This is a genomic window from Roseateles sp. Mitsp63 (genome assembly GCF_059491535.1).
The window spans coordinates 284,077-1,189,014 of the sequence record NZ_CP168509.1; the positions used below are offsets into that span (position 1 = coordinate 284,077).

Annotated in this window: 765 protein-coding genes, 2 tRNA genes, 3 pseudogenes and 1 riboswitch (2 of these 771 cut by a window edge); of the genes and pseudogenes, 411 read left to right on the forward strand and 359 right to left on the reverse strand. The window is 69.7% G+C overall.

Annotated elements, in window-relative coordinates:
* The 3 genes from ACEN96_RS01210 to ACEN96_RS01220 all read right to left on the reverse strand — a co-directional run.
* Nucleotides 1-744: the 5' portion of an Hsp70 family protein gene (locus ACEN96_RS01210; RefSeq protein ID WP_495586235.1), read on the reverse strand. The gene continues 579 nt to the left of window position 1, outside the view; only the first 744 of its 1,323 coding nucleotides appear in the window; the start codon lies at nucleotides 742-744; its stop codon lies beyond the left edge, outside the window.
* Nucleotides 745-893: 149 nt separating this feature from the next.
* On the reverse strand, nucleotides 894-2,207 hold the full coding sequence (locus tag ACEN96_RS01215) for a D-amino acid dehydrogenase (protein ID WP_495586236.1): 1,314 nt from the start codon (nucleotides 2,205-2,207) through the stop codon (nucleotides 894-896).
* 53 nt (nucleotides 2,208-2,260) lie between these two features.
* Nucleotides 2,261-2,881, reverse strand: a complete 621-nt coding sequence (locus ACEN96_RS01220; protein WP_495586237.1) for a LysE/ArgO family amino acid transporter — start codon at nucleotides 2,879-2,881, stop codon at nucleotides 2,261-2,263.
* A gap of 140 nt (nucleotides 2,882-3,021) precedes the next feature.
* Here ACEN96_RS01220 and ACEN96_RS01225 point away from each other — a divergent pair, with 140 nt between their 5' ends.
* Nucleotides 3,022-3,963, forward strand: a complete 942-nt coding sequence (locus tag ACEN96_RS01225; RefSeq protein ID WP_495586238.1) for a LysR family transcriptional regulator ArgP — start codon at nucleotides 3,022-3,024, stop codon at nucleotides 3,961-3,963.
* A 28-nt stretch (nucleotides 3,964-3,991) separates the two neighbouring features.
* On the opposite strand, the gene ACEN96_RS01230 is transcribed toward ACEN96_RS01225, so the two are convergent.
* Nucleotides 3,992-4,204 carry a hypothetical protein gene (locus ACEN96_RS01230; RefSeq protein ID WP_495586239.1) on the reverse strand — a complete coding sequence of 71 codons (213 nt, stop codon included), beginning with the start codon at nucleotides 4,202-4,204 and terminating at the stop codon, nucleotides 3,992-3,994.
* 271 nt (nucleotides 4,205-4,475) lie between these two features.
* On the opposite strand from ACEN96_RS01230, the gene ACEN96_RS01235 reads away from it, so the two are divergent.
* Nucleotides 4,476-4,697: a hypothetical protein gene (locus ACEN96_RS01235; RefSeq protein ID WP_495586240.1), complete on the forward strand. Its 222-nt coding sequence runs from the start codon at nucleotides 4,476-4,478 to the stop codon at nucleotides 4,695-4,697.
* A 193-nt stretch (nucleotides 4,698-4,890) separates the two neighbouring features.
* Entirely contained in the window at nucleotides 4,891-5,733 is an 843-nt protein-coding gene (locus ACEN96_RS01240) for a metallophosphoesterase (RefSeq protein ID WP_495586241.1), read from the forward strand.
* Nucleotides 5,734-5,747: 14 nt separating this feature from the next.
* Here ACEN96_RS01240 and ACEN96_RS01245 read toward each other — a convergent pair whose 3' ends face one another.
* The 3 genes from ACEN96_RS01245 to ACEN96_RS01255 are packed head-to-tail and all read right to left on the reverse strand — an operon-like array spanning nucleotide 5,748 to nucleotide 8,787.
* Entirely contained in the window at nucleotides 5,748-6,584 is an 837-nt protein-coding gene (locus ACEN96_RS01245; protein ID WP_495586242.1) for a citryl-CoA lyase, read from the reverse strand.
* Nucleotides 6,581-7,783, reverse strand: a complete 1,203-nt coding sequence (locus tag ACEN96_RS01250; protein WP_495586243.1) for a CaiB/BaiF CoA transferase family protein — start codon at nucleotides 7,781-7,783, stop codon at nucleotides 6,581-6,583. The genes ACEN96_RS01245 and ACEN96_RS01250 overlap by 4 nt, the downstream gene beginning before the upstream one ends.
* A 17-nt stretch (nucleotides 7,784-7,800) precedes the next feature.
* Nucleotides 7,801-8,787, reverse strand: coding sequence for a Bug family tripartite tricarboxylate transporter substrate binding protein (locus ACEN96_RS01255; RefSeq protein WP_495586244.1), 987 nt, complete (start codon nucleotides 8,785-8,787; stop codon nucleotides 7,801-7,803).
* A 93-nt stretch (nucleotides 8,788-8,880) separates the two neighbouring features.
* On the opposite strand from ACEN96_RS01255, the gene ACEN96_RS01260 reads away from it, so the two are divergent.
* Entirely contained in the window at nucleotides 8,881-9,660 is a 780-nt protein-coding gene (locus ACEN96_RS01260) for an IclR family transcriptional regulator (RefSeq protein WP_495586245.1), read from the forward strand.
* A gap of 57 nt (nucleotides 9,661-9,717) precedes the next feature.
* Here ACEN96_RS01260 and ACEN96_RS01265 read toward each other — a convergent pair whose 3' ends face one another.
* Both ACEN96_RS01265 and ACEN96_RS01270 read right to left on the reverse strand, forming a co-directional pair.
* Nucleotides 9,718-10,521: a UPF0149 family protein gene (locus tag ACEN96_RS01265; protein WP_495586246.1), complete on the reverse strand. Its 804-nt coding sequence runs from the start codon at nucleotides 10,519-10,521 to the stop codon at nucleotides 9,718-9,720.
* A complete protein-coding gene (locus ACEN96_RS01270; protein ID WP_495586247.1) occupies nucleotides 10,518-11,492 on the reverse strand; it encodes a LysR family transcriptional regulator in 975 nt (324 codons plus the stop codon). Before ACEN96_RS01270 ends, ACEN96_RS01265 begins: the two co-directional genes overlap by 4 nt.
* Before the next feature lie 252 nt (nucleotides 11,493-11,744).
* Here ACEN96_RS01270 and ACEN96_RS01275 point away from each other — a divergent pair, with 252 nt between their 5' ends.
* Entirely contained in the window at nucleotides 11,745-11,987 is a 243-nt protein-coding gene (locus ACEN96_RS01275) for a hypothetical protein (protein WP_343635389.1), read from the forward strand.
* Nucleotides 11,988-12,159: 172 nt separating this feature from the next.
* Here the strand turns inward: ACEN96_RS01275 and ACEN96_RS01280 are convergent, their stop codons facing one another.
* Nucleotides 12,160-14,028, reverse strand: a complete 1,869-nt coding sequence (locus ACEN96_RS01280; protein ID WP_495586248.1) for a phosphoenolpyruvate carboxykinase (GTP) — start codon at nucleotides 14,026-14,028, stop codon at nucleotides 12,160-12,162.
* A 395-nt stretch (nucleotides 14,029-14,423) separates the two neighbouring features.
* Between ACEN96_RS01280 and ACEN96_RS01285 the strand changes: the two genes are divergently transcribed.
* The 3 genes from ACEN96_RS01285 to ACEN96_RS01295 all read left to right on the forward strand — a co-directional run bounded on the left by ACEN96_RS01285 (nucleotide 14,424) and on the right by ACEN96_RS01295 (nucleotide 17,184).
* Complete coding sequence (locus ACEN96_RS01285; RefSeq protein ID WP_495586249.1) at nucleotides 14,424-15,107, forward strand: PEP-CTERM sorting domain-containing protein; 684 nt, start codon at nucleotides 14,424-14,426, stop codon at nucleotides 15,105-15,107.
* Nucleotides 15,108-15,296: 189 nt separating this feature from the next.
* On the forward strand, nucleotides 15,297-16,646 hold the full coding sequence (locus tag ACEN96_RS01290; protein WP_495586250.1) for a GAF domain-containing protein: 1,350 nt from the start codon (nucleotides 15,297-15,299) through the stop codon (nucleotides 16,644-16,646).
* Nucleotides 16,612-17,184 carry an MOSC domain-containing protein gene (locus ACEN96_RS01295; RefSeq protein WP_495586251.1) on the forward strand — a complete coding sequence of 191 codons (573 nt, stop codon included), beginning with the start codon at nucleotides 16,612-16,614 and terminating at the stop codon, nucleotides 17,182-17,184. The genes ACEN96_RS01290 and ACEN96_RS01295 overlap by 35 nt, the downstream gene beginning before the upstream one ends.
* Before the next feature lie 219 nt (nucleotides 17,185-17,403).
* Here the strand turns inward: ACEN96_RS01295 and ACEN96_RS01300 are convergent, their stop codons facing one another.
* Nucleotides 17,404-18,480, reverse strand: a complete 1,077-nt coding sequence (locus ACEN96_RS01300) for an alkene reductase (RefSeq protein ID WP_495586252.1) — start codon at nucleotides 18,478-18,480, stop codon at nucleotides 17,404-17,406.
* A 247-nt stretch (nucleotides 18,481-18,727) separates the two neighbouring features.
* Between ACEN96_RS01300 and ACEN96_RS01305 the strand changes: the two genes are divergently transcribed.
* On the forward strand, nucleotides 18,728-19,948 hold the full coding sequence (locus ACEN96_RS01305) for a right-handed parallel beta-helix repeat-containing protein (protein ID WP_495586253.1): 1,221 nt from the start codon (nucleotides 18,728-18,730) through the stop codon (nucleotides 19,946-19,948).
* Here the strand turns inward: ACEN96_RS01305 and ACEN96_RS01310 are convergent.
* Nucleotides 19,939-20,883, reverse strand: coding sequence for a nucleoside/nucleotide kinase family protein (locus tag ACEN96_RS01310; RefSeq protein ID WP_495586254.1), 945 nt, complete (start codon nucleotides 20,881-20,883; stop codon nucleotides 19,939-19,941). The genes ACEN96_RS01305 and ACEN96_RS01310 overlap by 10 nt on opposite strands.
* Nucleotides 20,884-20,990: 107 nt before the next feature.
* Here ACEN96_RS01310 and ACEN96_RS01315 point away from each other — a divergent pair, with 107 nt between their 5' ends.
* Complete coding sequence (locus ACEN96_RS01315) at nucleotides 20,991-21,845, forward strand: 23S rRNA (adenine(2030)-N(6))-methyltransferase RlmJ (protein WP_495586255.1); 855 nt, start codon at nucleotides 20,991-20,993, stop codon at nucleotides 21,843-21,845.
* Between the two features lie 7 nt (nucleotides 21,846-21,852).
* On the opposite strand, the gene ACEN96_RS01320 is transcribed toward ACEN96_RS01315, so the two are convergent.
* On the reverse strand, nucleotides 21,853-22,494 hold the full coding sequence (locus ACEN96_RS01320; protein WP_495586256.1) for an NAD(P)-dependent oxidoreductase: 642 nt from the start codon (nucleotides 22,492-22,494) through the stop codon (nucleotides 21,853-21,855).
* 120 nt (nucleotides 22,495-22,614) lie between these two features.
* Between ACEN96_RS01320 and ACEN96_RS01325 the strand changes: the two genes are divergently transcribed.
* Both ACEN96_RS01325 and ACEN96_RS01330 read left to right on the forward strand, forming a co-directional pair.
* Nucleotides 22,615-23,535 (forward strand): LysR family transcriptional regulator, encoded by a 921-nt coding sequence (locus ACEN96_RS01325; protein ID WP_495586257.1) that lies wholly within the window; start codon nucleotides 22,615-22,617, stop codon nucleotides 23,533-23,535.
* Between the two features lie 31 nt (nucleotides 23,536-23,566).
* Nucleotides 23,567-24,241 carry a CAAX prenyl protease-related protein gene (locus ACEN96_RS01330; RefSeq protein ID WP_495586258.1) on the forward strand — a complete coding sequence of 225 codons (675 nt, stop codon included), beginning with the start codon at nucleotides 23,567-23,569 and terminating at the stop codon, nucleotides 24,239-24,241.
* Between the two features lie 24 nt (nucleotides 24,242-24,265).
* Here ACEN96_RS01330 and ACEN96_RS01335 read toward each other — a convergent pair whose 3' ends face one another.
* On the reverse strand, nucleotides 24,266-25,030 hold the full coding sequence (locus ACEN96_RS01335) for a helix-turn-helix domain-containing protein (protein ID WP_495586259.1): 765 nt from the start codon (nucleotides 25,028-25,030) through the stop codon (nucleotides 24,266-24,268).
* Between the two features lie 139 nt (nucleotides 25,031-25,169).
* Here ACEN96_RS01335 and ACEN96_RS01340 point away from each other — a divergent pair, with 139 nt between their 5' ends.
* The 5 genes from ACEN96_RS01340 to ACEN96_RS01360 all read left to right on the forward strand — a co-directional run bounded on the left by ACEN96_RS01340 (nucleotide 25,170) and on the right by ACEN96_RS01360 (nucleotide 30,380).
* Nucleotides 25,170-26,420 carry an amidohydrolase family protein gene (locus ACEN96_RS01340; protein WP_495586260.1) on the forward strand — a complete coding sequence of 417 codons (1,251 nt, stop codon included), beginning with the start codon at nucleotides 25,170-25,172 and terminating at the stop codon, nucleotides 26,418-26,420.
* A gap of 170 nt (nucleotides 26,421-26,590) precedes the next feature.
* Nucleotides 26,591-27,061 carry a YiaA/YiaB family inner membrane protein gene (locus ACEN96_RS01345; protein ID WP_495586261.1) on the forward strand — a complete coding sequence of 157 codons (471 nt, stop codon included), beginning with the start codon at nucleotides 26,591-26,593 and terminating at the stop codon, nucleotides 27,059-27,061.
* A gap of 44 nt (nucleotides 27,062-27,105) precedes the next feature.
* Nucleotides 27,106-27,549, forward strand: coding sequence for a hypothetical protein (locus ACEN96_RS01350; protein ID WP_495586262.1), 444 nt, complete (start codon nucleotides 27,106-27,108; stop codon nucleotides 27,547-27,549).
* Between the two features lie 5 nt (nucleotides 27,550-27,554).
* Entirely contained in the window at nucleotides 27,555-28,406 is an 852-nt protein-coding gene (locus tag ACEN96_RS01355) for a DUF2145 domain-containing protein (protein WP_495588530.1), read from the forward strand.
* A gap of 48 nt (nucleotides 28,407-28,454) precedes the next feature.
* A complete protein-coding gene (locus tag ACEN96_RS01360; RefSeq protein ID WP_495586263.1) occupies nucleotides 28,455-30,380 on the forward strand; it encodes an MFS transporter in 1,926 nt (641 codons plus the stop codon).
* Nucleotide 30,381: 1 nt separating this feature from the next.
* On the opposite strand, the gene ACEN96_RS01365 is transcribed toward ACEN96_RS01360, so the two are convergent.
* Entirely contained in the window at nucleotides 30,382-30,882 is a 501-nt protein-coding gene (locus tag ACEN96_RS01365; protein WP_495586264.1) for a hypothetical protein, read from the reverse strand.
* A gap of 82 nt (nucleotides 30,883-30,964) precedes the next feature.
* Here ACEN96_RS01365 and ACEN96_RS01370 point away from each other — a divergent pair, with 82 nt between their 5' ends.
* Entirely contained in the window at nucleotides 30,965-32,434 is a 1,470-nt protein-coding gene (locus ACEN96_RS01370) for a sulfotransferase family protein (RefSeq protein ID WP_495586265.1), read from the forward strand.
* A 12-nt stretch (nucleotides 32,435-32,446) separates the two neighbouring features.
* On the opposite strand, the pseudogene cysC reads toward ACEN96_RS01370, so the two are convergent.
* Together cysC and tgt are read right to left on the reverse strand one after the other, a co-directional pair.
* A pseudogene (gene cysC / locus ACEN96_RS01375) lies at nucleotides 32,447-33,013 on the reverse strand (adenylyl-sulfate kinase); the annotation flags it as partial.
* Nucleotides 33,014-33,060: 47 nt separating this feature from the next.
* Nucleotides 33,061-34,188 carry a tRNA guanosine(34) transglycosylase Tgt gene (tgt, locus tag ACEN96_RS01380; RefSeq protein ID WP_495586266.1) on the reverse strand — a complete coding sequence of 376 codons (1,128 nt, stop codon included), beginning with the start codon at nucleotides 34,186-34,188 and terminating at the stop codon, nucleotides 33,061-33,063.
* A gap of 122 nt (nucleotides 34,189-34,310) precedes the next feature.
* Here tgt and ACEN96_RS01385 point away from each other — a divergent pair, with 122 nt between their 5' ends.
* Nucleotides 34,311-35,105 (forward strand): substrate-binding periplasmic protein, encoded by a 795-nt coding sequence (locus tag ACEN96_RS01385; protein ID WP_495586267.1) that lies wholly within the window; start codon nucleotides 34,311-34,313, stop codon nucleotides 35,103-35,105.
* Nucleotides 35,106-35,130: 25 nt separating this feature from the next.
* Nucleotides 35,131-35,739, forward strand: coding sequence for an IMPACT family protein (locus tag ACEN96_RS01390; protein WP_495586268.1), 609 nt, complete (start codon nucleotides 35,131-35,133; stop codon nucleotides 35,737-35,739).
* Here ACEN96_RS01390 and ACEN96_RS01395 read toward each other — a convergent pair.
* Both ACEN96_RS01395 and ACEN96_RS01400 read right to left on the reverse strand, forming a co-directional pair.
* On the reverse strand, nucleotides 35,736-36,968 hold the full coding sequence (locus ACEN96_RS01395) for a type II toxin-antitoxin system HipA family toxin (protein WP_495586269.1): 1,233 nt from the start codon (nucleotides 36,966-36,968) through the stop codon (nucleotides 35,736-35,738). The two genes, ACEN96_RS01390 and ACEN96_RS01395, sit on opposite strands and share 4 nt — an antisense overlap.
* Nucleotides 36,965-37,273: a helix-turn-helix domain-containing protein gene (locus ACEN96_RS01400; RefSeq protein WP_495586270.1), complete on the reverse strand. Its 309-nt coding sequence runs from the start codon at nucleotides 37,271-37,273 to the stop codon at nucleotides 36,965-36,967. Before ACEN96_RS01400 ends, ACEN96_RS01395 begins: the two co-directional genes overlap by 4 nt.
* Before the next feature lie 217 nt (nucleotides 37,274-37,490).
* Here ACEN96_RS01400 and argG point away from each other — a divergent pair, with 217 nt between their 5' ends.
* Nucleotides 37,491-38,831: an argininosuccinate synthase gene (gene argG, locus ACEN96_RS01405; RefSeq protein ID WP_495586271.1), complete on the forward strand. Its 1,341-nt coding sequence runs from the start codon at nucleotides 37,491-37,493 to the stop codon at nucleotides 38,829-38,831.
* 68 nt (nucleotides 38,832-38,899) lie between these two features.
* Here argG and ACEN96_RS01410 read toward each other — a convergent pair whose 3' ends face one another.
* The 5 genes from ACEN96_RS01410 to ACEN96_RS01430 form a co-directional block, all read right to left on the reverse strand.
* A complete protein-coding gene (locus ACEN96_RS01410; protein ID WP_495586272.1) occupies nucleotides 38,900-39,580 on the reverse strand; it encodes a PEP-CTERM sorting domain-containing protein in 681 nt (226 codons plus the stop codon).
* A 145-nt stretch (nucleotides 39,581-39,725) separates the two neighbouring features.
* A complete protein-coding gene (sigJ, locus tag ACEN96_RS01415; protein ID WP_495586273.1) occupies nucleotides 39,726-40,745 on the reverse strand; it encodes an RNA polymerase sigma factor SigJ in 1,020 nt (339 codons plus the stop codon).
* 71 nt (nucleotides 40,746-40,816) lie between these two features.
* Nucleotides 40,817-41,860, reverse strand: coding sequence for a tRNA preQ1(34) S-adenosylmethionine ribosyltransferase-isomerase QueA (queA, locus tag ACEN96_RS01420; RefSeq protein WP_495586274.1), 1,044 nt, complete (start codon nucleotides 41,858-41,860; stop codon nucleotides 40,817-40,819).
* Between the two features lie 16 nt (nucleotides 41,861-41,876).
* Entirely contained in the window at nucleotides 41,877-42,641 is a 765-nt protein-coding gene (locus tag ACEN96_RS01425) for a substrate-binding periplasmic protein (RefSeq protein WP_495586275.1), read from the reverse strand.
* A gap of 209 nt (nucleotides 42,642-42,850) precedes the next feature.
* Nucleotides 42,851-45,202, reverse strand: coding sequence for a YCF48-related protein (locus tag ACEN96_RS01430; protein ID WP_495586276.1), 2,352 nt, complete (start codon nucleotides 45,200-45,202; stop codon nucleotides 42,851-42,853).
* Between the two features lie 127 nt (nucleotides 45,203-45,329).
* Between ACEN96_RS01430 and recG the strand changes: the two genes are divergently transcribed.
* Nucleotides 45,330-47,468: an ATP-dependent DNA helicase RecG gene (gene recG, locus ACEN96_RS01435; protein WP_495586277.1), complete on the forward strand. Its 2,139-nt coding sequence runs from the start codon at nucleotides 45,330-45,332 to the stop codon at nucleotides 47,466-47,468.
* A gap of 27 nt (nucleotides 47,469-47,495) precedes the next feature.
* On the opposite strand, the gene ACEN96_RS01440 is transcribed toward recG, so the two are convergent.
* The 3 genes from ACEN96_RS01440 to panB all read right to left on the reverse strand — a co-directional run bounded on the left by ACEN96_RS01440 (nucleotide 47,496) and on the right by panB (nucleotide 50,106).
* Entirely contained in the window at nucleotides 47,496-48,200 is a 705-nt protein-coding gene (locus ACEN96_RS01440; protein WP_495586278.1) for a peptidylprolyl isomerase, read from the reverse strand.
* A 218-nt stretch (nucleotides 48,201-48,418) separates the two neighbouring features.
* Nucleotides 48,419-49,252 (reverse strand): pantoate--beta-alanine ligase, encoded by an 834-nt coding sequence (gene panC, locus ACEN96_RS01445; protein WP_495586279.1) that lies wholly within the window; start codon nucleotides 49,250-49,252, stop codon nucleotides 48,419-48,421.
* Nucleotides 49,253-49,254: 2 nt separating this feature from the next.
* Entirely contained in the window at nucleotides 49,255-50,106 is an 852-nt protein-coding gene (panB, locus tag ACEN96_RS01450; protein ID WP_495586280.1) for a 3-methyl-2-oxobutanoate hydroxymethyltransferase, read from the reverse strand.
* 100 nt (nucleotides 50,107-50,206) lie between these two features.
* Between panB and ACEN96_RS01455 the strand changes: the two genes are divergently transcribed.
* The gene (locus ACEN96_RS01455; RefSeq protein WP_495586281.1) at nucleotides 50,207-51,127 is read left to right on the forward strand and encodes a hydrogen peroxide-inducible genes activator; all 921 of its coding nucleotides are present in this window, start codon (nucleotides 50,207-50,209) and stop codon (nucleotides 51,125-51,127) included.
* Between the two features lie 9 nt (nucleotides 51,128-51,136).
* Here the strand turns inward: ACEN96_RS01455 and ACEN96_RS01460 are convergent, their stop codons facing one another.
* Entirely contained in the window at nucleotides 51,137-51,832 is a 696-nt protein-coding gene (locus tag ACEN96_RS01460) for an NYN domain-containing protein (RefSeq protein WP_495586282.1), read from the reverse strand.
* Nucleotides 51,833-52,377: 545 nt separating this feature from the next.
* Here ACEN96_RS01460 and ACEN96_RS01465 point away from each other — a divergent pair.
* The gene (locus tag ACEN96_RS01465) at nucleotides 52,378-52,902 is read left to right on the forward strand and encodes a Dps family protein (RefSeq protein WP_495586283.1); all 525 of its coding nucleotides are present in this window, start codon (nucleotides 52,378-52,380) and stop codon (nucleotides 52,900-52,902) included.
* 90 nt (nucleotides 52,903-52,992) lie between these two features.
* On the opposite strand, the gene ACEN96_RS01470 is transcribed toward ACEN96_RS01465, so the two are convergent.
* Nucleotides 52,993-53,934, reverse strand: coding sequence for a phosphate acetyltransferase (locus ACEN96_RS01470; RefSeq protein WP_495588531.1), 942 nt, complete (start codon nucleotides 53,932-53,934; stop codon nucleotides 52,993-52,995).
* Between the two features lie 106 nt (nucleotides 53,935-54,040).
* Here ACEN96_RS01470 and ACEN96_RS01475 point away from each other — a divergent pair, with 106 nt between their 5' ends.
* The 5 genes from ACEN96_RS01475 (at nucleotide 54,041) to ACEN96_RS01495 (ending at nucleotide 60,921) form a co-directional block, all read left to right on the forward strand.
* Nucleotides 54,041-56,302 (forward strand): DUF3141 domain-containing protein, encoded by a 2,262-nt coding sequence (locus ACEN96_RS01475; RefSeq protein ID WP_495586284.1) that lies wholly within the window; start codon nucleotides 54,041-54,043, stop codon nucleotides 56,300-56,302.
* Nucleotides 56,303-56,363: 61 nt separating this feature from the next.
* Entirely contained in the window at nucleotides 56,364-57,584 is a 1,221-nt protein-coding gene (locus ACEN96_RS01480; protein ID WP_495586285.1) for an acetate/propionate family kinase, read from the forward strand.
* An 80-nt stretch (nucleotides 57,585-57,664) separates the two neighbouring features.
* Nucleotides 57,665-58,276, forward strand: coding sequence for a DJ-1/PfpI family protein (locus ACEN96_RS01485; protein WP_495586286.1), 612 nt, complete (start codon nucleotides 57,665-57,667; stop codon nucleotides 58,274-58,276).
* Between the two features lie 87 nt (nucleotides 58,277-58,363).
* A complete protein-coding gene (locus tag ACEN96_RS01490) occupies nucleotides 58,364-60,004 on the forward strand; it encodes a peptide chain release factor 3 (protein WP_495586287.1) in 1,641 nt (546 codons plus the stop codon).
* Nucleotides 60,005-60,123: 119 nt separating this feature from the next.
* On the forward strand, nucleotides 60,124-60,921 hold the full coding sequence (locus tag ACEN96_RS01495; RefSeq protein ID WP_495586288.1) for a substrate-binding periplasmic protein: 798 nt from the start codon (nucleotides 60,124-60,126) through the stop codon (nucleotides 60,919-60,921).
* On the opposite strand, the gene ACEN96_RS01500 is transcribed toward ACEN96_RS01495, so the two are convergent.
* On the reverse strand, nucleotides 60,872-61,930 hold the full coding sequence (locus ACEN96_RS01500; RefSeq protein WP_495588532.1) for an NAD-dependent epimerase/dehydratase family protein: 1,059 nt from the start codon (nucleotides 61,928-61,930) through the stop codon (nucleotides 60,872-60,874). The genes ACEN96_RS01495 and ACEN96_RS01500 overlap by 50 nt on opposite strands.
* Nucleotides 61,931-62,064: 134 nt before the next feature.
* Between ACEN96_RS01500 and ACEN96_RS01505 the strand changes: the two genes are divergently transcribed.
* On the forward strand, nucleotides 62,065-62,982 hold the full coding sequence (locus ACEN96_RS01505; RefSeq protein WP_495586289.1) for a LysR family transcriptional regulator: 918 nt from the start codon (nucleotides 62,065-62,067) through the stop codon (nucleotides 62,980-62,982).
* Here the strand turns inward: ACEN96_RS01505 and ACEN96_RS01510 are convergent.
* Nucleotides 62,972-63,922, reverse strand: a complete 951-nt coding sequence (locus ACEN96_RS01510) for an MBL fold metallo-hydrolase (RefSeq protein WP_495586290.1) — start codon at nucleotides 63,920-63,922, stop codon at nucleotides 62,972-62,974. The two genes, ACEN96_RS01505 and ACEN96_RS01510, sit on opposite strands and share 11 nt — an antisense overlap.
* Before the next feature lie 346 nt (nucleotides 63,923-64,268).
* On the opposite strand from ACEN96_RS01510, the gene ACEN96_RS01515 reads away from it, so the two are divergent.
* From ACEN96_RS01515 to ubiA, 7 genes are all read left to right on the forward strand, one after another.
* Nucleotides 64,269-65,039, forward strand: a complete 771-nt coding sequence (locus ACEN96_RS01515; RefSeq protein ID WP_495586291.1) for an ABC transporter ATP-binding protein — start codon at nucleotides 64,269-64,271, stop codon at nucleotides 65,037-65,039.
* A complete protein-coding gene (locus ACEN96_RS01520) occupies nucleotides 65,039-65,749 on the forward strand; it encodes an ABC transporter ATP-binding protein (RefSeq protein ID WP_495586292.1) in 711 nt (236 codons plus the stop codon). The genes ACEN96_RS01515 and ACEN96_RS01520 overlap by 1 nt, the downstream gene beginning before the upstream one ends.
* A gap of 84 nt (nucleotides 65,750-65,833) precedes the next feature.
* Nucleotides 65,834-67,042, forward strand: a complete 1,209-nt coding sequence (locus tag ACEN96_RS01525) for an ABC transporter substrate-binding protein (protein WP_495586293.1) — start codon at nucleotides 65,834-65,836, stop codon at nucleotides 67,040-67,042.
* Nucleotides 67,043-67,110: 68 nt separating this feature from the next.
* Nucleotides 67,111-67,998, forward strand: a complete 888-nt coding sequence (locus ACEN96_RS01530; RefSeq protein WP_495586294.1) for a branched-chain amino acid ABC transporter permease — start codon at nucleotides 67,111-67,113, stop codon at nucleotides 67,996-67,998.
* Entirely contained in the window at nucleotides 67,995-68,981 is a 987-nt protein-coding gene (locus ACEN96_RS01535) for a branched-chain amino acid ABC transporter permease (RefSeq protein WP_495586295.1), read from the forward strand. The genes ACEN96_RS01530 and ACEN96_RS01535 overlap by 4 nt, the downstream gene beginning before the upstream one ends.
* A 37-nt stretch (nucleotides 68,982-69,018) precedes the next feature.
* A complete protein-coding gene (locus ACEN96_RS01540; RefSeq protein WP_495586296.1) occupies nucleotides 69,019-69,360 on the forward strand; it encodes a helix-turn-helix domain-containing protein in 342 nt (113 codons plus the stop codon).
* 102 nt (nucleotides 69,361-69,462) lie between these two features.
* Nucleotides 69,463-70,380, forward strand: a complete 918-nt coding sequence (ubiA, locus tag ACEN96_RS01545) for a 4-hydroxybenzoate octaprenyltransferase (RefSeq protein ID WP_495586297.1) — start codon at nucleotides 69,463-69,465, stop codon at nucleotides 70,378-70,380.
* Nucleotides 70,381-70,416: 36 nt separating this feature from the next.
* Here the strand turns inward: ubiA and ACEN96_RS01550 are convergent, their stop codons facing one another.
* The 5 genes from ACEN96_RS01550 to ACEN96_RS01570 form a co-directional block, all read right to left on the reverse strand.
* Complete coding sequence (locus ACEN96_RS01550; protein WP_495586298.1) at nucleotides 70,417-71,031, reverse strand: DUF4337 domain-containing protein; 615 nt, start codon at nucleotides 71,029-71,031, stop codon at nucleotides 70,417-70,419.
* Between the two features lie 61 nt (nucleotides 71,032-71,092).
* Nucleotides 71,093-72,292: an HPP family protein gene (locus ACEN96_RS01555; protein ID WP_495586299.1), complete on the reverse strand. Its 1,200-nt coding sequence runs from the start codon at nucleotides 72,290-72,292 to the stop codon at nucleotides 71,093-71,095.
* A gap of 40 nt (nucleotides 72,293-72,332) precedes the next feature.
* Nucleotides 72,333-72,893: a chorismate--pyruvate lyase family protein gene (locus ACEN96_RS01560; protein ID WP_495586300.1), complete on the reverse strand. Its 561-nt coding sequence runs from the start codon at nucleotides 72,891-72,893 to the stop codon at nucleotides 72,333-72,335.
* Between the two features lie 48 nt (nucleotides 72,894-72,941).
* Entirely contained in the window at nucleotides 72,942-73,757 is an 816-nt protein-coding gene (gene proC / locus ACEN96_RS01565) for a pyrroline-5-carboxylate reductase (RefSeq protein ID WP_495586301.1), read from the reverse strand.
* Nucleotides 73,758-73,789: 32 nt separating this feature from the next.
* Complete coding sequence (locus tag ACEN96_RS01570; protein ID WP_495586302.1) at nucleotides 73,790-75,286, reverse strand: aminotransferase-like domain-containing protein; 1,497 nt, start codon at nucleotides 75,284-75,286, stop codon at nucleotides 73,790-73,792.
* 184 nt (nucleotides 75,287-75,470) lie between these two features.
* On the opposite strand from ACEN96_RS01570, the gene ACEN96_RS01575 reads away from it, so the two are divergent.
* Nucleotides 75,471-75,839, forward strand: coding sequence for a hypothetical protein (locus ACEN96_RS01575; protein WP_495586303.1), 369 nt, complete (start codon nucleotides 75,471-75,473; stop codon nucleotides 75,837-75,839).
* Here ACEN96_RS01575 and ACEN96_RS01580 read toward each other — a convergent pair.
* Nucleotides 75,787-79,374: an L-glutamate gamma-semialdehyde dehydrogenase gene (locus tag ACEN96_RS01580; protein WP_495586304.1), complete on the reverse strand. Its 3,588-nt coding sequence runs from the start codon at nucleotides 79,372-79,374 to the stop codon at nucleotides 75,787-75,789. The two genes, ACEN96_RS01575 and ACEN96_RS01580, sit on opposite strands and share 53 nt — an antisense overlap.
* A gap of 114 nt (nucleotides 79,375-79,488) precedes the next feature.
* On the opposite strand from ACEN96_RS01580, the gene ACEN96_RS01585 reads away from it, so the two are divergent.
* Together ACEN96_RS01585 and ACEN96_RS01590 are read left to right on the forward strand one after the other, a co-directional pair.
* Nucleotides 79,489-79,959 carry an Lrp/AsnC ligand binding domain-containing protein gene (locus ACEN96_RS01585; protein WP_495586305.1) on the forward strand — a complete coding sequence of 157 codons (471 nt, stop codon included), beginning with the start codon at nucleotides 79,489-79,491 and terminating at the stop codon, nucleotides 79,957-79,959.
* 188 nt (nucleotides 79,960-80,147) lie between these two features.
* Nucleotides 80,148-80,501 carry a hypothetical protein gene (locus ACEN96_RS01590; protein WP_495586306.1) on the forward strand — a complete coding sequence of 118 codons (354 nt, stop codon included), beginning with the start codon at nucleotides 80,148-80,150 and terminating at the stop codon, nucleotides 80,499-80,501.
* Between the two features lie 36 nt (nucleotides 80,502-80,537).
* Here the strand turns inward: ACEN96_RS01590 and ACEN96_RS01595 are convergent, their stop codons facing one another.
* Nucleotides 80,538-82,835: a putative bifunctional diguanylate cyclase/phosphodiesterase gene (locus ACEN96_RS01595; protein ID WP_495586307.1), complete on the reverse strand. Its 2,298-nt coding sequence runs from the start codon at nucleotides 82,833-82,835 to the stop codon at nucleotides 80,538-80,540.
* Nucleotides 82,836-83,005: 170 nt separating this feature from the next.
* A complete protein-coding gene (locus ACEN96_RS01600) occupies nucleotides 83,006-85,066 on the reverse strand; it encodes an oxidoreductase (protein WP_495586308.1) in 2,061 nt (686 codons plus the stop codon).
* 187 nt (nucleotides 85,067-85,253) lie between these two features.
* On the opposite strand from ACEN96_RS01600, the gene ACEN96_RS01605 reads away from it, so the two are divergent.
* From ACEN96_RS01605 to ACEN96_RS01615, 3 genes are all read left to right on the forward strand, one after another.
* Nucleotides 85,254-86,534, forward strand: a complete 1,281-nt coding sequence (locus tag ACEN96_RS01605; protein ID WP_495586309.1) for a DUF4397 domain-containing protein — start codon at nucleotides 85,254-85,256, stop codon at nucleotides 86,532-86,534.
* Between the two features lie 53 nt (nucleotides 86,535-86,587).
* Nucleotides 86,588-87,322, forward strand: a complete 735-nt coding sequence (locus ACEN96_RS01610) for a hypothetical protein (protein ID WP_495586310.1) — start codon at nucleotides 86,588-86,590, stop codon at nucleotides 87,320-87,322.
* 132 nt (nucleotides 87,323-87,454) lie between these two features.
* Nucleotides 87,455-89,047, forward strand: coding sequence for a thioredoxin family protein (locus ACEN96_RS01615; protein ID WP_495586311.1), 1,593 nt, complete (start codon nucleotides 87,455-87,457; stop codon nucleotides 89,045-89,047).
* A 172-nt stretch (nucleotides 89,048-89,219) separates the two neighbouring features.
* Here ACEN96_RS01615 and gstA read toward each other — a convergent pair whose 3' ends face one another.
* Nucleotides 89,220-89,828: a glutathione transferase GstA gene (gene gstA / locus ACEN96_RS01620; protein ID WP_495586312.1), complete on the reverse strand. Its 609-nt coding sequence runs from the start codon at nucleotides 89,826-89,828 to the stop codon at nucleotides 89,220-89,222.
* Between the two features lie 186 nt (nucleotides 89,829-90,014).
* Here gstA and ACEN96_RS01625 point away from each other — a divergent pair, with 186 nt between their 5' ends.
* The 4 genes from ACEN96_RS01625 (at nucleotide 90,015) to ACEN96_RS01640 (ending at nucleotide 94,099) form a co-directional block, all read left to right on the forward strand.
* Nucleotides 90,015-90,494, forward strand: a complete 480-nt coding sequence (locus ACEN96_RS01625) for a MaoC family dehydratase (RefSeq protein ID WP_495586313.1) — start codon at nucleotides 90,015-90,017, stop codon at nucleotides 90,492-90,494.
* Nucleotides 90,495-90,558: 64 nt separating this feature from the next.
* Nucleotides 90,559-92,109 carry an alpha/beta hydrolase gene (locus ACEN96_RS01630; protein ID WP_495586314.1) on the forward strand — a complete coding sequence of 517 codons (1,551 nt, stop codon included), beginning with the start codon at nucleotides 90,559-90,561 and terminating at the stop codon, nucleotides 92,107-92,109.
* On the forward strand, nucleotides 92,106-92,924 hold the full coding sequence (locus ACEN96_RS01635) for an ABC transporter ATP-binding protein (RefSeq protein WP_495586315.1): 819 nt from the start codon (nucleotides 92,106-92,108) through the stop codon (nucleotides 92,922-92,924). The genes ACEN96_RS01630 and ACEN96_RS01635 overlap by 4 nt, the downstream gene beginning before the upstream one ends.
* Entirely contained in the window at nucleotides 92,921-94,099 is a 1,179-nt protein-coding gene (locus tag ACEN96_RS01640; RefSeq protein WP_495586316.1) for an ABC transporter permease, read from the forward strand. Before ACEN96_RS01635 ends, ACEN96_RS01640 begins: the two co-directional genes overlap by 4 nt.
* A 30-nt stretch (nucleotides 94,100-94,129) precedes the next feature.
* Here the strand turns inward: ACEN96_RS01640 and ACEN96_RS01645 are convergent, their stop codons facing one another.
* The gene (locus tag ACEN96_RS01645) at nucleotides 94,130-94,501 is read right to left on the reverse strand and encodes a DUF4902 domain-containing protein (protein ID WP_495586317.1); all 372 of its coding nucleotides are present in this window, start codon (nucleotides 94,499-94,501) and stop codon (nucleotides 94,130-94,132) included.
* Nucleotides 94,502-94,739: 238 nt separating this feature from the next.
* On the opposite strand from ACEN96_RS01645, the gene ACEN96_RS01650 reads away from it, so the two are divergent.
* From ACEN96_RS01650 to ACEN96_RS01665, 4 genes are all read left to right on the forward strand, one after another.
* Nucleotides 94,740-95,453, forward strand: a complete 714-nt coding sequence (locus ACEN96_RS01650; RefSeq protein ID WP_099860351.1) for a helix-turn-helix transcriptional regulator — start codon at nucleotides 94,740-94,742, stop codon at nucleotides 95,451-95,453.
* A 124-nt stretch (nucleotides 95,454-95,577) separates the two neighbouring features.
* Entirely contained in the window at nucleotides 95,578-95,760 is a 183-nt protein-coding gene (locus ACEN96_RS01655) for a hypothetical protein (RefSeq protein ID WP_495586318.1), read from the forward strand.
* A gap of 50 nt (nucleotides 95,761-95,810) precedes the next feature.
* Nucleotides 95,811-97,058, forward strand: a complete 1,248-nt coding sequence (locus tag ACEN96_RS01660; RefSeq protein ID WP_495586319.1) for an HlyD family secretion protein — start codon at nucleotides 95,811-95,813, stop codon at nucleotides 97,056-97,058.
* Complete coding sequence (locus ACEN96_RS01665; protein WP_495586320.1) at nucleotides 97,051-99,189, forward strand: peptidase domain-containing ABC transporter; 2,139 nt, start codon at nucleotides 97,051-97,053, stop codon at nucleotides 99,187-99,189. Before ACEN96_RS01660 ends, ACEN96_RS01665 begins: the two co-directional genes overlap by 8 nt.
* Before the next feature lie 135 nt (nucleotides 99,190-99,324).
* Here the strand turns inward: ACEN96_RS01665 and ACEN96_RS01670 are convergent, their stop codons facing one another.
* Both ACEN96_RS01670 and ACEN96_RS01675 read right to left on the reverse strand, forming a co-directional pair.
* The gene (locus ACEN96_RS01670; protein WP_495586321.1) at nucleotides 99,325-100,326 is read right to left on the reverse strand and encodes a Bug family tripartite tricarboxylate transporter substrate binding protein; all 1,002 of its coding nucleotides are present in this window, start codon (nucleotides 100,324-100,326) and stop codon (nucleotides 99,325-99,327) included.
* 73 nt (nucleotides 100,327-100,399) lie between these two features.
* Nucleotides 100,400-100,681 (reverse strand): YkgJ family cysteine cluster protein, encoded by a 282-nt coding sequence (locus ACEN96_RS01675; protein WP_495586322.1) that lies wholly within the window; start codon nucleotides 100,679-100,681, stop codon nucleotides 100,400-100,402.
* 130 nt (nucleotides 100,682-100,811) lie between these two features.
* Between ACEN96_RS01675 and mnmG the strand changes: the two genes are divergently transcribed.
* The 4 genes from mnmG to ACEN96_RS01695 all read left to right on the forward strand — a co-directional run bounded on the left by mnmG (nucleotide 100,812) and on the right by ACEN96_RS01695 (nucleotide 105,125).
* A complete protein-coding gene (gene mnmG / locus ACEN96_RS01680) occupies nucleotides 100,812-102,779 on the forward strand; it encodes a tRNA uridine-5-carboxymethylaminomethyl(34) synthesis enzyme MnmG (protein WP_495586323.1) in 1,968 nt (655 codons plus the stop codon).
* 66 nt (nucleotides 102,780-102,845) lie between these two features.
* Nucleotides 102,846-103,514 carry a 16S rRNA (guanine(527)-N(7))-methyltransferase RsmG gene (gene rsmG / locus ACEN96_RS01685; protein WP_495586324.1) on the forward strand — a complete coding sequence of 223 codons (669 nt, stop codon included), beginning with the start codon at nucleotides 102,846-102,848 and terminating at the stop codon, nucleotides 103,512-103,514.
* 38 nt (nucleotides 103,515-103,552) lie between these two features.
* Nucleotides 103,553-104,326 (forward strand): ParA family protein, encoded by a 774-nt coding sequence (locus tag ACEN96_RS01690; RefSeq protein WP_495586325.1) that lies wholly within the window; start codon nucleotides 103,553-103,555, stop codon nucleotides 104,324-104,326.
* A 13-nt stretch (nucleotides 104,327-104,339) separates the two neighbouring features.
* Nucleotides 104,340-105,125: a GNAT family N-acetyltransferase gene (locus tag ACEN96_RS01695; RefSeq protein WP_495586326.1), complete on the forward strand. Its 786-nt coding sequence runs from the start codon at nucleotides 104,340-104,342 to the stop codon at nucleotides 105,123-105,125.
* A gap of 20 nt (nucleotides 105,126-105,145) precedes the next feature.
* On the opposite strand, the gene ACEN96_RS01700 is transcribed toward ACEN96_RS01695, so the two are convergent.
* Nucleotides 105,146-105,544, reverse strand: coding sequence for a GNAT family N-acetyltransferase (locus ACEN96_RS01700; protein ID WP_495586327.1), 399 nt, complete (start codon nucleotides 105,542-105,544; stop codon nucleotides 105,146-105,148).
* A 50-nt stretch (nucleotides 105,545-105,594) separates the two neighbouring features.
* Nucleotides 105,595-106,560: an N-acetyl-gamma-glutamyl-phosphate reductase gene (argC, locus tag ACEN96_RS01705; RefSeq protein WP_495586328.1), complete on the reverse strand. Its 966-nt coding sequence runs from the start codon at nucleotides 106,558-106,560 to the stop codon at nucleotides 105,595-105,597.
* A 68-nt stretch (nucleotides 106,561-106,628) separates the two neighbouring features.
* Between argC and ACEN96_RS01710 the strand changes: the two genes are divergently transcribed.
* The 5 genes from ACEN96_RS01710 (at nucleotide 106,629) to ACEN96_RS01730 (ending at nucleotide 113,554) form a co-directional block, all read left to right on the forward strand.
* Nucleotides 106,629-107,219: an RBBP9/YdeN family alpha/beta hydrolase gene (locus ACEN96_RS01710; protein ID WP_495586329.1), complete on the forward strand. Its 591-nt coding sequence runs from the start codon at nucleotides 106,629-106,631 to the stop codon at nucleotides 107,217-107,219.
* 52 nt (nucleotides 107,220-107,271) lie between these two features.
* On the forward strand, nucleotides 107,272-108,180 hold the full coding sequence (locus ACEN96_RS01715; RefSeq protein ID WP_495586330.1) for a ParB/RepB/Spo0J family partition protein: 909 nt from the start codon (nucleotides 107,272-107,274) through the stop codon (nucleotides 108,178-108,180).
* Between the two features lie 463 nt (nucleotides 108,181-108,643).
* Entirely contained in the window at nucleotides 108,644-110,566 is a 1,923-nt protein-coding gene (locus tag ACEN96_RS01720; RefSeq protein ID WP_495586331.1) for a PrkA family serine protein kinase, read from the forward strand.
* Between the two features lie 76 nt (nucleotides 110,567-110,642).
* Complete coding sequence (locus ACEN96_RS01725) at nucleotides 110,643-111,932, forward strand: YeaH/YhbH family protein (protein ID WP_495586332.1); 1,290 nt, start codon at nucleotides 110,643-110,645, stop codon at nucleotides 111,930-111,932.
* 23 nt (nucleotides 111,933-111,955) lie between these two features.
* Nucleotides 111,956-113,554 carry a SpoVR family protein gene (locus ACEN96_RS01730; protein ID WP_495588533.1) on the forward strand — a complete coding sequence of 533 codons (1,599 nt, stop codon included), beginning with the start codon at nucleotides 111,956-111,958 and terminating at the stop codon, nucleotides 113,552-113,554.
* 119 nt (nucleotides 113,555-113,673) lie between these two features.
* Here the strand turns inward: ACEN96_RS01730 and ACEN96_RS01735 are convergent, their stop codons facing one another.
* A complete protein-coding gene (locus tag ACEN96_RS01735) occupies nucleotides 113,674-115,107 on the reverse strand; it encodes an FAD-binding oxidoreductase (protein WP_495586333.1) in 1,434 nt (477 codons plus the stop codon).
* A gap of 173 nt (nucleotides 115,108-115,280) precedes the next feature.
* On the opposite strand from ACEN96_RS01735, the gene ACEN96_RS01740 reads away from it, so the two are divergent.
* A complete protein-coding gene (locus ACEN96_RS01740; protein ID WP_495586334.1) occupies nucleotides 115,281-115,589 on the forward strand; it encodes a hypothetical protein in 309 nt (102 codons plus the stop codon).
* 66 nt (nucleotides 115,590-115,655) lie between these two features.
* Nucleotides 115,656-116,261 (forward strand): cob(I)yrinic acid a,c-diamide adenosyltransferase, encoded by a 606-nt coding sequence (locus ACEN96_RS01745; RefSeq protein ID WP_495586335.1) that lies wholly within the window; start codon nucleotides 115,656-115,658, stop codon nucleotides 116,259-116,261.
* 168 nt (nucleotides 116,262-116,429) lie between these two features.
* Here the strand turns inward: ACEN96_RS01745 and ACEN96_RS01750 are convergent, their stop codons facing one another.
* Entirely contained in the window at nucleotides 116,430-117,410 is a 981-nt protein-coding gene (locus ACEN96_RS01750; protein ID WP_495586336.1) for a helix-turn-helix transcriptional regulator, read from the reverse strand.
* 154 nt (nucleotides 117,411-117,564) lie between these two features.
* Here ACEN96_RS01750 and ACEN96_RS01755 point away from each other — a divergent pair, with 154 nt between their 5' ends.
* The gene (locus ACEN96_RS01755; RefSeq protein ID WP_495586337.1) at nucleotides 117,565-118,653 is read left to right on the forward strand and encodes a hypothetical protein; all 1,089 of its coding nucleotides are present in this window, start codon (nucleotides 117,565-117,567) and stop codon (nucleotides 118,651-118,653) included.
* 12 nt (nucleotides 118,654-118,665) lie between these two features.
* On the opposite strand, the gene ACEN96_RS01760 is transcribed toward ACEN96_RS01755, so the two are convergent.
* The 9 genes from ACEN96_RS01760 to ACEN96_RS01800 all read right to left on the reverse strand — a co-directional run bounded on the left by ACEN96_RS01760 (nucleotide 118,666) and on the right by ACEN96_RS01800 (nucleotide 124,836).
* A complete protein-coding gene (locus ACEN96_RS01760) occupies nucleotides 118,666-118,884 on the reverse strand; it encodes a hypothetical protein (RefSeq protein WP_343635208.1) in 219 nt (72 codons plus the stop codon).
* A gap of 18 nt (nucleotides 118,885-118,902) precedes the next feature.
* Complete coding sequence (locus ACEN96_RS01765; protein ID WP_495586338.1) at nucleotides 118,903-119,379, reverse strand: PIN domain-containing protein; 477 nt, start codon at nucleotides 119,377-119,379, stop codon at nucleotides 118,903-118,905.
* Complete coding sequence (locus ACEN96_RS01770) at nucleotides 119,376-119,657, reverse strand: AbrB/MazE/SpoVT family DNA-binding domain-containing protein (protein ID WP_495586339.1); 282 nt, start codon at nucleotides 119,655-119,657, stop codon at nucleotides 119,376-119,378. Before ACEN96_RS01770 ends, ACEN96_RS01765 begins: the two co-directional genes overlap by 4 nt.
* Nucleotides 119,658-119,660: 3 nt before the next feature.
* Nucleotides 119,661-120,179: a GNAT family N-acetyltransferase gene (locus ACEN96_RS01775; RefSeq protein ID WP_495586340.1), complete on the reverse strand. Its 519-nt coding sequence runs from the start codon at nucleotides 120,177-120,179 to the stop codon at nucleotides 119,661-119,663.
* Nucleotides 120,180-120,344: 165 nt separating this feature from the next.
* On the reverse strand, nucleotides 120,345-121,007 hold the full coding sequence (locus ACEN96_RS01780) for a 3'-5' exonuclease (RefSeq protein ID WP_495586341.1): 663 nt from the start codon (nucleotides 121,005-121,007) through the stop codon (nucleotides 120,345-120,347).
* Complete coding sequence (locus ACEN96_RS01785; RefSeq protein ID WP_495586342.1) at nucleotides 121,004-121,324, reverse strand: nucleotide pyrophosphohydrolase; 321 nt, start codon at nucleotides 121,322-121,324, stop codon at nucleotides 121,004-121,006. Before ACEN96_RS01785 ends, ACEN96_RS01780 begins: the two co-directional genes overlap by 4 nt.
* Before the next feature lie 374 nt (nucleotides 121,325-121,698).
* Nucleotides 121,699-122,346 (reverse strand): 7-carboxy-7-deazaguanine synthase, encoded by a 648-nt coding sequence (queE, locus tag ACEN96_RS01790; RefSeq protein WP_495586343.1) that lies wholly within the window; start codon nucleotides 122,344-122,346, stop codon nucleotides 121,699-121,701.
* Nucleotides 122,343-123,455: a 6-pyruvoyl trahydropterin synthase family protein gene (locus ACEN96_RS01795; protein ID WP_495586344.1), complete on the reverse strand. Its 1,113-nt coding sequence runs from the start codon at nucleotides 123,453-123,455 to the stop codon at nucleotides 122,343-122,345. The genes queE and ACEN96_RS01795 overlap by 4 nt, the downstream gene beginning before the upstream one ends.
* Nucleotides 123,456-123,786: 331 nt before the next feature.
* On the reverse strand, nucleotides 123,787-124,836 hold the full coding sequence (locus ACEN96_RS01800; RefSeq protein ID WP_495586345.1) for a S1/P1 nuclease: 1,050 nt from the start codon (nucleotides 124,834-124,836) through the stop codon (nucleotides 123,787-123,789).
* A 189-nt stretch (nucleotides 124,837-125,025) separates the two neighbouring features.
* Here ACEN96_RS01800 and ACEN96_RS01805 point away from each other — a divergent pair, with 189 nt between their 5' ends.
* From ACEN96_RS01805 to ACEN96_RS01830, 6 genes are all read left to right on the forward strand, one after another.
* Complete coding sequence (locus tag ACEN96_RS01805; protein ID WP_343635189.1) at nucleotides 125,026-125,244, forward strand: TOBE domain-containing protein; 219 nt, start codon at nucleotides 125,026-125,028, stop codon at nucleotides 125,242-125,244.
* 20 nt (nucleotides 125,245-125,264) lie between these two features.
* Entirely contained in the window at nucleotides 125,265-125,885 is a 621-nt protein-coding gene (locus tag ACEN96_RS01810; protein ID WP_495586346.1) for an RBBP9/YdeN family alpha/beta hydrolase, read from the forward strand.
* 107 nt (nucleotides 125,886-125,992) lie between these two features.
* On the forward strand, nucleotides 125,993-126,439 hold the full coding sequence (locus ACEN96_RS01815; protein ID WP_495586347.1) for an SRPBCC family protein: 447 nt from the start codon (nucleotides 125,993-125,995) through the stop codon (nucleotides 126,437-126,439).
* Between the two features lie 372 nt (nucleotides 126,440-126,811).
* A complete protein-coding gene (locus ACEN96_RS01820; protein WP_495586348.1) occupies nucleotides 126,812-128,896 on the forward strand; it encodes a protein-disulfide reductase DsbD family protein in 2,085 nt (694 codons plus the stop codon).
* 40 nt (nucleotides 128,897-128,936) lie between these two features.
* The gene (locus tag ACEN96_RS01825; RefSeq protein ID WP_495586349.1) at nucleotides 128,937-129,593 is read left to right on the forward strand and encodes a redoxin domain-containing protein; all 657 of its coding nucleotides are present in this window, start codon (nucleotides 128,937-128,939) and stop codon (nucleotides 129,591-129,593) included.
* Between the two features lie 344 nt (nucleotides 129,594-129,937).
* On the forward strand, nucleotides 129,938-135,364 hold the full coding sequence (locus tag ACEN96_RS01830) for a diguanylate cyclase (RefSeq protein ID WP_495586350.1): 5,427 nt from the start codon (nucleotides 129,938-129,940) through the stop codon (nucleotides 135,362-135,364).
* Nucleotides 135,365-135,403: 39 nt separating this feature from the next.
* On the opposite strand, the gene ACEN96_RS01835 is transcribed toward ACEN96_RS01830, so the two are convergent.
* Nucleotides 135,404-136,315, reverse strand: coding sequence for a TIGR02285 family protein (locus ACEN96_RS01835; protein WP_495586351.1), 912 nt, complete (start codon nucleotides 136,313-136,315; stop codon nucleotides 135,404-135,406).
* A 308-nt stretch (nucleotides 136,316-136,623) separates the two neighbouring features.
* Between ACEN96_RS01835 and ACEN96_RS01840 the strand changes: the two genes are divergently transcribed.
* Nucleotides 136,624-137,832, forward strand: coding sequence for a Fic family protein (locus tag ACEN96_RS01840; RefSeq protein ID WP_495586352.1), 1,209 nt, complete (start codon nucleotides 136,624-136,626; stop codon nucleotides 137,830-137,832).
* 144 nt (nucleotides 137,833-137,976) lie between these two features.
* On the opposite strand, the gene ACEN96_RS01845 is transcribed toward ACEN96_RS01840, so the two are convergent.
* The 9 genes from ACEN96_RS01845 to ACEN96_RS01885 form a co-directional block, all read right to left on the reverse strand.
* Entirely contained in the window at nucleotides 137,977-138,936 is a 960-nt protein-coding gene (locus tag ACEN96_RS01845) for a sulfate ABC transporter substrate-binding protein (protein ID WP_495588534.1), read from the reverse strand.
* Nucleotides 138,937-139,167: 231 nt separating this feature from the next.
* A complete protein-coding gene (locus ACEN96_RS01850) occupies nucleotides 139,168-141,903 on the reverse strand; it encodes a TonB-dependent receptor plug domain-containing protein (RefSeq protein ID WP_495586353.1) in 2,736 nt (911 codons plus the stop codon).
* A 160-nt stretch (nucleotides 141,904-142,063) separates the two neighbouring features.
* Nucleotides 142,064-143,011 (reverse strand): CysB family HTH-type transcriptional regulator, encoded by a 948-nt coding sequence (locus ACEN96_RS01855; protein WP_495586354.1) that lies wholly within the window; start codon nucleotides 143,009-143,011, stop codon nucleotides 142,064-142,066.
* Nucleotides 143,012-143,167: 156 nt separating this feature from the next.
* Entirely contained in the window at nucleotides 143,168-144,091 is a 924-nt protein-coding gene (locus tag ACEN96_RS01860; RefSeq protein WP_495586355.1) for a CysB family HTH-type transcriptional regulator, read from the reverse strand.
* Nucleotides 144,088-145,161 carry a sulfate/molybdate ABC transporter ATP-binding protein gene (locus ACEN96_RS01865; protein WP_495586356.1) on the reverse strand — a complete coding sequence of 358 codons (1,074 nt, stop codon included), beginning with the start codon at nucleotides 145,159-145,161 and terminating at the stop codon, nucleotides 144,088-144,090. The genes ACEN96_RS01860 and ACEN96_RS01865 overlap by 4 nt, the downstream gene beginning before the upstream one ends.
* 84 nt (nucleotides 145,162-145,245) lie before the next feature.
* On the reverse strand, nucleotides 145,246-146,130 hold the full coding sequence (gene cysW / locus ACEN96_RS01870) for a sulfate ABC transporter permease subunit CysW (protein WP_495586357.1): 885 nt from the start codon (nucleotides 146,128-146,130) through the stop codon (nucleotides 145,246-145,248).
* Between the two features lies 1 nt (nucleotide 146,131).
* Nucleotides 146,132-147,013 carry a sulfate ABC transporter permease subunit CysT gene (gene cysT / locus ACEN96_RS01875; protein ID WP_495586358.1) on the reverse strand — a complete coding sequence of 294 codons (882 nt, stop codon included), beginning with the start codon at nucleotides 147,011-147,013 and terminating at the stop codon, nucleotides 146,132-146,134.
* Nucleotides 147,014-147,021: 8 nt separating this feature from the next.
* Nucleotides 147,022-148,071, reverse strand: a complete 1,050-nt coding sequence (locus ACEN96_RS01880; protein WP_495586359.1) for a sulfate ABC transporter substrate-binding protein — start codon at nucleotides 148,069-148,071, stop codon at nucleotides 147,022-147,024.
* A 142-nt stretch (nucleotides 148,072-148,213) separates the two neighbouring features.
* The gene (locus tag ACEN96_RS01885) at nucleotides 148,214-149,026 is read right to left on the reverse strand and encodes a glycosyl transferase (RefSeq protein WP_495586360.1); all 813 of its coding nucleotides are present in this window, start codon (nucleotides 149,024-149,026) and stop codon (nucleotides 148,214-148,216) included.
* Between the two features lie 175 nt (nucleotides 149,027-149,201).
* Between ACEN96_RS01885 and ACEN96_RS01890 the strand changes: the two genes are divergently transcribed.
* The 4 genes from ACEN96_RS01890 to ACEN96_RS01905 are packed head-to-tail and all read left to right on the forward strand — an operon-like array spanning nucleotide 149,202 to nucleotide 152,957.
* Nucleotides 149,202-150,152 carry a TauD/TfdA dioxygenase family protein gene (locus tag ACEN96_RS01890; protein WP_495586361.1) on the forward strand — a complete coding sequence of 317 codons (951 nt, stop codon included), beginning with the start codon at nucleotides 149,202-149,204 and terminating at the stop codon, nucleotides 150,150-150,152.
* Nucleotides 150,149-151,195 (forward strand): ABC transporter substrate-binding protein, encoded by a 1,047-nt coding sequence (locus ACEN96_RS01895; RefSeq protein ID WP_495586362.1) that lies wholly within the window; start codon nucleotides 150,149-150,151, stop codon nucleotides 151,193-151,195. Before ACEN96_RS01890 ends, ACEN96_RS01895 begins: the two co-directional genes overlap by 4 nt.
* Nucleotides 151,196-151,197: 2 nt before the next feature.
* Nucleotides 151,198-152,049 (forward strand): ABC transporter ATP-binding protein, encoded by an 852-nt coding sequence (locus tag ACEN96_RS01900; RefSeq protein ID WP_495586363.1) that lies wholly within the window; start codon nucleotides 151,198-151,200, stop codon nucleotides 152,047-152,049.
* Nucleotides 152,046-152,957, forward strand: coding sequence for an ABC transporter permease (locus ACEN96_RS01905; protein ID WP_495586364.1), 912 nt, complete (start codon nucleotides 152,046-152,048; stop codon nucleotides 152,955-152,957). The genes ACEN96_RS01900 and ACEN96_RS01905 overlap by 4 nt, the downstream gene beginning before the upstream one ends.
* Here the strand turns inward: ACEN96_RS01905 and ACEN96_RS01910 are convergent.
* On the reverse strand, nucleotides 152,932-153,369 hold the full coding sequence (locus ACEN96_RS01910; protein ID WP_495586365.1) for a type II toxin-antitoxin system VapC family toxin: 438 nt from the start codon (nucleotides 153,367-153,369) through the stop codon (nucleotides 152,932-152,934). The genes ACEN96_RS01905 and ACEN96_RS01910 overlap by 26 nt on opposite strands.
* Nucleotides 153,366-153,578 carry a type II toxin-antitoxin system VapB family antitoxin gene (locus tag ACEN96_RS01915; protein WP_495586366.1) on the reverse strand — a complete coding sequence of 71 codons (213 nt, stop codon included), beginning with the start codon at nucleotides 153,576-153,578 and terminating at the stop codon, nucleotides 153,366-153,368. The genes ACEN96_RS01910 and ACEN96_RS01915 overlap by 4 nt, the downstream gene beginning before the upstream one ends.
* Nucleotides 153,579-154,017: 439 nt before the next feature.
* On the opposite strand from ACEN96_RS01915, the gene ACEN96_RS01920 reads away from it, so the two are divergent.
* The 5 genes from ACEN96_RS01920 to ACEN96_RS01940 all read left to right on the forward strand — a co-directional run bounded on the left by ACEN96_RS01920 (nucleotide 154,018) and on the right by ACEN96_RS01940 (nucleotide 159,109).
* Nucleotides 154,018-155,433 carry a pyridoxal-phosphate dependent enzyme gene (locus ACEN96_RS01920; RefSeq protein ID WP_495586367.1) on the forward strand — a complete coding sequence of 472 codons (1,416 nt, stop codon included), beginning with the start codon at nucleotides 154,018-154,020 and terminating at the stop codon, nucleotides 155,431-155,433.
* Complete coding sequence (locus tag ACEN96_RS01925; protein ID WP_495586368.1) at nucleotides 155,430-156,632, forward strand: trans-sulfuration enzyme family protein; 1,203 nt, start codon at nucleotides 155,430-155,432, stop codon at nucleotides 156,630-156,632. Before ACEN96_RS01920 ends, ACEN96_RS01925 begins: the two co-directional genes overlap by 4 nt.
* Before the next feature lie 297 nt (nucleotides 156,633-156,929).
* Nucleotides 156,930-157,868, forward strand: coding sequence for a LysR family transcriptional regulator (locus tag ACEN96_RS01930; protein WP_495586369.1), 939 nt, complete (start codon nucleotides 156,930-156,932; stop codon nucleotides 157,866-157,868).
* A gap of 107 nt (nucleotides 157,869-157,975) precedes the next feature.
* Nucleotides 157,976-158,689, forward strand: a complete 714-nt coding sequence (locus ACEN96_RS01935) for a Bax inhibitor-1/YccA family protein (RefSeq protein WP_495586370.1) — start codon at nucleotides 157,976-157,978, stop codon at nucleotides 158,687-158,689.
* 18 nt (nucleotides 158,690-158,707) lie between these two features.
* Nucleotides 158,708-159,109, forward strand: coding sequence for a hypothetical protein (locus tag ACEN96_RS01940; protein ID WP_495586371.1), 402 nt, complete (start codon nucleotides 158,708-158,710; stop codon nucleotides 159,107-159,109).
* A gap of 6 nt (nucleotides 159,110-159,115) precedes the next feature.
* Here ACEN96_RS01940 and ACEN96_RS01945 read toward each other — a convergent pair whose 3' ends face one another.
* The 3 genes from ACEN96_RS01945 to ACEN96_RS01955 are packed head-to-tail and all read right to left on the reverse strand — an operon-like array spanning nucleotide 159,116 to nucleotide 161,457.
* The gene (locus ACEN96_RS01945) at nucleotides 159,116-159,757 is read right to left on the reverse strand and encodes a glutathione S-transferase (protein ID WP_495586372.1); all 642 of its coding nucleotides are present in this window, start codon (nucleotides 159,755-159,757) and stop codon (nucleotides 159,116-159,118) included.
* A gap of 48 nt (nucleotides 159,758-159,805) precedes the next feature.
* Entirely contained in the window at nucleotides 159,806-160,366 is a 561-nt protein-coding gene (locus tag ACEN96_RS01950) for a GNAT family N-acetyltransferase (protein ID WP_495586373.1), read from the reverse strand.
* A 50-nt stretch (nucleotides 160,367-160,416) separates the two neighbouring features.
* Nucleotides 160,417-161,457 (reverse strand): Gfo/Idh/MocA family protein, encoded by a 1,041-nt coding sequence (locus ACEN96_RS01955; RefSeq protein WP_495586374.1) that lies wholly within the window; start codon nucleotides 161,455-161,457, stop codon nucleotides 160,417-160,419.
* A 227-nt stretch (nucleotides 161,458-161,684) separates the two neighbouring features.
* Between ACEN96_RS01955 and ACEN96_RS01960 the strand changes: the two genes are divergently transcribed.
* The gene (locus ACEN96_RS01960) at nucleotides 161,685-163,901 is read left to right on the forward strand and encodes a M3 family metallopeptidase (protein WP_495586375.1); all 2,217 of its coding nucleotides are present in this window, start codon (nucleotides 161,685-161,687) and stop codon (nucleotides 163,899-163,901) included.
* A gap of 375 nt (nucleotides 163,902-164,276) precedes the next feature.
* Here ACEN96_RS01960 and ACEN96_RS01965 read toward each other — a convergent pair whose 3' ends face one another.
* Both ACEN96_RS01965 and ACEN96_RS01970 read right to left on the reverse strand, forming a co-directional pair.
* Nucleotides 164,277-164,852, reverse strand: coding sequence for a DUF2242 domain-containing protein (locus ACEN96_RS01965; RefSeq protein WP_495586376.1), 576 nt, complete (start codon nucleotides 164,850-164,852; stop codon nucleotides 164,277-164,279).
* Between the two features lie 126 nt (nucleotides 164,853-164,978).
* The gene (locus tag ACEN96_RS01970; RefSeq protein WP_495586377.1) at nucleotides 164,979-165,269 is read right to left on the reverse strand and encodes a hypothetical protein; all 291 of its coding nucleotides are present in this window, start codon (nucleotides 165,267-165,269) and stop codon (nucleotides 164,979-164,981) included.
* Nucleotides 165,270-165,470: 201 nt separating this feature from the next.
* On the opposite strand from ACEN96_RS01970, the gene ACEN96_RS01975 reads away from it, so the two are divergent.
* The 3 genes from ACEN96_RS01975 (at nucleotide 165,471) to ACEN96_RS01985 (ending at nucleotide 166,588) form a co-directional block, all read left to right on the forward strand.
* On the forward strand, nucleotides 165,471-165,665 hold the full coding sequence (locus tag ACEN96_RS01975; RefSeq protein ID WP_343635123.1) for a hypothetical protein: 195 nt from the start codon (nucleotides 165,471-165,473) through the stop codon (nucleotides 165,663-165,665).
* A gap of 37 nt (nucleotides 165,666-165,702) precedes the next feature.
* Nucleotides 165,703-166,017: a BON domain-containing protein gene (locus ACEN96_RS01980; RefSeq protein WP_343635960.1), complete on the forward strand. Its 315-nt coding sequence runs from the start codon at nucleotides 165,703-165,705 to the stop codon at nucleotides 166,015-166,017.
* 148 nt (nucleotides 166,018-166,165) lie between these two features.
* A complete protein-coding gene (locus ACEN96_RS01985; RefSeq protein WP_495586378.1) occupies nucleotides 166,166-166,588 on the forward strand; it encodes a response regulator transcription factor in 423 nt (140 codons plus the stop codon).
* Here ACEN96_RS01985 and ACEN96_RS01990 read toward each other — a convergent pair.
* Nucleotides 166,566-167,198 (reverse strand): response regulator, encoded by a 633-nt coding sequence (locus tag ACEN96_RS01990; protein ID WP_343635119.1) that lies wholly within the window; start codon nucleotides 167,196-167,198, stop codon nucleotides 166,566-166,568. The two genes, ACEN96_RS01985 and ACEN96_RS01990, sit on opposite strands and share 23 nt — an antisense overlap.
* Nucleotides 167,199-167,243: 45 nt before the next feature.
* Between ACEN96_RS01990 and ACEN96_RS01995 the strand changes: the two genes are divergently transcribed.
* The 6 genes from ACEN96_RS01995 to ACEN96_RS02020 all read left to right on the forward strand — a co-directional run bounded on the left by ACEN96_RS01995 (nucleotide 167,244) and on the right by ACEN96_RS02020 (nucleotide 175,488).
* Entirely contained in the window at nucleotides 167,244-168,713 is a 1,470-nt protein-coding gene (locus tag ACEN96_RS01995; RefSeq protein ID WP_495586379.1) for a CHASE3 domain-containing protein, read from the forward strand.
* Nucleotides 168,714-168,901: 188 nt separating this feature from the next.
* Nucleotides 168,902-169,348, forward strand: coding sequence for a BON domain-containing protein (locus ACEN96_RS02000; RefSeq protein ID WP_495586380.1), 447 nt, complete (start codon nucleotides 168,902-168,904; stop codon nucleotides 169,346-169,348).
* Between the two features lie 332 nt (nucleotides 169,349-169,680).
* On the forward strand, nucleotides 169,681-171,804 hold the full coding sequence (locus ACEN96_RS02005) for an esterase-like activity of phytase family protein (RefSeq protein ID WP_495586381.1): 2,124 nt from the start codon (nucleotides 169,681-169,683) through the stop codon (nucleotides 171,802-171,804).
* Nucleotides 171,805-171,998: 194 nt separating this feature from the next.
* A complete protein-coding gene (locus ACEN96_RS02010; protein ID WP_495586382.1) occupies nucleotides 171,999-172,271 on the forward strand; it encodes a hypothetical protein in 273 nt (90 codons plus the stop codon).
* 65 nt (nucleotides 172,272-172,336) lie between these two features.
* Nucleotides 172,337-174,517 (forward strand): M13 family metallopeptidase, encoded by a 2,181-nt coding sequence (locus ACEN96_RS02015; protein ID WP_495586383.1) that lies wholly within the window; start codon nucleotides 172,337-172,339, stop codon nucleotides 174,515-174,517.
* 113 nt (nucleotides 174,518-174,630) lie between these two features.
* On the forward strand, nucleotides 174,631-175,488 hold the full coding sequence (locus ACEN96_RS02020; RefSeq protein ID WP_495586384.1) for a hypothetical protein: 858 nt from the start codon (nucleotides 174,631-174,633) through the stop codon (nucleotides 175,486-175,488).
* On the opposite strand, the gene ACEN96_RS02025 is transcribed toward ACEN96_RS02020, so the two are convergent.
* Nucleotides 175,481-175,840 carry an H-NS histone family protein gene (locus ACEN96_RS02025; protein WP_495586385.1) on the reverse strand — a complete coding sequence of 120 codons (360 nt, stop codon included), beginning with the start codon at nucleotides 175,838-175,840 and terminating at the stop codon, nucleotides 175,481-175,483. The two genes, ACEN96_RS02020 and ACEN96_RS02025, sit on opposite strands and share 8 nt — an antisense overlap.
* Before the next feature lie 334 nt (nucleotides 175,841-176,174).
* Here ACEN96_RS02025 and ACEN96_RS02030 point away from each other — a divergent pair, with 334 nt between their 5' ends.
* Nucleotides 176,175-176,906: a GntR family transcriptional regulator gene (locus ACEN96_RS02030; RefSeq protein WP_495586386.1), complete on the forward strand. Its 732-nt coding sequence runs from the start codon at nucleotides 176,175-176,177 to the stop codon at nucleotides 176,904-176,906.
* 7 nt (nucleotides 176,907-176,913) lie between these two features.
* Here the strand turns inward: ACEN96_RS02030 and ACEN96_RS02035 are convergent, their stop codons facing one another.
* A complete protein-coding gene (locus tag ACEN96_RS02035; protein ID WP_495586387.1) occupies nucleotides 176,914-177,381 on the reverse strand; it encodes an Lrp/AsnC family transcriptional regulator in 468 nt (155 codons plus the stop codon).
* A gap of 90 nt (nucleotides 177,382-177,471) precedes the next feature.
* Between ACEN96_RS02035 and ilvB the strand changes: the two genes are divergently transcribed.
* The 7 genes from ilvB (at nucleotide 177,472) to ACEN96_RS02070 (ending at nucleotide 188,540) form a co-directional block, all read left to right on the forward strand.
* On the forward strand, nucleotides 177,472-179,232 hold the full coding sequence (ilvB, locus tag ACEN96_RS02040; protein WP_495586388.1) for a biosynthetic-type acetolactate synthase large subunit: 1,761 nt from the start codon (nucleotides 177,472-177,474) through the stop codon (nucleotides 179,230-179,232).
* Between the two features lie 167 nt (nucleotides 179,233-179,399).
* Nucleotides 179,400-182,534, forward strand: a complete 3,135-nt coding sequence (locus tag ACEN96_RS02045) for an FG-GAP-like repeat-containing protein (RefSeq protein ID WP_495586389.1) — start codon at nucleotides 179,400-179,402, stop codon at nucleotides 182,532-182,534.
* A gap of 112 nt (nucleotides 182,535-182,646) precedes the next feature.
* Nucleotides 182,647-186,258, forward strand: a complete 3,612-nt coding sequence (locus ACEN96_RS02050) for an RHS repeat domain-containing protein (protein ID WP_495586390.1) — start codon at nucleotides 182,647-182,649, stop codon at nucleotides 186,256-186,258.
* 15 nt (nucleotides 186,259-186,273) lie between these two features.
* On the forward strand, nucleotides 186,274-186,621 hold the full coding sequence (locus tag ACEN96_RS02055; protein ID WP_495586391.1) for a hypothetical protein: 348 nt from the start codon (nucleotides 186,274-186,276) through the stop codon (nucleotides 186,619-186,621).
* A gap of 329 nt (nucleotides 186,622-186,950) precedes the next feature.
* Nucleotides 186,951-187,313 (forward strand): MafI2 family immunity protein, encoded by a 363-nt coding sequence (locus ACEN96_RS02060; RefSeq protein ID WP_495586392.1) that lies wholly within the window; start codon nucleotides 186,951-186,953, stop codon nucleotides 187,311-187,313.
* Nucleotides 187,314-187,860: 547 nt separating this feature from the next.
* Nucleotides 187,861-188,205: a hypothetical protein gene (locus ACEN96_RS02065; protein ID WP_495586393.1), complete on the forward strand. Its 345-nt coding sequence runs from the start codon at nucleotides 187,861-187,863 to the stop codon at nucleotides 188,203-188,205.
* A gap of 8 nt (nucleotides 188,206-188,213) precedes the next feature.
* On the forward strand, nucleotides 188,214-188,540 hold the full coding sequence (locus ACEN96_RS02070; protein ID WP_495586394.1) for a hypothetical protein: 327 nt from the start codon (nucleotides 188,214-188,216) through the stop codon (nucleotides 188,538-188,540).
* 106 nt (nucleotides 188,541-188,646) lie between these two features.
* Here ACEN96_RS02070 and ACEN96_RS02075 read toward each other — a convergent pair whose 3' ends face one another.
* Nucleotides 188,647-189,189, reverse strand: coding sequence for a hypothetical protein (locus ACEN96_RS02075; RefSeq protein ID WP_495586395.1), 543 nt, complete (start codon nucleotides 189,187-189,189; stop codon nucleotides 188,647-188,649).
* Nucleotides 189,190-190,245, reverse strand: a complete 1,056-nt coding sequence (locus ACEN96_RS02080; RefSeq protein ID WP_495586396.1) for a helix-turn-helix domain-containing protein — start codon at nucleotides 190,243-190,245, stop codon at nucleotides 189,190-189,192.
* A gap of 104 nt (nucleotides 190,246-190,349) precedes the next feature.
* Between ACEN96_RS02080 and pcaC the strand changes: the two genes are divergently transcribed.
* A complete protein-coding gene (gene pcaC, locus ACEN96_RS02085; RefSeq protein WP_495586397.1) occupies nucleotides 190,350-190,748 on the forward strand; it encodes a 4-carboxymuconolactone decarboxylase in 399 nt (132 codons plus the stop codon).
* A 40-nt stretch (nucleotides 190,749-190,788) separates the two neighbouring features.
* Here the strand turns inward: pcaC and ACEN96_RS02090 are convergent, their stop codons facing one another.
* The gene (locus ACEN96_RS02090) at nucleotides 190,789-191,364 is read right to left on the reverse strand and encodes a DUF3617 domain-containing protein (RefSeq protein ID WP_495586398.1); all 576 of its coding nucleotides are present in this window, start codon (nucleotides 191,362-191,364) and stop codon (nucleotides 190,789-190,791) included.
* A gap of 159 nt (nucleotides 191,365-191,523) precedes the next feature.
* Here ACEN96_RS02090 and ACEN96_RS02095 point away from each other — a divergent pair, with 159 nt between their 5' ends.
* Nucleotides 191,524-191,922: a DUF3224 domain-containing protein gene (locus ACEN96_RS02095; protein ID WP_495586399.1), complete on the forward strand. Its 399-nt coding sequence runs from the start codon at nucleotides 191,524-191,526 to the stop codon at nucleotides 191,920-191,922.
* 51 nt (nucleotides 191,923-191,973) lie between these two features.
* On the opposite strand, the gene gyrB is transcribed toward ACEN96_RS02095, so the two are convergent.
* From gyrB to dnaA, 3 genes are all read right to left on the reverse strand, one after another.
* Nucleotides 191,974-194,502, reverse strand: coding sequence for a DNA topoisomerase (ATP-hydrolyzing) subunit B (gene gyrB, locus ACEN96_RS02100; protein WP_495586400.1), 2,529 nt, complete (start codon nucleotides 194,500-194,502; stop codon nucleotides 191,974-191,976).
* A gap of 118 nt (nucleotides 194,503-194,620) precedes the next feature.
* On the reverse strand, nucleotides 194,621-195,745 hold the full coding sequence (gene dnaN / locus ACEN96_RS02105; RefSeq protein WP_343635091.1) for a DNA polymerase III subunit beta: 1,125 nt from the start codon (nucleotides 195,743-195,745) through the stop codon (nucleotides 194,621-194,623).
* A gap of 70 nt (nucleotides 195,746-195,815) precedes the next feature.
* Complete coding sequence (gene dnaA / locus ACEN96_RS02110) at nucleotides 195,816-197,345, reverse strand: chromosomal replication initiator protein DnaA (RefSeq protein ID WP_495586401.1); 1,530 nt, start codon at nucleotides 197,343-197,345, stop codon at nucleotides 195,816-195,818.
* A gap of 296 nt (nucleotides 197,346-197,641) precedes the next feature.
* Between dnaA and rpmH the strand changes: the two genes are divergently transcribed.
* The 5 genes from rpmH to mnmE all read left to right on the forward strand — a co-directional run bounded on the left by rpmH (nucleotide 197,642) and on the right by mnmE (nucleotide 201,988).
* Nucleotides 197,642-197,776, forward strand: a complete 135-nt coding sequence (rpmH, locus tag ACEN96_RS02115) for a 50S ribosomal protein L34 (protein ID WP_067065970.1) — start codon at nucleotides 197,642-197,644, stop codon at nucleotides 197,774-197,776.
* 29 nt (nucleotides 197,777-197,805) lie between these two features.
* Entirely contained in the window at nucleotides 197,806-198,309 is a 504-nt protein-coding gene (locus ACEN96_RS02120) for a ribonuclease P protein component (RefSeq protein ID WP_495586402.1), read from the forward strand.
* 26 nt (nucleotides 198,310-198,335) lie between these two features.
* A complete protein-coding gene (yidD, locus tag ACEN96_RS02125; protein ID WP_495586403.1) occupies nucleotides 198,336-198,665 on the forward strand; it encodes a membrane protein insertion efficiency factor YidD in 330 nt (109 codons plus the stop codon).
* On the forward strand, nucleotides 198,658-200,340 hold the full coding sequence (gene yidC / locus ACEN96_RS02130; protein WP_495586404.1) for a membrane protein insertase YidC: 1,683 nt from the start codon (nucleotides 198,658-198,660) through the stop codon (nucleotides 200,338-200,340). Before yidD ends, yidC begins: the two co-directional genes overlap by 8 nt.
* A 271-nt stretch (nucleotides 200,341-200,611) precedes the next feature.
* Complete coding sequence (gene mnmE / locus ACEN96_RS02135; protein ID WP_495586405.1) at nucleotides 200,612-201,988, forward strand: tRNA uridine-5-carboxymethylaminomethyl(34) synthesis GTPase MnmE; 1,377 nt, start codon at nucleotides 200,612-200,614, stop codon at nucleotides 201,986-201,988.
* 18 nt (nucleotides 201,989-202,006) lie between these two features.
* On the opposite strand, the gene ACEN96_RS02140 is transcribed toward mnmE, so the two are convergent.
* From ACEN96_RS02140 to ACEN96_RS02155, 4 genes are all read right to left on the reverse strand, one after another.
* The gene (locus ACEN96_RS02140) at nucleotides 202,007-202,567 is read right to left on the reverse strand and encodes an adenine phosphoribosyltransferase (protein WP_495586406.1); all 561 of its coding nucleotides are present in this window, start codon (nucleotides 202,565-202,567) and stop codon (nucleotides 202,007-202,009) included.
* 44 nt (nucleotides 202,568-202,611) lie between these two features.
* Nucleotides 202,612-204,135: a sensor domain-containing diguanylate cyclase gene (locus tag ACEN96_RS02145; protein WP_495586407.1), complete on the reverse strand. Its 1,524-nt coding sequence runs from the start codon at nucleotides 204,133-204,135 to the stop codon at nucleotides 202,612-202,614.
* Nucleotides 204,136-204,294: 159 nt separating this feature from the next.
* On the reverse strand, nucleotides 204,295-205,554 hold the full coding sequence (locus ACEN96_RS02150) for an acyl-CoA dehydrogenase family protein (RefSeq protein WP_495586408.1): 1,260 nt from the start codon (nucleotides 205,552-205,554) through the stop codon (nucleotides 204,295-204,297).
* A gap of 67 nt (nucleotides 205,555-205,621) precedes the next feature.
* Nucleotides 205,622-206,368 (reverse strand): histidine phosphatase family protein, encoded by a 747-nt coding sequence (locus ACEN96_RS02155; protein ID WP_495586409.1) that lies wholly within the window; start codon nucleotides 206,366-206,368, stop codon nucleotides 205,622-205,624.
* A gap of 121 nt (nucleotides 206,369-206,489) precedes the next feature.
* Between ACEN96_RS02155 and ACEN96_RS02160 the strand changes: the two genes are divergently transcribed.
* Entirely contained in the window at nucleotides 206,490-208,553 is a 2,064-nt protein-coding gene (locus ACEN96_RS02160) for an acyltransferase family protein (RefSeq protein WP_495586410.1), read from the forward strand.
* A gap of 213 nt (nucleotides 208,554-208,766) precedes the next feature.
* Here the strand turns inward: ACEN96_RS02160 and ACEN96_RS02165 are convergent, their stop codons facing one another.
* Nucleotides 208,767-210,764 carry a monovalent cation:proton antiporter family protein gene (locus ACEN96_RS02165; RefSeq protein WP_495586411.1) on the reverse strand — a complete coding sequence of 666 codons (1,998 nt, stop codon included), beginning with the start codon at nucleotides 210,762-210,764 and terminating at the stop codon, nucleotides 208,767-208,769.
* Between the two features lie 269 nt (nucleotides 210,765-211,033).
* Between ACEN96_RS02165 and ACEN96_RS02170 the strand changes: the two genes are divergently transcribed.
* Nucleotides 211,034-212,305 (forward strand): Glu/Leu/Phe/Val family dehydrogenase, encoded by a 1,272-nt coding sequence (locus ACEN96_RS02170; RefSeq protein WP_495586412.1) that lies wholly within the window; start codon nucleotides 211,034-211,036, stop codon nucleotides 212,303-212,305.
* Between the two features lie 121 nt (nucleotides 212,306-212,426).
* Here the strand turns inward: ACEN96_RS02170 and ACEN96_RS02175 are convergent, their stop codons facing one another.
* Entirely contained in the window at nucleotides 212,427-213,005 is a 579-nt protein-coding gene (locus tag ACEN96_RS02175) for a DJ-1/PfpI family protein (protein WP_495586413.1), read from the reverse strand.
* 69 nt (nucleotides 213,006-213,074) lie between these two features.
* The gene (locus ACEN96_RS02180; protein ID WP_495586414.1) at nucleotides 213,075-213,836 is read right to left on the reverse strand and encodes a phosphatase PAP2 family protein; all 762 of its coding nucleotides are present in this window, start codon (nucleotides 213,834-213,836) and stop codon (nucleotides 213,075-213,077) included.
* 199 nt (nucleotides 213,837-214,035) lie between these two features.
* Here ACEN96_RS02180 and ACEN96_RS02185 point away from each other — a divergent pair, with 199 nt between their 5' ends.
* The 6 genes from ACEN96_RS02185 (at nucleotide 214,036) to ACEN96_RS02210 (ending at nucleotide 219,170) form a co-directional block, all read left to right on the forward strand.
* Nucleotides 214,036-214,698 (forward strand): response regulator transcription factor, encoded by a 663-nt coding sequence (locus tag ACEN96_RS02185; protein WP_495586415.1) that lies wholly within the window; start codon nucleotides 214,036-214,038, stop codon nucleotides 214,696-214,698.
* Nucleotides 214,695-216,008 (forward strand): sensor histidine kinase, encoded by a 1,314-nt coding sequence (locus tag ACEN96_RS02190; protein ID WP_495586416.1) that lies wholly within the window; start codon nucleotides 214,695-214,697, stop codon nucleotides 216,006-216,008. Before ACEN96_RS02185 ends, ACEN96_RS02190 begins: the two co-directional genes overlap by 4 nt.
* Before the next feature lie 66 nt (nucleotides 216,009-216,074).
* The gene (locus ACEN96_RS02195; RefSeq protein WP_495586417.1) at nucleotides 216,075-217,064 is read left to right on the forward strand and encodes a KpsF/GutQ family sugar-phosphate isomerase; all 990 of its coding nucleotides are present in this window, start codon (nucleotides 216,075-216,077) and stop codon (nucleotides 217,062-217,064) included.
* On the forward strand, nucleotides 217,064-217,684 hold the full coding sequence (locus ACEN96_RS02200) for a KdsC family phosphatase (RefSeq protein ID WP_495586418.1): 621 nt from the start codon (nucleotides 217,064-217,066) through the stop codon (nucleotides 217,682-217,684). The genes ACEN96_RS02195 and ACEN96_RS02200 overlap by 1 nt, the downstream gene beginning before the upstream one ends.
* The gene (lptC, locus tag ACEN96_RS02205; protein WP_495586419.1) at nucleotides 217,684-218,397 is read left to right on the forward strand and encodes an LPS export ABC transporter periplasmic protein LptC; all 714 of its coding nucleotides are present in this window, start codon (nucleotides 217,684-217,686) and stop codon (nucleotides 218,395-218,397) included. Before ACEN96_RS02200 ends, lptC begins: the two co-directional genes overlap by 1 nt.
* Nucleotides 218,394-219,170, forward strand: a complete 777-nt coding sequence (locus tag ACEN96_RS02210) for an SDR family oxidoreductase (RefSeq protein WP_495586420.1) — start codon at nucleotides 218,394-218,396, stop codon at nucleotides 219,168-219,170. Before lptC ends, ACEN96_RS02210 begins: the two co-directional genes overlap by 4 nt.
* Before the next feature lie 97 nt (nucleotides 219,171-219,267).
* Here the strand turns inward: ACEN96_RS02210 and rbp are convergent, their stop codons facing one another.
* Nucleotides 219,268-219,774, reverse strand: coding sequence for an RNA-binding regulator (gene rbp, locus ACEN96_RS02215; RefSeq protein WP_495586421.1), 507 nt, complete (start codon nucleotides 219,772-219,774; stop codon nucleotides 219,268-219,270).
* Between the two features lie 297 nt (nucleotides 219,775-220,071).
* Here rbp and ACEN96_RS02220 point away from each other — a divergent pair, with 297 nt between their 5' ends.
* The 5 genes from ACEN96_RS02220 (at nucleotide 220,072) to ACEN96_RS02240 (ending at nucleotide 226,496) form a co-directional block, all read left to right on the forward strand.
* Nucleotides 220,072-221,001: a helical backbone metal receptor gene (locus tag ACEN96_RS02220; protein WP_495588535.1), complete on the forward strand. Its 930-nt coding sequence runs from the start codon at nucleotides 220,072-220,074 to the stop codon at nucleotides 220,999-221,001.
* Between the two features lie 8 nt (nucleotides 221,002-221,009).
* Nucleotides 221,010-221,732, forward strand: a complete 723-nt coding sequence (gene creB, locus ACEN96_RS02225; protein ID WP_495586422.1) for a two-component system response regulator CreB — start codon at nucleotides 221,010-221,012, stop codon at nucleotides 221,730-221,732.
* A 6-nt stretch (nucleotides 221,733-221,738) separates the two neighbouring features.
* Nucleotides 221,739-223,259, forward strand: a complete 1,521-nt coding sequence (creC, locus tag ACEN96_RS02230; RefSeq protein WP_495586423.1) for a two-component system sensor histidine kinase CreC — start codon at nucleotides 221,739-221,741, stop codon at nucleotides 223,257-223,259.
* A 62-nt stretch (nucleotides 223,260-223,321) separates the two neighbouring features.
* Complete coding sequence (gene creD / locus ACEN96_RS02235) at nucleotides 223,322-224,746, forward strand: cell envelope integrity protein CreD (RefSeq protein WP_495586424.1); 1,425 nt, start codon at nucleotides 223,322-223,324, stop codon at nucleotides 224,744-224,746.
* A 70-nt stretch (nucleotides 224,747-224,816) separates the two neighbouring features.
* A complete protein-coding gene (locus ACEN96_RS02240) occupies nucleotides 224,817-226,496 on the forward strand; it encodes a GMC family oxidoreductase (protein ID WP_495586425.1) in 1,680 nt (559 codons plus the stop codon).
* On the opposite strand, the gene ACEN96_RS02245 is transcribed toward ACEN96_RS02240, so the two are convergent.
* Together ACEN96_RS02245 and ACEN96_RS02250 are read right to left on the reverse strand one after the other, a co-directional pair.
* Nucleotides 226,497-227,873 (reverse strand): leucyl aminopeptidase family protein, encoded by a 1,377-nt coding sequence (locus ACEN96_RS02245; RefSeq protein ID WP_495586426.1) that lies wholly within the window; start codon nucleotides 227,871-227,873, stop codon nucleotides 226,497-226,499.
* Nucleotides 227,874-228,046: 173 nt separating this feature from the next.
* On the reverse strand, nucleotides 228,047-228,469 hold the full coding sequence (locus ACEN96_RS02250) for a thioredoxin family protein (protein ID WP_495586427.1): 423 nt from the start codon (nucleotides 228,467-228,469) through the stop codon (nucleotides 228,047-228,049).
* Between the two features lie 208 nt (nucleotides 228,470-228,677).
* Here ACEN96_RS02250 and ACEN96_RS02255 point away from each other — a divergent pair, with 208 nt between their 5' ends.
* Nucleotides 228,678-228,842 (forward strand): hypothetical protein, encoded by a 165-nt coding sequence (locus tag ACEN96_RS02255; protein ID WP_343635034.1) that lies wholly within the window; start codon nucleotides 228,678-228,680, stop codon nucleotides 228,840-228,842.
* A 54-nt stretch (nucleotides 228,843-228,896) separates the two neighbouring features.
* On the opposite strand, the gene ACEN96_RS02260 is transcribed toward ACEN96_RS02255, so the two are convergent.
* The 4 genes from ACEN96_RS02260 to ACEN96_RS02275 all read right to left on the reverse strand — a co-directional run bounded on the left by ACEN96_RS02260 (nucleotide 228,897) and on the right by ACEN96_RS02275 (nucleotide 233,808).
* The gene (locus tag ACEN96_RS02260; RefSeq protein ID WP_495586428.1) at nucleotides 228,897-231,230 is read right to left on the reverse strand and encodes a DEAD/DEAH box helicase; all 2,334 of its coding nucleotides are present in this window, start codon (nucleotides 231,228-231,230) and stop codon (nucleotides 228,897-228,899) included.
* A 45-nt stretch (nucleotides 231,231-231,275) separates the two neighbouring features.
* The gene (locus tag ACEN96_RS02265) at nucleotides 231,276-232,451 is read right to left on the reverse strand and encodes a hypothetical protein (protein WP_495586429.1); all 1,176 of its coding nucleotides are present in this window, start codon (nucleotides 232,449-232,451) and stop codon (nucleotides 231,276-231,278) included.
* 71 nt (nucleotides 232,452-232,522) lie between these two features.
* Nucleotides 232,523-233,026 (reverse strand): hypothetical protein, encoded by a 504-nt coding sequence (locus ACEN96_RS02270; protein WP_495586430.1) that lies wholly within the window; start codon nucleotides 233,024-233,026, stop codon nucleotides 232,523-232,525.
* Nucleotides 233,023-233,808, reverse strand: a complete 786-nt coding sequence (locus tag ACEN96_RS02275; RefSeq protein WP_495586431.1) for an RNA polymerase sigma factor — start codon at nucleotides 233,806-233,808, stop codon at nucleotides 233,023-233,025. The genes ACEN96_RS02270 and ACEN96_RS02275 overlap by 4 nt, the downstream gene beginning before the upstream one ends.
* Nucleotides 233,809-234,278: 470 nt before the next feature.
* On the opposite strand from ACEN96_RS02275, the gene ACEN96_RS02280 reads away from it, so the two are divergent.
* Together ACEN96_RS02280 and ACEN96_RS02285 are read left to right on the forward strand one after the other, a co-directional pair.
* Nucleotides 234,279-235,040 (forward strand): sulfite exporter TauE/SafE family protein, encoded by a 762-nt coding sequence (locus ACEN96_RS02280; protein WP_495586432.1) that lies wholly within the window; start codon nucleotides 234,279-234,281, stop codon nucleotides 235,038-235,040.
* A 168-nt stretch (nucleotides 235,041-235,208) separates the two neighbouring features.
* Nucleotides 235,209-236,027: an HDOD domain-containing protein gene (locus ACEN96_RS02285; RefSeq protein ID WP_495586433.1), complete on the forward strand. Its 819-nt coding sequence runs from the start codon at nucleotides 235,209-235,211 to the stop codon at nucleotides 236,025-236,027.
* 9 nt (nucleotides 236,028-236,036) lie between these two features.
* Here ACEN96_RS02285 and ACEN96_RS02290 read toward each other — a convergent pair whose 3' ends face one another.
* Nucleotides 236,037-237,335 carry a GGDEF domain-containing protein gene (locus ACEN96_RS02290; protein ID WP_495586434.1) on the reverse strand — a complete coding sequence of 433 codons (1,299 nt, stop codon included), beginning with the start codon at nucleotides 237,333-237,335 and terminating at the stop codon, nucleotides 236,037-236,039.
* Between the two features lie 241 nt (nucleotides 237,336-237,576).
* Nucleotides 237,577-237,749, forward strand: a riboswitch (FMN riboswitch).
* A gap of 105 nt (nucleotides 237,750-237,854) precedes the next feature.
* Between ACEN96_RS02290 and ACEN96_RS02295 the strand changes: the two genes are divergently transcribed.
* Nucleotides 237,855-238,355: a 6,7-dimethyl-8-ribityllumazine synthase gene (locus tag ACEN96_RS02295; RefSeq protein WP_495586435.1), complete on the forward strand. Its 501-nt coding sequence runs from the start codon at nucleotides 237,855-237,857 to the stop codon at nucleotides 238,353-238,355.
* A 114-nt stretch (nucleotides 238,356-238,469) separates the two neighbouring features.
* Here ACEN96_RS02295 and ACEN96_RS02300 read toward each other — a convergent pair whose 3' ends face one another.
* The 3 genes from ACEN96_RS02300 to ACEN96_RS02310 are packed head-to-tail and all read right to left on the reverse strand — an operon-like array spanning nucleotide 238,470 to nucleotide 241,605.
* Complete coding sequence (locus ACEN96_RS02300) at nucleotides 238,470-239,402, reverse strand: pseudouridine synthase (protein ID WP_495586436.1); 933 nt, start codon at nucleotides 239,400-239,402, stop codon at nucleotides 238,470-238,472.
* A gap of 8 nt (nucleotides 239,403-239,410) precedes the next feature.
* A complete protein-coding gene (locus tag ACEN96_RS02305) occupies nucleotides 239,411-240,322 on the reverse strand; it encodes a TIGR02285 family protein (protein ID WP_495586437.1) in 912 nt (303 codons plus the stop codon).
* Nucleotides 240,304-241,605, reverse strand: coding sequence for a UDP-N-acetylglucosamine 1-carboxyvinyltransferase (locus ACEN96_RS02310; RefSeq protein ID WP_495586438.1), 1,302 nt, complete (start codon nucleotides 241,603-241,605; stop codon nucleotides 240,304-240,306). Before ACEN96_RS02310 ends, ACEN96_RS02305 begins: the two co-directional genes overlap by 19 nt.
* 220 nt (nucleotides 241,606-241,825) lie before the next feature.
* Here ACEN96_RS02310 and ACEN96_RS02315 point away from each other — a divergent pair, with 220 nt between their 5' ends.
* Nucleotides 241,826-242,896 (forward strand): RDD family protein, encoded by a 1,071-nt coding sequence (locus tag ACEN96_RS02315; RefSeq protein WP_495586439.1) that lies wholly within the window; start codon nucleotides 241,826-241,828, stop codon nucleotides 242,894-242,896.
* A 15-nt stretch (nucleotides 242,897-242,911) separates the two neighbouring features.
* Here ACEN96_RS02315 and trhO read toward each other — a convergent pair whose 3' ends face one another.
* The gene (trhO, locus tag ACEN96_RS02320; RefSeq protein ID WP_495586440.1) at nucleotides 242,912-243,733 is read right to left on the reverse strand and encodes an oxygen-dependent tRNA uridine(34) hydroxylase TrhO; all 822 of its coding nucleotides are present in this window, start codon (nucleotides 243,731-243,733) and stop codon (nucleotides 242,912-242,914) included.
* A 156-nt stretch (nucleotides 243,734-243,889) separates the two neighbouring features.
* Here trhO and asd point away from each other — a divergent pair, with 156 nt between their 5' ends.
* The 4 genes from asd (at nucleotide 243,890) to ACEN96_RS02340 (ending at nucleotide 248,459) form a co-directional block, all read left to right on the forward strand.
* The gene (asd, locus tag ACEN96_RS02325) at nucleotides 243,890-244,738 is read left to right on the forward strand and encodes an archaetidylserine decarboxylase (protein ID WP_495586441.1); all 849 of its coding nucleotides are present in this window, start codon (nucleotides 243,890-243,892) and stop codon (nucleotides 244,736-244,738) included.
* A 109-nt stretch (nucleotides 244,739-244,847) separates the two neighbouring features.
* Nucleotides 244,848-246,161, forward strand: a complete 1,314-nt coding sequence (locus ACEN96_RS02330) for a tryptophan--tRNA ligase (RefSeq protein WP_495586442.1) — start codon at nucleotides 244,848-244,850, stop codon at nucleotides 246,159-246,161.
* 153 nt (nucleotides 246,162-246,314) lie between these two features.
* Nucleotides 246,315-248,018: an AMP-binding protein gene (locus ACEN96_RS02335; RefSeq protein ID WP_495586443.1), complete on the forward strand. Its 1,704-nt coding sequence runs from the start codon at nucleotides 246,315-246,317 to the stop codon at nucleotides 248,016-248,018.
* Between the two features lie 33 nt (nucleotides 248,019-248,051).
* Nucleotides 248,052-248,459, forward strand: a complete 408-nt coding sequence (locus tag ACEN96_RS02340) for a YkvA family protein (RefSeq protein ID WP_495586444.1) — start codon at nucleotides 248,052-248,054, stop codon at nucleotides 248,457-248,459.
* 24 nt (nucleotides 248,460-248,483) lie between these two features.
* Here ACEN96_RS02340 and ACEN96_RS02345 read toward each other — a convergent pair whose 3' ends face one another.
* Nucleotides 248,484-249,380 carry a LysR family transcriptional regulator gene (locus ACEN96_RS02345; protein WP_495586445.1) on the reverse strand — a complete coding sequence of 299 codons (897 nt, stop codon included), beginning with the start codon at nucleotides 249,378-249,380 and terminating at the stop codon, nucleotides 248,484-248,486.
* A 441-nt stretch (nucleotides 249,381-249,821) separates the two neighbouring features.
* Complete coding sequence (locus ACEN96_RS02350) at nucleotides 249,822-250,142, reverse strand: DUF4148 domain-containing protein (protein ID WP_495586446.1); 321 nt, start codon at nucleotides 250,140-250,142, stop codon at nucleotides 249,822-249,824.
* Nucleotides 250,143-250,476: 334 nt separating this feature from the next.
* Between ACEN96_RS02350 and ACEN96_RS02355 the strand changes: the two genes are divergently transcribed.
* Entirely contained in the window at nucleotides 250,477-251,826 is a 1,350-nt protein-coding gene (locus tag ACEN96_RS02355) for an MFS family transporter (protein ID WP_495586447.1), read from the forward strand.
* 288 nt (nucleotides 251,827-252,114) lie between these two features.
* Here ACEN96_RS02355 and ACEN96_RS02360 read toward each other — a convergent pair whose 3' ends face one another.
* From ACEN96_RS02360 to ACEN96_RS02380, 5 genes are all read right to left on the reverse strand, one after another.
* Nucleotides 252,115-253,758 (reverse strand): SulP family inorganic anion transporter, encoded by a 1,644-nt coding sequence (locus ACEN96_RS02360; protein ID WP_495586448.1) that lies wholly within the window; start codon nucleotides 253,756-253,758, stop codon nucleotides 252,115-252,117.
* Between the two features lie 131 nt (nucleotides 253,759-253,889).
* Complete coding sequence (locus ACEN96_RS02365; RefSeq protein ID WP_495586449.1) at nucleotides 253,890-254,684, reverse strand: hypothetical protein; 795 nt, start codon at nucleotides 254,682-254,684, stop codon at nucleotides 253,890-253,892.
* 137 nt (nucleotides 254,685-254,821) lie between these two features.
* The gene (locus ACEN96_RS02370; RefSeq protein ID WP_495586450.1) at nucleotides 254,822-255,955 is read right to left on the reverse strand and encodes an HD-GYP domain-containing protein; all 1,134 of its coding nucleotides are present in this window, start codon (nucleotides 255,953-255,955) and stop codon (nucleotides 254,822-254,824) included.
* A 174-nt stretch (nucleotides 255,956-256,129) separates the two neighbouring features.
* Entirely contained in the window at nucleotides 256,130-257,224 is a 1,095-nt protein-coding gene (locus ACEN96_RS02375) for an alkene reductase (RefSeq protein ID WP_495586451.1), read from the reverse strand.
* Nucleotides 257,225-257,295: 71 nt separating this feature from the next.
* Entirely contained in the window at nucleotides 257,296-257,994 is a 699-nt protein-coding gene (locus tag ACEN96_RS02380; protein ID WP_495586452.1) for an SDR family oxidoreductase, read from the reverse strand.
* A gap of 98 nt (nucleotides 257,995-258,092) precedes the next feature.
* Here ACEN96_RS02380 and ACEN96_RS02385 point away from each other — a divergent pair, with 98 nt between their 5' ends.
* The gene (locus ACEN96_RS02385) at nucleotides 258,093-259,004 is read left to right on the forward strand and encodes a LysR family transcriptional regulator (protein ID WP_495586453.1); all 912 of its coding nucleotides are present in this window, start codon (nucleotides 258,093-258,095) and stop codon (nucleotides 259,002-259,004) included.
* A gap of 3 nt (nucleotides 259,005-259,007) precedes the next feature.
* Here the strand turns inward: ACEN96_RS02385 and ACEN96_RS02390 are convergent, their stop codons facing one another.
* A complete protein-coding gene (locus ACEN96_RS02390) occupies nucleotides 259,008-259,895 on the reverse strand; it encodes an alpha/beta fold hydrolase (RefSeq protein ID WP_495586454.1) in 888 nt (295 codons plus the stop codon).
* Between the two features lie 132 nt (nucleotides 259,896-260,027).
* On the opposite strand from ACEN96_RS02390, the gene ACEN96_RS02395 reads away from it, so the two are divergent.
* The gene (locus tag ACEN96_RS02395) at nucleotides 260,028-260,957 is read left to right on the forward strand and encodes a LysR family transcriptional regulator (RefSeq protein WP_495586455.1); all 930 of its coding nucleotides are present in this window, start codon (nucleotides 260,028-260,030) and stop codon (nucleotides 260,955-260,957) included.
* On the opposite strand, the gene ACEN96_RS02400 is transcribed toward ACEN96_RS02395, so the two are convergent.
* On the reverse strand, nucleotides 260,918-261,415 hold the full coding sequence (locus ACEN96_RS02400) for a Cd(II)/Pb(II)-responsive transcriptional regulator (RefSeq protein WP_495586456.1): 498 nt from the start codon (nucleotides 261,413-261,415) through the stop codon (nucleotides 260,918-260,920). The two genes, ACEN96_RS02395 and ACEN96_RS02400, sit on opposite strands and share 40 nt — an antisense overlap.
* 14 nt (nucleotides 261,416-261,429) lie before the next feature.
* On the opposite strand from ACEN96_RS02400, the gene ACEN96_RS02405 reads away from it, so the two are divergent.
* From ACEN96_RS02405 to ACEN96_RS02425, 5 genes are all read left to right on the forward strand, one after another.
* Nucleotides 261,430-263,745, forward strand: coding sequence for a heavy metal translocating P-type ATPase (locus tag ACEN96_RS02405; protein WP_495586457.1), 2,316 nt, complete (start codon nucleotides 261,430-261,432; stop codon nucleotides 263,743-263,745).
* A gap of 223 nt (nucleotides 263,746-263,968) precedes the next feature.
* On the forward strand, nucleotides 263,969-265,510 hold the full coding sequence (locus ACEN96_RS02410; RefSeq protein ID WP_495586458.1) for a peptide MFS transporter: 1,542 nt from the start codon (nucleotides 263,969-263,971) through the stop codon (nucleotides 265,508-265,510).
* A 350-nt stretch (nucleotides 265,511-265,860) separates the two neighbouring features.
* Complete coding sequence (locus ACEN96_RS02415) at nucleotides 265,861-267,051, forward strand: efflux RND transporter periplasmic adaptor subunit (RefSeq protein WP_495586459.1); 1,191 nt, start codon at nucleotides 265,861-265,863, stop codon at nucleotides 267,049-267,051.
* 18 nt (nucleotides 267,052-267,069) lie between these two features.
* On the forward strand, nucleotides 267,070-270,366 hold the full coding sequence (locus ACEN96_RS02420) for an efflux RND transporter permease subunit (RefSeq protein WP_495586460.1): 3,297 nt from the start codon (nucleotides 267,070-267,072) through the stop codon (nucleotides 270,364-270,366).
* Nucleotides 270,363-271,802, forward strand: a complete 1,440-nt coding sequence (locus tag ACEN96_RS02425) for an efflux transporter outer membrane subunit (protein ID WP_495586461.1) — start codon at nucleotides 270,363-270,365, stop codon at nucleotides 271,800-271,802. The genes ACEN96_RS02420 and ACEN96_RS02425 overlap by 4 nt, the downstream gene beginning before the upstream one ends.
* Before the next feature lie 123 nt (nucleotides 271,803-271,925).
* On the opposite strand, the gene ACEN96_RS02430 is transcribed toward ACEN96_RS02425, so the two are convergent.
* The 9 genes from ACEN96_RS02430 to ACEN96_RS02470 form a co-directional block, all read right to left on the reverse strand.
* Nucleotides 271,926-273,392, reverse strand: coding sequence for a hypothetical protein (locus tag ACEN96_RS02430; protein ID WP_495586462.1), 1,467 nt, complete (start codon nucleotides 273,390-273,392; stop codon nucleotides 271,926-271,928).
* The gene (locus ACEN96_RS02435; protein ID WP_495586463.1) at nucleotides 273,385-273,936 is read right to left on the reverse strand and encodes a hypothetical protein; all 552 of its coding nucleotides are present in this window, start codon (nucleotides 273,934-273,936) and stop codon (nucleotides 273,385-273,387) included. The genes ACEN96_RS02430 and ACEN96_RS02435 overlap by 8 nt, the downstream gene beginning before the upstream one ends.
* Nucleotides 273,937-273,986: 50 nt before the next feature.
* Nucleotides 273,987-274,790, reverse strand: a complete 804-nt coding sequence (locus ACEN96_RS02440) for a hypothetical protein (RefSeq protein ID WP_495586464.1) — start codon at nucleotides 274,788-274,790, stop codon at nucleotides 273,987-273,989.
* 8 nt (nucleotides 274,791-274,798) lie between these two features.
* The gene (locus tag ACEN96_RS02445) at nucleotides 274,799-275,107 is read right to left on the reverse strand and encodes a hypothetical protein (RefSeq protein ID WP_495586465.1); all 309 of its coding nucleotides are present in this window, start codon (nucleotides 275,105-275,107) and stop codon (nucleotides 274,799-274,801) included.
* A 156-nt stretch (nucleotides 275,108-275,263) separates the two neighbouring features.
* Entirely contained in the window at nucleotides 275,264-276,055 is a 792-nt protein-coding gene (locus ACEN96_RS02450) for a LytR/AlgR family response regulator transcription factor (protein ID WP_495586466.1), read from the reverse strand.
* A 70-nt stretch (nucleotides 276,056-276,125) separates the two neighbouring features.
* Nucleotides 276,126-277,298 (reverse strand): sensor histidine kinase, encoded by a 1,173-nt coding sequence (locus ACEN96_RS02455; RefSeq protein WP_495586467.1) that lies wholly within the window; start codon nucleotides 277,296-277,298, stop codon nucleotides 276,126-276,128.
* A gap of 109 nt (nucleotides 277,299-277,407) precedes the next feature.
* Entirely contained in the window at nucleotides 277,408-278,163 is a 756-nt protein-coding gene (locus ACEN96_RS02460) for a class II glutamine amidotransferase (protein WP_495586468.1), read from the reverse strand.
* Nucleotides 278,164-278,183: 20 nt separating this feature from the next.
* Nucleotides 278,184-279,413 carry an NAD(P)/FAD-dependent oxidoreductase gene (locus tag ACEN96_RS02465; protein ID WP_495586469.1) on the reverse strand — a complete coding sequence of 410 codons (1,230 nt, stop codon included), beginning with the start codon at nucleotides 279,411-279,413 and terminating at the stop codon, nucleotides 278,184-278,186.
* Nucleotides 279,414-279,554: 141 nt separating this feature from the next.
* On the reverse strand, nucleotides 279,555-282,167 hold the full coding sequence (locus ACEN96_RS02470) for a TonB-dependent receptor (protein ID WP_495586470.1): 2,613 nt from the start codon (nucleotides 282,165-282,167) through the stop codon (nucleotides 279,555-279,557).
* A gap of 620 nt (nucleotides 282,168-282,787) precedes the next feature.
* Between ACEN96_RS02470 and ACEN96_RS02475 the strand changes: the two genes are divergently transcribed.
* Both ACEN96_RS02475 and ACEN96_RS02480 read left to right on the forward strand, forming a co-directional pair.
* Complete coding sequence (locus ACEN96_RS02475; protein WP_495586471.1) at nucleotides 282,788-285,397, forward strand: TonB-dependent receptor plug domain-containing protein; 2,610 nt, start codon at nucleotides 282,788-282,790, stop codon at nucleotides 285,395-285,397.
* A 146-nt stretch (nucleotides 285,398-285,543) separates the two neighbouring features.
* The gene (locus ACEN96_RS02480; protein ID WP_495586472.1) at nucleotides 285,544-287,472 is read left to right on the forward strand and encodes an alpha/beta hydrolase family protein; all 1,929 of its coding nucleotides are present in this window, start codon (nucleotides 285,544-285,546) and stop codon (nucleotides 287,470-287,472) included.
* Between the two features lie 742 nt (nucleotides 287,473-288,214).
* On the opposite strand, the gene ACEN96_RS02485 is transcribed toward ACEN96_RS02480, so the two are convergent.
* Entirely contained in the window at nucleotides 288,215-290,863 is a 2,649-nt protein-coding gene (locus ACEN96_RS02485; protein ID WP_495586473.1) for a TonB-dependent receptor, read from the reverse strand.
* Nucleotides 290,864-291,238: 375 nt separating this feature from the next.
* Nucleotides 291,239-293,437 carry a malate synthase G gene (locus tag ACEN96_RS02490; RefSeq protein ID WP_495586474.1) on the reverse strand — a complete coding sequence of 733 codons (2,199 nt, stop codon included), beginning with the start codon at nucleotides 293,435-293,437 and terminating at the stop codon, nucleotides 291,239-291,241.
* A 207-nt stretch (nucleotides 293,438-293,644) separates the two neighbouring features.
* Here ACEN96_RS02490 and ACEN96_RS02495 point away from each other — a divergent pair, with 207 nt between their 5' ends.
* Nucleotides 293,645-294,571, forward strand: a complete 927-nt coding sequence (locus tag ACEN96_RS02495) for a LysR family transcriptional regulator (RefSeq protein WP_495586475.1) — start codon at nucleotides 293,645-293,647, stop codon at nucleotides 294,569-294,571.
* Nucleotides 294,568-295,023 (forward strand): DUF2214 family protein, encoded by a 456-nt coding sequence (locus ACEN96_RS02500; protein ID WP_495586476.1) that lies wholly within the window; start codon nucleotides 294,568-294,570, stop codon nucleotides 295,021-295,023. Before ACEN96_RS02495 ends, ACEN96_RS02500 begins: the two co-directional genes overlap by 4 nt.
* A 124-nt stretch (nucleotides 295,024-295,147) precedes the next feature.
* Here the strand turns inward: ACEN96_RS02500 and ACEN96_RS02505 are convergent, their stop codons facing one another.
* Both ACEN96_RS02505 and ACEN96_RS02510 read right to left on the reverse strand, forming a co-directional pair.
* Nucleotides 295,148-295,492, reverse strand: a complete 345-nt coding sequence (locus ACEN96_RS02505; RefSeq protein ID WP_495586477.1) for a PsiF family protein — start codon at nucleotides 295,490-295,492, stop codon at nucleotides 295,148-295,150.
* A 165-nt stretch (nucleotides 295,493-295,657) separates the two neighbouring features.
* The gene (locus ACEN96_RS02510; protein ID WP_495586478.1) at nucleotides 295,658-297,040 is read right to left on the reverse strand and encodes a serine/threonine-protein kinase; all 1,383 of its coding nucleotides are present in this window, start codon (nucleotides 297,038-297,040) and stop codon (nucleotides 295,658-295,660) included.
* 86 nt (nucleotides 297,041-297,126) lie between these two features.
* Between ACEN96_RS02510 and argS the strand changes: the two genes are divergently transcribed.
* The 10 genes from argS to ACEN96_RS02560 all read left to right on the forward strand — a co-directional run bounded on the left by argS (nucleotide 297,127) and on the right by ACEN96_RS02560 (nucleotide 309,344).
* Entirely contained in the window at nucleotides 297,127-298,857 is a 1,731-nt protein-coding gene (gene argS / locus ACEN96_RS02515; RefSeq protein ID WP_495586479.1) for an arginine--tRNA ligase, read from the forward strand.
* A complete protein-coding gene (locus ACEN96_RS02520) occupies nucleotides 298,854-299,522 on the forward strand; it encodes an SPOR domain-containing protein (protein WP_495586480.1) in 669 nt (222 codons plus the stop codon). The genes argS and ACEN96_RS02520 overlap by 4 nt, the downstream gene beginning before the upstream one ends.
* Nucleotides 299,523-299,617: 95 nt before the next feature.
* Nucleotides 299,618-300,298: a thiol:disulfide interchange protein DsbA/DsbL gene (locus ACEN96_RS02525; protein WP_495586481.1), complete on the forward strand. Its 681-nt coding sequence runs from the start codon at nucleotides 299,618-299,620 to the stop codon at nucleotides 300,296-300,298.
* A gap of 139 nt (nucleotides 300,299-300,437) precedes the next feature.
* Complete coding sequence (locus ACEN96_RS02530) at nucleotides 300,438-301,358, forward strand: SPFH domain-containing protein (RefSeq protein ID WP_495586482.1); 921 nt, start codon at nucleotides 300,438-300,440, stop codon at nucleotides 301,356-301,358.
* A 13-nt stretch (nucleotides 301,359-301,371) separates the two neighbouring features.
* Entirely contained in the window at nucleotides 301,372-301,635 is a 264-nt protein-coding gene (locus tag ACEN96_RS02535) for a type II toxin-antitoxin system antitoxin (protein ID WP_495586483.1), read from the forward strand.
* 67 nt (nucleotides 301,636-301,702) lie between these two features.
* Nucleotides 301,703-302,329, forward strand: a complete 627-nt coding sequence (locus ACEN96_RS02540) for a TetR/AcrR family transcriptional regulator (protein WP_495586484.1) — start codon at nucleotides 301,703-301,705, stop codon at nucleotides 302,327-302,329.
* Between the two features lie 367 nt (nucleotides 302,330-302,696).
* Nucleotides 302,697-303,983, forward strand: a complete 1,287-nt coding sequence (locus tag ACEN96_RS02545) for a solute carrier family 23 protein (protein ID WP_495586485.1) — start codon at nucleotides 302,697-302,699, stop codon at nucleotides 303,981-303,983.
* 155 nt (nucleotides 303,984-304,138) lie between these two features.
* Nucleotides 304,139-306,190 carry a GGDEF domain-containing protein gene (locus ACEN96_RS02550; protein WP_495586486.1) on the forward strand — a complete coding sequence of 684 codons (2,052 nt, stop codon included), beginning with the start codon at nucleotides 304,139-304,141 and terminating at the stop codon, nucleotides 306,188-306,190.
* Nucleotides 306,187-308,289: a diguanylate cyclase domain-containing protein gene (locus tag ACEN96_RS02555; RefSeq protein ID WP_495586487.1), complete on the forward strand. Its 2,103-nt coding sequence runs from the start codon at nucleotides 306,187-306,189 to the stop codon at nucleotides 308,287-308,289. The genes ACEN96_RS02550 and ACEN96_RS02555 overlap by 4 nt, the downstream gene beginning before the upstream one ends.
* A 44-nt stretch (nucleotides 308,290-308,333) precedes the next feature.
* Nucleotides 308,334-309,344, forward strand: coding sequence for a tripartite tricarboxylate transporter substrate binding protein (locus ACEN96_RS02560; RefSeq protein WP_495586488.1), 1,011 nt, complete (start codon nucleotides 308,334-308,336; stop codon nucleotides 309,342-309,344).
* Between the two features lie 3 nt (nucleotides 309,345-309,347).
* Here ACEN96_RS02560 and ACEN96_RS02565 read toward each other — a convergent pair whose 3' ends face one another.
* Complete coding sequence (locus ACEN96_RS02565) at nucleotides 309,348-310,133, reverse strand: exodeoxyribonuclease III (RefSeq protein WP_495586489.1); 786 nt, start codon at nucleotides 310,131-310,133, stop codon at nucleotides 309,348-309,350.
* Between the two features lie 339 nt (nucleotides 310,134-310,472).
* On the opposite strand from ACEN96_RS02565, the gene ACEN96_RS02570 reads away from it, so the two are divergent.
* The 3 genes from ACEN96_RS02570 to ACEN96_RS02580 all read left to right on the forward strand — a co-directional run bounded on the left by ACEN96_RS02570 (nucleotide 310,473) and on the right by ACEN96_RS02580 (nucleotide 314,342).
* Nucleotides 310,473-312,728 (forward strand): TonB-dependent receptor, encoded by a 2,256-nt coding sequence (locus tag ACEN96_RS02570; protein WP_495586490.1) that lies wholly within the window; start codon nucleotides 310,473-310,475, stop codon nucleotides 312,726-312,728.
* A 211-nt stretch (nucleotides 312,729-312,939) separates the two neighbouring features.
* Nucleotides 312,940-313,617 (forward strand): orotate phosphoribosyltransferase, encoded by a 678-nt coding sequence (gene pyrE, locus ACEN96_RS02575; protein ID WP_495586491.1) that lies wholly within the window; start codon nucleotides 312,940-312,942, stop codon nucleotides 313,615-313,617.
* A 56-nt stretch (nucleotides 313,618-313,673) separates the two neighbouring features.
* Nucleotides 313,674-314,342 (forward strand): hypothetical protein, encoded by a 669-nt coding sequence (locus ACEN96_RS02580; RefSeq protein ID WP_495586492.1) that lies wholly within the window; start codon nucleotides 313,674-313,676, stop codon nucleotides 314,340-314,342.
* 66 nt (nucleotides 314,343-314,408) lie between these two features.
* Here ACEN96_RS02580 and gatB read toward each other — a convergent pair whose 3' ends face one another.
* The 3 genes from gatB to gatC are packed head-to-tail and all read right to left on the reverse strand — an operon-like array spanning nucleotide 314,409 to nucleotide 317,666.
* Complete coding sequence (gene gatB / locus ACEN96_RS02585; RefSeq protein ID WP_495586493.1) at nucleotides 314,409-315,863, reverse strand: Asp-tRNA(Asn)/Glu-tRNA(Gln) amidotransferase subunit GatB; 1,455 nt, start codon at nucleotides 315,861-315,863, stop codon at nucleotides 314,409-314,411.
* A 16-nt stretch (nucleotides 315,864-315,879) separates the two neighbouring features.
* Nucleotides 315,880-317,370, reverse strand: a complete 1,491-nt coding sequence (gene gatA / locus ACEN96_RS02590) for an Asp-tRNA(Asn)/Glu-tRNA(Gln) amidotransferase subunit GatA (protein ID WP_495586494.1) — start codon at nucleotides 317,368-317,370, stop codon at nucleotides 315,880-315,882.
* Entirely contained in the window at nucleotides 317,367-317,666 is a 300-nt protein-coding gene (gene gatC / locus ACEN96_RS02595) for an Asp-tRNA(Asn)/Glu-tRNA(Gln) amidotransferase subunit GatC (RefSeq protein WP_091730250.1), read from the reverse strand. The genes gatA and gatC overlap by 4 nt, the downstream gene beginning before the upstream one ends.
* A 359-nt stretch (nucleotides 317,667-318,025) precedes the next feature.
* On the opposite strand from gatC, the gene ACEN96_RS02600 reads away from it, so the two are divergent.
* From ACEN96_RS02600 to rodA, 5 genes are read left to right on the forward strand one after another with little or no spacing between them, the layout of a single operon-like run.
* Nucleotides 318,026-319,069 carry a rod shape-determining protein gene (locus tag ACEN96_RS02600; RefSeq protein WP_067065883.1) on the forward strand — a complete coding sequence of 348 codons (1,044 nt, stop codon included), beginning with the start codon at nucleotides 318,026-318,028 and terminating at the stop codon, nucleotides 319,067-319,069.
* A gap of 52 nt (nucleotides 319,070-319,121) precedes the next feature.
* Nucleotides 319,122-320,096, forward strand: coding sequence for a rod shape-determining protein MreC (mreC, locus tag ACEN96_RS02605; RefSeq protein WP_495586495.1), 975 nt, complete (start codon nucleotides 319,122-319,124; stop codon nucleotides 320,094-320,096).
* On the forward strand, nucleotides 320,093-320,614 hold the full coding sequence (mreD, locus tag ACEN96_RS02610; protein WP_495586496.1) for a rod shape-determining protein MreD: 522 nt from the start codon (nucleotides 320,093-320,095) through the stop codon (nucleotides 320,612-320,614). Before mreC ends, mreD begins: the two co-directional genes overlap by 4 nt.
* A 22-nt stretch (nucleotides 320,615-320,636) precedes the next feature.
* Complete coding sequence (gene mrdA / locus ACEN96_RS02615; RefSeq protein WP_495586497.1) at nucleotides 320,637-322,649, forward strand: penicillin-binding protein 2; 2,013 nt, start codon at nucleotides 320,637-320,639, stop codon at nucleotides 322,647-322,649.
* Nucleotides 322,646-323,800: a rod shape-determining protein RodA gene (gene rodA / locus ACEN96_RS02620; RefSeq protein WP_495586498.1), complete on the forward strand. Its 1,155-nt coding sequence runs from the start codon at nucleotides 322,646-322,648 to the stop codon at nucleotides 323,798-323,800. The genes mrdA and rodA overlap by 4 nt, the downstream gene beginning before the upstream one ends.
* On the opposite strand, the gene ACEN96_RS02625 is transcribed toward rodA, so the two are convergent.
* The 3 genes from ACEN96_RS02625 to ACEN96_RS02635 all read right to left on the reverse strand — a co-directional run bounded on the left by ACEN96_RS02625 (nucleotide 323,801) and on the right by ACEN96_RS02635 (nucleotide 326,748).
* Nucleotides 323,801-324,364 (reverse strand): Uma2 family endonuclease, encoded by a 564-nt coding sequence (locus ACEN96_RS02625; RefSeq protein WP_495586499.1) that lies wholly within the window; start codon nucleotides 324,362-324,364, stop codon nucleotides 323,801-323,803.
* 150 nt (nucleotides 324,365-324,514) lie between these two features.
* A complete protein-coding gene (locus tag ACEN96_RS02630) occupies nucleotides 324,515-326,017 on the reverse strand; it encodes a sensor histidine kinase (RefSeq protein ID WP_495586500.1) in 1,503 nt (500 codons plus the stop codon).
* 59 nt (nucleotides 326,018-326,076) lie between these two features.
* Entirely contained in the window at nucleotides 326,077-326,748 is a 672-nt protein-coding gene (locus ACEN96_RS02635) for a response regulator (protein ID WP_343642968.1), read from the reverse strand.
* Between the two features lie 316 nt (nucleotides 326,749-327,064).
* Between ACEN96_RS02635 and recA the strand changes: the two genes are divergently transcribed.
* From recA to ACEN96_RS02700, 13 genes are all read left to right on the forward strand, one after another.
* Nucleotides 327,065-328,108 (forward strand): recombinase RecA, encoded by a 1,044-nt coding sequence (recA, locus tag ACEN96_RS02640; protein ID WP_495586501.1) that lies wholly within the window; start codon nucleotides 327,065-327,067, stop codon nucleotides 328,106-328,108.
* A gap of 55 nt (nucleotides 328,109-328,163) precedes the next feature.
* Nucleotides 328,164-328,679 carry a regulatory protein RecX gene (locus tag ACEN96_RS02645; RefSeq protein ID WP_495586502.1) on the forward strand — a complete coding sequence of 172 codons (516 nt, stop codon included), beginning with the start codon at nucleotides 328,164-328,166 and terminating at the stop codon, nucleotides 328,677-328,679.
* A gap of 411 nt (nucleotides 328,680-329,090) precedes the next feature.
* Complete coding sequence (gene sucC / locus ACEN96_RS02650; RefSeq protein ID WP_495586503.1) at nucleotides 329,091-330,251, forward strand: ADP-forming succinate--CoA ligase subunit beta; 1,161 nt, start codon at nucleotides 329,091-329,093, stop codon at nucleotides 330,249-330,251.
* A 27-nt stretch (nucleotides 330,252-330,278) separates the two neighbouring features.
* Complete coding sequence (gene sucD / locus ACEN96_RS02655) at nucleotides 330,279-331,172, forward strand: succinate--CoA ligase subunit alpha (protein ID WP_495586504.1); 894 nt, start codon at nucleotides 330,279-330,281, stop codon at nucleotides 331,170-331,172.
* Nucleotides 331,173-331,368: 196 nt separating this feature from the next.
* Complete coding sequence (locus tag ACEN96_RS02660) at nucleotides 331,369-332,100, forward strand: TerC family protein (protein ID WP_495586505.1); 732 nt, start codon at nucleotides 331,369-331,371, stop codon at nucleotides 332,098-332,100.
* A gap of 18 nt (nucleotides 332,101-332,118) precedes the next feature.
* Nucleotides 332,119-333,189, forward strand: a complete 1,071-nt coding sequence (locus ACEN96_RS02665; RefSeq protein WP_495586506.1) for a serine/threonine-protein kinase — start codon at nucleotides 332,119-332,121, stop codon at nucleotides 333,187-333,189.
* A complete protein-coding gene (locus ACEN96_RS02670; RefSeq protein WP_495586507.1) occupies nucleotides 333,186-333,980 on the forward strand; it encodes a Stp1/IreP family PP2C-type Ser/Thr phosphatase in 795 nt (264 codons plus the stop codon). Before ACEN96_RS02665 ends, ACEN96_RS02670 begins: the two co-directional genes overlap by 4 nt.
* Before the next feature lie 39 nt (nucleotides 333,981-334,019).
* Nucleotides 334,020-334,676 (forward strand): FHA domain-containing protein, encoded by a 657-nt coding sequence (locus ACEN96_RS02675; RefSeq protein ID WP_343642729.1) that lies wholly within the window; start codon nucleotides 334,020-334,022, stop codon nucleotides 334,674-334,676.
* Nucleotides 334,677-334,840: 164 nt separating this feature from the next.
* A complete protein-coding gene (locus tag ACEN96_RS02680; protein ID WP_495586508.1) occupies nucleotides 334,841-335,623 on the forward strand; it encodes an MBL fold metallo-hydrolase in 783 nt (260 codons plus the stop codon).
* 277 nt (nucleotides 335,624-335,900) lie between these two features.
* Nucleotides 335,901-336,344 carry a pilin gene (locus ACEN96_RS02685; protein ID WP_495586509.1) on the forward strand — a complete coding sequence of 148 codons (444 nt, stop codon included), beginning with the start codon at nucleotides 335,901-335,903 and terminating at the stop codon, nucleotides 336,342-336,344.
* 221 nt (nucleotides 336,345-336,565) lie between these two features.
* Nucleotides 336,566-337,900 (forward strand): O-antigen ligase family protein, encoded by a 1,335-nt coding sequence (locus ACEN96_RS02690; protein WP_495586510.1) that lies wholly within the window; start codon nucleotides 336,566-336,568, stop codon nucleotides 337,898-337,900.
* A gap of 11 nt (nucleotides 337,901-337,911) precedes the next feature.
* Entirely contained in the window at nucleotides 337,912-338,676 is a 765-nt protein-coding gene (gene tfpZ / locus ACEN96_RS02695) for a TfpX/TfpZ family type IV pilin accessory protein (protein ID WP_495586511.1), read from the forward strand.
* 79 nt (nucleotides 338,677-338,755) lie between these two features.
* Nucleotides 338,756-340,564, forward strand: coding sequence for a PglL family O-oligosaccharyltransferase (locus tag ACEN96_RS02700; RefSeq protein ID WP_495586512.1), 1,809 nt, complete (start codon nucleotides 338,756-338,758; stop codon nucleotides 340,562-340,564).
* Nucleotides 340,565-340,576: 12 nt separating this feature from the next.
* Here the strand turns inward: ACEN96_RS02700 and moaC are convergent, their stop codons facing one another.
* Nucleotides 340,577-341,059 carry a cyclic pyranopterin monophosphate synthase MoaC gene (moaC, locus tag ACEN96_RS02705; protein WP_495586513.1) on the reverse strand — a complete coding sequence of 161 codons (483 nt, stop codon included), beginning with the start codon at nucleotides 341,057-341,059 and terminating at the stop codon, nucleotides 340,577-340,579.
* A 62-nt stretch (nucleotides 341,060-341,121) separates the two neighbouring features.
* Between moaC and ACEN96_RS02710 the strand changes: the two genes are divergently transcribed.
* On the forward strand, nucleotides 341,122-342,690 hold the full coding sequence (locus tag ACEN96_RS02710) for a M48 family metalloprotease (protein WP_495586514.1): 1,569 nt from the start codon (nucleotides 341,122-341,124) through the stop codon (nucleotides 342,688-342,690).
* Between the two features lie 76 nt (nucleotides 342,691-342,766).
* Here ACEN96_RS02710 and ACEN96_RS02715 read toward each other — a convergent pair whose 3' ends face one another.
* The gene (locus ACEN96_RS02715) at nucleotides 342,767-343,123 is read right to left on the reverse strand and encodes a phage holin family protein (protein WP_495586515.1); all 357 of its coding nucleotides are present in this window, start codon (nucleotides 343,121-343,123) and stop codon (nucleotides 342,767-342,769) included.
* A 290-nt stretch (nucleotides 343,124-343,413) separates the two neighbouring features.
* Between ACEN96_RS02715 and ACEN96_RS02720 the strand changes: the two genes are divergently transcribed.
* The 9 genes from ACEN96_RS02720 to ACEN96_RS02760 all read left to right on the forward strand — a co-directional run bounded on the left by ACEN96_RS02720 (nucleotide 343,414) and on the right by ACEN96_RS02760 (nucleotide 353,272).
* Nucleotides 343,414-344,403, forward strand: coding sequence for a TerC family protein (locus tag ACEN96_RS02720; protein ID WP_495586516.1), 990 nt, complete (start codon nucleotides 343,414-343,416; stop codon nucleotides 344,401-344,403).
* 377 nt (nucleotides 344,404-344,780) lie between these two features.
* Nucleotides 344,781-347,117, forward strand: coding sequence for a catecholate siderophore receptor Fiu (locus ACEN96_RS02725; RefSeq protein ID WP_495586517.1), 2,337 nt, complete (start codon nucleotides 344,781-344,783; stop codon nucleotides 347,115-347,117).
* Between the two features lie 92 nt (nucleotides 347,118-347,209).
* Nucleotides 347,210-347,890, forward strand: a complete 681-nt coding sequence (locus ACEN96_RS02730) for a Fe2+-dependent dioxygenase (protein WP_495586518.1) — start codon at nucleotides 347,210-347,212, stop codon at nucleotides 347,888-347,890.
* Entirely contained in the window at nucleotides 347,887-348,525 is a 639-nt protein-coding gene (locus tag ACEN96_RS02735) for a PepSY-associated TM helix domain-containing protein (protein ID WP_495586519.1), read from the forward strand. Before ACEN96_RS02730 ends, ACEN96_RS02735 begins: the two co-directional genes overlap by 4 nt.
* A 112-nt stretch (nucleotides 348,526-348,637) precedes the next feature.
* Nucleotides 348,638-349,174 carry a DUF2271 domain-containing protein gene (locus ACEN96_RS02740; protein ID WP_495586520.1) on the forward strand — a complete coding sequence of 179 codons (537 nt, stop codon included), beginning with the start codon at nucleotides 348,638-348,640 and terminating at the stop codon, nucleotides 349,172-349,174.
* Between the two features lie 44 nt (nucleotides 349,175-349,218).
* A complete protein-coding gene (locus ACEN96_RS02745; RefSeq protein WP_495586521.1) occupies nucleotides 349,219-350,067 on the forward strand; it encodes a DUF4198 domain-containing protein in 849 nt (282 codons plus the stop codon).
* A complete protein-coding gene (locus ACEN96_RS02750; RefSeq protein WP_495586522.1) occupies nucleotides 350,064-351,149 on the forward strand; it encodes an FAD:protein FMN transferase in 1,086 nt (361 codons plus the stop codon). Before ACEN96_RS02745 ends, ACEN96_RS02750 begins: the two co-directional genes overlap by 4 nt.
* On the forward strand, nucleotides 351,149-352,588 hold the full coding sequence (locus tag ACEN96_RS02755) for a sulfite reductase subunit alpha (RefSeq protein ID WP_495586523.1): 1,440 nt from the start codon (nucleotides 351,149-351,151) through the stop codon (nucleotides 352,586-352,588). The genes ACEN96_RS02750 and ACEN96_RS02755 overlap by 1 nt, the downstream gene beginning before the upstream one ends.
* A gap of 261 nt (nucleotides 352,589-352,849) precedes the next feature.
* Nucleotides 352,850-353,272 (forward strand): SWIB/MDM2 domain-containing protein, encoded by a 423-nt coding sequence (locus tag ACEN96_RS02760; RefSeq protein WP_343642842.1) that lies wholly within the window; start codon nucleotides 352,850-352,852, stop codon nucleotides 353,270-353,272.
* A gap of 98 nt (nucleotides 353,273-353,370) precedes the next feature.
* Here the strand turns inward: ACEN96_RS02760 and ACEN96_RS02765 are convergent, their stop codons facing one another.
* Nucleotides 353,371-353,775 carry a response regulator gene (locus tag ACEN96_RS02765; RefSeq protein WP_495586524.1) on the reverse strand — a complete coding sequence of 135 codons (405 nt, stop codon included), beginning with the start codon at nucleotides 353,773-353,775 and terminating at the stop codon, nucleotides 353,371-353,373.
* Between the two features lie 304 nt (nucleotides 353,776-354,079).
* Here ACEN96_RS02765 and ACEN96_RS02770 point away from each other — a divergent pair, with 304 nt between their 5' ends.
* A complete protein-coding gene (locus ACEN96_RS02770) occupies nucleotides 354,080-354,868 on the forward strand; it encodes an MHFG family PEP-CTERM protein (protein ID WP_495586525.1) in 789 nt (262 codons plus the stop codon).
* A 73-nt stretch (nucleotides 354,869-354,941) separates the two neighbouring features.
* On the opposite strand, the gene uvrA is transcribed toward ACEN96_RS02770, so the two are convergent.
* Nucleotides 354,942-357,929, reverse strand: coding sequence for an excinuclease ABC subunit UvrA (gene uvrA, locus ACEN96_RS02775; RefSeq protein ID WP_495586526.1), 2,988 nt, complete (start codon nucleotides 357,927-357,929; stop codon nucleotides 354,942-354,944).
* A 191-nt stretch (nucleotides 357,930-358,120) separates the two neighbouring features.
* Here uvrA and ACEN96_RS02780 point away from each other — a divergent pair, with 191 nt between their 5' ends.
* The 3 genes from ACEN96_RS02780 to ACEN96_RS02790 all read left to right on the forward strand — a co-directional run bounded on the left by ACEN96_RS02780 (nucleotide 358,121) and on the right by ACEN96_RS02790 (nucleotide 361,106).
* Nucleotides 358,121-360,130 carry a putative bifunctional diguanylate cyclase/phosphodiesterase gene (locus tag ACEN96_RS02780; protein WP_495586527.1) on the forward strand — a complete coding sequence of 670 codons (2,010 nt, stop codon included), beginning with the start codon at nucleotides 358,121-358,123 and terminating at the stop codon, nucleotides 360,128-360,130.
* A 165-nt stretch (nucleotides 360,131-360,295) separates the two neighbouring features.
* Nucleotides 360,296-360,478, forward strand: a complete 183-nt coding sequence (locus tag ACEN96_RS02785) for a hypothetical protein (protein WP_495586528.1) — start codon at nucleotides 360,296-360,298, stop codon at nucleotides 360,476-360,478.
* A 322-nt stretch (nucleotides 360,479-360,800) separates the two neighbouring features.
* Nucleotides 360,801-361,106 carry a hypothetical protein gene (locus ACEN96_RS02790; RefSeq protein WP_495586529.1) on the forward strand — a complete coding sequence of 102 codons (306 nt, stop codon included), beginning with the start codon at nucleotides 360,801-360,803 and terminating at the stop codon, nucleotides 361,104-361,106.
* A gap of 113 nt (nucleotides 361,107-361,219) precedes the next feature.
* On the opposite strand, the gene ACEN96_RS02795 is transcribed toward ACEN96_RS02790, so the two are convergent.
* The 3 genes from ACEN96_RS02795 to recQ all read right to left on the reverse strand — a co-directional run bounded on the left by ACEN96_RS02795 (nucleotide 361,220) and on the right by recQ (nucleotide 370,510).
* Entirely contained in the window at nucleotides 361,220-362,767 is a 1,548-nt protein-coding gene (locus ACEN96_RS02795) for a ShlB/FhaC/HecB family hemolysin secretion/activation protein (protein ID WP_495586530.1), read from the reverse strand.
* A 95-nt stretch (nucleotides 362,768-362,862) separates the two neighbouring features.
* Complete coding sequence (locus ACEN96_RS02800) at nucleotides 362,863-368,523, reverse strand: two-partner secretion domain-containing protein (RefSeq protein ID WP_495586531.1); 5,661 nt, start codon at nucleotides 368,521-368,523, stop codon at nucleotides 362,863-362,865.
* A 118-nt stretch (nucleotides 368,524-368,641) separates the two neighbouring features.
* A complete protein-coding gene (recQ, locus tag ACEN96_RS02805; protein ID WP_495586532.1) occupies nucleotides 368,642-370,510 on the reverse strand; it encodes a DNA helicase RecQ in 1,869 nt (622 codons plus the stop codon).
* A gap of 303 nt (nucleotides 370,511-370,813) precedes the next feature.
* On the opposite strand from recQ, the gene ssb reads away from it, so the two are divergent.
* A complete protein-coding gene (ssb, locus tag ACEN96_RS02810) occupies nucleotides 370,814-371,353 on the forward strand; it encodes a single-stranded DNA-binding protein (protein ID WP_495586533.1) in 540 nt (179 codons plus the stop codon).
* Nucleotides 371,354-371,433: 80 nt separating this feature from the next.
* Here the strand turns inward: ssb and ACEN96_RS02815 are convergent, their stop codons facing one another.
* From ACEN96_RS02815 to ACEN96_RS02860, 10 genes are all read right to left on the reverse strand, one after another.
* Entirely contained in the window at nucleotides 371,434-371,607 is a 174-nt protein-coding gene (locus ACEN96_RS02815) for a hypothetical protein (protein ID WP_495586534.1), read from the reverse strand.
* Nucleotides 371,604-373,229 (reverse strand): anti-phage dCTP deaminase, encoded by a 1,626-nt coding sequence (locus ACEN96_RS02820; RefSeq protein ID WP_495586535.1) that lies wholly within the window; start codon nucleotides 373,227-373,229, stop codon nucleotides 371,604-371,606. The genes ACEN96_RS02815 and ACEN96_RS02820 overlap by 4 nt, the downstream gene beginning before the upstream one ends.
* Nucleotides 373,230-373,648: 419 nt before the next feature.
* Nucleotides 373,649-374,125, reverse strand: coding sequence for a RidA family protein (locus ACEN96_RS02825; protein ID WP_495586536.1), 477 nt, complete (start codon nucleotides 374,123-374,125; stop codon nucleotides 373,649-373,651).
* Between the two features lie 285 nt (nucleotides 374,126-374,410).
* On the reverse strand, nucleotides 374,411-375,097 hold the full coding sequence (locus ACEN96_RS02830) for a YoaK family protein (protein ID WP_495586537.1): 687 nt from the start codon (nucleotides 375,095-375,097) through the stop codon (nucleotides 374,411-374,413).
* Entirely contained in the window at nucleotides 375,094-375,546 is a 453-nt protein-coding gene (locus tag ACEN96_RS02835) for a DoxX family protein (protein ID WP_495586538.1), read from the reverse strand. The genes ACEN96_RS02830 and ACEN96_RS02835 overlap by 4 nt, the downstream gene beginning before the upstream one ends.
* 1 nt (nucleotide 375,547) lies before the next feature.
* On the reverse strand, nucleotides 375,548-377,446 hold the full coding sequence (locus ACEN96_RS02840) for an amidohydrolase (RefSeq protein ID WP_495586539.1): 1,899 nt from the start codon (nucleotides 377,444-377,446) through the stop codon (nucleotides 375,548-375,550).
* Nucleotides 377,439-377,744 (reverse strand): XapX domain-containing protein, encoded by a 306-nt coding sequence (locus ACEN96_RS02845; RefSeq protein WP_495586540.1) that lies wholly within the window; start codon nucleotides 377,742-377,744, stop codon nucleotides 377,439-377,441. The genes ACEN96_RS02840 and ACEN96_RS02845 overlap by 8 nt, the downstream gene beginning before the upstream one ends.
* Nucleotides 377,745-377,763: 19 nt before the next feature.
* Nucleotides 377,764-378,417, reverse strand: a complete 654-nt coding sequence (locus ACEN96_RS02850; protein ID WP_495586541.1) for a hydrolase — start codon at nucleotides 378,415-378,417, stop codon at nucleotides 377,764-377,766.
* 77 nt (nucleotides 378,418-378,494) lie between these two features.
* Nucleotides 378,495-379,469: an alpha/beta fold hydrolase gene (locus tag ACEN96_RS02855; RefSeq protein ID WP_495586542.1), complete on the reverse strand. Its 975-nt coding sequence runs from the start codon at nucleotides 379,467-379,469 to the stop codon at nucleotides 378,495-378,497.
* Nucleotides 379,470-379,784: 315 nt separating this feature from the next.
* Nucleotides 379,785-380,417 carry a response regulator gene (locus ACEN96_RS02860; protein WP_495586543.1) on the reverse strand — a complete coding sequence of 211 codons (633 nt, stop codon included), beginning with the start codon at nucleotides 380,415-380,417 and terminating at the stop codon, nucleotides 379,785-379,787.
* Between the two features lie 176 nt (nucleotides 380,418-380,593).
* Between ACEN96_RS02860 and ACEN96_RS02865 the strand changes: the two genes are divergently transcribed.
* The 3 genes from ACEN96_RS02865 to ACEN96_RS02875 all read left to right on the forward strand — a co-directional run bounded on the left by ACEN96_RS02865 (nucleotide 380,594) and on the right by ACEN96_RS02875 (nucleotide 385,327).
* Nucleotides 380,594-381,367, forward strand: coding sequence for a helix-turn-helix transcriptional regulator (locus tag ACEN96_RS02865; protein WP_495586544.1), 774 nt, complete (start codon nucleotides 380,594-380,596; stop codon nucleotides 381,365-381,367).
* Nucleotides 381,357-384,785, forward strand: a complete 3,429-nt coding sequence (locus tag ACEN96_RS02870; RefSeq protein WP_495586545.1) for a sensor histidine kinase — start codon at nucleotides 381,357-381,359, stop codon at nucleotides 384,783-384,785. Before ACEN96_RS02865 ends, ACEN96_RS02870 begins: the two co-directional genes overlap by 11 nt.
* Nucleotides 384,786-384,865: 80 nt before the next feature.
* A complete protein-coding gene (locus ACEN96_RS02875; RefSeq protein ID WP_495586546.1) occupies nucleotides 384,866-385,327 on the forward strand; it encodes a hypothetical protein in 462 nt (153 codons plus the stop codon).
* 282 nt (nucleotides 385,328-385,609) lie between these two features.
* Here the strand turns inward: ACEN96_RS02875 and ACEN96_RS02880 are convergent, their stop codons facing one another.
* From ACEN96_RS02880 to mnmA, 3 genes are all read right to left on the reverse strand, one after another.
* Complete coding sequence (locus tag ACEN96_RS02880; protein WP_343641342.1) at nucleotides 385,610-386,257, reverse strand: response regulator; 648 nt, start codon at nucleotides 386,255-386,257, stop codon at nucleotides 385,610-385,612.
* Between the two features lie 32 nt (nucleotides 386,258-386,289).
* On the reverse strand, nucleotides 386,290-387,576 hold the full coding sequence (locus tag ACEN96_RS02885; protein ID WP_495586547.1) for a sensor histidine kinase: 1,287 nt from the start codon (nucleotides 387,574-387,576) through the stop codon (nucleotides 386,290-386,292).
* Between the two features lie 190 nt (nucleotides 387,577-387,766).
* A complete protein-coding gene (gene mnmA, locus ACEN96_RS02890; protein ID WP_495586548.1) occupies nucleotides 387,767-388,876 on the reverse strand; it encodes a tRNA 2-thiouridine(34) synthase MnmA in 1,110 nt (369 codons plus the stop codon).
* 130 nt (nucleotides 388,877-389,006) lie between these two features.
* On the opposite strand from mnmA, the gene ACEN96_RS02895 reads away from it, so the two are divergent.
* Nucleotides 389,007-389,906: a response regulator gene (locus ACEN96_RS02895; protein ID WP_495586549.1), complete on the forward strand. Its 900-nt coding sequence runs from the start codon at nucleotides 389,007-389,009 to the stop codon at nucleotides 389,904-389,906.
* Nucleotides 389,907-389,939: 33 nt separating this feature from the next.
* Here the strand turns inward: ACEN96_RS02895 and ACEN96_RS02900 are convergent, their stop codons facing one another.
* Complete coding sequence (locus tag ACEN96_RS02900) at nucleotides 389,940-390,434, reverse strand: NUDIX hydrolase (protein ID WP_495586550.1); 495 nt, start codon at nucleotides 390,432-390,434, stop codon at nucleotides 389,940-389,942.
* Between the two features lie 245 nt (nucleotides 390,435-390,679).
* On the opposite strand from ACEN96_RS02900, the gene ACEN96_RS02905 reads away from it, so the two are divergent.
* The gene (locus tag ACEN96_RS02905; RefSeq protein WP_495586551.1) at nucleotides 390,680-392,452 is read left to right on the forward strand and encodes a hypothetical protein; all 1,773 of its coding nucleotides are present in this window, start codon (nucleotides 390,680-390,682) and stop codon (nucleotides 392,450-392,452) included.
* A 51-nt stretch (nucleotides 392,453-392,503) separates the two neighbouring features.
* On the opposite strand, the gene ACEN96_RS02910 is transcribed toward ACEN96_RS02905, so the two are convergent.
* Entirely contained in the window at nucleotides 392,504-392,992 is a 489-nt protein-coding gene (locus ACEN96_RS02910) for a hypothetical protein (protein ID WP_495586552.1), read from the reverse strand.
* A gap of 232 nt (nucleotides 392,993-393,224) precedes the next feature.
* On the opposite strand from ACEN96_RS02910, the gene ACEN96_RS02915 reads away from it, so the two are divergent.
* The 9 genes from ACEN96_RS02915 (at nucleotide 393,225) to ACEN96_RS02955 (ending at nucleotide 404,233) form a co-directional block, all read left to right on the forward strand.
* Nucleotides 393,225-394,343: a Re/Si-specific NAD(P)(+) transhydrogenase subunit alpha gene (locus tag ACEN96_RS02915; protein WP_495586553.1), complete on the forward strand. Its 1,119-nt coding sequence runs from the start codon at nucleotides 393,225-393,227 to the stop codon at nucleotides 394,341-394,343.
* Between the two features lie 20 nt (nucleotides 394,344-394,363).
* On the forward strand, nucleotides 394,364-394,675 hold the full coding sequence (locus ACEN96_RS02920) for an NAD(P) transhydrogenase subunit alpha part 2 (protein ID WP_495586554.1): 312 nt from the start codon (nucleotides 394,364-394,366) through the stop codon (nucleotides 394,673-394,675).
* 112 nt (nucleotides 394,676-394,787) lie between these two features.
* Nucleotides 394,788-396,209 (forward strand): NAD(P)(+) transhydrogenase (Re/Si-specific) subunit beta, encoded by a 1,422-nt coding sequence (locus tag ACEN96_RS02925; RefSeq protein WP_495588536.1) that lies wholly within the window; start codon nucleotides 394,788-394,790, stop codon nucleotides 396,207-396,209.
* Nucleotides 396,210-396,389: 180 nt separating this feature from the next.
* Nucleotides 396,390-398,201, forward strand: a complete 1,812-nt coding sequence (locus tag ACEN96_RS02930) for a hypothetical protein (protein WP_495586555.1) — start codon at nucleotides 396,390-396,392, stop codon at nucleotides 398,199-398,201.
* Nucleotides 398,202-398,357: 156 nt separating this feature from the next.
* A complete protein-coding gene (locus tag ACEN96_RS02935) occupies nucleotides 398,358-400,436 on the forward strand; it encodes a sensor histidine kinase (protein ID WP_495588537.1) in 2,079 nt (692 codons plus the stop codon).
* 128 nt (nucleotides 400,437-400,564) lie between these two features.
* Nucleotides 400,565-402,238, forward strand: a complete 1,674-nt coding sequence (locus tag ACEN96_RS02940; RefSeq protein ID WP_495586556.1) for a long-chain-fatty-acid--CoA ligase — start codon at nucleotides 400,565-400,567, stop codon at nucleotides 402,236-402,238.
* An 89-nt stretch (nucleotides 402,239-402,327) separates the two neighbouring features.
* Complete coding sequence (locus ACEN96_RS02945) at nucleotides 402,328-402,879, forward strand: hypothetical protein (RefSeq protein WP_495586557.1); 552 nt, start codon at nucleotides 402,328-402,330, stop codon at nucleotides 402,877-402,879.
* A 46-nt stretch (nucleotides 402,880-402,925) separates the two neighbouring features.
* The gene (locus ACEN96_RS02950) at nucleotides 402,926-403,483 is read left to right on the forward strand and encodes an NADPH-dependent FMN reductase (protein WP_495586558.1); all 558 of its coding nucleotides are present in this window, start codon (nucleotides 402,926-402,928) and stop codon (nucleotides 403,481-403,483) included.
* Nucleotides 403,484-403,498: 15 nt separating this feature from the next.
* Nucleotides 403,499-404,233: a 16S rRNA (uracil(1498)-N(3))-methyltransferase gene (locus tag ACEN96_RS02955; protein ID WP_495586559.1), complete on the forward strand. Its 735-nt coding sequence runs from the start codon at nucleotides 403,499-403,501 to the stop codon at nucleotides 404,231-404,233.
* A 169-nt stretch (nucleotides 404,234-404,402) separates the two neighbouring features.
* Here ACEN96_RS02955 and ACEN96_RS02960 read toward each other — a convergent pair whose 3' ends face one another.
* From ACEN96_RS02960 to ACEN96_RS03010, 11 genes are all read right to left on the reverse strand, one after another.
* On the reverse strand, nucleotides 404,403-404,708 hold the full coding sequence (locus ACEN96_RS02960; RefSeq protein ID WP_495586560.1) for a type II toxin-antitoxin system RelE/ParE family toxin: 306 nt from the start codon (nucleotides 404,706-404,708) through the stop codon (nucleotides 404,403-404,405).
* A 9-nt stretch (nucleotides 404,709-404,717) separates the two neighbouring features.
* Nucleotides 404,718-404,972, reverse strand: a complete 255-nt coding sequence (locus ACEN96_RS02965) for a ribbon-helix-helix domain-containing protein (RefSeq protein ID WP_495586561.1) — start codon at nucleotides 404,970-404,972, stop codon at nucleotides 404,718-404,720.
* Nucleotides 404,973-405,041: 69 nt separating this feature from the next.
* Nucleotides 405,042-406,328 carry a THUMP domain-containing class I SAM-dependent RNA methyltransferase gene (locus tag ACEN96_RS02970; RefSeq protein WP_495586562.1) on the reverse strand — a complete coding sequence of 429 codons (1,287 nt, stop codon included), beginning with the start codon at nucleotides 406,326-406,328 and terminating at the stop codon, nucleotides 405,042-405,044.
* A 94-nt stretch (nucleotides 406,329-406,422) separates the two neighbouring features.
* Nucleotides 406,423-407,946 carry an RNA polymerase factor sigma-54 gene (locus ACEN96_RS02975; RefSeq protein ID WP_495586563.1) on the reverse strand — a complete coding sequence of 508 codons (1,524 nt, stop codon included), beginning with the start codon at nucleotides 407,944-407,946 and terminating at the stop codon, nucleotides 406,423-406,425.
* A gap of 14 nt (nucleotides 407,947-407,960) precedes the next feature.
* Nucleotides 407,961-408,713: an LPS export ABC transporter ATP-binding protein gene (lptB, locus tag ACEN96_RS02980; RefSeq protein WP_495586564.1), complete on the reverse strand. Its 753-nt coding sequence runs from the start codon at nucleotides 408,711-408,713 to the stop codon at nucleotides 407,961-407,963.
* An 11-nt stretch (nucleotides 408,714-408,724) separates the two neighbouring features.
* A complete protein-coding gene (lptA, locus tag ACEN96_RS02985) occupies nucleotides 408,725-409,348 on the reverse strand; it encodes a lipopolysaccharide transport periplasmic protein LptA (protein ID WP_495586565.1) in 624 nt (207 codons plus the stop codon).
* 57 nt (nucleotides 409,349-409,405) lie between these two features.
* Entirely contained in the window at nucleotides 409,406-410,278 is an 873-nt protein-coding gene (locus ACEN96_RS02990) for a nucleotidyl transferase AbiEii/AbiGii toxin family protein (RefSeq protein ID WP_495586566.1), read from the reverse strand.
* Entirely contained in the window at nucleotides 410,266-411,273 is a 1,008-nt protein-coding gene (locus ACEN96_RS02995; RefSeq protein ID WP_495588538.1) for a type IV toxin-antitoxin system AbiEi family antitoxin, read from the reverse strand. The genes ACEN96_RS02990 and ACEN96_RS02995 overlap by 13 nt, the downstream gene beginning before the upstream one ends.
* Before the next feature lie 186 nt (nucleotides 411,274-411,459).
* Nucleotides 411,460-413,151 carry an ABC transporter ATP-binding protein gene (locus tag ACEN96_RS03000; protein WP_495586567.1) on the reverse strand — a complete coding sequence of 564 codons (1,692 nt, stop codon included), beginning with the start codon at nucleotides 413,149-413,151 and terminating at the stop codon, nucleotides 411,460-411,462.
* Nucleotides 413,152-413,154: 3 nt separating this feature from the next.
* Nucleotides 413,155-414,207, reverse strand: coding sequence for an ABC transporter permease (locus ACEN96_RS03005; RefSeq protein ID WP_495586568.1), 1,053 nt, complete (start codon nucleotides 414,205-414,207; stop codon nucleotides 413,155-413,157).
* Nucleotides 414,204-415,142 (reverse strand): ABC transporter permease, encoded by a 939-nt coding sequence (locus tag ACEN96_RS03010; RefSeq protein ID WP_343641302.1) that lies wholly within the window; start codon nucleotides 415,140-415,142, stop codon nucleotides 414,204-414,206. The genes ACEN96_RS03005 and ACEN96_RS03010 overlap by 4 nt, the downstream gene beginning before the upstream one ends.
* A gap of 391 nt (nucleotides 415,143-415,533) precedes the next feature.
* Between ACEN96_RS03010 and ACEN96_RS03015 the strand changes: the two genes are divergently transcribed.
* The 4 genes from ACEN96_RS03015 to ACEN96_RS03030 all read left to right on the forward strand — a co-directional run bounded on the left by ACEN96_RS03015 (nucleotide 415,534) and on the right by ACEN96_RS03030 (nucleotide 423,243).
* Entirely contained in the window at nucleotides 415,534-417,330 is a 1,797-nt protein-coding gene (locus ACEN96_RS03015; protein ID WP_495586569.1) for an ABC transporter substrate-binding protein, read from the forward strand.
* A 14-nt stretch (nucleotides 417,331-417,344) separates the two neighbouring features.
* Complete coding sequence (locus ACEN96_RS03020) at nucleotides 417,345-419,189, forward strand: ABC transporter substrate-binding protein (protein ID WP_495586570.1); 1,845 nt, start codon at nucleotides 417,345-417,347, stop codon at nucleotides 419,187-419,189.
* 30 nt (nucleotides 419,190-419,219) lie between these two features.
* Entirely contained in the window at nucleotides 419,220-421,085 is a 1,866-nt protein-coding gene (locus ACEN96_RS03025) for an ABC transporter substrate-binding protein (protein ID WP_495586571.1), read from the forward strand.
* 88 nt (nucleotides 421,086-421,173) lie between these two features.
* Complete coding sequence (locus ACEN96_RS03030; protein WP_495586572.1) at nucleotides 421,174-423,243, forward strand: acetoacetate--CoA ligase; 2,070 nt, start codon at nucleotides 421,174-421,176, stop codon at nucleotides 423,241-423,243.
* 451 nt (nucleotides 423,244-423,694) lie between these two features.
* Here ACEN96_RS03030 and ACEN96_RS03035 read toward each other — a convergent pair whose 3' ends face one another.
* Nucleotides 423,695-424,171 (reverse strand): hypothetical protein, encoded by a 477-nt coding sequence (locus ACEN96_RS03035; RefSeq protein ID WP_495586573.1) that lies wholly within the window; start codon nucleotides 424,169-424,171, stop codon nucleotides 423,695-423,697.
* A gap of 231 nt (nucleotides 424,172-424,402) precedes the next feature.
* On the opposite strand from ACEN96_RS03035, the gene ACEN96_RS03040 reads away from it, so the two are divergent.
* The 4 genes from ACEN96_RS03040 (at nucleotide 424,403) to ACEN96_RS03055 (ending at nucleotide 429,484) form a co-directional block, all read left to right on the forward strand.
* Nucleotides 424,403-424,768: a hypothetical protein gene (locus ACEN96_RS03040; protein WP_495586574.1), complete on the forward strand. Its 366-nt coding sequence runs from the start codon at nucleotides 424,403-424,405 to the stop codon at nucleotides 424,766-424,768.
* A gap of 585 nt (nucleotides 424,769-425,353) precedes the next feature.
* Nucleotides 425,354-425,944, forward strand: coding sequence for a PEP-CTERM sorting domain-containing protein (locus ACEN96_RS03045; protein WP_495586575.1), 591 nt, complete (start codon nucleotides 425,354-425,356; stop codon nucleotides 425,942-425,944).
* A gap of 10 nt (nucleotides 425,945-425,954) precedes the next feature.
* Nucleotides 425,955-428,147 (forward strand): phosphocholine-specific phospholipase C, encoded by a 2,193-nt coding sequence (locus tag ACEN96_RS03050; RefSeq protein ID WP_495586576.1) that lies wholly within the window; start codon nucleotides 425,955-425,957, stop codon nucleotides 428,145-428,147.
* 434 nt (nucleotides 428,148-428,581) lie between these two features.
* Nucleotides 428,582-429,484, forward strand: a complete 903-nt coding sequence (locus ACEN96_RS03055; RefSeq protein ID WP_495586577.1) for a DUF1444 domain-containing protein — start codon at nucleotides 428,582-428,584, stop codon at nucleotides 429,482-429,484.
* 31 nt (nucleotides 429,485-429,515) lie between these two features.
* On the opposite strand, the gene ACEN96_RS03060 is transcribed toward ACEN96_RS03055, so the two are convergent.
* The 3 genes from ACEN96_RS03060 to ACEN96_RS03070 all read right to left on the reverse strand — a co-directional run bounded on the left by ACEN96_RS03060 (nucleotide 429,516) and on the right by ACEN96_RS03070 (nucleotide 433,050).
* Nucleotides 429,516-430,967 (reverse strand): hypothetical protein, encoded by a 1,452-nt coding sequence (locus ACEN96_RS03060; protein ID WP_495586578.1) that lies wholly within the window; start codon nucleotides 430,965-430,967, stop codon nucleotides 429,516-429,518.
* Nucleotides 430,968-431,039: 72 nt separating this feature from the next.
* Nucleotides 431,040-431,312 (reverse strand): hypothetical protein, encoded by a 273-nt coding sequence (locus ACEN96_RS03065; protein WP_495586579.1) that lies wholly within the window; start codon nucleotides 431,310-431,312, stop codon nucleotides 431,040-431,042.
* Between the two features lie 34 nt (nucleotides 431,313-431,346).
* Nucleotides 431,347-433,050 (reverse strand): Hsp70 family protein, encoded by a 1,704-nt coding sequence (locus ACEN96_RS03070; RefSeq protein ID WP_495586580.1) that lies wholly within the window; start codon nucleotides 433,048-433,050, stop codon nucleotides 431,347-431,349.
* Nucleotides 433,051-433,198: 148 nt separating this feature from the next.
* Here ACEN96_RS03070 and trhA point away from each other — a divergent pair, with 148 nt between their 5' ends.
* Nucleotides 433,199-433,813 carry a PAQR family membrane homeostasis protein TrhA gene (trhA, locus tag ACEN96_RS03075; RefSeq protein ID WP_495586581.1) on the forward strand — a complete coding sequence of 205 codons (615 nt, stop codon included), beginning with the start codon at nucleotides 433,199-433,201 and terminating at the stop codon, nucleotides 433,811-433,813.
* A 1-nt stretch (nucleotide 433,814) separates the two neighbouring features.
* Here trhA and ACEN96_RS03080 read toward each other — a convergent pair whose 3' ends face one another.
* A complete protein-coding gene (locus tag ACEN96_RS03080) occupies nucleotides 433,815-434,027 on the reverse strand; it encodes a cold-shock protein (RefSeq protein ID WP_495586582.1) in 213 nt (70 codons plus the stop codon).
* 373 nt (nucleotides 434,028-434,400) lie between these two features.
* Here ACEN96_RS03080 and ACEN96_RS03085 point away from each other — a divergent pair, with 373 nt between their 5' ends.
* The 5 genes from ACEN96_RS03085 to ACEN96_RS03105 all read left to right on the forward strand — a co-directional run bounded on the left by ACEN96_RS03085 (nucleotide 434,401) and on the right by ACEN96_RS03105 (nucleotide 440,459).
* Nucleotides 434,401-435,918 (forward strand): ATPase domain-containing protein, encoded by a 1,518-nt coding sequence (locus tag ACEN96_RS03085; RefSeq protein WP_495586583.1) that lies wholly within the window; start codon nucleotides 434,401-434,403, stop codon nucleotides 435,916-435,918.
* Nucleotides 435,915-437,600 (forward strand): response regulator, encoded by a 1,686-nt coding sequence (locus ACEN96_RS03090; protein ID WP_495586584.1) that lies wholly within the window; start codon nucleotides 435,915-435,917, stop codon nucleotides 437,598-437,600. The genes ACEN96_RS03085 and ACEN96_RS03090 overlap by 4 nt, the downstream gene beginning before the upstream one ends.
* 74 nt (nucleotides 437,601-437,674) lie before the next feature.
* Nucleotides 437,675-438,076 (forward strand): GntR family transcriptional regulator, encoded by a 402-nt coding sequence (locus tag ACEN96_RS03095; protein ID WP_495586585.1) that lies wholly within the window; start codon nucleotides 437,675-437,677, stop codon nucleotides 438,074-438,076.
* Entirely contained in the window at nucleotides 438,073-438,993 is a 921-nt protein-coding gene (locus tag ACEN96_RS03100; protein WP_495586586.1) for an ABC transporter ATP-binding protein, read from the forward strand. The genes ACEN96_RS03095 and ACEN96_RS03100 overlap by 4 nt, the downstream gene beginning before the upstream one ends.
* Nucleotides 438,990-440,459: a hypothetical protein gene (locus tag ACEN96_RS03105; protein ID WP_495586587.1), complete on the forward strand. Its 1,470-nt coding sequence runs from the start codon at nucleotides 438,990-438,992 to the stop codon at nucleotides 440,457-440,459. The genes ACEN96_RS03100 and ACEN96_RS03105 overlap by 4 nt, the downstream gene beginning before the upstream one ends.
* A gap of 16 nt (nucleotides 440,460-440,475) precedes the next feature.
* Here ACEN96_RS03105 and ACEN96_RS03110 read toward each other — a convergent pair whose 3' ends face one another.
* A complete protein-coding gene (locus tag ACEN96_RS03110) occupies nucleotides 440,476-441,003 on the reverse strand; it encodes a flavin reductase family protein (RefSeq protein ID WP_495586588.1) in 528 nt (175 codons plus the stop codon).
* A 42-nt stretch (nucleotides 441,004-441,045) separates the two neighbouring features.
* Here ACEN96_RS03110 and ACEN96_RS03115 point away from each other — a divergent pair, with 42 nt between their 5' ends.
* Nucleotides 441,046-441,999 (forward strand): M48 family metallopeptidase, encoded by a 954-nt coding sequence (locus ACEN96_RS03115; RefSeq protein ID WP_495586589.1) that lies wholly within the window; start codon nucleotides 441,046-441,048, stop codon nucleotides 441,997-441,999.
* Nucleotides 442,000-442,171: 172 nt separating this feature from the next.
* On the forward strand, nucleotides 442,172-443,773 hold the full coding sequence (locus tag ACEN96_RS03120; protein ID WP_495586590.1) for a hybrid sensor histidine kinase/response regulator: 1,602 nt from the start codon (nucleotides 442,172-442,174) through the stop codon (nucleotides 443,771-443,773).
* Between the two features lie 24 nt (nucleotides 443,774-443,797).
* Here ACEN96_RS03120 and ACEN96_RS03125 read toward each other — a convergent pair whose 3' ends face one another.
* Both ACEN96_RS03125 and ACEN96_RS03130 read right to left on the reverse strand, forming a co-directional pair.
* Nucleotides 443,798-444,445, reverse strand: a complete 648-nt coding sequence (locus ACEN96_RS03125; RefSeq protein ID WP_495586591.1) for an MBL fold metallo-hydrolase — start codon at nucleotides 444,443-444,445, stop codon at nucleotides 443,798-443,800.
* Between the two features lie 127 nt (nucleotides 444,446-444,572).
* Nucleotides 444,573-446,662 (reverse strand): annotated as a pseudogene (locus ACEN96_RS03130) (M3 family metallopeptidase).
* Between the two features lie 263 nt (nucleotides 446,663-446,925).
* Here ACEN96_RS03130 and trxA point away from each other — a divergent pair.
* The 4 genes from trxA (at nucleotide 446,926) to ACEN96_RS03150 (ending at nucleotide 451,192) form a co-directional block, all read left to right on the forward strand.
* The gene (gene trxA, locus ACEN96_RS03135) at nucleotides 446,926-447,258 is read left to right on the forward strand and encodes a thioredoxin (protein WP_495586592.1); all 333 of its coding nucleotides are present in this window, start codon (nucleotides 446,926-446,928) and stop codon (nucleotides 447,256-447,258) included.
* A gap of 24 nt (nucleotides 447,259-447,282) precedes the next feature.
* A complete protein-coding gene (locus ACEN96_RS03140; RefSeq protein ID WP_495586593.1) occupies nucleotides 447,283-448,194 on the forward strand; it encodes a hypothetical protein in 912 nt (303 codons plus the stop codon).
* A complete protein-coding gene (locus ACEN96_RS03145; protein ID WP_495586594.1) occupies nucleotides 448,191-450,104 on the forward strand; it encodes a S9 family peptidase in 1,914 nt (637 codons plus the stop codon). The genes ACEN96_RS03140 and ACEN96_RS03145 overlap by 4 nt, the downstream gene beginning before the upstream one ends.
* A 62-nt stretch (nucleotides 450,105-450,166) precedes the next feature.
* The gene (locus tag ACEN96_RS03150; protein ID WP_495586595.1) at nucleotides 450,167-451,192 is read left to right on the forward strand and encodes a hypothetical protein; all 1,026 of its coding nucleotides are present in this window, start codon (nucleotides 450,167-450,169) and stop codon (nucleotides 451,190-451,192) included.
* Between the two features lie 23 nt (nucleotides 451,193-451,215).
* Here ACEN96_RS03150 and ACEN96_RS03155 read toward each other — a convergent pair whose 3' ends face one another.
* Nucleotides 451,216-452,940, reverse strand: coding sequence for an ABC transporter ATP-binding protein/permease (locus ACEN96_RS03155; RefSeq protein ID WP_495586596.1), 1,725 nt, complete (start codon nucleotides 452,938-452,940; stop codon nucleotides 451,216-451,218).
* Entirely contained in the window at nucleotides 452,937-455,318 is a 2,382-nt protein-coding gene (locus ACEN96_RS03160; RefSeq protein ID WP_495586597.1) for a TonB-dependent siderophore receptor, read from the reverse strand. Before ACEN96_RS03160 ends, ACEN96_RS03155 begins: the two co-directional genes overlap by 4 nt.
* Before the next feature lie 260 nt (nucleotides 455,319-455,578).
* Here ACEN96_RS03160 and ACEN96_RS03165 point away from each other — a divergent pair, with 260 nt between their 5' ends.
* The 7 genes from ACEN96_RS03165 (at nucleotide 455,579) to ACEN96_RS03195 (ending at nucleotide 462,507) form a co-directional block, all read left to right on the forward strand.
* Nucleotides 455,579-456,967, forward strand: a complete 1,389-nt coding sequence (locus ACEN96_RS03165; RefSeq protein WP_495586598.1) for an aminotransferase-like domain-containing protein — start codon at nucleotides 455,579-455,581, stop codon at nucleotides 456,965-456,967.
* 103 nt (nucleotides 456,968-457,070) lie between these two features.
* Entirely contained in the window at nucleotides 457,071-458,102 is a 1,032-nt protein-coding gene (locus tag ACEN96_RS03170) for an ABC transporter ATP-binding protein (protein WP_495586599.1), read from the forward strand.
* A 77-nt stretch (nucleotides 458,103-458,179) separates the two neighbouring features.
* Nucleotides 458,180-459,445, forward strand: coding sequence for an ABC transporter substrate-binding protein (locus tag ACEN96_RS03175; RefSeq protein WP_495586600.1), 1,266 nt, complete (start codon nucleotides 458,180-458,182; stop codon nucleotides 459,443-459,445).
* A gap of 22 nt (nucleotides 459,446-459,467) precedes the next feature.
* The gene (locus ACEN96_RS03180) at nucleotides 459,468-460,394 is read left to right on the forward strand and encodes an ABC transporter permease (RefSeq protein ID WP_495586601.1); all 927 of its coding nucleotides are present in this window, start codon (nucleotides 459,468-459,470) and stop codon (nucleotides 460,392-460,394) included.
* A gap of 1 nt (nucleotide 460,395) precedes the next feature.
* Nucleotides 460,396-461,298: an ABC transporter permease gene (locus ACEN96_RS03185; RefSeq protein WP_495586602.1), complete on the forward strand. Its 903-nt coding sequence runs from the start codon at nucleotides 460,396-460,398 to the stop codon at nucleotides 461,296-461,298.
* 8 nt (nucleotides 461,299-461,306) lie between these two features.
* A complete protein-coding gene (locus tag ACEN96_RS03190; RefSeq protein WP_495586603.1) occupies nucleotides 461,307-462,035 on the forward strand; it encodes an aspartate/glutamate racemase family protein in 729 nt (242 codons plus the stop codon).
* A gap of 166 nt (nucleotides 462,036-462,201) precedes the next feature.
* A complete protein-coding gene (locus ACEN96_RS03195) occupies nucleotides 462,202-462,507 on the forward strand; it encodes a hypothetical protein (protein ID WP_495586604.1) in 306 nt (101 codons plus the stop codon).
* Between the two features lie 25 nt (nucleotides 462,508-462,532).
* Here ACEN96_RS03195 and ACEN96_RS03200 read toward each other — a convergent pair whose 3' ends face one another.
* From ACEN96_RS03200 to ACEN96_RS03230, 7 genes are all read right to left on the reverse strand, one after another.
* On the reverse strand, nucleotides 462,533-463,180 hold the full coding sequence (locus ACEN96_RS03200) for a hypothetical protein (protein WP_495586605.1): 648 nt from the start codon (nucleotides 463,178-463,180) through the stop codon (nucleotides 462,533-462,535).
* Between the two features lie 11 nt (nucleotides 463,181-463,191).
* Entirely contained in the window at nucleotides 463,192-464,679 is a 1,488-nt protein-coding gene (locus ACEN96_RS03205) for an aspartate aminotransferase family protein (protein ID WP_495586606.1), read from the reverse strand.
* A 24-nt stretch (nucleotides 464,680-464,703) separates the two neighbouring features.
* Entirely contained in the window at nucleotides 464,704-465,354 is a 651-nt protein-coding gene (locus tag ACEN96_RS03210) for a class II aldolase/adducin family protein (protein ID WP_495586607.1), read from the reverse strand.
* Complete coding sequence (locus tag ACEN96_RS03215) at nucleotides 465,351-466,964, reverse strand: xylulokinase (protein WP_495586608.1); 1,614 nt, start codon at nucleotides 466,962-466,964, stop codon at nucleotides 465,351-465,353. The genes ACEN96_RS03210 and ACEN96_RS03215 overlap by 4 nt, the downstream gene beginning before the upstream one ends.
* Entirely contained in the window at nucleotides 466,964-467,863 is a 900-nt protein-coding gene (locus tag ACEN96_RS03220) for a TorF family putative porin (protein ID WP_495586609.1), read from the reverse strand. The genes ACEN96_RS03215 and ACEN96_RS03220 overlap by 1 nt, the downstream gene beginning before the upstream one ends.
* A gap of 22 nt (nucleotides 467,864-467,885) precedes the next feature.
* Nucleotides 467,886-468,317 carry a DUF2147 domain-containing protein gene (locus ACEN96_RS03225; RefSeq protein ID WP_495586610.1) on the reverse strand — a complete coding sequence of 144 codons (432 nt, stop codon included), beginning with the start codon at nucleotides 468,315-468,317 and terminating at the stop codon, nucleotides 467,886-467,888.
* A gap of 140 nt (nucleotides 468,318-468,457) precedes the next feature.
* Nucleotides 468,458-469,615, reverse strand: coding sequence for an MFS transporter (locus ACEN96_RS03230; protein WP_495586611.1), 1,158 nt, complete (start codon nucleotides 469,613-469,615; stop codon nucleotides 468,458-468,460).
* A 120-nt stretch (nucleotides 469,616-469,735) separates the two neighbouring features.
* Between ACEN96_RS03230 and ACEN96_RS03235 the strand changes: the two genes are divergently transcribed.
* Nucleotides 469,736-470,419, forward strand: coding sequence for a TetR/AcrR family transcriptional regulator (locus ACEN96_RS03235; protein WP_495586612.1), 684 nt, complete (start codon nucleotides 469,736-469,738; stop codon nucleotides 470,417-470,419).
* Between the two features lie 257 nt (nucleotides 470,420-470,676).
* On the opposite strand, the gene ACEN96_RS03240 is transcribed toward ACEN96_RS03235, so the two are convergent.
* From ACEN96_RS03240 to ACEN96_RS03250, 3 genes are read right to left on the reverse strand one after another with little or no spacing between them, the layout of a single operon-like run.
* A complete protein-coding gene (locus ACEN96_RS03240; protein ID WP_495586613.1) occupies nucleotides 470,677-472,149 on the reverse strand; it encodes a S8 family peptidase in 1,473 nt (490 codons plus the stop codon).
* 3 nt (nucleotides 472,150-472,152) lie between these two features.
* The gene (locus tag ACEN96_RS03245; RefSeq protein WP_495586614.1) at nucleotides 472,153-472,917 is read right to left on the reverse strand and encodes a zf-HC2 domain-containing protein; all 765 of its coding nucleotides are present in this window, start codon (nucleotides 472,915-472,917) and stop codon (nucleotides 472,153-472,155) included.
* A complete protein-coding gene (locus tag ACEN96_RS03250; RefSeq protein ID WP_495586615.1) occupies nucleotides 472,914-473,534 on the reverse strand; it encodes an RNA polymerase sigma factor in 621 nt (206 codons plus the stop codon). The genes ACEN96_RS03245 and ACEN96_RS03250 overlap by 4 nt, the downstream gene beginning before the upstream one ends.
* Before the next feature lie 52 nt (nucleotides 473,535-473,586).
* Between ACEN96_RS03250 and ACEN96_RS03255 the strand changes: the two genes are divergently transcribed.
* Complete coding sequence (locus ACEN96_RS03255) at nucleotides 473,587-474,357, forward strand: TorF family putative porin (protein WP_495586616.1); 771 nt, start codon at nucleotides 473,587-473,589, stop codon at nucleotides 474,355-474,357.
* Between the two features lie 268 nt (nucleotides 474,358-474,625).
* Here the strand turns inward: ACEN96_RS03255 and trxB are convergent, their stop codons facing one another.
* From trxB to ribA, 10 genes are all read right to left on the reverse strand, one after another.
* Nucleotides 474,626-475,576 carry a thioredoxin-disulfide reductase gene (trxB, locus tag ACEN96_RS03260; RefSeq protein WP_495586617.1) on the reverse strand — a complete coding sequence of 317 codons (951 nt, stop codon included), beginning with the start codon at nucleotides 475,574-475,576 and terminating at the stop codon, nucleotides 474,626-474,628.
* 15 nt (nucleotides 475,577-475,591) lie between these two features.
* On the reverse strand, nucleotides 475,592-477,457 hold the full coding sequence (gene dsbD, locus ACEN96_RS03265; RefSeq protein WP_495586618.1) for a protein-disulfide reductase DsbD: 1,866 nt from the start codon (nucleotides 477,455-477,457) through the stop codon (nucleotides 475,592-475,594).
* Nucleotides 477,454-478,464, reverse strand: coding sequence for an FAD:protein FMN transferase (locus tag ACEN96_RS03270; RefSeq protein ID WP_495586619.1), 1,011 nt, complete (start codon nucleotides 478,462-478,464; stop codon nucleotides 477,454-477,456). The genes dsbD and ACEN96_RS03270 overlap by 4 nt, the downstream gene beginning before the upstream one ends.
* Nucleotides 478,465-478,473: 9 nt before the next feature.
* Nucleotides 478,474-479,637 carry a DUF3570 domain-containing protein gene (locus ACEN96_RS03275; protein WP_495586620.1) on the reverse strand — a complete coding sequence of 388 codons (1,164 nt, stop codon included), beginning with the start codon at nucleotides 479,635-479,637 and terminating at the stop codon, nucleotides 478,474-478,476.
* Nucleotides 479,624-479,875 carry a DUF4266 domain-containing protein gene (locus tag ACEN96_RS03280; protein ID WP_495586621.1) on the reverse strand — a complete coding sequence of 84 codons (252 nt, stop codon included), beginning with the start codon at nucleotides 479,873-479,875 and terminating at the stop codon, nucleotides 479,624-479,626. The genes ACEN96_RS03275 and ACEN96_RS03280 overlap by 14 nt, the downstream gene beginning before the upstream one ends.
* A gap of 36 nt (nucleotides 479,876-479,911) precedes the next feature.
* A complete protein-coding gene (locus ACEN96_RS03285) occupies nucleotides 479,912-480,478 on the reverse strand; it encodes a TlpA family protein disulfide reductase (RefSeq protein ID WP_495586622.1) in 567 nt (188 codons plus the stop codon).
* A gap of 22 nt (nucleotides 480,479-480,500) precedes the next feature.
* Nucleotides 480,501-482,573 (reverse strand): choice-of-anchor D domain-containing protein, encoded by a 2,073-nt coding sequence (locus tag ACEN96_RS03290; RefSeq protein ID WP_495586623.1) that lies wholly within the window; start codon nucleotides 482,571-482,573, stop codon nucleotides 480,501-480,503.
* An 11-nt stretch (nucleotides 482,574-482,584) separates the two neighbouring features.
* Nucleotides 482,585-482,986, reverse strand: a complete 402-nt coding sequence (locus tag ACEN96_RS03295) for a CPBP family glutamic-type intramembrane protease (RefSeq protein WP_495586624.1) — start codon at nucleotides 482,984-482,986, stop codon at nucleotides 482,585-482,587.
* A 100-nt stretch (nucleotides 482,987-483,086) separates the two neighbouring features.
* Nucleotides 483,087-484,298 (reverse strand): type II toxin-antitoxin system HipA family toxin YjjJ, encoded by a 1,212-nt coding sequence (yjjJ, locus tag ACEN96_RS03300; protein ID WP_495586625.1) that lies wholly within the window; start codon nucleotides 484,296-484,298, stop codon nucleotides 483,087-483,089.
* A gap of 173 nt (nucleotides 484,299-484,471) precedes the next feature.
* On the reverse strand, nucleotides 484,472-485,095 hold the full coding sequence (ribA, locus tag ACEN96_RS03305) for a GTP cyclohydrolase II (protein WP_495586626.1): 624 nt from the start codon (nucleotides 485,093-485,095) through the stop codon (nucleotides 484,472-484,474).
* A 207-nt stretch (nucleotides 485,096-485,302) separates the two neighbouring features.
* Between ribA and ACEN96_RS03310 the strand changes: the two genes are divergently transcribed.
* The gene (locus ACEN96_RS03310; protein ID WP_495586627.1) at nucleotides 485,303-487,039 is read left to right on the forward strand and encodes a M14 family metallopeptidase; all 1,737 of its coding nucleotides are present in this window, start codon (nucleotides 485,303-485,305) and stop codon (nucleotides 487,037-487,039) included.
* Between the two features lie 45 nt (nucleotides 487,040-487,084).
* Here the strand turns inward: ACEN96_RS03310 and ypfH are convergent, their stop codons facing one another.
* The 4 genes from ypfH to ACEN96_RS03330 all read right to left on the reverse strand — a co-directional run bounded on the left by ypfH (nucleotide 487,085) and on the right by ACEN96_RS03330 (nucleotide 491,339).
* Entirely contained in the window at nucleotides 487,085-487,786 is a 702-nt protein-coding gene (gene ypfH / locus ACEN96_RS03315) for an esterase (protein WP_495586628.1), read from the reverse strand.
* 16 nt (nucleotides 487,787-487,802) lie between these two features.
* Nucleotides 487,803-488,141, reverse strand: coding sequence for a thioredoxin family protein (locus ACEN96_RS03320; protein ID WP_495586629.1), 339 nt, complete (start codon nucleotides 488,139-488,141; stop codon nucleotides 487,803-487,805).
* Nucleotides 488,142-488,173: 32 nt separating this feature from the next.
* Nucleotides 488,174-490,339 carry an ATP-binding protein gene (locus tag ACEN96_RS03325; protein WP_495586630.1) on the reverse strand — a complete coding sequence of 722 codons (2,166 nt, stop codon included), beginning with the start codon at nucleotides 490,337-490,339 and terminating at the stop codon, nucleotides 488,174-488,176.
* Nucleotides 490,340-490,628: 289 nt separating this feature from the next.
* Nucleotides 490,629-491,339, reverse strand: a complete 711-nt coding sequence (locus tag ACEN96_RS03330; protein WP_495586631.1) for a response regulator — start codon at nucleotides 491,337-491,339, stop codon at nucleotides 490,629-490,631.
* Nucleotides 491,340-491,505: 166 nt separating this feature from the next.
* Here ACEN96_RS03330 and ACEN96_RS03335 point away from each other — a divergent pair, with 166 nt between their 5' ends.
* Nucleotides 491,506-492,819: an SPFH domain-containing protein gene (locus ACEN96_RS03335; protein WP_495586632.1), complete on the forward strand. Its 1,314-nt coding sequence runs from the start codon at nucleotides 491,506-491,508 to the stop codon at nucleotides 492,817-492,819.
* Between the two features lie 8 nt (nucleotides 492,820-492,827).
* A complete protein-coding gene (locus ACEN96_RS03340) occupies nucleotides 492,828-494,513 on the forward strand; it encodes an SH3 domain-containing protein (protein WP_495586633.1) in 1,686 nt (561 codons plus the stop codon).
* A 36-nt stretch (nucleotides 494,514-494,549) separates the two neighbouring features.
* Here the strand turns inward: ACEN96_RS03340 and ACEN96_RS03345 are convergent, their stop codons facing one another.
* Both ACEN96_RS03345 and pyrF read right to left on the reverse strand, forming a co-directional pair.
* On the reverse strand, nucleotides 494,550-497,801 hold the full coding sequence (locus ACEN96_RS03345) for a PAS domain-containing hybrid sensor histidine kinase/response regulator (RefSeq protein ID WP_495586634.1): 3,252 nt from the start codon (nucleotides 497,799-497,801) through the stop codon (nucleotides 494,550-494,552).
* A gap of 211 nt (nucleotides 497,802-498,012) precedes the next feature.
* A complete protein-coding gene (pyrF, locus tag ACEN96_RS03350; RefSeq protein ID WP_495586635.1) occupies nucleotides 498,013-498,861 on the reverse strand; it encodes an orotidine-5'-phosphate decarboxylase in 849 nt (282 codons plus the stop codon).
* A 144-nt stretch (nucleotides 498,862-499,005) separates the two neighbouring features.
* On the opposite strand from pyrF, the gene ACEN96_RS03355 reads away from it, so the two are divergent.
* From ACEN96_RS03355 to ACEN96_RS03375, 5 genes are all read left to right on the forward strand, one after another.
* Complete coding sequence (locus ACEN96_RS03355; RefSeq protein ID WP_495586636.1) at nucleotides 499,006-499,773, forward strand: GNAT family N-acetyltransferase; 768 nt, start codon at nucleotides 499,006-499,008, stop codon at nucleotides 499,771-499,773.
* A gap of 90 nt (nucleotides 499,774-499,863) precedes the next feature.
* Complete coding sequence (locus ACEN96_RS03360; protein WP_495586637.1) at nucleotides 499,864-500,571, forward strand: winged helix-turn-helix domain-containing protein; 708 nt, start codon at nucleotides 499,864-499,866, stop codon at nucleotides 500,569-500,571.
* Nucleotides 500,571-501,887, forward strand: a complete 1,317-nt coding sequence (locus tag ACEN96_RS03365; RefSeq protein WP_495586638.1) for an ATP-binding protein — start codon at nucleotides 500,571-500,573, stop codon at nucleotides 501,885-501,887. Before ACEN96_RS03360 ends, ACEN96_RS03365 begins: the two co-directional genes overlap by 1 nt.
* 211 nt (nucleotides 501,888-502,098) lie before the next feature.
* Nucleotides 502,099-502,674 (forward strand): porin, encoded by a 576-nt coding sequence (locus ACEN96_RS03370; RefSeq protein WP_495586639.1) that lies wholly within the window; start codon nucleotides 502,099-502,101, stop codon nucleotides 502,672-502,674.
* Nucleotides 502,675-502,931: 257 nt separating this feature from the next.
* Nucleotides 502,932-503,174: a hypothetical protein gene (locus ACEN96_RS03375; protein WP_495586640.1), complete on the forward strand. Its 243-nt coding sequence runs from the start codon at nucleotides 502,932-502,934 to the stop codon at nucleotides 503,172-503,174.
* A gap of 27 nt (nucleotides 503,175-503,201) precedes the next feature.
* Here ACEN96_RS03375 and purB read toward each other — a convergent pair whose 3' ends face one another.
* Complete coding sequence (gene purB / locus ACEN96_RS03380) at nucleotides 503,202-504,569, reverse strand: adenylosuccinate lyase (RefSeq protein WP_495586641.1); 1,368 nt, start codon at nucleotides 504,567-504,569, stop codon at nucleotides 503,202-503,204.
* Nucleotides 504,570-504,715: 146 nt separating this feature from the next.
* Between purB and ACEN96_RS03385 the strand changes: the two genes are divergently transcribed.
* Together ACEN96_RS03385 and ACEN96_RS03390 are read left to right on the forward strand one after the other, a co-directional pair.
* Nucleotides 504,716-507,601: a polysaccharide deacetylase family protein gene (locus ACEN96_RS03385; protein WP_495586642.1), complete on the forward strand. Its 2,886-nt coding sequence runs from the start codon at nucleotides 504,716-504,718 to the stop codon at nucleotides 507,599-507,601.
* Between the two features lie 116 nt (nucleotides 507,602-507,717).
* The gene (locus ACEN96_RS03390; RefSeq protein ID WP_495586643.1) at nucleotides 507,718-508,227 is read left to right on the forward strand and encodes a GNAT family N-acetyltransferase; all 510 of its coding nucleotides are present in this window, start codon (nucleotides 507,718-507,720) and stop codon (nucleotides 508,225-508,227) included.
* Nucleotides 508,228-508,273: 46 nt separating this feature from the next.
* On the opposite strand, the gene ACEN96_RS03395 is transcribed toward ACEN96_RS03390, so the two are convergent.
* From ACEN96_RS03395 to ACEN96_RS03405, 3 genes are read right to left on the reverse strand one after another with little or no spacing between them, the layout of a single operon-like run.
* On the reverse strand, nucleotides 508,274-508,924 hold the full coding sequence (locus ACEN96_RS03395) for a glutathione S-transferase family protein (RefSeq protein WP_495586644.1): 651 nt from the start codon (nucleotides 508,922-508,924) through the stop codon (nucleotides 508,274-508,276).
* A 43-nt stretch (nucleotides 508,925-508,967) separates the two neighbouring features.
* Nucleotides 508,968-510,095 carry a M48 family metallopeptidase gene (locus ACEN96_RS03400; RefSeq protein ID WP_495586645.1) on the reverse strand — a complete coding sequence of 376 codons (1,128 nt, stop codon included), beginning with the start codon at nucleotides 510,093-510,095 and terminating at the stop codon, nucleotides 508,968-508,970.
* Entirely contained in the window at nucleotides 510,095-511,291 is a 1,197-nt protein-coding gene (locus tag ACEN96_RS03405; RefSeq protein ID WP_495586646.1) for a YjgN family protein, read from the reverse strand. The genes ACEN96_RS03400 and ACEN96_RS03405 overlap by 1 nt, the downstream gene beginning before the upstream one ends.
* A gap of 246 nt (nucleotides 511,292-511,537) precedes the next feature.
* Here ACEN96_RS03405 and ACEN96_RS03410 point away from each other — a divergent pair, with 246 nt between their 5' ends.
* From ACEN96_RS03410 to metW, 4 genes are all read left to right on the forward strand, one after another.
* Entirely contained in the window at nucleotides 511,538-512,170 is a 633-nt protein-coding gene (locus ACEN96_RS03410; RefSeq protein WP_495586647.1) for a glutathione S-transferase family protein, read from the forward strand.
* 204 nt (nucleotides 512,171-512,374) lie between these two features.
* On the forward strand, nucleotides 512,375-514,246 hold the full coding sequence (gene sppA / locus ACEN96_RS03415) for a signal peptide peptidase SppA (protein ID WP_495586648.1): 1,872 nt from the start codon (nucleotides 512,375-512,377) through the stop codon (nucleotides 514,244-514,246).
* A 189-nt stretch (nucleotides 514,247-514,435) separates the two neighbouring features.
* Nucleotides 514,436-515,623: a homoserine O-succinyltransferase MetX gene (gene metX, locus ACEN96_RS03420; RefSeq protein WP_495586649.1), complete on the forward strand. Its 1,188-nt coding sequence runs from the start codon at nucleotides 514,436-514,438 to the stop codon at nucleotides 515,621-515,623.
* A complete protein-coding gene (gene metW, locus ACEN96_RS03425) occupies nucleotides 515,620-516,204 on the forward strand; it encodes a methionine biosynthesis protein MetW (RefSeq protein ID WP_495586650.1) in 585 nt (194 codons plus the stop codon). Before metX ends, metW begins: the two co-directional genes overlap by 4 nt.
* A 19-nt stretch (nucleotides 516,205-516,223) precedes the next feature.
* Here metW and ACEN96_RS03430 read toward each other — a convergent pair whose 3' ends face one another.
* The 3 genes from ACEN96_RS03430 to ACEN96_RS03440 all read right to left on the reverse strand — a co-directional run bounded on the left by ACEN96_RS03430 (nucleotide 516,224) and on the right by ACEN96_RS03440 (nucleotide 519,222).
* Complete coding sequence (locus tag ACEN96_RS03430; RefSeq protein WP_495586651.1) at nucleotides 516,224-516,676, reverse strand: hypothetical protein; 453 nt, start codon at nucleotides 516,674-516,676, stop codon at nucleotides 516,224-516,226.
* A 32-nt stretch (nucleotides 516,677-516,708) separates the two neighbouring features.
* On the reverse strand, nucleotides 516,709-518,109 hold the full coding sequence (locus ACEN96_RS03435; RefSeq protein ID WP_495586652.1) for a hypothetical protein: 1,401 nt from the start codon (nucleotides 518,107-518,109) through the stop codon (nucleotides 516,709-516,711).
* Nucleotides 518,110-518,196: 87 nt separating this feature from the next.
* Nucleotides 518,197-519,222, reverse strand: a complete 1,026-nt coding sequence (locus ACEN96_RS03440) for a M14 family metallopeptidase (protein ID WP_495586653.1) — start codon at nucleotides 519,220-519,222, stop codon at nucleotides 518,197-518,199.
* A gap of 26 nt (nucleotides 519,223-519,248) precedes the next feature.
* On the opposite strand from ACEN96_RS03440, the gene ACEN96_RS03445 reads away from it, so the two are divergent.
* The 3 genes from ACEN96_RS03445 (at nucleotide 519,249) to ACEN96_RS03455 (ending at nucleotide 522,783) form a co-directional block, all read left to right on the forward strand.
* Entirely contained in the window at nucleotides 519,249-520,097 is an 849-nt protein-coding gene (locus tag ACEN96_RS03445; RefSeq protein ID WP_495586654.1) for an alpha/beta hydrolase, read from the forward strand.
* Nucleotides 520,098-520,196: 99 nt separating this feature from the next.
* A complete protein-coding gene (locus ACEN96_RS03450; protein ID WP_495586655.1) occupies nucleotides 520,197-521,672 on the forward strand; it encodes a M20 family metallopeptidase in 1,476 nt (491 codons plus the stop codon).
* Between the two features lie 88 nt (nucleotides 521,673-521,760).
* Complete coding sequence (locus ACEN96_RS03455) at nucleotides 521,761-522,783, forward strand: LysR family transcriptional regulator (protein ID WP_495586656.1); 1,023 nt, start codon at nucleotides 521,761-521,763, stop codon at nucleotides 522,781-522,783.
* Here the strand turns inward: ACEN96_RS03455 and ACEN96_RS03460 are convergent, their stop codons facing one another.
* Nucleotides 522,784-523,920: an aminoglycoside phosphotransferase family protein gene (locus ACEN96_RS03460; protein WP_495586657.1), complete on the reverse strand. Its 1,137-nt coding sequence runs from the start codon at nucleotides 523,918-523,920 to the stop codon at nucleotides 522,784-522,786.
* Nucleotides 523,921-524,098: 178 nt separating this feature from the next.
* Between ACEN96_RS03460 and ACEN96_RS03465 the strand changes: the two genes are divergently transcribed.
* From ACEN96_RS03465 to rsmA, 3 genes are read left to right on the forward strand one after another with little or no spacing between them, the layout of a single operon-like run.
* Nucleotides 524,099-526,471 carry an LPS-assembly protein LptD gene (locus ACEN96_RS03465; RefSeq protein WP_495586658.1) on the forward strand — a complete coding sequence of 791 codons (2,373 nt, stop codon included), beginning with the start codon at nucleotides 524,099-524,101 and terminating at the stop codon, nucleotides 526,469-526,471.
* 10 nt (nucleotides 526,472-526,481) lie between these two features.
* Nucleotides 526,482-527,876, forward strand: a complete 1,395-nt coding sequence (locus ACEN96_RS03470; protein WP_495586659.1) for a peptidylprolyl isomerase — start codon at nucleotides 526,482-526,484, stop codon at nucleotides 527,874-527,876.
* An 18-nt stretch (nucleotides 527,877-527,894) separates the two neighbouring features.
* The gene (gene rsmA / locus ACEN96_RS03475) at nucleotides 527,895-528,662 is read left to right on the forward strand and encodes a 16S rRNA (adenine(1518)-N(6)/adenine(1519)-N(6))-dimethyltransferase RsmA (RefSeq protein ID WP_495586660.1); all 768 of its coding nucleotides are present in this window, start codon (nucleotides 527,895-527,897) and stop codon (nucleotides 528,660-528,662) included.
* A 272-nt stretch (nucleotides 528,663-528,934) separates the two neighbouring features.
* Here the strand turns inward: rsmA and ACEN96_RS03480 are convergent, their stop codons facing one another.
* Nucleotides 528,935-529,366 (reverse strand): barstar family protein, encoded by a 432-nt coding sequence (locus ACEN96_RS03480; protein WP_343638221.1) that lies wholly within the window; start codon nucleotides 529,364-529,366, stop codon nucleotides 528,935-528,937.
* Nucleotides 529,367-529,713: 347 nt separating this feature from the next.
* Nucleotides 529,714-532,011 carry an NADP-dependent malic enzyme gene (locus ACEN96_RS03485; RefSeq protein WP_495586661.1) on the reverse strand — a complete coding sequence of 766 codons (2,298 nt, stop codon included), beginning with the start codon at nucleotides 532,009-532,011 and terminating at the stop codon, nucleotides 529,714-529,716.
* Nucleotides 532,012-532,187: 176 nt separating this feature from the next.
* Here ACEN96_RS03485 and ACEN96_RS03490 point away from each other — a divergent pair, with 176 nt between their 5' ends.
* The 5 genes from ACEN96_RS03490 to ACEN96_RS03510 are packed head-to-tail and all read left to right on the forward strand — an operon-like array spanning nucleotide 532,188 to nucleotide 537,023.
* Nucleotides 532,188-534,287, forward strand: a complete 2,100-nt coding sequence (locus tag ACEN96_RS03490; RefSeq protein WP_495586662.1) for a two-component system sensor histidine kinase NtrB — start codon at nucleotides 532,188-532,190, stop codon at nucleotides 534,285-534,287.
* A complete protein-coding gene (locus ACEN96_RS03495; RefSeq protein WP_343638163.1) occupies nucleotides 534,284-534,940 on the forward strand; it encodes a response regulator transcription factor in 657 nt (218 codons plus the stop codon). Before ACEN96_RS03490 ends, ACEN96_RS03495 begins: the two co-directional genes overlap by 4 nt.
* A 37-nt stretch (nucleotides 534,941-534,977) precedes the next feature.
* Nucleotides 534,978-535,952, forward strand: coding sequence for a thiamine-phosphate kinase (thiL, locus tag ACEN96_RS03500; protein WP_495588539.1), 975 nt, complete (start codon nucleotides 534,978-534,980; stop codon nucleotides 535,950-535,952).
* Complete coding sequence (locus ACEN96_RS03505) at nucleotides 535,949-536,470, forward strand: phosphatidylglycerophosphatase A family protein (protein WP_495586663.1); 522 nt, start codon at nucleotides 535,949-535,951, stop codon at nucleotides 536,468-536,470. Before thiL ends, ACEN96_RS03505 begins: the two co-directional genes overlap by 4 nt.
* A 52-nt stretch (nucleotides 536,471-536,522) precedes the next feature.
* On the forward strand, nucleotides 536,523-537,023 hold the full coding sequence (locus ACEN96_RS03510) for a CinA family protein (protein WP_495586664.1): 501 nt from the start codon (nucleotides 536,523-536,525) through the stop codon (nucleotides 537,021-537,023).
* 3 nt (nucleotides 537,024-537,026) lie between these two features.
* Here the strand turns inward: ACEN96_RS03510 and ACEN96_RS03515 are convergent, their stop codons facing one another.
* Nucleotides 537,027-539,135 (reverse strand): O-linked N-acetylglucosamine transferase, SPINDLY family protein, encoded by a 2,109-nt coding sequence (locus ACEN96_RS03515; RefSeq protein ID WP_495586665.1) that lies wholly within the window; start codon nucleotides 539,133-539,135, stop codon nucleotides 537,027-537,029.
* 414 nt (nucleotides 539,136-539,549) lie between these two features.
* Here ACEN96_RS03515 and ACEN96_RS03520 point away from each other — a divergent pair, with 414 nt between their 5' ends.
* The 4 genes from ACEN96_RS03520 (at nucleotide 539,550) to ACEN96_RS03535 (ending at nucleotide 542,711) form a co-directional block, all read left to right on the forward strand.
* A complete protein-coding gene (locus ACEN96_RS03520; RefSeq protein ID WP_495586666.1) occupies nucleotides 539,550-540,278 on the forward strand; it encodes a Rhs element Vgr protein in 729 nt (242 codons plus the stop codon).
* A 79-nt stretch (nucleotides 540,279-540,357) separates the two neighbouring features.
* A complete protein-coding gene (locus tag ACEN96_RS03525; RefSeq protein WP_495586667.1) occupies nucleotides 540,358-540,756 on the forward strand; it encodes a hypothetical protein in 399 nt (132 codons plus the stop codon).
* A complete protein-coding gene (locus ACEN96_RS03530; protein WP_495586668.1) occupies nucleotides 540,756-541,280 on the forward strand; it encodes a hypothetical protein in 525 nt (174 codons plus the stop codon). The genes ACEN96_RS03525 and ACEN96_RS03530 overlap by 1 nt, the downstream gene beginning before the upstream one ends.
* Before the next feature lie 270 nt (nucleotides 541,281-541,550).
* The gene (locus tag ACEN96_RS03535) at nucleotides 541,551-542,711 is read left to right on the forward strand and encodes a GGDEF domain-containing protein (RefSeq protein WP_495586669.1); all 1,161 of its coding nucleotides are present in this window, start codon (nucleotides 541,551-541,553) and stop codon (nucleotides 542,709-542,711) included.
* A gap of 16 nt (nucleotides 542,712-542,727) precedes the next feature.
* On the opposite strand, the gene ACEN96_RS03540 is transcribed toward ACEN96_RS03535, so the two are convergent.
* From ACEN96_RS03540 to ACEN96_RS03550, 3 genes are all read right to left on the reverse strand, one after another.
* Complete coding sequence (locus ACEN96_RS03540) at nucleotides 542,728-543,657, reverse strand: AraC family transcriptional regulator (protein ID WP_495586670.1); 930 nt, start codon at nucleotides 543,655-543,657, stop codon at nucleotides 542,728-542,730.
* 102 nt (nucleotides 543,658-543,759) lie between these two features.
* Entirely contained in the window at nucleotides 543,760-544,509 is a 750-nt protein-coding gene (locus ACEN96_RS03545; protein WP_495586671.1) for an SDR family oxidoreductase, read from the reverse strand.
* A gap of 237 nt (nucleotides 544,510-544,746) precedes the next feature.
* Entirely contained in the window at nucleotides 544,747-545,097 is a 351-nt protein-coding gene (locus ACEN96_RS03550) for a YciI family protein (RefSeq protein WP_495586672.1), read from the reverse strand.
* Between the two features lie 81 nt (nucleotides 545,098-545,178).
* Here ACEN96_RS03550 and ACEN96_RS03555 point away from each other — a divergent pair, with 81 nt between their 5' ends.
* On the forward strand, nucleotides 545,179-545,955 hold the full coding sequence (locus ACEN96_RS03555; RefSeq protein WP_495586673.1) for an AraC family transcriptional regulator: 777 nt from the start codon (nucleotides 545,179-545,181) through the stop codon (nucleotides 545,953-545,955).
* A gap of 97 nt (nucleotides 545,956-546,052) precedes the next feature.
* Here the strand turns inward: ACEN96_RS03555 and ACEN96_RS03560 are convergent, their stop codons facing one another.
* The 4 genes from ACEN96_RS03560 to ACEN96_RS03575 form a co-directional block, all read right to left on the reverse strand.
* On the reverse strand, nucleotides 546,053-547,882 hold the full coding sequence (locus ACEN96_RS03560) for an ATP-binding protein (protein ID WP_495586674.1): 1,830 nt from the start codon (nucleotides 547,880-547,882) through the stop codon (nucleotides 546,053-546,055).
* A 102-nt stretch (nucleotides 547,883-547,984) separates the two neighbouring features.
* The gene (locus ACEN96_RS03565; protein ID WP_495586675.1) at nucleotides 547,985-548,494 is read right to left on the reverse strand and encodes a hypothetical protein; all 510 of its coding nucleotides are present in this window, start codon (nucleotides 548,492-548,494) and stop codon (nucleotides 547,985-547,987) included.
* 115 nt (nucleotides 548,495-548,609) lie between these two features.
* On the reverse strand, nucleotides 548,610-549,539 hold the full coding sequence (locus tag ACEN96_RS03570) for a pyridoxamine 5'-phosphate oxidase family protein (protein WP_495586676.1): 930 nt from the start codon (nucleotides 549,537-549,539) through the stop codon (nucleotides 548,610-548,612).
* 21 nt (nucleotides 549,540-549,560) lie between these two features.
* A complete protein-coding gene (locus tag ACEN96_RS03575; protein ID WP_495586677.1) occupies nucleotides 549,561-550,190 on the reverse strand; it encodes a glutathione S-transferase family protein in 630 nt (209 codons plus the stop codon).
* A gap of 151 nt (nucleotides 550,191-550,341) precedes the next feature.
* Here ACEN96_RS03575 and ACEN96_RS03580 point away from each other — a divergent pair, with 151 nt between their 5' ends.
* Nucleotides 550,342-551,250, forward strand: coding sequence for a LysR family transcriptional regulator (locus ACEN96_RS03580; RefSeq protein WP_495586678.1), 909 nt, complete (start codon nucleotides 550,342-550,344; stop codon nucleotides 551,248-551,250).
* 73 nt (nucleotides 551,251-551,323) lie between these two features.
* Here the strand turns inward: ACEN96_RS03580 and ACEN96_RS03585 are convergent, their stop codons facing one another.
* A complete protein-coding gene (locus ACEN96_RS03585; protein WP_495586679.1) occupies nucleotides 551,324-553,954 on the reverse strand; it encodes a DNA topoisomerase III in 2,631 nt (876 codons plus the stop codon).
* A gap of 142 nt (nucleotides 553,955-554,096) precedes the next feature.
* On the opposite strand from ACEN96_RS03585, the gene ACEN96_RS03590 reads away from it, so the two are divergent.
* The 3 genes from ACEN96_RS03590 to ACEN96_RS03600 all read left to right on the forward strand — a co-directional run bounded on the left by ACEN96_RS03590 (nucleotide 554,097) and on the right by ACEN96_RS03600 (nucleotide 556,354).
* On the forward strand, nucleotides 554,097-554,633 hold the full coding sequence (locus tag ACEN96_RS03590) for an SET domain-containing protein (RefSeq protein WP_495586680.1): 537 nt from the start codon (nucleotides 554,097-554,099) through the stop codon (nucleotides 554,631-554,633).
* Between the two features lie 155 nt (nucleotides 554,634-554,788).
* Entirely contained in the window at nucleotides 554,789-555,673 is an 885-nt protein-coding gene (locus ACEN96_RS03595) for a biotin--[acetyl-CoA-carboxylase] ligase (protein ID WP_495586681.1), read from the forward strand.
* 6 nt (nucleotides 555,674-555,679) lie between these two features.
* The gene (locus ACEN96_RS03600; RefSeq protein ID WP_495586682.1) at nucleotides 555,680-556,354 is read left to right on the forward strand and encodes a hypothetical protein; all 675 of its coding nucleotides are present in this window, start codon (nucleotides 555,680-555,682) and stop codon (nucleotides 556,352-556,354) included.
* A 157-nt stretch (nucleotides 556,355-556,511) separates the two neighbouring features.
* Here the strand turns inward: ACEN96_RS03600 and ACEN96_RS03605 are convergent, their stop codons facing one another.
* The 4 genes from ACEN96_RS03605 to tkt form a co-directional block, all read right to left on the reverse strand.
* Complete coding sequence (locus ACEN96_RS03605; RefSeq protein ID WP_495586683.1) at nucleotides 556,512-558,347, reverse strand: S8 family peptidase; 1,836 nt, start codon at nucleotides 558,345-558,347, stop codon at nucleotides 556,512-556,514.
* A 242-nt stretch (nucleotides 558,348-558,589) separates the two neighbouring features.
* The gene (gene gap / locus ACEN96_RS03610; RefSeq protein WP_495586684.1) at nucleotides 558,590-559,588 is read right to left on the reverse strand and encodes a type I glyceraldehyde-3-phosphate dehydrogenase; all 999 of its coding nucleotides are present in this window, start codon (nucleotides 559,586-559,588) and stop codon (nucleotides 558,590-558,592) included.
* A gap of 202 nt (nucleotides 559,589-559,790) precedes the next feature.
* Nucleotides 559,791-560,831, reverse strand: coding sequence for a hypothetical protein (locus ACEN96_RS03615; RefSeq protein WP_495586685.1), 1,041 nt, complete (start codon nucleotides 560,829-560,831; stop codon nucleotides 559,791-559,793).
* Between the two features lie 74 nt (nucleotides 560,832-560,905).
* Entirely contained in the window at nucleotides 560,906-562,969 is a 2,064-nt protein-coding gene (gene tkt, locus ACEN96_RS03620; protein WP_495586686.1) for a transketolase, read from the reverse strand.
* 231 nt (nucleotides 562,970-563,200) lie between these two features.
* On the opposite strand from tkt, the gene ACEN96_RS03625 reads away from it, so the two are divergent.
* A complete protein-coding gene (locus ACEN96_RS03625) occupies nucleotides 563,201-563,884 on the forward strand; it encodes a nucleotidyltransferase family protein (protein WP_495586687.1) in 684 nt (227 codons plus the stop codon).
* A 100-nt stretch (nucleotides 563,885-563,984) separates the two neighbouring features.
* Entirely contained in the window at nucleotides 563,985-567,569 is a 3,585-nt protein-coding gene (locus ACEN96_RS03630; protein ID WP_495586688.1) for a hypothetical protein, read from the forward strand.
* Nucleotides 567,570-567,693: 124 nt separating this feature from the next.
* Here the strand turns inward: ACEN96_RS03630 and ACEN96_RS03635 are convergent, their stop codons facing one another.
* Nucleotides 567,694-568,599, reverse strand: coding sequence for an Abi family protein (locus ACEN96_RS03635; protein WP_495586689.1), 906 nt, complete (start codon nucleotides 568,597-568,599; stop codon nucleotides 567,694-567,696).
* A gap of 427 nt (nucleotides 568,600-569,026) precedes the next feature.
* Between ACEN96_RS03635 and ACEN96_RS03640 the strand changes: the two genes are divergently transcribed.
* The 5 genes from ACEN96_RS03640 to ACEN96_RS03660 are packed head-to-tail and all read left to right on the forward strand — an operon-like array spanning nucleotide 569,027 to nucleotide 576,804.
* Nucleotides 569,027-570,160, forward strand: coding sequence for an efflux RND transporter periplasmic adaptor subunit (locus ACEN96_RS03640; RefSeq protein ID WP_495586690.1), 1,134 nt, complete (start codon nucleotides 569,027-569,029; stop codon nucleotides 570,158-570,160).
* The gene (locus tag ACEN96_RS03645; RefSeq protein ID WP_495586691.1) at nucleotides 570,153-573,278 is read left to right on the forward strand and encodes an efflux RND transporter permease subunit; all 3,126 of its coding nucleotides are present in this window, start codon (nucleotides 570,153-570,155) and stop codon (nucleotides 573,276-573,278) included. The genes ACEN96_RS03640 and ACEN96_RS03645 overlap by 8 nt, the downstream gene beginning before the upstream one ends.
* The gene (locus ACEN96_RS03650) at nucleotides 573,275-574,684 is read left to right on the forward strand and encodes a TolC family protein (protein ID WP_495586692.1); all 1,410 of its coding nucleotides are present in this window, start codon (nucleotides 573,275-573,277) and stop codon (nucleotides 574,682-574,684) included. Before ACEN96_RS03645 ends, ACEN96_RS03650 begins: the two co-directional genes overlap by 4 nt.
* A gap of 46 nt (nucleotides 574,685-574,730) precedes the next feature.
* A complete protein-coding gene (locus ACEN96_RS03655) occupies nucleotides 574,731-575,411 on the forward strand; it encodes a response regulator transcription factor (RefSeq protein WP_495586693.1) in 681 nt (226 codons plus the stop codon).
* Nucleotides 575,404-576,804: a sensor histidine kinase gene (locus tag ACEN96_RS03660; RefSeq protein ID WP_495586694.1), complete on the forward strand. Its 1,401-nt coding sequence runs from the start codon at nucleotides 575,404-575,406 to the stop codon at nucleotides 576,802-576,804. Before ACEN96_RS03655 ends, ACEN96_RS03660 begins: the two co-directional genes overlap by 8 nt.
* A 701-nt stretch (nucleotides 576,805-577,505) precedes the next feature.
* Here the strand turns inward: ACEN96_RS03660 and ACEN96_RS03665 are convergent.
* The 3 genes from ACEN96_RS03665 to ACEN96_RS03675 form a co-directional block, all read right to left on the reverse strand.
* Nucleotides 577,506-579,059: a diguanylate cyclase domain-containing protein gene (locus ACEN96_RS03665; protein WP_495586695.1), complete on the reverse strand. Its 1,554-nt coding sequence runs from the start codon at nucleotides 579,057-579,059 to the stop codon at nucleotides 577,506-577,508.
* Nucleotides 579,060-579,186: 127 nt separating this feature from the next.
* On the reverse strand, nucleotides 579,187-581,019 hold the full coding sequence (locus ACEN96_RS03670; RefSeq protein ID WP_495586696.1) for a glycoside hydrolase family 9 protein: 1,833 nt from the start codon (nucleotides 581,017-581,019) through the stop codon (nucleotides 579,187-579,189).
* 117 nt (nucleotides 581,020-581,136) lie between these two features.
* On the reverse strand, nucleotides 581,137-582,264 hold the full coding sequence (locus ACEN96_RS03675; protein ID WP_495586697.1) for a hypothetical protein: 1,128 nt from the start codon (nucleotides 582,262-582,264) through the stop codon (nucleotides 581,137-581,139).
* Nucleotides 582,265-582,624: 360 nt separating this feature from the next.
* Between ACEN96_RS03675 and ACEN96_RS03680 the strand changes: the two genes are divergently transcribed.
* The 4 genes from ACEN96_RS03680 to ACEN96_RS03695 all read left to right on the forward strand — a co-directional run bounded on the left by ACEN96_RS03680 (nucleotide 582,625) and on the right by ACEN96_RS03695 (nucleotide 588,926).
* Nucleotides 582,625-583,815, forward strand: a complete 1,191-nt coding sequence (locus ACEN96_RS03680) for an ROK family transcriptional regulator (protein WP_495586698.1) — start codon at nucleotides 582,625-582,627, stop codon at nucleotides 583,813-583,815.
* A gap of 131 nt (nucleotides 583,816-583,946) precedes the next feature.
* Nucleotides 583,947-584,891 (forward strand): carbohydrate kinase family protein, encoded by a 945-nt coding sequence (locus tag ACEN96_RS03685; protein ID WP_495586699.1) that lies wholly within the window; start codon nucleotides 583,947-583,949, stop codon nucleotides 584,889-584,891.
* Nucleotides 584,892-584,916: 25 nt separating this feature from the next.
* Entirely contained in the window at nucleotides 584,917-586,146 is a 1,230-nt protein-coding gene (locus ACEN96_RS03690) for an MFS transporter (protein ID WP_495586700.1), read from the forward strand.
* A gap of 83 nt (nucleotides 586,147-586,229) precedes the next feature.
* Entirely contained in the window at nucleotides 586,230-588,926 is a 2,697-nt protein-coding gene (locus ACEN96_RS03695) for a TonB-dependent receptor (protein ID WP_495586701.1), read from the forward strand.
* A gap of 50 nt (nucleotides 588,927-588,976) precedes the next feature.
* Here ACEN96_RS03695 and ACEN96_RS03700 read toward each other — a convergent pair whose 3' ends face one another.
* From ACEN96_RS03700 to ACEN96_RS03740, 9 genes are all read right to left on the reverse strand, one after another.
* Nucleotides 588,977-591,394: a putative bifunctional diguanylate cyclase/phosphodiesterase gene (locus ACEN96_RS03700; protein ID WP_495586702.1), complete on the reverse strand. Its 2,418-nt coding sequence runs from the start codon at nucleotides 591,392-591,394 to the stop codon at nucleotides 588,977-588,979.
* Nucleotides 591,395-591,401: 7 nt separating this feature from the next.
* On the reverse strand, nucleotides 591,402-592,079 hold the full coding sequence (locus ACEN96_RS03705) for a methylamine utilization protein (RefSeq protein ID WP_495586703.1): 678 nt from the start codon (nucleotides 592,077-592,079) through the stop codon (nucleotides 591,402-591,404).
* Between the two features lie 27 nt (nucleotides 592,080-592,106).
* The gene (gene holA, locus ACEN96_RS03710; RefSeq protein WP_495586704.1) at nucleotides 592,107-593,174 is read right to left on the reverse strand and encodes a DNA polymerase III subunit delta; all 1,068 of its coding nucleotides are present in this window, start codon (nucleotides 593,172-593,174) and stop codon (nucleotides 592,107-592,109) included.
* A 49-nt stretch (nucleotides 593,175-593,223) separates the two neighbouring features.
* Entirely contained in the window at nucleotides 593,224-593,733 is a 510-nt protein-coding gene (locus ACEN96_RS03715; protein ID WP_495586705.1) for an LPS-assembly lipoprotein LptE, read from the reverse strand.
* 4 nt (nucleotides 593,734-593,737) lie between these two features.
* Nucleotides 593,738-596,374 carry a leucine--tRNA ligase gene (gene leuS, locus ACEN96_RS03720; RefSeq protein ID WP_495586706.1) on the reverse strand — a complete coding sequence of 879 codons (2,637 nt, stop codon included), beginning with the start codon at nucleotides 596,372-596,374 and terminating at the stop codon, nucleotides 593,738-593,740.
* Between the two features lie 89 nt (nucleotides 596,375-596,463).
* Nucleotides 596,464-596,910 carry an ExbD/TolR family protein gene (locus ACEN96_RS03725; protein ID WP_495586707.1) on the reverse strand — a complete coding sequence of 149 codons (447 nt, stop codon included), beginning with the start codon at nucleotides 596,908-596,910 and terminating at the stop codon, nucleotides 596,464-596,466.
* 33 nt (nucleotides 596,911-596,943) lie between these two features.
* Nucleotides 596,944-597,588: a MotA/TolQ/ExbB proton channel family protein gene (locus ACEN96_RS03730; RefSeq protein WP_495586708.1), complete on the reverse strand. Its 645-nt coding sequence runs from the start codon at nucleotides 597,586-597,588 to the stop codon at nucleotides 596,944-596,946.
* A gap of 40 nt (nucleotides 597,589-597,628) precedes the next feature.
* On the reverse strand, nucleotides 597,629-598,435 hold the full coding sequence (gene dapB / locus ACEN96_RS03735) for a 4-hydroxy-tetrahydrodipicolinate reductase (RefSeq protein WP_495586709.1): 807 nt from the start codon (nucleotides 598,433-598,435) through the stop codon (nucleotides 597,629-597,631).
* Complete coding sequence (locus tag ACEN96_RS03740; protein ID WP_495586710.1) at nucleotides 598,432-599,025, reverse strand: outer membrane protein assembly factor BamE; 594 nt, start codon at nucleotides 599,023-599,025, stop codon at nucleotides 598,432-598,434. Before ACEN96_RS03740 ends, dapB begins: the two co-directional genes overlap by 4 nt.
* A gap of 83 nt (nucleotides 599,026-599,108) precedes the next feature.
* On the opposite strand from ACEN96_RS03740, the gene fur reads away from it, so the two are divergent.
* Entirely contained in the window at nucleotides 599,109-599,540 is a 432-nt protein-coding gene (gene fur / locus ACEN96_RS03745; protein ID WP_495586711.1) for a ferric iron uptake transcriptional regulator, read from the forward strand.
* A gap of 66 nt (nucleotides 599,541-599,606) precedes the next feature.
* Here the strand turns inward: fur and hprK are convergent, their stop codons facing one another.
* The 3 genes from hprK to hpf all read right to left on the reverse strand — a co-directional run bounded on the left by hprK (nucleotide 599,607) and on the right by hpf (nucleotide 601,718).
* Entirely contained in the window at nucleotides 599,607-600,569 is a 963-nt protein-coding gene (gene hprK / locus ACEN96_RS03750; protein ID WP_495586712.1) for an HPr(Ser) kinase/phosphatase, read from the reverse strand.
* A 49-nt stretch (nucleotides 600,570-600,618) separates the two neighbouring features.
* Nucleotides 600,619-601,089: a PTS IIA-like nitrogen regulatory protein PtsN gene (gene ptsN / locus ACEN96_RS03755; RefSeq protein ID WP_343638115.1), complete on the reverse strand. Its 471-nt coding sequence runs from the start codon at nucleotides 601,087-601,089 to the stop codon at nucleotides 600,619-600,621.
* A gap of 287 nt (nucleotides 601,090-601,376) precedes the next feature.
* Complete coding sequence (gene hpf, locus ACEN96_RS03760) at nucleotides 601,377-601,718, reverse strand: ribosome hibernation-promoting factor, HPF/YfiA family (RefSeq protein ID WP_495586713.1); 342 nt, start codon at nucleotides 601,716-601,718, stop codon at nucleotides 601,377-601,379.
* A gap of 718 nt (nucleotides 601,719-602,436) precedes the next feature.
* Here hpf and corA point away from each other — a divergent pair.
* Nucleotides 602,437-603,426 carry a magnesium/cobalt transporter CorA gene (gene corA / locus ACEN96_RS03765; RefSeq protein WP_495586714.1) on the forward strand — a complete coding sequence of 330 codons (990 nt, stop codon included), beginning with the start codon at nucleotides 602,437-602,439 and terminating at the stop codon, nucleotides 603,424-603,426.
* Between the two features lie 570 nt (nucleotides 603,427-603,996).
* Here corA and ACEN96_RS03770 read toward each other — a convergent pair.
* Nucleotides 603,997-604,620, reverse strand: a complete 624-nt coding sequence (locus ACEN96_RS03770) for a glutathione peroxidase (RefSeq protein WP_495586715.1) — start codon at nucleotides 604,618-604,620, stop codon at nucleotides 603,997-603,999.
* A 120-nt stretch (nucleotides 604,621-604,740) separates the two neighbouring features.
* Here ACEN96_RS03770 and ACEN96_RS03775 point away from each other — a divergent pair, with 120 nt between their 5' ends.
* Nucleotides 604,741-605,622, forward strand: coding sequence for a ferritin family protein (locus tag ACEN96_RS03775; RefSeq protein ID WP_495586716.1), 882 nt, complete (start codon nucleotides 604,741-604,743; stop codon nucleotides 605,620-605,622).
* A gap of 149 nt (nucleotides 605,623-605,771) precedes the next feature.
* Entirely contained in the window at nucleotides 605,772-606,836 is a 1,065-nt protein-coding gene (locus ACEN96_RS03780) for a LacI family DNA-binding transcriptional regulator (RefSeq protein WP_495586717.1), read from the forward strand.
* A 36-nt stretch (nucleotides 606,837-606,872) separates the two neighbouring features.
* Here the strand turns inward: ACEN96_RS03780 and ACEN96_RS03785 are convergent, their stop codons facing one another.
* Nucleotides 606,873-608,432 (reverse strand): tryptophan halogenase family protein, encoded by a 1,560-nt coding sequence (locus ACEN96_RS03785; protein WP_495586718.1) that lies wholly within the window; start codon nucleotides 608,430-608,432, stop codon nucleotides 606,873-606,875.
* Between the two features lie 226 nt (nucleotides 608,433-608,658).
* Between ACEN96_RS03785 and ACEN96_RS03790 the strand changes: the two genes are divergently transcribed.
* From ACEN96_RS03790 to glk, 3 genes are all read left to right on the forward strand, one after another.
* Nucleotides 608,659-611,115, forward strand: coding sequence for a TonB-dependent receptor (locus ACEN96_RS03790; protein WP_495586719.1), 2,457 nt, complete (start codon nucleotides 608,659-608,661; stop codon nucleotides 611,113-611,115).
* Entirely contained in the window at nucleotides 611,115-612,533 is a 1,419-nt protein-coding gene (locus ACEN96_RS03795; protein ID WP_495586720.1) for a GH1 family beta-glucosidase, read from the forward strand. The genes ACEN96_RS03790 and ACEN96_RS03795 overlap by 1 nt, the downstream gene beginning before the upstream one ends.
* Nucleotides 612,534-612,673: 140 nt before the next feature.
* On the forward strand, nucleotides 612,674-613,657 hold the full coding sequence (glk, locus tag ACEN96_RS03800; protein ID WP_495586721.1) for a glucokinase: 984 nt from the start codon (nucleotides 612,674-612,676) through the stop codon (nucleotides 613,655-613,657).
* Between the two features lie 129 nt (nucleotides 613,658-613,786).
* Here glk and ACEN96_RS03805 read toward each other — a convergent pair whose 3' ends face one another.
* On the reverse strand, nucleotides 613,787-615,808 hold the full coding sequence (locus ACEN96_RS03805) for a M13 family metallopeptidase (protein WP_495586722.1): 2,022 nt from the start codon (nucleotides 615,806-615,808) through the stop codon (nucleotides 613,787-613,789).
* A 401-nt stretch (nucleotides 615,809-616,209) separates the two neighbouring features.
* Here ACEN96_RS03805 and ACEN96_RS03810 point away from each other — a divergent pair, with 401 nt between their 5' ends.
* From ACEN96_RS03810 to ACEN96_RS03820, 3 genes are all read left to right on the forward strand, one after another.
* A complete protein-coding gene (locus tag ACEN96_RS03810; RefSeq protein ID WP_495586723.1) occupies nucleotides 616,210-618,528 on the forward strand; it encodes an NADP-dependent malic enzyme in 2,319 nt (772 codons plus the stop codon).
* Between the two features lie 105 nt (nucleotides 618,529-618,633).
* Nucleotides 618,634-620,064: a pyruvate kinase gene (gene pyk, locus ACEN96_RS03815; protein ID WP_495586724.1), complete on the forward strand. Its 1,431-nt coding sequence runs from the start codon at nucleotides 618,634-618,636 to the stop codon at nucleotides 620,062-620,064.
* A gap of 16 nt (nucleotides 620,065-620,080) precedes the next feature.
* Nucleotides 620,081-620,821, forward strand: coding sequence for a substrate-binding periplasmic protein (locus ACEN96_RS03820; RefSeq protein WP_495586725.1), 741 nt, complete (start codon nucleotides 620,081-620,083; stop codon nucleotides 620,819-620,821).
* Nucleotides 620,822-620,841: 20 nt separating this feature from the next.
* On the opposite strand, the gene ACEN96_RS03825 is transcribed toward ACEN96_RS03820, so the two are convergent.
* Complete coding sequence (locus ACEN96_RS03825; protein ID WP_495586726.1) at nucleotides 620,842-621,861, reverse strand: ATP-binding protein; 1,020 nt, start codon at nucleotides 621,859-621,861, stop codon at nucleotides 620,842-620,844.
* Nucleotides 621,862-622,146: 285 nt separating this feature from the next.
* On the opposite strand from ACEN96_RS03825, the gene fba reads away from it, so the two are divergent.
* The 4 genes from fba (at nucleotide 622,147) to ACEN96_RS03845 (ending at nucleotide 625,825) form a co-directional block, all read left to right on the forward strand.
* Nucleotides 622,147-623,211: a class II fructose-bisphosphate aldolase gene (gene fba / locus ACEN96_RS03830; protein ID WP_495586727.1), complete on the forward strand. Its 1,065-nt coding sequence runs from the start codon at nucleotides 622,147-622,149 to the stop codon at nucleotides 623,209-623,211.
* A gap of 64 nt (nucleotides 623,212-623,275) precedes the next feature.
* On the forward strand, nucleotides 623,276-623,695 hold the full coding sequence (locus tag ACEN96_RS03835; RefSeq protein ID WP_495586728.1) for a gamma-glutamylcyclotransferase family protein: 420 nt from the start codon (nucleotides 623,276-623,278) through the stop codon (nucleotides 623,693-623,695).
* Between the two features lie 89 nt (nucleotides 623,696-623,784).
* Complete coding sequence (locus tag ACEN96_RS03840) at nucleotides 623,785-624,681, forward strand: phosphoribosylaminoimidazolesuccinocarboxamide synthase (RefSeq protein WP_495586729.1); 897 nt, start codon at nucleotides 623,785-623,787, stop codon at nucleotides 624,679-624,681.
* A gap of 7 nt (nucleotides 624,682-624,688) precedes the next feature.
* Nucleotides 624,689-625,825, forward strand: coding sequence for a hypothetical protein (locus ACEN96_RS03845; protein WP_495586730.1), 1,137 nt, complete (start codon nucleotides 624,689-624,691; stop codon nucleotides 625,823-625,825).
* On the opposite strand, the gene ACEN96_RS03850 is transcribed toward ACEN96_RS03845, so the two are convergent.
* Nucleotides 625,815-626,831: an extracellular catalytic domain type 1 short-chain-length polyhydroxyalkanoate depolymerase gene (locus ACEN96_RS03850; protein ID WP_495586731.1), complete on the reverse strand. Its 1,017-nt coding sequence runs from the start codon at nucleotides 626,829-626,831 to the stop codon at nucleotides 625,815-625,817. The two genes, ACEN96_RS03845 and ACEN96_RS03850, sit on opposite strands and share 11 nt — an antisense overlap.
* 104 nt (nucleotides 626,832-626,935) lie before the next feature.
* On the opposite strand from ACEN96_RS03850, the gene ACEN96_RS03855 reads away from it, so the two are divergent.
* Entirely contained in the window at nucleotides 626,936-627,763 is an 828-nt protein-coding gene (locus ACEN96_RS03855) for a ferritin-like domain-containing protein (protein ID WP_495586732.1), read from the forward strand.
* Between the two features lie 27 nt (nucleotides 627,764-627,790).
* Here ACEN96_RS03855 and ACEN96_RS03860 read toward each other — a convergent pair whose 3' ends face one another.
* Nucleotides 627,791-629,584 (reverse strand): glycoside hydrolase family 15 protein, encoded by a 1,794-nt coding sequence (locus ACEN96_RS03860; protein WP_495586733.1) that lies wholly within the window; start codon nucleotides 629,582-629,584, stop codon nucleotides 627,791-627,793.
* 167 nt (nucleotides 629,585-629,751) lie between these two features.
* On the opposite strand from ACEN96_RS03860, the gene ACEN96_RS03865 reads away from it, so the two are divergent.
* The 4 genes from ACEN96_RS03865 (at nucleotide 629,752) to ACEN96_RS03880 (ending at nucleotide 632,049) form a co-directional block, all read left to right on the forward strand.
* The gene (locus ACEN96_RS03865) at nucleotides 629,752-630,366 is read left to right on the forward strand and encodes an NUDIX hydrolase (RefSeq protein ID WP_495586734.1); all 615 of its coding nucleotides are present in this window, start codon (nucleotides 629,752-629,754) and stop codon (nucleotides 630,364-630,366) included.
* A gap of 61 nt (nucleotides 630,367-630,427) precedes the next feature.
* Nucleotides 630,428-631,114, forward strand: coding sequence for a glutathione S-transferase family protein (locus ACEN96_RS03870; protein ID WP_495586735.1), 687 nt, complete (start codon nucleotides 630,428-630,430; stop codon nucleotides 631,112-631,114).
* Nucleotide 631,115: 1 nt separating this feature from the next.
* A complete protein-coding gene (locus ACEN96_RS03875; protein WP_495586736.1) occupies nucleotides 631,116-631,574 on the forward strand; it encodes an ArsR/SmtB family transcription factor in 459 nt (152 codons plus the stop codon).
* A gap of 1 nt (nucleotide 631,575) precedes the next feature.
* Entirely contained in the window at nucleotides 631,576-632,049 is a 474-nt protein-coding gene (locus ACEN96_RS03880; RefSeq protein ID WP_495586737.1) for an SRPBCC family protein, read from the forward strand.
* A gap of 10 nt (nucleotides 632,050-632,059) precedes the next feature.
* Here the strand turns inward: ACEN96_RS03880 and ACEN96_RS03885 are convergent, their stop codons facing one another.
* From ACEN96_RS03885 to ACEN96_RS03915, 7 genes are read right to left on the reverse strand one after another with little or no spacing between them, the layout of a single operon-like run.
* On the reverse strand, nucleotides 632,060-633,127 hold the full coding sequence (locus tag ACEN96_RS03885; RefSeq protein ID WP_495586738.1) for an ABC transporter ATP-binding protein: 1,068 nt from the start codon (nucleotides 633,125-633,127) through the stop codon (nucleotides 632,060-632,062).
* 7 nt (nucleotides 633,128-633,134) lie between these two features.
* Complete coding sequence (locus ACEN96_RS03890; RefSeq protein ID WP_495586739.1) at nucleotides 633,135-633,968, reverse strand: ABC transporter permease subunit; 834 nt, start codon at nucleotides 633,966-633,968, stop codon at nucleotides 633,135-633,137.
* A complete protein-coding gene (locus ACEN96_RS03895) occupies nucleotides 633,965-634,798 on the reverse strand; it encodes a hypothetical protein (protein ID WP_495586740.1) in 834 nt (277 codons plus the stop codon). Before ACEN96_RS03895 ends, ACEN96_RS03890 begins: the two co-directional genes overlap by 4 nt.
* The gene (locus tag ACEN96_RS03900) at nucleotides 634,795-635,691 is read right to left on the reverse strand and encodes an alkaline phosphatase family protein (protein WP_495586741.1); all 897 of its coding nucleotides are present in this window, start codon (nucleotides 635,689-635,691) and stop codon (nucleotides 634,795-634,797) included. Before ACEN96_RS03900 ends, ACEN96_RS03895 begins: the two co-directional genes overlap by 4 nt.
* On the reverse strand, nucleotides 635,688-636,770 hold the full coding sequence (locus ACEN96_RS03905) for an ABC transporter substrate-binding protein (protein WP_495586742.1): 1,083 nt from the start codon (nucleotides 636,768-636,770) through the stop codon (nucleotides 635,688-635,690). Before ACEN96_RS03905 ends, ACEN96_RS03900 begins: the two co-directional genes overlap by 4 nt.
* Entirely contained in the window at nucleotides 636,767-637,954 is a 1,188-nt protein-coding gene (locus ACEN96_RS03910) for an alkaline phosphatase D family protein (protein WP_495586743.1), read from the reverse strand. The genes ACEN96_RS03905 and ACEN96_RS03910 overlap by 4 nt, the downstream gene beginning before the upstream one ends.
* A 4-nt stretch (nucleotides 637,955-637,958) precedes the next feature.
* Nucleotides 637,959-640,235 (reverse strand): TonB-dependent receptor, encoded by a 2,277-nt coding sequence (locus ACEN96_RS03915; protein WP_495586744.1) that lies wholly within the window; start codon nucleotides 640,233-640,235, stop codon nucleotides 637,959-637,961.
* A 249-nt stretch (nucleotides 640,236-640,484) separates the two neighbouring features.
* Between ACEN96_RS03915 and ACEN96_RS03920 the strand changes: the two genes are divergently transcribed.
* Entirely contained in the window at nucleotides 640,485-641,249 is a 765-nt protein-coding gene (locus ACEN96_RS03920) for a DeoR/GlpR family DNA-binding transcription regulator (protein ID WP_495586745.1), read from the forward strand.
* Between the two features lie 6 nt (nucleotides 641,250-641,255).
* Here the strand turns inward: ACEN96_RS03920 and ACEN96_RS03925 are convergent, their stop codons facing one another.
* The gene (locus tag ACEN96_RS03925; RefSeq protein WP_495586746.1) at nucleotides 641,256-642,218 is read right to left on the reverse strand and encodes a tetratricopeptide repeat protein; all 963 of its coding nucleotides are present in this window, start codon (nucleotides 642,216-642,218) and stop codon (nucleotides 641,256-641,258) included.
* A 159-nt stretch (nucleotides 642,219-642,377) separates the two neighbouring features.
* On the opposite strand from ACEN96_RS03925, the gene purE reads away from it, so the two are divergent.
* The 11 genes and pseudogenes from purE to ACEN96_RS03980 all read left to right on the forward strand — a co-directional run bounded on the left by purE (nucleotide 642,378) and on the right by ACEN96_RS03980 (nucleotide 653,913).
* On the forward strand, nucleotides 642,378-642,842 hold the full coding sequence (gene purE / locus ACEN96_RS03930) for a 5-(carboxyamino)imidazole ribonucleotide mutase (RefSeq protein WP_495588540.1): 465 nt from the start codon (nucleotides 642,378-642,380) through the stop codon (nucleotides 642,840-642,842).
* Entirely contained in the window at nucleotides 642,842-644,002 is a 1,161-nt protein-coding gene (locus ACEN96_RS03935) for a 5-(carboxyamino)imidazole ribonucleotide synthase (protein WP_495586747.1), read from the forward strand. The genes purE and ACEN96_RS03935 overlap by 1 nt, the downstream gene beginning before the upstream one ends.
* A gap of 14 nt (nucleotides 644,003-644,016) precedes the next feature.
* On the forward strand, nucleotides 644,017-645,000 hold the full coding sequence (locus ACEN96_RS03940) for an L-threonylcarbamoyladenylate synthase (protein WP_495586748.1): 984 nt from the start codon (nucleotides 644,017-644,019) through the stop codon (nucleotides 644,998-645,000).
* 22 nt (nucleotides 645,001-645,022) lie between these two features.
* Nucleotides 645,023-645,961, forward strand: a complete 939-nt coding sequence (locus tag ACEN96_RS03945) for an SGNH/GDSL hydrolase family protein (RefSeq protein ID WP_495586749.1) — start codon at nucleotides 645,023-645,025, stop codon at nucleotides 645,959-645,961.
* A gap of 273 nt (nucleotides 645,962-646,234) precedes the next feature.
* Nucleotides 646,235-647,629 carry an alpha/beta hydrolase gene (locus tag ACEN96_RS03950; protein ID WP_495586750.1) on the forward strand — a complete coding sequence of 465 codons (1,395 nt, stop codon included), beginning with the start codon at nucleotides 646,235-646,237 and terminating at the stop codon, nucleotides 647,627-647,629.
* 30 nt (nucleotides 647,630-647,659) lie between these two features.
* On the forward strand, nucleotides 647,660-648,358 hold the full coding sequence (locus tag ACEN96_RS03955) for an OmpW/AlkL family protein (RefSeq protein WP_495586751.1): 699 nt from the start codon (nucleotides 647,660-647,662) through the stop codon (nucleotides 648,356-648,358).
* A 68-nt stretch (nucleotides 648,359-648,426) separates the two neighbouring features.
* Nucleotides 648,427-649,203, forward strand: coding sequence for a tRNA (adenosine(37)-N6)-threonylcarbamoyltransferase complex dimerization subunit type 1 TsaB (tsaB, locus tag ACEN96_RS03960; protein ID WP_495586752.1), 777 nt, complete (start codon nucleotides 648,427-648,429; stop codon nucleotides 649,201-649,203).
* Between the two features lie 80 nt (nucleotides 649,204-649,283).
* A pseudogene (rimI, locus tag ACEN96_RS03965) lies at nucleotides 649,284-649,607 on the forward strand (ribosomal protein S18-alanine N-acetyltransferase); the annotation flags it as partial.
* Nucleotides 649,541-650,626 carry a uracil-DNA glycosylase gene (locus tag ACEN96_RS03970; RefSeq protein ID WP_495588541.1) on the forward strand — a complete coding sequence of 362 codons (1,086 nt, stop codon included), beginning with the start codon at nucleotides 649,541-649,543 and terminating at the stop codon, nucleotides 650,624-650,626. The pseudogene rimI and the gene ACEN96_RS03970, both read left to right, overlap by 67 nt.
* Nucleotides 650,627-652,732, forward strand: a complete 2,106-nt coding sequence (locus ACEN96_RS03975; protein ID WP_495586753.1) for a putative bifunctional diguanylate cyclase/phosphodiesterase — start codon at nucleotides 650,627-650,629, stop codon at nucleotides 652,730-652,732.
* Complete coding sequence (locus tag ACEN96_RS03980; protein ID WP_495586754.1) at nucleotides 652,729-653,913, forward strand: class I SAM-dependent methyltransferase; 1,185 nt, start codon at nucleotides 652,729-652,731, stop codon at nucleotides 653,911-653,913. The genes ACEN96_RS03975 and ACEN96_RS03980 overlap by 4 nt, the downstream gene beginning before the upstream one ends.
* Here ACEN96_RS03980 and ACEN96_RS03985 read toward each other — a convergent pair.
* The gene (locus ACEN96_RS03985; RefSeq protein ID WP_495588542.1) at nucleotides 653,882-655,123 is read right to left on the reverse strand and encodes a multifunctional CCA addition/repair protein; all 1,242 of its coding nucleotides are present in this window, start codon (nucleotides 655,121-655,123) and stop codon (nucleotides 653,882-653,884) included. The genes ACEN96_RS03980 and ACEN96_RS03985 overlap by 32 nt on opposite strands.
* Before the next feature lie 157 nt (nucleotides 655,124-655,280).
* Between ACEN96_RS03985 and ACEN96_RS03990 the strand changes: the two genes are divergently transcribed.
* The gene (locus ACEN96_RS03990; protein WP_495586755.1) at nucleotides 655,281-655,556 is read left to right on the forward strand and encodes a hypothetical protein; all 276 of its coding nucleotides are present in this window, start codon (nucleotides 655,281-655,283) and stop codon (nucleotides 655,554-655,556) included.
* Nucleotides 655,557-655,677: 121 nt separating this feature from the next.
* Here ACEN96_RS03990 and ACEN96_RS03995 read toward each other — a convergent pair whose 3' ends face one another.
* Nucleotides 655,678-656,385, reverse strand: a complete 708-nt coding sequence (locus ACEN96_RS03995; protein WP_495586756.1) for a glutathione S-transferase N-terminal domain-containing protein — start codon at nucleotides 656,383-656,385, stop codon at nucleotides 655,678-655,680.
* 56 nt (nucleotides 656,386-656,441) lie between these two features.
* The gene (locus ACEN96_RS04000; RefSeq protein ID WP_495586757.1) at nucleotides 656,442-658,472 is read right to left on the reverse strand and encodes a lytic transglycosylase domain-containing protein; all 2,031 of its coding nucleotides are present in this window, start codon (nucleotides 658,470-658,472) and stop codon (nucleotides 656,442-656,444) included.
* An 80-nt stretch (nucleotides 658,473-658,552) separates the two neighbouring features.
* On the opposite strand from ACEN96_RS04000, the gene ACEN96_RS04005 reads away from it, so the two are divergent.
* Nucleotides 658,553-659,170 carry a 5-formyltetrahydrofolate cyclo-ligase gene (locus tag ACEN96_RS04005; RefSeq protein WP_495586758.1) on the forward strand — a complete coding sequence of 206 codons (618 nt, stop codon included), beginning with the start codon at nucleotides 658,553-658,555 and terminating at the stop codon, nucleotides 659,168-659,170.
* A 262-nt stretch (nucleotides 659,171-659,432) separates the two neighbouring features.
* On the opposite strand, the gene ACEN96_RS04010 is transcribed toward ACEN96_RS04005, so the two are convergent.
* Nucleotides 659,433-660,416, reverse strand: a complete 984-nt coding sequence (locus ACEN96_RS04010; RefSeq protein WP_495586759.1) for a LysR family transcriptional regulator — start codon at nucleotides 660,414-660,416, stop codon at nucleotides 659,433-659,435.
* A 70-nt stretch (nucleotides 660,417-660,486) separates the two neighbouring features.
* On the opposite strand from ACEN96_RS04010, the gene ACEN96_RS04015 reads away from it, so the two are divergent.
* The gene (locus tag ACEN96_RS04015) at nucleotides 660,487-660,897 is read left to right on the forward strand and encodes a DUF2917 domain-containing protein (RefSeq protein WP_495586760.1); all 411 of its coding nucleotides are present in this window, start codon (nucleotides 660,487-660,489) and stop codon (nucleotides 660,895-660,897) included.
* Here the strand turns inward: ACEN96_RS04015 and ACEN96_RS04020 are convergent.
* Nucleotides 660,845-661,381 carry a TfoX/Sxy family protein gene (locus ACEN96_RS04020; RefSeq protein WP_495586761.1) on the reverse strand — a complete coding sequence of 179 codons (537 nt, stop codon included), beginning with the start codon at nucleotides 661,379-661,381 and terminating at the stop codon, nucleotides 660,845-660,847. The two genes, ACEN96_RS04015 and ACEN96_RS04020, sit on opposite strands and share 53 nt — an antisense overlap.
* An 89-nt stretch (nucleotides 661,382-661,470) precedes the next feature.
* Between ACEN96_RS04020 and ACEN96_RS04025 the strand changes: the two genes are divergently transcribed.
* The 15 genes from ACEN96_RS04025 (at nucleotide 661,471) to ACEN96_RS04095 (ending at nucleotide 677,532) form a co-directional block, all read left to right on the forward strand.
* Nucleotides 661,471-662,064, forward strand: a complete 594-nt coding sequence (locus tag ACEN96_RS04025; RefSeq protein WP_495586762.1) for a 5-formyltetrahydrofolate cyclo-ligase — start codon at nucleotides 661,471-661,473, stop codon at nucleotides 662,062-662,064.
* Complete coding sequence (gene pepQ / locus ACEN96_RS04030; protein ID WP_495586763.1) at nucleotides 662,061-663,395, forward strand: Xaa-Pro dipeptidase; 1,335 nt, start codon at nucleotides 662,061-662,063, stop codon at nucleotides 663,393-663,395. The genes ACEN96_RS04025 and pepQ overlap by 4 nt, the downstream gene beginning before the upstream one ends.
* Nucleotides 663,396-663,411: 16 nt before the next feature.
* Complete coding sequence (locus ACEN96_RS04035) at nucleotides 663,412-663,864, forward strand: hypothetical protein (RefSeq protein WP_495586764.1); 453 nt, start codon at nucleotides 663,412-663,414, stop codon at nucleotides 663,862-663,864.
* 102 nt (nucleotides 663,865-663,966) lie between these two features.
* Complete coding sequence (locus tag ACEN96_RS04040; RefSeq protein WP_495586765.1) at nucleotides 663,967-664,251, forward strand: hypothetical protein; 285 nt, start codon at nucleotides 663,967-663,969, stop codon at nucleotides 664,249-664,251.
* A gap of 9 nt (nucleotides 664,252-664,260) precedes the next feature.
* Nucleotides 664,261-665,700: a TolC family protein gene (locus ACEN96_RS04045; protein ID WP_495586766.1), complete on the forward strand. Its 1,440-nt coding sequence runs from the start codon at nucleotides 664,261-664,263 to the stop codon at nucleotides 665,698-665,700.
* A 23-nt stretch (nucleotides 665,701-665,723) separates the two neighbouring features.
* The gene (locus ACEN96_RS04050; RefSeq protein WP_495586767.1) at nucleotides 665,724-667,160 is read left to right on the forward strand and encodes a multicopper oxidase family protein; all 1,437 of its coding nucleotides are present in this window, start codon (nucleotides 665,724-665,726) and stop codon (nucleotides 667,158-667,160) included.
* Nucleotides 667,161-667,174: 14 nt separating this feature from the next.
* The gene (locus ACEN96_RS04055; protein WP_495586768.1) at nucleotides 667,175-667,558 is read left to right on the forward strand and encodes a copper-binding protein; all 384 of its coding nucleotides are present in this window, start codon (nucleotides 667,175-667,177) and stop codon (nucleotides 667,556-667,558) included.
* Nucleotides 667,559-667,694: 136 nt separating this feature from the next.
* Nucleotides 667,695-668,699, forward strand: a complete 1,005-nt coding sequence (ylqF, locus tag ACEN96_RS04060) for a ribosome biogenesis GTPase YlqF (RefSeq protein ID WP_495586769.1) — start codon at nucleotides 667,695-667,697, stop codon at nucleotides 668,697-668,699.
* A gap of 163 nt (nucleotides 668,700-668,862) precedes the next feature.
* Nucleotides 668,863-670,041 (forward strand): isovaleryl-CoA dehydrogenase, encoded by a 1,179-nt coding sequence (locus tag ACEN96_RS04065; RefSeq protein ID WP_495586770.1) that lies wholly within the window; start codon nucleotides 668,863-668,865, stop codon nucleotides 670,039-670,041.
* A gap of 55 nt (nucleotides 670,042-670,096) precedes the next feature.
* Nucleotides 670,097-670,774: a carbonate dehydratase gene (gene can / locus ACEN96_RS04070; protein WP_495586771.1), complete on the forward strand. Its 678-nt coding sequence runs from the start codon at nucleotides 670,097-670,099 to the stop codon at nucleotides 670,772-670,774.
* A gap of 25 nt (nucleotides 670,775-670,799) precedes the next feature.
* Nucleotides 670,800-672,638, forward strand: a complete 1,839-nt coding sequence (gene aceK, locus ACEN96_RS04075; RefSeq protein WP_495586772.1) for a bifunctional isocitrate dehydrogenase kinase/phosphatase — start codon at nucleotides 670,800-670,802, stop codon at nucleotides 672,636-672,638.
* A gap of 49 nt (nucleotides 672,639-672,687) precedes the next feature.
* A complete protein-coding gene (locus ACEN96_RS04080) occupies nucleotides 672,688-673,866 on the forward strand; it encodes an acetyl-CoA C-acyltransferase (protein ID WP_495586773.1) in 1,179 nt (392 codons plus the stop codon).
* 13 nt (nucleotides 673,867-673,879) lie between these two features.
* A complete protein-coding gene (locus ACEN96_RS04085) occupies nucleotides 673,880-674,548 on the forward strand; it encodes an SDR family oxidoreductase (RefSeq protein ID WP_495586774.1) in 669 nt (222 codons plus the stop codon).
* Between the two features lie 4 nt (nucleotides 674,549-674,552).
* Nucleotides 674,553-675,683, forward strand: coding sequence for an acyl-CoA dehydrogenase family protein (locus ACEN96_RS04090; protein ID WP_495586775.1), 1,131 nt, complete (start codon nucleotides 674,553-674,555; stop codon nucleotides 675,681-675,683).
* Between the two features lie 154 nt (nucleotides 675,684-675,837).
* The gene (locus ACEN96_RS04095; protein WP_495586776.1) at nucleotides 675,838-677,532 is read left to right on the forward strand and encodes a PQQ-binding-like beta-propeller repeat protein; all 1,695 of its coding nucleotides are present in this window, start codon (nucleotides 675,838-675,840) and stop codon (nucleotides 677,530-677,532) included.
* Between the two features lie 142 nt (nucleotides 677,533-677,674).
* Here the strand turns inward: ACEN96_RS04095 and ACEN96_RS04100 are convergent, their stop codons facing one another.
* From ACEN96_RS04100 to ACEN96_RS04165, 14 genes are all read right to left on the reverse strand, one after another.
* A complete protein-coding gene (locus tag ACEN96_RS04100) occupies nucleotides 677,675-679,744 on the reverse strand; it encodes a S41 family peptidase (RefSeq protein WP_495586778.1) in 2,070 nt (689 codons plus the stop codon).
* 244 nt (nucleotides 679,745-679,988) lie between these two features.
* The gene (locus ACEN96_RS04105; RefSeq protein ID WP_495586779.1) at nucleotides 679,989-682,097 is read right to left on the reverse strand and encodes a peptidase domain-containing ABC transporter; all 2,109 of its coding nucleotides are present in this window, start codon (nucleotides 682,095-682,097) and stop codon (nucleotides 679,989-679,991) included.
* Nucleotides 682,094-682,657 (reverse strand): hypothetical protein, encoded by a 564-nt coding sequence (locus ACEN96_RS04110; RefSeq protein WP_495586781.1) that lies wholly within the window; start codon nucleotides 682,655-682,657, stop codon nucleotides 682,094-682,096. Before ACEN96_RS04110 ends, ACEN96_RS04105 begins: the two co-directional genes overlap by 4 nt.
* Before the next feature lie 140 nt (nucleotides 682,658-682,797).
* The gene (locus ACEN96_RS04115; protein WP_495586782.1) at nucleotides 682,798-683,649 is read right to left on the reverse strand and encodes a hypothetical protein; all 852 of its coding nucleotides are present in this window, start codon (nucleotides 683,647-683,649) and stop codon (nucleotides 682,798-682,800) included.
* Nucleotides 683,650-683,680: 31 nt separating this feature from the next.
* Nucleotides 683,681-684,049 (reverse strand): hypothetical protein, encoded by a 369-nt coding sequence (locus ACEN96_RS04120; RefSeq protein WP_495586783.1) that lies wholly within the window; start codon nucleotides 684,047-684,049, stop codon nucleotides 683,681-683,683.
* A 171-nt stretch (nucleotides 684,050-684,220) separates the two neighbouring features.
* The gene (locus ACEN96_RS04125) at nucleotides 684,221-685,366 is read right to left on the reverse strand and encodes an HlyD family secretion protein (protein WP_495586784.1); all 1,146 of its coding nucleotides are present in this window, start codon (nucleotides 685,364-685,366) and stop codon (nucleotides 684,221-684,223) included.
* 235 nt (nucleotides 685,367-685,601) lie between these two features.
* Nucleotides 685,602-686,297: a hypothetical protein gene (locus ACEN96_RS04130; protein WP_495586785.1), complete on the reverse strand. Its 696-nt coding sequence runs from the start codon at nucleotides 686,295-686,297 to the stop codon at nucleotides 685,602-685,604.
* A 158-nt stretch (nucleotides 686,298-686,455) separates the two neighbouring features.
* Nucleotides 686,456-687,163, reverse strand: a complete 708-nt coding sequence (locus ACEN96_RS04135; RefSeq protein WP_495586786.1) for a hypothetical protein — start codon at nucleotides 687,161-687,163, stop codon at nucleotides 686,456-686,458.
* Between the two features lie 150 nt (nucleotides 687,164-687,313).
* Nucleotides 687,314-688,714 carry a class II fumarate hydratase gene (locus tag ACEN96_RS04140; RefSeq protein WP_495586788.1) on the reverse strand — a complete coding sequence of 467 codons (1,401 nt, stop codon included), beginning with the start codon at nucleotides 688,712-688,714 and terminating at the stop codon, nucleotides 687,314-687,316.
* A 160-nt stretch (nucleotides 688,715-688,874) separates the two neighbouring features.
* Complete coding sequence (locus ACEN96_RS04145) at nucleotides 688,875-690,065, reverse strand: DUF1501 domain-containing protein (protein WP_495586790.1); 1,191 nt, start codon at nucleotides 690,063-690,065, stop codon at nucleotides 688,875-688,877.
* 20 nt (nucleotides 690,066-690,085) lie between these two features.
* Nucleotides 690,086-691,645 carry a DUF1800 domain-containing protein gene (locus ACEN96_RS04150; RefSeq protein WP_495586791.1) on the reverse strand — a complete coding sequence of 520 codons (1,560 nt, stop codon included), beginning with the start codon at nucleotides 691,643-691,645 and terminating at the stop codon, nucleotides 690,086-690,088.
* Between the two features lie 58 nt (nucleotides 691,646-691,703).
* A complete protein-coding gene (locus ACEN96_RS04155) occupies nucleotides 691,704-692,096 on the reverse strand; it encodes a DUF2442 domain-containing protein (RefSeq protein WP_495586792.1) in 393 nt (130 codons plus the stop codon).
* Nucleotides 692,083-692,331 carry a DUF4160 domain-containing protein gene (locus tag ACEN96_RS04160; protein ID WP_495586793.1) on the reverse strand — a complete coding sequence of 83 codons (249 nt, stop codon included), beginning with the start codon at nucleotides 692,329-692,331 and terminating at the stop codon, nucleotides 692,083-692,085. The genes ACEN96_RS04155 and ACEN96_RS04160 overlap by 14 nt, the downstream gene beginning before the upstream one ends.
* 167 nt (nucleotides 692,332-692,498) lie before the next feature.
* Nucleotides 692,499-696,074: an indolepyruvate ferredoxin oxidoreductase family protein gene (locus ACEN96_RS04165; protein WP_495586794.1), complete on the reverse strand. Its 3,576-nt coding sequence runs from the start codon at nucleotides 696,072-696,074 to the stop codon at nucleotides 692,499-692,501.
* Nucleotides 696,075-696,214: 140 nt separating this feature from the next.
* On the opposite strand from ACEN96_RS04165, the gene ACEN96_RS04170 reads away from it, so the two are divergent.
* A complete protein-coding gene (locus tag ACEN96_RS04170; RefSeq protein ID WP_495586795.1) occupies nucleotides 696,215-696,685 on the forward strand; it encodes an Lrp/AsnC family transcriptional regulator in 471 nt (156 codons plus the stop codon).
* 179 nt (nucleotides 696,686-696,864) lie between these two features.
* Nucleotides 696,865-697,551, forward strand: a complete 687-nt coding sequence (locus ACEN96_RS04175; protein WP_495586796.1) for a CBS domain-containing protein — start codon at nucleotides 696,865-696,867, stop codon at nucleotides 697,549-697,551.
* A 15-nt stretch (nucleotides 697,552-697,566) separates the two neighbouring features.
* Here ACEN96_RS04175 and ACEN96_RS04180 read toward each other — a convergent pair whose 3' ends face one another.
* Complete coding sequence (locus ACEN96_RS04180; protein ID WP_495586797.1) at nucleotides 697,567-697,992, reverse strand: hypothetical protein; 426 nt, start codon at nucleotides 697,990-697,992, stop codon at nucleotides 697,567-697,569.
* A 198-nt stretch (nucleotides 697,993-698,190) separates the two neighbouring features.
* On the opposite strand from ACEN96_RS04180, the gene ACEN96_RS04185 reads away from it, so the two are divergent.
* Nucleotides 698,191-698,736, forward strand: a complete 546-nt coding sequence (locus ACEN96_RS04185; protein ID WP_495586798.1) for a protein phosphatase CheZ — start codon at nucleotides 698,191-698,193, stop codon at nucleotides 698,734-698,736.
* A gap of 46 nt (nucleotides 698,737-698,782) precedes the next feature.
* Here ACEN96_RS04185 and ACEN96_RS04190 read toward each other — a convergent pair whose 3' ends face one another.
* The gene (locus tag ACEN96_RS04190) at nucleotides 698,783-699,601 is read right to left on the reverse strand and encodes a M90 family metallopeptidase (protein WP_495586799.1); all 819 of its coding nucleotides are present in this window, start codon (nucleotides 699,599-699,601) and stop codon (nucleotides 698,783-698,785) included.
* A 369-nt stretch (nucleotides 699,602-699,970) separates the two neighbouring features.
* On the opposite strand from ACEN96_RS04190, the gene ACEN96_RS04195 reads away from it, so the two are divergent.
* The 4 genes from ACEN96_RS04195 to ACEN96_RS04210 all read left to right on the forward strand — a co-directional run bounded on the left by ACEN96_RS04195 (nucleotide 699,971) and on the right by ACEN96_RS04210 (nucleotide 705,356).
* On the forward strand, nucleotides 699,971-700,333 hold the full coding sequence (locus ACEN96_RS04195; RefSeq protein WP_495586800.1) for a hypothetical protein: 363 nt from the start codon (nucleotides 699,971-699,973) through the stop codon (nucleotides 700,331-700,333).
* 209 nt (nucleotides 700,334-700,542) lie between these two features.
* The gene (locus tag ACEN96_RS04200) at nucleotides 700,543-700,776 is read left to right on the forward strand and encodes a hypothetical protein (RefSeq protein ID WP_495586801.1); all 234 of its coding nucleotides are present in this window, start codon (nucleotides 700,543-700,545) and stop codon (nucleotides 700,774-700,776) included.
* A gap of 293 nt (nucleotides 700,777-701,069) precedes the next feature.
* Nucleotides 701,070-702,614: a methyl-accepting chemotaxis protein gene (locus ACEN96_RS04205; protein ID WP_495586802.1), complete on the forward strand. Its 1,545-nt coding sequence runs from the start codon at nucleotides 701,070-701,072 to the stop codon at nucleotides 702,612-702,614.
* A 48-nt stretch (nucleotides 702,615-702,662) separates the two neighbouring features.
* Nucleotides 702,663-705,356 (forward strand): 2-oxoglutarate dehydrogenase E1 component, encoded by a 2,694-nt coding sequence (locus ACEN96_RS04210; RefSeq protein ID WP_495586803.1) that lies wholly within the window; start codon nucleotides 702,663-702,665, stop codon nucleotides 705,354-705,356.
* 9 nt (nucleotides 705,357-705,365) lie between these two features.
* Here ACEN96_RS04210 and ACEN96_RS04215 read toward each other — a convergent pair whose 3' ends face one another.
* Nucleotides 705,366-705,758, reverse strand: coding sequence for a hypothetical protein (locus ACEN96_RS04215; RefSeq protein ID WP_495586804.1), 393 nt, complete (start codon nucleotides 705,756-705,758; stop codon nucleotides 705,366-705,368).
* Between the two features lie 188 nt (nucleotides 705,759-705,946).
* On the opposite strand from ACEN96_RS04215, the gene ACEN96_RS04220 reads away from it, so the two are divergent.
* The gene (locus ACEN96_RS04220; RefSeq protein ID WP_495586805.1) at nucleotides 705,947-707,026 is read left to right on the forward strand and encodes a GGDEF domain-containing protein; all 1,080 of its coding nucleotides are present in this window, start codon (nucleotides 705,947-705,949) and stop codon (nucleotides 707,024-707,026) included.
* A 30-nt stretch (nucleotides 707,027-707,056) separates the two neighbouring features.
* Here the strand turns inward: ACEN96_RS04220 and ACEN96_RS04225 are convergent, their stop codons facing one another.
* Entirely contained in the window at nucleotides 707,057-710,761 is a 3,705-nt protein-coding gene (locus ACEN96_RS04225) for a CheR family methyltransferase (protein ID WP_495586806.1), read from the reverse strand.
* Nucleotides 710,762-710,894: 133 nt separating this feature from the next.
* Here ACEN96_RS04225 and dmeF point away from each other — a divergent pair, with 133 nt between their 5' ends.
* The 8 genes from dmeF (at nucleotide 710,895) to ACEN96_RS04265 (ending at nucleotide 715,464) form a co-directional block, all read left to right on the forward strand.
* Nucleotides 710,895-711,887, forward strand: a complete 993-nt coding sequence (gene dmeF, locus ACEN96_RS04230; RefSeq protein WP_495586808.1) for a CDF family Co(II)/Ni(II) efflux transporter DmeF — start codon at nucleotides 710,895-710,897, stop codon at nucleotides 711,885-711,887.
* 55 nt (nucleotides 711,888-711,942) lie between these two features.
* Nucleotides 711,943-712,083 (forward strand): hypothetical protein, encoded by a 141-nt coding sequence (locus ACEN96_RS04235; protein ID WP_343638024.1) that lies wholly within the window; start codon nucleotides 711,943-711,945, stop codon nucleotides 712,081-712,083.
* 139 nt (nucleotides 712,084-712,222) lie between these two features.
* Nucleotides 712,223-712,453, forward strand: coding sequence for a hypothetical protein (locus tag ACEN96_RS04240; RefSeq protein WP_495586810.1), 231 nt, complete (start codon nucleotides 712,223-712,225; stop codon nucleotides 712,451-712,453).
* A gap of 202 nt (nucleotides 712,454-712,655) precedes the next feature.
* Entirely contained in the window at nucleotides 712,656-712,892 is a 237-nt protein-coding gene (locus ACEN96_RS04245; protein WP_495586812.1) for a hypothetical protein, read from the forward strand.
* A gap of 13 nt (nucleotides 712,893-712,905) precedes the next feature.
* The gene (locus ACEN96_RS04250; protein WP_495586813.1) at nucleotides 712,906-713,256 is read left to right on the forward strand and encodes a hypothetical protein; all 351 of its coding nucleotides are present in this window, start codon (nucleotides 712,906-712,908) and stop codon (nucleotides 713,254-713,256) included.
* 10 nt (nucleotides 713,257-713,266) lie between these two features.
* Nucleotides 713,267-713,800 carry a cell division protein FtsI gene (locus tag ACEN96_RS04255; protein WP_495586814.1) on the forward strand — a complete coding sequence of 178 codons (534 nt, stop codon included), beginning with the start codon at nucleotides 713,267-713,269 and terminating at the stop codon, nucleotides 713,798-713,800.
* Between the two features lie 14 nt (nucleotides 713,801-713,814).
* Nucleotides 713,815-714,528, forward strand: coding sequence for a flagellar basal body L-ring protein FlgH (locus ACEN96_RS04260; protein ID WP_495586815.1), 714 nt, complete (start codon nucleotides 713,815-713,817; stop codon nucleotides 714,526-714,528).
* Nucleotides 714,529-714,696: 168 nt separating this feature from the next.
* Nucleotides 714,697-715,464 carry a Crp/Fnr family transcriptional regulator gene (locus ACEN96_RS04265; RefSeq protein WP_495586817.1) on the forward strand — a complete coding sequence of 256 codons (768 nt, stop codon included), beginning with the start codon at nucleotides 714,697-714,699 and terminating at the stop codon, nucleotides 715,462-715,464.
* A 25-nt stretch (nucleotides 715,465-715,489) separates the two neighbouring features.
* Here ACEN96_RS04265 and ACEN96_RS04270 read toward each other — a convergent pair whose 3' ends face one another.
* From ACEN96_RS04270 to ACEN96_RS04285, 4 genes are all read right to left on the reverse strand, one after another.
* Nucleotides 715,490-716,029, reverse strand: coding sequence for a cysteine hydrolase family protein (locus ACEN96_RS04270; protein ID WP_495586818.1), 540 nt, complete (start codon nucleotides 716,027-716,029; stop codon nucleotides 715,490-715,492).
* A gap of 97 nt (nucleotides 716,030-716,126) precedes the next feature.
* The gene (locus ACEN96_RS04275; RefSeq protein WP_495586820.1) at nucleotides 716,127-719,093 is read right to left on the reverse strand and encodes a TonB-dependent receptor; all 2,967 of its coding nucleotides are present in this window, start codon (nucleotides 719,091-719,093) and stop codon (nucleotides 716,127-716,129) included.
* A gap of 10 nt (nucleotides 719,094-719,103) precedes the next feature.
* Nucleotides 719,104-719,952 (reverse strand): hypothetical protein, encoded by an 849-nt coding sequence (locus tag ACEN96_RS04280; protein WP_495586821.1) that lies wholly within the window; start codon nucleotides 719,950-719,952, stop codon nucleotides 719,104-719,106.
* Between the two features lie 66 nt (nucleotides 719,953-720,018).
* Nucleotides 720,019-720,402: a hypothetical protein gene (locus tag ACEN96_RS04285; protein WP_495586823.1), complete on the reverse strand. Its 384-nt coding sequence runs from the start codon at nucleotides 720,400-720,402 to the stop codon at nucleotides 720,019-720,021.
* A 576-nt stretch (nucleotides 720,403-720,978) separates the two neighbouring features.
* Here ACEN96_RS04285 and ACEN96_RS04290 point away from each other — a divergent pair.
* The 4 genes from ACEN96_RS04290 to fdhD all read left to right on the forward strand — a co-directional run bounded on the left by ACEN96_RS04290 (nucleotide 720,979) and on the right by fdhD (nucleotide 726,352).
* Nucleotides 720,979-722,649, forward strand: coding sequence for an OFA family MFS transporter (locus ACEN96_RS04290; protein ID WP_495586824.1), 1,671 nt, complete (start codon nucleotides 720,979-720,981; stop codon nucleotides 722,647-722,649).
* A gap of 136 nt (nucleotides 722,650-722,785) precedes the next feature.
* Nucleotides 722,786-725,143 carry an FdhF/YdeP family oxidoreductase gene (locus tag ACEN96_RS04295; protein WP_495586825.1) on the forward strand — a complete coding sequence of 786 codons (2,358 nt, stop codon included), beginning with the start codon at nucleotides 722,786-722,788 and terminating at the stop codon, nucleotides 725,141-725,143.
* A 22-nt stretch (nucleotides 725,144-725,165) separates the two neighbouring features.
* Entirely contained in the window at nucleotides 725,166-725,510 is a 345-nt protein-coding gene (locus ACEN96_RS04300; protein WP_495586827.1) for a hypothetical protein, read from the forward strand.
* Nucleotides 725,507-726,352, forward strand: coding sequence for a formate dehydrogenase accessory sulfurtransferase FdhD (fdhD, locus tag ACEN96_RS04305; protein ID WP_495586828.1), 846 nt, complete (start codon nucleotides 725,507-725,509; stop codon nucleotides 726,350-726,352). Before ACEN96_RS04300 ends, fdhD begins: the two co-directional genes overlap by 4 nt.
* A gap of 25 nt (nucleotides 726,353-726,377) precedes the next feature.
* Here the strand turns inward: fdhD and ACEN96_RS04310 are convergent, their stop codons facing one another.
* The 4 genes from ACEN96_RS04310 to ACEN96_RS04325 form a co-directional block, all read right to left on the reverse strand.
* Entirely contained in the window at nucleotides 726,378-727,019 is a 642-nt protein-coding gene (locus ACEN96_RS04310; protein ID WP_495586829.1) for a hypothetical protein, read from the reverse strand.
* Between the two features lie 425 nt (nucleotides 727,020-727,444).
* A complete protein-coding gene (locus tag ACEN96_RS04315; RefSeq protein ID WP_495586830.1) occupies nucleotides 727,445-728,581 on the reverse strand; it encodes an ABC transporter permease in 1,137 nt (378 codons plus the stop codon).
* A complete protein-coding gene (locus tag ACEN96_RS04320) occupies nucleotides 728,578-729,549 on the reverse strand; it encodes an ABC transporter ATP-binding protein (protein WP_495586831.1) in 972 nt (323 codons plus the stop codon). The genes ACEN96_RS04315 and ACEN96_RS04320 overlap by 4 nt, the downstream gene beginning before the upstream one ends.
* A complete protein-coding gene (locus tag ACEN96_RS04325; RefSeq protein WP_495588543.1) occupies nucleotides 729,546-730,541 on the reverse strand; it encodes an HlyD family secretion protein in 996 nt (331 codons plus the stop codon). Before ACEN96_RS04325 ends, ACEN96_RS04320 begins: the two co-directional genes overlap by 4 nt.
* A 190-nt stretch (nucleotides 730,542-730,731) precedes the next feature.
* Between ACEN96_RS04325 and ACEN96_RS04330 the strand changes: the two genes are divergently transcribed.
* Together ACEN96_RS04330 and ACEN96_RS04335 are read left to right on the forward strand one after the other, a co-directional pair.
* The gene (locus tag ACEN96_RS04330; RefSeq protein ID WP_495586832.1) at nucleotides 730,732-731,865 is read left to right on the forward strand and encodes a thiolase family protein; all 1,134 of its coding nucleotides are present in this window, start codon (nucleotides 730,732-730,734) and stop codon (nucleotides 731,863-731,865) included.
* 73 nt (nucleotides 731,866-731,938) lie between these two features.
* Nucleotides 731,939-732,640, forward strand: coding sequence for an SDR family oxidoreductase (locus tag ACEN96_RS04335; RefSeq protein ID WP_495586833.1), 702 nt, complete (start codon nucleotides 731,939-731,941; stop codon nucleotides 732,638-732,640).
* 88 nt (nucleotides 732,641-732,728) lie between these two features.
* On the opposite strand, the gene ACEN96_RS04340 is transcribed toward ACEN96_RS04335, so the two are convergent.
* The 3 genes from ACEN96_RS04340 to ACEN96_RS04350 all read right to left on the reverse strand — a co-directional run bounded on the left by ACEN96_RS04340 (nucleotide 732,729) and on the right by ACEN96_RS04350 (nucleotide 735,842).
* Entirely contained in the window at nucleotides 732,729-734,057 is a 1,329-nt protein-coding gene (locus ACEN96_RS04340) for a TRAP transporter large permease (protein ID WP_495586834.1), read from the reverse strand.
* The gene (locus tag ACEN96_RS04345) at nucleotides 734,054-734,713 is read right to left on the reverse strand and encodes a TRAP transporter small permease (protein ID WP_495588544.1); all 660 of its coding nucleotides are present in this window, start codon (nucleotides 734,711-734,713) and stop codon (nucleotides 734,054-734,056) included. Before ACEN96_RS04345 ends, ACEN96_RS04340 begins: the two co-directional genes overlap by 4 nt.
* A 106-nt stretch (nucleotides 734,714-734,819) precedes the next feature.
* Entirely contained in the window at nucleotides 734,820-735,842 is a 1,023-nt protein-coding gene (locus tag ACEN96_RS04350) for a TRAP transporter substrate-binding protein (protein WP_495586835.1), read from the reverse strand.
* Between the two features lie 173 nt (nucleotides 735,843-736,015).
* Here ACEN96_RS04350 and ACEN96_RS04355 point away from each other — a divergent pair, with 173 nt between their 5' ends.
* Together ACEN96_RS04355 and ACEN96_RS04360 are read left to right on the forward strand one after the other, a co-directional pair.
* Nucleotides 736,016-737,962 carry a sensor histidine kinase gene (locus ACEN96_RS04355; protein ID WP_495586836.1) on the forward strand — a complete coding sequence of 649 codons (1,947 nt, stop codon included), beginning with the start codon at nucleotides 736,016-736,018 and terminating at the stop codon, nucleotides 737,960-737,962.
* Nucleotides 737,959-738,597, forward strand: a complete 639-nt coding sequence (locus tag ACEN96_RS04360; RefSeq protein ID WP_495586837.1) for a response regulator transcription factor — start codon at nucleotides 737,959-737,961, stop codon at nucleotides 738,595-738,597. Before ACEN96_RS04355 ends, ACEN96_RS04360 begins: the two co-directional genes overlap by 4 nt.
* Here ACEN96_RS04360 and ACEN96_RS04365 read toward each other — a convergent pair.
* The 5 genes from ACEN96_RS04365 to ACEN96_RS04385 form a co-directional block, all read right to left on the reverse strand.
* Entirely contained in the window at nucleotides 738,591-738,884 is a 294-nt protein-coding gene (locus tag ACEN96_RS04365) for an addiction module antidote protein (protein ID WP_495586838.1), read from the reverse strand. The genes ACEN96_RS04360 and ACEN96_RS04365 overlap by 7 nt on opposite strands.
* Nucleotides 738,877-739,182, reverse strand: a complete 306-nt coding sequence (locus tag ACEN96_RS04370) for a type II toxin-antitoxin system RelE/ParE family toxin (protein ID WP_495586839.1) — start codon at nucleotides 739,180-739,182, stop codon at nucleotides 738,877-738,879. Before ACEN96_RS04370 ends, ACEN96_RS04365 begins: the two co-directional genes overlap by 8 nt.
* 68 nt (nucleotides 739,183-739,250) lie before the next feature.
* Complete coding sequence (locus ACEN96_RS04375; protein WP_495586840.1) at nucleotides 739,251-740,483, reverse strand: beta-ketoacyl-[acyl-carrier-protein] synthase family protein; 1,233 nt, start codon at nucleotides 740,481-740,483, stop codon at nucleotides 739,251-739,253.
* Between the two features lie 12 nt (nucleotides 740,484-740,495).
* On the reverse strand, nucleotides 740,496-740,771 hold the full coding sequence (locus ACEN96_RS04380; RefSeq protein WP_495586841.1) for an acyl carrier protein: 276 nt from the start codon (nucleotides 740,769-740,771) through the stop codon (nucleotides 740,496-740,498).
* A complete protein-coding gene (locus ACEN96_RS04385; RefSeq protein WP_495586842.1) occupies nucleotides 740,755-741,678 on the reverse strand; it encodes an alpha/beta hydrolase in 924 nt (307 codons plus the stop codon). The genes ACEN96_RS04380 and ACEN96_RS04385 overlap by 17 nt, the downstream gene beginning before the upstream one ends.
* A 135-nt stretch (nucleotides 741,679-741,813) precedes the next feature.
* On the opposite strand from ACEN96_RS04385, the gene ACEN96_RS04390 reads away from it, so the two are divergent.
* The 3 genes from ACEN96_RS04390 to ACEN96_RS04400 all read left to right on the forward strand — a co-directional run bounded on the left by ACEN96_RS04390 (nucleotide 741,814) and on the right by ACEN96_RS04400 (nucleotide 744,376).
* Entirely contained in the window at nucleotides 741,814-742,500 is a 687-nt protein-coding gene (locus ACEN96_RS04390; protein WP_495586843.1) for a response regulator, read from the forward strand.
* An 11-nt stretch (nucleotides 742,501-742,511) separates the two neighbouring features.
* Entirely contained in the window at nucleotides 742,512-743,909 is a 1,398-nt protein-coding gene (locus ACEN96_RS04395; RefSeq protein ID WP_495586844.1) for a sensor histidine kinase, read from the forward strand.
* Between the two features lie 62 nt (nucleotides 743,910-743,971).
* Nucleotides 743,972-744,376 (forward strand): DUF488 domain-containing protein, encoded by a 405-nt coding sequence (locus tag ACEN96_RS04400; RefSeq protein ID WP_495586845.1) that lies wholly within the window; start codon nucleotides 743,972-743,974, stop codon nucleotides 744,374-744,376.
* 7 nt (nucleotides 744,377-744,383) lie between these two features.
* On the opposite strand, the gene ACEN96_RS04405 is transcribed toward ACEN96_RS04400, so the two are convergent.
* Nucleotides 744,384-745,769, reverse strand: a complete 1,386-nt coding sequence (locus tag ACEN96_RS04405) for a reverse transcriptase family protein (protein ID WP_495586846.1) — start codon at nucleotides 745,767-745,769, stop codon at nucleotides 744,384-744,386.
* A gap of 292 nt (nucleotides 745,770-746,061) precedes the next feature.
* Nucleotides 746,062-747,075 carry a LysR family transcriptional regulator gene (locus tag ACEN96_RS04410; protein WP_495586847.1) on the reverse strand — a complete coding sequence of 338 codons (1,014 nt, stop codon included), beginning with the start codon at nucleotides 747,073-747,075 and terminating at the stop codon, nucleotides 746,062-746,064.
* A 244-nt stretch (nucleotides 747,076-747,319) separates the two neighbouring features.
* Here ACEN96_RS04410 and ACEN96_RS04415 point away from each other — a divergent pair, with 244 nt between their 5' ends.
* The 6 genes from ACEN96_RS04415 (at nucleotide 747,320) to ACEN96_RS04440 (ending at nucleotide 755,133) form a co-directional block, all read left to right on the forward strand.
* On the forward strand, nucleotides 747,320-748,168 hold the full coding sequence (locus ACEN96_RS04415) for an alpha/beta hydrolase fold domain-containing protein (protein WP_495586848.1): 849 nt from the start codon (nucleotides 747,320-747,322) through the stop codon (nucleotides 748,166-748,168).
* A 49-nt stretch (nucleotides 748,169-748,217) separates the two neighbouring features.
* A complete protein-coding gene (locus ACEN96_RS04420) occupies nucleotides 748,218-749,468 on the forward strand; it encodes an efflux RND transporter periplasmic adaptor subunit (protein WP_495586849.1) in 1,251 nt (416 codons plus the stop codon).
* Nucleotides 749,469-749,516: 48 nt separating this feature from the next.
* Entirely contained in the window at nucleotides 749,517-752,780 is a 3,264-nt protein-coding gene (locus tag ACEN96_RS04425) for an efflux RND transporter permease subunit (protein WP_495586850.1), read from the forward strand.
* A gap of 12 nt (nucleotides 752,781-752,792) precedes the next feature.
* The gene (locus ACEN96_RS04430; RefSeq protein ID WP_495586851.1) at nucleotides 752,793-754,211 is read left to right on the forward strand and encodes an efflux transporter outer membrane subunit; all 1,419 of its coding nucleotides are present in this window, start codon (nucleotides 752,793-752,795) and stop codon (nucleotides 754,209-754,211) included.
* 276 nt (nucleotides 754,212-754,487) lie between these two features.
* Nucleotides 754,488-754,757 carry a type II toxin-antitoxin system RelE/ParE family toxin gene (locus ACEN96_RS04435; RefSeq protein WP_343637985.1) on the forward strand — a complete coding sequence of 90 codons (270 nt, stop codon included), beginning with the start codon at nucleotides 754,488-754,490 and terminating at the stop codon, nucleotides 754,755-754,757.
* Between the two features lie 70 nt (nucleotides 754,758-754,827).
* On the forward strand, nucleotides 754,828-755,133 hold the full coding sequence (locus ACEN96_RS04440; protein WP_343637984.1) for a HigA family addiction module antitoxin: 306 nt from the start codon (nucleotides 754,828-754,830) through the stop codon (nucleotides 755,131-755,133).
* A 10-nt stretch (nucleotides 755,134-755,143) separates the two neighbouring features.
* Here ACEN96_RS04440 and ACEN96_RS04445 read toward each other — a convergent pair whose 3' ends face one another.
* Genes ACEN96_RS04445 through ACEN96_RS04455 form a run of 3 tightly spaced genes read right to left on the reverse strand, consistent with a single transcriptional unit; the run spans nucleotide 755,144 to nucleotide 757,628 of the window.
* Complete coding sequence (locus ACEN96_RS04445; RefSeq protein ID WP_495586852.1) at nucleotides 755,144-755,377, reverse strand: hypothetical protein; 234 nt, start codon at nucleotides 755,375-755,377, stop codon at nucleotides 755,144-755,146.
* A 59-nt stretch (nucleotides 755,378-755,436) separates the two neighbouring features.
* Nucleotides 755,437-756,396 (reverse strand): alpha/beta fold hydrolase, encoded by a 960-nt coding sequence (locus ACEN96_RS04450; RefSeq protein WP_495586853.1) that lies wholly within the window; start codon nucleotides 756,394-756,396, stop codon nucleotides 755,437-755,439.
* Nucleotides 756,393-757,628 (reverse strand): low temperature requirement protein A, encoded by a 1,236-nt coding sequence (locus tag ACEN96_RS04455; protein ID WP_495586854.1) that lies wholly within the window; start codon nucleotides 757,626-757,628, stop codon nucleotides 756,393-756,395. Before ACEN96_RS04455 ends, ACEN96_RS04450 begins: the two co-directional genes overlap by 4 nt.
* 136 nt (nucleotides 757,629-757,764) lie before the next feature.
* Here ACEN96_RS04455 and ACEN96_RS04460 point away from each other — a divergent pair, with 136 nt between their 5' ends.
* The 9 genes from ACEN96_RS04460 (at nucleotide 757,765) to ACEN96_RS04500 (ending at nucleotide 765,685) form a co-directional block, all read left to right on the forward strand.
* Nucleotides 757,765-759,681: a diguanylate cyclase domain-containing protein gene (locus tag ACEN96_RS04460; RefSeq protein WP_495586855.1), complete on the forward strand. Its 1,917-nt coding sequence runs from the start codon at nucleotides 757,765-757,767 to the stop codon at nucleotides 759,679-759,681.
* Nucleotides 759,682-759,711: 30 nt separating this feature from the next.
* Nucleotides 759,712-760,482 (forward strand): c-type cytochrome, encoded by a 771-nt coding sequence (locus ACEN96_RS04465; protein ID WP_495588545.1) that lies wholly within the window; start codon nucleotides 759,712-759,714, stop codon nucleotides 760,480-760,482.
* A complete protein-coding gene (locus ACEN96_RS04470) occupies nucleotides 760,479-761,834 on the forward strand; it encodes a c-type cytochrome (RefSeq protein ID WP_495586856.1) in 1,356 nt (451 codons plus the stop codon). The genes ACEN96_RS04465 and ACEN96_RS04470 overlap by 4 nt, the downstream gene beginning before the upstream one ends.
* Before the next feature lie 149 nt (nucleotides 761,835-761,983).
* Nucleotides 761,984-762,487, forward strand: a complete 504-nt coding sequence (locus ACEN96_RS04475; protein WP_495586857.1) for an Hsp20/alpha crystallin family protein — start codon at nucleotides 761,984-761,986, stop codon at nucleotides 762,485-762,487.
* 26 nt (nucleotides 762,488-762,513) lie between these two features.
* On the forward strand, nucleotides 762,514-762,948 hold the full coding sequence (locus tag ACEN96_RS04480; RefSeq protein ID WP_495586858.1) for an Hsp20/alpha crystallin family protein: 435 nt from the start codon (nucleotides 762,514-762,516) through the stop codon (nucleotides 762,946-762,948).
* 245 nt (nucleotides 762,949-763,193) lie between these two features.
* Nucleotides 763,194-763,613, forward strand: a complete 420-nt coding sequence (locus tag ACEN96_RS04485) for a VOC family protein (RefSeq protein WP_495586859.1) — start codon at nucleotides 763,194-763,196, stop codon at nucleotides 763,611-763,613.
* Between the two features lie 71 nt (nucleotides 763,614-763,684).
* A complete protein-coding gene (locus tag ACEN96_RS04490; protein ID WP_495586860.1) occupies nucleotides 763,685-764,581 on the forward strand; it encodes a DUF3034 family protein in 897 nt (298 codons plus the stop codon).
* Nucleotides 764,582-764,613: 32 nt separating this feature from the next.
* Entirely contained in the window at nucleotides 764,614-765,072 is a 459-nt protein-coding gene (locus ACEN96_RS04495; RefSeq protein ID WP_495586861.1) for a group I truncated hemoglobin, read from the forward strand.
* Between the two features lie 109 nt (nucleotides 765,073-765,181).
* Nucleotides 765,182-765,685: a hypothetical protein gene (locus ACEN96_RS04500; RefSeq protein ID WP_495586862.1), complete on the forward strand. Its 504-nt coding sequence runs from the start codon at nucleotides 765,182-765,184 to the stop codon at nucleotides 765,683-765,685.
* A 59-nt stretch (nucleotides 765,686-765,744) separates the two neighbouring features.
* Here the strand turns inward: ACEN96_RS04500 and ACEN96_RS04505 are convergent.
* The 5 genes from ACEN96_RS04505 to rsmB form a co-directional block, all read right to left on the reverse strand.
* Nucleotides 765,745-765,820, reverse strand: a tRNA-Phe gene (locus ACEN96_RS04505).
* A gap of 75 nt (nucleotides 765,821-765,895) precedes the next feature.
* Nucleotides 765,896-766,627, reverse strand: coding sequence for a response regulator (locus ACEN96_RS04510; RefSeq protein WP_495586863.1), 732 nt, complete (start codon nucleotides 766,625-766,627; stop codon nucleotides 765,896-765,898).
* Nucleotides 766,628-766,640: 13 nt separating this feature from the next.
* On the reverse strand, nucleotides 766,641-768,884 hold the full coding sequence (locus tag ACEN96_RS04515; protein WP_495586864.1) for a sensor histidine kinase: 2,244 nt from the start codon (nucleotides 768,882-768,884) through the stop codon (nucleotides 766,641-766,643).
* 85 nt (nucleotides 768,885-768,969) lie between these two features.
* Nucleotides 768,970-769,584, reverse strand: coding sequence for a DUF4390 domain-containing protein (locus ACEN96_RS04520; RefSeq protein ID WP_495586865.1), 615 nt, complete (start codon nucleotides 769,582-769,584; stop codon nucleotides 768,970-768,972).
* Between the two features lie 45 nt (nucleotides 769,585-769,629).
* Complete coding sequence (rsmB, locus tag ACEN96_RS04525) at nucleotides 769,630-771,012, reverse strand: 16S rRNA (cytosine(967)-C(5))-methyltransferase RsmB (protein WP_495586866.1); 1,383 nt, start codon at nucleotides 771,010-771,012, stop codon at nucleotides 769,630-769,632.
* Nucleotides 771,013-771,122: 110 nt separating this feature from the next.
* Between rsmB and folE the strand changes: the two genes are divergently transcribed.
* A complete protein-coding gene (gene folE / locus ACEN96_RS04530; protein WP_495586867.1) occupies nucleotides 771,123-771,839 on the forward strand; it encodes a GTP cyclohydrolase I in 717 nt (238 codons plus the stop codon).
* Nucleotides 771,840-771,875: 36 nt separating this feature from the next.
* Here the strand turns inward: folE and ACEN96_RS04535 are convergent, their stop codons facing one another.
* Together ACEN96_RS04535 and queC are read right to left on the reverse strand one after the other, a co-directional pair.
* Complete coding sequence (locus tag ACEN96_RS04535) at nucleotides 771,876-772,436, reverse strand: LemA family protein (protein WP_495586868.1); 561 nt, start codon at nucleotides 772,434-772,436, stop codon at nucleotides 771,876-771,878.
* A gap of 5 nt (nucleotides 772,437-772,441) precedes the next feature.
* Nucleotides 772,442-773,212 (reverse strand): 7-cyano-7-deazaguanine synthase QueC, encoded by a 771-nt coding sequence (queC, locus tag ACEN96_RS04540; protein ID WP_495586869.1) that lies wholly within the window; start codon nucleotides 773,210-773,212, stop codon nucleotides 772,442-772,444.
* A 77-nt stretch (nucleotides 773,213-773,289) separates the two neighbouring features.
* Here queC and ACEN96_RS04545 point away from each other — a divergent pair, with 77 nt between their 5' ends.
* Entirely contained in the window at nucleotides 773,290-774,906 is a 1,617-nt protein-coding gene (locus tag ACEN96_RS04545; RefSeq protein ID WP_495586870.1) for a DUF4139 domain-containing protein, read from the forward strand.
* A 46-nt stretch (nucleotides 774,907-774,952) separates the two neighbouring features.
* Here ACEN96_RS04545 and ACEN96_RS04550 read toward each other — a convergent pair whose 3' ends face one another.
* On the reverse strand, nucleotides 774,953-776,227 hold the full coding sequence (locus ACEN96_RS04550) for a glutamate-5-semialdehyde dehydrogenase (RefSeq protein WP_495586871.1): 1,275 nt from the start codon (nucleotides 776,225-776,227) through the stop codon (nucleotides 774,953-774,955).
* A 434-nt stretch (nucleotides 776,228-776,661) separates the two neighbouring features.
* Between ACEN96_RS04550 and ACEN96_RS04555 the strand changes: the two genes are divergently transcribed.
* On the forward strand, nucleotides 776,662-777,072 hold the full coding sequence (locus tag ACEN96_RS04555; protein ID WP_495586872.1) for a BlaI/MecI/CopY family transcriptional regulator: 411 nt from the start codon (nucleotides 776,662-776,664) through the stop codon (nucleotides 777,070-777,072).
* Nucleotides 777,065-779,116, forward strand: a complete 2,052-nt coding sequence (locus ACEN96_RS04560; RefSeq protein WP_495586873.1) for a M56 family metallopeptidase — start codon at nucleotides 777,065-777,067, stop codon at nucleotides 779,114-779,116. The genes ACEN96_RS04555 and ACEN96_RS04560 overlap by 8 nt, the downstream gene beginning before the upstream one ends.
* 103 nt (nucleotides 779,117-779,219) lie before the next feature.
* On the opposite strand, the gene ACEN96_RS04565 is transcribed toward ACEN96_RS04560, so the two are convergent.
* The 4 genes from ACEN96_RS04565 to ACEN96_RS04580 form a co-directional block, all read right to left on the reverse strand.
* Nucleotides 779,220-782,099: a M16 family metallopeptidase gene (locus ACEN96_RS04565; RefSeq protein WP_495586874.1), complete on the reverse strand. Its 2,880-nt coding sequence runs from the start codon at nucleotides 782,097-782,099 to the stop codon at nucleotides 779,220-779,222.
* A 151-nt stretch (nucleotides 782,100-782,250) separates the two neighbouring features.
* A complete protein-coding gene (locus tag ACEN96_RS04570) occupies nucleotides 782,251-783,150 on the reverse strand; it encodes a GNAT family N-acetyltransferase (RefSeq protein ID WP_495586875.1) in 900 nt (299 codons plus the stop codon).
* 28 nt (nucleotides 783,151-783,178) lie between these two features.
* A complete protein-coding gene (locus ACEN96_RS04575) occupies nucleotides 783,179-784,150 on the reverse strand; it encodes an AEC family transporter (RefSeq protein WP_495586876.1) in 972 nt (323 codons plus the stop codon).
* A 16-nt stretch (nucleotides 784,151-784,166) separates the two neighbouring features.
* Entirely contained in the window at nucleotides 784,167-785,147 is a 981-nt protein-coding gene (locus ACEN96_RS04580) for a potassium channel beta subunit family protein (protein ID WP_495586877.1), read from the reverse strand.
* A 193-nt stretch (nucleotides 785,148-785,340) separates the two neighbouring features.
* Here ACEN96_RS04580 and ACEN96_RS04585 point away from each other — a divergent pair, with 193 nt between their 5' ends.
* The 8 genes from ACEN96_RS04585 to ACEN96_RS04620 all read left to right on the forward strand — a co-directional run bounded on the left by ACEN96_RS04585 (nucleotide 785,341) and on the right by ACEN96_RS04620 (nucleotide 796,353).
* Nucleotides 785,341-787,128, forward strand: coding sequence for an alkaline phosphatase D family protein (locus tag ACEN96_RS04585; protein WP_495586878.1), 1,788 nt, complete (start codon nucleotides 785,341-785,343; stop codon nucleotides 787,126-787,128).
* 99 nt (nucleotides 787,129-787,227) lie between these two features.
* Entirely contained in the window at nucleotides 787,228-788,505 is a 1,278-nt protein-coding gene (locus tag ACEN96_RS04590; protein WP_495586879.1) for an FAD-dependent monooxygenase, read from the forward strand.
* 24 nt (nucleotides 788,506-788,529) lie between these two features.
* Nucleotides 788,530-789,774 carry an MFS transporter gene (locus ACEN96_RS04595; protein WP_495586880.1) on the forward strand — a complete coding sequence of 415 codons (1,245 nt, stop codon included), beginning with the start codon at nucleotides 788,530-788,532 and terminating at the stop codon, nucleotides 789,772-789,774.
* 514 nt (nucleotides 789,775-790,288) lie between these two features.
* A complete protein-coding gene (locus ACEN96_RS04600; protein ID WP_495586881.1) occupies nucleotides 790,289-791,521 on the forward strand; it encodes an ABC transporter substrate-binding protein in 1,233 nt (410 codons plus the stop codon).
* Nucleotides 791,522-791,582: 61 nt separating this feature from the next.
* Complete coding sequence (locus ACEN96_RS04605; RefSeq protein WP_343604333.1) at nucleotides 791,583-792,458, forward strand: branched-chain amino acid ABC transporter permease; 876 nt, start codon at nucleotides 791,583-791,585, stop codon at nucleotides 792,456-792,458.
* Between the two features lie 22 nt (nucleotides 792,459-792,480).
* Nucleotides 792,481-794,400, forward strand: coding sequence for a branched-chain amino acid ABC transporter ATP-binding protein/permease (locus ACEN96_RS04610; RefSeq protein ID WP_495588546.1), 1,920 nt, complete (start codon nucleotides 792,481-792,483; stop codon nucleotides 794,398-794,400).
* A 19-nt stretch (nucleotides 794,401-794,419) separates the two neighbouring features.
* Complete coding sequence (locus ACEN96_RS04615) at nucleotides 794,420-795,142, forward strand: ABC transporter ATP-binding protein (RefSeq protein WP_495586882.1); 723 nt, start codon at nucleotides 794,420-794,422, stop codon at nucleotides 795,140-795,142.
* Between the two features lie 149 nt (nucleotides 795,143-795,291).
* Nucleotides 795,292-796,353, forward strand: coding sequence for a histidine kinase (locus ACEN96_RS04620; RefSeq protein ID WP_495586883.1), 1,062 nt, complete (start codon nucleotides 795,292-795,294; stop codon nucleotides 796,351-796,353).
* A 6-nt stretch (nucleotides 796,354-796,359) separates the two neighbouring features.
* On the opposite strand, the gene ACEN96_RS04625 is transcribed toward ACEN96_RS04620, so the two are convergent.
* The gene (locus ACEN96_RS04625; protein WP_495586884.1) at nucleotides 796,360-797,151 is read right to left on the reverse strand and encodes an SDR family NAD(P)-dependent oxidoreductase; all 792 of its coding nucleotides are present in this window, start codon (nucleotides 797,149-797,151) and stop codon (nucleotides 796,360-796,362) included.
* A 106-nt stretch (nucleotides 797,152-797,257) separates the two neighbouring features.
* Here ACEN96_RS04625 and ACEN96_RS04630 point away from each other — a divergent pair, with 106 nt between their 5' ends.
* The 4 genes from ACEN96_RS04630 (at nucleotide 797,258) to ACEN96_RS04645 (ending at nucleotide 800,794) form a co-directional block, all read left to right on the forward strand.
* The gene (locus ACEN96_RS04630) at nucleotides 797,258-798,229 is read left to right on the forward strand and encodes a LysR family transcriptional regulator (RefSeq protein ID WP_495586885.1); all 972 of its coding nucleotides are present in this window, start codon (nucleotides 797,258-797,260) and stop codon (nucleotides 798,227-798,229) included.
* A 24-nt stretch (nucleotides 798,230-798,253) separates the two neighbouring features.
* The gene (locus tag ACEN96_RS04635; RefSeq protein ID WP_495586886.1) at nucleotides 798,254-799,864 is read left to right on the forward strand and encodes a diguanylate cyclase; all 1,611 of its coding nucleotides are present in this window, start codon (nucleotides 798,254-798,256) and stop codon (nucleotides 799,862-799,864) included.
* 173 nt (nucleotides 799,865-800,037) lie between these two features.
* Nucleotides 800,038-800,391 (forward strand): hypothetical protein, encoded by a 354-nt coding sequence (locus ACEN96_RS04640; RefSeq protein ID WP_495586887.1) that lies wholly within the window; start codon nucleotides 800,038-800,040, stop codon nucleotides 800,389-800,391.
* Nucleotides 800,384-800,794 (forward strand): type II toxin-antitoxin system VapC family toxin, encoded by a 411-nt coding sequence (locus ACEN96_RS04645; RefSeq protein WP_495586888.1) that lies wholly within the window; start codon nucleotides 800,384-800,386, stop codon nucleotides 800,792-800,794. Before ACEN96_RS04640 ends, ACEN96_RS04645 begins: the two co-directional genes overlap by 8 nt.
* A gap of 13 nt (nucleotides 800,795-800,807) precedes the next feature.
* Here the strand turns inward: ACEN96_RS04645 and ACEN96_RS04650 are convergent, their stop codons facing one another.
* The 3 genes from ACEN96_RS04650 to ACEN96_RS04660 form a co-directional block, all read right to left on the reverse strand.
* The gene (locus tag ACEN96_RS04650) at nucleotides 800,808-802,100 is read right to left on the reverse strand and encodes an RNA polymerase sigma factor (protein ID WP_495586889.1); all 1,293 of its coding nucleotides are present in this window, start codon (nucleotides 802,098-802,100) and stop codon (nucleotides 800,808-800,810) included.
* A gap of 45 nt (nucleotides 802,101-802,145) precedes the next feature.
* Nucleotides 802,146-802,556 (reverse strand): VOC family protein, encoded by a 411-nt coding sequence (locus ACEN96_RS04655; protein ID WP_495586890.1) that lies wholly within the window; start codon nucleotides 802,554-802,556, stop codon nucleotides 802,146-802,148.
* Nucleotides 802,557-802,730: 174 nt separating this feature from the next.
* Nucleotides 802,731-803,096, reverse strand: a complete 366-nt coding sequence (locus ACEN96_RS04660; RefSeq protein ID WP_495586891.1) for a YciI family protein — start codon at nucleotides 803,094-803,096, stop codon at nucleotides 802,731-802,733.
* A 388-nt stretch (nucleotides 803,097-803,484) separates the two neighbouring features.
* Here ACEN96_RS04660 and ACEN96_RS04665 point away from each other — a divergent pair, with 388 nt between their 5' ends.
* The 3 genes from ACEN96_RS04665 to ACEN96_RS04675 all read left to right on the forward strand — a co-directional run bounded on the left by ACEN96_RS04665 (nucleotide 803,485) and on the right by ACEN96_RS04675 (nucleotide 806,665).
* Entirely contained in the window at nucleotides 803,485-804,624 is a 1,140-nt protein-coding gene (locus ACEN96_RS04665) for a sensor histidine kinase (RefSeq protein WP_495586892.1), read from the forward strand.
* 80 nt (nucleotides 804,625-804,704) lie between these two features.
* Nucleotides 804,705-805,490, forward strand: a complete 786-nt coding sequence (locus ACEN96_RS04670; RefSeq protein WP_495586893.1) for a LytR/AlgR family response regulator transcription factor — start codon at nucleotides 804,705-804,707, stop codon at nucleotides 805,488-805,490.
* Nucleotides 805,491-805,531: 41 nt separating this feature from the next.
* Nucleotides 805,532-806,665 (forward strand): GGDEF domain-containing protein, encoded by a 1,134-nt coding sequence (locus ACEN96_RS04675; protein ID WP_495586894.1) that lies wholly within the window; start codon nucleotides 805,532-805,534, stop codon nucleotides 806,663-806,665.
* Nucleotides 806,666-806,677: 12 nt separating this feature from the next.
* Here the strand turns inward: ACEN96_RS04675 and ACEN96_RS04680 are convergent, their stop codons facing one another.
* From ACEN96_RS04680 to ACEN96_RS04720, 9 genes are all read right to left on the reverse strand, one after another.
* On the reverse strand, nucleotides 806,678-807,925 hold the full coding sequence (locus tag ACEN96_RS04680; RefSeq protein WP_495586895.1) for a nucleoside recognition domain-containing protein: 1,248 nt from the start codon (nucleotides 807,923-807,925) through the stop codon (nucleotides 806,678-806,680).
* Nucleotides 807,926-808,033: 108 nt separating this feature from the next.
* On the reverse strand, nucleotides 808,034-809,026 hold the full coding sequence (locus tag ACEN96_RS04685; protein WP_495586896.1) for an HD-GYP domain-containing protein: 993 nt from the start codon (nucleotides 809,024-809,026) through the stop codon (nucleotides 808,034-808,036).
* Nucleotides 809,026-812,118: an MHYT domain-containing protein gene (locus tag ACEN96_RS04690; RefSeq protein WP_495586897.1), complete on the reverse strand. Its 3,093-nt coding sequence runs from the start codon at nucleotides 812,116-812,118 to the stop codon at nucleotides 809,026-809,028. The genes ACEN96_RS04685 and ACEN96_RS04690 overlap by 1 nt, the downstream gene beginning before the upstream one ends.
* Before the next feature lie 141 nt (nucleotides 812,119-812,259).
* Complete coding sequence (locus tag ACEN96_RS04695; protein ID WP_495586898.1) at nucleotides 812,260-813,042, reverse strand: MetQ/NlpA family ABC transporter substrate-binding protein; 783 nt, start codon at nucleotides 813,040-813,042, stop codon at nucleotides 812,260-812,262.
* A gap of 58 nt (nucleotides 813,043-813,100) precedes the next feature.
* Nucleotides 813,101-813,790, reverse strand: a complete 690-nt coding sequence (locus tag ACEN96_RS04700; protein WP_495586899.1) for a methionine ABC transporter permease — start codon at nucleotides 813,788-813,790, stop codon at nucleotides 813,101-813,103.
* Nucleotides 813,787-814,794 (reverse strand): methionine ABC transporter ATP-binding protein, encoded by a 1,008-nt coding sequence (locus tag ACEN96_RS04705; protein WP_495586900.1) that lies wholly within the window; start codon nucleotides 814,792-814,794, stop codon nucleotides 813,787-813,789. Before ACEN96_RS04705 ends, ACEN96_RS04700 begins: the two co-directional genes overlap by 4 nt.
* Nucleotides 814,795-815,180: 386 nt before the next feature.
* Nucleotides 815,181-815,771: a hypothetical protein gene (locus tag ACEN96_RS04710; RefSeq protein ID WP_495586901.1), complete on the reverse strand. Its 591-nt coding sequence runs from the start codon at nucleotides 815,769-815,771 to the stop codon at nucleotides 815,181-815,183.
* Nucleotides 815,772-815,868: 97 nt separating this feature from the next.
* Nucleotides 815,869-816,771, reverse strand: a complete 903-nt coding sequence (locus tag ACEN96_RS04715) for a carbon-nitrogen hydrolase family protein (RefSeq protein WP_495586902.1) — start codon at nucleotides 816,769-816,771, stop codon at nucleotides 815,869-815,871.
* Nucleotides 816,768-820,931: a YhdP family protein gene (locus tag ACEN96_RS04720; protein ID WP_495586903.1), complete on the reverse strand. Its 4,164-nt coding sequence runs from the start codon at nucleotides 820,929-820,931 to the stop codon at nucleotides 816,768-816,770. The genes ACEN96_RS04715 and ACEN96_RS04720 overlap by 4 nt, the downstream gene beginning before the upstream one ends.
* Nucleotides 820,932-821,005: 74 nt before the next feature.
* Here ACEN96_RS04720 and glnE point away from each other — a divergent pair, with 74 nt between their 5' ends.
* The 11 genes from glnE (at nucleotide 821,006) to ACEN96_RS04775 (ending at nucleotide 832,848) form a co-directional block, all read left to right on the forward strand.
* Nucleotides 821,006-823,768 (forward strand): bifunctional [glutamate--ammonia ligase]-adenylyl-L-tyrosine phosphorylase/[glutamate--ammonia-ligase] adenylyltransferase, encoded by a 2,763-nt coding sequence (gene glnE / locus ACEN96_RS04725; protein ID WP_495586904.1) that lies wholly within the window; start codon nucleotides 821,006-821,008, stop codon nucleotides 823,766-823,768.
* Between the two features lie 20 nt (nucleotides 823,769-823,788).
* On the forward strand, nucleotides 823,789-824,391 hold the full coding sequence (locus ACEN96_RS04730; RefSeq protein ID WP_495586905.1) for a rhomboid family intramembrane serine protease: 603 nt from the start codon (nucleotides 823,789-823,791) through the stop codon (nucleotides 824,389-824,391).
* 350 nt (nucleotides 824,392-824,741) lie between these two features.
* Nucleotides 824,742-826,193, forward strand: a complete 1,452-nt coding sequence (locus ACEN96_RS04735; RefSeq protein WP_495586906.1) for a TolC family protein — start codon at nucleotides 824,742-824,744, stop codon at nucleotides 826,191-826,193.
* A complete protein-coding gene (locus ACEN96_RS04740; protein ID WP_495586907.1) occupies nucleotides 826,190-827,323 on the forward strand; it encodes an FtsX-like permease family protein in 1,134 nt (377 codons plus the stop codon). The genes ACEN96_RS04735 and ACEN96_RS04740 overlap by 4 nt, the downstream gene beginning before the upstream one ends.
* Nucleotides 827,324-827,349: 26 nt before the next feature.
* Nucleotides 827,350-828,180 carry an ABC transporter ATP-binding protein gene (locus ACEN96_RS04745; RefSeq protein ID WP_495586908.1) on the forward strand — a complete coding sequence of 277 codons (831 nt, stop codon included), beginning with the start codon at nucleotides 827,350-827,352 and terminating at the stop codon, nucleotides 828,178-828,180.
* Between the two features lie 28 nt (nucleotides 828,181-828,208).
* On the forward strand, nucleotides 828,209-829,198 hold the full coding sequence (locus tag ACEN96_RS04750; RefSeq protein ID WP_495586909.1) for an HlyD family secretion protein: 990 nt from the start codon (nucleotides 828,209-828,211) through the stop codon (nucleotides 829,196-829,198).
* Between the two features lie 4 nt (nucleotides 829,199-829,202).
* On the forward strand, nucleotides 829,203-829,919 hold the full coding sequence (locus ACEN96_RS04755) for an MtnX-like HAD-IB family phosphatase (RefSeq protein ID WP_495588547.1): 717 nt from the start codon (nucleotides 829,203-829,205) through the stop codon (nucleotides 829,917-829,919).
* The gene (locus ACEN96_RS04760) at nucleotides 829,916-830,806 is read left to right on the forward strand and encodes an alpha/beta hydrolase (protein ID WP_495586910.1); all 891 of its coding nucleotides are present in this window, start codon (nucleotides 829,916-829,918) and stop codon (nucleotides 830,804-830,806) included. The genes ACEN96_RS04755 and ACEN96_RS04760 overlap by 4 nt, the downstream gene beginning before the upstream one ends.
* On the forward strand, nucleotides 830,803-831,171 hold the full coding sequence (locus tag ACEN96_RS04765; RefSeq protein ID WP_495586911.1) for an EamA family transporter: 369 nt from the start codon (nucleotides 830,803-830,805) through the stop codon (nucleotides 831,169-831,171). Before ACEN96_RS04760 ends, ACEN96_RS04765 begins: the two co-directional genes overlap by 4 nt.
* 1 nt (nucleotide 831,172) lies before the next feature.
* The gene (locus tag ACEN96_RS04770; RefSeq protein ID WP_495586912.1) at nucleotides 831,173-831,580 is read left to right on the forward strand and encodes a DMT family transporter; all 408 of its coding nucleotides are present in this window, start codon (nucleotides 831,173-831,175) and stop codon (nucleotides 831,578-831,580) included.
* Between the two features lie 38 nt (nucleotides 831,581-831,618).
* Nucleotides 831,619-832,848 (forward strand): aminotransferase class I/II-fold pyridoxal phosphate-dependent enzyme, encoded by a 1,230-nt coding sequence (locus ACEN96_RS04775; RefSeq protein WP_495588548.1) that lies wholly within the window; start codon nucleotides 831,619-831,621, stop codon nucleotides 832,846-832,848.
* 12 nt (nucleotides 832,849-832,860) lie between these two features.
* Here ACEN96_RS04775 and ACEN96_RS04780 read toward each other — a convergent pair whose 3' ends face one another.
* The 7 genes from ACEN96_RS04780 to ACEN96_RS04810 all read right to left on the reverse strand — a co-directional run bounded on the left by ACEN96_RS04780 (nucleotide 832,861) and on the right by ACEN96_RS04810 (nucleotide 839,782).
* Complete coding sequence (locus ACEN96_RS04780; protein WP_495586913.1) at nucleotides 832,861-833,763, reverse strand: arginase family protein; 903 nt, start codon at nucleotides 833,761-833,763, stop codon at nucleotides 832,861-832,863.
* A complete protein-coding gene (locus ACEN96_RS04785; RefSeq protein WP_495586914.1) occupies nucleotides 833,760-834,818 on the reverse strand; it encodes a GNAT family N-acetyltransferase in 1,059 nt (352 codons plus the stop codon). The genes ACEN96_RS04780 and ACEN96_RS04785 overlap by 4 nt, the downstream gene beginning before the upstream one ends.
* Entirely contained in the window at nucleotides 834,818-836,194 is a 1,377-nt protein-coding gene (locus ACEN96_RS04790; protein ID WP_495586915.1) for an aspartate aminotransferase family protein, read from the reverse strand. Before ACEN96_RS04790 ends, ACEN96_RS04785 begins: the two co-directional genes overlap by 1 nt.
* Nucleotides 836,195-836,400: 206 nt before the next feature.
* Nucleotides 836,401-836,979 (reverse strand): YceI family protein, encoded by a 579-nt coding sequence (locus ACEN96_RS04795; RefSeq protein ID WP_495586916.1) that lies wholly within the window; start codon nucleotides 836,977-836,979, stop codon nucleotides 836,401-836,403.
* 105 nt (nucleotides 836,980-837,084) lie between these two features.
* The gene (locus ACEN96_RS04800) at nucleotides 837,085-838,002 is read right to left on the reverse strand and encodes a hydroxyacid dehydrogenase (RefSeq protein ID WP_495586917.1); all 918 of its coding nucleotides are present in this window, start codon (nucleotides 838,000-838,002) and stop codon (nucleotides 837,085-837,087) included.
* Nucleotides 837,999-838,697 (reverse strand): RraA family protein, encoded by a 699-nt coding sequence (locus ACEN96_RS04805; RefSeq protein ID WP_495586918.1) that lies wholly within the window; start codon nucleotides 838,695-838,697, stop codon nucleotides 837,999-838,001. The genes ACEN96_RS04800 and ACEN96_RS04805 overlap by 4 nt, the downstream gene beginning before the upstream one ends.
* 83 nt (nucleotides 838,698-838,780) lie before the next feature.
* Nucleotides 838,781-839,782 carry a Bug family tripartite tricarboxylate transporter substrate binding protein gene (locus tag ACEN96_RS04810; RefSeq protein WP_495588549.1) on the reverse strand — a complete coding sequence of 334 codons (1,002 nt, stop codon included), beginning with the start codon at nucleotides 839,780-839,782 and terminating at the stop codon, nucleotides 838,781-838,783.
* Nucleotides 839,783-839,907: 125 nt separating this feature from the next.
* Between ACEN96_RS04810 and ACEN96_RS04815 the strand changes: the two genes are divergently transcribed.
* Both ACEN96_RS04815 and ACEN96_RS04820 read left to right on the forward strand, forming a co-directional pair.
* Nucleotides 839,908-840,786: a LysR family transcriptional regulator gene (locus ACEN96_RS04815; RefSeq protein WP_495586919.1), complete on the forward strand. Its 879-nt coding sequence runs from the start codon at nucleotides 839,908-839,910 to the stop codon at nucleotides 840,784-840,786.
* A gap of 256 nt (nucleotides 840,787-841,042) precedes the next feature.
* The gene (locus ACEN96_RS04820) at nucleotides 841,043-843,145 is read left to right on the forward strand and encodes a LamG-like jellyroll fold domain-containing protein (RefSeq protein ID WP_495586920.1); all 2,103 of its coding nucleotides are present in this window, start codon (nucleotides 841,043-841,045) and stop codon (nucleotides 843,143-843,145) included.
* Nucleotides 843,146-843,217: 72 nt separating this feature from the next.
* On the opposite strand, the gene ACEN96_RS04825 is transcribed toward ACEN96_RS04820, so the two are convergent.
* Nucleotides 843,218-844,282 carry a glycoside hydrolase family 62 protein gene (locus tag ACEN96_RS04825; RefSeq protein ID WP_495586921.1) on the reverse strand — a complete coding sequence of 355 codons (1,065 nt, stop codon included), beginning with the start codon at nucleotides 844,280-844,282 and terminating at the stop codon, nucleotides 843,218-843,220.
* 98 nt (nucleotides 844,283-844,380) lie between these two features.
* The gene (locus ACEN96_RS04830) at nucleotides 844,381-846,516 is read right to left on the reverse strand and encodes a VPS10 domain-containing protein (RefSeq protein WP_495586922.1); all 2,136 of its coding nucleotides are present in this window, start codon (nucleotides 846,514-846,516) and stop codon (nucleotides 844,381-844,383) included.
* A gap of 101 nt (nucleotides 846,517-846,617) precedes the next feature.
* On the opposite strand from ACEN96_RS04830, the gene ACEN96_RS04835 reads away from it, so the two are divergent.
* A complete protein-coding gene (locus ACEN96_RS04835; RefSeq protein WP_495586923.1) occupies nucleotides 846,618-846,950 on the forward strand; it encodes a hypothetical protein in 333 nt (110 codons plus the stop codon).
* A 286-nt stretch (nucleotides 846,951-847,236) separates the two neighbouring features.
* Here ACEN96_RS04835 and ACEN96_RS04840 read toward each other — a convergent pair whose 3' ends face one another.
* From ACEN96_RS04840 to ACEN96_RS04850, 3 genes are all read right to left on the reverse strand, one after another.
* Nucleotides 847,237-847,686: a hypothetical protein gene (locus ACEN96_RS04840; protein ID WP_495586924.1), complete on the reverse strand. Its 450-nt coding sequence runs from the start codon at nucleotides 847,684-847,686 to the stop codon at nucleotides 847,237-847,239.
* 564 nt (nucleotides 847,687-848,250) lie between these two features.
* Nucleotides 848,251-850,578: a UvrD-helicase domain-containing protein gene (locus tag ACEN96_RS04845; RefSeq protein WP_495586925.1), complete on the reverse strand. Its 2,328-nt coding sequence runs from the start codon at nucleotides 850,576-850,578 to the stop codon at nucleotides 848,251-848,253.
* Entirely contained in the window at nucleotides 850,575-851,450 is an 876-nt protein-coding gene (locus ACEN96_RS04850) for a hypothetical protein (protein ID WP_495586926.1), read from the reverse strand. Before ACEN96_RS04850 ends, ACEN96_RS04845 begins: the two co-directional genes overlap by 4 nt.
* A 278-nt stretch (nucleotides 851,451-851,728) precedes the next feature.
* On the opposite strand from ACEN96_RS04850, the gene ACEN96_RS04855 reads away from it, so the two are divergent.
* Genes ACEN96_RS04855 through ACEN96_RS04865 form a run of 3 tightly spaced genes read left to right on the forward strand, consistent with a single transcriptional unit; the run spans nucleotide 851,729 to nucleotide 853,883 of the window.
* Complete coding sequence (locus tag ACEN96_RS04855; RefSeq protein WP_495586927.1) at nucleotides 851,729-852,079, forward strand: GntR family transcriptional regulator; 351 nt, start codon at nucleotides 851,729-851,731, stop codon at nucleotides 852,077-852,079.
* Nucleotides 852,076-852,957 (forward strand): ABC transporter ATP-binding protein, encoded by an 882-nt coding sequence (locus tag ACEN96_RS04860; protein WP_495586928.1) that lies wholly within the window; start codon nucleotides 852,076-852,078, stop codon nucleotides 852,955-852,957. Before ACEN96_RS04855 ends, ACEN96_RS04860 begins: the two co-directional genes overlap by 4 nt.
* A gap of 26 nt (nucleotides 852,958-852,983) precedes the next feature.
* Complete coding sequence (locus ACEN96_RS04865) at nucleotides 852,984-853,883, forward strand: hypothetical protein (RefSeq protein WP_495586929.1); 900 nt, start codon at nucleotides 852,984-852,986, stop codon at nucleotides 853,881-853,883.
* 105 nt (nucleotides 853,884-853,988) lie between these two features.
* Here the strand turns inward: ACEN96_RS04865 and ACEN96_RS04870 are convergent, their stop codons facing one another.
* The 4 genes from ACEN96_RS04870 to ACEN96_RS04885 all read right to left on the reverse strand — a co-directional run bounded on the left by ACEN96_RS04870 (nucleotide 853,989) and on the right by ACEN96_RS04885 (nucleotide 855,645).
* Nucleotides 853,989-854,567 (reverse strand): NnrU family protein, encoded by a 579-nt coding sequence (locus ACEN96_RS04870; protein ID WP_495586930.1) that lies wholly within the window; start codon nucleotides 854,565-854,567, stop codon nucleotides 853,989-853,991.
* A gap of 67 nt (nucleotides 854,568-854,634) precedes the next feature.
* Nucleotides 854,635-854,853, reverse strand: coding sequence for a hypothetical protein (locus ACEN96_RS04875; protein WP_495586931.1), 219 nt, complete (start codon nucleotides 854,851-854,853; stop codon nucleotides 854,635-854,637).
* Nucleotides 854,854-854,891: 38 nt separating this feature from the next.
* The gene (locus ACEN96_RS04880; RefSeq protein WP_495586932.1) at nucleotides 854,892-855,026 is read right to left on the reverse strand and encodes a hypothetical protein; all 135 of its coding nucleotides are present in this window, start codon (nucleotides 855,024-855,026) and stop codon (nucleotides 854,892-854,894) included.
* Nucleotides 855,027-855,165: 139 nt separating this feature from the next.
* Nucleotides 855,166-855,645, reverse strand: a complete 480-nt coding sequence (locus ACEN96_RS04885; RefSeq protein WP_495586933.1) for an Lrp/AsnC family transcriptional regulator — start codon at nucleotides 855,643-855,645, stop codon at nucleotides 855,166-855,168.
* Nucleotides 855,646-855,858: 213 nt separating this feature from the next.
* Here ACEN96_RS04885 and ACEN96_RS04890 point away from each other — a divergent pair, with 213 nt between their 5' ends.
* From ACEN96_RS04890 to ACEN96_RS04910, 5 genes are all read left to right on the forward strand, one after another.
* Nucleotides 855,859-856,953, forward strand: coding sequence for a saccharopine dehydrogenase family protein (locus ACEN96_RS04890; protein WP_495586934.1), 1,095 nt, complete (start codon nucleotides 855,859-855,861; stop codon nucleotides 856,951-856,953).
* Nucleotides 856,954-856,967: 14 nt separating this feature from the next.
* The gene (gene amaB, locus ACEN96_RS04895; protein WP_495586935.1) at nucleotides 856,968-858,470 is read left to right on the forward strand and encodes an L-piperidine-6-carboxylate dehydrogenase; all 1,503 of its coding nucleotides are present in this window, start codon (nucleotides 856,968-856,970) and stop codon (nucleotides 858,468-858,470) included.
* A 127-nt stretch (nucleotides 858,471-858,597) separates the two neighbouring features.
* Nucleotides 858,598-859,566: a 2-oxoadipate dioxygenase/decarboxylase family protein gene (locus tag ACEN96_RS04900; protein ID WP_495588550.1), complete on the forward strand. Its 969-nt coding sequence runs from the start codon at nucleotides 858,598-858,600 to the stop codon at nucleotides 859,564-859,566.
* Entirely contained in the window at nucleotides 859,560-861,014 is a 1,455-nt protein-coding gene (locus ACEN96_RS04905; protein ID WP_495586936.1) for an FAD-binding oxidoreductase, read from the forward strand. Before ACEN96_RS04900 ends, ACEN96_RS04905 begins: the two co-directional genes overlap by 7 nt.
* Nucleotides 861,015-861,104: 90 nt before the next feature.
* Nucleotides 861,105-861,189, forward strand: a tRNA-Leu gene (locus tag ACEN96_RS04910).
* A 152-nt stretch (nucleotides 861,190-861,341) separates the two neighbouring features.
* On the opposite strand, the gene ACEN96_RS04915 is transcribed toward ACEN96_RS04910, so the two are convergent.
* The 3 genes from ACEN96_RS04915 to ACEN96_RS04925 all read right to left on the reverse strand — a co-directional run bounded on the left by ACEN96_RS04915 (nucleotide 861,342) and on the right by ACEN96_RS04925 (nucleotide 868,316).
* A complete protein-coding gene (locus ACEN96_RS04915; RefSeq protein WP_495586937.1) occupies nucleotides 861,342-863,465 on the reverse strand; it encodes an FUSC family protein in 2,124 nt (707 codons plus the stop codon).
* Nucleotides 863,465-866,053 carry a cyanophycin synthetase gene (gene cphA / locus ACEN96_RS04920; RefSeq protein ID WP_495586938.1) on the reverse strand — a complete coding sequence of 863 codons (2,589 nt, stop codon included), beginning with the start codon at nucleotides 866,051-866,053 and terminating at the stop codon, nucleotides 863,465-863,467. The genes ACEN96_RS04915 and cphA overlap by 1 nt, the downstream gene beginning before the upstream one ends.
* 85 nt (nucleotides 866,054-866,138) lie before the next feature.
* A complete protein-coding gene (locus ACEN96_RS04925) occupies nucleotides 866,139-868,316 on the reverse strand; it encodes a cyanophycin synthetase (RefSeq protein WP_495586939.1) in 2,178 nt (725 codons plus the stop codon).
* Between the two features lie 114 nt (nucleotides 868,317-868,430).
* On the opposite strand from ACEN96_RS04925, the gene ACEN96_RS04930 reads away from it, so the two are divergent.
* Together ACEN96_RS04930 and ACEN96_RS04935 are read left to right on the forward strand one after the other, a co-directional pair.
* Nucleotides 868,431-870,770 carry a cyanophycin metabolism-associated ABC transporter gene (locus ACEN96_RS04930; RefSeq protein ID WP_495586940.1) on the forward strand — a complete coding sequence of 780 codons (2,340 nt, stop codon included), beginning with the start codon at nucleotides 868,431-868,433 and terminating at the stop codon, nucleotides 870,768-870,770.
* A gap of 18 nt (nucleotides 870,771-870,788) precedes the next feature.
* Entirely contained in the window at nucleotides 870,789-871,256 is a 468-nt protein-coding gene (locus tag ACEN96_RS04935) for a cyanophycin metabolism-associated DUF1854 family protein (RefSeq protein ID WP_495586941.1), read from the forward strand.
* Between the two features lie 31 nt (nucleotides 871,257-871,287).
* Here ACEN96_RS04935 and ACEN96_RS04940 read toward each other — a convergent pair whose 3' ends face one another.
* Entirely contained in the window at nucleotides 871,288-871,905 is a 618-nt protein-coding gene (locus ACEN96_RS04940) for a trimeric intracellular cation channel family protein (protein WP_495586942.1), read from the reverse strand.
* Nucleotides 871,906-872,030: 125 nt separating this feature from the next.
* Between ACEN96_RS04940 and htpG the strand changes: the two genes are divergently transcribed.
* Nucleotides 872,031-873,923, forward strand: coding sequence for a molecular chaperone HtpG (gene htpG, locus ACEN96_RS04945; RefSeq protein WP_495586943.1), 1,893 nt, complete (start codon nucleotides 872,031-872,033; stop codon nucleotides 873,921-873,923).
* 45 nt (nucleotides 873,924-873,968) lie between these two features.
* Here htpG and ACEN96_RS04950 read toward each other — a convergent pair whose 3' ends face one another.
* The 4 genes from ACEN96_RS04950 to ACEN96_RS04965 form a co-directional block, all read right to left on the reverse strand.
* Nucleotides 873,969-881,120, reverse strand: coding sequence for a C80 family cysteine peptidase (locus ACEN96_RS04950; protein WP_495586944.1), 7,152 nt, complete (start codon nucleotides 881,118-881,120; stop codon nucleotides 873,969-873,971).
* 108 nt (nucleotides 881,121-881,228) lie between these two features.
* On the reverse strand, nucleotides 881,229-882,242 hold the full coding sequence (locus ACEN96_RS04955; protein ID WP_495586945.1) for a serine/threonine protein kinase: 1,014 nt from the start codon (nucleotides 882,240-882,242) through the stop codon (nucleotides 881,229-881,231).
* A 75-nt stretch (nucleotides 882,243-882,317) separates the two neighbouring features.
* Nucleotides 882,318-883,247, reverse strand: coding sequence for a DUF2726 domain-containing protein (locus tag ACEN96_RS04960; protein WP_495586946.1), 930 nt, complete (start codon nucleotides 883,245-883,247; stop codon nucleotides 882,318-882,320).
* A gap of 187 nt (nucleotides 883,248-883,434) precedes the next feature.
* Nucleotides 883,435-884,187, reverse strand: coding sequence for a GNAT family N-acetyltransferase (locus tag ACEN96_RS04965; protein WP_495586947.1), 753 nt, complete (start codon nucleotides 884,185-884,187; stop codon nucleotides 883,435-883,437).
* A gap of 247 nt (nucleotides 884,188-884,434) precedes the next feature.
* Here ACEN96_RS04965 and rplM point away from each other — a divergent pair, with 247 nt between their 5' ends.
* From rplM to erpA, 3 genes are all read left to right on the forward strand, one after another.
* The gene (rplM, locus tag ACEN96_RS04970) at nucleotides 884,435-884,863 is read left to right on the forward strand and encodes a 50S ribosomal protein L13 (RefSeq protein ID WP_067065533.1); all 429 of its coding nucleotides are present in this window, start codon (nucleotides 884,435-884,437) and stop codon (nucleotides 884,861-884,863) included.
* Nucleotides 884,864-884,872: 9 nt separating this feature from the next.
* The gene (rpsI, locus tag ACEN96_RS04975) at nucleotides 884,873-885,265 is read left to right on the forward strand and encodes a 30S ribosomal protein S9 (RefSeq protein ID WP_495586948.1); all 393 of its coding nucleotides are present in this window, start codon (nucleotides 884,873-884,875) and stop codon (nucleotides 885,263-885,265) included.
* Nucleotides 885,266-885,476: 211 nt separating this feature from the next.
* Nucleotides 885,477-885,851, forward strand: coding sequence for an iron-sulfur cluster insertion protein ErpA (gene erpA / locus ACEN96_RS04980; RefSeq protein ID WP_343636636.1), 375 nt, complete (start codon nucleotides 885,477-885,479; stop codon nucleotides 885,849-885,851).
* Between the two features lie 96 nt (nucleotides 885,852-885,947).
* On the opposite strand, the gene ACEN96_RS04985 is transcribed toward erpA, so the two are convergent.
* Entirely contained in the window at nucleotides 885,948-887,078 is a 1,131-nt protein-coding gene (locus ACEN96_RS04985; RefSeq protein ID WP_495586949.1) for an anhydro-N-acetylmuramic acid kinase, read from the reverse strand.
* Between the two features lie 37 nt (nucleotides 887,079-887,115).
* A complete protein-coding gene (locus tag ACEN96_RS04990) occupies nucleotides 887,116-888,501 on the reverse strand; it encodes a M23 family metallopeptidase (protein WP_495586950.1) in 1,386 nt (461 codons plus the stop codon).
* A gap of 291 nt (nucleotides 888,502-888,792) precedes the next feature.
* Here ACEN96_RS04990 and tyrS point away from each other — a divergent pair, with 291 nt between their 5' ends.
* Nucleotides 888,793-890,040, forward strand: coding sequence for a tyrosine--tRNA ligase (gene tyrS, locus ACEN96_RS04995; protein ID WP_495586951.1), 1,248 nt, complete (start codon nucleotides 888,793-888,795; stop codon nucleotides 890,038-890,040).
* Nucleotides 890,041-890,104: 64 nt separating this feature from the next.
* Here tyrS and ACEN96_RS05000 read toward each other — a convergent pair whose 3' ends face one another.
* The 12 genes from ACEN96_RS05000 to ACEN96_RS05055 all read right to left on the reverse strand — a co-directional run.
* Entirely contained in the window at nucleotides 890,105-893,572 is a 3,468-nt protein-coding gene (locus tag ACEN96_RS05000; protein ID WP_495586952.1) for a S41 family peptidase, read from the reverse strand.
* 81 nt (nucleotides 893,573-893,653) lie between these two features.
* Nucleotides 893,654-894,550, reverse strand: coding sequence for a 5'-nucleotidase (locus ACEN96_RS05005; protein WP_495586953.1), 897 nt, complete (start codon nucleotides 894,548-894,550; stop codon nucleotides 893,654-893,656).
* An 85-nt stretch (nucleotides 894,551-894,635) separates the two neighbouring features.
* Complete coding sequence (locus tag ACEN96_RS05010; protein WP_495586954.1) at nucleotides 894,636-894,992, reverse strand: hypothetical protein; 357 nt, start codon at nucleotides 894,990-894,992, stop codon at nucleotides 894,636-894,638.
* Between the two features lie 18 nt (nucleotides 894,993-895,010).
* Nucleotides 895,011-895,529 (reverse strand): hypothetical protein, encoded by a 519-nt coding sequence (locus tag ACEN96_RS05015; protein WP_495586955.1) that lies wholly within the window; start codon nucleotides 895,527-895,529, stop codon nucleotides 895,011-895,013.
* A gap of 107 nt (nucleotides 895,530-895,636) precedes the next feature.
* Nucleotides 895,637-896,848, reverse strand: coding sequence for a type II secretion system inner membrane protein GspF (gspF, locus tag ACEN96_RS05020; RefSeq protein WP_495586956.1), 1,212 nt, complete (start codon nucleotides 896,846-896,848; stop codon nucleotides 895,637-895,639).
* A 47-nt stretch (nucleotides 896,849-896,895) separates the two neighbouring features.
* Nucleotides 896,896-898,329: a type II secretion system ATPase GspE gene (gene gspE, locus ACEN96_RS05025; RefSeq protein ID WP_495586957.1), complete on the reverse strand. Its 1,434-nt coding sequence runs from the start codon at nucleotides 898,327-898,329 to the stop codon at nucleotides 896,896-896,898.
* A gap of 13 nt (nucleotides 898,330-898,342) precedes the next feature.
* A complete protein-coding gene (gspD, locus tag ACEN96_RS05030) occupies nucleotides 898,343-900,652 on the reverse strand; it encodes a type II secretion system secretin GspD (RefSeq protein ID WP_495586958.1) in 2,310 nt (769 codons plus the stop codon).
* A complete protein-coding gene (gspN, locus tag ACEN96_RS05035; protein ID WP_495586959.1) occupies nucleotides 900,649-901,512 on the reverse strand; it encodes a type II secretion system protein N in 864 nt (287 codons plus the stop codon). Before gspN ends, gspD begins: the two co-directional genes overlap by 4 nt.
* 2 nt (nucleotides 901,513-901,514) lie before the next feature.
* The gene (gene gspM, locus ACEN96_RS05040; RefSeq protein WP_495586960.1) at nucleotides 901,515-902,012 is read right to left on the reverse strand and encodes a type II secretion system protein GspM; all 498 of its coding nucleotides are present in this window, start codon (nucleotides 902,010-902,012) and stop codon (nucleotides 901,515-901,517) included.
* Entirely contained in the window at nucleotides 902,009-903,223 is a 1,215-nt protein-coding gene (gene gspL / locus ACEN96_RS05045) for a type II secretion system protein GspL (protein WP_495586961.1), read from the reverse strand. Before gspL ends, gspM begins: the two co-directional genes overlap by 4 nt.
* 159 nt (nucleotides 903,224-903,382) lie before the next feature.
* Complete coding sequence (gene gspK / locus ACEN96_RS05050; RefSeq protein ID WP_495586962.1) at nucleotides 903,383-904,429, reverse strand: type II secretion system minor pseudopilin GspK; 1,047 nt, start codon at nucleotides 904,427-904,429, stop codon at nucleotides 903,383-903,385.
* Nucleotides 904,429-904,938, reverse strand: the 3' portion of a protein-coding gene (locus ACEN96_RS05055; RefSeq protein ID WP_495586963.1) for a PulJ/GspJ family protein. It continues 165 nt past the right edge of the window; only the last 510 of its 675 coding nucleotides appear in the window; the start codon falls outside the window, past its right edge; the stop codon is at nucleotides 904,429-904,431. The genes gspK and ACEN96_RS05055 overlap by 1 nt, the downstream gene beginning before the upstream one ends.

Here is a 904,938-nt window from a genome sequence, read left to right on the forward strand (position 1 = left end):
GATGCCGGTCAGCTCGACGTGGCGGTCGAAGTCGGTGCCCGCGATGTGCACGCCGTGGCTGGCGAGGATGTCCTCGCGCCGGTCCAGGCGCTGGAGCCGGTCCGGGCCCACCCGCACCACCGAGAAGTCGGACGTGCCGCCGCCGATGTCGGCCACCAGCACGAGCTGCTCGCGCTCGGCCTGCTGCTCGAAGTCGAAGGCCGCGGCGATCGGCTCGAACTGGAAATGGACGTCCTCGAAACCCACGGCTCTCGCGGCGGCGGCCAGCGAGGCCTGCGCGGCGGCGTCGCGTTCGGGCTCGCCGTCGACGAAGTAGACCGGCCGGCCCAGCACGACGCGGCGCGGCTCGTGGCCGTCGGCCGAGGCCGCCTGCCGGCGCAGCCGCTTCAGGTAGCCGGCCAGCATGTCGGCGTACTTCACGCCCTTGCCGCCGCCGACATCGGTGACCTGGTCGATCAGGCTGGAGCCGAGGATGCTCTTCATCGAGCGCATCAGCCGCCCGTCGGTGCCTTCGACATAGGCCGCCAGCGCCGCGCGGCCGAACGCGCGCGGCGGGCCGTCGGCGTCGTGGCGGCCCTCGGCGAAGTAGAAGACGGCCGTCGGCATCGTCACGTGGCCGCCTTCGAGCGGGACCAGGCGCATGGCGCCGGGACGCTCGGCGTCGGGCACGGCGACCGCCGAGTTGGAGGTGCCGAAGTCGATGGCGCAGAAGTCGCGCGGCAGGCCGGAGGACGAGGAAGACATGGCGCGGCGTGAATGCGAAAAGGGCGCGGATTCTAGCCGCGCCCTTCGAAGGGATCCCGCCGTGCCGATGACGCCGTCAGGGACTCCGTGGATTCAGTCCGCGGATCTCCCGCAGAACTCCCGCAGAACTCCCGCAGAACTCCCGCGGATCACGCCGCCTGCAGCCGGCGCGCCGGCGTGGCCGGCAACGCGTCGCCGTAGAAGGCGAAGTCCAGGTCGGGACGCTTGCCGCTCATCAGCTCGGCCAGCGCGCGGCCGGAGCCCGCGCCATGCGTCCAGCCCAGCGTGCCGTGCCCGGCGTTGATCCACAGGTTGGCCGCCTTCTGGCTGCGTCCGATGTAGGGCACGTTGGTCGGCGTGCTGGGGCGCAGGCCGGTCCAGTAGTTCGGCTCGCTCAGGTCGGCGACGCCGGGGAACAGCTCCTCGTAGCGGCGGATCAGCGACTCGCAGCGGACCTTGGAGGTCGGGGTGTCCAGGCTGGTGTCCAGGCCCACCAGCTCGGCCGTGCCGGCGATTCGGACGAAGTCGCCCAGGCGCGAGATCGCGATCTTGCGCGCGTCGTCCAGCAGGCTGACGGTGCTGGCCTGCTCCGGCTTCTTCAGGCGCAGCGTCGCCGAGTAGCCCTTGGCCGGATAGATGTTGAGGTGCTCGCCCAGCGGCTTGGTCAGGCCCGGCGCGTAGGACGCCAGCGCCACGACGTAGGCGTCGCCCTTGAGCCATTGCGTCTGGCCGGTCTCGCGCGAGCGGATCTGCACGCCCGCCACCTCGTGGCCCTGCGGCTGCAGCGTCACGATGTCGTGGTTCCACAGGAACTGCGCGCCGCGCTTCTCGGCCAGCTTCGCCAGCGCCTGCGTGAAGACGCGGGCATCGCCGGACTCGTCGCTGGGCGTGTAGGTGCCGCCGAAGACCGCCTGCTGCGCCGAACGCAGCGCCGGCTCGATCGCGAACACCTCGTCGCGGCTCAGCACGCGGCGGTCGACGCCGTGGCGGCGCATGATCTCGGCGCCCTGCGCGCCGGCCTCGAAGTCGGCCTCGCTGCCGAAGAAATGCAGGATGCCCTTCTGCAGGCGGTTGTAGTCGATGCCGGTTTCCGCGACGAGCGCCTGCAGCGACTCGTGGCTGTAGCGGCCCAGGCGCACCAGCTGCTCGACGTTGCGCTCGAAGGCGGCCGTCGTGCACTGGCCCAGGAAGGACAGGCCCCAGCGCCACTGCGCCGGATCCAGGCGCGGGCGGAACAGCAGCGGCGCGTCGTCCTTCAGCAGCCACTTCGCGACCTTGAACGGCGCGCCGGCGTTGGCCCAGGGCTCGCAGAAGCAGACCGAGATCTGTGCGCCGTTGGCGAAGCTGGTTTCCAGCGCCGCGTCGGGCTGGCGGTCGACGACGACGACATCGTGACCCTGGTCCAGCAGGTACCAGGCGGTATGGATGCCGATGATGCCGGCGCCGAGGACGATGACCTTCATGGGAGAGCTCCAGGTGAACTTGTGGTTCCGCGTCGGATGCCGCGTGGGGGGCGTCAGGCCAGCGGGCGCAGGATCAGCTGCAGTCCCAGGATGGCCATCACGAGGGCGATCAAGGCATCGATGCTGCGCCAGACCGCCGGACGGCGCAACGGCGCCGCCACCGCCGCCGCGCCGAAGCCGAGCAGCGAGAACCACATCCAGGACGCCACCGAGGCGCCCGCCGCGAACGGCAGTTGCAGGCCCGCGGGCTGCTGGGCGCCGACGGTGCCGAGCAGCACCACCGTGTCCAGGTAGACATGCGGATTCAGATAGGTCATGGCCAGCGTGCTGCCGAGCACCGCCGTCAGCGACGCGCTGCCCGCCTGCGCCTGCAGGCCGGCCTTGGGAGCGATCGCGCGCAGCGCCGCCTTGGCGCCGTAGGCCAGCAGGAAAGCGGCGCCGCCCCAGCGGAAGACTTCCATCAGCAGCGGGCTGGCGGCGATCAGCCGGCCCAGTCCGAACACGCCCAGCCAGATCAGCAGCATGTCCGACAGCGCGCACACGGCCACCACCGGCGCCACGTGCTGGCGCATCAGGCCCTGGCGCAGCACCAGCGCGTTCTGCGCGCCGATGGCCACGATCAGGCCGGCTCCGGTGAGCCAGCCTTGCAACAGGGCCGCGCTGGGGGACGACATGGGTGGGATGGGACCGGGGAACGGGGTTTTTGGGGCGAGTGTTTCCGCCCGCTCCGGAGAGCGGCTGGGGCGGATTGTGGTGAGGCCGCGTCGATCCATGAAGCGGGATTAATATCTCAGCGACTCCATTAGGAATGCTAATGAAAGACCTGGATGCCGCCGGACTGGATTGCCTGGCCGCGCTGGCGGACGAACGCAGCTTCGAACGCGCGGCCGAGACGCTGGCCATCACGCAGAGCGCCGTCTCGCAGCGCCTGCGCAACCTGGAGGCGCAGGTCGGCCAGCTGTTGGTCGTGCGCTCCCGGCCGCTCAGGCTGACCGAACCCGGCAAGCGCCTGCTGCGCTACGCCCGCCAGTTGGCGGCGTTGCGCTCGGACGTGGTCCGGGAGCTCGGCGTGCAGTCGGCCCAGGCCGAGCGGTTGCCCATCGCGGTGAATGCGGACAGCCTCGCCACCTGGGTGCTGCCGGCGCTCGATCCGCTGGTACAGCGCGGATTGCGCGAGGGATTCGGACTGGAACTGGTGGTCGACGACCAGGACTTCACCCACGACTGGCTGCGTCAGGGGGAGGTCCTGGGTTGCGTCACGACGGTGCCGCAGGCCTTGCGGGGGTGCATCGCCCAGCCCTTGGGGGTGATGCGCTACATCGCGGTCGCCAGCCCGTCCTTCGCCGCGCGGGCCTTGCCGCACGGTCTGGGCGCCGCCAATTTCGCGCAGGTGCCCTTCCTGGTGTTCAACCGCAAGGACGACGCCCAGCAGCAATGGGTCCGGCAGGCGATGGGGCTGCGCTCGGCGCGGCTGAACGCGCGCTACGTCCCCTCGAGCGAGGGCTACGTCAACGCGGTGCGGATGGGATGGGGCGTGGGCGTGGCGCCGGAGCTGCAGGTGCGGCCGCTGCTGGCGAGCGGCGAGCTGGTGGCGCTGCGGCCGGAGGTGCAGGTCGAGGTCGCCCTGTACTGGCACCAATGGAAACTGGGCGGAGAAACGTCCGCCATGCCGGACGGCGGGGCGCCGCCGGCGCTCCTGGATCAGATCGGGGAAGCGCTGGCGCGCGGTGCCCGGGAGGCCCTGATCGCGCGCTGAGCCCTGGCGCCTTGACGCCGGGAGCCGGTCAGCGTTTCAGCGAGGCGACCTGGACACGGGCCTGCGGCAGATGGGCCGGCGCGGCGGACGAGGGTACCGACGAGGCGCCTTGTTGCGCCAGCGGGAGGCGGAAGCCGCCGCGTTCGTGCTTGTCCTGCACGGAGTTCGCCAGCCAGCCCGAGGTCAGCACCACGGCGCTGACGATGGCCCAGGTCATCGACTTGTGGATCAGTGGGGACATGAGGAAGGCAATGGCCCAGGGAAACTACGGAAGGGTCGAAGCATAGTCACCCCTGTTTAAGGGGGGCATCACACCTAAGTGGGGAGCGTGGTTATTTCACATCTCCTGTGGCGGGTTAACCCCAAGGTGTGTGTATTTGTGAACGCGACTCCGGCGCACCCGCGATTTGGGGATTTGTCCGAAGGTAAAGACGCGCAAACTGTGGTTGACATCGCGGCGCGGCATCGGCGCCGCGGGTTCCGAGTCCCCGTGCTTTTCGACGAGGTCCATCATGCGAATCACGTCCGCCCTGCGCCTTTTCCGCCGCAACACGCCTGGCGTCCACGAACCGGAGCCGGCCGACATGGGCACCGCTTTCGGCATGGAGGCGAGCTTCGGGGACGACAGCGAGTACGAGGACTTCCGCCGCAGCGACTACGGGCTGGAGTCGGAGGCCTCACCTCCCGCGGCGGTGTCGTCGCCACTCTCCTGGATGGCCAGCCGCCGCGGCTGAACGATCAAGGCGCCCTTCCGGGCGCCTTTCGCTTTCCGGGGCGCCCTGTCGCGTGACCGGTCCGCGGATCGGCGCCTCTGCCCGGCATTGGACAATGCGCACTGGCGCGGCGCTCCATGGCGCGCTGCCATGGCCCGGTCATCCCGCCCGCCCCGCCCGTCCCGCCGTTTCCGGCCCTTCCCCGTCATCCGCCGTGCGCCTGCAACTCATCTCCGACCTCCACCTCGAGCGCCAGACCGATTTCCAGACCATCGCCGCGCCCGGTGTCGATCTGCTGGTGCTGGCGGGCGACGTGGGCTCGTACCAGGCCGGCTCGAGGCTCGTGACCGACGACTTCGGCCTGGGCCGCTTTTCGCCGAAGCGCGCGGACGCGGCATGGCCGCGCGTGCTGTACGTCCCCGGCAACCATGAATACGACAGCCTGGACTTCACCACCGCCCAGGCGCGGCTGCGGCAGACCTGTGCCGAGCTGGGCATCGACTGGCTGGACCGCGAGACGCTGGTCATCGACGGCGTGCGCTTCATCGGCACGACGCTGTGGGCCGACTTCGACGCGCTGGCCGCGCGTGAGCCGACGCCCACCAAGCAGCTCGCCGCGCGCGAGAAGGCCTTCCGCGCCGCGAATCACTATCTGCGCAAGTACTCGACACTGATCGACGGCCGGCACATGCTCGCCGAGGGCATGCGCGATCTCTCGCTCGACTGCCAGGCCTGGCTGCGCGAGGCGCTCGCGCTGCCCTTCGACGGCCCGACGGTCGCGGTCACCCATTTCGCGCCGAGCCTGCGCAGCGCCGATCCGCGCTACGGCCTGACGCCGGGGACGGCGGGCTTCTGCAACTCGCTCGACGAATTGCTGCCCTTCGCCGATCTCTGGCTGCACGGGCACCTGCACTGCGCGCATGACTACGTCGTCGAGTCGCCGAGCGGCCCGCGCGGCGACGTGCCGCATCGCTGCCGCGTGGTCGCCAATCCGCTGGGCTACGCCAACAAGGGCGAGCAGGAAGACTACCGGCCGGAGCTGGTCATCGAGGTCTGAGCCCTGACCGGGCCTCAGCGCTTCGCCGCCGGACCGTCATAGGTCCACAGGTACTCGCGCGGCATGGGCCCCTTGTTCCGCCCGCCCTGCTGCGTCTGCTCCCAGGCGTGCGCCAGGATGCCCACCGATCTGGAAATGCAGAACAGCCCGCGTGCCAGCGGCGCCGGAAATCCCAACTCGGCATAGATGACCGCCGTCGCGCCATCGATGTTCATCGGAATGCGGCGGCCGTTCTTGCGGCGCTGCAACTCGGCCTCGACCGCGCGCCCGATCGCCGCGAAGCGCCCGGAGACCACGCCCAGCCCCGCCGCCTCGTCGACGAGGTCGAGCAGCCGCGGCGCGCGCGGATCCACCGGATGGAAGCGATGCCCGAAGCCCGAGACGAACTTGCCGCGCAGCTCGATGGCCTCGTCCAGGCCCGCGGCGGACGCCTCCTCGAGCGAGGCGCCCGTGTCCATGCGGGCCGCGATCGACTGCAGCATCTCGACGCACTGCTCGCCAGCGCCGCCGTGCACGTCGCCCAGCACGTTGACCGCCGACGCCATCGCGTTGTTCAGGCCCACGCCACAGGTCGCCGCCATGCGCGCGATCGCGATGCTCGGCGCCTGCGGCCCGTGATCGACGGCCGCCATCAGCGCGACGTCCAGCAGCTTGGCCTGCTCCGCGCCGGGCAGCTCGCCGCGCGTCATCAGCCAGATCATCTGGGCGAAGCTGACCTGCCCGATCAGGTCCTGGATCGCATGGCCCCGGTACCGGATCACCCCGGGCGACATCTCGATGATCGAGGTGCGCCACCAGTCCGGCACGCGCTGATCGTGGACCGGCTCGTCGATGTGATCGTGACCGCTCATACCGCCTGCTCCTGTTTCAATGCGGCGCGCTCGCCGGCGCCATAACCGAGCTCTTCCAGGATCTCATCGGTGTGCTGGCCGAGCCGCGGCGGCGGCGCCGCCACCGAGGGCGCCTGGCCGTCCAGCTTGAAGCCGGTGCGCACCACCCGGATCGGCCGGCCGACGCCGGGGACCTCCTCGAAGCCGCCCACCATGCCGCGCCCGGCGATCTGCGGATGCGCCAGCGCCTCCTTCACCGACAGCACCGGCCCCGCCGGCACACCGGCCGCGTTGAAGCGCTGCCACCAGTCGGTGGCCGAGCCCTCGCTCATCGCCGCTTCGAGGAGATGCTTCAGTTCGGCCCGATGCTTCAGCCGCGCGTGGCGATCGGCGAAGCGCGGATCGGCCCGCCACTCCGGATGGCCGACGACCTCGCACAGCGCCTCGAACTGCTCCTGCTTGTTCGCGGCGATGTTGAGCAACCCCTGCCCGGTGCGGAAGGTGCCCGACGGACTCGCCGTGACGTTGTCGTTGCCCATCGGCTGCGGCTCGCATCCAGCCACCAGCAGGTTGGACACCGCCCAGCCCATCGTCGCCATCGCGGCCTCGAGCATCGAGACATCGATGAAGGTCGCCTCGGTGCGCTGGCGGTCCGCGAGCGCCGCCGAGATCGCCATCGCCGCCGTGAGCCCGCCGATCGTGTCCGCCACCGGATAGCCGACGCGGCAGGGCGCGCTTTGCGCGTCCCCGGTGATGCTCATCATCCCCGACATGCCCTGGATGATCTGGTCGTAGGCCGGCAGGTCGCGCAAGGGCCCGTCCTGGCCGAAGCCCGAGATCGCGCAATACACCAGCCGCGGGTTGTCCTCGCGCAGCGCGTCGAAGCCGACACCCAGCCGCTGCATCACGCCGGGCCGGAAGTTCTCGACGACCACATCGGCCGTGGCGACCAGCCGGCGGAACACCGCCTTGCCCGATGGCTGCTTGAGGTCGATGGTGATCGAACGCTTGCCCGGGTTCTGCGCGAGGAAGGACACGCCCATGTGGGCCTGGTTCAGCGCGGTGTCGGCGCCGAGCTGGCGCGCCAGGTCGCCGCCCGCGCGCGCCTCGACCTTGATGACGTCGGCGCCCAGGTGCGCCAGCTGGTGGCAGGCGAACGGGCCGGCGAGGACATTGGTCAGGTCCAGGACGCGCACGCCGTGCAGGGGGGATGGGCTCATGGCGGACTCCGGCGCGCTCAGTCGACCTTGACGTTGCCGGCCCGGACCACGCCGCCCCAGCGCTTCTGCTCCTGCGCCAGGAACTGCGCCGCCTGCTGCGGCGTGCCGGCCATGGGCACGCTGCCCTCGGACTGCAGCAGGCCGATGGTGGACGCCTTCGACAGCGCCTTCTGCACCTGGGCGTTCATCCGGTTCACCACCGCCGCCGGCGTGCCGGCGGGCGCGACGATCATCTTCCAGTCCGACGTGTCGAAGCCCTTGTAGCCGCTCTCGGCCACGGTCGGGACGTCCGGCAGCACCGGGAGCCGGGCCGCCGAGCTGACCGCCAGCGCGCGCAGCTTGCCGGCCTTGATGAAGGCCACTACCGTCTGCGGCGTCGCGAAGTAGTAATCGACCTGGCCACCGAGCAGGTCGGTGGCCGCTGGACCGGCCCCCTTGTAGGGGATGTGCGTCACCTTGATGGCGGCCTGCCTGGAGAACAGCTCCCCCGTCAGGTGGCCCACCGTCCCGTTGCCGGCAGAGGCCATCGTCAGGCTGCCGGGCTTGGCCTTGGCGGCGGCGACCAGTTCGGCGAGCGTCTTGAAGGGCGAGGCGCTGACCACCACCAGCACGACCGGCTGCCCGGCGACGAGCGCCACCGGCGTGAAGGCCTTGGCGGCGTCGTAAGGCATCCGGGGATACAGGGTCGGATTGATCGCCAGGTTGGCGGTCTGGCCCATGCCCAGGGTGTAGCCATCGGCCTTGCTCTTGGCCACCGCGTCCAGGCCGATGTTGCCGCCGGCTCCGGCCTTGTTGTCCGCGACGAAGGTCCAGCCGGTGTCCTCGCGCATCTTGTCGAGGATCAGCCGCGAGACGATGTCCGTGCCACCGCCCGGCGGGAAGGGGACGATCACCTTGATCGGCTGGGACGGGTAGGCCGGCTCGGCGGCGGAGGCCGCCATCGGCAGTGCGGCGAGGGCCGCCAGCAGGACGCCTGCGGCGCGTCGGACCAGGGGAGCGTTCATCGCTTGTCTCCGTGTTTGTTCTATCTGGCAGAACTATGATTTGTCTGATAGAACTCTAGACCAGTCGATGAACCGCGAGACAAGGGATAACCCGTGCCTGGAACAGACAAGCCAAGCGATGACGCCTCCGACGGCAGCGGCGTCGCCGTGCTCGACCGCGCCTTCGCCCTGTTGGGGGCCTTCGGTCAGGACGACGACAGCCTGACCTTGACCGAGCTGTCGCGGCGAACCGGCCTTTACAAGAGCACCGTACTGCGTCTGCTGGGTGCGCTCGAGCACGGCGGCTTCGTGCGCAAGCTGGCCGACGGCGCGTACGCGATCGGCCCGGCGCCGCTGAGGCTGGCGACGATCTATCAGCGCTCGTTCCAGGTGGGGCCCATCGTCGAGCCGCTGCTCAAGCAGCTCAGCGCCGATACCGGCGAGACCGCCTCCTTCTACGTCCGCCATGGCGATGCCCGGATCGCGCTCTATCGCTGGGAGCCCGCGCGCTCGGTGCGCGCGGCGGTGGCCGTGGGCCAGCAGTACGCGCTGCACCAGGGGGCCTCGGGCAAGGTGCTGTGCGCGTTCTCGGAGGACCGCCGCGAGGGCTTCGACGCCGTTCGCGCGCGCCGCTGGGCCGCCTCTTATGGCGAGCGCGAGCCGGACACCGCTTCGGTCGCGGCGCCCGTGTTCTCGGTGGACGGCCGCGTCCACGGCGCGATCGCGGTCTCGGGGCCGCGGGTGCGGCTCTCACCGCCGGAAGCGATGCTCGCTGCCTGCCGCGCGGTGCTCGCCGCCGCTCGCGAGGCCAGCCGCCTGCTTGGGGGCGACGTGGCGCGCTTGGAGGCGGCCATGGCCGCGCTGACCGCCGCCGATTTCACGCCGGCCGGCTGAGGACGCGCCCATGAAAAACGCCGGCGCGAAGGCCGGCGTTCCGCGGGGAGGCGACGATCAGGCGGCGCCGTGGCAGTTCTTGAACTTCTTGCCCGAGCCGCAGTGGCAGGGATCGTTGCGGCCCAGCTTGGGCGCGTCGCGACGCACCTGCTCGACGTGATAACGCTCCGCCTCGGTCGCTTCCTGCAGGTCGACCACCGTCAGGATCAGGTCCTCGATCGCCTCGTCGATGTTCTTGAGCGGATGCTCGCGATTCAGCGTCTCGACGATCTCCTTCTCCTCCGGCGTCTCGGCCGGCAGATGGCGATACAGACGCGCCAGCAGCGCGTTGATGTTGTCGTCGGCTTGTTCGTGCAGGTCGGGGAAGGTCACCGCCGCGTATTCGAAGCCGCCCACCCAGGGCAGCAGCGCGCGGGTGATCGGATCCTCGGGCAGCGGCACGGCGTCCGGATCGGTGCCTTCGGCGGCCTGGGCCGCTGCCGCGGCTTCGACGGCATCTTCCGCCTTCTCGGCGGCTTCCTCGGTGTTCTCGCCTTCTTCAGCGTCCAGGTCCAGCACCACCGGATAGAACCAGCCCTGCTCCAGCATGCTCTGGTTCAGCGAGGCGAAACGGCGCTCCGCCAGCGCTCGGATCCGGGCCAGCCACGCAGGATCGACATCGTCCGGCAGCGGGCGGCCTTCGTAGTCGAACACGGGCGGCAGCCACTCGTCGATCGGGATCAGGCGCGGCTGCACCAGCACGCCGGCCAGGTAGCCGTCCAGCATCGAGGCATCCAGCGGCTCGAGCGGTTCGGGCGTGGCGGCGAGGAGGTCGTCGAGTTCGTCGAACTCGGCGTCGGAAAGGTCGTGGGCAATGCTCATGGGGCGCGATTGTCACCGCTGACGCCCGCCAGCGCCGACCCCGCCGGCGGCGCCACCGAATCGATGAGCCGCTGCCGCATCCAGCGCTGGGCGCTGCGGTCCTCGTTGCGCAGGTGCCAGAGCAGGTCCACGTGCACCGGCGACAGCGACATCGGCAGCGGGCGGTAGATCAGTGACTCCTGGTAGCCGGTGGCCGTGATGAAGGACTGCGGCAGCACCGTGAGCAGGTCGGAATGGGCCACGACCCGGCCCGCGGTGAAGAACTGGTTGACGGTCAGCGCGATGCGGCGGCTGCGCTTGAGCGCCGCCAGCGCCTCGTCGACGAAGCCGTACGGACGGCCCGAGAAGCTCACCAGCAGGTGATGCGCCTGGCAGAAGGCGTCCAGCGTCAGCTCCTGGTCCGCGAGCGGGTGGCCGCGCCGCATCACGCAGACGTAGTACGAGTCGTACAGCCGCTGCTGCCGGATCGCCGCCATGTCGCCCTGCCCCTTCAGCGCCGCGACGGCGGTGGGGAAGTAGCCGAGCGCGAAGTCGGCCTCGCCCTGCTCCAGCAGCGAGCGCGGGTCGCGGGTCGTGAGCGGCAGCACGTGGACATTGGCCAGGGCCGCCAGCCGCTCCAGCTGCTGCATCAGCGGCGGCAGGATCAGCGCCGCCGTCGCGTCGGCCATCGCCAGGCGGAAGGTGTATTCCTCGGCGGCCGGCTGGTAGTCGCCCGGATCGAGCGCCACCCGCAGCCGCGTCAATGCGGAGCGGACCTCCGGCCACAGCCCCTCGGCCCGCGAGGTCGGCTTCATGCCGAAGGCCTGCCGCACGAACAGGTCCTCGCCCAGCGCCTCGCGCAGCCGCTTCAGCGCGTGACTGACGGCAGGCTGCGTCATCGACAGACGCGCGGCCGCGCGGGTCATCGAGCGCTCCGCCATGACGGCGTCGAACACCTTCAGCAGGTTCAGATCCAGGTTCCGAAAGCTCATGGCGGGCACTTCTTCACGAAAGGCGGGCCGCCTCGAACGCTCATCGGCGGCGGTTCTTGCGCATTCCTTGGCATCCGGCCGGCGGCGCCGTGACGGGAGTCACGGGCGGAACGCGGTCCGCCCAATGATATGCACGGCATTTATACATTCGATGCCCATCTTTCATTGGCGGCATGCCTAGGGGAAACCCTATAGTTCGTTCCGTCGGCTCCAGAAGGGCCGCCAAAGAACAAGCCAACAAAGGAAATCGCCATGAGCGTCGCTACCCAAACCTTCGGTCTGCCGCTGAGCCGCACGGTGCGTCGCGGCGGTACGTTCGCCACCATCGGTGCCCGCGTCTGGGCCCGCACGATCACCAACGTGAAGGCCCGCCTGGAAGCCGCCAAGATGGCCCGCGCCGAGCGCGAGCTGCTGGCCCTGGCCGCCCAGTACGAGGAGAGCATGCCCTCCTTCGCCGCTGAGCTGCGCGCCGCGAACGCCCGTCGCAACGGCTGAACGCCGTCCTGGCCGGGGGCTGTACAGACCCGGCCGTGAAGCTCGGAGGTGAGCGCAGGCTCTCATAGCTGCCCGCTTCCCGCCTCACAAAACAAAAGCCCGCCTCGAATCGCTTCGAGCGGGCTTTGTCTTTTCCAGCCCCGCCCGGCCCTCTCGGGCCGGTGGGCGTCGATCAGGCCTGGGACAGGCGCTGCTCGATCCGGGCCTTGGTGGCCGGCAGTTCGGCGGGCAGGCCCTGGGCCAGCTGGACGAACAGCTCGTCGTGCAGCTTCAGCTCGGTCGCCCAGTCCTCGTTCGAGATGTGGGTGACGGTCTTGAACTGCTCCGGCGTGAAGGCCAGGCCCTGCCAGTTCAGGTCCTCATAGCGCGGGCTGGTGCCGAAGGCGTGCTCGACGCCGTCGCCCTGGCCGTCGACGCGCTCGAGCATCCACTTCAGCACGCGCATGTTCTCGCCGTAGCCGGGCCACACGAACTTGCCGTCGGCACCCTTGCGGAACCAGTTGACGCAGAAGATCTTCGGCAGCTTGGCGCCCGAGGCCGACAGCTTGGCGCCCAGCGACAACCAGTGCTGGAAGTAGTCCGCCATGTTGTAGCCCATGAACGGCAGCATCGCGAACGGGTCGCGGCGCACGACGCCCTGCTGGCCGGCGGCCGCGGCGGTCGTTTCCGAGCCCATCGTGGCGGCCATGTACACGCCTTCGGTCCAGTCGCGCGCCTCGGTCACCAGCGGCACGGTGGTCGAGCGGCGGCCGCCGAAGATGAAGGCGTCGATCGCCACGCCGGCCGGGTTGTCCCATTCCTCATCCAGCGCCGGGTTGTTGGTCGCGGCGACGGTGAAGCGGGCGTTCGGATGGGCGGCCTTGGCGCCGGTCTCCTTGGCGATGGCGGGCGTCCAGTCCTTGCCCTGCCAGTCGATCAGGTGATCCGGGGCCGTGTCGGTCATGCCTTCCCACCAGACGTCGCCATCGTCGGTCAGCGCGACGTTGGTGAAGATGACGTCCTTGTCCAGGCTGGCCATGCAGTTGGGGTTGGTCTTCTGGTTCGTGCCGGGAGCGACGCCGAAGTAGCCCGCTTCCGGGTTGATCGCGTACAGGCGGCCGTCCTTGCCGGGCTTGATCCAGGCGATGTCGTCGCCGATGGTCGTGACCTTCCAGCCCGCGAAGCCGGCCGGCGGGATCAGCATCGCGAAGTTGGTCTTGCCGCAGGCGCTGGGGAAGGCGGCGGCGACGTGATGCTTCTTCCCTTCGGGCGAGGTCACGCCCAGCACCAGCATGTGCTCGGCCAGCCAGCCCTGATCACGGCCCATGGTCGAGGCGATGCGCAGCGCGAAGCACTTCTTGCCCAGCAGCGCGTTGCCGCCGTAGCCCGAGCCGTAGGACCAGATCTCGCGGGTCTCGGGGTAATGGACGATGTACTTGGTCTTGTTGCAGGGCCACTTCACGTCCGCCTGGCCGGCTTCCAGCGGAGCGCCAACGGTGTGGACGCAGGGGACGAACTCGCCGTTGTCGCCCAGCGTGTCCAGGACCGCGCGGCCCATGCGGGTCATGATGCGCATGTTGACGGCGACATAGGGGCTGTCGGACAGCTCGACGCCGATGTGGGCGATCGGGGAGCCGATCGGGCCCATCGAGAACGGCACGACATACAGCGTGCGGCCGCGCATCGCGCCCCGGAACAGCGCCTTGTCGCCGGTCTGCAGCAGCGCGCGCATCTCGGCCGGTTCCATCCAGTTGTTGGTCGGACCGGCGTCGAGCTTGTTCTTCGTGCAGATGAAGGTGCGGTCCTCGACGCGGGCGACGTCGCTGGGATCGCTCCAGGCGAGGTAGCTGCCCGGGCGCTTGGCCGGGTTGAGCTTCTGGAAGGTGCCGGCGTCGACGAGCTGCTGGCACAGGCGGTCGTACTCGGCCTGGCTGCCGTCGCACCAGTAGACGTCCTTGGCCTCGGTGAGCGCGGCGATCTCGGCGACCCAGGCGATCAGACGCTGATGCTTGACGTAAGCCGGCACGTTCAGGCGCAAGCCTTCCATTACGGGTTGGTTCATGGCGGTTTCCAATTTGAGGATATGAAAAGCGGAATTGGGTCAGCGCCGATCCGGTGGCTCCCGCCGCTGTTTCACAGAGGAGGAGACCGCGGGGCTGACCCAATGCCGCGCCTCATGGCTGGTACTTCGCCGAACGATGGTTCCAATGTAATCACGCCGTAACTCGGCGGGTGAGCGAGGTTATGCGTTTCTGGAATGGTTTGATGCCGCGGCGATGAAACGGCGGGGCGGCGCCCCAGGCAAACGGCGTGCGCGGGAGGTGTCGGAGGGCTTTACAGAACGTCCCGCCCACATGGGACATGAATTCGTAAGTCATTGTTTTCATTTGAGATTCCGAGAGTGGCCCATGTCCTGCTTTTAGGGGACCCGCAATCTCAATCCCTCGATAGAACTCGATGACCTTCCTCTCCCGAATTGCCGCCGCCGCGGCCCTGTCCTTCGCCGCGCTGGGCGCGCAAGCCGCCACCGTCACGCTGAACACCTACAACAACGGCTGGTACAACGGCGCCTCCCACACCGTGGGGAACTCCAACACGATCACCGGCTTCTACAACGGCAGCGAGTACCGCAGCTTCTACGCCTTCAACCTGCCGGCCGTGACGGCCGGTGAAACGATCCTGTCGGCCTCGATCACCTTCCTCGCAGGCAATGGCTCCAACCGTGGCGCGTACGCCGACAAGCATCTGGGCCTGTTCGATTACACCGGCTCGATCGATGCCCTGATCTCCGGCAACGGTGGCCTGGCCGCCTTCGCGGACCTGGGTTCGGGCGCGTCGTACGGCTCCTCCGTCGTCAACGGCCTGAATGGCGCCATGCCCGCGGTGACGGTCCAGCTGACCAGCGCGGCGCTGAAGGATCTGCTCGACGCCGGCGCCAACCGTTTCGTGATTGGCGCGGTGCTGCAGGACCCGTTCGTCTCCAGCCGTGAAGAAACGCTGTGGTCCTCCTCCAACGGCAGCCCCGCGGCGCGCCTGACGCTGGTCACCGGCCAGGCCATCCCGGAGCCGGGTTCGGTGGCCCTGCTGGGCGCCGCCGCGCTGGCCTTCGGCCTGGTCGGCCGCCGCCGCAAGGCCAAGTAAACCCACCCGGCCCGGACGCCCATCAGGCGTCCACGGGACCGAAAGCCGCGTTGCGCAAGCGACGCGGCTTTTTCATTGGTGGGCAAGACCTGTCCCGCTCCGGGCAACTCCCGACGCGCGAGGACATGGCCCCGATCGGGAATGCCTCTATGCTCGACGCCAGTTCCGCGACGTCGAGGACACCCGCCCATGTCCGCCCTCACCGGCCTCAGCCTCCGCGCCCGCCTGTACCTGGTCCTCGGCCTGGCCCTCGCGCTGGTGGCCTCGTCGGCGCTGCTGGGATGGTGGCAGTCCCGGCAGCTCGCCGCGATCGCGCAGTCGCTCTACGAGGACCGCCTCGTCCCGGTGGACCTGCTGCGCGAGCTGGATCGCACGCTCGGCGCCCAGCACCTGGGCACGCTGCTGATCGCACAGGCCCAGCAGCCCGATGCCGGCAAGATGGACAGCACCGGCCGCCGCCTCGCCGACACGACACGGCGGCTCTGGAGCCGCTACCTCGCGACCCGCATGGCACCGGCGGAGTCGGCCCTGATCGTCCGCACGCAGCCGCTGCTGGAGCAGCTGTGGGCCGCGCTCACGGCCAACCAGCCGCCCACGCCCGACACGCTGCGAGAGCTCAACCAGCGCCGCCTGGCGGCGCTGCGCATGCTCGACGAGCTGATCGCGTTCCAGCTCAGCCAGGCCCGCGTCGATACCGAGCGGGCCCAGCAGGCCGCCCATGACGCCGCCCGTCTGGGCCTGCTGCTCGTGCTGCTGACCGCCGGCCTGTGCGGCGTCGTCGTCAGCACCGTGTGGACCCGATACGACGAGGAGCGCCGCGCCGGCCAGGACTCGCGGGCGCGGCTGCAGCAGCTCTACCTGGCGCTGTCGCAGACCAACCAGCTGATCGTGCGGCGCGAGGCCGAGGCCTTCGACGACCCGCAGGCCGAGCAGCGCCTGCTCGACGGCATCTGCCGCATCTGCGTGGAGACCGGTCATGCGCGCTTCGCCGCGATCGTGCGCGTCGACGGCGATCAGTTCGAGCGCGTCGCCGAGCATGGCCCCGCGGATCGCCTGATGCCCGGCGCGCCGCGTCAATGGACGCGCGATTCGCCGTTCGGGCGCAGTTCGATGGCCACGCGCGCGATCCTGGGCGGCACGCACCAGGTCAGCAACCGCGCGCTGCAGGATCCCAGCCTGGTCGTGGCCGGCGCGCCGGTGATCCCGCCGGGCGTTGAATCGATGGCCGCCTTCCCGCTGCGCTGCCGCGGCCAGGTCGCCGGCGCGCTCAGCCTGCTGGCCGGGGAGCCCGATTTCTTCGACCCGCAGGTCCTCGGCCTGATCGACGAGATGGCCGGCGACCTGTCGTTCGCGCTCGAGCATCTGAAGCGCGAGCGCGAGCAGGCGCGCGAGCTCGAGCACCTGCGCGATGCGCTGCACCGCTGCGAGACCGGAATGGCGGACACCGCCCCGGCGGCATTCCGGGCCGAGCCGGCCGCGTCGAGGCCTGCGGCAGAATCGCCCGATGCAACTGATCAGTCTGAACACGGCCCGCGCTGAGGCGCTGCGCATCGACGGGCGCGAGGTGATGTCGGGGATCCGCAAGCGCCCGGTGGAGGGACCGTGCGAGGTGCGGCCGCTCGGCCTGGAGGGCGACGAGCAGGCCGATCCCAGCGTTCACGGCGGGTTGTCCAAGGCGGTGTATGCCTATCCGTCGGAGCATTACGCGTTCTGGCGCACGGTGCGCGCGCAGGCGCAGGCGGCGGGCTGGGATGACGCGCTGCCATGGGGCGCGATGGGGGAGAACCTGTCGATCGCCGGCCTGCTGGAATCCGACGCCTGGATCGGCGACGTGCTGGTCTTTCCGGACTGCGAGCTGGCCATCAGCGAGCCGCGCTACCCCTGCTTCAAGTTCAACGCGGTCATGGGGTTCAACAAGGCCGCGAAGATGATGACCCAGAGCGGCTGGTGCGGTTTCTACCTCGCGGTGCGGCAACCGGGCACCCTCGCGGCCGGCCAGACCTTCACCGTGCGGCCCGGGCCGCGCGAGGTGTCGATCGCGGAGATCTTCCGGTCCAGGGGCAAGGGCAAGGACTGACCCCGCTACTGCGACGGCAGCTGGCCCTCTCCCCTCCCCTCTCCCGCAAGCGGGCGAGGGAGTTCATGCCGGCGACGGTTCGCACGGCTGCATTTCCCATTCGCACCCACTCACGCTCACACCAGTTCCCCGCCCACTCGCGCCAGCTCGTGCCAGTGCGAGGCATTTACCCCCTCGCCCGCTTGCGGGAGAGGGAAGGGTGAGGGCCAGCGGCGCCGCTCAGTCCGCCAGTGCCGGATAGTCGATATAGCCCTCGGCGCCGCCGCCGTACATGGTGGCCGAATGCGCCTTCTGCAGCGGCGCATTAAGCTTCAACCGGCGCACCAGATCCGGATTCGAGATGAAGCTGCGTCCGAACGCCACCGCGTCGGCGTGTCCCTTGCTGACGGCGTCGATCGCCATTTCGCGGGTATAGCCGTTGTTGGCGATGTACACGCCCTTGAAGCGCTGACGCAGCGCGTCGTAGTCGAACGGCGCCACATCGCGCGGACCGCCGGTGTGGCCTTCAATGACATGCAGGAAGGCCAGCTTCATCGGCGCCAGCTGCTCGACGACGTGGTTGAACAGCGCCTGGGCGTTGCTGTCCTGACCGGCATCGTTGACCGGCGTGACCGGCGACAGACGCAGGCCGGTGCGGTCGGCGCCGATCGCCTCGACGATTGCCTGCATCACCTCGACCAGCAGGCGCGCGCGGTTCTCGATCGAGCCGCCATAGGCATCGGTGCGGTCGTTGATGCTGTCGCGCAGGAACTGGTCCAGCAGGTAGCCGTTGGCGCCGTGCACCTCGACCGCGTCGAAGCCCGCGGCCATCGCCGCCTTCGCGGCATGCACATAGGCCTGGACGACGCCGGGCAGCTCCTCCGCCGTCAGCGCGCGCGGAGCCGCGACGTCCACGAAGCCTTCCTTGGTGAAGGTCTTGCTGTTGGCCTGCCGATCGGTGGACGACAGCGGCTGGGCGCCCCCGGGCTGGAACTCTGGGCGCGAGATGCGGCCGACGTGCCACAGCTGCACGGCGATCTTCCCGCCGGCCTCGTGGACGGCGTCGGTCACCCGCTTCCAGGCGGCGATCTGTTCGGCCGAGTGAATCCCCGGCGTGTCCAGATAGCCCTGACCCTGCGGCGCGATCTGGGCGCCCTCGCTGATGATCAGGCCGGCGGAGGCGCGCTGGCGGTAGTACTCGACGGCGAGCGGTCCGGGCACCAGGCCGACGGAGCGGTTGCGCGTCAGCGGCGCCATGACGACGCGGTTGGCCAGCGACACGGCGCCGACTTGCAAGGGGTCGAAGAGACTGGGCATATCGATTCAGGATCCAGGGAATGCGTGATCGGAGCGACGGCGCGGCGGGGGGATGCCGGTTGTCATGGCGCGCAGCTTAGCGAGCGAGGGCCGAGGCCGCTGCGCCTTGGTGACAGCCCCGACGGCGGCTGGGGCCTTGCGGCGCCGGCGCCGGCGCGCCGGAGCGCTTGGCTACACTCGCCCGGCCGCGTGGGGACGCCGATCCCGGATCGCGACGCCCCGTCCGCCACGATCCGGGAGCCCGCCGATGTCCTCTGGTTCCGCGTTCGATCCCCTGCTCGACGCCCTCCGCCACGATCCTGGCCGGCGCCGGTGGCTGCAAGGCGCGAGCGCGCTTGCGCTGCCGGCCTGGCTCGCCAGCGCGAAGGCGCAGGGCACGGCGGCTTCCGCCGCGAAGGCGGTGCTGCGGGTCGGCCCGGACCATCCGGTGAAGACCTTGGCCGCCGCCGCGGCGCAGGCCAAACCCGGCATGACCATCGAAGTGCAGGCCGGGGACTATCCCGGCGACGTCGCCATCTGGCTCCAGGACGACCTGACGCTGCGTGCCGTGGGCGGCCGCGCGCGAATGCTGGCGAATGGCGCGCATGCGCAGGGCAAGGGGATCTTCGTCACCAGCGGCAAGCGGATGACGATCGAAGGCTTCGATTTCGTCGGCGCGCGCGTGCCGGATCGCAACGGCGCCGGCATCCGGCTGGAGCGCGGCTCGCTGACACTGCGCGACTGCCGCTTCCAGGACAACGAGAACGGACTGCTGGCCGCCAACGATCCGGCGATCGAGCTGCGGATCGAGTCCTGCGACTTCGGCGCGATCGCGCCTGGCGACGGCCACACGCACAACTGCTATGTCGGCGCGATCGGCAAGCTGACGGTGATCGCGAGCTACTTCCATCACGGCGCGACGGGTCACCTGTTGAAGACCCGGGCCGCGGTCAACCACGTGTTCTACAACCGGCTGACGGACGAGACCGGCCGCGCGAGCTTCGAGCTCGAGTTCCCGAACGGCGGTCTCGCGCTGGTGATGGGCAACGTGATCCAGCAGAGCGCGGCCACCGAGAACTTCCACCTGATCGCGTACGGCAGCGAGGGGTTCTCGAACCGGCGCAACGAGCTGCACCTGATCAACAACACGCTGGTCGACCGGCGGCCGCAGGGCGGCGTGTACCTGCGCATGGCCCAGCCGGCACAGAAGCTGCGGCTGATCAACAACCTGCTGCACGGCAAGCATGAACTGCCCGGCGGACCGGACCGCGAGCAGCATCACAACTACTTCGTCGAGCTGGACAGCTTCGTCGACGCGGATCGCTACGACTTCCACCTGCGAGCCGGCTCGCCGTTGTTCGGGCGGGCGGTGGATGCGGGCGCGGTGGAGGGACAGTCACTGCGGCCGGCGATGCAGTACCAGCATCCGTGCGCGCTGAAGGAGGTCCCCGCAGGGACCGCCTATACGCCGGGGGCGTTTCAGGTCTGAAGCGCGCGCTGCCTTGCTTCGCGCTCTTCCTTGAGCTCGAAGAGTCGCACGATGTCGATGTGTTGGACGCTTTGGATGATTGCCTGTTCGAGTGCGGCCTGCATCTCCGCGCGCTTCAAGGCGCGATAGCTCGAAAGATCGAACATCGTTGCAACACGAACGGGTAACGACGGTTGTGCGCGCAAGCCGCAAGGAAGCGCTTCCAGGCTCTTCTTCAAGCGAGGCGAGGCGGATACAGGCGAGATTCGGACGGCTTTGCCCGCGCGCCTGCGTGAGTTCGCGGCCATCCTGAAAAAACTCAGATAGCGCGTCGGTGCAACGCCGTCGTACGGGATCAGTCGAACCTTCTCGATGTCAGCGTCGGACTCCGTCCCTTCATTGCGAAGTGAGATCTGGCGCTGTTCCAGCGGCGCATAGACGCCGACCACATACAGCACTTCACGATAGACGGTACGTAGAAGCTCCAGTTCCTGGAGGTTCTTGATGGACTGAAAGACGTGGCAGACCCTTCGCGACACGAAGTTGCGCGAATCAGGATCCCGGCCCTCCGCCTCCCTGCTCATCCGGATCTGCCGCACCGCCAGTTCGGCGAGGACCGCCGGTCCGTAGCGACGGCGCATTTCATGCGCTGCGCTGTTCATGTTCTGCCGGCTCAGCGTCGATGCCGATTCGATCAGGGCTCCGTCCTGACGCAGGAACTGCCGGATCAGATCGCCCGCGCGGATGTGCTCGACGTCGTATCCGAAGGTGGACTTGAGCATGTCGCCGATCTCCGTCGCCACTTCCTGGAGTGGCGTTCCGATCGGCCCGCACAGGGCGATGACCAGCTCGTCGGTCTGTGTCTCCTGAAGGACCCTCGTGGACGAATGGTCCGACAGGAGGCGGTGGCGATGGGCCTCGCCAGGCGAAGGAACTGCTTTCAACTTCTGGTTCATGCGGATCTCCGGCAACGGATGGAAATCCTGCGCCCATTCCGGAGCCCCGCTTTTCACCCCCGTCGCGATTTCGCGACGCTGGCGCCGCGCGCGCTACAGTCCTGCCCATGCTCGCTTACCGACACGCATTCCACGCTGGCAACCATGCCGACGTGCTCAAACACCTGGTGCTGGCCGAGGTGCTCCGCTACATGGGGGAGAAGGACAAGGCCTACACCGTGGTGGACACCCATGCCGGCGCCGGCGGCTACGCCCTGGACGGCCGCTATGCCCAGAAGAACGCCGAGCACCTGGGCGGCATCGCCGCCCTCTACCCCCGCACCGACCTGCCCGAGCCGCTCCAGCACTACGTCCAGCTCGTGCACGACTTCAACCCGGGCCGCAAGCTCGAGCAGTACCCGGGCTCGCCCGCGATCGCGCGCTTCCTCATGCGCGAGCAGGACCGCCTGCGCGCCTACGAGCTCCATCCCACCGATCACCGCATCCTCGCGAGCTACCTCGAGGACCGGCCCAACACCCAGGTGCTGCTGCAGGACGGCTTCGCCTCGCTGAAGGCCGAGCTGCCGCCGCCGTCGCGCCGCGGTGTCGTGCTGATCGATCCCCCCTACGAGATCAAGGCCGACTACGGCAAGGTCGTCGCCGCCCTGCGCGAGGCGCTGCAGCGCTTCGCCGACGGCACCATCGCGATCTGGTATCCGCAGCTCCAGACCATCGAATCGGTGCAGCTCGTGCAGCGCATGAAGTCCATCGCCGAGTCGTCCGCCAAGAAGGGCTGGTTGCATGTGCGGCTCACCGTCACGCAGGCCGACGAGCGCGGCTTCGGGATGATGGGCAGCGGCATGTTCGTCGTGAACCCGCCCTTCGTGCTGCACGACAAGCTGGCCGAATGCCTGCCCACGCTGGTGGACACGCTCGGCCAGTACGACGACGCCAACTACCTGCTGGAACAGCAGACCGCCTGACCCGCGTTCAGTAGCCGACGGTGAACCGGCGGCGGATGTGCTGCGGCCGCTCCAGTTCATCGACGATCGCCACCGCCAGGTCCGCCGTCGACACGTGGGCGGGGCCGTTGGCGTCCATCACCGGCGTGTCCAGGCTCACGCGGTAGCTGCCGCGGCGCTCGCCCGGCTCCAGATGCACGGCCGGCGACAGAAAGGTCCAGTCCAGCGAGCTTTCCTGGCGAATGAGGTTCAGCGCCTCGCGAGCCGCCAGCGCGCCCTGCTTCCACTCGGCGGGGAATTCCGGCGTGTCGACCAGTTGCAGACCCGGCGCCGCGTACAGGCTGCCGGCGCCGCCGACGACGATCAGACGCTTCACGCCGCCGCGCTTCACGCCGTCATGGATCGCGCGGGTGCCTTCCAGGAACTCGGTGTGGATGTCCGGCACCGACCAGCCCGGGTTGTAGGCGCTGACCACGGCGTCCGCCCCCTCGACGGCGGCGGCGACCTGGTCGGCCTGCTTCGCATCGGCCTTCACCACGGTGAGGCCCGCGCGCGGCGTGAGCTTGGCCGGGTCGCGGGCCAGCGCGACGACCTCATGGCCGCGGGCCAGCAGTTCCTTGAGCACTTCGCTGCCGACAAAGCCGGTCGGTCCGATCAGGGCGACTTTCATGGGGGAGTCCTTTCGAGGGAGGCGACGGGTGTCGCGATGGGATGGACTGTAGAAACTTCACAATCGCCGCAGAAGTCCTCAGAATCCGCCTTCATTCTTTAGATCGTCTACACAATCCCGATGCTGGACCAACTGCGCCGGATGGCGGTGCTGGCGACCGTCGTCGAGCAGGGCAGCCTGGTCGCGGCGGCGAGGCAGCTGCAGACCACGACCTCCGCCGTGAGCCAGCAGCTGCGCGCGCTGGAGCGCGACATGGGCGTGACGCTGCTGCACCGCTCGACGCGCCGCATCGGCCTGACGCCGGCGGGCGAGCGCTTCGTGCAGGGCTGCCAGGCGATGCTGGCCGCGGCGCGCGAAGCCCAGACCCAGCTCCACCACCTGCGCGACGCGCCCGAAGGCGAGCTGCGCGTCAGCGCGCCGGTGGGCGCGGCGCGGCAGATCGGGCCGGCGCTGGCGCCGCTGCTCGCGGCCCATCCCGGCATGACGCTGCACCTGGAGGTCGATGACGGATTCACCGACCTCGTCGCCCGGCGCATCGACCTGGCGGTGCGCTTCGGCCGGCTGCCCGACAGCAGCTGGGCCGCCCAGCGCATCGGGCAGAAGACGCTCGGGCTCTACGCCGCGCCGGCCTATCTGACGCGCCGCGGCGTGCCGTCCACGATGTCCGACCTGACACGCCATGACTGGCTGCTGCTGCGCTCCGACACCGGCGCGGTCAGGAGCTTCTCGCTCGCCGGCCCCGAGGGCCGCGAGGAGATCCTGCGCGTCAGCCCGCGCGCGAGCAGCAACAACCAGCTCAGCCTGCAGCAGTTCTGCGAAGCGGGCATGGGGCTGGCGATGCTCGGCGCGGAGGACGTCGACGAGTCCCTGGCGCAGGGCCGGCTGCTGCCCTTGCTGCCGGGCTGGTCGCTGCCGGCGCTGCCGGTGTACGCGATGACGCCGCAGCGCGACGCGCAGCCGGCCAAGGTGCGCCACGCCATCGAGTCGCTGCGCCACGCATTCACGGGGTCGAGGAGCGAGGCCCAGGTCCCGCCCGCATGATCCGGCCGCGCCGCGCCGCTACATTCGCCGGATGCCATTGAGTCAAGCCGCCTGGGCCCGCATCGTCCCGTTCGCCCTGTTCATGCTGCTGCTCGCGCTGCGCGGCGCGCTGCCGGAGCACAACGCCTGGGGTCTCGATCCACGCTGGGTCTACGCGCTGAACCTCGTGATCGTCGGCGGCGCGCTGGCGTGGTTCTGGCGCGGCTATGGCGAGCTCGCGCGGCAGAACCGGCCGGCGGCCGCCGAGGCCGGATTGAGCGTCGCGGTCGGGCTGATCGTCTTCGCCCTGTGGATCACGCTGGATGCGCCGTGGATGCAGCTCGGCGAGCCCACGGCGGGCTTCGTGCCGAGAACGCCGCAGGGCGGGCTCGACTGGCCGCTGATCGCGGTGCGCTGGCTCGGCGCCACGCTGCTGGTGCCGGTGATGGAGGAGCTGTTCTGGCGCAGCTTCCTGATGCGCTGGATCGCGAGCCCGCAGTTCGAGACGGTCGACCCGCGCGTGGCGGGGCTGCGGGCGCTGATGATCTCGACCTTCGTGTTCATGCTGGCGCACACGCTGTGGCTGGCCGCGATCGTCGCCGGCGCGGCCTACGCGTGGCTCTACCAGCGCACCGGCAAGCTGTGGACGGCCGTCATCGCGCACGCGGTGACGAACGGCGTGCTGGGCCTGTGGGTCGTGTACAGCGGGCGCTGGGAGTTCTGGTGAACCGCGCGCGCCGCGCCGCCGCGCTCAACGCTTGAGCGCGCGGGCCACGCCCGCCGGGCGTTGCAGGTGCTTGAAGCGCTCGAACAGCCAGCAGCGCATGCCCATCACGAGCGTGAACTGGCGCTTCTCCTCGTCGGGCAGCTTCTGGTCGAGCAGGTGCTGACGCGCGAAATCCTCGGCCACGCGCTGCAGCCGGTCGCGCAGTTCGCGAGCCATGCCGGGGCTGAGCTGGCCGTGGACCAGCATCAGCAGTTCCGCGTCGCCATCGAAGCCGCCCGCGAAGAAGTCCTGCATGACCTTGTCGCGGAAGAAGCCCATCACCGGTCCCTGCGGCCGCCAGCGGAAGGTCTTGGCCACCTGCAGCCGGTAGCGGTTGAGCGGGCGCAGCTCGATGATCCCGAGCCGGTCCAGCTGCGCGAGCGCGCGCGTCACGTCGGCCTCGTTCATGCGGTAGGTCGCGACGATCTGCTCGAAGCTCCATTGGCTCAGGCAGCAGATCGCGGTCAGCAGCAGCTTCTCGTCGGCCACGACCTCGCGCTCCTGCTGCAGCGTGAGTTCGCGGCGCAGCGGCTGGGACTGCGCCAGGCGCTGCGAAAGCTCGGCGAAATCGGTCTTGAGCACGCGGCAGATCTCGTCGATGCGCGACAGCGGCATCTCGCCGCCCGACGCGAACATGCGCTTCACGCTGGACTCCGACAGGTCGAGCTCCCTGGCGAGCTGCGCGTAGCTGACGCCGGACTGCTTCAGCTCGGCCTTGATGAGATCGATGAGGGATTGCGTGCTCGCCATGGGGGCGGACGTTAGCGCAGATCGGTAGCGGCATCCGGGACCGCCAGGGCCGCGCGGCGCTACCGGCGTCACTGGACGGCGGCATCCGGCGCGCTTCTCCCGACGATCGCGCCCATCCCCACTTCCTCCGGCGCCGACCATGCTCCGACGACGTCATCTCCTGTGCTGCGGCGCCGCCGCGGCGGCGGGCCTGTTCAGCGCGCTCGCGGCCGAGGCGGGCCCCTTCCGCAATCCCTGCGGCCATCCGGCGGCGCCGATCGACGGGGTCGATCCGGACTGGCTGGAGCGGATCTGGGAAGGCCTCGATCCCGCGCAGCTGTGGGACGTCCATGCCCATCTGATCGGTACCGGCGACTCCGGTTCGGGCTGCTGGATCGCGCCGTCGCTGTCGCAGTGGTGGCATCCGGTGGAGGTCGCGCGCAAGCACGCGATCCTCAATGGCGCCTGCGTCGATGCCAGCGCGATCGCGACACGCGATGTCGACCGCGCCTACGTCCGGCGGCTCGCCGCGCTGGCCGACGCCTTCCCGGCCGGCGCGCGCTGGCTGCTCTTCGCCTTCGACGAGGCCGTCGACGACACCGGCGCCCGCCGTCCCGACTGGACCACCTTCCACGTCCCCGACGCCTACGCGCGTGCCGTCGCCGCCGAGCGCCCCGACCGCTTCGCCTGGGTCGCGAGCATCCATCCGCACCGCGAGGACGCGCTGGCGCGCCTGGATCGCGCGATCGCCGGCGGCGCGCTGGCGATCAAGTGGCTGCCCAGCAGCATGGCCATCGACCTGCGCGACGCGCGCTTGCGCCCGTTCTACGACCGCCTCGCGGCATCACGGCTGCCGCTCATCGTCCATTGCGGCGAGGAGCACGCCGTCCCCGGCGCCGGCCGGCAGGACCTCGGCAACCCGCTGCTGCTGCGCGAGCCCTTGCGCCACGGCGTGCGCGTGATCGCGGCGCACTGCGCCTCGCTCGGCCTGGCGATGGACCTCGACCAGCCGCGCCCACGCCCCGTGCAGGCCTTCGACCTCTTCGCCCGCCTGATGGACGAGCCCGCTTGGCAGGGCCTGCTGCTGGGCGACGTCTCGGCGATGTTCCAGTTCAACCGGCGCCCCGAGGTCTGGCGCACCGTGCTGCGCCGCCAGGACTGGCACGGGCGGCTGCTGCACGGCTCGGACTACCCGCTGCCCGGGGTACTGCCGCTGGTGCGCCTGCCGCAACTCGCCCGCGCCGGGGTGCTCGACGAGGACCACGTCGCTCCTTTGGGGGCATTGCGGGATCACCACCCGCTGATGTTTGATCTCGCGCTCAAGCGGCTGGCCCGATGGCGCGGGGACCGGCTGGGCACCGCGGTCTTCGCCACCGCCCGGCATTTCCCCGCGCCCTCCCCCCGGCAGTAGCACCGATCGATACCGGGGCAGGCGGGCGGCGATACTCGCCGCGATTCCAGGGGAAGGACGGTTCGATCGCGGCGACAGTCGCGCCATCGCCACCGGCCACCCCCTTCAAACCGGGGCGGCGACCCCGGCAACTCATTCAGGCCCATGGGCCCTTCAGGAGGAACACAGTCATGACCACCCCGCACATCCGCATCCAGCGCGACACCCAGGCCTGGCGCTATCAGGTGTGGATCTCCTTCGGCATCAGCGTGGCGCTGTGCGCCATCGGCCTGGCCTGGCTCCCGGGCGCCGACCTGGACCGCGCCTTCATGGTCATGGGCTATGTCTTCTGCCTCTCCACCGCCTTCGCGCTGTCCAAGTACATCCGCGACAACCAGTCGGCCCGCTCCGACACGCCGATGTGGGGCCTGGTCGTGTGGAGCGGCTTCGGCCTGGCCATGGCGCTGACCGCCTGGGGCCTGTGGCGCATGGAGATCCAGCCCGTCTGGAAGGCCTACCTGCTGGTGTGCTGGCTCTACCTGATCTCCAACGTCTTCACGCTGGCCAAGATGCTGCGCGACAGCCACGAGGCCAACCTCGCGGAAGCCCGCCTCCAAGGGCGCCGCGAGGCCCTGCGCGAAGCCGCCACGGCCGCCGAATGAGCGCCAGCCGTCACGCCCCGCCCGCGACTTCCAGGAGTTCCACCATGCGTCCCCGACTCGTCCTGATCAGCATCCTGTCCGCCGGCGCGCTGGCCCTGGGCGCGGCCAGCCCTGCCGCCGCCCACGGCGGCCCGAGCGATGCCAGCCTCGCGCTGTCCGCCGTGCCGGTCGCGATCTCGGTCGTGGCGCCGTCCGCCGTGCTGGTCGCCGGCGCGTCGCTGGTCGTCGTCGCGGTCGAGTCCACCGCCCGCGGCACGGTCTGGGTGCTGGAGCGGGCCTCCGATGGCGTGCGCATCAGCGTCGAGTTCTCCGGCAAGGTCGTCGCCGGCGCCGCCACCTCGATCGGCACCGCCGTCGTCGTGACCGCGATCAGCACGGGCTACGTGCTGTCCGCCGCCGGCGAGGCCATCGCCTTCATTCCCAACGAGATCGGTGCCTCGCTGCTCTACAACGAGCGCGTCACCGACAAGGACCGCGTCTCGCGTTGAGCGCCATGCCGGCGATGCCCTCCCGGATATTCCGCCCTGCCCTGTCGCGGGCCATGGCGGTCGCGGCGGCGCTGGGCGCGCTGCTCGCGGCCGCGCCGGCCTTCGCCGGCCGGCCCTGCGACAACAAGGCGCCCACGCCCGACCAGATCAAGCGCGGCATGGACCTCGCGCAGGCCACCGCCGCCGCGCTGGACCGCAGCGGCGCCGACGTCGTGCTGCTGGCGCGCGCCGGCCAGGATCTGAGCGAGTACGGCCTGCGCTGGTCGCATGTCGGCTTCGTCTATCGCGACACGACGGGCAGCGGCGCCGGCGCCAGGCCCGTCTGGCGCGTGATGCACAAGCTCAACCAGTGCGGCACGGCGCTGGCCGATGTCTACCGGCAGGGCCTGGGGGAGTTCTTCATGGACAACCCCTACCGCCATGAAGCGGCGTTCTCGGTGCTCAAGCCGGAGCTGCAGCAGTCGCTGCTGCCGCTGCTGCGCGACAACGCGCGCGCGGCCGCGCTGCACACGCCGGCGTACAGCATGGTCGCCTACTCGTGGGCGCGCGAGTACCAGCAGAGCAACCAGTGGGCGCTCGAGACGCTGGCCGCCGGCGCCGCGCCGCGCGAGGTCTTCAACCGCGCGCAGGCGCAGGACTGGCTCAAGCGCCAGGGCTACCAGCCGTCGGACCTGCGCCTGAACACCGCCAAGCGGCTGGGCGCGCGCATCGGCATGGCCAACGTCGCCTTCGACGACCACCCGCCGGCGCGCCGCTTCTCCGGCCACATCGAGACGACCACCGCCGACACCCTCTTCAGCTGGCTGAGCCGCACCGGCCTGGGCCAGGCGCCGCAGTCCGTGAAGGCCGCGCCCTGAGCGGCCACTGATCCCCTCCTCCCCCGACACCCACAGCGAGCCCTCCCCATGAGCGACTCCCATCACCCCAGCCAGTTCGCCCTTCTGGGCCAGCGCCGCTTCGCGCCCTTCTTCTGGACGCAGTTCCTCGGCGCGGGCAACGACAACCTGTTCAAGTTCGCCTTCACGGTGCTGGTCACCTACCAGCTCAACGTCAGCTGGCTGCCGCCGGCGCAGGCGGGGCTGGCGATCGGCGCGCTGTTCATCCTGCCGTTCGTGCTGTTCTCGGCCACCAGCGGCCAGCTCGCCGACAAGTACGACAAGGCGCGGCTGATGCGCCTGGTCAAGAGCCTGGAGATCGTCATCATGGCGCTCGCCGCCTATGGCTTCTACACGACCCAGGTGCCGGTGCTGCTGGGCTGCGTGTTCCTGATGGGGCTGCACTCGACGCTGTTCGGGCCGGTCAAGTACGCCTACCTGCCGCAGCATCTGAACGAGCATGAGATCACCGGCGGCAACGGCATGGTGGAGATGGGGACCTTCGTCTCGATCCTGCTCGGCAACCTGGCTGGCGGCCTGCTGGTGGCGACGCCGATCGTCGGGCCGCAGCACGTCGCGATCGCCTGCGTCGTCGTGGCGCTGCTGGGCCGCGCGACCGCGCAGGCCATTCCCGCCAGCCCGTCCACCGACCGCGACCTGGTCATCAACTGGAACCCGGTCAGCGAGACCTGGCGCAACCTGAAGCTCGCGCACGGCCAGCTGGCGGTGTTCCGCTCGCTGCTGGGCATCTCGTGGATGTGGTTCTTCGGCGCGGTGTTCCTGGCCAACTTCCCGGCCTTCGCGAAGGAGGTGCTGCACGGCAACGAGCAGGTCGCCTCGCTGCTGCTGATGGTGTTCTCGGTGGGCATCGGCGTGGGCTCGCTGCTGTGCGAGGTGCTCTCGCGCCGCCAGGTGGAGATCGGCCTGGTGCCGCTGGGCGCGATCGGCATGAGCATCTTCGCCATCGACCTGTATTTCGCCTCGCGCGGCCTGCCGCCGTCGGCGGCGATGGGCGTGGGCGCCTTCCTGTCGCAGCATGCGCACTGGCGGGTGCTGGCCGACCTGGGCCTGCTGGCGCTGTTCGCCGGCCTCTACAGCGTGCCGATGTACGCGCTGATCCAGATGCGCGCGCAGCCCTCGCACCGCGCGCGGATCATCGCGGCCAACAACATCCTCAATGCGATCTTCATGATCGCCAGCTCGCTCATGGCCGGTGCGCTGCTGGGCGCCGGGCTGTCGATTCCGCAGCTGTTCCTGGTGGTGGGCGTCCTCAATGCGGTGGTGGCGCTCTACATCTTCCTGGTGGTGCCGGAGTACCTGCTGCGCTTCTTCGCCTTCGTGCTGTCGCGGGTGATCTACCGCTTCAAGGTGAGCGGCGACCGCCACATCCCGTCGCAGGGCGCGGCGGTGCTGGTGTGCAACCACGTGAGCTTCGTCGACGCGGTGCTGCTGATGGCGGCGAGCCCCCGGCCGATCCGCTTCCTGATGGATCACCGCATCTTCCGGATCCCGGTGCTGGGCTGGATGTTCAGGCTCGCCAAGGCGATCCCGATCGCGCCGCAGAAGGAGGACGCCGCGACCTACGAGGCCGCCTTCGCCGCCGCGCAGGCGGTACTCGACGATGGCGAGCTGGTGGGCATCTTCCCCGAGGGCGGACTGACCCGCGACGGCGCGCTGCAGCCGTTCAAGGGCGGCGTGATGAAGCTGCTGGAGGGGCGTCCGGAGTTGCCGGTCGTGCCGATGGCGCTGCAGAACCTGTGGGGCTCGTACTTCTCGCGGGTCGAGCAGGGGCAGGCGATGGTGCGTCCGTTCCGGCGCGGGCTCTTCAGCCGCGTCGGGCTGGTGGCCGGCGCGCCGGTCGCGGCGAAGGACGTGACGCCGGAGCTGCTGCGCGAGCGGGTGGCGGGGTTGCTCGGCGAGGCGCAGAGCGTCGCGGCGCAGCCGGTGAAGGCCTGACTCAGGCGCTGCGCGCGCCCCGCCGCATCCAGCGGCGCAGGCGCAGCTTGATCGCGCGTGCCATGCGCCATGCGGCGCTGGCGTGGACCCAGGCGATCAAGCCTTCCTTCCAGACGAGCCAGCGCGCGTAGAGCCGCGCGAACCAGCCCAGGCGCATCAGCGCCGGCTGGGTCAGCGCGAAGATCCGCGCCACCACCGCCGTGCCGACGACCTTCGCCAGCACGATCACGACGAGCCCCAGTCCCGGCCGCCCGATGCCGATCAGCCACAGCGCCAGCAGCTTGATCGGCAGCAGCATCAGTCCCGGCAGGAAGAACACCACCAGCGCCACGTACGGCGGCAGCCGCCGCACGACGGCCTCGAGCTGGCGCAGCACCGGCAGGCGGCCGATGGCGGCCATCACCCGCTGCAGCGGCTCCCAGCCCCATTCCTCGAAGAGGATGACGAGGGCCAGGATGACGCGGATCAGCCAGCGAAACGGCGCGAGCATCGACTTGAGCATGACCGGGATCATGCCAGGGCCGCCTCGCACACCTGCATGCCAGAATCGCCGCCCGTTCCCCCCGACGGCCCCTAGATCCACCATGCAAGACCCCGCCGCCCCCTTGCGCGAAGCCGCCCTCGAGCACCTGTCCGCCGGCCGATCGACACAGGCGATCGCCGCCTACGAAGCGCTGCTGCGCGTCACGCCGGGGACGCCGGACGACTGGTTCAACCTCGCCTGGCTGCAGCGGTCCGGGCGCGACTTCGACGCGGCGCTCGCGTCCTACGACCGCGCTCGCGCGCTCGGCGCCGAGGGACCCGAGGAGATCCACCTCAATCGCGCCGTGATCCTGGCCGAGGACCTACGCCGCGAGAACGAGGCGATGGAGGAACTCGAGCGCGCGCTGGCGATCGCGCCGCGCTTCCTGCCGGCGCTGGTGAACCTGGGCAACCTGCATGAGCAGCGCGGCGAGCGCGCTCCGGCGCAGCGCCGTTACGAGGAAGCGCTCGACGTCGAGCCCGGCCATGCGCTGGCGCTATCGCGGCTAGCGAACCTGCGCCGTTTCGACTCGGCCGCCGATCCGCTCATCCAGCGCCTGCGCCAAGCGCTCAGCGTGCGCGGCCGCCATCCCGCCGAACACGCCGATCTCGCCTTCGCGCTGGGAAAGGCACTCGACGAGGCCAGCGCCTACGACGAGGCCTTCGCCACCTACACGCATGCCAACCTTGCCGCCCGTCACGCCCACGGCCCCCGGCCGCTGCGCTACGACCGGACGGCCCACGAGCATCTGGTCGACGCGCTGATCCGCCAGTCCCAGCAGCCGGTGCCGCCGCCACTGGACGACGCGCCGGCGCCGTCGGCGTTCATCTGCGGCATGTTCCGGTCGGGCTCGACGCTGCTCGAGCAAATCCTGGGCAGCCATCCCGGTGCGACCGCCGGCGGCGAAATCGACCTGCTGCCTACCCTCGCCCACCGGCACGTGCTGCCGCCGCTGTCGCACCCGGACCAACCGCTGCCCGCGGAACTCGCCGAGCGAATGCGCCGCGAGTACCGCGACGGCGTCGCGCTGCGCTTCCCCGGCGCGTCGCTGCTGACTGACAAGCGGCCGGACAATTTCCTGTTCATCGGGCTGATCAAGCAGCTGTTCCCCGACGCGAAGATCCTGCACACGCGCCGCGCCGTACTGGACAACTGCCTGTCCGTGTTCTTCCTGCACCTCGGGCCGTCGATGTCGTACGCACTGGACCTGGAGGACATTGGCCACTGGTACCGGCAGTACCGTCGGCTGATGGCGCATTGGGAGTCCCTCTACGGCGACGACATCCACGATGTCGACTACGACGCGCTGGTCACCGACCCGCGCCCGCAGATCGAGCGCGCGCTGGTACATGTCGGGCTCAGTTGGGACGACGCCTGCCTGAACTTCCATGCGAGTAGGTCGACCGTCGCCACGCCCAGCAACTGGCAGGTGCGCCAGCCGCTGTACCAGCGCGCGTCGGGCAGGTGGCGGCACTACGAGCGCCACCTCGGCGCCTTGCGCGCGGCGCTAGGCGAGTTCGCGGGCGAATGAAGGGAGCGGCGCTCAGCCGTCGAAGATCCCGGCCGCGCGCAGGTGCTCGAACACGGTGTCCGCCGCCTCGTCCGGCGACACCGTGGCGGTGCGTAGATGCAGTTCCGGCGCCTGCGGCGCCTCGTACGGCGAGTCGATGCCGGTGAAGTCCTTGAGCAGCCCAGCGCGCGCCTTGCGGTAGAGGCCCTTGGGGTCGCGCTGCTCGGCCACCGCCAGCGGCACGTCGACGTGGACCTCGAAGAATTCGCCCGGCGCGAAGCGCTCGCGCACCGCCTGACGGTCCTGTCGGAATGGCGAAATCAGCGCCACGATCACGATCAGCCCCGCGTCGGCCATCAGCCGCGCCACCTCGCCGACGCGGCGGATGTTCTCGACCCGATCCGCCGCCGCGAAGCCCAGGTCCCGATTCAGCCCACCGCGCAGCAGGTCGCCATCGAGCAAGTAGGTGTGCAGGCCACGCGCATGCAGCCGTTGCTCGAGCCGGTCCGCCAGTGTCGACTTGCCGGCGCCGGACAGCCCGGTGAGCCACACCACCGCCGGCCGATGGCCCTTGAGCGCGCTGCGGGCGGCGCGGTCGAGCCGCGGCTGCGGGGCGAGGGGCGCGGCGCCGCTCATCAGGCCGGCCCTCAGATCCCGCGCGCCCGATCCGCGAGGAAGCGGCCGCGGAAGCCCTCGAAGTCGCCGGCGTCCAGCGACTCCCGCACTTCCTTCATCAGGTTGAGGTAGTAGTGCAGGTTGTGCACGCTGGTCAGCATCGGGCCCAGCATCTCGCCGCAGCGGTCCAGGTGATGCAGGTAGGCGCGGCTGAAGTTGGCACAGCAGTAGCAGCCGCAGGTCTCGTCGACCGGCCGCTCGTCGGCCTTGTAGCGCGCATTGCGCAGCCGCAGGTCGCCGAAGCGCGTGAACAGGTGGCCGTTGCGCGCGTTGCGCGTGGGCATGACGCAGTCGAACATGTCCACGCCCTGGCGCACGCCCTCCACCAGGTCCTCCGGCGTGCCCACGCCCATCAGGTAGCGCGGCTTGTTGTCGGGCAGCTGGTGCGCGATGTGGTCGAGGATGCGCAGCATGTCCGCCTTCGGCTCGCCGACCGACAGCCCGCCGATCGCGTAGCCCGGCAGGTCCAGGTCCTTGAGCCCGGCCAGCGACACGTCGCGCAGGTTCTCGAACATGCCGCCCTGCACGATGCCGAACAGCGCGTTGGGGTTCTGCAGCCGCGCGAACTCGTCCTGGCAGCGCCTGGCCCAGCGCAGACTCATCTCCATCGACAGCCGCGCTTCCTTCTCGGTCGTCAGCTGCCCCTTGGTCTCATACGGCGTGCACTCGTCGAATTGCATGACGATGTCGCTGTTGAGGATGGTCTGGATCTGCATCGAGATCTCGGGCGTCAGGAACAGCTTGTCGCCATTGACCGGGGACGCGAACTTCACGCCCTCCTCGCTGATCTTGCGCATCTCGCCGAGCGACCAGACCTGGAAGCCGCCCGAGTCCGTGAGGATGGGCTTGTTCCAGCTCTCGAACCGATGCAGGCCGCCGAACTGCTTCATGATGTCCAGGCCCGGCCGCATCCACAGGTGGAAGGTGTTGCCCAGGATGATCTGCGCGCCCATCTCCTCGAGCGAGCGCGGCATCACCCCCTTGACGGTGCCGTAGGTGCCCACCGGCATGAAGATGGGGGTCTGCACGACGCCATGGTTGAGCGTCATGACGCCGCGGCGGGCGCGGCCCTCGGTCTTGAGCAGTTCGAACTTCAACATGGGCGCGATTATCGGCCCCCCGCTTGATGGGGCCCGTCCGGGGGGAAGACGCGAGGCGGGAGTGGCAGGCCGGGCGTAGACTCGTCCGGCCCCCCGATGCACCGCCCCTCAGGAGATCGTCGTTGAGGACCTGGATCGCCGCTTTCGCCATGATGGCCGTGATGGCCGCCTCGGCCCCGGTCATGGCCGCGCCCGCGCACGTCTGCGGGCCCTACACGGTCGGACTCTACGAGTACAGCTCCCTCTACTACCGCGACGCGCAGGGGCGCTGGGCCGGCATCGACAAGGACGTCGTGGAGGAACTCGCCCGGCGCACCGGCTGCAAACTCGAACTCCGCACCGAATCGCGCATCCGCATCTGGGCGCAGATCGCGTCCGGGCAGATGGACATGACGGTCTCCGCGCTGCAGACCAAGGAGCGCGAGCTGCTCGTCGAGTTCATCCCCTACATCGAATCGCGGCAGTTCGTCGTGCTGCGTCCCGCGCTGGCGGCGGCGCTGACCTCGCCGGCCGCCTTCCTCGCCGATCGCCAGCGGCGCGTGATCGTCGTGCGCGGCTACGCGTTCACGCCGACGCTGGAGTCCTGGCTGACCACGATGCGGGTGCAGGGCCGCGTCGACGAGGTCCCCGACCAGACCACCGCGATGCGTATCTTCAAGGCCGGCCGCGGCGACGCGGTGGTGCTGGGCGCGCACAGCCTGGCCACGGCGCGGCACGTGGATCCGGTGTTCGGCACCTACACCGCGCTGTCCTACGCGCCGCAGGAGCGCAGCATCGGCGCGCTGGCGCTGTCGCGGGCCCGCGTCCCGCAGGAGGACCGCGACCTGATGCGGCGCGCGGTGGAGGAGATGCTGCGCGACGGCACCATCGACGCCTACAAGAAGCGCCACCTGGGCGACCTGTCGGAGACCCCGTGAGGACCGCGGCGCGACAATCGCGCCCATGCCCTCGAGTCTCGCCGCCCCGGTCCACGCCGAACTGATCATCAAGAAGAGCCGCTTCATCGGCTGCGTGGAGAGCGTGCCGGACCGCGCGGCGGCGCTGGCGCGCGTCGAGCAGCTGCGGGCCGCGCATCCGGGCGCCGCGCATGTCTGCTGGGCGCTGATGGCGGGCGGGCAGTCCGCGGCCAACGACGACGGCGAGCCCGGCGGCACCGCCGGCCGGCCGATGCTGGAGGTGCTGCGGCACCAGGACCTGGACGGCGTGCTGGCGACGGTGGTGCGCTACTTCGGCGGCGTGAAGCTGGGCGCGGGCGGACTGGTGCGGGCCTACACCGACGCGGTGGCGCAGGCGCTGCTGAAGGCGGAGAAGGTGCCGATGGTGCGGCTGCGGACGCTGCGCTGCACGCTGCCCTATGCGCAGGAAGGCCTGCTGCGGCGGGAAGCCGAGAAGGCGGGCGCCGAGCTGGTCGAGGTGGCGCATGGCGCGCTCGTCGAGGTCACGCTGCGGCTGCCGGAGACGGCGGCCGAGGGCTTCATGGCGTCGCTCGGCGAGTCCGGGCAGGGCCGGATCGGGTGGCTCAGGTCCGAGCAGCCGTCCGGGCAGGGCTAGCCGATCGCGGAGCAGCGCCGCGAGTTCGCATCCACCGCGGTCAGGATCGCCTTTCGCGTGGTCCGGCGAACGCCCTCCCGGTCCAGTGCCGGCTCCAGGTCGCGTGCGACCTCGCGCATCGCATCGATGGTGTCCGCGGCCATGCCCTCGGGAATGTCGCAAGCCCGCGCCAGCTTGAGCAGGTGGTCCCGCCCGGGTGCCCTCGCCTCTCCCATGACCGACATCTGGTGGTACCCCCCCGGCCCGGTGTTGAAGGTCAGGTCGAACGCCGGCGCCAGCTCCCAGGCCATGCGCCGGTTCATCCTCAGAGCGAAATTCTTGGTGTGATCGTCCCGGTTGTTGAAGATCACGTTGAACACGCAGCGCTGGAATGCCTTGAGCACTTCAGGATGGCTGGCGGTGGCGAACCGCGTGGCCTGCAGCAATTGCTGATAGTCGACGGAGGGCAGGCGGAAATCGGCATGCAGGAGCGCCGCCAGGGACTGGACCGGCACGCGCATGCCCTCACAACGGTCGAAGCGCTCGACACCAAAGGCCGCGAGCTTGGAGGAGATCTTGAACAGCTGCGTGTCCGGCATGTCGATGCCGGCGACCTGGGCCACGCCCGCGTAGGCCATCTCGATGCCGCACACCTCGACATGCTCGTTCTGGGCCGGGAACTTGACGAGCCAGGGGTCTCCCGCCGCCGCGGGATCCGTGCTGACCCGGCGAGTCCCCCGGTTGTACTGGACCAGCGCTTTGGGTCGCGCGCCTTGCGGCGAGCCACCGACCAGCGCGAGTGTCTTCAGGGCGTCCGTGTCCCGATCCTCGATCACGTCGTGAGCGGCCTGGGCCAGCTGGAGCAAGGTCAGGTCCTCCTGCGTGATCTCCAGGTCGCTGGCCGGCTTGAACGCGAGCGCCCCCATGGCCCGGTCGGCAATGAAGCTCAATCGATCCAAGGTGCCAATCAGCGCCGGATCGCGGCCGGCCTTGCGGAAGACGCGGTCCATGAGCAGCAGGCCCCAGCCGTCCGGCAGCGCGTCCGCGATGAAACCCGGTACACCGCCCAGATGGTCCGGGAAGCCCGAGTACGTCTGTGCCCGGAGCGGCACACGCAGCGGAGAGAAGGCGACACCTCGCGCGAGCGCCTCGCTCGAGTACTCGAACAGCGTCACCCGGCCCCGCTCGGCGAGTGTGCCAAGCGTCCAGGACTCCCCCCACGCTCGCCATTCGACGTCGACCTTGTTCATGTCTTCCGATTCCTGGCCCGCTGACGCTGTGGCTGTTCGAGGCGCTCAAGCTCCGCGATGCTGAGCGCCGCTGTCGCCTTGAACGCGTCTGCCAGTTCATCGATGAGCGAGAGCACCTGCAACACCTTCACCAAGGAGGAAATCGTGGCATTGCCACCGGACTCGAGGTTCTTGACGGCATTCAGGGCGATGCCAGCGCGCGTGGCGAGTTCCTGTTGGGTCCACCGCCGCTGCAGGCGATGGTGGCGCAGCCGGGCGCCGATCTCGTCCTGGATCTGTCTCGCGGAGGCCAGTCTGAAGTCCATGCCTTCATAGCCCTTATAAAGGCTGTTATCTCGATTTCCTTGAGTTAGCGTACCTTAAACAGGCTTTTATGTCGCGCGAAGTTTTGGCCCTCCGCAGCGCCGCATGGCTGTCTGCGGGTGGCGCCGCGCCACCCCTGTATCGCCCATCCGCGAAGCCTGCCCGGCGGGCGCGGCCTAGAATCGCCGGCTGTTTTCCCACTTCCGCGCGAGACTGCCCGTGGCCGCAACCATCCTCCAAAAGATTCCCGCCGGCGAGCGCGTCGGCATCGCCTTCTCGGGCGGCCTGGACACCAGCGCCGCGGTGCACTGGATGCGCGGCAAGGGCGCCATCCCCTGCGCCTACACCGCCAACCTCGGCCAGCCCGACGAGAGCGACTACGACGAGATCCCCCGCAAGGCCAAGGCCTACGGCGCCGACATCGCCCGCCTGATCGACTGCCGCGCGCAGCTCGTCGCCGAGGGCATCGCCGCCATCCAGTGCGGCGCGTTCCACATCAAGAGCGGCGGCGCCACCTACTTCAACACCACCCCGCTGGGCCGCGCCGTCACCGGCACCGCGCTGGTGGTGGCGATGCGCGAGGACGGCGTCAACATCTGGGGCGACGGCTCGACCTTCAAGGGCAACGACATCGAGCGCTTCTACCGCTACGGCCTGCTGGCCAACCCGGCGCTCAAGATCTACAAGCCCTGGCTGGACCAGACCTTCATCGACGAGCTCGGCGGCCGCAAGGAGATGAGCGAGTACCTCATCGCGAGCGGCTTCGACTACAAGATGAGCGTGGAGAAGGCCTACTCGACCGACTCCAACATGCTGGGCGCCACCCATGAGGCCAAGGACCTGGAGTTCCTGAACAAGGGCATGAACATCGTCAACCCGATCATGGGCGTGGCCTTCTGGAAGGACGACGTCGCGATCAAGGCCGAAACGGTGACCGTGCGCTTCGAGGAAGGCGTGCCGGTCGCGCTCAACGGCCAGCAGTTCCCCAGCGCGGTCGAGCTGTTCATGGAAGCCAACCGCATCGGCGGCCGCCACGGCCTGGGCATGTGCGACCAGATCGAGAACCGCATCATCGAGGCCAAGTCGCGCGGCATCTACGAGGCCCCCGGCATGGCGCTGCTGCACATCGCCTACGAGCGCCTGGTCACCGGCATCCACAACGAGGACACGATCGAGCAGTACCGCATGAACGGCATGAAGCTCGGCCGCCTGCTGTACCAGGGCCGCTGGTTCGACCCGCAGTGCCTGATGCTGCGCGAGACCGCCCAGCGCTGGGTCGCCCGCGCCATCACCGGCGAGGTGACGCTGGAGCTGCGCCGCGGCAACGACTACTCGATCATGGACACCATCAGCGCCAACCTGACCTACGCGCCGGAGCGCCTGTCGATGGAGAAGGTGGAGGACGCCGCGTTCTCGCCGGCCGACCGCATCGGCCAGCTGACGATGCGCAACCTGGACATCGCCGACACGCGCGAGAAGCTGGGCGTGTACAGCCGCGCCGGCCTGCTGGGCAAGAACTCCGAAGGCTCGATCCCGCTGCTGACCGGCGGCGACGAGTAAGCCGCGCGCTTCCCAACGAAAAAAGCCGCTGATCGCTCAGCGGCTTTTTCTCATCGGGAGCGTGGCGTTCAGCCGCGGCGGCGGCGCGCCATGAAGCCCAGCGCGCCCAGGCCGGCGAGCATCAGCGCGTAGGTCTTGGGTTCCGGCACCGCCGGCAGGACCGAGGTGTTGACGTTGGTGTTCAGGAACTCCGCGCGCACGCCGGTGAAGTTGCCGCCCGACGTCGCGATGTTGTTGACCACGAATTCCAGCGTGTTCACGCCAGCCACGAAGCCGGTCGTCGCGCTGAACGAGGTCCAGTCCAGGAAGCCCTTCTGCAGCGACAAGGTCGAGATCACGTTGCCGTTGAGCAGCACCGTGCCGTTGTTGTCCGCCGCCCAGCGGCCGGTGAAGGAGGCGCTCGAGGCGTCGAAGCCGGTCAGGTCGAAGCTCAGCTTCCACTTGAACACGCCCGAGGTCGAGCCGGTGTCGAAGACGTCGCTCTGGGTCGACGTCGGGATCAGCCACGACGAGGACGCGCTGTTGCTCATCCAGTTCGGGAACGGCGATTGGTTGCCGTCGGTCACGTGGCCGCTGCCGGACAGGCCGGTCGAGTCGCCCGCGATCACGCTGAACGAATAGTGGCTGTCGACAGCGCCCGCCGACAGGCCGGCGCCGGTGTTGACCAGCCCGTCGATGGTGGCGGCGGCGGCCAGGCCGCTGAAGAGCGCGGCGGCGGCGGCGATCGAGGTACGTGCGAACAGCGTCATGGTTCTTCCCGGGCAGTGTGTGGTCTTGTGCCGCCGATTGTCCCTAAAGCTAGGGGGATTCGAGTCCCCCGCCACCCCCGTGTGCGCGGGGGGCAAGCGAGGTGCCGGGACTTGCCCGAGGGCGCCAATCGCCCGGATGAACGGTTCAGGGCGCCGCCGCACCAGCATCAGGCGCTTCGCCCGAAGGTGGGAGCGGCGCGATGCGCGGCAGATGGCCCAGCTTGTCGGGATTGCGCTGGACGTAGATCGCGCTGATCCGGCCCGGCTCGGCCGCCGGCCGCAGCGCGACGGTCTGCAGCGGTTCGCCCAGCGCGTCGTAGACGATGTAGCCCGGCAGCCCGTTGATCCGCGCCGGCCGCACCCGCCAGGCGCGGCTCGCCGGCAGCTTCACGAAGCCGACGAAGACCTTGGCCACCAGCGCGCCGCCCTCCAGCATGCGCGGCACCGCGGACACCTTGCCGCCGCCGTCGGCCAGCAGCACCGCGTCGTCGGTCAGCACCTTCGCCAGGCCCTCGACGTCGAACGACTGCAAGGCCCCCATGAAGGCCTGGAACAGCCGCTGGCGCTCTTCGTCCTCGACCTCGTGGCGCGCGTAGTCCGCCTTGACGTGCTGCCGAGCGCGGCTCGCCAGCTGCCGGCAGGCCGCGGCGCTGCGGCCCAGGCGGCGCGCGATCTCCTCGAAGTCCAGCTCGAACACCTCGTGCAGCAGGAAGGCCGCGCGCTCCAGCGGGGAGAGGCGCTCCAGCGTCAGCATGAAGGCCACCGACACGTCCTGCGCGAACTCGGCCTGCGCTTCCGGGCTGGGGGACCACTCGGACGCCTCGTCGACCAGCGGCTCGGGCAGCCAGACGCCGACGTACTGCTCGCGCCGCATCGCCGCGGACTGCAGCCGGTCCAGGCAGAGGTTGGTCACCAGCCGCGACAGGAAGGCGCCGGCGTGCCGCACCGCCGTTTCGTCGACATCGGCCCAGCGCAGCCAGGCTTCCTGCACGAGGTCCTCGGCCTCGGCGCGCGAGCCCAGCATCCGGTACGCCAGCGCCCGCAGCGAGCGGGCGTGGTCGCGGTCGAAGCGCAGCGCGCGCGCCGCCGGGGACTGGTCGGCCGCCGCCGGCGCGGCGGGGCCGGCATCGGGAGCGGCGTCGGGGGAGGAATCGATGTCGGGCATGGCGCGTCGTCCGGAGTCGTCTTGTTCACAAGACGGCGCAGCCTACCCGGTTGTGACACCGGCGGGCCGGATCAGCCGCGGGCGCGCTCCAGCAACATGGCGTCGCCGTAGCTGAAGAAGCGGTAGCGCTGGGCGATCGCGTGGCGGTAGAGCGCCATGACCGGCTCGTAGCCGGCGAAGGCCGACACCAGCATCATCAGCGTGCTCTTGGGCAGGTGGAAGTTGGTCACCAGCCGGTCCACGACCTGGAAGTCGAAGCCCGGGGTGATGAAGATGTCGGTCTCGCGGGCACCGGCCTTCAGTCCGCCGCCCAGCGCGGCCGACTCCAGCGCGCGCAGCGTGGTCGTGCCGACCGCGGTGACCCGGCCGCCCGCGGCGCGGCAGCGCGCGATCGCATCGACCGTGCCGGCGGTCACCTGGAACCACTCGCTGTGCATCTTGTGCTCGGCCAGCGATTCGACGCGCACCGGCTGGAAGGTGCCCGCGCCCACGTGCAGCGTCACGTGCGCGGTGCCGATGCCGCGCTCGGCCAGCCGGGCCAGCAGCGCCTCGTCGAAATGCAGCGCGGCGGTCGGCGCCGCGACCGCGCCGGGCTCGCGCGCGAACACGGTCTGGTAGCGGCGCACGTCGTCGGCGGAGTCGCCGTGCTCGATGTACGGCGGCAGCGGCACGTGGCCATGCTGCTCGAGCAGCTCGAACGGATCGCCCGACAGGCGCAGGTGGAACAGCCCGTCGTCCGGGCCGCAGCGGCCCAGGACCTCGGCGTCGAAGGCGTCGGCGAAGCGGACCACCGCGCCCGGCTTCGGGCTCTTGCTCGCGCGCATGTGGGCCCAGACCTCGCGGGTGCCGGGCAGCACGCGCTCGACCAGCGCCTCAACCGCGCCGCCGCTGGCCTTGGCGCCGTACAGGCGCGCCTTGATCACCTTGGTGTCGTTGAACACCAGCAGGTCGCCGGGGTTGAGCAGGTCGGGGAGTTCACGGAACACGCGGTCCACGGGTGGATCGGTCCGGCCGTCGAGCAGCCGCGAGGCGCTGCGTTCGGCGGCGGGGTGCTGGGCGATGAGGTCGGGGGGCAGAGCGAAATCGAAATCGCTCACCGAGAAGGTGCGGGACATGGGCGCGATTTTCCCACTACTGCCAGCGCGCCCCTTGCTGCAGCAGCAGCGCCAGCCGGCCGCTGCCCTGCAGTTCGCCGATGCCGCGCGTGAACGCGGCGGCGAAGCGCTCGCCCTCGGGCCGGCCCTTGGAGAACACCGTGTAGAGCGGCAGCTCCATCACCGCCGGCTCGAGCCAGACCAGCTTGCCCGCCGCCTCGCGCAGCTGCGTCTCCAGCAGATGGGCGCCGACGCCCTTGTCGATCAGCGCGAGATCCACGCGCCCGGCGAGCAGCTTGCGCAGGTTGGCGAGGTCGTCCACCGCGCCCTCGGTGGACAGGCTGGCGGCGTCGAAACGCGGCGGATTCGCGTAGCCGTGGACCACGCCGATGCGCAGGCCGCGCAGCGCGGCCAGGTCGTCGACGCGGCGGCGGTGGTCCGCGCGCGCCATGAAGCCGACCTGGTTCACGATGCCCAGCGGCTGCGGGAAGCGCATCGTGCGCTCGCGCTCCTCGGAGCGCCACGTGCCGATCACGCCGTCGTGCTCGCCGCGCTGGAACTCGAGCAGCGCCCGCGCCCAGGGGCGGAAGGACAACACCATCGAGTGCCCCGCCTGCGCGAGCGCGAAGCGCGTGACCTCGCAGGCGATGCCGCCGCCGGGCAGCTGGCTGCCGGTATAGGGCGGGAACTCGGTGGCGACCATCCGCAGCGGCGCGTCGGCGGCGCGCGCCGGCGCCGACGCCAGCGCCGGAACGGCAGCGGCGGCGGCGAGCCAGACGAGACTGTCGCGGCGGGTGGTCATGGGCGGAAGGCGGGTCGGCGAAGGCGTTGGACCGGAGTGTGCGGAAGGACTTCGGCGCAGCCTAGCAGCCGGCGGTGTCGTCCGGCTCCCATCCGACCCGGGGGCCATGAGGGAAACACCGCGGCGGAGCGGCATTCGGTCACGCCCGCCCATGAAAAAACCGGCCGGGGTCTCGCGACCCGGGCCGGCTTCGCGCCGAAGCGGCGGACTTACTGGCCGCCGGTGCCCGTGGCGAGCAGCGTGCCGTTGCCGCCGGCGACCCAGCCGGTGCGGGCGTCGACGAACAGCACCTGCGTCAGCGCGTTCTGGGTGCCGGCGAACTGCTTCTTCCAACTCGCGCCGCCGTCGATGGTCGTCAGCACCGTGCCGTTGTCACCGACCGCCCAGCCCTGCTGCGCCGTCAGGAAGCGGATGGCCCGCAGGCCGACCGTGGGCAGCGAGACGGAGGCCTGCTGGGTCCAGGTCGCGCCGCCGTCCTTGGAGGACATCAGCGTGCCGGCATCGCCCACCACCCAGAGCGTGTCCGGGTCGCTGAAGGCCAGCTGCTGCAGCGCGGCGCTGGTGCCCGAGAAGCGGCCGCTGACCGTCTTGCCGCCGTCGGCCGTCACGGCCACCGCCCCGCCCTGGCCGACCAGCACGCCCTTGAGCGCGCTGCTGAACTTCAGGTCGATGTAGGTGCCGCTCAGCACGGACTGCTGGGTCCAGCTCTTCCCGCCGTCGGCCGTCGACAGCAGCAGCTGGCGCGACTGCTGGCTGTCGTAGGCCAGCGCGAAGCCGGTGCTGGCATCGACGAAGTGGAACGCGAAGATCGTCTGCGAGGTCGATTGCAGCGGCGTCACCCAGCTCGCGCCGGCGTCGTCGGTCAGGTAGATGCGACCGTCGCCGGCCTGCAGCCAACCCTTCTTCGCGTCGAGGAACTGCAGCCGCGCCCGGCTCGTGTAGTAGCCGAAGCCGCTGCCCGTCAATCCGCCGACCTTGACCTTCCAGTCCAGGCCGCCGTTGAGCGTCTCCATCAGGTCGCCGCCCGTCGACAGCGCCAGGCCGCGCTTGGCATCGAAGAACCAGAAGGTCTGCAGCGTCTTCGCGGCCGCGTCGGTGTCCGGACCGGCCACGCGCTTCCACGTCCGCATCCCGTCGGTGCTCATGCGGGTCACGTTGTCCCAGCCCGTCGCCAGCCAGGTCTGCGCGTCGATGCGCTGCGGCCGCTGGGCGGAGTTGTCGACGCTGCCGGTCCGCCAGGTCGCGCCGGCGTCAAGGCTGATCTCCGTCACGTAGTTCCACGACGGGACGTAGTACTGGCGCGTCCACACACCGGGCGCCAGCGTCGAGTAGCCGAGATAGGACCCCGATTGCAGGTTGGCGGGCGCCGGGACGGCGGCCCAGGTCCGGCCGCCGTCGGTCGAGCGATACATGGCGTTGCCGGCGGTCAGGGTGCCGGTCGTCGCGTCCACGAACTGCGGCGCGCCGAGGCCGGCGTTTGGCAGTCCCTGCGGCGCGATGGACTGCCAGGTGGCGCCGCCATCGTCGGTGCGGCGCATCCAGAGCCCGTACACCCAGGATCCGGACACGTAGGTCGACGTCGATCCGGAAACGATCACCGTGCCGCCGAAGACCTGGAAGGCGCTGCCGTAGCCGCTGCTGTCCAGCACGATCGACGCGGCCGAGGTCTTGCCCAGGTCCGTCGACTTGCGCAGCGCCGTGCCCTCGATCCACCACAGGCTGCCGTCCGTGCCGAGCACGGGATCCTGCGGCAACGCGGCCTGGGTCCAGGTCGCGCCGCCGTCGCCGGTGGCCAGGACACGGCCGCCGCTGCTCGCCACCAGCGTGCTGGCGCCTCGCACCTGCAGCGTCGCGCCGCTCATCGGCGGTTGCGAGGCCGGTTGCAGCGTCCAGTGGGCGCCGCCGTCCGTGGTGCGCAGCAGGGCGCCCGCATCGCCGGCCGCCCAGCCGTTGTTGGCGTCCGCGAAGCGGATCGCCGTCAGGCGCGTCGTCAGGCCGCTCGGCTGCTTGGTCCAGGTGGCGCCGCCATCACTGGTGCGCAGGATCTCGCCGTTGTCGCCGACGGACCAGCCGTTGCCCGCATCGAGGAAGAAGAAGCCGCTGGGCGTCGTGCCGGTCGGCCTCGGCGCCTGCCAGCACCAGCCACTGCCGTCGGCGCCGCTGCAGTTCAGGCCCTGCACGTGTGCGCGGTTGAACACCGACACGGTCCACTTCACGTCCTTGGAGACGCCGGCGGCATTCGACACCTTCAGCGTCACCGCGTAGTCGCCGACCTTGGCGAAGTCATGCTTGGGGCTGGCCTCGGCACTGGTGGCGCCGTCGCCGAAGGTCCAGGCGAAGCTCAGTCCGGCGGTGCCGGCCGCGTTGCTGGTGAACGCGGTGCCGGCGGCCACGTCGGTGGCCGCGGCGGCGGTGATCGCCAGGTTGTCCGGAATCGCCACGCCCTGCACGGGCGGCGGCGTGGACGGCGAGTCGCTCCCGCCACCGCCGCACGCGCTCAACAACGCGGCACTGATCAGCACGCCGGCCCATCCGGCGCGCGCATGTCCCTGTCTGCCCATGGCAGCCTCCCGATTTGTTTCAATATGTCTTCTTGTGAAGCGCGCGGATTCTGCCCCAGCTTCACGCGATCTGAACGTCGTCACCGCTCGCCCGAACGGGGGGAGCGCGCGAGGCAGAATCCCGCCCATGTCCGAGGCCAGCACCGCTCCATCGCCCCCGCCATCCCCCGCGAGGCGGGCCGGCGCCGGCCCGGGCGGCGAGGCGCCCGCCGCCAAGTCCGCGCCGCAGAAGGCGATGGAGAAGATGGGGCTCACGCGCGACATCGACCTCGCGCTGCACCTGCCGCTGCGCTACGAGGACGAGACCACGCTGACCCCGCTCGACCGCGCCCGCGACGGCGACACGCTGCAATGCGAGGGCGAGGTCATCGAGAGCCGCATCGAGATGCGCGGCCGCCGCCAGCTGCAGGTGAAACTGCGCGATGACGAGGGCGCGCTGCTGACGCTGCGCTTCCTGCACTTCTATCCCGCGCACCAGAAGACGCTGGCCGTCGGCGCCCGCGTGCGCGTGCGCGGCGAGATCCGCGTCGGCTTCTTCGGCCGCGAGATGGTCCATCCGAACTTCCGCAAGGTCGACGCGGACACGCCGCTGGCGACCTCGCTGACGCCGGTCTACCCGACCAGCGCGCAACTGCCGCAGGCCTACCTGCGCAAGGCGGTGGCCTCGGCGCTGCGCCGCGCGCCGTTGGACGAGGTGCTGCCGCTCGCCGTGGTTCCCAAGGGCCTGCCGTCGCTGCGCGACGCGCTGAACTTCCTGCATCACCCGCCGCCGTCGGCCGGGCTGTCGACGCTGGAGGACCACACCCATCCCGCCTGGCAGCGCCTCAAGTTCGAGGAGCTGCTCGCCCAGCAGCTCAGCCAGCAGCGCGCGCAACGCGAGCGCGCCCATCTGCGCGCGCCGCCGCTGCGCGGCTCACCTGGCGGGCTCGGCGAGCGGCTGCTCGGCGCCCTGCCCTTCGCGCTGACCGGCGCCCAGCGGCGCGTCGGCGAGGAGATCGCCGCCGACCTCGCCCGCCCGCAGCCGATGCACCGGCTGCTGCAGGGCGACGTCGGTTCCGGCAAGACCGTGGTCGCGGCGCTGGCCGCGGCGATCGCGATCGACGCCGGCTGGCAGTGCGCGCTGATGGCGCCGACCGAGATCCTGGCCGAGCAGCATTTCCGCAAGCTGATCGGCTGGCTGGAGCCGCTCGGCATCCGGGTCGCGTGGATCACCGGCAGCGTCAAGGGCAAGGCCAGACAGAAGATGCTCGATGCCGCCGCGTCGGGCGAGGCGACGCTGATCGTCGGCACGCATGCGGTGATCGAGGACAAGGTGCGCTTCCACCGGCTTGGGCTGGCGATCATCGACGAGCAGCACCGCTTCGGCGTCGCGCAGCGCCTGGCGCTGCGCAAGAAGCTGGCCGACGAAGCCGCCGGCACCGCCGGCCCGGGATCGCCGCCGCTCGAGCCGCATCTGCTGATGATGAGCGCCACGCCGATCCCGCGCACGCTGGCGATGACCTACTTCGCCGACCTGGACGTGTCGACGATCGACGAGCTGCCCCCCGGCCGCAGCCCCATCGTGACGCGCGTGTTCGCGGACGGCCGGCGCGACGACGTGATCGAGAAGATCGCCGCCGCCGTCGAGGACGGCCGGCAGGTCTACTGGGTCTGCCCGCTGATCGAGGAGTCCGAGGCGCTCGACCTCAAGAACGCCACCGAGACCCACGCCGAGCTGAGCGCGGCGCTGCCCGGCCGGATGGTCGGCCTGCTGCATGGACGGATGCCGGCGGCGGAGAAGGCAGCGGTGATGTCGCTGTTCAGCGGCGGACAGATGCATGTGCTGGTCGCGACGACCGTCATCGAGGTCGGCGTCGACGTGCCCAACGCCAGCGTGATGGTGATCGAGCATGCCGAGCGCTTCGGCCTGTCCCAGCTGCACCAGCTGCGCGGGCGGGTCGGCCGCGGGTCGGTGGCCAGCGTCTGCGTGCTGATCTACACCGGGCCGCTGTCCGACACCGGCAAGTCGCGGCTGCGCGCGATGGCCGAGACCACCGATGGCTTCGAGATCGCGCGCCGCGACCTGGACATCCGCGGCCCCGGCGAGTTCATGGGCGCGCGCCAGAGCGGCGCGCAGCTGCTGCGCTTCGCCGACCTGCAGGAAGACGCGCCGCTGCTGAGCGCGGCGCGCGCGCTCGCGCCGGTGCTGCTCGACGAGCAGCCGCGCGCGGCGCAGCGGCAGGTCGAGCGCTGGCTCGGTCACAAGACCGAGTACCTCAAGGCCTAGGCCTGGCGGCCTGGAGCCCCGTCCCGCTCACTTCAGCACGATCGCCCAGTACAGCAGCACTTCGGTGCGCGGCGTTTCGATGCCCATCCACTGCTGGGTCGGCTCGGCATTGATCTTGTCGATCGTGGCCTGACCCGAGATCACGCGGCCGAAGACGGCATAGCCCGCGCTGGTCGTGCTCTTGTCCAGCGTGGCGCTGTTGTCGGCCGAGTTGAAATAGAACTCGCTGGTCGCCGAATCCGGCACCGAGGTGCGCGCCATCGCGATCGTGTACTTGGTGTTGGACAGGCCGGCGATGCCCGCCTCCAGCTTGATCGGCGCCATCTGGCCGGCCGTCTTCTGCTGCAGGCCGGTGGTCCAGCCGCCGCCCTGGGCGACGAAGCCCGGAACGACGCGGTGGAAGATGGTGTTGTCGTAGTACTTCGCGTTGACGTACTTCAGGAAGTTGTCGACCGTGATCGGCGCGCGGGCATCGAGCTCCACGACGAGCTCGCCGTCGCTGGTCAGCATGCAGACCGTGCGCAGCGCGCTGGCGTTCGACGCGGCGACGCCGGCGGCGCTGCAGGTCGTCACCGGCGCGGTGGTCACCGGATTGGGCCTGGGCGGCTGCGCCGCCTCGTCATCGCTGCCACCGCCGCAGGCGGCCAGCGCGAGCGCGCCGCCCATCGCGGCGGTCAGCGCCATCATGCGGCGCTTGGACAGGGACGGAGACAGGAAAGTGGTCGACTTCATGGGCTCAATGGGAGCTTGTGGCTCCGTCAGCTGGCAAAGAAGCGCGAAGTATCGTGGTCGACCCGGCACAAACGATGGAGGCGGTGCGCGCGGCGCACGAAAGGAGGCGGGGCTTTCCCTAACGCCGTCTTCACAGGGTGTCGTACGTCACCCAGCCCCGATGAACACGGGCCAAACGGGCGCCGGGCGAGCGCGAAACGGCCCGCGTGCCGGCCCGTTCAGAACTCGAGGTTGTCGATCAGGCGGGTCTGGCCGATGCGGGCGGCGGCCAGCGCGACCAGCGGCTCGCCCTCGCGCGCCGCGCCGAGGTCATGGCGGCGGCGCAGCGTGAGGTAATCCGGCGCCCAGCCGGCATCGCGCAAGGCCTGCATCGCATCGGCCTCGATGCGGTCCAGGTCGCGCTCGCCCGCCTGCCAGCGCGCGATCGCGGCCCTCAGCGTGCGCGACAGCAGCAGCGCGTCCTGCTTCTGCTGCTCGCTCAGGTAGCCATTGCGCGAGGACAGCGCCAGGCCATCGGCATTGCGCTCGGTCTCGCCGGCCAGGATGCGGATCGGCATCGCGAGCTGATCGACCATGCGGCGGATCACCATCAGCTGCTGGTAGTCCTTCTTGCCGAAGACGGCGACGTCGGGCTGGACGATCTGGAACAGCTTCGCCACCACCGTGCACACGCCGATGAAGAAGCCGGGCCGGAAATGGCCTTCGAGGATGTCGGCCAGCTCCGCCGGCGGATGCACCTTGTAGCCCTGCGGCTCGGGGTACATCTCGCGCTCGTCGGGGGCGAAGACGAGGTCGCAGCTGGCGCCCTCGAGCAGTTCGGCGTCGCGGGCGAGCGTGCGCGGGTAGCGGTCGAAGTCCTCATGCGGCGCGAACTGCAGCCGGTTGACGAAGACGCTGGCGACGACGAGGCCGTCCGCGCCGACCGCCGCGCGGGCCTGGCGCGCCAGCGCAAGGTGGCCGTCGTGGAGGTTGCCCATCGTGGGCACGAAGGCGACCTGGCGGCCGCCCGCGAGCGCGGCGCGCAGGCCGGCGATGTCGTGGTGGACCTGCATGATCAGTAGCTGTGCTCGGGGGCCGGGAAGGCGCCGGACTTGACGTCGGCGACGTAGCGCGAGAAGGCCTCGCCGATCGAGGCCGATCCCCGCATGAAGTCGCGCACGAAGCGCGGCTTGCGGCCCCCGCCGACGCCCAGCATGTCGTGCATCACCAGGACCTGGCCCGAGCATTCGGCGCCGGCGCCGATGCCGATCACCGGCACGCCCAGCGTGCGGGTCAGCTCGCCGGCCAGCGCGGCGGGCACCATCTCCAGCAGCAGCATCTGCGCGCCCGCGTCGATGAGCTCGCGCGCATGGGCCTTGATCTGGGCGGCGCTCTCGGCATCGCGGCCCTGGACCTTGTAGCCGCTCAGCGCGGTGACGGTCTGCGGCGTCAGGCCCAGATGGGCGCAGACGGGGATGCCGCGCTCGGTGAGGAAGCGGACCGTCCCGGCGGTCCAGCCGCCGCCCTCGAGCTTGATCATGTGCGCGCCGGCCTGCGCCAGCTGCATCGCGTTGCGCCAGGCGGCCTGCGGCGACTCGTGGTACGTGCCGAAGGGCAGGTCCGCGATGATCCAGGCCAGCCGGCGCGCGCGCGCCACGCAGGCCGTGTGATAGACCATCGCCTCCAGCGTCACCGGCACCGTGGTCTGCAGGCCCTGCACGACGTTGCCCAGCGAATCGCCGATCAGGATGGAATCCACGCCGGCGTCCTCCATCGCATGGGCGAAGGTGGCGTCGTAGGCGGTCAGCATGGCGATCTTCTCGCCGCCGGCATGCATGTCGAGCAGGCGCTGCAGGGTGACGGGCTTGCGCTCGGGGGTCGCGCCCTGCGGGCGAGGGGCGGCGTAGGGGGAGGTCGGTTCGGTCATGCGTATCCCCTGGAAGAAGGTCCGGGGAGGTCCCTGGGGTGGGGCGGCAGTGTACCGGGACGGTGCGCTGGAGGCGCTTTCTGAGGACAATGCCGCTCCCATGACCCTGACTGAATTGCGCTACATCGTCGCCGTCGCCCGCGAGCGCCACTTTGGCCGTGCCGCGGAGGCCTGCTTCGTGTCGCAGCCGACGCTGTCGGTGGCGATCAAGAAGCTGGAGGAGGAGCTCGACGTCAAGATCTTCGAGCGCGGCGCCAGCGAAGTGACGATGACGCCGCTGGGCGAGGACATCGTGCGTCAGGCGCAGTCGGTCATCGAGCAGGCCAGCGCGATCAAGGACATCGCCAAGCGCGGCAAGGACCCGCTGGACGGGCCGCTGCGGCTGGGGATCATCTACACGATCGGGCCCTACCTGCTGCCGGAGCTGGTCAAGCACTGCATCGACCTCTATCCGCGCATGCCGCTGATGCTGCAGGAGAACTTCACGCAGAAGCTGCTGGACATGCTGCGCACCGGCGAGCTGGACTGCGCGATCATGGCCGAGCCCTTCCCGGACGCCGGCCTGGCGCAGGCGGCGCTGTACGACGAGGCCTTCGTGGTGGCGGTGCCGGCCTCGCATCCGCTGGCCAGGAAGACGCGCATCAGCGCCGAGGAGCTCAAGGCCGAGACCATGCTGCTGCTGGGCAATGGCCACTGCTTCCGGGACCACGTGCTGGAGGTGTGCCCGGAGTTCGCGCGCTTCTCGACTGACGCGGAGGGCATCCGCAAGAGCTTCGAGGGCAGCTCGCTGGAGACGATCAAGCACATGGTGGCGTCCGGGATGGGCGTCACGGTGGTGCCGGCGCTCAGCGTGCCGGACCAGGTGCCATCGCACCTGCGCTACATCCCGTTCGAGGAGCCGGTGCCCACGCGCCGGGTGGTGCTCGCATGGCGCCGCACCTTCACCCGCTACGAGGCGGTCGCGGCGCTGCGCAACGCGGTCTACGCCTGCGAGCTCCGCGGGGCGACGCTGCTGTCTTGAACAGCGTTCCTACCAGTGCGCCGGTTTGCGGATCGGTTTCTTGCGCGTCGGGACGATTGGGGGAAGCTGCACGGAGGCCAGCAACTCGTCGCTGAGGGAGGTCAGCGACCAGTCCGCCTGCGCCGCCAACGAGTTGCAGGGACGACGATGGCTGGAAGTTCCCGCGATTGCAGGACGGATCGGCATCACGACCCCGATGAGGATTTCAGGAAAGTCCTGGCGTATCGCCTCGAGCGCCGGTTCGAAATCGCTGTCGTTCGTCACGACCACGATGCGGTCGTAAAGACCTCGGCAGACGTCTCGGTACATCCGGACCGCCAGGTTGACGTCCGTCTTCTTTTCCTCGACACGCCAGACTCGCACCCGGCGATGGCGATCGAAAGGCTGCCCCTGGATGTACTCCGGCACGAGCGAGCCTGAGGGATCACAGGTATGGGTGCCGAAGACCGCTTCGAATCGCAGGCCGTGGCGCACGCCGAGCGCTCGCAAGTAGCTGGTCTGCGCCTCGACGGAAGCGGCACCGTGCCCAGAGAAACGCGCGAGCGCGTAGGCCGTGAACAGGTTCAGCTTGATCAACTCCTCGTTCTGATCACGCTCCCCCAGCAGCGATTCGATCAGGCCGACCAGATCCAACCACTTGTACGGACTCCCTCGCAACCGGCCGTAATAGAGGTTGTAACCGTCGACATAGGCGGCGACGCGCACTGGCGTCTTGATACACGTCAAGAGAAGTCGAGCCCCAGAAAGTGAAAAAGCCACCCCGGGTGGAGCGGCTTTCTCGTCCCGAGCAGGTTGGCGAACCAAATCGCGTCCGCAAGGGAGTAGTCGTGGAGCGAGTGTCGCCCCGCCGCAGCGGCGAAGTCAATCTCCCCATGCAAAGCCAGTTGGATTTCCCAATCGCATTGCTTAGGCTATTTAAATAGTCACATTGATAGCAAATAGCTAAATTCGCTCCTCATACCCCGCCGGTCTCCTCCTTCAGGGAGATCCCACCAGCGGCCCGAGCCCCTACAAAGCGAAGCGAGCAAGACATGACCCTCCGATCCGGACAACGCACCCTGGGCTGGCTGCTGGTCGCCGCCGGCGCGGCGCTGAATGCGCAGACGCTGGTCGACTGGATGACGCACAGCGTCGTCTGACACGTGTCAAGACGCGCTCGCCGTGCGCCCCGCCGTCACGATGCCGGTCCCCTCGATCGGTTAGTCTCCGGGGCGTCTTTCGACTTTCATTCCCCCGTAAGGAGTCCCTCGATGGCCAAGAAGAGCCCCTCTCCCGCCAAGGCTGCCTCCGCCAAGGGCGTGCCCTCCCTGCAGATCGGCATCAGCGACAAGGATCGCGCCGCCATCGCGCAAGGCCTGTCCAAGCTGCTCGCCGACACCTACACGCTGTACCTCACCACCCACAACTTCCACTGGAACGTGACGGGCCCGATGTTCAACTCGCTGCATGCGATGTTCATGGGCCAGTACACCGAGCTGTGGAACGCCGTCGACCCGATCGCCGAGCGCATCCGCTCGCTGGGCCACAAGGCGCCGGGCTCCTACGCGCAGTTCGCGCAGCTGAGCTCGCTGCCCGACGCGCCCGTCACGCCGCCGAAGGCGCTGGACATGGTCCGCATCCTGGTCGACGGCCACGAAGGCGTGGCCCGCACCGCCCGCGCGCTGTTCGACCTGGTCGACAAGGCCAGCGACGAACCCACCGCCGACCTGCTCACCCAGCGCCTGACGGTGCATGAGCAGACCGCGTGGATGCTGCGCTCGCTGCTGGAAGAGTGATCGCCACGGCGCGCGGCATCGCGCGCCCGCCACGATGACGAAGGGGACCTCGCGGTCCCCTTTTCCGTTGCCAACCCGGCGATGCCGGCCTCAGCCGACCGCCTTGATGCGTCCGGCCCGCCGCGCCTGCGCGAGCATCGACGCCAGCGCGCACGACGCCAGCCGCGCGGCGCGCGAATCGGCCCGGCTGGTCAGCACGATCGGCACCTTCGCGCCGAGCACCACGCCCGCCGCATAGGCCTGCGCCAGGAAGCTCAGGCTCTTGGCCAGCATGTTGCCGGCGTCCAGGTCCGGCACGATCAGCACGTTCGCCTTGCCCGCCACCGGCGACACGATGCCCTTGATGCGCGCCGCCTCCGGATCGATCGCGTTGTCCATCGCCAGCGGCCCGTCCAGCACCGCGCCGGTGATCTGGCCGCGGTCCGCCATCTTGCACAGCGCCGCCGCGTCCATCGTCGACGGCACCTTCGGGTTCACCGTCTCCATCGACGACAGCAGCGCCACCCGCACTTCCGGCAGCCGCAGCGCGTGCGCCAGGTCGATCGCGTTCTGCACGATGTCGACCTTCTCCTCCAGCGTGGGCTCGATGTTGATCGCCGCGTCCGAGATGATCAGCGGCTGCGCATGCCCCGGCACGTCCATCACGAAGCAGTGGCTGATGCGGCGGCCGGTGCGCAGCCCGCCCTCGCGGCGCACCACGGCGCCCATCAACTCGTCGGTATGCAGGCTGCCCTTCATCAGCGCGTCGACGCTGCCCTTGAGCGCCATCGTCACCGCCAGATCGGCCGCCGCATGGCTGTGGGGCACGTCGAAGAGCGTGTACCGCGCCAGGTCCACGCCCGCCGACGCGGCGGCCTCGGACACCTTGCCCGCCGGACCGATCAGCACGGGCTCGATCAGGCCCAGCGACGCGGCCTCCGTCGCGGCGAGCAGCGCCACGTCGCTGCAGGGATGGACGACCGCCATGCGCAGCGGCGGCAGATGCCGCACGGCCTCGAGGAGCCGGTCGTAATGCGGATGGGCGCTCGGCATCGGATGCATCACCCTGCTTCTCCCTCGGGCTTTAACAATGGATCGCGGACGATGATGCATGCTGCGGTGCAACAAAGCAACCCGCGACCGGGTTGGGAGCATGTGAATGGCCGAGTGGATCCACGACTGGCAGACCTACGCGACCGATGCCTGGCAACGTGCGCTGCTGACGCTGGACACGATGCGGGAACGCGGCAACGTGTTCCTCGACCACCTGCACGCCGGCAAGCCCGCGCTGCTGAAGTTCGAGCACGAACTGCTGATCGACGGCCGCGACCTGCCCCAGCCCTGCAACTACGCGCTGCTGCGCATCCTCCCGGCCGATGGCGCGGTGATCGATCCGGCGCGGCGGCCGATCGTCGTCATCGACCCGCGCGCCGGCCACGGGCCCGGCATCGGCGGCTTCAAGCCGGACTCCGAGATCGGCGTCGCGCTGCGCGCCGGCCATCCGGTCTACTTCATCACCTTCGAACCCGAGCCGGTCGAGGGTCAGACCTTGCTCGACGTGGCGCGCGCCGAGGCGCAGTTCCTCGAGGAGGTCGCGCGCCGTCACCCGAAGTCGCCCGGGCTGCCGGCGGTGATCGGCAACTGCCAGGCCGGCTGGGCCGTCGCGGCACTGGCCGCGGTGCGCAGCGACCTGATGGGCCCGATCGTGCTCAACGGCGCGCCGCTGTCCTATTGGGCCGGCTCGCCGGAGCAGAATCCGATGCGCTACGCGGGCGGGGCGCTCGGCGGCGCGTGGCTGTCGGCGCTGTCGGCCGACCTGTGCGGCGACCGCTTCGACGGTGCCCACCTGGTCTCGAACTTCGAGAACCTGAACCTCGCCAATACCTGGTGGGACAAGTACTACCACCTCTACGCCAACGTCGACACCGAGCGCGAGCGATTCCTCGACTTCGAGCGCTGGTGGGGCGGCTACTTCCGCATGACCGGCGAGGAGATCGAGGCCATCGTCGAGAACCTCTTCATCGGCAACCGCCTGGCGCGCGGCGAGGTGGAGATGGAGGGCTACCGCCTGGACCTGCGCAACATCGCCGCGCCGATGGTGATCTTCGCGTCCTGGGGCGACAACATCACGCCGCCGCAGCAGGCGCTGGACTGGATCATCGACGTGTGGGGCAGCGAGAAGGCGCTGATCAAGGCCGGCCGCACCATCGTCTACATGCTGCATCCGCGCATCGGGCACCTGGGCATCTTCGTCGGCGCCTCGATCGCGCGGCGCGAGCATGAGCAGATCGTCGACACGCTGGAGCAGATCGCCGCGCTGCCGCCCGGCCTTTACGAGATGAAGATCGAGGCCCGCGATCCCGACGCGCCGCTGGCGGCGCTGGAGTCGGGCGACTACTCGGTCAGCTTCGAGACGCGCCGCGTCGACGACCTGCGCGCGCTCAATCCGGAATGCCGCCGCGACGAGGCCCTGTTCAGCACGATCGCGCAGGTGTCGGAGGCGAACATGCGCCGCTATCGCCAGTGGCTGCAACCCGCGGTGCGGGCGGCCGGCAGCAAGGCGCTGGGCGAATGGCTGCGCTGGATGCATCCGCTGCGGCTGCAGCACCTGGCGATCTCCGACCTGCATCCGCTCGCGCCGTGGATCCGGCAGGCGGCCGACAGCGCGCGTGAGCGCCGCCAGACCGTCACGCCGGACAACCCATGGCTCAAGTGGGAACAGCTGGGATCGCGCTGGATCAGCGAATCGCTGGACCGCCTCGGCCACCAGCGCGACACGGCGCTGGTGCATTGGGTCGAGGCGGTCTACGGGCCGCATGGCCTGGGCGCGCTGCTGCCGCCGCGCGACGCCGACCAGGCCTCCAGCACCGCGCATGCGGCCGCCGATGAACTCGAAGGCCGCCGCGTCGCGCTCGAGCAGGTGGAACAGGGCGGCTTCGCCGATGCCGTGTGCCGCATCCTGCTGGCCGGCCTGGCGCATCGCGGCGTCGTCCAGCGGCGTGGACTGATCCTCGGCCAGCTCCTGGCGGACTCCCACCGCCGCATGGCCGCCGAAGCCCAAGACGCCGTGGCCGCCGCGCCGGGCGAGGACTGGGCCACGCTGCTGCACCGGCAGGCGCTGATCGTCACCTTTGCGCCGGACGAGGCGATGGCGGCGCTGCCCCGGCTGCTGCCGACGCTCGAGGACCGCGAGCAGGCGCTGGCGCTGGCCAGCGCGGTGCTGATGGCGGAGTCGGAACTGGCCGATCCGGATTCGCCGGCGGCCCGCTACGTGCACGAGCTGCTGCACGTGGACCCGGTGCGCGTGGCCGACATGGCGCTCGCGCTGTCGGCGCCGGCCGCGGCGACGGTCTCGATCGCGGCCTCGCCCGCGCCCGCTCCGGCATCCAGACCGGCGCGCCGCCGCAGGGCCACCGCATGAGCTCGGCCGGCGCGCCCACCACGCTGTTCGTCGACGGCGGCTATCACATCATGGGGTGAGCATGGATCCACGGCTCGAAGGCGAATTCATCGCGGTCGTCAACGCAGGCTCGTCCAGCATCAAGCTGTCGATGTTCTCGCTGCACGAGGACCGCCGGCTCGGTCCGCTGCGGCCGGCGCTGCGCGCGCAGGTCGAGGGCCTGGGCACCTCCACGCCGCGTTTCGAGGCCGCGCACGCCGACGGCTCGCGCGCCGGATCGCGCGACTGGCCGGTGGGCGAGCGCCTGAGCCACGATGGCGCGCTCGATCATCTGGTCGAGTTCGTCACCCACGAGTTCCCCGGCATCGAGATGCTGGGCATCGGCCATCGCGTCGTGCACGGCGGCACCGCGTTCGAGGCGCCGGTGATCGTGACGCCGCCGGTGCTCGCCCAGCTCGAGACACTGATCCCGCTCGCCCCGCTGCATCAGCCGCACAACCTGGCGCCGATCCGGCGCGCGTTCGCCGCGCTGCCCGGCCTGCCGCAGGTCGCCTGCTTCGACACCGCCTTCCATCGCGGCCAGTCCGACGTCGCCGACGCCTTCGCCCTGCCCTATGCGCTGTTCGAGGCCGGCGTCCGCCGCTATGGCTTCCACGGGCTGAGCTACGAGTACATCGCCTCGCGGCTGCCGGTGCTGTCACCGCGGTTGGCGGACGGGCGCGCCGTCGTGCTGCACCTGGGCAATGGCGCGAGCGCCTGCGCGCTGCATCGCGGCCGCAGCGTTGCCAGCAGCATGGGCTTCACCGCGCTCGACGGCCTGCCGATGGGCACGCGCAGCGGCGCGATCGATCCCGGCGTGCTGATCTACCTGATGGACGAGCAGCGCATGGACGCGCGCGAGCTTGAGACGCTGCTCTACAAGCAGTCGGGGCTGCTCGGCCTGTCGGGCGTGTCCAGCGACATGCGCCAGCTGTTGGCCAGCGATGCGCTGCGGGCGCGCTTCGCGATCGATGTCTTCGTGCACCGCATCGCGCGCGAGATCGGCGCGCTGGCCGCCGAGATGGGCGGCCTGGACGGCCTGGTCTTCACCGCCGGCATCGGCGAGCATGCGGCCGAGATCCGGCGCCGCGTGCTGTCGCGCTGCCTGTGGCTGGGCGTGTCGGTGCAGGACGCCGCCAACCGCGAAGGCCCGCCCGAGCGCCGCATCAGCACCGTCGACAGCCGCTGCGAGGCCTGGGTCATCCCCACCGACGAGGAACTCATGATGGCCCGGCACACCTTCCAGCTGCTCGCCGGCGAGTGAGCCCGCGGCAATAACCCCACCGGCGTGGGCCGCGAGGCCCTCGGCGCTACAGTGGGCCGCATCGCCCCGCGGGACGCCCCATGCGCATCGCCCTCCTTTCCTTCGACGGCTTCAACGAGATCGACAGCTTCGTGCCCCTGGGCCTGCTGAACCGGCTCAAGCCCCTGGGCTGGTCCGCCGAGCTCTGCGGGCCCGGCGCGACCGTCACCTCGATGAATGGCGTGACCGTGCAGCTCAAGCGGCCGCTCGAATGGGCCAACGAGGCCGACGCGGTCTGGTTCGGCTCCGGCATCTACACGCGGGCGATCGCGGAGAACTCCGCGCTGCTGGACCGGCTGCAGCTCGATCCGACGCGGCAGCTGATCGCCTCGCAGTGCTCCGGCGCGCTGCTGGTGGCGCGCCTGGGGCTGCTTGGCGACGCGCCCGCCTGCACCGACACGAACACGCGGCCCTGGCTGGTCGAGGCCGGCGTGCGGGTGCTCGACGAGCCCTTCCATGCCCGCGGGCCGGTGGCCACCTCGGGCGGCTGCCTGGCCTCGCAATACCTGTCGGCCTGGCTGATGTGGCGCAAGGCCGGCGAGGACGCCACCCGCGACGCGCTGACCTACGCCGCGCCGGTCGGCGAGAAGGCCGAGTACGTCGAGCGCCTGCTCGCGCGGGTGCGGCCGTTCATGGACGAGGCCGGGACTTAGGACCCCGCGCGGGCCGGGGCCTCGGCGGGGTTGGGGCCTCGCGGGGGCGATGGCCGATAATCGCGGGTTCGCCGCCTCTTTCGCGCCATGTCCACCGACCAGCCCAGCCGCATCCAGTCCGAAGTGCGCCGCCGCCGCACCTTCGCCATCATTTCGCACCCTGACGCGGGCAAGACCACGCTGACGGAAAAGCTGCTGCTGTTCTCCGGCGCGATCCAGATCGCGGGCTCGGTGAAGGCGCGCAAGGCCTCGCGCCATGCGACCTCCGACTGGATGGAGATCGAGAAGCAGCGCGGCATCTCGGTGGCCTCGTCGGTGATGCAGATGGAGTACCGTGACTGCGTCATCAACCTGCTGGACACCCCGGGCCACCAGGACTTCTCCGAGGACACCTACCGCGTGCTGACCGCCGTCGACGCGGCGCTGATGGTCATCGACGCGGCCAACGGCGTGGAGCCGCAGACCCGCCGCCTGCTGCAGGTCTGCCGCGCGCGCAACACGCCGATCCTGACCTTCGTCAACAAGCTCGACCGCGAGGTCCAGGAGCCGCTGGCGCTGATGGACGAGATCGAGCGCGAGCTGGGCATGACGGTGGTGCCCTTCACCTGGCCGGTCGGCATGGGCAAGCACTTCCACGGCGTGATGGACCTGCGCCAGCAGCGCATGCGCGTGTTCTCGCCCGGCGAGGACCGCGCCGCCGGCACCGAGGAAGTGCTGGACGGTCTGGACAACCCGGCCTACCTCGAGCGCTTCGGCATGCAGTACGAGAACGCGCAGGGCGAGATCGAGCTGGTCAAGGAGGCCGCGCCTTCTTTCGATGAAGAGGCCTTCCTGACCGGCAGGCAGACGCCGATGTTCTTCGGCTCCGCGGTGAACAACTTCGGCGTGCAGGAGGTGCTGGATGCGCTGGTCGAGCTGGCGCCCGCCCCCGCCGAGCGCGCCGCGATGCAGCGCGTGGTGCAGCCCGAGGAGCCCAAGTTCACCGGCGTGGTCTTCAAGATCCAGGCCAACATGGACCCGTCGCACCGCGACCGGATCGCGTTCCTGCGCGTGGCCTCGGGCCACTTCGAGCGCGGCATGCGGCTCAAGGTCGTGCGCTCGGGCAAGGAGCTGCGGCCCAACACGGTGGTGAGCTTCCTGTCGCAGCGCCGCGAGCTGCTGGACGAGGCCTTCGCCGGCGACATCATCGGCATCCCCAACCACGGCGTGCTGCAGCTGGGCGACACCATCACCGAGGGCGAGGCGCTGCAGTACACCGGCCTGCCCTTCTTCGCGCCGGAAATGTTCCGCTCCGTCGAAGTGGCGGACCCGCTCAAGACCAAGCAGCTGCGCGAGGGCCTGCGCCAGCTCGGCGAGGAAGGCGCGATCCAGGTCTTCCGCCCCGAGGCCGGCAGCGTGCTGCTGCTGGGCGCGGTCGGCCAGCTGCAGTTCGAGGTCGTCGCGCACCGGCTGGAGCATGAATACGGCGTCAAGGCCCGCATCATGCCGGCGCGCTACAACGTCGCGCGCTGGGTGACCTGCGACGAGGCCGACGGCGGCGAGAAGGAGTTGCGCCGCTTCATCGACCACAACGCGCACCGCGTGGCCTGGGACGCGGTCAACGCGCCGACGGTGCTGCTCGAATACGCCGGCGAACTGCGCGCGATGCAGGAGAACTGGCCCAAGATCAAGTTCCACGCGCTGCGGGAGCACGCCGGCCTGGTCTTCCAGAAGCAGATGGACGCCTGATCCGGCGGCCGCGCAGGCCGGGCGCCAGCCGCCCCGCCCGTGCGGACGGCGTGACTTCATTGGCATTCGCGGCCCGGCATCGCTGCCGGCCTGTCACGCGCGTTTCCTACACTGCGCCGATGCCGAATGCGATCGAGCCGTCGAAGGAGCGCCGCCTGAGCTGCCTCCTGCTGGCGGCCGGACTCATGGCGGGCGCGTTGCCGCCGGCGCTGGCCTCGCAGGCGCCGGCCGAGGCCTCCCAGGAGCTGGTCGGCTTCACCGAGAACCTGCCGCCGCTGAACTACGCGGACGGCGGCGTGCCGCGCGGCTTCAGCACCGAGCTGCTGAAGGCGATGACCGCCGACGCCGGCCTGCGGCTGCGCATCGAGGTGCTGCCCTGGCAGCGCTCGGTGCAGGAAGCGTCGCGGCATCCGGACAGCGTGCTGTTCTCGCTGACCCGCACGCCCGAGCGCGAGTCCCAGTTCCGCTGGGTCGGCCCGATCAGTCCGCGGCGCATCCTGGTGTACCGGCTCAGCCGCCGGACCGATGTGCGGCCAGCGAGCCTGAAGCAGCTCAACGGCTGGCGGCTGGGCGTGTCGCGCGACTCGGCGGCGGCGAAGACGCTGCTCGCCGAAGGCCTGCGGCCGGAGGTGGAGCTGGAACTGGGTCTGGACGACGCGACCAACCTGCGCAAGCTGCTGGCCGGACGCATGGAGCTGATCGCGCTGCTGGACTGGGCCGCCGCCTGGCACCTGCGCGAGCTCAAGCTGCCCTATGCGACGCTGACGCCGGTCCTGCCCTTGGACGTGGACAAGTCCTACTGGTACGGCCTGCCGGCGGACAGCGATCCCGCGATCGCGCGCCGGCTGCAGGCCGCGCTGGACCGCATCAGGCGGGACGGGCGCTACGAGCGCCTGCGCCAGCAGTATTTCGAGTGAGCGCCCCGGCCGGGGCCGGCAGGCAACCCAGCGATTCGAGCGTGCGCTCGACCGCGATCTCGAGCGGCGTGTGCGGCACGCCGCCGGCGTGGGCGAGCCGCGCCGCCAGGCGGGCCTCGTCCATCCGCAGCGGCTCGCGCCAGAGGTAGCGCATCTCGGCGAGCTCGCGGAACAGCGGCACCACCGCCTGCGCCAGCCGGACCGCCCACCACGGAAAGCGCGCGACGCGCGGCGTTGCCCCGCTGCGGCGCTGGACCACCCGCTGGATCGCTTCGACCATCTGGCGGCCGTCGGCGTCCCAATGGCCCTCGAAATGAAAGCGGGCAAAGGCCGGCAGCGCATCGCGCTGCGCGATCAGCGCGACCATCGCCGCGGCGACATCCGGCAGATAGGCCCATTGGTGGCCGACACCGTCCGCCCCCACCTGCTGAACGCGCGTCACCGGCTTGCCCGGCGTGATCAGCCCTTGCGAGAACCAGTTGTTCGCCGCGCCGGGCCCGAAGAAGTCCCCCGCCCGCAGCACGATGGCGCGGAACTGGCCGCGCTCGGCGCCTTCGCGCAGGCGGCGCTCCATCTCGACGCGGATCGCGCCCTTGCGCGTCAGCGGCCGCTGCGGCGCGTCCTCGCCGGGGTGGGGCAAGGCGTCGGGGCCGAAGTTGTAGACCGTGCCCGGCAGCACCACCGTCGCGCCGCGCGCCGCCGCGGCGGCGAGCGTGTTGTCGAGCATCGGCAGCACCTGCTCGCGCCAGTGGCGGTAGCCGGGCGGATTGACCGCATGGACGATCACGTCGCAGCCCTGCGCGGCGCGCTGCACGTCCATCGCGTCGAGCGCGTCGCCGCGCAGCCAGTGCAGGCCGTCGCGGTGCTCGGACTCACCGGCCAGCCCGCGCTTGAGCGCCCGCACCGTCCAGCCGGCGTCGCGCAGGGCCCGGGCCACCGCGCCGCCGATGCCGCCGCTGGCGCCCAGCACCAGGGCCGTGCGCCGCGCCACCGCGGTCATCGCGCCCAGCGCGCCGATCGCATCCATCGAAGTCATCGCATCCATCGCCTGCTCCTGTCGTGTTGAAGGCATGGGACGGATTCTGGAAAACAGCGGCTTTCCTGAAAATTACCGAGCATCGCTAAGCAGCTATACATTTATGAATGACTTCGACGATCGCATGGGAGTGGTACCGCTCCTTCCTGGGGGTGTTGCGCGAGGGCTCGCTGTCCGGCGCGGCGCGGGTGCTGGATCTGACGCAGCCGACGGTGGGCCGGCACGTGGCGGCGCTGGAGGCGCAGGTGGGCCAGTCGCTGTTCGTGCGCACGCCGGCGGGGCTGCTGCCGACGGAGGCGGCACTGGCGCTGCGGCCCTACGCGGAGGCGATGGACAGCACGGCCGCCGCGCTGGAGCGCACCGCGCGCAGCCATGGCGACGGCGTGCGCGGCGTGGTGCGGGTGACCGCGAGCGAGGTGGTCGGCGTGGAGATCCTGCCGCCGCTGATCGCGACGATGCGGGAGCGCCATCCGCAGCTGGTCGTCGAGCTGGTGCTGAGCAACAAGGTGCAGGACCTGCTGCGGCGCGAGGCGGACATCGCGATCCGGATGACGCCGCCGAAGCAGGAGCAGCTGATCGCGCGCCGCGTCGGCACCATCGACGTCGGCCTGCATGCGCATGAGCGCTATCTGGCGGCGCGGGGCGTGCCGTCCACGATGCAGGCGCTGATGGAGGGCCACGCGCTGATCGGCTACGACCAGCCGCCGCCCTACGTGCGGGCGCTGGCGCAGCGCTTTCCGGTGCTCGAGCGCGAGCGCCTCGCGCTGCGCGCGGACAGCGATCTCGCGCAGCTGTCGCTGATCCGCGCGGGCGCGGGCATCGGGGCCTGCCAGGTGGGCCTCGCCAAGCGGGACCCGGCGCTCAGGCGCGTGCTCGCGGACGCGTTCAGCATCCCGCTCGACACCTGGGTCACGATGCACGAGGACCTGCGCGACAGCCCGCGCTGCCGGGCGGTGTTCGAGGCGCTGGTGACCGGCCTCCAACGTCACATCGAGGCCGGCGCCCGAACCCCGCTTACGGCTTGATGCTGTAGTTCACCGGCACCCAGCGGTAGCCCTTGCCGTCCTGCGCCACGTGGCCGATGCCCGGGAAGGACACATGCGCGACCGCCACCCAGTAGCCCTGCTTGGCGGCATCCGCGTAGGCCAGCTTGCGCTGCGGCATGGCCTGCTTCGAATCGGTGTCGAAGTTGATCGTCACCGCCGGATCCGGGAACTGCACCGCCGCGACGTGCATCAGGTCGCCCCACACCGCCAGCTTCTGGCCCTGGCTCTCCACCATGTAGACCGTGTGCCCCGGCGTGTGGCCGTAGGCCGCGTGCGTGCGCACGCCCGGCACCAGCTCGGTCTCGCCGCTGAACGGCTTCAGGCGGCCCGCGTCCTGGTACGGCTTGAGCGCCGCCGCGGCCGCGCCGAAGAAGTCCTTGTGCGCCGGATCCTTGGCCGCGTTCTCCGCGTTGAGCCAGAAGTCGGCGTCATGCTGGTCCATGCGCACCACGGCATTCGGGAACACCGCCTGGCCGTCCTTCGTCAGACCCATCGCATGGTCCGGATGCAGGTGGGTGATGTAGATCTCGTCGACCTGCTCCGGCTGGTAGCCCGCCGCCTTCAGGTTGGCCAGCAGCCGGCCCGTCGTCGGACCGAAGGCGCCGTTCGCGCCGGTATCGATCAGCACCAGCCTGGTGCCGGTGTTGATCAGGTAGGCATTGATCGAGGTCTCGACCGGCGGCTTCAGGAAGCTCTTGGCCAGCGCCTTCACCACCGTGCCGGGCTTGGCCTTGTCCATCAGCTGGTCGACCGGCAGATCGATCGTGCCGTCGTTCAGCGCGGTGATCTCGAAGTCGCCCAGCATCATGCGGTAGTACCCGGGCGCCTGCGTCTTCACCTGCGGCGCGGCGGCCTGCGCGCCGGCGGCGGACAGGGCGAGCGCGAGCCCGAGAACAGCGAACTTGCCGGAACGGATCATGGGGAACCTCCAAGGTATCAATGGGTTGTCGGCGCGCAGCATAGCCATCCGGGCCATGTCCCGCCCTCCCCGTTCGGAAGAAGCACCGTTCTCCCGCAGGAGATTCCGGTGACACGCGCTCGCGCAGCGCCCCCTGTGGCATGTCCTGGCCCCCATCCGTCAGCCTCGTGAAAGATGGCTGCGGCGTGATGCCGCGTGAGGCGTCAGCTCCTCGGCGCAACTCCGAGGGTTAGCCCTTGCGCAATGCTGCGTAAAGGGTTTTACGCTGTGCGCGGCCCTTGCCAGGGCCCTAAATTCCTGGCTCCACTACAGAGGCACCGGTTCCCCGGCGCCCACCTTTGCGCCGATGAGCACCCTCATCCTGGAGACACGCAAACTGACCAAGGAGTTCAAGGGCTTCACCGCCGTGGACTCCGTCGACCTGCAAGTGCAGCGCGGGCACATCCACGCGCTGATCGGCCCCAATGGCGCCGGCAAGACGACCTGCTTCAACCTGCTGACGAAGTTCCTGACCCCGACGCGGGGCCAGATCCTCTTCAACGGCAGCGACATCACCGGCGAGAAGCCCGCGCAGATCGCGCGCCGCGGCGTGATCCGCTCGTTCCAGATCTCGGCCGTGTTCCCCCACCTCACGGTGCTGGAGAACGTGCGCATCGGCCTGCAGCGCTTCACCGGCACCAGCTACCACTTCTGGACCGGCCTGGGCGGGCTGCGCAAGCTCGACAACCGCGCGCTCGAGCTGCTGGAACTCGTGGACCTGCGCGACATGGCCGCGCTGCGCGCCGCGGACCTGCCCTACGGCCGCAAGCGGGCGCTGGAGATCGCCACCACCATGGCGATGGAACCCGAACTGATGCTGCTCGACGAGCCGACCCAGGGCATGGGCCACGAAGACGTCGACCGCGTCACCGCGCTGATCAAGCGCGTCGCCGAGGGCCGCACCGTGCTGATGGTGGAACACAACATGAAGGTGATCAGCAGCATCGCCGACCGCATCACCGTGCTGGCGCGCGGCGCCGTGCTGGCCGAGGGCGACTACGCCACCGTCTCCCGCCACCCGAAGGTGCTCGAGGCCTACATGGGCTCCGAGGCCGCCGAACTGCAGGGAGCGCATTGATGGCCCATGCGCTGGAGATCAAGGGCCTGCAGGCCTGGTACGGCGAGAGCCACATCCTGCACGGCATCGACCTGGCCGTGCCGCAGGGTCAGGTGTTGACGCTGCTGGGCCGCAACGGCGCCGGCCGCACGACCACGCTGCGCGCCATCATGGGCCTGACCGACCGCCGCAGCGGCTCGATCAAGGTTCATGGCCAGGAGACGGTCCACCTGCCCACGCATCGCATCGCCCGCCTGGGCCTGGGCTACTGCCCGGAGGAGCGCGGCATCTTCGCCTCGCTCAGCACCGAGGAGAACCTGCGGCTGCCGCCGCCGCTCAAGGGCGGGCGCGGAAAGATCATGTCCGAGGACGAGATCTACGCGATGTTCCCCAACCTCGCCGAGCGCCGCCACAGCCAGGGCACGCGCCTGTCCGGCGGCGAGCAGCAGATGCTGGCCGTGGCCCGCATCCTGCGCACCGGCGCCGACATCCTGCTGCTGGACGAGATCTCCGAGGGCCTGGCCCCGGTCATCGTCCAGGCGCTGGCCCGCATGATCACCGCGCTCAAGGCGCAGGGCTTCACCATCGTGATGGTGGAGCAGAACTTCCGGTTCGCCGCGCCGCTGGCGGACCACTTCGTCGTGATGGAACACGGCCAGGTCGTCGAGTCCTTCGCCGCCGCGCAGCTGGACAGCAAGCGCGCGCTGCTCGACGAACTGCTGAGCGTGTAGCCCCGGCGCGGATCCGCATGCCTTTGGTGCTTCCAGTCTGATACCCGCGTGGCCCGACGAGGCCGTTAGAAAAGGAGACAAGCGATGAAGACGACCCTCAAGACCGTTGCCCTGGCCTCGGTGCTGGCCTGCGGCAGCCTCGCCGCGCAGGCGCAGATTTCCGGCGACGTGGTGAAGATCGGCATCATCACCGACATGTCCAGCGTCTACGCCGACATCGACGGCGCCGGCGGCGTGGAGGCGATCCGCATGGCCATCGCCGATGCCAAGGGCATGGCCGCGGGCAAGAAGATCGAGCTGGTCTTCGCCGACCACCAGAACAAGGCCGACGTGGCCGCGTCCAAGGCGCGCGAGTGGTTCGACACGCAAGGGCTGGACCTGCTGATAGGCGGCACCAACTCCGGCACCAGCCTGGCGATGGCCAAGGTGGCGGCGGAGAAGAAGAAGCCCTTCATCTCGATCGGCGCCGGCACCTCGCGCCTGACCAACGAGGAATGCTCGCCCTACACCATCCACTACGCCTACGACACCGTGGCCCTGGCCAACGGCACCGGCGCGGCGGTGGTGAAGAACGGCGGCAAGAGCTGGTTCTTCCTGACCGCGGACTACGCCTTCGGCACCTCGCTGCAGGCCGACACGTCGGCGGTGGTGGCCAAGGCCGGCGGCCAGGTGCTGGGCTCGGTGAAGCACCCGCTCAACGCCAGCGACTTCTCCTCCTTCCTGCTGCAGGCGCAGAGCTCCAAGGCGCAGATCCTGGGCCTGGCCAACGCCGGCGGCGACACCATCAACGCGGTCAAGGCGGCCAACGAGTTCGGCATCACCAAGACGATGAAGCTGGCCGGCCTGCTGATGTTCATCAACGACGTGCACTCGCTGGGGCTGAAGACCACCGAGGGCATGTACCTGACCGACAGCTGGTACTGGAACCAGAGCGCCGAATCGCGCGTCTGGGCGCGCCGCTTCTTCGAGAAGATGAAGCGCATGCCCTCGTCGCTGCAGGCGGCGGACTACTCGGCGGTGTCGCACTACCTGAAGGCGGTCGAGGCGATCAAGACCGACGACGGCGACAAGGTGATGGCGCAGATGAAGGCCACGCCGGTCAACGACTTCTACACGAAGGGCACGATCCGCAAGGAGGATGGCCGCGCGGTGCACGACATGTTCCTGCTGCAGGTGAAGTCGCAGAAGGAATCGACCGAGCCGTGGGACTACTTCAAGGTCGTGACCCGCATTCCCGGCGACGACGCGTTCACGAAGCTGGCCGACTCGAAGTGCCCGCTCGTGAAGAAGTGATGTGACCCTGGGCGCGCCGCGCGGCCGGGCCGCGGGCGCGTCCTCCCGTTCAGGATGAGCGACGACTCATGACCGACTTCTTTGGCGTTCCGCTGCCCGCGCTGCTGGGCCAGCTGCTGCTGGGCCTGGTGAACGGCTCGTTCTACGCAATGCTCTCGCTGGGCCTGGCGGTGATCTTCGGCATGCTGAACATCATCAACTTCGCCCATGGCGCGCTCTACATGATGGGCGCGTTCCTGGCGTGGATGGGGCTGGAGTACCTGGGCATCAACTACTGGGCGATGCTGCTGATCGCGCCGCTGGTGGTGGGCGTGTTCGGGCTGGTCATCGAGCGGCTGCTGCTGCAGTGGCTCTACAAGCTGGACCACCTGTACGGGCTGCTGCTGACCTTCGGGCTGACGCTGGTGGTCGAGGGGGTGTTCCGCTCCTTCTTCGGCGTGGGCGGGCAGCCGTACGCGGCGCCCGAGGCGCTGTCGGGCGCGACCAACCTGGGATTCATGATCCTGCCGAACTACCGCGCCTGGGTGGTGGTGGCCTCGCTGGTGGTGTGCCTGGGGGTGTGGGTGCTGATCGAGAAGACCTCGCTGGGCGCGCGGCTGCGCGCGGGCACGGAGAACCCGAAGCTGGTGCAGGCCTTCGGGGTGAACGTGCCGCGGCTGGTGACGCTGACCTACGCGGGCGGCGTGGCGCTGGCGGGGTTCGCCGGCGTGCTGGCGGCGCCGATCCTGCAGGTGAATTCGCTGATGGGCTCCAACCTGATCATCGTCGTCTTCGCGGTGGTGGTGATCGGGGGCATGGGCTCGATCCTGGGCTCGATCCTGACCGGCCTGGGGCTGGGCGTGATCGAGGGTCTGACCAAGGTCTTCTATCCGGAGGGCTCCAACACCGTGGTGTTCGTCATCATGGCGGCGGTGCTGCTGGTGCGTCCGGCCGGCCTGTTCGGCAAAGAGAAATGAACAAGAAACCGCTGGGCTACGTGGCCCTGTTCATCGGCATCGCGCTGCTGCCCTTGCTGGGCGTCTATCCGATCTTCGCGATGAAGGTGATGTGCTATGCGCTGTTCGCGTGCGCCTTCAACCTGCTGATCGGCTTCACCGGGCTGCTGAGCTTCGGGCACGCGGCCTTCCTGGGCGCGGCGGCCTATGGCGCGGGGCACGCGCTGAAGGTCTGGGGTTTCCCGCCGCTGCTGGGCATCGCCTTCGGCATGCTGATGGGGGCGGTGGCGGGGCTGGTGTTCGGGCTGCTGGCGATCCGGCGCTCGGGGATCTATTTCTCGATGATCACGCTGGCGCTGGCGCAGATGCTGTTCTTCTACTTCCTGCAGGCGCCGTTCACCGGCGGCGAGGACGGGCTGCAGTCGGTGCCGCGCGGGCGTCTGCTGGGCATCGACCTGGAGAACGACAACGCGCTGTACTACCTGGTGCTGGCGATCTTCGTGTTCGGGTTCTGGCTGATCTACCGGACGGTGCATTCGCCGTTCGGGCAGGTGCTGACGTCGATCCGCGAGAACGAGGCGCGGGCGACGTCGCTGGGCTACGACGCGGCGCGTTTCAAGCTGATGGCGTTCGTGATCTCGGCGGCGCTGGCGGGGCTGGCGGGCGCGACCAAGACACTGGTGCTGGGCTTCGCGACGCTGACGGACGCGGTGTGGACGACCTCGGGGCTGGTGATCCTGATGACGCTGGTGGGCGGCATGGGGACGATGGTGGGGCCGATCGTCGGGGCGCTGGTGATCATCGCGCTGGAGAACAAGATCGGCGACCTGGGCCAGTGGCTGGCCGGGGTCACGGGCGTGCAGTGGTTCACCGGCCTGGGTGAGTCGGTCAGCCTGGTCACGGGGCTGATCTTCATCCTGTGCGTGCTGGCCTTCCGCCGCGGCCTGGTGGGCGAGGCGGGGGCGTTGTGGGAGCGGCTGCGCAAGCCCGCTCATGCTCGTTAAATCGAGCCTTATCGCGATAGCGCTCGATTTAACGAGCATGAAAGTTCATCAGTTCTCCGCCCTGCCGACCCATCTGCAATCCGAGTGCGCTCAACTGGGCGAACTCCTGGCACGGCTGCGCGTGGCGCGCCAGATCAAGCAGGCGGATGCCGCCATTCGCGCCGGTCTGTCGCGCAACACGGCTTACCGCATCGAACGGGGCGATCCAGGGCTGGCAATCGGCCAGTTGCTGCGCTACCTGGATGCGATCGCTCCAGGGATGACGGTGGTCGAGCTTCTGACCGAGAGCGATCCCGCCCTTTTGCAGCAACAACGCGAGGACCAGCGCCGCCGCGTACGTAGCCTCACTCAGGCGGAACTCGAGGAACTGAACTTCTGAGGACCACAATAGCCTCGCACGCTACAGCGCCGAGCTGCGCCGCAAGCTGCCCTGAGCGCTCCGTGCAGCGCGCACGGCCCGGGCGGCGCGACAATCCCCGCCATGACTCCCGCCGCCCCCTCTCCCGCCGCGCCGTCGCGTCTGTCGCTGTATCTGAACCTGATCCGCTGGGACCGGCCGGCCGGCACCTACCTGCTGCTGTGGCCGACGCTGGCCGCGCTGTGGATGGCCGCCGACGGCTGGCCCGGCTGGCACCTGCTGCTGGTCTTCACGCTCGGCACCTTCCTGATGCGCAGCGCCGGCTGCGCCGTCAACGACGTCGCCGACCGCGAGTTCGACAAGCACGTCAAGCGCACCGCCCAGCGCCCGGTCACCGCCGGCCTGATCTCGGTGAAGCAGGCCCTGACGCTGGGCGCCGTGCTGTCGCTGATCGCCTTCGCGCTGGTGCTCACGACCAATCCGCCCACCATCCTGCTGTCCTTCGCCGCGCTCGGCGTGACCATCCTCTACCCCTTCACCAAGCGCTGGATCTCGATGCCGCAGGCGGTGCTGGGCGTGGCCTTCTCCTTCGGCATCCCGATGGCGTTCTCGGCCGCGCTCGGCGGGCGGGAGTGGAGCCTGCAGGCGATCGGCGCGTCCGTGCCGCTGTCGGCCTGGGGACTGCTCCTGGCCAACCTGTTCTGGGTGCTGGCCTATGACACCGAGTACGCCATGGTCGACCGCGACGACGACATCCGCATCGGCATCAAGACCTCCGCGCTGACGCTGGGCCGCTTCGACGTCATCGGCGTGATGGCCTTCTATGTCGTGTTCCTGGCCCTGTGGGCCGCGCTCGGCCTGCGCCTGGGCATGGGCCACTGGTTCCTGGCCGGCCTCGCGGCGGCGGCGGCGCAGGTCGCCTGGCACTACACGCTCATCAAGGACCGCGGCCGCGAAGGCTGCTTCAAGGCCTTCCGCGAGAACCACTGGGTCGGCTTCGCGATCTTCGCGGGCACGGCGCTGGACCTCGCGCTGCGCTGAGCGCGCGCCCGTTCCCGCTTCTGGCCCGACGAGGGCTCAGGACAGCAGCTGGACGATCACGTCCGGATGCAGCGGCCAGCCGCCGAGGCCGGCCAGTCCCATCAGCACGCCGAACACCGTCGGCACCATTGCCACCGCGAAGAGCGCCCACATCTGCGTCAGCGCGGTGATCGCGAGCATCGCGATCGCGATGGCGAGCAGCGCGTCGGAGAGGTCGAACTGGTCGTCGCGGAAGTTCAGCGCGTCGTAGCGCTGCTGGTCCGCTTCGGCCTGCTTGCGCAGCTCGTCCTTCTTGGCCGACTGCTCGGCGGCCAGCGTCTCGTAGCGCACGATCGCCTGCTGGTAGCCCTCGGCCGCCGAGGCCGGCGCGCCGATCGCCTGCAGCTTCAGCTGCGTCAGGGTCGCCTTGGCGATCTCCTCGCGCGCGTTGCGCGCCTGATAGAAGCCCCAGTGATCGATCTTGTCGGCCTGCGCCAGCTGCATGTTCTGGTTGATGTTGTCGTCCTTGACCTTGCAGATGCCCATGAAGGTCGCGAGCAGCGCGACCGTCACCGCCACCGCGATGTTCAGGCGCGACTGGCGCACGGGAGCCTCGGGCGGCTCGATGGCCTGGCGGGCGTTCTCGATGAGTTCTTCGGGATCGATGTCCATCGGCGATCTGGTGGGGCGGGATGAGGCTGGCGGAGTCTATCCGCCGTGCCTGAACGCCGGCTTAGAGCCCATCCATCCTCGCCAGCGCCGCCACCAGGTCCGACTGCGTGAGGATCCCCACCAGCCGGGCCTCGTTGCCGACGATCGGGATGTGGTGGTGGCCGGTCGCCGCGAACATCGGCACCAGGTCCGCCAGCGGCCGCTCCGCGCTGGCCACCCGCACCTGCCGGCTCATGATCTGCCCCACCACCTCCGGCTTGTCGCTGTGCGTCGTCGTCGTCGGCAGGATCAGCCGCCGCAGCCGCGACGGCCAGTCGTCGTGCAGGTCCAGCGCCGCGCCGCGCATGAAGTCCGCCAGCGTCACGATCCCGATCACCCGCCGCGCCCGGTCCACCACCGGCAGCGCCTTGATGTGCCGCTCCCGCAGCATCGACCAGGCCTCCTGCAGCGGCGTGCCCCACTCGGCCACCTTCACGTCGCGCGACATCACGTCCTCGCAGCGCAGCGTCGTCATGCGCCGCCGCGCGGCCAGCAGGCCGGCCTCGTCGACGATCGCCTGCAGGTCGTCCCGCGGCATGTCCAGCACCTGGTTGTAATGCGCCAGCACCGTCTCCAGGTCGGCGCCGCTGAAGGCGGTCGCCTCGCGCGCCGCCACGCCGCTGGCCGCAGCCGGCGTCGCCACCTGCGGGTGCGGATAGCGGCGGCCGGTGACGCCGTTGTAGACCATGCCCGCCGCCACCAGCAGCGTCGAGTTCAGCATCACCGGATCCAGCGCGAAGCGCCAGTCGTGCACGCCGGTCAGCACCATCAGCAGCGCCGCCGCGCCGCCGGGCGGATGCAGGCAGCGCAACACGAACATCGCGCCGATCGCGCCGCCGACGGCGATCGCCGCGGCCAGCTGCGGCTCGCTGCCGAACAGATGCACGCTGGCGATGCCCACCAGCGCCGAGGCCGTGTTGCCCATCACCACCGCCCAGGGCTGCGCCAGCGGGCTCGCCGGCACGCCGAACACCAGCACCGCGCTCGCGCCCACCGGCGCGACCAGCCACGGCAGGCTGGACCCGTGGTGCGCGAGCAGCGCCGTCAGCGCCGCCGTCAACAGCACGCCCGCGATCGCGCCGGCGACCACGCGCAGGCGCTCGCGCGCGTCCACGCGCATCGGCGCCGGGCGCAGCGCCCGCAGCCAGCGCCGCGAGCCCGCCGTCAACCGCGCCGCGAGGGACGGCTGCTCAACGGCGGGGGAAGGATTCGGATCGGACATGAGGAACTCCGGAAGGCGCGCCGCGATCGCGCCGCCGCGCTCAGCGGCGCGGCCTCGACTTGCGCCGCAACGGCCCGGGGTCGCGCTGCGCGACGTCGGGCACGAACATCTCCATCACCCGCAGCTGCTGACCGTGCCGGGTGAAGACCGAATTGCGCGACCACTGCATGCCGAGCGGCGCCTCGGTGCCGGTCGCGGCCAGCCATTGCCGCTGCATCTGGCGGTGCGTCGCGCCATGGCGGGTGACGCGGCGCGGCTGCAGTTCGCTGCGATGGATGCGGGGATCGTCGTACAGCAGGTGGCCCAGCGGGCGGCTGCCCAGGCCCTTCAAGGCCTTCCACGGCCCGGCGAGCGAATCCCCGTGCACCGCCGAGCGCGCCCACACCAGCGGCCGGCCGTCGACGTACAGCAGCACCTCGCGCACGACGGTCAATCCGCGCCGCGGCAGGCCGAGCGCGGCGCGCTCCTGCGGCCGCAGCGGCGCCGTGGTCTGGCGCAGCACCTGCACCTGGAAGCGCAGGCCGGTCGCGGCCAGGCGCTTGCTCAACGAGCCCGGCGCGCGCAGCCATGCGCGCAGGCCCCAGCGGTCGGCGATTCCCATCGATCTGGCGTCGGTTCGAATGCGGTGGTCAGGGGGACGACGCGCGGTTCAGGCCCGGCCGAACTCGTCGCCCAGCTCGCCGGCGCGGCGGTGCGCGGCCTTGACGGCGCGCTCGATCGCCTCGCCGACGCCATCGCCCTGCAGGCTGGTGATCGCGGCGTGCGTCGTGCCGCCCTTGGACGTGACCTTCTCGCGCAGCGCAGCCGGCGAGTCGCCCGATTGCAGCGCCAGCGCGGCCGCGCCGCCGCAGGTGGCCAGCGCCAGCTCGCGCGCCTTGGCCTCGTCCAGGCCCAGCACGCGCGCGGCGGCGACCATGTGCTCGACGAGGAAGAAGAAATACGCCGGGCCCGAGCCCGACAGCGCGGTGACGGTGTCGAGATCGCCTTCGGCATCGACCCACACGGTGCGGCCGGTCGGCCGCAGCAGCTGCTCGACCAGCGCGCGGTCGTCCGCGGTGACGGCGGCGCTGGCATGCAGGCCGGTGATGCCCTGCCCGATCAGCGCCGGCGTGTTGGGCATGCCGCGCACCACTCGAGCCGCGCCGGTCGCACGCGCGATCGCGTCGCTGCGCAGGCCCGCCATCACCGAGAGCTGCAGGGCGCCGCGCACGTGCGCCGCCACCGGGGCGGCCGCTTCCTGGAACAGCTGCGGCTTGACCGCCCAGACCACCGCGTGAGCGCGCGTCAGCGACGCGTCGGCCGCGGCCAGCGGCTGGAGTCCGAATTCGGCGGCGAGGCGCTCGCGCTGGGCCTCGAAGGGCTCGACCACCAGCAGGTCCCCGGCCGGATGACCCGCCCGGCGCAGGCCGCCGATGATGGCGCTGGCCATGTTGCCGCCGCCGATGAATGCGATGCAGGAACTCATGGGCCGGCAGTGTAGCCCTGGCCCGGCGGCGCTCAGCGCGCGCGCAGCATCGACGCGCACAGCTCGCCCAGCGTCGCGATGGCGCGCCGCTGCGCGTCGTCCATCGGATTGCCGGCGTTGATGCGGATGAAGTTGTCGAAGCGGTCCGAGTTCGAGTACATCAGCCCCGGTCCCAGCCGCACGCCCTTCTCCAGCGCCGCGTCGAACAGCGCCAGCGACGACAGCCCCTGCGGCAGTTCCACCCACAGGCTGGGCCCGCCGGGCGGCAGGCTGAGCCGCGTGCCGGCGGGCAGCTCGTCCGACAGCGCCGCGGCCATCTGCTCGCGTTGCGCCGCGAGCTTGCCCCGCAGCGTGCGCAGATGCCGCTCGATCTGCCCGCCAGCCAGGAACTCGGCCAGGATCGCCTGCCCCAGCATCTCGTTGGGCCGGCTCTGCGCGTACTTGAGGATCTCCACCCGAGGCTGCCAGCGTCCCGCCGCGATCCATCCCACCCGCATGCCGGGCGCCAGCGTCTTGTGCAGCGAGGAGCAGAAGATCACCCGCCCCGTCGTGTCCCAGGACTTGATGGCCCGCTGCGGCGTGTCGCACAGCAGCGCGTAGGTGTCGTCCTCGATCAGCGCGAGGTCGCGGTCCTCGCAGACCGCCAGCAGCGCCTGCTTGGCCGCATCCGGCATCACCGCGCCCAGCGGGTTCTGCAGGTTGGGCACGACCACCACCGCCTTGAGCCGCGGCTCCCGCACCGCCGCCGCCTCGAGCGCCTCCACCGACAAACCGGTGTGCGGGCTGGTCGGAATCTCCAGCGCGCGCAGGTTGAGGCTCTCCAGCAGCTGAAGCAGGCCGTAGTAGGTCGGTGACTCGACCGCCACCGCGTCGCCGGGCTGGGTCACCGCACGCAGCGCGATGCTCAGCGCCTCGGTGCAGCCATGCGTGATGACGAGCTGCGACGGATCGAGCTGGATCTGCGCGTTCAGCGCCAGCCGCGACAGGCCCTGCCGCAGCGCCAGCAGTCCTTGCGGATCAGGCTGGGTGCCGAGGATCTCCGGACGGCGGCGCAGCAGCCGCTGGCCATGCAGCGCCAGCGCGCGGGTCGGATACAGCGACGGATGCGCGCAGGCGCCGGAGAGGTTCACCTCCGTCTTCGCCGCGATGCCGCGGGTCAGGATCTCCGAGATGCGCTCATGCACGCCGACGAAGCGTGCCGGATCGGCCTGCGTCTGGCGCGGCTCCGCGGCCCGGGCCAGCCGCGACGGCCGCGGGGCGCGGACGAAGTAGCCGGCGCGCTGACGGGCTTGCAGCAGGCCCTGGCTCTCCAGCAGCCGGCAGGCCTGCAGCGCGGTGCTGAGGCTGACGCGATGCAGGCCCATCAAGGTCCGCACCGACGGCATCCGGCTGCCCGGCGGCATCGTGCCGGCCGCGATGGCCTGGCGGTAATGGGCCGCGACCTGCATGTACAGCGGATCGGCACCGATGGGAGCTGGCGCCGCCACCGGGGCAGCGGAAGCGGGAACGGAAGACGCGGGCGTGTCCATGCGGGCGATTCTGCGCCCCCACCCGCAAGCCGCACCGGAACAGCCGGATGGCTGTCGATACGGAACAGCGGGCCGCCGCGCGCTGTTCCGCAGAACAAATCGGTCCGCTGTGCCTGTCCGGGCCGCGCCCGGCTCGCAACACTGGATGGCATCCCATCGAGGCGCCCTCCCGGGCGACACCGCCATGTTCCTTGCCACCGTCCTGAGCGCGCTGCCGATTCCCTGGCCTTGGCAGACCTCCCGCGCTCGCGTGCGCCAGCCGCTGCCGGCACAGGCCGAGCACACGCTGGGCGCGGGCCAGTCGCTGATGCTCAAGCTCGCCCGCGGCACCGTGATGCATGTCCACGCCGGCGTGGTCGACGTCGAGGACGCCCCGCGGCTGTGGGCCGACCGCTGCTGGGCGCAGCCGCGGCGCTTTCGCGCCGGCCAGGTCTGGGTCGTGCCGCGCACCGGCTGGTGGCGGCTCGACGGCCGGGTCTCGCGCGACCCGGCCTGCCGGATCAGTGCACGCCCGCCAGCAGCGCGGCGTTCCCGCCCGCGGCCGCCGTGTTGATCGTCAGCGTCTGCTCGGCGACCAGGCGGTAGAGCTGGCGCGCGTCGGCGAGCTCCACCATCGGCACGACCGGCAGGATCGCGCCGTCGCGGCCGGCCAGCTCGCGCTGCACCGGCAGCTGCAGCGCCGCCGGCGCGATCACGCCAGCCAGCTTCGCCGCGCGCAGCACGGCGCCGAGCTGATCCGCCGGCAGCAGCTGCATCGCCGCCGCCGCCACGCCGCCGCGCATCAGCGCCGTGCGCAGCTCCTGCGCCGCGTCGCCGCCGCCGACGGCCACGACCGCGTTCCCGGCCACCAGCGCGGCGCCCAGCGCGCGCGCCAGCTCATCAAGCGATGCGCCCTGCGCCAGCACCGCGATGACGCCGCGTCCATGCAGGCGCAGCTCGTTGCTCTCGCCGGTCGGACCCGGCAGCATCACGTCGAGCAGCACGCGGCGCGCCGCCGCGGCCAGCGTCCGCCACGCACCGGCGACACCGGGCGCCTGGCCGGCGGCCGAGCGTTCCAGCGCCGTCGCGCGCTCGTCGACCGGGCGCTCCGCCCAGCCCTCGTGCGCGGCGAACAGCGGCGTCAGGTCCGCGCCGGCGCCGGTCGTCGCCAGCGCCGGCGCCTCGCCGGCCGCCTCGACCTTGGGCTGCGCGACGAAGCGCAGCAGGTAGTGCGGACCGCCCGCCTTGGGTCCGGTGCCGGACATGCCCTCGCCGCCGAACGGCTGCACGCCCACCACCGCGCCGATGATGTTGCGGTTCACGTAGACATTGCCGATGCGGGCCTCCGAGGCCAGCCGCAGCGCGCGGCTGTCGATGCGGGTCTGGATCCCCAGCGTCAGGCCGTAGCCCAGCGCGTTGATCTCGCGCACGACGCCGTCGACATCCCCGCGCCAGCGCACCACGTGCAGCACCGGGCCGAAGATCTCCTTCTTCAGCGACGCGATCGCCGGCAGCTCCACCGCCACCGGCGGCAGCAGGCGCGGGCAGCCGTCGGCCGGCACGGCCTCGGCGATCAGCGTCGCCTCGCGTTTCAGGCGCTGGACCTCGCGCGACACGCCGTCGAAGGCCTCGTCGTCGATCAGCGGGCCGACGTCGGTCGACAGATCGGCGTTGTCGCCGACGCGCAGTTCCTTGACCGCGCCGCGCAGCATCTCGATGACGCCATCGGCCACCGCCTCGTGCACCGCCAGCAGGCGCAGCGCCGAGCAGCGCTGCCCCGCGCTGCGGAAGGCCGACTGCACCACGGCGTCGATGACCTGCTCCGGCAGCGCCGTCGAGTCCACGATCATCGCGTTCAGGCCGCCGGTCTCGGCGATCAGCGGCAGCGCCGCGGCGCCCGGCTTCGAGGCCAGCTGGCGGTTGATGATCTGCGCCACCTGCGTCGAGCCGGTGAAGCACACGCCCGCCGTCTGCGGCGCGGCGACCAGGCGCGCGCCGACGGTCTCGCCGCGGCCGTGCAGCAGTTGCACCGCGTCCTCGGGGACGCCGGCCGCGTGCAGCAGCCTCACGCATTCGGCCGCGACCGCGGGGGTCTGCTCGGCCGGCTTCGCGGCGACCGCGTTGCCCGCGGCCAGCGCCGCCACCACCTGGCCCGCGAAGATCGCCAGCGGGAAGTTCCACGGCGAGATGCAGACGAACACGCCGCGTCCGTTCAGCGCGACGCCCTCGGCGGCCAGGCGCTCGGCCTCGTCGGCGTAGTAGCGCATGAAGTCGATGGCTTCGCGGACCTCGCTGATCGCGTCGCCGAAGCTCTTGTAGGCCTCCTTGACCAGCAGCGCGCAGTACTGCGGCAGCTGCGCCTGCAGCGCGTCGGCGGCGCGGCGCAGCACCGCGGCCCGCTGGGCCACCGGCGTGGCGTTCCAGCCGGCGAAGCCGCCTTGCAGCCGGGCCATCGCGGCGTCGACCTCCGCGGCCGTGGCCTCGGCCATCGCCGGGACCGTGCATTGCGCCAGCGCGTCCAGCAGCGGCTGGCGCTGCTGCGGCACGGCCAGGTCCAGGCCCGACGAGTTGTCGCGGCCGCGGCCGGCCGCGTCACGGTAGAGGTCGATCGGCAGCGGCAGCGCGGCTTGCGTCTGGATCTGCGTCAGCGGCGAGCCCAGCAGCTCCTCCGGCGCGACCGACGGGTCGGCCAGCTGGTGGACGAAGGACGAGTTGGCGCCGTTCTCCAGCAGGCGGCGGACCAGGTAGGCCAGCAGGTCGCGGTGCTCGCCGACCGGCGCATAGACGCGGCACGGGATGGAGCCGTCCTTGAGCACCTCGCGGTAGACGCCCTCGCCCATGCCGTGCAGGCGCTGCATCTCGAATTTCGCGCCCAGCGCCCGCGCCATCGCCAGGATGGCGGCGATGGTGCCGGCGTTGTGGCTCGCGAACTGCGGATAGATGACGTCGTGGTGTTTCAGCAGCGCCTGGGCGCAGGCCAGGTAGGAGACGTCGGTGTGCGGCTTGTGCGTGTAGACCGGGTAGCACGGCAGGCCCTGCTCCTGCGCGCGCTTGATCTCGCCGTCCCAGTAGGCGCCCTTGACCAGGCGCACCATGAAGCGCAGGCCGTGCTGGCGGGCGATCGCGGCGACCGCTTCCACGACGTCGCGGGCGCGCGTCTGGTAGGCCTGCACCGCCAGGCCGAAGCCGCGCCATTGCGGGAAGTGCGTGGCGATGCGCGCGGCCAGCGCATCCAGCAGCTCCAGCGAGATCTCGAGGCGATCGACCTCCTCGGCGTCGATGGTCAGGTTGATGTTGGCCTGCGCGGCCTTCTCGACCAGCTGCCACACGCGCGGCAGCAGCTCGGCGTAGACGCGCTCGCGCTGCAGCACCTCGTAGCGCGAGAACAGCGCCGAGAGCTTGATCGAGATGCCGTCGCTGCCTTCCGGCGACTCGGCCTTGCGGCCCGCGGCGATGGCGGCGATCGCGTTCAGGTAGGACGCCTGGTAGCGCTCGGCGTCCTTCTCGGTGCGGGCGCCCTCGCCCAGCATGTCGTAGGAGAAGCGCAGCTGCGCCTGCGCCTTGCGGGCGGCATCGGCTTCCTTCATCGCTTCCTGGATGTTGCGGCCCAGCACGAACTGGCGGCCCAGCAGCTGGATCGCGCGCACCGTCGCGGCCACCACCGTCTGCGCGCCCAGGCGCTTCATCACGCCGGACTCGGACTCCGCATCCGGCAGGAACTTCTTGGACAGCGAGATCGCGCTCGCCGCCAGGCCCGCCAGCATCTTGTGCGGGCCGTCCGACGCGCCGTCGAAATCGGCGCGGCCGAGCTGGTCGGCGGTCAGCGCGATCGCGGTCTCGGCGTCGGGCACGCGCAGCAGCGCCTCGGCCAGGCGCATCAGGGCCAGGCCCTCGGCGCTGGTGATCGGGTATTCGCGCAGCAGCGACTCCATCGCCCAGAACGGCGCCGGGTTCGCGCGCACCTGCTGCACCCAGGGGCGCGCCTGGTCGAGCACCGCCGCCCAGTTCAGCGATTTCAGTTCCTCGGCGAGCGCGCGCACCAGCGGCAGCTCCTCGCGATACGGGTCCGGCAGGCGGGCGCGTTCCGGGGGAAGGATGAAGGCGGTCATGGAATCCTCGGATGTTCGTGCGAGGGGCGCTCCCCTAGCGAATATCGGGAGTGTAGAAAGGAACGTCCCGAATTAATCTCCAATCTTCTGAGCATCAACCGGACGGAATCCAGCATGAACAGCCTCGAGGACCTGGACAAGATCGATCGGCGCATCCTGGCGCTGCTGCAGCAGGACGGGCGCATCAGCAACCTGAAGCTGGCCGAGGAGGTGCAGATGTCCGCCACGGCCGTGCTGGAGCGCGTGCGGCGGCTGACGCGCGACGGTTTCATCCTGGGCTACGAGGCGCGCCTGAATCCCGCCAAGCTGGGCGCGCAGATGCTGGTGTTCATCGAGATCCTGCTGGACCGCACCGTCCACGACGTCATGGACAACTTCCGCGCCGCGGTGCAGGCGCGGCCGGAGATCCTGGAGTGCCACCTGGTGGCCGGCGGCTTCGACTACCTGCTCAAGACGCGGGTGTCGGACATGACGGCGTACCGCGAGTTCATCGGCGCCGTGATCTGGACGCTGCCCGGCGTGCGCGAGACCCGGACCTACGCCGTCATGGAGGAAGTGAAGAACACGACCGCGCTGCCGCTGTGAGCCGCGGGCGCCGATGAGGGCCGATGCGTGCCCGTGAGGGCCGTGACTTCCACACACCGCCGCGCGGCGCAAGCGGATTCAAGGGGGAGATGTCCTCCCCCCTCGGCCCCTCCATCTGCGGGCTGACGTACGGGCTGCGACAGGATCACCATGGAGTGCCTCCTCCCCGTGACCCCGGAGACCCCGAGATGAAGTACCGGTCCTCCTCGTCCCCCGCCCCGCGCGCCGCGTCCAGGCCGCTCGCGGACGGCAGCGGCTTCGACAGCCTGTATCCCAGCCACTACGGCGACAGCCGGTTCAGCCACGGCCAGAGCCATTACGCGGACAGCGGCAGCACCTTCGGAGATTCCAGCTTCGGCGCCGAGCCGGCGCCCAGGCGCTCGGCCGCCGGCCCGGTGGAAAGCTGGCATGACTCCAGCTACATCCTGCGGCGCGGACTGGAAGTCCGCGAAATCAGCGCGAAGGAATGGCGGCTGTGGTCCGGCGACACCGCGCCGCCGAACGCGCCGCGGCGGCGCACGAATGGCGATGGCGATGCGTGAACCGCGGCCTCGGCCGGAGCGGGCGCCCGCCCGCGCTCAAGCCAGCTGCAGACGCTTGGCCGGCGCGCGGCGCAACGGCTCGGGCGGCGGCGTGACGACGAAGTCCTCCGCCGGCATCGGGCGGCCGTAGTACCAGCCCTGGGCCCAGTCGCAGCCCTCGCGGCGCAGCCACTCGGCCTGCTCCAGGGTCTCGACGCCCTCGGCCAGCACGTCCAGGTTGAGGCTGCGCGCCAGCACGATCACCGTGCGGGCGATCGCCGCGACGTTGGCATCGCTGCTGAGCTCGTTGACGAAGCTGCGGTCGATCTTCAGCGTGCTCACCGGCATCCGCTTGAGGTAGGCCAGCGACGAATAGCCCGTCCCGAAATCGTCGATCGCGACGCGCACGCCGCGCTCGCAGATGCGGGTCAGCAGGCTGATCGCCTGCTCGGCATCCTCGAGCAGCAGGCTCTCGGTGACCTCCAGCTCCAGCGCGCTGGGCGGGCAGCCGGTCTCGGCCAGGATGGCCTCCAGCGTCTCGACGAAGTCCGGCTGGCGCAGCTGCCGCGCCGAGACGTTGACGGCGATCTGCTGCGGCTTGCCCTCCTGGCCCTGCCAGCGCGCCACCTGCGCGCAGGCCTGCTCCAGCACCCAGCGGCCGATGGGGATGATCAGGCCGGTCTCTTCCGCCAGCGGGATGAAGTCGGCCGGCGAGATCGGCCCGCGCGTCGGATGGCGCCAGCGCAGCAGCGCCTCGGCGCCGATCAGCTGGCCGTCGCTCAGGCGCACCTGCGGCTGGTACTCGAGGCGGAACTGCGCCGCCTCGTTGGCCTGGCGCAGCGCGTGCGTCAGCTCGAAGCGCTGCTGCACCGCCTGCGTCAGCTCCGGCCGGTACGCCTGGACCGAGCCGCGCGCATGCAGCTTGGCGCGCACCATCGCGACCTCGGCATTGCGCAGCAGCTCGTCGACCTGGGTGCCGTCGGCCGGGAACAGCGCCAGGCCGATGCTCGCGCCGACGTTGAAGCGGTGATGGTCGATCACGACCGGCTCGTCCATCGCCTGGATCAGCCGGTCGCCCAGGCGCATCGCGGTCTCCTCGTCGACCAGGCCCGACAGCACGACGACGAACTCGTCCGCGCCGACGCGCGCCACCGAGTCGCTCAGCCGCGTCACGTTGGCGAAGCGCGCCGCGGCCGTCAGCAGCACCTGATTGCCCGCGCTGTGGCCGGCGATGTCGTTGACGTCACGGAAGCCGTCCAGGTCGATGTACAGCACCGCCACGCAGGTCTGCTCGCGCTGCGCGTTGCCGATCTGGCGCGAGATGCGGTCACGCAGCAGCGCCGCGTTCGGCAGGCCGGTCAGGCTGTCGTGCAGCGACTGGTGCAGCAGCTCGGCCTCGGTCTGCTTGATGCGGGAGATGTCGGTCAGCACGCTCAGGTACTGCACCTGCGTGGGATCGCCCGACGGCGACGGCACCTTCACGAAGGTGGCCCACATCGGGATCGATTCGCCGTTCTTGTGACGCTCGGTGACCTCGCCGCACCACTTGCCGCGGGCCTCGATGTCGGCCCACAGCTGGCGCAGCTTCTCGGGGTCCTGCTCGGCCTCGCGCAACAGCAGCGGGCGCTTGCCCAGCAGCGTCTGGCGGTCATGGCCGACCATCGCCACCAGCGCCGGATTGACGTCGACGATGCGCAGCTGGTGGTCGATGACCAGGATGCCTTCGCCGCAGTGCTCGTACACGGTGGCGGCGCGGCGCGCGGCGTCGGTGGCCTGCTGCAGCTGGGTGATGTCGCGCGCGATGGCGACCTGGCCCAGGTACTGGCCCTCGTCGATGACGCGGGCGCTGAGCACGTCCAGGCAGCGCGCCGCGCCGTCGGTGCCGTCGCGCCACGTCAGGCAGTGGCCGTCGGACTGGGTGTCCACCCAGCCGGGGGGATTCGGCAGGTCGGCGTCGCGGCGGCCGATCAGCTCCTGCTCGCTCAGCCCGACGGCTCGCTCGAAGGCGGGATTGCAGCCTTCATAGGCGCCGTGGGCGTCCTTGAAATACATCGGATCGGGAATCGCGTTCAGCAGCGCGCTGAGGCGGGCGCGCTCGCGGCGCACGCGCTTGAGTTCCTCGCGGCGGCGCTGCAGGCGGCCACGCTGCTGCATGAAGAGGCTGACCATCACGCCCAGCGTGAGCCCGCCCACGACGCAGCCCGCGCCGAGCCAGAACACGGTGGAGCTCGAGTCGATCCAGGCCGGCAGATGCACCCGCGCATGCGACGCCGGGGAAACCGCCGACGCCGCGATGGCGGCGGACGCGTCCGCCCACGCCGGCGTGCTCAGGCACGCAGGCAGCAGCGCGGACACGGCAAGGCATCCCCAACGGCGGTTCAGGCGAAGACGCATGGCTGACCCAAGCTTCTCTTTTGTTTTGGGGGAGCCACGGCGGGCCCCACGTCGGCCGCCCACGGATGACGGGCGTTCCCTCTTGCTCGACCTTCGGAGTATCGATGCCGGTCTGAAGGGGCCGCTAGGGTTTACAGCGAGGCCGCCAGCTGCGTTCCCTGCAGGATTGCACGCTTTGCGTCCAATTCTTTCGCCTCGAGGGAACCGCCGATCAGATGCACCGGCCGGCCCGCCGCGCGCAGCGGCGCCTCGAGCTCGCGCAGCGGCTCCTGCCCCGCGCACAGCACGATGGTGTCGCACGCGATGAGCTCGGGATCGGCGCGATCCTCGCCATGGCTGATCCACAGCCCCTGCTCGTCGATGCGCTCGTACTGGACGCCGCCGACCATCCGTACACCGTGCGTCTTGAGCGCGGCGCGATGGATCCAGCCGGTCGTCTTGCCCAGGCCCGCGCCCAGCTTGCCGGCGCGGCGCTGCAGCAGCGTGATCTCGCGCCGGGCCGGTTCCGGCTGCGGCCGGGCGAGGCCGCCGCGCGTGTCGGCCGGATCGCCGACGCCCCAGTGCCTGCGCCAGGCGGGCGCGTCCAGCGCGAGCGAGTGGTCCTGCTCCAGCAGGAACTCCGAGACGTCGAAGCCGATGCCGCCGGCGCCGACGACCGCGACGCGGCGGCCCACCGGCTTCTCGCCGCGCAGCACCTCGAGGTAGGTCAAGACCTGGCCCCGCGCGATGCCTTCGGCCTGGCCCGGGATGCGTGGGTCGCGCGGCGCGACGCCGGTCGCGAGCAGCACCTCGTCGAAGTCCATCAGGTCCGCGGCGCCGACGCGCCGGCCCAGCTGCGGCACCACGCCGAGCAGCTCCAGCCGGCGCTTGAAGTAGCGCAGCGTCTCGTGGAACTCCTCCTTGCCGGGAATGCGCTTGGCCAGGTTGAACTGGCCGCCGATCTCCGTGGCCGCGTCGAACAGCGTGACGGCGTGGCCACGCTCGGCGAGCGTCGTCGCCGCGGCAAGGCCCGCCGGGCCGGCGCCGACGACGGCGACCCGCTTGCGCTTGAGCTCCGCCGCGACCGGGACGATGCGCAGCAGCGTCTCATGGCCGGCCCGCGGATTCACCAGGCAGGACGCGACCTCCTGCTTGAACACGTGATCGAGGCAGGCCTGGTTGCAGGCGATGCAGGTGTTGATCTCGTCGGCGCGGCCCTCGGCGGCCTTGCGCACGAAGGCCGGATCGGCCAGCAGCGGGCGCGCCATCGAGACCATGTCGGCCGAGCCGTCGGCCAGCACCGACTCGGCGACCTCCGGCGTGTTGATGCGGTTGCTGGTGATCAGCGGCGTGAGGATGCCCTCGGCGCGCAGCTGGTCGCGCAGCTTCCGGGTCACCCAGGCGAAGCCGGCGCGCGGCACGCTGGTGGCGATCGTGGGGATGCGCGCCTCGTGCCAGCCGATGCCGGTGTTGATGATCGTCGCGCCGGCCTGGGCGACGGCGCGCGCCAGCTGCAGCACCTCGTCCCAGCTGCCGCCCTCGGGGACCAGGTCCAGCATCGACAGGCGGTAGATGATGATGAAGTCGGGCCCGACGGCCTCGCGCATGCGGGCCAGGATCTCGACCGGCAGCCGCATGCGGCGCGCGAAATCGCCGCCCCAGGCGTCGTCGCGCCGGTTGGTCGCGGCGATCAGGAACTGGTTGATGAAGTAGCCCTCGGAGCCCATCACCTCGACGCCGTCATAGCCCGCCTCGCGCGCCAGCACGGCGCAGCGGACGAAGGCGCGGATCTGGCGCTCGATGCCGCGCGCGCTCAGCGCATGCGGCGTGAACGGCGAGATCGGCGACTTCAGCGCCGACGGCGCGACGGTGAACGGGTGATAGCCGTAGCGGCCGGTATGCAGGATCTGCAGCGCGATCTTGCCGCCCTCGGCATGCACGGCGCGGGTGATCGGCTGATGGCGCCGCGCGGCGCCGCCGGTCATCAGCGTGCCGGCGAAGGGCTTGGCCCAGCCGGCGATGTTGGGCGCGTAGCCGCCGGTGACGATCAGCCCGACCTGGCCGCGGGCGCGCTCGGCGAAGTACTCGGCCAGACGGCCGATGTGCTTGCGCGAGTCCTCCAGCCCCGTGTGCATGCTGCCCATCAGCACGCGGTTCTTGAGCGTGGTGAAACCCAGGTCCAGGGGCGAGAGCAGCTGCGGGTAGGCGTTCATCGCGCGGATGCTAGCGCCGGCGCGCGTGCGCGATTAGAGCGCGCAGCCCAGGCCGGCGGGGCGTGCAGGCGTGCCGGCAACTCTGTGTCGGCCTTGATATGGAAGTTCACAAAGCCGCCAAGGGGCCACAAGCCGCAGCAACACGACGCACGTTCAATCGCCGGATTCTCAACCGGAGTGTCGGACGATGCGATTCAAGACCTGGGCCTGGGGCCTGAGCCTGGCCACCATGGCCCTGCTGACCGCCTGCGGCGGCGGCAGCAGCAGCAAGACGGCGCAGATGCGCCTGCTCAACGCCAGCATCGGATATTCCGCGCTGGACATGGCGGTGGACAGCACCACCGTGAACTCCGCCGTCGCCTATGCGACCGTGGGCAGTTATGCCGACGTGAAGACCGACGCGACCGGCACCGAGGTGCAGAGCAACAACGTCGGCAGCACGCTGTCGTCGTCGACGCCGACGCTGGCCGAGGGCTCGCACTACACGCTGATCGCCTACGGCTCGGCGGGCTCGGTGCAGACGACGCTGCTGCAGGAAGACCAGGCCGCGCCGGCCGCCGGCAAGACCAAGCTGCTGGTGTTGAACCTGGCGCCGGATGCGGGCGCGATGGATGTCTACGTCACCGGCGCGAACGACACGCTGGACGGCGCCACCGCGATCGCCAGCAGCATCGCGGCCGGCTCGGGCAGCGGCTACGTGACGCTGAACAGCGGCTCGTTCCGCGTGCGCATGACCGCCGCCGGCGCCAAGGGCGACCTGCGCCTGGACATCCCCGCGATCACGCTGCCGGACGCCGGCGTCTCGACGCTGGTGCTGACCGGCAGCAGCGGCGGCGTGCTGGTCAACGGCATCCAGCTGATCCAGCAGGGCGCGACGACCAACTTCCCGAACTCGACCTCCCGCGTCCGCGTGGTGGCGGCGGTCGGCGGCGGCGCGCTGGTGTCGGGCGCGATCGGCCAGACCGCGCTGCTGCCCACCTCGGTGGCGCCGACCATCGGCGACTACACGACGGTCGCCTCCGGCACGGCCAGCCTGTCGGTCTACGTCAACGGCCAGCTGATGCCGTTCGCGAATCCGGCCCTGGCCGCGGGCAGCGACTACACGCTGATGGTCTGGGGCACGCCGGCCAATCCGCAGCTGGCGGTGCTGACCGACGACAACCGCCTGCCCACCAGCCCGACCACGAGCGCCAGGATCCGCCTGGTCAACGGCGTGGCGAGCGCCTCCACCGGGCTGACGCTGAACGTGGACTACAGCGCGCTGGCCTCGAACGTGGTGGCGGGCACCTCGTCGACGCCGCAGACGACGCCGGCCTCGACCTCCTCGCTGCTGACGGTGACCTCGCCGTCGTCGGCGACGCCGGTCTACAGCCTGAGCGCGCTGCAGATCCAGGCGGGCTATGTCTACACCGTCTTCGTGATGGGCGACAACAGCGCGATGGTCGGCTCGCTGCGCCGCGAACGCTGACCCTGCTGACCCTGCTGACGCGGCGGGGCCCCGCGCTGCGGCAACATCGCCGCATGTCGACGCCGCCGCTCCGCCCCACCGTGATCCAGATCCGCCGCCTGCGCCAGCTCTGGCGCTCGGCCGGCTGGCCCTGCCAGGACATGCTGGAGGTGGAGCTGCTGGCGCTGGGCTGGCTCGAGCGGCACCGCGATCCGCACGGGCGCGAGACGCTGCGCCTGACCGCGGGCGGCATCGAGGTGCTGCACCTCGGGTTGCGGAAGAACCGCGCCGCACGCGACCGTCACGAGGACCTGGTGGCCCGCATGGCGGTCGAGCTGCAGCGCGCCGGCCGCGTCGTCTGGCGGGGGCTGTCGCTGCGCGCCGGACTGCCGCGCGAGGACGAGCCCGGCCGCATGCGCTGGGTGAATGCGATGCCCGATGTCTATTCGGTGCGCAACACCACCGTCGAGGATTACCTCGAGCCGGCGGTGCACGAGATCAAGGTGAGCCGCGCCGATCTGCTGTCCGAGCTGCGCCGGCCGGCGAAGGCGCAGGCCTACCTGGCGCTCGGCGGCCAGTGCTGGTACGTGCTGCGCGCCGGCATCGCGGCGGTCGAGGAGATCCCGCCCGCCTTCGGCGTGCTGTTCGCGCATGACGTGAACGGCGGCGCGAGCCTGCGATTCGAGCTCGGCCGGCCGGCGCCGCGCCGGGCGATGAAGCCCGACTTCGGCACCTGGATGGCGCTGGCCAAGGCGACGCCCGAACCGGCGCCGCTGGACGAGGGTCAGGACCTGCTCGGCGAGGCGTGAGCGCCCGCCGCGGGGCGCCGCCCTGCGGGGCAAGCTAGCTTAGAAGCGTCCCGCATATCGGGGGATTGGCGCCGGCGCCACAATGGCCCCTTCCCTCGATATCGACCGGCTCACGAGGCCGCGACCTTCGCCATGACCTTCGACACCTCGATGCCGCGCCGCGCGCGCGCGGCCGCCCGCCTGACCCTGCTCGCCGCCGCGCTGACCACGATGGGCGCGCTGCCGATGCTGATGCCCGCGGCGATGGCCGCCAGCGCCGCGGCTTCGGTGTCCTGGCAGGAGGCCTCCGGCGACGCGGACATCGAGCGCGCGTTCACGCAGGCACGCGGCGAGAAGAAGCCGGTGCTGCTGTACTGGGGCGCGAAGTGGTGCCCGCCTTGCAACCAGCTCAAGGCCACGCTGTTCAACCGCGCCGACTTCATCGAGCAGTCGCGCGCGGTGGTCGCCGTCCACATCGACGGCGACAACCCCGGCGCCCAGCGCCTGGGCGCGCGCTTCAAGGTGCGCGGCTACCCGACCATGATCCTGTTCAACAACGACGGCCAGGAGCTGACGCGCCTGCCCGGCGAGGTCGATGCGCCGCAGGTGCTGCGCGTGCTGCAGCTGGGGCTGGCGGGCGGGCGTCCGGTCAAGACGGTGCTCGCGGACGCGCAGGCGGGCAAGGCGCTCTCGGCGAGCGAGTGGAAGCTGCTGGGGTTCTACTCGTGGGAGACCGATGAGCAGCAGCTCGTGCCCGCGGCGCAGCGGCCGGCGCTGCTGGCCAGGCTCGCCGCGGCGAGCCAGGGCACCGATGAGGAAACCGCCACGCGGCTGTGGTTGAAGGCGCTGGCCTCGACCGAAGGCGGCGGCGCGCTGAAGACCGATGCCGCGCTGCGCGGCCGCGTGGAGAAGACACTGGCCGACGCCAGCGCCGCCCGAGCGCAGATGGACGTGCTGAGCAACAGCGCCGACGACATCGTCCGCGCGCTCGCGCCGGCGGCTGGGGCGGAGCGTCAGGCGCTCGTCGGGAAATTCGACGTGGCGTTGAAGCGCTTCGAGGCCGACGAGTCGCTGTCGAGGGCGGATCGGCTGCAGTCGCTGCTGGCGCGCGTCGAGCTCGCGCGGTTGGACGAGGACAAGGCCGCGCTCGCGCCGAAGCTGCCCGCGCCGCTGCTGGCGGAGGTCAAGGCCCATGCCGCCAAGGCGGACAAGGAGATCACCGATGGCTATGAGCGCCAGGCGGTGATCACGTCGGCGGCGTTCCTGCTGGGGCGCGCGGGGTTGTGGAGCGACTCCGACGCGCTGTTGAAATCCAGCGTCGCCAAGAGCCACAGCCCGTATTACCTGATGAGCCAGCTCGGCGGCAACGCGCGCAAGCAGGGCCGCAAGGAAGAGGCGCTGCGCTGGTACGAGGAGGCCTTCAACAAGAGCGAAGGACCGGCCACGCGCTTGCAGTGGGGATCGAACTACCTGAGCGCGCTGGTGGAACTGGCGCCGCAGGATTCGGCCCGGATCGAGAAGGCCGCGGCTCAGCTGCTGGCCGAGGCGGGCAAGGACAAGGGCGCGTTCTATGAGCGCAGCGCGAGATCGCTGCAGAAGGTGGGCGGACAGCTCGTCGCGTGGAACGCGAACGGGCAGCACGAGGCCACGCTGAACCGGCTGCGCACGCAGCTCGACGGCGTCTGCGCCAAGCAGGACGCGGGCGACAAGAGCGCCTGCGAGTCGCTGTTGAAGAAGAAGGGCTGAGGCTGCAGTACTGCGGCGGCACTCGCTCCTTCTTACCCCCTCGCCCCAGCGGGGAGAGGGAGGGGAGAGGGGGCTCGTGCCACACCGCTGCTGCCCTTCGAAACACCCCCTCTCCCCTGCCCTCTCCCCCCTCGCGGGGGGCGAGGGAGTTCTCTCACGGAGCGCGAGCCAACTACTTCAGCAGGCCTTCGGCCTTCATCGCCGCCTGCACCGCCGGCCGCTCCGCGACGCGTCCGCGGTAGGCCACCAGGTTCGCATAGCCCGCCAGGTCCACCCCGACGTGCTGCGCCCAGTTCGACACGGTGAACAGATACGCATCGGCCACCGTGAACGGGTCTCCCATCAGGAACCGCTTGCCTTCAAGCTGCGCGTCGATCCACTTGAAGCGCTCATGCAGCTTGTTGCGGAACACGCCTTTCGCGTCCTCCGAAATGGCCGGGTTGAACAGCGGGCTGAAGGTCTTGTGCAGCTCGCTGGTGAGGAAGTTGAGCCACTCCTGCAGCCGGTACCTGGCCATCGTCCCGTTGGCCGGCGCGAGCTGCTTGCCGGGCACCTGGTCGGCGATGTACTGGACGATCGCCGGTCCCTCGCTCAGCCGCTGGCCGTCGTCGAGCTCCAGCAGCGGCACATAGCCCTTCGGATTGATGCCGTAGTAGTCGGTGCCATCCTGCAGCTTGTGCGTCTTGGTGCTGGCGAGCACCGGCTCGAAGTCCAGGCCTGCCTCGAGCAGGACGATGTGGGGCGACAGCGAGCAGGCGCCGGGGCTGTAGTAGAGCTTCATCGGGGGGTCTCCTTGGATGCTTGAACGGCTCGTGAAGAGCAATCCCGGTTACGGGACGCGGGGACCATACGCGCGCGCCGCGCTCCGCGCAACGACAGGGGCATTCGACGCACTGTCGCCGCCGCGCCAGCCGCCCTCGCACAGGGCGCCTACAGTCGGCCGATCTCCATCCGACCGAGGTTCCCGATGAGCACGCCCGCCCCCGCCGCGTCCGGCGCCAAGACCCTTGCCTTCGAGGACTTCTCCGCCGGCCAGGTGCGCGAGTTCGGCTCGCGCCTGGTCGACCGCGAGGAAGGCCTGGCCTTTGCCGCCGCCTACGACCCGCAGCCGCTCCACCTCGACGAAGCGGCCGCCAACGCCTCGGTGCTGGGCGGCCTGTCGATCAGCGGCTGGCAGACCTGCGCGCTGGTCATGCGCATGATGTGCGACGCCTACCTGCTGGACTCCACCAGCCAGGGCTCGCCCGGCATCGACAACCTGCGCTGGCTCAAGCCGGTGCGCCCCGGCGACACGCTGCGCGTGCGCATGACCGTGCTGGAGACCAAGGCCAGCCGCAGCCGCCCGCAGATCGGGCTGGTGCGCTCGTCCTGGGAGGTCTTCAACCAGCACGGCGAACAGGTCATGAGCATGGAAGGCTGGGGCATGTTCGGACGGCGGGACCGCTGACGGAAGGCACGCCCGCCGCGCGCCGCCCGGTCGCCATAATCGCCGGCACGAGGAGGAGCGCGACATGTTCACGAGTTCCGGGGCAACACCTGTCCCCCGATCCCGGCCGCTGGCGGCCCTGGCCCTGTTGGCGGCGATCGCCGCCCTCGCCGCGGGCGGCGCGCGGGCGGCGCCCTCCGCGGACCCGGCGCCCGCGCTGCAGCCCTGCCGCGTCGACGGCGTGCCGACCGAGGTGCTGTGCGGCGGCCTGAGCCGGCCGCTCGATCCCGCCCGCCCCGGTGGCGTGAAGATCGACATCCGCTACGTCGTCGTGCCCGCGCTGGCTCGCAACAAGCTGCCCGATCCGGTGCTGCTGCTCGCCGGCGGCCCGGGCCAGAGCGCCACCGCGCTGACCGCCTCGGTGCTCCCGCGGCTGTCGCGGCTGAACTACCGCCGCGACCTCGTGTTCATCGACCAGCGCGGCACCGGCCGCTCCGCGCCGCTGTCCTGCCCCGACAACAGCGATCGCGGCCTCGAGGAGCTGCTCAAGCCCGGCGCGAAGGTCCGGCTGCTGGCACAGTGCCGCGACGCGCTGAAGCAGCTGCCCTACGGCGACCTGCGCTTCTTCACGACCCCCATCGCGATGCAGGACATGGACGCCGTGCGCGTGGCGCTGGGCGTCGACCAATGGAACCTGGTCGGCGCGTCCTATGGCACGCGCGCCGCGCTCGAGTACCTGCGCCAGTTCCCCGGCCACGTGCGCCGCACCGTCATCGACGGCGTCGCGCCGCCCGACATGGTGCTGCCGGTGAGCTTCTCGCAGGACGCGCAGCGCGCGTTCGACCAGGTGTTCGAGTCCTGCGCGAAGTCCCCGGACTGCAACGCCCGCTACCCGGCGCTGAGGACCGACTGGCAGGCGCTGGTCAAGGGCCTGCCGCGCAAGGTGTCCTTCACGCATCCGATGACCGGCCGCGCCGAGGAGGTCATGCTGACGCGCGACACGCTGCTCGGGCTGGTGCGCCCGCCGCTGTACTCGCCGCCGCTCGCGGCCGCGCTGCCGGCGGCGCTGCATGAAGCGGCGCAGGGCCGCTTCGACGCGCTCGGCGGGCTGGCGGGACAGATGGGGGGCGGCTCGCGCGCGATGCGGATCTTCGAAGGCATGCATTTCTCGGTCGTCTGCGCCGAGGACGCGCCGCGCATCGCCGCCTCCACCGAGGCGCCGGGCGCGGACTTCGGCACGCTCGACCGCGAGCTCTACACCAGCGTCTGCAGCGGCTGGCCGCGCGGCGAGGTGCCGGCGGCCTTCTACTCGATCCCCGCGGCGAAATCGCCGGTGCTGCTCACCAGTGGCGGCAGCGACCCGGCCACGCCGCAGCGCCATGCCCAGCGCGTGCAGCAGGCGCTGGGCGCCAACGCGCGTCACGTCGTCGTCGCGGCCGCCGGCCATGGCGTGGCGCTGACGCTGCCCTGCATGCGCGACGTGCTCTTCCGCTTCATCGACGCGCCCACCGATGCCGACGCGCTCCAGGTCGACGCCAGCTGCGCCAAGGATCTGCCGCGCCCGCCCGCCTACCTGCCCCCCACCCCGGCGACCATCGCGGCCGCCGCCTCCGCCGCCCGGGAGTCCGACCGATGATCCGCCTGCATGCGCTGCACAAGACCTTCCAGACACGCGGCGGAAAGGGCAGCCCGCTGCGCGCGCTGCTGGCGAAGAAGGCGCCCGCGCGCGCCGTGGTCGCGGTCGAGCATCTGGACCTGGTCGCGCCCAACGGCCGCATCACCGGCCTGCTCGGGCCCAACGGCGCGGGCAAGACCACCTCGCTGCGGATGCTGGCGGGACTCTTCCCGCCGGACCGCGGCACGATCGATGTCGACGGCGTCGACGTGCTGAAGCAGCCGCGCGCGGCGCTCTCGCGCATGGGCATCCTCGGCGATGCCCACGGCCTCTATCCGCGGCTGACGGCGCGCGAGAACATCGTCTACTTCGCCCGCCTGCAGGACCTCCCGATGGAGCAGGCGCAGGCCCGCGCCGAGGCGCTCGCGGAGCTGCTGGACATGCGCGCCATCCTCGACCGCCGCGCCGACGGCTTCAGCCAGGGCGAGCGGATGAAGACCGCCCTGGCCCGCGCGCTGGTCCACGACCCGGCCAACATCGTCCTGGACGAGCCGACCAACGGGCTGGACGTCGTGGCCACGCGCGCGCTGCGCGAGGTGCTGCGGCACCTGCGCTCGCCGGCCGGCGGCGGCAAGTGCATCGTCTTCTCGAGCCACATCATGCAAGAGGTGGAACAGCTCTGCGACCAGGTGGTGGTGATGTCGCATGGGCGCTCGGTCGCGACCGGCACCGTCGACGGGCTGCTCGCGCAGACCGGCCGCCAGCGCTTCGAGGACGCCTTCGTCGACCTCGCCTTCCCCGAAGCCGCCCACGCGCGGCACCTGGAGTCCGCATGAACGGTCCCTTCCTCAAGGCCTTCCGCACCGTCTTCGCCAAGGAGATCGTCGACGCGCTGCGCGACCGGCGCACGCTGCTGCGGCTGCTGATCCCGTCGGTGCTGATGGGCCCGCTGATGCTGATGATGATGTCGGGCCTGGCCGCCTCGCTGCAGGAACGCGCCGAACAGCGCGAGGTGCTGGTCGCCGGCATCGAGCACGCGCCCACGCTGCGCAACTACATCGAGCGCCAGACCTACACGATCAAGCCGGCGCCCGCCGACTACGAGGCGCGGCTGCGCGCCGCCACGCTGACCGATCCGGTGCTGGTCGTGCCGGCCAACTTCGAGACGCTGCTCGCCGGCGGCGAGCCGGCCTCGGTCGAGATCGTCAGCGACAGCGTCAACCAGCGCGCCGAGGCAGGCGTGGGCGCGCTCAGCCGGCTGCTGCAGGGCTTCAGCAGCGAGCGCGCGACGCTGATGCTGGCCATGCGCGGCCTGGGCCCGCAGCAGCTGCGGCCGCTGGACGTGCGCGAGCGCGACCTCGCCAGCACGCAGGCGCGCTCCACGCGGCTCACGCAGATGCTGCCGATGTTCATCATGATGGCGGTGCTCTACGGCGCGCTGACCGCGGCGCTGGACACCACCGCCGGCGAGCGCGAGCGCGGCTCGCTCGAGCCGCTGCTGGTGAATCCCGCGCCGCATGCGGCCATCGTCGCCGGCAAGTGGGCCGCGGTGCTGATGGCGGGACTGCTGGTGGCGGTGCTCTCCAACCTCAGCTTCCTGCCCGGCCAGTGGCTGATGCGCAGCGACGCGCTCGCGGCCGCCTTCCAGTTCGGCTGGGCCGAGGCGCTGCGCTTCCTGCTGCTGCAGATCCCGCTCGGCGCGGGGCTCTCCGCGGTGCTGATGGCGCTGGCCATCCGCACCAAGACCTTCAAGGAGGCCCAGGCCAGCACCACGCTGGTCATCACGGCCGTGGCCCTGACGCCGATGGTCGCGATCGTGAATCCGGGAGGCGAGGCCGCGTGGCACCTGTGGGTGCCGGGGCTGGGTCAGAACCTGCTCATGATGCAGGTGCTCAAGGGCGAGCCGCTGACCCTGGCGAAGGTGATGCCGACGGTGATCGTGGGCGCCGCGCTCACCGTCGCCGGGCTGGCGCTGGTGGCGCGCTCGATGCGCGCGGCCGTGGCGCGATGAAGGCGGAGGGAACGCGCCCTCGGGGCGCGTTCAGTGCCGCGTGGCCAGCGCCAGCTGCACCTGTTCCTGCCACGGCAGCGTGTGCACGATGCCGTTGAGCTGGATCGCCGATTCGATCGGCGCCAGCACCTCGCCCTCGCCGTTCAGGAACTGCAGGTTGGTCACCAGCGCCATCGGATCCACCATCGACACGATGCCGTAGGGCATGCGCACCCAGTCCCAGGCCACGCCGGCGGCGCCGAACTCGGATTCCCCGCTCCACAGGGTTTGTCCCATGGCTGGGTGATCCTCGTCTCCCACCACCAACACGCGCGTGCTCAAATGCGCGAACTGCAAGCGAGGCAGTCGCTGAACATCACACAATATTCGTGGCCACGCGTACACAATCCAAGCTGGTGTCATTGTCAGAATTGTTTGGTTTGGCTACTGCGGATCGGCGGTTGCTGCTTCTCCCCTTGACCAGCAGTGTGGTCACGATGAGGACGGCTCGCCAGCTGTAAACCCTGTCAGGGGCGTGAATGCGTCACGTGGCCTATGCGGCCGATGCGGGCGCGTGGCGCGTCACGGACAGCCGGACAGGTCCCCCACCCAGACCTCTCGGAAGAGGCTCACTAGACCGGCCGACGGGCCGGAGCGATCCATGCTGCAAGGCGGTTATCAATCAGTCCTGGAAGCGCGCTCACGGGAAGAGTTCCGCAGTGAGGTGATCCGCTTCGCGCAAAAGCTCGATTTCCAGACGGTGTCGGCCATCACGGTGGTCGATCACACGCTGGCCGAGACCGAGTTCATCACCATCGACAACTGCCCCGCGGGCTATGCCGAGGTGATGCACGCGCCCGAGTTCGGCCGCCGCGATCCGGTGATGCAGCACTGCAAGCGCAACAGCATGCCCATCGTGTGGGATCGCCAGACCTACGCGCGCCATGGCGCGAGCGACATCTGGGAATCGCAGGCGCAATTCGGGTACAGCACCGGCATCTGCCTGGCGCTGCACCTGCCCGAGGGGCGGCACTTCGTGCTGGGCGTCGATCGCGACCAGCCGCTGCCAAGCGATTCGGGCCAGCTCACGCGCATGGTCGCGGACCTGCAGCTGTTCGCGGTGCACGCGGTCGACACCGCGCTGCGCGTGCTGCTGCCGGAGGAGAAGGTGACCGAGTCGCCGCGGCTCACGCCGCGCGAGCTCGAGTGCCTGCACTGGACGATGGAAGGCAAGACCGCCTGGGAAGTCGGCGCCATCCTCAGCATCACCGAGCGCACGGCGGTGCTGCACATCAACAATGCGATGCACAAGCTGGGCTGCTCGAACAAGCACCAGGCCGTGCTCAAGGCGCTGCGGCTGGGCCTGATCCGCTGATGCTGCCCGCCGCGGCAGCTTGTAAACACTGTAAGAGCTGACAGTTATGCGGGTGTCGGCTCGCTGCTTCAATCCGTCCCGTGCTCAACACATTCCGGGCACGTCACCGAATCTGGAGCCTCTCATGCAAGCCCAACCGCAAAACGTCACCGTCAACACGCAAGTCGAAGAAGGTCTGGTCGAGTTGGACCTGCAAACCCTGGTTCACGTGGGTGGCGGCGCACCGAAGGGCACCTGGGTCGTCGGTTCCGAGTCGCTCGCGACCACGGCCGTCGACACCGAACCCGCCCCCAAGGGCACCTGGTAAGCCCTCGCGGCTGATCGCGACCCGTCAGGTTCGCAACAAAAGGAATCATCGTGGTGGCGCTGTTCCGCGCCGAAGCGCAGGCCTCGCAACAGCAGGCCTGGCTGGGGTCGGTGCAACTGCATCGTCCCGCCACCTTGCGATGGCTGAGCATCCTGGCACTGGGCGGCGTGGTTGCCGTCGGGGCCTTCCTGTTCAGCACGGAGTACACCCGCAAGGCCCGCGTCAACGGCCTGCTGGTGCCCGAGCGCGGCGTGATGCGGCTGAGCGTGCCGCAGAGCGCCACCGTCGTGGCCCGTCCCGTCCAGGACGGGCAGCAGGTGCATGAAGGCGACGTGCTGTTCGTGCTGTCGCTGGACAGCGGGAACCCGACCGGCGACGGCCTGTCGCGGACCTTGAAGGAGCGCGAGCAATCGCTGGGCGCCGCGCAGGCGCAGCAGCGCGAACTCGCGCAGAGCCAGGCGACGGCGCTGAAGGCGCGCATCGCCACGCTGGAATCCACGCTGCGGCAGGCCGATGCCGAGCTGCAGCTGCATGCGGAGCGCGAGGCGCTCGCGCGGCAGAGTCTGGGACGGCTTGAGTCGCTGGCGAAGGACCAGTTCGTCTCGAGCGCCCAAGTCCAGACGAAACGGGAGGAGTTGCTTGGCTTGCAGGCCCAACGGCAGGCACTTTCGCGTGAGCGCGAAAACCTGCAGCGGGAGGCGTTGGGCTTGCAAGCTGAGCTTCATGCGATCCCCTTGAAGGCCCAGGTCCAGCAAGGGGAGCTGGCCCGCGACATCGCCGCGCTGCAGGCGCAGGGTGTCGAGAACGAAGCGCGCCGCCGGCTCGTGCTGCGCGCGCCCAGCGATGGCCTGATGAGCACCGTGCTGGCCGAGCCGGGCCAGGTCGTGCAAGCCGGCACCCAGCTCGCCGCCCTGCTCCCCGCCCGCACGCCGCTGCAGGCGCATCTCTACGCCCCCTCGAGCGCCGTCGGCTTCCTGCGCCCGCACCAGGCGGTGCTGCTGCGCTACCAGGCCTTCCCGTACCAGAAATTCGGCCAGCAGGAGGGCGAGGTGCTGCAGGTCTCGCGCACGCCGCTGCAGGCCGCGGAGCTCGCGCAGCTGGGCCTGCCCGCCGCGATGGCGCAAGGCGAGCCGATGTACCGCATCACGGTGCAGCTGCAGCACCAGTCGGTCCAGGCCTACGGGCAGGACCAGTCGCTCAGCCCCGGTATGCTGCTCGAAGCGGACGTGCTGCTCGAACGGCGCCGTCTGATCGAATGGATCTTCGAACCGCTGCTGAGCCTCGCCCGCCGTGTCTGATGCCCCCGCCGCCGGCGCCCTGGCCCGGCTGAACCTTGGCTGGCGCCGCCGCCGTCCCGTCATCCTGCAGACCGAGGCCGCCGAATGCGGCCTCGCCTGCCTGGCGATGGTGGCCGCGGCGCATGGCCAGCGCTGGGCCCTGGGCGAGCTGCGCGATCGCTTCGCCGTCTCGCTCAAGGGCCTGACCATGGCCGACCTGGTGCGCATGGGCGCGCAGCTGGGCCTCACCGCGCGCGCGCTGCGCGCCGAGCCGCAGACGCTGCACAAGCTGCAGACGCCCTGCATCCTGCACTGGGACTTCAACCACTTCGTCGTGCTGGATGGCATCCAGGGCGATCGCGCGGTGATCCTCGACCCCGCCCTGGGCGAGCGCCGCCTGCCGCTGGCCGAGGTCTCCAAGCACTTCACCGGCGTGGCGCTCGAGCTGCGCCCGGGCATGGACTTCGCGCGCAAGGCGCCGGCGCCCGCGCCGAAGTGGCGTCAGCTGCTGGGCCATGTGAGCGGGCTCAAGCGCTCGCTGGCGCAGGTCCTGGCGCTGGCGCTCGGCCTGGAGCTGCTGGGGCTGCTCGCGCCCTTCCTGCTGCAATGGACCGTCGACGGCGTCATCGTCAGCGCCGACCGCGACCTGCTGGTCACGCTGGGCATCGGCTTCGCGCTGCTGGTGCTGCTGCAGGTCGGCGTCGGGATCCTGCGCTCCTGGGCGGTGATGATCCTGTCGGCCTCGCTCAACCTGCAGTGGCTGTCCAACGTGTTCTCGCACCTGCTGCGGCTGCCGCTGGCCTGGTTCGAGAAACGCCATCTGGGCGACATCTGGTCGCGCTTCTCCAGCGTGCAGGAGATCCAGAAGACGCTGACCGGCAGCTTCATTGAGGCCGTCCTCGACGGACTGATGGTGCTGCTGACGCTGGCGATGATGGTGCTCTACAGCGGCCGGCTGACGGCCGTGGCGCTGACCGCGGTGGCCGGCTACGCGCTGCTGCGCTGGGCCTTCTTCCGGCCGCTGCGCAACGCGCAGGAAGAGGCGCTGACGCACGAGGCGCGCCAGAACACCCACTTCCTCGAATCGCTGCGCGGCGCGCAGGCGATCAAGCTGTTCAACGCGCAGGCCGATCGCAGCGCGCGCTTCTCCAACCTGGTCGTCGAGCAGATGAACGCCTCGCTGACCGGGCGCAAGCTCGAGCTCGGCATGACGCAGGGCAACCGGCTGCTGTTCGGGCTGGAGCGCGTGGCCATCGTCGCCATGGGCGCGATGCTGGTGCTGGACAAGGAGCTCTCGGTGGGAATGCTGTTCGCGTTCCTCGCCTACAAGGACCAGTTCAGCCAGCGCATCGCGGGGCTGATCGACAAGGTCGTCGCGCTCAAGATGCTGCGCCTGCAGGGCGAGCGCCTCGCCGACATCGTGCTGACCGCGCCCGAGGCCGAACTCGACGCGCCCGGCCGCGCGGTGCCGCGCGAATCGGCGCTGGAGCTCGACACGCTGCGCTTCCGCTACGCCGATGGCGAGCCCGAGGTCATCGCCGGCTGCTCGCTGCGCATCGAGCCCGGCGAGTCGGTCGCGATCGTCGGCCCCTCGGGCTGCGGCAAGACGACACTGATGAAGCTGATGCTGGGCATCCATGCGCCGCAGCACGGCGAGATCCGCATCGGCGGCGTGGCACTGGCCCAGCTCGGCGCGAACGCCTGGCGCGAACGCATCGGCACGGTGATGCAGGACGACCAGCTCTTCGCCGGCAGCATCGCCGACAACATCAGCTTCTTCGACCTCGGCGTCGATCCCGACTGGGTCCGCGAATGCGCCCGGCTGGCCTGCGTGCTCGAGGACATCGAGGCCATGCCGATGGGCTTCCAGACACTGATCGGGGACATGGGCTCCAGCCTGTCCGGCGGACAGCGCCAGCGCATCCTGCTCGCGCGCGCACTCTACAAGCGGCCCCAGTTCCTGTTCCTGGACGAGGCCACCAGCGCGCTCGATGTGGAGCGCGAACGGCTCGTGAACGCGAGCCTGCGGCAGTTGCCGCTGACGCGCATCGTGATCGCGCATCGGCCCGAGACCATCGCCGCGGCACAGCGCGTCGTCAGCCTGCAGGGCGGGCGGGTGGTGCAGGATTTGCGGACGGTGCATCAGGCTTGATGGCCTGCCGGCACCGAGCGCAGCGGAGGAAGCCCAGGGGCAGGGCTCCTCATACGCTCGGCAGGCTCCGCTAAATCGTCGCCCTGCCCCTGGGCTTCCTCCGCTTGGGGGGACCTTGGCGTCGGGGCCTTGGCGTCAGTCGGGCTTGATCTTGGCGCGGGCCACGACCTGCTTCCAGCGCTGCTGCTCCTGGGCAATGAACGCCGTGAACTGCGCCGGCGTGTTGCCAATGGCCTCGGCCGCGTCGTGGCTCAGGCGCTCGCGCGCGGCGGCCGACTTGATCGCCTTGGCCGATTCCACCGCGAGCTTGTCCACATGCGCGGGCTGCAGATTCGCCGGCGCGCACAGCCCATACCACTGCGTCATCTCGAAGCCGGGATAGCCCTGCTCCGCCACCGTCGGCACGTCCGGCAGTTGCGGCAGCCGTTCCTTCGAACCCGTGGCGATGCAGCGCAGCTTGCCCGCCTTGATGAACTGCAGGATCGCCGGCGCCCCCACCGAGGCCGCCTCCAGGCGACCGGCGAGCAGGTCCGTCAGCTGCGGCCCGGTGCCGCGGTACGGGACATGCAGGATGAAGAGGTCGGCGACCATCTTCAGGTACTCCATCGCCAGATGACCCGCGCTGCCGTTGCCGGCCGAGCCATAGCTGTACTTGCCCGGGCTCTTGCGCACCAGCGCCACGAATTCCTTCAGGTTGCGCGCCGGCACGTCAGGATGCACGACGTAGAGGCTGGGCACCTTGGCCAGCAGCGTGATCGGCTTGAAGTCCCGGTTGGGGTCGTAGGGCAGCTTGTCGTAGATGTACGGGTTCACGGCCAGCGTGCCGATGTGGCCAAGGATCAGCGTGTGCTGGTCTTCGGCGCGGGCGACCTCGCCCATGGCGATGTTGCCGCCGCCACCCGGCTTGTTGTCCACATAGACCGCCTGGCCCAGCGTCTTGCTGAGCTCGGCGGCGGTGGCGCGCGCGACGATCTCGCTGCTGCCGCCCGGCGCAAAGGGCACGACCAACCGCACGTTGCGCGAAGGCCAGGCGACCTGCGCGAAAGCGGGCGAGGCCGCCGAGCCGAAGGCGGCGCTCGCGCCAAGCGCGGCAGATTGCAGGAGGAAGCGGCGGCGGTCGTCGTCGGTGGGGGTCATGCGGAGTCTCCGATCTGATCTTCTGGAAACACCGACTCTACGGGCGGCGCGCTTTCAGCGTGCTGTCGCCGCGTCAGCGCGCGGGCGAAATGGGCGGCGCCGCGGGCGCCGTCTGCTCTTCCATCCAACCCAGCCAGCGCATGGCCTGCTCGCGGCTGTCGCCGCACATGTCCTCGTGCGGCGGCAGCGAGCCGCAGACCGCGGGCCGCTCGGGCTGGCCGAAGATCTTGCAGCGCAGGTCGCCGTCGAGCTGGATGCAGCGCACGCCGGCCGGCTTGCCGCCGGGCATGCCGGGAATGGGGCTGCTGATCGACGGCGCGATGCAGCAGGCGGCGCAATGGGGACGGCAGTTCATGACCGGCGGATTGTCGTCCGACCGCATGCCCCTGGGACGGTGACTTATCCACAGCCCCGCGTAAAATCGCGCCCTTCCCTCATCTGAACGCCAGCCGGCTGTCCCTGCCGATCCTGCTGGACGCCTTGCCATGCTGTATCCGAAAGAGTTCGACGTGATCGTGGTCGGCGGTGGCCATGCCGGCACCGAAGCCGCGCTGGCCGCCGCCCGCATGGGCGTCCGCACGCTGCTGCTGACCCACAACATCGAGACGCTGGGCCAGATGAGCTGCAACCCGTCGATCGGCGGCATCGGCAAGGGCCATCTGGTGAAGGAGGTCGACGCGCTCGGCGGCGCGATGGCTGCCGCGACCGACGAAGGCGGCATCCAGTTCCGCATCCTCAACGGCTCGAAGGGCCCGGCCGTGCGGGCCACCCGCGCGCAGGCGGACCGGATCCTCTACAAGGCCGCCATCCGTCATCGGCTGGAGAACCAGCCCAACCTGATGCTGTTCCAGCAGGCCGTCGATGACCTGATGGTCGAGGGCGATCGCGTGGTCGGCGCCGTCACCCAGTCGGGCCTGCGCTTCCGCGCCCGCGCGGTCGTGCTGACCGCCGGCACCTTCCTCGATGGCCGCATCCACATCGGCCTGGACAACTACGCCGCCGGCCGCGCCGGCGATCCGCCGGCCGTGTCGCTGTCGGGCCGCCTCAAGGAACTGAAGCTGCCGCAAGGCCGGCTGAAGACCGGAACGCCGCCGCGCCTGGACGGCCGCACGATCGACTTTTCCAAGTGCGCGGAACAGCCCGGCGACCTGGACCCGGTGCCGGTGTTCAGCTTCATGGGGAACGCGGCCCAGCATCCGAAGCAGCTGCCCTGCTGGATCACCCACACCAACGAGCGCACCCACGAGATCATCCGCTCCGGCTTCGACCGCAGCCCGATGTTCACCGGCGTCATCGAGGGCGTCGGCCCGCGCTACTGCCCGTCCATCGAGGACAAGATCAACCGCTTCGCCGACAAGGACTCGCATCAGATCTTCCTGGAGCCGGAGGGCCTGACGACGCACGAGTTCTACCCGAACGGCATCTCGACCTCCCTGCCCTTCGACATCCAGCTGGCGGCGGTCCAGTCCATTCCTGGGTTGGAGAACGCGCACATCCTGCGTCCGGGCTACGCCATCGAGTACGACTACTTCGACCCGCGCGAGCTGAAGTCGAGCTTCGAGACCCGCGCCATTGGTGGCCTGTTCTTCGCGGGCCAGATCAATGGGACGACCGGCTACGAAGAGGCGGCCGCGCAAGGGCTGTTCGCCGGCCTGAACGCCGCGCTGCAGGTGCAGGGCAAGGACGCCTGGCTGCCGAGCCGGGACCAGGCCTATCTGGGCGTGCTGGTGGACGACCTGATCACCAAGGGCGTCACCGAGCCCTACCGGATGTTCACGAGCCGCGCCGAGTTCCGGCTGCAGCTCCGCGAGGACAACGCCGACATGCGCCTGACCGAGATGGGCCGCCAATTGGGCCTGGTGGACGATGCGCGTTGGGACGCCTTCAACCGGAAGCGCGACGCTGTTTCACGTGAAACAGAGAAGCTGAAAACGACTTGGGTGCATCCCAACATCCTCCCCGCCTCGGATGCGGAGCGGCTCGTTGGGAAGGCCCTTGAGCGTGAATACAACCTCGTCGATCTGCTGCGCCGGCCCGGAGTCACCTTTGACACGATTGCCGAGGTCGCGGCCATTGCCCGGCCGGAGGCAGGTGTCTCCCGCACCGCGCTCGTTGAATCGCTGGGTGGCGATATCGCGGATGCCGTCGTCGAGCAAGTCGAGATCAGCGTGAAGTACGCCGGCTACATCAGCAAGCAGCAGGAGGACGTCGCCCGCGCGTCGAACTACGAGCACCTGAAGCTGCCCGAGGACCTCGACTACGGCCTGGTCACGGCGCTCTCCTTCGAGGCCAGACAGAAGCTGAACAAGCACCGGCCCGAGACGCTGGGACAGGCCTCTCGCATTTCCGGCATCACGCCGGCGGCGATCTCGCTGCTGCTGATCCATCTGCGCAAGGGTCGCTTCAAGGGCTTCACCGACCAGGATGCGGTGGCCGAGTCGAGCGCCGTCTGATCCGTCATCGGCCGGTCCCACTCCCCTTCTCTCACTGCTAGCCGCAACGACCACCTTCCGCCGTAGATGACCGAACTCGACCTGCGCTCCCGACTCGCCGCCGCCGCGGACACCCTCGACCTCGGCCTGAACGACCGGCAACTGGACCAGCTGATCGCTTACCTGGGGCTGCTTTCCAAGTGGAACAAGGTCTACAACCTGACGGCGGTCCGTGATCCGGAAGCGATGCTGACGCAGCATCTGGTCGACAGTCTCAGCCTCATTCCCCCGCTGCGCCGGCATGCTGCGGGACGCCCATTGCGCCTGATGGATGTCGGGAGCGGCGGTGGCCTGCCTGGCGTGGTCATCGCGATCTGCGATCCGACGATCTCCGTCACCTGCGTCGACACGGTGGGCAAGAAGGCGTTCTTCATCGCCCAGGTCGCCGCGGAGATCGGCCTGCCGAATCTGCGCGCGGAGCACTCGCGGGTCGAGAAGCTCAAGACCGAGCCCTTCGACGTGATCACGTCCCGCGCCTTCGCGTCGCTGGCCGACTTCACCGAATGGACCCGGATGCACCTCAAGCCCGGCGCCGTGTGGGCGGCGATGAAGGGCCAGCATCCGGCGGAAGAACTGACGGAGCTCGCTCAACGGGCGCCGGATCTGTCCGTGTTCCACGTGGAACAACTCGAAGTTCCTGGTCTCGACGCCCAGCGCTGCCTGCTCTGGATCCGTCCCGCCACTTCCATCGGTTAAGCTCCGCCCCTCTCCAGCGACTCGTTCCCCGACCATTCATGGCCAAGATCTTCTGCGTTGCGAATCAAAAAGGCGGTGTCGGCAAGACCACCACCACGGTGAATCTGGCTGCCGGTCTGGCCAAGGTCGGTCAACGGGTGCTGGTCGTCGATCTCGATCCGCAGGGCAACGCGACCATGGGCTCCGGCATCGACAAGCGCGCCCTGTCCCTGACGGTCTATGACGTGCTGCTGGAATCGGCCACCATCGCCGAAGCCAAACAGCGCAGTGAGAAGGCGGGCTATGACGTGCTGGGCGCCAACCGCGAGCTGGCCGGCGCCGAAGTGGAACTGGTCGAGCTCGAGCGCCGGGAGAACCGGCTCAAGGGCGCCCTCACCGCCGCGGCCAACGATTACGACTTCGTCCTGATCGACTGCCCGCCGTCGCTGTCGATGCTGACGCTGAACGGCTTGTGCTCGGCGCACGGCGTCGTCGTGCCGATGCAGTGCGAGTACTTCGCGCTGGAAGGCCTGACCGACCTGGTCAACACGATCAAGCAGATCCACGCCAACCTGAATCCGGACCTCCAGATCATCGGCCTGCTGCGCGTCATGTTTGATCCCCGGATCACCCTGCAGCAGCAGGTCAGCGAGCAGCTGAAGGCGCACTTCGGCGACAAGGTCTTCGACACGGTCATCCCCCGCAACGTCCGATTGGCCGAGGCGCCCAGCTATGGCCTGCCGGGCGTCGTCTTCGATGGCGGATCGAAGGGCGCGCATGCGTTCATCGACTTCGCCAAGGAAATGGTCAAGCGCGTCGGCGCGATGCGCTGAGCGCGGGGCTGACGTGCGGCCCGAACTGGACGCCCTCGCCCGCCGGGCCGAGCTCGCCGGGCTCAATGCGGCGTCGGCGCCACGTGAAGCGCAGGTCGACGGTTGGCTGCTGCGGCTTTCCCCAGGGCATGCGCGGCGCTCGCGTTGCGTGAATGCCGTCGCCTCCGGTTCGCTGCCACTGGACGAGATCCTGCGGCGCTGCCGCACCGCCTTCGATCAGGCAGGCCTGCCGCTGATCCTGCGGCTCACCCCTTTCAGCCAACCGGCCGATCTCGCTGAACAGCTCGAGGCACGCGGCTGGCGTGCCTTCGGTCCGTCCGAGGTGTGGGTGCTGCCGGCGCTGGACGGCTTCGATGACGACCATGGCCTGCAGGCGCTGTCGTCCGCCGAGTACGCCGCGCTCATCGGTGGCTTGCGCGGTTCTGATGCCGCCGAGATCGAAGGACATGCCCGCCGCCTGGAACAGGCCAGCGTCCGGCATCAGGCCTTCCGCCTGGTGAGCGGCGGCGAATTGCTCGCCTGTGGGCAGGTCGCGATCGATCCCGCTACCGATGGATCTTCCGTGGGCGGCATGGCGGGGCTGTTCGACATCTTCACCCCGCCCTCGCAACGCGGTCGCGGCCATGGCCGCCGGCTCTGCGCCGCGCTGCTGGCCATGGCCCGCCGTCAGGGCGCTTCATCGGGGTATCTGCAGGTCGCCGCCGAGAACGAGGCGGCCAAGCGCCTGTACGCCGCCCTGGGCTTCCTGCGCGCCTACGACTACCACTACCGCAGCGACGATCCGCGCACCTGGGACTGAGCGCGCGGCGTTGAAGGCGTTCAGTCGCGGGGCTGCCAGACCTTCAGCAGCGTGTGGCGGGTGAAGCCCGGCACGAAGTCGTGCACGTGGCTGATGCAGGCGTAGCCGAGGTGCTCGTAGAGCTCGGCAACCTCGTCCAGCAGCGTTTCGATCAGCGCGTCGACGCAACCGCGCTTCAGCGCCATCGCCTCGATCTGTCGAAGGCAATCGCTGCCCACGCCCTGCCCCCGATGGTCCGCATGGACCCACAGGAAGCTCACGTACAGCCGCTGGAACTCGGTGCGGCCGAAGGCGCCAGCGACCAGCGTCTCGCCGTCGTAGAGCGCGATCGCGATGTCCTCCGCGTCGCTGCCCTGCGCCTGCTGGCGTCCATGGGCGATGACGCCGTCGCGGATCGCGTCGAGGTCGGTCCGCGGCACGGCGCCATCCCGGCGCCACGTCCTGCCCACGGATTGCTCAGGATCAGCCATCAGATGCTGTTCACGTCCGGACCGGTCAGGCCCAGCGACTCGTCGACGCCCAGGTGCACATTCATGCTCTGCACCGCGGCGCCGCTCGCGCCCTTGCCCAGGTTGTCCAGGCGCGCCATCACGAGGATCTGCTGCTCGCTGCCGAACACGAACAGGTCGACGTTGTTCGTGTCGTTGCAGGCCTGCACGTCGAAGAAGCCGCCCGCCAGCGTGTCCGGATCGCGCAGCGGCTTCACGTGGATGAAGCGCTCGCCCTCGTAATGCGCGGCCAGCGCGTCGCGGACCTGCTGCGGCGTCGTGCCGGCGCGCAGCTGGCTCAGGTGCAGCGGCACCGTCACGCCCAGCCCTTTGTAGAAGTTGGCGACGATGGGCATGAACACCGGTGCCGTCTTCAGGCCGGTGTGGGCCATCATCTCCGGCAGATGCTTGTGGGCCAGACCCAGCGCGTACGGACGCGGCGCGGTCAGCTTCGGATTTCCGCCTGCCTCGTACTCCGCGATCATCGACTTGCCGCCGCCGGAGTAGCCGGTGATCGAGGTCGCCGACACCAGCGCGTCGGCTGGCAGCAGCCCGGCGTCCACCAGCGGGCGCACCGCCAGGATGAAGGCGCTGGCATGGCAACCCGGGTTGGCGATGCGCTTGGATTCGCGGATCGCGGCGCGCTGGCCCCGGGCCAGTTCCGGCAGGCCGAAGGCCCAGCCCGGCGCCGTGCGGTGCGCGGTGCTGGCGTCGATCAGGCAGGTGCCGGGATTGGTCACCATGGCGGCCGCCTCGCGCGAGGCCGCGTCCGGCAGGCACAGGAAGGCGACATCGGCCGCGTTCAGCAGCCGCGCGCGCTCGGCGGGATCCTTGCGCTTGTCGGCGTCGATGCGCAGCACCTCGATGTCGGCGCGCTGCGCCAGATATTCATTGATGCGCAGGCCGGTCGTGCCTTCCTGCCCGTCGACATACACCGCGTACTTCATCGCCGCTCCTGCAAAATCCGCTGCCTCCGGGACCCTCCCGAAGAAAGCGCGAAGCATAAGGCCAACAGATGTCACAGCACCCCATTCCGACGAATGACCTCGATGCCCAGGCCCTCGCGCACCCCGTCTACCTGTTGCCGGGCTGGCTGAACTCCGACCCCGATCATTGGCAGAGCGCCTGGCAGCGCCTGCATGGCGACACCCGCGTCGAGCAGGACGACTGGGAATGGCCGCGGCGCGGCGACTGGATGGCCCGGCTCGACGAGGTGCTGCAGCAGGACGCGCGCCTGGTCGAGCGGCCCGCGCTGCTGGTCGCGCACAGCCTCGGCTGCCAGCTGGTGGCCGCCTGGGCCGGGCATTCGGCCCATACCGGCCGTGTCAAGGGCGCGCTGCTCGTCGCGCCGCCCGACACCGAGCGCGAGGACACCCCGCCCCAGCTCCACAACTGGCGCCCGATCCGGCGCCCTCGCCTGCCCTTCGCCTCGATCGTCGTGGCGTCCAGCGACGATCCCTTCTGCCGCCCCGAGCGCGCCGCCGGCATGGCGGCGGACTGGGGCGCGGAATTCGTGCTGGCGGGCCCGCTGGGGCACGTCAACGCGGCCTCCGGGCTGGGCGACTGGGCCGAGGGCCGCGCGCTGCTCAGGCGCCTGGCCGCGTGACCCCGACACGAGGCTGACGGCCCGCCCCCCGAATCGCGGAGAATCGCGCCCCATGGCGACAAAGAAACCCAAGGGGCTCGGCATGGGCCTGGAGGCCCTGCTGGGCCCCAAAGTGAGCGACGCACCGGCGGTGCGCGACGGCGAACCCGGCGTGCTGCCGCTGGCGCAGCTGCAGGCCGGCAAGTACCAGCCGCGCACCCGCATGGACGAGGGCTCGCTCTACGAGCTGGCCGAGAGCATCAAGGCGCAGGGGATCATGCAGCCGATCCTGGTGCGCCCGATCGCGCCCAACGGCGCGGTCCGCTACGAGATCATCGCCGGCGAGCGCCGCTTCCGCGCCGCCCGGCTGGCTGGCCTGGCCGAGGTGCCGGTGCTGGTCAAGCCGGTGCCGGACGAGGCCGCCGCCGCGATGGCGCTGATCGAGAACATCCAGCGCGAGGACCTCAACGCGCTCGAGGAGGCGCAGGGCCTGAAGCGGCTGGTCGACGAGTTCGGCCTGACCCACGACCAGGCGGCGCAGGCGGTGGGCCGTTCGCGCAGCGCGGCGTCCAACCTGCTGCGCCTGCTAAACCTGGCCGAGCCGGTCCAGAACATGCTGATGGCCGGCGACATCGACATGGGCCACGCGCGCGCGCTGCTGGCCCTGGACGGCGCCCATCAGATCACCAGCGCCACCGAGATCGCGGCCAAGAAGCTCAGCGTGCGCGAGGCCGAGAAGCTCGTGCAGCGCCAGCAGGGCGCGGGCCGCCAGGCGCCGCTGCTGCGCGTCAAGTCGGACAAGAGCCGCGACGTGCTGCGGCTCGAGGAAGAGTTGTCGGACCTGCTGACCGCGCAGGTCGAGATCCGCGTCAAGAAGAAGACCAAGCGCGGCGAACAGGGCGAGGTCGCCATCAGTTTCGGCTCGCTGGACGAATTGAACGGCTTGCTGCAAAAGCTGCGACCGCCGGGCGCCGAGGAGTGAGCCCGGGCCAGCGGGCAAGCCTGGCCACTTGGCTGACCAGGCTGACCAGGCCGACCACCTGACTGGCCACCCGGCCTGAAACCATGAGCATGGCACGCGCGGCGCGTGCCGTCTTCCTCGTACTTCCCACAGGTCCCCGCTCGAGGGGGACGGTCAACGGCAATGCTTCACAGACGTTGCCTGAGGGAGTACAAGGGGTCACGTCTTGCTCTCGCGCATCGCTTCCGATGGGCGTAGCATGGATCCACCAAAGCCTCGCCGCCTTCGAGGTTGTCCACGGGACCGGACATGGGGCGGTGGTCTTTGAGCCAGCATGGGCTGGCCGTTTGCTGAAAGCTTGCTGAGCTCGGAAAGCTCTGATGACGCCTTGAGTCATGGACGTCGCCAGAACTTCCTGGACGATGCGAGGTCCGTTGTCGCACGGGTCCGCGTCGCCTCCCCACGAACTACTCTGGAGGTCAGCATGGATGTGATCAGCCATTTCGCCGCTCGCTACGAGCGCAGCAAGGTCGAGGAACTCACGCTGGAGGAGTACCTGGACGAGTGCAAGCGAAATCCCCTCGCCTATGCCACCGCGGCCGAGCGCATGCTCAAGGCCATCGGCGAGCCGCAGATGCTGGACACGCGCAACGACCCGCGCCTGTCGCGCATCTTCCAGAACAAGGTCATCAAGATCTATCCGGCCTTCGCCGAGTTCTTCGGCATGGAGGACGCGATCGAGCAGGTCGTCAGCTACTTCCGCCATGCCGCGCAAGGGCTGGAGGAGAAGAAGCAGATCCTGTATCTGCTGGGCCCGGTGGGCGGCGGCAAGAGCTCGATCGCCGAGCGGCTCAAGCAGCTGATGGAGCATGTGCCGTTCTACGCGCTGAAGGACAGCCCGGTGAACGAAAGCCCGCTCGGGCTCTTCGATCCGATCGAGGACGGCCCGCTGCTCGAAGGCGAGTACGGCATCCCGCGCCGCTACCTGAACCGCATCCTGAGCCCGTGGGCGGTGAAGCGGCTCGATGAATACGGCGGCGACATCCGCAAGTTCAAGGTCATCAAGCGGCTGCCCAGCGTGCTCAAGCAGGTCGGTGTCGCCAAGACCGAGCCGGGCGACGAGAACAACCAGGACATCAGCTCGCTGGTGGGCAAGGTCGACATCCGCAAGCTCGAGACCTATGCGCAGGATGACCCCGATGCCTACAGCTTCTCCGGCGGCCTGTGCCTGGCCAACCAGGGGCTGCTGGAGTTCGTCGAGATGTTCAAGGCGCCGATCAAGGTGCTGCATCCGTTGCTGACCGCGACGCAGGAAGGCAACTTCAAGGGCACCGAGGGCTTCGGCGCGATCCCGTTCGACGGCATCGTGCTGGCGCACAGCAACGAGAGCGAGTGGAAGACCTTCCGCAACAACAAGAACAACGAGGCCTTCCTCGACCGCATCTACATCGTCAAGGTCCCCTACTGCCTGCGCGTCAGCGAGGAAGTGAAGATCTACGAGAAGCTGATCCGCAACTCCTCGCTGGCCGAGGCCAAGTGCGCGCCCGGCACGCTGAAGATGATGGCGCAGTTCGCGGTGCTGACGCGGCTGAAGGATCCGGAGAACTCGAGCGCCTTCAGCAAGATGCAGATCTATGACGGCGACAACCTGAAGGACACCGATCCCAAGGCCAAGTCCATCCAGGAGTACCGCGACTACGCCGGCGTCGATGAAGGCATGTCGGGGATCTCGACGCGCTTCGCGTACAAGATCCTGTCCAAGGTCTTCAACTTCGATTCCACCGAGGTCGCCGCCAATCCGGTGCACCTGATGTACGTGCTGGAACAGCAGATCGAGCGCGAGCAGTTCCCGCAGGAGGCCGAGCAGAAGTACGTCGGCTTCATCAAGGAGGTGCTGTCGCCGCGCTATGCGGAGTTCATCGGCAAGGAGATCCAGACCGCCTACCTGGAGAGCTACAGCGAATACGGCCAGAACATCTTCGACCGCTACGTGACCTACGCGGACTACTGGATCCAGGATCAGGAATACCGCGACACCGACACCGGCGAGGTGTTCGACCGCTCGGCGCTGAACGCGGAACTCGAGAAGATCGAGAAGCCCGCGGGCATCAGCAATCCCAAGGACTTCCGCAACGAGATCGTGAACTTCGTGCTGCGGGCGCGGGCCAACAACGCCGGCAAGAACCCGACGTGGACCAGCTACGAGAAGCTGCGCACGGTGATCGAGAAGAAGATGTTCTCCAACACCGAGGAGTTGCTCCCGGTGATCAGCTTCAATGCGAAGGCGAGCGCCGACGAGGCCAAGAAGCACGAGAACTTCGTGCAACGCATGGTCGACAAGGGCTACACGCCCAAGCAGGTGCGGCTGCTCTGCGAGTGGTACCTGCGGGTGAGGAAGTCGAGCTGAGGACAAGGGCCCCGCGCGCCGGCGCCAGGCAACGGCGCGGCGCGGGGCTCCCACGACGAGAACCAGCGAGGTCCCCATGACCGGCCTTCAACAAATCATCGATAGACGGCTGTCGGGCAAGAACAAGTCGATCGGGAATCGCGAGCGCTTCCTGCGCCGCTATCGAGACCAGATCCGCGAGGCGGTGCGCCGCGCGGTGGACAAGCGCGGCATCCGCGACATGGAGCGCGGCGAGGACGTGCACATCCCCAAGCGCGACCTGAGCGAGCCGGTGTTCAACCACGGCGACGGCGGCATCCGCGAGGTCGTCCGCCCCGGCAACACGGAGCACATCAAGGGCGACCGCATCGGCAAGCCGCAGGGCGGCCAGGGCGGTGGCGGCGGCTCGCAGGCCAGCGACTCCGGCGAGGGCGAGGACGACTTCGTCTTCCACCTCAGCAAGGAGGAGTTCATGCAGGTCTTCTTCGAGGACCTGGCGCTGCCCAACCTCGCGCGCACGACGCTGGCCGAGACGCCCGAGTACAAGACCGTGCGGGCCGGCTACGTCACCGACGGCACGCCGACCAACCTGCACGTGGTGCGCTCGATGCGCGGCGCGCTGGGGCGGCGCATCGCGCTGGGCATGGACAAGCGGCGCGAGCTCGGCGAGCTCGAGACCCGGCTGCAGACGCTGCGGCAGGAAGAGGACCTGCGCCGTCCCGAGATCCAGGCGCTGATCGCCGAGACCGAGGCCCGCATCGTGCTGCTGCGCCAGCGCATCGGCGCCATCCCCTTCCTCGATCCGATCGACCTGCGCTTCCGCAACCGCATCAAGGTGCCGCAGCCGACCACGCGGGCGGTGATGTTCTGCCTGATGGACGTGTCGGGCTCGATGGACGAGAGCCGCAAGGACCTGGCCAAGCGCTTCTTCATCCTGCTGTACCTGTTCCTCACGCGGCATTACGAGAAGATCGACGTGGTCTTCATCCGCCACCACACGCAGGCGCAGGAGGTCGACGAGCAGAACTTCTTCCACGCCACCGAGACCGGCGGCACGGTGGTGTCCTCGGCGCTGGTGCTGATGGAGGAGATCATCCGCGCCCGCTACCCGGCCGGTGACTGGAACATCTACGGCGCGCAGGCCAGCGATGGCGACAACTGGCACCACGACAGCGGCCGCTGCCGCGAGCTGCTGGCCGACAAGATCCTGCCGCTGTGCCGCTACTACGCCTACGTGCAGGTCGCCGAGGCCGAGCAGAACCTGTGGGAGGAATACGCCAAGCTCGAGGACGAGGTGCATCACTTCGCGATGCGCAAGGCCGTCGAGGTGGCGCAGATCTACCCGGTGTTCCGCGACCTGTTCAAGAAGGAAGGGGCCACCGCATGAGCGCGGGCCCGGAGGACACGACCATGAGCAGCCTGGAGAACCGCCGCAACGTCGGCGTGGGCGTCGGCGCCAACGAATATGGCGGCCGCCGCGTGCGCGCGCCGCTGACGAAGATGCGGCCGCTCGAGAAGCGGCCCGACCGGCCGCTGCCCTCGCCCAGCGACTGGACCTTCGAGCTGATCGAGGCATACCACGAGGTCATCCGCGCCACCGCCGAGCGCTACGGCCTGGACACCTATCCCAACCAGCTGGAGGTCATCACCGCCGAGCAGATGATGGACGCCTACGCGTCGGTGGGCATGCCGGTGAACTACCGGCACTGGAGCTACGGCAAGGAGTTCATCGCCACCGAGCGCCATTACAAGCGCGGCCAAATGGGCCTGGCCTACGAGATCGTCATCAACTCGGATCCGTGCATCGCCTACCTGATGGAGGAGAACACGATGGCGATGCAGGCGCTGGTGATCGCGCATGCCTGCTACGGCCACAACAGCTTCTTCAAGAACAACTACCTGTTCCGGATGTGGACCGATGCGTCGTCGATCATCGACTACCTGGTCTACGCCAAGCACTACGTCGCCGACTGCGAGCAGCGCCATGGCCTGGATGCGGTGGAGGCGACGCTGGATTCCTGCCATGCGCTGATGAATCACGGCGTGGACCGCTACCGCCGGCCGGCGAAGCTCTCGCTGGCGCAGGAACAGGCGATGCGCAAGGACCGTGAGGCCTATGCGCAGCAGCAGGTGAACGACATGTGGCGCACGCTGCCGCGGCGTCCGGAGGACGAGGCCAAGGCGGAGGAGAAGCGCCGCTTCCCGGACGAGCCGCAGGAGAACCTGCTGTACTTCATCGAGAAGAACGCGCCGCTGCTGGAGCCCTGGCAGCGGGAGATCGTGCGCATCGTCCGCAAGGTCGCGCAGTACTTCTATCCGCAGCGCCAGACGCAGGTGATGAACGAGGGTTGGGCCACCTTCTGGCACCACAAGCTGTTGAACACGATGTACGACGACGGCTACCTGTCGGACGGGATGATGATCGAGTGGCTGAAGTCGCACACCAACGTGGTGGCGCAGCCGCCGATGGCGCAGATCAATCCGTATGCGCTGGGCTTCGCGATGTACACGGACATCAAGCGCATCTGTGAGCAGCCCACCGCGGAGGATCGCGAGTGGTTCCCGGCGATCGCGGGCAGCGAGTGGCTGCCGACGCTGGATCATGCGATGCGCAACTTCAAGGACGAGAGCTTCATCGCGCAGTACCTGAGTCCGAAGCTGATGCGGGATTTCCGGCTGTTCTCGATCCTGGACGACGAGCACCAGGCCGAGTACGAGATCTCCGCGATCCATGACGAGCAGGGTTATCAACATGTCCGCCAGACGCTGTCGCGGCAGTACGACCTGTCGACGCGCGAGCCCAACATCCAGGTGTGGAATGTCAACCTGCGCGGCGACCGTTCACTGACCCTGCGGCATCAACAGCACCAGGACCGTCCGCTGCATGACGATGCCCAGGAAGTGCTGAAGCACGTCGCGCGCCTATGGGGTTTCGGCGTACAGCTGGAGAGCGTGAACGCCCGAGGCGACGTCACCAAGCGCTGGAGCGTCCCCGCCCCCCAACATTGACCGCACGCCCCCGCGACGTCCTCGCTCCCTGCCGGCGGAAGCCGGGGCGGGGTCGACGATTTGCGGAGCCTGCGGAGCGTATGAGGAGACCCCGCCCCGGCTTTCGCCGGCGGGTGGAGTCAAAGAAAGATCTTCCCCGGATTCATGATGTTGTTCGGGTCGAGTGCCCGTTTGATCGCGCGCATCTGATCGACGGCGCCCTCCCCGGCTTCCTGGAGCAGGAAGCCCTGCTTGTGCAGCCCGATGCCGTGCTCGCCGGTGCAAGTGCCTTCCAGCGCGATGGCCCGGGCGACCATCTGCGCGCTCAGGCGTTCGGCGGTCTCGCGTTCCTCGGGAATGTGAGGGTCGATCAGATAGCCCAAGTGGAAGTTGCCATCGCCGACGTGGCCGACGATGAAGTACGGCAGCCCGCTCGCCTCGACCTCCTCCACCGACGCGTTGATCGATGCCGCGAGCTGGGAGATCGGCACGCAGGTGTCTGTCGTCACGGCGCGGCATCCCGGCTTCATCTGCAGCGCGGACAGGTAGGCGTGATGGCGAGCGGTCCACAGCCGGGTGCGCTCCTCCGGCGTGGTGGCCCATTCGAAGCCGGTCCCACCGTGTTCCGCGGCGATCTCCTGCACCGTTGCGGCCTGTTCCGTGACGCCGGCCTGCGAGCCATGGAATTCCATCAGCAGCATCGGGGCCTCGCGCAGCGTCAGCTTGTCGTGCCGGTTGACCGCGCGCACCGCGTGCGCGTCGAGCAGCTCGCAGCGCGCGATCGGCACGCCCATCTGGATGATCGCGATCGTGGTCCGCACCGCGGCGTCGATGGATTCAAAGGAGCAGACCGCCGCCGACACCGCCTCGGGCAATGGATAGAGCCGCAGCGTGATCTCGCAGATCGCGCCTAGCGTGCCCTCGCTGCCCACGTACAGCCGCGTCAGGTCGTAGCCGGCGCTGCTCTTGCGCGCGCGCGAGCCGGTGTGGATCAGCCGGCCATCCGGCGCCGCCACCGTCAGCCCGAGCACGTTCTCCTTCATCGTCCCGTAGCGCACCGCGTTCGTGCCGCTGGCGCGGGTCGCCGACATGCCCCCGATCGACGCATCGGCGCCCGGATCGATCGGGAAGAAGAGTCCCTGATGACGGACTTCCGCGTTCAGCTGGTTGCGCGTCACGCCGGCCTGGACGGTCACCGTCAGGTCCTCGGCATCGACGCTGAGGATGCGGTTCATCCGCGACAGGTCCAGGCTCACGCCGCCCTGCACCGCCAGCAGATGGCCTTCGAGCGAGGTACCCGCGCCGTACGGGATCACCGGCACGCGATGCGCGTCCGCCAGCGCCAGCACCGCGGCGACGTCCTCGTTGCTCTGGGCATGGACGACCGCCTCGGGCGGCGGCACGTCGAACGGCGACTCGTCGCGGCCATGCTGCTCGCGCACGGCCATCGCCGTGCTGCAACGATCGCCGAAGCGCGCCTTCAGCGCCTCGAGCATCGCCGGCGGCATCGGCCGCGGCGCATGAACGGGCTGATGGGCGGCGGGGAAAGCTCCGGACTCTCGGGGCGCATGCATCGCGGTCTCCTGGTTCCACGCGGTCCTGGCCATCTCGGCCGGCCGGTGTGTCCGATCGATTCTAGGAACACGGCGTGCTGCATTCGCTTGCATCGCCACGCTTGCACCGCGACCCGCACAGTGACAGCATGAACGGATCGCGCGCTCGGTTCGCGCGACACGAGGAGGCCGCCATGTCCCATCTGTGGTTATGGACGATCTGGGCGCTGCTGCTGGCGATGCTGATGCTCGTGAGCACGCGCATGGACTGGCTCCGGGTCTGGTGGATGGATCAGCTCCGCCACCTGCCGGGCGACGCCGACGCGCCCGACGACATCGATCCCGGCTCGCCCGCCGGTTCGTCCGGCACGGGCAAGCCGACGCACCATGTGCCCCGGCCGGTCGGCATCCCGAGACAGGCGGTGCATGACATCCACGGCCATGCCGCCGCGCTGACGCACCACCACCGTCCCGCCTTCCATCGCAGCGGTCGCCGGAGCTGAGGGCACGTCCGGCGAGTTGCGGCAAGATGCCGGGTTTGCACTTCCGCAGCCCGCGCGGCTCCCGCCATGGCCAATCGACTTTCCCAGATCGCGACCCGCACCGGCGACGACGGCACCACCGGCCTCGGCGACGGCACCCGTGTCCCCAAGGATCATCTGCGCGTCCAGGCGATGGGCGATGTGGATGAACTGAATTCCCAGATCGGCGTGCTGCTGGCCGAGCCGCTGCCCGAGGCGGTGCGCGAGCTGCTGGTCACGATCCAGCATGAGCTGTTCAACCTTGGCGGCGAGCTCTGCATGCCGGGCTACAGCCTGCTGAAGGAGGCGGCGGTGCTGCACCTGGACCAGGCGCTGGCGGACCACAACGCCACCCTGCCCCGCCTGGCCGAGTTCATCCTGCCGGCCGGCACCCGCAGTGCCGCGATCGCGCATGTCTGCCGCACGATCGCGCGCCGCGCCGAGCGCGCCGTGGTCACGCTGGCCGCGCAGGAGACGATCAACGCCGCGCCTCGCCACTATCTGAATCGCCTGTCGGACCTGCTGTTCGTGCTGGCGCGCGTGCTGAACCGGGCCAACCTCGATGGCAAGGGCGGCGACGACGTCTACTGGAAGAGCGAGCGGTTGGCCCGTTATGAAGCAGAGGAAGCCCAGGAGAACCACCGGGAGGGGTGAGGCTGCGGCATTTCACCCTCGCCCCTTTGGGGAGAGGGAGGGGAGAGGGGTCTTTCGCCAAGCGCTGCTGCCCTTCGAAGCACCCCCTCTCCCCTGCCCTCTCCCCCCTCGCGGGGGGCGAGGGAGTTTCGTGCGGCAGGCAGCGCTACGGCTTCGGGCCAAGTCCAATCAGGCAAGAGCTGCGGCGGCGGCTTTGAGGCGCTTCGTGTAAGCCTCGCGCAACGAGGCCGGCGCCAGCACGTCGACCTGTCCCGCATGGCGCAGCAGGTCCATCAGCAATTCCGTCGCGTCGACGAAGGGCAGCTCCAGCTGCCAGCGTCCGTCGGGCAGCCATTCGCTGCGCTGGGACGGATGCCATTCCTCGCTCGAGACCCACGCGGCGATCTGCGCGCTGAACACCACCGTCGCCCATTGCGGATCGCCGCCAGCAAAGATCCCGTAGCCCTGATCCAGCTCCCCTTCGAGCTCCTTCAGCGGCAGGCTGCGCGCGGCCTGCCCCTCGAGGACCTCCGCGTCCTCCATCGCATCGAGCGCGAACCGTCTCAGCCCATCGCTGGCATGGCACCACGCATCGAGGTACCAGGTGTTCCGGTAATGCACCAGGCGCTGCGGTGACACCACGCGCTCGCTGACCGAGCCGCCACCCGCGCCCCGCTTGCGATAGCGCATCCGCAGGCGCTGCCGCTTCACGACGGCACTGCCCACGGTCTCGAAATGCTGCGACGGCACCCGCCGCCGCGCCGTCGAGATCAGCTTGATCCGCCGCGTCATCTCCTGCGCCTGCGCGTCATCGCCGCCCAGCATGCCGGTGAGCTTGTCCAGCATCGGCTGCAGATGCCGGCTCAGCAGGCCGTTCTCATCGAGGCCGGCCATCATCTGATGCATCGTCAGCAACGCGTGCAGCTCCTTCTCGCTGAACCAGACGCCCGGCAGCTCATGACGCTGGCCGCGCCACTGCTGGCCGAAGCGGTAGCCGTTCTCCGCGGCGTCGTACTCGATCGGCGCGTCCATCCGCTCGCGCAGGTATTGCAGATCTCGCTTGAGCGTGGCGGGCGACACCTCCAGCAGTTCGCGCATCTCCGCGAAGCTCACGCAGCCGCGGCTGCGGATCAGCATCTCGATCTTGTAGAAGCGCTCGGTGCGATCCATGCGGTGGCTCTCCTGACAGATTTCGGTCGGCCGACCACAACTTTCAGCCGGCCTGTTTTGGGGTGGCTCATTCTATGAGCCACCTGACTCGAATACTTGATCCCAAGCCTGAATCACTTGTCCTCCAGGTCTTCAAGTTTTCAAGGAGAGCCCCATGGCCGCCACGATCCACCGCAACGACGACGCCATCACCGTTCAGCAACTCGCCCTGCCGATGATCCCGGCCGAGGCACGCGACCGCGCGGCGGACGAGGCGGGCGCGTCCAGCCACGAACGCGTGGGCTTCGAACTCGGCTGGGACTACGCCCACCACGGCATGACGCCGCCGGTGGAGCAGCTCTTCCGTCAGTCGCCGCTGCAGCAGGGCTGGCAGCTGGGGCGCTCGACCTTCGGCGCGCGCACGCTCAAGGCGCCGGCGCACACGCAGTTGTGGCTCTCGCTGCGCCTGCATGCCTGGCAGCGCGGCCGCAGCTTCGAGACGCTGCTGCTCACGCCCAACTATCTGCAGCAGCTGGACACCACGCACTGCCCGGTCAGCCGCCTGGCCTTCAGCGAGGAACCGGATCATCCGCAGCGCCGCTCGATCGACCGTGTCCGCGACGACGCCGGCTACGCCGCCGGCAACCTGGCCGTGATGAGCCACGCGGCCAACGTCGCCAAGCTGGATCGCGGCTGGCAGCAATGCTGGGCGATGGCGCAAAGCCTGCGTGAAGGTCCGATGACCATGGCCGGCGGCCTCAACGCGGACGCATGGGAACGGATGGCGATCCTGGCGAGCTTCGTGACGCCGATGGCGCACGACCTGGCGGCGCAGTTGCCGATGCTGGTGCTCCCGCCGAACCGGCTGCGCCTGTTCAACCCGGTGCAGGCGCTCCAGGCCTTGGTGACGCGCCAGCTGGCGACGCCCGGCTGGAGCCAGCGCCTCACGCGCCTGGAAGCGCTGATGGCCGAGACGCTGCGCGCCGACTTCCGCAAGTTCGTGCTGGCCCTGGTGCCGCGCGTGCTGCGCTGCCAATCGCTGACGGACCCGATGGACATCCGCTGGGCGCTCGAGGACGCATGGCGTGATCCGCTGTTGCAGAAGCGCTGGACGCGTTTCGCGCAACAACTGACCCCGGAGCTGGCCGAGGCCCTGGTGCAACGCGCCGCGAACAAGCGCCTGAGCCCCGTGCGCGTGCAGAGCCACGCGGCGCCGACGGACGGCTGGGCGCTCGAGCGCCAGGGCTTCCGCACGGCCTCGTGATCCGTGTCCGGATCAGCCGGGAATGCCGACGTGCAGCTTCTCCAGGCCGCCGTTCTGGTCCTGCAGCGCGACGTGATAGCCGCGCTCCTTGAACCAGTGGGCCCAGTTGCGGGCGAGTGATTTCTCCGGCAGCCAGGGGCCGGTGCGGTCCATATGGACGCGATTGCCGCGGCGTTCGTAGAACACCACGCGCCACATGTTGGTGGGGATGCGGTCGTGAAAGCTGCCCATAAGCGACCGCGGAATTTATCAAAGCAGTGTGTCGCGCTGGGAGGGGGGCAACACCTGGAACCATGCCGACATCGCACGGACCGTGCAGAGTTGCCGGGCCGCCTGGCTGCGACTGTGCGATGACCATGCCGAAAGGGCCTCGTCATCGCACAGCAGCAGCGACGCATGGCCCTGGATCGCGAGCTGGACCAGCGCCTGCGCATGGTCCGGCACCCCGGTGATTCGCGCGGCATGCGCCGGCTTCACGACCTCGGCATAAGGCAGGAAATCAGCGAGCAGCTCCTGCTGCTGCGCTGTGGACAAGTGGAGCTTCGGGAACGCGAGCGCCCGCATCAGCGTCGCCGCGAGATCGGGACTGACCAGCGGCCGCAGCAGCCCCTGCTGCCATGCGCGGCGCAGCGCGAGCGCTTCGCCGTTCGAACTCACGAGCGCACGCAGGATCAACGCCGGATCGATGACGGCGAGCGCCTCCGCCCGCTTCGATCGACGGCTCATGCGGAACGGGTCGGCTTGCGGGATCCGCGCTTCGCGGCCGGCTTGATCGCGGCCTTCGCCGCCTTCGATGCGAAGGCGATCGCCTGCGCCACCACCTCGTCGCCGAGCTCGAGCTCAGCCAGCTTTGCCCGCACCGCGTCGCCGCGCTGGATGCGCACCGGCGTCAGCAGCACCTGTCCGGCCTGCAGCTGCACTTCGAAGTACTGCACGGGGCCGAGCTGGTCGGTGACGCTTTTCGGCAGGGTCAGCTGGTTCTTGGACGTCAGCTTCGCCAGCACGGATCAGACCAGCGAGCGCTGCAGGCGCAGTTGCTCCAGCGGCTTGCCCTCGACGTCCACCGCCTTGACGCTGTCGGACTCGGCGCGGAAGCCGGCGATCTCGAAGAAGCGCATCGCGCGCTCGTTGTTCTTGTAGGTCCACAGCGTGACGCGGGTGCAGCCTTCCTCCTGGAGACCTTCCTGCGCCGCCTCGACCAGCGCCTGGCCGACGCCCTTGTCCCAATGCGAGGGCGAGGCATACATGGCCCAGATCTCGCCGGTGGTGGACGGCGTGCCCTTGTCGCGCGAGCGGTCGAAGCCGACGAAGCCCATGACTTCGTTGTCCAGGTGCGCGACCAGCACCTGCGGTTCACACATGTTGATGGCCTCGCGCCAGTAGGCCTGTCGCTGGGCGACGGACAGGCCGTTCAGGGCGGCGTCTGGCCAGAACGTCTTGTACGCATCCTGGGCGGAACTCACCTGGATCTGGGCGATGGCCTTGGCATCACGCAGCGTGGCCGGGCGAATTTGAATACTCGACATACCTTGAGAACAAACGCAATTCGGGAAAGGGCGGGATTGTCCCAGCCAATGCGGCCAAACGGGCATCTTGACAGCAAATGTTTTGCTGACCTCCGATCGCCGCGGCTCGCGCCCATCGCGCGCCGCACCAGAGGTTCACAGATGCGAACTTCCGCGAACGATCGATCAGACCAGCGCGGCCTGCAGATGGCGCCGCAGATCGCGGGCATAACCGGTCGCCGCCTTGTGCCACTGCGGCCGGGCCACGGCCTGCAGGCGCAGCAGCAGCTCGTGCTCGACGCTCAGTTCACCGAGGAATTCCGCGAGTTCAACCCCGATGTCGCGCTGCATCCGCTGCACCAGTTGCGCGGTCGTCATCGCGTCGGCGAGCGCGCGGTGCGCGCGGCCGTTGTCCGGCAGCTGGTGATGGCGCGCGAGCGTGCCGAGCTTGCAGTTGGGCGACTCGGGATAAAGCCGCCGAGCCAGTTTCACGGTACAGGCGAACTCCGGCGCGATGCGCGGCGCGGCGTCCGCACGGCCGAGCTCATGCAGCCAGAAGCCGCGATCGAAGCCCGCGTTGTGCGCGACGAAGCCACAGCCCTCGGTGAATGCCGCGACCTCGCGCATGACCTGCGCCGCGTCGGGCGCGTCCTCGACCATCTCGTTGCTGATGCCGGTGAGGCGTTCGATCATCGGCGGGATCCAGGCGCCGGTGTTCATCAGGCTCTGGTACTGGCCGACGATCTCGCCATCGCGCAGCAGCACGGCGGCGATCTCGGTCGCGCGGCCGCCGCCTTGAGGCGAATGGCCGGTGGTCTCGAAGTCGATGACGGCGATGGTGCGCTTCATGCGGCGGAAGTCGGTGCGGGGTATTTGACGGCGTTCATCGCGATCTTGCGATCGACCGCAGCGGGCAGGTCGATGCCGGCGCGGTCCGCGATCTGCAGCAGGTACATCAGCACGTCGGCGACCTCCTCGCCCAGGTGCTGATGCTCCTCGGGCGACAGCCGCTGCGACTCCTCGGCGGTCTTCCACTGGAAGATTTCGACGAGCTCGGCCGACTCCACGACCAGCGCCATGGCGAGGTTCTTCGGTGTGAGGTACGGGTCCCAGTCGCGGGCTGCGGCGAAGTCGCGCAGCCGCCGTTGCAGGTCGGCAATGTCCATGGGTCGGCAGTGTGCAAGTCCGTCGCCGCGGGCTCAAGCGCCGTGTGCGCTGCGGGAGCGCCACAGCAACGTCGCAGCGAAATTTCCTGCCTCTCTTTTCAACATCAAGGTCTTAGATATCTCCCTGGTCGTCTTAGTAGAGGCGGCCAGTTTCTGTGGACAAGTCGAAATTCTCGTGAAGCGCCAAGGACTTGCCTCGATCACAACCTTGTGCGCGAAGGGCCTGGTTGGCGTTGCATGGAAAGACAACAAGATCGCGGACGAGGCGCCGGCTGTGGAGAAGCTCCCAGTTGCCAGAAAGTTTTCCACAGCCTTGTTGGCTTTACAGCGCCGTCCGTATTGCGCTAGCGCGCCGCGGAGTGGGGATAACTGCCTCAATCGATGCCGACGACCTTGTGCATCTGGATCGACAACTTCCATTGCGGATGGGCCATGCAATACGCGATGGCGGCCTTGGTGTTCTGCTTCTGCAGGACCGAGTCCATCGGCTGCAGGAAGAAGTGGTCGAAGTGCAGCGCCGCGAAGCGCTCGGGCAAGGCCAGCGGCTGTGGATAAACCAGCTTCAACTCATTGCCCTTGGTCAGCACGATCTCCGCGTCGGCCTTGGGGCTGACACAGATCCAGTCCAGCCCTTCGGGCGCGGGCTGGGTGCCATTGGTCTCGACGGCGATCTCGAAGCCCTGGGCCTTGAGCGCGGTGATCAGCGGACCGTCCAGCTGCAACAGCGGCTCGCCGCCGGTGCAGACGACGTACGGCGCGCCGATCTTGCGTCCGTGTTCGTCGACCGGCCATTTGGCGGCGATGGCCTCCGCGAGCGCGTCGGCCGAGGCGAACTTGCCGCCGCCCTGCCCGTCCGTGCCGACGAAGTCGGTGTCGCAGAAGCTGCAGACGGCGGTGGCGCGATCCTGCTCCCGCCCGCTCCACAGGTTGCAGCCGGCGAAGCGGCAGAACACGGCCGCGCGGCCGGCCTGGGCGCCCTCGCCTTGCAGCGTGTAGAACATTTCCTTGACGGCGTAGGTCATACGGGAATCAGCTCCTCGAACGGGCCGTGGCTGACGATGACGCCGCTGCCGCGGGTTTCGTAGAGGTCGACGCGTTCCAGCGGTTCGAGTTGGGACTTCGCCTGGCGCAGCACCCAGGCCGCGACGCTGGCGGTGTCCGAGTCCGGCAATCCGGCCAGTTCGTGCAAGGGATGGTGGTCCATGGCCTTGTAGATCGGATCGAACAGCAGCTTCACGTCGCTGAAGTCCATCGCCCAGCCGTACACCTGGTCCAGCGGCGCGTTCAGATGCAGCCGCAGCGTGAAGGTGTGGCCATGGATGCCGGCCAGCGGATGCGCCGGCGGTGCCCGGTTGAGCTTGACCGCGCTGTCCAGGGTGAATTCCTTCCAGATCCGGTAGCGCTCACCGTCGAAGTTGGCGCCGCTGGAGCCGGTCTCGTAGACGGTGACCCAGCTCAGCTCCGGCAGCTGCGGCTTCAGGCGCTCCCACAGCCAGGACGAGATCAATTCGCTGGTGGGGTTCGACAGGCCCTCGATCTCGTTGAGGCACTGGTAGTTGAGCTGCGCATGGAACGGCGCCCAGAGGGCGTCGAGGTGGTCGTAGTCGATGCTCAGGTCGCGTTCGCCCAGGTCCTGGTTGGCGTGCAGGATCAATTCGAAGCCATGACCGTGCATGCGGCCGCACTTGTGGCCCATCGGCACGTTGGGCAGCTGATGCGCGGCCTGGAAGCGATAGCGGCGCCAGACATGCGCGTGGCCGTTGGCGTCCAGGTCGACGCCGGAATGCGAGGTGCTCTGGATGCCGACCTGGGTGATGCCGGGGACCTGGAATTCGGTCTCGAGGCGGCGCCGGATCCAGCGGGCGATGTTCTCGTCGGTGGGCTGGTCGATGTGCTGGTTCAGCAGCGCATGGTCCAGCGGGGCGACGCAGCGTTCGAGGCAGTCGCGCAGCGCGTGGACTTCGCCGCCCGGGAAAGGGGCCCAGCCGCTGGGCAGTTCGGCGCGGACGGTGGCCAGATAACTGTGGCCGTGCAGACCGCGGGCGCGGTGTCCGGGAGGCAGCGCATCGATCTGGCACGCCGACTCGAACCCCGCCGAAGCGGTGAAAAGTGAAGCGGGAGAAGAAGACATTCCGGAAGTGTGACATGCCCGGTTTTCTTATCTCCTTGTATTGAATATCTCCTTGGTCGTATTGGTAGGTGTTGGCGGGTTTGTGTGGATAACGCCCGATTTGCCTGCCAGGTCAATGAGTTGCGCTCGGAGCAACGATGTGGGCCGGACCCGGGGCAACGCCGGGATGAGCAGACAACAAGTTCCGGCGCGCCGGATCCGGTGTGGACAACCTGGGAGTTGTTCAACGCGCATCCCCAGGGTTATGCACAGCCCCGCCATCAAGACCGATGTCGTCCGTCAGGACGAAAAAAAGCCCCGCATCGCGGGGCTTCGCTCATGGGCTGGAAGGTCACTTCTTGCCAGGCTGGTCCGGCCAGATGCTTTCCAGCAGCTGCGCCAGGCGCGCGCCGCCCTTGATCACGTTCTGACGCGTCTGCTCCAGGCTGCGGGCCTCGTAGCCCGCGGGCGGCGTGGCGAGCCAGCGCGGCCCGCGCAGGCTCTGCTGGCGCGCTCCGAAGCTCATGCCGTCGAAGGCCTCCTTCGCGCCCAGCAGCGATTCGCTGGCCCATTGCACCGGCCAGTCGTCCGGATTGCCGGTCGACGGCGCCACCTCCTTGGCCAGGGCCGGCATGGCCGCCAGCTGCTGCGCGCTCAAGCGCCCGGGGAGCCCATCCCAATAGCTGTGCAGATTGCCGCCCGGCGTGCCATCGGGCCGCGGCAGCGTGATCGCGTTGCCGCCCACGGTGTGCGTCTGCGCGTCGGCGCCCTGCTTGTCCGGGTCGTAGGGCTGGCCATCGGCATCCAGGTAGAGCGAGCCCATGTGCAGCGGCTGATGCATGTCGCCGATCGCATGCGCGACCAGTGCCAGCGCGTCGCGCTCGGTGAAATCCATCGGCGGCGTCTGCCTGCCGGTTCTCAGCACGAGGATCGCGGCCTTGAGCGCCGGCACGATGTCGTGATCGCTGGTGCCGATCGCGCCTGGCACATAGCGGCCGCGCTGGATCGCGACGTTGGCGTAGTGGTACTGCTTGTTGCAGGACTCCTCGCCCGGCTTGGGCTGGCACTGCTCGAAATTGCGCTTCACGTAGTCGCGCATCCGGGCCTCTTCCTCGGCGTTGTTCTCGAACACCGCGCACTCCGGAAAGCGGCCGGTCACGGCGTACTTGAAGTCGTTGCCGGTGTCGATACCCTTGACGCAGTCATCCCAGACCGCGATGTCCCGCAGCGAGACCGGACCGAGGATGCGCTTGACCTCCGCCTCGGCGCGATGGCCCTTGATGAGCTGGGCGGCGATCTCGCCGACGGTGTTGTGACCGGCGGCACCGAAGCCGAAGGCCGGGCCGCAGCAGGCGGCCAGCAGCGACAGCGCGGCGACGCCGCGCGCAAGGGAGGAACTCATGTCATCGAACCTGTCTCGGGGGATCGGCGATTGTGCATGTCGCCCCATGACAGGCCGCAACGGAGATTCCCGCGGCCTGGGCGCCCTGCGCATCCATATGCGCGCGCCGCATGTCCATCGGCAAAGCGCTTCGTTCGGCAAATGAGCGCCGCTGCCTAAGCTGGTCCCCACCTTTTCAGGAGTCCACGCATGAGCATCACCGCCATCAACGTCCGCAACCAGTTCCGCGGCACCATCAAGGAGATCGTCGAAGGCCCGGTCGTCTCCGAGGTCGACGTGCAGACCGCCGGCGGCCTGATCGTCACATCGGTCATCACCACGCGCTCGGTGAAGGAACTCCAGCTGACGGTCGGCAAGGAAGTCGTCGCGCTGGTGAAGTCCACCGAGGTGTCGATCGCCACGCTCTGAGCGCGGCCCAGGAGACCGTCATGGCGCTCTACCCTCTTCGCGCGGCGCAGCGCGCCGCCAGCGCCGAGCCGCGGCTGCTGATCATTCCCGGCCTGCACGACAGCGGGCCGGCACACTGGCAGAGCTGGCTCGAGCAGCAGTACCGCGACGCGCATCGCGTGCGTCAACGGGATTTCAGCCATCCCGATCTGGAGCGCTGGTCCGAGCGCATCCAGGCGCGGCTGGACAACGCCGGGCCCGGCGAATGGATCGCCGTCGCGCACAGCTTCGGCTGCCTGGCGCTGGCGCACCACCTGCAGCGGCATCCGGACTCCCCGGTGCGCGAGGCCCTGCTGGTCGCGCCAGCCGAGCCGGACAGGTTCGGCCTGGCCGAAAGCCTGCCGCACCAGCGGCTGGGCCGCCCGACCGCCGTGATCGCAAGCCAGAACGACCCGTGGATGAGCGCCTCCAGCGCCCTGCGCTGGGCCACGCGATGGGGCAGCAGCTACAGCAACATCGGCCTGGTCGGCCACATCAACACCGAGTCCGGCTTCGGCCCGTTCCCGCTGGCCAAGCGCTGGGTCGAGGCCGCCCGGGCCCGCGCCGCCCGCGAGCGCCGGCCCGAGCGCGCCAGCATCCTGGAGTGGTCCTTCTCGGTCTGAACCGCGCAAGCTGCGGGGAATCCCTGTCAGGGGCGCGGAGTCTCGCGCCGGACACGTTCGAGGACTATGGTCGATCCCTCGTTCCATCACGAACCAGGGAGACACCGATGCCCTTCACCATCCGCCTGCACCGCGTGCTCAAGGCACCGCCGGAACGCGTGTACCGCGCATTCACCGACGCCGCGGCCATGTGCAAATGGCTGCCGCCCCACGGCTTCACCGGGACCATGCACCACATGGAAGCCAAGGTCGGCGGCACCTGGCGCATGTCCTTCACCAATCTCGCGGCAGGCGCGAACCACACCTTCGGCGGCGAATACCTGGAGCTCGAACCCGGCCGCAAACTCCGCTACACCAGCCGCTTCGATGACCCCAACCTGCCCGGCGAAATGACGACGACCGTCGAGCTGACCCAGGTTTTCTGCGGGACCGAAATGCAAGTCACCCAGGAAGGCATCCCCGATGTCATCCCGTCCCAGGCCTGCCACCTCGGCTGGCAGGAGTCGCTGATCCTGCTCACGCAGCTCGTTGAGCCCGATATTCCGAACGGGTGAAGAGAGCGCTTTTTCCTGGCAGGGGGTGTCAGGGTCTGGGCATTTTTTCGTGGTGGTTTTTGGCGTTCGAGAGGGGGATGGACCCCGGGCGGCCAAGCGCGGGCTCTCCACGACGCGAGGGGGCTCCCTCCTGGACCCCCTCGCATCATTCCGGCCCATGCCCGCTCGCTGACTCCCCTTCCATTCGCGAATCATGGAGGGCGGCGATCAAGGATCAGCGCCTCCCCCGGTTTCTTCGAAGCCAGGAAGTAAGGAAACAAGGAAGCCGACGCCTTGTGAGGGTCTCGACCATTCCCTAGCATCGCCGCCATGCCGCGATTCCATCCCTGCCGCCTGCCATCCATCGCCGCCATCGCATGCCTTGGCCTCGGGATGACCATGCCCGCCGCGGCGATGCCATCGGACCATGCATCGACCGATGAAGTCCAAGTCCGCCTGATCAGCGCGTCCTCGCAGGTCTCGCCCGGACAAACCGTCCTGGTCGCCCTCGAACAACGCATCGCCCCGCACTGGCACACCTACTGGAAGAACCCCGGCGACTCAGGCCAGCCGACCAGCATCGAGTGGCAACTTCCCAAGGACGCCACCGCCAGTGACATCCACTGGCCCGCACCCAAACGCTTCGATGTCGGCCCCATCACCAACTACGGCTACGAAGACCAGGTCCTCCTCCTCACCGAGATCCGCCTTCCCCCAGGCCTGACCCCCGGCGCTTCCATCGCCCTCACCGCCGAAGCCACCTGGCTCGTCTGCCGCGAGGAATGCATCCCGCAACAAGCGACGCTCGCCCTGTCACTGCCCGTCGCGGCCTCGGCAACGCCTTCCTCGGATGCGACGAGGTTGTCCACGGCGTTGTCCTCACTGCCGGCGAAGGCGACCTTCGATGCATCCGCTCGCGTCGATGGCAAGGAGCTCATCGTCAGCTGGCCCGCTTCCGCGACCGCGCAGGCGCGACAAGCGCTGTTCATGCCCAACGACTGGGGCCGCATCCAGCACGCGGCGAAACCCCGGCTCGATCGCGACGGCGATGCGTGGCGGCTGCGCATGCCCGTCGGCGAGCAGCCAGCGTCGGCCGGACAAGCGCTCGAAGGGCTGTTGCTCGTCGACGACCGGGCCTGGGAAGTCCGCATGCCGGTGCTCAATGGACCTGCATCATCGCCAGCGCCAGCGCCAGCGCCAGCGCCTGAGCCGGCGACCGCGAGCGCATCCGGACTCGGTCTGTGGACCGCGATGGGCCTTGCGCTGATCGGCGGCCTGATCCTGAACCTGATGCCTTGCGTGTTCCCAGTGCTCGCGATCAAGGCGCTCGGATTCCTGCAAGGCAGTGCGCGCGAGCACCGCCGCCAAGGCCTGGCCTACACCGCCGGCGTGCTGATCGCCTTTGCCGCCCTGGGCGCGGTGCTGCTCGCCTTGCGCGGCGCCGGCGGCAGCATCGGCTGGGGTTTCCAGTTCCATTCACCAGCGTTCGTGCTGCTGCTCGCCTGGCTGATGTTCGTGCTCGGCCTGTCGCTGGCCGGCGCCCTGCAGATCGGCGCCGGCTTCGCCGGCATCGGGCAGGACCTGGCGAGCAAGCCCGGTCTGGCCGGCAGCTTCTTCACCGGCGTGCTCGCGACCGTCGTGGCCACGCCTTGCACCGCCCCCTTCATGGGCGCGGCGATGGCCTTCGCGCTCGCGCAGCCGGCCCCGCAATTGATGGCCGTGTTCCTGTCGCTGGGGCTGGGTTTGGCGCTGCCGTATCTGGCGCTGGCCTGCTGGCCCGCGCTGCAGCGCCGCATGCCGCGCCCCGGCCCGTGGATGGAGGTGCTCAAGCAGGCGCTCGCGTTTCCGATGTTCGCCGCGGCGATCTGGCTCGTATGGGTGCTCGCGCAGCAGGCCGGGCCGCTGGGCGTGCTGGTGGCGCTCTCCGGCATGGCGCTGGTGGCGCTCGCCGCCTGGGTGCGCAGGGTGAGCCGCCATGCGTCGACGCGCTGGCGCTGGATGGGCGCGGGCACCGCGCTGGCAGCGATCCTCGGCGCCGTCGCGCTGGTGCCGTCGCTGTCGGCGATGAGCGATGGCGAGCCGTCCGCGTCGAAGGGCCCGGCGACCGCCGCCGCGAGTGATGCGCACGAGCCCTATTCGCCGGAGCGCCTCGAGGCGTTGCGTGCGCTGGGCAAGCCGGTGTTCGTGAACCTGACCGCGTCCTGGTGCATCACCTGTCTGGTGAACGAGCGCGTGGCGCTGTCCACCGACGAGGTGCGCGAGGCCTTCGCGCGCCAGGGCGTGACCTATCTGAAGGGCGACTGGACGCGTCAGGATCCGCGCATCACCGCCTTGCTCAAGCAGCACGACCGCAGCGGCGTGCCGCTGTACCTGTTCTATCCCGCCGGCATCGGCGGCAGCGCGCAGGTGCTGCCCCAGGTGCTGACGCCCGGCATCGTCACTTCGGCCCTGCGGGCCGGAGGGGCCGCCGTTCCCTGAACCGCTCCCCGCAGCGAGCCCCAACCTGGAGATTCCCGCGATGAACGCCTTGACCACCGCTTCTTCCGTGCCGGCCACCTGGTCGCGCCGCGCCGTGCTGGCCAGCGCCGCGCTCGCCGCGTCGCTGGCGATGACCGGCATCGCGCGCGCGCAGGCGCAGCTCGACCAGCCCGCGCCCGCCTTCAGCGCGGCGACGGCCGACGGCAAGACCGTGACGCTGGACAGCTACAAGGGCAAGACCGTCGTGCTGGAGTGGACCAACCACGAGTGCCCCTACGTGAAGAAGCATTACGGCAGCGGCAACATCCCGGCGCTGCAGAAGGAAGCGACCGCGCAGGGCGTGGTGTGGCTGCAGGTGATCTCGTCGGCGCCTGGCCAGCAGGGCAATGTCGATGGGCCGACGGCGATCAAGCTGAACAAGGATCGCGGCGCGGCGCCCACGCAGGTGCTGCTCGATCCGAGCGGCCAGATCGGCAAGAGCTATGGCGCGCAGACCTCGCCCCATCTGTTCATCGTGAATCCGCAGGGCGTGCTGGTCTACAAGGGCGGCATCGACAGCATCGCGACCGCGAAGGTCGACGACATCCCCAAGGCCGATCCCTACGTGAAGACCGCGCTGAGCGAGCTCGCGGCCGGCAAGAAGGTGACGCACGCCAGCACCAAGCCCTACGGCTGCTCGATCAAGTACGGCAGCTGAGCCGCCGAAGACCTCCTGGATCGCGCGACTCGCGCGCGCGTATTCCCCTCGCCCCCTTCGGGGCGAGCAACCGTGTCAAGCGCTGCTGCTGCCCAACTCCCTCGCCCCCCGCGAGGGGGGAGAGGGCAGGGGAGAGGGGGTGCTTCGAAGGGCAGCAGCGCTGTGGCACGAGCCCCTCTCCCCTACCCTCTCCCCCTGTGGGGGCGAGGGAGTTGGTTCGTGGTGGCGCCTGAACTGTCGCTTTCTTCCGCTTCCTCCCCGATTCAGGGGCTGCTTGACGGCGCCCTGACGCAAGCGCGGGGTGTCCAGCCGTTACAGTCCGCCGACAACAGAGAGCGGACGGGATGACGGACAGAGCAGCGTGGGAGGCGGCCGATCCAGGGGCTTGGCAGATGGAGCGGACGCTCCACCAGGGCCGCCGGAGCGAGGTCGTCCAGGTCGGCGACCGCCGCGGCGGCAAAGCCGTGCTCAAGCGCCTGCGTGAGGTCCACGCGGAGCCCGCCGCCATCGCGCGCCTGCGCCGCGAGTACGAGCTGGCGCAGCGCCTCGATCCCGCCTTCGTCCTTCGCCCCGCGTCCCTCATCGAGCACGAAGGCCGCCCGGCGCTGCTGCTGCCGGAGCTCGGCGCGCAAACGCTGCGGCACCGCCTGCGGCGCGGCACCTTGGACAACGACGAGCTAATCCAGGTCGCGCTCGATCTGGTCGAGGCGCTGCGGCACCTCCACGGCCAGGGGCTGATCCATCGCAACCTCGGACCCGGGCAGATCCTGCTGCTGCCCGGCGCGGGCCGCGACGCGGGCCGGACGCTGATCGCGGACCTGGGGCTGGCCGCCGAGATCGAACGCGAGCGCCCGCTGGTCCAGCGGGCCGAGCTGATCGAGGCGTCGCTCGCGACGCTCGCGCCGGAGCTGACCGGCCGCATGAGCCGCGACGTCGACTACCGCGCCGATTTCTACAGCCTGGGCGCCACGCTGCTGGAGGCGCTCACCGGGGCGCCGCCATTCAGCATCGAGGACCCGGCGCGCGCCGTGCATGCGCACCTCGCCGTGGCTGCGCCGATGGCGACGACGCGCAACCATCAGGTCTTCGCGCCACTGGCGCAGGTGGTCGCGCACTGCCTGCACAAGGAGCCCGAAGGCCGTTATCAGAGCCACCAGGCGCTGCGCCACGATCTGCAGCTGTGCCAGGCGGCGCTGCGGCAGGGCCGGGCGTTGCCGGGCTTCGAGGCGGGGCATGGCGACGCCGCGGTGCGCTTCCAGCCGAGTGGCCGGCTGTACGGGCGCGAGTCCGCGCAGGCGCAGCTCGGCCAGGCCTTCGACGATGCCGCGCAGGGCCACGGCGCCGGGCCGGGACTGGTGGCCGTGGCCGGCTTCTCCGGCATCGGCAAGACCGCGCTCGTGCTCGCGGCGCAGCGCAGCCTGCTCGCGCAGCGCGGGCATTTCGCGGCGGCGAAGTTCAACCAGTACGGACAGGACCGTCCCTACGGACCGCTGCTGCAGCTGCTGCAGCAGCGCGCGGCGCTGGTGCTGTCGCTGTCGATGGACCTGCAGACGCCGTGGCGCGAGCGGCTGCGCGAGCGCCTTGGCGCGAACGCCGCGCTGCTGGCGCAGGCGCTGCCGGAGATGGCGCCGCTGCTGACGCTCGACGCGCCGCTGGTGCCGGTCGGGCCGGCCGAGGCCGAGAACCGCTTCCTGCGCAGCGTGAGCCAGGGCTTCGCGGCCCTCGCGCGCGAGGGTGAGCCGCAGACCCTGTTCCTCGATGACTGGCAATGGGCCGACCGCGCGTCGCGCCGGCTGCTGCGCGAATGCCTGAACGACGCGACGCTGCGTCACACGCTGTTCGTGCTCGCCTATCGCGACAACGAGATTCCGCCCGGGCATCCGATCGCGCAGGAGTTGACCGAACTGCGACAGCAGCTCGGGGAACGCTTCACGCCGCTGCGCGTCGGGCCGCTGGGGCTCGACGACACGCGCCATCTGATCGCCGACAGCCTGCATCGCGACGCCGAGGCCGAGGACACCGGCCTGGACGAGCTGGCGCGGCTGTGCCAGACGCGCACCGCCGGCAATCCGTTCTTCCTGCGCCGGCTGCTGGAGGACCTGGTCCGCCGCGGCCTGATCCATTACGACGCCGCCACGCAGCGCTGGGACCATGCGCTCGAGCGCATCGCGGCGACGCGCACGGCGGACAACGTCGTGGCGCTGATGCTGCAGCAGCTCGAGCGCCTGCCCGATGCGACGCGCCAGGCGCTGAGCGTGGCCGCGCTGCTCGGCGCGGGCTTCAGCCTGGACAACCTGGCCGTCGCGCTGGACGTGGCACCCGACACGCTCGCGATGGACCTGCTGCCCGCGTTGCAGGCGCAGCTGCTGGTGCCGGCGAGCGCGCTCTACCGCTACGCGCCGCAGCTGCAAGGCCAGGCGAGCGAGTCGGTCCGCTACGCCTTCGCGCATGACCGCGTGCAGGAAGCGGCGCTGCAGCGCATCGCCGCCGATCAGCGGCCGGCGCTGCAGCTGCGCATCGGCCGCCTGCTTCGCGACAGCCATCTGGCCACGCAGGCCGATGCGCCGCTGCCCTACACGGCCCTGCATCATCTGAACGCGTCGCGCATGCTGCTGCGCGACGCGCACGACGAACGCGAACGCCAGGCGCTCGCCGGCTTCAACGCGCAGGCCTCGCGGCAGGCGATGGATGCCGCCGCGTTCGAGCCGGCGGCCGATTACGCCGAACTCGCGCTCGAGCTGTCGCCGACCTCGCCGCATCGCGCGGCCTGGCTGCATCACGCGGCGCGGATGGCCTACCTCGCGGGCCGACCGTCGCGGATGGATGCGCTGCTCGAGTCCGCGCTCGCCGATGCGCGCGACAACGCGGAGCGGGCTCGCCTGCTCGAGGTGCGCATGGAGGCCTTCTACGCGCAGGGCCGGCTCGCCGAGACCGTCGACCTCGGGCTCGAGCTGTTCCTGCTGCTCGGCGCCGCGCTGCCGCGGACCGCCGGCCCGGATCCGATGGCCTCGGTCATGGCGCTGCTCGCCGCGCTGCAGCAGGAAATCGCGGCGATCGGCCTGGACACGCTGGCGCAGCGCGGACCGATGCGCGACGAGGAGCGCCTGCTGCTGATCTCGATCGCCGCCAAGATGACCGCCGCCGCCTACATCGTGCGGCCGGCGCTGCTGCCGCTGCTGACGCTGTTCCAGGTGCGGCTGATGGTCGACCACGGCCATGTGCCGCAGGCGCTGTCGGCGTACTCGGTGCTGGGGCTGATGTGCGCGGAATTCCTCGGCGACTACCGTTTCGCGCATGACCTGGGCCGCATGTCGACGGCGCTGGTCGAGCGCCATGGCTGGATGCAGGTCTTCGCGCATGCGGGCTTCTCGTTCCATGCCTTCCTCAGCCATTGGGTGCAAGGCCTGCGGGTGAGCATGGATGGCCTGATGCAGACGCATCGCAATGGGCTGGAGTTCGGCAACCTGCGGCATGCGGGGCTGGGCCTCTATGTGCACGACGCGCATGCGTTCCTCGCCGGCACGCCGTTGCCCGCGCTCGAAGAGCAGCTCGTCACGCACGGCCGGCGGCTGCGCGCGATGCGCCAGCCGGTCGCGGCGGATTACGAGGACGCGTTGCTCGCGCTCGTCCGCGCCCTGCAGTTGCCGGGGCTGCCCGACCATGGCTTCGACGGCCTGGAAGCGTTCGCGCGCACCTACGGAGAGCGCCAGGACCAGACCGGCCTGATGTTCCTGCAGGGCTGGCAGGCGGTGCTGCATTTCGTCGCGGACCGGCCGGAGCCCGCATTGCAACTGGCGAAGGAGGCGCGGGCGCTCTTCGCCGCCGGTCGCGGCATGCATGCGCAGTCGCTGCTGCTGTTCATCGCGGCGTGGGCCGCGCAGCGCGTCGCGCTGGCCGGCGGGGAGCGCGATCAGGCGCTCGAGGACGATGCATTGACGCGCCTGCGCCGCTGGCAGGACGCGGGACCGGGCCATCTGCGTGAGCGCGTCGCGCTGCTGCTGGCGCAGCAGGCGATGCTGGCCGGAGCGCCGGACGAAGGGATCGAGCGCCTGCTCGATGGCGCGCTCGAAGCGGCGCAAGGGCCGCACGGCACGCCCTTGGATGCCGCGGCGGTGTTGCGCGCGCAGGCCGCGTGGTGGCGGGATCGCGATCCGCCGCGCGCCGACCAGGCGCGACAGCGCCTGCAGCAGGCGTGGAAGGATTGGGGCGTGATCGCGCTCGCGGGCGAAGCGCTGGCCATGCCGGTGCCGCTCGAGGGCCACGAGGCGCCCATCGGCGAGACGGCGCCCTCGGGCGAGATCCGCGCCGATGCCGCCGACCTCAGCACGCTGACGAAGGCGGTGCAGGCGATCAGCAGCCAGCCGGACCTGCCGCGGCTGCTGCGCCGGCTGTTGGAAGTCGTCGCCGAGAACGCCGGCGCGCAGCGTGCCGCGATCGTGCTGGCGAGCGGCGCGGCTGGCGTCACGCGCTGGGTGCTGCAGGCGCAGGCGCTCCTGGGCGATCAGCCCAAGCTGCATCTGCTGGAGCAACTGCCGCTGGAGCGCGCCGGTCAACAGCTGCCGCTGGCGCTGATGGGCCGCGTGCTGCGCGACGGCCGCCGCGAGCTGATCGCCGACGCGCGCGGCCTCGCGACGATGGAGGACTACTTCCAGCGCCATGCGGCGCCGCCGCGCTCGGTGCTGGCGCTGCCGCTGCTCAAGCAGGGTCAGACCGTCGGCGCGCTGTACCTGGAGAACGCGGCGGCGGCGGGCGTATTCACCGAAGCACGGGTGAGCTTCCTGGAACTGCTGTGCGCCAACGTGGTCAACGCGGTGGACAACGCGCGGCTCGTGACCGAGCTGCAGGAGCTCAACGCCAGCCTGGAGCGCCGCGTGGCGCAGCGCACGCGCGAGCTGGCCGACAGCGAGGAGCGCTTGCGCGCCGTGCTGGACCACGCGCCCATCCCGATGGTGGTGACGCGCGAACACGACGCGCTGATCGTCTACGCCAACCAGCCGTCGGCGGACATCGCCGGACGCTCGCTGGACGACCTCGTCGGCAAGCCGGCGATCAGCTTCTACCGCGACCCGCAGGACCGCGACCGGATGCAGCAGAAGTTCCGCCAGGAAGGCCGGCTGCAGGGCGAGGAGCTGTGCCTGCTCGCGGCCGATGGCAGCGAGCTGTGGATCCTGCTGTCGCAGGTGCCGGTGAACTACGACGGCGCGCCGTCGGTGCTGAGCACGCTGGTGGACTTCACCGATCGCAAGCGCCTGGAGCTGGAGCTTCAGCGGCTGGCGACGACCGACGCGCTGACCGGCGCGGCCAACCGCCGCAGCTTCCTGGAGCAGGCCGAGGCGGAGCTGGCGCGCAGCCGCCGCTACGGGCTGGACATGGCGCTGGTGATGATGGACGTCGACCACTTCAAGCGCATCAACGACACGCTGGGCCATGCGCACGGCGACGCGGCGCTGTGCCACCTGGTGCAGCTGTGCGCGCAGATCGTGCGCAAGCAGGACCTGCTGGGACGGCTGGGCGGCGAGGAGTTCGCGCTGCTGCTGCCGCAGACCTCGATGGAGGACGCCACCCATCTGGTGGAGCGGCTGCGTCATCACATCGAGACCAGCGGACTGGAGCTTCAGCCGGGATCGCCGCCGGCGTCGCTGACCGCGAGCTTCGGCGTGACCGCGCTGCGGCTGGAGGACCTGCGGGTCGAGGAGCTGCTCGGGCGCGCGGACCAGGCGCTCTATCGCGCCAAGGACGGCGGCCGCAACCGCGTCGAGCAGCAGGCCTGAGCGTTGGCGGCGCGCGGCGAAGCGATCGCCGGCCGCCGCTCAGGGCTCGATGTGGGAGGGCTTGGCGCGTTCGCGATAGAACGCGTCGAAGCGGGCGGCGTAGTGGGCCTGGGTCTCGGGCGTGAGCCAGTGCATGAGGCCCTCGCGCAGGTCGGCGGCGCCTTCGGGGCGGCCATAGGCCTTGTCGATGCCGCGGATCGCGGCCAGGCCCCACGGCGTGCGCGGACAGGCGATGCCGGCCATCACGAACTCGCCGGCGCCGTTGACCGGCACGCTGACCAGGTCGGGCGGATTGCCGACCATCACGAGCGCCATGTCCTGGTCGATCGAGTAGTCGGCGCGATCGAGGCTGAGCATCTGCAGCACGCGCGCGCCGAAGTCCTTCGGCGAATAGAACGTGACCGCGCTGTTGGCCGGGCGGGCGGCGAGCAGCTCGTCGAGCGCCTGCCCATAGCGACGGCCGTCGACGATCGCGCCGCGCATCGTGCGGTCAGCCAGCAGCTTGGGCAGCAGCACTTCGCCGGCGGCATTGCGCGGGACGCGCGCGAGGCGGTCGCGCCGCACGATGAGCTGCGGCGGCGGCGTGAGCTGGGTGTTGATGAAGTAGGCGACCTTCTCGCGCTCGGGCGTGCGGACGACGTTGGCGCGGCAGACCTCCTCGCCGTTCTCGATCATCTGCCAGCTGCGCTTGGCGTTGGCGAGCAGGATCTCGTGCTCGACGCCGGGCCACTGCTTGCCGAGGTAGGCGACCACGCGGCCGGCGACGCCGCTCGCATGGGCCCGGCCCGTGCGCGGCGAGTGATCGGAGGCGAGCCAGGTGATCTTCGTCACCGTGACCGCGGGTGCGGCCGGAGCCGCCGCTCCGCCCTGCGCGAGCGCGTCCTGGCCGGCCAGCGAGGCGGCCAGAAGCGCGACGGAGAGCGCTGCGCGGATGGAGGGGGGCTGAATCACGGCGGCGAGCATACGGGCATCGCCGAGCGAGTCAGGGGGCCAGCCCCGGGACCGTTACACCCGGAGCGGCACTTGATCACTCCGCGGGGCGATATGAGGGGGGAGACCAGGTGTCATGAGCGGATGGGCCGTTCGCGTGGCCGGAAGGGATCTGCCAGTTAATCTGCCAAAGAGTCTGCCAAAGAGTCTGCCAAAGAGTCTGCCAAAATGCGGTGTTGATCGGAGAAATATCCAGAAATTATTCAATAAATACAACTAGTTAAAACGGAGTACAGTCCGCCAATCGATCTGCCAAAAAGCTCGCCAAGATGTCCGAGAAGCCGACAGCCGTAGCGGTGTTCGATTCGCCGCACCAATTCGAGCCTCTGCTGCCGAGCAGCCGCCTTCTCAGCGAGCTGAAGGAGCGGGGCGACCAGATCGCGCGTGCTTCGTTGCTGCTCCAGGGCGGGGCGCATCCGACGGCGCTGACTGTCCTGCGGCGCCTCGTGAGGTCGATGAATTCGTACTACTCGAACCGCATCGAAGGTCAGAGCACGCATCCGCTTTACATCGCGCAAGCCTTGACGCGCAGCTTTGCCGACCAACCGGACATCGCGGCGAAACAGCGGCTGGCGCTCGCGCACGTCGAGGCGGAGGAAGCGTTGGAACGTCTCGTTCAGGCGGGCGCCAATCCCCTCACGAGTGAGTTCACGATCCAGGCGCATCGCGAGTTGTATGAACGGCTGGATCCCGCGGATCGCCGTTCGGAGGAAGGGACGCCGATCGAGCCAGGCGTGATCAGGACGACGGACGTCGCCGTGCATCGTCATCAGCCACCGACGCACGCCTCGTTGCCGCGCTTTCTCGCGCGCTTCGATCAGGTGTACGGCAAGCGATGGGTCATGAGCGATCTTCCCCATGTGGTCGCCTGCGCTCACCATCGCATGGCCTGGGTGCATCCCTTTGCCGACGGCAATGGGCGGGCGACCCGTCTGCAGACTCATGCCGCGCTGTGGTCGCTCTCGGGAGGACTCTGGTCGGTGAACCGCGGCTTCGCGCGGCGCCGCGACGAGTACTACGTGCGCCTCTCCGAAGCGGACATGGCCCGGCAGGGCGATCTCGATGGCCGCGGCAATCTCAGCGAACGCATGCTGGCCCAGTGGTGCCGCTTCTTCCTGGAGATCTGCGAGGACCAGGTGAGCTTCATGAGCAAGCTGCTCGACCTGCCCAACATGCGTACACGCCTGGCCCAGCTGGTGGCCGTGCGTCGACAGGAGAAGGGGAAGGACCTGATCTATCGCCCGGGGGTGGAACTGCTCCTGTATCACCTGTTCGCGGCCGGGCCGCTCAGCCGGGGCGAGTTCCAGCAGTTGACGGGGCTGCCCCAGCGCACGGCGGCAAGAGTCCTGAAGGGCTTGCTCGACGATGGGATCGTCAGCTCGGAGAGCCGGCTTTCGGACGTGCATGTGGCGCTGCCGCTGGACGCGCTTCCCATCCTCCTGCCCGGGCTCTACCCCGAAGCCGCGGTTCCGCTCTGACGAAAAAAAGCCCCACTGGCCATCGCCAGCGGGGCTGCTCGCACGGAGCGAACGGTCAGGATGCCTTTGACGCTGCGTGAGCCGCGCCCGAGACCGACCGAGGAGACAAACTTGAATGCCGTAGGCGCGGCCCCCTTCGGGGATTCAGCGCGCCGCGTTGATCTGGTCGAAGACGCCGCCGTCGTCGAAGTGCGTCTTCTGCGCGTTGCGCCAGCCGCCGAAGACCTCGTCGATCGTCACCAGCTTCACCGGCGCGAACTGCTTCGCGTACTTCGCCGCGACCTTCGCGTCACGCGGCCGGTAGTAGTTCTTCGCCGCGATCTCCTGCCCTTCGGCCGAGTACAGGTACTCCAGGTAGGCCTGCGCCACCTTGCGCGTGCCCTTCTTGTCCACCGTCTTGTCCACCACCGACACCGGCGGCTCCGCCAGGATCGACAGGCTCGGCGTGACGATCTGGAACTTGTCCGGCCCCAGCTCCTTCACCGCCAGGTAGGCCTCGTTCTCCCACGCGATCAGCACGTCGCCGATGCCGCGCTCGACGAAGGTGGTCGTCGCGCCGCGCGCGCCCGAGTCCAGCACCTTGGTGTTGCCGTAGATGCGCTTGACGAAGGCCTTGGCCGACTCCGCGTTGCCGCCCGGCTGCTTGAGCGCATACGCCCACGCGGCCAGGTAGTTCCAGCGCGCGCCGCCCGAGGTCTTGGGATTGGGCGTGATGACGTCGACACCGCCGCGCGCCAGGTCCGGCCAGTCGTTGATGTGCTTGGGATTGCCCTTGCGCACCAGGAACACGATGGTCGAGGTGTAGGGCGAGGCATTGCTCGGCAGGCGCTTCTGCCAGTCCGCCGGCACCAGCTTGCCGTGGTCGTGCAGCGCGTCGATGTCGTAGGCCAGCGCCAGCGTCACGACATCCGCGTCCAGCCCGTCGATCACCGAGCGCGCCTGCTTGCCCGAGCCGCCATGCGAGTTCTTCACCGTCACGGTCTCGCCCGTCTTGGCCTTCCAGTACTTCGCGAAGGCCGCGTTGAAGTCCTGGTACAGCTCGCGCGTCGGGTCGTAGGAGACATTGAGCAGCGTGACCGAGCCCTGCGCCTGGGCCAGGGGCATCAGCGCGCCGCCCAGCAGGGCGGCGGTGGCAAGCAGCGAGACGGAGCGGCGGATGACGTTCACGGGATTCTTCTCATGACGGGGTTGGGGGAGCGCCCAATGTAGGCAGGCGCACAGAGCCTGTGAACGAAGAAGTTCTGCTTTGCTTTGCAGCCGCTCGCGAAGATGAAAAAAGGGCCGCCCCCTCGTGAGGAGCGGCCCCGCGCCGGCGCGGTCGAGCCGGCGTTCGGATCAGGCGCCGAAGCGGTGTTCCAGCTCGATCCAGCCCTGGCGGCCATGCGGCAGGTAGTAGCCCACCGGGTAGTACGGCCAGGTGGCGCTCGGGTCGCGGCGGATCTTGTCGAACACGTTGTTGACGATCAGGCTGAGCCGCGTGTTGCGGCCCACCTGCCATGCGGTGCTGGCGTTGACGTTCCAGTACGGACCGACCCACGCGCCGCTCTCCTCGCCGGGAATCCGGCCGTTGCGCTGCGCCGAGATCGTGTGCGACCAGTCGCCGATCTTCCAGTTCAGGCTCGCGTTGAGCCGGCTCGGCCAGTCGGTGAAGTCCCGCGTGCCCACGATGTTGGCGTTGTCGTCCCCGGCGAACTGCTGGTACTTGAAGCTCTTGACCTTGGTGTACTTCGCGTCCACGGTCCAGCGGCCCCAGGACTCGAGCGACCAGCTGTAGCGCGTGCCGATGTCGATGCCCCAGGTCGATTCATTGGACGCGTTGATCGGATTGACGCGGATCTCGGCCACCTCGCCCGGCCGCACCAGCGCGTCCACGGGATTGCGGCGGATGCGGTCGATCGCGTCCTTGCAGGTCGGCGACTGGATGTCCTTGGCGCCCGCGCGGCAGTCGGCCTCGGTGCGCAGCAGCCCGTCGGCGCTCAGGTCCGTGACCAGGTCGCGGATCGCGATCTTCCACAGGTCCACCGACAGGTCGAAGGACGCCGCCGGCTGCCACACCGCGCCCAGGCCCCAGGAGCGGCCGCGCTCCGACTTCAGGTCCGACGAGCCGGTGCGCACGTAGTTGAAGCCCGGCGAGACATTGGCGAAGTCGCAGCTCGCGACCGGCTGGCCCGCCTGCGCGCAGCGGTAGTAGTCCGTCGACGACGAGTAGTAGCCCTTGGTCTGCTGCGCGAAGATGTAATTCATGTCCGGCGCGCGGAAGCTGGTCGCGTGCTGCGCGCGCAGCAGCAGCGAGGACAGCGGCCGGAACTCGAGGCCCGCGTTGTAGGTCGTGCTCGCGTCATTGCGGCCGGCGAAGTGGTAGCGGTCGTGCCGCGCGGCCACCGTGGCGGTGAGCTGCTTCGTGATGGGCGCGTTCAGCTCGCCGCCCAGCGCGACGCGATCGCGGGTGCCGCGCACCGCCGGCGTGGTGCTCGTGTTGTAGAACACGTCGGTGCCCAGCCGCGGATCGGCTTCATTGCGGAAGCCCTGCAGGCCGGCCTCGGCCACCACGGCCGCCTTCACCGGGCCACCGGGCAGCGTGAACCACTCGCCGCTGGCGCTGGCGCTGAGCTGCTGGCTCCAGCTGGCGTTGCGCGTCCAGCTGCGGCCGGTGACGCTGTCGATCTCCTGCGGCGTCAGCGGCCGGAAGAGCCGCGCCGGATCCGCCGCGTAGACCAGCGTGCCGTCCGCCTCGGTGCCGAGCCGCGGGCCGAGCAGCAGCTGGTCGATGCCCGAGAGCAGCCGCGGCGTCGTCGTGCGGTTCAGGTAGTAGGAGCTGTTGGCCGCGACCTCGAAGGTCCAGCTGCCACTCAGCTCGCCGCGCGCGCCGATGACGACGTTGTGCGTCGAATCCCGCCACTTGCGGTTGAAGCGCTCCACGCCGCCGAGCTCCTCGGGCGCGAAGCGCCGCGTCCAGGTCTCCAGCAGGCCGGTGGTCGTGTTGCGGAAGTAGCTGTTGCCGACCACGTCCGAGGTCCAGCTCGGGCCGCGGGTGTTGTTCTCGGTGCGCGCCCAGCCGAACTGGCCCTCGGCGAACAGCTCCAGCCCGTGATCGAGCGACCAGGTCAGCCCGCCCGCCGCCTGCGCGCTGCGGTTGCCGGTCTGCGTGGTCCAGAAGCTTGGCGACGCGCGGCCGCTGCCGCAGTACGTGCCGCTCCTGCCGGTGTATGCGCTGGCCGAGCCTTCGAAGAGGCTGCCCGCCGCCGCGCAGCCGTCGCTCGGCGTCAGGTACTTGCCGGTCGACGCGTCGCGGCGGCCGATGACCACCGTCGGCGCGGCGCCCCGGAGCGTGGTGTCGGCCATGAAGTCGCGCTGGCGGCTCCAGATCGGCTCGCGGCCGCTGAGCTCCACGCCCCACACGCCCTGCAGCCGGCCGCCATCGAAACCGCCGGTGATCTGGGCGCGCGCGTTCTCGCCGCCGCCGCGCTCGGTGGCGCCGGCGCGCAGGTTGACGGTGATGTCGTCCACGCGCTTCTTCAGCACGATGTTGACGACGCCCGCGATCGCATCCGAGCCGTACACCGCCGAGGCGCCGCCGCTGAGCACCTCGATGCGGTCGATCAGCGCCGAGGGGATGTTGGCGATGTTGACGAAGTTGACCGAGCCCTCATAGGCGGTCGGGTAGTCGGCGACGCGGCGGCCGTTGACCAGCACCAGCGTGTGGTTGGGGCCGAGCCCGCGCAGGCTGATCGCGTTGGCCGCCGGCGTGAAGGTGTTGCCGAAGTCCTCGCCCTGCGTGAAGCCGGTGTTCTCGGTCAGGTTGCTCAGCACGTCGGAGACGTTCTTGTAGCCGAGCCGGTCGATGTCTTCCGCCTTGATCACGGTGACCGGGCTGGGCCCTTCGCTGTTGACGCGCAGGATGCGCGAGCCGGTGACGACGACCGACGGCAGCGGCGCGTCCTTGGCCGGAGCGGTCTCCTGGGCGAAGGCGTTGGTGACGGGAAGGATGGCGGGGAAGGCGGCGGCCAGTGCGGCCACCAGCGTGGCGGCCGGCCGGGCGAGGCGGACCGCGTGCTGGGCGATGGGCTTCAAGAGGATCTTCCTTGTGGGAGTGGACAGGGGAGCCCGTCACTCTAGGAAGCGGTCCCCTCTCCATGAACCAATCGTTTCTGCTTTGCATCTTCGTGCGTCGCAAAGATGCATATGCGGAAATTCTTTCGACATCCCCGGCGCCGGAACCGCTCTCGCCGGGTCAGTCGGACCCGCCCGGCACGGCGCGTGCCTGCTCCACCAGATCGCGGGTCAGCGGCGGCGCGAAGGTCTCGATGAAGGCGTAGACGTAGTCGCGCAGGTAGGCGTCGCGCCGCACCGCGAGCCGCGTCAGGTTGTCCGCGAAGAGATGGCGCGCGTCGATCGCGCGCAGGTGGCGGTCGCGCTCCTCGTCGTAGGCGATCGCGGCCACGATGCCCACGCCCAGTCCCAGCTCGACGTAGGTCTTGATCACGTCCGCGTCCATCGCCACCAGCACGACGTCCAGGTCCAGCCCCGCCTTCGCGAAGGCGTCGTCGATGTGCGAGCGGCCGGTGTAGCCGGTCTCGTAGGTGATGACCGGGAACTGCGCCAGCCGCTCCAGCGTCAGTGGCGTGCCGGCGGCGGCCTCGGCCTCCAGCGCATGCCCCGGCGGCACCAGCACCGTGTGGGTCCAGCGGTAGCACGGCAGCGTCAGCAGCTGCGGATGCAGCGCCAGCGCCTCGGTGGCGATGCCGATGTCGGCCTCGCCGTCGATCAGCAGCCGCGCCACCTGTTGCGGCGAGCCCTGCGTGAACTGCAGGCTGACCTCCGGATGCGATTCGCGGAAGTCGCGCACCGCCGGCGGCAGCGCGTAGCGCGCCTGGCTGTGCGTGGCGGCGATGCGCAGGTGGCCGCTGTCGGCGCGGGCGAAGTCCTCGCCGGCGCGGCGCAGGTTCTCGGCTTCGCGCAGCAGCCGCTCGACGATGGGCATCACGTTGCGGCCCGGCTCGGTCAGGCCGGTCAGGCGTTTGCCGGCGCGCACGAAGATGTCGATGCCGAGCTCGTCCTCGAGCTCGCGGATCTGCCGGCTCACGCCGGGCTGCGAGGTGTGCAGCGCCTGCGCCACCTCGGTCAGGTTGAAGTTGCGGCGCTGGGCCTCGCGGACGGATCGCAGTTGCTGGAAGTTCATGGGGGGCTTGATGTGCAAGCCTCGGAAAGGCGGCTTGCTTATGCGGATTGATTATTCGAATCCGCGCCTCCGATGTCCTCCAACAAAAATCGATAAGCAATCCCGCGTGCCGCGCCTATGCAAACCAGCGCGCGACGCCAGGCCGCGCGCGAGCGCTCAGGCCTCGGGATCCATCGCCTCGCGCACCGCGTCCTCGGTCAGCTCGGCGACGCACTCCTGCAGGAAGCGGTAGGCGAAGCCCCGCAGGTAGTGGCCGCGCTTGAGCGCGATGCGCGTCGTGTTGGCGGGGAACAGATGGCTGGCGTCGATCAGGCGCAGGCCCGAGTCGCGGGTCGGCTCGAAGGCCATGGCCGCGATCACGCCCACGCCCAGCCCGACCTGCACGTAGGTCTTGATGACGTCCGCGTCGAGCGCCGACATCACCACGTCCGGCGCGAGTCCCGCCGACGCGAAGCTCGCGTCGATGCGCGCGCGGCCGGTGTAGCCCTCGTGATACGTGATGAGCGGCTGCTCCGCCAGCGCCTCCAGCGTCAGCGGCTGGCCGATCAGCGGATGCCCTTCCGGGACGACCACCGCATGCCGCCATTCGTAGAACGGGAAGGTGACGAAGGCGTCGTCCTTGCCGAGCGCCTCGGTGGCGATGCCGATGTCGGCCTCGCCGGACTGCAGCAGCGACACGATCTCCGACGGACTGCCCTGGTGCAGCACCAGGTGCACGCGCGGATAGGCCGCCTTGAAGCGCGCCACCACCTGCGGCAGCGCGTAGCGCGCCTGCGTGTGCGTCGTCGCGATCGTCAGCTGGCCCTGGTCCGCGCTGCTGAACTGCTGCGCCAGCCGCTTGATGTTGCGCACGTCCTGCAGCATGCGGTCGACGACGACCGCCAGCTCCTTGCCCGGCTCGGTGAGCCCGAGCAGCCGCTTGCCGCGGCGCTGGAAGAGCTCGACGCCGAGCTCGTCCTCCAGGTCCTTGATGTGCTTGCTGACGCCGGACTGCGAGGTGAACAGCGCGGCCGCCACCTCGGTCAGGTTGAAGTTCTGCTGCACCGCCTCCCGGACGATGCGGAGCTGCTGCAGGTTCATGCCGCCTGGTCGATCCCGAACAGGCTCAGGCGCGAGGCCTGCAGGCGCACCTGCTGGCCGGAGGACAGCTGCAGCGCCTCGGCCTGCTCGCGGCTGAGCTCGGCTTCCAGATGCTCGCCCGAGGCGCCGCGCAGCTCCACGCGCGCGGCGGCGCCGAAGCTCAGCACGCGCTCGACGGTGGCGGGCAGGCCCGGCGCGTCCTGCGCGGGGATGATGACCAGCTCGTGCGGACGCGCGTAGGCCTGCACCAGGCCGTGTTGCGCGCCCTCGATCGCGGCCGCCGCGCCTTGCGCCAGCGTCTGGTCGCCCACGCGCACGATGCCGCTGTCGACACGGCCCTCGAAGCGGTTGACCGCGCCGAGGAAGCCGTAGACGAAGGGCGTCGCCGGACGCTGGTAGACCTCGGTCGGCGAGCCGACCTGCTCCACCCGGCCGTGGTCCATCAGCACGACGCGGTCGGCGACTTCCAGCGCCTCTTCCTGGTCGTGCGTGACGAAGATGCTGGTGATGTGCAGCTCGTCGTGCAGGCGGCGCAGCCAGCGGCGCAACTCCTTGCGGACCTTGGCGTCGAGCGCGCCGAAGGGCTCGTCCAGCAGCAGCACGCGCGGCTCGACCGCCAGCGCGCGGGCCAGCGCGATGCGCTGGCGCTGGCCGCCGGAGAGCTGCGGCGGATAGCGGTCCGCCAGCCAGTCCAGCTGCACCAGCTGCAGCAGCTCATGCACCTTGCGCTTGATCTCCGCTTCCGGCGGACGCTGCTTGCGCGGCTTCACGCGCAGGCCGAAGGCGACGTTGTCGAACACCGTCATGTGGCGGAACAGCGCGTAGTGCTGGAACACGAAGCCGACCTCGCGCTCGCGCACGTGGGTGTCGGAGGCATCGGCGCCGTCGAGCAGCACCTGACCCCGGTCGGCCGTCTCCAGGCCCGCGATGATGCGCAGCAGCGTGGTCTTGCCGCAGCCCGACGGGCCCAGCAGCGCGGTCAGCTCGCCGGTGGGGAAGTCCAGGCTGACGTCGCCCAGCGCGGTGAAGCTGCCGAATGCCTTGTGGATGTTGCGGACCTGGATGCTCATGCTTCTTCCTTCACGACGTTGCGGACAAGACGTCCGCCGGGCCGTCCCAAGGACGGCTTGCGCCCCTCGGGGGCCGCGCTGTACTCAGCGCTGGGGGTCAACACGTTCTGCTTGCCACTCGATGAACTGCTTGAGTCCGAGGGTGACCAGCGCCAGCAGCGCGAGCAGCGACGCGACGGCGAAGGCCGCTGCGAACTGATATTCGTTGTAGAGGATCTCGACCTGCAGCGGCAGCGTGTTGGTCTGGCCGCGGATGTGGCCCGAGACCACCGACACCGCGCCGAACTCGCCGAAGGCGCGCGCGTTGCACAGGATCACGCCGTAGAGCAGGCCCCACTTGATGTTGGGCAGCGTGACGTACCAGAAGGTCTTGAAGCCGCTGGCGCCCAGCACCGTGGCGGCCTCCTCCTCGTCGCGGCCCTGCGCCTGCATCAGCGGGATCAGCTCGCGCGCGACGAAGGGGAAGGTCACGAACACCGTCGCCAGCACGATGCCGGGGACGGCGAAGATGATCTTGATGTCGTGCTCGGACAGCCAGGGGCCGAACCAGCCCTGCGCGCCGAAGATCAGCACGTAGATCAGCCCCGCCACCACCGGCGAGACGGAGAACGGCAGGTCGATCAGCGTGATCAGCAGCTGCTTGCCGCGGAAGTCGTGCTTGGTGATGGCCCAGGCGGCGCTGACGCCGAAGACGACGTTCAGCGGCACCGCGATGACCGCGGCGAGCAGCGTCAGCTTGATCGCGGAGACGGCGTCGGGCTCGATCAGCGAGGCCAGGTAGGTGTCCCAGCCCTTGCGCAGCGCCTCGGTGAACACCGCGGCGAGCGGCAGCAGCAGGAACAGCGCGAAGAAGGCCAGGCCCAGCGTCAGCAGCGTCCAGCGCACCCAGCGCCTTTCCGCGGTGGCGGGGTTGCCTTGGTAGTGGCCGGCCGGGCGGGCGCGGCCGAGCGATGCGGCGGATCCGGCCATGTCAGCGCTTCCCGTCCAGTCCGTTGCGGCGCAGGCTCCAGGCCTGCAGGCCATTGATGCCCAGCAGCAGCAGGAACGAGAACACCAGCATCACCACCGCGATCGCGGTGGCGCCGACGTAGTCGTACTGCTCGAGCTTGGTGATGATCATCAGCGGGGTGATCTCGCTGACCATGGGCATGTTGCCGGCGATGAAGATCACCGAGCCGTACTCGCCGACCGCGCGCGCGAAGGCCAGCGCGAAGCCGGTCAGCAGCGCCGGCGTCAGCATCGGCAGCACCACCAGGCGGAAGGCCTGCCAGCGGTGCGCGCCCAGCGAGGCGGCGGCCTCCTCGAGCTCGGTGTCCAGGTCCTCGAGCACCGGCTGCACCGTGCGCACGACGAAGGGCAGCCCGATGAAGATCAGCGCCACCAGCACGCCCAGCGGCGTGAAGGCGACCTTGATGCCCAGCGGCTCCAGCCACTTGCCCATCCAGCCGTTGGGCGCGTACAGCGCCGTCAGCGCGATGCCGGCGACGGCTGTCGGCAGCGCGAAGGGCAGGTCGATCAGCGCGTCGACCAGCTTCTTGCCGACGAAGTCGTAGCGCACCAGCGACCAGGCCAGGATGAAGCCGAACACGACGTTGATCGCCGCGCCCAGCAGCGCCGCGCCGAAGCTCAGCCGGTACGACGCGAGCACGCGCGGCGAGGTGGCCGCGGCCCAGAAGGCCTCGGCGCCATGGCCGGCGGACCGCAGGAAGACCGCGCACAGCGGGATCAGCACCAGCAGCGAGAGGTAGAAGAGCGTGAAGCCCAGCGTCGGCGCGAAGCCGGGCAGCACGCGGCGTCGTTTGCGGGCCGGCGCCTGGGCGGCTGGCGGCGCGGTGAGCACGGCGGTGTTCATCGGATCAATCAGCGGCGCGCGGCCATGATCTGGTCATAGGTGCCGCCGTCGGCGAAGTGGGTCTTGCCCACCTTGGCCCAGCCGCCCAGCGTCTGGTCGACGCTGAACAGCTTGATCGGCGCGAAGCGCTTCTCATGCTTCCTGAAGATCGCCGCGTCGCGCGGGCGGAAGTTGTTCTGGGCAATGATTTCCTGGCCCTCGGGCGTCCACAGGAAGTCCAGGTAGGCCTTGGCCAGCGCGGCCGTGCCCTTTTTCGCGACGACCTTGTCGACCACCGCGACCGGCGCGTCGGCCTCGATCGAGAGGCTGGGCGCCACGACCTCGAAGTTGCCCTTGCCGAACTCGTTCTCGATCAGCTCGGCCTCGGACTCAAAGGTCAGCAGCACGTCGCCGATGCCGCGCTGGGTGAAGGTGGTCGTCGCGCCGCGGCCGCCGCCGTCCAGCACCGGCACGTTGGCCAGCACCTTGGAGACGAAGTCCTTGGCCTGCGCGTCGGTGCCGCCCTTGGCGATCACGCTGCCCCACGCGGCCAGGTAGCCGTAGCGGCCGTTGCCGGTGACCTTGGGGTTGGGAATGATGACCGACACGCCGGGACGGGCCAGGTCGGCCCAGTCCTTGATGCCCTTGGGATTGCCCTTGCGCACCAGGAACAGCATCGTCGAGCTGTACGGCGCCGCGCCATTGGGGAACTTCGCGCGCCAGTCGGCGCCGGTCAGCCCCTTCTCGGCCAGCGTGTCGACGTCGGTGGCCTGGTTCATCGTGACGACGTCGGCCTCCAGGCCGCCGATCACCGAGCCGATCTGCTTGGACGAGCCACCGTGCGACTGGTTCACCGTGACCGTCTGGCCGGTCTTGGCCTTGTACGCGGCGACGAAGGCCGGATTGATCTGCTTGTAGAGCTCGCGCGCCACGTCGTACGAGACGTTCAGCAGCGTGGTCTGCTGCGCCGAGGCCAGCAGCGGCGCGCCCATCAGCGGTACCGCGGCGGCCAGCATCAGCGCGCGGCGGCGGCTGGCGGAGAACAGGGGACGGCTCAGGGGGGCGGAGTTCTGGGACATGGCGAGCAGGCAGGGCCGGCGACGTTGAGGGTCGGGCTGCGAAGCTTGCCAACAAGTCCTTATTCCAGGAACGATTGTTTGAGCATTTGCTTATTTCGCATAACGCATATGCGATGGGCAGGCGGCGAGCCGCCGGGGCGGCTTACTCGACCCAGTGCTCGGCCAGCCAGGGCGTGGGCAGCACGAAGCTGCGCAGGTGGCGCCAGCGGTGCTTGACGCCGCTGCCGAACGCGGCGCGGAAGTGCTGCCACGGATCGGTATGGGGCGGATCCTGGGTGTTCCAGCGGCCCAGCATCACGTCGGCCGGGTTCGGGCCGCCCGGGAAGGTCACGATGCGGGCGCCGGCGGGCAGCTTGGCCGGCCGGAAGTAGCGCAGCGGGAACGGTGGCAGGCAGTGCAGCCGGAAATGGCGCGTCCAGCTCTCCGGCCACAGCTTGATGCCGCCCGGGACCGAGGCGGTCACCCAGTGCTGCTCGAAGCCGTGCTTGTCCGAGACCGCCTGCGGATTGGCGCGGAAGTTCTCGATGATGTGCGGGTACTTGCCGATCGGGAAGCGGAACACCGAGGTCTGGCCCAGGCGTTGCATCGGCTTGGCCCAATTGCGCGCCAGGATGACGTCGTCCGGATGGCCGTAGCTGAAGTAGCCGTCCATGTTGCCGACGATCACCGAGTCCAGGTCGATGAACAGGACCGGGCCCGACAGGCCGGTCTTCTCGCCCATGTCGGCGCTCCACATCACCAGCTTGCGCCACTTGCCCAGCGACTTCTTCGGCCATTCGCAGCCGAGTTCGGGCAGGTCGTAGGCGTCGACCTCGGGGCGCAGTCCCCGGGCGTCGTCGGTCAGGCAGACCAGGCGGAAGTCGCCGGTGATGTGCCGGCGGAGCATGCCGTAGAGACGGTTCACGTACTCCGGACCATAGGCGGTGCCCCACTTCACGCAGATCACTTGTTTCATGGGGGGCGCTGCTCCTGGCGACGGCTTTTCAGAGAAGCGCCTCACTATATTCACAATTTGTAAACGAAATGCAAACAGGGGCTATTGCGGGCCGGCGGCTATATGCGTCCAGCGCGCTTGAACATGCCGTGAGCTTCGTTCCCGCGAGGAAGGCCGATCCCTAGAGTCGGCGGCCATGAGCACCCTCGCCACCCCCCTCCCCGCCGCGCGGGCCACGCCAGGCGCACCTCGGCTGGCCGCCGGCTTCGCCGCCGATCTCGATGCGCCCTCGCAGGACTTCGAGATCCACGCCTTCGACGGACCGCTCGGCGCCGAGGTGCTGGGCCTGGACCTCGGCAGGCCGCTCAACGACGCGGATTTCTCGCGGCTGCATCGCGCGCACCTGGACCACCACGTGCTGGTCTTCCGCGACCAGCGCATCACGCCGGCGCAGCACATCGCGTTCAGCCGCCGCTGGGGGCCGCTGCAGATCCACGTGCTGCGCAACTTCCAGCTGCCGGGCTTCCCGGAGATCCTGCAGGTCTCCAACGTCCGTGACGCGCAGGGCCAACCCATCGGATTGGGCGATGCCGGGCAGTACTGGCATTCCGATCTCTCGTACAAGGAGCGGCCCAGCCTCGGGTCGCTGCTGCATGCGCAGGAGCTTCCCGCGGAGGGCGGCGACACGCTGTTCGCGAATCAGCACCTGGCCTACGACGGCCTGCCGCTCGCGCTGAAGACGGCGATCGCCGGCAAGCGCGCCGAGCATAGCTACCTGGCCCGCTACGAGGAACTGCGCGCCCGCAATCCGTGGCGCCCGAAACTCACGCCGGCGCAGATCGCCGAGGTGAAGCCGGTGCCGCAGCCGGTCGTGCGCACGCATCCTGAGACGGGCCGGCGCGCGCTGTTCGTCAGCGAGCATTTCACGACGCGCATCCTCGACCTGCCCGAGGACGAGAGCCGCGACCTGCTCGCCCAGCTGTTCGAGCACAGCAGCCGCGACAGCCTCGTGTACCGCCATCGCTGGCAGCCGCACGACCTGGTGTTCTGGGACAACCGCTCGCTGCTGCACCTGGCCGCCGGCTGCCCGGACCATCTGCGCCGGCACCTGCACCGCACCACCATCGAAGGCGACGTTCCCGCATGAAGCACGACATCTCCCCCTCCTTCGGGCGCGCGTCGCCGCGCACGCTGCTGACCCGCGCGCTGGCCGCGGGTATCGCACTGTCGGCACTGTTGGCGCTGCCCGCCCGCGCCGAAGGCCGGATCCGCATCGCCGAGCAGTTCGGCATCGTCTACCTGCTGCTGAACGTCGCGCAGGACCAGCGGCTGATCGAGAAGCACGGCAAGGTGGCCGGCGTCGACATACAGGTCGAGCGGGTGCAGCTCTCGGGCGGCCCGGCGATCAACGAGGCGCTGCTGTCGGGCAGCATCGACATCGCCGGCGCGGGCGTCGGTCCGCTGCTGACGCTGTGGGACAAGACGCAGGGACGGCAGAACGTGCGCGGCATCGCGTCGCTCGGCAACTTCCCGTACTACCTGACCAGCAGCAACCCGAACGTCAAGACCCTCGACGACTTCAGCGACAAGGACCGCATCGCGCTGCCGGCGGTGGGCGTGTCGGTGCAGTCGCGGATCCTGCAGCTGGCCTCGGCCAGGCGCTGGGGCGACGCGCAGTTCAACAAGCTCGACCGCCTGCAGGTGGCGCTGCCGCATCCCGAGGCGACCGCGGCGCTGATCAAGGGCGGCACCGAGATCAATGCCCACTTCGGCAATCCGCCGTTCCAGGAACAGGGCCTGGCCGGCAACCCGAACGTGCATGTGGTGCTCAGCAGCTACGAGGTGCTGGGCGGGCCGGCGTCGGCGACGGTGCTGTACACGACGGAGAAGTTCCGGCGCGACAACCCCAAGACCTACAAGGCCTTCATCGGCGCGCTGGCCGAGGCGGCGGACTTCATCGCCAAGAACCCCGAGCGCTCGGCCGACATCTACATCCGCAACGAGAACTCCAAGGTGCCCAGGGAGCTGCTGCTGAAGGTGATCCGCAACCCGGAAGTGCAGTTCAAGATCACGCCGCAGAACACCTTCGCGCTGGCGAGCTTCATGCACCGCATCGGCGCCATCAAGAACAAGCCGGCGTCCGCGCAGGATTACTTCTTCGACGACCCGCACAACGCGGCGGGGAGCTGAGCATGAGCGCGGTGCTGAAGCGGCTCGGGGCACTGGACGCGCAGAACGCGCAGGACACGCAGCCGGCCTGCGGGGCCTGCGAGGGCCAGGCGCCCGAGACCTGGCAGACCCGCCTGCGGGTCGAGGACGTCAGCCTCGAGTACCGCGGCGAGCGCGGCATCGTCCGGGCGACGCACCGCGTCGGATTCGACGTGCTGGCGTCGGAGCGCTTCGTGCTGCTGGGGGCCTCGGGCTGCGGGAAATCCTCGCTGCTGAAGGCGGTCGGCGGCTTTCTCGCTCCGGCGCAAGGGCGGATCCTCGTCGACGGCGTGCCGGTCACCGGGCCTGGGCCGGACCGCATCGCGGTGTTCCAGGAGTTCGACCAGCTGCCGCCTTGGAAGACGGTGCTGGAGAACGTCGCGTTCCCGCTGATCGCGTCGGGGACGGTGCGGCGCAGGGAGGCGCTGGAGCGGGCGCGCGATTGGCTGGCGCGTGTCGGACTGGCGGACTTCGCATCGGCGTATCCGCATCAGCTGTCCGGCGGCATGAAGCAGCGCGTGGCGATCGCGCGGGCGCTGGCGATGAAGCCGCGCGTCCTGCTGATGGACGAGCCCTTCGCGGCGCTCGATGCACTGACGCGCCGCCGGATGCAGGAGGAGCTGCTGGCGCTGTGGGAGCAGGAGCGCTTCACGCTGCTGTTCGTGACCCACTCGATCGAGGAGGCGCTGATCGTCGGCCATCGCGTGCTGGTGCTGTCGCCGCATCCGGGACGCGTGCGCGCGGAGCTGAACGCGCAAGGGCTCACCCCGTCGCAGCGCGCCGCGCAGGCCTTGCGCATTGAACGGCTGCTGTTCGGCGAGGAGCGCGCCGCATGACCGTCACCGCCTTGCCGACGCCTCGGCCTTCGGACCCGCCCGTGAGGACGGAGCGCGAGATCGCGCCGGACTCCACCCACTCCCTTGTTCTCACGGAGACCCCTCACCCCTCCCTCTTCCCCTGGCGGGGGCGAGGGGCAAATGCGGAGAGCGTCTGGCGACAGGCCGCGTTGCTCGCGCTGTTGGCCGCGCTGTGGGAAGTCGCGGCGCGGATGGCTGACAACGACCTGTTGCTGCCGACCTTCACCGCCGCGGCGCGGGCGCTGTGGGAGGGGCTGACGGGCGGCGAGCTGCTGCTGCGGGCGGCGATCTCGCTGAAATTGCTGCTGCAGGGCTATGCGCTGGGCGTGGTGCTCGCGCTGGCGCTGACGGCGCTCGCGACGTCGTCCCGTTGGGGCCGTGACCTGCTCTCAAGCCTGACGGCGATGTTCAATCCGCTGCCCGCGATCGCGCTGCTGCCGCTGGCATTGCTGTGGTTCGGGCTGGGGGCGGGAAGCCTGGTCTTCGTGCTCGTGCACGCGGTGTTGTGGCCGCTCGCGCTGGCGGCCTCGGCGGGTTTCGCCTCGGTGCCGGAGACGCTGCGGATGGCCGGCCGCAACTACGGTCTGACAGGGCCGCGCTACGTGGCGCAGATCCTGCTGCCGGCGGCGCTGCCGTCGATCCTGTCGGGTCTGCGCGTCGGCTGGGCCTTCGCGTGGCGGACCCTCATCGCCGCCGAGCTCTTCTTCGGCGCTTCGTCCGGCCAGGGCGGACTCGGCTGGTACATCTTCCAGAACCGCAACGAGCTGATGACGGATCGCGTCTTCGCGGGCCTGGCGCTGGTGATCTTGATCGGGTGGCTCGTCGAGCGGCTGATCTTCAGCACCGTCGAGCGCGTCACGATCAGACGGTGGGGCATGCAGCGCTGAACTCAGAGGACCGGACAGGTCTCAAAGCGGGCTCCCCTTCCATCAGCGGAATGCCGAGCAGCGTCGCGAGACGCTGCATCTTCTTGTCCTTCGACCACAGCTTTGCTTCCGGCGTCCGCAGCGTGGCCACCAGCACCGCCATGTCGACCAGGCCACAACCGGAGCCGTACATTTTTCGTTCTTCGACCACTGCCAGGACCTCGTCGATATCAACGGAGTCGATCTGCAGCAGGCTCGCAAGAAGTTTCAATGTGGCCGATCGCGGCATGGGCGGCGTGCCGCAACGTAGCTCACCGATGAGAAGCTCGTGGGTGACCACGCGATGGTCCTTGAGAAGCTCAAGCAATCGTGGATTGCTGCGGCGGAAGTGCTCGATCCAGATCGAGGAATCGACAACGATCTTGGCGCTCATTCAGTCGCTCCCTCCGGATCCCAGCGACGGCGCGGGATGTCCTCCATGTCCGGTGCGCAGCCGCCAAGATCGGCCAATCGATGCGCCGCCTGAATGGCGATGTAGGTCTTCATCGCCAAGGTCACCATTTCCTGTGGGCTCATGGGAGCGTCGGAGAGCTCAAGTGCGCGTTGATAAAGGGCTTGGTCAAGCATGATCTTCCTTGTCATGGGTCGCTCCGAGGTGGCATCACTGAGACTGGATCAGTGACTCGACACGCGCATCGGATCGCGAGGGCAGCAGCTTGCGCTGCCTCGACCGCCTCGTCAGTGGCCTGTTCATATGCCGCTGCCGGCCATGCCCACCGACTCCAGTGGTGCCGCTCCCAAAAACAAACGCCCCGGCCGAAGCCGGGGCGCTGCTCGCATCGGATGACAAGGTTCAGTTCATGGCTGGGTCTTGGGCTTCCTCATGCTGGACGACATGGACGAAGGGTAGGGGCCCGTCCACGCGCCGGGAACGAAGCGAAGCGGATAAGCTGCTGCGGCAACCGCGCTTGAGGTTCCCCCCTCGAGCGGCAGCGCGGCGATAAGCTGCCCGGTTCACCCGGCTTCGGCGCCATCCCTGCCGTCGTCCGGGGCCATCCCACCAGGATCACAAGGAGCCCGCATGAGTGCCTCGGAGACGACTTCCACCGCCATCAACCAGGGACCGCAGCGGCCCGACCGCCCCGCCGTGCTGGACCTCATCGGCAACACGCCGCTGGTCCCCGTCAACCGGCTCGACACTGGCCCCTGCCAGCTCTTCCTCAAGCTCGAGTCGCAGAACCCCGGCGGCTCGATCAAGGACCGCATCGGCCTGTCGATGATCGAGGCCGCCGAGCGCGACGGCCTGCTGCCGCCCGGCGGCACCGTCGTCGAGGCCACCGCCGGCAACACCGGCCTGGGACTGGCGCTCGTGGCCCGCGCCAAGGGCTACCGCGTGGCGCTCGTCGTGCCCGACAAGATGTCCGCCGAGAAGGTGCTGCAGCTCAAGGCGCTCGGCGCCGAGGTCCACATCACCCGCTCCGATGTCGGCAAGGGCCACCCCGACTACTACCAGGACCGCGCCGCGCGCCTGGTCCAGGACATCCCCGGCGCCTGGTACGCCGACCAGTTCAACAACCCCAACAACCCGCTCGCGCACGAGACCACCACCGGCCCCGAGATCTGGCAGCAGGTCGGCCACCGCATCGACGCGCTGGTCTGCGGCGTCGGCTCGGGCGGCACGCTGACCGGCCTGTCGCGCTTCTTCGCCAAGGTGCGTCCGGGCCTGGACCTGGTGCTCGCCGATCCGGCCGGCTCCATCCTCAAGGACTTCGTCGAGAAGGGCAGCTACGGCGAGGCCGGCTCCTGGGCGGTCGAGGGCATCGGCGAGGACTTCGTCCCGCCGATCGCCGACCTGAGCGGCGTGCGCCAGGCCTACGCGATCACCGACGAGGAGAGCTTCGCCACCGCGCGCGACCTCTATCGCGCCGAGGGCATCCTGGCCGGCTCCTCCACCGGCACGCTGCTGGCCGCGGCGCTGACGTACTGCCGCGCGCAGACCACGCCCAAGCGCGTCGTCACCTTCGTCTGCGACACCGGCACCCGCTACCTGTCCAAGGTCTACAACGACCCGTGGATGTTCGACCAGGGCCTGCTCAAGCGCGCCACCAAGGGCGACCTGCGCGACCTGATCGCGCGCCGCGCCGAGGACGGCGCGGTCGTCAGCGTCAGCCCCGAGGACACGCTGGCCACCGCCTTCTCGCGCATGCGCCAGGCCGAGGTGTCGCAGCTGCCGGTGCTGCGCGGCGGCAAGCTGGTGGGCCTGCTGGACGAGTCCGACCTGCTGGCCCAGATGCACATGGACGCGCGCCACTTCAAGGACAGCGTCGACAGCGCGATGAGTCATGATGTGCAGACCCTGCCGCCGGGCGCGCCGCTGTCCGACCTGATCGCCCAGCTGCGCAAGGGCCTGGTCGCCGTGATCGCCGACGATCGCGGCTTCTACGGCCTCGTCACCCGCTTCGACCTGTTGAACCACCTGCGAAAGGGCTTGTCATGAGCCAGTCCCCCAACAACAACGACCACCCCGCCGACGCCGACCTGCGCTTCGACACGCGCGCCATCCACGGCGGCCAGCATCCCGATCCGCTGACCGGCGCGGTCATGCCGCCGATCTACGCCACCTCGACCTACCGCCAGCAGAGCCCGGGCGTGCACCAGGGCTACGAATACGGCCGCACCCACAACCCCACGCGCCAGGCCTATGAGCGCGCGATCGCCAGCCTGGAGGGCGGCGTGCAGGGCTACGCGTTCTCGTCCGGCCTGGCCGCGATGGCCACGGTGCTGGACACGCTGGACGCCGGCTCGCACATCGTCGCGGGCGACGATCTCTACGGCGGCAGCTACCGGCTGTTCGAGCGGGTGCGCAAGCGCAGCGCCGGCCTGCAGGTGACCTACGTCGACAGCAGCGATCCGGAGAACGTCCGCGCCGCGCTGCGGCCCGAGACCCGGATGATCTGGATCGAGACGCCCAGCAACCCGCTGCTGAAGCTGACCGACCTGGCGGCCGTCGCGAAGATCGCGCGCGAGCATGGCGCGCTCGCCATCGCCGACAACACCTTCGCCAGCCCCTGGTCTCAGCGGCCGCTGGAACTGGGCTTCGACGCGGTGATGCATTCGGCCACCAAGTACCTGAACGGGCACAGCGACGTGATCTCGGGCGTGGTCGTGGTCGGCGGCGAGCAGCGCCAGGCGGCATTGCGCGAGCAGCTCGAGTTCCTGCACAACGCGGTGGGCTCGATCGCCGGTCCGTTCGACAGCTTCCTCGCGCTGCGCGGGCTCAAGACGCTGGCGCTGCGCATGGCGCGCCACAACGAGAGCGCGCTCGAGCTCGCCCGCTGGCTGGAGGCGCAGCCCAAGGTGCGCCGCGTCCATTACCCGGGGCTGGAAAGCCATCCGCAGCTGGCCCTGGCCCGGCGCCAGATGCGCGGCGGCGGCGGGATGATCAGCGTGCAGCTCGACACCGACCTGGCCGGCGCGCGCCGCTTCCTGGAACGCGTGCGGATCTTCTCGCTGGCGGAAAGCCTGGGCGGCGTCGAGAGCCTGATCTCGCTGCCCGCGCTGATGACCCATGCGTCGATCCCGGTCGAGACGCGGGCGCGGCTGGGCATCACCGACTCGCTGGTGCGGATCTCCGCCGGCATCGAGGACGTCGAGGACCTGCGCGATGACCTGAAGGCGGGCTTGGCCGCGATCTGATCGGTGCAGGCTCCTCGCGGCGGCCTGGGGCCGTCGCCAACGAACGCGCCAGGGCTGGCAGGCCGCTGGCGCGTTCTGTTTTTCCGAGCCGCCAGCCGCACAAGAAGCGAAGTGAATCGTCAAGAAGCTGTGAAGATGTGCGCGTCCAGCGCGCATAGAACCGAGCCGACAGGGGCTGCGACTCCACCTGACCCCGGGTCGGCGATCGTGTCGAAAAAACCTTCGTGAAAACGTTCTTAACCTCCGTTTAAGCGAAGCAGTTCATCATCCCGGTTCGTCTTTTTCGGAGGCCCTGCCATGTCCACCCTCAACTACCGTCATCTGCACTACTTCTGGGTCGTCGCCAAGGAAGGCGGCTTCGCCCGGGCCGCGGACCGGCTGGGCATGGCCGTGCAGACGATCAGCGCGCAGGTGCGCGAGCTGGAACGGGCGCTCGGCCACCAACTGCTCAAGCCCGAAGGCCGCGGCTTGGTGCTGACCGAAGCCGGCCAAGCCGCCTTCGCGCGCGCCGAGGAGATCTTCCAGATCGGCCAGATGGTCCCCCACGAGGTCCACGAGGCCGCGACCCAGCGGGTGCAGCGCCTGTCGGTGGGCCTGTCGGACGGACTGTCGAAGCTGGCCGCCCACGCGCTGCTGGCGCCAGTGCTGGACACGCCCCAGCTGCGCCTGGTCTGCCATGAGGGCGAGGTCGACCAACTGGTTGGCGAGCTCGCGCTCCATCACCTGGACCTGGTGCTCACCGACCAGCCGGCTCCCGTCAATCCGACGCTGCGGATCACCAGCCAGCTGCTGGCCAGCACGCCGGTGGACTGGTATGGGCCGGCGGAACTGATCGAGCGCGCGCGCCGCACGCCGAACAAGCCTTTCCCCCATGTGCTGGAGTCGTTGCCGGTGCTGCTGCCGACCCGCCACGCCTCGCTGCGGTCGAGCCTGGAGCGCTGGTTCGAGCAGCACCACATCCGGCCGCAGATCGTCGGCGAGTTCGAGGACAGCGCGCTGATGAGCGTGTTCGCCGCCCGCGGCCTGGGCGTGTTCCCGGTGAGCCGGCTGGGCGCCGACGACCTGTCGATCATGGCGGGCCTGCACCTGCTGGGACAGAGCGAGGTGATGGAGGACGTCCATGCGATCTACTCCCGCCGCGGCCAGAACCATCCGCTGGTGGCCAAGCTGCTGCAACGCCGCGGCATGTCCGTCCAGGCCGTCGAGAACGAATCGGAAATGACTGCTGAAGAATGAGAGATAAGCAGGTTTATTCGAACTCTCCGCGCCGCTAAGGTCCGCACCTCATGCGCGTGTGAGCGCGCCTGCCGTCCAACGGCTCACCTCGCATCAAGGAGACCCTCATGAGCGACTTCCAACGACCTCCGGCGTCCCCCTCGGCCTGGACGCCCGCCACCGCTCGCGGTGGCGATTCGGTCTTCACGCAGCGCGCCGACGTGGCGCGCGTGCTGCGCAACACCTATGCGCTGCTGTCGATGACGCTGCTGTTCAGCGGCGCCGTGGCGGCGGCGGCGGTGGCGTTCCAGCTGCCGGCGCCCGGGATGATCCTGACGCTGATCGGCTACTTCGGCCTGCTGTTCGCGATCCACAAGACGCAGCACTCCGCCGCCTCGGTGCCGCTGGTCTTCGCGCTGACCGGCTTCATGGGCTACACGCTGGGCCCGCTGCTGAGCGCCATCCTGACGCTGCCCGGCGGCGCCAACACCATCGCGATGGCGCTGGGCACCACCGGCGCGACCTTCCTGGTGCTGTCGGCCTACGTGCTGGCCACGAAGAAGGACTTCAGCTTCATGGGCGGCTTCCTGTTCGCCGGCATGATCATCGCGCTGCTGGCCTCGCTGGCGAACCTGTTCTTCCAGCTGCCGATGCTGGCGATGGTGGTCTCGGGCGTCGTGGCGCTGCTGTCGGTGGGCATGATCCTGTTCCACACCAGCATGATCGTGAACGGCGGCGAGCGGAACTACGTGATGGCCACGGTCAGCCTGTTCGTGTCGCTGTTCAACCTGTTCACCAGCCTGCTGAGCATCTTCGGCTTCGCCGGCTCGAGCGACGACTGACGGCACGCGGCCTCGGCGATGAAGACCTTCCTGTGGTCCGTGACCGGCCTGTTCGCGCTCTTGTGGAGCGGCCTGGCCTGGATGTCGGCCAGCCTGGTGCGCTGGACGGTGGAGGCCCTCTCCACCGGCCGCGCGGCCGAACTCGGCAAGACCGCGGTCGAGTTCAAGTTCCCCGGCTGGGTGGAGCCCTTCCTCGACACCGGCCTGCTCGAGTTCGCGCAGGACGTGGTGCGCTGGCTGATGGAGATGGCTGGCGCCGGCGCGCCGATGGCGGGCACCGCGATCGGCTGGCTGGTGCCGGTGGTCTGGATCGCCTGGGCGGCCGGCCTGACGGTGCTGATCGTGATCGCGTTGGTGCTGAACCAGCTGATCAAGCGCCTGCCCGCCGCGGGCACCGCGGCGGCGCCCCTCGCGCGCTGAGCGCCTTCAGCCGCCCACCGGCTGGACGATGCCGTCGCCGTGAGGCGCGGCGCGGAACTCGGGCAGCTGCCCGGCCTCGGTCGCGTAGGCGATCAGCGTCTGCAGCTGCTCCGACGGCGGCAGCAGCTCCGGCGTCATCTCGCGCACGAACTCCCACATCACGCCGATCGTGATGCCGGCCAGGCCGATCGCATCGCGCTCGGCCGACAGCGGCGCCTTCTTCATCTCCGCTTCCAGTTCCAGCAGCGCGGCGCGCAGCTGGCCGCTGACGCGATCGAGCCAGGGCGCATGCTGCTTGTCGCCGGGCCGCAGCTGCTGCTCGTAGACGGCCTGGACGCTCTTGTCGGTGGCGGCGAGCGCCAGCCCCGTCAGCCGCAGCGCGCGCTTGAGCGCCGGATCGCTCGGCGGCAGCAGCGCGCGGCCGGGCGACAGCGACTGGGCGTACTGCAGGATCAGCGTCGAGTCCATCAGCACCGTGCCGTCGTCGCAGACGAAGGTCGGCGCCTTGACGACCGGGTTGATGCGGCTGAACGCGTCGAAGGTGCGGAACACCGACAGCGAGCGGTGCTCGAAGCGCAGGCCGAGCAGCAGCATCGCGATCGCCGAGCGGCGGACGTAGGGGGAGTCGAGCATGCCGATGAGCTGCATGGCGGTGTCCTTGGCGGGGTCGATGAAGGGAAGGGCGGCGCGCGCGGCTCAGGCGCCGGGCGGCAGCGCCACGGTGAAGCGGTAGAGGCAGCACTCGTCGCCGTGGAGGGTGCGCAGCTCGCGGACGATCTCGCCCGCGGCGCGGCCGCGGATCACGCCGGGCCAGAACTGCGCGGCCGGCGTGTTGGCCATCAGGTGGTAGACCTCCCAGCGGCCCGGGAAGCGCGCCAGCACCTCGCCGGCCGCGCGCGCCGCCAGGCCGTGGCCGCGATAGCCGCGCGCCAGGAAGAAGTAGCCCATGTTGTGGTCGGAGCCGGGGGTCTCGCACTCGCCGTCGACCACCGCGAAGCCGGCCAGGTCCTCGCCGTGCCAGATCACGAACGGATGCACGTCCGGCTGCGCCCAGTACGGCGCCTTGGGCCGCAGCTGATAGCGGCCGTCCGGCGCGAACGCGACCGGCGTCCATTCGCTGAGGTCGTAGTTGTAGAACTGCATGAGGTTCTCGATGCGCGGCAGGTCGTCGGGCGAGGCGCGTTCGATGCGCAGTCCGGGATCGTCGGGCAGCGGCACCGGGATCGATTCGGAGAAGGCGGCGGGGCGTGTGTCCATCGGGGCTCTCGTCCGGGTGGGGCGGCGCGTCAAGGCGCCGGTGCCGCGCCTCAGCGCGGCGGGAACGCGTCGTCGAAGGGGGAGCGCACGCCGGCCAGCGCGCGGATGCGGTCCATCCAGCCCAGCACCGCCAGCGTCTCCGCGTGCGGCACGACCGGGCTCTCGATCTCGCCGGCGCGCGCGCAGCGCATCGCCTCGCGGATCTCGTTCTCGAAGCCGTTGATCTCGAAGGGGCGCTCGATGGTCTCGGCCACGCCGCGCGCGGGCAGCAGCTGGGCGCGCGTCGCCTCCCAGAAGGTCTCGGGCAGCACGATGGCGCCGGACTCGCCCAGCACCTGCAGCGTGTTCGGCGCGAAGGTGTCGATCGCGCAGTGGAACTGCGACACGAGTCCACCGCCGAAGTCCAGCGCCACCGCCAGCCGCGCGTCGACGCCGGTCGGCGCGAGCGCCGCCTTCACCTGCAGGTCCACCAGCGGCGGCACCTCGCCGAGCGCGTGCTGCAGCACCCAGCGCGTGGCGGTCAGGTTGTAGATGCCGACGTCGAGCAGCGCGCCGCCGGCCAGTGCCGGGCTGAAGAGGCGGCTGTCGGGGTCGTAGGGCGCGGGGAAGCAGAAGCTTGACTGCAGGCCGCGCAGTGCGCCGATGCGCCCCGCGCGCAGCCAGGCGGCGAGCTCCTGGTAGACCGGCAGGAAGCGCGTCCAGACCGCCTCCATCAGGAAGGCGCGATGCGCGCGCGAGGCCTCGACCAGCCGGCGGCCCATCTCCTGGTTGGGCACCAGCGACTTCTCGCACAGCACCGCCTTGCCGGCCTGCAGCGCGGCCAGCACGTACTCGAAATGCTGGCCGTGCGGCGTCGCGACGTAGACACCGTCGATGGCCGGATCGTTCATGACGGCCGCTGGATCGGTATGGGCCAGCACGGCGGGTTCGCCGCCCTGCGACCAGCGTTCGGCGAACTGCCGGGCGCGATGGGCGTCGCGGCCGCAGACCGCGCGCAGGCGGCAGCCGTCGAGGCGGGCGACGGCCTCGGCGAAGCGATGCGCGATCGCGCCGGGGCCGATCAGGGCCCATTGGAAGGTGGGTTCGGACATGGCGGGGATGGGTCGGCTGCGGGCCCGCGCCCAGGGGCGGAGCGAGCGCCCATGCTAATCGTCAACGGGTGCGGCGGCGCTTGGGCGCGCTGGGCTCAGGGTTGTCCCGCATCGGGTTCCCCACAGGGGCGGACGGCGCCCGTGGCCTTCGGTTTCGCGGGAGTCATCGGCTAAGGTGACGGCTTTCCGCACAACACAGGACGCCCGCGACACGCGGGCGCGTTCCCATGAGGATTCCTTTCGTCCTGGCCGCCACCGTGGCCATCGCCGCGCCGGCGCTGGCGCAGACTGCCGCTCCCGCCGCCGCGCCGGCCAGCGTCGCCCAGGCGGCCGAGCCCTCGGCCGTCAACCTGCTGCTCGCGCCGAGCACGCTGCCGCTGCAGTACCCGCCCTTCGACCGGATCCGCGATGCCGACATCGGCCCGGCGCTCGACCAGGGCATGGCCGAGCATCTGGCCGAGGTCGGCGCGATCGCGGGCAACGCCAAGGCGCCGACCTTCGACAACACCATCGTCGCGCTCGAGCGCAGCGGCGCCACGCTGGGCCGCGCGGTGACGCTGCTGATGAGCCTGACCGGCGCCGACGCCAATCCGGCGCGGCTGAAGCTGCAGGCCGACTACGCGACGAAGCTGGCCGCGCACCGCGACGCGATCCAGCTCGATCCGGCGCTGTTCGCGCGCGTCGAGTCGCTGTACCAGCGGCGCGCGTCGCTGGGCCTGGGCGCGGCCGAGCAGCGCCTGATCGAGCGCCACTACAACCAGCTGCTGCGCGCCGGCGCGAAGCTGGACGACGAAGGCAAGGCGCGCATGAAGGCGATCAACGCCGAGATGGCGCAACTGGGCGCGCGCTTCAACCAGAACGTGCTGGCCGAGGTGAACGACTCGGCGGTGATCGTGGACGGCGCCGATGAGCTCAAGGGCCTGGGCGACGAGCAGATCGCCGCCGCGGCGGCCGCGGCGAAGGCGCGCGGGCAGGATGGCAAGTACCTGATCGCGCTGCTCAACACGACCGGGCAGCCGGTGCTGTCGCAGCTCGAGAACCGGGCGCTGCGCCAGCGCATCTACGAGGCGTCGGTCGAGCGCGGCTCGCGCGGCAACGCCTACGACAACACGGCGCTGGTGTCGCGCGTGGTCACGCTGCGCAGCGAACGCGCGCGGCTGCTGGGCTTCGCCACGCATGCGGACTTCGTGCTGAAGGACGAGACGGCGAAGAATCAGCAGGCGGTCAACACGATGCTGCGCCAGCTGGCGCCGGCGGCGGTGGGCGCCGCGCGCCGCGAGGGCGGCGAGCTGCAGGCCATCATCGATCGCGAGCAGGCGGCGCGGCACCAGCCGTCGTTCAAGCTGGCGGCGTGGGACTGGAGCTTCTACAGCGAGAAGCTGCGGGCCGAGAAGTACGGCTTCGACGAGACGCAGCTCAAGCCCTACCTCGAGATGAAGAACGTGCTGGAGAACGGCGTGTTCTACGCGGCCGGGCAGTTGTACGGGCTCAGGTTCAAGGAGCGCCACGACCTGCCGGTGTACCAGCCGGACGTGCTGGTCTACGACGTGTTCAACGCGGACGGCTCGCAGCTGGCGATCTTCATCGCCGACATGTACGCGCGGCCGTCCAAGCGCGGTGGCGCGTGGATGAACGCCTACGTGGACCAGAACGGCCTGCTGAACCAGAAGCCGGTGGTGGCGAATCACCTGAACATTCCCAAGCCGGCGGACGGCAAGCCGACGCTGCTGACCTGGGACGAGGTGAACACGATGTTCCATGAGTTCGGGCATGCGCTGCACGGCATGTTCTCGAACGTGAAGTACCCGAGCATGGCCGGCACCAAGGTGCCGCGCGACTTCGTCGAGTACCCGTCGCAGGTCAACGAGATGTGGGCGGACTGGCCGAGCGTTCTGGCGAACTACGCGAAGCATTACAAGACCGGCGAGCCGATGCCGCGCGCGCTGCTGGACAAGGTGCTGGCGGCGAAGCAGTTCAACCAGGGTTTCGCCACGACCGAGTACCTGAGCGCGGCGAGCCTGGACCAGCGCTGGCATCAGCTGGCGCCGGACCAGATCCCGGGCGCGGACGGCGTGATGGCCTTCGAGGCGAAGGCGCTGCGCGAGGAAGGCTACGACTACGACGCCGTGCCGCCGCGGTACCGCACGCCCTACTTCAGCCACATCATGGGCGGCTATGCGGCGGGCTACTACGCGTACGTGTGGTCCGAGGTGCTGGACTCGAACACGGTGCAGTGGTTCAAGGCCAACGGCGGGCTGAAGCGCGAGCTGGGCGATGCGTTCCGCGCGAAGCTGCTGTCGCAGGGCGGAAGCCAGGACGCGCTGGTGCTGTTCCGCGGGGTGGTCGGCCACGACCCGCAGATCCAGCCGCTGCTGGAGCGCCGCGGTCTGGTGCTGGACAAGACGCGGACCGCGTCGACGCCGCAGGGCTCGACGCCGCAGTGATGGGGGGTGATGCTGGCAAGACCTGCCCCCGAAGGTGGGTTGTCAGCTGTGATTGATCAAAGGGCGCTCATCGAAGCGCCCTCTTTCGTTTCTGGGAGGAACTGGCGGCACCAGACTTTCCGCCTCGTCATCGAGGTGGAGCAGTGCGGATGGATGAGATCACGAGGAAGTGGTTTGTGAACCCTTACGAAATTGCCCTTCGGTGCACGAAACCTCTTTCGCTGGAGGAAGCGAGGCGCGATCTGCATGACGATCGCGGGAGCGTCGAGTTGCCTGACCCATGCCCCATCGATCGGGCAGAGATGAATGAAAGTGTTCGGCGAATCGAGGGACGAGAGGCGAACCAACGCCTCGAGGAGGAGTAACTCCCCCCGATCAGCCGCCCGTCTTTTCCTCGGCCGGCGATTCCGCCGTTCCCTGGTCCTTCAGCAGGCGCTGCATCAGCGCGAAGAACCGGTCGTAGAACTGCCCCGCCGGGATGGTCTCAGAGGCGATCTTGACCAGCGATTCCGACGTCGACGACAGCGGCACCGAAATCGAGCCGATCGCGCTCACCCCCAGGCTGGTCGAATTCGCGCTGCGCTTGATGTTGTAGCGGTCCTGCAGCGCCGACACGTACGCCGTCGCCAGCTTGCCGCTGCCGCCTTCCGGCACGCACACAATCGTGAAGCTGATCTCCACGTGCTCCTCGCCGCCCGGCTGGAAGCGCTTCGCGCCGGTGATCGAGTCCGCCGCCGCCGTGTTGATCACATAGCCCTGGCTCAGCAGCGCGCGCCGCGCCGCCTCGCAGGTGTCCTGCACGCTGGCGTCGAACAGCCGCGAGTAGGTCTCGTCCGCCGCGAAGCGCTCGTTCTGGTACACGGAGCCCTTACGCGCCCCGCCGGTCCCGAGCGTGCCGCAGCCGGTCAGCATCAGCGCGGCGGCGGCGGTCATCCAGAGGCGGGGAGCCATGAGGCGGGTGGGGCGGAGGCGGGTGGAGCGTCGGATCATCGTCGTCAGGCCGTGATCGGCCAGCGGCGGATTATCCGCGTCCGCGCCAGGACGTCCCTGAGGCCAGCGTTAAGCCGGCGCGGTCATTCAAGCCTGCGCGGTCAGCAGCGTCTGCCACTCGCCGTCGATGCAGACCTCCAGGCGCCGCGCGCAGCCCGGGCAGCGATGCCAGTGCTCGGCGGCCGCCGACATCAGCGCCGGCCACAGCGGACGGTCGCCATCGCAGCGGCTGCGCGGGATCACCAGCGCCAGCTCCCGTTCCCGGCTCAGGCCGTCGGCCTCCACGAATTCCAGCCGCCCCCGCGCGACCACCGTCAGCGGCGTCGAAAGCAGGAGATCGGCGTTGACGCGTTCCAGCACATGTTCGAGCGTTTCCATGCCCGGCATCCTAGGCATGGACCGTTCCCGGCGATGTCGGGCCCCCGCGCGACGCCCTGTAGGACAAAACCCCATCCGCGCCGTCGGCAAGTCCATCTCCGCTTGTCCTACAAAACATCGCGGATGCGGACGACAGGGCCGGCTGTTCGGGATACGTAGAGTCAGTTCCAGCGCGCCGCGGGGCGCCCAAGGAGCCGACAGATGGGTATCGCCGACCACCATTCCCTTGCCCTCCACGTGCATGAGATCGCCTGCCAGGTCCAGTGGACCGCGGTCAGCGATCACGAGCCGGTCCTGGGACTCGAAGCGGCGCTGCCCTACCTGCTGGACCACCGCCCCGCGACGTTCGCCGAGCCGGCCCCTGCCGTCGTGTCGTCAGACCGCCACGCCGCGTGAGTCCGAGCCCTGTCATCAATCGAAGGAGATCAACATGATGATTCGAGCCACCGTTCTCGCCCTGGCCACCGCTTTGGGCGCCCTCACGCTGCTGCCGGGCTGCGCCGTCTCGCGCGGTCAATCCACGGTCGGCGAGTACGTCGACGATGCCGCCATCACCACCTCGGTGAAGAGCAAGTTCGTCGAGGCCAAGAGCGTCGACGCCAGTTCCATCCACGTCGAGACGCTGCAGGGCGAGGTGATGCTCTCGGGCTTCGCCAAGAACGCCACCGAGAAGGCCGATGCCGAGCGCCTGGCCCGCGAGGTCAAGGGCGTGAAGCGCGTGAAGAACGAGATCGCGATCCGCAACTGACGCGCGTCAGCGAGACGATTCCGATCCGCGCCCGGCGGCGGCCTGACCCACCGCCCCGGGCGTCCCGCGCGAACGGACGGCGTGCCTGCGCATCCCGTCCGTTCGCGCGCACCCGCCTGTGGTTCCGAGCAGTTCCGCGAGCCCTCCCATGGACGCCCACGCCCCTTCCGCCAGCGCCGCCCTCACCTGCTTCCTCGTCGAGGACAACGCCGTCATCCGGGAGAACCTGGTGGCCACGCTCGAGGAGATGGTGGACCTGCGCGTGCTCGGCCATGCGGTCGACGAGCGCGGCGCGCTGCGCTGGCTATCCGAGGACCATCCCGGCTGCGACCTGCTCATCATCGACATCTTCCTGGCGCAGGGCACCGGACTGAACGTCCTGCGCGCCGCGCTGGAACGCATGCCCGAGGCCCATCGCGTCGTGCTCAGCAACTACGCGACGCCCGACATGCGCCAGCGCTGCCTCGCGCTGGGCGCCCACAAGGTGTTCGACAAATCGGCCGAGCTCGAGGACCTGCTCGCCTACTGCGGCGGATTGGCCGATGCGGCTACTCGATCAGCCCGTTCTTGAGGGCGTAATACGTCAGCTCGCTGTTGGTGTTCAGCGCGAGCTTCTCCAGCACGCGCGACCGGTACGTGGACACGGTCTTGACGCTGAGCGACATGCCGTCGGCGATGTGGCCGACCGTCTCGCCGCGCGCCAGTCTCAGGAAGACCTGCAGCTCGCGCTCGGACAGGGTCTCGTGCGGGGCCTGGTCGACCGGGGCGCCCAGGCCCTCGGCCAGCAGCTCGGCCACGGCGGGCGTGATGTACTTGCGGCCGCGGAACACGGTGCGGATCGCGGTGGCGATCTCCTCGGGGTCGCATTCCTTGTTCAGGTAGCCGCTGGCGCCCTGGCGCAGCAGCGTGGTCGCGTAGTGCGTCTCGGGAAATCCGCTGAGGATCAGGACCGGCAGTTCCGGCTTGCGCGCCTTGATGGCGGCCAGGGTCTCGACGCCGCTCTGGTCGGGCAGCGAGAGGTCCATCAGCATCACGTCGACCTCGCCGGCGCGGACCAGGTCCAGCGCCTCGCGGCCGGAGCTGGCTTCGCCGCTGACGCGCAGGTCGACTTGTTCGGAGAGGAATTGCCGCAGCCCGGCGCGGACAATCGCGTGGTCGTCGACGATGGCGATTCGGATCATGGTGGCGATGGTCTAGTGAGCGTATCGCTCGAGGGAGTGTAGAGGATGAGCCTGAAGGACACCGTCACGAACCTGGGCCGCAAGACCTGGGCCTTGCCGCTGGGCGTGTTCGTGGCCCTGCTGATGATCCTGATCAGCGAGCTGGCGTACTTCGGTGCCGTCTCGCAGATGGATCGCCTGGACACGCTGGGCCGGGCCCGGATGGAACTGCTCCGGCTGCTGGCCCGCGTGACCGACGCCGAGTCAGGGCAACGGGGATACCTGATCACCCGGCGCCCGGAATACCTGGACCCGTACCGCTTCGCCGCCGAGGATGCCTCGCAGGGCCTGAGCTCGCTGCAGCGCATGTACGCGCAGGTCGGCGCCCAGGACGCCGAGCGCCGCAGCAAGGAGATCGCCACGGCGGTGGGCGCCAAGCTCAGTGAGCTGCAGGAGGTGCTCAAACTCTACGAGAACGGGCGCGAGAACGCCGGCCGGGAGCTGATGATGACGGACATCGGCCGCGACCAGATGGAGCAGATCCGGCGCCGCTCGGCGGAGCTGCTGGCCGACGAGAACCGCCGCATCGCGCTGGGCACGGGCCAGGTCTACGACACGCTGATGCTGAGCCGCATCGGCGTGGCCGGCATGACGCTGCTGAGCCTGATCGTGTTCGTGCTGTTCGTGCGCAAGAGCCGCGCGCTGGACGAGCAGCGCGCCGACCAGGCACAGGAGGTGCGCGCCGAGCGCGACCGGCTGGAGATCGAGGTCGCGCGCCGGACCGCCGAGCTCACGCAGCTCGCGCGCCACCTGCAGACCGCGCGCGAGGACGAGCGCGCGCGCCTGGCCCGCGACCTGCATGACGAGCTCGGCGCGCTGCTGACGGCGGCCAAGCTGGACGTGGCGCGGCTACGGCCCAAGCTGCAGGCGGGGCCGCCTGAGCTGATGCAGCGGCTCAACCATCTGACCGAGACGCTCAACAGCGGCATCGCGCTCAAGCGCCGCATCATCGAGGACCTGCGGCCGTCGACGCTGGACCAGCTCGGTCTGGTGCCGGCGCTGGAGATCCTGTGCCGGGAGACGGCGGAGCGGCTGGGCGTGCCGATCCGGATGGAGCTGGATCCGTCGGTCGAACTGCCGCCGAGCGCGCAGCTGACGGCCTTCCGGCTGGTGCAGGAGGCGCTGACCAACCTGGCCAAATACGCTCACGCGACCGAGGTCACGGTGGCGCTCAAGCGCGAGTACGCGCAGGCGCTGGTGACGGTGACGGACAACGGGCGGGGGTTCGATCCGGACCGGCTCTCGCTGGGGTCGCACGGGCTGCTGGGGATGCGATTCCGCGTCGAGGCCGAGCGCGGCCAGCTGCGGCTGCGCAGCGCGCCGGGCCAGGGCTGCGAGGTGCGGGCCTGGCTGCCGCTCAAGCGCGATGAGCCGGAGATCCCGCGCATCGACTTTCCGATTCCTGGCATGCCGGGCGCGGCCGCGGCGCCGTCCGGCGAGGGGGGCGGGCCCGCGGCGGGCGGGGTGCCGCTGTAGGTCCCCTCCTACGAGCCTGCGGGGTACAGGGCGACCGCCGCTTCCGGCGCCAGCCGACCCGGCGCGCGAGGGGAAGTTCCTAGAGTGAGGTCATGGATCCGCGGCCACCCGCGGAATGTCCGCGAAGCGTCGCCAGGCGTCAGCGCCTGTGGCGGCGGCCGCGAAAACCCCGCGAAAGGAGCCTTGTCATGAAGCACGCTTCCCGCCCTCGTCACCTCCTCCTGGTCCTGCCCGCCGTGGTGGCAGCCGTCGCGCTGACCGCCTGCGGCCGCGAGGACGATGACCGCACCGCCGGCCAGCGCCTGGACGACGGCATCTCCAAGATGGAACAGAAGTCCGAACAGGCCAAGACGGATACCCGCCAGGCCATGGACAAGATGGGCAACCAGATGGAACGTACCGCCAACAAGGTGGGCGAGGCCGTCGATGATGCCCAGATCACGACCTCGATCAAGACCGCGCTGGCGGGCGATCCGAAGCTGAGCGCGCTCGACGTGAAGGTCGAGACCGACCACGGCCACGTGACGCTGGACGGCACCGCGCCGGACCTGGCGGCGCGCGATCGCGCCGGGTCGATGGCGCTGGCCGCCAAGGGCGTCCAGTCGGTCAACAACCGCATCAAGGTCAACGGCTGATTCCCTCCTCTGCAGCCGTCTGACCAGGGCCCCGGCTCGCGTCCCAGGACGCGGTGCCGGGGCTTTCTCCGTCTGCGGCGGCCGCTGGCCCTCACCCCTTCCTCTCCCGCTGGGGCGAGGGGTAAGAGCCGGACGTCGTAGTAAACCCCCTCGCCCCAGCGGGGAGAGGGAGGGGAGAGGGCCAGCAGCCTCCGCAGTCCTGAGATGTCTTTCTTTCCGGGACGTGACGGATTCTTCACGCGCTTGTAACGGCGCGTGCTTAGCGTGCCGCCCTGTCGCGTCGCGGCCCGTCGAGGGGACCGCGCGTTTCCTCCGAGCCACGAAAGATCGACATGAAGAAGACGACCGTCCGCCGGGCCGCCGGCCTGTGCCTGATGACGCTGACCGCCGCTGCCGCGCTCACCGCCTGCAACACCAAGGACGGCGACCCGTACGTCGTGCCCGACTTCGTCGCCCCGACCCAGGCCCGCCTGATCGACGCGCCGGTGGAAGGCGTGAGCTACATCGCGCTGCCCTCGGCCCTCGGCGGCAAGACCGGCGCGAATGGCGTCTTCACCTGCAAGCCCGGCGACACGGTGAGCTTCAGCGTCGGCAGCGTCCCCGTCGGCTCGGCCGCCTGCGCCGCGACGGTGAGCGCCGCCGACCTGGCCGGCACCGCCGCGCTGACCGACGTCAAGCTGCAGAACCGCCTGGTATTCCTGCAGGCGCTGGACGAGGACGACGATCCCACCAACGGCATCAGGATCACGGCCGCCGTGCACGACGCCTTCACCAAGACGCTGGACTTCGCCGCCGCTTCCGACGACTTCGACAAGGCCTTCGCCGCGTTGCTGCCGGCCAGCCAGAACGACACCTATGGCCAGCCCTACGCCGCCCGCGCGATGAACGCCGGCCGCCGCGCCGCGGCCGTCGAGCACTACGAATCCACGATGGCCACGCTGCTGGGCAAGTCGGAGACGAGCAGCGCCACGCAGGACAGCGCCGGCGGCGCGGTCGCGATCACCAAGTTCCAGATCCGCGCGGCCGACAGCCAGTACGTGCCCTACGAGGGCGCCAACGCCGATGCCAGGAAGGACTTCCCCAAGGGCTTCTATCCGGCGGTGGGCTCGGGCCTGGTCTACAAGGGCCGCAACGCCGACGGCGCGATGGAGTTCTGGGGCATCACCGACCGCGGCCCCAATGGCGACAGCCCGAGCGCGCCGCGCCCCGACAACGGCGCCGTCGTGACGACCAAGATGTTCCCCGCGCCCAGCTTCGCCCCATCCATCGGCGTGATCACGCTGGGCAAGGACGGCGCGGTGATCTCCAGCCTGACGCCGTTGAAGAATGCGGATGGCTCCAAGGTCAGCGGCCGTCCGCTGCCGTTCGGCGCCGTCGGCAGCAGCGCCGAGGTGCCGCTGAACGACGCGATGAAGTACGACCAGGCCAGATCCGGCTTCGACGCCAATGGCCTGGACACCGAGACCCTGGTCTACGACGCCGCGAGCAAGGCGTTCTGGACCTCGGACGAATACGGCCCCTTCATCGTCAAGGTCGACGCGGCGACCTTCCAGGTGGTCAAGCGCTACGCGCCGGGCACCGCGGCCGGCAGCCTGCCCGACGTCCTCAAGAACCGCCGCCCCAACCGCGGCATGGAAGGCCTGTCGCTCGACACCGCGACCGGCCGGCTGCACGGTTTCCTGCAGAGCCCGATCGACCCGGTCGACGCCGGCGGCAAGAGCGTCGAGGTCGTCGACACCAGCGACCTGGACCAGGACGGCAAGACCAACGACAAGGTCAAGGTGCGCGACTTCGCGCAGTTCGCGCGCTGGATCGAGTTCGATCCGAAGACCGAGACCTCCCGGCTCTACGCCTACCCGCTCAGCTACCCGCTGGCCGCCAAGGGCGGCAAGTGGGATCGCAACCGCACCGGCAGCGCCAAGCTGGGCGACCTGGTGTCGCTGGGCAACGGCAAGTTCATCGTGGTCGAGCAGGGCGCCGATTCGACGGGCGCGGTGCGCAACTTCCTGATGCTGGTGGAGCTGCCGTCCAACGCCACCGAGATCACGAGCCTCGGCATCGAGCTCGAGAAGAACAGCATCGACGGCGTGACCGCCTCGGCGGTGACCTGGGCCAACGTGGTGAAGCTGAAGAAGACGGTGCTGCTGGACCTGAACGCCGCCGGCTGGAAGGCCGAGAAGGCGGAGGGCCTGGCCATCGTCGACGGCAACACGCTGGCGCTGATCAACGACAACGACTTCGGCCTGAAGACCGTGCTGGTCGATGCCAAGGGCAAGGTCATCGCCGGCGATCCGACCGAGTGCACCGTCGATGCCAACGGCGCGATCGCGCAGGACGGCAGCTGCGCCGCCGGCGCGGTGCTGTCGCGCGTGACCCGCGGCAACGAGGTGGACCGCCTCACGCACCTGTGGCTGTTCAAGTTCCCGAAGGCGCTCACCGCGTTCAGCGCGCAGTGATCGCCGGCGCGGGAGCACCGCTCCCGCCAGGTCTCCACTCACAGGGCGCGGGCGGCGATGCCGCTCGCGCCCTTTCACTTCCACGGAGACCTCCCATGTCGATATCAGGTTTCTTCACGGCGCTTTGCGGCTGCGTCCGGTCCAGCCCACCCGAGGAATCTGGGCAGGAGCATCCAGCCGGGCAGGAGGAGGAGATGAGAGTTGTCGTTCAGAACGATCTGTATTGGACGCACGGCGACGTGGAAGAAGCCAAAGCGACCCCTCAGAGCACGGTCACCGACGCCTCCGCGCCATCGCACCCCCCGCAGCCGACTCGCCCACCGCCGAAACTCGAGTCGTTGCGATCGACACCCGGCGTGACGACAAGCGTCGGTGACGCGCAGGTATCGATTTCTCCGGGAAGCAAGCATCAGTACCGCGCGGTGATCGAAGAACTGCCCCGGCACTTCAAGAAGATGCCGCAGTGACCCGCCAGCCGGGCGAATCGCGGGGTGTCGTTTGGCACCCGGCGGGGCCGGACGGCTGACGGAGAATGCCCGCCAGCAACCACCACCCGCTGTCGGCCATGAACCGTCCCTTTGCCCGCACCTCCGCGGCCGCGCTCGTCGCGGCCGCCGTCCTTGGCGCCTGCGCCAGCGCCAGCGCGCCCACGCAAGACCCCGCCGCCTCGGCCGCGGCGGGCGCCGCTTCCGCCCCGTTCGGCAGTGGGCCGGTCGCCACCGAAGGGCCGCTGGACCGCCTGCCCTACACGCCCAGCCTGGACACGGCCGCGATGGACCGCACGGCCGATCCCTGCGAGGACCTCTACCAGTACGCCTGCGGCGGCTGGATGGCCGCCAACCCGATTCCGCCGGACCAGGCGCGCTGGTCGGTCTACGCCAAGATGGCCAACGAGAACCAGCGCTACCTGTGGGGCGTGCTGGACAAGCTCTCCGCCGCCGATCCGGCGCGCAGCGCCAACCAGGCGCGCATGGGCGACTACTTCGCCGCCTGCATGGACGAGTCGGCCGCCGACCAGCAGGCGCTGGCGCCGCTGCGCCCGCTGCTGTCGCGCATCGAGGCGCTGAAGGACCGCCGCGAGCTGCCCGCGCTGCTGGCCGCGCTGCATCTGGCGACCAACAACGAGCGGGTGCTGTTCCGCTTCACCTCGGGCCAGGACATGAAGGACTCGACGAAGGTGATCGCCTTCGCCTACGCCGGCGGCCTGAGCCTGCCGGACCGCGAGTACTACTTCAAGGACGACGAGAAATCGCGCCAGCTGCGCGACCAGTTCGTGGCCCACGTGGCGCGCAGCTTCGAGCTGCTGGGCGACGCGCCCGCCGCCGCGCAGGCGCAGGCCCGCCGCGTCATGGCGCTGGAGACGGCGCTGGCGCAGGCCTCGCTGGGCCGCGTCGACAAGCGCGATCCCTACAAGAGCTTCCACCCGATGAAGGCCGCGGGCCTGCAGGCGCTGACGCCGGGCTTCGACTGGGCGGCCTACCAGCGCGCGCTGGGCCTGGACCCGGCCAAGAGCCTCAACGTGACCGAGCCGGCCTTCTTCAAGGCCATGGCCAAGGAGCTCGCGCGGCGCGATCCCGCGGAGCTGCGCGACTACCTGCGCTGGCAGCTGCTGAGCAGCCAGGCGCCGACGCTGGCCGCGCCGGTGGTGCAGGCCAACTTCGACTTCTTCGGCCAGACGCTGCAGGGCGTGCCGCAGATCAAGGCGCGCTGGAAGCGCTGCGTCGAGCTGGTCGACGCGCAGCTCGGCGAGGCGCTGGGCCAGGAGTTCGTCGCCCGCAACTTCAGCCCCGACCTGAAGGACAAGACGCTGACGATGACGCGCCAGATCGAGGAGGCGATGGCCGCGCGCATCAACTCGCTGAGCTGGATGAGCGAGACCACGAAGAAGCGCGCGCAGGAGAAGCTGCATGCGATCGTCAACAAGGTGGGCTATCCGGAGCGCTGGCGCGACTACGCGCCGCTGACGGTGGCGCGCGACGACTTCGCCGGCAACGTGATGCGCGGCAACGCGTTCGAGCTCAAGCGCCAGCTCGCGAAGATCGGCAAGCCGCTGGACCGCGGCGAATGGGGCATGACGCCGCAGACGGTCAACGCGTACTACGACGCGCAGATGAACGACATCAACTTCCCGGCCGGCGTGCTGCAGCCGCCGCTGTTCGATCCCAGGATGGACGACGCGCCGAACTACGGCAACACGGGCGGGACCATCGGCCATGAGCTGATCCATGGCTTCGACGACGAAGGCCGCCAGTTCGATGCCAAGGGCAACCTGCGCGACTGGTGGACGAAGAAGGACGGCAAGGCCTTCGAGCAGCGCGCCGCGTGCGTGTCCAAGCAGTACGCGCAGTACGTGGTGGTCGACGACATCCGCATCAACAGCAAGCTGACGCTGGGCGAGGACCTGGCCGACCTGGGCGGGCTGGTGCTGGCGCACGCGGCCTGGAAGGCGCAGATCGCGGACATGAAGCCACAGCCCGCGGACGCGGAGGGTCTGACGCCGGAGCAGCGTTTCTTCGTCGGCTTCGCGCAATGGGACTGCAGCCATGCCCGGCCGGAGTACGCGCGCGTGCATGCGCTGACGGATCCGCACTCGCCGGGGCGCTACCGCATCAATGGTGTCGCGGTGAACATGCCGGAGTTCGAACAGGCCTTCCGCTGCAAGCCCGGCCAAAAGATGGTCAAGCCGGACGCGGAGCGCTGCAGGATCTGGTGAATGTCAGAGAGTTCGGGTTCCGTGCCCGAACCACCCGGGGCGGAGTGATGGACTGAATCGGCGGCCGCGACAGAGCGTTGTCGGGCCGCCGTGTTCAACTCTGTCGCATCGCCATGTCGCTCAAATCGACTACTTCGAGGTTCACAGAACCAAGTTCGGACTATGCCAATCTTTCTGAGTATTCAGGAACTCAGAATGAGCCCGAAACAGACACCCCCGCGGCTCATGAAGAGCCCGTTTATGCGGCAGTTCAAAAGAAGCCTCTGATCTACGTCACGCTGCTGCACTCGCAGAACCCGCCGTCCAATCACCAGTTCGTTCACAGCGGCGCCTCGCCATCAAGTGCCGAGTCTGACGGGACGATCTACTCGACGATTGATCACAATGCGGGACCGGACCTGCCTCCTAAAAGGTATCGCCTCAGCGAGGCGGCCGATCTTCTGACAGATCGCCAATCCAGAGTTGCCGCCAAGAATTCCAAAGTCGCCGCCAAGGAGTTGTCCAAGGCTCTAGGGCAGCTGAATGTGACCATTCGGCAGCTGGTCCGGAATTTCTCGGCATCCCATCCACCGGGCATGAAGGGGCTCTTCGGTCGTTCTTCCTACGGCGCCGGCGCGGCACGCGACGAGTTGCTGAAGAGACTGTTCTCCACCAACTTTTGCGTCTGCGCCTCACGGGTCAGAAAGGCCAGGGACGCGGTGAACCCGATGGTGGAACCAGACGGAAATCGCCGGCCTGCTGAAGAGTTTCTCGGGACGATGGCGGCCGAGTTCACGCGCAACGCCATCAACGCCCTGGACGATAAACAACTGGAAGTTCTGGCTCGTCACGTGGGCGAACCCGAGAGCCTGCAATCGCGGGCTGAAGAGATGAGTCGCAAGGCGAAGTCGCTCTCCGCGATGACCGCAGGCGATATGGTGATCGAGCAGCTCATCAACCACGTGGCGCGAACGCGCCGGCCAATCACTTGATCAACAGATCCTCGGCCGTCTTCCCGGCGGCCAGGGCGTCCTTGAACCAGTTGGGACGCTTGCCGACGCCGGTCCACGTGCGGCCGGCGCCGTCGTGGTACTTCGGCGTGCCGCCGCCGCGTGCGGCCTTGCGCGCGGGCGCGCTGGCCTTGGCCGTTCTGGCCGCCGCCCGGCGCGTGCCGCGCGGCTTGGCGGCCGCGCCGCCAAACAGCTCCTCGGGCGTCAGCCCGTAATGCTCGATGGCCTCGCGGATCCGGGCCACGACGCCCGAGATCTCCTTGGCGCGCAGCGCCTGGGCTTCCTTCTGAAGCTTTTCGATCTGGGACAGGACTTGCTTCAACGACTTGGCCATTCAACGGCTCCATTCGAGTGATTCGACAACGGGCATTCGCCTCTGTGTCGCTGGCCTCCCGGCCGCGACTGTAGCGCTTGGTACGAGGCGATGCGGAAACGACACAGCGATTGCCTTGCATGCGGGAGCGGTTCGACTGATTCCGGTAGGCCATCCCGCAATGGACACATGAATCGAGGAGCGAATCCGGCCGCCAATTGCGCATTCATTGCGCTTCAGCAAGAACCTCGCCGAGGGCCCGAATCACCCGGCGCGGGAGCCGGGCCGCCTTCGTAGAGTGGCAGGCCGCCCGTGCAATGCCGCGCGGGCGAATTCCACTGGACGGAGTGCCGCGATGGCTCGTTCCCCCTACCCGATCAACACGCCGACCTATCTGCGATTGCGCGACCAGATCCGTACCGACATCGAGGAGGGTTGCTGGCGGCTCGGCCAGCACCTGACGCTGCACGAGCTGAGCGCGCATTACCAGGTCAGCAACGTGCCGGTGCGCGAGGCGCTGCTGCAGCTGCAGGGCGATGGCATGGTGGACATGCGGATGAACAAGGGCGCGGTGGTGCGCGAGGTCGACGCGCGATTCATCGAGGAGTACTTCGACGTGCGCGCGGCCTTGCAGACCATGCTGGTGATGCAGGCCTGCCGCATGGAGAAGCGGCTGTCCGCGGCCGCGATCGCGCGCGCGCGGACGCTGGTGGGGCCGGTCGAGGAGGCGGCGCGCGCGGGCCTCGTGGGCGAGCTGCTCGCGGCGGACGAGGCGCTGCAGCACCAGCTGGGCCGGCTGGCCGGCAACGGCCAGGCGTTCGACATGCAGGCCTCGCGCGGCCGGCTGCTGGAGGCGTTCCGGCGGGCACGGCTGTCCCTGTGGGCGCCGGAGCTGGAGGTGCTGCCGGTGGAGGGCCGAGCGATGCTGCAGGCGATCACGCATGCCGATCCGGAGACGGGCGCCGAGGCGGTCCGCCGTCACATCGCCGCGCTGCGGACCTATGCGCTGCGGCTGTTGAAGCTGCCGGAGATCCCGGGCCGGGGCGGCGGGGCCGCGGCGTCCGCGGCCGAGGATCCCGGGGCCTGAGCCCGCGTCACAGCGGCAGCGAGCTGGCCTTCAGGCAGCGCAGCACGAAGCTGGACTTGCTGTGCCGCACGCCGGGGATCTTGTAGAGCTTCTCGCGCAGCAGGCGCTCGTAGTCGCGGGTGTCGCGCACGGACAGGCGCAGCACGTAGTCGTAGTCGCCGGAGACCAGGTAGGCGTCGATGACCTCCGGAATCGCCTCGAGGTGGCGCGCGAACTCGGCCATCGCCGCATCGGTGTGCTTGTTCAGCGTGAGCTGGACGATCAGCTGCTCGGGCCGGCCGATCTTCTCGGCGTTGACCTGGACGGTGTAACCCTCGATGACGCCGGACTCCTCCAGGCGCTTGATGCGCGTCCAGCAGGGCGAGGTGGTCAGGCCGACCTCTTCGCTGATCTCCTGAAGGCTCGCGCGCGCGTTGCGCTGCAGGGCGCGCAGGATGGCGCGGTCGAACCTGTCGAGCTTGATTTGCTGATCCATGGCGTTATGGAAGGAAGATTTGCTGCGGAGGCGATTCTAGGAGGCAGGAACGGCAACCCTTTCCGGGAGGCTGCCGGGATACTGCTGCGCATGAATGCACTGACCGAGGGCGCCGCGCTGGGCGCCATGCACACGGCGGCCGACGCGCCGCGCAATGGCGCGCAGACGCTGCTCGACACGCTGGTGGCCTGCGGCGTGGACACCGTGTTCGGCTATCCCGGCGGCGCGGTGCTGCCGCTGTACGACGCGCTGCATGGCGAACCGCGGCTGCGCCACATCCTGGTCCGTCATGAGCAGGCGGCGGTCCATGCGGCCGAAGGCTATGCGCGCAGCACGGGCCGGCTGGGCGTGGTGCTGGTGACCTCGGGGCCGGGCATGAGCAACACGACGACGGGCTTGCTCGATGCGCTGTGCGACTCGGTGCCGGTGCTGTGCATCAGCGGGCAGGTGAACAGCGCGTCGATCGGCACGGACGCGTTCCAGGAATGCGATGCGCTGGGCATCTCGCGGCCGGTGACGAAGTGGAATGCGCAGCTGCGGCCTGGCGGGGATGTCGCGGCGATGGTTCGCAAGGCGGTGGAGGTCGCGCGAGGCGGCCGGCCCGGGCCGGTGCTGCTGGACGTGCCGAAGGATGTGCAGTTGGCGCCGTCGTCCCGGCGCTGGCCGGAGGAGCGGCGCGAGCGCGCGGCGCTGCCGGTGGCGATCGGCGTGGACGTGGACGCGATCGAGCGGGCCGCGGACTGGATCGCGGCGGCGCGGCGGCCGGTGTTCTACGGCGGTGGCGGACTGATCAACGCAGGCGATGCGGCTTGCGCGGAGTTCGCCGCGGCGGTGGCCGCGAGCGGCGCGCCCTGCACCTTGACGCTGATGGGGCTGGGCGCATTGCCGGCGTCATCGCCGCAGTGGCTCGGGATGCTGGGCATGCACGGCACGCTGGAGGCCAATCTCGCGATGCATCACGCGGACCTGATCGTCTGCGCGGGGGCGCGCTTCGATGACCGCGTCACGGGCCGGCTGGACAGCTTCGCGCCGGGCGCGCGGGTGATTCATCTGGACATCGATCCGGCATCGATCGACAAGGTGCGCCGCGCCGATCTCTCGCTGTGCGGCGACGCGCGCTCTCTGCTGCCGCGGCTGCGACGCGCGTTGGAACGGCGGTCGATGACGGCGGAGCGGCTTGCCGGGTGGTGGGCGCGGATCGAGGGCTGGCGGGCGCGGCGCTCGCTGGCTTTCGAGGACACGCCGGAGGTCATCGCGCCGCAGGCGCTGATGGCGCGGCTGCGCGAGCAGCTCGCGGGTCGCGACGCGATCGTGTCGACGGATGTCGGCCAGCATCAGATGTGGGCGGCGCAGCACCTGGCCTTCGAGCGGCCGCGGCGCTGGCTGACCTCGGGTGGCGCGGGCACGATGGGCTATGGGTTGCCGGCGGCGATCGGAGCGCAGGTGGCGCATCCGGGCCGGCTCGTGGTGTGCGTGAGCGGGGACGCGTCGATCCTGATGAATCTGCAGGAGATGGCGACGGCGCGCCAGCACCGCGCGGGCGTGAAGGTCGTGCTGTGCAACAACGGCCACATGGGGATGGTGCGGCAGTGGCAGGAGCTGCATCACGGGGAGCGCTACAGCCACAGCTACAACGCGTGCATGCCGGACTTCGTCGCGGTGGCGAAGGGCTTCGGCTGGGAGGCCGCGCGGGTCACGCGGCGCGAGGAGCTGGATGCCGCGCTGGCCGCGTGCCTGGCGAGCGAAGGGCCGTACTTCCTCGACGTGGCTGTCGCGCCGGTGGAGAACTGCTTTCCGATGATCCCGGCGGGGAAGGGGCATCAGGAGGTGATGCTCGCGGTGCGGACGTGAGGATGCGGTCATTCATCTGTCAAGCCGGCGTTCAGTCGCGGACATAGAATCCGCGCCGATTGACGGTGCCCGACAACGACTCCTCGCTGAAGGAAGGGCCCGGCTCGGCGTCCTCGAGACGACCGCCAGATGCAACGGCGCCGGCTCCCGGCGCCCGGGAGGGAAAGATGACGAAATGGATGAAGCCCCGGGGCGTACTCGCCTTGGCGGGGATGGTTGCCTGCGTGCCTGTTTGCGGAGACGCGGCGACCCTCGCGGGCTCGACGCCAGCCAGCCTGACGGTGACAGACGCCGGGGCTGCGGTCTACCAGATTCCCATCCAGGTGCCGCCGGGAGTGGCCGGCATGCAGCCCAAGCTGGTCCTGCAGCATGACAGCCAAGCCGCGCGCGGCATCGCAGGTGCCTTCTGGTCGCTGGAGGGCGTCCCGGCGGTGCGGCGCTGCCCTCGCACCAAAGCCCAGGACGGAGAGCGCGGGGGTATCAGCCTGACCGGCGGTGACAGGTTCTGCTTCGAGGGACAACGGCTGACCCTGGAGCAGAGCGGCACCTACGGCGCCGAGGGCGCGGTGTACCGGCCCGAGATCGACAACTTCTCGCGCATCACGTCCTACGGCACTGCCGGCTCGGGACCGAAGTACTTCACGGTCGAAGAGAAGAGCGGGTTGAGGCTGGAATTCGGCAACACGGTCGATTCCCGCCTGCTGCCCGTCGCGCCGACCGGCATCCAGCAGCCGACAACGGTGCTCACTTGGTATGTCAACAGGATCTCCGATCGCAGCGGCAACGCGATCGACTTCAAGTACGACATGGCCGACGGCGAGATCACGCTGAAGGAGGTGAGCTATGCCGGCGGCAACGTCAAAGTGGCGCTGGAGTACATGGCCGATTGGAATCCGCGCACGCTCTATGTCGCTGGAACTCAGATCAAGTACACGAAGCTCCTGAGCAAGATCACCTCGTCGTTGCCGGGTGCTGGAGCACAGGGGGCGAATCGCACCGTCAAACAGTACCAGCTTGCTTACGAATACGGAGATGCCCGGGGCGATACACAGGGCAAGCAGCCCATTCCGAGGCTGAAGTCGGTCACCGAGTGCGTCTCGGGTGCCGCCGAGGCGGATTGCCTGCCTCCGTTGCTGTTCCACTGGCCGTCATGGACGTCGGCTGCCACCAAAGTCAATGCGCCGTTCGTCGTCGGCCAACCCACCGATCCCAAACTGAAGTTCGTCGACAAGGAAGGCTTCGGCAAGGAGGGCGGGTCCTACCTGCGCCGCCTGGTTGACATGAACGGCGATGGCTATCTCGACCTCGTGGCCTTCGCCCCCGGTGGCGTATATGCCTACTTGAGCGATGCGAACGGGAAGTTCCCAAGCACTCCGAAGCTGGTCACCACGCAGTTCACGGCGAGGGACGAGTTCTACCGGTGGGCCGACAACGACGCGGACGCGGGAGGTGGCTTCCACTACCGCACGCTGGTGGACATGAACGGCGACGGGTATCCGGACATCCTGGGCTTCTCGAACATCAACTCGGGCAGCGATGGTCCGGCGATCGGCGGCTACGTGTCGTACTGGAATCCGGCCACGCAATCATTCGACGGGAACGAGACCCAGGTGATGTGGCCCAACGCGATCGCGGGAGGGAAGCACTGCAATGGCGCAACCGATGACATCGGCGCGCCGCGCTACATCCTCGACATGAATGGCGACGGGTTTCCCGACGTCCTGCGATTCACCAATGGGGGCGGGTATGTCGCCTACTGGAATCGGGGGACCGGCACCTTTGGCGATCCCGTGCTGGTGAGCTCCGACATGAAGATGTCGTCACCCGGCTGGTATGGCCCCTCCTGCGTCGGCTACCTGTCGCGTCAGCCGATCTTCCTCGAGGACATGAACGGCGACGGCTATGCGGACATCGTCGGCGTGTCTTATGACGGCATCTTCGTGATGCCTTGGGATCCGGTGACTGGAAAATTTGCCGGCAGGGGCGCGGCGAACAGTACGACCATCAAGGCCGACCCCCAACGGGACGCCTCCATTCGAATGGCCGACATGAATGGCGATGGATATCCGGACCTGGTGCAGTTCACCTCCTCCGGAGTTCGCGTTTCGCTCTGGAGCGGGACGACGTTCCTCGATGCCACGACCTGGACCACTGAGCTGTCCGGCGGTTACTGGGATTCGGATGGATTGAACAATCCCAGGATGCTGGCGGACGTCGATGGTGACGGGCTGCCCGATCTGGTGGCGTTTGACGGCTCGGGCATGCATGTGGCGATCTCCAATGGCAATGCGCTCCTGGCGGAATCGGTATGGACCACCAACTTCAAAACCACCGGGAGTGATGGGCGTGATCCGTCCAACAACGCCTGGTACAAGAGCACGCGCACCCCGCGCTTCTTCCAGGACGTGGACGGCGACGGATATCCGGACATCGTTGGCTACGGCGGTTTCGCCATCGCGATCGCGTCGTCCGCGCAGCATGCGATGCAGCCAGTCACCTCGTTCGAGGACGGCCTGGGGGCGGTTACGAAGGTGATCTATTCCTTCGCTCAGCCTACCGCTCCCGCGAAGGCCTATGCGAAGCCTGGCGTCTTGCCTGTGTTCCCGTGGAAGCAGGCGAATGGGCCCGTCAAGATCGTGTCGTACGTGGATCGCGACGACGGGCTCGGTGACGTGCGCACCACCAAGTACCTGTACACGGAGGCTCTGGCCCATTTCGATCGCGGTAATTTCGGCTTCAAGACTCGGAGCGTTGAGGACTTGAACAGCCGCACGGTGACGAGGCGGGTGTTCGATCAGAACTATCCGGTCACGCTCTATCAGGAAGAGCAGACCACCGACGGCGTCCTGGTGGGGCGGACGACCATGGGTCCGCTGCGTCAGTCGCTGGGCGCCGCCGGCGAATACAGCGGAAACGCCCGGCAGATGCTCGCGACGCAGTCGGTCACGGTGCAGCGCTGGGATCTTGCACAGAAGCAGGTGAGCAATACGGTGACCGTGAACGAGTACGAGGGCACTCGCGAGGGTGGGGCCTCCTCGCCGCTCGTGCAGTGGGGGGATCTGACCAAGCAGGTGACGTGGGACGCCACCGGGTCGACGACTTCCGTCATGGCGTACCAGGCCGACAAGAAGAACTGGCTGATTGGTCAACTGACGTCCCGGAAAGTGACGTCGATCCGCAATGCGGCGACCGCCCGCTCGACAGCGGTCGACGCCGCTCCCGCCAAGGATGTGCAGGCCCTCGTGAAGCCGGTTTCCCCCGAGGTGCTGTCAGCCATCCTGACCATCCTGCTCGACGATTGAGCAGCCTCGCGCCAGAAACAGCGTTGAACAACACGACCGCGCGCTCCGCGCGGCGCTCAGTCGGAGAGAGGCCTCCGGATCGCCGATCCGCGGGGTATGGAGGGAGAGCAAGATGAAGAAGCAAGACGTGCCGCGTCCCGCAGCGACGCGAGGCTGTCGATCGCAGCGGCTGGCAATCGGGCTGTTGCTGGCGAGCGGTGGCGTCTACTTGGCCAGCGCAAGCGCGGCTGAGTTGACCGTGCCGGTGACGCAGAGTCCTGTCCACGAGACCACCTTTGAGTACGACGCCATCACGGGCCTGCTCAAGAAGAAGACCGAGCAGCCGGACGGATCGGACGGTCAGAAACTCGTGACCGAGTACGACTACGACAAGGGCAATCCGTCGAAGGAGAGCCGGACGGGTTGGGCGGGACAGGTGCCGGGTCAACAGACGCGCCGGAGTGGAACGACCTGGACGATCGACGGTCGCTTCCCATCGGACAGGATGAATGCCCTGGACCAGAAGGAGCAGGTCGAGTTCGATCCGGCCTTCGGCGGCATGACGGTGCGGGTTGATCCGAACGGCTGGGTGACGCGATGGGAATACGACGGGCTGGGTCGCAAGCGCTTCGAGCGGCGCGGATACGCCAATCGTGACAGCTCCGCTTATACCGACTACACGGAATGGAGTTATGAAGCCTGTTCCAGCGGATGCTCCTTCCAGTCCGGTCCGCGGGTCGCGACGATCGTCACGGCGACGGTGCGATCAAGCGCGGGCGTGCAGATCGAGCCGGCGACCAAGATCTATTTCGACCGTCTGAACCGGGAGGTCCGGCGCGAGACGCAAGCGCTCGACGGGAACGGCACCGTTGCGACCGTCTACAAGGACACGGTGTATGACCGGCGCGGCAACGTGTGGCTTGTCTCACAGCCTTACTTCTCGACCTCGTCCTACATCTGGACTTACAGCGAGACGGATGACCTGGGGCGCAGGACGCTGGAGCAGACGCCCAACAACGCGGTGACGAGGATCAGCTACGACGGGCTGGACACGATCACCCGAGTAAATGTGCGCGGCGTCGATCGCATGCGAACGAGCACCGCCGACCTCCGCGGTCGGCCCACGTCGACGACGGACGCGCGTGGCAACGTGACGGGGTTCCTCTATGACCCGCAAGGTGGGCTGTCTCGGGTGCTTGGGCCTTATGGCGACGTGGTGGCGGTCGAGTACGACGCGCTCGGTCGCAAGGTAAGCCAGAAGGATCCGGACCTCGGCGACTGGAGCTACGAGTACAACGCATTCGGCGAGGTGGTTTCACAGACAAACGCATTGAGCAAGACGTCCAAGATGACGTATGACAAGCTCGGGCGCGTGACGCTTCGCGAGGATGGCGATCTGACGACGAGCTTCGTCTACGACACCGCGACTGGAGGCATCGGCAAGCTGTCCAAGGTCTATACGGACAACGGCTATTGCCGCGAGCATGGCTATGACGCTCAGAGTCGGCCCACGACTACCGTCATGAAGGTCGGCGGGAATGCCTGCGCCAACGCGACCGAGTCCCTGACCGCAAGGACGGATTACGACGCCTACGGCCGGATCGAGACTCAGACCTATCCGACCGGCTTCTCGGTGACCTACGCACGGCATCCCACCTTGGGGCTGCCGATCAAGGCCACGAGCGCGCAGATGGGGGGCGCGACGCTATGGACGCGCGACGGCGGCGATGAAGGAGGGCGGCCGACCGCGTTCACGTACGGCAATGGCGTGAAGACCAGCGTCACATACAACGGCGTGGGCATGGGCTGGGTGGATCGCATCGCTGCTGGCGCGAACAATGCGGTCCAGTTCTCGAAGTACACCCGGGATCAGATCGGGCAGATCATCGAGCGCGAGGACAGCTTCGACCTGCCGAGCGGGCTCTTGGAAACCACCGACGTTGATGAATTGGGGCGGTTGAAGGCCTACTACCGGAAGTCGCTGCTCGACCAGACGCAGGTGGCCGGAAGCCGGGTGGATGTGACGTACGACGCGGTGGGCCGGATCGTCAGCAAGACGGACGTCGGGACCTACTTCTACGCGCAGCCCGACGGCAAGCGTCCGCACGCGGTGACTGCGGTGCGCGGCGCAGTGAATGTCGACTACGACTACGACGTGGCCGGCCAGATGACGGTCCGCAATTTTTCGGACAACCTCTACACGAATGCCGGATTGCTGCGAATGGCGGGCGCGGCACGCAAGTGCCATGAGTTCTTGTACCAGGGCGAAGGGCTCCGGGTGCAGCAGACGATCTTCGATTCGCGCTGCCGACAGAGCAACGGTCAGCCGCAGAACGGCAGCTACCCGTTGGCACGCACGCTGTACATGCATCCTGACGCGAGCAATGGTCTGAGCTTTGAGCGCGAGACAAAGGGCGGAGCGACGCAGTACAAGCATTACGTCGAGGCAGACGGTCGTCCCATTGCGGAGATCGTGAGCACGACTGGCACGGTGAGCAACGGCACGCCGGTGGCCGTCAACTATCTGCATTACGACCACCTTGGATCCGTGGTCGCGGTGACGAATTCAAGCGGAGTGGTCGTGGAGCGGCGCAGCTTCGATCCGTGGGGGAGGGTGCGTCAAACCAATGGCACGGCGACGGCGGAGGGTGATCTGCCTGGCGGCATCAATGCCGCGACAGATCGCGGCTACACCCTGCATGAACATCTGGAAGGACTGGACCTGATCCACATGAACGGCCGGGCGTATGACCCGCTGTTGGCGCGGTTCACCAGTGGAGATCCGAATATCGCCTCGGCACATGAAGGGCAGAGTTACGACCGTTATGCGTATGTGTTGAACCGACCGTTGGATGCAGCGGATCCGACCGGGTTTGATCCGGTGGGATACACGTTCGCGTTCCAAGTACAGGCGACAGGCGGGTCCGCGACCGGAATCAATGTTGGAGCGGCTATCTCCTCACCCTGGGGCAGCGTACCCGCAGCCACTTCGGCCGGAAATGGACAGACTGTTGGGGCCGCACAGTACTCGAACTCGACTTGGTCGACGCCGAGTTATCCCATGGCGATGGAAGCGACAGGGATCAAGTTCCTGACGTCGACCATTTCCGGGTGGGTTCAAGATTTCCGCAATATCACCGATCCGGATATGTTCCGTCGATTCGTGGGAGAGATTGATGCCAGGGGTTATGGAAAGGAGCTATTGCGCGGGGCGCTAGATCGTTTTGTCAAGAACAACCAACCGGATAGCCCCGACAGCAATTTCTATACTCGCTTTCTTGCTCGACAGGTCGAGGGAACCTACACGCCGCCGGATTCCGCATCTGCGAACGGCGTGGCTGCCGAGGTGTCCGCGGCCGCTTTCTCCATGTTCCTACAACGTGGAAGGCCGAGCGGAGAAGTAGTCGCAAAAGATTTAGGTCGGTTTAGCGTTGGCCGTTATGACGAGTTGGTTGGGGCCGTGAAGGGCTTGGACGCGCATCATGTTGGACAAAAGGCCCTAATGAAGGACCTGATTCCCGGCTACGATCCGCTGAGTGCTCCCTCGATCCTTGTGCCAAAGGTTGGGCATACGATCAAGGGGCCGAATGGGATTGTGTCTCGAAGCATGGATGGTCTAACAACGCCGCGTGACGTGCTAGCGCGGGACATCAAGGAACTTCGACGCGTCTATCCAGAGGTTCCGAACTCTCAGCTTCAGCAGTTGATTCAGATGAACAAGGATGCCTATCCGGGCTCCTTCTAAAGTGGAGTTAATAGAATGACACCAGAGCAGCTCGTAAATTTCCTTCATGATTCTGTGATAGACGAGAACGTGGCGCTCTACCGTCAACTGTTTGCTCGCACTGATCCGGAGAAGGCCAGTGACCCATATTGGATACATGCTCTAGCACTGTTTGGTGGCTTATCTGAGGAGCAGAGAGAGTGGTTCTTCGAGGTAGTACGTCAGATCGCCGTCGATACGACATCGAATGTCCTCGGCGTCATTGACGGCGCCTCGTATCTTGAGGGCGCAGACGGACGCTTCGAACTTACGCACGGAGTGTTAAAACTCAACGGAGATTTACAGAGTCTGTTTCTTGCTGAGGAAGAGCGCAGGGCGAAGTAGCACGCAGCTGAATGCACGTCGACTCCATGGCGGCGGGGGGAGGCAGCGGGTGTTCCTGGCCGCCGGTGGTGCTTGGACTAGCGAAAGTGCGGAGTTCGGGCACGTTTATCAATCGAGCCGCCAGCTTTTTGATAGTAATTGACGGCGTGCATGCTGATATCACCGAGGCGGCCTGCAGCTAATGGATATTGGGCAGATGGCCGCTGCGACAATTTCTCAGGAGTCCCGACAAGTTGGTCCCAATGATTGCCCGGTATGTCCTTGTACGTGTGGGGGCTCGCGACGATATTGAGATCCTGATAACTCTGAATACCTCGTGAATAGAGCATATGAGCGACGAAGAAATGAAATTCGACCTAGGCGCTCAGGCAAGGAATACGGTCACGGTCATGCTCATGCAAGCGATGTGGGGAGTCATATCGCCAAACTTCCGGAGGGTCGCTTGGAGGCTACTCGATCATGCTTGGACGGTGCAGTTCGTCCTTGAACGGGACGACGCAGAGGATCGGGATGAGATCGAAGATGCGATGGGCGACTTCGACGCATTGTTATTGGAGGTCGAGGGTGGACCAGGGGCACTTCTTTCAGAAGTTATTATTTCGGCACAGCCGTTATCCGTGCTGGACTTAGATATCTGGCAGCCGGTCTATATCAGGCGCGAAAACCTGGTTGAGCCGAAGACGTTGACATAGCCAGTATTTGATTTCAACGGAAAATATTTGATGACTGGCACTATCCCGCTTGAGAGACGACCGCTTGACATCGGGCACGACCTCAAGATCGGCGTAAATGGGTCAGGCACATGGCAGGTGTGGGCAAAGAATGGCTGTTATGAACTCAATGCCCCATCAGACTTTTACCGTGTCGTGGTACTCCTAGAGAAATCGTTCGGAGATGCCAAGGCGCTATTGGACGACTACGCTGCTTGTCAGCGCGCCCAGCAGCTCTTTCCACTTTGGCGTGTCGTAGCTGCAGGGCTTGCCTGTCAGTCCGACTGGTGGGCGAGTCGAGCTCTCCATTGGTTTCCCGATCTGCCGATCGCGGAAACAGCTGCGCTTCTCAACTTGCTGATTGAGGTAGGTCAGGCTACTTGGGCGAGTCAGAAAAGCAGGCAGTTGGCGGATCGCTTCGCTCGGAAACTTGGTGCATCGACGGGCTAATCTGCCCCCTGCCCCTCGTGGATGGAGTCCGCCAGAAAGTCCGCCCGAAGCTCGGTATACATTGAACCGAAGGAAAACTATGAAACCGTTTAAGCTTGGACCGGTCCTTGTGGGGGCAACGATGACTGCCGCGTTAGCGGTACCAGCATTCGCAGGTACCGCTAGCGGCCGCCTATCTGCGCCGAACTTCATGTCCAATGGCGCCGTGATCTTTTACATCGAAGGAAGCAGGAATTCTCCGCCGGCGTGCGCGACAGAGTATCGGCGCTTTGCGCTCAATGCCTCGACTCCACAAGGCAAAGTACAGCTTTCAGGCTTGCTGCTCGCCTATTCTCAGGGCAAGGCTGTAAGTGTTTTCGGTTCCAACGCGTGTTCGGTGTGGGGCGATACGGAGACGATTGATTTCTTTGCCATCACAGATTGAGGAAGCCCATGATAAGAATCTTCGCGGCGACCATACTCTTTGCGGCTCTCTTCCCCTTCACGGCCAGCGCTTACACGGAATGCCCGCCCGTTCGCCTCACCAAGGTCTGGAGCGATGTCGACGGCAACTTCTTTATTGCCGTCAATGGTGGTTATCTCAATGGCGCGATCCTCGCGACGGCGAATCCAACGACGTCCAGGCCAGCGATTGCCGTCGCAATCGCGGCCTATGCGGCCAATCGCAAGGTCATCGTCCGCTATTCGCGAGATGGCGTGAACTGCGATGCAGCCGCCTGGGACGAGAAGATTGGCGCTATCGGTATGGCTGGTGACTGACAATCGCCTGAGCGTCCGTAGGTATCCCTCACGGGATGTTATTCACAGACGCCTTCTAGCGCGTCCGCAGGCGGTGGTCCGCTCGGAGCGGGCACGGTTTGATGAGTTAAAGAATCATGTAGCCTGGTGACGCATAGGTCCCATTTTTCTCTCCGCACGTAGCCAGAGTCTCCCAAAAGAAGGTGACTTGCCGATCAGCGAGCTTGGCCGACAGGAGCATCGCAAGCCCGTTCTTGTTCTTCTCCGGCGTGCCCCAATTGATTTGGCACCAGGCACCGTTGCAGGTGTTGTCCGTCTGGAAATAGACGTCGCCGTTCTTATGAAGGATCGCTTGGGTGATCTTCTCCGTGCAATGCACGCCGGCCTGTGCCGGCGAAACATGAAGCGACATCGTCAGTGCCGCAGCAGCAGTGGCGGCCATTGTCAGACTGCGTTTCATCAAGGGTGTCCTCCCGATTGATTGTTTGAAGTTCGAGGACGGCATTTTGGCAGGGTCGGACCGTGCGAGAAACTCGATTTGGCGTGGATAGAGAGTTAGCAGGCGAGGATTCTCGAGCGCGACGAACGGGAGGCGGAAGAGGTCATCCAGAAGATCAGCGTTCCGGAAATCGATCCAGATGTTGGTATCGCTGACATAGACCCGCTGCATTCATGCTCCCGCCGGCGATGAGAGCGCGGGCTCGAGCGTGTCCAGCGGACGTTGCAGGAACTCGGCGGCGCGGGAAGGGGTGAAAAGGCCTTCGGCCAGTCCCCAGAAGACGAGCGATTCGAAGCGCCGCGGTTGCTCGGGCAGCAGCGCCTCCGGCTCGGCGGTGCGCCAGCCTGCCTGGGAAAACTGGATGACCGCCGCCTTGTAGCCGGCCTCGTTCAGCAGGCCGAGATCCTTCAGGCGCCGCAGCGCCACCTGCATCGAGATCCCATAGCGCCGCTTCGCATTCAGGAGCTCCGCGGGATGGACACGCGACCGGCGGTGACTGCCGAAGTCGAGCAGCACCTGCGCCCCTGGATAGAGAAACGCGCCAGCGAAGCGATGACAGCATCGCTCCTTGTCGGCCTCGGACATGTCGTCAGGCAAGGCCATTACCCAATGGCCGAGCTCATGCGCCGCCGTGAAGCGCATGCGCTCGCCAGGCCGCGCGGTATTGAGCGCGATCAGCACGTGTTCATGGTCTTCCGTGGCAGCGCATGCACCGTCGAAGTCATCTTGCGCATCGAGCAGCGCCACCTTGATGCCGCGCTCTTCCAGCAACTGGGTCAGGTTCGCGATGGCGTCGCCGCCGATGCCCCAGTCACGACGCAGGCGGTCCGCAGCGCTCTCCGCCGCTTCGAAGGACTCGACCGGAAGGATCTGGGAGGCCGTCGGGGCGATGCGGACATCGACGGCGTCGAAGCAGCGCTCCAGGCCGATATAGCGTTCGAGGTGATCCCGCATCTGCTCCTCCACCTGCCGCTGCCGGTATTTCGGCATGCGGGCCAGCTTGCGGAACTCCAGCGGAGACAAGCTCACCGCTTCGGCGCGGAAGAAGTACTCGGGCCGGACTCCCAGGGCTTTGGAGAACTGGAGGAGGCGCGTCGAGTTCGGGATTGCATCGCCCCGTTCGAACTTGCTCAGTGCCTGCTTGGTGATGTCACCGACGGCTTGGGCCAGTTCATCGAGGCTGAGCCCCTTCAAGACGCGGGCCCGCCGGAGTCGGTCGTGGATCATCGCGTGCTCCTTGGTTGACGGAAATTCTATTCCTGATCGTTTCGTCAACCAACGACTGATCCAAGTAGCGTGTCGGATCGCGCTTCCCGCTACAGGAGATCTCCATGACCCGCCCCTTCGCGCCGAAGAACCCCGAGCTCTTCGAACAAGGCCTGCAGACCCGACGCGAGGTGCTCGGCGATGCGTACGTCGACGCCGCGCTGCAGAACGCCACCGACTTCAACATCGACCTGCAGGAGCTGGTGACCCAGTACTGCTGGGGCGACGTCTGGAACCGGCCGGGCCTGGACCGGCGCACGCGCTCGTTCCTGAACCTGGCGATGCTGACGGCGCTGAACCGTCCGCACGAGCTGAAGATCCATCTCCGCGGCGCCATCAACAACGGCCTGACGCGCGACGAGATCAAGGAAGCCTTCCTGCAGGCGGCGATCTACTGCGGCGTGCCGGCCGCGGTCGACGCGTTCCGCGTCGCGGCCGAGGTGTTCAAGGAAATGGACGCCTGAAGCACGCCGCCCGGCCCGGCCCGGCGCGGCGCATGGAGACTCACTGCAGCAGCTCGGCCACCGACGGGTCGACGCCGGGCGGCGGTGCGCTGCAGTCGCTGCCGATCCACTTGTGGACCGAGGTCGATTCATAGGTGATCGGCATGCCTTGCGCGGTCGTGCCCTTGAAGCTCACCTTGACGGTGGCGCTGGACTTGTCGGTAACCTGGTAGGAGCCGTTGCCCGTGCCGCTGGCCGTCGCGCTCTTGCAACTCATCGTGAAGGTGCCGCTGGTGGCGTCGCCGGGCTTCACCTGGGTGGTGCAGTCGTCGACGCTTTGCGGCTTGGGCAGCGTGAACTCGGCGCTCTGCTGGCACTCCAAGTGCGGGCTGCCGCCGGTGGGCAGGCCCACCTTGGCCATCGCGGCGGCCAGGCTGCTCTTCTGCTGCGGCGTCAGGGCGCCGTGGATGTCGAAGATGGTCGGCAGCTTCTTGCCGTTGAGCGTGTTGACGCTCGCGCTCGCCCAGAGCCCGGGCTTGACGCTGATCGACTGCGCCTGGGCCGGCACGGCCGGCAGGCCGAGCGCCAGGGCCAGCGCCGAGAGGACAGAGATGGAACGGAAGGCGGATGCTCGCATGCGGGTCTCGCGAAAGTGGGGGAGGACGAGGCGCAGTCTAAGGAGGCGCTTTTTCCGCTGTCGAGCGGCGATGCCCCCTCCAAAGGGGGCGCGCATGACCGAGGTCATGTCGGCCGCCGTCGGCGAACATGCGAGGCCCTTTTCCATGGAGCCGACGCCATGACCCAGTCCGCCAAAGGCACGTTCGACGTGCAGCTCACCCCCGCGCCAGCCGCGAATGAGGCTTGCCCGATCGGCCGGATGGCCATCGTCAAGCAGTTCCATGGCGATCTCGAAGGGAGCAGCCTCGGCGAGATGCTGGCGTTCGGGACAGCGGTGCCGGGCTCGGCCGGCTATGTGGCGATGGAGCAGGTGCAGGCGCGGCTCGCGGGCCGCGAGGGCAGCTTCGTGCTGATGCAGACCGGGGAGATGAACCGTGGACAGCCGCGATTGGTGGTGCAGGTGGTGCCGGATTCAGGCACCGGTGAGCTCACAGGAATCAGCGGCACGCTGACGATCGAGATCCGGGAGCGGCAGCACTTCTATGAACTGAGCTATGAGCTCCCTGCTTCGCCTTGAGCGAACCATTGAGTTTTCCTAAATGGTTGCCCGTGCCGGGCAGCTCCAAACTCACACGTCGATATTCGCCGCCCTCAGCGCATTCGTCTCGATGAACTCGCGGCGCGGTTCGACCTCGTCGCCCATCAGCATCGTGAACACGCGGTCCGCCTCGATCGCGTCCTCGATCTGCACGCGCAGCAGGCGGCGCACCGTCGGATCCATCGTCGTTTCCCACAGCTGCTCGGGGTTCATCTCGCCCAGGCCCTTGTAGCGCTGGCGGCCCACGCTCGACTCGGCCTGCGTCATCAGCCACGCCATCGCCGCGCGGAAGTCGCCGACCTTGCTCTCCTTGGCCTTGTCGCCCTCACCCTTGCGGATCACGGCGTCCTCGCCCACCAGGCCCTTGAACGCCACGCCGGCCGCGGCCAGGACTTCATAGTCCGCCCCGTGCACGAAGTCCGCCGTGATGATGCTCGAGCGCACGTTCCCGTGATGCCGCCGGCTGATGCGCAGCAGCTGCTTGTCCGTGCGCGGATCCGTCTCCGCCGACACCACCGCGTCGTGCAGCGCCGACTGCAGCGCCGTCGCGGCAATCTCCGCCGACTCCTTCGTGTCCAGGCTGATCGACAGCCCCGACGCCAGCAGATGCAGCGCCTCGCCATCCATCCAGGCCGACAGGCGCTCGATCACGTTCTGCGCCGCCACGTACAGGCGCGCCTTCGTCTCGAGCTCCTCGCCCTTGAGCACCGGGCCCGTGCCCACGCCCGCCGTGTGCAGCTCGGCATCGTTCAGCGCAACCTTCAGCAGGAAGCCGTCCAGCTCGTGGCCGTCCTTCAGGTACTGCTCCTGCTTGCCCACCTTCACCTTGTACAGCGGCGGCTGCGCGATGTAGATGTGGCCGCGCTCCACCAGCTCCGGCATCTGCCGGTAGAAGAAGGTCAGCAGCAGCGTCCGGATGTGCGCACCGTCCACGTCCGCGTCGGTCATGATGATGATGCGGTGGTAGCGCAGCTTCTCCGGATTGAAGTCGTCGCTGCCCGCCCCGCGGCCAATGCCCGTGCCCAGCGCCGTGATCAGCGTGATGATTTCATTGCTGGTCAGCAGCTTCTCGTAGCGCGCCTTCTCCACGTTCAGGATCTTGCCGCGCAGCGGCAGGATCGCCTGGAACTTGCGGTCCCGGCCCTGCTTCGCGGAGCCGCCGGCGGAGTCGCCCTCCACGATGTAGATCTCGCACAGCGCCGGATCCTTCTCCTGGCAGTCCGCCAGCTTGCCCGGCAGGCCCATGCCGTCCAGCACGCCCTTGCGCCGCGTCATCTCCCGCGCCTTGCGCGCCGCTTCCCGCGCGCGTGCCGCCTCGACGATCTTGCCGCAGACGATCTTCGCGTCGACCGGGTTCTCCAGCAGCCAGTCCGTCAGCTTGCTCGCGACGATCTCCTCCACCGGGCCGCGCACTTCGCTCGACACCAGCTTGTCCTTCGTCTGCGAGCTGAACTTGGGCTCCGGCACCTTCACGCTGATCACGCAGGCCAGGCCCTCGCGCATGTCATCGCCGGTGACGTCGACCTTGGCCTTCTTGGCCAGTTCGTTGTCCTCGATGTACTTGTTGATCACCCGCGTCATCGCCGCGCGCAGACCCGTCAGGTGGGTGCCGCCGTCGCGCTGCGGGATGTTGTTGGTGAAGCACAGGACGCTCTCATTGAAACCGTCGTTCCACTGCATCGAGACTTCGACACCGACATTGGTGTTCTGCTCCGACATCTTGTCGCCTTGCGCGTGGAAGATGTTCGGGTGCAGCGCCGTCTTGCCCTTGTTGATGAACTCGACGAAGCCGCGCACGCCGCCCGCGAAGGCGAAGTTGTCTTCCTTGTTGTTGCGCTCGTCGACCAGGCGGATCTTCACGCCGTTGTTCAGGAACGAGAGCTCGCGCAGGCGCTTGGCCAGGATGTCGTAGTGGAACTCGGAGTTCGACGTGAAGATCTCCGTGTCCGGCAGGAAGTGCACCTCCGTGCCGCGCTTGTCGGTCTCGCCGACGATCTTCATCGGGCTGGTCTCGGCGCCGTCGCGGATCTCGATCACGCGATCCTGCGGGATGCCCTTCTTGAACTCCAGCTGGTGGACCTTGCCCTCGCGGCGCACCGTCAGGCGCAGCGTCTTGGACAGCGCGTTCACGCAGGACACGCCCACCCCGTGCAGGCCGCCCGAGACCTTGTAGCTGTTCTGGTTGAACTTGCCGCCCGCGTGCAGCTCCGTCAGCGCGATCTCGGCCGCCGAGCGCTTGGGCTCGTGCTTGTCGTCCATCTTCACGCCGGTCGGGATGCCCCGGCCGTTGTCGATCACCGAGATCGAGTTGTCCGTGTGGATCGTGATGACGATGTCGTCGCAGTAACCCGCCAGCGCCTCGTCGATCGAGTTGTCGACCACCTCGAACACCAGGTGGTGCAGGCCCGTGCCGTCCGACGTGTCGCCGATGTACATGCCAGGACGCTTGCGCACCGCCTCCAGGCCTTCCAGGATCTGGATGCTGGCCTCGCCGTACCCCGCGCCGTCGTTCTGCGGCGCCGGCGTCGGGGTGTTCTCAGGAGTGCTGTTATCGGTCATCGGAGGGGTACTCAAGGCCGCCGCGGCGGCCGCTGAAAAAACTGGCTGGAACCCCCGCTTGGCGGGGGCAGGGGTGCGCAACGTTCCCGCTCCGGGGAGCGAAGGTCGCGCAGCGACCTCAGATCCTCATCGGCATCACGACGTACTTGAAGCCGTTGTGTTCGGGGATGCTGAGCAGCGCGCTCGACGAGCTGTCGTTCAGATCGACGCGCACCATGTCCTGCGACATGTTGGACAGCACGTCCATCAGGTAGGTCACGTTGAAGCCGGTCTCGATCTGGTCGCCGCCGTAGTCGATCTCGAGCTCTTCCTTCGCCTCTTCCTGCTCGGCGTTGCTCGATGCGATCGACAGCAGGCCCGGGTCGAAGGACAGCCGCACCGCCTTGAACTTCTCGCTCGTCAGGATCGCGGCGCGCTGCAGCGCGGCCAGCAGCGGCTGGCGGCCCAGGATCACGTGGAAGCGGTGGTTCTTCGGGATGACGCGGTTGTAGTCCGGGAACTTGCCCTCGACCAGCTTGGTCACGAACTCCATGCCGCTGAAGCTGAACTTGGCCTGGTTGCCGGCGAAGCGCATCTCGATCGGCGCGCTCTCGTCGTCGCCCTTGCCGCCGTCCTTGAGCAGGCGCATCAGCTCCAGCACCGTCTTGCGCGGCAGGATCACCTCCTGCTTGGGCATCTCGGTGTCGGTCTCGGCCTGGGCCAGCGCCAGGCGGTGGCCGTCGGTCGCCACCAGCGTCAGCATCTTCCCTTCGGCGACGAACAGGATGCCGTTCAGGTAGTAGCGGATGTCATGCACCGCCATCGCGAAGTGGACCTGGTTGATCAGCCCCTTCAGCGTCTTCTGCGGCACGCTGAACGCGGGCCCGAAGTCGGCGGCCTCCTGCACCAGCGGGAAGTCGTCCGCCGGCAGCGTCTGCAGCGTGAAGCGGCTCTTGCCGCCCTGCAGCGTCATCTTGTTCTGGTTGGACGTCAGGCTCACCGTCTGGTCCGACGGCATCGAGCGCAGGATGTCGATCAGCTTGCGCGCCCCGATCGTGGTGGAGAAGTCGCCGTCGTCGCCGTCGAACTCGACCGTGGTGCGGACCTGGATCTCCAGGTCGCTGGTGGTCAGCTCCACCTGCCGGCCCTGCTTGCGCACCAGCACGTTGGCCAGGATGGGCAGGGTGTGGCGCCGTTCCACGATGCCGGACACCGCCTGCAGCGCGGCAAGCACTTTGTCCTGGCTGTCTTTCAACACGATCATGTCAACCTCTCTCCACTGTTGGCTGTTCGGGCGAACGCGGCATTTTCGCTCAGCGCGAAGGCGTTTTTCCTCATCCCTTCAGCGTTTGCTCCAGCACATGCAACTGCTGGTTCAACTCGGTGTTCTTCTGGCGCTCGCCGCCGATCTTGCGCACCGCGTGCAGCACCGTCGTATGGTCCCGGCCGCCGAACAGCTCGCCGATCTCCGGCAGGCTCTTCTGGGTCAGTTCCTTGGCCAGGTACATCGCGATCTGGCGCGGCCGGGCGATGCTCGCCGGCCGCTTCTTCGAGTACATGTCCGCGACCTTGATCTTGTAGAAGTCGGCCACGGTCTTCTGGATGTTCTCGACCGAGATCTGCCGGTTCTGGATCGACAGCAGGTCCTTGAGCGCCTCGCGCGCCAGCTGGATGTTGATTTCCTTGTGCGAGAAGCGGCTGTACGCCAGCACCTTGCGCAGCGCGCCTTCGAGCTCGCGCACGTTGGCCCGCACGTTCTTGGCGATGAAGAAGGCCACGTCCTCGGGCATCGGCGCATTCTCGGCCTCCGCCTTCTTGATCAGGATGGCGACCCGCATCTCCAGCTCGGGCGGCTCGATCGCCACGGTCAGGCCGGCGTCGAAGCGGCTGGTCAGGCGCTCGTCGATGTCCACCAGGCCCTTCGGATACGTGTCCGAGGTCATGATGATGTGCGCCCGCTTGGCCAGCAGCGCCTCGAACGCGTTGAAGAACTCCTCCTGCGTGCGGTCCTTGCCGGCGAAGAACTGCACGTCGTCGATCAGCAGCAGGTCCAGCGAGTGGTACTTGGCCTTGAGCTCGTCGAAGGTCTTGCGCTGGTAGTTCTTGACCACGTCCGAGATGAACTGCTCGGCGTGCAGGTAGAGCACGCGGGCGTCGGGGCGGTCCTTCAGCAGCGCGTTGCCGACCGCGTGGATCAGGTGGGTCTTGCCCAGGCCGACGCCGCCGTAGATGAACAGCGGGTTGTACATCTGGCCCGGCGCGCCGGCGACGTGCAGCGCCGCGGTGCGCGCCATCTGGTTGGCGCGGCCGGGGACCAGCGTGTCGAAGGTCAGCGAGGTGTTGATGCGATGGCGCGTGGCGCTCGGCGGCACGCTGGGCGTGGCGCCGGGCTGGATCAGGCTCGCGGCGGTGGCCGGCGCGGCGGGCGGCGCCGGCTGCGCGGCCACGGCGGAGGGACGGGCCGCCGAAGCCGGCCCCGCGGACGGGCGGGCGGCCACGGACGCGCCCAGGCCGTGCTGGTTCAGCACCTGGCCCATCGTCATGCTCGAGGGCTGCGTGCGCGGCAGCGGCGCGATCGCCTCGCGCGGCGCGAGCGACAGCTCCAGCCGCGCGGGCTTGCCGGCGAGTTCGCTCAGGATGGCCTCGATGCGGCCGGCGTACTGGCTGCGGATCCAGTCCAGCTTGAATCGGTTGGGGACGCGGAGGGACACCAGGACGGCCTCGTGGCCGTTCTCTTGCTGCTGGGCGACCTCCGCGGGGGGCAGGGGCCGGATCCAGGTGTTGAATTGCTGTTCAGGCAGTTCGGCGGCCAGGCGTTCGCAGCCGCGCTGCCACAGTGCCGCCCCTGACAAGTCGTCGCTCATTGTGGAAAACTTATTCTTCGAGCGGCCGGATTGTACTGATCCCGGGCCGCGAAGCCAGGGTTATCCACAGATTTTTTGCCCCGGTCAAGTGCTGGTAACCCCCGTGGCCACCTGCATCCGGATTGACCCTGACGCAAATCTTTGCTGTAATCGCGGGTTTTCCGGACGCCCGGACGTAGCTGCGTGGGCCTCCAGTTTTTGAGCGGCTTCCGACATCACCCCGATGTCCTCCGTCCGCCGCGCCACAAATGGCGCGAGGCGACGGGAAGCACCGAGATATCCGAAAGAGGTTCATCATGAAACGCACTTATCAAGGCTCCAAGACCCGTCGCGCCCGTACCCACGGCTTCCTGGTCCGCATGAAGACGCGTGGCGGCAAGGCCGTCATCGCCGCTCGCCGCGCCAAGGGCCGCAAGCGCCTGGCCGTCTGAGCGACGCTCCCGACGACTCTGCAAGCACCGTGATCGGCCGCATCGTGCGATCGGCCGATTTCGAGCGTGTGCTGGGCTCCCCCAGCCGCGCGCGCAGCGCGCACTTCGCCGTGCACCACCTGGCCGTCAGCCCCTCGCTGCCCAAGCGCCGTCCATCCACAGGAACTGGCGACTTGTCCACAGGTGATGCACTGTTTCATCCCCAAGCTGTGGATGAAACGCCCTCCGCGAACGTGGCGCCCACCCCCGCTGAAATGGCTCCAGCCGCGCCCGACCGGGCCTGGCTGGGCTATGTCGTGCCCAAGCGGCATGCCAAGCGCGCCGTCACCCGGGCGCTGCTCAAGCGCCAGATCCGCGCGGTGTTCGACGGCTTGCCGGACCTGCCGCCCGGCCTCTGGGTGGTGAGGCTGCGCATGCCCTTCGATCGCAAGCAGTTCCCCAGCGCCTCCTCCGATGCGCTGCGCGCCGCCGCGCGCGCCGAACTGCAACAGCTCACCCGCAAGCTCGCGCGGCCTCAGGCCGCCGCCGGCTGACCGGCAGGCGATCCGGATCCTCGACGATGAATGCCCGCCCCGGCCTGCCGACGCGACTGCTGATGGGGCTGGTGCGCGGCTACCAGCTGCTCTTCAGCGCCTGGCTGCGCGCGGGCTGCCGCTACAGCCCCAGCTGTTCGAACTACGCCATGCAGGCGTTGCGCCAGCATGGCGCCGCCGCGGGGACCTACCTCGCGGTCGGACGGGTGCTGCGCTGCAATCCTTTCTGTCTGGGCGGACACGATCCGGTACCGGACAATCCGCCCCGCCTGTTCACCCGACTGTTCGAGCGTCCCTCCGGATGCCGCGCGGGGTCAGCCTCCTCAACCGCCAATCCAAAAGCTTCCCATGACTGATATTCGCCGCACCATCTTGTGGGTGGTGTTCACGATGTCGCTGCTCCTTCTGTGGGACGGATGGCAGCGGTACAACGGCCAGCCGTCGCTGTTCCATCCGGCGCCGGCGAAGGTCGCCAGCGCGCCCGCCGGACCGGCCTCGGCCGCCTCCGCCGCCGCGCTGCCGGCCACCGCCGCCTCCGGTGCCGCGACCGCCGGCGCGCCGGCCGCGCCCGTCGTCAAGAACGAACTGGTGACCTTCACGACCGACCTGGTCAAGGCCACCATCGACACCCGCGGCGGCAGCCTGGTGCGCGTCGAGCTGCTCAAGCAGGCCGACGACACCAACCCGAGCGGCCATGTCGTGGTGCTGGATCCGATGCGCAACTACAGCGCCCGTTCCGGCCTGCTGAACGTGCCGAACGCGCCGTCGGACCAGACGGTGCTGGCGCTGGCCGACGGTCCGCGCGAGATGAAGGACGGCCAGGACACGCTGGTCGTGCGCCTGGAAGGCGAGCAGGGCGGCGTGAAGCTGGCCAAGACCTACACCTTCAAGCGGGGCGACTACGCCATCGGCGTGAGCCACGAAGTCACCAACAACGGGGCCGCGCCGGTCACGCCGCAGCTGTACCTGCAGCTGGTGCGCGACGGCCACGTCGACCACACCGGCCCGTCGTTCGCGCCGACCTCGTTCTCGGGCCCCGCGCTCTACACGGACAAGGCCAAGTACCACAAGCTGTCCTTCGACGACCTGAAGAAGGGCAAGGCCGAGTACGAGAAGAACGCCGACGACGGCTGGGTCGCGATGGTCCAGCATTACTTCGTCAGCGCCTGGATCCGCACGGAAGCCGGTCCGCGCGAGTTCAACGTGCGTCCGCTCAACGAGAACCTGTACACCGCCGGCATGGTGATGAACTTCGCCGCCGTGGCGCCGGGCGCGACTGCCAAGCTGGACAACGTGCTGTACGTCGGTCCGCAGGAAGAGAAGAAGCTGGAAGTCCTGGCCCCCGGTCTGGAGCTGGTGAAGGACTACGGCATCTTCAAGGTGCTGTCCAAGCCGCTGTTCTGGCTGCTGGACGTGCTGCACTCGCTGCTGGGCAACTGGGGCTGGGCGATCATCCTGCTGGTGGTGCTGCTGAAGGTCGCGTTCTACGGCCTGAACGCCAGCGCATACCGCAGCATGGCCAAGATGAAGGCGGTGAACCCGCGCATCCAGGAGCTGCGCGAGCGCTACAAGGACAAGCCGCAGCAGATGCAGCAGGAGATGATGCGGATCTACAAGGAAGAGAAGATCAATCCGCTGGGCAGCTGCCTGCCGATCTTCCTGCAGATGCCGTTCTTCATCGCGCTGTACTGGGTGCTGCTGTCCAGCGTCGAGATGCGCGGCGCGCCGTGGGTGATGTGGATCCACGACCTGTCCAAGCCCGACAGCCTGTTCGGTCACCTGTTCGGCGCGCCGATCGGCCCGCTGCCGCTGCTGATGACGGCCTCCAGCCTGCTGCAGGTCTGGTTGAACCCGCAGCCCGCCGACCCGGTGCAGGCCAAGATGATGTGGATCATGCCGCTGGCCTTCAGCGTGATGTTCTTCTTCTTCCCGTCGGGCCTGGTGCTGTACTGGTTGGTGAACAACATCCTGTCGATCGCCCAGCAATGGATGATCAACAAGCAGATCGGCACGACGCCCGCGAAGAAGTGATCCACGGCGCCGCGGGAATCGCCAATTCCGCACGCGACTGACAGGAGCCCCCGTACCCCGGGGGCTTTTTTTCGTCCGCGCGCGGGCGCTTAATCGAGTCCATGCGGGGATCGCTCTGCCACCTGACTCGGGACGGCGGCGGACCGGAGGCTCCGGGGGATCGGTTCACGAGAACCGGTCTCCCGGCCTACCCCGCGCCATCCACGACAACGGCGGTGCGTCCAAGGGCGCATCGCCGTTTTTCCTTGGGGCCTGCGAGACAATCGCGCCCATGCTGTCGCGACACCAGGATCCCATCGCCGCCATCGCCACCGCGCCCGGACGCGGCGCGGTGGGCATCGTGCGGGTGTCCGCGCCGCAAGACCTGACGCCGCTGGTCACGGCGATCTGCGGCCGCGCGCTGAAGCCGCGCGAGGCGACCTACCTGCCTTTCCGCACCGCGCAGGGCGAGGCGATCGACCATGGCCTGGCGCTGCTGTTCCCGGCGCCGCATTCCTACACCGGCGAGCATGTGCTGGAGCTGCAGGCCCACGGCGGGCCGGTGATCCTGCAGCTGCTGCTGGCGCGCTGCCTGGAGGCGGATCCCGCGCTGCGGATGCGCCTGGCGGAGCCGGGCGAGTTCACGCGCCGCGCCTTCCTGAACGGCAAGCTGGACCTGGCGCAGGCCGAGGCGGTGGCCGACCTGATCGACGCCAGCACCGAGGCTGCGGCCCGCAGTGCCGGCCGCGCGCTGGCGGGCGCGTTGAGCGGCGAGGTCGGCGGACTGCGCGACGGCCTGATCCAGCTGCGGATGCTGGTCGAGGCGACGCTCGACTTCCCCGAGGAAGAGATCGATTTCCTGGAGCAGGCGGATGCGCTGGGCAAGCTGCGGCGGTTGCTGGAGCGGGTCGAGGCCTTGCTGGACCGCAGCCGTCAGGGCGCCATCCTGCGCGAAGGCATCAAGGTGGTGCTGGCGGGGCAGCCGAACGTCGGCAAGAGTTCGCTGCTGAACGCGCTGGCCGGCGCGGAGCTGGCGATCGTGACGCCGATCCCGGGCACGACGCGCGACAAGCTGAGCCAGACCATCCAGATCGAAGGCGTGCCGCTGCATATCAGCGACACGGCGGGCCTGCGCGACACCGAGGACGAGGTCGAGCGCATCGGCGTGGCGCGCAGCTGGGATGCGATCGCCGACGCGGACGTGGTGCTGTTCCTGCACGACCTGACGCGGGTGGGCCACGCCGACTACGAGGCCGAGGACGCCGAGATTCGCGGCCGCCTGGCGAGCGTCGATCCAGCGCGGATCCTGCAGATCTACAACAAGGCCGACGCGCAGGCGCCTGCCTGCTTGCCGGTGGACGCGCTGACCTTGTCGGCGAAGACGGGCGAGGGCCTGGATGCGCTGCGGCGGCGCCTGCTGGAGCAGGTCGGTTGGCATGCGGTGCCCGAAGGCCTGTTCATCGCGCGCGAGCGGCACGTGCAGGCGCTGCGCCGCACGCGCGAGCACATCGAGCTGGCGCTGCTGCAGGCCGAGGCGCAGCCGCCGGCGTTGGACCTGATGGCCGAGGAGCTGCGTCTGGCGCACGACGCGCTCGGCGAGATCACCGGCGCGTTCACCGCGGACGACCTGCTGGGGGAGATCTTCAGCAGGTTCTGCATCGGCAAGTGACCGGCGGTGGCGGGCGGCTCAATGCCCGTCGAATGCCACCAGCGAGAACACCTTCAGCCCGCCGTCGCGCAGCCGCTTCGACCCGCCCAGCTCGGGCAGATCCACGATGGCCGCGCCTTCGATGACCTCGGCGCCGAGCCGCTCCAGCAGCCGCTTGCCCGCCATCATCGTGCCGCCGGTGGCGATCAGGTCGTCGATCAGCAGCACGCGATCGCCGGCCTTCACCGCGTCGGTGTGCATCTCCACGGTCGCGCTGCCGTACTCGAGCTCATAGGTCTCCTGCACCGTCGTGAAGGGCAGCTTGCCCTTCTTGCGGATCGGCACGAAGCCGACGTTGAGCTCATACGCCAGCACCGAGCCGATGATGAAACCCCGCGCGTCCAAGCCCGCGATCGCATCCGGGCGCACATCGAAGTAGCGATGCACGAACTGGTCGATCAGCACGCGGAAGGCACGCGGATTCGACAGCAGCGGCGTGATGTCGCGGAACTGCACGCCCGGCTCCGGCCAGTCCGGCACGGTGCGGATCTGCTGTTTCAGGAAGGCGACCGGGTCTTCGGCGGGAACGGGGTTGGGCATGGGCGGGATTGTCGCGCTGATGAGCCGCCCCGGTGCGCCCGGCCTCAGGCCGTCTGCTGCTGGCAGATCAGCCGCGCGCGCCCTGCCTGCTTGGCCTCGTAGAGCGCCGTGTCCGCGGTCTGGATCAGCCGCTCGGCGGGCTCGCTGCTGCGGGGCACGAAGGAGGCCACGCCGATCGACAGGCTCACCGAGCGCCGCACCGGCGAGCCCACGTGCTCGATCGCCGCCAGCCGCACGCTGTCCAGGCAACGCTGCGCCACGACCTGCGCGCCCGCCAGATCCGTGTCGATCAGCAGCATCGCGAATTCCTCTCCACCGTAGCGGCACACCGACTCGCCGCTGCGTCCCGCGCAGCTGCGCAGCAGCGTGGCGATGCGTCTCAGGCAGTCGTCGCCCGCGACATGGCCATAGCTGTCGTTGTATTGCTTGAAGTGATCGATGTCGACCATCAACAGCGCCAGCGGCCGGCCCGAGCGCGCGGCGCGTTGCCACTCCGTCTGCAGCAACTGGTCGAACAGGCGCCGGTTGCCGACCCCGGTCAGCCCATCCGTCGTCGACTGCCGGGCCAGCAGTTCGTTGGCTCGGCGCAGGCGCTCTTCCTGGCGCTTGCGCTCGCTCAGGTCGGTGACGATGCACACATACAAGTGGATGGTGTCGGTGCGCACCTCGGCGATCGCCAGCTGCAGGTGCAGGGCCTCGCCGCTGCGGTGGCGCGCGGTGAACTCGCGCGGTTGTCCCAGCAGCGAGCGCGGATCCAGCGGCGCGTCCGGCGCCCCGGACGGCTCCGGCCCTTGCGCGCCGCCGCTGCCGGCCACGCCCAGCAGCATGCCGATGTGGATGCCCTGAAGCTCCGCCGCCGTGAAGCCGAACAGCAGCTCGCAGCTCGGATTCGCCTCGAGCACGTGGCCGCCCGAATCCAGCGTCAGGATGCCGTTCGCGGCCGACTCGATGGTCGCCCGCAGCTGCGCGCGGCTCGCGGCCAGCCGCTGCTGCTCATGGATCAGGTCGGTGACATCCATCCGCACGCCGACGATGCCGCCCGACGGCGTGCGCGATTCGTAGATCCGCAGCCACATGTCGTCGTGCACCCGCTGCAGCAGCGGCGCGGGCTGCCTGCCGCGCGCCTGCTTGCGTTCCTCGAGCCACTCCGGCTCGCGCCCCCGCGCCTCCGGCACGCCGCCGCGCGCGAGCGACTCCCGCACCAGGTCCTCGAAGGTGCACTTGCGCTGGAAGTGCCGCAGCATGTGGGGATAGATCTCGACCAGCCGCCGGTTGTAGGCGATCAGGCGGTCCTCGGCGTCGAAGATCTCGACGCTGGCGGGCAGCGCGTCGATCGCCTCCTCCATCGTCCGCTGCGCCAGCCTGGCGCGCGCCTGCGCCCGCGACAGCGTCGACACCACCGTCACCGCCAGCAGCACGGTCAGCGCCAGCGAGGCGACGCCCACCCACGCCAGCCAGCCCTCCACCGGCGATCCGCCCAGGCTGACCGTCAGCACAATCGCCTGCAGGCCGACCAGCAGCGCGAACGCGAGCAGCGGCCAGGTGCGGACTTCGGCGAAACGGTTCATCACGGGAGCCGCGCCGCGGTGGCGCGCAGGAGAAATGGGTGGCTGATCCTAGCCACCCGGGTCGCGGATGAACACCGCTCCACGGGGGGAGAAGCGGGTTCCGGCGACGTCCCCCCGTTGGTGGGCGGCCACGCATTCGCGGCGACGCCCGACAGGCGGTCAGCCGCCGCGCGTGACCGGCATCTGGCCCGCGTCGGGCAGGCTCATGTGGCGTGCGAGCTCCAGCTTCGCCAGCGAGTTGCGATGCACCTCGTCCGGGCCGTCCGCGAAGCGCAGCGTGCGCTGCCCCGCCCACATGTAGGCCAGCGGCGTGTCATCGCTGACGCCCATGGCGCCATGGACCTGCATCGCCCAGTCGATGACCTTCAGCGCCATGCTCGGCGCGACGATCTTGATCATCGCGATCTCCGCCTTGGCGACCTTGTTGCCGACGGTGTCCATCATGTAGGCCGCCTTCAGCGTCAGCAGGCGGGCCTGCTCGATGCTGCAGCGCGCCTCGGCGATGCGCTCCTGCGTCACGGTCTGCTGCGCGATCGTCTTGCCGAAGGCCACGCGCGAGATCGCGCGCTTGCACATCAGCTCGAGCGCCCGCTCCGCCGCGCCGATCGAGCGCATGCAGTGATGGATGCGGCCCGGGCCCAGGCGCCCCTGCGCGATCTCGAAGCCGCGGCCCTCGCCCAGCAGGATGCTGTCCACCGGAACGCGCACGTTCTTGAGTTCGATCTCCATGTGGCCGTGCGGCGCGTCGTCGTAGCCGAACACGCTGAGGTGGCGCTTGACGGTGATGCCTGGCGTGCCGGCCGGCACCAGCACCATGGACTGCTGCTCATGGCGGCCCGCGTCGGGGTTGGTCTTGCCCATCACGATGTACAGCGCGCAGCGCGGATCGCCAGCGCCCGACGACCACCACTTGGTGCCGTTGATGACGTACTCGTCGCCCTGGCGCTCGATGCGGCACTGGATGTTGGTCGCGTCCGACGAGGCCACGTCGGGCTCCGTCATCAGGAAGGCGGAGCGGATCTCGCCGCGCAGCAGCGGCTCGAGCCAGCGATCCTTGTGGGCCTCGGTGCCGTAGCGCTCGAGGGTCTCCATGTTGCCGGTGTCCGGCGCCGAGCAGTTGAAGACCTCCGGCGCCCAGTAGACGCGGCCCATGATCTCGCACAGCGGCGCGTACTCGAGGTTGGACAGCCCTTCCGGCGCGCGCGCCGAGCGCGGCAGGAACAGGTTCCACAGCCCGGCAGCGCGCGCCTTGGGCTTGAGCTCCTCGATCACCTTCGTCGGGATCCAGGCGTTGCCGGCGCGGCGGTTGGCCTCGACCTCGGCGTGGTAGCGATGCTCGCTCGGGTAGATGTGCTCGTCGAAGAAGGCCAGCAGGCGCTCGCGCAGCTGATCAACCTTGGGGCTGTAGTCGAAGTTCATCTGGAAGTCTCCCGGTGGCGTCGTGAGGCCGATTGGCGCGGCGGATCGACCGCGGGTCAGTCGCGGTTCAATCGCGTTGGCTGCGATGGCGGAGGTACTGCGCGTACAGCGCCTCCATCGTGGTGGACCGCTCATCCGCGTGCAGCGGATGCGTCGGGGCGTAATTGCAGACGCGCAGCAGCCAGTCGCCCGGCTGATCGCCGCGAGGCGGCGCGACGTCGAGGACATTGATGCAGGCGGGCGACTGCACCCAGCTGCCGAGCATCAGGCGCTGGCCGCCGCTGACCGCGTGCGACAGGATGGCCGCGTTGACGACGCCATGCAGCACCAGCAGCGCGCAGTCCCAGCCGGGATCGGCCTGCAGCCGCGCGACGCCGCCCAGCACGCGATCGAGCAGCTCGCCGATGCGCTCGCCGTTGAGGAAGCGTTGCGACTCCGCGACCGGACTGCGTTGCAGGCCGGTGAAGGCGCTCGCGAGTTCATCCTTGGGAATGTCGCCGAGGCGGCCGCCGCGGATCTCCTGCCATTCGGGCCAGACCTGCGGTTCGAGCGCCTGCTGGCCCGCGTGGCGCAGCACCAGGTCCGCGGTCTCGACGGTGCGCGGCAGGCCCGAGACGATCACGCGGTCGAAGCGCACGCCCGCGGCGCGGAAGGCCTCGCCGGCGGCGCGCGCCTGCGCGATGCCGTCGTCGTTGAGCCGCACCTGCTCGGGCAGCACCGGCCGGCCGGTGGCGCCATCGAAGTAGGTCACCGCGCCATGCCGCATCAGGTAGACGCGGCGGCGGTGCGGGATGCGGGGCTGGGTGTCCAACATGAGCGGCAGTGTGGCGCAACGCCGTGGGCCGCACTGTCACGCAGGCGGCAGGCCCGCGGACCGGGCCACAATTCGCGCGCCGCAAGTCGGTCCCCTTTTCCGCTCCCGTGCTGACGCCTTCGTGACAAGCCCCTCCCCGCTGCCCTTTCATCGCCCGCATGGCCCGCACGCGGCCGGCGAAGTCCTCTTGCGCGACGACATCCAGGCGCTGCGCGCGATCGCCGTGCTGTGGGTGCTGCTGTATCACGCGCAGATCCCCGGCGCGCCGGGCGGCTATCTGGGCGTGGACATCTTCTTCGTCATCTCCGGCTACCTGATCACCGGCCTGATCCAGCGCGCGCTGCAGCGTGGTGACTTCTCGTTCCGCGCCTTCTATGGCCGGCGCGCGCGGCGGCTGCTGCCGGCGGCGTACGTGGTGCTCGGCGTGACGCTGCTGGCGGTGCCCTGGGCGCTCAACCGCAAGGAGCAGATCGACTTCGCCGGCCAGTTGCTCGGCGCGCTGGGGTTCGCCAGCAATGTCGTGCTGTGGAGGCAGACCGGCTACTTCCAGGGCGCGTCCGAACTCAAGCCGCTGCTGCACTTCTGGTCGCTGGCGCTGGAGGAGCAGTACTACCTCGTGCTGCCGGCGCTGCTCGTGTTCAGCGCGGCGCGGCTGCGCGCCGGCGTCGCGATCGCGGTGACGGGCGCGAGTCTCGCGCTGCTCGCGTGGTGGCAACCGATCGATGCCAGCGGCGCGTTCTTCCTGCTGCCGACGCGCGCGTGGGAGCTGGGGCTCGGATCGATCGGCGCGCTGATGGGCGCGCGGTGGGCGGGGGCTGGCGCGCAGCGCGTACTGCGCGCCCTGGCCTGGCCGGCGTGGGCGTTGCTGCTGCTCGTGCCGATGGTGCCGCGCTGGTTCGGCGCCTCGCATCCGGGACCGGCGGCGCTGGTTGTCGGGCTGGCGACGCTCGTGCTGCTGCTGCGCGAGCCGGCCCGCCTGCCGCGCGCGGCCGCGCCGCTGATCCGCGTCGGCGACTGGTCCTACGCGCTGTATCTCGTGCACTGGCCGCTGCTGGCGATTCTGCACAACGCCTGGGTGGGCCTGAAGGCCGATCCGCTCGCGCTGATGGCATGGCGCGTGGGCGCCGTGCTGCTGGCGTTCCCGCTGGCGTGGGGGCTGCATCGCGCGGTCGAGCGGCCGGCGAAGGCGCTGCTGACCGGACCGCGCGGCGCCTGGGTGCTGGGCAGCGGCACGGTGCTGCTGGCGGCGGGCGGCGTGGCGCTCGCGCTGCACAAGCCGCCGCCGGGCGCGATCGATTTCGTCGAGCTGCGCAAGCCCAACTACGGCCTGTCGGCGAACTGCGATGCCGAGGAGCCCTTCGACGGCCGCGAGGATTGCCGCACGCGGGCGGGCGCGCGGTGGCTGGTGTGGGGAGACTCGTACGCGATGCACCTGGTGCCCGGGCTGGTGCGCGTGGCCAGTGACCAGGGGCTGGTGCAGGCGACGAAGTCGTCCTGCGGGCCCTTTCCCGGCCTGACGCCGGTGCGGCCGGAGCTGGGTCCGGGCAACAGTTTCGCGCCGCCGTGGATCGAGCAGTGCCAGGCGTTCAACGCGTCGGTGCTGCGCTGGCTGGCGCGGCATCCGGAGATCGAGACCGTGGTGCTGTCCAGCCTGCTGACGCAGTACCTCGACGACGCGACGTACGAACTCCAGCGCACGGCGGGCGGCGGGCGCCTGCGGGGCGAGGCGGCGATGCGCGCGGCGCTGCTGGAGGACCTCTCGACGACCGTGAAGCGGCTGCGCGCGATGGGCAAGCGGGTGATGGTGGTGGCGCCGCCGCCGTCGGCGCCATTCGACATCGCCGGCTGCCTGGAGCGGCGGCAGGCGCATCGATGGACGATCGGCGCCACGCCGGGCTGCGTCATCGATCAGCAGGACGACGAACGCAGGCGCACCGCGGAGCATCGCTTCATCGAGGCGCTGGCCGCGTCCGACGCGCGGCTGCCGGTGCTGCGCTTCGAGCCGCTGCTGTGTGACGGCACGGCCTGCCAGGTGGAGAGAGAGGGCGTGCCGCTCTATCGCGATCAAGGGCACCTGAGCCACGAGGGCTCGAGGCTGCTGATGCCGGCGGTGATGTCGGAGGCCGTGGGTGAAACGCGGACCGCAGCCCTCACCCCTCCCTCCCGCAAGCGGGGGAGGGTGTAAGAAGAGCCGGGCGGCGCAGTAAACCCCCTCGCCCCAGCGGGGAGAGGGAGGGGAGAGGGGGCTCGTGCCACAACGCTGCTGCCCTTCGAAGCACCCCCTCTCCCCTGCCCTCTCCCCCCTCGCGGGGGGCGAGGGAGTTCTTGCGCAAGGCAGGTGCGAGCAGCCCTGTCTTACCCCCTGGCCCGCTTGCGGAGGGGTGAGGGCCAGCGGCCTCTAACCCACCAGCAGCCCGTGTTCCGCGCGCGCCAGCGCCTCGGGGGTTCCTGACACCACCAGCGTGTCGCCGCCCTGCAGCACGAGGTCGTCGCTCGCGTCCTTCACCGCGCCGCTCGGGCGGCGCACCGAGACCACGCTGACGCCCCAGGACGGCAGGCCGATCTCCCCGAGCGTGCGGCCTTCCAGGGCGCTCGCCATCGGCAGGCTGATCGACTGCAGCCGCGCCTGGTCGCGTTCCTCCGAGGTGTCGTCATCGGCGCCGTGGAAATACCCGCGCAGCAGTCCGTAGCGCCGGTCGCGCGCGTCCCGCGCGATGCGCAGCACGCGCCGCATCGGCACGCCCACCAGCGCCAGCGCATGGCTCGCGAGCATCAGCGAGCCCTCGATCGCCTCGGGCACCACCTCGGTGGCGCCGGCGGCGCGCAGCTTCTCGAGGTCGGTGTCGTCGATGGTCCGCACGACCACCGGCACGTGGGGCGCATGGCCGCGCACCTCGTGCAGCACCTTCAGCGCCGACGGCGTGTCGTGGTACGAGATCACCACCGCGCTGGCCCGCGTCAGGCCGGCGGCGATCAGGCTGGGCAGCCGCGCCGCGTCGCCGAACACCACGCTCTTGCCCGCCGCCGCCGCCTGCCGCACGCGGTCCGGATCCAGGTCCAGCGCCATGTAGGGGATGTGCTCCGCCTCCAGCAGCGTCGCCAGGTTCTGCCCGCTGCGACCGTAGCCGCAGATGATCACGTGGGCATCGGTCTTGATCGCCTTCTTCGCGATCGTCGTCAGCTGCACCGACTGCAGCAGCCAGTCGCTGGCCGACAGCTTCATGACGATGCGGTTGCTGTGCTCGATGATCAGCGGCGTCATCAGCATGGACAGCACCATCGCCGCCAGCACCGGGCTGACCCATTGCGCCGCGATCAGGTTCTGCTGCGCGCCCAGCGTCAGCAGCACGAAGCCGAACTCGCCCGCCTGCGCCAGATAGAGACCGGTGCGCAGCGCCACGCCGGTCGGCGCGCGGAACACCTTGGCCAGGCCCGCGACCAGCACGAACTTGGCCATCGTCGGCACCAGCGTCAGCACGATCACCAGCGGCCACTGGAACACCAGCGTCTGCCAGTCCAGCCGCATGCCGATCGTGATGAAGAACAGCCCCAGCAGCACGTCATGGAAGGGCCGGATGTCGAGTTCCACCTGATGCTTGTATTCGGTCTCCGCGATCAGCATGCCGGCCACGAACGCGCCCAGCGCCAGCGACAGGCCCGCGTGCTCGGTCAGCCAGGCCAGGCCCAGCGTCACGAGCAGCAGGTTCAGCATGAACAGCTCCTGGCTCTTGCGCCGCGCCACCAGCGTCAGCCATCGCCGCATCAGGTGCTGGCCGCCGGTCAGCAGCAGCGCCAGCAGCAGCGCGGCCTTCAGCCCGGCCCAGCCGAGCGACTGCAGCATCGCGCTGCCGCTGCCGCCCAGCGCCGGGATCAGCACCAGCAGCGGCACCACCGCCAGGTCCTGGAACAGCAGCACGCCGACCACGCGCCGGCCGTGCTCGCTCTCGAGCTCCAGCCGCTCGGCCATCAGCTTGATGACGATCGCGGTGGAACTCATCGCCATCGCCGCGCCGAGCACCAGCGCGCCCTGCCAGCCCAGGTCCCAGGGCCAGCCCATGACGCCGCAGAGCCAGCGCAGGAAGACGTTGCCCGCCATGGTCCCGCCGATGGTGATCACCACCTGCAGCAGCCCCAGGCCGAACACCATCGAGCGCATGCTGTGCAGCTTGGGGAGGTTGAACTCCAGGCCGATGGCGAACATCAGGAACACCACGCCGAACTCGGCCAGGTGCTGCACGCCCGGCACGTCGCTGGCCAGCGCCAGCGCGTTGGGACCGATCAGCACGCCCACGACCAGATAGCCCAGGATCGGCGGCAGCTTCAGCGAACGGCACACCACCACGCCCAGGACGGCGGCGATCAGGTAGACGAGGGTCAGGTCCAGCGCGGTGAGCATGGCGGCGATGGTACTGGCGGGCCGTTGGCCCCCTGATGGACCGCAGTGGGATTTGCGCAACCAGGGGACAGCTTGCGGGGGGCCGGGCCGCCATCGGGAGGGCAAGGGGGCCACCGCGGAGGGACTTGGCTAAGGTCACGCCACGGGCGCAAACTAGCCGCCTTATGCATCGGGCGCATGCCCGCATGTGCACTCGGCTTTGCCGGACGTGGCGGACGCGCAGGGCTTCGGGGTACCGTTCGCGCCACCGAAAAGTTACGGAGCATTTCATGCCCAACCTGTCTTTCGTCTCCCCCACGCGCAACAGTCCCTGGGGCACCTACCTGTCCCAGATCGACGCCGTCGAGCCCTACCTGGGCAAGCTGGCCCGCTGGGTGGAAACGCTGCGCCGCCCCAAGCGCGCGCTGATCGTGGACATCCCCATCGAACTGGACAACGGCACCATCGCCCACTATGAGGGCTATCGCGTGCAGCACTCGCTGACCCGCGGCCCCGGCAAGGGCGGCGTGCGCTACCACCCGGACGTCACGCTGGAAGAAGTGATGGCCCTGTCGGCCTGGATGACGGTCAAGAACGCCGCCGTGAACCTGCCCTACGGCGGCGCCAAGGGCGGCATCCGCCTGGACCCCAAGACGCTGTCGCTGAAGGAGCTGGAGAAGGTCACCCGCCGCTACACCAGCGAGATCGGCATCATCATCGGCCCGACCCAGGACATCCCCGCGCCTGACGTCAACACCAACGGCCAGATCATGGCCTGGATGATGGACACCTACTCGATGAACGTCGGCGCGACCGCCACCGGCGTCGTCACCGGCAAGCCGATCCCGCTGGGCGGCTCGCTGGGCCGCGTGGCCGCCACCGGCCGCGGCGTGTTCGTCGTCGGCCGCGAGGCGATGCGCCGCCTGGGCGTCAACATGGAAGGCGCCCGCGTCGCGGTGCAGGGCTTCGGCAACGTGGGCTCGGTGGCCGCGAAGATGTTCGCCGCCAATGGCGCCATCGTCGTGGCCGTGCAGGACCACACCGGCACGATCCTGAACGACAAGGGCATGGACATGTCCTCGCTGCTGGACCACGTCGCCCGCACCGGCGGTGTCGGCGGCTTCTCCGGCGCCGACCGCATCGACAACGAGAACTTCTGGGACGTGAAGTCCGACGTGCTGATCCCGGCCGCGCTGGAAGGCCAGATCACCGGCGAGCGCGCCAAGCGCGTGCAGACCCGCGTGGTGCTGGAAGGCGCCAACGGCCCGACGACGCCGGACGGCGACGCCGTGCTGGCGGACCGCGGCATCATCGTCGTCCCCGACGTGATCGCCAACGCGGGCGGCGTGACGGTCTCCTACTTCGAGTGGGTGCAGGACTTCTCGTCGTTCTTCTGGACCGAGGACGAGATCAACGTCCGCCTGGACAAGATCCTGGTCGGCGCGTTCAAGGGCATCTGGGACACGGCCGAGCAGCACAAGATCCCGCTGCGCACGGCGGCGTTCACGGTGGCCTGCACGCGCGTGCTGCAGGCGCGCGAAGAGCGCGGCCTGTACCCCTGATCGCTCGCCGGGACCGCGCGGTTACGCGCGGTTTCGTCCGATGACGGCGATCGAACGGACCCCTCGGGGTCCGTTTTCCATTTCTGCGGTCGATTCCGGCGGCCGATTCCGGCGGCGGGCTTCAGTGGCTGATCGTCGTGCCCAGCACCGCCAGGAACTGCGCGATCCAGGCCGGGTGCGCGGGCCAGGCCGGCGCGGTGACCAGCTTGCCGTCGGTCACCGCCTGGTCGACCGGGATGTCGGCGTAGCTGGCGCCGGCGAGTTCCACTTCCGCCGCGCAGGCCGGATAGGCCGAGACCTTCCTGCCGCGGATGATCCCCGCGGCCGCCAGCAGCTGCGCGCCATGGCAGATCGCGGCGATCGGCTTGTCGGCCTGCGAGAAGTGCTGCACCAGCGGCAGCACGCCCGGCATCGTGCGCAGGTATTCCGGCGCGCGTCCGCCCGGGATCACCAGCGCGTCGTAGTCCTGCGGCTTCACCGCGTCGAAGCTCGCGTTCAGCGTGAAGCGGTGGCCCGGCTTCTCCGAATAGGTCTGAGCGCCCTCGAAATCATGGATGGCCGTGAGGACGAAGTCGCCGGCCTTCTTGCCGGGACACACGGCGTCGACGCGGTGTCCCACCGCCTGCAGCGCCTGGAAGGGCACCATCAACTCGTAGTCCTCGACATAGTCGCCGGCCAGCAGCAGCAGCTTCTTGCCCATCGCTTCTCTCCAGAGTCGGTTGCGGTGCGCCGATTCTGGGAGGCCGGGGACCTCAGGTCGATGAATCCGTCATGTACCCGCGTCGGCGTCGCGGGCTCGCAGCGCGGGCGCGGCGATGACGGCGAGCGTCCAGCAGATCCAGGCGGTCCACATCGTGTGGCTGGGGTAATGCGCGCCGCGCGCCAGTTGCGCGATGCCGTAGAGCGTGCCCAGCATCAGCACGGCGGTCAGCGCGGCCCGCGCCTGCGCGGGATAGGCGCGGCGCAGCATGAAGAAGAGGCTGAAGAACGCGAAGCCGGAACTCGCGTGCCCCGACGGGAAGCAGTGCCCGGGGCCGCCGTCCAGCACGCCGAAGCGCCAGTGCGACACGTAGCGGGCGACACCGCCGAACTCGGCCAGGTCCCAAGGGCAGCTGGTCGTGCTGCCCTGCTTGAGCAGCGGGATCAGGATCAGGCTGATGGCGGTGAGCGCCACCGCGCCCCAGCGCTCGCGGCGCGTCAGGCCGGGCCAGAGCGGCCGCACGGCGTTGACCAGCATCATCACCGCCAGGCCCACCGTGAGCCAGCGCCCGCCCTGATGCAGCAGGCCGGCGGTCATCCAGTGGTCGCGCAACGGGAAGCCGCGGGCATCCGCGAACAGGCGCACGACGGTGAGGTCCCAGCCCGCCAGGTCCCACAGCAGCAGCGCGGCCAGGCTCACCAGGGCGATCAGCAGACCGCGCCGCAGCCCGGGCAGCGCCAGTGCGCCCGCAGGGCTCAGGCCGGGGAGCGCGGACGATCCGGCCGCGTCCAGCGACACGGCGGCAAGGGGTGGCAGAGGATGGGACTTCACGGCCTGGGAGTGGGCCCGGATGCCCTGAAGTTCGGCTGAAGTTAAGCTGAAGCCCGGCTGAAGCCGCCTCGCTGGCGCTTCGCCGTTTCCTTCCGCGTGACGGACGCCGCAATGCGGCGCCCTCGCCGGTCCGGCTACGATCCCATCCGGCCCGGCGGGGTCCCTCACAGAACCCTGACGACTTGCTACCGCGACGCCCATGCGACTGCTGCTGCTCGAAGATGACGAACTGCTAGGCGAGGCCCTGCGCGACTTCCTGCGCGACGAGGGCCACACCGTCACCTGGGCCCGGCGCCTGTCGGAGGTGCTGCCGCGTCAGCATGAGGAGTTCGACGCCCTGCTGGTGGACTGGCAGCTGCCGGACGGCTCCGGCCTGGACTGGCTGCGCCACCTGCGCCAGCGCGGCGTGTCGACCCCGGCGCTGATGCTGACCGCGCGTGACCTGCTCGCCGACCGCCTGCAGGGCCTGGACAGCGGTGCCGACGACTATCTGGTCAAGCCTTTCGCGCCCGAGGAACTGGCGGCGCGCCTGCGGGCGGTCAGCCGCCGCCATGTCGGCGCGAGCAGCTCGCAGCGCCGCCATGGCGACGTGGTGCTGGACCTGGCCGCCAAGCGCGCGATGCGCGAGGGCCATCCGGTCGAACTCACCGCCCGGGAATGGGCCGTGCTGGAGGCGCTGGCGCAGCGCGCCGGCCGGCTGTATCCGAAGCGGGAACTCGAACTGCAGGTCCTGGGCGACGACGCCGAGGTGCAGAGCAACGCGCTCGAGGTCCACGTGTCCAGCCTGCGCCGCAAGCTCGGCCGCGAGCTGATCGAGACGGTCCGCGGCCTGGGCTACCGGCTCGGCCCCGAGGCGCCGTGAGCGCCGCCACCGGCCCGCGCCGGCCGACGATCGCCGGCCGCCTGGCGCGGCAGCTGCTGATGATCTCGGCGTTCTGGGCGCTGCTGGCCGGCGTCAGCGTGTGGCTGGTGGTGCAGGAGGAGGTCGACGAGCTGCTCGACGAGACGCTGCAGGCGTCCTCGCAGGTGCTGGGCCAGTTGCTGCGCCAGAGCCAGGCCATGCCGGCGGAGATCGCCGACAGCGACGATCTCAGCACCCATTTCGCCTGGCAGCTGGTGGGACCGGACGGCAGGCTGCTGCACCGCTCGCCGCTGGCGCCCTTGAAGGCCTGGAAGCTGCCTGCCGGCTTCAGCGACTGGAAGGACGACGGCAGCGACGGCGACGACTGGCGCGTCCACGTGCGCCCCTTGCCCACCGTGGCCGGCCCGGGCTGGCTGATGGTCGCGCAGACCAGCTCGGAGCGGATCGAAGTCCGCAGCCGCGTGGGACTCGCCAGCGCGTTCTCGGCGCTGCTGGTGGGCGGCCTGTGCATGGTCTGGATGAACCGCCGCGCCCGCGCCGAACTGGCGCCGCTGGCCCAGCTGACCGGCGCACTCGCCGAGTACGACCCGCTCGACACCCGTCAGCTGCTGCCCGAGCAGCATCGGCGCGAGCTGGCCGAGATCCGCGCCGCGGTGCTCGACCTCGGCCAGCGCCTGGCGCAGCGCGTGGCCAATGAGCGCGCCTTCTCCGCCCACGCGGCCCATGCGCTGAGAACGCCGCTCGCCGGCATGGACGCGCAGCTGGCGATGGCGCTGCGCGAGGCGCCGCCGGAATCCCGCGCGCGCCTGCAGCGCACGCGCGAGGCGGCCGACCGGCTGCGGCGCGTCGTGACCGCGCTGCTGACGCTGTTCCGCACCGGCATGAGCCTGCGCTGGCAGCGCATCGACCTGATCGAGCTGATGGCGCTGCTGCCGCTGCCCGACGGCCTGGCGCTGGACCTGCCCGACGGCGAGGGCGGCATCGACGCCGATCCCGACCTGCTGTCGGCGGGCTTGATCAACCTGGTGGACAACGCGTGGCGGCATGGCGCCTCGCGCGCGCTGCTGCGGCTGCACCGGCTGGCGGACGGCGGCCTGGTGCTGCACCTCACCGACAACGGCGAAGGCGTGGCCGACTGGCAGCGCGTGGACCTGAACGACGCGCTCGAGCGCCAGCAGTACGAGGGCCGCATGGGGCTGGGCCTGATGATGGCGGACCTGGTCGCGCGCGCGCACGGCGGCGACCTGCGCCTGCCGGTCGTGAGCGAGGGGTTCGCCGTCGCGCTGCGCCTCGGGCCGCGGCCCGATTGACGGGGGCCCGGCGGCCGCCCGGCGCGCCGGTGCCGCAGGGAGCCCGCGGCTACACTTTCGCCCTGTATGACGACCCACGCTGCCCTCACCCATTCCCGCGCGCTCGATGTCGCGCGCCAGGCCCTGCAGGTCGAGGCCGACGCGCTGCTCGCGCTCGCGCCCCGGCTCGGTGACGCCTTCGAGCAGGTGGTCCGCAAGATCCTGGACAGCTCCGGCCGCGTCGTCGTGATGGGCATGGGCAAGAGCGGCCATGTCGGCCGCAAGATCGCCGCCACGCTCGCGTCGACCGGCACGCCGGCGTTCTTCGTCCATCCGGGCGAGGCCAGCCATGGCGACCTCGGCATGGTCACCCCCATCGACATGGTGCTGGCGCTCTCCAACTCGGGCGAGAGCGACGAACTCAACGCCATCATCCCGGTGCTCAAGCGCCAGGGCGTGCCGCTGATCGCGATGACGGGCGGCCTGTCCTCCTCGCTGGCGCGGCATGCGGACTTCGTGCTGGACTCGCGGGTCGAGCAGGAAGCCTGTCCGCTGAACCTCGCGCCCACCGCCAGCACGACCGCGCAGATCGCGCTCGGCGATGCGCTGGCCGTCGCGCTGCTCGATGCCCGCGGCTTCCGCGCCGAGGACTTCGCCCGTTCGCATCCGGGCGGCTCGCTGGGCCGCAAGCTGCTGACCCATGTGCGCGACCTGATGCGCAGCGGCGAGGCGCTGCCGCGCGTGGATGCCGCGATGCCGCTGCTCGACATGATGCGGGTGATGTCCGACAAGGGCCTGGGCTGCGCGATCCTCACCGGCGACGACGGCAAGGTCGGCGGCATCTTCACCGACGGCGACCTGCGCCGCCTGATCGAGCGCGGCAGCGACCTGCGCGGCCTGACCGCCGCCCAGGTGATGCACCCGAATCCGCGCACCGTGTCCGCCGACGCGCTCGCCGTCGACGCGGCCGACCTGATGGAGGCGGCGCGCATCACGCTGGTCCTGGCCGTCGACGACGATCAGCGCCTGGTCGGCGCGATCAGCATCAACGACCTGATGCGCGCGAAGGTGATCTGATGAGCGGCCCCTTGAATTCGACGCAGCCGGTGGTCCGCGAACTCCAGCCCGCGCTGTCCTTCCCGCCCGAACTGCTGCTGAAGGCGCAGGGCCCGGGGCTCGGGCTCAAGGCGGCGATCTTCGATGTCGACGGCGTGCTGACCGACGGCCGCATCTACATCGGCGAACACGGCGAGGACTTCAAGGCCTTCGCGACGCTGGACGGCCACGGCATGAAGCTGCTGGCGCAAGGCGGGATCGTGCCGATCGTGATCACCGGCCGTGACTCGCCGGCGGTGCGCCGGCGCGTCGCCGACCTGGGTCTGCCGCATGCGGTCTATGGCGCGAAGAACAAGCTCGCGGCGGCCCAGCCGCTGCTCGACCAGCTGGGCCTGGGCTGGGAGCAGGTCGCGGCGATCGGCGACGACTGGCCCGACCTGCCGCTGATGGTGCGCGCCGGCTTCGCCTGCGCCCCGGCCCAGGCGCATGCCGAGGTCAAGGCGGTCGCGCATCACGTCACCGCGGCCGCGGGCGGTCATGGCGCCGCGCGCGAGTTCTGCGACCTGCTGCTGATGGCGGCCGGCCAGTACGCCCGGCTGCTGCACGGTCATCTCGAAACGCTGGACGGGAGCGGCCACTGATGGCGGCGCTCGCTCCGCCGCCGGCCGCGCCGCGCCGCCGCGCCCAGCCACTGCTGTGGCGCCTGCAATCGATGCTGGCGAACTACGTGCCGCTGCTGCTGATGGCGATGCTCGCGGGCTTCACCTGGTGGCTGATCAAGAACACCCCGCAGCTCGAAGCGCCGCGCGAGCGCACCGTGCCCAAGCATGAGCCCGACTACCGGATGAACGGCTTCGAGGTCGAGCGCTTCAGCAGCGATGGCCGCCTCACCGGCCGCGTGATCGGCACGGAGATGCGCCACTACCCGGACAACGACACGCTGGAGATCGACTCGCCGCAGCTGCGCGCCTATGGCAAGCAGGGCGAACTGCTGGTCGCCGACGCGCAGCGCGGGCTGTCCAACGGCGATGGCAGCGAGGTCCAGCTGCTCGGCGACGTGAAGGTCAAGCGCTACCCCGGCGGCGATCCGGCCGAGGCGCCCGACCTGGAGCTCTACGGCGAGTTCCTGCATGCCTTCGTGCTGCAGCAGCAGATCCGGTCCCATCTGCCGGCGCGCGTCGTCGGCATGGGCGGCGAGATCCAGGTCAAGAGCTTCGTCTACGACCAGGTCTCGGGCCGTCTGACCTTCAGCGGCGGTGGCCGTGCGACGTTCTCCGCGCGGCCGGGCGTCCGGCCCTCGGCGGCGCCCAGACCCGCTGCCGCGACCGCCTCCGCCCCGTCCCGCAAGCCATGAATCGACTCGTCTACATCACCGGTGCCTCGAGCGGCATCGGTCAGGCGCTCGCGCTGCAGTACTACCGCCAGGGCTGGAACCTGGCGCTGGTGGCGCGACGCGTCGAGGACCTCAGCGCCTGGGCCCAGGCGCAGCGGCTGGAGCCTGAGCGCTGGCGCGTGTACCGGGCCGATGTCAGCGACATCGAGGCCATCGCGGCCACCGGCCGGCGTTGCATCGCCGAGCAGGGGCTGCCCGACGCCGTCATCGCCAACGCCGGCATCAGCATCGGCATGGACACGGCGATCTTCGAGGACCTCGCGGTGATGCAGCGCCTCTACGCCACCAACAACATCGGCCTGGCGGCGACCTTCCACCCCTTCGTCGCGCCGATGCGAGAGCGCCGCCATGGCACGCTGGTGGGCATCGCCAGCGTCGCGGGGATCCGCGGGCTGCCGGGGCATGGCGCGTACTGTTCGAGCAAGGCGGCGGTGTTCAGCTACTGCGAGAGCCTGCGCGGCGAATGCCGGCCCGACGGGGTCAAGGTCGTGACCATCGCGCCGGGCTATGTCGACACCCCGCTGACCCGCGAGAACCGCTACAGCATGCCCTTCCTGATGCAGCCGGAAGACTTCGCCCGCAAGGCCTATGAAGCGATCGAGGCGGGCGCGCGGGTGCGCTTCATTCCGTGGCAGATGGGCGTCGTGGCGCGTGTCATGCGGCTGCTGCCGGGCGCCGTTTTCGACCGGCTGCTGGCAGGCCGGCCCCGCAAGCATCGCCAGGGCGGGCAGTGAGCGCGGGCCTCGATCGGGCTTGCGATTGGCCAAAAGCAAAGGGCGCTCCAAGGAGCGCCCTTCTTCATCGCGAAGCGGGGTTCAACCCCGCTGTGGCTCAGTAGCCGCCGCGACCGCCGCCGTAGCTGCCGCCGCCGCCACCACCGTAGCCGCCGCCACTGCCGCCGCCGCCGTAGCCGCCACGGCTGCCGCCGCCACCGCCGTAGCCGCCGCGGCCACCGCCGCCGCCACCACCACCGTAGCCGCCGCCACCACCGCCGCCGTAGCCGCCACGGCTGCCGCCGCCGCCGCCACCGTAGCCGCCGCGGCCACCGCCGCCGCCACCACCGAAGCCGCCACCGCCGCCCGGACGGTCTTCACGCGGACGAGCCACGTTGACCACGATCGCGCGGCCTTCGAGGGCCTGACCGTTCATGCCGTTGATGGCGGATTGCGCTTCGTCGTCAGTCGACATTTCCACGAAGCCGAAGCCCTTGGAGCGGCCGGTCTCGCGGTCCATCATGACCTTGGCGGAGATGACGGTGCCGAATTGCGAGAATGCCTCCTGGAGCGACTCGTCTCGCACGCTGTAAGCGAGGTTGCCCACGTATAGCTTGTTTCCCATGGGGGAAGCCCTTTCAAAACCAAATAACCCAATGTGCTGCTTCAACCCATCGTGAACCACTCATACGAAGGCGCTGCATTCAGGCGATCCGATTATGTGTGACAGGATTGGCGGTTCGCAACGCGTCAAGCTGGTTGTTGTTTTTCAGCTTCTGCGCACAAACCCCGAGCAGTGCCAGAAGCGCTCAACAACCGTCGCCTCCGGCGCCATTTGCATGGCAAAACAGGCTCCCGACCCCACCCGCCGCCCCTCGGTGTTTTCCACTATCCGGAGGAACCCGCGCTGAAATCGCACAACCTGGCGGAGAACGCCCCCCACAGTGCTTCCGTGGCGCCAGGTGCGCTGCGCATCGTGTCGCTGGTGCCGTCGGTGACCGAGTTGCTTTTCGCACTCGGCTTGGGGCCCTGGGTGGTCGGACGCACCGGTTTTTGCATTCATCCCCACCCCAAGGTGTCAGCGATATCAAAGATCGGTGGCACCAAGGATGTGAATCTCGGCAAGCTGAAGTCACTCGCGCCCAGCCACGTGGTGGTGAACGTCGACGAGAACCGCCTCGACACCGTCGAAAGCTTGCGCGAATTCGTGCCGCGCGTGGTGGTGACCCACCCGTGCTGCCCGGCGGACAACCTGACATTGGTCACCCAGATGGTGGAGATGGTGGAGGTTTTTGCCGCCGAACTGGGGGTCAGGTCTGAACCCCCTGGCAGAAATGTCCCCGATCCGGACAAACCCGAAGGGCCGTTGCCGGCGCTGCCCGATGTCCCTGATCTCCGTGACCGAGCCGCCCGTCTGGCCGGCGGACTGCGATTGGAGCTCGACGCCTGCCGCGCTTTCCGGGAGGGGGGGGAGGGCGGCGGTCCGCCCGCCGGTAGCCGCGTCCTCTATCTGATCTGGCGCGATCCCTGGATGACGGTCGCGCGCGACACCTACATCGCCCGCATGCTCGCCGAAGTCGGATGGCGCACCTGGCCGCCGATCGAGGGCGGCCCGGCAGGGGCGGCGCGCTACCCGGCGCTGACCGGGACCGAGTCCTGGCTGCCGGACATCGACGAGCTGCTGCTCAGCTCCGAGCCTTACCGCTTCGGCCCGGAGCACGTCGCGCAGGCGCAGGCGCTCTGCCCGAACGCCCGGGTGCGGCTGGTCGACGGCGAATTGATCAGCTGGTACGGACCCCGCGCCGCGCAAGGCCTGCGCTACCTGCGCGGACTGGCTCAAGCTCCGCGATGATCGCGCCCATGACGACGACCGCCCCCGCGAACGCCACTTCCACGCTCCCAGCCGCCGGACAGGTGCTTCTCCTGGAGGACGACCCCGCGATCGCCCAGACCGTCTGCTTCGTGCTCGAGCGCGAGGGCTACCGCGTGCGCGCCTGCGGCTGGCTGAACGAGGCCCGGGCCGCGCTGGCCGCCGCGCCGCCGGACCTGGCGATCCTCGACGTGGGCCTGCCGGACGGCAACGGCCTGGACCTGTGCCGCGAACTACGCCAGGGGCCGCTGGCGCGGCTGCCGGTGCTGGTGCTGAGCGCCCGCAGCGAGGAAGGCGACAAGGTGCTGGGCCTGGAGCTCGGCGCCGATGACTACCTGGCCAAGCCATTCAGCAACCGGGAACTGGTCGCGCGCGTGCGGGCGCTGCTCCGGCGCGCGCAGGCGCCCGCGGCGCCGGCCGCCGCGCCGGTGGCGGGTTTCCTGGTCGAGGCCGAGGGCTCCCGCGTGCGCTTCCACGGCGAGCTGCTGCCGCTGACGCGCCGCGAACTCGGCCTGCTGCTGCGCCTGCTGAAGGCGCCCGGCCGCATCCACAGCCGCGAGAGCCTGCTCGACGCCGTCTGGGGCCTGGACGCCGACAGCGGCGACCGCACCGTGGACACCCACATCAAGACGCTGCGCGCCAAGCTGCGCCAGGTGCGGCCCGAACTCGACCCCATCCGCACGCATCGCGGCATGGGCTACTCGCTGGAGTGACGGCGGATGCGCCTGGGCCTGCGGCTGTTCCTCGGCTTCTTCCTGGTGGCCGGGCTGAGCGCCTTCATCCTGCTGCGCGTCGTGCTGGGCGAGTTCAAGCCCAGCGTGCGCGAGGTGATGGAGGACATGATGGTCGACACCGCCAACCTGGTGGCGGAGCTGGCGCGCGACGAACTCGCCGCGATGCCGCCCGGCGGCGACCTGACCGGCACGCGCTTCGCGCAGCGGGTCCAGGACTACAGCGAGCGGCCGATCGACGCGCGCATCCTCAGCGCCCGCAAGCGCACGCTGGACTTCCGCATCTACGTGACCGACGCGGCCGGGCGGGTGGTGCTCGACACCGGCCCGGCGCCGGCGGTCGGGCAGGACTATTCGGGCTGGAACGACGTCGCCCGCACGCTGCGCGGCCAGTACGGCGCGCGCTCGACGCTGGAGCCGCTGAATCCCTATGGCAATGCCGGCGACCTGGGGAACGGCAAGGACGCCAAGGGCAGTCCCGTCATGTATGTCGCGGCGCCGGTGCGGTCCGGCGGCCGCACCATCGGCGTGGTCACCGTGGCGAAGCCGGCGGCGGCCGTGCAGCAGATCATCTCGCGCGCCGAGCGCCGCATCTGGATCGCGGGGCTCTCGCTGCTGGCGGTGTCGCTGGCGGTCGGCGTGGCGGTGACGGTCTGGATGATCGTCACGGTGCGGCGGCTGAGGCGCTACGCGCAGGAGGTGCAGCTGGGCCAGCGCCAGGCGCCGCCCAAGGTGCCCGGGGAGCTGGGCGACCTCGCGTCGGCGATGGACGCGATGCGCGAGCGCCTCGATGGCCGGGAACGCCTCGAGCACATGGCCCGCGCGCTCACCCATGAGCTCAAGAGCCCGCTGGCCGCGCTGCGCGGCGCCGGCGAGCTGTTGCAGGACGAGCTCCCGGAGGCCGACCGGCAGCGCTTCGCCGCGCAGGTGGTGGCGCAGAGCGAGCGCATGACCGAGCTGGTCGAGCGGCTGCTGGCGCTGTCGACGCTGGAACTGCGGCGCGGGCCCGAGCACCCGCGCCCGGTGGCGCTCGTGGAGACGGTGGACGAGGTGCTCGCCCAGCTCGACGACCGGCTGCAGCAGCAGGCGCTGACGGTGCGCTGGGGACGGCGCGATCCGGTGCGGCTCCAGGCGGACGCCGAGATGCTGATGCTGGCCATCAGCAACCTGCTGACCAACGCGGCGGACTTCGCGCCGGCCGGCTCGGCGCTCGAGCTGCAGGTCGGCGTCGACACCCCGCCCGGGCCGGAGGGGCGGCCGCGCGTCTTCTTCGAGCTGCGCGATCACGGCCCCGGCGTGCCGCCCTCGGCGTTCGCGCAGCTGGGCGAGCGCTTCTTCTCGACGGCGCGGCCGGGCAGCCTGCGCAAGGGCTCGGGCCTGGGGCTGGCGATCGTGCGCCAGATCGCGGAGCTGCATCGCGGCGACTTGCGCTTCGAACCTGCGGCGCCGGGCCTGCGCGTGCGGCTGGAGTTCCCCGACTTCACCGGCGCCTCACAAACTTCGTCCTGATCTCACCGCCGCTCCCGAGACTGCCGCCTTCGCTGAACTGCCGATGGGCAAGGAGAGGAAGGATGCAAGTCAAGGCGCTGTGGTGGAAGCTCGTGATCCTGGGCGGCGTGACGCTGCTGCTGATGATGGTGTTGATGCGGATCGGCTGGCTGGTCGACGAGCGCCAGCAGCGCCAGCGCGCGGCCGAGGCCGGCGTCGCGGCCGCGCAGGCGGGACCGCAGGTGCTGCTCGGACCCCTGCTGCAGCGCAGCTGCTCGGAGGAGTGGGAGAACGTGAGCGGCACTGGCAAGGACATCACGCGCACCGCGGAGCGGCGCGACTTCGTGCTGTCGGCGGTGCCCACCGAGCTCAAGGTCGACGGCACGCTGAATCAGGAGCAGCGCGAGCGCGGCCTGTTCAAGGTGAACGGCTACGCGGGCGAAGTCGCGCTGCAGGCCAGGTGGGCGTCGCTCGGCGCGCTGGCGCCGGTCGCGGAGCACAAGGGCAAGCTGAGCTGCGAAGACCCGCGCGTGATGCTCGCCGTCAGCGATGCCCGGGGCCTGCGCGCGGTCACGCTCAAGCGCGGCCCCCAGACGCTGGCGGTCGAGCCCGGAACGCGCCATCCCAGTCATGCGCACGGCTTCCACGCGGCGCTGCCGGAGCAGGCACTGGATCAGCCCTTGTCCCTGAGCATCGCGATCAACCTGATCGGCATGACGGACTTCGGCATCGTCCCCGCGGCGTCCGCGACACAGGTCCAGCTGCGCTCGAACTGGCCGCATCCGAGCTTCGGCGGGCGCTTCCTGCCGATGTCCAAGCGCATCGGCGACAGCGGCTTCGAGGCGCAATGGCAGGTCACCGAGCTCGCCACGACGGCGCCTCGTGACGTGCTCGCCGGGTTCTCGCTGCCGGGCGTGGAGCGCGAGCCCCTCGATGGCCCCGTCTACGCGCCGAATCCGGCACCTGGCAGCGAGGGCAAGTCCGCCGCGGTGGCCGACACGCTGGCGTTCTCGATGATCGATCCCGTGAATCCCTACGTGATGAGCGACCGCGCGATCAAGTACGGCCTGATGTTCATCGTGCTGACCTTCGTCAGCGTCGGCCTGCTCGAATTGCTGTCCGGCCGCCGCGTCCATCCGGTGCAGTACCTGCTGGTGGGCCTGGCGATGACGCTGTTCTTCCTGCTGCTGCTGAGCCTGTCCGAGCATCTGAGCTTCGCGCTGTCCTATGGACTGGCGGCCGGCGCGGCGATCGGCCTGCTGAGCTTCTACGGCAGCGCGATGCTGGGTTCCGCGCGCCGGGGGCTGGGCTTCGGCACGCTGGTCGCAGTGCTCTACGCGGCACTGTTCGTGCTGCTCAACCTCGAGAAGGCCGCCTTGCTGGTCGGCGCGGTGCTGCTCTTCGCGGTGCTCGCGGCGGTGATGGCGCTGACGCGGCGGATCGACTGGTACGCGCCGATGGGGCGCACTGCGGATCTGCCGGAGCCGGAGCTCGCCGGCACTCGGTGAGAACGCGGTTGCCGCGCGTGCGGGGCTCGGTCAGCATGGGTCTCCAATGACCCATCACGGACCGAGCACCATGGGCGGAGACCACCCCGAAACGGCCGCTGGCCGTTTCGACTACATCATCGTGGGCGCCGGCACCGCCGGCTGCCTGCTGGCCAACCGGCTCAGCGCCGATCCCTCGCGGCGCGTGCTGTTGCTCGAGGCCGGCGGCCGCGACGACTACCACTGGATCCACATCCCCGTCGGCTACCTGTATTGCATCGGGAACCCGCGCACCGACTGGCTGTTCAAGACCGAGCCCGACGCGGGCCTGAACGGGCGCAGCCTGCGCTACCCGCGCGGCAAGGTGCTGGGCGGCTGCTCCAGCATCAACGGGATGATCTACATGCGCGGCCAGTCCCGCGACTACGACGGCTGGGCTGCGGCCACCGCCGACGACGCCTGGCGCTGGGACGCGGTGCTGCCGTTCTTCCGCGAGCACGAGGACCACTGGCGCCTGGACGACAGGACCGAGCAGCCGCCCGGCTTCGATCCCGCGCTGCATGGGCATGGCGGGGAATGGCGCGTCGAGAAGCAGCGCCTGCGCTGGGCCGTGCTGGACGCGTTCGCGTCGGCGGCGCAGGAGGCCGGCATCCCGGCGACGCCGGACTTCAATCGCGGCAACAACGAAGGCGTCGGCTACTTCGAGGTCAACCAGCGCGCCGGCTGGCGCTGGAACACGGCCAAGGCCTTCCTGCGGCCGGTCTGCTATCGCCGCCCCAACTTCGAGATGTGGACCGGCGCGCACGCGCAGCGCCTGCTGCTGGACGAGGTCGACGGGGAGACCCGTTGCGGCGGGGTGCTCGTGCGCACGCCGCAGGGGCTGGAGGAGGTCCGCGTGAACGACGGGGGCCAGGTCTTGCTGGCGGCCGGGGCGATCGGGTCGCCGCAGCTGCTGCAGCTGTCGGGCCTCGGCCCGGCGCCGCTGCTCCAGCATCACGGCATTCCGGTCGTGAAGGACCTGCCGGGCGTCGGCGCCAACCTGCAGGACCACCTGCAGATCCGGGCGGTGTTCCAGGTCGAGGGCGTCAGCACGCTCAACACGCTGGCGTCGAGCTGGTTCGGCAAGGCGCGTATCGGGCTCGAGTACGCGCTGCGCCGTAGCGGGCCCATGAGCATGGCGCCGTCGCAGCTGGGCGCGTTCGCGCGCAGCGGTCCGGACAAGGACTGGCCCGATCTGCAGTACCACGTGCAGCCACTGTCGCTCGAGGCTTTCGGCGAGCCGCTGCACGGCTTCAACGCGTTCACCGCGAGCGTCTGCAACCTGAACCCGACCAGCCGGGGCACCGTTGCCATCCGCAGCGCCGATGCAGCCGACGCGCCGCGGATCGCGCCCAACTATCTCAGCACCGCCGAGGACCGCGAGATCGCCGCGCGCAGCCTGCGGCTGACGCGCCGCATCGTCGAGCAGCCGGCGCTGGCCCGCTACCAGCCGCGCGAGTACAAGCCCGGCGTGCAGTTCCAGACCGATGAGGAACTCGCCCGGCTGGCGGGCGACATCGCCACGACCATCTTCCATCCCGTGGGCACCTGCCGCATGGGACGCGCCGGCGACGACAGCGCCGTCGTCGACAGCCGCCTGCGCGTGCGCGGGGTTCGCGGCCTGCGCGTCATCGACGCGAGCGTGATGCCCGCCATCACGAGCGGCAATACCAACTCGCCGACGCTGATGATCGCCGAGCGCGCCGCCGCCTGGCTGCGCGCCGGCGACTGATCAGGCGCCGAAGCGCTCCTCGAGGTAGGCCAGCAGCGTGCGGATCGTCTGGGCCTCGCCGCCGACCGGACGGCCCGGACGCGCGATGTCGTTCCAGGCGAACAGGTCGATGTGCAGCCAGTCCTGCTCGGCCGGGATGAAGGCCTCCAGGAACAGCGCGGCATTGATCGCGCCGGCCAGCGCGCTGCGGCCGGTGTTCACGATGTCCGCCAGGCTCGAGGTGATGCCTTCCTTGTAGGGCGCCCACAGCGGCATGTGCCACATCGGGTCGTCCATCTTCAGGCCCAGGTCGACCAGGTCGCGCGCCGTGTCCATGTGCTTGGCGAACAGCGCCGGCAGCTGCGCGCCCAGCGCGATGCGCGCGGCGCCGGTCAGCGTGGCCAGGTCGATGATCAGCTCGGGCTTGGACTCGGTGGCATAGGCCAGCGCGTCGCACAGGATCACGCGGCCCTCGGCGTCGGTGTTGCCGATCTCGATGTGCAGGCCCGCGCGCGTCTTCACGACGTCGCCCGGCCGGTAGGCGTTGCCGCTGATCGAGTTCTCCACGGCCGGGATCAGCACCTGCAGGCGCACCGGCAGCTCGAGCGCCATGATCAGTGTCGCCAGGCCCAGCGCGTTGGCGGCACCGCCCATGTCCTTCTTCATCTGGCGCATGCCGTCCGCCGGCTTGATGTCCAGACCGCCGGTGTCGAAGCACACGCCCTTGCCCACCAGCGTCAGGCGCGGATGCTTGTCGCTGCCCCAGTTCAGCTCGACCAGGCGCGGGGCACGGTCGCTGGCGCGTCCGACGGCATGGATCGCCGGGAAATTCTTCTTCAGCAGGTCGTCGCCGACGATCTCCTTGAACTTCGCGCCATGCTGCTTGGCGACGACGGCGGCCGCCTTCGACAGCTCCGCCGGGCCCATGTGCTCGGCCGGCGTGTTGACCAGGTCGCGGACGGCGGTCATCGCCGTGGCGATCGCCAGGCCGCGCTGGCCGTCGGCGCTGTTCTTGATCAGCAGCTGGGCGGGCTGGCGCTTGCGCGGCTTGTAGAGATCGAACTGGTAGCAGCCCAGTTCCCAGGACAGCGCGGCCGCTTCATCCTGCAGGGGCAGACCTTCGGGGGAGAGGGTGTAGTCGCCCTCGGGCAGGGCCTGCGGCAGCGCCGACAGCGCGAACGGGTGGGCGGCGTTGGCCACGCCGGCGAAGACCTGGGCCAGCTTGCCGTCCTCGCCCGGGACCAGCGCGAAGGTGTCGGGCGCGGCCGAGAAGCCCAGCGTCGCGAGCCACTGCTGGGTGCGCTTGGGCAGCTTGGGGGCGAGGGCCTGGTAGGCGGCGCGGTCGAGCGCCAGGATGGGCGTGGCGCGAGCCACCGAGTTCTTGAATTGGACGTTCATCGATGCACCGGCCTGCCGCGGGTCGCGCGGGCATCCGGCCAGGGTTGGCGGTGGCGCATTCTCGCTCGCCCTCCCCCGTCGGGTGGAGCGCGCGCGCCGTCCGGGTGCGCACCGCCGACGAGCGTCGCTCCTCAGGGGGACGCGCCGTCAAGGGCAGCGGTGACCGGGGCGGCTCAGCAGGACTGTCGCAGACGCGACAACAACGCCTGAGCCGCTGCGGTGGTGCCGGCCGGCGCGGTCGGGCTCGCCGCGGACATCGCGGGGTTTTCCTCGGCGGCCTGGATCAGGCGCTGCGCGGCGGCCGGGCCCGGCAGCACCGGGCCGACGAAGCACAGCCGCTCGCCGCGGCCGATGAGGAGCGTCGGGAAGGTCTCGACCTCGAGGTCGTCCACCAGTTCCGAGTCGTCCTCGATGTCCACCCACAGGAAACGCCCCTCGGGATGGGATTGGCGCAGCACCGCGAAGTCATCGCGGTAGGTGTCGCAAGTCCGGCACCAGGCGGCGCACAGGCAGGCGACCAGGAGGTCCGAGGAGCCCGCCGCCGCGGGGGCCGGCTCGCTCGGCGAGGGGAAGGTGGCGGGCGGGGGGGCGGACATGGAGGCGGAGCTTAGCTGACCTGGATCGGCCGCGACGCTGTTCGCAACACGTCCAACGCACCATGTTGGTGCTGCATGCGTGACGATGGCGCGACCTTTGTTCAGATTTGTGAGGAGGCTGTCAACGCGGCGCCAACGGCCTGCGTTAGCTGGCACAAAGCGGTCATCCCCCGCTTCACGCCCCTGACAGGCCAGAAGGTCCCCGACCATGATGAAGTTCCAAACCCGTACCGAATCCCAGCCGCGCCGCCTCCCGATGCCGGAGATGGCGAATCACGACAAGGGCCGCAAGCACGAGGCTTTCGAAGTCGCCAGCCTGGGCTGCGACCGCCGCAGCGTCGCCCGCGCGCTGCGCTTCGACCGCAAGCGCTGATTGGCGACACGGGGCCGCCCCCTCCCGGGGCCGGTCCCGCCGCCACGGCAGCCGTCAGTCCTCGTCGTCCTCCGAGGACTGCAGCGGCGCCAGCAGCCGCTCGATCTCCGCGGCGCTGAATTTCTCCAGACGCTCCCCGCCGTCCCGGCCCAGCAGGCCATCGGCCAGCGCCCGTTTGCGGGCCTGCAGTTCGAGCATCCGTTCCTCGATCGAGCCTTCGATGGCCAACTGGTGCACGAACACCGGCCGGGTCTGGCCGATCCGATGCGCCCGCGCGTGGGCCTGGGCGTCGACCGCCGGGTTCCACCACGGATCGACCTGGATCACGGTGTCGGCGGCCGTCAACGTCAGGCCGACGCCCCCCGCCTTCAGGCTGACCAGCATCAACGGGGCCTCCCCCGCCTGGAAGCGCCGGACCACCTCCCCCCGCCGTCCTTCGGGTGTCTCGCCGGTGAGCTTCATCAGCGGAACCTTGGCCTGCGTCATCGCCTCCTCGATCAGGTCCAGCATGCCGGTGAACTGGGAGAACACCAGGATCGTCCGCCCCTGGGCGATCAGCTCCGGCACCTTTTCCCGGATCCACTCGAGCTTGGCGGCCTCCATGCCGGCCGGGACGTCGACCCCCGGCACCAGCCGCGGGTCGCAACAGACCTGGCGCAGCTTGAGCATCGCGTCCAGCACCGACATCAGGCCGGAACCGAAGATCTCCGACTCCTTCAGCAGGCGGCGCACCAGGTGGTCGGCGCCGATGCGGACGCTTTCATACAGCTGACGCTGCCGGCCCTGAAGGGGGATGCGTTGCGTCAGGACCGTCATCGGGGGCAGGTCCTTGGCGACCTCCTCCTTCAACCGGCGCAGGATGAAGGGCCGGACCCGCATCGCCAGTTCGCGGGCGCGGCGGGCATCGCCGGCCTGCTCGATCGGCTTGCGCCAATGCCGTGCGAATGAACGTGATTCGCCCAGGTAGCCCGGCATCAGGAAATCGAACTGCGTCCAGAGTTCCCCCAGGTGGTTCTCCAGCGGCGTGCCGGTGAGCACGAACCGCTGGTCCGCCTGGAACCGCCGCAAGGCCCGCGCGGCGCGCGAGCGGGGGTTCTTCACGGCCTGGGCCTCGTCGAGCACGAGCACCGAGAACCTGGTCTTGGCCAGCGTGCGCGTCTCTCGCCACGCGAGACCGTAGCTGCACAGCAAGAGGTCGATCTCGCCGAGGCGCTTGAGCACGTCGGCCCGCTCGGAGGGATCGGACAGGGCCGCCACCCGCAGTCCGGGCGCGACGCGCGCCGCTTCGTTCGTCCAGTTGAAGATCAGCGAGGTCGGCGCCACCACGAGCGCGGGCGCGGTGAGCCGCCCCGCCTGCTTCTCCACCCATAGATGCGCCAGCGCCTGCGCGGTCTTGCCCAGGCCCATGTCGTCGGCCAGGATGCCGCCCAGCTGTTGGCGAGCGAGGTACTGCAGCCAGGCGACGCCCTGCAACTGATAGGGCCGCAGAACGATACCCAGGCCCTGTGGCGGCTCGAATGCCGGGGGCGGACCGGCATCGCGCAGGCGCTCCCACATCGTCCGCAACTCGTCGGCGCCATAGACCTGCCAACGGCTGTCTGGCATGTCGAGCGCCGCCAGCCGCGCGGCTTCCCAGGAGGTCAGCTTCACCGGGCCGCGGCGCGAGCGCTGGGCGACCAGCACGTCCAGCAGATTGAGCATCAAGCGCTTCAACGGGGCTGCCGTCGAGTGCAGGCGGCGGCCGCCGGGGGCCTTGAGGCTGACGATGGCGTCGTCGTCAATGTTGGAGATCGCGTCGGCATAGAGCCAGCGGCGATCCTTGCGCAACAGGTCCCAGATCATCGGCGCGAGGTCCACGCGCTGCCCCTGCACCGTGACGCCCAGGCTCAGCATCCACGAGCCCTTGCGGCGCGACAGCCCCAGCGTCGGCAGGCGGTCGCCCTGACCGGGCGCGATCGCCGCCTGCACGTCGTAGGGCGTGTCGTCCTCGGGCTGGATCTCCAGCGACCAGGCGTCGATGGCCACGCTGTGGTGCGCGAATCCGGGCAGGACCTCGATCTCCCAGCCGAGCTTGCGCAGCCGCGGCACCTCGTCGGCGGCAAAGTCGGCGAACAGATCCTCCTGCTCCAGGGTCCAGCATGGCGTCAGGCCGCGGCCGAAGGCGGCGTCCCGCCATTGCATCATCTCGGCGTCCACCGGGTGCACCGGCAAGGCCTGCCACTGCTCGAGCGCCGCCGGCGAGGCCGGCCAGCGTTCGAGGCGCAGCAGCGAGACGCGGTCGCCCCGCGGCCCCAGCTTCCCGTGCGGCCGCATGCCCAGCAGGCCGTCACCGCGCGTCAGTGTCTGCAGGATCAGCTTGGGTGGCGGAGAAGAGGGCGGCGCGCTCATGGGCGGTCATTGTCGTCGCCCGCCACGGGCGGCGATCCGGTCCGCTCAACCTTCCTTGCTCTCCTTGACGTCCTTGTCCTCCTTCGGCCCGCGCGGCTTGGGCAGGCCGGTCTTGGCGAAATCCGCCGGCACGCGCATCAGCGCGGCGTCCGGCTCGGCCCGCCGGATGTTGCGCAACTGATAGTTCTGCTCGCCACTGCGGGGATCCTTGTTCTGGACGCTCACGGTGACCTTCAGGTCCGGCGAGGTCCAGACCTCGCGCGACACGATGATCGGTCTCTCGTTGCCGATCTTGCCGGCGGGAATCGTCGCGGTCGTGCGCGATCCGGTGACCTTCAGTCCGTCGATCTCACGGGCCGGCAGGGCTTCGTTCTGGGCGCGTTCGCCGGGAACCGAGAGCGGATCCATGCGCATCGCCACCGCCGCGGGGATCGGCGGCATCGGGGCCATGTCGCCGACCGGCGCTTCGACGCGGATCACACGCACGCTCTGACCGGCGTCGCCCGGCGCGATCACCACGGCGGTCGGCGCCTGGGGTGCGGCGGGTGGCGCTGGAGGCTTGGGAGTTTCCACCTTGGGCGCCAGCTCACCGCCATTGAAGGCCTCCTTCACGCGCTCGCCATGCTCGCGCGCCCATTCGCGCATCTTGCTGGCGTACTCGCGGACGCGGCCGTTGTACTCGCGCATCTTCTCGTTGTAGTCCCGCATGCGCTCGCCGTACTCGCGCTGGGCCTCGGCGCCAGCGCGGCCGCCGCCGAGAAAGCGCGCGGACTTGCGCTCGGGATCGAGCAGCCAGTTCTCGCCGCTCACCGGGTCGCGGAGATAGACGAGCCGCCGGCCTTGGCGCTCCACTTCCTGCCGGGTGCGCCCTTCGCCGTCACGGCACATCTGCCCGCTCTGCTGGTGAACGATACGGTTGCCGTCGGCCAGCGGCTGGACGGTTTCGTGCACCGCCTGTGCGCAGTAGGGGGCGCCCTTGACCACCCGCTCCGACATCAGCAGCTGGGTGGCGACGCCGGAGTCCGCGATCAACGCCGAGATGTCGGGAACCGGCGGCGTGGGTGGTACCGGCGGAACGAACGAGGGCGGCGCGGGCGGCACCGGCTGCGGCGCGGGCCTGGGTTGCGGCGCCGGCCGCACGTCCGGATCCGGCGAGGCGGGTTGGGCCTGGACCGCGGCGGCGGCCAGCGCCAAGGCGAGGGCAGTGAGAGTGGTCTTCATGGCGGTCTCCAGGGAAGAAGCGGAACGCGAGGCCAAGGGTCGGGTGGGGCGAGACAGAGGGACGGCGTCGATCACGGCATCACCCGCATCGCGAGCACGTCGCCGGACGCATGCACGAGCAGTTCCGCTCGCACCGGCGCGGCCGCGTCGGCGGGGTCATAGGGCAGGCCGAGCAGCGCCAGCCGTTCGCGTGAGACCTCGGCCGGCACCAGCCACGCGGTGCCCGCGCCCGCCTTCTCATAGGCGGCCCAGCGATCGGCCGACACCAGCACGATGAATCCGCTGCCGGCGTTGCCGAGCACGGTCGCGCCGGATTCGCCCGGAGGCGCCGACCCCAGCAACCACACGCAGGCGACCAGCACCGAGGCGCAAAGCGCCGGACCCGCGAGCGCCCAGCGCCAGCGGGTCGAGGAGCGGCCGCGCCGCGCCGCGGCGAATTGCTGTCTCATCGCGGTCAGCACCGCGTCGTCGCGCTCCGGCGACGGCGCGCGCTGCCGCAGGTCCTGGGCCACGGCCCACAGCCAATCGGCCAGGCTCGCGGGGCGGGGAGGGGAAGCGTCGGAGGTCTTCATCATGCGGACTTCGATGAACGTTCAAGGGCGGCGCTGGCGGGTACGGGCGTTTGCTCACCGTCCCGCAGCGAGGCCAGCAGGCGGGCGCGGCCGCGATGCAGCCGCGTGCGCAAGGTGTTGAGTTCGATGCCGGCGATGCGGGCCGCTTCGGCGTAGGCCCGTTCCTGCAGGTCGACCAGCACCACCGCTTCTCGGAAAGTCCAGGGCAGCGCCTGCAGCGCCGCCCACACACGGGCTTGATCCTGCGCGCGGATGAGTTGCTGCTCGGGGGCGTCGGCGTGCTCGCCGTGGAGGCCGTCGCCGGAGTCGTCGTCCTCATGCGCGACCGGCAGATCGCGCCAACGCGCCAGCAGATGATGGCGCGCCATGCCGGCCAGATAGGCCCCGAGCGCGCCCCGGCCGGCATCCCAGCCCTCCGGCCGTCCGGCGAACTGGACGAAGGCCTCCTGCATCGCATCCGCCGCCCAGTCGGGCTGACCGCACAGGGCCAGCGCGTACCGGTAGACACCGGGCGATTCGCGGCGGTACAGCGGTTCCAGCGCGGCCGCGTCGCCATCGCGCAGGCGCCGGACCAGCGCCTCGCTGGCAGCGGCTGCCTCGGCGGGCGATCCGGCTTCGCTTCCGGGCGCGGCGGAGGGCACGGAGCGCGAGCGGTCGCGGCCGGCCAGTCGGTTCCAGAAGCTCATGGCGCGATCGATGGAGTCGTGGGGCGCAGCATGACCGTATTGCCCGGGCAGCTCCGAAAGTTCCCGCGCCGCATCGAAGAATTTCTCCAGCCGCTTCAAGCGGCGATCCCCCGGCCACTGATCCTCCCCCTTGTTTCAGGGGTATGACACCTCCACGCCACACCGGGCGATCCGCGCCCCGGGCCCGGAACAGTGCGGCGTGCGATGTGCGCAAATCGTTTTCGACGGGGCCAAATCGCGCAAGTGAGGGCCGGCTAACCGATCCATGTTGGTGCATGCGCCGGGTGAAAACCCCAAGTGCGTGCATGGGGACCGGGTCCTAGCATCCCCCCACTCGACGCGACGCTCATCCCGCTCCGGTCCCAAGCCGGCGAAATGGGGGTTGCCTACGGGGGCTGAGGAGACAAACAGATCAAACCAACACCAACGAATCGCAGTGACACTGTCACAATTCGCGGGCACCTGAATCAGGTGCCCGTTTTGTTTTGGTGGCCCCGATCGATGAGCTCCCCGCGAGCATGCGCGGCCCGTGTCCGCGGCCTGGATGCCGCTCCTGCGAGTCGTTGCTGATGATCGAGTTGTTGACCGCGGCCGTGGCGTCGCTGCTGGCCGGGTTCGTGGATGCCGTCGTCGGCGGCGGCGGGTTGATCCTGGTGCCGGCGCTGTTCAGCGTCTATCCGAACGCGGCGCCGGCCACCCTTTTCGGCACCAACAAGGGGGCCGCCATCTGGGGGACAGCCTGGGCCACCCATCAGTACGCCAAGCGCGTGACCCTGCCCTGGCTCGCCCTGATGCCGGCCGCCGCTGCGGCGCTGGCCGGCAGTTTCGCCGGCGCCTGGGCCGTCACGCAGGTGGACCCGGGCGGCCTGCGCAAGGCCCTGCCGGCGATCCTGCTGGGCGTGCTGCTCTACACGCTGGCGAAAAAGGACCTGGGCCGCCATCACGCGCCGCGCCACGAAACCACGACCCAGACGCTGATCGCCAGCGGGATCGGCCTGACCATCGGCTTCTACGACGGCTTCTTCGGTCCCGGCACCGGCAGCTTCTTCGTCTTCCTCTTCGTGCGGCTGCTGGGTTTCGATTTCCTGCACGCCTCGGCCACCGCCAAGCTGCTGAACACCGCGACCAACTTCGCCGCGCTGATGCTGTTCGCGGCCAAGGGCCATGTGTGGTGGCACGTGGCGGCGGTGATGGCGGTGGCGAACGTGGCCGGCAGCCTGGTCGGAACCCGCATGGCGCTGGCCAAGGGCGCCGGCTTCGTGCGCGGCATGTTCGTCGCCGTGGTGTCGCTGCTCATCCTGAAGACGGGGTACGACGCCTTCCTTCGCTGACACGGCGCTGATCGGCCGCACCCCTGCGAGGGGGCCGCCGCGGCGTCCAGCGCCCCCCGGGCACGCCAAACGCCCCCGGAACATCTCGTCACCCGCTGTCCGCCAAAGGCGGGATGCCGGGGCATCACCGCCCGGGCTACCATCCGGCAAACTCAACCGCTGCTCACCATGCCTGTCGATCCTCAACTGCGTGCGCTGGATATCGAGATCCCCACCCAGCCCGAAGTGCTGGTCAAGCTTTCGCTGCTGATGGCGGACGAGGACATCGACCTGCAAGCCGTCTCCGCGCTGGTGGAGACCGACATGGCACTCGCCGCCGCCGTGCTGAAGGCGGTCAACTCGTCGCTGTACGGCCTGCGCGGCCGGGTGCAGACGGTGCACCAGGCGCTGACCTACCTGGGCATGCGCGAGGTCGCCGCGATCACCTTCGAGATGGGCCTGCGCGCCGCCTTCCCCCCCGCCGTGGAACTGGAGCCGGTCTGGTCACGCGCCGCCAAGCGCGGCCTGCTCATGGGCCGCATGGGACAGATGCTGGGCGTGGACCCGTGGGCCTCCCATTCGGCGGGCCTGTTCGAGGAATGCGGCAAGGCCGTGCTTTACCGCCATGCGCCCGGCCACTATCCGGCGATGCTGCGTGCCGCGGGCAGCGACAAGGAACTGGTCCAGCTCGAGCACACCGCCTTCGGCGTCAGCCACGACGCGCTCGGCGCCGCGCTGTGCGAGAGCTGGGGCCTGGCGCCCGCGGCCGTCGCGAGCGTCAGATTCCATGTGCAGGTTCAGCACGACCTCCAGATGCCGGAGGCGATGCAGCGCCGCGGGGTTGGCGCGATTTCGCTGGTGGCCTGGACGCTGATGAACAAGCCGGAAGCGGTGGACGAGACCGTGATGGCCATCGCACCGCAGGCGCAGCTCGACGAAACGCTGATGCTGCGTGCCGCCCGCCGCGTCGAGGAGCAGCTGCAGCAGGCCGAATCGCGCGGCCGCTGAGCGCCGCGCTCAGGACGCGAGGCAGAGCCGGTCGCGTCCCATGTGCTTGGCCAGATAGAGCGCTTCGTCCGAGGCCTGCATCAAGGCCTGGGCGCTCAGGTAGGGATGACCGGGCTGCGTGGCCGCCAGACCGGCGCTGATCGTGACGATCCCCTCGCCTGAAGCGCGATCCGGCAGCGCGCCGTGCGGCACCGCGAAGGCGCGCCAGGCGTCGTTCAGCGCCTCCATCAAGCCTTGCGCCGACTCGGCATCGAAGCCGGGCAGCAGCACCGCGAATTCCTCGCCGCCCAGCCGCGCGACCATGTCCGTATCCCGCTGGAAATGCTCGGCCAGCAGCCGGGCGAGCCGGCGCAGCACCTCGTCACCCGCGGCGCGCCCGTGGCGCTGGTTGAACGGCTTCAGATGGTCCAGGTCGAGGATCGCCAGCGCCAGCCGCCCCTGATCCCGCTGGGCCCGCTTGAACTCGCGGCGCAGCGCGGCGTCGAACTCCCTCCGGTTGGCGATGCCCGTCAAGGCGTCGTGGCGCTCCATCGAGGCGAGCTCACGCCGCTTCGCGTCCAGCGAGCGCTCCGCCTGCTGCAACGCCCGATGCTGGCGGGCGACCTCCTCACGCAATTCACGGCCGCGCGACTGCTCGCGATGCAGCTCGTCGCCGAGCGACGTGCGGACATGATCAAGCGCCTGTTCCAGCTGCAGCAGTTCCCGCGGCCGCGGTTCGTCGTCGTCGAGCCAGGTCGGGATGCGCGGCGGCAGGGTCGGGTCGAAACGGCTCGCCTGCTCCGACAGGCGCCGCATCTGCCGCAGCAGCCAGCGGTCGAGCACCAGCGCGGCGAGCAGCCCCAGCGCCGTCGCCAGGACCAGATGGATCAGCGTCGAGCGGAGCAGCGGATCGCGGCGCAGCAGGTCGCCCATCGAGGCGGCGGTCGCCTGCACGCTCAGGTCGCCGGTGTCGGCGAGCGAGAACTCGGCGCTCTGGCCGGGTTCGCTGTCGTCGTCGGAGAGCGCGCGGAACTGCTCGCCCTCCGGCGTCCGCAGCTCGACGCGCCGCAGATGATGGTGCGTCAGGATGTGGTGCAGCAGGCCATGCAGCGCCTCGGGCTGCTGAGGCCGTTGCCGCAGGCTGTAGGCCAGCGGGCCGGCGTACAGCAGGGGGATGGCGCTCAGTTCCGCGTCAGCCTCGGCGGCACGGCGCTGCGAGGTCTCGCGCAAGTCCCAGCCGGTCGACACGGCGACCAGCAGCAGTCCCGACGCGAACAGCGCCAGCAGCGAGCGGGCGCCGACCGAGATGCGGAGGGCCTTTGAGGTCATGGGTGGATGTCGGAGGTTGCGAACGCGGTCGCGGGGAACACCATCGAATCACCTGCGGACCATTGTGCCGAGCCACGCCCGCCAGGTTCCCCGGGGAAACTCCAAGGGGACGGCGATCGCCCCCCTGATGGGGAAACACCTCCCGCCGTCGAGGGGACATGCCTTCCCCCGCCCTGCAGCGTGCACCTCGATTGCCTAGAATCGGCCCGCCCTCGCTGCATTCATCCGAATGCACCGAGGGCAGCGTTCTCAGGGCGGGGTGAAAGTCCCCACCGGCGGTATCCGGAGCACGGTCGACAGACCCGCGACCCCGGGAGCCCGCGAGCGCCCGGCACCACCCTTGTGGCGCCGGGGTCAGCAGACCTGGTGAGAGGCCAGGGCCGACGGTCACAGTCCGGATGAAAGAGATCGCGTTCATCGTCGGCCTCGCGCCGGCGCATGCGCTCGCGCACGCGCCGCCGGGCGGCCGCGCTGTGCGTGCGCGCCCTGATTCATCGTTCCACCTTGCAAAGGGTTCACATGAATCAGACCAACCCCCACTCCCCCTCCGCCACCCCCTCGGCGAAACGAACCACCCCCCGCGTGGCCATCGTCTCCGCCAGTTGGCATGCCGACCTCGTCGGCCGCTGCCGCGACGCCGCCATCCGCGGCCTCGAAACAACCGGGCCCATCCAGATCGATACCTTCGACGTGCCCGGGGCGTTTGAAATTCCACTCCACGCGATGAAGCTCGCGCAAAGCGGACAGTTCGACGCCATCCTCGCCTGCGCGCTGGTCGTCGACGGCGGCATCTACCGCCATGACTTCGTGGCCCATGCCGTCATCGACGGGCTCATGCGGGTCCAGCTCGATACCGGCGTGCCCGTGTTCTCCGCCGTGTTGACGCCGCTCGCGTTCCATGAACACACGACGCATCACGGGTTCTTCCATGAACACCTGGTGGTGAAAGGGAGCGAATTGGCGTCGGCTTGCAGGGCGACGCTCGCGGCATTGCGCAGGGTCGAGGCGTTGAGCGGCTGAAGGTAGGCCGGTCTCCGACTTCGGGAGGCCAGGCGCGGCCCATCACAGGGCATGGGGCCTCCCGTCCGGGAACCCCAAGCCCTGTTCCGGGCCCACATCCACTCGCTGCCCGCCCTACAAGGGGGGCGCGGCGTCGGCCAGCCGCAGCGAGGTCACGAACCTCCTCGGCCGGCCGGTCAACGGATCAGTGAAGGCAATCTCGCGCGCCAGCAGCTGCAGCGGGCAAGTGAAGTCCACCTCGGACTCGACCGGGTGCAGCGTCGGATAAATGCGGTCGTTCGCGATGGGCAGATTCAAGGCGCATAGCTGCGCACGCAATTGATGCTTCACGCCACTGCGCGGGCGAAGCTCATAACGCGCGCGGCCGTCCGGCATCCGCTCGATCAGCGCGATGCGCGTGAAGGCGTTCGGCTCACCCTCGACCGTGCGCATCTGCATGAAATCGATCGGATGCTCCTCGAGACGGCTCGCGTATTCGAATGGCAGGCGCTCGCCGAGATCCTCCCGCCAGGGCGCGATCGCCTCGTACACCTTCTCGACCTCCCGATCACGGAAGAGACGCTGGTAGGCGTCGCGCGTCGCCGGTTGAACCGAGAACAAGGTCAGCCCCGCCGTCTCGCGGTCCAGCCGATGGATCGGGCTCAGATCGGCCAGCCCCGTCTCGCGGCGTAGCCGCGTGAGCAGCGTCTGCTGCACGTAGCGGCCCTTCGGCGTCACCGGAAGGAAGTGCGGCTTGTCGGCCACCAGCAGATGCTCGTCCAGATGCAGGACGCGCGACGCGAACGGCACGTCCGGCTCGTCGGCCAGCCAGCGCCAGTAATAGATCCGGCGCTGCGCGCGATAGCGCGCGCCGGGGGCGAGCGCGGCGCCGGTGTCGTCGAGCACGTCGCCCCGCGCCATGCGCACGGCCCAGTCGTCACGCGGGACCAGCGGCAATCGTTCGGCGAGGAAGTCCAGCACGAGTGGCCACGGACCCGGCGGACAGGCCAGCGCGCTGGCGGCGACGCCGTCGCGCAGCGGCAGCGCGAGCTTCGGTGGGCGAGCCATGCGCGCCCCTACTCGATCTGCGCCGGACCGCGGGCGCGCTCATCAAGAAACCGGTTCAGGCGCTGCAGGTCCTCGGCATCGATCGGCGTGCCCTTGCGCCAGGCCTTGATCCAGGCGTCGCGCTGAGGATCGGCGGCGAGCTGGCGCACCGCCTGGTCCATCGCCTCGATGGCGTGGCGCCCCTCGGGCGAGCGGGTGCAGCCGGCCGTGGCGACCAGCGTGCTGCGGCCTTCGGCCAGCGGCAGCTTGGCGAGCTCCGGCGGGCCCGGATGGGTGGCGCTGAAGTCGTCGACCGCCATCGGGTACTCGAGCGTGTAGTCCATGCGCCGCGCGCGCAGCATCGGCAGCAGGTGTCCGCCGCGTCCCGCGACGATGGCACGGGGCGCGTGGGCCGGGTCCGCCGCGAGCAGTCTGTCGATGCGCGGCCCGAAGCTGCGGTCGCGCGGCAGCAGGCCGACCAGGTCGGCGCGTCGCAGCAGGTCCGCGAGCTGCAGCGGCTGGCCATTGGATTCGAAGCGCGCCAGGTCCTCGCGCCGCACGATGACGTGGATCTGGCGCGAGAGCATCGGCGGGTACAGCGTCGTGAAGTACAGCCACTGCAGGCGCTCGGGCGTGCGCACATGCAGCACGGAGCACAGGGTCTCGCCCTGCCGCGCCTGCTGCTCGAAGCGCGGCAGGCTGAGTTCGACGAACTCATGGCGGAACTGCGGCATGCGCTCGATGAGCAGGCGCAGGAAGCCGTCGACCTCGCCCTGGCCGAGATCCGCGGCGAGCTGCGGCGGCTTCCCGTCGCGATAGCTGAAATGCGGCGGCATGTCCTGCACGAGCCAGCGCAGGACGGGGCGGGCGGGCTGTGCGGCGGCCGCGCCGGCCGCCAGCAGCAACGCCGCGAGGGCTGCGGTCAGTCGCCCTCGACCCATTCCACCTTGGCGCCGAGGCGGGTGATGTTCTCGGCGAATTGCGGATGGGCGCGGCGGACCGGGGTGGCGTTGCGGATGATCGACTTGCCGGGGATGCTGGCGGCGACCATCAGCAGCGCGATCGCGACGCGGATGATGTACGGGCTCTCGACCTCGGCCGGACTGAGCGTCTTGCCGCCGAAGGTGACCATGCGGTGCGGGTCCGAGAGGAAGGCGTGCGCGCCGAACTTCGAGAGCTCGGTGGTCCAGCCCATGGCGCCGTCGTAGACCTTGTTCCAGAACATGACGCTGCCCTCGGCCTTGACGCCGAGCGCGACGAAGATGGGCAGCAGGTCCACCGGCAGGTAGGGCCAGGGCGCCGCCTCGACCTTCTGCAGGATGTTGCGGGTGAAGGGTTCCTTGACCTTGAGCCCGCCGTCGACGACCGAGCGCGACCAGCCGTCCTCGTGGACGATCTGGACGCCGAACTTGGCGAAGGTGCGGTCGATCAGCGGGAACTGCTCGGGGTGGGAATTCTTGACCCGCACGTCGCCGCCGGTGATGGCGCCCAGGGCGAGGAAGGTGACGATCTCGTGGAAGTCCTCGGCGAAGGTGAACTCGCCGCCGCCGAGTTCCTTGACGCCATGGATGGTCAGGCGCGAGGTGCCCAGGCCCTCCAGGCGCGCGCCGAGCATCTGCATGAACTGGCAGAACTCCTGGACGTGGGGTTCGCTGGCGGCGTTCATCAGCGTCGACGTGCCGTGGGCGAGCGCGGCGCAGAGGACGAAGTTCTCGGTGGTGGTGACGGAGGCGTAGTCGGTCCAGTGGTCGTTGGCCTGGAGCTGGCCGTCGACCTGGACGAGCAGGCCGTCGGCGGCGCGGTCGACCGAGGCGCCGAAGCGCTCGAAGACCTCGACGTGGGGGTCGATCTCGCGGGCGCCGAGGGTGCAGCCCTTGACGTCGTCCTCGATGCGGGCGGCGCCGAAGCGGGCCATCAGGCCGGGGACCAGCATGATGGAGGAGCGCATCTCCTCCGGAAGGTGGTCCTTGGCGGGGTCGAAGCGGGTGTCCTGGTGGTGGAGGTCGAGGACGCCGGTCTTGAAGTCCACGGCGACGCGGCTGCCGAGGTTGCGGAAGACCTCGAGGATCTTCTTGACGTCGGTGATCTCGGGCACGCCGTTGAGGCGGACGGGCTCGCGGGTGAGCAGCGTCGCGCAGAGGATGGGCAGGACGGCGTTCTTGTTGGCCGAGGGGACGATGCGGCCCTTCAGGGGCGAGCCGCCGTGGACGATGAGATTGGACATGGCCTTGCGCGAGGCGCCGGTGGATTCGGTGGACGAGCGCGAATTATCGGGGGTCGTGCGATGGCCCGGCGCTCGAACGGGACATGAGGCGAATCTTGCAATGCCGCGCGCGCGCCGGCCAGCGCGGGTGTGCTCCGGGGACGGAAGGAATCTTCCGGAGGGCGCAGCTAGGGAAGTCATGGGCGTTCAGCTCATGCCGCCCTCGCCACAATCGCGGCCCATGACCACGCCCGTCGATCCGTCCACGCCCACGCCGCCGTCATCGGTCGTGCCGCCGGAACCCGCGCCCTTCTCCACGGTGCGCAAGCTTCTCGCCAGGCATGCCCCGGCCTCGCGCCCCGCCACCGGCGAGGCCGCCGAGGACCCGCGCGACTGGATCACGCCCGAGGACCTCAACGTCGCCCCCTCCCTGCTCGGCCTGCCGCTGGCCTCGCCCTGGCAGCGCGCCAAGGCCATGGGCGTCGACGTGGCGCTGGTGACCCTGCTCTCCAACTTCGGCAACACGCCGCTGCTCGCCGGCTGCTGCTGGGTCGCCTGGCGCCGCTACAAGATGCTGCGCGCCTCGCGCGGCGAGGTCCGCAAGGAATCCGGCTGGCTCGGCTGGGCACCCGCGCTGTGCCTCGTCGCCTTCGGCCTGTACTCCAGCACCATGGAGAGCGTCGACGCGCCGACGAAGAAGGCGCGCCGCGAGGCCGTCGCCGCCGCCGCCCCCCACAAGGCGGAGCGCGAGGCGCAGGACGACGACGACGCCGACATGACCGAGGACGCCAAGGACCTGGTGAAGACCGCGGTCGCGTCCGCGGCCTCCGCCGCGAGCGCGGGCGGCTTCGATCTCGGGAAACTCGAGCAGCTCCAGCACGACCGCGACGTCGAGCGCAAGGCGCAGGTCATGCAGATCAAGGCGCTCAAGACCGAGGTCCGCAAGCTCAAGGAGGAAGCCAGGCGCACGCCGCTTGAAAAGCTCCGCCATTGGTGGGAGCTGGTGGGCCTGAACCTCGCCTGGGCCTTCGCCTATTTCGTGGCCTTCCCGCTGATCTGGCCCGGCCAGACGCCTGGCAAGCGGCTGATGGGCCTGCGCATCGTCGAGCTCACCGGCAAGCCGCTCAAGCCGATGCTGTGCGTGCGCCGCTACGGCGGCTACGCGGCGGGCGCGACCACCGGCGGCATGGGCTTCCTGCAGATCCTGTGGGACGCCAACCGCCAGGGCCTGCACGACAAGGCCGCGCACACCGCCGTCATCGACACGCGCAACCCGCGCCGGCTGCGCCTGACCGAAGACCTCACCGGCTGATCGAACCGCCGGCGGCTAGCCCGCCGGGTCCAGCCGCTTCGCCCGCGCCAGCCGCCAGGCCTCGGCCGGGTCGTCGCCGTAGACCTGCTCGGCCGTGGTCGCCGTCTCGCGCCGCCGCGTGTCGATCGCGATCCGCTTGTCGAAGACGAAGCACTCGCCGCGCCAGTCGGCGTCGGCATCCGGCATCTGCTCGAAGTAGTTGAGGATGCCGCCGTCGAGCTGGCGCACCGTCAGGCCGCGCTCGGCCATCCAGCCGGACATCTTTTCGCAGCGGATGCCGCCGGTGCAGTACATCGCCACGGTCTTGCCCTCGCGGCGCCAGGCCTCGGCATGCGCCTGCACGTAGGCGGGGAAGTCGCGGAAGTGCCGCACGCCAGGATCGACCGCGCCTTCGAAGTGGCCGAGCTCGAACTCGAAATGGTTGCGGTTGTCCAGCACCACGACGTCATCCCGCTGGATCAGCGCGCGCCATTCGCGCGGCGAGACATGCGTGTCGCGCGCGTCCGCCAGGCCCGTCACGCCGTCCAGCCCGAAGGCCACCAGCTCCGGCTTCTCATGCACCTTCAGCAAGGTGAACGGCCGCGTGGCGCAGAAGCTGCGCTTGAAATGCAGGTCGGCGAAGGGCGGCTCCGCGCGCAGCGCGGCTTCATAGGCGTCGAGCGCCTCGACGGGGCCGCCCAGCGCGCCGGTGATGCCTTCCGGCGCCAGCAGCAGGTTGCCGCCGACCCCGTTCCCCAGCGCCGCGTTGACGTCCCGCAGCCGCTGCGCCAGCGCCGAGGTCTCGTCCAGCCGGACGAACTTGTAGAACGAGCTGTGCTGATGCTCGGAGGACGACATGAGGGGGACCACTGAAGAGGGGGCCGCGCGGGCGGCGGGATGCCAGCCGCGATGGTACCGGGGGCCTTTCCCCGTCCGGGGGCAACCCGGGTACGGGACCCGTACTTGCCCGCCTAGAATCCGCCACCCTTTTTTGCGCCGCCCTGGCCCATCGCCGTGTCCGATCGACTTGCCGTCCTGCCCCAATACCTGATGCCCAAGCTGGCGCTGACGCGGCTGGCCGGCCGGCTGGCGGGGGCGGAACTCGGCGGGTTCACGACCTGGACGATCAAGCGCTTCATCGACCGCTACGGCGTGAACATGGCCGAGGCCGCCGAGTCCGATCCCGCCGCCTACGCCACCTTCAACGAGTTCTTCACCCGCGCGCTCAAGCCCGGCGCCCGTCCGCTGGCCGACGCGCCGCTGATCTGTCCGGTCGATGGCGCCATCAGCCAGTTCGGCCCGATCCGCGCGGACCAGATCTTCCAGGCCAAGGGCCACCAGTACTCGACCGCCGCGCTGCTGGGCGGCGACCAGCACCTGGCCGCGCAGTTCCGCGACGGCCACTTCGCGACGATCTACCTCAGCCCGCGCGACTACCACCGCATCCACATGCCCTGCGGCGGCCGCCTCGTGCGCATGGTCCATGTGCCGGGTGACCTGTTCTCGGTGAATCCGGTCACCGCGCGCGGCGTGCCGGGCCTGTTCGCGCGCAACGAGCGCGTGGTCTGCCTGTTCGAGGGCGAGCACGGTCCCTGGGTGCTGGTGCTGGTCGGCGCAACCATCGTCGGCTCGATGGCGACCGTCTGGCATGGCGTCGTCAATCCGCCGCGTCCGGACCGCCCGCGCACCTGGCATTACGAGAACGAGCATTTCAGCTACGAACGCGGCGCCGAGATGGGCCGCTTCCTGCTGGGCTCGACCGTCGTGCTGCTGTTCCCGAAGGACCTGCCGATGCGGTTCAACGCGCATTGGCAGCCCGGCGGCGCGGTGCGCCTGGGCGAGCCGATGGCGGCGCTGGACTGACACGCCTCCCCGCGCCTCTCCCCCCACGCCCCGCCATCGGGGGGACGCCAGCGCGGGTCCGCCTTTGCGGGACAATCGCCGTCTTGCGAAACGACGGCGACGAGCTCCCATGACCCTGCGTGTCCTGACCGGCATCACGACCACCGGCACCCTGCACCTCGGCAACTATGTCGGCGCGGTGCGCCGCGCCATCGCGGCCAGCCGCGAGCCCGGCGCCGAGAGCTTCTTCTTCATGGCCGACTACCACGCGCTGATCAAGTGCGACGAGCCGGCCCGCATCGAGGCCTCACGCCTGCAGATCGCCGCGACCTGGCTGGCCGCCGGCCTGGACACGAGCCGGGTCGTCTTCTACCGCCAGAGCGACATCCCCGAGATCCCCGAGCTCACCTGGCTGCTGACCTGCGTCACCTCCAAGGGCCAGATGAACCGCGCCCATGCGTACAAGGCCTCGGTGGACGCCAATGTCGCCGCGGGCGAGGACCCGGACGCCGGCATCACGATGGGCCTGTACAGCTATCCGATCCTGATGGCCGCGGACATCCTGATGTTCAACGCCCATCGCGTGCCGGTCGGCAAGGACCAGGCGCAGCACATCGAGATGGCGCGCGACGTCGCGCAGCGCTTCAACCACACCTTCAAGACCGAGCTGTTCGTGCTGCCCGAGGCCAGCATCGACGAGGAGATGGAGCTGCTGCCGGGCCTGGACGGCCGCAAGATGTCCAAGAGCTACGACAACGTGATCCCGCTGTTCGAAGGCGGCGCGAAGGCGCTGCGCGAGGCCATCTCCAGGATCGTCACCGACTCGCGGCTGCCCGGCGAGCCCAAGGAGGCCGAGGGCTCGCACCTGGTCCAGATCTACGACGCGTTCGCCACCCCGGCGCAGCGCCAGGCCTTCCGCGCCGCGCTGCGCGGCGGCCTGTCGTGGGGCGAGGCCAAGGACCAGCTGTTCGCGCTGATCGACGCCGAGATCGGCCCGATGCGCGAGCGCTACGACGCGCTGATGGCCAATCCCGAGAAGATCGAGGCCATCCTGATGGAAGGCGCCGCCAAGGCCCGCGCGATCGCCGCGCCGCTGCTGGCCCGCGCCCGCGAGGCCGTCGGCCTGCGCCGCTTCCAGCCGCTGGCCGCGCCGGCCGCGCAGACGGTCAAGGCGAAGTCGACGGTGCCCGCGTTCAAGCAGTACCGCGAGGCCGACGGACTCTTCTACTTCAAGCTGCTCGCCGCCGACGGCACGCTGCTGCTGCAGAGCACCGGCCTGCCGCAGGGCAAGGAAGCCGGACAGTGGGTCGCGAAGCTCAAGCGCGAAGGCGCCGCGGCGCTCGACGGCGCGCCGGTGTCCAGAGAGGTCGCCGACGATGCGCTGCTGCCGGCGCTCCAGGCGCTGGTCGCGGCGGAACTCGAAGCGGCGGCGGCCAAGGGCTGAGCCTTCGCGGCGGCCGTGTCGAAAGGAAACCCTGGTTCAGGGTGCCAAGTCGATCACGATCATCGAAGAAACCCGCTCGTTCCCGAAGGGGAGCGGGCGTAGTCTCGGGCGCTGATTCCGTCCCGTTTCAGCACCACAACAAGGAGACTTCCGATGTCCATGACCCGTCTGCCGGCCGATTCCCTGGCGTTGCAGCGCCTGTATGCCTGGGAGGTCGATGCACCGAACCGGGTCACGCTGCGCCAGCCGATGGACGGGGGCGTCGTCAAGGACTTCAGCTGGAAGCAGGTCGCCGATCAGGCGCGGCGCATGGCCGCCCACCTCAAGACGCTGGGCCTGGAGCAGGGCTGGGAACCGGGCGCCCGCGTCGCCATCCTCTCGAAAAACTGCGCCTGGTGGCTGATGAGCGACCTCGCGATCTGGATGGCCGGTTACGTCAGCGTGCCGCTGTATCCGACACTCGCTCCCGAGACCATCCACCAGATCCTCAGCCACAGCGAATCCAGGCTGCTGTTCGTCGGCAAGCTCGACGGCTGGGAAGGCATGCGGCCCGGCGTGCCGCTGGGCCTGCCCTGCATCTCCTACCCGGTCTCGCCCGAGGACGCGCAGGATGCCTACGATCACTGGGACGCGATCTGCGCCGAGACCGAGCCGCTGAAGGGCCGCCCCACCCGCGCCGCCGATGAGCTCGCCACCATCATCTACACCTCCGGCACGACGGGCGCCCCCAAGGGGGTGATGCACTCGTTCGGCAACTTCGCCTGGGCGATCGGCTCCGGCCTGAAGCGCATCCCGCTCACCGAGGAGGACCGCATGCTGTCCTACCTGCCGCTGGCGCACGTGGTGGAGCGCGCGCTCGTCGAGCACGGCTGGCTGCACACCGGCATGACGGTCTACTTCGCCGAGAGCCTGGACACCTTCGCCGCCGACCTGCAGCGCGCGCGGCCGACGGTGTTCTTCTCGGTGCCGCGGCTGTGGACCAAGTTCCAGCAGGGCGTGCAGGCCAAGCTGCCGCAGCCGCGCCTGGACCTGCTGCTGGGGCTGCCGGTCATCGGCAAGCTGGTGCGCAAGAAGATCCTCAGGGCCCTGGGCCTGAACGAGTGCAAGTTCGCCGCCGGCGGCGCCGCGCCGATGCCGGTGGCGCTGCTGAAGTGGTACCGCACGCTGGGCCTGCCGATCAACGAGGGCTACGGCATGACCGAGAACCTCGCGCTGTCGCACATCACCGTGCCGGGCCACGACCAGACCGGCAGCGTCGGTCCCGCCTACGACGGCGTGCAGGTGCGGCTGGACCCCATCACCGGCGAGCTGCAGATGAAGAGCCAGGCGCTGATGCTGGGCTACTTCAAGCAGCCCGAACTGACCGCCGAGACGATCACCGCCGACGGCTGGCTCAAGACCGGCGACAAGGCGGAGATCTCCGACAAGGGCGCGCTGGCGGGCTGCGTGCGCATCACCGGCCGGGTGAAGGACCTGTTCAAGACCAGCAAGGGCAAGTACGTGTCGCCGGCGCCGATCGAGGACCGGCTCGGCGCCCATCCCGCGATCGAGGCCTGCGTGGTGACGGGCGCGAACCTGCCGCAGCCGGTCGGCATCGCGATGCTGTCGCCCGAGGTCGCCGGGCGTGATCGCGCCGGCCTGGAGCAGGAGCTCGCCGCGCACCTGGCGAAGGTCAATGGACGGCTCGATCCGCACGAGCAGCTCGAGTGCCTGATCGTCACGGCCACGCCGTGGACCGTCGACAACGGGCTGATCACGCCGACCTTCAAGGTGCGGCGCAACCGCGTCGACGAGGTCTACGGCCCGAAGCTGGAAAACTGGATCGCGCAGCGCCGGAAAATCGTCTGGGCCGACTGAACCCCGTCATGGCGGCTGGCGCATGATGCGCGGATGAAACGCGGATCCCTCAAGCGCTGGGCCGCCCTGCTCAAGGGCGAGTTGCTGACCGTCTACTTCGCGGCGCGCGACCCCGAGGCGCCCTGGCTGGCGCGCTGCGTCGCGATCGCGGTCGCCGCCTACGCGCTCAGCCCCATCGACCTGATCCCGGACTTCATCCCGGTGCTGGGGCTGCTGGACGACATCATCCTGGTGCCGCTCGGCTTCTGGCTGGTGCTGAAGCTGATGCCGCCGCCGGTGCTGGCGCGGGCGCGGCTGCGCGCCGCCGAGCAGCGCGGCCGGCTGCCGCGCAACCTCAAGGTGGGCGCGGCGATCGTCGTAGCCTGGGTGCTCGCGCTGGTGCTGATCGTCGTGTGGCTGGTGGGCCGCACGGGCGGCGGAGCGCCGGCGGGCCCGGTCTGATCGCCGCGGCCCGGTGGACCGCGCTCAGTCCGGCCCCAGCCCCTTCTTCGCCAGCGTCTCCACGACCCACTCGATGAAGACGCGCATGCGCGCCGACACGAAGCGGTTGGGCGAATAGACCAGGTAGACCGGCACGGCGTTGTGATGCCAGTCGGGAAACAGCGGCACCAGCTCGCCGCGGTCGAGCTGCTCCTTCACCGCGTACTTCGCGAGCTGCACGACCCCCAGTCCGGCCAGGCCCGCCGCGACATAGGCGTTGCTGTCGTTGACGTCGAGGCGGCGGCGCCCTTCGATCTCCAGCCGCTCGTCGCCGCGATGGAACACGAACGGGAACACGCGGCCGGTCCGCGACGAGAAGTAGCCCACCGCCTGATGCGGCTCGCGATCGAGGTCGCCGGGCTCGCGCGGCGTGCCATGCGCCGCCAGATAGGCGGGTGAGGCGCAGGTGCAGAACTGGATCTGGCCGACGCGCCGCGCGACCAGGCCGGCGTCCTGCACCGGGCCGACCCGCAGCACGAAGTCGACGTTGTCCACCAGCAGGTCGATGGCGCGGTCGCTGACGCCGAGCGCGATCTGGATGTCGGGATAGCGCGCGTGGAAGTCGCCCAGCGCGGGGATCAGCACCCGCGAGCCGGTCAGCGTCGTGACGTCGACGCGCAGCCGGCCGCGCGGCTTGCTCTGGTCGTGGAGCATCCCCTGGTCGATGGCCTCGAGCTCGTTGAGCAGCGCCATGGTGCGCTCGTAATAGGCGGCGCCGTCCTGCGTGACGGTCACCTTGCGGGTGGTGCGCGTCAGCAGCTGGACCCGCAGGCGGGCCTCCAGCGCCTGCACCAGCCGCGTCAGGCTGGCCTTGGGCAGGTCCATCGAGTCGGCCGCCTTGGTGAAGCTGCCGGTTTCCACCACCCGGGCGAACGCCCGCATTTGCACGATCCGGTCCATCCGATGTCCTCGATCCGGCGGCCCGAAAGGGGGGAGCTCACCGCGGGTCACTGCTGCGGGCCGACGGGCGATTCTCATGGATTCCGCACGGCCGTGCGCGCCGCGGGCGGCATTCACCGCGCATGCACTGCCAAGGGGCGCGCGGGGCGAATATCGGATGAATATGGAATGGGTTCTGAACGAATATTCAAAGGCCATCCGCTTCGATATCCGTGAGGAAAAAGAAAACCCCTCGGCGAGCAGGAGCTCATCCGAGGGGATATAGGCGGCCGGTGACGGACAGGAGGAGGGGGAGTGCGGAGAACCGCCACCGGCCGGGGCCTAAGCCCCTGACCTTGCAAATGCTCTCTCAGGACATCTGGCGCTGTTGTTCGAGTTCTTTCAGGGTTTCAGGAGGGAATCAGCGGAAGCAGGCGGTCCGGATCAGCGGCCGGCGACGGCGGTGGCCGGGGCGCTGCCGCCGAAGCGCTTCACCAGGGTCGCGTAGTAGGGCGAGCTGCGCAGCTCGGCGTAACGGGCCTTGGCGGCGTCGCGGCGGGCGCTGTCGTAGCCGTAGGTTTCCGACTGCTCGACGGCGGCCAGGCCCGATTCGCGATAGATCTGCAGGTCGGCCAGCACTTCGGCGCGGCTCACGGCGCTGGGGGTATTGACCGGCTGCTCGTGCGGGTTGTCGTTGGCCATCGCGCTGCCGGCCACCAGGGCCACGGAAGCAAACAGGACGGAAGCGATGATGTTCTTGCTCATGATCATTCCTTTCAGTTTCGGTCCCAAGGCGATCTGCGAAGGGGCACGGGTTGAGTATTCGACCCGTCGATCCGTATTTCTGGAGGAGGTTTCCGGAAGCGGTATCGGTGTGTCGATGGGATGAACTATGGCGCATAAGGGTTGACCCTTAAATCCATCCCGTTGCAACAGACCGTTGAAAAGATCGGAACAATCGCCGGCGCGCTGGCTGAAACCCCACCCAACGGGCGATAGGCGGCGCGGCGCGGCGGCCGGCATTCACCCCAGGGCGGGTGGCGTTCGGTCCGTCCGAAGGGCGGATGCGGGTTTTCCATCACGGGAGTAGGCTTCCGCCATGATTGCCAATCCCTCCTCCCACCCCGGCGGCGCGTCCTCGACGCCGCCCTCCGGCACGCCCGGGCACTACACCGCGCACGAGAAGCGCGACCGCATCCTGGCCATCGTCGGCGCCTCGAGCGGCAACCTCGTCGAGTGGTTCGACTTCTATGTCTACGCGTTCACCGCGATCTACTTCGCCCATGCGTTCTTCCCGAAGGGCGATCCGACGGTCCAGCTGCTGAACACGGCCGGGGTGTTCGCCGCCGGTTTCCTGATGCGGCCCATCGGCGGCTGGCTGTTCGGGCGCATCGCCGACCGCAAGGGCCGCAAGACGGCCATGATGATCTCGGTGCTGATGATGTGCGGCGGCTCGCTGGCCATCGCCTTCATGCCGACCTACGAGACCATCGGCGTGATGGCGCCGACGCTGCTGTTGCTGGCGCGGCTGTTCCAGGGGCTGTCGGTCGGCGGCGAGTACGGCACCAGTGCCACCTACATGAGCGAGGTGGCGCTGCGCGGACAGCGGGGCTTCTATGCCTCGTTCCAGTACGTGACGCTGATCGGCGGGCAGCTGCTGGCGGTGCTGGTGGTCGCGATCCTGGAGCAGACGCTGAGCGATGCCCAGATGCATGACTGGGGCTGGCGGATCCCGTTCGTGGCCGGGGCGGCGACGGCGGTGATCGCGTTCTACCTGCGCCGCTCGCTGGCCGAGACGGCGAAGGCGGACCAGCTCGAGCGCAAGGAGTCGGGCTCGATGCGGGAGCTCTTCGCCAAGCACACCAAGGCCTTCCTGATCGTGCTGGGTTTCACCGCGGGCGGGTCGCTGGCGTTCTACACCTACACGACCTACATGCAGAAGTACCTGGTGCTGAGCGTGGGCATGGACAAGAAGGTGGCGAGCACGGTGATGACGGCGGCGCTGTTCGTCTACATGTGCATGCAACCGCTGTTCGGCGCGCTGTCGGACCGCATCGGGCGGCGCACGTCGATGCTGTGGTTCGGGCTGCTGGGGGCGCTGGGCACCTGGCCCATCCTGTCGGCGCTCAAGGGCACGCACAACGCGTATGCGGCGTTCGGGCTGATCATCGTGGCGATGGCGATCGTGTCGCTGTACACGTCGATCGGCGGCCTGATCAAGGCGGAGATGTTCCCGCCGGAGATCCGCGCGCTGGGCGTGGGGCTGTCCTATGCGATCGGGAACGCGATCTTCGGCGGCTCGGCGGAGTTCGTCGCGCTCAGCCTCAAGGGAGCCGGCGTGGAAAGCGTGTTCTACGTCTACGTGTCGGTGATGTGCTTCTTCGCGTTCCTGGTCTGCTTCCTGATGCCGGACCTCAGAAAGCATGGGCACCTGAACGACGTGCATTGACGTCGGCGGCTGCTGGCCCTCGCCCCTACCCTCTCCCGCAAGCGGGCGAGGGGGTTAGAAGAGCCGGGCGGCGCAGTAAACCCCCTCGCCCCAGCGGGGAGAGGGAGGGGAGAGGGGGCTCGTGCCACAGCGCTGCTGCCCTTCGAAGCACCCCCTCTCCCCTGCCCTCTCCCCCCTCGCGGGGGGCGAGGGAGTTCTTGCGCAAGGCAAGTGCGGGCGGTCCTGTCTTGCCCCCTCGCCCGCTCGCGGGAGGGAGGGGGAGAGCCAGCGGCCTGTGCAGGAACGCGGTCAGCCGTGGTCCTGCATCCCCAGGTGGTGGGACAGATACACCCGCCCATGGAACCAGGACTCCCACCCGCTGGCCTTGAGCCTGTCGAGTACCGGCCCCTTGACCTCGCTGAGGTCGAGTCGCCTGCCCTGCCGCTCCAGCGTCTCGTGGAGTTCCTTCAACGCGCTCAGCCCGCTGAAGTCGATGCTGTTCACCGGCGACATCAGCAGCAGCACGCGGCGCGTCGTCGGATGGGTGTCCAGGTGGGCCTGCACCACGTCCGCGAGGCTGCGCCCATTGAGGAACAGCAGGCTTTCGTCGATGCGCAGGCCCAGCACCAGCGGATCCAGCTCCACCTGGTATCGCTCGACGTTGCGGTAATGCTCCGTACCCGGAATGCGCCCGATCAACGCGACGTGCGGCCGCGCGCTGCGTTGCAGCAGCAGCGCGATCGCGCCCGCGACGCCCAGTCCCAGCGCCGCGGTGATGCCGGCGAAGACCACCAGCAAGGTCACCGCCACCATCAACAGCGCCTCGCCCCGCGCATAGCGCCACGCGTCGGCATAGGGCCCGAACTTGAGCCCCGACAGCACCGCGACCATGATGCTGGCCGCCAGCACCGGCTTGGGCACCCAGGCCAGCAGCGGCGCCATCGTCAGCAGCGTGATCCCCATCATTCCGGCGACGAACACGCCGGTCATGCGGGTGCGGCTGCCCGCGTCGCTCATCAGCACGCTGCGCGAGAAGCTGGCCGCGGACGGCATGCCGCCAGAAACCGCGGCGGCGAGATTGGCGGCCGCCAGGCCCATCAGTTCGCGCCGCGCATCCACGCGCTGGCCCACGCGCCGCGCCAGCGACTCCGCGACCGCCAGGCTCGACACATAGCCGAGCAGCCCGATCAGCGCGGCGCCCGGGAGCATCGCCATCCACAGTTCGGGATCGAGCCGCGGCGGCGTGAAGACCAGCGCCAGCGGCGGCAGCTCGCCCACGCGCGGCAGCCCTTGCGGATCCCATCCCCACGCGACGGCGATGCCCGCCAGCAGCACCGCCAGCGGCGCGATGCGCGACACCAAGCCCTTGGGCAGCCGCCGCACCGCGACAAGCGCCAGCAGCGCCGCCACGCCGAACAGCGCCGCGACACCGCGCCCGTCGAAGCCATGCGCCGCCAGCGAGCGCCACAACTCCGGCAAGGTGCCGCCGGTCGCCGTCGAGCCGATCAGCACCGGCAGCTGGCTCGCGGCGATCGCGATGGTCGCGCCCGACTCGAAGCCATGCAGCACCGGCACCGACAGCAGCGCCGCCAGCGCGTGCAGGCGCAGCAGCGCGGCGGCGCCGAGGAACAATCCCACCTCCGCCGCCAGCACCAGCGCCGCTTCGCTCGGACTCACGCCGGCCGGCGCGAGCTGCAGCGTCTGCATGATCATCAGCGCGAGCACCGCGACCGGCCCGATGTTCAGGAAGGGGCTGGACCCCAGCGCCGCGTACAGCAGCGGCGGCAGCAGGCTGGCGTAGAGCCCCACCTGCGGCGGCAGCCCCGCCAGCATCGCGTAGGCCAGGCTCTGGGGAATCAGTAGGACGCTGACCACCACGGCGGCGACGAGGTCGTCACGCAGGGCATCGCGCAGGTAGGGCCGCAAGGCGGCGAGGGACGGCAGGGTCGGCATGGGGCGGAAGGCCGCGCCAGTTGCGCGGCGGGCGGCAGTATAGGAGCCGCCCCTGCCTGGGCCCTCCCGCGCCCGTCCGCGCGCCGCCCTCTTGCCGCCCCTTTCGCCGGCCCCCCTCGCCTGGGGCGCCCTCAGAGGATCAGCGGCCCCGACGGCTTGTCCGGACGCACCACCGGCAGCGGGGGATCGCGGGGCTCGAGCAGATCGATGCTCAGCCGCAGCGTCACCTCTTCGCCGCGCGGCAGCGGCGTCGCGCGCGGCGAATCGGCGGTCATCAGCCGCAGCTGCACCACGGCGCGGGTGGGATGGCGCGCGTGGCTGAGCGTGTCCAGCGGCGGCGCGCCGCGCAGCAGCACCAGGCGGCCGCCCGCGCCGCTGATCGTCGCCAGCCCGCACCAGGGATCGCGCCGCTCCTCATGCCCGCGGTCCGGGTCCCGCAGCGCATCCAGCGTGTCGTCCAGCCAGGCGGCCTCGGCGAAATCGTCCGGGAACTGCAGCAGCCAGCCCAGCCGCGCCGGCATCGGCATGCGGCTCAGATTGCAGACCGACAGCTCCCACTCGAGGCGATGTTCCTCCAGCCGCAGGCTCTGGCTCGCCTGGTAGCCCCACGAGCCCGGCGAGGGGCCGCGCGGGTGCAGCATCATCGTGATCCGGTCCGGCGTCTGCAGCGTCACCTGCCAGGGTTCCTCGAAGGAATCCGGATCGGGGACGAAGCGCGCCATCGCCTCCTCCACCGCGGACGGCGGCACGAGCCGCACGCCGCCGCCGCCCACCGGCACGCCCCGCTCGTTGATCAGCGGCCGCAGCCACGAGGCCTTGCCCGTGGGCGTCATCTCGCCCAGCCACTTCAGCCGGCCGCCCCGGTCCGGCGAAACCACCGCGCGCCAGCGCCCCGATTTCAGTTCAACCTCACGTCCCACTTGCATCCCCGTGATCGAAAGTGGCGGAGTCTGCGCGTGAGGGGGTGGCCGGTGGCCCACTCGAAAAGAGGTGGTGCTTCGCCGCTGTGATGGATTGGAGTGGACGATCAGCAAGGGTTTGCGGAGCGCCCTGGACGGTGGCGCTAGGCCCCGGCGATCAGCATCGCGATGCGCTCGTCCGAAAGGCGGATCGGGCAGGCATGGGGAGGCAGGAGCGCGACGATGGCGTGGTCGTCCCGGCTGCTGTCGCGCAGCACCGGCAGCTGGCGCGGCTCGCCATTGGCATTGGTCAAGGCCGACACCATCGGGCGGTGCGCCTTGTCGCCGTTCTTCACCACCAGCCCGACCTCGCCGCTGGCCAGTCGCACCACGCTGCCCGGCGGGAAGATGCCGAAGGCCTTGATCAGCGCCGCCGCCAGCGGGCTCTGCGCCGCCATCTGGTGCAGCTCGCGGCCGGCCTGCGCGGCGCTCATCGCCGGCCGGTTGGCGCGGCTGCTCAGGCGCGCGGTGTAGACGTCGGCATAGCGCAGCATCTCGGCCAGCTCGCCGACGTCGCTCAGGCCGTGCGGATAGCCGCGGCCATCCGGCGTCTCGTGGTGCTGCAGCACGGCCTGGAGCCAGTCATGGTCGTCGATGCCGGCGGCGCTGAGCATCTCGACGCTGCGGATCGGGTGCTCATGGATGGCCTCGCGCTGCATCGAGGTCAGCGGCGAGACCTGGCTCGAGAGCCGCGCCTGCAGGTCCAGCATGCCCAGGTTCATCGTCAGCGCCGCCTGGAAGGCCCGGCGCTGATCGTCCGGCCCCCAGCCCAGATAGCGGGCCGCGGCCTGGCACGCGGTGGCCGCATGCAAGGAATGGGTAACGCCGTAGTGCCCGCTGCCCGATTCAGGCTGTCTGACCACCTGTGCGAGTGCCATCTCCGGCGAGCAGTCGATCAGCGACATCAGCAGCGTCGTCGCGCCATCGAGCGCGTCCGCGAGCCGCTCGGGACTGGCGGACAGCGCGTTGCGCACGTCCGCCAGGCCGCGGTCCCATTCCTGGGGCAGACGGTCGCGCAGATAGGCCGCGGAACTCGGGCGGCCCGGCCGCATCGCCTCGGTCAGCTCGTGCACCTCGACGAGCGCCCCGCGGCGCATCAGCGCGTCGAGCTGGTCGTGGTCGGCGATGACCTGTCCGCGCGCGAGCAGCAGCGTCCGGTCGGCGTCGCGCACGCTGAAGGCGAGCGGCTGGCCCAGGACGATCCGGTTCTTGACCGATGACAGTGAACAGACACGCATGACAGGCGCGAGGAGCGGAGGGAGAGCCGGCCGCGCCAGGACATGTCTGAAATTTGTAACGCGGGCGGTCCGGACTCTACATCGTCCGCCGGACGACCGTTCTGAACCGTGGCGGCGCTCCCTCACCCCGGGGAGCGAGGGAAAGCGCCAACTCCGTCACGCCCTGCGGGGGGCTCAGGCCGTCGCGGCCGCCGGGTAGTCGCTGTAGCCCTTGGCGCTGCCCCCGAAAAGGGTGCTGCCGTCGAAGGCCGCGAGCGGCAGGCCCCGTTCCAGCCGGACCGGCAGGTCGGGGTTGGCGATGAAGGGACGGCCGAAGGCGATCACGTCGACCAGGCCGGAGGCCAGCAGCGCCTCGGCCCGCGCGCCGTCATAGCGGCCGGCGACGACGATCCGGCCCTGGAAGGCCGAGCGCAGCGCGCGGCGGAAGTCCTCCGGAATCCGGGGGGCGTCGTCCCAGTCCGCCTCCGCCAGATGGAGGTAGGCGATCCCCCGCAGCGAGAGCGCGCGGGCCCCTTCCAGGATGGTCGGGATGATGTCCGGGCAGTCCATGTTGCGCGCCGTGATGTAGGGCGCCAGCCGCACCCCGATGCGATCCGGGCCGATCTCGGCGGTGATGGCGTCCACCACGTCGAGCAGGAAGCGCAGCCGGTTCTCGCGCGAGCCGCCGTAGGCGTCGTCCCGCTGGTTGGAGGTGGTGCGCAGGAACTGGTCGATCAGGTAGCCGTTGGCCGCGTGGACCTCGACGCCGTCGAAGCCGGCGCGCATCGCGTTCGCGGCGGCGCGGCGGAAGTCGGCCACGACGCCGGGAATCTCCTCCAGCGTCAGGGCGCGCGGGACCGGGCAGTCGACCATGCGGCCGGCGCCGTGCTCGTCGGCGATCCAGACCTGCGCCTCGGGCGCGAGCGCCGACGGCGCGACCGGCGCATCGCCGCCGTGGAAGACGGGATGCGACATGCGGCCGACGTGCCAGAGCTGCAGCACGATGCGGCCGCCGGCGCGATGCACGGCGCGCGTGACCATCCGCCAGCCGGCGACCTGTTCCTCGCTGTGGATGCCGGGCGTGAAGCTGTAGCCCTGGCCCTGCGGGGAGATCTGCGTGGCCTCGCTGACGATCAGCGCGGCGCCGGCGCGCTGCGCGTAGTAATCGGCCATCAGTGCGTTGGGGACGTTGCCGGGCTGGGCGCTGCGGGCGCGGGTCATCGGGGCCATCGCGACGCGGTGGGGCAGGGTCAGCGCGCCAAGGGTGATCGGAGAGAAGAGAGCGGTCATGGAAACCTCGCGGAGGAAGGGGGGAGCCGGGAACGCCGGGGACGGCCAGGGCCTCGGCGGATGCGCGGGCGTCACTGGATGAGCGAGCCGCCATCGATGTCGATGACGGCGCCCGTGACGAAGGGGTTGTCGATGAGGAACAGGTAGCCCGCGGCCAGTTCCCGCGGATGGCCGACGCGGCCGGCCGGGAGCGTCGCGGCGGCCTTGGCGAGCATCGCGCCGCGGGCATCGGCGGCCATGCCGGCATAGGCCTCGGTGTCGGTCAGGCCGGGGCTCACGACGTTGACCCGCAGCGGTGCGAGCTCGCGCGCCAGCAGCTTGGCGGAGGCCTCCAGGGCCGCGTTCATCGCCGTCTTCACGAAGGCGCCCGGGACGGCGCGGCGCGACAGGAAGCCGGAGGTCAGCGTCAGCGTGCCGCCCGGACGCAGATGGCGGGCCGCGGCCTGCGCCACGGCGATCGCGCCCCAGAACTTGACGTCGAACGCGGCCTTGGCGGCGTCCAGGTCGAGCGCCGCGACCGGACCGCCTGGCGCCTGCGAGCCGGCGGTGAAGACGACGTGATCCACCGGTCCGATCGATTCGAAGAACGCGGCGACGGCGGCGGGATCGGCGACATCGAGCCCGGTGGCCAGGCTGGCGGCGATCACGCGGCCCGGGCGGGCCTGCAGCGCCTCGGTGACGGCGCGTCCGATGCCGGAGGTGCCGCCGATGACGACGCTGACGGTGTCGGCGGTGAAGGCGGCCGGGGAGGGGGACGGGGTGAGATCCATGGCTGTGTTCCACGCTGTTTGATGGAATGAAGTCTGATCGCCGCCCTCACGTCGTTGAACTGGCCGTCCGCGGAAGCTTTTTCAAAGAAAATCGAACAATGACCCGGATCGCTGACCTTGAACTGCTGGTGCGCATCGCCGACCTCGGCAACCTGACGGCGGCCGCCAAGGCGCTGGACTGGTCGCCCGCCGCGGCGAGCGCGGCGCTCAAGCGGATGGAAGAGCAGCTCGGATTCGCGCTGTTCGTGCGCAGCACGCGGAGCCTGCGGTTGTCCGCGGAGGGGCAGCGTTACCTGCCGCATGCCCGCGCGGCGCTGCGCGCGCTCACCGACGGCCGTGACGAGGCGCTCGCCGGCCGCGAGGCGCTCAGCGGCGAGCTGCACCTGACGGTGCCGTCCGACCTCGGGCGGCATGTGCTGCTGCCGTGGCTGGAGCAGTTCCAGGAACGCCATCCAGCGCTGTCGCTGCGGCTGCAGCTCGGCGATCCGCTGACCGACCTGCTGCGCCGCCCCGTCGACGCCGCGATCCGCTACGGCCAGCCCACGGGCGGCTCGCAGGTCGCGCTGCCCTTGCTCGCGGACTGCCGGCGCGTGCTGGTCGCCGCGCCGCATTACCTGGCGCTGCACGGCATGCCGGCCTCGCCGGACGACATGGCGCGCCACGAGGCGCTGCGCTACCTGCTGGACGGGGAGGTGCCCGCCCACTGGCCGGTCGAGATCGCCGGCCAGCCCGTGCAGCTGCGGCTGCAGGGGCGCCGCGTCGCGGATGACGGGGAGGTCGTCAAGCGCTGGGCGCTGGCGGGACTGGGCATCGCCTACAAGTCCTGGCCGGACGTGGCCCAGGAGCTGGCGAGCGGCCAATTGGTCCACGTGAATCCGCATTGGCGCGGCGATCCATCGCCGCTGCACCTGGTGGTCCCGGGCCGCGCGCAGCTGTCGCCGGCGCTGCGGCAGGTGCGCGACGAATTGCGCCGCCGCCTCGAGGAGTTCGCGCGGACGATGCCGCGCTGAGGCTCAGCCGAACATCGCGCGGATCTCCGCGGCGACCTGGGGCGCGAACTCGTCCAGCACGAAGTGGCCACCGTCCAGCCAGACCAGTTTCGCGTCGGGCAGGTCGTCCAGATAGGCGCGGGCGCCCGGCGGGATGAAGATCGGATCGTTGCGGCCCCAGACGATCAGCGTCTTCGGACGATGCCGGCGGAAGGCCTCGTGCCACGACGGATACAGCGCGACATTGGTCTTGTAGTTCTCCAGCAGGTCGAGGTTGGCATCCAGGATGCCGGGCCGGTCGAGCAGCGCCTGGTCGACGATCCAGTGGTCCGGATCGATCCGCTCGGGGTCCTTCGCGCCGACCAGCCAGTGCCACTTCGTGCCTTCCAGGCTCAGCAGATGGCGCGCGGGCGCCTCGGTCTGCGGCGTGCGGGACGCCCACAGCGGCTGCAACACCGACCTGGCCTCCTCGCCGACGCCGTCCAGGTAGGCGTTGGCGTTCTGGATGATGAAGCCGGTGACCCGCTCCGGATGCCGCGTGAAGAGCCGCAAGCCGATCGGGCCGCCGTAGTCCTGCATGTAGAGCGTGTAGGCGCCCAGGCCGAGCGCCTCGACCAGCGCCTCGACATGGTCGGCCAGATGGTCGAAGGTGTAGTCGAAGTCCTTTGGCGACGGTGCGTCCGAGTGGCCGAAGCCGATGTAGTCCGGCGCGATCACGTGGAAGCGGTCCGCGAGCAGCGGGATCAGCGGCAGGAACATGCGGCTGCTGGTGGGCAGGCCGTGGAGCACCAGCAGCACCGGCGCCGAGGGATCGCCGGCCTCGCGGTAGAAGACCTGGCGGCCGAGCACGGTCGCGGTGCGGTGGCGGATGGCGGCGGGCGTCGAGACAGGCATTGCAGTGGCGGCGGTCATGGCGGTGTCCTTGGCGTCTTCCCCGGGCCGGTGGCCCGCGCTGGAAGGCATGGGACGCAGTCTCCGGGTTCCCGGAATCCGCGGGAAGCCGCTAGAATCGAGAGCATCCCTCTCGAAATCTGGAAGGCCTCGATGGACCGACTCGACGCGATGGCGATGCTGATCGCCGCGGTGGACGCCGGCAGCCTGTCCAAGGCGAGCAAGCGGCTCGGGCTGCCGCTCGCGACCATCAGCCGCAAGGTGGCCGACCTGGAGCGGCACCTGCGCGCGACGCTGCTGATCCGCTCGGCCAAGGGGCTGGAGCTGACCGACGCCGGGCGCTCGTACGTCGAGGCGGCCAAGGCGATCCTCGACCAGCTCGACGAGGCCGAGCGCGCCGCCGCCGGCGAGTACTCCGAGCCGCGCGGCGACCTGATCGTCACCGCGCCGACGATGTTCGGGCGGCTGCATGCGCTGCCGACGGTGACGGGTTTCCTGGCAGCCTATCCGGACGTGGCGGTGGACCTGAAGCTGACCGACCGGGTCACGCATTTCCTCGACGACCAGATCGACGTGGCGCTGCGCATCGGCCAACTGCCCGACAGCAACCTGGTGGCGACGCGGCTGGGCGAGGTCCGCCATGTGATCTGCGCGGCGCCGGGCTACCTGGCGATCCGGGGCGCGCCGGCCTCGCCGGACGACCTGATGCGGCACCAGGTGATCTCGTTCGAGAGCGTCTCCGCCACCAGCTCGTGGCCGTTCCGCCAGGACGGCGCCGCGCGCACCGGCAGCTTCCGTTCACGGCTGGGCGTCAACACGGTCGATGCGGCCCTTGACGCCGCCCGCGCCGGCGCCGGGCTGGTGCGGGCGCTGTCGTACCAGGTGAACGAGGACGTCCGCGCCGGGCGGCTGCAGGTGGTGCTGGAGGACTTCGAGGCGGCGCCGCGGCCGGTGCACCTCGTCTATGCGCCGCAGGGGCGGCTGCCGCTGAAGCTGCGCGCGTTCATCGACTTCGCCGTCCCGCGCCTGCGCGAACGGCTGCTTCAGGCGGCGCTGCCGGTGGACTTCTCCCGCTCGGGGTGACAGGCGCAGGCCTCGCCATGCGCCGCCGACACGAGCTCCTCCAGGATCCCGCAGGCATGGTGGTCGTGGTCCGCGTCGCAGCGCTTCTGCAGCGCGACCAGCTGCGCTTCCAGCGCCTGCATGCTCTTGAGCCGGGCGCGGACCTTGCCGAGCTGCGACGCCACCAGCCCATCGACCTTGGCCAGCGCCGCCGGATCGCGGCTCTCGACGCTGTCCAGCAGCAGCGCCACGTCCGCCAGCGACATGTCCAGCGCACGGCAATGCCGGATGAACGCCAGCCGCTCCAGGTGCTCATGGGCGTAGTCGCGGTAGCCGTTCCCGCTGCGCGCGGGCGGGGGCAGCAGGCCGCTCTTCTCGTAGAAGCGGATGGTTTCGATGTCCACCCCGGTGGACTTGCTCAATTCGCCGATACGCATGAAGCCAGGATAGCCGCTTGACCTTGGAGTGGCTACAGACATTCCAATCCACCCCCATGGCACATCAGGAACACGCCCACGACCACGGCCACGGCCACGCTCACCGCGACGGTGAGGCCCGCGCCGACGCCCATGCCCACGGCCACGCCCCGGCGGAAAGCGCCTGCTGCGGCAGCCACGGCGCCGCTCCGTCCGCGCCGGCGCCGAAGGTGGCCGCCGAGGACCTCGCCGGCACGACCCGCCAGCGCTACTTCATCGCGGGCATGGATTGCCCGACCGAGGAAGGCCTGCTGCGCCGCCAGCTGGGCAGCCAGCGCGGCGTGGTGGCGCTGGAGTTCGACCTGATCAACCGTCTGCTCGACGTCCATCACCGCCTCGCCGACGACGCCCCGCTGCGCGCGGCGATCCAGTCGGTGGGCATGACCGCCGAGCCCGTCGAGGCCCAGGCGCCGCCGCCCGCGCCGCCGCCGGCGATCCCGGCCGGCCTGCGCTGGCGCATGGCCGTGGCCGGCGTCGCCGCGATCGCGGCCGAGGCGCTGGCCTTCTCCGGCTTTGACGAATCCGGTCCGCTGGTGATCGCGCTGGCGCTGGCGACGATGCTGCTGGGCGGCCTGCCGACGCTGCGCAAGGGCTGGATCGCGCTCAAGCGCGTGACGCTCAACATCCACCTGCTGATGAGCCTGGCGGTGATCGGCGCGATCGTGCTCGGCCAGTGGCCCGAGGCGGCGATGGTGGTGTGGCTCTTCGGCCTGTCCGAAATGATGGAGAGCCTGAGCCTGGCCCGCGCCCGCGATGCGATCCGCGCGCTGACGCAGCTGGCGCCGGAGACGGCGTCGGTCCTGGGCGCCGATGGCCGCTGGTCCACCGTCCCCGCGGCGCAGGTCGCGATCGGCGCGCGCGTGCGCGTCCCGCCGGGCGAGCGGGTGCCGCTCGATGGCCGCGTGCTGACCGGGCGCTCCAGCCTGAACGAGGCCGCGCTGACCGGCGAGGCGATGCCCGTGGACAAGGCGCCGGGCGATGCGCTGCTCGCGGGCAGCATCAACGGCGACGGCCTGCTGGAGATGGAGATCACCGCGGCGAAGGGCCACACGCTGCTCGACCGCATGGCGGCGGCGGTGCAGCAGGCGCAATCGCAGCGCGCGCCGACGCAGGCCTTCATCGACCGCTTCGCCCGCGTCTACACGCCGGCCGTGGTGCTGGTGGCGGTGGCGCTGGCGGTGCTGCCACCGCTGCTGGGCCTGGGCGCATGGGGCGGCTGGATCTACAAGGGGCTGGTGCTGCTGGTGATCGCCTGCCCCTGCGCGCTGGTGATCTCGACGCCGGTGACCGTGGTCAGCGGGCTGGCCGCGGCCGCGCGCCGCGGCATCCTGATCAAGGGCGGCCTTCATCTCGAGCGCGCCCGCCAGCTCAAGACGCTGGCCTTCGACAAGACCGGCACGCTGACCGAAGGCCGGCCGCAACTGGCGTCGGTGCGGCCGCTGGATCCGTCGGTCGATGCCGACCAGGCCCTGCACCTGGCCGCGCGCCTGGACGCCGGCAGCGCGCATCCGCTGGCGCAGGCCATCGTGGCGGCGCACGCGCAGCGGCTGGGCACGGCGCTGGAGCCGGTCGAGCACCTGCGGAACCTGCCCGGCCTGGGCCTGACCGCCGAGCTCGACGGGCAGGGGTTCGCCTTGGGCAACGAGCGCCTGGCCGAGCAGCGCGGCGCCGCCGACGACGCGGCCCGTGGCGCCGCCCGCGCGCTGCAGGCGCAGGGCCACACGCTGGTGTGGCTGATGCGCGGCGGCCGGACGCTGGCGCTGCTGGCGCTGTCCGACACGCCGCGCCCCGAGGCGGCCGAGGTCCTCGCCGCGCTGCGCGCGCGCGGGCTGAGGCTGGCGATGCTCAGCGGCGACCAGCGCGCCAGCGCCGTGGCGATGGCGGGCCGGCTCGGCCTGGCGCAGGACGCCGTGCGCGCGCCGCTGCTGCCGCAGGACAAGCTCGACGTGATCGCGCGGATGGCCGATGAACAGGGACCGGTGGCGATGATCGGCGACGGCGTCAACGACGCGCCGGCGCTGGCGCGCGCCGACATCGCGATCGCGATGGGCGCCGCCGGCAGCGCCACCGCGCTGGAGACCGCCGACATCGCGCTGATGCAGGACGACCTGCGCAAGCTGCCGGAGCTGATCGGGCTGTCGGAGCGCGTGGCCCGCGTGCTGACGCAGAACATCGTCGTGGCGCTGGGTCTGAAGGCGATCGTCGCGGCGCTGACGCTGGCGGGCATCGGCTCGTTGTGGCTGGCGGTGCTGGCCGACGCGGGCGCGAGCCTGCTGGTGGTGCTCAACGGCCTGCGGCTGCTGCGCGAGGAGCGCCCCCGGGCCGGCGCCTGACCTGTTGCGAGGCTCACGAGGCGGGACACCCTAGGGTGTCCCCTAATGCCCGCGGGGCGGCCGAAGCTGACCTTTCGCTGACAATGGCGCGCCTGCCGCTGGCGGGCCCACGGGATCGACCGATCCGGGGCCTGGACCAGCGGCAAGCGCGTTCTGACCACTCGGAACGCGCGATTTCCAGCGACCCGGGGGCCCGGGTCGTCGATCCATCACGGAGCGTCGTTTGAACACAATTCAAACTCCCGGAGCGCGGCAGACCATCCTCGGCCAGCCCAACAGCCTGTTCGTCCTGTTCTTCACCGAGATGTGGGAACGGTTCTCCTACTACGGCATGCGGGCGCTGCTCGTGCTGTTCCTGGTCTCGACGGCCACCAAGGGCGGCTGGGGCTGGACGCGCGAGGAGGCGGGGCGCCTCTACGGCATGTACACGATGATCGTGTACTTCACGCCCATCCTGGGCGGCTTCATCGCCGACCGCTGGCTGGGCACGCGCCGCGCGGTGGTGCTGGGCGGCTTCATCATCGCGGCGGGGCACATCTCGCTGTTCTTCGACTCCAGGCCGACCTTCTTCCTGGGCCTGGGCCTGGTGATCCTGGGCACCGGCCTGTTCAAGCCGAACATCTCGGCGATCGTCGGCCAGCTCTACGGCAAGGACAACGAAGGCCAGCGCGACGGCGGCTACACGCTGTTCTACATGGGCGTGAACGCGGGCGCCTTCTTCGGCATCTCGCTGTGCGGCTACATCGGCGAGAAGATCGGCTGGCACTACGGCTTCGGCCTGGCGGCGGTGTTCATGATCCTGGGCGCCGTGCAGTTCTGGATGGCGCAGGGCATCTTCGGCGCCATCGGCGGCACGCCGAACAAGAACGCGCCGGTGGTGGATCCGGCCGAGAAGCTCGACGACACGCCGGGGCACATCGTGCGCGACCGGCTGATCGCGATCGTCGTGTTCTCGTTCTTCACGATCTTCTTCTGGTTCGCCTTCGAGCAGGCGGGCGGATCGATGACCATCTTCGCGGCGGACTACACCGACCGGACGCTGGCGGGCACGAGCGGGCTGATCTTCAAGATCGTCAATTCGCTGATGACCTTGATCCCGGTGGCGATCCTGAGCTGGCTGCTGATCAAGCTGGCGCGCAGCACGGAGGGTCTGTACAAGCTGTCCAACCTGCTGCTGGCGCTGGCGCTGGCGGTGATCTGGGGCTTGTCGCTGTGGATGCTCGGCCGTGAGTTCGCGATGGAGCAATCGGAGATTCCGGCCACCTGGTTCGGCGTGCTGAACTCCTTCTTCCTGGTGATCCTGGCGCCGATGTTCAGCAAGCTGTGGGAGCGTCACTGGAACCCGAGCGGTCCGGTGAAGTTCGGGGTGGGCCTGGTGCTGCTGGGTCTGGGCTTCGCGGCGCTGTCGTACGGCTCGTCGGGCATCCCGGCGGGGGCGAAGACGGCGCAGGTCAGCATGATCTTCCTGACGCTGGCCTACCTGCTGCACACGATGGGCGAGCTGTGCCTGTCGCCGGTGGGCCTGTCCTACATCTCGAAGCTGGCGCCGGCGCGCTTCCTGGGCCTGATGTTCGGCATCTGGTTCGTGAACGCGGGCCTGGCCAACGGCCTGGCGGGCTTCACTGGCGCGTACATCGACGCGATCTCGTCGGCGTACTCGATGTCGACCTTCTTCCTGATCTTCACGGTCGTCCCGGCCGGCGCCGGCGTGCTGCTGATGTTGCTGAGCCCGTGGATGAAGAAGCTGATGCACGGCGTGCATTGAGCCGATCGCTTCCGCGGACCGCCGCGGACGCCTCCAGAACCCGGGCGCTGCCCGGGTTTTTTGTTGCCCGGCCGCCCGCCGTACCCGCTTCGAACATCCCGCTCCGCCATCCCTAGGACGTTTCCCGGCAGTTACATCGCTGCGTCATCCCGCCTGACCGCGGTTCGCTGCTGACGCGCGGCGTCAGCAGCTCCCCCGAGACTTGCCCCCACTCGCGACCAGGTCGTCAATGAAGCCCTTGGTCAAAGTGACAGGTATTGCCCATGGCACTGTGCGGGCATTCGTGTACCGCGTACATTCCGCCGCACCTCACGGTGCAGCAGATGCCGTGAGGGTTTTGGGAGTGATGCATGGCTGGATCGAATCTCGCTCGCACGGCCGTCGCCGGCGCCATCGTGGCGCTGCTGACCGCTTGCGGACAACCGCAGGACCAACAACAACAGCACGGCGGTCCACCGCCCGTGACGGTCGCCTCCGCGATCACGCGCGAGGTGCAGGACTTCGATGAGTTCACCGCGCGCCTGGAGGCGCCCGACACCGTCGAGATCCGCGCCCGCGTCGCCGGCACGCTCGACAAGGTCCACTTCCGCGAAGGCCAGGTCGTCAAGAAGGGCGAGCCGCTCTTCACCATCGACCCCCGGCCCTTCCAGGCCGAACTCAACCGCGCCGAGGCCCAGCTGGCCGCCGCCCGCACCGCTGGCGAGCTGAGCAAGTCGGACCTGGCCCGCGCCGAGAAACTGGTCGCGATCCAGGGCGTCAGCCAGCAGGAGATCGACCAGCTCAAGGCCGCCGTCCGCAACAACGAGGCCAACATCCGCGCCGCGGACGCCGCCGTCACCCAGGCCAGGCTGAACCTGGAGTTCACCCAGGTCCGCGCCCCGGTCACCGGCCGCAGCTCGCGCGCCAACGTCACGCCCGGCAACCTGGTGGGCGTCGGCGACCCGGTGCTGACCACCGTCGTCTCCAGCGACAAGGTCTACGCCTACTTCGACGCCAGCGAGGCGACCTTCCTGAAGTACGCCGCCGCCGCGCGCGCCGGCGGCGCCAAGCGCGAGCAGGCCAGCAAGGTGCACCTGGGCCTGGCCAACGAGCAGGGCTATCCGCACGAGGGCCGCATGGACTTCGTCGACAACCGCCTGAATCCGGCCACCGCCACCATCCGCGGCCGCGCGGTCTTCGACAACAAGGACGGCGCCTTCACGCCCGGCCTGTTCGCCCGCGTCAAGCTCGAAGGCACCGGCAGCTACACCGCCACGCTGATCCCCGAGCGCGCCATCGGCACCGACCAGGCCAACAAGGTCGTCATGGTCGTCGGCCCCAACAACATCGTGGCGCCCCGCCCGGTCGTCGCCGGCGCCCAGTTCGACGGCTTCCGCGCGGTGCAGGGCATCAAGCCCGGCGAACTCGTGATCATCGACGGCCTCCAGCACGCCATGCCCGGCGCGCCGGTCACGCCGCAGCAGGCCAAGCTCGACGACAAGGGCCGCGCGGTCGCACCGCCGCAAGGCGCCGCGCCCGCCGCCCCGGCCGCCTCCAAGTAACCGGGCGCGAGGTCGTTCATGGATATCTCCCGCTTCTTCATCGAGCGGCCGCGCTTCGCGTCGGTCCTCTCGATCTTCATCTTCCTGGTGGGCCTGCTGGCGATCTTCCGCCTGCCCATCTCCGAGTACCCCGAGGTCGCGCCGCCGCAGGTCGTCGTGCGCGCCCAGTTCCCCGGCGCCAACCCGCGCGTGATCTCCGAGACGGTCGCCACGCCGCTCGAGGAGCAGATCAACGGGCTGGAAAACGTCCTGTATTTCGACAGCCAGGCCACCGCCGACGGCGGCATGACGCTGACGGTGACCTTCAAGATCGGCACCAATCCGGAAGCCGCGGAGACGGCGGTGCAGAACCGCATCAACCGCGCGCTGCCGCGCCTGCCCGACATCGTCCGGCAGATCGGCGTGACGACCGAGAAGTCCAGCCCCAACCTGACCATGGTGGTGCACATGGTCAGCCCGGACAACTCGCGCGACGCCCTGTACCTGCGCAACTACGCGCAGCTGCAGGTGCGCGACGAGCTGCTGCGCGTGCAGGGCATGGGCTCGGTGCAGGTGTTCGGCTCCGGCGACTACGCGATGCGCATCTGGCTGGATCCGGCCAAGCTCGCCGGCCGCGGCCTGACCGCCACCGACGTCACCAATGCGATCCGCGAGCAGAACACGCAGGTCGCGGCGGGCGTGGTCGGTGCGCCGCCGGCGCCCAAGGGCACCGACTTCCAGCTGCAGATCAACACGCAGGGCCGCCTCGTCACCGAGGAAGAGTTCGCCGACGTCATCATCCGCACCGACACCGCCACCGGCGGCCTGGTGCGGGTGCGCGACGTCGGCCGCGTCGAGATGGGCCCGGGCACCTACGCGCTGCGCAGCCTGCTCAACAACAAGGAAGCGGTCGGCATCGGCATCTTCCAGGCCCCGCAGTCCAATGCGCTGAACATCTCCAAGGACGTGCGCGCGACGATGGAGCGGCTCAAGGCCAACTTCCCGGCCGGCGTCAGCTACGACATCGTCTATGACCCGACGCGCTTCGTCGCCACGTCCATCGAGAAGGTCATCGAGACCCTGATCGAGGCCGTGCTGCTGGTCGTGCTGGTGGTGATCATCTTCCTGCAGACCTGGCGCGCGTCGATCATCCCGCTGCTGGCCGTGCCGGTGTCCATCGTGGGCACGTTCGCGGTCCTGCTGCTGCTGGGCTACTCGATCAACACGCTGACGCTGTTCGGCCTGGTGCTCGCGATCGGCATCGTCGTCGACGACGCGATCGTGGTCGTGGAGAACGTCGAGCGCAACCTGGAGGACGGGCTCACGCCGCATGCCGCGACGATCAAGGCGATGCAGGAGGTCTCCGGGCCCATCATCGCGATCGCGATGGTGCTGTGCGCGGTGTTCATCCCGCTGACCTTCGTCCCGGGCCTGTCGGGCCAGTTCTATCGCCAGTTCGCGGTCACGATCGCGATCTCGACGGTGATCTCGGCGTTCAACTCGCTGACCCTGTCGCCCGCCATGGCGGCCTTGCTGCTGCGTCCGCACGACGCGCCCAAGGACCCCATCATGAAGGTGATGGACAAGCTGTTCGGCCGGTTCTTCCACTGGTTCAACTGCTTCTTCCAGCGCCGCAGCGAGGGCTACAGCCGCGGCGTGACCGGCATCCTGCGCCGCAAGTCGGCCGCGCTGATCGTCTACGCGGTGCTGCTGGGCCTGACGGCGCTGCTGTTCACGCGCATCCCGTCGGGCTTCGTGCCGGCGCCGGACAAGCAGTACCTGATCGGCATCGCTCAGCTGCCGGCCGGCGCCACGCTGGACCGCACCGACGAGGTCATCCGGCGCATGAGCGACATCGCGCTGAAGGTGCCGGGCATCCGTGACTCGATCGCCTTCCCGGGCCTGTCGATCGCGGGCTTCTCGGCCGCGCCCAACGAAGGCATCGTGTTCTTCGGCCTGGACGACTTCGAGAAGCGCACCTCGTCCGACCTGTCCAAGGACGCGATCCTGGGCAAGGTCAACGGCGCGATCCAGCAGATCCAGGGCGCGCGCATGTTCGTCGTGCCGCCGCCCGCGGTGGACGGGCTGGGCAATGCCGGCGGCTTCAAGGTGCAGGTGCAGGACCGCTCGGGTCTGGGCGAGCAGGCGCTCTACGGCGCCATCTGGGGCACGCTGGGGCCGATCTACGGCGACCAGAAGAGCGGCATCGGCACGCCCTTCTCGACCTACGACATCAACGTCCCGCAGCTGTTCGCCAACGTCGACCGGACCAAGGCCAAGCAGATGGGCGTGAGGCTGCAGGACATCTACGACACGCTGCAGATCAATCTCGGCTCGCTGTACGTCAACGACTTCAGCCGCTTCGGCAAGACCTACCAGGTGATCGTGCAGGCGGACGCGCCGTTCCGCGCCAATGCCGGCAGCATCACCGACCTGAAGACGCGCAACGAGCGCAACGAGATGGTGCCGCTGGGCGCGCTGATGAACGTCGATCCGACCTTCGGCCCGACGCGCGTGACGCGCTACAACGGCTTTCCGAGCGCGGACATCAACGGCGCCGCCAAGCCGGGCTTCTCGACCGGGCAGGCCGAGGCTGAAATGGAGCAGCGGCTGAAGAACCTGCCGCGCGGCATGACCTACGAGTGGACCGAGCTGACCTATCAGGACCGGCTGACGCGCGACATCAAGGCGGGCAGCGTCTCGATCCCGACGATGGCGGCGGTGCTGGCGATCTCGGTGCTGCTGGTGGTGCTGGTGCTGGCCGCGCAGTATGAAAGCTGGACGCTGCCGCTGGCGATCATCCTGATCGTGCCGATGTGCATCCTGTCCGCGCTGTTCGGGGTGTGGCTGTCGCACCTGCCGCCGTTCATGCAGTCGGGGGATCTCAACATCTTCACGCAGGTGGCGCTGGTGGTGCTGGTGGGCCTGGCGTGCAAGAACGCGATCCTGATCGTGGAGTTCGCCAAGGAGCTCGAGGAGCGTGGCGAGTCCATGATGGACGCCATCATCCACGCCTGCCGCATGCGGCTGCGTCCGATCCTGATGACCTCGATCGCGTTCTGCGCGGGCGTGATCCCGCTGATCCTGGGCTCGGGCGCGGGCAGCGAGATGCGCCGCGCGATGGGCATCGCGGTGTTCTCGGGCATGGTGGGCGTGACGCTGTTCGGCATCTTCCTGACGCCGGTCTTCTACTCGCTGCTGCGCAAGGGCACGGAGAAGCAGCGCGCCCACGCGGCGGAGCTGCGGCACCAGATCGATGCGGCGGCGCATCCGTTCCATCCGGGCGTGGACGACGCCGATCCGCCCAAGGGCACGTCGCCGAAGGGGCACGCATGATGTTCTTCCGAGTCTCTCTGATGGCCGCCGCGGCGGCCGCCACGGTGGCGCTGACCGGCTGCTCGACGGCGCCGGCGCCCCGGCAGTCCGAGGTGCCGCTGGCGCCGGGCTTCGCCAATGCGCCGCAAGGTGACGCGGCGACGCTGGCGCAGGCGCCGGTGGGCCGCTTCTGGCAGGGCTTCAACGACAGCGGGCTGGATGGGCTGATGACGCGCGCGCTGCAGGCCAACACGGACCTGCGCATCGCGGCGGCCAACCTGCGCGAGGCGCGGGCGCTGTCGCGCTTCGCCGACGCGCAGCTGTTCCCGACGGTGGACCTGAATGCCGGCGCGGCGCGGGTGCGGGCGCCGGACTACCAGGGCAACCCGCAGACCAACAATGCGTTCTCGGTCGGCTTCGACGTGCGGTGGGAGGCGGACCTGTTCGGCCGCCTGTCCGACGAGCGCCGGGCCGCCGCGGCCGATCTGCTGGCGGGCGAGGCCGGCTTGCGCGCGGCGCAGGTGAGCGTCGCGGCGGAGGTCGCGCGCAACTACTTCGAGCTGCGCGGACTGCAGGAGCAGCTGCGCGTGGCGCAGCAGTCGCTGGACACGCAGCAGGGCGCGCTGAAGCTGGTCGCGGGGCGCCAGGAGGCGGGCCGGGGCACGGGCTTCGACACCGAGCGCGCCCGCGCGCTGGTGCAGAGCACGGCGGCGACGCTGCCGGCGCTGGAGATGGCGCTGGCGCGCACGCGCTACCGGCTGGCGGTGCTGACGGGGCAGCCGCCGACGGCGCTGGACGTGGAGCTGTCGGACGTCAAGCCGTTGCCGGGCCTGAAGACGATCGCGCTGGACCGCATCGGCACGCCGGAGGATCTGCTGCGCCGCCGTCCCGACGTGCGCGCGGCCGAGGCGCAGGCGGCCGCCGCGGCGGCGCGGGTGGGCGTGGCGAGGTCGGCGATGTTCCCGCGCATCACGCTGGGCGGCACGATCGGCCAGAACGCGACGCGGATCGGCGACCTGAATGATGGTCCGGCCTATGCGTACAACCTGGGCGCGCAGCTGGTGTGGAACCTGCTGGACTTCGGACGCATCCGCGCGCAGATCGCGGCGGCGGGCGCGCGCAACGATGCGGCCTTCGCCAGCTACGAGCGCACGGTGCTCGCGGCGCTGGAGGAGACCGAGGGCGCGCTGGTGACCTACAACCGCAGCCAGCAGCAGGCGCAGGCGCTGTTCGACGCGGCGGTCTCGGCGGAACGCGCCGCGCAGATCGCGCGCGAGCGCTTCAAGGTCGGCATCAGCGATTTCCTCGCGGTGCTGGACGCGGAGCGCGAGCTGCTCACCGCGCGCAATCAGCTGGCGCAATCGCAGACGGCGGCGGCGACCTCGCTGGTGGGCGTGTACAAGGCGCTGGCGGGTGGCATCGACACCGAGGCGCCGGCGCAGACGGCGGCTCGCTGACGCGCTTGCGCTTCGAGCGTGCCGCGCTGAGTTCCTCTCCGGCCCTCACCCCTCCCGCAGGCGGGCGAGGGGGTAAGAGGGGTGGTGGCATGCCGCGGACGCTGGGCCTGCGGCCGGCTGCCCTCAGCGAGCACTGCTGCCGAACGGGGCGATGACGCGCGCAGGGTCCACTCCGGCGGGCGCCCGTTCAAGAAGGTTTCGCTCGATGTGGGCGCCGATGAACGCTTGGACAAACGATGCCTCCGCGCCGAGGCGCCCGTCGTTCTGAAGATCGATCGTCCGAAAGATGGATTGCCGGAGATGTGGCTTGAACAGCTCCGACCGAGTCCGCGACAAGCGCGCATGTGTCTGCCGGCATTCCTCTCGTAGCGAGCGGCCGATCAGGGAGTGAAGGAAGCGGCGGAGCAATCGAAGGCTGTGAGGCGGCTCGCGTTCCCAGAGCCTGGCCATCGGCCAATCGACGTGACCCATTGGTGTCGGCTCAAGAAGATCCAGTTGAACCTGCTGAGCGCCGTCGATGGCCGCCCTGACCCCGGCCACGGCGTCTTCACGACGCGCGCCGGTGACGACCTCGAAGGCCATCGGGTCGGGCACGCCCGAAAGGCGCAGGACTTCGAAGACCATGGCTCGTCGGAATGTTTCCGCGCAGCGTTCGATCTTCCTTTCCACATCGGCGGGACGCACCAGCTGCCAGCCCAGATGGCGACCGATGTAGTACGAGATCGAGCGAATGGCCTGAGCGATGCAGTTGAAGCGCGTGGCTACTGGATCGTGGAAGTAGGACGAAGCCGTGTTGGCCCAGGACGGCAAGGTGCTCGCCGCTCCGAAATCCAGCAGCCGACCATCGACGGCGATGTTCGAGCTCGTGTTGTTGCCGTGCGAGAGTCGATGGACGAAGCCGTACGCGAGCTGGTGAGCCCATTTGGGCCAGAAACTGTCGAGCAAGGCGACGAAGGCATCAGGTCCCAGGGCGGAAGCGCTTCTTTCGAGCACTGCAGCGACGCGTTCATGATCCTTGCACGCCTGCAGGCGGCGCGGGAGATCAAAGCTCAGCGCGCGCTCGAAATGTGCTGGCCGCACGAAGAGCGGCCGTACCAGCAGAACGCGACGTTCGCGGGTGGGCTGAACGGGGTCGGGCCACGACTGACATTCGCCGGTGTCCACGATTTCTTCGACGGGAACGGCGCTATAGGGGAAATCGTGCGCGACGACGCCCGAGAAGATGGCCTCTCGGATGCATTCCTCGAGATAAGCGCCTCCGGAAGCATGGGATGCGGGCGTGTCAGGACTCACCAGCGGTGTCCGCCCCACCCCCTTGACCTGGACCTTTCCGATGACGACGTTTCGTCCGCTTCCGCCATTGCGGCCAATGCCCGAGCCGCCATAGCGATCGGCCAGGCCTGAAGACTCCTTCGAAGAGCTTGCGTTCCGGGCAGGTTGTGCCAATCGCCACGCGTGCGGCGTGGAGGCAGCCGGGTTGGTCGCGCCTTCAGGTCGATAGAGCGCGCGGGCATCGGGAATCTTCTCGAGCTGGACCGCGACGTGCCCAGCTTCCTCACTGAGAACGGCTTGGATCAGACGATCAATCATCACTGCCGCGGTCCAAGACCTGCGAGTTCACCCACGCCACCATTCCTGAAGCCAGGAAGCTGGCATCGCGGATCCGAAGATGGGTCCCTTCATTCCACTCGGAGGGATGCAGGGGGCCGAAGGGATCGAGGCGCAATCGCTCCACCGTCCGTTCCGACAGATGGAGCCAGATGAAGAATCCCGTCGTCACGCCGTGACGACCCTGCAGCACACGAAAGCGTCCCAAGCCCGTGGCGGTTCGGACCAGGCTTAGCATGCGACCCATCGGAGACCGGGCATGGCGGAGGCTGAACTCGAGCGCCCGCAGCGCACGACCGATTTCCGCGAAGTGGTGAAGACCTTCGTGGTAACGCTGTCGCCAAGCAGGCGACACGATCTCCTCGGCGAGGTCGACGGGGGTCGCGCTGACGGATGGGCTCAGGGACAAGCGGCCGTATTTGTCCACGCACAAGGTGTCGGCTGAATGAGCGAGTGAATGGTCAAGCCATATCGCCAAGGGCTCGTCGCGTTTGCGCGTGAGGTCGCGCTCAGCGGCCAATGCCAAGCGAGCGTCCTGCATTTGCGAAGCCGGCGCTCGCGCCTGTTCTCGGGTGATCACGGAGCGTCGGTGCATACGCATCGAGCCGCAGGGTCGGCGTCATCGTCGGCAGCGGTCATCGGATGAATGTCATGGCCAAATGCAATCCTTGGCTCGAAGGCGTGATCCCGTGGAATGACGCGGCTCACGATCCCCAAGGCTTGCAGTAGCGCCAGCGTAGGGGCCCACACCGCTGGCAGCGCGAGTCCCGGGCACCGCTGCCAATGACCATGCAGATGAACCCGGAGGGGCTCCTTGCTCCTGCGGATCGCCTGCAGTGCATGGAGATCGTCAACCTTCGGAACGGCCTTGCCCAGGTCTGCTTCCTGTTCCAGTACCAAGGCCATGCCGTACTGCGCTTCAGCGCCCAAGGACGGGGGCAGCGGGTCATGGCCAAAGGTCGTTCTCGCGTCGCCATGGAAGCCGATGGCACTGCCTTCTTCCACGTCGACGGAAGCCGCGGCGGGTAGCCAGTAGTTCGCGCAGGACGACAGGCATTGGCCCCGGATGATCAGGCGCGTTCGCAGGAGTGCCATCACGGTCGCAGCCTCGACCGCCGCGTTGACGTCACCGCCGCCGGATTTGACGAGCAGCGCTGACGTCGGATGCCGATCCAGCGCTCGAATGAGCAGTCTTGCGCTTTGCTGATCAATGCAGCCCTCGAAGGCCACCAGCGCCGGAGTCTCGATGACGGTGGCTTCGCAGTCTGCGCATGCGGACGTTGTGGACGCGATCAGTGCTGCTGGAACTCCGCACCGGATGAACAGGTGAGTCAGGGCGGCCGCCCGGATCGGGCGACACGCCGCGAAGCGACGTGCCATGGCCTTCCTCAGTAGCTGCAGTTGGTGGTGCGGGTGACGCTGGCCGTGTGCGTCGTTACCTCCCTAGGCGTCAGAGTGCAATTGAAGAAGGGGAAACTGCCGGAAGTCGAGCAACTCAGGCCACCGTTGCTGGTCGTGGTCACCGTGCGGTTCTGGACCTCGATGTTGTTGGTGCAGGACGGGTAGGACGGCCCCCAGAAACCGCTGCTCCCATACGAATAGCTACGCGCCATCGCGGCCCAGTCTTCTGCCGCTTCATACCCCCAGTGGTCACCGCCGTAGACCATGTCGATCTCATGAGGTTCGAGTTCAGTCATGTCTGCTCCTGAATTGCTTGGAAAGGCAGGCGGGATTTGCCTGCCTGACCAGTGTTCTTTCAGGAGCGAGGGGGTGGTACGGCCTATATCTGTGCCGTTGATGTCACCTCACCAAGATTGCAGTGGGTGGACTGACTCGAAGTGCTGGAAGCCGTCTCATTGACCCTTGAACAGCCCCTGGAACTGCCGCGACACCGGCAGCTTCTCCTCGCTGCCCTTCAGCGACAGCTGCATCGTGTTCTCGTCGACGCGCGTGGCGCTGGCGATGAAGCGGCTGTTGACCAGCACCGAGCGGTGCACCTGCCAGAAGACGCCGGGGTCGAGGTCGCTCAGCAGCTCCTTGAGCGCGGTGCGGATCCAGGCCTCGCCGTCGCGATGGACGACCCGCGTGTAGCGGCTGTCGCTCTGGAAGAACAGGATGTCGTCAGGCGCGATCAACTGGATCTCGCGGCCCTGGCTGGCCTGGATCGGCCGCATCGAGGGCCGCTGCGCGGGCAGCAGCTGGCGCAGCAGGTCGAGCGTCTCGGGCGGCATCGCCGGCATCGCCGGCGCGTCCGGCTCGGCGCCGAGCGCGGCCTGCCGCTGTCGCAGCCGCTGCAGGCACTGCTGCAGCCGCGCGTCCTCGACCGGCTTGAGCACGTAGTCGACCGCGCCGGCGTCGAAGGCCGACAGCGCGTGATCGCCATACGCGGTCACGAACACGACCTGCGGCGGCTCCGCGAGCTGCGACAGCCGCTGTCCCACCTCCAGGCCCGAGAGGCCCGGCATGCGGATGTCCAGGAAGCACAGCTGCGGCTCATGCGCGAGACAGTCGTCCCATGCGTCGCAGCCGTTGACGCTGGCGGCCACGATCTCCAGCTCCGGCGCCAGCCGTTCCAGCGCGGCGCGCAGCTGCTCGCGCGGACCTTCCTCGTCGTCCGCGATCAGCGTGCGGATCTTCGTCGTCATGCGTGTCTCCCCTCGTGGTTCTCGTCGACGTCCTCGTCGTTCTTCCCGCGTCCGCGGCCCGCTCGTCGGATCAGGCGGCCGGCACCTCGACCCAGGCCAGGCATCCCGGCGCATCGGCCGGCGCCGGCTCCAGGCCGAGCGACGCGCGGGCGCCGAACTGCGCCTGCAGCCGCTCCCGCGTGTTGGCCAGCCCCAGCCCGTCGCAGGCGCCCGGCGCCAGACCCTGGCCGCCATCCTGCACCTCGAGCCGCAGCCGCCCCTCGAGCGCCTTCGCTCTCACCGCGATGTGCCCGCCGCGCAGGCTGGGCTCGATGCCATGCGTGATCGCGTTCTCGGCCAGCGTCAGCAGCGTGCCGGGCGGCAGGCTCGCATGACTCATCGCCGCCGCGGCCGACTCGTCCAGGTCCAGCGACCAGGTCAGCCGCTGCCCCAGTCTCGCCTGCATGATGTCCAGGTAGCTGCGCACGATCTGCAGCTCCTGCTCGAGCGGCAGCCGGTCCTGCTCGAACATCGGCAGCGTCGCCCGCAGATAGCGCGTCAGCGAACGCAGCATCGGCCCGGCGCGATCGTCGCGCGTGTCCACCCAGTGCTGCAGCGACGCCAGCGTGTTGAACAGGAAGTGCGGCTGGATCTGCGCCGTCGCCAGCCGCTGCGCCAGCGCGACACGCTCCTCCTGCGCCTCCAGCTCCGCCAGACGGGCGCCGAGCTGCTGCGTCCGGTACAGCGTCAGGAACCACCACGAGGACACCGTCAGCGTCATCCCGCCCGCGCCGAAGGGCAGCAGCGCACGCGCCTCCTCGCGGTAACCCAGCTTCACCATGATCAGCGTGACCAGCAGCATCACCACGCCGGCGCCCATCGTGGCCACGTTGAACCGCGTGCGCGTCGGCTGCCGCCAGAGCCAGCGCGCGACGCTCAGCCCCGCCGCGGCCACCGCCAGCCCCCCAATCAGGATCACATGCGCCAGGTGGCGCGGCAGCATCGTGTAGAACACCAGACCGAGCACCAGCACGTTGCTCAAGACGTAGCAGTCGATGCCGGTCGACCACGTCTTCAGACCGGAGCGCGCGATCTCGGCATCGCTGAAACTGCGGCGCGGGCCGGGGAACAGCAGATGACCCCAGTCGAAACGCACCTGGCCCCGTTCGGCGTCGGCATCGGCATGGCCATCGGCGCGGGCACCGGCTCGAATATTCGCGCCGGCTTTGCCGCCGGCTTCAGCGGGAGCGATGGGCGTGGTCATGCGGCGAGTCTAGGACAGGGGGCCAGGGACCGGCCCTGGATGCGGCGAGTGGCGGCTCCAGGGGATGACTGGAGGGCTGTGCGGGCCGGGCAGCCCGCCCGGGCGCGCCTCAGCACTGGGGCTCGCCGCCGACGAAGACCTTCAGGGTGCCGGGCTCGATGGGGATCCAGGGCTCGCCGCGCGTGAGGGGCTCGGTCGCGACGATCGCGATGCGGTCGTCCTCCGTCGTCTTGGCGGCCAGGTCCACCGTCAGGTCCTCGTCCTGCAGGGTCACCGCGCCGAAGGGCGGCTGGCGCAGCAGGTAATGCAGCTTGGTCGACCCATGCGCCCACAGCGCCTGGCCATTGGACAGCAACATGTTGAAGGTGCCGTGCCGGTTGAGCTGCGGCAGCAGCTCGCGCAGCGTGTGGTTCAGCTCGTCGATGGCCGGCATCGTCGCGTGCGCCTTGGCCAGCTCCTGCATCAGCCAGCAGAACGCCTGCTCGCTGTCGGTCTGGCCCACCGGCCGGAAGGCCGCATGCAGCCGCGGCGCGAAGCCCTTCAGGTCGCCGTTGTGCGCGAACACCCAGTAGCGGCCCCACAGCTCGCGCACGAAGGGATGGGTGTTCTCCAGCGACACGACGCCCTGCGTCGCCTTGCGGATGTGGGCGATGACGACGTCGCTGCGGATGGGATAGGTCTTGACCAGCTCCGCCAGCGGCGAGACGCGCGCGCTGTGATGGTCGACGAAGTGCCGCAGGCCGCGGCCCTCGAAGAAGGCGATGCCGAAGCCGTCCTTGTGCTCATGCGCCCGCGTCGCGAGGCCCGCGAAGCTGAACATCACGTCGGTCGGTCGGCGGGCATTCATGCCCATCAGCTGGCACATGGCGGACCTCGCTCAAGACATCATTCGAGGAACAGCCGGGTCAGCCCCTTCAGGCTCACCAGGTTGCCGGGGTTGCTGGTCTCGTTGAGCACGCCGCTCATGCGCCGCAGCAGCCGCGGGCTCTTCTTGGCGCGCCAGATCAGCAGGTCCGCCAGCCACGGGAAGCGGTTGACGCGATTGCCGCGCTCGTAGAGGTCGTACTTGGGCTGCAGCGCGCGCAGGCCCTGCTCGTACTGCTCGCGCACGCGCGCGTCGTCGGCGCGGTGCGCCAGGATGGCCTCGGCGGCCAGCAGGCCGGTCTCCATGGCCTTGCCGATGCCCTCGCCGGTGAAGGAGTAGGTCGAGCCCGCCGCCTCGCCGGTGACCAGCAGGCCGGGCCGCGTCCAGCGCGCGCCCTTGAGCGTGCAGCGCAGCGGCGCGCCCTTGAGCTCGCCGATCAGTTCGCCCTCGGCCATCAGGCGCTTGGCGGGCGGGTAGTGCTCGACGAAGGCGTCGAAGATGGCGCGCAGGTTGACGTCCTTCTTGCGGCCCTTGCCGCCCAGGTCCTTGTGGCTGTCGGTGACGCCCACGCCGATGTTGAAGCTGCCGTCCGGCGCCGGGAAGATCCAGCCATAGCCCGGCTGCACCGGCTTGCACCAGACCACCTCGAGCGCCTTGATCTCGCCGACCAGCGACGGCGCGCGCACGTAGCCGCGCAGCGCGACGCCGCTGGGGGTGTGGCGCTCACACATGCCGGCGGCCGTGAGCGCCTTGGGCACCGCGCCGGTGGCCAGGAGGACCCAGTCGGCGGTGATCTCGCGGGACTGGCCGTCGATGGTGAGGCGGGCGCCGCGCACGCGGCCCTGGGCGTCCTCGAGCGCCGCTTCGAAGCGCGCCGGCGCCAGGAAGCGCGCGCCGGCCTCCTGTGCGCCGAGGTTGAGGATCTCGTCGAGCTGCTTGCGCGGCAGCACGGCGAGGTGGCCGGGCACGTCGATGCGCCCGCCGCGCGGGCCGATGCAGCCGACGTGGGCGGAGCGCTGCGCCTTGGCCATGACGCGCTCGAGCAGGCCCAGGCGCTCCAGCGCCTGATGGGCGTCGGGGATCAGGCCGTCGCCGCAGATCTTGTCGCGGCCCAGCGGCTGCTGGTCGGCCAGCACCACGTCCAGGCCGGCCTTGGCGAGCCAGCGCGCGGCGGCGCTGCCGGCGGGGCCGGCGCCGATGATCAGGACCTGGCAGGCGGCGGGCAGACCCGGGGACGACTCGTCGGACATGGATGCGTTTGGAACGGATGACGGAAGTCGGACATTCTAGGGAGCCCGCCGAACGAAAAAAAAGCGGGAGGGTTCCCCCTCCCGCTTCTGCCTCGTGTCCGCGTCGCCGCGGCGGCCGCGAAGGGCCGCCGCGGCCGGCGATCAGAACGAGTAGGTCGCGCGGACGTAGTAGGCGCGGCCCGTCGGGTCGACGTAGCGCGAATCCCAGCCACCGCCCTGGAACAGGTCTTCCTGGTTGGTGAACGGAGGCGCGCGGTCGAACAGGTTGCGCACGCCCAGGACCAGCGAGATGTCCTTGCGCGGCGCCCAGCTGCCGAACAGGTCGAAGGTCGTGTACGACGGCACGCGGGCATGCGTGGTCGGATCGAAGTCGACGTAGCCCGACTTGTAGCGCATCGTCACGCCGGCGCCGAAGTCCTGGTACTTCCAGTTCGTCGTCAGGTTGTGCTGCCAGCGGAAGATCGGGCCCGACTCGCCGTAGGTGCCCACGTTCTGCACCCAGTAGCCATCCTTGAAGTCCTGGAACTCGTACTTGGCGATGTAGGTGCTGTTCAGCGCGAAGTCGAACTGGCCGACCGCGCTGTTCAGGCGGTACTGGGCGCTCAGGTCCACGCCGTTGGTGCGCACCTTGCCCAGGTTCAGCAGCGTCTGGTCGACATAGCCGCAATCCGCGCCCGGGCAGTTGCTGGCGATCGACAGCGTGTTGCCGGGACCGAAGTGGAAGTACTGCTGCAGCGCCGGGTAGTTGCTGTAGTTGTTGAACAGCGCGAACTGCGGGATCGAGCCGATCTTGTCCTTCAGGTGCACCCACCAGAAGTCCACGCCGAAGCTGGCGTTGGCGATCGGCTCGTACACGAAGCCCAGCGTGGCGGACTTGGACTTCTCCGGACGCAGGTTCTTGTTGCCGGCGTTCAGCACCTGGAACTGCGCGTCGCACTGGTTGCCGGTGGAGCCATCCGGGCACAGCAGCGGGTTCGGGTAGTTGCCGGCCGTGTTCGTGTAGGCGGGGCTGCCATACAGCTCATACAGCGTCGGCGCCCGGAAGCCCGTGGACGCCGAGCCGCGCACCAGCAGTTCCTTCATCGGCTGGAAGCGGAAGCTGACCTTGGGATTGGTCGAGCTGCCGAAGTCGCTGTACTTGTCGTAGCGCAGCGAACCGGTCACGTCCAGCGACTTCAGCACCGGCACGTTCAGCTCGCCGTACAGCGCGTAGACATTGCGCGAGCCTTCGGCCAGCGAGTTGGGGTCCACGCCGGTCGAGGCCGAGACCTTGGTCGCGAAGTCGGTGTTGGCGGCCGACTTGAAGTTCTCGCGGCGGAACTCGGCGCCCAGCGCGAGCTGCGCGGCGCGGCCGGCACTGAACCAGTCCGCCAGGTCGCGGCTGGCGTGGCCGCTGACCGTGGTGACGGTGCCCTTGGCCGATTCCAGCAGGCCGTTCAGCGCGGCCTGCTGCAGCAGCGCGGTGCCGACATCGGTCTGGTCGCCGAACGGGTTGATGCGGCCATCCGCCAGGCCGGCGCCGATCAGGTCGCCGTCCGCGTAGCCGCTCACCAGGTACTGGTCGACCTTGCTGCGGTTGTAGGACACGTTGGCGGAGTAGTCCCAGCCCAGCGCGTTGCCGTCGGCCGTGAACATCAGGCGCTGCTGGTTGTTCCGGTTGGTCTGGCCGCGCGAGCCGTTGGGGAAGTCACGCCAGTAGACGAGCACCGGCTTGGTCGGGTCGATGTTCGAGCCGGCCGGGGGCGTCGGGTAGAACGCGGTGCCCGGATTGACCTCGTAGCCGCCGTAGGGGACCGGCGCGACGAAGGTCGTGACGGTGTTGCGGGTCGCGAACAGCTCGGCGCCCAGCGTCAGGCTGTCATTGACCAGCAGGCTGCCCTTGAGCAGGCCCGAGGTGGTCTCGACCTTGGGCGAGAAGTCCACGAACGAGGACGTGACCAGCTTGCACACGCCGTTCGAGTTGACCATCGACGTGCCGTTGCAGGCGCTGCCGACCGGGTTGTAGAACTGCGCGTTGTCCTGCGTGTAGTTGGCCGGCGCGGTGCTGTACGACAGGCCGCCGGGCATGCGCTGGTTGAAGTCGCGCTGCGTGCCGCCGATCGGGTCCTGCTTGCGGTAGGAGACCGAGCCGAACAGGTTGAAGCCCTGCTTCTGCAGGTCGCCGAAGCCGTAGGCCACGTTGAAGTTGCGCGACTTGCCGCCGGTCTTCTCGGGCTGGTCCAGGCCCAGGGTGATCGAGCCGCCCTGCAGGTTGGACTTGGTGATGAAGTTGATGACGCCACCGATGGCGTCCGTGCCGTACAGCGCCGAGGCGCCGTCGCGCAGCACTTCGATGCGGTCGATCGCCGCGAACGGGATCATGTTCAGGTCGGGCGCCGAGCCGTCCACCGCGTTGTTGGCGATGCGCTGGCCGTTCAGCAGCACCAGCGTCTTGTCGGCGCCGATGCCGCGCATGTCGGCGAAGGACGCGCCGCCGCTGCTCGAGCCCACCGACTGGGTGGTGTTGGTCGAGGACTGCACCGACGACAGGCTGGCCATGACCTGCTCGACGGAGGTGATGCCCGACTTCTTCAGATCGTCCATCTTGACGATCGTCACCGGGACGGCGGTCTCGGCGTCGATGCGCTTGATGGCCGAGCCCGTGACCACGACGCGCTCAAGCTGCGTCTGGTCCTGTTGTTGAGCCAGCGTCGGGAAGGACGCGGCCGCAATGGTGGCGGCAACTGCCAGGCTCACCGCGTTCAGCTTGTACATCTCTGCAACTCCTATTGGGTTACCCGGTCTTGTCAGAGCGGCGTAACAAAAAAAGCCAAGGGGTATCCCTGACTCAGCGCAGTGTGCAGATCCCTCGATGTACTTTTGTTGCTCGGGTGCGCTTAGTAATAGATGGGGGCGACTGGCATTTACCGATGGCGATAAATCCAGGAAAACCCTGACACCAGTTTCGGGGAATGTTGTTGCATCACGACAGGCGGTCGCCAGGAAGCAACGGAGTTCCAACCCGCCAGCGCGGTTTCGCGGCCGAGCCTCAGGGTGAACCCGATGCATTTCTCCACATTTCGTTGCCGGATACCAACGTGCGGGCACGGAAGCGTCCGCAATTTAACTTTACGAATCTCACCGGACAGGATGGCCCGAAAGCAAAGAAGCCTTGCCAGTCAATGACTTAAGGCATGGCTCTGTCACCAAAGTGATACACGGAACGGGGGTCCGCTCACTTGTGACCTAGAGAGTTCCCGGACGGGCGAAAAGGCGGACTGCCAAAAAATTGCTGGTTCGGAACAGTCATCGGCGAGTCCTCCCAACCCGGGATCGGCCGCTTCGCTGTCTGCAGTGGTTCGCAAAGGTTCCACAGCTCATTTCGGGAAGCACACATGCATCAACGTACTACTCTCTCCGCAGCCGCCCTGCTGGTACTTGGCGGCCTGGCGGGTTTCGCGCAGGCACAGCAGGCCGACACCCCACCGGCGCAGCAACTGGAACGGGTCGAGGTCGTTGGCTCCGCGATCAAACGCACCAATGCCGAAGGTGTTTCCCCGGTGGAAGTGCTCTCGCGCAAGCAGATCGAGCGTACCGGGGCCACCACCGTCAACGAACTGCTGCGCTCGATCCCGTCGATCGACATCTTCGACCAAGGCGAACTGGCCTCCAATTCGCCAGCCGGTTCCGGCACCGCCAACATTGGCATGCGCGGCCTGAGCACCAGCCAGGTCCTGATCCTGCTGAACGGCCGCCGCCTGCCAGTCAACGCGCTGTACGACTCGTCGGGCGCGGGCGCCGCATTCGACATCAATTCGTTGCCCATCGGCGCGATCGATCAGATCCAGATCCTGAAAGACGGCGGCTCCGCGCTTTACGGCGCCGATGCGGTTGCGGGCGTCATCAACTTCGTCACCAAGACCGACTACCAGGGCATCGAGCTCAGCGGCAGCTACGGCCGCTCGAGCCGCGGAGACGGCGCCGAGAAGCGCGCCGGCCTGTCAGCCGGCTTCGGCGACCTGAGCAGCGATCGCTACAACGTGCTGTTCGGCTTGGACATCCTCAAACGCGATCCGATCCTGCGTTCCGACCGATCGCTGTCGAGCTCGGTGGACTTCCGCCGCTTCGGCTCGTCAGACGCGCGCAGTTCGTTCTCGCCCTACGGCAACGTGATCAACCCGGATACGGGGGCGTTGGTCGGTGTGCCCTACACGACCTGCCCGGCCGATTCGCTCGGCGCGAACAACATCTGCCGTTACGACTTCAACAAGTCGCTGCTGACCGCTTACAACGGAGCCGACCGCGTCAGTGCCATGGCCATCGGCAACCTGCAGATCAACAACGACACCCGCGCGTTCCTGGAGGCCACCTACTCGACCTCGAAGGACCACTTCGAGGCGCACCCGGTGCCGGACTACTTCATCGTTCCGATCACCAATGCGAACCAGCAGCCCTATGAGATCAAGGACGCCAACGGCAACGGCACCGGCAAGGTGTACATCGCTGGGCGCTTCATGCAGGGTGGCCCGCGCATCACCGATCGCAAGTCCGACTTCCTGAACCTGGCCACCGGCCTGCAAGGCACCTGGCGCAACTACGACTGGAAGGTCGCGGTGTCGCGCGGCGAGAGCAAGGTCACCAACCAGGACCACAACTACTACAACGCCGATCTGTGGGCCGACGCCACCGGCGGTGGCCTGCTGAATCCGACCGTCAGCACCAATGACCCGGCGTTCGTCGAAAGCCTGAAGGTCAACCCAAAGCGTGTCGGCAAGTCGATCCTGGAGACGTTCAATGCCCAGATCGCGGGCGACCTGTATTCGCTGCCGGCCGGCCCATTGCAGTTCGCGGTCGGTGTGAACCTGAACCACGAGAAGCTGTCCGACGAGCCGGATGCCCTGCAACAGGCAGGCAAGGTCGTCGGCGGAATCGCCCAGGCCGCCGTCGAAGCGAGCCGTACCTACAAAGCTGTCTACACCGAACTGATCATCCCGGTCTTCAAGTCGCTTGAGGCGCAGGCCGCAGTCCGCTACGACAAGTACCCCAACGCCGATGCCACCAGCCCGCGCGTGGGCCTGAAGTGGACTGTTTCCCCGCAACTGGCATTCCGTGGTTCGTTCACCCGGAGCTTCCGCGCGCCGGTGCTGAAGCAGCTGTTCGGTGCGCAGGAGCAGGGCGCGACGACGATCACCGATCCGGACTCCTGCCGCAAGCTGGGTGTGACGGTCAACGTCGACCCGGCCACCGGCGAGGAAAGCTGCCTGGTGAACGCCTTCCAGGTGAACGGCGCCAACCCCAATCTTCAGCCTGAGAAGGGCAAGACTTTCAACGTAGGCGCGGTGTTCGAGCTGTCCAAGGACTTCAACGCCAGTGTCGACTGGTGGAAGATCGAGAAGACCAACGACATCAGCGCACCAACGATCTCCTCCGCGATTGACCAGGGCCTGTTCAACAAGGAAGGTCCGCGCTTCAACATCTTCACCAACCTGCAGAACATCGCCGAGCGCCAGACTTCGGGTGTCGACGTCGATGCGCGCTGGCGCCTGGGCGCCACGCCGGTCGGCAACGTGACGCTGCGCAACCTGCTGTCGTATTACTTCACCAACAAGACCCGCCAGGCCGCTGGCGATGACTGGGCGGAGTACTCGGGCACCTACGCAACGCCGCGCTTCCGCAACAACTTCATCATTCAGAGCGAGATGGGCCCGTGGGCAGCCAACCTGCAGTGGCGTACCGTGGGCGGCTTCTGGGATACGGACAAGCCGTTCCCGATCGCCCAGAACACGCGCAAGGTCGGCAACCATGAGGAAGGTGACGTGCAGGTGGTGTACTCCGGCGTGAAGAGCCTGGAGTTGAGCCTTACGGTCAAAAACGTCTTCGACCGCATGCCTCCGCTGAGCTTGACCAACGCGCTGAGCAACACCTACACGCAGATGGGCTTCGCGGAGCTGTACACCAACCGCGGCCGCTACTTCCAGTTGGGTGCAAAGTACACCTTCCGTTGATACGGGAAGTGCGCTGATCACCACTTGAAGGGCGCCGGCGACGGCGCCCTTTTCTATTTCCAATCCATCGATCCATGAAAAGCTCGCAACCCGATACCCGACGCCGCGCCCTGGTGACGGCGGTCACGCTGTCGCCGCTGGCCGGCTTGCCCGACCTGGCCGCCGCGCAGACGCCGGCATCCTCGATGAAGGTCGAGGACTTCTTCCGTAATCCAGTGCTCAGCGGCGCCCGCCTCTCGCCGGATGGCAAGCTGGTCGCCGGGACCCGCATCACGGCCAAGGGGCGCGCGAACATCGTCGTCGTCGACGTGGCCACACGCAAGGTCAAGATCATCACGGACTTCACCGACGGCGACGTCGGCGACCTGAGCTGGGTGAACAACACCCGGCTGTCCTTCGGCATCTCCGACCGCCAGCGCGGCGCAGACCAGCTCGGCGCGGCCGGCCTGTTCGCCATCGACGCCGACGCCAGCAACTTCGTGACCCTGGCGGAACGTGCCTTTATGACCGAAGGCGGCAAGCTGCTGCCCGCGGGCTCGACGGTGCACTCGCGGATCGTGGAGAAGGGCGAGCTGACCGACGAGATCCGGGTGGTGGCCTACTCCTATCAGGCCAAGGGCAAGTCGTCGTCGACGATGTACCGGGTCAACACGCGCACCGGGCGCTTCTCGCCGATGACGGTGGGCGGCCCGGGCAATGCCCAGCAGTGGCTCATCGACGGCAAGGGCGTGCCCCGCTGCTGCGTGAGCTACGTCGACGAGACCCTGACCATCCATTTCCGCGAGACCGAGGAGGCACCATGGACGCCGGTCTACAGCTACAAGGACGATGACACCGCCCAGGCCATCAAGCCCCAGTCGATCGCACCGGACGGCCGGATCTACGTCGTGGCCAACAACGGCGGCGACACCAGCGGCCTCTACGCGTTCGATCCCAAGACCCGGAAGCTGGACCCGACGCCTGTGTTCGCGATCAAGGGTTTCGACGCGGACGACATCGGCCTGCTCTGGGATCGCAGCGAGGGCAAGCTCCTAGGCATCTCCTACGAGGCGATCGAGCGAGGCACCTACTGGATCGACGAGGAGCGTGCTGCGCTGCAGGCGTCAGTGGACAAGGCCCTGCCCGACACCGTCAACGCCCTCCAGGTGGGCGGGACCGACGATGATCGCGTGGCACTGGTCAGTTCGTCCTCGGATCGGGATCCGGGCCGCTATTACCTCTACCAGGTCAAGCAGGACAAATTCCAGGGACTGGGCGCCACGCGGCCCTGGGTGAAGGTTCCGGAGATGAGGCCGACCGCCTTCTTCCGCTATAGCGCCCGTGACGGCATGCAGATCCCGGCGCAGTTGACGCTGCCAGCCGGCGACAGCAAGCCGCCGCTGATCGTGCTCCATTACGGCGGCCCATGGGTGCGTCCGATCCACATGCGCTGGGACCCTGTCGTTCAGTTCCTCGCCTCTCGCGGCTATGCGGTGTTCATGCCGGCGCCGCGGGCGTCCACCGGTTTCGGCGACAAACTCTTCCGGGCGGGCTGGAAGCAGTGGGGTCTGGCGATGCAGGATGACGTCACCGACGGCGTCAAGCTGTTGATCCAGCAGGGCAAGGTCGATCCCAAGCGCATCTGCATCGCCGGTGCTAGCTACGGCGGCTACCTGACGATGATGGGCCTGGCCAAGGAGCCGGAATTGTTCCGCTGCGGCGTCAACTGGGTGGGGGTGACCGATCCGAACTTCATGTTCACCGTGACCTGGACCGACTTCAATCGCTACGGCGGACCCGACACCGGACGGCGGCGGCTCATCGGTGATCCGGAGAAGGATGCGGAACAGTTTAAGCAGACGTCGCCGCTGCAGCGTGCCGCCGAGATCAAGCAGCCGGTGTTGATGGCCTATGGGGCGCTCGATCAGCGCGTGCCGATGATCAACGGCGAGAAGATGCGCGACGCCCTCAAGGGCCACAACAAGAACGTGGAGTGGATCGTCTATCCCGACGAAGGCCACGGCTGGCGCCGCGAGCCCAACAACGTGGACTTCTGGACCCGCGTCGAAGCGTTCTTGGCGAAGAACTTGGCCTGACGCGGTCCGCCGCCGGCCTTGCGAAGGCGCCCTGCGGTGATCTACACCCCAAAAGTTGGACGCAAGTCCAACCAATGGGGTGTTTTTCGTGGCGAAGCACAGTGAGAGCTTCGAGTTCGAAGTTGTTCAGAGGTATTTGGCCGGGCCGCTAGGCAAGAAGGCTTGCAAAGGCGGCTGGCACCGTACCGCAGCGCGGAGTTCAAGTCGAACGTGCTGCGCCAGGCTGAGCGCCAGCAGTTATCGAACACCCGAGCGGCCGATGCTCTCTTGTTTGCGTGGTGGAGTGGAGGGGCACCGCGGCCCCGTGGCAGCGCCAGCACGATGAGGGCGGCGCGCAAGCGCTTCACGCCAAACCTCGAGGCCACCCTTCCATGAGGCCCTCCAAGCCAAAGGCTGCACCGGCAGCACCCGCAGGGCGTAAGCCATCCTCGAGCTGAGGCGCGACACCATCCGTTGCGCATGCTGCTGCAGATGGAGGACCTATCGCGCAGCACGTTCTGCTACCGGGCCAAGGCGCTTGCAGTTGGCGGCGATGGAAAGCAGCTACGACAGGGGCTGCGTCGCTACATCCACCACAACCAACCCCGTCTCAAGCTCAAGCTAAAAGGCCTGAGTTCGGTGAGGTACCGAGCTCAGGCCTTGGGCGCCTAGCCTTCAACTACCCCACTTCTTGGGGTCAGTTCAAAGCGGGCCTTTGTGGTGGCGGCACGGGGCCGCCCGCAGGCTGTCAGGTCCGGGGACCTCAGAAGCCGTAGCTGGCGCGCAGGAAGAAGGCGCGGCCGATCGGGTCGGAGTACCGGGGGTCGTAGCCGCGCTGCGAGCGGGTCGACTGGTTCGAGAACGACGGGTCGGTGTCGAACAGGTTCTTCACGCCCAGCGTCAGCGCCGTGGACTTGTTGAACTTGTAGGTGCCCGACAGGTCGACCAGCGTGTAGGTGTCCACGTTGCCGTAGAACGACGGGCCGCCGACCACCGTCGTCGGATCGTTCTGGTCGCGGTAGCCGCTCTGGTGACGGATCGCCAGGCGCGAGCTCCAGTTGTTCAGCGCCCAGGCCGCCGAGAAGGTGTGCTTCCAGCGCAGGACCGGGCTGCCGTCCTTGTAGACGCCGACGTTCTGGATGAAGTCGCCCGACGGGTTGGTCTGGTACTTGTAGCTGTGGACGTAGGTGCTCTCGTACTGCAGACCCAGGTTGCCCCAGGCGCCCAGGCCGGTGGAGTACGCGACCGCGAAGTCGATACCGTCGGTCTTGACGCGGCCGATGTTGGCGTTGGTCTGGACCACGTAGCCGATGGCGTTGCTGTTCAGGTCCAGCCCGCCGCAGCGCTGCAGGTTGGCCTGCACCGCCGCCGGCAGCGTGTTGCAGCGGACGATGTTCGCGGCGTAACGGGTCGGGTCGGCGAAGATGACGTCGATCGGCAGGACGCTGATCTGGTCGCGCAGCTTGATGTTCCAGTAGTCGGCCGAGATGGTCAGCGCCTTGATCGGCTCGACCACCACGCCCAGCGTGAAGGTCTTGGACTTCTCCGGCTTCAGGTCGGGGTTGCCGCCGTTCTGGACCTGCGGCTGCGACTGGCAGTCACGGCTCTTCACGCCACCGTTGATCGGGTTGCCTTGAGCGTCGCAGAGCAGCGGGTCGTTCTTCGCGCCGGACGAGAAGGTCACGGTCTGCGGGGCGTACAGGTCGTCCAGGCCAGGGGCGCGGAAGCCGGTGTTGTACGAGCCGCGCAGCGCCAGTTCCTTGATCGGCTGGAAGCGGATGCCGACCTTCGGGTTGGTCGTCGCGCCGGCGTCGGAGTAGTCGTCGCGGCGCAGGGCCAGCTGGACTTCCACCATCTTGTGCAGCGGCAGCAGCAGCTCGACGCCGATGGCCTTCACGTTGCGGTCGCCGCCCACGTGGTTGGGCGAACGGCCGGCCGACGGGATCGCCAGCACGACGTCGTCGTTGGTGTCGTTCTTGTACTTTTCCTTGCGGTACTCGGCGGCGACGGCCAGCGCGGCGCGGCCGCCGGGCAGGTCGAAGATCTCACGGGAGGCGCGGAAGTCGGCGCTCTGGGTCTGGCCCATCGCGTTGGCGAACACGCCGCGGCGCTTGGCCTGCTCGATGATGGCCAGCTGGGCCGGCGTCGCGTCGGCGAACGGGTTCAGGTTGCCGGCGGCGACCTGGGCGCGCACGAACGGCGCATTGACGTAGCCGTCGACGGCGGCGTCATTGGCCGTGCTCTTCGAATACAGCACGCCCGCGCGGTAGTCCCAGTCGGCGATCACGCCCGACAGGTCGGCCACGGCGCGCTCGGCGGTCGAGTGCGAACCGTTGGTCCGCGAGCCCGCCGGCACCATGCGCCAGCCCACGCTGATCGGCTTGGTCGTGTCGATGCCGGGATAGGTCCGGGGGAAGAACGGGTTGCTCGGCTGGATGGTGATGGCCGAGACCGGGTCCGGCGCGACGCGCGCGGTGTTGTCGTTCTTCGTGGAGATCGCGTCCAGCGACAGCACGTGGTTGTCGCCGATCTTGACCGACGCGCGGCCGGCCAGCGTGGTCTGGTCCACGTCGGGGGCGATGTCGATCGTCGAGCTGAAGTCGAAGATGCAGACCTTGTTGTTGGTCGGGTTCACGACCGACAGCGGACCCTTGCAGTCCGGGGCCGACGGGTTGCCCGACAGGTTGCCCTGGGTGAAGTTGCCCGGGAAGGTGGTGGGCGAGCTGCCCGCCACGCCGTGCGCCGGGAGGATGCCGGTCTTGGCGAAATCGCGGTCCAGCGCGCGGATGCGGTCGGTGCGGCGCTTGTCCAGCGAGGCCCAGAAGTTGACGCGGTCCTTCTCCAGGTCGCCGAAGCCGAAGGTCAGCGAGGCGCCTTCCTTCTTGCCGCCCTTTTCCTGCGGGTTGCTCAGTTCGAGCACGGCCTGGCCGCCGCGGAAGTTGGACTTGGTGATGAAGTTGATCACGCCGCCGATCGCGTCGGTGCCGTACACGGCGGACGCGCCGTCACGCAGCACTTCCACGCGGTCGATGACGGCGAAGGGGATGGAGTTCAGGTCGACCGCGTTGGCGCCGAAGGCGAACGCCGTCATGCGGCGGCCGTTCAGCAGGACCAGGGTCTTGTTGGTGCCCAGGCCGCGCAGGTTGGCGTAGGTCGCGCCGCCGGTGCTCGAACCGATCGAGTTGGAGCCGGTGTTGCTCGACTGGCTGGACGACAGCAGTTCGACGATCGCCTCGACGCTGGCAACGCCCGAGGCGCGCAGTTCTTCGGCCTTCAGCACGGTGATGGGCAGGGCGCCTTCGTCGCTGATCGAGCGCTTGATGGCGGAACCGGTGATTTCGATGCGTTCGAGCTGCTGCGCTTCCTGCGCGTGCGCGGCGCCGACGGAAGCCGCGAGGATCGCTGCGGCCACGCTGATTTGGCGGAGGGAGGGAGAAGTGGGCATGCCTGTTCCGTGAATGGCAAAGAAAAGAGTTGCGCCCAACAACTTTTAGTTACCGAGCGCAGTGGAAGGTGAAGAAACTTTAAGGAACAGGAATTGCCTATGGCCCTCGGGTCCACCCCTACGCACTTTCCATGATTGATGGGGGATGCCATTCCTCATCGGTGCTATTTCGGTGAGCAATCATTTGCGCCCCGCGTGGACGTGGCCGGTAGGCGGGGAAGAAAATGATGCGCCCAAGAAAAAGGCGATCCCTGAGGGATCGCCTGGCTCCGCCGGACGTACGGCGCACGATGGCCGCGATTGGCGACGAATCGCCGGTGTTGCGGCCGGATTGGCGTGGCTTCAGTTTGCGGTTGCCGCCTTGCGCTTCTGCCGCCAGGCATGAAGCAGCGGCTCGGTGTAACCGCTGGGCTGTGCACGGCCTTTGAACACCAGTTCCATGGCCGCTTGATAAGCCATGCTTTCCGGATGTCCCGCCATGGGTTCGTAGCTCGGATCCCCCGCGTTCTGGGTGTCCACGATCGCTGCCATCCGTTCGAATGTCGCGCGAACCTGTTGTTCGGTCACGACGCCGTGCGCCAGCCAGTTCGCGACGTGTTGGCTGGAGATGCGCAACGTTGCACGGTCCTCCATCAAACCGACTTGATTGATGTCCGGCACCTTGGAGCACCCGACGCCCTGGTCGATCCAGCGCACCACGTAGCCCAGGATGCCCTGGATGTTGTTGTCGAGCTCCTGCTGCTTCTGCGTGTCCGTCCACGACGGATCGGCGGCGACCGGAATGGTCAGCAGGCGCTGCAGCAGTTCGGCGCGGTCGACGGAGGGCGCCTCGGCCTCGATCTGCTGCTGCACCTGCGCGACGTTGACCTGGTGGTAATGCAGCGCGTGCAGCGTGGCGGCGGTCGGGCTGGGCACCCAGGCGGTGTTGGCGCCGGCTTTCGGATGCGCGATCTTCTGCTCCAGCATCGCGGCCATCAGGTCCGGCATCGCCCACATCCCCTTGCCGATCTGCGCGCGGCCGCGCAGGCCGGCGCTCAGGCCGACCAGCACGTTGTTGCGCTCATAGGCCTGGATCCAGGCGCTGGTCTTCATGTCGCCCTTGCGCAGCATCGGACCGGCCAGCATCGCGGTGTGCATCTCGTCGCCGGTGCGGTCCAGGAAGCCGGTGTTGATGAAGGCGACCCGGCTCGGCGCCGCGGCGATGCAGGCGGCCAGGTTCACGCTGGTGCGGCGTTCCTCGTCCATGATCCCCAGCTTCACCGTCGACGCCGGCAGGCCCAGCAGCTGTTCGACGCGGCCGAACAGCTCGTTGGCGAAGCCGACTTCGGCCGGGCCATGCATCTTGGGTTTGACGATGTAGATCGAGCCCTGGCGCGAGTTGCGCAGGCCCGAGCCCGACAGCTGCTTCAGGTCGTGCAGCGCGATCAGGGTGGTGATGACCGCGTCCATGATCCCTTCGGGGATCTCGTGGCCGCCGTCCAGCAGGATGGCCGGGTTGGTCATCAGGTGGCCGACGTTGCGCACGAACAGCAGCGAGCGGCCCGGCAGCACGACGTCGTCGCCGCCGTTCGCCGCCTTGTAGACGCGATCAGGGTTGAGGCGGCGCACGAAGCTGCGGCCGCCCTTGCTGACCTCTTCCGTCAGCGAGCCGCGCAGGATGCCCAGCCAGTTGCGGTAGGCGAGCAGCTTGTCCTGGGCGTCGACGGCGGCGATCGAGTCCTCCAGGTCGAGGATGGTCGACAGCGCCGATTCCAACAGCACATCGGCCACGCCGGCGGCGTCGGTCTGGCCGATGGCGGAGGCGCGGTCGATCTGGATCTCGAGGTGCAGGCCGTGGTGGCGCAGCAGGATCGCGGTCGGCGCGGCGGCTTCGCCCAGGTAGCCGACGAACTGCGCGGGATCGGCCAGCGCCGCGCTGCGGCCGTCCTTCAGCGTGACGGCCAGGGCTGTGCCGTCGACGCGATAGCCGGCGGCCTCCGCGTGCGACGCGCCCGCCAGCGGCGCGGCCTGGTCCAGCACCTGGCGCGCGAAGGCGATCACCTTGGCGCCGCGCGCCGGGTTGTAGCCGCCGGCGCGTTCGGCGCCGTCGGTCTCGGGGATCACGTCGGTGCCGTAGAGCGCGTCATACAGCGAGCCCCAGCGCGCGTTGGCCGCGTTCAGCGCGTAGCGGGCATTCAGGATCGGCACGACCAGCTGGGGGCCGGCCTGGGTCGCCAGTTCGGCGTCGACGTTGGCGGTGGTGGCCCGCGCGTCCGCCGGCACCGGCACGAGGTAGCCGATGCGCTTCAGGAAGTCCTGATAGGCGGCCATGTCGCGGATCGGACCGGGGTTCGCGCGATGCCAGCCATCGAGCTCGGTCTGCAGGCGGTCGCGCTCGGCCAGCAGCGCGGCGTTCTTCGGGGCCAGGTCATGCGCGAGCGCGTCGAAGCCTTGCCAGAACGCGCCCGGCTCGATGCCGGTGCCGGGCAGGGCCTCGGTCTCGATGAAGCGGGCCAGGGCGGCGTCGACCTGGAGGCGATGGTGGGGGCTGCGTGCGCTCATGAGGACTCCCTGATGGCGGAGAAAGGACGATGAAAGGGGGGCGCGGACAAGGATCGCGGGGGATCCTGATGCGTTGACTGTAGGGCGCGGCGGCCGCTCGATTCATGTCAGCCCTGGTCGAAGATCCCTGACTTTTCTGCACGAATTAGGCGGCTTAGGGTCTCCATTCATTGCTTCCGGTGGCGCAACGCACCAACAATCGGCGCCATGGACCGCCTCAAACAGATCGAGTCCTTCGTGCTGGTCGCGACCAAGGGTAGCCTCACGGCCGCGGCGCAGACGGAGGGCGTGGCCCCGGCGGTGATGGGCCGCCGCCTGGATGCGCTGGAGGCGCGGCTCGGCGTGAAGCTGCTGCTGCGCACCACCCGCAAGCTGACGCTGACGCATGAGGGCACCGCCTTCCTGGAGGACTGCCAGCGCCTGCTGGCCGACTTCGCCAGCGCCGAGGCGAGTGTCAGCGCTGGTGGCATCCAGGCCAGCGGCCATCTGCGGATCACCGCGCCGGCGGGCTTTGGCAGGCGCCACGTCGCGCCGCTGGTGCCGGCCTTCCTCGCGCGGCATCCGGAGGTGAGCCTGTCGCTGAATCTGAGCGACCGTGTCGTCGACATCGTCAACGAGGGCTTCGACTGCGCGGTGCGTGTCGGCGATCTCAGCGATTCCAGCCTGATCAGCATGCGGCTGGCCGACAACCGCCGGCTGTGCGTGGCCGCGCCGTCGTACCTCAAGCGTGCCGGCACGCCCCGGCATCCGTCCGAGCTGATGCGGCACGAATGCCTGACCCTGAGCTCCGACGCGAGCCAGACGCGCGGCTGGGCCTTCCGCATCGACGGTCAGCTGCAGCACCTGCGCCCGACCGGCCGCCTCGACTGCAGCGATGGCCAGGTGCTGCACGACTGGTGCCGCCAGGGCCTGGGCCTGGCCTGGCGCAGCACCTGGGAAGTGGCTGGCGCGATCCGCGCCGGCGAGCTGGTCAGCGTGCTCGACGAGTTCGCCGCGCCGCCCAACGGCATCTTCGCCGTGCTGCCGCAGCGCAAGCACCTGCCGCTGCGGGTGAGGCTGTGGATAGACTTCCTGAAGGAACATCACGGCAGCCCTGACTACTGGGCGCGCGCCACCACCTGGGAGACTCCATGACGCTCGAAGCCTTGCTCGCCGGTCTGCACATCCTGGCGATCCTCAGTCTGGTCGTGTTCCTGTCGAGTCAGGCGGCGCTGTGCCGCACTGAATGGATGAACGCGGCGGTGGTGCGCCGGCTGTCGCGGCTGGACGTGATCTACGGCATGACCGCGGTCGCCGTGTTGTTGACGGGTCTGGCGCGGACCTGGTGGGGCATGAAGGGTCTGGGCTGGTACTGGGGACAGCCGCTGCTGCACGTCAAGTTCGGGTTGTTCGTCGTCATCGGGCTGATCTCGATCAAGCCGACGCTGACCTATCGCCGCTGGGTCAAGGCTCTCGACGGCGGCGCTGGTCTGCCGAGCGATGCCGAGGTGCGCGCCACGCGACGCCTGGTCATGATCCAGGCCCATCTGTTGATGCTCATTCCGATCGCAGCGGTGATGCTCGCGCGCGGTGTGCTGACCAAATGAACATGCGGATATCGGCCGAGTGACGCGGCGGCGCATCGGGATGCCACGCTAGGCGCAAACCGCAGCCATAGCACTGCTATGGCGAGGATTTGCAACAACGCGTGGCGCCCGATGCGGCGTTGCGTCACTTGGCCGAGAGGCAGGCCTTCATGAATTTGTCGTGCTCGGCCTTGCCGCTCTTGCCGGACGCCTTGTAGTCCGCGTTGCAGGTCTTCATCTTGGCCTGCTGATCGGTCATCGCCGGGGCCGAGGCGGCGGCGGTTTCGCCCTTGAGGCAGCTGCTCATGAAGGCCTTGCGTTCGTCGCCTTTCTTGCCGGTGGCCTTGGCGTCGGCGTTGCAGGTCTTCATGCGCTGCTGCTGCGCGGTGGGTTCCTTCTTCGGCTTGGCGTCGTCCGCGGCATGCGCGCCCAGCGAGGCCAGGGCCAGCATCGCGGCAGCGATCAGCGAGATCGGGGTCAGTCGTGTCATCACTCTCTCCTTCAGGGGGCTACGGGGTTGGGAAAGACCTCTCGGGCAGTGGAGCACACCAACGAGCGGCTCTCAATAGCGGTTGACGCGCGTCAAGAGAATGACTGACTGGCTTCGGTTGACCGCGACAGGGCGGCGCCCTCCTTGAACGAGTCGGACACCGACTCACAGGATGCGGCGCGGCGAGGCCAGCGCCTCATGCGCCAGGTGCAGGCGCCGCACCAGCACCTGGATGAAGGCGCGGTCGAAGCGGTGCTGGCACTCCGGGCTGAGCTGCCCCAGCGACTCCGGCGTGAAGGACACCGTTGTACAAAGTTGGGTCACCCGGATGTCGGTGCTGTGACGCCGCAGATCGGGATTCGGCGCGAGGTAGGCCATCTCGCCGACCGAGGTGCCGGTGCCCAGCGTCGCGACCAGCGCGCCGTCCCGCCAGACCTCGACCTCGCCCTGCGTGATGATGTGGAAGGTGTTGCCTTCCTGGCCCTTCTTGAACAGCAGGTAGTCCAGCGGGTAGCGGCGCCAGCGCGCGCGCCGCACCACTTCCCAGAGCTCCACGTCGCCGAAGCCGGCGAAGAACTCCAGCCCGCGCAGCAGGTTGAAGCGCTCCGAGTCCTTGACCTCGTTGAGCCGCGCCAGCGGCACCAGCTGCTTGGCCACCAGCTCCGACAGCGCGCCGCCGAAGGCCTCCCAGTCGGGATAGCGCTCGTGCGGGTGCTTGGCCAGCGCCCGCTGGATGACCGCGTCCAGCTCCGCCGTGACGCCGCCGCGCTGGCCCGCCAGCGGCTGCGGCGCCTGGTGGTAGATCTGATGCATCAGCGCCATCTGGTTGGGCGCGTCGAACGGCGCGCGGCCGCTGACCAGGTGATAGAGCACCGCGCCCAGCGCGTAGATGTCGGCCTGCGCGCCGACGTCGCCGCCCTCGATCTGCTCGGGCGGCATGTAGGCCAGCGAGCCGACGCGATGCACCTGCGTCATGTCGGCGTTCAGGTTGAGCGCGCTGCCGAAGTCGCTGACCTTGACGTCGGTGACCTGGCCCTGGCTGTCGAGCACGGCCAGCAGGTTGGCGGGCTTGATGTCGCGATGGACCACGCCCTGGCGGAACACATAGGACAGCGCCATCGCGCACTTGAAGCCGAGCTCGACGATCTGGTCCAGCGGCAGCAGCCGGTCGTTGCGGCAGAAGTGCTTCAGCGTGACGCCATGGACGAACTCCATGACGAGATACGGCAGGTCGCCGTCCTGCACCGCGTCCAGGATCTGCACCACGTTCGGGTGCTGCAGCCGCCCCGCCAGCGCGGCCTCGGCGGCGAAGAAGCGGATGCTGAGCGTGTCCTCCTCGGAGCGGCCGCCGCCCGACCAGGCGCGCATGCGCTTGATGGCGACCTCCTGGCCCTTGAAGTCGTCCATCGCCAGGAAGACATCGCTGGTCGCGCCCTCGCCCAGCCGCCGCAGCACGCGGTACTTGCCGATCTGCGCCGGCAGGTCGGCCAGACCGCCGAGCGTCGAGTCGGAGAAGGCGGAAGGGCGGGAATCGCTGGAGGCGCTCATCGGAGGGGCATCCTGCCCCAGGGGGAGGGCCTCGGCAAGGGGGGCTCACGGGCTCTTACAGGGGACGGCCCCTAAAATGCGGCCCCATGATCCAAGCCAAGCAGGAATTGCTCGCCGCCCTCGGCACCGTGCTCCAGGGCCTGAGCCAGGAGGCCGTCGACGCCGGCCTCATCGCCGCGGCGCCAGCCGCCGCCTTCGAGACCCCCAAGCAAGCCTCCCACGGCGACTTCGCCTGCACGGCCGCGATGCAGCTGTCGAAGGCGCTGAAGAAGAATCCGCGCGAGCTGGCGACGACGCTGATCGCCCAGCTGCAGGCGCAGCCGGCGTTCGAGCGCTGGGTCGACGCGCTCGAGATCGCCGGCCCGGGCTTCATCAACATCCGTCTCAAGCCGGCCGCGCGCCAGGCCGTCGTCGGCGAGGTCTTCGCCGCCGCCGCGCGCTTCGGCGACCAGCCCGCGCGCGACACCTCGGTGCTGGTGGAGTTCGTGTCCGCCAATCCGACCGGCCCGCTGCACGTCGGCCACGCGCGCCAGGCGGCGCTGGGCGATTCGCTGTGCCAGCTGTTCGCGACCCAGGGCTGGAAGGTCAGCCGCGAGTTCTACTACAACGATGCCGGCGTGCAGATCGCCACGCTCGCGCAGTCGACGCAGGCGCGGCTCAAGGGCCTCAAGCCCGGCGACGCCGGCTGGCCCGAGTCCGCCTACAACGGCGACTACATCCAGGACATCGCCGAGGCCTTCCTGCGCAAGGAGACGGTGAAGGCGGACGACCGCGTGTTCACCGCCTCGGGCGACATCGAGGACCTGGACAGCATCCGCCAGTTCGCCGTGGCCTACCTGCGCCATGAGCAGGACCTGGACCTGCAGGCATTCGGGCTGCGCTTCGACCACTATTTCCTCGAGTCCTCGCTGTACACCGGCGGCCAGGTCGAGGACGCCGTCGCGCGCATGATCGCCAACGGCAAGACCTACGAGGACGGCGGCGCGCTGTGGCTGCGCTCGACCGAGTACGGCGACGACAAGGACCGCGTGATGCGCAAGTCCGACGGCACGTACACCTACTTCGTCCCGGACGTCGCGTACCACGTCAACAAGTTCAAGCGCGGCTTCTCGAAGTGCATCAACATCCAGGGCACCGACCACCACGGCACGATCGCCCGGGTGCGCGGCGGCCTGCAGGCCACCGGCGTCGGCATTCCGCAGGGCTTCCCGGACTACGTGCTGCACAAGATGGTCACGGTCATGAAGGGCGGCGAGGAGGTCAAGATCTCCAAGCGCGCCGGCAGCTACGTGACGCTGCGCGACCTGATCGAATGGACCAGCCGCGACGCGGTGCGCTTCTTCCTGATCAGCCGCAAGGCCGATACCGAGTTCGTCTTCGACGTCGACCTCGCGCTCAAGGCCAATGACGAGAACCCCGTGTTCTACGTGCAGTACGCGCACGCGCGGATCTGCTCGGTGCTGCGCAAGGGCGCCGAGCAGGGCCATGGCGAGGCCGAGGTGGCCGCGGCCGACGCCGCGCTGCTGACCGCCCCGACCGAATACGCGCTGATGGCGAAGCTGGCGGACTATCCGCGCATGCTGGCCTCGGCCGCGCAAGACCTGGCCCCGCACGACGTGGCGTTCTACCTGCGCGACCTGGCCGGCGCGCTGCACAGCTACTATGGCGCCGAACGCGTGCTGGGCGACGACCCGGCCCTGACGCGCGCGCGCCTGGCGCTGCTGGCCGCGACGCGGCAGGTGATGCGCAACGCGCTGGCGGTGCTGGGGGTGTCGGCCCCGGACGCGATGGAACGTGACTCGCAGGAGCAGCAATGAGCAAAGAGAAGCAGCGCGGCGGATTCGCCATGGGCCTGATCGTGGGCCTGCTGCTGGGACTGGGGATCGCGCTGGGCGTGGCCCTGTACGTGACCAAGGCGCCGGTGCCCTTCGTCAACAAGCTGCCGCAGCGCACCGCGGAGCAGGACGCCCAGGAAGCCGAGCGCAACAAGAACTGGGATCCGAACGCGCCGCTGGCCGGCCGCACCACCAAGGCGGCGTCCGGCGTCGTGACGCCGGCGCCCGCGCCCCAGACGCAGCCAGCCGCGCCGGCGCCGCAGGTCACCGCCGGCACGACGCCCGCGCCGGCCGTGGAGGGCCGTTCCGCCGAACGCGCGCCCGCCGCGGCGCCGGCGGCGCCCGCCGCCAAGCCCGAGGCGCGCCCGGCCGAGACCCGCAGCGCCGATGGCGCGCGTCCGGACGGCTCGCGCGGCAGCTTCTTCGTCCAGGCCGGCGCGTTCACGCGCATGGAGGACGCCGAGCAGCAGCGCGCCAAGCTGGCGATCCAGGGCTTTTCGGCCAAGGTGATGGAGCGCGAGCAGTCCGGCCGCACGGTGTTCCGTGTGCGCCTGGGACCGTTCGAGTCCCGCGACGAGGCCGAGTCGCAGCAGAAGAAGCTCGAAGGGGCCGGCATCGAGGCCAACCTGGTCGCGATCCAGCGCTGAGCGTGGCCGGCGCGTTAATGCCGTCCTAAGCCAGTCTTTCTACGATGGCCGGCCATTGCGGCGCCGGCCGCAGCGGAACACACAAGGAATCGAAGATGAAGCGTCGCGAATTCACCGCCCTCACGGCCCTGTCGACCGCCGCCGGCGGCGGTCTGCTCCTGAACGGCGCTCCGGCGCTGGCGCAGGGCGGACCGATCGAAGGCCGCCAGTACCAGCGCCTGACCACGGCCGTGCCGGGCGCCGCGCCGGGCAAGATCGAGGTGATCGAATTCTTCTGGTACGGCTGCCCGCACTGCTACGTCTTCGAGCCGACGATCGAAGCCTGGGCCAAGCAGCTGCCGGCCGACGTCGTCTTCCGCAAGGTCCACGTGGCGTTCCGCGCGAACGTGAAGATCCACCAGCAGCTGTTCTACACGCTGGAGGAGATGGGCAAGGAGGCGCAGGTGCGTCCGGCCATCTTCAACGCGATCCATCGCGGCGGCCAGAGCCTGACCGATGCCGACTCGATGGCCAAGTTCCTGGCGCCGCTGGGCGTGGACCCGGCCAAGTTCAAGGAGACCTTCAACTCCTTCGGTGTCAGCACCAAGTGCCAGCAGGCCGCGAAGCTGCAGGACCGCTACAACATCGATGGCGTGCCCACCGTGGCGATTGGCGGCCGGTATCTGACCTCGCCGTCGATGGCCGGCTTCGGCCTGCGCGTCAGCGAGGAGGAACTGGGTCAGCGCTGCATCGCCGTCGCCAACTTCCTGCTGCCGAAGGCGCGCAAGGGCGAGTGAGTCCGCGGCGCCTGCCGGCGCCCACCGCAGCCACGACGAAAGCGCCCCTCGCGGGCGCTTTCCGCTTTCTGGAAATGGGCCTTGCCTTCCCCGGCCCATTGCGCATAAAGTGATATCACCTTTTTGGAGGAGCCAGGTGATGAGCACGACCCCAGTCCCGAGGAATGTCCTGCCGCGCAGCGCGACGACGCCGATCGAGCGCCGCGCGGGCGCGGCCAACGGCTATGCCGCGCTGCTGATCGGCCTGGCCCTGCTGGCCGTCGCCGGCTGGCGCTTCTTCACGCTGGGCCCGGACGCGATCGGCGCGGCGCAGGTCGCGCTGGTGGCGGCCGGGGCGGTCCTGCTGACCGGCCTCTACATCCAGCAGCCCAACGAGGCCCGCGTGCTGACGCTGTTCGGCCGCTATGTCGGCACGGACCGCGTGTCGGGCCTGCGCTGGACGGTGCCGCTGCTGATGATCAAGCGCCGCCTGTCGCTGCGCGCGCGCAACCTGGATGCCCCGACGCTGAAGGTCAACGACAAGCGCGGCAATCCGGTCGAGATCAGCGCCGCCGTCGTGTGGCGCGTCGAGGACACGGCCCGCGCCGTCTTCGAGGTCGACGATTTCGAGCAGTACGTCAGCATCCAGGCCGAGGCCGCGATCCGGCATCTCGCCTCGCAGTTCGCCTACGACGAGGGCGACGACCTCGACGCCCGCGAGACCACGCTGCGTGCCGGCTCCGACGAGGTGATGGCGGCGCTGATCGCGGAATTGCAGGCGCGGCTGCAGCCGGCCGGCGTCGGCGTCGAGACCGCGATGCTCACGCATCTGGCCTACGCGCCCGAGATCGCGCAGGTGATGCTGCGCCGGCAGCAGGCCGAGGCCATCATCAGCGCCCGCAAGAAGATCGTGCACGGCGCGGTCAGCATGGTCGAGGAGGCCCTCAAGGGCCTGAGCGAGCGCGAGATCGTGCAGCTCGACGACGAGCGCAAGGCGGCGATGGTGTCCAACCTGCTGGTGGTGCTGTGTTCCGACAAGGACACGCAGCCGATCGTCAACACGGGGACGCTCTACAACTGAGCGGCGGGCGCAGATGGCCAGTCCCGCGAAGAAGCAATTCCCGCTGCGCCTGGATCCCGCGCTGTGGGAGGAGATCGAGCGCCTGGCCGCGATCGAGCTGCGCTCGTCCAATGCGCAGATCGAGCTGCTGCTGCGCGAGGCGCTCAAGCGCCGAGGCATCAAGCCCGCGCCTTCGCCGGCGCCGCGCCGCGGCCGGCCGCCGATGGCCGGCGACGCCGCGCCGGAGGGCGAGGGTCCGGATCAGGCCGAGGACGGCACGCCGCCTTCCGGCGAATAACCCGATCGGCGTCTGCGCCATTCGCGCCGCCCCGCGCCGTTCGCACGACCGTGCTAAATTGCGGCGCATGGAAGCCAAGACCGCCCGCAGCGAACTGACGCAGAGCGCGATCGTCGATGTCGCGCTGGAGATGGCGCGCCTGGACGGCCTGGACAGCCTGTCGATCGGCGAGGTGGCCAAGCGGCTCAACCTGTCCAAGAGCGGCGTGTTCTCGCGCATCGGCTCGCGCGAGGCGCTGCAGTGCGCGGTGCTGGACGCCTTCGAGAAGACCTTTCAGCAGGAGGTCATCCTGCCCGCGCTGCGCGAGCCGCGCGGCCTGCCGCGCATGGACGCGATGGTGCGTGCCTGGCTGGGCCGCGTCAGCGGACCGCATGGCAACTGCCTCTACGTCGCCGGCGCCTTCGAGTACGACGACCGCGACGACGCGATGCGCGATCGCCTGCTGGACGGCGTACGCCGCTGGCGCTCGACACTGCGGCGCACGCTGGTCCAAGCGCAGGACGCCGGCCAACTGCGCCGCGATGCCGACCTGGATCAACTGATCTTCGAGCTCGACGGCCTGTTCACCGCGCTGGTCCGCGAGGTGCGTTTCCTGCGCACGCCGGACGCTCCCGCCCGGGCCTGGACCAGCTATCGCCGGCTGATGACGCCCCTGCTGCTCGATGCCAGCGGCGCGGCGGCGTCCGCTGCCTGAATCCCCGCCTGAATCCTCCCTGAAGGCCGCCACGATGTCCTCGTCCGCCATTCGGTTTCCGCTGACTTCGCACGCCCGTGCGAAGTCCTCCCAGTCCGCGTCCCTTGAAAGTCCATCATGACCCTCTTGCTGATCCTGAGCCTCGTCTTCGGCGGCGCGCTGTGGCGCGCCTGGGTGTCCTGGCGCCGCCTGCTGCGCATGCTGCCCAGGCACAACCGCGACCTGGTGCTGTTCTGACCCGTCCGCGCTGACGCCTCCACGCCGCCGCGTCAAGCGCCCCCGCCCCGCGCGGTCACGGGATATGCCCGGAGTGGCGCGGGCATGGGCCCTTCGTACACTCGATGGTTGCATCCATTGAGGAAAGTCCATGGCGTGGTTGATGCGCTGGCGGCCGGTGACCGTCGGCCCCGAAAAGGCGATTGCCCCTGATGAGCGCCTGTCGTGGCCGCAGACCGCGGCGCTCGGCCTGCAACATGTGATCGCCATGTTCGGCGCCACCGTGCTGGCGCCGCTGCTGATGGGCTTCGATCCCAACCTCGCCGTGCTGATGAGCGGCGTCGGCACGCTGCTGTTCTTCTTCCTGACCGGCGGCCGGGTGCCGAGCTACCTGGGCTCGAGCTTCGCGTTCATCGGCGTGGTCATCGCCGCCACCGGCTACGGCGGCAGCGGTCCCAATCCCAACCTGCCGCTCGCGCTGGGCGGCATCATCGCCTGCGGCGCGCTGTACACGCTCATCGGACTGCTGGTGTCGGCGTCCGGCAGCGGCTGGGTCGAGCGGCTGATGCCGCCGGTGGTGACCGGCGCCGTGGTCGCGGTGATCGGCCTGAACCTGGCCGCGGTGCCGATCAAGAACATGGCGCCGACGGCCTTCGACGCCTGGATGCAGGGCGCGACCTTCATCAGCGTCGCGCTGGTCGCGGTGCATGCGCGCGGCATGCTGCAGCGGCTGCTGATCCTGGCCGGCCTGATCCAGGCCAGCCTCATCTACGCGCTGCTGACCAACGGCTTCGGACTGGGCCGGCCGATCGACCTGTCGGCGATCATCGCCGCGCCGTGGTTCGGGCTGCCGGGCCTGCATGCGCCGGTCTTCGAGGCGAAGGCGATGCTGATGATCGCGCCGGTGGCGCTGATCCTGGTGGCCGAGAACCTCGGCCACCTCAAGGCGGTCGGCGCGATGACCGGACGCGACATGTCGCCCTTCCTCGGCCGCGCCTTCATCGGCGACGGGCTCGCCACCATCGCCAGCGGCGCGGTCGGCGGCACCGGCGTCACCACCTACGCCGAGAACATCGGCGTGATGGCCGCCACCCGCATCTACTCGACGGCGGTGTTCGTCGCCGCCGCGCTGATGGCGCTGGTGCTGGGCTTCTCGCCCAAGTTCGGCGCGCTGATCCAGGCGATTCCGCTGGCCGTGATGGGGGGCGTGAGCATCGTCGTGTTCGGCCTGATCGCGATCGCCGGCGCCCGCATCTGGGTCGACCATCACGTCGACTTCCGCGACCCGCGCAACCTGATGGTGGCCGCGATCACGCTGGTGATCGGCACCGGCGATTTCACGCTCAAGCTGGGCGGGTTTACGCTCGGCGGCATCGGTACGGCCACCTTCGGTGCGATCCTGCTGCATGCGCTGCTGCGGCGCGGGCGCACGGACTGACCCCACGGCGCACGCACGGGCGCGAACTCGTGCACGCTGGACGCGACCTGCACGTCCGGACCACCAGTAACAAGACGTACAAACCGGCTTCGACACGCACGATGAGCAAGGTTGGGGAGTTGAGAGCAGCGGAACCCGCGCGGAGGACGGCCGTCATGGCCGCGCTCGCCCTCGCCCTCGCGTTGGCGCTGCCCTTGCTCGCCGGCTGCGGGCCGCGCGAGGCCTCGATGCCCGGCGCCGCCACGGCCGGCAGCGGCGTTCCGGACCGCGCGCTGCAGGGCGAGCTCGAACAGCAGGAGCGAGTCGGCCAGGCGCATCCCCGCGAGCACCTGCGCGAGCTGCAGGCCATCGAGTCGCGCGCCGCGGCCGGCAGCGCCGAGCGGCTCGAGGCGCTGAGCCAGCGGGCGGCGCTGCTCGCGCAGCTGCGGGACCGCAGCGGGCATGAGGCCGCGCTCGAGGCGATGAAGGCCTGGCCCGAGGACTCGCCGGTGCGGGCGCAGGTGCCGCTGGCGTTGATGCTGGCCAAGGGCCAGTGGCTGAAGGCCAATGGCGAACTCGGCGCCGGCGTGCGGCTGCTGGGCGGACTGTCGGAGATCGACGCGGCCAAGGCCGACCGGCGCCTGCTGTGGCGCTCGACCGAGCTGCTCGCGTACATGCAGGGCGATTACGGCGAGGTCGATGCCGCGGTCGAGAGCGGCCTGAAGGCGCTCGAGCAGGCGCGCGCGATGGACTCGCGCTGGCGGGCCGCGATCACGCAGGCGACGCTGGCGTTCAACTACTTCCGCAGCCAGCAGGTCGACCATGCCAAGCGCACCGCGCGCGAGGCGCTGCAGACCGCGCAGCAGGACCCGGATCCGGTGCTGATGTACTCGATCCACACCATCCTGGGCATCGTGTACACGCAGGACGAGGATCCGAAGGTCAGCCAGCAGGCGCGCGAGCAGGCGCTGCAGTACGCGGGCGAGGCGCAGGCGCCGTCGCTGCAGGCGCTCGCGCTGGGTAACCTGGCGGACTACGAGCTGCGCAGCGGCAACTACGCGCGGGCGCTGGAGCTCTCGACGCAAAGCCTGGCGCTGGCGCATGAGGTCGGCGAGATCTCCACCGAGATCCTGGCGCGCCACAACATGGGCATCGCCAAGATCGGCCTGCGCAAGCTCGACGAAGGCAAGCGCGACGTGCTGCAGGCCATCACCATGGACGCGCAGCGCGAGGCCGGCAGCTACACCGCCGATGCCTGGCTGGAACTGGGCGGCTACCTCGAGAAGTTCGACGACCTCGCGGGCGCCGTCGATGCGTACCACCGCTCGCGCAAGGAATTCGACGAGGTGCTGCGCGACGAGACCCGCCGCACCGTGCTGGAGGCGCAGGCCCGCTACGAGGACCAGCAGCGCCAGCGCGAGATCCGGCTGCTCAACCAGGACAACAGCCTCAAGAGCGAGCAGATCCGCACCCGCGACCTGCAGCTCAAGCTGTGGGCGGAGGTCGGGGGCTGCGTGCTGCTGTCGGGGGCGCTGCTCGCGGTGGCCTACCGGCGCATCCGCCGCACGAATGCGGCGCTGGCGCAGACCAACGAGTCGCTGCGCGTGCAGAGCGAGCGCGACCCGCTGACGGGCCTGGCCAACCGGCGCCACTTCCAGCAGGCGATCGCCGAGCTCACGCGCGAGTCCGGCGGGCTGCGCGGCAGCCTGTTCCTGATCGACATCGACCACTTCAAGCGCATCAACGACCAGTGGGGCCACGCGGCCGGCGACACGGTGCTGGTGGAGGTCGCGCGCCGGCTGCGCGGCGTGCTGCGCGAGCAGGACCTGGTCGTGCGATGGGGCGGCGAGGAATTCCTGATCCTGGTGAAGTCCGAATCGACCGAGGACGCGCGCCAGCTCGGCCAGCGGCTGCTGGACCAGATGGGCGCGCTGCCGGTCGACCACGGTCCGCTGCGCATTCCGATCAGCGCGTCGATCGGCTTCGCCAGTTTCCCGATGGCGCCGCACGACCTGACGCTGGAATGGGAGCGCGCGATCGATCTTGTCGACACGGTGATGTACATGGCCAAGGCGCATGGCCGCAACAAGGCCTATGGCGTCGCGGCGATGCAGGCGCGCGACCGGGATCAGCTGCTCGCGCTGGCGGGCCGGGTCGAATCGGCCTGGCATCAAGGGCAGCTGCAGCTCGTCAGCCTGCTCGGGCCGGTGCAGGAGGGGCGCGCATGAAGGCGCGGCGCTTCTCTTGCCGTTTCTCTCGCGGCTTCCCTCGCGGCGTGCTGGCGCTGATCGGCGCGGTCGCGCTGGCCGTGGCGATGGACGCGGCCGCGGCGCCGGCGGCCTCGCCCGCGGCCAGCGCCGGCGCGGAGATCCCCGATCGCGCGCTCGACGCGCAGCTCTCGGAGCTGGACCGCTTCGGCTACAACGAGCCGGTGAAAGCGGCGCAGCAACTGCGCGCGCTGCTCGCGGATCCCGCGCATGCGGCGCAGCGGATGCACATCGAGTACGCGCTCGGCCGCATCGACGCTTCCGCCGGCCGCACCGACGAGGTCCGCCGCCTGGCGGCCGAGCTCGAGACGCGGCCCAGCGGCAAGCCGCTGGCGCGCATGCTGCTGGCCGAGCTGCAGGACCGGCTCGGCCAGACGGGGCGTTCGGGCGAGATGGCGCAGCAGGCGCTCGATGAGCTCACGCCCAGCTGCCCGGCGCCGCAGAACCAGACGGTGCCGCCGGGCTGCGACGCGCGGGTCGCGTTCCAGGCGTTGCGCCTGATCGCGCGGGCCCAGGGCGCGCGCGGCGAGTACGCCTTCGCCGAGGCCTCGCTGCGGCGCGGCCTGGCCTGGGCGCAGGCGCTGCAGGACCACAACGCGATCGGCCTGATGATGGGCGCGCTCGCGGTCAACAGCCAGGTGCGCGACGAGCCCGCCGCCGCGCAGCAGTGGATGGCGCAGGCCTGGCAGCTCGCGCAGGGCGACGTCTCGGCGATGAGCCGCGCCAAGATGTACGAGTCCATGATCGCCTCGCGCCGCGGCGACCGCGGGACGCAGCTGGCCACGCTCGAGGAGGCGCTGCGGCTGGCCGGGCAGGCCGGCGCGCGGCGCGATGTCGCGCTGCTGCAGAACAACCTGCTCGATGCCTACATCCACACCGACCAGCCGGCCAAGGCGGTGCAGCTCGCGCGCCTGGCGCTGCCGGTGGTGCAGTCCTACGGCGACCAGACGGTGGAACGCACGCTGCGGCACAACCTGTCGGTGGCGCTGGTGCAGCAGCGCCAGTTCGACGCCGCCAAGCGCGAGATCGCCCGCGTCATCGAGTTCGCGCAAGGCGACTTCGATCCGGTGCGCCGCGCGCTGCAGCTGCGCGAACTGGGCGAGGCCTATGCCAAGGTCGGCCAGTGGAAGGAGGCGCTGCGGCTCTATCACGAGGAGCGCGCGCTGAGCGCCGAGACGGCGCGGCGCAATCGCGAGTCCTCGCTGCAGCAGCTGCGCCTGAAGTACGACAGCGAGGCCAAGCAGCGCGACCTCGAGCTGCTGCGCCGCGAGCAGACGCTGAAGGACCGCGAGCTCGGCAACCGGCGCCTGGCGCAGTACGTCGGCGTCGGGCTGGTGGCGCTGGCGGGGCTGTCGCTGCTGCTGCTGGGCGTGATGCTGGCGCGCGTGCGCGAGGCCAACCGCAAGCTCAAGGCCAACCAGAGCCTGCTGCGCGCGCAGAGCGAGCGCGATCCGCTGACGGACCTGGCCAACCGGCGCCACTTCCTGGCCGTGATGGACCGCCACGCGAAGGACATGTTCACCGGCGCGCTGCTGATGATCGACATCGATCACTTCAAGCACGTCAACGACCGCCATGGCCATGCGGCCGGCGACGCGGTGATCGTGGAGGTCTCGCGGCGCATCGCGCAGGCGGTGCGCGCCGAGGACCTGGTCGTGCGCTGGGGCGGCGAGGAGTTCCTCGTCTTCGCGCGCAACGTCGCGCCGGACCAGCTGCAGCTGCTGGCCGAGCGCATCCTGTTCATCGTCGGCGGGCAGCCGGTGCAGACCGCCGCGGGGGCGCTGCGGGTGACCTGCTCGATCGGCTTCGCGCATTTCCCGCTGCCGCCGGCGCAGCTCGCGCTGCACTGGGAGCAGGCGGTCAACTGGGCCGACATGGCGCTGTACACCGCCAAGTCGCAGGGCCGCAACCGCGCGCGCGGCATCGTCACCGTCGAGGCCGGCGACGCGCAGGCGCTGATCCAGATCGAGGCCGACTTCGATGCGGCCTGCAGCTCCGAGCGCGTGCACCTGCAGACCATCCTCGGCCCCGAACCGCCCGAGGGCCCCGAGGCGGCGTAGCGGCGCGGCGGGCCTTCATCGAGATCATCACGAGGAGACGCCCCATGAGCCTGAACCGACGCGCGTTGCTCGCGCTTTCTTCCGCCGCCTGGTCCGCCGCCTGCCTGCCCGGCCTCGCCCGGGCGCAGGCCTCGTCCGGCTGGCCGTCGCGGCCGCTGCGCCTGGTCGTGCCCTTCCCGCCGGCCGGCACCACGGACCTGCTGGCGCGCGCGATGGCGCCCGAGCTGCAGAAGGCGCTGGGTCAGGCGGTGATCGTGGAGAACAAGCCGGGCGCGGGCGGCAACACCGGCTCGGCCGACGTGGCGCACGCGACCGACGGCCACACGCTGCTGATGGGCACGGTGGGCACGCATGCGATCAACCAGTCGCTGTATCCGAAGATGCCCTTCGATCCGGTGAAGGACTTCGCGCCGGTCACGCTGGTCGCGGCGGTGCCCAACGTGCTGGTGGTGAATCCGGCCAACGCGCAGAAGTACGGCATCGCCAGCGTCGCGGACCTGGTGCGCGTGGCCAAGGCCAACCCGGGCAAGCTGAACATGTGCTCGAGCGGCAATGGCACCTCCATCCATCTGGCGGGCGAGCTGTTCAAGAGCCTCACCGGCGTCTACATGGTCCATTTCCCGTATCGCGGCTCGGGGCCGGCGCTGCTGGACCTGATGGCCGGCAACATGGACCTGATGTTCGACAACCTGCCGTCGGCGCTGCCGCACATCCGGTCGGGGAAGTTGAAGGCGATCGCCGTCACGAGCGCGCGCCGCAGCGAGGCCCTGCCGGATCTGCCGACCGTCGCGGAGAGCGGCCTGCCGGCGTTGAAGGGGTTCGAGGCCTCGTCCTGGTTCGGACTGCTGGCGCCGGCGTCACAGCCGGCGGATCAGGTCGCGCGCGTGCAGCGCGAGGCGGCCAAGGCGCTGGCGACGCCGCTCATCAAGGAGCGCCTGGCGAGCCAGGGCGCCGTCGCCGGCGGAGGCTCGAGCGCCGAGTTCGCCGCGCTCATCGCGAGCGAGACGGCGAAGTGGGCGAAGGTCGTGAAGGCCTCGGGCGCGCAGGTGGACTGAGGCTCAGATCTTGAAGTCGTAGTCGATGGTCAGCGGCGCGTGGTCGCTGAAGCGCTGGTCGAGGTAGATCGCTTCGCGCTGGGCCAGGTGGGCCATGCCTGGCGTGGCCAGGTGGTAATCCAGCCGCCAGCCCACGTTCTTCGCCCAGGCCTGGCCGCGGTTGCTCCACCACGTGTACTGCTCGGGCTTGTCGTTGAGCGTGCGGAACACGTCGACCAGGCCGATGTCCTGCTCGAGCAGCTTCGTCATCCACTCGCGTTCCTCGGGCAGGAAGCCGCTGTTCTTCCGGTTGCCCTTCCAGTTCTTGAGGTCGATCTCCTTGTGGGCGATGTTGACGTCGGCCACCAGGATGAACTCGCGCTCGGCGCGCAGCGCCATCAGGTAGGGATACATCTCCGCGAGGAAGCGGAACTTGGCCGCCTGGCGCTCTTCGCCGCTGGAGCCGCTGGGGAAGTAGCAGCTGATGAGCGAGAGCTTGCGGCCGGGCTTGTCGAAGCGTTTCTCGATCCAGCGGCCTTCGTGGTCGAACTCGGCGCTGCCGAAGCCGACGATCACGTCGCTGGGGGTTTCCTTCGTGTACAGGCCGACGCCCGAGTAGCCCTTCTTCTGCGCATAGTGGAAGTGGCCGCTGAGGGTGTCGTAGCCGGCGAACTGCGATTCGACGACATCGGCCTGCGCCTTCAGTTCCTGGACGCCGACGACGTCGGCCTGCTGCGGCGGCAGCCAGTCGAAGACGCCCTTGGTGGCGGCCGAACGGATGCCGTTGAGGTTGAGGGTGATGAAACGCATGGAAAGGGTCCCCGGAAGAGGGCGGCAGTATCGCAAAGCCTCCTCCGGAAGATGGCAGCAACGGGGGAAGGGCCTCACCCGCAAGGCGGACTGCGCACCACGCCGGGCCGCCTTGACGCGCCGCCAACGCCCATCCGGGCGAGCGGCGGCCGGGTGCAGTATTTGGACAACACTAACGGCACCAGATTGGTGCCTGGGGTGACGTGTCGATGACGAACTTGCTAGATTCGCGTCCACCGCGCCACCACGCGCCCACATTTTTGCCATCTGTGAACCGGGCGACCCCTTGGTCTTGCAGTTGACGTCCCCCGGTTTTCCTTCCTTCCCCGGAGCTTCCTCATGAATCGATTCGCCACCCAGCGCGCTGCCCGTCCGGCGCTGCGCGAGGCCGCCGCGGCCGTGTCGCTGGCCGTGCTCGCCTGGCCCGCGCTGGCCCAGGAGGCCGACGCCCCCGCCAAGGAAAAGGGCCAGCTGGAGACGGTGACCATCACCGCCGAACGCCGCGTCGAGAACATCAAGGAAGTGCCCAACGCGGTCACCAAGATCTCGGGCGAGAAGCTGGACGTGCTGAACTCCGCCGGCCAGGACGTGCGCTTCCTGTCGGGCCGCGTGCCCAGCCTGAACATCGAATCGTCGTTCGGCCGCGCCTTCCCGCGCTTCTACATCCGCGGCTACGGCAACACCGACTTCCGCCTGAACGCCTCGCAGCCGGTCTCGCTGGTCTATGACGACGTGGTCCAGGAGAACCCGATCCTGAAGGGCTTCCCGGCCTTCGACCTGGCCGCCGTCGAAGTGGTGGCCGGCCCGCAGGGCACGCTCTATGGCCGCAACACGCCGGCCGGCGTGGTGAAGTTCGACTCGGTCAAGCCGTCGCAGCGCCAGGAGGGCTACCTCAACGTCTCCTACGGCACCTACGGCACGATGAACCTGGAAGGCGCCGCCAACGTGCCGCTGACCGGCGACTGGGCCGCGCGCATCTCGGCGCAGATCCAGCACCGCGACGACTGGGTCAAGAACCAGGTCCCGACCGGCAAGACCGGCGAGATGGAGGGCTACGACGACCGCGCCCTGCGCGTGCAGGCCCTGTACCAGCCGCACAAGGACTTCAGCGCGCTGTTCAACTTCCATGGCCGCGACCTGAAGGGCAGCGCGCGCCTGTTCCGCGCCTCGATCATCAAGCCCGGCACCAACGACCTGGTCGACGGCTTCGATCCCGAGAAGGCCTACACCGACGGCGTCAACGAGCAGACCCTGCACGCCACCGGCGGCAGCGCGCGCCTGCGCTGGGGCCTGGGCCAGATCAACCTGTACTCGATCACCGGCTACGAGTCGGTGCGCCCGTTCAGCCGCGGCGACGTGGACGGCGGCTATCTGTATGGCGGCACCAAGCCGTTCACGCAGGAAGGCCAGGCCGGTTTCCCGGCCGAGTCCTCCAGCTCGATGAGCGGTCATCGCCAGGTCACGCAGGAATTCCGCGTCGAATCCGCGACGCCCGGCCCGCTGCGCTGGCAGGGCGGCCTGTACTTCTTCGACGAGCGCTACACCGCCCGCAGCACCGACTACACGACCTCGACCGGCGCGGCCGCCGGCTATGTCGACACGTATCAGAAGAACACCGCCTGGGCGGCCTTCGGCTCGGTGAACTACGCGGTGACGCAGGACTTCTCGCTGCGCGGCGGCCTGCGCTACACGCACGACAAGAAGGACGTGAACGTCACCAGCAGCTACAGCGACCTGAACACCAGCACCGGCGTGTCGGCCCACACCGCCGACAAGAAGTGGAACTGGGACGTCTCCGGCACCTATGCGGTGACCAAGGACACCAACCTGTACGCGCGCGTCGCGACCGGCTTCCGCGCCTCGTCGGTGCAAGGCGCGTCACGTTTCGCCGGCCAGTCGCAGGCGACGCCGGAAAACGTCACTTCCTATGAGGTGGGCGTGAAGTCGGACTTCTGGGACCGTCGCGCGCGCCTGTCGGCCAGTGCCTTCACCTACACCGTCAAGGATCTGCAGCTGACCGCCGTCGGTGGCCAGAACAACGCGAACCGTCTGCTGAACGCCAAGAAGGCGAGCGGCAACGGCGTCGAGCTGAACCTGGAACTGCTTCCGGTCGACCAGTTGCTGATCACCGTCGGCGGCAGCCTGAACAACACCAAGATCAAGGATCCGAGCCTGTCGCTGCCCGCCTGCGGCGGCGGCTGCACGATGACCGATCCGCTGGTGGCGGGCTCGACGACCAACTACAGCATCGACGGCAATCCGCTGCCGAACGCGCCGAAGTGGGTGGCCAACCTGACCGCGCGCTATGCGTTCCCGACCGCGGCCGGCAACGAGTTCTACATCTACACCGACTGGGCCTACCGCTCGAAGGTCAACTTCTTCCTGTACGAGGCCAAGGAGTTCACCGGCAAGGCGCTGACGGAAGGCGGCCTGCGCGGCGGCTACATCTGGAACAACGGCAAGTACGAGGCGGCGGTCTTCGTCCGCAACATCACGAACCAGATCCGCATCACCGGCGCGATCGACTTCAACAACAACACGGGCTTCATCAACGACCCGCGGACCTACGGCGTGCAGTTCAAGGCGATCTTCTGATCGGCTGAACGGCGCGGGCGCCGCGGCTGCGGCCGCCGCCCTGCAAGAAGCAGGCCCGCTCCGGCGACGGAGCGGGCCTTCTTTTTGCTTTGTCATGCCTGCATGCCTGGATTCCAGCGACAGCCCGCGCTGTAACGCCTCCGGGCCGCGCCAGACCCGCGTCCTACAATTCCGCCCCAATTTCACTGTCACGTTTCCACGTCGCGCCGCCATGACCACCGCCGCTCCCCAGGACACCCTGGCCCAGGAATTCGTCGCCTTCGCCGTGGACACCGGCGTCCTGCGCTTCGGCGAGTTCAAGACCAAGGCCGGCCGCCTCAGCCCCTACTTCTTCAACGCAGGGCTGTTCGATGACGGCCTCAAGATCGGCCGGCTCGCGCAGTTCTACGCGCAGCGCCTGCTGGAGTCGGGACTGGCGTTCGACATGATCTTCGGCCCCGCCTACAAGGGCATCACGCTGGCGGCGGCCGTGTCGATCGAGCTGGCGCGCCTGGGCCACAACAAGCCGTTCGCCTACAACCGCAAGGAAGCCAAGGACCATGGGGAGGGCGGCACGCTGGTCGGGGCCAAGGTGCAGGGCCGCGTGCTGATCATCGACGACGTCATTTCCGCCGGCACCTCGGTGCGCGAGTCCATCGCGATGATCCAGGCCGCCGGCGCCACGCCCTGCGGCGTGACCATCGCGCTGGACCGCCAGGAGAAGGCGGCCGAGAACGGCCAGGACCTTCCGTGGTCGGCAGTACAGTACGTGCGCGACCAGCTGAAGCTGCCGGTTGTCGCCATTGCAGGGCTCTCGGACTTGCTCCAGTATCTGCAGACCACCAGCAGTGCCGCCGTCTCCGCCCATGCGGCGGCGGTCCATGCCTACCGCGACCGCTACGGAGTCTGATGCGTCCCTCGATCTCCCGCCGCCCGCCGTGCCCGCGACCAGCCGCGCCCTTGGCGTTGGCCGGCCTCCTGATGCTGGCCTGCGGTCTTGCGGATACCGCCGTCGCGCAGCAGGCCAAGCCGCCCTCGACCATCTACACCTGCAACACCTCCGACGGCCGCCGGCTCACCTCCGATCGCCCGATCCCGGAATGCCAGGCGCGCGAGCAGCGGTTGCTGAATTCCGACGGCTCGGTGCGCAAGATGGTGCCGCCGTCGATGTCGCCCGAGGAGCAGGCCGTCGCCGATCAGCGCAAGCGCGCCGAGGAAGTGCAGCGCGCCGCCCAGCAGGACGCGATCCGGCGCGACCGCAACCTGCTGCAGCGCTATGCCGACCAGGCCGCGCACCAGCGCGCGCGGGAAGCGGCGCTGGACGACGTCCGCGAAGCGATGCAGCAGTCCGAGAAGCGCCTGCAGGCGCTCGCGGCTGAACGCAAGCCGCTGCTCGACGAGGTCGAGTTCTACAAGGGCAAGCGCGTGCCGTTCAAGCTGCAGCACCAGCTCGAGACCAATGAAGCCGCCGCGGCCGCGCAGCGTGAATCGATCGAGAACCAGAAGGCCGAGATCGGGCGCGTGAACAAGTTCTATGACGAGGAGCTGTCGCGCCTGAAGCGGCTGTGGGCCGGGGCCGCGCCAGGCTCGCTGGAAAAGCCGGCGCCGCTGGCGGCGTCCGCCAGCGGCCGCTGAAAGCGCCGACCCAAAGAGAAACGCCGGTGGATCGCTCCACCGGCGTTCTGCTTTTCAGGGGCCGGATCAGGCGCCGAGCTTCTTCTTCAGCAGCTCGTTCACGGCGGCCGGATTGGCCTTGCCCTTGGTCGCCTTCATCGCCTGGCCGACCAGCGCGTTGAAGGCCTTCTCCTTGCCGGCGCGGAACTCCTCGACCGACTTGGCGTTGGCCGCCAGCACCTCGTCGAGGATGCGCTCGAGTTCGCCGGTGTCATTGGATTGCTTCAGGTCCTTGGCCTCGATGACGGCGTCGACGTCTGTGCCCTGCCCGGTCCACAGCGCCTCGAACACCTGCCTGGCCGAGTTGTTGGAGATCGTGCCGTCCTGGATGCGCTGGATCAGCGCCGCCAGCAGCGCCGGCGTCACCGGCGCGCTCTCGATGCCGCGCTCCTCGGCGTTCAGCCGGCGCGAGACCTCGCCCATCAGCCAGTTCGCCACCAGCTTGGGCGCGCCGCAGGCGTCGCGCGCGGCCTCGTAGAAGCGCGCCATCGCCAGGCTCTGCGTCATCATCGTCGCGTCGTAGGCGGGCAGGCCATCGGCCTGCTGGAAGCGCGCCGCCATCACGGTTGGCAGCTCCGGCATCTCGCCGCGCACGCGCTCCACCCAGTCGGCGCCGATCATCAGCGGGGGCAGGTCCGGGTCCGGGAAGTAGCGGTAGTCGGCTGCATCCTCCTTGGTCCGCATCGCGCGCGTCTCGCCGGTGTCCGGGTTGTAGAGCACCGTCGCCTGCTGGATCTCCAGGCCGTCCTCGATCTGGTCGATCTGCCAGTTGACCTCGTAGTTCACCGCGTCGACCAGGTAGCGGAAGCTGTTCAGGTTCTTGATCTCGCGCCGCGTGCCGAAAGGCTCGCCGGGCTTGCGCACCGAGACGTTGACGTCGCAGCGGAACGAGCCCTCCTGCATGTTGCCGTCGCAGATGCCCAGCCACATCACCAGCGCGTGCAAGGTCTTGGCGTACTCGACGGCCTCGGCGCTGGAGCGCATCTCGGGCTCCGAGACGATTTCCAGCAGCGGCGTGCCGGCGCGGTTCAGGTCGATGCCCGACTGGCCGTGGTAATCCTCGTGCAGGCTCTTGCCGGCATCCTCCTCGAGGTGGGCGCGCGTCAGCTTCACGACCTTCTTCTCGTCGCCGACGAAGAACTCGATCTGGCCGCCCTGCACGACCGGGATCTCGTACTGGCTGATCTGATAGCCCTTGGGCAGGTCCGGATAGAAGTAGTTCTTGCGCGCGAAGATCGACAGCGGCGCCACCTTCGCGCCGACCGCCAGGCCGAAGCGGATGGCGCGCTCGACGGCGCCGCGGTTCAGCACCGGCAGCGTGCCGGGCAGCGCCAGGTCCACCGCGCTGGCCTGCGTGTTGGGGGCCGCGCCGAACGCGGTCGACGAACCGCTGAAGATCTTCGAGACGGTCGAGAGTTGGACGTGGTTCTCCAGGCCGATGACGACCTCGTAGCCCCGCACCAGTTGGCTGTTCTTGCTCATCGCTTGCTCGTTGTCCTTACACGCCCGCCGGGGTCTGGCGGTGCCAGCCGGTGGCCTGCTGCAGCGCATGCGCGGCGTGCAGCAGCGTGCCTTCCTGGAAGTAGTTGCCCAGCAGCTGCAGGCCCACGGGCATGCCGCCCTCGCCCAGTCCCACCGGCACGCTCATGCCGGGCAGGCCGGCCAGCGAGCCGGGCAGCGTGAAGATGTCGGCCAGGTAGGCCTTGACCGGATCGTCCGCGCCCTCGCCCTGCTTCCAGGCCACCGTCGGCGCGACCGGCCCGGCGATCAGGTCGCACTGCTGGAAGGCCTGCTGGAAGTCGTCCGCGATCATGCGGCGCAGCTTCTGCGCCTGCAGGTAGTACGCGTCGTAGTAGCCATGCGAGAGCACGTAGCTGCCGATCATGATCCGGCGCTTGACCTCGGCGCCGAAGCCCTCGGCGCGGGTCTTCTCGTACATGTCGATCAGGTTGCCGTAGTCCTTGGCGCGGTGCCCGAACTTCACGCCGTCGAAGCGCGAGAGGTTGGAGCTCGCCTCGGCCGGCGCGATGATGTAGTAGACCGGGATGGCCAGCTCGGTGCGGGGCAGCGAGACGTCGACCAGCGTCGCGCCCAGCTTCTCCAGCTCCGCCAGGCCGGCGCGCACCGCGCCGTTCACATCGGACGAGAGGGCGGCCGGGAAGAACTCCGCGGGCAGGCCGATGCGCAGGCCCTTGAGCGGCTGCGCGGCGGTGGCGCCTTCGCGCGCGGCCAGCATCCGGGCATGGAAGTCCTGTGGCGGCTGCTGGACGCTGGTGGCGTCGCGCTCGTCGAAGCCGCTCATCGCCGACAGCAGCAGCGCGCAGTCCTCGGCCGAGCGCGCCAGCACGCCAGCCTGATCCAGGCTCGACGCGAAGGCGATCATCCCGTAGCGCGAGCACACGCCGTAGGTCGGCTTGATGCCGGTGATGCCGGAGAAGCTGGCCGGCTGACGGATCGAGCCGCCGGTGTCGGTGCCGGTCGTCGCCGGCACCAGGCCCGCGGCCACCGCCACCGCCGAGCCGCCCGAGGAGCCGCCCGGCACGCGCGTGCGGTCCCACGGGTTCAGCGCCTTGAAGTAGGCGCTGTTCTCGTTGGCCGAGCCCATCGCGAACTCGTCGCAGTTCAGCTTGCCCAGCGACACCGTGCCGGCGGCGTTCAAGCGCTCGACGACCGTGGCGTCGAACGGGCTCAGGTAGCCCTGGAGCATCTTCGAGCCGGCCGTGGTCGGCATGTCGCGGGTGACGAAGATGTCCTTGTGCGCCAGCGGCACGCCGATCAGCGCGCCGGCCTCGCCGCGGGCCAGACGCGCGTCGGCCTCCTTGGCGCGCGCCAGCGCGTAGGCCTCGTCGACATGCAGGAAGGCGCCCAGATCCTTCGCCGCGGCAACACGCGCAAGCAGATGTTGCGTCAGTTCGGTGCTGGAGACGCTCTTGGCGCGCAAGGCGCGGCCCAGCTCGGCCACGCCGAGGGTGTGCAGGGGCGAGGTCATTCGATGACTTTCGGGACCAGGAACAGGCCGTCCTCGACGGCGGGAGCGCTGCGCTGGTTGAGCGCGCGCTGGTCGGTTTCGGTGACGCGGTCCTCGCGCAGCCGCAGGGCCACTTCCTGGACCGCCGACAGCGGCGTGTAGAGGGGATCGACGCCGCTGGTGTCGACCGCGCTCATCTGCTCGACGATCGAGAAGAAGCCGTTGAGCTGCGGCAGCAGGGCGGCCTGCTCGTCGCCGGAAAGTTCCAGCCGCGCCAGTTTGGCGATCCGGCTGACATCGTCGTGGGTGAGTGCCATGGGAATGTGCTGAGGGGACCGTCGCCGCTGATGCCGCCTTGCGCGGCGCGCAAACGCCGAACGCTGACGGAAGGCTTGCCGACGGGCCAAACCAGGGGGTGATCAGTTATTATCCCCGCTTATCTCCATAGGCCGGGGCTGCTGCTGCAGCCTCGTTGCTTATGGCAAGGAATCTCGCTCGCGCGGACGCCGCCGGTCCGCGCGGTTACCCGACAAGAACCGCCCCGAATCGCAGCCGCCCGGACAGAACGCAGACGAACGCCGCCTGATGTCGTCGAATGCCGCCGATTGCGTGTAGTTCGACGTTGACCGGCGGCTCCAGGTGCCGAAGCGTCCTGACCCGGGCCTAGCCCACACACATGCTCGCCTCACTGCGCCGCTATTTCTCCACCGATCTCGCCATCGACCTGGGCACCGCCAACACGCTGATCTACGTCCGCGGCAAGGGCGTGGTGCTCGACGAACCCTCCGTCGTCGCCATCCGCCATGAAGGCGGCCCCAACGGCAAGAAGACGATCCAGGCCGTCGGCCACGAGGCCAAGGCCATGCTGGGCAAGGTGCCCGGCAACATCGAGGCGATCCGCCCGATGAAGGACGGCGTGATCGCCGACTTCGTGGTGACGGAGCAGATGATCAAGCAGTTCATCAAGATGGTGCACGACACCAAGCTGCTGCGTCCCTCGCCCCGCATCATCATCTGCGTCCCCTGCGGCTCCACGCAGGTCGAGAAGCGCGCGATCCGCGACGCCGCGCTGGGCGCCGGCGCCTCGGAGGTCTACCTGATCGAGGAGCCGATGGCGGCGGCGATCGGCGCCGGCCTGCCGGTCTCGGAGGCGTCGGGCTCGATGGTGATCGACATCGGCGGCGGCACGACCGAGGTCGGCGTGATCTCGCTGGGCGGCATGGTCTACAAGGGCTCGGTCCGCGTCGGCGGCGACAAGTTCGACGAGGCCATCATCAACTACATCCGCCGCAACTACGGCATGCTGATCGGCGAGCCGACGGCGGAGTCCATCAAGAAGAACATCGGCTCGGCCTTCCCCGGCTCCGAGGTCAAGGAGATGGAGGTCAAGGGCCGCAACCTGAGCGAAGGCGTGCCGCGCAGCTTCACCATCTCGTCCAACGAGATCCTGGAAGCGCTGACCGACCCGCTGAACCAGATCGTCTCGGCCGTGAAGAACGCGCTGGAGCAGACCCCGCCGGAGCTGGGCGCCGACATCGCCGAGCGCGGCATGATGCTGACCGGCGGCGGCGCGCTGCTGCGCGACCTGGACCGGCTGCTGGCCGAGGAGACCGGCCTGCCGGTGCTCGTCGCCGAAGACCCGCTGACCTGCGTGGTCCGCGGTTGCGGCATGGCCCTGGAGCGCATGGAGCGCCTGGGCTCGATCTTCACCAACGAGTGATGGGTGCGGCCTTCGGGCCGCTTTGCGTTGAATCTCCTCTGCTGAGATCTACATGCCTCTCGGCACACTGGATCGCAATCCGCCACCGCTGTTCCGTGAAGGCCCGTCCGCGCTGACGAAGCTGGCCTTCTGCGCCGCGCTGGCGGTGTTCCTCATGGTCGCGGATTCCCGCTTCCAGATCACTGCCCCGGCCCGCGCGGGGCTGGCGCTCGCGCTGCATCCGCTGCAGCGCGCGCTGCTCGCGCCCGTCGACGCCTGGGAGCAGGCCGGCGACTACGCCCGCGGCATGGAAAAGGCCACCGAGGCCGAGAACCAGGCCCGCCAGCAGCTCGCCTCGCAGGCTGTGATCCTCAGCCGCGCCGCGCAGCTGCAGGCCGAGAACACCCGGCTGCGCGCGCTGCTCGACCTGCGCGAGGCGCTGCCGGTGAAGGGCCTCGCCGCCGAGGTGCTCTACGAGGCCCCGGATCCGTTCTCGCGCCGCATCGTCATCGATCGCGGCAGCCATCGCGGCGTGCGGCTCGGCGCGCCGGTGGTGAACGACGCCGGCGTGCTCGGCCAGGTCACGCGCGTCTATCCGCTGTCCGCCGAGGTCACGCTGCTCACCGACCGCGACGCCACCATTCCCGTGCTCAACACCCGCACCCAGCAGCGCGGCGTCGCCTATGGCGGCGAGCGCGGCGTGATGGAGCTGCGCTTCATCGCCGCCAACGCCGACATCAAGCCCGGCGACGCGCTCGCGACCTCGGGCCTGGACGGCCTCTATCCGCCGGGCCTGCCGGTGGCGAAGGTCACCGAGGTCGAGCGGCGCGGCGACACCAGCTTCGCCCGCGTGGGCCTGGCGCCGGTGGCGCAGCCCGACAGCGCCCGCCACGTGCTGGTGCTGGAGCCGCTGCAGGGCCAGGAGGCCGCCCGCATGGAAGCCGCGCAGGAAGCGGCCAGCGCCGCGGCCGCCACGGCCGCCGAAGCCGCCAGCCGGCCGCGCGGCCGCGCGTCCGCGGCATCCGGCCCGAAGGGAGGCAACCGATGATCATGCCGCGCGGCGCGAGCCAGCTGCTGCTGCCCGCCAACCCCCTGTTCATCGCGTTCAGCCTGGTCGTCGGCCTCTTGATCGACATGGTGCCGGTGGGCCGCCAGCCCTGGATGCCGGACGTGCTCGCGCTGGTCCTGGTGTTCTGGAACGTGCATCAGCCGCGCCGCGTCGGCGTCGGCTGGGCCTTCGTCTTCGGCCTGATGATCGACGTCCATCACGGCGCGCTGCTGGGTCAGCACGCGCTGGCCTACAGCCTGCTGGCGTTCGGCGCGGTCGCGCTGCATCGCCGGCTGCTGTGGTTCTCGCTGGGCGCGCAGGCGCTGCACGTGCTGCCGCTGTTCGTCGCGGCGACCGCGATCGCCGTGATCGTGCGGCTGCTCGTGGGCGGCATGTGGCCGGGCTGGGGCCTGGTGCTCGCGCCGCTGCTGCAGGCCGCGCTGTGGCCGGTGACCGCGGCGCTGCTGCTGGCGCCGCAGCGCCGCGCGCCGGATCCCGACGCGCACCGTCCGCTCTGAGCGCGCCGAGGACGGGCCCGCGATGACGGTCATCAAGAACCTCCAGGCGGAGCTCAGCCGTTTCCGGCTGCGGCTGGTCGCGGCCGCGCTCTTCGTGCTGTTCTGCTTCTGCCTGCTGATCGCGCGGCTCTCGTATCTGCAGATCACACAGCATGACACGCTGCTCGAGCGCGCCGAGACCAACCGCGTGTCCGTCGTCCCCATCGTCCCGAACCGCGGCCTGATCGTCGATCGCAACGGCGTGGTGCTGGCGAGCAACTACTCGGCCTACACGCTGGAGATCACGCCGTCGAAGGTGCCGGACCTGGAGCGCACGATCGACGGGCTCTCGGCGGTCATCGACATCCAGCCGCGCGACCGCCGCCGCTTCAAGCGGCTGATGGAGGAGAGCAAGAACTTCGAGTCGCTGCCCATCCGCACCAAGCTGACCGACACCGAGGTCGCGCGTTTCGCCGCGCGGCGTTTCCGCTTCCCCGGCGTGGACATCAAGGCGCGGCTGTTCCGCAGCTATCCGCTGGGCGATGTCGGCTCGCACCTGCTAGGCTACATCGGCCGCATCAACCAGGCCGAGAAGAAGGCGATGGACGACTGGTCCGAAGAGGACGTGGCCAACTATCGCGGCACCGAGTACATCGGCAAGTTGGGCCTGGAGCAGGCCTACGAGCGGGAGCTGCACGGACAGACCGGCTTCGAGGAGATGGAGACCAGCGCCGGCGGGCGCGCCGTGCGCCGGCTGCGGAACCGGCCGCCGACGCCGGGCAACACGCTGCATCTCTCGGTCGACATCAAGCTGCAGGCGCTGGTCGAGCGGCTCTTCGGCGAGCGCCGCGGCGCGCTGGTCGCGATCGACCCGCGCAACGGCGAGGTGCTGGCCTTCGTGTCCAAGCCGACCTTCGACCCCAACCTGTTCGTCGACGGCATCGACGCCGACAGCTGGAAGGACCTCAACGAGGACATCGACAAGCCGCTGCTCAACCGCGCGCTGCGCGGCACCTATCCGCCGGGCTCGACCTTCAAGCCCTACATGGCGATGGCCGCGCTGAACACCGGCAAGCGCGCCGCCAGCGTGGTGATCCAGGACAACCTGACCTACAGCTTCGGCGGCCGCGTCTTCGGCAGCGCGACTGGCGACCGCGCGGGGCCCAAGGACATGCGGCTGGCGATCGTGACCTCGTCCAACGTCTACTTCTACTCGCTGGCCAACGAGATGGGCGTGGACCTGATCCACGACCAGCTCGAGCCCTTCGGCTTCGGCCGCAAGACCGAGATCGACCTGCTCGGCGAAGTCACCGGCATCCTGCCCAGCACCGAGTGGAAGCGCCGCGCCTACAAGCGGCCGGAGCAGCAGAAGTGGTTCGCGGGCGAGACGATCTCGCTGGGCATCGGCCAGGGCTACAACAACTTCACGATGCTGCAGCTGGCGACCGCGATGTCGACGCTGGCCAGCGGCGGCGAGCGCTACCGGCCGCGGCTGGTGCGCGAGATCGAGGACGTCGTGAAGCATGCGCAGCGGCGCACCGCGAGCGACGCGCTGGAGCCGCTGGCGCTGCGCCGCGCCGACGTCGACGTGATCCGCAACGCGATGCACGACGTGACGCTGGAAGGCACATCGCGCGCGGTGTTCGCGGGCGCGCAGTACCAGAGCGCCGGCAAGACCGGCACGGCGCAGGCGGTGGGCCTGCGCGCCGGCCAGACCTACAGCAGCATCAAGGCGGATGAGCGCAAGCGCGACCACTCGCTGTACATCTCGTTCGCGCCCTACCAGGCGCCGACGATCGCGCTGGCGGTGATCGTCGAGAACGCCGGCTTCGGCTCCGAATCGGCCGCGCCGATCGCGCGCCGCGTGTTCGACTACGTGCTGACCGGCCAGTACCCGAGCGAAGAGGACATCGCCAAGGTGCGGCTCGGGCAGGTCGGCGCGCCGATCGGCACGCCGCGCCGCGTCGAGGACGTGCCCTTGCCCGGCGCGCCGGCGAGCGCGCCCGAGGCGGCCGCCTCCGCCGCGCCGCGCCCCAACCCGGGAGCCTCACGATGAGCGCCGTCTTCAACAAGCCCAGCCTGCTGCAGCGCGTGAAGCCGCTGTTCCAGGGCTTTGATGTGCCGCTGCTGCTGGCGATGTTCTGGCTCATGGGCCTGGGCCTGATGTGCATGTACTCGGCCGGCTACGACCACGGCACGCGCTTCGTCGATCACGCCCGCAACATGGTGCTGGCGATGGGGGTGCTGTTCGTGACGGCGCAGGTGCCGCCGCAGCGGCTGATGCAGCTGGCGTTGCCGCTGTACACGGTCGGGGTGACGCTGTTGGTGGCGGTGGCGCTGTTCGGCGTCACGAAGAAGGGCGCGACGCGCTGGCTCTATGTCGGCACGCAGATCCAGCCGTCGGAGCTGCTGAAGATCGCGGTGCCGCTGATGCTGGCCTGGTGGTTCCAGAAGCGCGAGGGCCAGTTGAGACTGCCCGATTTCGTCGCCGCGTTCGTCCTGCTGGTGGTGCCGGTCGGCCTGATCGCGAAGCAGCCGGACCTCGGCACCTCCTTGCTGGTGCTGGGCGCGGGCCTGTACGTGATCTTCTTCGCCGGTCTGTCCTGGAAGCTGATCATCCCGGCGCTGGTGCTCGCGGGCGCCGGCATCACCGCGCTGGTCTTCAGCGAGGACCAGATCTGTCAGCCCGACGTGAAGTGGATCGTCCTCAAGGACTACCAGAAGGACCGCGTCTGCACGCTGCTGGACCCGACCAAGGATCCGCTGGGCAAGGGCTTCCACATCATCCAGGGCGAGATCGCGATCGGCTCCGGCGGCGTGACCGGCAAGGGCTTCATGAAGGGCACGCAGACGCACCTGGAGTTCATCCCGGAGCGGACCACCGACTTCATCTTCGCCGCCTACGGCGAGGAGTTCGGCCTGATCGGCGCGCTGGGGTTGCTGGTCGGATTCACCGCGCTGATCCTGCGCGGGCTGGCCATCGCGCACGAGGCGCCGACCTTGTTCTCGAGACTGCTCGCGGGCGCGATCACGCTGAGCTTCTTCACCTACGTGTTCGTGAACATGGGCATGGTGACCGGCATCCTGCCCGTGGTGGGCGTGCCGCTGCCGTTCATCTCGTACGGGGGAACGGCGATGGTGACGCTGGGGCTGTCATTGGGGATGCTGATGTCGATCGCCAAGAGCCGCGGGGGCACGCAGCGCTGATCAGGCGGCGTCACCGACGTCCTCGAAGATGACAGCGCCTGGGAGCGCCAGGTCGATCGATGCGAGGTGAACGACATCCAACCCGGAGTACCGGGCGACCTCCCAGGCGCCGCTCCCGGTGCGGCGGTGGACATGGGTGGTGCGATGCGACCAATCCACCAGCATGTACTCGCGCAGGGCCGTCAGATGGCGGTACAGGGCGAATTTGCCATTGCGGTCGAAGGAGGCCGTCGAGGGCGAAAGTACCTCGACCAGCAGGGGGCACTGCTCCATCGCGCGGGAGCGGCGATCCTTCTCGCAGTGGACGAGCACGTCGGGGATCAGGCAGTTGTGGTCGTTGCATTTCACGTCAACGGACGGGAGCGCCTTGCAAGGCGTCCCGCGCAGATGGCTCCGGAACGCAGTGGCGATGTTCAATACCACCGTCTGATGTTCCGCGCTGGCGCTTTCCATCACGACCACTTGGCCGTTGATCAGCTCGTATCGCCGGTCATCGCCGGATTCCCAGTTCAGGAATTCATCGGTGGTCATTCGCATTGCTGCCATCGGGAGTTGGTAGGCCATGAAGTCACCTGCTTCTGTAGGGGGAGGAAGCAGCGATTCTTCGAGGGGGTTCGGCGGTTGTCGTTGACCTTGATTGAGGCGTGATTGCCCGTCGGCTGCCGGTTCAAGGCATCGGATGACCGATGTGTGGAGGATGACCCGGAAAGCGGTTCAGTGCGCGCCGTTGGACAACGGGTGCGCGGCGAAGCGCACCGTGAATCGCGCGCCCGGCCCCGCGCCTTCCGCCTCCGCCTGGCGGCGCGCACGCGTGTCGTCGACGGTGATCTCGGCATCGTGCTGCTGGACGATCTCCCGCACGATCGCCAGGCCCAGGCCCGATCCATCGACGTTGGTGCCCAGCGCGCGATAGAACGGCTGGAACACCTGCTCGCGCTCCGCCTCGGCGATGCCCGGCCCCGAGTCCTCGACCTGCAGCACGCAGACCTGCCCGAACGGGTCCTCGACCACGCGCACGGTGATCGTCCCGCCACTTGGCGTGTACAGCAGCGCGTTGTCGACGAGGTTGCGGATCAACTCCCGGATCAGCAGCGGATGGCCGTGGATGCGCAGGCCCGCCTGGCTCGCTTCCGGCCCCTCGTAGCCGAGGTCCAGCCGCTTCTCCATCGCGCGGGGCACGAAGTCGCGCACCGTCTCGATCGCCAGCACCGCCAGGTTCACCTCGCTGCGCCGCGCGGCGTGCTCCTGGTCCTCGGCCCGCGCCATCGCCAGCAGCTGATTGACCATGTGGGCCGCGCGCTGGCTCGACACCGCGATCTGCTTCAGCGAACGCCGCAGCTCCGCCGGCGAGCTCCGGCCCTCGTCGATCTCGCGCTGCGCCAGCTCGGCCTGCGTGCGCAGTCCCGCCAGCGGCGTCTTCAACTGGTGCGCGGCGTCGGCCAGGAAGTGCTTCTGCGCGCGGATCGATTGATCGAGCCGCTCGAGCAGGTCGTTGATCGCCTGCACCAGCGGCGCGACCTCGTCCGGGATGCGCTGCTCGTCGATCGGGCTCAGGTCGGAGCTGTCGCGCGAGCGGATGCGCCGCTGCAGGTCGTTCAGCGGCGCGATGCCGCGCGCCAGCGCCAGCCACACCAGCAGCACCGCCAGCGGCAGGATCACGAACTGCGGGAGGATCACGCCCTTGATGATCTCGTTGGTCAGCCGCGAGCGCTTGCCCAGCGTCTCCGCGACCTGCACCAGCATCATCTTGTCGCCACCCCCCATCCCCTCGGGCACCACCCACAGGTAGGACACGCGCACGGCTTCGTTGTTGACCTCGTCGAAGCGGCGGTTCACCTCCCACGGCACGATCGGCGGCTCGACCTCCGGCACGGGCAGCTGGGCGTCGCCGCTGAGCAGCTCCCCGCGCAGTCCCAGCACCTGGTAGTAGATGGTGTCCGACTCGTCGGCGCGCAACAGCGCGGCGGCCTCGGGCGCGAGCGCGTAGCGGGAGCGTCCCTTCTTCGCCGCGTCGCCGGGACCGGGCTCGGTCACGACCTGGAGGCCGAGCCGCCTCGCCATCTCGTCGAGCTCGCGGTCATACGGCTTGTTGGCGATGCCTTGCGCCACCAGCCAGGTCAGCGCGACGCTGATCGGCCAGATGACCAGCAGCGGGGCGAGCATCCAATCGAGGATCTCGCCGAACAGCGAGCGATGGCCGGACGATTCAGCCGCCATGCCGCATGCCGTCGTTCGGGGGTGCCGCCGCCCTCATGGCCAGGCTGGCGACGGCGCCGTCAGCCGGGGATCTTCTCAAGGCAGTAGCCCAGCCCGCGCACCGTCGCGATGCGGATCGGGCCCTGCTCGATCTTCTTGCGCAGGCGGTGGATGTAGACCTCGATCGCGTTGTTGCTGACTTCCTCGCCCCATTCGCACAGGCGTTCCACCAGCTGGTCCTTGCTGACGAGCCGCCCGGCGCGCTGCAGCAGCACCTCGAGCAGCGACAGCTCGCGCGCCGACAGTTCCACCATCTGGTCATTGATGTACGCGACGCGGCCGGTGGCGTCGAAGGTCAGCGGGCCGTGGCGGATCACGCTCGACGCGGTGCCCAGCCCGCGGCGCGTGAGCGCGCGCACGCGCGCCTCCAGCTCCTGAAGCGAGAACGGCTTGGCCATGTAGTCATCGGCGCCGAGGTCCAGCCCCTTGACGCGCTCCTCGATGCTGTCGGCCGCGGTCAGGATCAGCACCGGCAGGGCCGAGCCGCGCGCGCGCAGCCGGCGCAGCACCTCGAGTCCGTGCAGCTTGGGCAGCCCCAGGTCGAGGATGAGCAGATCGAACTCATGGGAAGCGAGGGCCGCGTCGGCCTCGCTGCCGCTGCCGACCTGATCGACGGCGCAGCCCGATGCCCGCAGCGAGCGCAGCAGGCCGTCGGCCAGGACCTGGTCGTCTTCGGCGATCAAGATGCGCATATGTCGTCCCCTCTGGTCATGAAGACATTCTAGGGAGCGGTCCACCGTGCCTCCCTAGGCGTTTCCGAGCCGTCCGCCAGAGGGTGGCAGCGGGTCTGGGGTCAGGCCCGCGACAGGTTTGCGGGGGGGAGGGATCCCCCCGATGGCGGAAATGGGTGGGGATCGTGGCGCTGGCTCATCCCATGAGCCACTGGCTGCCTAAGATGCCTCCATCGACCGACGCACGAGCCGCGCCGCGACTCGGCGGGCTCGACAAAGTACTGTACAGATATACAGATTGCGCCATAATCCGCCGCAGCCAACAGGAGAAGATTGCATGGACGCCCCCGTGAAGAACGCCAACACCGAAAAAGCCAAGGCCCTGCAGGCCGCCCTCGCCCAGATCGAAAAGCAGTTCGGCAAGGGCTCGATCATGCGGCTGGCGGAAGGCGAGAAGATCGAGGACATCCAGGTGGTCTCCACCGGCTCGCTGGGCCTGGACATCGCGCTGGGCGTCGGCGGCCTGCCGCGCGGCCGCGTGATCGAGATCTACGGTCCGGAATCCTCGGGCAAGACCACGCTGACGCTGCAGGTCATCGCCCAGATGCAGAAGCTGGATGGCGTGTGCGCCTTCATCGATGCCGAACACGCGCTGGACGTGCAGTACGCGCAGAAGCTGGGCGTGAACCTGCAGGAGCTGCTGATCAGCCAGCCCGACACCGGCGAACAGGCGCTGGAGATCGTCGACTCGCTGGTGCGCTCCGGCTCGGTCGACCTGATCATCATCGACTCGGTCGCCGCGCTGACGCCGAAGGCGGAACTCGAGGGCGAAATGGGCGACGCGCTGCCCGGCCTGCAGGCCCGCCTGATGAGCCAGGCGCTGCGCAAGCTGACCGCCACCATCAAGAAGACCAACTGCACCGTCATCTTCATCAACCAGATCCGGATGAAGATCGGCGTCATGTTCGGCTCGCCCGAAACGACGACCGGCGGCAATGCGCTGAAGTTCTACGCGTCCGTGCGTCTGGACATCCGCCGCATCGGCTCGATCAAGAAGGGCGAGGAGGTCATCGGCTCCGAGACCAAGGTCAAGGTGGTCAAGAACAAGGTCGCGCCCCCGTTCAAGACGGCGGAGTTCGACATCCTCTACGGCGAAGGCATCAGCCGCGAGGGCGAGATCATCGACATGGGCGTGACCGCCAAGATCGTCGACAAGTCCGGCGCCTGGTATGCCTACAGCGGCGAGAAGATCGGCCAGGGCAAGGACAACGCCCGCGAGTTCCTGCGCGAGAACCCGGATCTGGCCGTCGAGATCGAGAACAAGATCCGCGAATCGCTGGGCATCCCGCTGCTGGGCGCCGCGCCCGGCGATGCCGAGTAATCGACCCGCCAGCAAGGGGGCGGGCGGTCCGCCTTTGTCCTTGAAGGCGCGGGCGGTGGCCCTGCTCGCTCAGCGCGAGCACAGTGCGATGGAACTGCGGCGCAAGCTGCAGCGCATCGCGCGAGACCGGCGGTCAGCCGAGGCGGCCGCGGCGACCGGTGAAGCCGGACGAATCGATGGGCCGCTCGACGAGGAAGACGTTGGCGGCCTCGACGAAGAGGTCGACGCGGTACTGGAATGGCTCAAGGCCAACGGTTATCTCGACGAATCCCGCTTTGTCGAATCACGCATTCACCTGCGCTCGCAGCGCTTCGGGCAACGACGCATCGAGCAGGAGCTGGCGCAGCACGGGTTGTCGATGGATGCGGAGCAGCGCTCGACGCTTGCCGCCGGCGAACTCGATCGCGCGTGTGATCTGGTGCGTCGCAAATTCGGCGATGGCGCGCCGGCCGACGCGGCCGCCGAAGCCAAGCGCCTGCGCTTCCTGATGGGCCGGGGATTCGGCCACGAGTTGGCCCGCAAGGCCGTGCGGCGGGTCGCCGCCGGGCTGGACCGCGATCCTGACGCCTGAACCGGCGACATCGCCGCCGCGGGCGCGAAACCGCCCGAAACTTCGTGCGTCATGAGCACCTTGCGGCCGGCTGACAAGCCCACGCCGGTGCGCGTCTCAACCCCGCCAAGGGCTTGATGCAACGCAGCATGCTACATTTTCGGCTTCGCAAATCAGCCCGCCGGCGTTCGTCCGCGGGCGTGTTTTTGCGTGTTTGCATCGGTTTATGTCTTCCATCGCCTCCCCCGAGCGCCATCCGCCGCATCGTCGTCGACCCGTCGACGCGCGGTTCTATGGCCGCGACGACGGGGTCCTCGTCACGGAGGCCCGGCTGAGTCCGGCGCTGCAAACCTCATCTCAACGCCAGCATCGCGGATCGGCCGCGGCGCCGGCGGCCTCTTCCTGATTTCATCCATCAAGCGAGACCTCCCTATGAAGATTCACGAGTACCAGGGCAAGGAAATCCTGCGCCAGTTCGGCGTGCCGGTGCCGCGCGGCATTCCCGCGTTCACGGTGCAAGAAGCGGTCGAAGCCGCGCAGAAACTGGGCGGCCCGGTCTGGGTGGTCAAGGCGCAGATCCATGCCGGCGGCCGTGGCAAGGGCGGTGGCGTCAAGCTGGGCAAGAGCCTGGATGACGTGAAGGCGCTGTCCGAGCAGATCCTGGGCATGCAGCTGGTCACGCACCAGACCGGCCCGGAAGGCCAGAAGGTCCGCCGCCTGTACATCGAGGAAGGCGCGGACATCAAGAATGAGCTGTACGTCTCGCTGGTGACCGACCGCGGCACGCAGAAGGTGGCCTTCATCGCGTCGAGCGAGGGTGGCATGGACATCGAGGAAGTCGCGCACTCGACCCCCGAGAAGATCATCACCGAGTACATCGACCCGCTGACCGGCATCACGACCGAGCAGTCGAAGAAGATCGCCGCGGCCATCGGCCTGACCGGCGCTTCGGTGGACCAGGCCGTCGACCTGTTCGCCAAGCTCTACAAGTGCTACATGGACACCGACGCGTCGCTGGTGGAAATCAACCCGCTGAACTGCGACTCCAAGGGCAACCTGATCGCGCTGGACGCCAAGTTCAACTTCGACGCGAACGCCCTGTTCCGCCACCCGGAAATCGTCGCCTACCGCGACCTGGACGAAGAGGATCCGGCTGAAGTCGAGGCCTCCAAGTTCGACCTGGCCTACATCTCGCTGGACGGCAACATCGGCTGCCTGGTGAACGGTGCCGGCCTGGCCATGGCCACGATGGACACCATCAAGCTGTTCGGCGGCGAGCCGGCCAACTTCCTGGACGTCGGCGGCGGCGCCACTGCCGAGAAGGTCACCGAGGCCTTCAAGATCATGCTGAAGAACCCCGAGGTGAAGGGCATCCTCGTGAACATCTTCGGCGGCATCATGAAGTGCGACACCATCGCCGAAGGCGTCATCACCGCCTGCAAGGCCGTCAACCTGAGCGTGCCGCTGGTCGTCCGCATGAAGGGGACCAACGAAGAGCTGGGCAAGAAGATGCTGGCCGAGTCCGGCCTGCCCATCATCGCCGCCGACACCATGGCCGAAGCCGCGACCAAGATCGTCGCCGCAGTCAAGTAAGCCGCAGACCCAGCCAAGGAATACGACATGAGCATCTACATCAACAAGGACACCAAGGTCATCACCCAGGGCATCACGGGCAAGACCGGTCAGTTCCACACCCTGGGCTGCCAGGCCTACGCCAACGGCAAGAACGCGTTCGTCGCCGGCGTGAACCCCAAGAAGGCGGGCGAGAAGTTCTCGGACATCCCCATCTACGGCACCGTGAAGGAAGCCGCTGCCCAGACCGGCGCCACCGTGTCGGTGATCTACGTGCCGCCCGCGGGCGCCGCCGCCGCGATCTGGGAGGCTGTCGAGGCCGACCTGGACCTGGCGATCTGCATCACGGAAGGCATCCCCGTCCGTGACATGCTGGAAGTGCGCAACAAGATGAAGGCCAAGGAGCTGGCGGGCGGCAAGAAGACGCTGCTGCTGGGCCCGAACTGCCCCGGCCTGATCACGCCCGACGAGATCAAGATCGGCATCATGCCCGGCCACATCCATCGCAAGGGCCGCATCGGCGTGGTCTCGCGCTCCGGCACGCTGACCTATGAAGCGGTCGCCCAACTGACCGAGATCGGCCTGGGCCAATCCTCGGCGGTCGGCATCGGCGGTGACCCGATCAACGGCCTGAAGCACATCGACGTGATGAAGGCCTTCAACGACGATCCGGACACCGACGCCGTCATCATGATCGGCGAGATCGGCGGCCCGGACGAAGCGGAAGCCGCGCGCTGGTGCAAGGCCAACATGAAGAAGCCGATCGTCGGCTTCATCGCGGGTGTCACCGCTCCTCCCGGAAAGCGCATGGGCCACGCCGGCGCGCTGATCTCCGGCGGCGCCGATACCGCCGATGCCAAGCTCGCCATCATGGAAGAGTGCGGCTTCACGGTCACGCGCAACCCGTCGGAAATGGGCAAGCTGCTGAAAGGCCTGCTGTAATCGACAGGAAAAACCTGATGCTGGAAGGCGTTGGTGCGTAATTTCACGCAAGCGTCCTCCAGGGGGTGGCGCGGACAATCGTCCGCACCCCTCGAATGAATGAAGGGGCCCTCGGGCCCCTTTTCTCGTTCGTCCCTCCAACGCTTTAGACTGGGCCTTCGCCGCGCGCGAGGTGCCTGGCGCGGGTTCCTCCTCCATGGACATGCTCACCAGCCCCGAGTTCTGGCTTGCCGTCGGCCAGATCATCATGATCGACATCCTGCTGGGTGGCGACAACGCCGTCGTCATCGCGCTCGCGTGCCGCAAGCTGCCGCCCAACCTGCGCACGCGCGGCATCCTGTGGGGCACCGCCGGCGCGATCGTGCTGCGGGTGGTGCTGATCTTCTTCGCGCTGACGCTGCTGAAGCTGCCCTTCCTGAAGCTGGTCGGCGGCGCGTTGCTGCTGTGGATCGGCATCAAGCTGCTGCTGCCCGAAGGCGAGGACGACCACTCGAAGATGGAAGCGAGTGACAAGCTCTGGGGCGCGGTGAAGACGGTCATCATCGCGGACTTCGTGATGAGCCTGGACAACGTCATCGCGATCGCCGGCGCCGCCGAAGGCGCGGGCGGCAGCCATCAGATGCCGCTGGTGATCTTCGGCCTGCTGGTGTCGATCCCCATCATCGTCTGGGGCAGTCAGCTGGTGATCAAGCTGATGGACAAGTTCCCGATCGTGATCACGCTGGGCGCGATGCTGCTCGGCTGGATCGCTGGCACGATGGTCGTCACCGATCCGGCGCTGAACGCCTGGCTGCCGATGCAACCGGGCGACAAGCCGGGCACGACCGAGGTGCTGCCGCAGCTCTATTACGCCCTGGGCGTGGGGGGCGCGCTGTTCGTGCTGCTCGTCGGCAAGGTGCTGGCCGCGCGCCGCCCGGTCGAAGCCTGACGAAAGGCTCGCCATGTCATGAGCGCCTCCGGCTTCCTGAAGCGACTGCTGGGCCGAGGCGCGTCCGAGGGCGAGGGACCGGGCTCGCCCGACAGCCTGCCGACGACGCAGCCGATGCCGCGCCCGGCGGGGGTGGCGCTCGACGACTACGAGATCGGCGAGGAGCTCGGCCGCGGCGCGATGGCGGTTGTCAACCGGGCCGTCGACCGCCGTAACGGCCAGGCGGTCGCGATCAAGCGGCTGGCGCTCCAGCGCGAGTTCGCGCCGGAGGACCTGATCGACGTCCGTGACCGTTTCATGCGCGAGGCCAGCGCGGCGCGGCATCTGGATCACCCGGACATCCTGCGGGTGCTCGACGCGGGCGAAAGCGCCGGCGACACCTGGATCGCGATGGAGTACGTCGTCGGCCAGGACCTGAGCCACCACACCCGCCCCGGTCAGCTGCTGCCGCTGCGCGAGGTGTTGCTGCTTGGCGCCCGGCTGGCGCGGGCGCTCCAGTACGCGCACAGCCATGGCGTTGTCCATCGCGACATCAAGCCGGCCAACGTGATGCTCGAGCGCGAATCCGGCAGCGTGAAGATCATGGACTTCGGCATCGCCCGCGTGGCCGACGGGAGCCGCACGCGGACCGGGTTGGTCCTGGGAACGCCGTCCTACATGTCGCCGGAACAGCTCGCCGGCTTGCCGGTCGACGGGCGCAGCGACCTCTATTCACTGGGGGCGATGCTGTTTCAATTGCTCACCGGCCACCTTCCGCATCAGTCCGAATCGATGGCCGCGCTGATGCATCACATCATGAACCAGGCTGCGCCAGACGTGCGCCGATTGCGGCCCGAACTGCCGGAATCGCTGGCCATGGTGATCGCGCTGTCCCTGGAGAAGCGGCCCGAGCTTCGTTATCAGCGCGGCGACACGCTTGCCCAGGATCTGGAGTCGGTGCTCAGCCAGATTTCGGTGGAACTGGCCAATAGCACCGGCGCCACAACCCCCCCACCGGCGGGACAGGCGTTCGAGCGAACTTTGCGGCTACAGTCCCAGGGCGCAGTGCACAATCCCCTTCCCCCAGACGATCCCGCCAGCAAGACATGACCCTGGAGTTCTTCAGCGCCACCGACACCGGACGTGTGCGCGACAACAATGAAGACTCGGTCGCCCTGGAGCCGGGCGTCGGGCTGGCGGTCCTCGCGGATGGCATGGGCGGATACAACGCCGGGGAAGTCGCCAGCCAGATGCTGACGACCTTCATCAAGTCGGAGTTGGGCCGCTGGCTGGCCGAAACCGGCCAGCACGCCACCGACATCGATGTCAGGCGCGCGATGGACATCTGCGTGGACAACGCCAATCGCGCCATCTTCAATGCCGCCAACACCAATCCGCGCTATGCCGGCATGGGGACGACGCTGGTGCTGGCGGTGTTCCGGGAGCAGAGCTTGCTCCTCGGCCATGTCGGGGATTCGCGGGCGTACCGCTATCGCGATGGTCAGCTTGTGCAGCTCACGCGTGACCATTCGTTGCTGCAGGAACAGCTCGACGCGGGTCTACTGACGCCGGAAGAGGCGGCATTCAGCAGCAACAAGAACCTGGTGACGCGGGCCGTGGGCGTGGAGGACACCGTGATGCTGGAGGTTCACCAGCACGACCTGCTGCCGGGTGATCAGATCCTGCTGTGCAGCGACGGCCTCTCGGACATGGTCGATGACAGCAGCGTGGCACAGGTGCTGCAAAGCCACAGCGATCTGCCTGAAGCGGCGCAGGCGCTGGTGGACGCGGCCAACGACATGGGCGGCAAGGATAATATTGCGATCGTTCTGGTTCGCGCGGAAAGTCGCACCAAGCCATGGGCGTGGTGGCCATTCAGTCGAAACAATGGGCGCCGCTGAGGCGGCCCGCTACAAATAAGACAGGACTCGAGGTCAAGCATGGGCAAGCTGGTGGTGTCGCTCGACGGCGTGGTGATCAAGGAAGTGCAGATCACCAAGGACAAGACCACGCTCGGTCGTAGACCTTACAACGACATCGTCATCGACAACCTTGCGGTCAGCGGCGAGCACGCCGTGCTGCAGATGGTTGGATCGGACGTCTTCATCGAGGATCTGAACTCGACCAACGGCACCTACATCAACGGCAAGGCGATCAAGAAGCAGCTGTTGTCGCACAGTGACGTGATCGAGGTCGGCAAGTACAAGATCAAGTTCCTGATCGAGGACAACGGCGACTACGAGAAGACGATGATCCTGCGTCCCGGCACGGCGCCAAGCAGTGGCTTCGGACTGCCGTCCTCGTTCGGCGGCCTGGGCCCGGCGCCGGTGTCGACCGCGCCGGCCGCGATCAAGGTGCTCAACGGCCCCGCGGCGGGCCGCGAGGTGACGCTGACCAAGGTCGTGACGACCGTGGGCAAGCCGGGCGTGCAGGTCGCCTCGATCACGAAGCGGCCCAGCGGCTACGTCTTCGCGCACGTCGAGGGTGGCGCGCGCCCCGTGGTGAACGGCGCGCCGCTGACGGCCGAATCCGTCCCGTTGAAGAACGGCGACGTGATCGAGTTGGCCGGCACCCAGATGCAGTTCGTGCAGGCCTGAAGCCGGTTTCCTGTATCGAAATGCTTCCGCCGTGTCGGGCGATCGCCTACGCGCGTGCAGGTTTTCACGACAGCCCGTGGGGGCCTCGTAAGCGACGGCAATAAGTCCCCGATTCGAGGATTCGGCGCTTAGCGGCGCGCGAGGCTGGCTCTAAAGTCGTCGGCATGAAGATTCGCGTGCTCGGTTGTGCCGGCGCCCTGGCGGCCGGCTACAGGACCACTTCCTTCCTGCTGGACGACGATGTGCTCATCGACGCCGGCAGCGGCGTGGCCGAGCTCACCGTCGAAGCGATGACCCGGGTGGACCACATCCTGGTGACGCACTCCCACCTTGATCATGTGCTGGCGATCGGCCTGCTGGCCGACACCGTGCAGCGCCGGCGCGCGCAGACCGGGCGTCCCCCGGTGAAGGTGCATGCGCTGCCGCAGACGCTGCAAGCGCTTCGCGCGCACGTTTTCAACGGTGTGATCTGGCCTGACTTCACGCGCCTCCCCACGGCGGAGCGGCCCGCGCTGACCTTCCACGAATTTGCTGTCGGTGATCGCCTTGATCTCGGACGGGATCGACGCATCGAAGTCCTGAGCGCGGCGCACACCGTGCCTGCCGTGGGTTTCGCCGTGGACGGCGGCGCGCCGGGGCATTGGGTGTTCACCGGCGATACCGGCCCCAATCCGGCGCTGTGGGATCGCCTGGCGGAGATGAAGGTCGCGCACCTGATCATCGAATGCGCCTTCGGCGACGACGAGTGCGGCTTGGCCGGCATCAGCAAGCATCTGTGCCCGACGACGCTGCGTGAGGAGCTCTCGAAGCTTGGCGGCGCGATCGATGTGCACATCACCCACATCAAGCCAGGAGAGCGGGCCGCCGTGATGGACGCGGTGATGGGGCTGCGGACGACGCACCGGATCTCCGCGCTGGAGAACTTCCAGGAGTTCACGCTGGCCTGAGGCTGCATGCCCCCTGCCGACCGCCCGCGCCGGATCTCCGCCGCGGGCGGTTTCGTTTTGGAGGGAGGACGGTTGCCTGTCCGTGATTTGCCGACAAAGCTTGTCCGAAGCGCTGCGAGTGACAAAACTCGGCAGACGCGCTGACAAAAATGGTCACTTGAAGTCAGGCGGTGATCGACAGGCTGTGACGTCATTCACGGAATGAGGAAGCAAAGCGGCTGGCACGCGCCCTGCGTTCAATGGGTCGTCTCTACCCCACTCTCTCTTTGGAGTTTCTATGAAGCGCGTTCAACAAGGTTTCACCCTGATCGAACTGATGATCGTCGTGGCGATCATCGGTATCCTGGCCGCCGTGGCTCTGCCGGCGTATTCGGACTACATCAAGAAGTCCAAGGTTTCGGAAGTCATGGCTGTCGCCGGCCAGCCGAAGGCTGCCATTCAAGAATGGCTGTCGGTCAAGGGCTCGTTCCCGGCTGACCAAAACACGCTGGGTCTGGAATTCAACCCGACCAAGTATGTGTCTGGCTTGACCTACACCGGCGGCACGACCGCTGTTCTGACTGCCACCGCGCAAGCCATCGGCACCGGTGTTGACGGCAACAATCTGGTCCTGACTGGCACCCGCGTTCAGAACGCCGGCACGGCGACTGACCAAGTGACCTGGGTTTGCACCGGCTCCATCCAGGCGAAGTACCTGCCGGCTTCGTGCAAGGGCTCCTGAGCCCCAGCCATGAGCTGAAGACGACTGGATCGTCGACATGAAGGAGCCCTCAAGGGCTCCTTTTTCATTGGCATAACGAATGTCGTGCGTGACGGCACGTACCATTCCCCATCTTGCATACGCATCTTCCTCCGTTGCCCATGGCGGTCACTGCGGTGACACTGTCCTTTGCAGGATTGCTATGGGCCATTCCCTTCCTGCACCCCGTCGCGACGAGTGCCATGACGGCACACGACTTCGCGCGGCTAGCGGAATTGGCGATGTTGGCGCTTGTCGGGCTCTCCTGGGCAAAGCGGCCGGCATTGTGGCGAATACCGACACTGGATCGCGCGGTGCTCGCTACGTTGGCCGTTCTAGCGCTCCTCTCGTGTCTGAGCGCCTCCCATCCTTTGGCTGCCGTCCGCGAGGTGGCGCTGACGGCCGGCCTGTCCGTGCTGGCGCTGCAGCTCGCAGGCCCCTTGTCCGACACACGGCTTCGCGAGCGCTTCCTGGAGGTGCTTGCCTCGGGTGGCGCTGCCTATGGCGGCGTTTGGCTGATGACGCTGCTGTTGGCCGCCGTCGCGGGCCAGGAGTTTTCGGCTTGGGACATGGTCTTCGGGTTCGACAATGGCAGATTCCTGAATCATGCCCAGACTGTGGCTCTGCCGTTGGGGGGAGCGGTGCTCGCACGGGCGGGGAGCCCTCGATGGGCGAAACTCGCGGCTGCGGTCATGCTGGTGATTGCTGGTGCGATCCTCACGCTCTATCTCGCGCGCGCATCCATCCTGGCGCTGCTCATTGGTGCGGTGCTAACGCTGCTGGTCCTCGGTCGTCAGTGCGCAAAGTACGTGGTTGTCATGGTGACAACGCTGGGCGCGGGTTCGCTTGCGCTGGCACTCCTCTGGCACTTCCGATTGCAGTATCTGTCGGGACCGATGAGTGACGGCCTCGCCTCGATTCATTTCCGCGATTACCTCGCGCTTCGAGCCCTGGACCTCTTTGCGACCGCACCGTGGCTTGGTGTCGGCCCCATGCATTTCGCGAACTCGATCAATCCGATCGCGGCCCACCCTCACAACGTGTACGTTCAGTTGCTCGCGGAATATGGCGGTCCAGCCGCGGTTCTGGTCCTGGTGTTCGTGGTCCGCGTACTGACCCGCGCCTTCCGGCTCGCCCGCAGTCTGGCTAGGCGGCAGCCCGAACTGGCGGCGGCATCCATGTCGGCGACGGTAGCCGTATTGGTGGACGGCGCGTTTTCCGGCAACTTTGTAATGCCGATTTCCCAAATGTGGATCGCGACACTGGCTGCCTTGGTGATCGGTTTCTCGCGCGCCGATACTCCGCGGCCCGAGACGACCGCAGGCGTCTCGATGTCGCCAGGTGCGCGTGAATCGCTTCGCGCCCCGGCGGCGCTTGTGCGCTGGCTCTTGGCGATATCGCTGCTTGTCGCCATGGGCTTCGGATACCGGGAAGGCCTGGGAGACATCAAGCCGCACATTCACACTGGCGAGCCGATCAAGGAGCCCATCGGCGAGCAGTATTTCAATCCCCGCTTCTGGGCGCACGGCTGGTTCTGAGAAGGTTTCCAATGGCAGGTTCGATTGAATGGCGTCGGCGCAGCCGCGCGGCGCTGGTGCACCTAGGCAGTTGCGTGGTGATCGCCGCGATGGTTGCCGCCGTGGTGCTGCTGGTCTGGTATCCGTGGCCCTACCGCGTGATCTCGGGAGGGCAGAACCTGCTGCTGATTCTGATGGCGGTCGATGTCATCATGGGACCGCTGATCACGTTCGCAATCTTCGACATTCGCAAGCGAGGAGCGGAACTGCGGCGCGATCTCGCGGTGATTGTGGTGTTGCAGGTCCTTGCGCTCGGATATGGCCTGCATACCGTCTACGTCGCCCGACCGGTCGCCGTTGCACTGGAAGGTGACCGGTTCCGTGTCAGCCCGGCCAACGGCGTGCTGGAAAGCGAGTTGTCGCTGGCGCCGGAATCACTGCGCAGCCTCTCTCTCACCGGACCGCGGCTGCTCAACACCGAAGTACCGGAGAAGGAGCGCTCCGATGCGCTCTTCATGGCGATGGGAGGCACCGACGTTGGCGCCCGGCCGAAATTCTGGCGTCACTGGGACCAGGCCGCCCGCGAACGAGCATTGAGAGCAGGTCGCCCCCTCGCTGCAAAGCTCGCCGGTTACCGTGGCGATCGCGCGCCCATCGAAACGGCCATCCGTGCCACCGGCCGTGCCGCCGATCAGTTGCTGTTCATTCCCGTGCTGGCAAGGCGCGAGGACTGGTCCGCCCTCATCGACGCCCGCACTGGCGAGGTGGTTGGCTTCGCGCCGCTCAACGGCTTTTAACGCGGCCGCCGGTCGACTGGGCGCGTCAGCCATGTGTCGGCGTTAGAGTTCCGCCCTGTCCCCACGACCCGGACCGTTCATGACGCTCGCCGCGACGGCGCCTGCCGCCGATCTCTCCGCCTCCGCCTCCGCCTCCACGCCACATCGCCAGATCCTCACGCTGATCGGACTTCTGCTGGGCGTCACGCTGGCGCCGCTCGTCGCGTACAACCAGACTCCGTCGGCCACGCTCTACAACCAGCTGCTGGCCTTCGGCGGGCTGGGCCTGGCCGTCGCCGGCCTGGCGTGGAGCGGCTCGCTGCGGCCGGGGTGGCGTGTCGATGGCGTGTCGCTCGGTCTGCTGCTCATGACAGCCGTCGCCTTGGCGGCGCCGTCGATGAACGGCCTTCCGTGGTCGATGGCGCTGACCAGTGCGGCGATGCTGCTGGGCGCGCTGCTCGCCGTGCAGACAGGCCGTTCGATCACGCCCGAACACCGCGACGACCTGCTCACCGCGTTCTGCGTCGCCCTCGTCGGCGCCGGCCTGCTGAGCGTGATCGTCAGCGTCGTGCAGATGTTCTTCCCTGCGCTGGCCGACGGCACCTTCATCGCGCGCTCCGGCCTGATCGGCCGCGCGGTCGGCAACATGCGTCAACCCAACCATCTCGCCAGCCTCCTCATGTGGGCTTGCGTCGCCTCGGTGTGGCTGGCGCAGGGCGGGTGGCTGGCGCGCCGCCTCGGCAGCGCGTTGCTGGGCACCATCGCGCTGTACCTGCTGCTGTTCCTGTTCGTCTTCTGCGTGCTGCTCAGCGCCTCGCGCACCGGAATGATCGGCGTCGGGCTGCTGGCCCTCTGGGGCGCCATCGACGCACGCCTGGCGCCGCGGATTCGCATCGCCCTCGGATCGACGCTCGTGATGTTCGCCCTCGGCTGGGGGCTGCTCGAGTGGTACACGGCCCTCAGCCATCATGCCTTCGGCGCGCAATCGCGCGTGTCCGATGAAGGCGCCGGGTCGCCCACCCGCCTGGCGATCCTGAAGAACGCCATCGGTCTGCTCCAGCGCTATCCGCTGACGGGCGCGGGATGGGGCGATTTCAACTTCGCCTGGACGCTGACGCCGTTTCCGGATCGTCCCGTCGCGTTCTTCGACCACACGCACAACCTCGAGATGCAGCTGCTCGTCGAGATGGGCTTGCCACTCGGGCTGTTGACGCTGGGGCTGCTGGGCTGGGGGCTGTGGAGCGGCTTCACGCGCGCCGTGCGCGGCACCGCGGCGACGCGCTGCGCCGCGATGCTGGTCGCGATGATCGGCTTGCACAGCCAGTTCGAGTACCCGCTCTGGTATGCCTACTTCCTGCTGCCGGCGGCGTTGGCGTTTGGCCTGAGCCTTGCGGAATCAACGCCCGATGAGGCCGCCAGAAGCGCCATCGTGGCGCCCACCGGCCAGCGCCGGCCGCTGCTGACGCTGCTCGGCCTCGTGATCGCGGCGGTGATCCCCCTGGTCATCGTCGACTACCTGCGCATCGTCCATATCTATGCGCCGCCGGCAGGGGCGTCGCCGCTGGAGGACCGCATCGCCGCGGGCCAGCGCTCGCCGCTGTTCTCCCTGCAGGCCGACTACGCCGAAGCCACCGTGCTGCCTCCCGGCGAGCTGGCGCTCGACGCCGCCCAGCGCACCGGCCACCACCTGATCGACATCCGCCTTCTGATGGCGTGGGCGAAGTCGCTCAATGCCGTGGGCGAGACGGACAAGGCCCGCTATCTCGTGGAGCGCCTGCGCGAGTTCCACAACACCGCCAGCGACGAATGGCTTGCCGAATGCGAGGAAGTGGCCTCGCTTGGCGCCGCGGCCAAGCCCTTCCAGTGCGAGGCGCCGCAGCGCGAGTACGGCTTCCGCGAACTGCGTTGAACCGCGGACCGGTCAGATCGCGGCGACCCAGTCGCCCGACTTTCCGCCGTGCTTCTCCAGCACGCGGATCTGCTCCATGACCATGCCGCGATCCGCGGCCTTGCACATGTCGTACACGGTGAGCAGTCCCACTTGCACCGCGGTCAGCGCTTCCATTTCGACGCCGGTGCGCCCGTGCGTCTCGACCTGCGCGGTGCAGATCACCGCGCTGGCGGCCTCGTCCAGCGCGAACTCCACCGCCACACGCGTGATCGGCAGCGGATGACACAGCGGGATCAGGTCGGAAGTTCGCTTCGCGGCCTGAATCGCCGCGATGCGCGCCACCCCGATCACATCGCCCTTCTTCGCATTCCCCTCGCGGATCAGGGCCAGCGTCTCGGGCTTCATCCGGATGCGGCCCGCCGCGCGCGCCACGCGGTGCGTGACATCCTTGCCGGAGACGTCCACCATGTGGGCTTGGCCATCGGCGTCAAAATGGGTGAGAGGCGAGCTCATGGGCGCGGCAACAATCGCGAAACCGTAGACACGTCATCATAGTTCTGGTCCCTGGAGATCCCTTGAAGCGACTGAACCCCATTCCCTTCACGCGCCGCGCGCTCGCGGTGCTGCTGAGCGCGGCGCTGCTCGGCCAGAGCGCGATCGCGCAGGTGAACCTGCCGGCGCTCGGCGACTCCGTGTCCGCCGAGGTCAGCATCGGCGCCGAGAAGAAGCTCGGCGACCAGGTCATGCGGCAGATCCGCGTCGATCCGGACTACATCGACGATCCGCTGCTGCTGGAATACGTGCAGAACACCTGGCAGCCGCTCGTCGACACGGCGCGCCGGCTCGGCAACATCAGCGAGGACACCAGCGACCGCTTCGCCTGGGAGGCCTTCCTGGTGCGCGACAAGTCGGTCAACGCCTTCGCGCTGCCCGGCGGCTATGTCGGCGTGCACCTCGGACTGGTCGCGATGACCGGCGCCCGCGATGAGCTCGCGTCGGTGCTGGGGCACGAACTCTCACACATCACGCAACGCCACATCGCGCGCAGCATCATCGGCGACGCCCGCACCAGCACGCTCGCGACAGTGGGGCTGATCCTGGGCATCCTGGCCGCGGCCAAGAGCCGCAGCATGGACGGCGCGCAGGCCGCGATCGTCGGCAGCCAGGCCGCGGCGGCGCAGGCGCAACTGAATTTCTCGCGCGACATGGAGCGTGAGGCCGACCGGGTCGGCTTCCAGGTCATGACCCAGGCCGGCTACCAGGGCGCGGGCATGGCCAGCATGTTCGAGCGCATGGAGCAGGCCTATCACCTGATGGACTCCGGCGCCTATCCGTACCTGCGCAGCCACCCGTTGACCAGCGAGCGGATTGGCGAAGCCCGCGCCCGCCTGGGCACCAAGGGGCAGACCAAGCTGGTGGGCACCTCCGAACATGTGTTGATGGCGGCGCGCGCGCGCGTGCTGATGGACCAGCGCACCGACCCGTGGCGCGTGCTGCAGGGCCTGGATGCGGGTTCGCGGCAGACGCAGAACATCGACCAGCTGGCGGCGCGCTACACGAGCGCGCTGGCCTCGATCAAGCTGCGCGATTTCTCGCGCGCCGAGGCTTCGCTGAAGACGGCCGACGCGCTGGCCGGGCTGCTCGGCGCGGATCCGGGCGCGAAGCGGCTGCTGGTCTACGCGCATGCGGAACTGGAGCTGGCGCGCGGCAAGGCCGAGGCCGGCTTCGCGGCGCTCGAGCCGCTCAAGGGCGAGCGCTCGCGGCCGATGCTCATGATGCGCGCCGACTTGGCGCAGGCGGACCCGCGCCCCGAAGTGAAACGGGAGGCCGCCGAAGCGCTCCAGACGCATCTCGCGCTGCACGCACGCGACGCCTTGGCCTGGCAGGAAAGCGGCACGCTCTGGCAGGAGCTCGGTCAGCCGCTGCGCGCGCTGCGAGCGCAAGGCGAGTCCCGCGCGGCGCTCGGCGACATCACCGGCGCGATCGACCGGCTGGCATCGGCGGAACGCCAGGGGCGGGCGAAGACGGCCGATCAGTTCGAGGCCTCCGTGATCGACGCGCGGCTGCGGGAGCTGCGCTACGAGCGCCGCCAACTGCTGGCCGAGATGTACCCGCGCGGCGTGCCGCCGGGCGCCGAGCCCTGATCCGAGCCCTGATCGCCTCGCCGCGCATTCGCGCTCGCAGGAAGGCCGCTCGATCGAGCGGCCTTCTTTCATCCGTTCATTCGCTGTCGGGGAAGAGCCGCTCGATCAGCACGTCGATGGCCATGCCGCACAGCGAATAGATCAGCGAGCCGATCAGCGCCGCGCTGAAGCCCGCGACCGCGAATCCATCCAGCACCGAGGCGGTCGCCCAGAACAGCAGTGCGTTGATGACGAACAGGAACAGCCCCAGCGTCAGCAGCGTCACGGGCAGCGTCAGCAGCACCAGCACGGGGCGCAGGACGGTGTTGAACAAGCCCAGCACGAAGGCCGCGATGAGGGCCGTGACGAAGCTCTTCACCTGCACGCCTGGGTACAGGTGCGCCACCAGCAGCAGCGCGGCGGCGAGCAGCAGCCAACGGGTCAGCGTTTTCATCCGCTCAGCATAGCGGCACTCATCATCAGAAAAATACGAAGTTGAAATCGCAAACAACACAAGATAATCCGAAGCTTCCGAAAGGGGAGTAGCCACGCGGCGCCAGCCGCGGCAGACGCCCGTCAATACGCTGCCGTGAAGGCAGCCGGGCCCTGCGCCTGATCCCGGATCGAGGTCTGCGACCTCGCGCCGTGTCAGCCTTGCAAGACCTTTCGGCCGGACGGCGCCATTGGTGCCGCGAGTGTTCCGGGGATCGGTACAGTCCGCTCCCGTTCTTGCAAGGAGTCTTCATGAGCACGATCGTGCCCGCCTGGCTGTGGGTGGTTTTCGTCGGCATCGTCGTGGTGTCGTTGGTCCTCGACTTCGTCGTGCTGCGCAAGCAGGGCGCGCACGACGTGGGCGTCAAGGAAGCGATCAACTGGTCGCTGGTCTGGGTGGCGCTGAGCGTGGCCTTCATGGGCCTGCTGTGGTGGGCCGTCAAGGACGGCACCGGCAGCACGGAACTCGCGAACACCAAGGCGCTGGAGTTCATCACCGGCTACCTCATCGAGAAGTCGCTGGCGGTCGACAACATCTTTGTCTTCCTGATGATCTTCACCTACTTCGCGGTGCCCTCGGCCTACCAGAAGCGGGTGCTCATGATGGGCATCATCGGCGCCATCGTGCTGCGCACGGTGATGATCCTGGTGGGCGGCTGGCTGATCGCCCAGTTCCACTGGATCCTCTATCTCTTCGGCGCCTTCCTGCTGATCACCGGCATCAAGATGTGGTGGGCGGCCGGCCAGGAACCGGACCTTGAGGACAATCCCGCGCTGAAGCTGCTGCGCAAGGTGCTGCCGGTCAGCAAGAACTTCGACGGCGAACGCTTCTTCACCCTCGAGAACGGCAAGCGCATCGCGACCCCGATGCTGCTGGTCATCGCGCTGGTGGGCATGACGGACGTGATCTTCGCGGTGGATTCGATCCCGGCGATCTTCGCGATCACCTCCGATCCGTTCATCGTGCTGAGCTCCAACATCTTCGCGATCCTGGGTCTGCGCGCGATGTACTTCCTGCTCGCGGCGATGGCCTCCAAGTTCCATCTGCTGAGCTATGGCCTGGCGGTGGTGCTGGTCTTCATCGGCGCCAAGATGATGCTGATCGACGTGATCACGATCCCGGTGCTGCTGTCGCTGGGCGTGGTGGTGGCGATCCTCGCGGTGACGATGGTCTGGAGCCTGAAGACCGCGCCCAAGCTGCCCGCGCCGCGCGACGAAGAAGCGCCCACGCCGATGAACTGACGCGGCGCTGGACGGGAATCGCCCCCGGTGCCCCCCTCCGAAACCCGCGCGACGCTTCTGGCGTCCCGCGGGTTTTTTCATCTTCCTTGTCGGAATCGGTCCGCCGCGGCCTGCCTTGCGCCCATGTCGCGCCGACCGTCGCGCGTTCGCCACGCGGAAGTCCCGAGTCGCAGCATTTCTTTGACACACTCAAATGAGAATGCTTAGCATTTGCGACCTTTGAGTCCGAGCCGGCCTCAATCACCCGCCACCGCCAGCCAGTCGCGACCAGGGAGGGGCCCGCCACCGTGCGCCGTGAAGCGCCGGGACGACGCCGCCAACGCGCAGCCAGCCCGAGCGAGAACCCAACTAGAACTTCCCCCTCGGAGCCCGTTTCCATGTCCCGCTACATCAAGAGCCGCAAGCACACGGTGGCTCCGCTGGCCGCCCTGGCCGCCTCGCTGACCCTGCCGCTGGCGCATGCCGCCGATGCCCCGGCCCCCGCCGACGCCGGCACCGCCACGGCCTCCGCGTCCGGCGCGCCCTACCTGCCGCAGGTGAAGATCCAGGGCGCCGCGCAGTCCGACTACAAGGTGGACAAGAGCGCCTCGTCGAAGCTGACGCAGCCGCTGCTGGAGACGCCCAAGACGATCTCGGTGATCAAGAAGGAAGTGCTGCGCGAGCAAGGCGCCGTGTCGCTGACCGACGCGCTGCAGAACACCCCGGGCATCACGATGCAATTGGGAGAGAACGGCAACACCTCCGCCGGCGACGCCTTCCAGATGCGCGGTTTCAGCGCCAGCACCTCGACCTTCGTCGACGGCATCCGCGACCTGGGCGCGGTCACGCGCGACGTGTTCAACCTCGAGCAGATCGAAGTGGTGAAGGGCCCGGCGGGTGCCGACACCGGCCGCGGCGCATCCGCCGGCTACATCAACCTGATCACCAAGCTGCCGCAGATCGACGATTTCGTCGAGGGCACCGTGACGGTCGGCGACGCCAACCGCAAGCGCGCCTCGGTCGACGTCAACCAGAAGGTGATGGAGAACACCGCCGTGCGCCTGAACGCGGTGTGGCAGGACAACGGCGTCCCCGGCCGCGACGTCGTCAAGCGCAAGACCTACGGCATCGCGCCGTCGGTGGCCTTCGGCCTGAACACGAACGCCCGCTTCTTCCTGTACTCGCAGCACGTGCGCCAGGACAACGTGCCGGACGGCGGCATCCCCGCGCTCGGCTGGCCCGGCTACACGGTCGCCGCGCCGGCCGCGACCGCGACGCCGGCCCAGGTTGCCGCCGCCGCCGCGATCGCCACGGCGTCCAAGGTCGACAGCTCGAACTTCTACGGCAGCCGCGACGACCGTGAGAAGGTCAAGGCCGACATGGTCACCGCCAAGCTCGAGATGGACCTGGGCAACGGCACGACGGTGCGCAACATCTCGCGCTACGGCCGCACCCACATGGACCGCGTGCTGACCGGCATCATCACGATCTTCGGCGCTCCGGTGACCGGCGACACGCAGACCACGTCGATCAACCCGGCCGACCCGTCGACCTGGAAGATCTCGCGGTCCCGCCAGCGCGTCGACCAGACCAACGAGATCCTGGCCAACCAGACCAGCCTCACGACCAGCTTCGCCACCGGCGGCGTCAAGCATGACCTGACCACCGGCATCGAGCTGATGTACGAGAGCCAGAAGACGCTGGGCTTCGCGACCACCGGCCTGACCGTCCCGTACGCCAACCTGTACCGCCCGAGCGCCGCCGATGTCCTGCCGATGCCCTTCGCCACCGGCGCGGACAGCGACGGCAGCACCTCGACGCAGGCCGTCTACGCGCTGGACACGCTGGCGCTGACGGACGCGCTCAAGCTGACGCTGGGCCTGCGCACCGAGCACTACACGATCCGCACCACCACCGGCACGCTGGCCAACAACGTGGTGACCAACGCCAAGTACAGCGCCGGCAAGTGGATCACCAGCTGGAACGGCGCGCTGCTGTACAAGCTGGCTGACAACGGCACCGTCTACGCCGCCGCCGGCAACTCGCTGACGCCGCCCGGCAGCGCCAATTTCGTGCTGAGCAGCTCCGGCCAGGCCGCCGGCACCGCCGACGCGCAGGAGACGACCAACTACGAGGTCGGCACCAAGTGGGACCTGCTGGGCAAGCGCCTGAACCTGACCGCCGCGCTGTACCGCAGCGAGAACGATGGCGTGGTCAGCGTGGACCCGGTGACCAACCTGTCGACGCAAGGCGGCAAGGTGCGCGTGCAGGGCATCGAGCTGGCGGCCGTCGGCCAGTTGACCAACTTCTGGCAGATCACCGCCGGCGTGCAGACCATGGACGCCAAGGCGATCAACCAGCGCGCCGCGTCGACGGCGACGAGCCCGAACCAGGTCGTCACCGACGGCGTGCGCTGGACGCCGAAGTGGGCCGCCACGCTGTGGACCTCGTACCAGTGGAACGACTTCACCATCGGCACCGGCGTGCGCCACATCGCCGAGCAGAAGCGCGTCGTCACCGTGGGCCAGCCGAACTCGACCGGTCTGCCCAGCCTGCCCGCCTTCACCGTCGTCGACCTGATGGGCGCCTACCGCGTCAACAAGAACGTCACGATGCAGCTCAACGTCACCAACCTGTTCGACCGGACCTACATGTCCTCGCTGAACAACGGCGGCGGCCGTCTGGTCCTGGGCGCACCGCGCGCGGTCTCGCTGATGGCCAACATCGGCTTCTGACGAGTTTGAGGTAGCGTACGCGCGGCCCGTTCCCGTCCTGGCGGGGGCGGGCCGTCGTCCGTCCCGGCCTCCTGTTTCGAATCGATCCGGACATGCTTCTTCATATCCCTGACGTGCTCTCCAAGCAGGACGTGCACGAGATGCGCAAGCTCCTCGATGCCGCCGACTGGGCCGACGGCCGAGCGACCGTCGGCGAGCAGGGCGCGAAGGTCAAGCAGAACCGGCAGCTGCCAGTCGATCATCCGGCCGCGCGCCAGATCGGCGAGCACATCCGCCAGGTGCTGGCGCGGCATCCGCTCTTCATCAGCGCGGCGCTGCCGCTGCGCACGCTGGCGCCGCTGTTCAACCGCTACGAGGGCGGCGAGCAGTACGGCTTCCACGTCGACGGCGCGATCATGCGCCAGCACGGCACCGACCAGCCGCTGCGCAGCGATGTCTCGTCGACGCTGTTCCTGTGCGAGCCCGACGAGTACGACGGCGGCGAACTCGAGGTCATCGACACCTACGGCACGCACGAGGTCAAGCTGCCGGCCGGCGACCTGATCGTCTATGCGAGCACCAGCCTGCACCGCGTGCTGCCGGTGACGCGCGGCGCGCGGGTGTGCTCGTTCTTCTGGACGCAGAGCCTGATCCGCCAGGACTGGCAGCGCTCGATGCTGTTCGAGCTCGACCAGACCCTCCAGAAACTGCGCGGCCGGCTCGGCGACGACGCCGAGACCACCGCGCTCACGGGCCACTATCACAACCTGCTGCGGCTCTGGGCCGAGACATGAGCGGCACCGCCCCGACGCATCCGGCCCGGCGCGCCGCCTGGCTCAAGCAGCTGCACCAGTGGCACTGGATCAGCTCGGCGATCTGCCTGATCGGCATGATCCTGTTCGCCGCCACCGGCATCACGCTGAACCATGCCGCCAGCATCGAGGCCAAGCCCGCGATCGTCAGCAGGACGGCGCAACTGCCCGCTGAACTGGCCGCCTCCTTGAAGCCCGCGGCGGGCGAGTCCGACCACAAGGGCGCCGTGCCCGCGCCGGTGCGCGCCTGGCTGGCGAAGGCGCTCGATCGCGCCGTCGATGGCCGCGACGCCGAATGGAACCGCGACGAGATCTATCTCGCGCTGCCTCGCCCGGGAGGCGACGCCTGGATCCGCATCGCGCGCGGCAGCGGCGAGGTCGAGTACGAGGACACCGATCGCGGCTGGATCTCCTACCTCAACGACCTGCACAAGGGCCGCAACGCCGGCGTGGCCTGGAGCTGGTTCATCGACATCTTCGCCGCCGCCTGCCTGGTGTTCTCGATCACCGGCCTGCTGATCCTCAAGTTCCACGCCGTCAGCCGGCCCAGCACCTGGCCCCTGGTGGGCCTGGGCCTGGTGATCCCGGCCCTGCTGGCCCTGCTGTTGATCCACTGATCCATCGACACGCGGCCGGCGCGCCGCGCGCCGGCTTCCTTGTTTCCTTACCGCCGTTCTCCGCTCCGAGCCGCCGCCAGGATCCCTCCGACCTTCAACCGAGATCTCGTCCATGAACCGCTCCGCAAGCCGTACCCTCCTCCAGCTCGGTGCCCTGGGCACCCTGGCGGCGGGCTCGTCCGCCTGGGCCGCCACCGTGCAGCTCAAGCTGGACCTGCCGCGCCTGAACGTCGCCGAATACCACCGCCCCTACGTCGCCGTGTGGGTTGAGAAGGCCGGCGAGTCCGGTCCCGCCGTCGCGCAGCTGGCGGTCTGGTACGACATCAAGAAGCAGAACAACGCCGGCACCAAGTGGCTCAAGGACATGCGCCAGTGGTGGCGCCAGGGCGGCCGCAGCCTGACGGTGCCGGCCGACGGCGTCACCGCCGCGACCCGCGCGCCGGGCGAGCACGTGATCTCGCTGGACACGCATCCGGCCCTGGCTGCGCTGCCGCCGGGCAAGTACGAGATCGTCGTCGAGTCCAGCCGCGAGGCCGGCGGCCGCGAAGTCCAGCGCCTGCCGCTGACCTGGCCGGTGAAGGCGCCCGCCACCGCCACGGCCAAGGGCGAGCATGAGCTCGGCGCGCTGGAACTGACGGTCAAGCCCTGAGCGGCGCGTCCTCGCCTCAACGACAAGACACGGAGCAGATCACCATGATGAAGACTTCGATCGCCGCCCGCCTCGCGACGCGCGCCGCCCCGCTCGCGCTGGCCATCGCCGCGCTGCTGCCCCTGAGCGCGCAGGCGCACATGACTTGGCTGCTGCCCAACAAGGCCGCCTTCGACGGCAAGGAGCCGGTGGCCTCGTTCGACGCCGCCGTCTCCGAGGACCTTTTCAACTTCGAGCGCGCGCTCAAGATCGAGACGCTGCGGATCACCGCGCCGGACGGCCGGAGCGTCGAGGCCGAGAACCGCAGCGCGGCCCGCCATCGCGAGAGCTTCGACGTGAAGCTGACGCAGGACGGCACCTGGCGCGTGAGCAACCTCAGCCAATCGCTGATGGGGACCTACAAGCAGGGCGGCGAGACCAAGCGCTTCCGCAGCACGCCGGCGACCTTCGCCAAGGACGTGCCGGCCGATGCCGAGATCACCGCGATGACGGTCATGACCAACCGCCAGCAGACCTTCGTCAGCAAGGAGGAGGCGGGCAAGCTCGACTTCAAGCCCGAGGGAGACGGCCTGGAGCTGCTGCCGCTGGGGCCGGTCACCGACCTGAGCCATGGCGACAAGACCCGTTTCCGCCTCGTGCTGGACGGCAAGCCGGCCGCCGACGTGCAGCTGAAGCTGATCCGCGAGGGCAACCGCTACCGCTACAAGTTCGGCGAGGTCGAGCTCAAGACCGATGCCAAGGGCGAGTTCACCGTCGAATGGACCGAGCCGGGCCGCTACTTCCTCGGCGCGAGCACCGGTCCGGCGCGCGGCCCGAACGCGCCCGCCGGCACGCGCGAGGCGCCGGTGCAGCGCGCCAGCGTCAGCGCCACCTTCGAGGTGCTGCCCAAGTGAGCGTGGCCTGCGGGACGGCGGCGGCGCGCGGCGCGGGCGAAGCGCCCGAGCCGCGCGTGCTCGTCCCGCTGCGCATCACCGGCGAGCCGCCGCCGCTCGGCCAGGCCGTGCACGCGCTCGGCGGCGAGACGATGGGCACGGTCTGGTCGGTGCGCTTCATCGGTCCCAAGGGATTGCGCACCGGTGCGATCGAGGACGCGGTGCGCCACGTCTGCGACGAGGTGATCGCGCAGATGAGCCAGTGGGAGCCGGACTCCGATCTGAGCCGCTTCAATCGCGCGCCGGCCGGCAGCGTGCAGTTGCTGCCGAACGGCTTCGCGACGGTCGTCGCCGCGGCATTGCGTATCGCCGCGGCCAGTGGCGGCGCCTACGACCCGACCGCCGGCGCGCTGGTCGCGCTGTGGGGCTTCGGTCCGTCGGGCGAGGCGGCGCTCGCCCCGCGCCATGACGAGCCAGGCTTCCAGCCGCCGTCCGCCGACGACTGCGCCCGCGCGCGCCTGGGCTGGTCCGCGCTTCACTGGGACGCGGGACGCCATGCTTTGACGCAGCCGGGCGGCCTGCCGCTGGACCTGTCCGCGATCGCCAAGGGCTACGCGGTCGATCGGGTCTCGGCGCTGATGACCCGGCTCGGCCTGCCCGACCACCTCGTCGAGATCGGCGGCGAATTGCGCGGCGCCGGACTCAAGCCGGAAGGCCAGCCGTGGTGGGTCGATCTCGAGCCGCCTGCCGCCGATTGCGGCCTCGCGCCGCTGCGCATCGCGTTGCATGGCCTCTCGGTGGCGACCTCGGGCGACTACCGCAAGGCCTTCATCGACGCCGGCGGAACGCGGCGCTCCCACACCATCGATCCGCGCTCGCGGCGGCCGGTCGAGCACGGGCTCGCCGCCGTCACCGTCGTGCACGACAGCGCGATGTGGGCCGATGGCTGGTCGACCGCGCTGATGGTGCTCGGCCCGGATGAGGGTCTGGCGCTGGCCGATCGCCTCGGGCTCGCCGCGCTGCTGGTACGGCGCCGGACCGCCGCCGAAGGCGGCGGTTTCGAGGAGCGCTTCTCCGCCGCGATGCGCGAACTGATGCTCTGATGACCGCGTTCCTGTCCCGTCCCGCGGCGGCTTTGCTGCTGATCGCGCTCTATCTGGCGATGTGCGCGGCGGTCTGGTGGCGCCATCGCCGCCGCCAGCGGCGGGCCGCCCAGGAGTCCGCCGCGCTGCTGCCCGCCGCCGATGCCGGCCCGCCGGTGCTCGTGCTGCACGCCAGCCAGACGGGTCAGGCCGAAGAGATCGCGTGGCAGACCGCCAGGGCCCTGCACCTGGCCGGCATGCCGGTGCGCGTCGCCGCGCTCGGCGAGATCGATCGCGACGCGCTGCTCGGCTCGCGGCATGCGCTCTTCATCGCCAGCACCCATGGCGAGGGCGATGCGCCCGACAGCGCCGCGCCGTTCGCCCGCGACCTGATGACGGCGGCTGATGACGCGATCGACCTCTCATCGCTCCAGGCGGGCGTGCTGGCGCTGGGCGACTCGAGCTACACGCACTTCTGCGGCTTCGGCCGCGCGCTCGACGCCTGGCTGTGCGAGCGCGGCGCCCAGCCGATGTTCGATCGCATCGAGGCGGACCGCGCCGATCCGCACGCGCTGGCGCAGTGGCGGCAGCGGCTCAGCCATCTGGCCGGCACCGCCGATCTGGCTGAGTGGGAAGCGCCGGTCTTCACGCCATGGCGGCTGCGCGCGCGCCGCCACTTGAATCCAGGCAGCGAGGGTGGACCGGTGTTCCACCTCGCGCTGACGCCGGCGGACGGATCCCCGCTGCCGGACTGGGAAGCGGGCGATCTCGTGCAGGTGAGTCTCGCGGGCGAGGAAGCCGGCGACGACGCGCACCGGCCGCGCGAGTACACGATCGCCTCGCTGCCGCGGGATGGCGGCGTCGAGCTGATGGTGCGCCGCACCGCGCGCGACGACGGCACGCCGGGTCTGGCGTCGGGGCTGTTGACGGAGCGCCTGCCGCTCGGTGGCGAGGTTGCGCTGCGGCTGCGCCCGCATGCGAGCTTCCGCATTGGCGCGAACGCGGGCCGTCCACTGATCCTCATCGGCAATGGCACCGGGCTGGCGGGACTGCGCGCCCATCTGAAGGCCCGCGCGGCATCCCGCATGGACACGGCGAACGGCGTGATCGAGGGCGGCGCGCCACCCGGCGTGCAGGTTTGGTTGCTGTTTGGTGAGCGCCGCTCGGCCCATGACGCGCACTACCGCGAGGAGATCGAAGCCTGGCAGCGCGACGGCCTGATCGCCCATGCGGACTGGGCGTTCTCCCGCGATCAGGCGGAGCGCGTCCATGTGCAGCACCTGCTCGCCCGCCATGCGAGCCGGCTGCGGGAGTGGGTGGATCGCGGCGCGGCGCTCTACGTCTGCGGCAGCCTGCAGGGGATGGCGGGCGCCGTCGATGCGGTGCTGCGCGAGACGCTCGGCGATGCCGGCGTCGACGCGCTCATCCGCGAGGGCCGCTACCGGCGCGACGTCTACTGAGCGCTCGCGCGATGCGCGATGACCACGGGGAACCCCGTAGGTGATGACGAGGGAAGCGCGTAGGACACGCGGCGTTTGATGCGCGCCCGCGACAGACACGGCATGTGGCGTTGACTTCGGGGCCGTTTCTCCCCTGTCTAAGCCTTCTCAATGACAGAGGTGCGCAGTACCATTGCCCGCGCAGGGTGCCAACGAGTACCGAAGGCGTCAGACCTTCACCAGGGCCCGGCACATCAACAACCCTTGATGGAGAGAATCGAAATGGCAACTGCGAAGAAGGCCGCGCCCGCCAAGAAGGCGGCACCGGCCAAGAAGGCGGCCCCTGCGAAGAAGGCCGCCGCCCCTGCGAAGAAGGCGGCACCTGCGAAGAAGGCCGCGCCCGCGAAGAAGGCAGCCCCCGCCGCGAAGAAGGCTGCCGCTCCCGCCAAGAAGCGCACCCCCAACGCCGCCTTCATGAAGGCCCTGACCCCCAGCCCCGCGCTGGCCGCGATCGTCGGCGACAAGCCGCTGCCGCGTACCGACGTGGTGAAGAAGGTCTGGGAATACATCAAGAAGCACAACCTGCAGGATGCTGCGCAGAAGCGCGTCATCAACGCCGACGCCAAGCTGAAGGAAATCTTCGGCAAGGCCAAGGCCGACATGTTCGAGATGACCCGCCTGATCAACAGCCACCTGAAGGATTGAACGCGGCGGCCGCGAGGCCGCTTCTCCGTTCAGGACAAGGCCCGCCTCGCGCGGGCTTTTTTATTGCGACTCGCGCGGCGGGGCGTGTGCCGGCGCGATCAGAGCCGCTCGAGCGCGGCGCGCAGCTGGCGCACGTCGATGGGCTTGAGCCAGTAGTCCTGGAAGCCGGCGGCGCGTGCGCGCTGGCGCTGGTCGTCCATCACGTCGGCCGACAGCGCGATGCAGCGCAGCCCCGCGAGCCGAGCATCGGCGCGCACCAGCGCCATCAGCTCCAGCCCGTTCATGTCCGGCAGGTTCATGTCCATCAGCACCAGCGAGGGCATCACCCGCGGCAGCATCTCCATCGCCTGCGCGCCGGTCTCGGCGACGTCGAGCGTCCAGCCCGGCATGAGGCGGAAGACCTCCTCCATCAGCACGATGTTGATGCGGTCGTCCTCGACATAGACGACGTGGCGGGCGGCGGGGGAAGACGACATGGCGGCGGGCGGCAGGGGAAATTGCACGATACCAGCGATTGCCGGACGAGGCAGCGTTGTCCATGCCGCCGTCGTCAATCGCCTGTGGGTGTGTGCGATTCACCAATCTGTGCGAACTGTGATGGTCGTGTGACAAAAAACACGCCGGACGACACCCCCGGCTGAGGGGGCAGGCCAGGAGCCACGCGGCTTCGCTCCCTACACTCGCCAGCCATTCCCGTCACATCTGGTCATTGATGCCACGGATGGATACAGGGAATGGCACAAGCGGCAAGGCCTGACCCCGGGGGCGTTTCCCCGGAGGCAGCCGCCGCGGAACAAGAGATCAGTCATGTCGTTGGTGGCCGCAATCGCGATGGCCGCGTCCACGGTGACGCTGCCGAACTGTTCCTGGGACAAGCCCGGCGTGAACCCATTCATGGGCGATCTCGTCGCGGCCGTGGACCGCTACAAGGACATCCCGGCGTCGACACGCGCCAAGCTCCAGGCGCGCATGCAGGCGCGCCAGTACGACGAGATCGTCGACATCCATCGCGACAGCATCGTGGGCCGCTACGACTACGACAGCGCCATCCGCGAGATGCATTTCGGCGCGGGCTCGGTCTGCCGGACGGTCACGCGCGCCAAGTGGACCGAGCAGACGCTGGAGCGCGGCCTCGTGTACTGCGAGGACGGCCAGTGCATCCTGGTGCCGACGGTGTGCCGCAACGTCAGCCGCATCACGCGCGGCAAGCTCAAGCCCGCGGCGGCCGGCCCGACGGCGAAGAACGAGGACGAGCCGCTGATGTTCGAGCCGCCGGCCGCCGGCGCATCCGGCGATGGCGGCGGTGACCCGGGCAGCTTCGCGCGCGCGGCGGGCGTGCCGCCGACGGCGACCTCCAACACCAGCCTCGTCGCGCCGACGCCCGGCAACAGCGGTGGTGGCGCGGGCGGTGGCGGCGGCGGCATTTCGACGCCGGGTGGTCCCGGCATCATCACGCTGCCTCAGGTGCCGCAGGGCAATACCGGCGGTGGCGGCCGGCCGCCGATCCCCGGCGTGCCGGAGCCCCAGACCTGGCTGCTGTTCGCGCTGGGACTGGGCGCGCTGGCCGTCGCCGCGAAGCGCCGCCAGGCGGCCTGAAAACGCCGCCCGGGAATGTGGCCCGGGAACGCGGCCCGGGAATGCGGCCTGGAACGCCGCTTGAGGCGCGCGTTCAGCCGCGCGCCAGCAGCGGCTTCAGATAGCGGCCGGTGTGGCTCGCCTCGCAGGCGGCGACGTCCTCGGGCGTGCCCGCGACAAGCAGCCGTCCGCCTCCGGAGCCTCCTTCCGGCCCCATGTCGATCAGCCAGTCGGCGGTTTTGATGACGTCGAGGTTGTGCTCGATGATCACGATCGTGTTGCCCGCGTCGCGCAACTGGTGCACCACCTTGAGCAGCAGCGCGATGTCGGCGAAGTGCAGGCCGGTGGTCGGCTCGTCGAGGATGTACAGCGTCCGCCCGGTGTCGCGCTTGGAGAGCTCCAGCGCCAGCTTCACGCGTTGCGCCTCGCCGCCCGACAGCGTCGTCGCGCTCTGGCCGAGCTTCACGTAGCCCAGTCCCACGTCCATCAGCGTCTGCAGCTTGCGCGCCAGCGTCGGCACCGCATTGAAGAACGCGAGCGCGTCCTCCACCGTCATGCCCAGCACTTCGGAGATGTTGCGGCCCTTGTAGAGCACCTCCAGCGTCTCGCGGTTGTAGCGCTTGCCGCCGCAGGTGTCGCAGGGCACGTAGACGTCGGGCAGGAAGTGCATCTCCACCTTCAGCACCCCGTCGCCCTGGCAGGACTCGCAGCGGCCGCCGGCCACGTTGAAGCTGAAGCGGCCCGCGCCGTAGCCGCGCTCGCGCGCGGTCGGCATCTCGGCGAACAGCTCGCGGATCGGCGTGAACAGGCCGGTGTAGGTCGCCGGGTTCGAGCGCGGCGTGCGGCCGATCGGCGACTGATCGACGTTGATGACCTTGTCAAAGGCGTCCATGCCGTCGATCTCGTCGTGCTCGGCCGGTTCGGCGTGGCTCTGGTAGAGCTTGCGCGCGACCGCGGCGTACAGCGTGTCGTTGACCAGCGTGCTCTTGCCGGAGCCCGACACGCCCGTCACGCAGGTCAGCAGCCCGACCGGGAACTCGACCGTCACGCCCTTGAGGTTGTTGCCGCGCGCGTTGACGATCTTCAGCGTGCGCGGATCCGCGCTGTCGCTGAGCGCGTGACGCTGCCTGGGCACCTCGATGCGCTCGACGCCGCTCAGGTAGCGGCCGGTCGATGACTCCAGGTTGGCCGCCACTTCCTCCGGCGTGCCCTGCGCCATGATGCGGCCGCCGTGCACGCCCGCGCCCGGCCCGAGGTCCAGCACGTGGTCGGCGGCGCGGATCGCGTCCTCGTCGTGCTCGACCACCAGCACCGAGTTGCCGAGGTCGCGCAGGCGCCGCAGCGTCGCGATCAGGCGGTCGTTGTCGCGCTGGTGCAGGCCGATGCTGGGCTCGTCCAGCACGTACATCACACCGGTCAGGCCCGAGCCGATCTGCGACGCCAGCCGGATGCGCTGCGCCTCGCCGCCCGACAGCGTGTCGGCGCTGCGGTCCAGGCTCAGGTAGTTCAGGCCGACGTCGTTGAGGAAGTGCAGCCGCGACGCGATCTCGCGGATCACCTTGTCGGCGATCTCGGCCTTCGCGCCCTTGAGCCTGAGCGTCTCGAAATAGGCCAGCGCCTCGCGCAGCGTCGCGTGCTCGACCTCGTAGATCGGCTTGCCGCGCTCGCCCTCGGCGGCATCGGCCGGCTGCAGCAGCACGTTGCGGGCCTCGCGGCGCAGGCGCGAGCCCTCGCACTGCGTGCAGGGCTTGGCGCTCTGGTAGCGCGCGAGTTCCTCGCGCACCGCGGCGGAGTCGGTCTCGCGGAAGCGCCGCGTCAGATTCGGCAGGATGCCCTCGAACGGGTGGGAGCGCCTGACGCTGCGCTTGCGCCCGTTCGCGCCTTCGGCCTGGTAGGTGAAGCTGATCTCGTCCTCGCCGGAGCCCTGCAGCAACACGTGGCGCGCCTGCTCGGGCAGTTCCTCGAAGGGCAGCTCGAGGTCGAAGCCGTAATGCTTGGCCACCGACTCCAGCATCGAGAAGGTGTAGGCGTTGCGGCGGTCCCAGCCCTTGACCGCGCCGCTGGCCATGCTCAGCGTCGGGAAGGCGACGACGCGCTCCGGATCGAACACCGTGACCTGGCCCAGGCCCTCGCACGCGGGGCAGGCGCCGACCGGCGAGTTGAACGAGAACAGCCGCGGCTCCAGCTCCGGCAGCGAGTAGCTGCAGATCGGGCACGCGAACTTGCTCGAGTAGATGGCCTCGGCGCCGCTGTCCATGTTCAGCACCAGCGCGCGGCCGTCGGCCAGGCGCAGCGCGGCTTCGAAGCTCTCGGCCAGGCGCTGGCGCAGCTGGTCGGCGCCGTCGTGGCGCAGCTTGACGCGGTCGACGACGACGTCGATGTCGTGCTTCTCGGCCTTCTTCAGCGCCGGCAGGTCGGGCGCCTCGACGGTCTGGCCGTCGACGCGGAAGCGCACGTAGCCCTGCGCCTGCAGGTCCTGGAACAGCTCGATGAACTCGCCCTTGCGGTCGCGCACGACCGGCGCGAGCACCATCAGCCGCGACTCGTCCGGCATGGCCAGCACCGCGTCGACCATCTGGCCGACGCTGGACGCCTCCAGCGGCAGATGGTGGTCGGGGCAGAACGGCGTGCCGGCGCGCGCGTAGAGCAGGCGCAGGTAGTCGTGGATCTCGGTGACGGTGCCCACCGTCGAGCGCGGGTTGTGGCTGGTGGCCTTCTGCTCGATCGAGATCGCCGGCGACAGCCCCTCGATGACGTCGACCTCGGGCTTGTCCATCAGCTGCAGGAACTGCCGCGCGTAGGCCGACAGGCTCTCCACGTAGCGGCGCTGGCCCTCGGCGTACAGCGTGTCGAAGGCCAGCGAGGACTTGCCCGAGCCCGACAGCCCGGTGATGACCACCAGCTGGTTGCGCGGCAGGTCGACGTCGATGTTCTTGAGGTTGTGGGTGCGGGCGCCGCGCACGCGGATCATCGGCGTCTCGCCCCCCGCGCGGCCGAGCGCCTGGCCCAGGTACCGGCCCGGCTGCGGCGCGGCGGCGGGCTCGGACGGGGCGGGAACGGCGGGCGGGACTTTCGTGGACATGAGGGGGCCGGGGCACTGGAAGGCGAACTCGCCATGATAGGGCCAGCCCCGTTCCCGCGCCCATGCCTGCTGACATCGCATGGCAGCGGGAGGAATGCCGAAATCCTTCTCGGCGTCCCTGCCTTTGCGGGGGTGGTCCGCCGGGAGGGGGATGCAGAATCGCCGGATCCCCCCGCCACCCCTCCGCCTAGATGAAGCTCAAAGCCCCGTCGCTGTCGCTACGCAGTGTCATCCTGCTCGCGGTGGTGATCGGCATCGCGGCGCCGGCGCTGGCGCTGGTGGCCTTCAGCGACGCGTTCATCCGCCGCAGCCTGGAGCCGCTGCTCGAAGGCCAGCGCGCGGCGGTGATCACGCTGGCGGCGAACGGCCTGGCCGAGCCGCTGTGGACGGTGGACACCCCGGCGGTGCAACGGGCGATCGATCAGCTGCTGTCGGACGTCAGCGTCTGCGCGGTGGAGCTCAACGAGGAACGCGCCGACACCGCCGACATCGTGCGCGGCAAGTGCAGCAAGGATTGGCCGACGGTGACGCTGGCGGCGTCCATCCGGCGCGAGAACCAGGTGCTGGGCAGCCTGCGGGTGCAGTTCGACGACGCGGCGCAGGCGCGCATGCTCGCGCAAGGGCGGCGGCAGACGGCGATCATCGTGGCCTTCCAGGTCGCGGCGGGCGTGGTCATCGTGCTGATGGTGTTCTACCTGCGCCTGGTGCGGCCGATCGACCGCCTCAAGCGCCTGGCCAACGCCATCGCCGAGCGCCAGCCGGTGCCGCGGCTGCGCTGGAACCGCAAGGACGAGCTGGGTCAGCTGGGCGCGCACCTGGACCAGATGGGCCAGCAGATCGCCGGCCTGCTGGCCGACATGGAAAGCAAGAACGCGCAGCTGCATCAGCTGGCGATGTACGACCACCTCACCGGCCTGCCGAACCGGACGCTGTTCCGCGAGGTCTTCCTGCATGAGGCCGCGGTGGCGCGGCGCGAGCAGACCAACCTGGCGCTGCTGTTCGTGGACCTGGACCGCTTCAAGGCGATCAACGATTCGCTGGGCCATGCCGCGGGCGACCGCATGCTGCTGCAGGCGAGCGAGCGGCTGCGCCAGGCGGTGCGCGAGTCCGACCTCGCGTGCCGGGTCAGCGGCGACGAGTTCCTGCTGCTGATGCGCGATTCCAGCGAGCAGGTCGCCTACGCGGCGCAGCGCCTGATCGAGGCGCTGAACGCGCCGCTGCAGCTCGAGGGCGGCGTGGCGAGCGTGTCGGCGAGCATCGGCATCGCGCTGTTCCCGCGCGACGGCGATGACTTCGACACGCTGGTGCGGCACGCCGACCTGGCGATGTACCGCGCCAAGCAGCTGGGCCGGTCGCGCTACAGCTTCTTCCAGCAGGACATGGACGCGGCGGCGGTGCAGCGGATGGAGCTCGAGCGCGAGCTCACGCTGGCGCTGGAGCGGGACGAGCTGCTGCTGCACTACCAGGCCGTGGTCGATGCCCGCTCCGGCGCGTGGTCGGGGCTGGAGGCGCTGATGCGCTGGCAGCATCCGCAGCGCGGGCTGGTGATGCCGGGCCAGTTCATCGAGCTGGCCGAGGAGACCGGCCAGATCCTGGCGCTGGGCTGGAGCACCATCGAGCAGGCCTGCGCGCAGCTGGCGCGCTGGAAGGCGGAAGGGCGGCATCCGGGGCCGATCTCGATCAACCTGTCGGCCTTGCAGTTCCGTGAACCTGGCCTGGCCGCGCGGATCGCCGAGGCGATGCGGCGCCACTCGGTCGGGCCCGGCGAGCTGGCGATCGAGCTCACCGAGAGCGCGCTGCTGAGCGACACCGACACCGTGCTGCAGACGCTGGCGCGACTGACGGAGCTCGGGCTGAGCCTGTCGGTGGACGACTTCGGGACGGGGTATTCCTCGCTGGCCTATCTGAAGCTGCTGCGACCGGCGCGGCTGAAGATCGACCGGGCGTTCGTCCGCGACCTGCCCAGCAGCGCGGATGACCGCGCGCTCGTGCGGGCCATGATGGGCATGGCCGAGGCGCTGGGCATCGAGGTGGTGGCCGAGGGCGTCGAAACGCAGGCCCAGCGCGACGCGCTGCTGGCGCTGGGCTGCTGGCGCCAGCAAGGCTATCTGTATTGCCGCCCGCAGCCCGCGCAGGCGCTGGCGCCGCGGCTGGCGGCCTGGCCGCCCCAGGATGGGGCGCCGCTCGCGGCGCGCGGCTGAGCGCGGGCCCGCGTCCGCCGCCTCCCTCCATTCAGCCCCCTGATCGGCATTTCGGCGCGCGATAGCGGCAATTCGTCGCGCCGCCGTGGCCTTGCCGCGGGCGGCGGCGCACAGTCCAGGCTCAACGCATTGCCAGGACTGGACACACCACCGCAGGGGACCGCCATGAACGACGCCGCCAAGACCTTCCTCACCGCCCTGGCCGCCGTGGCCAGCGCCGCCGTCATCGCCTTGTGGCTGGCGGACGTGAACGAAGCGATGCGTCCGGCGACCACGGTGCCCCAGCACTGGGCCGAGCAGACCATGCCGGGACCTCAGGCCGACCAGGCCAGCAAGCCGCGCGGATGACCACCGCACGGCCTGCGCTCCGATAGACGCCACGCTTCCCCCCGGCATTTCGAAGCCCGCCTGACCAGCGGGCTTCCTTTTTTCCTGCCCGCGGGATGTCCGCTCGATGTCCGGCCGTGTCCGCGGACACCGCGGCCGGATCGCCCAGAACCCCGATGGAATGGGGCATCCCGGCGATCCATCCGATTCCGGCATCCATTCGTCGCGATGGCACGCAGTTCACTCCGCCGCCGTGCGCATTCGTCGCTTGCGGCTCGCGGCGAAGGGCCGCGGCGACGACACTGACTTCACTGACACACGCAACCCCTTCAAGGAGATCGACATGAGCACCACCACTTTCAAGACTTCCCGCGCCACCCGCGGCCCGCGCATCGGCATGAGCCGCGGCGCGAGCTTCAAGGCCCTGGCCTTCGGCATCGGCGCCACGCTGGCCATCACCTTGAGCCTGCTGCACGCGCAGGCCCAGCGCGAACTGCGCGCCTCGGTCATCACGCTGGATCCGGTGGTCATCACCGCCAAACGCGAGAAGCTGCCCACCGTCTACATCACCGGCCGCCGCGACACCCGCGCCGACGGCCAGCAACTGGCCTCGAACGCGCTGGCCGGTTGCACGACCCAGCTCTGCTGAGCTCCGCGGTTGCGCTGTCAAGGCGGCGGCCGCGGCGGATCCACGCGCAGCGACCGCCAATGAGAACGCCCGGCAATGCCGGGCGTTTTTCTTTTTCCGCGTGGACTGCCTGTTCAGAACGCCCAGCCCATCCGCGCCCAGACGCGGACGCCGCGGTCCGGCTCTGACTGCGCGCGCTCCGAGCCGCGCGCGGCGATCGACACCGACCAGTCCAGGTCCCGCCAGCTGCCTCGCACGGCGGCGCCGTAGCCACGCAGCGTGCGGACGTTGCGCCCGGTCAGGAAGGGCGTCTCGTTGAGGCGCACGCCGCCCGCGTTGTAGAAGAGGCTGGGAATGAACGCCGCATTCACGGCGTGGTACAGCTCGCCCGAGGCCAGCCAGCCCTCGTCGCCAACGGCCTCGCCGGCCGGATAGCCGCGCACACCGTTGACGCCGCCGAGTGCGAACTTCTGGTACGAGTCCAGATTGCGCGACGCGAGCTGACCGCTCAGCGCCATCAGCAGGCCCCAGCCGCCACCGAACCGCTGGTTGCGCTGCAGGTCGAGGTTCAAGGTGCCGTAATGGCCCGCGGTCCGCGCGCTCAGCTGATCGATGAGGCCGGCCGAGGGCGAGGTGAAATCCAGGCGGCCGTATCCGACCCGCAGGCCGATCCGCGTGTCGGCACCCGCGCCGGTGTCGTCCTGGCCGTTGAACGTCAACTGGAGCGAGTAATGCGTCGCCCGTTTGCCGGTCGTGGTCGCGGTCACGCCGACCTCGTCGGCCAGGCGGCGGCGCTCGACGCCGAACTGCGCGCCGATGTTGGCGCGGGAACCGCGGACGAGGGGATACGCGAGCAGCCATTCGGCCACGTTGGCCTGCCCGTGCGCGTCCAGGTCGGCGAAGGCGCTGCCCAGCACGTACTGCGTGTGCGTGAGGTTCAGCGCGGTGCTGAGTCCGCTCGAGCCGATGGGGATCTGCGCGGAGAGCCGGCCGTAGTAGAGGTCCTGGTCGCTCGCCATCAGCCGCAGGCCGATCGATTCACCGTGGCCGGTGGGACTGTTGAGGTCGAGGGATCCGCCAAGCCGGCGCTCGCCGGTGTAGCGCGATCCATGGTTGTCCGCGTCCAGCCGGCCGGAGATCAGCGGGGCCGTCGAGTTGTCGATCGACAGGATCGTGTCGCCGGTTTGCGCGCCCGCCTGCAGGCGCGCCGTGGCACGCGCGCCGGGCAGGTCGGACAGCAGCAGCAGGACCCGGTCGATCTGTTCCTGGTTCAGCGGGGCGCCGCGCGGAATCGCCGCGAGACGGGACTCGATGACCGAGGGCAGAAGGCGGCTTCCGGGCTCCGTCCGGATCTGCACCTCGGCCAGCCGGCCTTCGATCACATGGATCTCCACCTCGCCATCCTGGATGGACTGCGGCGGCAGCACGGCGCGCGCCAATGGCCAGCCGTGATCGCGATAGAAGCGCGTGATGCGGGCGGCGCCATCCGTGAGCTCGGACAGCGTGCGGGTCCCGTCGCCCAGATCGGCCACCAGCGCCTCCAGCTCGGCGGACGGGAACAGCGTCGCGCCGGTGACGCGAAGGTGGCGCACCGGGATCGGCGTGCCGTCCTGGGTGACAGCGGAGGAAGCAGAGGAGGCGGGATCGGGGCGGCTCTCCGCATGGAGCGCAGAAGCGGCCACCAGGAGCCAGGCGGCCAGACAGACGGTTCGACGAGCAGTCGTGGTTCCGCGTGGGCAGCGATTCATGAGGTGGGTGATCGCGAGGTCCCTGGACTTTAGCGTCCCTCGTCGGCCGTCCAGACCGCGGAACCGAAGGCCGCCGCTTCCGTCCACCAGCGGCGGGTATCGGTCCTGCTGAGCGGGGCGTCATTGGAGGACGCCGAGCGGAAGACCGCGGCGAGCGAGGCCAGGTATCTGACGGCAAGTTCCTCGGAGCCGGTCGCGAGTCCACCCGGACTGGCCCCGAGCACCGTCAGCACGCCAGACGCGTATTGGATGGCGTAGTTGCGGCTGCTCAGGCCGGTGGCGAGCACGTCATAGCGCCCGGGCGGGGAAGCGGCCGTTGCCTCGGTGAGGAAGCGCAGCGTGCCCAGCAGGTCGCTGCCCGAGGTCGCCGATTGACCGGGAGCGAAGCCCGAATAGCTCGCCTGGAAGGCGGGATTGAGCTGCCCGATCAGACGTGCCGCGTCGCTCACGGTGACGAGCAGGGGCGCCGGCGTGATGGTGTAGCTGTGTCCCGGCGCGAGCGTCACCGCATAGCCGAGCCGGTCGGCGAGCGTGCCCGGCTGGATCGCGAGGCGGCCGGCGTCCTCGCCGGCGGCGCGCGTCAATGCGCCGGTGAAGATCATCGCGGCGGTGTCGCCGTTGCGTTGGCCCGCGACCGTCCAGGCGATGCCGGGGTGAGTGAATCCGCCGTCGTAGACCTTGGTGTTGGCGGCGTCGGTGGGCGTGACCGTCAGCGTCGGCCGCTCGCGGTAGAGGACATAGGTCGTGCCGTCGCCGACGCCAGCGGCGTCTGGAGCGTCTCCCGCCTGGCGGCCATAGCGGAAGTTGCCGCTGCCGGCGGCGGCCCGCTCGGTGAGGGTGCCCCCCAGGACGGTTGCGTCGATGCTGCCGGAATGGACGGTGAGCAGGCGTCCTGGGTCGAGCGACAAGGCGGCGGTGCTGATCACGTCGCCGCCGGTGGCATCGCCGCGAGCGCGCGACGCGCCGGCGGACAGCGTCAGGTCTCCTCCCGTGATGCGCCACGCACCGCTGGCGGTCAGATCGCCGGAGGTGGTGGTCAAGGAGGCGGGGCCCGCGCTGGACAGGCGGGTGATGGACATGGCCTGGCCGTTGAGCAGGGCCACGCCGGTGGCATCGTCGATCCGCAGCGTGGAGAAAGCATTCCGGGGATCCTGAAGCTGGATCGACCCGCCGCCCAGCGTGGCCGTGCCCGCGACGGAGATCACACCGGACTGGGTGAGCGCAGGTGCCGTGACGGTCAGATCGCCACTGAGCAGGGAGGCGCCAAGGACCAAGGGCTGGCCGGAGACGATCGTCGCGTCGCGACCGGTCGAGCTGACCGCGCCGCTGAAAGCATTGCCGCTATTGGTCAGCGTGATGGCCGACGAGCCGCTGCTGAGCGCGGTTGCCCCGGCGATCGAGAGCGCACTGCTCTGGGAAATGCCCGCCCCCGTGGCGGTCAACGCGCCGCTCAGCGTCGACGGACCAATGATCAGTGGACCGCTGGTGCCGATCGACGCGTCACCGCTTGTGAGGCTCACTGCGCCGCCGAAGGCGTTGCTGCTGTTGGTCAGCGTGACTGGTGACGAGCCGCTGTTGAGCGTGGTCGTGCCTGCAACCGAGAGGGCGCCGCTCTGGGAAATGCCCGCCCCCGTGGCGGTCAACGCGCCGCTCAGCGTCGACGGACCAATGATCAGTGGACCGCTGGTGCCGATCGTTGCGTCGCTGCTGACGAGACTCACCGCGCCGCCGAAGGCGTTGCTGCCGTTGGCCAGCGTGACGGCCGACGATCCGCTGTTCAGCGTGGTCGTTCCAGCAACGGAGAGGACACCGCTTTGCGCGATGCCAGCCGCCGTGGCGCTCAACGCGCCGCTCAGGGTCGAGGCGCCAAAGGTCAGCGGGCCGCCAGCGCTGATCGTCGCGTTGCCGCCCGTGATGCTCACGGCACCGCCGAAGACGTTGCTACTGTTGGCCAGCGTGACGGCCGACGATCCGCTGTTCAGCGTGGTCGTTCCAGCAACGGAGAGGACACCGCTTTGCGCGATGCCAGCCGCCGTGGCGCTCAACGCGCCGCTCAGGGTCGATGCGCCAAAGGTCAGCGGACCGCTGGCGTTGATCGTCGCGTTGCCGCTCGTGAGACCGACGGCGCCGCCGAAGGTGTTGCTGCCGTTGGCCAGCGTGATCGCGGAGGTTCCGCTGTTGAGCGTGGTCGCGCCAGCGACAGAAAGGGCACCGCTTTGGGAAATGCCAGCCGCCGTGGCGCTCAGCGTGCCGCTCAGTGTCGAGGCGCCAAAGGTCAGCGGGCCGCCAGTGCTGATCGTCGCGTTGCTGCCCGTGATGCTCACGGCACCGCCGAAGACGTCGCTACTGTTGGCCAGCGTGACGCCCGACGATCCGCTGTTCAGCATGGTCGTTCCAGCAACGGAGAGGACACCGCTTTGCGCGATGCCAGCCGCCGTGGCACTCAACGCGCCGCTCAGGGTCGATGCGCCAAAGGTCAGCGGGCCGCTGGCGTTGATCGTCGCGTTGCCACCGATGACGCTGACCGCGCCGCCGAAGGCGTTGCCGCTGTCGGCCAGCGTGACGGCGGATGTCCCGCTGTTGAGCGACGTCGCCCCCCCGATCGAGAGCGCACCGCTCTGGGCGATACCCGGCGCATTCGCCGTCAGGCTGCCCGTCAGTGTCGACGCCCCCAGCGTCAACGCCGCCCCGGCCCCCAGCGAAGCCGAACCGCCGGTCAGACTCACCGCGCCGCCGAAGCTGTTGCCGGCGTTGGCCAGCGTGATCGCCGAACTGCCCGCGTTGAACACCGAGGCTCCGGAAACCGTCACCGCGCCGCTTTGCGCCAGCCCCGGCGCGGTGACGGTCAGCGTGCCCGCCACCGTCGATGATCCCAGCGTCAGCGCCGTCGTGTTGAACAGCGTGGTGCTCGCGGCCGTCACGGAGACCGGGCCCGAGAACGCATTGCCGCCGTTGGTCAGACTCACCGTGTTGCCGGCGCCGCTGGCCTGGATGGAGGTGCTCCCGCCAATCTGGAAATAGCCGCCGAAGCTCGTGTCGTCCGCCACCATGCCGGCCGCCGACACGAGGCTCAGACCGGCGGGCACGATCAGCCCGCCCTTGTTCCAGAACGACCGCCGCCCGGCCGCGAGACTCTCCGCATTGATCTGCAGCGGCGCCAGGGTCGTCACCGTGAGGGTCGCGCCGCCGCCGCCGATATAGAAGCCGGTGTATCCGCTGACCGCGTCGAGCGCGTTGGCGGTGATGCCGATCGTCGTCGATGCCGGCGCGCTCAGGCGCACGGCGGCACTGCCGGTGCCCCACACGCCGTCGCCGCCGGCATTGCTCCCCGAGATGCCGAGCGCGCCGCTGGTGGCCGTCAGGTTGACCTTGCCGTCGAGCTTCACCGCCGCGTTGCCGTTGCTGGTGCTGCTCGCGCCGCCGACCGTGCCGTTCGTCCCGTTGATCGTCACCGAGCCGCCGGTCACGCCAACCGCGTTGCTGCTGCTGCCGATCAGCGCGACGGTCGACTGCTGATTGCGATAGGTGCTCGCCGCTGGATTGGTCGCGGTCCCCGTGATCGTCACCGCGCCGGTGGTCGACAGCGTGTCCAGCGCGCCGAGCGTGACGCCGCTCCCGGACCAGGTGGCCGTGTTCCCGGTCGCCGTCCCGGTCAGCGTGATGGCGCCGCCGGCCGAGCTCGTCAGCGAGTTGCCGCCGTTGAGATAGACACCGATGTTGTTGGTGGAGAACAGCAGCGCGCCATTGGCATTCGTGCCGGTGACCGTCGCGATGCCGCCGCTCGTGCCGGACACCGAGATCGATCCCGACGCGGTGCTCAAGGTGTTCGATCGCAGCCAGACGCCCTGGCTGTTCCCGTTCGCGCGCGTGGTGCCCGTGAGGGAGATGGCGCCCGTGCCGGTGGTGGTCCAGACACTGTTGCTCAAGTCGATCGCGGGCAGCGTGGCCGAGGATGCGCCGTTGGCCGTGACCGTGATGCTGCCGCCGTTCGCGTTGATATCGAGGAAGCGCAGGCTGATGGCGCTGGTGTTCGAGGCGGACGTCGCCGCCGCCGCGCTCATCGACACGTTGAGCGCGCCGCTGCTGCTGGAGATCGTGCGGTGCGCGCCGGCGCTCGCGTTGGTGGTGATGCGGCCATCCGCGACCAGGCTCAGCGTGGCGGCCGCTCCCGCGGTTTTCGAGATGCTGCCGTTGATGGCGATATTGCCTTCCTGCGCGCCCGCGCCGACGGTGCGGATCGTGACGTTGCCGCCGCCATTGAGGATGCCCTGGATGTTGCTGATGTTGACCAGCGACCCACTCGCGGTGGGCGTCCACACGCCGCCCGAGAAACCGCCGCCGGTCTGCGAGCCCGTGGAGATGGTGACGTTGTACGGATCGAGCAGCCACAGGCCGCCGCCGCCCGCGACGTCGACGTCGATGCCGCGCGTGTCCAGCGCATGGCCGGAGGTCTCGATGCGGCCGCCGCCCCCGCCCGCGGGGCCGCCGGACGTCTTCAAGCGGCCGTGCACGTTCGCCGCGTCGGTGCCCCAGACGATGATCTCGCCACCCGGACCGCGGGCAGTGGCGCTCGCGTCCACGGCCGCGGTGGGCGCCACGAAGGCCGCGGAGGCGTTCGGCGCCGGGCCCGCGCCCTGGAAGTTGCCGCCGACGAGCACCTGGCCGCCGCCCGCCGTGCCGCTCGCGTCGACCCGCGCGCCGTCGAAGAGCCCCACCTTGTCCCCCAGCACCCGCACGGTGCCGCCGATGCCGCCCGCCTCCGGCGCGCTGGCATCGAGCCGGCCGTCCACCCGCACGACCCCGGCCGCCGGATCGCCGATCAGTTCGATGGTCCCGCGATCGTTGCGGACCGACCGGGCCTGCACGACCCCGGACGAATTGACGACCGCATCGGCCAGTTGATCCCGTCCGCGCGCCGTCAGCGTCACGCGGCCGCCGTCCGCCACGATCAATCCACCGTTGCCGGCCAGCGCCTGCGCCGCCCCGCGGGTGATCGTGTATCCCAGCGGACTGCCGTCCGCCATCGTCAGCGACACGCTCGAGGCCCCCGCGAGCAGGACGCTGCCGCCGGGCGCGCTCAGGGTGCCGGTGTTCTCGACGCCCGCGGCGATCAGCGCCAGCCTGCCGCCGGGCGCCGTCTGGATCGTCCCTTGATTGACGACGCGGGCGGCGCTGTCCCCCGAGAGATCGAAGCGGCCTGCCGCGAAGTCGGCGTTGCCCAGGCTCAAGGTGCTGGCGACGAGGCTGCCCGCGTCCACCCGCGCGCCTCGCCCGAACAGCACGCCATTGGGATTGAGGAGGAACACGCTGCCATTGGCGCTCAGCTCGCCCAGGATGACGCTGGACTCACGGCCGGTGACGCGGTTCAGCGCGATGGCGCCGGACCCGGGTTGCACGAAGCGGACGGACTCGCCGGCGCCGACGCTGAAGGCGGTCCAGTCGATCGCCATCCGGTTCGATCCCTGCGTGATCGTGGTGGCGCCGCCGTTCTGGACGATACGCCCGGCGCCGGATGTCACGATGCCGCCGGTTGGCTCGGCGCAGGTCAGTCCGGCGCAGAGCGAGGCCGCCGCCCAGGCCATCGGGCGGATCGCCGCCGCGGGCCGGAATGCCGCGTGCCACGGCGGCCGGCGCAGTTGCTGGCGGGCTCCAGGTGCCTGGGTGCAATGGGCGGAGATGCGCGAGGCCATGGCTGCTCCCTGTGAAGGTGAGTCGCGACAACTTCAACTTAGCACGCGAGGCGCCTGGCCGTCTCAACCTTCCTCGCACCCCGGCGAGGAACCCCTTGCTTCGGGGACAGGCCGGGGGTCAGTCCTCGCCCAGGACGCGCAGCAGGGCTTCCCCGTAGGCCTCGAGCTTCTTCGCGCCGATGCCGCTGATGCCGGACATCTCGTCGAGCGAGCGCGGCTGCGCGCGCGCCAGCTCCGCGAGCGTGACGTTCTGGAAGATCACATAGGCGGGCAGGCCGTGCTCCCGCGCCACGTCCGCGCGCCAGGCCTTGAGCGCGTCGAAGCGCGCCTGCGCCGCCGCGTCCAGATCCGCCTCGGCCTCCGAGCGCCGCGATCCCGAGGCCGAGCCGCGGCTGGACTTGCCGCGCCTGGCCGGCGTCGCCGGCTGGCGCAGCAGCATCCGCACCTCGCCGCGCAGCACCGCCTTGGCGCCGGCGCCCAGCGACAGCGTGTTGTACTCGCCCTCGGTCACCGCGTACCCGAGCGCGATCAGCTGGCGGATCACCGCGCGCCACTGCTGCTCGCTCAGCGCGGCGCCGACGCCCCAGGTGCTCAGCGACTGATGGCGGTACTGGTTGACCTTGTCGGTCTCCTTGCCGCGCAGCACGTCGATCAGATGGCCCGAGCCGAAGCCGAAGCCGGCGGCCTGATGGAAGCGGTAGATGCACGACAGCGCCATCCGCGCCGCCTCGGTCGCATCCCAGGTCGCGGGCGGCTGCAGGCAGTTGTCGCAGTTGCCGCAAGGCTCGCTGTGCTCGCCGAAGTAGGCGAGCAGCCGCACGCGCCGGCAGTCGATGGCCTCGGCCAGCGCCAGCAGCGCATCGAGCTTGCCGCGCTGCACCTGCTTGAACTCCTCGGTCGACGGGCTCTCGTCGATCATGCGGCGCTGCTGCACGACGTCGGCCAGGCCGTAGGCCATCCAGGCCTGCGCGGGCTCGCCGTCGCGGCCGGCGCGGCCGGTCTCCTGGTAGTAGCCCTCGATGTTCTTGGGCAGGTCCAGGTGGGCGACGAAGCGCACGTCGGGCTTGTCGATGCCCATGCCGAAGGCGATGGTCGCGACCATCACGATGCCGTCCTCGCGCAGGAAGCGGTCCTGATGGCGCCTGCGCTGCTCCTGCTCCATGCCGGCGTGGTACGGCAGCGCGTTGATGCCCTTGGACTTCAGCCAGTCGGCGGTCTCGTCGACCTTCTTGCGGCTCTGGCAGTAGACGACGCCGGCCTCGTCCTCGTGCTCGTCCTGGATGAAGCGCAGCAGCTGTTCGCGCGGGCTGTCCTTCTCGACGATCAGGTAGCGGATGTTGGGCCGGTCGAACGAGGCGACGAAGACCTCGGCCGAGCCGAGCTGCAGCCGCTCGATGATGTCGGCGCGGGTGATGTCGTCGGCGGTGGCGGTCAGCGCGATGCGCGGGATGTCGGGGAAGCGCTCGTGCAGCAGGCTCAGCGACAGGTACTCGCTGCGGAAGTCGTGGCCCCACTGGCTGACGCAGTGCGCCTCGTCGATCGCGAACAGCGCGAGCAGGCCGCGCTCGTACAGCGACTGCATCTGCGCGATGAAGCGCGCGGTGTTGACGCGCTCCGGCGCGGCGTAGAGCAGCGTCAGGCGGCCGGCGAGCATCTCGCGCTCGATGCGCTGGGTTTCCTCCAGGGTCTGCGTGGAGTTGAGGAAGGCGGCTTCGACGCCGGCCTCCTCCAGCGCGCCGACCTGGTCGTGCATCAGGGCGATGAGGGGACTGACGACCACGGTGACGCCATGGCCGGCGCGCTGGCGGGCGATGGCGGGGATCTGGTAGCAGAGCGACTTGCCGCCGCCGGTGGGCATGAGGACCAGCGCGTCGCCGCCGGCGGTCACGTGGTCGACGATCGCGGCCTGCTGGCCGCGAAAGGCGCTGTAACCGAACACCTCTTGCAGGATGTCGAGCGGCACGGGGTGATGGTTGGGCGAACTCATGGAGCCCGCGATTGTCCCGCACATCGGCGGGACCGCCGCTCACCCCCGCGGTTCATCCCGAGGGCGCCGGCGCCGGGCGGCGACGAATCCGGCTGAGGATGCCCACCGGGTTCGGTGAGGCGCCGGCTCATTTCCGCCATCCGATCAGCGTTTGCCGGGGATCGCCGCAGAAAAGGGCTGGCGGCATAATCCGCCCGCTGCGCCGCGGGTTTGCGGGTTCGCCTCAGGCGGAATTCCGGGCGATTGGCGGCGCGAAGTTTCCCATTCCGAACATTCAACGATACGCAAGCGAAGGCACCCCTCATGGCCTCGGTCAACAAAGTCATCATCCTCGGCAATCTGGGCCGTGATCCGGAACTGCGCTACACGCCGAGCGGCAGCGCGGTGTGCAACGTGAGCATCGCGACGACGCGCAACTGGAAGAGCCGCGAAGGCGGGGAGCGCCAGGAAGAGACCGAATGGCACCGCGTGGTGTTCTATGACCGCCTGGCCGAGATCGCTGGCGAGTACCTGAAGAAGGGCCGTCCGGTGTACGTCGAGGGCCGCCTGAAGACCCGCAAGTGGCAGGACAAGGAAGGCAAGGACAACTACACCACCGAGATCATTGCGGAGCAGATGCAGCTGCTGGGCGGCCGCGAAGGCGGCGGCGATGACATGGGTGGCGGCGGTGGCGGCTACAGCCGCGAGCGCTCGGCGGAGCGCAGCGGCGGCAGCGGCCGCGACAGCGGTGATTTCGACGCGCCGCGCGCGCCGGCTCCGCGTGCTCCGGCGCCTCGCGCCCCGGCCCCCGCGCCGAAGCCGGCGACCGGCTTCGATGACATGGATGACGACATCCCGTTCTAAGTCCTCACTTCGCAGAAGAAACCGAAAAGGCCCGCAGGAGACGATCCTGCGGGCCTTTGCTTTTCCCCCCGAGGGCGCAATCAAGAGTCCTTCGTGGGCTTCTTCTCAGAAGCAGATACGGCATTCGACGCGCGCGAGGAAGGGAACGTGAGCGTGGCAACCCGCGCCGCCTCCTTCATCGATTGGCGCAATTCCTGCGCCTCCTTCTTGGCTGCAGCGATTTGTCCCATGAATGAGGTCTGCTGATGACTCATGGCTGGCTCCTGTCTGTCGCTGTGAGAAACGGAGCAATCGCATCGATGGCGAATGCTTCTGCGTAGGTGTAGGTGAAGACGAAGCGTTTGATCCGGGGCGTGGCGGACTGCTCATCCAACGGGCGAATCTTACCGGCGTCGGTTTTGCGCCCGCCTTGCACCTCGAAGAAGTCCAGGTATCGGCGAGGCGCAACACCCACGAACGCGCGGAAGTTCGTCCGGGTAGGAGAAGGTTCCGAGGGCTCAACGCTGATGGAATCGCTAAAGAGTTCCTGAGCCCGGCTCTTTTCATACGGTTCGATGAATACGACCTCACGGATGCCCGAAGCCACGATATGCCTGGCGCAGATGTGGCAAGGGAAGGTGGTGCAGAAAAGACGGCTGTCCTGCAGGCGAGCACCCGCCCGGGCAGCCTGAGAGATGGCCGCCATTTCCGCGTGCACGGCGCGGCCGAACTCGATGACGTCGAACACCTGGGAATCTTTGAGATAGGCGTCGTTGTCAAACAACGCCTCATCTGAGAGTTCCGCACTGGACTTGAGCATCGCCTCCTCCGTCAGGAGGTGTTGGCCCTTCAGGCGATCAAAGAAATCTTTGACGATCTCTCGCTTCACCGCGACGTTCGAATCGAGTCCGCGTTCGTGGTCGCGTTCCACGAACTCGTCTTCGGCCCAATAGAGGCCGCCGCCGAATTTCGGAACCTCATTGCAGCCGGTCGTGAGCAGATCGCCGTCATCGGAAACGATCGCGGCCCCCACCTGCCTCGAGAGATCCAGGGAACGGAGCGCGGCAGCCTTGGCGAAGAACATGGCCTGTTCATCGCGGGTGGGAGAGATGTATGGATTTCCAAAGGTCAGATGGGCCAAACGCTTCAGATTGCGCTCAAGTTCTGGTCGGGACTCGCTGGTGACGAAGAAGTCCGCAAGAGGAAAGGTCTTCCCGACCCTTTGCCCCAGCTTCCTTCCTTCTTCGTTGTGATCAATCGAGATCAACTCCGCGGCGTACTCGTCCGCGCGTGACTTGTCGCTGGAAAGCGTGGAAGCAATGGCCTTCCTTAGAAAGTGGGTCCGCCATGTGCGAGACGCATAAACGGAAATCAGGGTGAAGGCCTTGCCATAGACCTGCCGGAACAGCTCGACCTCTTCCGGACGTTTGAATGAGCGTACGAGATAAGCCGTCAGCCGCGCGGGCTTGCGAACTCGCCCGGAGCGTTCAACGCGCGCGCGGCGAATGTCGGCGATCGCAAGCCGGGAAACGATGTCCGCCTGCCCTGTGTCTTCTCGGAGCGCCGTCCCTCGCTCCATGAGCGTCTTGATCCGCTCGTAGGCATTCTCAAAAGTTTCGGATGCGCCGGTGAACGTTGTGATCAGACTGCTGAGTCGAATTTCTTCGCAGTCGTACTGCAGCGACTTCAGCTGAAGTCGAAGTACGTCGCAGACCTTATCCAGGTCGATGCCCGTGGGGCCTACAAATCCGAAGACAAGCTCGATGTGTGCTGGATCGGATGCATCGGTGTGTTCGACGTCATCGTCTTCCGGTTGGCTCTCGTCGGCCATGGCCTCCCCCTTCCGCAGCTCAATCCCCTTCCTGGGATCGGCGGCATGTTGTGCGGTGTCCTGCATCCAGTGTCCTTGCTACGGGTTGCCACAGGACTCGTGGTAACCCTTGGACATGATGTCCAGAGCTGAGGCCTGACAGGCTCTCGATTCTTCAGAGACATTGCGCGGGACACGATAGCGTTGAATGAGTGTCTCTGTCCCGATTCCGGTAGGCGAAGGCTGCCAAACGACATGGATGACTGGAAGCTGCTGCTGAGGCGGCCGGCTGGGAATCGCGCTTGCCCGATAAGCGCTGCCTCCCGCCCCTGCAACGAAGACGACGGATGTCAGGTCGTCGAGGCGGCTGTAATCGGACGTGCACTTTCCATCCGTTCGTGCACGGGACAAACCGACGTCGGCGCGGAGCCTCCGCAAATGCCGATCAGCAACACGACGACGCGGCGCGGCGGGAGGCGCCCCCTTCGAGAGCGCGCCTCGAACGCTCAGGATTGGACAGCGACGGTCAGATCCAATTCCACGCTGGCGTTCTTCGGCAGCGCATAGACCCCGACCGAGGTCCGCGCATGCGTGCCCGCCGGGCCGAGGATCTGCACGAGCAACTCCGACGCGCCGTCGGCCACTTCGCTGATCTGGGTGAAGTGCTCGCCGCATTGCGTGTAGACGTTCAGCCGCAGCACCTGCTTCACCGCGTCGAGCGATCCGAGCGAGCGCTGCAACAGCACCAGCGCCCGCATCACGCAGATCTTCGCGGCCTCCTGCGCGCGAGGCAGGTCCACGTCGATGCCCACGCGGCCGGTGACCACCACCGTGTCCTTCACGCGCGGCACCTGGCCGCTGACGTGGATCGTGTGGCCGTCGCGGATCAGCGGCTGATAGTTGCCGCCGGACTTGATCTCGCCGTCGAAGGAATGGCCCAGCTGTCGGGTAGCTCGGTCCAGCAGTTCATCTCTACTCGTCATGCTTTCGTTCTCGCGGTTGGTCGGAGGTCCTGAATCCTCGCTGATGACGAGAAGACTTCGCTCCAGAGACCTTGAAAGTCGAGCAGTGCCGCCGTTGCGCTTCAACCAAGGGATGCTTCGCCGGCGGCGCGCTGGGCATCGTCGGAGGCTCCATCGCGGCAGCCTCCTGGGCGTTGCTCCAATCGACGCTCGAAGCGCGCATGGAGGCGAGAAAGCTCCGGCAGGTTGCGCGGCCGGCGGTCGCCTACCTCTCCCGAGTGGGCGACCTGCATTGATGCCAGAAGGTCAGCCCTTCTGATCCGGCCTCACATCCATCGCGACCAAACCGGCCAGCATCACCAGCGGCAACCCCAGCGCCCAGAACTTCCACCCGGCATACGCGAACGCGCCCCCGAGCGCGCCCGCGGCGAAGGCCACCACCGGCCAGATGAAGCGCTTCAACCGGTCCCGCACCTCCGGTGCGGCCGCGCCGCGCAGCAGGTCCACGCCGTCGATCACCACCTGCGTGACATTGCCGGTCATCACCGTCGTCGGCGTCAGCGCCGGCCAGGCCAGCCGGCCCGCCGCGTTCTGCACGCCCATCGCCGCCGTCATGAACAGCCCCGTGGCCATCGCCCACGGCGCGTCCGGCGCCAGCGCCGCGCCCGCCGGCACGCTGCACGCCAGCGCCACCACCAGGAACGCCGCCTGCATCACCAGCAAGGGCCGGCTCGCCACCGTCTTCGTGCGCTCGCAGCGCAAGGCCACCATCCGCGCCAGCGCCACCGCCGCCACGAAGGTCGGGAACACCAGCAGCTTCAGCAGCACGCTGTTCGCGCTCGAGCGGCTCAGCTCCGCGCCGATCAGCACGAAGTTGCCCGTCACGTGCGCCGTGAACAGCCCGAACAGCGCCACGAAACCCACCGTGTCCACATAGCCGCCGATGAAGCCCAAGGCCAGGCTCGCCAGCAGCAATCGCTTCGCCCCCGTCATGCCGCCCCCTTGCGCTCGATCACCGCGATCCGCGCCGCCATCGCCAGCGCGCAGATCAGGCCCAGATGCTCGAAGAACGCGTTCTTGGCCATGAAGCGCGCCTGCCCGCTCAGGTCCCAGAAGTTGTTGGCGACCAGCATCGCCACCAGCGTCAGCACGCCCAGCGCGCCCGCCGCCAGCCACACCCAGCGGTTGGCGATCAGCAGCAGCGACGCGATCAGCTCCACCGCGATCACCACCACCGCCCACATCGCCGCCGGCTGCAGGCCGAAGTGCGCCTGCTCGGCGACCGCGCCGGGGAAGTCCATCAGCTTGTCGATGCCGCCGATCAGGTAGGCCGAGGCCAGTCCCACGCGCAGCAGCACCGCGAGCGAGGGCCATTGCAGGATCGCCTCCACCCTGCGCGGCGCGGCGGGCGGGGTGAGCCGGGTCGGTCGGAGTGCGCTCATGTCACACCGCCCAGCAGGCGCAACCCAGCGCGCCCCAGAAACTGCGCAGGTCCGAGGCCGGCACCTCCGACGCCCATGCGTTCGCGTGCGCATGGCCGTGCACGCCGCAGGCCGTGTCGCAGCACGCGGCGCGCTGCATCGCCGCCTGCAGCGGCTTGCCCTCCGCGCCCCAGGCGCCGTAGCCGCCGTAGCGCCGCACCGGCGACCAGTCCGGCATCGCCGGCGGCGGCGCCGATTCGTCCAGATCGGCGAACTCGCCCGCGCCCCACACGACCTTGCCGCCCACCATCGTCAGCAGCGCGCCGGTGTCGGCGATGTCCGACTCGGCGCAGCCGAAGAAATCGCGGTCCGGCACGATCAGGTCGGCCAGCTGTCCCGCCGCGATCTGGCCCTTGTTGCCCTGCTCGTTCGAGAACCAGGTGACGTTCTCGGTCCACATGCGCAGCGCCGCCTCGCGGTCCAGGCAGTGGCGCTGCGGCGTGATCTGCAGCCCGCCGACGGTGCGGCCGGTGATCATCCACGACAGCGACACCCACGGGTTGTACGAGGCGACCCGCGTCGCGTCCGTGCCCGCCGACACCTTCATGCCCCGGCGCAGCATCTCCGCCACCGGCGGCGTCGCCTCGGCGGCGCGCGCGCCGTAGCGCTCGACGAAGTACTCGCCCTGGTAGGCCATGCGGTGCTGCACCGCCACGCCGCCGCCCAGCGCCGCGATGCGGTCCATCGAGCGCTGCGAGATGGTCTCCGCGTGATCGAAGAACCAGTTCAAGCCGTCGATCGGCGTGTCGCGATGGACCTTCTCGAACACGTCCAGCGCGCGCGAGATCGTCTCGTCGTAGGTCGCATGCATGCGCCACGGCCAGCGGTTCTGCACCAGGATGCGCACCACCTCCTCGAGCTCGCCCTCCATCTGCGCGGGCATGTCGGGCCGCGGCTGGCGGAAGTCCTCGAAGTCCGCGGCCGAGAACACCAGCATCTCGCCCGCGCCGTTGTGGCGGAAGTAGTCGTCGCCCTGCTTGTAGGTGACCGACTTCGCCCAGTTGAGGAAGTCCTCCTTCTCCTGCCCCGCCTTCTGGGTGAACAGGTTGTAGGCCAGGCGGATCGTCAGCTGCCCGGCGTCGGACAGCTGCTGGATGACCTGGTAATCCTCGGGATAGTTCTGGAAGCCGCCGCCCGCGTCGATCGCGCCGGTCACGCCCAGCCGGTTGAGCTCGCGCATGAAGTGGCGCGTGCTGTTGAGCTGGTACTCCGGCGGCAGCTTCGGCCCCTTGGCCAGCGTCGCGTACAGGATGGACGCGTTGGGCTTGGCCAGCAGCAGGCCGGTCGGATTGCCCGCGCCGTCGCGCAGGATCTGGCCGCCGGGCGGCTCGGGCGTCTCGCGCGTGTAGCCCACGGCGCGCAGCGCCGCGCCGTTCAGCAGCGCGCGATCGTACAGGTGCAGGATGAAGACCGGCGTGTCCGGCGCAACGGCATTGAGCTCGTCGATGGTCGGCAGCCGCTTCTCGGCGAACTGGTGCTCGGTGAAGCCGCCCACCACGCGCACCCATTGCGGCGCCGGCGTGATCGCGACCTGCGCCTTGAGCATCGCCATCGCGTCGGCCAGGCTGCGCACGCCGTCCCAGCGCAGCTCCATGTTGAAGTTCAGTCCGCCACGGATGATGTGGAGGTGGTTGTCGATCAGGCCCGGCAGCACGCCGCGGCCCTTCAGGTCGATGCGGCGCGTGCCGGGGCCGGCCAGCGCCAGGATCTCCTGGTTGCCGCCGACGCCCTGGAAGCGCCCGCCGCGGATGGCGACCGCCTGCGCCGTCGGCCGCGCGCGGTCCAGCGTCGTGAATCGGCCGTTGAACAGCACCAGATCGGGCGTGGCCGCCGCGGCGGCCGTCGAATGGGAATCAGACATCTTGCGTCTCCGCGTTGCCGGCCTTGCTGGCCTTGCTGGACATGGCGCCGGTCACCGGCTTGTCGCAGCCCGGCATGCGTCCGAACATGTGCGGACGCACCTTCTGGTCGATCCAGCTCACCTGGGCAGTGTCGCGGTGCATCCACTGGCGCACCAGCCCCGGGATCTGCTCCCCGGCGAGGATCCCCAGCAGGCCCACCAGCGCGATCACCGGCGGCGCCGGCGACCTCACGTTGAGCACGCCGTAGATCACGCCGACGAGCAGGCCGACGGCGGCCGACAGGACATAGGCATTCATGATGGCCGCCTTTGCGCGATCAGCCCTCGTGGGCGTTGAACATCGACTTGGCGTAGTTGATGCCGATGCCGTACGAGCCGCCCACCTTCTTCGCGATGCCGGTGGTCATGTCGTAGGTGCCGGTGCGGGCCCAGTCGCGCTGCAGCTCCAGCAGGTACTGCAGCGAGGTCATCGGCTGCGCGCCCGCCTGCACCATGCGCTCGACCGCGCGGTTGTGCGCCTCCAGCGAGACGTCGCCGCAGGCGTCGGTGATCACGTAGACCTCGAAGCCCTGGTCCAGCGCCGACAGCGCCGGGCCGACGATGCAGACGCTGGTCCACAGCCCGGCCAGCACGATGCGGTCCTTGCCGATGCGGTTGACCTCCTCGATCACCGCCGCGTCCTCCCAGGTGTTCATCGAGGTGCGGTCCAGCATCTTCTGGCCGGGGAAGGGCGCGGTGACCTCGTCGAACATCGGGCCGGAGAAGCTCTTCTCGGCGACCGTGGTCAGGATGGTCGGCACGCCGAAGCCGGCGGCCGCCTGCGCCACCAGCGAGGCGTTGGTGCGCAGGTTGTTGGCGTCGATCGAGTGCGTGGCGAAGGCCATCTGCGACTGGAAATCGATCATGACCAGCGTGTGGTCGGCGGGGTTCAGCAACTTGGCGCCGGGAACGGCCTTGGCGAGCTTGCTCATGGGAATCTCCTGAAAGACATGGGGGGCCGGCGGGTGGCCGGCCCCGAACGAAACGGGGTGAAGGCGGGCGCGGCCGGTCAGGCCTTGGCGAAGGCCAGCAGGTCGGCGTTGAGCTGGTCCTTGGCGGTGGCGGCCAGGCCGTGGCTGCCGCCCTTGTAGACCTTCAGCGTGGCCTTGGGCGCCAGCTTCACCGAGAGCTCGGCGGAGTTGCCGATCGGAACGATCTGGTCGTCGTCGCCGTGGATGATCAGCGCCGGGACGGTGATCTTCTTCAGGTCCTCGGTGAAGTCGGTCTCGGAGAACTGCTTGATGCAGTCGAACTGCGCCTTCAGCGAGCCCTGCATGCCCTGCAGCCAGAAGCTGTCGCGCATGCCCTGCGAGACCTGCGCGCCCGCACGGTTGGCGCCGAAGAACGGCGTGGTCAGGTCCTTGTAGAACTGCGAGCGGTCCTTCTGCACGCCGGCGCGGATGCCGTCGAAGACGTCCTTGGGCAGGCCGTTCGGATAGGCGGCGGACTTCATCATCGTCGGCGGCACGGCGCCGACCAGCACGACCTTGGCGACGCGCTTGGTGCCGTGGCGGCCGACGTAGCGGGCGACCTCGCCGCCGCCGGTGGAGTGGCCCACCAGCATCGCGTTCTTCACGTCGAGCTTGTCGAGCACGGCCGCCAGGTCGTCGGCGTAGGTGTCCATGTCGTTGCCGTTCCAGGGCTGGCTGGAGCGGCCATGGCCGCGGCGGTCATGGGCGATGACGCGGAAGCCGTTCTGGCCGAGGAAGAGCATCTGGTCTTCCCAGGCATCGCTGCTCAGCGGCCAGCCATGCGAGAAGACGACGGGTTGGCCGGTGCCCCAGTCCTTGTAGAAGATCTGGGTACCGTCCTTGGTGGTGATGTAGCTCATGGGGGCTCCTGGCAGGGGGTGTTGAGGATGGGAGGAAGCGGCCGCGGCCGTGTCGGCCAGCGCGAGCGGCAGCGCCGCGGCGAGCGCGAGCTGGCCGCCCAGCGCGAGCACGTCGCGGCGGGTCGGATCCGGGGGGATCGAAGGGGTCGTCATCGAGGGTCTCCGAGGGATGAGTCATCCTAGGAAGCCGCCGTCCGGAAAGACAGCCGCCGATGGCGCAGCGGGACCTCTCCCGTCGGAGGCAGCAGCGCTGTGGCAAGAGCCCTTGCGCAAGAACTCCCTCGCCCCCCGCGAGGGGGGAGAGGGCAGGGGAGAGGGGGGGCTTCGAAGGGCAGCAGCGCTGTGGCACGAGCCCCCTCTCCCCTCCCTCTCCCCGCTGGGGCGAGGGGGTAAGAAGGAGCGGGCGCTGCTGGCAAGAACTCCCTCGCCCCAGCGGGAGAGGGGATGACTGCCGGCGCCTGGGGAAGCTCAGAGCCGCAGCAGCCCGCGCTTGAGCGCGAGCACGACCGCATGCGTGCGGTCGCGCGCGTCGAGCTTGGCCAGGATCATCTTGACCCGCGCCTTGATCGTGTCCTCGGACAGCGACAGCGCGCCGCCGATCTCGCGGTTGCTCAGGCCCTGCGCGATGTGCTCGAGCACGTCGATCTCGCGGCCGGAGAGCTGCTCCTGGCCGGCATGGGCGGCGATCTCCTGGGCGACCTCGTTGGGGATCCAGCGCTGGCCGCGGTGCACGGCGCGGATGGCGTCGAGCAGCTCGGCGCGCAGCTGCGTCTTGAGCAGGTAGCCGACCGCGCCGAGCTTGAGCGCCTGCCGGGCCTGCGCATCGGCCTTGAAGGTGGTCAGCACGATCACGCGCGCGCCAGGGCTGAGCGTCCGCACCCGCGCCAGCGCCTCCAGTCCGTCCATGCCCGGCATCTGGATGTCCATCAGCGTCACGTCGGGCCGCAGCCGCTCGAAGGCCTGCAGGCCCTGCCAGCCGTTCTCGGCCTGGCCCACCGGCGCCATGTCGGGTTCCTCGTCCAGCACCGCGGCGATGCCCTCCCGCATCAGCGGGTGGTCGTCGACCGTCAGGACGCGGATGGGATCGGGCATGGGCACCATGGCGAGGATCATAGGCGCGCCCCCCGCGGGAGCGCCCCGTTCCGAGGGGCCGATACCCTTTCGGGTAGCCGGTATCGACTCGACCGGGGCTATCGTGGCACCCGCCCGCTTCCGATGATCGGCCTCCATGCCGGCTGAGGCCGGCCCCGTCCGTCATCGTTCCCTGGGAGCTGTCCATGTCCCTGATCCAGTCCATCGCCGCCGCGCGCCCCTCCGTCCGGGATTCCGTCCGGGATCCCGCCCGGGATGCCGTGCTGGACGCGGTCGTGGTCCACCGGCATCCGCTGCTGCGCGCGGGCATCGCCGCGGCGCTCTCGCCCTTCTTCCGCGCGCACGAGGCGGCGCCGGCCGGCGACGGGCTCACGCTCGACGACGGGGCGCCGGCGGTGCGCGACGCGCCCTTGCGGCTCGTCATCGCCGACCACGAGGGCGCGTTGCAGGCGCTCGGAGGGCAGCCGCGACGGCAAGGATTGGCCGGACTGCCGGGACCGAACTGGCTGGTCGTCAGCCCGGTGACCCATGGCGGCCGCGTGCGGCATGCGATGGCGGCGGGCGTGCTCGGCTACGTGCATGCGACCTGCGCGCTCGAGGAGCTGCGCGATGCCGCCCGTGCCGTCGCCGCCGGCCGGCGCTATCTCTGCCGCGCGGCGGCTGGCGCGATCGCGGAAGGCTGGCTCGGCGACGACCTCACGCCGCGCGAGCGCGACGTGCTGCGCATGCTGTGCCTGGGCCTGGACAACAAGTCGATCGGCCTGCGGCTGGGCGTCGCGGCCGGCACGGTCAAGACGCATGTGAAGACGCTGCTGCAGAAGCTGGGCGCGCGCAGCCGCACGCAGGCGGCCACCGAGGCGCTGCGGCGCGGGCTGCTCGACGAGCCGCCGATCGACGACCCGGCGCCGATGCCGGCGCGCGAGCCGCGCTCCGGCCTCGATGCGCGGTGTGCGGCGTGATCGCGCCGGCGGCCGCCGCGCGCGCCTGATCGCGCGGGCGCTGGCCGTCGCCTGGTGCTGCGCCGCGTGGCTCCTTGGCCCGGGGCTGCAGGCCGCGCGCGCCGCCAGTGACGGCCTGGCCGATTTCTCGCAGCGCGCCTGGAACGTGCGTGACGGCGCGCCCGCCGATGTTTGGACGCTGGCCGGCGGCCGCGAGGGCGTGCTGTGGCTGGGCACCGGCATGGGGCTGTACCGCTTCGACGGGCTGCGCTTCGAGCGCTACCGGCCCGGCGGGCAGCCGCTGCCGGCGCTCAACATCAACGCGCTGATGGTCGATGACGACGGCTCGCTGTGGATCGGGCTGTTCGAAGGCGGCGTGCTGCAGCTGCGCGGCGGCCAGGTGCTGAGTCATGGCGCGGCGCAAGGGCTGCCCGGCGGGCGCGTGCTGCGTTTCGCGCGCGCCTCGGGTGCGCTGTGGGCCGCGGCGGGCAAGGGCCTGGCGCGCTTCGACGGCCAGCGCTGGCAGCGCGTCGGCGCGGCCCAGGGCTATCCGGCCGCGGGCGCGGAGTACCTGTTCCGCGACCGCCAGGGCACGCTCTGGGTGAGCTCCGGCGAACGTCTCTACCGCCTCGCCGCCGGGGCCTCGCGCTTCGACGACACCGGCGTGAGCACCGGCCATCAGGCCGTGATGACGCAGGACGGGCAGGACCGGCTCTGGATGGCCGACGGCCACGGCGGCGTGCGGCCGCTCGGCCTGCCGGGCTCGTGGCGGGATTGGGCGACGCTCCCCGGCACCGCGCCGGCGCCCGGTCCGGTGCTGATCGACGACCTCGCCGCCGCGCCTTTCTCGCCGAGCGTCGTGTCGGCGCGCGACGGGCGGCCGTCGACCCGGGTGAAGCAGATGCTGTTCGCCAACGACGGCGGCCTGTGGGTGACGGTGAACGGCCGCGGTGTCTTCCGCACCGATGCCGCCGAGACCGCGCGGCTGATGGCGGGCGAGCAGCTCGACTGGTCGCGCGGGCAGTGGTTCACCGTCGCGGACGGGCTGGGCTCGTCGATCACGGTGCCGCTGCTGGAGAGCGACGACGGCGAGATCTGGGTCGGCACCAATGTCGGCGTGAACAGCCTGCGCGCGCACCGGGTGCGGCGCGTCACGCCGCTGGAGGACGCGGCGGCCACCGGCTTCGACGTGCAGCCGCAGGGCAGCGGGGTGAGGCTGTCGAGCTCATCGGCGAGCTGGCGCCTGGACCCGCCCGCGGCGCCGGCGCGCGAGCCCGCGCTCGATCCCCGGCCCGCGTCGCGGCGGCCGCCGGCCTCGGCGGTGCGTGCCGCCGATGGCGCGCTCTGGCTGCTGGATGCCCAGGCGCTGTGGCGTCTGCCGGCCGGCGGACGGTGGGAGCGCCATGAGCTGCCCTTGCCCGCCGGTGATCCGGCCCGCGCGATGGGGATGGCCGCCGATCCGTCGGGCGGGCTCTGGCTGTCGCTGCTCGATGCGGGCGTGTTTCATGCGACGCGCACTGGCGTCACGCGCGTGAAGGCGGCGGAGCTGGCGGGCGTCGCGCCTGGCGCCTTGGCCGTCGATGCCGATGGGGCCGCGTGGTTCGGCCATGACGGCGTGCTCCTCGGACTGGACGACCGCGGGCAGCCGCTGCGCGCCGGGCCGGAGCAGGGCCTGCGCACGGGACGCATCCTGGCGATGCTCAACACGCGCCACGGGCTGGTGGTGGCCGGGGAGAACGGCGTCGCGCTGGGCCGCGATGGGCGGTTCGCCACCATCACCATCGATCGCGATCCCGCCTTCGGGCGGGTGTCGGGCATCGTCGAGTCCTTCGACGGCGACCTCTGGCTGAACGGCGGACGGGGGCTGGTGCGGCTCGCGGCGGAGGAGGTGCCGTCGCTGTTCGTCGAGTCGGCGCATCCGCTCAGCTATCAGCTGCTCGACGCGGCGGACGGGCTGCCGGGCATCGCGCGGCAGGCGTCGCCGACCTCCACCGCGGTGCGCGACGCCCGGGGGCGCCTGTGGTTCGTGACCAACCTGGGCGTGGTCTGGCTCGATCCGGCGCGCACGCCGCGCAACTCGCGCGAGGTCGGCGTCGACGTGCAGGCGCTGATGGCGGGCGGGCAGAGCTATCCGGCGTCGCAGGGCTTGCAGCTGCCGCAGGGGACCCACGCGCTGACGCTGCGATACGCGGCGCGGGTGCTCAGCCGCGCGGAACAGGTGCGATATCGGTTCCGCCTGGTGGGCGTCGATGCGGATTGGCGCGACGCGGGGACGCAGCGCGAGGCGACCTACGCCAATCTCGGGCCCGGCGACTATCGCTTCGAGGTGCTCGCCTCCAATCCCGATGGGCTCTGGAGCCGGCAGCCGTCGGTGCTGGCGTTCCATATCGCGCCGTCATTGCTGGAGAGCTCCGCGTTCCGGTGGGCGGCGGCGCTCGCGCTGGTGGCGGCGGCTTGGGGCGGCTATCGGCTCCGCGTGCGAGCGCTCCAGGCACGGCTGCGGATGCGGCTGGAGGTCCGCCATCGGGAGCGCGAGCACATCGCAAGGGATCTGCATGACACGCTGCTGCAAGGGTTCCAGGGGCTGCTGCTCGGGCTGGATGCGAGCGTGCGGCGCGTGGCCGACGCGGAACTGCGCCGGCGCATGGAACGCGATCTGACCCGCGCCGAGGCGCTGCTGGCCGAAGGACGCGATCGCGTCGGGCAGCTGCGGCAGCGCATCGATGACGAGGATGCCGAGGATCGGGCGGCCGCTGGCCCTCTCCCCCGCCCTCTCCCGCAAGCGGGCGAGGGAGTTGATGGTGATGGCGGCGACGACCACCACGATGGTCGCAACGGTCGCGGAGGAGGATGCGGAGGCAATGGCGGCAATGGTTGCAGCGGCCGCAGCGGTGGCGGCAATGGTGGCAGCAGCGGTGGCGGTGGCGGTGGCGGCGGTGGCAGTGGCAGTGGCAGCGGCCGCGGCGGGCGGTGCGGCGGCGGTGACGCGGGCGGGTTGGTGGAGCGGCTGACGCAGGCCGGGCGGGATCTGATCCGGCCGCCGGGGCGGTTCCGCATCCGGGTGAGCGGCACCCCGCGCGCGCTGGAGCCCTCCGTCGAGGACGAGGTGTTGCTGATCGCGCGCGAAGGCCTGACCAATGCCGAGCGCCATGCGCGGGCGGGCGCGGTCGACCTGCTGCTGGAGTTCCACCCCGGCGCGGTGACGCTGACGCTGCGCGACGACGGCATCGGGCTGGCGCCGGACTGGGCCGCGCGGCAGACGCGCGGCGTGCGCTACGGGCTGCGCGGCATGCACGAGCGCGCGCGGCTCCTGAACGCCGCCTTCACGGTGCGAGGCGCGCCGGGCGCGGGGACCGAGCTGGTGCTGCGCGTGGCGGATCCGCCACGGGCGGGCTGGCGGGAGCGCTGGTGGCCGGGGCGCGCGGCTGTCTCCCCGTGAAGTCCCCGAGGGTCAGGGCAAACCCGTCTCCCTAGAATCCGCCGCGCAGTCGAAGTTCGACGATTCACGAGGGAAGAGTGATGAAGAAGTTTGCCGCGCTGTCCGCGCTGTGCCTGTCCTTGACCGCCGCGCTGCCGGCCTTCGCCGATCCGGCGCCGGTGCCCGACGCCACCCAGGCGCAGACCCTGCGCGATGCCGTGCGCGCCGACCGCAAGGGCGTCGTGCTCAAGGCGCTGGCGCTGGACGAGGCCCAGACCAAGAAATTCGTGCCGATCTACGAGGCCTATGAGCGCGAGCTCGCCGCGCTGAACCGCCAGTTCACCCGCATGTCGGTGGAGTTCGTGCAGATCAGCGACACGCCCACCAACGCGCAGTCGAAGTACTTCTCCAAGGGCTACCTGGGGTACGTCGACGCCGAGCAGAAGCTCTACAAGAAGTACCACCCGCGCGTGGTGAAGGCGATCGGCGAAGTGGGCGCCGCCCGCTTCCTGTCGGTCGAGCGCCGCATCCGCGCCCTCCAGGACTACGACCTCTGGATCTGAGTTCCTGACGGTTGGGGGGCGGCTTCAGGACTGCCTGCGCCGCTGGCCCTCACCCCCTCTCCCGCAAGCGGGCGAGGGGGTAAGAGCCGGACGTCGCAGTAAACCCCCTCGCCCCAGCGGGGAGAGGGAGGGGAGAGGGGCTCGTGCCACAGCGCTGCTGCCCTTCGAAGCACCCCCCTCTCCCCTGCCCTCTCCCCCCTCGCGGGGGGCGAGGGAGTTGGTCAGCAGCAGCGCTTGACACGGTTGCTCTCCCGCAAGCGGGCGAGGGAATGGATGGATCAGTCAGATCCAGCCCAGATCGATCGCCCGCAGCACCGCCTGCGTGCGGTCCCTGACGCCCATCTTCGCGAACACCGCGGAGCAGTGGTTCTTGATCACGCCCTCGCTGTTGCCCAGCAGCGCCGCGATCTCGGTGTTGCTGCGGCCGCTGGCCACCAGGCGCAGCACCTGCAGCTCCTTCGGGCTGAGCGGCTCCGGTTCCGGCGTCGCCGCGAAGGCCCGCTCGACCGGCGCGCGCTCCATCCGCTCGGTCAGCAGCGGCCGCAGTGCCGTGGATCCGCCGACCACGTCGCGCAGCGCCTGCACCAGCGTGTCCGGGCTGATCGCCTTCAGCAGGAAGCCCCGCGCCCCGGCGCGCACCGCCTCGTCGAAGGCCGAGGTGTCGTCGAAGGTCGTCAGCAGCACCACCGGAATCTTCAGCGCCCGCGCCGCCAGCGCGCGGATCAGCCCGATGCCGTCCAGCCGCGGCATCCGCATGTCCGACAGGATCACGTCCGGCTGCTCGCGCGCGAGCAGCTCCAGCGCCTCCGCCCCATCGGACGCCTCGCCGATCAGGCGGATGTCGTCGTGCAGCGCCAGCAGGCCCTTCAGCCCCTCGCGCACCAGTTGCTGGTCTTCCACCAGCAGCAGCTTGATCGTGTTCTCGCTCATGTCGTCTCCTTCCCTGGATGGCGCCGGCCCGTTCAGGCTCGCCGCGGGCAGTTCAATTCGATCAGGAATCCGGGGTGATGCCGTAGCACCTGCATCGTCCCGCCCAGTTCGGCCATGCGCTCCTGCATGCCCTTGAGGCCGTTGCCCTCGCGCAGCTTGCGCGTGCCGCGGCCATTGTCGTCAACCCGGACCCGCACCTGCGGCCCCGCCCCGCCGCCGCCGCCCGCGCCCGGCGCGGCCCCTTCGGCCGGCGGCGGCGCATCGACCGCCTCCAGGCTCACCCGCACATGGGTCGCGCCGGCGTGGCGCACCGCGTTGGTCACCGCCTCCTGCACGCAGCGCAGCAGCGCATGCGCGCAGCGCGGCGTCAGGTCCTGCGCAACCGGATCCAGCGCCAGCTCGATCTGCGTGCTCGCGATGCCGTCGGCCAGCGCGCGCAGCGCCGTTTCCAGATTGATGCGCTGGCTCTCGCGCTCGCGCGACACCGCCGCGCGGACCTCCGCCAGCAACCCCGCCGCGCCCAGCTTGGCCTTCTCCACCGCCTGCGCCGCGCCGGCCTCGTCGTGGCGCCGCAGCAGCGCCTCGCTGAGCTGCAGGTGCAGGTTGAGCGCGGTCAGGTGGTGCCCCATCACGTCATGCAGCTCCCGCGCCATGTGCATGCGCTCGGCGTAGCGCAACTGCTCCAGCTGCAGGCGCTCGCCGGATTGCTTCTCGGCCAGCATGGCCTGGAACCAGCGCCGCCGCTCGCCCTCGGCGGCGGCCAGCCGGCCCAGCCCGAAGGCCATGCCATGCAGCGCCACCATCGACATCGCCAGCCCCACGCTGTTCACCCACCAGGGCATGTCGGGCTGGAGCTGCTCCAGGCGCTGCGCCTCGCTGGGCAGCAGCCAGTACAGCGCGACGTTGACGACCACCTGCGCCAGCGCGAAGTTGAAGGCGCGCCGCGCGTTCAGCAGCAGGGCCGCCAGGACCGTGACCAGGAAGGGCAGCCCGGGCGTGACCAGCAGCGCCAGCAGGTCCAGCATCAGCACGCGGGACAGCGCGTCCCGGGGCGGCAGGTCCAGGTACTGCTGGCGTGCCAGCTGCCAGAACTGCCACGCGAACACCATCACCAGCGCCAGGCAGGTGAGCACGAAAGGGGCGTCGTGCGTGCTGCCGCCGACGCGGCGGTACAGGCTGGCGAGGACGCCGTCGTAGGGCTCGGTCGCGTTGCCCATCAGGCCCCAGATCGCCGAGCCCAGTTCCAGCAGGCAGATCGCCAGGGCGGCAATGCGCAGCACGAAGGCGGGCTGGGCGATGCGGGCGAGCAGACGATCCAAGGGGCGGTCCAGGCAGGCGGGTCAGGGACCTGCCGGCGCGCGCGGGACCGGCTCGGCCCGATCGGCGGGATCGGCTGAATCGGTCACCCGGGGCGACTTCCGGCAGGGACGGTGCGCATTGTCATGGGACAGCCGGGCGGGCGCTTCCCGCCATGCGACGAGTGCCCCGAATCGCTGGATGAGCTGCCGCTCAGGCGATCGCTTCTGAGATCACCCCGCCGCCCAGGCAGATCTCGCCGTCGTAGAGCACCGCGCTCTGGCCGGGCGTGACGGCCCATTGGGGCTGCGGGAAGTCCAGCCGGATGCTGTCCGCCCCGGGCGTCAGCGCGCAGGCGGCGTCGGCCTGGCGGTAGCGCGTCTTGGCGCCGAAGCCGCCGAAGCCCGGCGCCGCGCCGGTCCAGCTCAGGTCCTGCGCGACCAGGCTGCGGCTGTGCAGCAGCGGATGGCCGTGACCCTGGACGGCGACCAGCGTGTTGGTCTCCAGATCCTTGCGGGCGACGAACCAGGGTTCGTGCTCGCCGCCGCCGCGCGGCGCGCCCTTGTCCTTCACGCCGCCGATGCCCAGGCCCTGGCGCTGGCCCAGCGTGTAGAAGGACAGGCCGACGTGCTCGCCCAGCTTGCGGCCGCGCTCGTCCTTGATCGGGCCCGGCTTGTGGGACAGGTAGCGGTTGAGGAATTCGCGGAACGGGCGCTCGCCGATGAAGCAGATGCCGGTCGAGTCCTTCTTCTTCGCGTTGGGCAGGCCGATCTCCTCGGCCAGGCGCCGCACCTCGGTCTTGGGCAGATGGCCGACCGGGAACACCGTCTTGCGCAGCTGCGCCTGGTTGAGCCGGTGCAGGAAGTAGCTCTGGTCCTTGAGCGGATCCAGGCCCTTGAGCAGCTGCGCCGTGCCGTCATCCAGTTCGCGCACGCGGGCGTAGTGGCCGGTGGCGATCTTCTCGGCCCCCAGGCGCATCGCGTGGTCGAGGAAGGCCTTGAACTTGATCTCGGCGTTGCACAGCACGTCCGGATTGGGCGTGCGGCCGGCCTGGTATTCGCGCAGGAACTCGGCGAAGACGCGGTCCTTGTACTCGGCGGCGAAGTTGACGTGCTCGATTTCGATGCCGATGACGTCGGCCACCGCGGCCGCGTCGACGAAGTCGATGTTGGAGGAGCAGTACTCGCTGTCGTCGTCGTCTTCCCAGTTCTTCATGAAGATGCCGACGACCTCATGGCCCGCCTGCTTCAGCAGCCAGGCGGACACGGCGGAATCAACGCCGCCGGACAGCCCGACGACGATGCGTTGCTTCTTGGGATTCATGGGGGGCGATTGTCCCAAAGGTCAAGAAGGCCTGCCGTGTAGGGGTTGGCTGACAGGCGGTCTGCGCCGCGGCGCACAGTGCCTCCCGGCAACGCCGACTGATTTCCGGACGCCCCGCGGACGAAACTGAATGCAACAGGGAGTCCAGATCATGAACGTCGTCATCGTCGAGGGATCGATCACCGTCCGGGCGCAGCTGCAGGCGCTGCTGGCGCGGGAGCGCCGGATCCGCGTGGTGGGCGAGGCCGCCTGCGAGCAATCCGCCATCGAGGTGATCGCGCGGACGCAGCCGGACGCGGTGCTGATGGACCTGGCGCTGCAGCCGGGCAGCGGGCTGCGGGTGCTGCGGGCGATGCGGCAGCTGGGCCTGGGCGCCCGGGTGATCGTGCTGAGCAACAGCTATTACGAGGAGATGCGGCGCGCCTGCGCGGAGCACGGCATCTCGGGTTTCTTCGACAAGAGCCATCAGATCGAGGACTCGCTGCAGCTGCTGCGGAGCTGGCTGGCCCCGCTGCAGTCCGACGAGCACGAGCGCCAGGCGGCGGTCGACGGCCTGGACGTGCCGCAGCGCGGGCCGTCGTCCTTCGACGAACTGGCCGACCTGGCCTGCGACATCAGCGGCTGCGGCATGGCGGCGGTGGGGCTGGTGGACGGCGAGCAGCTGCGGCTGATCGGCCGGTCGGGCCTGAACCTGCGGGTGATGCCCCGCACGCGGGGGCTGTGCTCGCATCTGATGCATCACCGCGGTCTGCACGAGGTGCCCGACACCTGGCATGACGCGCGCTTCCTCGACCATCCGCTGGTGCAGGGCGCGCCATACGTGCGGTTCTACGCGACGGTGCCGCTGTCGCTGGCCACGGGCGAGGCGGTTGGCAGCCTGTGCGTGATGGACCGGCTGCCGCGCCGGCTGCGCGAGCGTCAGCGCGATTCGCTGCTGACGCTGGCGCGCTGCGCGATCAACGAGCTGGAGGCCTGCCGGCGCGAGCCGCTGCACAGCGAGCAGGCGACGAGCGCGGCGATGACGCTCTGAGCGCCGGGCGCCGCCCGGATGCGGTCAGTGCGGTCAGTGCGGCCAGGCCCTCGGGGCGTAGATCGATGAATGCGCGCTGATGGCCTCGAGCGGCAGGCGGCGGCCGGCGGCGTGGTCCTCGACGCATTGCAGGATCAGCGGGCTGCGATGGCGCTCGCGGCTGGCGCGGATCTCGTCCAGCGTCAGCCAGAGCGTGCGCTGGATGGGCTCGTCGAAGGGGCGGCCGGGGATCTGGTCGCCGACGCGGCCGGTGAAGGCCATGCGGACATAGGTGACGTCGTCGCCGCGGTCCGGACGCAGGAAACGCGACAGGTAGACGCCGAGGAAGGCGTCCGGCGTGAACGGCCGGGCGGTTTCCTCGAGGACTTCGCGCTTGACGGCGTCGATGACGGACTCGGCCTGTTCGAGGTGGCCGGCGGGGTTGTTGAGCAGCAGCCCGTCGCGGGTGAGCTCCTCGACCAGCAGGTAACGGCCGTCCTGTTCGATCACGGCGGCGACGGTCACGCTGGGCTTGAATCGTTCGGTCATGGTCCTTCCTGATGGGCGGCTGGTCCGGCGGCGGGGGATGCCGGGGGAACGCCACCTCGATGTGGGAACGGGGCGCATTGTGAGGGGGCCGGGTGACAACCGGCGGCGAACAGCGCGCAGAAGTGCTGGCAGGTATCCCATAAACAGGTGAGAGCTGCCGGAAAGCCATGTGGATGGAGGCTAATGCCGCGAGCAGTTGATGTCGGAAGACTGCCGGGTTTTCAACTCGGCAAAGGCTAGGCGCCATGTCACGAATCAAGCAACTGCGGCAGGTCGCTGCGCAACCCGTCCACGGTCGAGGGCAGCCAGTGGAGCGGCGCCAGGAAGAACTCGACGATGAGCAAGCGCCTCAACCGGGCGGACAGGTGGCTTCGGCGGAAGGCCCCGCAGCGGATGCCCTGAGGCCGATGGAGATTGCGACGAATCCCGCCGCTGACCTCCCTGCCGCTGGCGCGGCTAGCGGCCCATCAGCCCTGGTGATTGGCAGTGTGGCGCTCGGTGCGGTCGGCTTCGCCGCCGCCGCGAGCGGTGGCGGCGGTGGCAAGTCGGGAGACCCGAAACCGCCCGTCGTGGAAGTACCCAAGCCGGAGATTCCCCGGCCTCAACCCGAACCGCCGAAGCCCGATGACGGGCATCCGCCTGCGCCTGAAACTCCAAAACCTGACAACGGGCAAAAGCCTCTGCCGCCCACGCCTGACCATGGTCCCCCACCCGCGCCTGAAACGCCCAAGCCCGGCGACGGCCAATCGCCGCGCCCCAATGTGCCCAAACCGGATGTGGAGCAGCCCGGATCCGGGCAGCCGGGAAAACCTGAAACTCCCGAAACGCCGGCCAATCCGGATATCGTCCCACCGCCCGAACCTGAGAAACCCACGACGCCTGCACCTCAGCCCCCGCCCCCTCCGACCATCGCGTTGCTGGACGATTCCGGATTTGGCGGTGAAGACAAGGTCACCAACAATCCGACGCTGCAAGTCGGCAATATTGCAGCCGCCACTATCTGGAAATACAGCATTGACGGCGGCGAGTGGGAAATCGGAACCGGAGGGAGGATTCCTGCCGCGGAGTTTTTTGGCGTTGAGACGCTTCACCATGCCCGGGTCAAGCAGATCGATTCCGCAGGAATCGAAAGTGCGATAACGGAGTTCAGCTTCCGGCTGGACACCAAGGCGCCTGACCAGGTAACGGCCGAGGCGGCCGGCGGGCTCGTCGCCAGCGGTGAACATATTGAAATTGGCGCCGAGGCAGGGGCTGCTTGGGAATACAGCTTCGACGACGGGGCGCATTGGCACCAAGGCAAGAGTTCCGGGCAGTTGGACGCCAGCGACATCGCCGTTCCTAATGGCAGCGCGACGGTGACGTTCCGTCAGATCGACCTGGCCGGAAATGTGAGCGAAACCTCGACCCTCGATTTCACGGTCAACAAGGCAGGCGCACCGAATCTGAGTCTGAGAAATGACAACGGAGCGTCCAGCGCGGATCGGGTGACGAGCGACGCAACCGTGGTGGTCGAAGGCCTCGCTCAAGGAAGCGGCTGGAAATACAGCTTGGACTCGGGGCAGACTTGGGTGGCAGGACGCGCCGACGGAGTTATTGCTCCAAAGACGTTTGGCTATCTTGATGGAACAAAATCGGTGTGGGTGAAAGCCGTGGATGGGTCCGGGGCTGATGGCGCAATGTCGAGCCTGGAGTTCTCTCTTGTTGCAAACGTAGTGCAGCCGGAATTCAGCGGGGGAGATACCGGCACGCTCGCAGGCAGCGTCGGGGCAGATCGTTTCACATTTGGCAAGAAGAAGTATGACGTTGAGGGTTTCAATGTCGATGAGGCCGATGTGATCGATTTAAATGGGTTGATCGTGGTGGAGCCGGGGCGAACCATTACTGATTATATTCGTGTAGTCGTTCGTGCCTCTGATAGCAAGGGAATTGAGGTTGGTGAAACATCAATAAGCGTAACGCTCCCTTCACATCACTGGATGGTGCCCGTCCTTTACGAGGGCAATGTATTTTTCGTATAGGGAAATGAATAAACCCCGGCATGCCGGGGTTTATTCATTCGTCAGCGCGGATCAGTTTCCCCGGCCGTGTCCGTGGCCGCGGTCGTCATCCCGATCCTTGTCGTGACCGCGTCCGCGGCCGTGACCCTTGCCGTGGCCGCGATCGTCGTCGTCGTCGCGCCAATCGCGGCGGCCGTCGTCACGCCAGCGGTATTCCGTGTGCTCTCGGCGATATTGCGGGGCATATACGTCGCGATACCAGCCGTCCCGCACGAAATACACCGGCCGGCCGCACGCGTTGTATCGCGCGCAATGCTTGGCCCAGTTCTTTTCATGCCCCGGCGGCACCCGCAGATACACCGCCGGCATCGGCGCCGGCACCCGCTCCACCAGCACCGGCCGCTCGTAAACGACCTGCGGCCGCACGTTGCCGATGTCGATCTGCCCGTAGAAGCCCGGCTCCCCGATGGACACCGAAACCCCCACGTCCGCCGCCCGCGACGCCATAGGCACCAGGGCAGCAGTCACCAACGCACTGCTGAGAAGCATCTTCTTGATCATGGTCTGACTCCTTTCGAGCCGTCTTCGAGTCGTCATTTAACGCCACGTTGACTCCCTGCGATGACTCTAGTTCACCACTCGAAACAGGTTTGCCAGGGGATTGCCGGGTGGCCCGCGAACCGTTGCCCAGGCAGGGGTTCTCGGTGAAAACCCCTGTCCCGTGCGCGCCTCGCCCGCCCTGAATCCCCGGGTAAGCTCGCCCGGACCCTGATTCAGGATGGAGGGATTCCAGATGCTGATCGGTGTGCCGCAGGAAATTGCGGCGGGGGAAGCGCGCGTCGCCGCGACGCCGGAGACCGTCAAGAAGCTGGTCGCGCAGGGCCACGCCCTGCGGGTGCAGCAGGGCGCCGGGCTGAACGCCAGCGTCACGGACGAGGCCTATGCCGCCGCCGGCGCCGAGCTGGTCGGCCGCGAGGCCGCCTTCGGCTGCGAGCTCGTGCTCAAGGTCCGGCCGCCGGAGCCGTCCGAGCTGCCGCTGTTCAAGCCCGGCGCCGTGCTGGCGGGCATGCTGAACCCGTTCGACCGCGACGGCCTGCAGCGCCTGGCCGACGCGAAGCTGACCGCCTTCGCCCTGGAGGCGGCCCCCCGCACCACCCGCGCGCAGAGCATGGACGTGCTCTCCAGCCAAGCCAACCTGGCCGGCTACAAGGCGGTGATGCTGGCGGCCTTCCACTACCAGCGCCTGTTCCCGATGCTGATGACCGCCGCCGGCACCATCAAGGCGGCCCGCGTCGTGGTGCTGGGCGTCGGCGTCGCCGGGCTGCAGGCGATCGCCACCGCCAAGCGGCTCGGCGCCGTCATCGAGGCCTCCGATGTCCGCCCCTCCGTCAAGGAGCAGGTCGAATCGCTCGGCGCCAAGTTCATCGAGGTGCCCTACGAGACCGACGAGGAGCGCCAGGCCGCCGAGGGCGTCGGCGGCTACGCGCGCCCGATGCCGCCCGGCTGGCTGCAGCGCCAGCAGGTGGAGGTCGCCAGGCGCGTCGCCCAGGCCGACATCGTCGTCACCACCGCGCTGATCCCCGGCCGTCCCGCGCCGGTGCTGGTCACCGAGGAGATGGTCCGCGCGATGAAGCCCGGCTCCGTCATCGTCGACATCGCCGCGCCCGCCGGCGGCAACTGCCCGCTCACCGAGCCCGGCCGGACCGTGCGCAAGCACGGCGTCACGCTGGTGGGCGAGACCAACCTGCCCTCGCTGGTGGCGGCCGACGCGTCCGCGCTCTACGCGCGCAACGTGCTCGACTTCCTCAAGCTGGTCCTGACGAAGGAGGGCGGCTTCGCCCTCCCGCCCGACGACGACATCGTCACCGCCTGCCTCGTCGCCCATCAGGGCGAGGTGCTGCGCAAGGCTTGAAGGCCGAAGGAGCTCTCCGCATGGACGCCGTCTCCCCCACCCTGATCAACCTGACCATCTTCGTGCTGGCCATCTACGTCGGCTACCACGTCGTCTGGACCGTCACCCCCGCGCTGCACACGCCGCTGATGGCCGTAACCAACGCGATCTCCGCCATCGTCATCGTCGGCGCGATGCTCGCCGCCGCGCTCACCGAAACCCCGCTGGGCAAGGCGATGGGCACCTTCGCCGTGGCGCTGGCCGCGGTCAACGTCTTCGGCGGCTTCCTCGTCACGCGGCGGATGCTGGAGATGTTCAAGAAGAAGGAACCGAAGCGGGAGGCGAAGCAGTGATGCGCCGCTGCTCCACGGCGTGCCGGGCCGAGCGCCGGGCCGCTCCCAAGCCGGCCCGGATCCCCACGGGGGATCGGGCGATGTACCCATCGACCGAGGGGTCCCAATGCATATGTCGATGAACCTCGTCACGCTGCTGTACCTCGTCGCGAGCGTCTGCTTCATCCAGGCGCTCAAGGGTCTCTCGCACCCGACCACCTCGATCCGCGGCAATGCCTTCGGCATGGCCGGCATGACGATCGCCGTGCTGACCACCGGCGCGCTGATCCTCAAGCTCGCCGGCGGCCAGGCGCTGGGCCTGGGCTACGTGCTCGGCGGCCTGGTCATCGGCGGCGGCATCGGCACCGTCATGGCCAGGCGCGTCGAGATGACCAAGATGCCGGAGCTGGTCGCCTTCATGCACAGCATGATCGGCCTGGCGGCCGTGTGCATCGCGGGCGCCGCGGTGGTCGAGCCGCATGCCTTCGGCATCGCGCCGCGCTACGCGCCCATCCCCGGCGGCAATCGCGTCGAGCTGGCGCTGGGCTGCTTCATCGGCGCGGTGACCTTCTCCGGCTCGGTGATCGCCTTCGGCAAGCTCAGCGGCAAGTACAAGTTCCGCCTGTTCCAGGGCGCGCCGGTGACCTTCGCCGGCCAGCACTGGCTCAACGCGCTGCTCGGCCTGGCCTCGGCCTTCTTCATCTTCGGCTTCTGGCATTCGCAAAGCGCCACGGACTTCATCCTCGTGGCGCTGCTGGGCTTCGCGCTGGGCGTGCTGCTGATCATCCCGATCGGCGGCGCCGACATGCCGGTCGTGGTCTCGATGCTCAACAGCTACTCCGGCTGGGCCGCCGCGGGCATCGGCTTCTCGCTCAACAACAGCATGCTGATCATCGCCGGCTCGCTGGTGGGCAGCTCGGGCGCGATCCTGAGCTACATCATGTGCAAGGCGATGAACCGCTCGTTCTTCAACGTGATCCTCGGCGGCTTCGGCGCCGAGGCGGGCGCCGCCACCGGCGCCACGCAGCAGCGCAACGTCAAGAGCGGCAGCGCGGACGACGCCGCCTTCGTGCTGGGCAACGCCGAGAGCGTGATCATCGTCCCCGGCTACGGCCTGGCCGTGGCGCGCGCCCAGCACGCGGTCAAGGAGCTGGCGCAGAAGCTGATCGAGAAGGGCGTCAGCGTCCGCTACGCGATCCATCCGGTCGCGGGCCGCATGCCCGGCCACATGAACGTGCTGCTGGCCGAGGCCGAGGTCCCCTACGACCAGGTCCATGAGATGGAGGACATCAACGCCGAGTTCGGCCAGACCGACGTGGCCATCATCCTGGGCGCGAACGACGTGGTGAACCCGGCCGCGCTGCACAAGGGCAGCCCGATCTTCGGCATGCCCATCCTCGAGGCCTACAAGGCGCGCACCGTGATCGTCAACAAGCGCTCGATGGCGGCGGGCTACGCGGGCCTGGACAACGAACTCTTCTACATGGACAAGACCATGATGGTCTTCGGTGACGCGAAGAAGGTGGTCGAGGACATGGTCAAGGCGGTGGAGTAGTCGATCGACGCCGGCCGAGGCCGGGCGATGTGCGGCGGATTCCGTGCAGCTTCCACCACTTCCGGTAGGTCGCTGATTGAATGTGGTGGAAGGTGAACGGCATCCCCACTGTTGAAGGTCGATGCATGACGGGGACGGCTTGAACAGACTGCGCAGTCCCTCCATCGCAGTCTGAATGCCATGCCCGCCCCCTTCGATTTGTCATCCCGTGTTCGTGCCGCCCTGACCTCGACGCGGGAGCCCGGCGCACCATCGCGCCGGACCCGTGACGAGGACCTGCCCGGCGAGGCCCCGTCCGCCGCTCCCGGCACCAGCGGTGACACGCCGCAGCCCGCGGACGCGCAAGCCGCCCCGCAGGACACCGTGCTCGACGCGGCGTCGGGCGCCGCCGCGCCGGCAGACGCCGAAGCGTCCGACCGGCCTCGCGAGGATCGCTCGAGCGCGCTGCTGGCGTCCGCGCTTGGGCTGCTGGGGGTGGGCGGCGCGGCAAGCGTCGCGGTGTCGGCCGCGAGTTCGGACGCGAAGCCGCCGGCAAGCGGGAACGAGCCGCCCGGGCCCGGACCGGTGAAGCCGGAAGACAAGCCACGCCCGCCGCCGGACACCTCCGGCCCGGGGCCGGATCCAAAACCCGAGCAGCCCGGGCCAGGCCCGGACACCAAGCCGGATCCTTCAAGGCCGGACCCATCCAAGCCGGATCCAGCCAAGCCGGATCCCGCCAAGCCGGATGACGACTCGAAGCCGAAGCCGCCCGAGCCGCAAGAGCCCAAGCCGGAAGAGCCCAAGCCGGAGCACCCCAAGCCCGGAGAGGACCCCGATCCGAAGCCGGAGCAGCCGGTGACCCCCGATCCCGATGCGGAGCCGGATCCCGACGTGCCGGTGCCGCTACCGCGCCTGCTGGCCGACACCGGCGTGGCGGCCGACGATCGGATCACTTCGCGCGCCGATGTCCAGATCGACGGCCTGGTGGCCAACGGCCAGTGGCGCTACAGCCTGGATGGCGGCGACACCTGGATCGCGGGACACGGCGACCGCATCGCGGCGCCGGCCTTCGGCCCGGATGGACGCAAGGACCTGATCGTCGAGCAGTTCGATGCGCGCGGCCACCGCAGCGTCTCGAGCCGGCTGTCGTTCGAGCTCGACACGCTGGCGCCCGGGGCGCCGTCCCCCTCGGCCCCGTCGAACGGCTGGCTGGGACGGCTCGGCGAGATCCATGTCGGTGGCCTGGAAGGCAGCGCGCACTGGCAATACAGCCTCGACGGCACGAACTGGCTCTCCGGCACGGGCGCCGGCGTGCGGGGCCTGGACGTCGGCAAGGAGGGCGAGCAACAGGTCTGGCTGCGCCAGATCGACCTGGCCGGCAACACGAGCGAGGTGAGTCGCGTCACCGTCAACGTGGACCTGACCGCGCCGACCGACGCGGCGATCCGGCTCCACGTCGATCCCGCGATCGATGGCCCGTTCACCACCCAGCCGCACATGACGCACGGGCCCATCACCGTGGCCGCCGATGCCGGCTGGGCCTACAGCTGGGACGGCCAGTCCTGGCGCACCGACGCGGAATACGGCGCTGTCGTCCGCACGCAGGGGCTGATCGACGGCTTTCACACGCTGTACGTCCGGCAGCAGGACCAGGCCGGCAATGTGACGATCAACGAGCGCTCGTTCACGCTGGACAACGTCAGGCCGGCCGCGCCGACGCTGCGATTGGTCAACGACACCGGGTGGTCGAATGTCGACAGGATCACTTCCGACGGGACCCTGCGCGTGACCAACCTGGAGCCGAACGCGAAGTGGTGGCTGAAGACCGTCGTCAACGGCAAGGACTACTACCAGGGAGGGAGCGGCGACACGATCACGACGGCGGACATGGGGTTGCCGGCGGGCGAGGTGGGCAAGGTCTCCGTGTTCCTCTGGCAGGTTGACCAGGCGACGAACCAGAGTGCCATGACCCGCTTCGACTTCGAGCTCTACGCCCAGACCGCCGTGATCTGACGCCGAAGGCCGGTTCGAGCCCCTGCGTCCAAGGTGTTGTTGCCCCTTTCGCCTTGGCCTAGCATCGGCCGCGGCCGGCCCCCTCGCGGGCCGGTCCTTCCTTTTGGGCGGTGTTTTGGCGATGTTCGGGCGATGCCGGGGAGGGGCGACTTGGCGGTGTTCTCTCGCACGATGGCGCCGCCACCGGCCGGTCCGGTGGCGGCGATCCGCCGGCTCGCGCTGCTGATCGCGTTGCCGCTGCTGCTGCTGGGCGCCATCCACCTGTTCTCCCAGCAGTACGGCACCGCGATGCCGCCGCAGGTGCTGCGGCTGGCCGAAGCGCGCGTGCTTCCGGGCGATGCGTTCGATCCCGCGCAGGTGCGCGGCGCCCTGCTGGACCCGGCCGCGCCGGCCACCTCGGCCGCCTCGGCCATCGTGTCCCGCCCGCTGGAGCCGACGGCGACACCGACACCGATGCCCTCGACGGCGCCGACGACACCCAGCGTGCCCCTCGCGCCTGGACACGTCGTGGCGCTGCCGGTCCAGATCCACGACACGGACGCGCCGGGACCGCTCTGGTTCGCGCTCGACTTCCGCCTCGACCAGGCGGCGCGGGTGCCGTACTGGCTCGTGATCCAGCACCGGCCCGCGGCATCCGTCTACCTCGATGGCCAGTTGATCGCCACCTCCGGCCCGGGCGTCGGCTACGTGTCCGAGGACGAGGACGATCTCGCGCAGCGCGGTCTGCTGCTGGCGGGCCGGCGGCTGCAGGTCAGCATCCCGCCGGCGCTGCTGCCCGCCGGCGAGCATCGGATGAGCCTGCGCCTGGCGCGCCCGGGCTTCGAGGGCGCGGGGCTGTCCGCGCCGCTGCTAGGCCCGGCGGCGCAGATCCGCGCGCTGCAGGAAGGACGGCGCTTCTGGCAGGTGGCGCGCGTGACGACGGCGCTGGCCGGCCTGGTCATCGGCACCTTCATGCTGATGGTCTGGCTGGCGCTGCGCCAGGAGTGGCTTTACGGCGTCACCGGCGTCTTCTGCCTGTGCACCGCGCTGCTGCTGTCGCCCTACCTGCTCAATGGCGCGCTGTTTCCCGCGCCGTGGTGGCGCGCCGCGCTCGACGTGGCGGACGTGCTGTCGAAGGCGCTGCTGCTGTTCCTGGTGGCGCGGCTGTCCGGCCTGGCGGCGGGGTGGGCGGAAAGAATGGCCGCGGCCTATCTGGGCCTGGGCCTCGTCATCGACGGCGCGGCCGCGTTGCTGGGCTGGAGCTGGACCGATTTCCACCATCCCTGGCCCTGGTGGGCGCTGGGAAGCCGGTTCGCCGTGCTGGCCGCCGCGACGGGGCTCGCGGCGCGCGCCGCGCTCGCCTCCGGGCGCCGCGCCCATCTGGCCGGCGCCTGCGCGGTCGCGCTGTCGGCCTGGGTCTGGCTCTACGTGAGCGCCTTCGCGCTGGTGATGTCGCGCCAGATGAGCGTCGTCGACATCAATGTCGTCGGTCATGCCGTGCTCATCGCGATCGCCGGCGTTGCGTTGCAGCGGCGTTTCGTCGGCTCGCTGCGCGACGAGGCCCGGGCCCGCGTGCGCCTGCAGCAGGCGCTGGACGAACGCACCCGCGAACTGCAGGACCGCTGGGAGGACCTGCAGGACAGCGAACGCCAGCGCAGCGCCGCGCAGGAGCGCGAGCGCCTGCTGCAGGAGATGCACGACGGCCTGGGCTCGCAGCTGGTCACGGCGCGGCTGTGCGCGGAGCGGGGCGTGCCCTCGTCCTCGATGGTGTCGCTGCTGGACGAATGCATCCGCGAGATGCGCCTGACCGTCGACGCGCTCGCCGTCACCGATGGCGACCTGACGCTGCTGCTGGCCAACCTGCGCCATCGCATGGCGCCGCGATTGCACGATGCCGGGCTCGATCTCGACTGGCAGCTGTCCGACGTGCCCTTGCTGCCGACGCTGCGCGGCACTGGCGGCCGCGAGCTGATCCGCATCGTGCAGGAGGCGCTCAGCAACGTGATCCACCACGCCGGCGCGACGCGGGTGCGCTTCGCCACGCGCGTGGACGAGGCACGGGGCCAGGTGTTGCTGTCCATCGTCGACAACGGCCGCGGCCTGGCGGCCGACCTGCGTCAGGGCAATGGCCTGCGCGGGATGCGGCGCCGAGCCGAGCGCATCCAGGCCGGGATCGAATGGCGCGTGCCCGAGGAAGCCCCCCTGGAGGGCGGGACCGAGCTGCTGCTGCGATTGCCGCTGCGCGTGACCCCATAACGCGCGACTTTTCCCCCTTCAGGGGGCGTTCTGGAGTCATCTCTCCACTTTGTGCGCTCTATCGAATCCCCTGATGGGACGCCCAAGTCGATCGGCGAGAATCCGCGCCGTACCTTGGAGACAAAACAATGGAGAAGAACTGGCTGAAGCACTATCCGGCGGGCGTTCCCGCCGCGATCGATGCGGATGTCTATCCCTCGCTGGTCGAGCTGATGGAAGCGGCGTTCAAGCAGTTTCCGGAGCGTCCCGCCTACAAGATGCTGGGCCGCACGATCAGCTTCGCGCAGATCGACGAGGCCTCGCGCGCGCTGGCCGCGTACCTGCAGGGCCTGGGGCTGGAGAAGGGCGATCGCGTCGCGATCATGATGCCCAACGTGCCGCAATATCCGGTGGCCGTGGCCGCGGTGCTGCGCGCCGGCTTCGTCGCCGTCAACGTCAACCCGCTGTATACGCCGCGCGAGCTGGAGCACCAGCTCAAGGACGCGGGCGCCAAGGCCATCGTCATCGTCGAGAACTTCGCGGCCACGCTGCAGCAGGTGATGGCGCACGTGCCGACCAGGCACGTGGTGCTCGCCTCGATGGGCGACATGCTGGGCTTCGTCAAGGGCATGGTCGTCAACTACGTCGTGCGCAAGGTCAAGAAGCTGGTGCCGCCCTTCGAGCTGCCCTCGGCGGTGCGCTTCAACGACGCGCTGGCCAAGGGCCGCGGCCAGACCTACACGCGGCCGTCCGTCGGCCCCAACGACCTGGCGGTGCTGCAGTACACCGGCGGCACGACCGGCGTGTCCAAGGGCGCGGTGCTGCTGCATCGCAACCTGGTGGCCAACACGCTGCAGTGCGAGGCCTGGTACCAGCCGGCGCTCAAGAAGATCCCCGCCGGCGAGCAACTGATGAGCGTGTGCGCGCTGCCGCTGTATCACATCTTCGGATTCACCACCAACCTGATGCTGTCGATGCGGGTGGGCGGCTGCAACGTGCTGATCCCCAATCCGCGCGACTTGCCGGCGGTGTTCAAGGAGCTCAGCCACCACAAGATCCACAGCTTCCCGGCGGTCAACACGCTCTTCATGGCGATGGCCAACCATGCGCAGTTCAACACCGTGGACTGGAGCGGGCTGGTGATCTCGGTGGGCGGCGGCATGGCGGTGCAGCAGGCCACGGCGCGTCTGTGGCTGGAGAAGACCGGCTGCCCGATCGTCGAGGGCTACGGCCTGTCCGAGACCTCGCCGGTGGCGTGCTGCAACCCGACCGACAGCACGGCCTACACCGGCTCGATCGGCCTGCCGCTGCCCGGCACCGAGGTCCAGCTGCTGGACGACGACGGCAACGAGGTCCCGGCCGGCGGCGCCGGCGAGATCGCGATCCGCGGTCCGCAGGTGATGGCGGGCTACTGGCAGCGTCCGGACGAGACCGCCAAGGTCATGACCGCCGACGGCTTCTTCCGCACCGGCGACATCGGCACGGTGGACGAGCGGGGCTTCTTCCGCATCGTCGACCGCAAGAAGGACATGATCCTGGTCAGCGGCTTCAACGTCTATCCGAACGAGATCGAGGACGTGCTGACGCAGATGCCGGGCGTGCTGGAGTGCGCCGCCGTCGGCGTGCCGGACGAGAAGGCGGGCGAGACGGTGAAGGTCGTGATCGTGCGGCGCAACCCCGCGCTCACCGAGGCCGACGTGAAGGCCTTCTGCGAGGCCAACCTGACCGGTTACAAGCGCCCGCGGATCATCGAGTTCCGCACCGAGCTGCCCAAGACGCCGGTGGGCAAGGTGCTGCGCCGTGAACTGCGTGACAAAAAGTAGCAGTCGGTAGCAGTTTTGGGGGAATGCTCGCGGGCGTAACGCGCCCGTCACAGCCTACAGTTCGCCCTCCTGGGAGAGGAGACAAGGCCGTGCTCGAAGAACGCTACGAAAAGACCGAGGCCGGGAGGTCGGAGATCAAGTCGCGCGCGCTGGTGCAGGCGCGGGTGGCTCGCAATCTTCTGCTGGTGATCGACGCCAGCAAGACCGGCGGGGAATGGCTGGCGATGGTGCAGGGCGCCGCGCCGGCGGATCTGGAACTGCTGGTGCAGCACCGGCTGGTGAAGGTCACCGCGGGCGCGCCGCTGTCGCGGCCGATGGCCGGCGCGCCGGCGTCGATGCCGATGAGCGGCTCGGTGCCGGGCCCGGCGACGCGCACCGGCGGCACGGCCTCGCGGTCCGCGCCGTCGCGGCTGGCGGGCGCGCCGGCCTCGTCGCTGGACTACACGCAGCTGTACAGCGCGCTGAACGCCTTCGCCAAGCAGCAGGGGCTGCTCAAGGGCTACAAGCTGGCGCTGGAAGTCGAGCAATGCGCCGACATGGCCCAGCTGCAGACGCTGGCGCTGGACATCGTCGACCGCGTGCGCGCCACCAAGGGCGACGCCGCGGCCCACGAACTGCGTGCGACACTGGGCTTCAACTGAACCGGACCGCCATTGAGGCGGTCGTTTTTTTGTTGGGAGCTTTCACATGTCCACGTCCTATCGCGTCGCGGTGCTGGTCGGCAGCCTGCGCAAGGCATCGTTCAACCGCAAGCTGGCCCTCGCGCTGGCCAAGCTCGCGCCGCCCGAACTGAGCCTGGAGATCGTCGAGATCGGCCAGCTGCCCTTCTACAACGAGGACGACGCGGCCGAGCCGCCGGCGGCCTGGGTCGAGTTCCGCAACGCCATCAAGGCGGCGGACGCGGTGCTGTTCGTGAGCCCGGAATACAACCGCTCGATCCCGGGCGCGCTGAAGAACGCACTGGACGTGGGCTCGCGGCCGTACGGACACAACGCCTTCGACGGCAAGCCCGCGGCGGTGATCACGCTGTCGCCGGGCGCGCTGGGCGGCTTCGGCGCCCATCACCACCTGCGCCAGGTGCTGGCCTGCCTGAACGCGCCGCTGCTGCCCTCGCCGGAGGTCTACCTGGGCGGCGCCTCCGACATGTTCAAGGAGGACGGCAGCCTCGCGAAGCCCGAGACCGAGGCCTTCCTGGGCAAGGTGCTGACGGCGTTCGCCGGCTGGGTGCAGAAGCTCAAGGGGTGAGGCTTGGCGGCGAGGTTGTTTGTCGAGCAGCCGCTCACGGCGGCGGGGCTCGAGGATGAACTGGCGCTGCCGCCCGGCGCGGCGCGCCATGTCCAGGTGCTGCGGCTGCAGCCCGGCGACGAGGTCACGCTGTTCGATGGCAGCGGCGACGAGTGGACCGCCGCGGTCACCGCGATGGGGCGCAGCGAGGTGCGGGTCGCGCTGAAGTCGCGGCAGACGGTGGATCGCGAGCTGCGGCGCGCGGTGACGCTGGCGGTCGTGATGCCGGCGAACGACCGGATGGACGGCATCGTCGAGAAGGCCTGCGAGCTGGGCGCGGTGGCGATCCAGCCGCTGATGAGCGAGCGCTCGGTGCTGAGGCTCACCGGCGACCGCGCGGAGAAGAAGCGGGCGCACTGGCAGGGCGTCGCGATCGCGGCGGCCGAGCAATGCGGGCGTGCCAAGCCGCTGCAGGTGGCGGCGGTGAAGACGCTGGCGCAGTGGCTGGCCGAGCTGCCTGCCGGCGGCGAGGAGCAGCGCTGGCTGCTGAGCCCGGTGGCCGCGCAGCCGCTGTCGGCGCTGGCGCCCAAGGCCGGCGATGCGGGACGCGTCGTGGTCCTCAGCGGCCCGGAAGGCGGCCTCAGCGAGGCCGAGGAGCAATCGGCCCGCGCGCGAGGCTTCAACGCCGCGAAGCTGGGTCCCCGGATCCTGCGGGCGGATACGGCGCCCCTTGCCGTGCTCGGCTGGCTGGCGCTGAGCGAGCCGTGCTGATTCCCTTTCTCCTCAGTTGAGGAAATTCCGCTCGCAACTTGGCGAAGGCTTCGTCGAGCGGGATGCCCCGACCAGCGCGCAGGTCCGCGACGGCTCGGTCAACTGATTCATCGAAGGCGCGCAACACGGCCGCGCGATGGCTTGAATTCATGTCGGTCACGATGGCACCTCATTCGAAGTGAAGAAGTAGAGGATCGGTATCGCGGGACGTGTGCAGGACGCGCACGACATGAACGACACCCTGTGCGACATCGGCGATGTAGAAGATCTGGTACGGCTTGTGGATGCGCCTGCGCAGCCCGCTTGCCGTGTAGCGCGGAATCACGCGAAAGCACTCCGCCATGGAAGACAGCCCAAGGATCTTCTCCAGCAACTCGTGAACGAAGCTGCGGGCACGCGCTGGGCTGCTCCTGCGGATGAAAGTCGCAATGTCGTCGAGATCTGCCGATGCCTCAGTCAAGAGGCGGACTTGCATGCGTGCCGGTCAACGGAGATCGGGATATTTCTTGAACAGGCGTTCGAAGGCATCTTCAGCGGGCACGCCCCCCCCACCCTTGATCTCCGCGAGGCCTCGCTCGATGGACGCATCGAAAGCGCGCAACTGCGCCTCCCGCCAGTCCTTCAATTCCTCGCTGTCGCGCAGCACCTGCGTGCGCGACGAATACTTTCCGCTCTCGATCAGATTCAGCACGATGGCCTCCAGTTCGGGTCCAAGTTCGGCGTGAATCATCTCGGTCATTCCCTCGGAAAGAAATCGCATCGTAGGGGGTGACCGCATCCCCAACAAGGAGGCCCCCGCCCGGCGAAGTTATTCGTCGGAGTCAGCGTCCCCGGCGTTCTGCTTGCGCGCCGAGCCGGCGACCAGATCGAACTTGAACAGCCGGCATTCGATCGGGCCGTTCCACATCGGAATGCGGCGCGACTCCTTGAGCCGCATCTTGCTCGGCAGCTTCATCTCGGGACACAGCAGCCAGGCGGTCCATCCGGCCTCGTGCTGCGTATAGGCGCGCTTCCAGTGCGCGGACAGGCGCGGGAAGAAGTCGTCGCCGGCATCGCGCTCCTCGGACAGCGCGCCGCCATCGGCGCGGTGCGCGCCCGCCTTGCCGCGCACCTCGATGCGCTCCCCATACGGCGGATTCAGCATCAGCATGCCGGGCATGTCGTCCGGGAGCTTGGGCGCCGGACGCTCCAGCGCGTCGCCGCCGTTGAACTGGATGTACTGCGCCACGCCCGCGCGCTCGGCGTTGCGGCGCGCGAAGTCGACCATCCGGAACGACACGTCGCTCGCGAAGATCGGCACCTCCGGCGCGCGCTCGGCGGCGCGGGCCTCTTCCTTCATCGCGCGCCACGCGGGCAGCAGCGGCTGGAAGGGCTTGAGCTTCTCGAATGCGAAACGCCGCTGGATCCCCGGCGCGATGTTGCAGGCGATGGTCGCCGCCTCGACGGGGATGGTGCCGGAGCCGCAGCAGGGATCGTGCAGCGCGCCGCCCTGCTCGCGCGTGCCCTTCCAGCCCGCCGCCGCCAGCATCGCCGCGGCCAGCGTCTCCTTCAGCGGCGCATCGCCCTTGTCCTCGCGCCAGCCGCGCTTGAACAGCGGCTCGCCGGAGCTGTCGACGTAGACGGTCGCCAGGTCTTCCGTGAGGTGCAGTTGGAGTGGCAGGTCGGGCCAGCGCGTGTCGACGCTCGGCCGCTCGCCGGTGTCCTCGCGCAGCAGGTCGCAGACGGCGTCCTTCACGCGCAGCGTCGCGAAATTCAGGCTGCGCAGCGGCGAGCGCTGCGAAGTCGTGTCCACACGCAGCGTCTGGCGCGGGGTGATCCAGCGCGTCCAGTCCACCGTGCGCGCGATCGCGTAGATGTCGTCCTCGTGGCGGTACTCCTCGCGCGCGACCTCGATCAGCACGCGTTGAGCCAGACGGCTGTGGAGGTTCAGGCGCATCACCGCGTCCATCGTGCCGTACAGGCCCACACCACCGCGGAAGGCCTTCGGGCCCTGCAGGCATTCGGAGGGGGACAGCAGACCGCGCACCTCGTCCTCCAGCCAGTCTTCAACGCCAGCGGCGCAGGGCAGGAACAGGTGATAGGCAGACTCGGACATCGTGGGGCAGCGGGATGAAGCAGGCGCAGCGGCGCCCGGGGGGATCAAGCGGCGGATTGTCCCACCGACGTGCGGCGGGGAAGTACCGAAGCCCTCAGCGCGCCTTGCGCAGGTTCGCCGGCGCGAGCTTGAGCGCCTCGCGGTATTTCGCGACGGTGCGCCGCGCCACCGTGATGCCCTGCTCGCCCAGCATCGTCGACAGCTGGCTGTCCGACAACGGACTGGCCGTGTCCTCCGCCGCGATGAACTGCTTGATCAGCGCCCGCACCGCCGTGCTCGACGCATTGCCGCCCGCCTCGGTCGACAGGCTCGAGCCGAAGAAATACTTCAACTCGAAGGTGCCCCACGGCGTCGCCATGTACTTCGCCGTCGTGACGCGCGAGATCGTCGACTCGTGCAGCCCCAGCTCATCGGCGATCTCGCGCAGCACCAGCGGCTTCATCGCCAGCTCGCCATGCGTGAAGAAGCCGCGCTGGCGCTCCACGATCGCCTCGCTGACGCGCAGGATGGTGTCGAAGCGCTGCTGGATGTTCTTGATGAACCAGCGCGCCTCCTGCAGCTGCCCGCCCAGCGGCGAATTGCTGACGCCGCCCCGCGTGGCGCGCAGCGCCTGCGCGTAGAGCTCGTTGATGCGCAGCTTGGGCAGCACGTCCGGATTGATCGAGACGCGGAAGTTGCGCCCCGCCTTCTGCACGATCACGTCGGGCACGACCGGCCGGTTCTCGCTCGGCGCGTAGCGGCGGCCCGGCTTGGGCTCCAGCCGCGCGATCAGCGCCTGCGCCTCGCGCAGCAGCTCCTCGTCGGCGCCGGTCAGCGACATCAGCCGGCGCCAGTCGCGCTTGGCCAGCAGGTCCAGGTGGCGCCGGCACACCACGATCGCCAGCGCCTGTTCCGGCGAGCGCCGCAGCGCGCGCAGCTGCAGCTCCAGGCATTCGCCCAGGTCGCGCGCGCCGACGCCGGCGGGCTCCATCGACTGCAGCCATTTCAACGCGACCTTGAAGCGGTCGAGCAGCTCCTCGCGCTGCTCCAGATCGGCGTCCTCGCCGAGGATCGCGGCGACCAGCTCCTCGAGCGGGTCCTCGAGGTAGCCATCGTCATTCAGCGATTCGATCAGCGCCAGCAGCGCCGCGCGGTCCACCGCGCTCAGGTTCATGCCCGGGATCTGCGCGCGCAGCACGTCCTGCAGCGACTCCGACGGCGCCTCGCTCTCCGGCCGCTCGTCGTCGTCGCCCGAGGATGACGAGCCGCTGCCCGGCGTCTCGCGGATGCCGTCGAAGTCGTCGCCCTCGGTGCCGTTCTCCCAGTCGTCGCGCTCGGTGGTGCCGAATTCCTCGGCCCGCATCTCCTCGGCCGCGGGGGCATCGGCGGCGCCAGGCTCCGACTCGGTCTGCGCGACGCGCTCCTCGCGTTCCTCGCGCTCGGTCAGGCGCTCCTGCGTCGCGGTCGGCAGCGGCGCGTCGAATTCCTCGTCGGTCTCCAGCAGCGGGTTGCTGGCCAGCATCTGCTCCACCTCCTGGTGGAGTTCCAGCGTCGACAGCTGCAGCAGACGGATCGACTGCTGCAGCTGAGGCGTCAGCGCAAGATGCTGGGACAGGCGAACCTGTAGCGTCGGCCTCATGTCGGCTCCCGCCCTTACATCTTGAAGTGCTCGCCGAGATAGACCCGGCGCACGTCCTGATGCTCGACGATGTGCTGGGGCGTGCCTTCGGCCAGCACCGCCCCCTCGCTGATGATGTAGGCGCGGTCGCAGATGCCCAGCGTCTCGCGCACGTTGTGGTCGGTGATCAGCACGCCGATGCCGCGCTGCTTCAGGAAGCGGATGATGCGCTGGATCTCCAGCACCGCGATCGGGTCCACGCCGGCGAAAGGCTCGTCCAGCAGGATGAAGCGCGGCTGCGTGGCCAGCGCGCGGGCGATCTCGACGCGGCGGCGCTCGCCGCCGGACAGCGCCGGCGCCGGCGTGTCGCGCAGCTTCTCGATCGACAGCTCGTTGAGCAGCTTGTCCAGCTCCGCGTCGATGCGCGCCGAGGACCAGGCCTTGCCCTTCTCGTCGAGCTGCAGCTCCAGCACGGCGCGGATGTTCTCCTCGACGTTGAGCTTGCGGAAGATCGAGGCCTCCTGCGGCAGGTAGCTCAAGCCCAGCCGCGAGCGCTGGTGGATGGGCAGGTTCTGCACCGGCTGGCCGTCGATCTGGATCTCGCCGGCGTCGGCGCGCACCAGGCCGACGATCATGTAGAAGCTGGTCGTCTTGCCGGCGCCGTTCGGGCCGAGCAGGCCGATCACCTCGCCGCTGTGCAGGTCGAGGTGGACGTCCTTGACCACCTTGCGCACGCCATAGGACTTCTGCAGCCCCCAGGCCTGCAGGCGGCTCCTGGAGGTGTTCATGCGGGCTTGGCTCATTGCTGCGGGGACTGGCGCGGCGCCAGGTTGAGGCTGGGGCGCAGCGGCAGCGGCGCGCTGCTGGCGGGCGGCGGCTCGCTGGCGGCGTTGCGCGGCATCAGCACGACGCGGCCGCGGCCGCTCGGGTGCGGCGAACTGGCGCCGGTCTCGACCACCAGGCGCTCGGTGCGGTTGTCGTAGTTCAGCGTGGCGCCGGACAGCGACTGCTTGAGCTGGTCGCCCTGCATCACGCGCGCCTCGGCGTTGCCGACCAGGCGGATCATCTCGGTGCGGGTGTCGTATTCGATCTGGTCGGCTCGGCCCTCGATGCGCTCGCCCGGGGTGTCGCGGTCCTGGCGGAAGTGGACCTGCTTGCCGGAGGCGCCGTTGGCGTAGGCCTGGTAGTAGCCGTCGCTGGTCTCCTGGACGTCCATGCGCTCGGCGCGCAGCTCCATGGAGCCCTTGGTCAGGATGACGTTGCCGTTGAACTCGGAGCGCTGCTTGACCTTGTCGATGGCGCCTTCCCGGTCGAAGACCAGGTTCAGCGGCTTCGCACGGTCATCCTTGGCTGCCTGCGCCAGGGGGGCGAGCATGCCCAGCGCGAGGACGCTGCACAGCAGAAGAGGACGACGAAGCGGCATGGAGGGATCCTGACGGCACAAAACTTGCGAGCCATTCTAGCCACGCAACGAAGCCGCTCAGGTTCGCAAGCCCAGCGCCCGCAAGAATGCATCGACCTGCCCGAAGGCGTCCTGCTGCCATTGATCTGGCGTGCGACCGTCGAGAACCCGGCTTTCGTTCACGAAGTTGCGCACGCAGGTCGGTCCGAAGCCGTCGAGGCAATCGAACTTGTCCGCAATGAAGATGAAGCCCGCCAACGCTTCCTTGTGCTCAAGCAGAGGCTGGCAGGCTTCGGCCAACGCGACGGCCTCGCCGGGGTAGTTGCGCACGCAGTAATAGATGTCGTAGGCATCCTTCTGCTTGTAGCGATTCTGGATCGCATGACCCTTCATCGCGAGGAAGGCGGGGATGGAGCACACCGCGATGTCCACGCGATTGCGGCCGCCACCCGGCATCGTGCCCTCGACGGCCACGGGCTCGTGGAATCGAAGCGCGAGCCCGGCTCCACTCGCGCGCTGCACGGCGAAGTTGTCGATCAGAGGCGGCACATTCCTGATGAACACGGCCTCTCGCGGCATCAGGAAATCGACGATGACCGGGATTGGCGGATTCCCGTCATGTGAAGAGACGTACCGGACAAGTTGGAATCGACGCAGCGTCTGACGCTGTTCATAGCCGTGCGCCAGCAGCGACTCGACGAGGCTTGCGTACTCGCCGTCGCCGAGCGCTTCCGCATCAAGGCTCAAGTCGAGATCGGTGGTTCCGACGTGGGGCATGTCTCCGGTCTGATCCAGAAGAAGCCACGGCACCGAGCCGCCAACGACGGCGTACTTTCCCCTGAAATCTCCCAGAATTTGTCCGATCTCGATCAGGACCGATTTCACTGCCGCAGTGGTGCGGTGGTCATAGTCCTCCGCGTACTGCGCTTCGCCGATCGTCATTTGCGCCATTGCAACTTCTCCTGCCGAAGATGCTCGGCGGCCTCACGTCCGCGCTCACCGGCGGCATGAAGGTCCAGGTAGGTTTGAACCACACTTGTGCAACGGATGCCAGGGGCTGGTTCGATGGCGTCTCGCAAGAGGTCCACGTCCTCGACCACCCGGATCTCGACGTTGGCACCGCGGCCCGCGGCCACCAGTCCCATCGCTCGCGCCAGCCAATCTGCGCCTTGCCGGTCGGCGTAGAACGAGTGGACACCGACGCGCGCATAGGGTGCCATCCACCTTGCGGCCGAGAACGCCGACAGGATCGCGAATCCGCCGGCGGGCAACTCATTGGCACGACGCTTCAATGCTTCGTCCAATCCGGCGCCGTGAAGCGTGGTGTAGCGGCGCAGAAGCTCTCCGGCCGGCGGCGCGTATTCATCTCGCCACGCATCGAGCAGTCCGTCCGGTTGCGTCAGAAAGATTCCGTCGTCCGCCAGCTCGGCCCATCCGCGATCCAGAAGACTACCTCTCACATTGCTGACGTGCCCCACGCTGACGCCTGTCTCGCTGGCGAGCTCGACGACCCGCCATGGGCGGGACGGCTCTCGCAACATGCGGCGCAGTACTGCTGCGGACTTGGGCTTGAACAGTGAGCGCAGTTCCCGTCGCTCGGCGACCGGTTTGCCGGCCGTCGTCCGCGAAAGGAAAAAACCCGGGAAGGCGATCCGCGCGTTCCCCTGCAGATCGAAGTAGCCGACCTCGCCTTCGACGCACAGCGCGCGAGCGTCCTCCGACAGATACGGGGCGAAGATCAACGGAACGACGTCTTTTGTCTGAGCCTGCGCTTGCCGTTTCAGCTGGAAGAGTGCGGTCTGCACGTGGCGCGGTTGTCCGTTGGACTTCACCTCGCCCATCAGCACGTGCTCTCGTCCGTGAAACCTCAGGCGACAGAGCAGATCCGCCGACACGCCTTCGAACTCAGCGGGCGCGGTGATGTCCACCCGCTCGACGCCTGGCACGTCCGCCAAGGCCTCGCGGAGAAGGCGAGGAGCCTCAAGTTCGATTTTCATCGAATTCCCCATTTTCAGCATCCGCTGAAAATAGCTCATTCGGTGAAAACGTCAAGGGAAATTTCACTCAAAGGCCACCTTTCAACATCGGTTGAAAAGCGGCGAAAGAGTGAAATTGCGACAGCCTATTCGTGTTCAGGCGACCGCCGCCGATTCCTGCCCCTGGTACCCGCGCGGCACGGCGCCCAGCAGGCGTTTCGTGTACTCCTCCTTCGGCGCGGCCAGCAGCGCGCGGGCGTCGTTCTGCTCGACCACGTCGCCGTGCTGCATCACCAGCACCTCGTCGGAGATGAACTTCACCACCGCCAGGTCGTGGCTGATGAAGATGTAGCTCAGGCCGAACTCGTCCTGCAGGTCCTTGAGCAGGTTCAGCACCTGGGCCTGAACCGACACGTCCAGCGCCGACACCGCCTCGTCCAGCACCAGCACCTCGGGCTTGAGCGTCAGGCAGCGCGCGATCGCGATGCGCTGGCGCTGGCCGCCGGAGAACTCGTGCGGGTACTTGTGCAGCGCCGTCTCGTCCAGCCCGACCTTCTTCAGCAGCGCGCTGGCCGTGGCCAGCCGCTCGCCGTGGTCCTGGCCGATGCCGTGGATCTCCATCGGCTCGAGCAGCGTCTGCGCGATCGTGAAGCGCGGGTTCAGCGAGGCATAGGGGTTCTGGAACACCACCTGGATGCGGCGGCGCATCTTCTGCCACTCGGGGCCCGACATCTTCAGCAGGTCGCGGCCCTCGAAGAGCACCTCGCCGCCGGTGGGCTCGTGCAGCCGCAGCAGCGTCAGGCCCATGGTCGTCTTGCCCGAGCCCGATTCGCCCACCACGCCCAGCGTGTGGCCCTTGCGCAGCGTGAAGTCCACGCCCTTGACGGCCTTGAACTCGGTCTTGCTGAACAGGCCCGACTTGAAGAAGAAGCTCTTCCTCAGCCCCTTGGCCTGCAGGATCACCGGCGCGGCCGGGTCCTTGGCCTTGCCCGTGCCGGCGGTGGACGAACGCCCGGCGATGTGGTCATCGATGACCATCAGCCGCGCCGGGTTCTCCGTCAGCGAGGGCCGGCAGGCCAGCAGCGCCTTCGTGTACGCGTCCCTCGGCTGGTGGAAGATGTCGGCCACCGGCGCCTGCTCGCGGATCTCGCCATGGCGCATGACCACGACCTGGTCGGCGATCTCGCCCACCACGCCCAGGTCGTGCGAGATGAACAGCATGCTCATCTTGTGCGATTCCTTCAGGCGCGCGAGCAGCTCCATCACCTGGCGCTGGATGGTCACGTCGAGCGCCGTCGTCGGCTCGTCGGCGATCAGCAGCTTGGGGCTGCAGGCCAGCGCCACCGCGATCATCACGCGCTGCTGCTGGCCGCCGGACATCTCATGCGGATAGCTGCGCAGGCGCCGCTTCGGGTCCGGGATGCCGACCTCGTTCAGCAGCTCCTCGGCGCGCGTCAGCGCCTGGCGCTTCGTCATCCCGAGGTGCTTGACCAGCGGCTCCATGATCTGGTCCGCGACCGGGAACACCGGGTTCAGCGAGCTCATCGGATCCTGGAACACGCAGGCGATCTCGCGCCCGCGCACCGACTGCAGCTCGCGCAGCGAGGTCTTCAGCAGGTCGCGGCCCTGGAACAGGATCGCGCCGCTGCGCTCGGCGTTGTCGGGCAGCAGGTTGAGGATGGACATCGCCGTCACGCTCTTGCCCGAGCCCGACTCGCCCACCAGCGCGACGGTGCCGTTCTCCGGGATGTCGAAGCTGACGCCCTTGACGGCCAGTTGGCGCTGCATGACGCCGTTCGTCCTGCCCATGCGGAAGGCGACCTTCAGGTCTTGAATGCTCAACAGCATGGCTTACTCCAGACCGCGCAGTTTGGGATCGAGCGCGTCGCGCAGCGCATCCGTGAAGAGGGCGAACGCGGTGACGAACACCGCCATGAAGCCGGTCACCGCGGCCAGCTGCCACCAGTAGCCCAGGATCAGCTCGCTCTGGGCCTCGGCCAGCATCGTGCCCCAGGACACCTGGTCCACGCTCACGCCCAGGCCCAGGTAGGACAGGATGACCTCGCTCTTGATGAAGCCCACGACGTGCAGCGAGAGTTGCACGAGGGCCACGTGCGACACGTTGGGCAGGATGTGCTTGAACATGCGCGAGGCCTTGCTCGCGCCGATGGCCTCGGCGCTGCGCACGTACTCGCGCACCGAATGCTTCATGAACTCGGCCCGCACCAGGCGGTAGATGCCGGTCCAGCCGGCCAGGCCCAGGATCATCACCACCGGCAGCACGCCGCGGCCGAAGACCACCGCGAACGCGAAGATCAGCAGGATGTTGGGCATCGCCGTGAAGACGTTGTAGACCCACTCCAGCAAGTCGCCGACCTTGCCGCCGTAGAAGCCCGACAGCGCGCCCAGCACCGTGCCGATGACCGTGGCCACCAGCGCGGCCAGCACGCCGACCATGATCGAGATCTCCGCGCCCTTGATCGCCTTGGCCAGCACGTCGCGGCCCAGCCGGTCGCCGCCGAAGGGCAGCGTCTGCGCGCGCGGCGCCTCGTCGGTCTTGTACTGCTTGGCCTTCTCGGCCCACTCGGCGTATTTCGGCGCGAGCGGGTCGATGTCGCTCAGGTCGACGTTCGGGCCCTTGGGCCGCGCGATGGCGCCGGCGCTCTCGGCCGGCGCGGGACCGACGAAGGTCGGCGGCGCGTTGGGCACGCCGGTCTCCTTCTGCCAGTCGCGGGCCACCAGGCCCAGGCCGGCGGCCAGCACCAGCAGCAGCGACAACGCGACGACGACCATCGCGAACATGCCGAGCTTGTCGGACTTCAGACGCCGCCACGAGGCGTACCAGACGCCGCGTGAGCGCTGGGGCGTCACGGCCACGGGTGGGTTGGACAGCACTGCGCTCATTTGAGGACCACCCGCGGATCAACCAGCTTGTAGAGGAGGTCGGTGACCAGGTTCACCACCATGGTCAGCGCCGCGATGTAGATCGCGAAGGCCTGGATCACCGGATAGTCGTTGCGGTTCACCGCCAGCAGGATCTCGCGGCCCAGGCCCGGGATCGAGAAGAACACCTCCAGCAGGAACGAGCCCACGAACACGCTGGGCAGCGCCACCGAGATGTTGGTCATGATCGGGATCATCGCGTTGCGCAGCACATGCTTGAGCAGGATGGTGCGCTCGGTCAGGCCCTTGGCGCGCGCGGTGCGGACGTACTCGTGGCCGATCTCGTCCAGGAAGAAGGTGCGGTACAGCCGCGTGTACGGCGACAGCGCCACCGCCACCGCGACGAACACCGGCAGTGGCGCGTAGGTCGTCAGGTTGGTCCACAGCGAGTCGCTCCAGCCCTGCACCGGGAACCAGCCCAGCCGGAACGCGAAGACGTACTGCGCCACGATCACGTAGACCAGCAGCGAGATCGACACCGCCACCGTCGTCAGGATCATCACCGCGCGGTCCGTCAGGCTGCCCCGCATGTAGGCCACGGCCAGCGCGAACGGGATCGCCAGGATCACCTCCAGCACCAGGATCGGCAGCATCACCGTCAGCGTGGCCGGCATGCGCGTGGCGAAGAGGTTGGCCACCGACTCATTGGTCGCCCAGCTCTTGCCCCAGTCGAAGGTCACGATCTGCTGCAGGAAGATCAGCAGCTGCTCCCACACCGGCTTGTTCAGCCCGAGCTGCTCGCGGATGGCTTCGATCTGGTCCTGGCTGGCGTTGAGGCCGCCCAGCACTTCGGCGGGGTCGCCGCCAAACCATTTGAAGAGGAAGAACACCAGCAGCACGACGCCCAACAAGGTTGGGACCATCTGCCACAGGCGCCTGATGAGATAGGCCGCCATGTCCGCGGGACTCCATGCAAGCGCCGCCTGGATCGCGATCGACCCCGGCGACCGAAAAAGCAAACCCCGGGCGCTTGTGACGGCCGGGGCCTGCGGGTCGAAAAATCACGCGCGAGTCTACGTGAGCACCCCAGAGGCCCGCACCGGCATTTGCCCTGAATCCATCGGAGAAAACTGATGAGGCGTGCGTGGGAATCAGGGGCAATCATCCGCAATGCGCCCCGCTCGGCGCGCGGCGCCGGACGCTCGGGGTTGCCGGCATGGCGGGCGCGGACAGCGCCCACTAGACTGGCGCGCTTTCGAATTCAAGGACGGCTTCCAGATGCGACGCGGCATGGCCGGGACACAATCCCAGGCGCTCTTACTTTCGGCATCCCTCGCGGCCTTGGCGATGTTCACGGTGATCCCGTCGACCGCCCGTGCCGCCGACGAGGCGGCCGCTCCCGCGCCCAAGGTGCTGCGCTACGCGATCCGCGTGGCCGAGACCGGCTTCGATCCGGCGCAGGTCACCGATCTGTACTCGCGCAACGTGACCGCGGCGATCTTCGACGCGCCGCTGCGCTACAGCTTCCTGGGGCGTCCGTACCGGCTCGAGCCCAACGTCACCGACGGCATGCCCGAGGTCTCCGATGACTTCAAGCGCTTCGTCTTCCGCATCAAGCCGGGCATCTACTTCGCCGACGATCCGGCGTTCAAGGGCCGCAAGCGCGAGCTCGTGGCCGAGGACCTGGTCTACACGGTCAAGCGCCACTACGACCCGCGCAACAAGAGCGGCCACCTGTACCGCCTGGAGGGCGCGAAGATCCTGGGCCTGTCCGAGGTGCGCGCCCAGGCGCTGAAGAACAAGACGCCGTTCGACTACGCGCGCCCGGTCGACGGCCTGCGCGCGCTGGACCGCTACACGGTCGAGATCCGCGTCGCCAACAGCGATCCGCGCTTCCTGCTGCACTTCGCCGATCCGATGGTGGGGATCGTCGCGCGCGAGGTCGTCCAGGCCTATGGCGACCACATCATGGAACACCCGGTGGGCACCGGCGCGTGGCGCCTGGCCGAGTGGCGCCGCTCGTCGCGCATGGTGCTGGAGAAGAACCCCAACTTCCGCGACGTGCGCTATCACGAGGAAGTCGGCCCGGATCGCCCGCCCGAGCTGGTGGAGGCGGTGAAGAAGCTGCAGGGCCGCAAGCTGCCGATGGTGGACCGGGTCGAGATCTCGGTGATCGAGGAAAGCCAGCCGCGCTGGCTCGCGTTCCTGCGCAAGGAATTCGACTTCATGGACGAGCTGCCGGAGGACTTCGCGCCGGTGGCGATCCCGCAGAACAGGATCGCGCCCAACCTCGCCAAGGAAGGCATGCGCGCGGTCCGCTACGAGCGCGCGGACATCTCGGCCTCCTACTTCAACATGGAGGACCCGGTCGTGGGCGGCTACACGCCCGAGAAGATCGCGCTGCGCCGCGCGATCGCGCTGGGCATCGACGTCGAGCGTCAGGTGCGGCTGCCCCGCAAGGGTCAGGCGATCCCGGCGCAGGGGATCATCTCGCCGGGCGTGACCGGCTACGACAAGACCTTCAAGACCGAGATGAGCCAGTACGACCCGGCCCGCGCCAAGGCGCTGCTGGATCTCTACGGCTATGTCGACAAGGACGGCGACGGCTGGCGCGACCTGCCCGACGGCAGCCCGCTGGTGCTCGAATACGCGACCCAGCCCGATGGCCGCAACCGCCAGCTGGTGGAGCTGTGGCAGAAGGACATGGATGCGCTGAAGATCCGCATCAAGTTCAGGATCGCCAAGTGGCCCGAGAACCTGAAGGCCGCCAACGCCGGCAAGCTGCAGATGTGGGGCATGGGCTGGAGCGCCGACATCCCCGATGGCGAGAACTTCCTGGGCCTGGCCTATGGCGGCAGCCGGGGCCAGTCCAACAAGGCCCGCTTCGACCTGCCCGAGTTCAACGCGCTGTACCGCAAGCAGCACTCGATGGTCGACGGTCCCGCGCGCGTGGCGGTGATGCAGGACGCGCAGCGGCTGCTGACGGCCTACATGCCCTACAAGGTCGAGGTGCACCGCATCTACACCGACATGACCCAGCCCTGGGTGCTGGGCTACGACAAGAACCTGTACCAGCGCGACTTCTACTCCTACGTCGACATCGACACCGACGCGCTGGCCAAGGCCCACGCCAAGAAACACTGACCCGCCGCCCCGCCATGACGATGCCCCGCGCCCGACTCCTTCCCTCGATCCTGCGCGGGGCCGTCCTGGCGGCCTTTGCCGCGCTGGCGCTGTCCGGCGCCCAGGCCGCCTCGGAGGCGCCGCCCAAGGTGCTGCGCTACGCGTTCCGCGTCGCGGAGACCGGCTTCGATCCGGCGAAAGTCAGCGACCTCTACTCGCGCATGATCACGCCCCACATGTTCGAGGGGCTCTACACCTACGACCAGCTGGCGCGTCCCGCGAAGATGAAGCCGCTGACGGCGGCGGCGCTGCCCGAGACCGCCGACGACTACAAGCTGTGGACCGTGCGGCTGCGCCCCGGCATCTTCTTCGCCGACGACCCGGCGTTCAAGGGCAAGCCGCGCGAGCTGACGGCCCAGGACTACGTCTACACCTTCAAGCGCTTCGCCGATCCGGCGACGGCCTCGCCCTCGTGGAGCGAGGTCGAGGAGCTCGAGCTGATCGGCCTGAACGAGTACCACGCGCAGGTCCGCAAGTCCGGCAAGCCCTTCGACTACGACAAGCCCATCGAGGGCCTGCGCGCGCTGGACCGCTACACGCTGCAGTTCAAGACCCGGGAGACGCGCCCGCGCCTGATGGAGGTCTTCGCGCAGGGCGACCTGTACGGCGCCGTCGCGCGCGAGGTCATCGAGGCCTATCCGGGCGAGTCGATGGCGCATCCGGTGGGCACGGGGCCCTTCGTGCTCAAGCAGTGGCGGCGCTCCTCGCTGATGGTGCTGGAGCGCAACCCGCATTACCGCGAGCGCTTCTACGACCAGGAGGTCGATCCCGCGCCGGGCGACGCCGAGGGCCAGGCGCTGAAGGAACGCTTCAAGGGCCGCCGCCTGCCGATGATCGATCGCGTCGAGGTCGGCGTCATCGAGGAGAACCAGCCGCGCTGGCTGTCCTTCCTCAACGGCGAGTACGACTTCATCGAGCGCACGCCGGAGGATTTCATCAACCTGGCGATGCCCAATGGCCAGCTCGCGCCCAACCTCGCCAAGCAGGGCAAGCAGGCGTACCGGACGGTGGCCTCGGACGTGCTGTTCACCGTGTTCAACATGGAGGACCCGCTGGTGGGCGGCTACACGCCGGAGAAGATCGCGCTGCGGCGCGCGATCTCGCTGGCGATCGATGTCGAACGCGAGCTGCGCCTGGTGCGCCGCGGCCAGGCGATTCCGGCCCAGTCGCTCTACATGCCGGGCACGACCGGCTACGACGCCACGTTCAAGAGCGACATGAGCAGCTTCGATCCGGCGCGCGCGAAGGCCTTGCTCGATCTCTACGGCTATGTCGACAAGGACGGCGACGGCTGGCGCGACCAGCCCGACGGCACGCCGCTGGTGCTGGAAAGCCTGACCACGCCGGAGCAGTTCCAGCGCCAGATCGACGAGATCGTCCAGAAGAACCTCAACGCGGTCGGGCTGCGCATCGCGTTCAAGCCGGCCAAGTGGCCCGAGAACCTCAAGGCGCTGCGGGCCGGCCGGTACCAGATCTGGTCGCTCGCGACTTCGGCGGCCAAGCCCGATGGACAGGACTCGCTGGCACGCATGTACAGCGGCCAGATCGGCGCGCAGAACTACGCGCGCTTCCGGCTGCCGGCCGTCGACAAGCTCTACGACGAGGCCTCGCACCTGCCCGACGGGCCGGAGCGGCTCAAGCTCTTCGACGAGACCAAGCGCTACGCCACCGCGTACATGCCCTACAAGTACCGCGGCCACCGCTTCATCACCGACATCGCCCAGCCGCAGCTGATCGGCTATCGCCGGCCGCAGTTCTGGCAGAACTGGTGGGAGTACGTGGACATCGATCCCGACGCCGCCGCGAAGTTCAAGCACTAGCCCCCACGTCCGATGCAGGTCCCGATCCCGATGCGTGCACGCCTCTCCGCTCCGATCGCCGCGTTGATGCTGGGCGCCGCGGCCCTCCTGGCGGGCACCGCGCTGGCGGCCCCGCCCGCGGCCGCCGCGGCCACCGCCAAGGCGGTCCCGGCCACGGCACCCGCCTCGCAGGAGAAGGTGCTGCGCTACGCCTTCCTCGTCGCCGAGACCGGCTTCGATCCGGCGCAGCTCAGCGACCTGTACTCGCGCATCGTCACGGCCCACATCTTCGAGTCGCTCTACAACTACGACTACCTGGCGCGTCCGTTCAAGCTCAAGCCCAACACGGCCGCGGCAATGCCGGAGCCTTCGGACGACTTCCGCACCTGGACCATCCGGCTGCGCCCCGGCATCCATTTCGCCGACGATCCCGTCTTCAAGGGCCGCAAGCGCGAGCTGACCGCCGAGGACTATGTCTACAGCCTCAAGCGCTTCTACGATCCGGCGACCAAGAGCCCGCTGTATTCGAGCTTCAAGCAGGAAGGGCTGCTCGGCCTGGAGGAGCTGCGCGCGGCGGCGCTGAGGTCCAAGCGGCCCTTCGACTACGACAAACCCGTCGAGGGCGTGCGCGCGCTGGATCGCTACACGCTGCAGTTCAAGCTGGCGGAGCCGCGGCCGCGCTTCATCTACAACCTCGCGGGCGGCGACACCTATGGCGCGGTCGCGCGCGAGGTGATCGAGGGCTATCCGGGCAAGTCGATGGAGCACCCGGTGGGCACGGGCCCCTTCCAGCTGGAGCGCTGGCGGCGCGGCTCGCTGATCCGGCTGGTGCGCAATCCGGGCTACCGCGACGTCTACTACGACGCCCAGCCCAATCCGGGTGACATCGAGGGCCAGGCGCTGCTGGCGCGCTTCAAGGGCCGCAAGCTGCCGATGGTGGATGCGGTCGAGATCAGCATCATCGAAGCGAGCCAGCCGCGCTGGCTGTCTTTCCTGAACCGCGAGTTCGACCTGCTGTACCTGCTCCCCGAGGAGTACGCCGACGTGGCGATGCCGCACGGGCAGCTCGCGCCCAACCTGGCCAAGGAGGGGATGACGCTGTATCGCGCGCTCGCCAGCGACCGCACGATGTACTACTTCAACATGGAGGATCCGGTCGTCGGCGGCTACACGCCCGAGAAGGTCGCGCTGCGGCGCGCGATCGGCCTGGCCACCGACGTGCCCACCGAGATCGCCACCACGCGCCGCCACCAGGCGGTGCCGGCGCAGTCGGTGGTCGCGCCGATGACCTGGGGTTACGACCCGGACTACAAGAGCGAGAACAGCGACTATGACCTGGGGCGCGCCAAGGCGCTGCTCGACACCTACGGCTACGTCGACCGGGACGGCGACGGCTGGCGCGAACGGCCCGACGGCAACCCGCTGGTGCTGGAGGTGGCGTCGACGCCCGACTCGCGCTCCAAGCCCTACGACGAGCTGTGGAAGCGCGACATGGACAAGCTGGGCGTGCAGGTGCGCATCCGGCTGGCGCAGTGGCCGGAGAACCTGAAGTCCGCGCGCGCGGGGCAGCTGATGATCTGGCAACTGGGCTTCAACAGCTCGACGCCGGACGCGCAGCTCGGTCTGGAGCTGCTATACGGGCCGGCCTCGGGCGGGCAGAACCTGGGCCGTTTCAAGCTGGACCGCTACGACGAGATCTATCGCCGCATGATGGTGCTGCCCGACGGCCCCGAGCGCGCCGCGCTGCTGCGCGAGGCGCAGAAGCTGCTCACCGCCTACATGCCGCAGAAGTACCGCGTGCACCGGATCGTGTCGGACCTGGCGCAGCCGTGGCTGATCGGTTTCCGCCGGCCCTACTTCAACCAGATCTTCTGGCCCTATGTCGACATCGACACGGAGAAGCTGCCCAGGCGCTGAACGCGCCAAGGGCGCGCCGCGGTCGCCTGCGTGACGGACACGCGGCGCCGATCCGCGCTACCGTCGCGGAATCCGGAAAGGAGACCGCATGCTCCCGTCGACGTCCTTGGCGCCCGCGCCGCAGATCGAGCACTACCGCCGCTTCCTGAGCGAGCGATGCGGGCTGGTCTTCGAGGACTACGCCTCGCTGTGGCACTGGTCGGTGACCGAGCTCGACGCCTTCTGGCGCAGCATCTGGGATCACTTCGACCTGCGCTCGGAGACGCCGTTCGAGCACGCCCTTGATGAGGAACGCATGCCGGGCGCGGTCTGGTTCCGCGGCGCGACGCTGAACATCGCGGCGCAGGCGCTGCGGCATGCCGACGCGGCCGAGGCCGCGGGCCATCCGGCGATCGTGCATGCCAACGAGGCGATGCTGGCGCGCGGCGAGCTCGGCGAACTGCGCTGGCCGGCACTGCGCCGGCAGGTGGGCGCGCTCGCGGCCTCTCTGCATGAGCTGGGCGTGCGGCGCGGCGATCGCGTCGTCGCGTATCTGCCCAACGTGCCGGAGACGGCGGTCGCCTTCCTGGCGGTGGCGAGCCTGGGTGCCGTGTGGTCGGTGTGCTCGCCCGACATGGGGCCGGTGGCGGTGCTGGACCGCTTCCGCCAGATCGAGCCCAAGCTGCTGATCGCCGCCGACGGCGTGCGCTACGCCGGCCAGGACATCGACCGGATGGGGATGCTGGGCCAGTTGCTCGACGACCTGCCGACGGTGACCGACGTGGTGCTGCTGGGCAATCTCGATGCGCAGGCCGATCCGGCGCTGCTGGCCAGCGCCGATGGAGCCGATGGCGCCGCGAGCACGCCGCGGCGCGCGCATCGCTGGGCCGCGCTGATCGCCAACGAGCGGCTTCGCGAGCCGGAGGCCGTGCCCTTCGACCATCCGCTGTGGATCGTCTATTCGAGCGGCACGACCGGCCTGCCCAAGCCGATCGTGCATGGACACGGCGGCGTGCTGCTGGAGATGCTCAAGGGGTCGATCCACAACAACGTCGGCGCGACGGTCGAGACCGGCGACCGCTTTCACTGGTACAGCTCCACCGGTTGGATCATGTGGAACTGCCAGGTCGGCGCGCTGATGGGCGGGACGACGATCTGCCTGTTCGACGGCAGTCCCGCGGGGCCCAAGGACGCGCCGGACTGGAGCACGCTGTGGCGCTTCGCCGCGCTGTCGGGGGCGAGCTTCTTCGGCGCGGGCGCGGCCTTCTACGCGAGCTGCCTGAAGGCGGGCGTCGAGCCGATGCGCCACGGCGACCTCAGCCGCTTGCGCGCGATCGGCAGCACGGGGAGCCCGCTCGCCGATGAGAGCTACGACTGGATCTGGGCGAACTGCCCGAAGGTGGACGGTGAGCCGATCTGGATCTGCATCATCAGCGGTGGTACGGACTTCGCCGGCGCCTTCCTGACCGGGCTGATCACCGAGCCGCTGGTGCGCGGCCAGATGCAGGTGAGAAGCCTGGGCGCGGCGGTGCACGCGTTCTCGGAAGCCGATGAGCAGGGGCAGGGCCGGCCGTTGATCGACGAGGTCGGCGAGCTCGTCTGCACGCGGCCGATGCCGTCGATGCCCTTGTTCTTCTGGGGCGACAAGGACAACGAGCGCTACCTGTCGAGCTACTTCGACATGTACCGGGGTCCGAATGGCGAGGGAATCTGGCGGCATGGCGACTGGCTGCGGATCACGCCGTCGGGCGGCGGGATCATCTATGGGCGCTCGGACGCGACGATCAACCGGCATGGCATCCGCATGGGCACGGCCGAGCTGTACCGTGCGGTGGAAATGCATCCGGAGGTGCTGGACAGCCTGGTGGTGGACCTGGAGTACCTCGGACGGCCGAGTTGCCTGCTGCTGTTCGTGCATCTGCGCGAGGGCCTGTCGCTGGACGCGGCCTTGCAGCAGCGGCTGCGGGATTCGATCAAGAAGGCGCTGTCGGCCCGGCATGTGCCGGACGAGATCCACCAGGTCGAGGCGATCCCGCGGACGCTGTCGGGCAAGAAGATGGAGCTGCCGATCAAGAAGCTCCTGCTCGGCGCCGCGGCGGAACAGGTCATGAAGCGCGATGCCATGGCGAATGCGGACGCGGTGGCCTGGTATCAGCGTTTCGCCGAGGGCCGCGTTTGATCGGATGCCCAGGCGGCTGGGGTGCTGCTCGAAGGAAGGGTTTGTCGCATTCGCTCAGGACCTCGGCGGCGGCTTGCAGCTGTTCGTCGACGAGCGCCGCTGAGACAGCGGCCTCCAACCGGTAGTCCGCGAGCCTGCGCCGCTCGCGTTGCCGCCAGAGCAATTTGCCGAGCATCTTCGAGCGCGAGGATTGAATGCTCGTGCAGCGTCGATCGGGGTGCCGGAGCCTGGCGATGAGGGCGGCATGCACGCCCGTGCACCCTGCGTCGGCACCGCGCGCCGGTAACTGTTTCTCCCAGTCGAGGCAACGGTGGTAGGCCGCATAGTAGGCACGGCTGATGGACGTTCGCTGAGCCACTTCGTCCGCGCGGCGTCCCAGCTCCCGAGCCAGCGCCAACCATTCAAGGGTCTTGTGGTGCATGAATGTGTTGGATGTGGGAAGGCCACGCGATCAGCGCGGACCGCTGCTCAGCAGGCGCAGGTAGAACCGGTCTCGGTCGAGGCGCCGCTTCATCAGGACGTCGTCGAACCTATCGTCCCACGTCGACACGTGCGCCGGATCCAGCGACGTGTGAATGTCATATCGGATCCAGGCGCCCTCGTCGGTTTCAAAGGTGCACAGCCAGGGCGAGCCTTGCAATCGAATGCGGTGTTGCTGCAGGAACTCTCCCGCGAGGCGGAGCATGGCCAGCGCGTCGGCGGGCGGAACGCCATGCTGACGAAGCACCTGCCGAAGCGATTCAGCGGAGGCCTCCCAGTCGGCCATCTCGCAGCGGGCGATCAGCTCGGGGTCTACCGAGTCGCCGAAGACGACCTGCGGATACCGCAAGGCGTGGACGAGGTCGTCAAACTCACTTCGTGTGGCCTCAGAGGTGCTTGAAGGGGCGATGCGCGATTCGGCCTGTGGCGCATCAGTCGACATGTTCATTTGCTGCTCCTTGTTAACAGTGCTTCCAGACCCGAAGGCCTGCAGTGTCGACACGCGACGACGCGATGTCTCTCCTCCGAATTGCGGGAGCGATTGGGGGAACTGATCCAGGGAGGTTGATCCCCCTGCGCATACTGATCAGAGCCATTGCATCGGGTCAATGCGCATCGCGAGGGGGCGTGGCAGTCGTTACAGTGCGAGCCCATTCCAACGCCCGCTCGAGGCTTCCCGGTGAAACTGAAATTCGCACTGCTTGTCCTATTCATCCTGTCGGTGCTGCAAGGGGGGCTCGCTGGTGCCGCCAGCGTTCGTGGTAAAGCCGACGGGTTGGTGGGCTGGGCGATCACGCTGGCCTCCGTGGTGGTCGTGTACCTCTGGTATCGCCACGATTCGCGGGAACGTCGCTACCTTGGCAGCGTGGTGTTGGGCGGCGGGGTGGTCATCGCATCCGTCATCGCGGTGCCGGTCTATCTGTACCGTTCCCGTGCAGCCGGCCAACGCGCCAAGTCCATCCTGGCGTTCTTCGGGTTGCTGATCCTGTCGATCGTCGTCAGTGGCGTCGCCGCAGCGGTGGCCGCCGGTGTCGTCGCGTCGTAGGCTGTCGTGGAAGCGGCGAAGGCAGGTCATCGCGTCCCAGTCGGCCATCTCGCATCGCGTGAGCAGTTGAGGATCAGCCAAGTCGCCAAACAAGGTCGACGGGTGGCGAAGCGCGTGGATCAGGGTCTCGAACGAGTCCGAGTCGGTTGCGAATGACGTGCGGCAAACGCTCGACGCCGCGGCTTCAGGCAATCGGGTCATGGCGCTCATGAACGCCTCCTTCAAAGCGGGTCCCATGACCCGAAGGCCTGCAGTGTCGACACGCGATGACGCGATGTCTTTCCTCCGAATTGCGGGAGCGATGGGGGAACTGATCCAGGGAGGTCGGTCCCCCTGCGCATACTGATCAGAGTCATTGACCGGTCGGCCGCCATTGCGATGCATCCCGACACCGCCGACACCCTTGCGCACACCCTCGCAACACCCAGGGTTACATGACGGCCGCGCGTCGGTTCCGCGACGCGCCCCCGCTTCCAGCGACAGCCGCGCGGAGGGCAAGTTCCAGGCCCGCCAATGACACCGGCTCTTCACCGGGCTGTCACCGCGCCGCTCGAACATCCGCCGCCTCTTCCCCCTGGAGTCCCCATGCGCAAGTCCCTTGCCCATTCCCTCGCCCGCGCGTGCCTGCCGCTGCTGCTGGCCGCCGCCGCGCCGTTCGCCTCGGCCACCGTCGTCACCTTCGACGACCTCGCCACCGATGGCCTCGTTCCCGCCCACTACGCCGGCCTGGACTGGTCCGCCAGCTCCTGGTTCCAGTTCTCCGGCGAGCAGTCGCCCTACACCGCCCACTCCGGCGACCGCCGCGCCACGCTCGGCTTCGACGGCGGCAGCGCCACCAGCGCCATCGGCTTCCTGACCCCGAGCACCTTCCAGGGCGCCTGGTTCGCCGGATTCGACGGCGTCAACGTCGCGATCGATCTGTACCGCGGCGGGTCGCTCGTGGCCTCGACCTCGACGCTGAACCTCGGCGAGACCCCCGCCTTCCTGTCCAGCGGCTACACCGGCCTGGTCGACCGCCTGGTCTTGCGCAGCAACGATCCCGCCTTCTTCGTCATGGACGACCTGATCTTCACCGCCGCCGTCCCCGAGCCCGCCTCCGGCGCGCTGGCGCTGGGCGGCCTGGCCGCCGCCGCGCTGGTGATCCGCCGCCGCAAGATCTCGCAATCCGCCGCCTGAGGAGCCCGCCATGACGCAGCAGCAAGCGCCCCGCCGCCAGTTCCTCCGCGCCGTCGCCACCGCGGCCGGCGCCACCGCCGCGATGACCAGCTTCCCGCCGGCCATCGCCCGCGCCCTGTCCATCAAGGCCGCCGTGCGCACCGGCACGATCCGGGACGTCGAGCACATCGTCATCCTGACCCAGGAGAACCGCTCCTTCGACCACTACTTCGGCACGATGAACGGCGTGCGCGGCTTCGCCGACCCGTTCCCGGCGCCGGTGGCCGACTCGGCCAGCGTCAAGGGCCGCAACGTCTGGGTCCAGCCCACCGTCAACAACGCCGCGCCCGGCGCGATCGCGCCCTTCCACCTGAACACCGCGCAGAACTTCGCCTTCATGCGCGTCAGCGGCACGCCGCACTCGTGGACCGACGCCCAGGCCGCCTGGGACCACGGCCGCATGAACAACTGGCCCAAGGCCAAGCAGAACCACTCGATGGGCTACTTCAAGGAGCAGGAGCTGCCCTTCCAGTTCGCCCTGGCCAACGCGTTCACGCTCTGCGACGCCTATCACTGCGCGACGCAGACCGGCACCAACACCAACCGCCTGTTCATCTGGACCGGCACCAACGATCCGCTGCGCAAGGGCAACGGCCCGTCGACCGACAACAGCCACGACTGGTTCAATCCGAACCCGCTCGACGACTACACCTGGACCACCTATCCCGAGCGCCTGCAGGCGGCCGGCATCAGCTGGCAGGTCTACCAGAACATGGCGGACAACTTCACCGACAACTCGCTGGCCGGGTTCAAGGTGTTCCGCGACGGCTGGTACAACCGCCCGGGCTATTCGCAGGCGCTGAAGGACCGCGGCATCTCGACGCGCGACCTCGACCTGCTGCGCGACGACGTCCTCAACAACCGCCTGCCGGCCGTGTCCTGGGTCGTCGCGACGGCCGAGGGGTCCGAGCATCCCGGCCCGTCCAGCCCCGCGCAGGGCGCCGACTACACCGCCAAGGTACTGGACGCGCTGACCGCCAATCCGGAGGTCTGGGCCAAGACCGTGCTGTTCATCAACTTCGACGAGAACGACGGCTTCTTCGACCACGTGCCGCCGCCGGCCGCGCCGTCCTACGTGAGCTGGAACGCCGACCCGGCGCAGGCCGTGCTGGCGGGCGGCTCGACGGTCGACACCACCGGCGAGTACTGCGAGATCCTCAACGGCGCCTCGCCGACCTACCTGCATCGCCCCTATGGCATGGGTCCGCGCGTGCCGCTGTACATCGTGTCGCCGTGGAGCAAGGGCGGCTGGGTCAATTCGCAGGTGTCGGACCACACCTCGGTGCTGCGCTTCATCGAGGCGCGCTTCGGCGTCATGGAGCCCAACATCGGCGCCTGGCGCCGCGCGGTCGCGGGCGACCTGACCTCGTGCTTCAACTTCGCCGATCCGGAGGACAGCGAGTTCTTCTCGAAGCTGCCCGCCACCGTGGCGCTGGCCAACAAGGCGCGCGCGTTGCCGGGCACCACCACGCCGCCGATTCCCGGCGCGCTGGCGCTGCCGGCGCAGGCCGCGGGCGTGCGTCCGGCCCGCGCGCTGCCCTACGACCTGCAGGTCGCCTGCGCGCTGACGCCGGGCGCCGGCCCGAACGCGACGGCCATCGCCGTGAGCTTCCAGAACACCGGGCGGGCCGCGGCGGTGTTCCACGTCTATGACCGCACGCGCCTGGGCGAGATCCCGCGCCGCTACACGGTCGAGGCGGGCAAGCAGCTCACCGGCAGCTTCACGCCGCAGGCCACCGGCGCCTACGACCTGTGGATCCTGGGCCCGAACGGCTTCCATCGGCACCTGGCCGGCAATGCGCGGCGCGCGGCGGCGGCGGGGCAGCCCAATCCGGATGTCGTCGCCCAGTCGGCGCCGGCCACTGGGGAACTGGTGCTGACGCTGGTCAACACGGGGCCGGTCGCGGCGACCTTCACCGTCGCGCACAACAAATACCAGCTGGGCGCGCCGGTCAGCGTGACCGTGCCGCCGCGCAGCCGCAGCGATGTGCGCGTCGGCGTGGCGGCGGCCGCGCATTGGTACGACTTGTCGGTGCGGGTGAACGGCCAGGCCGACTTCCTGCGGCGCTTCGCCGGCCACATCGAGACCGGCGCCCCGTCGGTCAGCGATCCGGCGATGGAAGGCGTGGCCAAGGCGGATCAGTACCGCGTGTCGGGTGGGTGAGGGCTGCCGCACTGCCTGCGCCGCTGGCCCTCACCCCTTCCGCAAGCAGGCGAGGGGCAGGCGATCGAGCGCCACCCCGTATTACCCCCTCGCCCCAACGGGGAGAGGGAGGGGAGAGGGGGCTCGTGCCACAGCGCTGCTGCCCTTCGAAGCACCCCCTCTCCCCTGCCCTCTCCCCCCTCGCGGGGGGCGAGGGAGTTCTTGCGCAAGGCAAGTGCAGGCAGGCCGGTATTACCCCCTCGCCCGCTTGCGGGAGAGAGGTATTGCATCGGTGATGCTCGGTCGAACACCCTCGCCCACGAAGTGGGAAAGGGAGGGGTGAGGGCCAGCGACCGTCGAAGCGAGGGATCTCGCGGCCCTTCAACCCTGGCTGGGGCGACGCAGGAGCGTTCCTTGCCCGGCTCGGGCCTCCCCATGAAAACACGGAGGTCCTCATGCCCGTCATGCGTCTTCGTTCCCCACGACAACCGGGTCCCATCCTGCGGTCCACTCTCGCCGCGCTCGCCGCCACCGTCGCGTTCTGCGGCGCAGCAACCACCGCCTCCGCGCAGTCCAGCGTCGTGCCGCAGGACGCGGCCGGCTTCACCGAGTACGTCGCCACCCAGCTGCGCCAGCAGCTCGGCGACGGCACCGTCGTCGTCCGCGAGCCGCTGACGCTGGGCGTCGCGGACCAGCGCACCCGGCTCGACAAGCTCTATGCCGGCTGCCAGACCAACCGCGGCAACTGCGCCGACGACGTGAACGCGTTCGTGAAGACGACGACGCAGAACTTCCGCGCCGCGACCATCCCCGCGACGCGCGAGTCGCTGCGGCTGGCGGTGCGCACCGCCGCCTCGGTGCAGCAGGCGCAGCGCGAGGTCGGCGGCGATGCCACGACCTTCCGTCCGCGCCCCTTCGTCGGGCCGCTGGTGACGGTGCCGGTCTTCGACACGCTGCGCGCGTCGCGGCTGATCAGCGAGAAGGACTACAAGACGCTGGACCTGTCCGTCGACCAGGTGCGCGAGCTCGCGCGCAAGAACACCTACAACGCGATGCCGCAGGTGCTGCAGACGGCCAAGCCAGTCGCCTCGGGCGAGGTCGGCCGGCTCGACGGGCCGGTGCTGCAGCCGAGCCGGCTGATCTTCATCGACGACTGGAAGCCGCTCGCCGACGCGCAGCACGGCACGCTGATCGTCGCGGCGCCGGCCAACGACACGGTGCTCTACATCGGCGACGACTCGGCGGCCTCGCTCGACGCGCTGCGCGCGCAGGCGCGCGAGATCATGGGCAAGTCCGCCAATCCGCTGACGGACGTGTTGCTGCGATGGTCGCCGTCGGGCTGGGTGACGATGCCCTGAGCGGCTGACGCGCTCGGCGCATTCCGCGCATTCAGCGCGCCGGCGCCCGGCCGCGGAAGCAGCGCCGCCCCAGCCACCAGCCGGCGCGCTGCACCGCGAGCCCCAGGCCCAGCGTCAGATAGAACGCGCCCAGAAGGATCAGCGCGCGCGGCTCCGGATCGGTGTGGGCGAGGAAGCGGCTCAGGCCGGCATACGCGACCGTCAGCGCGCCCAGCGTCAGCCGCATGCCGCCGAGGACGGACAGCCAGCTCATCAGCGTGGGCAGCCCGACCGTGAGCAGCGCCAGCATCGCCTTGGCGCCGCCGTGCGGCCATCGCGGCTGGATGCGGAAGTCCGGATTGGGGATGTACAGGCGCAGCCGGTACACGCTGGTGCCGGCCGACACCCAGGCGGCGATCAGCCCCGCGCCCAGCGGCGTCATCGACGGCAGCGCCTGCACGAGGAAACCCCACAGCGCCGTGGCGGTGACGACCAGATGCAGCGGCCCCTTCAAGCCCAGCAGGACGCCGGCGATGAACGCGCCGATCCCGGCGGTGACCAGGGCCACGCCGCCGTCCTCGGCCAGGAGCGGCGCCGCCTGGAAGGCCGCGCCCGCCAGCGCGAAGCAGCCCGCGCCCACCCAGGGCGACAGCCGTTCCCACCGGCCGCCGGCAAGCATCCGCGTCACCTTGGCGGGCACGGCCTCGCGCAGGAAGTCGAGCAGCCGGGCGCCGTAGCCCATCGCCGTGCAGAAGATCACCAGCGACATCAAGGCCGAGAAGCCGCGCTCGATGGCGGTGCTCAGGTCGTGACGCAGCGCCAGGTCGACCGCCGAGACCAGCAGCGCGATGTGCACCACCGCGAGGTTGCGCACCCGCGCGATGAGCCGGTTGACGGCCCCCAGCTCCGCCTCGTCGAGACCGAGCCGGCGCAGCAGCTGCCAACCCGCCCATTGCAGATGCAGCGGCAACGCATGGCCCATCAGCCACACGCCGAGGGCGGCCTTGATCTGGTCGAACCCGTGCATCGATCCGGCCAGCTGCGCGACGCGCACCGTCGGCGCGAATTCCGCGAGCGTCTCGGGATCGGAGACCGGCACGGGGCGGCGATCGAGCACCTGCGCGAGCGCGGCCATCCGTTCGGCGCCGAGCAGGCGCTCGGTGCGGAAGTCCCGCGACCAGTCGAAGTGGTCGCGCAGCAGGTCGATCAGCAGGCCGGGCACCTGGTCCTGCAGCGCGATCACCAGGTCGGCGAAACGGGCCGAGGCCTCGAGCTGCAAGGACAGCGGCAGTCCACCCAGCGCGAGGCGCAGGGCCGGCAGCGCCGATTCAACCTTCGCCGGACCGCGCTTCAACAGCTCGACGAGGTCCTTGCACAGTGACTCGGGCGTGGGTCCGGTTTCGACCGGCTCAGCCGCCACCGGCTCGGCTTCCACCGGCCGGGCGGGCCGCGGCTCCGGCCGTGTGTCCGCGTCTTCGTTCTCGTTGAGCCGGTGCAGCGGCATCGGCGGAATGTGGGCCGAGGCCTCGGCCGGATCGCGCGTCTGCGCGGCGGCCAGCCCCGCATCCGCGTTCGCCTAGACCGCCGTCTCGACGACCTCGGCGGCCTCGATTCCGGTCTCGGCCCCGGCCCCGGCCTCGGCGGGCGCCTCCTTCCGCCCGTGCTCCTGATGCCATCGCGCATGCGCGACCACGCGGTCGTAGGCCTCGCGCAGCGCTTGGTAGGCCTGCGCGTCGTCATCGGGCCGCGTCTTGCGCAGCGTCTTCGCGTAGGCGCGCTTGATCTCGCCCAGATCGGTGCTGGGCTCGGCCAGGCCGACGCGCGCGCAGTCGGCCTGCCAGGGGTTCATCCATGCATCCATCGGCGGGCTCCGCGTACGCGCGTCAGAAGCGGAAGCCGCCGTCGATGCCGTCGAGCGCCTCGCGCATGCGCTGGCGCGCCTGGCGGATGACGCGCGGCTCCTGCGTGTCCAGCGCCTGCTCGAACTCGCTCAGCCATGCCTGGATCGCGATGCGCTGCTCGCCGAGGCGGTCCTCGTAGAGCCGCTTCGCGCGCTCCACCAGGTAGCGGTTCTCCTCGTCGTCGCGCGGATGGCGCTTGAGCGTGCGCAGCTGCTTCAGCGCCTCGGCGATCTGCGCCTCGCTCATCTCGGTGGCGGTGTTGCGGATCAGCGTGGTGGCGGTGCGTCCGCCCTGCACGTCGCGCGCGTCGACCTCCAGCAGGCCGTTGGCGTCGTAGGTGAAGCGCACCTCGATCGCGGCCTCGCCGGCGGGCAGCGGCGGCACCTCGATGTCGAGCTTGCCCAGGTGCAGGTTGTCGCTGCCGATCGGCGATTCGCCCTGGCGGATGTCCAGCTCCACCTGGCGCTGGTTGTCGGCGACGGTGCAGTAGCGCTCCATCCGCGATACCGGCACCGGCGTGTTGCGCTCGATGATGGGACTGAAGCGGTCGCCGACGCGCTGCTGGCCCACCTGTTGCGAGGTGATCACGCCGAGCGAGAAGGGCATCACGTCGGTCAGCACGACCTCGTCCAGCGCCGCGTCGCGCGCCTTCAGGCCGGCCTGCACGGCCGCGCCCTGCGCGATCGCCTGGTCCGGGTCGATGGTGCGCAGCGGCAGCCGCTGGAACAGCCGCGTGATCAGCTGCCGGATCATCGGCATCCGCGTCGCGCCGCCGACCAGCACCACCTCGTCCAGCGACGACGGCGACAGCTGCGCGTCCTGCAGCGCGCGCTCGATCGGGCGGCGCAGGCGCTGCAGCAGCTCGGCGGTGGCGGCTTCGAAGTCCGCGCGGGTCAGCTCGAGCTCCGCGCGGCGGCCGTCGAGCATCAGGCCCATCACCGTGGCGTCGCGCTCGCTGAGGTCGCGCTTGGCCTGCTCGGCGGCGCGCCACCACAGCGCGGGATCCTTCTGCAGGCGCTCGCGGTCGGCCAGCGACAGCGCGCCGCAGCGCTCGATGAACAGCTTGCCCAGCGCATGGGCGAAGTCCTCGCCGCCCAGGCGCGTGTCGCCGGCGCTGGCGCGCACCTCGACGACGCCGTCGAAATACTCCAGCACCGACACGTCGAAGGTGCCGCCGCCCAGGTCGAAGACCAGGAAGGTGCTGTTGTCGGGGCGGTCCTGCAGGCCGTAGGCGAGTCCGGCGGCGGTCGGCTCGTTGAGCAGCCGCTCGACCTTCAGCCCGGCGAGCTCGCCGGCGGTGCGGGTCGCGCGGCGCTGGGCCTCGTTGAAGTAGGCGGGGACGGTAATGACGGCCTCGGTGACCGGCGCGCCGAGGAAGGCCTCGGCATCGGCCTTCAGCGCCTGCAGCACCAGCGCGGACAGCTCCTCGGCGCGGAAGGCCTTGTCGCCGAGCTTGATCGTGCGGTCGCTGCCCATCCAGCGCTTGAAGGCCTGGGCGCTGCGGGCCGGATCGGTGGCGGCGCGCTCGCGGGCGGCCAGACCGACGATCAGCTTGCCGGCGTCGTCGATCGCCACGGCCGAGGGCGTCGAGAAGTCGCCCAGCGCGTTGGGGACCAGGTGGGGGCGGCCGTCGCGGAAGACGGCGAGAAGGCTGTTGGTCGTGCCGAGGTCGATGCCGACGATCATGGGAAGCAGCGGAGCGGAGAAGGCGCGGAAGGTCCGCGGGCGCGCGCAGGGGCGCGAGGCGGCGGGAGGATAGCAGCGCGCAGGGTGATCCGGACGTCACATTGCGACCGTAGGCTATGCCCTTCGACGGCTATGCGGAGGAGCAGCGATGTATCGCGGCGAACGCCTGAATGCGGCCACCCATCTGGCCGGCCTGCTCGCGGCACTGCCGGCGGCGGCATGGCTGGTCCTCCAGGCGCTGGACACGGGCAGCACCCGGCGCGCTGTCGCCGCGGGGGCTTTCGGCATCGCGCTGGTCGCGGTCTTCGCGGCCTCGACGCTGTGCCACAGCACCAAGGGGCGCGCCCCGCTGGGCGGGGCGCGAGTCGATCACGGGGCGATCTTCCTGCTCATCGCGGGGACGGCGACGCCGTTCGCGCTGGTGAGCCGCGGCGGCCCGGTCAACTGGGCGCTGCTGGGCGGCGTATGGGCGGTGGCGCTGGCGGGCGCGGCGCTCTCGGCGCTCGGGCGCAGCGGGCGGTCCATGCTCTGGGCCTACCTGGCGGCAGGCTGGATGGCGACGATGGCCTGCGCTCCCGCGCTGCTCGACGTGTCTCACGGCACGCTGAGCCTGTTCCTGGCGGGTGCCAGCGCCTATACGGCCGGCACCTACTTCTTTGCCAATCCGGATCGCCGTGCGCATTCACACGGCATCTGGCATCTCTTCGTCATCGCCGGAAGCGGATTGCATTTCGGCGCTGTCGCGAGATACGTCCTGGCCTGAATCAGACCTGGCGGATGTTGGTCGCCTGAAGGCCCTTGAGGCCGTTCTTCGTCTCGAATTCAACCTTGGCGCCTTCCGCCAACGTGCGGAAGCCGCCGCTGGACTGGATCTCGCTGTGGTGGGCGAACAGGTCCTTGCTGCCGTCAGCCGGCGTGATGAAGCCGAAGCCCTTGTCGTCGCTGAACCATTTCACGGTTCCGGTCTTGGTGGTCATGATGTTTCCTTTGTCGATGCGCGTGCGGAGTCACTCGGCGCACGCGTGGAGGCCGAGACAGAAACACCCAAGAGCAGTCAGCGGGGGAGATGTTGCCGAAGCGAGCCGCCCGCGATACAGGCCTGGAGAAGGCCAGCGGGGGGCTGCGGAAGAAGACCTCAGGAGAAAGGTCTTGTGCGAATCTATCCAGCGACTCTAGCACGCGCTCTTCAGCAAAGTGCCGATGTGCCGGAAACTGTCCCCGCTTTCGCCCCCTTTGCCTCGCCGCGCCCGGCAGGAATTTCACGCAGCCACAGAGAGGCGGGAAGGGGCGGGAAAGGCATTTGCCGTCTGTTCGGACCCAGTACTGCCGCGGTTTAGCCACGCTGACGCCATGGATATCGCCTCGCCACCCCAAAAACGCTGCTCCACCGGCATCGCCGGGCTGGATGACGTCCTCCAGGGCGGCCTGCCTCAGGGGCACCTCTATCTGTTCGAGGGCGACCCCGGGACCGGCAAGACGACGCTCGGGATCCATTTCCTGCTCGCCGGCATCGCGGCGGGGGAGAGCGGCCTGTACGTCACGCTGTCCGAAACGGCGTCGGAGCTCCGCGAGATCGCCCGCGCGCACGGCTGGAACCTGGATCAGGAGGGGCTGGACCTGTTCGAGCTCGTCAGCGCCGAGCAGCTCGGCCCCGAGGCGGAGCAGTCCATCATCCATCCCGCCGAGCTGGAGCTGAATCAGACGGTCCAGGGCGTGATGGCGCGCATCGAGGAACGCCGGCCCAGGCGGGTCGTCTTCGACAGCCTGTCGGAGATGCGCCTGCTGGCCCAGGATCCGCTGCGCTACCGCCGGCAGGTCCTGGCGTTGAAGCACTTCTTCGCGCGCAACGACTGCACGGTGCTGATGCTGGACGACCTCAGCGCCTCCACCGGCGACATGCAGCTGCGCAGCATCGCGCATGGCGTGGTCTGGCTGCAGCAGATCGTCGGGGAGTACGGCGCGGACAAGCGCTTCCTGCGCGTGGCGAAGATGCGCGGCATCGCCTTTCGCAGCGGGGAGCACGACTTCACGCTCAAGACCGGCGGCATCGAGGTCTTCCCGCGCCTGATCGCGGCGGAGCACCACAAGAGCTTCCCGCCCGAGAACGTGTCCACGGGCAACGCCGCGCTCGACCAGACGCTGGGCGGCGGCCTGGCCCGCGGGAGCAACACGCTGTTCGTCGGTCCCTCCGGCGTGGGCAAGACGTCCACCGCCATCGCCTGCGTGCACGCCGCGCTGCGGCGCGGCGAGCGCGCGGCGTACTACCTGTTCGACGAGGGGCTGGGCACCTTGCTGCCGCGCGCCAAGGCCCTGGGATACGACGTGCGCGAGGCGCTGGACAACGGGCGCTTCGATCTCAGCGCGCTCGATCCCGCGGAAGTGACGCCGGGGGAATTCGCCGCGCGCGTGCGCCAGGCCGTCGAGCGCGATGGCGCGCGCATCGTCGTGATCGACAGCCTCAACGCCTATCTGCAGGCCATGCCCGGCGGCAAGTTCCTGATGCTGCAGATGCATGAACTGCTGACCTACCTCAACCAGCGCGGCGTGATCACCATCCTGGTCCTCGGCCAGCACGGCGTCCTCGGGCAGGGGCGGCTGGACATCGACCTCAGCTACCTGAGCGACGCGGTCGTCCTGTTCCGCTACTTCGAGGCGCGCGGCCACCTGCTCAAGGCGGTCTCCGTGGCCAAGAGCCGGACGAGCCGCCACGCCAGCACCATCCACGAGTTCCGCCTGGGCGATCAAGGGGTGGAGGTCGGCGTGGCGCTGACGGACTTTGAAGGCGTGGTGTCGGGCGTGTCCCGCTACGCCGGCGAAATCGCGCTGCTCGGTGACGGCGATGGCGACGGGAACGATCGCACCGCATGAAGTCCGAGCTGGAAGCGCGGGTCCTCATCCTGGCGCCTTTCGGCCGGGACGCCCAGGTGGTGTCCGACGTGGTGGCGCGCCTGGCCCCGGTCCATGCGGTGGCCACGCCGCAGCAACTGCTCGAGGGCCTGGACCACGGCGCCGCGGCGGCCGTGGTGACCGAAGAAGCCTTCCTGGTGACGAGCGGCAGCCCGATGGACACGTGGCTGCGGCGGCAGCCGCCGTGGTCCGATTTCCCCTTCGTCGTCCTGACCAGCCGGCGCACCGGCCGGCGGCCGCCCAACGCCGCCACGTCGCTGCACCTGCTGGGCAACGTGATCCTGCTGGAGCGGCCGCTGAGTCCGGACACGCTGCAGACAGCCGTCGAGGCCGCGGTGCGCGCCCGCGGCCGGCAGTACGCGAACCGGGCGGTGCTGGCCGAACTGGCCCGCGCGCGCGACGTCGTCGCCGAGCTCAACCGCGATCTGGAGACGCGCATCGACCATCGGACGCGGGAGCTCTCCAACGCCAACAACCGGCTCATGAACGAGATCGCCGAGCGCGAGCGCGCCCAGTCGGCGCTGCTGCAGGGCCAGAAGATGGAAGCGATGGGGCATCTGACCGGCGGCATCGCGCACGACTTCAACAACCTGCTCCATGTCATCGGCACCAACCTGGACCTGCTGGCCCGCATCGAGTGCCCGCCGGTGGCGCAGCGCATCATCGAAAGCGCCCGCCGCACGGTGCGGCGCGGCGCGCGTCTGACGGCGCAGCTGCTGTCCTTCGCCCGCAGCCAGTCGCTGGTGCCGCAGCCCACCGACGTGCATGCGCTGTTGCAGGGCATGCAGGAGCTGCTGCATACGTCGGTGGGATCGCGTGTCCAGATCGACCTGCGCCTGAGTCATCCGAATCCCATCGTGGAGCTGGACCCGAACCAGCTGGAGATGTCCATCCTCAATCTCGCCGTCAACGCGCGTGACGCGATGGAAGGCGCCGGCACCATCACCATCGCCACCGACGAGACGGACGTCGCGCGCGGCGCGGAGACGGTGCCCGGGCTGCGGCTGACCGTGGCGGACAACGGGCCCGGGATTCCAGCCTCCATCATCGACAAGGTCTTCGAGCCCTTCTTCACGACCAAGCCGATGGGCAATGGCACGGGGCTGGGGCTGTCCCAGGTCTACGGCTTCGCGAGGCAGTCCGCCGGCGAGGCCGGCATCGACAGCCGCCCCGGCGAGGGAACGCGCGTTCATCTGAGCTTCCCGGTCGTGACGGCCTCGTCGGCCGGTGACCGGCCGGCCCCGTTCTCGCGGCCGTCGACGCCGGCGCAGCGCATCCTGGTGGTCGAGGACGACGACGAAGTGCGGCAATCCATCGTGCAGAGCCTGGAGCTGCTCGGCCACCGGGTGACCTCGGTGGCGAGCGGCGCGGCCGCGCTGGCCGCCTTGCGGGAGGCGACGCCCAGCCTGCTGATCGTCGACTACGTGATGCCGGGCATGAACGGCGCGGAGCTCATCGGCCATGTGCAGGAGGGCTGGCCGGCGATTCCGATCATCCTGGCCACCGGCTATGCGGACATGGACCAGGTCGCGCATGTGCTCGGCGCGCGGTTCATCCTGAAGAAGCCGTTCAGCGTCGAGGCGCTGTCGGAGGCGGTGCACACCGCGGTGATGCCGGCGGCGGCAACCCGGCTCAGCCCCTAGCGCCGGCCGGAAGTCACGGGTTGACGATCCGCGATCACGTGTATTACTGTAGCGATACACGTCGACGATCACGGATGGACACCGATCTCCTCTTCAGCATCAACACCGGCTCGCCGGAGCCGATCTACCGCCAGCTGGTGGAGCAGTTGCGCCGCCGCGTGGCGAGCGGCCAGCTGGTGGCCGGGCAGGAGATCCCGTCGGTGCGCGAGGTGGCGCAGGCGCTCGCGGTGAATCCGATGACGGTGTCCAAGGCCTTCGGGCTGATGGAGGCCGAGGGGCTGGTGGAGCGCCGCCGCGGGCTGCCGATGGTGGTCGCGGCGCAGCACCAGAAGGCGATGAGGACGCGGGGCCGCGTCGAGCTGTTGCGGCCCGCGCTGGAAAAGGCCGCCGCCGAGGCGCGCCAGCTGGAACTGCCGCCGGAACAGGTGCTGTCCCTATTCAAGGCGCTGCTCGAAGACAAGGGAGAGACGCGATGACCCAGACCTTGACGATCGGCCAGGCGCCGGCGCTCGTGGACGACGCCGCCAGCGACGTCCCCGTGAGGGCGACCGGCCTGCGCGTGGACTTCAAGGGCCAGCCCGGCGTGCTGGCGGGGCTGGACTGGACGCTCACGCCGGGGCAGGTGATCGGGCTGCTGGGCCGCAATGGCGCGGGCAAGACGACCCTGCTGGAGACGCTGCTCGGACTGCGCGAGCCGCAAGCCGGCGAGGTGCGGCTGTTCGGCCAGCCCGCGCTGCTGCCCGACGACGCGCTGCGCGCGCGGCTGGGCTACGTGCCGCAGCACGCCGCGCTGTTCGAGGACTTCCAGGCCGGCGACCTCCTGCGCTACTTCCGCAGCTTCTATCCGCGCTGGAACGACGCGAAGGTCGACGGCCTGATGTCGCGCTGGGACATCCCGCGCGATCGCCGCGTGGGGCAGCTCTCGCAAGGGCAGCAGCAGCGGCTGTCCATCATCCGCGCGCTGGCGCACGAGCCCGACCTGCTGGTGCTCGACGAGCCGGTCGCCAGCCTCGATCCCGCGGGCCGGCGCGACTTCCTGCGCGAGCTCGTGGACCAGGTGCTGGACCGCAGCACGACGGTGCTGTTCTCGACGCACATCCTGTCGGACCTCGAGCGCGTGGCCTTCAACATCGCCTTCCTGAGCCGCGGCCGCATCGCGCTGCATGCGTCGCAGGACGCGCTGCTGGACGAGATCCGGCTGCTGTCCGGCCCGATCGGGCGGCTGCAGGCGGCGGTGGAGACGCATGGCGGCCAGGTGCTGAGCCGGCGCGACCTCGGCGAGCAGCCGCGCTGGCTGGTGCGCTTCGCCGCCGGCCGGCTGCCTCAGGGCGATGCCGCGATGCGCTGCGAGGCGATGAACCTCGAGGACCTCTTCCTGGAGATGACGCAATGAACGCGGTGCTGCCGCCCGCGGGCGCCGATGGCCACGCGGCGCTGCGGCGCGCGGTGGCGCGCAAGGTCGGGCGGCTCTGGTGGCTGGCGCTGCCGGTGCTCGGCGCGACCGGGCTGGCGTCGATGGCCGATGCGCCGCACGCGGCTGCCTCGACCTTCGTCCTGGCGCTGATGGTGGCGCTGCAGCTGGTGTGGTGGTCGGCGGCCAGCGCGCTGCTGGGGCTGAACGATCCGCTCTCGGCGCATCTGCTGCCCGGCCAGCTGCGCAAGCTGCGCGAGACGGCGGTCGTGACGATGCTGGGGCTGGCCGCGCTGAGCGGCCTGACGCTGAGCACCGTCTTCGGTCATGCGCTGGCCTTCGTCATGGCGAACGCCGCCGTGATGCTGGGCTTCGCGGCCTGCCTGCGCTGGCCGCTGCTGTGGTTCGGCGTCTGGATCCTGCCGGGACTGCTGCTGCCGCTGCTCGGCGACGTTCCCGCCGCGCGCGCGGTGGCCGGCTTCTTCGTGAACTGGCACGAGCGCCAGCCGCTGATGCAGGCCGGCGTGATCCTGCTCGCGCTGGCGGCCGGCCTGTGGGGACTCTTCCAGACCGGCGGCGCGGGACATGCGAAGTCCTGGCAGGCCAGCCGGCGGCTGCGCGAGGCGATGTCGATGCGGGCCGGCGGATCGCGCATCGCCTGCGGGAGCGGCCCGTTCGCGCGCTTGGGCCGCCTCTTCCAGTGGGGTCTGCCGATCTGGCGCGAGCATCTGCTGAGGACGGCCCGGCCAGACCCGCGCAGCGTCAGCGCGCGGGCCGAGTTCGCGGCCATGCGCGGCCTGCACTGGTCCGCGACGGGGTCGACGGGCGCGGTCCTCGCGCTGTGCCTGCTGGGCTCCGAAGTGGCGGCGCTGGTCTTCATGCCCGAGCGCGCGGGCCGGATCATCCACGCGGCCCTGCCGGGCGTGTCCATCGGGCTGATGAGCGGGATGCTGAGCCCGCTCTTCGGGCTCGTCACGACCTGGCATCAGACGCGGCGCGAGCAGGCGCTGCTCGCGCTGGTGCCGGGCATGCCCCGCGGCAGCGCGATGAACCGGGAATTGGCCCGGCGGATGCTTCGCCACTACGTCGCGATGTGGGCGGGCGGTGTCGCGCTGATCCTCGTGGCATCGGCGCTGGCTCCCGAAGACGCGGCGACGGCGGGTCGTCCGCTGCTGGGCCTGGATTTCGCGGCCGCGGCGCTGCCGGTGTCGCTGATGCTCTGGCGCGACTGGTCGCGGCAGGGGGCGCCGCGAGGTGTGCAGATCGGCCTGCTGACGATGGCGACGCTGCTCGGCATGGGCCTGTGCACGGCGGCGAGCAGCTACTGGCGCTTCTCGCCGCTGTGGCTGGTGGGCGCGTCGATGCTGCTGACGCTCGCGCTCGGCGCCTGGCGCTGGCGCCTGGTGCGCCGCGCGGCGCCCTTCTGGCCGGTCGGCCGGCACGCCTGAGGCGCGGCCTCGCCGTTCAGATCGGCAGCTCGGTGTAGTAGCGGCCGCCGTGGAAGATCAGCGGCTGCGCCTGTTCCGCGCGGCTGCAGGCCTCGACCTCGCCGACGAAGATGACGTGGTCGCCTTCCTCGTACTGGCTGCGGTTGGCGCATTCGAAGACCGCGGCGCAGCCCTCCAGCACCGGCGCGCCGCCGCAGCCTTCGCGGAAGGACACGCCGGCGAAGCGGTCGATGTCACGCGTGGCGAAGCGCTGCGCGAGCTCCTTCTGATCGGCCGCCAGGATGTTGATCGCGTAATGCGAGCCTCGGCTGAACACCGGCATCGAGCCGGCGCGCCGCGCCAGGCTCCACAGCACCAGCGGCGGCGACAACGACACCGAGTTGAACGAATTCGCGGTCAGGCCGACCAGGGTGCCGTCCTCCGCGCGCGCGGTGACGATGGTGACGCCGGTGGCGAACATGCCCAGCGCGGCGCGGAACTGCTGCGGATCGAGCGGCGCCGTGGCGCAGGCCGGTGTCGGGGAGATCAGGGGCGGCTGGGACATGATGTGACGCATTGTCGCCTGTCGGTTCCCTAGAATTCGCGCATGGACGATGCTGACTTCCATTGCGACACCGACCCTCATCTGCCGTCGGCGCCCGCCTATGGGTGGGGCCGGTGCGATTGCCGCCGCTGCGGCGGCGCGCCGCGCCACCCCGCGCGGCGCCTGTTCACGGGGCTGATCGCGGCCGGCACCGCGTCGGCGCTGGTGCCCGCCTGGGCGCAGGAGGGCGTCGACGTCGGGCGGCAGAGCCGCTTCACCAAGCTCGTCTCGGCCGAGCAGGTCGAGGCCGCGGCGCAGCAGCAGTACATGCAGATGATGCGGCAGGCGCAATCGCAGAAGGCGCTGGCGCCGTCCAGCCATCCGCAGGTCGTGCGCCTGCGCGCGATCGCGCAGCGCATCATCCCGTTCGCCGGCGCCTGGAATCCCCGCGCGCAGCAATGGCGCTGGGAAGTGAACCTGGTCGGCAGCCGCGAGCTGAACGCGTTCTGCATGCCGGGCGGCAAGATCGCCTTCTATTTCGGGATCCTGCAGCAGCTGCAGCTGAGCGACGACGAGGTCGCGATGATCATGGGTCACGAGATGGCCCACGCGCTGCGGGAGCACGCGCGCGAGCGCATGGGCAAGACCATGGCGACCAACGGCGCGATCGAGATCGGCGCGGCGCTGCTGGGGCTGGGCAACGTCGGGCGCGGCGTCGCCAACATCGGCGGCCAGCTGCTGTCGCTGACCTTCAGCCGCGAGGACGAGAGCGAGGCCGACCTGGTCGGCATGGAGCTGGCGGCGCGGGCCGGTTACAACCCGCGGGCCGGCATTTCGCTGTGGGAAAAGATGGGACGCGCGAGCAAGGGCGCGCCGCCGCAGTTCCTGTCGACGCACCCGTCCGGGCCGACGCGGATCCGCGACATCGAGCGGACGCTGCCGCGCGTCGAGGGCCTCTACGCGCGCGCCCCCAAGCCGCCGGAGCGCTTCCAGCCGCCCGAGCCGGCCAAGTCTTGACGACCCGGCGCCGCTGGCGCCCCTGACCCCAAAGGCCCCTGACGCCCGGAAAGGCCGATGGCATCGGCCTTTCCGGGCCGGGCGCGTTTTCAGCGCGTTAACGTGCGGGGCACGGCGATTGCCGAGGCGGCGAACGAGGTCCACACTCGGGCCTCACCGATCGGGGGGCGCCATGACGCGTCGAGAGTCCACGCACGATCCGGGCGCGCCGGCCGCACCGGAAGAAGGCGCCGCGCACGCCGGCGCCGCGCTGGACTACGTGACCGACGCCGTGATCCTGCTGCGCCATGACTGGTCCATCGAGTTCGTCAACGTCGCTTTCGAGCGCGCCTGCGGGCGGCCGCGCGAGGCGCTGATCGGCAGGAATTACTGGGCCAGCCTGCCCGGCGTGATGGGCGCGCGATTCGAGGGCGAGGCGCGGGCCGCGATGGCATCGCGCGCGGCGCGCCTCTACGAGGAGTTCAATCCCCGCCTGAGCAAGTGGTTCGAGTGCCGTGCCTTTCCCTGCGAGAACGGCCTGGTGGTGCTGTTCATCGACGTCACGATGCGCAAGGCCGACGAGCTCACGCGGGTGGACCTCGAGGAGAAGCTGGTGCGCATCCAGCGCATGGAGTCGCTGGGCACGCTGGCGGGCGGCGTGGCGCACGACTTCAACAACATCCTGGCGGCGATCCTCGGCCACGCCGGAATGATGCTCGGCGAGCTGCCGCCGGCGTCGCCGCTGCGCGGGCACGTGCAGCAGATCAAGCGGGCAGGGGACCGCGCGCGCGAGATCGTGCAGCGCATCCTGGCCTACGCGCGCGGCAGCGGCCACGAGCTGTCCAAGCACCGCCTGCGGCCGCTGGTCGAGGACAGCATCGGGCTGCTGCGCTCGACGCTGCCGGCAACGGTGCGGCTGACGGTGGACCTGCATGGCAACGACTGCGTCGCGACGGTGGACCCGGCGGATGTGCAGCAGGTGGTGCTGAACCTGTGCACCAACGCGTGGCAGGCGATGCCCGGCGGGCACGGCACGCTGCACGTGGGCCTGCGCGCGGTGCAATTCGACGTGCCGCATGCATTCACCATCGGCCGCGTCGCGCCGACGCGCTATGCGGAGCTGAGCGTGCGCGACGATGGCCTGGGCATGCCGGAGGACGTCACGAAGCGGTTGTTCGAACCCTTCTTCACGACCAAGCCGCGGGGGCAGGGCACGGGGCTGGGGCTGCACATCGTGCATGGCATCGTGCATGCGCATGGCGGCGCGATCGACGTGCAGTCGCGGCCGGGCGCGGGCACGCTGTTCGCGGTCTATCTGCCGGTGCTGGCCGATGAGACGGCGCCGCTGGACACGGCGGCGCTGGCCAAGGTCGCCGACCCGGGCGAGGGCGAGCATGTCGTCTACGTCGACGACGACCCGATCGTGCTGCTGATGGTCGACGCCCTGCTGCGCAAGGCGGGCTACGACGTGCGCACCTACTCGGAGCCGCGCGAATGCCTGGGCGACATCGAGCAGGGCCGCATCCCGGTGCAGCTGCTGATCACCGACTTCAACATGCCCGGCATGAACGGGCTGGAGCTGGCGGTGGCGGTGCGCGCGACGCTGGGGCGGGTGCCGGTCATCATCACGACCGGCTACATCGGCGATGAGCTCGCCGACGCCGCGGACCGGATGGGCGGCGTGGCGGTGCTGCAGAAGGAGCGCAGCTTCGAGGAGCTCGCCGAGCTGGCGGCGCTGGCGCTGCGCGGCTTTCCGGAATCGCGCTTCGTCGACACGGGCCTGTCGCCGCTGTGAGCGGCGCGGCGTCCGCGCGCGGACTCAGCCCCAGCGGCCGCCGACGAAGGGGTTGGTGCGGCGCTCCTCGCCGAAGCTGCTCTCGGGGCCATGGCCGGGGATGAAGACGGTGTCGTCGCCCATGGGCCAGAGGCGCTCGGTGATGGAGCGGATCAGCGTGGCGTGGTCGCCGCCGGGGAAGTCGGTGCGGCCGATGCTGCCGGCGAAGAGCACGTCGCCGACGAAGCAGCGCTGCGCGGACGCCGAGTGGAAGACGACGTGGCCCGGCGTGTGGCCGGGGCAGTGGCGCACGGTCAGCGTCTCCTGGCCGATCTGGACCGTGTCGCCGTCCTCGAGCCAGCGCGTGGGGGTGAAGGTCTCGGCCGGCGGGAAGCCGAACATCGCGGATTGCTGCGGCAGGCCGGCGATCCAGAACTGGTCGCCGGTGTGTGGGCCGATGATGGGCAGGTCCAGCGTGCGCGCGAGCTCGCCGGTGCCGCCGGCATGGTCGATGTGCGCATGGGTCAGCCACAGCGCCTTGAGCGTCAGGCCCAGTCGCTTGACCTCGCCGAGCAGGCGCGAGATCTCGCCGCCCGGGTCGATGAGCGCGGCGTCGTTCGTGGCATCGCACCAGACGATCGAGCAGTTCTGCTGGAACGCGGTGACGGGGACGGTGAGGTAGCGGAAGGACATCGAGCGGGTGGACTTTGGAATCAAAGGGCCAGGCGCCAGATGTCGCCTGGGCGTCCTGAGAAGGCGCCGAAAAAATGCCTGGGAACTCTACATCGTCCGTCACCCGGCGCGGCATGCCCGCGAGATCTCAAGCGCCCGCCTCCACAGGGGACACAACCGCCGGCGCGGCGAACCCGCGTTGGCGCAGCAGTGGCTCGATGGCCGGTTCACGGCCCCGGAAACCGAGGAAGCTCTCCTTCATCGGCCGACTGCCGCCGACTTCCAGGATCTGTTCACGGAAGCGCCGCCCGTTGCCCCGGTCGAGCACGCCGGCCTGCGTGAAGGCGTCCCAGGCGTCGCACGCGAGCACCTCGGCCCAGAGATAGCTGTAGTAGCCCGCCGCGTAGCCGCCCGCGAGATGTGCGAGAAGCCGTTCTGGAAGCGGTTCCACGGCGGGGGCGGCATCACCGAGGCCTCGGCGCGCACCTCGTCCAGCACGGCCTGCGCGTGGCCGGCGCGCTCCGGTTCCGTGTGCAGCCGCATGTCGAAGAGCGCCAGTTCGGTCTGGCGCAGCAGGCCCAGTCCGTTCTGGAAATGGCGAGCGGCGAGCATGCGCTCGTACAGCGCGCGCGGCAGCGGTTCGCCGGTGAGGACGTGGGCCGAGATGCGCTGGAGGACGGGCCACTCCCAGGCGAAGTTCTCCATCAGCTGACTGGGCAGTTCCACCGCATCCCATTCGACGCCGGAGAGGCCCGACACGCCCAGGGTCTCCACGCGCGAGAGCAGGAAGTGCAACGCATGCCCGAATTCGTGGAAGAGCGTGACCACCTCGCCATGGCGCAGCAGCGCCGGCTGGCCCTCGGCCGGCGCGGCGAAGTTCGTGACCAGGTGCGCCAGGGCCATGCGCAGCGAGCCATCGGGACGGCGCCAGCGGACCTGCGCGCCGTTCATCCAGGCGCCGGCGCGCTTGCCGGCACGCGCGTAGGGGTCGAGGAAGAAGCGGCCCACCAGCTCGCCGGCGCCTTCGTCGCCATGCCCTACCGCCGGAGCGAGCCGCTCGACGCGGTAGACCTGGACCGAGGGATGCCAGGCGGGCTGGGGATCCGGGACGACGGCCACGTCGAACAGCGTCCGCGCGATCTCGAAGAGGCCAGCCAGCACCCGGTCCAGGGGGAAGTGCTGCTGCACCTCCGATTCGCTGAAGGCGTAGCGCGATTGGCGCAACTGCTCCGCGGCATGACCCAGATCCCAGGCCTGCAGCGTCTCGATCCCCAGCGTCTCGCGGGCGAACGCGCGCAGGGCGTCGAGCTCGGCCTGCGCCTGCGGACGGCTGCGCGCGGCCAGTTCACGCAGGAACGCCAGCACCTGGTCCGGCGTGTCGGCCATCTTCGGGATCAGCGACACCGTCGCGTGATGCGGGTGGCCCAGTAGCCGGGCACGCTCGTGGCGGAGCTGCAGGATCTCCTCGATCACCGGCCCGTTGTCGCGTTCGGCCGGCCCCGATTCGCTGGCGCGGGTGGCGTTCGCGCGATAGAGGCGCTCGCGCAGCGCGCGGTCCTTGGCGAACTGCAGCAGCGGACCCAGGCAGGGTTGCTGCAGCGTGACCTTGAACTCGCCTGGACGGCCTTCGGCCGCTGCCGCCGCGGCCAGACCCGCCCGGACCTCCTCGGGCACGCCGTCGAGCTCCTGGGCGCTCGCCCAGTGCACGAAGGCGTCGGTGGCATCGAGCAGGCGGTTGGAGAACTCCCGGGCCAGCGTGGCCGAGCGTTGCAGCGACTCGTTGAATCGTGCCTTGGCCGCCTCCTCCAGCTCCGCGCCCGACAGCCGGAAACCGCGCAGGGTGTTGTCCAGCGCCCGGCGCCGGGCCGGCTCAAGGCGGCCGCCCTGCTCGGCGGCCACGCGCTTGTAGAGGCCGTAGAGGCGCTGGTCCGAGGACAGGCGCGCCTGCAACGCGGTCACCTTGGGCTGGTTCCGCGCCACCGCGGCGCGAAGGGCCGGCGTGTCGCGGACCGCCTGCAGATGCATCACGGCGTTCCAGGCTTCGCCCAGCGCCTCCAGCGGCACGTCCAGCAAGGCGGACACGTGCTGGCAGTCCGCCGGCGCGACCGGGTGCGCCGCCTGCGCGATCGCACGATCGCAGGCGGCCACCAGGGCGTCGATCGCCGGTGCGACGTGTTCGGCGGTGATCTGGTCGAAACGGGGGCAGGACGCGATTTTCAGCAGGGGGTTGTCGTTCATCGGGAGGTTCCGGAGTGCGGCGCTGACGGCCTTTGGAAGGTCCGGAGTGTCTCCGGCGGCCGCGCTCGCCGGGCCTGCCGGCGGTGCCCCGACCGGCCCCCACTGTCATGGCCAGCGGATCAGTACACATTGACGGCGCCATCACGTATCTGTCTCGATCCCTCTCCTCTGCCTTCGATAGTCTTGCGAACCTTGAAAGCCTGGCCGACCGCGGCCTCGCGGCCAACGAACTGTCCTGATCAAGGACGCCAACGAAGGAATCCATGTCTGCCCTCATCCACACCCTGACCGACACCTCTTTCGACGCCGAGGTCTCGAACAGCTCCGGCATCGTGCTGGTCGATTTCTGGGCGCCATGGTGCGCCCCCTGCAAGGCGCTCGCGCCGCTGCTGGACGAACTGGCCGGCGACTACGCCGGCCAGGCGCGCATCGCCAAGATCAATGCCGACGACAACAAGGCATCGGGCGAGCGCTTCTCGGTGCGCGGCCTCCCGACGCTGATCCTCTTCCGGGACGGCGTCGAGCAGGAGCGCGTCCTCGGCCTGATCAGCAAGAGCCGCCTGACGGCGCTGGTCGACAAGTACGTGGAGGCTTGAATGAGCGCCGCGACAAGCCCTGACATGACCTCCACCATGGCGCTGAGCGCTTTCCTTGGCCGCGACGCGGTCCGTGCCGAAGCGCTTCGCCGCCTGGGCGAATGCGTCGCGGCGAAGCAGATCACCGGAGGCGTCCTGCAGTGGGACGCCGGCCGCTCGACCGGCTCGGTCGCGGGCTGCCTGGCCGAAGGCGATTCGCCGCGGGCGTGGGAGCTGCGGCTGGGACTGGCCGGCTGGATGGGCGTGGCGCTGGATACGGTGGTCGAGCGGCTGAGCGCAGCTCGCGCGCTCGAGGAAACGACCGCGCTGCTGATGGCGATGCCCGCCGGCACCGACACCGGGCCGCTGGGCAGCGCCCTGATCATCGGGTTGCTGCGGGAGGCCGTCGCGGGGGCCCCTCCTCAAGGCGCGCTGGCCGAGGCGCTGTCGGCGGTCCTGGCGCTGCACCGGCAGTGCGCGGCCGGCGGCGAAGTCCCCGCGGCAGCGTGGAAGGCCCCGCGCCGCGCCGCCGGAGCGGCGACCGACGCCGCGGCGCCCGAGCCCGCCGACGGCGAACGGCCGGCGCCCGATGCGGCGCGCTTGCGCGTCGTGGGCCTGGCCATCGAGGCCGCGGGCTGGGATCCACGCCGTTCGCCGACGGTCGTGTCGGAGGTGCTGCGCCAGTGGCTGAAGCTGGAAGGATTGAAGGCCGATGCCGAGTTCGGTTGGACGAATGAGGACGACGCCGAGATCCGCCGCCGGTTGGGGCAGATGCATGCCACCTATCTCGCCGGCAAGCCGGACGAAACGCGCACCGTCTTCGACTTCCTCGAGCTCGACCATCCGGACCTGGCCGCGCGCCTGCGTGCGTACATCTCGCACGGCAAGGCACATGGCACCCAATGCTGCGAGCGCGCTTGCGCGCTGCTGCGCCGGCTGCTGGCGGAGGCCGCGTGATCCCGCGCGCGGACCTGTTCGGCAATCCGCGCCGCGCCGCCGCCAACATGAGCCCGGACGGGCGCTGGCTGTCCTGGGCGGCCGCGGATGCGGGCGGGCGAATGAACGTGTGGGTGGCGCCGGCGGACGATCTCGCGCTGGCCCGGCGCCTCACCGACGAGGCCGGGCGCGGCGTGGCGGGACATTCCTGGGCCTACGACTCGCGCCACGTGCTGTTCGCGCAGGACCGCGATGGCGACGAGAACCACCAACTGCACGCGGTGGACGTGCTCACCGGCGAACGCCGCTGCCTGACGCCGTTCCCTGGGACGCGCGCCAGCCTGATGGCGCTCAGCCGGGAGCGCCGCGGCGAGGTGCTGATCAGCCTGAACCGGCGGGATCCGCGCCACGCCGATCTGTACGTGCTGGACCTGGCCAGCGGCGCCCTGACGCTGGTGGCGGAGAACCCTGGGCTGATGGGCTTCGTCATCGGCGAGCGGCTCACGCCGCGTTTCGCCTCCCGGTCGACGGCCGATGGCGGACTGGAATTGATGCGGCTGGACGAGGACGGCGCCTGGCAGCCCTGGGACCGCTTCGACCCCGACGATGCGCGCTCCAGCGGGCTGTCGCACCTGGACCGCTCGGGTCGCCTGGCCTATCTGCATGACAGCCGCGGCCGCGACACGTCGGCGCTGATCGAGGTCGACCTGGCGACGGGCGCGCGCCGCGTCGTCGCCGAGCATCCGGCCGCCGACATCGGCGCGCTGCTGGGCGATCGCGCGACGCTGCGGCCGCTGGCTTTCATCGTGCACCACGAGCGGCCTGAACTGTTCCTGCTGCCGGAAGCGGACGAGGCGCTGCGCCGGGACGTGGCCTTCCTGAACAGCCAGGGGCTGGGCGACTGGTGGCCGTCGGCGCGGACCGAGGACGACGGCCGCTGGCTGCTCAGCGCCTCGTCCGATCAGCATCCGGGCTCGAGCTGGCTGTTCGATCGCGCGACGCGGCAACTGACCAAGCTCTTCGATGTCCGTCCGGAGCTGTCGGGACGCCCGCTGGCCCGCATGCAGCCGGTGACCGTGCGCTCGCGCGACGGGTTGCCGCTGGTGTGCTATCTCAGCCTTCCGCCATCCGTGGACACCGGAGAGCCGCTGCGGGCGCGAGCGCCGGCGCCGATGGTCGTCTACGTGCATGGCGGGCCGTGGACGCGTGACGGGTTCGGCTACAACACCACGCATCAATGGCTGTGCGATCGCGGCTATGCGGTGCTGAACGTCAACTTCCGTGGTTCCACGGGCCTGGGCAAGCGCTTCCTGAACGCGGGCAACGGCGAGTGGGGCCGGCGCATGGACGACGACATCGAGGACGCCGTGGACTGGGCGGTCGCGCGCGGCCTGGCCGACCCCGCGCGGCTGGCCATCGCCGGGGTCAGCTACGGCGGCTACGCGGTGCTGTCGGCCTTGACGCGCCGCCCCGGCCGCTATGCCTGCGGCATCGACGTCGTGGGACCGGCGAATCTGGAGACCCTCATGCGCGCGATTCCGCCGCATTGGGAAGCGGGGCGCCAGATGCTCTACCGGGCCGTCGGCAACCCCGAGACCGCGCAAGGCCGGGCCCTGCTCCGCGAACGCTCGCCGCTGCACGCGGCCGGTGCGATCCGGGATCCGCTGCTCATCGCGCAGGGCGCCAACGATCCGCGCGTGCCGCGGCGCGAATCCGACGCGATGGCGCAGGCCCTGGTCGCGCATGGCATCCCCGTCTCCTACGCGCTGTTTCCCGATGAAGGGCATGGCTTCAGCCGCGAGGCCAATCGCCTGATGTTCAACGCCACGATGGAGTCCTTCCTCGCGCGGCATCTGGGGGGGACCCTGGAACCGTTCGAGCCGGAGGACTTCCCGGGGCACAGCATGACGATGGTGCACGGCACGCCGTGACCGGCGGCCATGCCCTACATCGGCCCCTCGACGACCGGTTCCACGGTCGCGCAGGGAGTGCCATGCAGCCATCTCAACCGCCGCGCCCGCCGGGCGCGGGTACCGCCGCCGATCTCGACGCCGAGCCGCTTGAGGCGCCAGCCGCCCATGCGCCTGCGGCGGCCGTTCGCCGATCCGCCCCGATGGATGGGGCCTTCTACGGCGACGACAGCCTGCGCCGCTTCCTGCTGGAACGGGTGGTCGCGTCGGCGGAGCGCGGCTGCATCGAAGCACCGCGTTTGCCCGCCTGGTCGGGCGACAGGGGGAGTCCGTCCTGCGCGCTGGTGCGTCACGCGTCGCCCCAGGTCTTCTCCCGGGTGACCGGACTGAATGAGGCGCTCGCCTTTTGCCTGCACTTTGTCGGCTTGCGCGAGGCCGCCGCCTGGCGGGAGGTCTTCGAGGCGCTCCCGGCCGGCGCCGACACCCGGGGTGTCGCGCCGCGCCTGCTGCTGCGGTGGCTGGCCGACGAGCAGGTCCGCTGGGCGCCGCATCTGGGCCGCGACGCCGACGCGCTGCGACTGCAATGGCTGGCGCTGTGCACCGAATGGCTGCAGGGCGAGCCGCCGCTTCCCGAGGATTGGCAGGCACTGTCGGTCAGGGCGCAGGCGGTGAGAAACCCGGCCCCGGAGCACATGGTGCCGGACCACTTCGGCCAGTTGATCAGCCGCGTGTCGCCGCCGCCGGCCGACGACGCGCCGGTCTGGGACGGTGTCCTCTGCATGTACGGCACCTATCTGTTGCTGAGCCTCGTGGCGCGCGACATGGGGGCCACCGACGCGGAGCTCGGCTACGAGGTGGTGATCCATCGCTGGTTCAGCAGCCGCTGTTCCGATCCTTCCGCCCTGACATCCGACGAGTTCCACGCCTTGCAGGCCCGCTTTGAAGCGGAACAGGGCGAAGCGCTGCGCGCGCACGAGTCGCGCATGCGGCGTTTCGGCGAAGAACTCGACACGCGCCTGGCGCCGAAGTACGCGCGTCTGCGCGCGCATCTGATCGATGCGCTGAATGACGTGCAGCACGCCACGCAAGACGAGCCGCCCGGCGATTGAGCCGGCCGGCCAGGCATCGGCTGTCAGCCCTCTCGCGGGAGCGGGGTCATCTCCAGCACGTGGTCGTGGTACTGCAGCAGCGCGCTCCGGTGCGCCACGCTCACGATGGCGCTCGTGGGCAGCGCCGCGATCAGCGCCTGATAGATGCGCTGTTCGTTGCCTTCGTCCAGCGCGCTGGTGGCCTCGTCCAGGAACAGGAAGTCGGGCTTGTGCAGCAAGGCGCGCGCGATCGCCAGGCGCTGCTGCTCGCCGCCCGAAAGACGCTGCTGCCAGCGGTCCACTTCGGTCAACGAGCGCATCCGCGCTGCCAGGCCCACCACGCGCAGCGCGTCCATGCAGGCGTCGTCGCTGAAGTCCTCCGCCCCGGCCGGGTAGGCGAGCGCGGCCTTGAGCGTCCCGTCGGGGATGTAGCTGCGCTGCGGCAGGAACATCGTCGAGGCGCCGGCCGGGTGCTGGACCGATCCGCGGCCGTACGGCCAAAGTCCCGCGGTGGCCCTCAGGAAGGTGCTCTTGCCGGTCCCCGAGGGACCGCGGATCAACCAGCGCTCGCCGCGGCCGAAACGCTGCGGTGGCAGGTCGCACAGGGGCTCGTCCAGCGGCGTGCGCAGATGGAGGGCCGAGGTGGTCAGCGCGGCCGGCTGGCCGGCCGGGGCGGCCGCTCCGACGGTGACCTCGATGCCGCGGCTGCGGTGCCGGGCCTTGTCGATCGACCAGGACAGGTCGCGCAGCCGGTTGCCGACGGCCAGCCAGGCGGTGATGGACAGGTAGGCCTGGTTGACCAGGGACAGCGTGTTGTTGAACATGCCGAAGGCGCTGGTGATGCGCGTCATGCCGCCCAGCGTGATCTCGCCGGCCAGGTAGCGCGGCAGCGCCGCCACCGTGGGCACCGGCTGGAAGATGTGCCCGTAGGCGGTCTGCGCGAACATCACCTTCACGGTGCGCTGCACGATCGCGAGCGTGTTCCGCCGCACCTGCTCGAAGCGCGCGGCCAGACGCCCCCGCTCGCGCGCGCCGCCGCCGTAGAACGCGATCTGCTCGGCGTTCTCGCGCAGCTGCATCGCGGTGTAGCGGTAGTCCGCCTCGACGGTCTGCTTCTGGATGTTGAGTCCCACCATCCTCTTCCCGACCCAGTGCGTCAGCGCCAGCTGCAGCCCCGTGTAGAGGAAGGCCAGGTACACCATGTAGCCGGGGATCGAGACCGGCACGCCGGCGACCTCGAATCGGAGCGCGCCGGACAGGTGCCACAGCAGGTAGCCATAGGTCACGGCATGGATGCCGGCCGTCAGGAAGTTGAGACCCAGATTGAGCGTCTGGTCGGTGAACAGCCGGACATCCTCGGCGATGCGCTGGTCGGCGTTGCTGAGCTGCCCTTCGCGCTCGATGTCGTAGTAGGCATGGCCCTCGGTCCACTGCGCGATCAGCCGTTGCGTCAGCCAGGTCCGCCATTGCAGATCGAGCAGGTTGTTCAGCGCGACCTGCGTGATCGTCAGGCAGCCGCTGGCCAGGCCCACGCCGGCGGCCAGCAGCAGTGCGCTGAACAGCGCGTCCCACTTGCGGTTGACCAGCGCGTCTGTCACCTCGCCGGTGAGGCGGTTGGCCCATACCGCCAGGTAGGTGCCGAAGAGCAGGATGGCCAGGATCAGACCCAGCTTGAGAAAGGCGCTGGCGCGCTCCTCCGAGCGCCAGAAGGGCAGGATCAACTCACGCTTGGTGGGACGCCCTCGCGCCGCCGCGTCGGGGATCGTCATTTGAAGTCGCGCTTGACGGTGAGCATGAACGTTCGGCCGTCCAGCACGGGGATGAAGTCGCTGCTGACGGTGGTGGCGTACAGCCTGCGGTCAGCGATGTTCTTCACGCCGAAGGTGGTCGACCATGGCCCGTGGCGATAGAAGAGGCTGGCGTCGAGCTGGGCCTGGCCGGGAACCTGGGACATGTAGCGCGGATCGTAGTTGCCCTTGGATTTGGTCGTCGCGCTGACGCCCACGCCGAAGCCCAGCCCCTTCCACGCCTCGCCCTGCAGGTCGTAGGTGGTCCACAGACTCATCTTGTGCTTGGGCACGCCGGTGAAGACCCGGTTGGGATCGCCCACGTCCTCGAGCTGGGTGAAGGTGTAGTTGAGCAGCAGGTTCAGGCCGCGGGTGACCTGGCCTTGCGCGTCGAGCTCGAAGCCGCGCGTGACCTGCGCGTCGCGTGTGTCGTAGCAGTTTTTGATCCGGTTGTAGGCCAGCTGATGGCTCTGCGCCAGCTCGTAGGCCGCGGTCGTGAGCGAGAGCTTGCTGTCGAACAGGTCGAACTTCGCGCCGACCTCCCGGTTGCGCGTGGTCGTGGGGGGGACGAGGCCGCCGGCGCAGCTCACGTTGGTGGCCGGCACGAAGCCTTCGGCGTAGTTGGTGTACAGCGACACCTGCGGCGTCAACATGTACACCAGCCCCACGCCGGGCGTGGTCGACCAGATCTTCTGCTTGGGGTTGACGAACGACAGGTTGGCCGGCGGGAAGGCCGCCGTGCTCTCGATGGTGTAGCGGTTGCGCCGCAGGTTCACGAGCAGGTTCCAGTCGCCCCAGGTCATGAGGTCCTGCGCATAGGCGGCGACCTGCTTGGTCCGCTGGTCCGCGACGCTGGACAGCACGTTGGCGTCGGCGCGCAGGTCGCCGAATTGGACCGGCACCGCGGTCGGGTACAGCGTGACTGTGGTGGACGGCCCCGACCATTGGGGCTGGTTGAAGGCGGTGTCGGTGTGGTTGAAGCCCACCGACAGCTTGTGCTTGACCGGCCCGGTGTCTCCGGCGATGCGCAGGTAGTGGTCGCCGCTCAGGTCGCGTTGGTTGTAGAAGGTGCGCGAGGCATAGAACGTCACGTTGCCCGTGGGCGAATCGTTGGCGGCGCCCTTCGCGTAGATCAGGCCACCCGGCGAGCGCAGGTGGAGCTCCGTCTCCTGCAGCGAGCGCTGAAGGCGGCTGATGAAGGTGACGGCCGGCGTCAGCGTCTGTTCGAGCTGATAGAAGAAGCGCTTCTGTTCCGTGTCGAAGCCATCCTCCGCGCGGCCGGGCCGCAGGCCCGGAATCGGCAGGATCACGCCGTCGCGGCGGGCGAGGGTGAAGAGCGGCACCGGCGCGTGCTGCTTGCCGTAGGAGGCGCCGACGATGAGGTCGGTCGTGGCGTCCTTCCAGCGCAGCTGGGGCAGCACGGCGTTGTCCTTGCGGCCGTCGAAGCCGAAGTCGTTGTCCCTGGCCTCGCTGTGCGAGGCGATCAGGCGGAAGCTCAGGCGCCGGTCGTCGGTCACCGCGCCGGCCACGTCACCCGCCACCGTCAGGTCGCCGTGCGTGCCGTACTGCAGCATCACGGACCGGATCGGATCGGCCTGCGGCTTCTTGGTCACCACGTTGACGCCGCCGCCCAGCGAGTTGGACCCCGCCAGGATGGCCTGCGGTCCCTTGAGCACCTCGATGCGCTCGACGCCGAAGACGTTGGTCAGCGAGGCCGACGTGTCGCTCAGGCCGTTGACCAGCGCGGCCGTCTGGCCGAAGCCGCGGACGGTGAAGGTCGGCGACCCCTGAGGTGTCTGGTTGAACCCCATGCCGCTGACGTTGGCCAGCGCATCGCGCACGGACAGCGTCTGCTGGGATTCCAGCACCTTGGCGGTGATGATGGTCACCGCGCCGGGAACGTCCATCAGGTCGGTGCCGCTGCGCGTGGCCGTGTCGGAGCGATCGGCCTTGAAGCTGGTTTCCGCCTGGTCGCGCCGGGCGACGACGAGGACGGTGTCCAGCCTGTCCGGCAGGGCGACCCAGTAGCCGCTGCTCACGCGCCGGGCGTGGACGCCGCTATCGCGCAGGGCCTGCGCGAGGGCCTCGTCGACGTCGAAGCTGCCTTTGACGGGCTGCGCCTGCTTGCCGGCGACCGATGCGGCATCCATGTCGACGCGTTGGCCGCTGATGCGCTCGATCTCGCGCAGCGATGCGGCCAGGGGGCCCGCCGGGAGGTCGAACGCGTAGGTCCGGGCCGCGGGGGCCGCGGCGGCGGTCTGTGCCGACGCCACCGCCGGCACCGCGCAGAGCGCCAGGACACCGAGCATGACGGCGCCGTACTGCTGGCGGGCGAGGGGACGGATCGGACGGGTTGACATGACGGTTCCTATGGCCCATGAACGATGAGTTCAAAGGTTATCCAGTCACCTTTCCGTCATATCGATACAGTACGCCCTACAGATATTCTTGCTGTACTGAGCAAGCAATCATGACAGTTGAGCCATGATTGCATAGGCGGCTGCAAAGGGAAAGAGAGCAAACAAGCATGCGGAAAATGAGGGAAGCACGCGACAAGCCAGGGTTTGTCATAGCAGAGGCGGACTTGAAGGCCGCGGGCCCCAACGCCGGAAGCTCGCTGGTGGATCGGATCTTCACCCTGGTGACCGGAGCCATCCAGACGCGCAGGGTCGTGACAGGCGCGCGCCTGCCATCAGTACGGCAGCTCGCGGACGATTGCGGGATCAGCCGGGATACCGCGGCGCGCGCCTACGACAAGCTGGTGGCGCATGGCCTGGTGGAGTCGCGCCGCGGCGCGGGCTACTTCGTGAAGGCCGCGGGCGGGCGCCGGGCGGTTGAGAAGGCGGCGGCGCGCCCCAGTCTTTTCAGTCCGGGCGGCCTGGATGCCGTGTCTTCGCTGCGCCTTCAACTGCAGCGGCCGGCGCAGACCTTGCTCAGTCGAAGCGGGATCGGGACGCTCCCCGAGGATTGGATGGACGAGCCGGGGATTGCAGGGGCGCTGCGCACGGTGGCCCGAGGCAATCAGCGCGCACTGGCGACGGCCGGCGATCCGCAGGGTTACCTGCCGCTGCGTCACCAGCTGCAGGTGAAGCTGCAGGACGTCGGCCTGAATGTCGACGCGTCGAACCTGATCGTGACCTCCGGGGCGATGGATGCCCTCAACCTGGTGCTGCTGAGCTTCCTGCGACATGCGCAAGCGAGGGTGCTGATCGAGCAGCCCTGCCAGCCCATCCTGGTCGACAGGATGATGTCCGTCGGTCTGGACATGCTGCCCGTCCCGCGCCTGGCCGATGGTCCCGATCTCGACGTATTGCGGGCGCTATGCGTCGAGCACCGTCCGCGGTTCTTCTTCCTGAGCACGGCGCTGCACAACCCGACCGGGACGAGCCTGGCGCCGCACAAGGCCTTCCAGCTCCTGCGTCTGGCCGAGGAATTCGACCTGACGCTGGTGGAGGACGACACCTATGGCGACCTGCTGCCGGTGGGCGGCGGCACCGCCGTGACGCGGCTCGCCTCCCTGGACCAGCTCCAGCGGGTCATCCATATCGGCAGCTTCTCCAAGACCATCGCGCCGGGGCTGCGCGTCGGCTACCTGGCGGCGAGTTCGGAGCGCATCGAATGGATGGCCACGTATCGCGCGCTGAACTGCCTGGCCACCAACAGCTTCGGGGAGCGCACCGTCTACCGGCTGCTGTCGCAAGGCAACTATCGGCATCACTGCGAGCAGTTGCGCGCTCGTCTTGCCGATGCGCGTCCGCGTGCCGCCGACGCGCTGCAGCGCTTGGGACTGCAGCTGGCGCACGAGCCCGACGCCGGTTTCTATCTCTGGGCGGATCTGGGAGACGGCGTCAATGCCTTCGCGGTGGCCCAGCGGCTGCTCGAGCAAGGGCACCTGACGGCGCCAGGGCGGCTGTTCTCCCTGGAGCATCCGTCGCACATGCGCTTCAACGTCGCCAACCTGCTCGAGGGCGGGGTGTTGCCGGCGCTGGGGCGCCTGCTGGGACGCTGAGCTGGCTCAGGCTCATCTTGGTGCATGCGAGCCTGCCCTGTCCCATCCTCTCCCCCGCATTCCCCTTGGATCCAGCTGGCACGCATACTGCTTCCGTTCCGGCATGGCCCACGCTTCCGACCTCCCCGGCGAGCCGCTGGAACTCGTCGCCCTGACCAAGCGCTACGCCCCCGATGCCGTCGCCGTGGACGCCATCGACCTGCGCGTCCCGGCCGGCAGCTATTGCTGCCTGCTGGGGCCCTCCGGGTGCGGCAAGTCCTCGACGCTGCGCATGATCGCCGGCCATGAGCACGTGAGCGACGGCGACATCCTGCTCGGCCATCGCAACATCACGCGGCTGCCCGCGTCGGCGCGGGGCACGGCCATGATGTTCCAGAGCTACGCGCTGTTTCCGCATCTCAGCGCGCTGGACAACGTGGCCTTCAGCCTGAGGATGCGCGGCGTGGCCGCGGGCGAACGCCGCCAGCGCGCGCAAGCGCTGCTCGAGCGCGTCGCCATGGGCCATCTCGCGCAGCGCCGTCCCGCCGAGCTGTCCGGCGGTCAACAGCAGCGGGTGGCGCTGGCGCGCGCGCTGATCATGGAGCCGCGCGTGCTGCTGCTCGACGAGCCGCTGTCGGCGCTCGATCCCTTCCTGCGCACGCAGATGCGCGCCGAGCTGCGGCGCTGGCAGCAGGAGCTGGGGCTGACCTTCGTGCATGTCACGCACTCGCAGGAGGAAGCGATGGCGCTGGCCGACCAGATGGTGGTGATGAACCAGGGCCGCATCGAGCAGTCGGCGAGTCCGCGCGCCATCTACAACCAGCCGGCCAGCGCCTTCGTCGCCACCTTCATCGGCGGGCACAACCTGATGCGGGACGGCCAGGCCCTGACGGCGGTCCGCACCGACCGCATGGCCGTGCACGCGCGCGAACCGGCCGACGACGGCCGGCCCCGCGTCGCCGGCCGCGTCAGCGATCTCGAGTACCAGGGCACGCACCTGCTGGTCGGCGTGGAGGTCGAGGCCGGCGTCGGCGCCTCGCCGCGGCTGACGATCAGCCTGCCCGACCTCCATGACGCCGGCGCCGCGCTCCAGCCGCATCAGCCGGTCTGGGTGTCCTGGGACGCGATGCAGGCGCACCGGTTCCCGGCCGGCTGACACGGCCGCGCAAGCCCCGTCCATTCATCCGCGGCCTGACGGCTTCAGGCGACGTCCCCACCACCGGAGATCGCTTCATGTCCAACGATTCCAACGGCTCCCGCATCGGCCGCCGCGGCGTGCTCAAGGGCGCCGCCGCCATCCTGGCCACCGGCAGCTTCCCGGCCATCCATGCGCAGGAGAAGCCGTCGCTGCGCTACCTCGGCACGGCGGTCAACCAGGACAAGCTGATCGCCGAGAAGTTCCAGGCCGACACCGGCATCCGGATCCAGTACGTCGCGGTCACCACCGACGAGGTGGCCAAGCGCGCGGTCACCTCGCCCAGCAGCTTCGACCTGATCGACACCGAGTACTTCTCGCTCAAGAAGATCGTGCCGACCGGCAACCTGATCGGCATCGACGCGCGGCGCATCAAGCACGCCGACAGGATCACGCCGCTCTTCACCAAGGGCGAGGTCGGCGGCAAGCCGGTCGGCGACCAGGGCACGGCGCCGAAGAAGGTCATGTACCTGCCCGGCGCCCGCGCCAATGCGTTCGCCACCGGCCCCACGCAGTTCATGACCCTGATCCCGACGGTCTACAACGCCGACACGCTGGGCATCCGCCCCGACCTGATCAAGCGTCCGATCACGTCCTGGGCCGAGCTGCTCAACCCGCAGTTCAAGGGCCGCGCATCGATCCTGAACATTCCGTCGATCGGGATCATGGACGCGGCGATGGTGGTGGAGGCCATGGGCCTGCACAAGTACCAGGACAAGGGCAACATGACGCGCGCCGAGATCGACCTGACGATCAAGACGCTGATCGAGGCGAAGAAGGCGGGCCAGTTCCGCGCGCTGTGGAAGGACTTCAACGAGAGCGTCAACCTGATGGCCTCGGGCGAGGTGGTCATCCAGTCCATGTGGAGTCCGGCGGTGACGGCGGTGCGCGGCAAGGGCATCGACTGCACCTTCCAGCCGCTGAAGGAGGGCTATCGCGCCTGGGCCGCTGGCTTCGGCATTCCGAAGACCGTGTCCGGCAAGCAGCTCGACGCCTGCTACGAGTTCATCAACTGGTTCCTCGACGGCTGGGCCGGCGCCTACCTCAACCGCCAGGGCTACTACAGCGCCGTGCTCGACACCGCCAAGGCGAAGATGGAGCCCTATGAGTGGGCCTACTGGATGGAGGGCAAGCCCGCCGCGAAGGACATCAAGAGCCCGCGCGGCGAGGTGCTGGCCAAGGCCGGCAGCGTGCGCGACGGCGGCAGCTACGAGCAGCGCATGGGCGGCATCGCCTGCTGGAACGCGGTCATGGACGAGAACGAGTACATGGTCCGCAAGTGGAACGAGTTCGTCGCCGCCTGAGCGCCGGGGACCGCAACCCGCCATGAAGCCTGGGCTTCCCTTCCTTCCCTTCCGTCCCTTACTTCTGGACGCCCGCGGCGCGTTGCGCCCCGGGCTGCAGGCGCTGCCCTTCGCGGCCGTGTTCGCGGTGTTCTTCCTGGTCCCGCTGGGGCTGGTCGTGATGGTCGGCTTCTGGGACTTCAACGAGTACGCGCTGATCCCCGCCTTCACCTGGCGCAACTACGGCAAGCTGCTGGAGGGCTGCGCCCGGCTCAACGAGTACGGCGATCCCTGCGTGACGGTGTCGACCTACCTGTCGACGCTGCGCTTCGCGCTGGCGACCTGGGCGATCACGCTGGTGCTGGGGTTCGCGCTGGCCTACTTCCTGGCTTTCCACGTGCGCTCGGCGGCGATCCAGACGCTGCTGTTCGTCGTCTGCACCGTGCCGTTCTGGACCTCGAACGTGATCCGCATGGTCTCGTGGATCCCGCTGCTGGGCCGCAACGGCCTGGTCAATCAGACGCTGATCGCGGCCCACCTGACCGAGCGGCCGCTGGACTGGCTGCTGTACTCCAACTTCTCGGTGCTGCTCGCGTACGTGCACCTCTACACCCTGTTCATGATCGTGCCGGTCTTCAACTCGATGATGCGGATCGACCGGGCCCTGCTCGAGGCCGCGCGCGATGCCGGCGCCAGCGCTTGGCAGACCCTGTGGCACGTGGTGGTGCCGCTGTCGCGCAGCGGCCTGCTGATCGGATCGATCTTCATCCTCACCATCGTGATGGGCGACTTCGTCACCGTCGGCGTGATGGGGGGCGGCCAGATCGCGTCGGTCGGCAAGATGATCCAGGTGCAGACCTCGTACATGCAGTTCCCGCTCGCGGCGGCCAATGCCGTCGTGCTGCTGCTGACGGTGCTGCTGATCATCCGGGGCCTGACGCGGGTGGTCGACATCCGCAAGGAGCTCTGACATGGGCGCACGCGTGAGAGAGCCGCGCGGGCCGGGTTTCTGGCCGCTGGCCATCCTGTTCGCGCTGTTCGTGCTGTTCCTGTACGGACCGGTGCTGACGATCTTCGTGCTGAGCTTCCAGGGGCCGGACGGCGGACTGACCTTCCCGCTCAACGGCGGGCCGTCGCTGCACTGGTACCGCCAGCTCGCAGAGGGACTCGGCGTGGTGGACATCGGCGCGGCGTTCCGGCGCTCGCTGGCGCTGGGGACGGTGGTGATGGGGCTCACGATGGCGCTGTCGCTGCTGGCCGCGCTGGCCTTCCGCAAGCGGCTGCGGGGCGGCGGGGCGCTGTTCCACGTGACGGTGGCGAGCCTGATCATGCCGTCGATCGTGGTCTCGCTGGGCATCGGGCTGCAGTTCCGGCTGATCGACACCGGCATCAAGGACCTGCTGGCCGCGTGGGCGCCGCCCGAGTGGGCCGATGGCTACGGCAGCGCGCTGGGGCTGTGGACCTCGGCGCTGGGCGCTCATCTGACCTGGACCTTGCCGTTCGGGCTGCTGATCATGTTCGCGGTGTTCAACCGCTTCAACCCGCTCTACGAGGAGGCCGCGCGCGATCTGGGCGCCACGCCGTGGCAGGCCTTCCGTCACGTGGTCCTGCCGCTGATCGCGCCGTCGCTGGTCGGCGTGGGCATGTTCGGCTTCACGCTCAGCTGGGATGAGATCGCGCGGACCTCCCAGGCGATCGGCGACGTCAACACCTTGCCGCTCGAGCTGCAGGGGCTGACCACGACCGTCACCACGCCCGCGATCTATGCGCTGGGCACGCTCACCACCGTCGTGTCGTTCCTCGTGATGGCGTTGACGATGCTGGTCATCGCCGGTCTGCGGCGGCGCCAGCGCGCGGGCCGCGCCGCCGAATGAAGACCGCCATGTCCGCCGCGACGCGAGCCGGCCCGCGGCGCCGGCTGCTGGTGATCAACCCGAACACCACCGCGGCGCTCACCGCCGAGCTGGGTGCCCTGATCCAGGCCGTCCAGCCGGACGACGTGGAGGTCCAGTCCGTGACCGCGGGCTTCGGCGCCTCGTACATCGCCGATGAGGTCGGTCTCGTGGTGGCGGCGCATGCGGCGCTCGACGCCTGGGATCGAGTGGTCAGCCAGTCCGGCCCGCCCGAGGCGGCGATCATCGGCTGCTTCGGCGATCCCGGCCTGTTCGCCTTGCGCGAGATCGCGCCGTGTCCGGTGCTCGGCCTCGCGGAAGGCGCCTTGATGGAAGCCGCCGCGCATGGCGACTGCGCCGTGATCACCGGCGGTCGCGCCTGGAAGCCGATGCTCGAGCGGCTGCTGCCGGCGCTCGGTCACGGCGTGGCGGTGCGCGGCATCCACACGGTGGCGCTCGATGGCCTGACGCTGCGCGCGTCGCGGGAGGATGCCGAGCGGCAGCTCCTGGAGGCCTGCGAGGCGGTGCTGCGGCAGTGGCCGGTCCGCGCCATCGTGCTGGGGGGCGCCGGCCTCGCCGGCATGGCAGCGCGCCTGCAGGCGCGGGTGCCGGTGCCGCTCATCGACAGCGTGACGGCCACGGCGCGTCAGGTCTGGCGGCTGCAAGGCCGCGGACCCGGCAACGGCGTGGAATTCAGGACCTCGCGTCGAGGCTGGTGACGCCGCGCGCCGGATCGAGATCGTGGACCTGCCCTGAGCGATGGCCGCCACCATCCAATCCTGACCCCAGCCCATTCAACCGCCGGATCCGCAGCTCGCGACACGGCGGGACCCGGCATCGGAAGCACCGCCTACAACGCCTCCTCGAACACATCGAGGATCGATCATGCAGGCGACTTCTGATGCGGCCATCGGCACGGAGCCGGTGCTCGCGCCCCCTCGCAAGAAGAGCTATCTGAAGGCCAACGTGGCCACCGTGCTCGCCATCGCCGTGGCGGCGACGGCGGCCTGGATCACGGCCATGACCTATGTCCAGGCCTACGGCATCGGTGCCACGCACTACGGCCAATCCGCCGACATCGCCAAGCGGACCGGGCCGGATGCGGCGCTGTTCGTCCTCGACGCGCTGGCGCTGGTGATCGTCGTCGTGCTGGCGCGGGTGGCCATCCGCGGCTTTCGATCCCCGCGGTGATCGGCAGCCCGGCGCGTATCGGGGCTCAGTAGCCCTTCGTTTCCTCCGGCGCCAGCCCCGCGCGCACGCGGTCACGCGCGCGCTGCTCGTCCTTCATCAGGCGGCGGTTCGCGACGTGGCGGACGATCCATGGCAGCGGGCGCACCGGGCCGCCGCTCGCGACCGCGAGCACATACGCCGTCGCGCATTTCTCGAAGAGCTCCGCGTTCATTGCCAGTCGCGACGGCGTCATGCCGAGCACCATCGGCCGCCCCCGGACCAACAGCGCGTTGCCTCCCCGCGCGAGCGCGCGGGCGAGAGCCTCGACCCGCTCCACTGCCGGCGCCATGCGGCCGAGATGCCGCACCTGCTCGTCGAAGACGCCGGGCATCGCGCCGCCGAAGTCCTTGAGCTGAAGGCCGAAGGAGCCGCCGCCGATGGCGATTGCGCAGACGTCCTCCCGCGCCGCGTAGACCGCTGCATGCACCTCCGCGACGGCCTCGGAGGCCACCGCGCCGCCCATGTCGAGGCGCACTTCGATGCGTCTCGGCCCCTCGTCCGTGGCCATCCCGAGCCACATCGCGCTCGCGCCCGGGATGCGCAGCGACAGGCTCGCGGAATCACCGTCCAACAGCCCCTTCGCGGCGAGCCGGTCGCGCCGGTGGCGCCATTCCTCGCGTGGATCGAGCGTCATGGCGGCGCTCCTCAGACCAGCGCGAACACGTCGTCGAAGCGGTTCAGCGCGTCGTCGATGACCTCGTCGGTGTCCGCCGCGCTCGTGTAGAGCCGGCTGCCCGCCACCGTGATCACGCCGTGCGCCGTGTACGCGGCGCCCATCTCCTCCATCATGTGCTTGCGCCGCCTGGCTTCGTCCTTGAGCTTGAGCAGCTTCCACAGGCTGCTGGTGTCCAGCAGCAGCACGCCCGAGGTCTGCAGGTGCACGATGGAGCCCATGTTGTAGGCGACGTACGGCAGACCGCGCCGCTGGATGATCTCGTCCAGCCCGCGCCGCAGCCGATCGCCCGCGCGGCCCGCCACGCCGGCCGCGTCGATGCGCTCGCATTCGCGCAGCGCGTGATAACCCGCCACGCAGGACAGCGGATTGGCCGACAGCGTGCCGCCGACGAAGGCGCGCCGCGCGGTCGTGCCGATGCCGCCGGCGAGCGACATCATGATGTCGCGCCGGCCGCCGATCGCGCCAGCCATCGGATAGCCGCCGGTCAGGCACTTGCCCAGCACCGTGATGTCGGGCGTGACGCCGAAGTAGGCCTGCGCGCCGCCCATGCCCAGCCGGAAGCCGGTCACCACCTCGTCGAAGATCAGCAGCGCGCCGAACTCGTCGCACAGCGCGCGGACCTGCGCGTTGTAGTCCTTCGCCACCGGACGCGTGCCGCTCTCGGGCCCCAGCGGCTCCACCAGCACCGCCGCCGTGCCGCCGCGCAGCCGGTTCCAGCGCAGCCGGCGCCGCAGCTCCTCCAGGTCGTTGGGCAGGCACTCCTGCGTGTGGCCGGTGGCGCCGCGTGGAATGCCGGTCGCCTCCAGCCGCCCGGTCTTGGGCAGGCGCATGCCGTAGACCAGCTGGTCGCTCCAGCCGTGATACGCGCCGCCGACCTTGATGATCCATCGCTTCCCGGTGTGCGTGCGCGCCAGCCGGACCGCGCCCATCACGGCCTCCGTGCCCGAGCCCAGCAGCCGCAGCATCTCGACGCCGGGCATGTGGCGGCACACCAGTTCGGCCAGCTTCACCTCGTACTCGTGCAGCAGGCCGGTGACCGGCCCGCAGTCATCGAGCACCGCCTGCGCCGCGCGCCGCACCACTGCGGGATTGCTGCCGAGCAGCGTCGGGCCGCCCGCCTGCAGGAAGTCGATGTAGCGGTTGCCGTCGATGTCGGTCAGGTGCGCGCCCTCGGCCCTGGCCATCGCCAGCGAGAACGGATGGTTGAACGCGAGGTTGTGCTGCACGCCGCCGGGGATCACCGCCTTGGCCTGTTCGGCCAGGCGCTTCGATCCGGCGCAGCGCTCGTCGAACCAGCGCAGCACCTTGGGCATCGCGTCGGCGCGGATCGGCCGCATCGGCTGGGCGACCAGCTCCGCGAAGCGGCGGTACAGCGTGTCCACATCGGGCCATTCGGAGATGGCCGGGCCGGCGGAGGCGGTCATCGCCGCGGGACGATCGGTGGGGAGGGGACTCATGGCGGGGTGGGCTGAACAGGAGGATCAATGAAGGGGCGACGGGGGAAGCGCGTCATGCGCGCGCTGCAGCGCCTCGCGGCGTGCCGGCTCCCAGGACGCGCGGTCGGCGATGCGGGCGCGCAGCCAGTGGCGGGCGAGCTGCTCCAGGTCGTCGAGCGCGCGCATCGCCGCCGCGCTGTCCGCGCCGCAGCACAGCACGCCGTGGTTGCGCATCAGGTAGGCGTTGGACTGCGCGTTCACGACGCGCGCGAGCTTGCTGGCCAGCCAGTTGCTGCCGGAGGGCGCGTAGCCGGCCAGCGGCACGCGGCGGCCCAGCGAGGGCTGCAGCTCGGGCGGAACGTCGAGCGTCAGCCCCAGCAGCGCGCAGGCGCTCGCCACCGGCTGATGCGTGTGGATGGAGCAGCCCACGTCCGGGCGCGCGGCGAGCACGCGCGCATGCAGGCTGCTCTCCACCGACGGCGGCAGCTCGCCTGCCACGCGCTCGAGGTCCTGGAGCCGCATCACGCAGATGTCCTCGGGGCTCATCGTCAGGTAGTCGGTGGCCGAGGGCGTGACGGCGACCAGCGCCGCGTCGATGCGCAGCATCAGGTTGCCGCCGGTGGCGGCGAAGTAGCCCTTGCGGGAGAGCGCCAGACACAGGTCCACGACCTGGCGGCGGGCGGCGAAGTGCTTCATGCGGGGAAGGCCTGCGCGAGGCGTTGCGGCGCGTTGAGCCGGTGATAGAGCGGCGCCAGGCGCGTGCGCACCTCCTGGAACGCCTCGAACTTGTCCTGGTACAGCCCGCGCAGCGCGAGGGTGGGCTCGAAGACCCGCCGCGTGCGGCGCAGCGCGCGCAGGTCGGAGAAGCTCAAGCGCCCCAGGCCCACGGCGGCGATGAAGGCCGCGCCGATCGCGTTGGCCTGGATCGGCGCCTCGAGCTGGCGGATCGGCTGGCCGGTGACGTCCGCGATGATCTGGCACCACACGTCGCTCTGCGCGCCGCCGCCGACCGCCGCGATCGCGCCGACATCGCGCCCCAGCAGCCGCGCGAAGGGCTCCAGCATCCAGCGCGTATTCAGCGCGACGCCCTCGAGGAAGGCGCGGAAGATGTCCTCGCGGGAGTGCTCGAGCGACAGGTTGATCAGGCCCGCGCGCAGCCGCGGGTCGTCGACCGGCGTGCGCTCGCCGAAGAGCCACGGCGTGTAGATCAGCCCGCGCGCGCCGGGCGGCACGCGGGCCGCGATCGTGTTCAGCAGCTCATAGGCGGCGGGGTGTTCCTCGTCGCTGGCGAGTTCGTCGCGATGGAAGAGGATGCGGTCGCGCAGGAAGGACAGATTGGCGCCCGCCGTCGATTGCAGCGCCATCGCGAGATAGCGGCCCGGCACCGCGCAGGGCACGGCCGCGATCTTGCGCCGCACGTCGGTGCGCATGCGCGGCACGTGCGCGCCCAGCCAGGACGAGGTGCCCAGATAGAGGTGGCTCTCGTGATCCTCGACCGCGGCGCCGACCGCGACGGCCGAGTTGTCGACGGCGCCGGCGACCACCGCCGTCGCCGCGTCGAGGCCGAGCGCATCCGCCACGTCCGGCCGCAAGGTGCCGATCACCTCGGTGGACGCGACGATCTCCGGCAGCTTCTCCTGCGCCACGCCCAGCAGGCGCAGCAGGCCGGCGTCGTAGCGGATGCGATGCGGATCGCGGTTGTCCGTCACCCAGGCGGTGAGGATCGAATCCTGCGTCGCGCAGACGCGGCCGCACAGCCGCAGGTTCATGAAGTCGAGCGCGTTGAGGAACTTGTGCGTGCGCTCGTGGACCTCGGGCATCTCGTCGCGGATGAACGCGAGGTGGCCGGCGATGTCGCGGCCGGTGCTCGAGGGCGCGCCGCCGGTCAGGCGCAGCCAGCGCCACAGTTTGAGCGGCGCGTAGCCCTCGATGTTGAGCAGGCGGCCGCGCGCGCGCCGGGCGATCGCGGCGGCGCCGCGCGCGTCCAGCCAGCTGATGGCGCGGCCGATCGGCTGGCCCGCGCGGTCGACGCAGACGGTGACCTCGGTCTGCGTCGAGCAGCAGACCGCCGCCACCCGCCGCCGCAGCGCGGCATCCGGCGCGAGCAGCTCGCTCGCCGCCATCAGGAAGGCGCGCCACCAGTCCTCGGGATCCTGCTCCGCCCGCGCGCCCTGCACGTGCAGCGCCACCGGCTGGAAGGACCAGGACCGCACCGAGCCGTCGAGCGCGACCAGCGCGCACTTGCAGCCCGAGGTGCCCAGGTCCACCGCCAGCACCAGCGGCCCGTCGCTCGCGTCAGCGTTCATCAGAACTTCCGCGCCACCGACAGGACCAGCCGGTTGTTGTCCTGCGCGCGCAGGCGGTCTCCGTCCTGCACCAGGAAGATCTCGCGCGCCTTGGTGCGCGTGGTCAGCCACTCGGCCGTCCACTGGAAGCCCCAGCGCGTGTGCGTGATGCCGATGGCGTAGTCGCTGAAGTCCGCCTCCTTGAAGTGGCGGATCTTCTGCAGGCCGGCATGCAGGTTCAGCGTCGTCGCCGCGCCCAGCGGCAGCTTGTAGCCGAGGTCGAACAGCCAGCTGCCGCGCGAGTCGTGATCGCCGCGCGCGTAGCACTCGATGGCCTTGGTCGGATCCTCCGACACCGCCAGGATCTGGCCGCACACGCCGCCGGTGTCGGCGCCGCGGTAGGTGCGCGAGATTACGTTGAGCGCGCGTCCCTCCAGCGCCCCCCAGCCGATCTCCAGCACCGCGTAGGAGGTGTCGTAGCGGGTGGTCCGGAAATCGGTCGGCACGCCGGCCTCGAGGTCGATGCCATGCGGGGCGGAGAACTTCGCGCCGGGGAAGAACTCGGTGGCCAGGCCCACGCCGAAGTGCCACGCGTCGGGATCGCCGAAGCGGTAGCCCGCGCCCAGCAGCAGGTTGACGCCGTCGGCGTCGGTGTAGGACTTCTTGCTCACCGAGGACAGCTGCACCAGGCCGATCACGCCGCTTTCGTGCGCCAGCTGGAGGCTCAGTTGCACGCCGGGCTTGTTGAGCGAATCGGAGATGCCGCGATTGCGCTGGTCGGTGGTCAGCTTGATCTCGGTGTCGATCGCGTAGGTCGCGGTCTGGACCTCGTCGGGCTTGGCGAGTTTGGTGGTGTCCTCGGCCGAGGCGCTGGCCGCGCAGGCCGCGCCGAGCGCGAGCAGCAGGAGGGATCGTTGCATGAGATGCCTTTCGGTCGGTCGATCAGGAGGTCTTGCACACCGGCGTCGCGGGCAGCTCGGCGACGCGCGAGAAACGCTCGGTCTGGCCGAGGATCTCGGCGCCGACGAAGGCGCGCAGGTGGACCTCCGCGCCCTTCACGCGCAGCGCGCCCTTGTATTTCTTCCCATCGCGCGGGTCGAAGACCCAGCCGTCGCGCCAGGCCTCGCCGTCATAGCGCTCCAGCCGCGCGATCACCACGCCGCAGGTGTCCTTGGGCGTGCCGGCGTCCTTGTCCCAGACGATGCGGCCGCACAGCGCGACGGCCTTGTCGGCGCAGGGCTTGAACTCGATGACGGCGTCCTTCTCGGCGGTCATCCACAGGCCGGCCGCGTCCTCGGCCGCGGCCTGGGCGCCGCTGGCGGACAGCAGCAGAAGCAGGGGAAGCGTCAGTCGACTGGCTTTGATCGGCGGCATCGCGGTCTCCTCGGGATCGGTGATTGTGGTAGCGATGACTAGAATATAGTCATCGCTATATTTATGGACGAATGGGAACAACCCTGATGTCCACGGGGCGGGGCGGAGGTTCGATGCTGAGCGGGGTCCCCCGGGTCTGCTCAGACCGAGGGCAACTGGGCGCGGCGCGCGGCGTGGCCCTTGAGCAGGGCGAGGACGGTCAGGATCGCGAAGGCGACGCTGACCAGCGGCACGCGGGCGGCCTCCTCGCCATCGACGACGAAGGACGCCATCAAGGGCCCGAAGGCGACGCCGAAGAGCTGCGCCGCCGGCACCAGCGAGGCCACGCGCCCGGCGGGATCGGCCGCGAAGGCCAGGCCCATCTGGAAGGGCGCGGCGAACAGCCACACGAAGGTGAACACCGCGCAGAGCAGCGCGAAGGGCAGGGCGTCCGCGGGCCCGGCGCGGCCGATGCCGTAGGCGGACAGGCCCAGCAGCAGCGCGCAGATCGAGAGCGTGCCGCGGACCGGCAGCCGCCGCACGAGCACCGAGCCCAGGCTGCCGCCAATGACCTGCATGCCCAGGCCGGCCGCGATCAGCGTCTGGATCGCGACCGAGCCGTAGCCGGCGCGCTTGCCCAGCGGCTCGATGTAGGCCCACAGCGAGCCCAGCGTCGCCATCAGCAGGAACGAAACCACCAGCGGCATCGCGAGCCTGGCTGACCAGCGGAAGCCTTCGGCCGCCACGGCGGCGAGCGGCTTCAGGCCGGCGGGCAGGCCCGCGGCCAATGCCGCGCCCACGGCGGACAGCAAGGCCAGCGCGACGAACGCGCCCGGCCAGCCGTGGGACGGGATGACGGCTCGCGCGAGGATCAATCCCACGACGCCCTGCGCGATCGTCTGGATCACGAAGAACAGGCCGGCCTTGCGTTCCGGCTGGGAGGAGCGCACCAGCACGCTGGTCGTCGACCACACGAGCACGCCCTCGCCGACGCCGGCCGCGACGCGGATCAGGCCGAAGGCGAGATCGCCGCTGGCCCGCAGCGTCAGCAGATCCAGCCCGGCGGCGCACAAGGCGGCCAGCATCGTCACGAGGCGCAGGCGCGCCAGCGGTAGCGCCAGGTCGCCGAGCAGCACGCCCGCGCCCAGGCCGACGATCTCCGCCATTGCGATCATGCCGACGCCTTCCAGGCTGACGCGGCCGGACTCGAGCAACTCGCCCAGCACCAGCGGCTGCAGGCCGAGCATCAGCAGCGCGATGGAGCCCACCGCGACGGCAAACGGCCACGCGTGCGGGGCGGGTTCACGGATCGTCGTCATTCGTCTCTCCCTCGCCGTGCGCGGCGCTACACTGAACAGTAGCCATCGCTACCGTTGAATCATCGCTCCGGGACCGCCGTCATGGGCTGGGAGAATCCCGCAGCATCACGCCGCCTGCACATGCCGACATCCCGCCGCACCGCTGCTTCACGCACCGCTCCTTCATTGACGACCAAGGTCCAGCCGGCGCAGCAGCGCGCGGCCGAGACCTTCGAGCGCATCCTCGACGCGGCGGCGAAGACGCTGACGGAGGTGGGCATCGAGCGGCTCTCCACCAACTTGGTGTGCGAGCGCGCGGGGCTGTCGCCGCCGGCGCTGTACCGCTACTTTCCCAACAAGTACTCGCTGCTGGCGGAGCTCGGGCAGCGGTTGATGCAGCGCCAGAACGACTGCATCGACCGGTGGATCTCGCAGGAGGTGCTGGCGGGGGGAGTGCCGGCGGTGGAGGCGGCGCTGGTGGGGCTGCTGCTGGATACCTTCGAGGTCACGCGCAGGACCGAGGGCGGCATCTGGATCATGCGGGCGCTCAGGGCGGTGCCGGCGCTGGAGGAGATCCGGTTGAACTCGCACGCGCAGGTCACGGAGGCGCAGGCGCAGTTGCTGGCGCGGGCGTTGCCGAAGGCGAAGCTGGCGGAGCTGCGGCTGGCGAGCCGGATCGTGGTGGAGCTGATCTATGCGACGGTGGAGATGCTGTTCGACGAGTCGCTCGATGCGAAGCGGGTCGCGGCCGTCACGGCGGGGATGATGGCCAGCCATCTGGAACGGCTGGTGCCGCGCAAGGACACGACGCCGCGCAGGAAATAGCAGCGCTGCCGCACTGCCACCGCCGCTGGCCCTCACCCCTCCCGCAAGCAAGCGGGCGAGGGGGTAATACCGGTCTGCCCGCACTTGCCTCGCGCAAGAACTCCCTCGCCCCCCGCGAGGGGGGAGAGGGCAGGGGAGAGGGGGTGCTTCGAAGGGCAGCAGCGCTGTGGCACGAGCCCCCTCTCCCCTCCCTCTCCCCGAAGGGGCGAGGGGGTAATACCGGGCTCGCGCGCGCCGCCAGTTGATCGACCGCGGGCTTAACGGCGCGCTGAGGCGTCGCTCGCGGCGCTGTCGCAGCGCAGGCCCGCGATGCCCAGCGTCACTGCCGCGGCGCAGGCGTTGATGACGCCGGAGGCGCCCATCGAGGCCAGCAGCGCCCGCTTGAGGCGCTCGGCGTCGAGACCGGGCATCGCGGCGCGCAGCAGCGCGACCACGCCGCTCGCATGCGCGGTGGCCAGCGAACTGCCGGAGTCCATGTCGTAGCTGCCGCCGGGGACCGTGGTCAGCACGGCGCGGCCGGGCGCGGCGAGTTCGCCGTCGGCCTCCGAGGATTCGCCCGCGCTCGCGATCACGAGCGCGCCCGGCACGTCGCTGGGGAAGCCCCTGCCGAGCCTGGCCGGCGGCGCCGCCGCGACGATCACCGCGCCGCGCGCCTGCGCATGCCGCGCGAGCTGCGTCAGCAGCGGATCGCTCGGCCCGCCGAGGCTGAGGTTGATGACATCGGCGCCGTCGGTGATCGCCGCGCCCAGCGCCTGCGCCAGCGTGAACGAATTGCAGCGGGCCGAGGCCGCGCCGCGATCCTCGCGAGGCGGCGCGGTCCAGCACGCGCGGTAGCTCAGCATCACCGCGCCGGGCGCGACGCCGACGATGCCCTGGCGGTTGTTGGCGCGCGCGGCGATCAGGCCCATCACCTCGGTGCCGTGGCGCTCCGGCACGCCGTCGACATAGGCGCCGCCGCCACTCACGTAGTCGCGCTGGCCCGAGACGCGGCCGGCGAGGTCGGGGTGGCGCGCGTCGACGCCGGTGTCGATGACGGCCACCTTCACGCGCTCGCCCTGGCTTACCTGCTGGAGCGCCGCGGCGGACATCTGCTGGAAGCCCTTCTGCAGGCCGAAGTAGGGATCGTTGTAGGGCGCGGCCGGCGCGAGGGCGCTCGAGGGCGAGGGCGTGGCCGGCGAGGTGGCCGGCGACGTGGCCGGCGATGTGGCCGGCGAAGAGGGCTCGCGCGCGGAAGGGGAAGGGGCGGGTGGGGTGCTGCTCAGCGCCTCGAACTCGTTGAGCGGCTGCGCGAGCCGGACCCGCGCGTCGCGGCGCAGGCGCGCCAGCATCGCGTCGAGGTCGTCACCGGCGGCGAGCGCGAACAGCATGCAGCGCAGGTTCAGCGGCGCGATGGTCCAGGCGGCCTGCTCGCGCAGGTGGTAGTCGCGGGCCAGGCCCTCCGACATCGCCTCGGCGCGCGCGCTGCCCGCGTAGCCGGCCATGCGCCGGTAGTCGCCGCGCGGCGAGCCTCCCGCGCCCGGCAGCGGCTCGCCGCGGTCCTCGACGGCCAGGATGATCAGCGCGCCATCGGCGGACGGCATCGCCGCCGCTGATGCCGCTGATGCCGCCGACCCCGCTGAAGCAGGCGTCGCGCCGCCGGGCTCGATCGCCTCGGCCGGAAGCCCCGATGTCAGCAGCGTGGCCAGGCCGATCGTCAATGCGCCGATCGCCCGCGCGATCCGGAAGGCCATCGCTCAGCGCCCCGCGGCGGCGGCGCCGACGGGCTCCACCAGCAGCACGCCGGGCTCGGCGCGCAGTTGCTCGACCATCGCGGGCGTCGCCGGCGTCGCCGGCGTCGCATCTGGCGCCGCCGGCTTGACCGTCGCCAGCAGCAGGCTGCTCGCGTCCTCGTCCGCGCCGACGATGCGCAGCCCATGGCGGGCGAGCATCTGCCGCAGGCGCGCCATGTCGACGTGTTCTTCCGGCACCAGGCGCAGGCTCGCGGCGGCCGGCGGCGTGGCCGGCTGGCTCAGCGTGACGTAATCGGCGGGCGCATGGCCGTCGGGCCACAGGCGCAGGCCGAGCACGCACAGCGCCACCGCCTGCACCGCCACCGCGGCGGACAGCCAGCGCGTGAGGCGCGGCGATGCGTCGTTGGCGGCGCGCGCGCCCGTGCCCTGCGCGGAGGCGACGGGTCCCGCAGGACCGGCTTCGCGATCGCGCGCCCAGAGCCGGTCCAGGCCGGACTGGATCGCGGCCTCGTCGACCGGCAGGCCGGCGGGATCCTGCATGCCCTGGTGGATGCGCTGCTGGAGCTCGAGTTCCTCGCGGCAGTGCGCGCAGTGCGGCAGATGCGCCTGCACCAGGCGGCGCTGCTCCGGCGTGGCCGTGCCGGCCGCGACCCAGGCGATCGTGTCCCAGATCTGGCGGTGCTCGTCGGGCCGCTCGTTCGCCGGGGTGTTCATGGGCGCGCCGGTCGTGTCGTTTCCTGCGCCGGAGGGGGCGTCGTGCGATGTCATGTCTGTCCTTCGGTGCCACTGGCCGGGCGTGGGAGGCCGCCCAGCTCGGGCAGCACGTTGCGCAGCCTGACCCGCGCATGGAACATGCGGGCCTTCACCGTGCCGGTGGCGCAATTCATGATGCGGGCGATGTCCTCGCAGGTCTCGCCCAGGTAGTACGCGAGCTCCATCGTCACCCGCTGTTCCGTCGGCAGCGTCGCCAGCCCGCGCAGCACCCAGTCGCGCTGCTCGCGGTCGGCGGCCTCGTTGAAGGCGGGCTCGGCGGACGCCAGCTCGCCCTCGTGGACGGAGGAGGCATTGATCTCCTCGGCCGTCACGCCGTCGCGCAGCGCCTTGAGCATGCAGCGGTAGGCGATGCCATGGATCCAGGTCGAGACGCGCGACTCGCCGCGGAAGTTGCCGGCGGTCCGCCACACGATCCAGAGCGCGTCGTTGACGACCTCGTCCGCCAGATCCGGCCGGCCGCAGCAGCGCAGCACGAAGCGCGTCAGCCGCGGCTGGCAGTGCCGGTAGAGCTGCTCGAAGCCGGACCGGTCGCCGGCCGCGGCGGCCTGCAACCAGGCTCGCAGACGCGATTCGGCGGCGGAGTCCGCCTCGTTTGGAACAGATGGAAACATGGGGCGACGAATTCTGCAGAAGTGTCGTTCATGGGTGCCACAATCGCCGCCGATGGTTGTCCAGCCCCTAAAAAAAGTCGCGCACACCCCCATTGGCAGGGGGCCGGCAGGGGCACTGGGCGGACCGCGCGGCGTCGCGCGGGCGGGGCTGATCGTCGTGGCGGCCGCCGTTTTTCCGCTGCGGGACGGCCATGCACAAACCTGGGGCGGGACCGTCTCGCTGGTGTCGGAGCGCATCTCGCGCGGCCTCAGCTTGAGCGACGGGCATCCGGGGGTTACCGCGGACCTGTTCTATCGCGACGACCGCAATTGGGCACTGGGGCTGGGGCTCGGGACGATGAATCCGGACCAGGGGCCGAAGGCTGAAGCCATCGTGTCGGCCACCCGCTGGTGGCAGGTGGACGACCACCACACGGTGACGCTGTCGGGCGCTTATTACGACTATCTCGGCGACGGGGCGGGACCGCTGCGTTACAGCGAGGTGTCGCTCGGCGGGCTGTGGGACGGCGGGCGCTGGGGGCAGTGGGGCGGCACGGTGTCGCTGTCACCGGATCTGGGCGCGTCCTCGTCGTGGGGCTATCTCGGGCATCGCGGCGCCACCATCGTCGAGCTGACCTGGCATCGCCGCGTGGCGGGCGCGCTCGCGGCCGACCTGGGATGGGGCATCGTCAGCAGCTGGGGCGGGAGTGAGAGCGGGTCCTATCGGTCCGCCAACGCCGGGCTGAGCTACACGGCGGGCGCGTGGCGATTCACGGTGTCGCGGCTCTACAGCTCCGTGCCAAAGAAGCAGCGCTGGGTCGCCGGGGTGGGGTGGTCCTTCTGAGGACGCTGGCCCTCACCCCAGCCCTCTCCCGCAAGCGGGCGAGGGAGTAGGAGCCGGACGTCGTCGTAGTAAACCCCCTCGCCCCAACGGGGAGAGGGAGGGGAGAGGGGGCTCGTGCCACAGCGCTGCTGCCCTTCGAAGCACCCCCTCTCCCCTGCCCTCTCCCCCCTCGCGGGGGGCGAGGGAGTTCTTTGCGCAAGGCAAGTGCGCTTGCGGGAGAGGGGGGTGAGGGCCAGTGGCCTCACGCAGGCCTGCAGCTGGAGCCCTGCTAGCCCGCCGACTGCTCGAGAAAGCGCTGCGCATCCAGCGCCGCCATGCAGCCGGTGCCCGCGCTCGTGATGGCCTGGCGGTAGACGTGGTCCTGCACATCGCCAGCCGCGAACACCCCCGGCACGCTGGTCATCGTCGCGAAGCCTTCTGACCCGCTGCGCGTGAGCACATAGCCATCGCGCAACTCGATCTGCCCGCGGAAGATCTCCGTGTTGGGCTTGTGCCCGATCGCGATGAAGCAGCCTTGCAGCTTGATGTCGGTGGCCGAGCCGTCCTGCGTGCTCTTCACGCGCACGCCGGTGACGCCGCTGGCATCGCCCAGCACCTCGTCCAGCGTGTGGAACAGGTGCAGCTCGATCTTCCCGGCCTTGACCTTGTCCATCAGCTTGTCGACCAGGATGGGCTCGGCGCGGAACTTGTCGCGGCGGTGGATCAGGTGGACCTTGCTGGCGATGTTGGACAGGTACAGCGCCTCTTCCACGGCTGTGTTGCCGCCGCCCACCACGCACACCTCCTGCTCGCGATAGAAGAAGCCGTCACAGGTCGCGCAGGCGCTCACGCCGCGGCCCATGAAGGACTCCTCCGACGGCAGGCCCAGGTATTGCGCCGAGGCCCCCGTCGCCAGGACCACCGCGTCGGCGGTGTAGACGGCGCTGTCGCCGGTCAGCGTGAACGGGCGCTTGGAGAAGTCGACGCTGTTGATGTGGTCGAAGACGATCTCGGTCTGGAAGCGCTCGGCGTGCTCCTGGAAGCGCTGCATCAGCTCCGGCCCCTGCACGCCCATCACGTCGGCGGGCCAGTTGTCGACTTCGGTGGTGGTCATCAACTGACCCCCTTGCGCCATGCCGGTGACCAGCAGCGGCTTGAGGTTGGCGCGGGCCGCGTAGATGGCGGCGGTGTAGCCGGCCGGGCCGGAACCGAGGATCAACAGATGGGTGTGTCGTTGCATCGAGGTCATGTCAGTTCACAGCTTGGCGCGGTCCAGGCGTTGGGCGAATTCATCGGCCGGCAGGAAGCCGATCGTGCGGGCGGCGGCAAGCTCGCGGCCTTGCGCGTCGAAGAACAGGATCCCCGGCGGGCCGAACAGCTGGAAGCGCTTGAGCAGCGCCTTCGCCTCCGCGCTGTTGGCGGTGACGTCGGCCTGCAGCAGCCGCGCCTGGCGCAGCCGGGCCGCGATCGCCGGATCGGAGAAGGTCAGGTGCTCCATCTCCTTGCAGGCGACGCACCAGTCCGCATAGAAGTCCAGCATCACCGGACGGTCGGCCGAGGCCAGCGCCGCGTCGAGCTGCGCCACCGTGGTGATGCGCTCGAACGCCGGCGCCGCCTTGGCGGAGGCCGCCTCGGCGCTGGCCATCGGCAACGCGCCGGCGCCATTGCCGCGCGCCAGGTGCCGCAGCGGCTGCAGCACGCTGTCGCCGCCGGACAGCGCGCCGCCGATCATCGCGATCGACCACAGCGCCACCAGCGCGCCGCCCGCCTTGAGCGCGCGCGGCCGGCCGGCCTCGAACGCGCCCAGGCAGATCGCCGCGATCAGCGCGGCCGCGCCGATCAGGAACATCAGCGCGCCCGTGGGCAGCACCGGCGAGACCAGCCACAGCGCGACCGCGATCAGCACCAGGCCGAAGAAGGTCTTGACGTGCTCCATCCAGCGGCCGGCGCGCGGCAGCAGCGTGCCGGCGGACAGGCCCAGCAGCAGCAGCGGGACGCTCATGCCGCAGGCCAGCGCGAACAGCGCCGAGCCGCCCAGCACCACATCGCGCGTCTGGCTGATGTAGACTAGCGCGCCGGCCAGCGGCGCCGCGACGCAGGGACCGACCAGCAGCGCCGACAGCCCGCCCATCAGGAACACGCCGATGTGACGGCCGCCCTTGAGCTGGTTGGACGCGTTGTTGACCTTGTCCTGGATGAAGCCGGGCATCTGGAATTCCCAGACGCCGAACATCGACAGCGCCAGCACCGACAGCAGCAACGCGAAGGACCCCAGCACCCAGGGGTTCTGCAGCGCGGCGGCGAAGCCGGAGCCGAGCAGCCCCGCGACGACGCCCGCCGCCGTGTACACCATCGCCATGCCCAGCGAGTAGGCCAGTGCCAGCGAGAAGCCGCGCGCGCGAGACACCGGCGCGCCCTGGCCGACGATGATCGACGACAGGATGGGCAGCATCGGCAGCACGCAGGGCGTGAAGGAGAGCAGCAGCCCGCCGAGCAGGAACATGCCGACGACGCGCAGCAGGCTGCCCGACTGGAGCGCCGCGGCGCTGCTGTCGAGCGGGGCCGCGCCGGCTTCCGCGGCGGCTGCGGGCACGGCCGGCGTGGCCGATTCGATCGGCGCGGACAGCGCATCCGGCTGCGCATCCCAACGCGCCTGCAGCGCGCCCGCGCCATCGCGCGTCAGATGCACCAGCGCCTGCTGCGGCGGGTAGCACAGGCCGCGATCGGCGCAGCCCTGATAGCGGACCGTCAGCGTGGCGGGCGCCTGCGCGTCAGGCAGCGGCTGCGTGATGCGCGTGGGGCCCGCCCACAGCGTCATCGTCTTGTTGAAGTTCGGATCGAACTCGGCCTTGCCGGCCGGCAGTTGCGGCGCGGGCAGCGCGGCGCCTTCGGCCTCGATGGCGAAGCGCTCGCGGTACAGGTGATAGCCCGGCGCGACCTTGAATTCAACGAGCAGCGGACCGGACTTCGCGCCGTCCTTGAGTTCGATGCGGGCCTCACCCGGGAAGGCTTGCGCAGGATCGAGGAAGGCCGGGTCGCCGGCCGCGTGGGCGCCGGTCATGCCGGCGGCCAGCGCGAGCGCGGAGGCCGCGCCGGCCAGCAGGGATGCGAGTGATCTCATGGTGAATGGGGTGCAGGGTGTTGGAGGAGTCGTTCGGGGTCGTGGGACTGGAGCCGGCCGTCGCCATCGATGAGCAGGAAGCCGACGCCGGGCGTGCTCAACCGCTGCGCGGCCTGGGCGCCGATCAGCATCGCCATCGTGGCCAGCGCGCCGGCCGCGATGCACAGCGGCGCGACGACGCTCACCGCCTGCCAGTGGCGCACCGGCTGGCCGGTGCGCGGGTCGAGGATGTGGCAGCAGCGCCGGCCGTCGGGGGTGATGAAGAAGCGCTCGTAGTCGCCGCTGGTCGCCAGCGCGCCGTCGCTCAGCGCGATGCGGGCGCAGACCTCGTCCTCGCGCCGCGGATGGCGCACCGCGAAGACCCAGGGCCGGCCGTCGGGACGCGGGCCCAGCACGCGCAGGTCGCCGCCCAGGTTCACGAAACCGTGGCGGACACCGAGCCCGCGCAGCGCCGCCACGGCGCGATCGGCGGCGTACTCCTTGCCGATGCCGCCGAAGTCGATCTCCATGCCCGCCTGCGGCAGCGCGATCGCGCGGCCGTCCCACTGGACGCGGTGCCAGCCGATGCGCGCGAGCTGCACGGCCAGAGCGTCGGGCGTGGGCTCGCGGCCGGCCTTGAAGTCCCAGGCGCGGCGCAGGCAGCCGCTGGTGAGGTCGAACAGGCCGTCGCTCTGGCGGTGCAGCTCGGCGGCGAAGTCCAGCAGCTGCGCGGTCTCCGCGTCGACGGTCACGCCGCCCCGGCCCGCCCGCGCGTTGATCGCCGAGATCACGCTGTCGTCGCGGTAGCGCGAGTACTTGCGCTCGATGCGGCGCACCTCCGCCTCGGCCAGCGCGCAGGCCTCGGCGGCCTGGGACGGCGGCAGGCCGGCGAGCACGATCTCGTTGGGCGAGGCCATCGCCGTGAAGGCGTGGCGATGCTCGCGCTCGGCGGGACCGTCCGGCGGCGCGGCTGACGCGGCCGGCGCGGGGGATTCCGCCGATGAGGAGATCGTGGGGTCGCGCAGCATGGCCGTGGCTCAGAACTTGTGTGACACGCCGAGCTGCAGCCAGTCGGCCTGGAAGCGGTCCAGACCCGGCGAGCCGCTGCCGCCCAGGCGCCAGGCGGCGCGCTGCTCGTAGTGCTCGACGCTGAAGTCGGCCGTCCAGCGCGGCGCGAACTCGTAGGCGACCTTCAGCCCGGCGGTGATCGCGCCGAAGGCCGACAGGCGCTGGTCGCCGGACAGGTACTGCGGTGAGGTCGCGGTGTAGCCGGGCGGGAAGGGCGCACCGAGCGCCGGGTCGTAGACCGGGTCGTAATAGAACTTGGCCGCGCGCTGCGTCGTGTAGCGCAGCATCGGCGTCAGCGTCCAGCCGCCCGCGAGCGGCTGCACCCAGGCCGTCTCCAGCGTGTTGGCGCGCACGCCGAAGCTGTCCGCGTAGTAGCGCCAGCTGCTGCGCAGCGTCGCCTTCCAGTCGCTGAAGTGGTGGTTCCAGCGCCCCATCACCGTGTACTGCTCGCGGCGGTCGGGCCGGCGGTCGGGGAACTTGTACGGGTCGGAGTACATGCCATGGCCCCAGCTCGCGCCGATGTTGAGCTGCACCAGGTCGTTCGCCGTCCAGGCCTGCGTGACGCCCGCGATCAGCTGCGTGGTGTTGCGGCCGCGGCTCAGCGTCGGGTCGTCCGACGAGCCGATCCAGTCGTCGCCGAAGGCGGCGCCGATATTCCAGGTGGTGTTGTTGTCCTCGCTGGAGCGGCGGTAGTCGGCGGAGATCGTGCGCGAGCGGTAGTCGTGCTCGGTGGAGTAGGCGGCGCCGACGGACCACGCGTCGCGGTCGTTGTAGCGCGTGACGCGGACGTCGCCGGCGGTGCGCTCTTCCTTGAGCCGCGACGCGCCGGACACCGCGCTGTGATAGCGCGGCGACGCGCCGGACACGCTGTCGCTGACCAGCGAGCCCTCGACCGACCAGCGGCCGGCGACCGGCACCATCAGATAGACCGAGGGCGCGGTGACCTTGATGCGATCGAAGCCGGGCTGGCGGTCGCGGTAGGAGAGCACCTTGACGGCGATCTCGGCCTGCTCGGGCGCGGTCTCGGCCTGCGCCGTCACGTGCAGGCCGGGCAGCAGCAGCGCGGCGGCGAGCACGCCGCCCCAGCCGCCGGCCTTGGCCGTGTCGACGGTCTCGAACTCAGTTGCAGCCACAACCGCCTCCTCCCACGCCGTTGCCGCCGGAGGCGTTCTCCTTGCTGGTGTAGATGTGCTGGGCGAAGCGGTCGCCGAGCACGTCACCCGCCATCGTCATCTCGGGACGGGCGAGCGCGCCCTTCTCCCAGGGCTGGGGCGGCGTGATCGCGCAGCCGGTGGTGGCGAGCGCCACCAGGGCGAGCGCCGCGGTCATCACGGCGCGCGCGGCGCGGCGTGGCATCGGAGGTTTGGACATCGGGATTCCTCGATCGGAAGGGAAGGCAGGCGGCGCTCAGGGCGTCTTCAGCGCGGCGGCGATGCGGGCTTCGAGTTCGGCCTCGTCCTCGGCGCGGAAGCCGGCGTGCTGCGCCAGCACGCGGCCGTCGGGACCGAGCAGCACCGAGCTCGGCATCGCGCGCACGCCGACGCGGCGGGCGGAGTCGCCCTTTCCGTCGAAGGCCAGCGAGACCTTGGCCGGCACTTCCTTCAGGAAGTTCTGCGCGTCGTTGCGGTTGGCGTCCAGATTGACGGCGACGATGCGCAGGCCCTGCGCGCCGTACTTCTCCTGCATGCGGTTCATCCAGGGGAAGGACTGCCGGCAGGGGCCGCACCACGAGGCCCAGAAGTCGACGTAGGTGACCTTGGCCTTGCCGTCGTGCAGCGCGACCGGGGCGCCATCCGCGCCGGGCACGCTCGCGACCGGCAGGGGCTGGCCGATGTCGGCGGCGCGGGCCGGCGAGTGCGTCAGGAGGAGGGCGGCGCTCATCGCGCCCATCGCGGTCATCGTGGCCATCGCGGCCACGGCCTGGCGGCGCGTGCCGCGGCGGGCACCGGTGAAGGGGGAAGGGAAGAGGGGCATCGAGACTCCAGGACGTTGAAGGTCAGGGGGTGCGGGGGTGCTCGGCGCGCGCGCGGCGGCGCCACAGGATCAGTCCGGACAGGCCGGCCATCAGCAGCAGCAGCGGGTCGGCCGCGCCGGTGCCGGCGCCGATCGTGCAACCGCCGCCGCCGCTGTTGGCGGGGGCGGTGGCGCCCGCGGCGGCGCTCAGCGCCACGGCCGCCGTGGCGGGAGACATGTCGCCCTGCAGCGTGAGCGTGGCGGTGTCGGTGCCCGCGGCCCCCGATGCCGCGCCGCCCGCGCCCAGCCAGCGCACGGTGACCTGGCAGGTCGCGCCGGCGGCGACGGTGAACGGCGCCGCGCCGCAGCTGTTGGTCCCGCTGGTGTCGACCGCGAAGCGGTCCGAGCTGACGGTCAACGACGCGATGCGCAGCGTCGCGTTGCCGCTGTTGGTCAGTGTCAGCGGGCGGCCGGCCGCATCCGTCGACGAGAGGTCGAGCGAGGTCGCGGACAGCTGCAGCGCCGGCTGCGGCGCGCCCTGGCCGGTGCCGCTGAGCGCCAGCGCCGCGGGCAGCGTGGCGTTGCCGGCGGCGACGTTGGCCGTCGCGGCGCGGGCGCCGACGGCGCGCGGGCTGAAGCCGACGGCGAGGTCGCAGCTCGCGCCCACCGCCAGCGACGCGCCGGCGATGCAGGTGGAGGCGGTGTCGATGCGGTAGTCGGCGGCGGCGTCGCCGGCCAGGCTGAAGCTGCCCAGCGTCGCCGCGGCGGTGCCGGTGTTGTTCAGCGTGAAGTGCTTGAGGCCGCCATCCGCGCCGACGGTGACGGTGCCGAAGTCGGCGCCGGCCGCGGGGCTCCAGCTCAGGATGGCGGTGTTGGCGAGCGCGCCGGTGCCGGTGAGCGGCACCGATTGCGGCGAGCCGGTGGCATTGCTGGTCAGGCTCAGCGCGCCGGTGGCGGCGCCGGCGGCGGCCGGCGTGAAGGTGACCGACACGGTGCAGGTGCCGGACGCGGGCACGCTGGCGCCGCAGGTGTTCGTGGCGGAGAAGGGGCCGGTGGCGGCGATCGCGCTGAAGCTCAGCGCCGCGCTGCCGGTGTTGGTGACGGTGAGCGTCTGCGCGGCCGTCGTCGTGCCGACCGTCGCGGTGCCGAACGCGAGGCTGGCCGCGGACAGGCTGGAGACCGGCGTGGCGGCGATCTGGCCGGTGCCGCTCATCGCGACGCTGACATTGGCCGCGGCGCCGCCGGCGGCGGGCGCGGTGGCCGCGATGGCGAGCGTCGCGGCGCGGCTGCCGGCGCCGGCGGGCGTGAAGGTCGCGGTGACGGTGCAGGTCGCGCCGACGGCCAGCGGCGTGCCGACGGCGCAGCTGCCGCCGCGCGTGAAGTCGCCCGCGTTGGCGCCGGTGACGCCGATGCTGCCGAAGTCCAGCGAGGCGGTGCCGCTGTTGGTCAGCGTGACGGTGCGCGCGGCGGAGGCCGTGCCCACCGACTGCGTGCCGAAGGCGAGCGTGGTGGCATCGGCGGACAGGCCCGCCTGCAGCGAGGCGTTGGCGGTGCCGCTCAGCGCGATCGGGATCGGCGTCGAGATGCCGTTGTGGGAGAGGGTCAGCGCGCCGCTGCGCGAGCCGGCGGCGGTGGGCTGGAAGACGACGCCGACGGTGCAGCTGGTGCCGGCGGGGACGCTGGTGCCGCAGGTGCCGCCCTGGACGGCGAAGTCGCCGCTCGCGGTGGCGGTGAGGCTGCCCAGCGCGGCGAGACGGCTGGCGCTGACGGTGACGGTGGAGACGGCGCTCGACTGGCCGACCGAGGTCTGCGCGAAGCTGATGGCGCCCGGCGAGTTGCCGAGGTAGGCGGCGATGTCGGCGAGGTCGGACGCGCTGACATTGCCCGCCAGCGTGCCGGTCATCGCCGGGATCGTGTTGATCGCGTTCTGGATCATCGCGGGGTTGTTGCGACCGCGGTCCACGACGGACGTCGAGGCCACCGAGTGGCAGGCGGCGCAGGACTGCGAGAACTTGCTCTGGCCGGCGATCGGGTCGGCGGCGAAGGCGGGCGCGGCCAGCGCGGCGACGATCGCGGCGATCGCGCCGGGCAGGGCGGAGCGGAGGGGAGGGGTCATGACGCGGGGCCTCATGGGGCTGAAGAGAGAAGCGGGAGCAGCACTGGCGCGGCGAGCAGCAGCCAGCAGGCGTTGAAGGCGGCGTGCCACGCGATGCAGCGCGGCAGCGAGCGATGGCGGCGGTAGCCGCGGCCGATCCACCAGGCGGGGAGGGCCGTGGAGAGCGCGAGCAGCAGCAGCGGCGCCGCTGGCATCGGACCGGGGCGCGTCGCGGCGATCAGCGCGGCCGCGTGCGCGGTGCCGAAGGCCAGGGCCGTCAGCGCGGCCGCGTGACGCCGCATCGCGGGCAGGCGCGAGCTCGACAGCAGGTCCTGCAGGCCGAGCCGGAAGAGGATCTCCTCGAGGCAGGGCGCGAGCAGGAGCTGCCGGAGCACGGCATCCCAGGTGGGCGCGATGAAGGCGAAAGGCGGCATGGGCGCGAGCGGAACTCAGGCAGTGGTTGTGCGTGGGTTCCGGCGCGCGTGGAAATGGTTGTGGGTCCGTCGCAATCTGTTGCGAAGACGTGGAGGCGGGTCAGGCCAGTGCCAAGAGCCGTTGGTGGTTCAGCGCACAGAGGCGGCGGAAGGCGGCGCTGATGCGGGGGTCGTTGGCGGCGGCGTACCAGAAGGCCGTGGCCGCGCGGGCGGCTCGATGCCATTCGGGGGACTCGCTCGAAGCGGGCGACATCGGCGCGAAGGGCGGATCCGGAAGATCGTTGCCCCGCCGCGGTGCGTAGGCCATTGGAAGCATGTCGTAGATGGGCGCGAGCTCGAATGCCATTCGGCCGTCGCCGCGCGCGACCGGGCGGAACGACAGGTTGCCGTCATGCATGTCGTTGTTGGCGATGAGGCGGCCGAAATGCCAGAGCCGCTCGATGAGGGCCAGGTCGTGCGTGCGGAGCCAGCCTTCCTGGAGCAGCCCCTGCGCGGCCTGGTGCCAGGCCTTGCCGGCGGCGCCAATGAAGGCCGCGTTGATCGCGAACCATGACACGAGCGCAGAGCGGCCCAGCGCGCCATGCCGGTCGAAGCGGTCGACTTCCAGGAAGGTGCGTCCCTGGTGGCGATGCAGGCGTGTCGTCGCGGCGGGAATGCCCAGGTGCGAAGTCACTGCCTGCGCGGCGAGGTGCTCGCAGGCGAGCAGGTCGCGCCATCGCCGAGTCGCGGGCGAGTCGTCGGCATGGGTGAACTTGACCAGCGCATGCTGCTGCGTGCCGTCGGGATGGAAGCGCAAGGCGGTGAACTTCGGGAACTCGCCACCGGCGGACGAGCCGGGGATGCCCTCGGTGAGGATCAGCTTGGCGAGCGCGGGGAAGGCGCGGGGAATGTCGTCGTCGGCGACACCGCGCGCGGTGCGGCCGGCGGCGACCTGGCGGACGTGCTCGCGCCAGAGTTCGCAGGCCTGCTCGCCGACGATGAGGTCGCCTGGCGCTTCCGCGCCGAGCAGCGACATCGCGTGCAGCGCATCGTCGTCGGACCAGGTGTTGGGATCTTCGCTGGACTGCAGCAGCGGCGCGTAGTAACGCGCGAAGTGACGGCCGAGAAAGCCTTGCGGGCGCATGTCCTGCAGCGGATAGGGCAGGCCGTCGAAGCGGCCGGCGCGCATGTCCGGATCAAGTGGCCAGCCGAAGGGCTCAAGGAAGTCCATCGACACGCCCTGCGGGTGAAGCAGGCGCATCCGCGCGATCAGGCGCGGCTCGCCGCGCAGGTCGATGCGGTAGAGCGGGAGTGGGAGGGACGATCCGCGCACGGTGCTCCCCATCGAAGTGGAAAGCCGCCGATGCTGAACCTCGGGGATCGCCCTGGGGATGGCTCGAATGGAGGTCCGCGCGCGCGGCTTCCACCTCTTTGAGGCCGTGATTGCGCAGCGCTGATCAGCGCGGGCCGAGGACGGCGATCAGACGCGCCGGCCTCGCCGCCGTCTCACTCGAGGTAGTGACCCATGCGCTTGCGCTTGGTCTCGAGGTAGCGCTCGTTGTGCGGGTTGGCCGCGATGCGCAGCGGCACCAGCGCCTCGACCTCCACGCCGCCCTCGACCAGCGCGTCGCGCTTCTGCGGGTTGTTGGTGATCAGCCGCACGCTCTTCACGCCCAGCAGGCACAGGATGTCGATCGCATCGGCGTAGTCGCGCTCGTCCTCGGCATGGCCCAGGCGCAGGTTGGCGTCGATCGTGTCCACGCCGGCTTCCTGCAGCGCGTAGGCGCGCAGCTTCTCCACCAGGCCGATGCCGCGCCCTTCATGGCCGCGCATGTAGATGACGATGCCGCCCTCGTCCTTGAGCAGGTCCAGCGCGCCCTGCAGCTGCGGACCGCAGTCGCAGCGCAGCGACTGGAACACATCGCCGGTCAGGCACTCGCTGTGGATGCGCAGCAGGCCGCCGCGCTCCCGCAGCGGGCCGACCGACAGCACCAGGTGCTCCGACCCGGTCACCGGGCTGCGGAACGCCCGGGCCTGGTAATCCCCCAGCGACGACGGCAGGTGCACCACTTCCCACTCGGTCGCCCCTTGCGTCCCCAACGGGATCTTCTCGCAGTGATTCACAGCCATCTCTCCAGCTCACCTCGGCGACCTCACGGGCGCCTTGTCGTTCAAGTCGTGCGAGCCGCGCCCGCCGGATCTCCGCCGCGCACGTCCCAAGGGCCGCAATTTAACCGCTCTCAGGGTAAACGCGCTGCCGCGGACTGGAGAGCCCTCTCGGACGCCGGGGCCGCCCCATGCAAAATCGGCCGCACCGCCACCGCCCCTGGGATGTCCATGACCGCTCTCCCGCCCGCCGCCGAGCCCGCGCCCACGCTGGCGCTGCCGAGCCCGCGCTTCGACGAGTTCCCCCGCTACGAGGCGCTCACGCAGCTGCTCTTCGGCTATGCGCAGGCGCGGCCCAACCTGGTGTCGGTGCGCTCCATCGGGCGCAGCTTCGAGGGGCGCGAGATCTGGGCGGTCATCCTCACCAACACCGCGACCGGCGCCGACGTCGAAAAGCCCGCGTTCTGGGTCGACGGCAACATCCACGCCGCGGAGCTGACCGCCTGCACGACCTGCCTCTACTACCTGCACGAGCTGCTGAGCCAGTACGGCAGCGACGCGCAGGTCACGCAGCTGCTGGACACGCGCACGATCTACCTGGTGCCGCGCCTGAACCCCGATGGCGCCGAGCTCGCGCTGGCGGACCGGCCGCGCCACATCCGCTCGTCGACGCGGCCCTATCCGTTCGACGAGGAACCGGTCGAGGGGCTCAGCGTCGAGGACATCGACGGCGACGGCCGCATCCTGACCATGCGGGTGCCCGATCCGCATGGCGGCTACAAGAAGCATGCGTCCGATGCGCGGTTGATGGTGCCGCGCGAGCCGGGCGAGTTCGGCGGCGAGTACTTCCGGCTGATGCCCGAGGGCCTGGTGATCAATCACGACGGGCTCAGCATCAAGGTCAACCGCGACAGCGAGGGCCTGGACCTGAACCGCAACTTCCCGGCGGGCTGGCGGCAGGAGTTCGAGCAGGTCGGCGCCGGGCCGTACCCGACCAGCGAGCCGGAGGTGCGCGCGATGGTCGACTTCATGGTCGGCCATCCCAACATCGGCGCGGCGGTCAGCTTCCACACCCACAGCGGCGTGATCCTGCGCCCCTGCGGCACGCGCAGCGACGAGGACATGGCGCCCGAGGACCTCTGGACCTATCAGCGCTTCTCCAAGCTCGGCGAGCAGCGCACCGGCTATCCGGCGGTGAGCATCTGGCACGAGTTCAAGTACCACCCCAAGGAAGTCATCACCGGCACGCAGGACTGGGTCTATGAGCACCTGGGTGCGCTGTTCTGGGTCGTGGAGCTGTGGTCGCCGAACAAGGAAGCCGGCATCGAGGGCTACAAGTGGATCGACTGGTTCCGCGACCATCCGGTCGAGGACGACCTCAAGCTGCTGAAGTGGAGCGACGAGCACTGCGGCGGGCAGGCGCATGTCGAGTGGCGGCCGTTCATGCATCCGCAGCTGGGGCCGGTGGAGATCGGGGGCTGGGACAAGATGAACTACTGGCGCAATCCGCCGCCGCATCTGCGTGAGCGCGAGGCGGCGCGGTTCCCGGCGTGGATGAACCAGATCGCGCTCAGCCTGCCGAAGCTGGAGTTGCTGCGGACGGAGGTGCGGGCGCTCGGGCCGGATACGTGGCGGGTGCGGATGGCGGTGGGGAACAGCGGATGGCTGCCGGCCTACGTCACCAAGCAGGCGCTGGCGCGCAAGCAGACGCGCGGGGTGATGTTCGAGATCTTCCTGCCGGTGGATCCGGAGGTGGGGCTGGTCAGCGGGAAGCCGCGGATGGAAGGGCCGCAGCTCGAAGGGCATGCGCCGAAGCAGACGCAGCTGGCGTTCCTGCCGGAGCGGGACATCACGGGCGATCGGGCCTATGGGGAATGGGTGGTGCGGGCGCCGCAGGGGACGAGGCTGAGCCTGGTCGCGTGGGCGGACCGGGCCGGCACGGTGAGGACCGAGGTCACCCTCGATTGAGGCTGGCCGCGGGGGGCGAGGGAGTTCTTGTCGAGGGAGAGCGCGTCAGTGCTTCTGCTCGCCCTTGTCCTGCTCCGCGGCGGCGAGGACCGCCTCGCGCCACAGGCGCGCCGGGATGAAGGTGCGCAGCTGCTCCATCGCGCGCTCGATGAGCTCCGGATGCAGTTCATGCCCGACCCGCGGCAGCACGTCCGCGGTGATGTCCGCGCCCAGCGCCATCAGCTCGCGCGCCGCGTTCAGCAGCGCCGGATAAGGCAGCTCCGCATCGTCCTTGCCATGCAGCAGATGGATGGACACATCCTTGGGCGCATGCTGCGGCCAGTACGCATACGCGCCACCGAAGGCCAGCACGCGGCCCGCGAGCTGCTCCTCCTGCTGCAGCGCCTCCAGCGCCAGGATCGCGCCCTGCGAGAACCCGCCCAGCGCGACCCGCTCCCAGCTCAGCCCCAGCTTCTCCGCCCAGGCCCGCACCAGCGCGATCAATGCCGGCACCGCCGCCGTCAGCCGCTGCGCCTTGAGCGCGTCATCCCCCTGCTCGGAGTACCACTGGTGTCCCGCCCCGCCGCCCGGGATCGCGTCGAAGGGCTCGAAGCCCTCGGGCAGCACCAGCGCGGCGCGCGGGTACTGGCGGTGCAGCGCCTCGGCGAGCGGACGCATCTGCTGGGCATCTCCACCGGCACCGTGCAGCAGCACGAACAGCAGGTCGGGCGCTCCGTCCTTGGGGAGCAGCACATGGGCTTCAGTCATGGCGCCGGATTGTCCGTCAGCCGCCGTCGATCCGCGTCAACGCCGCCCGGATGTCCTCGGCGTTCGTGGGCCTGACCAGGCGCTCCACCTCCTGCCCATCCTTCATGAAGATCAGCGTCGGCCAGAGCTTCACCTTGAACGAGCGCCCCAGCGGCTGCCCCTTCCCGTCCTCGACCTTGATGTGCTGCACCCGCTCGTGCCCACCGCCGAAGGCCTGCTCCAGCAAGGGCTGCGCGGCATTGCAGATCGGGCACCACGAGGCGCCGAACTCGACCAGCAGCGGGTGGTCCTTCGACAAGGTGTCGACCGCGTCGCGGATCGGCTCGGTCAGCGCGTAATGGGGATTCATCGGCATGGAGACCTCCTGAAGCGGAAAGGGCGCGCCCGTCAGGCCGCGGCGCGGCGCAATGTCATCTCGAACACCACGCCTTCCGGCACGTTGAATGCCCGGATGCCGCCATCCATCTTCGCGAGATAGGTCTTCGCGACGAACAGCCCCTGTCCGCGGCGCTCGCCGGAAGCCTGCGGCGCGGTGTCGGACACGCCGTATTCGAAGATCTTCTCCAGCATCGCCTCGTCGATCGGAGGCCCCTGGTTGCGGATGCGCAGCAGCACCGTGCCGGGCTCGCCCGCCTCCAGCGTGAGGGCAATGGGCGTGCCCCGCGGCCGGTAGCGGTCCGCGTTGCGCAGCACATGGGTGACGGCATCCTCCAGCGCGTAGGCCTCGGCATGCACCGGCTGCGGGCCGGCCAGCCCGGTCGCGAAGCTCACCGCCTCGATGCCGGCGTAATGCGCGTTTCCGGCCACTTCGCGGCAGAAGGCCGCCAGGTCCAGCACCTCCGGATGCAGGTCGGCCGAGGCCAGCGCCTCGCTGGGCGGCGCGCTGCCGTAGAGCACCTTCACCGCCTGCTGCATCCGCTGCACGTAGCGGTGGCTGGGATCGTCCGCCGCGCCGTGCAGCAGCATCAGCGACTGCAGCGGCGACATGATCTCGTGGCCCACCGCATGCCACATCTCGCGTTCGCGCTCGGCGCGCAGCTGCTCGCGGCGCAGCCCGTCCTTCACGCGGCTCAGCGCGTCGGCGAGGCTGCCCGCCAGGATGCCCAGCTCGTCCCGGCCGCGCAGGTCGGCCACGTCGAGCTCGCCGATGCGCTGGTCCGCCCGCGCGTCCTGCATGTTGTAGGAGACGGCCGCCGCGCGCCGGGTCAGCACCGCGATGCCGCGGATCAGGCCCAGTTCCACCATCAGCCAGGCCAGCGCCACCGCCGACAGCATCGCCGCCGCCAGCCAGGCCAGCGGCCGCGCCTCGAGCGCGAGCTGGCGGTCCAGGCTGCGCAGGTCGCCGCGCAGGTCGAGCCGGTAGCGCCCGCTCGGCGTCGCGACCTCGTCGGAGGCGGTCAGCCAGCGCACCTCGGCCGCGTCGGTGCCGGCGCCCGCGCCCAGCACCTCGCCGCGCACCGGCAGCCGCCGCATCACGTGGATCAGCCACGGGAGCGCGCGCTCGGACAGCTCCGGCCCGCGCCGCTCGGCGATGGTCTGCGGCTGGCGGCCCAGGCGCTCGATGCGCAGCGTCTCGCCGGGCTGCAGCGACGCGCCGATGCGGTCCAGCGACAGCGCCAGCGACGCGCCCGGCCGCGCGCTGTCGAACAGCACCGGCGGCGTCTGGCCAGTCGCGGCGTCGGCCGGGCCGAGCAGCTCCACCCGCACCCGCGCCTGGTCGAGGTCGGCCGGCGGCCACACCGGCCGCGCGCGATGGCCGTCGCCATCGAACAGCGCCTCCTGGAACGCCTCCACCGGCAGCCGGATCGAATAGAAGGTCCGCCGCGCGCAGGATGGGCCGCTGCTGCCTTCCGCGCAGGGGCCCTCGCGCCAGAGCCAGCCGCGGAACTCTCGCACCGGCCGGGCCTTGCCGGGCAGCTGCGGCCCCGCGCCGGTGAAGCCGGTCAGCCGGCCGCGCTGCGTGCCGTCGGACGCGGCCGCGCCCTCGAACGGCGCGATCCAGGTCTGCGTCTGGCCGCGCAGCGTCAGCGTGACGCGGGCGCGATGCACGCCGGCGAGATCGAGCGCGCCATGCTCGCGCCCGGTCAGCGGGCCGCTCTCCAGGCTGCCGACCAGGTACAGGAAGCCGCCCGCATACGCGTTCGCGCCGACGGCGGCGCACAGGCTCGCGCCATCGGGCCAGCGCAGGCCGCAGCCGGCCATCTCCACCGCGCGCTGGGCCTTGTTCTGGTCGTCGAAATCGATCGCCGAGAACGGCAGCAGCACCGGCGCCTGGCCGTCGCGGCCGCCGGCGCCCATCGTCGGATTGAGCAGCGCGAGCTGCCCGCTCGGATGGCGCAGCTGCAGCACGATCTCGGCCAGCGACTGCCGGAAGCCCTGCGCGTAGCGCTGGTAGGCGCGCTGCTTCTGGTCGATCAGCACCGTCAGCACCAGGCCGACCGTCGCCAGCGCCAGCAGCAGGAAGGCCAGATGCACCACCGCGCGGCGCCGGAACGCCGCCAGGCCCAGGCGCGGCACGGCCAGCGCCGGCAGCTCGACCGGTCCGAGCTTCATGCGGCGCCCCTCGCTTCCAACTCGCGCCAACGCGGACGAGCGGCCACCAGTCGCACTCTCTCCCGCAAAGCGGGCGAGGGAGTAAGAGCCGGACGTCGTAGTAAACCCCCTCGCCCCCGCGGGGAGAGGGAGGGAAGAGGGGGCTCGTGCCCCAGCGCTGCTGCCCTTCGAAGCACCCCCTCTCCCCTGCCCTCTCCCCCCTCGCGGGGGGCGAGGGAGTTGGTCAGCAGCAGCGCTTGACACGGTTGCTCTCCCGCGTCGCGGGAGAGGGCGGGGGTGAGGGCCGGGATCACCGCGGCCCCAACCACCTGAATCCCCGCATCGGCACGTTCTCGATCGCGTCGAAGCCGGGATCGACCTCCTTCAGCGCCTCGCGCAGCGTGGACACATGCTTGCGGACGTTGTCGCGGGTGCGGCCGCTCTTCACCACGTCGTAGAGCTCCTCGTACGACACCACCTCGGGCGCGCGCTGGTGCAGCGTGGCGAGGATGCGCTGCGCCGTCAGCGGCAGGTTGATGCGCTGGCCCTTCCACAGCGGGCTGCGCTGCCAGAGCGGGTCCAGCTGCAGCGCGTCCGGCGCGGCGGCGGCCGGTTCCGCGTTCGCGCGGGCCCGCGCGGCGCGCAGGATGTCGAGGAAGGTGTCGATGAACTCGGCCTCGTCGAAGCTGGTCTTCTGCAGGTAGTCCCAGGCGTCGAGCGCCTTCATGATCCCGCGGTAGATCGCCGCCGGCATCGCCGACACCACCAGCACCGGCGTGCCGGCGCCCAGCTTGTTGATCTCGTTGATCAGCGCGATGCCGGCGTTGCGCTCGCGGCCGAGCTCGATGTCGAGCACGACCATCTCGTAGCGCTCGCGGGCCAGCGCGGCCTCGGCGGCGTCGCGGTCGAACCATTGATCGACCTGCAGCTCGGGCCGCGCGGCGCGGATCCAGCCGGCCAGTTGCTCGCTGGTGGGGCGGTCGTCCTCGATGACGGCGACCTTGTTCCTGGGGGTGGCCATGGCGCCGGATTATGGACAGGCCCGGCCGCCCGCGCGCCGCCGGCGCGTGAAGGTTTCTTCCGGACCGTGAAGGCAGCCGCCGCCCGCCCGCATTGAGGCTTCCGCGCCGTCTCCGGACCATGAGCGTCATCCCAACAGCCCGAGTCCGGGCACCCCGGAGGACCTCATGAACGACCGCCTGCAATCGATCCGCAACGCCGCCGCACGGCTGAAGGCTCGGCTGCCCGGCTTCTCCCGCCGCCAGGACGGTGACATCGGCGGCGATGTCCGCGGCGATATCGGCGGCGATGCGTCCGGCCGCTCCGGCGCGGCCCTCCAGCGCGCCGGCGCCGGCTTTGTCCGCTGCCTGCCCTGGCTGGCCGGCCTGACGGCCGTCGCCGGCGCGGTGGCGCTGCTCGTGGCCCATCCGCCGCTGCACGAAGTGCCGCGTGGCGCCGTGAGCCTGCGCACCAACCAGCTGACCGGTGGCGTGACCGAGGCCCGCTCGGGCTCGCTGCTGTGCATCCCCGGCCTGCACGACATCCGCGACCTGCCGCTGCGCGACCGCAGCTATCACCCGACCCGCTTCGCCCGCGCCGACGGGGAGGCGCCGCTGCAGTCGCTCGAGGGTCTGTCGCTGGGCCTGGACCTGACGGTGCGCTGGACCGTCGACCCGGCGCGGCTGGCGCAGCTGGCCGCCACGCTGCCCGACGACATCGAGGGCGACGTGATCGCCCCGGCGCTGCAGGGCATCGTCTACCGCCAGATCGCGACGCACACGGTGCGCGAGATCTTCTCGACGCAGCGCGGCCCGATCCAGGCCGCGCTCGAGGGCGAGTTGCGCCGCAAGCTGGCGCTGGACGGCATCGTGCTGCGCGGCCTGGAGATCGGCAACGTCGACCTGCCGCAGGAGTACCGCGCGGGCCTGGAGAACCTGCTGTCCGAGGGCCTGGCGAGCGAGAAGATGCGCTACACGCTGGAGCTCAAGGAGAAGCAGGTCAAGCAGACCGAGCTCGAGGCCGCCGCGGAGAAGGTGCGCCGCGAGACGGCCGCCGAGGCCTCGGCGCGCGAGCAGGTCATCGCCGCCAAGGGCCAGGAGGAGGCGATGAAGCATGTGCTGCCCTTCAAGCAGCGCCAGGTCGAGCAGCGGCAGCTGGAGGCCGAGGCGGAGCGCGTGGCGCGGGTCCGCATGGCCGAGGGCAACGCGCAGGCGCGCGGCATCGAGGCCGATGGCGAGGCCAAGGCGCGCGAGAAGCTGGCCGATGCGGAGGCCTACCGGCAGACGCGCATCGGCAAGGTCGCCGTCGACCAGATGGCCGCCGAGGGGGCGCTGCTGAGCCGCCATCCGCTGCTGATCCAGAAGGCGATGGCCGACAAGCTGTCCGACAAGGTGCAGGTGATCATCGCGCCGCCGCCGTCGGATGGCGGCTTCATCGGCAAGACGCTGCTGGGGACGAAGACGGACGCCGCGCCGGCGGCCCAGGAGCAGGCCGCGCAATGACCGCCGTCATGAGCGCCGCAATGAACGTCAAGGAACACGCCAAGAAAAACGCCAAGGAAATCGCCATGTGCCGCATGAAGCTCGTGATGGCCGCCGCCATCGCCGCCGTCGCCGTGCAACTGCTGTGTGTCCACGCCGCCGAGGCGGCCACCGACGACACCGCGCCCAAGCCGCCGATCAAGCGGGCCGGTGCCGCCGACGGCGCCGTGCCAGCGCGCACGGCGCTGGTGGTGCAGGACAACGCCGCGCTGCGCGCCGCGGCGAAGGACGGCTCGCCCGCGCAGGCGCAGCTGTGGCGCGGGGAGGCACTGGAGATCCGCGGCGAGCGTCCGGATCATTTCCAGGTCTACGACTACCGACGCGAGCGCGGCGGCTTCGTCCGCAAGGCCGCGCTGCTGCCGCTGGCCGGCCCGGCCGCGCAGCCGGAGGCGCTGCTGGCCGCGCTGCGCGTGGTGCGTCAGCAGCCGGGCGCGGAGTCGCTCGGGCTGGGCCTGGCCGCGGCCTACGTCCAGGCGGCGGGCGCGGAGCAGATCAATGGCGCGGACGGCGCGGAGGCGCTCGATGCGATGGGCACGCTGGCCGAGCGCCTGGCCGATCGCGCCTCGCGCGTGCAGCCCAAGGCGGATGGCTCGGCGACGGCCGCGGAGACGCAGGTGGCCGCGCAGCTCGACGTGGCCGTGCGCTACGGCCTGCGCTTTCGTTCGTTGGAGCGCGAGGCCGGCGCGATGCAGCTCTGCTATGACGGCGAGGCGTTCCGGCGCGTGCTGGCGATGCCGGCGTCGACGCCCGAGCAGAAGGCGCGCGCGGCGCTCGCGCTGACGCGCGCCGACTGCCTGGATCCGGCCGCGACGCCGCCGCGGCGCGAGCAGATGGACCAGTGGCGCGCGGACGTGCTGGACAAGGTCGACCTGCGTGATCCGGCGCTGGCGACGCATTGGCGCAATCGCGTGCTGATGCGGCAGGCGGGCGTGTGGAGCAGCCTGGCCTTCATCCGCGCGCGGCGTGCCGGCGCTGGCGACGGCGCGCCGGCCGCGAGCCTGCAGGTGGATGCCTCGTCGGCCGCATCGCGCCGCGCGCTCGAGGCCTTTGCGCGCGTCGTGCCCGCGGAGCTGTCGGAGGACGACCAGCGCGACTACAACGACGCGGCGATGCGCGGCAACGCGATGCGCTGGGCGGCGCTGCCCGCGGGGCCCTCGACGCAGACGCTGGCCGGCGTGACGCTGACGGTGCTGCCGGGCCAGCCGGGCGAGACCTGCCTGACGCTGGCCACGAACGGCGCGAAGGAAGGCAGTCCGGCGCTGCTGCGCCACTGCGCCTGGGGACTGGTGATGACGGCCTCGGCGCGGATCAACCGCGAGGGCAACGCGATCGCCATCGCGTCGGTGCCGGCCGATGGCTGGCGCGAGCTCTGGCTGCTGCGCCGCACGGCGCAGGGCTGGCGGATGACGGCGCTGCCGCCGGTGGCGGCGCAGCCGGGGCTGGGCTACGCGGAGTTCGCCGGCTGGGTGCCAGGCGGCAAGGAGCTGCTGGTCGCGCGCGAATCGCGCGCCGAAGGCCGCTACAAGCGCAGCTACGAGCAGGTCGATCTCGACACGCTGGAAACGAAGCGCCAGGCCGGCGACGTGGCGATGCTCGGCGCGTTCCAGCGCTGGCAGGCGGCGGATTGGAAGGGGACGACGCTCAGTCTGCGGTGAAAAATTTTCCCGCACTTCAAACGTGCGACAACCACGTCAATCCGCCGTCAGTCTCACCAGCACCTGCCGCAGCCGCTGCGCATCGATCGGCTTGGTGAGGAACTCGTTCATGCCGGCGTCGAGCGCCTCGTCGCGCTCCTGGACCAGCGCCGCCGCCGTCAGCGCCACGATCGGCAACTGGCCGTGGTCATAGCGCTGGCGCAACTGGCGCGTCGCCTCGTGGCCGCTCATGACCGGCATCTGCACGTCCATCAGCACCGCATCGAACGGCTTGCCCATGCTGGCCGCCGCCGTCACCGCCTCGACCGCCTGGCTCCCGTCGCTGGCCTGCGAGACCTCCGCGCCCCACTGCTCCAGCATCGCCACCGCGATCATCATGTTCACCGGGTTGTCCTCGACCATCAGGATCCGCCGCCCCGCCAGCTCCGCGTCCTGCGCCGGCGCGCGGCGCTGCGTGCCCATCGGCGCCGGCGCCGCCGGCAGCGGCAGCTCCGCCCAGAAGGTCGCGCCCGCGCCCGGCTGGCTGTCCACGCCCACCGAGCCGCCCATCAGGCCCGCCAGCTCGCGGCAGATCGACAGGCCCAGGCCCGTGCCGCCGTAGCGGCGCGTCGTCGATTCGTCGGCCTGCGTGAACGGCTGGAACAGCCGCTCGTGCATCGCCTCGGCGATGCCCGGGCCGGTGTCGCTGACCTCGATGCGCAGCCGCCGGTCATCCAGCTGGCGCACCCGCACCGCGACGCTGCCCTGCTCGGTGAACTTCAGCGCGTTGCTCAGGTAGTTGCTCAGGATCTGCCGCGTGCGCACCGGATCACCGACCACCCACGCCGGCACCGCGTCCTCCACGTCGATGCTGAAACCCAGCCCGCGCGCCTGCGCCAGCGTCAGGTAGCCCATGCGCATGGTCGCCAGCATGTCGCGCAGCGCGAAGGGCACCGTCTCCAGCGTGAGCCGCCCGGCCTCGATCTTGGACAGGTCCAGGATGTCCGACATCAGCCCCGACAGGCTCTCCGCGCTGTCCACCATCTGGTCGAGGTAGTGGCTGCGCGTGTCGCCCGCCAGGTCCGGCTGCTGCAGCAGCCGCGCCAGCCCGACCAGGCCGTTCAGCGGCGTGCGGATCTCGTGGCTGATGTTGGCCAGGAAGGCGCTCTTGGCCCGGTTGGCCGCCTGCGCCTCGTCCTTGGCCTGCGCCAGCGCGGCCTCGACGCGCCGCCGCTCGGTCACGTCCTCCAGGATCCAGATCGTGCCGCCGCGGCTCGGATGGTTGGGGTCCACCGCCCGCGCCAGCAGCCGGCACAGGAAGCGGCTGCCGTCGCGCCGGCGCATCAGGCGCTCGGCCTCGACCTGCTCGCCCGCCGCCAGCCGCGGCCCCAGCTCGCGCCCGATCGCGTCGTATTCCTCCGCGCCCGGCCACACCACGCTGCCCGGCTGTCCGATCAGCCCGCCCGCGGGCCAGCCGAACATCTCGTCCACCAGCCGGTTGGCCTGCACGAAGCGCTGGTCGCGCGTCAGCGCGATGCCGATCGACGCGTTCTCCAGGATCGCCGCGTGGACCAGCCGCGTGCGCTCGGAATCGCTGACATCGCGCCCGTTGACCACCAGGTAGGACACGCCGTCCATCACGAAGGGCGCCGCCGACAGCAGCATCGGGATCGCCTGGCCTCGCCGGTTCATGAAGGTGGCCGGCATGTCGATGACGCGGCCCTGCTGGCGCAGCGCCTCGACCAGCCGCTCGCGGTCGCCCACGTCCTGCCAGATGCCGAGCTCCTCGGCGGTGCGGCCCAGCACCTCGTCGGCGCTGTAGCCGCTCATCGATTCGTAGGTCTTGTTGACCATCACGTAGCGGCCGCTGACGGTCTCGGTCAGCGTGACGACGTCCGGGCTGGTCGCGAACAGGTGCGACAGCAGCGCCTCCGAGCGCCGCAGCGCTTCCTGCGCGCGCGAGGTCTCGGTCTGGTCGATGAAGAAGGACAGCGTCGCCGGCCCGGTGGCGGCATCCACGCGCACGCTGGTGGCCTGAACCTGGCGGCGGCGGCGCGACAGCGTGCGCAGCCGGAACTCCGTCATCGGCAGCATCGCGCCCACCGGCAGCGCCTCGATCTTGGCGGCGCGCTGGCGGGCGCGCTCCTCGTCGCCGGGCTCGTAATGCGAGAACAGGTCCTGGCCGATCATCGACGAGCGCTGCGTGTACCCGAACATCGCCATCGCCGCCGGGTTGGCGTCCATCACCCGGCCCCAGCGGTGCAGCACCAGCGGCGACGGCGAGCGCCGGAACAGCTCGCGGTAGCGCGTCTCGGTGGCCACCATGGCCTGCTCGGTCTGGACCTCGTCGGTGACGTCGCGGCCCACGCCCCAGTAGCCGCGGAAGTTGCCCTTGGCGTCGAAGCGCGGCTCGCCGCTGACCGAGACGTAGCGCAGCGTGCCGTCCTCGGCCGTGCGGCGCATCACCAGGCCGCGGAAGGGGCGGTGCGATTCGAGGTCGGCGCGATGGGCGTCGAGCTCCTCGTCGCTCAGGCCCAGGTGCTCGATCTCCCACGGCGCGCGGCCCAGCCGCTCGCTCATCGACAGCCCGGAAGCGCCGGCGTTGTGCTCGGCCAGGTGGGTGAAGCGGAACTGGCGATCCATCTCCCAGTACCAGTCCGCCGCCATGTTGAGCAGGTGACGGAAGCGGGCGTGGCGCTCGTTGACCTCCTGCATCGCGCGCCGGATCAGCTTGGCGGTGCCCAGGCCCACGACCAGTCCCGCCACGAGCAGCAGCAGCTGCGTCAGCAGCCGCGCGGTCAGGCCGATCGGCTCGGCGCCGACCTGGATCCAGCCGCCGAGCTCCGCCGACGCCAGCCCGCCCAGCACCGCCAGGCCCAGCCCGAACAGCGCCAGCCCGGCGCCCAGGCCGATCATCCCGGTGCCCAGCGCGACCATCAGGCCCATGATGCCCAGGCTCGCGGCGTTCAGCCCCAGCTGGCGCGAGACCGCCAGCGACAGCGCGGTGGCCATCGCCAGGCCCATCAGGATCACGGTGGCGGACGGGCCGCGATGGGCGGGCAGCTTCCACAGCATCGCCAGGCTGGCGAAGGTGGTGAGCAGCGCCAGCACCGGCGGCACCAGGCCGCCGAAGGGCTCCGCCGCGTGGGCGCTGGCCAGCAGCAGCAGGCCGGCCAGTCCGGACAGCAGCACGCATGCGGCCATGAACAGCCGCGCGGCGCGCCATTGCAGCTTCGCGGGCAGGCTGTCGCCGCGCGACAGCTCCTGCCCCACCAGACTGCTCAGATCGTCCTGGGAATCCTTGCTCACTCGACCCCGCCCCAACTCGTTGTTCGAGGACCCCGCGAATCCGGGGCCGCGTCGGGCGGCTTGGCGCGCGGCGGCCCGGAGTGCAACGTCCGGTAACGGAGTCTCGGCGAGCAGGGGTGGTTCTGAAGAGTCGAGGAATCCCGAAACGCGCGCCTGCCGGTGCGCGTTCGGGGTTTCTGCCAATTAATTGGCGGCGCCGGGGGAACCGCCCTCAGGCGGCGGCCGGCGGGCGCAGCGCGTCGCGTGTCGCCAGCGCCACACGGCGGGCGGCGGCGGCGAAGTCCTCGCCGGCGGACGCGTACAGCACGGCGCGCGAGGAGTTCACGATCACCGTGCCGCCCTGCGCGCCGGGGCCCGTGCCGCGGCGCCAGCCGGCCGCGACGGTGGCCGCCGCATCGCCGCCCTGCGCGCCGACGCCCGGGATCAGCAGCGGCAGCGTCGGGGCGAGTTCGCGCACGCGCTCGATCTCCCTCGGATAGGTCGCGCCGACCACCAGGCCGAGCTGGCCGCTGGTGTTCCATTCGCCCTGCGCGATCGCGGCCAGGTGCTCGAACAGGCGCGGCTGGCCCGGCACGTCGGCCAGGCGCTGCATCTGCCAGTCGTCGCCGCCCGGGTTGGAGGTGCGGCACAGCAGGAAGGCGCCGCGGTCCGGATAGCGCAGGTAGGGCTCCACGCTGTCGCGGCCCATGAACGGCGACAGCGTCACCGCGTCGGCCTGGTAGCGCTCGAAGGCCTCGCGGGCGTACTGCTCGGCGGTGGCGCCGATGTCGCCGCGCTTGGCGTCCAGGATCACCGGCACGTGCGGCGCGTTGCGCTTGATGTGGGCCATCAGCTGCTCGAGCTGGTCCTCGGCGCGGTGCGCGGCGAAGTAGGCGATCTGCGGCTTGAACGCGCTCACCACGTCCTTGGTGGCGTCGACGATGGCGGCGCAGAAGTCGTAGATCCGGCCGGCGTCGCCCTTCCAGTGGGCGGGGAACTTGGCGGGATCGGGATCCAGGCCGACGCACAGCAGGGAGTCGTTCAGGCGCTCGGCGGCCTGCAGCTTCTGCATGAATTTCATGAGGTGTCCGGGAGAAAGTCGTTCGGGCGGCCGGGCGCGGCGGCGGGCACCGGGGCCGGCGGGGTGCGGTATTGTCCCGCTTTTGCCGCCGGCGCCTTCGCGGGGCCGGACGGCATGGACGCTCACGAACGCTGGGAGGCGTGGATGGAAGTGTTGAGAACGGCGCGCCTGCGCCTGCGGTGGTTCCGGCAGTCGGACGCGGCCTTCGTGCTGGGGCTGCTCAACGAGCCGGCGTGGATCGAGCACATCTACGACGCGCAGGTCCGCACCGAGGAGCAGGCCGCGGCCTGGATCCGCGAGCGCCTGGAGGCGCGCTACTGGCTGCTGGGCTTCGGCTTCTGGGGCGTGGAGCGGCTGGAGGACGGCGAGCTGGTCGGCCTGGCCGGCGTGATCCAGCGCGAGGGCCTGCCGCATCCGGACATCGGCTACGGCTTCCCGGCGCGCCACTGGGGCCATGGGTACGCGCGGGAGGCGGCGTCGGGCACCTTCGACTACTGCCGTCAGGTGCTGGGCATGCGCCACGTGATGGGCACGACTTCGCCGGAGAACCATGCCTCCGGGCGCGTGCTGCTGGCCATCGGGATGACCGACGAAGGCGAGCAGCAGACCGAGGCGCACGAGGGCCTGTCGCGGGTCTACACCTGGCACGACCCGGTCGAGCGTGGCGACGCCGAGGAGATCGCCGCGCTGCGCCTGCGCTGGCGCGCGGCGCTGCAGGGACCGGCGCGGCCGGCGCTGACGGCCTGCCTGACGCCGGAGGCGCTGGACCGCGTGATGGCCAGCCGCACCGACCTGTCGCCGCAGGCGCTGGACCACCTGGCGCAGCGCTGGGCGCCGCTGGCGGACGATCCGGCGCTGCGCGCGGTGCGCACGCCGGCGGGCTGGCGGCTGGACGTGCCGGTGGAGCGCTGAATCGCGCCCGCGCGCGCTGGGGGCGCCGTGGCGCGGGCCCTTAAGCGTGGCTGAAGGCAGGCGCGGGCGGGCTCGCCTATGCTCGCGGCCATGGAAATTTCTGCTCAGCCCGCGGCGCGCATCCTGCTGATCGAGGATGACGAGCGCCTGGCGCAGCTGGTCGCCGACGCGCTGCGCAAGGCCAACTACGCGGTGACCGTCTGCGGCGACGGCCCGGCCGGCGAGGCGCTGATGCGCCAGGAGCCCTTCGAGCTGGTGCTGCTGGACGGCCATCTGCCGGGCAAGGACGGCTTCGACGTGCTGCGCGACACGCGCCGCGATTTCCCCGGCCGCATCGTGATGCTGACCGCGCGCGACGATGACATCGACCAGGTGCTGGGCCTGGAAGGCGGCGCGGACGACTACATCGCCAAGCCGGTGGCGCCGCGCGTGCTGCTGGCGCGCCTGAAGGCGCTGCTGCGGCGCGACGCGCTGCCGGCGATGCAGCCGGCCGGCGAGGCGCTGCACTTCGGCCCGCTGACGCTGCTGCCGCAGTCGCGCGAGCTGCGCCTGCATGGCGAGCCGATCCCGCTGACGACGGCCGAATACGAGCTGCTGAACTTCCTGGCGCAGCGCGCCGGGCAGGTGGTCAGCCGCGACGACATCATGCAGGGCCTGCGCGGACTCGAGTTCGACGGGCTGGATCGCGCGATCGACGCGCGCATTTCGCGGCTGCGCAAGAAGATCGGCGACGACGCGCAGGCGCCGGCACGGATCAAGACGGTGCGCGGGCAGGGCTACCTCTTCGCGATCGACTGATGGCCGAGATGACGCTGCGCGCCTCGCTGCTGCGGATGGCGCTGGGGCTGGGACTGGCGGTGCTGGCGCTGATCCTGGCGGTCGAGGGGCTGGTGCTGATCGGCGCCTCCGAGGTCACGAACGACTACGTCCGCAACTTCATGCGCGGCACGGTGGACCTGCTGGTGCGCGACCTTTCGCCGCTGGATCCGCCGGCGCGCCAGGAGCGGGTGCGGCAGCTCGACGCGCAGTTCGACTATCCGGTGCGGCTGATCCGCACCGACCTGGCCAACCTCAGCGCGGAGCAGCGCCGCCGGCTCGGACGCGGGGAGGTGCTGGTCACCGGTTTCAACCGCCGCATCTACGCGGCCCTGCCGGGCGAGCCCGATCAGCTGCTGCTGCTGGGGCCGCTCGATTCGAAGCGCGCGGGCGAGTTGCCGAAGGAACTCGCCGCGCAACTGGGCGTGGCGCTCGTGATCGCGCTGGCGGTCGCGGTGATCGCGTGGTGGCAGCTGCGGCCGCTGTGGCGCGACCTGCGCGGGCTGCAGCGCGCGGCCGAGCGCCTGAGCGCCGGCCGGCTCGACACCGAGCTGCCGCCGCTCAAGAGCCGGCTCTTCGCGCCGGTGGCGGCGGCGACGCGCGCGATGCTGGAGCGGCTCGCCGCCGCGATGGCGACGCAGCGCGAGCTGACGGGCGCGGTCTCGCATGAACTGCGCACGCCGCTGGCGCGGCTGCGCTTCGCGGTCGACGCGCTGGTCGACGAGGACGACCGCGACGCGCGCGAGCAGGCGGTGATGGCCTGCGAGCGCGACATCGCCGAGCTCGACAGCCTGATCGACGCCAGCCTGATGCTGGCGCGGCTGGACATGGGCGCGCTGCAGCCGCACCTGGTCGAGGGCGATCTCGGCGACATGCTGACGCGGGAGGCGGCGTCGCTGGCGCCGTTGCTCGATGGCAAGGCGCTGGATACCGACCTGCGGTTGCCGCGGGCCTTGCCCTTCGACGAGCGGCTGCTGCCCTATGCGATCCGCAACGGGCTGCGCAACGCGGCGCGGTACGCGAAGGGCCGCATCCTGCTGACGGCCTGGGTCGAGGCGGGCCAGCTGTGGCTCGCCATCGACGATGACGGCGAGGGCGTGCCGCCGGGGCTGCGCGAGGCGGCCTTCGAGCCGTTCAAGCGGCTGGAGCGCAAGGGGCGCGGGACGCGCGGCTTCGGCCTGGGGCTGGCGATCGTGCGGCACGTCGCCCACGCGCATGGCGGCAACGCGCGCCTGGGCGAGGCACCGCGGCTGGGCGGCGCGCGGCTGCTGCTGCACTGGCCGGCCGGCGCCGCCTGACGCGGCGCATCGCGGGCGTGCATCGCGGGCGCGGATCGCCCGCGTGAAGCTTCGTCAAGGCGGTGGACGGCGGCTGTCATAGACCGTCACAGAAGGGCCCCACTCGGTCCACAGACGGCGGCGGGCCGGATTCCCAGAATGAGCCCATGTCGAACGAGCCTGGGTCCGTACCCAGGGGCGACATCGATCAACCGCTCTGAAGGAGTTCCGAATGAACCGCGACAACAACAACATCCGCCCCTCGACCCACGGCAAGAAGGCCGGCCTGCTGGCCGCCGCCGCGATGGCGCTGACCCTGGGCGCGGGCGTGGCGCACGCCGACCCGGTGACCCCGTACTACATCGGTGGCGACGTGGGCAAGACGACGCAGCGCGTCGACGGCAACGCGCAGAAGCGCACGAGCGACAGCTACAGCATCTTCGGCGGCTACAAGTTCAATGAGAACTTCGCGGTCGAGGCGGCCTACACGGACCTGGGCAAAGTCGAGTTCGGCGGCGTGAGCGCGAAGAACAAGGTGTATTCGCTGGACGGCATCGCGCGCGCGCCGCTGGGCGCCGGCTTCGGCGTCTACGGCAAGGTCGGCGTGGCGTACGCGCAGCGCGACTTCAACAACGGCCTGGGCGACAAGGACAAGACCGGTCTGAAGCTGGGCGTGGGCGTGGACTACGCGCTGACGAAGAACGTCTCGCTGCGCGCCGAAGCGACCCGCTTCAACAACATGCCGCAGGCCAACGGCTTCAACAAGAAGGATGACCGCCTGAGCATGGGCGTGGTCTACCAGTTCTGATCGGCCGATCACGGTTGACCGATGCCGGTTCCCCCCCGGCATCGGCGCCTTCCGGGCTGCTCCTGAGCGACACCCGAAACCCCCGATTCCCGGAAGGTGCAAGGGCAGTGCAGAAATGCGCTGCCCTTTTTTCATGGGCGGGAATGGCTCCACTGCTGCTTCGGGAATGTCCTAGCCATGCCCACCGATGAAGGTCATGGCGAGCCGTGTTCATGCGCGCTCGAATCGCGCTTCCCGCTGCCGATCGAGCCTTGCCCATGCCACGCTTTCCCGACTTCGTTCTCCGTCTCGTGCCGCGCCTGGTGGCCGCCGCGCTCTTCTCCGTCGCGATGCTGTTCCTGCGCGACTGCTGCGCGCACTGGTCGTACTCGGCGCTGTTCGCGGTCATGGCCGGCGCCATCGTGGTCATGGTCCTGGTGGTCGTCGCACTGGACCGGTTGCTCGACGGCGGGTGTTCCTCGCCCGAGAACGACAAAGGCCCGGCAGAGCCGGGCCTTTGAACGTCATCGATCGCCGTCGCCGACTCGTCAGATCCGCTTGGCCAGCGCCTCGGCCTTGCCGGTGTAGTTGCCTGGCGTCATCGTCAGCAGGCGCTGCTTCTCGGCCTCGGGCAGCTCCAGGCCCTGGATGAACTGCTGGATCGACTCGCGCGTGATCGTCTTGCCGCGCGTCAGCTCCTTCAGCCGCTCGTACGGGTTGGGCAGCGCGTAGCGGCGCATCACCGTCTGGATCGGCTCGGCCAGCACTTCCCACGACGCGTCCAGGTCCGCGTCCAGCGCGCCCTGGTTCAGCTCCAGCTTGTCCAGCCCCTTGCTGAGCGAGTCATAGCCCAGCAGCGCATAGCCCAGCGCCACGCCCATGTTGCGCAGCACCGTCGAGTCCGTCAGGTCCCGCTGCCAGCGCGAGATCGGCAGCTTCTGGCTCAGGTGCGTCAGCACCGCGCTGGCCAGGCCGAAGTTGCCTTCCGCGTTCTCGAAGTCGATCGGGTTGACCTTGTGCGGCATCGTCGACGAGCCGATCTCGCCCGCCTTCGTCTTCTGCTTGAAATAGCCCAGCGACACATAGCCCCACACGTCCCGCGACCAGTCCACCAGGATGGTGTTGGCGCGCGTCACGGCGTCGAACAGCTCGGCCATGTAGTCGTGCGGCTCGATCTGGATCGTGTACGGGTTGAACGTCAGGCCCAGCTGCTTCTCGATCACCGACTGGCTGAAAGCCTCCCAATCCGTCTCCGGATAGGCCGACAGGTGCGCGTTGTAGTTGCCCACCGCGCCATTCATCTTCGCCAGCAGCTTCACCTCGGCGATCACCGCGCGCGCGCGGCGCAGGCGCGCCACCACGTTCGCGATCTCCTTGCCCACCGTCGTCGGGCTGGCCGTCTGGCCGTGCGTGCGGCTCAGCATCGGATTCGCCGCCATCGCCTGCGCCATCTCGGTCAGCTTGCCGATCACGCGGTCCAGCGCCGGCAGGATCACCTGCTCGCGCGCCGCCTTCAGCATCAGGCCGTGGCTGGTGTTGTTGATGTCCTCGCTCGTGCAGGCGAAGTGCACGAACTCGCCAGCCGCTTCCAGCTCGGCCTTGCCGGCGAACTGCTGCTTGATCCAGTACTCCACCGCCTTGACGTCGTGGTTCGTCGTCTTCTCGATGTCCTTGATCGCCTGCGCGTCGCTCTCCGAGAACTTCGCCACCAGCGTGCGCAGGAACTCGCGCGAGCCCGCCGACAGCGGCTTGAATTCCGCCAGCCCGGCGTCGGACAGCGCGATGAACCACTCGATCTCGACCTGCACGCGGCGGTGCATCAGGCCGAATTCCGACAGCAGCGGACGCAGCGCGGCCATGCGCGACGCATAGCGGCCATCCAGGGGCGACAGGGCGGTGAGGGCGGAGAGATTCATGGCGCGCGCCGGCCGGAACCGGCCGTTCAGGGGGTGGGACAAACCCGCGGATTCTACAGAGGGGGTCACAATAGCCCCCGCTCCGGGAACCCCGCCGACCGAGGGACGGCGTCCGGCCAGCGTCACGCGCCAGTTCGAGGGAAGGCATGCAAGAGAAAAGTCAACGCAAGGGCGCGGTCTGGATGACCGCCCTGTCCGCCGTCGCGTCCGCCGCGGCGATCACGCTGCTCGCCGGCTGCGGCAAGTCCGCCGACACGCCCCGGCCGCTGGCCCCGGCCGAGGCCGCGTCCGCCAGCCCCACCGTCAGCGCCACGCTGCGCCAGCAGAGCGAGGAACTGCTCGCCCGCTATCGCCAGATGATCGTGCTGATGGACGGCGAGTCCGCCCTCAAGCCCGCCGAGCGCGAGGCCGTCCACGCCGTCGGCCTGCTGCTGTTCCATGACATGCAGGACAGCATCCGCGCGCTCGAGGACACCGCCTCGAAGAGCACCGATGCCGCCGGCCTGGCCGCGCTGTCGGAGCTGCTCGACCGCGTCGAGCAGGAGCCCTCGTGGTTCGACGCCGACCGCCTGGCGTTCAAGGAGTTCCTGACCCAGCTGTCGCAGCAGTTCTCGACCTCGCAGAGCATCGCCGGCCTGAAGCTGGCCAAGCGCGCCGGCGAGGACCTGACGGTGCTGGCCGAGATCGAGAACGCCTACGAGCAGGAGCTGCGCGACACCTTCGGCCGCTTCGTGCAGCGCGGCATCATGCCCAAGCGCGAGAAGTGGACCGACTACGTCGCCAAGCTCAAGGGCCTGTACACGCGCGAAGGCATCCTCAAGGACTACGCGACCATCCTGCCCGACCTGCGGGCGCGTCCCAGCGTGACCCCGGACGGCCCCGACGCCGCGCCCGCCACTTCCCCCGCCACTCCCCCCGCCACTCCCCCCGGCACCGCGACGGCCGCCGCCACGCGCGGCCCCAGCAAGGAGGAGCGCGAGTACTTCGGCCGCCAGCTGCCGCCCAAGACCGTGCTGCTGACCTTCGACGACGGCCCGCATCCGCGCTACACCGACGAGATCCTGGAGATCCTCAAGCGCTATCAAGCGCCGGCCGTGTTCTTCGAACTGGGCCGCAACCTCGGCAGCGTCGACGCCAGCGGCAAGATCAAGCCCGGCCCGGGCAGCGAGGTCGCCAAGCGCGTGCTCGCCGCCGGCCATCCGATCGCGAACCACAGCTTCAGCCATGGCGTGATGTCCAAGTTCGAGCTGGACAAGGTCAAGCAGGAAGCCTCGTCGACCGAGGCGCTGCTGGACGCCGCCGGCCGCGATGGCCAGGCGCTGTTCCGCTTCCCCTACGGCGCGCGCAATGACGCCGCGCTCGGCGCCATCGAGGCGCTCAAGCTGCGCTCGATGATGTGGAACGTCGACTCGCTCGACTGGTCCGATCCGATCCCGAAGTCGATCGCGGCGCGCGTGCTGGGCGAGCTCGGCAAGCAGCAGCGCGGCATCGTGCTCTTTCACGACATCCACGCCCGCACCGTCGAGGCGCTGCCGCTGGTGCTGGACCAGCTCAAGGCCGAGGGCTACCGGTTCGCCGCCTGGAAGGACGGCAAGATCGTGCCGGTCGACGCGCCCGCCGCGGACACGGCCGCGCCGGAACTGGCCGGCGCCAACCTCTATCGCGAGAGCTACGCGCTGGTGATCGGCATCGACCAGTACAAGACCTGGCCGCGCCTGCAGCACGCGGTGCGCGACGCGCGCGCGATCCAGGAGACGCTGCAGACGCAGTTCGGCTTCAAGCCCGAGAACGTCACCGCGCTGACCGACGGCGAGGCCACCCGCGCCAACATCCTGCGCACGCTCAATGGCATGGCGCGCAAGGGCGCCGACGGCAAGCTCAAGCGCGACGACCGCGTGTTCGTGTTCTTCGCCGGCCATGGCAGCACGCGCAAGCTGCCCAGCGGCCGCGACGTCGGCTACATCATCCCGGTCGATGCCGGCACCGACGACCTGCAGACCGACGCGATCGCGATGCCGCAGCTGCAGGAGCTCGGCGAGGCGCTGCCCGCCAAGCACGCGTTCTTCGTGATCGATGCCTGCTACTCAGGCCTGGGCCTGACGCGCGGCGGCGCGCCGGGCGGCAGCGCCAACTTCGTGCGCGACAACGCGCGCCGGCTCGGCCGCCAGATGATGACGGCCGGCGGCGCCGACCAGCAGGTCGCGGACGACGGCCCCGGCGGCCATTCGGTCTTCACCTGGACGCTGCTGCAGGCGCTCTCCGGCAAGGCCGACCTCAACGGCGACGGCCTGATCACCGCCACCGAGCTGGCCGCCTACGTGGCGCCGGCGGTGTCGTCGATCGCGCACCAGACGCCGGCCTTCGGCAGCCTGCCCGGCAGCGAAGGCGGCGAATTCATCTTCGAGCTCGCCTCCGCGCAGGAGCAGGCGCTGAGCGGCGACAGCAACCAGCTCGACGCCAAGGCCAGCGCGCTGGCCAAGCAGGCCGACGCGGCGCGCGACGCGCAGCTGCAGCCGGTGGCGGCGGCCTCGGTGCCCAGCGGCGCGGCGCCTGCCAGCGCGGCCGCGGTGCAGGTCACGCTGAAGAACCTGGACGGCACGGACACGGCCATCGCCACCAGCGCGGCGCAGGCGCCGGTGCCGGCGCGCGTGGCCGCGCAGCGCGCCAACGACCGCGGCCTGCAGCTCTACAAGGAGCGCCGCTACGACGAGGCCGAAGCCGCCTTCACCGAAGCGCTCAAGCTGCAGCCCAAGTTCGCGCTGGCGGCCAACAACCTGGGCTTCATCTACTACAAGCGCGACAAGCCGGCCGAGGCCGCGCGCTGGTACCGCAAGGCCATCGAGATGGACGGCAGCCGCTCGCTGGCGCACCTGAACCTGGGCGACGCGCTGCTGCGCGCCGGCGATGACACGGGCGCGCAGGCCGCGTACCGGGCGTTCATCGAGCTCTCGCCCAAGCACGCGCGCAGCGCGGAGCTCAAGGCCTGGGTCGAGCATCCGGACAGCGCGAAGAGGCCGGAACCGTCGCGCTGAACGGCGGCCGGACGGCGGGCTGGCGGCAGGCGGGTTGTCCCCGATGCAGGGGGCGCCCGCTTGCTGCTTAATCCGGCCTTTCCCGTCCGGTTCACGACTGGTTACCGCTTCGCTCGATGGTTCCCCTGGCTTCCGACGGCGCCGCACCGCGCCTGATCCGCGTGCATCAGATCGACCCCTTGGCCTGGGCCCCGCTGCTCGCGGCCAGCGAAGCCGACGGCTGGCAGATGCTGCGCCGGCTGATGGATGAATGGCGCAGCGGCGCCAACCGCTATGAGCAGCCCGGCGAGTCGCTGTGGGCCTGGTTCGATGCGAACGGGCAGGCGATCGCGGTCGGCGGCCTCAATGTCGAGCCGGCGCCCGGGCGTCCCGGCACCGGCCGCATGCGGCGCTTCTACGTGCATCCCGCGTGGCGCGGGCATGGGCTGGCGAAGCGCCTCGTCAACGCGGTGCTCGCGAGCGCGCAAGGGCACTTCAGCCGGCTCCACGTGAATTGCGAGAGCCCCGAATCGGCCACGTTCTGGAGCCGCTGCGGCTTCGCGCCGGTCGATGCGCTGGGCGAGCCGGCGGCCCGTCCGGCGCGCTACACCCATGTGCGGCTGCTGCCGCGCTTCCAGGCGGCCTGAACGCGCTCGGCCGGCCTCAGAGGCCCCCAAGCGGCCTCAAACGGCCTCAAACGGCCTTCGGCGGCCAGTGCGCCGAGCAGACCTCGGCGACGACGGGCAGCGCCTCGATGCGCTGCAGCAGCGCGAAGCACTCCGGCCGCGCGGTCTCGAGGTGCTTCCTCGACCCGGACCATTTCGAGACGATCACCGCCATCGCGTCGAGCGCGCCCGGTGCCGTGCCGCTGAGCCAGGGCCGCCCCGGGAACATGTCCGCGAAGATCTCCCAATGCCGGTGCAGCCGGTCCCGGGTGCCCGCGATGATCGCGTCGTGATCGTCCTTGTCGGCGCGCGTCGTGTAGCGCCCCGGGTAGTCGATGACGCTGATGCAGCTGTAGCAATTGGCCGCGATGTAGACCAGCCCGCGCAGGACCTGGTCGCGCTGCCGGTCGTCGTCGCCGAGCAGGCGCGCCGCCGGGAAGCGCAGGCCCAGGTGCATCAGGATCGCGCCGCTCTCGCTCAGCACCTCGCCTTCGGGCGTGCGCAGCGTCGGGATCTGCATCAGCGGATTGAGCGCGCGCAGCGCGGCCTGCTCCGAGCCGCTCTCCCACGACGAGGCATGCACGGTCCGGTAGGTCTGCCCGCACCAGCGCAGGCCGATCTCGGCGATCGCCGAGCCCGAGCCCCGGGTGCCATAGAGAACGTAGCCGCTGTCGGTCATCTCGTGCTCCATTGAAGGTGGAGCGGCGAGTGTAGGACCGGGCTCAGCGCTCGAAGAAGCGCATCCGTTCCTCGTCGGCCGGGTGCGAGCTGAACGCGATGCGCAGCATCTCGCCAGCGCCGGCCTTCGCGGCCTCGCGCATGTCGCGCGAGAGGCCTTGCGGCTCGGAGGCCGCCGCCTGCTTCGCCTGCGCTTCGCGCTCGTGGCGCCAGTCGCCGATGCGCTCGAACAGCAGCAGCATCGCGCGCGGCGAGCGGCCGCTGTCGATCAGCAGCTGCCGGGCCTGGGCGTCCGCCGCGCGCTCGAAGTCGCGCGAGTAGCTGGCGTTCATCAGGATCGTCGGCGCGCCGGCCAGCACGCTGGAGAAATCGCCGATCGCCACGCCCAGCAGCGCGCCCACCAGCGTCGCGCGCATCGTCAGGCGCATGCCGTGCTGCTCGCGCACATGGCCGAGCTCATGCGCGAGCACGCCCAGCACCGCGTCGGGCTGGTCGCCCAGCAGCTTCAGCAGTTCGTCGGTGACGACGATGTGCCCGCCCGGCAGCGCGAACGCGTTGGGACCGAGCTCGCGGCCGGTGTCGCGGAAGTGCAGCTGGTAGTCGGCGGGCAGGCCGGGCTGGCTCGCGACCATCATCGCGAAGCGCTGGCGCCATTCGCGCTGCTCGGCCTCGGGGATGCGGCTCGGCTTGAGCAGGAGGCCCTCGAGCTGCTCGAGCGCGTGATCGCCGATGGACTGCTCGATCGTCGCGGGCACGTGGCGCGCGACGGTGTCCGCCACGGCCGGCACGCCCCAGTGCCAGGTCGCCGCGGCCACGGCCACCACCGCCACCAGGGCGATGGCGGTGCGCCGCCAGCTGGAGAACCAGCTCACCGCCAGGCCCGTCCCGAGCCCGCGGCCGTCCGTCGCGGCCAGGACCCAGTCGTCCCAGGCGCCGGCGTCGGCCGTCGTCAGCACGCCGCCGTCGGGCAACTGCGCCTGCCGCCGGCCATGGCGCGTGCGCTCGGGCCACAGCACGCGCTGGACGGGATAGCGGCGCTCGACGGTCTCCAGATCCTGGTCATGGACGACCAGCTGGTCCTGTTCCAGCCACAGCCGGACCGGCCGCGCGCGGGCGCTGCGGCCGTCGAAGTAGTCCGCCCGCAGCGACGGCGCCGCCGTGTTCCCGGCCATCACAGACCCATGTCGATGCCGAAGAAGTCGCCGGCGAACTCGCCCGCGGCCCCGGGGTTCTCGCTGGCTTGGCCGGCGACCCAGGTGTCGGCGTCGCCGTCCATCGTCAGGCTGACGGCCTCCAGCCGCAGGCGCGTCGTGTGCACGACCGCGAAGGGGCGGTACAGGCCGAGCGTGATCGCGGTCAGCAGCCAGTTCTTCAGCGTCAGGCCGACCAGCGGTCCGAGCGGCAATTGGCTGGTGAACGTGAGGTCCTGCGAGGTGGTGGCGTTCCACAGCAGGTTCTGGAAACGCGCGGTGAAGAACGGGCCGATCACCGCGAAGTACAGCAGGTAGCCGGCGGCGCCCAGCACGAAGGCGAGGATCATGCCGGCGATCTTCGACTTCACGACGACGGCGCTCGCGCCCAGCGCCAGCGCCATCACCAGGCCTGTGGCGAAGGCCACGAGCAGCGACAGGCCGAAGGCCTTCAGGCACAGCCAGTACACCGAGCCCGCCGACATCGACAGCTCGCCCTGCTGGCCGGCGATGCGGTAGCCGCCGTGCTGGTAGCGCTTGATCATCGTGAGGATCCACGGCGTGCAGAGCGTGGCCAGCAGCATCGTGCCCAGCACGGTCATCTCGATCACGCCGAAGCGCGGCCGGCCGTTGGCGGCGATGCCGGTGGGGCCGCCGATGGCCTGGGCGGCGAGGATCACGCCGGAGCCGATCCACAGCGGCAGGAAGGCCGCGTACGCGCCCTTGAGCGAGCCGTTGAAGCCGAATCTCAGGCCGCGCCAGGCGGTGTTGCCGAGGCGGAACTGCAGGCCGGCGCGCCACAGCGCCGGCCAGATCACGGCCAGGATGCCGAAGGCCACCAGCCCCGCCACCGGCGAGAAATGCCCCGCCGCCGAGTAGGCGCCCGTGAGCACCATCAGCAGCACGTGGCCGCGGAACATCTTCCAGGGGTCGCCGTGGAAGGTCAGCGCATGGCCGTCGATCAGCGTGTTGGCGTAGAAGTAGCGGATCTTGCGGGCCTTCGCGAAGGGCCAATACAAGGTCGCGGTGACGATCGTCAGGAGCAGGTTGACGATCCAGATGCGGAAGTACTCGCTGCCCGATCCGGTGAAGCGGATGTCGAGCTTGCGCTTGCGGAACTCCGATTGCGGCCACCCGGTCAAACCGCCGGTGGTCGCACTTTCCTGGTGCTGTGACATTGGATTCCCTCTCTCTGCTGCGCACACGGTGGTGCTCTGTCGCCCGTTGGCGGGCTTTTGTGTGTCCATGGCGGCTTCGTTGTTCGACATGCCGTCGTCGCGAGGCCACCCGCCCGCTCCTCCGCGGGGCGGGCGAGAGTGTGCGTCACCGGCGCAGGGGACGGCAATACACCCAAATGAGGGCGGCCCCACCGTTGCATCCGGGAGTCAGCGGGTGGAAGCGACTCGCTAGAATCCGCCGACACCATGAAGCTCATCGGATCCCTCCACAGCCCCTACGTCCGCAAGGTCCGCATCGTCATGGCGGAGAAGAAGCTCGACTATCAGTTCGAGCTGGAGGACGTCTGGGGCAGCGACAACATCCTCAAGATGAACCCGCTCGGCAAGGTGCCGTGCCTGGTCATGGAGGGGCAGGATTCGATCACCGGCGCGATGTTCGATTCGCGCGTCATCGTCGAATACGTGGACACGCTGTCGCCGGTGGGCCGCCTGATCCCGGACCGCGGCCGCGAGCGCTGCGAGGTCCGCACCTGGGAAGCGCTGGCCGATGGCCTGATCGACGCCTGCGTCGCGGCGCGCCTGGAGGAGACCTGGTCCGGCCGCGCGCCGGGCGAGCGCAGCCAGGCCTGGGTGCAGCGCCAGATGACCAAGGTCCACGCGTCGCTGCAGGCGATGGGCCTGGGACTGGGCGAGAAGACCTGGTGCTCCGGCAACCACTTCACGCTGGCCGATGTCGCGCTGGGCTGCGCGCTGGGCTACCTGGACTTCCGCTTCGCGCAGATCGACTGGCGCGCCGCGCACCCGAACCTGGCCAAGCACTTCGACAAGCTCATGACGCGCCAGAGCTTCCAGGACACGCTGCCGCCCGCGAACGCCTGATCGCTGCCGGATGGCTCCCGGCGCCTCGACGCCCGGCCCCGCGCCGGGCGTTGTCGTTTTCAGGCGTCCCACCGGGAGATCCCTCCAACGGGCGAGTCCCCCGCTGACTTCCCGCCGGGGTTGGCAACTGGGCTCACAATCGCCCGATCCGGCTCCGGATGCGAGCCGGCCCGACATTCCGTTGACGGACCCTGGGAGGACTGGATGGGTGTGAAGCGAGCGTTGGCGCCGATCGGGCGTCTCTTTGGCCGGCTGTGGTGGTTCCTGGACGGCACCCGGCGCGTGGTGTTCACGCTGCTGTTCTGGCTGATCGTGATCGGCCTGATCTGGGCCTCGACCCGCGGCGCCAAGCCGCTGCAGGACAAGACCACGCTGGTGCTGGACATCCAGGGCGAGGTCGTCGAGCAGTTCTCCGGCTCGCCGCGCGATCAGGCGATCGCGCAGATCAAGGGCGAGAACCGCGCCCAGACGCGGCTGCGCGACATCGTGCGCGCGCTCGACGCGGCCGCCAAGGACGACAAGATCGCGCAGGTGCTGATCGACCTCGACCAGATGGGCTCGGCCACGCCGGCCGCGCTGCACGAGATCGAAGCCGCGATGACCCGCTTCAAGGCCAGCAGGAAGCCGCTGGTGGCGTACGGCAACGCCTATGACCAGCGCGCGTACTACCTCGCCGCGCAGGCCTCCGAGGTCTACGTCCATCCGATGGGGGGCGTCCTGATCGAGGGCTACGGCCGCTACCGCAACTACTACAAGGACGCGCTGGACCGCCTGGGCATCGCGCCCAACGTGATGCGGGTGGGCACCTACAAGAACGCGGTCGAACCTTACTTCGCCAACGGTCCGTCGAAGGCGACGCTGGAGGCCGAGGGCTACCTCTACGACGAGCTGTGGGCCCGCTACCAGGCCGGCGTCGAGGCGGCGCGCAAGCTGCCCAAGGGCGCGATCCAGCGCGCGATCGACGAACTGCCGCAGCGCCTGGCGGCGGTCAACGGCGATCCGGGCAAGTTCGTGCTGGCCGAGAAACTGGTCGACGGCCTGAAGACGCAGGACGAGATCGACGCGCTGCTCGAGAAGCGCGGCGCGAAGGATGACAAGCACCTGCGCCGCATCCACCTGGGCGCCTACGTGGCGCAGCTGCCGCCGAAGCTGCCGGCGGCCGAGGGCCAGGTCGGCATCATCGTGGCCGAGGGCGAGATCGTCGACGGCAATGCCGGTCCGGGCAAGATCGGCGGCGAGTCGATGTCCAAGCTGATCCGCCAGGCGCGCGAGGACGACAAGATCAAGGCCATCGTGCTGCGCGTGAATTCGCCGGGCGGCAGCGCCTTCGCGTCGGAGCTGGTGCGCCGCGAACTCGAGGTGACGCGCGCGGTCGGCAAGCCGGTGGTGATCTCGATGGGCGGCGTGGCCGCCTCGGGCGGCTACTGGATCTCGATGGCGTCCGATGAGGTGATCGCCGATCCGTCGACGATCACCGGTTCGATCGGCGTGTTCGGCATGCTGCCCACCGGCGAGAAGCTGCTGGACAAGCTGTCGATCCACACCGGCGGCTACACGACCACCTGGCTGGCGAGCGGCTATGACCCGCGGCGGCCGCTGGATCCGCGGCTGGCGCAGGTGGTGCAGTCGTCGATCGAGCACATCTATGCCGAGTTCACCGGCAAGGCGGCCCAGGCGCGCAAGAAGACGCCGCAGCAGATCGACGCCGTGGGGCAGGGCCGGGTGTGGACGGGCGCGCAGGCGCTCGAGCGCGGCCTCGTTGACCGCAACGGCCTGCTGGCCGACGCGGTGGCCAGCGCCGCCAAGCGCGCCAAGCTGGGCGACGATCCGACGGTCCGCTATGTCGAGCCCGAGCGCAGCACGGTCGACCGCATCCTGACCAGCGTCGGCGATGCGGCCGCGCCCTCGCTGCGCGGCATGGTGATGCAGGCGCTGGGCGGGCTGCCCACGATGCCCGCGCCGCTGCAGGAGGCGCAGGCCGACATGAGCTGGCTGGCCGAGCAGGCCCAGGCGGGCCCGGCGGGCAGCAAGCCGCCGGTGCGCGCGATCGTGCATTGCCTCTGCACGGCGCCGTAGGCGCCCGGCGGGCGGCTCCGGGGCCGGCGGGACCCGGGGCCGTGGCTATACTCCCGCCCCATGGCGCCGATTTGTCCGGCTTGCGGGCGCCCAAGAAATGCAGCTAAAGAGGGACACCCGATCCGCGGATCGAGACCCGGTGTTCCGCTTCAAGCAGCGGCGCCGGGTTTTGCTTTTTTGGGGTGTTCCATGGGATCTGTCGGTGACGTCACACCGCAGCGCTTGTTGTTCGATGAGCCGCTGACCCTGCGCAGCGGGGCCCACCTGGGCGGCTACGAATTGATGGTCGAGACCTACGGCCGTTTGAACGAGGACAAGTCCAACGCGGTGCTGGTGTGCCACGCGCTGAACGCGAGCCACCACGTGGCCGGCACGCATGCCGGCGTCGAGAAGAGCGAGGGTTGGTGGGACAACCTGGTCGGGCCGGGCAAGCCGCTCGACACGGACCGCTTCTTCGTCATCGGCGTCAACAACCTGGGCTCGTGCTTCGGGTCGACCGGCCCGATGCATCTGAATCCGGCCACCGGCCGCGTCTACGGCGCGGACTTTCCGGTGGTGACGGTGCATGACTGGGTCGACGCGCAGGCGCGCGTGCTGGACCGCTTCGGCATCCGGCAGCTGGCGGCGGTGCTGGGCGGATCGCTGGGCGGGATGCAGGCGCTGGACTGGTCGCTGCGCTATCCCGAGCGCATGCGCCACTGCATCGCGGTGGCGACGGCGCCCAACCTGTCGGCGCAGAACATCGCGTTCAACGAGGTCGCGCGGCGCGCGATCATCACCGATCCCGAATTCCACGACGGCTTCTTCTACGAGCACGGCGTCGTGCCGCGCCGCGGGTTGCGGGTGGCGCGGATGATCGGCCACATCACCTACCTGAGCGACGACGTGATGGAAGAGAAGTTCGGTCGCCAGATGCGATCGGCGGAGCTGGGCTATTCGACCTCGGACATCGAGTTCCAGATCGAGAGCTACCTGCGCTACCAGGGCGACAAGTTCAGCGAGTACTTCGACGCCAACACCTACCTGCTGATCACGCGGGCGCTGGACTACTTCGATCCGGCGCGCGAGCACGGCGGCGACCTGAGCCGGACCTTCGCGAGCGCGCTCTGCAAGTACCTGGTGGTGAGCTTCACGACGGACTGGCGCTTCTCGCCGGCGCGCTCGCGGGAGATCGTCAAGGCGCTGCTGGACAACAAGCGCGACGTCTCTTATGCCGAGATCGACGCGCCGCACGGCCATGACGCGTTCCTGCTGGAGGACCCGCGCTACCACGGCGTGCTGCGCGCCTATTTCGACCGGATCGCGAAGGAGCACGAACGCGCGGTGCCGGGCGTGACGGCGCCGGTCTCGCATCGGCTGGCGGGAGTGGCGGTATGAGTGATCGGGCCGTGATGGACATGATCGCCGAGCTGGTCCCGGCGGGCTCGCGCGTGCTGGACCTGGGCTGCGGCACCGGCGAGCTGCTGGCGCATCTGCAGGCAGCCAAGGGCTGCACCGGTTATGGCGTGGAGCTGGACGACGCGAACGTGCTGGCCTGCGCGCAGCGTGGCGTGAACGTGATCCAGCTCAACCTGGAGGAGGGGCTGGCGATCTTCGAGGACCAGAGCTTCGACGTCGTGCTGCAGCTGGAGACGCTGCAGAACCTGCGCAACACCGAGGCGATGCTGCGCGAGACCGCGCGGGTCGGGCGCATCGGCGTGGTGAGCTTCCCGAACTTCGCGCACTGGCCCAACCGGCTGCAGGTGCTGCAGGGGCGGATGCCGGTCACGCGGGTGCTGCCGTACCAGTGGTACGACACGCCCAACATCCGCGTCGGCACCTACGCCGACTTCCAGATCCTGGCGCGCAAGTGCGGGCTGAGGGTGCTGGACAGCTTCGGCGTGCAGGCGGGCCGCCAGGTGCGCGTGCTGCCCAACCTGATGGCCAGCATGGCGGTGTTCAAGTTCGATCGGGATTGAGGGACTGGGCGCCGGACTTTCAATCGTCGACGAGGTGGAACAAGGCCGCTCGCCAGGACCAGAGGTCCACGGCCTTGAGCGACATTCTCCGGATCGTGTCCGGCCGCATCCACCACAGCAGCGGAACGGGAACGCGGTCACAGAAACCTTCGCGCCGAAAGTTCATGTGGCTGAGCTTGCGGAGCCAATCGCCACCAGGGTCGAGCAGCCAATGATCGAAGCCGAAGACCTGGATGGCTCGCGCGCCGTTTGTGGTGGCCAGGGCGAGGGAGTCCTCCAGGGCCATCCAATCCGGATGGCGGGCAGCGTCCGCATGGACGCGCCGGATGTCGGGCCAGCGCACATCCAGTTGGCCAGCGACTGCCTCGGGCGATGCGGCAACTCGATGTACGAGTACGAGCAGACCCCATCGACCTTCATTGCTGATCATCTGGCGGGACAGCCGGATCCACTCCTTGGTCGAACCGGCCATGGACGGGGGCCCAGACTTCGCTCCCAGGGACATCACGCCGCCTCCGCATGAACGGAGGCCGTTCCCAAGGTCTCACTGGCTGCGGCATATCCGGCCAAGGTCCGCACCACCGGGTGGCTGTGGCGCCACGAGCCGGCGTTGTACTCAAGCAGTGCGCCTGAGCCAACGAGTTCCGCGAGCATGGGGCTGGTACCGACGTTGATCTTCGCTTGGTCGATCGTGGCGAGTGCCAGGTACTGCGCCTCGGTCAGGCAATAGCGATAGTCCGCCGCGAGGGTCGCGATCGCGGACTCCATCGCGTGCGCGTCAATGCGGCCGTGCTCCGCATCAACGCAGGCGTAGCTCAGCAGGCGCAGCAGATCGCGCAGATGACCACCGGAGCATTCGATCAAGCGATCAAGATCGGCGACGCATGCGAACAGACTGTGATGACACCGTTTGAGCACGAGTTCGCGCAATGCGTCGAAAGCTTCCTGACGACGCGTCGTCCCATCGCTTTCCAGCAGCTTCACCATGGGCAGGGTGATGTGCTCGAACAGATCCAGCCGGTGCCCGCTGACCTTGAGCGCCAAGGGCGCCGCATAGACGACGAAGCACTGCAGCTGGGTCAGCTGATTGACATCGTCGACGAAGAAGCGCTTCCAGTCCCCCGGATTGAAGCGATCCGGCCCATCGACCACGAAGAGCACCTGCTGCCGGCCTCCCCTGTCATGCAGGGCCGCGGTGGCTGCCGCGATCAGCGCGTTGAGCGACGCCGCGAATTCGGCGCAGGTGCTTCGCATGACCTCGCGCAGCGTGTCCTTGCACGCACTGCCGGCCCGGATCATCGAGGTGAAGCGGCCCAGCACCTTGCCCAGCAGCGGAACGCCACCACCCGCCTGGGCCTCCAGGCACAGGCTGGAGGCCATCTCGCGGACGCGTTCCTGGGTGAAGACGTGCTCTGCAAACCAGTCGTGGAAACGCCGCACCGGCGCATTGGGGATGGTGATGCCGTCCTCCTGCAGTCGACGGACGAGTTCCCCGGCGATCGCGAACCACGTGTCGCTGTAGCGGGCATCGTTCGGATTGATCAACGCCTGGAGATCGACATGCACCACCCAATAGCGTCCCGGGTGATGGAGCGCTGCAGTGAGATGACAGAGCTCGGTGCTCTTGCCACAACCGACATGGCCAAACAGCAGCATGTGCAGACCGGTGGGGCTGAGCGGGAGCATCCTGCCGCTCTCGGGATCGAAGCTGAGCTTGGAGTAGAAGCGGCGCTCGAAGGTCTCGCCACGCGCATGCGACGTCAGGACGTACCGTTCGTCCGTGGCGGTCAGTGGATGGCGGTAGTTGAGGAAGGCATTGGCCGCGATCACGTGCTTTGGCGCGGCTTCCAGCGCCGCTGACATCGCGGGCGAGCGCAGCGGGAAAAGGGCATCGATGTCGATCACGGGAGCTCCTGACAAACGGGAGCCGGGAGCGTCGGTCTCAATGCCTTCTGTGTCTATGACTGGTTTTTGGATCCACTAGCAAGAACATCAGTTTTCGTAGCGCCCGAGCCTCACCATCGTCTGCCCCGCCTGCCCGGCGCGGCGCGACGGCATGATCAGCACGCACTCGTCGTGCGGCGTGACCCAGCGGCGCGCGCCGTCCTCGGCCAGCGGCGTGCCCGCCTCCGGAATCACCATCAGGTGATGCGTCGGCATCAGGAAGCGGAAGCCCGCGCTCGCCGCCGTCACGCCCTCGCCGACGCGCACCAGCCGCTGCCTCGCCGGCGCCGGCGCGCGCAGCCGCCCTCGCGTCCACGCGTCGTCGGCCATCTCCAGATGCCGCAGGAAGCGCGCCGTCACGTCGATCGCCAGGTCCGCGCTCGCGGGCTCCCAGTGGGCGCCGCATTCGACCAGCACCGCCTGCCGGCCGCTCGCCGGATCGGCGAAGCCGCCCCGGTCGATCATCCGCAGGCCCGCCGCGTGGCCGGTGTCCACCAGCAGCGTCTCCGGCTGTCCCAGCGCGCGCGCCAGCGGCACGCTCTTGTCCGTCATGCCGCAGATCGTCAGCGCCGGCGCGCCGGGCTCCTGCATCGAGTGCAGGTCCAGCAGCACGTCCGCCGCGTCGACGAAGGGCGCCAGCTCGCGCGCCCGCCGCAGCTCCACCGAGTCGCGCGATCCACGCAGCACCGCCTCGTCCCAGACGCGGTTCATGTCCTCGTCGACGCAGCGCGAGGCGAAGGGCTCCAGCGCATTGAAGCGCCCGAAAGCCTCGACGTTCGCGAAGGCCAGCACCAGCCGGCCGCGCGCGGGCCTGAACGCCTCGCGCAGCAGGCCGTCCAGCGCGATCGCGCCGCACAGCTCGTTGCCATGGGTCAGCGCCACCACCATCGCCGACGGCCCCGGCCGCCCCGAGTCGAGCACATGCACGAACTCGGTGCCGGTCCCCGTGCCCCGCCGCCAGCGCTCGATGGGCGGCGGCTGCAGCCGGACTTCCGGATGAAAGGGCGGAAAGGACTCGAGCAGCGCGGGCGTCATGGGCGTCGAAACGTGGGGGTGCCCACGGCGATCGGACATGGCGGGCGATCCTACACTCCGGGCCCATGAAGACCTTGACCGGCCATGACGGCCTCCCGCTGCACTGGCGGGAATGGGGCGCCGACCTGTCGCTGCCCACCCGCGGTTCCGTGCTGATCGTCCACGGCCTCGGCGAGCACATCGGCCGCTACGAAGCCCTCGCCCAGCGGCTCAACGACTGGGGCTGGCATGCCGCCGGCTTCGACCAGCGCGGTCATGGCGCCTCCGGCGGCCCGCGCGGCGACATCCCCCGCCGCGACAGCCTGCTGCTCGACCTCGCCGCCGCCATCGACAGCCTGCGCGCCGACGAGCGCAAGGGCCGCGGCCCGCTGATCCTGCTGGGCCACAGCATGGGCGGCGCGGTGGCGGCGCGCTTCGTCGCGGGCGCGCTCGAGCAGGCGCCCTGGTCGCGCCCCGTCGACGGCCTGGTCCTGAGCTCCCCGGCGCTGGACGCCGGCCTGTCGGCCTTCCAGCGCGGCCTGCTCGGCGCCACGCTGCCGCTGGTGCCCCACCTGGCCGTGGGCAACGGGCTCAACGCGGGCTGGGTCTCGCGCAGCGCCGACGTCGTCCAGGCCTACAAGGACGATCCGCTGGTCCACGACCGCATCACGCCGACGCTGGCGAAGATGATCGCGTCCTTCGGGCCCGAGACGCTGCCGCTGGCCCCGCGCTGGACCACGCGCACGCTGCTGATGTGGGCCGGCGCCGACCGCTGCGTGGCCCCGGCCGGCAGCGCCGCCTTCGCCGAGGCCGCCAGCGCCACGGGCAAGGTCCAGGCGCAGCCCTTCCCGGGCCTGGCGCACGAGATCTTCAACGAGCCTGAGCGCGAGCAGGTCTTCGCCCGGCTGCGCGCCTGGCTGGACGCACGCTCCTAGAATCGGCCGATCCACCCCCAACCCGTCCGGACCGGCCGGCGCGACCCCGCGCGGCGTCCGGGCCCGCCAGGCGGCCGACCGGCCGCGCAGGAGATCCGCATGAACGCACGTGATCCGTCGTTGCCGCTGCAGGCCGATGAAATCAGCGCCCTGGGCGCTTTCGCCGAGAAGGTGTGGGACCAGGAGATCGTCCCCGCGCTGAGCGACTACATCGCCATCCCCGCCAAGAGCCCGATGTTCGACGCGGACTGGCAGGCCCATGGCTACATCGAGCGCGTCGTGCGCGACGCCGCCCAGTGGGTGGAAAGCAAGAAGATTCCCGGCCTCAAGCTGGAGGTCATCCGCCTGGAGGGCCGCACCCCGGTCATCTTCTTCGAGCTGCCCGCGACCAAGGCCGCCAGCGACGACACCGTCGTCCTCTACGGCCACCTCGACAAGCAGCCCGAGTTCAACGGCTGGCGCGCCGACCTCGGCCCGTGGACGCCGAAGTACGAGGACGGCAAGCTCTACGGCCGCGGCGGCGCCGACGACGGCTACGCGATCTACGCCTCGATCACCGCGCTGATGGCGCTGGACCAGCAGGGCGTGGCGCGCCCGCGCTGCGTCGGCCTGATCGAGACCTGCGAGGAATCCGGCTCCTACGACCTGCCCGCCTACATCGACGTGCTCAAGCCGCGGCTGGGCAATGTCTCGCTGGTCGTGTGCCTGGACTCCGGCGCCGGGGACTACGACCGCCTGTGGATGACGACCTCGCTGCGCGGCATGGTCTCGGGTGTGCTGAAGGTCGAGGTGCTGACCGAAGGCATCCACTCCGGCGATGCCTCGGGCGTGGTGCCGTCCTCGTTCCGCATCCTGCGCCAGGTGCTGGACCGGCTGGAGGATTCCAGGACCGGCCGCCTGCTGCCCGAGTCCTTCCACTGCGAGATCCCCGGCGTGCGCGTCGAGCAGGCGCGGGCGACCGCCGCGATCCTCAAGGAGGAGGTCTACAAGCGCCTGCCCTGGGCCTGCGGCGCGGACGGCGGCCCGGTGCTGCCGGTGACCTCGGACCCGGTCGAGGTGCTGCTCAACCGCACCTGGCGGCCGACGCTGTCGGTGACCGGCGTGGACGGTTTCCCCGAGCTGAAGAACGCCGGCAACGTGCTGCGCCCGTACACCGCGTTCAAGCTGTCGCTGCGCCTGCCGCCGCTGATCGACGGCAACGAGGCCGCGCTGCGGCTGAAGGCGCTGCTGGAGGACAACGCCCCGTACAACGCCAAGGTCAGCTTCGTGCCGGACGGCCGCGCCGGCGCCTATGGCGCCACCGGCTGGAACACGCCCGAGCTGTCCTCGTGGCTGAGCCAGGCGCTGGACGACGCCAGCCAGGCGCATTTCGGCCAGCCGGTCGGCTACGTCGGCCAGGGCGGCACGATCCCGCTGATGAGCATGCTGCAGAAGGGCTTCCCGGCGGCGCAGATGATGGTGTGCGGCGTGCTGGGCCCCAAGAGCAACGCCCACGGCCCCAACGAGTTCCTGCACGTGCCCTACGGCAAGCGCCTGACCGCCGCGGTGGCGCAGGTGATCGCCGCGCACCCCTGACGGCCCCGGGCCGCCGCGGCGGCCCGCTCGCCGACCGACGTTGAAAGAGGCGGCCCGCCACGCGCGGCGCCCGCCCGGAGGAGACGGGATGGATCAGGTCAAGGCCATGCGGGTGTTCACCCGCGTGATCGACGAGGGCAGCCTCGCCGGCGCCGCGCGGGCGCTGGACCTGGCGCCGGCCGTGGTGACGCGGCTGGTGGCGGACCTCGAGGAGCACCTCGGCGCGCGGCTGCTCAACCGCACGACGCGGCGGCTGTCGCTGACCGATGTCGGCGAGGGCTACCTGGAGCGCTGCCGCCGCATCCTCAGCGACATCGAGGAGGCCGAGGCGCTGGCCTCCGCCGCCGTCAACGAGCCGCGCGGCAACCTGCGCGTGCTGATGCCGCCGGCGATCGCGATCCATCAGCTGGCGCGGCACATGGCCCGTTTCCATGCGCTGTATCCGATGGTCAGCGTCGAGCTGGTCGCGCCGGGGCCGGTCGACACGATCGACGAGAGCTTCGACGTCACCATCATCTCGACGCGCAGCCCGCTGCAGGGCGATTTCATCGCGCGCAAGCTGGCCAACACCGAGGTCATCATGTGCGCCTCGCCCGAGTACCTCGGGCGGCGCGGCCGGCCCCAGCATCCGTCCGAGCTCAAGCAGCACGACGTGCTGCTGCCGCCGATCCACGAGCTGGCGCGCGGCGTGACCTTCGAGCGCTGCGGCGCCGGCGGGCTGACCGCGGAGAGCTATTTCGCGATCCCGTCGCGGCCGGTGATGACGACCTCCTCGGTCGACACCAAGTACGCCTGCGCGCTGCACGGGCTGGGGGTGGCGGGGCTGCCGTCCTTCGTCGTCGGCGACGCGCTGATGGAGGGCGCGCTGGAGCGCGTGCTCTCGCAATGGCGGATCTACAACTACCAGCTGTGGGCGGCGATGCCCACGCGCAAGTTCGTCCCGGCGCGCACCCGCGCGTTCATGGACTTCCTGATCGAGATCTTCGGCGGCCGGGACGAGGATCCGTGGCTGGCCGCGGCGGGCTGCCCGAGCTATCTGGCCGCGCAGGAGCTGCTCGCCGCCCGGGCGGCCAAGGAGGCGAAGACGGCCGCGCCCGCCGCCGGCGACTGATCAGCGCAGGCTGAAGCCGGTCTGCGTGTACTGCGGCTGCAGGTCCTCGATGAGGCGCAGCAGCGGCGACAGCTCGACGTAGCGCGTCGCCGTCTTGACGACGTAGGCGTAGAAGCGCGGCAGGTCCTCGGCGTAATGCGGCTTGCCGTCGCGGTGCTTGAGGCGGCAGAAGATGCCCATGATCTTCAGCTGGCGCTGCAGCACGGTCCATTCCAGCCGGCGCCAGAACAGGCCGAAGTCCAGCGCCATCTCGTGCGGGTCCTCGCCGGAGGGATCGGCCGGGTCCTGGCCGAACAGGCCGGCCTGGCGCGCGCCCTCCCAGTAGCGGACGGCCCAGTCGAGTTCCTCCGCTTCGTCCCAGGAGATGAAGGCGTCGCGCAGCAGCGAGGCGATGTCGTAGGTGATGGGGCCCATCACCGCGTCCTGGAAGTCCAGGATGCCCGGCGTGCCGCCATCGGCCGGGCAGATCATCAGGTTGCGCGGCATGTAGTCGCGGTGCATCGGCACGCGCGGCTGCGCCGCGATGTTGGCGGCCAGCAGCGTCACCGTGCGGTCCCAGTAGCCGCGCTGCTTCTCGTCCCACTGCCGGCCGTGATGGGCCTGGACGCACCAGTCGACGAAGATCTGCAGCTCGCGGCGCACGAAGGCCTCGTCGAAGGGCGGCAGCGCGCCGTCGGCGCGCGCGGCCTCGCAGGACTGCCAGCGCAGCAGCGCGCCGGTCGCGTCGCGCATCAGTGCCTGGGGGCGCGCCATGTCGCCGTCGCGCTGGGCTTGCAGCAGGACCTCGATGTAGGAGCTGGTGCCCAGGTCCTCCATCAGCGCGAAGCCAAGCGCCGCGTCATGCGCGAGCAGCGCCGGCACGTGCAGGCCGCAACCGGCCATGAGCTGGCCGACCTCGACGAAGCGCGTCACCTGGTTGGGCTGGGCCGGATCGTCCATCACGATCAGCGTGCGGCCGTCCGCGGCGGCGATCCGCAGGTAGCGCCGGAATCCCGCGTCGCTGCTCGCGGCGGCCAGCGTTCCGGGCAGCAGGCCATGCGCGGCCGCGAGCGGCGCCAGCCAGAGTTGGAAGCGGCTGGCGCGCTCGGGATCGGGCCAGAGCGCCGTGGCGGCGGGGGAAGCGGGAGCGGTCGTCATCGGGCGCGGGGCGGGGAAGCGGACGGGGCCGCTGCAGGAGCGGCCCCGGGGTCGGTGACAAGGCGTTCGGGCGGTCCGGCCAGCCCGCGAGCCTCGTGGATAATGATTCTACAAACCCCGGGCAGCGCGGCGCGACCGACGCGCGGCCGCCTGACCTCTGCAAGACGCTGCCCGCCTGATGCGCCCTTCGGTTCCCCGTCCCCGTCCGATCTCCCTGGCCGCCGCATTGGCGGTGGCGCTGCCCGCGCTGACGGCGCAGGCCCAGGAGTCCGCCGGCCAGCCGCTGGTGCTCAAGGCCGTCAAGCAACTGCACCAGGCCAAGCGCAAGGACGTCCGTCCGGCGATGGCGCTGAGCGCCGACCGCATCACCAGCGAGCTCGACCAGACCTCCACCGCCGAGGGCGACGTCCAGCTGCGCTACGGCGGCATGCTGCTCAAGTCCAAGACGCTGCGCTACGACTATCCGCAGGACCTGGCCACCGCCGAGGGCGAGGTCGAACTCAGCCAGAACGGCGCCGTGCTGCGCGGCCCGAAGCTGGAGCTGTACGTCGACAAGTTTGAAGGCCAGCTCGACAGCCCGACCTATTTCTTCGCCTCGACCGGGGGCAGCGGCAGCGCCAAGGCGCTGTACTTCCTCGGCGACCAGCGCATGCGCGCCGACGAGGCGACCTACTCGACCTGCCCGGTGTCGGAAGAGGGCGAGCGCAAGCGCGATTGGGAGCTGGTCACCAGCAGCCTGAAGCTGGACTTCGACACCGGCGAGGGCGTGGCCACCAACGCGGTGGTGCGCTTCCTCGGCGTGCCGATCCTGGCGGCGCCGTCGCTGAGCTTCCCGCTCGGCGACCAGCCCAAGACCGGCCTGCTGCCGCCCAACGTCAACATCGACAACCGCAGCGGCTTCGAGTACGGCCAGCCCTTCTACTGGAGCATCGCGCCCAACCGCGACGCGACGATCACGCCCTTCGTGATGACGCGCCGCGGCCCGGGCGTGGACAGCCAGTTCCGCTACCTCGAGCCCGGCCACCGCGGCCAGATCGACTACGCGCTGCTGCCGCACGACCGCGTCACCGGCCGCTCGCGCTGGGACCTGCGCCTGAACGGCGACGGCGACATCACGCCCAACTGGACCTACAACGTCCACACCGAGCGCGTCTCCGACGACGACTACTGGAAGGACCTGCGCAGCCGCATGCTGTCGCAGACGCCGCGGCTGCTGTCGACGGACCTGCGCACGCAGCGCGACTTCAGCTTCAACTGGGGCGAGATGCAGACCTACGCGCGGGTGCAGAAGTGGCAGCCGCTGCAGGTCGCGGACGCGCAGGACCGCTTCGCCTCGCCGTACCAGCGCTCGCCGCAGATCGGCATGCGGCTGCAGACCGGCGCCGACGAGTCGGTGCTGGCCGGCTATCTGCCCACGGGCCGCAGCGCGCGCCTGGAAGGCGGCCTCGAGCTCGAATACAACCGCTTCGACCTGCCCGGCGGCGCGCTGGACACGCAGCTGCAGACCGGCGAGCGCCTGCACCTGCTGGGCCATGTGAGCCTGCCCTTCAGCGGCGCGGCCTGGTGGCTGATTCCCAAGTTGTCGCTGAACGCGGCCAGCTACAACGTCGACCGGCCGCTGGACACGACCGGCCGGCGTTCGATCAACCGCACGATCCCGACTTTCAGCATCGACCACGGCTGGATCCTGGAGCGCAACACCTCGCTGTTCGGCCAGAACATGCGCCAGACGCTGGAGCCTCGCCTGCTGTACGTGAACACGCCGTTCCGCGACCAGAGCGAGATCCCCAACTTCGACGCCGCGCCGCGCGACTACAACTTCGATTCGGTGTTCGCCGAGAACCAGTTCTCCGGCGTGGACCGCGTCAACGACGCCAACATGGTGGCCTTCGGCGCCACCACGCGCTGGATCGAGGACGAACGCGGCGAGGAGCAGCTGCGCCTGGGCATGGTCCAGCGCTACCTGTTCCGCAACCAGCGCATCACGCCCGATGGCACGCCGCAGACGCACCGGCTCTCGGACGTCGTGCTGCTGGCCTCGGCGCACCTGAACCAGGCCTGGTGGACCGACAGCACGCTGCAGCTCAATTCCGCCGACGGCAAGGTCGAGCGGACCGTGCTGCGGCTGCGCTACTCGCCGGGGCCGTTCCGCACCGTCAGCGCCTCGTACCGCCTGGCGCGGGGCCAGAGCGAGCAGGTGGAGCTCGCCTGGCAGTGGCCGCTGTTCGGGCCGGACCGCAAGGCGGTCGCCGGCGGGCCGGGCTGCGCCGGCGCCTGGTACGGCGCGGGCCGCCTGCAGTACAGCATGCGCGACAAGCGCTTCACCGATTCGGTGATCGGCGCCGAGTACGACTCCGGCTGCTGGATCCTGCGCGTGGGCGCGGAACGGCAGGCCACCGGCCGCGCGGAAACGAACACGCGCCTGATCCTGCAACTGGAGCTGGTCGGCCTGTCGCCGCTCGGCTCCAATGCCCTGAAAGTGTTGAGAGACAATATTCCGGGTTACCGTTCGCTGAGCTCCGAGCGCTCGGCCTTTGGCACTTATGACTGAACTGCGTTCGATGCGACATCTCAAGCCTGTGGCGGCCACGCTCCTGTTCCTGACCGCCGCCCTGGCCGGCACGGCATCCTCGGCGCAGACCCAGCCCGCGGCGGCTGCGGCCACCGCGGCGGCGAAGCCCGCCGCGGCCGCGCCCGCCCGCCCCCCCGTCGAACAGCGCCAGCTCAAGCCTGGCGACTACATCGCGGCGATCGTCAACAGCGACATCGTGGCGGCGTCGGAAGTGATCCAGCGCACCGCGCGCATGCGTGACGAGGCCCGCCAGCGCGGCCAGACCGTCACCGACGAGCAACTGCACAAGCAGGCGCTGGACAGCCTGATCGACGAGCGCGCGATCGTGACCTACGCCCGCGAGAACGGCCCCCGCGTCGACGAGCCGGAACTGGACCGCGTCGTCGCGAACGTGGCCACGCAGAACAAGCTGTCGATGGCCGAACTGCGCCAGCGGCTGTCGGCCGAAGGCATCGACTTCAAGCGTTTCCGCGAGAACCTGCGCGACCAGATGCTGAGCGAGCGCGTGCGCGAGCGCGAGGTGCAGGGCCGCATCCGCGTCACCGACGGCGACGTCGACAAGTACCTGGACGATCGCCAGGCCGCGCTGAAGCAGGGCAGCCTGCAACTGAACGTCGCGCAGATCCTGGTGCCGGTGCCCGAAGGCGCCGGCCCGATCGTCGTGGCCGAGCGCAAGGCGCGCGCCGAAGCGGCGCTCGCGCGCATCCAGGGCGGCGAGGACTTCGGCAAGGTGGCCCGCGAGGTGTCGGAAGACGCGAACAAGGCGCGCGGCGGCGAGATCGGCCTGCGCGGCGCGGACAAGCTGCCCGACGTGTTCGTCGAGGCCGTCAAGAACCTGAAGGACGGCGAGACCCGCCCGGAGCTGCTGCGCTCGGAGGCCGGTTTCCACGTGCTGAAGCTGATCGAGCGCCAGAGCGGCAAGGCGTCGATCAACGTGGTCGTGCAGACCCATGCGCGCCACATCCTGCTGCGTCCGTCCGAGCAATTGAGCCCGGAACAGGCGACCCGCCGGCTGGTCGAGTTCAAGCGCGCGATCGAGGCCAAGCGCGCCACCTTCGAGATGCTGGCCCGCGCCAACTCCGAAGACGGCAGCGCGCAGGAGGGCGGCGACCTGGGCTGGGTCTCGCCGGGCGGCTTCGTGCCCGAATTCGAGCAGGCGATGGACGCGCTGCCGCTGATGGGCATTTCGGATCCGGTGCCGTCGCGCTTCGGCATCCACCTGATCCAGGTGCTGGAGCGCCGCGACGTGGTGCTCGACAACAAGCAGTTGCGCGAGCAGGCCCGCAACGCGCTGCGCGAGCGCAAGTACGAAGAGGCCTACAACGACTGGATGAAGGAACTGCGCGCGCGCGCCTTCATCGAGACGCGCGAGTGGCTGGACTGAGCGGCCGGGACTGAGTTCATGGGACATGTCGCGCGCAAGCGCTTCGGCCAGCACTTCCTGACCGACAAGGCCGTCATCGACGCGATCATCGACGCGATCGGTCCGGGCGAGGATCAGGCCATGGTCGAGATCGGCCCGGGCCTGGGCGCGATGACGCTGCCGCTGCTGCAGCGGCTGCCGGTCTCGAGCCGGCCGCTGACGGTCATCGAGCTGGACCGCGACCTGGCCGCCCGCATGCGCAAGCGCGGCGATGTCACGGTCATCGAATCCGACGTCCTGAAGGTCGACTTCGCGGCGCTGGCCGCCGAGCGCGGCCGCAAGCTGAAGGTCGTCGGCAACCTGCCGTACAACATCTCGTCGCCCATCCTCTTCCACCTGCTGGGCGTGGTCGACCATGTCGTCGACCAGACCTTCATGCTGCAGAAGGAGGTCGTCGACCGCATGGCCGCCAGCCCGGGCAGCAAGGACTACGGCCGCCTCAGTGTCATGCTGCAGTGGCGCTATGACGTCGAAGGGCTCTTCGACGTGCCGCCGCAGGCCTTCGATCCGCCGCCGCGGGTCGACTCGGCGATCGTGCGGATGGTGCCGCTGTCGGCGCCGGCCAGGATCGACGAGGCGCTGCTGAGCGAGCTGGTCGCCTCCGCGTTCTCGCAGCGCCGCAAGTTGCTGCGGCATTCGCTGGGCAAGTGGCTCGAGGCGCGTGGCTTCCAGGGCGAATTCGACCTGCAGCGCCGCGCCGAGGAAGTGCCGGTGGCGGAGTTCGTCGCGCTGGCGCAATCGCTCTGATATTCGGCTCCGGCATTTGCGAAGACCCAAAGCAAAAGGCCTTCCGTCGCCGGAAGGCCTTCTGAAGAGAACCCGGGGTTCAGGCGATCAACGATCGGGAACGATCGGTCAAGCGGCGCTCAGCCACATCGACGTGTCGAACGCGCTGCACATCATCGGCATGTTCATGCCGAAGTTGGGGTTCGGATTGGTCTTGGTGCTCTTGAGCACCGGTTTCGCTTCGGGGGCCACCTCAGTCGCCCGCTCCCATGACCCTGATTCTTGGGAGCGGGCTACTGAAAAGAATAAAAACACCGGAATGAGACCTTGCGCTCGGCCCAGAAGTCGGCCGCCTCGCGGAACACGTCGAGCAACTGCTCGCGCGCCTCGCGGTCGAACTTCGCATGGTCAGGCAACTGGTCCAGCACCACGACGAAGCCCGGTTGCGCGCCCGACTTGTGGACCAGATTGGTCATGCAGTCGTACAGCGCATCCATGTTCTTGCCGAAGTGCGCCGGGAACAGGAAGCTGCTGGCGATCAATTCGAGCACGTCCTGTTTCGTGTCCGCGGACACCAGGTTGGCGTACAGGAAATGTTGGCCGGCGTCCTGCGCGGCCTGCATCAAGTCCTCGACCCGGTAGGCTCTGATCGCCTGCACGATGTTGGGACGGACTGTCTGCAAAAGCATTGTCGCGTTCCTCCTAGATGGGGTATCCGAGCTCAGGGTGGGTGAGGCCGCGGCACCGGACAGTACCCGCTGGGGGCCTGCGATCGTCGGTGGGGGAGGGCTGCCAGCGAGGGTTAACCCTGAACTCTGAAACCAAGATGGTACAGAAACGGCCTCGAATGCTCAAGCCGGGGTCTGCCACAATGCCCTAAAAAGCGGCATTGTTAGCACGTGCCTACATTCACTGGAGGACTAGCGAATTCGAGCAGTCATCCAGCCGAAATCAGCTGGTGAGCCGCTACAAACTTTTTATATAGGCCGTGTCCGGGGTCGGGATTAGCGGCGATCGGATGACCCGGAAAGGCGGGCGGAGCGGCCGCGGAAGGGGCGGCCGCCCCTCCCGATCAGCGTGCCGCGTTGGCGTCCGCGACCGTCAGCGCGGTCATGTTCACGATGCGGCGGACAGTGGCCGACGGGGTCAGCACATGCACCGGCTTGGCCGCGCCGAGCAGCACCGGCCCGATCGCGATGCCGCCGCCGGCGGCGGTCTTCAGCAGGTTGTAGGCGATGTTCGCGGCGTCGATGTTGGGCATGACCAGCAGGTTGGCCTCGCCGGTCAGCGGGCTGTTGGACACCAGCTCGCCGCGGTACTTCGGATCGAGCGCGGCATCGCCGTGCATCTCGCCGTCGACTTCCAGCCAGGGCGCGATCTCGCCGAGCAGGCGCAGCGCCTCGCGCATCTTGATGGCGGAGGGCTGGTTGCTCGAGCCGAAATTGCTGTGCGACAGCAGCGCCGCCTTCGGGCGCAGGCCGAAGCGCATCATCTCCTCGGCCGCCATCATCGTGATCTCGGCGATCTGCTCGGCGGTGGGGTCGTAGTTGACGTGGGTGTCGACCAGCATGACCTGGCGGCCCGGCAGGATCAGGCCGTTCATGCAGGCGAAGTTCTTGACGCCGGCGCGCTTGCCGATGACCTGATCGATGTACTGCAGGTGCATCGCGGTGTTGCTCCAGGTGCCGCAGAGCATCCCGTCGACCTCACCCTTGTGCAGCATCATCGCGCCGATCAGCGTCAGGCGGCGGCGCATCTCGATCTTGGCGAGCTGCTGCGTGACGCCCTTGCGCTCGGTCATCTGCAGGTAGGTCTGCCAGTAGTCGCGATAGCGGTGGTCGAACTCGGTGTTCACCACGTCGTAGTCGCGGCCTTCCTGCAGGCGCAGGCCGAAGCGCTCGCAGCGCTGGGCGATCACCTGCGGGCGGCCGATCAGCGTCGGGCGGGCGAGGCCCTCGTCGACGACCACCTGCACCGCGCGCAGCACGCGCTCCTCCTCGCCTTCCGCGTAGGCGACGCGCTTGTGCTGCGCCCTCTTGGCGATCTGGAAGATCGGCTTCATCGTCGTGCCGGAGGCGTAGACGAAGCTCTGCAGCTTCTCCAGGTAGGCCGGCATGTCCTGGATCGGACGCAGCGCCACGCCGGAGGCCTCCGCCGCCTTCGCGACCGCCGGGGCGATCTTCATCATCAGGCGCGGGTCGAAGGGCTTGGGGATCAGGTACTCGGGGCCGAAGCTCAGGTTGGCGCCCGCATAGGCGGCGGCGACGACCTCGCTCTGCTCGGCCTGCGCCAGCTCGGCGATCGCGTGGACGGCGGCGATCTCCATCTCGTCGTTGATCGTCGTGGCGCCGCAGTCCAGGGCCCCGCGGAAGATGTACGGGAAGCACAGGACGTTGTTGACCTGGTTCGGATAGTCCGTGCGGCCGGTGGCCATCAGCGCGTCGTCGCGGATCGCGTGCACGTCCTCGGGCTGGATCTCCGGATTCGGATTGGCCAGCGCGAAGATGATGGGCCTGGCCGCCATCGACGCGACCATGTCCTGCTTGAGCACGCCGCCGGCCGACAGGCCGAGGAACACGTCCGCGCCGGCGATGACCTCGCGCAGGCTGCGCAGCTCGGTCTTCTGCGCGTAGACGGCCTTGTCCGGGTCCATCAGTTCGGCGCGGCCTTCGTAGACGACGCCGGCCAGGTCGGTCACCCAGATGTTCTCGCGCGGCAGGCCGAGCTTGACCAGCAGGTTCAGGCAGGCGAGGGCGGCGGCGCCGGCGCCCGAGGTCACCAGCTTCACCGAGCCGATGTCCTTGCCCGCGACCTTCAGGCCGTTGAGCAGGCCGGCGGCCACGACGATGGCGGTGCCGTGCTGGTCGTCGTGGAAGACGGGGATCTTCATCCGCTTGCGCAGCTCGCGCTCGACGTAGAAGCAGTCCGGCGCCTTGATGTCCTCGAGGTTGATGCCGCCGAAGGTGGGCTCCAGCGCGGCGATCACGTCGACCAGCTTGTCCAGGTCGCGCTTCTCGTCGATCTCGAGGTCGAAGACGTCGATGCCGGCGAACTTCTTGAACAGGACGCCCTTGCCCTCCATGACCGGCTTGGAGGCCAGCGGGCCGATGTCGCCCAGGCCGAGCACGGCGGTGCCGTTGGAGATCACGGCCACCAGGTTGCCGCGTGAGGTGTAGCGGAAGGCGTTGGCCGGATCGGCCACGATTTCCTCGCACGCGGCGGCCACGCCCGGCGAGTAGGCCAGCGCCAGGTCGCGCTGGTTGATCAGCTGCTTGGTCGCGGCGATCGCGATCTTGCCCGGGGTCGGAAACTCGTGATATTCGAGAGCGGCCTGGCGCAGCTGGGCGCGTTTTTCTTCGGACGTCGGCATGAGGGGCTCTTCTGGTTGAAACCGGTCCGCCGTCGCGGGCCGGGTCGGCGATTGTAGGAGTCCGACCCGGCGGCGACAGTGCGGACTATGCGTATGCTGCATGTCGGCCGCGCCGCGGGGGCATACGCGAAACTGCGCATCGGCCAGCCTTCGCGGGGCGCCATACTGCCTGCCCCATGCTCACCGCCTCCACTCCTTCCCTGGCGCCGCGCGCGCGGCCGCGGCGCCGGCGGCGCGCGCTGCTGTGGGGGACGCTGGTCGGACTGCTGCTGGTCGCGCAATCGCTGCTGCTGTCGCTGACGCTGAGCCACGAGGCCGCCCGCGCGCAGGAGGCCTCCGACCTGGCGGCCACCGAGGTCACCGCGCGCGCCAAGCAGCTGATCGGCCGCGACCTGCAGGGCCTGCAGGGCCTGATGTGGGCCCAGGACGACGAGTGGCGCGGCAATGCCGCGGCGCTGCTGCGCCAGACGCGGGTGCTGCTGCGCATCGAGCTGCGCGACGCCGAGCGCCAGGTGCGGCGCGCCGTCGACACGCCCTACGCGCCGCCGCTGTTCTCGACGCTGTCGCGCGGGCAGTTGCAGATCGAGACCGAGCTCGCCTGCATCGCCGCGCTGCGCCAGGGCACGCCGCTGTTCTCGCGCTCGTACTTCGTGCCGGGGCCCGGCGGCGACGGCCTGGAGGTCGCCGACCTGTGCCTGCCGCGGGTGCGCGCGGGCGAGCCGCGCTCCTACGTCGTGGCGACGATGGGCCTGCGGCCGCTGCTGGAGGAATCGGTGTCGCAGGAGCAGGCGCGGCGCTTCGAGCTGTCCTTCGTCGAGGGCGACGGCACGCGCCTGGCGCGCACGGGCCTGACGCGCGGCAGCGGTTTCTACCTGACCGAGCGGCTGCTCGACCTGCCCGGGCTGAGCCTGCAGCTGCGCGTGGACAACGCGACCGGCCGGCCGCAGCTGATCCCCAACCTGGCGACCGCGCTGGTGATCGGGCTGTCGCTGGCGCTGTTCGCGCTGGTCATCGTGCTGGCGCGCGACACGCGCAAGCGCGCGCAGGCCGAACATGCGCTGGCCGAGGCGCTGGCCTTCCGCCAGGCGATGGAGAACTCGCTGATCACCGGGCTGCGCGCGCGCGACCTGGACGGCAACATCAGCTACGTGAACCCGGCGTTCTGCGCGATGGTGGGCTATCCGGCCGAGGAGGTCGTCGGCACGGGCCGTCCGCCGCATTCGCCGCCGTACTGGCCGCCGGAGTTCGTCGACGAGTACTGGCGCCGCCACCATGACCGGGAAGCCCGATGGGAAGCGGGCCTGCCGCCGCGCGAGGGCTTCGAGACCGTGTTCGTGCGCAGCACCGGCGAGCGCTTCCCGGTGATGATCTACGAGGCGCCGCTGCTCAACGCCGAGGGCCAGCAGACCGGCTGGATGAGCGCGGTGCTGGACCTGAGCGCGCAGCGCAAGGTCGAGGAGCTGTCGCGCCAGCAGTCGGACCGGCTGCAGGCGACCGCGCGCCTGGCGACGGTGGGCGAGATGGCCTCGCTGCTGAGTCACGAACTGAACCAGCCGCTGGCGGCGATCGCGAGCTACGCGACCGCGTCGATCAACCTGATGGTGCGCGAGGCCGACGACCCGCAGACGCCGGCGATGGTGCGCCAGGCCGTGACGCGGATCGCCGAGCAGGCCGAGCGCGCGGGCCGCGTGATCAAGAGCGTGCACGACTTCGTGCGCCGGCGCGAGGCGGCGCGCGAGTGGGTCAATGTCGAGCAGCTGCTGGACGCGGTGCTGCCGCTGGTGCGGCTGCAGGCGCGCAAGAGCGGCGCGCGCATCGAGATGGACGTGCCCCCGGGCCTGCCGCGCGTGCGCTGCGACCGCACGATGGTCGAGCAGGTGCTGCTGAACCTGACCCGCAACGCGATCCAGGCGATGGACGGCCCGACGCCGCTGGCCGACCGCGCGCTGGTGCTGCGGGTGCGGCGGCTGCAGCCCAAGTGGCTGAGCTTCGCGGTGATCGACCGCGGGCCCGGCATTCCGGCCGAGGTCGCGCGACAGCTCTTCACGCCCTTCTTCACGACGCGCACCGAGGGCATGGGTCTGGGCCTGAGCCTGTGCCGCACGGTGGTGGAGCAGCACGGCGGCGCGATGGACTTCGACAGCCGCGTCGCGCCCGCGTCGCCGACCGGCACCGAGTTCCGCTTCAGCCTGCCGTGCGAGGATGCGCCCGGCGCCGCGATGAACCCCGGAGCCGATCGCTTCCCCGTCATTGGATCCGGAGAGTCCTCCTCATGAAGCCGCAGTCCCTGCCGATGGTCTACCTCGTCGACGACGAGGACGTGGTGCGCGACGCGCTCGCCTGGCTGCTGCGCTCGCGGCGGCTGCTGTCGGAGGGCTTCGGCAGCGCCGAGTCCTTCGAGTCGATGCTGGACGCGCTGCCGCGCAGCGGACGGGACTGGCCGTCGGCGCCGAGCTGCCTGCTGCTGGACGTGCGCATGCCCGGCATGAGCGGGCTGGCGCTGTTCGAGCGGCTCATCGAGCGCGGCCTGCTGCAGACGCTGCCGGTGATCTTCCTGACCGGCCATGGCGACGTGCCCACGGCGGTCGCGGCGGTGAAGCAGGGCGCCTACGACTTCGTCGAGAAGCCGTTCTCCGACAACGCGCTGGTGGACCGCGTCGAACAGGCGCTGGCGCGCAGCGCCGAGGCGATCGAGGCGCGCGACTCGAAGGCGGCGCTCGGGCACCGCGTCGGCGAGCTCACCGAGCGCGAGCGCGAGGTGATGCAGCTGGTCGTGCAGGGCCTGCCGAACAAGCTGATCGCGGACCAGCTCAACATCAGCGTGCGCACGGTGGAGGTGCACCGCGCGCGGGTGTTCGAGAAGATGGACGTCAAGTCCGCGGTCGAGCTCTCCAACCTGCTGCGCGGCGACAATGCCGCCCATGGGTGAATCTTCTGAATCGCGCGGGAGCGGGGACGGACGGCCGCTGGGCGAGTTCGACCTGATCGACCGCTTCTTCGGCCGCGCGGCGCGCGCCGGCCTGACCGAGGGTGGCGCGGTGGCGCTAGGCATCGGCGACGACTGCGCGGTGCTGACGCCGTCGGCGGGCCATCAATGGCTGGTGACGGCGGACATGCTGGTCGAGGGCCGGCACTTCCTGTCGACGGTCTCGCCGCGACGGCTCGGCCACAAGGCGCTGGCGGTGAACCTCAGCGACCTCGCCGCCTGCGGCGCCGCGCCGCGGGCCTTCTTCCTGTCGCTGGCGCTGCCGCGCGTGGACGCGGACTTCCTGGCCGGCTTCGCGCAGGGGCTGTTCGAGCTGGCCGACGCGCATCACATCGTGCTCGCCGGCGGCGACACGACGGCCGGGCCGCTCAACATCAACATCACCGCGATGGGCGAGGTCCCGCATGGCCAGGCGCTGCTGCGCTCGGGCGCGCGCGTGGACGACGACGTCTGGGTCAGCGGCACGCTGGGCGACGCGCGGCTGGCGCTGGAGGTCTTCCGCGGCACGCTGTCGCTGGGCGCGGCGCCGTTCGAGGAGGCGCGCCGGCGCATGGAACTGCCAGAGCCGCGCGTCGCGCTGGGCCGCGCGCTGCGCGGCATCGCGAGCAGCGCGATCGATGTCTCCGACGGGCTGGCGGGCGACCTGGGCCATGTGCTCAAGCGATCGAACGTCGGCGCGACGCTGCGGCTGGCGGAGCTGCCGCGCTCGGCCGTGCTGGGCGCGATGCCCGAGGACGTGCAGCAGCTGTGCCTGCTCACCGGCGGCGACGATTACGAGCTCGTCTTCACCGCGCCCGCCTCGGCGCGCGAGCGCGTGCTGCAGGCGGGCCGTGACTCCGGCACGCCGGTCTGCCGCGTCGGCCGCATCGAGGAGGCGCCCGGGCTGCGCGTCGTCGACGGCGCGGGGCGTCCGCTGCAGGGATCGCTGCAGGGCTTCGACCATTTCAAATCATGAGCGCGGTGCGTCCGACCTTCGGTTTCATGGCGCGGCATCCGGCCCACTGGATCGCGATGGGTTTCGGCAGCGGGCTGTCGCCGCGCGCGCCGGGCACGGTGGGCACGCTGTGGGGCTGGGCCGCGTTCGCGGTGCTCAACATCTGGCTGACGCCGCTGCAATGGGCGCTGGTGATCGCCGCCAGCCTGCCGCTGGGCTGGTGGGCCTCGACGGTCACGGCTCGCCATCTGCGCACCTGCGATCCGGGCGCGGTGGTGTGGGACGAGATCGTCGCGATCTGGATCGTGCTGTGGCTGCTGATGCCGGCGGGCTTCTGGTGGCAGCTGGCGGCGTTCGGCGTGTTCCGCTACTTCGACGCGGCCAAGCCGGGGCCGGTGCGCTGGGCCGACGGGCTGTTCAAGATCGAGCCGGGCCAGCCCGTGACGGCGTGGCAAGGCCTGGGCATCCTGTTCGACGACCTGGTCGCCGCCGGATGTACGCTCGTGGTGCTGGCCGGCGCGCGGGCCCTGCTGCACTGAGCGCCGGCCGGCGGCCATTCCGGTCCCCAGATCCATCGACGAGGAGATCCCCATGCTGTTTCCCGACGAGTCCGAACTGATCGAACGCATCGCCCTGGCGCTGATCCAGCGCAAGGAACGCATGGGCACCGCGGAGTCCTGCACCGGCGGGCTGATCGCGGCGGCATGCACCAGCCTGGCCGGCTCGAGTCAATGGTTCGAGCGCGGCGTGGTGAGCTACAGCGACCAGGCCAAGACCGAGTTGCTGGGCGTGCCGGCGGCGCTGATCGGGCTGCATGGCGCGGTCAGCGGCGAGGTGGCCGAGCAGATGGCGCGCGGGCTGCTGGCGCACGCGCCGGTGGACTGGGCGATCGCGGTGACCGGCGTGGCCGGTCCCGGCGGCGGCACCGAGTCCAAGCCGGTGGGCACCGTGTGGCTGGCGCTGCTGCACGGCCGGCAGCGAGTGCGGGTGTGGAAGGAACTGTTCACGGGCGACCGGCATTCGGTGCGCGCGCAGACGGTGCGCGCGGGGCTCGAGGCGCTGTGCGACGCGCTCGAGGATCGCGACTCCTGATCGTCAGCGCACGCGCAGGTCGGTGTCGGCCAGGCCGTCGAGACGGCGGCGGTGCACGAGTTCGAGACCCGCTTCGAGGTGGCGCGTGAAGGCCGGCGCATCGAAGAGCTTCCCCGTCGCCACCGCGCTGGCGACGTCGCGCCGGATGCGGCGATGGAGTTCCACATCGGTCGCCATGGCGATGGCCTTCGCCACGTAGTCGCCGGCATCGCGAGTGATCAGGGCGTCGACGCCGAGCGCTGTGAGCACGCTTCCCGCGACGCGGCCGGCGATGCTCCGCCCTGGCAGCGTGAGGACCGGCAGGCCCATCCAGAGCGCGTCGCTGGCGGTGGTGCCGGCGTTGTAGGGCAGCGTGTCCAGGAACAGATCGGCGAGCGAGAGACGCTCCAGGTACTGCTCGCGCGAGCATCGCGGCGAGAACACGATCCGCGACGCGGCGATGCCCAGGGCCTCGGCATGGGCGCGCAGATTGGCCGCGGCCTTGGCGTCTTCCTCCAGCACCCACAGGACCGAGTCCGGCGCGGCTCGCAGGATCTCCGCCCATCGCGAGAACTGATCCGGGAGGATCTTGCAAGGGTTGTTGAAGCAGCAGAACACGAAGGCCTCCGCGGGCAGGCCGGCGTCGGTGCGCGAGAGACCGGTGGCGGGGCGCGGGCGCCGGCGGTCGTTCGCCTGGTACCAGGGCAGCGAGAGCAGGTGCTCGTCGAAGAAGGGGCGGGATTCGGCGGTGACCAGCGTGTCGTCGACGACGAGGTAGTCGTAGGCCGTCGAGCCGGAGGTGCCCAGCGTGCCGAGGTAGAGCAGCTGGATCGGCGCCAGCCGCGCCGCGAAGAGGCCGCTGCGCGCGCCCTGCGTGAAGCCGGTGAGGTCGATGGCGACATCGATCTCCAGGCTGCGGCACAGCGCGACGATCTGGTCGTCGCGCAGGTGTTCGACGTCGTGGAAGGCGTCGAAGGACGCGCGCAAGCGGTGCTGCATCGGGTCCTCCTTCGCCGCGCCGAGGTTGATCGCGATGATCTCGAAGCGCTCGCGATCGTGCAGCTCGATGACCTCCGCGATCAGGTACGAGACCGGATGGGACTTGAAGTCCTTCGAGACATACGCGAGCTTGAGCGTCGACGTCTGTCGCGATGGGAGCCGTTCCAGCGCGTCGCGCGCGCCGAGGCTGTCCATCCAGGCGCGCGCGGCGGCCTGCTGGGCGGCGGGGGCGTCGCGCAAGGTCTGCAGCACGAGCGGCTGCATCACGCGCCGGCCGCGCTCGACATCCGCCACGAGCGCATCCATGCGCGCCTCGAAGCCGCTCCAATCGAAGAGATGCATCGCGGTGTACTGGCGCGTGCCGGGCAGCCAGTCGAGACCGGGGGCGATCGCCAGCACGCGGTCGAAGTCGGCAAGGGCCTCGGAGAAGCGGTGGTTCAGCAGCAGCAGGTTGCCGCGGTTGTTCAGCGCGTCGACATGCCGCGCGTCGAGCGCGACGGCCGCGTTGAAGGCGGCGAAGGCGTCGTCGGCGCGGCCGATCTCCTTGAGCAGCAGGCCGCGCTGGTTGTGGAGGTCGGGGCTGTCGTGGAAGCGGGCCGCGAGGTCCTGGAGGCCGATCCAGGCTTCGTTCGTCCGTCCGGCGTCGATGAGGGTGCGGATGCGTTCCAGCAGTGGGCGCGCATCGCCGGGCAGGGCATCGTCCGCGCAGCCGAAGGCGACCAGCGCGGCGTCCGCGGCGCCGAGCAACCGGTAGGTGAGGCCAAGACCGAGAAACGCCATGCCATGGGCGGCGTTCAGCGCCAGCGCGCGTTCGAAGGCGCTGACGGCCTCGTCGAACTGGCCCGCCTCGCGCAGCGCGGTGGCGTGGTTGACGTGGAGGTCGGCCTGCCCGGGATTCAGCTGGACGGCGATCGAGAAGCAGGAGGCGGCCGCCTGCCAGTCGTGCCGCAGCGCCATCAGCCCGCCGAGCCGCAGATAGGGGCGCCAGTCGTCCGGGAAGCGCTGCGTGGCCTCGTAGAACGTCTCCATCGCGCCGGCGAGATCGCCTTGCCGCTGCCGCGCGGCACCCGCTTCGAGGAAGGCCTCGACGCCCTGGGCGGGCGGCTGTCCGGGTCTCGGAATCTGCGGCTTCATGAGAGGCGGGGCGATGTGACGGGTTCGCGGGACGTTACCGCATTGGCGGGGGGCGTGAAGACAGCCCCCTCTCCCCTGCCCTCTCCCCCCGAGGGGGCGAGGGAGTTCATGCCAACACCGCGCCCTACATCCCGCATGAACTCCCTCGCCCGCTTGCGGGAGAGCAACCGTGTCAAGCGCTGCTGCTTGCCAACTCCCTCGCCCCCACAGGGGGAGAGGGTGGGGGAGAGGGGGCGTTTCGAAGGGCAGCAGCGCTGGGGCAAGGGTCCTTGCGCAAGAACTCCCTCGCGGGGGGAGGCCCAGCGAAGGCCGCAATTGGCCGAGAGTCATTTGCGCCGGTCCGGGCGAGCGGGCAGGATGGCATGGAGATGGAAGGCGGGCGCTGCCCGCCGCTCTCGTTGATGGAGGGTTCCCATGGCTCACGCCTTGATTCCCGGGCCGCTCGGGATGGATACGCGCCAGACGCGGTCTGACGCGGGCACATCGCTGCTGAGTCCCACGCCACGCCCTGGCCCTGTCGGCCTGGACACGCCGTCGAGCGAGGACTGGACGCTGGACGCGCCTGACGTGCCGCAGGAGCGGCGGCCGTTCGCGCCGGGCAAGCCGTCGGTGCCCGTGCAGACGCCCAAGGGCGAAGCCCGGCCGTTGACGACCGGGGAGATCGCGATGGCGCGGCAGCTGTTCAAGGACTCGCTGGACTACGGCGAGGTCCGCGTCCACAACGGCGAATACCTGCCTTTCGGACTGCAGCCGGACGACACGGCGATGACACCCAATGGGGAGATCTACTTCAATCCGGCGTATTTCCTGGAGGACTTCTCTCTAGCGAAGCGGCTCGAGGACAGACGCTGGTTCATGCATGAGATGGTTCACGTGTGGCAACACCAGCTCGGCTACTGGGTGCGTCTGCGGGGCGCCATCCGCATCGGCCTGAGCTACGAGTACGAGTTGAAATCCGGCAAGACGCTCGGCGACTACAACATGGAAGCGCAGGGCGACCTGCTCGCTGATTACTTCATGCTGAAGTTCATGAATGCGCCTGCCCAGATGGTCCAGACGCAATACATGAACAGCCTCCCACTTTTCGAAGAGGTCCTGGATGCCTTCCTCAAGAATCCTTCCGACACTGCGAACCTGCCTTAGATCCCTGCTCTTGGCGGGCTTGTGCGCCGGACTCGGCGCGGCATGCGCCAATTCCCGCATGGGGTCGGCGGAGGTGCGCTTGCAGGACGGGCAGCCGTGTTTCACGCTCACCGCCAAGGAAGGGGCGAGAAGCGATTCGATCCGCCTGAAGGCCGTGGTGATCTCCGACGATTCGTCGAATCCGGCGGGACCGGTCTGGTCGGTCATCTTCGATCCCGCGCGGCCGCAGCCGATTTCCCCCGCGAGCTGCGTCGCCTATGGGCGAGTGCCCGACGGGGCCACGATCGTCCAGACCGCCAAGCCTCTGGCACCCGGCAAGGTCTATGACGTGTATCTCAACGGGCGCTCGACGGACCCTTCCGATTCCACGCAGGGCTATGCGGCGAAGTTCTGCCTCGTTGCGGACGCAGCGGGTGTGCAGCGCGTGATGCCGGTGGAGCGCGGCTCACGCGCGTGGGACGAAGGAGTTTGCCGCTGATGGTGCTTGAGCCATTGAGCGCCTTCCGCATGAGCCGGCGCGCGTTCTCCGCTTTCGTGATGGCTGCGGCCGTGTGGGCTGCGCCGGGCCTCGCCGGAGCCATGTCGCGGATGGGTGAGGCCCTGGTGCTTCGCAAGGACGGCAGGCCGTGCTTCGCATTGAGCGCCAAGGAAGTGGCGCGGGCACCGGGCCTGCGCGTGCACGCGGTGATGGTGTCCGATGAGTCGTTGAAGCCCGTGGCCAACGTGTGGGAGGCGAGCATCGATCCGGCGCGCACGCCGACGACGCTCGCGAACTGCATCGTGTATGGAATCGCTCCGGTCGGCGCCGACGCCACGCGTCCCGTCGAGTTGAAGACGGGCCATGTGTACGAGGTCTATCTCAACGGCCGCTCCTCGGACCCGGACGATTCGACGCAGGGCTACATCGCCAAGTTCTGCTTCCTGATCGATGCGCGAGGCGGCAAGAATCTGTTGACGGTGAAGCCGGGGTCACGCGCCTGGCGCGAGGGCGTCTGCAAGTGATTGAACAGTCGAATGCGGACGAAGTTGGCGCGGACCGCTCCGAGCGACACGATGGTGAGCGAGTCCACGCGCGCCGGCGCACCCAGGCAGACGGTCCTATCCTCGATGGCTTCCCAGCCAGGCTGGTAGCGCTGTCGTGACGCCACCCTGGCGGCCATCAGACGATCCTCCACCTCGTGAACCGAGAATCGCGCGATCCGGTCGCTTCGGCCGACAAGTGCCGCCCGCTCCCCGCATACTGGGCGCTCGCCGATGGGCCTTGCCACTCAAATGTTCACTCGTCTCGACCTGCCCACCGTCCTGCTCTTCTACGACACGACCCTCCTGGCCGGAGCGCTCGCCATTGCCCATGTGCGTCGCAGCTCCTGTCGACCTGATGGGCTGATGGCTCTGGCATGGGCCTACCTGATGCTGGCAGTCGGCGCGGTCCTGGCCTGGAAAGGCGAAGAGGCGGCGCTGCCCGCCGCCTTCTGGACGCACGGCAGCCTGTTGCTGGGCCTGGCCGGCTATGCCCTGTTCTACGTCGGCATCCGGGCCATGAGCGGCCGGCGCGGCATGCCCGCATGGTGGCTCGTTGCGCCGGTGCTGGTCTGCTTCGTCGCCGGCTTGGTCACTGGCTTCCCGCTGGACAACTCGAGCCGGGCCGGCGCCTTTCACGCCGCCGCGGTGCTGTCGCTCGCGAACAGCGCGTACGCGATGTTCCGCAACTACCGTGTCGAGGCCCTGCCGTCGAGCCGTATCCTCGCCGCGCTGTTGGCGCTCAGCGGCATCGTCTACGGGATCCGGTTGACATTCATCGTCACCGGCACGGCCGCCAGCGCGGGATTCGCATTGGCGTTCTTCATCCAGATGTTCTGCCATTTCGGCATCGCGCTGATGGTGGCCACGATCTCCAAGGAGCGCGCGGAGGTGCGCCTGGCCCGGCTCGCGGAGACCGACCCCTTGACCGGCGTCGGCAATCGTCGCTGGCTGACCTCGCGCCTGCCAAGGCAACTCCGCGCCAACAGCGCGATCCTTCAACTCGATCTCGACCGATTCAAGCTCATCAACGACCAGTTCGGCCACGGCGCCGGCGACACGGTGCTCGTTGCTTTCGCAAACTGTGTGAAGGCCCAGTTGCGGGAGTCCGATCTGCTCGCCCGCACCGGGGGCGAGGAGTTCGTGGTCTTCGCGCCCGACGTGTCCGAGGCGGCGGCCCAGGCGATCGCCGAACGGCTCCGGGCCTGCGTGGAGCAACTGCAGGTCACCGACAACGGCACGCAGCTCCCGGTCTCGACGAGCATCGGCGTCGCCTGGGTGGCGGCCTCCGCGGTGCCAGCGTCCGCCTGCCTGTCCAAGGCCGATGAGATGCTGTACGAGGCCAAGCGCAGCGGTCGAAATCGTGTCGCGTTCTCGCGGGTATCGGCGCAACCGCAGGCCGGTGCGGCCTAGCGCTGGTCACGTCAGGTTACGCGAGGACGTCGCGCACGAATTGCCGCGGAGACTTGCCGACGTGGCGGCTGAATGATGTGCTGAAGGTGCTGGTCGAGGCATAGCCCACGCGCTCGGCTACATCCGCGATCGCCATCTCCTGCCTCAGCAACTGCTTGGCAACCTCCATCCGCCAGGCAACGAGGTACTCCATCGGCGTCACGCCAATCGTGCGGTTGAAGCGCTCGAAGAACGCGGACCGGGACAACGCGGCTGCGCTGGCCAGCTCCCCGACCGTCCAGGGGTGATCTACACGCGAATGCATCAACTGCAACGCCACGGCGAGCCGGTCATCCCCAAGACCGCGCAGCAGCCCAGGTGGCGCGCTGCCCGCGGTGGTCGAGCGCATCGCCTCGACGAGCATCATTCCCACCAGGCGTGACAGCATGAACTCGCTGCCGGGCCTCTGCGCCATGTACTCCTCGCCGACCATCCGCACCAGCTGCGCGAGACGGGTCGAGTCCTGGACATGCACGACGCCAGGGAGGAGGGAAACGAGTAGCTTGGGATCGGCACATTCGAAGAGGAAGGCGCCGCCGAGCGAGAGCATTTCAGGCTCCCCACCGGGTGCGCCATACCGGCGCTCTCCAGTCCCTGCGGGCATGACCTTCGGGTCGATGTGGACGGGGAGCGATGCGGCTGTGAAGCTGGAGATGGTGAATGCCGGCGTCGACGGCAGCAGCACGAAGTCGCCGGCGTTCAGCGTGACCGCCTCGTGGCCGTCCACCGCGAGCCTGCAGTTGCCCTTCAACATGATGCAGAAGCTGGGCTGACCATACTCGGAGTAGCGGACCGCGTAGTCTCCTTTGCCACTGATGAGGTTGGCAAAAACGGCGCGCGGCTGCAGCAGTTGCACGACCTCGGTCAGCGGGTCACTCGCCTGGCGTCGTTCGTCGGATGCCGTCATGGAACAGTGGTCGCAACACGGTGGCGTAAATGTAGAGCCGGGATGCGGGGCCCCGCGGCGAGGCCCCCGCTGCAGCCCGCCGCGGCGGCGGACCGCGTCTGCTCAGGCGGCCTTGGCTTGGGCGAGCGCCACGGCATCCGGCCCTGCGGCAAAGTGCAAGCGATCGGAGGTGTCATGCGCCGCTTGCCACACCACTTCGGCCACATCGGCTGCCGACGTGGTGGGGCCTGGGTTGGCGAAGGCCGCGAAGATCGGATCAGCGAAGGGGCGGTAGCTTTCGGGAATCAGGCCTTGCATGCGTGCGCCGCCGTTCTCAGCGAAGCGCGTGCCGGGGCCGTAGCCAGGCTCGACCAGCTTCACGCGCACGCCGAAGGCGGCAAGTTCGTGAGCGACAGAGCCGCTCAGGCCGTCCACCGCGGTCTTGCTGGCCGTGTACACGCCAGCCAGCGGGAAGGAGGCCAGCGTGGTGCTCGAGGTCACGTTGATGATGACCCCCGAGCGGCGCTCGCGAAGCTGCGGCACCACCGCTTGCATCATCGCCATGACCCCGAAGGTGTTGGTCTCGAAGACCTCGCGGGCGGTCGCCATCGGCGTGGCCTCGAATGCGCCAACGACGCCGATGCCAGCGTTGTTGACGAGCACGTCGATGGGGCCGGCAGCCTCGATGGCCGCAGCGACGCTGTCGGGATCGGTGACGTCCAGCGCCATGACGCGCATACGGTCCGACTCAGGCAGCAGGTCTTCGCGGGGCGTGCGCATGGTGGCAATGACGTTCCAGCCCTTGGCGTGGAAATGGCGGGCGGTCTCCAGGCCGTAGCCGGAAGAGCAGCCGGTGATGAGGACGGTGTTCATGGCGGGATCCATCGGGTGGGTTGCAGTGAAGGCACGATAGCCACCATGAACGGGATTCCAAATGAACATTAGTCCGCATTTGTTTTGTCAGAGTACAGATCGGCGATTCAACGTCGAAAGCTTCGATCGCCTTCCATGTCCTTGGGTTCCGAACCTGCGTATTTCGGTGAGGTCGAACTCCAATTTCGGCAACGCGCGCAGCGCAGCTGGCAATGCGACGGCTTGTCCAGCGTCGCCCTAGGCAGCGGTGGCCCCCTCTTCGACGCGCGGCGCCACGAAGGTCTTCACCGCCCGCACCTCCACCTCGGTGCCGAAGGCCCGGCCAGGGAACTGCCGCGCGAGTGCCAGGGCGTCGTCCATGTCGCGGGCGTTGACCAGCGTGCAACCGGCCAGCAAGGGGATGGCGGCATCGGCCAGAGAATCGTCGGCCCTCAGAAGCCTTGCCTCGTCCCCGAACACCGAAACGGCGACCACGCGGCCAGCTTCGCGCTGTGCAAGAGTCCAGGCAGGCACGACCCGACTACGTTCGGCGAGTTCGGTTTCGGTGAGCGGGCGAGTGGCACGGTAGAGGAAAGCGAAGAGCGGCATGGTGTGCTTTCGGGTTGGGTTGTCGCAATGCCTGCAGGGTGCCCGGGCGGCGCTCGGCTCGATTGGATATATTCCGCAGCGATGCAATTGACCGCCTTCTCCCCACGCGCGAAGACCTCCGCGTGGATCGACGGCCTGGCGGTGATGCGCACCGCGCAAGGAGCTGTCACCCGCACGCTGGTGGCCGAAAGCCGCTTGAGCCTGGGCCTGCGCATCACTGGCGGCGCGCAGGTGTGGTGCGACGGCGAATGGCGGTCGCTGCCGCGCTACACGCTTACCGGCGTTCACTGCGGCTCGCGCATCGTGCGCACGGAGCCTGAAAGCACGCTGGTACTCGCGCACCTCCATCCCGCGGCCGCGCCCTTGCTGGGCGTGGACGCCGCAAGCTTGGTGGAGCGCACCGTCGATCTCGCAACCCTGTGGCCGGAGACGGAGTTGCGGGCGCTGGCCCAGTCCATCGGGCAAGTCGTCGGCGACGCGGAGCGCGCCACGTGCCTCGAAGACCACCTTGCGCCGCGGCTGCTGCTCATGCGCAGGCCCGATGCCGCGGTGGTGGAAGCGGTGAACCGCATCCGCGCCGCTCCCTCCCAGGTGCGCATCGCCGAGTTGGCCGAGGGGCTGGGCCTCAGCGTGGATACGCTGGAGCGCCGCTTCACCTCCGGCGTGGGCATCAGCCCGAAACGCTTTGCCCGAGCGGTGAGGCTGCGCTCCGCCGTGCTGGCCTACAGCGCCGGCGTCACGCTCACCGAGGTGGCGATGGACGCGGGTTACTACGACCAATCGCACTTCGTGCGCGAGATGCGGATGGCGACGGGACAGGCGCCGAACCGACTGCTCATTGCACAGAATTACTGTTGAGCTGAAACGCGCAGTCCGCATTCAGCGCAGTCTGCTGCCTGCCTTTCCCGCGGCGACGGGTGGTTCATTCGCCGATCTGCTGGCCAGCGGCCCGTCCTCACGACGCCAACGGCAACTCCAGCGCGAAGCTGAACCGGCTCCCCGCATCCGGCGAGGTCTCGAGGGTGATCTCCCCGCCCATCAGGCGCACCAGCTGCTGGCTGATCGCCAGTCCCAGCCCCGTCCCGCCCGCTCTGCGCGACCGGTCCGCCACCTGCTCGAACGGCTGGAACAGCCGCTCCATCTGCTCCGGCGCCATCCCGATCCCGGTGTCCGACACCGTGAACCTCAGCACCAGGCTGCTCGGTCCTTGCGCGACCACATCCACCACCAGCCCGATCCGGCCGCGGTCGGTGAACTTCACCGCGTTGGACAGCAGGTTCAGCAGCACCTGCCGCAGCCGCTGGCCATCCGCCCGCACCCGCGTCGGCAGTTGCGGATCCAGTTGAACGCTGAACGCCAGCCCCTTCTCCGCCGCGCGCGGCCGCATCGACTCGCTGCAGATCTCCAGCAGCGCCCGCAGGTCCAGCGGACTCAGCTGCAGCATCAGCTTGCCGGCCTCGATGCTCGCCACGTCCAGCAGGTCGGTGATCAGCACCAGCAGATGCTCGCCCGACTCCCGCATCAGCCGGATGCGATGCTTCTGCGCGTCGTTCAGCGAGGCATCCATCTGCAGCAGCTGCGCGAAGCCCAGGATCGCGTTCAGCGGCGTCCGGAACTCGTGGCTCATCGTCGCCAGGAAACGGCTCTTGGCCTGGTTGGCCGCCTCCGCCCGCTGCTTGGCCTGCGACAGCTCCACCGTGCGCTCGGTGACCAGCTCCTCCAGGTGGTCGCGGTGCTGCGTCAGCTCCTGCTCCGCCTGGCGGCGCAGCGTGATGTCGCTGACCAGCCCCTCGATGCGGGGCGCGCCATCCAGCACCAGGTGCAGGCTCAGCTCGACCCACAGGTCGCGCCCGTCCCGCGTCGTCACCAGCAGCGGCACCTGCTGCAGCAGCCGGTGCCGCTCCAGCGCGCGCGCCAGCCGCCGGTATTCGGCCGGCTCGATCCGCACCACCCGCTGCAGCGTCACGCCCTGCGCATCCTCCGGCCGGCTCAGGCCCAGCATCTGCGCCAGCGCCTTGTTCACCCGCAGCAGCCGGCCGTGGCCGTCGGCCTGGAAGATGCCCTCCGCGGCGTTCTCGAACAGGCTGCGATAGCGCTGCTCGCTGCTGCGCAAACCCTCGGCGAAATCGCGCAGCTTGCCGCTCATCGCATTGAGCTGATCGGTCAGATCGCCGATCTCATCGGCATGCTCGGGCTCGATGTGCGCGCCGAGCTCGCCGCTTGCCACCCGCTGCGCCAGCCCGCGCAGCCGCGACACCGGCCGCTCCACCAGCCGCCGCACCAGGAAGTAGCTCGTCAGCGCGATCGCGATCAGCACCGTCGCCAGCAGGCTGGCCACCAGCCGGCGCGTCTCGCCCAGCGTCTGGTCGATGTAGCTGCGCGTGTAGACCAGCGTCGCCCGCCCCAGCGCCCCCGCCGGGCCCTGCGCCCCGGCGCGGTGGCTGAGCTCGAACTCCAGCGTCAGCGGCCGCACCGCCGGCTGCTCGCGCGAGCGCCGCAGCGTCTCCAGCCCCGGCGCCGACAGCGTGATCGACTGCACCTCGGGATCCGCCATCACCGCATCCAGCAGCTCGGAGAGTGCGGCGCTGTCCAGGTTCCAGACCGGCTCGGCGAAACCGCGCGCCACCAGCTGCGCCATGCGCTGCTGACGCTCGACCAGTGCCGTATTGAGTTCGTGCTCGTGACGATCAACCCAATACAGGCCGATCAAGCCGACCAGCACGGTCGCGCTCAGGCTCAGCGCGGCCACCAGCCGCGTCTGGATGCTCAGCGTCGATCCACCCATGACCGCATGCCCTCTCCTGACTCGCAGAATTGTTTGCGGCCGAGTGTCGCGCAAATGCGGTGTGGCGCTGGAAAACCTCCGTTGAGACGCGTCCCCAGGATTTCACGGGTTGCCGGCAGGCCACGCCAGGCGCTCGAACTGAGCCAGGATGGCTTCGAGTGCATCCAGTGCCTGGGACCAGGTCGGTTCGTCGCCGGCCATGTGAATCCGCTCGCAGACGTGCCGCGCGTCGAGCATCAGCTTGGGTAATCCCCGTGATTCCGGCGGCACCGTTGCCAGCGCCACCTCGATGCCGAAATGGAGCGCCTGCTCGCGGATGATCAGCGGGCCCAGGATCTCCGCCGGCAGGGCCTCCAGCCCAGCGGCCGAGCGCCCAATGGCGTCCGCCGCGTCGCGCGCGAGCGTCCAGGCGAAGGTCCGGCGCGCCTGCAGGCTTTCGACGGACTCGCCGGGGCGCGGTGTGACGCGCGACGCGTGCAGCGCCAAGCCGGCGATCGTGTTCTGGCGGATTCCATGCAGCACCCGCCTGGCGGCGGCATCGCCGACCGCGGCGTCCCGCGGCGCGGCCAATCCGGACGCATCTTCCGCGCCGGGCTGGGTCATCTCATGCAAGTTTCGAAGTTCAGGGGAGGGATGGGGCGACACCGAAAACATCGTGGCTAGGCCAATGGCGGAGAGTTGAAAAGCCCTTCAGTCCGCCGCCGCGCCATTTCGTCCCGTCATCCGACTACGCCGGCGTCCCGAACTGCGGCGCCAGCCGCGCCTCGCTCCAGCGCCAGGGCAGCGCGCCCGGCCGGCGCAGGCCCGCCGTGACGCGCAGCCGCAGTTCGCGTTCGGTCTCGGTCCACACGACCTCGGCCTGCGCCGCCAGGTGGAGCAGCTCGCCGCTCGCGTAGTCCGGGATCAGCAGCCCCGCGCGCGGATGGCGCAGCAGGTTGCCCAGCGTCATGTAGAAGCGGTTGCCCGCGAAGTCGGGGATGCGCAGCTCCACGCCGCCGTCGAGCCGCCGATGGATGCGCACGAAGCCCGGCGGCCCGCCGCGATGCGACACGTCCACGCCGTCCGCGCGGCCGTCGCCGGGCACCGGCGCCGAGGCGCTGGCGATGAAGACGGTGTCCGCCGCGGCGAGGCACGTCAGCGCGTCCGCGTCGAGCGACGCGTCCAGCGCCCGCGCGAGCGCCGGCGGCGTCTCGTCCCAGGCCAGCGGGTCGCGCGCCTGGATGTACTTCGGGCAGTTGCCGAAGCTCTGCACGACCTCGACCGCCAGCCCCTCCCCGGACAGCGCGCGCAGGCGCCCGTTCATCCGGTTGCGCCGGCGCGTGTGCGGCTCCAGGCCGAGCAGCCCCACCGGCGCGCCCACGCCGAGCGCGCGCAGCGCGGCGAGCGCCGGATCCTGCCCGTCGAGCACCGCCGACACCGTCATCGTGCGGGCATCCGGCGTCGCGACGAAACCGGGCGGCCCGGCCAGCATCGTGGCCCACGGCTGACCCTCGGCATCGAGCGCGCCGAGCAGCATCGTCGGCAGCTTGTTGAAGAGCTCGCGGTGCTGGTCGGGCATGTGGTCGCGGATCACCTGCCGGCCGATCTCGGCCATGCGTTCCTCGGAGCCGGTCCGCGCGTGCAGCGCCTGTTCGCCGGGATGCCAGGGCGTGTCCATGGGAAACCTCGCGGATCTCGTTCAGAGCTTGTCGGGCAGCGGCAGGAAACCGGGCAGCGCCTCGATGCGCGCGAGCCAGGCGCGCAGGCGCGGATAGTCGCTCAGCGACACGCCGCCGATCGGCGCCTGCGAGGTGTAGCCGTAGAACGCCAGGTCGGCCAGCATCGGCCGCTCGGCGACCAGGAAGGGCGTGCGCGAGAGCTGGTCCTCGACCCGCGCGAACAGCGTGTGGCCCAGCGCGTGCGAGGCCGGATCGACGGCCTGTCCCGTCAGCGTCCGGTAGCGCGGGCTCGCGGCACCCGGGCCCAGCAGGGCCACCGACAGGCTGAACCAGCGCTGCTGCGCCGCCGCCTCGACCGCGTCGCGCGGCAGCCAGCCGGCATCGGGGGCGTAGCGGGTGGCCAGGTAGACCAGGATCGCGTTGCTCTCGGGCAGGACCAGCTCGCCGTCCTCGAGCACCGGCACCTGGCCGAGCGCGTTCAGCGCGAGGAAGGCCGGCTGCTTGTTCTCGCCGCGCCGCAGGTCAACGTCCACCACCGTGTAGGGCAGGCCGAGCATCGACAGCAACAGTTCGACGCGGTGGCAATGGCCCGAGGCCGCCAGGCGGTGCAGGCGCAGCGGGGCGGTCGGGCGAGGGAAGGGGGCGTTCATCGGGCGGCTCCATCAAGGCAGTGATCGAAGGCCTCTACCGTAGCTCTTGCGATCCACGCTTTGAATCAGGGCCGCGCATCATTCAGAATTGCAGTGCTCGAAACAATTCCGCCGCCTTCCCCTTGCCTTTCAAAGGCGGCGCCCCACGGCCATGGACCATCTGGAACGCCTGCGCTGCTTCGTCGCGGTCGCGGACACGCAGAGCTTCGCCGCGGCGTCGCGGCGGCTGGGCTGCTCCGCCTCGGCGGCGACGCGCGCCATCGCGGCGCTGGAGCAGCGCCTGGGCGTTCAGCTGTTCCAGCGCAGCACGCGCTCGGTGCGCCTGACCGAAGCCGGCGAACGCTTCGTCCTCGACTGCCGGCGCATCCTGGGCGACCTCGATGAATCCGAGGCGGCCGCCGCCGGCGCGCAGGCCGAGCCCGCCGGGCTGCTGGCGCTGACGGCGCCATCGATGTTCGGCCGGCTGTACGTCGCGCCGCCGGCGGCGGAGTTCCTCCACCGCCATCCGCGCGTGCGGATGAAGCTGTTGCTGGTGGACCGCGTCGTGTCGTTGCTGGACGAGGCGCAGGACCTGGCCGTGCGCATCGCCCAGCTGCCCGACTCGGGCCTGACCGCGGTGCCGGTCGGCGCGATGCGGCGCGTGATCGTGGCGTCGCCGGACTACCTGGCGCGAGCGGGCGAGCCGCGCTCGCCCCGGGATCTCGCCGGGCATCGCGTCATCGCCGGCTACTTCGACGGGCAGGGCATGACGCCCTGGCGCTTCCGGGACGGCGCGCGGGCGCTCACGCCCACGCTGATGGTGAACGACACCGCCGCGGCGATCGCCGCCGCCGAGGCGGGCGTGGGGTTGGTGCGATGCCAGCTGTACCAGGCGGTCGACGCGGTGCTGGCGGGCCGCCTGCGCATCGTGCTGGCGGACCACGAGATCCCGGCCGCGCCGGTGCACCTCGTGCATGCCGCCGGCCGGCGCGTGCCGCCGACGCTGCGGCTGCTGATCGACTTCATGGCCGAGCGGCTGCGCGCCCAGCCGGTGCTGGGCGGCGACGGCTACCTGCGCTGAACACCGCGCTGGACACCGCGCTGAAAGCGGCGACTGGACCGGCGCTCCCGCGCCGGCCCGGCCGCGCCCGGTCTCAGGACTTCGCGGTCGCCTTCTTCGCCGCGACCTTCTTGGCCGCCGGCTTGGCGCCGGTCTTGGCGGCGCGCGGCTCGAACTCGAACACCACCTTGCCTTCCTTCTTGTCGTAGGTCAGGAAGGCCTTGAACTTGCGGCGCGTCTTGTTGGAGACGAAGTTCTCCAGCAGGTCCGTCTTGCCGGTCGCCAGCAGCTTGCTCATCTGCTCGGGCTCGATCGGCTGCTGCAGGATGATCTTGCCGCTCTTGAAGTCGCAGGTGACCTTGTCGCCGACCGCGTGCTCGCAGACGTAGTTGCTGCCGAAGTCGAAGACGCGGCCGCCGCACTTGGGGCAATGGCCCAGCGCGGTCTGCCCGCTGAAGTCCACCGGCTCGCCGTTCTCCTCGGCCTTCTTCGCGTCCTCGCCGAAGTCGAACTCCAGCTTCCAGTTGTCGATCTCGGCGTCGAAGACCAGCGCCAGCTCGGCCGTGAAGGGCCAGCCCGCCTTGGAGCGGAAGCCCTCCAGCGGCCCGACCTTCTTGTCGCGCAGGAAGGCCTCGACCTCGTGCAGCTCGAAGCTGCGGCCGCCCGGGATCTTGGGGATGGAGAAGCCGCAGCCCTCGCCGTCACCGCTCCTGCCGGTGCAGGTGAAGCGGCGGTAGTTCTCCTTGACCACGCCGCCGCATTTCGGGCACGGGGTCTTCAGCGTCGCATAGTCGCCGGGGATGGTGTCGCGGTCGTACTCCTTGGCCTTGCGCACGACCTTCTCGGTCATCGCGGCGATCTCGGCCATGAAGGCCTCGCGCTTGAGCCGGCCCTTCTCCATCTCGGAGAGCTGGAACTCCCAGTTGCCGGTCAGCTCCGGCTTGGTCAGCTCCTCCACGCCCAGTCCGCGCAGCAGCGTCATCAGCTGGAAGGCCTTGGCGGTGGGGATCAGCTCGCGGCCTTCGCGCAGCATGTACTTCTCGGCCAGCAGGCCTTCGATGATCGCGGCGCGCGTGGCCGGCGTGCCCAGGCCCTTCTCGGCCATGGCCTCGCGCAGCTCGTCGTCGTCGACCAGCTTGCCCGCGCCTTCCATCGCCGACAGCAGCGTCGCTTCCGTGTAGCGCGCCGGCGGCTTGGTCACCAGCGCCTTGACCTCGGTGTCCTCGGTGCGCACCACCTCGCCGGTCTTCACCGGCACCAGCATCGCGCCGCTGGTGCCCGGCTCGGCGTTCTCGTCGGTGGCTTCCTTGCCGTAGACCGCCTGCCAGCCCGGCTTGATCAGCACCTTGCCGTTGGTCTGGAAGGCATACGACCTGGCCGGCGTCTTCACCGTCGAGACGCGCGTCGTGACCTGGAACTCGGCCGGCGGGAAGAAGACCGCCAGGAAGCGCTTGACGACCATGTCGTAGAGCTTGGCCTCGGCATCGGTCAGGCTGCGCGGGGGCTGCAGCGTCGGGATGATGGCGAAGTGGTCCGACACCTTGGCGTTGTCGAAGACCTTCTTCGTCGGCTTGATGTAGCCCTTGTCCAGCGCCGTGCGCGCGTGCGGCGCGAGCGCCTGCAGCGGGCCGGGCATGTCCTCGCTGGCGATCATCTCGGCGGTCTGCTTCGCCACGCCCAGGTAGTCCTCCGGCAGGTAGCGCGAGTCCGTCCGCGGATAGGTCAGCACCTTGTGCTTCTCATACAGCGCCTGCGCCAGGCCCAGCGTCGTCTTGGCCGAGAAGCCGAAGCGCGAGTTGGCCTCGCGCTGCAGCGTGGTCAGGTCGTACAGGCCGGGGCTGGCGGTGGTGCTGGGCTTGGACTCCTCGGTCACCGTGGCGGGCTGGCCCTTGGCGGCGGCCGCGATGGCATCGGCCTCGGCCTGCGTCCAGACGCGGTCGGCGCGCTGCTCGGGGTCCTCGGCGTTCTTCCTGAACGCGGGGTCGAACCACTTGCCCTCGTACTGGCCGGCCTCGGCGTCGAAGCTGCCGCGGATCTCCCAGTAGTCGCGGTAGACGTGCTTGCGGATCTTCTCCTCGCGCTCCACGACGATGGACAGCGTGGGCGTCTGCACGCGGCCGACGGTGGTCAGGAAGAAGCCGCCATCGCGCGAGTTGAACGCGGTCATCGCGCGCGTGCCGTTGATGCCCACCAGCCAGTCGGCCTCGGAGCGGCAGCGCGCGGCGTCGGCCAGCGGCAGCATCTGCTGGTCGGTGCGCAGGCGCTCGAAGCCCTCGCGGATCGCCTGCGGCGTCATCGACTGCAGCCACAGCCGGCTCACCGGCTTGGCCACCTGCGCCTTGGCGGAGCCGGCGTACTGGACGATCAGGCGGAAGATCAGCTCCCCTTCGCGCCCCGCGTCGCAGGCGTTGATCAGCGAGGTCACGTCCTTGCGCTTGATCAGCTTGACCAGCGCGTTGAGCCGGCCCTTGCTCTTGTCGATCGGGTTCAGGTCGAAGTGGGGCGGGATCACCGGCAGGTGGGCGAAGCTCCACTTGCCGCGCTTGACGTCGAATTCCTCGGGAGCCTTGATCTCCACCAGATGGCCCACGGCCGAGCTGACGACGTACTCGTCGTTCTCGAAATACTCGTCGTGCTTCTCGAATTTCCCGGAGAGCGGGGTCAGCGCCTTGACGATGTCCTGCGCCACCGACGGCTTCTCCGCGATCACCAATGCCTTGCTCATTGCGCTTGTTTCTTTCGTCTTCGTTCAGGTGCCCGGAACGGGTCGGACGCCTGCCTACAATCCGGCCTCGCGCGCGCCCACGCACCTACGTACGTGTGTACGCGCGCGCGCACCCATGAATTCAATGTACCGGACTCGCTCCATGCCGCAACAGCGTCCCGCCCGTGACCCCGCGCCCGCCAACCCACCCGCCGCGGGCGGCAAGCCCGATGCCCGTCCCGCCGCGAAGCGGTCCGCCCGGATCCAGGTGCGGGCCTCCGGCGTGCACGGCCGCGGCGTGTACGCGCTGGTGCCGCTGAAGGCCGGCGAGAAGCTCATCGAGTACAAGGGCGAGCGCATCGACTGGGACGAGGCGCTGCGCCGCCATCCGCACGATCCGTCGCAGCCGGACCATACCTTCTACTTTCACCTCGAGGGCGGCGGGGTCATCGACGCGGCGCACGACGGCAACAACGCGCGCTGGATCAACCATGCCTGCAGCCCGAACTGCGAGGCGCGGGAGGTCGACGGCCGGGTGTTCATCCACGCGTTGACGGACATTTCCCCCGGCGAGGAGCTGTTCTACGACTATGGTCTGGTGATCGACGAACGCTATACGCCCAAGCTGAAGAAGCGGTTCGAGTGCCGCTGCGGCACACCGGGATGCCGCGGCACCATGCTCGCGCCGAAGGGACGCTGAGTTCCGGGGGGGCACCCTGTCAGGCTCTACAGCCACCGATTCATGGTGGCGGCGGGCCGGGTGCCGTCATCTCCCTCTAGACTCCGGCCATTCACCAGCAGCGGGCCCAAGGGTTCGTGAAGACCAGGACGGGATCGCAGGACACACTCGCGGCGATGCAAGAACATCAGAACTGGGGCGCCGAAGCCCTGTGGCAAGACCTGGAGCCGCTGCTCCCGGGGCTCAGCATCGAGGTGCTGGCGCGGGTCGAATCGACCAACGCGACCCTGGTCGAGCGGGTGCGGCGCGACGAGGGCGCGGCGCCCGCCGGCGGCCGCGCGGGCGATCGTCCCTATGGGCGCCGCCAGCATGACCTGCATCCCTGTCTGCTGATCGCCGAGCACCAGACCCACGGCCGCGGCCGCCAGGGGCGGAGCTGGCACAGCACGGCGGGGGCGTCGCTGACCTTCTCGCTGTCGCTGCCATTGGAGATGGCGGACTGGTCGGGGCTGTCGCTGGTGGTGGGCGCGGCGATCGCCGAGGCGCTCGACCCCGAGGGCCAGCGGCTGCGCCTGAAGTGGCCCAACGACCTGTGGCTGGACGATCGCAAGCTCGGCGGCATCCTGATCGAGACGGTGCCGGCGGGATCGTCGCGGATGGCGGTGATCGGCGTGGGCCTGAACGTGTCGGACCGCGCGAAGGTCGCGGATTCGCAGCTCAACACCGGCTTCGCCTGCCTGCAGGAACTGATCGAGGACGTCACGCCGCCGATGGCGCTGGCGCGGCTGGCGCCGACGCTGGTGAAGGCGCTGGCCGCCTTCCCGGCCGAGGGATTCGGCGCGTGGCGGGAACGCTTCGCCAGGCGCGATCTGCTGCAGGGGCAGGCGATCACGGCGGGTCTGCTGGAAGGCACCGGCGCCGGCGTCAACGAGCGCGGCGAGCTGCTGATCGATACCGCGCGCGGCCGTCAGACCGTCAGCGGCGGCGAGGTCAGTGTGCGGCTGGGCGGTTTTGGCGGTCCGGGCGGTCCGGGCGGCGCGTCCACGGGCGCTCAGGGGTAAGCCACGATGCTGCGCGCCGCGGTCGTCCTGCTCTTCGTCGTCAACGTGCTGGTGTTCGCCTGGAACAAGGGCTGGATCGCCGGTGGGGCGGCCAACGCGCCGCGGATGGAGCAGCAGCTGCATCCGGAGCGGCTGACGGTGCTCAACCAGAAGGCGGTGACGCAGCTGGCGACGCGCTCCTGCGTGGAACTGGGGCCGCTGATCGGCGATGAGCTGCTCAAGCGCGCCAACGCGGCGCTGGTGGCGGCGGGCGTGCCGGCGTCGTCGATCGAGGCGCGGTCGCTGGACAGCGGCGGGGTGTGGGCGCTGGCGACGATCAAGATGCCGAGCAAGGACTTCCGCGAACGCAAGGAAGACACCTATCGCAGCGCCAAGATCGCGTTCGAGCCGCTGCAGGGATTCCCGGACGAACAGCCGACGCTGGTGCTGAGCAAGCATGACAGCGAGGCGGCGGCGCAGGCGGCGCTCGAGGGGATGACCCGGCGCAACTACAAGGGGCTGCGGGTGCTGAGGCTGCAGGAGCCGCTGCAGCAGACGACGCTGCGGCTGGCGCGGCTCGATGGGGATCAGGTCGGGAAGCTCAATGCGCTGGCCAATCCGCCATGGGGAGAGAAGCGCAAGGATTGCGCGCTCGAGACGCCGGGCGCCGCCAGCGAGTCCGGATCAGGCGCGAGCCGCTGAGCCGCTGCGCCGCTCTCGCGCACGAACTCCCTCGCCCCGCGTGCGGGGAGAGGGGAGGGGAGAGGGGCGGTGCAAGTACGCCAGTGCTACTTCAACGCTCCCCCTCTCCCCCACCCTCTCCCCCGTAGGGGGCGAGGGAGTTGCAGAGGCCGGAGCGTTATTGCTTCGGACCTGCGTGGGTTGAAGGCCTCGTCCGGGCCGCCGGCCAGCGCAGCGCCACGATGGCGAGCATCAGCGCGGCCAGCCACAGGCCACTCATCGCGCCGCCGCCACCGCCACCGCTCGAGGTGGTTTCGGGCGTCGTGGGCGTGGTCGGCGTCGTTGGTGTCGTCGGCGGCGTGACGACCGGCGTCACCGCCGCGACCGCCGCGTTCGCATCCAGCATGCCGGCGCCGCAGGTGGTGGTGGTGCAGTTGCATTCAAGCTGAGGCTGGGCGCTGTTGCCCGCCACGCACTGCGCGACGCCGCTCACCGCCGGGAAGGCGCGTGCCGACGACTGCAGCGCCGCCTTGATCTGCGCCGGCGTGAGCGATGAATTGATCGACAGCATCAGCGCCACCGTGCCGCTGACCAGCGGGGTCGAGAAGCTGGTGCCGGTGCCGGTGTAGTTGTAGGCGGTGCTGCCCACCACCGGCGTGGTCGTGCCGCCGTTGCTGGTCGAGAGGATCGGGTACAGGCAGGGGCCGGTGCCCGTGTTGACGCAGTTGCCGCCCGGCGCGCTGATCGTGACCTGCGGTCCGAGGTTGGAGAAGCCGACCTTCGAGCCCACGTGCCGCAGGCCGGCGACCGCGATGACGTTGCTGCAGTTCGCCGGGACGCCGACCTCGATGCCGCCCGACTTGGTCTCATCGGTGTTGTCGACGCCATTGCCCGCGGCGGCGACCACGGTCGCGCCCGCTGCCACGGCGTCATTGATCGCCAGTTGGTAGACCGAATTCGACGCGCACGCGCCGTCCCCGCCCAAGCTCATGTTGATGACCTTGGCCGCGGTCGGGTTGGCCGGCAGTCCCGGCACCGACACGCCTGCCGCCCAGCGGATGCCGGCCGCGATGTCGGAGGCCCATCCGCCGCACTTGCCAAGCACGCGCACCGGCTGGATCTTCGCGTTGAACGCCACGCCGGCCATGCCCTGGCCGTTGTTGGTGAGCGCCGCGATCAGCCCGGAGACCCGCGTGCCGTGCCAGGAGCTCGACCCGATGTCATCGGTCGTGCAGCTGCTGCCCAGCCGGCCGCTGTCGATGTCGGACTGATTGACCCAGTCGCCGGGATCGCTCGGATCGCTGTCGGCGCCGTCGCCGTCATTGGCGGTGGCGATCTGGTTGGCCGTCGGCGTCGCGCCATTGTTGAAACCGACCAGGTCATAGCCGGAGACGAACTGGCCTGTCAGGTCCGGATGGTCCATCCGCACGCCGGTATCCAGCACCGCGACCACCACCCCCGTTCCCGTCGCCCGGTCCCACGCCGCCGGCGCGTTGATGGACGAGACCACCGTCGCATCCGGCGTCTTGAGATACCACTGCCCCGCCGTGACCCCCGCCTGCGAGGCGGTGGTGTAGAGCGGGTCATTGGGCGTCATGAAGTGCTTCCACCAGCGGTCGACCTCGACCGACTCGACCTCGCTGTCGCTGGCGAGCCGGCGGGCGAGCTCCGCGGAACTCATCCCGCTGGCGGTGTAGACGTGGGTCCGGTCGTCGAGGCTGATGCGCGCGTGCAGCGTCGCCGCATGTCGCAGGCCGAGCGTGGTGCCGCGCACCTGCGCGATGTCCTTGGTCTCGACCGCGGTGGCCCGCAGCGCGAGCGGCCTGGCCTTGACCGCGTCCGCCTGCGCCTTGAATCGCACGATGACCCGCGCGAAGTCGGGCTGCTGATCCGGTCTGGGCACCGCGGTCGCCGCGCCGGCGCTGCCGGTTCCGAACACACCCATGACAGCGGCGGCGGCAGCCAGACGCGCCATGACCCTGGGCAGGAACCTGGGCTTGGACAGCTCGAACATGTGGGAGCTCCACAAAACTGGGCTAGTCAGTTTAGGGGTGTGCTCACCAAGAAGTTGCTAATGCCCTGACACATTCACATCGGCGCGTCACCTAGAAGAGGGGATTCCTCACACAACGATGAACTGGCTGGTGAAGAAGTCGTGATCGTTTGCCGTGAGCCGGTCCGGCGGAGCGGGGAGGGGATATCGCCGGCAAGAAAAAACCCCGCCGGGCGGGGTTTTGGAAGGGGAGGGAAGGTCGCTTACTTGGCGACGACCTTGACCATCTCCAGCACCTTGTTCGAGTAGCCCCACTCGTTGTCGTACCAGGACACCAGCTTGACGAAGGTGCCGTCCAGGGCGATGCCGGCGTCGGCGTCGAAGATCGAGGTGCGCGGGTCGCCGCGGAAGTCGGTGGCGACGACCTTGTCCTCGGTGTAGCCCAGCACGCCCTTGAGCGCGCCTTCGCTCTGGGCCTTCATTTCGGCGCAGATCTCGGCGTAGGTGGCGTTGTTGCTCAGCTCGACGGTCAGGTCGACGACCGAGACGTCGGAGGTCGGCACGCGGAAGGACATGCCGGTCAGCTTCTTGTTGAGCTCGGGGATCACCACGCCCACGGCCTTGGCGGCGCCGGTGGAGGACGGGATGATGTTCTCGAGGATGCCGCGGCCGCCGCGCCAGTCCTTGTTGGACGGGCCGTCGACGGTCTTCTGCGTGGCGGTGGTGGCGTGCACGGTGGTCATCAGGCCGCGCTTGATGCCCCACTTGTCGTTCAGCACCTTGGCCAGCGGGGCCAGGCAGTTGGTCGTGCAGCTGGCGTTGGAGATGATGGCCTGGCCGGCGTAGGTCTTGTCGTTGACGCCGTAGACGAACATCGGCGTGTCGTCCTTGGACGGGGCCGACATGATGACCTTCTTGGCGCCGGCGGCCAGGTGCTTCTCGCCGGTTTCCTTGGTCAGGAACAGGCCGGTGGCCTCGACGACGATGTCGGCGCCGACCTCGTTCCACTTCAGCTCGGCGGGATCCTTGACCTGGGTCAGGCGGATGCGCTGGCCGTTGACGATCAGCGTGTTGCCGTCGACCGCCACGTCACCGTTGAAACGGCCGTGGACGCTGTCGTGCTTGAGCATGTAGGCCAGGTAGTCCGGCTCCAGCAGGTCGTTGATGCCGACGATCTGGATGTCCTTGAAGTTCGCCACGGCGGCGCGGAACACCATGCGGCCGATGCGACCGAAGCCGTTGATACCGATCTTGATGGTCATGAGGAAAGTCTCCTGCGAGTGAAATGAAAGCGGTGCGCCTAGGGGCTCGCCGTCCATCCTGCGGACGCCGCGCCTCACGAATGTCGGGTCCGGCCGCCGGGGCCGGAAACGCTCGATTTGAACAGATCAGCGGTGCCCGGCGTTTCCAGCGGGTTACCGGGTTACGGCGACGACACCGCCCCGGTTTCAGTGCCGGGGCGGCTCAGTCGTCCGAGAGATTGAGCGAACCGCAGCCGACCTGGATGCGTGTGTGTTGGCCGAGCAGCCGCTCGAAGCGCTCCGGCGTCAGGTCGAGTTCGAGCGTCGTCAGCCACTTCAGGAACGGCTCGCGCCGTGCGTCGTAGCTGGATGCCGGGCCGACCTGGCCAGCGTAGTTGGGCATCACCGGCATGTTGAACCGCCAGGAGACGTCGAACGGGCAGCCCATCTCATCGAAATTGAACTTCACCACCATGGTGCGGATGCCCTTCACGTTGCTGAGAAAGGCGGGCAGCGGGAGCGGATTGGCGATCACCGTGCGTTGGGCATCGGGCTGGTACCTGAACTGCTGCTGGTAGACCACGGGCTCGTCCTGCGGCGTGATGCAGGGCATGCGCCAGTTCGACACGCTGGTCTTGAACGCCTCCAGCAGCGCGGGTGGTCCGGAGCTGTAGATCACCTTGATCGCGGGAGGCTCGTCCGGCACGGAAAAGGTGATCTGCAGGATGGCGTTGGCGTCCTTGTCGCCGGCATCACCGACGATCGGCCCCTGCGTCGAGGTCCGCAGGCAGCGCGCCAACTCGTCCCTGCGCGGCGAGGACGGGTCTTCGGGCTCTGGCGCGGCGCGGTGGGACTCAGGCTCGGGCGTCGCGGTGAACTGGATGTCCTCGACGATCCTGACCGGCGCCGAGTCGGGGGTCAGGCAGGGCATGCGGTGCTGCGCCACGCGTTCCTTGGCTGCCCGGAGGAAGGGGGGGCCGCCCACCAGCGTCAGCACCTCCACCTCCGGCGGTGCGTCTGGCCGCCGGAAGGTCAATGCCAGGCGGACGAGGCCGCTCTGGTCCCTCTTCAGTGCGGCGGACGGGTAATAGAACATCTCCGACGGGCGTTGCAGGCAGGTGTCGGCCGGCAAGGCCGACTCCTTGATGCGTTTGCGCGCCTCTGCTTCGTCGTCGCGTGGATCCGGCGTCTGGGCGCCACTCCCGCCGCTCATCAGCGCGAGCGCGAGGCTCAACAGCGCGCGCTTCGTGTTCGTGGCGACCATCGCCCCTCCCTCTTTGTTGCCGGACGTGAAAAGAGGTGGCTGAACCACCTCCTTCATCATCCGCGCGGAAAGGCTCAGCGCTTCAGCCGGGCCTGACCGACGACGACCTTGACGGTGTCGGCGACGTTCTCCGGCGTGAAGCCGAAGTGCTTGAACAGCACGTTGGCCGGGGCCGATTCGCCGTAGGTGTCCAGGCCGACCACGGCCGAGACGCCGTACTTCCACCACAGGTCGGTGACGCCGGCCTCGATGGCGACGCGCGGCAGGCCGTCCGGCAGCACGCTCTGCTTGTACTTGGCGTCCTGACGGTCGAACAGGCTGGTGCAGGGCATGGAGACCACGCGCACCGCGATGCCGGCCACGGCCAGCTGCTGCTGCGCGGCGATGGCCAGCTGCACTTCCGAGCCGGTGGCGATCAGCACCGCCTGCGCCTTCTTCTTCAGGCCGACGTCGGCCGGCTCGCTCAGCACGTAGCCGCCGCTGGTGATGGCGTCCACGGCCTCGCCCGACTTCTTCAGGTAGGGCAGGTTCTGGCGGCTCAGCGCCAGCACGCTCGGGCGCTGGCTGCTGGCCAGGGCCATGGTCCAGGCGACGGCGGTTTCGGCCGTGTCGGCCGGACGCCAGACGTCCAGTCCGGGGATCAGGCGCAGGCTCGACACGTGCTCGACGGACTGGTGCGTCGGACCGTCCTCGCCCAGGCCGATGGAGTCGTGCGTGAAGACGTGGATCACGCGCTGCTTCATCAGCGCGGCCATGCGGATGGCGTTGCGGCTGTAATCGCTGAAGGTCAGGAAGGTGCCGCCGTAGGGGATGAAGCCGCCATGCAGCGCGACGCCGTTCATGATCGCGGCCATGCCGAACTCGCGCACGCCGTAGTTGATGTGGCGGCCGCCATTGGAGCTGCCGTCGGCTTCCAGGCGGAAGGCGGGCGTGCTCTTGGTGTTGGTCAGGTTGGAGCCGGTCAGGTCGGCCGAGCCGCCCAGCAGCTCGGGCATCGCGGCGGTGAAGGCTTCCAGCGCGAGCTGGCTGGCCTTGCGGGTGGCGACGGTCTCGGCCTTGTCATGCGCGCCGATGACGGTCTGCGCGGCGACGTCGGCGAAATTGGCCGGCAGCACGCCGGCGATGCGGCGCGAGAACTCGGCCGCCAGTTCGGGGAAGGCGATGGCGTAGGCATCGAACTTCTCGTCCCAGCCCTTCTCGAAGCCTTCGCCGGCGGCCTTGCCGTCCCAGTCGGCATAGACCTCGGCGGGCAGCGCGAAGGGCTCGTGCGACCAGCCCAGCGCCTCGCGGGTCAGCTTGATCTCCTCGGTGCCCAGCGGCTCGCCGTGGGCCTTGGAGGTGTTGGCGCGGTTCGGGCTGCCCTTGCCGATGTGGGTCTTGGCGATGATCAGCGACGGTTTGTCCTTGCTGGTCTTGGCCAGCGCGATGGCGGCGTCGACGGCGTCGACGTCATGGCCGTCGACCGGACCGATCACCTGCCAGCCATAGGCCTCGAAGCGCTTGGCGGTGTCGTCGCCGAACCAGGGACCGACCTGGCCGTCGATGGAGATGCCGTTGTCGTCGTAGATCGCGATCAGCTTGTTCAGCTTCCACGAGCCGGCCAGCGAGCAGGCTTCATGGCTGATGCCTTCCATCAGGCAGCCGTCGCCCATGAAGACATAGGTGTGGTGGTCGACGATGGCGTGGCCGTCGCGGTTGAATTCCTTGGCCAGCTGCTTTTCCGCGAGCGCCAGGCCGACGGCGTTGGTCAGGCCCTGGCCGAGCGGGCCGGTGGTGGTCTCGACGCCCGGGGTGATGCCGACTTCCGGATGGCCCGGGGTCTTGGAATGCATCTGGCGGAAGGCCTTGAGCTCGGCGATCGGCAGGTCGTAGCCGGTCAGGTGCAGCAGGGCGTAGATCAGCATCGAGCCGTGGCCGTTGGACAGCACGAAGCGGTCGCGGTCGGCCCACAGCGGATTGGCCGGGTTGTGGCGCAGGTGGCGCTTCCACAGCGCGACGGCGATCTCGGCCATGCCCATCGGGGCGCCCGGGTGGCCGGAGTTGGCCTGCTGGACGGCGTCCATCGCCAGGGCACGGATGGCATTGGCCATCTGGGTGGTGTTCGGGGTGGTGACGACGTCAGCGGCGGTGTCGGCCATGGTGGGGGTCTCGGCGAGGTGGTGGGGGCAAACCCGGCATTCTAGTGACCCGCCGCGAACCCGCTTTGGGCGCTCCGCGTTGTTGCGAATCCTCGCCATAGCTGGGCTATGGCTCCGGTTCGCGCCTAGCGGAGCATCCCAAAGCGGGTCCGCGGCGGGTCACTAGAGTGGGGCGCTGGGGAGCGGGTCGTTAAACTGCCGGGCTCATTTCCTGGTAGACCGATGCGAGCCATGATCCTCGCGGCCGGGCGCGGCGAGCGCATGCGGCCGTTGACCGACCACACGCCCAAACCACTGCTGACAGTGCGCGGCAAGCCGCTGATCGAGTGGCACATCGAGGCATTCGCGCGGGCAGGCATCCGGGACCTCGTGATCAACACCGCGTGGCTGGCGGAACAGTTCGAGGCGGCGCTGGGCGACGGCACGCGCTTCGGCGTGAAGCTGCATTACAGCCATGAAGGCGAGCGCTACGGACGGGCGCTGGAGACAGGCGGCGGCATCGCGACCGCGCTGGACCTGCTGTGCGCCGATGGCGACGACGCATTCTGGGCAGTGTCGGCGGACATCTTCATCCCGGAGTTCGTGTTCGACGCGGAGAAGGCGGCGGCGTTCGCGGCAAGTCCACTGCTGGCGCATCTGTGGTTCGTGCCGAAGCAGGCACGGCATCCGACGGGCGATTTCGGCATCGACGCGGATGGCTTCGCGACCATAGCCGGGGACCTCGAGGTCTACAGCAACATCGGCTTGTACAAGCGCGCGTTCTTCGACGGCGTGAAGCCGGGCGAGCACCAGCGGATCCGCTTCAGCCTGGACCGCGCGATCGGCGCGAAGGCCGTGACCGCCGAGCTGTACACGGGCCCTTGGGCGAACGTGGGATCGCCGGAGCAGATCGACGAATTGAACGCGCCGGCGTGAATCGACCCGCTCCCCCGGCTTCGTAAAAGCCGCCTCGCGTTCGGGTCCGGCGGGCCCTGCGCGGGCAAGCCGCCTACTGTTGCTCCGTCAAGGAGCACCCATGCCTGAATGGCTCAACGCGCGCCCGCTGAGCGCCACCCTCGTCGTGCCGGGCACCGAGCGCACGCGTGAACACCCCGAACAACCCGCGGCCCCGAAGCTGCTGGGCGATGCCGGGCATCCCCTGCGCTCGCGCAGCCAGCGTGAGCCCGATCAGGCCGAGGTGCTGAAAGTGTCCGGACGGGCCATGGCCGATGCGCCGTCGAACATGGACCGGCCGGGGACCTCCCGACTGCGCCGCCGCGTGGCCGCGCTTTCGCCGCCAGGGGTGATCCCTTCGGCCTTTCCGGCGCCGATGGCCAGCCTGCTCACCGGCGAGAAGAACGGCGCCGTGGTGCCGCTGGGCGCGAATCAGCCCGGCGGCGGCATGCATCCGATCCATCACAGCCGGGCGGCCGAGGTGGCGCGCGCGCCGGCCGACCCCGGTTTCAGCGAACGGCTCGACGCCGCCAAGGGCGCCTTCGATGCCGCGGCGCGCGAGCACCGGGCCGCGCCGGGCGGGGTCACGCAGACCACGCTGCGCGCGGCGGCGGCCGATCTCGACACGGTGCTGTCGTCGGCGCAGTTGCGCAATCTCGGGGCCGCGGCCCGCATGCACACGGCGACGCGAGTGCGGCTGGATTTCGCGGCGGGCGAGCTCGATCGCATCGACCGGCGGCTCGGCGCGGCCGGGCCGGAGCACCGGCCCGAGCTCGACGAGGTGGGGCGCCAGTGGCCGGCGGTGCAGACGGCTGCCGAGGGCGCGCGGCAGATCCAGGAACATCACGACACGGCACTGAACGCGGCCGAGCATCGCCTGGTGGCGTTGATGGTGACCCATCCGCCAGGCTTCATGGCCACCGAGCCGGTGCCCGCCCTCAGCGCCCAGTTGCAGGCGCTGGCGGACCGGCTGCCCGATCAGCCGCTGAAGGAGGCGATGTCGCGGTCTTCGATGCTGGAGGCCACGTCCCGCATGCTGGCGCATGTGACGGCAGGCGACACGGCGCGCGCCGCCGATGCGTTGCGGGCGTTGATGGGCGCGCCCACCTTGAGCTGGATGTCGGCCCACGCGAACGATGGGCCCGCGCCGGCCGAGGCCGACGTGAGGGCGCTGTTCCGCCTGATGAGCGGCGTGCACCGCGGCACCGAGGTGCTGATGCTCGCGGCGCGCGACCAGGCCACGGTCGCCGAGGTGACGGCCCAGTCGCTCGATGTGCGGGCCTTCTGGCGCGCGGACCTCGCGCAGCGGCAGGAATCATCCGGACCCGTACGGACGTGGCTCGATGGCGCCAAGCGCGCGGCCCTGGCCAGCGCCGGATCGGACACGGACGCAGTGACCAGCCAGCGCGATCTGGCGGCGCTGCGCGCCGTGCGCATGGGCTTCGTCTCCAATGCGCCGGAGTCGCACTACGGCCGTGTCAACAAGCGCCTGACCAAGCTGGTCACGCAATGGATCGATCGCGCGCAGGCCCCCGAGGCCGGCTTCGCGAGCCGGGTTCAACAGATGCTGGGCCTTGGCGCCGCGCCCGCGGCGGATGTCGAGCGGGGTTTGACGCGCCAGCGACAGGAGCTGGACCCGCCCAGCCTGAATCCGCTGGGCAAGAAGACGCCGCTGCGAGCCGGGGTGCTGGAGCGGCTCGACACGGTGGGCGCGTCCGTCGGCGTGCGCACGCCCTCCGTGCAGGTGCGCGAGCATCTGGACGCTGCCGCCCACGCGCTGGAGCGCGCCGGCGGTCAGCTCATCGACCAGGCCTTCGCGAGGCGCGAGGCGCCGTCGCCCGAAGCGGCCATCGGCCACGCGCTCGGCGCCTTCATGAAGGCGCACCCCGGCCTGTCCCCGGCTCACACGCCGACCAACGCGGAGATGGCGTCGATCCGGGCGCGGGCCCGCGAGGCGCTGCAGGGCGCGCCGGTGCCCATGCCGCCCGCCGAGCCGCTGCTGGCCATGGCAACGCGCGCCGCGTCCATGCTGCAGGCCATCGCTGCCCGTTCACCGCAGCCCGCGACGCAGGACGCGGCGCAGACGGCCACGCTGGCGGCCGGGGCCAACGAGCGCCTGTCCGCGGCCCGCCACCTGCTGTCGCCCGCGGCCGATGGCCGGCAGCGCTTCGTCGACGACCTGTGCGCCAAGCTCGACGGCTGGGACTTGCGCACGCGGCTGCGCGCCGCAGACGGTGCCGTCGCGGGCGCCGGGTTGCTGTCGAACATGTCGATCTCCACGCCGGCGGCGGGCCACCCGCTGATCACGCCCGTGGCCAGCGCCCAGGTGAGGCGCGAAGCCTTCCTCGACATCTTTCATCCGATGCAAGGCCTGCAGATCACCGCCGGCTCGATCCGGCAGGCCGGTGGCGAGCTGGGGCTGAGCGCGGGGCCGACCTTCAAGCTCGCCGAGGACGTGCTGGGCTTGCGCCTCTCCGGCGGCCTGAAAGGCGGGTACAGCAGCACGCAGGTCGAAGGCGCCATCATGCGCATCCGGCGCGAGCCGGGCCGCCTGCCCGAGATGATCGAGAATCTGAAGAACGTGGTGCGCGACCTCGCCCGATGGGACACGCTGCGCGACGAACGCGGACAGCCCTTCGACGATGCGGTCTCCGCGCTGCTGGCGCGCAACGGGAAGCTCATCATTTCCGACATGACGCAGGACACGTCGAGCAGCGTGCTGGAGATGTCCGCATCGGCCGGTCTCAGCGTGGGTGACCCGCGTCCGGGACGGCGCGATGCCACGTTCGGTCCCAATGCCTCGGTGCAGTTGTCGACCGAGCGGCAGCAGCAGCTCTATGCGGACCACTCGGGCAACGTGCGCGTGCTCAACGAGCAGGTCTCGATCGCGCACCACAAGTTCCGCGCCTCGGCCAGTCTCACGGCCAATGTGGGCGATCCGAACAACTACCCGCGTCCGCCGCATGCCTCACATGCAGCACCGGCAGCAGTCGCGGCACATGCGCCGGCGCCATCTCCCGCGGCTGCTCCGCCGGAGTCCACCGGGATCACTGGGGTGAAGGGGCCGATGCTCCTGTCCAGCACGCGCGAGTTCGGCCAGTCCTACGAGAAGGTGTCGGTGACGGTGCTCGACTTCGCCGGCACCATCGATGCCGACCACGACCGTTTCTACAACTCGCCGCAGCCGCTGATGGCCGAGGTCGAACTCAATCGCGAGCAGTGGATCCAGCGCTACCTCGAAACGCTGAGCGGCTGGACCGAGGCGCAGAAGCAGACACAGGGCCGGGACCTCGCCCACCGGGATCTCGACAGCTTCCTCGAGCGGGCGCAGGGGCTGCAGAGCAGCAACTTCGCGCACTACAACATCCACGACACGATGATGCCGCAGGCCTCGGGCCACTTCGAGACGCTGTACATGCTTCAGGACGTCGCGAGCATGACGGGCAACGACGCGATGGCGCAGTCGGTGAAGGCGGACCGCGATCAGCTGTTGAACGAGCCCTCCACATGGCGGCGTTCGACGATGAACCTCTTCGAGCGCGGCAGGTCATCGGCCATCGATGGGATCAACGTCGTCGTCAAGGCGGGGCGCACGCAGGGGGCGGACGCCCAGTTGCAGATCGCCGAATACCCGTCGCGAAATTCCGCGCCGCCACCTGTGGCTTGAGTGGAACTCCTGGAGTCAGTCCAGCGACGGCCTGCGACCCGCGCGATCAAATGGCGCGCATCGCTCGGTGATGACCTCGTCCTCGAGCAAGGCTGCCATCCAGGCCAAGATCTCAACCGGTGCGTCAGACCCACCCTGGTTCAGACCTCCAGCTCACGGGAAAACCCAACTCCGCTGGCGACACAGTCGGGTACTTCATGAAGATCTCTTCCAGATCGGCGGCCCATGTGTTCGGGAGGCCGGTATGGCGGAGCAAGTACTGAATGATCGTCGCGGTGGCGAAGAAGCTCTTCTGATCAGTGAACTTGATGCCCGCCTTCTTGTAGTTGGCCGGAGCAACGCCAAGCTTCACACGCAGCACTTGGTGATGGTGCGCCACCAGATTGCGGACCACAGTCAAGCTGTGGATCCAGGATTTGAAGACATCGGGCTCATCGATGGCAAAGCGCTTTGCAATCGCCCGCTTGTCGCCTGTGTCTCGCAGGATCGAATAAGTGCGCGACCAGAGGCCAAAGCTGACGCATTCCGAAATAGCCCAACTGGGCGGAAGGTACGGCTCGTCGTACTTCGAGTTGTAGTGCTCAACAAAGCGCTTCCCCTCAGCGCGACGCACTTCTTCCTCGATCTTTCGAATCAGTTGACCGATGCCCCACTCGCGCGTGGGCTTGAAGATGCTGGGAAGCAAGAACCAATGGGGCGAATGCTTCAGGCTGAGCGCATCGGCGATTGATGTGCGGACTGCCACCTCGAGCCGATCGATCGCCGTGATCGTGGCGGATCGCAACTCGCGATCGAACTCGCATCGACCCACGACCTGATCGAAGGACGTGCCTGCGGGAAAGCGCTTGGAGCCCCTGTCCATCAGGTGGTGCCAATAGCCCTTGAGTCGATAAGCGCCGACACAGCGAAGGTAGCTGAGCGCCTGAGCTTTCGCCATGCTCTTGAGGACCATTCCCTGGTCTTGGAGCTTTTGAAGCACGACCTCCGGTGTGGAGGCCTTCTTCTGGTACGACACCTTCTGTTGGGTCACGTTCAGACACCCAAATAGAAAACCCGCCTTTTGCACGTCTGCTTGCGCAGAACCCTGGCCGAAAACCAGGACGTGTGGCGGGTGTGTTGCGGCGAAGTCTACAGCGATGCCCTCATGCGCCGCAAGTCCGGAGTGGCATCGCATCTACTGTTCGAGCATTGATCGCCGAGGACCACGCTCTACAGAAGACACCCATCAGCAAGACCTGTCACTCTGGCACGAACCGTGGCGCTCGCAATTGAAGGGGCGTGATGCTGTGGCGTGCGCTTCACGCCATTCAGTGTGATCCCCCCGGGCATCTTGACCCGAAGTTCAGGATTCCTTCAGGCGGGCTTTCGTACTCTGCCGCCCGCCGGCGCCGGCGCCGACCCTCGCCGCGCCGTCAGCGCCCATTCCCATCCGCATCCCATCTCCCGGAGAACCCCTCATGAGGCCATCCCTCAGGTCCCGCGCCGCGCGAGCCTGTCCGTTCGCGCTCGCCCTGTTGCCGCTGCTGCTCGTCTCCGGCTGCGACAGCGAGGCGCGCGCCGATGCGCCCTCCGCGCAGGTCGCGCTGCGCCATGAAGGCGCCGAGGTCGTCGTCCCCGAGCGCTCGCCGCTGCGCGGCCGCATCGTCGTGGCCGAGGTGCAGCGCCGCGCCGTCGAGCAACCCATCACCGCGCCCGGCTCGATCGAGGCGCTGCCCGACCACCTCGCGCGCATCACGCCGCCGGTCAGCGGCCGCATCGATCGCCTGCATCGCGCGCTCGGCGACGCGGTCCGCGCGGGCGACGTGCTGTTCACGCTCGACTCCTCCGACCTGAGCGCCGCCCGCGGCGACGCGGCCAAGGCCCGCGACGCCGCCGCCCAGGCGCGCCGCGACCTGGCCCGCCAGCAACTCCTCTTCGACGCCGACATCTCCGCCCGCAAGGACCTGGAGGCCGCCCAGCTCGCGCGCTCGCAGGCCGAGAGCGACGTGCGCACCACGCAGGCCAAGCTCGCGCAGCTCGGCGCCAGCGACACCACCGGCCGCCGCCTGGTCGTGCGCGCGCCGCTCGCCGGCCGCGTCATCGAGATGAGCGCCGCCCAAGGCGGCTACTGGAACGACATCAACGCGCCGCTGATGACCATCGCCGATCTCAGCCAGGTCTCGCTCACCGCCGCCGTGCCCGAGAAAGACCTCGCGCAGGTCTTCGTCGGCCAGCGCGCCCGCGTGCGCCTGAACGCCTATCCCGACGCGCCGCGCGAGGGCACCGTGCGCTACCTCGGCGAGGTGCTCGATCCCGACACCCGCACCGTCAAGGTCCGCCTGATCCTGGACAACGCCGACGGCCGCCTGCGCCCCGGCATGTTCGCGAAGGTGCTCTTCGCCGGGCCATCGCACGAAGCCCCGGTCGTGCCGGCCTCCGCGCTGCTGCAGAGCGGCCTGTTCACGCGCGTCTTCGTCGAGCGCGCGCCGGGCCGCTACGCCGCGCGCGACGTCACCGTCGGCGCCTCGCTCGGCGGCGCGGTCGAGATCCTGTCCGGCCTCAAGCCGGGCGAGCGCGTCGTCGTGCGCGAGGGAGTGCTGCTCAATGATTGAACGCCTCGTCAGCCTCTGCTTCGACCGCCGCGGCATCGTCTGGCTGGTGTTCGTGTTCGCCGCGCTCTACGGCGTGCACAGCTTCCGCCAGCTGCCCATCGAGGCCTACCCCGACATCGCCGACGTCACCTCCCAGATCGTCACCCAGGTCAACGGCCTGGCCGCCGAGGAGGTCGAGCAGCAGATCACCATCCCCATCGAGCGCGCGCTGCTGGGCACGCCCGGCATGCAGGTGCTGCGCACGCGCAGCCTGTTCGGCCTGTCGTTGGTGACCGTCGTGTTCCAGGACGGCGTCGAGGGCTACTGGTCGCGCGAGCGCCTGCAGGAACGCCTGGCCGAGCTCACGCTGCCCTACGGCGCCAAGCCCGGCCTCGATCCCTACACCTCGCCCACCGGCGAGATCTACCGCTACACGCTCGAGAGCCCCACCCGCAGCCTGCGCGAGCTCTCCGACCTGCAGTTCTGGACCGTCATCCCGCGCCTGAAGAAAGTCGCGGGCGTCGTCGACGTCACCAACTTCGGCGGCCTGACCACGCAGTTCATGCTGGAGCTCGACCCCGCCCGCCTGACCCAGTACGGCCTCACGCTGACCCAGGTCATCGACGCCATCAACGCCAACAACAACAGCGGCGGCGGCAGCGTCGTCGATCGCGGCGAGCAGTCCTACGTCGTGCGCGGCGTCGGCCTGCTGCACTCGCTCGAGGACATGGGCAACGTGGTCGTGAAGAGCGCCGGCGGCGTGCCGGTGCTGGTGCGCGATCTCGGCCAGCTGCGCTACGGCAACGTCGAGCGCCGCGGCATCCTCGGCAAGGACCGCAACGGCGACACGCTCGAAGGCATCGTGCTGCTGCTCAAGGAGACCAATCCGTCGCGCACGCTCGACGGCCTGCACGCGGCGGTCGAGGAGCTCAACACCAAGCTGCTGCCCGGCGACGTGAAGGTCGTGCCCTACCTCGACCGCTCGACGCTGATCGAGAAGACCGCGCACACCGTCAGCCACACGATGATCGAAGGCATGCTGGTGGTGACGCTGGTGCTGCTGCTGTTCCTGGGCAGCCCGCGCGCGGCCGTCGTGGTGGCCGCGACGATCCCGCTGGCGCTGCTGTTCGCCTTCATCTTCATGCACCACGCGAAGGTGCCCGCGAACCTGTTGTCGCTCGGCGCGATCGACTTCGGCATCCTCGTCGACGGCGCGGTCGTGGTGGTCGAGAACATCCTGCGCCGCCGCGAGCGCGAGGCCGATCGCCTGCTCACGCCGCGCGACGCGATCACCGCGACGCTGCAGGTGGCGCGGCCGATCTTCTTCGGCATGGCCGTGATCGCGGCCGCCTACCTGCCGCTGTTCGCGTTCGAGCGCATCGAGTACAAGCTCTTCAGCCCGATGGCCTATGCCGTCGGCGCGGCGCTGGTGGGCGCGCTGCTGGTGGCGCTGATGCTGACGCCATCGCTGGCCTGGCTGGCCTTGCGCCGGCCGCGCAGGATCTTCCACAACCGGCCGCTGGACGCGCTGCAGCGCCGCTACGCCGCGTTCCTGACGCGGGCCGTCGGCGCGCGGCGCGGCCTCGCGGCGGCGGTGGCCGGCGCGGCCCTGGCGCTGGTGGCGCTCGCCGGCACGATCGGGCGCGACTTCCTGCCCTACCTCGACGAGGGCTCGATCTGGCTGCAGGTGCAGATGCCGCCCGGCATGACGCTGGAGAAGGCCGCGCAGATGGCCGACGAGCTGCGCCGCGCGACGCTGGAGTTCCCCGAGATCTCCTACATCGTCACGCAGACCGGCCGCAACGACGACGGCACCGACTACTGGACGCCGTCCCACATCGAGGCCAGCGTCGGCCTCAAGCCCTACGACACCTGGACCACGCCCGGCGGCAAGCAGGCGCTGATCCAGCGCCTGAGCGAGCGCTACGCGCGCATGCCGGGCTACGCCGTGTCCTTCATGCAGCCGATGATCGACGGCGTGCAGGACAAGCTGTCCGGCGCGCACAGCGACCTGGTGGTGAAGGTCTTCGGCGACGACCTCGACGAGGGCCGCCGCATCGCGGGCCACGTCGCGGAGGTGCTGCGCGGCATCCCGGGCGCGGCCGACGTGGCGGTGGACGTCGAGCCGCCGCTGCCCAACCTGCGCATCGACCTGGACCGCGCCGCCGCCGCGCGGCTGGGCATCAACGCGGCCGATGTCGCCAACCTGATCTCGACCGGCATCGGCGGCGCGTCGATCGGGCAGGTCTACGTCGGCGAGAAGAGCTACGACATGACGGTGCGCTTCACCGCGGAATCGCGCGCCAGCCCGCAGGCCATCGGCGATCTGCGCCTGACCGGCGCGAACGGCGCGCAGGTGCCGCTGTCGGACGTCGCGCGCATCCGCACCACGGTCGGCGAGAGCGTCATCGTCCGCGAGATGGGCGAGCGCCACATCATCGTGCGGCTGAACACGCGGGGCCGCGACCTGTCGAGCTTCCTCGCCGAGGCCCAGCCCGCGCTCGAGCGCGGGCTGCAGTTCGATCGCCAGCGCTTCCACCTCGAATGGGGCGGCCAGTTCGAGAACCTGCAGCGCGCGCAGCAGCGCCTGGCGGTGATCCTGCCGGCGACGCTGGGCGTGATGCTGCTGCTGCTCTTCGCGGAGTTCCGCAACCTGCGCCAGCCGCTGCTGGTGCTGGGCGTGGTGCCGCTCGCGATGATCGGCGGCTTCGCCGCGCTGCATCTGCGCGGCATGACGCTGAACGTGTCGAGCGCGGTCGGCTTCATCGCGCTGTTCGGCGTGGCCGTGCTCGGCGGCGTGCTGATGGTGGCGCAGATCAACCGGCTCCGGAAGGAGGACCGGATGCCGCTGCGCGAGGCCGTGCTCGAAGGCGCGGCCAGCCGCATGCGGCCGGTGCTGATGACCGCGACGGTGGCCGCCTTCGGCCTGACGCCGGCGATGCTGGCGACCGGCCTGGGCAGCGACGTGCAGCGACCGCTGGCGACGGTGGTCGTCGGCGGCCTCGCGACCGCGACGCTGCTGACACTGCTGCTGCTGCCGGCCCTTTACCACTGGATCGAGCAACGCGCCGAGCAGGCCGCCGCCAGGCGGGCCGAGCGCGCGTCCCTCGACGATCAGCCTACGGAGACCCCCGCATGAACCGGCTGGTCCTGCATCGCTCCGCCGTGCGCGCCGCCCGGATCGCGCGCTTCGTCCGGCAGGTCGGCCCGGCGGCGATTGCCGCGCTGGCGGCCGTCATCGCCGCCATCACGACCGGCGTGCCCGAGGTCCGCGCCGAGCCGGCGGCCTTGTCCGCGCCTGAGCGCGTCGCCACGGGCGATGTCGCCTTCCCGGCCTATCTGGAAGCCGTGGTCCGTTCCAGCAACGACCTGGCCGCGCAGCGCGAGGCGCTGGTCTCGGCGCGGGCCGGCGTGGGGATCGCCGGCCTGCGGCCCGATCCCTCGCTGGCGCTGGGCGCCGGGCCGAACGAGCTCAGCAGCGCGGTGAATCCCAAGCCGCGCGTGGCCGAGACCATCGGCCTGACCTACACCGTCGAGATGGGCGGCAAGCGCGAGCGCCGCCTCGATCTCGCGCGCAGTCAGGTGAAGGAGAGCGAGACGGCCCTGGACGGCGCCCAGCGCCAGGCCTCCGCCGACGCGGCCGCGGCCTTCATCGAGGCCTGCCGCGCGCGCGAGGCGCTGGAGCGCCAGGAAGGCTCGTTGCGCGCGCTGTCCGAGATCGTCCGCATGAACGAGTTGCGGCATCGCGCTGGCGATCTCGGCGGCCTGGAGCTGCTGCAATCGCGCAATGGCCGTGACCAGTTCCTGGCCACCGTCGTGAAGGCGCGCGCCGATGCCGCGGCGGCGATGGAAGGGCTGGCGGTCCCGCTTGGCCATCGCTGGAACGAGGAGTTCGGCGAGCGCCTGCCGCGCTGCGTGTTCAGCGGCGAACGCCTGCCGGACGACGCCGAGGCGCTGGTCACGCAGGCGCTCGACGCCCGCGACGACGTGCGCGGCGCGCGGGCCGCGCTCGACACCGCCCGCGCCGCGGCCGGCCTGACGCGCGCCAACCGCTCGGTCGATCCGGCCATCGGCGTCAGCTATGGCTACACGGCGCAGGGACGGCCGGTCTTCGGGCCGGATGGCTCGCCGGCCGCGCCGGCGCCGCGTTCCAACGCGCTGACGCTGTCGCTGACGGTGCCGATCCCGCTGTCGCGCCTGGATCGCGGCGACCTGGTCCAGGCCGAGTCCGCCGTGACGCAGGCGGTGCTGGGTCTGCGCCAGACCGAGCTCAAGGCGCAGGCTGACGTGCGCGTCACGTTCGCGCAGTACAACGCGGCCTTCGAGAACCTGGCGCGCTATCGCGACGCCACGCTGGTCGACGCCGACCGCGTGCTGGAAGGGATGCGGACCTCCTACCGGCATGGCTCGGCCTCGCTGCTGGAGCTGCTGTCCGCGCAACGCGCCGCGGACGACACCTGGCTCGCCTACCTGCAGGCCCGCAGCGACCTGGCCGCGGCGACGGTCCGGCTGCAGCAGAGCGTGGGGCGCGCGCCGGCGCCGTGAGCGCGCGCCGCCATGCGAGACTGCTCGCGCACGAGAGGAGGGCTCGATGAGGATTCTGCTGGTCGAGGACGACCGCAAGGCGGCGGCGCTGCTGGCGCGCGGGCTGCGCGAGGAGGGCTTCGTCGTGGACCTGGCCGCGACGATGGCGCAAGGGGACGAGGCGGCCTTCGTCACCACCTATGACCTCGTCGTGCTGGACTGGATGCTGCCGGATGGCGACGGCATCGCGCTGTGCCGGACCTTGCGCGCGCGCGGGCAGCAGGTGCCGGTGCTGATGCTGACCGCGCGCGATGCGCTGTCGGAGCGCGTGACCGGCCTGAACGCCGGTGCCGACGACTACCTGACCAAGCCCTTTGAATTCGAGGAGCTGCTGGCGCGGCTGCGGGCCTTGCTGCGGCGGTCCGAGATGACGCGGCCGCCGGTGCTCAAGGCGGACGATCTGACGCTCGATCCCGCATCGCAGCAGGTGACGCGCGGCGGCAGGGTGATCCCGCTGACGCCCAAGGAGTTCGCGCTGCTGCAGGCGCTGATGCGCCAGCCCGGCGTGGCCGTGGCGCGCCAGCGCCTGGCCGAGCAGATCTGGCAGGGCGACCCGCTCGCCATCGACAACCTGATCGATGCCCACATCAGCAAGCTGCGCCGCAAGGTGGATCCGGCGGGCAGCGCGCCGCTGATCGAGACCGTGCGCGGCCACGGCTTCCGGATCCGCGGAGGCGGTGATGCTTAGCTTCCGCCGGCGCCTGGCGCTGGTGCATGTCGTGGTCGTCACGGCGGTGCTGGCGGTGGCGGCGTCGCTGACCTATCTGGGCCTGGTGGCCTCGCTGCGCGAGCAGCTCGATGGGGCGCTGCTGGTGCTCGCGGAGCAGGAGGCCAGCATGCTGGCCTCCAGTTCGGCCCTGCCGGTGGAGGTGCACGAGCCGGCGAGCGCGGCATCGGCGCCGCCGTCGTATGCGCGGCTGGACCGGCTGGTGCAGGTCATCGGCCCTGGAGGGACGGTGCTCGCGCGCAGTGCCAACCTCGGCGCGGCGACGTTGCCCAACGATCCGGCCCTGCTGGACCGGCTGGCGAAGGGCGAGACGGTTTTCGAGAACCTCGACTTCGGCGACGAGCCGACGCGGCGCGTCTCCGTGCCGGTGCCGGGCGGCCGCGCGCTGGCGGTGCAGGTCGCGGGCTCGCTGGACGACGTCGATCACGCGGTGGCGGCGGCGGGCTGGATGTTCCTGATCATGGGCGTGGTGCTGGTGGTGGTGCTGACGCTGGCGGGGTCGCACCTCACCGGACGGGTGTTCGGCGCCATCGACGATGTCGTGCGGCAGGCCAAGCGCATCGGCGACCAGACGCTGTCCGACCGGCTGCCGCATCCCGGCCCGCGCGACGAGATCGGCCGGCTGATCGACACGCTCAACGAGATGCTGGCGCGGCTGGAGCAGGCCTTCGAGGCGCAGCGGCGCTTCACCGCGGATGCGTCGCATGAATTGAGATCGCCGCTGTCGCGGCTGCGCACGGAGCTCGAGATCACGCTGCGGCGTCCGCGCGAGCCCGGCGAGTATGTCGACGCGCTGCGGTCCTGCCTCGACGAGGTCGTGAGGCTGACGCTGATGGTGGAGGAGCTGCTGACGCTGGCGCGGATCGACTCGGGCCAGGAGTCGGCGAAGGCGGCGCCGGTGGCGATCGCGCCGCTGCTCGAGGAGGTGGTGCGGCGCGTGGCGCCCGCGGCGCAGCGGCGGCGCGTGGACCTGCGCGTGGCCTTCGACGCCTCGCATCCGGCGCGGGCCGATCTCTCGCGGGAGCTGCTGATGCTGGTGGCGACCAATCTGGTCGACAACGCGCTCAAGTTCGGCGAGATGGGCGGCTCGGTGCTGGTGTCGCTGACGGCGGGGGAGGGATGGACGGAATGGGCCGTCGAGGACGACGGGCCCGGGATTCCCGAGGAGGAGCGCTCGAGGCTGTTCGAGCGCTTCTATCGCGGTGCCGGTGCGCGGGCGGCGGAGATCCAGGGCACCGGGCTGGGCCTGGCGCTGTGCGACTCGATCGTGCGCGCCGCGGGCGGCCACATCGAAGTGGGCAGCTCGCGCTGGGGCGGCGGCCGCTTCGTCGTGCGCCTGCCGGCGGAGGTCTAGAAGCTGCCTTGCTGCGCAAGGCAGGAAGGCTTCCGCACGTCCGCCGCTGCTGGCCCACCTCCACCGATCTCCACCCGACCTCTGCCTCCACCTCAATCGCAAGAACTCCCTCGCCCCCCGCGAGGGGGGAGAGGGCAGGGGAGAGGGGGTGCTTCGAAGGGCAGCAGCGCTGTGGCACGAGCCCCCTCTCCCCTCCCTCTCCCCGCAGGGGCGAGGGGGTAAGAAGGAGCGAGCGCTGCCGGCAAGAACTCCCTCGCCCCCGCGAGGGGGGAGAGGGCAGGGGAGAGGGGGTGCTTCGAAGGGCAGCAGCGGTGTGGCACGAGCCCCCTCTCCCCTCCCTCTCCCCGCAGGGGCGAGGGGGTAAGAAGGAGCGAGCGTTGCCGGCAAGAACTCCCTCGCCCCCCGCGAGGGGGGAGAGGGCAGGGGAGAGGGCAGGGGAGAGGGCAGGGGAGAGGGGGTGCTTCGAAGGGCAGCAGCGCTGTGGCACGAGCCCCCTCTCCCTCCCTCTCCCCGCAGGGGCGAGGGGGTAAGAAGGAGCGAGCGCTGCCGGCAAGAACTCCCTCGCCCCCCGCGAGGGGGAGAGGGCAGGGGAGAGGGGGGTGCTTCGAAGGGCAGCAGCGGTGTGGCACGAGCCCCCTCTCCCCCACCCTCTCCCCGCAAAGCGGGGCGAGGGAGTTGACAGGGAGAAATGTGCCCCGTGCTCAGGCGGCCAGCGACTCCACCATCGCGTCGGCGCTCTGCACCGGCTCATTCAGGAATGCCGGATGAGGCCCATGGAACCGGATCCGGCCCTTGCCCGCGCGCTTGGCCGCGTACATCGCCGCGTCGGCGTTGCGTGTCAGCTCCGAGGTCGGCTGCGCGCCCTGCGCGATCACCACGCCGATGCTCGCGCTGATGTGCACGACCTGTCCGTCATCCAGCTCGATCGGCCGTTCGATCTCGCTCAGGCAGCGCTGCATTACCGCCCGTGCCGCCGCCATCGTGCCGCTGGCCGGCAGCACCAGCGCGAACTCATCGCCGCCGAGCCGCGCCACCACATCCCCGCCGCGCACCGCATCCTGCAGACGCCGCGCCACTTCCTGCAGCACGCGGTCACCCGCGTCATGTCCGTGGACATCGTTGACCGGCTTGAAGCCGTCCAGGTCCAGGTAGGCGACCGAGACCGCCGCGTTGCCCCGCAGGGAAGCCGCCTGCGCCGAGGCCAACTGCTCCTCGAACAGCCGGCGGTTGGGCAGACCCGTGAGCGCATCGCGGAAGGCCATGCTGTCCGCGGCCAGCCGCGCGGCGCGTTCCCGCACCTGGCGCCGGTACAGATGCACCGAGATCGCCATGATCGCCAGGATCAGCACCGCCACCAGGCACCACAGCTCCGCGGCCTGATGCCGCCACGGCACCAGGTACTCGCTGGTGCTCAGGCCGGCGAAGACGATGAGCGGATATCCCCGGACGCGGTGATAGGCGGTGAAGCGTTCGACCTGGTCCAGCGCCGTCCGCGTGATGTAGGCGCCGCGTTCCTCGTCCGCCGCCAGGCTCTGGCGCAGCGCGTCGGAGACCGTCGTCTCGCCCAGCCCCTTGGTCGAACGCGGTTCGAACACCGAATGCCGCGCGACCAGGCGCAGGCGCTGGGACGTGCGCATCGCGATGGCGCCGGACTGTCCCAGCTCCATGGCGCCGAACAGGTCGGCGAAGTGCTCGGAACTCACCGATGCGATCATCACGCCCGCGAACCGGCCATCGATACGGTGCAAGCTGCGCGCCACGCTGATCACCCAGCGTCCGGACACCTTGCTGAAGAAGGGCTCGGAAAGAATGGTCTCGCGGGTCGCGCTCGCCTGGACGAAGTCGTCCCGGCCCGACACGTCCGTCGGGGCGCCGCGTTCCACACCCTGCACCAGGCGGCCATGCTCGTCCGCCACGCGCAGCGCCCAGACCTGGTCAAGCAGCTCGCGCTGCGCGCTCAGCATCTCGGTCAGCACGGCCTCCCGCGCCTCGTCGTCACGGGCACGGCCGTAGCGCTCGGCGATGGTGGTCAGCGCGTTGTCGAGGAGCCGCAGCTCCGCCCCCACCTCGGAGCTCAGGCTGGCGGCCAGGTTCTGGGCGGTCTGACGCGCGGCGTCCTCGTCGCCCCGGCGGGCATTGTCCAGGCTGACCCAGGCCGCGCTCGACACGATGAGCGCGACCAGCAGGTTGCCCAGCGCCAGCCAGCGCCTGAGTGAACTCAGCGACTGCAAGGGACGGGTGGAACGGTGCGGCATGGCGGTGCTCGGCGATGGGCGTTGCGGATGTCGCAGTTGTACGCGCCGGCTCTCGCGCCTTCCATCGGCGATCGGCTAAATGCCATGTAGGGACATTGCGGACACCTGGCGTGTCCGCCTGGCCGACTCAGCGCGCCATCTCCGTCGCCGCGAGCAGCATCCAGGCCGAATGGGGGATCCATTGCTCGACCCAGCGCCATTGTTCACCGTCCGGCCCCGGCCCGAACGCGATGCCCGATCCGGTGTCGCTGCCCACCGCGCCGGTGATGCCGTTGGAGATGCCGCCCTCGAACATGTCGCCCGCGCTCGAGGCCACCGTCGGCGGGTTCCTGCGGCCGAAGCCGTAGAGCATCGAGATGCCGTACGGGTTGCGGCCCAGCGTCCAGTCGATCTGGCTCTGCGCGTAGCTGGCCCAGCCGGCCGGGATGCCGAAGGCGCCGTCCGGCCGTGGCGCCACCAGGCGGCCGCCGGCCACCATCGCCGCGCTCAGCGACGCGAGGCGCGCGCTCTCGCCCTGCCACCAGTAGCCGGTCTCGTTCTTGTGCGGCATGAAGAAGCCCTCCAGCACCTCGCCGGACGCCGTCCTGCCGTCGGGCGCGAGCTGGAAGGACTGTCTCGCGTAGTCGAAGGGATTGCTCACGCGGCGCGTGATCGCGATCTCGTGGTCGAGCGCCGCGCGCAGGGCCGCGCTGGCGCGGGCGCGCCGCGGCTCCTCGGCTTCGATCCAGAGGTAGCGCGCCAGGCTCAACGCCGGCAAGCCCGCTTCCACCGCGTGGTAGTACGGCCGCGCCTTGCCGTCGCTGATGAAGCCGCCCGCCGCGGTCTGCCGCGCCATCAGGCGCTCCGCGCGGTCGCGCGCCGCGTCGAGGAAGCGCGGCTCGCGCGTGGCCTCGAAGAGATCGACCGCGGCCATCAGCGCGGTGTAGTCGTCGATGATGTTCTCGACGCCATTCGCGCCGTACTGCGCGTTGAACTTCTGCAGGTGATCGAAGGCGCGCACCGCGTCGGCCAGGTAGGTGGCGCCATCGAAATCGCCGTGGCGGCCCGACTGCCTGGCCAGCATCGAGGCGCGCGCCAGTGCCGCGATCGCCATGCCGCCTCCGGCGCGGTAGGCCGAGCGGTACAGCGTCGTGTGCCGGCCGTCTTCGCCCTCGTAGCCGACGACCATGCGCTCCGCGCCGTCGCCGCCCCACTTGTCGAAGACCGTCGTGTAGAAGTAGCCCTCGGCGTCGAGGATGCGATGCAGGTAGTCGGCGCCCCAGAAGGCCTCGTCCCGCACCTGCCGGCTCAGGCCCGCGCGCTGGTAGAGCGCCGGCGCCGTCTGCGCCGTGTAGGCCAGCACCCAGGCCACCATCGAGGTCTGCTGCGGGTTGAAGTAGTTCGCGTAGCCCAGGTGCGAGAGGTACTTGCCGGTGTCGCCTCCCGCGTCCTTCCAGCCGCCGTGGACGTCCACCCGGCGATCGGTCTCGAAGATGCGGATGCTGCGATCCCCGTCGCCGGTGTGGCGGCTGCGGCGGAAGTAGTCCAGCGTCTTGCCGGCGATCGTCGCGAACAGCGCGCCGTCGCGCACCCGCACGGCCGGCGACAGCACCCGGGCGCCGCCCATCGTGGCCTCGACGCGGTAGTCGCCGGATCGCCGCAGCGAGGAGAAGTCGATCTCGAAATAGCGCTTGCCGGCGCCCCAGTCCGAGAACGCGGGCAGCGCCTTCAGCTCCCCCTGCGCGACCGTCCTGCCGCCGGACAGCACGCGATAACGGCCTGTTTCCGCCGGCCCGCTTGCTTCGACGATCGCCCGCTTGGGGCCGGTGCGCTCGAGCGCGACCTGGTTGATCTGCAGCAGCAGCGGCTCGGTGGGCAGCTGGACGGAGACGGTCGTCACCGGTGCCGGCGCATCGGCGGCCAGCGAGGGCATCGAGAGCGGGGCGGCCGCCAGGGCGGCGGCAAGGGCGAGGGTCTTCATGTCGAGGGCATTCCAGAACGGGGCACCGCGCGTGGCGATGCCCCGTGAGGTCGGTGGCATGGTCGTGAGCGATCGGGGGATGCGCCGCGCGCTTGAACGCGGCGCGCCGTCAGGCGTTCACTGCCACGACATGTTCTTCGACCACTTGATGCCCGAGCTCGGGCATTTCCCGCTGTTGTTGGGGTAGCTGCTGTTGATGACCTGCTTGACCACGCTGACGCTGCTCATCGCCGGGTCCTTCTTGTAGATGTCCAGCGCCATGTTGGCGCGCCAGCAGTTGCCCGGGTCGTCGCCCAGGCTCGAGGACTTCAGCCAGCGGATGTACTGGTCGGTCAGGTAGGTCGCGAAGCAGGTCTCGGCGCTCAGGCTGCCGCAGTTGCCGGCCGATTTCACCGCGCTGAAGGCCGAGATGCTGCCGATTGAGCCGGTGTTCACCTGCACCTGGAAGGCCAGACCCACCAGGTTGTAGCGGTCGAAGCGGGTGAAGCCCAGCCCCTTGAGCGCGTTCAGGACCGGGACGAGCTTGTCCTGGTCGATGTGCGCGTAATGGCTCATCACGTACTGGTCCTGCTGGTTGTCGAAGGCCGACTGCAGCGCCTGGCAGATCTTCGTCAGCGCGGCCCGCTTGGTCTTGTCGGAGCGGCTCCTCGACGGATAGGGATCGAGCGCCGAGTCGTCCGCCTGGAAGTTGCCCGACGACACGCCGGTCACCTGCACGCCCCAGGCCCGCATGTCGGCGTTGGTGGCGTTGCTCTTGCCCAGCACGTAGGGCGCGAAGGCCTTCTTGAAGTAGTCGGGGAAGTCGCCGACCGTGGTCACGCCGACCGGGCCGAAGGTGTCGCCGCGGTAGTCCGAGATGTCTTGCGAGGCTTCGTAGTCCACCTCGCAATAGCGCCAGGGGCCGGGGTCCTGGTAGTTGGTGGTGCCGTTCTCCGGATAGGCGTCCATGCTGAGCACGGCCTGCCATTGCGCCACGGTGAGCTTGCGGTCCTTGTCGAAGACCGCGCCATGGACGCGCGCGTCGCCGACGCCGATCACGCCCGCCGCCGCGGCTGGCTGCGTCGCGGTGACGAGGGGCTCGCCGGTGGCCGTCTGCGTATGCGTGTACAGCCAGCCGTCCTGCACGTAGGCGCTGGCCTTGCCGCCGCCGTGGTGGCCGGCCGCGTGGGCCAGCGGGGAGATCCCGAGCAGCGCGAGTGCCGCGCAGAGCCCGAGACGACGAAGACCAGGTCGAGGAATTTGCATGGGGGTGCCTCCACTGAAGTCATGTGGCCGGAGCCACGGGGTCGTAGCCTGCGAGCCCGGGACTGCTTGCTGAGCGCTCGCCGGCGCCGAATGTAGGAGAAGCTTCCCGCGCTCGTCAATATTTAAAACCAGTGGATGTATTGAAATGTTGCGTTCCGGGCGGACGCTACACTGGCCGCCCCGGTGATCCGGGCCCGTGCGCCCCAATCCCGCGCGACCCGCGCGACCCGCGTATAACGCGCCGTGAAACACCGGTGACCCGCCCGCCATCGCGGGGAAACGAACGTCGACATCAGCCGCATGAGAACGATTGGCCGAGGAGCCACCCAACAGTCCAGTGCCCCGTACAACCGCCGCGTTGTGCTGGATTTCATCCGCCAGCAGGGCGCCGCCTCGCGCAAGGACATCGCGGACATGGTGTCGCTGAGCCCGCAGACGGTCGCCAACATCACCAACGAGCTGGAGGAGATCGGGCTGATCGTGTCGCGGCGCCAGAAGGTGGACAAGTCGCGCGGCCAGCCGCCGATCGCCTTCGAGTTGAACCCGCAGGCGGGGCACTCGATCGGCATCAGCCTGGAGCCGGGACGGGCGTCGGCCGCGCTGGTCAACCTGGTCGGCGAGATCCAGCACCGCTGCGAGGTGGACATCGACACGCGCGACCGCCAGCAGATGCTGGCGACGCTGCTGCAGCTGATCGCGCGGCTGCGGCGCGAGTCGACCGACCGGCTGTGGGGCATCGGCGTCGCGCTGCCCGGGCCGCTGGGGCACACGGAGATCAGCTTCGTCGGCCCCACCGCGCTCGAGGGCCTGAACGACCTCTCGGTGCTCGAGGAACTGGGCGAGGCCACCGGCCTGCCGCTGTTCCACCGCATCGACAGCGTGGCCGGGGCGCTGGGCGAGACGCTGTTCGGCGTCGCGCGCCAGCTCGACGATTTCTTCTATCTGCACCTGGGCATGGGCCTGGGCGGCGCGCTGGTCACCGGGCGCAGCGCCTATCCCGGCGCCAATGGCAACGCGACGGAGATCGGCCACGTGCCCATCGTGCCGGGCGGCCGGCCCTGCTATTGCGGCAACCGCGGCTGCCTGGAGCGCTACGTGTCCATGCACTCGCTGGCCGAGGCGCTCGGCGTCACCGACCACGACGTGTGGATGCTGGATCTGGGCGAGCGCCTGAAGGACCCCGCCGACGCGGCGCTGCGCGCCTGGTGCCGCGAGGCCGCCGACCGCCTGCGCGACGCCGTCGCGATGATCGAGAACATGCTGGATCCGAGCGCCATCGTCATCGGCGGCTCCGCGCCCAAGGTGCTGGTGGAGCATCTGGTGACCCTGGCGCAGCCGTGGCACCGCTCGGTGCGCGGCGGCGTGGCCGATCCGGCGTCGCGGCTGCTGCTGTCGGACCGGCAGGACGACTCGTCGCTGCTGGGCGCCGCCGTGCTGCCCATGTACGAGATGCTGTCGCCGCGGCTGGAGGTGCTGCATCAGGACCGCCGCACGGCGCCCGATGCCGCCGAGCTGCTGGGCAACAAGCCGCTGCCCAGACGGCTCGGATAGCGGGCCGGAAAGCCGGGGAAGGGGATCCGGCACGGGCCTGGGATTGGGGAAAATGCCGGTAGGGTAAATACTTCAATCCATTGGATTTAATTATTGACGGGCGGTTTGGTGGGCTCCTATAGTCGGCGCCCATGGAAACGGAACGCCCTGTCATTTCTCCGCTGAACATCGTCGGCGACGCCGGCGTGGATCTGGTGCTCGGCTCGCTGGACGGCTGGCCCACGATCGGCACCGAACTGCTGATGCCGCGCAGCGAGCTGCGCGCCGGCGGCTCGGGCGCCAACTCGGCGCTGGCGGCCCGGCACATCGGTCAGCGCGCCCACCTGATCTCGGCGGTGGGGAACGACCAGCTCGGCCAGTGGCTCGCCGAGCAGTTCACCGGCCTGCGGACCAGCCTCGAGATCTGCGATCGCGAGACCACGATGTCCGTCGGCCTGATGCACGCCTGCGGCGATCGCAACTTCTTCACCACGCAAGGCCATCTGCAGCAGCTGTCGGCGGCACATGTGCTGAAGCAGCTGCCACCGACCGGCACGCCCGCCATCGCGCTGTTCACCGCGCCCTTCCTGCTGACCGAGCTGCGCGCCGGCTACGAGGCGCTGCTGGCCGAGGCCGCGGCCCGCGGCTATCGCGTCGCGCTGGACACCGGCTGGCCGCCCGAGGGCTGGCTGCCCGGCACGCTTGGCGAGGTGCGCCGCTGGCTGCGGCACTGCGACCACCTGCTGATCAACGACCTCGAGGCCCGCAGCATCGCCGGCACCGAGGACCTGGAGGCGGCGCTGTCGCGCATCGCCGCGGCGCTCAAGCCGGGCGCGAGCCTGGTCGTCAAGACCGGCGCGCGCGGCGCGCTGGGACTGGAGTCGGGCCGGCGCGTCGAGCATGCGATCGAGCCGGTGGACATCTTCGACACCATCGGCGCCGGCGACGCGTTCAACGCCGGCTATCTGTCGGCGCGCCTGCGCGAGGCCAGCCTGGCCGAGGCGCTGGCCGCCGGCTGCCGCACCGCGGCGGCCATCCTGGCGCGCTTCCCGCGCAAGACCATCCGCGCCGGCGAGTTCGCCGGCTGCGTCGCCTGACCCCCTCCGCATCGAAGGCAAGGCCATGAAGCATCGCGCATTGATCGTCGGCTACATCCTGCTGATCTGGTTCGTGATCTCCTTCGTCACCAACCTGATCGGGCCCCTGATGCCGGTCATCATCCAGGACTTCAAGCTCAGCCTGGCGATGGCGGGATTCCTGCCGTTCTCGTTCTTCCTGGCCTATGGGCTGGTCTCGATCCCCGGCGGCCTGCTGGTGGAGGCGCGAGGCTCGCGAACCACCATCCTGGCGGCCTTCGCGCTGAACTTCATCGGCTCGCTGGCGATCGCGCTGGTGCCCAGCTACGCGACGGCCATCGGCGGGCTGTTCGTCATCGGGCTGGGCATGGCGCTGCTGCAGGTGGTGATCAACCCGCTGATGCGCACCGCCGGCGGCGAAGCGCACTTCGCGTTCTTCTCGGTGATGGGGCAGCTGGTGTTCGGACTCGCGTCCTTCCTCAGCCCCTTGGGCTTCAAGCTGCTGATGGAACGCCCCGATGCCGGCGCCGGCCTGGCGTGGGTGCCGTTCTACTGGATCTTCGCGCTGGCCTTCCTCCTGCTGATCGTGGCGAACCAGACGCTGCCGCTGCCCGAGGTCGAGCTCAAGGACGACGAGCGCGCCGGCGGCTGGGCCGCCTACAAGGAGCTGCTGGCCCGCCGCGACGTGAAGCTGTTCTTCCTGGGCATCATGGCCTACGTCGGCACCGAGCAGACGCTGGCGAACTGGATGTCGCAGTTCCTTGCCACCTACCACCATGTCTCCGCGACGCAGGAGGGCGCCGACGCCGTCGGCCGCTTCTGGGGCTTGATGTCGCTGGGCTGCCTGCTGGGCCTGGGCCTGCTCAAGCTGCTCGATTCGCGCGCCGTGCTGGCCGGCTTCACGGTGCTGGCGATCGGCTGCGTCGCGCTGGCGCTGTTCGGGCCGGCCGCGGTGTCGCTGTGGGCCTTCCCGCTGTCGGGCTTCTTCCTGTCGGTGATGTTCTCGGTGGTGTTCTCGCTGGGCCTGAACTCGGTCCCGCGGCATCACGGCGCGTTCTCCGGCGTGCTGTGCACCGGCATCCTCGGCGGCGCGGTCGTGCCGCTGATCGTGGGCGTGCTCGGCGACGCGGTGGGCCTGCGCGCCGCGATGGGCAGTGTGTTCCTGACCCTGCTCTACATCCTGGCCATCAGCGGATGGGCGCGGCCCCTCGTGCGCAACGAGACCGTCTCGCTCGCCCGGTTGATCGCCCAGCTCAGACCCCGGCCGGAGGCCTGAGCCCCGCTCTCTCGCGTGCCACGGCCCGGACGGGCCGGGACGCCTGTCGCCCCTACAGATCGATGAACCAGGAGAAGAGGACGATGAGAAGCATCCGACAAGCGGCCCCGCGAGCCGCCTTCACCCGCACCGTGACCGCGGCGGCGGCCGCCCTGCTGGCCTGCGCCGGCGCGTCCGCGCAGGATCAGGCCGGGGAGCCGGCGGCGGCCAGGGAGCCGGCCAAGGACTCCGCCAAGGAAGCCGCCAAGGACAAGGACGCGCTGCCCACCGTGATGATCAACGCGACGCGCGTGAGCTCCAGCCTGCTGAAGACGCCGGTGGCCGTCACCGCGATCACGCAGGAGGCGCTGAGCCGCGAAGGCATCCACGACGTGCGCGGCCTGTCGGGCACGGTGCCCAACCTGCAGATCTCGTCGGGCGCGGACTCGGGCGTGCAGATCAGCATCCGCGGCATCGGCTCGTCCAACTTCACCGAGATCGGCGATCCCGCCGTCGGCCTGCACGTGGGCGGGCTGTACTCGCCGCGGCCGCAGGGCGCGCTGGCGCTGATGTTCGACCTCGAGCAGGTGGAAGTGCTGCGCGGGCCGCAGGGCACGCTGTTCGGCCGCAACTCGACCGGCGGCAGCATCAACATCCTGCCGGCCAAGCCGGAGTTCGGCGCCACCTACGGCACGGCCGAATTCGATGTCGGCAACTACAACAAGCGCCAGCTCAACCTGGTGCAGAACTTCGCGGTGAACGACAGCCTGGCGCTGCGCGCGACGGTCAGCAAGATCCGGCGCGACGGCTGGATCAATCAGCAGCAGGACTTCAGCGAGGTCAACCTGCCCGACCACGGCTACGTGCCGGACGGCGTTCCCGATGTCGACCAGCGCCGCAACGCCAAGGTCTCGCGCAGCCGCTACTACTACAACCGCGACGAATGGGCGGCGCGCATCGCGGGGCGGCTCAAGCTGAGCCGCGATGTCGAGTGGCTGCTGGCCTACGAGCACTTCAAGAACAACGGCGCCGGCGACATCGCGATGAAGGACTGCGACATGGCGGCCGGCACGGCGTTCGCGTGCCAGGGCGGGAAGTGGGACGTGAAGGTCAACGTGCCGGGCAAGACCGACATGTCCATCGGCACGCTGCGCTCGAACCTGACCTGGAACCTGGGCCCCAACAGCAGCCTGGAGTACGGCGTCGCGATCGCGGACCAGCGGCGTTCGCAGCAGTCCGACGACGATGCCGGCTACCAGCCGATCGCCAGCCAGGTCACGGTGCATCAGCCCATCGGACCGGACGGCGACTGGGGCACCTGGCCGATCAAGGACGAGACCTCGATGACGCTGGGCTCGAAGTACAAGTCGCAGGTGCATGAGCTGCAGTACAAGCGCCATGGCGACGAGGTGCAGCTGGTGACCGGCCTGTTCTGGATGCACGAGAAGAACGCGATCGACTACGCGCAGGAGCAGCTGGTCACCGCGCCCTTCGGCTTCCCGACCAGCCAGTTCTATCACCAGCCCGACCGGCAGATCGATGCGAAGGCGGTCTTCGCGCAGGCGGACTGGAAGTTCGCCCCGACCTGGACGGCGACGATCGGTGGCCGCTACAGCGTCGACAAGAAGGCCGACAAGGGCGGCCAGGTCTTCGGCGGCTGGGATGGCTCGACGCCGGCCTACTACAACGGCCTCTACGATCCGGGCACGCCGGGACAGCCGGGTTTCCGCGCCCACAACGGCCGGGACCTGACGGAGCAGATGGGTCCCTTCGCGGGACCGGCCGCCTACGGCCTTTGGGGCGCGCCGGCGGGCAACGACCACTCGCAGACCTGGAAGAAGTTCACCTACCGCCTGGGCCTGTCCAAGCAGCTGACGCCGCTGGACATGGTCTACGCCTCGCTGTCGAGCGGCTACAAGGCGGGCGGCTTCGGCGACAAGGATGACGCCTGCGGCGGCAAGGAATGCGTGGACGGCCCGGCGGGTCCGCACTACACCTTCTTCCCGTACAAGCCGGAGACGGTCACCAACTTCGAGCTGGGCTACAAGGGCCTGATGCTGAACAAGCGCATGAGCGTGTCGGCGACCGTGTTCTTCAGCCGCTACAAGGACATGCAGGTCACCGGTGACTTCTTCGCGGCGAAGGTCAAGCACGAAGGCCCCTGCCCGGACGACAACCCGACCTGCGACATCATCACCAAGTGGCAGACGGTGAACGTCGGCGTGGTGGACATCCCGGGCGTGGAGCTGGAGCTCGACTACAAGCCGTGGACCGGCGCGCGGGTGGGGGCGTTCTTCAGCTACATCGACAGCAAGGTGAAGAACTACCCGTCCTACAGCGACACCTGGAACTGCGGCGTGCGCCAGGACGTGGGCGCGCCGGCCTGTCCCGATCCCTACAGCGGCCCGATCCGCGAGTTCGCTGGCCGCCAGATCTACGACATCACCGGCAACCACCTGCCGATGTCACCGAAGTTCACCTTCGGCGTGAATGTCGCGCAGACCTTCCAGCTTGGCGACGGCTGGGAGCTGACGCCATGGGTCAACGTGAAGTGGCAGGACAAGATGTACTTCACGTTGCGCAACCTGGACAACGCGCACATCTCCGATGGGCAGAAGGCCTTCGCCAAGGTCGACGCGAGCCTGAAGCTGGTGTCGCCGAAGAACTGGCGCGCCGAGCTCTACGTGCTGAATGCGACGAACAAGATGACGCGGAACTCGGCGCAGGACGGCGGCGGCTTCGTGCGCGGGTACTGGAACGATCCGCGGACGTATGGAATCCGGGTGGGGATCGACTACTGAGCGCGGACTGGCGTCAAGCCAGCTGCGCGCGGGTCCGAGGCCTCAGGGCCTCACAACCCCGCCAGGATCGTGCTCGCCCGCGCGTCGCCGAGGTCCGGCGGCTGCCAGTCGCGCAGCCATTGCGCGAACTGCTCCGCCGGCATCGGCCGCGACAGGATGTAGCCCTGCCCCTGATCGCAGCCCAGCGTCTGCAGCAGCGTCCACTGCTTGTCCGTCTCCAGACCCTCCGCCACCACCGACAGCCCCAGGTTGTGCGCCAGCTCGATCGTCGAGCGCACGATCTTCGCGTCGTCGATGTCGCGCTCCATGTTCATCACGAAGCTGCGATCGATCTTCAGCTCGTCCACCGACAGCTGCTTCAGATACGCCAGCGACGAATAGCCCGTCCCGAAGTCGTCGATCGACAGCTTGAAGCCCAGCGCGTGCAGCTGCTCCAGCGTCTGCAGCGCGCGCTGCGGGTCGTCCATGATCGCGGACTCGGTGATCTCCAGGCACAGCGACGGCGGCGGCACGCCCGCCACCAGGTCCGCGACCTTGATCGGCAGGTCCTGGTCCATCAGGTCGCGCGTCGACAGATTGACGCTGATCGGCACCGCCAGCCCGTCCTTCTGCAGCTCCATCCACGCCACCGACGACGCATGCAGCACCCACGCCGTGATCTGCCGGATGAAGCCGGTCTGCTCGGCGAAGGGGATGAAGGCCATCGGCGGCACCAGCCCGCGCACCGGATGCTGCCAGCGCACCAGCGCCTCCGCGCCCGAGATCCGCTGCCCGTGCAGATCCACCTTGGGCTGCAGGTACAGCCGCAGTTCCCCCGCGTCGATCGCATGCCGCAGCTCGCTCAGCAGCGACAGCGACTCCTGGCTCAGCGCGTCCATGCTCGGCGCGTACACCTCGCACCCGCTCTGGCCGCGCTTGGCCGCATGCATCGCGAGTTCGGCCCGCGCCAGCAGCAGCATCGGGTCGCGCCCGTGCTGCGGGTACAGCGCCACGCCCATTCCCGCCGACAGGTCCACCGTCTGATCGTCGATGCTCAGCGCGCGTTCGAAGTCGCGCTGGATGCGCTTGCAGATCGCCTCGGCCCGCGTCGCGCCGGCGCCCTCGATCAGCAGCAGGAACTCGTCGCCGCCGACCCGGGCGATCATACGCACCTCGTCCTTGAGCAGGTGCTGCAGCCGGTCCGCCACCGCGCGCAGCAGCCGGTCGCCGAAGGCCCGTCCCAGCACGTCGTTGACATGCTTGAAGCGGTCCAGGTTCAGCATCAGCAGCGAGAAGCGCACCTCGCTCTCCGCCATCCGCCGCGCCAGCGCCTGGTGGAACTGCTCACGGTTGGGAAGGTCCGTGAGCGGGTCCCAGAACGCGAGCCGGTGCACCTCCTCCTCGCGCGAACGGATGCCCTGGCGCATCGCCTCGAAGGCCTCGGCCAGATCGCCGATCTCGTCGCTCGAGGGTCTGGTCACCGGCCGCGCGTAGTCGCCTTGGCCCAGGCGGTGCGCCTCGCTCGCCAGCGCCTTCACCGGGCCGCTGATGCGCCGCGCGGTCAGCACCGCGCCAACGGCGAACAGCAGCACGCCCGCGCCGCTCATGCCCAGCAACATCCACTGCAGGCGCCGGTACGGCGCCAGCGCCTCGTCCACCGAGCGCAGCAGCAGCACCGCCACGGCCCGGTCGGTATCGCCGCCATGCGCCAGCGGCTGAAGGCGGGCCTGGAACTGCTCGCTCTCCAGTTCCAGGTGGAAGGTCTGCGCGGCGTTGCGCTCGGCCGCCCCCAGCGCCGGCAGCGCCTGGACGGCGCGAGCCGTCGCCGCCGGATCCAGCACCGTGGCCAGCACCTGCCACTGCCCCGACGAGGACTGCGCCAGCAGCACGGCCTCGATGCGCACGATGCGCTTGAGTTCCCGCAGCTGGTCGCCCTTCATTTCGAAGCCGGTGAAGATCCAGCCGCCCAGGCCCGCCGCCCGCATCCGCGCGACCACGACCTGGTACGCCTTGCCATCGAGCAGCAGCAGCTGGCTCTGCGTGCGGCCCTGCTGCTGGCGCGTCACGCCGCGCAGCAGCGGCGCCACCTTCGCCGCGACCTCGCCGGTGGCCGTCACCAGCTTGAAGGTGTCGTCCGCGTAGCCGATGAAGGAGGCATCGCCCCGGGCGCTGAGGTTGGTGAAGACCTCCTGCATCATGGCCCGCAGTTCCTCGCCCTGGATGCCCTCGGCGACCAGCTGGCGCAGGCCGTAGTCCGATTGCAGCAGGTCGGCCACCAGGCCGCGCTGCTCGTTGTCCTCGTCGATCAGCTGGGCCAGGATGCGTTCGCCGGCTTCCAGCTCCTCGGCCACCGAGGCCCGCGCGTTGCGGTCCATGCCCTGGTTGATCAGCGTCAGGTTCAGCACCTGGACCACCAGCAGCAGGGCCAGGAACAGCGCGACGATGCGCCCCTCCAGCCGCCGCAGGTTGAGGAAGTCCGGCCAGCGCATCGGCGGTTCAGTCCCTGAGTTCGACCTTGAGCACGCCCGGCGCGCCCGTGCCCACCATGAGCGGCTGCGCCGTCGGCGCCGCGTTGCCCAGCCGCGCCGCCCACAGGCGCAGGCGGTGGCTGCCCGGCGGCAGGTCCAGCCGGACCTCGCCGCTGGCGTCGGTGATGCCGAACAGCGGCGTGTCGACCACGACGATGTGCGCGCTCATGCGGTCGTGGATGTTGCAGCCCAGCTGCGCCACGCCGGCCTTGTCGAAGACCACCGGCTCGGCCGGGGTGCCGGAGTACAGCTTCAACTCGAACTTCTTCGTCGGCGAGAACGAATAGACGTGATGCCGCACGGTGTCGAAGTTGGGGAAGGTCACCACCGTGCCGGTCTGGATGGCCAGCAACTGCGGCTGGAACTGCCGGTCGCGCTGGCCCATGACGGCGGTCGCGCCGCTCGCCGGCGGGGCAGGCTGCCCCTTGAGTTCGACAGCGGCCACCGCGCCCGGCACGGGCGCGCCATTGGCGTCGACGACCCGGAGCGTCCAGTCCGCCGCGCGTGCCTCGAAAGGGCTCAGCGCGGCCATGGCCGCGAGCGTGGCGGCCAGCAGCGAGCGTGTGTCGAGGACGAGGGCCGCGAGGCGGTTGCCGGGCCGGCCGGCAAAGGGGGCAAGAGGGGCAATGACGCGGAGCAGACTCATCGGCAACGCCAGGTGGACGGCAAGGCGTCAACCATAGCGGTTTTTCTGGGCCGGCGGACGCAGGGCTTGCTCCAGCATGAGGGCCAATCTCCCCAGCGCCTCCCACGGATCGGTGGGCCAGTCAGGATGGCGCAAACCCTTGACGATGCCGTCACACACCTGGGCCGCCACGACCAGCCGCGTCAGCGCCGCGCCTGACAGCTGGGGCACGATGCGCTCGAACAGCCGCTCCTTCGGACCCCAGATGCGCGATTCGCGCAGGGCCATCGGCAGCGGCTTGCCCGCCGCCACCGCGTCATGGACGCGCTTGAGGCCGCGGATGTCCTCGGCCATGGTCCAGTGGACCAGCACCGCGGCCTCGCCCTCGGCCTTCAGGCCGTCGAGCATCCGCAGCACCCGGGCCACCTTGCCGCTCAGCAGCGCCTCGCTGAGCTTGAACACGTCGAAGCGCGCCACGTCCAGGACGGCCGCCTCGATCTGCGCCAGGCCCAGCTCGCCCGGCGGGTGGAGGAGCGCCAGCTTCTGCAGCTCCTGGTGGGCAGCGAGCAGGTTGCCCTCGACGCGGTCGGCGAAGAACTCCAGCGCCTGCTGGCCTTCCGGTCCAGCCGCCACCGGCTGGCCCTGCTGCTGCAGCCGGCGCGCGATCCAGGCCGGCAGTTCGCGCCGCTCGACCGGGTCCACCTTCACCGACACGCCAGCCGCGTCCAGCGCGGTGAACCAGGCGCTGCCGAGCTGCGTCTTGTCCAGCCGCGGCAGCGTCACCAGCGTCAGCACGTCGGGCGGCAGGCCCTGGACGTAGCGCTGCAGCGCCTCCGAGCCCTCCTTGCCCGGCTTGCCGCCAGGGATGCGGATCTCGATCAGCTGCTTGTCCGCGAACAGGCTCATCGCCTGCGACGCCGCGATCACCGGCGCCCAGTCGAAGTAGGCGCCGCTGACGATGAAGACCTGGCGCTCGCTGTAGCCCTGTCTTCGGGCCTCGGCGCGCAGCACGTCGGCCGCCTCCTGCGCGAGCAGCGGCTCGTCGCCATGCACGACGTAGACCGGCTTGAGGCCCTTGGACAGGTGGCCCGCCAGGGCCTCGGCTTTGATCTGCATCGTGGGGATGGAACGGGCGGCAGGAACGGAAAGACGCGGTGTCCGCGGATCAGGCCGGCAGATGCACCGCCGCCAGGCGGCGCAGCAGCAGGCCGACGGCCTCCACCTGCATCGCCTTCTGCAGCGAGGCCTCTTCCTGTTCCTTCGCCAGCGCCGCGCTTTCGCTGTAGTTCATGTCGCGGGTCAGGCGCAACTCGGTGCGCGGCAGCAGGATCTCCCCGCCCGCCGTGCGCAGCGAGTAGTCCAGCGACAGTCTCAGTTGCCATTCCGTGATCTGCCCCGCGGCGGTCGTCGCCACCGAGGTCTTGTCGCGTGTCTCGCGCTCGATCTCGATGATGACGTCGGCGCGGTTCGGGTCTTCGACCAGGCGCACCGTGCTGCGCTGCACCTGGCGGCGCAGCTCCTGCGCCAGCGGCGAATGCGGGACGAAGCCCTTCAGCGCCAGCGTCTTGAAGTGATAGACCGGCTCCTTGCGCAGCTCGAAGCCGCAGCCCGACAGCAGGGCCGTGGCACCGAGCGCGCCGAGCGCACCGAACGAGAGCAGATCGCGGCGCTTCATGGCGTCAGACCACCACGTTGACGAGGCGGCCCGGCACGATGACGACCTTCTTGGGCGCCTTGCCTTCCGCGAACTTCTCGAAGTCCGGGCTGGCCAGCGCGGCCGCCTCGATCACCGCCTTGTCCGCCGAGGCCGGCACCTTGATCGCGCCGCGCAGCTTGCCGTTGACCTGCAGCATCAGCTCGACCTGGTCCTGCACCAGCGCCGATTCGTCGACCTGCGGCCAGGCCGCGTCCAGCAGTTCACCGAGTTCGGCCGCGAAGCCCAGCTCCGTCCACAGCGCGTGCGCGATGTGCGGGCAGGCCGGATAGATCACGCGCAGCAGCACCGAGAAGCCTTCCCGGACGGCGGCCGACTGGCCTTCCGCCTTGAAGCCCTCCAGCGCGTTCAGCAGCTTCATCGCGCCCGAGACCACGGTGTTGTACTGCATGCGCTCGTAGTCGTACGAGACCTGCTTCAGCACCAGGTGCACCTCGCGGCGCAGCGCCTTGCCCTCGTCGTTCAGCGCGGCGAAGCCGGTGCCGCCAGCCTTGATCGCGTCGGCATGTTTCGCGCCGAAGCCCCACACCCGCTTCAGGAAGCGGTGCGCGCCCTCGACGCCGGCGTCGTTCCACTCCAGCGTCTGCTCGGGCGGGGACGCGAACATCACGAACAGGCGCGCCGTGTCGGCGCCGTACTCGTTGATCAGTTCCTGCGGGTCGACGCCGTTGTTCTTGGACTTGGACATCGTGCCGACGCCCTCGTAGTCCACCGGCGAGCCGTCGCTCTTGCGCCTGGCGCCGATGATCTTGCCCGACGCGTCGAACTGGTTCTCCACCTCGTGCGGCCAGAAGTACTCGATGCCGCCCTTCTCGCCGCGGCGCGAGTAGATGTGGTTCAGCACCATGCCCTGGGTCAGCAGCTTGGTGAAGGGTTCATCGATCTTCACCAGCTTCAGGTCCCGCATCACCTTGGTCCAGAAGCGCGCGTACAGCAGGTGCAGGATCGCGTGCTCGATGCCGCCGATGTACTGCTCCATCGGCATCCAGTAGTCGGTGCCGCCGGCGACCATCTGCTCCGGATTGGTCGCGTCGCAATAGCGCATGAAGTACCACGAGCTGTCCACGAAGGTGTCCATCGTGTCCGTTTCGCGCTTGGCCGCGGCGCCGCACTTCGGGCAGCTGCAGTTCAGGAAGTCCGCGCGCTTGTTCAGCGGATTGCCGCTGCCGTCGGGGATGCAGTCCTCCGGCAGCACGACCGGCAGGTCCTTCTCCGGCACCGGCACCGGGCCGCAGCTGTCGCAATGGATGATCGGGATCGGCGTGCCCCAGTAGCGCTGGCGGCTGACGCCCCAGTCGCGCAGGCGCCAGGTGGTCTTCTTCTCGCCCAGGCCCTTGGTGCCGAGCAGCTCGGCCACCTTGTCCACCGCCTGCTTGTGCGTCAGGCCGTCCAGCGCGCCCGAGTTGATGCACGCGCCGCGCTGCTTGTCGCCGTACCACTCGGCCCAGGCCTCGGTCGAGTAGGTCTCGCCCTCGACGCCCACGACCTGCTTGATCGCGATGCCGTACTTCTTGGCGAAGGCGAAGTCGCGTTCGTCATGCGCCGGCACGCCCATCACCGCGCCGTCGCCGTAGCTCATCAGCACGTAGTTGCCGACCCAGACCTCGACCTGCTCGCCGGTCAGCGGGTGCGTCACGAAGAGGCCGGTCGCCAGGCCCTTCTTGTCCTGCGTCGCGAGCTCGGCCTCGGTGGTGCCGCCCTGCTTGCATTCCTCGATGAACGCGGCCAGCGCCGGATTCGTCTGCGCGGCGTGCGTGGCCAGCGGATGCTCCGGCGCGACGGCGCAGAAGGTCACGCCCATGATGGTGTCGGCGCGCGTCGTGAACACGTACAGCAGGCCGCCCTGGATGGGCTGGCCGTCGCCGCCGACGATCGCGTGCGGGAAGGCGAAGCGCACGCCCTCGCTCTTGCCGATCCAGTTCTCCTGCATCAGGCGCACGCGCTCCGGCCAGCCGGCCAGGAAGTTCCTGTCCGACGGATCGGCCACCGCGGCCAGCAGCTCTTCCGCGTAGTCGGTGATCTTGAGGTAGTAGCCGGGGATCTCGCGCTTCTCGACCGTCGCGCCCGAGCGCCAGCCCTTGCCGTCGATGACCTGCTCGTTGGCCAGCACGGTCTGGTCGACCGGGTCCCAGTTCACGACCTGCGTGCGGCGCTCGGCGATGCCGGCTTCCAGCATCTTCAGGAACAGCCACTGGTTCCAGCGGTAGTAGTCCGGCTTGCAGGTGGCGATCTCGCGCGACCAGTCGATCGCCAGGCCCATCGCCTGCATCTGCGACTTCATGTAGGCGATGTTGTCGTAGGTCCACGCGGCCGGCGGCACCTTGTTCTTCATCGCCGCGTTCTCGGCCGGCAGGCCGAAGGCGTCCCAGCCCATCGGCATCAGCACGTTGTAGCCCTTCATGCGCAGCTGACGCGTCAACATGTCGTTGATCGTGTAGTTGCGGACATGGCCCATGTGCAGCTTGCCGCTCGGGTAGGGCAGCATGGAGCAGGCGTAGAACTTCGGCTTGGACGCGTCCTCGACGACGCGGTAGGCGTCGCGGGCGTTCCAGTGATCGCGGGCGGCCTGTTCGACCTCGGAGGGGGCGTATTTCTCGTTCATGGTGGCTCGGGCAACGTAGCCGCCGATTGTAGGAGGCCGCGCGCGGCCGCCCATCCTCCCCGCGAGGGCCGCCCTGCGGGGGTGAACGATCAGCGCTTCGCCGCCGGCGCGGGCTCGGCCGCCTCGCCCGGTTCGGCGACGAACGCGATCCGGTTCAGGCCCGCCTGCTGCGCCCAGCCGATCAGCTGCGCGACCTTGCCGTAAGGCACGGACTGGTCGGCGCTCAACCGCAGTTCGGCGTCGGGCTGGCGGCTGGCCAGCTGCGCCAGGCGCTCGCGCAGCGCCTTCGCGTCGAGCTTGTCCTCGCCCAGCAGGTACTCCCCCTGGGGGGTGACGGCCAGCGCGATGAAGCGCGCGCCCGGCCCGGGCGCCACGGCATCGCTCTTGGGCAGGTCCAGCTTGAGCGCGCTGCCCATCAGCGGCGCCGCGATGATGAAGATCACCAGCAGCACCAGCATGACGTCGATCAGCGGCGTCATGTTGATCTCGCCCATCGGCTTGGGCGCTTCGCGGCGTTCGAGTCGGCCGAACTTCATCGCTTCAGGGGGCGTGGGCGTGTGCAGGGGCACTCAGGCGCCGCCGGCCAGTTCGCGCAGATCGTGCGCGAAGCCCTCGAGTTCGGCCTCGCAGGCGGCGACCCACTTGCCGAACAGGTTGTAGGCCAGCACCGCCGGGATCGCCACGGCCAGGCCGGCCGCGGTCATGATCAGCGCCTCGCCGACCGGGCCGGCGACCTTGTCCAGGCTGAAGTTGCCGGTCGAGGAGATGCTCAGCAGCGCGTGGTAGATGCCCCAGACGGTGCCGAACAGGCCGACGAAGGGCGCGGTCGCGCCGATCGTCGCCAGCACGACCTGGCCCCGGCTCAGGCACGCGAGCACGCCATGCAGCGCGTCGCGCAGGCGGCGCGTCAGCTGCGAGGTCTTCCGCGCCGAGGCGGCCAGCGTGCCGGCGGGGCTGTCCTGCATCGCCGCGTCGATCAGCGGCAGCATCAGCGCGCCGCGGTCGAGCCGTCCCAGTTGCTCGCGTCCCTGGCCGACATCGGCGGCGGCCCAGAACACCGGCAGGCCGCGGCCGAGGTCGGTGCGCGCCCGCGCCAGCGTCCAGCCGCGCCAGAAGATCAGCACCCAGCAGCTCACCGACATCGCCAGCAGCAGCAGGGAAACGAAACGGGCGACCCCGTCGCCCGCTTGCCAGAGGTGGATCAGTTCGGTCATCGCGTCGCGGAAAGGGCGCCGATCGGGGTGGAACGCCGGCTCAGGCGATGCCCAGCACGTCGTTCATGTCGAACAGGCCGGTCGCGCGGCTGCCCAGGAAACGCGCCGCGCGCACGCTGCCCTGAGCGAAGGTGGCGCGGCTCGAGGCCTTGTGGCTGATCTCGATGCGCTCGCCGATGCCCAGGTACATCACGGTGTGGTCGCCGATGACGTCGCCGCCGCGCACGGTGGCGAAGCCGATCGTCGACGGGTCGCGCTCGCCGGTGACGCCCTCGCGGCCGTAGACGGCGCAGGCCTTCAGGTCGCGGCCCAGCGCCTGGGCGACGACCTCGCCCATCTTCAGCGCGGTGCCGCTGGGGGCGTCGACCTTGTGCCGGTGGTGGGCCTCGACGATCTCGATGTCGTAGCCCTGCGCGAGCGCCTTGGACGCCTGCGCCAGCAGCTTCAGCACGACGTTGACGCCAATGCTCATGTTGGGCGCCATCATCACGGCGGCGCGTTGCGCGAGCTCGCCGATCCTGGCCTTCTCGTCGGGGCTGAAGCCGGTGGTGCCGATGACGGTGCGCACGCCCAGTTCGGCGCACAGCGCCAGGTGGGCCATCGTGCCCTCGGGGCGGGTGAAATCGATCAGGACATCGGCCTTGGACAGGCCCGCTTTCACGTCGCTGGTGATCGCCACGCCGGTCGCGCGGCCGAGGAAGGCGCCCGCGTCCTCGCCCAGCGCGGGGCTGCCCTCGCGGACCAGCGCGGCAGTGAGTTCCAGGTCATCGGCGGCCAGCACCGCCTCGATCAGCATCCGGCCCATGCGGCCGGACGCGCCCGTGATCGCGATCCGCAGACGGCTCACCGGCGCGCCTCCAGCGGCGGGTAGTCGCGCACCGCGCCCATCGGCTCCGGCGCGGACGCCGCGGCCGTGCGCACGGGCGGGGGCAGCGCCTTGCGCTCTTCTTCCGTCAGCTCGAGCTTGGGCTCCTTGCCACGCAGCTTCAGCGTGTTGATCGACGCGATGAATTCCTTCTCGGTCGGCAGGTCGTCCGGAGCGTCGATCTTCGTCAGCTTGTCGCCGTCGAAGGTCAGCAGGATGTGACGGTTCTGCGGCGCGGCGCCCTGGCGCCGGATCGTGAACACGTAATCCCAGCGGTTCTCATGGAAGAGGTCGGTCAGCAGCGGGGAGCCGAGCAGGTCCTTGACTTGCGCGCGCGGCATGCCGGGCTTGATCGCGGCGAGCTGTTCCTTGGTGACGACGTTGCCCTGGACGATCTCGACGCGGTAGGGCGTCACCAGGCCCAGCACCTTGTCGCCGCTGACGGACAGCGCATCGAACTTGGGCATCTGCGAGCAACCGCCCAGCGCCAGGAGACCAACAACCAGGCCGGCCATCGCGCCGGCGGACAGCTTCCGGCGGGCAATGGGGGCGATACGGGAATTCAATGACATGGCGCGGATCGGCCTAGGCGCTAGGGCTATGATCCGAGGATTCTAGCGGCACGCACCCACGCTCCCCCGCAGGCGCAAACCCCATGAACCGGTCAGACGAAATCAAGAACAGCGGGCTCAAGGCCACGCTGCCCCGCATCAAGATCCTCGAGATCTTCCAGACCGCCCAGCAGCGGCACATGACCGCGGAGGACGTTTACAAAGCTTTGCTCGATGAGCGGGCGGACATCGGCCTGGCGACGGTCTATCGCGTCCTCACGCAGTTCGAGCAGGCGGGCCTGCTGTCGCGCAATCACTTCGAGTCGGGCAAGGCGGTGTTCGAGCTCAACGAGGGCCATCACCACGATCACCTCGTGTGCCTGACCTGCGGCTTCGTCGAGGAGTTCTACGACCCGCAGATCGAGGAGCGCCAGCACGCGATCGCGCTGGATCGCGGCTTCCAGTTGCAGGAGCACTCCCTCGCGCTGTACGCGAACTGCGTCAAGAAGGACTGCCCGCACAAGCTGGCTCGCTGAAGCGGCGCGATGCCGCAGCGGCAAGGGGCTCCCTCGGAGCCCCTTTTCCATTGAGCCGCCGGCGGCTCAGGACCCGTCGTTGAGGCCCTGCTCGATGGCGCGCTGGTGGCGCTCGACGAATTCGCGATAGGTGTCGATGCCGCGCAGCTGCAGGATGGTGTTGCGCACCGCGGCCTCGACCAGCACCGCCAGGTTGCGGCCCGCGTCCACGGCGATCACGACCTTGCGCACCGGCATGCCCAGCACGTCCTCGTAGAGCGGCTCGTAGGGCAGGCGCTCGAAGTCGCGCTCCATCGTCTCCTTGCGGACCAGGTGCACGATGAGCTTGAGCCGCATCTTCCGGCGCACCGCCGTCTCGCCGAAGATCGCCTTGATGTCCAGCAGGCCGATGCCGCGGACCTCCAGCAGGTTCATCAGCAGCTCGGGGCAGCGGCCCTCGATCGCCGTCTGCGCGATGCGGAAGAAGTCGACCGCGTCGTCCGCCACCAGGCCGTGGCCGCGGCTGATCAACTCCAGGCCCAGTTCGCTCTTGCCGAGCCCGGACTCGCCGGTCAGCAGCACGCCCAGGCCGAGGATGTCCATGAACACGCCATGGCGCGTCGTGCGATTCGCGCAGACATGCGCCAGGTAGGCGCGCACCAGGTCGATGACGTGACCGGCGCTCTCGGCGGTGGTGAACAGCGGAATCTCGGCGCGATCGCACATCGCGACCAGCCGGTCCGGCGGCACCTGGTCGTCCGCGACGATGATCACCGGCGGCTCCAGCGTCACGATGCGCGCGATGCGGCGGTCCAGCACGTCGCCCGAGGCCTGGCTGAGGTAGCCGACCTCTCGCCGGCCCACGATCTGGACGCGGTAAGGATGGATGTAATTCAGATAGCCAACCAGATCGGCGGCCGATTGCGCGTCGCGCAAGGCGGCTTCGTCGAAGCGGCGCTCGGGATGCGCGTGCCCGGCGATCCATTCCCAGCGCAAGGCCTCCCGGTGTTCCTCGAACAGCCGGTCCGCGCTGATGGAAGTGGCTTTCAAGTGGGGCCGGCGATGGAAGTGGAGGGCGCTGGGACGGCGGCCGCTGCGGTCAGGCGACCGACTTCAGCGGCTCCCAGTCGGCGATCAGGCGATGCACCGTGGCGGCTTCGGCCTCGGTCTTGAGGCGCTCGCGGAGTTCGCGGTCCGACAGCATCTCGGCGATCTCGGACAGGATCTCGAGGTGTCTCTGCGTCGCGGCCTCGGGCACCAGCAGGAAGATCAGCAGCGTCACCGGCTCGTCGTCCGGCGCGTCGAAGCCGATGGGCTGCTGCACGCGGAGCACGGCGGCCAGCGGATTCTTCAGGCCCTTGATCCGGCCATGCGGAATGGCGACGCCGTGACCCAGGCCGGTGGAGCCCAGGCGCTCGCGGGCGAACAGGTTGTCCGTCACCGCCGCGCGGGAAATCGAATGGTTGTTCTCGAAGAGCAGCCCGGCGTGCTCGAAGACCCGCTTTTTGCTGGAAGCGTCCACATCGACCAGCACGTTGCTGGCGGGAAGGATGGCGGCGAGACGATTCATCGGGCAATGACCGGTCACGACGGCCGGTTGGCTGGGAAAGCAGCCTGCGCACGGGTGGCGCGCAGATTCGAGGGTTGAGGGACCGGATTATAGGAATCCCGTCGCTGGCAGGGGGTGTGACGGATGCGACGCTCCTGTGAAAACGTCGCCCTTGGTGTTGCATTGCAACAATCCTTGGCAAAAAGGCGGCCCGATGGGCCGCCTTGCGGGCGGAACCCCGGGAAATCCCCGAGGTCCGGAAGGACGTCCCCGCCAGCCGTGGCCGCGGGCGGCGTCCTGGAGGCCGGTCAGCCGGCGCTCAGATCCATCCGCTTCACCGATTCGTGGTGATGGTTCTGCACGCGGTCCTTGTGACGGCAGACCTGGCGGTCCAGCTTGTCCATCAGTTCGTCGACGGCGGCGTAGAGGTCCTCGTGCGAGTGTTCGCAGAAGATTTCGCGTCCCTTCACATGCAGCGTGACTTCAGCGCGTTGACGTCGTTCCTTCTCCTTTTGCTTCTCCACGGTCAGCAGGACGTTGACGTCCACGACCTGGTCAAAGTGGCGGAGCACCCGGCTGAGCTTGTTCAGCACGTATTCGCGCAGAGCCTGTGTCACTTCGAGATGGTGGCCGCTGATGGTCAGGTTCATAAAGCCTCCTTTCACAAGGGCTTGGTCGGAAACAGAGTCGGAGTCGGCGGCGGATGCCGCGGGAAAAGAGCGAGGCTGGATCTGGGTCGGGGGGAATTTCCAGAGGGTCGAAGGGCACGCCGCCGGCTGGACGGCCGGTGGTGTGGAGGAAGCGGATGAAGGAACAGGAATTGCCTGGAAGTGGACGGTCCGCGAGGGACCCGGAAGGCCGCGAGGGCCGATGGCATGCGGGTTCTGAGGCGAAATCGATGAAGAAGACGAGCCCAGTCTGCTCCCGTTCGGCGGGTCCGGCAAGTGATCAAAAGCAAGGTTTGGGGGCGAATATTCCCGCCTTGCGACATGGCGGGGTCCGTGCTGGAATGCTGGATGTTGCGCGGCGGGCCCCTTCACGGGACGGCGTGTTGCCGCCCTCGGAAACGCGATGTGATAATCCCGCGTCCCGATTACTGGAGTCCTCCTTGGACAGCGACCACCCTCTGTGGCCGTCCACTCCAGCGTCAAGCCGCCGCAGCTCCTGAGCGTTCCGCCTCAACGCCTCCAACGCCGCCGCGACGTCTGTCCGGAGTGAGACGGGCCACCTCGATCCCCTGGCGCGCGCCGCAGGCCGGCGCCGCCCGCTCCCCGACAACCTCGCGCCGCGGCGATCCCCAGCGATCCGTCAACGCGCACTCCGGCCTGCGCGTTCGCCTGAGCGCGCCATCGCCGACGAAGGATCCGCATGCTCAATGTGTTCACGCTGGATAACGGCCGCCTCAAGGGCGGCATGGTCCAGGAAGAGATCTCGACCGCCACCGACCTGCGCTCGGTGGCCGGCACCGACCGGCAGCCGGTCTGGGTCGACCTGCAGTCGCCCTCCGCCGAGGAGAAGGACTGGATCCGCGAACGCTTCGGCCTGGTGATCCCCGAGGACATCGTCGACGAGGACCTGGAAGAGTCCGCCCGCTTCTACGAGGAGGACAACGGCGAGCTGCACATCCGCTCCGACTTCCTGATCGATGACATGGACGCGCCGCGCAACGTGCGGGTGGCCTTCATCCTGGTCAACAACGTGCTGTTCTCGGTCCACAACGAGGACCTGCCGGTGTTCCGGCTGCTGCGGCTGCGCGCGCGCCGCATCCCGGCGCTGATCGAGGACGCCAAGGACGTGCTGCTCAAGCTCTACGACGCGGACGCGGAGTACTCGGCCGACGTGCTCGAGGGCATCTACGACAACCTCGAGAAGGTCAGCGCCCGCGTGCTGAAGAAGGACGTCAACGACACCGAGGCCGGCGCGGTGCTGTCCGCGATCGCGCGCGAGGAAGACTTGAACGGCCGCATCCGGCGCAACGTGATGGACACGCGCCGCGCGGTCAGCTTCATGATGCGCAGCCGGATGCTGAACGCGGAGCAGTTCGAGGAATCGCGCCAGATCCTGCGTGACATCGACTCGCTGGATTCGCACACGGCGTTCCTGTTCGACAAGATCAACTTCCTGATGGACGCCACGGTCGGCTTCATCAACATCAACCAGAACAAGATCATCAAGATCTTCTCGGTGGCGAGCGTCGCGCTGCTGCCGCCGACGCTGATCGCCAGCGTCTACGGCATGAACTTCGCGTCCATGCCGGAGCTGCAGTGGAAGTACGGCTATTTCTTCGCGCTGGGGCTGATGGTGGCCTCGGTGGCGGCGCCGTTCATCTATTTCCGGCGCAAGGGCTGGCTCGCCTGAGCGGCCCTGTTCCCCTTCTCCCGATTCCCGCGCCCAAAAGCAAAGGGCTTCCGCGAACGCGGAAGCCCTGGGTAGAAAAGTAGCCTCAAGACGCCCCTGGCCAACGAGGGAGGGAGGGAGGAGGAGGAGAAAGGCCTCGGGATTTCAGCTTCACGAGGAAGCAGGTCTTGCGGCTGAAAGAGATGTCTGCACTGTACCGCCATCGCTCGCAGCACTGGTGGAAACCCCCGAATGCCCTCGAACGCTGCTGCGCCTTACACCCCGTTTAAGCGTCGTCAAAGCGAGCGCTGGTACGGATGGTGGGTGCTGCGGTTTGTTGTCGGCGAAATGTTGATCGAGTCGGTATGGTGCAGCGCATCGACGCCGATGTCACCCCGCCGGGCGACGAAAAAGTGAGCAACTGTCACCGGTGTCCCGGCTAGCCGGGACAGTTTTCAGGCGGATGACGAACCCTCGCGACAGGCGTGCCGATTGCCTCCTCACGCGCCCCGAAGTCAGGTTTTACAAGCGCGCCCAATGGCGTTCAGCCAGGGTTTTTCGAATCGGCCCGTCAGCGGCGTCCGGCGCGGCTCACTGCGGCTGCGCCAGCAGCTTCTCGAGCGCCTGCGTGAACGGCGCGCTGTCAGGGCTGACGCCGGATGCGAAGCTCATGACCTGCTTGCCGTCGCGCGAGATCAGGTACTTGTGGAAGTTCCACTTCGGCGTCTGGCCGGTGCGCTTGGCCAGGTCGGCGAAGAGCGGGTTCAGATCGGCCTTTCCGGCCGCGACGCTGCTCTTGCTGAACATCGGGAACTTCACGTTGAAAGTGTTCTCGCAGAACTCGGCGATTTCCTTGTTGGAGCCGTACTCTTGGTTGCCGAAATCACCGGACGGAAAACCCAGCACCACCAGCCCCTTGTCCGCATAGCGCGCGGAGATGGCCTCGAGCGCCTTGTATTGCGGCGTGTAGCCGCAGAAGGAGGCGGTATTCACTACCAGCACGACCTTGCCGGCGTACTGGCACAGCGCCTGCGGCTTCTCGTCCTGCAGGCGCGGCATCGAGCGGTTGAGCAGATCCGGGCAGGAGGCGGCGGCTGCGCTGGAGGTGGCCTCGGCGGCCGGCGCGGCCTGGGCGCTGGTCGCCGCGAAGGGGGCGATCAGCGCCGCGCCGAGGAAGGCGCCGCGCCGCAGGAAGGATGCGAAGGAACGGTTCATGCCATGTCTCCTGGAATTCATTGAACGCACGATTAAGCCAGATCGCCCCATAGGCTGATGCCGTAAGGGAATGTCATGGTGCGACCGTTAGAATCCTCCGCGCTTAACAGGACGCAGACGATGCTTTATCCCGAACTTTTCAAGCAGCTCGAGGCCGTGCGCTGGAACATGGACACGGATATCCCGTGGGACAAGTTCGACGCGTCCAAGCTGACCGACGATCAGGCGCGCACGATCAAGATGAATGCGATCACCGAGTGGTCCGCGCTGCCCGCCACCGAGATGTTCCTGCGCGACAACAAGGACGACAGCGATTTCTCGGCCTTCATGAGCGTCTGGTTCTTCGAGGAGCAGAAGCACTCGCTGGTGCTGATGGAGTACCTGCGCCGCTTCCGTCCCGACATGGTGCCGACCGAGGCCGAGCTGCACGAGGTGCGCTTCGAGTTCGATCCGGCCCCGGCGCTGGAAACGCTGATGCTGCACTTCTGCGGCGAGATCCGCCTGAACCACTGGTACCGCCGCGCCGCCGAATGGCACACCGAGCCGGTCATCAAGGCGATCTACGAGACCCTGTCGCGCGATGAGGCCCGCCATGGCGGCGCCTATCTGCGCTACATGAAGCGCGCGATGTCCAAGTTCGGCGACGAGGCGAAGGCCGCGTTCGCGAAGGTGGGCGTGCTGATGGCCAGCGCCCGCCGCACCGCGCAGGCGCTGCACCCGACCAACCTGCATGTGAACGCCAAGCTGTTCCCGCGCGACACCATCCAGAGCCGCCTGCCCGATCCGGAATGGCTGGAGCGCTGGCTGGACAAGCAGATCCAGTTCGACAGCGTCTGGGAGAACAAGGTCGTCGAGCGCATCCTGCACAACATGAGCCTGCTGATGGAGCGCAGCTTCGCCAGCGTCCAGGAGCTGAACCGTTTCCGCAAGGAGCTGACGCAGCGCCTGGCCCAGGCGGCGCAGCAGACGCAGGGGGGCGACACTGCCCCGCAGGCGACCTGAGCCCGAGGCGCGCCGGCGCCCCGCCCAACGAAGGCCCGCTCGCGCGGGCCTTCTGCATTTCCGCCGCCCGCCGCCCACCGCCCACCGCCACCGGCCCTCCGGTGTCCGGCTGTCGATATGGCACAGTCGGGCGACTTTCCGGACCGTCCATGCCGCCAAACAAACCCGCCACCATCATCGACGTCGCGCGCGAAGCCGGCGTGTCCATCAAGACGGTCTCCCGGGTGCTGAACCAGGAGCCGGGCGTCCATTCCGAAACGCGCGAGGCGGTGCTCAAGGTCGTCGCCGACCTGAAGTACCGGCCCAAGCAGTCCGCGCGCAGCCTGGCGGGCGGGCGCTCCTTCCTGATCGGCCTGCTGTACTACGACCCGTCCGCCGCCTTCGTCGGCGGCGTGCAGCAGGGCGCGACGCTGCGCTGCCGCGAGGCCGGCTACCACCTCGTCGTCGAGTCGCTCCACAACGACGCGCCGGACCTGCCGTCGCAGGTGGACCGCATGGTGTCGGCGCTGCGGCCCGACGGCATGATCCTCACCCCGCCGCTGTGCGACAACCCGCAGGTGCTGAGCGCGCTGCGAGAGAGCCAGACGCCCTGCGTGCTGATCTCGCCGGCGGCCGACGACCCCGACCATCCCAGCGTGCGCATGGACGACATCCACGCCGCGGAGGAGATCACCAACCTGCTGATCAGCCTGGGGCACACGCGGATCGCGATCATCAAGGGCGCGAAGGACCAGGTCGCGTCCAAGCGCCGCCACCAGGGCTACCTCGCGGCGCTGAAGGCGCACCGGATCGCGCTGGACAAGGACCTGGTGGTGCAGGGCGCGTTCACCTTCGAGAGCGGTGTCGAGGCGGCCTATCAGCTGCTGAGCCGCCGCCAGCGCCCGACGGCGGTCTTCGCCAGCAATGACGAGATGGCGCTGGGCGTGCTGGCCGCGGCGCAGCGGCTGGGCCTGTCGGTGCCCGGCGACCTGTCGATCGCGGGCTTCGACGACACGCCCGCGGCCGCGCGTGTCTGGCCGCCGCTGACGACGGTCCGCCAGCCGATGGACGACATGGCGCGCGCCGCGGTGGACCTGCTCATCGGCGCGCCGCGCGACGCGGCACCGAGCGCCACGTCCCGGCTGCGCCACCGCGTGCTGCCGCATGAACTGGTGGTGCGTGACTCCACCGCCGCGCTGGGCGCGAAGATCTCGCCCCGGATGAAGAAGGCCTGAGGGCCGCCTTCACCGTCTCGGCGGCGCCCACTGCCTTCAGGCGGCGCGCCGGCCGTGCCCGCCGCGCGCGAGCATCTGCTCGATCAGCACGCGATGCGGCGGCAGGTCGCGCAGCGCGTGCGCGCCGAGCTGCTCGATGGTGGCGAACTCGCGCCGCGCTTCCTCGCCGCGCGTCAGCGCCGCGGCGCCCGCGCCCAGCGCCGTCTTGAATTCCATCCCATAGAGCACGTACTGCCAGCTGGCGGGCAGGTACATCTCGACGTCGGTGATGAAGTCCAGCCGCTGCGGCGGCCGCGAGCGCCACATCGCGAGCTGGTCGCGCAGCGTCGCGGTGAACGAGGCCGGGTCCGCGTTGTCGCGCCAGAACGCGGAATCGGTGCGCTGCGTCAGGCCGTAGTGCAGCTTGATGAAGTCGACGACGCGGGCGTAGCGCGCCGACATGAACGCGTTGAAGTGCTTCGCCACCGGCGCCAGTTCGCCATCGAAGGGGAAGAGCTGGCCGATCAGGTAGGCCGCCGTCTCGATCAGGCCGATGCCCGAGGACTCCAGCGGCTCGAGGAAGCCGCCGGCAAGGCCCACCGCCACGCAGTTCTTCACCCAGTGCGTCTCGCGATAGCCGATGTCCAGCGTCAACCGGCGCGGCGTCAGCTCGTCCGAGGCCGGGCCGATGTAGCGCCGCAGCGTGCGCTCGGCCTCCTCGTCGTCGCAATGCCGGCTGCTGTACACGTGGCCGACGCCGCGGCGCTCCTGCAGGCCGATGTCCCAGATCCAGCCATGCTGCTGCGCGCTCGCGATGGTGCAGGACGCGATCGGCGCGTCGGGCCGGGCGTAGGGCACCTGCATCGCCATCGCGCGATCGACGAAGAGCACCTCCCGCATCGACCGGAACGGCGCGCCCAGCGCCTCGCCGATCAGCCGCGCGCGAAAGCCGCTGCAATCGATGTAGAGCCCGGCCGACAGCGTGCCGGCCTCGCGCGTGTGCACCGCCGCGATCGCGCCCTGTTCATCGAGGTCCACGCGGTCGACGGTCGCGATCACGCGTTGCACGCCGAGCGCCTGGCCGTGCTCGGCCAGCAGCGCCGCGAAGCGGCCGGCGTCGAAGTGGTACGCGTAGTTCAACGGGCCGAGGTAGTCGCCGTCGCCGGCGCGCTTCGGGCCGTGACGCGCGTCCACCACCGCCTTCTGCAGCGTCACCGCTTCGGCGAAGGCGCGGCCGCCGCCGGCCTCGCCCAGCAGCCAGTAAGGCAGCAGTTCCGGCGAGCCTGGACGCTGGCTCGGCTGGCTGAACGGATGGAAGTAGTGATCGGCGCCCGGCGCCCCCGGCGGCCGTACCCAGTGATCGAAGCGCACCCCCTGTTTGAAGGTCGCCGAGCAGGCCTGGAGGAAGCGCGCCTCCGGAATGCCGATCGCCGACAGCGTGCCGCGGATCGAGGGGAAGGTGCCTTCGCCGACGCCGATGATGCCGATGTCGCTGGACTCCACCAGCGTGATGCGCACGCCGCCGCGCGCCGTGCCGAGCTGCCGCGCGAGGAAGGCGGCGGTGAGCCAGCCGGCGGTGCCGCCGCCGACGATGAGGACATCCTGGATCGCTTGCATGCGTGTGTCTCCTGAGGCCTGTTCCGGCCTTCGATGAAGGGGGAATCCCGTGGGCATCGGTGCCGCGGGACTACGGGTAAATGATAGTGAGCAAGATGACAACGATGTCAACCAAAGCGTTGACAACGTTGTCATGCATTCCTACGATCCTGCAAAAGATAACGAAAAGCCAACGAATCCCTCACCGGGACAGAGCTTTCCATCGAAGAGCCCATCAGGAGACAACATGACTGACCGCCTTACCCGCCGGCCGCGCCTCGGCCTGTCCACGCCCGTCCAGATCGCCGTGCTCGCGCTGCTGGCCGGCGCCGCCCATGCTCAATCGACGCCGGCGGCCGACGCCCCCGCGCCCGCCCCCCAGGCCGAGACCTCCGGCGCCGCGGCGCCCGCCGCCGACAGCCGCGAGAACAAGGCGCTGCCGCAGGTCGTGGTGACCGCGACCAAGCGCGCCACCTCGCTGCAGAAGACGCCGGTCGCGGTGACCGCGATCAACTCGTCGACGCTGGACGATGCCCACGTCAAGAGCCTGCTCGACGTCTTCAACCTGGTGCCCAGCATGCAGGGCACGGGGCAGGGCGACCACGGCATCGTCAGCATCACGCTGCGCGGCATCGGCAACGACTCGGCCAAGACCGAGTACGCCGATCCCGAGGTCGCGCTGTTCGTCGACGGGGTTTTCGCGCCGCGCCCCGAGGGCGCCGCCACCATGCTGTTCGACCTCGATGGCGTCGAGGTGCTGCGCGGCCCGCAGGGCACGCTGTGGGGACGCAACTCCACCGTCGGCACGATCAACATGAAGACGGCCAAGCCGGTGCTGAAGGACAACTCCGGCTACGTCGAGGCCGGTGTCGGCAGCTACAACCGGATGGGCGCCAAGGGCGCGATCAACATCCCGCTGGGCGACACGCTGGCGATGCGCGTGGCCTTCATGCATGAGCAGCACGACGGCTACGTCGACTACCAGAAGCCGGCGCAGCTCTCGCTGGCGCAGCAGCAGGCCGCCTACAACGCCGCCAACACGGCGGGCAACCTGCCGGCCTTCCAGCCGATCAACTACAACCTGTTCGTCACCGGCGGACCGAAGTACAACGCGCAGGACCAGACCGCCGCGCGGCTGAGCTTCCTGTGGCAGCCGATCAAGCAGTTCCGCTGGGACCTGTCGGTGGAGCAGTTCGCCGACCGCGGCACGCCGTCGATGAGCCTGATGCAGACGCCGCGCGCCGGCGAGAAGCTGTGGTCCGCGCTGATCGACACCGCGCCCTCGCTCAAGCGCGACTCGACCTCGGTGCGCAGCCGCATGGAGTACGACCTGGGCGGCATGGCGCTGGCCTACGTCGCGGGCTACACGCATTTCAAGGGCTCGGGCACCTTCGACCAGGACTTCGGCGTGATCGCGCCGACCAGCTTCACCACCGGCGGCCCGCACCAGGAGGACAACACCGTCTGGACGAGCTACCGCAGCCAGAGCCACGAGGTCACGCTGCAGAGCACGCAGAAGCAGGCGGTCGACTGGGTGCTGGGCCTGTACTACGCGGCCGAGGACAACGGCATCCGCTTCGACATCCCGATCATGAACGGCACCCAGCAGGGCACCGTGAACTGGCAGGGCTCGTTCATCCAGCCCAAGGAGACGGTCGATTCCAAGGCCGCCTTCGGCCAGGCGACCTGGAACCTGGGCGAGTCCTTCCACCTGACCGGCGGCCTGCGCTACACGCATGACGACCGCAAGAACGTCGGCGGCCGCGGCTGGTTCTGGGCCGGCAACCCGGCCGCGCCGCAGATCCCGCTGAACCCGTCGATCGACCCGACCGATCCGGCCAACGGCTACTCCGCCGGCAACATCAACGACGCGCACTACAAGGGCAGCAAGACGACCTGGCTGGCGCGCGCGGCCTACGACATCGACAGGAACTCGATGGCCTACGCCAGCGTGTCCACCGGCTACAAGTCCGGCGGCACCGGCGACGGCGGCCTGCCCTACGGCCCGGAGACGCTGACCAACTACGAGGTCGGCTACAAGACCTCGCTGCTGGACGGCCGCATGACGTTCAACGTCAGCGCGTATCACATGAAGTTCAAGGACTTCCAGTTCAGCGCGCCGGTGATCGTCAACGGCAACCGCCAGTTCGCCTACTCCAACGCGGAGGGCGCGAAGGTGTCGGGCCTGGAGGTCGAGACCGCCTGGATGATCACGAACGACGACAAGCTGCAGCTGTCGGCCTCGTACACCAAGACCAAGCTGGGCCAGCTGGTGGCGGCGTCCAACGACTACCAGCTGCCGGCCTGTACCGAGCCGAACCTGACCGGCGCCTGCCTGAACGTCACCGGCAACGAGCTGCCGCACGCGCCCAAGTTCGCGCTCCAGCTGCTGTACGAGCATGTCTTCCCGCTGTCCAACGGCGACCAGGTCGCGCCGCGCATCAGCTACCACTACCAGACGGCCAACTGGCTGTCGGTGTTCAACCTGGGCGATGGCGACCGCCAGAAGGCCTACTCCACGGCCGACATCAGCGTGCGCTACACCTCGCGGAAGAACTGGTACGTCGATGCCTTCGTGCGCAACGTCTCGGACGAGAAGATCAAGACGAGCGCCGGCAGCTCGGGCAGCTTCGCCAATCCGATCTGGACCGCCCAGTACGCGCCGCCGCGCACCTTCGGCCTGAACGCGGGCTACAACTTCTGATGCCGGGGCCTTCCGTCCCGGCCGCCACCCTCACCACCATGCACGCGAACGACGCCAACCCCGCCGCCGACACCGCCACGCTCCAATCGCTGATCCGGTCGCTGCCGGCGGACTTCCAGTGGGGCTCGGCGACGAGCGCCGCGCAGATCGAGGGCGCCGGCCGGGAGGACGGCAAGGGCGAATCCATCTGGGACCGCTTCTGCGCCCAGCCGGGCCGGATCAAGGACGGCTCCGACATCCAGGTGGCCTGCGACCACTACCACCGCTATCCGGACGACGTGAAGCTGATGCGGTGGCTGGGGCTGGAGGCCTACCGGTTCTCGTTCTCGTGGCCGCGGGTGCGGCCGTCGGGACGCGGCGCGTGGAACGAGGCCGGCTTCGCGTTCTACGACCGCCTGATCGACGAGCTGCTCGCCGCGGGCATCAAGCCCAACGCGACGCTGTATCACTGGGATCTGCCGCAGGCGCTCGACGACGCGATCGGCGGGCTGCTGTCGCGGGACGTGGTGCCGCTGTTCGCCGAGTACGCGGCCGAGATCGCGCGCCGCTTCGGCGACCGGCTCGCGACCATCGCGACGCTGAACGAGCCGTGGTGCTCGGCGACGCTGGGCTACGAGACGGCGCAGTTCGCGCCCGGCCACACCAGCCGGGCCGAGGCGTACCAGGTGTCGCACCACCTGCTGATGATGCATGGCGCGGCCATGCAGGCGATGCGGGCGGTGGGGCCGAAGGCGCAGCTGGGCCTCGTGCTCAACCACACGCCGTCGTTCCCGGCCGATCCGCTCAGCGAGGCGGATCGCCGCGCCGCGCGCATCGACGACGGCACCAACGTGCGCTGGTACATGGACCCGGTGTTCCGCGGCCAGTACCCGGCCGACATCGTGGAGCATCTCGGCGCGGACGCGCCGACGGTGCTGGAGGGGGACCTGGCGCTGATCCAGCAGCCGCTGGACTTCCTGGGCATCAACTTCTACACGCGCAGCGTGCTCAACGCGCAGCAGCAGTTCGTGACGCCGCCGGGGGAACTGGGCTTCACCGACATGGGCTGGGAGATCTATCCGCAGGCGCTGACGCAGCACCTGCTGCGCATCACGCGCGAGTACACGCCGCCGCCGATCGTGATCACCGAGAACGGCATGGCCAACGCCGATCGCATCGTCGATGGCCGCGTGGGCGACGCGGCGCGCATCGCCTATCTGCGCGGCCATCTGGAGGCGCTGGCGCAGGCGGTGGCGCTGGGGGCGGATGTGCGCGGATATTTCTACTGGAGCCTGCTGGACAACTTCGAATGGAACTCCGGCTACCAGAAGCGCTTCGGGCTGTTCCACGTCGACTACGCGACGCAGCAGCGGCTGGCCAAGGACAGCGCGCATTGGTATCGCGATCTGATCGCGGCGTTCAAGGCGGCGCCGCGTTGAGCGGGGCGCGCTGAGCACCGGCCACGGCGGCTTGCGGCACCTGGAATCCGCGGCGGACTGTGGCAGCATCCTGGCCTTTCGCGGGCGGGCATTCCGTCTGCCGCGCGAGGTCGGGGAGCACCGGTGAAGGAGTACGAGGCATGAGGCAGCGCGGACCGGCGCCGGCACGGCTGCTGGCGGACGTGGGCGCGACGCAGGTGCGCTTCGCCAGCCAGGGCGGCGCGATGGAGCCGCTCCAGCACCTGGCGAGCTACGTCTGCCAGGACTTCGACACGCTGACGGACGCGATCTTCTATCACCTGCACCGCGAGGGCCTGCCGCGGCCGCGCAGCTGCGCGATCGGCATCGCGACGGCGGTCACCGGCGATCACGTGCGGATGACCAATCACCACTGGAGCTTCTCGACGCGCGCGCTGCAATCGGCGCTGGGCGCGGAGCGGCTGCTGGTGATCAACGATTTCACCGCGCTGGCGCTCGCGCTGCCGGCGCTCGGGCCGCAGGCGACGCGCAAGATCGGCGGCGGCGAGGCGGTGGCGGGCGCGGTCAAGGGGCTGGTCGGGCCGGGGACCGGGCTGGGCGTGTCGGCGCTGGTGCCGTCGCCGGACGGCGGGCCGATGGCCGCGGTCAGCGGGGAGGGCGGGCATGCGACGCTGTCCTCCTACGAGCCTGAGGAACGGGCCGTGCTCGACCTGCTGCATCGGCGCTTCGGGCATGTGTCGGCGGAGCGCGCGGTGTCCGGGCCGGGGTTGGAGAACCTGTACACCGCGATGGCGGAGCTGCGGGGACTGAAGCTCGAGCCGGGTGAAGGACGCAGCGCGCCGGCGATCACGGCGGCCGCGCTGGCCGGGGAGCCGTTCAGCAGCGAGGTCGTGACGCTGTTCTGCGCATTGCTGGGCGACGTCGCCGGCCAGGTCGCGCTCACGCTGGGCGCGCGAGGCGGGATGTACATCGGCGGCGGGATCGTGCCGCGGCTCGGCGAGTGGTTCGACCGCAGTCCGTTCCGGGCGCGATTCGAGTCCTGCGGGCGTCTCACCTCGTACCTGCGGGCGATTCCGACCTTCGTCGTGCAGGAGGCGGACCAAGCCCCGCTGCTCGGAGCCAGCCGGGCGCTCGATCGCCATTAACTCCCTCGCCCCGCTGTGCGGGGAGAGGGTGGGGGAGAGGGGTCTCCCCGGCGATCCGCCACGCGCGCCGCGCAAACAAAAGCGGCCGGTTTTCCCGGCCGTTCCTTCATCTGAGATCCGCTGCCCCGATCACCAGATCCGGATGCGATCCTCGCTCGCCTTGAACATCTTGTCGCCCGGCTTGGTCTTGAACGCGTCGTGGAAGCCGTCGTGGTTGATCGCGGCGCCGTTCGCGCGGAACTCCGGCGGCGAATGCGGATCCACCGTCAGCAGCTGCAGGCGGCGTTCCTCGCGCGCCTTCTCGCGCCAGGCCTGCGACCAGCCCATGAAGAAGCGCTGCTCACCCGTGAAGCCGTCGATGACCGGCGCCGGCTTGCCGCCCAGCGAGCGTTGATAGGCCTTGTACGCGATCTGCAGTCCCGACAGGTCGGCGATGTTCTCGCCCAGCGTCAGCTTGCCGTTGAGGTGCTTGCCGGGGATCGGTTCATAGCCCTCGTACTGCGCGACCAGCTTCGCGCCAATGGCTTCGAAGGCCTTGCGGTCCTCGTCGGTCCACCAGTTGCGCAGCGCGCCGTTGCCATCGAACTGGCTGCCCTGGTCGTCGAAGCCGTGGCTGATCTCATGCCCGATGACCGCCCCGATCGCGCCGTAGTTCGTCGCGTCATCCGCCTTCGTGTTGTAGAAGGGCGGCTGCAGGATCGCGGCCGGGAAGACGATCTCGTTGAGCGTCGGGTTGTAGTACGCGTTGACGGTCTGCGGCGTCATCAGCCACTCGCGCCGATCGACCGGCTTGCTGGCCTTGGCGGCCTGGCGCTGCCACTCGAAGCTGGCCGCGCGCAGACCGTTGCCCACCGGATCGCCGGCCCGCACTTCCAGCTCGCCGTAGTCGCGCCAGACGTCGGGATAGCCGATCTTCACCATGTACTTGGACAGCTTGTCCTGCGCCTGCGCCTTGGTGGCCGGCGTCATCCAGGTCAGCTTGTCGATCGACTCCTTGTACGAGGCGAGCAGGTTGTTGACCAGCTCCAGCATCCGCGCCTTGTCGGCCGCCGGGAAGTAGCGCTTGACGTAGACCTCGCCCACCGCCTCGCCCAGCGCGCCGTTGACGTTCTCCACCGCCTGCTGCCAGCGCGGCTTCTCGCTCTTGGCGCCCGTCAGCGCCGTGCCGTGGAAGGCAAAGTGCGCGTCGCGATACGCCTTGGGCAGCGTGTCCGCCGCGCCGTCCAGCACGCGGATGGTCAGGTAGGTCTTGATGTCGTCCAGCGAGACCTCGCCCAGCAGCTTGGCCGCGCCGGCCAGGTAGCTCGGCTGCGACGCCGACAGCTTGTCCAGGCCCGGCAGCGAGGCCGCCTCGAAGAACGCCGCCCAGTCGAAGCCCGGCGCCTTCTGCGCCAGCTCGGCCGGCGTCATCGGGTTGTAGAGCTTGACCGGGTCGCGGTTCTCGACCTTGTCCCACTGCACTTCGGCCAGGCTGTGCTCGAAGGCCAGCACGCGGTCGGCCACGGCCGCCGGATCCTTCAGGCCGGCCGCGGTGGCCAGCGTCTGCACGTAGGTCTTGTAGGCGTCGCGCGCCTTGGACAGGCGCTCGTCGTCCTTCTTCAGGTAGTAGTCGCGGTCCGGCAGGCCGATGCCGCCCTGCCAGGTCAGCAGGCGGTTGACGGTCGGCTCCTTGAAGTCGGCCTCGATGCCCAGCGGCACCGGCGTGTTGACCACGCCCATCTGCTTGCCCATCCACGCGGCCAGCTGCTGGCGCGTCTGGATCGCGGCGATGCTGTCCAGCAGCGGCTGCACCGGCGCCAGGCCTGCCTTGTCGATGGCCGCCGTGTTCATGTAGGACGCGTAGTAGTCGCCGATCTTCTGCTCGACGCTGCCCGCCTTGCCCTTCTTCTTCGCCAGCTCCTCGATGATCCCGCGCGCGCGCTTGTCGGAGAGGTCGCGCAGCTGCACGAAGGCGCCGTACGAAGCCTTGTCCGCCGGGATCTCGGTGGTGTCCAGCCAGTGGCCGTTGGCCGCGCGGAACAGGTCATCCTGCGGGCGGGTCGACTTGTCGAAGCTCTTGAGCTCGAGGCCCGATTGCGGCGGCGCCGCCATCGCGAAACCGCCCAGCTGCATCAGCAGGGCCAGGGTGGTGAGGCGGAGTGCATTCTTCATCGCGTCGTGTGTCTGGAGTGCGGGCGGAACCCGGCGAGGGCGCCAGCCTATGTCAAAAGACAGCCCCATGACAAAAGGCATGAACCCCCGTCCGCGCGCGCCGGGGAGGCCTCCGGGAACACCCTGAGCGCGCTCCTCGCACTTTTCGACCGAGGCCTGGCTCGCCGCACTTGGCGGCCGATCTGGGGGGATCGCTCTAACTTGAGGGCAAATCCCGATGCGCGCTTCATCGCATGCATGGGCGATTGCCATCTTTGCATGGCAGTTAAAGCTGAATTCATCGCATCGCGGGAGCGGGAGGATTAAGCTCGGCGCCCCCCAGGCACCGTTACCGGGCGATTACAGCCCCGCGCCGCCGGACGCCAGCGGGCCCCATTCCACGCAAAGCGACGGAGATTTGCATGACCGACAAGAACGACGGCCTCGGCCTGAGCCCCGCCGAAGCCGCCCTGCGCGAAGCGGCGCTGGACTATCACCGCACCCCGACGCGCGGCAAGATCGCCGTCACGCCCACCAAGCCGCTGGCCAACCAGCGCGACCTGTCGCTCGCCTACTCGCCGGGCGTCGCCTATCCCTGCCTCGACATCGAGAAGGACCCGTCGCTGGCCGCCGAGTACACCTCCCGCGGCAACCTGGTCGGCGTGGTCACCAACGGCACCGCGGTGCTGGGCCTGGGCGACATCGGCCCGCTCGCCGCCAAGCCGGTGATGGAGGGCAAGGGCTGCCTGTTCAAGAAGTTCGCCGGCATCGACGTCTTCGACATCGAGCTCGCCGAGCGCGACCCCGACAAGCTGGTCGAGATCATCGCGGCGATGGAGCCCACGCTGGGCGGCGTGAACCTCGAGGACATCAAGGCGCCCGAGTGCTTCTACATCGAGAAGCAGCTGAGCGCGCGGATGAACATCCCCGTCTTCCACGATGACCAGCACGGCACCGCGATCATCTCCAGCGCCGCGCTGCTGAACGGCCTGGAACTGGTCGGCAAGGACATCGGCGCGGTCAAGGTCGCCGTGTCGGGCGCCGGCGCCGCCGCCATCGCCTGCCTGGACGTGATGGTGGGCCTGGGCGTGAAGCGCGAGAACGTCTTCGTCGTCGACTCCAAGGGCGTGATCCACAGCGAGCGCGCCGATGCCGCCAGGCTCGACGAGTCCAAGCGCCGCTACTGCCAGATCACCCCGGCCCGCACGCTGGCCGACGTGGCCAGGGACGCGGACGTGTTCCTGGGCTGCTCCGCCGCCGGCGTGCTGACCGCCGAGATGGTGAAGACCATGGCGCGCCAGCCCATCATCCTGGCGCTGGCCAACCCCGAGCCGGAGATCCGCCCCGAGCTCGCCAAGGAGGCGCGCCCGGACTGCATCGTCGCCACCGGCCGCTCGGACTATCCGAACCAGGTCAACAACGTCCTGTGCTTCCCCTACATCTTCCGCGGCGCGCTGGATTGCGGCGCCACCAAGATCACCGAGGCGATGAAGCTGGCCTGCGTGCGCGAGATCGCCGCGCTGGCCAAGGCCGAGACGCCGCCCGAGGTGGCCGCCGCCTATCCGGGCCAGGACCTGGCCTTCGGCGCCGACTACCTGATCCCCAAGCCCTTCGACAGCCGCCTGATCCTGCGCATCGCGCCGGCGGTGGCCAAGGCGGCCGAGGAATCCGGCGTCGCCACGCGTCCGATCCAGGACATGGCCGCGTATCGCGAGCAGCTGTCGCGCTTCGTCTACCAGACCGGCATGTTCATGCGCCCGGTCTTCGCCGAGGCCAAGGCCCATCCGGCCCGCGTGATCTACGCCGAGGGCGAGGACGAACGCGTGCTGCGCGCGGTGCAGGTCGCGCTCGATGAAGGCCTGGCCAGGCCCACGCTGATCGGCCGCCCCGAGGTCATCGCGATGCGCGTCAAGCGCGCCGGCCTGCGCCTGAAGCCCGGCGAGGACGTGGCGATCATCGATCCCGAGAACGACCACCGCTTCCGCCAGTACTGGGAGGCCTACCACCACGCGATGGGCCGCAACGGCTTCACGCCAGAGATGGCCAAGGCCGCGGTGCGCCGCTCCAACACGACCATCGGCGCGCTGGCCATCCAGCTCGGCGATGCCGACGCGATGATCTGCGGTCTGGTGGGCCGCTTCGACTCGCACCTGGAGCACGTCAAGGACCTGATCGGCCTGAAGGCCGAGGTGTCCAACTTCGCGACGATGAACGCGCTGATGCTGGAGCAGCGCACGCTGTTCATCGCCGACACCTTCGTCAACGAGGACCCCAGCGCCGAGCAGCTCGCCGACATCGCCAGCCAGGCCGCCGAGGAGCTGCAGCGCTTCGGCCTGCCGCCGAAGGTGGCCTTCCTGTCGCACTCGATGTTCGGCAGCAGCAAGCGGCCGTCGGCGCTGAAGATGCGCCGGGCGCGCGACCTGTTCGCCGCCCGCCATCCCGACATCGAATGCGATGGCGAGATGCATGGCGACGCCGCGCTCTCCGAGGACATCCGCGGCAACTTCCTGCCGGACTCGACGCTGTCGGGCTCGGCCAACCTGCTGGTGCTGCCGACGCTGGACGCGGCCAACATCCTGTTCAACGTGCTCAAGGTCGTCGGCGGCCAGGGTGTCACGGTCGGCCCCATCCTGCTGGGCGCGAAGCGGCCGGTGCACATCCTGACCCCGTCGGCCACGGTGCGCCGCATCGTCAACATGACGGCGCTGGCGGCGGCGGACGTGCGGGCCGCCAAGGCCTGACGTCCCGACGTTGGAAACTCAGCCGTAACTTGTCGAAACCGGTTGGAGCGGCCTGGTCCGCTCCATAATCAACGGCTGTAACTAAATTTCAGACAGAGACAAGCCATGTCCCGTGCCACCAAGATCGTCGCCACCCTCGGTCCCGCGTCCTCGTCTCCGGAGGTGCTGGAACGGATGATCCAGGCGGGTGTCGACGTGGTGCGGCTGAACTTCTCGCACGGCAAGGCGCAGGACCACATCGACCGCGCCCGCATGGTGCGCGAGGCCGCGGCCCGCGCCGGCAAGCAGGTCGCGATCATGGCCGACCTGCAGGGCCCCAAGATCCGGGTCGGCAAGTTCGAGAACGGCAAGATCGAGCTGATCAACGGCACGCCCTTCGTGCTCGACGCCGCCCGCACCGAGCCCGGCAACGAGATGGTCGTGGGCCTGGACTACAAGGAGCTGCCGCGCGACGTGAAGCCCGGCGACACGCTGCTGCTCAACGACGGCCTGCTGGTGCTGACCGTCGAGGCGGTGCGCGGCTCGCAGGTCCACACGATCGTGAAGCAGGGCGGCGAGCTGTCCAACAACAAGGGCATCAACAAGCAGGGCGGCGGCCTCACCGCGCCCGCGCTGACCGGCAAGGACATGGAGGACATCAAGACCGCGATGTCCTTCCAGTGCGAATACCTGGCCGTGAGCTTCCCGAAGAACGCCACCGACATGGAGATGGCGCGCCAGCTGGCCAACGTCGCCGGCGAGCCCTACCGGCACAAGCCGGGGATGATCGCCAAGATCGAGCGCTACGAGGCGATCCCCCACCTGGAGGCGATCCTCAAGGCCTCCGACGGCATCATGGTCGCCCGCGGCGACCTGGCGGTGGAGGTGGGCAACGCGGCGGTGCCCGCGCTGCAGAAGCGCATGATCAAGATGGCGCTGGAGCTCGACAAGGTCTGCATCACCGCGACGCAGATGATGGAGTCGATGATCGTGAACCCGGTGCCGACCCGCGCCGAGGTCTCCGACGTCGCCAACGCGGTGCTCGACGGCACCGACGCGGTGATGCTGAGCGCCGAGACGGCCGCGGGCCGCTTCCCGGTCGAGACCATCCAGCAGATGGCCGCGATCGCGCTGGAGGCCGAGAACGCCGAGTTCGTGACGCTGGACACCGACTTCGCCAACCGCCAGTTCGGCCGCATCGACCAGTCGATCGCGATGGGCGCGCTGTTCACTGCGCACCACCTGGGCTGCAAGGCCATCGTCGCGCTGACCGAGTCCGGCTCCACCGCGCTGTGGATGAGCCGCCACCGCATCCACGTGCCGATCTTCGCGCTGACCTCGCAGACGCTGACGCACCGCAAGATGGCGCTGTACCGCAACGTCACGCCGCTGCTGATGCCCAACTTCGACGACCGCGACCAGGCGCTCAAGGCGGCCGAGGACCTGCTGATCGAACGCGGCGTGCTGATGCCGGGCGACACCTACGCGATCACCTGCGGCGAGCCGATGGGCTACCCGGGCGGCACTAACATGCTGAAGGTCTGCCGCGTGGCCTGACCCGGGACCGCCCGCGATGCCCTGCCGCCGCCGTGATCTGCTGATCGGCGGCGCGGCCGCGGCGGGCTCGGCCTGCGTTCGCGCCCAGCCGGGCGCGGTGTCTGAACCGGAGCGCGTCCGCCTGGCCATCAGCGACCAGACGCACAAGCCCTTCGTCCTGCCGCTGCTCAAGCTCATCGGCGACGCGGCGGGCCTGCAGTGGGAACTGCAGCTGCTGCCCTGGCCGCGCGCGTTGCTGGGCGCGGAGCTCGGCCAGCACCTGGTCTTCGGCCTCTCGCGCACCCCGGCGCGCGACAAGCTCTTCAACTACAGCCAGCCGGCGTTCGTCAGCCGGGGCTGGCTCGCCGTGCCGGCGGCCCGGCCGATCGCCTTCGAGCGCCTGGAGGACCTGCGCGGCCTCGCCCTGTGCGCGCAGCGCGGCGCCACCTACGGGGAGGCGTTCGAGGAAGGCCGCCGCGCGCTGTTCCGCGTCGAGAACGGCGGCGTCGATCTCGAGGGCCGCGCGCGCATGCTGATGGCGGGCCGCTGCGACGCGATGATCGCCACCCACCGGGGCAGTGCCGCGGCGCTGGAGCGCCGGCTGCACCGGTTGCGCTCCGGCGGCCAGTTGCGCGTGCTGGCCAGGCCGCTGGTGGAGGAGGGCATCCTCTTCGGTGCCGCCAAGGCCAGCGAGCTGACGCCGCTGCTGCCGCGCCTGGACGACGCGATCCACAAGAGCCGCGCGGCGATCCAGGCGCTGGTCGACAGCGATCTCTGAAGCGCCGCGGCCGCCGCGGCTCAGGCGCCGCGCGCCGCCTGCACCAGCGCGGCGATGCGCGGTGTCATGTTCAGGGGCACCAGCTCCACATCCTGGTGCGCCCGCGCGAAGACGCGGAACAGTTCGTCCGCGAAGGCATGGCCGACGTCCTCGACGCCGGAGAAATCGACCTCCGCGCGCTTGAACTGGGGCAGCCGCGCGGCCACGCGCCGCGCCTGCGCGCGCGAGTCCAGCATCTGGCCCTCGCTCACGACGAGGTTCAGCATCACCCGCGTCTGGTCGAAGGCGATGCCGCTGCCGTCGACGCTCCACTGGCCCAGCACCTGCTCCAGCGTGCGCGTGCTCTCGAGCGAGATCGCCATGTAGATCGAGCTGCCCTGGCGCGGCAACCCCTTGGCGTCCTTCCAGGCGTTGCCCTCCCAGGCGCGGCGCTGGAAGGCGCGGCCGTTGGCATGGATGTCGAACACGTCCGCCAGCTGCGAGCTGAAGAACAGCCCGCGCCCGGTGTGCGCCTGCGGCTGCGTGGTGAGCCGGCCCTTGCTGAGCTCCAGCATCGCGTGGCGGGCGTCGGTCAGCTCATAGGTGTCGCGGATGCGCTCGAAGACGCCGCAGCCGTCGTCGGAGATCAGCAGCTGCGCGTGCGTCGGCGTCTGGCGCAGCGACACGGTGACGCTGGTGCCGCCGCTGTGGTCGATGGCGTTGTTCACCAGTTCGGTGAAGCCGTGCTGGATCATCCGCGCGATCGGACGCGGCAGCGCGAAGTGGGGCGCGAAGTCGCGCTGCCAGGCCACGTCCTCCATCAGCCCGTGCAGCGTGTAGCTGCGCGCCACCTGCCGCAGCGCGCCCGGGCCGTAGACCGGCCGCCGGGCAGTGCCCGAGCGGGTGAGCCAGTGGGCGTCGACCAGCCGGCGCAGCGCGGCCAGCGTGGCGCGGTGGCTGGCGCCGGTGCGTTCCTCCACGTGGGCGGGCAGGTCCAGCGAATGTTCGTTGGCGGCGGCGGTGATCCACAGCGTCAGCTGATCGATCGCGAGACGGGTCATGAAAGTCCTGGCTGGGGAGCGGGGCGGTCCTCGCCGGCGGGGACGGGGCAAGGCACGAGGCTTGCTCCGACGGGAGCGGGCTGCCCGGGCGAGAGCCTACCGGCCGCTTCCGCCGCCGCGCAAGCGCGCAGACCCCTGTCCAGGGGGATTCAGGGGGAACCCGAGGTTCGTTACAGAGCCGGTCATGTCGGCTGGCTAGAATCCCGCCCAGTTACGGCGCGGTTACGGCGAAGGCTCGGTGCCGGTCCGCGGCCCAAGGATTTTTCACTTCCCCGGAGAACTCTCATGGCACTCGTCTCGATGCGCCAGCTGCTGGACCACGCGGCCGAACACGGCTACGGCATTCCGGCGTTCAACGTCAACAACCTGGAGCAGGTGCAGGCCGTGATGGCCGCGGCCGACGAGGTCGGCGCTCCGGTGATCCTGCAGGCCAGCGCCGGCGCCCGGAAGTACGCCGGCGAGCCCTTCATCAAGCACCTGATCCAGGCCGCGGTCGAGGCCTATCCGCACATCCCGCTGGTGATGCACCAGGATCACGGCACCAGCCCCAAGGTCTGCGAGGGCGCGATCAGCCTGGGCTTCGGCTCGGTGATGATGGACGGCTCGCTGATGGATGACGGCAAGACGCCCGCCAGCTTCGACTACAACGTGGACGTGACCCGCCGCGTCGTCGAGATGGCGCACAAGGTCGGCGTCACCGTCGAGGGCGAACTGGGCTGCCTGGGCAACCTGGAAACGGGGGACGCGGGCGAGGAGGACGGCATCGGCGCCGCCGGCAAGCTGGACCACAGCCAGATGCTGACCGACCCGGAAGAGGCCGCCGTGTTCGTCAAGGCCACGCAGCTGGACGCGCTGGCGATCGCCATCGGCACCAGCCACGGCGCCTACAAGTTCTCGCGCAAGCCCACCGGCGACATCCTGGCGATCTCCCGCGTGAAGGAGATCCACAAGCGCATCCCCAACACCCACCTGGTGATGCACGGCTCGTCGAGCGTGCCGCAGGAACTGCTGGCGATCATCAACCAGTACGGCGGCCAGATGAAGGAGACCTTCGGCGTGCCGGTCGAGGAGATCCAGGAAGCCATCAAGCATGGCGTGCGCAAGATCAACATCGACACCGACATCCGCCTGGCGATGACCGGCGCGGTGCGCAAGTTCCTGGCTGAGAACCCGGACAAGTTCGACGCCCGCGAGTGGCTCAAGCCGGCGCGCGAAGCGGCCAGGCTGGTGTGCAAGGCGCGCTACCTGGAGTTCGGCTGCGAAGGCCAGGCGTCCAGGATCAAGCCGCGCCCGCTGACCGAAGTCGCCGCCGCCTACGCCCGCGGCGAGCTGGCGCAAGTGGTCCAGTAAGACCGTCCCGGAACCGGCCTCGCGCCGGTTCCTTCGTTTCGGCCCTGCCTCCGTCCTTCCGTCCATGGCGCATGTCTTCACCTACGGCACGCTGATGTGGCCGGACATCATGGCCCGCGTCTGCGGTGCCGATGCCCCGTTCGCGCCGCCGCACGCGGCCACGCTGGCCGATCACGCGCGCCACCCGGTGCGCGGCCACGACTATCCGGCGATGGTGCCGTCGCCCGGCCATCAGGTCGTCGGCCGGCTGTACCTGGACGTTCCCGAGGCCGCCTGGGCGCGGCTGGACCGTTTCGAAGGCGGCGACTACGAGCGCCATGAGGTCCTGGTCACGCTCGCCGACGGCAGCTGGCACCGGGCCTGGACCTACCTGTTCACGGCCGGCGCGGCGCTGCTCGACGAGGGCGACTGGGACGAGGCCCGCTTCGAGCGCGAAGGCAAGGCGCGCTTCATCGCGCGCTACGCCGGTTTCGACGCCCTGTGACCCCGATCGGCGGGGCGCGCGGGCGGCGGCGATTCATGCGCCGCCTCTAGAATCCCCGTTTTGCCTCCGGTTCCGTCCGACCGAACGCCATGACCGCCGCCCTGCACACCTCCTCGCTGACCTCCCTTCCCCTCATCGCGCGCGGCAAGGTGCGCGAGAACTACGCGGTGGGCGGCGACCGCATCCTGATGATCGCGTCGGACCGCATCTCGGCCTTCGACGTCATCATGAGCGAGCCGATTCCCGGCAAGGGCGCGCTGCTGACGAAGATGGCGCTGTTCTGGTTCGACAAGCTCGATGGCATCGTCCCCAACCACCTGACCGGCGACGATCCGCTGTCGGTGGTCACCGAGGCCGAGCGGGACCAGGTCCGCGACCGCGCGATGCTGGTCAAGCGCCTGAAGCCGCTGCCGATCGAGGCGGTGGTGCGCGGCTACCTGGCCGGCAGCGGCTGGTCCGAGTACAAGGCCAGCGGCAAGGTCTGCGGCGTCGCGCTGCCGGCCGGCCTGCAGAACGCCAGCAAGCTGCCGCAGCCGATCTTCACGCCCGCCACCAAGGCCGAGATGGGCGACCACGACGAGAACATCGATTTCGAGCGCTGCGCGCAGATCATTGGCCGCGAGGTGGCCGAGAGGGTCCGCGACATCGCGATCCAGCTCTACCAGCGCGCCGCGGACTACGCGCTGACCAAGGGCATCATCATCGCGGACACCAAGTTCGAGTTCGGCCTGGATGCCGACGGCACGCTGACGCTGATGGACGAAGTGCTGACGCCTGACTCCTCGCGCTACTGGCCGGCCGAGAGCTACGCGGTCGGCAGCAATCCGCCGAGCTACGACAAGCAGTTCCTGCGCGACTGGCTGGAGCAGGCGACGGTCGGCGGCCAGCCCTGGGGCAAGGTCGCGCCGCCGCCGGCGCTGCCCGCGGACGTGATCGCCAACACGGCCGCCAAGTACCAGGAAGCGCTCGACCGCCTGACGCGCTGAGGCCGGCATGTCAGACGCCCCGCCCGACTCCCCCTCCTCGCAGGTGATCAAGTCCCGGCTGCTGAAGCAGCTGGAGAAGGAGATCGCCGCCGCCGCGTCGCCGATGGCCTCGGCCGCGGCGCGGGCCAAGCGGGCGATGCTGCTGGCGCGGCATGGCGCGGTGTCCGAGGCGCGCGAGGCGCTGACCGCGCTGCATCAGCTGTCGTTCCAGCATCCGCGCCCCGAGATCGGCGCCTGGCTGCACATGGCCGAAGGCCTGATGAGCTACTACAACGGCTTCGTCGCGCAACAGGCCTGGGACCGCATCCAGCGGGCCCAGGCGATCGCCGGCGCGGTGCCGTCGCTGATCGAGGTGCGCGTGCTGGCCTCGGCCTGGCTGGCGCAGCTGGCCTTCATCCGCCATGACCCGGCGCAGCTGGTCGCGCAGGCGAGGCGCTGCCTCGACGAGGCCCGGCCCGAGCACAACGTGGCGCTGGCGCGCCTGGCGATGGCGATGGGCGTGGGCTGGCACTACGCCGGCGATATCGAGATGGCGCAGCGCTGGTACATCCGCGCCCGCCGCCATGCCGCGATGGAGGGCGATGACGCGTCGCTGTCGGCGCTGATGTTCAACATGGCGGGCATGCGGGCGTCGCAGCTGCGCCGCGAGAGCCTGTCGGGTCACGTGGCGCGCGGGTCCGAACTGCTGCTGACGGTGGACTCGATGCATCACTTCGACGAGGCGGTCGGCGCGGTGTTCATGGTCGACCTGACGCCGGTCCTGCGCGCGCAGGTGCTGACGGTGCAGGGCGAGTTCGACGAAGCGCGCCGCCTGTACGAGGAGCATCTGCCGCAGGCGATGTCGCTGGGGCTGGAGCGGCTGGGCAGCAGCCTGCTGTCGGACCTGGCCTGGTGCCGGGCCAACCTGGGCCAGCGCGAACTGGCGCTGCACCAGGCGCGCGAGGCCGAGATCGAGCTCGATCCCGACTGCGAGCTGGACGACCGCGCGATCACGCACAGCCGCCTGACGCAGATCTTCCGCCTGCTGGGCGAGGCGGCCGACGCCGATCGCCATCAGGCGCTGGCGGACGAGGCCTGGCGCCAGTTCGGCGAGCAGCAGCGCGAGTGGCGCGAGCTGTTCGCCGCCAGCGGGCTCACGCCCTGAAACGCTTCGCGACGAAGCGCCAGATCATCGCCGTCGCGTCCGGGCCTTCCGGATCGCTGAACGGCGCCTTGGCGGTCCCGCCGCTCCACGCATGGCCCAGGCCCTCGATGACGACGAGGGTCGCGGCCACGGCGCGGCCGCGCTTGAAGTCGGTCACGATCATCGGCCGGCGGCGTCCGCGCTGAACGGTGCGCGAATCCTGCGCCGACACGCCCAGCGCCTGGGACCACTGCCGCACGGCCTCCACGCCATTCGTGGCCGCGACGACCTTGTCCTGCGTGCCCTGGATGACGAGCAGCGGCGGCCATGGCTCGCCGGCGGGACGAGGCGCGATCTCCGCGGGGATGGCCCGGCCGCGCATCGCGCGCAGCGCCGTGGTGGCCGAGCTCGCGAGCCCGGGCGCGACGCCGGAGTGCATCGCGACCGCCTTGAAGCGCCCTGGATGGAGCGTGGCCAGCAGCGCCGCCATGCCGGCGCCGGCGGACAGCCCCGCGAGGGCGACCCGCTCGCGATCGGCGGGATAGAGCAGGCAGACCTGATCGATGGCGGCGAGGATCAGCGCCGCCTCGGCCTGGGCGCGGCCGGACTCGGTGTCGAACCAGTTCCAGCAGCGCTGCGGATTGGCCAGGCGGCTCTGCTCCGGATAGAGCACCAGGAAGCCCTCGCGCGCGGCGAGCCGGTTCATCCGTGTGCTGCGGGCGAAGCCGGCGGGATCCTGCCCGCAGCCATGCAGCATGACGAGCAGCGGCACGCGCGCGCCGGGCGCGAGCCCCGCGGGCCGGAAGAGCCGGTAGCGCCGCATGCCCGCGCGGGCGGATGACACGCCGGCGATCCATTCGCCCAGGCCCGGTGACGGATGTTGCGGCGTCTTCTGCAGGCTGGGGGCGGCCTCGCGCGCGACGCTGCCGGCCGCGCTCCGGGCGGCGCGCAAGACCTGGCCCGTGACGGCGTTCAGGCCTTGCTGCCAGGCCTTGCGAAGAGCGGCGGTGGAGGAGCGTTTGGGCATCGGGGCGCGGAGCGGAAGGGGCGCGCCATTCTGCGCGCCGCAAGCCCCTGCCGGCTCAAAGCCCCCGCATGCCGATTGCCCGCCCTTCAGGCATGATCGCCCCCATGTCCTCGACTCACTGGTCCCTGGCCGACCTGGCGCTGTCCCGCATCGACACCGGCCTCGTGCGCGACCACGACGCGCTGTTCCTGCTTGTGTGCAGCGCCTCGTTCATCGAAAGCGGCAGCGACACCTACACCCGCAACCTGATCGAGCACTTCGACGACGATCCGGCCGTCGCGAGCTGGCTGCGCGACCACTGGGAGCCCGAGGAGCTGCAGCACGGTGCCGCGCTCAAGGCCTATGTGCAGCAGGTGTGGCCGGGCTTCGACTGGGAGACGGCCTATGCCGGCTTCTTCGAGGAGTACGCGCGGCTGTGCACGATGGACGAACTCGAGCCCACGCGCGGCCAGGAGATGGTCGCCCGCTGCATCGTGGAGATGGGCACGACCACCTACTACCAGGCGCTGTACGAGGCCTGCGACGAGCCGGTGCTGCGCGACCTCTTCTGGCGCATCCGCTGCGACGAGGTGCGGCACTACAAGAACTTCTATTCCTTCTTCCTGAAGTACCGCGAGATCGAGGGCCTGCATCGCGGCCAGGTGATCGCGGCGCTGGTGCGCCGCGCGCTGGAGCTGCGCCGCGAGGACGCCACGATCGCGCTGCGCCACGCGGTCAACGCGCGGCTGCGCACCGGCGCGCCGGACGGCGGTCCCGCGCCGATCGCCAACGCGGACGCGCTGGCGCAGGAGGCGATCAAGCTGGTCAGCGCCAACCTGCCGATGGACCTGGCGGTGCGCATGATGCTCAAGCCGCTGCTGCTCAAGCCCGGCCTGCAGCGCGCGATGGAGCGCCCGCTGGCGGCCCTGGGCCGCCGGGTGCTGCTCAACTGAGCCGCCGGGCGCGGCCGGCCGGGCCGCTCAGATCTGCGATTCCCACGGGCGCGACAGCCGCATCGCGCCGTTGATGATGCCCACCATCGAGTAGGTCTGCGGGAAGTTGCCCCACAGCTCGCCGGTCACCGGATGCGTGTCCTCGGACAGCAGGCCGAGGTGGTTGCGCGCGGCGAGCAGCGCCTCGAAGATCTCGCGCGCCTCGTCGACGCGGCCGATGCGGGCCAGCGCGTCGATGCGCCAGAACGCGCAGATGTTGAACGAGGTCTCCGGCTTGCCGAAGTCGTCGGGGGCCTCGTAGCGGCGCATGTAGGGGCCGTCGCACAGCGAGGCCTCGAGCGCGTCCACGGTGCTGACGAAGCGCGGATCGCGCGGGTCGATGAAGCCGACCTCCGTCATCAGCAGCACGCTGGCATCGAGATCCTTGCCGCCGAAGCTCTCGACGAAGGCCTTGCGCTGATCGCTCCAGGCGTTGTCCAGGATCTTGCGCTTGATGAGGTCGGCGCGGTCCTGCCACAGCGCGGCGCGCTGCGGCAGCGCGAGCACGCGGGCGATCTTGGCCAGCCGGTCGCAGGCGGCCCAGTTCATCAGCACCGACGAGGTGTGCACGCGGGCGCGCGTGCGCAGCTCCCACATGCTGGCGTCGGGCTTGTCGTGGATCGCGAAGGCCTGCTCGCCGGCGCGCTCGAGCAGCGCGAACTCGTCGACGCCGGCGCGCTGGTGCAGGCGGTGGTCGAAGAAGGCCTGCGCGGAGCCCAGCACGATGTTGCCGTAGACGTCGTGCTGGAAGTGCTCGAAGGCCTGGTTGCCCGCGCGCACCGGGCCCATGCCGCGGTAGCCGCGCAGGTGCGGGACCAGGTACTCGGTGAGCTTGGCCTCCAGGCCGATGCCGTACAGGGGCTGGACGTGGCCGTCCTTGGACTGGCCGATGATGTTGCGCATCCAGCGCAGGTAGTCCTCCATCGTGCCGGTCTCGGACAGGCTGTTGAGGGCGCGCACGACGAAGAACGCGTCGCGCAGCCAGCAGTAGCGGTAGTCCCAGTTGCGCTGGGTGTGGGGTGCCTCGGGCACGCTGGTGGTCATCGCGGCGACGATGGCGCCGGTCTCCTCGTAGAGGCAGAGCTTGAGGGTGATCGCGGCGCGGATCACGGCTTCCTGCCACTCGAGCGGGATCGCCAGGCGCCGCGTCCAGTCGCGCCAGTAGGCGACGGTCTTCTCCTCGAGCACGCGGGCGATGTCCTCGACGCCGCGATCCAGCGTCTCGTCGGGGCCGAAGACGAAGCTCATCGGCATGTCGAGGGAGAAGGCGGTTTCTTCCTGGACGTAGGTCAGCGGCGCGTTGGTGGTCAGGCGGATGGTGCCTTCCGGGCCGACGAAGCGCAGGTGGTTGCTGCCGCGGGTGCGGGCGGGGTGGGCGGAGCCCCACTGGATGACGGGGCGCAGGATGACGCGGATGCGCGGATGGCCCTGGATGGGGCGCATGCGGCGCACCAGCATCATCGGGCGGTAGGGGCGGTCGTTGAGGAAGAAGCGCGGCATGAAATCGGTGATCTCGATCGCGTTGCCGTGCAGGTCGTGGAGCCGGGTGCGCAGCACGGCGGTGCCGTGGTCGTAGGACTGCTCGCTGTGGGAGAAGTCCTCCAGCAAGACCTGGAACGTGCCGTCGGGGCCGATGCCGTCGGGCGAATCGATCAGCGCGTGGAAGACCGGATCGCCGTCGAAGCGGGGTGCGCAGCACCAGACGACGCGGGCGCGGTCGTCGATCAACGCGCTGACCGCGCAGTTGCCGACCAGTCCGAGTTTCAGGGATGCGGCTTCCATCGGATCCTCCTTGTTCGTCGTTCTGGCGATGTTGCGCGGGACGGGGTCAGCGCTCAAGGCAAAACCCGTTCCCGCGGCAGGGTGCCTGCGGTGGCAAACCGCACCGGTGCGAAGGCGCGAGATGGCAACAGAATGTCGGGCCGTCCACTTCACCGCTTTGCCGCCCCATGACCGCCTCGGACCTGCGCGCCCATGCGCTCGATCAACTCACCCGCTACCTCGATGCGCATCCGCGGGAGCGCGACGAGCTCGGCGCGCTGATGGCGCAGCTGCTGGAAGATCCTGCCGACGTCTTCGCCCGCGCCAACATGCGCGGGCACGTGACCACGAGCGGCATCGTCTACGACGCGAGGGCCGACAAGGTGCTGATGATTCACCACAAGGTGCTCGACCGCTGGCTGCAGCCGGGCGGGCATCACGAAGGCGCCGATCGCCTCGACGCGTCGGCAGCGCGGGAAGTCCGGGAGGAAACCGGCGTGGAGCGCTTCGAGGCGTGGCCGGCCGATGGCGGCGGTGATCGGCCTTTCGATGTGGAGTCGCACGCGATCCGTGCCAACCCCGCGAAGGGCGAGGGCGACCATGTCCACCACGACTTCATCTATCTCTTCACGGCCGATGCCACGCAGCCGGTGCAGCCGCAATGGGCGGAGGTGAAGGGCGTGTGCTGGATGCCGCGCGCGGACTTCGCGGCGCTGCCGGGCCCGCGCTTCGCGCGGATGAGTGGGAAGCTCGAAGCGCTTCGTGCCGAATCGGCAGCGATCGAACCGCTGCGCGATCGATAGTTAGACAACTGGGAAAGTATTCGATAAACTTTCCTTCACTGGAAACTATCGAGGTGCTCCAATGTCCCTGAGCCTGTACTTCCACCCGCTCTCGTCCTGCTGTCACAAGGTGATGATCGCCTTGGACGAAATGGGCATCGAGGTCGAGCGGCGCTTCCTGGACCTGGGGGACGCCGCCCAGCGCGAAGACTTCCTGGCGCGCTGGCCGACGGGAAAGATGCCGCTGCTGATCGACGGCGAGCGCGTCGTGCCCGAGACCAGCGTGATCATCGAGTACCTCGCCCGCCATCACGCCAGCGCCGATCAGCGCATACTGCCGGATGACGTGGACGCGGCGCTCGAGGTCCGGCTGATGGACCGCCTGCTCGATATCTACGTGATGACGCCGATGCAGGCCATCGTCGGCGATCGGATCCGCCCCGAGGCGCAGCGCGATCCGATGGGCGTCGCCAAGGCGCGCGACACGCTGGCGATGGCCTACGGCCTGCTGGACGAGCGCCTCCCAGGCCGCGAGTGGATCGCCGGCGATCACTTCAGCATGGCCGACTGCGCGGCGGCGCCGTCGCTGTTCTATGCGACCACGCTGGTGCCGCTCGCGAGCTCGCAGCAGCGCCTTGCCGGCTACGTCGGCCGGCTGATGCAACGCCCTTCGGTGTTGCGCGCGCTGGAGGACGCGCGGCCCTACTTCAAGCTCTATCCGTATCGCGAGGCGCTGCCCGAGCGCTATCGCCCGGCGGTGGAGGCCTGAGATGGCGCGCGCAACGGCCGTCCCCGCGGGCTCGAAGTCCCCGCCGCCCCCGCCCGATCCGGAGCTGCTGGATCGCCAGTTCTTCGCGCTGTCCGATGCGACGCGGCGCCGCATGCTCGACCAGCTCGGCGCCGGTCCGGCCTCGGTGTCGGCGCTCGTGGAGCCGCTGGGTATCGCGATGCCGTCGGCGGTCAAGCATCTGGCCGTGCTCGAAGGGGGCGGGCTCGTGGCGTCGGAGAAGTCCGGCCGCGTGCGCACCTACCGCATCGTGCCCGCGGCCTTCGCGGCGATGGAGCAATGGGTCGCCCAGCGCAAGACCGATCTGAACGCGCAGTTCGATCGGCTGGAGGCCTATCTGGCCGCCGATGCCGCCGAAGCGGCGCAGCAGCCGCCACCGTCAGCGCCACCGCCAGCGCAGTCCAGGAAATCAGGCAAGCCCAACAAGCCCAAGAGGAAATGAGATGACGCCCATTCCCGCGATGCACACCAGCTTCGTCATCGAGCGCGACTTCCGCGCGAGCCCCGCCGCGGTGTTCCGCGCCTGGGCCGGTCCCGAGGCGAAGCGGCAATGGTCCGACTGCCATCCCGAGAACGTCGTCCACTACAGCCTCGACTTCCGTCCGCTCGGCCGCGAGTCGTATCACGCGCGCCATGCGGATCTCGGCGACCAGCTCGTCGAGAAGGTGTTCTTCGACATCGTCGATGGCCGCCGCATCGTCTTCGCCTATGACATGGTCATGGGCGGGCGCAAGCTGTCGGCGTCGCTGGTCACCGTCGAGTTCGAGCCGACGGCCACGGGCACGCACATGGTCTACACCGAGCAGCTCGCCTACTTCGACGGGCACCGTGATCTGGAGCAGCGCATCCAGGGCACGCAGGAGGGCCTGGACCGTCTGCGGCTGAGCGTCGAAAGCGGCGCAGGCGCGACGCAGTAACCGAACCGCCTCAGTCCTCGATCCATCGCATCGCGGGCTCCGCGATCGCGAGTTCGATCGTGCCGCCCGCGGCGAGTTCGGCGTCTTCATGCCGCCGCCACAGCGTGAGCGTCTGGCCGCCCGGCCCTTCAAGCTCGCAGGCCACGCGTTGCTGGCCGGGATAGCTGGCGCGCAGCGTCGCCGGGAAGCGCAGCGCGGACGCGCCGTGCATCGCCGGCGCATCGCTGGCCAGCACCAGCGCCTCCACCGGCGCGATCCAGTGGCCGTTCTCGCGCCGCCACGCGCCTTCCAGCGTCCGCGCATCGAGCCGGTTGAACATGCCGAGGAAGTCCGCGACGCGGCGGTTCGCCGGCGCGCGCCGCAGCTCGCGCGGCGACGCGCATTGCGCGATGACGCCATCGAACATGACCGCGACGCGATCGGCGATCTCGAAGGCCTCCTCGCGGTCATGCGTGACGATCACGCAGCTCTGTCCGAGCTCCCGCTGCAGCTGCCGGAACTGGCGCCGCAGCGGCAGGCGGAAGTGCTCGTCGAGCGCGGAGAAGGGCTCATCCATCAGCAGCAGCATCGGCCGCGTCGCCAGCGCGCGGGCGAGCGCCACGCGCTGACGCTGGCCGCCCGACAAGGCCTGCGGCAGCCGGTCGGCCAAGGCCTGCAGGTCGATCAGCGCGAGCAGTTCATCGGCGCGCGCGTCGGCCTGGGCCGCCGCCTCGCCGCGCGCGAGCGGGCCGAAGCGGATGTTCTCGCGCACCGACAGATTCGGGAACAGCGCGTAGTGCTGGAACACCATGCCGATGTCGCGCCGCTGCGGCGGCAGCGATTGCACGAACGCTCCGCCCATCGCGATCGAGCCCTCGTCCAGTTGCTGCAGTCCCGCGATCGAGCGCAGCAGCGTCGTCTTGCCGCAGCCGGACGCGCCGAGCAGCGCCACCACCTCGCCGCGCGCGAGCGTCAGGTCGATGCCGCGCAGCACCGGCCGGCCGCCGAGCGCGAGCCGGGCATCGCGCACCGCCAGCTGTGGCGCGTCCGCCGTCGCGGCGACGCGGTCGTCAAGGGTCGGGGAGGCGATCGAGCTCATCGTCCAGTCATCGAGGTTGAACCGCGGCCGTCCAGCGCCGCGTCAGCGCGGCCACCGCCGCGACGATCACGCCGACGCCGGCGAAGGCCAGCACCATCAGCGCGGCGGCCTGGTGGCCATTGGCATTGCGCAGGCTGTTCATCAGCGGCTGCAGCAGTTCGAGCTGCCCGCCGAGCAGCAGGTTGGCGATGGCGAATTCCATCGCCGCCGTCACCCAGGCGAGCAGGAAGGCCGCCAGCAACGCCGGCGCCAGCATCGGCAGCAGCACGCGCCGGACCGTCAGCCCGTCGCTGGCGCCGAGCGTGCGGCCGGCCTCGATCAGCGCGGCGGCGTTCAACTGCGCGAGCGCCGATTGCAGCGTCTTGTGGATCAGCGGGAACAGCGTCGGCGCGACCACCGCGACATAGACCAGCGGCAAGGGCAGCCAGCCGCCCCAGCGTCCGACGAAGAGCTCCAGCGCGCTGATCGCGATCACCACCGGCGCGATCGCGAAGGGCAGCAGCGCGATCAGGTCGAGCACGCGGCGCAGCGCGGCGGCCTTCGGATGCGCGTCGAGCTGCGCGGCGATCGCGGCCGGGATGGTGGCCAGCGCGCCGCAGACCAGCGCGAGCGTGGCGCTCGCCAGCGCGAGCAGCGTCGTCCGGAGCACCGCGCCCTGCACGCGCGGATCGAGCACGGCCTCGGCGAGCCAGCGCAGCGTCGGCTCCTCGGGCCACCAATGGCGGTCCCAGCGGCCGCTCAGTCCGTAGAGCAGCAGCGCCGCCATCGGCACCAGCACGGCGACCAGCAGCGCGGCCAGCGCGAATGCCGAGAGCGTCGGACGATTCGGCGCGGCGCTCACGCGATGCCCTTCCGCAGCCGCGCCGCCAGCCAGCGCGTCAGGCCGAGCACGGCCGCGAGCATCGCGAACAGGATCAGCGCCAGCAGCGCCGAGAGTTCCGGCTGCGCGAAGATGTCGCCGCTGACCAGCGAGGCGATGCGCACCGCCAGCACATGGGCCGCGGTGCCGCTCAGCGCGAACGGCGTCGCGAAGGCGGCCGCCGCGTTGGCGAAGAGCAGGCCCAGGACCTCGACCAGGCTGGGCAGCATCAGCGGCAGGCCGACGCGCCGCCAGTACAGCGCCGGTCCCGCGCCCAAGGTGGCCGCCGCGTCCTGCAGCGAGGCATCGAGCATCCTCGCCGGCGCGATCAGGAGCAGCGCCGCCAGCGGCGCCTGGAAGCACACGTAGGCCAGCAGCAGCCCGCCCAGGCCTTGAAGGTCGATCCACGGCGACAGGCCCATCGACTGCAGCGAGACCGTCACCACGCCCTGCGCGCCGAACAGCAACAGCAACGCGACGGCGAGCGGCACGCCGGAGAAGTTGGCGCCCAGGCTCGCGAGCAGCGTCACCGGGCGCTCCAGGCGCGGCAGGCGCAGCAGCGCGATCGCCGCGCCCAGGCCGATGGCCAGGCCGGTCAGCGCCGACAGCGCGCTCAGCCACAGCGTGTTCCAGGCGGCTTCGAGGTAGTAGCCGTCGGCGGTGAGCTCGCCGATCGCGCAGCCGCCGCCGTGCGCGACGCAGCCCCCGAGGATCGCCGCCGCGCGCCATCCGAAGGGCAGCACCAGCGCGGCGCCGGTGAGCAGCAGCAAGGGCCAGGCGCACCGCCAGGCGCTGCCCGCGTTCAGCGTCATGCGGCGCCGTCCTGGCGATCCGGGCCGCCCTCGAGTCCGCCCAGGCCGAGCCGCTCGAGGATCCAGCCGGCGACCTCGGTCTGACGCTCGGGCAGTGGCAGTCCGGTCGCGCCGTCATGTGGCGCCCAGACCAGCGGCACCTCGCGCTCGACGGGGAGCGGTCCGCCATGCATGCGGTCCGCGTGCATGCCGTGATCGCTGGTCAGCAGCAGGTCGAAGCCCGCCGCATGCCAGCGCGGCAGCAGCTGCGCCAGCAGCATGTCCAGCTTGCGGGCGCTCATCGAATACTGCGTCGACTCGCCGCCATGCAGATGGCCCGCGAGGTCCGGCCCCATCGGATGGATGAACAGCAGGGACGGACCGTCCAGCGGCAGATGCGCGCGGCGCAGCGCTTCGGCGTCGGCAAGCAGGTGGCTGTCGGGATAGTCGTCCTCCCAGTACCAGCGCGCGCCGGCGATGCCGCAGCCGGCGGGCACCGCATCGCGATGGCGCAGCGGATCGAAGACCTCGCCGGCCAGCAGTTCGTAGAACCAGTGGTAGGCGGCGACCGCCGCCGGCACGCCCTGCGTGCCCAGCGGCTGGAACAGGTGGCGCGCCAGCCGCTGGCCGGCCTGGCCGTTGCCCAGGATGCCGTGCGTCAACGGCGCCTGGCCATTGATCACCGTCGCGTAGAGCGGGCGCGACAGGCTGGGCAGCTCGCAGCGCAGCGAGCGCCACTGCGCGCGGCCCGCCTCGTTCAGCGCCTGCAGATAGCCCATGTAGTCGCGCGCGGTGTCGGCGCGCAGGCCGTCGGCCAGCAGCACGACCAGCCGCCTCGGCGCGGCGGCGGGCGCCTGCCCCTCGACGTGCCTCTCGACGTGCCCCTCGACCTGCCGCGCGGCCGGCTCGCTCATCGCGCCGCTCCCAGCACCTCGCGCTGCCAGGCGCGCGGCAGCTTCTTCACTTCCTCGGTCCACACGGCCGGCTTGAGCGCGCGCGCCTTGGCGTACTGCGCCTCCGGCACCAGCAGCGCCTTCAGATCCGGCGGCAGCTTCAGATGCGCGACGCGGATCGGCCGCGCATGGCCGCGCGCCAGGTTCATCTGGCCGGCGTCGCTGAAGATGTACTCGCGCGCCAGCATCGCCGCGTTCGGATGCGGCGCCCAGCGGTTGATGATGGTCGTGTAGCCGCTGGTCACCGAGCCGTCCGACGGGATCAGCACCTCGTAGTCCGCCGCGTTGGGCAGCTTCGCGCGGTAGGACAGCGCGTTGAAGTCCCACAGCAGGAAGACATCGGCCTCCGCCCGCTCCATCAGCGCCGGCGTGGCGTTGGTGCCGATCAGGCGCCGCTCCTTCGCCAGTTGCGCGAACGCGGCCAGCGCCGGCTGCAGCCGCGTCTCGTCGCCGCCCAGCGCCAGCGCCGCCGCCAGCACCGCCGCGTTGGACTGCGCCGCGCGGCCGACCTCGCCGATCATCACGCGCGCCTTCGACGCGAACAGCGCCTGCCAGCTGCGCGGCACGTCCTTGAGCCGCTTGCGGTTCACTGCGAACGCGATCGTGCCGGTATAGGCCAGCGCCCAATGGCCCTCGGGATCCTTGGCCCAGTCCGGCACCTGCGCCCAGGTGGTGGGCTGATAGGCCTGCGTGAGGCCGCGCGCCTTCGCGATCGCGCCGAATTCGAAGCCCACGTCGCCAAGGTCGGCGCTCGCGTTGTTCTTCTCGGCCTCGATCTTGGCGATCTCCTCGGCGCTGCTCATGTCGGTGTCGACGTGGGCGATGGCATAGAGCCGCTGCAGGTCGGCCCAGGTGGCGCGCCAGTTGGCCCAGTCGTCGGGCATGCCCAGGCTGTGCACGCGGCCTTCCTTGCGCGCGGCCGTCATCAGCGCATCCAGCGCCGGCGACGCCGGCATGCCGCCCTGGGCGCGGGCATTCAAGGCAAAAGGCCCGCACAGGGCGGGCAGGGTCCGGAGCAGGGCGCGTCGGGACAGGGTCATGCGGTCTTCTCCTTGGCTTGGCGACGCAGGTCCGACAGCAGCAGGTCCCTGGTCACCTTGGCCTTTCCATTCACGTCGCACAGCGCGAGGCGAAGTCGCAGATCATCCTCTCCTTCGGTGACAGGCTCGATGTCCACGATGCCGAAGTTCACTTCCGCCATCACCGCCGAGCGCCGGTTGCGGTTGGGCGTGGGGATGTCCCAGACCTCGGTCAGGCCGCTCGAGGTCGCGTCCCACAGCGGGTAGCCGCCGTCGACCTCGACGCTGGAGAGCTCCGCGTAATGCATGTCGCCGCTGAGGAACACCACGCCTTCGGCGCCGGTGGCGCGGATCAGCTCGATCAGCCGCGCCCGCTCGCGCGGGAAGTTGGCCCAGCATTCCCAGCCGCTGCCCTCGGCCGCGAACTGCACGCTGGAGCCGATCAGCCGCACGTCCGCCGGCACGCGCAGCTGCGCCTCCAGCCATTGCCATTGCGCCTTGCCGAGGATCGTCGCCTCCGGCCGCGGATCCGGCACGTACCAGCCGGTCATCGGCTGGCCGCTGAGCCTGGCCCGCAGCACCATCGCCGCGTAGCTCGACTTGAGCGACGGATCGGCCGTCAGCATCGTGCGGTTGAAGCGCAGGTCCGGCAGGATCACCTGGATGCGCCGGCCGAAGGCCTCGAAGACCTGGCTCGTGTAGACACCGTCCGCGCGGCGGCGCGGCGAGTCCGCCGGCTCGCCCCAGGCATCGCAGAACAGCTGCTGCGACAGCTGCTTGAGCGGGTAGTCCGCGCCTTCGTCGTCATCGCCGAAGTCGTGGTCGTCCCAGATCGCCAGGTGCGGCGTCGCGCGCCGGAAGGCCTGCAGCGGCTCGACCGCCATGAACTCGGCATAGCGCTGGCGCAGCGTGGCCTCGTCGCGCGCATCGGCGTACAGGTTGTCGCCGAGGAACAGGAAGAGATCCGGCTTCGCGGCGCCGATGGCGCGCCAGACCGGCTGCGGCTTGGACTGCTTGGCGCAGGAGCCGAAGGCGACGCGGAAGCGCCGCGCCGCGGGCGCCTCGGGCGGCGCGCTCGCGCAAGCCTCCGCGGCCGGCGCCGCCGCGCAGCCCGCGAGCGGGGCCGCCAGCGGCGTGGCCAGCGATCCCGCCAGCAGCAGCTGGCGGCGCGTCAGCGCGGGCGCGCGCGGCTTGCGGTCGGCCATGGCCTCAGAACTTGCCGGTCAGCGTGACGTAGAACTGACGCGGCGCGCCCGGCAGCAGCGTGGCGTAGGTGCCGTCCTTGTCGCTGTTGGTGAAGCCGTTGGAGCCGATCGTCGAGATGTAGTGCTTGTCCAGCAGGTTGTTCACGCTGGCCTGCAGGCTCAGCTCGCGCAGCATCGACACGTTCTTCATCCGGTAGCCGGCGCTGACGTTGACCAGCGTGCGGTCCGGCACCGAGGCGTCGTTGGTGTACGAGTAGTAGCGCTTGGACATGTAGTCCACGCCGACCGTGCCGAACAGCGCGCCGTCGTCGTAGCCGAGCTGCGACTTGACCATGGTGTCGGGCGCGTCGGCCACGCGCTTGCCGCGGATCGCCACCGGCGTGCCGCCGCTGACGACGTCGTCGCGGTAGGTCGACTTCGAGAGGCTCACGCTGTTGTACCAGGTGAGCACCGGCGCCAGGCGGAAGGACAGCGCGCCTTCCACGCCGGTGGCGCGCACGTCGCCGACGTTGGACAGCACCACCGGATTGCCCTGGATGCCGCTGCCTTGCTGGATGCTCAGCAGGCGGTCCTTGAAGTTCACGAGATACGCGCTGACCGAGCCCTCGTAGCCGCGGCCGCTGGTGCGCCAGCCCGCTTCGAGGGTGTCGGAGGTCTCGGGCTTGAGGGTGCCCTTGATCGCGTCGAAGCCCGCCGCCGTGGTCGCGAACGGCGAGGTGCCGGTCGCCGCGCCCTGGTAGGCGCGCATGTTGCGGGCCAGGGTGCCGTAGAGCTCGTTGTTTGCCGACAGGCGGTAGTTGATGCCCAGCTGCGGCAGGAAGTTCTTCTGCGCGGTGATCGAGCCCGACGGGCCGGTGCCGGCCTCGAGCTGGCCATCGATCTTGACCTTCAGCGACTTGAAGCCGGCGCCCACGGTCAGGTCCTTGGTCACCGACCAGGTGTCGGACAGCGAGAACTGCGTGGTCTTGGTGTTGAACCCGTACTGCCACTGCGTGGACATCGGGTTGCTGGGGAACTGGTAGACGCTGGGCAGCGCGTTCGGGCGCACCGCGTAGAAGCGGCGCGCCTGGTCGAAGTCGTTGTCCTCGAACCAGACGCCGGCCTTGACCAGGTGCTCGCCCAGGTCCACTTCGGCGTTGGAGACCACGCCCCAGCGGTGGATGCCGTACTCGGTGGTGCGCTCGGCGATCGGCGAGCCGGTGCCCGGGATGTCGTTGCCCCGCGCGTCCTTCAGCGCCGGCGTGGCGTTGTACGGCGTGAACCACAGGCCCATGCCCTTGTTGTGGTGGTAGTAGGCGGTGGTCTTCCAGGTCGCGTTCGAGGCCAGGCGCAGGTCGGCGGTGGCGCCGGCCAGTTCGTCGTTGCGCAGGCCCGCGCCGGCGTAGTACTGGTCATCGCAGGCGGCGACGTAGTTGCTCGGCTGGCACAGCGTGTTGGCGGCGTTCACCGCGGCGGCGAAGTCCGGATAGAAGTTGTCCAGCGTGTCGCCCCGGCGCTTGATCAGGTCCAGCGACAGGTCTTGATAGTCGACCTCGCGGCGCCGCGAGGTGTTGAGGAAGGCGGACAGGCGGCTGTCGCCGACGGTCTTCACCCACTTGAAGTTCCACTGCTCCAACTTCTGCTGGCCGGAGCCCTTCCACTTGTCGGCGTCCTGGTTCGTGTAGCTCAGGTAGACCTGGCCCAGCGAGGACGCGCCGCTGTCCACGCGCAGGAAGGTGCGGGTGGCCGAGTCGCTGCCCAGCGTCTGCGAGGCGCGGAAACCGAACTGGCCGGTCGGGTCGTTCGAATAGAACTGCAGCGTGCCGCCCAGGTTGCTCGAGGACGCCGCCTCCAGCGCGCCGGCGCCCTGCGACAGCGAGGCGCGGCCGACGTTCTCGCTCGAGATCGCGCGGCTGATGTGCAGGCCGTTGAAGTTGCCGTAGGACATGTCGCCCAGCGGCACGTCGTCGAGCGTGAAGCCGAGCTGGTTCTGCGAGAAGCCGCGCACGGTGAAGCGCGTCGACCACTCGTAGTTGCCCAGGCCGTCGGCGGCCTGGAAGTTCACGCCCGGCAGGCGCGCGACCGTCGCCAGCGGGCTGCTGCCGGCCGGGGCGTTGTCGAACTCCGCCTGGGTCAGGCTCTGCACCGAGCGCAGCTGGCCGCGGCCGACGGAGACGGTGACGCGCTCCAGTTCGGCGCGGTCGGCGGCGTCGGAGGACGGGGCGGTCGATTGGGCGGAGACGGGGAGGGCGTAGGCCAGGCTCAGCGCGAGGGCCAGGGCGCAGGGCATCGGGTGCTTCATGGGGTGGACTCGGTGCGGTGAAGGGGTCGGTTTGGGGATCGAACGCCCCGCACTGTCACAACCGTCCACGACAAAACAACGACAAACACGAGAAACCACAGTCGAACGCGCCTGCGCTGCTGGAAATCCACAACATCACAAATGAATCCTCAAACTGTCACGAAATTGAGGCGCGGGTCTGGGTGAATGGGGAGCCGCCGCGCCAGGCCTGCCCTGCCGGCGGCGGTCTTCAGGGAGAACAACCGAGCCATGTGGTCTCAGGAACGACACGACAAGATCCTCTTGCTGCTGCGCGAGCGGCACCGGCTGACGACGGACGAGGCGGCGCGCGAACTGGGCGTGTCGCGCGAGACCGTGCGGCGCGACCTGATCGAGCTGGAGCAGGGCGGCAAGCTCGCCCGCGTGCACGGCGGCGCGGTGCAGTCCGAGGTGCCGGCCGAGGCCAGCTACGCGGAGCGCGCGCAGTCGCGCCGGCGGCAGAAGCAGGCGATCGCGCGCCAGGCCATGACGCTGGTGAAGCCGGGCATGAGCCTGTTCATCGACGCGGGGTCGACGACCCACGCGCTGGCGCAGGCGCTGGCCCAGGAGCAGGAGCAGGCGCTGCGGGTGATCACGAACTCGGTCGCGGTGTGCGACGCGATGGCGGGCCGCCAGGGGCACGAGGTGCTGATGCTGGGCGGCGAGTTCGTGCCGGAGACCTCGGCGACCTTCGGCGAGTTCACCGTGGCCGAGATCGCGCGGCATCGCGTGGACATCGCGCTGGTGTCGCCGACGGCGCTCGACGCGCGCCAGGGCGCGATGAGCTACCTGTGGGCGGAGGTGGCCGTGGCGCAGGCGATGCTGGCGCGCGCGCGCCAGCGGGTGCTGCTGGCCGATGCCAGCAAGCTCGGCCAGGGCAGCCGCATGCAGGTCTGCGACTGCGCCGGCATCGACGTGCTGGTCACCGACAACGAGGCCGATCCGCAGGAACTGGACCGGCTGACCCGCGCCGGCGTCGGGCGGGTCCTGTTCTGACCCGGGTCAGAACAGCGCCATGCTGAGCTTGCGGCGGTACTGGTCGACCAGCGGATCGGCCGGGGCCACGGTGCTCGGGCCGGAGAGCTGCAGGCCGCCGCCGGCCTGCGGCGCGGCGGCGCCATGCGCGGGCTGGGCCGGCTTGGTCATCAGCTCCAGGATCGAGACGTAGGTCTTGCGCGCGAGCTGGTCGTTCCAGGTCTTGTCGCGCATGATGATCTCGAGCAGTTCCTCCATCGCGCCGGTGAAGTCGCGGCCCGCGAACAGGCCTTGCGCCAGCGCGAAACGGGCGTCGAAGTCCCGCTTGTTGGCGGCGATCGCCGCCTGCAGCGCGGCCGGGTCCAGCCCCTGCTGGGCGCGCTCGGCCGCGGCGATCCATGCGGCCAGCGCCTGGAAGCGCGCATGCGGCGTGATCGTGTCCGCGGCCAGGTGCGCGACCGGCGCGAAGGCCGCCTTGGCGTGTTCCAGCTGATCGTCCTCCAGCAGCGCGCGGATCAGGTCGAAGCGCGCCGTCTCGTTGGCCGGATCGGCCTGCACCGCGGCCTGCAGCTTCTGCAGCGCGCCGTCGCTGTCGCCTTCCTCCCTCAGCGCCTGGGCCTCGGCCAGGTCCTCCTCGGCCTCGAGCGCCTCGCCGGACGGCACGTGGCGGTCCAGGAACTCGCGGATCTGCGCCTCGGGGATCGCGCCGACGAAGCCGTCCACCGGCTGGCCGCCGACGAACATCACGCAGAACGGGATCGAGCGCACGCCGAAAGCCTGGCTCAGCTGGGTGGCGATCTCGGGCTGGTCGTCGCTGTTGAGCTTGGCCAGCTTCCAGCGGCCGGCGTAGGCGACTTCCAGCTTCTCCAGCATCGGACCCAGCGTGCGGCACGGGCCGCACCACGGCGCCCAGATGTCCAGCAGCACCGGCTGCTGCATGGAGGCCTGCAAGAGGTCGGCTTCGAAGTTCTGGAGGGTGATGTCGGTCATGGTGGGGGATCGGCGGGGGCGGGGAGGGTGTTCGCCAAGCGGCAAGAACGGCACCTGAGGCTGCCCGCCTACAATTCAAGGTTTCACGATTGACAGATCGAGGACCGACCCGTGAGCAGCGCCACCACTCCCGCCATCGCCCCCGTCATCGGCGTGGTGATGGGCTCCAGCAGTGACTGGGAGACCATGAAGCACGCCGCCGACATTCTCACCGAGTTCGGCGTGCCGTTCGAGGCGCGGGTGGTTTCCGCGCACCGCATGCCCGATGAGATGTTCGCCTACGCCGAGCAGGCCGAGGGCCGGGGCCTGCGGGCGATCATCGCCGGGGCCGGCGGCGCCGCCCACCTGCCCGGCATGCTGGCCGCCAAGACGCTGGTGCCGGTGCTGGGCGTGCCGGTGGCGAGCCGCCACCTGCAGGGCGTGGACTCGCTGCACTCGATCGTGCAGATGCCCAAGGGCATCCCCGTGGCGACCTTCGCCATCGGCACCGCCGGCGCGGGCAACGCGGCGCTGTTCGCCGTGGCCGTGCTGGCCCGCGACAACCCGGAACTGCGCGCGAAGCTCGACGCGTTCCGCAAGCGCCAGACCGCCGCCGCGACCGCGATGACCGAGGAGCTGCGCTGATGCCGCTGCTGCCGGGTCACGCGACGCTGGGCGTGCTGGGAGGCGGCCAGCTCGGCCGCATGTTCGTCCACGCGGCACAGGCGCTGGGCTACCGCTGCGTCGTGCTCGATCCCGATGCGTCCAGCCCGGCCGGCGCGGTCGCGCAGGATCACTTGAAGGCGGACTACCTGGACGCCGCGGCGCTCGAGGAACTGGCCCGCCGCTGCGACGCCGTCACCACCGAATTCGAGAACGTGCCCGCGCGCGCGCTGGAGCAGCTGGCGCGCACGCGCGTCGTCGCGCCGGGCGCGGCGGCCGTCGCGATCTGCCAGGACCGCGCCCGCGAGAAGGCCCATTTCGACGCCAGCGGCGTGCCCTGCGCGCCGTACGCGGTGCTGCGCTCGGCGGACGACCTGGCGGCCGTGCCCGGCGCGCTGCTGCCCGGCATCCTGAAGACGGCCCGGCTGGGCTACGACGGCAAGGGCCAGCGGCGCGTCGCCGACCGCGCGCAGCTGGCGGCGGCCTTCGACGAACTGGGCCGCGTCGACTGCGTGCTCGAGCAGATGCTGCCGCTCGCGCTGGAGCTGAGCGTGCTGGTCGTGCGCGGCGCCGGCGGCGAGGTCGTCACCTACCCGGTCCAGCAGAACCTGCACCGCGACGGCATCCTGGCCGTCACCGAGGTGCCCGCGCCCGGCATCGACGCCGCCCTGCAGGCCCAGGCGCGCCGCTCGGCGGCGGCGATCGCGTCCGGCATGGGCTACGTCGGCGTGCTGTGCGTCGAGTTCTTCGTGCTGGAGGACGGCCGGCTGGTCGTCAACGAGATGGCGCCGCGCCCGCACAACTCGGGCCATTACACGATGAACGCCTGCGATCTCTCGCAGTTCGAGATGCAGGTCCGCGCGATGGCCGGGCTGCCGCTGCGCGAGCCGCGCCTGCATTCGCCCGCCGTGATGCTGAACCTGCTGGGCGACCTGTGGTTCGACGCCGATGGCCGCGAGCGCGCGCCCGACTGGGCCGGCGTGCTGGCCCTGCCCGGCGCGGAGCTGCACCTGTACGGCAAGGCGCAGGCGCGCCAGGGCCGCAAGATGGGTCACCTGAACGTGGTCGGCGCCACGGCCGAGGACGCCCGCGCGAACGCGCGCCGCGCCTGCGCGCTGCTGGGCCTGCCGGACACGTGGTGACGGAGCGCGGCGCGATGGTGCTCGACGGACAGTCGCCCGGCGCGGTGCGCGAGACCGCGCGCGTGCTCGCCGCCGGCGAACTGGCCGGCGTGCCGACGGAGACCGTCTACGGCCTGGCGGCGCGCGCCGACCAGGACGGCGCGGTGGCGAAGATCTTCGCCGCCAAGGGCCGGCCCAGCGACCATCCGCTGATCGTCCATGTGCTCGACGAGCAGGGCGCGCGCGTCTTCGCGCAGGACCTGCCGCCGGCCGCCCACCGCCTGATCGAGGCCTTCTGGCCCGGCCCGCTGACGCTGATCGTGCGCCGCGTGCCCGGCATCGCGGCGGCCGCCGCCGGCGGACAGGACACGGTGGGGCTGCGCTGCCCCTCCCATCCGGTCTTCCGCGCGCTGATGGCCCAGTGCCGCGCGCTCGGCGTCGAGGGCCTGGCCGCGCCCAGCGCCAACCGTTTCGGCCGCGTCAGCCCGACCACCGCCCAGCATGTCGCCACCGAGTTCGAGCCCGGCCTGACGGTGCTGGACGGCGGCGCCTGCGACGTCGGCATCGAGTCGACCATCGTCGACGTCAGCCGCGGCGGCCTGACGCTGCTGCGCCCCGGCGTGCTGACGCCGGAGCAGCTCGAGGCCGCGGCCGGCCTTCCTTTACAAGCGCCCGACGCCCAGGCGCCACGCGCGTCGGGCACACTCGCTGCCCATTACGCGCCGCAGGCGGCGGTCCGGCTGATGTCCACCGAGGCGCTGCGGGATGCGCTGTCCGGCGAACACCCGGCGAGGCTGGCGGTATATTCCCGCACGTCCTTCGCCGGGCCGGCGCCGGCGCTGCACCGCACCATGCCGGCCCAGGCGCGCGCGGCGGCGCGGCAGCTGTTCGCCGTCCTGCGCGAGCTGGACGCGGCCGGTGCCGCGGAGATCTGGATCGAGGCGCCTCCGCAGGAGGCTGCCTGGGATGGGGTACGGGACCGCTTGTCCCGCGCGGCGGCGGCATTCGCGCCCCGCTGAGTTTTCGAGATTTGGAGAGTTCATGAAGAGTCTGAAGCGCCACCTGGCCGTGCTGCTGGGTGCCACCGCGATGCTGGCGGCCTGCGGTGGCGGCGGCCAGCAGATCGATCCCTTTGCCCCGAAGCGCATGATCAGCTTCGGCGACGAGACGAGCACCATCCGCACCGACGGCACCAAGTACACGATCAACGGCACCGACACGACCACCAAGGCCGTGCTCTGCACGTCCAACGCGATCTGGGTGCAGCAGCTGGCGAGCCGCTTCGGCCTGGTCTTCGCCGAGTGCAACGTCGACAAGCTGGCCACGCCCACCGCGCGCATGTACGCGGCCGCCGGCGCCAGGGTCACCGAGGTGACCGCGCAGATCGACCGCCAGTTCGCGCTGGACGGCTTCAACAACAAGGACCTGGTCACGGTGCTGGCCGGCGCCAACGACGTGATGGAGCTCTACGCCCAGTTCCCGGCGCAGGACGCCGGCACGCTGGGCAACGCGGCGCAGACCCGCGGCGAGCAGTTGGCCGCCCAGGTCAACCGCATCGCCGATGCCGACGGCCGCATCATCCTGTCCACCGTGCAGGACATGGGCCTGTCGCCGTTCGCGTTCAAGGAGAAGGCGGCCCATGCCGACGCCGATCGCGCCGCGCTGCTGTCCGAGCTGTCGCGCCGCTTCAACGTCGGCCTGCGTCTGAAGATCCGTAACGACGGTCACTACATCGGCCTCATCCTCACCGATGAACTGATGGGCACGATGAGCCGCTTCCCGACCGCCTATGGCGCGACGAACTCGGCCGACGCCGCCTGCCTGTCGACCTCGCTGCCGCCGGTCTGCACCGACCTGACGCTGGTGACCAGCGCCACGTCCACCAGCCACATGTGGGCCTCGGACCTGCTGGTCGGTCCGATCATGCACAACAACATGGCCCTGCAGGCCTCGAACCGGGCCACCAACAACCCGTTCTGACGGCCGCGCGCGCAGGCGCGGGACCGCACGGTCCCGCGTTGTTCGCCCAGCGATGACACAAGTGTTGCAACCGCGCCTCGATGGGGTCAGGTTGTGCGTCATGTGACTCCCGGACCCTGGCATGCTGCGGCGTGTCAGGGTTTTCCTTTTGGAGAGTCCACCTGACGACCGCTTACAGTGATCGCTGAGAAAAACGAACGACCGTTCGATTTAATGCCGACCGCACTCGCCGGGACGGCGTGAACGACGGAGACAACCCCTGGAGAAGTCCGAATGAACAGCCAATTCAAACTGGCCAGCCTGACGCTGGTCGCGGCCGCCATGCTGAGCGCCTGCGGTGGCGGCAGCAATCCGTCGAGCGACGATCCCCCGCCCGCGCGCGGCACGCTGGAGCTGGGCCTGCTGGCCGGCGCCGCCACGTCGGACCAGATCGACGCGGGCACGCAGGCCAAGGGCGTGCAGGCGCTGTCCGGCAAGGCCGCGTGCGGCGTGGATGTGCGCTACGTCTACTACTGGACCCGCGATCCCCAGGGCAATCCGGCGACGGCCTCGGCCGCGGTGCTGGTGCCGTCCGGCACGGCCGCCGTGTGCACGGGCAACCGCCCGGTGCTGCTCTACGCGCACGGCACGACGACCGACCAGGCCTTCAACATGGCCCAGATCTCGACCAACGCCGAAGGCTCGCTGGTCGCGGCGTTCTACGCCGCCCAGGGCTTCATCGTCGTGGCCCCGAACTACATGGGCTATGACCGCTCGGGCCTGCAGTACACGCCGTACCTGAACGCCGAGAACTCCGCCATCGACATGATCGACGGCCTGCGCGCCGCCAAGGCGCACCTGAACGCCGAGAGCGCGGTCAAGCCCTCGGCCAAGCTGCTGATCGCCGGCTACTCGCAGGGCGGCCACGTCGCGATGGCGACGCAGAAGGTCATCGAGCGCGACTACGCGTCCGAGTTCACCGTCACCGCCGCGGCGCCGATGTCCGGCCCGTACAACCTGGTGAAGCTGGGCGACGTCATCACCAGCGGCACGGTCAACGCCGGCGCGACGCTGTTCCTGCCGCTGATGCTGACCAGCTACCAGAAGGCCTACGGCAACATCTACTCGGCCCCGTCCGACGTCTACCAGTCGCAGTTCGCCGCGACCGCCGAGACGCTGTTCCCGTCGAAGGAGTCGATCACCCAGCTGATCCAGGAAGGCAAGCTGCCGGCCGATCCGACCTTCACCAAGCTGTTCGGCACCGGCGGCCTGCTGACCGACACCTTCCGCACCGGCTACCCCACCTCGAACTTCCGCAAGGCGCTGCAGACCAACACGCTGCTGGGCTGGACGCCCAAGGCGCCGGTCGCGCTGTGCGGCGGCGCGAACGACCCGACGGTGTTCTTCTTCAACACCACGGACGCGCAGGCCGACTTCGGCTCGCGCGGCAAGGCGGTGCCGGCGTCCAACCTGGAAAGCGCGGCGTCGATGTCCTGGGCCGGCGCGACCACCGCGGCCACCATCGCGGGCGGCTTCGCCCAGGCCAAGGCGGCAACCTCCGCCGCGGCGGGCGGCGGCGCGGCCGGCGCGGCGGCGGTGCAGGGCGCGTACCACGGCACGCTGGTGCCGCCGTTCTGCAACGCGCTGGCGCGTGGCTTCTTCCAATCGGTGCTGGCTTCCCAGCCGTAATTCCCCGGGACCAGAACGGAGACACCATCCATGAAAAAGAACATCCCCCTCATCCTGGCCGCCTCGCTGATGGCACTGGCCGGCGCCGCCCGCGCCGAGGAGCCCGCGGTGGGCACGCACACGGTCTACGTGGGCCTGGCCCACATCGACGTGAACAGCAAGGCCGCGCCGCTGGCCGGCGGCAGCAAGCAGTTCCCGGATCCGGGTCCGCAGATCCGCGTCGGCAACGCGACCACGGTGGGCTTCGGCTACACCTACCGCTTCGCCGAGCGCTGGAGCGGCGAGATCGTGCTGGGCGTGCCGCCCTCGCACAAGATTTACGGCAACGGCGTGCTGGCCAATGCCGGCCAGATCGCGGTCGTGCGCCAGATGCCGCCCACGGTGTTCATCAACTACCACCTGGGCGAGTGGCTGCCGAAGGTCCATCCCTTCGTCGGCCTGGGCGTGAACTACACCTACTTCGAGAAGAAGCGCAGCACGCCGACCGGTGACGCCATCAGCGGCGGCCCGACGCGCATCACGCTGAGCAACTCGTGGGGCGCCGCGGCCCACGCCGGCTTCACGGTGCAGTACTCGAAGAACTGGTCGCTGACCGGCACGGCCGCCTACGCGGACGTGCGCAGCACGATGCGCTCGTACACGACGACCAAGGACGGCGTGGAAGAGCTGCACACGAAGATCAACTTCCGCCCGATCGTCTACACGATGTCGCTGGGCTACTCGTTCTGATCGACGCGTGACCCGGATGGACGGGGCTTGCCCCCGTCCCGGGCGTCCCGGGCCACTACACTTGCGACATGAGCGTGTTGCTGGCCCTGGATAGCTCGACCGAACACATGGCTCTGGCCCTCTTGGGCCAGGGCCATGCTGCTTTTCTGGACGCCGATGGCGGCGCCCAGGCCTCGCAGCGGATGGTTCCCGACGCGATGGCGCTGCTCAAGCAGTGCGGCGTCGCGCTGTCCGAGGTCGATGCCATCGGCTTCGGCCGCGGCCCTGGCGCCTTCACGGGCTTGCGCACGGCCTGCTCGGTGGCGCAGGGCCTGGCGCTGGGCGCCGGCAAGCCGGTGCTGGCGCTGGACAGCCTGATGCTGGTGGCCGAGGACGCGCGCCGCCAGTTGCTCGACGAAGGCGCGGACGCGGCAACGCCGTTCGACGTCTGGGTCGCGATGGACGCCCGCATGAACCAGGTCTACCTCGGCCGCTATCGCTGGAGCGGCGCGCGCTGGGCGACGGCGCTGGAGCCGGCGCTGACCGACCTCGAGCCGCTGCGCGCGCTGTGGCGCGACGCGCCCCCGGCGATCGTCGCCGGCACCGCGCTGGCCGCGTTCGAGCTCGACACCGGCGCCGCCCGCAGGATTCCCGCGACCGCATCGCGCGCCCGCGCGCTGGGGGCGCTCGCGCAGCAGGCCTTCGAAGCCGGACGGGCCGAGGACGCCGCCAACGCGCTGCCGCTGTACGTGCGCGACAAGGTCGCGCTGACGACCGCCGAGCGCGAGGCCGCGAAGGCCGCGCCCGTGGAGGCCCAGGCCACCGCGGCCGCCCCGCTCGCCACGCCGGGAGAGGCCCCGCGATGAGCGCCCAGCCCAAGGACCTGGCCTGGCCGCCGTCGCTGCAATCGCTGCAGCCGCTGCGGACGGTGGACCTCGACGAAGTGATGGCGATCGAGTCCGTCTCCTACAGCCATCCGTGGACGCGCGGCAACTTCATCGATTCGATGGCCGCCGGCTATGCCGGCTTCGTCATGCGTGACGAGCAGGCCCGGCTGTGTGGCTACTTCCTCGCGATGCAGGTCATCGACGAGATGCATCTGCTCAACATCACCGTCGAGCCGGCCCGGCAGGGACAGGGCCTGGCGCGGCGCATGCTCGACGCCCTGGGCCTGCTGGCGCGCGCGCGCGGCTGCCACCAGGTCTGGCTGGAGGTCCGCGAGAGCAACCTGCGCGCGCGCCGGCTCTACGAGCGCTATGGCTTCGCGCAGAGCGGCCTGCGGCGCGGCTACTACCCGGGCGCCGAAAGCCGCGAGGACGCGGTGCTGATGACCCTGCGCCTGACGGAGCCTGCCGCATGACCTGGACCGACCGACAACGCGCGATGCTCGAGGCCATGGGCCTGAAGCTGTGGACGCCGCCCGCGGCCGGCGATGCCGCGCCGGCGATGCCGGTCGCGCCCGCCGCGCCGCCATCCGCCACCGCGCCGGCGCCGCGTGCCGCGCCGGCCCCGTCGCCGGCAGCCGCGCCAGCCAGGCGCGAGGAAGCGCCGGCGGACGTGGCCGTCGCCGAGCCGCCCGCGCCGCGCCGCGTGGCGGAGGTGCTCGCGAAGGCCATGCCCGCCGCCCTGCCCGCCGCGGAGCCTCAGCCTGCTCCGGCCTCGGGTCCGTCGCGCGAGACGATCGCCCGGCTCGACTGGCCCGCGCTGCGCGACGAGGTCGCGGTCTGCCGCGCCTGCGCGCTCTGCGAGTCGCGCAAGAACACCGTCTTCGGCGTCGGCAATGAACGCGCGCACTGGATGGTCGTCGGCGAGGCGCCTGGCGAGCAGGAGGACCTGAAGGGCGAGCCCTTCGTGGGCGCGGCCGGCAAGCTGCTGGACAGCATGCTGCGCGCGCTGGGCCTGAGCCGTGACGAAGGGCCGCCGGAGCGGCAGGTCTACATCGCCAACACGCTGAAGTGCCGGCCGCCGCGCAACCGCAATCCGGACCCGGCCGAGCTGGCGCAGTGCGAGCCCTTCCTGCAGCGCCAGATCGAGCTGATCCAGCCGCGCATCATCCTGGCGATGGGGCGTTTCGCGGTGCAGCAGCTGCTGCGCAGCCAGGAGCCGATCGGACGCCTGCGCGGCCGCGTGCACCGCTACCAGGGCGTGCCGCTGATCGTCACGTACCACCCCGCCTACCTGCTGCGCAACCTGCCGGACAAGGCGCGCGCCTGGGAGGACCTCTGCCTGGCGCTGAAGACGCTCGACGAGACGCCGGCCCGTGCCGGGGCACAGGATGGCAGCGACTGAATGAACGCGCCGGTGCCGCCCCTGCCGCCGGACCGGCCGGCGCCTTCCGCCGAAGACCAGGCGGCGCAGTTCCGGCTGCTCGCCGACAACGTGCCGGTGCTGATCGCGGTCTTCGACGCGGCGACGCGCACCTGCCGCTTCGCCAACCGCCAGTACGCGCGCAGTTTCGGCCTGGACGAGATCAGCGCGATGGGCCGCACCTTCGCCGAGATCATCGGCGAGGAGGCCGCCGCCGAGATCGAGCCCCATGTGCAGCGCGTGCTCAACGAGCGCGTCAGCGTCAGCTACGAGCGCCGGCTGGAGCGCCGCGACGGCGCTCCGCGCTGGATCGAGGTCAACCTGATCCCCTACGTGCCGCCCGGCGAGACGGCGGTGCAGTCCAGCTTCGTGCTGATCAGCGACATCACGCGCTTCCGTGAGGCCGAGGCGGCGGTGCGCGAATCCGAGGAGCGCCTGGCCAAGTTCATGCAGGCCTCGATGGAGGGCATCGTCTTCCATCGCGACGGCATCGTCACCGACGCGAATCCGCCGATCTGCGAGCTGATCGGCTGGCCGCTGGAGGAGTTGATCGGCCGCCAGGCGCTGTCGCTGATCGCGCCGGACCAGGTCGATACCGTGCGCGCGGTGATGGAGTCCGGCCAGGAGACGCGCTACGCGACCGCGATCCAGCACCGCGGTGGCGAGCGCATCGACGTCGAATTCATCGTCCGCACGCTGTGGCGCCATGGCGAGCGCCTGCGCATGACCATCGTCCGCGATCTGCGTCCGCATCTGGCGGCGGTGGCGCGCATCCAGCACCTGGCGCAGCACGATCCGCTGACCGGCCTGCTGAACCGCTCGACCTTCATGGAGCGGCTGCGCGAGCGGCTGCTGCAAGGCCCGGCCCGGCGCACGGCGCTGCTGTTCATCGACCTGGACAACTTCAAGCGCGTCAACGATTCGCTCGGCCACCTGGAGGGCGACCGGGTGCTGCAGACCGTCGCCGAGCGGCTGCGCGGCGGCCTGCGCGGCAGCGATCTGGTGGCGCGCTTCGGCGGCGACGAGTTCGTCGTGCTGCTCGAGGACGTGCATCAGCGCAAGGACGTGCAGACGGTGCTCAACGCGCTGCTCGGCGTCGTCGAGGTGCCGGTGCAGGCCGATGGCCGCGACCTGTCGGTGACGCCGTCGATCGGCGTGGCCATGTATCCCGAGCACGGCGAGTCGCCCGAGGAACTGCTGCAGCACGCCGACACGGCGATGTACCTCGCGAAGACCGCGGGGCGCGCGACCTACCGCTTCTTCGAGCCCGCGATGGCCGAGAGCGCCTATGCCGACCTGGTGCTGGAAAGCGAGCTCGCGCAGGCGCTGACGGCCGACGAGTTCGTGCTCTTCTACCAGCCGCAGGTCGACGCGCGCAGCGGCGAACTGGTGGGCGCCGAGGCGCTGCTGCGCTGGCGGCATCCGCAGCGCGGGCTGCTGACGCCGGACGCCTTCATCATCGTCGCCGAGCGCCACCGGTTGATGCTGCCGCTGGGCGAGTGGGTGATGTACGAGGCCGCGCGCCAGACGCGCGCCTGGCATGAGCGCGGCGTCGCCGCCGTGCCGATCGCCGTCAACCTGTCGAGCATGCAGTTCCGGCTGGCCAGCTTCTCGAAGTCGGTCGCGCAGGTGCTCAAGACGGCCGGCGTGCCGGGCGAGTGGCTCGAACTCGAATTGACCGAACGCATGCTGACCGACGAGATCGACCGCCTGCCCGAGCTGCTGCAGACGCTGCGCGGACAGGGGCTGGCGATCTCGATCGACGACTTCGGCACCGGCTACACGGCGCTGAATCAATTGACCCGGCTGCCGCTGGACAAGCTCAAGATCGACCAGAGCTTCGTCGCGGTGCTGCCGGACGATCGCGGCGCCGCGGCGATCACGCGCGCGGTGGTGCAGATGGCCAAGGGCCTGGGCCTGCGCGTGGGCGCCGAAGGCGTGCGCAACGCGCGGCAATGGCAGCTGCTGGCCGAGTGGGGCTGCGACGAGCTGCAGGGCGAGGTGATCGCGCCCGCGATGCCCGCCGAGGAATTCGAGGCGTGGCTGGCCGAACGCGGCCGGGCCACGCTTCCCGGACAAGACACATGACCTCCAAGACTCCCGATTCCGCGCGCCCGAACGGCGCGGCCCGCCTGTCCCAGGGCGAGCCTCAGGGCGGCCCGGTCCATGAGACCGATCCCGCGATGGCCGCGCTGCTGCGCGATGAGATCGCCGCCGCCGGCGGCTGGCTGCCGTTCGACCGCTACATGAGCCTGGCGCTGTACGCGCCGGGGCTGGGCTACTACGCCAACGCGCGCCGCAAGTTCGGCACGATGCCGCAGCAGGGCTCGGACTTCGTGACCGCGCCGGAGCTGTCGCCGCTGTTCGGGCGCGCGCTGGCGAAGCAGGTCGCGCAGGCGCTGGCGCTCAGCGGCACCGGCACGGTGATCGAATTCGGCGCCGGCAGCGGCGCGCTGGCGGAGCAGCTGCTGGAGACGCTGGACGGGCTGGGGCAGCCGGTCTCGAAATACTTCATCGTCGACCTGTCGGGCTCGCTGCGCGCGCGCCAGGCCGAGCGGCTGGCGCGCTTCGCGCCGCGCGTCGAGTGGCTGGACCGCTGGCCCGACGAGATCCATGGCGTGCTGGTGGCCAACGAACTGCTGGACGCGATGCCGGTCGAGCTGCTGTGCTGGGACGGCCGCCACTGGTTGCAGCGTGGCGTGGGGCTGGACGGGCAGGGCGCGCTGCATTTCGTCGATCGCCCCGGCGACGCGCGCCCGCCAATGCCGCGGGAACACGACCTCGGCGTCGTGCCCGGCACCGTGACGGAGATCCATCCGCAGGCCGAGGCCTTCGTGCGCACGCTGGCGGAGCGGCTCAAGCGCGGCGCGGCCTTCTTCATCGACTACGGCTTCCCGGAGGCCGAGTACTACCACCCGCAGCGCACCGGCGGCACGCTGATGTGCCATCACCTGCACCGGGCCGACCCCGATCCGCTGGCGCTGCCGGGCCAGAAGGACATCACGGCGCACGTGAACTTCACCGGCATCGCGCTGGCCGGCCAGGACGCCGGGCTGACGGTGCTGGGCTACACCAGCCAGGCCAATTTCCTGATCAATTGCGGCCTCGTGGACCTGATGGCCGAGGCCAGCCTGGCCGAGCGCACGATGGCCCACCGGCTGATCGCCGAGCACGAGATGGGCGAGCTGTTCAAGGTGATCGGCTTCGCGCCGGGCGAGGGCTTCGAGGCGCTGGGCTTCAGCGCGGGCGATCGCTCTCACACGCTATGAGCGCGGCGCGTCGGGCCTCGTAGATCGCCTGGCCGATCGCCGGCCCCTTCTTCCCCGCCGCGAGCGCCGCGGCCGAGATCGCCGCCTGGTCCACCGACCGCACCGCGCGCAGGTCGTGCAGCAGCGCGGCGCGCTGGGGATAGGGGCGGTCGCGCAGGCCGGCGCGGCCGCGGGCATCGCACTCGCAGGCGAGCAGCAGCTGCTCGAAGCGCTCGGGGCGGCGGAACGCATCGCAGCGCTCGATCAGCCGCAGCCGCGCCTCCGGCGTGAAGTCCAGGCTCTGATGCACATGCGTGTGCTCGCGCGCCACCAGCTCGGCCAGTTCCTTGCAGTCCGTGGGCACGCGCCAGCGCTGCGACAGCGCGGCCGCCAGCTCGACGCCGCGCGCCTCGTGCTTCAGGTGGCGCGGCCACTCCTGCTCGGGCGTCGTGCCCTTGCCCAGGTCGTGGCACAGCGACGCGTACCGCACGGGCAGCGGCGCGCCCACGCGGGCGCATTCCTCGAGCACCAGCAGCAGATGCGTCCCGGTGTCGACTTCCGGGTGGTGCGCCGGCGGCTGGGGCACGCCGAACAGCCGGTCCAGCTCCGGCGCGATCCGCGCCAGCGCGCCGCTGTGGCGCAGGATCTCGATCATCCGCGCCGGGTGCTGCTCCATCAGGCCGCGGGAAACCTCCTGCCAGACGCGTTCGGCGACCAGTGCGTCGGCCTCGCCGGCGGCCACCATGCCGCGCATCAGCGCCATCGTCTCGGGCGCGACGGTGAAGTCGCCGAAGCGGGCCGCGAAGCGCGCCAGCCGCAGGATCCGCACCGGATCCTCGGCGAAGGCCGGGGAGACGTGACGCAGCACCCGGGCTTCCAGGTCGCGCCGGCCGCCATAGGGGTCGATCAGCGAACCGTCTTCGGCCTGGGCCATCGCGTTGATGGTCAGGTCGCGCCGGGCCAGGTCCTCTTCGAGCGTGACGTCGGGGTCCGTATGGAACTGGAAACCGTGGTATCCGGATCCGGTCTTGCGCTCGGTCCGGGCCAATGCCACCTCTTCATGGGTCACGGGGTGGAGGAACACCGGGAAATCCTTGCCGACGGGAATAAATCCCTTGTCGATCAAGGACTTGGGTGTTGTTCCGACAGCGACCCAGTCCCGGTCCTGGACCGGAAGACCCAAGAGGGCATCACGAACGGCACCCCCGACAAGAAACATCTGATAACTCATGTTGCGGCGCAGCATCCCCAAGGCTGGGGATACCTCACGTAGGCTGTGTCTCGGTATATTTACCAATGCCACCTGCACACCAGTGCCTGTCCGAAAACAGGCCAGCTACCGAGAGAGACGTTGTAGTCAGGCAGGTTGGCGCAGTGGGAGTTTATGAATGAAGTCTGTTCTGTTCTTCCTGTTGGGCGGAATTGGTCTCGCCGCCCAGGCGCAGGAACTGCCGGCGCCGGAAGCTCCCCAGCTTCACGTCGCGGCTGAAACGAGTTTTGTCCAGCAGAGCCGGGCGGCCGCCGCCCAGCTGCCGGATGTCAACGAGCAGGAAGGCATGGATGCCGTGATCCCTTCCTTCGCGTCCGAGTCCCAGACCCAGGCCATGATGCTGGGCGGCTTGCTGGCCGTCGGCTTCCTGGTCCGCCGCCGCCGCGACCACTGAACCCGGTCCCGACGGTCCACCTCGCCGCTTCCCGCTGCCTGCCCGCACAGGCGGCCGGAAGCGGTTCTTCTTTCAGCCCCGCGATTCAGCCTCCGATTCAGCCTCCGATTCAGCCTCCGGTTCAGCCCGCGAAGGTGAGCACCGGCTCCGGACCGCTGACGTCGCGATAGGGCTCCTCGAAATCCAGGAAATCCTTCTCCGCGATGGCGTCGGCGATCCACTCGCGCACGCCCGGGGCGGCCTGGACGCGCTGGACATAGCCTTGCAGCGCTTCCGGCAGGGGCAGCCCGTAGCGCGTCACCCGCATCACGACCGGCGCGAAGAACGCATCCGCCGCGCCGAAGGCGCCAAACAGGAAGGGACCGCCGCTCTGCGCCAGCGCCTCGGTCCAGAGCTCGGCGACGCGGTCGAGGTCCTTGCGCAGGCCGGGCTCCCGCGCCAGCAGGCGCGGTCCCACGGTGCGCAGGTCGGCGTCGATGTTCATCACGCACAGGCCGCGCATCTGGCCGAAGCCGCTGTGCATCTCCGCGCACAGGCTGCGAGCGCGGGCCCGCTGGCGCGCGTCGCGCGGCCAGACGCCGGCATCGGGGAAGCGCTCGGCCAGGTACTCGACGATGGCCAGCGAATCCCACACCGCGAAGCCCTCGTCCACCAGCACCGGCACCTTGCCGGTCGGCGTCACGGCGCCGACCTCGCGGTAGAAGGCTGAATCGGGCGTGAAGTCGAAGCGGACGACGCGTTCCTGGAAGGGAATGCCCAGCGCCTTCATCAGCACCCACGGGCGCATCGACCAGGACGAGTAGTTCTTGTTGCCGACGATCAGCTGCATGCGGAGTCTCTCTGTTTTGGGGAATTCGAGGGGCAAGGGGGCGCGGCGCCGGGGGATCAGTTGCCCCCGTTGGCGGGGATGTCCGGCGCCGACGCGGCCGCCGGTCCGATGACGCGGCCGAGGCGGTCGCGCAGCAGCGTGCCGCCCTCGCGGCCCATCAGCTGCGCGTAGATCGTCGCGTTGGACAGCACCTTGCGCACGTAGTCGCGGGTCTCCCAGATGGGGATGTTCTCGGTCCAGACGGCGGCGTCGAGCTGCGGGCCCTCGCGCCAGCGGCGCGGCCGGTTCGGCCCGGCGTTGTAGGCCGCCGCGGCCATCGCCTGCGAGCCGTCGAAGCTGTCCATCACCAGCTTCAGGTAGCCGGTGCCCAGGCGCAGGTTGGTGTCGCGGTCGTGCAGCATGTCGGGCCGGAACTCGACGCCCAGCTTCTTCGCCGTCCACTTGGCGGTGGCCGGCATCACCTGCATCAGGCCGCCGGCGCCGACGTGCGAGCGCGCATCCATCATGAAGCGCGACTCCTGCCGGATCAGCCCGTAGACATAGGCCGGGTCCAGGCCGACGGCGGTCGCCTGCTTGAAGACATCGGCGCGGTAGGGCATCGGGAAGCGCTGGGCCAGGTCGACCTCGACCTTGGTGCGCTCGCTGGTCTGGATGCAGCGCTCCCAGAGTTCGCGCTCGCAGGCGGCCTGGGCGACGGCCAGCAGCTCGCGGTCGGACAGGCCGCGCAGCGTGAAGTTCCATTCGCGCTGGCCCTCGCCGCGCAGGCCGACGGCCAGCAGCTGCATCGCGCGCTGGATGCCGGGCAGGGCCAGGGCGGCAGCGCGTTCCTGGGCGGTCAGCTCGGCCGGCGTCGGCGGCAGCGGCAGGCGCAGCTTGAGTTCGTCCGCCGCCAGCTTGCCGTAGAAGCTCAGCGGCGAGGCGATCGCGCGCAGCGTCTCCTGCGCCTCGCGGCGCTGGGCGTCGCCGCCCGGGCCGGACGGCGCCAGCTGCTGCTGGGCCTTGGCGCGCCAGTACTGCCAGGTGATGTCCTTCTGGTCCGCCGGCTTCATCAGCGCGATCGCGGCCATCAGCTGTTCGGGTCTGGGCGCGCCGGCGTCGCCGCGCAGCGCGGCGCGCGCGATCCAGCCGACCGTCTCGTCGCTCCACTCGAGCGGACCGCCCAGCCGGGCCTGCAGCTTCAGCGCGCGGTCGAAGTGCTCGTTGGCCTCGTCCTTGAGCCGCAGCGCGGCCTGCCGGCCGTACTGGGCCCACAGCCACGCCGACAGGTCATTGGGCAGCTTCGGCGCCCAGCGACGCACATCGTCCTCCGACTTGTCGAAGTCGGTCGCCATCAGGCGCATCAGCGCCAGCATCGTCAGCTCGGCCTTCGCGCGCGGCGACGCGCCGGCCTTCTTGCTCAGATAACGCTCCGGCTTGTCCATCAGCTCGGCGAGCGCGTCCTGCTCGGGCTTGCCCAGCAGCGCGCCGGCCTGCTTCACCGCGCGCGGCTTGTTGGTCTCGACCACCAGGCGCAGCTTGCGCCACACGTCGGCGTCCTTGAATTCGCCGTTCTCGTGCAGCGTGGTGGCCAGCATGTTGCAGCCCTCGTCGGCGTCGCGCTGCGCGAACCAGGCGGCGCGGGCGGTCTCGCGCAGGTCGCGTTTGGGCGGGTCGGCGAGCAGCGTGTAGCAGACGACCTCGCGGTCGTCCTGCATCTTGTAGCCGGCCAGGTCGCGCCGGAAATTGGCCCAGTCGCGGCGGTGGCCGAGTTCCAGGAGCCAGTCGTTGCGCAGCCGGTCCTCGACATAGGCGCCGGGCCAGCGCGCGTAGAACGCGTTGATCTCGGGCTGCTGGGCGTCGGACAGGCGCGCGTTCAGCTCCCAGTAGTCGAACCAGGGCGCGAGCGGATGCTGCTGGTCGAAGGCCGCCTGCCGCATCGCGGCGAGCTTGGCGCGATCGCGGACGCGCCAGGCCTCGCGGGCGTCGGTCACCAGGTCGGGCAGCGGCGGCGGCGGGTTGGGGACGACGTTGAAGGCCGTGACCGGCTGCGCGGCGGCGGGGGCGGCCGGCAGCAGGGCGAGGGCGCCCAGGGCGGTGAGGGCGGCCAAGGGTGCGGCCAGGGCTGCGGCCAGGGGTGCGGCGGAGAGGGCGGTTACAGTGATCCGAGCGAACTTCATGCCGAACTGCGATGAGTGACTCTCCCATGGCCCCCGAGGCCGCCGGCACGTCCGGCAAGACCTGGCCCCATGAGCGGAGCGAATTGCGGCGCGCCTTGCTGGCGCGCCGCCGCGAATGGTGGGCCGGTGCCGAGGCGCGTCTCGCCGCCGACAAGCTGGGCGAGCAGCTGCTTCCGCTGCTGCGCCAGCTCGAGCCGCTGACCCTCGGCCTGTACTGGCCGCTGGAAGGGGAATTTAACGCAGCGGCCTGGGCCGCGACGCACAAGCTCGGGGGGGAGATGCAACTCGCGCTGCCATTCGCGCGCAGGGCCGGGGACCGCGGGCCGGCGTCGATGGAGTTCCGGCGCTGGGATGGACGGGAGCCGGCGGAGAAGGATGAGTGCGGCATCCCCAGCGCGACCGGTCCGGTGCTGGTGCCGGAGGTGCTGCTGGTGCCTTGCCTGGGCTACACGCGGGAGGGTTTCCGGCTGGGGTACGGCGGAGGGTACTTCGACCGCTGGCTGGAGGCGCATCCCGGCGTCACCACGATCGGGCTGGCGTGGAGCTGCTGCGAGGCGGCCTTCGAAGTCCAGCCGCACGACCAGGCGATGACCGTGGTGTTGACGGAGCGCGAGCTCGTCGCGCCTTGAGCGTGGCGGACGGCCGCCGGCCCTCACCCCTCTCTCCCGCAAGCGGGCGAGGGAGTAAGAGCCGGACGTCGTAGTAAACCCCCTCGCCCCTGCGGGGAGAGGGAGGGGAGAGGGGGCTCGTGCCACAGCGCCGCTGCCCTTCGAAGCACCCCCTCTCCCCTGCCCTCTCCCCCTCGCGGGGGGCGAGGGAGTTCTTGCGCAAGGCAAGTGCGGGCGGGAGGGGTGAGGGCCAGCGGCCGTCGAAGTACTGCAGCCCGCCGGCTCAGCCCGAGCGCTCATCCACCGGCGGATCCGGCTCGCCGATGGCGCGCCGCGTGAGCGCCGCCTGCTCGGCGATCCACTGCGCGAACTCCACCACCTCCGGCCGCGCCCGCCCCTGTGGCGACAGCACCAGCCAGTACACCGTCGGACAGTCCGTGCGCCCTTCCAGCCCGAAGGGCTCGACCAGTTCCCCGCGCTCCAGCGCCTCATAGACCAGCGGCAGCCGCGCCAGGGCCACCGCCTGCCCCGACACCGCCGCCTGGATCTGCTGGTACGTGAAGTTCAGATACATCCAGCGCCGCGGCTGCAGCTCCGGCGCGCCGTGCAGCGACAGCCAGCGCCGCCAGCTCAGGAAGATGCCGCTGGGCCGCTGGTCGTCCTCCTCGGCCAGCGTGTACTGCCTCAGGTCGCTCGCCTGGCTCAGCGGCGGCGCCTGGCCGTCCCTGGCCTGCGCCGCCACCCACGGATTCACCACCGGCGTCAGCATCTCGCCGAACATGCGCTGCGCCGTCGGCGCCACGCGGTTCGGCGCGGCGTAGCGCAGCGCGAGGTCGAACTCGCTGTCGTCCATCTCGACCAGCTGATCCAGCGCCGACACGCGGATGTCCATGTCCGGATGCTCGCGGTGGAAGGCCTCCAGCCGCGGAATCAGCCACAGCGACGCGAACGAGGCGAAGGTCGTCACGTTGACCACCCGCCGGCCGCGCGTCGAGCGGATCTGGCGCACCATCCCATCGAGCCGCTCCAGCATCGGTTCCACCACCGACAGCAGCAGCTTCCCATCCGGCGCCAGTTCCACATGGCGCGTGCCCCGCAGGAACAGCGTCGCGCCGAGCTCCTGCTCCAGCGCCCGGATCTGACGGCTGACTGCCGGCTGGGTCAGGAAGAGCTCCTCCGCCGCGGCGCTGAAGCTCAGCCGGCGGGCGACCGCCTCGAAGGCGCGCAGCGGACCGACGGCGAGCGGGCGGTGGCGGATGGGATTCATGCGTGAATGGTATCAATCGACGCCTGAACACTCATTGGACCGGACTGCGGGTCAACCCTAGGATTGCACCATGTCCACGAAGGAAGGCCGCAAGTGCGCGGACCGCCCGCTGGACTGGGAGCCGATCATGAACGTCATGCAAAAGTCATCAATCCAGGTCAGCCGCGACGACGCCGCGTGGGCGTTGTCCGAGGGCGAGGCGATGAGCCTGCCGATCGGCCCGGGCCGGCGCGAACTGCACGTGCTCGAGGGCCGGGTCTGGGTGACCCAGCGCGGCGACTTGGCGCTGCCGGCGCAGGATTTCTGGCTGTCCGCCGGCGAGACGCTGGAAGTCGACAGCGGCGCCCAGCTCGTCGTCGAAGCCTGGCCCACCGCGCGCTTCCAGCTGCTGGTGCCGCCGCAGGCCTGCGCGACCCGGCATCCCCGCGTCAGCCGCCGGCCTTCGTTCGGCCTGTTCGGCCAGCGCCTGGCGAACGCTTGACCGGAGCCGCGGCCTTGACCGGCTTCACCTTCTTCTCCGTGCTGGGCTCGGCGGTGGTGCCGGCCCTCTTCTTCGCGGTGCTGGCCTTGGGTTTCGCGTTCGCGGAACGCAAGGCCGCCTCCATCGCCAGACGGCCCCAGGGCAGCATCAGCGCGGGCGACTCCAGCGTCTCCTCCGGCGGCCGGAAGTAATTCACGGTGGCGACCTCCTGCTGGCCGTCCTTCCCGGGCTTCGAGTACCGGAAGGGCTCGCAGCCGGCGTCGGCAAAGCGCGCCTGACTGGCCGCGTCCGCCTTCAGATAGAGCTCGTCGCGGCTGATGATGGCCATGAACAGGCCGTCCACGTACAGCCCGAATCCCCCGAACATCCGCCGCGCCAGCACCGGCCCCAGCGGCGCGAGCAGCTCCATGCAGTGATTGGCGAAGTCGCTGCCCGCGCCGGTGGCGCGGCGGACGGTTCCTGTCGTGGTGGTGCCTCGTGTCATGGCGGCGACTCTAGCGCCGCGTTCGCGGCGCGGCCACAATCGCCGCTCCCGGGGCCCGTCGGTCCCGCTGGGCGACGCGAAAGGACCGGATGGATCCGAACGACAAGCTGCCGATCTCCGAAGACCGCCAGGCGCTGCGCGAGCGCCTGATCCGCGAACGGCTGGACCTGCCGGGCCGGCTCGAGCTGGCCGACATCGTGCAGAGCGTGCTGCGCGTCTGGCTGGTCGGGCGCAAGGAGCTGCGCATCGCGGCCTACTGGCCGATCAAGGGCGAATTCGATCCGCTGCCGGCGCTGTTCCGCTGGAGCGAGGTCGACGCCAACCGGCGCATCGGGCTGCCGGTCGTCGATCGCGAGGAAAAGCGCCTGCGCTTCCACGTCTGGTACCCCGGCTGCCCGATGGAAGAGGATGCGACCGGCATCACCAAGCCCAAGGACACCGAGTCCTTCGACCCGCAACTGCTGCTGCTGCCCTGCCTGGGCTACGGGCCGGGCGGGATCCGGATGGGTTATGGCGGCGGCTTCATGCTGCGCACCATCGCGCAGATCCAGCCGCGGCCGGTGGTGGTGGGCGTGGGCTTCAGCCACGGCTTCCAACCGACGCTCACCGCCCAGCCGAACGACGTGCGGCTGGACGCGATGCTGACCGAGATGGGGGTCGTCTGGGAGAATCCCCGCGCATGAACGCCGCCGATCCGCACGCCCTCCACACCCTGTACACGGCCCACCTGGCGGAGCAGCAGCGCCGCACCGAGCACGCGCTGCGGCGCGGCGGCTTCGATGCGCTGCTGATCGCGTCGGGCATCGAGAAGTTCGCCTTCCTCGACGACCGGCCCTACGTGTTCCAGCCCAATCCCCACTTCAAGCTGTGGGTGCCGCTGATCCGCCATCCGGACAGCTGGCTGGTGATCCGCCCCGGCCACAAGCCGCGCCTGGTCTATGTCCAGCCGGAGGACTACTGGCATGTGCCGCCCGAGGCGCCCAGCGGCTTCTGGGTCGAGCATTTCGAGCTGATCGTCGTGCGCAAGGCGGAAGAGGCGCTGCCCTATCTGCAGCTGCCGGGCAACCTGGCCATCGTCGGCGAGGCCGACGCGGCGCTGGGCGACATCATCCCGAACAACCCGCCCGAGGTGCTGAACCCGCTGCACCATGCCCGCGCGGTCAAGACCGGCTATGAGCTGCTGCGCCTGCGCCAGGCCTCGGCGCTGGGCGCGAAGGCCCACCTGGCCACGCAGCGCGCGTTCCGCGACGGGCTGTCGGAGGCGGGCATCCATCGCGCCTACCTCGAGTCCTGCGGCTTGGCCGAGCGCGATCTGCCCTACGGCAACATCGTCGCGCTGAACGAGCACGCGGCGGTGCTGCATTACCAGTACCAGGACGAACGGGCGCCGGCGCAGTCGCTGTCGCTGCTGGTCGACGCGGGCGCGCACAGCTGCGGCTATGCCTCGGACATCACGCGCACGACCGGCAATGGCGACGCCGCCTTCCAGGCGCTGATCGACGCGATGGACGCGGCGCAGCTGCGCCTGGTCGATCAGGTGCGGGCGGGCGTCGACTACCGCGACATCCACCTGGCCTCGCACCGCGAGATCGCCGGCGTGCTGCGTCAGCTGGGCCTGGTGAGGATGGACGAGGAGGCGATGCTCGCGCAGGGCGTGACCTCGACCTTCCTGCCGCACGGCATCGGCCATCTGCTGGGCCTGCAGGTCCACGACATCGGCGGCTTCATGGCCGGCGAGGATGGCGGCACGATCGCCAGGCCCGACGGCCATCCCTACCTGCGCCTGACGCGCGTGCTGCAGCCCGGCATGGTGGTCACGATCGAGCCGGGCCTGTACTTCATCCCGATGCTGCTCGACAGGCTGCGGGCCACGCCGGCGGCCGCCAGCGTCGACTGGTCGCTGGTGAAGCACCTGAGCGCCTTTGGCGGCGTGCGCATCGAGGACGATGTCGCATGCCGCGAATCCGGCGCGCCGGAGAACCTCACGCGGGACGCCTTCGCGGCGCTGGTCTGACCTACACTCCGTCCCCATGTCCCGCCCCACCGCGTCCACGCCGCGCCGGCTCCTCTGGAGCCGCTGGCTGGTGCTCGCGTTGCTCAGCCTGACCCTGCCGCTGCAGGGCGCGCTGGCGGCGACGATGGGGATCGGCATGGCGCTGATGTCGCCGCACCCGGCCTCGGCCGTGATGACGATGCCCAGCGACTGCCAGGACATGGCCGCGATGGACATGGCCGGCATGGACCCAGGCGCGATGTCGATGGACCACGCTTCGCCGCATGACGACGGCGGCAATCCAGCTCCTCAGGATCACCACCACTGCGGCATCTGCCTGCAGTGCTGCCTGGGCGCCGCGATGCCCATCACGCCGCTGACCGTCGCCGCGCAGGACCTGCGCGACGCCGCGCCCTCGCTCGGCGCCCTTGGCGCGCCGGCGCAGTCCCCCCAGCCGCTCGAGCGGCCCCCCAAAGCCTTCCTCGCCTGAACGCCGGCGCGCTCGTCCCCGACGAAGCGCCGTTCGTGCCGACCCGCGTCCGCGCCTGAGCGCGGCGCCTCGGCGCCCATCCCGTTCCTTCGCGAGGAAGCCATGTCTTCTCGATTCATCTCCGCGCTCGCGCTCGTCCTGATGGCGGGCAGCGGCGCGATCGCCGCCGCGCCGCCGGATCCCGCCGACGCGCGCCTGAGTTCCCGAGCGTCAGTCCCGCCCGCGCCCGCCCAGCCGTCCAGTGCCGCCGTCGCCGATCCCGGCGTCGGTGACTGGCGCGCGGCCAACCGCCGCGTCCTGGAAGCCGGCGGGTGGCGCGCGCTTGCCCGTGAGCGCGCGGCCTCGGCCCCGGCCTCGGCGCCGGCTGCCGGCCACCACTCGCACTGAGGAGCCGCCATGTCCCCCTTGAAGAAATCCGGGCGGGCGGCCGCGCCGCTGCTGCTCGCGCTGACGCTGTCGGCTTGCGCCTCCATGTCGCCGGAGCAGGCCGCCGCGCCGGTCCAGCAGCAGAGCCGTGACTGGCTCGGCGCCGACCTGCCGCTGCAGCGCGATGACGGCCAGCGCGCCGCGGCCCGCGCGCGCTCCGAGGCCTTGCTCGCGCAGCCGCTCGACGCGCAGGGCGCGGTGCAGCTCGCGCTGCTGAACCATCGCGGTCTCCAGGCCGGGCTGCGCGGCCTGGGCATGGCGGAGGCCGAGCGCGTGCAGACGCTGCTCTGGCCCAATCCGGTGCTGAACATCGGCCGCCTGGTCCGCGGTGACGAACGCGAGATCGAACGCGGCCTCGAGTTCAACCTGCTCGCCCTGCTGGGCCGGGGCGCTCGCCAGGAGGCCGGCGCGCGCGCGCTCGAACGCGAGCAGGCGCGCGTCGCGCAACAGCTGCTCGACGTCGCCGGCCAGGCGCGCCGCGGCTGGGTGCAGGCCGTCGCGTCGCAGGAGCAGTTGAAGCATGCGCAGACCGTGCTCGATTCCGCCGCGGCGGGCGCCGAGCTCGCCGCGCGGATGCGCCAGGCGGGCAATGTCAGCGCCCTGCGGCTGGCGCGCGAGCGCGCCATGCTCGCCGAGGCCCAGCTCGCGATGGAGCAGGCGCGGCTCGCCGCCGTGCGCGATCGCGAGGCGCTGATCCGCGCGATCGGCCTGTGGGGCGACGACGTCGCCGCGCTGAAGCTGCCCGAGCGGCTGCCGGACGTGCCGGCCGGATTCCGCGCCGCGGAGGACCTCGAGCGCCAGGCGGTCGCGCAGCGTCTCGACATCCTGGCCGCGAAGCGCGAGTCTGGGCAGCTCGCCGCGCAGCTGGGCCTGACGCGCCAGACCGGGCGCATCAACGTGCTGCAGCTTGGCGTGCAGCGCAACAGCAGCAACGAGGAGCCGACCCAGCGCGGCGTCGACCTCAGCGTCGAGCTGCCGCTGTTCGACTGGGGCCAGGCGCGCGTCGCCGGCGCGCGCGAGGCCTATGGCCAGTCGCTGGAGCGCGCCGCGCAGGTCGCGATCGACGCGCGCTCCGAGGTCCGCGTCGCCCGCGCCCAGGCCGAGGCCGCATGGCGCATCGCGCGCCGCCATCACGACGAGCTGCTGCCGCTGGCCAGGCAGGTCTCGGACGAGACCCTGCTGCGCTACAACGGCATGCTGGTCGGCGTGATGGAGCTGCTCGCCGACGCGCGGGTCCAGGCCCGCGCCGTGTCCGCGGCGCTCGACGCGCAGCGCGACTACTGGCTCGCCGAATCGGCGCTCTCGCAGAGCCTGCTCGGCCCGCTGCGCGAGTCCGGCCCCGCCGCCGCTTCCCCCGTTTCATCGACCGCCGCCGCCTCGCCCGAAGCCGCCGGCGGCGCCGCGCATTGAGCGCGGCCTTGAAAGGATTGCCCATGATTTCCCGACGACACCTCTTCGCGCAGGTCGCGGCTGGCGCGGCGCTCGGCGCGGCTGGCGCGGTCAACGCGAGCAGCGTCTCGCGCGCCGCGATGGCGGCGCTGCCCGAGCCCGTCCAGCGCGACAACGCCGACACCGCGCCGCCGCTGTCGCCTCCCGATGGCCGGCCCTACAACCCGGTCGTCACGCTCAACGGCTGGACGCTGCCCTGGCGCATGCGCGACGGCGTCAAGGAGTTCCACCTCGTCGCCGAGCCGGTCCTGCGCGAGCTCGCGCCCGGCTGCACCGCCCACCTGTGGGGCTACAACGGCCAGTCGCCCGGTCCCACCATCGAGGTCGTCGAAGGCGACCGCGTCCGCATCTACGTCACCAACCGGCTGCCCGAGCACACCAGCGTCCACTGGCACGGCCAGCGCCTGCCCAACGGCATGGACGGCGTGTCCGGCCTCACGCAGCCGGCGATCAAGCCGGGCGAGACCTTCGTCTACGAGTTCGTCGCGCGCCGGCCCGGCACCTTCATGTACCACCCGCACGCGGACGAGATGACGCAGATGGCCATGGGCATGATGGGCTTCTGGGTCACGCATCCGAAGGGCCGGCACCCGAACATCGCCGAGGTGCAGCGCGACTTCTGCTTCCTGCTCTCGAGCTTCGACATCGATCCCGGCAGCTACACGCCGCGCACGATGACGATGACCGACTTCAACCTCTGGGCCTGGAACAGCCGCGTCTTCCCGGGCATCGACACGCTCAACGTGCGCCAGGGCGACCGCGTGCGGATCCGCGTCGGCAACCTCACGATGACGAATCACCCGATCCATCTGCACGGGCATGAGTTCGAGGTCACCGGCACCGACGGCGGGCCGGTGCCGAAGGCGGCGCGCTGGCCCGAGGTCACCACCGACGTCGCGGTCGGGCAGATGCGGCAGGTCGAGTTCATCGCCGACGAGCCCGGCGACTGGGCGATCCATTGCCACAAGAGCCATCACACGATGAACGCGATGGGGCATGAGGTCGACACGCTGATCGGCGTCGATCACCGCGGGCTCGCGTCGCGCATCAACAAGGTCATTCCGGACTACATGGCGATGGGTGAGCGCGGCATGGCCGACATGGGCGAGATGGAGATGCCGTTGCCCGAGAACACCGCGCCGATGATGGGCGGACAGGGCCCGCACGGGCCGCTCGAGATGGGCGGCATGTTCAGCGTGCTCAAGGTCCGCAAGGACCAGAAGCCGGGCGACTACAGCGATCCGGGCTGGTTCGCCGCCCCGGCCGGCACGGTCGCCCGCCGCGTCGCCGCGCCCGAGGGCGCGCCCACCGCCCCCACTGCACCCACCGCACCGAAAGCATCGAAGGCGGCCACGCCTGCCCCCGCCCCCGAACCCCTGCGCGTCCGCAAGCCCGATGGGCACGGACATCAAGGCCATTGAACAAGGACACCCCCATGAACCGCATTGCCCGCTCTCTCATCCACGCCGTCGCTTTCGCCGCCATCTTCACGGGCCTGCCCGCGCGCGCGCAGGAGCACTCGCACGAAGATCACGGACAGCCGGCGAAGGCCGATGCCACGGCGCCTTCCGCGCAGGACTGGATTGCCGCCGAGGTCCGCCGCGTTGACGTGCCGCAGCAGAAGCTGACGCTCAAGCATGGCGACATCCGGCATCTCGACATGCCGGGCATGACGATGGCGTTCAAGCTGCGCGCCGGCGCGCTGAGCGCCGGGCAGCTGTCCGCGATGAAGGCGGGCGACAAGGTCGAGGTCCGCATCGAGTCGGTGCAGGGACAGCTGACGATCATGGAGCTCCGCCCCGCGCGGGCCTCGGACTGAGGTCGGTCCTCGGTTGTTCGGGGACGGCAGGGCGTGAGGTTTCGGCGCTTGCCGCCGGGGCCTCATGCCCTGGCGGCCAAGCGCTCCGCCGCCGCAGGTGGAAAACCCCCCTCGCGATCACCGACAATCCCGCCCCATGGCGATTCAATGGTTTCCCGGGCACATGCACAAGACCCGGGGCGCGATCCGCGAGCGCATGAAGAGCGGGATCGACGTGGTCATCGAGATGCTCGATGCCCGCGTGCCCGCGAGCAGTGCCAATCCGCTGATCGCGCAACTGACGCAGGGCCGTCCGGCGCTGAAGCTGCTCAACAAGCAGGACCTGGCTGACCCGGCGCGCACGGCCGAGTGGCTGGCGTTCTATCGCGCGCAGCCTGATACGCGGGCGGTGGCGATCCATCAGGGGCAGCCGGGACTGGCGAAGCTGATGGCGGCGGAGTGTCGCGCGCTGGCGCCGACGCGGGGCGGGCTGGACAAGCCGCTGCGGGTGCTGATCTGCGGCATTCCCAACGTGGGCAAGTCGACGCTGATCAACACCCTCGTGGGCAAGCGCGCCGCCGCCACGGGCGACGAGCCGGGCATCACCAAGATCGAGCAGAAGATCCTGCTCGACAAGGGCGTCTACCTGTTCGACACGCCGGGCATGTTGTGGCCCAAGATCCGGGTCCCGGAGGCGGGCATCAACCTCGCCGCCAGTGGCGCGGTGGGTCGCAACGCGTTCGAGGAAGAGGTGGTCGCGCTGGATCTGCTGGGCTATCTGCGCCTGCACTATCCGCAGGCGCTCAAAAGCCGGTATCAGCTGGAGCCGGACGCGTCGCTGCTGGATGGCGAGGTGCTCGCGCTGATCGGCAAGCGGCGCGGCGCGGTGCTGTCGGGCGGGCGGATCAACCTGCAGAAGGCGGCCGAGATCCTGCTGTACGACCTGCGCCAGGGGCAGCTGGGGCGCATCACGCTGGAGACGCCGGACGAATTCGCCGAGTGGACCGCCGCGGCCGAGGCCGCTGAAGCGGCCAAGGAGGCGGAGAAGGAAGCCCGCCGGGTGGAGAGCAAGCGCGGGACGCGCGATGCGTACGCCGCGGGCGAGGAAGAGGGCGCCGGCGAGGACCAGGACGAGGACCTCGAGGACGACGAGCGCGCCTGATTCGCCTCCGGCTGCCACCGGGACTGAACCTGACGCATTGATGCAATAGCCGAAACGGTACGGACCTGCTCTACAATTGACGTTTACGTAAACGTAAGTACGAATTGCCCAGCGCGGCGTCCGGTCCCGGGCGGCGCGCGGAGGTGGTCGAGGAGACAAGCCCATGAACCTGCCCGGTCTGAACTTCCAACTCGGCGAGGACATCGACGCGCTGCGCGACGCGGTGCGCGAGTTCGCCCAAGCCGAAATCGCTCCCCGCGCGGCCGAGATCGACCGCAGCGACCAGTTCCCGATGGACCTGTGGCGCAAGATGGGCGACCTGGGCGTCCTGGGCATCACGGTGCCCGAGGAATACGGCGGCGCCGCGATGGGCTACGTGGCCCACATGGTGGCGATGGAGGAGATCAGCCGCGCCAGCGCCTCGGTGGGCCTGAGCTATGGCGCGCACAGCAACCTGTGCGTCAACCAGATCAAGCGCAACGGCAGCGACGCGCAGAAGAAGAAATACCTGCCCAAGCTGATCAGCGGCGAGCACGTCGGCGCGTTGGCGATGAGCGAGCCGGGCGCCGGCTCCGACGTCGTGTCGATGAAGCTGCGCGCGCAGGACAAGGGCGGCTACTACGTCCTGAACGGCACCAAGATGTGGATCACCAACGGTCCCGACGCGGACACGCTGGTCGTCTACGCCAAGACCGAGCCCGAACTCGGCGCCCGCGGCATGACCGCCTTCCTGATCGAGAAGGGCATGAAGGGCTTCTCGATCGCGCAGAAGCTGGACAAGCTCGGTATGCGCGGCAGCCACACCGGCGAACTGGTGTTCCAGGACGTCGAGGTTCCTGCGGAGAATGTGCTGGGCCAGGTCGGCGGCGGCACCAAGGTGCTGATGTCGGGCCTGGACTACGAGCGCGCCGTGCTGGCCGCCGGGCCGATCGGCATCATGCAGTCGGTGATGGACAACGTCGTCCCGTACATCCACGACCGCAAGCAGTTCGGCCAGTCCATCGGCGAGTTCCAGCTGATCCAGGGCAAGGTCGCCGACATGTACACGGTGCTGCAGGCCGCGCGCGCGTTCTGCTACACGGTGGGCAAGAACCTCGACGCGCTCGATGGATCGCACGTGCGCCAGGTCCGCAAGGACTGCGCCTCCGTCATCCTGTGGTGCGCCGAGAAGGCCACCTGGATGGCTGGCGAGGGCATCCAGATCTTCGGCGGCAACGGCTATATCAATGAATATCCGCTGGGCCGTCTGTGGCGTGACGCGAAGCTCTACGAAATCGGCGCGGGCACGTCCGAGATCCGACGCATGCTGATCGGCCGCGAGCTCTTCGCCGAAACGATGTGAGGCCTTCGCGGTTCGGACATCCGCCGACGCCGCGCAACCGCGACAATCCCGCCCCATGAGCACGAACGACCACATCGACGGGTTGCTGGGCAACAACCAGCGCTGGGCCACCGAGACCGAGGAGCGCAGCCCCGGTTTCTTCTCCCGCCTGCTGAAGCAGCAGACACCGCAGTACCTGTGGATCGGCTGCGCCGACAGCCGCGTGCCGGCCAACGAGCTGGTCGGGCTGCTGCCGGGCGAGCTCTTCGTGCACCGCAACGTCGCCAACGTCGTGGTGCACTCCGACCTGAACTGCCTGTCGGTCATGCAGTTCGCGGTCGACCAACTGCAGGTGCGGCACATCATCATCGTCGGCCACAGCAACTGCGGCGGCGTGCGCGCCGCGCTGGAAGACCTGCGCGTCGGCCTGGTCGACAACTGGCTGCGCCATGTGCAGGACGTGCGCAACCATCATCAGGAATGGCTGGACCAGTTGAGCCCCGACCAGCGCGTCAACGCGCTGTGCGAGCTCAACGTGCTGGAGCAGGCCCGCAACGCCTGCCAGACGACGGTGGTCCAGGACGCCTGGGCGCGCGGCCAGTCGGTGGCCGTGCATGGCTGGGTCTACGGCCTGCACAACGGCTTGCTGAAGGACCTGAGCGTCACCGCCTCCGGGCCGGAGGACGTCGGCCCCGCCTACCGCCGCGCGCTGGAGGCGCTGCACCGCCGCTACGAGGCGGCCATGGGCCGCTGAGCCCGGGCGCGGAATGAGCGCGGCCATGTTTCCCCACGAGCTCACCGATCCGCGCGCGTTCGAGATCGCGCAGACGATGCTCGAGGGCTTCGACAAGCATTACCGGCTCTTCCGCGCCGCCTCGGCGACCGCCAAGCAGCGCTTCGAGCAGGCGGACTGGCATGGCCAGCAGCGCGCGCAGCGCGAGCGCATCGAGTTCTACGACCTGCGCGTCGACGAGGCCGTGGCGCTGCTGGAGGAGCGCTACGCCACCAGCGCGCTGCCGACCGAGGTCTGGCAGCAGGTCAAGCTGCACTACATCGGGCTGCTGACCAAGCACCTGCGGCCCGAGCTCGCGGAGACCTTCTTCAACTCGGTCACCACGCGCATCCTGCACCACAGCTACTTCCACAACGAATTCATCTTCGTCCGCCCGGCGATCTCGACCGAGTACATCGAGAACGACCAGCCCGGCGCGCAGTCGACCTACCGCTGCTACTACCCCTCGCAGGACACGCTGCGCGACACCTTCCTGCGCATCGTGTGGAACTTCCAGCTGGCGGCGGAGTTCGAGGACCTGGAGCGCGACATCGACCTGGTGCTGCGGGCGATGGGCGAGCAGCTGGGCGCCTTCCGCTGGCGCACCAACTTCCAGGTGCAGGTGCTGTCCTCGCTGTTCTTCCGCAACAAGGGCGCCTACATCGTCGGCAAGGTCATCAACGGCTTCACCGAGACGCCGTTCGCGCTGCCCATCCTGCACAAGGAGCACGCCGGCGGCGAGGTCCACGCCTCGCCGGCGCGGCGCCGGCTCTACATCGACGCGGCGCTGTTCGGCGAGGACGAGCTGCAGATGCTGTTCAGCTTCGCGCGCGCCTACTTCCTCGTGGACATGGAGGTCCCGAGCGCCTACGTGCAGTTCCTGCGCTCGCTGATGCCGCGCAAGCCGCGCTCGGAGATCTACTCGGCGCTGGGGCTGCAGAAGCAGGGCAAGAACCTCTTCTACCGCGACTTCCTCAACCATCTCCGCCACAGCAGCGACAAGTTCCGCATCGCGCCCGGCATCAAGGGCATGGTGATGCTGGTCTTCGACCTGCCGTCGTATCCCTTCGTCTTCAAGGTCATCAAGGACTTCTACCCGCCGCAGAAGGACACGACGCGCGAGCAGATCCAGTCCAAGTACCTGCTGGTCAAGCAGCACGACCGGGTCGGACGCATGGCCGACACGCTGGAGTACACGCGCGTGGCCTTCCCGCGCCACCGCTTCGAGGACGAGCTGGTGGCCGAGCTCCGGCACTTCTGCCCGTCGCTGCTGGAGGAGACCGGCGAGGACCTGGTCATCAAGCACCTGTACATCGAGCGCCGCATGGTGCCGCTCAACATCTACCTGCAGGAGGCGTCGCCGGCGCAGCTGGCGCATGCGGTGGTGGAGTACGGCAACGCGATCAAGGACCTGGTGGCGGCCAACATCTTCCCGGGCGACATGCTGTGGAAGAACTTCGGCGTGACGCGCCACGGCAAGGTCGTGTTCTACGACTACGACGAGATCGAATACCTCACCGACTGCAATTTCCGCAAGGTGCCCGCGCCGCGCAACGAGGAGGAGGAGCTGTCCGGCGAGGTCTGGTATCCGGTCAACCGGCTGGACGTGTTCCCCGAGACCTTCGGCCCTTTCCTGCTCGGCCATCCGGGCGTGCGCGACGTCTTCCTGGCGCATCACGCCGACCTGCTCGATCCGGCGTTCTGGCAGACCCACAAGGAGCGCATCCTGGCGGGCCATGTCGAGGACGTCTTCCCCTACGACCCGCACAAGCGCTTCCACGTCCACGACGCCGCGCCGGCCCTGAAGGTGCCGGAGCCGCAGGACCGGGAGCTTCCCATCCACTGATCCGCCGCGGCCCTGAGGGGCCGCACCGATTCCCTAGAAGGAGACCCCCATGTCCGATTCCATCGTCATCGTTTCCGCCGCGCGCACGCCGATCGGCGGCCTGCTGGGCGACTTCGCCGGCCTGGCCGCGTGGGAGCTGGGCGCCGTCGCGATCAAGGCGGCCGTCGAGCGCGCCGGCGTGCCGGCCGACTCGATCAGCGAAGCCCTGATGGGCAACTGCCTGATGGCCGGCCAGGGCCAGGCCCCGGCGCGCCAGGCGGTGCTGAAGGCGGGCCTGCCGCAGTCGGTCGGCGCGGTCACGCTGTCCAAGATGTGCGGCGCCGGCATGCGCGCGGTCATGTTCGCGCACGACACGCTCAAGGCCGAGAGCGCCGACGTCATGATCGCCGGCGGCATGGAGTCCATGACCAACGCGCCGCACCTGATGTTCGCGCGCAAGGGCGTGAAGTACGGCGCCGCGCAGATGTACGACCACATGGCGCTGGACGGCCTGGAGGACGCCTACGAGCGCGGCAAGGCGATGGGCGTCTTCGCCGAGCAGTGCGTGGACAAGTACGCCTTCACGCGCGAGGCGCAGGACCAGTTCGCGATCGCCTCGACCGAGCGCAGCAAGCGCGCCAACGAGGATGGCAGCTTCAGCTGGGAGATGGCGCCGGTGACCATCGCCGGCAAGGGCGGCGACACGGTGATCGCGCGCGACGAGCAGCCGTTCAAGGCCAAGCTGGACAAGATCCCGTCGCTCAAGCCGGCGTTCAAGAAGGACGGCTCGATCACGGCCGCGACCTCGTCGTCGATCTCCGACGGCGCCGCGGCGATGGTGCTGATGCGCGAGTCCACCGCGCGCAAGCTGGGCGTGACGCCGGTGGCGCGCATCGTCGGCACGGCGGTGCATGCCAACGCGCCGGAGTGGTTCACGACCGCGCCCGTCGGCGCGATCCAGAAGCTGCTGGCGAAGAACCAGTGGGAGGCGAAGAGCGTCGACCTGTGGGAGGTCAACGAAGCCTTCGCCGCCGTCACGATGGCCGCGATGGCCGAATTCAAGCTGCCGCACGAGATCGTCAACGTCAACGGCGGCGCCGTGGCGCTGGGCCATCCGATCGGCGCGTCGGGCGCGCGCATCCTGGTCACGCTGCTGGGCGCGCTCAAGCATCGCGGCCTCAAGCGCGGCGTCGCGGCGCTGTGCATCGGCGGCGGCGAAGCGACGGCCGTCGGCGTCGAGCTGATCTGAAAGGCCGGAACGGATGGCGCAAGTCCTCATCATCGGCGCGTCGCGCGGCATCGGCCTGGAGCTGGTGAAGCAGCATCGCGAGCTGGGCGACACCGTCGTCGCCACGGCGCGCGACGACGCCAGCCTCGACAAGCTGCGCGCGCTGGGCGCGACGGCGATCAAGCTCGACGTGTCGGACATGATCAGCATCGCGGGCCTGGCCTGGCAGCTCGACGGGCACCAGTTCAACCGCGTGATGTACGTGGCGGGGCTGTACGGCCCCAGGACCATCGGGCTGCAGCCGCCGAGCCAGGCGGACTTCGACGCCGTCATGCACACCAACGTGCTGGGTCCGATGCGCGTGCTGCCGCAGCTGCTGGACGCGCTGGCGCCGGATGCGCGCATCGGCATCCTGTCCTCGCGGATGGGATCGCTGACGCTGCGGGCGAACTCGGCGGGCTGGGTCTACCGCGCGTCCAAGGCGGCGGTGAACTCGGTGATGAAGGACCTGGCGCTGTCGCTGGACGGCCGCGCGCTGTGCGTCAGCCTGCATCCGGGCTGGGTCAAGACCGACATGGGCGGCCAGGAGGCCGACATCGACGTCGCCACCAGCGCGTCCAGCCTGCGCGGCGTGCTGGACGGGCTCAAGGCTGGCGACAACGGCGGCTTCTTCAACTACGACGGCAGCGCGCTGCCCTGGTGATCCCATGATCCTTTCCGACGACCACCGCGCGGTGCAGGACGCCGTGCGCGCCTACGTGCAGGACCAGATCGCGCCGAAGGCGGCCGCGTGGGACAAGTCCCACCACTTCCCGGCCGCGGAGCTCAAGGGCCTGGCCGGGCTGGGCTGCTACGGCGTGGCGGTGCCGCACGAGTACGACGGCGCGGGCCTGGACTACCTGGCGCTGGCGATCATCCTGGAGGAGATCGGCGCTGGAGACGGCGCGACCTCGACGGTGGTCAGCGTCAACAACTGCCCGGTGTGCAGCATCCTGATGGCCTTCGGCAACGAGGACCAGAAGGAGCGCTTCCTCAAGCCGCTGGCGCGCGGCGACATGCTGGGCGCGTTCTGCCTGACCGAGCCGCATGTGGGCTCCGAAGCCGGCGGGCTGAAGACGACCGCCGTGCGCGAGGGCGACGAGTACGTCCTGAGCGGCGTCAAGCAGTTCATCACCAGCGGCAAGAACGGGGACGTCGCGATCGTGATGGCGGTGACGGACAAGGCCGCTGGCAAGAAGGGCATTTCCGCCTTCCTGGTGCCGACGTCCACGCCGGGCTACGTGGTGGCGCGCATCGAGGACAAGATGGGCCAGCACGCCAGCGACACGGCGCAGATCCTGTTCGAGGGCTGCCGCGTGCCGGCCGCCAACCGGCTGGGCGAGGAAGGGCAGGGCCTGAAGATCGCGCTGTCGGGGCTGGAGGGCGGCCGCATCGGCATCGCGTCGCAGTCGGTGGGCATGGCGCGCGCGGCCTTCGAGGCGGCGCTGCGCTACAGCAAGGAGCGGGTCGCCTTCGGGGTGCCGATCTTCGAGCACCAGGCCATGCAGCACAAGCTGGCCGACATGGCCACGCAGATCGAGGCCGCGCGCCAGCTGATCTGGCATGCGGCGTCGCTGAAGGACGCCGGCCAGCCCTGCCTCAAGGAGGCGGCGATGGCCAAGCTCTTCGCCAGCGAGATGGCCGAGCGGGTCTGCTCGGCGGCGATCCAGATCCACGGCGGCTACGGCTACGTCAGCGACTTCCCGGTCGAGCGCATCTACCGCGACGTGCGCGTCACGCAGATCTACGAAGGCACGTCCGAAGTGCAGAAGATCCTGATCGGGCGCGCGCTGGTCTGAGGCGGCGGCGCCGGCAGGCAGGCCTTGGCGTTTTCCCGTCCCCCTTCGGGCGGGTTGCAGGGGCTGGCGTCCGCGCGTAGTCTCCGGCGCGCCGCGCACAAGACCTGACCCTCGCGAGGAGGGATCGGGCGGCGCGTCGATCAGGGAGAAGCTCATGTGGACGACGATCCCGCGGCGATTGGCCGCGATGGCGGGCGCTCGCGCGGCCGGGATGGCCGGGATGGCCGCGATGGCGGTGGCAGCCCTGTCCGGCTGCAGCGGCGCGGCGGAGGCGGTGCTCGTGGACACCCGCGTGCCGTATGAACTCAGCCAGCACGATGCCGGCTGCAAGGTCGCCGAGCCGCTGGCGGACTGCCAGGGCGTGCGCATCCTCGCGGCCAAGCGGCACGATGGCACCAACGAGCTGCGGCCGTTATGGAGCGAGAAGAAGGACACGCCGGGCGCGCCCTCGGTGGTGACCAGCGTCGCGCGGGACCCGCAGCCCAACGGTGACGTCCAGCTGACCGTCAACTTCGGCACGCGCGTGCAGCCGGGCGTCTACACCGGCACGATCGAGATCTCGATCCTCTCCTTCGACCCCTTCACGGACTGGCAGCCCAACCGGATCCGCTACCGGCTGGAGGTCGGAAGCGGCGACCCGGCGCATCTGACGGTGCTGCCGGCGGCGATCGCGGGCCGCGGCGCGTGGTCGGGCTTCGGCGGCGACGGGACGCGCGCGGGGTATGCGGCGGTCAGTCTGGATCCGGCGAAGTTCACGTCGCGCTGGACGCGGTGGATCGCCACGCCGGCGGACTTCTCCGGCGACGGCATGAACCTGGGGCAGGGGCGCATCGCGGTGACGGACGCGAAGGTCGACGACAAGGGCGCGCCGGCGAGCAATGCCTCGGTCATCGACCTGCAGGATGGGCGGACGCTGTGGTCGACGCTGCTGCCGGAGCTGCCGACGCAGGTCATCGCCAATGGCGACCGGTTGTACTGGAGCACGCGCACCGGCCGGGTGATGGCCACCGCGGCGACGGGCGGCGCGGTCCTCGCCGAACACACGGGCAAGGGCAACACCTTCGCCGATCCGGGGTGGACCTTTGCCGGGACGCGCCTGCTGATGCCGGTGGACCCGGAGGTGAACTACCTGTCCGCGCTCGATGTCGCGGACCTCAGGACGCCGGCGTGGACGGCGACGCTCGCGGATCGCCTGGCCAATCGCAACTACCGGGCCTGGGGGCCGACGGTGGATGGGGCGGCGGGGCTGGTGTACGTCAATGCGGGGGGCATGTACCGCGTGCTCCGGGCGAGCGACGGGGGAATCGTCGCGCAGGCGCAGGTGCCGACGCGCGAAGACCAGGTGTTCGCGCAGATCGCGACCTACCAGGCGCCGGTGCTGGCGGATGACGGGCTGAGCGCGATCCTGCTGAGCCATCGCGAGATGGACCCTGGCTCGGCGGTGCCGAATCACCTGACGGTGGTCGATCGCGCCACGGGCGCGCAGCGCTGGGATGCGAGCGGGCAGTTCATGGATCACCCGGTCACGGCGCGGGGCGTGGTGTACGCGGCCAACCAGCTGACGAAGTCGGTGGAGGCGCGCAGCGTCGCGGACGGCACGCTGCTGTGGACCTGGCCGATGGAGGCGGGGGATGGCTACTGGCAGCGCCAGATGGTGCTGACGGACAGCCACCTGTTCGTCTCGACGGACCGGCAGACGGTGGCGCTGGACTTGGCGACGCGCCAGGTGGTCTGGCGCGTCGCCGGGGGCGGCTGGCTCGGCCTGACGCCGGAAGGCGTGCTGGTGATGCTCTCGCAGAGCCGCGCGACGCAAGGGTTCTCGATGTTGAGGACGTTCAATCTGAGGTGACGGCGGGAGCAGGCGCCGCAGGGACGGGCAGGTCCGATGTCGAGATTCGGATCTGCTTCAGCGATACCTCAAGTTCTGACCATTGGCATTCACCCCGCATCACCAGTGCTCATGCAGGGGGCATGCGTTTTGCAGAGTCTCCCTAGACGGTGCACGAGCGTCGCCCCGCCGCTACTTGAATCGCAGCGTTCAGAACGGGGTCGCTGCCAGCAACAATGTCTGCCAGCGATGGCTCCACCACCATGTCGGGGACCAAGCCACCGGGGTTGGCCAGCTTCCCATCCACGGAGATCACATCGTTCGCGGTAAAGGACACGAACAGCCCGCCAGGCAGGGAAGCTGCCGCAACGTTTCCATAGGTGCCAAAGGTGTTCTGCCCGACGGTGCAGAGCGTCGTAACCGACTTCAGCAATAGCACCGAGTATTCGCCTTGGCTTTGAGTCTCTGGTCCGATCAGCGCGATGACGCGTCCGCGCCACTGGGTCACGGCGCGGTTGGTGGTGACGCTCTGCACCACGGCTCCTTCGCCGATACCCTGCCGAGGCATGACGTGAGTCGGTCCTGGGGCCATGGGCGCCTTCAGCAGGCGCCCCGCGAGGGCCCAGGCTGCCCCGCGCGGATATCGGCGCAGATCGACGATGAGTGACGTCGCACTTCCCAAAACTGCATCGACAGTCGCAAGGTCTTCAGTCTCCGAAAGGTCCAGGTACCCCACCGATGTCGAGAGCGTTCGGGTGGATGGGTGCGAGGCCTCAATGGCGCGAGCAGACGTCGCCTGCATCTTCAGGTCGATTTGCCGATTTCCGCGCTTGACACGGATCACTGCGGTTTGGCCCACTGGTCGCTGGCTGAGTAAATCGAGAGCGAGCAGTTCACGCGATGCAGGGGTCGCTGCGCTGACAAATGGAAGCTGGGCCGTCACCGCCTCTGCGAAGGGCTTGCCATCCATCGCGAGCACCTGGTCGCCGCGACGGGCGGCCATCGGTGCGCTGCCATCGACATCCTTTATGACGAAGCGCGACCCCACCCGTCGCAGACGCACCGGCAAGACTCCTTCACCGACGCGCGCGCGCATCCATCGCCCCATCAACCTCGCGTGTCCGTCGTCGAGCGATGCCAGCATGCGCCGCAGAACGTCCACATACCTATCCTTCGAGGTGGCCGCGGCCATCGCAGCCGCTGCCTCATCGAAAGCCGTATTCCATCGCGCCGCCGGGAATGTGAGTGGGCGTGACGTCGCCCTGATTGACGACCACAGTTTGATTGCGGCCATCGCCCGCCAGGTCGCCTCTGGCACGTCGGAGGTGCGCGGCGATTCCGGCTCAGTGACGGCACTTTCCATCCGGGCAAAGCCTGGGATAGGAGCCAGGGATGTAGAACTCATCCCGAAACTGGTCAAGCCACAAAGATCCGTGGACTGCGGACAAGGCTCAAAGCTGCCTGCTACCGGCAAGGGGCGTGACGATGAATCAATCGCGTCCAATACCTCCACACGATCGCGTTTGGATCCGTCCTCCGCGTCGACGAAGATCGCGGTTGTGAATCGGAATTCCCGACCACGCCCGACCGCGACAGCCTCCATCTCGCCCACCATCGGTGGATCTCCCGAGACTGAGATGAATAACTCGGCCCGGCGCTGTTGAACCAGCGCCCATGCCGCTCGCGTGATCACGGTCCGTTCGTCAGCCACGATGCTCATGCGAAAAGCGCGCCCGTGGCGCTTGGCCGCCAGATCCCGCCCCCCTTCGAGGCGCATGCCAGACGACATACCGTCCATGCCATGGGCCACGTCGAAGCCACCGCGAAACGCGTGCTGAACTGCGGGCAATCGCAGCGGCTTCGTCATGAGGCGAGAAAGCACCTCTTGAAGACTGGTCTCGTCGACCATGAGCCGATCGCCAAGCGGGCGCAGATCCAGAATGACATGGGACACGTCAGCGCGGCTTTCGAGTGTAGAAAGCGCATGCTCCAGATCATCATCAAGACGTCCTTCGAACGTTGAAAGTGCTTGATCCTGCGGCAGCCGCAAAATCCAAGAACCGTCGGTGGCCCGAGTCATGCGCTGAACGTCTCGCGGCATTTGGCGCTGCGTGATCTCCACGGACCTTGAAAGCCGCGCGTTGATGTCGCGCATTGAGCCAGCCAGGCGAACGAATGCCTCATCGGCTGCGTCGCGATCGTGGGCGCAGAGCGCATCGAGTTCCTCAGCCATTCGCTGCTCCCACCCGATCCCTGGAACTGCCATTGCAAGTCCGTGCCACCGCACTCCATGCCAGACATCGGCTACCACTCGAAGGCGTTCTGGCGCGCAAGCTCCCGCGCTCCCGGATGCGAAGACTGCCCCGGCGAAAGCTCCGATGGGGATTGCCATCAAGACGGCGGCCCAGCGCCGGAGCAAAGTTCTTCTCATGGTTGGGAAAGCCCCGGCGTCGGCATCAGGCCGGTCTTCGGAGTCGCTATTGGGTTGCTCTTGAGGTGGAATTAATTGCAGATCCACTTTTAATCTCAACAACCCTGTCTGCTTCATCTATGGAACTCGGCCGATGTGCAACTATTAACCTGGTCATTCCACGCGCGCCAAGTATTGAATTTATCTTCTCCTCGTTCTCTGGATCTAAGTGGCTTGTCGCCTCATCCAGAATGAGAATCTTCGGCTTTGAATATAGCGCGCGCGCGAGAATGATTCGCTGCTTCTGTCCGCCAGATAGGCCACTCCCTAGATCTCCAATTAGAGTGTCCATGCCCATCGGCATTCGTTCAATATCTTCCAATATGCAGGCGCTTCGCGCCGACTCTTCCATTGCGATTCGGTCGGGCTCGGCCGCGAAGAATGCAATATTCTCACCAATTGTGCCCGTAAGCAGATAGTCGTCTTGCATAACCGCCGCCATCATGGTTCGCGCATTTGCCGCGCCTAGCTCCGTCATGGACACGCCGCCGATCAGGATTTCACCGGAAGTGGGCTCTAGGATACCAAGGAGAAGCTTCACGATGGTCGTTTTTCCGGAGCCCGATGCACCAATCAGGGCAACTGACTCTCCGGCCAAAACCTTGAAATTCAAGCTCCTGAGAACCCAAGGTTCGTGAAATGAATGGCGAAAGCTGACGTTTCTGAATTCAAGGGACGGCGAGAGATCCCGAACCGTAGCTGCGCCTCGCTCGGTGCGAGGTCGCTCGGGCCGCGTTAGTACTATGTCCGCAAGCCGCTCAACGTTGATTCGGAGGAGCCATAGATTAAATAAGTAACCCAAGAGCGTGTTACTTCTTGACTGAAATTGCGTCTTGAAAGCCATGAATGCAAAAAGCATTCCCACAGTAAATGCCTGCTCGGAGGCCGACGACTGTTGGATGATCATTGCCACACCACCGACCGTGATCGCGATATTCTCCAGTCCAAAAATCAGTGCGTTCAGGCTGCTGGATATGATTCCAATCCGTTCTCCCTCGGCGTCTCGATTCTGCACCTCAACAGCAAGATTGGCACGTCTCGACGTTATATAGGACTCTCGGCCAAATATCTTAATGGAAGAAATTGCGCGAATCGATTCAAGAAGATATGTGCTTTCCTTTGCGGCAAGTACTACGCGCTCTGCCGTTGCGTCCCTCTGGGCATCCAAGAGATAAAACTTTACGCCCACAAAAGCGGCGAGCGCGCCGAGTGAAATTCCAGCCAACACTGGGGAATACGCCAGCATGATAGTCAACGCCACAATGCACATGAGACCATCGACCAGTGCGGCGATGAAAGCACCTCCAAGGCTCTGATGAAGCGTCTCTACAACTCCGAAACGGCTAGTAATATCGCCAAGGCTCCGCCGTTCGAACCACCCTGTCGGCAGGCGCATGAGGTGGTGAAATACATTATTTGACCACTGTTGCACCATCGATTGGGATAACCCAAGAATGAGCCACGAGCGGGCTGCGGAAAAGAGCACCTGCGACGCGAGCAGCGCAATTAATCCATATGCAACGACCTTGAGCAGGGTAAGGTCATAAGAAGGAAGCACTTTGTCGATGGCAAATTGCGTGGCAAAGGGCGTGCTGATTGCACAGAATTCCAAAGCCAAGGTAACGAAACATATCCGGCTGATCACCTTTCGAAGCCCGAGAACACGTCCGGAAATTTGACGAAGGCCGATTCGCTGTGCGCGGCCGATCGGATTGAAAGCTGTGGTCGGGCTCAGTTCGACCACGATGCCAGTGAAAGCTTCGCTTACCTGCGCCAACGAGAGCTTTCTGCGACCTAAAGCAGGGTCGATGATGTGTATTTCGTTCGAATGCACACGCTCAATGACGACGAAGTGATTGAGGTTCCAGTGCGCTATGCAGGGCAACGCCACCTGCCTGAACTCCTCAATATCAATTCGCAACGCACGGGTGGCAAGGCCCAATTCTTGTGCGTTTGCCGCTAAGCCCTGAAGATTTACGCCCTTTATCGACTGCGGGAATTGGCGGCGAGCAGACGGAAGATCATAATTTCTCCCGTGATAGGAGCAGATCATGGCCAAGCTTGCGAGCCCGCATTCCGATGATTCGGATTGCAATATGGGCCGAAGCCGCTTCATTGAATGCCCCAGAGAATCTTGGCCTCCTTGTAATCCCCTCTGCCACCAAGTTTATCCAACATAAAGCGCCTCAACGCCGCTGGGTGACATGTATCTACATATTCTTTGGCTGCGCTCTCCAAAAGATCGAAACCTTCCGGGTAATGCTGCCGTAGTCGCCTCAAGACTTCGACGCCGTTAGTTGCCCAGTGGCCTTCGACTCGCAAAATCACTTCGGCCAACGCTTCACAGAAGTCCTTGACGAGAAATATCCGCTCAATCGAAGAGCGATTTCGCAGCATGTCGGAATATATTGTGTTGCAACGATTGATGCTCCGCGTCACGTCAAAAACTGGCGGCGCGCAAGTATTCGACCGGCAGAAGTGCTTCAAATTTTCCCACGACCCTTGAAGTGGAACTCCTTCGATGACCATCGCCGCTAGTCCATTCCAGCCCCGTTCGATTTCATGGCGTAGCTCGGTCATGAATCGTTTGATGGAGTAAATGGCGACATCCAGACGCACGTTCGCAATCGCAAAGGCCAGATGACCCATCTCTACATTTGGTGCAATGACCAGCAAGTCAACGTCCGAATGTTCGTCAAAGCTGCTGCGGAGCACCGAGCCGTGGACTAGCACCGGGCAGGAGTGAAAACCGCGATTCGCTAGGCCCTGCAGAAGAGACCTGACTTCGACTCCAACCGAATCAAGATTTCGCGACATCATTTCTGACATATTCCACCGGGGCCCGAAGAACGAACCAGATTGGTGGGAAGGTGCGACGCCCCGACAAAGATAACATTCACGCCGGGAGAATGAAGCGCCCCCATCAACTTCGCCTTGAGGTGTGCGTCCCGCCGGCGGGCTGCATCATTAACCAGCAACTTTGCGCCGATGTGGCGCATATCTCGCTCGTACGCCTCCAAGGCCAATGTGAACGAGCTTCGGTTGTTCAGATTGGCGAGTAGAGTTTTCGCCGATGCATTGAAGGCACCGCAGTTGGTCAGGAATGCCCAAGCCATTTCCGCTTTGTCTTGCCCGCTTGACTCCGAATATACGAGCTGCTGTTGCTCCGCTGACTCAAGATATGTCACCTCGAGACCGGCTATTTTGGCGATATTCGCGATGTTGCGTTCGCCCCAGTTTCCAGAAGATGTCATCCGAGCGCAGTAGTCTGACGATATGGTTAGCACGTCATCTGGGGTGAGTATTGCGAGGTGTTCGCTTGAAAACGAGTAAAAGCTCAACACTCCCGCGCTTATGAATCTGTCATGAATTCTCTCTTTCCATTCGACGGGGAAATCCCAAATTGGAGAAGAGAGCGGTTCTCCGTCTTTTTTCGGAGCGGTCTCCAGCCAGATCTTGGGTACCGATCTCGCATTGGTTGCGATTGCTTGAATGATCAAAGCGTCGCTGGAAGTGTCACGATTGTGGGCGATGGGAATAACGATACTTTCGGACGCGTTAGTCGTGCCGAAACAGAGCGGCTTTTTCGGCTCCTGTCCACCAATGTCTTTCGCTGAAAAAGAGAGTCCAGGAAAGATCAGCGCGACGATAACGAGAAAATGTCTCATTGTAGAAAAAGGCGCAATGCGCCTTTCTTTCTTATTGCGATGGGAAGAATCCGGATGGACCGTTATAGTTGGGGCCACCAGCCCCGGGTCCTGCGCCGCCGTTGCTAGTCCCCCAATTGGCATCCAGCCAATTATGAACGGCTTGTTGGTAGGCAACACCACCTGCGCCGACCGAACTTCCGTCGACTTGCACGCTGTTCAGCGACTCAACAAAGACATCAAATGTTGAAATTGTGGTTGGATATACCCCTGATGGAAATTGATATTGGGTCCCTTCGCGATTGTATCCATTGAGCAGATTGTATTGCTCCGCGCGGCGCTGCAGGTCCAGTACCATTTTGGATTCGATCAGTCCGCCTGCCGGTCCCATAACGCCCAAGAACGGCTTGAATGCGTTCATGTATTGATTCTGGAGATCTTGCGTAAATGGTGGTGTATACGGACCCATTGCTGGGTTGTCGCCACCAAAAACTGTGATCATTTCGTCGGAAGTGAGAATTTTCATAATTCGAGCGTACCTTTTAAGAAGGTTGAAAGCGTGGCTTCAATAAGTTGCTTGCTTGTGCTCCTGTCATCGATTAACAAGTATTGGTTCAAAAGCCCATTCCCAAACGCGCCTAGTCTCCTGTATAAGGTGGGCGCTGAGCGTCATACCCGGCCTGAGGCGCATTCCCCGTGCTAGCGCGCCTTGATTGTCAATCTTGGCCCGGATGCGAAATAATGGCTCTACGGCCCTGGCAGCGCTGGTAAGCGCCTGAGCTTGTCCACTGGGGAGGTCCTGTGGATTGATCGGTGTGGAACTTATTTCGGTGAACGTTGCGTCCAATACGCCGTATTTCTGAAACGGATATGCGGAGAGTCGAACTTTCGCTTTGCCTCCAATTCTCAGGTGTCCGGCGGTCCGGCTCGGGGCAAAAAGTTCAATAACTAAAGAGTTTGATTGGGAGGCGGCGCTGCTCTCGGGCATGAAGCTGGCAACTACCTGCCCCGCTTGCACATTTGAACCAACCCGAAGATTTATTGTCGAAAGAACCCCACCACTTGGAGCTACAACGGAAATTTCCCTGCGAAGAGTGTTCTCGATGCCTTCTCGCTCAATCAACTGAAGTTCCCGTGTTAATCGCGAGGTATTTGCGGACAATTCGAGCTCAAGCGCATGTAAATCTTTTTCGGAGGCAAACAGGTCGCCTTGAGCGGTCGCGAGATTTCTATCCGCTGCCGCCCGGCGCGCCCTGGCTTCCAGAAGCAACTCTTCCTCATTCTGGACTTGAGCGTTTGCGATAAATCCGCCTTGGTGTAGCGATGCGATCCTTTTATAAGCCTTGTCGCGGATGTCGGCACGCCTTTCTTGCAGCCGAACGTCTTCTTCGAGATTGGCGGTGAGAAGACGTCCCCTTTGAACGCGATCATTTAATGCGAGACGCCGCACCGCCCCGGAACTTTTGGCAAGCGCGAGCTCATTAATAATGGCGAGCCGTTTGGTTTCGATCGATTGTTCGAGCAGTGTGCTCTCACCTTTGCCCAGTGAATCGCGACGCTCGACGTCAATAGAGAAAAGGGTGGAGTTGATTGGTACAGTGCGCCCCTCTTCGACATTCCATTTCTTTATCACGCCAGATCCCGGTGCTGTGATGAAAACCAAGCCCAAAGCTGGTGCAACAATGCCGGGAACTTCTTCGGTCCTTGCTACCTCGGAGTTAAAGACCAGCGCGGACAAGCCGATGATGAACAGCAGCCCTATTGCCGCAGCGTTCCGGGAGAATGGAGTTGCGACTAGACGTATGGTCCCAAGATGGGCGCGGCGCCGTGTTTCCACGACTTCTCTTCGGAATAGCATGAGGATCCCTCCCGTTAAATATGTCGGGGCGGATGGCTCGGCATGGCGCCGGAAGGCGTGCTGGCGATGCCCGCTCAGAGCCGCGCGACGCTGGGGTTTTCGATGCTGAAAACGTTCAATCTGAGGGGACTGCGGGTGCAGGCGCCGCTGGGACCGGCAGGTCCGATGTCGAGATTCGGATCTGCTTCAGCGATACCTCAATGGAGCGGCACCTGCTCGGGAAAAAGTCACAGAGCAATACCGTCTCGCCTTGGGCGGCGGGGACTGAACCATCCGTGAAGATGAAAAGCCCGGCTCCCGAGGGATATGGGAGTGACAAGGCGATATCAATATCCTTGCGGCTGATCGGCTCCAACCTCTCCGCATAGCGGGTCAGATTATTGTTGGAGCGCGTCACCCATTCACCGTTGAGCGTGAAAGCGCCCTGAATGATCAGGGCGGACATGAGCTTCCCTTTCCAGGGAACCGCGCTCAGGGATCGGCCTGACAGGGCAACATCGGCGCAGGCGGAATAACAGCCTCCGGCGATGAATACATCCATTTCCTGAGCGCGCCAGGCCAGCCGTGCGCCCGGAATGCCAAGACCGCCAGGCACGTCAACGAGCCAGAGCCTTTCGATGGACGGATTTGCGTCAAGCAGCGAGAGCGCTTCGTTGACCAGCTGTTCGGTCAGGATGGTGTCGCGGACGACCAAGGCATCTCCGCTGAGATGCACATAAGGATTAGGCGCGGGGGCGTATGCAGGCTTGTCTGTCGCCGCCTGGACATTCATCGCCATGAGCACCGTCAAAACCGTAGCGAGGATCTTCATTGCCCTTCCTGAGCTGTCTAGAAACCAAGCCCAGTCTAGGAATGAATTCGCCGTGCATGTTCTGGGATATTTGCCTAACAAATATCTGCCAGCTCACCCACCGATATTGGTGGAAGGCGTCGGCCTTCAGCCGTTCAAATGAATAAGCCCGAGGGGGCTCATTCCTCCTCGGCGTTCAGCCCGCTTTGCCAGACCGGCAGCGCGGCATCGAACATCGAGGGCGCGCTTCCCAGCGCTTTCGGATCTCGGGCCATCTTGAGCCACGTCAATGTGTCGTGGTGGCTGCCCGGCAGCAGGTCGCGGCCGCGTTCCGCGCTCAGCCACGCATGCAGCGCGGCGTATTGCGCCGGATGCCGTTGCGCCGTCCAGCTCAGCGCCACCAAGTCGCCATAGCCTTCCTCGCGCCGCGTCGATTTCATCGAGAGGAACGCGCGCTTCAGATCCGCGCTCAACCCCTCCGGCGCCGGCGCCGCCGTGAATCCCGCCGGCAGGTTGAACCACGCGCCTTCCAGATAACGGTGGCAGTGGCCCAGCTCGTGCGCGGCCATCAATTCCAGCGCGCTGTCCTCCAGCCCCGCCGGCAGGCGCTGCATCGTCGCCTCGCCCTCCGGATTGCCGCGCAGGCTGAGCACCAGCTTGCAGCGGCCGTCCCGGAATCCCAGCGCCAGCGGCGCGGCCTCCGGCGCGTCCTGCGGCTGCACCACGATGTCCACCGGCATGCCGCCCGCCTTGGCGTGCTGCAGCACCGGCGTCATGCCGGCGATCCAGCGCTGTTCCAGCGGCGTCAGCCCGGCCGCGTGCGCGGCGGACGAAAGGACGGGGAGGGCGGCGGCCAAGGCGCTCAGCGCGGCGAACAACTTCTTCATCACGGCTCGGGTCCTGCAGGCAAGAAGGCAGAACACCGATGGTGACGGGCTCAACCCCGCTTGTGCGCGGCCGGTTCCGCGCGCGGTCCGGGCCGCCGTGAAAGGCTGCCGCTTGCGCGCGGCGCGTTCAGCCCAGCGCTCAGGATCGCGTCAGAGTCCGCCATCCGTGAGCTTGGCCGGATCCAGCATCTGCAGCAGCGTGGCGCGGTCGAACTCGGTCATGTCCTCGGCCACGTCGACGATGGGCCGCTTCTCCGCATAGGCGCGCTTGGCGATCGCGGCGGCCTTCAGGTAGCCGATCTCGCGGTTCAGCGCCGTCACCAGGATCGGGTTGCGCGCCAGCGCGTGCTGCAGTCCCTCGGTGTTGACCTTGAAGTCGCGGATCGCCTGCTCCGCCAGCGCCTTCGCCGCCGCCGCCAGCAGCGCCAAGCTGTCCAGCAGGTTGGTCGCGATCAGCGGCAGCATCACGTTGAGCTGGAAATTGCCCGACTGGCCCGCCACCGTGATCGCCGCGTCGTGACCGATGACCTGCGCGCACACCATCGTCACCGCCTCCGGAATCACCGGGTTCACCTTGCCTGGCATGATCGACGAGCCCGGCTGCAGCGCATGCAGCTCGATCTCCGCCAGGCCCGCCAGCGGCCCCGAGTTCATCCAGCGCAGATCGTTGGCGATCTTCATCAGCGTCACCGCCAGGCCCTTGAGCGCGCCCGACAGCGCCACCGCCGTGTCCTGCGCCGACAGCGCCGCGAAGAAGTCCGGCGCCGGCCGGAAGCTCAGGCCGGTGAGCGTGGACAGCTCCTCGCAGAAGCGCGCCGCGAAGTCCGGATGCGCGTTGATGCCGGTGCCCACCGCCGTGCCGCCCTGCGCCAGCTCGCACACCGAGGGCAGCAGCGCGCGCAGCTGCGCGCGCCGCGCATCGATCTGCGCGCACCAGCCGCCCAGCTCCTGGCCCAGGCGCAGCGGCATCGCGTCCATCAGATGGGTGCGGCCGGTCTTCACGTGGTGGCCGTCGCTCTTGATCTTGTCCTGCAGCGTCTGCACCAGCAGGTCCAGCGCCGGCAGCAGCTCGCCATTGAGCGCCTGCGCCGCGCTGATGTGCAGCACCGTCGGGATCGAGTCATTGCTGCTCTGGCCCGCGTTGACGTGGTCGTTCGGGCTGACCGTCGCCGGGTTCGCCGCGCCGCTGCCGATCAGCCGCGTCGCCACGGTGGCGATCACCTCGTTGGCGTTCATGTTCGAGCTGGTGCCCGAGCCGGTCTGGAAGATCTCCACCGGGAAGTGGTTCATCAGGGCCGGGTCCTGCAGCAGCTGCATCGCCGCGCGCTCGATGGCCTGGCCGATATCCGCGGGCAGTTGCTCCAGCGCGATGTTGGCGCGCGCCGCGGCCGCCTTCTGCAGCACCAGCGCGCGCACGAAACGCTCGGGCATGGGCTGGCGGCTGATCGCGAAGTTCTCGACCGCGCGCTGGGTCTGCGCGCCGTACAGCGCGTCGACCGGGACGGCGACCTCGCCCATGGAGTCACGTTCGATGCGGGTTGGCTTGTTCATGGGGGGGCTTTCGTTTCAGGCAGGCACGGTCCGGCTCGAGGAGTCCGGCTCAAGGGTCACGCTGATGACCATGAGCCAGGGTAGAAGGGAATTTCTCTCCTCCGCAAGGTTGGCGCGCAAGCGCTTGCGCGGCCTGGGGGCTTTGCCGTCCCGGCAAACCTCAGACCAGGCGCAGATCCTTGGGCCGCACGGCCGGGAACACGCGCGCGAGCGCCTCGTTCGACAACCCGAACTGGCGCTGCCACAGGCCGCCGAGCACCGCGCGGTAGTCGTTCAGCACCGGGTAGTCGCGGTTCTGGAACAGCGAGCCCGCCGTCAGCGCGATCTGGTCGCCGGCGACCGGACCGCCGCTGGCCAGGCCGCCGCCCAGCAGCCAGTACACGCTGCCGTGGCCATGGTCGGTGCCGCGGTTGCCGTTCTCGCGGAAGGTGCGGCCGAACTCGCTGATCACCATCACGGTCGTCTGGCGCCAGAGCTCCGGGCCGAGTTCATCGGCGATCGCCGCCAGCCCGCGCCCGAGTTCCTCGAAGCGGTTGGCGAGCTGCCCCGCCGCGCCGCCCTGGTTGACGTGCGTGTCCCAGCCGCCGACGTCGATGAAGCCCAGGCTGAAGCGCCCGCGCATCAGCGTCGCGATGCGGCGCGCCTCCAGCTCGAAGCCCTTGGCCGGGATCGCGTTGCGGCCGGCCGCGTCGGTCATGGCCTTCATCTTGTCCGGCGACAGGTCGCGCGCCAGCTCCTCGCGCAGCGCCAGGCCCTCCTGCACCGTCGAGCCCAGCGGCTGGTCCTGGTACATGCTGGCGATCAGCGCGCGGCTCTTCGCGTCGACCGCCGGGCGCGCGGTCTCGCGCAGCCCCGCGTTGGCGATGCGCGCCGGACCGCGGAAGGCGATCGGCAGCTGGTCGGTGAAGGACAGCGCCTGCTGCGCATCGAGCTCGCCGGCCAGGCGGTTCAGGAAGCCCGAGTTGTAGTCGCGCGAGCCGCCGACCGGCTGGCCGAGCTCGATGCTGTCCTGCGTCTCGAAATGGCTGCGCGACAGGTCCTCGGTGCCGGCGAACGGGATGAAGCGCGCCTGCCCGGCCTGCGCCAGCGGGAACAGGCTGTTGCGCAGCGCGGGGTGCAGGCCCCAGTCCGCGTTCAGGGGCAGCGCCGACGCGGTGTCGGCCGGCGAGGGCCGCGCGATCGCGATGCGCGGCCGCTGTTCGTAATAGAAGCTGCTGCCCACCGGCACCAGCAGGTTGGCCGCGTCGTAGCCGCCGCGCAGGAACACCAGCAGGAAGCGCGGCCGGTCCGCGCCGGCCGCGAACAGCCGCGCGCCCGACAGCGCGAGCGGCGCCGCCGCGAGGGCTTGCACAAGAGAGCGTCGTTGCATGGTCAGCGGTACATGAAGTCGGGACTGGACAGCAGCAGCGTCAGCCATTGCTGTGGCGAGGTCGTCTGCGCCAGCGCGCCGCGCGTCGCGGCGGCCAGCGTGGGTTCCAGGCGCGCGCGCAGCGGCTGCAGGTCGGGCATGGGCACCGGCGTGTTCGCGCCGTCGGGCCGGTACAGCGCCACCGCGCCGCCGCCGATCTGGCGCGCGATCTCGAAGCGCTGCGTCATCTGTCCGGGGCTGTTCCAGGCCTCGGCCGTCATCGGATAGCCGTCCGGCGTCTGCTTGTCGTAGAGGCCCTGGCCCAGCCGTCTGAGCCAGTTCTGCAGCGGCTGCGCGTTCTGCAGCTCACGCTGCTCGAAGCCGGCGCGCAGGCTGGACAGCAGGTAGTGGTACGGGTCCTTGAACTTGGGCGACTCGGCCGACGCGAACTGCGGCGAGAACAGCAGCGGCCGCAGCGTCGCCGGGATGTCCCCCTGGGTGCGCAGGAAGGCGGCGGTCATCGCGTCGACGGTCGCCGGCGGCGGCTGGTCGCTGAGGAAGAACACCGCCAGCTTGCGGCTCACGAAGCGCGCGGTCGCCGGCTGCGAGACCAGCAGGTCCAGCACCTCGTCGAGCTCCTCCGGCCCGCGCCCCTTGATCGTGCGGCCGAGCAGCCGCTTGTCGCCGAAGTCGTGGCGCGCCGGGTGGAACTCGAACAACCCGTCGCGCCGGTAGAGGCGCTCGAACTTCGGCGCGACCTTGGCTGGATCCGGATCGATGCGCACGCCGAAACCGGTCAGCACGCGGGCCAGTTCCTGCACGTCGCGTTGCGAGTAGCCGCCGTCCACGCCCATCGTGTGCAGCTCCAGCAGCTCACGCGCGTAGTTCTCGTTGATCGCGCGGACGGCGTTCTGGTCGTTGTCCAGGTAGCGCAGCATCGCCGGATGGCGGGCCACCGCGCCCAGCATCCGGCGGAACGAGCCGAGTGCATTCGGACGCAGCGCGCGGTCCTGGTAGTCCGACAGCATCAGCCGGATGTCGCGCTTGCCCTGGTGCACGTTGAAGTGGTTGAACCAGAACCAGGACAGGTGCTCGAGCAGCTGCTGCTCCGAATACAGCTCGCGCATCAGCTGGCGCTCGCCGGTCTCGCGCGCCGCCTGGCCTTGCGCGTCCTGGTAGGCCTTGCGCGCGGCGGCGCGTTCTTCTTCGGACGCGCCCTTGTCGCCATCGCGGCGGAAAGATTCGGCCGCCCACACGCGCATCGCGACGTCGCCCTGGCTGATGCCCAGCGCGTCGATGCGGGCCTGGACCGGCGCGGGCAGCGGCGCCTTCGGGTCGGCCTTCAGCTGGCGCTCGACATAGCGGCCCCAGCCCTGACGCTCGATCTCGCCCAGTTGCGCCTGCGTCGCGCCCCAGCCGATGCGATTGGCGGCGCGCAGGCGCTGGGCTGCATCCATCGGCACGTCGGGCACGGTCGCCATGCCGCCGCAGGCGGCCAGCGCCGCCGACGCGGTCGCGCCGAGCAGCAGCGTGCGCCGGCGCAAGGGAAGGGGCGATGTCGGCAGGGGCGGGGACAGTGACATGCGGCAAGCATGCCGTCCCCTTGTGAACGGTGTCCAGCACTCTCCGGAGGCCTTTGCGCTACTTCACACTTGTAGCGCCCGCGCGCAGCGGCGAGGCCTGCCGCATCGCGGCCATCCAGCGCTTCGTGCCCATCACGCCTTCGAGCAGGCCGGGCAGGTAGACGTCGGCATTGAGCCGCGGGAAGTACACGCCCAGTCCCGACGGGGAGATCTCCGCCTCGGCCAGGTCGCCGGCCTCGGCGCCGCCCAGGCCCTGCACCAGCCAGGGCGCGAAGGCGAGCTCGACGCCGGTGTCCAGGATCACCAGCACGCGGTCCGTCGCCCCGTCATAGCGCACCGCCACCGCGGCCGGCAGCAAGGAGCGCTGCAGCGCGCCCGCGTGATCGGCGGCCTCGTAGTCGTCGGCGCTGATGACCGGCAACGGCGCGTCCGTCTCGTCAATGCCGGCCATGGAGCGTCCTCCAGTCCGCGAGCAGGCGCGGCATCTGGCTCGCCAGCACCTGCGCGATGCGGTTCAGCCGGGCATGGGTGAAGAAGTGGTTCTCGCGCAGCGCCAGCGCGCCGCCGGGGCCGCGCAGCTCGAAGCGCGCCTCGCAGCCCTGGCCCATCACGTGGACCTGACCCGGGCGCTGATCGTTCAGATAGATCACGGCCCGCAATCCGTTGAACTTCAGGATCGTCGGCATGGCAGGGACCGGTCCGCGATGCCGGACCGGGCAGGGAAGTGGCACAGGGGGCGAAGCTTCCCCGCCTTCCCGGCCGCGCGCCTTGACGGATGTCGAGAAACACGCCGTCCGGTGCCGCGCTCCCTCTTGAGGGCGGCCGCCTCCCCCGAAGCGGCGGGATCAGGCGCTCACAGCTCGGCCACGCCCTTCACCCGCTCGGGGGCCTTCGTCAGCGGCACGACAACCATCGGCGTCTCGACCGCGCGGCCGTGGAAACGGTCGAGCAGGTCCTTCCATTGCGCGCGCACCGTCACCACGTTCGCCAGCTTCACGTGGCCGTAGCCGCGGATGCCTTCCGGCAGGCGGGCGAGCTTGATCGCGAGGTCCAGCTTCTCCGCGCCCAGGCCGGCGAGCAGCTCGTCGACCAGGGCCTCGTAGTCGCGGATCAGCTGGCGCTCGAGGCGGCGTTCCTCGGTCTTGCCGAAGAGGTCGAGCGCGCCGCCGCGCAGGCCCTTGAACTTCGCCAGCGTCTTCAGCGCCTTGAAGGTCCACGAGCCCAGCTCGACCTTCTTCGCGCGGCCGTCGGCGCCGGGCTTGGCGATCAGCGGCGGGGCCATGTGGAAGCTGAGGTGGTCCCAGTCCTCGAACTGCGCCTTCAGCGCGGCCTCGAACTTGCCGTCGGTGTACAGGCGCGCGACCTCGTACTCGTCCTTGATCGCCAGCAGCTTCGCGTAATAGCGCGCCACCGCCTTGGTCAGGCGCAGGCCCTTGCCGGCCTCGCCCAGCGCCGATTCGGCGGCGCGCACGCGCTGCACCAGCGCCTCGTAGCGGGCGGCGTAGGCGGCGTCCTGGTAGTCGGTCAGGAAGGCCTTGCGGCGCGAGACCAGGCCGGGCTGGCCGTCCTTGTCGTCGAGCTGGTCGAAGTTGAACCACTGCACGGCCGAGCCGGCCTGCTCGCCGGCCAGGCGGCGCAGCGCCTCGGGCGCGGCGATGGCCAGGCGGCCCAGCGCGAACGCGGTCTTGTTGTTCTCCACCGCCACGCCGTTGAGCTCGATCGCGCGCATCAGCGCCTCGAAGGACACCGGCACCAGGCCGCGCTGCCAGCACGCGCCCAGCATCACGATGTTGCTGGGCATGGTGTCGCCCATCAGGCGCTGCGCGATGTCCTGCGCGTCGATGCTGGTCAGCAGCGCCTTCTCCTGGCCGACGGCGTGGCGCATCTTGGCCAGCAGCGAGTCGGCCTGCAGGCTCGCATCCGGGTTGCGGACGAAGGCGGCGGTGGGCAGTTCGTGCGTGTTGGCCAGGATCACCGTGCGGCCGGCCTTCACCGTCGCCAGCGCGTCGGCGCTCGCGCCCACGACCATGTCGCAGGCCAGCAGCACGTCGGCCTGCTGCGTGTCGATGCGGACCTGGTTCAGCAGGTCCTGCGTCGGCGCCACGCGCACGAAGGACAGCACCGCGCCGCCCTTCTGCGCGAAGCCCATGAAGTCCAGCACCGAGCTCTGCTTGCCCTCCAGGTGCGCGGCCATCGTCACCAGCGCGCCCACCGTCACCACGCCGGTGCCGCCGACGCCGGTGACCAGCATGTCGAACGGGCCGGTCCACGCCCAGGCCGCGGGCGGCTGGATGGCGGCGATCTCGCGTGCCAGGTCCGCGGGCCCGAAGGCGGCGCCGGCGCGCTTCTTCAGCTTGGCGCCGTGCACCGACACGAAGCTCGGGCAGAAGCCGTTCACGCAGCTGAAGTCCTTGTTGCAGCTGCTCTGCTCGATCGCGCGCTTGCGGCCGAAGTCGGTCTCCACCGGCACCACCGACAGGCAGTTGCTGGCCTGGCCGCAGTCGCCGCAGCCCTCGCAGACGGACTCGTTGATGAAGATGCGCTTGTCGGGGTCGGGGAACTCGCCCTTCTTGCGGCGGCGGCGCTTCTCGGCGGCGCAGGTCTGGTCGTAGATCAGCACCGTCACGCCCTGGATCTCGCGCAGCTCGCGCTGCACCGCGTCGAGCTCGCCGCGGTCGTGGAAGGTCGTGCCGGCGGGGAACAGGCCGTGGTGGCCGTCGTACTTGCCGATCTCGTCGGAGACCACGACCAGGCGCTTGACGCCCTCGGCCTCGACCTGGCGCGCGATCTGCGGCACCGAGGTCTGGCCGTCGACCGGCTGGCCGCCGGTCATCGCGACCGCGTCGTTGTAGAGGATCTTGTAGGTGATGTTGGCCTTGGCCGCGATGGCCTGCCGGATCGCCAGATAGCCCGAGTGGTAGTAGGTGCCGTCGCCCAGGTTCTGGAAGACATGCTTCTCGGTGGTGAAGCGCGAGTGCGCCGCCCAGTCCACGCCCTCGGCGCCCATCTGGATCAGGCCGGAGGTGCCGCGTTCCATCCAGCTGGCCATGAAGTGGCAGCCGATGCCGGCCAGCGCGCGCGAGCCCTCGGGCAGCTTCGTCGAGGTGTTGTGCGGGCAGCCCGAGCAGAAGTAGGGCTGGCGGCGCACCGCGTCGGCGCTGTTGGACAGCAGGCAGGGCGTGAGGAAATCGACCACCAGATGGCGGCGGTCCAGCGCCGGATTCAGCCGCGCGAGCCAGTCCGCGACGGTCGGCATGATGCGCGACGGCCGCAGTTCGCCGAGCGCGCTCAGCACCGCGGCCCCGTGTTCATCGGACTTGCCGACCACGCGCGGGCGCTGCGCATCGGGCAGGTGATAGAGCAGCTCCTTGATCTGGCGCTCGACGACGGGCGCCTTCTCCTCGATCACCAGCATGTCGGTCAGGCCCTGCGCGAACTCGCGGATGCGCGTGGGCTCCAGCGGGTACACCAGGCCGACCTTGTAGACGCGCACGCCGGCCGCGGCCAGCGCGTTGGGATCCAGGTCCAGGCGGCGCAGCACTTCCATGAAGTCGTAATGCGCCTTGCCCACGGTCACGATGCCCAGCGACGCGCGCGGGCTCACCACGATGTGCTTGTCGATCGAATTGATCTTCGCGAAGGCCAGCACCGCGTCGATCTTGTGCGCCAGGCGCGATTCCAGCTCCAGCGACGGCAGGTCCACCGGGCGGATGTGCAGGTCGGTGGGCGGCGTGTGGTCGACGGGCAGCTCGAAGTCCAGCGGCACCGCGTCCAGGTCGACGGTCATGCCCGACTCGACGACTTCCGAGATGGCCTTGAATCCGACCCACGCGCCCGAGAAGCGCGACAGCGCCCAGCCGTAGAGGCCGAACTCCAGGTACTCGGCGACGTTGCCCGGATGCACCAGCGGCATCGACCAGGCCTGCAGCGCGAGGTCGCTCTGGTGCGGCGTCGACGAGGACACGCAGCCATGGTCGTCGCCGCAGACGACGAGCACGCCGCCCTGCTTCGCGGTGCCGTAGACGTTGCCATGCTTGAGCGCGTCGCCGGAGCGGTCCACGCCCGGCCCCTTGCCGTACCACATCGCGAAGACGCCATCGACGGTGCGCTTCGGATCGAGCGCCACGCGCTGCACGCCCAGGCAGGCGGTGGCGGCGAGGTCCTCGTTGATCGCGGGCAGGAAGTTGACCTGGGCCTTCTCGAGGAACTTCTTCGCCTTCCACAGCTGCTGGTCGACCATCCCGAGCGGGCTGCCGCGATAGCCGCTGACGAAGCCGGCGGTCTTCAGGCCCTGGCGCTCGTCCTGCGCCTTCTGCATCAGCAGCAGGCGGACCAGCGCCTGCGTGCCGGTCAGGAACACCTGGCCGGCGCTGGCGGCCAGGTTGTCGGAGAGCTGGTAGGGACGCAGCGAGGGAGTGGCTTCGGACATGGCTGTCTCCGACCCGCCGGGGCGGCGCGGGTTCTTATGGTCTGAGAGGGGAGATTCTTTACGAGACAATGCGCGATTTCTTGCTTCGTTCGCTCGCCGGGAGCCGTATATGGAGTGGATTGAACTCAGGAATGGCGCTTATGGGAAATGAACGTTTCGATCGGGCGACGCGTTTGATCCTCGAGGCGCTCCAGGCCGATGCGCGCCAGAGCACGCAGCAGCTGGCGGACCGGGTGGGGCTGTCGGCGACGCCGGTCTGGCGCCGCATCAAGGAGCTGGAGGAGCGGGGCGTCATCCGCCGCCAGGTGGCGCTGGTGGACCGCGAACAGCTGGGCCTGTCGATCTGCGTGCTGGCCAACGTGAGCCTGGTCCGTCACACCGAGGGTGCGGTCGATGCTTTCGAGGCCATGGTGGGCGGCAGTCCCGAGATCGTCGAATGCCAGGCGATCACCGGCGAGGCGGACTACGTGCTGAAGATCGTCGCGCCGGACATGAAGGCCTACGACCAGTTCCTGCAGAGCAAGGTGTTCAAGGTGCCGGGTGTCGCGAGCGTGCGCAGCAACGTCGTGCTGCGCGAGGTCAAGTACGAGACCGCCTACCCCGTCCCCTGACCCTTTCCTCCTTCCTCCTTTCTCCTTTCTTGAAGGCAGCGAGTGCCGTTGGGGCCGGAATGATGCGAGGGGGTCCAGGAGGGAGCCCCCTCGCGTCGTGGAGAGCCCGCGCTCGGCCGTCCGGAGTTAGGCGTTCTCCTCAATGGGCACCGCCGCTGCCACATGACATGCTCCCCGGCATGTTTTCCGTCTACGGCACTTCCGGAAAGATCCTGACCGGTGGTCTGGAGCAGGTCCGCGACCTCGCCCCGGTGCAGGCGGTCGCCCGCACGCGCGCGGTGGCGCCGGTGGCGCGCCAGGGGGACCTGACGCCGTCGTCCGTCGTGCTCGCGGGCGTGAGTCCGGGCGGTGTTGGCGGCGGCGCGACGGGCCCGTCGGCCTATGTCGCGCACGAGGCGCTGGCGGCCTATGCCGGCGACACGCAGCGTCAGGTGCTCACGCAGGTGCATCAGCTGATGAGCCGCAAGCTGATCAGCGTGATGTCGGGTGCTCCGCTGCGCCGGGCGATGCGGATGATGTCGCGCGCCGGGGTGGCGCAGGCGCCGGTGCTGGGGCCGATGGGCGAGGTGCGCGGGCTGGTGTCGCGCGGCGATCTCACGCGCGGGCTGGCGGATGATCTCGACGAGATCACCGAGATGACGCTCATCGCGCGGCGTCTGGCCGCGGCGGTGGATGACGTGATGTGGACGCCGGTGCCGGTGGCGCAGCCGGACACGCCCTTGCGCGAGGCGGCGCAGCTGCTGCTGGAGCTGGGGCTGCCCGGCCTGCCGGTGGGCGACGACAACGGCCATCCGATCGGCTTTCTCTCGCGCAGCGACCTGCTGCGCGGCATGACGCACGAGCCGCCGCTGGACCTCTGGTCCTGAGGGCGGACGCCGGCGTCAGTACTTGCGCATCCCGCGCTCGGCCTCTTCCTGCTCGATCGCCTGCAGCGTGCGCCAGTCGGTGCACACGAACACGCCATCCTCGACGATGCGATCCGGCAGCGAGCCGTCGCCGCGGGCGATCTTCCCGTCCTTGCACACCAGCGTGCCGCGTGCCTGGCCCTGCTCCTGCAGCGCCTTGCCCACGGCCATCGAATCGCGCGTGTACAGCGTCAGCATCAGCAGCGCGAACAGCACGCCCAGCATCAGCGCCACGCCGACCATGATGTCGCTCGCGTCGCGCAGCGCGGACGGCGGCGGCGCCGTCTGCGCGCGGGGCGCGGCGGCGAAGCTCGCGCCCTCGCCGCGGGACGGCGGGTTCGAACCAGACCGCGCGGGGGCGCGGTGATAACCGGGCGAGGGACGGGTGGTGGCCATGTTCATGTGACGGATCGCTTTGCCAGGACAGACAAGGACGGGCCGAAGGACGGACGGGTTGAAGGCTACAGGCGACCGCGCCGGTCCATCACTTAAATGCAGTGCTCCCCACCAAAAATGCACGGGTGCCCAACCCCCTTTCCGATGGTTACAGTAGTTGCAGAATTAAGATTTCGGGACTCTCGCGAGCAGCATTCCGACACCATGTCCAAGCCCGACACCCCTCTCACGGCCACCGAGCACCAGGCGCTGCACAAGCTGTCCCAGGAACTCCCGGACGCCTGCGAGCGGCTGGATTACGTCAAGCGCATGACCGACCAGGCGGCGAGCAAGGTGCTCGGCATCGTGGAGGCGGCGCAGGACGACGCGGAAGCGGTGCGCCGCCAGGGGCAGGAGCTGTCGGAGTCGCTGCAGCGGCTGGCGGCCGCGCCGGACCTGAGCGTCGAGCGGGCGCGCGCCATGATGCGGCTGTGCGCGGCTTACGCGGCCGGGGCCGCCGGTTTCGCGGATCGCGTCCGCGGCCTGCAGACCGAAATCATGATGGCGCAGGACTTCCAGGATCTGTCCGGCCAGGTCATCAACAAGGTGCTGGGCATGCTGCGGCCCGCCGAGGAGCCGCTTCAGCAGCTGCTCGCCGCGCATGAGCCGCCGGTCGCCGCCGCCGAGGAACAGCTCGCCGGCGTGCAGACGCCCGACAAGGCGCTGCAGCAGGACGACGTCGACGCGCTGCTCGCCGAAATGGGCTTCTGACGCGCTCTTGATGGAGTCTTGACGGCCGCCTGACGGGCTTGTCCGCTCAGGACCACAGCATCGGATCCAGCTCGTAGAACCGTCTCAGCTCGGCGTACAGCGCCGGGTGCGCCTGCGCCAACGCCCATGGCTGGCCGAAGAATCGCTCGCTGGCCACGGCGAAGAACTCCGCCGGCTCGGTGGCCGCGTAGTCGCCCAGCGGATCCGGCTCGCCCGCCGCGAGGCGCGCCCGCAGCAGGTCGAAACTCTGCTGCATCACCGCGGCCCAGCGCGCCTGCCGCGCCCGGTTGCCCAGCCATGGTGCGCCGTTGGCGACACCCTTGACCTGATCGAGCTGGTGCGCGAACTCGTGCACCGCGACGTTGTGACCCAGCTCCGGCTGCGACGCGTCGCGCAGCACGTCGTCCCAGGACAGCACGACCTGCCCTTCGCCCCAGGATTCGCCGCTCAGCACCTGGCGTTGCTGCATCTGCAGCGGCCCTTGGTGACGGACCCGGTCGACGATGAAGGCGCCGGGATAGACCAGCACCGTGTGCAGCTTGGGGTAGTAGCCGCGCGCGCGGCCCAGCAGCGGCAGCGAGGCCAGCGCGGCGACGGTCACGCGGACCTCGTCGGTGATCACCTGGCCGGCGCAACCGATGAAGGACTTCTCCGCCAGGAACACCTGCATCTGGCGCTTGAGCTTGAGTTGCAGGTCCGCCGGCAGGCGCGCCACCTGCGGCACGTTGCGGCGCAGGATCGCGCGCCACGCGGCGGGGAAGGCCTTCGCGCGCAGCGCGGCGCGGCGGCGCGCCTGCCGCCAGGGCTGGCTCAGCAGCCAGAAGCAGATCAGCGCCGCGATCAGCGCGAGCACGAGCAGGGTCATTGGGGCAATGCGCCGGGGCAGCCTGGCTGCGAAGACCTGAAGATGCGCGCGCCCCGCGTTCTTTTCAAGAGCGGGCCAGGTCTTGCGCCCGGGGACCGGATTCGATCGCGGCGCGAACGGAACTGCGGCGCCCGCGCGACGCGGCGGCTCGGCGGGGCGATTGACGTCCGGGCGGCCCCGATCCGGCGCGGTCTTTGCGCCTCGGGACCGGACAATTTCGGCCGGGATCGACCAGGACTTGAGCGCTGATTCAAGCGCCGCCGCGAAACGGTCGTCCTCTTGCCAATACCAGCGTCATGAGGGAGCGCGGTCACCAGCCATCGGGCGCGGGGCCGCCGGGGCGATTTGAAGTTTTCCGAAGTACAGGCGATGCCGCTCAGGACGTCGCCGTTCGATGTCAGTCCGTTGCAGCAGTACCGCGCCAAGGTCCAGCAGGAGATGCTGGACGGCCCGCCGCCGTCCGTGGTGCTGAAGCTGTCGCCGTTCATCGGGACGGAAGGGCCGCTCAAGGAGATGCGCGCCCGCGACAGCGCCGACGTCACCTACGGCCGGCACCCGCTCGGCCAGGAGGCGCCGCCGGTCAGCCGGGTCCAGACGCCGGCCTATTCGCGCGGCACCTACACGGCGGCGGATTTTCCCGACCTGAAGGTGCAGGTCTCGCTGGGGCCGGTGCTGTCCAGCCATGTCGAGCGCGCCGGCGGCACGCCGCGCGTGCTGGACGTCACCGCTTGAGCGTCACCGCCTGAGCCGCCGGGCGCCCCCGGGGCGCCGGCGGGTGCCGCGCACCCCGTGTTCATGCGGGATGCAAGGAATTTCTTTCCGGCAAAGCGGGCGACGGTGTACAACCACGGTCATCGCGTCACCCGTGTCCGTGCGCGCACCTCCTCCCCCGCGCGCGTCGATCCGGCTTCCAGCGTCCGTCCGTTCGTCCGTTGCCGACCATGCCGACCTCGCAGACCGTCCGCCAGCACAAGGGCCGCACCTACGTCCTCGACGCGCTCGGGCAGGGCGCCGGGCCGTGGCGGGGGCGATTCGTCGTCAAGGGAGAAGAGGACGGCCAGCTCGGCACCTCCTGGCACGACCTCGAGGACGAGTTCCCGTCCCCCGACGAGGCGGTCGACCACGCCGACCGCGTGGCCCGCCAGTACATCGCCACCTTTGCGGAACAAGCGTGAGCAATCCCGCGCGTTTCCCCTGGCGCCAATCGGCGTGCCGAGCCGTGTGCCCAGGCGCGTGCCAAGCCGCGTGCCAAGCCGCGTGCCCAGGCGGGCGGACGCGGCGGATCTTCCTCGGGCACGGCCGCCGCGCCGGCCCTTCCTGACGCGCCGCCGGCAATGAGCGCGGGCCGCCGGCCCGTGGGCACCATGCTTGCCCACGCCGCGGCGCCCATGGGTCCGGTGAGGTAGCACCCGGCCCGCGCCTTGCCCCGTTGCCAGGACTGATCGTGGGCCCCCAGGGGGAAAAGAACATGCCGACGCTGTCCAACTTCAAGATCGGCACGCGCCTCGCCGCCGCGTTCGCCGTTGTCATCCTGCTGCTGCTGCTGGTGCTGACCGTGGCCGTCTCGGTGCTCAACCGCACCAGCGACACCATGGACCGGCTGGTCGACGATCGCTACGCGCAGATCTCGATCAGCGACGACATCAAGAATGTCGGCGACCAAGGCGTCATCGTCATCGGCCGGCTGCTCATGGCCACCGATCCGGCGCAGGTCAAGCGCTACATGGACGAGTACGCCGCCGTCCGCGCCGCCAACACCGAGAACTTCGCCAAGTTCGAGAAGCTGCTCCACACCGACGAGGGCAAGGCCATCTTCGCCGAGCAGTCCGAGGCGCGGAAGGCGTACGGCGCCGCGGTGCGCAAGCTCTTCGACCTGATCGCCGCCGGCCAGCGCGAGCAGGCCATGGACGTCTACCAGGGCGACATGGCGACGCTGCAGGTCCGCTACTACGCGCTGATCGACAAGATGGTCGATTACCAGGCCCGCGCGATGTCCGACGACGTCGCCCGCGCCAAGGACGACGCGCGCCGTTCCAAGCTGTGGATGGGCATCGTCGCCGCGATCGCGGTGGTGCTGGGGGTCGTGACGGCATTCAGCATCACGCGCTCGATCACGCAGCGCATCCTGGGCGCGATCGCGCTGGCGGAGGACGTCGCCCGCGGCGACCTCACGCCGCGCGAGCTGCCGCAGAGCAGCGACGAGATCGGCCGCCTCATCACCGCGCTGCAGCACATGGTGGGCAGCCTGCACCGCATCGTCTCCGAGGTCCGGCAGGGCGCCGACACCATCTCCGCCGCTGCGCGCGAGGTCGCGCAGGGCAACGCCGACCTCTCCGCCCGCACCGAGGCCCAGGCCAGCGCGCTGCAGCAGACCGCGTCCGCGATGGAGCAGCTGACCGCGGCCGTGCGCCTGAGCGCCGACAACGCCGACCAGGCCAACGCCAGCGCCGCGTCCGCTTCGCAGGTCGCCAGCCAGGGCGGTCAGGCGGTGGGCGAGGTCGTGGCGACGATGAACTCCATCTCCGCCTCCTCGCAGCGCATCGGCGAAATCATCGGCACCATCGACGGCATTGCCTTCCAGACCAACATCCTGGCGCTGAACGCCGCGGTCGAGGCGGCGCGCGCCGGCGAGCACGGACGCGGCTTCGCGGTCGTCGCCTCGGAGGTGCGGGCGCTGGCGCAGCGCTCGGCCAGCGCGGCCAAGGAGATCAAGGGCCTGATCGTCGCCTCCACCGAGCAGGTCGGCACCGGCAGCCGGCTGGTCGAGCAGGCGGGCGCGACCATGTCCCAGGTCGTCTCCGGCATCCAGCGCGTCAGCGGCGTCGTCGCCGAGATCAGCATCTCCAGCCGCGAGCAGAGCCTGGGCATCGAGCAGGTCAACGCGGCCATCATGCAGATGGACGACACCACCCAGAAGAACGCCGCCATGGTCGAGCAGAGCACCGCCTCGGCCAAGGCCCTCGAGGACGAGGCCGCCAATCTCAACAACGCGGTGCGGGCCTTCGTGCTCTAGCCCCGCCGGCGGCCATCCGCTTTGTCGACTCACCAGGGAGCGACTCTCATGAACGACAGGATCCAGGAGGGCGTCGCGACGTCCCCCGCCACCCCATCCCCTTCTTCCGCGTCATCCCCGCCGGCACCCGGCGAGGCCGGCACGCGCTGGCGGCCGGAGGTGCTCGCCTTCATCGAGGCGCACCGCCGCGACGGCCACCGCTGCGCGCGGCTCGATCCGCTGGGCGTCTCGCGCCCGACCGATCCGACGCTGCTCGACGCGCAGCGCTTCGGCCTGCAGCCGGGCGACTGGCTCTCGCCGGCGGGCACGCCGCTGTGGAGCGCGCGCACCGTCGCCGATCTCGACCGCGCGCTGAAATCGATCTATTGCGGCGGCCTGGCGCTCGACGCCAGCGCGGTGCGCGATGCCGCGCGGCGCGAATGGCTCTTCCGCGAGATGGAGGCCGCGCCCCCGGGCGCCGGCGGCGCGGCCGAGCGCCTGGCGCTGCTGGAGCGCCTCATCCGCGCGCAGGGCTGGGAGGAGCATGTCGCGCAGGCCTTCCCGCATGCCAAGCGCTTCTCGCTGCAGGGCAACGAGACCCTGATCCCGCTGCTGGACGCGCTGTGCGAGGAGGCGGCCGGCCTGGGCGTGCGGCGCATCTTCCTGGGCATGCCGCATCGCGGCCGGGTCAACGTGCTGGTGAACCTGATGGGCTTCGCGCCGGCGCGGGTGCTGGACTACTTCGATCCCAAGTCGCCGCATCCCGAGCTGCACACCGACCTCGTCTACCACCTGGGCGGCGAGCGCGAACTGGACACCCCCCGCGGCCGCGTCACGCTGACGCTGGCGCACAACCCCTCGCACCTGCAGAGCGTCCAGCCGGTCCTCACCGGCCTGGCGCGGGCCTGTCAGGACGCGCTCAGCCGCGAGCACGCCGACCAGGACGGCCGCCGCCTCGTGCTGCCGCTGATGCTGCATGGCGACGCGGCCTTCGCGGGCCAGGGCGTCGTCATGGAGACGCTGATGCTCGGCACCAAGCCGGGCTACACCGTGGGGGGCACGGTGCACGTGATCATCAACAACCAGGTCGGCTTCACCGAGCCCAATCCGATGAGCGCCTGGCCGGCGCAGTACTGCACCGACGTCACGCGCATGGTCGATGCGCCGGTGCTGCGCGTGAACGCCGACGAGCCCGAGCAGGCACTGCGCGCCGCGGCCATCGCGATGGCGTGGCGGGCCCGGTTCGGCTCGGACATCGTCATCGACCTCATCGGCTACCGGCGGCTGGGACACTCGGAGAGCGACGTGCCGGCGCTGACCCGGCCGCGCATCCATGCGCTGATGCAGACCCATCCGACCATCGTCGACCGCTATGCCGCCGCGCTGCGCGCCGATGGCGTCGTGCCGCCGGACACCGACATGGCGTCGCACGTCACGCATGGCCGCGTGCGGGCCCACCAGGCCTTCTCCGATCCGGCCATGCCCGAGGACGACGAGTCGCCGTCACCCTTGCGCCGGCCGGGCGAAGTGCCGCCGCTGGACGCGGCGGCGCTGCGGGCGCTGGTCGAGCCGATGGTGCGCTGGCCCGAGGGCTTCGAGCCGCACGCGATGGTGCGCACGCTGGCGGACCACTGGCGCCGCATGGCGGGGCTCGACGAGCCGCCGCTGGCGGCCGACTGGTGCTTCGCCGAGAACCTCGCCTACGCCACGATCCTGCGCGGCGGGCTGAACCTGCGCATCTCCGGCATGGACGTGCGGCGCGGCACCTTCCTGCATCGCCAGGCGGTGTGGACCTCGCAGGCCGCGGACGGCGGCGACGGGCCGAGGGACTTCGTCCCGCTGCGCCAGATCGCGCATGGCGCCGCCGGGGGCAGCGACGCGGCCGCGGGCGCGGGGGCGCCGGCGGGCCGCTTCGACATCTTCAACTCGCCGCTGTCGGAGGAGGCGGTGCTCGGCTTCGAATATGGCTACAGCGTCGGTGCCCAGCGGACGCTGACCGTGTGGGAGGCCCAGTTCGGCGACTTCGTCAACGGGGCGCAGGTCTTCGTCGACCAGTTCATCAGCTCGGGCGAGGAGAAGTGGGGTGACACCTCCTCGCTGACGGTGCTGCTGCCGCATGGCAACGAGGGCATCGGCCCGGATCACTCGAGCGGCTACCTGAGCCGCTTCCTGCAGCTCTGCGGCGAGGACAACATGCGCGTGGCCTGTCCGTCGACGGCGGCGCAGTGGTTCCACCTGCTCAGGCGGCAAGCCTTCGACACCTTGCGCAAGCCGTTGATCGTGATGTCGCCCAAGGGCACGCTGTACTGGGAGAAGGCCTCGCATGCCGCGATCGAGGATCTGACGGGCGGCCGCTTCCAGCCGGTGATCGACGATGCCGGCGTCCAGCTGCCGCGGCAGGTCGAGCGGCTGCTGCTGTGCAGCGGCAAGGTCTATTACGACCTCGATCGCGGGCGGCACTCGGTCGCGCGGGCCGACCTGGCCATTGCCCGAATCGAGCAGTTCTATCCCTTCCCCGAGGAGGAGATCGTCGCGCTGCTGGCGCGTTACCCGGCGCTGGTCGAGATCACCTGGGTGCAGGAGGAGCATCGCCAGCAGGGCGCATGGACCTTCATCCGCGAGCACATGGAGGGCCTGCTGCCCCGCCACGCGCAGCTGCGCTGCGTCGCGCGGCGCGCCAACGGATCGGGCGCCACCTCCTCGCACGCCATCCATCAGCTCGAGCAGGTGGAGCTCGTCGCCCGCGCCCTCGGCGAGGCCTGAACGGCCTCGCTACTGCCCCAGCGTATCGGTCCTGCGCCAGCTCGACCCGCTTCCGCGTCCCTGCGCCTGAGGCCGGCCGAGCTGCATGATCTCGATCGCATGGCAGGCCGCTTCGGTCGCGTAGGTGAGGGCCTCGTTCTCGGTCGCCCAGGCGTGCCCGACGGGCGGATGGACGACGTCTTCCATCCCCGCCTGAGGCGCCTGCCCGTCACCGGGCGGCTCGAGCTGCGCGCCAAACGCGTCGTTGGCCGCCGATCCGCCGCCCAGGAAGGTGTGGTCGGTGGTGTCGTTGCGGCGGCGGCCGGCGTCGAGCAGCTGGTAGTGGCCGACGTAGGTATCGCCCGGTGCGGGCTGAGCGTCGACGCGGTAGGTGACGCCGCGGTACTGTCCTTCGCGTTGCATGGAGATCTCCGTGGGTGGTCGCGGAAGCGTTGTTTCCTCAGCGGCAAATCCGGCGCCCGGCGGGTGGTGGCGTGGAGGATCCGGCGGACGGCGGCGGTGCCGGGACGGACGGTGTCCGCCCCCGCTTCGCAGTTGTGACAACATCGCGAAACTCACCTTCCGATCCTTCCTACTGCCCGGTTTCGATCTTGGATGCCCTGCTTGCCCGACTGACCTCGACCGTCCCCGCCGCCCGCAACCTTGAACAGCTCACGCGTCCATTGCTGGACATGCTGGGCACGGTGACCGGCCTGGAGTCCACTTATCTGACCACGATCGACCTCAAGGCCGGCGAGCAGCATGTGCTGCTGGCGCGCAATGGGGGGACGATGGTGATTCCCGAGGGCCTGACGGTGGCGTGGTCCGACACGCTGTGCAAGCGCGCGCTCGACGAGGGGCGCATGGCCACGGAGGACGTGGCCGCGTGCTGGGGCGATTCGCAGGCGGCGCGCCAGCTCGGGATCCAGACCTATGTGAGCACGCCGGTGCGCGACGACGGCGGCGAACTGCTCGGCACCTTGTGCGCCGCGAGCGCCCGGCGCCGCGCGGTCGGGCCGGATGCGGAGTCGCTGCTGCGGCTGTTCTCGACGCTGGTGTCGCAGTTCCTGCAGCGCGAGCGCCTCGTGGACGACCTGCGCGCCGCCAATGAGCAGCTCGCGACCTACGCCCTGACCGACGCGCTGACCGGACTGCCCAACCGCCGCGCGCTCTTCGACGAACTGCAGCGCCAGCTGCAGCGCGCCACGCGCGACGGCAACTGCGTGCTGCTGGGCTGCATCGACCTGGATGGCTTCAAGTCGGTCAACGACCAGCTGGGCCATCACCGCGGCGATCTGTTCCTGCGCGAGGTGGCCCAGCGCCTGATGCTGGAGCTGCGCGGCTCCGACATGCTGGCGCGCATGGGCGGCGACGAGTTCGTCGTCGTCGGCCCGGGCGTGAGCCTGGGCGGCCAGTCGCCGTCGGACGGGCCGCTGATCGATCGCGGCGAGCCGGTCCAGGCCGCGCGCACGCTGGAGCAGCGGGCCGCGCTGGCCAGCGTCGGCCGCTTCGATCTGGACGGCCATCTGCTGCAGTACGCCGGCGCCAGTGTCGGCGTGGTCGCGCTCGACCCGGCGCGCGTCAGCGCCGAGGAGGCGCTGCAGCTCGCCGATGCGCGCATGTATGAGATCAAGCGCGCGCGCCGCGGCAGCATCGTCGTGCCGGCCGTCGTCGCGCAGGCTGCGGACTGAGCCGCCGTCGGGCCGGCGCGCCGGCGAGCGTCAGCGCGGCCGCGCCGCGAGCAGCTTCTCGATGAGCAGGTCGACGTTCACCGGCTTGGCCAAGTGGTCGTCGAAGCCGGCGGAGATCGCCGCGTCGCGGTCCTGCAGCGTCGCCAGGCCCGTCAGCGCGATTGCGTAGAGCCGCGCTCCGCCGCCGCTCTCGCGAGCATGCTCGCGCAGCCGCCGGATCAGCGAATAGCCATCCGCGCCCGGCATCGCCACGTCGCTCACCAAGGCCTGCGGCGGCTCGTGCGCCGGGTCCGTGGCGGCCTGCCAGCCCTCGTCGGCCGAGCCGGCGGTCCGCACCGTCGCGCCCGCCAGTTCGAGCAACTCGCTCAGCGCCTCGAGCGCGTGAGGATCGTCGTCGACCAGCAGCACGCGCAGGCCGTCCAGGTTCATGTCGGCGCCCTGGCGGGGGGGCGATTCCGGCGCGTCGGACATCAGTTCCACCGCGGGGAAACGCACCGTCAGGCGCGTGCCGCGGCCCTCGCCCTCGCTGTGCGCGGTCACCGTGCCGCCATGCGCCAGCACCAGGTGCCGCACGATGGACAAGCCCAGTCCGAGGCCGCCGTACTCGCGCGTGCGGGTGATGTCGGCCTGCGTGAAGCGGTCGAACAGCCGCGGCAGCATCTCCACCGCGACGCCGATGCCGGTGTCGACGACGGCCAGTTCCACCGTCGGTCCGATCCGGCTCAGCGACACCGACACGCGGCCGTCGCGCGGCGTGAATTTCAGCGCGTTGCCAATCAGGTTGGACACGATCTGCTGCACGCGCCGCGCGTCGCCCTGGATGCGGTGGGGCTGCTGCAGGCCGGTGCCGACCAGCGCCAGGCCCTTCGCCTCGGCCGTGGGCTGCAGGCTCTCGACGATGGCGCGCACGCAGGCCGAGAGGTCCAGCGGCCGCGGCTCCAGCGTCAGATGGCCGGAGGCGATGCGCGACACGTCCAGCAGGTCGTCGATCAGCTGGGCCTGCGCCTGGCAGTGCTTGAGGATGGTCGCGATCGCCCGCGCGGCGGTGGCCTCGCCGAGCGCGTGGCGTTCCTGCGCCTGCTTCAGCACCGAGGCCCAGCCCGAGATCACGTTCAGCGGCGCGCGCAGCTCGTGCGAGACCATGCCGAGGAAATCGTCCTTGGCGGTGTTGGCGCGCTGCGCGTCGTCGCGCGCGTGCTGCGCCGAGTCCAGCGCGCCGCGCAGCGCGTGGATGTCCTGGAAGGCGATCACCGCGCCGTCGATGCGGTCGTCCGCGGTGCGGTAGGCCCGCACGTTGATCAGCCACCAGCGCCCTTCGCTGTCCTGGTGTTCATGCTCGACGGCGGACAGTCCCTGCACCGCCGCCTGCACCAGCTGCTCCAGATGGCCGATCGCGAAGCGCGCGCCGACCTGGCCCACCGGCTGTCCGATCACCTGGCCGAGCGTCTCCGGCGCCAGCCCGAACAGCGGCGCCGCCTGCGGCGACGCGTGACGCAGCCGCATCTGGCGATCCAGCAGCACCACCGGCAGCGGGATGCCCTCCACCAGGTTGCTGAGGTCGTCGTTGGCCAGGTCCAGCTCGTCGTTGCGCGACTTGAGCTCCTCGTTCAGCGAGAGCAACTCCTGGTTGGCCGATTCGAGCTCCTGCTTCGCGCTCTGCAGCTCCTCGTTGGCGCTCTGCAGTTCCTCGTTGGTGCTGAGCATCTCCTCGTTGGCGGTGCGCAGCTCCTCGTTGGCCGATTCGAATTCGATGACGAGCGTGCGCAGCTGCGCCTGCGTCGCCTCGAGTTCGTCGGACAGCGTCGTGACGGTGCGTTCGAGCTCGTCGACCCGCGCGCGGGCGCCGCCCGGCGAGAACGGCGGCGTGGACAGCGCGGCGGTCGTCTCGGCCGCCTCGTCCGGCTGGGCCGCGAGCGTGACCAGGAAGTGCTGCAGCGCCTCGCCGGTCTCCAGCGGCAGCACCTCGAGCGAGTAGCGGCGATCGTTGAAGGCGACACGCTCGCGGCGCACCGGCTGCGCGGTGCGCTTGGCCTCGATCAGCGCGGTGCGCACCGGCACGTTGAGCTCGGCATGCAGCAGCCGCGGCAGTGCCAGCGTGGCGTCGCCGCTGGCCGGCGCGATGAAGGCGGCCACGTCGCCGCGGAACTGCACCACGTCGCCGTTCTCGTTGACGACGAAGCCCGGCGGCACGTAGCGCGCGAGCGCCACGCGGTTGGCGGCCTCGCTGACCAGGTCCGGCGGCGGCGGCTGGGTCGCGCGCGGCGCGTCGCTGTCGCTGACCCACGGGCGCAGCGCGTCGATCGGGAACAGCGGACGCTGGCGCCGCGCGTTGGGCAGCTTGCGGTACAGGTGCGGCGCGCCGGCGTGCTCGAAGCCGTCGGCGACGGAGGCCGCCTCGGCGCGGCCCAGCAGCATGAAGCCGTCGTTGCGGCAGGCGTAGTGCAGCACCTCGAAGACATGCTGCTGCGCTTCCTTGCGCAGGTAGATCAGCATGTTGCGGCAGCTGATCAGGCCCATGCCGGAGAACGGCGCGTGCGTCAGCAGGTTGTGGCGCGCGAACACGCACATCTCGCGCAGGTCCTTGGCGACCAGGTAGGCGCCCGAGCTCGGCAGGAAGGCGGAGTCGCGGAAGGACTGCGGCACGTTCTCCAGCGCGGCGGCGCTGTAGCGGCCGGCGCGGGCGGTCTCGATCGAGGCCTCGTTGATGTCGGTGCCGAAGATCTGCACGCGGCGGTCGATGCCCTCGGCATGCATCGCCTCCTTGAGCAGCATCGCGATGGTGTAGACCTCCTCGCCGGTCGAGCAGGCCGGCACCCAGATCCGGATCGGGTCGTGGCGCAGCGCCAGCAGCTTGGGCAGCACCACCTGGCGCAGCACGTTGACGAACTCCGCGTCGCGGAAGAACGCGGTCACGCCGATCAGCACGTCGTCGCGCAGCGCGGCGGCCTCGTAGGGATCGGAGCGCAGGAACTGCAGGTAGGCGGCGACGTCGCGGTCCTTCTGCAGCAGCACGCGGCGCAGGAAGCGGCGGCGCAGGTTGACGTCCTTGACGTAGCCCAGGTTCACGCCGGCCTTCTGCTGCACGATCGCCAGCGCGGTCTCGAGCGCGTCGACGTCCTGGGCCTCGCTGGAGGAGCCGGGGATGCCCTGCTCGCCGTGCGGCCGGCCGAAGCGGCGCACCAGCGCCTCGGCGATCTCGGCGGGCGGGAGGACCTCGTCGACCAGGCCGGTGTCGATCGCCGCGACCGGCATGCCGTCATGGGCGGCGGTGCCCGGGGCCTGCGCGATCGCCAGACCGCCGGCCGCCTTCAGGTCGACCAGTCCGGCCGCGCCGTCCTGGCCGGTCCCCGACAGGATCACGACCGCGGCGTCGACGTCCGGGTCCTGCGCCATCGACGCCAGGCAGCCGTCGATCGGCAGGTGCAGCCCGGGCTGGCGGCGCGTCAGCCGGAAATGGCCGTCCAGCGCGATGACGCCGGCGTTCTCCGGCAGCACGTAGACGCGGTTCTCCTGGATCTTGACCAGGTGTTCGAGCCGCTCGACCGGCAATCCGGTGCGGTCCTGCAGGACCTCGGGCAGGCGGGTCTCCTCGTTGGGATCGAGGTGGGTGATCACCAGGACCGCGAAGCCCGGCGTGTTCGGCAACGCACCGAGCACGGTCCCGAGCGCATCGATGCTGCCCGCCGAGCCTCCGAGCACCACCACCCGCAAGGGCTGTCGCTCCTCAATGTCCACCCCGAGATCCCATGTTCCATTGACCGTGCGGGCGAGTCTAACGTGGTGGCTTGACGGCGTGCGGCCCGTCGCCGGCGCGCGCCGCGCGACGGGGAAGGTATCCTCACGGCGCCATTTTTTCCCGCTTTCCGTCATGTCCCGCTCGCTCTCCGCTTCACCCTGGCAGCACACCCATGTCTTCGACGAGGGCAATCCGCTCGCCGCCCGCAACACCCGATGGGCGGTGCTGCTGACCGTGGCGATGATGGTCGCGGAGATCGCCGGCGGTTACGTCTTCAACTCGATGGCGCTGCTGGCCGACGGCTGGCACATGAGCTCGCACGCGGTGGCGCTGGGCGTGTCGCTCCTGGCTTACGCGGCCGCGCGGCGCTGGGCCAAGGATGGGCGCTTCGCCTTCGGCACCTGGAAGATCGAGGTGCTGGGCGGCTTCAGCAGCGCGCTGCTGCTGGTCGGCGTGGCGGGCCTGATGCTGTGGCAGTCGGTCGAGCGGCTGATCGCGCCCACGCCCATCCACTACGACCAGGCCATCGCGGTCGCGGCGCTGGGCCTGCTGGTGAACCTGGCCTGCGCCTGGCTGCTGCGCGGCGAGCCCCACGGCCATCACCACGCGCATGACCACGGGCATGACCACGGGCATGCGCACGGGCATCCCCATGGCCACGGCGGCGGACAGGACGAAGGCCACCACGACCTCAACCTCCGCGCCGCCTACCTGCATGTGCTGGCCGACGCGGCGACGTCGGTGCTGGCGATCGTCGCGCTGCTCGGCGGGCGGTTGTGGGGCGCGGACTGGCTGGATCCGGTGATGGGCATCGCCGGCGCGGTGCTGGTGGTGGCGTGGGCGCGCGGCCTGCTGCGCGACACCGGCCGCGTGCTGCTGGACGCGGAGATGGACGCGCCGGTGGTCGACGAGATCCGCGAGGTCGTGGCCGCCGCCCCGTGGCCGGCGGTGATCGCCGACCTGCACGTGTGGCGCGTCGGCCGTGCGCAGTACGCGTGCATCGTCTCGCTGGTCACCGACAGCCCCGAGGCGCGGCCCGACGAGGTCCGCCGGCTGCTCTCGATCCACGAGGAACTTGTTCACGTCACCGTCGAGATCAACCGCCCCGCGCCGGCGACTGTCTGATCCGCGCCGCGGTGTTCGCCGGACACCCGCCGAGGCGCCGCCACAATCGCGGCCCATGAAAACCAACTACCTCCTCGCCGCCATCCTGGTCTGCAGCCTGATCGGCGCCTTCGTCGCCAACCGTTCGGTGAAGACCGCCTGCGCGGTCGGCAGCGGCGCGATCGCGCTCTATGCGCTGCTGCGCCAGGTGATCTGAACGCCGCGCCGGCAACCGCCTGGCTGGTGCCTCGCACCTTTCGTCCTGATCCCCCCTGGCATCCCCCCGTGTCCACCCTATGGTGGGATGGCACTTGCACCGGCCCCCGCCGATAGTGGGGGTTCGTCAGGAGAGGACCATGCGACCACGATTCGCGACCCCGGCCGGAGAACCCGGTCACCCGTTCCACTCGGTGATGCAGCACATCCTGCATCAGACCGAGGTGCTGCTGCAGCGGCGCATCCCGTTCAGCCCCTCGGGCTGGCCGATCGAGGAGCCGCCCGCGCTGGAGGGCCTGGAGGTCACCGAGTCGACCTGGGACGAGTGGACGGAAGCCATGGCCCGTCAGGGCCATCCGGCCGCGCGCTGAGCGCCCCGGGCTGATCCCCGCGCGGCCGCCGCCGCGCCAACTTGAATCGGAATTGCGGTGCCTGCACCGCCCAGTGCCGCCACTCGGTGACGCACGACACCGAGTCCCTGACGACCGCCGCGTTCCTCGCGCTCATCGCGGCATGCGGCTCCCCCCTCGCGGCGAAGAATCCGTTCACCCCAACGAACGAGAGCGCTTCGCCATGCACGTCAAGTCCTCCGCTTCTCCATCGCCGGCCACCCATGCCGGCGCTCCCGCGCCTGCCGGCGCCGCCAAGGGCGCCAAGAGCGGTCCGCCCGACTTCTCCAGGATGCTGAACGAGGCGAAGGCCGGCGCACCGGCCTCCGCGGCTGCGCCGATGGCCACGCCGCCGGCGGCGATCGCGGCCGCGCCGGCCACGCTGTCGCTGGATACGGCCTCGCTGGCCGCCCGCGCCTGACCGGGAGCCCGCCTTGAGCAGCGTGCCCTTTCTCTCCGGCCTCGCCAGCCTCGCGACTTCGTCCGACGGGGCGCATGAAGGCGGCCGCGCCGCCGCGGTCAGCCTCTCGTCGTCCGGCGCCTCGCGCGGCGCGGCACCCGGGCTGACGCTCGGGCCGGTGCTCGGCGTCACGGCGACGATCAGCGCCAAGGGCCTGCAGGCGCTGGCTGGCGACGCGGTGGGCGCCGTCGGCACGGTGGCCGGCACCGTCACCGATGTGGTCGGCGATGCCGCCGGCGCCGTCGGCAACGTGGTCGGCAACGTCGTCGGCTACGGCGTGATAGCCGCGCTGGGCGGCGCCGCCGTGCTCGACGAGCTGGCATGAGGGCCGGGCCGTGCGTGTCGTCCTGATCCTTGCCGCGCTGGCGCCGCTGGCCGGCTGCGGCGTCCTGAGCCCGATCCCCGCCTGGGAGCTGGTGAAGGGTGCGGGCACCGCGACCTCGACCGCGCTGGCGACCAGCGCGCCGGCCAAGGCCAGCAACACCGTGCATCACGGCGACGCGCCGGTGCGCGAGGTGTGCATCGAGTTCAACCGCAATGCGCCGCTCGAGGACTTCGTCCCCGCGCTGCAGGCGGAGCTCAAGGGCCAGGGCGTGGAGAGCCGCGTGTACGAGGCCGGCACCGGCCTGCGGCAATGCGGCGTGTGGCTGCGCTACGTCGCCACCATCGAATGGGGCGTGCCGCCGATGGCGAGCAACTACCGCGCCAATCTCAGCGCCGCGTCGCTGAGCCTGCATCGCGCCGACGGCACGCTGCTCTCGAGCAGCAGCTACGTCGCCGACGAGAACTTCGGCCTGGCCCGCTGGGCCGGGACGCGCAACAAGATCGCGCCGGTGGTGAAGGCGCTGGTCACCGGCTTCCAGAGCTGAAGGGGAGGAAAGTGATGGCGATGAATCCTTGCGCCCGGCGCGGGCCGGGCCGCACCCGCGCGGCCGCGGCGATGGCCGCGGCGCTGCTCGGCGCCTGCGCGAGCGCGCCGCCGACGGTGCCGGGCCCGATGCTGGTCGCGCCGCCGCAGGCGCCGATGTACATCGAGCGGCCCAACAACGGCGCGATCTATCAGCCGGGCATGGCGCCGGCCTCGCTGTTCTCGGGCGAGAGACGCCCGAGCGCGATCGGCGACACGCTCAAGGTCGACATCCAGGAGACCCTGAAGGCGAGCCAGAAGCAGAAGACCGACACCGCGCGCGACAACAAGCTCGCGGTGCACGGGCCGGGCGGCAAGAGCAACATCGGCGCGGTGGAGCGGCTGCTCAACGTGGATGCCACGGCCTCGGGCAGCGACTCGTTCAAGGGTGGCGGCACGACGGAGACGGACAACAGCTTCGTCACGCAGGTGGCGGTGAGCGTGATCAACGTGCTTCCCAACGGCAATCTGCTGGTGGCCGGGGAGCGCAACGTGGGCCTGAACCAGGGCGTGAACACGCTGCGGTTCTCGGGGATCGTCAATCCGCGCGACATCCGCCCCGGGAATGTCGTGGCGTCGCGAGACGTGGTGAACGCGAGCCTGGAGAGCGTCGCGCAGGGGGATGTATCGGAGGCCTCGTCGCGCAGCTGGCTGCAGCGCGTGCTGGCGAGGAGCCTGTCGATCTGGTGATCGCCGCGCGGTCAATCCGCAAACCGGACCGGCGCCACGGCCCTTATCGACCGATCGGCGCGGGCGGTCCGCTTCTATAAACCCACGATTCGCCGCCAGGCCCTTGCGAATTTCCGTGCGTCGCACGGAGGGCGGAGCCTTGTCCGGCGGACTTCATCCAGAACGAGCATGAACACGAGAGGGACGCGAGCGCCGCACAGCGGCGGGCCGGAGACGACGAACGACGACTGGCTGGCCGATGGCCAGGTCCGGACGTATCGGCGCGGCCAGAAGATCATCGAGGCCGGCAGCCCGCTGGCCGAATGGATCGCGATCAGCGGCGGGGCGGCCTACCTGGCGGCGAAGGTCGCGGCGGACACGCGCGTGGCGGTGGCGGCGCTGTGGCTGGGGGACGTGATCGGGGCGGATTCGCCGCTGGGCAAGCTGGCGGCGCGCTACGACGTGACGGCGCTGGTGGACGTTACGACGATCCACATTCCGCTGCCGCGGATGAAGGATCCGCACGCGCCGCTGCGCGACGCGGCGACTGGCGAGCTGTACGCGGCGACGGCGTCGCGGCTGCAGGACCAGATCACGATGCGGCTGGCCGGCAATGGTTTCCAGCGGCTGATCAGCGTGCTGGCGACGCTGGCGGCGGCGCTGAGCAGCACGCCGCGGCCGGGGACGCTGGGCAACAGCCTGGCGCTGCCGGTGTCGCAGGCGAGCATCGGACAGCTGTCGGGCTTGTCGCGGCGGCAGACCTGGATCTACCTGGGCCAACTGGCGGAGCGCGGCTGGAGCCGGACCTCGCGCACGAAGGTGACGCTGGAGGGCCTGAACGCGTGGCTGAGCCTGATGGGCGAGGTGGAGACGCGCGGGCTGGACTGCATCGGCGGCATCGAGCAGTGCGATGCGACGCTGTCGGAACTGGCGGCGTCGAAGGGGCTGCGCCGCTAGGGCGTCGCCGGGCGGTGGCGGCGGATCACGCGAAGCGGATCTCGGCCGCCATCTGCGCGGCCATCGCCGGCCCGAAGCTGTTGAGGTTGCGCAGGATCAGCGTGTGGTGGCCGATGATCTGCGGCGCGGTCAGATCGCCGTTGGCGATCGTCGTGTGGCCGTCCTCGACCAGGGTGACCGCGTAGCCTGAGCTCAACGCGCGGCGCGTGGTGGTGTCGACGCAGAAGTCGCTCTGCGCGCCGCAGACGACGAGGTGGTCGGCGCCCAGGCCCTTGAGCACCGCATCGAGCTCCGTCTTGTGGAACGAGTCCGGCGAGGTCTTGAACACGCGCCGGTCCTCGGGCCGCGCATGCAGGCGGTCGTCGAGCTGCCAGCCTTCGCTGCCGTGGCGCATCGGCTCCCAGGCCTCTTCCTCATGCTGGACGAAGATGATCGGCGTGCCCGTCCCGCGCGCTCGCGCGATCAAGCCGTTGACGCGGCCGATCACGGCGTCGATGTCGTGGCAGGCGTAGTCGCCCTGGCACAGCACGCGTTGGAGGTCGATGATCAGCAGGGCGGTGGACATGGCTGGCGACGATCCGTGGTTGAAGCGGGTCAGCATACGGCGAGGGCCAGATCGAGCCGTTCGTCACCGCCGACGGCCACCAGGCCAGGCCCGCCCCTCAGAACTTGTAATTCATCACCACCCGCAGCGCGCGGTTGTCGCCGCGTGCGTTGTTGGGCTTGTCGAGGTTGAGGTTGTCGCCGCCGAGCCGGTTCGCCGGCTGGCCGGCGGCCGGCGCGTTGCCGATCCAGTCGTCGAAGCCGTTGTAGTTGTCCACGCCGAACACGTTCAGCACGTCCAGCCGCAGTGCCACTTGATGGGGGCCCATCTTGAAGCGCTTGCCGATGCTGATGTCCACCTGCCGGAAACTCGGCGAGTCCCCTTCCTGCAGGAAACACTGCGGCGTGCCGCCGACGCAGTTGGTCAGCCGCCTCGGGAAGCCGCTCGCATAGGTGCCCTTGGCCGAGAACGTCAGCCCCCACGGCAGCAGCTTGTCCGTCATGAACGCGCCCACCAGCCGGTGCCGGTCCACCAGCGTGCTCGGGTTCCAGCCCCGGCCGCTGCGCCCATAGGTCCAGTCGAAGGTGTCGTTGCTCCACTGGAGATTCGTCGTCTTCGCGTCGCTGTAGGTGTAGGCCAGCGTCGCGGTCCAACCCGAGGCCTCCGTGTAGGGCTTGTCCGCCTTCACGAACACCGAATCGGTCCGCGTCCTGCCGATCGAATCACCCAGCACCAGCTGCCCGTAGCCGTCGGGTCCGCCCCACAGCGGATCGATCGCCGACTGCCGCGCGAAGCCGCCGTTGGGATCGCGGTTGCCGCTGAACCAGACGAACTGGTTCCTGGCCTCGACGCGGCTGATCGCGATCTCGCCGTTCCAGCTCGGCGTCAGCGCCTGCCGCAGCCCGAGGCTGAACTGGTCCGCGTAGGGCATCTTGAGGTCGTTGCGGATCAGCCAGATCTCGCCACCGGGCGCCTGGTTCTTCTGCAGCTCGTCGAGCGCGTGATTCGCCATCGTGCGGTCGTAGCTGCGGCCGTAGCCGCCGAAGACCACCGACCTGCGATCGCCGAAGACATCGTAGGAAAAGCCCAGCCGCGGCGCGAAGGCGTTCTTGAACGCCTGGCGCGAGTTGCCGTTGCTCACGTACTGCGACACGTCGATGCCGCCCTTGGCGAGCGACTGCGCATAGGTCTGTCCCGCCGCCGGCGCGATGCCATAGCGCGTGACGTCCGGCGCCAGCAGCGCGGCCACGCGATCCGCCGGCGTCGCGTAGCGGTTGTTGAGCATGTTGTCCTCGTAGTCCCACCGGACGCCGAGGTTGAGTTCCAGCTTGTCCGTGACGCTCCAGTCGTCCTGCAGGTACAGCCCCCACTGCCGGTTCTTGAAATTCGCCACCGCCGGCGCCGCGGCGCGCGTGATCTTGCACTGGTCGCTGCTGGTGCCGTTGTTGGAGACGGTCGTGCCGGTGCAGTTCGTGCCGTCCCAGTAGGGCAGGCCGGTGACGGTGTCGATCAGCACCTCGACGCGGTCGACCGAGCTGGCCGTGCCGCTCAGGTCGTAGCGCATGTCCTTGAGCTTCACGCCGCCCTTGATCACATGGCCATCGGCGCCGGTGAAGGTCAGCTCCTCGGACAGGAAGCTGCCGCGCTGCTGGCGGCGCTGCGCGTCCGGTGACCCGCCGTCCAGGATCACGTCCTGCGAGGCCGTCAGCGCCTGCGGCGTCGAGGTCGAGACCTTGTAGCGGACCAGCGGCGCATTCGCCGCCGAGCGCGGATTCCACACGTAGTCCTCGTAGCCGATGCGCGCCTCGCTGAGCCAGTCGCCGCGCGACCACTCGTGCTTCAGGTCGACACGGGTCTCGTCGTTGCGGCGCTGCTTGTCGTTGCCGGGCAGCGAGAGGTTGCGGTCCTCGGCGATGCGGTCGGTCTCGCGCCGCAGCCGCGCGCTCAGCGTCAGCTTGTGCTCGTCGTTGAGCTGCGCGTCGAGCTTGCCGAACAGCAGGTCCTCGTGGAACGGGTCGACCTGGCTGCCGCGCCGCGCCAGCAGGTCCGGGACGATGCCCGCGTTCGGCAGCTTCTCGAAGTTCTGACCCGCGATCTGGCGCGAGTCCTCGATCCGCTTGCCGTCGTAGGCGACGAAGAAATGCAGCTTGTCCTTGACGATCGGCCCGCCGACGCTGCCGCCGTATTCGTACTTCTGCGAGGACGGCCGCGGGACGCCTTGCGCCTCGCGCTCCTTCTCGAGCGAGTTCATCGCGCGCCAGTTGGTGCCGGTGCGGTCCGCATAGACCTCGCCATGGAATTCATTGGTGCCGGACTTGGTCACCGCCGTGATCGCCGCGCTGCTGACCTGGTCGAACTCGGCCTTGTAGTTCTGCGTCAGCACCTTGTATTCGGAGATCGCCGACTGCGGGAACGGATTGCCGCGCGAGTTGTCCTGCCCGCTCAGCCCGCCGCGCAGGATGTTGTTCTTCTGGCCCACGCCGTCGATGAACACGTTCAGGTGGTCGAAGTCCTGCGCGCCCGACTGCACGCGGCTCAGCCCGCTGGCATCGCTGGAGAAGGCCACGCCCGGCGCGAGGTCCGCGGCGCTCAGGAAATTGCGGGTGTTCTGGGGCAGCGCCTCGATCATCCGCTGCGACACCACGGTGCCGACCTGCGAGTCCTTCACCCCTTGCCGGATCGCGGAGCCCTCGACGGTCACGCGGCTCAGCTGCACCGGATCGCCGGCGCCGGACGGGGCCGCCGCGAGGTCAAGCGCGGCGCTCTCGCCGACGGACAGCGTGATGCGTTCGGTCTTGAGCGGCGCGCCATCGGCGCCGAGCACGCGGACGACGTACTCGCCCGGCGCGATGCCCACCAGGGCATAGCGGCCGTCCGCCCGCGTGGCGGTGCGATAGCGCGCGCCGGTGGCGGTGTTGGTCGCGGTGACCGCGAGTCCGCCGGCCTGCGTGCCGGCTGGCGCGGTGACGAGGCCGCGGACCGTCGCCCGGCTGACCTGGGCCTGGGCGCAGGGAACGAGCGCGGCGCCAAGCGCGATGGCGATCGCGGCGGCGAGGGCGTGCCGGGAAGGGCGGGGCGCGGTCATGAACCGCGCATCAGGTGGTCGGGCCGGCCTTGGCGCGACGCATCTGGTCGGCGAAGACCTGTTCCAACGACTTCTTTTCCGGCAGCACGTAGACGATGCCGCCGCGCTGGCCGAAGGTCGGCCACAAGGTCTGTTCGAAGAACTTCACAGGCATGTTGATGCAGCCATAGCTGATGCGGTTGTCCTTGGGCGTCGGTGACGCGAGGCGCTCCAGCCGGCGCTCCGCCGGGTTGGTCACGCGCACGCGGTGCATCGAGACGGCGGCGTCGTAGTCGACCCACAGCACGTCCTCGTGGCCCGCGTTCTTGCCCGGCTGCGCGACGAAACGGCCGGCCGGCGTGGTGCGCTCGGACGGGCGCACCTGCGCGATCGGCCGCAGGCCGATGCCCGCGACGCTGTCGTCGCCCGCCGCGTAGCCCAGCAGCACCGGCGTGGTCGCCTGCAGCTTGCCGTCGGCACTGAACACCAGCACCTGCGCCTGGCGCTTGTCGAGGATCGCGAACGGACGCCCGTTGTGATCCCAGCCGGCCATCACCCACTGCGCGAGCTGGCGGGCCTGCTTTGAAATCCGGGCCTTCCCGAAATCGGCCTTGCCGGACCGCGGCACTGGCGCGGCGGCTTGGACGACCGGTTGGACCGGAGAAGGCGTGGTGTGTTTGGCCACGACCGGCGGGGCCGGCCGCAGCTGCTTCATGACGAAGGTCGCCGCCGGCCAGGCCAGCAGCGCGCCGGCCAGGCCCAGGGCCAGACCTTGGACCGCCCACCCCGCGCGTTCCCGCGCGGGCTCCGACATCCACGACGGCATCGGCTTCGGCGGAGGAGGATCGCCGGAGAAATAGCCGCTGGAGGCGCGCAGCATGGTGGGCTTTCGGGAGAGGTCAGGTCAGGGGCGGGGCGGCGTGCGGGCATCACCGGTCAGTTGTGGTCAGTTGCGGTCGGCGCGAGGGGCCGGCGTGCCGGCGCTGGTCGGCTCGCTGGGCAGCTGCGACGGCTGGCTCTGCTGGTTCTGCCACTGATCCGACGACTGCGGCTGGGTCTGCTGCGATTGCGGTTCCGGCTGCGTCTGCTGGGACTGGGTCTGCGATTGCGGATCCGTCGCCTGCTGCGATTGATCAGCCGGCGTCATGCTCTGCTCGGCCGGCGCGGCCTGCTGGGCCGGATCGGTCTGCGTCGCGGGGTACTGCTGTTCCTGCGTCTGCGGCTGGGTGGACTCGGTCGAGTTCTCCACCTGCGCATAAGCCAGGCCCAGCACGCTGGCGAAGGCGGTCAGGGCAACGGCACCGGTCACGAGGGGCTTGGTCACGTTCATTCAGTCTCTCCTTAGGGCTTGAGGGGCCGATCGGTGGAGATCGGTTAGGACCTACTGTGGACCGTGGCGGGGAGGGCGTCCGTGGGTTGAAGTCGCGTGCTTCTGTAGGACAAACGGCAGGTTTCACCGAGATACATCCGCGCTCCAGCGGCACCTTCCATCGGGGCAAACGCGGGGCCCGCCAGCGCTCGGCGGGTGCGGGAAAGTCCCTCCCGGGCTCTCCGGTGCGTCCCGGATTGCGCGCGAACATCGCCCGAAGTACGCGGTCCGAATGCACGTACCGCCCAGCGCACGATAGGCACCGGCTGTCGGTTTCGTGCGATAGATGTCCGTTCGCTATGTGGGGTTGTCAGTGAATGTCAATGACATGCGTCAATATCGCGCCCGCCGCAAGCGTTCTGAGCTTGATATTTCACCGCGTAACGAGTGAGCGTGTCCTAACCGCTCTGCAACTGCCACGCGAATGGGGTCATCGGAACACGGGACGCGGCCGATCAGGGTGCCGGGGAGGGTTCCGGCCGGGTCGCCCATCAGCGGGCCGCGTCGCGGCCGCCAATCATTGTTTGAGGAGGACCCATGTCTACTGTGCTGACCGACCCGAGCGTCGGATCCGCCGGCTCGAGCTGGCTGGACAAGGAGCGCACCATCGCCGCTCCTGGCTTCAACCGCTGGCTCGTGCCGCCGAGCGCGCTGGCCATTCACCTGTGCATCGGGATGGCCTACGGCTTCTCGGTGTTCTGGCTGCCGCTGTCGAAGATGCTGCAGACCGCCGGCGCCGGCGCCGCGTGCGGCAAGGACGTGGGTTTCTTCGCCCAGCTGTTCGCCACCGATTGCGACTGGAGCGTCGCGACGCTGGGCTGGATGTACACGCTGTTCTTCGTGTTCCTGGGCTGCGCCGCCGCGATCTGGGGCGGCTGGCTGGAACGCGCCGGTCCGCGCAAGGCGGGCCTGGTGTCGGCCGTGTGCTGGTGCGGCGGCATGCTGATCTCCGCGATCGGCATCCACACCCACCAGTTCTGGATGATGATCCTGGGCTCCGGCGTGATCGGCGGCATCGGCCTGGGGCTGGGCTACATCTCGCCGGTGTCGACGCTGATCAAGTGGTTCCCGGACCGCCGCGGCATGGCCACCGGCATGGCCATCATGGGCTTCGGCGGCGGCGCGATGATCGGTTCGCCGCTGGCGGTGGAGCTGATGAAGCGCTTCGCCACCCCGACCGACGCGGGCGTGATGCAGACCTTCGTCGTGATGGCGCTGATCTACTTCGTCTTCATGGTCGCGGGCGCGCTGGGCTACCGCGTGCCGCCCACCGGCTGGAAGCCGGAAGGCTGGACCCCGCCGGTCGCGCAGTCGGCCAACACCATGATCACGCAGCGCCACGTGCACGTGAAGAAGGTCTGGGGCATCCCGCAGTTCTGGCTGGTGTGGATCGTGCTGTGCATGAACGTGTCCGCCGGCATCGGCGTGATCGGCATGGCCAGCCCGATGCTGCAGGAGATCTTCGGCGGCTCGCTGATCGGCGTGCCGGCCAAGTTCAGCGAGCTGGACAAGACCCAACTGGCCGCCATCGCGGCGATCGCCGGCGGCTTCACCGCGCTGCTGAGCCTGTTCAACATCGGCGGCCGCTTCGTGTGGGCTTCGCTGTCGGACAAGCTGGGCCGCAAGCTGACCTACACGGTGTTCTTCGTGCTGGGCGGGCTGCTGTACGCCTCGCTGCCCAGCAGCGCCGCCGCCGGCCACAAGCTGGCCTTCGTGGCCGCGGTCTGCGTGATCCTGTCGATGTACGGCGGCGGTTTCGCCACCGTGCCGGCCTACCTGGGCGACCTCTTCGGCACGCAGATGGTGGGCGCGATCCACGGCCGCCTGCTGACCGCCTGGGCCACCGCCGGCATCCTGGGCCCGATCGTCGTGAACTACATGCGCGACTATCAGCTGGGCCTGGGCATCCCGCGCGAGCAGGTCTACAACCAGACCATGTACATCCTGGTGGGCATGCTGGTCATCGGCCTGATCGCCAACCTGGCCATCCGTCCGGTCGCCGACAAGCACTTCATGACCGACGCCGAACTGGCGGTCGAGAAGCAGCTGGCGCACGAGAAGGCGGCCGCCAATGAAGTGGGCAGCGGCCCGGGCACCGGCAAGGCGACGCCGGCGGCGCTGGTCGCGCTGGCCTGGCTGGCCGTGGGCATCCCGCTGGCCTGGGGCATCTACCGCACGCTGCTGAGCGCGTCGAAGTTCTTCAGCTGATAACCCTCGGTGCACGGCGCGGGTGACCAGCGCCGATACTGAGACCCACGATGGCAGGCCTCGGTCTGCCATTCTTCCTTCTTAGCGAGGGGCGGGCCGGGCGCCGGGCCGCGGCCCGTTCCATCCGGGGATACACATGAGCGATCAGAAGATCCACTTCTACAAGGGACCGGCGGGCGGCTGGGGCGCGCTGAAGAGCGTCGCCAAGCACCTGCAGCAGCAGGGCATCGCCGTGAAGGGCGCCAGGACGCTGCTGTCGGCCAACCAGCCGGACGGCTTCGACTGCCCGGGCTGCGCCTGGCCGGACCGGGATCACCGCTCGACCTTCGAGTTCTGCGAGAACGGCGCCAAGGCCATCGCCGCCGAGGCGACCTCGCACCGCGCCACGCCGCAGGTGCTGGGCGGCCACACGGTCAGCGAGCTGGCGCAGTGGTCCGATTTCGACCTCGAGAACCTGGGCCGCATCACCGAGCCGCTGGTCTACGACGCCGCCAGCGACCGCTACGTGCCCATTGCCTGGGACGACGCCTTCGAGCTGATCGCCGCGCGGCTGAACGCGCTGGAGGATCCGAACGAGGCGATGTTCTACACCTCGGGCCGCGCCAGCAACGAAGCGGCGTTCCTGTACCAGCTGTTCGTGCGCGAGTTCGGCACCAACAACTTCCCCGACTGCTCGAACATGTGCCACGAGCCGTCCGGCCAGGGCCTGAAGCCGACCATCGGCATCGGCAAGGGCACGGTGACGCTGCACGACTTCGAGCAGGCGGACGCGATCTTCATCTTCGGCCAGAACCCCGGCACCAACCATCCGCGCATGCTGGGCGAGCTGCGCGAGGCGGCCAGGCGCGGCTGCCGGATCGTCAGCTTCAACCCGCTGCGCGAGCGCGGCCTGGAGCGCTTCGCCGATCCGCAGGACAAGATGGAGATGGCGACGCTGGGCAGCACGCCGATCTCGACGAACTACTTCCAGCTGCGCATCGGCGGCGACATGGCCGTCATGAAGGCGCTGTGCAAGCGCGTCTTCGAGCTGGACGACGCGGCCGTCGCCGCGGGCGGCGAGCGCGTGCTGGACCTGGGCTTCATCGCCGAGCACACGCAGGGCATCGAGGCCTTCGAGGCCAGCATCCGCGCCGAGAGCTGGGAGGCGCTGGAGGCCGAGTCCGGCCTGTCGCAGGAACAGCTCTGCGCCGCCGGCGATCTGTACGCGCAGGCCAAGCGCGTGATCATCTGCTGGGGCATGGGCATCACGCAGCACCAGCACTCGGTGGCGACCATCCAGCACATCGCGGCGCTGCTGATGCTGCGCGGCAACCTGGGCCGTCCGGGCGCCGGGGCCTGCCCCGTGCGAGGCCATTCCAACGTGCAGGGCGACCGCACGATGGGCATCTACGAGAAGCCGCCCAAGGCGCTGCTGGACCGGCTGGGCCAGGTCTTCGGCTTCGAGCCGCCGCGCGAGAACGGCTACGGCACGGTCGAGGCCATCCAGGCGATGCTGGACGGCAAGGGCAAGATCTTCTTCGCGCTGGGCGGCAACTTCGCCTCGGCGACGCCGGACACGGTGGCGACCTGGAAGGCGCTGCGCTCGACCGAGCTGACGGTGCATGTCACGACCAAGTTCAACCGCAGCCACACCATCCATGGCAAGGAGGCGCTGGTGCTGCCCTGCCTGGGCCGCACCGAGATCGACATGCAGGCCGGCGGCCCGCAGGGCGTGACCGTCGAGGACTCGATGAGCATGGTGCACATCTCCAGCGGCATGAACGCGCCGGCCTCGGAGCACCTGCTGTCCGAGCCGATGATCGTGGCGCGCCTGGCGGCGGCGACGCTCAAGGGCCGCTCCAGGACGCCGTGGCTGTGGCTGGTCGAGGACTACTCGCGCATCCGCGACAAGATCGAGGAAGTCTTCGACGACTTCAAGGGCTTCAACGAGAAGATCAAGACGCCGGGCGGCTTCCGCCTGCGCAACACCGCGTCGGAGCGGGTCTGGAACACGCCCACCGGCAAGGCCAACTTCATCCCCCACGCGCTGCCGACGGACACGCCTTTCCACCTCGCGCAGGCGCGGGCGATCGAGCACAAGACGGTGGTGTTCAACCTGGCGACGGTGCGCTCGCACGACCAGTACAACACGACGATCTACGGCATGGACGACCGCTACCGCGGCGTCTGGGGCCATCGCCGCGTGGTCTTCATCAACCGGGACGACCTGCGGCAGATCGGCATGAAGGCCGGCCAGTGGGTCGACATCACCAGCGTGTACAGCGACGGCGACACGCGCCGCGCCGAGAAGTTCGTGCTGATCGAGTACGACATCCCGCGCGGCTGCCTGGCCAGCTACTTCCCGGAGACCAACGCGCTGGTGCCGCTGAGCAGCGTCTCGATCGGCGCCGGCACGCCGACGTCCAAGTCCATCCCGGTGGTGCTGACGCTGCGGCCGCAGGACGAGCCGCTGCCGCAGGACCAGGCCCGCTCCGTCGCGGGCGCGGGCGCCTGACCGGGCCGCGGGAGAACTGGCCATGAACGCCGCCGCCGCGCCGGATGCCGCCGCCGATGAGGTCCCCGAGCGCCTCGATGACGGCGGCAGCGACGGTGACATGGCCGCGCAGGCGCGCTTCGCGCTGGAGACGCTGGCGGAGCTGGATGGCGGCAACGGCGTCTCGCTGCCGCGGCTGGCCAAGCGCACGGGGTTGCGGGTCAGCGTGCTGCTGCGGCTCTACACGCTGATGAGCGACGCGCGCGTCGGCGATGAGCAGGGGCCGGGCTGGGTCCGGCTGCATGTCGACGAGGACGGCAGGTGGATCGCGCGGCTCACGCCGGCCGGGCGCGGCGATGGCGATGGCGATGGCGAGGTGCCGCCATGACGGCCTGCCCGCTGCCGGGCGAGGCCGCGCCGGACGACGACGCGCCGCTGCCGTCCGCGCTGATCGCGGTGCGGCCGGAGCGGCTTGGCGCCGCGCGCGCGGCCGACGAGGAGTTCGTCGCCGAGGAGGTGCCGGTCGCGCTCGAGTACAACGGCCTGTCGCACGCGGTGATGCTGGCGACGCCGCTCGATCTCGAGGACTTCGCGCTGGGCTTCTCGCTGACCGAGGGGCTGCTGGCGTCGCCGGCGGACCTGCTCGACGTGGAGGTGCGCGCGCGGCCGAATGGCGTGGCGCTGCAGCTGCGCGTGACCGCGCGCTGCGAGGCGCTGCTCAAGGAGCGCCGGCGCAGCATGGCGGGGCGCACCGGCTGCGGCCTGTGCGGGACGGACAACCTCGACCAGGTGTTCCGTCCGCCGCAGCGGCCGGTGCCGCCGCTGCCCGGCGGGCTTGGCGATGCCGCCGCGCTGGTGCCGGCCCTGTCGCGCGCGATGCGCGAGCTGGCGCAGGCGCAGCCCTTGCAGCAGCGCACCGGCGGCATTCACGCCGCGGCCTGGTGCCGGCCCGATGGCGAGGTCGTGCTCGTGCGCGAGGACGTCGGCCGCCACAACGCGCTGGACAAGTTGATCGGCGCGATGGCCCGGGCGGGGATCGATGCCTCGCAGGGTTTCGCGGCGGTGACCAGCCGCGCCAGCTTCGAGATGGTGCAGAAGGCGGCGCTCGCGGGCATGCCGATGCTCGCGGCGGTCAGCGCGCCGACGCATCTGGCGATCCGCACCGCGCAGGCCTGCGGGCTGCGGCTCGCGGGGTTCGTCCGAGAGGGGCGGGCGACGCTGTACGCGTGACGCCGTCTCGCGCTGGGTTGGCTTCTCAGAACTTGCAGGCCATGCCCAGCTGGGCGGCGATGTCGACCTGCGTCGAGCCGTCGCTCTTGCGCCCGAGCTTGGACGGCATGCGGAAGCGGCCGGCGCATTCGGTGGCGTCGAGTCCGATTCCGCGCAGGAACTGCTTCGGGCCGTCCATGCCGACGCTCAGCGCGTGATGCGCGCGCTTGGGCGGCGGACCGATGGGCGCGCCCTCGCGAGGCAGTTCGATCACCTGGATGTCCAGGCCTTGATGCAGCATCGCGCTGCCCGTGGCGTTGGCGGGGGTGCCGCCTTGCCAGGGCTGCATGCGGGACCTCAGCGTGGCGAGTGAGGCCCGCAGCGACAAGGGGGCGCGGGCGGCGTTGGCGGGCTCGCTGGCGGCGGCGGAGGGAGTAGCGGCGGCGGAGGGAGTAGCGGGGGCAGAGCTCGGCGGCGCGGTCGCAGACGCGAGCGCGATCACCGGTGCGGCATCGACGAGGTGGTCGGCATCCTGTTCCGGCCCCGGGCGCCCGGACTGCGCGAAGGTGCCGGTGCAGGCGCAGGCGCAGGCGCAGGCGGTGCCAAGTGCCGCTGCTGCGGCCGTTCTCCGCCACCGCGAGGCGCGCCGGCTGCCGGCGCCGGCCTGTCGACTGCGATCGCTGCCCATGCTGACCTCCATCCGTCCTGACCGCGAGCGGCCACGATGCGCCGCGGCTCTGAAGGACCGCTGAAGCAGTGCTGAAGCGCGGCTGAAGGCGGGGTCGGGACTTCCCCGCGGACAGGGGCCGAGTGGGCAGGGGCCGAGTGGGCAGGCGGCTTCTACTCGAACTCCCTCGCCCCCCGCGAGGGGGGAGAGGGAAGGGGAGAGGGGGCTCTTGCCCCAGCGCTGCTGCCCTTCGAAACGCCCCCTCTCCCCCACCCTCTCCCCCCTCGCGGGGGGCGAGGGAGTTGCAGCTCTCCCCGCCATGCGGGGCGAGGGAGTTCCCGGCGAGCGCTCGTGAGGTTTTCGGAGCGCTTTCGGTGGCAACGCCAGCTGTAGCGGTAGCAACGCCAGCTGTAGCGGTAACAACGCCAGCTGTAGCGGTGGCAGCGCTAGTCCAGCGTCTGCCGATAGCGCAGCAGCGCGATCGTGCCCGCGACGACCAGGAACGCCAGCATCGGCCAGAGCTCCGGCATGAGCTGCCCGAAGCTGTTCCCCTTGAGCATGATCCCCCGCACGATGCGCAGGAAGTGGGTCAGCGGCAGCGCCTCGCCGATCACCTGCGCCCAGCGCGGCATGCCGCGGAACGGGAACATGAACCCCGACAGCAGCATCGACGGCAGGAAGAAGAAGAACGTCGCCTGCAGCGCCTGCAATTGGTTCTTCGCCAGCGTCGAGAAGGTGAAGCCGACCGCCAGGTTGGCCAGCATGAACACGCCGATCATCGCCAGCAGCAGCGCGAAGCTGCCCGCCATCGGGATGTGGAACAGCAGCGCGGCGGCCAGCAGGATCACGCCCAGCTGCACGTAACCCAGCACGATGTAGGGCAGGATCTTGCCGATCATCACCTCCAGCGGCCGCACCGGCGTGGCAAGCAGGTTCTCCATCGTCCCGCGCTCGCGCTCGCGCGTCATCGCCAGGCCGGTCAGCATCACCATCGTCATCGTCAGGATGGTGCCGATCAGGCCCGGCACGATGTTGTAGCGGGACAGGCCCTCCGGGTTGTAGCGGCGATGGATGCGCCATTCGAAGGGCATGCGGGCCGCATCCGCGGCCAATGCCCCGACCAGATCGCGCCGCAGCGCCTGCGCGCCGAGCTGCGCCAGCGCCGCGAGCGCGTTGCTCGACGCGGACGGATCCGTCGCGTCCACGCTCACCAGCACGGCCGGCTGCTCGCCGCGCACCACGCGGCGGCTGAAGTCCGGCGGGATCACGAGCAGGAACTGCACCTCGCCGTCCTCGACCATCGCGTCGCCCTCGCGCTCCGACGCCGGCCGCGCGTGGATGCGGAAATAGCCGCTCTGTTCCATCGCCGCGACCAGGCTGCGTGCCATCGGCCCGCGGTCCTGGGTGACGACGGCCGTCGGCAGGCCCTTCGGATCCGTGTTGATCGCGTAGCCGAACAGCAGCAGCTGCAGGATGGGCACGCCCACCGCCATCGCGAAGGTCGGCCGGTCGCGCAGCATCTGCTGGACCTCCTTGATGAAGATCGCCAGCACCCGCGCGAGGCTGAAGCGGCGCGGCGTCATCGCGCCGGCTCCGTCGCCGCCGATTTCGGCCGCGCGTCCTCGAAGTTGTCCGGGCTGCGGCTGATCAGGCTGATGAACACGTCCTCGAGGTTGGCCTCGGCGCGCTCCCAGCGCAGGCCGGGCCGATCGCGCCAGGGCGCGATCGCCTGGTCCAGCCGCGCCTCGTCCTGACCGGCGACATGCAGGCTGTTGCCGAACGCCGCCACGCTGAGCACGCCCTCCGCGCCGTTGAGCGCGGTGGAAGCCTCGGTCAGCTGCCGCGGGTCTTCCGCGTGCAGCGCCCAGACGGCGAGGCCCGCCTGATCGATGATCTCGCGCTGCGTGCCGCGCGCGAGCAGCTTGCCGTAGGCGATGTAGGCGAGCTCATGGCAGCGCTCGGCCTCGTCCATGTAATGCGTCGAGACCAGCACCGTGATGCCCTCGGCCGCGAGGCGGTGGATCTCGTCCCAGAAGTCGCGGCGCGCCTTGGGATCGACGCCCGCGGTCGGTTCGTCGAGCAGCAGCAGCCGGGGCTCGTGGAGCAGGCAGGCGGCCAGGGCCAGCCGCTGCTTCCAGCCGCCCGACAAGGACCCCGCCAACTGGTCCTGGCGCGACTTCAGCCCCAGGCGATCGAGCGCCTCGCCGACGCGTCGCGCGCGGTCGTCGAGCTCGAACAGCCGCGCGATGAAGTCCAGGTTCTGACGGATCGACAGGTCCTCGTACAGGCCGAAGCGCTGCGTCATGTAGCCCACCTGGCGCTTGATCTCGGCGGCCTGTCGGCGCATGTCCAGGTCCAGGCAGGTCCCTTCGCCCTCGTCGGGCGTGAGCAGGCCGCAGAGCATGCGGATCGTCGTCGTCTTGCCGCTGCCGTTGGGACCGAGGAAGCCGCAGATGCGTCCGCGGCCGAGCTGCAGGTCCACGTGGTCGACGACGGTCCGGTGGCCGTAGCGTTTGGTCAGCCCGCGGACGTCGATGGCGAGTTCGCTCATGAACGGGAGGCCGCGGAGGAGGCGGACGGCGTGGCGGAAGGCGTGGCAGAAGGCGCCGAAGCGGCGGCGGGCCGCACCTCCAGCGGCTGACCGGGATGCAGCCGCAGCGCCTGCGAGGGATCCGGCCTGGCCTCGACGAGAAACACCAGCCGCGCCCGCTGGCTGTTCGAGTAGATGACCGGCGGCGTGTACTCGGGCTGCGGCGAGATGTAGCTCACCCGCGCGGTGATCGGCGCGCCGCAGCCGTCGCAGCTGAGCTGCACCGCCTGCCCCTGGCGCAGCGAGGCCAGCTCGGGCTCCGGCACGTAGAAGCGGGCCTTGCGCTGGGACGGCGGCAGCAGCGACACGACGGGCTGGCCGGCGTTCACGTATTCGCCGACGCGGAAGAAGGTGTCGTCGACAAGGCCGGCGGCGGGCGCGTGCTGGCGGGTCTGCGACTCGCGCCACTGCTGCTGCGCGAGCGCCGCGGAAGCCGCCTCGGCGTTGGCGCGCGCGGCGGCCTGCTGATCGGTGCGTGCCGGCAGTTCGGCCACGCGCAGCGAGGACTCGAGTTCATGCACCCGCTGACGCGCCTGCGCGGCGGCGGCGCGCGCATCGTCCAGCCGCGACGCCGAGATGAATCCCTGTCCGATCAGCTGCTGCTGCCGCGCCAGGTCCGAATCCGCCAGCGCCGACTGCGCGCGCGCCTGCGCCAGCTGGGCGCGATTCATCGCGATCTCGTCGGGGCGGCGGCCCTTGGCGGCGTCGGCCTGCTCGGCGCGGGCCGCGGCCAGCCGCGCATCGGCTTCGGCGCGAGCCGCGCTCACCGGGGTCACGTCGATGCTGAAAAGCGGCACGCCGGCGTCGACGGTGTCGCCACGCTGAACGTTCAGCGCCATCAGCTGCCCGGCGACCGGCGCCGCGACGTAGACCGGATCTCCCTCCGCGTAGCCGGACCAGGCCGGCGGCGGCTCGTCGCCGCAGGCGCTCAGCGCCAGCGTGGCGATTGTCACGGGCAACAGCGCAAGCCTGGGCATCGACGCGTTCTCCGGGAATGGGATGACGGGGATTATTGTCCCGGCCCTCTCCGGGCGACGTCCCTGTCGGCGGGAGGGGCAAGTCGCATGCCCTTCGACGTTTTGAATACGACCAACATTAAAGTATTCATGTCGATCACCATTTAAATGGATGAAGGAGCCGTGAATGAAAGCGCTCATTGCCGCCTATGCCCGCACGCCGTTCCACTTCGCGAAGAAGGGCGCGCTTGCCGGGAACCGGCCTGATGACCTGGCCGCGCAGGCCGTGCGTGGATTGCTGGAGCGCACCGGCGTTCCCGGCGCCGGGATCGAGGACGTGATCCTCGGCTGCGCCTACCCCGAGGGCGCGCAGGGCAACAACCTGGCGCGCATCGTCGGGTTGCTGGCGGGCCTGCCGCACAGCGTGCCGGGCATGACCGTCAACCGCTTCTGTGGCTCGTCGATGCAGGCGGTGCACATCGCCGCCGCCAATCTGGAGGCCGGCATCGGCGAGGCCTACCTGTGCGTCGGCGTCGAGTCGATGACCTTCGTGCCGCAGGGCGGCTTCAACTTCTCGCCGCATCCGGGCCTGCTGGCCGACAGCGATGCCTACATCAGCATGGGCGAGACCGCCGAGAACGTCGCCCAGCGCTGGGAGGTCAGCCGTGCCGACCAGGAGGCCTTCGCGCTCGCCTCTCATCGCAAGGCGGCCGCGGCGCGTGCCGACGGGCTGCTGCGCGACGAGATCGTGCCGGTGATCAACGCCGCCGGCGAGACCGTCACCGAGGACGGCTGCATCCGTCCCGGCACGACGCTCGAGGCGCTGGCCTCGCTGAAGCCGGCGTTCCGGCCGGACGGCGTCGTCACCGCGGGCACGTCGTCGCCGCTGACCGATGGCGCCTCCGCCGTGCTCGTCTGCACCGAGGACTTCGCGCATCGCCATGGCCTCGCGCCGCTGGCGCGCGTGCTCAGCTTCGCCAGCGTCGGTGTCGACCCCGCGGTCATGGGCATCGGTCCGGTGCCCGCGACGCAGCGGGCGCTCCAGCGCGCCGGGTTGTGGGCGGGGCAGCTCGACGTCGTCGAACTGAACGAAGCCTTCTCATCCCAGGCGCTGGCCTGCATCCGCGACCTGGGCCTGGACCCTTCGCGCGTCAACCTGGACGGCGGCGGCCTGGCCATCGGACATCCGCTCGGCGCCACCGGCGCGCGCATCACCGGCAAGGCCGCGGCGCTGCTGCAGCGAACCGGCGGCCGCTATGCCCTCGCCACCCAATGCATCGGCGGTGGACAGGGCATCGCCACCGTGCTCGAGCGCGTCTGAACGATCAGCCCGTATTCCGTTTCTCGTCTCCCGACGACTTCCCCTTCCCCCTCCCTTCATTCAAGGAATCACCATGGACTTCAAGAACACCGTCGCCTTCGTCACCGGCGCCAATCGCGGTCTCGGCAAGAGCTTCGTCAAGGCGCTTCAAGCCGCGGGCGCGAAGAAGATCTACGCCGCCGCGCGGGACCCGTCCACGATCGACCTGCCGGGTGTCGTGCCGGTGCAGCTCGATGTCAACAAGCCCGAGCAGATCGAGGCCGCGGTGCGTGCCGCCGGTGACGTCACGCTGCTCATCAACAACGCGGGCATTTCGCGCGGCTCGCCCTTGCTGGCCGATGGCGCCCTGGCCGCGTTGCGCGACGAGTTCGAGACCAACGCCGTGGGCCCGCTGGCGCTGACGCGGGCGTTCGCGCCGGCGCTGAAGGAGCAGGGCGGCGGCGCGGTGGTCAATGTGTTGTCGGTGCTGAGCTGGCTCAACCTGCCGGGTGCCGCGACCTACAGTGTGTCGAAGGCGGCGGCCTGGTCGGTGACCAACGGTCTGCGCCTGGAGCTGAAGGAGCAGGGCACGGCGGTGGTCGCGCTGCATGTCGGCTTCATGGACACCGACATGGCCGCGCGCATCGATGCGCCGAAGGCGGATCCGCTGGACGTGGCGAACCAGGTGCTGGCGGCGCTCGCCGCGGGCCGCGACGAGGTCTATGCCGACGATCTGACGCGTGGCGTGAAGGCGGGCTTGTCGGCGGAAGCCGGCAGCTACCGCGGCGGCATCTGATCCGATCTGATCCGCCGGGCCCTGAAAGCACGAAGCCCCGCCGCGCGAACCGCGCGAGCGGGGCTTCTTCGTCAGGCCAGGCTGAGGATCAGACCACCAACCCCAGCAACCTCGGCAGCGCCAGCGACAGTCCCGGCCAGTAGGTCACCACGAGCAGGAACCCCAGCATCGTGAGCAGCCACGGCCACACCGCGACGGTGAGCTCGGTGATGCCCATCTTCGTGATTCCGGACGCCACGTAGAGGTTGAGTCCCACCGGCGGGTGGCACAGGCCGACTTCCATGTTCACCGCCATCAGGATGCCCAGGTGCACCGGATCGACGCCCAGCTTGGCCGCCACCGGGAACAGGATGGGCGCCATGATCAGCACGATCGCGGCCGGGTCCATGAAGTTGCCCGCGCCCAGCAGGATCAGGTTGACCAGCAGCAGGAACACGACCAGTCCGAAGCCCTGCGCCGACATCCACGCGGCCATCGTCTGCGGGATCTGCTCGGAGGCCATCAGGAAGCTGAACAGCACCGCGTTGGTGATGATGTACAGGAGCATCGAGCTCATCGCCGCGGCCTTCAGCAGCACCTTGGGCACGTCCTTCAGGCCCATGTCCTTGTAGACGAAGACCGAGATGATGAAGGCGTACACCGCGGCGACGGCGGCGGCTTCGGTCGGCGTGAACTTGCCGCTGTAGATGCCGCCGATGACCACGACGATCAGCATCAGGCCCCAGAAGCTGTCGCGGAAGGCCTTGAAGCGCTCGGCCCAGGTGGCCTTGACCATGCGCGGGTAGTCGTACTTCTTGGCGCGGTACCAGGTGGTGATCCCCAGCAGCAGCGACAGGCACACGCCCGGCACGACGCCGGCCATGAACAGCTGCCCGACCGACGCGGTGCCCACGGCCTCGCCGTGCGGTCCGGTGGCGCTCATCCCCGCGGTCGCGATCGAGAACATCACCAGGTTGATCGACGGCGGGAACAGGATGCCCAGCGCGCCCGAGGTCGTGATCACGCCCGCCCCGAACTGCTTCGGATAGCCCTGCTTGGTCATCGCCGGCAGGATGATGGAACCCACCGCCACCACCGTCGCCACCGACGAGCCCGAGATCGCCGCGAACATCGCGCAGGCCAGCACGCCGGCCAGTCCCAGGCCGCCGTACCAGTGGCCGATCATGGTCGTGGCGAAGTGGATGATCCGCCGCGCCACCCCGCCATGGGTCAGGAAATTGCCGGCCAGGATGAAGAACGGCACGGCCATGATCTCGAACTTCTCGATGCCGGTGAACAGCTTGAGCGCGACCGATTCGATCGGCACGTTCGTCATCGTGAAGAGGTAGGTCAGGACCGTCAGGCCCAGCGAGATCGAGATCGGCATGCCGGTGAGCATCAGCACCACCAGCAGCGAGAAGATGATCAGGGTGTTCATGCGCGATCTCCCTTGCCCGACCTGGCCGACTTGGCGGCCTCTTCGGCCGTCTTCGCCGCGCCGACCGCGGCGACGTCATCCTCGATGCCCTCGACATGGCCGTGGTCCGCGTGCGGCGCCTCGCCGGTGCGGATGAAGTGCCAGCACACCTGCAGGAAGCGGAAGCACATCAGGTAGGAGCCCAGCGGCACGCAGGAATAGGCGATCCAGGTCGGGATCTCCAGGTCGGGCGAGGTCGGGCCTTCGAAGAGGTCCGGGTTCTCGATCCCGAAGGCATGCGTGAACGCGTAGTGCGCGCCGTTCTCCCACACGAAGGTCGCGCCCAGCGTGCCGATGGTCGCGGTGAACACCGCGCCGGCCAGCAGGCTGAAGATCACCAGGTACTTCGCATGCTCCGGCCTGAGCTTGCGTACCAGCACGTCCACGCCCACGTGGGTGCCGGCCCGCACGCCGTAGGCGGCGCCGAACTTGGCCATCCACACGAACATGTAGATGCACAGCTCCTGCGCCCAGCTCACGTCGATGCGGATGATCAGGTCCTGCAGGTGCGGCACGCCGGCCAGGAAGCGGTGCAGCACGGCCATCGCGATGACCAGCGTCGCGGCGCCCATGAGGAAAGCGATCAGGCTTTCCTCCAATCGATCGAGCCATCTCAGGGACATGGCGATCTCCTCGGGGGTGAGTCCGGCGCGGGGGCCGGACGAAAGAAATGCCGCGCCGCCGGAGACAGCGCGGCATGGAGAGGCGAGAGCAGCGCGGGGCTTACTTCGTCGGCGGGACGAAACCGGCGGCCTTGTAGGCGGCCTCGACGGTGCCCTTGCCGACGCGGCCTTCCATCTCCTTGTGGACCGGCATCAGCGCCAGCTTCCACTCGTTGACCTCGGCCGGCGTCAGCGTGTAGATCGTGGTCTTGCCGCTGGCCTTGATTTTCTCCAGCGCCTGCTGGTTCTCGGTCTGCGCGATCGCGTTGGCGTAGATGGTGGCGTCCTTGACGCTGCTGTCCACCACCGCCTTCAGGTCGGCGGGCAGGCCGTCGTAGAACTTCTTGTTGATGATCAGCGCGTAGGCCAGGTGGCCGTGGTTGCTGAGGGTCGTGTGCTTCTGCACCTCGTAGGTCTTCTGCGTGTAGAAGTTGGACGGCACGCCCTCGGTGCCATCGACCACGCCGGACTGCAGCGCCTGGTACAGCTCGGAGAAGGCCATCACCTGCGGGATCGCGCCCAGCGCGCGCATCTGCGCGTCCAGCACCTTGGAGGACTGGATCCGCATCTTCAGGCCCTTGAAGTCCGCCACGTGGTGCAGCGGCTTGTTGGCGCTCATGATGTGGAAGCCGTTGTCCCAGAAGGCCAGGCCCTTGATGCCCTTGGGCTCGAGCTTCTTGAACAGCTCCATGCCCAGCGTGTTCGTCGTGTTGCGGAACGAGGCGTCGTCCTTGAACAGGAAGGGCAGGTCGAAGACCTCGAACTCCTTCACGCCCAGCGGGCCGAACTTGGCCAGCGACGGCGCCAGCATCTGGACCGAGCCCAGCTGCAGCGCCTCCAGCTCTTCCTTGTCCTTGTAGAGCTGGCTGTTGGGATAGACCTCGACCTTCAGGCGGCCCTTGCTGCGCTCCTCGGCCAGTTCCTTGAAGCGCTGCGCGCCCTTGCCCTTGGGCGTGTCGGGGGCGACGACGTGGCTCAGCTTGATCACGATCGGCGCCTGGGCGAAGGCGGACGCGGCAACGCCGAGGCCGGCGACGGCCAGCGCGGCGCCCAGCAGCAGGCGGCGGGGGAAGGTGGCGGACATGAAGGTCTCCTGATGTTCTTCGGCCCGGGCGGGGCGCGGAGGGCGCCGGTTTCCGGAATGGAGGCGATTGTGGAAATCCGGCCCCGGCCCCACCAGTTGTGGACTTCCACATCAGGGGAACACGCATCGCACGCGCGCCGCGGCGGCCCCGCGCAAGGCCTAGACTGCCTGCCATGGCCGTGCCCCGTCGTTTCCTCCAACTGCTCAAGCGCGCCAGCTGGGCCCTGCCGCTGGTGCTGGCGCTGGCCTTCGCCGCGTCGGTCGGCGTGTGGCTGCGCCTGAGCGACATGCGCGACCTCGAGGAGGAGCGGCTGACGCTGATCGCCGACGCGCTGTCGCTGGAGGCGCGCATCTCGGACTGGCTCAACGCCGAGCACGCGGCGGTGGACCGGCTCGCGCAGCAGCTGCCCGGCGAGGTCGACGACAACACGCTGCTGCGGCATCGGGCGGTGGTCGAAGGCCTGCGGCGGCTGTGGGTCAGCGTGACGGTGCTGGACCTCAACAACCGGGTGCTGGCGCATGTGCCGCAGCAGGCGCCGCAGGCGGCCGCCCCGCAGAAGGAGCGCAGCGGCGTCAGCCTGGATGAAGGCGGGCTGACCGCGCATTGGAGCGCAGCGCGCCCGCAGGGCGGCCGGCTGGTGGTGCGCTTCGCGCCGAGCGCGCTGCTGCGGCAGACGGTGCCGTGGTGGCTGGCGCAGAAGTACGACGTGCGGCTGGTCGATGGGCTCGGCCAGCGGCTGGCGCAGACGGGCGACGCGCTCGCGCTGCCCGACACGCAGAGCTACCGCGTCAGCGTCGATCCGGCGATGCGCGAGACCTGGCTCGAACTCAACACGCGCGTGCCGCATCGCCCTTGGTGGTACACGCTCGCGGCCGGGTTGATGGGGGTGTTCCTGCTGCTGTCGGCGCTGGCCAGCGCGATGCTGCGCAGGCAGATGCGCGAGGTGCGCCGCGCCGAAGGCGAGGCCCGCACCGAGGCGGCCTGGCGGCGCGCGGTCGAGGACTCGCTGACGGTGGGCCTGCGCGGGCGTGACCTGGATGGCCGGCTGACCCATGTGAATCGCGCGTTCTGCGACCTGGTGGGCTATGGCGCGGACGAGCTGCTCGGACGCCTGCCGCCGATGCCGTACTGGCTGCCCGACGAGATGGAGGACAGCCTGCGCCGGCACCGCCGCAACATGGCCGGCGGCGCGCCGCGGGAAGGCTACGAGGCGCGCTGGATGCACCGCGAAGGGCATGTGCTGGACGTGATGATCTTCGAGGCGCCGCTGGTGGACGCCAATGGCACGCAGATCGGCTGGATGGGCTCCATCGTCGACATCAGCGCGCGCAAGCAGGCCGAGGAGCGCGAGCGCCGCCGCACCGAGACGCTCGCGCATCAGGCGCGGCTGAGCACGCTGGGCGAGGTCGCCTCGGCGCTGGCGCATCAGCTGAACCAGCCGCTGGCGGCGATCGCCGGCTACAACGCGGGCGCGCTGCGCTCGCTGGAGCGGGCCGGGCATCCGGACGACGACATCGTCATGGAGGCGCTGCGGCGGCTGGGCGAGCAGGCGCAGGAGGCGGGGCGCATCGTGCAGCGCATCCGCGCGTTCCTGACGCGGCGCGCGCCGCAACCGGAGCGCTGCGCGGTGCCGGAGCTCGTCGCGCGGGTGCTGGCGCTGCTCAAGCGTGACCTGCACGGGGTGCGCGTCGACGTCGCGCTGCCGCCGGGGCTGCCCGACGTGCAGGCCGACGCGGTGTTGATCGAGCAGGTGCTGATCAACCTGGTCCGCAACGCGCTCGACGAACTGCACGGCAAGCCGGCGCCCATCGTGAGGATCACGGCGCAGCGCGTCGGCGAGCGCTTCCTGCGCGTGGACGTGGACGACAACGGTCCCGGCCTGCAGGGACGGGGCATCGACCAGTTGACGACGGCGTTCTACTCGACCAAGTCGGATGGCATGGGGATGGGACTGGCGATCTGCCGTTCGGTGATCGAGGCGCACCACGGCGGCATGGAAGCCGGCGCGGGCGCGCTGGGCGGCGCGAGGATCAGCTTCACGCTGCCGCTGTGCCTGGACGCCGGGCCATGCGGCGAGGGCGAGGCGGGCATCGGCTCATACAAGGAGGGCGCGCGATGAGCGACCCACAGGCGACCGTCCACCTGGTGGACGACGAGGCGGCGGTGCGGGACGCGCTGGCGTTCCTGATGCGCTCGCATGGCTTGCGCGTCGAGGCGCATCCGGGCGGGCCGGCGCTGTTCGAGGCGCTCGATCACGCGATCGAGCCGCATGGCTGCATCGTGCTGGACGTGCGGATGGAGCCGCTGTCGGGGCTGCAGGTGCATGACGAGCTGATCGCGCGCGGCGTGCCGCTGCCGGTGATCTTCCTGAGCGGCCACGGCGACATCCCGATGGCGGTGGACGCGATGCAGAAGGGCGCGCTGGACTTCGTCGAGAAGCCGTTCAACGATCAGGCGCTGGTGAACAAGGTGCAGCGCGCGATCGCGCTGGACATGCACCGCTGGCGCGAATCGCGCGCGCATGCGAACGTGGCGGGCCGGCTCGCGAGCCTGACCGACCGCGAACGCGAGGTCGCGGTGCTGGTCGCGGCTGGCAAGCTCAACAAGCAGGTGGCCGACGAACTCGGCATCGCGATCCGCACGGTGGAGGTCCACCGCGCGCGCGCGTTCACGAAGCTGGGCCTGCGCTCCGCGGCGGAATTGGCGACGCTGCTGGAGCGGTTTGAGCTGAAGCGGGAGATGGGTGGTCAGTGAGCGCCAGCAGGCCGTGCAGTCAGTTCGACGCCGACCGCGCTGAGAACCGCCAACAACGTCTTCAAGGTGGGATTGCCGCTGGCGCTGCAGGAGCGATACAGGTGTTCCCTGGACAGCCCTGTTTGTTCGGCGACGGTTTTCATGCCCTTTGCTCGTGCCACGACCCCCAGCGCATGCGCGACGTACGCGGCGTCGTTTGTTTTCAACGCTTCGTCGAGATAGATCGAAATCTCCTCTTCGGACGAGAGCATCTCGGCGGGTTCGAACGCAGAGAATTTTTCAGCCATTTTCAGAGCTCCACTGTTGCGCCAAACGAGTCGCGGTCTTGATGTCCGCGGACTGCGTACCTTTGTCGCCCGCGCAGAGCAGGACGACGAGTGAGGCACCGCTCTGACGGAAGTAGATGCGGTAGCCGGGGCCGTAGTGGATCCGCAGTTCGCAGATTCCAGCTCCCACGCTCTTCGTGTCGCCGAAATGGCCGAAGGCCATGCGATCGATGCGAGAAGTGATCAACGCACGCGCACGAAGGTCGCTCAGGCGCGACCACCAATGCATGAATGTCGAGGAGTGGATGATGCGGAGCACCACGCAACTGTAGTTTATACGCTACCGCTGTGGCGTGCTTCTTCCGCCGGGATTGACCGAATCCAGATTCAGTCAGGTCGCTTGACGACCAGCGACACGTTGCTTCCGCCGAACGCGAACGAGTTGCTGACCATGGCCTTCGAAGGATCGAAGGCGCGCGGCTCGCGGATCACGTCCGCGATCTCCTCGAGCGCGCTGGCGCGCACGTTCGCGCTGGGCGGCAGTTGGCCCCGGCGCAGCGCCTGCACGCAGGCGACCAGCTCCAGCGCGCCGCCGGCGCCGATCAGGTGGCCGTGCAGCGCCTTGGTCGCGCTGACCGGCACGCCGCGCGGGCCGAAGACCCGGGCCAGCGATTCCGCCTCGACCACGTCGCCGACGTCGGTCGCGGTGCCATGCGCGTTCACGTAGCCGACCTGCGACGGCGCGATCCCCGCGTCGGCCAGCGCGGCGCGCAGCGCGCGCTCCTGGCCATCGGCATCGGGCCGCGACAGGTGCACCGCGTCGACGCTATGCCCATAGCCGGCCAGCACGGCAAGCGCCGACGCGCCGCGTGCGCGGGCGTGGCTCTCCGTCTCCAGCACCAGCGCCGCCGCGCCCTCGCCCAGCACCAGGCCCTTGCGAGCGTCGTCGAACGGGCGGCAGCTCCGCGAGGGATCCTCCGGATCCGGCGGCGCCATCACGCCCATCGCCTGCCATGCGCCCACCGAGCCCGGATTCAGCATCGCCTCCGAGCCCCCCACCAGCGCCACATCCGCGCGGCCCTGGCGCAGCAGCATCAGCGCTTCGCCGATGGCCTGCGCCGACGAGGCACAGGCATTGGAGATCGTCAGCATCGCCGCCTTCAGCCCGTACTTCATCGCCAGATGCGACGCGGCCGAGTTGCTCATGACCCGCACCACCGTGTACGGATGGATGCGCGGCGGCGTCTTGGTCAGGTGCTCGGTGTAGGACAGCTGCAGCGCGTTCGATCCGCCCAGCCCCGTGCCCCAGGCCACGGCCGCGCGCTCCGGCGTCGCCGCGGCGGCCGGCAGCCCGGACTGCGTCCAGGCCTCGCGCGCCGCCTGCAGCGCCATAAGGCTGTGCCGGTCGTGCAGGTTGCGCTGCGCCGGCGGCATCTCCTGGCCCAGCGGCTGCGTCACCGCCGCCGCCGCGAACGGCGCCACGCCATGCTCCGGATCTCCCGGCTGCAACGCGATCCCCGACCGTCCCTGCGCCAGCGCGTCCGCGAGCGCGTCCGCGTCCGGGCCGAGCGCGCTGCACGCGCCGATGCCGGTGACCCATACCGCTTCCGCGTGGCTCACGGGGCCCGGTCCTCAGGCCGCCGCCGTGGCGGTGGACCCGTCGCTGCCGGCCTTGGCGGCCAGCTGCTCGTCCACCAGCGCGGCCAGGCCGGCGATCGTCGGCTGCTTCATCGCCGCGTCGTGGTCGATGTCGATCAGGAACTTGTCTTCCACCGCGAACATGAAGTCCACCAGCATCAGCGAATCCAGCCCCAGTTCGGCGAAGGTGACGTCGTTCTTCAGGTCGGCGTCGTTCATGCCCAGGTCGTGGCAGGCCAGACGGCGCAGTTCTTCAAGCGTGTTGCTCATGGCGGATTTCCTCGGTCGCGGAAAGGGTGAAGTCTCGGTCGGCAGGGTCCGCGACGGGCACCTGGCGCAACAGGAATTGTCGGGCCGCCTGGGTCACGGCGCCCCGTTCATTGTCCAGCGTCAGCATGTGATAGCTGTGGTGGAACCAGTGCACCTCCGGCGTCGTGGCCAGACGGCGCTGCAATTCCAGCACGGAACGCGGGCCGCTGACGTCGTCCTCGCTGGCGTGCAGCACGACGGCCGGCGCATCGATCTCATGCAGGCGCGCGCGCACGTGGCGGATCAGGCGTGACGCCTGATGCAGGGACGCGGCGGGCAGGCGGTCGGCGCCGGCGGCGGACACATGGCTGGAGTTCATGGCCTGCGCGACCCACTCGCGCAGCCGTTCGTTCTTGATGCCGTAGGGCGCCGTCTCGCGGAAGGCCAGCCACTGGCGCAGCGGCGGCACGTAGGCCAGCGGCAGCAGGCGGCGCCACGGCGAGACGTTCCAGCCGTCGAAGTGCAGGCTGGTCGAGAGCAGCATCAGCGCCGCGGCCGGCCGCTTGAGCGCCAGCGCCAGCGTCAGCACCGACCCCATCGACAGGCCGCCGATGGCCACGCGCTCGTGCCGCGCGGCCAGCGCGTCGAAATGCGCGGCGGCCATGTCGACCCACTCCTCGAAGCGCGGCACCGCGCGGCGGCGGCGCGCCTCGGGCGCGGCGCCCGGGGGCGGCGGCGCCACGCCGTAGCCGTCCAGCGCCGGGGCTTCCACGACGTAGCCGGCATCGCGCAGCGAGCGCGCCAGCGGCATCATCTCGAGCGGATTGGCGCACAGGCCGTGCAGCAGCAGCACGGCGGGACGGGGATCGAGCGCCGGCGTCTGGGCCGGCGTCGCGGACGCGGACGGCGGGAAGGGAATGTTCAGCATGGGCGGCAGTCTGTCCAAGCTCGCTGTTGCGGACTTGACGCGAAGCTGTCGGAAACCTGTCCGCGCCTTTGCCATCAGGTTTCTGAAAGGTCGGCGATTGGCCTGCGAAAGGCTCAAGGCTTATGCTGCCGCACCATGCGAATCCTCCTGGTCGAAGACGATGAATTCCTGGCGGAATCCACCGCCCGGGCGCTGCGCTCGCAGTCCTGGGTCGTGGACGTCAGCGCCCGTGGCGAGCCGGTGCCGCTGTCGCTGCGCGAGGACCGCTACGACCTGCTGATCCTGGACATCGGACTGGCCGGCATCGATGGATTCGAGACCCTGCGCCGCGTGCGCGCCCAGGGCAGCACGACGCCGGTGCTGCTGCTGACAGCTCGTGACGCCGTCGAGGATCGCGTGCGCGGCCTGGAGGGCGGCGCCGACGACTACCTGGTCAAGCCCTTCGCGCTCAGCGAGCTGATCGCCCGGGCCCGGGCGCTGGTGCGCCGCAGCCAGGCGCGCACCGGCAACGAGCTGCGGCTGTCCACGCTGCGCATGGACCTGGAGGCCCGCCGCGCCTACATCGCCGACGAGCCGCTGGCCCTGTCCGCCCGCGAATGGGACGTGCTGGGCTTCCTGCTGGCGCGCGCCGGCAAGGTGGTGGCGAAGGAGCAGATCGCCTCGGCCAGCAACGGCTGGGAACAGGGCGTGAGCGACAACGCGATCGAGGTCTGCGTCTCGCGCCTGCGGGCCAAGATCGAGCCCGCCGGCCTGCAGCTGCGCACGGTGCGCGGCCTGGGCTACCTGCTGGAAGAGACGCCCGCCCCGGCGGCCAACGCCTGACGCGGCGCGGCATGACCGACGCGACCCCTCGCGGAGCCGGCCGCATCTTCAGCCTGAAGCAGCGCCTGCTGATCTGGCTGATGGCGCCGGTGCTGGTGGCCGTGCCGGCGGCCGGCCTGGTGCTCTACGACGTCATGCACGACACGGCCATCTCCTGGCTCGACCAGGCGCTGGGCGACACGGCGCTGTCCGTGGCCGGTCTGCTGCGCGAGCGCGATGGGCAGGTGGTCGTCGACGTGTCCGGCGCCACGGACCGCGCGCTGCGCTTCGACCGCACCGACCGCGTCTACTACCTGGTGCTGGATCCCGCCGGCCAGGTGCTGATGGGCGACGCGCAACTCGCCACGCTCCGTCTGCCGCCGCGCCGCGCCGGCGAGTGGTATTTCTCGCTGGTTTCGCTGGACGGCGAGCAGCTGCGCGCCGCGGCGCTGGGCACCGCCTGCGGCGACCGCCAGCTGTGCCAGGTGGTGGTCGCTGAAACCCTGAACAAGCGCGACACGCTGCAGAAGCAGTTGCTGGCCGTGGTGGTGCTGCTGATCGGCGGCATGGCGGTGCTGCTGGCGGCGGCCGGCTGGGTCGCGACCCACCGCGGCCTGCGGCCGCTGGCGCGATTGAGCGCCGAGCTCGAACAGCGCGACCTGGCGCGCCTGGAGCCGCTGCAGCACGACGTGCCCGGCGAGCTGCGGCCGCTGATCTCCGCCTTCAACCGGCTGTTCGAGCGGCTGCGGCGCGCGTCGTCGGCGCAGCAGGACTTCCTGGCCAATGCGGCGCACCAGCTGCGCACGCCGCTGACCTCGCTGCGCACCGAGATCGACCTGGCGCTGCTGGAGCCGCACGACCCGCAGGTCGAGCCGCTGCTGAAGCGGCTGCAGAGTTCGGTGGACCGCAGCGCGCGGCTGGCGACGCAGATGCTGTCGATCGCGCGCGCCGAGGCCGAGCCGGGCGGGCGCGAGCATCCGCTGGACCTGCGCGACATCGCGGCCCAGGTGGCCGAGGACTGGGTGCCGCGCGCGCTGCAGGCGGGCGCGGACCTGGAGTTCGAGCTCGAGAGCGCGCCGGCGATGGGTCAGAGCTTCCTGCTGCGGGAGCTGCTGGCCAACGTGCTGCACAACAGCCTGAACTACGGCGGCCGCAGCCCGCGCATCACGGTGCGCACCGGCTGCGATGGCGAGTGGTCGCGGATGGAGGTCGAGGACAACGGCCCCGGCATCGCGCCGAACGAGCGCGAGCGGGCGCTGCGCCGCTTCGAGCGCGGCAGCGAGTCCAAGGGCACGGGCAGCGGCCTGGGCCTGGCGATCGCGCTGGACATCGCGCAGCGGCACGGCGGCCGGCTGGAGCTGCTGGACGCCACGGCGGGCGAGGGCCTGCGGGTGCGGCTGAGCGTGCCGCGGCTGCACGCGCCGGCCTGATCCGGGAAACACCGGGCCCGGCCGCGCTTGGCCGCGCCGCGAAGGGCGGCGATCATCGCCGGATGAGCATCCGCATCGTCCGACTCGGCGTCACGCCGCGCCTGCCCGACGAGGGCCCCCGTCTCGGCACCGTCCGCCGTCCGCCGCGCGGCGTCCGCAAGGAGGACTATGGCCGCCTCGACTACTACGACAGCTGGCTGCCGCTACTGTCGCCGAGCCCTGAGTTGATGGCGCAGGCGAAGGCCGCGCAAGGCCTGGCGGACGAGCGGCCCTGGGCCGCCTTCGCGCGGGCCTACCGCAAGGAGATGGGCGAGTCCGCGCCGTCGCAGGTGCTGGACGCGCTCGCGGCGATGTCGCACACGGCCAACCTGTCGATGGGCTGCTATTGCGAGAACCCGGCGCGCTGCCATCGCGGGCTGCTCACGCAGCTGCTCGAGGAGCGCGGGGCCGCGCTGCGCGCCGATTGAGCCCCGGTCAGCGATCCGCGCTGAACGGGATCGCCGCAAACATCCGCGTCAGCTTCTCCACGCGCGACGCCGCCAGGAACTGCCGCGCCCAGGCGAGCCGCCCCAGCAAGGGCGCGCGCAGCGCCGGATCGACGGCCGCTTCCCGGCCCAGGCGATGGAGCTCGGCTTTCAGGCGGTCGTAGTCCTCGCGCGCGAGATTGGGCGTCGCATTGACGACCACGCCGGTGATCTGCTGACGGCCACCCCTGGGCATCGCGCGCGTTTTGTCGGGGCGCAGGCGGAAGCCCTCGTCCTCGACGATGGCTCGCACCCAGGCACGCAAGGCCCGCTGGCTGCAGCGCAGCGCTGCCGGCCCCGAGAGGACCAGGTCGTCCGCGTATCGCGAGTAGGTCCCGCCGAAGCGCTCCGCCAGTCCGGCGAGCCGCAGGTCGAGCGAGAAGAGGCTCAGGTTGGCCAGTGCCGGCGAGGTTGGCGCGCCCTGCGGCAGATGCGGCGACGCGAGCCGTTTCGTGCCGTCGAAGTCGATGGATCCGTCTTCGCGCAGCCGCTCGCGCACCATCGCCGGCGCGCGCGCGGTGCACAGCGTGGTCAGTCGCTCGACGACGCCGTCGGAGTACCCCAGCGTGCGGAACAGCGCTGACACGCGGCCGGCGCCCACGCTGGGAAAGAAATCACGCAGGTCGAAGCGGATCACGAACGCCTGTCCCGCGTGGACCGACGCGTGGCTGGCGACATTGCGCCCCGGGACGAATCCGTGCACGGCTTCGTGGCATGGCAGCGCATGCAGCAGGCCGTCGAGCAGCCGCCGCTGCAAGGCGCACAGGCGCGGCATCGGCGCTTCGATCAGGCGCACGCCGCCACGGCGCTTCGGGATCAGCAGGCAGCGGTAGTGGCGCGTCGCCTCGGTGTGCGGCCGTGGCGGCGTCGACGCCGTTTCGCGATAGCGCTGCGACCGACCCGCGAAGTGGTCGAGTTCATCGAGGCTCAAGCCCAGCCACGCGGCGAGGTCGGCTTCCGTGGGCCACGCCGGAAAGGAGAGCGTCTCCAGCGCGAACGGCAGCGGCCGCATGCGAGACGGCCGCAGCAACAGCTTGCGCACGATGGGACGCTGGAAGCGCTCCCTGTCGAAGCCGTCCAGAAAAGCCTCGGTCTGCTGCAGGTCGTCCGCGAGGCTGCGCACCGAATGCGCGCGCCACGCCGGCTCGGGCATGCGCGCGAGTTGCACGCACAGCGCTGTCAGCCAGGGCCGGGCCTCGATGCCCAGGCACTGCTCCGCGCGCGCCCGCAGCGCGCCGGCTTCGCGGGCGCGCGGCCCTTCGTCGTCGGTCTGCAGCGCACGGGCGAGCGCCAGGGCAATCCATCGGGAATAGGTCAGCGGCGCAGCATGGGTCATCGTCGAGCACGCGCCTTCGGCGCGGACAGGCAAGGGGTGACCCCCGGGGATGCCGCCAACGAACCGGTCACGCGGGTTTCATCTCCGCGCTGCAGGCGCGGTGGCGAATCTGCGCCGGATGGCTATCGATGGAGAGCGCCGCGGGGATGCCCCGCGGCCGGAAGCGCGAACGCTTCCGAAAGGCTTGGCGGCGCCGGAGGTCGGCGGCGATTATGGTCGGCCGGCGTGACGCCGTCCAAGCGCGCCGCCACGAGCCCGCCCGCGCCGCGCCCACGCGGCGCTCAGGCCATGCTCAAGCCGCGCTCAGCACCGCCTGCTTCGCCGCGTTCGCCTCGAGCGGGAGGTAGGCCTGGTCGGTCTCGGCGCGCTTGGCCTCGCAGCTGGCCACCAGCTGCTTCTGCCATTGGCCGTGGCGATCGAACAGCTCCGCCACCCAGTCGACGAACACCCGCAGCTTGGTGCTCAGGTGCCGGTTCGGCGGATACACGACGTACAGCGGCAGCGGGTCCGACTCCCAGTCGCACAGGAAGGGCACCAGCTCGCCCGCGTCGATGTGCGGCTTGATCATGAAGTAGGGCGCCTGGATCACGCCCAGCCCGGTCAGGCCCGCCGTCATGTAGGCGTTGCCGTCGTTCACCGAGACCTTGTAGTGGCCGTAGATCTCGTAGCGCTGGCCGTTCTTGCTGTAGTCGAACGGGAAGCGCTTGCCGGTGCGGGTCGAGAAATAGCTCACCACGTGATGCTGGTCCGATTCCAGATCCAGCGGATGCTGCGGCAGGCCGTGGCGCTGGATGTACTCCGGCGAGGCGCAGCAGCCATAGCCCCAGTCGCCGATGCGGCGCGCCACCAGCGACTGGTCGGTGATCTCGCCGCCGCGCACCACGCAGTCGACGTTGTCGCCGATCAGGTCCACCGGCCGGTCCGACACGCCCAGGTCGATCTGGATGTCCGGATGTCTTGCATAAAACTCCGGAAGCGCCGGGATCAGCAGCAGCCGCGCCACGCTCGACGCGACGTCGACACGGATCCGCCCCTTCGGCGCCGCGCGCGCGTGCGACACCGAGCCCTCCAGCTCCTCGATGTCCGACAGCAGCCGCGTCACCCGCTCGTAATAGGCGGCGCCATCGGGCGTCACGCTGACGCGCCGCGTCGTGCGGTTCAGCAGCTTGACCTTGAGATGGTCCTCCAGCGACTGGATCAGCCGCGTCACCGCGGTCTTGGGCAGGTCCAGCGATTCCGCCGCCCGCGTGAAGGTGCCTGCTTCCACGACCCGCGCGAAAGCCTGCATGGCATTGAGCTTGTCCATCCTGAAACCCCTGACTGCGGCCCGCGGGCCGCGACTGCTGATGCGCCGGTCGCGATGGCGGCGCTGCTGGATCGGCGCGTCTCGTGCGCGCGTGAGGCCGCCATCCTGCCCGATCGATTGTTTCGTCGATGAAACGCTGATTCGCGTCGGGCCCTGTTTATCGGATGGCGTCCGATCTCTAAATTTCGCTGCATTGCAACATGAACCGGCCTGCCCCCACGGGGAGCAGGCCTTTGCTCCTGCCATGGATGCGCTGCCGCTCACCTCCTGCCACGACGACCTCCTGCCCGCCGGCGACGGCGCCGTGCCGGTGCGCGTGTACAAGGGTGCCGCGCGGCGCAAGGATGCGCCGGTCGTCATGCACCTGCACGGCGGCGCCTTCACCACCGGCGACCTGGACAGCGGCGAACTGGTCTCGCGCCTGCTGGCCGACGCGGGCGCCGTGGTGGTGGACGTCGACTACCCGACCGGCCGCGACCAGGTCTTCCCCGCCGCGCTCAAGACACTGGACGCGCTGCTGGCCGGCCTGCACAAGGCGCGCGCCCGGCTGTCGGGCAAGGGCGCGCCGCTGCTGGTCGCCGGCGAGGAGGCCGGCGGCAACCTGGCCGCCGCGCTGGCGCTGATGGCGCGCGACCAGGGCCATCGCAAGCTCGCGGGCCAGATCCTGATCGGGCCGATGCTCAATCCCTGCCTGGCGACCGCCTCGCTGCGCCAGGCCGAGGCCGGCTACGGCGAGTGCCGCTGGTCCCACGGCTGGCGCGCCTACCTGGGCCAGTGCGAGGACGGCGACCACCCCTACGCCGCGCCCGCCAACACCAGCCGCCTGGCGGGCCTGGCGCCGGCGCTGGTCGTCAGCAGCGAGGACGACCCGATGCGCGACGAGGCGCTCGCCTACGCCCGCGCGATGAAGCGCGCCGGCGTCCAGGTCCAGCAGGCGCTGATCGCCGGCCCCAGCGGCTGGCCCTGCAGCCTGATGAAGCTGACCTCGCTGTCGGTGCTGCAACTGCCCTGGGCCGTGGCGCTGCGCCAGCGGCTCGCCGATTTCCTGTCCCTGATCCCACCCGCCGGCACGGCCCGGCTCCAACCGGCCTGAGGCCGCCCCGAGAACTCCCAACGTCTACCCCCGTCCACGGAGCACCACCATGAACAAGAAGATCTTTGCCACCTCGCTGACCGCCGTCGCCGCGGTCGTCGGGGCCGTCGTCGTCGGCCTGCACAGCCAGCAGGCGGTCGCGAATCAACCGTCGGGGGCGCCGCAGGCGATCCCCGTGTCCGTCGCCACCGTCGCCAGCCAGGACGTGGCCGCGTGGGACGAGTTCTCGGGCCGGCTCGAGGCCGTCGAGCGCGTCGACGTGCGGGCCCGCGTCTCCGGCGCGGTGCAGTCGGTGCACTTCCGCGAAGGCGCGCTGGTCAAGGCCGGCGAGCTGCTGATCACCATCGACCCCGCGCCCTACCAGGCCGAGGTCGACCGCGCCGAGGCGCAGGTGCTGGCCGCGCAGGCCCGCGTCAGCTACACGAAGAGCGAGCTGGAGCGCTCCACCCGCCTGTGGAGCGAGCGCGCCATCGCGCAGCGCGAGCTCGACGAGCGCAGCAACGCCGCCAGCGAGGCCAACGCCAACCTGCGCGCGTCGCAGGCCGCGCTGCAGTCGGCCAAGCTGAACCTGGGCTACACGCAGGTCCGCGCGCCGGTCGCCGGCCGTGTCGGCAAGCTGGAGGTCACGCAGGGCAATCTGGTGGCCGCCGGTCCCGGCGCGCCGGTGCTGACGACGCTGGTCTCGGTCAGCCCGATCTACGCCAGCTTCGACGCCGATGAGCGCACCGTCGCGCGCGCCCTCAACGAGCTGCACGGCAATGCCAAGGGCGGGGCCGGCGCGTCGGGCGACCTGTCGAGCATCCCCGTGCAGATCGGCACCGCCGCCACGGCCGACACGCCGTTCAACGGCAAGCTCCAGCTGATCGACAACCAGGTCGACGCCAAGAGCGGCACGGTGCGCGTGCGCGCGGTGCTGGACAACAAGGACGGCGCGCTGATCCCGGGCCAGTTCGCGCGCATCCGCCTGGGCCAGGCCAAGTCGCGTCCGGCGGTGCTCGTCAACGAGCGCGCGGTCGGTACCGACCAGAGCAAGCGCTTCGTGATGGTGGTCGGCGCCGACAACACGCTGAGCTACCGCGAGGTGCAGCTTGGCGCCAACGTCGATGGTCTGCGCGTCGTGACCAGCGGCCTGAAGGCCAACGAGCGTGTCGTGGTCAACGGCCTGCAGCGGGTGCGCCCGGGCGCGCTGGTGGCGCCGACCGTCGTGCCGATGAACGCCAAGGCCGAACTGCAGGCCAAGTCCGGCGCGGCCAAGGACGTGCAAGCCAAGGAAGGCGAGGGCAAGCCGGACAAGTCCTGATCGGACCGTCCCGCCCATCGCTGCTCACAGTCGATCTGAAAGACTGACATGAATCTCTCCAAATTCTTCATCGACCGCCCGATCTTCGCGGGCGTGCTGTCGGTGCTGATCTTCGTCGCGGGCCTGCTCGCGGTGCGGGTGCTGCCGATCTCGGAATACCCCGAGGTCGTGCCGCCCCAGGTCGTGGTCCGCGCGCAGTACCCCGGCGCGAACCCCAAGGTCATCGCCGAAGCCGTGGCCACGCCGCTCGAGGAATCGATCAACGGCGTGGAAGGCATGCTCTACATGGGCAGCCAGGCCACCACCGACGGCCTCATGACGCTGACGGTCACCTTCAAGCTGGGCACCGACCCGGACAAGGCCCAGCAGCTGGTGCAGAACCGCGTCTCGCAGGCCGAGCCGCGCCTGCCCGAGGAGGTCCGCCGCCTGGGCCTGACGACGGTCAAGAGCAGCCCCGACCTGACCATGGTCGTGCACCTGCTCTCGCCCAACGACCGCTACGACATGACCTACCTGCGCAACTACGCGGTGCTCAACGTCAAGGACCGCCTGGCGCGGATCCAGGGCGTGGGCCAGGTGCAGCTGTTCGGCTCGGGCGACTACTCGATGCGTATCTGGCTGGACCCGCAGAAGGTCGCCGAGCATGGCCTCTCGGCCAGCGACGTGGTCCAGGCGATCCGCGAGCAGAACGTGCAGGCCGCGGCCGGCGTGGTCGGCGCGTCCCCCGGCCTGCAGGGCATCGACCTGCAGCTGCCGATCAACGCGCAGGGCCGCCTGAACAGCGAGCAGGAGTTCGGCGACATCATCGTCAAGTCCGGCGCCAACGGCCAGGTGACGCGCCTGCGCGACCTGGGCCGCATCGAACTGGGCGCGGCGGAATACGCGCTGCGCTCGCTGCTGGACAACAAGTCCGCGGTGGCGATCCCGATCTTCCAGGCGCCCGGCTCCAACGCGATCGAGATCTCGGACAACGTGCGCGCCACGATGGCCGAGCTCAAGAAGTCCATGCCCGAGGGCGTCGAGTACTCGATCGTCTATGACCCGACGCAGTTCGTGCGGGCGTCCATCGAGTCGGTGATCCACACGCTGCTGGAAGCGGTGGCGCTGGTGGTGCTGGTCGTGATCCTGTTCCTGCAGACCTGGCGCGCGTCGATCATCCCGCTGCTGGCCGTGCCGATCTCGATCATCGGCACCTTCGCGGTGATGCACCTGTTCGGCTTCTCGATCAACGCGCTGTCGCTGTTCGGCCTGGTGCTGGCCATCGGCATCGTGGTGGACGACGCGATCGTGGTGGTCGAGAACGTGGAGCGCAACATCGAGTCCGGCCTCAGTCCGCGCGACGCGACCTACCGCGCGATGCGCGAGGTCTCGGGCCCGATCATCGCGATCGCGCTGGTGCTGGTGGCGGTGTTCGTGCCGCTGGCCTTCATCACCGGCCTGACGGGCCAGTTCTACAAGCAGTTCGCGCTGACGATCGCGATGTCGACGGTGATCTCGGCGGTCAACTCGCTGACGCTGTCGCCGGCGCTGGCCGCGATGCTGCTCAAGGGCCACGACGCGCCCAAGGACTGGCTGACCCGCGCGATGGACAAGGTGCTGGGCCGCTTCTTCGGTGGCTTCAACAAGCTGTTCAACCGCGGCGCCAAGGCCTACAGCGGCGGCGTGACCAAGGCGATCTCGCGCAAGGCGATCATGCTGCTGGTCTACGGCGTCCTGCTGGGCCTGACCGTGGGCCTGTTCAAGGCGGTGCCCAGCGGCTTCGTGCCGGCGCAGGACAAGCAGTACCTGATCGGCTTCGCGACCCTGCCCGATGGCGCCACGCTGGACCGGACCGAGGACGTGATCCGCCGCATGAGCGAGATCGCGATGAAGACGCCGGGCGTGGAGCACGCCATCTCCTTCCCGGGCCTGTCGATCAACGGCTTCACCAACAGCTCCAACTCGGGCATCGTGTTCGCGTCGCTCAAGTCCTTCGACCAGCGCACCGGCAAGGGCCTGTCGGCCGGCGAGATCGCGGGCAACATGAACGCGCAGTTCGCCCAGATCCAGGACGCCTTCGTGGTGATGTTCCCGCCCCCGCCGGTGCAGGGCCTGGGCACGACCGGCGGCTTCAAGCTGCAGCTGGAGGACAAGGGCGGCCTGGGCTACGAGGCGCTCGACCAGGCGGTCAAGGCCTTCATGGCCAAGGCGCAGAAGACGCCGGAGCTGGCCGGCCTGTTCACCAGCTACCAGGTGAACGTGCCGCAGCTGTACGCGGACCTGGACCGGACCAAGGCGCGCCAGCTGGGCGTGGCGGTGACGGACGTGTTCGACACGATGCAGATTTACCTGGGCTCGCTCTACGTCAACGACTTCAACAAGTTCGGCCGGACCTACACGGTGCGGGTGCAGGCGGACGCCGCCTACCGCGCGCGCGCCGAGGACGTCGGCCTGCTGAAGGTGCGCTCGGCCTCGGGCGAGATGGTGCCGCTGTCGGCGCTGATGAAGGTCGAGCCGAGCTTCGGCCCGGAACGCGCGATGCGCTACAACGGCTTCCTGTCCGCCGACATCAACGGCGGCCCGGCGCCCGGCTACTCGACCGGCCAGGCGCAGGACGCGGTCGCGCGCATCGCGGCGGAGACGCTGCCCCCGGGCATCAGCTACGAGTGGACCGAGCTGACCTACCAGGAGATCCTGGCCGGCAACTCCGCGGTGTGGGTGTTCCCGCTCGCGATCCTGCTGGTGTTCCTGGTGCTGGCGGCGCAGTACGAGAGCCTGTCCCTGCCGGTGGCGATCATCCTGATCGTGCCGATGGGCCTGATGGCGGCGATGACGGGCGTGTGGCTCAGCAAGGGCGACAACAACGTCTTCACGCAGATCGGGTTGATCGTGCTGGTGGGCTTGTCGGCGAAGAACGCGATCCTGATCGTGGAGTTCGCCCGCGAGCTGGAATTCGCCGGCCGCAGTCCGCTGCAGGCGGCGATCGAGGCGAGCCGGCTGCGGCTGCGTCCGATCCTGATGACGTCGATGGCGTTCGTGATGGGCGTGCTGCCGCTGGTGCTGGCGCACGGCGCGGGCGCCGAGATGCGCAATGCGATGGGCGTGGCGGTGTTCGCCGGGATGATCGGCGTGACGGCCTTCGGCCTGTTCCTGACGCCGGTGTTCTACGTGGTGGTGCGCCGCCTGACGGGCAACCGGCCGCTGAAGCAGCACGGCGAGGTGCCGCATGACGTCGAGGCCTTCGTGCAGCCGGAGCAGGGTGCCGGCCACGACTTCGGCGCGGGCGGCAATGCGCGTCCGCATCCGGCGGCTCCGCGTCACGAGCACGAATAAGGATTCGATGCCATGAGAACGAAACTGATGATGACGACGCTGCTGGCCGCGCTGGTGCTGGCCGGTTGCGCGACGCCGCCCCCGATCGACGAGACCAGGCTGCCGGCGACGCCGGTGGGCTGGAAGTCGGACGCGACGGCGGCGGTGGGCGAGGCCCGCTGGGCCGTGGTGCCGCCGGCCGATGCCGAGCCGCGCGGCGACTGGTGGCTGGCGTTCGGCGACGCGACGCTGAATGACCTGATCCGCCGCTCGCTGGCCGGCAACACCGATCTGCAGGGCGCGGCGGCGCGGCTGGCGCAGGCGCGGGCGCTGCTGCGCAGCGCCGATGCGGACCGGCTGCCGCAGGTCGGCGCGAGCGCCGGCGCGGCGCGCGGCACCGTGGCGGGGCAGGGCCCGGCCGCGACGACGCTCTGGAACGCCGGCCTGGCCGCGAGCTGGGAGGTGGACATCTCCGGCCGGCTGTCGCAGGCGAGCCGCGCGGCGTCGCTGGATGCGCAGTCGCGCGAGGCGCTGCTGCAGAGCACGCGGCTGATGGTGCAGGCGGACGTGGCGCAGACCTACCTGGCGCTGCGCTTCGCCGACCAGGAGCGGCGGCTGGTGCGCGACACCGTCGCGGCCTATCGCGAGACGCTGGCGCTGACGCAGCGCCGCTATCAGGCGGGCGACGTGGCGGAACTGGACCTGGCGCGGGTGCAGACGGAAGTCGCCGCGACGCAGGCCGAGGCGATCAGCCTGGACCGCCGCCGCGCCGAGCTGGAGAACGCGCTGGCGGTGCTGCTGGGCGAGCCGGCTTCGGGCTTCCGCGTGGCCGAGGACCTGTCGCTGTCGGCGCTGCCGGCGATTCCGGCGGGCCTGCCCAGCGCGGTGCTGGCGCGGCGTCCGGACGTGGCGGCGGCGCAGCGCAGCCTGCTGGCCGCGCAGGCGCGGGTGGGCGTGGCGCAGGCCGCGTGGTTCCCGAGCCTGGCGCTGACGGCCAATGGCGGCTATGCGTCGCCGGAGCTGAGCGATGTCTTCAAGTGGTCGGCGCGGGCGTGGTCGGTGGATGCGCTGCTGTCGCTGCCGATCTTCGACGGCGGCCGCCGCAAGGCGGGCGTGGAGTCGGCCACGGCGGGCCTGGACCTGGCGATGTCGGGCTACCGGCAGCAGCTGCTGCAGGCGCTGCGCGAGGTCGAGGACTCGCTGAGCGGGCTGAGGACCTTGTCGCAGCAGGCGGATGTGCAGGCGCAGGCGGTGCAGTCGTCGGCGCGGGCGACGGCGCTGTCGGACTCGCGTTACCGCAACGGGCTGGTGAGCCAGCTTGATCTGCTCGACGCGCGCCGCAGCGAGCTGCGCAACCGCCGCGCGGCGCTGCAGGTGCAGGCGGCGCAGTATCAGGCGACGGTGGGCCTGGTGCGCGCGCTGGGCGGCGGCTGGCAGAACACGCCGACCTGAGCCCCGGCCGGGCAATACCCGGCCCCGTTCATTCGCGATCGGTCCATGACCGGTGCCCCTTTGGGCGTGCAGGGATGCACGCCCTTTTTTCGTTTGAGGCCTGAATGACTTGATGCGGGAAGTTGACGGGTGTCGTCAACGACGGGGGCAGACCAGTCAAGCGAGTTCGGCAGCAGAGGTTCCTGTTGTCGCCACCACTTGAAGCAGGTAGCGCAGAGCGTATTTACGCAAACTCCCTTCGTTGAGGAGGAGGGGCTCGATCGATAACTTGGTTGGATGTCGATCCAATCCTTCGCGTGCCGGGAGACCGAACGCCTCTTCACGTCCGGGCGCACGTCGCGCTTCGTGAACGTGAAGGGTCCGGCAGAGCGCAAGTTGGCACAGCTCGACGCGGCGCCGGCGGTCGAGTTCATGCGAACGCCGCCGGGAAACGACATGAAGTGGTACGGCGGCGCTTGGCACGTCAGAATCAACGATCAATGGCGGCTGACGTTCAAGTGGGGAGAAGAAGGCCCTTACGACGTCAGGATCGAGGATCCACATTGAGCGATAGGGAACCGGTCCTCAGATACTGCCGACAGTGATCGCATACGAGCTAGGACGAACGAGGTAAGCAATGTTCAGGAACGGAATGCGCCCGATCCATCCGGGAGAGATCCTCTTCGAGGATTACATCAAGCCGATGGGCATCAGTGTTCATGCGTTGTCCAAGGCGCTGCACGTGCCTTACTCGCGATTGCGCGAGATCGTCGATGGGCAGCGCAGCGTGTCGCCAGACACCGCCCTGCGGCTGGAGCGCTACTTCGGCAGCGACGCGCAGGGGTGGCTCAATCTGCAATCGGCCTACGACCTGCGGCGGGCCGAGAAGACCGCGGGCCGACTCATCAAACGCGAGATCCGTCCGCTGGCCCTGGCGGCGTGAGGAGCGCCGTTCAGCAATGCCCGCCGGCCCGGGCGCGGACCCGGCGCCATCCGGCGCGCATCAGCCAGGTGCCCACGCCGGCGAGCAGCAGCACGATCACGAACGCGCCGCCTGCCCCGGCCGGCGCGGAGGCGTTCTCCGCCGCGCCGATCAAGGGCTTCAGCGCGTTGAAGCCCGCCACCACCGCCGCGATCCACAGCACCGCGCCGCCCGCCAACTGCCCAAGGGCGACCAGCTTGTCCATGCCTTCACTCCGGATGTCGTCAAAGGACGCAGCGTAACGGGCGCGGCACACCGCTCCAGTCAAAGCCCTTCGCGCAGGAACGGCATCGCCGCCGCCAGCAGCGCGTCGGGCGCCTCCTCGGGGATGTAGTGGCCGCAGGGCAGGGCGCTGCCGTCGACGTCCGAGGCGACACGCCGCCATTCCGCCAGCGGATCGAAGCACTTCGCCACCACGCCCTGCGCGCCCCACCAGATGCGCAGCGGCATCGCCAGCTTGAAGCCGGCGTCGCGGTCCGCCCGGTCGTGCTCCAGGTCGATGCCCGCCGCGGCGCGGTAGTCCTCGCACATGCCATGCGCCGTGCCCGGCAGCGACAGCGCCCGCTGGTATTCCACGAACGCGCGCGGGTCGAAGGCCGCCTGGCCCGCATGCCGGCGCCCCATCGTGTCCCTCGCATAGGCGGCGGGATCGGCCTCGATCAGCCGCTCCGGCATCGGCGCCGGCTGGATCAGGAAGAACCAGTGCCAGTAGGCCCGCGCGAAGGCCTCGGTCGTCTGCTCGTACATCGCCAGCGTCGGTGCGATGTCCAGCAGCGCCAGCCGCTCGACCGCCGCGGGATGGTCCGCCGCCATCCGGTGCGCCACCCGCGCGCCCCGGTCGTGCGCCAGCACGCAAAAGCGCGTGTGCCCCAGCGCCGCCATCACGCCGATCAGGTCCAGCGCCATGCGCCGCTTGCTGTAGTTCGCATGATCCGCCGCGCCCGCGGGCTTGGACGAATCGCCATACCCGCGCAGATCCGGCATCACCACGCTGAACCGCGCCGCCAGCGCTGGCAGCACGCGGTGCCAGATCGCCAGCGTCTGCGGGTGGCCGTGGATCAGCAGCAGCGGCGGCCCCTCGCCGCAGACGCGCGCGTGGATGCGCACGCCGGGCTCGACCTCCACGGACAGGCGCCGCGCGGCGGCGGGGAACAGGGCATCGGCCGGATGCGGTTCAGCGATGAACCTGGCGATGAACTTGGCGGTGGAGGACGAGGCGCTCATGGCCCGATGCTAGGGTCGGCATCCCCGGCCGCGCTGTCGGGCACGAGACACTGCGCCCGCGACGCCCGTTCCCAGGCCGCCAGCCCGGCCAGCACGGCGCAGGCGAAGGCGCTGGTCGCCACCGGCGGCCAGCCGGGCACGAAGGGACCGGCTGCGGCCAGCAGCAGCGCCGCCAGCCCGTGCGACCACGGCCAGCGCCCGGTCACCGCCCGCTTGAACAGCCCCACGCCGATCGCGTACAGCCCCACGCCGCCGAGCAGGCAGACCGCCGTGCGCAGGTCGGTGTGGCCGGCCGGATGGGCGAGCACGAACTCGTCCGCCGCCGCGTTGACGATGATCCCGGCCACGATCGGCAGGTGCAGGTAGGTGTAGCCCAGCCGCGCCAGCCGGCCCGGATCGTCGCTGTGGGCGATGCGGCCGGAGGCGAAGTCGTTGGTGGTGTCGAAGTACAGCCACCACATCACCAGGCTGCCGGCGAAGGACACCAGGAAGGCCAGCACGCCGATCAGCGTCAGCGGCTCGGCCGCGAAGGTCGCGCCGGTCACCAGCAGCGACTCGCCCAGCGCGATGATCACGAACAGCGCGCAGCGCTCGGCCAGGTGGCCGCCGGAAATGTTCCAGTCCGAGGTCGTCGAGCGGCCCAGCCCCGGCACGAAGAAGCCGGCCGACGGGCCGACGTACTCGATCGCCAGCGCCGCCAGCCACAGCGGCACGCGCAGCGGCTCATGCAGCGCCCCGGCGATCCACAGCACCGCCGTCGCCGACAGCCACGCGCCCAGGCGCTGGAAGTTGCGCACCATCGGGCGCTCGGCCCCGCGCACCGCCCAGAGGAAGAACAGCGTGCGGCCGACCTGGATCGCCGCGAAGGAGCCGGCGAACATCAGGGCGCGTTCGCCGAAAGCCTGCGGCAGCGCCGCCGACATCAGCAGCCCGGCCAGCATGATCGCGAACAGGCACAGCCGCACCGGGATGCGTTCCGGATCGAGCCAGTTGGTCACCCAGGACGTGAAGATCCAGACCCACCACACCGCCAGCATCAGGAAGCCGGTCTGCAGCACGCCGGTCAGCGAGAAATGCCCGATCAGCGTGTGCGACAGCTGCGTGACGGCGAAGACGAAGACGAGGTCGAAGAACAGCTCGACGAAGCTGACCTTGGCGTGACCGTCCGGATCGGCCGGGCGCAGCAGCGGGCGCCGGCCGGGCGGGGCCGGGGAATGCGAGGACGAAGACATCCCCGGACTGTCGCACGGCCGCGGGGCCGCTCCCCCGGGGCCGATGCCAGCTTGACGCACGCCGCACGCTGGCGCCCATAATCGCCCGCACCATCCGCCGCGCCCGCGGCCGGGAACGATCCGCCAAAGACGTCGCATGCGCGCCTCCGCCGAGCCGATCCATCGCAGCAGCCTGGGTCGCGGCGTGGGCCTGCTGATGGTGGCGCTGGCGGCGATGGCGGTGATCGTCACGATGCTGGCCTGGCGCGCCCGCGCGACGCTGGAGGACCTGCGCCGCGCCGACTACATCAACAACGTCCTGCCGGCGATGACGACGCTGATGGAGGACCTGCTCAACGCCGAGACCGGCCAGCGCGGCTACCTGCTGACGCAGCGCGCGAGCTACCTGCAGCCCTACCGCGACGCGATGCGCAACCTCGACCGCCGCGTCGAGGAGCTGCGCGAGCGCGACCAGGACGCCGCCCACGCCGCCAAGCTGGCGCGCATCCGCGAGCTGGTCCAGCTCAAGATGAGCGAGCTGAGCCAGACGGTGCGGCTGCACGATTCGGGCCGCGAGGACGAAGCGATGGAGATGATCCTGGGCGGCCAGGGCCAGCACCACATGGACGAGCTGCGCGACGTGCTGGGCGAGCTGACCTCCTCGCTGCGCGCCGAGCGCGCCGCCATCAGCGGACGGCTGGGCGTCGAGGCCAGCCACACCGAGCTGCTGATGCTGGCCGGGCTGGCGATGCTGGGGCTGTTCACCCTGCTGGCCACGACGCAGGTCGTGCTGCGCTCGCGCGACCTGGTGCGGACGCAGAAGCGGCTCAAGGGCATCGCCGACAACGTGCCCGCGCTGATCTGCCATTACGACGCGAAAGGGCTGGTGCGCTTCGCCAACGCGGAGGTCGGCCGCGTCTTCCACGTCGACCCCGCGACGCTTGACGGCCACACGCTGGACCAGGTGCGCGGGGCCGAGAACGCCGAGCGGATGCGCCCCTACCTCGAGCGCGCGCTGCGCGGCGAGGCGGTGGAGTTCGACGCCGAGCAGGTCATCGACGGCGAGACGCTGCACTTCCACCAGCGCTTCGTGCCGGAGCTGTCCGGCGGCCGGGTCGAGGGCTTCTACGCCTGCTCGATGGACATCACCGAGCGCAAGCGCGCCGAGGAGCGCGTCGCCGCCAGCGAGCGCCGCATGAAGGCGGTCACCGACAACCTGCCGGTGTTCATCGCCTACATCGATGCCAGGCGCCGTCTGCGCTACGCCAACGAGACGCTGCGGACCTGGTACGGCCTGGACCCGCAGGCCGCGACCGGGCTGCCCATCGACGAGGTCTTCGGCGCGGCCAGCACCGGCGAGCGCAGCGCGCAACTGGCGCTGTCGCTGAGTGGCGAGCGCGTCGAGTTCGAGGTCACCTCGACCATGCTCGGCAAGCAGCGCCACCTGCGCTCGGTCTACGTGCCGGACGTCGGCACGGACGGCCGCGTGCAGGGCATCTTCGCGCTGTCCATCGACATCACCGTCATGAAGCAGGCGGAGGCGCAACTGGCGCGGCTGGCCAGTTCCGACGCGCTGACCGGACTGCCGAACCGGCGCGAGTTCGACCAGGCCCTGGGCGGCGCGCTGGCGCGTCAGCGCCGCCTGGCGCGCGAGGGCCGGGTGATGGCGCTGCTGTTCCTGGACATCGACCGCTTCAAGTCGATCAACGACACGCACGGCCATGGCGTCGGCGACACGGTGCTGCGCGAGTTCGCGCAGGTGCTGCGGCGCGCCGTCCGCGGCAGCGACCATGTGGCGCGCATCGCCGGCGACGAGTTCGTCGCCGTGCTCGAGGGCCTGAACCGGCCCGAGGAGGCCGAGCAGGTCGCGGCCAAGATCGTCGAGGCGGTGCGGGCGGCGCGGCCGGCGGAGCTCGCGATCTCGACCAGCATCGGCGTGGCGACGGTGGCCGACGGCGAGGCGCCGGCGATGGACCTGATCGCGCTGGCCGATCGCGCGCTGTACCAGGCCAAGCACCAGGGCCGCGACGGCTGGGCGGCCTTGCGCTGGCCGGGCCCGGACCAGCGGCGTTGAATGCCGGCGATCGGCGATGATGGCCCGATGATGATCCCGCGTTCGATGCCGGGCGTCCTCATCGCCGCAGTGCTGGGCCTGGGACTGTCCGCCGCTCCACCGGCCCGCGCGCAGACGGGCGCCGCGCCGCCTTCCGCCACCGCGGCGTCCGCCGCCGGGAACGGGCCGCGCCCGCTGCGGCCGCTGACCAACGACACCGCCGAGCGCATCCAGGCCTGCACGCTGTGCCACGGGCCGCAGGGCCGCGCGACGCCGCAGGGCTACTTCCCGCGGCTGGCGGGCAAGCCGGCGGGTTATCTCTTCAACCAGCTGCAGAGCTTGCGCGACGGCCGCCGGCATCACGCGCTGATGGCCGGGCTGCTGCGCAACATGAGCGACGACTACCTGCGCGAGATCGCCGGCTACTTCGCCGCGCTCGACGTGCCTTATCCGGCGCCCGCGCCCTCGGGGCTGGGCGCGGAGCAGCAGGCGCGCGCCGAGCGCCTCGTCACGCAGGGCGATCCGTCGCGCCGGGTGCCGGCCTGCACCGCCTGCCATGGCCCGTCGATGGCGGGCCGCCAGCCGGCGATTCCCGGGCTGCTGGGGCTGCCGCGCGATTACCTCGTCGGCCAGCTCGGCGCGTGGCGCAACGGGATGCGGCGCGCGCATGCGCCCGACTGCATGGCGGACGTGGCCAAGGCGCTGTCCACCGACGACATCGCGGCCGTCGCGACCTGGCTGGCCGCGCGGCCCGCCGGCGCGCATCCGGAGCCGGCCTCGGCGCAGCGGCTCCCGCTCGCCTGCGGAGGGCTCTCGCCATGACCGATGCGAGGCATGCGGCCTCCGCGCCGATGCGGATCTTCGTCCGCGGGCTGATCGGCCTGCTGATCGCGCTGCCGTTGATGGCGCTGCTGCTGATCGCCGGCGCCTGGGCGCGCGAGGCCTGGCTGGGCGCGCGTCCGGCGCCGCCCCAGGCGCAGGCCACCACGCCCGCGTCGATCGAGCGTGGCGCCTATCTGGCGCGCGTCGCCAACTGCGCCGGCTGTCACAGCGTCAAGGGCGGCGCGCCGATGGCCGGCGGACTGCCGCTGGGCACGCCGTTCGGGACGCTGTTCAGCAGCAACCTGACGCCGGATCCCGAGACCGGCCTGGGACGCTGGAGCGCCGACGACTTCTGGCGCGCGATGCACCATGGCCGCGGCCGTGAAGGGCGGCTGCTCTATCCGGCCTTCCCGTACACGAGCTACACCGCGATGTCGCGCGAGGACGCGGACGCCATCTTCGCGTGGCTCCGGCAGTTGCCGCCGGTGCGGCAGACGGCGCCCGCGCCTCAGCTGGGCTGGCCGTATCGCTGGCAGACCGCGCTCGCGGTCTGGCGGCTGATGTACTTCACGCCGGGCGACGCGCCGTCGCAGGACGAGCCGGTCGACAGCGCCGCGGCGGGCGGCGATGCGGACGCCCTGGCGCTGGCGCAGCGCGGCCGTTATCTGGTGCTGGCCGTGGGCCATTGCGCCGAATGCCATGCGCCGCGCAACCGGCTCGGCGCGCTCGAGGACGCGGCCGGCCTGCGCGGCGGCTGGGTGGGCGTGCAGGGCTGGATCGCGCCGTCGCTCGCCGATCCGCATGCCGCGGGCGTGCAGGACTGGACCGAGGACGAGATCCGCCAATGGCTGCGATCCGGCTGGTCGCCGCGCGCCGCGGCGCTGGGGCCGATGGCCGATGTCGTCGCCGAGAGCCTTCAGCACCTGAGCGACGGCGATGCCCGCGCGATGGCCGCCTACCTGCGCGGCCTGCCGCGCGAGGGGTCGCCGAAGGCCGGGTTCAAGCCGGCGCCGCCGGGGCAGCTCGACCTGGGCCGGCTGGTCTATGCGAAGTACTGCGCCGACTGTCATGGCGATCAGGGACAGGGGCGCCGCATCGACGGCCAGCCCGCCTATCCGCCGCTGGCGGGCAACCGGGCGGTGACGCTGGACGCGTCGCAGAACGTGCTGCAGATGCTGGCCGGCGGCGGCTACGCGCCCACCACGGCGGCCCATCCGCGCCCCTTGGGCATGCCGCCGCTGCGGCAGGTGCTGTCCGAGGCGGAGATGGCGGCCGTGGCCACCCTGATCCGGCAGAGCTGGGGCAATCAGGCCGCGCCGGTGACCGAGCAGGACGTGCTGCGCTTGAAGTGAGGCGGGCCGGACGCACGGCGCGGGCGCGGCATATGGGGACGCGGCACCCCTGATTTCAAGATCTTGAAGCACGGCTTCGCGCTCCTAGCTGGGGAGTCATGGCGGGCAGACCCGCCGCGATCCAACCGCAGGAAGCCAAGGAGCCCCGCATGTCCCGTCACCTGTTCGCCCGTGAGCTGTTCAACGACCTCGACCGCTTCCAGCGCGAGATGAGCAGCCTGTTCGAGTTCTCCGCCGGCCGCGCCACCGCGCGCGGCGACTATCCGGCCCTCAACGTGGGCCTGTCGCCGGAGGCGGTGGAGGTCTACGCCTTCGCTCCCGGCCTGGACCCCGCCACCGTCGGCGTCGACCTGGACCGCGGCGTGCTGAGCCTGTCCGGCGAACGCGTGTCGCCGCTGGCGGCCACGGCCGCCAAGGCCTCGGGTGAGACGCCGGAAGGCGAGGCGGCCGCCGCTGCTTCTCCCACTGCCGCTCCCGCCGCCAAGACGCTGGTGCATCAGCGCGAGCGCTTCGCCGGCAAGTTCCGCCGCGTGGTCAGCCTGCCGGACGACATCGATCCGGAGCAGGTCTCGGCGTCCTACAAGGACGGCGTGCTGCGCGTGAGCGTCAAGCGCCGCCCCGCCCCGCAGCCGCGCCGCATCGACATCCACTGATCCGCCCTTCGAGACGAAAGCCCATCATGAGCACGACCGCCGTTCATACCCCCGCCGCCGCCGAAGCGGTGTCCGCCGCGACGCAGGCCTCGGCCGCCACGGCCACCCAGGCCGCGCGCCGCCGTGACGACTACGCGATCCAGCCCGCCGTCGACGTGATCGAGGACGCGCAAGGCATCACGCTGTACGCCGACCTGCCCGGCGTGCCGCGCGAGCTGCTCCAGCTGCGCGTCGACAACGACCGCCTGATCATCGAGGGCGACATCCAGCTCGACTTGCCCGACGGCCTGAAGGCCGGCCACGTGGAGGTGTCGCGCCAGTTCTATCGCCGCGCGTTCGCGCTGGGCAAGGCACTCGATGCCGACCAGATCGCCGCCGAACTCACGCATGGCGTGCTGCGGGTGCGTATTCCCAAGGCCGCCCACGCACAGCCGCGCAAGATCGAAGTGCGATTGAGCTGAGCCCGCGATGAGCGCCACGCGCCAGTGAACCAGGGCCGGGAGCGATCCCGGCCCTTTGCATTTCGCCGGCCCGGCATGGCCCGGCATCGTTGGCCCGTCCGGCCTGTGTCCGGCCTGCCCGGCCGGTCCATCGGCAGGCGGTCATCGCACATGTCCTGACCATAGGCAGGCGGGGCCGGGCGCGGCCACAATGCCGCATTCCCTCTCTCCTTCCCCCCACCTCCAACGCCATCCGCCGATCGCTCATGAAGTATCTCCACACCATGGTCCGCGTGACCGACATCGATGCCTCCCTGAAGTTCTACCGCGACGCGCTGGGCCTGCGGGAAGTGCGCCGCAGCGAGCACGAGGCCGGCCGCTTCACGCTGATCTACCTGGCCGCGCCCGGCGACGAGGACGCCCAGATCGAGCTGACCTACAACTGGGATCCCGAGGCCTACACCGGCGGCCGCAATTTCGGCCATGTGGCCTATGCGGTGCCTGACATCTACGCCGCCTGCCAGCGCCTGATGGATGCCGGCGTGACGATCAACCGCCCGCCGCGCGACGGCCGAATGGCGTTCGTGCGCTCGCCCGACGGCATCTCGGTCGAGCTGCTGCAGGACGGTCCGGCGCTGCCGCCGGCCGAGCCCTGGATCTCGATGCCCAACACCGGCGCCTGGTGAAGTCCGGCGGGGGCCAGGCTTTGCGCCGGCGCCCCCGCGACTCCCGTGTCGATGCCGCCCCTGTCTTCCCCATGACACCGCGCCTGCTCCGATCGATCCTTCCCTTGCTGCTGGCCATGCCGCTGGCCTGTGCCGCGCAGGCGCAGGGCAAGCTGCTGCTCACCGGCGGCGTCAGCAGCATCGACGGCGCGGCGGGCGGCGGTCTGTCGCCGTGGGCGCTGACCGGGAGCTACGCGACCAGCGGCCAGATCGGCGCCACCGCCTACTTCACGCGGCTGCCGTTGCAGGACTACAACCTGTCCGGCTACGGCGCGTCGGTGGCCTTCGGCGAGCGCGCCGAGCTCTCGCTCGCGCGTCAGGACTTCAATGCATCGGCCACTGGGGCGGCGCTCGGCCTGCCGGGCCTCAAGCTCCGGCAGACGATCCTCGGCGCCAAGGTCCGTCTCGTCGGTGACGCGGTGCTGGACGCCGACACCTGGATGCCGCAGATCGCGCTGGGCGTCGAATACAAGCACCTCGACGCGGGCGGGCTCTCGCCGACGCTGGACGCGCTCGGCGCCAAGCGCAACGGCATCGATGTCTATCTGAGCGCCAGCAAGCTGTTCCTCGCGCAGAGCACGCTGGTGAACGTCACGCTGCGCGCGACGCGCGCCAACCAGAACGGGCTGCTGGGCTTCGGCGGGACGGCGAGCCGGAGCTACTCGCTGGCGCCGGAGGTGTCGGTGGCCTACCTGCTGAGCCGGCAATGGGCGGTCGGCGTCGAGTACCGGATGAAGCCGGACAAGCTCAATCCCTCGGTGCTTGGCGACGCGCTGCGTGAGGATGACTGGAAGGACGTGTTCGTCGCATGGGCGCCGAACAAGCATTTCTCGCTGACAGCGGCCTACGTGGACCTGGGTCGCGTCGTGCCGGGCATCCAGCCCAGACGGCAGCGCGGCGTGTACGGGTCGATCCAGTTCGCGTATTGAGACGCGCGGCGCGGCCGCCTTCGGAGGCACGGATGAGGCGATCTTCTCGAGACTCCTGGTGGGCGGTGGCACTCGCGCGGCGCGTGCTCGTGGCGACGGCGTTGCTGTTGACCGGCGTGGCCGCGTGGGCGGCGGACGACGCGCTGTATCGCGACCTTGGGGGCGATGAAGGCATCGCCCGCATCGTCGAGGGCATGGTGGATCGGGCGTACGCCGATCCGCGCATCCAGAAGAAGTTCGACGGCGTCAATCCGAAGGCGCTGAAGGAATCGTTGCGCAACCAGTTCTGCGTGCTGAGCGGCGGGAGCTGCCAGTACGAGGGCGAGACGATGAAGAAGTCGCACGCCCATCTGGCCGTGGACAAGGCGGACTTCAACGCGCTGGTCGAGGATCTGCAACTCGCGATGGATGAGCAGAAGGTGCCATTCAGGGTGCAGAACCGCTTGCTGGCGCTGCTGGCGCCGATGCATCGGGACATCATCACGCGCTGAGACGGGCTCAGCAGATCGCCGGCTTGAAATCAGCGTCCTGCCGATGGGGGCGGGGCATGGTGGCGGGGTAAGGTGGCCGCGCAGATCCTCACTGCGGGAGCGCCAGCCGATGAAGACCACTCAGCGTCATGCCGCCAGCGAGGCGTCGCCGACCCGCCGTCCCGCGGCCGATCGCGGGACCGTGCAAGCGGCCGCGGCTCAGCCTTTCGCGGACAGTCCGCGGCAGGCCGCGCAGCGTCAGGCGATCAGCCGGCTGCAGGGGCCATCGAGCGAGATGCCGGCCCAGTTGGGAAGAAAGAAGAAGAAAGGTCCCACGAAGCAGGAACTCGCGTCCAAGGAGCAGAGCAGGAAGGATCGAGGCGTCAACAAGACGGCCAGGTACACGCCGGACGCCATGAGCGGCATGGAGAAGTCCATCGGCGTCAAGAAGACGCGCGAACTGGCCAGCCAAGTCGACGGCCATGCCTCCGGCGGTCGCGGGGATGGGCAGAACGCGGCAACCACGAAATCGCTGGCCAACATGGCCAAGCAGGCGCGCGACTGGAAAGGCGGCAATCCCAATCGCGGCGGCGGCAACGCCCAAGGGGGCAAGAAGAAAAGGCGCGGGAAATGAGCGCCGCGCCACAAAGCAAAAGCCCCTGACTCCGTTCGGAATCAGGGGCTTGGAATTTTTGGTGGCCAAGGGCGGAATCGAACCACCGACACGCGGATTTTCAATCCGCTGCTCTACCAACTGAGCTACTTGGCCGCGAGACTGGGTCTCTGTCTCCGCCGTTCCGGGTCTTGTGACTCGCGTCGAACAGCGAAGACCGCGACTATAACACTAAATTCCGCTGCCGCGCTTGTTTCTTGAAAGATCGACGCCGAGCTGCTTCAGCTTCCGGTACAGATGGGTGCGCTCCAGCCCCGTCTTCTCCGCCACCCGCGTCATCGAGCCGTTCTCCTTGGCCAGGTGGAATTCGAAGTAGCTCTTCTCGAACGCATCGCGCGCCTCGCGCAGCGGGCGATCCAGCTCGAACACCTGCTCCGACGCCAGACCCTGGTGCGGCAGCGGCGTCACCGGCGCCAGGCCGGCCGAAGGCATCGGCATCACGCCCGGCGCGATCGGCGGCAGCGCCTCGGGGCGCGGATAGCTGGTGGGCATGCCCACCGTGCCCACCACCGGCGCCGCCGGGGGCGCGGGACGCGGTGTCGTCTTCACCAGCGCCTGTTCCACCGCGCGCAGCAGCTTCTGCAGCGTGATCGGCTTTTCAAGGAAGGCCATGGCACCGAACTTGGTCGCCTCGACCGCCGTGTCGATCGTGCCGTGGCCGCTCATCATGATCACGGGCATCGTCAACTGGCCCGAGCTGCCCCATTCCTTGAGCAGCGTCACGCCGTCGACGTCGGGCATCCAGATGTCCAGCAGCACCAGATCAGGCCGCGAGCGCTCGCGCGCCGCCCGTGCCTGCTGGGCGTTCTCCGCGAGTTCGATCGTGTGCCCCTCGTCCGAGAGGATTTCCGACAGGAGGGCGCGGATGCCCAGTTCGTCGTCAACAACAAGAATGGTTGCCATGTATGCCTACTGTTCACGCGGGCCGAGGCGCGTCCTGCGCAGGGCTCGGTGCAGTCGCGAGTTTTGAAAATGATAACGAAACTTGTGCGCCGCTCGGCGGTAGATCGGCGCCGCTCGCGCCTGGGAGATTCACCAGCCTGATCCGCGCGCCGTGCTCGTCGGCGATTTTCTTCACCACCGCCAGCCCCAGCCCCGTCCCCTTGGTCTTGGTCGTGACGTACGGCTCGAAAGCCCGCTTCAAGACGTGTTCGGCGAAGCCCGGACCGTTGTCCGTCAGGACCAGCCGAAGCGCCCGCAGCTCGCCGGCGTCGTTCAGCGCCTTCTGCGTGCGCACGACGACCTTGCCCTCCGGCCGCTCGCTGACCGCGTCCAGCGCGTTCTGCACCAGGTTGTGGATCACCTGGCGCAGCTGTGGCGCGTCGCCCAGGATCAGCGGCGGATCCGTCGCCAGGTCGGCGCTCAACTGGCCCGACTCCTGCGCCTCGGCATACAGCGTCAGCACCTCGGCCACCAGCGCGTTCAGGTCCAGCGGCGCCAGCTTGGCCGCCGGCAGCCGCGCGTAGTCGCGGAACTCGTTGACCAGCTGCTTCATCGCCTGCACCTGGTTGACGATGGTCCCCACCGAGCGCACCAGCATCGACTGGTCGGCGCCCTCGAGCTTGGCCTCCAGCTTGAACTGCAGCCGTTCGGCCGACAGCTGGATCGGCGTCAGCGGGTTCTTGATCTCATGCGCCAGGCGCCGCGCGACCTCGCTCCAGGCCGCCGAGCGCTGCGCCGACACGACCTCGCTGATGTCGTCGAACACCAGCAGCCGCGCGTCCTGCGGCAGCGGCGCGCCGCGCACCAGCAGCGTCAGCGCGGTCTTCTCGTCGAGCTGCAGCTCGAACGAATCCTGCCAGTGCTCGCGTTCGCCGGCCTCGGGGCTCTGCAGCTCGAAGCGCTGCCAGATGTCCTTGCCGAAGGCCGCCAGCGCCGGCAGGTCCTCCAGCGGCCGGCCGACGTAGGCCGACAGCGGCAGCTTCAGGATGCGCGTCGCGCCGGGGTTGACGGTCTCGATGCGGCGATCGGCGTCGAACACGATCACGCCGGCGGTCAGGTTGTCGAGGATGGTCTGCACGTGCGTGCGCGCGCTCTCGAGCTGCGTCACGCTGAGTTCCACCTGCGCCCGCGCGTCGGCCAGTTGCTGCGTCATGTCCGCGAACGAGCGCGTCAGCCCGCCCAGTTCGTCGCCCGAGCGGAACACCGGCTTGGCCTTCAGGTCGCCGCGCGCGACCTCGCGCATGCCGTCGGCCAGCAGCAGCAGCGGCTGCACCAGCTGGTTGGACAGCGCCACCGCCAGCAGCAGCGCGGCGAACACCGCCAGGATCAGCACCAGCGTCAGCGTGCCCAGATACATGCGCCGCAGCCCGTCGCGCAGCAGCGAGCGCTGCAGGTATTCCTGGTTGGCGGTCGAGACGTTCAGCGCGTTGCTGATGACCTTGCCCGAGATCTGCCGCACCACCATCAGGTAGCGGTCGCTGTTGGTCAGTTGCAGGGCGGTGCTCTGCAGCAGCGCGAGCGAGCGGATGCGCGCCTCGCCCAGCACCGCCTGCTGCTCGTCCTCGAGTCCTTCGAGCCGCGAGGCCACGCCGTTGTTGCGCGCCTGCGCGAGCAGCGCGGCGCTCGGGCGCGCGGGCGTCTCGCTGGACTCGCCGCCGGCCGACAGCACGATCTGGCCGTTGCCCGCGACCAGCGACACGCTGCGCGCGCCCAGCTGGTCGCGCAGCCGCTCCAGCGCCAGCGGCGCCAGCGCGCCGTCCTCCCAGCGCTCGGCCGCGGCGCGGGTCCGGGCCGTCTGCTCGGCGCGCAGGTTCTCCAGCGTGTCCTGGCCCAGCGCCAGACCGGCCTCCAGCGCGCTCGCCAGGCGCTGGTCGAACAGGCTCTCGATGCTGCGGTTCACGAATTGATAGGAGACGGTGTAGATCAGCAGCCCCGGCGCGACGCCGACGAACGCGAAGATGCCTGCCAGCTTGAGCAGCAGCCGGCTGCCGAAGCGGCCGCGCCGCACGCGCAGCGCCAGCCGCGTGCCGGCCACGCCGATCACGATGATCAGCGCCGTGGCGACGGCGACGTTGACCCAGAACAGCCACAGGTAGTGGCGCTCCAGGAAGCCGCGCTGCGCGGTGGTGCTGATCGACAGCAGGAAGGCGAGCATGCCGCTCGCGCCCGCGATCGCGGCCACGGAGATCAACCACGCCAGGCGTGCCGACTTGGTCACGGGTCAGGATCCTTGCTGGGTCAAAGAAGGGAAGGGGGAAGCGGGAACGGAAGAGGCGGCGGAATCATCCACGCGGCGTTGGCGTTCAGGGCTGCGGCTTGTTGGGCGGCGGCGCCGACGGCGTCTCGAGGTTGAGCGTCAGCGTGCGCTCGACGCCCAGCGTCCAGCCCTGGCTGCCGCCCAGGCCGATCTGCATCGGGCGGGGCAACTGGGCGGTGTCCAGCTTGTAGCTGAACTCCAGGTAATAGCGGCCATCGTCCTCGATCTCCTTGGCGTCGGCCACTCTCCAGCCCGAGACGCCGCGCAGCGACGCGACCGCCTCGCCCAGCGTGTCGAAGCTCTGATGCAGCCCGCCAGTGCTGACCCGGTACTGGCGCGTCAGCGGCTGCCAGGTCAAGCGCCAGGTCCGCGAGGCCTGGGCGACGCGGGCGTCGCGCCAGTACCAGCGGTTGCGCAAGACCTGGACCTCGGCGACGAAGTAGACCGCCACGCCCTTGAGCAGCGCGTCCTCGGCCGCCTTGGGCAGTTCGAAGCGGGTGCTGAAGCTCAGCGCCAGCCCATCGTCGGCGCGCTCGGCATTGAGCAGCTGCAGCGTCACGCCCTGCGCCAGCGCCCAGCCGTGCAGCACCAGCAGCGCGCCGACGAGGGTCAGGCGCTGCCACCAGGATCGCAGCGGAACGGGACGGGATGGCGGGGACACGCGGACGGGACAGGATCGTGAGGGATTCCAGGGATCTGGGGGAGGTCAGGCCTTCTGCAACAGGGCGTAATAGAAGCCGTCGGTGACGGCGGCCTCGCCCGGCGCGGAGTCCTGCGGGGCATTGTCCGCGAGCGGCAGCAGATGCCCGGCCCCCTGGTCGAACTGACGCGACCGCGCATCGCCATGGCGTTGCAAAAACGCGTCGATCTGGTCCTGTCCCTCGGCCTTGAAGACCGAACAGGTCGCGTACAGCAGCCGGCCGCCCGGTTTCAGCGTGGGCCACAGCGCTTCGAGCAGCTCCGCCTGCGTCCGCGCCAGCGACGCAATGTCGTCGGGCCGCCGCAGCCAGCGCACGTCGGGATGGCGGCGCACGATGCCCGAGGCGCTGCAGGGCGCGTCCAGCAGGATCGCGTCGAAGGGGCGGCCATCCCACCAGCCGGCGGTGTCGCGGGCGTCGGCGGCACGCACGGCGCCCTCGAGTCCGAGCCGCCCCAGGTTCTGGCGGACGCGCTCGAGCCGCTTGGCATCGGCGTCCAATGCCAGCAGATCGAGGCGGTTGCCGGCGAGTTCCTGCAGGTGAGCGGTCTTGCCGCCCGGCGCGGCACAGGCGTCGAGCACCCGGGCGCCGGCGCCCAGCGCCGGCCAGTCCTCGTCCGGGGCCAGGTCTTGCGGACGGCGCCGCCCCAGCAGCAGCGGCGCGGCGAGCTGGGCCGAGGCATCCTGGACCGACGCATGGCCGGCATCGAAGCCGGGCAGGGCCTGGACCGGGCGCGGCTCGTCGAGCACGACCGCCTGCGGGAACAGCGGACCGGCGGCGTGGGCGGCGATGCCGGCCGTGCGCAGCCGGGCCAGGTAGCCGTCGACGTCGTCATGCGCCGGATTGACGCGCAGCGTCATCGGCGGCCGCTGCTGGTTGGCCCGCAGCAGGCCTTCCCATTCGGCGGGCCAGTCGGCGCGCAGCCGGTCCTGCCACCAGCGCGGATGGTTGAAGCGGGCGATCGGATCGGACTCGGCGGCGGCCACGAGCGCCTCGCGCTCGCGCAGGAAGCGTCTGAGCACCGCATTGGCGAAGCCGGCGGCATTGGGCGCGCGCTGGCGCACCGCGTGCACGGCCTGGTCGACGAGGGTGTGGTCGGCGTAGGCGGTCTCGCCGGGCCAGAGCAGCGCCAGCGCGGTCACGAGCAGCGCGTCCACGCGCGGCGGGGGGTTCTTGGGCGCGAGCACGGCGCGCACCGCCTGCGCGGCGCCGAGCCGGCGCAGCACGGTGAAGCTGAGCGCCTGCACGCCGGGGCGCAGCTCGGCGGGGCAGCGGGACAGCCAGTCGGTCAGCGATTGCCCGTCGCGCACGGCCTGGACGGCGTCGGCGCAATGGGCCAGCAGGCGATGCAGCGGCGGGGCCGGATGCTTGGGGGAGGGGGCGGAAGACACCGCGGGAGTTTAAGTGGCCGCCCATGCCCGCCCCCGCGCAAGGACCTTGCTTTCGCAATGCCTTCCGGATGCCGCGACAATCGCGGCTCACCCATAAGAACGCAGGCTCCATGACAGGCACCCCGATCCTGAGCCCCGAGGACCTGGCCGCGCGGCCGGCCTCGGACCGCATCCGCTACCGGCTGGTCCAGGCCGGGCGCCGGCATCATGCCAACGACAACATCGCCGAGTTCATCGAGCCCGGCGAGCTCGATCAGCTCCAGGCCGAGGTGCAGGCGAAGATGCAGGAGGTCCTGCAGGCGCTGGTGATCGACACCGAGAGCGATCACAACACGCAGGAGACGGCCAAGCGCGTGGCCAAGATGTTCGTGAAGGAGGTCTTCGCGGGCCGCTACGCGCCGCCGCCGCCGGTGACCGAGTTCCCGAACGCCGAGCGCCTGAACGAACTGATGATCGTCGGCCCGATCACGGTGCGCAGCGCCTGCTCGCACCACCTGTGCCCGATCATCGGCAAGGTCTGGATCGGCCTGCTGCCCAGCGAGCATTCCAACCTGATCGGCCTGTCGAAGTACGTGCGCCTGACCGAATGGATCATGAGCCGCCCGCAGATCCAGGAAGAGGCGGTGGTGATGCTGGCCAACGAACTCCAGGACCGGGTCCGGCCGGACGGCCTGGCGATCGTGATGGACGCCGACCACTTCTGCATGCACTGGCGCGGCGTCAAGGACATGGAGTCCACGATGACCAACAGCGTCATGCGCGGTTCCTTCCTGAAGGACGCGACGCTGCGCGCGGAGTTCCTCGCGCTGATGAGGAAGAAGGGCTGAGCGCCCGGGCGAACCTCGGCTGGTTCAGCGGCCGGCTCAGAGGCTGCGCGCCTCGGTGAAGCCGACGAAGCTCATCAGCACCCGGGTCGGGAACTGGCGGATCGCCACGTTGTAGGCGTCCACGGCCTGGTTGAAGACCTGGCGCGAGAACGCGCGCTGGCGGTCGATCATCTTGAGCTCGTCGACGGCGCCCCCCAGGTCCGGATCGGCGCTCAGTTCCGCGTGGTGCTCGACCAGCGACACCAGCCGCGTGAGCGCCGCGCCATGCACCGCCGACGCGATCGCCAGCTGAGCCACCGGATCCGCCGCGTAGGGGCGGGCGCGCACCGCCTGCGTGGCGGTCTTGGCCTCGGCCTGCGCCGCGGCCAGCGCGTCCAGGCTGGCCTGCTCGCTGGGCAGGCGCTCGCGCAGGCGTTCCAGCAGCAGCTCGCCATGGGCGAAGCGGCGCGTCAGCGCGTCATCCAGCTGCGCGAAGGCGCGGGCGATCTCATTGCGCAGCAGCATCACGCGGTTGTACGCGCCGATGCACCAGAACAGCAGCACCGCGCCCAGGCCCCAGAGCCACCAGTTCAGATGCAGCGTGTTCACGTCGCTCATGCCGCTCACGCCCCCGATGGCGCCGCGCCGGCGGCGGCCTTGCCGCGCTGGAACTCGTGCCAGCCCCTGGCGCGCAGCTCGCAGGCCGGGCAGTGGCCGCAACCCCAGCCCCAGGCGTGACGCGACTGGCGCTCGCCGAGGTAGCAGGTGTGCGTGTGCTCGACGATCAACTCGTTGAGCGCCGTGCCGCCCAGCGACTCGGTCAGCGCCCAGGTCTGCGCCTTGGTCAGGAACATCAGCGGCGTGTCCAGCGTCATCGGCATGTCCAGCCCCAGCGACAGCGCGACCTGCAGCGCCTTGAGCGTGTTGTCGCGGCAGTCGGGGTAGCCGGAGAAGTCGGTCTCGCACATGCCGCCCACCAGCACCGACGCGCCGCGGCGGTAGGCCAGCGTCGCGGCGAAGGTCAGGAACAGCAGGTTGCGTCCCGGCACGAAGGTGTTGGGCAGGCCGTTGGCCTGCAGCTCGATGGCGCGGTCCTGCGTCAGCGCGGTGTCGGAGATCTGGCCCAGCAGGCTCAGGTCGAGCAGGTGGTCCTCGCCGAGCTTGGGCGCCCAGTGGGGGTAGCGCGCGGCGATCTCGGCGCGCACGGTCTGGCGGCAGTCGAGCTCGATGCGATGGCGCTGGCCGTAGTCGAAGCCCAGGGTCTCGACCTCGGCGAAGCGGTCCAGCGCCCAGGCCAGGCAGGCGGTGGAATCCTGGCCGCCGGAGAACAGCACCAGCGCCTTGCGGCGCGAGGCGTGGACGGCGGGAATCGGGGCGGTGGCGGCGTCGGACATGGCGCGGATCAGGAAAAACGGCAGGCCGGAAGTGTGCCAGCACCGTGCTACCGTCGCCCGCCCAAGGAGGAAAAGCAATGCAACGACTGTTCACGACGCGCGCCGTCGCGGGCGCGGCGCTGGCCGCGATGACGGCCGGTCCGCTGGCCCTCGGCGAGGCCCGCGCGGCCGCCGGATCCGCGGGGGCGCCCGCCATTGCGCAGGTGCTGCTGTACCCGGGCGGCGCGCAGATCGACCGCGCGCTGCGCGTGCCGGCCGGCGCGGCGCAGGCGCGCTTCGCCTGCCTGCCGGCGGGCCTGGAGCGCGACGCGCTGCAGGTGCAGGCGCCGGCGGGCGTCAATCTTGGCGAACTCAAGATCGAGCGCGTCGCGCGCGACTCGCTGCCGGAATGCCGCCAGCGCGATCCGCGCGTGCGCGAGGTCGAGCAGCAGCGCGCCGCCGTCGAGGCGGAGATCGCCGGCGTCGATCTGGCGCTCGGCTACCTGAAGGGGCTCTCGGACCGCGAGGCGCGGCCCGGCGCCGCGCTCGGCGCGAGCCTGGACACGCTGCGCCGCAACGGGCAGGAGCTCACCTTGCGGCGTCAGACCTTGAAGGACCGGCTGACCGATCTCGGCAACGACCTGGCGGCAGCGAAGGCGGCGGCGCCGACGGCGTCGGCCCAGGTGTCGGTGGTGACGCTGCGGCTGTCGACGGCCGAAGCGGCCGACATCGGACTGTCCTATCGCGTCGCCGGCGCTGGCTGGCAGCCGCAATATCGAGCGCGCCTGGACACCGCGACCGGTGCGCTGGCGATCGAGCGCCTCGCGCAGATCGCGCAGACCAGCGGCGAGGACTGGACCGACGTGAAGCTCAAGCTCTCGACGGTGCGGCCGCGCGATGCCGTCGCGATCGAGCCGCTGGTGCCCTGGACGCTGGCGATCCAGCAGGAGGTGCTCGAGAAGGCGACCCTTTCCCGGATGGCGATCGCGCCGGCGATGAGGGCCGCCCCGGCGCCGGCCGCGGACATGCGTTCCGTCGAGGTGACCGGCTCGCGCATCACGGAGATGGTCCGCTTCGATCCGAGCGTCTTCGAAGGAGAATTCGGCGCCGAGTACGACCTGCCGCAGCGCGTGACGCTGCGCGCGGACGGCGCGATGTCGACGGTCAGCCTGGGCCGCACGGCCGAGCAGGCGCGGGTGCTCGCCCGCGTGCAGCCCCGGAGCGAGGCGGCGGCCTACCTGATCGCCGAGCTGCCGCGCCCGCAGGGCTCGTGGCCGGCGGGGCCGGTGCAGCTGTTCCGCGACAACGCGCTGATCGGCCAGGTGCCGCTGCAGTTCGGCGGCGAGACCCCCTGGACGCTGCCCTTCGGCCTGGACGAGCGGCTGCGCGTGCGCGTGGAGCCCGACAAGCGCGATGGCGCCAATGCCGGCTTCATCGGCGGACGCCGCGAGGTCGTGGTGACGCGCCAGTGGCAGGTCGAGAACCTGCGCGGCAAGCCGGTCACGCTGCAGGTGCTGGAGCCGGCGCCGGTGTCCGAGCACGAGGACATCCGCGTGCAGACGCAGTTCACGCCGCCGGTGACGAAGGCGGACTGGCACGACCAGCGCGGCATCCAGATGTGGGAGCTGCCGCTCGCGCCGAATCAGACGCAGCGCTTCCAGGCGGTCTACAAGGTCAGCGTGCCCAAGGACGCCAACGTGCCCAACCTGCCCTGAGGGCCGGCAAGGCCGGGGGATGACAGGGGTGAAGGTCAGGACCGCGTCAGGTCCTGATCTCGCCCTGGCCCAGCACCACCCACTTCATCGAGGTCAGGCCCTCCAGGCCCACCGGGCCGCGGGCATGGAACTTGTCGGTGGAGATGCCGATCTCGGCGCCCAGGCCGTACTCGAAGCCGTCGGCGAAGCGCGTGCTGGCGTTGACCATCACGCTGGCCGAGTCGACCTCGCGCAGGAAGCGCATCGCGTGGACGTGGTTGGTCGTCAGGATCGCGTCGGTGTGGTGCGAGCCATGGCGGTTGACGTGGGCGATGGCCTCGTCCAGCGAGTCCACCACCTTGATGCTGATCACCGGTGCGAGGTACTCGGTGTCCCAGTCCTCGGGGGTGGCTGGCCTGAGCAGCTCGCGCGGCACGGCGTCCAGGTGGGCCAGCGCGCGCGCGCAGCCGCGCATCTCGACGCCCTTGGCCGCGAACACCATGCCGATGCGCGGCAGGAAGTCCGACGCCCGCGCGGCATGGACCAGCAGCGATTCGGTCGCGTTGCACGGGCTGTACTTCTGCGTCTTGGCGTTGTCGACGACGGTCACGGCCAGGTCGAGGTCGACCTCGGCGTCGACGTAACTGTGGCAGTTGCCGTCCAGGTGCTTGATCACCGGCACGCGCGCCTCGCGGCTGATGCGCTCGATCAGGCCCTTGCCGCCGCGCGGGATGATCACGTCGACGAAAGCCGGCATCGCGATCAGCAGGCCGACCGCGGCGCGGTCGGTGGTGTTGACGAGTTGCACGGCGGCGCGCGGCAGGCCGGCTTCCTCGAGGCTCTCGGCCACCAGCGCGGCCAGGGCCAGGTTGCTGTGCAGGGCCTCGGAGCCGCCGCGCAGGATGCAGGCGTTGCCGCTCTTGATCGCCAGTGAGGCGGCCTCGATGGTCACGTTGGGGCGGCTCTCGTAGATCATGCCGAACACGCCCAGCGGCACGCGCATCTGGCCGACGCTGATGCCGGTGGGCCGGCGCTTCACGCCGGTGATCTCGCCGATCGGGTCGGGCATCGAGGCGATCTGGTCGCAGCCCTCGGCGACGGTGGCGAGGACCTGGGGGCTCAGGCGGAGCCGGTCGATGAGGGGGGCGTCGAGGCCGGCTCCCGTGGCGGCGGCGAGGTCGCGTTCGTTGGCGGCGGCCAGGGCCGGACCGGCTTCGCGCAGGCGGCGCGCCAGCGCGAGCAGCGCGCGGTTCTTGGCGGCGGTCGGGGCGGCGGCCATCAGCGTCGCGGCCGCGCGGGCCGCCTCGCCGACGCCGGTCATGTAGGCGGTGAGGTCGGTCATAGACGGAGGATTCTGACTGATGCTCCGCGATCGCCGCCGCGCCGGGGCCATCGCAAGCGGCAAGGAGAGCCTTCGCGGTGCATGGCTCCTCCGGTAGTGGAGACAGTGATGAACCCCCTCGCCCCCGTGAGGGGGAGAGGGCAGGGGAGAGGGGCTCGTTGCAGTGTCCGTGCGCTGCTGCGATGCGCAGACCCCTCTCCCCTGCCCTCTCCCCGCAAAGCGGGGCGAGGGAGTTCTGACGCGAGAGTAGGCGGCGGGCGAGGGAGTTCTGACGCGAGAGTAGGTGGCGGGCCAGGGGGTTCTGACGCGAGAGCAGGTGGCGGGGCGAGGGAGTGGGCCGTCTTCGGGTTTGTCCCCGGAACGCGGCGCTTGCAGCGGTCCGGTTGTTTCTTCTACAGTCGTAGTACTACATGTGTAGAAACTCAGGAGACTCGGTGGACGAGATCAACGACAGTGACGCCAAGGGCGACGTCTCGCTCAGCGAGCTGCAACTGGCGCTGATGCGCGTGCTGTGGACGCGCGGGCGCGCCAGCACCGCCGAGGTGGCTGAAGCGATGCGCGAACAGCAGCGCCCGCTCGCGCACACCACCGTGGCGACGCTGCTCTCCCGCCTCGAAAAGCGCGGCCTGCTCGCCAGCGAGCGCGATGGCCGCGCGCTGGTCTACCGCGCCGCCGTCAGCGAGCCCGAGGTGCAGCGCGCCATGGTGTCGGGCCTGCTGAGCACGCTGTTCGGCGGCCGGCCCGAGGCGCTGCTCAGCCATCTGGTGGAAGAGGGCGAGCTGGGCGACGACGACCTGGCCCGCATGCGGGCGATGCTCAAGCGCAAGGGAGGCCGTCATGACTGAGCTGCTGGCCGGCTGGCTGCTGAACTACCTGGTGCACAGCACGGCGCTGCTGGGCGGCGTCTGGGCGATCGAACGCGCGGGCTGGCTGAAGCACCCGGCGTGGCGCGAGGCGTTCTGGCGCTGGGCATTCTTCGGCGCGGTCCTGACCGCGAGCCTGCAGCCGCTGCTGCACGGGACCCGCCTGACCCTGCCTGGCGAACTCGCGGCTCCCGCGGCTCCCGCGGCTCAGCCGACCGCGCTCTCGGCGCGCGCACTGCAGCCGGTTCCCTCCGTTGAGCCGAAGCCCATCGCCACCGGCCATCCGGTGGTCGTCGCCGACGAATCGATCGCGCGCCGCCGCGAACTGCTGCAAGACGCGCTCGCCGCGTTGCTGTTGTCGTGGCCGCTGGTCGCCGCGATCGGCATGGGCCTGACGCTGCTGCGCTGGCTGGCCTTGCGCCGCGAGGTGCGCGCGCTCGCGCGCTGCGACGACCACGAACTCCGGCGGGCCGCCAGCGAACTCGCGCGCAGCGCCGGTGTCGCGGTCCCCACCTTGCGCCTCAGCCCCGTCTGGCCGAGTCCGCTGGTCGCGCCCGGCGGCCAGATCTGCCTGCCCGCGTCCCTGATGCGCACGCTCGACGGTCAGCAGCGCGTCGCGGTCCTCGCGCATGAGATCGCCCACCTGCGCCGCCGCGACCTCGGCTGGCGCCTGGCGGCGCGGCTCGTGTCGCAGCTGGGCTGGCTGCAGCCGCTGAACCATCTCGCGATGCGCCGGCTGGACCTGCTCGCCGAACTGGCCTGCGATGCCTGGGCCGCCGCCGAGGCCGGCGCCATGCCGCTGGCCGAGAGTCTCTATGTCTGCGCCCGCGACGGCGCTGCCGCGGGCAGCGCGAAGCGCGGCCGCCGCGCCATGCCGGTGCTCGCGAGCGCGATGGCCGCCGCCCGGTCCCCGTTGATGGCGCGGATGCACGCGCTGCTGGAGGAATCCCCGATGTCCGACTCCACCCCGTCGCGCCGCCGCCTGGGCCGGCTGGCGCTGGCCGCGGGCCTGTGCGCGCTGGCGCTCTCGGTCCCGATGCTGGTCATCGGCAAGGTGCCGCGCCTGAAGCTCGACGTGGGCGCGGTGCTCCGCGACCACAAGGTCACGCGCTACGTCCATGACGACAACGGCCACGAGCAGCGCGCCAGCTATGACGGCGATGTCGTGTTCAACGACGACGAGACCGATGTCGTGTCGCTGGACCGCAAGCTCGAGGTTTCCGAAACGGAACGCGGCGTGACGCGCCGCGCCGAGATCGTCAATGACGGCCGCGGCGGCACCACGCGCCGCTTCTGGATCGACGACCAGGAGAAACCGCTGGACCCCGACGCCCGGCAATGGCTCTCCGCCCAGATCGGCCTCGTGGCCGAGCTGACGCAAGGCAGCGAGCCGCGCGCGCGCCGCCTGCTGCAGCGGGGCGGCACCGCGGCAGTGCTGGCCGACATCGAGAAGTCGGGCGACACCTTCGTGCGTCGCAGCCGCATCGAGGCGCTGCTCGCCGTCGGCCAGCAGGACGATGCGACGCTCTCGCGGCTGATCGCGCAGAGCGCGAAGCTGGAGGGCGATTTCGACCGCCGCAGCGCGCTGGACGCGGTGGTCGCTCACCGGACGCTGAGCCCGGCCTTGCAGCGCGAGGTGCTCAAGGCGACCGGACAGATGCAGGGCGCCTTCGAGCGCCGCCAGGTGCTGGAAGGCCTGGCGCCGCAGCTCAGCCGCGATGCGGCGGTGATGGGCGAGTGGCAGCAGGCGGTGCGCGGGATCGATGGCGACTTCGAGAAGCGCTCGGCGATCGTCACGCTGGTCGAGGCGCAGAAGCGCGTGGACCGGGCGCTCGCCCTCAGCGTGCTCGGCGCGATGGAGACGATCCAAGGCGACTTCGAACGGGCCCAGGTGCTGATCACGCTGGCCGAGCGCATGCCCGCCGATGCCGAACTCATCGCCCGCTACCGGCAGGCCGCGCGCGGGCTGTCGACGCATGAGCGCGGCCGCGTCGAAGAAGCGCTCGATCACCTGACGCCGGTCTGAGCGGCCCGCCGGGCACGCGGCCCGGCATGAAGAAAGGGCGCCGAGGCGCCCTTTCCACCGCGTCAATGAAGACCGCGAAAACCGCGAATGCCGCGAAGACGGTTCACGGCTTCGCCGCCGACGCCGGCACCGACGGCGCGGTCACGCCCACCGGCGCGCCTTGCGGATCGCGGATCTCCAGCGGCTTGCGGCCCACGGACTCGAGCTGCGGCAGCACCTTGTCCTTGTCGCCCACCGCCACGACGATCATCGCCGCGGGATCGACGTAGGTCCGCGTCGCCTTGTAGGCGCTGCCGGCCGTCACCGCGCCGTACTTGCGCGGCAGCGAGGTGATGCTGTCCGCCGGCATGCCCACGGCCCACTCGCTCGCGTAGCTCGACGCCACCACCCGGTTGGTGTCGAACAGCCCCGGCAGCGCCAGCAGCTGCGCGTTGCGCACGCGGTTCAGCTCGGCCGCGCCCATCGGCTTGGCGCGCATGCCGTCGATCTCCTTGAACATGTCGACCAGCGCCGGCCCCGTCACGTCGGTGCGCACGCTGCCGCGGATGCCGAACAGCCCGCTGTCCCGGTTCATCGTGTAGCCCGAGTAGATGCCGTAGGTGTAGCCCTTGACCTCGCGCAGCTGCGTGTTGATGCGGGACGTGAACAGGCCGCCCATGGCCGCGTTCATCACCTTGATGTCCTCGGCGTCGGGCGTGCCGGCCTTGGGCCCGGGGGCCACCACGCTCAGCGCGGTCTGCGGCGCGTTCGGCTTGTCGACCAGCACCACGCGCGCCGCCACCGGCTTGGGCGGCGTCGCGTCGACCACGGGCGCGGCCGTCTTCGGGCGCTCCCAGCCGCCGAACAGGCGCTCGGCCAGCGACTTCAGCTCCTCGGCCGAGATGTCGCCCGCCACCACCAGCGCGGCTTCATCCGGCCGGTAGCGGGTGGACCAGAACTGGCGCAGCGCCGCGGCGTCGGTCGCCTTGATCGAGGCCTCGTCGCCGATCGAGGCCTGGGCCAACGGATGGCCTTCGCCGTAGATCACGCGGTTGGAGACGATCGCCGCCACCGCCGGCGGCTGCTCGCGCTGCTGCTGCAGCGCCGCCAGGCGCTGGTTCTGCATGCGCGCGATCTCGGTTGCGTCGAAGGCCGGATGCAGCGCCACGTCCGCCATCAGCGCCAGCGTCTGCGCGAAGTTGCGCTTCAGGCTGCTGGCCTCGATGCGAGCCTCGTCGCGGCCCGCGCCGGTGCTGATCACGGCGCCCAGCGCGGCGGCCTCGTCGGCGATCTGCTGCGCGGTGCGCGTCTGCGTGCCCTGCTGCAGCATGCTGGCGGTGAAGCTCGACAGGCCGGGTTGCTGCGCCGGATTGGCGGTCTGGCCGGCGCGCACGACCAGCGTCGCGCTCACCAGCGGCAGGCCCGGGTTGGGGACGTGGATCAGCGTCAGCCCATTGGCCAGCACGGTGCGGTGGCCATCAGGCAGCGACAAGGGCTTGGCCTTGCCGCCCTTGGGCTGCGCCTTGCGCCACGCGACGTCGGCGTTCATCGACTCGCGCTCGCCCTTGGCGGCCTTCTGCGGCATCGGCGGGGTGGCCACCTCGGGCGCCAGCTTCTGCTCGCCCGGCGTGGCCTGCACCACGACGCGCGCGTTCTTCTTCAGATACGTGGCGACGACGTCGCGGACCTTTTCCGCCGTCACCGCCTGGTAGCGCGCCAGGTCCTTGCCGATGAAGTTCGGATCGCCGGCCTGCTGGTTGTAGTAATTGATCTGGTCGGCCAGCGCCTGGACCTTCTCCAGCCGCGCCAGCGTGCCGGTCTCGATGGACGCGCGCGCGCGGGCCATCTCGTCCGGGGTCGGCGGATTCACGGCCAGTTCGGCGACGGCGTCGTCGACGATCTTCTGAATCTCGTCCAGCGACTTGCCGGGCCGCGCGACCACCTCGACCGAGAACACCGAGCCCAGCGACAGCGAGTACTGCGACACCGCCACCGACTGCGCCAGCTGCTTGTCGTACACCAGCGTCTTGTACAGGCGGCTGGACTTGCCGCCGCCCAGCACGTGCGACGCGATGTCCAGCTCCGCGTCGCCGGGCTGGAACACGGCCGGCGTGTGCCAGGCGACGTCCAGGCGCGAGAGCTCGATGCGGTCGGTCACGGCGATGCGCTTCTCCTCGGTCAGCCGGGGCTGCGGCACGTTGACCGGGGGCACGGGGTCGCCGGCCTTCAGCGCGCCGAAGTACTTCTCGACCAGCTGCTTGGCCTGCGCGGGATCGAAGTCGCCGGCCAGCACCAGCGTCGCGTTGTTGGGCCGGTAGTAGCTGCGCGCGAAGGCCTTCACGTCGTTCAGCTTGATGGACTGGATGTCGGCATGCGAGCCGATCACCGTCGCGCGATAGGGATGGCCTTCGGGGAACAGCGCCTGGTAGAGCGCTTCCTCGACGATGCCGTAGGGCCGGTTCTCCACCGACTGGCGGCGCTCGTTGCGGACCACGTCCTGCTGGTTGGCCAGCGACACCGAATCGACCTCGTCGATCATGTAGCCCAGCATGTCCGACTTCAGCCACAGGCCCAGCTCGAGCTGGTTGGACGGCAACGTGAAGAAGTAGTTCGTGCGGTCGAAGTCGGTGGAGCCGTTGGAATCGGTGCCGCCGGCGGCGTCGATGATCTTGTCGGCCTGGCCGCGCGGGATGTGGCGGGTGCCGGCGAACATCAGGTGCTCGAACAGGTGGGCGAAGCCGGTCTGGCCGGGCGCCTCGTTGCGCGGGCCGGCATGCACCCACAGGTTGAAGGCCACCAGCGGCAGGCGGTGGTCCTCGACCAGGATCACCTCGAAGCCGTTGGCCAGCTTGACCTTCTCCAGCTTGACGCTGAGCGTGCCGCCGGCGGCGGAGACGGCGCTGGCGCCGGAGCCGGCGGGCGCGGCTTGCGCCGCGGGGGCGCCGCCAAGGGCGGTCAGGACGGCCAGGGTGATGGCGGCGGACGCCGCGGGCATGAATCGCATGGTGGGAGGCTTCCCTTCTAGGTTGGTGCGGCGCACGCTATCCAAAGCGGGCGGCCCTCACAAGTGCCGGAACTCCGAAAGGTCAAGGTCCGGCGATCCCGAACCGCTGGCGCGGTCGAGGCCACGTGAAGACGGCATCAAGGCGGCGCGATCACAGCGGCCGGCGCATCAACTGCTGATGCAGCGGCTGGGGCACGGCCCCGAGCGCGCGCAGCGCGCCGCCGCCGAGGTCCTCGCGCTGCAGCTGCGGCACGCGCAGGCGGCGCTCCGGATAGACCGCCGCCAGGGCCTGGATCAGCGCGCGGGCGCCGGTCTCGCGCGGCGCGACCAGGCTGTGGATCATGACGGTCTCGTCGGGCAGGCTGAAGACGACCTGCGCCTGCGCGGCGGGATCGGCGCCCTCGCCGAGCCGCCACGCGTGGTAGTCGACGCCATGGCGCAGCGTGCCGGCGGTGACCTGCAGCGGCAGGTCGGGCAGGCGCCGCTCAGCGTCGGCTAGCCATGCCAGCGCGGCGGCCATGTCGATCGCGCGGGGCGCCTGGGCGTCCTCGCGGCGGCGGGATGGCGCCGGTGGGATGGTGCCCGGCTCGGCGACGAAGCCGAACAGGTCGTGGATCTTCTGGAAGCCGCGGCCCTCGTAAAGCCTGCGGGCGCGATCGTTCTGCGCGAAGACCTCGAGCTCGACGGCCTCGAGGCCGGCCGCGGCGGCGCGGGCGATGACGTCGTCGAGCAGGGCGGGCGCGGCGCCGGTGCCGCGCGCGGCGGGCAGGGCGCCCATCGTCGCGAGCCGCCAGCGCCGCGCGGCCGGTCGCGGCGCGACGAACGCGAAGGCCAGCGGCGCGCCGGCGGCATCGAGCGCCACGCGCGACAGCGGCAGATCGACGCCCTGGCGCGCGAGGAACATCGGCCACTGCTCGAACGGAATCTGGAAGGGGCCGATCAGGTAGTCCGCGAACGCGCGCGTGAAGGCGGCGTGGAGGGCGTCCGGGGCGACGGTGTCGCCGGAAGCGAAGGAGAACGGGAAGGCCGGAGAGGAGGTCGAATCCGTCATGTCGTCCTTGCGGGCGGGAGGAAGCGGCTCAGTCTAGCCAAGCCGGAATCGCCAGCCAGATCGGCGCGGTGGCGGCGAACAGGAGGGTGCCCAGCACGATGGCGCCGGAGGCCTCGGCCTCCAGGGTGCGGTATCGCTGCGCGAACATCATCGCGTTCGACCCGGGCGGCAGCGCCGCCATCATGACGATCACCGCCAGCGGCATGCCCGACAGCCCGAAGCCCCAGTGCGCGATCCCCAGCACCAGCGCCGGCAGCACCAGCAGCTTCAGCGCCGCCAGGCCCAGCAACGCGCGCATCGCGCCGCGCGGCAGGCCGTAGTACGACAGCGACATCCCGATCAGCACCAGGCACAGCGGCACCACCGCGCTGCCCAGCATCTGCAGCACCTCGTCCAGCACCGCCGGCAGCGCGATGCCGGTCAGGTGCCAGGCGAAACCGCACAGCACCGGCAGCACCACCGGATGGATCACCGTGTTGCGCAGCGTCGTCAGGATGGTGCGCTTCAGGCTGGCGCCACCGGCGCCATGGCGCGCCAGGTCCATCTCCACCAGGATGGTGGCGATGGTCAGCAGCGTCAGCGCGTGCAGGCTCACCACCGTGATGTGCACCGCCAGGCCGCTCTCCCCGAACACGCCCGCCACCAGCGGCACGCCGACCTGCAGCGTGTTGCCGAAGCTGGCCGTGATCGAGCGCACCGCCGGCGCCGCCGGGCTCTGCGGATGACGCTTGCGCTCGTACAGGTAGACCGACACCAGCATCAGCACCACCGGCGCGAAGAAGGCCGCGACGGTCAGCCAGGGCAGCGACGCGAAGTCCACCCGCGCCGTCGTGCGGAACATCAGCGCCGGGACGAACAGATAGAAGGCGATGTTGGAGAGGATGCGGGCGGGATCGTTCTCCCCGCCCGCCTGGCCCAGCCAGCGCATGTGACCGACGAACCAGCCCATGCCCGCGGCGATGAAGATCGCCAGCAGCTTGTAGAACAGGACGGCGGTCACGCGCGGGCCGGTCCGCTCACTTGGCCAGCGGCAGCGTGATCGCGTCGACGCGGGCCAGGATCTCCGGCGTCAGCTTCGGCGTCACGGCCAGCGCGCCGAGGTTGTCCTGCAGCTGCGACAGCCGGCTCGCGCCCAGGATCACCGTCGAGACGCGCGGGTTGCGGTTGATCCACGCGATCGCCAGCTGCGCCAGCGAGCAGCCCAGCTCCCTGGCGATCGTCTCGAGCTCGCCCACCGCGGCATTGCGCTGCGGGTCCTGCAGCTGCTCGCGGATCCAGGCCATGCTCTCCAGCGACGCGCGGCTGCCTTCCGGGATGCCGTGGCGGTATTTGCCGGTCAGCAGACCCGAGGCCAGCGGGCTCCAGGTCGTCAGGCCCAGGCCGATGTCCTCGTACAGGCGGGCGTACTCCTTCTCCACGCGCTGGCGGTGGAAGAGGTGGTACTGCGGCTGCTCCATCACCGGCTTGTGAAGGTGGTGGCGCTCGGCGATCTCCCAGGCGGCGCGGATCTCGTCGGCGCTCCACTCGCTGGTGCCCCAGTACAGCGCCTTGCCCTGCGTGATCATGTCGCTCATCGCGCGCACCGTCTCCTCGATCGGCGTGTGCGGGTCCGGGCGGTGGCAGTAGACCAGGTCGATCTCGTCCAGCCCGAAGCGCTTGAGCGAGCCGTCGATGGCCTGCATCAGGTACTTGCGGTTGAGCGTGTCCTTGTAGTTGACGGTGGTGCCCGACTTGTCGATGCCCCAGTAGAACTTGGTCGAGACGACGTAGCTGTGGCGGCCCCAGCCCAGCTGGCGCAGCACCTGGCCCATGATCTCCTCGCTCTTGCCGAGCGCGTAGGCCTCGGCGTTGTCGAAGAAGTTGATGCCGGCGTCGCGGGCGGCGGCCATCAGCTCGACGGCCGAACCGGTATCGACCTGGTTGTGGTACGTGACCCACGAGCCCAGGGAGAGTTCGGACACCTTCAGGCCGCTGCGGCCGAGTCGACGGTATTGCATGCGCTTCTCCTTTTTCGAGGGGCGCAAGGGTAGCGGAGCGACGGCCGGTTGTCAGTCGGCACGGCGAATGCCCCGTCCCGCCCATGGACGCGTGGGCGAATGGCGAAGACTCGAGCGCCGCCGCGAACGCCCTGCACCCGTGGCGCCACTGCATGCGCTTCCTCGAACCCGCCGGCCCGCCGGCCCGCCCGACATGAACAAGACACCCTGGCATCCCCTGATCCGCAACGACGAGCGCGAGGCGCCGGCCGAGCCGATCGACCACACCCGGCGCCATCTGGTGCGAGGGGCGCTCGCCGCCGGCGCGCTGGCCGGCCTGCCGCTGGCGGGCTGCGGCGGAAGCGGCAGCGGCGGGAGCGATGCCGCGCCAGGCGCGGTCGTCTTCAGCCACGGTGTCGCCAGCGGCGATCCGCTGAGCGACCGCGTGATCCTCTGGACCCGCGCGCTGGCGCTGGACGCCGCAGATCCGCGCGACGTGCCGCTGACCTGGGAGATCGCCAGCGATGCCGGATTCACGGCGCTGGCCGCCAGCGGCGGCGCCATCGCGCGGGCCTCGGCGGACTTCTGCGTCAAGGTCGATGCCGCCGGCCTGCAGCCGGGCACGCGCTACTGGTACCGCTTCAAGGCGGGCGCGGCGACGTCGGTGGCCGGCCGCACGAAGACGCTGCCGGCCGGCGACGTGTCGCGCGTGAAGCTGGCGGTGTTCTCCTGCTCCAACTATCCGGCGGGCTACTTCAACGTCTACGCGGAGGCCGCCAGGCGCGTCGACGCCGAGGGCTACGACGCCGCCCTGCACCTGGGGGACTACATCTACGAGTACGGCCCCGACGGGTACGCGAGCGGCGACGCGCAGTCGCTGGGGCGCGTGGTCGAGCCGACGCGGGAGACCGTCGCGCTGCAGGACTACCGCCGCCGCTACGCGCAGTACCGCTCGGATGCCGATCTGCAGGCGCTGCATGCGGCGCTGCCGATGATCGCCGTGTGGGATGACCACGAGTTCGCCAATGACGCCTGGAAGGACGGCGCGCAGAACCATCAGCCGGCCACCGAGGGCGAGTTCGCCGCCCGCAAGGCCGCCGCGGCGCAGGCCTGGCACGAGTGGCTGCCGGTGCGGGACGGCGGCGATCCGCTGACGATCTACCGCGGCTTCGACTTCGGCACGCTGCTGTCGCTGCACATGCTGGACACGCGCATGGCGGGCCGGGATCGCCAGCTCGACTATGCGGACTACCTCTCCGCCTCGGGGCCAATCGATCGCGCGCGCTTCGAGGCGGACATGGCGCGCCCCGACCGCTCCCTGCTCGGCGCGGCCCAGCAGCAATGGCTGCAAGGACGGATGCAGGCCTCGGCGGCGACCTGGCAGGTGCTGGGCCAGCAGGTGCTGATGGGCCGCATGACGATTCCCGCGCCTATCCTGCTGAACGTGCGCGTGCCCGGCAGCGGCGTGACCGTGTCGCAGTTCGCCGCGATCGCCGCCAAGGCCAAGGACGATCCGGCCAGCCTCACGCCGCAGGAGCAGGCGGTGCTGAGCGCGCCGCGCGTTCCCTACAACCTCGACGCCTGGGACGGCTACCCGGTGGCGCGCGAGCAGGTGCTCGGCGCCGCGCGCCAGCTCGACAAGAACCTGGTCGTGCTGGCGGGCGACACGCACAACGCCTGGGCGAACGAGCTGCGCGATGCGTCGGACGCGGCGGCCGGCGTGGAGTTCGCCGTGGCCTCGGTGAGTTCGCCCGGCATCGAGCGCGTGCTCACGGACGAGGATCCCCGACAGCTGGCCGCATCGCTGACGCAGCTGATCGAGCCGCTCGCCTTCGCGGACACCTCGCGGCGCGGCTACATGGTCGTCACCGCGACGCCGGCCGAGTGCCGCTGCGACTGGATCTTCGTCAGCACGGTGCTGAGCCGCGAGTACGCGGCGGCGGCGGGCCCGTCGTGGCGCACCTTGCCGGGCGCCGGCCAGCGCCGGTTGAGCCAGGCCTGAGCGGACGGGCGCATGCCGGGCGCGCGGGAAAGGGGCGGCGCTATAGTGCCCCGATCATTGGCGGCCTGACGCGGCCGCCGCAGTTTCCGGGTCGATGCCATGTCCCAGCCTCAAGACGCCGCCGCTTCCGCCTCCGCGCAGGCTCCCGATGCCTTCGATGCCGCCTTCGACGGCCACGCGCCGCCCCTGCGGCTCGCGGTGGTCGGGGCCGGTCCGGCGGGGCTCGCGCTGGCGTTGCTGGCCGCGCGCTACCTGCCTCAGGCACAGGTGAGCCTGTTCGACGCCCGCCCGCTGGAGCGCGACGTCTCCGGCGATCCGCGCACGCTGGCGCTGTCGCTGGGCAGCGTGCAGTTGCTGCAGCGGCTGCGGGTCTGGCCGGCCGCGCAGGCGCAGGCGATCCGCGAAGTCCATGTGAGCCAGGCGCCGCCGACGCTGTCGAGCGCCTGGTTCGGCCCGTCGGGCGAGCCCGAGGTCCGCATCAGCGCCGCCGAGCAGGCGGTGCCGCAACTCGGCGCGGTGCTGTCCTACGGGCAACTGGTCGCGCCGCTGCAGGCGGCCTGGCAGCAGGCGAGCGCGCGGGAGCCCCGGCGCCTGATCAGCCGCTTCGGGCAGGCGGTCGACGGCCTCAAGCAGGACCGGCCCGACGAGGTCGAGGTCGACGCCGGTATCGCCGAGCGCTTCGACCTGGTGGTGGTGGCCGAGGGCGGCGTGTTCTCTGAGCAGGCGCGCAAGGCGCTGACGCATGACTACCGCCAGAACGCCTGGGTGGGCACGGTGACCTTGCCGGCGGACAGCCCGGCGGGCGTCGCCTACGAGCGCTTCACGCGGCGCGGCCCGCTGGCGCTGCTGCCGCTGCCGGACCGCGACGGCCAGCGCCGTGCCGCGCTGATCTGGTGCCAGCCGCAGGATGAGGACGAGGTCGCCGGCCTGAGCGACGCGCAGCGGCTCACGGTGATCCAGCACCAGTTGCCGGCGCGGGTCGGCCGCCTGATGGGCATCAGTCCGCTGAAGTGTTTCCCGCTTGGCTTGAATGCCGAGCGCACGCTGGTCGAAGGCCGGCGCATCCGCATCGGCAACGCCGCGCAGACGCTGCATCCGGTGGCGGGGCAGGGCCTGAACCTCGGGCTGCGGGATGCCTTCGCGCTGGTCGAGGCGCTGCGGCGCGATCCTGGCATCGACACCGCCCTGCGGCGCGTCGAATGGCAGCGCGCGCCGGACCGCTGGGCGACGATCGTGACGACCGATTTCCTGGCCCGCAGCTTCGCGTGGCGCTGGCCGGGCCTGCCGGCGGCGCGCGGCCTGGGCCTGGCGGCGCTGCAGGCGCTGCCGCCGCTCAAGCGGGCGCTGGCCGGGCAGATGATGTTCGGCCGCCGCTGACCGATACCCACCGCTTCCCCGACGATGAGCAGTACCCCGGGCGCCGCGCCGTCCTCCGGCGCCAGCGCCCTGCACGACTACGCCGAGCCCGGCAGCGCCGCCTACCGCCGGATCGCGTTCGCGCTGTTCCTGGCGGGCTTCACGACCTTCTCGCTGCTGTACAGCGTGCAGCCGCTGCTGCCGCTGTTCGCGGCGGAGTTCAAGGTGGGCGCCGCGGCGAGCGCCTTGTCGCTGTCGCTGGCGACCGGCGCGCTGGCCTTCGCGATCCTGTGCGCGGGCGCGCTGTCGGAGAGCATGGACCGCCGGCGGCTGATGTTCGCGTCGATGGCGATGGCGGCGGTGCTGAACCTGATCGCGTCGGTGGCGCCGGGCTGGCACGCGATGCTGGCGGCGCGCGCGATCGAGGGCCTGGTGCTGGGCGGCGTGCCGGCGGTGGCGATGGCCTACCTGGCCGAGGAGATCCACCCGAAGGGCCTGGGCCGAGCGATGGGCCAGTACGTCGGCGGCACGGCCTTCGGCGGGATGATGGGCCGGGTCGGCGTGAGCCTGCTCAGCGACGCCTTCGGCTGGCGGCCGGCGCTGTTCGCCGTCAGCGTGCTGGGGTTGCTGGCGGCGGTGGGCTTCTGGTTCCTGCTGCCGCCGTCGAAGCATTTCGTGCGCCGCAGCGGCGTGAAGTTCCCGGAGCATATGGCGGCATGGCGGGGGCACCTCACGCATCCGATGCTGCCGCTGCTGTTCGCGATGGGCTTCCTGATGATGGGCATGTTCGTCGCGGTCTACAACTACGCCGGTTTCCGGCTGATGAGACCACCGTTCTCGCTGAGCCAGAGCGCGATCGGGCTGATCTTCTGCGCCTACCTGTTCGGCATCGCCGCTTCGGCGGCGGCGGGCGGGCTGTCGGACCGCTTCGGGCGCGCGCCGGCGCTGCTGTCGGGCATCGGGCTGGCGGCGGCGGGCGTGCTGCTCACGCTGCCGACCTGGCTGCCGGCGGTGATCCTGGGCATCGTGCTGCTGACGATCGGCTTCTTCGTGGCGCACTCGGTGAGCAGCGCCTGGGTGGGGGCGCTCGGCGGCAGGAACAAGGGGCATGCGGCCTCGCTGTACCTGCTGGCGTACTACATCGGCTCGAGCACGCTGGGCGCGATGGGCGGATGGTTCTGGGACCACAGCGGATGGCCGGCGCTGACGGGGTATGCGCTGGCGGTGCTGGCGGCGGCCGCGGGAGCGGCGTGGGTGCTGCGGGAGCGTCAGCGCGTGACTGCCGTTTGATGCCGGCAGCAGGCAGATAGAGGTCAGCAGCCCGGCGATCCCCCGCTTTCCGGACGATGACCTCCATTTCTCCCTGCCCGCGCACGCGCGTCCGCCCGCGCCGTTCCGCGACGAGTTCCTCGACCCCGACCCGGGCCTTCCCTCACTGCAGGCTGGCCGCTGCGCCGCCATCCAGGCACTGGGCCGGCCGCTCGACCCAAGGCGGAGTACCTGCGTGGCATGGCCGCGCTCTATGAGCTTGGCAGCACACGGACCATCGAGCGCGTGTTCCTGCGCGCCTATACGACGTCGGTCGACCGCGCCAGGACGACACGTCCACCTTGCTGACACGACGCTGAACGCCCGGATCGGGGTTTGCGAGTACGTAGTCGCATGCGTGCAAATCGATACGCTTGATGCACCATGCGCCGAGAAGGCTGACGCCGGGCGTCGCGCTGTCTGCTGTTCGTTGTGACCGACGCTCCCGGGTTGGCGTTCCGCCCCCCTTCCAGGACAAGACCATTCGGAGACACCCATGAAGTTCAGCGCGCGTTGGATGACCGCTTCCGTGCTGGCCGCCGCCAGCTTCGCCGCCCTCGCGGCCGACCCCATCAAGATCGGCGTCTCGGGCCCCTACACCGGTGGATCGTCGTCCATGGGCGTCAGCATGCGCGACGGCGTGCGATTGGCGGCCCAGGAGATCAACAAGAACGGCGGCGTCCTCGGCCGCCAGATCCAGCTGGTCGAGCGCGACGACGAAGCCAAGAACGAGCGCGGCGTCCAGATCGCCCAGGAACTGATCAACCGCGAGAAGGTCGTCGCCACCGTCGGCTTCATCAACACCGGCGTCGCCCTGGCCGCCCAGCGCTTCTACCAGGACGCCAAGATCCCGGTCATGAACAACGTGGCCACCGGCTCCGTCATCACCCAGCAGTTCAAGGACCAGCCCGACAACTACGTCTTCCGCAATGCCGCCCACGACTCCATCCAGGCGCCCATGATCGTCGAGGAGGCCGTCACCAAGCGCGGCTTCAAGAAGGTCGCGATCCTGGCCGACTCCACCAACTACGGCCAGCTCGGCCGCCAGGACCTGGAGAAGGCGCTCGAGCTCAAGGGCATCAAGCCCGTCGCGGTCGAGAAGTTCAACATCAAGGACGTCGACATGACGGCCCAGCTGCTCAAGGCCAAGGAGGCCGGCGCCGAGGCCGTGCTCACCTACGGCATCGGCCCCGAGCTCGCCCAGATCGCCAACGGCATGACCAAGCTGGGATGGAAGGTGCCGATGATCGGCAGCTGGACGCTGTCCATGGCCAACTACATCGACAACGCCGGCCCCGGCGGCGAAGGCGCGCGCATGCCGCAGACCTTCATCCAGGAACCGACCACGCCCAAGCGCCAGTCCTTCATCGTCAACTACCTCAGGACCTTCAACCCGAAGAACAGCCGCATCGACTCGCCGGTGTCGGCCGCGCAGGGCTACGACTCGATCTACCTGCTGGCCGCCGCCATCAAGCAGGCCGGCAGCACCGACGGCCCCAAGGTCAAGGCCGCGCTCGAGGACCTGAAGGCCCCCGTCGAGGGCGTGGTGACGACCTACAACAAGCCGTTCACCAAGACCGACCACGAGGCCATCACCGCCAACATCCCGGTGCTCGGCGAAGTGAAGGGCCAGCGCGTCGTCTACGCCTACGAGGCCGACTTCAAGGCCGCCTCCGAGGTCAAGGTCAAGGACGTCAACGCCAAGGGCGCCCTGAGCCAGAAGAAGTGACCCCCGCGAAACGGCCGCCCCGCGCGGCCGTTTCTTCATCCCCAGCAGTCCCGGATTCCGTATGCAGATCCTGACCCAACTGGTGTTCAGCGGCATCGCGCTCGGCATGATCTACGCGGTCATCGCCTTCGGCTACCAGCTGACCTTCTCGACCTCCGACACCCTCAACTTCGGCCAGGGCGACGCGCTGATGCTCGGCGCGCTGGTGGGCCTGACGCTCGTCGGTCATGGCGTCAACTACTGGCTCATGATCCCGCTGGTGTGCCTGTTCGGCGCGCTGCAGGGCGCCTTCGTCGAACGCATCGGCGTGCGGCCCGCCATCAAGATCAAGTCGGAGTTCGGCTGGATCATGTCCACCATCGCGCTGGGCATCATCTTCAAGAACGTGGCCGAGAACGTCTGGGGCCGCGACGACCTGAAGTTCCCCTCGCCGCTGCCCGAGGCGCCGATCAAGTTCCTCGGCGCCAACGTGCTGCCGATGGAGATCCTGGTCGTGGTGGGCGCGCTGCTGATGATGCTGGCGGTCGAGCTGTTCAACCGCCGCTCGATCTACGGCCGCGCCGTGGTCGCCACCTTCAACGACCGCGACGCCGCCAAGCTGATGGGCATCAACACGGGGCTGGTGATCACCTTCTCGTACGCGCTGTCCTCGCTGACCGCGGCCTTCGCCGGCGTGCTGATCGCGCCGCTCACGCTGACGGGCGCGACCATGGGCGCGGTGCTGGGTCTGAAGGCCTTCGCCGTGGCCATCATCGGCGGGCTGACCTCGGGGATGGGCATCATCGTCGGCGGGATCATCCTGGGCATCGCCGAGACCACCACCGGCTTCTATCTTTCCACCGGCTACAAGGACGTGCCGGGCCTGGTGCTGCTGCTGATCGTGCTGGCGCTCAAGCCGGCCGGCCTGTTCGGCAAGACCGCGATCAAGAAGGTCTGAGCCCATGACCGTCAAAGCCAAGATCGATCCGAGGAAGCTCGCCGCCGGCGCGGTGGCGATCGCCGCGCTGTTCGCCTTCCCGCTGGTGTCGGGCAACCCGTACTACATCCACCTGGTCGAGACGATCATGATCTACGCGATCGTGCTCTTCGGCCTGGACATCGTGGTGGGCTACACCGGCCAGGTCTCGCTGGGCCATGCCGGGCTGTTCGGCATCGGCGCCTACACGGCCGGCGTGCTGATCACCAAGTTCGGGCTCTGGGTGCTGCTGACGCTGCCGCTGGCGGTGGGCATCACGGCGGCCTTCGGCGCGCTGCTGGCGCTGCCGGCGCTGCGCGTGACCGGCCCCTACCTGGCGATGGTGACGCTGGCCTTCGGCACCATCATCCAGATCCTGATCAACGAGATGGACTTCCTGACCAACGGGCCCATGGGCATCACGCTCACCAAGCCCAAGCTGCTGGGCCACCAGCTCGATGAGACGGAGTTCTACTGGCTGGTCGCGGTGCTGCTGCTCGCGTCGCTGGTGTTCGTGCACCGCGTGCTGCGCTCGCACCTGGGCCGCGCCTTCGAGGCGCTGCGCGGCAGCCCGGTGGCGTCGGACTGCATGGGCGTCTCGGTCTACCGCTACAAGGTCTACGCCTTCGTGATCAGCGCCGGCCTGGCCGGCCTGGCGGGCGCGCTGTACGCCTATTCCGAGCAGTACATCTCGCCCAACACTTACAACTTCGAGCTGACGGTGCTCTTCCTGCTGGCCATCATCATGGGCGGCCGCAAGACCCGCACCGGCGCGCTGCTGGGCGCCGCGATCATCGTGCTGCTGCCCAAGCTGCTCGACGACCTGCAGCTGTTCCGCTACGTGTCGGTGGTCTTCGCGATCCTCGTGGTGGCGGTGACCGTCGTGGCGCTGCGCCGCGGCAAGGCCGGCGCGGCGCAGGCGGCGGTGCCGGTGGCCGGCAGCATCGCGCTGGCGGGGCTGTCCTTCGTGCTGGAGACGATGACCGACTGGCGGCTGTCGATCTTCGGCCTGATCACGCTCTTCGTCGTGTACTACCTGCAGGACGGCATCGTCGGCTTCGTGCGCGGCGCCCTGCACGTGAAGGCCCGGCCGGTGGGCGAGGGCGGCCCGGTGGCCGAGCGGCCGGCCGACGCGATCGCCAAGGCCAGCGGCGGCGGCGAGGTGCTGATCGACGCGCGCGGCGTGCTGATGCAGTTCGGCGGGCTGAAGGCGCTCAACAACGTCGACCTGCAGGTGCGGCGCGGCACGATCCACGGCCTGATCGGACCCAACGGCTCGGGCAAGAGCACGATGATGAACGTGCTCACCGGCATCTACGTGCCCACGGCGGGCGAGCTCAAGTTCGGCGAGCGCTCGCTGGTGGGACGGACCTCGTCGGACATCGCGCTGTCGGGCATCGCGCGGACCTTCCAGAACGTGCAGCTGTTCGGCGAGATGAGCGCGCTGCACAACGTGATGGTGGCGCTGCATCACAGCTTCGGCGCCAACCTGCTGCAGGTGGCGCTGCACTCGCCGCGCTACAACGCCGAGGACGCCCAGGCCCGCGCGCGGGCGCTGAGCCTGCTGGAGTTCGTCGGCCTGGCGGACCTGGCCCTGGAGGAGGCGCGCAACCTGCCCTACGGCAAGCAGCGGCTGCTGGAGATCGCGCGGGCGCTGGCGCTGGACCCGAAGCTGCTGCTGCTGGACGAGCCGGCCGCGGGCCTGACGGCGCCGGACATCAAGGAGCTGATGCGCATCATCGGCAAGATCCGCGATCACGGCATCACGGTGATCCTGATCGAGCACCACATGGACGTGGTGATGGGCATCTGCGACACGGTGTCGGTGCTGGACTTCGGCCAGAAGATCGCCGAGGGCCAGCCCGCGCAGGTGCAGGCCGATCCCAAGGTGATCGAGGCCTACCTCGGCGGCCAGGCGGCCTGAGCGCGGAGCGGAACACGACATGCTGAAGATCGATCAACTGCATGCCGGCTACGGCAAGGTCGAGGTGCTGCACGGCATCACCGTGGAGGTGCCCAAGGGCCGCGTGGTGACGCTGATCGGCTCCAACGGGGCCGGCAAGACGACGACGATGCGCGCAGTGTCCGGGATGATCGCGCCGAGCGCCGGCGAGATCACGCTGAACGGAAAGCGCATCGACGGCCTGGAGTCGTATCACATCGCGCGGCTGGGGCTGGCGCATTCGCCGGAGGGGCGGCGCGTCTTCGCGACGATGAGCGTCACCGACAACCTGCGGCTGGGCGCCTTCCCGCGCTACACCGGCGCGCGGCCCAAGGGCGACGTGGAGGCCGACCTCGAGAAGGCGATGGAACTCTTCCCGCGCCTGAAGGAGCGGCGCCAGCAGCTGGCGGGCACGCTCTCGGGCGGCGAGCAGCAGATGCTGGCGATGGCGCGCGCGACCATGCTCAACCCGGAGGTCGTGCTGCTGGACGAGCCCTCGATGGGGCTGGCGCCGATCCTGGTGGACGAGGTGTTCCGCATCATCGAGCGGCTCAAGGGGCAGGGCGTGACGATGCTGCTGGTGGAGCAGTTCGCCGCGGCCGCGCTGGCGGTGGCGGACTACGGCTACGTGCTGGAGAACGGGCGCATCTCGCTGCATGGTCCGGCCGGGAAGCTGCGCACCGATCCGGCGGTGAAGGCCGCGTATCTGGGCGGCGGGCATTGAGCCCGCGGACCACTTCGATCAGGTAGCCCGCCACTTCGACCAGTCGGAATCGGCCTCGCATCGACCGCGAACGCACAGGTGCGCCGCGGACGACGCCTGCCTAGAGTGCAGGCATCGCCCGCTGGGCTTCATGCAATCGAGGTGCGCCGATGACGAACGACCCGACCCGTGAGCCGGATCTCCCGCCGGTCCAGGCGTGGAAGAACCAGGGCCTCTATCCGTTCGACCGCGATCCGCTGACGGCGGTCGAGGTGCTGGAGCGCCAGCTGTTCGATCAGGTGGCCTGGCATCTGTCGCGCTTCCACCCGGTGTTCCGGACGCTGTCGCCGGAGGCGATGGCCCTGCAGTTCCGGGTGTTGCGACAGGCCGCCGAATGCGGCCCGGAGGAACTGCAATTGCTGCTGGCCGAGGTGCTCAACCTGCCGGTCGAGGAGCGGCAGATGATGGCGGAGCTTCTCAAGGATGTGTCGTTGTCGTCGGTGATCCGCGAGTCGCACGTGGTCACGCAGCGGCTCCAGTTGCTCGATGGCTTGGAGACGCTCCTGTTTGACAAGCAGCTCCAGCCGCATGTGAAGGAGCGCGGCGAATTGCATCCCATCGTCGCGCGCAACCCATGGCTCTTCGGCGACGAGTTCGCGCTCTCCGTCGACAACCGCTCGCTCACCGAGGTGTTGCGCAAGCATCAGAAGATGCTGGGGAGCGAGGTCCAGATCGACCAGCCGTTCGATGTCCCGAAGCAGAAGCTGGCCATCATCGACCTCATGTTCTCTCGCGCGACGCGGCGCCACCAGCCGTCGACGCTGGAACATCTGGTGGTGGAGCTCAAGGCGCCACGCGTGCGGATTTCCGAGGATGAGATCGATCAGATCAACCGTTACGCCAAGCGCGTCTCCCGGGACGAGCGCTTTCGCGCCGTCGAAGTCAAGTGGTCCTTCTGGCTGGTGGGCCGGGAACTCGCGAGGGGCGCGCGCGAGCATGCGGAGCTCGAAAGGGAGGTGCATCTTCCGTACAACTTCTCGGTCCGGGTGACGACGTGGGCCGAGCTGATCGACGAGAACCGCGCCCGGCTGCAGTTCCTGCAGGAGAGCCTGGACTACAAGGCCAGCCGTCAGGCGGGGCTGAAGCATCTGCAGCGCCGCTACCCCGACTGTCTGGGCGACGTGGTCCAGCGCGCGCAGGAGCCGCGGGCTCCCTATGCGCGCGCCGGCTGAGGACGATCAGACGAACATTCCGCCCGAGGCCTCCACGCGCTGCGCGTTGATCCAGTGACTGTCATCCGACAGCAGCGACGCGACGACCGGACCGATGTCATCCGGCAGCCCGGCGCGTCCGAGCGCCGTCACCGAGGCCACCATCTGATTCACCGCCTCGTTGTCGCGCACCGCGCCGCCGCCGAAGTCGGTCTCGATGGCGCCGGGGGCCAGCGTGTTCACGCGGATGCCGCGGGCGCCGAACTCCTTGGCCATGTAGCGGCTGAGCACCTCGATGCCGCCCTTCATCGTCGCGTAGGCGCCGTAGCCGGGCAGCGCGAAGCGCGCCAGGCCGCTGGACACGTTCAGCACGCTGCCGCCATCGTTGATCAGCGGCAGCAGCGTCTGGGTCAGGAAGAACGGTCCCTTCAGGTGCACGCGCATCAGTTCGTCGAACTGCGCTTCGGTGGTGTCGGCCAGCGGCCCGTGCACGCCGATGCCGGCGTTGTTGACCAGGTGGTCGATGCGCTCGCGTTGCCAGTGCTGCCGCAGCGTCGTCTTCAGCGCCTGCGCGAAGGCCGGGAAGGTCGCGCTGTCGCCGACGTCGAGCGGCAAGGCCGCCGCGCGGCCGCCCAGGCGCTCGATCTCGTCGATCACCGCCTGCGCCTCGTCCTGGCGGCTGCGGAAGGTGACGATGCTGTCGATGCCGCGGCGCGCCAGATGGAGCGCGGCATTGCGGCCCAGGCCGCGGCTGCCGCCGGTGATCAGCGCGATCTTGCGCGGCGAGGTGCTGGAAGCGGGAGTCGTGGTCGTCGTCATGGTGAGCTCCTGTGAGCGGTTGGGATCGGATGCAGGAACTTTATTGATCGAGACTTGACGTATAAATGGCCCTGAAGCGATTTGACCGTTCGTTCAGGATGAACAAATGAGCGACTCCTCCTCTCCCTTGGCGGGCCCGCCGCCGCCGTCGATCGAGACGCTGCAGGTCTTCGTCCGCGTCGCGGAACTGGCCAGCTTCACGCAGGCGGCGCAGAGCCTGGGGCTGCCCAAGGCGAGCGCCTCCACCGCGGTGCAGCGGCTGGAGGCCAGCCTGGGCACGCGGCTGTTCCACCGCACGACGCGGCGGGTGCAGCTGACGCAGGACGGCCAGGCCTGCTACGAGCGCTGCAAGGACCTGCTCGCCGACCTGGACGACATGCAGACGATGTTCCAGCCGGCGGCCAGCGGGCTGCGGGGCCGGCTGCGGGCGGACATGCCGATGCGGGTGGCGCATGACGTGGTCGTGCCGCGGCTGCCCGAGTTCCTCGCCGCGCATCCGGGTCTGGAGGTCGAGCTCAGCAGCACGGACCGGCGTGTCGACCTCGTCCGCGAGGGGTTCGACTGCGTGCTGCGGGTCGGGCCGCTGAGCGATTCCAGCCTCGTGGCGCGGCCGCTGGGCGCGATGGAGATGGTGAACCTCGCGAGCGCCGGCTACGTGGCCGCCTTCGGCATGCCGGCGTCGCTGGAGGATCTCGCGCATCACCGGCTGGTCCAGTACGTGACGACGCTGGGTCAGCGCTGCCCGGGCTTCGAGTGGCGCGACGACACCGGCACGGCGCGCTTCGTGCCGATGCCCGGCGCGCTGACGGTCAGCGACTCGGGCTCGTACACGGCCGCCTGCCTGGCGGGGCTGGGGATCATCCAGGTGCCGCGCCACGGGCTGGAGGCGGAGGTGCTCGACGGCCGTCTCGTGGAGGTGCTGCCGGCATGGCGCGCGGCGCCGATGCCGGTGCACCTGCTGTACGCGCACCGGCGCCAGCTGCCGCGGCGGGTGCAGGCCTTCATGCAATGGCTGACGGCGCTGCTGGCGCCGCGGCTGTTGCCGCTATCCTCTGCATCCTCGGCCCCGTCCTCCTGAACCGCCTTGCGCTCCGAATCCGTCTTGGACCCCTTCGCCGTCTCCCATCAAGCCCTCGCCGCGCTGAACGCCGGCGATGCCGCCGCCGCGCAGCCGGCTGGCGAGGAATGGCTGCTGATGGCGCTCGAGCAGGGCGACGAGGCGCAGCAGGCGCGGGCGCAGCTGCTGCTGGCGCGCTGCGAGCGCGCGCTGCACCGGCCGGGCGACGCCAGGGGCCGCAGCGAGCAGGCGGCGCGGCTATTCCGCCAGCAGGGCGATGCCGGCGGGGAGGCGGGCGCGCTGTCGGTGCTCGCGCACAGCGCGTCGCTGGCGGGACATCACGAGGAGGCCATCGAGGCGGCGCTGCTCGGTCTGCGCCTGGCGCAGCAGCGCGGCGATGGCGCCGCGCTGGTGGTGGCGCTGCAGGACCTGGGCGCCTGCCACGTGTGGGCGCGCAATTTCGACAAGGCGGCCGAGGTGCTGCGCCAGGCGGCCGACGCGGCCAATGCCTGCAAGCCGCGGCTGAGCCCGCTGACCGCCTGCCTGTGGCTGGCGATGGGCACGCTGCTGGCCTTCGCGGGCGAGCGCGAACAGCGCGGCCAGCTGCCGCCGCTGGGGCCGCTGGAAGGGCACCTGATCAACGCGCGGCACCTGCTGGCGGAAGGCGATGCGGAGTCGCAGTGCTGGTGGACGCTGATGCAGACGATGGCGCAGATCTGGAAGGGCGCGTCGGCGTTCGCGCAACCGGAGCTGCAGCAGGCGCTGGCGCAGTTGCCGGAGCAGGACCGTCACTGGCTGGCCGCGCTGGCGGGCTGGGTGCAGGCGGAACTGGCGTGGGCGCGCCGGCTGTGGCCGCAGGCGCGGCGCGCGGCGGCGCAGCTGGTGACGCAGGCGGACGCGGTCCAGCATGAGCCGCTCGCGCAGCTGGGCGAACTGATCGCGAGCCAGATCGAGGAACAGCAAGGGCAGCCGCAGCGCGCGCTGCAGCGGATGCGGGCGCTGCGCGAGCGCGAGGCGCGGGTGCGGATCGCCAGCCTCGCGAGCCGCGAGGCGACGGTGCAATGGCAGCTCGAGGCGCGCCGCAGCGAGCGCGACCGGGCGCAGCTCGCGGACGAGGCGCAGCGGCTGGAGAAGCTGTCGATGGAGGATCCGCTGACGGGCCTGGCGAACCGGCGCAGCTTCGAGGCGCATGCGCGGGCGCAGCTGGCGCACGGCGGCGTGGTGAGCCTGGCGCTGATCGACGTCGACCACTTCAAGCAGGTCAACGACCGGCACTCGCACCTGGTCGGCGATCAGGTGCTGAGCCAGATCGCGCGGCTGATGCGGCAGCACGTGCGGGAGCACGATGTCGCGGCGCGGCTGGCGGGTGACGAGTTCGTGCTGCTGCTGCGCGGGGCGACGGAGGAGGTCGCGCAGCAGGCCTGCCTGCGCCTGGACGAGGCGGTGCGGCGGCATGACTGGAACGCGGTGTCGCAGGGGCTGGGCGTGAGCATCAGCATCGGCGCGGCGCAGCGGGAGGAGGGTGACACGCTGGAGACGCTGATGGCGCGCAGTGATGCCGCGATGTACGCGTCCAAGCGGGAGCGCAAGGGCAGCGCGATGGCGGACGCCTGGCTCACCGACGAGAGCGAAGGCGAGGGCGATTCGCCGGATTGAGGCGGCTTGACGGCCGGGATGGCCGTGGTGATTGGCGGTGCGGCGGGGACGCGAAAAGAAACGCAAGAACTTGCGTGTCCATTCCGCCGAAAAAGCGCCGTGAGTGAAAGTCGACCCACTCGAACCGAGCCAAGAATGATTGCTTCCGTTGCACCTGCCTGTGAGGAGGCTTCATGCATTCATTCCTCGACGATTTCCACGTCGACTCCCATCGACTCGATGCGCCGCCAGCGATGGTCGTCGCCCGGGACCAAAGTCCGCCGCGACCGCTTTCCAAGGGCGCGCTGCGTCATATCGCGTTTCTCCGAGAACTCATCCGGCAACGCGACGCCGGCCTGATGGCGCCTTGGCCGGAAGAAGCGAGTGATCCTGAAAAATGGCACGGATCTGGCCGGCCCGCGCCAGACTTCCCCGAGCGCCTGCTCGCCCTGTATGCCAAGAACCCCGATCTCCTCGACCCGATGCCGGGCGGAGCGGACGTCGCGGCCTGGATGCGGGAGGCACGCGGTGGTTCCTGTGGTGATTGACGCAAGCGTGGCTCTGGCATGGGCAATCCCAGAAGACGAGAAGGAGGTCGATCGGGCCTATTGCGAGCGAGTGGCAGAGACGGTGCTACGGGGCGAGGCGCGATTCATTGCGCCGTACGTCATCACGGTGGAATGCGCCTATCAACTGCTCAAGCGCGGACGGGCCGCGAAATGGCGGGCGCATCGATTCGTTGCGCGAGCGGAGGCGATCGAGATCTACAACATCCAGGTCAGGCCCAAGCGGCCCCCGCTGACGGAACATGTAGAACTTGGGCTTGGATTCCACGCGCAGGGATTCGACACGCTCTATCTCGACCTGGCGCTCGAGACCGGCGCTTCATTGGCCACTCTCGACAAAGGTATGAAAGCCGCGGCCACCCGGGCCGGCATCCCCTTGTTCTGAGCCCGCAGGGGCCTCAGTGCCCCTGCTCCCTCGCCCGCTTGAGCAGCAGCTCCTTCTCGCGCTCGTTCGCGGTCATCGCGGCGGCACGTTCGAATTCCTCTTTCGCCTCGGCATTGCGGCCGAGCTTGGCCAGCAGATCCGCGCGCACGCTGGGCAGCCAGTGGTACTGCTTCAGCGCCGGCTCGTCCATCAGCCGGTCGACGATCTCCAATCCCACCGCCGGACCGAACGCCATCGACAACGCCACCGCGCGGTTCAGCTCCACCACCGGCGACGGCTGCCGGATCGCCAGCGCCTCGTAGAGCGCCGCGATGCGCGTCCATTCGGTGTCCTCGGCGCGTCGCGCCCGCGCATGGCAGGCCGCGATCGCGGCCTGCAGCGCGTACGGCCCCAGGCCCTGTCCGTCGTCCGCTTCCATCGCCAGCCGGTCCGCCGCCTCCAGCGCGGCCAGGCCGCGCTCGATCGACGCCGCGTCCCACTGCGTCCGGTCCTGCTCCAGCAGCAGCACGGCCTGTCCCTGCGCGTCGATCCGCGCCGCCGCCCGCGAGGACTGCAGCTCCATCAGCGCCAGCAGTCCATGCACCTCGCCCTCGCGCGGGGCCAGCCGCACCAGCATGCGCGCCAGCCGCAAGGCCTCGTCGCAGAGGTCCTGCCGGATCCAGCGCTCGCCGCTGGTGGCCGCGTAGCCCTCGTTGAAGATCAGGTAGAGCACCTCCAGCACCGCCGCGAGCCGCTCCGTCAGCGCCTCGCCGCGCGGCAGCTCGAAGGGCACCTGCGCGTCGCCGAGCGTGCGCTTGGCGCGGACCAGCCGCTGCGCCACCGTCGGCTCCGACTGCAGGCAGGCCCGCGCGATTTCCGCGGTCGTCAAGCCGGCGACCATCTTCAGCGTCAGCGCCACGCGGGCCTCCAGGCTCAGCACCGGATGGCAGGCGCAGAACATCAGCCGCAGCACGTCGTCGCCGATCTCGCGCGCGGCGCGATCGTCGTCGAGGTGGTCGACGAAGTCCGGCACGATCATGGCCTCGCGCGCGTCGAGCTCATGCCCGAGCTGCTCCAGCTTGTCGCCGCTGAGCTTGACGTGCCGCAACCGGTCCAGCGCCCGGTGCTTGGCCGTCGTCATCAGCCAGGCGGCCGGCTTGTCCGGCAGGCCCTGCGTGGGCCAGGTCTCCAGCGCCGCGACCAGCGCGTCCTGCGCCAGCTCCTCGGCCAGCGGCACGTCGCGCGTCAGCCGCGACAGGGCGCCGATGATCTTGGCCGACTCCTGCCGCCAGACGGTCGTGATCGCGCGATGGGTGTCCTGGTTCATGCGCGCGATCGTACGGCCTCGTGCGGCCGCGCGTCGCGCCGGCGCTCAGGCGCCCGGGAACTGGCTGATGTCCATGTACATCAGCTCCCACATGTGGCCGTCCGGGTCCGCGTAGGCCTGCGAGTACATGAAGCCCATGTCCTGCGGTTCGCGCGGCACGGTGCCGCCCGCGGCCACGGCCTTCCCGATCAGCGCGTCCACCTCGGCCCGGCTCTCGCAGGACAGGCAGGTCAGCACCTCGGTCGTCGCGTGCGCGTCGGAGATCTTGCGCGGCGTGAAGGTCTGGAAGAACTCCTCGACCAGCAGCATCGCGTAGATGTCCTCGGAGATCACCATCGAGAGCGCCTGCTCGTTGGAGAACTGCGGATTGAACTCGTAGCCCATGGCCGCGTAGAAGCGCTTGCTGCGCTCGACGTCCTTGACGGGCAGGTTCACGAAGATCTTCTGGTGTCGCATGTCGGATGTCCTGAATGGGAGTGAAGTCGTCGAGCCCGTGCTGGCTGGTGGGTGGTCGCATCGTGCCCTCCTGGTCGCGGCGCTCCAGGTCCGGAGCGTCCACACCAGCACGACGCGCGGGCGCGGCGGCTTTCGACAGGCCGCGGCACGGGCAGCGAAAAAAACTTCAGCGGATCAGGCGTTCGACTCGGCGTAGCACGGGATCATCGAGCGGACCTCGACGGTGCACCACTCGGCGGCCGGGCATTCGCGGGCGATGGCCAGGGCCTCCTCGCGGCTGTCGACCTTCAGCCAGAAGAAGCCGCCGACCATCTCCTTGGCCTCGGCGAAGGGGCCGTCGAGGGTGGTCAGCCGGCCGTCGCGCTTGCTGACGCGGGTCGAGCCGTTGACCGACTGCAGCGACTGCGCGGTGTGCAGCAGGCCCTGCGCCATCAGCTGGTCGGCATAGGCGGTCATGCGGGCATAGGCCTCGCGGCCCTCCTCGGGCGTGCGGGCCTCGCGTTGGCCGACGGGTTCGTTGATCAGCAGGACGTAGCTCATGAGGATCTCCGGTGCGATGCGGGGGAACCGCCGTCAAGCGGCCGACAAGCGGGCTATTGGACACCACACGACCAAGCCCCTGCCAAAGGTCAGGGCTGGCCGCCCGGGGGATGGCAGTAGAGCGGCTCCCCCTTCTTACCCCCTCGCCCGCTGGCGGCAGAGGTGCAAGAAAAGCGCTAGCCGGTATTACCCCCTCGCCCCTTCGGGGAGAGGGAGGGGAGAGGGGACTCGTGCCACAGCGCTGCTGCCCGTCGAAGCGCCCCCTCTCCCCCGCCCTCTCCCCCAAAGGGGGCGAGGGAGTTGATACGCCCGTCGATCCATCGGCCGCGCTGTCGATCCGTCGTTTCCCCGTGCGGCCGGGCCGAGGCGGCTCCCTACACTGCGCCGCATGACTCCTGCCCCGTCCCGTCCCCTCTGGCGCGATGCCCGGCGCCTGCGCGCCTCCTGGCATGCCTGGCTCAGCAACGAGGTCCAGCCCAGCGGACCGGGATGGCTGCAATGGGTCTGGACGCTCGCCTTCTGCGCCGTGCTGGCCGTCGGCTTCACCCTGCTGGGGTTGGTCATGAACTTCCAGACCGTCGACTGGCTCTCCCCGCGCGTCTGGGCCTGGTGGTATGGCAAGAACCTCACCGTGTGCCTGACCATCGGCGTGGTCATCCAGATCCTCTTTGCGATCCTCACGCCGCTGCTCGGCGGCCGCGCCCGCGTGCGCCACTGGGAGGGCTGGCGCCGCACGCTGTTCTTCTCCGGCGTGCCGATCCTGGGAACCGTGATCGGATGGCTGCCCGGGATGTGGCTCGCGGGACTGACCGCCTGGGTGCGGCTGGACCTGTCGCAGGGCGGCAAGATCATCGGCATCACCTCGCTGCTGTCGCTGGGCGTCACCGTGGTGCTGCACTACTGGTTCGCCTCCAGGAACCGCCAGCTCAAGGCCGAGCGCCGCGCCACCGAGGCCCAGCTGCGCCTGCTGCAAGGCCAGATCGAGCCCCACTTCCTGTTCAACACGCTGGCCAACGTCCATTCGTTGATCGACTACGACGCGCCCAAGGCCAAGGAGATGCTGGGCGCCTTCACCGCCTACCTGCGCGCCTCGCTAGGCGGGCTGCGGCGCGAGACCGGCCCGCTCGAGGACGAGCTCGCGTTGGCCGCGGCCTACCTGACGGTGCTGCAGACGCGGATGGAAGACCGGCTGCGTTTCGAGATCCAGGCCTCGGCCGAGGCCCGCGCCGTGCCGCTGCCCCCGATGCTGCTGCAGCCGCTGGTGGAGAACGCGGTGCATCACGGCCTGGAGCCGAAGATCGAAGGCGGCACCGTGAGCGTGGACGCGGCGCTGCGCGACGGCTTCCTGGTCGTCGAGGTGCGTGATGATGGCGTCGGCCCGGGCGTGTCGCGCCGCGCCGGCAATGGCATCGCGCTGTCCAACATCCGCGAGCGCCTGATGGCGCAGTACGGTGACCGCGCCACCCTGACCGTCGAGCCGGCGGAGCCGGGCTGCCGCGCCACGCTGCGCGTGCCGCTCGACGCCTGAACTCTCCGCTTCCCGATTTCCCTTTCCCTTTCCCTTTCCCTTTCCCTTTCCCATTCCCTGTGCCCCGTGCCCCAACGACCATGACCGCACTCACTGCCCTCATCGCCGACGACGAACCCCACCTGGCCCGCGCCCTCGCCGCGCAGCTGGCCGCGGTCTGGCCGGAACTCGAGATCGTCCATGTCGCCCGCAACGGCTCCGAGGCGGCCGAGCGCATCGCGGCGCTGCGGCCGGACCTGGCCTTCCTCGACATCCAGATGCCCGGACTGACCGGGCTGGAAGTCGCCGAGGGCATCGAGGGCCCGACGCGGGTCGTCTTCGTCACCGCCTACGACCAGTACGCGGTGCAGGCCTTCGAGCGCGAGGCGATCGACTACGTGCTCAAGCCGGTCGAGGCGGAGCGCCTGGGCCGCACCGTCGAGCGCGTCCGGCGCGCGCTGGCCAAGCGGGACGAGGACGCGGGCGCGGGCATCGACGCGCGGCTGCTCGCGGCGCTGCGGGCCCTGCACGGGCCGGCGGGCGGCGAGGCCAAGGCATCCGGGCCGCTGCGCTGGGTGCGCGCGACGCAGGGCGACCTGATGCATCAGGTGCCGGTGGACGAGGTGCTGTTCTTCCGCGCCGACGACAAGTACACCTGCGTGCAGACCGCCTCGGCCGAGTACCTGATTCGCACGCCCATCCAGGAGCTGGCCGCGCAGCTCGACGGCGAGCGCTTCTGGCAGGTGCACCGCTCGACGATCGTGAACCTCGACCACGTGGCCGGCACGCGCCGCGATGAACTGAGCCGGCTGTTCGTCCGCGTGCGCGGACACGACAACGAGCTGCCGGTGAGCCGCGCGTACGTGCATCTGTTCAAGGCGATGTGAACGGCGGTTCCGTCACGAGGCCGGCCTACACTGCCGGCCTCATGCAGCTCGATCCCCGCTCGATCACCGTCATGACCGCGCTGATGGCGGCGGTCCTGGGCGCGGTGCTGCTCGGCGTGCGGCGCAACTATCCGCCGACCATCCAGGGCCTGCTGCCCTGGGCGCTGGCGCCGATGAGCTGCGCGCTGGCCGCCGGCGTCTACGCGATGCAGGGCCTGATGCCCGATGCCATCGTCGCGCAGAGCGGCAACGCGCTGCTGCTCGGGGGCTGCGGCCTGTTCTATGTCGGCTCGCAGCGCTTCTTCGGGCGGCGCGTCACCTGGCGGCTGTGGGGCGGCATCGCGCTGCTGAGCCTGGCCGTGCTGACCTGGTTCCTGATCCACCCCGACTACCGCGTCCGCGTGGTCGTGTTCACCGGCACGATGACGGCCTGCGTGATCGCGCATGCGCGGCTGGTCCTGCGCGACGGCCGCGGCTTCGCGGCCCGGCTCATCGCCGGCACGCTGCTGCTGCAGGCCGCGGTGCTGATCGCGCGCGGCCTGGCGGCCTTCTGGGTGGATGGCGCGGCCTCGTCGCGCTTCGCCATGACGACGGTGCAGACGGCCTACATCGCGAGCTACGGCTTCAGCGTGCTGCTGCTGAGCGTGGGCGTGCTGCTGATGGCCAGCGAGCGCGTGCGCGAGGAGTTCGAGCTGCTTGCCACGCGCGACGCGCTCACCGGCGCGCTGACGCGCCGCGCGGTGCTGCAGGCCGGCGGCGAGGAGTTCGACCGCTGGCGCCGCTACGAACAGCCGCTGTCGCTGCTGCTGCTCGACATCGACCACTTCAAGCAGGTCAACGACCGCCACGGCCACCAGACCGGCGATCGCGTGCTGGCCGAGGCGGTCGCCGTGATGCGGGAGCAGCTGCGGGCGACGGACCGGCTCGGCCGCTATGGCGGCGAGGAGTTCGTGATCCTGCTGCCGTCGACCGGCCCGGAGGCGGCGCGCGCCTCGGCGGAGCGGGTGCGGGAGGCGCTCGCGGCGCATCCGCCGGCGCCAGGCATCCCGCCGTGCTCGGCGAGCCTGGGCGTGGCCTGGACGCAGCCCGGCGACGCGAGCCTGGACGCGCTGCTCGCGCGCGCCGACGCGGCGCTCTACCGCGCCAAGGCCAACGGCCGCAACCGCGTGGAGTGACGGCGGTTCAGCTCACTTGAAGAACCAGTAGCCGACGAGGATCGCGCCCACCAGGCCGACCACGTCGGCCAGCAGTCCGCAGGTCAGCGCGTAGCGGGTCTTCTTGATGTTGACGCTGCCGAAGTAGACGGCCAGCACGTAGAAGGTGGTCTCGGTCGAGCCCTGGATGATCGCGGCCAGCTTGCCCTCGAAGCTGTCCACGCCATAGGTCTTGAGCACGTCCACCATCAGCCCGCGCGCGCCGCTGCCCGACAGCGTCTTCATCAGCCCGACCGGCAGCGCCGGCACGAAGTCGGTCGGCAGGCCCAGCGCGGCGACGCCGGCGGCGATGCCCTTGACGACGAACTCCATGCAGCCGGTCGTGCGGAACACCGAGATGGCCACCAGGATCGCGATCAGGTACGGGATGATCTGCACCGCGACGCCGAAACCCTCCTTGGCGCCCTCGACGAAGGCCTCGTAGACGTTGATCCGGCGCCAGGCGCCGACGGCGATGAACATCACGATGATGCTCAGGATCACGCCGCTGCCCAGCAGCCCGATGTACTGCGACATCACCTCCGGCGGATAGCTGTGCAGCCAGGCGAAGACGCCGCCCATGATCGCGATGAAGCCGCCGACGAAGACCAGCACCGGCGCGCTCAGCAGCCTGATGCGCTGCACCCAGGCCACCGCCACCAGCCCCGACATGAACGAGATGAAGGTGGCGATCAGCGTGGGCAGGAAGATGTCCGCCGCGTTGAAACCGACCAAGCCCTGGTCCACCGCCATCGCCTGGCGGATCGCGATCACCGAGGTCGGGATCAGCGTGATGCCGGCGGTGTTCAGCACCAGGAACATGATCATCGCGTTGGACGCGGTGTCCTTGCGCGGATTGAGCTCCTGCAGCTCCTTCATCGCCTTGAGCCCCAGCGGCGTGGCGGCGTTGTCCAGGCCGAGCATGTTGGCCGAGAAGTTCATCACCATCGAGCCGCCGGCCGGATGGCCGCGCGGCACCTCCGGGAAGATGCGCGCGAAGAACGGCCCCATCGCCCGCGCGAACAGCTGGATCACGCCGGCGTTCTCCCCCACCTTCATCAGGCCCAGCCACAGGCTCATCACGCCGACCAGGCCGAGCGAGATGTCGAAGCCGGTCTTGGCGGTGTCGAAGATGCCGGTCAGCACCTGCGTGAAGATGGTCAGGTCGCCCTGGACGAGCCGCGCCAGCGCGACCGCGAAGCCGATCAGGAAGAACCCGATCCAGATGAAGTTCAGCACCATGGGCGCGCATTATTCCGGCGCCGCGCGCGCCGGGCCGCGGCCACCCCGGATTGCGGGCATCACCTTGTGGGCAGCGCCCATAACCCGCGGCGGCGGCCGGCGCGCGGCTCAGCCTTCCTCGAGGAAGCGCTCCCGCACCTCGAGCACCTGCGGCAGCGCCTCGATGAAGCGCTCGACCAGCGCCGGATCGAAATGCCGCCCGGCCTGCGCGCGCAGGTGCTCGACGGCTTTCTCCACCGGCCAGGCCTGCTTGTACGGCCGCACGCTGGTGAGCGCGTCGAACACGTCGGCGATGGCCACGATGCGGGCCTCCACCGGGATCGCCTCGCCGGCCAGTCCCTCCGGATAGCCGCTGCCATCCCACTTCTCGTGGTGCGCCAGCGCGATGCGCCGCGCCATGCCCAGCAGTCCCGTCGTCTGAGCGCCCAGGATCTCGGCGCCGATGGCCGGATGGCGGCGCATCACCATCCACTCCGCCTCCGTCAGCGGACCGGGCTTCTGCAGGATCGCGTCCGGGATGCCCAGCTTGCCCACGTCGTGCATCGGCGCGGCGTGCAGCAGGTCGTCGGCGTCGTGGTCGCTCCAGCCGGCCGCCAGCGCCAGCAGCTGCGCGTAGTGGCTCATCCGCACCACGTGCCAGCCGGTCTCGTTGTCCTTGTATTCGGCCGCGCGGCCCAGCCGCTGCACGATCTCCAGCCGCGTCTCGCGCAGCTCGTCGGCGCGCACCAGCGACAGGTGCGTGCGCACCCGCGCCCGCACCACCGGCGGGCTCAGCGGCTTGGCGATGTAGTCCACCGCGCCGGCCTCCAGGCCCTCGGTCTCGTCGCGCGTGTCGGTCAGCGCCGTCACGAAGATCACCGGCGTGCGCCGCGTCGCCGGCTGCGACTTCAGCACGCGGCAGACATCCAGCCCGCTCATGCCCGGCATCATGATGTCGAGCAGGATCAGCTGCGGCGATTCGGTCCGCGCCAGCTCCAGCGCCTTCTGCCCGTCGCGCGCGAACAGCAGCCGGTAATCGTCCTGCAGCACATGGCGCAGCACCTGCAGGTTGGCCGGCTCGTCATCGACGAGCAGCAGGCGGGGGCGGCGATCGGCCATCATCAGCGGGGCTCCGGCGCGCCCGCGGGCGCGCCCAGGAAGGTGCGCAGCGACTGCAGCAGGAGCAGCGCGGCATCGAAGTCGAAGTCGTCGAGCGCGCGCACCAGCGGCGCGAGGCGATCGGCGCCCAGGGCCGCGCGCAGGGCGGCGAGCGATTCGTCATCGAGCTCGCTGCGCTTGAGCGCCGCGGCGAGCCGGTCGATCAGCAGCTTCTTCGCGCGCCGGTCCGCGGCCACGCCGGCGGCCTCGGCCGGCAGGGCCGATTCCGTCGTCATCGTCATCGCCATGGGCGCGCTCGCGGCGAAGCCGGCGGGGCCGCCGTCCAGCTCGCCGATCGCGTCCAGCGTGTCCTGCAGCGCCAGCGCCAGCGTGTCGATCAGCGCCGTCAGCGCCTCCTCGCGGCCGAGCCGCAGCGCGGCTTCGACCGGCTGCGCCGCGCCCAGCAGCCGCGGCATCGCGAGGCTGCCCGCCACGCCGCGCCAGCGGTGCACCAGACCGCGCATCTCGATCCATTGCCGGGCCTGCATCAGGTGATGCAGGCGCTCGACGCCGTCGCGCTGCTCCTCGGCGAAGCGGCGCAGGCCGCGCTGCCAGGCCGTGACGCTGCCCCACAGCCGCAGGCCCTGCTGCCAGTCGAGCGCGCCGGCCGCGAGGCCCGAGGCGCTCGCCTGCGCCGCGTGCCGCGTCGCCGGCACCGGACCCGCCGCGGCCGCCGATCGGCCCGGCGTGAGGCCCAGCACGCGGGCGATCTCGGCGAACAGCCGCGCCGGCTCCACCGGCTTGACCGCGAAGCCGTCCATGCCGGCGGCCAGCGCGGCCTGGCGGTCCTCCTCCAGCACGCTGGCGGTCAGCGCGACGACCGGCGTGTGGCCGCGGCCCTGCGCCTGCTCGAAGTTGCGGATGCGGCGCGTCGCGCCCAGGCCGTCCAGCCCGGGCATGTGGACGTCCATCAGCACCGCGTCGAAGCGCTCGTCCGAGAAGCGCTTGAGCGCCTGCAGGCCGTCCGACGCGAGCGTGACCTGATGGCCCTCGCGGCTCAGGATCAGCTGCAGCAGCTCGCCGTTCTGCGCGACGTCGTCGGCCACCAGCAGCCGCAGCGGCGGCAGCGCCACGGCGGTCTCGGCCGCTTCCGATGCGGCCAGCGACGCGTCGCCGGGCGGCAGCGGCAGCCGGACATGGAAGGTGCTGCCCTGGCCCAGCGCGCTCTCGACGGTGATGCGCCCGCCCATGCGCTCGACCAGTTGGCGCGAGATCGTCGTGCCCAGCCCGGTGCCGCCGAAGCGGCGGGTGGTCGAGGCGTCCGCCTGCGCGAAGGCGTCGAAGATGCGGTCCAGCCGGTCGGCCGCGATGCCGATGCCGGTGTCGATCACCGCCAGGTGGATGTGGCCGCCGTCCTGCCGCATGCGCAGCGTGACCTGGCCGTGCTCGGTGAACTTGATCGCATTGCCGACCAGGTTCAGCAGCACCTGCTGCACGCGCAGCGGATCACCCTTGAAGAAGCGCGGCTCGGCGTCCGGATAGTCCAGCCGCAGCCCGAGGTTCTTGCGCTGCGCCAGCAGCCGCAGCGAGTTCAGCGCCTGCTCGCACACGGTGCGCAGCGAGAAGTCGACCAGCTCCAGCTCCATCGCGCCCTTGTCGAGCTTGGCGGTGTCCAGGATGTCGTTGAGCAGCGCCAGCAGCGAGCGCGCCGAGCCGCGCACCGTCGTCAGGTGGCGCCGCTGCGCCTCGGTCAGCGTGGTGTCGAGCAGCAGCTCGGTGAAGCCCAGGATCGCGTTCATCGGCGTGCGGATCTCGTGGCTCATGTTGGCCAGGAAGGCGCTCTTGGCCGCGGCCGCCGATTCGGCCCGCTCCTTGGCCTCCTCGAGCTGGCGCTGCAGCCGCTTGGGCTCGGTGATGTCCAGGATGACGCCATCGATCCACTGCGGCGCGCCCCGCGCGTCGCGCACCGCGCGGCCGCGCTCGGAGACCCAGCGCTCGCCGGCCTCGCGGGTGTGGACGCGGTACTCGATCGCATAGGGCGCGTCGGCGGCCACCGCCGTTTCGACCGCGGCGTTCACCCGCGCCTGGTCGTGGCGATGGATCAGCGCGGCGAAGTGCTGGCGGCCGGCCAGGAAGTCGGCGGCGGTCCAGCCGGTGAGTTCCTCGACGGCATCGTTGATCAGCAGCATCGACCAGTCGTCGTCGAGACGGCAGCGGAAGGTCACGCCCGGGCTGTTGGCGATGACGGTGCGGTACTTGGTCTCGCTGTCGCGCAGCGCCTGCTCCATCAGCAGCATGCGCTGGCGCTCCTCGAGCAGCTCGCCATTGAGCCGGCGCAGCGCCAGCAGGCCGTTGGCGCCGGCGGTGATCGCGCTGATCGCCAGCGCCATCACCGTCACGGCGAGCGCCAGCCAGCCGGCGTTCTCGATGCTCGTATTGCAAGGGCCGTCGGCCAGGCCGGCGAAGCGCGCCGCGCCCATCGCCGTGTAATGCATGCCGGCGATCGCGCACCCCATCACCAGCCCGCCCAGCGCGATGGCCCAGGGATGGCTGAGCCGGCCGGCCAGGCCGAAGCGGATCCACAGCGCCAGCATCGCCAGCAGCACCGCCACCACGATGGAGGCGGCGAACCACGCCGGGTCGTAGCGCAGCGCGATGGACATCGTCATCGCCGCCATGCCGGTGTAATGCATCGCGCCGATGCCGGCCCCGACGAGCGCGCCGCCCAGCACCAGCCGCCATGCCCCCAGCCGGTGGCGCGCCAGCAGCGCCAGCGCGACCCAGGACGCGATCAGCGCCGGGACCATGGAGAGCGCGGTGACGCCGGCGTCGAAGCCGACCTGCGCGCAGAGCTGGAAGGCCAGCATGCCGATGAAGTGCATCGCCCAGATGCCGCCGCCCAGCGCCAGGGCGCCGGTGGCGAGGATGGACTGGCGGCGCCAGCCGGTGGCCGGCTTGGCCATGCCCGCGACCTGCAGCGCCAGCGCCGAGGTCAGCGAGGCCACGGCGAGCGAGAGCAGCACCAGCGGCCAGTCGTAGCGGCCGGTCAGCAGCAGCGTGGGATCGCCGTCCCGGAGGAGGAAGTACTGCGGCAGGAGCGCGGAAAGCTCGGACACGAAGGGCAGGGCAGCGGAAGGGGGCACCCATGGTGCCGCGAAGCGCGCGGTCGCTGGCGGCACAAATGCGCGGCTTGGCGGGCCGGAATGCAAGCGCCCCTCGATCGAGGGGCGCTGTGCGAAGCAAGGGGCCGGGCGGCGTCAGAACGCCGGGACGACCGCGCCCTTGTACTGCGTCTGGATGAAGCGCTTGACGGCGTCCGACTGCAGCGCGGCGGCCAGCTTCTTGACGGCCGGGGCGTTCTGGTTGTCATCGCGGGTCACCAGCCAGTTGGCGTAGGGCGACTCGCCGCCCTCGATCGCCAGCGCGTCCTTGGCCGGGTTCAGCCTGGCTTCCAGCGCGTAGTTGGTGTTGATCAGCGCCAGGTCGACCTGCGGCAGGATGCGCGGCAGCGTGGCGGCCTCGATCTCGCGGAACTTCAGCTTCTTCGGGTTCTGCGCGATGTCCTTGGTCGTGGACAGGATGTTGGCCTTGTCCTTGAGCTTGATCACGCCGGCCTTGTCCAGCAGCAGCAGCGCGCGGCCGCCGTTGGTCGGATCGTTCGGGAGCGCGACGGTGCCGCCCTCGGGCAGCGCGGCCAGCGACTTGTGCTTGGCCGAGTAGGCGCCGAACGGCTCCACGTGCACCGCGGCCACGGCCACCAGGTGCGTGCCCTTGCCCTTGTTGAACTCGTTCAGATAGGGCTTGTGCTGGAAGAAGTTGGCGTCCAGGCGCTTCTCGGCGACCTGCACGTTGGGCTGCACGTAGTCGGTGAAGACCTTCACCTCCAGCTCCACGCCCTGCTTGGCCAGCTCCGGCTTGACCAGGTTGAGGATCTCCGCGTGCGGCACCGCGGTGGCGGCGACGGTCAGCTTCTCGGCCGAGGCGGTGCCGGCGGCGGCCAGCGACAGGGCCGCGATGGTGGCGGCGAACAGTTTCTTCATGGGTCCAACTCCTCTGATGGATCGAATGTGCGGGGGAATGACGCGAGGCCTGAAGGCCTCACCGATGCGAGACGCGCGTGACCAGCCAGTCGCCCAGCATCTGCAGCAGCTGCACGAGCACCAGCAGCAGCACGACGGTGACGACCATGACCTCGGTCTGGAAGCGCTGATAGCCGAAGCGGATGGCCAGGTCGCCCAGGCCGCCGCCGCCGATGACGCCGGACATGGCGGTGTAGCCGACCAGCGTGATCGCGGTGACGGTCAGCGCGGAGACGAGTCCGGGCAGCGCCTCGGGCAGCAGCGCCTGCCAGACGATCTGGCGCGGGCTGGCGCCCATGGCCAGGCCCGCCTCGACGATGCCGCGGTCGACGCCGCGCAGCGCGGTCTCGACCAGGCGCGCCAGGAAGGGCGTCGCGCCGACGACCAGCGGCGGGATCGCGCCGGCCACGCCCAGCGAGGTGCCGGTCACCAGCAGCGTGAACGGGATCAGCACGATCAGCAGGATCACGAACGGCAGCGAGCGCAGCACGTTCACGGCGAAGGACAGCAGCGCATACAGCCGGGGCGAGGACACCAGGCGGCCGCGGTCGAACAGGAACAGCGCGATGCCCAGCGGCAGGCCCAGCAGCGCGGTGAACAGCAGCGAGCCGCCCAGCATCAGCAGCGTGTCGCCGCCGGCGGTGGCGATCTCGGGCCAGTCGATGGCCTGAAGGGTCTCGAGCAGGGACGGGGTGGCGGCCAGGCTCATGCGCGCAGCTCCTCGACCTGCACGCCGCGATCGGCCAGCAGCTGGCGCGCCGCGGCGCGGTCGCCGCCGCTGACCGCGATCGTCAGCTGTCCATAGGGCTCGCGCTTGATGCGGTCGATGCGGCCGGCCAGGATGCCGAAATCCAGATTCGCGTGGCGGGCGACCTCGCCCAGCAGCGGCTCGTAGGTGCGTTCGCCGAAGAAGGTCAGGCGCCAGAGGCTGCCGGCGACATGGGCGTAATCGTCGCGCTGCTCGCCTTCGTCGACATGCTCGGCGGCGAGCACGAAGCGCCGCGCCGTGTCCGAGCGCGGGTGCAGGAACACCTGCGCCACGGGGCCGGTCTCGACGATGCGGCCGCCTTCGAGCACCGCGACGCGGTCGCAGACGCGGCGCACCACGTCCATCTCGTGCGTGATCAGCACGATGCTGAGCCCCAGTTCGTCGTTGAGCCCGGCCAGCAGGTCGAGGATGGCGCGCGTGGTCTCGGGATCGAGCGCGCTGGTGGCTTCGTCGCAGAGCAGCACCTGCGGATCCAGGGCCAGCGCGCGGGCGATGCCCACGCGCTGCTTCTGGCCGCCGGAGAGCTGGGCGGGGTATTTGCCGGCCTGGTCGGAGAGGCCGACGCGGGCCAGCAGCTGCTGCACGCGCGGGGCGATGCGCGCGGCGTCCCAGCCGGCGATGCGCAGCGGCCAGGCGACGTTCTGCGCGACGGTGCGCGAATTCAGCAGGTTGAAGTGCTGGAAGATCATCGCGATCTTCTGGCGGGCGGCCCGCAGGCCGGCGGCGTCCAGCGCCTGCAGGTCCTGGCCGTTCACGGTGACGCGGCCGCTGTCGGGACGCTCCAGCAGGTTGATCACGCGCAGCAGCGTGCTCTTGCCGGCGCCCGAGGCGCCGATGATGCCGAACACCTCACCCGGCTCGATCCGGAGATCCACGCCGGTCAGCGCCGGGACGCGGCGTCCGTCGACGTCATAGGACTTGTGCAGGTGCTGGAGTTCGATCACGGGAGAGGGGTTGGCGAAAAACCCGTGATCGTAGGGATAACCCGGGGTTTGGCAAGCATTCAATGTTTATATGCATATGCCAGGTGAGCGGCGCTGCTGCTCTGCGCACACCCCTCTCCCCCACCCTCTCCCCGCAAAGCGGGGAGAGGGAGTTCATTCGAGTGGCGCTCGCTGCTTCTGAAGAAAGCTCAACGCCGCCAAGAACTCCCTCGCCCCCGCCAGGGGAGCGCGCCAGCAAGAACTCCCTCGCCCCCGCCAGGGGAGCGCGCCAGCAAGAACTCCCTCGCCCCCGCCAGGGGAGCGCGCTGGCAAGAACTCCCTCGCCCCCCGCGAGGGGGGAGAGGGCAGGGGAGAGGAGGCGCTTCGCAGGCCACCGCTGCCCGTCATCAGCCCGGCAGCGGCAGCGACGCCAGTTCGCGGACCAGTTCCGCGATGTTGTTGCGCAGTGCCGATTCGGTCGCGATGCGCAATTGCTCGGTCGGACTGAGGCTGTCATCCAACCCCGCCCTTTGCGTCGTACGCAGCGTGCGCTGGTACAGCACGTTGCCGCCACCAGCGGCGCGTTCGGTCAGCGTGTAGCGGACCGAGATCGCCACTTCCGGCGCCACCGGCACGTTCGGCTGCGCGAGCGCCAGCAGCTCGACCTTCAGCTGATAGCGGCCGGTGTCCGGCACGTCCGGCATCAGCCCCAGGCGCCGCAGCGACTCCTGGTAGGTCTGGTTCAGCGTCATGGCATTGATGCGGCTGCCCCACCAGCGCGAGGTCTCCTCGCCGCCGGCCACCGGCAGCAGATCGATGTTGCGGCGCAGTTGCGGGCTGATCCAGGAGCGCAGCTGCAGCGAGTCCATGTCGGTCAGCGACGACTCGAGCGGCCGGGCCGGCGCGCCGCAGCCGGCGATCAGCGCGCAGGCGCACAGCGCGGCGGCCAGCGGCGCGCACGGGGATCGGACGGTGAGGGCGGGACGGCGGTCGGTCATGCCGGGCATCTTGCCTCCGCGAGCCGGGCGTCGATCGCCCGAAGTGGACCGGATATCGAGACCGGCAACGCGGACTGCCCCGCCGCCGGCCTCGCGCTCAAAGCCGCCGGTGCTGCAGCGCCGGCAGCTGCTCCCGCACCTGCGCGATGCGGGCCGGATCCAGCCGCGCGACCGCGACGCCTTCGCCCTCGGCGACGCAGGCCAGCACCTCGCCCCAGGGGTCGACGATCATGCTGTGGCCCCAGGTGCGGCGGCCGTTCTCATGCGTGCCGCCCTGCGCGGCGGCGATGACATAGGCCTGGTTCTCGACCGCGCGGGCGCGCAGCAGCAGCTCCCAGTGGGCCTGTCCCGTCGTGAAGGTGAACGCCGCCGGCACGCTGATCAGGTCCAGCGGACGCGGTCCGCCGAAGCTCATCGCGCGGTACAGCTCGGGGAAGCGCAGGTCGTAGCAGATCGACAGCCCGATGCGCAGCGCCGGTCCGCCGGCGATCGCGGCCTCGACCGTGACCGGCGCCTCGCCGGCCTGCAGCACGCGGGCCTCGTCATAGCGCTCGCGCCCGTTGTCGTAGCAGAACAGGTGCAGCTTGTCGTAGCGCGCCGCGAGCGCGCCATCGGGCGAAAAGACGCAGGTGGTGTTGCGCACCCGCTCGGCCGGCGCCGTCGCGCCGTCGATCGCCATCGGCAGCGTGCCGCCGAGGATCCACACGCCATGCTCGCGCGCGGCGCGGCTGAGCGCGCCCTGGATCGGCGCGTCCAGGTCGCCGGGCTGCTCCGCGAAGGGCAGCTTGTCGGTGTCCTGGTGGCCCATCAGGCAGAAGTACTCGGGCAGCGAGACCAGCCGCGCGCCCTGGCGCGCCGCCTCGGCGATCCAGTGGCGGGCGCGGGCCAGGTTGTCCTCGAGCCGCGGGCCCGAGACCATCTGGACGGCCGCGACGGTGACCGGCGCGGCGGCGGGGGAGCTGCGCGTGCTGGATGTGCTGGATGTGCTGGATGTGGTCATTGGACGGCTTCTCCTTGCGCGGTCGCGTTGTAGCTGCCTTGCGGCTGCGCGCGGCGCGGCAGCTGCTCGATGCGGGGGGCGGACCAGGTGCCGGTGACGCGGAACTCCTCGCTGTTGGCCGCCGCCAGCGGCTTGCGCAGCAGCCACTGCGCGAGGAACGCGCCCAGCCCGATCGCCGGATTCACCGCCGCGTAGGCGAGCGCGGCGCCGCCGGCATTGATCTCGGGCAGCACCAGCACGTGCAGGTCCTGGGTCTCGGCCGCGAGGTCGGCGCTGCCTTCCATCAGCACCGCCGCCTGCAGGCCCTTCATGCGCAGGTTGTCGCTGCGCGCCACGCCCTTGGCGATGCGGATGTCGCCGGTGACGCTGTCGAAGGCGAAACCCTCCGAGAACACGTCGCGGAAGTCCAGCATCAGGCGCCGCGGGATGGACTGCAGGCTCAGCACGCCCAGCAGGCGGCCGACGCCGGGTTCCGCCTTCAGGAACTGGCCCGACTCCATCTCGACGTTGAGCTGGCCGCCCATGCTGGCGTAATCGGGCGACAGCGGCGAGCCGATCCAGGCCACCTGGCCGGTCAGCACGCCTTTGCCGCCGCGCAGCACCTGGCCCTGGCCCAGGCGCTCCATCAGCTTGCCGCCATCGGCGACGTCGAGCTTCCAGTCGAGCTCGGTCCGGCGCGTCGACAGGCCGGGCTCCGGCGCCCACTTGCCCGAGGCGCTCAGCGTCGCGTCGGCGCTCTTGAGCACCAGGCGGTTGAGCTTCCAGTCGCGCGCGTCGCTCTGCTGCTGCGCGTCGATCTCGAGCCGGCCCAGGCGCTTGCCGCGCAGCTCGAAGTCCTCGACGACGATGTCCAGCGTCGGCACCGAGCGCGGCTGCTTGTCGAGCAGCTGCTCGACGCCGTCGACGTCGCTGCGCGGCACCGACAGCCGCGACAGCCGCGCGTAGACGCGTCCGGGCAGGTTGGGCTTGGCGGCGCGGACCTCGATCAGGCCGCTGAGCTGCTGCGCGTCCATCGACACGCGCCAGCCCGCGCCCGCGTCGTGCGAGATGCCGGCCGTGACGCCGTTGAGCGTGCGGCCCGACACCTGCAGCGTCTGCGCCTTGATCGTGAACTGCGATGGCGAGTAGCTGCCCTCCGGCGCGGCCTCGAGGCTGCCGGCGTCCTTGTCGCCGGTGAGCCCCGGCAGCGCCGTCTGCCAGGCGTCGGCATTGAACTGGTCGAAGCTCGCGCGGGCGATCACGCCCTGCGCGGGCAGCTCGGGCAGCTTCTCGCGCACCGCGATCGCGCCGCGCAGCACCTTGGCCTCGTGCGTGACGTCGCGCTGGTAGAGCGCCTGCACCGGGCCGGCCTCGACGCGCAGCTCGTCGCGCTGCGTGCCGGCCGGTGCGCTGGCGGCCCGCGTGGCGACGCGCAGCGGCCAGCTTTCCTCCGGCGCCTTGTGCATCGGCGCCGGCAGGTTCACCGCGATGCCCTGCATCGGGCTGGTCACCGTGACCTCGGTCTGCCCGCCCTTGAGCACGCCCAGCTCGAAGCGCACCGGGGTCTGCCCCGTCATCGCCGACGCGAGCGTCTGCAGGCCGATCTCCGGCGCGTTGCGCAGCGCCTCGGCGGTGACCGTGCCCTGGGCGTTGAAGCGCATCGTGCCGTCGGGCTGGCTGCCGCCGTCGAAGCTGGCGTCGCCGCCCAGCACGCGCGCCTGGCCGCCGCGGATCTGCAGGCCCTTCTGGTCGAACTCGACCCGCGCCCGCGCCTGGCCCAGCAGCGGCGTGTCGGGCCGGATGCGCACGTCGTTGCCGGTCAGCGTGACCTGGCCCTTCACCGTGGTGTCGTCGATGCGCATCAGCGGCAGCCGCAGGTTGAGCTTGAGCGCCATCGGGCCGGTGGCCGTGGTCGTGTCCAGCACGTGGCTGGTCAGGCCCGCGACCGGCGAGTTCTTCACGTAGCGCAGCGCGTCGGCGAGCGCGCCGCGCGCCTGGCCATCGATCTCCAGCACCGGCGCGTGGTGGTACAGGTCGGGGATGGCGCCCTGCACGTTGACCAGGTCCACGCCCATCAGCCTGGCCTTGCCGCCCCGGATGTTCATCGCGGCCCGGTCGAAGACCAGCTCGGCATCGAGCTGCTCCATCTGCGGCCAGGGCGACTGGAAGGCCGGCTGGTCGCCTTCGGCCGGATGGCTGGGCACATAGGCCAGCGTCAGGTCGCGGACCTGGCCGGAGACGCGGAACTGGCCCTTCGCGCGCGGCGCGTCGAAGGGGAAATCGATCAGGTCGCCCTGCAACCGCACCTGGATCTTGTGGACGCTGCCGTCGCGGATGGCGTCGCGGACGTAGCGCCGCGCGTCGTGGCCCATCGAGGCGGGCAGGTAGCGCAGCACGCGCGGCGCGCGGATCTCCTCGATGCGGCCGGTCAGGTCCAGCCGGCCCGAGTCGTGCGGGCGCTTGCCGTCGCCGCTCTGCCAGGAGCCTTCGAGCTCGGCGTGCAGGTCGTCGTTGGCGATCCGGACGCCGTCGAACTGCACGGTCCAGCGGGTGCGCGGCTCGCCGGGCGCCGAGGCGGCGGAGGCCACCGAGGCCGCCGCCAGCGGGCTGACCGCCAGCGCCGCGGCCGGCGCGCGCTTGCTGGCGCCGAACACCGGATGCTGGGCGCGCCAGCGCAGCGTCGCCTGCGCCTGCTTCACCGGCACGGCCGCTTCCTCGAACACGCCGGGCAGCGTCACCTGGCCGTCATGGATCGCCAGCGTGGCGGTGCCGCCCTGTTCGTTGGCGTCGAACTGCAGATCGGCGCCGCGCACGCCGGGCCGTCCGGTCGGCGGGGAGGAGCCCGGCTCGGCGGGCGGCTCGGCCTCCGCGGCCGTCAGCTGCAAGCCCTGCAGCTGCCCCTTGGCCCGGTAGCCGCGCGGCGCGTCGAGCGGGCCGTCCCAGTTCAGATGCACGGCATTGAGCGCGCCCGCGGGCTGCATGTCGGCGATCAGCTGGCGCTGCGATTCGGCCAGCGGCAGCCGCGCCAGGATCTGCGCGCCCAGCGCCAGGTCGAGTTGCTGGGCCTGGAACTCGCCGCCGGTCAGCGCGCCGGTCTTGGGATCGCGCGTCACGTTCAGCGCCCAGTCGGAGCGCGGCCAGTCCAGTCCGTCGCCGGCTTCGAAGCCCAGCTGCCTGGCCTCCAGCGACACCGATTGCGGCGTCTGCTTCAGCACCAGCCGGCCGCCGACCTTCGCGAGTTCCAGTTCCGGCAGGCCCGGCGCGACGCGCAGCCGCACGGCGCGCAGGCCCATGTCCAGCGTCAGGCTGCGCGGCTCGCCGCGGTCCAGGTCGAGCCAGGCGCGCAGCGCGCCGTCGCCTTCGTTGAGCTCGAACGGCAGGTCCACGTAGCGGCGCAGCTCGCGCACGTCGGTGCGCGGCAGGTGGCCGAAGAGCTGGCCGCTCCAGCGCTGCACCGCGCCGGGACGGTCCAGCAGCGATTGCGTGAACTCGCCGCGCAGCGTGAAACGCTCGCCCCAGCCCGCCGGCGGGGTCGCGTCCAGCCGCAGGCGGTGGCGGCGCAGGCCGTTGCGCAGCACCAGGTTCAGGTCGAAGAGCTCCAGCGGCGGCGCCGCGCGCAGCTCGTCCACCCAGCGGATGCGGCCGTGGAGGATGGCGAACTCGTGCTGCTCGAAGAACCAGTCGGTGGCGGCCTCGGAGGCCTGGGCGTCGGACGGGCCGTCGACGCTCAGGCCGGCGACGAAGACGCGGCCCTGCGCGTCGCGGCGCAGCAGCAGCTCGGGGCTGTCCAGCAGCAGCTGGGAGAAGCGCAGCTCCAGGGCCAGCAGCGAGCGCGGCGACAGCGCGGCGCTGATGCGCGGCAGGTGCAGGGCGTCGCGGCCGGCGGCGTCGACGATGCGGACGTCGCGCAGGTCCAGCGTCGGGGTCCAGCCGGACGATCTGGCGCTGATGGCGCCGATCCGCACCGGTACCCCCAATGCCCGGGTGGCTTGCTTTTCGAGCTCGGGCCGCCAGTCGTCGATGTGGGGCAGAATCGCCCAGTGCAATGCCAGCCAGGCCGCGATCAGCAGGGAGACGACCCCCAGCGAAGCCAGTCCGAGCCAGAGGGCGCAGCGTGTCCACCAGCGTCGCGTCGCGACCGCGGATCCGGAGTCAATACGGGTGACGGCGGGCGAAGACATGTAAGAGGGGACGGCGGTCGTCGAATCTAGCACAGCCATTCCCGGCCATGAGCCAGCGAGAGCTTTCTTTACCGATGGATTCAGTTGCCCCGGCCACCACCGATCCGGCGGACGTTTCGACGCCCGCCGCCTCCGCGGACCACAGCCGTTTCGTTCAGCGCATCCGCCGCCGTTATGCGGCCGAACTCCCTTTGCTCGCGCCCGGCCTGCCGGACGACGCCGTCATGCGCGCGCTGGTCGAGCGGCTCGTTCGCGACGGCCGCCCGCTGCCCGCCGCGCTGCGCGTGATGCGCCAGCTCGTGATGGAGCGGCTGGCGGTGCTCGACGTCGAGCAGGGCGCCCCGATGAGCCACGTCACGCAGGCGATGACGCACCTGGCGGAAGTGGCGCTGGACATCGGCCTGGCGCATTGCCGCGCCGAGCTCGACGCCCAGTACGGCGCGCCGCGCGACGCGGCCGGCCAGGACATCGACTTCTGGGTCGTCGGCATGGGCAAGCTCGGCGGGCGCGAGCTCAATGTCTCCTCCGACATCGACCTGATCTACGTCTACGAGGAGGACGGCCAGACCGAAGGGGTCGAGGGCCGTCAGAGGATCTCGGCGCACGAGTACTTCGCGCAGCTGTCGCGCCGGCTCTCGACGCTGATCGGCGACGTCACCGAGGACGGCCAGGTGTTCCGCGTCGACCTGGCGCTGCGCCCGAACGGGAACTCCGGCCCGCCGGCCGTCAGCATGGCGATGCTGGAGGAGTACTTCCTGGTCCAGGGCCGCGAGTGGGAGCGCTTCGCCTGGCTCAAGAGCCGCGTGGTGGCGCCGCGCGCCAGCGTCAAGGATGGCCGCGCGATGCAGCTGCGCAGCCTGGTGACGCCCTTCGTCTACCGGCGCTACCTGGACTACGGCGTCTTCGAGGGCCTGCGCCAGCTGCACCGCAAGATCCGCGACGAGGCCCAGCGCCGCGCCGCCGGCCGGCCCGAGCGCGCCAATGACGTCAAGCTCTCGCGCGGCGGCATCCGCGAGATCGAGTTCATCGTCCAGCTGCTGCAGGTGGTGCGCGGCGGGCAGTTCCCGGAGATCCGCACCCGCTCGACGCTCAAGGCGCTGCAGCGCCTGGCCGCGCGCGGGCTGATGAAGCCCGAGACCGCCGCCGCGCTGGCCAAGGGCTACGACTTCCTGCGCCGCGTCGAGCACCGCATCCAGTACCTGGACGACCAGCAGACCCATTGCCTGCCGGCGTCCGACGAGGACATCGGCTGGATCGCGCGCAGTCTCTGCCTGACCTGCAACAGCCACGCCTGCCCGCTGCTGGACAAGCTGATGGAGGTGCGCGAGCTGGTCGCCACCGAGTTCGACGCGCTGCTGCATGACGGCGTCGCGCCGGGTGGCGGCGGCTGCCGCAACGGCATGTGCGGCGGGCCGCCGCTGCCGATCGACAGCGAGGAATTCCTGGACAAGCTGCAGCCCGAGCTGGCCGCCAACGTGCGGCGCTGGGCGCAGCAGCCGCGGGTGCAGGGACTGCGCGAGGAATCGCGGCTGCGCCTGGCCAAGCTGGTGGGCCGCGCGGGGCTGGCGGTGCGCCAGGGCGAATGCACGCTCGACGCGGCCCAGCGCTTCGTCGACTGGATCGAGCCGCTGCTGCGCCGCGAGAGCTACCTGGCGCTGCTGGTCGAGCGGCCGGCGGTGCAGGGCCGGCTGCTGCGGCTGCTGGGCCTGGCGCGCTGGCCGATGCGCTACCTGATGCAGCATCCCGGCGTCATCGACGAGCTGGCCGACGCGCGGCTGCTGCACGAGCGCTTCGACGGCGCGGCCTTCATCCAGGACCTGCAGGCGCGCCACGACGCCTGGGCCGAGCATGGCGAGGCGAGCGAGGACGCGCTGCTGGACAGCGTGCGCCGCGCGCATCACGCCGAGGTCTTCCGCACGTTGGTGCGCGACGTGGAAGGGCAGATCAGCGTCGAGCAGGTGGCGGACGAGCTGTCGCTGCTCGCCGATGCGACCGTGCAGTGCGTGCTGGACTGGGCCTGGGCCCGGCTCAAGCAGAAGCACCGCCCCTCGCCGCGGCTGGCGGTGATCGCCTACGGCAAGCTGGGCGGCAAGGAGCTGGGCTACGGCAGCGACCTGGACCTGGTCTTCCTGTTCGACGATGACGACGACAACGCGGCCGAGATCTACGGCGCCTTCATCCGCAAGCTGATCACCTGGCTGACGATCCGCACCGCCGCGGGCGAGCTCTTCGACATCGACACCGCGCTGCGGCCCAACGGCAACTCGGGGCTGCTGGTGACGTCGATCACCTCGTTCGAGAACTACCAGGGCGGCCGCGGCAGCAACACCGCGTGGACCTGGGAGCACCAGGCGATCACGCGGGCGCGCTTCTGCGCCGGCGACGCGTCGCTGGCCGGGCGCTTCGAGGCCACGCGCCGCGCGGTGCTGACCGCGCCGCGCGATCCGGCCGCGCTGCGCGACGAGGTGGTGGCGATGCGCGAGAAGCTGCGCGCCGCGCGCGCCGTGAAGACCGGGCTGTTCGACGTCAAGCACAGCCCGGGCGGCATGGTGGATGCGGAGTTCGCGCTGCAGTACCTGATCCTGGCGCATTCGGCGCGGCATCCGGAGCTGCTGGCCAACGCCGGCAACATCGCGCTGCTGCAGCGCGCCGAGTCCTTCGGCCTGCTGCCGGCGCCGGTGGGCCGCGAGGCCGCCGATGCCTACCGCGAGCTGCGCCGCGTGCAGCACCGGGCGCGCCTGAACGAGCAGGCCACCGCGCTCGAGGGCGAGGCCGCCGAGGCGCTCGCGCCGCAGCGCGACGCGGTGCTGGCGCTCTGGCGCGCCGTCTTCGGCTGAGGCCCGGGCGCGGAGGCCGGATGCCGGGACGCGCGTGGCTGCTTGTCGCGATGGCGCTGGCGGTCGGCGCGATGGCCGCCTGGATCCAGCCTCCCCACGTCCAGGCCGCGATGGCATGGCGGCCGGAACTCTTCGCCAGCGAGCCATGGCGCGCGATCACCGCGGCGCTGCTCCATTGGAGTCCGCAGCACCTGATCGCGAACCTGGCCGGCTGCGCGGTGGTCGGGCTGCTGGGCGTCGCCGCGCGGCTGACGGCGCGGGACGCGATGGCCTGGCTGCTCGCCTGGCCGCTGACGCAGACCGGGCTGTTGATCGAGCCCGCGCTGACGCGCTTCGGGGGCGCCTCCGGCGTGCTGCACGCGGGCGTCGCGGTCGCCGCGATCGGCCTGATGCGCAGGCGCGCCTCGCATGGCCGCGAGCGCGTCATCGGCGGCCTCATCGGGCTCGGCCTGGCCGTGAAGGTCATCGCGGAGCGGCCCCTGTCCGGACCGCCGCTGCGGGCCTGGGAGGGCTGGGACATCGCGATCGCGCCGCTGGCCCACCTGACGGGACTGCTGGCGGGCGTGGCCGCCGCGCTGTTCTGTGCGTTGGCCGCGCGGGCCTGGACACGCCGGCGGGCATGATCCCGCGCCGTGGAACGCAAGCAGCATCTCGACGGCGCGGCGGTGGTCATCCTGCTCGGATGCAGCCTGCTCGCGGGGCGGGCGGCCGGGATTGTCATGGCGAACCGGTAGCATCGCTGGATGGGCGGCGCGGTTCTCCATCGAAACTCCATAAATTCGCAGCGCGGCCTCCATCGTCGCCGACCAGACTCCGCCCCGCCGGCGCCGGGAACCTGGCCCCTCCTGCAATGAGCCCCCGCTGTGTCCGGCCCCCATTCGCCACGTCTTCCATCCCGCCCCGTCAGGCGGATCCCGCGCGACGCGACCCGAGCTGGTCGTCGCGTTCGCTCTTCCGGGTTCGCCGCTTCCTGATGTCTTTCCCGTCCCGCCCCCTGGCCCTGAGCGCGCTGCCCGTCCTGACGGCGGCGCTGCTGGCCGCCTGCGCCAGCCCGGTGTCGCCGCCACTGCCCGGCACGGCGCCGCAGGCCTGGTCCAACGCCGAGGCGCTCGCGCGCGCCACGCCCGCCGCGGCGCAGGCGCCGGCGGTCTCGCTGCGCGGCTGGTGGAAGGCCTTCAACGACCCGGTGCTGGACGCGCTGGTCGACAAGGCGCTGGCGCGCAACCTCGATCTCGCCCAGGCCGCCGCCCGCTTCAAGCAGGCGCAGGCCCTGGCCGGCGGCGAGCAGACCCGCTTCCGGCCCACGCTGAGCGCGAACGCCAAGACGCTGCAGGACACCTCGGCCACCGACACCTACGTCCACGCCAGCCTCAACATGGTCTGGGAGCTGGGCCTGTTCGGCGAGGCCGAGAGCGTCTCCCAGGCTTCGCGCGCCAGCCTGTTCAGCGCGCAGGTGCGCGGGCAGGCGCTGCGGGTCACGGTGGTGGCGGAGGTGGTGCAGCGCTACCTCGAGCTGCAGGTGCAGGCCAACGCGCTGCGGCTGCAGGACCAGGCGCTGGCGCTGGAGCAGGACGCGCTGCGGCTGGACCAGGCGCGCAGGGAGGCACGCCTGTCCACGTCCGACGAGGCCGAGCAGATCGGCATCCGCGCCGCCCAGATCCGAGCGACCCAGGCGTCGATGCGCGACGCCCAGGAAGTCGCCGCGCGGGCGCTCGCGACGCTGCTCGGCGAGTCCTCGCCCGACCCGGCGTGGCAGCAGCTCGCGGCCGGCAGCGGCCCGGCCTCGCTGCGCCTGGCCGAGCTGCCGCCGGACCTGCTGCGCACCCGCCCCGACATCCAGGCCGCCGAAGCCGGCGTGCTGCAGGCCGCCGCGGACCTGGGCATCGCGCGCTCGGCGCTGTACCCGCGGCTGTACCTGGGCGGCTCCTTCCTGTACGCCTACAACCTGACGTCCAACCGCCGGACCAGCTCGGGCAGCGAGCCCGCGCTCGGCCCGGTCATCGACATCCCGCTGTGGGACTGGGGCGCGCGCCAGCTGCGCGTGCAGGCCAATCAACATGAGCTCGACGCCGCGCTGATCGGCTACCGCAAGGCGGTGCTGGACGGCGTGAGCGAGGTGGAGGTCTCGCTGTCCAGCCTGGCGCGCACGAGCGAGCGCGTCGCGGCGCTGGAAACCGCCTGCGGCGGCGCCGAGCGCCGCCTGGGCACGCAGGCCACGCTGCAGGGCCTGGGCCTGTCCAGCCGCTTCGACCGGCTGGACCTGCAGCGCCAGCAGCTGCAGCTGCAGAGCGAGCTGGCCGCGGCGCGGCATGCGCGCTCGACCGCCTTCGTCGCGCTCTACAAGGCGCTGGGCGGCGCGCCGCTGCCGCAAGACTGGGTCGATCTGCCCGACATGGCCGGCCAGCGCCAGGGAGACCGCTCGTGATCGCGCTGGCCCGCAAGACGCTGGTCTACGAATGGCGGCGCTTCGTGCCGGTGGTCGTCTCGATCGGCTTCTCCGGCGTGCTGCTGCTGGTGCAGGCGGCGCTGGTGCTGGGCATCTTCGGCAGCGCCTCGCTGTACGTGACCGCGTCCTCGGGCGACCTGTGGGTCGGCTATCCGGGCACGCAGAGCGTCAACTTCGGCCGCGCCGTCAGCCCGGACCTGCCGATGCGCCTGCGCATGGATCCCGCCATCACCGCCGTCGAGCCCTACCTCTGGGTCGACGGCGACTGGGCCGCCGAGCGCTCCGCCGGCAACGTGTCGGTCTATGTCTCCGGCATCTCGACGCAGCGCGACGCGATGATGTTCTCGCGCCTGCTGCCCGCGGCGCTGCGCGAACGCCTGCGCGAGCCCGGCGCCGTCATCGTCGACCCGTCCGACCTGGACACGCTGGCCGTCGAGACCGGCGGCCGCGCCTGGATCAACGCCCATCCGGTGCGGGTGGTGGGCACACTGACGGGGCTGCGCGGACTGGGGGGCGTCAACATCCTGACCTCGCTGGACACGGCCACCGCGATCGGCGGCCGCGGCGTGGACGACGGCGCCACCTACTACCTCGCGCGCACGGACGGCGCGGCCGCGGCCCAGGCCGCCCACGAGCGGCTGCACCGTCCCGACAGCCGCTTCGGCCCCTACGAGGTCTGGACCGCGCAGGCCTTCGCCGAACGCACGCAGCGCTACTGGCTGGTGGACACCGGCGCGGGCGTGGCGGTGCTGTTCATGTCGATCATCGTCTGCGCCGTCGGCGCGCTGATCACCGGCCAGTCGCTGAGCGCGGCCATCGCCAGCTCGGCGCGCGAGTACGCGACGCTCAACGCGATGGGCGTCAGCCGCGGCACGATGGTGCGGGTGGTGCTCGAGCAGGCGGCCTGGCTGGGCGGCGTGGGCGTGGTGCTCGCGGCGCTGGCCGGGACCGCGCTGCTGGTGGTGGCCAATGCCCATCAGGTGCCGGTGGCGATGACGCCGCTGGTGGGGCTGGCCTGCGTGGGCGTGGTCGCGGTGCTGGTGCTGCTCTCCAGCGTGTCGGCCGTGCGCCGCCAGCTGGACATCGAGCCGGCGATGCTGCTGCGATGAACGCGCCAGCGAAGCGAGGAACGCCCATGCACGCCACCCCTCTCTGGACCAGCCCCGATGCCGCGCTGCACGCCACCGCGCCCACGATCGAGGCGAGGGCGCTGAGCAAGTCCTTCTCCACCGGCGCGCAGCGCGTGGACGTGCTGCGCCAGGTGTCGGTGTCGGTGCTGCCCGGTGAACTGACCCTGGTGTCGGGGCCCTCGGGCTGCGGCAAGAGCACGCTGCTGGCGCTGCTGTCGGGGCTGCAGGCGCCGGACGCCGGATCGGTGATCGCCTGCGGCGAGGACCTGTCGACGCTGAGCCGGCGCGAGCGCGAGCGCTTCCGGCTCAAGACCAGCGCCTTCGTCTTCCAGAACTTCAATCTCTTCCCGGCGCTGACCTCGCTGGAGCAGGTCCAGTTGGCGCTGAGCTGCATGGGCATCGATCGCGCCGAGAGCGCGCGCCGCGCGCAGGACGCGCTCGAGGAAGTCGGCATGGGCCACCGGTTGCGCATGCGGCCGGCCGAGCTCTCCGGCGGCGAGAAGCAGCGCGTGGCGATCGCGCGCGCGCTGGCCAAGCAGCCGCGGCTGCTGTTCGCCGACGAGCCGACCAGCGCGCTGGACGCGGCCAGCGGGCAGGTCGTCATCGACCTGCTGCACCGCATCGCGCGCGCGCATGGCTCGACGGTGCTGTGCGTGAGCCATGATCCGCGGCTGCTGCGCCATGCCGACCGCGTCATCGAGATGGAGGACGGATCGCTGCTGGCCGATCGCCGGCTCACGCCCGCGCCCGATCCCGCCGCGCGCTCCATTCCCGTCTCCGCCGCTGTGCCCGAGACGCCCCCCACTTCCGCGACCCCCGCGATCTCCAACCCGTGACGCTCCCATGCCGTTCCTCGCGCGAGCCTTGAGCCGCCCCTTCACCGCCCGGACCAATGACGGGCCCAGGCCCCGGCCGCTTGAGCGCGGTCCGCTGCTCGCCGCCGCGCTGTGCGTGCTGGCCGCGCTGCCGCTGGCCGGCTGCGACCGGGCCGCATCCAGCGCCCAGGCCGCCACGTCCGCCGCCACTTCCGCGACCACCTCAGCCGCCGCGCCGGCGAGCGGCGCCAAGCCCGCGCTGGCGATGGCGCGCGGCCGCGTCGATGTCGAGGGCGGCCTGCTGCGGCTCTCGCTGGCGACGTCCGGCGTCGCGCAGCAGGTGCTGGTGAGCGAAGGGCAGCGCGTCAAGCGCGGCCAGACGCTGGTGATGCTCGACGGCCGGCTGGCCGACGCGGACGTGCAGGCCGCCGAGGCCGAATTGAAGGCCGCGCAGGTGCGCCTGCAGGTGCTGCGCGACCGGCTGCCCGCGCTGCGTGCCGCCGCCGAGCGCCTGCGCAAGGCGGCCCAGGCCGGCGCCGCGCAGGGCGTGCTGGGCGACGAGGCGCAGCAGAAGGCCGACCAGGTCCAGTCGGACGCCGCGATCGCCGACGCCGACCTGGGCACCGCCAAGGCCAGGCTCGCGCAGGCCGCCGCGCGGCGCGACCAGTTGGTGCTGCGCGCGCCCGAGGACGGCCTGGTGCTGTCGGTGGCGGCGCATGCCGGCGCGCTGGCGCAGGCGGACACGCCGGCGATGGTGCTGCTGCCGGCGCGCAAGCTGATCGTGCGCGCCGAGGTCAACGAGAGCTTCCTGTCGTCCATCCGGCCGGGCATGCGCGCCGTCGTCCAAGGCGACGGCGAGGCGGCCTCGGCCCCGTTCCCCGCCGCGCGCGTGCTGCGGCTGAGCCCGCTGTTCGGGCCCAGCAAGCTGCAGGACGACCAGCAGCGCGGCCCGGTGCGCACCGTCGAGTGCGTGATTGAATTCGAATCCGAACCCCAGGCCCGCGTGGGCCAGATTGTCCGAGTGAGTTTCCATGAGTAGCGCCGTGCCCGACGAGATCCCGATGACCCGCCCCGAGGCCGGTCCCCGCCGCGAGTGGACGATCCAGTGCGACTTCGACGGCACCATCAACCTGAGCGACGTCACCGACACGCTGCTGCAGCGCTTCGGCCGGCCGGGCTGGCAGGCCCTGGAAGAGGCCTGGGAGCAGGGCCGCATCGGCTCGCGCGACTGCATGCAGGGACAGGTCGCGCTGATGGACATGAGCCGCGAGGAATTCGAGGCGGAACTCGCCGGCATGCGCATCGATCCGGGCTTCCCGGCCTTCGTCGCCGAGGCGCAGCGCCTGGGCATCCCGGTCCAGGTGATCAGCGACGGCCTGGACGCGGCGATCCATTCGATCCTCGCGCGCCATGGCCTGGGCCATCTGCCGGTCATCGCCAACCACCTGGTGCAGGACGCGCCGCGCCAGTGGATGCTGCACACGCCGTGGAGCAATCCGCAGTGCGCCAAGGCCAGCGCCAACTGCAAGTGCAGCCGGCTCGCCGCGCAGCGCGAGACCAGCCGCAAGGTGCTGTTCGTCGGCGATGGCAGCTCGGACTTCTGCGTCTCGGGCAAGGCGGACTTCGTGCTCGCCAAGGACCGCCTGGTCGAGCACTGCCGGCGCAACGGCATCGCGCATGCCGCCTTCACCGATTTCCACGAGGCCACCGCGCTGCTGACGGCCACCGTCGAGGGCCTGGCCCTGGAGGCCGCGCGATGACGCCCAATGAATTCCTGATGCCGGGCGAGGGCCCGAACGCCCGCACCGGCGTGCTGCTGATCCACGGCCTGTCGGGCACGCCGATGGAGATGCGCATCCTGGCGCGCGGCCTGAACGCCGCGGGCTTCACCGTGTTCGCCGTCCAGCTGGCCGGCCACTGCGGGACCATGGACGACCTGCTGAATTCCAGCTGGGCCGAGTGGCTGGGCAGCGCCCGCGACGGGCTGGACTGGCTGGGCACCCAGGTGGACCGGGTCTTCGTCGGCGGCCTGTCGATGGGCTCGGTGCTGGCGCTGGCGCTCGCGGAAGAGCGCCCGGCCCAGGTCGCCGGCGTGCTGGCGCTGTCGACCACCTTCCGCCACGACGGCTGGAGCATGCCCGTCTACACGCGGCTGTCCTTCCTGCTGCCGCTGCTGCGCTCGCTGGGCATCGGCCGCAACCGCCAGTTCATGGAGCTGCCGCCCTACGGCATCAAGGACGAGGGCCTGCGCGAGCGCGTCGTCGGCCAGATGCATGGCGGCGACAGCGCGGCGGCGGGGCTGCCCGGCAATCCGTGGTGGTCGGTGGCCGAGCTGCAGGGGCTGTCGGCCCACGTGCGGCGAAGGCTCGATCGCGTCCGCTCGCCCTGCCTGGTGGTGCATGCGCGCCATGACGACATCGCCAGCATGTCCAACGCGCTCGACATCCAGCAGCGCGTACGCCTCGCGCCGGTGGAGCTGCTGCTGCTGGACGACTGCTATCACATGATCACGATCGACCGCGAGCGGCGCACCGTGATCGCGCGCTGCGTCGAGTTCATGACGCAGCATTCGCCAGCCGCGCCCGAGGCCGCCGCCGCGCCCGAGGCGCAGCGCGCCTTCGCGCGGGCGGCCGGGAGTCCGGCATGACACCGCTGGTGATGGCGCTCTGGGTCGTCAACGTCGTGCTCGACAGCGTCGGCCAGATCGCCTTCAAGGCGGCGGCGGCCGATCCGCGGGCGCATGCGCTGGACGGCCTGGCGCGCTGGCGCGCGATGGCCTCGCGGCCCTGGCTGTGGGTCGGCATCGGCAGCTATGTCGCCGAGTTCCTGGTCTGGATCGCCTTCCTGTCGCTGGTGCCGCTGTCGGACGGCGTGCTGCTGGGCTCGATCAACATCGTCGCGGTGATGGTGCTGGGCCGCGTCCTCTTCAACGAGCGCCTCACCCCGCTGCGCGTGGCGGGCGTGGCGCTGGTCTCCATCGGCGTGGCCGTGGTCGGCCTGGGAGGGCGCTGAGATGCGGCGCTTCTACTTCGTGGGCTTCGTGCTGCTGCTGAGCTTCGACACGGTGGCGCAGCTCAGTCTCAAGTTCGTCGGCGACCAGGCGCTGCCGGTGGAGATGTCGACCGCCTGGCTCGCGCGCGTGCTCGGCGAGCCCTGGATCCTGGGCGCGCTGGCCGGCTATGTCGGCGCCTTCTTCACGTGGATGACGCTGCTCAAGCACGCGCCGATCGGGCCGGCCTTCGCCGCCTCGCACCTGGAGATCGTGACGGTGATGGGCGCGTCGGCGCTGCTCTTCGATGAGCGCCTGCACTGGCCGCAGCTGGTCGGCGCGGCGCTGATCATCCTGGGCATCGTGCTGCTCGCGATGAGCGAGTCCGAGGAGGCCGCCGAGAGCGCCGCGCCGGAAGGAGCCCCCGCTTGAGACCCTCCGGGTCCGGCCGCGCGCCGTTCCCGGGCACGATGCCGCCGACGGCCGGACTGCCGCTGCGCGCCGCCGACTGGCGGCCGGGCGCGCCGGATTTCGAGGAGGCGCTCGCGCGCTTCCTCGGCGTCGATGCGGTGCAGCTCGCGTGCTCGGGCACGGCCGCCTTCGTCGCCACGCTGGAGGCGCTGCACCGGCGCTCGCCGGGACGCGACGGCGTCATCGTGCCGGCCTACACCTGTCCGCTGATGGCGCTCGCGGTCGCGCACTGCGGCCTGCGCCTCGTGCCCTGCGACGTGCTGCCGGCGTCGCTCGACCTGGATCCCGCGCAGCTCGAGCGCCATTGCGATGCCCGGACGCTGGCCATCGTGCCGACCCACCTGGCCGGCCGCGTGACCGATGTCCTGTCGGCCTGCCGGATCGCGCATGCCGCTGGCGCCTGGGTCATCGAGGACGCCGCCCAGGCGCTCGGCGCGACGGTGGGCGGGCAGACCGTCGGCCTCCAGGGCGATGTGGGCTTCTTCAGTCTGGCGGTCGGCAAGGGGCTGTCGATCTTCGAAGGCGGCGTGCTGGTGGCCAGGCGGCCCGAGCTGCATGCCGAGATCGGCACCCGGCTCGCCGCGCAGCGCGGCGGCTGGCTGCATGACCGGCTCTGGGACGGGCGGCGCACGTTGGAGCTGCTCGGCTACACGGCGCTGTACCGGCCCTCGACGCTGGATTGGGTGTACGGGCGGCCGCTGCGGCGGGCGCTCGCGCGGCGCGACTGGATCGAGGCCGCGGGCGACGATTTCGACGCCCGCATTCCGCTGCATCCGGTGGGGCGATGGCGCCGCGGCGTGGGCGCGCGGGCGCTGGCGCGGCTGCCCGGTTTCCTCGCGGCGGGCGAGGCGCAGGCCCAGCGGCGGCTGACGCAGCTCGACGCGATCCCCGGTCTGACGGTGATCCGCGATTCAGTCCAGCGCGAAGAGGCCGGCGCGCCGCGCGGCACCTGGCCGGTGCTGCTCGCGCTGATGCCGAGCGGCGCCGCGAGGGACGCGTTGCTCAACGCGGCATGGGGCGAGGGCAGCGGCCTCGCCATGCCCTTCGTGCATGCCTTGCCCGACTACACGCGCTACGCGGCGGCCGTGCCCGCGATGGCAGCGGAAGAAATCCCGTGCGCGCGCGATCTCGCCGCGCGGCTCTTTTCGATCAGCAACAGCCCCTGGCTGGACGACGCGCGCTTCGCGCATCTGCTGACGGCGATCAGGAACGCGATCGGCGCGGCCTGATCGCCGAGGTCCTCAGCGCGCCCGGCGCGCCAGCGCTTCCTGGATGCGGAGGTTGACCACGCCCTGGCGCTGCTGCCAGGCCTGCAGCTCCGCGCCCTCGACCGGCGGCGCCTGGCCGTCCGCCGAGCTCAGCCAGCGCTTCCACGCGGTGCGGTAGTGCCAGCTGGAGACCTCGCCGCAGACGTCGCTGCCGACCACCGTGCCGGCCAGCGCGTCGCAGACGGCGTCCAGATGCGGCAGCTGCAGATCGCCTTGATCCCAGTTGGTCTTGAGCACGTCCTCGGCGAAGGCGTCCTTGTCGATGCTCAGGTAGGTCGGCGCGCGCGAGGCGCGCAGCGTCTCGCACAGCGCCTGGATCAGCGCGTCGACGCCGTCGAAGGACCGGAAGGCGGACGACAGCCCGAGCCATCGCGCCCAGCCGGTGTCGACACCGGCGCTCCAGTAGGTGAGCTTGCCCTTGCGCAGCGGCGTCAGGTAGTTCTCCCACGCGTGGGCCAGGCCGATGTCGCCCGAGGTGATGCCGGCGACATGCACGTGCGCGACCTCCGGCATCAGCGCGACGCGCCGGACCCAGGAGCCGCAGTGCACGCCCCAGGGGAAGCGCATGTTGTCGGGGTGGTTGTCCAGCACGACCAGGCGCAGCGGCTGGGCGCTGGTGGCGCGCAGCGCCGCGACGCAGCGCTGCACCAGCGGCCAGCTGAGGTGGTGGAAATCGCCGCTGCCGAAGAACACGGTGCCGTGGTCGTGGAAGCGCGGCATGCGCTGGTCCAGGTCACGGCGCAGCCAGCGCATGTCGCGCAGCGTGCAGCCGAAGCGGTAGGTCTCGTGCCACTGCGCCGAGAAGCTCAGCCGGTGCTCCTTGGGGAGCGGCGCGACCGAGGCGTCGAAATCGAGGATGACGGGCGGCCGGCTCATGACGCCGCCTTCCAGTCCTTGTCGTTCTCGAAGTGCCGCGAGAAGCGGCGCGCCAGCGCGCGCAGCAGCGGGTTGCGCACGTAGACCGCGTGGCGCGTGAACGTGAACTGCGCGCCCAGGCTGGCCTTGACCTGCGGGTCGGTCCAGCCGGCGACGTAATGCGTGAGCTGGCGCTCCAGCGCGTATTCGAGGTTGACCACCCAGCTGACGAAGTAGAGGTTGAGCTCGCGCGCGGCCGGATAGGACAGGCCGATGTACTTGTCCACCAGCCGGCCGCCCTGCTCGTAGCAGAGGTTCCACCCGACGAGCGCGTCATCCTCCGCTCGGCGGTATTCGAAGACGATGCCGCCGCTGGTGCCGTCCTGCAGCGCGCGGCGGAAGAAGGGCAGCGTCAGCTTGTCGAAGTGGATCTCGCTCTGCGCGTACACGGCCTCGTAGAGGGCGAAGTAGGCGTCGAGGATCGCGGGGTCCGAGAAGCGCAGCCCGGTCGGGATGCGGCGCACGCGCAGCTGTGCGCGGCTGCGCAGCTTGCGTCGGATGTCCTTGCGGCGGCCCGGCGACAGGCGCGACAGGTAGGTGTCGATGCTGTCGAAGTCGATGGCCATGTAGGCCAGGGCCTGACCCTCGACCAGCACGTAGCCGCGGCGCTCGCAGGCCAGGGCAAGCGCGCGCGCATGGCGGTTGTCCTCGTCCAGCAGCAGCGGCGAGTCCTGCGGCAGGTCCTTCAGGATGGCCAGCTTGAACGCGCGGCGCGTGGCCAGCGCGGCCACGCCGGCGGCCAGGCCGTCGGCGTCCGAGTCACGGGGCAGCGGCGCGTACTCGCTGACGGTGGTGCCGACGAAGAGCGTGCGCACCTTCAGCGCGCGCGACCACCAGCCGAAGAGCGGCAGCCGGCGCAGCCGCGCGCGCAGCGCGTCGTCGGCGGTGGTCAGCAGGTCGAAGCGCGCCTCGAAGGCGGGCAGGGGCAGGGCATCCATCACGCGGAAGCCCTCGGGCGGGGCGGCCGCGAAGCCTTCCAGCAGCCCCTGGGGCTCCAGCTGATTGCGCCAGCGCATCACGCCTTTTTGGCGCGCGTGAGCAGCTGGTCGAGCAGCACCATCGCTTCGTCGATCTCGGCGCGGGTGATCATCAGCGACGGGGCGAAGGTGATCACGTTCTTGTAGTAGCCGCCGACGTCCAGCACCAGGCCGCGCTGCTGGCCCTTGTACTCGAGCGTGCCTTCCAGGCCGATGTCGACCATCTTGTCGAGCAGCGCGCGGTTGGGCGTGAAGCCGTCCTCGGTGCAGATCTCGGCGCGCAGCGCCAGGCCCATGCCGTCGACGTCGCCGATCTCGCGGTGGCGCTTCTGCAGCTCGCGCAGGCCTTCCAGGAAGTAGGCGCCGCTCTCGCGCACCTGGGCGCCGAAGTCGATCTCGTGGGTCATCTTCATCACTTCCAGGCCCAGGGCGGTGCCCAGCGGGTTGGAGGCGAAGGTCGAGTGCGTCGAGCCGGGCGGGAAGATGGTCGGGTTGATCAGCTCCTCGCGGGCCCACAGGCCGGACAGCGCGTTCAGGCCGTTGGTCAGCGCCTTGGCGAAGACGAGCACGTCCGGCTTGACGCCGAAGTTCTCCACCGACCACAGCGTGCCGGTGCGCCAGAAGCCCATCTGGATCTCGTCGACGACGAGCAGGATGCCGTGCTGGTCCAGGACCTGCTTCAGGCCCTTGAAGAAGTTGGCGGGCGGCACGACGTAGCCGCCGGTGCCCTGGATGGGCTCGACGTAGAACGCGGCGTACTCGCACTGGTTGGTCTTGGGGTCCCAGATGGCGTGGTACTCGTTCTCGAACTTGCGGGCGAACTCGCGCACGATCTGGTCGGAATACTCCTCGGCCGTCATGCCCTTGGGGCGGCGGAAGGGGTAGGGGAAGGGGATGAACTGCGCGCGGTCGCCGAAGTGGCCGAAGCGGCGGCGATAGCGGTAGCTGGAGGTGATGGAGGAGGCGCCGAGCGTGCGGCCGTGGTAGCCGCCCTCGAAGGCGAACATCAGGCTCTTGCCGTTAGAGGCGTTGCGCACGACCTTCAGGGAGTCCTCGATGGCCTGGGCGCCGCCGACGTTGAAGTGCACGCGGCCGGCGTGGCCCCACTTGCGCTGGGCGTCCTCGGCGATGAACTTGGCGAGCTCGATCTTGGTCGGGTGCAGGTACTGGCTGGCGATCTGCGGCAGCGTCTGCAGCTGGCGGATCATGGTCTCTTCCAGGCGCGGATTCTTGTAGCCGAAGTTCACGGCGGAGTACCACATCTGGAGGTCCAGGTACTGGGTGCCGCGCTCGTCGATCATGTAGCTGCCGTTGCAGTCCGAGAAGACCTTGGGCGGGTTCACGTAATGGACGGTGTCGCCGTGGGAGCAGTATTTCGCTTCGTCGGCCAGCAGTTGCTTGATGTCGGGGCTCATGGGGATCCGCGGTTGGAAAGGCAAAGAATTGTTGCCAGTCTCGAAGGGCTGTATGGAGATGCCGTCGGGAAATTATGGAGAGTTTGTGGAGGGCGTCACCCTCCATGCGGCAATGCCCTTCGAGCCGCGGGGCTGGCCTGTGATGGGCGCGTCATCAACGTGCAATCAAGGCGCAATCAAGGCGCAATCAAGGCGTTACGGCGGCGTCATTCCTTGGCGACGGCCTCGACCTGGATGCGCAGGTTCACGTCCATCTTGAAGCCATAGTCCTTGCCGGCGGCCAGGCCGAACTCCTCGCGATTGAACGTGCCCGACGCGTCGGCGCCGCAGTAGTCGCGCTTGAGCATCGGGTGGGGGATGCACTTGAGCTGATGGATGGTCAGCGTCATGGGCCGGGTCTTGCCGTTCAGGGTGAGCTCGCCCACGACCTGGCTGGGCACGCCGTCCCTGGCGCCGTCGAAGCGGCCCTTGAAGGTGGCGCTGGGGTTCTTGTCGACGTTGAAGAAGTCCTTGCCCCTGGCCCAGCCGTTCATCGCGTCGAGGCCGAAGTCGATGGAGGCGAGGTCCATCTGGACGTCGACGCTGCCGGCGCCGGTGGCCTTGTCGTAGACGATGGTGCCGGCGCTCTTGTTCAGCTTGCCGCGCCAGCGGGACAGGCCCATGTGGTCGGCCTCGAAGCTGGGGTAGGTGTGCGCCGGGTCGATGGCGTAGGTGACGGGAGCGGCCTGCGCGGTGGCGAGGGCGGAGGCGGCGAACAGGGCGTGGAGCAGCAGCAGCGGTTTCATCGTCGATCCTTGTGAAGAGGCTTGGCGGGAGCGCCTATCTTGACGACGAACCGCGCGGGCGGAAATCGACAGCCCCGTTCAATCCCGGATCAACGGATCAGCCCTTCAGCCTTTCAGCGCCCTCAACACGTTCTCCACCGCCCCGACGCCCATCTTCACGTAGGCCTCGGCGGTGACGCCGCCGATGTGCGGGCTCAGCAGGATGCGCGGCTCCGACAGGAAGTCATGATCGGCGGGGATCGGCTCGACCTGGAAGCTGTCCAGTCCGGCGCTGGCGACCTGGCCGCTGCGCACCGCCTCCAGCAAGGCCGGCTCGTCGATCAGCCCGCCGCGCGCGGTGTTCACCACGATCACGCCGGGGCGGCAACGCGCGAGCGTCCCGGCATCGAGCATGCGGGCGTTCTCCGGCGTCAGCGGGCAGTGCAGCGAGATCACGTCCGCGTCGCGCCAGATCGCGTCGAGCTCGACGCGTTCGACGAAGGCGGGCGGATCCGCCGCGAACGGATCGAAGCCGATCACGCGCATGCCCATCGCATGGACCATGCGGGCGAAGCGCTGGCCGATCGCGCCCAGGCCCACCAGGCCCATGGTGCGGCCCTCGAGTTCCAGGCTCTTGTGCGTCGCCTTGTCCCAATGGCCCTGGCGCATGCGGCCGTCCAGCCGGACCACCGACTTGGCGCAGGCCAGCGTCAGCGCGAGCGCCTGCTCGGCCACCGCCGCGGCGTTGGCGCCGGCCGCGGCCAGTACTTGGATGCCGCGCGCGGCCGCCGCGGTCTTGTCGATGGTGTCGGTGCCGCTGCCGTGCTTGGAGATGACCTTCAGCGAGGGCGCCGCGTCCATCGCCGCCGCGCCCACCTTGCTGTAGCGCACGATGATGCCCACCGGATCGTGCTCGCGGCACAGGGCGACGATGCCGTCCTCCGTGGGCGCCTTGCCGGCGAAGACGACCTCGTGGCCCTCCAGCAGCCGCAATGCCTGCGGCGCCAGGTCCGCGCCGGTGACCAGGATGACGGGCCGGCTCACAGCGTTTCCCCGTCCTTGATCACGCCGGCCGCGCGCAGCGCGCCGTCCAGCCAGGCCGGACGCAGCGCCTGGCGGTTGCGGATGCCGGCGATGCGGGCGGTCTCGGCCTTCACCTTCTCATGCGCCAGCGGGATCATGGCCTCGGCCTTGGCGCGCTCGATCACCGTCACGCCGTCCGCGTCGCCCACGACCAGGTCGCCCGGGCACACGGTCACGCCGCCGATGGAGATCGGGTGATTGACGCGCCCGGACATCGCCTTGGTCGGACCGTTGGGATTCAGCCCGGCGGCGTACATCGGGAAGCCGAGCGCGCGGATGGCCTCGCTGTCGCGCACGGCGCCGTCGATGACGACGGCCGCGATGCCCAGCGCGACGCATTGCTGCGACATGATCTCGCCCATCAGCGCCGAGGACAGATCGCCCTTGCCGTCGACCACGATCACGTCGCCCGGCCTGGCCACGGCCATCGCGGCGTGGATCATGAGGTTGTCGCCCGGCCGCAGCTCGACGGTCAGCGCCGTGCCGGCGAAGCGCATGGACGGCGCCAGCGGCTGGATGCGCCCATGCAGGGCGCCGCGGCGGCCCGCCACGTCGGCCAGGATGGAGGACGGGAACGCGCCGGCCTGGCGGACCACGTCCGGGGACAGGCGCTCGATGTCGCGGATCAGGTCGGGGAGTGGGGAGGCTTGAGTCATGGAGGGGCTCCACCGGCCCGGGGCCGGCGCTGGCGGAAGTGGGGAGGTTCGGAAGTGCGGAAGGGACGGGGCGGCGGGGCCGCTCAATCGATGTGGACCCTGGCGTCCTTGACGACCTGGGCCCAGCGGGTCAGGTCGTCCTGGATCAGGCGCGAGAACTCGGCCGGGGTGCTGGTCACGACGCGAGCGCCTTCGTCGTTCATCTTCTTGATCAGCGCCGGCTGCTTGAGCGCCTTGGCGAATTCCGCATTCAGGCGCGCGACGATCTCCGGCGGCGTGCCCGCCGGCGCGAGCAAGCCGAACCAGGTCGTCGACGCGGCGGCCTTGAAGCCGGCCTCGCCCATGGTGGGCACGGCGGGGATCTCGGGCAGGCGCTTGTCGGAGGTCACCGCCAGCGCGCGCAGCTTGCCCTGGCGGATATGGCCCAGCAGCGTGGGCAGGCTGCTCAGGTAGAGGTCGACGTTGCCGCTGACGACGTCGGTGAGCGCGACGCCCACGCCCTTGTACGGAATGTGGGTGAACTTCACGCCGGCGGTCCGCTGCAGCAGCTCCGACGCCAGATGCGACACGGTGCCATTGCCGCTGGAGGCGAAGTTGATCGTGTCCGGTTTGGCCTTGGCCTGCTGGACGACGTCGCCGATGGTCTTGAAGCGCGAGGCCGTGCTGGTGACGTAGACCAGCGGCGCGTCGGCGACCAGCGTGATGGGCGCCAGGTCCTTGAGCGGGTTGTAGGGCAGCCGCGCGTAGAGCGAGGGATTGATGCTCAGGTTGCTGGTCTGGCCCAGCACCAGCGTATAGCCGTCGGGCGCGGCCTTGGCGACCTCGGCCACGCCCAGGTTGCCGCCGGCGCCGGGCTTGTTCTCGATGACGAAGATCCACTTCGTGTTGGTGGCCACGGCCTGCGTGGTCTCGCGAGCGATGAGGTCGGTGCCGCCGCCGGGCGGGAAAGGCACGATCACGCGGATCGGCCGGCTGCCGTAGGCCTGCGCCGCGGCGGTGCCGCTCACGCCGGCGCCCAGCGCCATCACGGCCGCCAAGGCCAGCGCCGGGAAGGCGCGCCGCGGTCGGGCGGCTCTTACTTGCATGCTCACGTTCGTCTCCTGGTGTGCCCCCTGTCGCGGGGTCTTGCGGCGAAGTATTGAAGCGATGAGCCTTTCAATCCAATCGATTATTCTTTCGCTCCGATCAATCCGGCTTTTGGAATGGCGCCATGGACCTGCGCGACCTGCGTTACTTCGAGACCATCGCCGAGCTGGCGCATGTCGGCCAGGCGGCCGAGCGGCTGCACCGCACGCAACCGGCGCTGACCGGGGCGATCCGCCGCCTGGAGAAGGAGGCCGGGGCGCCGCTGTTCGAGCGCGCCGGACGCGGCATCCGGCTCACGCCGGCGGGCCGCGTGATGCTGCGCTGGGCGCAGCGGCTGCGCTTCGACGTCGAGGATGCGCAGCGCGAGATGGGCGACATCGGCCGCGGGTTGTCGGGCGAGGTGCGGTTGGGCATCGTGCCGACGGCGGCGCAGTTCCAGCTGCCGCAGGCGGTGCGCCGGCTGCTGGCCGAGGCGCCCGACGTGCGGCTCAAGACGACGGTGTCGCTGGTGGACGCGCTGATGCCGATGCTGCGTGGCGGCGAGCTCGATCTGGTGGTGGGCACCGAGGGCCGGCCCGAGGCGGGCTTCGTGTCCCGGCGCCTGATCGAGGACCGGGTCGTCGTGGCGGCGAGCGCCAGGCACGAGATCTTCCGCGGCACGCCCACGCTCAAGGAGCTCTCGCGCCACCGCTGGGTGCTGCAGCCGCCGGGCGCGCCGACGCGGGACTGGCTGGATCACACCTTCGAGCGCCGCGGCCTGCCGCGGCCCGACGTGCAGGTGGAAAGCAGCACCTTGCACATGCTGCCGGCGCTGATCGCGGAGACCGCGCTGCTGAGCTTCGTCTCACGGCGGCACCTGGAGTTCTCCGCCGGCCGTTATCCGCTGCGCGAGGTGCCGATCAAGGAAGCGACGATGAAACGCCGCCTGGTCGTCACGCACCGCACCAACGCCTACCTGCCGCCGGCGGCACAGCGGCTCATGGCGCTGCTCGGGGCGGAGTGAGGCGGAGTGAGGCGGAGTGAGGCGGGGCGGTCGTCATCGGACTGTCGTCATTGCAACGCCTGGTAAGCGGCGCCGCGAAACGTGCATGGTGAAGATTCGCTGCACGCCGGGGCGTACAACGCCGACACGATCACGATGCCTTCGCACGTGAGACCGATCAGCACTTTCGATCAGGCGCGACATGACTCACCAGCACGACTCTCATCCCGACCTTCTCAGGCGCTCGCTCGTCGCGGGCCTCGGGGCGCTCCCCGCCATGCCCATGCTCATGAGCGGCCCCGCGTCCGCGCAGCCGGCCGCGACGCCGGCCTCGGTGAGCGGCGTGTTCCGCCATCCCGGGCTGTTGATGGCGCAGACGGACTTCAAGCGCATCCGCGATCTCATCGCCGCCGGAGAGCAGCCTTGGACCAACTGGTGGGACAAGCTGTGCGCCGACCGGGCGACCGCGCTGGACGTCCTGCCGAATCCCCAGGCCGAGGTCTACCGCGCGGACAGCAGCAAGTACGCGATGTACCGGGACATCCAGCGCGCGTGGTGCCTGGCCCTGCGCTGGAAGCTCTCGGACGACCGCCGCTACGCCGACAAGGCGGTGGAGACGCTGGATGCCTGGTCGGACAAGCTCAAGGTCATCGGCACCGTGCGTCCGGGCTCGACCGCGCACGACGACCACACCTTCATCCTGCTGGCCGGCATGCAGGGCCACCAGTGGGCCCAGGCCGGCGAGCTCATGCGGGACTACAGCGGCTGGCCGCGCGCGAACCTGGCGCGTTTCCAGAACATGCTGAGCACCGTCTTCGCTCCGATTTCAGCGTGGTTCCTGAGCGAAGGCCGGCTGGGCTCCCATGCCAACTGGGAGATGGCCTCGATGTGCGGCGCGCTGGCCATCGGCGTGTTCTGCGACAAGCCCGAGCTGTACCGCCTGGCCTGCGACGTGTACGCGGGCAACAACCGCGGCAAGCTCCGCAACTTCGGCAATGGCTCGATCGTGCATGGCGTCTATTTCCTGCACCCGGGTCATTTCGGCCAGTGGGAGGAGAGCGGCCGGGACCAGGGCCATTCGACGCTGGGCATGTCGCTGGGCGGCGACCTGCTGGAGATGGCCTGGAACCAGGGCGACGATCTCTACGGCATGTACAACAACCGTTTCCTCGCCGCGGCCGAGTACGTGGCCCGCTCGAACCTGCTGGACGAGCACGGCCGGCCCTATCCGATGCCGTTCTCGCGCGAACAAGACCCGTCGCAGCCGCATTCATCGAGGTGGACGCAGGTCAACCAGTCCTTCCAGCATGGCCGCAACGCCTGGGAGCCGATCTTCAACCACTACGTCAACCGCATGGGACTGGCTGCGCCCAACGTGGCGCGCATGGTGGCGCAGTGCGAGCCGAATTACTGGTCGAACGGCAGCGATGACATGGTCTTCCCGACGCTGACGCACCGGCGGGTCGCCTACGCCGGGCCGATGAAGCCGCCATCGGGCCTCATCGCCCCCGTGCGCGACGGACGGCCGGTGCTGTCCTGGTGGGGCAGCGTCGGGGCGCAGTCCTATGTGGTCAAGCGCAGCACGAAGGCCGCAGGCCCCTACACGCACCTGACGACCATTCCAGCCGGCCACGTGCTCACCTACACCGACTCACCGGCCCAGGGCGTCTGGTTCTACCAGGTCACCGCGCTGGGCGGCGGTGGCGCCAGCGCCAGCTCCAACATCGCGCGGGTCGCGGTGCCGGGCGAGCAGCGCCTGTCGATGCCGCTCAACGGCGTGAACGGCACGGGCACGGCGGCCATGCTCCGGACCCCTGCCGGAGGCTGGACGATGGCCGAAGCCACGCTGCTCGATGGCGCGACCTGGGGTGAGGGCCGGCTCAACGACAAGGCCATCGTCTTCGATGGCAAGAAGGCGGGACTGCAGCTGCCGGCCGGCATCTTCAGCGGCCTGGACGACTTCACCGTGTCCTTGTGGGCCTATGCGAATTCACTGCGCTGGGACAGCTCGCTCTTCTTCGTCGGACAGGACGGCTTCTCGTGCATGGCCATCGCGCCCAAGGCGGGGAACGGCATGCGCTTCGTGATCTTCGGCGCCGGGGGCAACGATGCGCAGTTCGTGGAGTCGCCCGGCTTCATGCCCATCCGGCGCTGGGTGCATGTCGCGGTGACGCTCAAGGGCACCACGGGCCGGCTCTATCTCGACGGCAAGGAGGTCGCGGCGTCGGACGAGATCCTGCTCTCGCCGCGCCAGGTGGGGGATCAGGTGGCCTTCCTGGGCCGCAACTGGGGGCATCCCTCCTTCGATGGCCGCATCCAGGGCCTGCGCATCGAAGCAGGCGCGCTGGGCGCCGCGGAGATCGCCGCGCTGGCGAAGTGACCTGCCGCAACGGGGCCGGGGCGGCTCGCGCCCTCCGGCCGCGTGGCGAGGATCACCGCCTGGCGCGGGCCATCAGCGCTTGCACAGATCGCTGATGGCGTTGCGGCCGGTTGCGGTGATCAGGCCCAGCCGGTAAGGCAGCTCGATGTACTCGTACTTCTTGCCCGGCACCATGTCCAGGCCCTGGTAGAGGAACTGGAGCGGCTTGCAGGGATCGATCGTCAGCGTTTGATCGATGCCTGCGCGGATCAGCTCGCCGTGAGAGACGCCCTCCGACCAGACGCGGCCCGTGAACTTGAGGTTCGCGGCGCCCGCGAACAGGTTCATTTCGCTGCCCGGGATCGGACGCCACTCGCCGTCCAGGCGGTCGGCCAGCCAGCCGCGGAAGTAGCGGCCGTCCGGACGCATCGCCTCGATCAATGTCAGGTACTTCCCGGTGCCCTCGATCCTGTAGGTGTTGCTCGCCTCGAACAGGTCTTCGCGGCGCTCGGCCTTCATGGCGAGCACGGGCGCGGAGAAGCCCCGGGGGAACTGTTCAATCGAGGTTTCCGCGCGGAAGAAGCTGCCGTTGTCGTTGGTGAAGAAGAGATGGCACTTGCGTTCGTCGCAGAGGGCCCAGAAATCCAGCCAGGCGGCGTGGCCCTTCTCGTCCTTCACGATGTCGGGCGCGGCCGCGTAGAAGGGCTTCGGGGCCGTCCACGACTGGGGATCCGCCACGTTCGCGGTGGTGGAGTACATCGGATCGCCGCCCTGGTAGATGAGGTACCAGAGCTTGTGCGGCGCGAAGTAGAAGACCTGCGGCGCCGCCCGGTAGCCGGGACCGATGGGCGACTTGTCGAGCATGACGATGGGCGCGCGCGACGCGTCCTTCCAATCGGCGAAGCTCGTGTAGGCCAGGCCCCAGCCGTTGGCGCCGGCGGTGGTGAAGAAGACGTGGTAGCGGTGGTCGTGGAAGACGATGGACGGGTCCTTGACGCCGAACAGCTTGTCCGCGTCGGCGGGCGGGCTGATCAGGGGCTCGCTGGAGGACCAGGCGAACGGAGGCGCCGCATTCGACGCCGAGCCAGCCGCGAATCCAGCCGCGGATCCGCCCGCGGACCCACCCGCAGCGTCCGCGGCGTGAGCCAGGCCACCCAAGGCCGTGCAGCAGGCAAGCCAGATGGCAGGCCATCGGCGCGTCGTCGAGAGGTGATGGCGCATGGTGGGGGCCGCGGGTTTCAAAGGCGATCCGTCCTTCAGTTGCTGTACAGGAGCCCGCGGCCGGTGCCGCTGAGGTAGACGCGGCCGTAGAGGTTCTGGTCGGCGGCCATCACGCCGATGCCTCCGAACTGGTGGGCGTCGTCGTTGAAGCGGGTCCAGGAGGCGCCGCCGTCGTCGGAGCGGTACACGCCCCAGACGCGGTTGACGGTGCCCACCACGTACAGCGCGGCGGAGTAGGACGAGCCGGCCTTCGCCTTGCCCAGCGCCACGATGCTGGCGCCTTGCAGGTCGGGCCAGGCGTTGCTGCCCTGCACCGAGGCGAACTGGCTGAGCTTCTGCCAGGTGGCTCCCGAATCCAGCGAGTGGTACAGCGCGTTGCCGTCGGCCAGCCAGAGGTCGCCCTCGGCATTGGGATTGACCGCGAGCGAGGTGGTCCACCAGCCGTTGGGGGCGAACGAGGCGGACACCGATCCCTGGCTCAGCGCGAAGCTGTGGCCGCCGTCGGTCGAGACGTAGAACTTGCCGGCCGAAGCCCACCAGGCGCCGCCCGAGTCGTAGGCATAGACCTTGTTCGGATTCTTGCGATCGGCAACGAGGCGGTAGCCGCGGTTCCAGCCGACGGCGGGCAGTGACGGCAGATTGGTCGCGGTCCAGGTGGCGCCGTTGTCGGTGGTGTACGACGGCACGGAATTCGAGGGTGCCCAGACCGCCTTGTTGCGCGCGGTGACGGCCATGCTCGATTCGCTGGACGTGTTGGTCGTGGCGCCGGCCGGCAGGCTCGCGAAGGTGGCCCAGGTCTTGCCGCCGTCGCCGGACCAGTAGCCGGTGCCGACGCCGGTCGAGTTGATCGCGCCGAAGGCGGCGATGTACTGCGGATCGGACCACGCCATGTCGGCGGCGTTGCCGTTGCTCCAGCCCAGTCCGGGCGCGAGGGTCGGCTTGCTCGCGACGTCCGTGTGCACCCAGGTGCCGACGTCGCCCGAGCTGTTGATCAGCAGGTAGGACGCGCCGGGCGGCGGGGTCACGATGGCCTGCGCGGCGATTTCCTCGATGCCGGCGATGTTGCCGTGCCAGGTCGGGGTGGCGGACGAGGCGTTGCGGGTCTCGACGATGCCGCCGCCGTGCACATGCAGGATGTGATCGCGGTTGGACGGATCGATCTCGACGTCGTCGACCCAGCCCGAGGCGGTTTCGCCGGGCATGGTGGCCTCGATCTCGCGCCAGGTCTGGCCGCCGTTGTCGGACAGCTGCACGATCTGCTGGCCGCTCCAGCTGCCCCAGGAGTTGGTCACGCCCAGCGCGATCCGGGTGGTGGCGCCGCTGCCCTGGACGGACACGCCGCCCAGGCCGAAGTTGGCGCCGCCGGACGGGTCCTCGCTCTTGAGCAGGGTCCAGGTGGTGCCGTCGAACTTGTAGAGACGGCCCGGGCCGCCGGCGCCGGGGCCCGCGTCCTTGGTGAACACGACGTAGAACAGGCCGTCGGCGGCGCGCGCGATGTGCGGGATGTGGTAGCCCGAGACTGGCGTCGTGAGCGCCGTCCAACTGGCGCCGCCGTTGGTGGACCGGTACAGGTTGGAGCCCAGGCCGGCCACGCTGGCGTAGTCCGGCGCGACGGCGGCGTAGAGGGTGGATGTGGCGGTGCCGGTGCCCTTGGTGCCGGTGTCGGCGACGACCAGCTCGATGCCCATGGCGCTGCCGCCCGCGGCCTTGATCTGGTCCTGGGTCATCTTGGCGGTGGACAGGGACGTGACCTGGGCCCAGGTGCGGCCCGAGTCCGCGCTCTTCCACAGGCCCGCGGTGCGCGAGCCGTAGAACAGCGTCGACGGCTTGTTGGGGTCGACCATCAGGCGCTCGCCCATGGCGCGGCCGCCGTTGTTGCCGCCGGTGGAGAAGGGCAGGTTGACGAAGGTCCAGTGATCGCCGCGATCGCTGGAGATGTAGAGGCGGGCGTCCGCCTTGTCGGAGTTGTACATGCCGGCTGCCATGTACACGAGCCGGTCGTTGTTGGGATCGACGGCGATGCTCTCGATGCCGTGATAGGAGCTCTCAGCCGCGCCGAAGCCCAGGCCATCGGTGATCGGCGTCCACGAGGAGGCGGCCTGGTTCCAGCGGTAGGCGCCGCCGATGTCGGTGCGCGCGTAGAGGACGTTCGCCGACGTGGGATGGAACACCAGGCCGGTGACGTAGCCGCCGCCGCCGAAGGTGAGGCTTTTCCAGGTGGTGGCCGTGGCGGGGGCAGGGGCCGGAGCCGGAGTTGGAGCCGGAGCCGGAGTTGGTGCCGGTGCCGGAGTTGGTGCCGGTGCTGGAGTTGGTGCGGGCGCCGGAGCCGGAGTTGGAGTGGGTGCCGGCGCGGGTCCGGGTGCTGGTGCCGGAGCCGGAGCCGGAGCCGGAGTTGGCGCCGCCGCGGGTCCAGGTGCCGGTGCTGGTGTCGTTGGAGGCGCCGGAGCGGGGTCAGGCGATGGGCCAGGTGCGGGTGCCGGGGCTGGGCCGGATGTGGGAGCAGGTGCCGGAGCGGCCGCGGGCGGCGGGGTGCCGGAGTCGGACGTTGGACCAGGAGTCGACGCGCTGGCGCCGCCGCTCCCTCCTCCACCACAGCCGGAGGTGAGACTCGCAGCGACGATTGATAGGGCGACAAGCCGTGTGGTGGAGAGGGTCATGGGATCGCAGTGCCTGTGAACGGAGGAGATGTCGCGCGACTGATATTGCGCTATATCTGGCATCGTAAGTTCGAGCGCTGCACTAACTGTTATCAATTGTTCAAGGAGAGCACTTGGGGGCCGCGCGCTTCTCGCCCGGTGATCCAGGCGCTACGCGCTCGTGCTTGGTCTGCCGCCGGTGCTGTTGGACGGGCTGCGCGGTTGACACGCTGTTTCCAACGGTGGTGCCACCGATCACCGATTGCGCTTCCGATCCCCCTTGATCGGCATCTCCTGCCTATGTCCCTGCAGCGGATCCCCATTCGTCAGCGTCAGAGTCCCCATCAGCGACCCTTCTTTCAGCCTGCCCTTGAAAGCTCCAACTGAAAGCACTGGGGCCTCCGCCACGGGAACGTCAAAGGTCAACTCGCCGGTGCGCCGATCGAGATGCCCGTCGAAGATCGGCCGGGGCGCTTTATCGCAGTTGCCATCAACCAGCCGGAACAAGCCCGTGATATTCGAATGTGCCGACGGATCGCGGACTTCCCACAGTTCGACGTCGAAGCCTCCACAGTCTTGGGACTGCGGAGATTGTCTGGCATCGAAGTAGCGCCCTACATACTCAAACTCTACCGCGTGGGCATTGAAGACAAGTGCGGCAAACGCGAGCAGTATGAATAAAATAATGCGCGTGGGAAAAACCATTCTCGGTGACTAGGGCAGCGGCGGCGAATCAAAATTGGAAGTGTCAAGAGAGCCGAAATAATGGGATTCCCAGTTGCCCATCATTGTGGCCGGTGGTATTGGTTAATAATGTAGCTTCGTGCCAAATCGACAGCGAAGACGCCAACGTAGTTGCTCGAATAGTAGGTTTGTATTACGCCGTCCTCAGGTGCCATATGAATAATATGGGGCGCTTCGCAGTTGACTACCTCGACTCGGGCCGCACGGGGTGATCCGCGTCGGCCGATCCGTAAGGCACCGCTCAATAGCAGTTTTGAGCGCATTGGATATTTTCTCGTCCAATTCTGTACCGTTTGCACAAAGCAATATGGCTGGATGGACGAGTTTTGGGCAAGGCGGGGCTTGGATTCAAATATGCTAAATCTCGGAGACGTCGCGTATACCATATCAATCCCATTTGGCTCAACGGGAAGGTTTAGGTAAGACCTCGCTGCGGAACCACCGCAGGACTCCTTTTCATAAGGTGTCAAAATATGCCCGTATTGGACACGAGGGCTCTTTGCCCACCTTGTCTCCAACGAGTGATTAACTAATCATGCCAGCTTCTTTCGCCTGTTGAATGATCTTATTCGGCATGTTGCCTTTCGTGACGACGGCCATGATTCTATATTTGGCGCGAGTAATGCCCAAATACATGTCGCGTACGGTCTGCTGCTCCACCGCGTTTGCCATCGCAAGATTGTCCATAATCACTGGCGGAACAATTCCCGACTCTAGGCCAACCAAGATTACGGCGTCAAACTCCTGGCCGCCTACAAACGCGGGTTTTACCAGCGAAACTAGGGGCTGATCATGGGGAAACTTTGCTCCGCGTTCGGTTATAACCTGGAATGGAAGATCCGCGTTAGAAAGATTGCTCTCGATCTGGTTCCAGTAGATATCGGAATAGCAGATTACGGCAATCTGACGAGTGTTTGCTTTTCGCAGCTCGCGGACGCGCTTCAGTACAAAGCGCCCGATGTCGGAAGACTCAGAATTCTGAACTTCAATCGCCGGCTTTGCTGCCAGTGGGTGTGCATCGGAGACCATGAGGTCCGTCAACTTGGTAAAATCCGGAAAGTCGGGCCCAAATAACTCCGTACTTTTCTGAATCACAAAAAACGCAAGTTTCGCGATGGATTCCGTGGATCTATGAATTGAGAGTAAATTCTCGTTAGCAATTCCAGCGATGCCCAGCGCAGAAAGGCCGGCAGAAGATTGGCCATACGTCGCTTGCGCCTGATCAAGTGCAAGTGCAATGGGGACATGAGGAATTTCGAACTTGGTTAGCAATGAAAAAAGCCGTCTTTCGTTCTCATTGAATAATTGAGCTTCGTCGACAAACACATAGTCAAATCCATCGCGCTTTCTTCTTAGCTGCCAGACGGGAGTTCGGAGTCGGCCGGCCAAGGATATTGCGATATCGTCAGGATCGAGGGCGGAGTACTCTTCGAAAACAACTCGATGGTATGCGAGGAAGGTGTCGAAAATGAATTCTCTCTCGCGGGAATTAAGGTTGGAGTGGAGAATGCTCAGGCTCTTCTCGGATTCCACATACCTCTTCTTGTCGTGTTCGAGGCCATGCCCTTTGATCGCCACCGATATCTCGACGAGCACCATTTGGGCGAAAAGTTGAAGAAGTCGCTTGTCGGAAAATATCTGTTTCAGGAGCGTACTGTCGGTCAGGCGACTTCGCTCGGCATTCCCCACTTCTTCTAAGGCATCCGCCACGCGTGCAAGTTGAAACTCCTTCGCCGCGTCGCCATCGGTGTCGAGGACCGTCTCCATGTCCAAACCAAGCTGGCTTCTACAATATTCGGCTAGCGTCGTGACCAAGATTTTGTGCTTAAGCAAAGCAAAGTCTTGCCCCAAGAGAATCTCAAAGCGCTCGTGAACTCGAGATTCCATCGCTTTGCTGTGGGCAATATACAAAATGGATGGAGGCGATTCCTTGCTAGGGGCAGCTTTAATCTTGCTAACGGCCAAAAGTAGCATTAGCAGTGTCTTGCCGGATCCGCCAGGGCCAAGTATACGCAACGGTTGTGCGTCGATATTTGGGCTTGTCAAAATCCGACGCTTTGCCTCTCCTAGGGGGCTTTCTGGATGGAGCCAGTCGTCGTAAGTGTATGCGAGGTATCTCGCGTGCTCGCGAATGGTAACATCGCTCTCCGCTTTGATTTCAACGTGTCCGAATAGAGAATCCTGACTCGCGGATTCGAAGAAGCCCTTTATAGCTTCGCGAAGTTTCGGAAGAAATTCTTCGCCTGCTAAGGTTTTGTTTGTGGAGCGTTGCTGAACCAGTGCGTTGGCAATTGAGGAAAGTCGATTCAGGTTTCTTCCGTCTAGAAAGGCTGCCTCCTTTAGGCGTTGGAATGAACCGTCAGGGCCAACGATCGTGCAAGATCGATTCAGCAACGTTCCTTCGCCTTGGATTCCTTCGTAATAGCCAATGGAAAGCTGGTGAGCAATGCTTCCTCGTCCTGCTAGCAGCGTATGTGTTCCGTTGTCCCATCCTCGATGAATTACGCTGCCATCGAGAAGTAAGCCCTGCAATCGCTGATTTATTACGTATAGGCACCGTTCGAATACTTCTTTGGCAATGCTCGGCTCAGATTGCAGGGGAATTTCTCCGGAAAGTCGAATAAATCCCCAATCCTCTGCGCCTGACCCACTCACATAATCACGATGCCACAGGGCGCAGATCCCTGACTTTTCGTCCAAGGAGATGCGAATGGCGTCTTGGACGAAGTCTGAATTTCGTAGTGCTCCGCCGTCCTTTCCGAGGGATTCGATCGCCGCATGCAGACTCGATATCAATCCAACTTTTGGCAGAAGCCAATCTGCAAGATTTTGTGTGATTGCGAGATATTTCATTGTTGCTCCCTGATGTTGTTAGCCATATCGCGGACCGACTGTTCTTGAAAGTCCGTCGATCCGAGGCGTATATACATATTTAGATATCTAGAGAGCATGTCGGCGAAGAACTCGCCTTTGAGTGTGGCTAATTTAATGGGCCACTGACGCATGTGGGGAAGAACACCGGATAAACCGGTCGCGGTCGTCAGCGTTTTCCATTGTTCCGCTGATGAGTTCTGTGCCCGGTCTAACGCATCGATCGGGATGGTGATCGGATATCTAAAGAGTACGACCGAGTGCGTCGGTGTTGGGCTATATTCTGATGACGCGCTTTCTTGGGGAAGAAAATGTATGTCTACCCTCAATGAGTTTGTGACGAGCCTGGAAAGAATGCCTTTGAGGCGGTCGGCTTTTACGAACTTTGAAAGATGCGCCGCAGAGGCCTCGCCGCGCTCGGATGCCTTCAAATATTCAAGGTAGCCGACTATTCTTGCGCGTTCGTCATTTGATATAGATTTGCCCTTATGATCCTTGGGGATTTCAACTATTTCTTCGATTAGGGTCGCGGGTAATAGTTCAAAACGCGTTGGTCTTGGATATTGGTCAACTATATCAAAGCGCGTTAAGAGCGCTTCTATCTCAAGCCAGCATTCGTTCCTGAAGGCGGGAGATCCTAAGTACTTACTTGCACATATTATCGGAAGGAATGTGAGCGTTTCGCATTTCCTATTCGCCAGATCGCAAGCGGGGGTAATGACAACCCCTCTTGTGAAGCCCTTGAGGAGCAATCCAAACGACGGTAACCCTTGCCAAATGTCGCCGGACCGATGGTCTGGTGCTGGCATGCAATCGTAGAAATGTGCCGCGCGTAGCGGTGCTTCGATAGGCATCGATCCTCCCTGATTTACGGGCCGATGAAGTCGACCTCTTGCGGGTGATGGTACGTTGCTCGCAGTGTTTTATATGCATCTGGTTACACCTAAGGCGGTGTTAGGCGCAATGTGGCAGCGAGAACAAATTCACGCCACCAGTGAGAACCGACATCTACCCCTCCGTTCCACTTCATCCCCCCATTTCTGCATCCTGTCGCTCCTGACTGGGGCTGGCCGAGCCCGGTTGCTATGGTGTGCTACATCAGCAACACACCGGCGCCTTGGCGCCTTGCGTCATGCATAGCTGGAACGATCAAGCGCCGATCTATCAGCAGCTCGCCGACCGACTGGCGACGCAGCTGCTCGACGGCGATCCCCCCGAAGGCGAGGCGCTCCCCTCCGTGCGCACCCTCGCCAGCCAGTACCTCATCAACCCGCTGACCGTCAGCCGCGCCCTCCAGGCCCTGGTCGACGAGGGCCTGCTCGAGAGCCGCCGCGGCATGGGCATGTACGTCCGCGACGGCGCCCGCGTCCGCCTGCTGCGCAGCGAGCGGGAGCACTTCCTCCAGGAGGAATGGCCCCGCCTGCGGGAGAAACTTCGCCGCCTCGGCCTGCGGCCCGAGGACCTGAATTGGGAGGACGCATGAACACGCTCATCGACGCCAAGCGCCTGAGCTTGCGCTACGGCCGCAAGACGGCCTTGCAGGACCTGACCTTCTCCATCCCCGCCGGCCGCGTCGTCGGCCTGCTCGGCCACAACGGCGCCGGCAAGACCACCCTCATGAAGACCCTCGTCGGCCTCAAGCGCCCCGAGGGCGAACTCCGCGTCCTCGGCCTGGATCCCCACACCCAGCGCGGCCAGCTCCTGACCTCCCTCTGCTACATCCCCGACGTCGCCGTCCTGCCCCGCTGGGCCCGGGTCTCCGAACTCATCCGCCTCATGCAAGGCCTGCAGCCCCGCTTCTCCGCCGACCGCGCCCGCCAGCTCCTCAAGCGCACCTCCGTCGTCGAGTCCGACCGCGTCCGCCACCTCTCCAAAGGCATGGTCACGCAGCTCCACCTCGCGCTGGTCGCCGCCATCGACGCCAGGCTCATGATCCTCGACGAGCCCACCCTCGGCCTGGACGTGATGTCCCGCAAGAGCTTCTACGAGATGCTCATCGACGAGTGGTGCGACGGCGAGCGCTCCGTGCTCATCTCCACCCACCAGGTCGAGGAGGTCGAGTCGCTGCTGTCCGACGTGATGATGCTCGACGAAGGACGCCTCGTCCTGAACATCTCCCTGGCCGAGATGGACCAGCGCTTCGTCGCGCTGTCGCATGACCCCGACGCCGCCGAGGCCGTCGCCGCCAGCCATCCGCTGCTGCGCTACCGCGTGCAGGGCCGGCCCGCCGCGCTCTTCGACGGCGTCGCCCCGGACAGCGTCGCCCACCTCGGCCAGCGCGTGCGGCCCAGCCTCGTCGACCTGTTCATGGCCCTGACCCGCAAGCCCGAGATCCAGGCCCGCTCGCCGGAATCGGCCTGACCCGCCCCCTCCTCAAGGACATCCCCATGACGCTCTTCAACACGCTGCTGCTGCGCGAGTGGCTGCAATACAAGCGCGCCTGGATCGGCCTCGTGCTGGGTCCGGTGCTGCTGCTCCTGGCGCTGGTGCCGTTCAGCCAGGTCGAGGGCATCGACACGCCCACCCCCGAACCCGTCGCGCTGATCGCCGGCCTCATCACCGTCGCCCTCGTGCTCGTGCTGGCCCTGGCCCTGTGCGGCTACCAGCTGATGGGCCTGGCCCGCCGCGACCAGCAGGACCGCTCCATCGAGTTCTGGGCCTCGCTGCCGGGCTCGCATGCCGCCAGCCTCGGCGCGCCGCTGCTGGCCCACGGCCTGCTGGTGCCGCTCGCGGCCACCGCGCTGGCCGTGCTCGGCGGCGCGCTGATCGGTTCGGTCATGGCGTTCAAGGAGTTCGGCCTCGCCGCCCTCCATCAGACGCAATGGGCCGCGCTGCTGCAGGTGACGATCTGGATGGGCCTGCGCCTGCTCGTCGGCCTGACCGTCGCGGCGCTGTGGCTCGCGCCCTTCGTGGTCGCGCTGATGGCGGCCTCCGCCTGGCTCAAGCGCTGGGGCGCGCCGCTGCTCATCATCGCGGTCGCCGCCTTCCTCAAGATCTACAGGAACGAGCCCGCCGCCGAGGCGCTCGCCCGGTTGCTCACGCGTCAGGTCGCCGGCGCCGGCCAGGCCCTGTTCATCGGCGCCCCGACGCTGTTCGCCAAGCCCGAGGGCCAGGACCACATGAACATGGAGGACTTCTTCGACGCGCTGTTCCGCCTGCCCGACGTCGCCCGCGCCACCATGCCCGAGGTGCTCCAGCTGATGGTGCAGCCGCAGTTCATCGCCGGGCTGCTCTTCGCCGGCCTGTGCTTCTGGCTGCTGGTGCTGCAGCGCCAGCGCAGCCTCTGAGCCAGGCACTGGCCGGACACTGGCCAAGCACCAGCCAGGCGCCCGGCACCACCCGCCAGGTGTCTGGCGCGCCCGACCGGCCCCGCCTTCGCGCGGGGCCTTCTTTCATCCGACCGTGGGGAAGGGGCTCACGCCGATGAGCAGCCGATGCAGCCCCAGGATCAGCGCGACCCACGCCCCCACGCCGATCGCGACCGCGATCGCGGTCCCTTTCGCGGTGCCCGCGGGCGGCGGCGGCGCATCGCGGCGGCGCGCCGAGACGAGATCCAGCAGCGCCCACACCAGGAACGCGCCGAACAGCAGCAGGTCCGCGGCCGTGTTGTTGGCCAGCAGGTGGACCGCCGCCCACAGGATCACCGCGATCAGCATCGGGTGGCCCAGCGCCGCCTTGAAGTGGTTGCGCGGCACATGCGAGGCCGCCAGCAGGATCAGCGAGGGCAGCATCACCAGCCCCGCGAGATGGTTCATGCCGCGCGGCGTGGCCCAGAGCGGATGGGGATCGAGCCGCGCCTGCCCGTAGCCCCAGATGATCAGCAGCAGCCCGATCACCGAGACGGCGGTGTAGCTCAGCTTCCAGCCCTTCTCGCCCCAGGCGGCGAGCCGCGCTTCGCGCCACGCCGGCGCCACCAGGCGGACCGAATGCGGTCCGAGGAAAAGGATCAGTCCGAGGATGAGGGCCCACATGATGAAGTCGCTCCTTGTCGGCGCGGACTATGCCCGCGCGGGGAGCGTCTCACCAGTGCCGTCCGGATCAAGAGACCGTTGTCGCGAGCGGATCCAATGACGGGGCCAGGACCTGGCGCAGGTCGCCTTCCGCCTGGTCGAGCCAGGCCATCGCGGCCAGCAGCGCCAACGCCGCGATCACGATGCCCATCACGCGCAGCAGCACGCGGCGCCATCGATGGGCAGGGGCAGCGGACCGCGCGGGAACAGGCGGCACGGCGCCGCCGAGACGGGCAGGGGCTTTCATGGCGGACTCCGGAATGAAGGGGGAAGTCGCCGCCGCGCTCAGGGGAGCACCGCGCCGAGACCCCACAGCAACGCCGGATAGACCGCGCCCCAGGCCACCGCGAGGATCGCGACGGCTTTCAAGCCGACGAGCATCGGCGGGGTGTGGGGGGCGATGGCGGGGGGCTTCGTCATGGTGCGCTCCTGGAGCTGGCGACACATGCCGTGCAAACGGCGTGCCAGCTCGCGGCGTTGACGCCGGGGACCCCCTAAAACATCACGTTACCCGGCCCCAACGAAGCGGACACGCGCGCGGTGCCCGCTCCGTCCATGCTCAGGCGCTGCGGTCGACGCGCAGCGCCAGCAGCACCGAGGTGTGGGTCTTGATCACGCCCTCGATCTCGCCGATCTCATCGAGCAGCGCATCCAGCCGCGCGGTGCTGTCGGCGCGCAGCGTCGCCATGTAGTCGAACTCGCCGCTGACCGACGCCAGCTGGCGCAGCTCCGGCAGCCGCGACAACCGCTTCACGACCTCCCGCCCCGCGCGGGGCTGCACCGTGATGCCGACGAAAGCCTGCACGCCCCGCTCCACCGCCTCGCCGCCCAGCCGCACCGTGTAGCCGGCGATCAGGCCCTCCGCCTCCAGCCGCGCCAGCCGTGCCACCACCGTGGTGCGTGCCACGCCCAATTGGCGGGCGAGGTCGGCGGTGCTGGCGCGGGCATTGGCCTGCAGCAGCGCGATCAGCTCGCGGTCGGTCTGGTCCCGCAGCGTCGCCGGCGTGGCGAGCTCGGGCGCGCTCTTCTTCGCATTCATGAGGTCCTTGGCGGAGTGTGACGGAGTGCTCGGGATAAACCCTTGTTTTCGCCGGAATGAATGTTTGCGCCGACGAATCGTCAGCATAAGCATGTTTTTCGTCGAAGTCGCGCTTTCTTTCGTCGGTGGAGGTTCGGACACTGCGTCCATCGCATCTCTCCGGCGTGCTCGGCACGCCGGGACCTCTTCTTCCAGGATCACAAGGAGCACGACATGAAAGTGGCATTGCTGGGCGCCGGACACATCGGCCAGACGATCGCGCGACTGCTGCAGGGCAGCGGCGACTACCAGGTCACCGTGATGGACAGGAACGCCGCCGCGCTGAAGCACCTGGCCGGCCAGGGCCTCGCGACCAAGACCGTCGACACCGAGGACCAGACCCAGCTCGCCGCCGCGCTGCGCGGCCATGACGCCGTCGTCAACGCGCTGCCCTATCACCTGGCGATCACCGCCGCGCACATGGCGCTGGAGGCCGGCTGCCACTACTTCGACCTGACCGAGGACGTGGCCGCCACCAAGGAGATCAAGCGCATCGCCGAAGGCGCTAAGACCGCCTTCATGCCGCAATGCGGCCTGGCGCCCGGCTTCATCGGCATCGTGGCGCACCACCTGGCCAAGAGCTTCGACGCGCTGCAGGACGTGAAGATGCGCGTCGGCGCGCTGCCCGCCTTCCCGACCAATGCGCTGAAGTACAACCTGACCTGGTCGGTCGACGGCCTGATCAACGAGTACTGCCACCCCTGCGAGGCCATCCACGACGGCGCCGCGATCTCCGCGCTGCCGCTCGAGGGCCTGGAGCATTTCTCGCTGGACGGCGTCGAGTACGAGGCCTTCAATACCTCCGGCGGCCTGGGCACGCTGTGCGAGACCTGGGAGAACAAGGTCCGCAACCTGGACTACAAGACCGTCCGCTACCCCGGCCACCGCGACCTGATGATGTTCCTGCTGGACGACCTGGCGCTGAAGAACGACCAGGAGAAGCTCAAGGACATCATGCGCAAGAGCATGCCGGCCACCATGCAGGACGTGGTCCTGGTGTTCGTGACCGTCTCGGGCATGAAGAACGGCGTGCTGATGCAGGAGGTCTTCGCCCGCAAGATCTTCGCCGAGCGCGATGGCGAGCAGCCGCTGTCGGCCATCCAGATCACCACCGCCGCCGGCATCTGCGCCGCGGTCGACCTGTTCCGCGAAGGCAAGCTGCCGCAGCAGGGCTTCATCCGCCAGGAGGAGGTGGCGCTGCCGGACTTCCTCGCCAACCGCTTCGGCAAGGCCTATCAGCAGTCGCGCCAGGTGGAATCGATCGGCTGAAGGAGAATCCCGCGATGACTACCACCACCGACCTGCTGGCCGCCCTGGGCGTGCCGAGCGCCGCCTTCACCGGCGGCTCCATGACCGTCCGCAGCCCGATCGACGGCGCGGTGATCGGCGCGGTCCACGAGGCCAAGGCCGCCGACATGACCGCCGCGATCGCCAAGGCGCAGGACGCCTTCCTGGCCTGGCGCACCGTGCCCGCGCCCAAGCGCGGCGAACTGGTCCGCCTGTTCGGCGAGGAACTGCGCGCCAACAAGGCCGCGCTGGCCCGCCTGGTGTCGCTGGAGGCCGGCAAGGTCACCAGCGAGGGCGAGGGCGAAGTGCAGGAGATGATCGACATCTGTGACTTCGCCGTCGGCCTGTCGCGCCAGCTGCATGGCCTGACCATCGCCAGCGAGCGCCCCGGCCACCGCATGATGGAGCAGTACCTGCCGCTGGGCGTGGTGGGCATCATCTCGGCGTTCAACTTCCCGGTCGCGGTGTGGGCGTGGAACTCGGCGCTCGCGCTGGTCTGCGGCGACACCTGCGTGTGGAAGCCCAGCGAGAAGACCCCGCTGACGGCGCTCGCGACGCAGGCGCTGTTCGAGAAGGCCGTCGCCCGCTACCAGGGCGCGCCGGCGCACCTGTCGCAGGTGCTCATCGGCGGCGCGGCCGTCGGCGAGGCGCTGGTCGACGACGCGCGCGTCGCGCTGGTCTCGGCCACCGGCTCGACCCGCATGGGCCGCGCGGTCGGTCCGCGCGTCGCGGCGCGCTTCGGCCGCTGCCTGCTGGAGCTGGGCGGCAACAACGCGATCATCGTGACCCCCAGCGCCGACCTGGACCTGGCCGTGCGCGGCATCCTGTTCGGCGCCTACGGCACGGCCGGCCAGCGCTGCACGACGACGCGCCGCGTCATCGCGCACGAGTCCATCCATGACGAACTGGCCGCCCGCCTGGACCGCGCCCGCGCGCAGCTCAAGATCGGCAGCCCGGTCGAGGCCGGCAACCTGATCGGCCCGCTGATCGACAAGGGGGCCTTCGACGCGATGCAGTCGGCGCTGAAGGCCGCGCGCGAGCAGGGCGGCGAAGTCAGCGGCGGCGAGCGCGCGCTGGCGTCGCAGTATCCGGAGGCGTATTACGCGGTGCCGGCGCTGGTCCGCATGCCGGCGCAGACGGACATCGTGAAGCACGAGACCTTCGCGCCCATCCTGTACACGCTCAAGTACAAGACGCTGGACGAGGCGATCGCGCTGCAGAACGACGTGCCGCAGGGCTTGTCCTCGGCGATCTTCACCAACGACATCCGCGAGGCCGAGACCTTCGTCAGCGCCAGCGGCTCCGATTGCGGCATCGCCAACGTGAACATCGGCACCTCGGGCGCGGAGATCGGCGGCGCCTTCGGCGGCGAGAAGGAGACCGGCGGCGGCCGCGAGTCCGGCTCGGATGCGTGGAAGGCCTACATGCGCCGCACGACCAACACCGTCAACTACTCGCGCGAGCTGCCGCTGGCGCAGGGCGTGAAGTTCGATGTCTGAGCGCGCGGGGGAACTGAAGGCGCAGAGCGCGCTGAGCCTGCGCGTGGCCGAGGCGGCCGGCAGCGGCGTGTTCGCGCTGCTGCGCGGGGCGCTGGGCCAGGACGCCGCGCAGGCGGCATTCGAGCGGCTGCACGTGGTGCCGGGACTGCTGAAGGCGGCGGGCGAGCGCGTCTCGCGCGCCGAGCTGGCGCAGGCGCTGAACATGGCGCTGTTCCTCGACGTCACGCAGCGCGTGCCGATGGCGGCGGCCTACGTCGCCGACCTGCAGCGCGATGCGCAGCAACTGGTCTTCGACCACGGCGCGCTGCGCACCGTGGCGTGGCCCTGCGGCGCGCTGCCGCCGGGCGAGGCCGCGATCACCCGCGTGCTGCGCCCGCTGGGCTTCACGATGGCCGCCACCTATCCGCTGCCGCGCCTGAAGATGACCGGCCGCGCCTGGCGCCATGCCGACTTCCCCGAGGACATCGCGCAGTTCTTCGTCTCGGAGCTGCATCCGGAGCGCTTCTCCGGCAGCTTCCAGGGCGCGGTGACGCGCGTGCTGGCGAGCTCGCGGGATCCGCTGGCGCCGGCCGACCTGGCGCTGCTGGAACAGCTCGCGCGCGATGGCGCGCTGGCGCTGGGCGCGGCGGTGGCGCTGCTGCCGAAGCTGATCGGCTGCTTCGCGCGCCAGCATGGGCTGTTCGAGGCGGACGACTACCAGGCGCTGCTGGCCGAGTCGGCCGAGATGGCGTGGATCGCGACCGAGGGCAATGCGTTCAACCACGCGACCGACCGCGTCGCCGACATCGAGTCGGTCGTCGCGGCGCAGCGCGCGCTGGACCGGCCGGTGAAGGACACGATCGAGACCTCGGCCACCGGGCGCGTGCGCCAGACCGCGTTCAGGGCGGCACGCGTGATGCGCGAGTTCCTCGACCGCGGCCAGCGCGTGATGCTGGACGTGCCGGGCAGCTTCCACGAGTTCATCCAGCGCGCGCCGCTGGAGGCGGGCGGGGCGCTGGACCTCGCTTTCGACGCGGGCAACGCGACCGGCATCTTCAAGATGACGGCGGGTGCGGCGAAGGACGCCGACACGGCCGGCGAGGCCGCGGCGTGCTGAGTGGCGCGCAGAGTGGCGTGCTGAGCGGCGCCGGCCTGAACCGCGCCGGTTTCGTCGCCGAGGCGCGCGCGGTCTGCGGCGAGGCCTTCGTGCAGGACGGCGCGGCGATCGAGCCGCGCTTCCTGCAGCCGGCGCGCTATGCCGCGGGGCAGGCGGCGGCGCTGGTGCGGCCGGGCTCGCGCGACGAGGCCGCCCGCGTGATCGCGCTGGCGGCGGCCGCGGGCCTGCGCGTGGTGCTGCAGGGCGCGCACACGGGGCTGGTGCGCGCGGGCACGCCCGACGACGCCCAGGCCGAGGTGCTGCTGAGCACCGAGCGCTTGCGCGAGGTCTTCGAGCTCGACCCGCTGGACCGCACGCTGCGCGTCTCGGCGGGGTTCCGGCTGTCGGAGATCAATGAGCGGCTCGAGCCGCACGGCCTGTGGTTCCCCGTCGATCTCAGCGCCGATCCGTCGATCGGCGGCATGGTCGCGCACAACACCGGCGGCACGCGGATGCTGCGCTACGGCGACGTGCGGGCCAACACGCTGGCGCTGGAGGTCGTGCTCGCCGAGCCGGCGGGCCAGGTCTTGCGCCTCGGTCAGGGGCTGCAGAAGGACAACTCGGCGCTGGCGCTGGGGCAGCTGTTCATCGGCTCGTCAGGCAGCCTCGGACTTGTCAGCGAGGTGACGATCAAGCTCGCCCCGCTGCCAAGGCAGCGCGCCGTCGCGCTGGTCGCGCCGGCCGGGCTCGCGGACGTCTTCCCCCTCTACGCCGACGTGATGCAGCGCTGGGGCGGGCTGGTGTCCGCCTTCGAGGGCATCAGCCGCGCGGCGCTCGAGGCCGGCCTGCACGGACAGGACGCGGCGCGGTGGTTCGACGGGCAACTGCCCGATTACGCGATGCTCATCGAGCTCAGCAGCGAGCTGCCGGGCGATCAACTCGATCTCGGCGGGCTGCTGCAGGGCTGGCTGGAGACCGAATTCGAATCCGGGCGGGTGCGGGATGCGGTGCTCGACGCCGACGAGGCGATCTGGGGCCTGCGCCATCGCATCAGCGAAGGGCTGCGGGCGCAGGGCAAGGTGATCGGGCTCGATCTCTCGCTGCCGAGGCGGCACTTCATGGCCTTCCGCGAGCGCGCAGCGGCATGGCTGGCGGAGCGGTTCCCGCGCTTGCGGCTGGCTGACTTCGGCCACCTCGGGGATGGGGGGCTGCACTTCAACATGGTCTGGCCGGCGTCGGCGGGGGACTGGACGGGGGCGCAAGAGCTGACCCTGCGCGATGGGCTCTACGCGCTGGTGGCGGAGCTGGGCGGGTCGATCAGCGCGGAGCATGGGGTCGGGCCTCAACTGCAGGCGGCTTACCGGGCGCATTGGGCGAGGGTGGAGCCGGGGGTGCTGGGGTGGGCGAGGGCAGTACAGAAGGTGTGGGATCCGCACGCTCGAATGGGAAAAGTGGATTGGGGTGGTTGAATCGCTTGTCAGATTCAGAAATCGTGCTAAAGTCCAATTCTTCGCTGAGACGCAGTTGATACGAAATCAAAGCGAAGACAAATCCTGAAAGCCCAGGTGGCGGAATTGGTAGACGCACTAGTTTCAGGTACTAGCGGGTAACTCCGTGGAGGTTCGAGTCCTCTCCTGGGCACCAAATACGAAAAGCCGGCCATGAGCCGGCTTTTCCCATTCTGTTGCCCAGGAAGTGATGTCCGGTGGACATCACGGGGGGACTCGAATGGTTTGGACCGTGAGGTCCAAACCGGGGTCGCGCTTGCGTGACCGAGTCCTCTCCTCGTGGCAGGGCTACTGCATTCGGGAGCTGACGGGGTCGATGCCTTGGAGTGGCGTGGCCATGGCCTCAAAGGCCGCATCGGCCGCCTGCCCGGCGCGCGCCGCGTCGTCGAGGCTGACCTGCATCCTTCGCCGCATCCACGGCTTCAGATCTTCCAGCGGTCCCACATCGGGCAGCAAGCTCCAATCCTGCAAGGCCTGCACCGCATGCGGCACCGGCTCTTCCCCCGCCAGCGCCCGTTGCAGCCGCTTGGCCGCTTCCGGCATTTCCGCCATGAACTCCCCGTCCAGGTCCTTGGCGCGGCGCATCAAGCTCTGCCGCATCATCGACAGATGGGCCATCAACCGATACCCGTGATCCAGCACGGTATTGAGTTCCTGCAGCGGCGGCCTGACCCGCTTCGGCTCAGCCGCGCTCCGCGTCAACGCTGCTGACAGCGCGGCCAGCGCGTCATACGCCTGCCGCCTCGCCATCCGCTGCGTCAACGCGCCGGCCGGCGTCATCTCCGCCGTCATCGCCTGCATCGCGTACTGCTGCAACGCGTTCCTGGCCCGCTTCAATGCCCTGGGCAGATTCCTCCGCTCCCAACTCGGCAGCACGTAGCTGAACGCCCACGCCAGCACCGCGCCGAGCACCGTATCCGCGAGCCGTTCCGAGATCGCGATCCCATGCGACGGATCCGCCAGATGCGACTGCAGCAGCGCCATCACGGTCGCCGCGATCGCGGTCACCAGATACCTTCTGGTCACGAACGCATGCGCCACGCCCACCGCGATCTGCAGCACCACGATCCACAGCGTGATGTTCTGGATCTGCGCGAGCCCGAGCATCAGCCCGCAGCCGATCGCCGTCCCGAGCACGCGCATGTTCCTGCGTTCCAGCGTCTGATCCAGGCTGCCGCGCAGCACCACCGCCACGGACAGCACCAGCCAATGCGGATGCGATGCCCACGGCAACGCCAGCGCGATGAAATAAGCCGCCGACAACGCCAGCGCGCTGCGCAGCGCATGCCGCATCACCGGCGAATCCAGATGCCACTGCGCCTTGAGCAGCCCCATCGGCCAGCCCACCGGCGTCACGAAATTCCTCAGCGGCCCCGCGTCCACCGGCAGCGGCGGCAGCGGCTGCGCCACGTCCAGCGCGCGCCCCATCGCCAGCACTTCCGTGTCCAGATGCGAGAGCCGGTCCTGCAGCACCAGCTGCAACCGCACGCGCGGATCCTGCGCCGGCAGATCCGGCCACCGCGTCACCTTCACGCTCACCGCCGCTGGCGCGCGCTCATCCAGCAGCGCATCCCGGTACTCATCCAGCAGCACCGCCAGCGCCTTCAGTCTCCCGACCAACTGCGTCCGCATCGCCTGCCCCAGCGGATCCTCGCCGAGCAGCTCCAGATCCAGCCGGCTCGCCAGCATCAGGTCGCGCAGCTCCACCACGTGCAGCAGCACCGCCGCGCTTCTCGGATCCGTCTTCGCGCGCGGGAACACCTGATCGCGCGCCGTCTGCAACAGCTCCGCCAGCTGCGCTTCATTCCCCAGCCAATCCCGCATCGCATGCGCCGCCCCGCCGCTGCCCAGCAGCTCGGCGCGCGCGCTCAGCAGCTGCGCCAGCCCGTGCAGCGCATCCCCCAGCGCCAGCCGGTGGAATCTGCGCTGCAGCACCGCGCTCGAGATCACGCTCCACACCAGATAGAGCCCGATCCCCGCCGCGCCGCTGGCCAGCACGATCCCCAAGGGCTGCGGCGGCCAGGCCAGCGCGAACACCATCGCCAGGATGGGCGCGAACGACACCGGCCCGGCGCGCGGTCCCCAGCTCAGCAGCATCGCGCTGGCGAAGGCCAGCGCCGCCACGAACGTCCCCATCGCCACGCGATACGGATGCAGCACCGCCACCAGCCCGACAGCCAGCAGCGTCATCGCCCCGGCCGTCAGCACGCGGTTGCGGTTGCGCCGGACGCTGCCCGGCAGATCGGCCAGACTGGCGCAGATGGCGCAGGCCATCGCCAGCTGCGAGGCGACCTGCGACAGCGCGGCGGGCGCCGCGTGCGACACGATCACCTGCACCAGCATCACCCCGAGGGCGACGCTCAGGCCGTTCCACCAGTGCGCCGGCCAGTGCCGCCAGCGACCGGCCGCCATCAGGCTTCCCGGATGCGCTGGTTCAGATGGGCCAGCGCTTCCTCGACCTGGTCGACCAGCACCAGGCACAGATCACCCGGCTGCAGGCGTTCCAGCGCGCGGTCGATCGCGACGAACTCGCCGCGGATCTCCTCGATGTGCTTCGTCCGCGTCGCGCCCTTGAGGCCCTGCTGCAGCAGCGCGAGCACTTCGCCGTCCTCGCGTCCGCGCTGGCAGGCATCCTGGAACAGGATGGCCTCGTCGAAGGCCTCGCCCAGGATCTGCGTCTGCACGCGGATGTCCTCGTCGCGCCGGTCGCCGGCGCCCGAGATCACCACCGAGCGCCGGTTGGCCGGCAGCGCCTGCACGGCCTGCACCAGCGCGCGCATCGCGTCGCCGTTGTGGCCGTAGTCGGCGATGACGGTCGCGCCGCGATAGTCCATCACGTTGAAGCGTCCCGGCACGCTGTCCGGATCGCTCATGAAGCTGGCCAGCCCGCGCCGGATCGTGTCCCAGTCCAGGCCCACGCCCCAGGCCGCGGCCACCGCCGCCATCGCGTTCTCGTTCTGGAACGGGATCGCGCCGCCGCGGGTGAAGGGGATGTCGCGCAGCGGGATGGACTCGCGCCACGCGCCCTGCGCCGCCACCAGCGCGTCGCCATCGACATACACGCAGCGCTTGCCCTGCGCGCGGTGCGTCGCCATCAACGGGTGATGGCGGTCGCTGGCGAAATAGATCACCTGGCCCGGGCAGACGTCGGCCATCCGCGCCACGACCGGATCGGCCGCGTTCAGCACCGCGTAGCCGGTCGATGCCACGTTCTGCACGATCACGCGCTTGACCAGCGCCAGTTCCTCGACGGTGTTGAGGAAGTTCATGCCCAGGTGGTCGCCCTCGCCCAGGTTGGTCACCACCGCCACCTGGCAGCGGTCGAAGCCCAGGCCCTCGCGCAGCACGCCGCCGCGCGCGGTCTCGAAGACGGCGGCTTCCACGTCCGGATGCATCAGCACGTTGCGCGCGCTCTTCGGGCCGGAGCAGTCGCCGCTGTCGGTCTGGCGGCCGTCGACATACACGCCGTCGGTGTTGGTCATGCCCACGCGCAGCCCCTGCGTCGCGAACATGTGGGCCACCAGGCGCGAGGTCGTCGTCTTGCCGTTGGTGCCGGTCACCGCCACGATGGGGATGCGGCCGTCCTCGTTCGCGCTGCCGCGGTTGCCGGAGCCGTAGATGCTGGAGATGATGGCCTCGCCGACGTCGCGGCCCTTGCCGTAGGACGGGCTCAGGTGCATGCGCAGCCCCGGCGCGGCGTTGACCTCGACGATGCCGCCGTTCTGCTCCTCGAGCGGCTTGTGCACGCTCTCGGCCACTACGTCGACGCCGCAGACATGCAGGCCCACGACCGTCGCCGCCGCGATCGCGCGGGCCGCGACGTCCGGATGCACGTCGTCGGTCACGTCGGTGGCGGTGCCGCCGGTGGACAGGTTGGCGTTGTTGCGCAGGATCACGCGGCGGCCCTTGTCGGGCACCGAGTCGGGCGTCAGGCCCTGCAGGTCCAGCCGCGCGATCGCGATGTCGTCCAGGCGGATCCGGGTCAGCGAGGTCGCGTGGCCATCGCCGCGGCGCGGATCCTCGTTGACCTTGTCGACCAGCTGGCGCACCGTGTGCACGCCGTCGCCGATCACGTTGGGCGGGTCGCGGCGCGCCGCGGCCACCAGCTTGTCGCCGACCACCAGCAGCCGGTAGTCGCTGCCGGGCAGGAACTTCTCGACCATCACGGTGCCGATCTCGTCGGCCGCCTTGTAGGCCATTTCCAGGTGCTCGCGCGTGGCGACGTTGACGGTCACGCCCTTGCCCTGGTTGCCGTCCAGCGGCTTGACCACGACCGGCAGGCCGATCTCCTGCGCCAGCTCCCAGGCCTCGTCCACCGACGCCACCGGCGCGCCCACGGGCACCGGCACGCCGGCCGACTGCAGCAGGCGCTTGGACAGGTCCTTGTCCTGCGCGATCGACTCGGACACCGCGCTGGTCGCGTCGACCTCCGCGGCCCAGATGCGGCGCTGCTTCACGCCCCAGCCCAGCTGCACCAGCGAGCCCTGCGTCAGACGGCGGAACGGGATGCCGCGCTTGCAGGCGGCCTCCACGATCGAGCCGGTCGAGGGACCCAGGCGGATGTCCTCGTCGGTCTCGCGCAGCGCCTTGACGGCGGCGTCGGCGTCGAAGGCGGCACCCGACTGCGCGGCGGCGATCAGCTCGACCGCCTTGTCGAAGGCGGCGCGGCCCACGTCCTCCTCGCTGTACTCGACCACCACCTGGTAGGTGCCGGCCTCGGAGGTCGTGTGCGTGTGGCTGAAGGTCACCGGGCAGCCGGCCTGCGCCTGCAGCGCCAGCGCGGCCTGCTCCAGCACGTGGGCCAGCGAGATCGGCGTCTTGGCGCTGCTGGCCGGCCGCAGCGGGCCGATGCCGGGGAAGCGCTCGCGCAGCCGGGTCTCGAACCCGTCCATGTCGGCGAGCGCGCGCTCGGTCTCGCTGCAGTGCACGACCGCCTCGATGGCGGTGTGGCGGCTCCACATGTTGGGGCCGCGGAGGGCGCGGGTGCGGGAGACTTCCATCTGTCGTCTTTCGGTTCGTCTGTGCTTGGAATGTCGACGGGTCGGGGTCAGGCGATGCCGTGTGCGATGCCGTTTATGCGGCTGTTCAGCGCGGCAGCTCCGGCACGAAGGTGTCCAGGCCGGCCGAGATCAGCTCCGGCGAGATGCCCATCGCCCAGGCCGTGGCCACGGCCGCCAGCACCGAGTCGGTGTCGATCTCCTGGCCGGTGGCGCGGAAGCGCGCCTGCAGCGATTCCACGTTCGCGCCCGAGGTCTCCGCGCCGCCCTGCGCCAGCATCGCGGCGCCGCCGCGCAGGAACACGCCGCGGCCTTCCTTGGCGCGGTGCGCGGCCAGCGCGGCGTTGTCGGCGGCGACGGCGTAGAAGATCACCTCGCCATCGGACAGCGGCGCCATCTCGACCAGCCGCGGCTCGTCGGCGTTGAGCACGGCCACGCCGTCGGACAGCACCACGTCGACCTGCGTGCGCAGGACCTTGAAGAGCTGGTCCTCGGTCTGGATGTCGTGGTTGCCCAGCTCGGGCACGCGGCCCACGTCGGTGACCAGGCCGACCTGGCAGCGGTCGTAGGCCAGGCCGTCGGACAGGATGGTGCCGGCGCCGTTCTCGACCACGATGGCGTCGACCGCGCGGTTCATCAGCAGGCGGTGGCTGGCGGCCCAGGTCGCGCTGGGCTTGCGCTCGACGCGGCGGGTGCCCAGGAACAGGCCGTCGCCGCAGGCCAGGCCGACATGGCGGCCGTTCAGGTGCAGCAGCCAGCCGACCAGGCGCGCGATCTGCGCCGTGCCGCGCGAGCCGGCCACGCCCACGATGGGGATGCGGCCGTTCTCGTCCTCGGCGAACAGGTGGTCGATGATGGCCTGGCCCACCGGCTGGGGCATGCCCTCGGCCGGCTTCAGGTGCATCAGCAGGCCGGGGCCGGCATTGACCTCGACGATGGCACCGCCGGTCTCGGACAGCGGACGCGCGATGTCGCTGGTCACCAGGTCCACGCCGGCGATGTCCAGTCCGACGGTGCGCACCGCCAGCGACACGGCATGCGCCACTTCCGGATGGATCTGCGCGGTGCAGTCGATCGCGACGTTGCCGTTGCGCTGGATCAGCACGCGGCGGCCGGCCTCGGGCACCGCGTCGCTGGCCAGGCCCTGGCGCTGCAGGTCCAGCTGCACGACGGCGTCGCCGGCGATGTCGATGCGGTTGAGCGGGAAGTCCTCGGTCGTGCCGCGGCGCGGGTCGGTGTTGATCTGCAGGTCGATGAGCTGCACGACGGTGTGGACGCCGTCGCCGGTGATCCACGCCTCCTCGCCGCGCGCGGCGGCGACGACCTGGCCGCCCACCACCAGCAGCCGGTGCTCCATGCCGGGGATGTAGCTCTCCACCAGCACTTCCGAGCCTTCCTTCTCGGCCAGCGCGAAGGCGGCCTCGACGTCGGCCTGGTGGCGCAGGTCCAGCGTGACGCCGCGGCCGTGGTTGCCGTCGGACGGCTTGACGACGACCGGCAGACCCAGGTCCTGCGCCACGTCCCAGGCCTGGGCCGCGGTCTCGACCGCCTGGCCCGCCGGCACCGGCACGCCGACCGACTTCAGCAGCTCCTTGGTCAGGTCCTTGTCGCGCGCGATGCCTTCGGCGATCGCGCTGGTCATGTCGGTCTCGGCGGTCCAGATGCGGCGCTGGCGCGCGCCGTAGCCCAGCTGGACCAGGTTGCCGTCGTTCAGGCGGATGTGGGGGATGCGGCGGTCGGTCGCGGCGGCCACGATGGCGGCGGTCGACGGGCCGAGGTAGCAGTCGTCGAGCTTGTCGCGGATCGCCTCGACGGCGGCATCGACATTGAAGTCGTCGCCATTGATCGTGGCCATCAGCAGCGCATGGCCCTGCTCGAGCGCGCAGCGGGCGACCTGCTCGTCGCGGGCCCGGAACACCATCCGGTACACGCCGTGCTGCGAGGTCGAGCGCGTCTGGCCGAAGCCGGTCGGCATGCCGGCCAGGTTGAGCAGCTCGATGACGATGTGCTCCAGCACATGGCCCATCCAGGTGCCCTCGGTCAGGCGCTGCAGGAAGCCGCCGCGCTCGCCGACGCCGCAGTGGTGCTCCTCCAGCGCCGGCAGCCGCGCGCACAGCCGCGCGGTGAATCCGGGGATCAGGTGGGAGGGATGTTCCTCCAGGCCGCCGAGGTCCAGCCAGGTTTCCAGCACCGGACGGTAGGTCCACATGTTGGGGCCGCGCAGGTAGTTGATGCGCAGGAGCTTGATGTCGTCGTGTCGGCTCATGGGGGAAGGGGACGTGGAGGGGAACCGGCCAGAGGGCGGCTACTGGAATTTGAAGCGAAGCACAATTGTGCGCTTAAGAGAAAATCCGGCGAAACACCGCCAGAAGAATCACGAATGCAGCATCAACATCCTGTCTCGCCAGCTCCGGCCGGGTCGGCCGCCGAGGCCTTCGAATCACGCCATCGGCGTGGCGAGAACGTCCGGGCGACGCTGGAGGTTGACCTCGACAGGCGTTTGCGCTTCCGCGCGGGCGCTCTGCAACTCACCGACCAGCGCCTGCTGGCCTGGACACCGTCCGGCAACGCGGATGCCCGGCCGGCGGATGACGCGGACGGCGCGGATGGCGCGGATGAGGCCGGATTCCACGAATGGCCCCTGTCGCCGGCCCTGCGCCTGCAGCTCTCCGACCACGCCGGCCTGGGCCTGCTGGAGCTGGTGGACGCCTCGGGCCGGCTGGCGCAGTGGCGCTTCACGATGCAGGCCAACCTGCAGGCGCAGCGCTTCCAGGACGCCTTCAACCGCCGCGACGAACCCGCCCTGGATCAGGAGGCCGAGCCCGAGCTCTGCCCCAGCTGCCAGGCCGTGCTGCCCGAGGACAGCGAGGAGTGCCCCTCCTGCGCCCGCGAGCTGCACACGCCGCCGTCGACCTGGGTGCTGCTGCGGCTGTGGCGCTTCGCCCGGCCCTACCAGGGCCAGCTGTTGCTGGGCTTCCTGCTGATGCTGGGCGCGACCGGCGCGACGCTGGTCTCGCCCTACCTGACCATGCCGCTGATGGACAAGGTGCTGATCCCCTTCCAGCAGGGCCAGCAGATCGACACCGGCCTGGTGGCGCTCTACCTGGGCGGGCTGCTGGGCGCGGCGCTGGTGTCCTGGCTCCTGGGCTGGGCCAAGACCTACATCCTGGCGCTGGTCTCCGAGCGCATCGCCGCGGACCTGCGCACCGCGACCTTCGACCACCTGCTGGGCCTGTCGCTGGAGTACTTCGGCTCCAAGCGCACCGGCGACCTGATGAGCCGCATCGGCTCGGAGACCGACCGCATCAGCGTCTTCCTGTCGCTGCACGCGCTGGACTTCATCACCGATTGCCTGATGCTGCTGATGATCACGGTGATCCTGTTCACGAGCAACGCCTGGCTGGCGCTGGCCACGCTGGTGCCGCTGCCCTTCATCGCCTGGCTGATCCACCTGGTGCGCGACCGGCTGCGCACCGGCTTCGAGAAGATCGACCGCGTCTGGGGCGAGGTCACCTCGGTGCTGGCCGACACCATCCCCGGCATCCGCGTGGTCAAGGCCTTCGCCCAGGAACGCCGCGAGGCCGAGCGCTTCCGCACCGCCAACCGGCACAACCTGGTCGTCAACGACCGGCTCAACAAGACCTGGAGCCTGTTCACGCCCAGCGTCTCGCTGCTGACCGAGATCGGCCTGCTGGTCGTGTGGGCCTTCGGCATCTGGCTGATCGCGCACGCGCAGATCACGGTCGGCACGCTGACCGCGTTCCTGGCCTACATCGGGCGCTTCTACGGGCGGCTGGATTCGATGAGCCGGATCGTGTCGGTGACGCAGAAGGCCGCGTCCGGCGCCAAGCGCATCTTCGACATCCTGGACCACCACTCCAACGTGCCCGAGCCGGCCCAGCCGGTGACGCTGGACAAGGTCCAGGGCGGACTGTCATTGCAGGACATCGGCTTCCGCTACGGCAACCGGACGGTGATCCGCGACCTCAACCTGGAGATCCAGCCCGGCGAGATGATCGGCCTGGTCGGCCACAGCGGCTCGGGCAAGAGCACGATGGTCAACCTGATCTGCCGCTTCTATGACGTGACCGAGGGCGCGATCAAGCTGGACGGCGTCGACCTGCGCCGCTTCAGGCTGTCCGACTACCGCCGCCACATCGGCCTGGTGCTGCAGGAGCCCTTCCTGTTCTTCGGCACCATCGCGGAGAACATCGCCTACGGCAAGCCCGAGGCGACGCGCGAGGAGATCGTCGCCGCGGCCCGCGCCGCGCACGCGCATGAATTCATCCTGCGGCTGCCGCAGGGCTACGACTCGCTGGTGGGCGAGCGCGGCCAGGGCCTGTCCGGCGGCGAGCGCCAGCGCATCTCGATCGCCCGCGCGCTGCTGATCGATCCCCGCATCCTGATCATGGACGAGGCCACCTCGGCGGTGGACACCGAGACCGAGAAGGAGATCCAGAAGGCGCTGGACAACCTGGTGCGGGGCCGCACGACGATCGCGATCGCGCACCGCCTGTCGACGCTGCGCAAGGCCGACCGGCTGGTGGTGATGGACCGCGGCGAGATCGTCGAGGTCGGCCCGCATGACGAGCTGATCGCCAAGCAGGGCGCCTACTGGCGGCTGTGGGAGGCGCAGGCCCGCCGCGTCGACGCGGAGGAGCAGGACGCGGTCGTCGTCGTCGCGCCCAACGTCAATGTCCACACGGCCACGCAGGCCTGATCGCGCCGAGGTTCCGACATGAGCAACATCCACTCCCTCGCGCGCGACGCCTTCGGCCGGCTGATGCTGGTCGACGCGCAAGGCCTGACCCACGAGAACGTCAGCGCGGTGCGCGCGCATCCGCTCTCGGCGCCGGACGAGGGCATCTCGCTGGTCGGCACCGACGGCCACGAGATCGCCTGGATCGACCGCATGGCCGACCTGCCCGAGGACCAGCGCGCGCTGCTGGGCGAGGAGCTCGCGCATCGCGAGATGACGCCGACGGTGCTCAAGCTGCTGTCGGTGTCGACCTTCTCGACGCCGTCGCAATGGACGGTCGAGACCGACCGCGGCCCGACCCGCTTCATCCTCAAGAGCGAGGAGGACATCCGCCGCCTGAGCGAGGGCCGCCTGCTGATCCACAGCAGCCATGGCCTGCACTTCCTGGTGCCGGACCGCTTCGGGCTGGACCGGCATTCGCGCCGGCTGCTCGAGCGCTTCCTGTAGCCGCCCCGGCCGCCGCGCGGGTCAGCGCGGGTCAGTGCACCCGCAGCATCTGCAGCGCCGGCAGCTGCCAGCCGAAGGTCAGCGCCGCCAGGCGCAGCGCGGCCACGCCGACCATGCCCAGCACGAAGGCCCAGCGCATCGGCACGCCCAGCGCCTTGAGCAGGAAGTACAGCGCGATGCCGCCGATCGCGGCGGTCGCGTAGATGTCCTTGCGCAGCAGCAGCGGCGCCTGGCCGCTGAGCACGTCGCGCAGCACGCCGCCGCCGCAGGCGGTCAGCGTGCCCATCAGCGTCGCGGGCAGCGGCCGGATGCCGTGCTCCTCGGCGATCTCGGTGCCGCACAGCGCGAACAGCGCCAGCCCCAGCGCGTCGGCCACCTTCAGCACCGCGATCGCGTGCTCCGGGAACGGCCCGACCGCCAGCGCCGCCATCGCGCTGGCCATGATCACCAGCAGGTAGCGCGTGTCCTTCATCCAGAACACCGGATGGCGGTTGAGCAGCAGGTCGCGCAGCGTGCCGCCGCCCACCGCCGTCATCGCCGCGATCACCATCAGGCCGAACAGGTCCAGGCCCGCCTGCATCGCGGCCAGCGCCCCGCTGACGGCGAACACCGCCACGCCCAGCAAATCGAACCAGTAGATCATCGGCATAGGGCGCGAAGTGTAGAGGCCGGCCCTTGAAACCGGGACCGCCGGTCCCATCTGCCGCCGCGATAATCCAGCCCCCGCCGGGCATGGTCCCGGCGATCCCTCCTTCCACATCCTTCTCACGAACGATGGACAAGCAAACCCATACCTTCCAGGCCGAGGTCAAGCAGATCCTGCACCTCGTGACGCATTCGCTCTACTCGAACAAGGAGATCTTCCTGCGCGAGCTGGTCAGCAACGCCTCCGACGCCTGCGACAAGCTGCGCTTCGAGGCGCTGGACCATCCGCAGCTGTTCGAGGACCAGCCCGAGCTCGAGGTCCGTGTCTCCTTCGACGCCCAGGCCCGCACCGTCACCATCAGCGACAACGGCATCGGCCTGTCCGCGGAAGAGGCCATCGCCCACCTCGGCACCATCGCCCGCAGCGGCACCCGCGAGTTCATGGCCAAGCTCGAAGGCGACCAGAAGAAGGACGCCAACCTGATCGGCCAGTTCGGCGTGGGCTTCTATTCCGGCTTCATCGTGGCCGACCGCATCACCGTCGAGTCGCGCCGCGCCGGCCTGCCGGCCGACCAGGGCGTGCGCTGGAGCTCGGAAGGCACCGGCGACTTCGAGGTCGAGACGATCACCAAGCCCGGCCGCGGCACCGACGTGATCCTGCACCTGCGCGAGGGCGAGGAAGAGTTCCTCAAGACCTGGCGCCTGAAGTCGACGATCGCGAAGTACTCGGACCACATCTCGCTGCCCATCCTGATGCGCAAGGAGGAGTGGGACGCCGACAAGGCCGAGCAGGTCCTCAAGGACGAGTGGGAGCCGGTGAACAAGGCCTCCGCGCTGTGGACGCGCAGCAAGAGCGACATCACGCAGGCCGAGTACGACGCCTTCTACCAGCAGATCAGCTACGACACCGAGGCGCCGCTGGCCTTCACGCACAACCGCGTCGAGGGCCGCAGCGAATACACGCAGCTGCTGTACATCCCGGCCAAGGCGCCCTTCGACCTGTGGAACCGCGACAAGCGCGGCGGCGTGAAGCTGTACGTCAAGCGCGTGTTCATCATGGACGACGCCGAGGCGCTGATGCCGGTCTACCTGCGCTTCGTCAAGGGCGTGATCGACTCGGCCGACCTGCCGCTGAACGTCAGCCGCGAGCTGCTGCAGGAAAGCCGCGACGTGAAGGCGATCCGCGAGGGCTCGACCAAGCGCGTGCTGGCCATGCTGGAGTCGCTGGCGAACAGCGAGGACGCCGGCGAGCGCGACAAGTACGCGCGCTTCTGGACCGACTTCGGCCAGGTGCTGAAGGAAGGCGTCGGCGAGGACCACGCCAACCAGGAGCGCCTGGTCAAGCTGCTGCGCTTCGCGTCCACCCATGCCGACACCGGCGTGAGCCTGGCCGACTACGTGTCGCGGATGAAGGAGGGCCAGGAGGCCATCTACTACATCACCGCCGACAGCCTGGGCGCCGCGAAGAACAGCCCGCAGCTCGAGATCTTCCGCAAGAAGGGCATCGAGGTGCTGCTGCTGACCGAGCGCGTGGACGAGTGGATGCTGTCCCACCTGTTCGAGTTCGAGGGCAAGCCGCTGCAGTCCGTGGCCAAGGGCGCGGTCGACCTGGGCAAGCTGCAGGACGAGGACGAGAAGAAGAAGGCCGAGGAAGCCGCCGAGCAGTTCAAGCCGATGCTCGAGCGGCTGAAGACCGCGCTGGAAGGCCGCGCCAAGGACGTGCGCGTGACGACGCGGCTGGTGGACTCGCCGGCCTGCGTGGTCGTCGAGGAAGGCGACATCAGCGGCCACCTGGCCCGCATGCTGAAGCAGGCCGGCCAGACCGCGCCGGTGTCGCTGCCGACGCTGGAGGTCAACCCCGACCACGCGCTGGTGAAGAAGCTGGGCGCGATCGAGGGCGAGGACGCCCGCTTCGGCGACCTGGCCCAGGTGCTGTTCGACCAGGCGCTGCTGGCCGAGGGCGGCGTGCTCGAGGACCCCGCCGCCTACGTGCGCCGCGTCAACGCGCTGCTGCTGGGCTGAGGCGCATCCGGCGCACTCGGCGCGCACTCGGCGCGCATCCGGCGTTCATCCGGCCGCGGGGCCGGTGGCGGCCGACAGCGTCGCCGCCGGCCTGACGGCCGGCCGCCAGACGAAAGGGTTGTCCGCGCCGCTCGCCGGCTCGAAGGCCGCCATCTCGGCGGCGAAGCGCGCGCTGCTCAGACGCCAAGCGTCCGGCGGGTGCGGCGAGGCGTCCGCCGGCGGTCCGGCACCGCGCCGGGCACCGTCCGCGTTCGCGCCTGGCTCCTGGCGCGCGAACAGCAGCGCGCCGTCGGCCGAGCGCGGGTCCGGTGCCACCCGCCAGTCGCGGCCTTCGTCCTCCCTCGCCATCAAGTCGACCAGCGGCGCCGGCAGCGCGGCCAGGCGCCACTGACCTCCCACGCCGCGATAGCGCAACAGCGCCGCGGCCGGTCCCGCGCCGTCCGCCGGCACCGCCGCGGAGGCTGGCGCCACATCGAGTACGCGCATCTCGTCCCATCCCTCCAGGTCGCCGATCCAGACGTCGGTGCCATCGCGCCGGGCCACCAGGCGCGAGCCGCGCGTGGTCAGCATCGGCAGGGCCGGCGCGCCGGACGGCGACGGCCAGCGCAGCAGTTCTCGGCCGCCGCCGCGCGTGATGCGCAGGTCCGGGTCGGGCACGTCGTCGTCGAGCGGATCGTCCGAGCCCGCCGTGTACGCGCCCTGGATCCGGATCAACCGGCCCGTCGCGCGCCGATGCACGAGCAGGTCGTCGCCTTCCATGAACACCTCGTCCTGGCGATCGCCGCGATCATCCAGGTCGATGCGCCGGGGCGCGCCGTCCGACTCCTCCAGCACCACGATCTCGTCCGCGTCCAGCGCGCCGGCCCCGTCCAGATCCACCGGCCGCCCGTTGGCCTGGATCAGCAGCGCGCGCAGCCGCGCCGTGCCGGCCGGGAACTGCCGCATCAAGGCCCTCAGCTCGGGATCGTCGGCCAGACGCAGCGGCGTGGTGTCGCCGTCGTCCAGGCTCGCGTACAGCATGCCGTCCTCGCTGAGGCGCAAGCGGGTGCGCCCCTGGGTGGTGGCGTCGAAGAGATCCGGGCCCAGTTCGAAGTGGGCATAGCCCTCCGGCGCCGCCGCGAGGGACAGTTGACGAAGCCACCAGGCGATCAAGCCGCGCGAGAAGCGCTGCAGCTCCAGCGAGGCCGGACCGGTCGCGAGCGCCGGCGGTGGCGCCGGGTCCGGCCGCAGTCCACGGGCCAGCAGTTCGCCGTCGCCGACGTAGGCCCAGTAGTCGTTCTCCACCCATTGGCCGTCGACCCGCGTCAGATGCGCGAAGCCGGTATCCGGCCGCAGCATCAGCAGCACATGGACGCGGCCGTCGGCGTCGGCCGCCTTGAAGAGATCGCCGGGCCGCCCGGGATCCTTCCAGGCTTCGCGGACGGCGCCGGGCGCGGGCACCAGCCGTTCCAGGGCCGACAGCAGCTGGCGGTTCACGAGGGCGTCCAGCGCCAGCGGCGACTGGGGGCTGGCGTCGGTCGAGAAGGCGTCCGAGATCCTCACCAGCCGGTCGCGCAGGGCTTCAGTGGCGGCCTCGCGCAGGCAGGCCTCGAGCGCGCTGCCCGGTGCCGCGTGCCGCGCATACCAGGCATCCAGCGGCAGTCCCTGCAGCGCGGCCTGGGCCTGCCAGAGCCGGAAGGTCGCGGCGTCGATCTCCAGCCCGGCCGCGCCTTCGTGGATCTGCCCCAGCGCGGCGGGTGACACCGCGCCGCGGGTGTCGCGCACCGTGAGGCCCGCGAGCTTGACCTGCTCCAGCAAGGACGCCGGCAATCCGGTCATCCGCTGCGGCGCCGAAGCGCCGGCGGCCGTCGCGCCCCAGGCCGCGAGCGCGCGCTGCAGTGGGCTTTCGGCCGCGGCGAGGGCGCGCGCGCCATGCAGGTCCTGGTCGAGCAGGTCGTCGAGATCCCGCATGAACAGCTGCAGTCCCGCGATCTGCACGTCGTAGAAGTCATCCGGCCCTTCGCGGTTGACCCCCCGGGCATCGGCCGTGGGCGCGAAGCGGTCGATGCGGATGTCGACGCCGGCATCGCGCAGCTGATGCACCAGCTGGAAGGAGGACTCGGGCGTCGCGCCCAGGCGTATCCACGCCGCGCCGGCGCCGGCCGCCCGATGGGTCTCGAGCAGGCGCCTGAGCTCGTCGAGGAGCCGCGTCAGCTCGCCGCGCTGCGTCTGGCTCAGGCGCGGCGGCAGGGCCTGCACGCCGGTGGGCGGCAACCCCTCCTCGAGGCGGGATTGCCCGTCCGCCAGCACCAGCCACTGCAGCGCGATCTCGACGTCGGGGGCGGACGCGCGGGCGTCCGGGCCGGCCTCGGCGAGCGCCGCGAAGGCCGCCATCCCCATCCGCGCCAGGTCGCGGGCCAGCGCCGGATCGCCGCGCAGCGGCACGCCGCCGTCCGCGTCCGCGCCCTGCCGCAGGCGGTCCAGCCGGGCCCACAGGGCGAGGTAGGTGGCGCCGCCGGACGGGCGCCGCGTGGGCGCCGAGCGATCGGCGAAGCGGATGTCCGTCAGCGGCTCGGGGCTGCCGGCGCCAGGCCCGGCGAGGTTCACGCCCGCGCCCAGCTGCGCCGTCAGGAAGTCCGTCAAGGCCTCCGCGGTCCACCCGGGGTGGTCGCGCAGCCATCGCAGCAGCGCCTGCTCGCCGGCCCCGGACAGCAGCTGCGGCGCCCGGATGAAGTCGCCGGACTCGCGGCGGAAGGTGTAGGTGACCGGCTGCAGGAAATGACCGCCGTCGTAACGGAGCGTGGGCCGGCCGTCCTCATCGATGCTGACCTGTCCGCCGTGCACGGGCGCGATGCCCCAGACGCCTTCCGCCGGCGTGGCCCCCGGCTTGAACAGCATCAGCTGGCGCTCGCCATGCAGCATGGCCTCGCCGGTGACGGGATCCATCAGGCCGGAGAGCGGCGCGCCGTCCCGCGAACTCGACAGCCGGATCGGATGGCGCAGTTCAGCCGGCGCCGCGGGGCGGAACAGGCCGGAGGCCGCGCCGCCATCGCCGCCATCGCCCCCATCGCCGCCGCCCTCCCGCCAGCGCAGTTGCCGCAGCGCCTCGTCGAGGGCCTGGACCGGACGCAGCGCCTCGCTCCATGGATCCAGCGCGAGCATCAGCGCCGCGTCGCGCTGCGTCAGGTCCAGCAGCAGGCGCACCCGCGGGGCTTCGGGGTCCAGCAACTGGATCACGGCGCCGTTCAGCGCCTCGAACTGGATCTCCTGTCCGCCCCAGCGCAGGCCGCGGCGTCCGTCGCCCTGCAGATCCAGCAGCTCCAGCGGCTTGCCGCCGCTGGCCAGGCCGCCCTTGAGCAGCACGGTCCAGACATCGCGTCCCCGTTCGGACGGCAGGATCCGGACCGGGTTGCGCACCGTGCCGTCGGATGGCAGCGCCAGGATGTAGCGCCCGCCGCGGCCGATCAGCCGCAGATGCACCAGCGACTGGTCCAGCGGCCGGATGGCCTGGCGGCGGTCGTCGTCGAAGGTGAAGGAGACCGACTCCGCCTCCGACCGCGATGGCAGCGCGAGCACCCTCGGCTGGTCGTCCAGCACCACCTCGCACAGCGTGGGACGGTACTCGTAGCGCCACTGGTCGGCGGACTTGGCGAAGCTGCCGGAGCTCACGTAGTCGCCGACGAAGCGCGCGTCGGTGTTCCGCTGCATGCGCTCGATGAGCTCGTCGTGGGTCAGCGCGAAGTCGCCGCCCGCCCGCGACGAGGAATAGCCCTCGTAATGGATGTCCACCGATGGCGGCGTCAGCAGCAGCAGCACCAGGCTGGGGTCGAGCAGCGGCTCGGCCAGCGCGGCGCGCGGGACCGGCAGGCGCCCGGGTTTGTGCATCGCCGTCCACAGGTCCAGGTCCAGGCCGCGGCGCGCGTACTCCGCCTGCCGGTCGGAACCGTCCTGCACCCACCAGTCGTGCAGCCGCGTGCCGCCGAACTGGAAGTACAGCTGATGCGGATGCAGCGCCGAGGCGCCCAGCGCCGCGTCGGCGAAGCTCACCATCCGGGCCTGGAAATCGATGCGCCGGATCGGCGCCCAGCCGTTGATGAGCAGCACCTCGTGCGGCGCGCCGGCCTGCGCCCGGATCCGCCGCAGCGGCGCGTCGTAGCCCCGGTCGATCTGATGCAGCGGGCGGAAGTCGCGGTCGACGCGGGCCCGGGCGCCGGATACCGCCTCGTTGAGCGCGCTGATGCCGATCGCCAGGCCCGCCAGCGGCACGGCCAGGCCCTCGGCCACGAAGGCGAGCAGGGCCGCGCCGGCAAGGTCCGCGGCGGCCGCCAGGCCGGCCAGCATCGATCCCGCCGCGTCCAGCGCGAAGCGCACCGCCGCGCGCGACACGGCCGCGCTGTTGCCGGTGTCCAGCGCCTGGATCAACTGCTGCAGGTCGAGCGCCACCACGCCGGTCTGGACCAGCGCGTTCAGTTGGGCCAGGGCCCGGGCCAGGCGGGTGCTGAGGTGGCTCGTCGCGGCCAGTTCCGCGCCGGCGCCGGCGCTGATCGCCGACTCGATGGCGGCGGCCATCGCGGCGGTGTCGGCCGCCGCCTGCAAGCCGCCCTGCGTCAGGCCCAGGTACCAGAGCGCGCGCTGGTACTGGTCGCCGCCCGCCGCGCCGCCCGCCAGGTCGAGCAATCCCAGCGCCAGCATGCCCAGGTTGAGCAGGTCCATGCCGGAGCCCTGGATGCCGGCCGGCCCCCGCTGGTCGATCCAGGACAGGCCGCCCTCGATCCACGCCATCCCGGCGCGAAGCGCGCGCCGGTCCGCGGGCGCGGTGACGGTGCGCTGTTGCGTGCGGCCGGTCGCCAGCTCCAGGTAGGTCAGCGCCGCGGTCCCATCGGCCCGCTCCTCCAGGCGCGGCAGCAGCACCCAGCCGGCGGGACGCCGCGCATCGATCACTTCGAGGAAGCGGCGGCGCAGCGCGAGCCGCTCCGTGACCCGCGCGTTCGACAACATCGCGCCGCGGCCGGTGGGCAGCCGGTCCGCGCCGTGCGCCAGGATGCCGCAGCAGGCGCTGTCCGCCAGCGCGCCGGCGCCGCCGCCCGGGAAGCGGTCCCGGACGTGGATGCCGCCGGTGGCGGCATCGCGCTGGAACACCCAGGTGGTGCCCGCGGCCCGGCGCCTGGGCGCGACCGCGGGATGCGGACGCGTGGCCCGGCGCAGGCGCTGGCGGCCGTAGTCCAGGATCAGCGTGTCGGAGTAGACCATCGTCTCCATGTCGGGCTGGCCCAGCGCCAGCGCCGCCGCGGCGGCGGTGAACTCGCGCCCGTAGCTGCGCTGCACGGCGGGCGTCTCCAGCGCGCAACTGAGCAGCGTGACGCGGGACACCTTCGGCAGGCGGCCGAGCCGGCGCATCAGCCGGCTCAACTGATCGGCCAGCGCGGGCGCGGAGCGTCCGCTCAGCAGCCGCTCCTTGGTCAACCACGAGGTGTGGCCATGACCATTCACGATGAGCTTGATCCGCGCCTGCGGCGGCGCGTTCGCGAGCAGCGACCGGCCGCGGACGATCTGGTACTCGCCGCTCTCGTGCAACCGCACCCAGACGAGGTCGTCCGGGTGGATGCGGCTGAGCGTCGCCCCGGTCGCGAGCATGACCGGGTCGTCCTCCATCTGGATGAAGATCCGCAGGCGCGTGCTGCGCGCGTCCGGCGCCGTGTCCGCCGGCAGGCGGGCGGTGTCCGTGCCGCCGGCGCCATGCCAGTCGGCGAGCGCGCGCCGCAGCGGCCCCTTGAAGGCCGGCTCGCCGTAGATGTGCCGGATCACGGCGGCGCCGTGGGGCGCGAAGCACCAGCGGCCGCCGCGGCCGCGCTTGACCACCGGGATGTTGCCGACCGTGAACTGGTCCTGCGTCAAGGTGGCCTCGCGCGGCAGCCGCTCGGCGTGGAAGGGCATCGGATCCCCGAACACCGCCACGCTGAAGGCGTCGAGCATCTCCAGTTGGCGGTTCTGCGCGCGGATCTGCTCGGCGGTCGCGTCCGCGGGCACCGGCGGCAGGCGCAGCACGGCGCGCGGCGCGCCGGGGCCCTCGAAGCCGCTCAGCAGCACCTGGCCGGCCTGCCGGTCCAGGGTCTGGTCCAGGTCGGGCGCGAGCGTGTGGAAGAGCGGCAGCGGCCGGTCCGCCGAGGCGGGCAGCAGCGCCGGGGGCGGCGCGCCGGCCGCCTCGAAGGCCTGCCAGCGCGAGAGCAGCAGCGCCTGCAAGCGCGCCTCGCGCTCGGTGGCGTAGAGGCCCGGCGTGACGCGGTCCCACGCCGCGACATCGTCCGGCTGCCGGGAGAGGAAGCGCATCGGCCCGATCATGTCCAGACGCGACAGCGCGCGCAGCGGTCCCCACAACGCCCGCAGCATGCGCAGGTGCGCCTTCGAGCGCGCATCCGTCGCGACCGTGAGCGCGCCCAGCCGGTCGGCGTCGACGAGGAAGGGCAGTCCGGCGGCACCCGCGTAGAGCGCGTTGCCCACGATCTTCGCCGCGACGAGGCGGTCGATCAGGGCCGCCGCGGGCGAGCCGCCGATCGAGCGCTCGATGCTGTTCGCGGCCATCAGCAGGGCGTCCGCGAGCAGGGCGCTGGCGCGGTGCACCGAGGACCTCACATCCAGCAGCGGGGACGCAGGGGCGCCCAGCGTGGCCAACGCCACGTCGCCGATCGTCCAGGGCTGCAGCGTCGCCTCGATGGACAGGGCCTGCGGCTGGAAGATCGCCGTGGACAGGGTGTCACGCGGGCCGCCTCCGCCGAGCAGGTCCGCATAGCGTCCGTCCAGGGCCGCGGCCACGATGCGCTCCGCCAGGCCGTTCAGGAAGCGCCGTTCGCCGGCCTGGATCCGCGCTTCCTTCAGCCGGCCGATCAGCAGCTCCAGCACCTCGTTCCGGCAGGCTTCCCGGACGCTCTCCAGCACCTCGACGGACACCGCCAGCGAGGGCTGCATGGCGTGCTGCGCCGCCAGCAGGATCACGCGCAGCCGGCCCTCCTCGGTCTGGAGCGACGGATCGTCCCAGGTCGAGGTGAGCAGCCGCAGCACGGCCGCGCGGGTTCCGCCGCTGTCGCGTGTCTGGGGCGGCGGCGCCGGAACGGGAGCCGGAGCGGGAGCCGGAAGGGGCGCTGGAACCTGGGGCCGTTTGTCGCGCGCCGCCGGTTCCGGCAGCGCGACGCGCAGGCGCATCGGGGAGGGAGGGGCTGGCATGGGCGCGCTTCTCGCAAGGGGAGCGCCTCAGTCGTGCGGGCGAATCCACCCGGACCGGCCGCCGCGATGCCCCAAGCCGGCGCTTCGCGCCCCGGCCGCTGCCCTGGATCAGTAGGGCGCTGCCCCGGCTCGCGCGGTGTCCGCCTGCATGGCGTCCAACTGCTCGCGCAGCTTGACGACCTGGTCGCTCCAGTAGTTCGGCGTGCCGAACCACGGGAAGGCCAGCGGGAAGGCCGGGTCCTCCCAGCGCCGCGCCAGCCAGGCGCTGTGGTGGATCATCCGCTGCGTGCGCAGCGCTTCCACCAGGCGCAGTTCGCGCCAGTCGAATTCGCGCACGCTCTCGTAGCCGTCGAGCAGCGCGTCGAGCTGCCGCCGCGCCGCCTCGGGCTCGCCCGACAGCAGCATCCACAGGTCCTGCACCGCCGGTCCCTGCACGGCGTCGTCCAGGTCGACGAAGTGGGGGCCGCGGTCCGGCGTCCACAGGATGTTGCCGGGATGGCAGTCGCCGTGCAGGCGCAGCGCGCGCCGGTCCGGCAACCGGTCGAAGGCGGCGTCGATCGCGTCGATGCAGCGCGCCGCGGCGTCATGCCAGTTCGCCGACAGCTCCGGCGCCAGCGTGTCGTGGTCACGCAGCCAGTCGCGGGCCTCGCGGGCCGGCGCGGCGCTGTTCCACGCCAGCCGGTGGCGGAAGGGCTCCGCCGCGCCGACGTCGTGCAGCCGGGCCAGGAAGCGCCCGATCCAGCGCAGCACCTCGGGGTCCTCGAGTTCGGGCGCGCGGCCGCCCTGGCGCGGCGTGACCGCGAAGCGCTGGCCCTCGAAATGGCCCAGCGTGGCGGCCGCGCCGCCGATCGCCAGCGTCAGCGGCGCGACGACCGGGACCTCGGCCTCGGCCAGCGCGCCGGCGAACGCGTGTTCCTCCAGGATCTGCGCGTCGGTCCAGCGGCCCGGGCGGTAGAACTTCGCCACCACCGCCGCGCCGTCCTCCAGATGGGCGAGCAGCACGCGGTTCTCGTAGGAGTTCAGCTGCAGCAACCGGCCGTCGGGGCGCAACCCGGCGTGCTCGAGCGCGTCCAGCATCAGTTCGGGCGTCAGGAGGCCGAAGCCGGCCGGGGAATCAGTCATGGAGGGACGGGCGGACGCGGCGATGACGCCGGGGCGCCGTCAGGTCCGCCGGGAAAGCGGGGCAGGGCGCGTAGCTTAGCGCCGCACGAAGCGCGGTGAGTCGACGACCACGCCGCCGATCTCGGGATCCGGCATGTCGCCGGGCAGCGTGGGGAAGTCGCGGCCGAACTGGGATTCGCGATACGGCTCGCGAGAGGGCGCGTCCCGCAGCTGCGAGTCCCGCAACTGCGAGTCCCGGAATCCGCCGCCGTCATGGGCGCCGGCGCGCGGCCGGTAGCCGCGGGCGCGCGGTTCGGCTGGCGCCAGCGGCGCCTGCTGCGTCTCGCCGCCATAGGCGTCGTAGCGGCTGTCGGGGGCGAAGAAGGAATCGCTGAACACCGGCGAATCGTTCCACAGCGTGTTGCGCGCGGCTGGCGCGGCCGGGGCGCCGCGGCGCGCGCTGGCGGGGAGACCGGCGGCCTGGCCCGCGCCGGCGTGCGCCGGGCGCGGCATCGCCGCCATGCCGCCGCGGCTGCCCTGGTTGCTGTAGGGCACCAGCAGCTGGAGCTCGGTCGCGCTGGGCAGGTTGTCCACGGAGGAGCGCAGGTAGCGGATGCGGCAGGCCGCCAGCACCGCCTGCTTGATCTGCAGGCTGCGCGTGGAGCCGGGGCGGTCAGTCTCGATGTCGATCGCCGCCAGCACCCGGCCGTTGGGGCTGCAGATGGCGAAGTTCACGCTGATGCCGCCCAGCAGCTCATACCAGTAGCGGACGTCGCGCGCCTCGGTCGGCTGGCAGAAGCGCACCATCGGCAGTTTGCACATCACGACATGGTGCGGGAGCGCCTCGCGCAGCAGGCGGAACACGCGGCGTTCGTCGGCGCTGAAGACCGGCCGCGGGCTCAGCGACCACTCGGTGGGCAGCGGCTTGCGCTCGCGCCGCGGGCGGCGCAGCAGCAGCGCGGCGAGCAGGCCCGCCACGGCCAGCGCCGACAGTCCCGCGATGATCCACGGCAACGTGTTCTGCATATCCCAACGAACTGGACGGAGGAGGGGCGCCTCGGGCGCCAAGCGCTCGCGCGGCGGCGATATCACGGCAACTGCCGTGCACCGTACCGGCGATGGGCGCGAATGTAGCGGAAACTCGTTACAAAATGCATCCTCTTTCCCCCCTGGATCCGGGTGGGACCGGCGGAATGATCCGGCGGATGTGCGATCAGCGTTTCGGATCGTCGCCGGCGGCCCGGTCGCGGACCTTGCGGATGCGCGACTTGACTTCCGCCACGCCGTCCAGGAACTGGCCGACGGTGCGCATGTGGCGCTTGAACTGGAAGTCCCATTCCGCCATGTGGCGCTCCAGCGCCTCGTCGACGTGCGAGGACACCGAATCCGGCGGCAGGCGCAGCCAGGCCTCGGACTCGCCGCCGTCGCGCTCGACGGCCGCGCCGGCGTTGCGGGCGATCTTCAGCATCGGGGCGTTCTCGCTGAGCGCGTGGATGAACAGCGTGTCGATGCCGCGGTTGCGCGCGTGCAGCGCGGCGCGCTCGAACAGCCGGCCGCCGAAGCCCTTGCCGCGCGCGCTGGTGGCGACGGAGACGCCGAACTCGGCCATCGCCGGGCGCCCCTTGATCTGCGGCGCCGGCGCGTAGGCCAGGTGCGCCACCGCGATCAGCTGCAACCGGCGGTTGAAGATGCCCAGGACCTCGTCGCGGACGAAATCCAGGCCGGCCACGTACTTCTCGATCTGCTCGTCGCGCGCCGGGTAGCCGAAGCGCAGGTAGCGGTCGCGTTCGCCCAACGCCAGCAGGTGCTGGAGGATGCGCTGGCGGTGGCGCCGGCCCAGCGAGCGGATCGGCACCCAGCCGGTCCAGCGCGCCAGCATCGACCGGGGACTCCAGCGCGATGGCGGGTCCTGCGCCGGGGCGGTCGGCTTCGAGGACGCGGGAGGCGGATCGGACGGGGTGGGCATGGCGGGCGGGGCAGTGCGCACGGATGCTAGCGGGGAACGGCGCCGGCGCGGCTTCGAAGCGGTCAGGAATGGATCGGGAACGGCCTGATTTGGCCTTTCCGGGCGGTTCTGCTAGACTCGCCGGCTTTCCCGTTCCCAAGGCAGCGGGAGAAACGTCCGTGAGAGGCCGCGCGATTCACGTCGCCATAAGCGTGCACCGAGCGTACGGGGGCAGATCGCCCGGATTCAAGCCTTTTGAAAGAACCTCATGAAGACCTTCAGCGCCAAGCCGGCCGAAGTGACGCACGAGTGGTTTGTGATTGACGCCACCGACAAGGTGCTCGGACGTGTTGCCAGCGAAGTGGCACTCCGTTTGCGCGGCAAGCACAAGGCCATCTACACGCCTCACGTCGACACCGGTGACTTCATCGTCATCATCAACGCCGAGAAGCTCCGCGTCACCGGCAACAAGGCCACGGACAAGGTGTACTACCGCCACTCGGGTTTCCCGGGCGGCATCTACGCCACCAAGTTCAAGGACATGCAAGCCAAGCATCCGGGCCGCGCCCTGGAAAAGGCCGTCAAGGGCATGCTGCCCAAGGGGCCGCTGGGCTACGCGATGATCAAGAAGCTGAAGGTGTATGCGGGCGACACGCATCCGCACACCGCCCAGCAGCCCAAGGCTCTGGAAATCTAAGGAGCGGAGATGATCGGAAACTGGAATTACGGTACCGGCCGTCGCAAGTCGTCTGTGGCTCGTGTCTTCATGAAGAAGGGCACTGGCCTGATCACCGTCAATGGCCGCTCGATCGAGCAGTACTTTGGCCGTCAGACGTCGATCATGATTTCTCGCCAGCCGCTGCTGCTGACGAACAATGGTGAAGCGTTCGACATCAAGATCAACGTGCATGGTGGCGGCGAGTCCGGCCAGGCCGGTGCTGTCCGTCTGGGCATCACCCGCGCGCTGATCGACTACGACGCAGCCCTGAAGCCCGAACTGAGCCGCGCCGGCTTCGTCACGCGTGACGCGCGTGAAGTCGAGCGTAAGAAGGTCGGTCTGCACGGCGCCCGTCGCCGGAAGCAGTTCAGCAAGCGCTGATCGACTTCCGTTCGCTGGTGGAATCCGGGTTGGGATTCCATTGGCGACGAAAGCCCCAGGACAAGGCCGCTGCTTTCAGCGGCCTTGTTTTTTGGCAGAAGCGCGGTATGTGGCGAACATGTCCGGGCCAGGGCTTATCTCCAAGCAACGGGCAGGCGTCCGGGTGCTTTGACATAATTCCCGCCATTCCTCCGACACAACAGGATCCACGATGAGCGCAGTCCTCGAAACCCAAACCACCGGCATGGGCGACATGCCGGCTCCGCTGGTCTTCACCGACAGCGCGGCCGAGAAGGTGCGCGAGCTGGTGCTGGAAGAAGGCAATCCTGAGCTGAAGCTGCGCGTGTTCGTGCAGGGCGGTGGCTGTTCCGGCTTCCAGTACGGCTTCACCTTCGATGAAGCGGTGAACGACGACGACACGCAGATGAACAAGAACGGCGTGACGCTGCTGATCGACGCGATGAGCCTGCAATACCTGGTCGGCGCCGAGATCGACTACAAGGAAGACCTGCAAGGCGCCCAGTTCGTGATCAAGAACCCGAACGCGCAGACGACCTGCGGTTGCGGTTCCAGCTTCTCGGTGTGATCGCAGGGCGCCTCGACGGCGCCCTTGCTGAATGACATGGACCGCCCTCGGGCGGTCTTGTCGTTTCTGCGGCTGGCGGAGGAGCGGAGCGCCGTCTCAGGCCGGCGTGTAGCTGCCCAGCACGCGAAGCCCAGAGGCGCCGGTCGCCGCGGGCAGGTTGCCGGATAGGCCGCGCACATGGCGCATCGCCAGCCATGCGAACGCCGCGCCTTCCACCTGCATGGGCGGCAGGCCGCGGGCCGCGGTCGTGTCGACCGCGATCGCGGGCATCAGGGCCTGGAGCCGAGCCAGCAGCGCGTGGTTGAAAGCGCCGCCGCCACAGACGAGCAGTTCGCGCCACTCGCCCGGCGCGAAGGCGATCAGGCTGTCCGCCACGCAGCGGGCGCTCAATTCGAGCAGCGAGGCCTGGATGTCGACGGCGGAGATGTTCGGGGCATGGGCCGCGATCTTCGCGTCCAGCCAGCCCAGATGGAACAGATCCCGTCCGGTGCTGCGCGGCGGTGCTTGATGGAAATAGGGTTCGGCGAGCAGCGCTTCCAGCAGTCCCGCATGGACCTCGCCCTGCGCGGCCCATTGGCCGCCCGCGTCGTAGGGGGCGCCTTGATGACGATGAATCCAGCCGTCCATCAGGCAGTTGCCCGGGCCGCAATCGAAGCCGCCGCTGCGGCCATCGGCCCAGAGCAGGCTGACGTTGCTGATGCCGCCGATGTTCAGGACGACCACATCCGCGCCTTCCCGGGCCAGTACCGCGCGATGGAAGGCGGGCACCAATGGCGCGCCCTGTCCGCCGGCGGCGATGTCACGGCCGCGCAGGTCATGGACGACCGCCATCCCGCTGAGTTCGGCGAGCAGCGGCGCGTTCAGCAGCTGGATCGTGAAACCGGTGCCGTCGAACTCGCCCGGTCGATGTCGCACGGTCTGCCCATGCGCGCCCACGGCGCGGATCTGCTGCGGCACCAGGCGGTGGGACGTCAGCAGCGCCTGGCAGGCCTGCGCGTATGTTCGGGAGATGGCATTGGCGGCGAGCGCGCCGCGTTGGAGCTCATGCCCGCCAGGGCTGTTCAGCGCGAGGAGTTCGGTCCTCAATTCATCGCCGAACGGCTGATATTCATGCGCAAGGGCCTGGACGCGGCCATCGGCCTCGGCGCGCAGCAGAACGGCGTCGACGCCGTCCAGCGAGGTGCCGGACATCAGTCCGATGTAAAGCTCGGCGCCGGGCGTCGTCATGGTCGAGAACTCGCGGCGGAGCGTCTCGCCGGCCGGCTTACTCGCCGACGACGCCTTCGTTGATCGAGGCGGCCGCCGCGAGCTGCACCTTGGCGCTCACGACCTGCGCCTTGAAAGCGGCCTTGGCGGTTGCCGGCAGCGTCACGGCCTCGGAAGCACGGGCGATCACGCGCGGATCCTGCTGCTTGCCGTCGACGCGGAACTCGAAGTGCAGGTGCGGGCCGGTGGCCCAGCCGGTGGCGCCGACGGCGCCGATCTTCTGGCCCTGCTCGACCTTCTGGCCCTTCTTGACGTCGATGCGGCTCAGGTGCGCGTAGACCGTCATGCGGTTGCCGCTGTGCTTGAGCTGGATCACGTTGCCGAAGCCGTTCTGCCAGCCGGCGAACTCGACGTTGCCGTCGCCGACGCTGCGCACCGCGGTGCCGGTCGGGGCGCCGTAGTCGATGCCCTGGTGCTGGCGCCAGGTCTGCAGGATCGGATGGAAGCGCATCGCGAACCCGGAGGTCACGCGCGAGAACTCCATCGGGCTGGCCAGGAACGAGCGGCGCTTGCTCTCGCCGTCGAAGCCGTAGTAGTTGCCCTTGCCGCTGGCCGGATCGCGGAACCAGACCGACTGGTAGCTCTTGCCGTTGTTGACGAACTCGGCGGCCAGCAGGCGCCCGGCGCGGTTGCCCCAGGTGATGGGCTCGCCGTCGGCGGTCAGCGTCTCGTAGACCATCGAGAAGCGGTCGCCCTTGCGCAGCTCGCGATGGAAATCGATGTCGCCGGAGAACATGTCGGCCAGTTGCGTCGCGATGGCGTCGGGCACGTTGGCCTCGTCGGTCGCGGCGAACAGCGAGGACTGGATCGTGCCGCTGCCCAGGCGGGTCTGGGTCTCGAGCGGCGCGGTCTCGATCTTCGAGACGAACTTGTCGCCCTGGCGCGTGACGCTCAGGCGGGTGAAGTGGGTGTCCTGCTGCTCGGCCGACTCGGCGGCGTAGCGGGCGACCAGACTCTGCACCTCGCCGCTGGCGGTGGCCACGACCTGCACGCGCTTGCCGACGCGGCCGGTCAGCAGCTTCTTCGCGACCTCGTCGCTGCGCAGGAAGGCGGCGGCGGCGGCATCGGAGGCGCCCATGCGCTTGAGCAGCGAATCGGCGGTGTCGGCGGCGCGGGTGATGTCGCTGCGCGAGAGGCCCGGATCGAACGCGGCCAGCTCGGCCAGTTGCTCGTCCAGCGACTGCAGCGGGATGGATTCGGAGATGACGGTCTGCGGCAGGTCGGCGGCGTCAGGGGCCATCGGCGCGACGCCGAAGGCGGTGACCGCGAAGCCGCTCAGCACGCCGACCACCGTGCCGGTCAGGGCGCGGGGGTGTTTGGCCGCGAAGGATTCGGCGCGAGCGAGGGTGCGCTGCACGCGCTGCCATTCGTCAGTCCAATTCATCACGCGCCAAAGACCTTCTTTCTGGAGCCTGGAACCCCGTCCGCCGCCACGCCGGATCAGCGTGGCCCGAACGGCCCGTGTGCCGGATTCACCGCCCTGTAAAGCGAAGGACGCCGGAGGGCGTCCACTAGAATCGCGCTCTTGCGGTGCAGCATCCGGATGGGCATGGTTTTTGCCCTCTGGCGCGCCCCGCAAAACAGCCGGCAGTATACCGGCGACCCCGGGAGACAGATGTCTAGAAAACCCGGCAAATCAAGACTTTACGTAACCCCGTGCGGGCTCCGAAGCGCCATGTCTGAAATCCGAACCGAGTCCTCCACGACCCCCGAATTCCCGATCACCGACCGGGTCCGGCAGGCGCTGCAGCAGTCGCTGCGCGGCTGCGACGAGCTGCTGCCCCAGGACGAGTGGGTGAAGAAGCTGGCGCGGTCGGAGGCGACGCGCCAGCCGCTGCGGATCAAGCTGGGCCTGGACCCGACGGCGCCCGACATCCACATCGGCCACACGGTGGTGCTGAACAAGATGCGCCAGCTGCAGGACCTGGGCCATCAGGTGATCTTCCTGATCGGCGACTTCACGTCGACGATCGGCGACCCCTCGGGCCGCAATGCCACGCGCCCGCCGCTCACGCCGGAGCAGATCAAGCACAACGCCGAGACCTACTACAAGCAGGCCAGCCTGGTGCTGGACCCGGCGCGGACCGAGATCCGCTACAACAGCGAGTGGTCCGACCCGCTGGGCGCGCGCGGGATGATCCAGCTGGCGGCCAGGTACACGGTGGCGCGCATGATGGAGCGCGACGACTTCACCAAGCGCTACGCGGCGGGCACGCCGATCTCGGTGCACGAGTTCCTGTATCCGCTGATGCAGGGCTATGACTCGGTGGCGCTGAAGTCCGACCTGGAGCTGGGCGGCACCGACCAGAAGTTCAACCTGCTGATGGGCCGGCACCTGCAGGCCGAGTACGGCCAGGAGCCGCAGTGCATCCTGACGATGCCGCTGCTGGAGGGGCTGGATGGCGTCGAGAAGATGTCCAAGTCCAAGAACAACTACGTGGGCATCACCGAGCCGGCGAACAGCATGTTCGCGAAGATCCTGTCGATCAGCGACGTGCAGATGTGGAAGTGGTTCGACCTGCTGAGCTTCCGCTCGATCGAGGAGATCGCCGCGCTCAAGCGCGAGATCGAGGGCGGCCGCAATCCCAAGGAAGTGAAGGTGATGCTCGCCAAGGAGATCACCGCGCGCTTCCACAGCGCGGCGGCGGCCGACGCGGCCGAGGCCGATTTCGACAACCGCGCCAAGGGCGGCATCCCGGACGACATTCCCGAGCTCAGCCTGAGCGGTGCGCCGATGGGGATCGCCGCCTTGCTGAAGGCCGCGAACCTGGTGCCGTCCAACGGCGAGGGCAACCGGATGATCGAGCAGGGCGGCGTGAAGATCGACGGCACGACGATCAGCGACAAGGGGCTGAAGGTCGAGGCCGGCACGATGGTGCTGCAGGTCGGCAAGCGCAAGTTCGCGCGCGTGACGCTGAGCTGAGCCCAGCCCGACCGCGGCGCTCGATGAAGAACGGGAGGCGCGGGCCTCCCGTCTTCCTTGGCGCCTACTGCTTGATGGGCCGCGGATAGGGGCCCGGCTTGGCGGCCTTGACCGGATCCTTGGCGATCGCGTCCTTGAGCCAGGAGATCGCCGCGTCCAACTGCGCGTCCTGGCCATTGGCGGTGGCGCGCGGCGGGTTGTCCACGGTGATGTCGGGCGTCACGCCCTTGCCCTCGACGAGGAACTGCCCGTCGACGGTGATCTGGCCGTTCTCGGCGGCGCGCATCAGGCCGTTGTCCATCAGCCGGTTCTGGTCGGACAGCCACACGCCGGCGCCCGAGGTCGTCACGCCGATGACCGGCCCCAGGCCCAGTCGCTTGAAGCCCTCGGAGAAGGTCTCGCCGTCGGAGTAGGTCTCCTCGTTGGCCAGCACGACGACCTTGCCGCGGAACACCTGCTGCATGTTCGGATAGGCCTTGGCGCCGTGCGGCGAGCGCGGTTGCCAGAAGGCCCAGGCGCGGCGCAGCAGCGTCTGCAGGATCCAGCTGTCGATGTTGCCGCCGTTGTTGTGGCGCACGTCGATGATCAGGCCCTCGCGCTCGCTCTGCGCGTAGAACTCGCGGACGAAGTCGCCGATGTCGTCCCGCGTCATCGCGCGCAGGTGCAGGTAGCCGATCTTGCCGTTGCTGGCGGTGTCGACGATCCGGGCGCGGCCATAGCGCCAGTCGTCGACCCGCAGCTGGCCCTCGCGGCGCAGGTCGACGGGGGTGACGACCACCGGGCGTTCCTTGCCCGAGGGTTCGCGCACCTGCAGCAGCACCTGCTTGCCGGCCTGGCCGCGCATCAGCTCGCTGGGATCGGGCGCCTGGGCGGCGTCGCGGCCGTTGATCTGCGTGATCACGGTGCCCACCGGGATGTGGAGCCCCGGGGCGGCGAGCGGGCCGGCCTCGGACGGCAGCTCCGGATCGCCGCTGAAGATGCGGGTGACCTTCCAGCCCTTGGCATCGCGCTCGAGTTGCGCACCCAGGCCGGCGAAGCCCGGTTCCTCGGCGCCCTTGCGGGTCTCGCCTGGCGCGACCTGGCTGTGCAGCAGGCTCAGCTCGCCGACCATCTGCGCCATCACCTCGGCGAGCTCATTGCGCTCGGTGACGCGCTCGACCAGCGGGGCGTACTTGGCGCGCATGGCGGCCCAGTCCACGCCCTGCATGTCCCTGTCGTAGAAGAAGTCGCGCTGCATGCGCCAGGCGTCGCTGAACATCTGACGCCATTCGGCCTTGGGATCGACGGCGATCTGCCAGTCGGTCCAGCGCACGCGGGCCTTGTCGAGGTCGCCCGGAATGCGCGGGCCGGCGTCGACGATCAGGATCTCGGGCGCGGCGCCGGGGGCGGCCGGGCGGCGGATCATGAGCTTCTTGCCGTCGGCGCTGAGGTCGAAGGCGGCGACCTGCTCGGCGAAGGTGTCGACCTTGGTCTCGCCCGGGCCGATCGGCAGCTGGCGCAGCGCGCCGGCCTCATGCAGGTACAGGCGCTTGGAGTCGACGGCCAGGCCGCTGTAGTTGGCCGCGGCGATGGGCACCTCGTACAGGCGCAGCGACAGGCCCGGGATCTGGATCTCCGGCTTGCCCTTGGCGGACGGTTTCTCCTCCTTCACCGCGGCGGCCTTGGCCTGATCGACCTTCTGCTTGGACTCCTTGTTGTCGGGCTTGTCCTTCTCCTGCTCGCGGACCTCGGCCTCTTCCTTGGCCTTCAGGCCTTGCAGTTCGTCGGGTTGCGCGAACGGGAAACGCAGGCCCGGTTGAAGCGCCAGCGCGTAGACCTTCCAGCCCTTGTCGAAGTAGGGACCCATGTTGCGGTCGCCCCAGGGACCGGGGTTGCCGGTCACGCTGAAGGTGCGGCGCGAGAGGAAGTACAGCCACTGGCCATCGGGGCTGAAGGCCGGCGCGGTGGCGGCGTAGCGGTCGCTGCCGAGCTGGTGGACCTTGCCGTCGGCGACGGTCAGCAGCAGCAACTGCTCGCGGTAGGGGTTGCTGGTGGAGCGCGTGAACGCGAGCGACTTGCCGTCGGAGGCCCAGGTGATGGAGGAGGCGCCGTCGCCGGAAGGGTCGCGGTCGACCTCGCGGGTGGCGGCGGCGCGGCTGGGGTTCTTCAGGTCGGTGAGGAAGAGCCGGCCCTCCTTGTCGGTGTGCGCGATCCAGCGGCCATCGGGCGAGGGCACCAGCGCGCGCCGCATCGCGGTGGCGCCCTCGGTGACCTGCCGGGGCTGGCCGGCGCCGTTGGCGGCGAAGCGCCAGATCTCGATCTCGCCGCTGTAGTCGCACAGCGCGAAGACCTCGCGGCTGTCGGCGCTGAAGGCGGCGTCGCGGCAGCGGCCGGCGTCGCCGAGCGCGGCGGGCACCGGCAGCTCGGCGCGGCGCAGCGGGCCCACGCCCTGCGTGGCCAGGCGGCCGCGGGCGGTCAGCACGACCTGCTCGCCGTTGGGCGACAGCGAGACGCCGGTCAGGAAGTCCTGCGGCCGGCTGATCCAGCGCTTGCGTTGCTGGTCGAAGTCGCCGCCCAGCGCGATGGCGAGCTTCTGCTCGGGCGCGTCGGCGGCGAGGTCCAGGCGGTAGAGGTCGGCGCCGGCGGCCAGGATGGCCTGCGTGCCGTCGATGCTGGCGTGGCGCACGTCCCAGCCCTTGAAGCGGGTGTGCTGGCGCGGGTCGGAGCCGTCGGCCTTGACGGACCAGACGTTGAAGCTGCCGTCGCGGTCGGACAGGAAGGCGACGCGGGCGACGCCGGACGCGTCGGTGTAGGGCATCGGGCGGCGGTCGTTGGCGCCTTCGGCGACGAGGGGCCTGGCCTCGGCGGTGCCGGCCAGGTCCATCACCCAGAGCCGGGCGAGGGCGCCGCCGCGGTACTGGCGGGCGTTGTCGCCGCGCAGGCCGTTGCGGGTGAAGTACAGGGTCTTGCCGTCGGCGCTGAGCGCGCCATCGCTGGCCTGGCCGACGGGCAGCGCGCGGTGCGTGCCGGTGGCGATGTCCACGAGGTGGAGCTGGGTGCCGGGTTCGCCGCGCTCGGTGTTGCCGCTGTAGAGGATCTCGTTGCGGGCGGTGATGCCCCAGACGCGCACGGCGCCGGTGTCCCAGGTCAGACGGCGGGGCACGCCGCCGGCGGCGGGCATGACGTAGACGTCGCTGGCGCCTTCCTGCTGGCCGGTGAAGGCGATCCAGCGGCCGTCGGGCGAGAGGGCCGGGAAGGTCTCGGCGCCGCCGTGGGTCGTCAGGCGTTGCGCGGTGCCGCCGGCCGTGGAGACCTGCCAGAGATCGCCCTCCGCGACGAAGACGACGCGATCGCCGCGCAGCGCGGGCATGCGGTAGAAGCCCAGCGAGGGGTCGGTGGTGGCGGGCCTGGCGGCGACGGTGCGCGCGGTGGCGTCGGCGGTGCCGGCAAGAGCGGCCGAGCTGGAGACTGTGGAGCTGGCCTCGGCGGCGATGGCGAGGGTGGCCATCGAGCAGGCCGTGGCGATGGCCAGGCGGCGGAACGAAATGCGCATTGCGGGGTCTTCCTTGCGGGAGGGGCCGGCCGGACGGCAGCCGGAAGTCATGCGGCGCGGATTCTGGCGCCGGGCGGGGCGTCAGCGGTTCGTCACCCCCATGGTGACGTGGCCGGCGGGGACGTGCGGGACGGCGTTCTGGATGTGGCCGTGCTGGTCGTCGAAGAAGAAGTCGGGCTCGAACTCGCGCAGGAACTCGCCCTTGGGCAGGCCGCCGAGGAACATGGCCTCGTCGACCTCGACCTCCCAGTCCATCAGCGTGCGGATGGCGCGCTCATGGGCGGGCGCGCTGCGGGCGGTGACCAGGGCGGTGCGCAGGCGCATCGGCGCGGCGGCGGCCTGCAGCCGCTGCAGCGCGTGCAGGACCTCCTTGAAGGGACCGGCGGGCAGCGGCGTCAGCTTGCGCTCGCGCTCATGGGCCTGGAAGGCGTCGAGGCCGTCGCGCTGGTAGATCTGCTCGGCCTCGTCGGAGAACAGGACGGCGTCCCCGTCGAAGGCGATGCGCAGCTCGTCGGGATAGGCGGCCGAGGCGCGCGCCGATTGCGGAAAGACGCGGGCTGCGGCCACGCCCGCGGCGAGGGCGGAGCGCACGTCGTCCTCGTTGGTGGAGAGGAACAGATCGGCCTTGAGCGGGCGCAGGTAGCGCCAGGGGCTCTGGCCGCGGGTGAAGACGCCGCGCTCGATGGACAGGCCGTAATGCTGCGCGGAGCGGAACACGCGCATGCCGGAGATCGGGTCGTTGCGCGACAGCACGACGACCTCGACGCGAGGGGTCTGGCCGGTGGCGTTGAACGCGAGCAGCTTGCGCGCGAGCGAGAAGGCGGTGCCGGGCTTGGCGGGGTCGTCCAGGCGCTGCTGCTGCAGCCGCATGTAGGCGCGGTCGTCGCTGTTCTCGAAGAGCTGGTTCTCTTCCTCGAAGTCGAACAGCGCGCGGGAGGAAAGGGCCACCACCAGGCGGCCGTCGAGGGAGGCGGGCATGGCGGACATGATAGTTAGAACAGAACGCTTGACCGATACCCTTCTCATTCCTCCGCAGGTGGACTATATGCGGAGGTGCTCGTGATTACCCGTTGATCACGAGGAAGGAAAATCCCTCAAGATACTGCCACTGCGGAACTGCAGCACAGCTGGCATAAGAGGATGTCGTACTGATGGTCAGCGCTCGGCCAGACGATTGCGCATTCAAGACGGTCGCATAAATCGACTTGCACGTTTCGGGCGTCACGCCTTGAGGTGTTGTCGTCTTCAGGCTGCACAGGCGCGGCCAAATTAATCCGCCGACGTTGGAAATAAGCACGTCACCCGTCGCTGGCTCAATCGCAGGTGCTACGGGAACGCCTTGACAAGTTACTGCGTAGCTTGATTGGGAGAGCAGGACGCCCAACAGAGCGATGGCAATGGTCTTTTTCCTATTGGTCATTTTGTTTTCCAGGTAAAGCTATTGAATGAGGTAAGTGGTGAGCAGGTCTTTTGTACGCTTTCGAATCGAAATGAGGGGGTCAGGAGCTGTAGGCTGCACCACATTGAATCGAAAGGTGGACGGCGTCTTATCTACCGACGGAAAGACGTTGACCTCGATTTCGTAATTTCCGACGGGAAGGGCGCCTAGGGAGACTGTCTGTGCTCCCCCCCAAGCATAGAAGCTTCCTAAAACGTAGTTGTTAGACAGATTGAGCGTCACAGTGCCGACCTTCTGATTGGTGGGGCGCAATATTATGTCTGGTGAAATTGTCACGAAGTCGTTCAGGCATATCCCATCCATGTAGCGGGACTCCGTGGCGATGACCTGTAAATTGAGAGAAATCGACTGGCCAACAACAAACGAATTGGCGGGACCACTGCCCACGGAAGTCCCCCATGCACACGGTGCCAGAAAGCCAGTGGCGGACACTGAGCCGCAAACACCTAGAAGTGTCAGCGCTACTCCGGCGCGTAGGTCAAGAAGCTTGTTTTTCATTCTCTCCTCATGAATTGGATGTGGCAAACCGGCGCCCAACCTCGTTTAAACACGGGATTAATGGATCAGGCGCAGAGCCGCCAATCACCTGCCGTGGGAGGTGCGGCCTACTGCGTCGCCAGCTTGTTCATGTCCATGATCGGCAGCAGCACCGACAGCACGATCAGCATCACCACGCCGCCCATCGCCACGATCAGCAGTGGCTCCAGCAGCGTCGCCAGCGTCATCGCGCGGCGCTTGACCTCGTTGCCCAGCTGCCGCGCCGCGCGCTGCAGCATGTCGGGCAACTGGCCGGTCTGCTCGCCCAGCCGCGCGAACATCGACAGCAGCCCCGGGAAACGCTTCTTGCCCGCCAGCGCCGCGCCCAGCGGCGCGCCCTCGCGCACCTGGGCCAGCGCATCCAGCGCGTCCGCGCGCATCGCCTGGTTGGACAGCGTCTCCGCCGCCGCCTGCAGCGCCTTCAGGATCGGCACGCCCGCGCCGGCCAGCATCGCCAGCGTCCCCGAGAAGCGCGCCGCGTTGTAGCCGCGCGAGAGCCGGCCCAGCAGCGGCAGGTTCAGCCATGCCGCGTCGAAACGCTGCCGCGGGCCCTCGCGCTTGAGGATCTGGCGCATGCCGAAGAACGCCGCCGCCAGCACCGCCACGATCGCCAGGCCCCAGGTCCGCATCACGTCGGACAGGCCCATCATGATCCGCGTCAGCAGCGGCAGCGTCTGCTTGGTCTGCGTGAACACCTGCGCCACCTGCGGCACCACGTAGGTCAGCAGGAAGCTCACCGCCAGCACCGCGATGATGCAGACGATCACCGGATACGCCAGCGCGCCGAACAGCTCCGAGCGCAGCCGCTGCTGTTCCTCCAGGTCGTCCGCCAGGCTCTCCAGCACCGGGCCCAGCGCGCCGCTCTGCTCGCCGGCCGCGACCACCGCGCGGTAGACGTCGTCGAACTCGCGCGGCGCGATCGCCAGCGCCCGCGCGAACGACGAGCCCGCGTTGACCTCCGACTTCAGCTGCGACATCAGCTCGCGCTGGCGCGGATCCTCGGCCTCGTCGGCCAGCGCCGACAGCGAGCGCTCCAGCGGCAGCCCCGCCGACACCAGCCCCGCCAGTTGCCGCGTCCACACCGTCAGCCCCGCCGCCTTGAACGCGCGCCGCGCGAAGCGCGACTGCTTGCCGGCCGGCGCCGCCACCGGCTTGACCTCCATCGGCACCAATCCCTGCGCGCGCAGCTGCGAGCGCGCGGCTTTCACGGTGTCCGCCTCCAGCAGCCCCTGTCGGGGCTTGCCGGACGCGTCCAGGGCGTCGTACTTGAAGGCGGGCATCGCTCGGAACCTCGTCGTTTACTGCGCGCGCGGCGGGAACGCGGCGATCACTCGCGCGTCACCCGCAGCACTTCCTCTTCGGATGTCACGCCCGAGGCCACGAGACGGTCACCGTCCTCGCGCATCGAGCGCAGGCCGTTCGCCCGCGCCGCCGCCAGCAGCTCCGACTCGGGCGCCTGGTTGTGAATCAGGCCGCGGATCGCGTCGTCGCAGACCATCAGCTCGTACACGCCGGTGCGGCCCTTGTAGCCGCTGCTCGCGCAGGCCGGGCAGCCCACCGGGTGATAGCGCGCGCCGCCGCCGGGCAGCGGCTCCGGCGACTTGCACACCGGGCACAGCTTGCGCACCAGCCGCTGCGCCAGCACGCCCAGCAGCGACGAGCTCAGCAGGAAGGGCTCCACGCCCATGTCGGTCAGCCGCGTCACCGCGCTGACCGCGTCGTTGGTGTGCAGCGTCGCCAGCACCAGGTGACCCGTCAGCGAGGCCTGGATCGCGATCTGCGCCGTCTCGTAGTCGCGGATCTCGCCGATCATGATCACGTCCGGGTCCTGCCGCAGGATCGCCCGCAGCGCCTTCGCGAACGTCAGGTCGATCCGCGCGTTCACCTGCGTCTGGCCGATGCCGGGCAGCTCGTACTCGATCGGGTCCTCGACGGTCAGCACGTTGGTCGTGGCCGTGTCCACCGTCTGCAGCGCCGCGTACAGCGTGGTCGTCTTGCCCGAGCCCGTCGGGCCCGTCACCAGCACGATGCCGTGCGGCTGCTGCACCAGGCGCTGGAAGCGCTCCAGCCGCTCGCCGTCCATGCCCAGCGCCGCCAGCGTGAAGCGCGACTCCGACTTGTCCAGCAGGCGCAGCACCGCGCGCTCGCCATGCGCCGAGGGCAGCGTGCTCACGCGCACGTCGATCGCGCGGCCGCCGATGCGCAGCGAGATCCGGCCGTCCTGCGGCAGCCGCTTCTCGGCGATGTCCAGCTCCGCCATGATCTTCAGCCGCGAGATCAGCGCCGCGTGCAGCGCGCGGTTGGGCCGCACCACCTCGCGCAGCGTGCCGTCGACGCGGAAGCGCACCGAGCTCTCGCGCTCGTAGGGCTCGATGTGGATGTCGCTCGCGCCGTTGTTCGCGGCCTGCGTCAGCAGCGCGTTGAGCATGCGGATGATGGGCGCGTCGTCGGCCGTCTCCAGCAGGTCCTCGACGGCCGGCAGGTCCTGCATCAGCCGCGACAGGTCGACGGCGTTCTCGACCTCGCCGATCACCAGCGCCGCGTTGTCCTCGCCGCCCGCGTAGGCGGCCTGGATGCGCGCGGCGAGCTCGGCCACGGCCAGGCATTCGATGCGCGAGGGCGCGTACACGCGCTGCAGCTCCGACAGCACCGGCAGCGTCAGCGCCGGCGACGCCCACAGCGTGCGCTGCTGGCCGTCGTCCTCGAGCAGCACCTGCTGCGAGCGCGCGACGGCGTAGGGAAGGGGATGGCGGGTGGCCATGCGCGCTCCCGCCTCAGCGGCCCTGCGGCGCGCTGGCCGGCGCGGCCGGCGCCGGCACCGGCGACGAGGCCGGATACACCGGCATCGGCAGCTGCGACGGCGTGGTCACGCCCGGGGCCGAGGCCGGCTTCTCCGGCAGCACCGGCGCGCCCGTGTCCGGCAGCACGAGGTTGGACTTGGGCTGCACTTCCTGCTGATAGGCGCGGATCGCGTCATAGCGGTCCAGGCTCAGCGCCGCGGCGTTCTCCGGCGTGCGCAGCACCACCGGGCGCAGGAAGATCATCAGGTTGGACTTGACCCGCTTGCGGCTCTGGTTCTTGAACAGGTTGCCCAGCAGCGGGATGTCGCCCAGGCCCGGCACCTTGTCCTCGCCGTCGGTGTACTCGTCCTTGAGCAGGCCGCCCAGCACCAGCACCTGGCCGTCCTCGAGCGTCACGCTGGTCTCCACCGCGCTCTTGTCGAAGGTCGGACCCTGCGTCGCGGAGTTCACCGTCGCCACCACGCTCGAGTTCTCCTGGTAGACCTTCATCCGCACCGTGCCGTTCTCGCCCACGGTCGTGCGCACCTTCAGCCGCAGGCCGACGTCGCGGCGCTCGAAGGTCTGGAAGGGGCTGCTCGAGGTGCCCGACTGCGTCAGGCCGTTGCCGGTCAGCACCGGCACGTTGCTGCCGATCAGCAGGTCGGCCTCCTCGTTGTCCTGCACGACCAGCGAGGGCGTGGACAGCACGTTGGTGCCGGTGATCGACCCCAGCGCGTTGGCCACCGCGCCCAGCGTGTAGACGCTGCCCACCTTCTTCAGGAAGCCCAGGTTCAGGCCGGTGGGCACCTGGCCGGAGCCCAGCGCGGCCGTCACGCCGGCCGAGCCCGTGGCGGTCGCGCCGCTCAGGTTCAGGATGTTGCTGTAGCCGGTGCCGAAGTTGGTGCCGAAGCCCGACACCGTCGAATCGCCCTTGTTGCCGAACAGCTGCGTGAACTGCACGCCGAACTCGCCCAGCTTGCTGGCGTCGACCTTGACCACCAGCGCCTCGACGTAGACCTGCGCGCGGCGCGTGTCGAGCTGCTCGACGACCGCTCGGATCTGGCGGTACATCGGCTCGGGCGCCGTGATGATCAGCGAGTTGGTGGCCGGGTCGGCCTGCACGAAGCCGCCGGTGTTGACCTGCGCCGTCTGGCTGACCTGCGTCGAGGAATTGCCGCCGGCGCCGCCGCTGCTGCCGCTGGAGCCCGAACTCGACGAGCTGCCGCCGAACGACGAGCTGTTGCCCGCGAAGCCGCCGCTGCCCGCGCTGCCGGTCTGCGCGCCGGCGAAGCTGCCGGTGCCGCCCGTGGCGCCACTGTTGTTGGCGCCGCCGCTCGCGCCCGGGCCGGCGTTGTTCGTGTAGGCCGCGCGCAGCACCGTGGCCAGGCGCACCGCGTCGGCGTTCTTCAGGTAGATGACGCGGATGCCGCCGCCGGTGTCGCTGCTGGGCTGGTCCAGCTTGGCGATCATCGCGCGCAGCTGCATCAGCTTGGCCGGGTTGGACGCGCGCACGATCAGCGCGTTGCTGCGCGGATCGGCCATCACGCTGCCGCTGCCGCCGGCCGCGCCGCCCTGCGCCACCGCCACGCCCGGCGTGCCGCTGCCGCCGTCGCTCAGGCGCTGCACCAGCTGCACGATGTCCGAGGCCACCGCGTTGCGCAGCGGGATCACCTCGATGTCGGTGTTGGACGGCTGGTCCAGCGCCGCCACGATGCGGCTGATGCGCTGCAGGTTCTCGGCGTAATCGGTGATCACCAGGCTGTTGTTGCCCGGGTTCGCGTTGATCGTGTTGTTGGGCGTGATCAGCGGACGCAGCACCGCGACCAGGTTGTTCGCGTTCTCATGGTTGAGCTTGAAGATCTGCGTCACGACCTGGTCGCTGCCGCGCGCCTTGCCCTCGCCGGAGATCGTCACCGACCCGGTCTGCAGCTTGGCCTCGGCCTCGGGCACCAGCTTGAGCAGGCCGCCGGCCTCGACCATCGCGAAGCCCATTCCGCGCAGCGCGGCCAGGTAGCTCTGGTAGGCCTCCTGCACCGGCACCGGCTGCTCGGCGGTCAGCGTCATCGTGCCCTTGACCCGCGGGTCGACCAGGATCGGCTTGCCCAGCGCCGCCGACATCGCGCGCGAGACCGCCTCGATGTCGGTGTTGACGAAGTTCAGCGTCACCGGCGTGCTCGCGCGCACGGCCGGCTGTCGGCGGTTCTGCTGCTGATTCGACTGTGCGCCGGCCTGCAGGGGCAGGCTGCCAGCGATCAGGCTGATCGCCATGCCCAGCGCCGTCGGCCGCATCATGTGCTTGTTCATGCTCGTCCCACCGAGATGATCGAGCGCGCTCCCTCGCGGCGCCCGATGATGTTCAACAAATTCGCCAGTGCGGCCTCGCTGCCCGGCGCGGCCGAGGCCTCGCCCCGGAACTGGGGCCGCGCGCCCAGGCTGCCCTGGCCGCTGAGTTGCAGCGGCCCCTGCTGCGTCATGAGGATCAGCTGCGGCGCCTGGCCGCCGCCCACCAGGCTCATCCGGTAGCTGCCCAGCGGCGCCACCTGCGCCAGCCGCGACGAGAAGTCGCGCAGTTCCACCTGCGCGACTCCGGACACGTTCACCGCCTTGCCCCGGCCATCGAACACGAAGCCCTGCGCGCTGATCGCGATCAGGCCTTGCGGCGCCACCGTGTTCCAGGGCGTGCCCAGGCCGGTCAGCCAGCCCGCCGGCCAGCGGATCCAGGGCTGCTCCGGCGTGGCGTCGGGCAGGCGCACCGTGAGGCGGTCCAGCCCGAAGCGCGCGCTCACCGGACTCGCCGGCTTGATGCAGCAGTCCTGCGCCAGCGTGAGCCGCGCGCCCAGGCCGCCGTCGATCCAGGCCGGCCGCAGCGCCCAGCCCAGGCGCTCGGGCAGTTCGCTCGCCTCGGCGCTGCCCGGTCCGGCGCTGAGGATCACCCGCGCGCTGCCGTTCCAGAGGCTGCCGCGCACGTCGGCGAGCAGCAGCCGCTGGCCCGACATCGACGCGACCGCCGAGGCCAGCCAGGCCGCCGGCGCCCACAGCGCGACCGCGGTCAGCAGGCCCAGCACCGCGCCGAGCTGGGCCCAGCGGAAGGTGCGGACGAAGCCGGTCATCGCGGCCGCGTTCGCCGGGGACGTCGCCAGGACGGTGCTTGATCGCCGTGCCATCGTCAGTTCCCCGCCGCGGCGGGCAGCAGCAGCGTGATCCGGCCGGAGTAGCCCTGCGCGCCGGATTGCAGCTCGGCCTCCTGCGGCCGGGCGCGCGCGCCCTGGCGCGCCTCGCCGATCCACATCGCCAGCGCCCCGCCGGGCACGCCGCGCAGCCGCAGCTGCGCCTGCGTGCCGGTGATCGTCAGGTCGGCGGCCGGGCCCAGCCGGGCCGTGGCCGCGCGCAGCGCGGTCGCCGACTGCTCGGCCGACACCGGCACCGCCTGCTTGAGCGCCTGCGTCTGCTGCGCCATCGCGCGCATCTGCTGCAGCTCGCGGTCGAGCCGGTCGAGTTCGCCCGGCGCCTTGCGCAGCGTGGCCCAAGCCGGCGCCAGCGCGATCAGCCACAGCAGCAGCAGGCCGACGAACGCGGCGGCCAGCCGGGCGATCAGGCGTTCGCGCGGCGCGGCAGCCTGCCAGCGGGCGTCGAAGTCCCGGCGCATCGTCGTGAAGCTGTTCATCGGTTCTCGGGTCGCAGGGTGACTTGCAGCGTGTCGCCGTCCTCGGCGACCCGCAGCGCGGGATCCTGGCCGAGCCGCTCGCGCAGCTGCGCGCGCTGGGGCGGCGTCAGGCCGGAGAGTTGGAGCCGGCCCGGCTCGAAGCGCAGTCCGGGCAGCGGGCCTTCGCCCGGCGGCGTCGCGCGGGCGACCGCCGCCAGCAGGTCCTCGAGGTCGCCCGGTCCGACCTGGCCGGCGCCGCCGCGCAGCGCCTCGGTCTCGCGCAGCATCTGCGCGCGGGCGTCGCGGATCACGCGCACCTGCGGGAAGCTCTGGCGCAGCAGCGACTCCTGCTCGGCCTTGCGCGCGTCGATGGCGCGGCCCTGCTGCCAGGCCGTCGCGTTCAGCCCGATCACCTGCACGGCGACCAGGCCCGCCACGCCCCATCGGAAGGGCCGCCAGGCCGGCGACTGCAGCGTCTGCCAGGCCTGGTGGATGCGCTGCCAGCCGCGCTGGCGCGGCGTCAGGTCGAACTGCAGCAGGTTGAGCGGCGCCTGGCGCGCGGCCCAGGCGCGGTCGGTGTCGTTGAGGACCCGCACCGGCCGGCCCAGCCACTGCTCGGCGACGGCCGCGGCGGACGGGCTGGCGCTCACGGCCGCGCCGGTCCACCAGTCCTCGCCCAGCCAGCCGCGCAAGCCGCCGCTATCCAGCGGCAGCGTCGCGACGCCGTCGGCGCGCGACACGCGCAGCCGCGGCCGGTCATCGGCGCCGGTGCTGACATGGCCGCCGATCGCGGCCTGCGGCCACGACAGCGGCAGCAGCGATTCGACCAGCAGCCCCGCCGCCTCGAACGCGGCCAGGTGCGCCCGCAGCGGCTCGCGCGCGGTCACGGCGACCCAGTGGGTGCGGCCGGCCTCGTCCGGGCTGTCGAGCAGCGCGAAGTGCAGGCGTTCAGGGTCCTCGAGCAGCTGGTCCTCCATCACGCCGACGACCGCGCCGCGCAGCTTCGCGCCCTTGACCTTGGGCAACTGCGCGGGGAGCCAGCTCACCGCGTCGTCGCCGATCAAGGCCATCACGCGGTCGGCGCGCGGCATCGCGGCCAGCGGCGCACGCTCGCCATGGCCCCGGGCGTGGGCCGGCGCCTGCGCGTCGTGGCTGAACCAGTATTCGTAGTCTTGGGCGCCGTTGCCGCCTTGAGGCGGGTGGGACGGCAGCAGGATGAGCAGGGTACTCATGAGTTCGCGGATTCTAGGAGGGCTTGCGTGACGGATCGGCGCCGCGCGCCTCCGAGGAAGCCCGTAGTCGCGGCTTTACATGTCCCGTGCATCCCGTCCCTCTTGTGTCCAGTCGTGTCAATGCCGGCATCCCGCCGCGCCGACGCCCGCCCGCGGGGGTCAAGGCGTGGCCCCGCCCGATGGGGCGCCCGGCAGCGCCGCGAAGCGCTGCAGGCGCTGGCGGTCCTTCACCTGGATGTCGCTGCCGTTGTTGCCGCCGCGGAAGACCAGCGATCGCTGCGCCAGCACGCGGTCGTCCATGCGGAGCTGACCCTCGACGAAGAAATAGCTGGTGGTGGCCGCCGTCATGGCCGCGCTGGCGGCGGCGGTGTCCTGCGGCAGCAGGCTCTTGAAGCGGTCCATCGTCGTCGCGGTGAAGGCCTTGGACTGGCGGGCGCGCACGATGGTGTCGGCCACGCCCAGGTCCACGCCCAGCACGTCGGCCAGCACCTCGCGCGGCGCGGTGTTCACGTTCAGCGCGGTGCTCGCCGGCAGCAGCACCGCGAACTTCGCCAGCCGGGCCACCTGCTCGTCGTTCAGGCCGAACCAGCGCAACTGCTCGATCCGGGCGGGCCGCAAGGGCGGGTTGCCTTGCCCCTGTTCGTCCTTGCCCGGGGTGCTGGCGGCGATCAGCTTCTTGCGCACGTCATCGGCCAGCGAGGCGGACATGCCGGCCCGCACGAAGATGCGCCGGGCCGCGTTCACGTAGAAGGCCTGCTTCGCGAGCGCGGCGGTGTCGTTGGCCGGGGCTTGCTCCTCGAGGTTGCGCAGGTTGAACAGCGCTTGCGCATCCTCGATGTGGCCGGACAGGAAGGCGTCCGGGCCCGCGTCCGCGGACTTGTTGTCGTCCTGCGCCAGGAAGCTCGACAGCCGCGCTTCCGCCAGCGGCACTGCCCAGACCTCGCCCAGGTTGTCGCTGGCGCCGCCGCTGGCGCGGGCATTGGCGATGGCGTCCTCGCGCAGGATCAGCCGCGCCCAGTCCAGCGCGCCTTGCAGCACCCAGTCCGCCTGCGCGCGGCCGCGGTCGGCGATCTCGATCTGGATCGAGCGCGCCTGCCGCCAGAGCATCGCGGCGGACAGCGTCGTCACCAGCACGACGATCAGCAGCGCGGTGAGCAGCGCGGCGCCGCGCTGCGCCGGCGGGTGTTGGACGGGCAGGGCGCGCATCAGCTGCCGCTCTCCACCGCGACCTCGCGGATCAGCTCGCCGCGATAGCCGCTGTCCTCGCCGAACTGCAGCCGCATGCGCACGCCCTGCGGCGGGGCGGCGAGGCCGCTGCCCGCGTCGGAGGCCGCGCCGGCAGACGGCGCTGCCCCGGTTCCGGAGCTGCCCTTGTCGCCCGTCGATTGCGCATTGGCCCAGGCGTTGTTGATGAAGAAGTACATCTGCCAGCCGGTCACGCGGTCCAGTCCCGGCAAGCCGCGCAGGTCCTTCGCGTTGAGCTGCTGGCTGCGGAACCAGGCATCGCGGAGATCGTCCGCGGTGGTCAACGCCGGCGATTCCCAGCGCGCCAGGCGTCCCTCGCGCAATTGCCAGACCACCAGCTGCAGGCCCGCGTCGCGCCGGCGCGTGATGCGCAGCGTGGCGCCGTCGAAGTTCACGGCCTCGAAGAGATGGCTCTGCTGTACTTCCCGCAGGTCCAGCTCCCATTGGCGGACCAGCGTCTGCAGCGTCTC

Bases quoted from the DNA above. Each gene is read 5' to 3' on its own strand.
- ACEN96_RS02865 (WP_495586544.1), top strand. From the start codon at position 380,594: ATGTCCCTGATCCAGTCCATCGCCGCCGCGCGCCCCTCCGTCCGGGAT.
- ACEN96_RS02625 (WP_495586499.1), bottom strand. From the start codon at position 324,364: ATGGCCTACCAACTCCCGATGGCAGCAATGCGAATGACCACCGATGAA.
- ACEN96_RS04770 (WP_495586912.1), top strand. From the start codon at position 831,173: ATGCGGCGCTTCTACTTCGTGGGCTTCGTGCTGCTGCTGAGCTTCGAC.
- ACEN96_RS02265 (WP_495586429.1), bottom strand. From the start codon at position 232,451: ATGAAGACCACTCTCACTGCCCTCGCCTTGGCGCTGGCCGCCGCCGCG.
- ACEN96_RS02505 (WP_495586477.1), bottom strand. From the start codon at position 295,492: ATGACACGACTGACCCCGATCTCGCTGATCGCTGCCGCGATGCTGGCC.
- ACEN96_RS04410 (WP_495586847.1), bottom strand. From the start codon at position 747,075: ATGGACAAGCTCAATGCCATGCAGGCTTTCGCGCGGGTCGTGGAAGCA.
- ACEN96_RS03505 (WP_495586663.1), top strand. From the start codon at position 535,949: ATGAGCGCGGTGCGTCCGACCTTCGGTTTCATGGCGCGGCATCCGGCC.
- ACEN96_RS02430 (WP_495586462.1), bottom strand. From the start codon at position 273,392: ATGATTGATCGTCTGATCCAAGCCGTTCTCAGTGAGGAAGCTGGGCAC.
- ACEN96_RS01890 (WP_495586361.1), top strand. From the start codon at position 149,202: ATGAGCACCCTCGCCACCCCCCTCCCCGCCGCGCGGGCCACGCCAGGC.
- ACEN96_RS03955 (WP_495586751.1), top strand. From the start codon at position 647,660: ATGAAAAAGAACATCCCCCTCATCCTGGCCGCCTCGCTGATGGCACTG.
- ACEN96_RS04130 (WP_495586785.1), bottom strand. From the start codon at position 686,297: ATGAAGATCCTCGCTACGGTTTTGACGGTGCTCATGGCGATGAATGTC.
- ACEN96_RS04190 (WP_495586799.1), bottom strand. From the start codon at position 699,601: ATGACCCTGCTCGTGCTCGCGCTGATCGCGGCGCTGATCTGCTTCTGG.
- ACEN96_RS02060 (WP_495586392.1), top strand. From the start codon at position 186,951: ATGAGCGACGAAGAAATGAAATTCGACCTAGGCGCTCAGGCAAGGAAT.
- ACEN96_RS03985 (WP_495588542.1), bottom strand. From the start codon at position 655,123: ATGAGTTATCAGATGTTTCTTGTCGGGGGTGCCGTTCGTGATGCCCTC.
- ACEN96_RS03170 (WP_495586599.1), top strand. From the start codon at position 457,071: ATGGCCCACGCTTCCGACCTCCCCGGCGAGCCGCTGGAACTCGTCGCC.
- ACEN96_RS04940 (WP_495586942.1), bottom strand. From the start codon at position 871,905: ATGCCGATGATCTACTGGTTCGATTTGCTGGGCGTGGCGGTGTTCGCC.
- ACEN96_RS01390 (WP_495586268.1), top strand. From the start codon at position 35,131: ATGCCCTCGAGTCTCGCCGCCCCGGTCCACGCCGAACTGATCATCAAG.
- ACEN96_RS02420 (WP_495586460.1), top strand. From the start codon at position 267,070: ATGGATATCTCCCGCTTCTTCATCGAGCGGCCGCGCTTCGCGTCGGTC.
- ACEN96_RS04915 (WP_495586937.1), bottom strand. From the start codon at position 863,465: ATGGCGGCCGGTCGCTGGCGGCACTGGCCGGCGCACTGGTGGAACGGC.
- ACEN96_RS04535 (WP_495586868.1), bottom strand. From the start codon at position 772,436: ATGAGCGACGTGAACACGCTGCATCTGAACTGGTGGCTCTGGGGCCTG.
- sigJ (WP_495586273.1), bottom strand. From the start codon at position 40,745: ATGCCCGACATCGATTCCTCCCCCGACGCCGCTCCCGATGCCGGCCCC.
- ACEN96_RS01535 (WP_495586295.1), top strand. From the start codon at position 67,995: ATGAACAAGAAACCGCTGGGCTACGTGGCCCTGTTCATCGGCATCGCG.
- ACEN96_RS03580 (WP_495586678.1), top strand. From the start codon at position 550,342: ATGGACCATCTGGAACGCCTGCGCTGCTTCGTCGCGGTCGCGGACACG.
- ACEN96_RS01285 (WP_495586249.1), top strand. From the start codon at position 14,424: ATGACCTTCCTCTCCCGAATTGCCGCCGCCGCGGCCCTGTCCTTCGCC.
- ACEN96_RS02015 (WP_495586383.1), top strand. From the start codon at position 172,337: ATGCCCGCCAGCAACCACCACCCGCTGTCGGCCATGAACCGTCCCTTT.
- ACEN96_RS03020 (WP_495586570.1), top strand. From the start codon at position 417,345: ATGACGATGCCCCGCGCCCGACTCCTTCCCTCGATCCTGCGCGGGGCC.
- ACEN96_RS04735 (WP_495586906.1), top strand. From the start codon at position 824,742: ATGTCTTTCCCGTCCCGCCCCCTGGCCCTGAGCGCGCTGCCCGTCCTG.
- ACEN96_RS01275 (WP_343635389.1), top strand. From the start codon at position 11,745: ATGAGCGTCGCTACCCAAACCTTCGGTCTGCCGCTGAGCCGCACGGTG.
- ACEN96_RS04495 (WP_495586861.1), top strand. From the start codon at position 764,614: ATGAGGCGATCTTCTCGAGACTCCTGGTGGGCGGTGGCACTCGCGCGG.
- ACEN96_RS03780 (WP_495586717.1), top strand. From the start codon at position 605,772: ATGCCGCCAAACAAACCCGCCACCATCATCGACGTCGCGCGCGAAGCC.
- ACEN96_RS03600 (WP_495586682.1), top strand. From the start codon at position 555,680: ATGCTGCGCGCCGCGGTCGTCCTGCTCTTCGTCGTCAACGTGCTGGTG.
- ACEN96_RS01815 (WP_495586347.1), top strand. From the start codon at position 125,993: ATGCCCTTCACCATCCGCCTGCACCGCGTGCTCAAGGCACCGCCGGAA.
- ACEN96_RS03320 (WP_495586629.1), bottom strand. From the start codon at position 488,141: ATGCCGATGAATCCCCATTACGCGCTGACCGAGCCGATCCGCGACGCG.
- mreD (WP_495586496.1), top strand. From the start codon at position 320,093: ATGATCATGCCGCGCGGCGCGAGCCAGCTGCTGCTGCCCGCCAACCCC.
- ACEN96_RS02560 (WP_495586488.1), top strand. From the start codon at position 308,334: ATGAGCCTGAACCGACGCGCGTTGCTCGCGCTTTCTTCCGCCGCCTGG.
- ACEN96_RS01730 (WP_495588533.1), top strand. From the start codon at position 111,956: ATGAGCAGCCTGGAGAACCGCCGCAACGTCGGCGTGGGCGTCGGCGCC.
- ACEN96_RS03220 (WP_495586609.1), bottom strand. From the start codon at position 467,863: ATGCAACGATCCCTCCTGCTGCTCGCGCTCGGCGCGGCCTGCGCGGCC.
- ACEN96_RS03385 (WP_495586642.1), top strand. From the start codon at position 504,716: ATGCAAGAGAAAAGTCAACGCAAGGGCGCGGTCTGGATGACCGCCCTG.
- gspN (WP_495586959.1), bottom strand. From the start codon at position 901,512: ATGGCACGGCGATCAAGCACCGTCCTGGCGACGTCCCCGGCGAACGCG.
- ACEN96_RS01370 (WP_495586265.1), top strand. From the start codon at position 30,965: ATGCAAGACCCCGCCGCCCCCTTGCGCGAAGCCGCCCTCGAGCACCTG.
- ACEN96_RS04930 (WP_495586940.1), top strand. From the start codon at position 868,431: ATGCAGCATCAACATCCTGTCTCGCCAGCTCCGGCCGGGTCGGCCGCC.
- ACEN96_RS04680 (WP_495586895.1), bottom strand. From the start codon at position 807,925: ATGGTGCTGAACTTCATCTGGATCGGGTTCTTCCTGATCGGCTTCGCG.
- ACEN96_RS02510 (WP_495586478.1), bottom strand. From the start codon at position 297,040: ATGAGCGCCTCCAGCGATTCCCGCCCTTCCGCCTTCTCCGACTCGACG.
- ACEN96_RS01605 (WP_495586309.1), top strand. From the start codon at position 85,254: ATGCGATTCAAGACCTGGGCCTGGGGCCTGAGCCTGGCCACCATGGCC.
- ACEN96_RS01865 (WP_495586356.1), bottom strand. From the start codon at position 145,161: ATGAGCATCCAGGTCCGCAACATCCACAAGGCATTCGGCAGCTTCACC.
- ACEN96_RS02080 (WP_495586396.1), bottom strand. From the start codon at position 190,245: ATGATCCACGACCGACTCCGGCGGGCCCGCGTCTTGAAGGGGCTCAGC.
- ACEN96_RS01785 (WP_495586342.1), bottom strand. From the start codon at position 121,324: ATGGACATTGCCGACCTGCAACGGCGGCTGCGCGACTTCGCCGCAGCC.
- ACEN96_RS01880 (WP_495586359.1), bottom strand. From the start codon at position 148,071: ATGTCCCAGAACTCCGCCCCCCTGAGCCGTCCCCTGTTCTCCGCCAGC.
- ACEN96_RS03185 (WP_495586602.1), top strand. From the start codon at position 460,396: ATGGGCGCACGCGTGAGAGAGCCGCGCGGGCCGGGTTTCTGGCCGCTG.
- ACEN96_RS02415 (WP_495586459.1), top strand. From the start codon at position 265,861: ATGGCTGGATCGAATCTCGCTCGCACGGCCGTCGCCGGCGCCATCGTG.
- ACEN96_RS01400 (WP_495586270.1), bottom strand. From the start codon at position 37,273: ATGGACTTCAGACTGGCCTCCGCGAGACAGATCCAGGACGAGATCGGC.
- ACEN96_RS04435 (WP_343637985.1), top strand. From the start codon at position 754,488: ATGTCGATCCAATCCTTCGCGTGCCGGGAGACCGAACGCCTCTTCACG.
- ACEN96_RS03905 (WP_495586742.1), bottom strand. From the start codon at position 636,770: ATGACCCTGTCCCGACGCGCCCTGCTCCGGACCCTGCCCGCCCTGTGC.
- ACEN96_RS02065 (WP_495586393.1), top strand. From the start codon at position 187,861: ATGAAACCGTTTAAGCTTGGACCGGTCCTTGTGGGGGCAACGATGACT.
- ACEN96_RS04760 (WP_495586910.1), top strand. From the start codon at position 829,916: ATGACGCCCAATGAATTCCTGATGCCGGGCGAGGGCCCGAACGCCCGC.
- amaB (WP_495586935.1), top strand. From the start codon at position 856,968: ATGACTACCACCACCGACCTGCTGGCCGCCCTGGGCGTGCCGAGCGCC.
- gap (WP_495586684.1), bottom strand. From the start codon at position 559,588: ATGACCATCAAGATCGGTATCAACGGCTTCGGTCGCATCGGCCGCATG.
- ACEN96_RS04445 (WP_495586852.1), bottom strand. From the start codon at position 755,377: ATGGACAAGCTGGTCGCCCTTGGGCAGTTGGCGGGCGGCGCGGTGCTG.
- ACEN96_RS02900 (WP_495586550.1), bottom strand. From the start codon at position 390,434: ATGACCGAACGATTCAAGCCCAGCGTGACCGTCGCCGCCGTGATCGAA.
- ACEN96_RS03210 (WP_495586607.1), bottom strand. From the start codon at position 465,354: ATGAAGCACTTCGCCGCCCGCCGCCAGGTCGTGGACCTGTGTCTGGCG.
- ACEN96_RS04655 (WP_495586890.1), bottom strand. From the start codon at position 802,556: ATGCGACACCAGAAGATCTTCGTGAACCTGCCCGTCAAGGACGTCGAG.
- ACEN96_RS03390 (WP_495586643.1), top strand. From the start codon at position 507,718: ATGGTTCCCCTGGCTTCCGACGGCGCCGCACCGCGCCTGATCCGCGTG.
- ACEN96_RS01585 (WP_495586305.1), top strand. From the start codon at position 79,489: ATGAACAGCCTCGAGGACCTGGACAAGATCGATCGGCGCATCCTGGCG.
- ACEN96_RS04395 (WP_495586844.1), top strand. From the start codon at position 742,512: ATGACCGACGCGACCCCTCGCGGAGCCGGCCGCATCTTCAGCCTGAAG.
- ACEN96_RS03030 (WP_495586572.1), top strand. From the start codon at position 421,174: ATGCTCCCGTCGACGTCCTTGGCGCCCGCGCCGCAGATCGAGCACTAC.
- ACEN96_RS03925 (WP_495586746.1), bottom strand. From the start codon at position 642,218: ATGACCGACATCACCCTCCAGAACTTCGAAGCCGACCTCTTGCAGGCC.
- ACEN96_RS01365 (WP_495586264.1), bottom strand. From the start codon at position 30,882: ATGCTCAAGTCGATGCTCGCGCCGTTTCGCTGGCTGATCCGCGTCATC.
- ACEN96_RS02835 (WP_495586538.1), bottom strand. From the start codon at position 375,546: ATGAGCGCACTCCGACCGACCCGGCTCACCCCGCCCGCCGCGCCGCGC.
- ACEN96_RS03190 (WP_495586603.1), top strand. From the start codon at position 461,307: ATGTCCGCCGCGACGCGAGCCGGCCCGCGGCGCCGGCTGCTGGTGATC.
- ACEN96_RS03990 (WP_495586755.1), top strand. From the start codon at position 655,281: ATGAAGTCTGTTCTGTTCTTCCTGTTGGGCGGAATTGGTCTCGCCGCC.
- ACEN96_RS02855 (WP_495586542.1), bottom strand. From the start codon at position 379,469: ATGACGACCCCTTCGATCCCCCCGGATCCGACCCGCCGCGACGTGCTC.
- cysT (WP_495586358.1), bottom strand. From the start codon at position 147,013: ATGAACACCGCCGTGCTCACCGCGCCGCCAGCCGCCCAGGCGCCGGCC.
- ACEN96_RS03650 (WP_495586692.1), top strand. From the start codon at position 573,275: ATGAACCGGCTGGTCCTGCATCGCTCCGCCGTGCGCGCCGCCCGGATC.
- ACEN96_RS02840 (WP_495586539.1), bottom strand. From the start codon at position 377,446: ATGTCTGATTCCCATTCGACGGCCGCCGCGGCGGCCACGCCCGATCTG.
- ACEN96_RS03200 (WP_495586605.1), bottom strand. From the start codon at position 463,180: ATGACGCTCGATCCACGCGAGGAATGGCGCCACCGGCGCGACCGGCTC.
- ACEN96_RS01485 (WP_495586286.1), top strand. From the start codon at position 57,665: ATGCGCATCGCCCTCCTTTCCTTCGACGGCTTCAACGAGATCGACAGC.
- ACEN96_RS02665 (WP_495586506.1), top strand. From the start codon at position 332,119: ATGAGCGCCTCCGGCTTCCTGAAGCGACTGCTGGGCCGAGGCGCGTCC.
- ACEN96_RS02285 (WP_495586433.1), top strand. From the start codon at position 235,209: ATGCCTGTCGATCCTCAACTGCGTGCGCTGGATATCGAGATCCCCACC.
- ACEN96_RS04135 (WP_495586786.1), bottom strand. From the start codon at position 687,163: ATGAAGAAGTTGTTCGCCGCGCTGAGCGCCTTGGCCGCCGCCCTCCCC.
- ACEN96_RS01230 (WP_495586239.1), bottom strand. From the start codon at position 4,204: ATGTCCCCACTGATCCACAAGTCGATGACCTGGGCCATCGTCAGCGCC.
- ACEN96_RS04595 (WP_495586880.1), top strand. From the start codon at position 788,530: ATGAGCAGTACCCCGGGCGCCGCGCCGTCCTCCGGCGCCAGCGCCCTG.
- ACEN96_RS02630 (WP_495586500.1), bottom strand. From the start codon at position 326,017: ATGGCGGCTGAATCGTCCGGCCATCGCTCGCTGTTCGGCGAGATCCTC.
- ACEN96_RS03935 (WP_495586747.1), top strand. From the start codon at position 642,842: ATGCCGCTGCTGCCGGGTCACGCGACGCTGGGCGTGCTGGGAGGCGGC.
- ACEN96_RS04815 (WP_495586919.1), top strand. From the start codon at position 839,908: ATGGACCTGCGCGACCTGCGTTACTTCGAGACCATCGCCGAGCTGGCG.
- ACEN96_RS01715 (WP_495586330.1), top strand. From the start codon at position 107,272: ATGGCGACAAAGAAACCCAAGGGGCTCGGCATGGGCCTGGAGGCCCTG.
- ACEN96_RS01345 (WP_495586261.1), top strand. From the start codon at position 26,591: ATGACCACCCCGCACATCCGCATCCAGCGCGACACCCAGGCCTGGCGC.
- ubiA (WP_495586297.1), top strand. From the start codon at position 69,463: ATGACTCCCGCCGCCCCCTCTCCCGCCGCGCCGTCGCGTCTGTCGCTG.
- ACEN96_RS02425 (WP_495586461.1), top strand. From the start codon at position 270,363: ATGATGTTCTTCCGAGTCTCTCTGATGGCCGCCGCGGCGGCCGCCACG.
- ACEN96_RS03570 (WP_495586676.1), bottom strand. From the start codon at position 549,539: ATGGACACGCCCTGGCATCCCGGCGAACAGGCGCTGCACGCGCGGACC.
- ACEN96_RS01775 (WP_495586340.1), bottom strand. From the start codon at position 120,179: ATGTCGAGTATTCAAATTCGCCCGGCCACGCTGCGTGATGCCAAGGCC.
- ACEN96_RS02290 (WP_495586434.1), bottom strand. From the start codon at position 237,335: ATGACCTCAAAGGCCCTCCGCATCTCGGTCGGCGCCCGCTCGCTGCTG.
- ACEN96_RS02395 (WP_495586455.1), top strand. From the start codon at position 260,028: ATGGACCGACTCGACGCGATGGCGATGCTGATCGCCGCGGTGGACGCC.
- corA (WP_495586714.1), top strand. From the start codon at position 602,437: ATGCTCAATGTGTTCACGCTGGATAACGGCCGCCTCAAGGGCGGCATG.
- ACEN96_RS01645 (WP_495586317.1), bottom strand. From the start codon at position 94,501: ATGACACCAGCTTGGATTGTGTACGCGTGGCCACGAATATTGTGTGAT.
- ACEN96_RS03870 (WP_495586735.1), top strand. From the start codon at position 630,428: ATGTCCCTGAGCCTGTACTTCCACCCGCTCTCGTCCTGCTGTCACAAG.
- ACEN96_RS04100 (WP_495586778.1), bottom strand. From the start codon at position 679,744: ATGGCTGAGGAACTCGATGCGCTCTGCGCCCACGATCGCGACGCAGCC.
- ACEN96_RS02400 (WP_495586456.1), bottom strand. From the start codon at position 261,415: ATGTCTGTAGCCACTCCAAGGTCAAGCGGCTATCCTGGCTTCATGCGT.
- ACEN96_RS01320 (WP_495586256.1), bottom strand. From the start codon at position 22,494: ATGAAAGTCGCCCTGATCGGACCGACCGGCTTTGTCGGCAGCGAAGTG.
- ACEN96_RS04195 (WP_495586800.1), top strand. From the start codon at position 699,971: ATGCCGCTCAGGACGTCGCCGTTCGATGTCAGTCCGTTGCAGCAGTAC.
- ACEN96_RS04790 (WP_495586915.1), bottom strand. From the start codon at position 836,194: ATGAGCCCCGACATCAAGCAACTGCTGGCCGACGAAGCGAAATACTGC.
- ACEN96_RS04245 (WP_495586812.1), top strand. From the start codon at position 712,656: ATGCACGTCAAGTCCTCCGCTTCTCCATCGCCGGCCACCCATGCCGGC.
- ACEN96_RS03915 (WP_495586744.1), bottom strand. From the start codon at position 640,235: ATGAAGCACCCGATGCCCTGCGCCCTGGCCCTCGCGCTGAGCCTGGCC.
- ACEN96_RS02490 (WP_495586474.1), bottom strand. From the start codon at position 293,437: ATGAGCGCACGCAGCCCCCACCATCGCCTCCAGGTCGACGCCGCCCTG.
- ACEN96_RS04560 (WP_495586873.1), top strand. From the start codon at position 777,065: ATGACTGAGCTGCTGGCCGGCTGGCTGCTGAACTACCTGGTGCACAGC.
- ACEN96_RS01325 (WP_495586257.1), top strand. From the start codon at position 22,615: ATGCTGGACCAACTGCGCCGGATGGCGGTGCTGGCGACCGTCGTCGAG.
- ACEN96_RS01655 (WP_495586318.1), top strand. From the start codon at position 95,578: ATGCAAGCCCAACCGCAAAACGTCACCGTCAACACGCAAGTCGAAGAA.
- ACEN96_RS01910 (WP_495586365.1), bottom strand. From the start codon at position 153,369: ATGAGCGCCAAGATCGTTGTCGATTCCTCGATCTGGATCGAGCACTTC.
- gspL (WP_495586961.1), bottom strand. From the start codon at position 903,223: ATGAGTACCCTGCTCATCCTGCTGCCGTCCCACCCGCCTCAAGGCGGC.
- ACEN96_RS04870 (WP_495586930.1), bottom strand. From the start codon at position 854,567: ATGTGGGCCCTCATCCTCGGACTGATCCTTTTCCTCGGACCGCATTCG.
- ACEN96_RS01830 (WP_495586350.1), top strand. From the start codon at position 129,938: ATGACGGACAGAGCAGCGTGGGAGGCGGCCGATCCAGGGGCTTGGCAG.
- ACEN96_RS03625 (WP_495586687.1), top strand. From the start codon at position 563,201: ATGATCCTCGCGGCCGGGCGCGGCGAGCGCATGCGGCCGTTGACCGAC.
- ACEN96_RS03860 (WP_495586733.1), bottom strand. From the start codon at position 629,584: ATGGAAGCCGCATCCCTGAAACTCGGACTGGTCGGCAACTGCGCGGTC.
- ACEN96_RS02940 (WP_495586556.1), top strand. From the start codon at position 400,565: ATGGAGAAGAACTGGCTGAAGCACTATCCGGCGGGCGTTCCCGCCGCG.
- ACEN96_RS04295 (WP_495586825.1), top strand. From the start codon at position 722,786: ATGAGCGATCAGAAGATCCACTTCTACAAGGGACCGGCGGGCGGCTGG.
- ACEN96_RS02875 (WP_495586546.1), top strand. From the start codon at position 384,866: ATGAAGAAGTTTGCCGCGCTGTCCGCGCTGTGCCTGTCCTTGACCGCC.
- ACEN96_RS04310 (WP_495586829.1), bottom strand. From the start codon at position 727,019: ATGGGCAGCGATCGCAGTCGACAGGCCGGCGCCGGCAGCCGGCGCGCC.
- ACEN96_RS02095 (WP_495586399.1), top strand. From the start codon at position 191,524: ATGACCCAGTCCGCCAAAGGCACGTTCGACGTGCAGCTCACCCCCGCG.
- uvrA (WP_495586526.1), bottom strand. From the start codon at position 357,929: ATGTCCACGAAAGTCCCGCCCGCCGTTCCCGCCCCGTCCGAGCCCGCC.
- ACEN96_RS04205 (WP_495586802.1), top strand. From the start codon at position 701,070: ATGCCGACGCTGTCCAACTTCAAGATCGGCACGCGCCTCGCCGCCGCG.
- ACEN96_RS03080 (WP_495586582.1), bottom strand. From the start codon at position 434,027: ATGACCACCAAGACCGGAACCGTGAAATGGTTCAGCGACGACAAGGGC.
- ACEN96_RS01315 (WP_495586255.1), top strand. From the start codon at position 20,991: ATGCTCGCTTACCGACACGCATTCCACGCTGGCAACCATGCCGACGTG.
- ACEN96_RS02555 (WP_495586487.1), top strand. From the start codon at position 306,187: ATGAAGGCGCGGCGCTTCTCTTGCCGTTTCTCTCGCGGCTTCCCTCGC.
- ACEN96_RS03875 (WP_495586736.1), top strand. From the start codon at position 631,116: ATGGCGCGCGCAACGGCCGTCCCCGCGGGCTCGAAGTCCCCGCCGCCC.
- ACEN96_RS01455 (WP_495586281.1), top strand. From the start codon at position 50,207: ATGACCCTGACTGAATTGCGCTACATCGTCGCCGTCGCCCGCGAGCGC.
- ACEN96_RS02050 (WP_495586390.1), top strand. From the start codon at position 182,647: ATGAAGAAGCAAGACGTGCCGCGTCCCGCAGCGACGCGAGGCTGTCGA.
- tkt (WP_495586686.1), bottom strand. From the start codon at position 562,969: ATGGCCGACACCGCCGCTGACGTCGTCACCACCCCGAACACCACCCAG.
- ACEN96_RS04590 (WP_495586879.1), top strand. From the start codon at position 787,228: ATGTCCCAGCCTCAAGACGCCGCCGCTTCCGCCTCCGCGCAGGCTCCC.
- ACEN96_RS03025 (WP_495586571.1), top strand. From the start codon at position 419,220: ATGCGTGCACGCCTCTCCGCTCCGATCGCCGCGTTGATGCTGGGCGCC.
- ACEN96_RS04235 (WP_343638024.1), top strand. From the start codon at position 711,943: ATGAAAACCAACTACCTCCTCGCCGCCATCCTGGTCTGCAGCCTGATC.
- ACEN96_RS03010 (WP_343641302.1), bottom strand. From the start codon at position 415,142: ATGGCGGCCTATCTCATCAGGCGCCTGTGGCAGATGGTCCCAACCTTG.
- gatA (WP_495586494.1), bottom strand. From the start codon at position 317,370: ATGACCTCGCCCCTGCACACCCTCGGCGTGGCCGAGCTGGGCCGCGCC.
- ACEN96_RS02140 (WP_495586406.1), bottom strand. From the start codon at position 202,567: ATGCCCAACCCCGTTCCCGCCGAAGACCCGGTCGCCTTCCTGAAACAG.
- ACEN96_RS03725 (WP_495586707.1), bottom strand. From the start codon at position 596,910: ATGAAGTTCGGCCGACTCGAACGCCGCGAAGCGCCCAAGCCGATGGGC.
- tgt (WP_495586266.1), bottom strand. From the start codon at position 34,188: ATGTTGAAGTTCGAACTGCTCAAGACCGAGGGCCGCGCCCGCCGCGGC.
- ACEN96_RS01430 (WP_495586276.1), bottom strand. From the start codon at position 45,202: ATGGGCAGACAGGGACATGCGCGCGCCGGATGGGCCGGCGTGCTGATC.
- ACEN96_RS03105 (WP_495586587.1), top strand. From the start codon at position 438,990: ATGAACGCGGTGCTGCCGCCCGCGGGCGCCGATGGCCACGCGGCGCTG.
- ACEN96_RS03060 (WP_495586578.1), bottom strand. From the start codon at position 430,967: ATGCCGCTGCACCGGCTCAACGAGAACGAAGACGCGGACACACGGCCG.
- ACEN96_RS01860 (WP_495586355.1), bottom strand. From the start codon at position 144,091: ATGAACCTGCAGCAGCTCCGCATCGTCCGGGAGGCGGTGCAGCAGAAC.
- ACEN96_RS02185 (WP_495586415.1), top strand. From the start codon at position 214,036: ATGCGACTGCTGCTGCTCGAAGATGACGAACTGCTAGGCGAGGCCCTG.
- ACEN96_RS04885 (WP_495586933.1), bottom strand. From the start codon at position 855,645: ATGAATGCGAAGAAGAGCGCGCCCGAGCTCGCCACGCCGGCGACGCTG.
- moaC (WP_495586513.1), bottom strand. From the start codon at position 341,059: ATGAGCTCGCCTCTCACCCATTTTGACGCCGATGGCCAAGCCCACATG.
- ACEN96_RS02565 (WP_495586489.1), bottom strand. From the start codon at position 310,133: ATGCGTTTCATCACCCTCAACCTCAACGGCATCCGTTCGGCCGCCACC.
- ACEN96_RS03705 (WP_495586703.1), bottom strand. From the start codon at position 592,079: ATGAGTCTGCTCCGCGTCATTGCCCCTCTTGCCCCCTTTGCCGGCCGG.
- ACEN96_RS03055 (WP_495586577.1), top strand. From the start codon at position 428,582: ATGCCCGTCATGCGTCTTCGTTCCCCACGACAACCGGGTCCCATCCTG.
- ACEN96_RS03340 (WP_495586633.1), top strand. From the start codon at position 492,828: ATGAGCGCCGCAATGAACGTCAAGGAACACGCCAAGAAAAACGCCAAG.
- ACEN96_RS03325 (WP_495586630.1), bottom strand. From the start codon at position 490,339: ATGAAGCTCGGACCGGTCGAGCTGCCGGCGCTGGCCGTGCCGCGCCTG.
- ACEN96_RS01625 (WP_495586313.1), top strand. From the start codon at position 90,015: ATGAGCACGCCCGCCCCCGCCGCGTCCGGCGCCAAGACCCTTGCCTTC.
- ACEN96_RS04935 (WP_495586941.1), top strand. From the start codon at position 870,789: ATGAGCAACATCCACTCCCTCGCGCGCGACGCCTTCGGCCGGCTGATG.
- ACEN96_RS02735 (WP_495586519.1), top strand. From the start codon at position 347,887: ATGAGCGGCACCGCCCCGACGCATCCGGCCCGGCGCGCCGCCTGGCTC.
- ACEN96_RS02250 (WP_495586427.1), bottom strand. From the start codon at position 228,469: ATGTCCGCCCCCCCGCCCGCCACCTTCCCCTCGCCGAGCGAGCCGGCC.
- ACEN96_RS02170 (WP_495586412.1), top strand. From the start codon at position 211,034: ATGCCCAACCTGTCTTTCGTCTCCCCCACGCGCAACAGTCCCTGGGGC.
- folE (WP_495586867.1), top strand. From the start codon at position 771,123: ATGACAGGCACCCCGATCCTGAGCCCCGAGGACCTGGCCGCGCGGCCG.
- rodA (WP_495586498.1), top strand. From the start codon at position 322,646: ATGAGCGCCGTCTTCAACAAGCCCAGCCTGCTGCAGCGCGTGAAGCCG.
- rbp (WP_495586421.1), bottom strand. From the start codon at position 219,774: ATGGGAAACAAGCTATACGTGGGCAACCTCGCTTACAGCGTGCGAGAC.
- ACEN96_RS03665 (WP_495586695.1), bottom strand. From the start codon at position 579,059: ATGCCGCACCGTTCCACCCGTCCCTTGCAGTCGCTGAGTTCACTCAGG.
- ACEN96_RS03940 (WP_495586748.1), top strand. From the start codon at position 644,017: ATGGTGCTCGACGGACAGTCGCCCGGCGCGGTGCGCGAGACCGCGCGC.
- ACEN96_RS02335 (WP_495586443.1), top strand. From the start codon at position 246,315: ATGTCCATGACCCGTCTGCCGGCCGATTCCCTGGCGTTGCAGCGCCTG.
- ACEN96_RS03540 (WP_495586670.1), bottom strand. From the start codon at position 543,657: ATGACGGCATCCGACGAACGACGCCAGGCGAGTGACCCGCTGACCGAG.
- ACEN96_RS01690 (WP_495586325.1), top strand. From the start codon at position 103,553: ATGGCCAAGATCTTCTGCGTTGCGAATCAAAAAGGCGGTGTCGGCAAG.
- ACEN96_RS04650 (WP_495586889.1), bottom strand. From the start codon at position 802,100: ATGAACCAGGACACCCATCGCGCGATCACGACCGTCTGGCGGCAGGAG.
- ACEN96_RS03660 (WP_495586694.1), top strand. From the start codon at position 575,404: ATGCTTAGCTTCCGCCGGCGCCTGGCGCTGGTGCATGTCGTGGTCGTC.
- ACEN96_RS01740 (WP_495586334.1), top strand. From the start codon at position 115,281: ATGTCCCATCTGTGGTTATGGACGATCTGGGCGCTGCTGCTGGCGATG.
- ACEN96_RS04620 (WP_495586883.1), top strand. From the start codon at position 795,292: ATGACGAACGACCCGACCCGTGAGCCGGATCTCCCGCCGGTCCAGGCG.
- rpsI (WP_495586948.1), top strand. From the start codon at position 884,873: ATGATCGGAAACTGGAATTACGGTACCGGCCGTCGCAAGTCGTCTGTG.
- gatB (WP_495586493.1), bottom strand. From the start codon at position 315,863: ATGAGCAAGAACAGCCAACTGGTGCGGGGCTACGAGGTCGTCATCGGC.
- ACEN96_RS04700 (WP_495586899.1), bottom strand. From the start codon at position 813,790: ATGAGCCTGGCCGCCACCCCGTCCCTGCTCGAGACCCTTCAGGCCATC.
- ACEN96_RS04160 (WP_495586793.1), bottom strand. From the start codon at position 692,331: ATGCCGACGATCCTGAAGTTCAACGGATTGCGGGCCGTGATCTATCTG.
- ACEN96_RS03360 (WP_495586637.1), top strand. From the start codon at position 499,864: ATGGAAATTTCTGCTCAGCCCGCGGCGCGCATCCTGCTGATCGAGGAT.
- ACEN96_RS01980 (WP_343635960.1), top strand. From the start codon at position 165,703: ATGATTCGAGCCACCGTTCTCGCCCTGGCCACCGCTTTGGGCGCCCTC.
- ACEN96_RS02690 (WP_495586510.1), top strand. From the start codon at position 336,566: ATGACGGCACACGACTTCGCGCGGCTAGCGGAATTGGCGATGTTGGCG.
- ACEN96_RS02495 (WP_495586475.1), top strand. From the start codon at position 293,645: ATGGACCGCCTCAAACAGATCGAGTCCTTCGTGCTGGTCGCGACCAAG.
- ACEN96_RS02450 (WP_495586466.1), bottom strand. From the start codon at position 276,055: ATGACGACGAAGATCCGCACGCTGATCGCGGACGACGAGGAAGGTCCG.
- gstA (WP_495586312.1), bottom strand. From the start codon at position 89,828: ATGAAGCTCTACTACAGCCCCGGCGCCTGCTCGCTGTCGCCCCACATC.
- ACEN96_RS04420 (WP_495586849.1), top strand. From the start codon at position 748,218: ATGAACAAGAAGATCTTTGCCACCTCGCTGACCGCCGTCGCCGCGGTC.
- ACEN96_RS01640 (WP_495586316.1), top strand. From the start codon at position 92,921: ATGAACGGTCCCTTCCTCAAGGCCTTCCGCACCGTCTTCGCCAAGGAG.
- yidD (WP_495586403.1), top strand. From the start codon at position 198,336: ATGAATGCCCGCCCCGGCCTGCCGACGCGACTGCTGATGGGGCTGGTG.
- ACEN96_RS02150 (WP_495586408.1), bottom strand. From the start codon at position 205,554: ATGAACTTCGACTACAGCCCCAAGGTTGATCAGCTGCGCGAGCGCCTG.
- creD (WP_495586424.1), top strand. From the start codon at position 223,322: ATGCAAGTCAAGGCGCTGTGGTGGAAGCTCGTGATCCTGGGCGGCGTG.
- ACEN96_RS01820 (WP_495586348.1), top strand. From the start codon at position 126,812: ATGACCATGCCCGCCGCGGCGATGCCATCGGACCATGCATCGACCGAT.
- ACEN96_RS04025 (WP_495586762.1), top strand. From the start codon at position 661,471: ATGGATCCGAACGACAAGCTGCCGATCTCCGAAGACCGCCAGGCGCTG.
- ACEN96_RS02255 (WP_343635034.1), top strand. From the start codon at position 228,678: ATGATGAAGTTCCAAACCCGTACCGAATCCCAGCCGCGCCGCCTCCCG.
- tyrS (WP_495586951.1), top strand. From the start codon at position 888,793: ATGTCTGAAATCCGAACCGAGTCCTCCACGACCCCCGAATTCCCGATC.
- ACEN96_RS04175 (WP_495586796.1), top strand. From the start codon at position 696,865: ATGTTTTCCGTCTACGGCACTTCCGGAAAGATCCTGACCGGTGGTCTG.
- sppA (WP_495586648.1), top strand. From the start codon at position 512,375: ATGGGTGTGAAGCGAGCGTTGGCGCCGATCGGGCGTCTCTTTGGCCGG.
- ACEN96_RS02345 (WP_495586445.1), bottom strand. From the start codon at position 249,380: ATGCGGGCGTTCGCCCGGGTGGTGGAAACCGGCAGCTTCACCAAGGCG.
- ACEN96_RS01490 (WP_495586287.1), top strand. From the start codon at position 58,364: ATGTCCACCGACCAGCCCAGCCGCATCCAGTCCGAAGTGCGCCGCCGC.
- ACEN96_RS01650 (WP_099860351.1), top strand. From the start codon at position 94,740: ATGCTGCAAGGCGGTTATCAATCAGTCCTGGAAGCGCGCTCACGGGAA.
- ACEN96_RS02090 (WP_495586398.1), bottom strand. From the start codon at position 191,364: ATGCGAGCATCCGCCTTCCGTTCCATCTCTGTCCTCTCGGCGCTGGCC.
- ACEN96_RS03895 (WP_495586740.1), bottom strand. From the start codon at position 634,798: ATGACGCTGAACGCGGGCAGCGCCTGGCGGTGCGCCTGGCCCTTGCTG.
- ACEN96_RS02845 (WP_495586540.1), bottom strand. From the start codon at position 377,744: ATGAATGCCTATGTCCTGTCGGCCGCCGTCGGCCTGCTCGTCGGCGTG.
- queA (WP_495586274.1), bottom strand. From the start codon at position 41,860: ATGTCCCGCACCTTCTCGGTGAGCGATTTCGATTTCGCTCTGCCCCCC.
- ACEN96_RS02725 (WP_495586517.1), top strand. From the start codon at position 344,781: ATGTCCCGCTACATCAAGAGCCGCAAGCACACGGTGGCTCCGCTGGCC.
- ACEN96_RS04685 (WP_495586896.1), bottom strand. From the start codon at position 809,026: ATGATGGCCGATCGCCGCCCCCGCCTGCTGCTCGTCGATGACGAGCCG.
- ACEN96_RS03215 (WP_495586608.1), bottom strand. From the start codon at position 466,964: ATGAACGCTGACGCGAGCGACGGGCCGCTGGTGCTGGCGGTGGACCTG.
- ACEN96_RS03125 (WP_495586591.1), bottom strand. From the start codon at position 444,445: ATGTCCTTCCGCTACCTCACCGTCCCCGTCACCGCGTTCCAGCAGAAC.
- pyk (WP_495586724.1), top strand. From the start codon at position 618,634: ATGTCCCGTGCCACCAAGATCGTCGCCACCCTCGGTCCCGCGTCCTCG.
- leuS (WP_495586706.1), bottom strand. From the start codon at position 596,374: ATGAACGAGAAATACGCCCCCTCCGAGGTCGAACAGGCCGCCCGCGAT.
- panC (WP_495586279.1), bottom strand. From the start codon at position 49,252: ATGCAGGTCCACCACGACATCGCCGGCCTGCGCGCCGCGCTCGCGGGC.
- ACEN96_RS04085 (WP_495586774.1), top strand. From the start codon at position 673,880: ATGGCGCAAGTCCTCATCATCGGCGCGTCGCGCGGCATCGGCCTGGAG.
- ACEN96_RS02195 (WP_495586417.1), top strand. From the start codon at position 216,075: ATGACGACCCACGCTGCCCTCACCCATTCCCGCGCGCTCGATGTCGCG.
- gspF (WP_495586956.1), bottom strand. From the start codon at position 896,848: ATGCCCGCCTTCAAGTACGACGCCCTGGACGCGTCCGGCAAGCCCCGA.
- argC (WP_495586328.1), bottom strand. From the start codon at position 106,560: ATGAAGTACGCGGTGTATGTCGACGGGCAGGAAGGCACGACCGGCCTG.
- ACEN96_RS02910 (WP_495586552.1), bottom strand. From the start codon at position 392,992: ATGATCAAGAAGATGCTTCTCAGCAGTGCGTTGGTGACTGCTGCCCTG.
- ACEN96_RS03330 (WP_495586631.1), bottom strand. From the start codon at position 491,339: ATGGCCACCCCCAGGAACAAGGTCGCCGTCATCGAGGACGACCGCCCC.
- ACEN96_RS02770 (WP_495586525.1), top strand. From the start codon at position 354,080: ATGTCGTTGGTGGCCGCAATCGCGATGGCCGCGTCCACGGTGACGCTG.
- ACEN96_RS02850 (WP_495586541.1), bottom strand. From the start codon at position 378,417: ATGAGCAAGCTCGCCAAGGCCGTTCCCGGCGCCAAGTTGCTGAACCCC.
- ACEN96_RS02635 (WP_343642968.1), bottom strand. From the start codon at position 326,748: ATGCGCATCTTGATCGCCGAAGACGACCAGGTCCTGGCCGACGGCCTG.
- ACEN96_RS01950 (WP_495586373.1), bottom strand. From the start codon at position 160,366: ATGGACACACGCCCCGCCGCCTTCTCCGAATCGATCCCGGTGCCGCTG.
- ACEN96_RS01250 (WP_495586243.1), bottom strand. From the start codon at position 7,783: ATGAGCCCATCCCCCCTGCACGGCGTGCGCGTCCTGGACCTGACCAAT.
- ACEN96_RS02210 (WP_495586420.1), top strand. From the start codon at position 218,394: ATGAATCGACTCGTCTACATCACCGGTGCCTCGAGCGGCATCGGTCAG.
- ylqF (WP_495586769.1), top strand. From the start codon at position 667,695: ATGGCGATTCAATGGTTTCCCGGGCACATGCACAAGACCCGGGGCGCG.
- ACEN96_RS04265 (WP_495586817.1), top strand. From the start codon at position 714,697: ATGAACACGAGAGGGACGCGAGCGCCGCACAGCGGCGGGCCGGAGACG.
- ACEN96_RS04095 (WP_495586776.1), top strand. From the start codon at position 675,838: ATGTGGACGACGATCCCGCGGCGATTGGCCGCGATGGCGGGCGCTCGC.
- ACEN96_RS01840 (WP_495586352.1), top strand. From the start codon at position 136,624: ATGTCCGAGAAGCCGACAGCCGTAGCGGTGTTCGATTCGCCGCACCAA.
- ACEN96_RS01845 (WP_495588534.1), bottom strand. From the start codon at position 138,936: ATGCCCCTGGCCCAGGCGCAGGGCTCGGTCACGCTGCTCAATGTCTCC.
- ACEN96_RS03575 (WP_495586677.1), bottom strand. From the start codon at position 550,190: ATGAACGCCCCCTTCCCTCGCCCGACCGCCCCGCTGCGCCTGCACCGC.
- ACEN96_RS04215 (WP_495586804.1), bottom strand. From the start codon at position 705,758: ATGCAACGCGAAGGACAGTACCGCGGCGTCACCTACCGCGTCGACGCT.
- trxB (WP_495586617.1), bottom strand. From the start codon at position 475,576: ATGCAACGACACACCCATCTGTTGATCCTCGGTTCCGGCCCGGCCGGC.
- ACEN96_RS03280 (WP_495586621.1), bottom strand. From the start codon at position 479,875: ATGTCCAAACCTCCGATGCCACGCCGCGCCGCGCGCGCCGTGATGACC.
- ACEN96_RS04380 (WP_495586841.1), bottom strand. From the start codon at position 740,771: ATGAGCAACACGCTTGAAGAACTGCGCCGTCTGGCCTGCCACGACCTG.
- ACEN96_RS04355 (WP_495586836.1), top strand. From the start codon at position 736,016: ATGGCCGTGCCCCGTCGTTTCCTCCAACTGCTCAAGCGCGCCAGCTGG.
- ACEN96_RS03715 (WP_495586705.1), bottom strand. From the start codon at position 593,733: ATGAAGCGCCGCGATCTGCTCTCGTTCGGTGCGCTCGGCGCGCTCGGT.
- ACEN96_RS03585 (WP_495586679.1), bottom strand. From the start codon at position 553,954: ATGAGCAAGGCATTGGTGATCGCGGAGAAGCCGTCGGTGGCGCAGGAC.
- ACEN96_RS03550 (WP_495586672.1), bottom strand. From the start codon at position 545,097: ATGCCGCTCTTCGCTTTCCTCTACCGTGCCACTCGCCCGCTCACCGAA.
- ACEN96_RS03530 (WP_495586668.1), top strand. From the start codon at position 540,756: ATGGTGCTTGAGCCATTGAGCGCCTTCCGCATGAGCCGGCGCGCGTTC.
- ACEN96_RS04850 (WP_495586926.1), bottom strand. From the start codon at position 851,450: ATGCCTATCGAAGCACCGCTACGCGCGGCACATTTCTACGATTGCATG.
- ACEN96_RS04630 (WP_495586885.1), top strand. From the start codon at position 797,258: ATGAGCGACTCCTCCTCTCCCTTGGCGGGCCCGCCGCCGCCGTCGATC.
- ACEN96_RS03285 (WP_495586622.1), bottom strand. From the start codon at position 480,478: ATGCCCCTCTTCCCTTCCCCCTTCACCGGTGCCCGCCGCGGCACGCGC.
- ACEN96_RS03560 (WP_495586674.1), bottom strand. From the start codon at position 547,882: ATGGGTGGATCGACGCTGAGCATCCAGACGCGGCTGGTGGCCGCGCTG.
- ACEN96_RS03180 (WP_495586601.1), top strand. From the start codon at position 459,468: ATGAAGCCTGGGCTTCCCTTCCTTCCCTTCCGTCCCTTACTTCTGGAC.
- ACEN96_RS04300 (WP_495586827.1), top strand. From the start codon at position 725,166: ATGAACGCCGCCGCCGCGCCGGATGCCGCCGCCGATGAGGTCCCCGAG.
- ACEN96_RS03845 (WP_495586730.1), top strand. From the start codon at position 624,689: ATGTCAGACGCCCCGCCCGACTCCCCCTCCTCGCAGGTGATCAAGTCC.
- ACEN96_RS02240 (WP_495586425.1), top strand. From the start codon at position 224,817: ATGGGCGGAGACCACCCCGAAACGGCCGCTGGCCGTTTCGACTACATC.
- ACEN96_RS04035 (WP_495586764.1), top strand. From the start codon at position 663,412: ATGTCCCGCCCCACCGCGTCCACGCCGCGCCGGCTCCTCTGGAGCCGC.
- ACEN96_RS01540 (WP_495586296.1), top strand. From the start codon at position 69,019: ATGAAAGTTCATCAGTTCTCCGCCCTGCCGACCCATCTGCAATCCGAG.
- ACEN96_RS01290 (WP_495586250.1), top strand. From the start codon at position 15,297: ATGTCCGCCCTCACCGGCCTCAGCCTCCGCGCCCGCCTGTACCTGGTC.
- gspM (WP_495586960.1), bottom strand. From the start codon at position 902,012: ATGAACAGCTTCACGACGATGCGCCGGGACTTCGACGCCCGCTGGCAG.
- ACEN96_RS04745 (WP_495586908.1), top strand. From the start codon at position 827,350: ATGCACGCCACCCCTCTCTGGACCAGCCCCGATGCCGCGCTGCACGCC.
- ACEN96_RS03395 (WP_495586644.1), bottom strand. From the start codon at position 508,924: ATGACCGACAGCGGCTACGTTCTCTATGGCACCCGGGGCTCGGGCTCG.
- mreC (WP_495586495.1), top strand. From the start codon at position 319,122: ATGCCTCTCGGCACACTGGATCGCAATCCGCCACCGCTGTTCCGTGAA.
- ACEN96_RS04050 (WP_495586767.1), top strand. From the start codon at position 665,724: ATGATTTCCCGACGACACCTCTTCGCGCAGGTCGCGGCTGGCGCGGCG.
- ACEN96_RS03950 (WP_495586750.1), top strand. From the start codon at position 646,235: ATGAACAGCCAATTCAAACTGGCCAGCCTGACGCTGGTCGCGGCCGCC.
- yidC (WP_495586404.1), top strand. From the start codon at position 198,658: ATGACTGATATTCGCCGCACCATCTTGTGGGTGGTGTTCACGATGTCG.
- ACEN96_RS04115 (WP_495586782.1), bottom strand. From the start codon at position 683,649: ATGAGACATTTTCTCGTTATCGTCGCGCTGATCTTTCCTGGACTCTCT.
- fdhD (WP_495586828.1), top strand. From the start codon at position 725,507: ATGACGGCCTGCCCGCTGCCGGGCGAGGCCGCGCCGGACGACGACGCG.
- ACEN96_RS04045 (WP_495586766.1), top strand. From the start codon at position 664,261: ATGTCCCCCTTGAAGAAATCCGGGCGGGCGGCCGCGCCGCTGCTGCTC.
- ACEN96_RS01885 (WP_495586360.1), bottom strand. From the start codon at position 149,026: ATGAAACAAGTGATCTGCGTGAAGTGGGGCACCGCCTATGGTCCGGAG.
- ACEN96_RS03820 (WP_495586725.1), top strand. From the start codon at position 620,081: ATGCCCTGCCGCCGCCGTGATCTGCTGATCGGCGGCGCGGCCGCGGCG.
- ACEN96_RS04795 (WP_495586916.1), bottom strand. From the start codon at position 836,979: ATGAAACCGCTGCTGCTGCTCCACGCCCTGTTCGCCGCCTCCGCCCTC.
- ACEN96_RS04805 (WP_495586918.1), bottom strand. From the start codon at position 838,697: ATGACTCAAGCCTCCCCACTCCCCGACCTGATCCGCGACATCGAGCGC.
- ACEN96_RS01940 (WP_495586371.1), top strand. From the start codon at position 158,708: ATGAAGACCTTCCTGTGGTCCGTGACCGGCCTGTTCGCGCTCTTGTGG.
- ACEN96_RS03675 (WP_495586697.1), bottom strand. From the start codon at position 582,264: ATGCAAATTCCTCGACCTGGTCTTCGTCGTCTCGGGCTCTGCGCGGCA.
- holA (WP_495586704.1), bottom strand. From the start codon at position 593,174: ATGCAGATCAAAGCCGAGGCCCTGGCGGGCCACCTGTCCAAGGGCCTC.
- lptB (WP_495586564.1), bottom strand. From the start codon at position 408,713: ATGAACACCTCCAGGAGCCGCCTGCAGGCCTGGGGGCTGCAGAAGTCC.
- ACEN96_RS04660 (WP_495586891.1), bottom strand. From the start codon at position 803,096: ATGAGCTACGTCCTGCTGATCAACGAACCCGTCGGCCAACGCGAGGCC.
- ACEN96_RS04090 (WP_495586775.1), top strand. From the start codon at position 674,553: ATGATCCTTTCCGACGACCACCGCGCGGTGCAGGACGCCGTGCGCGCC.
- ACEN96_RS02445 (WP_495586465.1), bottom strand. From the start codon at position 275,107: ATGACTGAACTCGAACCTCATGAGATCGACATGGTCTACGGCGGTGAC.
- ACEN96_RS01710 (WP_495586329.1), top strand. From the start codon at position 106,629: ATGTCACAGCACCCCATTCCGACGAATGACCTCGATGCCCAGGCCCTC.
- ACEN96_RS02350 (WP_495586446.1), bottom strand. From the start codon at position 250,142: ATGAGCAAGAACATCATCGCTTCCGTCCTGTTTGCTTCCGTGGCCCTG.
- ACEN96_RS02000 (WP_495586380.1), top strand. From the start codon at position 168,902: ATGAAGCACGCTTCCCGCCCTCGTCACCTCCTCCTGGTCCTGCCCGCC.
- ACEN96_RS03645 (WP_495586691.1), top strand. From the start codon at position 570,153: ATGATTGAACGCCTCGTCAGCCTCTGCTTCGACCGCCGCGGCATCGTC.
- ACEN96_RS03205 (WP_495586606.1), bottom strand. From the start codon at position 464,679: ATGAGTCCCCTCCCCACCGATCGTCCCGCGGCGATGACCGCCTCCGCC.
- ACEN96_RS02465 (WP_495586469.1), bottom strand. From the start codon at position 279,413: ATGTCCGACGAGTCGTCCCCGGGTCTGCCCGCCGCCTGCCAGGTCCTG.
- ACEN96_RS03070 (WP_495586580.1), bottom strand. From the start codon at position 433,050: ATGATCGTCGGCATCGACCTCGGCACGACCAACAGCCTTCTCGCCGTC.
- ACEN96_RS03335 (WP_495586632.1), top strand. From the start codon at position 491,506: ATGAACGACCGCCTGCAATCGATCCGCAACGCCGCCGCACGGCTGAAG.
- ACEN96_RS01750 (WP_495586336.1), bottom strand. From the start codon at position 117,410: ATGGATCGCACCGAGCGCTTCTACAAGATCGAGATGCTGATCCGCAGC.
- ACEN96_RS03150 (WP_495586595.1), top strand. From the start codon at position 450,167: ATGCAGCCATCTCAACCGCCGCGCCCGCCGGGCGCGGGTACCGCCGCC.
- panB (WP_495586280.1), bottom strand. From the start codon at position 50,106: ATGACCGAACCGACCTCCCCCTACGCCGCCCCTCGCCCGCAGGGCGCG.
- ACEN96_RS02925 (WP_495588536.1), top strand. From the start codon at position 394,788: ATGTCGATGAACCTCGTCACGCTGCTGTACCTCGTCGCGAGCGTCTGC.
- ACEN96_RS01580 (WP_495586304.1), bottom strand. From the start codon at position 79,374: ATGACCGCCTTCATCCTTCCCCCGGAACGCGCCCGCCTGCCGGACCCG.
- ACEN96_RS03410 (WP_495586647.1), top strand. From the start codon at position 511,538: ATGAAGCTCATCGGATCCCTCCACAGCCCCTACGTCCGCAAGGTCCGC.
- ACEN96_RS01895 (WP_495586362.1), top strand. From the start codon at position 150,149: ATGAAGCACGACATCTCCCCCTCCTTCGGGCGCGCGTCGCCGCGCACG.
- ACEN96_RS02550 (WP_495586486.1), top strand. From the start codon at position 304,139: ATGGCCGCGCTCGCCCTCGCCCTCGCGTTGGCGCTGCCCTTGCTCGCC.
- ACEN96_RS01920 (WP_495586367.1), top strand. From the start codon at position 154,018: ATGAGTGCCTCGGAGACGACTTCCACCGCCATCAACCAGGGACCGCAG.
- ACEN96_RS03485 (WP_495586661.1), bottom strand. From the start codon at position 532,011: ATGCCGACGTCCGAAGAAAAACGCGCCCAGCTGCGCCAGGCCGCTCTC.
- ACEN96_RS01675 (WP_495586322.1), bottom strand. From the start codon at position 100,681: ATGAACTGCCGTCCCCATTGCGCCGCCTGCTGCATCGCGCCGTCGATC.
- glnE (WP_495586904.1), top strand. From the start codon at position 821,006: ATGGATTCAGTTGCCCCGGCCACCACCGATCCGGCGGACGTTTCGACG.
- ACEN96_RS03240 (WP_495586613.1), bottom strand. From the start codon at position 472,149: ATGGCCTTCCGGATCGCGCGGGCGATCGGCGCATTGACGATCGGCCTG.
- ACEN96_RS01915 (WP_495586366.1), bottom strand. From the start codon at position 153,578: ATGACAAGGAAGATCATGCTTGACCAAGCCCTTTATCAACGCGCACTT.
- ACEN96_RS03370 (WP_495586639.1), top strand. From the start codon at position 502,099: ATGAACCGCGACAACAACAACATCCGCCCCTCGACCCACGGCAAGAAG.
- ACEN96_RS02385 (WP_495586453.1), top strand. From the start codon at position 258,093: ATGACCCGGATCGCTGACCTTGAACTGCTGGTGCGCATCGCCGACCTC.
- ACEN96_RS04350 (WP_495586835.1), bottom strand. From the start codon at position 735,842: ATGTCCGCCACCTTCCCCCGCCGCCTGCTGCTGGGCGCCGCGCTGGCC.
- mnmE (WP_495586405.1), top strand. From the start codon at position 200,612: ATGCTGTCGCGACACCAGGATCCCATCGCCGCCATCGCCACCGCGCCC.
- ACEN96_RS02440 (WP_495586464.1), bottom strand. From the start codon at position 274,790: ATGGCACGTCGCTTCGCGGCGTGTCGCCCGATCCGGGCGGCCGCCCTG.
- ACEN96_RS01965 (WP_495586376.1), bottom strand. From the start codon at position 164,852: ATGGCTCCCCGCCTCTGGATGACCGCCGCCGCCGCGCTGATGCTGACC.
- ACEN96_RS01220 (WP_495586237.1), bottom strand. From the start codon at position 2,881: ATGTCGTCCCCCAGCGCGGCCCTGTTGCAAGGCTGGCTCACCGGAGCC.
- ACEN96_RS02010 (WP_495586382.1), top strand. From the start codon at position 171,999: ATGAGAGTTGTCGTTCAGAACGATCTGTATTGGACGCACGGCGACGTG.
- ACEN96_RS04485 (WP_495586859.1), top strand. From the start codon at position 763,194: ATGAAGTATCTCCACACCATGGTCCGCGTGACCGACATCGATGCCTCC.
- ACEN96_RS01520 (WP_495586292.1), top strand. From the start codon at position 65,039: ATGGCCCATGCGCTGGAGATCAAGGGCCTGCAGGCCTGGTACGGCGAG.
- queE (WP_495586343.1), bottom strand. From the start codon at position 122,346: ATGACCTACGCCGTCAAGGAAATGTTCTACACGCTGCAAGGCGAGGGC.
- ACEN96_RS04400 (WP_495586845.1), top strand. From the start codon at position 743,972: ATGAGCATCCGCATCGTCCGACTCGGCGTCACGCCGCGCCTGCCCGAC.
- pyrE (WP_495586491.1), top strand. From the start codon at position 312,940: ATGACCACCGCCGCTCCCCAGGACACCCTGGCCCAGGAATTCGTCGCC.
- ACEN96_RS04715 (WP_495586902.1), bottom strand. From the start codon at position 816,771: ATGACCACATCCAGCACATCCAGCACATCCAGCACGCGCAGCTCCCCC.
- ACEN96_RS03445 (WP_495586654.1), top strand. From the start codon at position 519,249: ATGAAGACCTTGACCGGCCATGACGGCCTCCCGCTGCACTGGCGGGAA.
- ACEN96_RS02975 (WP_495586563.1), bottom strand. From the start codon at position 407,946: ATGAGGCCGACGCTACAGGTTCGCCTGTCCCAGCATCTTGCGCTGACG.
- ACEN96_RS02145 (WP_495586407.1), bottom strand. From the start codon at position 204,135: ATGAACCGTTTCGCCGAAGTCCGCACCTGGCCGCTGCTCGCGTTCGCG.
- ACEN96_RS02355 (WP_495586447.1), top strand. From the start codon at position 250,477: ATGATTGCCAATCCCTCCTCCCACCCCGGCGGCGCGTCCTCGACGCCG.
- ACEN96_RS04845 (WP_495586925.1), bottom strand. From the start codon at position 850,578: ATGAAATATCTCGCAATCACACAAAATCTTGCAGATTGGCTTCTGCCA.
- ACEN96_RS02035 (WP_495586387.1), bottom strand. From the start codon at position 177,381: ATGGATCAGCAAATCAAGCTCGACAGGTTCGACCGCGCCATCCTGCGC.
- ribA (WP_495586626.1), bottom strand. From the start codon at position 485,095: ATGGCTGTGAATCACTGCGAGAAGATCCCGTTGGGGACGCAAGGGGCG.
- ACEN96_RS04185 (WP_495586798.1), top strand. From the start codon at position 698,191: ATGTCCAAGCCCGACACCCCTCTCACGGCCACCGAGCACCAGGCGCTG.
- ACEN96_RS02930 (WP_495586555.1), top strand. From the start codon at position 396,390: ATGCCCGCCCCCTTCGATTTGTCATCCCGTGTTCGTGCCGCCCTGACC.
- ACEN96_RS01235 (WP_495586240.1), top strand. From the start codon at position 4,476: ATGCGAATCACGTCCGCCCTGCGCCTTTTCCGCCGCAACACGCCTGGC.
- ACEN96_RS03920 (WP_495586745.1), top strand. From the start codon at position 640,485: ATGTGGTCTCAGGAACGACACGACAAGATCCTCTTGCTGCTGCGCGAG.
- ACEN96_RS02760 (WP_343642842.1), top strand. From the start codon at position 352,850: ATGGCAACTGCGAAGAAGGCCGCGCCCGCCAAGAAGGCGGCACCGGCC.
- ACEN96_RS02520 (WP_495586480.1), top strand. From the start codon at position 298,854: ATGAGCAAAGAGAAGCAGCGCGGCGGATTCGCCATGGGCCTGATCGTG.
- rsmG (WP_495586324.1), top strand. From the start codon at position 102,846: ATGACCGAACTCGACCTGCGCTCCCGACTCGCCGCCGCCGCGGACACC.
- ACEN96_RS01300 (WP_495586252.1), bottom strand. From the start codon at position 18,480: ATGCCCAGTCTCTTCGACCCCTTGCAAGTCGGCGCCGTGTCGCTGGCC.
- ACEN96_RS04665 (WP_495586892.1), top strand. From the start codon at position 803,485: ATGACTCCTGCCCCGTCCCGTCCCCTCTGGCGCGATGCCCGGCGCCTG.
- ACEN96_RS04475 (WP_495586857.1), top strand. From the start codon at position 761,984: ATGTCCCGTCACCTGTTCGCCCGTGAGCTGTTCAACGACCTCGACCGC.
- ACEN96_RS03450 (WP_495586655.1), top strand. From the start codon at position 520,197: ATGAACGCACGTGATCCGTCGTTGCCGCTGCAGGCCGATGAAATCAGC.
- ACEN96_RS03975 (WP_495586753.1), top strand. From the start codon at position 650,627: ATGAACGCGCCGGTGCCGCCCCTGCCGCCGGACCGGCCGGCGCCTTCC.
- ACEN96_RS01555 (WP_495586299.1), bottom strand. From the start codon at position 72,292: ATGTCCGATCCGAATCCTTCCCCCGCCGTTGAGCAGCCGTCCCTCGCG.
- ACEN96_RS01340 (WP_495586260.1), top strand. From the start codon at position 25,170: ATGCTCCGACGACGTCATCTCCTGTGCTGCGGCGCCGCCGCGGCGGCG.
- ACEN96_RS03690 (WP_495586700.1), top strand. From the start codon at position 584,917: ATGAAGCATCGCGCATTGATCGTCGGCTACATCCTGCTGATCTGGTTC.
- ACEN96_RS02375 (WP_495586451.1), bottom strand. From the start codon at position 257,224: ATGACCGCTCTCTTCTCTCCGATCACCCTTGGCGCGCTGACCCTGCCC.
- ACEN96_RS01440 (WP_495586278.1), bottom strand. From the start codon at position 48,200: ATGAAGTCGACCACTTTCCTGTCTCCGTCCCTGTCCAAGCGCCGCATG.
- ACEN96_RS03770 (WP_495586715.1), bottom strand. From the start codon at position 604,620: ATGAACCGTTCCTTCGCATCCTTCCTGCGGCGCGGCGCCTTCCTCGGC.
- ACEN96_RS04170 (WP_495586795.1), top strand. From the start codon at position 696,215: ATGGGAAATGAACGTTTCGATCGGGCGACGCGTTTGATCCTCGAGGCG.
- ACEN96_RS02360 (WP_495586448.1), bottom strand. From the start codon at position 253,758: ATGCCGACCCTGCCGTCCCTCGCCGCCTTGCGGCCCTACCTGCGCGAT.
- cysW (WP_495586357.1), bottom strand. From the start codon at position 146,130: ATGGCCGGATCCGCCGCATCGCTCGGCCGCGCCCGCCCGGCCGGCCAC.
- ACEN96_RS03850 (WP_495586731.1), bottom strand. From the start codon at position 626,831: ATGCCCAAACGCTCCTCCACCGCCGCTCTTCGCAAGGCCTGGCAGCAA.
- ypfH (WP_495586628.1), bottom strand. From the start codon at position 487,786: ATGACTGAAGCCCATGTGCTGCTCCCCAAGGACGGAGCGCCCGACCTG.
- ACEN96_RS04670 (WP_495586893.1), top strand. From the start codon at position 804,705: ATGACCGCACTCACTGCCCTCATCGCCGACGACGAACCCCACCTGGCC.
- ACEN96_RS02405 (WP_495586457.1), top strand. From the start codon at position 261,430: ATGGCACATCAGGAACACGCCCACGACCACGGCCACGGCCACGCTCAC.
- pyrF (WP_495586635.1), bottom strand. From the start codon at position 498,861: ATGAAATTCATGCAGAAGCTGCAGGCCGCCGAGCGCCTGAACGACTCC.
- queC (WP_495586869.1), bottom strand. From the start codon at position 773,212: ATGTCCGACGCCGCCACCGCCCCGATTCCCGCCGTCCACGCCTCGCGC.
- ACEN96_RS04405 (WP_495586846.1), bottom strand. From the start codon at position 745,769: ATGACCCATGCTGCGCCGCTGACCTATTCCCGATGGATTGCCCTGGCG.
- ACEN96_RS04460 (WP_495586855.1), top strand. From the start codon at position 757,765: ATGCGCGCCTCCGCCGAGCCGATCCATCGCAGCAGCCTGGGTCGCGGC.
- ACEN96_RS04965 (WP_495586947.1), bottom strand. From the start codon at position 884,187: ATGCCCACCCCGTCCGATCCGCCTCCCGCGTCCTCGAAGCCGACCGCC.
- ACEN96_RS04585 (WP_495586878.1), top strand. From the start codon at position 785,341: ATGAACAAGACACCCTGGCATCCCCTGATCCGCAACGACGAGCGCGAG.
- ACEN96_RS01960 (WP_495586375.1), top strand. From the start codon at position 161,685: ATGAGGATTCCTTTCGTCCTGGCCGCCACCGTGGCCATCGCCGCGCCG.
- ACEN96_RS01515 (WP_495586291.1), top strand. From the start codon at position 64,269: ATGAGCACCCTCATCCTGGAGACACGCAAACTGACCAAGGAGTTCAAG.
- dsbD (WP_495586618.1), bottom strand. From the start codon at position 477,457: ATGAGATCACTCGCATCCCTGCTGGCCGGCGCGGCCTCCGCGCTCGCG.
- ACEN96_RS03460 (WP_495586657.1), bottom strand. From the start codon at position 523,920: ATGACGACCGCTCCCGCTTCCCCCGCCGCCACGGCGCTCTGGCCCGAT.
- gspD (WP_495586958.1), bottom strand. From the start codon at position 900,652: ATGAACAAGCACATGATGCGGCCGACGGCGCTGGGCATGGCGATCAGC.
- ACEN96_RS03535 (WP_495586669.1), top strand. From the start codon at position 541,551: ATGTTCACTCGTCTCGACCTGCCCACCGTCCTGCTCTTCTACGACACG.
- ACEN96_RS01795 (WP_495586344.1), bottom strand. From the start codon at position 123,455: ATGTCTTCTTCTCCCGCTTCACTTTTCACCGCTTCGGCGGGGTTCGAG.
- ACEN96_RS03140 (WP_495586593.1), top strand. From the start codon at position 447,283: ATGACCTCCACCATGGCGCTGAGCGCTTTCCTTGGCCGCGACGCGGTC.
- ACEN96_RS04820 (WP_495586920.1), top strand. From the start codon at position 841,043: ATGCCCATGCTCATGAGCGGCCCCGCGTCCGCGCAGCCGGCCGCGACG.
- metW (WP_495586650.1), top strand. From the start codon at position 515,620: ATGAGTGATCGGGCCGTGATGGACATGATCGCCGAGCTGGTCCCGGCG.
- ACEN96_RS03095 (WP_495586585.1), top strand. From the start codon at position 437,675: ATGGACACCGATCTCCTCTTCAGCATCAACACCGGCTCGCCGGAGCCG.
- ACEN96_RS01855 (WP_495586354.1), bottom strand. From the start codon at position 143,011: ATGAACTTCCAGCAACTGCGATCCGTCCGCGAGGCCCAGCGCCGCAAC.
- ACEN96_RS04600 (WP_495586881.1), top strand. From the start codon at position 790,289: ATGAAGTTCAGCGCGCGTTGGATGACCGCTTCCGTGCTGGCCGCCGCC.
- ACEN96_RS01930 (WP_495586369.1), top strand. From the start codon at position 156,930: ATGTCCACCCTCAACTACCGTCATCTGCACTACTTCTGGGTCGTCGCC.
- ACEN96_RS04210 (WP_495586803.1), top strand. From the start codon at position 702,663: ATGAACGACAGGATCCAGGAGGGCGTCGCGACGTCCCCCGCCACCCCA.
- ACEN96_RS01735 (WP_495586333.1), bottom strand. From the start codon at position 115,107: ATGCATGCGCCCCGAGAGTCCGGAGCTTTCCCCGCCGCCCATCAGCCC.
- ACEN96_RS04275 (WP_495586820.1), bottom strand. From the start codon at position 719,093: ATGACCGCGCCCCGCCCTTCCCGGCACGCCCTCGCCGCCGCGATCGCC.
- ACEN96_RS03900 (WP_495586741.1), bottom strand. From the start codon at position 635,691: ATGAGCGAGCCGGCCGCGCGGCAGGTCGAGGGGCACGTCGAGAGGCAC.
- ACEN96_RS03255 (WP_495586616.1), top strand. From the start codon at position 473,587: ATGGTTGTCCAGCCCCTAAAAAAAGTCGCGCACACCCCCATTGGCAGG.
- ACEN96_RS04270 (WP_495586818.1), bottom strand. From the start codon at position 716,029: ATGTCCACCGCCCTGCTGATCATCGACCTCCAACGCGTGCTGTGCCAG.
- ACEN96_RS01945 (WP_495586372.1), bottom strand. From the start codon at position 159,757: ATGCAGCTCATCGGCATGCTCGACTCCCCCTACGTCCGCCGCTCGGCG.
- ACEN96_RS01780 (WP_495586341.1), bottom strand. From the start codon at position 121,007: ATGAAGCGCACCATCGCCGTCATCGACTTCGAGACCACCGGCCATTCG.
- ACEN96_RS03440 (WP_495586653.1), bottom strand. From the start codon at position 519,222: ATGTCCGATCGCCGTGGGCACCCCCACGTTTCGACGCCCATGACGCCC.
- ACEN96_RS03405 (WP_495586646.1), bottom strand. From the start codon at position 511,291: ATGTCACAGCACCAGGAAAGTGCGACCACCGGCGGTTTGACCGGGTGG.
- rplM (WP_067065533.1), top strand. From the start codon at position 884,435: ATGAAGACCTTCAGCGCCAAGCCGGCCGAAGTGACGCACGAGTGGTTT.
- ACEN96_RS01280 (WP_495586248.1), bottom strand. From the start codon at position 14,028: ATGAACCAACCCGTAATGGAAGGCTTGCGCCTGAACGTGCCGGCTTAC.
- ACEN96_RS04315 (WP_495586830.1), bottom strand. From the start codon at position 728,581: ATGACGCCGCGCCGCTTCAGCCTCGCGCGGGTGCTGGCGATCTTCATC.
- ACEN96_RS04280 (WP_495586821.1), bottom strand. From the start codon at position 719,952: ATGCTGCGCGCCTCCAGCGGCTATTTCTCCGGCGATCCTCCTCCGCCG.
- ACEN96_RS04385 (WP_495586842.1), bottom strand. From the start codon at position 741,678: ATGCTGAACATTCCCTTCCCGCCGTCCGCGTCCGCGACGCCGGCCCAG.
- ACEN96_RS01395 (WP_495586269.1), bottom strand. From the start codon at position 36,968: ATGAACAAGGTCGACGTCGAATGGCGAGCGTGGGGGGAGTCCTGGACG.
- ACEN96_RS01360 (WP_495586263.1), top strand. From the start codon at position 28,455: ATGAGCGACTCCCATCACCCCAGCCAGTTCGCCCTTCTGGGCCAGCGC.
- ACEN96_RS02990 (WP_495586566.1), bottom strand. From the start codon at position 410,278: ATGGCGCAAATGACGATCGGCGAAGCGCAGTACGCGGAGGACTATGAC.
- ACEN96_RS01935 (WP_495586370.1), top strand. From the start codon at position 157,976: ATGAGCGACTTCCAACGACCTCCGGCGTCCCCCTCGGCCTGGACGCCC.
- ACEN96_RS03605 (WP_495586683.1), bottom strand. From the start codon at position 558,347: ATGTTCGAGCTGTCCAAGCCCAGGTTCCTGCCCAGGGTCATGGCGCGT.
- ACEN96_RS02030 (WP_495586386.1), top strand. From the start codon at position 176,175: ATGGCTCGTTCCCCCTACCCGATCAACACGCCGACCTATCTGCGATTG.
- ACEN96_RS01745 (WP_495586335.1), top strand. From the start codon at position 115,656: ATGGCCAATCGACTTTCCCAGATCGCGACCCGCACCGGCGACGACGGC.
- ACEN96_RS01310 (WP_495586254.1), bottom strand. From the start codon at position 20,883: ATGAACCAGAAGTTGAAAGCAGTTCCTTCGCCTGGCGAGGCCCATCGC.
- ACEN96_RS03015 (WP_495586569.1), top strand. From the start codon at position 415,534: ATGTTCACGGTGATCCCGTCGACCGCCCGTGCCGCCGACGAGGCGGCC.
- ACEN96_RS03885 (WP_495586738.1), bottom strand. From the start codon at position 633,127: ATGAGCTCGATCGCCTCCCCGACCCTTGACGACCGCGTCGCCGCGACG.
- ACEN96_RS04550 (WP_495586871.1), bottom strand. From the start codon at position 776,227: ATGACCGACCTCACCGCCTACATGACCGGCGTCGGCGAGGCGGCCCGC.
- ACEN96_RS04290 (WP_495586824.1), top strand. From the start codon at position 720,979: ATGTCTACTGTGCTGACCGACCCGAGCGTCGGATCCGCCGGCTCGAGC.
- rsmA (WP_495586660.1), top strand. From the start codon at position 527,895: ATGGGACATGTCGCGCGCAAGCGCTTCGGCCAGCACTTCCTGACCGAC.
- ACEN96_RS02280 (WP_495586432.1), top strand. From the start codon at position 234,279: ATGATCGAGTTGTTGACCGCGGCCGTGGCGTCGCTGCTGGCCGGGTTC.
- ACEN96_RS03290 (WP_495586623.1), bottom strand. From the start codon at position 482,573: ATGACCCCTCCCCTCCGCTCCGCCCTGCCCGGCGCGATCGCCGCGATC.
- ACEN96_RS02025 (WP_495586385.1), bottom strand. From the start codon at position 175,840: ATGGCCAAGTCGTTGAAGCAAGTCCTGTCCCAGATCGAAAAGCTTCAG.
- ssb (WP_495586533.1), top strand. From the start codon at position 370,814: ATGGCCTCGGTCAACAAAGTCATCATCCTCGGCAATCTGGGCCGTGAT.
- ACEN96_RS02970 (WP_495586562.1), bottom strand. From the start codon at position 406,328: ATGTCCGAGTCTGCCTATCACCTGTTCCTGCCCTGCGCCGCTGGCGTT.
- ACEN96_RS04150 (WP_495586791.1), bottom strand. From the start codon at position 691,645: ATGTCACTGTCCCCGCCCCTGCCGACATCGCCCCTTCCCTTGCGCCGG.
- ACEN96_RS04840 (WP_495586924.1), bottom strand. From the start codon at position 847,686: ATGGTTTTTCCCACGCGCATTATTTTATTCATACTGCTCGCGTTTGCC.
- lptC (WP_495586419.1), top strand. From the start codon at position 217,684: ATGGCGGCGCTCGCTCCGCCGCCGGCCGCGCCGCGCCGCCGCGCCCAG.
- ACEN96_RS04260 (WP_495586815.1), top strand. From the start codon at position 713,815: ATGGCGATGAATCCTTGCGCCCGGCGCGGGCCGGGCCGCACCCGCGCG.
- sucC (WP_495586503.1), top strand. From the start codon at position 329,091: ATGAAGATTCACGAGTACCAGGGCAAGGAAATCCTGCGCCAGTTCGGC.
- ACEN96_RS03110 (WP_495586588.1), bottom strand. From the start codon at position 441,003: ATGTCCCAGCCGCCCCTGATCTCCCCGACACCGGCCTGCGCCACGGCG.
- gspE (WP_495586957.1), bottom strand. From the start codon at position 898,329: ATGGCCACCCGCCATCCCCTTCCCTACGCCGTCGCGCGCTCGCAGCAG.
- ACEN96_RS01805 (WP_343635189.1), top strand. From the start codon at position 125,026: ATGAGCATCACCGCCATCAACGTCCGCAACCAGTTCCGCGGCACCATC.
- dnaN (WP_343635091.1), bottom strand. From the start codon at position 195,745: ATGATCGTGTTGAAAGACAGCCAGGACAAAGTGCTTGCCGCGCTGCAG.
- ACEN96_RS01465 (WP_495586283.1), top strand. From the start codon at position 52,378: ATGGCCAAGAAGAGCCCCTCTCCCGCCAAGGCTGCCTCCGCCAAGGGC.
- ACEN96_RS02470 (WP_495586470.1), bottom strand. From the start codon at position 282,167: ATGTACAAGCTGAACGCGGTGAGCCTGGCAGTTGCCGCCACCATTGCG.
- ACEN96_RS02175 (WP_495586413.1), bottom strand. From the start codon at position 213,005: ATGGGCAAGAAGCTGCTGCTGCTGGCCGGCGACTATGTCGAGGACTAC.
- ACEN96_RS05015 (WP_495586955.1), bottom strand. From the start codon at position 895,529: ATGAAAAACAAGCTTCTTGACCTACGCGCCGGAGTAGCGCTGACACTT.
- ACEN96_RS03775 (WP_495586716.1), top strand. From the start codon at position 604,741: ATGCTTTATCCCGAACTTTTCAAGCAGCTCGAGGCCGTGCGCTGGAAC.
- ACEN96_RS01925 (WP_495586368.1), top strand. From the start codon at position 155,430: ATGAGCCAGTCCCCCAACAACAACGACCACCCCGCCGACGCCGACCTG.
- ACEN96_RS01350 (WP_495586262.1), top strand. From the start codon at position 27,106: ATGCGTCCCCGACTCGTCCTGATCAGCATCCTGTCCGCCGGCGCGCTG.
- ACEN96_RS03515 (WP_495586665.1), bottom strand. From the start codon at position 539,135: ATGAAGCCGCAGATTCCGAGACCCGGACAGCCGCCCGCCCAGGGCGTC.
- ACEN96_RS04990 (WP_495586950.1), bottom strand. From the start codon at position 888,501: ATGAATTGGACTGACGAATGGCAGCGCGTGCAGCGCACCCTCGCTCGC.
- ACEN96_RS03115 (WP_495586589.1), top strand. From the start codon at position 441,046: ATGGACGATGCTGACTTCCATTGCGACACCGACCCTCATCTGCCGTCG.
- pcaC (WP_495586397.1), top strand. From the start codon at position 190,350: ATGACCCGCCCCTTCGCGCCGAAGAACCCCGAGCTCTTCGAACAAGGC.
- ACEN96_RS04365 (WP_495586838.1), bottom strand. From the start codon at position 738,884: ATGGCTGAAAAATTCTCTGCGTTCGAACCCGCCGAGATGCTCTCGTCC.
- ACEN96_RS03670 (WP_495586696.1), bottom strand. From the start codon at position 581,019: ATGAAGACCCTCGCCCTTGCCGCCGCCCTGGCGGCCGCCCCGCTCTCG.
- ACEN96_RS01530 (WP_495586294.1), top strand. From the start codon at position 67,111: ATGACCGACTTCTTTGGCGTTCCGCTGCCCGCGCTGCTGGGCCAGCTG.
- ACEN96_RS02680 (WP_495586508.1), top strand. From the start codon at position 334,841: ATGAAGATTCGCGTGCTCGGTTGTGCCGGCGCCCTGGCGGCCGGCTAC.
- tsaB (WP_495586752.1), top strand. From the start codon at position 648,427: ATGAGCGTGTTGCTGGCCCTGGATAGCTCGACCGAACACATGGCTCTG.
- trhO (WP_495586440.1), bottom strand. From the start codon at position 243,733: ATGTCGTCCTCCGAGCATCAGCACAGCTCGTTCTACAAGTTCGTCCGG.
- ACEN96_RS01255 (WP_495586244.1), bottom strand. From the start codon at position 8,787: ATGAACGCTCCCCTGGTCCGACGCGCCGCAGGCGTCCTGCTGGCGGCC.
- ACEN96_RS02530 (WP_495586482.1), top strand. From the start codon at position 300,438: ATGAGCACGACCCCAGTCCCGAGGAATGTCCTGCCGCGCAGCGCGACG.
- ACEN96_RS04780 (WP_495586913.1), bottom strand. From the start codon at position 833,763: ATGAGCCGGCCGCCCGTCATCCTCGATTTCGACGCCTCGGTCGCGCCG.
- ACEN96_RS02715 (WP_495586515.1), bottom strand. From the start codon at position 343,123: ATGAAAACGCTGACCCGTTGGCTGCTGCTCGCCGCCGCGCTGCTGCTG.
- trxA (WP_495586592.1), top strand. From the start codon at position 446,926: ATGTCTGCCCTCATCCACACCCTGACCGACACCTCTTTCGACGCCGAG.
- ACEN96_RS03085 (WP_495586583.1), top strand. From the start codon at position 434,401: ATGGATATCGCCTCGCCACCCCAAAAACGCTGCTCCACCGGCATCGCC.
- ACEN96_RS01510 (WP_495586290.1), bottom strand. From the start codon at position 63,922: ATGATCCGTTCCGGCAAGTTCGCTGTTCTCGGGCTCGCGCTCGCCCTG.
- ACEN96_RS03510 (WP_495586664.1), top strand. From the start codon at position 536,523: ATGCTGTTTCCCGACGAGTCCGAACTGATCGAACGCATCGCCCTGGCG.
- ACEN96_RS04055 (WP_495586768.1), top strand. From the start codon at position 667,175: ATGAACCGCATTGCCCGCTCTCTCATCCACGCCGTCGCTTTCGCCGCC.
- ACEN96_RS02270 (WP_495586430.1), bottom strand. From the start codon at position 233,026: ATGATGAAGACCTCCGACGCTTCCCCTCCCCGCCCCGCGAGCCTGGCC.
- ACEN96_RS01560 (WP_495586300.1), bottom strand. From the start codon at position 72,893: ATGGGAATCGCCGACCGCTGGGGCCTGCGCGCATGGCTGCGCGCGCCG.
- ACEN96_RS02380 (WP_495586452.1), bottom strand. From the start codon at position 257,994: ATGGATCTCACCCCGTCCCCCTCCCCGGCCGCCTTCACCGCCGACACC.
- ACEN96_RS03295 (WP_495586624.1), bottom strand. From the start codon at position 482,986: ATGCCGCCTTTCGCCTTCATCGCGCCCACCTGGGATGCCGTGCTCCGG.
- ACEN96_RS04765 (WP_495586911.1), top strand. From the start codon at position 830,803: ATGACACCGCTGGTGATGGCGCTCTGGGTCGTCAACGTCGTGCTCGAC.
- ACEN96_RS04080 (WP_495586773.1), top strand. From the start codon at position 672,688: ATGTCCGATTCCATCGTCATCGTTTCCGCCGCGCGCACGCCGATCGGC.
- glk (WP_495586721.1), top strand. From the start codon at position 612,674: ATGAGGCAGCGCGGACCGGCGCCGGCACGGCTGCTGGCGGACGTGGGC.
- ACEN96_RS04180 (WP_495586797.1), bottom strand. From the start codon at position 697,992: ATGAACATGGCCACCACCCGTCCCTCGCCCGGTTATCACCGCGCCCCC.
- ACEN96_RS02310 (WP_495586438.1), bottom strand. From the start codon at position 241,605: ATGTCCAATCTCATCGTCCACGGCGGCTCGCCCCTGAAGGGCCGCATC.
- pepQ (WP_495586763.1), top strand. From the start codon at position 662,061: ATGAACGCCGCCGATCCGCACGCCCTCCACACCCTGTACACGGCCCAC.
- ACEN96_RS04675 (WP_495586894.1), top strand. From the start codon at position 805,532: ATGCAGCTCGATCCCCGCTCGATCACCGTCATGACCGCGCTGATGGCG.
- ACEN96_RS01575 (WP_495586303.1), top strand. From the start codon at position 75,471: ATGTTCCTTGCCACCGTCCTGAGCGCGCTGCCGATTCCCTGGCCTTGG.
- ACEN96_RS04950 (WP_495586944.1), bottom strand. From the start codon at position 881,120: ATGCCAGCCCCTCCCTCCCCGATGCGCCTGCGCGTCGCGCTGCCGGAA.
- ACEN96_RS02460 (WP_495586468.1), bottom strand. From the start codon at position 278,163: ATGTGCCAGCTGATGGGCATGAATGCCCGCCGACCGACCGACGTGATG.
- ACEN96_RS02545 (WP_495586485.1), top strand. From the start codon at position 302,697: ATGGCGTGGTTGATGCGCTGGCGGCCGGTGACCGTCGGCCCCGAAAAG.
- ACEN96_RS02780 (WP_495586527.1), top strand. From the start codon at position 358,121: ATGAAGCTCAAAGCCCCGTCGCTGTCGCTACGCAGTGTCATCCTGCTC.
- ACEN96_RS03430 (WP_495586651.1), bottom strand. From the start codon at position 516,676: ATGGCCGGTTCGACCAAGGAGTGGATCCGGCTGTCCCGCCAGATGATC.
- ACEN96_RS01630 (WP_495586314.1), top strand. From the start codon at position 90,559: ATGTTCACGAGTTCCGGGGCAACACCTGTCCCCCGATCCCGGCCGCTG.
- ACEN96_RS03685 (WP_495586699.1), top strand. From the start codon at position 583,947: ATGGAAACGGAACGCCCTGTCATTTCTCCGCTGAACATCGTCGGCGAC.
- ACEN96_RS04200 (WP_495586801.1), top strand. From the start codon at position 700,543: ATGCCGACCTCGCAGACCGTCCGCCAGCACAAGGGCCGCACCTACGTC.
- ACEN96_RS02730 (WP_495586518.1), top strand. From the start codon at position 347,210: ATGCTTCTTCATATCCCTGACGTGCTCTCCAAGCAGGACGTGCACGAG.
- ACEN96_RS01615 (WP_495586311.1), top strand. From the start codon at position 87,455: ATGACCTTCGACACCTCGATGCCGCGCCGCGCGCGCGCGGCCGCCCGC.
- ACEN96_RS02820 (WP_495586535.1), bottom strand. From the start codon at position 373,229: ATGCAGGACACCGCACAACATGCCGCCGATCCCAGGAAGGGGATTGAG.
- ACEN96_RS04390 (WP_495586843.1), top strand. From the start codon at position 741,814: ATGCGAATCCTCCTGGTCGAAGACGATGAATTCCTGGCGGAATCCACC.
- ACEN96_RS03825 (WP_495586726.1), bottom strand. From the start codon at position 621,861: ATGACCCGTCTCGCGATCGATCAGCTGACGCTGTGGATCACCGCCGCC.
- ACEN96_RS02800 (WP_495586531.1), bottom strand. From the start codon at position 368,523: ATGGCCTCGCGCATCTCCGCCCATTGCACCCAGGCACCTGGAGCCCGC.
- ACEN96_RS01610 (WP_495586310.1), top strand. From the start codon at position 86,588: ATGTCGACGCCGCCGCTCCGCCCCACCGTGATCCAGATCCGCCGCCTG.
- ACEN96_RS01990 (WP_343635119.1), bottom strand. From the start codon at position 167,198: ATGATCCGAATCGCCATCGTCGACGACCACGCGATTGTCCGCGCCGGG.
- ACEN96_RS03980 (WP_495586754.1), top strand. From the start codon at position 652,729: ATGACCTCCAAGACTCCCGATTCCGCGCGCCCGAACGGCGCGGCCCGC.
- ACEN96_RS02905 (WP_495586551.1), top strand. From the start codon at position 390,680: ATGTCACGAATCAAGCAACTGCGGCAGGTCGCTGCGCAACCCGTCCAC.
- ACEN96_RS05000 (WP_495586952.1), bottom strand. From the start codon at position 893,572: ATGCGCATTTCGTTCCGCCGCCTGGCCATCGCCACGGCCTGCTCGATG.
- ACEN96_RS02500 (WP_495586476.1), top strand. From the start codon at position 294,568: ATGACGCTCGAAGCCTTGCTCGCCGGTCTGCACATCCTGGCGATCCTC.
- recG (WP_495586277.1), top strand. From the start codon at position 45,330: ATGTCCGAGGCCAGCACCGCTCCATCGCCCCCGCCATCCCCCGCGAGG.
- ACEN96_RS03805 (WP_495586722.1), bottom strand. From the start codon at position 615,808: ATGAAGAATGCACTCCGCCTCACCACCCTGGCCCTGCTGATGCAGCTG.
- ACEN96_RS04450 (WP_495586853.1), bottom strand. From the start codon at position 756,396: ATGAGCGCCTCGTCCTCCACCGCCAAGTTCATCGCCAGGTTCATCGCT.
- creC (WP_495586423.1), top strand. From the start codon at position 221,739: ATGCGCCTGGGCCTGCGGCTGTTCCTCGGCTTCTTCCTGGTGGCCGGG.
- ACEN96_RS04625 (WP_495586884.1), bottom strand. From the start codon at position 797,151: ATGACGACGACCACGACTCCCGCTTCCAGCACCTCGCCGCGCAAGATC.
- ACEN96_RS02670 (WP_495586507.1), top strand. From the start codon at position 333,186: ATGACCCTGGAGTTCTTCAGCGCCACCGACACCGGACGTGTGCGCGAC.
- ACEN96_RS04570 (WP_495586875.1), bottom strand. From the start codon at position 783,150: ATGACGGATTCGACCTCCTCTCCGGCCTTCCCGTTCTCCTTCGCTTCC.
- ACEN96_RS02005 (WP_495586381.1), top strand. From the start codon at position 169,681: ATGAAGAAGACGACCGTCCGCCGGGCCGCCGGCCTGTGCCTGATGACG.
- ACEN96_RS04720 (WP_495586903.1), bottom strand. From the start codon at position 820,931: ATGTCTTCGCCCGCCGTCACCCGTATTGACTCCGGATCCGCGGTCGCG.
- ACEN96_RS03695 (WP_495586701.1), top strand. From the start codon at position 586,230: ATGAGAAGCATCCGACAAGCGGCCCCGCGAGCCGCCTTCACCCGCACC.
- ACEN96_RS04545 (WP_495586870.1), top strand. From the start codon at position 773,290: ATGCAACGACTGTTCACGACGCGCGCCGTCGCGGGCGCGGCGCTGGCC.
- ACEN96_RS01900 (WP_495586363.1), top strand. From the start codon at position 151,198: ATGAGCGCGGTGCTGAAGCGGCTCGGGGCACTGGACGCGCAGAACGCG.
- ACEN96_RS01525 (WP_495586293.1), top strand. From the start codon at position 65,834: ATGAAGACGACCCTCAAGACCGTTGCCCTGGCCTCGGTGCTGGCCTGC.
- ACEN96_RS04360 (WP_495586837.1), top strand. From the start codon at position 737,959: ATGAGCGACCCACAGGCGACCGTCCACCTGGTGGACGACGAGGCGGCG.
- ACEN96_RS02700 (WP_495586512.1), top strand. From the start codon at position 338,756: ATGACGCTCGCCGCGACGGCGCCTGCCGCCGATCTCTCCGCCTCCGCC.
- ptsN (WP_343638115.1), bottom strand. From the start codon at position 601,089: ATGAATCGTCTCGCCGCCATCCTTCCCGCCAGCAACGTGCTGGTCGAT.
- ACEN96_RS04500 (WP_495586862.1), top strand. From the start codon at position 765,182: ATGAAGACCACTCAGCGTCATGCCGCCAGCGAGGCGTCGCCGACCCGC.
- ACEN96_RS04165 (WP_495586794.1), bottom strand. From the start codon at position 696,074: ATGTCCGAAGCCACTCCCTCGCTGCGTCCCTACCAGCTCTCCGACAAC.
- ACEN96_RS03400 (WP_495586645.1), bottom strand. From the start codon at position 510,095: ATGGCCGGGAACACGGCGGCGCCGTCGCTGCGGGCGGACTACTTCGAC.
- ACEN96_RS02740 (WP_495586520.1), top strand. From the start codon at position 348,638: ATGAACCGCTCCGCAAGCCGTACCCTCCTCCAGCTCGGTGCCCTGGGC.
- ACEN96_RS03995 (WP_495586756.1), bottom strand. From the start codon at position 656,385: ATGCAGCTGATCGTCGGCAACAAGAACTACTCGTCCTGGTCGATGCGC.
- ACEN96_RS03785 (WP_495586718.1), bottom strand. From the start codon at position 608,432: ATGCAAGCGATCCAGGATGTCCTCATCGTCGGCGGCGGCACCGCCGGC.
- ACEN96_RS01955 (WP_495586374.1), bottom strand. From the start codon at position 161,457: ATGTCCGAACCCACCTTCCAATGGGCCCTGATCGGCCCCGGCGCGATC.
- ACEN96_RS04810 (WP_495588549.1), bottom strand. From the start codon at position 839,782: ATGCAAGTAAGAGCCGCCCGACCGCGGCGCGCCTTCCCGGCGCTGGCC.
- ACEN96_RS03795 (WP_495586720.1), top strand. From the start codon at position 611,115: ATGCCGGGGCCTTCCGTCCCGGCCGCCACCCTCACCACCATGCACGCG.
- purB (WP_495586641.1), bottom strand. From the start codon at position 504,569: ATGAATCTCTCCGCCCTCACCGCCCTGTCGCCCCTGGATGGCCGCTAT.
- ACEN96_RS01295 (WP_495586251.1), top strand. From the start codon at position 16,612: ATGCAACTGATCAGTCTGAACACGGCCCGCGCTGAGGCGCTGCGCATC.
- ACEN96_RS02830 (WP_495586537.1), bottom strand. From the start codon at position 375,097: ATGACGGGGGCGAAGCGATTGCTGCTGGCGAGCCTGGCCTTGGGCTTC.
- ACEN96_RS04340 (WP_495586834.1), bottom strand. From the start codon at position 734,057: ATGAACACCCTGATCATCTTCTCGCTGCTGGTGGTGCTGATGCTCACC.
- ACEN96_RS04490 (WP_495586860.1), top strand. From the start codon at position 763,685: ATGACACCGCGCCTGCTCCGATCGATCCTTCCCTTGCTGCTGGCCATG.
- ACEN96_RS02305 (WP_495586437.1), bottom strand. From the start codon at position 240,322: ATGGGTCGAGGGCGACTGACCGCAGCCCTCGCGGCGTTGCTGCTGGCG.
- ACEN96_RS01335 (WP_495586259.1), bottom strand. From the start codon at position 25,030: ATGGCGAGCACGCAATCCCTCATCGATCTCATCAAGGCCGAGCTGAAG.
- ACEN96_RS04010 (WP_495586759.1), bottom strand. From the start codon at position 660,416: ATGAATCCCATCCGCCACCGCCCGCTCGCCGTCGGTCCGCTGCGCGCC.
- ACEN96_RS02600 (WP_067065883.1), top strand. From the start codon at position 318,026: ATGCTCGCCTCACTGCGCCGCTATTTCTCCACCGATCTCGCCATCGAC.
- ACEN96_RS01470 (WP_495588531.1), bottom strand. From the start codon at position 53,934: ATGCCGAGCGCCCATCCGCATTACGACCGGCTCCTCGAGGCCGTGCGG.
- ACEN96_RS02895 (WP_495586549.1), top strand. From the start codon at position 389,007: ATGCAACAGGGAGTCCAGATCATGAACGTCGTCATCGTCGAGGGATCG.
- ACEN96_RS02915 (WP_495586553.1), top strand. From the start codon at position 393,225: ATGCTGATCGGTGTGCCGCAGGAAATTGCGGCGGGGGAAGCGCGCGTC.
- ACEN96_RS04730 (WP_495586905.1), top strand. From the start codon at position 823,789: ATGCCGGGACGCGCGTGGCTGCTTGTCGCGATGGCGCTGGCGGTCGGC.
- ACEN96_RS03880 (WP_495586737.1), top strand. From the start codon at position 631,576: ATGACGCCCATTCCCGCGATGCACACCAGCTTCGTCATCGAGCGCGAC.
- ACEN96_RS04455 (WP_495586854.1), bottom strand. From the start codon at position 757,628: ATGTCTTCGTCCTCGCATTCCCCGGCCCCGCCCGGCCGGCGCCCGCTG.
- ACEN96_RS04005 (WP_495586758.1), top strand. From the start codon at position 658,553: ATGAGTGACTCTCCCATGGCCCCCGAGGCCGCCGGCACGTCCGGCAAG.
- ACEN96_RS02390 (WP_495586454.1), bottom strand. From the start codon at position 259,895: ATGACCGCCGCCACTGCAATGCCTGTCTCGACGCCCGCCGCCATCCGC.
- ACEN96_RS04470 (WP_495586856.1), top strand. From the start codon at position 760,479: ATGACCGATGCGAGGCATGCGGCCTCCGCGCCGATGCGGATCTTCGTC.
- sucD (WP_495586504.1), top strand. From the start codon at position 330,279: ATGAGCATCTACATCAACAAGGACACCAAGGTCATCACCCAGGGCATC.
- tfpZ (WP_495586511.1), top strand. From the start codon at position 337,912: ATGGCAGGTTCGATTGAATGGCGTCGGCGCAGCCGCGCGGCGCTGGTG.
- ACEN96_RS02245 (WP_495586426.1), bottom strand. From the start codon at position 227,873: ATGAACGTCCAATTCAAGAACTCGGTGGCTCGCGCCACGCCCATCCTG.
- ACEN96_RS02960 (WP_495586560.1), bottom strand. From the start codon at position 404,708: ATGCAAGTCCGCCTCTTGACTGAGGCATCGGCAGATCTCGACGACATT.
- ACEN96_RS01970 (WP_495586377.1), bottom strand. From the start codon at position 165,269: ATGGAAACGCTCGAACATGTGCTGGAACGCGTCAACGCCGATCTCCTG.
- ACEN96_RS02315 (WP_495586439.1), top strand. From the start codon at position 241,826: ATGACCACGCCCGTCGATCCGTCCACGCCCACGCCGCCGTCATCGGTC.
- ACEN96_RS04775 (WP_495588548.1), top strand. From the start codon at position 831,619: ATGCCGCCGACGGCCGGACTGCCGCTGCGCGCCGCCGACTGGCGGCCG.
- ACEN96_RS04330 (WP_495586832.1), top strand. From the start codon at position 730,732: ATGAAAGCGCTCATTGCCGCCTATGCCCGCACGCCGTTCCACTTCGCG.
- ACEN96_RS04865 (WP_495586929.1), top strand. From the start codon at position 852,984: ATGACGCTCTTCAACACGCTGCTGCTGCGCGAGTGGCTGCAATACAAG.
- ACEN96_RS02045 (WP_495586389.1), top strand. From the start codon at position 179,400: ATGACGAAATGGATGAAGCCCCGGGGCGTACTCGCCTTGGCGGGGATG.
- ACEN96_RS02860 (WP_495586543.1), bottom strand. From the start codon at position 380,417: ATGGTGCCCATGCCCGATCCCATCCGCGTCCTGACGGTCGACGACCAC.
- ACEN96_RS01810 (WP_495586346.1), top strand. From the start codon at position 125,265: ATGGCGCTCTACCCTCTTCGCGCGGCGCAGCGCGCCGCCAGCGCCGAG.
- ACEN96_RS02300 (WP_495586436.1), bottom strand. From the start codon at position 239,402: ATGGCTCGCCCACCGAAGCTCGCGCTGCCGCTGCGCGACGGCGTCGCC.
- ACEN96_RS04960 (WP_495586946.1), bottom strand. From the start codon at position 883,247: ATGCAGAACACGTTGCCGTGGATCATCGCGGGACTGTCGGCGCTGGCC.
- ACEN96_RS03945 (WP_495586749.1), top strand. From the start codon at position 645,023: ATGAAGAGTCTGAAGCGCCACCTGGCCGTGCTGCTGGGTGCCACCGCG.
- ACEN96_RS03700 (WP_495586702.1), bottom strand. From the start codon at position 591,394: ATGCGCTGGCCGGACTTCCTCAACCTGCGGCGGCTGGAGGGGCGCATC.
- lptA (WP_495586565.1), bottom strand. From the start codon at position 409,348: ATGCCGCTTCGTCGTCCTCTTCTGCTGTGCAGCGTCCTCGCGCTGGGC.
- ACEN96_RS03065 (WP_495586579.1), bottom strand. From the start codon at position 431,312: ATGAACCCCTGGCAGGCCGACTGCGCGCGCGTCGGCCTGGCCGAGCCC.
- ACEN96_RS04040 (WP_495586765.1), top strand. From the start codon at position 663,967: ATGTCTTCTCGATTCATCTCCGCGCTCGCGCTCGTCCTGATGGCGGGC.
- ACEN96_RS02540 (WP_495586484.1), top strand. From the start codon at position 301,703: ATGGAAGCCAAGACCGCCCGCAGCGAACTGACGCAGAGCGCGATCGTC.
- ACEN96_RS03855 (WP_495586732.1), top strand. From the start codon at position 626,936: ATGTCCTCGACTCACTGGTCCCTGGCCGACCTGGCGCTGTCCCGCATC.
- ACEN96_RS04415 (WP_495586848.1), top strand. From the start codon at position 747,320: ATGGATGCGCTGCCGCTCACCTCCTGCCACGACGACCTCCTGCCCGCC.
- proC (WP_495586301.1), bottom strand. From the start codon at position 73,757: ATGAGTTCCTGCATCGCATTCATCGGCGGCGGCAACATGGCCAGCGCC.
- ACEN96_RS03035 (WP_495586573.1), bottom strand. From the start codon at position 424,171: ATGAACATGTCGACTGATGCGCCACAGGCCGAATCGCGCATCGCCCCT.
- ACEN96_RS03120 (WP_495586590.1), top strand. From the start codon at position 442,172: ATGACGCGTCGAGAGTCCACGCACGATCCGGGCGCGCCGGCCGCACCG.
- gyrB (WP_495586400.1), bottom strand. From the start codon at position 194,502: ATGACCGATAACAGCACTCCTGAGAACACCCCGACGCCGGCGCCGCAG.
- ACEN96_RS02365 (WP_495586449.1), bottom strand. From the start codon at position 254,684: ATGCAAGTGGGACGTGAGGTTGAACTGAAATCGGGGCGCTGGCGCGCG.
- erpA (WP_343636636.1), top strand. From the start codon at position 885,477: ATGAGCGCAGTCCTCGAAACCCAAACCACCGGCATGGGCGACATGCCG.
- recQ (WP_495586532.1), bottom strand. From the start codon at position 370,510: ATGAGTTCGCCCAACCATCACCCCGTGCCGCTCGACATCCTGCAAGAG.
- ACEN96_RS01505 (WP_495586289.1), top strand. From the start codon at position 62,065: ATGACTTCGACGATCGCATGGGAGTGGTACCGCTCCTTCCTGGGGGTG.
- ACEN96_RS03050 (WP_495586576.1), top strand. From the start codon at position 425,955: ATGACGCAGCAGCAAGCGCCCCGCCGCCAGTTCCTCCGCGCCGTCGCC.
- ACEN96_RS03555 (WP_495586673.1), top strand. From the start codon at position 545,179: ATGCAATTGACCGCCTTCTCCCCACGCGCGAAGACCTCCGCGTGGATC.
- ACEN96_RS01975 (WP_343635123.1), top strand. From the start codon at position 165,471: ATGGGTATCGCCGACCACCATTCCCTTGCCCTCCACGTGCATGAGATC.
- ACEN96_RS02525 (WP_495586481.1), top strand. From the start codon at position 299,618: ATGAAGCGTCGCGAATTCACCGCCCTCACGGCCCTGTCGACCGCCGCC.
- ACEN96_RS03835 (WP_495586728.1), top strand. From the start codon at position 623,276: ATGGCGCATGTCTTCACCTACGGCACGCTGATGTGGCCGGACATCATG.
- ACEN96_RS01215 (WP_495586236.1), bottom strand. From the start codon at position 2,207: ATGAAGGTCATCGTCCTCGGCGCCGGCATCATCGGCATCCATACCGCC.
- ACEN96_RS01305 (WP_495586253.1), top strand. From the start codon at position 18,728: ATGTCCTCTGGTTCCGCGTTCGATCCCCTGCTCGACGCCCTCCGCCAC.
- ACEN96_RS03790 (WP_495586719.1), top strand. From the start codon at position 608,659: ATGACTGACCGCCTTACCCGCCGGCCGCGCCTCGGCCTGTCCACGCCC.
- ACEN96_RS03470 (WP_495586659.1), top strand. From the start codon at position 526,482: ATGCGACATCTCAAGCCTGTGGCGGCCACGCTCCTGTTCCTGACCGCC.
- ACEN96_RS04320 (WP_495586831.1), bottom strand. From the start codon at position 729,549: ATGAGCGAACTCGCCATCGACGTCCGCGGGCTGACCAAACGCTACGGC.
- ACEN96_RS04465 (WP_495588545.1), top strand. From the start codon at position 759,712: ATGATCCCGCGTTCGATGCCGGGCGTCCTCATCGCCGCAGTGCTGGGC.
- ACEN96_RS01425 (WP_495586275.1), bottom strand. From the start codon at position 42,641: ATGACCACCCGCCGCGACAGTCTCGTCTGGCTCGCCGCCGCCGCTGCC.
- ACEN96_RS03195 (WP_495586604.1), top strand. From the start codon at position 462,202: ATGCAGGCGACTTCTGATGCGGCCATCGGCACGGAGCCGGTGCTCGCG.
- ACEN96_RS03455 (WP_495586656.1), top strand. From the start codon at position 521,761: ATGGATCAGGTCAAGGCCATGCGGGTGTTCACCCGCGTGATCGACGAG.
- ACEN96_RS01985 (WP_495586378.1), top strand. From the start codon at position 166,166: ATGGACGCCCACGCCCCTTCCGCCAGCGCCGCCCTCACCTGCTTCCTC.
- purE (WP_495588540.1), top strand. From the start codon at position 642,378: ATGGGCTCCAGCAGTGACTGGGAGACCATGAAGCACGCCGCCGACATT.
- ACEN96_RS03155 (WP_495586596.1), bottom strand. From the start codon at position 452,940: ATGACGATCCCCGACGCGGCGGCGCGAGGGCGTCCCACCAAGCGTGAG.
- ACEN96_RS02075 (WP_495586395.1), bottom strand. From the start codon at position 189,189: ATGCAGCGGGTCTATGTCAGCGATACCAACATCTGGATCGATTTCCGG.
- ACEN96_RS01765 (WP_495586338.1), bottom strand. From the start codon at position 119,379: ATGAGCCGTCGATCGAAGCGGGCGGAGGCGCTCGCCGTCATCGATCCG.
- dmeF (WP_495586808.1), top strand. From the start codon at position 710,895: ATGTCCCGCTCGCTCTCCGCTTCACCCTGGCAGCACACCCATGTCTTC.
- ACEN96_RS03005 (WP_495586568.1), bottom strand. From the start codon at position 414,207: ATGAGCGCAGTGCTGTCCAACCCACCCGTGGCCGTGACGCCCCAGCGC.
- ACEN96_RS03230 (WP_495586611.1), bottom strand. From the start codon at position 469,615: ATGACGACGATCCGTGAACCCGCCCCGCACGCGTGGCCGTTTGCCGTC.
- fba (WP_495586727.1), top strand. From the start codon at position 622,147: ATGGCACTCGTCTCGATGCGCCAGCTGCTGGACCACGCGGCCGAACAC.
- ACEN96_RS04285 (WP_495586823.1), bottom strand. From the start codon at position 720,402: ATGAACGTGACCAAGCCCCTCGTGACCGGTGCCGTTGCCCTGACCGCC.
- ACEN96_RS02200 (WP_495586418.1), top strand. From the start codon at position 217,064: ATGAGCGGCCCCTTGAATTCGACGCAGCCGGTGGTCCGCGAACTCCAG.
- ACEN96_RS04065 (WP_495586770.1), top strand. From the start codon at position 668,863: ATGAACCTGCCCGGTCTGAACTTCCAACTCGGCGAGGACATCGACGCG.
- ACEN96_RS04425 (WP_495586850.1), top strand. From the start codon at position 749,517: ATGAATCTCTCCAAATTCTTCATCGACCGCCCGATCTTCGCGGGCGTG.
- ACEN96_RS04890 (WP_495586934.1), top strand. From the start codon at position 855,859: ATGAAAGTGGCATTGCTGGGCGCCGGACACATCGGCCAGACGATCGCG.
- ACEN96_RS01495 (WP_495586288.1), top strand. From the start codon at position 60,124: ATGCCGAATGCGATCGAGCCGTCGAAGGAGCGCCGCCTGAGCTGCCTC.
- ACEN96_RS03465 (WP_495586658.1), top strand. From the start codon at position 524,099: ATGCGCCCTTCGGTTCCCCGTCCCCGTCCGATCTCCCTGGCCGCCGCA.
- ACEN96_RS02685 (WP_495586509.1), top strand. From the start codon at position 335,901: ATGAAGCGCGTTCAACAAGGTTTCACCCTGATCGAACTGATGATCGTC.
- ACEN96_RS03235 (WP_495586612.1), top strand. From the start codon at position 469,736: ATGCCGACATCCCGCCGCACCGCTGCTTCACGCACCGCTCCTTCATTG.
- ACEN96_RS03840 (WP_495586729.1), top strand. From the start codon at position 623,785: ATGACCGCCGCCCTGCACACCTCCTCGCTGACCTCCCTTCCCCTCATC.
- ACEN96_RS03640 (WP_495586690.1), top strand. From the start codon at position 569,027: ATGAGGCCATCCCTCAGGTCCCGCGCCGCGCGAGCCTGTCCGTTCGCG.
- argS (WP_495586479.1), top strand. From the start codon at position 297,127: ATGATCCAAGCCAAGCAGGAATTGCTCGCCGCCCTCGGCACCGTGCTC.
- ACEN96_RS02295 (WP_495586435.1), top strand. From the start codon at position 237,855: ATGAATCAGACCAACCCCCACTCCCCCTCCGCCACCCCCTCGGCGAAA.
- ACEN96_RS01635 (WP_495586315.1), top strand. From the start codon at position 92,106: ATGATCCGCCTGCATGCGCTGCACAAGACCTTCCAGACACGCGGCGGA.
- ACEN96_RS02370 (WP_495586450.1), bottom strand. From the start codon at position 255,955: ATGCGTGTCTGTTCACTGTCATCGGTCAAGAACCGGATCGTCCTGGGC.
- ACEN96_RS02920 (WP_495586554.1), top strand. From the start codon at position 394,364: ATGGACGCCGTCTCCCCCACCCTGATCAACCTGACCATCTTCGTGCTG.
- ACEN96_RS04510 (WP_495586863.1), bottom strand. From the start codon at position 766,627: ATGGCAACCATTCTTGTTGTTGACGACGAACTGGGCATCCGCGCCCTC.
- ACEN96_RS03595 (WP_495586681.1), top strand. From the start codon at position 554,789: ATGCAAGAACATCAGAACTGGGGCGCCGAAGCCCTGTGGCAAGACCTG.
- ACEN96_RS01670 (WP_495586321.1), bottom strand. From the start codon at position 100,326: ATGACCCCCACCGACGACGACCGCCGCCGCTTCCTCCTGCAATCTGCC.
- ACEN96_RS04480 (WP_495586858.1), top strand. From the start codon at position 762,514: ATGAGCACGACCGCCGTTCATACCCCCGCCGCCGCCGAAGCGGTGTCC.
- ACEN96_RS02570 (WP_495586490.1), top strand. From the start codon at position 310,473: ATGAATCGATTCGCCACCCAGCGCGCTGCCCGTCCGGCGCTGCGCGAG.
- ACEN96_RS01330 (WP_495586258.1), top strand. From the start codon at position 23,567: ATGCCATTGAGTCAAGCCGCCTGGGCCCGCATCGTCCCGTTCGCCCTG.
- ACEN96_RS03495 (WP_343638163.1), top strand. From the start codon at position 534,284: ATGAAGCCGCAGTCCCTGCCGATGGTCTACCTCGTCGACGACGAGGAC.
- ACEN96_RS03100 (WP_495586586.1), top strand. From the start codon at position 438,073: ATGACCCAGACCTTGACGATCGGCCAGGCGCCGGCGCTCGTGGACGAC.
- ACEN96_RS03655 (WP_495586693.1), top strand. From the start codon at position 574,731: ATGAGGATTCTGCTGGTCGAGGACGACCGCAAGGCGGCGGCGCTGCTG.
- ACEN96_RS02055 (WP_495586391.1), top strand. From the start codon at position 186,274: ATGACACCAGAGCAGCTCGTAAATTTCCTTCATGATTCTGTGATAGAC.
- ACEN96_RS04640 (WP_495586887.1), top strand. From the start codon at position 800,038: ATGCATTCATTCCTCGACGATTTCCACGTCGACTCCCATCGACTCGAT.
- ACEN96_RS02340 (WP_495586444.1), top strand. From the start codon at position 248,052: ATGAAACGCGGATCCCTCAAGCGCTGGGCCGCCCTGCTCAAGGGCGAG.
- ACEN96_RS03520 (WP_495586666.1), top strand. From the start codon at position 539,550: ATGGCTCACGCCTTGATTCCCGGGCCGCTCGGGATGGATACGCGCCAG.
- ACEN96_RS04615 (WP_495586882.1), top strand. From the start codon at position 794,420: ATGCTGAAGATCGATCAACTGCATGCCGGCTACGGCAAGGTCGAGGTG.
- ACEN96_RS03270 (WP_495586619.1), bottom strand. From the start codon at position 478,464: ATGCTGCGCGACCCCACGATCTCCTCATCGGCGGAATCCCCCGCGCCG.
- ACEN96_RS02475 (WP_495586471.1), top strand. From the start codon at position 282,788: ATGCATCAACGTACTACTCTCTCCGCAGCCGCCCTGCTGGTACTTGGC.
- ACEN96_RS03045 (WP_495586575.1), top strand. From the start codon at position 425,354: ATGCGCAAGTCCCTTGCCCATTCCCTCGCCCGCGCGTGCCTGCCGCTG.
- ACEN96_RS01475 (WP_495586284.1), top strand. From the start codon at position 54,041: ATGGCCGAGTGGATCCACGACTGGCAGACCTACGCGACCGATGCCTGG.
- ACEN96_RS04955 (WP_495586945.1), bottom strand. From the start codon at position 882,242: ATGACTGATTCCCCGGCCGGCTTCGGCCTCCTGACGCCCGAACTGATG.
- ACEN96_RS02330 (WP_495586442.1), top strand. From the start codon at position 244,848: ATGACCCTGCGTGTCCTGACCGGCATCACGACCACCGGCACCCTGCAC.
- ACEN96_RS04855 (WP_495586927.1), top strand. From the start codon at position 851,729: ATGCATAGCTGGAACGATCAAGCGCCGATCTATCAGCAGCTCGCCGAC.
- dnaA (WP_495586401.1), bottom strand. From the start codon at position 197,345: ATGAGCGACGACTTGTCAGGGGCGGCACTGTGGCAGCGCGGCTGCGAA.
- creB (WP_495586422.1), top strand. From the start codon at position 221,010: ATGACGACGACCGCCCCCGCGAACGCCACTTCCACGCTCCCAGCCGCC.
- ACEN96_RS03810 (WP_495586723.1), top strand. From the start codon at position 616,210: ATGACCGACAAGAACGACGGCCTCGGCCTGAGCCCCGCCGAAGCCGCC.
- ACEN96_RS02755 (WP_495586523.1), top strand. From the start codon at position 351,149: ATGACCGCGTTCCTGTCCCGTCCCGCGGCGGCTTTGCTGCTGATCGCG.
- fur (WP_495586711.1), top strand. From the start codon at position 599,109: ATGAACCGGTCAGACGAAATCAAGAACAGCGGGCTCAAGGCCACGCTG.
- ACEN96_RS02070 (WP_495586394.1), top strand. From the start codon at position 188,214: ATGATAAGAATCTTCGCGGCGACCATACTCTTTGCGGCTCTCTTCCCC.
- ACEN96_RS03090 (WP_495586584.1), top strand. From the start codon at position 435,915: ATGAAGTCCGAGCTGGAAGCGCGGGTCCTCATCCTGGCGCCTTTCGGC.
- ACEN96_RS01265 (WP_495586246.1), bottom strand. From the start codon at position 10,521: ATGAGCATTGCCCACGACCTTTCCGACGCCGAGTTCGACGAACTCGAC.
- ACEN96_RS02950 (WP_495586558.1), top strand. From the start codon at position 402,926: ATGTCCACGTCCTATCGCGTCGCGGTGCTGGTCGGCAGCCTGCGCAAG.
- ACEN96_RS03590 (WP_495586680.1), top strand. From the start codon at position 554,097: ATGCCGCAACAGCGTCCCGCCCGTGACCCCGCGCCCGCCAACCCACCC.
- ACEN96_RS04140 (WP_495586788.1), bottom strand. From the start codon at position 688,714: ATGAACAAGCCAACCCGCATCGAACGTGACTCCATGGGCGAGGTCGCC.
- ACEN96_RS02455 (WP_495586467.1), bottom strand. From the start codon at position 277,298: ATGACCACGCCCATCGCTCCCGCTGAAGCCGGCGGCAAAGCCGGCGCG.
- ACEN96_RS03490 (WP_495586662.1), top strand. From the start codon at position 532,188: ATGCTCACCGCCTCCACTCCTTCCCTGGCGCCGCGCGCGCGGCCGCGG.
- ACEN96_RS04605 (WP_343604333.1), top strand. From the start codon at position 791,583: ATGCAGATCCTGACCCAACTGGTGTTCAGCGGCATCGCGCTCGGCATG.
- ACEN96_RS01245 (WP_495586242.1), bottom strand. From the start codon at position 6,584: ATGAGCGGTCACGATCACATCGACGAGCCGGTCCACGATCAGCGCGTG.
- ACEN96_RS04695 (WP_495586898.1), bottom strand. From the start codon at position 813,042: ATGAAGAAACTGTTCGCCGCCACCATCGCGGCCCTGTCGCTGGCCGCC.
- ACEN96_RS03910 (WP_495586743.1), bottom strand. From the start codon at position 637,954: ATGGCCGACCGCAAGCCGCGCGCGCCCGCGCTGACGCGCCGCCAGCTG.
- ACEN96_RS02020 (WP_495586384.1), top strand. From the start codon at position 174,631: ATGTCGCTCAAATCGACTACTTCGAGGTTCACAGAACCAAGTTCGGAC.
- ACEN96_RS02815 (WP_495586534.1), bottom strand. From the start codon at position 371,607: ATGAGTCATCAGCAGACCTCATTCATGGGACAAATCGCTGCAGCCAAG.
- ACEN96_RS01480 (WP_495586285.1), top strand. From the start codon at position 56,364: ATGGATCCACGGCTCGAAGGCGAATTCATCGCGGTCGTCAACGCAGGC.
- ACEN96_RS04860 (WP_495586928.1), top strand. From the start codon at position 852,076: ATGAACACGCTCATCGACGCCAAGCGCCTGAGCTTGCGCTACGGCCGC.
- gatC (WP_091730250.1), bottom strand. From the start codon at position 317,666: ATGGCACTCACCCACGACGATGTCAGCCGGATCGCCAAACTGGCGCGG.
- ACEN96_RS02720 (WP_495586516.1), top strand. From the start codon at position 343,414: ATGAGCACGATCGTGCCCGCCTGGCTGTGGGTGGTTTTCGTCGGCATC.
- ACEN96_RS02965 (WP_495586561.1), bottom strand. From the start codon at position 404,972: ATGACCGAGATGATTCACGCCGAACTTGGACCCGAACTGGAGGCCATC.
- ACEN96_RS04240 (WP_495586810.1), top strand. From the start codon at position 712,223: ATGCGACCACGATTCGCGACCCCGGCCGGAGAACCCGGTCACCCGTTC.
- ACEN96_RS03630 (WP_495586688.1), top strand. From the start codon at position 563,985: ATGCCTGAATGGCTCAACGCGCGCCCGCTGAGCGCCACCCTCGTCGTG.
- ACEN96_RS03615 (WP_495586685.1), bottom strand. From the start codon at position 560,831: ATGGTCGCCACGAACACGAAGCGCGCGCTGTTGAGCCTCGCGCTCGCG.
- ACEN96_RS02825 (WP_495586536.1), bottom strand. From the start codon at position 374,125: ATGACGAGTAGAGATGAACTGCTGGACCGAGCTACCCGACAGCTGGGC.
- ACEN96_RS02880 (WP_343641342.1), bottom strand. From the start codon at position 386,257: ATGAGCGAGAACACGATCAAGCTGCTGCTGGTGGAAGACCAGCAACTG.
- ACEN96_RS03365 (WP_495586638.1), top strand. From the start codon at position 500,571: ATGGCCGAGATGACGCTGCGCGCCTCGCTGCTGCGGATGGCGCTGGGG.
- ACEN96_RS01570 (WP_495586302.1), bottom strand. From the start codon at position 75,286: ATGGACACGCCCGCGTCTTCCGTTCCCGCTTCCGCTGCCCCGGTGGCG.
- ACEN96_RS01760 (WP_343635208.1), bottom strand. From the start codon at position 118,884: ATGGGCAGCTTTCACGACCGCATCCCCACCAACATGTGGCGCGTGGTG.
- ACEN96_RS02660 (WP_495586505.1), top strand. From the start codon at position 331,369: ATGGACATGCTCACCAGCCCCGAGTTCTGGCTTGCCGTCGGCCAGATC.
- ACEN96_RS02535 (WP_495586483.1), top strand. From the start codon at position 301,372: ATGGCCAGTCCCGCGAAGAAGCAATTCCCGCTGCGCCTGGATCCCGCG.
- ACEN96_RS04880 (WP_495586932.1), bottom strand. From the start codon at position 855,026: ATGACGAAGCCCCCCGCCATCGCCCCCCACACCCCGCCGATGCTCGTC.
- ACEN96_RS01410 (WP_495586272.1), bottom strand. From the start codon at position 39,580: ATGACGCTGTTCGCACGTACCTCGATCGCCGCCGCCGCCGCGCTCTTC.
- ACEN96_RS04565 (WP_495586874.1), bottom strand. From the start codon at position 782,099: ATGCGATTCATGCCCGCGGCGTCCGCCGCCATCACCCTGGCCGTCCTG.
- mnmA (WP_495586548.1), bottom strand. From the start codon at position 388,876: ATGAATCCCAAGAAGCAACGCATCGTCGTCGGGCTGTCCGGCGGCGTT.
- ACEN96_RS04440 (WP_343637984.1), top strand. From the start codon at position 754,828: ATGTTCAGGAACGGAATGCGCCCGATCCATCCGGGAGAGATCCTCTTC.
- ACEN96_RS04155 (WP_495586792.1), bottom strand. From the start codon at position 692,096: ATGGCCGGCATTGACGAGACGGACGCGCCGTTGCCGGTCATCAGCGCC.
- ilvB (WP_495586388.1), top strand. From the start codon at position 177,472: ATGAATGCACTGACCGAGGGCGCCGCGCTGGGCGCCATGCACACGGCG.
- recA (WP_495586501.1), top strand. From the start codon at position 327,065: ATGGACGCCCCCGTGAAGAACGCCAACACCGAAAAAGCCAAGGCCCTG.
- htpG (WP_495586943.1), top strand. From the start codon at position 872,031: ATGGACAAGCAAACCCATACCTTCCAGGCCGAGGTCAAGCAGATCCTG.
- ACEN96_RS01720 (WP_495586331.1), top strand. From the start codon at position 108,644: ATGGATGTGATCAGCCATTTCGCCGCTCGCTACGAGCGCAGCAAGGTC.
- mnmG (WP_495586323.1), top strand. From the start codon at position 100,812: ATGCTGTATCCGAAAGAGTTCGACGTGATCGTGGTCGGCGGTGGCCAT.
- ACEN96_RS04925 (WP_495586939.1), bottom strand. From the start codon at position 868,316: ATGAGCCGACACGACGACATCAAGCTCCTGCGCATCAACTACCTGCGC.
- ACEN96_RS01995 (WP_495586379.1), top strand. From the start codon at position 167,244: ATGAGCCTGAAGGACACCGTCACGAACCTGGGCCGCAAGACCTGGGCC.
- ACEN96_RS01550 (WP_495586298.1), bottom strand. From the start codon at position 71,031: ATGGACATCGATCCCGAAGAACTCATCGAGAACGCCCGCCAGGCCATC.
- ACEN96_RS01590 (WP_495586306.1), top strand. From the start codon at position 80,148: ATGAAGTACCGGTCCTCCTCGTCCCCCGCCCCGCGCGCCGCGTCCAGG.
- trhA (WP_495586581.1), top strand. From the start codon at position 433,199: ATGTATCGCGGCGAACGCCTGAATGCGGCCACCCATCTGGCCGGCCTG.
- ACEN96_RS04015 (WP_495586760.1), top strand. From the start codon at position 660,487: ATGTCCACGAAGGAAGGCCGCAAGTGCGCGGACCGCCCGCTGGACTGG.
- ACEN96_RS02675 (WP_343642729.1), top strand. From the start codon at position 334,020: ATGGGCAAGCTGGTGGTGTCGCTCGACGGCGTGGTGATCAAGGAAGTG.
- ACEN96_RS04785 (WP_495586914.1), bottom strand. From the start codon at position 834,818: ATGCGCTGGCGCAATCAGCTGGAGCCCCAGGGGCTGCTGGAAGGCTTC.
- mrdA (WP_495586497.1), top strand. From the start codon at position 320,637: ATGACGGTCATCAAGAACCTCCAGGCGGAGCTCAGCCGTTTCCGGCTG.
- ACEN96_RS03225 (WP_495586610.1), bottom strand. From the start codon at position 468,317: ATGCCGCCGATCAAAGCCAGTCGACTGACGCTTCCCCTGCTTCTGCTG.
- ACEN96_RS03250 (WP_495586615.1), bottom strand. From the start codon at position 473,534: ATGTTTCCATCTGTTCCAAACGAGGCGGACTCCGCCGCCGAATCGCGT.
- ACEN96_RS03310 (WP_495586627.1), top strand. From the start codon at position 485,303: ATGACCGCTCTCCCGCCCGCCGCCGAGCCCGCGCCCACGCTGGCGCTG.
- ACEN96_RS01905 (WP_495586364.1), top strand. From the start codon at position 152,046: ATGACCGTCACCGCCTTGCCGACGCCTCGGCCTTCGGACCCGCCCGTG.
- ACEN96_RS02790 (WP_495586529.1), top strand. From the start codon at position 360,801: ATGAGCACCACCACTTTCAAGACTTCCCGCGCCACCCGCGGCCCGCGC.
- ACEN96_RS01755 (WP_495586337.1), top strand. From the start codon at position 117,565: ATGGCCGCCACGATCCACCGCAACGACGACGCCATCACCGTTCAGCAA.
- ACEN96_RS01825 (WP_495586349.1), top strand. From the start codon at position 128,937: ATGAACGCCTTGACCACCGCTTCTTCCGTGCCGGCCACCTGGTCGCGC.
- gspK (WP_495586962.1), bottom strand. From the start codon at position 904,429: ATGCGCGCCCTGCCCGTCCAACACCCGCCGGCGCAGCGCGGCGCCGCG.
- aceK (WP_495586772.1), top strand. From the start codon at position 670,800: ATGTTTCCCCACGAGCTCACCGATCCGCGCGCGTTCGAGATCGCGCAG.
- ACEN96_RS04105 (WP_495586779.1), bottom strand. From the start codon at position 682,097: ATGAAGCGGCTTCGGCCCATATTGCAATCCGAATCATCGGAATGCGGG.
- ACEN96_RS03740 (WP_495586710.1), bottom strand. From the start codon at position 599,025: ATGTCATTGAATTCCCGTATCGCCCCCATTGCCCGCCGGAAGCTGTCC.
- ACEN96_RS01355 (WP_495588530.1), top strand. From the start codon at position 27,555: ATGCCGGCGATGCCCTCCCGGATATTCCGCCCTGCCCTGTCGCGGGCC.
- ACEN96_RS02785 (WP_495586528.1), top strand. From the start codon at position 360,296: ATGAACGACGCCGCCAAGACCTTCCTCACCGCCCTGGCCGCCGTGGCC.
- ACEN96_RS03160 (WP_495586597.1), bottom strand. From the start codon at position 455,318: ATGTCAACCCGTCCGATCCGTCCCCTCGCCCGCCAGCAGTACGGCGCC.
- ACEN96_RS03175 (WP_495586600.1), top strand. From the start codon at position 458,180: ATGTCCAACGATTCCAACGGCTCCCGCATCGGCCGCCGCGGCGTGCTC.
- ACEN96_RS01270 (WP_495586247.1), bottom strand. From the start codon at position 11,492: ATGAGCTTTCGGAACCTGGATCTGAACCTGCTGAAGGTGTTCGACGCC.
- ACEN96_RS04580 (WP_495586877.1), bottom strand. From the start codon at position 785,147: ATGCAATACCGTCGACTCGGCCGCAGCGGCCTGAAGGTGTCCGAACTC.
- ACEN96_RS03375 (WP_495586640.1), top strand. From the start codon at position 502,932: ATGCCACGCTTTCCCGACTTCGTTCTCCGTCTCGTGCCGCGCCTGGTG.
- ACEN96_RS04020 (WP_495586761.1), bottom strand. From the start codon at position 661,381: ATGACACGAGGCACCACCACGACAGGAACCGTCCGCCGCGCCACCGGC.
- ACEN96_RS05005 (WP_495586953.1), bottom strand. From the start codon at position 894,550: ATGCCCGCCTCCCTCGACGGCCGCCTGGTGGTGGCCCTTTCCTCCCGC.
- can (WP_495586771.1), top strand. From the start codon at position 670,097: ATGAGCACGAACGACCACATCGACGGGTTGCTGGGCAACAACCAGCGC.
- ACEN96_RS01725 (WP_495586332.1), top strand. From the start codon at position 110,643: ATGACCGGCCTTCAACAAATCATCGATAGACGGCTGTCGGGCAAGAAC.
- ACEN96_RS02155 (WP_495586409.1), bottom strand. From the start codon at position 206,368: ATGTTGGACACCCAGCCCCGCATCCCGCACCGCCGCCGCGTCTACCTG.
- metX (WP_495586649.1), top strand. From the start codon at position 514,436: ATGGGATCTGTCGGTGACGTCACACCGCAGCGCTTGTTGTTCGATGAG.
- ACEN96_RS02165 (WP_495586411.1), bottom strand. From the start codon at position 210,764: ATGCTCACCGCGCTGGACCTGACCCTCGTCTACCTGATCGCCGCCGTC.
- ACEN96_RS03000 (WP_495586567.1), bottom strand. From the start codon at position 413,151: ATGCTGTTGAGCATTCAAGACCTGAAGGTCGCCTTCCGCATGGGCAGG.
- rpmH (WP_067065970.1), top strand. From the start codon at position 197,642: ATGAAACGCACTTATCAAGGCTCCAAGACCCGTCGCGCCCGTACCCAC.
- ACEN96_RS04710 (WP_495586901.1), bottom strand. From the start codon at position 815,771: ATGACCGACCGCCGTCCCGCCCTCACCGTCCGATCCCCGTGCGCGCCG.
- ACEN96_RS01225 (WP_495586238.1), top strand. From the start codon at position 3,022: ATGAAAGACCTGGATGCCGCCGGACTGGATTGCCTGGCCGCGCTGGCG.
- ACEN96_RS04875 (WP_495586931.1), bottom strand. From the start codon at position 854,853: ATGAAAGCCCCTGCCCGTCTCGGCGGCGCCGTGCCGCCTGTTCCCGCG.
- ACEN96_RS04120 (WP_495586783.1), bottom strand. From the start codon at position 684,049: ATGAACGCATTCAAGCCGTTCTTGGGCGTTATGGGACCGGCAGGCGGA.
- cphA (WP_495586938.1), bottom strand. From the start codon at position 866,053: ATGGAAGTCTCCCGCACCCGCGCCCTCCGCGGCCCCAACATGTGGAGC.
- ACEN96_RS03730 (WP_495586708.1), bottom strand. From the start codon at position 597,588: ATGACCGAACTGATCCACCTCTGGCAAGCGGGCGACGGGGTCGCCCGT.
- ACEN96_RS02260 (WP_495586428.1), bottom strand. From the start codon at position 231,230: ATGAGCGCGCCGCCCTCTTCTCCGCCACCCAAGCTGATCCTGCAGACA.
- ACEN96_RS03355 (WP_495586636.1), top strand. From the start codon at position 499,006: ATGGAAGTGTTGAGAACGGCGCGCCTGCGCCTGCGGTGGTTCCGGCAG.
- hpf (WP_495586713.1), bottom strand. From the start codon at position 601,718: ATGAACCTGACCATCAGCGGCCACCATCTCGAAGTGACACAGGCTCTG.
- ACEN96_RS04335 (WP_495586833.1), top strand. From the start codon at position 731,939: ATGGACTTCAAGAACACCGTCGCCTTCGTCACCGGCGCCAATCGCGGT.
- ACEN96_RS01800 (WP_495586345.1), bottom strand. From the start codon at position 124,836: ATGAGTTCCTCCCTTGCGCGCGGCGTCGCCGCGCTGTCGCTGCTGGCC.
- ACEN96_RS05010 (WP_495586954.1), bottom strand. From the start codon at position 894,992: ATGACCAATAGGAAAAAGACCATTGCCATCGCTCTGTTGGGCGTCCTG.
- ACEN96_RS03545 (WP_495586671.1), bottom strand. From the start codon at position 544,509: ATGAACACCGTCCTCATCACCGGCTGCTCTTCCGGCTACGGCCTGGAG.
- ACEN96_RS03245 (WP_495586614.1), bottom strand. From the start codon at position 472,917: ATGACATCGCACGACGCCCCCTCCGGCGCAGGAAACGACACGACCGGC.
- ACEN96_RS04430 (WP_495586851.1), top strand. From the start codon at position 752,793: ATGAGAACGAAACTGATGATGACGACGCTGCTGGCCGCGCTGGTGCTG.
- ACEN96_RS01600 (WP_495586308.1), bottom strand. From the start codon at position 85,066: ATGAACGCCTACCCGCAGCTGCTCTCGCCCCTGGACCTGGGTTTCACC.
- ACEN96_RS02745 (WP_495586521.1), top strand. From the start codon at position 349,219: ATGATGAAGACTTCGATCGCCGCCCGCCTCGCGACGCGCGCCGCCCCG.
- ACEN96_RS03865 (WP_495586734.1), top strand. From the start codon at position 629,752: ATGACCGCCTCGGACCTGCGCGCCCATGCGCTCGATCAACTCACCCGC.
- ACEN96_RS04985 (WP_495586949.1), bottom strand. From the start codon at position 887,078: ATGACGACGCCCGGCGCCGAGCTTTACATCGGACTGATGTCCGGCACC.